We start from the raw sequence: 905361 nt of genomic DNA on the forward strand, positions 1-905361 counted from the left end.
TTCGGCGCCTTCCAGCCCTGCGGATAGATCGTCTTGGCCTCCTCGTCGCTGACCGAGCCCGAGATGATCACGTCCTCGCCCTGCTTCCAATCGGAGGGGGTGGAGACGCGGTGCTTGGCGGTCATCTGCAGCGAGTCGATCGAGCGCAGGATCTCCTGGAAATTCCGGCCCGTCGTCATCGGATAGACCATCACCAGCTTGATCTTCTTGTCCGGCCCGATCACGAACACGTTGCGGACGGTCTGGTTGTCGGCCGGCGTGCGGGTGAGGGGATCGCCGGAGGTCGAGGCCGGCAGCATGTCGTAGAGCTTCGACACGTTGAAATCGGTGTCGCCGATCATCGGATAGTTCGGTGCGGCACCCTGGGTTTCCTTGATGTCCTCGGCCCATTTGGCGTGACGGTCGACCGGGTCGACCGACAGGCCCATCAGCTTGACGCCGCGCTTGTCGAACTCCGGCTTCAACTTGGCGAGCGCGCCGAGCTCGGTGGTGCAGACGGGGGTGAAGTCCTTCGGGTGGGAGAACAGCAGCGCCCAGCTGTTTCCGATCCAGTCGTGGAACTTGATCTTGCCTTCGGTGGTCTGAGCTTCGAAGTCGGGGGCGACAGCGCCGATCTGAAGTGCCATGATTTTACCTCATGTCTTTGAAGTTGCTGTTGAATTCGTGTTCGGAGTGTCCTGGTGAGTATAGGAGTCGCCAGGACTTAAGTGAACCGGTTAATGAAAAAGGTGAGATTCTTCTTTTCAGGCCGGAACTCCTAGCACGTTCTTTTGATCCCTGCGCCTGCGGCGAAATATCAACTGCGACAGTGAAAGCTTGGAAGCGCCCAGATAATGCCGCTTATCGCCGCCATCACGCCGGGCCCCGGTTGTTATGCGACCCATCCATGACAGGCTTCACAGCGACCAAATAGCAACCATCTAAAAATCTCGGAACGCAAGTTCCGAATCATTAACCACTCGTTTACGCCCGCATGGAAATGCTGGCCTGAGATAGGAATTGAAAGCCCCCACAATGTCTGCCCCTAGTACCAAGACCGCTGAGCCTCTCAGCGGTGCGTTGCAACCGTCGTGCCGTAAGACCGCCGCCCATGCGCTGACCATCGTGCGCGACGGCGTGATCACCGGCGAGGGCCCCACCACCAAGGGCCGTATCCATTTTTCCCGGTCGCTCGATGCCGATGACGCTGCCTGGTGCGCGCGCATCCTGACGGCGGCTGCCGTCGAGCATCAGCCCGTCAGCCGAGCCGAGATCGAGGCGCTGTTTGAGATCAACGAGGCCGCCGCCGAGCGCAGCGATAACGGCCGCTTCGACGACCTGCTCGCCAAGGCGATTGCCCATCATGCCGCCTCGGAGTCCGGGCTACCGGTTCCGCCGCGCACGGTGGCGCTGTCGCCCGATACCAAGATCGAGGGCTGGGCGCCGGCGCAGGCGACCAAGATCGACACCAAGGTGCTGGAGTGGATCGCGACCCAGATGCGCGGCAAGCGCCGTGCCGGTCGCGCGCTGGCGGCCATGGTTGCGACGCTGGTCGGCGCGGCCGCGCTGCCGCTCGCGGCGCAGCTGCCCAACGTGTTCGATATCGGGATGGTGTAAGCCATCATCCCGAACGACGGATTGTCGTGAGAGCGGCGGGGGACTACTTCCCCGCCGTTTTCTGTTTGCCGTCCTCGGCCTCGAGCCCGAGCGTCCGCCCCGGGAATCCCGCGACGTCGAAATAGCGGGTCGAGAGCACGCGCTGGAATTTCAGCACGGTGCGCAGGCCATTGGCGGCGGGCTTCGAGGTGACGGTGCCACCGGCCATCTTCGGCACGATGCCATTCGGCAGCGCCTCCGACATCACCCGGCCGATCAGCCCGCCATTGTTCGGGGTGCGCAGATCGAGCAGCTTGGCTGCGGTCATGCCGACGTCGGCGTTGCTGACCGGAAGCGGGTCGACGTAGCCCGACTTGAAGTCGGGGCCGATCGCCGCGGTGAAGTTGAAGGTATCGCCGCGGCTGAAGCTGCCGTGCATGCCCTGGCCCTGGCGCAGCACGGTGTCGGCGATCTGCACCGAGCAGTTGGTCGGGATCTCGCAGCCGCTCGACCAGGAGCGGAAGTTGACCACGATCGACGGGTTCGGCGTCGTCGCCTTGCCCTTCAGGTTGAGCGCCGACATCGGCAGCGTGCCGGGGAAGCGGCCGAGCTTGTCATCGACGAAGAGGCCGCTGACATAGTCCTGCTCGAGCAGCGCCTTGACGACGCGGCCGGCGAGCTTCTTGTCGCGGTTCGGCAGATAGATCAGGTCCGAACCGCCATTGGTTGCGATCACGACGTCGGGCTTGGTCGGGTCCTTGCCGAGCACGCCGTTGCCGGCCTTCGGATGGGCGGTGTCGGCGACCTGGGCGTTCTTGTTGTTGGGGTCGTAGAGCGGCAGGTCCAGCGCCTTGGCGAGATCGATCGCCAGGAAGCCCATCGGCAGGAAATCCTTCGGCGTGTCGGTATAGGAGATCTTGGCCGACGGGCTGGTCTTGCTCTCCTTCGAGATCGTCGAGAAGCCGTGGTCGGAGGAGACGATGATGTTGGTGGTGGCGGCAAGGCCGAGCTCGTCGAGCGCCTTGCGGAGCTGCGCCAGGTTGTTGTCGGCATTCTTGATGCCGGCCATCGAGGTCGGGCCGTTGATGCCGGGGGTGATGGTGTTGAGGCTGTCGCCGGTGTTGTGCTGGCTGCCGTCCGGGTCGCGCGACCAGAACACCAGCACGAACGGCTTGTTGCGCGCCTTGAACATCGGCAGCACCACCTTGGTCGCGACGTCGGCCATGTAGGCCTGCTGCGCCACGTTGGCGACCGTGGTGCCCGGCGTCTTGGCGTCGCCGGCCTTGGCGTTGTCGCCGCGGCCCGGCGTGGTGAGCGGCAGGCCAGCCTTGGTCAGCGCCTCCTTCATCTCGTCGGAGAGCGGCACGCCGGTCTTGCCGCCGGTGGAGTCGTCAACCACGATGGTGTTCTTGCCGCGGTCGGTGTGGTCGAACAGCAGGGTGGGGCCGACCTTGCCGATCGCCGCGGTGCTGAAGCCATGGCCGCGGGCCAGCTTCAGCAGCGTCTCCTCGTTGAGATAGTCGCCGTTGAAGTGATCGTCGATGTCGGCGAGCACCGCATCGTTCTCGATGAAGGGGACCACGGTATCGCCGGCCGGCGCCGAGCTGTAGCCGGTAAAGATCGTGTTGGAGAAGGTGCCGGTGTCGCCGAGATAGTGGCCGGTCGAGAGCGCCGAGCTGTTCGCCATGGTGAAGGTCGGGAACAGTGAATGCGAATTCTTGAAGCTGACGCCCTTGTCGCGGATGTCGGCCATTGCCGGCGCGGTCTGCGGCGTCACGATGCCGCCGCGCAGGCCATCCGGAACGAACAGGATGAGGTTGTGGGGCTTCGCGTTCTGCGCCGAGGCGGCGCCCGCTGACAAGGCGATCATGCTGGCGGACAACAGTGTGATGGCGCGGCGCATTTTTTCGTTCCCCCATGAAGAGCAGGCAGCGGCAGATCGCCGCTGCCCCCGTTTAATTTTGCGATATGACAGAATTGTTACAGGCCGTTCGCAGCAGGACAACAGTGCAAGTCTGGCCCGCGAAACGGCGGTCAACAAGCCGTCATTCCGCAGGCTGGGCGGCCGTCCTCTCTTTGCGCGCAACGTTGCCGGCATGACCGTACCGCGCATAGAGCGCGGGCAGCACGGCGAGCGTCAGCAGGGTCGCGCTGACCAGGCCGCCGATCACGACGGTGGCGAGCGGTTTCTGCACCTCCGCGCCGGTGCCGGTGGCAAAGGCCATCGGGACGAAACCGAGCGACGCGACCAGCGCCGTCATCACGACGGGGCGGAAACGGGTGAGGGCGCCTTGCTCGATCGCTGTCCCCATTGGCACGCCGCGCTCGCGCAATTGCCTGACGAAGCTCAGCATCACGAGCCCGTTCAGCACCGCAACGCCGGACAGCGCGATGAAGCCGACCGCGGCCGAGATCGAGAACGGCATGCCGCGGAGCCACAGCGCGGCGATGCCGCCGGTCAGCGCGAGCGGCACAGCGCTGAACACCAAGAGCGCATCGCGCGCCGACCCCATGGCCGCCAGCAGCAACAGGAAGATCATCGCAAAGCAGGCCGGCACAACGATGGCGAGGCGCTGGCGCGCCGCGGCCAGATTTTCCGACTGGCCGCCCCAGGTCATCCAATAGCCGGGCGGCAGCTTCACCGATTGCGTCACCTTGGCCTGCGCCTCCTCGACCACCGAGCCGAGGTCGTGACCGCGGACATTGGCCGTCACCACGATGCGGCGCTTGCCGTTCTCGCGGCTGATCTGGTTCGGGCCCTCAGTGAAGGAGAAGCGCGCGACGCGGTTGAGCGGCAGGCTCTGCACCGGTGTATTCGGCGTCGCCTGCGGCAACGCGACCGGCAGGTTGCTTAGCGCTTCGAGATCGGAGCGCACGCTTTCCGGCAGCCGAACCACGATATCGAAGCTGCGGTCTCCCTCGTAGACGACGCCAGCATCCTGGCCGCCAACCGCGGCGCCGATCACGTCCTGCACGGCGGATGCGCTCAGGCCACGCCGGGCGATCGCCGCCTTGTCGACCTTGATCTCGAGCACCGGAAGGCCGCCCGCTTGTTCGACCTTGACATCGGTCGCACCGCGCACGGCGCGCAGCGCCGCCGCAACTTCGTTGGCCGCCCTCTGCATCGGCCCGAACTCGTCGCCGAACACCTTCACTGCGATGTCCCCGCGAACGCCGGCCAACAGTTCGTTGAAGCGCATCTGGATCGGCTGGGTGAATTCATAGACATTGCCCGGTAACCGGCCGACGGCTGCGGAGATCTCCTCGATCAGCCGCTCCTTCGTCATCGAGGGATCAGGCCACCGCTGGCGCGGCTTCAGGATGATGAAGGTGTCGGACGCGTTCGGCGGCATGGGATCGCTCGCCGCTTCCGCCGTGCCGGTCTTGGAGAAGACGTATGCCACTTGCGGAAAGCGGCTGACGGTCTTCTCGACGGACAATTGCATCGCCTGCGACTGCGACAGCGCCGCGCTTGGAATCCGCAGCGCGTGCATGGCGATGTTCTTCTCGTCGAGCGAGGGGATGAACTCCTGGCCGAGTCGGGAGAACCCGAACAGCGCCGCCGCGAACAGCACGACCGCACCCGCGATGACCGGCGCGGGCGCAGCGACCGCGCGCCGCAGCAGCGGGCCGTACCATCTCTTCAACGCCGCGATGAGATGGTTTTCCTTCTCCTGCACGCGGCCGGTGATGGCGATCGCGATCAACGCGGGAACGAGCGTGAGCGACAGCACGAAAGCCGCGGCAAGCGCGAGGATCACGGTGAGCGCCATCGGCTCGAACATCTTGCCTTCGACGTCGGTGAAGGTGAGCAGAGGCACATAGACCAGCAGGATGATGGCCTGGCCGTAGAGGCTCGGCTGCACCATCTCCACGGCGGAGGCGCGCACTGTCGCCAGGCGCTCATCGCGCGTCAGCACGCGGCCGAGCGCCTGCTGCTTCTCGGTGAGGTGTCGCAGGCTGTTCTCGGTGATGATGACGGCGCCGTCGACGATCAGGCCGAAATCGAGCGCACCGAGGCTCATCAGATTGGCGCTGATGCGGCCCTGCCACATGCCGATGGCGGTCATCAGCATGGCGATCGGAATCACCAGTGCGGTGATCAGCGCCGCGCGGAAATTGCCGAGCAGCACGAACAGCACCGTGATCACGAGCAACGCTCCTTCGGTGAGGTTGCGGGCCACGGTACCGATGGTCGCATCGACAAGCTGGGTGCGATCGAGCACCGTCTTGACCTCGATGCCCGCGGGCAGGGACGACGCGATGGAACGCAGCCGTGCGTCGACCGCGGCCGACACCGTTCGGCTGTTGGCGCCGATCAGCATCAGCGCCGTGCCGACCACGACCTCGCGGCCGTTCTCGCTGGCGCTGCCGGTGCGGGTCTCGCCGCCGATCGACAGGCTCGCGATGTCGCGAATCCGAACCGGGACGCCGCCGCGGGTGGTGACGACGACCGCACTGAGCTCCTCGATGTTCTCGAGGCGTCCGCCGGAGCGGACCACAAAACCTTCGCCGTTGCGCTCGATATAGCGGGCGCCACGGCTGACATTGTTGCCTTCGATCGCCTTGGCGACGTCGGCAAAGGTGAGGCCGAGCGCGATCAGCTTCGCCGCATCGGGATGGACCTGGTACTGCTTGAGATAACCGCCGATCGAATCGACGCCGGCGACACCCGGCACCATCTTGATCTGTGGCTTGATGATCCAGTCCTGCACCGTCCGCAGATAGGCGTCCTTCTCGACCTCGGTTTGCAGGACCTGGCCATCGCTGGTGAGGAAGCGGCCATCGCTTTGCAGGCCCGGTGTCCCGTCGGTCTGCACCGGCTGCCCGGAGAAGTGGACGGTCCACATGTAGATTTCGCCAAGCCCAGTCGAGGTCGGGCCGATCCGCGGCTCGATGCCCTGCGGCAGGCGGGCACGGACCTCGGTGAGGCGCTCACCGACCTGCTGGCGAGCGAAATAGATGTCGGTCGCCTCGCTGAACACAGCGGTGATCTGCGAGAAGCCGTTGCGCGACAGCGACCGCGTGCTCTCCAGTCCCGGCGCACCCACAAGCGCCGTCTCGATCGGAAAGGTGATCTGCTTCTCGATTTCCGCCGGCGACAGAGCGGGCGCCGTGGCGTTGATCTGCACCTGCTTGTTGGTGATGTCAGGCACTGCGTCGATCGGCAGCTTCGTCAATGCGACGCCGCCGAGCAGCGTCAGGATGGCGGCGAGCGTTACGACGACCCAGCGGCGCTGGATCGCAAGGGCGATGATGCGCTCAATCATGATCGTGCTCCGCGTCGTCCTTCTCGAGCTCGGCCTTGAGCGTAAAGGTGTTCTCCATCGCGATGGTCTCGCCGGCGGCGAGACCGGCCACGATCTCGATATCGTCGTCATCCTCGCGGCCGGTGCGCACGGACCTGGCCTCGAAACCGTCGGCCTCGCGCACGAAGACGGTCGGCGTCCCCTTGATCGTCTGGATCGACTTCTTGGAGACGATCACGGTCGACGGCGCTCCGGCGATTGGCACTTCCGCGGTGACGAAGGTGCCGGGCTTCCAGCGATGATCCCTGTTGGGCATGGTCGCGATCGCGCGCGCGTTGCGGGTCTCGCGGTCGAGCAGGGGGCTGACGAAGATGACGTCCGCGTTGGCTTCGTCCTCGGTGCCGATGGCGCGGATATTGACCGTAACACCCTCGCGGACGGCGCCGATGTCTTCGGGGGACACCGCGAGGTCGACCCAGACGTCGTCGAGGTTGACGATGACGAAGAGTTCGCTCTCCTGGCCCTCGCGCCCGATCAATCCGCCGAGATCGACGCGCCGCTCGGACACCCGGCCGCTGATCGGTGCGCGCAGGAACTGCGTTCGCAGGCTTTCCTGGGGCTGGTTTGGCAAGTCAGCGATTTCGCTGTCCGACAGGCCTAGCGCGAACAATTTCTGCCGCGCGCCGTCGAGCTTGATCTGGGCGTCGTTCGCGGTCAGCCGCGTGCGTAGGAATTCGTTCTCCGACACGGTACGGCTCTCGACCAGCGTCCTTTGTCTCGCATAGAGGGTCTGCTGCAGATCGTTGGTCAGCCTTGCCGCAAGGTATTCGCTCTTGGCGTCGGCGACCTCGCGGCTCTCGATCGCCGCGACGATCTCGCCCTTTTCGACGCTGTCGCCGATGCGCTTGCGCAGTTCCGTCACCGTCGCTAGCACGCGCACCGAAACGCGGCCGATATGGTCGGCGTCGGGGATCAGCGATCCCGGCGCGAGGAAATGGCGTCTCAGCACGCCGCCGTTCGCCCGCGCGAGAGTGATCCCGGCTTCGCGAAGCTGGTCTTCGCTCATTTCAATGTGCCCCGGGGTCTCATGCTTGACCTCGGCCTTCGGCGAGTTCGCGCCCGCGGTCTCCTGCCTCGCGGCGGGGAGCGAGACCGGCCAGCCGATCCATCCAGCGGCCATGATTACCAGGCCAATGCCGGCGGCGACACCGGCGAAAAATAGTACGATCCGTTTCATCTACGCCTCTCCGCAGCGCACGATGGCTGTGCGCTGTCGCAACATCGATGTGTGCGGACGCATATCCGCTGCCTGCCGGCAGCGAGATGCGGGCGGTCATGCCGACCGGATCAGGCGCGGGGTGGTTTGAACGGAGAGAGACGATCGGCCGAGGCCGGCAGCTGCAAGCTGACGTCGCCATAGGTATGCGGGGCATACTCGATGGGGAACACGGTCTCCTGCGGAGCCATGGAGGCGACGTGCGTCAGGCAGTGATCGCCATGGAGCGCCGCCGGATGCGACGGCGCCTTGCCGCCGTTGTCGTTGATGGACTGCGCGATGGAGATACCAGACCCTGCATCATCGTCGCCATCGGACGTCCAGCCATGGAAGAAGGACAACACCAGCGCCAGCGAAATCAGTCCTGCAAGCACGCTGCGCCAACGGCGCGATCTGGCTGCGCGAGAGGAAGACTGAATCGTGGCGGGCGAAGCGTCCATGCGGGCCTAGTTAGCGCCGCGACTGCGCGCATTCAAGTTCAAGCTGACGCTGGATTGGCGGCGAATACTATAACGTTACGCGCTGCCCGGACTGCGACGCATGAACCATCGCCGCGCGGCGACGACGGCCCAGACGGCTTCGACGAGCCCGAACGGCCATGCACCCTGCAGAAATCCGTAAGCCGAACCGAGCGCGCAAGACACCGCGAAAGCCAGGATGAACCAGGGGCTGCGATCTTCGGCCGCATAGCAGACGAGCATCATGGTGACGGCGAACAATCCGAAAAGCGTCAGTGCATCCATTGAACGGCGAAGTCCCGGTCACGATCATGTCGACATCTGAACATGCCCGAGATGAAATATCCATGTCGCCCGTCGAGACGTTCCGCGTGACGGCTGAAGCGTTGGCTATCGCGACGATACGGACGAGCAGTCCGTGCGCTGTACGACAGGCGAGGCGAGAAGGGGACGGCTAATCCGGCGGCTCGCACTGAGCGGGCTTCGCGGCGGCCACCGTAAGGAAAGGCTTAAGAGCTGCGACATAATATCGCTGCGATCACGGCCTCCGCGCTAACCGCCGGTTTACCATGCGGCTTCTGCCAATCAAGGATCCCGAGCGGTCCTGGCGTCACATCAGGGCACAATGGAAGAAGGACGCTGAAGGCGTCGGTGAGGATTTTGCGAGCTTCGGCGGCATCACCATGTTCGACGCCCTGACGGCCAAGGAAGCCGACTGCCAGGGCCTGTATTATCTGGCCGACAGCCAACGCGTCCACGCGCTCTGCCAGGTCAGGCGTTTGCTGATGAGCAAATATCCGACGCCGGCCTTGAGCGTGCGCTTCGTCAACGTCTCTCCGATCTACGATCTCGGCGTTGCCGATGTCAGCGATTACGCGCAGGTGCTTGTGACGCTGTTCTCCGGCGTCGTCTGGCTGTCGCGTGATGCGCTGGCAGCCAGCCATATCAGGTTCTTTCTGAAGAGCCCGGGCGATTCGCAATTCTTCGCTGCGCTCAAGGTCGCAACGCCGCTTTCGCCGTTCTCGAAATTCACCATCGAGGGGGCGCTGATCGAGTGCAGCCTGAAGGAGGCCGATGCGATGCCTTTAGCTGACCAGGAAGCTTCCTGACAGTCGTGTCGGACGGCTGGACCGCCCATGGATGCGTCAGCAACTTAACCGTCCGATAACTGATTTTCCTAACCGCCCCTTGGGTTGTGTTCCCGTAGAAGGGCGCGCGCAGGGACAGGAAAATGTCAATTCGTTCAGCGAACGACGCGACGCCGGAACACCGGTGGCTGTCGATAGAAGGGATGCGGCGCGCCGCGAGGCTTGGCGCCATTCAGTGGCTCGTGCTGAGCGCCGCGCTGCTGGTGCTCGCGATCACGCTTGGCACCGGCTATCTCGCGCTGCAATTCCGCGAACGCGCACTCGAGGTTTCCGAACGAGAGCTCAACAACACCGCGCTCCTGCTGTCGCGGCATTTCGACCAGCAGCTCAGCGATCTCCAGCACGTCCACGATGACATCGTGAACTACTTGCAGGCCGGCCGGATCGACACCGCCGATCAGTTCGAAAAGACCATGTCGCAGTTGAGCGTGCACGAAATGCTGCGCACGCGACTGGCGACGTTGCCGCATGTCGGCGGCCTCAATCTCTTCAACGCAAAGGGATGGCTGATCAACTCGTCCGAGACGTGGCCGGTGCCTGATATCAATATTTCGGACCGGCGCTACTTCCAGGAGTTCACCTCGGGCAAGCCGACGCCCGATGTTATCGTTGAACCCGTGATGAGCAGGGTGACGGGAAACTGGACCACGATCTTCGCGCGCAAGATCACGGGACGCAACGGTGAGATCATCGGCTTTGCGAGCCGTGGCATCGAACCCAGCCATTTCGAGGATTTCGTCGCGTCGCTGGCCCTGAACGGCGACACCGTGATCTCGATCATTCACTGTGACGGCACAATCATCGCGCGCTATCCCAAGGACGCCCGCGTCGTCGGCCAGAACCTCATGAGCCAGCCGTTGTTCCGCAAGGTCCTGCGGCTTCACGGCAACACTTCGGGCCGTTTCGTCGATTCGACGGGCGAGGAGAAGGTCGGCGCCGTTCGATCACTGTCGCATTTTCCGATCCTGATCGTCGCCACGTCCAAGGTGTCCAGCGCGTTGGAAAACTGGCGCGCGCAGACCAAGCTGCAGTTCTTCGCCGCGGTGCTTGCGGTGGTCATCGTCGTCGTCACGATCTTCCTGATCGTGCGACAACTGCAGCGCCAGCACGATGCGGCGCAGCGCAGGCTGTCCGAGCAGAGCCAGCATCTCGACACCGCCATCAACACCATGACGCAGGGTCTCTTGCTGTTCGACGCATCGGCACGGCTGGTGATCTGCAATCAGCAGTACATCGACATGTTCGGCGTGTCGCCCGATGTCGCCAAGCCGGGATGCCCGCTGCGCGACCTGATCCTGCACCGGGAGGCGACCGGCTCGTTCGTCGGCGATGTCGACGAATATTGCGCTCGCTTCACCAATCCGGAGAACGACAGCGTCCAGGACATGGTGATCGCGACGCCGGACGGTCGCAACATCCGCCTGATCTACAAGCGTTCGCCTGACGGCGGCTGGTGCGCCACGCTCGAGGACGTCACCGAGGGGCGGCGCGCGCAGGCGCAGATCGAGTATCTCGCGCATTACGACGCCCTGACCAATCTGCCGAACCGGACGCTGTTCCAGCGCCATGCGGAAGAGTTGCTGCTTAAGTCGGACGCGGGTGATTTCGCGATCCACTATATCGATATCGACGAATTCAAGCGCATCAACGACACGCTGGGGCACCTGATCGGCGACGAATTCTTGAGGGGCGTCGCGGACAAGCTGCGCCAGTCGGTCGGGCCCAACGACTTCATCGCGCGTCTCGGCGGCGACGAGTTCGCCGTGGTCCAGCACGACATTGCCTCGGACGACGATGTCAGCGACCTGGTTGCGCGGATCTATCATGCGTTGCGCACGCCGTTCATCTGTCATGGCCATCGTCTGTCGAGCGATGCCAGCATCGGGATTGCGATCGCGCCACGCCACGGCACCGACCTGTTCGGCCTGCTCAAATGCGCTGATCTCGCAATGTACGCCGCCAAGGCGGCCGGCCGCAGGACTTTCCGTTTCTTCGATCCGGCCATGGAGCGGCACGCCAATCTGCGGCGCGAGCTCGAGGCCGACCTGCGAACGGCGCTGGGCGAGGGCGGCTTCGAGCTTCACTACCAGCCGCTGGTGGACCTGCGCAGCGACGAGGTGACCGGCTGCGAGGCGCTGTTACGCTGGCGGCATCCGGTACGCGGCATGATTTCGCCGGCCGACTTCGTGCCGGTTGCCGAGGAGACCGGGCTGATCGAGGAGATTGGGCAGTGGGTGCTGCGCACCGCCTGCACCGAGGCCGCCGGTTGGCCGGCACACGTGCGCGTCGCCGTCAACGTCTCGCCGATTCAATTCCGGTCGGAGACGTTGGCGCTGAAAGTTGCCAGTGCGCTCGCCGAGAGCGGGCTCGACCCGCGGCGGCTCGAGCTCGAGATTACCGAGGCGGTGCTGATCGCCGACCACGATGCGGCGCTTGTCACGCTCGGCGAGCTGCGGGCGCTCGGCGCCCACATCGCGCTCGACGATTTCGGGACCGGCTACTCATCGCTGCAATATCTGCAGCGCTTCCCGTTCGACAAGATCAAGATCGACCGCAGCTTCGTCAAGGAAGTGACGCGCAACACCGGCTCGGCCTCGATCATCCGCGCGGTGGTCTCGATCGCCGCCGACCGCAACATCATCACGACGGCCGAGGGCGTCGAGACCGATCAGCAGCGCGACACCGTGCAGATGCTCGGCTGCACCCAGATGCAGGGCTATTTGTTCAGCAAGCCGGTCCCCGCGCCCGATGTCCGGACGCTGCTGGCGGCCGACGGTGTCGAGAATGCGGCATGAACGCCGTGTAACAGCCATATTTGTGGGGTCCGTTCTGCCGGCACCGCGTTCGCTCGCGGGTCGCGAAGGGCAGGCAACCAATGAAAACCGCAGCAACGTCCGCGGCCATGCTGCTGTTTGCCACTTGCACGGCAAACGCAGAGAGTGGCCTTGCGTCCTATTATGGTGGCATCGGCAGGCGTGGGGAGATGACCTGCGCGCATCGCAGCAGGCCATTCGGCAGCATGATCACGGTATCCTACCGAGGGCGAACGATCCGGTGCCGCGTCAATGATCGTGGTCCATTCGTGCGTGGACGGATCATCGATGTCTCGACCACGGCGGCTAAGGCGCTCGGCATCCTGCAGCTCGGCGTGGCGCATGTGGTGATCGAGTAGCTGCGGTCGACGCGCAGAGCACTCCGGTCTTGGCACTCACGGCTTGGAGACGGTCGCCCGTTGCTCGGCGATCGCCTTCCTGAGCGTGCGCGACAGCGCCTCGACGGAATAGGGCTTCTGGATCAGCTCGAAGCCGCTATGGGCGTTCTCGGCGAGCACGTTGCTGTAGCCGCTGGTCAGCACCACAGGCAGGCCGGGAAAACGCTCGCGGATGGTGCCGGCGAGTTCGACACCGTTCATGCCCGGCATGATCACGTCGGAGAACACGAGATCGGCCGAGAACTCGTTCTCCGACAGGATTGCCAGCGCCGCGTTGGCGTTGGCGGCGCGCTTGACCGAATAGCCGAGGTCCTCGAGCAGCTCGGTGGAGAAGCGGCCGACATCGTCATTGTCTTCCACGACGAGGACGCGATAGCCGCGGCCGATCGAGGCCTGCTCGCTGCCCGCGGCCGCCGCGACCTTGGCGTCCGCGGGGCGCATGGCCTGCGGCAAATAGATGGTGAAGGTCGCGCCCTGTCCGAGCGTGCTCATGACCTCGATGTCGCCGTCGGATTGCTTGACGAAGCCGAAGGCCTGACTCAAGCCAAGGCCCGTTCCCTTTCCGACCTCCTTGGTCGTGAAGAACGGTTCGAAGATCGCGTCGAGATTTTCCGGCGCGATGCCGGTGCCGGTATCCTGGATCGAGACTGCGACGAAGTCGCCGCTGCGCGAGGCCTGGGCGCGCAGGGCGGGGATGGTCTGAACCTTCCTGACCGCGATCGTCAGCTGGCCCTCGCCATTCATCGCATCGCGGCCGTTGACCGCCAGATTGATCAGCGCGGTCTCGAACTGGCCGATATCGGCGATCGCGTAGCAATCGGCATCGTCGATCCTGACGTCGATGTGGATCCGCGCGCCGACCAGCGGGCGGATCAGCTGCGTCACGCTGTCGACCTGCGCGCCGACATTGAACACTTCCGGATTGAGCGGCTGCCGGCGTGCAAAGGCCAGCAATTGGGCGGTCAGCTTGGAGGCCCGCTCCACCGTCTCGGAGATCGCGTCGATGTAGCGGCGGCGCCGTTCGTCCGGGAGCTCGCGGCGGCGCAGGAAGTCGGTCGCGGAGCGGATGATGGTCAGGAGGTTATTGAAGTCGTGCGCGACGCCGCCGGTGAGCTGGCCGACGGCTTCCATCTTCTGCGACTGCCGCAAAGCTTCCTCGCCGCGGCGGCGCTCGGTGATGTCGACAGCCTCCGGCACCGCGCCGACGACGGTGCCGTGCCGGTCGTGCAGCGGCCGCACCTCGAAATCGAAATAACGGTCGCCGATCGGCAGCCGCAGCAGCATTTCGGACTTGACGTCTTCGCCGCGCATCACCGTGGCGAAGATGCTCTTGATCGCCTCGGACGCGCCCTCGGTCGTGCTGAACCACGGCGTATCCCAGAACGGCTTGCCGACGACATCGGCGGCCTCGGCGCGGATGCCGGCCAATGCGGTCTTGTTCGCATAGAGCAGCTCGCCGTCCTGATTGAGCAGCGCCTGGTATTGATGGCTGGTCTCGAAGATCGCGCGCATCTGCGCTTCGTTGGACTCGAGCTGCGCGGTGCGTTCGGAGATCCGCCGCTCCAGCGACTCGTTGAGCTTGCGCAGCTCGATCTCGGCCTGCTTGGCGGCGGTGATATCGTGGGCGACGCCGATGAAGCCGATATGTTTGCCGTTCGGGTCCCAGCGCGGTTGCGATTCCGAGCGCAGCCAGCGCCAGTCGCCCGCGGCGTTGCGGTAGCGCGCCTCGAGCACGAACGGCTTGAGCGAGAGCTCGCCGGTGATCTGCTCCTGCAAGATGCGGGGCAGGTCGTCCGGATGCAGCGCCTTGCGCCAGTCGAAGACGATCGCCTCCTCGAAAGGCAGGCCGAGGAAATCGAGATAGGCCTGGTTGGCGAAGGAGCGCGTGCGGTCGAGCTTGGTCACCCAGATCGGGACCGGAGCGCTGTCCGCGATCAGGCGGAAGCGCTCCTCGCTCTCGCGCAGGGTCTCCTGCGCCAGCATCTGATCGGTGACATCGAGATCGGCGCCGACCAGGCGCAGCGCGCGGCCGTGGCGGTCGCGTTCGATCTTGGCGACGACGCGGATCCAGCGGCTCTCGCCGTCATTGGGGCGGATGATCCGGTATTCGGCCGTATAGTCTGCGCCGCCGTCCTTGAGCACACTGAACAGGTGCTTGATCGTGCGCTCGCGGTCCTCGGGGTGAATGCGCGCGACCCAGTTCTCGTAGGTCTCGTGGGCCTCGTCGGCCGACAGCCCGTGAACCAGCAGATATTCGGGCGAGCGGCGGTTCCGGACGCCGTCGCGGAAATCGATCTCGAGCCCGCCGACCCGCGCGATGCGCTGGATCCTGGCGAGCTCGGCCTCGCGCTCCTGCAACTCGCGATGGGCGCGATCGCGTTCGCGCGCGATCTCCTCGAGATGCTGCCGCAGCCGTTCCGCGGCCGCGGCCTCGGGGAGCACATCGAAGGGATCGGAAGGGGTCATTCGTGCCGGGAACCTCTTCGCGCAGTCTCACACAGGACGAGGCGGCTTTGCCAGCGTGATTTGGCGAGATGTCACTTCCCCTTGCTGGGGGGACGGCAATTATAGGCCCGGCGGAAGCCGGCTGCCTGCGCATCCTCTTCGGAGCAGAACCAGCGATCCGGATTGGTTAAGGCGGGGTAACTGCGGCAGGCCTGCAAATGGTAGATGCCGATGTCGCCGGTGACGCGGGCGCGCACTGCGTATTTGCCCTTGATATTGCAACTTGCCGGCATTGGGGGATCGCTGGGGAAGAGTGCGTCGCGGATCTGCTGCTCGCGGTCGGCCGGGCAGGCGGCGCCGAGCAGCGGGCCGTCCTTCTTGCCGCGGCGAAAATCGTGCGGCGCGACGAAGCAGCCTCGCCAAAGCCCGGCACGACTGTCCTTGGCCGCGCCTTCATCGGGCTGGAAGCGACCGCTGGCCGATGCCTCGACGTTCAGGGCATACCCTCGCTCGACCAGCAACTGGCTCAGGCTGGTCGGGTCGCCCTCGACCTTGCAGACGCCGAGGCGCCGCTTTTTGGCGGTGGGGTCAACGCCGATATCGTCACAATGAATCTGCTTGTCCCCGATCAGCTTGGTGAGCTGGTCGCGCGCCTCGATTCCGCAGCTCCAGACGTCGGCATGCTCGTCGGTGCAGAGCTGGTCGATCGCCGGCGCATCGATGCCGTCGAGCCGGTAGACTGTATTGCCGAGCTGGACAGCGCCGGCGTCCTTGACGATTGCGGTGGCGGCGAGGCTGGGATCGATGGGCAAACATGTCAGGAGCAACGTCGCGACGAGGGAGGCTCGAAACCGCATTTTTCTTCACTTCGGGTATTGGGCGGGGCGACCGACTTCTAGCACAGGCTGGCGCGATCCGACCAAACGCGTTGAGGGTGAACGTGCGTGGGCTCACGGCCGATCTGATCCTTGGCGCCTTTCGAGCTCGCGCCGCCCTGATTCTGATGACCATTCGTTCTGCGGAAAAATATTCCGGCCAGCGGCGTGCTCGCCCAATCGATGGATTGACTTGTTTGGAACAAAATAGGAACATTGCTCCATCAACTGATCCGGACAGCTCCCATGATTTCCGCAAAGCCCCAATCCGACGACGATGACGGGCTGGAGGCGGCTGTCGATCAGGCCATAGCGGCCTGCGGTGGGGACATGCGTTCGACCATCCGTGCGCTGATCGTCGCCAATGAATTCCTGGAGAGCGAAATCTGCGAGCTGATGAAAGCGGTCGCGCAAGCTCATTCGCGCGGCCGCTTCAAGACCTATTCGGGCTGAAATACCCCACTGGCTACCGCCGGAGGCGGGGCAGGGCCGCGATTAGACCGTTGCCTCCCGGGCGTTTTGCTGTACCACGGACTGGTGACGCCCAATTGCCCGTGCCAGATTGCGCGGGGAGGATCCTGCCAAGTCGAACAATCCAAATCGAACAATCCAAGTCGAAGCCCAAGAAGAGCATGTTCAAACGAATTCTGATCGCCAACCGCGGCGAGATCGCCTGCCGGGTCATCAAGACTGCGCGCCGTATGGGGATTGAGACGGTCGCCGTCTATTCCGAGGCGGACCGCGACGCGCTGCATGTCGAGATGGCCGACGAGGCCGTGCTGATCGGCCCGCCGCCCGCGGCCGAGAGTTACCTTTTGATCGACAAGATCGTCGATGCCTGCCGCAAGACCGGCGCCGAGGCCGTGCATCCCGGCTACGGCTTCCTGTCCGAGCGCGAGGCGTTTCCGCGCGCGCTGGAGGCGGCCGGCATCGTGTTCATCGGTCCGAACCCCGGCGCCATCGCCGCGATGGGCGACAAGATCGAATCGAAGAAGGCCGCCGCCAAGGCCAAGGTCTCCACCGTGCCGGGCCATCTCGGCGTCATCGAGGACGACAAGCACGCGGTGCAGATCGCGGAAGAGATCGGCTACCCCGTCATGATCAAGGCCTCCGCCGGCGGCGGCGGCAAGGGCATGCGCATCGCGCATTCGAAGGCCGAAGTCGCGGAAGGCTTCAACCTCGCGAAGGCGGAGGCCAAGTCGTCGTTCGGCGACGACCGCGTCTTCATCGAGAAATTCATCGTCGATCCGCGCCACATCGAAATCCAGGTGCTCGGCGACAAGCATGGCAATGTGATCTATCTCGGCGAGCGCGAATGCTCGATCCAGCGCCGCAACCAGAAGGTCATCGAGGAGGCGCCGTCGCCGCTGCTCGACGAACTGACCCGCCGCAAGATGGGTGAGCAAGCGGTCGCGCTGGCCAAGGCCGTGAACTACGATTCGGCGGGCACCGTGGAATTCGTCGCCGGCCAGGACAAGAGCTTCTACTTCCTGGAGATGAACACGCGCCTGCAGGTCGAGCATCCCGTAACCGAACTGGTCACCGGCATCGATCTCGTCGAGCAGATGATGCGTGTCGCGGCCGGCGAGACGCTTGCGATCGCGCAGAAGGACGTCACGCTGACCGGCTGGGCGGTGGAATCGCGCGTCTATGCCGAGGATCCGTTCCGCAATTTCCTGCCGTCGATCGGGCGCCTGGTGAAATACCGTCCGCCCGCCGAAGCAAGCCATGACGACGTCACGATCCGCAACGACACCGGCGTGCAGGAGGGCGGCGAGATATCGATCCACTACGATCCGATGATCGCCAAGCTCGTCACTCACGCGCCGTCGCGCGCGGCCGCGATCGAGGCACAGGCGACCGCGCTCGATGCGTTCTATGTCGACGGCATCAGGCACAATATTCCGTTCCTGTCGGCCTTGATGAATCACCCGCGCTGGCGCGAGGGGCGGCTCTCGACCGGCTTTATTTCGGAAGAATTCCCGAAGGGATTTTCCGCCCATCCCCCGGAGGGCGAGATCGCACGGCGGCTGGCCGCGGTCGGCGCCGCGATCGACCATGTGCTGGGTGAACGCAAGCGGCAGATTTCCGGCCAGATGGGGGGCCGCGTGGTGCAGCGGGAGCGCCGCCGCGCTGTCTGGCTCGATCACGCCGAGATCGCGCTCGATGTCGCGCGCGAGGCCGATGGAATTGCGGTGCGCTTTATCGGCGCCGACGGGCTCCCGGGCAATCCGCACAACCTCGTCTCGAACTGGGTCCCAGGCGAGCCGGTCTGGCAGGGCACGATCGACGGCAACTTTGTCGCCATGCAGGTGCGTGCGATCAGCAACGGCTTCCGCCTGGCACATCAGGGCTACGAGGTGCCGGTCTATGTCTTCACCGAAACCGAGGCGACGTCCGCGCGGCTGATGCCGGTAACCTCGGCGGCCGACACCGGCAAGAAGCTGCTGTGCCCGATGCCCGGGCTCGTGGTGTCGATCGCAGTGACCGAGGGGCAGGAGGTCAAGGCCGGCGAGACGCTGGCCGTGGTCGAGGCGATGAAGATGCAGAACGTGCTGCGCGCCGAGCGCGACGGCACGGTGAAGAAAATCCACGCCGCCGCTGGGGCCACGTTGGCGGTCGATGCGTTGATCCTGGAGTTTGCATAGCGAGAGTAATCGCAACGTCATTGCGAGCGCAGCGAAGCAATTCATCTCTCGTAAGCAAGAATGGATTGCTTCGTCGCTTCAGCGCAAAATTGCTTTGCAATTTTGTCGCGAGCTCCTCGCAACGACGAGAATGGAGAGGAACACATGGCCTTCCGCAAACGCCGCGAAGCACTGCGGTCGATCCTGTCCGGATCAACCTGCATCCGGCCCGGGTCGGTCTACGACGCGACATCGATCCGGATCGCGGAGGACCTTGGCTTCGAGCTCGGCATGTTCGGCGGCTCGGTGGCGTCGCTTGCCGTGCTTGGCGACCCCGACATCGCGCTGATCACCCTGACCGAGCTTGCCGAGCAGGTACGGCGGATGTCGCGCGCCTCAACTCTGCCATTCCTCGTCGATGCCGACCACGGCTACGGCAATGCGCTCAATGTCCGCCGCACCGTGCAGGAGCTCGAGGCCGCCGGCGCCGCGGGTCTCACCATCGAGGATACGTTGTTGCCGCAGGCGTTCGGCCAGGCCAAGACGCAGTTGATCTCGCTGGAGGAGGGCGTCGGCAAGATCAAGGCCGCGCTCGGTGGCCGCAGCGACCCGTCGCTCGTTGTCCTGGGCCGTACCGGCGCCGTCTCGATCACCAATCTCGACGACGCGATCGCGCGCGCGAAAGCTTATGAGGCGGTTGGCGTCGATGGGCTGTTCTTCACCGGCATCAAGTCGCGCGGTGAGCTAGAGGCGCTCTCGGCTGCAACGAAGCTGCCGATCGTGCTCGGCGGCGCGCCGGAGGAGATGACGGCGCTGGATTATCTTGCCGGCCAGCGCGTCAGGATCGCGCTGCAGGGCCATGCGCCGTTCGCGGCCGCGACCCAGGCCGTCTACGAGACGCTGAAGGCGTTGCGCGAAGGTACTTCGCCGAAAAATCTCAAGGGCATCGCCTCGTCCGAACTCACCGCCCGCGTGATGCGCGAGGCTGAGACCAAGGCGCGCAGCGCCGAATTCCTGGGTCTGAAGACATGAGCGGCGCAATCCGCCACGTCACCATGAGCGGCCGCGTGCAGGGCGTCGGCTATCGCGCCTGGGTCGAGGAGCAAGCAGTCTCGCGCGGCCTCGAAGGCTGGGTTCGCAATCGCCGTGACGGCAGGGTCGAGGCGGTGTTTTCCGGCCCCGAGAATATTGTCGCCGACATGATCGCGGTCTGCGGCCGCGGGCCCATCTCGGCACGGGTCCATGCCGTGCAGGCCGAGACCGGCAATTCCGATCTTCTCAACCTGCGCCGGGCGGGGGAGCGGTTCTCGGTCTTGCCGACGGTATAAGACGCCGCCTTACGCAGCAGCGGAAATCACCAACGCCTGGATCCGGCCGTCGATCGCGCCCGTGCCGAAACGGCGGGCCAGCGCGTCTGCGGCACTCTTCGTCGCGGCCTCGAGGGCAGGTGCGCCGTGGCTCTCGATCTCGCCGCGCATCGGCGTGCCCTGGCAGAAGGCGATGGCCGGATCCTGCGGCGACGCCGCGCGGCTCCGATGCGTGATCGTCTCGATCGCAATGTCCTTGAATTCTGCAGCTGTCAAATCGGCGCGAATGCGCACTGTGTCGTGGTAGCCATGCGGTGTGCGAGCCAGGAATTGCGGAGGGTTGTCCGGGAATATCGTCTGCAGCGCCTGGATCACCACATCCGCAAACTCATTCTCCTCGATCCTGTCCCAGACATTGAAGAGAAATCGTCCGCCGGGCCGGAGCACCCGGCGGGCTTCGGCATAGCCCTTGACCCGGTCGGGAAAGAACATCGCGCCAAACTGACAGGCGACGACATCGAAACTTGCGCCCTCAAACGGCAGCGCCAGCGCGTCGGCCTGTCGCCAGGTGATGTCCGGCCGGTCCGGCATCCGCGATCTCGCGCGCGCAAGCATCGGCTCGTTTAAGTCGGTTACCACGATCCGGGTGTTGCGGCCGAGCTCCGACGACAGCGCGCGCGTTGCCGCGCCGGTCCCCGCGGCCGTCTCGAGCAGGTCGCGCGGCTGGCATGTCCTGACGCGCTGCGCGAGATCGCGCGCGTAAGGTTCGAACAACAACGGCACCAGCAGCCGGTCGTAGAGCTCTGGAATGGAGCCGACGAACTCCTTGTCGGATGCGGGCATGGCGCAATTTCCTTTGCGACCGTGGAGCAGGCTCGGATCGAGAGCCCGGTGTACGGCCTAAAAAATTCTGTCCATTCGGGTCAGCTTGGACGAGGACCCGGTAGCCACAAAGGAAAACTTGTCGCCTGCGACAACTGCGCTCCCCCGGTACGCACATAAGCCAGAAGACCTGACGCATCGCGCGTCTCACCGGCGGGGCCGGCGCGCATGCCAGGCCGGAATTGTGCGGGCCGATCAATGCGCCCGAGGCGATCTTGTGAGTGACGTCACGCCGCGGCGGCAACGCTCCGGAATGTCGCCGCCAACGTCCGCAGCGCCGCCAGCTTGGCGGGATCGCTGACCTTCGAGTGCAGCATCACCTTTGATGCACCGAGGCGCGGCAGTTTGTGCGCCGGTCCAACGTCGACCAGGCCGGCGGGCGCGATACGGCGGGCGAGCGGCGCCACGGCAAGACCCGCGAGCGCTGCGGCCACGACCGCGGTGACGCCGCCGCCGACGAAGCTTTCGGTCCAGTGGACGCCAGCCTTGTCGAGCGCGCGAACGGCGAGGGCACGGACGCCGCAGGGCGGTGCCAATGTGGCCAGCGGCAGCGCATCGCCACGCGGCCATACGAAGCGCTTGGTCGCGAACCAGCCGAACTCGTCTTCGGCCAGTCTCTCGCCGCCGCGCCGGCTGCCTTCCTGGCGCACGATCACCGCATCGAATTCGCCGGCATCGTAGGCGTCGAGCATGTTGCGCGAGAAGCCGATGGTCACGGCGAGCGCAAGCTGCGAGGCCATGGCATGCAGTCGTTCCAGCAGCGGCACCAGCTCGGGGCCGGCGGCGTGATCGCTTATTCCGAGCGTGATCTGCTGCCTCGCCGGCGTCTCGCCCGACAGCGCGCGGTCATGCGCTTCGATCAGCGCGCGGGCGTGAGGCAGGAAGGCCGAACCGTCGGCGGTCAGCCGCACCGCGCGCGGCGAGCGCTCGACCAACCGTTTGCCGAGCACGGCTTCGAGCCGCTGCAATTTCATGCTGATCGCGGCCTGCGTGGTGCCGAGCGCCTCGGCGGCGCGGGTGAAGCCTTGCAGCTCGGCGACGAGGAGGAAGGCTCGCACGGTGTCGATGTCGAGGGTGACCATCAATGATCGTTATCATTGCTATCTATTTCGATAAGATACCAAGATGATGCGGGAAGGTCTAGCTGGAGTGGGCGCGGTTCACTCGCGCCAATGGAATTCAAGGAGACCAACCTATGCCCCTCATGACCGTCAGCTATGCCACCTCTCGCCAGACGCCGACGCTGAAGTCTGACATTGCCGCCGCCGTGTCGGAGCTCACCGCCAAGATCCTGCACAAGGATCCGAAGGTCACCGCGATCATCGTCAAATCGGCGGACGCCGCCGACTGGTTCGCCGGGGGCAAGTCGCTCGCCGAGCAGGGACTCGCGAGCTACTGGCTGGACATCCATGTCACCGAAGGCACCAACACCAAGGACGAGAAGGCGGCCTATCTCGCAGCCCTGTTCAAGCGGATGGGCGAATTGCTCGGCCCGCTCCACAATGAGAGCTACGCCCATGTCGACGAGGTGAAGGGCGACGCCTATGGCTTCGGCGGCCTGACCCAGGAGCGGCGCTACATCGCCGGCAAGCTCGAGGTCGCGCTGCAGAAGGCGGCGTGAGGTTCGTCCCGCTATATCGTCGCTTCCGGCAGCCGCGCCTCGGTGTCGCCGAACACCTCGGCAAAGGCCTGCCGGAGCGCGACGTCGACATCGGCCAGGGTCACGGGCAGCCCGAGGTCGACCAGCGAGGTGACGCCGTAGCGCGGATCGACCACGCCGCACGGCACGATCGCCTGGAAGTGGGAGAGATCGGGCTCGACGTTGATCGCGATGCCGTGGAACGAGACCCAACGGCGCAGCCGGACGCCGATCGCGGCGACCTTGTCCTCGTGTCCAGGCCCCTTGTCCGGGCGGCGGACCCAGACGCCGACCCGGTCCTCGCGGCGCTCGCCGCGGACGTTGAAGGCCGCGAGCGTGCGGATGATCCATTCCTCCAGCGAGGCGACATAGGCGCGCACGTCAGGCCGGCGCCGCTTCAGATCGAGCATCACATAGGCGACCCGCTGGCCGGGGCCGTGATAGGTCACCTGGCCGCCGCGGCCGCTCTGGAAGGTCGGAAACCGCGGGTCGAGCAGGTCGCCGGCCTTGCCGCTGGTCCCGGAGGTGTAGAGCGGGGGGTGCTCCAACAGCCACACCAGCTCCGGCGCGGTCCGCGCGGCAATGGCGGCCACCCGGGCGTCCATGGCGCTGAGAGAATCGGGGTAGGGGACCGGGGCGTCCGAAATCCGCCATTCGACCGCGCCGCCGCCCGAAGGCAGGGCAAAGGTCGTCAAATCAAGGCTTTGGCGGTCGTTAACCATTGGCTAACCCTAACGTGGTCAGGTGGACTCACAATTTAGTTCCAGTTCGGCGGTTCAGAAGTGGCCACCCTCGATAAAGTCAGCGTAGACCTCATGGTGGTCCTCGGCACGACGACCATGCCCATCCACCAGGTGATGCGGCTATCCCGCGGCGCCATCATCGAACTGGATGCCACCGAAGCCGACGAGGTCAAGATCCTCGCCAACAACCTTCCGGTTGCCAGCGGCGTCGTTCTGGTCGACCGCAACCGGATTGCGGTCGAGGTTAAGCAAATGCTGCCGAAATCCCCCGATGTTCGGTAGTTAATTCGTTCACGAACTGCCTTGTCCCTGCATCCGTGATTTGTTACATGGCGCCGTCGATCCGGCGGCGCCCTAGGGGTTCCATCCGGCATCCCAAAGCGCTCGTGGCGGAATTGGTAGACGCGCTGCCTTGAGGTGGCAGTGGGTAACACCGTGGGGGTTCGAGTCCCTCCGAGCGCACCACCTCTACATTTGGCGTTGAAATCTCAGGGTTTTTCCGCCGGTTACTCTCAAAAGTTACTATTCTGTTCTCGTCTTCCGGCATCGTCAGATCGACGATGTTCTGCATTTGATCGTAGGCGATCAGCTTGCTCATGCCGTCGAATCCAAGCCGCTCGCGGTCGGCCTTCGCGATGAGATCGATGGCATCTTCTCGTCCTTCCAACTGAACATCGCCATCATGTGCGGGATCGTTGCGCCCGCATAGGCCACGTCCTCGGCACGCCTTCCGCACGCCATGGCAGTTCATCTTGGGCTCGTTGATCCCGGCAAGGCGAGCGTACTTCTTGAATTTCACCGCCCAGGCCTTCTTGGCCATCGGCAGCACCTCGCCCTTGACCAGCTTGACGGTGAACACCTCGCCAGTCCCCAAGATGCCGGCATCGCGGGCTGCGGCGAGCGACTTGGCAATCAGGGTGGATCGGAATCGAAACCTTCGTCGAGCCCTTGCTCTTCTCGGTCTCGATCTCGATCGCCATCTGCTTCAGGATTCGTTTCAGATGCGACGGCCCGAAGCGGTGCGCATCGCCTAGGCGCAGGAAGGTGTAGTGCAGGATGTCAAACATCAGCCGCGCCTCGGTGCCGAGCGGCCAGCGTGCGCGGTACTTCGCCATGTGCTCCTCGCTCCATGGCACCCAGCCGCCGCTCTCGCGCGAGGCTTTCGCCTTACCGCTCTTGAGCCCGATGGTCGGATCGTCCTCTGGGTCGAGGCGCTCCTCCTCGATTATCCAGCGGATCATGTGGCGCAGCGCCGACAACAGGTTGCCGGCCTGAACCGGCGTCCGCGCCCTCAGTTCCTCGCGCACCTTGCGGGTCAGCGCCGCAAATGGTCACTCGCCATTGTCTTCGATCAGCGACTCGATCAGTCCGGTGCGCGCGTCTCGCGTGCTGTCGGCCAAGCCATCCTCGCCGATCGCGGGATTGCCAAGCCAGCGGTCGCTTTGTCTGTAGAGCGTCCAGTCATCGCGTTCGGCTGCTGGATCGATGTTGTCTACGGTCAAGGCCTGTAGAGAACGGCTTACCCTCTCTATCCGAACAGGCGACCAGAAGGCGATCATACGACCTTCCACATGGGCTTTGCACTCTTGGCCGATAACAATTGAACTCGCGATCGCAAGGATTTTGGCCCAGGCCACGACAGAGCCCGACATCATGTTCAATGACACTGAGCGCCCTAACCATCTGCTCGTCGAGGTGGCAAACGTCAACGAGTGGCGATCACGCACCCGCTGTGGCAAACAGGCTTTGCGACGTTGTCCATCATGAACGCTACAAATAGCGCTCATCCAAGCCATGAATGGGGAACTCGATGCTCGAGCTTGGCTCTGGCCCACATGCTTGCAAAGAGGGGAGCCCGAAGCCAGGGCCAAGCAATTGACGGCAGCGAAGCAACGCATCGAATCCGGCCAATGCGTCCAGAGCGGTCCGAAGCAGCATCGGTAATTCACCAGGCTGTCTCATGATCGCGCGGAACAGTGCGGCGAGATCGATCGTCCCGTTTGCACGCACCGTAGCCAAGGCGGCAGCAGGGATCCGGCGGGTGGCCGGATCCATGATGACGCGGACGGCGGCCATCGGGAGATAGCGCGCTGCAGCGATGCTCGCCACCACATGAGATTCATTATCGACAGCCAGCGCGCCTGTACTGATATGCAGCGATCGCTTTGCCTCCGGATGCGCCGCGATAGTTGTAACGCCAGCAATAGGGCCGTGAACTGCTTCGGGGATAAGTCGAAGCAAGGCTTGCGACCAGTTTCGGTCAGTCGTGAGTTCGACGGTCTCTGCGATAATCCTGGATGCTACAATGCATGTTCCTGCGGCGAGGCTGGGCGAAAGGCCGCCTGCGACGCCAAAGCTAATCAGCCCGCAGCAATCCCCGGATATTGCAGACGCGAGAGAGCTTGCCAGGGTGCTGCCATCGCCGCTACAAATGGCGTGCGTATGGAAGTCCGTAGCAAGCCTCGCCTCAAACGCGAGTCCCGTCACTCCAATTACCGCTGCCAAGTGTCCACTCCTTGAAATGGCACGCTGACCAGCGCTCATGATGGATCGCGGGGTGCTCCCGCGCGCCGCAAGGTATGCGTAAGGCAAGCCCGGATCACTGGCGCCAAGACACTCCAGCACTGCCGCTCCAACATTAAATCGCAAATTACGAATGAGTTAGTTTCTAACGGATAAGTCAGCTTTGGGGGTTGCAGCATCGTGATAAGCTGCGGCCTTGCGGGCGCAGATCATGGCGAACGTAAGACCGTGTCGGAAGCAAGGACAGCGCACTCGACAAGCCGAGTCGTCGACGTATCGGGATACGAGCCGAAGCAATTTGCATGGTGTCTCGAAGTCATCGCACGCAACGATTTGCAGCATTGTCCGCGCTGGCAGGTCGCGTTCGCGAACGAGCGAAAGGATCATCGATATTACGAACTGGTCGAGGATACGCTTCATCCTGAGTTCGACTACCGGTATTTCGCTATAAAGGACGAGGTTGGCCGCGTTTGTGCCGTACAGCCCTTTTTCCTGCTGGACCTGGATTTGTTGGTCGGAGCGAGCCCGCGCTTTGGCCTGCTAATCGACGCCATCCGCGACCTATGGCCGCGCCTGATGCGAGCGCGCACGCTGATGGTGGGGTGCGTAGCTGGTGAAGGCCATCTTGATGGCGACGAGGCTCGCCATCGCACCCGCGCGGAGCTCCTGGCTTCAACGATCACAGGACATGCGCGTAGCCTCGGAGCAGGTCTGGTCGTGTTCAAGGAGTTTCCGGCGCGGTATCGATCGGTTCTCGAATGTCTGGTTGACCACGGATTCACCCGCATCCCCAGCATGCCTATGACCAGGCTTTGCATCGATTACGCAAGCTTCGACGATTACATGAGGAGCGCGCTCAACAGCGCGACGCGCAAGAAGCTACGCAAGAAGTTTGAGGCGGCGGCGCGGGCCGCCCCGCTCGAAATGAGCGTCGTCAACGACGTGACTCCGGTGATCGCGCAGATTTATCCACTGTATCTCCAGGTTTATGCGCGTTCGAAGCTGCACTTCGAAAGGCTCACGGAGCAATATTTCTGCGACCTTGGGCGGTGGATGGGGGACAAGGTCCGATTCTTCCTCTGGCGCCAGAGCGAGCGGATCGTCGCATTTGCAACGTGCATAGTGCATGGTGACGCGATCTATGCGGAGTACATAGGGCTCGACTACGATGTCGCGCTCGATCTACACCTCTATCACTATGTGTTTCGCGACTTGGTCATCTGGGCGATTGCCAACGGGTACAAATGCTTTCGGAGCGGCGGGCTGAACTATGATCCAAAACTGCACCTCAGGCACTTACTCGATCCGATCGACCTATATGTTCGGCACACGTCCGAACCGATCAACGCGCTGTTGAGGCACGTTTTGCCGGTGATCGAGCCAACCCGATACGACGGGACACTTGCGAAGTTTCGCAACTATGAGGAGCTTTGGGTGACGGATCGAGTCGCCTGATGGGGGCAACCGACAGCGCAGCAAAATTGCACCCTCACGTCTTCCGGCCAGGCCGATGGTGTTTGCCTCGAGCGCCGAAGACAACCTGCGAAGGGTAAGGCGCGGCCGAGTGCCGGGGCGTGCTGCCAATGACGCCCGCGGCCCCGACGGACGTCCGGATAGGGTTGGCGGCGAAATTACCTGGAAAGAATCCGTTGGTCGGGAAGTCGCGATTGTCGTCGCGGTTGTCGTAGTACCAACTACTGGTGTCGCCGTAGCGTATAGGATGAAGTCGGATATCCCTCAGATCGCCCGCGAAGGCGGGCGCGAGAGCGATCGTCGCGAGTATTGCGGCTGCCACTAGCATCTTCGACTTGAACATGCCCGTTTCCTTTGCATCACGGACGAATAGTGCCCCAATCGCCTTTCCACCCCGCGAGTTTTCCCTTCCGGAACTGCAGATAAAGCCCATCGCTGCGGCTGGACAATGCGCTGCCCTTGACGTTGGAGAGCACAAGATAGAGTTCGTTGCCGGGCCGGCCCCGGATGTAGATCAAAGGCACGCCGAGCGCTTCCGCAGTTTCGTCGGCGTTCATCCCAAGTCGAAGCGAAATCATGTTCGACGGCACTGCAATTTCTGGCTGCTGTGCCGTTGCAGGAACCGCTGTGGGCGCGAAGGCCAGCAATGCCATCACGTGCAACGTGCGCTTTCTCATGAAACCTCCTGTGGGCCACTCGCATCAAGGCTATCGAAGCCAGCGCTGCCAGACGATTCCGACTCATTGCAGCGACGCCAGCGTTCCGCTTGGCGTCCATCCACCGCCGAGCGCCTGGAAGAGGCTGCTCGCGGCCGACAGCTTCGAGAGCCGAACCTGCACCAATGTGTTTTCGGCGCTAAAAAGCGTCTGCTCGGCCTGTAGCACGGTAATGAGGTTGGCCGTTCCTCCACGCAGCTGCGACTCGGCGACTTCGAATGCCTTCCGCGAACTCGCGACAACTTGTCCCTGCAGTCGCTCCTGAAGCGTGAACTTCTGCAACGCGATGAGGGCCTTCTCGACATCGGAAAAGGCCGACAGAACGGCTTTGCGATAGGCTTGGAGATTCTCCAGCTGCACGCCCTTCGCTTGCTTCAACTGGCTCTCTAGCAAGAACCCGTCAAAGATTGGCTGAGTAAGGTTGGCCGTCAGGGTGTAGAACCAAGCACCGGGTGTGAACAGCGACGCCAGCGCGGTGCTCCGGAACCCGGTCGTGCCTGTTAACTGGATCTGCGGAAAGAACGCCGCACGAGCTTCCTCGACGCTGAAGTTGGACGCGGCAAGCCGCGCCTCGGCCTGGCGGATGTCCGGCCTCTGATAGAGCAATTCGGATGGCAACCCCGGTGTAACTCGCGGCACTTTAATGCGGCTAGTCGAGCCGCCATGCACCGAAAGATTTGCCGGCGCGCGTCCAACCAGAACCGCGAGTGCGGCCTCGTTCTGTCCTAGCGTGACCTCAAGTGGGGGGATTGCGGCGCGCTGGGTGGCAACCAGCGCCTCCTGTTGCGAAAGATCAAGCTGGGATGCCGTTCCGCTAGCGAACCGGTCCTTGATCACGGAAAGAATTCGTTCGGCCGCAGCCAAATTTTGGCGCGTCACGCGAAGCTGGTCCTGGGCGGCCAAAATCTGGAAATACGTATTGGCGACGGTCACGATCGCCGTCAGCGTGACGACTTCGCGGTTGTACCTTGAGGCGGTCGCATTTTCCTCCGCAGCATAGAGCGCAGCGCGGTTCTTGCCCCAGAAGTCGAGCATGTAGCTCGCGGTGAGACTTGTGCTGAACAGCGAGAAAGTCAAGCCGCTACCTGCGCTGCCAGCGGCTTCAACACCGCTAGCTGGGTCACCAGTGGCACCGATGCCGCCGCCGAGGCTGCGGGCGATGCTGCTTATCGGGCCGAAATGCGCGCGCTCGGCGCTTGCCGCCCCAGTCAGCGACGGCAGCAACGGCGCGCCCGCCATTCCCACCTGGGCATCGGCCTGCACGATCTGAGCGACCGCCACCGCTATATCGAGGTTATTGAGCTGGGCTGCGCCCATCAGCGAGGTGAGTTCGCTGGATCCAAAGCCGCGCCACCAGTCGACAGCCGGGACGGCGGCGTCGGCGTCGCCCTTGGGTGCTGCGCGATAGGTTGCGGACATATCGAGATTCAGCTCGGGCCGTTCCGATCCCAGAATGCAGCCCGACAAGCCGGGGGTAAGGGCGAGTGCAAGCAGCGTGGAGGCCCCGCGAAGCCTGCCGCATCCGCGCATCGCGTGAACAGCTCTACGAACCCTCTGCGTCGGTTGCCTTCTCAGCCGGAAAGCGGACTGGATACCGCCGTTTGAGCCGATTATCCGCATTTCGTTCTCCGACCACGATGAATGCATCAAGGACATTCGAGAAAGTAGCGTTCCGTTTTTGCAATACGGCCCGACGCGAGCAGCTCGCACATCGGGCGGTTAGGCCGCCGATCGAAGTGTAGGATCGATAGTCTGATCGCCTTTGGCTTCTCGACGTGCCCTACCGGACTGTCTACATTTATTACCATAGGGATGGAAGGAGGCGCAGTTGATCGAGTCGCCGGCGATGGCCACCGGCTTACAGCTCTATTGCAAGGAGAATATTTCAGTTGACTTTGCTTGCAATTGACCAGGACCTGCGCTGGTGCATTGCGGTAAAGCTATCCCCTTAGCTTTGATCGGCCGATCGCGGACCGATCACGCATCGTCTCTCCGAATGCGTCGATGATGCCGAACCGAAGCTGTGTTTCGGCCAAGCAGTGCTGAGGTTCACACTGGCACCGGCTGGATCGATCGAGGCGCCTCGGTCTCTACGAATCACCCTACTGCTGTGTTCGGAGCGCCTGTGTATCCGTAAATTCGGATAAGCATGCACAGCTAAACGGTACTCTCCGGCTCCGATTGGTCGGAGCCGTTCAACTCATTTGATAACGTAAGCGGCTACAGCACGGTTACTGTATCAGCGCAAACCGGGCGGGATACATCCTCGAGTCCCGACACGGCAGTGCCAACCGACCTTTCGACCGTGGCTCCAGCCGGGCGGCCTGAACGCAGGACCACGCATGGGTGCTCTCGCCATCATGGGTCCTCGCGTGGCTGCCGGATGCATTCGGCTAGTAGCGGTGAAGCCAGTGTGCGCACCGTGTCCAGCACCCATCATGCCAAAGCGCTGCGCGTCGGCATGGCCGGCGACCGCGACGCACAATCCTGCGGCGGTGGTCACAGCGAGCAAATTTTTCCACATAGGGCGTCTCCTTTTCCGCGCACCCCTCTGACAGGCGAACGAAAGATATGACGACACGTTCCAATAGATGTCGGAGATGACGAATTACTCGAACCACTAATGGGTTAGTTTCTGACACATAAGTCAGGGTTGCGCATCCAAGAGCACTTGCTCGCGCAGCACAAGGCGCCATTCAAGAGGGCTGGGCGATGGCTCGGAAGGACCTCAGCCAGTGGTTCCGGCGTCCTCGCAACGAGGCGCTGGTTTATGAGTTAATACAGGCTGCGGGGGGCTCGGAGTGAATGACAGTTGCGAACCTTCCTTGGCCGCCTTCTCGCGATGGTGATCGTTGGCGCGCTCGTCGTCGGCATAGCTGTCGTGATCATTGCGCCCGAACAGCCGCAGCAGACGGGCGGCGGTGGGGGAAGTGGCGGCGGTGGCGGCGGTGGGGGAGGTGGCGGGGGCGGGGGTGGCGCGGGAGGCATGGGGCGTCGACTTGTTGCTCCTCAGGGCGCGGTACCCGTTCTGGTCGCGGAGCCCGCCATCGCCGACGTCCCGGTCTACCTCGATGGGGTTGGCACCACGCGTGCACTCAACCTGGTGACCGTGCGCAGCCAGGTCGATGGCAAGCTGATCAGCGTCAATTTCCGCGAGGGCGACGACGTTAAGCGTGGCGATGTCCTGGCGCGCATCGATCCCACCACCTACCAGGCGCAGCTTGATCAGGCAGTTGCCAAGAAGGCGGTCGACGAGGCGCAGCTCACAAATGCCAGGCTCGATCTCGAGCGCTACACCAATCTGGTCAAAACGAACGCGGTGACGCACCAGCAAGTCGATACCCAGCGTGCCCTGGTCGCGCAGTTCGAAGCCCAGGTGCGCCTTGATCAAGGCGCGATCGACAATGCGCGCGCCCTCCTTGATTATTGCACCATCACCGCGCCGATCGCCGGGCGGGTCGGAATAAGGCTGGTCGACCAGGGCAATATTGTGCACGCGTCGGATCCGGCCGGCATCGTCGTCATCACGCAGATCCAGCCGATCGCCGTTCTGTTCATCCTGCCACAGCAGGTGTTGCCGCAGATCAACAAGGCGTTTGCTGCAGGGCCTTTGTCAGTCGAGGCTACCGAATCCGACAAAAAAAAGGTGCTCGATCGCGGCAAGCTACGGGTCATCAACAATCAGGTCGATCAGACGACCGGAACCGTGCAGCTGAAAGCCGAGTTCCCCAACGGGGACCTTCAGTTATGGCCGGGTCAATTCGTGAATGTTCGGCTGCTGATCGACACCTTGCGGCAGGCCCTGGTGGTCCCGACGCCCGCGGTGCAGCATGGTCCGAACGGCACCTTCGTTTATCAGCTCAAGCCGGACCACACAGTCACGGTGCGTCCGGTCGTGGTCAAGCAGCAGGACGAGAATCAGGCTGTAATCGCCAGCGGGCTTGAGCTGTCCGACCGCGTGGTGACAACCGGCTTCGCGCAGCTTGCGGAAGGCCGTCGGGTCTCGGTCCAAGGCGAAGGCCGCGAGCCGTCGGGGACAGCCTCATCCCAAAGGGGGCAGGGTCAGGGCGGCGGACGAGGCGAGCACAGACGTCGGGGCGATGGGAAGTCTGAAGCGACGCAGGGCAGAGCCCAATGAGTATCCTAAGTGTCTCGGAACCCTTCATCCGCCGCCCGATCGCGACCTTGCTCCTCGGCGCCGCAGTGTTGCTCGGCGGCGTGCTCGGCCGTTGGCAGCTACCTGTCTCCGCGCTGCCGCAGGTCGACTTTCCCACTATTCAGGTCACAACGAAGCTTCCCGGCGCCAATCCTGATACCACGGCGTCATTGGTAACCGCGCCGCTGGAACGGCAGCTCGGACAGATCCCCGCGCTCACCGGGATGACCTCGTCGAGTTCCTATGGCCTCAGTCAGATCACCTTGCAGTTCGAGCTCAGCCGCGACATCGATGCCGCCGCTCAGGATGTACAATCCGCGATCAATGCCGCGGGATCGACGCTGCCGCGCAACCTGCCCTATCCGCCGACCTACTCCAAGGTGAATCCGGCCGACGTTCCGATCATCACCCTCGCGCTGACCTCGGATACGATCTCCCTGCGGCAATTGAGTGACATCGCCGACACGCTCCTGGCGCAGCGGTTGAGCGAAGTCACCGGGGTCGGCCGTGTTTCGGTCGAAGGCGGCATTCGGCCTGCGGTGCGCATCCAGGCGGATCTGGCGCGGCTTGCCGCTTACGGCATCGGCCTCGAGGACCTGCGGTTTGCAATCAGCAACGCCAACGTCGCGGGGCCGAAGGGCTCCTTCGACGGCGCCCACCAGTCCTATACCATTGCAGCGAACGATCAGATTGCCGTCGCCGACGCCTACCGCTCCGTTGTGGTGACCTATCGCAACGGCGCGCCAGTACTGCTGACCGATGTCGCAAACGTGCTCGACGGCCTGGAGGACACCAAGGTGGGCGGCTGGTACGACGGCACGCCCGCGGTCATCGTCGACGTGCAGCGCCAGCCCGGCGCCAACGTGATCGAGACCGTCCAGCGCGTGCAGGCCGAGTTGCCGAAGCTGCAGCGCGCGATGCCGGCCGGCGCCGTTCTCAAGGTGGTGAGCGACCGCACCACCACGATCCGCGCCTCGATACGCGACGTGCAGTTCACCCTCGTGATCGCCGTGGCGCTCGTCGTGCTCGTGGTGCTCATCTTTCTGCGCACGATCCGCGCAACCTTCGTCGCGGGGGTCGCTCTGCCGCTGTCGCTGATCGCCACGTTCGGCGTCATGTGGTTCTGCGGCTTCAGCCTGGACAATCTTTCGCTGATGGCACTCACGATCGGCACGGGCTTTGTCATCGACGATGCCATCGTCATGATCGAGAACCTGGTGCGCCATATGGAGAAGGGCGAGACACCGCTCCACGCTGCCCTGAACGGCGCGCGCGAGATTGGTTTCACCGTGATTTCGCTGACGTTGTCGCTGGTTGCGGTGTTCATTCCGCTGCTGTTCATGACCGGGCTCGTCGGCCGCATGTTCCGCGAATTTGCCCTGACCTTGACCATTGCGGTGGTCATCTCTGCCATCATCTCCCTGACACTGACCCCGATGATGTGCAGCCGCCTGCTGCGACGTGCGCAGGACGGGCCGGAGCGGCCACTCACGCGAGGCTTTAACCGCGCGATCGCGTGGAGCGTCGAAGTGTATCGGACGACGCTCGAATGGGTGCTGCGCCATCAGGGGCTGACGCTGGTGACGACGCTATTTACGCTGGCGGTGACGATCTTTCTTTATGTCATCGTGCCGAAGGGATTTTTGCCGCTGCAGGACACCGGCCTGATCACGGCTGTCACCGAGGCTGGCTCCGACGTATCGTTTGCCGAGATGCGGCGGTTGCAGGGGGACGTCGTCGCCGCGATCCGCCGGGATCCCGACGTGACGGGCGTTGTATCGGTAATTGGTGTCAGCACGCTCAATCCGACGCCGAACGCTGGCCACCTCGCCATCACACTCAAAACCCGTGACGAGCGTCGTGCCACCGCGGTCGCGGATATCGTCGATCGTCTGAAGAGTGCGGTCGCGTCGATTCCCGGCATGGTCGTGTATTTCCAGCCGGTCCAGGACATCCAGATCAGTACGCGCACGAGCAGAGCCCAATATCAATACACGCTCTCCGGCACCGACGCGCAGGCGGTGTCGGACTGGTCTGTCAAGCTTGCCGATCGGCTGCGCGCAGAGCCGGCGCTGCGCGGGGTAGCCTCCGAGGCGCAGGAAGGCGGCTTGCGCACTTTCATCGACGTGGATCGGGAACAGGCTGGGCGGCTCGGTATCTCGATGCAGGTGATCAACGACACACTTAGCGACGCCTTCGCGCAGCGGCAGATCTCGACAATCTATGGGCAATCCAACCAGTACCGGGTGATCCTGGAAGCGATGCCACAGTACCAGCAGGATCCGAGTTCGCTCTCGAAGCTGTTCGTGTCCTCCGCAAACGGAGCGCAGGTTCCGATCGCTGCCTTCACAGGCATACAGCGCACCGTCGCGCCGCTCACCATCAGCCATCAGGCGCAATTCCCGGCGGTCACGATCAGCTTCGATCTGGCGCCTGATGCCTCGCTCAGTGGCGCGGTCGCTGCGATCGCCCGCGCCGAACGCGACATCCGCATGCCGGGCACGATCATCGGCGCCTATTCGGGCGCTGCCGCCGAGTTCAGCCACTCCCTCGCCGGCGAGCCTTGGCTGATTCTCGCCGCCGCAGTGACGATCTACATCGTGCTTGGTGTCCTCTATGAGAGCTTCATCCATCCCCTCACAATTCTCTCGACCCTGCCATCCGCCGGCGTCGGAGCTTTGCTTGCGCTCATGCTCACCCGCCAGGACCTCTCGGTCGTGGCGCTGATCGGCATCATTCTGCTGATGGGCATCGTGAAGAAGAACGCGATTATCATGATCGATTTTGCGCTGGAGGCGCAACGCAAGGACAGGCTCTCCCCGCGGGATGCCATCGTCAAGGCTTCGATGCTGCGCTTCCGGCCGATCATGATGACAACGCTCGCCGCGCTGTTCGGCGCACTGCCGCTGGCGCTCGAGAACGGTACCGGCTCCGAGCTGCGCTTCCCGCTCGGCGTCACCATCATCGGCGGCTTGCTGCTGAGCCAGTTGCTCACGCTCTACACCACACCGGTGATCTACCTTTATATGGAGCGGATACGCGCGCGGGTCGTGCGAATGCTCGCGCCGAGTCGGGTATCGAAAGCTTCCAAGTCGGAGCTCATCCAGCGCGCCAGCGAGTGACGAATGTTGGAGCGTAAAATGACACACCCATTGAGACGACGCAGACGATGAACTTTTCCTATCCGTTTATTCGCAGGCCAATCGGGACGGCGTTGCTCGCGATAGGGTTGTTTCTGGTCGGCGCGGTCGCTTACGGATTCTTGCCGGTCGCGAGCTTGCCGAACATCGAGTTCCCGACCATCCGCGTTGGCGCCAACCGTCCGGGCGCCGATCCCAACACCATGGCTGCAAGTGTGGCCGCACCGCTCGAGCGGCGGCTGGCTGAGATCGCGGGTGTAACGGAAATCACCTCAATCAGCTCGCTCGGCTCGACCAGTATCACGGTGCAGTTCGACCTCAATCGTAGCATCGACGGTGCGGCTCGTGATGTGCAGGCAGCCATCAATGCCGCAGCGAGCGATCTGCCGACCGATTTGCCCACCGTGCCCTATTTCAAGAAGAGCAATCCCGCAGCGGCGCCAATCCTGATACTTGCGCTTACATCGAATACCATTGCCCCAAGCGCAATTTACGACATCGCCGACTCGGTCATCGCGCAGCGCATCGCGCAGGTCCAAGGGGTCGCGGAGGTCACTGTAAATGGCGCCGAGCAGCCCGCCGTTCGGGTGCGGGTCGATCCCGCCGCGATCGCCTCGATGGGGCTCGGGATGGACGATGTGCGTGCTGCAATTGTCAAATCCAATGCGGCGGGCCCGATTGGCATGTTCGATGGTCGGCAGCAGCTGCAGACTATCGCCACCAACGATCAGCTGTTTAAGCCCGCCGACTATGATCCGGTCATCGTACGCACCGCGAGCGGATCGGTGGTTCGGCTCTCGGCCATAGCATCGATCGAGTCCGGGGTGCGCAACACGCTTTCCGCGGCCTGGTTCAATGGTCAGCCTTCAGTGCTGCTGATCATCACGAAGCAAGCGGGAGCCAATGTCATCGAGACCATCGACCACATTCATCAGGTTCTCGGCGAGCTCAAGGGCTGGATCCCTGCCGATCTGCAAATCTCGGTCTTGTCGGATCGCACCAAGACAATTCGTGCGAGCGTGCACGACATGCAGCTGACGCTGGGCGCGACGATCATGCTGGTTGTGCTGGTCGTTTTCCTGTTCCTGCGCCGGGGCGCCCCTACCGTTGCAGCCGGCATAACCGTGCCGCTTTCGCTCGCAGGCACCTGCGCACTGATGTGGGTCGCGGGATATTCCATAGACAATTTGTCGCTGATGGCGTTGGCGGTCTCCGTCGGATTCGTGGTGGACGACGCGATCGTGATGATCGAGAACGTGTTTCGCAACCTCGAAGCAGGACGCTCGCCGCTGCGCGCGACGCTCGAAGGCGCCCGACAGATCGGCTTTACAGTAGTATCGATCAGCGTGTCGCTTATTGCAGCGTTTATCCCGCTGCTATTCATGGGAGGAATCGTTGGGCGGCTGTTTCGTGAATTCTCGGTAACGCTCGCTTTCGCCATCGTGGTATCAATGGCCGTATCTCTCTCGGTCACTCCCATGGTCTGTGCGCATTTCATCCGTGCGCCTCCGAGTGCCGATTCGACTCGTCTTGATCGTGTGGCGGATTCTGTCCTCAACGCGCTCATCCGCGCCTATGGCCGGACTCTTAGCGCGGTGTTGCACCACCGGGCGCTCACGTTGCTCGTTATGCTGCTTACGGTAACGTTGACCGTCTCGCTCTATATCAAAGGGCCGAAAGGTTATTTCCCGCAAGACGATACCGGGCTCCTGATCGGAGCGACGCAGGCCTCATCCGATATCTCGTTCAAAGCTATGTCGGGTCTCCAGCAGCGCGCCGCCGCGATCGTCAAGGCGGATCCCGCGGTTGCGAGCGTGGGGTCTTCGATCGGCACTTCGACATTCAATCCGTCAATCAACCAGGGACGGCTCTTCATCAGCCTCAAACCGCTCTCGGAGCGCAAGCTCAGCATCGCTCGCATCGCGGACCGCTTGCGCGGAGAACTGGCCCGCGTCACCGGGTTGCGGGTGTTCCTGGTGCCGACCCAGGATTTGCGGGTTGGTGCTCGTTTAAGCAAATCTCAATATCAGTTCACGCTGTGGAGCTCGGATATCGAGGAGCTGACTCGCTGGACTCCAAAGATACTCGAGCAAGTTCGGAAGATTCCCGGATTGATCGACGTGGCGAGCGATCGTGAGCAAGGCGGGTTGCAGGCCAATCTTGTCATTGACCGGCAAGCAGCCGCTCGGCTTTGCGTCAATGTGCAAGATATCGATAACGCGCTCGGTGACGCGTTTGCTCAGGCGCAGGTCTCAACCATTTACGGCGCGCGTAACCAGTATCGGGTGATCCTGGAGATCGACCCGCGGTTTCAGCGCGATCCCTCCAGCCTGAGCCAGGTCTTTGTCAAGGCGAGCGGCAGCGCTTCCGGCGACAGTGGGTGCGCCGGCGCAATCGCAATAGCGCAGGCCACCAATGCAGCGACAGGCGTCATCTCCGGTATTTCGTCGAACGAGGTGCCGCTCTCGGCGGTCGCGCGTTTCGAGAAAACCCTCGCACCGCTTGTCGTCAATCACCAGGGACAATTCCCGTCCGTCACCATCAGCTACAATCTCGCTTCGAACATGGGATTGGAGGAGGCCAATGCGCGTATCCAGCGCGCGGTCGCAGACTTGCATTTGCCTGGTACGATCCATTCGGAGGTGGCGGGTGACGTCAAGGCTTTCGCGCGAACGGTCGGCGCTCAGCCGGTCCTGCTCGTGGCGGCTCTGATCGCCGTCTACATTGTGCTCGGCGTCCTGTACGAAAGTCTTGCTCATCCGATCACGATCATCTCGACGCTGCCTTCTGCGGGGCTCGGAGCATTGCTGGCATTGCGAATCTTCGGTGCCGAGCTGACCGTCATTGCCTTTATCGGTATTATCCTACTCATCGGGATCGTAAAGAAGAACGGCATCATGATGGTGGATTTCGCTCTTGAAGCAGAGCGCCGGCGCGGGCTTCCCCCGGAGCGCGCCATCTTCGAGGCTTGCCTCGAACGGTTCCGGCCGATCCTCATGACCACGATGGCGGCGATGCTCGGCGCCGTGCCGCTTGCGCTCGCGACCGGCCCCGGCGCGGAACTGCGTCGGCCCCTCGGCATCACCATCATCGGCGGCTTGCTCGTGTCACAGGTTCTCACGCTGTACACGACCCCGGTGATCTATCTTCTGCTGGACGGCTTGCACCATCGGCTTTGGCCTGCGCCTCTTGTGTTCGACGCCGAAGGGCATCGTCTCGGAGGGCGCGATCGACTTCACTCGTAGCGCGATGATCCTTCGTCAGGCTGGCAGTCAGCCGGTGCAGAACATGTGCCATGGTATGGCAGAGCGCGGCGGTATGGCAGAGCGCGGCGGCCGAAACTAAGTACACCGGAACGGGCGGCCGATAGGCGGAACGAACTAGCGTTGGAGCAGCGACGTGGCTTCCTCGCGGAACGACCAAAGCAGCAGGGCGGCAGTGCTGAAGGTCATTTATCTGCTCGTCGTGACTGTGGTCACGTTCGTGCTGCCGGCGCTGTCCGCAACGCATCCCCTCCGCTGGGCTATTGTCCCGGCCTTGATCGCCCTTCAGGTACTCACGCTGCTCATTTGTCGCATCTCCATTAGTGAGATCGTGCGTCCGGCGTGGCGGCTCAAATGGTTGTTCCTGTTCCTAATCGGCTGTTACACGCTGCTTCCGCCGGAGCATCCCGCAGAGGACCTCGCGCTGCACTGGCAAGTTCCAGGCGTCGGATGGTTGGTTCCCTTCAACGTGACCGGTCTCGATCGCGCCGCGGTCATGTGCCTGCAGATTCTGACCGTCTTGCTCGCCTCGACTGTGGTTCGGCTGACGGGGAGGGGAGACGATCTGGTGCACGGGCTGCAACAGTTGCGGCTGCCGGGGTTGTTCGTCTACTCGCTCGATCGGACGCTCTCGCTGCTGAGCGGCGCTGATGGGCGAAGCGGGCGACGCCAACGTGAAGCTGGCGCGCAGCCGGGGACCTTCACGGCGCTCAAGCGCTTGTTGCGCGGCGATGTTGGCAGCTTCGTGCAATCGATAAAGGCGAATATGGAGCTGGCGGCCGGGCAATCCGACGAAGGAGTCGGGCCCAAGCTCGAAGCCAGACTCGCTCATGACGTCGCCGTCGTGAGCGGCATTGCGCTCTGCATGGCATCCTTCAAGATGCTCAAAATCCTCCCGGGTCTACCCTTTGCTTCGGGGCACAAGGCTCTTCTCCTGTTCCCCCTGTATGTACTTGCGGCGCGCCTCACCCATTCGCGCTGGGGGGCCACCGCCGCAGGCGCCATTATGGGCGTGATCGGCTTTCTGCAGGGAGACGGGAGGTTTGGCGTGCTCGAGGTCCTAAAACACATCGCGCCGGGCCTCGTGATCGACCTTGCATATCCGCTAGTGCGCCGGTTGCCTGTCTGGGCGCTCGGCTACTGCCTGCTCGGGCTTGTCGCCGCCGTTGCCAGGACCAGTACGGAGCTCGTCCTGGTATTCCTTCTGGGCGCGCGCGCGGAAATTTATCTCTTTCCCGCGGCTAAACTGGTGCCGAACCTGTTGGCGGGATTTTTGAGCGGTTTCGTGACCATGTTCGTGCTGCGCGTCTTCTCTCGCGAGGCGCAAGTCCAGGACGGTTCCGCGGAGGCTCGTGACGGCGAGGCGCCCCTCAAGCCGGACAGGGCGGAAGCGGCGCAGAATCAGTCAAAAAATGCCACGTCGCCGTGAAAGCAGACCTAGCCACAATGGCAGCGGCATGGCGACAGCGAAGAACAGCCAGAGTAAGGGATATACCGCGGAAAGCCCGATATCCTGGAGATTGACCCAGAGCTTTACGGGAATTCCCTGCGGGTAGTAGGCGACGATCAGGACAATACCGAACTCCCCGAGGGCCCTGACCCAGGCAAGCGCCAGTCCCGCGACGAGACCCAGGAGCGACAGCGGCAGGGTCACCTCGAGAAAGACCTGCCACGGCTCCTTGCCCAACGTTAACGCAACCTGCTCCAGGTCTCGCGGTACAGCCTCGAAAGCGGCTCGTGCCGACACGACGTAGTAGGGGGTTGCAGCGTACACCTGAGCCAAGGTGAAGGCTGCGGCGCTGTTGGTAAGCACGACTCCAAACGCCTCAAGCGACGAACCAACCCTGCTGTACGGTCCATAGAGCGACATTAACAGCATGCCCATCGCAAGCGGCGGCGTGAGCAAGGGCAATAGCAGCAGCCCGTCCACCACCCACTTGCCGGGGAACTCACTGCGCGCCAGCCACCAGGCAAGCGGCGTCCCGAGAGAGATCAAGATCGGCATTGAAACGAAACTGTAGAGAAGAGAGGTGCCCGCCGCACTCCAATCGCCGGATGCGATTTGAAAGCCACGCCAATCGGTGACAAAGATCAGCGTGACAAAGGGTGCGATCAGGAAACAAAGCGCCAGCACTCCGACCATCGCCGCTATCGGCCGAACCGGGCGCCATGTGTCGCGGCCCGTGCCCAACGTATGCTCGGATGGCAGAACGTTCGTCAAATCTTCCCCCCTTTGGGTTCTGCATAACCAGAATCGCGAAAAAGCTTCTGGCCCTCGGGGCTCAACAGGAAATCAATGAACTTCTTTCCGAGTTCCGGATTTTTGGCGTTCCTTAGCACTCCCGCGTAGAACACGAGCGGTTGCGTGTGGAAGGTTGTTTCCTTGCCGCTCGGAAGCTTTATCGTAAACTCGACCTTGCCGTACCAGTCGGCCACCTTGTCCGGATTGCTCAGATTGATCTCGTCCGGGAGGGGAACATAGGGAAGATGATGGGAGATGGTCGCGCTTTGGTAACCGGACGCTGCGTCGATTTGCGCGCCCTCCAGACGGGTTAACAGTGAAGGCTCGGTAAAGATCTGCGTTGGGTTCTGATAGCTGCCAAGGATCGTCGAGACTAGATCGGGCTGATTATAGTATCGCTCAGCGAGTTGCATCGCGAAGATGATGTTTTGTCCTTGGGGATCAATCGCAGGGTCGGTGCGGCCAAAACGGAGTCCGGGCGATTTCAGCACTTGCCACCAGGGTGTCCTGCCGGCAGCCGCAGCCTCGAACTGTGGGGCAAAGCGGCTTTTTGGACTATATGTGATGACCATTTGGGTGCTTGCGACGGGGACGCCTTCGCCAAGCAGTCCCGCCTCCTGAACAATCTTGACTGGACCGGGCGTAATGGAGACGAAGACATCCGCCTGCTGCTGCTTGGCGGCGAGGAGTCGGGCAAGCGCATAGGCGCCCATGCCAATGCCCTGGAACTGAACGCCGTGCGCCTTCTCGAACGCAGGGCCGAGGACGCGGTCCATGACAACGCCCATCGAACCGGCGTAACCCACACGGATCGCGTCCGCCCGAGCTGCGGGAGCCTGCGAGAAGACGGCAGCAAACACCGTCGTGGCGCAGAAGATAGAGCGCATCTAGACCTCCCATGAACCCGGACGGAAAGTCGACGTTTGTCCCTTGACTATCTATATTGAGACGCATTCGGCATCTTCAAGCAAAGGTCGCTTGCGAACAGTCTCAAGAGGGCGGCTGCAGAGGGCGGCTGCATGCGTTTGATCGCGGCGGATAGCGGATAAAGGTGTGGTCGCTCGGTTTCGCTGCTGGAACACGTCCATTAAGACCGAGTTTTGATGTCCATGACTGGGCTTGTGTCACGCACGGATAATGCGGCGAGTACCCTTTCCACTGCGCCTGACGACGTGCAGTACCTGCGCGTCAGACTCCGGCAGGAGAGGCCAATCCCCTTGGACCTCCAGCTTGACTGTGGGCGTGGCGAGTTGCTGGCCCTTGTCGGCCCATCAGGCAGCGGAAAAACAACGATTCTACGCTGCATTGCAGGGTTACACCGTGCCGAGCAGGGGTTCATTGCGTGCGACGGAACGACGTGGCTGGATACAGGGCGCGGCATCGACTTACCGCCGCAACGGCGCTCGGTTGGATTCGTCCCTCAGCACTACGCCCTGTTTCCGCATCTTACGGCCGAGGCCAACGTGCGCTTTGCGCTTGGCCGTCTGCCCCGCAGCGGACGCGCGCTTCGGGCAAGCGAATTGTTTGCGCTTGTCAATCTCACGGGGCTTGAAGGTCGGAACCCGGCGGAACTTTCCGGCGGTCAACAACAGCGCGTGGCGCTCGCCCGTGCGCTCGCACGTGACCCGGCCGTTCTACTGCTCGACGAACCATTCTCGGCTGTCGACCAAGTAACGCGCCGTAAGATGCAGCGAGAGCTGGCGCAGCTTCGCGAGCGGATTCGGCTTCCGATTATCCTGGTCACGCACGATCTGGACGAGGCGGTGTCACTGGCCAACCGGATGGTCGTTCTCCACCGTGGCCGGTCGCTGCAGACGGGTTCGCCGGCGGAGGTGATGAGCCGGCCACGCGACGCCGAGGTAGCGCGCCTCGTCGACCAGCAAAACCTCTTTCAAGGGGAGGTGGTCGGGCGTCGGTCCGATTCAGATCGTACTCTCCTGCGGTGGCTTGGCTACACGCTTGAAGCGCGCCTTGCACCGGCGTTTCCCGCGGGATCGCAGATAGACTGGCTGGTACCGCCAGGCAGCGTCGTCTTGCATCGGCAACACCAATCATCGCGCGGCGATCATGGGAACTCGGTGCGCGGCACCGTCGCGGAGATGCTCATTCTTGGCGGCACTGCGGAAATTCTTGTGCGCGTCAAGGGTACGATCAACTGCGATGCAGTCGGCTTGCTGGCGTTCAGCGTCCCGACCCGTACCGCGATGCGGTACGGGGTTGCTGTCGGCAAGCCGGTTACGGTCTCGCTGCTTGCGGATGATCTTCACATTATGCCGCCAATGACGAGGCAGGCATGACCGCAAGACCGCTTGGCACGCTTGCCGTCGCTTCGGGATGGGTTGCCTTTGCAGCAAAGGCGGTGCCTGCGTGTTCACGATGAACTGAAAGGGCAAACGGAAGTTGATAAACGCAGCTGCGCTAAACGACCTGCTGCGGAGCTCATCTGAGGTCTCGAAGGAGGTCTCGCGCACGGCGGCAAGGAAAAATAACTGCTTTGGTCAATGCCCCTGCCATTCACCTGATTCCGAGGGAGTGAGCCAGGAACGCTAGGGCCGCTCCGCGAATGCCAGGCAGCGCGCCCAAGCCTGGACGAGGAGGAAGCCATGTCACGATTTAATCGAGTTGGGCTTCAATCGGCGTTGGCAGTGCGGGGCATGCAAACCTTGGTCGCCACACTGCTGCTCACGCTCTTAGCGGTGGCCCCGGGACAAGCGCAGGTGCGTGCCGCGATGGAAGGCCACACCCTCGCGCTCGCCTCGGTGGCCTACTCGCCGGACGGAAAATACATCGCCACGGGCAGCTATGATCGCACTGCGAAGGTGTGGGATGCGGCCGGCGGCAAAGAGCTCGTCACCCTGACGGGACACGAGGGTGTGGTCGAGGCCGTGGCTTTCTCGCCGGATGGCAAACTGTTGGCAACGGGCAGCTATGACGCAACCGTGAAACTATGGGATTGGGCTGCTGCAAGAGAGGTCGCGACATTTCGCGGCCACACAAACATGATCCGCTCCCTGGCGTTCTCCCCCGATGGCAAGACCGTAGCTTCTGGCAGCCACGATAACACGATCAAGCTGTGGGACGTCGCAAGCGGCAAGGAACGGGCGCAGCTCAATCACGAGGGCGCGGTCCGATCGCTGGCATTCACCCACGACAGCAAGCTCCTGGCATCGGGCAGTAACGACAATACCATCAAGATCTGGGACGTTGCGACCGGCCGCGAGGAAGCAACCCTGACGGGGCACAAAAATAGCGTGCGGGGGCTCGCCTTTTCGCCGGACGACAAGACGCTGGTCACCGGCAGTATGGACACGACGGTGCGGCTGTGGGATGTCACCGCGCGCGCCGAGCGCATGACCCTTAAGGGGACCGAGAGCGAGGTACTCTGCGTCGCCTATTCCCCAGACGGCAAACTCATTGCCGCGGGCAGCCAGGACGACTCCCTGATAATCTGGGACGCAGCGAGCGGACAAGAATTGGCGAGCGTGCCGCACGCTGGTGATCGTGTGCGTGGAGTAGCGTTCTCTCCGGATGGCAAGACGTTGGCGACCGCCGGAATGGATAAACTAGCCAAGGTGTGGGATGTTGAGGACGTCCTCAAGCGGGGAATTCGGACGCCTACCGAAGCCGTGAAGGACGAAGAGCGAGAATCCTTCGCAGGTCACACCGGCTACGTGACCGCCGTGGCGTTTACGCCGGACGACAAGATCGTCATATCCGGCAGCCAGGACCACACGGCCCGGCTTTGGGACGTGGCAACCGGCCGCGCACTCGTTACCCTCAGCGGTCACACCGACGCGATCGTGACGCTGGCACTCTCACCCGACGGGAAGATCCTTGCCACCGGCTCCCACGACCACACGGTCAGGCTCTGGGATATGCCAAGCGGTCAAGAGCGTACGACCTTACGCGGCCACACCAACGTGGTCCAAGCGGTTGCGTACGCGCCAGACGGCAAGACGATCGCGTCGGGAGGGTATGATCGAACGATCAAGATTTGGGACGTCGCGAGCGCAAAGGAGCTCGCCACACTCGTCGGACACACCGGTGGCGTTGAGGGGCTGGCCTACTCTCCCGATAATCGCGTCCTCGCGTCGGCCAGCGTCGACGGTACCGTCAAGCTCTGGAATCCTGCTACCCGGAGCGAGATAGCGACAATTGAAACGCACACGGGGCCGGTGCACGCGGTAGCATTCTCTCCCGACGGCAAGCTGCTGGCAACGGCCGGCGCCGGCAACGATGTGCAGCTTTGGAATGTCACGACCCACGAAGAGCTCGCGCGTCTCAAGGGACATACCAGCTGGGTCCGCTCTTGTGCTTTCTCGCCCGATGGCAAGATGCTGGTTTCGGTCGGTCTCGACAATGTCGTGAGGTTCTGGGACGTTGCCGACTACAAAGAGATTGCCGCGCTCACGGGCCACCAGCAGCGGATCCATTTCGTGACCTTCTCGCATGACGGCGTCTGGGTGGCGACAGCGGGTATGGATCGCAAGGTGAAGCTCTGGAATGTACCCAAGGAGTCAACCGCGCGCGTCTCAGAAGAGCACCCCAAAAACAGTGAAGAGAAGCAGGAAGGAGCTGGCCCCCGCGGGGGAGGACGATCCGCCTGCCGGACAGAAATCGACAAGCTGTGCCTCGGCGAACAGCATGTCGGCAAGTGCCTACGCCAGCACGTGGACGAGCTGTCGGTCGGGTGCCGGGCAGCGATGGAGCAACAACATTGATTTCAATGATGTCCTGACGGCGCGGCTGCATGCCTCGGCGAGGTGGAGGAAACCGAGATGGATAAGGAAATCCTGGATCGAATGATGATAGCGCTGATGGGCGCGAGTCCTACCGACGACGAAAAGATGGCGGGCCTCGACAATCAGCCAGTCGTGCAAATCCTCCCTGAGGCTAACGTCGTCAAAATCGGCGGCCAGAGCTTCATTGATCGCGGACGCGCCGCGGTGTTCCCTCTCATCGACGAGATCGTCGAGAATCTGCCCCGCCACAAGATGATCATCGGTACTGGGGCGGGTACGCGGGCGCGTCACGCCTACAGCGTCGGCCTCGATCTCGGCATACCAACCGGCGTGTTGAGCGTGCTCGGTTTCTTCGTGAGCGTTCAAAACGCGAAGATGATTCATTACCTGTTGGCCAAGCACGGCATTCCGTCGATCGAGCCCGCGCAATTCGCTCAATTGCCGCTGTACCTGGCAGAGCGCCAGGCCTGCGTTTGCGTAGGCATGCCCCCTTATGCGTATTGGCAGCCCAATCCGGCGATCGGGCGCATCCCACCTCATCGCACTGATGCCGGCTGCTATCTGATTAGCGAAGTGCTCGGGGGGCGCTCCATGATATTCGTGAAAGACGAGGACGGTCTTTACACGGCGGATCCCAAGAAGGATCGGAATGCCCGCTTCATCCCGAAGATAACCGTCGAGGAGCTTGAACATCTGGATCTCGTCGATGTCGTGCTGGAGCGAACCGTCTTTGAACTCATGAAAACCGCTAAACTTCGCCGTTCGGTGCAGGTCATCAATGGACTTAATAAAGGCAATCTTACCCGCGCGCTCAATGGCGAGCCAGTCGGGACCATCATCACCGCGTGATCGAGGGGTGTGTCATGTCATCATTAGATTCACCGCTTAACGAAATTCCAGCCGACGGCCGTCATCACGTCAAATCGATGCTGATGCGTGAGAGCCTCCTTGACAAGCAGGTCATGTCCTCGACGGAAACTCCGGTCGTTCGCATGCTGCCATTCGCTCATGTGCTCAAGATCGGGGGACGATCCATCATCGACAAGGGCCGCAATGCGACATACCCGCTGGTAGACGCGCTCGCTGCCGCTCTTCAGAACTTCAAGCTCGTGATTGGACTTGGGGGCGGCATTCGCAGTCGCCATGTCACATCGATCGGCATGGACCTTGGCTTACCCACCGGGGTGCTGGCGCAGTTGCGGATCATTGACGCGCTAGGCAACGCCCACTTGCTTGGTACACTTCTCGCTCCCTATGGCGTCGTTGCAATCCCGCCGGAAATTCTTGGGCACATGTTGCCATTTTTCATTAAGTCGGCGCCGGGCGTAATCTGCAACGGCGATCCACCGTTCTCGATCTGGGAGCATCCGCCGCGTTTGGGCCGCATCCCGCCGCATCGCACGGACGCTGGCACGTTCCTGCTGGCGGAGTGTTACGGATGTGCCACCCACACGCTGATCAAGGATGTCGACGGGCTCTACGACGCCGATCCGAACACTAACCCGAACGCCAATTTCATAAAGGAAATCACCGTCAGCGAGTTGAAGGAACGCAATCTTTCCACGCTCCCCTTCGACCGGGTGCTGATCGATCTGCTCGCCTGTGCGCGTCAGGTGAAACGCTTTCAAATTATCAATGGATTGAAGCCGCACTTGCTTGAGGCGGCGCTGCGCGGTGAACACGTTGGGACGATCGTGCGGCAGGACGCGCACTGATGCGCCAATGTGGAGGGTTCACCGAGTTCACTGCACCAGTTCGTGCGTGGCGAGGCGGAAGACGATCGCGCGCCACCCACACGGCTTGGGCGGATGGCATCAAGCCGTGCAATTTGGGAGCAGCAACGGAACCGCCGATGCCACTAAGACCTTACTTGCGTCAAGAAAACGTCCACAGCCACCGTTTCCTGATCGTTAGTAGCCCCATCGCCACCCTGGATGACGCCATCGCCACCCCGCCATAGGCATATGCGCCGTAGTAGTTCGGACGCGACCAGCAGCGGCCCCACGGATTGCAGACCAAGCGCACCCGCTCGACATTGGGGACCTGACCCGCGTTCGGAATCCCATTCGGCATAGCCGAAGCAGGGGCGGCGGTTAGCGCGACGCCGCCGAGTGCGGCAAGGCCGACAATAGCAAGCTTCACGTTCATGGAACTCTCCTCCTAGGAGAGAGAACGTTTGCGGTGTCAACTGGTTGTGAAGGGCGTCGTGGACAACCCAAGAGTTAATCTTCCTGAATATCCGTACAGGAAGACGATGTAGGTGTTGCGTCCTTTCCGACCCTGGCGCGTTCGCTGGGGCTAGAACCTAGGACCCGCTGAGCAGAAAGCCGCTCCAAAGTACGGCATCTCAAAACCGTCCGATACTCGAAGTAGGGAAGCGTAAGGACGCGCGGCTCGGTCGCGATTCCTGTGTGTGCCAAATGTGTGCCAAAATCGATATTGATGTAACTTAGTGTAGCTCCGCTTTGGCGCTGAAAAGCACCTAAAGGCGGGAAATGCACTTCACCTTTGGCTCATTCCCGGCAAGTAATTGATATTGTTCGTATCTTCTCCGCCCTCCGAGCGCACCATCACTACCTGCACAATTTGGCCTTGCCGGACCGCTGTGACCGGCCGGTTGCGCCGGTCATTTTTGCGGCGGCGGGACAGGTCGATACCCTTTCTGTAACACCGGTCGCGTAGCGTCGCGGACGCATGCCCTGCTGGTTCGGCGCTGCCGGCCGGACGTGGCTGATTCTCCCGATCGCGCCGGCCGCAAGCCAGCTTCACCCGGAGCGCCTGATGACGTTTCTGAGCTACGCCTACCGAGTCGTCTCCAATTTCGTGTTTCTGGGGCTGGTCTATTTCAGTCTGAACTTCCTCGAGAAGTACGAGCAGCGCGCCACCGTCGCGATCCTGATTCTGATCTATGCGGCGATGCATGCGTTCTCGGCTCTGCGCTCCTTCTATTTCTTCCAGCGCATCGAGCGGCTGGAGGGCGAGACGCGCCGGCTGGCTTCGGCGGCCGGCGAGGGGCCCAATTCGGCGGCGTCGCGCAAGCAGATCATCGGCGACGTCGCGGTGCTCAGGCATGCCGGCGAGATCAAGGCCTATATCGATCTGTTCTTCCTGGCGCTGGTGATCCTGCTCTGCGTCGCCAAGATCGTGACCAGCTAGTCCGGCACGCGCTTGACGATTGCCGTGGCCTCTGCGCGCGGCGACCGCTTCTTCAGGTTGGCGACATGGACCGGGTCGCCCGGCTGCGCTGGAGCGTCGGCATGCTGCGAAGGGTCCGGACCTTTGCCACGCGCTGCACCCGGCAGCTGATGCACGGCCTGCTTGGGGCGCTTCGCCTGGCGCGCGGACCAAGCCTGCGGCGTGCCGGGTGGCGCGAGATGGTGGGCTGCGAGCAGCGTCAGGCGGCGCGCTTCAGGAATCCTGAATACGCTGGCCGCCGGAATCGGCAGTGTCGAGACCGGAGCCGCCAGCGCAAGCAGCGGCTGCGGCCACTGCGTCCGGCTTGGCAGACCGATGCGGGCATGCTGCGCGTGATCGAGCACCTCGGCGTCACGCCAGTCCATGTCGGAAAATACTGGCGCCGGCAGCGTCTTCGTCGCGGTGAAAATGAAATTCGGAATCTTCGGCCAGCGCGAGATCGCCACTGTCTCGGTCGGCGGATGCAGGTACCATTGCTGCGGCTGGGTCGGCGTCGCCGGCCGGTCCGGTGTCGCGGGCACGACGTGGACGATGCGGTAGCCGCGCGCCTTCAGCTCGTTCAGGATCCGCGGCAGGGCCGCGACGGTGCGCGGCTGAATGTCGTGCAGCAGCAGGATGCCTCGGCCCTTGGCCTCGATCCGCTGGATCGCGAGGTCGTACACCCGCTGCGGCGAGATGTGCCGCCAGTCGTCGGCCGGGAAGTCGGCGCTCCAGACCTGGATGCCCTGGGAGGCCAGATAGTCCTCGACGGCCGTGGCACGCAGCAATCCGGGGATCCGGAAGAACGGCGCCAGCTTGCTCTTGTCGCCATTGAGCGCGGCCAGCGTCGAGGCGATGCCGTCGTCGATTTCCTGCCTAGCCTTGTCGACCGGCATCTTGTTCATGGTCAGCGGATGGTTCTGGGTGTGCGTGCCGACGGTATGTCCGGCCGCGACGAGCTTGCGCACACCTTCCGGATTGGCCCGGGCCTGGCTGCCGATGGTGAAGAAGGTCGCCTTGATGCACTGGCTGGCGAGAATGGCCAGGATCTGGTTGCTGTATTTCGGCAGCGGTCCGTCGTCGAAGGTCAGCACCACCTCGTGATCGGCGAGCGGCAGCGTCTCCGGATACTGCATGGTGCCGATCCGCGGATGCTCCCTGGGATCGACGACGAGGGTGCGGGAGGTGCCGAGTGCGTTGGGGTTGCCCGGGCAGTCCGCCGCAAGCGCGGCCTGCGTCATCAAGGCGCCCAGTAATGCTACGCCGGCAGCGATCGATGACCGCTTCCGGAGCCTCACCAGGGCGCTAGCAAACATTGAACCTCGGCCGCATTCCAATCGAACTGAGTATCCTTAATGGCGGCGCCATGAATGCTGCCTTAACGGTTTTGTAATCCCGCCTTGGCCTCCGGTTCAATGTGTCTGCGCGGAAACGGTCTTCGCCGCAGTCGGAACGATGTGAACCACGTGATAATTGTGCTCGCGCAAATACCGCAAGAAGGCGGGTAGCATGTCCGCCGTTTGCTGCCTGGGGTCGTGGAGCAATAATATTCCCTTGCGGATCGTTTCCAGCCGCCCCGTGAGCAATTTCAGCTCCTCTTCGGGCGTCATCTTGTTCCAGTCGCTGGCCCAGAAATCCGCCCCGAACACCGCGATACCGCGCTTCTCCAGCCGCCCCAGCAGGTAGGGCGTCGACTCGAAGTAGGGGAACCGGAAGAACGGCGTGGTCGGGCTCGTGCTCGAAGTTCCGTGCAGGGCCTTTTCGACCGCGGAGATACCGGCATCGATGTTGGCCTCGGCCTGGTCGGGCGCGAGTTTGTTGAGGTGGGGATGGTCCCAGGTGTGATAGCCGATGGTGTGGCCGAGGCGCGCGACCTTGCGGACCAGATCGGGATGGTCGGCTGCGCCGCGTCCGACCATGAAGAAGGTGGCGTGCACGCACTCGGCCGACAGTGCCTCCAGCACCTTGTCGGTGAGCCCCGGCGTCGGGCCGTCGTCAAAGGTCAGGACGATCTCGTGATCCTGAAGCGGCAAGGTCTGCGGAAAGCTCTTCAGCCCGACCCGCGGGTAGGTCGCCGGATCGACTTCGAGCACGCGCGAGGTTCCAAGTGCGTCCTTGCGCGGGCATTCGGCGGCGCACGCAGGCGCGGTCAGGGCGATCGGCAGAAGGACGATCGCGGCGAGAACTGCAAAGGTATTCGGGAGTAATCGGGGTCCGTTGAACATATTTCTCATTGCGGAAGCCGTTGCCGATTAGGTAATCCGTTCCGCATTACCGTGTTTTCCGCTCCTGTCAAACCGGTGAGTTACGGCATGGCCGAGGAAATCGACGTGGCCCCGCCGGCCAAGACAGCTGTGCTCGACCGCATGCCGATGCGGGACGACGCGGGCCAGCTTCGCCACGAATTCGTCGAGGAGATCACGCGGGCGATCCGTGCCGCCGAGCGGCCATTGCTGTGTGAGGTGGTGGCGGAACTGCACAAGGCGGATCTCGGCGACCTGATCGCGGCCCTCGAGCCGGAGGACCGCGTCACCCTTGTCGAGATCACGGGCACGGATTTCGACTTCTCCGCTCTCAACGAGGTCGACGAGGCCGTCCGCGAGGAGATCCTCGAGGAACTCAAGCCGGAGACCGTCGCCGATGGCGTCCGCGAGCTCGAATCCGACGACGCGGTCGAGCTCCTGGAAGGCCTCGACGAGGAGGATCAGGAACAGATCCTGGAGAAGCTGTCGCCCGCCGAGCGCGAGGACATCGAGCGCAGCCTGCTGTATCCGGAGAATTCCGCCGGCCGCCGGATGCAGACCGAGTTCATCTCGGTGCCGCCGGCCTGGACCGTCGGGCAGGCGATCGATTATCTCAGCGAAACGCCCGACCTGCCGGACCGCTTCTACGAAATCTATGTCGTCGATGCCGACAGGCACTGGCTTGGCGCGGTCTCGCTGGACGTGCTGTTGCGCGCGCGCCGCCTGCTGCCGATCACTCACGTGATCGAGGAAGACCGCCGCCGCATCTCCGCGCTGGAGGATCAGGAGCAGGTCGCGCGGATATTCGGCAAGTACAATCTGGTCGCAGCTCCCGTCGTCGACACCACCGATCGCCTGGTCGGCGTGATCACCATCGACGACGTGGTCGACATGATCGAGGAGGAGGCGGACGAAGACCTCAAGGCGCTGGGTGGCGTCACCCACCCCGAAGAGCTGTCCGACTCGGTCTGGACCATCGCCCGCGGCCGCTTCAACTGGCTGCTGGTCAATCTCGCGACCGCCTTCCTGGCGTCGTCGGTGCTCGGCTTGTTCGAGGGCCAGCTCGAGAAGATGGTGGCGCTCGCGGTGCTGGCGCCGATCGTGGCGAGCCAGGGCGGCAATGCCGCGACCCAGACCATGACGGTCGCGGTGCGCGCGCTCGCCACCCGCGAACTCGGCTCCTTCAACGCCATGCGCGTGGTGCTGCGCGAGACCATGGTCGGACTCGTCAACGGCATCGCCTTCGCCGTCATCACCGGCGTTGCCGCGGTGGCCTGGTTCAAGATCCCTGGCCTTGGCATGGTGATCGGGCTTGCGATCATCTGCAATCTCGTCGCCGGCGCGCTCGGCGGCATCCTGATCCCGATGGTGCTGGAGCGGGTGCGGGCCGATCCCGCGGTGGCCTCCGGCACGTTCGTCACCACCGTCACCGACGTGGTCGGCTTCTTCTCCTTCCTCGGCATCGCCACGTTGTGGTTCGGCCTGAAATAGCAGCGAGTTGTCGCGCGAAGCAGCCCAGGGGTCGCGTGAGCAACGCGGGTCAGACCGCGGCTTGCTTATCGTTAATCGGGCCTTAATCGCCTTCACCGATGATGCCCCCATTCCCAAGAGGGGATCACCATGCAGCGCTTGCGGCTCAAGGCGGACGGACGGATCGTCGAGTTGCGCGACGGGAAGGAAATCCCGCTCGCGCCGCCGCAGCCGCCCACCGCGGCGGTACCGGCGGCAGCATCGCAACCGGCGGTGCGTGACCTGCGCCGCCGGGCCCAACTCACCCAGCTTGAATTCGCCGCCAAGCTCGGCGTCCCCGTGGAGACGATCCGGAACTGGGAGCAGGGCAAGCGGGCGCCGCGCGGTCCGGCCCGCGCGCTGCTCGCCGTGATCGCCCATTCGCCCGAGACCGTGTTCGCGGCGCTGTCGAACGAGCCGACGCCGGCGTGAACCCGCGGGAGACATTCGCCGCTGCCCCATCCTCGGTGTCGTCGCCCGGCTTGACCGGGCGATCCAGTATTCCAGAGATGCCGGTCGTTGAACCGAGAGGCCGCGGCGTACTGGATGCCCCGCATGCGCGCGGCATGACGATTGAGAGAGGATGCAAGTTCGCGTTCTCGCGACATGAAATGTCCGAGCTTTTGCGTTCGTTTCGCCCTCTCACTTAGCAGAGGGCGCAGGGAAAGCCGGGTGCCGATCGCACCCATGGGTCCCGCGCAACAAAAAACGCGGGAGGTAGGACCACAGGTGAAACCGGAGCAATCCCGGCTTTCCCTGCGCGATGGTTTTACGGCTTATACGTGCTCTCCCCGGCGAGACTGGGCTTTGTTGTCACCGTCATCAGTGAAAGCTCTTGCCCCCACTGACGAGACACCTGCCACTAGGGCGTCAGGCCTGCACGACTTCGCCGTCCGCTATCTGCCACGCTCGTCAGCCGTGACATCGGCGTCCACCGCATCCCAACCCAACACTCGTGACGATCGCGAAGCGCCCCTCAAGCGGGTGAGACGGGCCATTCATACACTGAGTTGCGCTTCTGGAAAACAGAAATATTTTCGATGCAGGGGCTTGCGCCGTCGGGCAAATCAGTGATCCGTGAACTCATCAATGGGTGGCACGACCGTCAAGAAACCGGAGCGGGAAGCCAAAGGTCACCCCTGCGCGGATCTCGTCGACGGGGTGTCCATTCGTGAGGCCGCGCCGAAACGCAACGTCCAAGCTCAGATTGTCGCGAATCTGCCAGATTAGGCCAATTAGACCCGATATCGTCTCCTCCTTGCTGAACTCATTTTCGTAGAACACTTCGGCGACCGGCCTCACCGTCCATTTTGACGGCCCTTCCAGAATGGTGCCGAAGAAAACATCGCCATGATGATCGCGGGTGAGTGCGGTCTCGGCGTTGAAGTGGATCGTTCCCCAATCCCAGCGTTGCGAGACGATACCCGCTAGGCTCGCGCCGACGCCGGACATGCCGGTGCTGTCGGGGAGAAGCACGCCGAACTCGGTGGCAACGCTTGGTCCGGTCTTGTTCTGCAGGCTTCCAGGCACGATGACGTGTTTGAGAAAGGCCCCTGCTGCCGTCAGGCTCGTGGGGCCGGAAGGCGACAGCGGGGTTTCACCCTGACCCTCGAGGACGGCCTCCCAGTCCTCGCTAAGACCGTAGTTGAAAACCGCAGCGGGCGCGACGAGTGTCGTGCCTTCCATATCATGCCGCCGTCCGGCAGGCTGCAGTTCGATCTCGACTTCGCCCGGAGCGGCGACGGCGGCATCAGTGCCGTCGAAGGGGCGATAGGCCCGCGCAGGGGAGGACAATACCGTCAAGCCCAGACCGATCGCCGAGCCCGACATAAGAAGCTTGCCAAGACGTCCTTTGCACTGGCTGGGTGTGAACATGCGTGTGTCTCACGGCCATAAGCTTAAGGAAGTGGGCGCAATATCCAGATCGCTGCCGGCTCGGTGGAAGTTGCCCGCGCGGCGACGAGCAGACGATCCAGCTCCGGCGCGAAGAACGACGTGCGTGCACCCTGCGCGGTAGGGATGCGGCTCAGCCGGCGATAGATGGCGCCGTCGACCTCAAACACGTCGACAAAACCCGCTCCGCAACTGGCGTAGATGCGGTTGCGCTTTCGATCGACGAAGAGATCGTCGATATCGCCGCAAGTTTCGACGCTCGCAATTTGCTTTCCATCCGCCATGGAGAAAGCAGAGAGCTCGGGCGGGCTGCGGAACGCCACCAGAATTCGCTTGCGATCGCGATCGATGGCCATCGCGAAGTTGCCGCCCTTGTCCATCGGCCAACTCGCCAACGATTTTCCGGATGCGCTGCCGATCACCGCGACCGCGTGGGAATCAGGCAGGTTGACGAAGATCCGGCCGCCGTCGGGATCGAGCTGAAAACTCTCGGGGTGCGCCTTCAACGGGATATTTTCGATTCTGTTGCGCGTCGCGGCGTCCAGGACCGCGAGGCCTCCGTCTCCGTAGCCGATGACGACACGCTTGGCGGCAGCATCGATGCGGACGTTGTCGGCGTCGCTGCCGAGATCGATGCCTCCTGCCGCTTCGTAAGTCTCTCCTTGGAAAAACCTCACCGAACCATCCCGCGCATTGGCCACATAGAGTGTGTCGCTGGATGGCTCGTAGCCGACGCCTTGCGGCTCCTTCAGCCCCGTAATTCTCTGGATCACACTCCGTCTTGCCAAATCCACGATGCCGACCGTGTCGTTGCCGAGTTCTGCCACGATGAGCCGTAGCCGTTTTGCATCGACCGCCATGTGGTCGATGCGACCGCGCACGTCGCCCAGCAAAATCTTGCCTTCGAGTTGCAGGACGTTGTCTCCCGATTGGGACAAGGCGGGAGCGCCGGCCAAAATGGCGATACACGCCGACACTGCTGATATCCTCCGGAACGGATATGCCATCACGTCCTCCGGTCAGTGAACCATCACCCAGGTCGGTTGCAGCCATGGATATGCAATCAGGCCGACCACGGCGGTCGCAGCGATCAGAAGCGGGTTGCTCACCTTCCAGCGGAACAGGACGGCAAGCGAGATCGCGCCGATCAGCGCTGTCAGCCAGTCGCCGATCGCGATCTTGCCGAGCAGGATGCACGCGCCGAGAATGGTCCCGATCGCGGCCGCATAAGCGCCTTTCACGAACCCCTGAACATTCGCGTTTTCGCGGTGCCGGGCCAGCAGCGGCGCAACGATCAGCACCAGCAGGAACGACGGCAGGAAGATGCCCACCGTGGAGACGAGCGAGCCCCAAAAACCGGCCACGAGGTAACCGACAAAGGTCGCGGTGATCACCACCGGTCCCGGACTGATCATGCCGATCGCCACCGCGATGAGGAATTGCCGCTCGTCGAGCCAGTTGTACTGCTGCACCAGCCCCTGCTCGAGAAACGGCACGATGACGAGGCCGCTGCCGAATGTCAGCGAGCCGGCCTTGAGGAAGAACAGCAGAAGCTTGGTGAGCGTGGAGCCGGTGGCCGCAGGCGCGATGGGACCCGCGGCGGCCGGCACGACCACGATTGCCGACAGGGTCGTAGGCGTGCGCTTGAACAGGCTGCCATAGTAGAGGATGCCCACGATTCCGGCGCCGATGAACAGCAGCGCGACTTCCGCCTGGAGAATGACGGTGACGGCCAGGCAGACCGCCGCAATCGCCCATTGCAGCCAGTCCTCCATGCCCAGCTTGGCGAGCCGGTAGCAGGAGTGCAGGATCAACGCGATGACCGCAGGGCTGACGCCGTAGAAGATCGCGGTGACCGGCTGGAGATCGCCGAGATAGACGTAGAGGGCGCCGAGCGAAGCCACGATCACAAAATTGGGGAGGATGAAGCACCATCCACCGACCCAGGCTCCCCAAAAGCCGCCGCGAAGCCAGGAGACATAGACGCCGACCTGGATCGCCAACGGCCCCGGAAGCGATTGGCAGATAGCAATCGATTCCCTCATTTGCTCCTTCGTCAGCCACTTCTTGTCGTCGACCAGCTCGCGTTCCATCTGTCCGACGAGCGCAACAGGCCCGCCGAAGCCAAGAAAACCGAGGCGCAGGAAGTAGCGCGCCAATTCTGTCAGACGGCTGTGCTGCGAGATTGTCGGCGTGATCACGTCAGAAACTCCCCCTCGAAGGAATCTTGCGTCTCACCGCGGGCGGGCGGTGATTTGAAGGAAGCCGTCTAACGGGAGCCCAAATCCAACCAGCCGCCGAAGTGCCTTGGAGCGCATGGCCCAATGCGTCGATCAACGAGCGTGGAAGATGTTTGAAAAATTGTCGGTAGGTAGCAGACATGCAGCGTCCTTGTGAAAAGTTGGACGCGATTCTTGGGCATGGCGCCTCGCGGGGAGATCGCTTCCCCGTGTGAATTTAGTAACGGCAACAGGACGAAATTGTCAACGTCGCAGGAGCCTTATGTATGCAGACCTATTAAGCAGATCGGCCGCGGATGTGCCACAGACGCAAGCCCAGCGCGGAGTGGATCGCGACGCCGCGGCAGGTATGGATCAAAGGCGCGAAAGGTAGTGTGCGAGCGCCGTGATGGCGTCGTCGCTGAGCGGATAAGCAACTTCCGCCATCGCGGCCACGCCGCCTCCGGTTCGCACACCGGCTTTGTAATCGTGGAGCGCCTTGACGATGTATTCCTCGCGCTGGCCCGCAATGCGGGCCGCAGCCTTGTTTCCGGAGTAGTTCTCGCCGTGACACGACGCGCATTTGCCAGCGGCGGCGGCCTGTTTGCCGGCCTCGGCCAACTCCGGATGGTCGTCCGGTGCTTTGGCGGAGGAGGAGTCGGCAGCCTTGAGCGAGGCAAAGTAGGCGCCGAGATCGCGGACATCCTCATTGCTGAGCTGCTCCGCGAGAGGCGCCATCGTCTCGTTCTTCCGCGCGCCGCTGCGGAAGAAGACCAACTGCCATTGCAGGAAGAGGTCGGGCTGCGATGCGAGCGACGGGACGTTCTCCATCGTCGAGATGCCGTTGTTGCCATGGCAGGTCGCGCACGTCTCGGCTTTGGTTCTTCCGTTGTCGGCATCTGCCGCAGCCGAGCCGATACCGGCCGCGATCGCGCAGGCTGCGAAGGCCGATCGCAGCAGGAGAGGCCGGGCCATCAATCGTCGCGGCCGCGGCCGCTCGGCTACGGAACTCTTCATCAACATATCCTTCTGAGCGTCATCGCCGGTCGTGCGACAATGGCGTCAACTCTTCGTGCTCGCCGTCTTGTCGAGCGCGGCCCGCAAGCCCTTGGCAAGCTTGACGGCGTCGTCATTGGCCCAGAAATGCATGAAGAACAGGCGCGGCTGTTCTTCCAGCATATGGCTATGCAGCGCGGTCACGTCGATGCCGTGCGAGCGCAGCGCCATGATCACCGGGTTGACCTCGTCGCTTGTCAGCACGAAATCGCCGGTGATGGCCGCCTTGCCTTCACCGGTCGGCTGAAAGTTGATGCCGATGGCGACGCCCATCGGTCCGACCGGACTCAACTGCATCCCTTCCTGGGTGATCGGATCGCGGCGCGGAACATTGAACTGATAGACGCCGCCGTTGGCCTTGCCCTTGACGCCGATGATCTGATCGAGCTGGGCGGTATCGAGATCGACCGCCGGCGGAGGCGCGGCCGGCGCCGCGGTCTTGAGCGGCGTCTTGCTTTCAGCGAGCCCATCACGGATTGCCGTGGCGAGCTTGACCGGGTCGCCGTGGCCGGCGATGTGCATATAGAAAGTCGCGGGACTCGCGCGGAGCAGATGGTTGTGCACGGCCGTGATCTGCAAACCGCTTGCGATCATCTTCGACATGACCGGATTGATCTCGGATTCAAGCAGCACAAGGTCGCCCATGGCCATGACGCCATCGTGCACGGGCTTGAAGGCGACCCATCCTCCGAGCGCCAGCGCCGGTTTGATGGTTACACCATCGAGGGTCACCGTGAGATCTGTCCGCGAAAAGCCGTAGCGGTGCACATCGCCCGCAACGGCAGGTTTTCGGCCCAGCGTCTCATCGACCTTCTGCCAATCGATACTCTGCGCATGAGCGGCTGAGACGAACGGCTCGGCGAAGACCTGCCAGTCGATGGTCTGGGCGTTTGCGTCGGCGGCGACGCAAAAGGCGCCGATGCCAATCACTGCCGCGATGATGTTTCGCATTGTCGCGCTCCTTGAAACAGATTTCACGGTTGCTCTAGTTCCTTTGCAGCGATGAGGGCTCCTTCGCTCTACTCCTTCGAAAGACCCACGATCGTTGGCGCGCCGGAGATGTCCTGCACCGAGATTTCCACGAGGTCGCCGAAGCGGACGGCGTTGAAGAGCAAACCGTCCTGCACCTGGAACGGCTCCGTCTTGTCGGGGGACAGGCGGATCCTGATGGTGTCGTTGCCCTCGTCGACGCTCTCGACGATGCCGTGCAGCTTCTCGATCGGCGGCGGACGGACGGTTGCCACAACGCAACGACCGAGTCCTGGTTCCTGCCGACGTCGAGCGGCGCCGACAGCGTCGCGCATGGCCACAGGACAGCCGCGCAGAGGGCGATCATCGATCTCATCATGGTCGTTCACTCCATCATGTCGATGTCGATTGCTTCGAGCAGGCGGAACGTCTCAGTCCTGTTCCTTGACCTGACCGCTGCTGTCGATCACCAGCCGTACCTGCTTGCCGTTCTTCATTGCCCTGGCCGTCGTGCCCTCGGCCGTCGACTTGATGTCGCTGACCTCCGCGTAGCCGGCGGCCTGCAGCTTCGCGACCAGCTCGTCCCGCGTCAGGGCAGAAGCGGGCGCGGCTGCGCCCGCAATTGCCAAGGCGAGAAATAGGTGGGGGAGCCGTCGTGTCTGCATGGTCGTTCTCCTGGTCGTATCCTGCCCCAGGGCTTCGAAATGCGCGGTTCCCTCGTTTCAGATGACGTCCGCCAGGCGCAGCGCGATGCCCGTGATGCCGGAGGCGGCGAGATCGGTTATGGCTTCACCTTGTTGGTCGGCCAGTTGTGCGTCTCCCTGGTCGCGTCGCGGCACCACCGATAGAAGGCATCGTAAAGCAGGAGGCCAGCGCTCAACTGTTCGAGGTCGTCGTCGAACATGCGCGACAGACCGAGCGAGGCGGCGAGCAATCCGGGCGCCTCCGGCGACAGATCGAGCCGCGCGGTATCCGCGGCGCGCACCATCATCGCGAGCCGTTCCAGCGCCGGGGTGGAAAGGCCGAACTCCTTGACCATCACGTCGAACGTGCAGAGTTCGCCCCGGTGGCTCCAGAACACGTTCTCGATATCGAACGGCGTGGCCTCGAACTTTTCGGCCACGGCCTCGACTTCGGAGGAGGTGACGAACAGGAACACGGCGGCTGGATCGACGAAGCGGCGGATCAGCCAGGGGCAGGCGATGCGATCGATTTTCGGCCGCGATCGCGTGACCCAGACGGTGCGGCCGCGCCCGTCACGCTTCGGGATTCTGTCTGCTGGAACGGTCGGAAGTTCGGCTTCTCGCCAGCCGAGATGTCCGCCGTCGAGTATTTCCGCTGCAACATCGTAGCACCGTAGCCAGGCCGCGGTGCCTTCGCTGAGCTTCTGGCCCTTGTTGCCGACGACAACCACGGACTGGCCTCTCATTTGCGAGGCCCAGTCCTGGACGTCGAGATGCGACCGGCGCGCCGCGCCGGGTATCAGTCGTGGGTCTGCGGCGAAATCCTCGTCGGCTCGAACGTCGATGAGGGTCGGCGCGTTTGCCGTGCCGATCAGCCGCGAAAGCTTTTCCGATGAGATGGATGTGTAAGAAAATGACATGCTGCGTCCTTGGTGATCTGGACGCGATTCTTGGGCATGCCGCCTCGCGGGGAGATCGCTTTCCCCGTAGGCAAAATAGAAGACCCTGCGGTCCGCGCTGTCAACCTCGGCAGTGCCTGGCGACTTCAACGAATTGCGAGGCGGACATGACAGGCCGCTTGCCGTTTCGATGGAACGGGGGCGTCGGCCAGAACGGAACGGGCGATGGCACTACTTGTGCGGGTTCGTCTTTTCATCGGTCGAACCGCATCGAGAAACGGCTTGATGATTGGGGAGTGTGCGCAGTTGCGGTGATGGGCGATGCTGTGCCGGCGAACCGCCGGCTCACGCGCGCCCGAGACGCTTCGCTGCCATTGCTTGCGCCGCCTCGACGGGCGAGGGCATCCAGCGCCTCTCAACGCTGCCGGTCGCGCGCCGCGCTTCGCTGATGTGGGGCACGCATCTCGCAACCGACGCGAATGGTTCCGAGCGTATTTGGCGTGCCGGCCGCTGCCGGCGCCATGCCGGTTCTGCCCAAATCCTCATCACCGGTTTGATTGAAAACAGTGCAATACCATACATTTATTTATCTAAATCAATTAGTTGTATAATATTGCATGCAGAATACAAAATGTTCTTGTCGTTTCACGTCGGCTGGAACAGACTTCGCTCCGGGCAGGGCAGGCGGATGACCTTCAATGGCGAACGGTCACGCGAGGAAAACCAAGCCGCTGACAGGGGGTGAGCAATGAGCGAACAGGTTTCCACCATCGCGATCGCAGACACGGCGAAACCGACCGGCGTGCGCTGGAAGATCTTCCTGCTGATGCTGTTCCTGATCTCGATCAACTACATCGATCGTGCCTCGCTCTCGGTCGCGATGCCGCTGATCGCGAAGGAGTTCGACATCGATCCCGCGATGCAGGGCTTGATCCTGAGCTCGTTCTTCTGGACCTATGCCGTGATGCAGGTGCCGGGCGGCATGCTCGCCGACCGGTTCAAGCCGCGGATCGTGATCGCGTCGGCAACGCTGCTGTGGGGCGCGTTCCAGGCGCTCGCGGCGTTGTCCACGAGCTGGTTCCTGCTGCTGCTGACCCGGCTCGGCCTCGGCGCGTCGGAAGCGCCGATCTATCCGGCCGGCGGCAAGCTCAACGCGATCTGGATGACGCAGACGGAGCGCGGACGCGGCGCCACCTTGCTCGACGGCGGCGCGCCGCTCGGCGCAGCGCTCGGGTCGATCGTGATCGCGTGGCTGATGGCGGCGTTCGATTCCTGGCGCTTGGCCTTCATCGTCGCGGGCGTCGGAACGATGCTGTGCGGCCTGTGGGCGTGGTACTACATCCGCAACGAGCCGCGCCAGCACCCCTCGGTCAACGAGGCGGAGGCGCGCTATCTCGAGGAGGCGCATGCGATCGAGGACGCGGCCACGCCGCCCTCGTCGGGCGCGAGCTGGATGGCCTATTTCCGCTTCCGCTCGGTGTGGTGCATGTGCCTGGGGTGGATGTTCTTCAACACCACATTCTACGGGCTGCTGACCTGGATGCCGAACTATCTGTACAAGGTGCACGGTTTCGACATCAAGGTGCTGGGCAGCGCCTCGTTCATCATCTTCTTCGCGGGCTTTGTCGGCGAACTGGTCGGCGGCTGGATCGGCGATAGCTGGCGAGCCCGGGGCGGGGCGCCGAACACGGTCTTCCGCACGCTGTTCGGCATCGCGGCGATCATGGCCACCGTCTCGATCTTCCTCGTGGCCTATGTCTCCAATCCGGTCGCGGTCGTGGTGCTGCTGTCGACCACGCTGTTCTTCCTGCGCTGGTGCGGGATGTACTGGGCCATTCCCTCGGCGCTCGCGGGCCGCGGCAAGTCCGGCTTTCTCGGCGGCTGCATGAATCTCGGCGGCAACATCGCCGGCATCACGACGCCCTTGATCGTCGGCTTCATCGTGCAGGCCACGGGCTCCTACTTCCTGGCGCTGATGTATTTCGCCGCCGCCGGCATTGCGCTGTTGATCTGCTCGACCCTGATCGACTACAGCCGCAAGCTACCTGTCTAGAACGGATGCGGCCGGGCCCATCGAGGCCCGGCCCGTTGATGAGGCCAGTGAATGACACGTCCCGTCCGGCTCGGCATGCTGACGCCGTCATCGAACACCGCGCTCGAGCCGATGACCTATGCGATGCTGGCCGGCATCGATGACGTGTCGGCGCATTTCTCCCGCTTCAAGGTGACGGAGATCGCGCTGTCCGAGTCGGCGCTCCGCCAGTTCGACGCCAGCGAGATCCTGCGCGCCGCCGAGCTGCTGGCGCATGCCAAGGTCGATGTCATCGCTTGGAACGGGACGTCGGCGAGCTGGCTCGGCTTCGATCGCGACGAGAGCCTGTGCGAGCAGATTACGGCCTCGACCGGCATCAAGGCCTGCACCACGGTGCTGGCCTATCGCGATCTGCTGCGGCGGATCGGCGCCAAGCGCATCGGGCTGGTGACGCCATATCGTAAGGACGTCCAGGACAGGATCATCGCCAACTGGAATTCGGAAGGGCTGCACTGCTTCGCCGAGCGGCATCTCTCGCTGCAGGACAATTTCTCCTTTGCCGAGGTCAGCGAAGCCGAGGTCGCAAGGCTGATCGAGGAGGTGGTGCGCGAGGGCTGCGATGCGGCGATGGTGCTCTGCACCAACATGCGGGGCGCCGGTGCCGCCGCGCGGCTGGAGCGGGGATTTGGCGTTCCCGTGCTCGATTCGATTGCGGTGACGCTGTGGGCGTGCCTGGCCGCGACCGGCTGCGATCCGTCGCGCATTCACGGCTGGGGCAGCCTGTTCTCGAACCCCGATCTGCGGGCGGCGGCCGCGATCGACGCGGAGGACGTGATCCTCGGTCGTGGTGATGAAGGCGAAGCGTGACTGAAGCGAAGACAACGAGGCGCAAGAAGGATCCCAAGCGCGCGCGCCCGATGACGGCGCTGCAACGGCGCCGCCTGCGCGTGCCGCGGATCGGGCTGCACGAGCAGGCGGCTGAGCGGCTGCGCACGATGATCGTTCGCGGCGAGTTGGCGCCCGGCCAGCTATTGGGCGAGGCGGATCTGTCCGACGCGCTCGGTGTTTCGCGGACGCCGCTGCGTGAGGCGTTGAAGCAGCTCGCGACCGAGGGCTTGGTCGAGTTGCGCCTCAACCACAGCGCCGTGGTTGCGCCGTTCCGACGCGCGGAGCTGACCGATCTGTTTGAGACCGTCAGCGGCATCGAACGCTGCGCCGCCGAGCTTGCCGCTGCACGCATGGAGCCGTCCGACGTCGAGCGGCTCGAGGCGCTGCAGGAAAAAATCGAATGGCACCATGGCCGTGGCGAGCTGCGCGAGTATTTCCAGATCAACCAGCAGATCCATTCGGTCATTGTCGGGTTCGCGCGCAATGCCGTGCTGAAGGCGACCCACGACGCCCTGCTGGCGCGGGCCGAGCGCGCACGCTTCTTCGCGCTGTCCGTGCTCGGCCGATGGGAGGAATCGGTGCGCGAGCATCAGGAGATCCTGGCCGCGCTGAAGGCGGGCGACGCGGCCCGTGCGGGACAATTGCTTGCCCATCACGTGCGCCGCACCGGCGAGATCGTCGCCGAGACGCTGGACGGCAAGGCGGATGCCGTCGCTGCGCCGGAAGCACCTGAGAAGTCGCGCGGCCGCAAGACAAGGAAAGTTGCGCAATGAAGGTCCTGCTGCTCAATCCCAACACAACGGCGGCCGTGACGGATCTGCTCCATGCCGCCGGCAGCAAGGTGGCTTCCGCCGGCACCGAGCTCGTGCCTGCCACCGCGCCGCGCGGCGTGCCCTATATCGCCACCCGCGCCGAGGCCCAGATCGGCGGCGCGATCGCGCTCGAGATGCTCGCGGAAGCCGGCTCCGGTTTCGACGCCGCCATCATCGCCGCATTCGGCGATCCCGGCCTGTTCGGCGCGCGCGAACTGTTCGCGTTTCCCGTCGTCGGGCTCGCCGAAGCCGCGATGCTGACCGCCTGCATGGTCGGGCGGCGGTTTTCCATCGTGACCTTTGCCGGGGCATTGACGCCCTGGTACGAGGAATGCGTCGCGATGCATGGCCTTGCCTCGCGCTGCGCCGGAATCCGCACGCTCGACGGTTCGTTCCGGTCGATCTCGGAAGTTCAGGCCGAGAAGGAGGATCTGCTGGTTGCGCTGGCCAATCAGGCGGTCGAACAGGACAAGGCCGATGTCGTCATCCTGTCCGGCGCGCCGCTGGCCGGGCTTGCGGCCAAGGTCCGCGATCGCATTCCGGTGCCGGTGATCGATCCCGTCGCGGCCGCGGTGCGTCAGGCGGAAACGCTCGCCGTTCTCAATCCACGCAAGGCGGTCGCCGGCACCTTCCGCCGTCCCGATCCGAAGCCAACGTTCGGGCTGGCGGAGCCGCTGGCTGCCGTCATCGAACATCGCACACCGAAGGAGGGAGCCCGCTGATGTCCTTCGACACCGTCATCCGCGGCGGCACCGTCGTCACCGCCGCCGACACCTTTACCTGCGACGTCGGTATCCGCGACGGCAAGATCGCGGCGCTCGGACACGATCTCGGCCCCGCAACTGCGATCATCGATGCGACGGACCGGCTTGTGCTGCCCGGCGGCATCGACAGCCATGTCCACTTTGCCCAGCCGTCCGGCGACGGCATCGTGATGGCCGACGGCTTTGCCAGCGGCACGCGCTCCGCGGCGTTCGGCGGCAACACCACCGTGCTGCCGTTCTGCCTGCAGGAGAAGGGCCAGACGCTGCGCGAGGCGCTCAAGGCCTATCACGCGCTCGCCGAAGGCCAATGTCACATCGACGTTGCCTTTCATCTCATCGTCACCGATCCGACCGAGCACGTGCTGGGCCAGGAGCTGCCGGCGCTGGTGGAGGACGGCTACACCTCGCTGAAGGTCTTCATGACCTATGAGGGCCTGGCGCTGTCGGATCGCGAACTGCTCGAGACCATGTCGGTTGCGCGCGAGACCGGCGCCATGCTGATGGTGCATGCGGAAAACTACGATGCCATCCGCTTCCTGACCGACCGCCTCGAACGCGCGGGCAATACCGCGCCGCGCTTTCACGCCACGTCGCGGCCGATCCCGGTCGAGCGCGAAGCCACCCACCGCGCCATCTCGCTGTCTGAACTCGTCGACGTGCCCGTCATGATCGTGCACGTGTCGAACCGGGAATCGATGGAGGAAATCCGTCGCGCGCAGCAGCGCGGACTACGGGTGATGGGTGAAACCTGTCCGCAATATCTTGTCTTGACCGAAAAGGATCTCGATCAGCTCAACATGGAGGGCGCGAAATACGTCTGCTCGCCGCCGCCGCGCGATGTCGCCAGCCAGAAGGCATGCTGGGAAGGCCTGCAGCAAAAGGTGTTCTCGGTGTTCTCGTCGGACCATTGCCCGTTCCGCTACGACGATCCGCAAGGCAAGCTGGCGCCGAAGGGGCGCACCAGCTTCCGCTGGGTGCCGAACGGAATCCCGGGCGTGGCGACGCGGCTGCCGATCCTGTTTTCGGAAGGCGTGGTGAAGGGCCGTATCGACCTCAACAGCTTTGTCGCCTTCAGCGCGACCAATCATGCCAAGATTTACGGCCTCTATCCCCGCAAGGGAACGATCGCGGTCGGGTCCGACGCCGATATCGCGCTGTGGGATCCGACGCGCAAGGTGACCATCCGTCATGAGCTGATCCATGATGGCTCGGACTACACGCCCTATGAGGGATTGGAGGTCACCGGCTGGCCGGTCTTGACCATGGTGCGCGGCAAGGTCGTCGTCGATAACGGCACGCTTGTCGGCGGCAAGGATCACGGCATGTACCTGCCGCGCGCCAGGCCGCCGGGAGCCGCAACCATCACGTAACACGCGAACAAAAGAAGGCAGGAGATCACCATGCCCTACGCGACAGCAGACGACGGAGTACGCCTCTATTTCGAAGAGACCGGATCAGGCCATCCGGTGATCCTGGTCCATGAATTCGCCGGCGACCTGCGCAGCTACGAGCAGCAGATGCGGCATTTCGGCAAGCGCTACCGGACCATCGCCTACAATGCGCGCGGCTTTCCGCCGTCTGATGTCCCGGAGCAGGTCTCTTCATATTCGCAGGCGCGCGCCGCCGACGACATCCTCGCCGTGCTCGATCATATCGGCGAACCGAAAGCCCATATCATCGGCCTGTCGATGGGGGGCTTTGCGACCCTGCACTTCGGCATGCGCCACCCTGGACGCGCGCTGTCGCTCTGCATCGGCGGCTGCGGCTATGGCGCCGAGCTCGACAAGCGCGAGACGTTCCGCGCCGAGGCCGACGTGATCGCAAACACGATCCGGAAAGAGGGCATGCCGGCCTTCGCCGAACGTTACGCCTATGGGCCGACCCGCGTGCAGTACGAAAACAAGGATCCGCGCGGCCACGCCGAGTTCAAGGCCATGCTGGCGGAGCACTCGGCGGTGGGATCGGCCAACACGCAACAGGGTGTGCAGAAGGAGCGTCCGTCGCTCTACACGCTGGCCGACGAAATGAAGCGCATCACGGTGCCGACGCTGATCATCACGGGCGACGAGGATTGGCCCTGTCTTCTGCCCGGCATTCTGATGAAGCAGAGCATTCCGTCGGCCGCGCTCGCGGTGATGCCGAATTGCGGCCACGCCATCAACATCGAGGAGCCCGAGGAATACAACCGGATCGTCGGTGATTTCCTGTCGCAGGTCGAGAGCGGCCGCTGGCCGCTCCGCGATCCCAGGGCCGTCAGTGCCTCCATCACGGGAATGAAGGACTAGGCGGAATCACATCGGCCAGTCCTCGTCGGCCGGCACCCGATCCGTCATTCCGGCAGTCTTCCCGCCGCCACGCCGGTGTGAGTTGGCAGCGCCGGATCACGCGCGCATAATGGGCGCATGATCTTCGTCGAAGGCAACGGTGCCAAAATTCCCGCGATCGGGCTCGGCACGTGGGAATTGCGCGGCCGCACCTGCGCGCGCATCGTCGAGCAGGCGCTGCGGCTCGGCTATCGCCATATCGACACCGCCCAGATCTACGAGAACGAACGCGAGGTCGGCGACGGGCTGCGCGCCTCGGGAGTCAGGCGCAACGATGTGTTCGTGACCACCAAGGTCTGGACCAGCCATTTCAAGCCAAAGGACCTCGAGCGATCGGCCAAGGAGAGTCTCGCACGGCTGCGCCTGACCGAGGTCGACCTGTTGCTGCTGCACTGGCCCAATCCGCAGGTGCCGCTGCTGGACACGCTCGGCGCGCTGGCGCGGGTCAGGCAGGCGGGGCTGGCGCGCCATATCGGTGTGTCCAACTTCACGGTGGCGTTGATCGAGGAAGCGGTGGCGGCGTGCCCGGAGCCGCTCGCCTGCGACCAGGTCGAGTACCATCCCTATCTTGACCAGGCCAGGGTGATGGAGGCCCGCGCGCGCCACGGCCTGGCGCTTGTCGCCTACAGCCCGATCGCGAAGGGGCGAGTCCGCAACGACCGGGCGCTGGCGCGGATCGGCGACCGCTATCGCAAGACCGGCGCCCAGGTCTGCCTGCGCTGGCTGGTGCAACAAACTGTATCTGCGATTCCTCGCACCTCGAAGCTCGAGCGGCTGCAGGAGAACTTCAATGTCTTCGATTTCGAGCTGTCCGAGGAGGACATGCGCGAGATTTCCGCGATGGGCAGCGGCAAAGTGCGATGATTGGATCATCGCACTTTACGTCCTTGTTTGAGGATGCTCTCCGCGCAAACGCGTTCCGCGTCTGTCGCGAGGGAAAACCGCCCACATTTTTCCGGATCATGCTCTGGCCGATTGACCGATTTCGGTTTTGCGCTGAAATGGGATTGAGGCAGACAGGCCTCGACCGCTATTGTAGCTGGCGGGGAGACATCACGACGTGATCGAGTGGGATGAAGTTCCGGCCAAATGCGGATATGATGGCGTCGGTGCTCGTGCACCTGTTGCTGCTCGCGCTCATTTTCCTCTATTCGGAAGTCCATCAGTTCGATCCCGTCGCCGCTGACACGATGCCGGTCGAGGTCGTGACGCCGCAGGAGGTCGCCGAGGTCGCGCCGGATCCGACGCCGACCCCGGAACTGCAATTGCCCTCGCTCGACAAGCCGACTGAGTCTGCCGCGGCCCAACCCGAAGCGCAGGCGCCCGCGCCGCAGCCGCCAGAGAAGCAGGCGACACCGCCGGCGCCGCAGCCGGAGCAGAAGCAGGCGACGCCGCAACCGGCGCCTCAGCCGAGTCCCACCCCACGACAGATGGCGAAGGTTGAGCAGCCTCCGGCGCCGCAGCCACCCCCGCCAGTTGCGCAGCAATCGCCGCCGCCTGCCTACACGCGGCCGGAGCCCGACCCTTCCGTCAAATACCACGTCATGCTCGGTCTGCCGCCTTATCTCCCCGCGGAGACACCGCCCGCTGAGGCGCCGACCGGACCCGACGCCGGCAAGGACAATTTCGACGCGCCGGCCACCGAGAAGGCCGATATTGGCTCCGGCGTGGTCGCCGAATTCCGCCGTCATCTGAAGACCTGCATGAAGCTTCCGGCGACGCTGAGCACCAGCGACGACGTGAGAGTGAAGCTGCGGGTGTTCATGCGGCCGGACGGGAAGCTCGCAGCCGCTCCGCAGCTGATCGAGGCCAGTGCCTCGATGAAGGGGCCGCTGTTGATGCAGAGCGCGACCAGCGCGCTGCAGGCCTGCCAGCCCTATGCGATGCTGCCCAGGGATCGCTACGGCGAGTGGAAGGTGCTCGACCTCGATTTCACGCCGCGCGACTTTGCGTCGTAAGGCAGGGGCCAAATTAGAACGCAATGAATTTGGATTGAATCGGTTCGGTCACCTCTCCCCGACGGGGAGAGGTCGATTTGCGCAGCAAATCGGGTGAGGGGCCGCGGCTCCAACGAGAGACCGTAACCCATCACCCGGCGCTACGCGCCGACCTCTCCCAAGGGAGAGGTGAATCTCCGTTGCCGTTCCAGCTCAACCTAGTCTCATCACGCCTTAGGAGCGAGCTTCGCTCGTCCCGACCCCGTAAAGGACGGGAGAGGCGGCGCAGCTCCGCCGCCGTGGCGGCTCGTTACAATCGCTTAGCATTCAGGCCCGCTAGCTCCCCATCGCCTGCCACGCGTTCGACACGAATTGCCGGCGCCAGATCACGATCACGACCGCGGCGGTGGTGATGAAGAGCAGCCAGGGGCTGACGAACCAGCCGAGATAGCCGAGCGCGAAGAAGAATGCGCGCTGGCCGCGATTGAAGTGCTGGCCGGCATTTTCGAACATCCGCGTGGTGCGGATCACATGGGCTTCGGCCTCCGGCGTGTCGCGCTGGGTGGCGGGCGGCATCGCGCCGAACAGGATCGCCACGTAGTTGAACAGGCGATAGGCCCAGGCGAACTTGAAGAACGTGTAGATGAAGATCAGCACCAGTCCGACGCATTTGATCTCCCACAGCGCGGGCGAGGGGCTCAGGTTGATCGGAAGCGTCCCGAGCACGGCGATCGCGTCGCTGGTCGCGCGGAGCAGCGTCAGCGCGCCACCGATCGCGATCAGGCTCGTGGAGGCAAAGAACGCGGTGCCGTTCTGCAGCGATGCCATGATCTGCATGTCGACCATCCGCGCCTCGCGGTTGAGCAGGTTTCTGACCCAGATCTCGCGATAGACATGCATGCGCGACGACAGGCTGTCGCGGCCGTAGGCGGTGTGCTCGAGCGTGATGGCGTAGATCAGCCATTCGACGACAAAGAAGCCCACCGCAACGACATCGACCCAATAGCCCGCCATGTTGTCTTCCCCCGGGAATGCGCGGCCGCGTCACGCGTCATGTACAGGTTGGACGCGTGCAATGCACTATGGCAAGATACCGGTCACAACAGGATTCTCCGGACATGCTGAAGCTTGTCATCGGCAACAAGAACTATTCGTCATGGTCGATGCGGCCCTGGCTGGCGCTGCGTGCCAACAACATCGCGTTCGAGGAAATCTTCATTCCGCTCTACACCGACCAGGCCGACAAGGACCGCATTCTCAGCGTCAGCAAGGCCGGCAAGGTGCCGGCGCTGATCGACGGCGACATCACGGTGTGGGACTCGCTTGCGATCATCGAATATCTCGCCGAGACATTCCCGGACGCGAAGCTCTGGCCGGCGGATCGCGCGGCGCGCGCGCATGCCCGCGCGATCTCCGCGGAAATGCATTCCGGCTTCATGGCGCTGCGCAACGAATGCGGCATGAATCTGCACCGGCCGATCCGTCCTGTCGCGCTGTCGCATGATGCGCGTGCCAACGTCGCCCGGGTCCAGGAGATCTGGGCCGATTGCCACGCGCGCTACGGCAAGCAGGGGCCGTTCCTGTTCGGTGCGTTTTCCGGCGCAGACGCGATGTACGCACCGGTGGTGCACCGCTTCCGCACCTACGCGATCCCGGTAAAGGCAGAGGCGCAGCATTATGTCGACGCGATGATGTCGCTGCCCGCATTCCAGGAGTGGACCCGCGACGGCCTCGCCGAGACGCTTCTGATCGACCGATTCGAGCACGTCTGAGCGGGCCCACGACGTCCGAATTGTGACCGCGGCCTCAAACTTCGCGGCTTGACGCCGTGGCGCCGAAGAGTCTGAATCCGGAACCGCTCTTTGCGATTTGCGAAAGGACTAAGTCCATGGGCATTCTCGACTCCTTGGAAAACTCGCCCGAGCTGAAGGGAATGCTCGGCCAGCTTGGCGCGGCGGTGATCCCCGCCGTGCTCGGCGAAGTGCTGGGCAATGGCGGGCAGGGCGGGTTGTCGGCGATCGTCGCCAAGCTCGAGCAGGCCGGCTTCGGCGATCAGGTCAAATCCTGGATCGGCAACGGCCAGAACCTGCCCATCACGGCCGAACAGCTCCAGGAGGTGCTCGGCAGCGACACGGTCAGGCAACTGGCCGCGAAGTTCAACATCCCGGTCGACCAGCTCTCCAAGGTGCTCGCCCAGGCGCTTCCGGGTGCGGTCGACGGTGCGAGCCCCGACGGCAAGCTGCCGCACAGCGCCTAGAGCCACGGTTCTGATTGAATTAGAACCGAAAGCTCCAGATTCTTGTTTTGACGCGTTTTGTTCGCGCGAAGCGGTGTTCACTTCGCTCGAAGCCACTCTAACGCCCCGGAACCCTAACGCCCCAGAACCCGGTTTTTCGACGCCTCGGCGGGTGATTTGCGTCTGGCACGCAAATTGCCCTCTATCGTTCTGAAAAGTCTGCAAAATTTGGGCACTTGCCATGTCCCGATCCTGCTGGATTCCGGGCCTGTCAGTGTGCTAGGTTGTCGTAGGGTTCTCAATAGGTTGGCCAGTGCTAGCGGGACTGTGGGCCGGGCCAGCGATCTCTAAAAAATGGAGAGGGCGTTGAAGCATAAGTACTCCGTTGGAGAGACTGTCTATTTCACTGCGAGCAACGTGGCGCGTCCCGCCGCGAGCGGCACCTATCAGGTGATCCGCCTGCTGCCGACTGAAGGCGACGACTGCCAGTATCGGATCAAGAGCTCGACGGAAGCTTTCGAACGGGTGGCCAAGGAGAGTCAGCTCGCGCTGTCCTGAGGGACTGTGCGCAAGCCGGCGGTCTGGGCGGTTTCGCCCTGGCCGCCGTTAAAAGGCCCTGTTCGCGGACCCATTCTGCCGAAGGTTGAATGCCGGGTGGGCGGCATTTGCCGTCGCTGATTGTGCTATGCTGCGTTGAGGGACATCGCGCATGAACTGGGCTTGGGCTTCCTCACTGGATCAGATTTGGCGCTCGCCGACCTTTCCGACGTGGCTGACGCTGGCCGCGGCGGGATTTTTTGGAATTGTCGTTCTGGTCACGCTGCTGCGCGCGGAGAAATCCGTCGCCAACGGCGCGTTGACCGTCATCACGTTGCTGTCGATCGCGGTTGCGGTCGCCGCGACGATCCGTGGCTTCGGGCCCGGCGGCCAGACCGCTCCGGCCGAGACGCGCACGGCGCAAGCGACAGGACCGACGCTGCCGGCACTCGCTTGCGTTGATGACCTCGCGGGCGACGCTGTTCTAAACGCGTGCGAGAAGACGCTATTCGGTTCGGCCGACTCGGCCGCCGCGGCCGTCAGCTATGCGGCCGCGCAGATCTCGCGCCTGACCTCCTTCGGTGACATCACGACCGCCGAACGCAATCCGACCCCCGAGTTGCAGGCGTTGCGCCGTGCGGTTGAGCACGACCGTTACGGGTTGATGGCCTACGTGCTGATGGCCCGCGACCACTGCACTCCGACGGCGTGCCCCGCCTTCCGTTCCCTCGGCGACAATCACCAGGTGGTCGCCAACATGAACGATCGGACTTACGAGAACCTGATCACCCGCTACGCGCCTTCCTGGAACGCTGTGCCCGGCGTGGCGCCGATGGCCGCGGCCGGGCTGGTGGCGGCGCTGCCGCCGTCGGTGCCGACCGGCAAACCGACCAATGCAGAGTTTCCGAGCTCCGCGTCGACACCGCCGGTCAGCATCATGACGCCTGAGCCGACCAAGCCCGCAGCCGCAGCGTCACCGCCTGCACGCCCGTCAGCTGCGGCGAAGCGGGCGGCGCCGAGGCACGCGCCGGTTCAGATCGCGCCGGCTGTACCACCAGCCGCGCCCGCGCCGAGCGCACCCGCAGCCGCGAGCCAGAACTGAGGCGCGAGAAGGTCGGGCTGATCGTCATCGCGCTTGAGCCTCCGCCGCTCGGCGCATGATGTCCGCGTTGCGTCGGTCGCGGGGAAAACGCTATCCACTGTTCCGGATCGTGCTCCCTTTTCAAAGCCTGCGCCGGCCGCTAAATCCGGCGTATGCCGCTTCATCTCATCAAGCTTGCCGTCGGGTGCGAGTCGGTCAAGGAACTCAAGGGCTGGGTCGCCGAACGGATGGCGACCGCGAAGAAAAAGGGCCTGCCGCTCCGTCACGTCCACATCACGCGCATGACGCCGAAGCGCGACGAGGAGATCCTCGCCGGCGGTTCGCTCTACTGGGTGATCCGCGGCGAGATCGCCGCGCGCGAGAAGATCATCGCGATCGAGCCGTTCCGCGACAAGGACGGCATCGGGCGCTGCCGCCTGGTCATGCAGCCCAAGGTAATCGCCGTCTCGCCGCGGCCGATGCGACCGTTCCAGGGCTGGCGCTATCTGACCGCGGACGCCGCGCCGCCCGATCTCACCAAATCGAGCGCCGCCAGCGTGGCCTCGATGCCGGAGCCGATGCGCCGCGAGCTGCGCGACCTCGGATTGCTGTAAGCAATCGGATTGCTGTCGCTGCTCGGATTGGTGCGGCTCAGGGTTGCGCTGGTGTCGCTCGTCACCAGCAAAGTGCCGCTGGGCGGCGCAAGCACGACACGACGTTCTCGGCGGCTACACCGCGATGTTGTCGATCAGGCGCGTGCTGCCGAGCCTCGCCGCGACCAGCATCCGCATCGGTCCGTCCTTGAGCGAGGCGATCGGCGCCAGCGTGTTCGCGTGGCGGACCTCGAGATAATCGAGCACGAAGCCGGCCTTCGTGATCAACGCGGCGCCGGCCGCCATGGCCGCCTCTGTATTCTCGCCGGCGCGCAGGCGGGCGGCTGTTTCCTTCATCACGCGGTAGAGCTCGGGCGCGACGCGCCGCTGCTCGGGCGAGAGGTAGACGTTGCGCGAGGACATCGCCAACCCATCGCGCTCCCGCACCGTCCTGGAGCCGATCACCTTGACGCCGAGATCGAGGTCCGCGGCCATCTGGGTCACCACGCGGAGCTGCTGGAAATCCTTCTCGCCGAAGATCGCGACGTCGGGCCGGACTTGCGTGAACAGTTTGCCGACCACCGTGGCGACGCCGCCGAAGAAGTGCGGCCGGAAGCGATCCTCGAGCCCGGCGGTGGCCGGCCCCTCCGGAACGATCCGGGTTACGAAGCCCTCCGGGTACATCGCCTTCACCTCCGGATGCCAGATCAGGTCGACATCCTCGGCCGCAAGCTTGGCGACGTCGGCCTTCCAGGTACGCGGGTAGGAACCGAAATCTTCCGTCGGCGCGAACTGGGTCGGGTTGACGAAGATCGAGACGACGACCCGCTTTGCACGGCGCTTGGCGAGCCGCACCAGCGACACATGGCCGTCATGGAGGGCTCCCATGGTTGGGACCAGCGCGATCGTTGCCTTCTTGGCGCGCAGGGCGTCGACAGCGCGACGCAGAGCAGGGACGGTGCGGACGACGGCAGGATTTCTCGGCATCTGGTCTTGGTCTCTTGGGGCAAGGCTTGGGTTAGACGACTTGGTCGCCTGGGCGAGGTGGTTGACGTTCGGCGGGTCATGGCACTTTACCAAGAGCGAAACGCAGCCGGCAAATCGTGTGATAGGACAGCATTGCCTGACGTGGGCTGCACACGGACCAGCGGCATTGTGCTGCGGATCGACGCAGCAATTTTCTTCTATTGATTCATGATTAAGGGCGACTGGATTCGATTTCGTATCAGTGTGGTGCAATTGACTTCACCGCAGCCGCGCTCGATTTGAGGATATCGCCGGGGGTCAAGTCATGTTGGTTCAGGCTGGTCAGGGTCATTCCGGCTCCGCGCATGTTGTCGTGCTCGGCAATGAAAAGGGCGGTTCGGGCAAATCAACCACCGCCGTGCATATCGCAGTCGCGCTGATGAAGGCCGGACAGCGCGTCGCCAGCATCGACCTCGACTGTCGTCAGCAAAGCTTCACCCGCTACATCAACAACCGCCGGGCATGGGCGCGGCGCACCGGGCTCGATCTCGAACTGCCGGAGCACACCTGCATCAGGTACGGCGAGACGATGCAGATCGCGGAAAATGAGAACGCCGAATTCCACCAGTTCATGGAGGCGGTGAGCGCGGTCGAGCGTGCCTATGATTTCATCGTCGTCGATACGCCGGGCTCGGACAGCTACCTGATGCGGCTCGCGCATTCGATGGCCGACACGCTGGTGACGCCGATCAACGACAGCTTCCTCGATTTCGACGTGCTGGGGACCGTCGATCCCGCCACCTATGCGGTGATCGGCGAAAGCCACTATGCCGAGATGGTGCGCGACGCGAGGCGCAAGCGCCGCCAGCTCGATGGCTCCAGCACCGACTGGATCGTGGTCCGCAACCGCCTGTCGATGCTCGGTTCGCGCAACAAGCAGCTAGTCGCCGAGGGCCTGAGGCAATTGTCGCTGCGGCTCGGGTTCCGATCGGTCGACGGCTTTGCCGAGCGGGTGGTGTACCGCGAATTCTTCCCGCGCGGGCGGACGGCGCTCGACGACATCGACGAGGCGACGCTCGGAACCCGCCCGAGCCTCGGCCATGTCACCGCGCGCGAGGAGGTCATGAGCCTGCTGCGCCAGCTCAAGCTGCCACTCGACGAGCGAGGACGGCGCCGGGCCGCCAACCGGGCCGAATGGTTCAGCCAGGCCGACAAGCCCCTTGAGGTTCACGACATCATTGGTAGCTAGGCGGAGCGGCTGAGAGCTGATCTGTCCTGGGGAGGGGAGCCCCCCGAATTCGCTCTCAAGAGATGACCTTCGTCACTGTTGCGCGTCGGGGAACACCGCTATCCTTGCCGGAACTTTGGTAAGTTCCAGCCAACAAAATAGCGGAACAAAGTTTATTCGGTCAGGTTCTCTCGGTGTCAGAGGCCTTCGGGCCCGAAGAGGTTGGAGTATTATAGCACCTTTGCCGAGTGAAGCTGCACAAGCTGCGGGTGCACCGCACAACGAACGTGCTGCCGATACACAACATTTGGACTTCCTGTCACGCCGCTGTGACATATATTCTCAACAAGGAGGCCAAAGAGTCTCCGGCCAAAAATAGCCCTTGAACAGGCGCTTCGAGGACGTCATGAAACGTGGAATTGTCGTTCTGCTTTCGCTCTCCGTGGTGGTCACGGCGGCCTATTTCACCGCGAGCAAGTGGGCGATCCGGCACGAAACCATCATGTTCAAGGATCCGACGCGCAACGAACGCCCGGTCGCGGTCGATGTCGCGGTGCGTCGCGACAAGGAGATGCAGGCCGACGCCGGCATGATCACGCTGCCGGTCGCGATCCTCAATCATGGCAATACCGTCAAGTTTACTGAATATTCCTTCCTCGCGAACGTATTCGCCGCGCGCGGCTATCTGGCGATCAGCATCCAGAACGACATCCCGTCGGACGGGCCGATGGTAACCAAGGTCGGCGAGCTCTATGTCGGCCGGCTGCCGCAGTATCAGCGCGGCATTACCAACATCAAGTTCGCCATCGAGCAGATGAAGAAGATCCAGCCGAACGCGGACTACAGCAAGCTGACGATGGTCGGCCATTCCAATGGCGGCGACATCGCGATGTATTTCGCCAAGCAGTATCCCGACGAAATCAAGAAGGTCGTGACGCTGGACAATCTGCGCGTGCCGTTCATCACCGACGGCAAGTTCAAGATCCTCTCGTTCCGCTCCCATGACCCGCAGTTCAAGACGGATCCGGGCGTCATTCCGGACGAGGCGGAATGCGAGAAGGCCGGCATCACGGTTGTCAGGACCAACTTCCAGCACAACGACATGCGCGACACCGGGCCGGAGCAGGCCAAGACCTCGATCGAGGCCATGCTCGATAAATTCCTTGCCGACACCGACAGCGCTATCGCTCCCGTCGACACCAGGAATGCGCCGCCGAAGATCCTGGAACCTGGCCCGGTTTCGCTCTACGTGCCGGTCGAGAAGGAGCCCCAAAGCTTTACCGACAAGGTGAAGAAGGCGCTGACCTTGAAGAAGACCGAGCGGGAGTCGTCCCGGGTCACCAACTGATCCCGGGGTGACCTGACCTGGCGTCCCGACCGGGCACGCCACGCGGCCTCGCTGCATTGACCAGTCCGACATCGTGGCCCACATAGTGCTTGCTGCAACGGGCAAGCACTGATGGCTGGCGATCCGACCAAACCGATATCCGGAAACGACGTGCGTCCGGCGAACTCGGCTGACGCGCGCACGTCCGGTTCTGTGCCGGAGGCGCGGAGGTCGACCTCGGATGACATCGCCGCCTTCGTGGCGAAGGCGCGCGCGACGTCGCCGCATCGCGCCGGCGCGCGGGGCAGGCTGGTGTTCGCGCTCGACGCCACCATGAGCCGACAGCCGACCTGGGACATGGCGTGCGCGCTACAGGCCGACATGTTCCGCGAGGCCGCATCGCTCGGCAGCCTCGACATCCGTCTCGTCTACTATCGCGGCTTCAATGAGTGCCGCGCCACCGGGTGGATTTCCGACAGCACGCGGCTGGCGAAGCTGATGGGCAGGATCAACTGCCAGGGCGGCAATACCCAGATCGGCAAGGTGCTGTCGGAGGCGCGACGGGAAGCGGTCGCCTCCGGCGTCCGCGCGGTCGTGTTCGTCGGCGATGCGATGGAGGAACGGGTCGACGAGCTCTGCGCGAAAGCGGGCGAGCTGGGCCTGCTCAAGGTCCCGGTCTTCATGTTCCAGGAAGGAGGGGACGCGGTTGCCGAGCAGGCGTTTCGCGAGATTGCGCGCCTGACCGGCGGGGCGTGGTGCAGGTTCGATCCCGGTGCCGCCGCCCAGCTCCGCGAGCTGCTGCGCGCTGCCGCGGCCTTCGCTGCCGGCGGTCGCGACGCGCTGCTGCAACTCGCCAAGAGCGGGAGCGGTGCGGCGAGGCTGATTGGCCAGATGAAATGAGCGGGGCACGGCGTCGCGCAGCGGGCGGCGCTTCACGCTCCGGGGAGGCGAAGCCGCGCATGCTTTTTGTCGCTGGGATGCGTATAGTCCGCACATGCCAACCCTGATCGCCGGCATCGTTGCCGTAGTTGTCCTCTATTCCGCGCTGCAGATGTTTCGTGCGGCCAATCCGGCCGTGCTCGCGCGCGCGATCAAGATCGTCGGCGGGGTGCTCGCGCTCGCCGTCGCCGCCTTCACCGGCGTCAGGGGCGAACTCGCGGTCGCGATTCCGCTCGGCATCTTCGGCGCGGGATTGCTCGGCTGGTCGCCGTTCGGGACCACGGGCTTTTCCAGCCTCGGCGGCGTGTTCGGTGGCGCACAGCGCACGGCAGGGCAAAGCTCGCGGGTGCGCTCGCAATATCTGGACATGAGCCTCGATCACACTACCGGCGTGCTCAGCGGCCGGATCGTGGACGGGCCGCAGGCCGGCCATATGCTCGACGAGTTCGATCTGCCGCAACTGCTGGCGATGGTTCCGGCGTTCGACGCCGAGAGCGTGGCGCTACTTGAAAGCTACCTGGACCGCCGGTTTCCCGCCTGGCGTCAGAACGCGCAGGACGACCGGGCAGGGCGGCAGCGCCGCCCGGCGGCGGGTGGCAAAATGACGAACGAGGAGGCCTATCAGATCCTTGGCCTGCAGCCGGGAGCGACGCGTGACGAGATCAGCCGGGCCCACCGCACCCTGATGAAGAAACTCCATCCCGACCAGGGGGGGTCTACGTACCTCGCGGCCCGTGTAAACGAGGCCAAGGATACTCTGCTTCGCACGCATCTCTAACTCCGGCACGCTACCAACGCCACAAGCCGAGAGCTGCTTCCGTCGATCTCTGGTCGATGCCCCTGGAACATGATGCGATTGCGGGCATCATGCTGCGGTCGCCCGCCCTCGTTCGGCGTGGTCGACCGTCCTTTCGGGAAAACTTAACCGTAAATTCTTGACGAGAAGTTTTCGTAACCTCGCGGCGCGCGGATCGGCCGTCGCGGTTGCCCGCCAAAAGCACAAGGCCGGCGCTTGCGGCGCCGGCCTTGCGAGTTTCAGAGGAAGCGGTCGATCAGTTGCGAACCGTGATGCAGGAGATGTCCGCGCGCTTCAGCGTCCGGCAGACCGCTTCGGCCTGATCGCGCTCGAGACCGGCGAAGCGGGCGCGATAGAGCTTGCGATCGCCCTTGGCGACCGTCTCGGTGAACGGATCGGCCTTGCTCAGCATGCCGCGGGCCGAATTGCGGGCGAGATCGATGCGCTGCCTGGCTTCGCTCTCGGACTCCAGCGCGCCGACCTGAATGATCCAGCCGGTGTGGGCAGTCGCCGCGGCCGGTTTGCTCGCGGGCTGGCTGTGGGCGGGTTCGATCGAGGCCACCGCCTGAGGCGCAGCCGGGGTGGGTGCCTGCACGGACGAGGCCGGCAGCACGCCGAGAATGCCGCTGCCGGTGCCGAAATTGGCCGGCTGCGGCGGCATATTAGCGGCCCGCGTCATCATCGCATTGGAGGTCTCGGCAACCTCGTTGCGCGACGGGATCGTGTTGGTGATCGGCGGCGCGGACTGCGCGGGACCGGCGGCAGCGAGCTTGATCTGTCCCGCCTTGACCTGAACCGTCTTCACCTTCACGGGTTTCATCGGTTCAGCAGAGCCGGGGATCGCGGCCATTGCCTGGCTTTGGATCACGCCGCTGGTCAGCGGCGCCGGCTCGGGCTTGGCCTGCGGGGCAGGCTTGGCCGGCAGCGGCGGCAGGGCCGCAGCAGCTGCGGCCATCAGCGAAGGCTTGTTGGCCGCCGGGCGAGGCGCCGGCATGGCGGTCGCGGCGGGTTCGGAAGCGGCGGCCATGCTCTCGGCGGCGCGGGGCGCGTCATCCGCATCGGCGACCTCGACATTGGCATCGGCCGGGTTGCGCTCGGTGATCGCGGCGGCGGTCCGCGTCGTCGCGGCCCTCGGCAGGTTCTCGGCGAGCAAGTTGCGCATGATGGCGTCGCGGGATCCGCCGCTGCGGCCGCCGAGCACCACGCCGATCAGGAAGCGGTTGCCGCGATGCATCGAGGTCACGAGGTTGAAGCCGGAGGCGCGGATGTAGCCGGTCTTGATGCCGTCCACGCCCTCGACGCTGCCGAGCAGATGATTGTGACCGGTGATCGTGCGGCCGCGGAAATTGAAAGCAGTCGTCGAGAAGTAGCGGTAGTAGCGCGGGAAGCGATCCTGGAGCGCGCGGCCGAGGATCGACTGATCGCGTGCCGTCGTCACCTGTTCGTCGTTGGGCAGGCCGGAGGCGTTGCGATAGACCGTCCTGCTCATGCCGAGTGCGCGCGCCTTGCGCGTCATCATCCTGGCGAAATCGTCTTCACTGCCGCCGATTGCCTCTGCGATCACGACCGCGGCGTCGTTGGCCGAACGGGTGATGAGGCCCTTGATGGCATCTTCGACCCTGATGGTCTGACCCGGACGGAGACCGAGCTTAGTCGGGTCCTGTTCGGACGCATGCTCGGAGACCGGCATTTCGGTGTCGAGCTTCATCTTGCCGGAGTCGAGACGCTCGAACAGCAGATAGAGCGTCATCATCTTGGTCAGGGAAGCGGGGTGCCGCAGGCCATCGGGACTGTTGGAGGCCAGCACCGCGCCTGAATTGCCGTCGACGACGATCGAGGCGAACTTCGGACCGTAGCTCTCGCCTGCGTCCTGGCTGTGATGATGGCGGGCGTGACGATGCCGGTAGCGGCGCGCCTCGGCGCTGTCACTGATCAGGATCGTCGTCGTGAGGGTAACGAGCCCGAGAACGCCAACTCGCAATGCGCGCGAGGAAGCCAAGGTTGTACGAAGCATCTACTTCCCCGTCCCAATTTCTATCTAGATCACTGGTGCGTTAGGCGAAATTGTGCCCGACGCCCGCCGATCCTTGCCTGCGCAACAAGCCGATCTGGGCAGAATGCTCTGCCCTGCTTGCGGCTCAGGTCTGCTCTTCTAGCTAAGGTGCTGTTCACAAACAGTTTTCAGGCTGTCTGTCGGAAGGCGAACGAAGCCCGGGAATCAGGTTAGGCGGCCCGAGTTTCCAAAAGATTAAGCAACCGTTGCGTAGTCCCCCGGGGTTTATGGCAAATGCCCGGGAATCAAGCCACTGATTTGTGCGATGCACAAGATTCCTTGACTTCATTGTGCGGTGCACTATGTTGCCGGCGTCAGGGGGCCGGGAGCTTCCCGGCAATAATGCAAATGCGTTTTCAAGTCTGGGATAAGGAACTCATGATCAAGATCGAAGACATTCAGAACTACGGCAAGCAGCATCTGGAATCGGTCACGGCGTCCGCGACCAATCTGCAGAGCGGCGTTCAGGCCATCGCGGCGGCCTATGGCGACTACGCCAAGAAGTCCTTTGAAGACACCAAGTCGTTTGTGGAGCAGATCTCGGGCGTGAAGTCGCTGGACAAGGCGATCGAGGCGCAGAGCGAGTTCGTGCGCTCGACCTACGAGACCTTCGTGTCGGAATCGCAGAAGATCGCCGGCCTCTACAGCGACTGTGCCAAGCAGACCTTCCAGCCGTTCGAGGGCCTGGTCGGGAAGTTCTCGCCAGCCCAGTAAGCGGCTCGAAGATCTCGAAAATCAAAAGCCCGGCCGTTTCGGCCGGGCTTTTTGTTGCGGGCGCTGCGCGACTATCTTGCCAGCCGCAGCTTGCTGGGCGCGGTTCCGATCGTGTTGAAGGTCGTCACGATCTGGCTCGAGCTGGTCAGCATGCAGAACTTGTCGGGGCTGCTCGCACAATTCTGCAGCACGGTCGAGGTGGGGTCCGCAGGCAAGTCGGTGTTCACCTGGATCGTGTAGATCGTGTACATCGGCTGGCCGTTGGAATCCGTCGCCTTCTTCAGGTTCTGGCACATCAGGGCTTGCCGGGCGTCGATCGGATTGCCCGACGCGTGTGTGCTGCCGTCACCATAGTCGGGCCAGCGGTCCTCGGTGTTCAGACCGTCTGACAGCAGAATGATGACCCTGTTGTAGGTCGTGTTGGAGTCCTCCGCCGGTGCGTTGAGGGGGCCGCCCGGGATTAGGGACTGCCACGCCCAGGCCAACCCGACCGCCTGGTCGGTGCCGCCGGTCGGCTGCATCGCGTTGACCGCGGTCTTCAGCGCGCTCCAGTTGTAGCTCAGCGGAATGATCGGCTCGAGCTGCAACAAGCGCTGCTGCTGCAATAAGCGGTGCCGTTCTCGTAATACTCGTTGGCGGGGAACAGCGTCGTGACATCGGACGTTGCCGGCAGCGCGCCCGTCGCATCGTTGGGCTGCGTGCGGTCCGTGATGCAGCCCGTCCAGGTGCTGATCGGATTGGTCGATGCCTGCTGCCAGTCGTTCTTGACCGCGGGGATCGATGTGGTCGGAGTCCATTGGTTGTTGGCGAAACCGACGACAGCGCTCGCCCGACGCTGGTTCGTGTTGTGCGTCGTGCCGTTGGGTCCGCCAAGGGATACCGGAGCGGGGGCAAAAAGCCCGCTTTATCCTCAACGCCGGCTAAACCGGCGGGGCGACTCCTTTGTCAAATCTGCTGGAAACGATTAACCTTAGGGCGATTGCCGCCACGGGAATTGCGGCCGGTCGGGGGCCGCTGCGGGCGTCAGTTCGGCGCTTGCGGCAAAGCGCCGTCGGGCCCATATTCGAACTGCCGACCCAGCCGCTGGGTCGGACCGGGAGCGGCAATCTGGAAAAGCGTTGCTGGAGGTTCCGCGATGGGCTGCTGCGGCAATCGCGAAACATCCCCGATGCGCTTACCGGTTTCCCCTGGGAATTCGAACGCCTGAGCCATGTTGCGATCCACGTCCACATCCCCTTCGTCGTCGGCGCCGTCAGTGCCCCAAATGAGCAATGACGAGAACCGCAATGGAGGGGCCGGCAGCCCGTCGACCTCGGTCATCACCAAGGTCAAGCCGAAGACCAAACGTCCGAACCTGTATCGTGTCCTGATCCTGAACGACGATTACACGCCGATGGAGTTCGTCGTTCACGTGCTGGAGAGGTTCTTCAACAAGGACGCCGAGGCGGCGACCAAGATCATGCTCCATGTCCACCATCACGGAATCGGCGAGTGCGGCATCTTCACCTACGAGATCGCCGAGACCAAGGTAACGCAGGTGATGGACTTCGCGCGCAAGCATCAGCATCCGCTGCAATGCGTGATGGAAAAGAAATAGTCCGCCGGTAACCACCGCTCCGCCGCGTCAGCGGAACGGGTCTTGCATTGCACTCGTGACGGAAGCGAACGGCATCCCGTATGTCACGGGTGGCGGTTGTGCGACATCATGGTGCCTGAAATTTAGAGGAAAACCATCACGCCGGAACCGGGCTTTCGCCACGATCCATCGTAACTATATCACGGGGGATCACGAAGGTTGTTATTGCCTGACCCGGCAATGGCGATCATGATGGCCGGGGGCCATAGAGGACGCGAATGCCAACTTTTTCCCAAAGCCTTGAACAATCCCTGCATCGTGCATTGGCGATCGCGAACGAGCGTCACCATCAATACGCGACGCTTGAACATCTTCTGCTGTCACTGATCGATGACTCGGACGCGGCGGCGGTGATGCGGGCCTGCAGCGTCGACCTCGACAAGCTGCGGACCAGCCTCGTCAACTATCTCGAGACCGAATTCGAGAACCTGGTGACGGACGGCGCTGACGACGCCAAGCCGACCGCCGGGTTCCAGCGTGTGATCCAGCGTGCGGTGATCCATGTCCAGTCGTCCGGTCGCGAGGAGGTGACCGGCGCCAATGTGCTGATCGCGATCTTCGCGGAGCGCGAGAGCCACGCCGCGTATTTCCTGCAGGAGCAGGACATGACGCGCTACGACGCCGTCAACTACATCAGCCACGGCATTGCCAAGCGGCCCGGCGTCTCCGAGGCGCGGCCAGTGCGCGGCGTCGACGAGGAAACCGAGGCCAAGGGTAACGAGGACACCAAGAAGAAGGGCGAGGCCCTCGAGACCTATTGCGTCAACCTCAACAAGAAGGCGCGCGACGGCAAGATCGATCCGGTGATCGGCCGCAACGCCGAGATCAACCGCGCGATCCAGGTGCTGTGCCGCCGCCAGAAGAACAACCCGCTGTTCGTCGGTGAAGCCGGTGTCGGCAAGACCGCGATCGCCGAAGGTCTCGCCAAGCGCATCGTCGACAGCGACGTGCCGGAAGTGCTGGCGGCCGCCACCGTGTTCTCGCTGGACATGGGCACGCTGCTCGCGGGCACCCGCTACCGCGGTGATTTCGAGGAGCGGCTGAAGCAAGTCCTGAAGGAACTGGAGGCGCATCCGAGCGCGATCCTGTTCATCGACGAGATCCACACCGTGATCGGAGCGGGGGCCACGTCGGGCGGCGCGATGGATGCGTCCAACCTGCTGAAGCCCGCGCTCGCCTCGGGCACGATCCGCTGCATGGGCTCGACCACCTACAAGGAGTACCGTCAGCACTTCGAGAAGGACCGCGCGCTGGTGCGGCGCTTCCAGAAGATCGACGTCAACGAACCGACGGTGGAAGACGCGATCGCGATCCTCAAGGGCTTGAAGCCGTATTTCGAGGATTACCATCGGTTGAAATACACCAATGAGGCGATCGAGGCCGCGGTGCAGCTGTCCTCGCGCTACATCCACGACCGCAAGCTGCCCGACAAGGCGATCGACGTGATCGACGAGTCCGGCGCGGCGCAGATGCTGGTCGCCGAGAACAAGCGCAAGAAGACGATCGGCATCAAGGAGATCGAAACCACGATCGCGACCATGGCGCGGATCCCGCCCAAGAGCGTGTCGAAGGATGATGCCGAGGTGCTCAAGCATCTCGAGCAGACCCTGAAGCGCGTGGTGTTCGGTCAGGACAAGGCGATCGAGTCGCTGTCGGCATCGATCAAGCTGGCGCGGGCCGGCCTGCGGGAGCCGGAGAAGCCGATCGGCTGCTATCTGTTCTCGGGTCCGACCGGCGTCGGCAAGACCGAGGTTGCAAAACAGCTCGCGGCGTCGCTCGGCGTCGAGCTGCTGCGCTTCGACATGTCCGAATACATGGAGCGGCACACGGTGTCGCGCCTGATCGGCGCGCCTCCCGGCTATGTCGGCTTCGATCAAGGCGGCCTGCTCACCGATGGCGTGGACCAGCATCCGCATTGCGTGGTGCTGCTCGACGAAATCGAGAAGGCGCACCCGGATCTGTACAACGTGCTGCTGCAGATCATGGATCACGGCCGGCTCACCGACCACAACGGCAAGCAGGTGAACTTCCGCAACGTGATCCTGATCATGACCACCAATGCAGGCGCGGCGGACCTGGCGCGCCAGGCCTTCGGCTTCACGCGCAGCAAGCGGGAAGGCGACGACCACGAGGCGATCAATCGCCAGTTCGCGCCGGAATTCCGCAACCGGCTGGATGCGATCGTCTCGTTCGCGCATCTCAATGCCGACGTGATCGGCATGGTGGTCGAGAAGTTCGTGCTGCAGCTCGAGGCGCAACTCGCCGACCGCGACGTCACAATCGAGCTGTCGGAGCCTGCGAAGGCCTGGCTGATCGAGCACGGCTACGACGAGCAGATGGGTGCGCGTCCGATGGCGCGCGTCATCCAGGAGCACATCAAGAAGCCCCTGGCGGACGAGGTGCTGTTCGGCCAGCTCAAGGGCGGCGGCCATGTCCGCGTCGTGCTGGTCAAGGACGAGGCGACGGGCAAGGACAAGATCGGCTTCGAGTTCGTCGAGGGCCCGGTCACGCCCAAGCCCGAGAAGCTTCCCGCGCGCAAGCGCAAGCCGCCGAAGTCGGGTGGCCCGGGCGGCGGCGGAGGCGGCACCAAGGGACCGGCCTCGCGCGGACCATTGGTCAAGGCGTGAAGCCGTAACAAACGATCAAATGAAAAGGCCGGCTGAACAGCCGGCCTTTTTGTTTGGCGCAGCGGGCGGACGACCGGAGCCTGATGCGGCGATCCGGATCGCATTGCGCGGCGTCACTCGCCCCGCAGGCGCTGGCTCTCATGGACCCGCACCCGCTCGGCGCCCCGGCTGCCGGCCGACGACAATCTGAGCGTAGAGAGCGCCGCCCCGACCACGGCAAAGCCGACGCCGACCATGAGCGAGATCCGGGTGCCATCGTCCGGATAGCGCGCCAGCAGCAACGCGACCAAGGCTGCGCCCATGGTCTGTCCCAGCAGGCGTGCCGTTCCGAGCATTCCACTGGCGCCGCCGGAGCGCTCGCGCGGCGCGGCGGCGATCATGGTGCGGTTGTTGGGGGTCTGGAACAAACCAAAGCCGGCACCGGCGAGCGCCATGCGCCAGATCACGTCGAGGGGTGAGGCCGCGACCGGCATCATCGCCAACGTGCCCAAGCCCAGCGCGAACACCAGCAACCCGATGCCGCCCAACAGGCCGGCCGGATAGCGCTCGACCAGCCAGCCTGCGAGCGGGGCTGCAAATGCGACTGCGATCGGCCAGGGCGTAATCAGCAGGCCGATCTGCACCGCCGAATATCCGAAGTGCCGCTCGAGATAGAAGGGCATCGCGACAAAGGCCAGCATCTGGCCGCAGAAGGAGGCGATCGAGGTGCCGATCGACAGCGCGAAAATCGGAATTCGCAGCAGGTCGACCGGCAACAGCGGAGAGGGAAGGTGCGTCTGCCGCCGGACCAGCAAGACGCTTGCGATGGCCGCGATGGCGAACTCGGTCAGACAGAGATACAGCGCCTCGCCGTGCCCGGCGCTGTCGATCGCGGTAATGCCAACTCCGAACGTAACGGCGCTCAGGGCGGCGCTCTGCCAGTCAAAGGCGTGACTGGCCGGCTTGGTGTGCGGCAGATAGTACCAGCCCAGGGCCAGCGTCGCGATGCCGAGCGGGATGTTGATGGCAAACAGATAGGGCCATGTTCCGACTGCCAGAATGATCGAGGCCACGGTGGGGCCCACCGCGGCCGAGACGGCGACGACGAGCGCGTTGACGCCGATGCCGCGGCCGAGCAGCGCGCTCGGATAGGTGAAGCGGACCAGCGCGGAGTTGACGCTCAGAATTCCGGCTGCGCCAAATCCCTGCATGACCCGCGCCACGGTCAGCAGCGGCAGGGTGTGCGACAGCGCGCAGAACGCCGAAGCGAGTGTGAAGAGCGCCAGCCCCGCCAGATAGACTCGGCGATAGCCGATGATTTCGCCGAGCGAAGCCAACGGCAGCAACGAAATCGTGATCGCCAACTGATAGCCGTTGACGATCCAGATCGAAAACGCGGGGCTCGCGTCAAGATCCCGGGCGATGGTCGGCAACGCGACGTTGGCGATCGAGCCATCGATGACGGCCATCACGAGGCCGAGCGCGATCGTGAGAATGGCCCAATTGCGCTGTGGTTTCGGCAGGCCGTCGGCATGCTCGATCATTGCTGACATGTAGTGAGGTTGCCTTCGGTTCCGGCATGGGTTGGCCTACCGCATGCTGGATTGACCCGGACTTTGCAACCCCGAAATGCCGCGATGCAGCATTGCGGCAAGGCAACGGCCCAGCATCGCGCGGGCCACTGGTGAAGGCCTGAGCCACTGAGATCAGTGTAGAGCCGGCCGTCGCGAGACGGCCGGCATTTTCTTGCTGGGCGCGTCAGGGATGGGTCAAATCGACCCGGCGACCGATCAGCATTCGCTCGAGAACCTTGGTTCCGCTAGCGATCTGCTCGTCGAAATCTTCACCGAGTAATCTTCTCCTTGGATCTTGTTGGACGAGTTGATCTTGATCCACACGGTGAGGTCATCGTGGCAGGTGCTCAGCAGGCAATAACCGGCAAAATCGCAAACCAACGTGTGATAGGGGCTGCCTGCGCGCGTTTGGTTGTCGAGAAACTTGATGAACTTGCTCGACGGATCTTGCGGTTCGCCTAGCCTGATCCATCCATACTGGTCCGCCTTCTCGTTGATGGCAGTCGCGCGATAACGCTCCCAATCAAGCTTCCAGGCCGCGCAATTGGCATCCTTGCCTGACAGCAGGCCGACGTTGAAAACGCCCTTGACGATCTTCGTCCCGAGAATGTCATTTTTCCTGTTCGCCGATGCGACGACGGCGCTCCATTCCGACGACTTCAGCTTGGACAAATACTTTTCTGGATCACGCCCCAGATCAAACACCCTGAAGAGATCGGGGGCTTTTCCCGCCGGAGCAGCGGTTTGAAACTGGATGCGAGTGTTCTCCGGATCGTCTTTCGGCAATGCGACCGTCACGTCCTTGACGACGACGCGGTATCTACCATCCGGCAATTGTGGAAGCCGGCCGTCGGCGGCGTGGCTCGAAAGGGTCAACCCGAAGAATATGAGCGCTATGGTGCCTAGTCTATGGTGGGGCAACACACGACTGAATCCTTAGTCAGGAGCGGGACGGGCGCAGGCGCTCAGCCCTCGCCAATCAGTTCCTTGATCCGGCGCTGGAGCTGGCGCTTCTTGATCTCGCTGCGGCGCAGGCGCTCATCGAGATCGCTGACCGGGGTGTCCGATGTCATGATGCGGAAGGCAAGCCCGACCTTGTTGGCCTGGCGCCAAATCAGCCGCGCGAGGAACGAGCGGCCCTTGCGGGCGACGCTGAGGTTGATCTCCTCGGGCAATCGTTCCGCGTGGTCAATCTCCACGCAGGCGCCGTGCTCGCTGATGTTGCGAACGACGCAATCCATCGTCGAACCGTGCTCATTGATTTTGGCGACACCGCCATAAAGCACCTTGTCGCGTGCGTCGTGGCGCCGGTCCTGCATCTGAAATCCTCCAAATGAATGGAACCAATCTATCGGGTCGTGATGCGGTGAGAAGGTCGGCGCCGAGGGCTGTTGTAGTTAACGTAAACTGATTGCAGCCGCGACCCTCCGGATTCCCGGGCATTTTGCGCGGCGCGAAAGTTGCGACGATCAGTTCGGCAACCGGCTTTGCCGCCAATCGCGCGGCGACATGCCGTAATGCTCGCGGAACACCCGGCCGAAATGCGAGAGGTCGTTGAAGCCCCAGGCGAACGCGATCTCACTGATGTGGCGATGCGCATGGGTGAGGGAGGCGAGGTCGCGCTTGCAGCGCTCGAGCCGCTGCGCCAGCACGAAGCGCTGGAACGAGGTGTCTTCGTCGGCGAACAGGCTGTTGATGTAACGCGGCGAGATGCCGAGCGCCGCGGCGGTCTCGGCGAGGCCGAGATCGGGGTTCGGCAGATGTGCCAGCACATGGGCCTTCAGACGGTACAGAAGGCCCGAGCGATGGGTTGACGACGTCAGCGTGGCGCGCCCGAGCCGCTCGCTCATGGCCATGGCGAGGAGATCGACGGCCTGGTCCGCGAGCCGGATCGCGGTGTCATCATCGAGCCGGTCGGCGACCTCGGAGAGCCCGGCGATGAACTGGGAGGCCAGCCGCTCGACCGGGCGGTCCGGCGTGAAGGTGGTCGCGGTGAGAGGCTCGGTGCCGGCAAAGCGCCGGTGCAGCATCGCGCGCGGCACCTGAAAGATGGTTTGCGTGAAGTCGTCGTCGAACCGCAACTCGTAAGGCCGGGTCGTGTCGTAGAATGCAAACTCGCCCGGCTGGATGACAGTCTCGCGGCCGTCCTGCAACACGGCGCCGGCGCCGCGCCGGCCGAGCGCGAACAGCACGAAGTCCTCGGTCGCGCGCGCGATCCGCGAGGGTGTGCGCAACACCCGTTGCTGACTTGACGAGACGGTCGAGCATTTCGCCGGTCCCACCTGGGAGCTGGTGATGGCGCCGTGGAAGGCGGTGCCGAGGTCGGACTTGCAATCAAGCTGCACGAAGACGTCGCAGACGATGTCCTGCCAGAGTGCAAGGCGCCGATGCGTGGGCGCGTCTTCCGTGGTGAACAGGGCCGGCATGATTTCCTCCCTTCACGAGTCCAAACGCGGGCCACTCAAATAAAGCAAGCTTCGTACCGGACCGGCCGGGGATGACCTCCGCCGCAGTCGAATTTTCCTTCCGTCCCGGTCGAACGGCGCGTCCGGTTTCGCGGCAGCATGATGTCAGAGGCCGATAGGGCCGATCAAGTACGAACCGGCCAAGGCGCCGGCAGCGAGGAGGTCATCATGGGCATCGAACATCCGAAATATCGCGTTGCGGTGGTGCAGGCGGCACCCGCCTGGCTTGACCTCGATGCGTCCGTCGCCAAGACCATTGCGCTGATCGAGGAGGCCGCGGCCAAGGGCGCCAAGCTGATCGCATTCCCGGAGGCCTTCATTCCCGGCTATCCCTGGTACATCTGGCTGGACTCGCCGGCCTGGGCGATCGGGCGCGGCTTCGTGCAGCGCTATTTCGACAACTCGCTGGCCTATGACAGCCCGCAGGCGGAGCGTCTGCGGCTCGCCGTGAAGAACGCCGGCATGACCGCTGTGCTCGGCCTGTCCGAGCGCGATGGCGGCAGCCTCTACCTCGCGCAATGGCTGATCGGCCCCGACGGCGAGACCATCGCCAGGCGGCGCAAGCTGCGCCCGACCCATGCCGAACGCACCGTCTATGGCGAGGGCGATGGCAGCGATCTTGCGGTGCATGACCGCCCCGGCATCGGCCGCCTCGGCGCGCTGTGCTGCTGGGAGCACCTGCAGCCGCTGTCGAAATACGCGATGTACGCCCAGAACGAGCAGGTGCATGTCGCGGCCTGGCCGAGCTTCTCGCTGTACGATCCGTTCGCGCCCGCGCTCGGCTGGGAGGTCAACAATGCGGCGTCCCGCGTCTACGCCGTCGAAGGCTCCTGCTTCGTGCTCGCGCCTTGCGCCACCGTCTCGCAGTCGATGGTGGATGAGCTTTGCGACCGCGAGGACAAGCACGCGCTGCTGCACGTCGGCGGCGGGCACGCTGCGATCTACGGTCCGGACGGCAGCTCGATTGCCGAAAAGCTGCCGCCCGATCAGGAAGGCCTGCTCATCGCCGATATCGATCTCGGTGCAATCGCGATCGCCAAGAACGCCGCGGATCCCGCCGGGCACTATTCGCGCCCCGACGTCACGCGCCTGCTCCTGAACAAGAAGCCGTCGAAGCGCGTCGAGCATTTTGCGCTGCCGCTCGACAGCCTGGCGGACGATGAGCTGCAGGCGGCCGCAAGCTAAGCTGCAACGGGAAAATCCAACGGAGGCGACTGCCATGGAGTCAGCGATTCCATCCCATTTGCAGACCGCGCGGTCCCGTCATCGTCGCGTGCCCGACGATTACACGCCGCCTTACCCGTCCTTCGTCGCGCGCCACAGGCCCGCGGTCGTCAGCGTGATCATGGCCTATTTCGGGGTGCAGTACCGCGGCGAGCCGACGGTCGCCGTGGCCGAGGCGCTGGCGCAGATCGCGCAGCGCTTCGCCAGGGAAAACGGCCCGGCGCATTGGGATCGCGCGCAATATGTCGATCAGGCCGGCTTCAGCAATGTCGTCTCGGTGGCCTATTGGGACGACGCGGCGCGCTTCGATTGTTGGTTCGAGGAAGCGCGCGAGGTCTGGACCGGCAGCGGCGCCGCGGGCGACGGTCTCGGCCGCTTCATCGAGGTGCTGCGGCCGCACGTCGAGCGCTACGAAACGCTGTTCTCGTCACTCGGCCATCCGGAGGGCGTCGCGGTTCTCGCCGATAGCATGAGCGAGGAAGTGCAGGAGCACGCCTATTGGGGCGGCATGCGCGACCGCATTCCGCTGTCGCAGACCGACGCGATGGTGCCAGGCGGCGAGCCGCGCGCTATCAGCGACGGCGCGCGCATCCGTATCGTCGCGCACGACAATCTCTGCCTGATCCGCTCCGGCCAAGACTGGAGCGACACCGAAGCATCGGAGCGCAAGATGTATCTCGACGATGTCGAGCCGGTGCTGCGCGAGGGCATGGATTTCCTGCGCGACGATGGCGTGCCGATCGGCTGCTACGCCAATCGCTACATGCGCGTGGTCGACGCGAACGGCCGGCCGACTGAAAAGTCCTACGGCCAGAGCTGGTGGAAGAGCCTGGCAGCGCTGGAGCGCTGGGCGGAATCGCATCCGACCCATGTCAGGATCTTCGGCGCGGCGATGAAATATCTGTCGACGCTGGGACCGAACGCCAAGCTCAAGCTGTATCACGAAGTCACGGTCGCCGCCGCGGACGAGCAGTTCTTCGAATATCTGAACTGCCACGAACGGACCGGAATGCTCAACGCGGTTGCGGTCGCGACGGCCAAATCGGCCTGACGTCCGCTGCTGTGCCGGCCGGCTACGGGCGCAGCCGGCCGCGATGCGCCGTGATCGCCTGGGCCAGTTCGGCGGCAGGGCCGCGCCGCACCCGGCGCGCGGTCTGCACCACGAATTCGACGCTGCCGAGCGGCGGCAGCCCCGATGCTGGCACCTCCTCGAGGCCATCTGGGATCAACGCCTGCGCCTGCGGCGTAATGCCGAGTCCGGCGAGCGCCGCGGCGCGCAGCCCGCTCAGGCTGCCGCTCGAACAGACGATGTGCCATGGCCGCCCGAAGCGCTCCATCGCCTCCAGCACGACGCTGCGGCTGACGCTCGGCGGCGCGTAGAGGATGAGGGGTAGGGGCTGGTCCGGATCGAGGCGGGTGCCGGGCGCGCCGGTCCACACCAGGCGGTCCTGCCACACCAGCTGCCCGTGCTCGTCGCCGGGCCGCCGCTTGCCGAGGACAAGATCCAGTTCACCTCCGTCGAGCTGCTGGTAGAGTCCCGCGCTCAGCCCCACCGTGAGCTCGAGATCGACCTGCGGGTGGCGGCGCACGAAATCACGCAACAGGTCCGGCAGGCGCGAATTGGCAAAATCCTCGGCTGCGCCGAAGCGGATTTTGCCGCGCACCTGCGATCCCGCGAAGTAGTCGCGGGCACGCGCATTCGCCTCGAGGATCGGGCGTGCGAACCCCACCATCGCTTCGCCGTCCGCCGTCAGCACGACCGAATGCGTGTCGCGCACGAACAGACGGCAGCCGGCCGCGGCCTCGAGCTTGCGGATGTGTTGGCTCACGGTGGACTGCTTCAGGCCGAGACGGCGGCCGGCCTCGGTGAAGTTCTGCGTCTGCACCACCGTGAGGAAGGTTTCGAGCTGGATCGGGTCGAGCATGGCCGACGCTGGTAATCACGAAATGTTATTACCATAACATCGGTAAGCGCGGTTCACAATCGGGCCGGCGATGGGCACCTTATCAGGCAACGAAAAGGAAGCCATCATGAATACCAGCCGGTTGCGATCACTCGTGCATCTCGATCCCTACATCGTCGCCATCGTCGGCATGGTCGGGCTTGCCACGCTGCTGCCGTTGCACGGGCAGGGGACCGTGATCGGCGGTTACGCGACCGATACGGCGATCGCGCTGCTGTTCTTCCTCCATGGCGCCCGGCTGTCGACGGCGGAGGCCCTGGTCGGTGCCCGGCATTGGCGCCTGCATCTGGTGATCTTTCTCTCCACCTTCGGCCTGTTCCCGCTGCTCGGGCTGGCGGCCCATGCGCTGGCGCCGCATCTGCTGACCCCGGCGCTGTGGGCGGGCGTGATCCTGATCTGCATCCTGCCGTCGACGGTGCAGTCGTCGGTCGCCTTCACCTCGATCGCGCGCGGCAATGTGTCGGCCGCATTGTGCTCGGCGACGGCCTCCAATCTGCTCGGCATCGTCGCGACGCCGCTGCTGGCGGGTGTCCTGCTCTCTAGCCATGGCGGGTTCTCGGGCAATGCCGCGCTCGACATCGTCGTCCAGTTGCTGCTGCCCTTCGTGGTGGGGCAGCTCTCCCGGCCACTGATCGGCCGCTGGGTGGCGAAGCACCATAAGGTGCTCGGGCTGGTCGATCGCGGCTCGATCCTGCTGATCGTCTACACCGCCTTCAGCGACGGGGTGAGCCACGGAATCTGGCATCAGGTCGACGCGACCCAGATGGCCATCGTGCTTGGTATCGACGCGATCCTGCTGGCGCTGGTGCTGTTCATCACCAATGTCGGCAGCAGCCTGCTGGGCTTCTCCCGCGAGGATCGCATCGCCATCATGTTCTGCGGTTCGAAGAAGAGCTTGGCGAGCGGGCTGCCGATGGCGAGCGTGCTGCTGGCCGGCCAGTCGGTCGGGCTGGTCGTGCTGCCCTTGATGCTATTCCACCAGATCCAGCTCATGACCTGCGCGGCGCTCGCGCGCCGCTATGCCGGCATCACGGGCGCGGCCTCACACGATCCAGTTCCGGCGCTGGTGAGGGCTCGCTGAGCGAGACCGTTGTCGATCCCGGTTCGGATGACGCAAACGCCTACGCGACGCGCTCGCGCAGGCCCTTCGCGATTTCCTTCTGCGCGTCGAACTCGCGGCGCAGGCGCGCCAGCTCCTCGGCGCTGAGCGCATCGGCGTTGCTGTAGTCGCGCTTCCAGGAATGATCCTCGCTCCAGCGCAGCGGCGACTGCACGGTGGTTTGCGGACCCGGAGCCTGCTCCAGCACGCGCAGCGCCAGCTCCAGCGTGAAGGCCTGCGACGCCACGTCGTGCGGCTTGCCGGCGGAATTGCCGAGCGGAAAATCGGAGAACAGGAAGCGCGGCACCGCCGCGTGCTCGACGATATCCTTGGCGCAGCCCATTACGACGGTCGGGATGCCGTTCTGCTCGAGGTGGCGTGCGACCAGGCTGACGGTCTGGTGGCAGACCGGACAGTTCGGCACCAGCACGGCGGCGTCGACACTGTCGGCGCGGCAGCGCTTGAGGATTTCGGGCGCGTCGGTATCGATGGTGACGCGGTGGCTGCGGTTGGTCGGCGCACCGAAGAAGCGCGGCGCGACCTCGCCGATCTTGCCGGCCTCCGCGAGGCGCTTGAGCTGCGCCAGCGGAAACCAGGTGCCGCTGTCCTCGGCCGAGGTATGCACGCGGTCATAGGCGATATGGGATATCCGCAAATCGTGCGGTTGCGACGTGTCGCCGTCATAGACCGAATAGAACTTGGCGCCGCCGTTATATTTCGCGCCCGGGCCCTGGTCGCCTTTGGCTGGATCGAACGGTGCCGCCGTCGTGATGATGGTGATGCGGGACTGGCTCAGCGGCCTCTTCAGCGGCTGGAACGGTGCGGAAGTATAGTGCGCCCAGCGGTAGGGGATGGTGTAGCCGATCGCCGCGTAATAGTCGCGGGTCCGCTTCATATAGCCGATCGGGGCGTCGTCGTCGGGCGCGAAGCCGAGTTGATCGTCCGAAGCTGCGGCCATTTTGCGCTCCCTTTTGCGCGCCATCATTGTCAGCCATAGCTAGACCAGGCGCTCGCGGTGTCAAGCCGCGCGGCGCGGAAACAGAATTGCGATGCGAACAGCCCTGTGCGCAGGATTGGGTGTGCTTGCGATGCTGGCGTCGCCGCTCGGCGCCGGCGCGGAGGACGCGCCGGCCGAAGCCCCGCGATACGTGCATCCGAGCGTCGAGGAGCTCGCGATCCCGCGCGAGAAGCCGGCCGAGAGCGCGCGCGAGAGCGACACCCGCGAGGCAATGTGCCTGATGATCGAGTCCGCGGCGCGCGCCAACGGCCTGCCGCTCGAATTCTTCGCCCGCGTGATCTGGCAGGAGAGCCGTTTCCAGGCAGATGCGGTCGGGCCCGTGACGCGCAGCGGCGAGCGCGCACAGGGCATCGCGCAGTTCATGCCGGGCACCGCGAACGAGCGCGGGCTGCTCGATCCCTTCAATCCCGTGCAGGCGCTGCCGAAGTCGGCGGAATTCCTGAGCGAGCTGCGCAGCCAGTTCGGCAATCTCGGCCTCGCGGCGGCCGCCTACAACGCCGGGCCGCGCCGGATCCAGGACTGGCTCGCCGGCACCGGCTCGATGCCGCAGGAGACGCGCGCTTACGTGTTCGCGATCACCGGCTCCAGCGTCGACACCTGGGCCGCCGCCGGCCGCAACGGCAAGATGCCCGAGCGCGCGCCGACCACGAGCTGCCGCGAGTTGATGGCGCTGTTGAAGCGCGCGCCGAATCCGTTCGTGGCCGAGCTCGAGGAGCACATCACGCTGTCCGCCGCCAAGCTCTGGGGCGTGCAACTGGCGGCCGGCTTCAGCCGCGACAAGGCGCTGGCGATGTATGCCCGCGCCATGAAGCATGTGTCCGCCGTGATCGGCGACCAGGATCCGAGCCTGTTGAGCTCGCATTTGCGCAGCCGCGGCAGCGCCACTTTCTACCAGGTGCGCATCGGCGCCGACACACGGCCCGAGGCGGACAACCTCTGCAACCGCATCCGCAAGGCGGGCGGGGCGTGCTTCGTGCTGAGGAACAGGGCGTGAGGCGCGCCGCTTGCCGCGTCATTGCGGTCAGTGTCTGGTATGGTATCTGAGACCGGTTTTCCGCCGCTGCGTCCGAAGAGCTGGGCCGAGACTGCGCTGAACATATCGCTGGATTGACACATGGTACGTGAAATGGAACTGCGCGAGGGCGAAGTCGCTGTCGACATGCCGCCGGCGCGCGATGCGGGGCTCGTCTTCATCGGCCGCATCCGCACGCCCTGGACCTCGCGGCTGGCGACGCCGCGGCAGGGGCGGCATGACGGCCCGGTGTGCCGGCTCGAGATCTTCGAGCCCTGGGTCGCCGCGATCAAGGGCGTCGATTTCTACTCGAACCTCGAGGTGCTCTACTGGCTGCACCAGTCGCGGCGCGACATCGTGCTGCAGAGCCCGAAGAACAACGGCAACACCCGCGGCACCTTCTCGCTGCGCTCGCCGGTGCGCCCCAATCCGATCGGGACCTCGACCGTGAAGCTGGTCGGCGTCGAGGGCAACGTCATCCTGGTCCGCGGGCTCGATTGTCTCGACGAGACGCCACTGATCGACGTCAAGCCCGATCGCTGCGAATTCACCCCGCTCGCCCCGCCGCAAGCGGGGGACTTCGAGACCGAGTGACAGCCGTAGCCCGGATGGAGCGGAGCGAAATCCGGGGGCGGTGCGACAACGCGCGAAGAGTCCCGGATTACGCTGCGCTTCATCCGGGCTACGAACTTTGGCGCGTGGCGCGGCCTACTTCAACGCCGCGATCAGCTTGGCCGCGCTGGCCTCGAGCACTTTGGCCTCTTCCTTGCGGCTGGCGGGCGGCAGCAGCGCGACGCCGTCCTGGCGCGGCATCACATGCATATGCAGATGGAAGACCACCTGGCCGCCGGCGGGCTCGTTGAACTGCTGCACGGTGATGCCGTCGGCCTCGAACGCCTTCATCGCGGCGGCCGCGATCTTGTGGGTGCCGCGCGCGACATGGGCGTAATCATCAGGCTTGATGTCAAGGATGTTGCGGGCAGGGACCTTCGGTATCACCAGTGTGTGCCCGGGTGAGCGCGGCATGATGTCGAGGAAGGCGAAGACGTGCTCGTCCTCATAGACCTTGTAGCAGGGCAGCTCGCCGCGCAGGATTTTTGCGAAGATGTTGTTGTTATCGTAGGCGGGCATGTCGGCGGCTCCTCAAGTTTTGGCGCTTTAATGTCTCGGTCGAGGTCAAAACGTCAAGCGTCGTCGGCCGTCTTGCGGAAGGGACCGGCCTCGGTGAGTTCGCGGCCAACCTCGGCGACATAGGCGCGTTCGCGCTTGAGGTAATCGGCGATGGCGCGGCGCAGCGCCGGATCGGCGATGAAGTGCGCCGAATAGGTGGTCTGCGGCAGGTATCCGCGCGCCAGCTTGTGCTCGCCCTGCGCCCCGGCCTCAACGATCTTGAGGCCGTGCTGGATCGCGAAATCGATCGCCTGGTAATAGCAGACCTCGAAATGCAGGAACGGGTGATGCTCGATCGCACCCCAATTGCGGCCGAACAGCGTATCCGAGCCGATGAAGTTGATCGCGCCCGCGATCCAGCGCCCGTTGCGCTTGGCCATCACCAGCAGCACGTCCTGGCTCATGCTCTCGCCGATCAACGAGAAGAACTTTCGGGTCAGATACGGCCGGCCCCATTTGCGCGAGCCGGTCTCCATATAGAACTCGAAGAACGCGTCCCACGCCTCCTCAGTGATCTCGGAACCGGTCAGCCAGTCGATGGTAATCCCGGCGGCGACCGCCTCACGGCGCTCGCGCTTGATCGCCTTGCGGTGACGCGAGTTCAGTGTGGCGAGGAAATCGTCAAAGGTCGCAAAGCCGGCATTGTGCCAGTGGAACTGCTGGTCGGTCCGCTGCAGGAAGCCGTGCTCGCCGAGGAACTTTGCCTCGTCCTCGCGGGCGAAGGTCACATGCACGGACGAGGCCTCGGTGGCGTTGCAGAGCGCCCTCAAGCCGCGCGCCAGCGCCGAGCCAATCAGCTCGCGGTCGACACCATCGCGGATCAATAGCCGTGGACCGGTCGCAGGCGTGAAAGGAACGGACACCTGGAGCTTCGGATAGTAGCTGCCGCCGGCGCGGTGATAGGCCTCGGCCCAGCCGCGGTCGAACACGTATTCGCCCTGCGAGTGCGATTTCAGATAGCAGGGCACCACGGCGACGATCTCGTCGTCGAGCTTCGCCACGAGATGCCGCGGACCCCAGCCGGTGCGGGCGCAAGCTGAATTGGATGCCTCTGCGGCGGCGAGAAAGGCGTGAGATACGAACGGGTTATAGCCGGGCTTTGAGATCGCCTCGCAGTTGCCTGCGGGATCGATTGAGGCCAGCGTATCGAGATTGTCTGGGCTGTCCGGATCGCCTTTCGGATTGGCGCACGCGTCCCATTCAGCGGCAGGGATGTCGCTGATATCTGGAACAGCTTCGAGGGTGATTTCAGAAGACGCCATCGAGAATGAAGACCGGTGCCTCGTTCGAGCACGACCTTTGCGGAAGACTGGCTTCCGCTTCTCCGGATCATGCTCCTGCGATCAACCATCGCGTATGGTGACCGCCCCAAAGATCGTGCATCGCAGCGACGACTTCAAGGCTGCAGGGGGCATGTCAGGTTCCCGGAACGAATCCCTCGAAAATCATCTGGTCGGCGTAGCGCGCCGCGCGCTCGCGCTGTTCCGCCGTCCGCACGGTCCAGGCCAGCAGCGGGCAGCCGAAGACGTTGCGGGCGATCCAGGGCGCCGGCGCCGGCAGCTGGTTGACCCAGAAGGCGACGAAATGCGGCTGGGTGCTGAAGGCGTGCCGCAGATAGAGCATGCTGTCGCGCTGCGCCGGCCGCAGCTTGGTCCAGTAGCCGTCGTCATAGGTGCGCTGGGCGGTGATGCCGCGCGGCAGGTTCGGCATGGCCTCGCGCAGCGCCAGCACCTGATCGGGATCGAAGGACATCCCGACCACCGGGCCGGAGTAGGATGACAGCACCTCGGCCATCCGCCGCACCAGTTTGCGGTCGCCGTCGAAATGGCTCTTCACCTCGACAACCAGCGGCACGCGGCCGGCGACCAGCGCGCAGAGATCGCCGAGCGTCATCATCTGCTCGGACGTATCCTTGAACTTCACCGCCTTCAGCTCGGCCGCGGTCTTGGTCAGGAGCAGGCCCGAGCCTTCGGTGAGGCGGCCGAGCGCATCGTCGTGATGCACCATCGCCTCGCCGTCGGCGGTGAGCTGGATGTCGCACTCGATCGCAAAATTGCCCGCGATCGCGGCATTGGCCGCGGCCGGCATGTTTTCGATGATGCCGCGTGCGGCATCGTGCAGGCCGCGATGCGCGACCGGCCGCCTGGTCAGCCAATCAGGTGCTCGCATGCGTCAGGCGACTTCGAAAATGCCCTCGACCTCGACCGCCGCATCCGCGGGCAGGGAGGCGACGCCGACCGTGGTGCGGGCGTGGCGGCCCTTATCGCCGAAGGCTTCCACCATCAGGTCGGAGGCGCCGTTGAGAACCTTCGGTCCATCGAGAAAGTCGGGCGCGGAATTGATGAAGCCGCCGAGCCGCACCACACGCACGACCTTGTCGAGATCGCCGAGCGCGGCCTTGACCTGCGCAAGCAGATTGATGCCGCAACCGCGCGCCGCGGCCGTGCCTTGCTCGAGGGTGACGCCGGCTCCGAGCTTGCCCTTGGCGATCAGCTTGCCTTCCGCGTTGAAGCAGACCTGGCCCGACACGAACAGCAGATTTCCGCTGCGGACGAAGGGCACATAGTTCGCCACCGGGGAGGCGGGCTGCGGAAGTGTGATCCCTTGTGACGCCAGCTTCTGTTCGACCGTACCCGCCATTTTTTTCGTCCCTGGGTTGGATGATTCGCTGCCTGAAACGCGCTCAGGCCGCGCCTTGTTTCGTCCATCGCGCCCACGCTTGCAAGCGAACGGAACCCTGCCGACATTTCTTCCCGATCCGTGCGAACTCTCACGGAAGGCCGCTGAAAAAAGCCGGCATTTCCGTATCCGTCCGTTACCTTTTTGTGAACCTTGCCCCAGTTGCGGCGCAATAGGGCCGTCACTATTGTGCCGATTCGTTCCCCCCTCGAGGAAAATCCATGATCCTGCCGTCCCGGACTGCGTCGCGTGCCCTGGTACTGACGATCGCCGTTGCTGCAGGATTAGGTTTGGCCCAAGGGCCGGCCGCTGCGGCCGCAAGCGGGCCGTTTCTCGCGCACCAGGCGCTCTACGATCTCAGCCTCGTCAAGTCGCGCGGCAACAACTCGGTCAGCGATGCGCGCGGCCGCATCCTCTACACTTTTTCCGGCAGTTCCTGCGAAGGCTACACCTCCGAATTCCGCCAGGTGTCCGAGCTCGACAGCGGCGAAGGCAAGGTCACGCTCTCCGATCTGCGCTCGACGTCCTGGGAGGACGCGGCCGGCAAGAGCTACCGCTTCAAGATCGACACCCGCATGAACGACAGCGAATCCGCGCCGGTCGACGGCATAGCCGAGCGGGTCGGCGACCATATCACGGTGAAGCTGACGCAGCCGGTGAAGAAGACCTTCGATCTCGACGGCAAGGTCGTGTTCCCGACCGAGCAGATCAAGCGCATTATCGCGGCGGCGCGCGAGGGCAAGTCGGTGCTTGAGCTGACCGTGTATGACGGCTCCGACAATGGCCAAAAGGTCTACAACACGCTCGCGGTGATCGGCAAAGCGATCCCGGGCGATCACGCCCCGACGTCGCCCGATCCGTCGACGGCTAGCGACGTGATGAAGTCCATGACGCGCTGGCCGGTGACGGTGAGCTATTACGATCGCGACGCCAAGGCGACCGACGGCGAGCAGACGCCGGTCTATGCGATGTCGTTCGAGCTCTATGAGAACGGCGTCTCCCGCGCGCTGGTGCTCGATTACAACGATTTCGTGATCTCGGGCGCGATGGACAAGTTCGACGTCAGGAATTCCAAGCCCTGCAAGTGACAACTAGGTTGTCATTCCGGGATGGTCCGAAGGACCAGACCCGGAATCTCGAGATTCCGGGTTCGATGCTTCGCATCGCCCCGGAATGACGAGCTCTCTGGTCGAAAGTCTCGGCCCCGGATAGGCTTCCCGTCCATAACGCGTGTCAGGGAGGCACATGATGAGCAAGCTCGAACATCTTCGTCCCAGCGGCCTTCACCACAATCCGGCATATTCTCACGTGGTCGTCGCCTCGGGCGCGCGCACGATCTACATTTCGGGACAGGTGTCGGTCGACGAGGAGGGACGGGTAGTCGGTCCGGGCGATCTTGCCGCGCAGACGACGCAGGTGATGCAGAACCTCGGCATGGCGCTGAAGGCCGCCGGTGCAAGCTACGCCAACATCGTGAAGATCACGACCTTCGTCGTCGGCTACAAGCCCGAGCTCCGCCCGATCATCGGCAAGGCACGCGGCGCGTTCTTCGAAGGCATGGAGCCGCCGGCGAGCACGCTGGTCGGCGTCACCGCGCTCGCGGCCCCGGAATGGCTGATCGAGATCGAGGCGGTGGCTGTCGTCGATTGAGTTTTATTCCTCCGCCGGCTTTGCCGGACCCTCATAGGCAATGCCGCGGATCACGGCGGCATTGCCGAACTTCTTGCGTAGATTATCCATCGCGCGCTCGGCATGGGCGGAGCGGCGGTCGAGCATGTCGGAGTCGTTGGCCTGCGAGCCTGGCCGCAGCGCGCTGACGCCGGCGCCCATCAGGCGGAAGGCGGTGCCGTCGATCTCCTTTGCCAGCATCTCGCGCGACACCGCAAAGATCTTGGCGGCGAGCTGCGTCGGGGTCTGGATCGACTGCGAGCGGGTGCGCTGGCGGAAGTCCGCGGTCTTCAGCTTCAGCGTGATGGTACAGCCGGAGAGTTCGCTGGTCTTCAGTCGCGCCGAAACTTTCTCCGACAGTTTCCAGAGCAGCCTTTCCAGCGTTGCGAAGTCGCGGATGTCGGTCTCGAAGGTGGTTTCGCTCGAGATCGTCTTGGCCCCGCGATCGGGAACCACGCGTCGGTCGTCGATGCCGCGTGCGAGCCGCCACAGCCTGCGGCCTTCGCTCGCGAACTGCTTCATCAGCTCGTTCTCGTCGGCGCGCTGCAGGTCGGCGATGATGCGGAAGCCGCGCTGGATCAGCTTCTCCTGCGTCGCCGGCCCGACGCCGTAAATGAAGCCGACGGGCCTGTCCGCGAGCATCTCGCGGGCCTCGTCCTGGTCGAGCGCCGCGAAGCCGCGGGGCTTGTCGAGATCGGAGGCGATCTTGGCCAGGAACTTGTTGCGGGACAGGCCGACCGACACCGTGATCCCGATGTCGCGTTCGACCTCGCGTGCGAATTTGGCCAGCACCTTGGCCGGGATCATGCCATGGACACGCTGCGTGCCGGAGAGGTCGAGGAAAGCCTCGTCGATCGACAGCGGCTCGACCAGCGGCGTCAGCGCCTGCATGGCGTGGCGGACCTCGCGTCCGACGCGGACATATTTCGCCATATCCGGGGGAATCACGGTTGCGTTCGGGCAGAGTTCCAGCGCCTTGAACATCGGCATCGCCGAGCGGACGCCATAGGTGCGGGCGATATAGCAGGCGGCCGACACGACGCCGCGCTTGCCGCCGCCGATGATGACCGGCCGGTCGGCGATATCAGGATTGTCGCGCTTCTCGACCGTTGCATAGAACGCGTCGCAGTCGATATGCGCCAGCGCGAGCGCGGGAAGGGCGCGGTGACGCACCAGCCGCGGCGAGCCGCAATGGCTGCACCGCTTTGTCTTGATATCGAGGTCGCCGAGACAGTCCCGGCAGAAACTGAGGGGGCCGTCGAGAGGTGCCGACGCCGCGGTCACGGCACGTCGCGCTCCCACTTCCGGTCGCCCAGCACCTGGCGGGCGGCGGCGATGTTGGTCGGGTGCAGTTCCGATGCGTCGGCAAAGGCCTTCACGGTCGCATCGTCGCGCATCACGAAATCGAGCACGCTCGCAAGAAATTGAGGATCGGCTGCGGCATTGCGCAGCGTCTCCGGACCGATCCCCGTCTCGGCCAGGAAAAGGCCCAGCCGCTCGGGATCTCCGGCAATAAAGCTCAACGCCTGAATCGCAACGATTTCAGCGACTTCCCGAGGGTTGTGAACAGGCTTTTTCAACGCGCCGATTTGCCTTTCCGTTAACTTATGATCTCTATTGAGAGACCCATCATGCCCGAGTCTTCCGTTCGTATTCAAGCAAACGGAAACCACACTACGGAAGTTGACTTGGGGGTTAACGGGTTAGAGCGATTCTGGCGCTAGTTTGAATTCACATTTTCGACGCGCCCCGAGCGCGGTGCGTGAGGTGCCGCAGCCGGGCCCGTTTCCGAGCTTTGGGAGGGACGGGATGGCCAAAACCGTCCTGATCGTGGAGGACAACGAGCTCAATATGAAGCTCTTTCGCGATCTGTTGGAAGCGCATGGCTATCACACCTCGGGCACCAGCAATGGGTTCGAGGCGCTCGACCTCGTTCGCAAGCTGCGTCCCGACCTCGTCCTGATGGATATCCAATTGCCCCAGGTTTCCGGCCTCGAGGTCACGCGCTGGATCAAGGACGATCCCGATCTGCGCGCGATCCCGGTCGTCGCAGTCACGGCCTTCGCCATGAAGGGCGATGAAGAGCGCATCCGCGAGGGCGGCTGCGAGGCCTATTTGTCCAAGCCGATCTCGGTCGGCAAATTCATTGAGACTGTCCGACGCTTTATCGGATAGGGGAGTGGTGGTTCGATGTCCGCGCGTATCCTCGTCGTCGATGACGTTCCGGCGAACGTCAAGCTGCTGGAAGCTCGCCTGTCGGCCGAATATTTCGACGTGCTGACCGCTTCCAACGGGACCGAGGCGCTGGAAATCTGCGCGCGCGCCGAATGCGACATCATCCTGCTCGACGTCATGATGCCCGACATGGACGGTTTCGAGGTCTGCCGTCGGCTGAAGTCCAATCCGGCGACCCATTTCATTCCGGTCGTCATCATCACCGCGCTGGACAGTCCCGCCGACCGCGTCCGCGGCCTCGAAGCTGGCGCCGATGATTTCCTGACCAAGCCGGTCTCCGACGTCGTGCTGATCGCGCGCGTGCGTTCGCTGACGCGGCTGAAGATGATGACCGATGAGCTGCGCATGCGCGCCATCACCTCGCTCGAGATCGGCATGCGGGCGCCCGAGCGCAGCGCGATCGCCGACAAGGGGATGGGCGGCCGCATCCTGCTGGTCGACGACCGCCCGTCGTCCTACGAGAAGCTGGCGCCGATCCTCGCCGCCGAGCATACCGTCGATGTCGAAACCAATCCGTCCGAAGCGCTGTTCCACGCGGCGGAGGGCAATTACGACCTCCTGATCGTGTCGCTCAGCCTCGACAATTACGACGGCCTGCGCCTGTGCAGCCAGGCGCGGTCGCTGGAGCGCACCCGGCAGGTCCCGATCCTCGCGATCTCGGACGCCGACAACAACACGCGGCTGATGCGTGGACTGGAGATCGGCGTCAACGACTACCTGCTGCGTCCGGTCGACAAGAACGAGTTGCTGGCACGTGCGCGCACCCAGATCCGCCGTCGCCGCTACACCGACCACCTGCGCGACAACGTGCAGAACTCGATCGAGATGGCGATCACGGACGCGCTGACCGGCCTGAACAACCGCCGCTACATGGAAAGCCATCTGGCCACGCTCGCGGAGCAGGCCTCGCTGCGCGGCAAGCCGCTGGCACTCATGATTCTCGACATCGACTACTTCAAGGCGATCAACGACACCTACGGTCATGATGCCGGCGACGACGTGCTGCGCGAATTCGCCACCCGCATCCGCAAGTCGATCCGCGGCATCGATCTCGCCTGCCGTTATGGCGGCGAGGAGTTCGTGATCGTGATGCCGGAGACCGACTTGCATGTCGCCGGTATGGTCGCTGAGCGTCTGCGTCGTTCGATCGCCGGCGAGCCCTTTGCCGTCGACAAGGGCGGCAAGCGCATCTCGGTCACGATCTCGATCGGTCTCGCCACGCTGGAGCGCAAGGGCGAACAGGTTACTGACGTGATCAAGCGCGCCGACACCGCGCTCTATCGCGCCAAGCACGACGGCCGCAACCGCGTCGTCTCGGCGGCGGCGTAGTGCGATCTCGTAGCCCGGATGCAGCGAAGCGCAATCCGGGTCATTCGTCGCTTGCACGAGCGTCTCGGATTTCGCTGCGCTCTATCCGGGCTACCAAATACTCCTAACGCCCGCGCCTCACTGCGTCATAGGCCATCCGCTTGAACTCGAACGCAAACGGATGGACGAACGCCATCTGCCGCTGTGCCATCATCACGCCGGCGACGTTCGCCTTCGGCGAGATCCACCACTGCGTGCCCGCGACACCGCCCCAATAGAGTTCGCCTGCTGCGTCGGGATGGTCGAGCGGCGAAGCGGGATTGAGGATCACGCCGCCGGCGAGGCAGTAGACCTTGCCGGGCTGCTCGCCCATCGTCGCGAAACGAATCCATTGTCCCGGCGCGAGCTGGTTGGTCATCGCCTGCGCGATGGTCTCCGGCTTGAGCAGCGTCGGCCCGCCGGGTAGCAGGCTGCGGATCAGCGCCACCATGTCGGGCAGGGTGGAAACAAGACCGCCGCCACCATTGAAGCGCGGCACGGGGCGCAGATACGCGCCCGGATAGGGCGAGTTGTCGGTGCGTGTCAGTCCCGGCTTCATCGGATCCATCAAATCGGCGCCGGCGTAATAGGCAACGAGCCGGTTGTGGTCCTTCTCCGGAACGAAGAAGCCAGTGTCGACCATGCCGAGCGGATCGAGAATCCGCACCTTGATGAACTTGTCGAACGGCTGGCCGCTGACGACCTCGACCAGACGCGCAACAACGTCGATGGCAACCGAATATTCCCACGACGTTCCGGGATGGAAGACGAGCGGCAGATCCGCCAAATTGTCGACCATGTCGGCAAGCGTCGTCATCGGGTTGAGGATCTTGCGCTCGTTGTAAGCCTTGAAGATCGGCGTGCCCGGATCGAACAGGCCATAGCTGAGGCCCGCGCTGTGGCTGAGCAGGTGACGGATAGTGATCGAGGTTTGCGCCGGTTCGGCGTCGTCGAGCGACGTTGCGCCCGGCCGCAACACCTTGCGGTTGCCGAGTTGCGGGATGAAGGTCTCGATCGGATCGTCGAGCTGAAAGCGGCCTTCCTCGAACAACAACAGCGCCGCGCAGGAGGCGATCAACTTGGTGTTGGAGAAGACCCGGAAGATGTGGTCGGTCCGCAGCGGAATCTGCGCTTCCTTGTCGGCCCAGCCGACGCAGCTTACATCGACGAGCTCGCGACCCACCATAACGGCGGACGAGATGCCGGACAGGAGATTGTTATCGATATAGCGCTGCATGGCCGCGCGTGCCGGCGCGAAATCGTAGCCGGTTGCGGTCACCTTCAGATCGTCCATGGTCGCTCCCCTCGTGTGCCGCGGCCGTTCGCGTGGTCGTCGACAATCTCGCCTGACGGAATATCCAGTTGGGGATCTCGTCACGCGTCGTCAACGCTAACAACCAAACGGTCGGTCGAGACGCAACCGGATTCAGCCGCCGCGCTTCTTCGCCGCGACCTTCGGCTTGTCCGCCGGGCCGAATTGGCCGACGTCGACTCCGGCATTTGCCAGCAACACCCGCGCGGCTTCCTTGGCCGCACGCGCCATCGCGGGGTCGTCGCGCACCAGATCCTGCGCGATCGAGCCATCGACCAGCAGCACGAGCTGCGTCGCAAGCCGCTCGGCATCGGCGACGCGGAGCTGCTTCAGTAGATCGCGAAACCAGACACGGCGGCTTTCCTTGAAGGCAATGGCGATGTTGCGGACACTGCGGTCCTCCGGTCCGAGCTCGGCCACCGCGTTCACAAACGGGCAGCCGCGGAAATCCCTGGACGAAAAGTGCCGCTCCAGCGAATCGAAGGTTGCGAGGATCTGCTCGACAGGAGGCTTGTCGGATGGGCGAGGCTGCACGAAGCGGCGCTCGAGATAGGCCGAGATCAGCGCGTCCTTCGAAGGGAAGTGGTTGTAGAGCGTGCGCTTGGAGATGCCGATCTCGGCCGCGATGGTGTCGACGCCGATGGCGCGAATGCCCTGCAGGTAGAACAGCCTGTCAGCGGTCTCCAGGATTCGTTCCTTCATGGTCTGTTTGGGAGGCGGGGATGCCATGCGTCGGCCGTGATCCTCTTCGCTTGACAGCAGGGCCCTTGTATAGCCTAAGTACACAGGTCTGTGTAACTAAAACATACGGGGAGCGCAGGCTGCGGTTTTCGTGCCCTGCCCGAACGGGAGAACAAAAACAATGCCCTTGTTGCAGGTCCTGCGACCCACGCTTCCTATCCTGATCGGCGCATCCATGATGCTCACGCTGAGCATGGGGCTGCGCCAGAGCCTCGGCATTTTCCTGCAGCCGCTGACGCATGACATCCACATCTCGGTGTCCGATTTCACGCTGGCGCTGGCGGTGCAGAACCTCGCCTGGGGCTTTCTGCAGCCGATGGCCGGCGCGATGACGGTGCGTTACGGCTTCCGCCCGATCATGGTGGCCGGCGCGCTGGCCTACATTGCGGGCCTCGTGCTGATGACCACCGCGCATGGGCTCATCAGCATCATGATCGGCGCCGGCGTGCTGATCGGCACCTCGCTCGCCTGCACGGCGAATGCGATCGCGATGTCGGTTTCCGCGCGCGCAGTGCCGGAGACGGTCCGCTCCACGGTGCTCGGAATTGTATCCGCCGCGGGCTCGCTCGGCGCGCTGGTGTCGGCGCCGATCGGCCAGATGCTCAATGAGGGATTCGGCTGGCGCATCGGGCTCGCCGGCTTCGTGATCCTCTCCGTCGCGATGATCCCGGCGGCGTGGTACGCTGGCCGCGTCGACAGGATTCCGCTGCCGAAGCCTGCCGGCGACGATATCGGCAATGCGACCGCCGTCACGGCTGCAAAGACCGCGTTCAGCAACGCATCCTTCGTGGTGATGACCTGCGCCTACATGGTCTGCGGCATGCAACTCGTCTTCCTCACCACGCATCTGCCGTCGTATCTCGCGATCTGCGGCCTCGATCCGATGCTGAGCGCGCAGACGCTCGGCATGATCGGCGGCTTCAACGTGCTGGGTTCGCTGTTCTTCGGCTGGGCCGGCCAGCGCTGGAACAAGCTCGCGCTGCTCGGGGCGATCTACATCCTGCGCTCGCTGGCGCTCGCCTGGTACTTCATGCTGCCGGCAACGCCAGCATCCACGCTGCTGTTCGGCGCCATCATGGGCTTCCTCTGGATGGGCGTCGGCCCGCTGACTGCGGGCGCGGTCGCCGAGATGTTCGGTCTGCGCTGGCAGGCGATGATCCAGGGCCTCGCCTTCATGAGCCACCAGATCGGCAGCTTCCTCGGCGCCTACGGAGGCGGGGTGATCTATGACACGTTCGGTTCCTACACCATGGCGTGGCGCATCGGCGTCGCGCTCGGCCTGACCGGCGGCATCATCCAACTGGCGTTCGCACTGATCCGGCCGTCGCAACCGCCGCTGCTCAAGACTGCCTAGCTTCTGCTCCCCCGGAAGGATTGACGGCTGCCGAACAAGGCGGCAGCCCTCAATCTCTGCCGATTTTTTAATCTGTTGATTGCCGCAAGAACATGCAGGAGGGCGGCGGGCTCTTCTGTGCATCGATTGAAATTGAAGCATATTCAATGCGCTGCATTGTCCCCGCCGATGGCATGAATCTTGATTGAATCTGGCTAGAAATGGTGCCGGAAAACGTCGCTGAGGTTTCCGGCCTGGGGACCCATGGGAAAGGCCGGCCGCGATGAGGCTGGTCGCCGTTTATCTCCGGCCATCCGAGCACGACGGCCTTTGCCGCGCCGCCGCGCGGGGAGCGCTTGAGCCTCCGGTCCCGCACCATGCTGCCGCGACCATTCCGCCTGGCGCCGCGCGCGTCGCGGCGCTTCGAGACGCCTTGAACGGGCAATTCGACGCTCGGCGTTCGACCGCCGAGTGCTCTGCGCACGCTCTGAACACCGACATCTCTTGCGACGGGAGGACAATGATGGAGTTAGCGACATACACGCGCCAAAGGCTCGTGCGGATCGTAGTTGCTGTCTTGGGAGTGGCGTTGCTTTGCGTGCTGTTCAGCGACCTCGCGCTGGCTGACGACGCGGCGCCGCCGGCCTGCGGCGGCAAGATTCTCGAGAAGTGCACGCCGAATTCCGGAGACACTGCGTGGATGCTCACATCCGTCGCGCTCGTCTTGATGATGACGGTCCCGGGGCTGGGTCTGTTCTACGGCGGCATGGTGCGCAAGAAGAATGTCGGCGACACGGTGATGACCAGTTTCGCCGTCACCTGCTTGGTCACCATTCTGTTCGCCGTCCTCACCTACAGCCTGGCATTTCGAGCCGGCACTCCGTTCATCGGCGGCCTCGATCGCATGTTTCTCAAGAACATCCTGAGCGACATCGGCAAGGGCGGGATTGGCAATCCCAATCCACTGGCCGCGACCATTCCGGAGTCCGTTTACATCTGCTTTCAGATGACCTTTGCCATCATTACCCCCGCGCTGATTGCCGGTGCATTTGCCGAGCGGATGAAATTCTCGGCCATGCTCTGGTTCATCGGGCTTTGGGCGATTTTCGTCTACGCGCCGATCGCCCACTGGGTTTGGGGGCCTGACGGGATCTTTTCGGCGGGTAACGACGCCGCATGGGTGAAGGTGCTCGACTTCGCCGGCGGCACGGTGGTGCACATCAACGCCGGCGTCGCAGGCCTCATGTGCGCGATCATGCTCGGCAGGCGCAGCGAGACCGGTCCGGCGCACAACATGGTGCTGACCTTCATCGGCGCCTCGCTGCTCTGGGTCGGCTGGTTCGGCTTCAACGCCGGCTCTGCCGTCACGGCGGGAATGCAAGCCGGCATGGCGATGCTGGTGACGCAGATCGCCACGGCGGTGGCCGGCTTCACCTGGATGCTGGTGGAATGGGCGCTCAAGGGCAAGCCGACCGTCGTCGGCATCTGTTCGGGCGCGGTGGCCGGTCTCGTGGCGATTACACCGGCCTCCGGCTTTGTCGGGCCGGTCGGGGCCTTTGCCATCGGCATTGCCGCTGGCGTGTTCTGCTACTGGGGATGCACCGGGCTGAAGCGCATGTTCAGCTACGACGATGCGCTGGATTGCTTCGGTGTCCATGCGATCGGCGGCATCGTCGGGGCGCTGCTGACCGGGATGTTCGCGGTCGAGCAATACGGCGGAACGGCGGGCGTTCTGGAAGGGAATGTCGGCCAGTTCTTCAATCAGTGCATCGGCGTCGCTACCGTGTTCATCTACGATGCCGTGGTGAGCCTGATCATCCTGTTCGTGGTCAATTTCTTCGTCGGCCTCCGCGTGACGCAGGACATCGAGCGCGAGGGTCTCGACCTCGCCCTGCACGGCGAAGTGGTGCAGTAGGAATGGGGCGGCATTCCGCGGGGCGGGCGATCGCTGCCGGCCCCGCGGGTCAAACCTGTTCGAGGTGCTCCCATGAACTGGTTCTATTGGAACACAGCGTGGTCGCTGTTCTTCAGCCTCATATGGTTCATGACCATCACACACAATCCCGATGCGCGCGTCGCGGATGCGCATCTGCGGGATGAGGCATTCGGCGGCTAGCTCCGGTAGTAGCGCCACATTCTCAGGAACGTCCGGTGGATGTCATCGGGCGCCCGGTCGAACGGCTCCAGGTTGACGCGCACTATGCCACGGTGGTCCATGCGCCAGGGCAGGCGCATCAGCAGGCGATGCATCGGCCGCTTGCGCCAGTCGGCAACAAGCGCGCTGCCGAGCGGCACGTTGAGCGCAATCTGCAACTCATGGACGGTCATCGCCCGCTCGGCGATCTGAACGAGATCGATGCGTTCGATGGCGCGCCAGCGGATCAACCCGAGGGCCTGGATGAAGATGCCGTACTGATTGGCACCGATGGTCGGCCGGCCGGCCTCGAGCAGGGGAATGTTGTAGTAGGTGAAGCCGGCCGCTGCCGCCGCGAGCGCCAGCCAGTAGAAGGCGCCCGTGATCCACGTGGCGGTCAGGAAGATCGCGGCCAGGGCAGCCGTGATGTACACGGGAAAGTAGGTGTCCTCGCGTCCGTAGGCGACAGAGTAGCCGCCGACACTTCCCTCTTGCAAGGTTGCGATCATGTGAACCCTATGCCCGGGCCGGAGCGGGAAGCATAGGGGAGGACGCACGGCTGCAAAACAATAACGGGGCCGCGAAGGCCCCGTTTGAACATCCATACCAGGCAATCTTACTTGATCTTGGCTTCCTTGAACTCGACATGCTTGCGCGCGACCGGATCGTATTTCTTCTTGACCAGCTTGTCGGTCATGGTGCGCGAATTCTTCTTGGCGACGTAGTAGTAACCGGTGTCGGCCGTCGACACGAGCTTGACCTTGATGGTGACCGCCTTGGCCATGTGCAAACCTCGAAAATGCAGGGGTAATCAGGAGCCGGCCAAATCGGCCCGCGTTTGGCCCGGAAACTAGCCACAAACGGTCCAAAGTCAAGGATTTCCGGCTCCAAACCGATCCGATTCCGGCCGATTAACCCTCGAAGAAGCGGTTTTTCGGCCGCGGCAGGCCCAAATTCTCGCGCAGCGTCCGCCCTTCGTACTCGTTGCGGAATATCCCGCGCCTCTGCAATTCGGGGACGACCCTGTCAACGAAGTCGAACAGCCCCTGTGGCAGATAGGGGAACATGATGTTGAAGCCGTCGCTGCCGCGGCTCGTCAACCATTCGTCCATCTGGTCGGCGATGGTCTGCGGCGTGCCGACGAAAGCGAGTCCGCCATAGCCGCCGACCCGCTGGGCGAGCTGGCGCACGGTGAGCTTGTCGCGCGCGGCGACGTCGACGAGGCGCTGCCGGCCGCTCTTGCTGGCGTTGGTTTCGGGAATCGGCGGCAACGGCCCGTCGGGATCGAAGCCGGAAGCGTCGGTGCCGAGGATCACCGAGAGCGAGGCGATCGCGCTGTCGTAATGCACGCGGCTGTCGAGCAGCGCGCGCTTCTCCTTTGCTTCCTCGACGCTGTCGCCGACTACGACGAAAGCGCCGGGCAGGATCTTCAGATGCTCGGGATTGCGGCCGATCTTCTCCATGCGCCCCTTGATGTCGGCATAGAGTTTCTGTCCGTCGGCGAGGCTGCCGCCGCCGGTGAAGACGGCTTCGGCCGTCTCGGCCGCAAGCTGCTTGCCATCCTCGGATGCGCCGGCCTGCACGATGACCGGCCAGCCCTGCAAGGGCCGGGCGATGTTCAGCGGGCCGCGGACGGAGAAATATTTGCCCTTGTGATTGAGCACGTGCATCTTCTCGGGATCGACGAACAGTCCGGACTCGACGTCGCGCACAAAAGCGTCATCGGCAAAGGAGTCCCACAAGCCCGTGACGACGTCATAGAACTCGCGGGCGCGCTTGTAGCGCTCGGCGTGCTCCATGTGATCGTCGAGCCCGAAATTCAGCGCGGCATCCGGATTGGATGTCGTCACGATATTCCAGCCGGCGCGGCCGCCGGAGATGTGGTCGAGCGAGGCGAAGCGGCGGGCGACGTGATAGGGCTCATCGAAGGTGGTCGAGCCGGTCGCGATCAGGCCGATATTCTCGGTGACGGAAGAGAGCGCCGACAGCAGCGTGAACGGCTCGAACGAGGTCACGGTGTGGCTGCGCTTCAGCGCATTGATCGGCATGTTGAGCACGGCCAGATGGTCGGCCATGAAGAAGGCGTCGAACTTGCCGGCCTCGAGCTTTTTGATCAGCTGCTTGATGTGGGCGAAGTTGAAATTGGCGTCGGGCCAGGCTCCCGGATAGCGCCAGGCACCGGTGTGGATGCTGATCGGCCGCATGAACGCGCCGAGCTTGAGTTGACGCTTCGCCATTGCCCGTTCCGTCGTGGTTGTCGTTTTCAGAACAGATAGGGAGGCCGTCCGCGACGCGCCATCCCGACGGCGCCAGAAGAATTTTGCAATTTGAGGGACGGTCGGAGGATAAGTCCGCAGTCGCTTCTACCGTCGTCATCGCGAGCCAACGGGTCGCGCGAATGCGCGCCCGATGACAGGCTCCGCGAAGCAATCTATCTCACCGTTTGCTGGACCATGGATTGCTTCGTCGCTTCAGCGCAAAATTGCTTTGCAATTTTGCAATTTTGTCGCGAGCTCCTCGCACTGACGGTAATAGGGCGTTTCCTACGCCCCCAAAATGTCCTTCTGCATCTTGCCCCCGTAGAAGTGGAAGAACGGCACCGGCGCGTCGTGGCGGAGCGGGCCGGTCGCGAGCCTGCGGTCGAGCTCGGCGAGCACGTTCTTGGTCATCGCATGCGCGTCGGCGAGCGGCTCGGAGCCGATCTCGACCCACACCAGTTCGACCAGCTCTGCATCGGCATGCACCACGCCCTCGACGCGATGAGCGATCGTCGAGGCGTCGGCCGTGAAGAACCGCGTGTCGAAGCGGCGGACGCGGCCGGGCGGCGTGATCGCGCGCGCGATCAGGAACAGGCCGGACGGATCGGGCAGGAGCCCGGCGTCAGCGAACGGTGCCCAGGGTCCGTTGAGCTTTGGTGTCTTCTCGACCTTGCGGCCGAGGCAGAGACCGGTCTCTTCGCAGGCTTCGCGGATTGCTGCGTTGGCGAGCGCGCGTGCGCGGCCGGGCGTGATCTTCGGGCTGCCCTTGAGCAGATTGGCTTCCAATTCCGGCGTAATCGGCGCGGCAACGGGAACGCGGTTGTCGGCCTTGTCGACGCGCCCGCCCGGGAAGACGTACTTGCCCGGCATGAACACCACCTTGTCGTGGCGCCTGCCGACCAGCACTTTCGGCTTTGCTCCGGAGCGGTCGATCAGGATCAGCGTCGCCGCATCCTTCGGCCGGAAGTACGGATGATGATCGGCTTCTTTTTCGCCTTGGTGGACGACAGCGGCGGTCTCAGTCATTTCATCCCTTTCGGTTCTTCTTGTTGTCCGGTTTAGCTAGACCGGCGGGATGTCGCTAGGGGCATTTTCGTCAAAGCCATGCATGCGCAATGCCCATTGCAATCCGATCACGGCTCCCTTGACCGGCTGGAGCAGAACCAGCGATGCGATGAGCGTGAATGGCAAATAGATCGCAAGCTGCAGCCATACCGGTGGCGAGAAATTGGTCTCGATCCACAGCGCGGTCGGTACCACGATATGGCCGACAATTACGATGACAAGATAGGCGGGCAGGTCGTCCGCGCGATGCGGGGTGAAATCGAGGTCGCAGACCGGGCAGTGGCCGTCGCACTTCAGGAACGCGCGAAACAGTTTGCCTTCACCGCAGCGTGGGCAGCGGCCGCGGAACCCGCGCTTCATCGCGCTCCACAGGTCGCGTTTCTCGGTTTGCGCCGCGTCGCGGGTCCAGACCACCGTGGGCGGGGTCACCGTTTCCATGATTTGCCTCGCTTCGATTTGCCGGACTTCTGCTTCGCCGGCTTGCGATCCTTTTTCTTGCTGCGTGCTTTCCGCTCCTTATGCGCGTTGGCGCGGCGCTCGGCTCCGGCGCTCTCGCGTTTTCTGCCGCGCGGAATTGCCTGACCATCGGACAATAGCTCAAAGCGCAGCGCGCCGGCCACCGGCGCGGCCTCGACCAGGCGCACGTCGACGACGTCGCCGAGTCGGTACATGGTTCCGCTGCGCGAGCCGATCAGCGCGTGGCGCGTTTCGTCATAGTTGAAATATTCACTGCCGATCGTGCGAATGGGGATCAGGCCGTCGGCACCGGTGTCGTCGAGCTTCACGAACAGGCCCGCACGCGTCACGCCGGAGATGCGGCCCTGGAAGCTGGCGCCGACGCGATCGGCGAGGAAATGCGCGATCAACCGGTCGGCGGTCTCGCGCTCCGCCTTCATGGCGCGACGCTCGGTGACGGAAATCTGCGCCGCGATCTCGGCGAGCGTCTCCACGGTTTCGTCCGCAGGCAGCGCGCCTTCGCCGAGGCCGAGCGCGCGGATCAGCGCGCGATGTACGATCAGGTCGGCGTAGCGTCGGATCGGCGAGGTGAAGTGCGCATAGCGGCGCAGGTTCAAGCCGAAATGGCCGTAATTCTCGGCGGAGTATTCGGCTTGCGCCTGCGAGCGCAGCACCACTTCATTGACCAGCGGTTCGTAGTCTTCGCCGGAGACTTGCGCGAGCACCCGGTTGAACTGCGAGGCGCGCAGCGCGCCCGACTTGGTGAAGGGGAGGTCGAGCGTCTTCAGGAACTCCTGGAGATTGTGGATCTTCTCCTGGGTCGGCTCGTCGTGCACGCGATAGATCAGCGGCAGACCCTTCTTCTCCAGCGTCTCGGCCGCGGCGACGTTGGCGAGGATCATGAACTCCTCGATCAGCCGGTGCGCATCGAGCCGCTCCGGCACGATCACGCGATCCACGGTGCCGTCCGGCTTCAGGAGAATCTTGCGCTCGGGCAGATCGAGATCGAGCGGATCGCGCTCGTTGCGCGCGAGCCTGACCAGCTCGTAGGCGGACCACAGCGGCTTCAGGATCGGATCGAGCAGGGGACCGGTGGTGTCGTCGAGCCTGCCGTCGATCGCAGCCTGCGCCTGCGCGTAATGGAGCTTTGCCGCCGAGCGCATCAAGACGCGATGGAAGGTGTGCGAGCGCTTGCGGCCGTCGGCACCGATCACCATGCGCACCGCGAGCGCGCCACGCGGCTCACCCGGCACCAGCGAGCAGAGGTTGTTGGAGATGCGCTCGGGCAACATCGGCACCACGCGATCGGGGAAATACACCGAGTTGCCGCGCTGGAGTGCGTCGCGGTCGAGCGCGGAGCCCGGCCGCACATAGAAGCCGACATCCGCGATCGCGACATGGACGATATAGCCGCCCTTGTTGTTCGGATCGGGGTCCACTTCGGTGTGCACGGCGTCGTCATGATCCTTGGCATCCGGCGGATCGATGGTGACGAGTGGCACGTCGCGCCAGTCCTCGCGACCCTGCAACGTCGCAGGCTTTGCCTCTTCGGCCTCGCGCAGCGCCGAGGGTGAGAAAACCTGCGGGATGTCGTGGGTGTGGATCGCGATCAGGCTGATCGCCTTCTCGCTCGCGATCGAGCCGAGACGCTCCTTGACGCGGCCGAAGCCGAGCCCATAGCCGCGGCCGCGGATCAGGTCCACGCCGATGAGATCGCCGTCCTTGGCGTCGGCGGTGTCGGCCTTGGCGATATTGAGTTCGCGCCCGGCCTGCTTCTTGTCGACCGGGATCAGCCGTCCGCCGCCGTCAGGGTTGCTGCGGAAGATGCCGAGGATGCGGCTCTTCGCGTGGTCGATGATCTTGATGACGCGGCCGCGATAGGGCGTGCCGTCGCGCTCATCGGTGATTTCGACCCGCAACAGGGCACGGTCGCCGACGCCGGCCGCGGTGCCGGGCTTCGGCCGCCGCGGCGTCTCGATGCGGATCTTCGGCGCGCTGCCGTTCTCTTCGGCGTCCCACTCGGCGGGCGTGGCGATCAATTCGCCGTCGCTGTCGCGGCCGGTGACGTCTGCAAGCACGGTCGGCGGCAGCGCGGCCGGCTCGTGCATCTTGCGGCCGCGCTTGGCCACCGTGCCGTCCTCGGCGAGCTCGCGGAGGATCCGCTTCAGCTCGACGCGGTCGGCGTTCTTCAGGCCGAACTCTCGCGCGATCTCGCGGGTGCCGACCTTGCCTGGATTGGCGCGGATGAAGGCGACGATGGCGTCCCGGGCGGGAAAGCCATGGTCGGGTTTTCGTTTCACTTATCCTCTTGCCTTGCCGGCGCTCTTCTTCGCGGGCGCTTTGGTTGATGCCGCGGGCTTCGCGGCCGAGGTCTTGGCGCCTGACGAGACCGGCGCGCGCGCCTTGCTGGTCGCGTCCGATTTCGGCTTCGCTGCGGCCTTCTTGGCCGCGGCTTTCTTGGCGGGCTTGGCCTCGGCATCGCCGTTGGCCTTTGCGGACTTTGCCTCGGATTTGGCGGGCTTGGCCGCCTTCGTCTTCTTGGCCTTCGCCTTGCCGCCGCCCTTGGCCGCGCGCTCGTCGATCAGCGCGATCGCTTCCGCGAGCGTGACCTCGTCGGGTGCGCGGTCGCTCGGGATCGTCGCATTGACGCCGCCCGCGGTGACATAGGCGCCGTAGCGGCCGTTCTTGAGCGCGACCGCACCGAGCGTCGGGTGATCGCCAAGCGGCTTGCCGGGATCGGCGCCGAAGCGGCGGCCGCTCGGACCTTTTGCGACCTTCTCGGCAATCAGCGTGACCGCACGGTTCAGCCCGATGTCGAACACCTCGTCGCCGGCCTCGAGGCTGGCATAGGTCTTCTCGTGCTTGACGAACGGCCCGAAGCGGCCGAGGCCGGCGGTGATCGGCTGCCCGGTCTCCGGATGCTTGCCGACTTCGCGGGGCAGCGAGAGGAGCTTCAGCGCAAGCTCGAGATCGACATCGCCGGGCGAGGTGCCCTTCGGGATGCCAGCGCGCTTCGGCTTCTCGCCTTCCTCATAATCCTTCTGCTCGCCGAGCTGGATATAGGGCCCGAAGCGGCCGGCCTTCACCGCGACGTCGAGCCCGGTCTCGGGGTCCTTGCCGAGGATACGGTCGGCGCTCTCGGCGCCGTCGGCCGCAAGCGGGCGGGTGTAGCGGCACTCCGGATAGTTGGAGCAGCCGACGAAGGCGCCGAACTTGCCGGCTTTCAGATTGAGTCGTCCGGTGCCGCAGGTCGGGCACTGCCTGGGATCGCCGCCATCGGCGCGCGGCGGGTAGATATGCGGACCCAGCATCTCGTCGAGCGCATCGAGCACTTCGGCGACGCGAAGGTCCTTGATGTCATTCACAGCGCCGATGAAATCCTCCCAGAAATCCTTCAGCACCTGCTGCCAGGAGATCTCGTTGTTGGAGATGCGGTCGAGCTGCTCCTCGAGGTCGGCGGTGAAGTCGTACTCGACGTAGCGCGAGAAGAAGTTCTCCAGGAACGCGACCACGACGCGGCCCTTGTCCTCGCCATGCAGCCGCTTCTTCTCCAGCTTGACGTAGCCGCGATCCTTCAGCACCTGCAGGATCGAGGCGTAGGTCGAGGGACGGCCGATGCCGAGCTCTTCCATCCGCTTCACCAGCGAGGCCTCGGAGAAGCGCGGCGGCGGCTCGGTGAAGTGCTGGGTGACGGCGAGGCTCTGGCGCTTCACCGCTTCGCCCTCGCTCATCGCGGGCAGGCGGCGCGAATCCTCATCCTCCTCGTCGTCGCGGCTTTCCTGGTAGAGTGCGAGGAAGCCGTCGAACTTGATGACCTGACCAGAAGCGCGCAGCTCCAGCACGCGCGCGCCGGCCTTCGCCTCGATATCAACGGTGGTGCGCTCGAGCTCGGCCGCTTCCATCTGGCTGGCGATCGTGCGCTTCCAGATCAACTCATAGAGCCGCGCCTGGTCGGGGTCGAGCCGGCGGCCGATCGAGGCGGGACGGCGCGACAGGTCGGTCGGGCGGATCGCTTCATGCGCTTCCTGCGCGTTCTTGGCCTTGGTCTGGTACTGGCGCGGAGCGCCCGGCACATAGGCGTTGCCATAATCCTCGCCGATCACCTTGCGCGCCTGCGTGATGGCCTCGTTGGCGATCTGCACGCCGTCGGTTCGCATATAGGTAATGAGACCGGTGGTTTCGCCGCCGATGTCGATGCCCTCATAAAGACGCTGCGCGATGCGCATGGTGTGCGCCGGCGCGAAGCCGAGCTTGCGGCTGGCTTCCTGCTGCAGCGTCGAAGTGGTGAAGGGAGCCTGCGGGTTGCGCCGCGCGGGCTTCGCCTCGACGGTTGCGACCTTGAAGGTGGCGGCCTCGATCGCCTTCCTGAAGTCTTCGGCCTCCGCGCCGGAGCCGATGTCGAGCCGCTGGATCTTCTTGCCGTCGGCACCGACCAGGCGCGCCTCGAAGGCTTCGCCGCGCGGGGTGAGCAGGGTGGCGATCAGCGACCAGTATTCTCTGGGGACGAACTTCTCGATCTCAAGCTCGCGGTCGCAGACCAGCCGCAGCGCGACGGACTGCACGCGGCCCGCCGAGCGGGCGCCGGGCAGCTTGCGCCACAGCACCGGGGAGAGGGTGAAGCCGACCAGGTAATCGAGCGCACGGCGCGCCATGTAGGCGTCGACCAGCGCGCCGTCGATCTGGCGCGGTGCCTTCATCGCCTCGGAGACGGCCTGCTTGGTGATGGCGTTGAACACCACGCGCTCGACCCTCTGGTCCTTCAGCGCGCGCTTCTCCTTCATCACCTCCAGCACGTGCCAGGAGATCGCCTCGCCCTCGCGATCAGGGTCGGTTGCGAGAATCAGGCGGTCGGCACCCTTCAGCGCCTTGGCGATGTCGTTCAGCCGGCCGGCAGCCTTGGCGTCCACCTCCCAAATCATCTGGAAATTGGCGTCCGGATCGACGGAACCGTTCTTCGCCGGGAGGTCGCGGACATGGCCGAACGACGCCAGGACCTCGTAGGAGGCCCCCAGATATTTGTTGATCGTCTTGGCCTTGGCCGGCGACTCCACAATGACGATATTCATGTCATTCCAATAGCTTACGGGAAAACTTAAAGGCGGATTCCGCTAGACTCGCGGCCCGCCGTTTCGGGGCGAACATGGGTGCTGAGGCGGCCCCTGTCAAATCGACAGATATTGAAAGGGCAGGTTTGGGTAGCAAAATCCTACCTCAAAGGTTGAAAAATGCGCCCTAGAGTTGTGGCCGGAAAGGGCGTATCTGTTGTTCCATCGGGTGGAATGGAAGGGGCTTCTTGATCAGGGCAGGAGGCGGCCGGAAGCGGACAGCGTCCGGCCGGCAGCGATCGGCAGGCGACGAGACAGGTGGGGAGGGCAGCCCGGATGACGTCCTGGTCCTGATTGGAGCGGCTGCGACCGAACTCGCGAAACTCGCCCAACGCCACAAATTCGAGGTCCTTGACCGCCTGCTTGCCATGGCGCGGCTGGAAGCCGACGAGCAACTGCGCTTGCGCAGCCGGCGCAAGCTGTCGTGAGAGCTCTCCCGAGTCGTCCCTGCGAAAGCCGCGACCCGCAACCGCGAGGCGTTGTTGCCATCGTCGTCCCGGGAAAGGCCCGGACTCATACGCCGCGGCTGACGTCGTACGCGGGACTCTCCGTTCGTCGTCCTGGCGAAACAGGCCGTGCAAAAATGTCGGCGCGGTGCCTGGAGCTGAGAACGAGGAGGGCACCCTCAAGCTGGACAGGGCCGGAGCGCCTTGAGCAGAGCGGGTACGCTCTTGATGGCAATCAGTCTCTTGAGGTTGTAGGCGATGATGCTGAGCGCCAGTTCGGCTTTGGCTTTGCGCAATCCGCGGACGAGGAAGCGCGGGGTTCCCATCAACCATTTGATGGTCGCGAACGGATGCTCGGCGACTTCGCGGCGGAGCCTCATCCAGCTTGGATCGGCGATCGCCCGCTGATGCATGGCCTCGCGGTCATCGTCATGGAAGCCGCGCACGATGATCCGCTGCGCCGCCTCGGTGCATTGCGATTTCAGCGGACAGGCCGGGCAGGCTTGCGTCCGATATTCCTTCTTCTGTTTGGTGTGGGAGGTCTTGAAGAGTTGGAGGACCTCACCGGCAGGGCAACCCCAGCTGTCGCTCTCTCGGGCGTAGCTGAACTGATCGCGGCTGAAGTATTGCTTGCCCTTCGGATTGACCCGCTCGCCATGCGGTACGATCGCGGTGATCCCGTCCTGCTCACATTGCTTGCCGTGCGCGCCGTTGGCATAGCCGGTATCGGCAACGACGCTCACCTGATCGGCGCCGACGGCCGCCTTGCCCTGCCGGGCCATCGGGTGGAGTTGCTGCAGATCGTTGCCCTCGTTGGTCAGATCGAACGCAACGATCATGTCATGCTGGGCATCGACCGCGATCTGTGCATTGTAGGCAACCTGATGGCCGCGCGGCGTGCGCATGAGCTTGGCCTCAGGCTCACCCAGCACCTTCTGCTTGAGCCCTTCCTGAACCAGCTGTTCGGCCTGCTGCTGCAATTCAGCCCGCTGAGCCCTCAACGCGGCAAGGGCTGCAGCCACGTCGGTCTTGGTCGGCTCAAGCGGCGTCTCCTCGGCGTCGGCCTCATCCATCGCCGTCAGGTAGTCGGCGATCTTGCGCTCGATCGCCGCATCCCGCTCCGCAAGCTTCGCCTTGGTGATCACCTGCTTGCGGCTCGCCGCCGCAGCAATCTTGCTCCCGTCGATCGCCAGGACTTCGCCTCCAAACACCGATTGCTCGCGGCAGAACTTTATAAAGGCCCGGCAGACCCCGGCAATCGCCTCAGGATAGTCCTTGCGGAAGTCCGCAATGGTCTTGAACACCGGCCTCACCCGGTTGATCAGCCAGAACACTTCGACATTGCGCCGAGCCTCACGCTCAAGCCGCCGGCTCGAACGCATCTGGTTCAGATACCCGTAGACATAAAGCTTCAACAGATCGCGCGGATCGTAAGGCGGCCGCCCCGTCGCCTCCGCCTCAACGTTCGAGAAACCCAGCCCGGCAAGGTCCAGGCTGTCCACAAAACCGTCAATGACGCGCACCGCGCTGTCTGCCGCGATCACCTCGTCCAACGTCTCGGGATACAACGTCGCCTGATAGCGCGATTGGCCAACGATGTGTGCCATCCTGCCCCCGAATCCGTCTCTGCCTCCCAAATCCAACATCAGACCGTGGTTTTTGCACGGCCTGGAAAGCCAGGACCATAACCACCGCAGTTGCTGATGAACGGGATCGTTGCCCCCGCATCGCGCAACAATCAATATTCGCGGTAATGGGTCCTGGCCTTCGCCGGGACGAAGCCGAGTGTGTTGCGCATTTTGTAGCTCACGCACCCGCATTCTCGCGACGTGAATCGTCCGAGCTTTGCATCTTCGTTTCGCCCTCTCAGTTAGCAGAGGGCGCAGGGAAAGCCGGGTGCCGATCGCACCCATGGGTCCCGTGCAACAAAAAAAGCACGGGAGGTAGGACCACAGGTGAAACCGGAGCAATCCCGGCTTTCCCTGCGCGATGGTTTTACGGCTTATACGTGCTCTCCCCGGCGAGACTGGGCTTTGTTGTCACCGTCTTTGCAAAAGCGCTTCGCGCTTTGCAAGGAGACACCTGCCACTAGGGCGTCAGGCCTGCACGACTTCACCGTCGGTGCCGTCTGGGATGTGGTTGGAATCCGGAGTGGCGTAATCTCCGACATCGCGAAGCTATCTGATTACGCGGCGAGGTCAATTGGTTGATCGATGGGCTTTGTGGCGAGCGTTTTCCAGCCATCGACCTTGCGCATGTTGATCTGGCCGGAAGCGAGCAAAGCCCAGAACAACATTGCCGCGGTGTCCGCTGATGGCAACACGGTCTGCGTCTTGATCCGTCGCTTGAACTCTTCGTGCAGCCGCTCGATCGCATTCGTAACCGGTATAAGATTCTCGGTGCTGATGTTCGCTGCGGCTTTCAAGATCGTGGCGTATGGTGCGACCATCCGGGACAGAGGCACCGGGAGCACGAAGGTGTGGGCAGGCCGTTGCGTACGATGAGCTGCGAGCTCGAGTTAGTAGCTGGCCGCCTCTACGACTAGCCCGGTTGCGCCGTGAGCGCGGATCCGTAGTTGTCGTGTCGCCCACCGTTCCCGTCATATGACAGGAGGTGCAAATGCGACGCGTAATCGGAATGGATATCCACCGAACTTTCGGCGAGGTGGTTTTCTGGGAAGACGGCAGACTTCGACCGGCCGGTCGCGTCGATATGACCCGCACGGCACTGGAGGGCTTTGGCAAAAGCCTTCAACCGATAGACGAGGTGGTGATCGAAGCGACCGGCAACTGCATGGCGGTGTCACGGGTGCTGTCGCCGTTCGTGAAGCGGGTGGTCATCGCCAACCCATTGCAGGTGAAGGCAATCGCGCATGCCCATGTGAAGACTGACAAGGTCGACGCGGGCACGCTGGCCAGCTTGTACGCGGCCGGCTATCTGCCGGAAATCTGGACGCCGGACGCGGCCACAGAACGGCTGCGCAGGCTGATCGCTCGGCGTTACCAGGTCGTGCGGCATCGGACCCGGATCAAGAACGAAGTGCACGCAATCCTTCATGCGCACCTGATCCCAAAATGTCCGCACGCCGATTTATTCAACGGCCGCGGCCGCGATTGGCTGGCGCACCAGCCAGTACCCGACGACGAACGGGATGCTATTGAGCGGCATGTGCGCGAGCTCGATCGGCTCGCCGAAGATCTCACGATCCTCGATCGGGAGATCGCTACAAACACGCTGGACGACGGCTCGGTCAGGCGGCTGCTGACGATCACCGGCGTCAATCTGGCGGTGGCGGCCGGGTTGATGGCGGCAATTGGCGATATCACGCGCTTCAAGAGCCCGCAGAAACTGGTCAGCTACTTCGGGCTCAATCCGCGTGTGCACCAGTCGGGCCTCGGTGCCGCTCATCATGGCCGGATCAGCAAGGTCGGACGCAGCCACGCCCGGGCCATGCTGGTAGAAGCCGCCTGGGCTGCCGCCAAGGCACCCGGACCGCTCCACGCTTTCTTCGTGCACATCCGCGCCAGACGGGGCCATCAAGTGGCCGCCGTCGCCGTAGCGCGCAAGCTGACCGTCCTGTGCTGGCATCTGCTGACGAACGAAGAGGATTACCTCTGGGCCCGGCCCAGTCTTGTCGCTCACAAGATGCGCGGCATGGAGTTACAGGCTGGGCGAGCGCAGAAAAAAGGCAACACGCGCGGCTCTACCTACGCGTACAATATCAAACAACTCCGCGATCAGGAGATGCACGTCGCCGAGCAAGCGCAGAGAAGGTATGAGCACTTTGTCGAAGCTTGGCGCCCGCGCCCGCCAAAAGAAAAGGCGCGCGGGCGCCTCAACCCGGCAGGGCACAGATAGGGCTGCCCTGCGACGCTTACAGCCGACGCGCCGCTCTTCGCCACGAGGTCACCCGCGCACGACAATAACGATCGCCTGTTCGGGCTAGTTCCCATGCCCCTGGGACACTGGGCCGGTGAGTCATTGTGTTCTTTCCAGGCCCGATCCGATCGAGGATGCCGCCGTGCTCGGGCCGGTCAAGGCCAAGCCTTGCGGTGGCCGCAAACTGCGGCCAGCCTTGACCGCCCCTGCGCGCGGCAGCTGCGAGATGGGCGGTCGGGACGGAAGAATGCCCGCGGCGCGGTCGAACAAAAGAATGCATCTTCCGGAGCCCGCTAAAAACTGCTTGTCGATCTCATCCGTGGTGCGTGCGCTCTTCCATTGACTCGGCGGCAGTCGCATGAAGGTGAAGAGCCGGTCGCCGGCTTCCTGCAGGCTGTCGGCCACCGCACGATGCTTGAGCCGCCATTTGCGGATGAAGGCCCTGCACCGCGCCTCGATCTCCTCGCGAGTCGCCCCGTAGATCATGTCGTTGTAGTCGGCGGTGATCTCCTCATGCAGGCGCTCGGGCGCATGCGCCAACAGATTGCGGTGCTTGTGGACCGTGCAGCGCTGTACCGGCACGCCATCCCAGACGACGGCGATCGCAGCCTCAAGCCCCGGCGCGCCGTCGACGATGAGGAACTCGGGTCGCCGCAGCCCACGCCGGATAAGATCGTCGAGCACGGCACGCCAGGCTTCGGTGCGCTCGCCACCCATACTCTTGATCGCGAGCAACACTTTCTGACCGTCCGCACGCACGCCGATGACGACCAGCAGCGAGATGGCGGTCGCCTTGCGGTCGAGCCGCACCCGCACCACGGTGCCGTCGAGGATCAATCGCACGATCGGCTCCGCGGCCAGCGAGCGGGCATTCCAGGCGTCCCAGTCGCTCTTCACCTTGCGCCAGACCCGGCTCACCGTGTCCTTGCCGACCGCGCCAGCGAACAAAGCGCTGAGCGCCCGGCGCACCCGGCGCGTGTTGGTGCCGGCCAGGTAGCAGCTGGCGATCAGCGCGTCGGCGGCCAGCGTGCGGCGCTGATAGGTCCGCAGCGATTGGCTCTTCCACTCGGTGGTCTTGCCGTCGGCCGTGTTGAGCCGCGCGCGCGGGACCGCGATCTCAATCGGCCCGAAGCTACCGGTCAGCGACCGTGTCCGGCTGCCGTGCCGATGGCCCGTAATGCCGGGCGTTTCTTCGTGGCGGGCCTTCTTGCTGCGTTCGTAGCGGGGGCGCGCAAGGGCCGCATCGAGCTCGCCGCGGATCAATTCTTCGATGAACTCTCGCGCCCGTTCCCGCACTGCGCTTTCGATCGGATCGAACCAATCGTCGAAAAGCTGGGGAGCCGGTTCCCCTTCACACTGCGGCGAGTGCGTGTTCGTGATATTGCTGCTCATGGCGTGGTCTCCGATCCGACGCTCCAACGCCGGATGATTCGAGGTTGATCACCTCGGAGACTACGCCACCCTTAATTTCAACCAATCCCGCGACGGGACCTCACCGTCCGCCGCATGCGCACTCGTCAGTTGCACGTGAGGCGTCCACCGCATCTCGACCCAACACTCGTGACGATCGCGAAGCACCCCTCAAGCGGGTGAGACGGGCCATTCATACACTGAGTTGCATTTCTGTAAAACAGAAATATTTTGTGAGCGGGGTCTTGCGCCGTCGGGCAAATCAGTGCCAAGGGCAAGCCTCCATCCTCCTCCGTCATTCCGGGTTCTTGCTTCGTGAGTCCCGGAATGACGACGGAGGGAGCTTTCGTTACGCCGACGCGCGCCGGACGCGCTTCGCCACCGGCCGCGGCTTCAGCGCGGTGTCGGCGGCATCAAGCACGCGCCCGTCCTGCGAATATAGCGCGAGCTTTTTCACTGGCTTGCCCTTGTCGCGGTCGACAAGGATGGTCGCGATCTCGTCCGGATGCTCGTCGAACTGCTCGCTCCATTGCCGGAGCGCGACCAGGATCGGGAAGATCCCGCGGCCCTTTGGCGTCAGCACATATTCCTGATAGGCGCTGCCGTCGGAGGCGGGGACCATCTTCAGGATGCCGCGCTCGACGAGCGCGCGTAGCCGCACGGCGAGGATGTTCTTGGCAAGACCGAGGCTCGCCTGGAATTCCCCGAAGCGGCGCCGGCCGAGGCTGGCGTCGCGGATGATCAGCAACGACCACCAGTCGCCGAACACGTCGAGCGCCCGCGCGATCGGGCAGGCATCGCCCGCAAGGCTGGTTCGTTTCACCACGTCTGTCTCCGGCAAAGGGCGTGTGATCACGGCCTTTTGTGGTTGCATTATTAAACCAGGTACCTTACGTGGGCAATAAGGTTTAATAATGCAACCACTATTGGAGGCGGATATGAGACTGGCGAACAAGACGGCGTTGATCACCGGCGGCAACAGCGGCATCGGCCTTGCGACCGCGAAACTGTTCGTGGCGGAGGGTGCCAAGGTCGTCATCACCGGGCGCAACCGGGAGACGCTCGCGGCGGCGGCGAAGCAACTCGGGCCGAACGCGCTTGCGGTGGCGGCCGATGCCACCGACGTCGCGGCGTTGGAAGCCGCCGCGAAGCAGGGCGCGGAAAAATTCGGCAAGTACGACATCGTGTTTGCGAATGCCGGCATTCCCGGCCAGACGCCGGTCGGCGGCACCACGCTTTCGGCCTTCGAAAACGTAATCCGGACCAATCTCACCGGCGTGTTCTTCACCGTGCAGGCGGCCGCGCCCTATCTCAACGACGGTGCGTCCATCATCCTCAACGGTTCGGTGATCTCGGTGCTCGGCAATCCCGGCTATTCGGCCTATGCCGCGAGCAAGGCCGGCGTGCGTGCGATGGCGCGGGTGATGGCATCGGAACTCTCGCCGCGCGGAATCCGCGTCAACGTGGTGGCGCCGGGCGCCGTGCGCACGCCGATCTGGGGCGCCGCGATCGCGACGCCGGAAGCGGAGAAAATGTTCGAGGCGCGGATCTCCCAGTCGACGCCGCTCGGGCGCATTGGTGAACCGGATCACATTTCGAAGACGGTGCTGTTCCTCGCGTCGGACGATTCCGCGCATTTGCAAGGGCAGGAACTGTTCGTCGACGGCGGCGCGACGGCATCGCCCGCAGGCGCGCCGATCTATCGCGGCTAAAACTGTTTCTCATGGTAAAAAGACGGCCGGTGTGAAGCGGATCACACCGGCCAATTTCGTGCGGAACTATCATGCCGCGCACAAGGCATTGAACCTTTGACGTATTCCCCGGACTCCTGAATGGGCGGGGAATTTTTTACCACCGATTCATTTGGAGTGCCGTCATGCCGAAAGCAGCCCGCATTTCCAGTTCGATTCCGGTTTCGTCTTCATCCGAAAATTCAGATACATCACAATTTGTCACGGTCGCGCTGTTTTCCGGCATTGGCTTGTTGATCTCGCTCGTCGCCGTCATCCTCGGCATACAGGGCGTTTGGCTTTGAAGTGATCAGCCTGAACGACCTGCCACAGTTAACGCTGCGGCAGGCGCTTGTTCGCGTCAAGCCGCGTTGAGGCTGCTCGCGGCCTGCAGCGCGCCCGCGACGGCTCTTTCACGATGGTCGGGGCCGACCTGGATGCCGTCGGCGGAAATGAACTCGAGATTCTTGACGCCGATGAAGCCGAACACCCCGCGCAGATAGGTTTCGAGATGCTCGAGCGCGGCCATCGGCGTGCCGGCGCCGTAATAGCCGCCGCGCGAGATCGCGATGACGACGCGCTTGTTGCCGGCCAGTCCCTCGACGCCGGCGGCGCCGTATTTGAAGGTCTTGCCTGCCACCAGGACGCGGTCGATCCAGGCCTTCAGTTGCGAAGGGATCGTGAAGTTGTACATGGGCGCGCCGATCACGACGATGTCGGCATCCAGAAACTCCGTGAGCACCGCCTGTCCGGCGGCGATATCGTCACGCAGCGCGGGTTCCGGGGCCGCGCCCTGGCCAGCGGTCAGGTGCGAGCCGGTGAGGTGGGCGAGCGGGGTCTGCGTCAGGTCGCGATAGGTCACAACGAGGCCGGGATTGGCCTGGCGCAGCCGCTCGACGGCGGCGGCGGAGACCTGGCGGCTGACGGAGTGGGGGCCGAGGACCGAGGAATCGAGATGCAGAAGTTTCATGGCAGGGGTCACCTTTGGTATAGGTTTGTAACTGGCGCTATATGAGTGACCGTCCTAAATCTCCGCAAGAACGCACAATTTTGAAACCCGAGCACAGAAATGAGACCCGAGCACATCTGTGTGCCTGCCCTGCCGCCCCAGCCCGACCCCGACCACAGCGATTGCCGCGCTGTCGCTTCGGTGCTGGCCCGCATCGGCGACAAATGGAGCGTGTTCGTGATCATGATGCTGATCGATGGCCCGCGGCGGTTCAACGAGTTGAAGCGGATGATCAACGGCATCTCGCAGCGGATGCTGACGCTGACGCTGCGTGGGCTGGAGCGCGACGGCCTCGTGACGCGCACGATCTTCCCAACCATCCCACCGCGGGTGGACTACGAGCTGACCGATCTGGGCCGCGGCCTCGCGGAGCCGATCAAGGCGCTCGGCGAATGGGCCTTCGCGCATCTGCCGGAGATCGAAGGCGCGCGCACGCAATTCGACGCGCGCAACGGCGAGTGATGTTGTTGTGAGGAGTGCACGATGCCTGTCTCCCTCGCCCCGCTCTTGCGGGGAGAGGGTGGGGTGAGGGGCTCGTTCCGCGGTCCTTAGCGATGAAGAGTACGCGGAGATTCCCCTCACCCGGAATTCAAGCTCCGCTTGAATTCCGACCTCTCCCCGCAAGAGCGGGGCGAGGTGGATTTCGAAACTTGCGCTGAATAGCTAAATCATCGACACCAGGCCGCCGCCGTGGCGCTCGAGCTTGCCGGCGAGCTCGAGTTCGAGCAGCACCGCGCGGACGATCGCGGGTGGCACATCGGCCATCCGGATCAGATCGTCGAGGCTGATCGGGCTCGGACCCAGCAGGTTGACGATGCGGGCGCGGTCGGACGCATCGGTGGCGAAATCCAGCGGTTCGTCGTCCTCGCGCGCGCCGAGCATGACCGGCCGCTCCATGATCGGCGTGACGGCGTTGATGATGTCGGCGGCCTCGGTGACCAGCGTCGCGCCCTGCTTGATCAGATCGTTGGTGCCGGCGGCGCGCGGATCGATCGGCGAGCCTGGCACGGCAAACACCTCGCGGCCTTGTTCGGCTGCCATCCGCGCCGTGATCAGCGAGCCCGAGCGATGCGCGGCCTCGACGATGACGACGCCGAGCGACGCGCCCGAGATCAGCCGGTTGCGGCGGGGAAAATCGCGTGCCCGCGGCACATGGCCGAGCGGCATCTCGGAGATCGCGGCACCCTGATCGAGCAGTGCGGCCAAGAGGTCCTCATGTTCGGGCGGATAGATCCTGTCATGACCGCCGGCGAGCGCGGCGACCGTTCCGCTTGCGATCGTCGCGCGATGGGCCGCCTGGTCGATGCCGCGGGCGAGGCCGGAAATCACGACAAAACCGGCGTCGCCGAGATCGCGCGCCAATTGGCCGGCAAACTTCAGGCCGGCGCCTGAGGCGTTGCGCGAACCGACGATCCCGATCATCGGCCGCGTCAGCACCTCGAGTGCACCGCGCACGCCGAGCAGCGGCGGGGCGTCGTCGATGCTGGCGAGCCGCGAGGGATAGTGCGCTTCGCCGGGCGCAACGAGATCGATGCCGAACTTTGTGCAGGCGGCGAGCTCGGCGCTCGCGTCGGCTTCGCTGCAGATGCGCCCCACGCCCGATGCGCCGCCGCGGCGGCAAGATCGGGCAGGTGCTCCAGCGCGCTGGCGGCATCGCCGAAATGGCGCAGCAGCGATGCAAAAGTGCGCGGGCCGACATTGTCGGAGCGGATCAGCCTGAGGCGGTTGAGCCGTTCGGCGTCGGAGAGCTTGTGCGGACGGTCGTGCATGCGGGATCCAGCTTCGCCCAAGAGGGGATTGTGATCAACGGCCTCATTGGCACACCCGGCGCAACGCGCTACGTACAACGGCCGACAGCAGCAGGGGGCGCGCCATGATCTCACTCGCCGATCTTCAACAGCGGATCGAACAGGGCGCGGTTTCGCCCGAGGCGGCCATCGGCCAATCGCTGGACGCGATCCGCGCGGATCACAAGACCATCGGCGCTTTCGTCCGCTACGACGAGAACGCCGGCGCGCAGACGGCCGGGTCGCTGCGCGGCGTTGCGGTCGGCATCAAGGACATCATCGATACCGCCGACTTCCCGACCGAGATGGGCGCGCAGATCTACCGGGGGTATCAGCCGCGCGCCGACGCGCCGGTGGTGATGGCGCTGAGGCAGGCCGGCGCCACCATCATCGGCAAGACCACGACGACGGCGTTTGCGGCGAACGATCCGACCGCCACGCTCAATCCGCATAATCATGCGCACACGCCCGGCGGGTCGTCGTCGGGCTCGGCGGCGGCGGTCGCGGCCGGAATGATCCCGCTGGCGCTGGGCACCCAGACCGGCGGTTCTGTGATCCGGCCGGCCTCGTTCTGCGGCGCCGCCGCGATCAAGCCGAGCTACCGGCTGCTGCCGACCGTCGGCGTGAAATGCTTCTCCTGGACGCTCGACACCGTCGGGCTGTTCGCGGCTGGCGTACGCGACGTCGCGCTGGGGCTTTCGGCGATGACCAACCGGCCAGAGCTCGTGGTGCCGTCGGCGGTGCCGGCGCCGCGGATCGGCGTGGTGACGCAGGCATTTGCCGGCGCGCCGGAGCCGTCAGGCGCGGAGGCGCTGCAGAAGGCATCGCGCGCCGCCGAGCGGGCCGGGGCGTCGGTCCGCGAGCTCGCGATGCCTGAAATCGTCGCGGAGGCCTGGCGTATCCATCCCGTGGTGCAGGATTTCGAGGCGCATCAGTCGTTGGCCTGGGAGTACCGGCGGAACTACGACGCGATGCCGCGGCTGTTGCGCAGCCGGCTCGACGAGAGCAGGGACATCACGGTGGCCGATTACGATGCGGCGATGGACGTCGCCTTGCGCGCGCGGCAGGCGCTGGCGGCTGTGTTCGACGAGGTCGACGTGCTGCTGACGCTGTCGGCGGCCGGCGCCGCGCCCAGGGGCTTATCGTCGACCGGCGATCCCCGTTACAACCGGCTGTGGACCCTGATGGGCGTGCCCTGCGTCAACGTGCCGGCGCATGTGGCCGAGGGCGGATTGCCTGTCGGGGTGACCGTCGTCGCGCCGTTCGGTGCCGACGCGCGGGCGCTGGCGGCGGCCAGTTTCGTCGAGGACGCGCTCAAGACGTAGACGACTTCTTCTCGCCGATCTTGCCTTCGGTGCCGGCCTGCAGGCGCTTGATGTTCTCGCGGTGCATGTAGAACAGCAGCAGCGTCAGCACCGCGAACAGCGAGGCGAGGGCGTTGTGGCCGAACCACCACAGGAAGATCGGGGTCACGAAGGCCGCGACCAGTGCCGAGAGCGACGAGTAGCGGCTGGTGAAGGCGGTGGCGAGCCAGATCACGGCAAAGATCAGCGCCGCCGGCCAGAACAGGCCGAGCAGCACGCCGATATAGGTCGCGACACCCTTGCCGCCCTTGAACCCGAGCCAGACCGGGAACAGGTGGCCGAGGAATGCGCCGAGTGCGGCGAGCATCGCGGCATTCGGGCCGCCGAAGTAGCCTGCGATGATGACGGCGACCGTGCCCTTCAGCATGTCGCCGATCAGGGTTGCCGCCGCGAGGCCCTTGCGGCCGGTGCGGAGCACGTTGGTGGCACCGATATTGCCCGACCCGATCGAGCGCAGATCCTGCGTGCCGGCGAGCTTGGTCAGGATCATGCCGAACGGGATCGACCCGAACAGGTAGCCGATCAGGAACGCGACAATGAGGAATCCGTCACCCGACATGGCTGCGCCTCCGGTCGTGCCCGACATTGTGGCACGGGTCAGACATGTTCGTACACCGTGCGTCCGCCGACAATGGTCCGCATCACGCGGCCCGAGAACCGGGCATCGTCGAACGGGGTGTTCTTGCACAGCGACTTGAGGTCATCGCGGTCGAGCACCCAGGGCGTGTCGGCGTCGATCACGATCACGTCGGCCGGGGCACCGGCGCGCAGCGTGCCGCCGGGCAGGCCGAGCAGTTCCGCCGGCCGGGTCGACATCGCCCGGATCAGGGTCTTGAACTCCATCTCGCCATTGTGGATCAGCCGCAGGGCGGCCGGCAGCATGGTCTGCAGCCCGACCGCGCCGCTGGCGGCTTCCGCGAACGGCAGCCGCTTGACCTCGACGTCCTGCGGATTGTGGTCGCTCATCACGACGTCGATCAGCCCGGAGGCGAGCGCCGCCACCAGCGCCTTGCGGTCGTCCTCGGTGCGCAGCGGCGGCGACAGCTTCAGGAAGGTGCGGTAGGGGCCGATATCGTTCTCGTTCAAGGTTACGTGGTTGATCGAGACCGAGGCCGAGACGTCGAGCCCATTGTCGCGGGCGCGCTTGAGGACTTCCAGCGACTCCATCGAGGTCAGCGAGGCCGCGTGATAGCGGCCGCCGGTCAGCGCCGCGAGCCGCATGTCGCGCTCAAGCATGATCGACTCGGCCGCGGTCGGAATGCCTGACAGCCCGAGCCTAGTGGCGAACTCGCCTTCGTTCATCACGCCTTCGCCGACCAGATGCGGATCCTCGGTGTGATGCACGATCAGCGCGTCGAAATCGCGCGCATAGGTCAGCGCGCGGCGCATCACCTGGGCGTTGGTGACGCTCTTGTCGCCGTCGGTGAAGGCGACCGCGCCGGCGGCCTTCAACAGGCCGATCTCGGTCATCTCCTGGCCTTGCAGGCCTTTTGTGAGGGCCGCCATCGGGTGGATGTTGACGATCGCGGTGTCGCGGGCGCGGCGCAGCACGAAGTCCACGGTTGCGGAGTTATCAATGACCGGCGAGGTGTCGGGCTGGCAGATGATGGTCGTGATTCCGCCGGCGGCCGCGGCCAGGCTCGCGGAGGCAAAGGTTTCGCGATGGCTCGCGCCGGGCTCGCCGACAAAGGCGCGCATGTCGATCAGGCCGGGGGCCACGATCTTGCCGGCGCAATTGACGATGTCGGTGCCTTCGGGGACGCCGGCGGCGCCGATGCCGCGCTTGGCGTCGCGGATCACGCCGTCGGCAATCAGCACGTCGCCGGGGCCGTCGAAATCCCGCGACGGGTCGATGACGCGGGCGTTGGCGAGCAGGACGGGGCGGCGGTCGGTCAGCATCGGTCTCACGCGTTCGGCAGGTTGCGGGCGAGTGCTTCCAGCACTGCCATGCGTACTGCGACTCCCATTTCGACTTGTTCGCGGATCAGCGACTGCGCGCCGTCGGCGACGAAGGTGTCGATCTCGACGCCGCGGTTCATCGGGCCCGGATGCATCACCAGCGCATCGGGCTTGGCGTAGCCGAGCTTCTTCTGGTCGAGGCCGAAATAGTGGAAGTATTCGCCCGAAGACGGCACGAAGGAGCCGTTCATGCGCTCGCGCTGCAGCCGCAGCATCATCACGATGTCGGCGCCGTTGAGGCCCTCGCGCATGTCGCGCGCAACCTCGACGCCCATCCGCTCAATGCCCGGCGGCAAGAGCGTGGAGGGGCCGACGACGCGGACGCGGGCGCCCATGGTGTTGAGCAGCAGGATATTGGAGCGCGCCACGCGCGAATGCAGCACGTCGCCGCAGATCGCGATCACGAGCCCCTCGATCCGGCCCTTGTTGCGGCGGATGGTCAGCGCGTCGAGCAGGGCCTGGGTCGGATGTTCGTGGCTGCCGTCGCCGGCATTGATCACGGAGCCGTCAACCTTGCGCGCAAGCAGCTCGACCGCGCCGGAGGCATGGTGGCGCACCACCAGGATGTCGGGGTGCATCGCGTTCAATGTCACCGCGGTGTCCATCAGCGTCTCGCCCTTGCGGGTGGACATCGACGACACCGACATGTTCATGACGTCGGCGCCCAGCCGTTTTCCGGCGATCTCGAACGAGGACTGGGTCCGGGTCGAGGCCTCGAAGAACAGGTTCACCTGGGTACGGCCGCGCAAGCTGGCGCGCTTCTTGTCGACCTGGCGGTTGAGCTCGACATACTCCTCGGAGAGGTCGAGCAGGCCCGTGATGTCGTCGGCGGAAAGGCCCTCTATGCCCAGCAGATGCCGGTGACCGAGGACGAAAGTCGATTTCAATGATGGGGTCATTAAAGCCAGAGCTATAGGCGCGGATGGCCCGAGGGGCAAGCGCGAAGAGGGGGGATGGAAGTTATCCCCATCTGCAGGGTGAAGGGGGCGACCAGCGGCTGGCTGGCTCTGTAATGAAGGGGGCTGCTCCCGACGTCCGTGTCTTGCCTTTGCTGGTTTTTCGGGAACAGAGACGCGGATGACCAGGACAACAGGTGACCGGTAGCGACGCTGTCCTGGCCACGAGGATGGAGCGAGAAGTCATGAAAATTGTTGTGATCGTCGCTGCCGTCGTGGCCTGGATGTCGCCGGCCATTGCGCAGGGCCTGCCCGGCGATTTCGTGTTCCTCCGCGACATCGATCCGTCCATCATCCAGGACATCCGCTACGCCACCTCGAACAACTTCATGGGCCGGCCGATCGCGGGCTACGGTGCCGGCGAATGCGTGGTGAAGCGGGAGGTCGGACTTCGCCTGAAGGCCGTGCAGCGGGAACTCGCGCGGCGAAAACTCTCGCTCAAGATGTTCGATTGCTACCGGCCGGCCCGCGCCGTCGCCGACATGGTCGCGTGGTCCAAGAACGGCAGGGAAACCGCGGCCGAGCGGCGCTACAATCCGGCCTTCTCCAAGGCAGACCTGTTCCGGCTCGGCTACATCGCTACCCATTCGGGGCATTCCACCGGAGCGGCCCTCGATCTGACCTTGGTCGATCTCACCACCGACAATTCGGGCAAATTCGATCCCGCGCGCGACTACGCCGACTGCACCGCTCCGGCGGCGGTACGGGCGCCGGAAGGGAGCGTCGACATGGGCACCGGCTATGACTGCTCCGATGCGAAGGGACACACCGCCGCTGATACGATCACGCCGGCGCAGCGGCGATGGCGGAACATCCTGCTGGCGGCCATGGCAAGGCAGGGATTTGTGAACTATTCGAAGGAATGGTGGCACTTTTCGCTGCCGGGGGCGGGCGGACAAGCCTATGATTTCCCGATACCTTCGCACCGCAATTGATTCCTGACAGGTTCGAGACACACCCATGACGCAGGCTTCATTTGCCACCCACGAGGTGCTGAACCAGTCGCCGCCGTTCGAGGATGTCGACCTGTTCGCAGTCGATGCGCCGCTGGCTGCGGCGGTCGCGGCCAATGGCGGGGCGGCGGCCACAGCCGAGCTGTCGGACTTCGGCAAGCATTGGGGTTCCGCCGCGATGGCGGAACGCGGGCGCCTCGCCAACGAGAACACGCCAAAACTCCGTCTGTTCGATTCCAGGGGCAATCGCCGCGACACGGTCGAGTTTCATCCGGCCTATCACGAGCTGATGGCGCACTCGGCGCATGCCGGCGTGCACAATTCGACCTGGAGCGCCCAAGGCAAGCCGGCCGGCGGAGCGGCCGAGGTGGTGCGCGCGGCGAAGTTCTACATCGCCTCCCAGGTCGAGACCGGCCACCTCTGCCCGATCACGATGACGCGCGCCTCGGTCGCGGCGCTCGCCGCGCAGCCCGAGATCCTGACGAAGACCATGCCGGTGATCGGCATGCGCTCCTACGACCCGAGCTTTGCGCCGTGGTGGACCAAGCGCGGCATGACGCTCGGCATGGGCATGACGGAGAAGCAGGGCGGCACCGACGTGCGCGCCAACATGACGCGGGCGGAGCGCGACGGCGATGCCTACCGCATCACCGGCCACAAATGGTTCATGTCGGCGCCGATGTGCGACGCGTTCCTGGTGCTGGCGCAGGCCAAGGACGGCTTGAGCTGCTTCTTCATGCCGCGTTTCGCGCCCGACGGCGCGGTCAATGCGATCCACTTCCAGCGGTTGAAGGACAAGCTCGGCAACCGCTCCAACGCGTCGTCGGAAGTGGAATTCCACGGCGCCTATGCCGAGCTGATCGGCGAGGAGGGCAAGGGCATCCGCACCATCATCCAGATGGTGCAGCTGACACGGCAGGACTGCGCGATTGCCTCCGCGGGCCTGATGCGCTCGGGGCTTGCGCATGCGCTGCATCACGCGCGTCACCGCAGCGTGTTCCAGAAGCATCTCGCCGATCAGCCCCTGATGCAGGCCGTGCTGTCGGACATGGCGCTGCATGTCGAAGCGTCGGTCGCGCTGGTGATGCGGCTCTGCCGCGCCTTCGACCGCGCGCCCGGTGATGCGGGTGAGGCCGTCTATATGCGGCTGCTGACGCCTGCGATCAAATACTGGGTCTGCAAGAGCGCGCCCGCCTTCCTCTACGAGGCGATGGAGTGCCTCGGTGGCAACGGCTATGTCGAGGAGGGCATTCTGGCGCGTCACTACCGGGAGTCGCCGGTCAACGCGATCTGGGAAGGCTCCGGCAATGTGATGTGCCTCGACGTGTTGCGCGCGCTCGGCCGCGAGGCCGACGCCGCATTGGCCGTGCTGCGCGCGCTCGCCGACGACACCAAGGGCCTGCCGGGCGCCGTCGAGACCGTCGCGTCGGTCGGCAAGGCGTTTCGCCGGGCTGACAGCGAGCGCGTGGCCCGGCTTGCGGTCGAGAAGCTCGCGCTGCTTGCGGCGGCCGCGGCGCTGAACCAGATCGCGCCTGATCACGCCGAACTGTTCGCGGCCACGCGGCTCGCCGGAAACCATGCCGGCATGTACGGCGCGGTCGAACTGTCTGACGAGGACCAGCGCGCGCTGCTCGTGCGCGCACTGCCATGAAGGCCTGCTGATGGACGCAATCAATCCCGAACCGCCGCCCGCGGCCGTCGAACCGTCGCCGCGCCCGCCACGGGTCTGGAAGTTCTGGGGCACGGCGCTGTGGGGGCTTCTGATCTTCGCCGCGATGTTTCTCGGCCAGCTCGCCGTGATCGTCTATTACGTGATCAAGCAGGGCGGTCCGCTGTCCACCGAGGGTATCACCCATGTGGTCGCCGACGGCGTGACGATTGCGCTCTCGGTGATGGCAGGCCTGCCGATGGTGCTGCTGGCGCTATGGGTCGCGATCCGTCCGACGCGGATATCATTCGCCGATTATCTCGGATTGCGCTGGACGTCGTGGCGCAACGTCGTCATCGGCGTCATCGCGCTCGTCGTGGTGATCGGCGGCTGGGATATGGTGTCCCGCGCGGCCGGCCGCGACGTGCTCCCCGGTTTCATGGGGGATGTGCTGAAATCGGCTCAGGCCGAGGGCGCGCTCTGGCTGTTGGTGATCGCGTTCGCGGTTGCCGCGCCGATCTGGGAGGAGCTGTTCGCGCGCGGCTGGCTGTATCGCGGCTGGTCGGAATCCCGGCTCGGCCCCTATGGCGCGATCCTGCTGTCATCGCTGGTCTGGACGATGATGCATCTCCAGTACGATTGGTTCTTCCTCTGCGAGGTGCTGTCGATCGGGCTGTTGTTCGGCTATCTGCGCTATCGCACCGGCTCAGTCTGGCTGACCATCTTGCTGCACGGGCTGAACAACCTGGCGGCCACGATCCAGACCTGGTGGTTGACGGGATGACCGTTAGGTAGAGGCTAGGCCCACCTTCGCTGCGACGTTGTTGCAGGCACAGCGACATGTCGAACTTCGAAGCATGAGCTCACGTCCGGTCCACGGCAGCGAATGCCCAGGTCCGGCCTTTCCCCCGCAGGAGCGCCTGGTTGATCCAGACCATTCCGAAGGGTTCGAGGAGGCGCGACGTCCTGATGTCGCCGGCGTCGAGCGGCTCGAAACCCAAATCTGTCAATACCGTCGCGACTGCAGCCTTCGCCTGTGTGTCGTCGCCGGCCATGAACATCACCGGCCTGTGCGGCATGCCGGCATTGTCGGCCATGATCTCCGCGCCGACCTGATTGAGCGTCTTCACCACGCGCGCGCCCGGCAGCCAGCTGGCCACAATCTCGCCGCCGCTGGTCGTATGACCGAGCGTGAGTTCGAGAACGCCACCAATCATCCCGAGCGGATTCATGCAATCGATGACGATCTTGCCAGAAAGATCGCCCAGAGCCTTGACGGCAGCTTCGGCAACGTTCCACGGAAGTGCGAGAACGACCAGGTCAGCAGACTTGGCAGCCTCTGCCGGTGACGCCAGCCCTGCGCCGACATCGGCAGCAAGGTCTTGTGTGGCTTTATTGGTGATATCGCGCGCCCCAAGAACAACAGTGTGCGAGTGCGAGGATTTTCGAAGTCCTCGCGCGAGGGCGCTACCGACGTTACCGGTCCCGATGATCGCTATTTTCATGGCACGATGCTCCCTTCCTGATGCCAATCAAAACAAACGAGATGGTGAGCAATTCCGCTGGCTATGGTCGCGCCCTCGAAGGCCCGGTGCTCATCGACGATATGCGGATATTTGGTTCCACCGCATACGCCCGCACCCGATGTCAGCAAAGGCCCAAGGCCGACGTGTATCCACAACGCCGGCCGCAACGGGGCCCATTGAGGGCAAGCCGACGTGACTACTTTATGAGTATGCACCGCGCCAGCATTATAGCAACGGCCGAAAGAGCGGCGGCGCGCGGTGAGCCTTGGCTCAGCCTCTTCGAGCCTGCCGAACTGCACGAGTTGCTGCGCGGCGCGGGCTTTAGCGCAATAGAAAATCTCGGCGCTTCCGAATAGCCGAGCGCTTCTACGGGCTCGTGGGGCCAGACATCACTCCCGGACCCGGTCCCCATATCGTGCGGGCGGCTACGGAAGGACGCTTGATGTCCCGGTTCGCTTTGGACCCAGTGGCAGTTGAACCCGAACGGGGCTAACATTCGGAAGAGTTGCACGGCGATCCTTTTTTGAAGGGTCCGTTCGTATGCGCCGGCTCGTGGCGAGGAGGAGTCCTTGGCTCGCGAACACCTCTTGCGACGGCTCGTCGCGGTTTTTGCGGCCGATGCAGCTGGTTACAGCCGTCTGACTGGCGCGGACGAAGAAGGCACTCACGTCAGGCTCAGGGAACATCTGCAGGGCCTGTTTGTCCCGAAAATTGCGGCCCATCGTGGGACCATTGTCAAGAATACCGGTGATGGGTTGCTGGCTGAGTTTGACAGCGTTGTCGATGCTGTACGTTGCGCCCTCGATGTTCAGCGCGGGATGGCCGAGCGCAATGCGGCCGTGCCGTCAAATCAACGTATTGAATTCAGGATCGGGATCAATGTCGGCGACATCATCAAAGATGCCGGCGACATATTCGGGGACGTTGTCAACGTGGCGGTACGTCTCGAAGCCATCGCAGAGCCCGGCGGTATTTGTCTTTCTGATGATGCTCACCGACACGTCCGAGATAAACTCGATATCGCCTGTGACGATGGCGGCGAACAAAGACTAAAAAACATCGAACGTCCCGTCCGGGTTTTCAGAGTTCGGGATCGCGGCATCGCAGTGCGGCAAACGCCCGCCTTGGCGCTGCCGAACAAGCCGTCCATCGCCGTCCTGCCTTTCCAAAATCTCAGTACAGATCCTGAGCAGGAGTACTTCGCCGACGGCATCGTGGAAGACATTACCATGGCGCTGTCGCGGTTTCGTTGGCTGTTTGTGATCGCAAGGAACTCAAGCTTCACTTACAAGGGGCGCGCCGTCGATGTGAAGCAGGTCGGCCGCGAGTTGGGGGTTCGCTACGTCATGGAAGGGAGCGTTCGCAAGGCTGACGCTCGCGTTCGCATCTCGAGTCGGCTTGTCGACGCGGATACCGGGGTGCATCTCTGGGCAAATCACTTCGATGGAACGCTCGAAGATATGTTTGATCTTCAGGACCAAGTGACGGTTAGTGTCGTTGGTGCGATTGCGCCGGAGCTGCAGCATGCGGAGATCAAGCGGGCTCTACGGAAGCCGATCGAAAATCTCGACGCATATGATCGCTACCTGCGTGGGCTCGCGTGTGTTCATCGGTGGACGAGGGATGGAAACGACGAGGGGCTGGAGCATTTTAGAACAGCGATCGAGCTCGAACCGGGTCTTGCCGCTGCTTACGGTCTGGCGGCATGGTGCTATGTGCGTCGCAAGGCTCATGGTTGGATGGCCGACGCAACACTGGAAAGCGGCGAGGCGACGCGACTGGCGCGCACGGCGGTGCTTATTGGCAGAGATGACCCGGTGGCGATGTGCTTGGGTGGATACGCACTTGCATTTATCGATCACGAGTTCGACGATGCTGCAGCCTTCATGGATCAGGGTCTTGCAGTCAATCCCAATTATGCATCAGCCTGGATGCTGAGTGCCTGGCTCAGGGTGTGGAGAGGAGAACCGGATCTCGCGATTGACCACGCTGCACGCGCACGGCGCTTGAGCCCGCTCGATCCATCGATGTTTGGCATCTATGCGGCAGCCGCTTGTGCTCATCTCCTGGCGCGCCGCTATGACGAGGCGTCATCGCTGGCTGATCAGGCCACTCGCGACCTTCCGACCTTCTTGCTGGGTATCTGTATCTCCGCCGCCAGCAAAGCGCTTGGGGGGCGACTTGACGAAGCACGAAGAGTCATTTCGCCGGCATTCGAGTCTGATCCCGACTTGCGGCTCTCCAGTCTCAAACGCCTGGTGCCGTTCCGACGGCCGGAAGACTTCGCTATGTTTGCGAACGGCCTTAGCAGGGCAGGGCTTCCGGATTGAGGTCTCCTCTTGGACCCAAAAGCGAACCTCACGGATCTGGCGGCGGTCTGCATGGAAGCGGGTGTTACGCGGGCGTAAGCGGGTCGGAGCCGGCCGGGGACCGAAAGGCTCAAATCACCCTGGCGTCGCGAGCCCGTCGACGATCAATTCGCCCGAAGATCTCCGGCGGCAACGAACTCAGCCGCGCACCGCGGCGGCAGTAAGCCGCGGGGTGGTTTGCCGGGGGCGTGCAGCAACCGCGGGAGGGGAAAACGCGACCAAGGCTTGTCCGAAAGTCGCATGGAACTTCTCGTTGGAACTTCTCGTTGGTGGTTCACACACGACGAGGCAGACATTTCATCGAGTGGGGCGCGCCTCATCCAACCGCTGCCGGACAATCGGCAAACAACCGGGAGGAGCCCAGATGAGTACAGCCAGACCTTCATCCATCACCCGGCGCCGGTTCTTGCGGGACACCAGCCTCGCTCTAGCCGCCGCCGGTGCGTCTCCGGTGCTGTCCGCGCCCTTTGCATCCCGCGCCATGGCCGACACCAAGACGCTGACGATCGTGCAATGGAGTCACTTCGTTCCGGCCTACGACACATGGTTCGACAAATTCGCAAAGGATTGGGGCGAGAAGAACCACATCGAGGTCACGGTCGACCACATTCCGGTGCAGGACGTCGCCGCGCGCGCGGCCGCCGAAGCATCGGCCGGATCCGGGCACGATCTGTTCGGATGGAACGGCGCGGGCGGGGCGCATCTCTACCGCAAGTTCCTGGTCGACGTTACCAGCCTGGTCGAGTCGGTCGAGAAGAAGTACGGCAAGATCACCGTGATCGGGCGGCAGATCGGTTACAACCAGGACGACCACACCTGGTCCGCGTTTCCGGACTATTACATCAATTTCCCGGTCATGTACCGCAAGAGCCTGTGGGACGGGATCGGCATGAAGCCCGAGACGTGGGACGATGTCCGGATCGGCGGCGCGAAGCTGAAGCAGAAAGGTCACCCGGTCGGGATTTCGCTCGGTCACTCAAACGATCCGAACACGACGTGGCGAGGCGTGCTGTGGAGTTATGGCGGCGCCGTCCAGGACGAGGCCGGCAAGCATGTCGTTCTCGACAGCAAGGGGTCGGTCGAGGCGGTCAAGTTCGCCGCCGCCCTCTACAAGGAGGCGATGACGTCGGACGTCCTGTCGTGGAGCGACGCCAGCAACAACCAGTACATCGACTCGGGCGTCAGCTCGCTGATCATCAACCCGATCTCGGCCTATCGGACGGCCCAGCAACTCAACAAGAAAGTGGCCGACGATATCTTCGTGATGGAGCCCCCCAAGGGTCCGGTGCGTCGGTTGATGGGCGGCGCTTCGGAATTCTACGGAATCTGGAAGTTCGGCAAGAACCAGGAGGCGGCGATCGAGTTTCTCAAATACTACGCCGACCACTGGATCGAGGCGTTCAAGGCGAGTTCGGGGTACAACAACCCGATCTTTGCCAATATCGTGCCAAAACCGATGCCGCTGCTGTCGGATGATCCAACCTCGACACCGCGCGACAAGTTGGCCGCGCTGCAGACCTCAGACGAGTGGTCCGCCGTTCCCGGCTATCCCGGGCCGGCAACGCCCGCGACCGACGAGGTCTACAACGACTTCATCATCTGCGACATGATGGCGAAGGCGGCAACGGGCGCGATGACGGCTGAAGACTCGGTCAAATGGGCTGCGCAACAGTGCGAGGCCATCCTCACCAAGTGGCAACAAAAGACGTGAAGCGATTGCCCGCGCCCAGGCCTGGGTTCGTACGCAGGCCACGGCGCAGACTGGAAGCAGAAGGGCAGACAGGAACCACGCGCCGCCAAGCGATCGGCGGAGCGAAAGATCAACGCTGCTAGGATGACCAATGGCTACGGTATCTGCGCGGAACATCGTCAAAAGGTTTGATGAAGTTCTCGCGGTCAACGGCATTTCGCTGACGGTACCGGACGGCGAGTTCGTGGTCCTGCTCGGACCCTCGGGCTGCGGAAAGACGACCTTCCTGCGCATCATCTGCGGGCTCGAGAGGCAGACGAGCGGCGATCTCGTCATCGGCGGCAATGTCGTCAACGACGTTCCGCCGCGGGCCCGCGGCGTGGCGATGATGTTTCAGAGCTACGGCCTCTATCCGCACTATACGGTGCGCAAGAACATCGCCTTTCCGCTCCGAACCCAGCGCGTGCCCCGCACCGAGATCGAAAAGAAGGTCAATTGGGCATCGCGCCTTCTCGGGATCGAGCATCTGCTCGACCGGACGCCGCGTCAGCTGTCCGGCGGCGAACGACAGCGTGTTGCGCTTGCGCGTGCGCTGGTGCGCGAGCCGACCGCGCTCCTGCTCGACGAACCGCTGTCAAACCTCGACGCCAAATTGCGGGCTTCAGCCCGCCAGGAGATCAAGCAGTTCCAGCGGCGGGTCGGCGTCACCACCATCTATGTCACCCACGATCAGGTCGAGGCGATGGCCATGGGCGATCGCATCGCCGTTGTCGATCATGGGAAGGTTCGGCAAGTGGGAACGCCGGCAGAGATCTACGACGAGCCCGCCGATCGATTTGTCGCGACCTTTGTCGGCGCGCCGCCCATGAACCTGCTCACCCACAATGGGGCGTATCTCGGCTTCCGTCCGGAGAATTTTCTCCCCATGGAAATGATGAGGGACGGTACGGTCACAGAATTTTGGTTCCGCGTCGATCGCTACGAGTATCTCGGCTCCGAACGGATCGTTTACGGCGCGATTGAAGGCTTCGATTCGCCTCAGCTTATTACGGCGAAGTTGCCGGCCCACATCGCAGAAGAAAGCGTCCGACCCGGCGAGCGGCACCTGTTCGCCGTGCACAACCGCGACCTGCGCTATTTTGACCAGGACGGCAAGCGGACCGGTCGACATTAAACCAGGTCGTATAATGGTTACCATTGCTGAACCAGTCACCAAACCAGGCTCGCGCTTCCGCTACATTCTGGACAGGCGCGGAACGCTCGGCGCCGTCTTCGTCGCGCCCGCGATCCTTTATGTCCTGCTGCTGGTCGGAGGGCCGTTTCTGCTGGCAGTGTATTACTCGGTCAGCGCCTATACGATCTACGATCCGTCGTGGCGCTTCGTGGGGCTGGCAAATTTCGCGCAGATTGTAAAGAACCCGGTGTTTCTCGAGACGCTGGGCAACACGTTTCTCTTCACGTTTGGATCGCAGCTCCTGGGACTGATCCTTGGCAAGTTCGGTGCGTTCTTGCTGATGCGGCCGTTCGCCGGTCGCAAGATCGTCAGGGCGTTGATCATATTGCCCTGGGCCGTGCCGATCGCGCTGGCCTCCGTCGCCTGGGAGTGGATGTTTGATTCCCTCTACAGCGTCATCAACTGGTCGATGATCGCGCTGGGCATCATCAACCGCTCGGACGCGCCGAACTGGCTCGGCAACCCTCATCTGGCAATGCTCTGCGTGATCATTGTCAACGCATGGCGCTTCTTTCCCTTTGCGATCGTCATCTTCCTCGCGGGCATCACTTCGGTCCCGCAGGATATCATCGACGCGGCGACCGTCGACGGCGCCGGCTTCTGGCGGCGCAACTACCAGATCGTGCTGCCGTTGATCCTCCCGATCGTCGCCGTCGGCTTGATCTTCGGCATCGTGTTCACCTTTACCGACCTTTCCATCGTCTACCTGCTGACCAATGGCGGCCCCGTCAATGCAACCTCGGTTCTGGGCTTTCGGGGGTTCCAGGTCGGCATCGTTTCCGGCGACGTATCGCACGGTGCCGCCATCTCGCTGTTCATGCTGCCGGTCCTGCTCATCGTGGTCATCGTCGTGTTGCGATTCATCCGGCGGAGGGAGGTCTGAGATGCAACGCGTCGTCACCAACGTGGCTGGTCAGGTCGGGTTCTATCTCGCAATTGCCTTCTTCGTCGTCGTGACCACTTTCCCGTTCTATTGGATGCTGATCACCTCGTTCAAGAGCAATCCAGACCTGTACGATGTCACCAACGTTCCGTTCTGGTTCAACGAGGCGCCCACGCTCGAACATTTCCGCTACCTGTTCGAGCAGACGCTGTTCGCGCGTTGGCTGTTGAACTCGCTGGTGATCGGGCTCTGCGTAGTCGCGATCACGTTGATTGTGGCATTGCCCGCCGGATACAGCCTGGCACGGTTGACGGGGAGAAACGGTGAAGCGCTGGGGATCGGCATCTTCCTGACCTACCTGGTGCCGCCAACCCTGTTGTTCCTGCCACTCTCGCGGATCATCGCCAACCTCGGACTGCAGAATTCGATGTGGTCGCTCGTGCTGGTCTACCCAACCTTCACAATTCCATTTTGTACGTGGCTGTTGATGGGGTTCTTCAAGGCGTTGCCGCCCGAGATCGAGGAAGCGGCGATCGTCGACGGCTGCAGCATGTTCGGCGCTTTTGTCAGGATGGTGATCCCATTGTCGTTGCCGGCGATTCTGACGACCGTGATCTTCACGTTCACCTTGACGTTGCAGGAGTTCGTATACGCGCTGACCTTTATTTCCTCGTCCGCGCAGAAGCCGATCACGCTTGGTGTGGCGACTGACCTTGTTCGAGGCGATATCTTCTTCTGGGGCGAGATCATGGCCGGCGCATTGATTGCCAGTGTCCCGGTGGCGATTGCCTACAACCTCCTTCTCGATCGCTTCATCACCGGCATTACCGGCGGTGCGGTCAAATAGCTGCGCGCTAGAGCCCGACCGCAGCAATCGCGATCGGCATCGTGATCGCGGCCAGGATCGTTTGCAGCGTGATGATCTGGGCGAGCAGCGGCGCGTCGCCGCCCATCTGGCGGGCCATCACATAGGCGGAGGGGGAAGTCGGCACCGCGGCACAAGCGGCGACGATCGCAAGGCTGGATCCGCTGAGGCCGAACCACAGCGCGAGCGCGACGGCGAGGAGAGGCATCAGCACCAGCTTCAGGACCAGCGCGACACTCGCGGCGAGGCTGGGGCGGAACATGCCTTCCAAATGCAATCCCGCCCCGGTCACGAGCAGGCCGATCGCAAGCGACGAGCCACCAAGCGCATTGGCAACCTCGTGCCAGATCTTCGGCAGCGGGATGTGCGCCACGTTGATGGCGAGACCGATGACGCAGGCCCAGATCAGCGGATTCTTCACGACCGTCATCACGATCGCGCCGGTCGACTGCTTCTGCGGCGCGGCATAGCGCGCCAGCACGGCGACGCTGAAGACGTTGACCAGCGGGATGATCGCGACCATCGCGACGGATGCGAGCGCGAGCCCGACGCTTCCAAAGAGATTGCCTGACACCGACAGCGCGACATAGGTCTGCCAGCGGATCGCGCCCTGGAAGATCGAGGTGAAGGCCGGACCGTCGACGCCGGCGCGGGCGAGCGGGGAGCGCAGCACAAGGCACAGCAGCGACATCGCGAGCGCCGACAGCAACAGCGCGCCGCCGACACCCGCGATCGGCACTTTTGTCAGATCCGCCTTCACCAGGGTCTGCACCAGCAGCACCGGGAACAGCACGTAATAGGTCAGCCGCTCCAGCCCGTGCCACTGCGTGTCTATTCGCATCAGCGTGCGCCTCAGGACGAAGCCGAGCACGATCAGCAGGAACACCGGCAACAGCGCCGCAATCACCACGGCCATGGTCAGCGATCCGCGCGCAGCTTCGCGAGCCGGTCCAGCGCGCCCTGCAGGATGAAGATCGCGGCGTGTTCGTCGATCACCTCGGCGCGTCGGCTACGGCTGACATCCATCCCGATCAGCTCGCGCTCGACCGCCGCAGTCGAGAGCCGCTCGTCCCACAACGCAATGGCAAGCGGAGTAAGCCCTGCGAGGTTGCGGGCAAAGGCCCGGGTCGATTGCGCGCGCGGGCCTTCGCTGCCGTCCATGTTGATCGGCAAACCCAGTACGAAACCAACCGCGTTGCGCTCGGCTGCGATCGTGAGCAGCCGCGCCGCGTCCGCCTTGAAGGCCTTGCGCTTGACGGTCTCGACACCGGTCGCGAGCCGCCGGTCCGGATCGGAGACGGCAACGCCGATGGTCTTGGTGCCGAGGTCGAGGCCGATCAGCGCGCCGCGCTCGGGCCAGTGCGGTGCTGTATCGATCAGAGGAAGGATAGGGGCGGGCATGGCCTGCGCATAGCATGCGCCCGCGCGGTGAGGCAAAGCCCGATCACGGCGTGGTGTCCATGCGAAAACGCCACGCCTGAGGTCGTCATGCGGCGATCACGCGATCGTCGCCGGCAAGGCAGGCGACCAGTCCCTGCAGTGCGCTGTATTGATGCGTGGTGCGGCGATGGATGAACAGCGTGTCGACGCCGGCGTGCCGCGGGTCGAGCTTGTGGATACTGACCTCGCGACGGACGTGATCGCGTTCGACGACGGCGCGCGGCAGCAGGGTCACGCCCATGTCGGCGGCGACACAGCCGACCATGCCGTCAAGCGTGCCGAGTTCGAAGCGCGCGGCCGACGGCCAGCCGAACTCGGTGAAGACCTGTTCGAGGCGTTGCCGGTAGGTGCAGCCGGTGCGGAACACGAGCGCCGTCGGCCCGGATTCCGCTGTGCCGGCACGCAATGCGGCCAGCGACTTCCAGCGCGGCGCGGTGACGAGAACCAGTTCCTCCCTAAAGGCGGCCGTCGAGGTGAGCTCGGCGTGCTCGATCGGGCCGGCGACAAAGGCGCCGTCGAGCGTGCCGTCGAGCACGGCCGCCACGAGATCGGCGGTCGGTCCGGTGCGCAGCGTCAGGCGCACGGCCGGATAGCGGCGATGAAATTCAGCGAGCAGCGTCGGCAGCCGCACCGCGGCGGTCGTCTCCATCGAGCCGATCGACAGCGGACCCTTGGGCTCGCCATCGTCGCGCGCGGCAAGCACCGCTTCGCGCGTCAGCGCCGCCATGCGTTGGGCGTAAGGCAACAGTCTGCGGCCGGCGCCGGTCAGCGTCATGCCGCGGCTGTGCCGTTCGAACAGCGCGGTGCCGATCTCGGCCTCCAGCGCCTTGATGCGCTGGGTGACGTTGGACTGCACCGTGTTGAGCTCCTCGGCGGCGCGCGTGATGCCGCCGAGCCGCGCGACGGCAGAAAAGGTGAGCAGATCGGTCAGTTCCACTGGCGGTGCTCCGTTTCATTCTGGAGATGGCAGCGTTCTCTCGTATTCATTTTTCAAGAATGTTAGGCCCGCTTAGGCTCCCTGTCCAGAACAGGGAGCAAGCGCATGCCGATCAGCACCGAACTGACCGCGCGACTGGGCATCCAACATCCGGTCCTGCTGGCGCCGATGGACACGATCTCCGGAAGCAGGCTCGTCCGGGCGGTGAGTGAAGCCGGTGGCTTCGGCATCCTGGGCGGCGGTTACGGCGACCGGGACCGGCTCGCGGGCGAGACCGCGAAACTGAAAGATTTTGCCCGCCCGTTCGGCATCGGCTTCATCACCTGGAGTTTGGCGAAGCGACCTGAGCTGCTCGACATAGCGCTCGAGGCGCGGCCGCATGCCGTCATGCTGTCGTTCGGCGATCCCGCGCCGTTCGCGCCCAGCATCAAGGCGGCGGGCGTGCTGTTGATCTGCCAGATGCAGGCCGAGGACATGGCGCGGCAGGCGCTCGACTGCGGCGCCGACATCCTGATCGCGCAGGGCACGGAAGCCGGCGGGCACGGCGCGTCACGCACCACGATCGATATCGTGCCGGCGATCGTCGATCTCGCAGCGGGGCGCGTGCCGGTTGTCGCTGCCGGCGGGATTGCCGACGGGCGTGGGCTGGCGGCGATGTTGATGCTCGGCGCTTCAGGCGTGCTGATGGGAACGCGCTTCTATGCCAGCATTGAAGCCGACGGCGCCGACGAGGCGAAGCAGCGGATTTGCGCCGCAAGGAGCGGCGAGACCGTGCGTGGCGTCGTGTTCGACTGGTCGCGCAAGCTGATGTGGCCTTCGCCGTTCACCGCGCGCTCGCTTTCCAACGATCATCTGCGGCGCTGGACCGGCCGCGAGATCGAGCTGATGCAGCGCGCAGACCAGATTGCCGCCGAATATGCCGAGGCGAAGGCCGTCGGCAATTTTGATGTCGCCGCCGTCTTTGCCGGCGAGTCCGTGGGCCTGATCCATGATATTCCACCAGCGGCCGAGATCGTCGGGCGCATCGTCGCCGAGGCCGAGCAGTCCCTGCAGGGCCGGCGCAACTCTCTTCCTTCTCCCACAAGGGGAGAGGGTACTTACCCATCAGCCGAGCAATGAGACACACCATGTGGCCAGATCATCGTATCATCGACCTCTTCAAGACCGAATTCCCGATCGTGCTGGCGCCGATGGCGGGCGTCATGGACGCCGAGCTGGTGATCGCCGTGGCGCAGGGCGGCGGGCTTGGCTCGCTGCCGTCAGCGATGCTGTCGGCGGAAAAAGCGCGCGAGCAGGTCAACATTATCCGCCAGCGCGTCAAGGCGCCGGTCAACATGAACTTCTTCTGCCACAAGGCGGTCGATGCCGAACCCGCGCGCGAGGCCACATGGCGACAGCGGCTCGCGCCCTACTATCGCGACTATGGCCTTGATCCGAACGCGCCGGTCAACGCGGCCAACCGCGCGCCGTTCGACGCCGCGTTCTGCGCGGTGGTCGAGGAGCTGAAGCCCGAGGTCGTGAGCTTTCATTTCGCCCTGCCGGAGTCGAAGCTGTTGCAGCGTGTGAAGGCGACGGGCGCGATCGTGATGTCGTCGGCCACGACCGTGAAGGAGGCCATCTGGCTGGAAGAGAACGGCGCCGATGTGATCATCGCGCAAGGCGCGGATGCGGGCGGCCATCGCGGCATGTTCCTGACCGACAACATCGCCGAACAGCCCGGCACGTTTGCGTTGGTGCCCCAGGTGGTCGATGCGGTGAAAGTGCCGGTGATCGCGGCCGGCGGCATCGCCGACGGACGCGGCATCGCGGCGGCGTTCGCGCTCGGTGCGTCCGGCGTGCAGATCGGTACCGCCTATCTGCGCTGCCCGGAGTCAAAGCTAATTCCGGCCGCGCGGGTTGCGCTGGCGCAGGCGAGTGACGAATCGACCGTCATCACCAACGTGATGACCGGACGGCCGGCGCGCGGCGTCGCCAACCGCGTGATGCGCGAGGTCGGCCCGATCTCATCCGATGCGCCGGCGTTCCCGCATGCAGCGACGGCGCTCGGGCCGCTGAAGGCGGCTGCCGAAAAGCAGGGCAAGGTGGATTTCACCAATCTGTGGGCCGGGCAGGCGGTACGGATGGGCAAGGAAATGCCGGCCGCCGAGCTGACCAGGGCGCTGGCGGGCGCTGCGCTGGCGCGAATGGGCGCGCTATCTCAGGCCTGATGCGCGGACTCGTCGCGGCGGATCTCGAGGTGCTCCGCGGCGAGTGCGCGATAATGCGCGGCCATTTCCTTGTAATGTTGCCGGGAGATCGGGTCGGTCGCGCTTTCGGCGCGACGCTCGAACATCTCGGCCTTTTCCTGCAGAACCTTTGCCTGGGACATGGCTGTCCTCGCCTCACTCAGACGAGACAAGCGACGTAGAGGATCGCGATACCCAGCACCGTGCCGATCGACCAAAGCGCCGGGTCCCAGCCTTCCGGCCGGGGCGTGTTTCCGAGCATGGACATGACGCGCTCCACATTCTTCCGTTTGGGAGAAGTAGGCGCCGTGAGTGTTTCGGGACGACTTCGTCGGGGGCACAAAGTGGTTTCGTCGTGGGGTGTTGCTGCCTGAATGCGCCTGATTTGGCAGGACGTTCGGCGCGGTCGCCGGGTAGTGGCTATCGCCCAAGCGGTCCGCCGCCGCGGTTGCGGTGCAAAACCGGGCTCTGCTATACGGCGGGCTGACCTTTCAGCCCCGAGGCCATATATAATGTCCGTTGACGCCACAACCGTCCGCCGCATCGCGCATCTGGCGCGGATCGCGGTCAGCGACGCCGAAGTTCCCCATCTCCAGGGCGAGCTGAACGCGATCCTGGCCTTTGTCGAGCAGCTGTCGGAAGTGAACGTCGACGGCGTCGAGCCGATGACCTCGGTGACGCCGATGGAGATGAAGAAGCGTGCCGACGTGGTCAATGACGGCGACATCGCCGATGCCATCGTCAGGAACGCGCCCGACACGATGAACCACTTCTTCCTAGTGCCGAAGGTGGTCGAGTAGCTCTCTAATTCGGGAACGACAGTCCGATGTGTCTGCTCTGCGACGACGAGAAGGCCTACAAGGCCTATATGGACTTCCTCGATGCGATGGAGCGGAAGGGGAAGGTCGCCGATCCAAATGAGGCGATGGACGCCGTGCTCGATCATCTCGAGGCGCTCGATGCGGCGCGCGCCAGGGAAAATGCCAACGCCCGGCAAGACGATCCCGCCAACGACAAGACCCTGTCTCCGTTCTTTTGCAGCCCGATCAATAAATGACCGATTTGACATCGCTGACGATCGCCGAGGCCCGCCAGGGCCTCGCGAACAAGTCTTTCACCGCGCGCGAACTCACCGACGCCCATCTGGCGGCGATGGAATCGGCGCGCGTGCTCAATGCCTATGTGCTGGAAACGCCGGATCGCGCGCGCGAGATGGCGAAAGCCGCCGACGACAAGATCGCCAAGGGTGAGGGCGGTCCGCTCGCCGGCATTCCGCTCGGCATCAAGGATCTGTTCGCGACCCGCGATATCAGAACCACCGCGTGCTCGAAGATCCTCGGCAATTTCCTGCCGCCCTACGAGTCGACCGTGACCTCGCAACTCTGGCGCGACGGCGCGGTGCTGCTCGGCAAGCTCAACAACGACGAATTCGCAATGGGCTCGTCGAACGAGACGTCCTGCTTCGGCCCGGTGACCAATCCGTGGCGGCGCGACGGCTCCAACACCACGCTGGTGCCGGGCGGCTCGTCCGGCGGTTCGGCGTCGGCGGTGGCGGCATTGCTGTGCATGGGTGCGACCGCGACCGACACCGGTGGCTCGATCCGGCAGCCGGCGGCATTCACCGCAACCGTCGGCATCAAGCCGACCTATGGTCGCTGCTCGCGCTGGGGCATCGTGGCGTTCGCGTCCTCGCTCGACCAGGCCGGCCCGATCGCGCGCAGCGTCCGTGACTCCGCGATCCTGATGCGCTCGATGGCGGGCCACGATCCCAAGGACACCACGTCGGTCGATGTCGCCGTGCCGGATTACGAGGCCGCGATCGGCAAGTCCGTGAAGGGCATGAGGATCGGCATCCCGAAGGAGTATCGCCTCGACGGCATGCCGGACGAGATCGAGAAGCTCTGGAGCGAAGGCGCCAAATGGCTGAAGGCGGCCGGCGCTGAACTCGTCGAGGTGTCGCTGCCGCACACCAAATACGCGCTGCCGGCCTATTACATCGTGGCACCAGCCGAAGCTTCGTCGAACCTCGCGCGCTATGACGGCGTGCGCTACGGGCTGCGCGTTCCTGGCCGCGGCATCACCGAGATGTACGAGGGCACCCGCGCCGAAGGTTTTGGCGCGGAGGTGCGCCGCCGCGTGCTGATCGGCACCTATGTGCTGTCGGCCGGCTATTACGATGCCTATTATCTGCGCGCACAAAAAGTGCGCACGTTGATCAAGAAGGATTTCGAGGACTGCTTCGCCAAGGGCGTGAACGCGATCCTCACGCCGGCGACGCCGTCGGCGGCGTTCGGGATCGGCGAGAAAGCCGGCGCCGATCCGGTCGAGATGTATCTCAACGACATCTTCACCGTGACCGTGAACATGGCCGGTCTGCCGGGCATCGCCGTTCCTGCCGGCAAGGACGCGCAAGGGTTGCCGCTCGGCCTGCAGTTGATCGGCCGTCCGTTCGACGAGGAGACGCTGTTCTCGCTCGGCGAGGTGATCGAGCAGGTCGCGGGCCGCTTCACGCCAGCGAAATGGTGGTGAGCGATGGCGGATTTCTGGGCCAGTCTCGCTGACGCTGCGCCGGACAAGACGCTGTCGCCGCCGCTCGCCGCGCTGTGGTGGGCCGCCAAGGGTGATTGGGATCGGGCGCACAAGATCGTGCAAGACGAGAGCGATGCCAATTCGGCCTGGGTGCACGCCTATCTGCATCGGGTCGAGGGCGATCTCGGCAATGCCGGCTACTGGTATCGTCGCGCCAGCCAGCCGGTCGCAAAGGACACGCTCGAGGCGGAGTGGGAGCGGATCGTCTCCGCGCTGTTGGCCGAGCGCAATTGATGGTGCCGAGGCACCGCGATCGTTAACCCTGTTTTGCCCGCCATGCGGGCGTCCAGAAGCAGCGTCTTTGTGCCGGACGCGCCGGAACGTGCTCTGTCATCTATAACCGCACGCCCTTCGTGTTCGGCAAGACGTCCTTCGACGCGCTGTGCAGCGACATTAATCCCTAGCTGATCGCGGGCGGGGCGGATGCCCTGCGCTCGAACACGGCGTATCAATCGTTCCGGCGCGGCCTCTGATCTCGTTTACTCGGCGAACGCCCTAACCAAGCCTGCTAAGCCCCCGCCTATGGCGGGGCGAAAACCGGCAGTTCTACAGCTGCGGGAATGAAGTCATGGAGTCTCCTTGGGGAACCGCCAAGAACCCTCAAGGAGACCATGATGGAAGCAGAGTACAATCATCTTAATCACGCGACTTGGGAGTGCAAGTACCACGTCGTGTTTACGCCGAAGTACCGCAAGAAGCTGCTGTTCGGGAAGATCAAGCGACATCTGGGCCAGGTATTTCACGATCTGGCACGACGGAAGGAGTGCCGGATCGAGGAAGGTCACCTGATGCCGGATCATGTCCACATGCTGATATCGATACCTCCGAAATATTCGGTGGCGCAGATCATCGGGTATATGAAGGGGAAGAGTTCGATCTGGATCGCGCAGAACGTCGAACGGAAGATGCGAAATTTCCTGGGCCACAAATTCTGGGCACGCGGATATTTTGTCACGACCGTCGGCCGCGATGAGGAAATGATCCGGGCCTACATCAAGAATCAGGAAATGGCCGACCAGCAACTGGATCAGTTTGAGCTAAAGATTTCAGCTGCCCCAAAATCCAAGCAATCGTCCTAACATCCCTTAAAACCGCCTTTGGCGGTTCCCAATCAAACCTCCAGCTTTGCTGGAGGTTATTGGCTCCTCATCCTGAGGAGCCCGCAAGGCGGGCGTCTCGAAGGATGTAGGCTACAGATGGGCCTCATGGTTCGAGACGCGCGTTCCGCGCTCCTCACCATGAGGGACAAATGCCCCCGCGCGGGCTGTAAGGCGGCTTGACTGCCGCGGTCGGTTGCGCGAAGCCCAATTCATCCCAGATATCACTTTATCCGGAAAACGAGATCCATGACCGCATCTGCCGCACCCCATAAACTGATCAAAGGCGCGACCGGCGACTGGGAGGTCGTGATCGGCATGGAGATCCATGCCCAGGTCACCTCGAACTCAAAGCTGTTCTCGGGCGCATCGACCGCGTTCGGCGGAGATCCCAATTCCCACGTCTCGCTGGTCGATGCCGCGATGCCGGGTATGCTGCCTGTCATCAACGAGGAGTGCGTCCGCCAGGCGGTGCGCACCGGTCTCGGGCTGAATGCGAAGATCAACCTGCGCTCGGTGTTCGACCGCAAGAACTATTTCTATCCGGACTCGCCGCAGGGCTACCAGATCAGCCAGTACAAGTCGCCGATCGTGGGCGAGGGCGAGGTGCTGCTTGAGCTCGACGGCGGCCGCAGCGTCACCGTCGGGATCGAGCGGCTGCATCTGGAGCAGGATGCCGGCAAGTCGCTGCACGATCAGTCGCCGACGATGTCCTATGTCGACCTCAACCGCTGCGGCGTCGCGCTGATGGAGATCGTCTCCAAGCCCGACATCCGCGATGCCGAGCAGGCCAAGGCCTATGTGACCAAGCTGCGCTCGATCCTGCGCTACCTCGGCACCTGCGACGGCGACATGGAGAAGGGCAATCTGCGCGCCGACGTCAACGTGTCGGTGCGCCGCTTTGGCGAGACCGCATTCGGCACCCGCTGTGAAATCAAGAACATGAATTCGGTCAACTTCATCGGCCAGGCGATCGAGTACGAGGCGCGGCGCCAGATCGAGATCATCGAGGACGGCGGCAGCATCGACCAGGAGACCCGCCTGTTCGATCCCAACAAGGGCGAGACGCGCTCGATGCGCTCCAAGGAGGAGGCGCACGATTACCGTTACTTCCCGGATCCGGATCTGCTGCCGCTCGAGTTCACCCAGGCCTTCGTCGACGATCTCAAGGCGCATCTGCCGGAGCTGCCGGACCAGAAGAAGATCCGGTTTATTGCGGGCTTCGGTCTGTCGCCCTATGATGCGAGCGTGCTGGTCGCCGAGCGCGAGAGCGCCGACTTCTACGAGACGGTGCTGTCCGGCCTCGCCGACAAGACACGCGACGGCAAGCTCGCCGCCAACTGGGTGATCAACGAGCTGTTCGGCCGACTGAACAAGGAGAGCCGCGACATTGCATCGTCGCCGGTGTCGGCTGCGCAGCTTGGCGCGATCGTCGATTTGATCGGTGAGGGGACGATTTCCGGCAAGATCGCCAAGGACTTGTTCGAGATCGTCTGGCAGGAAGGCGGCGATCCGCGGGAGCTTGTCGAGACGCGCGGCATGAAGCAGGTCACCGACCTCGGCGCGATCGAGAAGGTGGTCGACGACATCATCGCGGCCAATCCGGACAAGGTCGCGCAAGCCAAGGCGAAGCCGCAAATGGTCGGCTGGTTCGTCGGTCAGGTGATGAAGTCGTCCGGCGGCAAGGCGAACCCGCAGGCGGTGAACGACCTGCTCAAGTCCAAGCTCGGCATCTGAGCCAACGACGCGACGATGTCGTCTCCGGAGCATGATCCTTCCCGAAAGCGGTCTCGCGCTTCCGGATCATGCTCTCGCAACGTCTCTTTTCGGCGTCGTCGCGGGCGCGTGATTGCACTGTGATTGCGCCTCACACCCTCCATTCGTCGTCGCGATGACGGCTGTCCTCCCGAATCGTCCGAGCCGCGATTCGTCCTCGGACCGGGCCTTCACGACCTCAAACGAGGCGAAAAGCGTCTTTCCCAAGAAAATTTTTTCGTTGCCAAAGTTTGCGACTCGGAGGCCGCGACGCGCCGCATTTCGACATCGCCGGCGACTCAAAGCGACGACGATCACGCTTCGATCATGTGAATGCGAATTCAAGAAGTGCCTGCAAAACGGGCGTTTCCTGCGATATTGACAAATGCCGACGTCGACGGCTGCTGCACTTCTTGCATCGTCGCGCTTGCGCATCATCGATTTGACCGATGACGCGCGCTGCGCGTACGCCCATCGCTGCGTCAACACTTCCTTAAGCGGGACACTGTTTTTTTTGGCCTGTTGGTGTATTCGGAAAGAAGTGCATTTCGATTCCCGAGTGCACGCAGCGAAGTAAGAGCCATCTCACATACTGGAGGGCAACATGGCTAAGAAGGCTAAGAAGGCTAAGAAGGCGAAGAGCGCAGTGAAGAAGACTGCGAAGAAGACCCGCAAGGTCGCCAAGAAGAAGAAGTAAGCCTTTCGCCTCGAGAGGATTGCCGGCAGCTTGATGCCGGCACGTCACGAGAGCCACCGGGCGGACTGCTGAGAGGCAAATCCCACGCGAGGCTCTGGTTGACGAAAGAGGGTGTCGGCGAGACATCAGGTCAAACGGCTGGATCGTATTTCGGGAAGCTTCGCTTTCCAAAACCGGTCCGGCAGAAGAAACGAGAGATTTCTTCGTTCGGTGCGGAACCCTTCTGGTTCCGCAATTTCACCGGCGGGAATGCCCAGGTGAAATCTGGCCCTGACGTGTTCGCCGACCCCCTCGTTCCGGCGGCCCGCGCAGTCCGCGCCTTGGCGGCCTATTTCCCCAAAGTCCAGCTCTGATCGTCATCGGCCCGCGGCGCCTCGCGTTTTCTGAGTGCGCGCGCCAGCTGCATCCATGACGATGAACTGTCGGCCGTTCCTGGGCGGCCTCTCATCAAACTCCAAACCGATCACGCGCGGCCATGGCCGCGGCATGCAGTGGCGTGCTGCCATTGTCCGCAATGGTTATCGTTGTCCGAAAAGCCAGGGTAAACCAGCGTTCACGAATGCGCAGAAGTGCCTGTGGCACAGGCACTTCTGCGCTTTCCCAGATCGCGGCGCGCGCCCCGAATTTACATCCCGTTCATCGCGATACTTAAACCGCTCTTCAAACTTGATGGGCCATGATCACCCCAACAAGCCGGCAAACGGCGAGCGCATGATCCGCGGGATCAGCGCGGAGACAGACGGGCGTTTTGACAGTGGACGGGGGCCGCGCTCGGGGGAGGGCGGTCAACAATAATAAGGGGAGTTGCGACAATGTTTCAGGGGGTCATCGATCAGGACACGGCCGTTCCGGTCGCGGCGACTGCGATCCAGGACGTGCTGTTCGAGCGCGGACTGTATTGGGCGAGCGGCCGCTCCGGCGTGGTCAATCTCGTCGCAGCGCACAAATGGTTCAACCTGGCGGCCCTCAAGGGGCGCACCGACGCTATCGCACTGCGCCGCGAGGTCGCCGAGCAGATGTCCGACGTCGAGATCGCTACCGCCCAGCGCGAAGCCCGCGCCTGGATGACGACGAACTAACGGATTGGTCTTGATGCGGGGGCCATCGGCCCCCTCGTGATACCCTAAAGCCAATATCGGGCCGCATAGATCACGGTCATTACCGCGCCGGCCACGATCACGAATTGCCTGACGATGTGGCCCGGAAGAATCCGGATCAGGTGACCGCCGGCATATCCGCCGACCATCGCGCCGACCAGCATCGCTCCGGTCTCGGGCCAGCGCACTGCTCCCTGCATGATGAAGATGAGGGTGGCGGCGCACGCGACGCAGGCCGCAAGCAGGTTCTTCAGCGCCTTTATCGCCCTGATATCGTTCGGCTCGGTGATCGACAGCACCGCGGTCAGGATGACGCCGAGGCCGGCGCCGAAGAAGCCTCCATAGACGCACGCCAGTCCGAGGACAGCACTGCTCGAGCCTGTCGACGACAGGGCGGCCTTCTGACGCCGGACGCTCCAGGGCTGGATTTGCGGTGCGACGGCGAACAGCAAGGTCGCAAACGCGATCAGGGCCGGCACCGGCAGCGCGAATAGCCGTTCCGGAAGCAGCAGCAGGACGACGGCGCCAACCGTTCCGCCGAGCAGGGCGACGATGACGAAGACCATCGCCCGCAGGCTGGGCGGCGGCAGCTTGCCGCGATCGGCGAGCGCCGCGATCAAATGCCCCGGCGAGATCGCAACCGCGTTCGATGCGTTGGCGATGACCGGCGGCAAACCCGCAGCCAGCATCGCCGGAAAGGTGATCAGCGTCGCGCCGCCTGCCAGCGCGTTGATCAAGCCTCCCGCGACACCGGCCGTCACCAGCAGCACGCCTGTCTGCCCATCCATCCTTCACCCCCCGTCGGGTGAGGGATAGCTGGGCGCATGCAGGTCCGTCTGGAACGTCTGTGACCGCGTATCAATCGCGCCAGTAGCCGCCCGGCGTCGTGCCAAACGTTCGGCGGAAGCGCCGGGTGAGGTGGCTCTGATCCGAAAAACCTGCCTCGGCTGCCACCGCGGCGATCGGCCAGCCTTGCCTGAGCAATCGCCGGGCCAGGTTCAGCCGGGCCAGCATCCGGAACGTATGTGGTGCGATGCCGAGCTCGCGCGTCACCAGGCGGGTGAATCCTTCCCGGCTGCGTCCAAGCCTTGCGGCGATGTCGCCGATCCGCTCCACGCTATCGGTCAAGCGCTCACCGAGCATCGCCTTGTCTGTTGTCACGGAGACCCGAACGCGTTCGTGGGACAGCACCTCGTCCGCGATCTCCAGGATATGTTCGGGAGATATGTCGGCGGCGTCTTGCCAGCGCTGCGCGAAACGCGAGACCAGAACGGTCGACGGGGAGCGGCTGGCCGGAACATAGGCGTTCAGGCAAACCGTGTCCTTGTCCGACGTCGGCGTCGGAGCATGCAGCAGGCCGGCTGGAATGATCGCCGCATGGCGCGCCGGCACCGTCACCGTCGCACCGTTGATGCGAAAGGCGCGAGAGCCCGATAGGACGAGCACGATCTGGGTCTCGTCATGGAAGTGCGGTCTGAGACCAAGCGAGCCCGCACCGCGCCAGGATGCGAGCTCAACGATACCGGCGACGTCCGTGCGCCGGTAATTCCATGTCGTGGCCGGGGCCGAGCCTGTCATCGCGAACCACTGACCGGGGACCACGTCGGGTGAGCGGTCGAGCGTACCACACCACGCCGCGGAGACGTTATGCGAAGCCTCACGGCACTGCCACCGCAGCGATTGGCGAGGCGGTTCGCAGTGTCGCCATCGCGATGACGGCGGCGGCGACGTTGGCCGCTGCGCTGATCGCCACCGGGATGAAGTAGCTATGGCTGACGTCGAACGCGAAGCCCGCCGCGCTCGGCCCCAGCAGCGTCCCGATCGCGACGCTGGTGTAGAGGATGCCGATGATGCCGCCGACGTTGCGGCCGCCGAAATGGTCGGTGACGACGGCGGGCAGGATCGCGACCCAGCCGCCGTAGAACACGCCGAACAGCAGCGCGAAGATCGTGAGCGACCAGAACCCGCGTGCGATCGCCCAGATCGCCAGCGAAACGGCCATTCCGACATACATCGCGATGAGGAACGTATCGCGGCCGATCCGATCGGCGATGCTCCCTAAGAAGAAGCGGCCGGCCGTGCTGCCGACACCGATCATCCCGAGCAGCAGCACGGCGAGCGCAGGCGTCACGTGGTGGTCGACGGCAAAGGGCACCAGATGCACGAAGGGGACGAACACGCCGAACGCGCTGATCAGGCACGCCGCATAGAGGCCGGCGAAGCGGGGCGTCCGCACAGCCTCGCCGATCGAGACGCCTTGGCGGACCGGCGCGCTCGACATGGAATCGAGCGGATCGCCGTCCGGTCCGGTTCCATGCCGGCGCGGATCGTCCGCGATCAGCAGCGATGAGCCGATGCCGGTGATGGCGGCCAGGACGCCCAGAACCAGATAGGAGTCCCGCCAACCCAGACTTGCGATCAGCCAGGTCGCGAGCGGCGGCATCACCAACGTGCCCACACCAATCCCGCTGACCGCCAGTCCCGACGCGAAGCCGCGCCGCCTGACGAACCAGCGCTGCACCGCGCCGAGCGTCGGGACATAGGCGCAGCCGACGCCGGCGCCAATGCCGATGCTGTAGGCGGCATAGACCTGAACGATCGTCTGCGCCTGGCTCGCCAGCATGAGGCCGAGACCGACCAGTGCCATGCCGGGCGCGGCGAGCTTGCGTGCGCCCCAGCGGTCGGCAAGCGGCCCGGAGATCACGCCGAGACCGAAATACAGGAAGCCGGCGAAGGAGAAGACCAGCGACACCGAGCCGCGCGAGGCGCCGAAATCGCGTTGCAGCGACTCCACGAAAGACGAGAAGGTATAGGCGCTGCCGAAGCCGACGAACGTCACGACGAAGGCGGCCGCCACGACGAACCAGCCGTAGAACAGCCTTGTTCTTGGTTGCACGGCATGCATGACGGCGCTCCTCATGATTGCTGGGTTGGCGCCATGCGGCCGACAGCGTCGGCGGGCGGATAGAGCAGCATCTGGGTGCAGCGAAACAGCGCGATAGCCTTTCCTGCCGCCTCGCTGCGGATCTCCGCATCCCAGACCTGGGTCGTGCGCCCTGCATGGATGAGACGCGCCTCGCAGCTCACGATGCCTTCGCGCGCGGCGCCGATGAAATTCGTCTTCAGCTCACCGGTGGCAAAGCCTGTCGCGCCCTCTGGCAGGGAGGCGAGACAGCCGAAGCCGCATGCGGAGTCTGCCAGCGCGACGATAGTTGCGCCGTGCAGGAGGCCATGCGGTGAGAAGTGTTTCTTCGCGACGTTGAAGCGGCCGCGCACGCGGCCTCTCTCCGCCTCGACCCATTGAAACTCCAGCAGGGCAGGCAAGCTGCCTGCCTGGGACGCGTTGATGTGCTCGACCAGCGTAGTCGCGCGGTCACTCCCGCTCGGACCGTGGACGGCGAATTTGTCGGGGGCATCGGTCATTTCTGGCGCTCCATCAGCCACGCAAATGCCCATCGGGAACGGGTGATTTAGGCATTGCGTATGAGGTAGAAAATCTAAGCTTTGTCGTGGAGCTCTCTCCGCGTTGACGCGGTTTTGGCTCGCGAGTTATGCTTGTATGTAGCGAGAAGCCGAGGCTCACAAACCAGAATTGCTGGTTAAATTGGATTAGAAAATCTAACGCATGGATCAGAAGGTTCCGCCGCTGAATGCGCTCAAGGCGTTTGAAGCCGCCGCGCGCCGCCTCTCGGTGAAGCTCGCGGCCGAGGAGCTGTGCGTGACGCCGGGCGCTGTCAGCCAGATGCTCAAGACGCTGGAGGCCCATCTCGGCGTGCGCCTGTTCGAACGCGTGCCGCGCGGCATCTATCTCACCGATGCAGGGCGCGACTATCTGCCGTCGATCCGCAATGCCTTTCGCCAGATCGCCGAAGCGTCGCGCCGCGTCGCCGCGTCAAACGACGTCGGTACGCTCACGGTCAGCGTGACGCCGTTCTTTGCCTCCGCCTGGCTCGTGCCGCGTATGGCGTCGTTTCAGCGCGCGCATCCCGAGATCGATCTGCAGATCGTCACCAGCAGCGCGCTGGTGGATTTTTCGCGCAGCGGCGTCGACGTCGCGGTGCGCCACGGTCTCGGCCGCTATCCGGGGCTGCGCAGCGACCGTGTGGTGACGGTGGAGATGGTGGTGGTCGCGGCGCCCTCGCTGGTGGCGCGGCTTGGGCGGCCGACATCACCCGCCGATCTCGCGCGCTGGCCGCAGGTGCACGACGCCGATCGCAAGGGCTGGAGCCTGTGGTTTCAAACCAATGGCGTCGGGGAGGTGCGCGCGCCGCGCGGACCGTCATTCGACGACACGAGCCTGCTTCTGAAGGCCGTGACGTCAGGGCAAGGCGCGGGTCTGCTGCCGGCGGCGATGGTCGAGAACGAGATCCGCAGCGGCGAACTGATCCAGTTGATGGAAACGACGCAGATGGAAGAGTTCGCCTATTACCTGGTGTGCCCGGACAACAAGCAGGGGCTCCCGAAGATCGCAGCGTTCAGGGAATGGATATTGGGGCCAGTCGCCCAATCGGCCGCCGCGGAGCAGTAGCTATCGATGTCCACCTTTCCTGGCTGGAAGCCCATCCCTCCGGGGGAAAACAGAAACTTCGATCCATTCACCCGAGGCAGCGGTTGACGTCAATCGAGCCGGCGAACCGGTATCCGCCGAGATGTTTTGGAACTCTTTTCGTGCAGGCGCCGTTGTCGATTTCGAACGGCGCGACGGCCTCGACGTCACATTCACCAGCCCGGGAAGGGCAGATGAAAGCTCTGTTGATGGCTGTGTCGATGCTCATGCTCGGTATCGGCCCAGCGGCAGCGACAAACGAGTGCGGGCCCGGCTGCCATGCCACGATCAACGGTGCGTGCGTCGTGGACGGCTGGGGCACCGGGGCGCGCGTCTGGAATGAATGCCCTGCGGGATCCCATCCTCGCCCGCCGTGTCCGGCGGACTATGTCTGGCACGCGCAGATGCGCGCCTGTTTCCCGAGGTAGCGCGCATCCTGGAGAGGCGGATCACGTTCCGAAGGCGGCAACCTGGTTCGCAAGAATGGTGTGCAACCATTCGTTAACCATAGCGGTTGAGCAGAGGTGACATCGCACGGAGGCGGTCATGACCGGGAAGATGTTGATTCTCGCGATGTTGGTGAGCGCAATCGGGTTGGACTTCACGCTCGGATATATCCTGGGTCTGCTGGGATTTCGACCTCTGACGCTCGCGCGCCGTGGCAAGGCTGTCCGGCCGTCCCGCGCTAGGGAATTTCTTGAGCGGCTGGCGGGAGATACGACAGGACTGTTTGCCAAAGTTCCCGCGGTTCCAGGGCGCGTTCGGACTGCCGATCGATCTTCCCGAACCGGGAGCGGCGGGTTGGGCGGATTGCGTGCTCCCCGGTGAAAGGTTGCAGGAAGCTGCTTGTAGAGATCGAGAAGGGTCATTCGTGTCGAGTCGGCCGCGCCCGGTCATGTCTGGTCGAGCCCTCGCAGCCGACATGTGGAGAGCACCCCATTTTGTCACGTGTCTGGGGAGTCCGATCCCGAGCGCGCGGCACGCCTTCGGTCCTCGCTCTCCCTATTCTCGGAAAGGGCTTTTGAAGATTGCCACTGATCCGAGCTCCCGCTCGATTTCGAGCAGGCGGTTGTATTTGGCGAGTCGTTCGCTGCGTGACAGCGAGCCTGCCTTGATTTGTCCGCCGCCCATTGCGACTGCGAAATCAGCAATGAACGTGTCTTCGGTCTCGCCAGATCTGTGCGAGACGACGTATTGCCAGCCTGCCTGCCGGCACATTTCTATGGCTTTGATCGTCTCCGAAACTGTGCCGATTTGATTGAGTTTGATCAGAACGGCGTTCGTTGCCCGGCTGTCGATGCCCTTTTGAATGAAGCGAGGGTTAGTTACGTAGAGATCGTCGCCGACGATTTGAATTTGATCGCCGCAGGCTGCAGTTTGCATCCGGAAGCCGTCCCAATCGTCCTCGGCGAAGCCATCCTCGATCGAAACTATTGGGTAGCTATCCAACAGGCGATTGTAGATCGCGAGCAGCTCTTCGCGCGAGATGGCTTTGTTTTCCGTGCCATCGAGTGCGATCAGGGCCGCATCGATCGATTCTTGGCGCGTGTCGGTCATGCCTGCGAGGCGATCTCGGATGACACCATTGACGTGTCCAACCGCCTTGAACACGCCTTTTCCGCCATATCGGGATATGTCGCCGTCTCGAAGTTCAAGCGCCTCGTGCCGTCCCGTCGAGGCCCCGGGAGCTTCACGCCCATGTCGTGGCTGGCCATCCTGTTCGCGACATCGTGGACTTCGCGACCAAGATCAGGGCCGAACTCCTGGTCATTGGGGCGACCGGCCATTCGGCGCTCTATGAACGCCTGATAGGCAGCCGCGCCGATCGCATCGTGCAACTCGCGCGTTGCCCGGTGCTGGTCGTAAAGTAGAGGTGCGTGCCGCAGAGGATGAACCGAGCAGGGTTGCTCGACAAAAGCAGGATTAGAGAAATGCAACTTCAGCGAGACGCGGTCTTGTTGAGAATCTTCTTCGGAGAAGAAGACAGAGCGAACCATCTGCCCCTATACGAGGCGATCGTGCTCAAAGCGCGGGAGATGCATCTCGCTGGTGCTACAGTGCTGCGAGGACATCTTGGGTTTGGTCATTCGACACGGCTGCATACAACGAAGATACTGCGCCTTTCGGAGGATCTTCCAGTGATTGTGGAGATCGTTGACACGCAGGAACAGATTGACCGCTTCCTTCCCGTCCTTGACCAGCTGATGAGCAGCGGACTTGTGACAATCGAGAAGGTGCAGGTCCTGCAATATGGCTCCGAAATGGCGCCCCCGGCGACGAAGGCATGAGGTGCTCGCCGCAAGAACCGTCAGCCGTCAGGATCCGTCGATCGATGCCGCGCAGCGAATTGCCTCGCGAGAATTGCTTACCTGATGAGCGATGTGTTCGAAGACAATCGGACGCTCCTTTAGAACCTCAAGCCCAAGGTCTGCCATAGATCGAGTGCATGAGAGAGAGCTCGATCATGTTACGGCAGTTCCTCCATATTGCAGCACTTGGACCTTCTCAAGCGTGATGAGCCCGCTGGACATCATGTCGTCGAGCACCGGGAGGAAACGATTGATGTTATCCTCGCTATCGACGATCTCTATGACCAGAGGCAAATCTTCCGAAAGCCGCAGGATCTTGGCCGTGTGAAGACGGCTCGACTTGCCGAAGCCCATCGGGCCCCGAAGCACGGTGGCCCCGGCGAGGTGTTGCTCGCGCGCTTTCATCACGATGGATTCATGCAGGGGGCGTCCCTCGAATTGATCGTTCTCGCCAATGAATATCCGGAGCAGGAGCGCGTGTTTCGGAATTTGCATGACTAGGTCCTTTTCAACCGATTGAGACGAGCAGCGAGCGTGTGTCCGAGCCACACGGCGAGCAGCCAGCAGAGGACGGAGGCGAGGATGTTGGCGAGCGCCGTGTGCGTCAGGCCGGCATGGAACAGTCTGAATGTTTCAAGGCTGAAGGTCGAGAAGGTCGTATAGCCTCCGCAGAACCCCGTCATGACGAATTGCCGTTGCCTAACACCGGCAAACATCCGACCGTCCGGACCACTGAGTGTCGCGTAGAAGCCGATTACGAATGAGCCGGTTGCGTTAATAAAGAGCGTTGACCAAGGAAAACCGGGGCCAGTTTGAATCACCAGCGCGACCAGAAAACGGGCCACGCCGCCCAGAACGCTGCCGGCCGCCACGCAGGCATAAAGCGCTGCGGTGCCCCGCCATTGACCGGAGGATTTCGATGATTTCGATATCGTCATCGCGGGCGCCCCTCAGCCGGTCAACCGTTCGGCCAGCCGAAAGCCGGAGGTGACTGCGCCAAGGCAAAGTGCGACCGACAAAAGAATGTTGCCTGCCGCACGGGAGAATTCACCATCGCGAGCGAGTGCGAGAGTTTGCAGGCTGAAGGATGACACGGTCGTATAACAACCGAGAAAGCCCGTCACAGCGAACAGCCATGGCGCCGGCGATGCCATCAGAGATGTGTTGTTCACTGCCATGGCCCCGACGATGCCGATGACGAACGCCCCGCTGACGTTGACAGTCATCGTTCCCCACGGAAACGTTTCACCCATATGCCGGGCTACCACACCCGACACAAAGTAGCGCGAGATGCCTCCCAATATGCATCCGACCAGTAGACAAATGGATCCGCTTAGCAATTGCACGCACTCCCTTCTGCGCTCGATTTTCGACGGTAGTCAGCGCTCAAGCTCGATATCCTTCAAGATCATGTGCAGCCGTGCAATCGCCAGGCCAGCGGCCTGCCATATCGCGGCCATCACGACCATGGTGCCGAGCAACACCTCGATGCCTGTCCGATCGAGTGTTTGAACGCCGATGTTGTCGAGGAAGAACTGAAAGCCGGCGAGAAGCGCCAGCGTGAAAGCTTGCCGGAGCACCATGTGACGGTCTGCCCAGCGCTTGTGCAATTTGATGATCCGCATCGCCCCTGGATGCATTCGCGTCTCCCATCGCCGACATGCTGGAGGGTAAAATGGAGATTACCAGGGATCGGATGCACCGGGCCGAATGCAAGCACTGCCTCGATGAGGCACGGCAGAAGGCGCACAGCTACCCTCGTGAATTGCTCCCACTGCATTATTCACGAACTGCGCCGTCGTCATCCGCCTGCGAGGGAGTGATTGAGGCTGCTGGGTTGATGCGGTCATGTGTTGCCCAAATTCTTGTCCAGGCAACAAAACCCGCCACGCACGGATCCACAACGCTCCGCCGCAGCGAGGCGTTGCCGCCTCATCTCAGCAGGAGTTATCAGCCCACGTCGGGCGGGTATCGGGGAACCCCATCCCCATCTTCATTTCAAGGCTAACACGATTGACAATGGAAAGGGAAGCTCAGTCGCCACGAGAAAGATCTTAGGGATGCTGGTGAGCTCGACAAAGTTGCCGAGACCGTCGCGCATCGCGTTGTAGAGATCAGTGGTATCTGAGCCGTCGCTGATCGTCGTGCACAAGGAAGGTACCTACCGCAGCAGCCGCACCCCACAATCTGTCGACGCATGGACGGCTGCTGCAAGCCCGACCGCAAAAGGTCTATTGTCTGCGGCCGCTAACAGCAACCAATCTTTGGCAAAGCGAGATGAGCTGCCGGGCGCGCTCGGAGCGCGTCCAGCTCTTCTCGCGCCGAATGCACGTCGCCAAGAGCTCAGCCGCGATTGGATTAGCTTCCGCGCGTGGTGTCTCTCGTTGCAGCAGTGCGTCGACGTCCTCGATCGCAACCAAGGTGCGCGAGCCTTCGGCGGCGGGCAGCAACGTCGCGGTGCCAAGCACGTCAACAGCATACTGAAGGCGTCGAGCCGCAGCGTTGATTCCAATCGTCGATGATGTATTTGCGAGAGCGTCTCGCACGAGATCGGCAACCAGCGCTTTCGCTGGCTCCAATGGGCGCTCTGATCTCAGAACCGCGTAAACGTTCTCAAGCGCCACCGCCAACTGACTGGCCCTCCGCTTCATCGCGCCGAGTGGTTCGCAACGAGAAGCAAATTTCAGATTGGCCGATGATATGGACGAGATCTAAGGGAGTGGCCTTGCGAAACCAGCAAATGCCGGCCTTGCGTTGTAGATACATGGTGAATCAAGTCCCCTTGCCGCCGGCCGCCCTGGTGGCCGAGCGGTGACAGGGACCTGTGACAAATGCCTCCTTTTCGCGAGGCTCGTCCTTCAACGATTTCAAGGGGTTATGGCTGGCGGAGACGGAGGGATTCGAACCCTCGATAGGCCTTTACAAGCCTATAACGGTTTAGCAAACCGCCGCCTTCAGCCACTCGGCCACGTCTCCAGTGGCGCCGATATGCCCGAGAGGGCGCTAAGCCGCAAGCGGCAGATTCAGATTGGGGCAAGGTGATTTGATGGCAGCTCGACTTGACGTCAGGGCCGGGGGCTCGGATCAGGCGCAAACGGCCCGCCGGCTTGCCAGTCAGCCAGCCTGATCCGGCGCCCGCCAGATGCCAAAATTCGCGGAATTTCTATTCCTGACAATGGCTTACGCAAGCGATCTTGCGCCACATTCGGGCGTCTAGAGCACGTTGTTTTTGGCTGGAATCGGGATTCCCAGAGGAGGCAATTTCTGATTCAAACTCCATGCTGGAGGACGGAGGCCAGCATGGATGACGCGACCTTATTCGGAAGACATCCGCGAGCGGGCCTTGGCGCGAGCTGACGCGGGGGAGACAGTTCGTTCGATTGCAGAGGCGCTACAGATCAGTCCCTCCTGTGTGACGAAGTGGAAGAATCTGAGGCGGGATACCGGTAGCCTGTCGCCTGGCAAGATCGGCGGCCACAAGAAGCGGGTTCTATCGGATGCCAACGCCGACTGGCTGCGCAAACGCATTCGCTCGGGGCCATTCACCTTGCGCAAGCTGACACAGGAGCTGGCTGCACGCGGGATCAAGACAGACGTGCGGGCGGTGTGGACTTTTGTTCACACCGAGGGGCTCAGCTTCAAAAAAAACGCTTCTACCAGCCGAGCAGGATCGCCCCGACGTCGCCCGTAAGCGGACCCGCTGGAAAGCACATCAAGGCAGGATCGACGTAGCGCGGTTGGTTTTTATCGACGAGACGTGGATCAAAACCAATATGGCGCCGCTGCGCGGCTGGGGGCCCTGTGGGCAGCGCCTCCAAGCATCTGCGCCTTTCGGTCATTGGAAGACCATGACCTTCATCGCGGCGCTGCGTCACGATCGGATCAGCGCGCCTTGGGTGATCGATGGTCCCATCAATGGTGAGTTCTTCACGCTGTACGTCGAGAAGGTGTTGGCACCCACCCTCGCACCGGGCGAGATCGTCATCCTCGACAATCTTGGCAGCCATAAGGGCAAAGCGGCTCGCCAAGCCATCCGCGCCAGAGGCGCCCACCGCATCTTCCTCCCGCCCTATAGCCCTGACCTCAATCCGATCGAGCAGGTCTTCGCCAAACTCAAACACCTCATGCGAGCTGCAGAGCCTCGTGACGTGGAGGCAACCTGGCGAAAGGCCGGTGAACTCCTCGATCTCTTCTCCAAGGAGGAGTGCACCAACTACTTCAAAAACTCAGGTTACGTTTCCGTATAAAAACATCATGCTCTAGCGCATAGGCTGTTGAAAACCTTCGGCGTCGGCTCATTCGAGGCTGGCGCCGCGGCGCAGGTCGGCCTCGATCTGCAGCTTGGTCCCGCCGCCGAAGCGGGCGCGATAGACCTGCAGGTTCTCCATGATCCGCTGGACGTAGTTCCGCGTCTCCGAGAATGGAATCAGCTCGACCCAGTCGACCGCGTCGACCTTCGGGTCGCGCGGATCGCCATAGCGCTCGATCCACTTCCTCACGCTGCCGCGCCCGGCGTTGTAGGCGGCAAAGGTCAGGATGTAGGAGCCCCGGTAGTCCTCGAGCAGGCCGCCGAGCTCGGCCGCGCCGAGCATCGCATTGTAGACCGGATCGGTCTTCATCCGGTTGAGGTCGAAGCCGATGCCTGCGCGCTTGCACACGTAGCGGCCGGCCTCCGGCGTCACCTGCATGAGGCCATAGGCCTGTGCCGGCGACACCACGGCGGGATTGAACGCGCTTTCCTGGCGCGCGATGGCGTAGACGATGCTCGGCTCGACCTCCGGACCGACCTGCCTGAAGGAGGGGATTCCGTTGACCGGATAGGCGTAGTGGTCGAACGGCAGTCCGCGGTTAAGCGCGGCCTTGCCCAGGAGCAGCATGCCGCGCGCATCGCCGTGGCGTGCGGTCAATTCGCCGAGTCCGGCCAGCGCTTCCGGATCGCCATTGTCGCCCATGTCGCTGTAGATCGGGATCGCGAGCTCGCGCTCGCCGATGTCATAGAGCAGCGCTGCCGCGCGCACGATCTCCAGCCGCTCGGCGCCGCGGCCGCGCGGCACGCCGTTCAGTTCGATCTGGGGCAGGCCGAGTTTCGCGCGCGCGAGCTGGCCATAATAGCTCGTCGACTGCTCGGCCGCGCGCGCATAGGCGGCGCGGGCCTCCTGGCCACGGCCGGCGGCTTCCGCGGCGCGGCCCTGCCAGTAGCCGGCCCGCGCCAGCGCGGTCGGATTGCTGCTGCCGACGCCGATCCGCGCGAAGTGCTGCGCGGCGACCGCGGGATCCCTGAGGAAGCGCAGCGCGATCCAGCCCGCGGTGAATTCCTGTTCGGTCTTGTAAATGCCGCGGGCGGGCATCGCGGCGTCGCGCGCGATCAGATAGGCGGTGCGGTACTCGCCGACGTCGATCATCTTGCGCGCCAGCAGCCTGCGCTCGACCCACCATTCGTCGACGTTGTGGAGACGCGCGGGCTCCCTCGGCGCGCTCATCATCAATTGCGCGGCCTCGGCGAATTTCTCCTCGCGGCGGAGCAGCTGGATCCTGGCGAAGAGATAGCCGGTGTCGCCGGTCAATTCGCGCGGCACGGCCTCGAGCAGCGCGCGCAGGTTCGAGGCCTTGCGGTTGGCCGCGATGCGGGCCTTTGCCAGCGCCACATAGCCGGAGCCAAGACGTCTTGCCGCGCGCATGCCGGCGGCCTCGTTCTCGGTGCCGTAGAGCATGGTGTCCATGCGCGCCTTGTGGTCGCCGGCGGTCAGGAACGACCCGAACAGATCGAGCGCGGTGCTCTCGGTGTCCTCGCTCATCGGGTCGTTGCGCCAGGCCTCTCGCACCAGGCGTTCGGCGTTGGCGCGGTCACCGCGTCCGATCATCACCTTGGCCAGCGCGAGACGGCCCTTGGCCGAGATCGGCGATTCATTCTGGAACCAGGCCCAGACTGCAGAGTCGTCCCGGTGGTCGTCCCACAGCGAGGCCTCGATGCGGCGGCGAAGGAATGTCTGCGATGGCCAGCTCGGATTGGCGTCGAGGAAGCTGCGGTAGCGCTCGACCGACGCGCCATTATCCTCGCTGCGCAGGATGAGCCATTCCGCAAGCTTGCGCGCCACCGGATCGGAGATTGAGGACTCGGCGTCGGTGGCGTCGCCCGGCCTGCGTTTGCGCAGGAGCTCGACGACGGTCTTGAGCGCCTCCTTGTCCGACTGTGACGTTGACGATGTCGCGGCCACCGCCGCCGGCAACACCGGCTTGCTACGCGCCGCAGGTGCGACGTGCTGCCGGGTGGCCGGAACCAGTGCAGGTGCGATCGCGGTCGGTCGCGCCACCTCCGCCTTCGGCGTGGTTCGGGTCGCGACCGCTGTCTTGGGAGCAGCGCTGCGGGAGACCGGCCGCGGCTTGGGCAATGGAACTTTTGCGTCGGCCCACGCATCGGCAACGATCGCCGAGAAGCCGACTGCGAGCGCCAGGCTGGTCGCCAATGCGGTCGATCGCAATGTGCCTGCGCGGGCGGAACGGATCACGGAGGTCCCCTGCGGCGCCGAATCACCTGATCGCTCGGGCCATCGATCTTTATTTGATTGAATATGTGGACAAAATGCTAAAGAGCGTCGCTGGTGCGGCTGTTTGCGCCAACACCACGGCAAAATCGCGGCTGGGATAGGTACGATGCGGCCCTTTCGTCCCTACGCCAGACCCGATATGAATTGCCCTTCACGGCGTTTTCGCGCGTGCCGGGTGGCGGCGTGCGAGCGGGAAGCACGCCAGAACCAAGATCGTCGGCCCAGCCGCAGCCTGAAGCGTTGGAGGAAGTCCATGGCAGCCAAGACAAAATTCCGGGGGTCATTCACTGCCTTGGTGACGCCCTTCAAAAACGGCGGGGTGGACGAGGCGGCGTTCCGCAGCCTCGTGAACTGGCAGATCGCCGAGGGCACGCACGGCCTCGTACCGGTCGGCACCACCGGCGAGAGCCCGACGCTGAGCCACGATGAGCACAAGCGGGTGGTCGAATGGTGCATCGAGGAGGCCAGGGGCCGGGTGCCTGTGATCGCCGGCGCCGGTTCGAATTCGACCAAGGAAGCGATCGAGCTGGCTGAACATGCCGAGAAGGCAGGCGCGACCGCGGTGCTGGTCGTGACGCCGTACTACAACAAGCCGACCCAGGAAGGCCTGTACCAGCACTTCAAGGCGATCAACGACGCGATCGGCATTCCGATCATCATCTACAACATCCCGCCGCGCTCGGTGATCGACATGTCGGTCGACACCATGAAGCGGCTGTTCGAGCTGAAGAACATCGCCGGCGTCAAGGACGCGACCGCGAGCATGGTGCGGGTCTCGCAGCAGCGCGCAGCGATGGGCGAAGACTTCAACCAATTGTCCGGCGAGGATGCGACCATCCTGGGCTACATGGCGCATGGCGGCCATGGCTGCATTTCGGTGACGTCGAACGTCGCACCGCGGCTGTGCTCGGAATTCCAGACCGCCTGGCAGAAGGGCGATGCGGCAACCGCGCTGAAGATCCATGACAAGCTGATCCCATTGCACACCAATCTCTTCATCGAGAGCAATCCCGCGCCGGTCAAATACGCGATGTCGCTGCTCGGCAAGATGGATGAGAAGCTGCGCCTGCCGATGGTCCCGGTCTCAGAATCGACTCGCGCGGCGGTCCGCAGCGCCATGGTGCATGCCGGGCTGATCAACTGAGGCGTGCGGGGATAGCCGCGAATAATCCGGTGCGTAACGTCGAACAGAAGGGGATGGACATGCTGAAGGAATTTCGCGAGTTCGCCATGAAGGGCAACGTCGTCGACCTCGCCGTCGCCGTCATCATCGGCGCGGCCTTCGGCGCGATCGTCAATTCGCTGGTCGGCGACATCATCATGCCGATCATCGGCGCGATCACCGGCGGCCTCGATTTCTCGAATTATTTCACCGGGCTGTCGAAGGCGGTCACCGCTACCAACCTGGCCGACGCCAAGAAGCAGGGCGCGGTGCTGGCTTGGGGCAACTTCATCACACTGACTCTCAATTTCCTGATCATCGCCTTCGTGCTGTTCATCGTGATCCGCGTGATGAGCCAATTCAAGCGCAAGGAAGAAGTGAAACCCGCGGAGCCGCCGAAGCCGACGCCCGAGGTCGAGCTGCTGACGGAAATCCGCGACCTCCTCAAGAAGAGCTAAAGTGGCTGCCGACAAGAACGAGCGCCCGATCAAGGTCGTCGCCGAGAACCGCAAGGCCCGCTTCAACTACGCCATCGAGGACACCATCGAGGCCGGCATCTCGCTGACCGGTACCGAGGTGAAGTCGATCCGCAGCGGCAAGAGCACGATCGCGGAATCCTATGCGGATTCCAAGAACGGCGAGCTGTGGCTGATCAATGCCAACATTCCGGAATATCTGCAGGCCAACCGCTTCAACCACGAGCCGAAGCGCCCGCGCAAGCTGCTGCTGCATCGCAAGCAGATCAACAAGCTGCTCGGCGCGGTCGATCGCGAGGGCATGACCCTCATTCCGCTGAAGCTCTATTTCAACGAGCGCGGCCGTGCCAAACTGCTGCTCGCGGTCGCCAAGGGCAAGAAGCTCCACGACAAGCGCGAGACGGTCAAGAAGCGCGACTGGGGCCGCGAGAAGGGCCGCCTGATGCGGGCGCGGGGATAGGGATTACTCGTCTGTCATTGCGAGGAGCGAAGCGACGAAGCAACCCATCTGCATCCTTGCCACACTATGGATTGCTTCGCTGCGCTCGCAATGACGATCTGCGGAGATCGATGCGATGAGCCAGAACAGCCTGACCGAAGTCGACTGGAGCAAGATTCCGGCGCCGTCAGACGATGGCGGCGCGGCGCATCTGACCGGCATGACTATCCCCTCAGTCACGCTGCGCGCTACCAACGATACGTCAGTAGCGCTGTCGGCGCTCGAGGGCCGCACGGTGGTGTTCGCCTATCCGCGCACCGGCGAGCCCGGCAAGATCGGGCTGGTCGACGATTGGGACATGATCCCCGGCGCCCGCGGCTGTACGCCGCAGGCCTGCTCCTTCCGCGACCTGTTCGCCGAGCTGAAGGCGGCCGGCGCCGCCCATGTGTTCGGTCTGTCGACGCAGAGCAACGAGTACCAGACCGAGATGGCCTCGCGGCTGCATCTGCCGTTCCCGGTGCTGTCGGACGAGGGGTTGGAACTGACGCACGCGCTGAAGTTGCCGACGATGTCGGTTGCGGGACTGACGCTGATCAAGCGCCTCGCGCTGATCATCGACGACGCGCGCATCACGCACGTGTTCTATCCGGTATTTCCACCCGACCGGAGCGCCGGCGATGTGCTGGACTGGTTGAAGGACAATCCACAGACGGTCTGAAGCGTTGTGCAAGATCGCTACGCGTGCAGGCGAGGCGTCGAGACGACATCCGCAGCTTCGATACTGCGGCTGTCAGAATCGAAATCAGCTAGCCGAGTTCCTTCCGCACATTCGCGAAGACCTTGCGGAACATATCGGCCGTCAGCACGCCGGTGTTCGTGTTGTACCGCGAGCAATGGTAGCTGTCGTACAGCTTGAATTGCCCGGTCATATGCACGGCACCGTGCGCAAAGGGCGCCGCAGCCAAGCGAAGCCCCAGCGCCTTTAGCGTCGATTCGTGGGCGATGCGCCCGAGCAGCACGATCGCGCGCAGCTTCGGCATCGCCGCGATGGTCGCGCTCAGGAATTGCCGGCAGGTGTTGATCTCCGCGGGCATCGGCTTGTTCTGCGGCGGCACGCAGCGCACTGCGTTGCTGATCCGGCAATCGACGAGCTTGAGGCCGTCGTCCGGCCGTGCCTGATAGACGCCGCTGGCAAAGCCGTATTCCAGCAGCGTGGCGTAGAGCAGGTCACCGGCGTAATCGCCGGTGAAGGGGCGGCCGGTGCGGTTCGCCCCTTGAAGACCCGGTGCAAGCCCGACGACCAGCAGGCGCGCGCCGGCATCGCCGAAGGAATCCACCGGCGAGTTGAACCAGCCCGGCTCGCGTGCACGGGCCTCCGCGCGAAAGGCGGCCAGCCGTGGACAGAGCGGACAGTTGCTGTCGGGTCGGGTGGATGAGGGGACGAGACTACTCGTCGAAATCGTCATCGGCTCCCCGGGGGGCCACGGTGGTGGTGGTCGCGCGCTGCAGGAATTGCGGGGAGTGATGGCGCGGCTCGCGCGGGGCCGGACGTTCGGACGGATCGCGGCCAAGCTTCGACTGCAACTCCACCAGGTCGGTGAAGACGTCGGCCTGGCGGCGCAGTTCGTCGGCGATCATCGGCGGCTGGCTGGCGATGGTGGAGATCACGGTGACGCGAACACCGCGGCGCTGCACCGCCTCGACCAGCGAACGGAAGTCGCCATCGCCGGAGAACAGAATCATCTGGTCGATGTGTTCGGCAAGTTCCATGGCATCGACCGCGAGCTCGATGTCCATGTTGCCCTTGACCTTGCGGCGGCCGCTGGCGTCGATGAATTCCTTGGTGGCCTTGGTGACGACGGTGTAGCCGTTGTAGTCGAGCCAGTCGATCAGCGGACGGATCGATGAATACTCCTGATCCTCGATGATCGCCGTGTAGTAGAACGCGCGCAGTAGCGTGCCGCGGCCCTGGAATTCCTTCAGCAGGCGCTTGTAGTCGATGTCGAACCCCAGCGTCTTTGCGGTTGCGTAAAGATTCGCTCCGTCGATGAAGAGCGCGATCTTGTTGGAAACAGGTGACGACATCAAAGTGTTCTCGCGTGGTTGTTAGTGTTCTTAGCGCACCGGCGATCGACCGCGCGCAATTTCCTGCGTTGCTGCCTAAAGTTCGGTGAATCTTTCCCCACGACAGTCACCACCGGAATTATGGTGAGGCGAGGGCAAAATGCCTAGACTTTTGACATTGCAATGAAGAGATTTAATTGTCTGGGACAGCAACCAGGCTATGTCATCAGACGCTCCGGCCATTCTGGCCCGGCCAACGGGGTATCAGAGCCTGTTCCGAAGGCAAGTGACAAATTTGCCTTGCGAAACGGTGGCCGGGCCTATAACTAACCCTCATAATCAGCATATTCGGTTCCTTTTACCACGGAGCGCCTTGAGATGGCTCGCGTCACCGTTGAAGACTGCATTGATAAGGTCGACAACCGCTTCGACCTCGTCCTGTTGGCGGCGCATCGCGCCCGGATGATCTCGTCGGGTTCACAACTCACGGTTGATCGCGACAACGACAAGAATCCTGTCGTGTCGCTGCGGGAGATTGCCGATTCTACGATCTCGCCGGAAGACCTCCGCGAGGAACTGGTGCACTCCCTGCAGAAGTTCGTCGAGGTCGACGAGCCTGAGCCCGACACTGTTCCGCTGATCGGTTCCGCCGGCGCCAGCGTCGATGCCGACGACACCGAGGTTGCCGTCGAACGGATGACCGAAGAGGAGCTGCTGAAGGGCCTCGAAGGTCTGGCGCCCCCGGAAGAGCAGCCCGAGGAAGACGAGTAGGCCCGGGCTTCCAGCCCCAGTTTCGGACGGATTGCCAAAGGCCCGGACATTGCTCCGGGCCTTTGCTTTTGTTGACAATTTTGCTGTTACGGTGCGTCCTATGGGGGCGCGGGAAATTGAACGTTCTGGCCCCATGCGGGGTGCAGCTTCATTCGAAGGCGCACTAGATTGGATAGAGAGGGCCCTCTGGCCCGCGCGAAAGGCAGTGCGTCCATGGTTTATCGGCGCCGGAGTTCCAGCCAGATGCAGGCTGCGACCGAGACAGTCGCGGTGGCGCCGGCGTCGTCCACGGCGGAGAAGCCGGCCAGACCGAGGGCGCGGATGATGCGGCAATATGACCTCGTCGAGCGCGTCCGCTCCTACAACCCCGACACCAACGAAGACCTGCTGAACCGCGCCTATGTCTACGCCATGAAGGCGCATGGCGCCCAGACGCGCGCCTCCGGCGACCCCTATTTCTCGCATCCGCTCGAGGTCGCCGCGATCCTGACCAACCTCAAGCTCGATGATGCCACGATCGTTGCCGCGCTGCTGCACGACACAATCGAGGATACCGAGGCGACACGGGCCGAGATCGATCATGTGTTCGGTCATGAAATCGGCGCGCTGGTCGAGGGCCTGACCAAGCTGAAGCGGCTGGAGCTGGTGTCGCGCGAGGCCAAGCAGGCCGAGAACCTGCGCAAGCTGCTGCTTGCGATCGCCGACGACGTTCGCGTGCTCCTGGTCAAGCTTGCCGACCGCCTGCACAACATGCGTACGCTGGAGTTTGTGCCGCCGGCGTCGCGCCGCCGCATCGCCGAGGAAACGCTCGATATCTATGCGCCGCTCGCGGGCCGCATGGGCATGCAGGAAATGCGCGGGGAGCTGGAGGACCTCTCGTTCTTCGTGCTCGATCCCGAGGCCTATGCGGTGGTCAAGCAGCGGCTCGATGCTCTGGCCGACCGCAACCGCAACCTGATCGGCGAGATCGAAACCCAGCTTTCCAAGAACCTGCAGAAGAACGGCATCACCGCGCGGGTCTTCGGCCGCCGCAAGCAGCCGTTTTCGATCTGGACCAAGATGGAGCGCAAGTCGATCGGCTTCGAGCAGCTGTCCGACATCTACGGCTTCCGCGTCATCCTCGACGATATCGGTGCCTGCTACCGTGCGCTCGGCATCGTCCACACGACCTGGCCGGTCGTGCCGGGCCGCTTCAAAGATTACATCTCGACGCCGAAGCAGAACGATTACCGTTCGATCCACACCACCGTGATCGGGCCGGGTAAGCAGCGCGTCGAGCTGCAGATCCGCACCGAGGAGATGAACCAGATCGCCGAGTTCGGTATCGCGGCGCACGCCTTCTACAAGGAAGGGGCGGGCTCGCCGAACGAGCGGCTGAAGCACGAGTCCAATGCCTTCGCCTGGCTGCGCCACACCATCGGCATCCTCTCGGATAGCGCCAACCCGGAAGAGTTCCTGGAGCACACCAAGCTGGAACTGTTCCATGACCAGGTGTTCTGCTTCACGCCGAAGGGCAAGCTGATCGCGCTGCCGCGCCAGGCCACGGTGGTCGACTTCGCCTATGCGGTGCACACCGACGTCGGCAACAGCGCGGTCGGGTGCAAGATCAACGGCAAGTTCGCGCCATTGTCCTCCGAGCTGCAGAACGGCGACGAGGTCGAGGTTCTCACCTCGAAGGCGCAGTCGGCCCCGCCGTCGGCCTGGGAGGCGCTGGCCGTCACCGGCAAGGCGCGCGCCGCGATCCGGCGCGCCACCCGCAACGCGGTGCGCGACCAGTATGCCGGCCTGGGCCGCCGTATCGTCGACCGCCTGTTTGCCCGCGCCAAGATCGAATATGCCGACGACAAGCTGAAGGGCGCGCTGCCGCGGCTGGCGCGCACCTCGATCGAGGACGTCATGGCGTCGGTCGGGCGCGGCGAGATCAAGGCCTCCGACGTCGCGCGCGCGATGTATCCCGACTACAAGGAAGAGCGACTGGTGCGCTATGGCACCTCGAAGGGGCTCGCCGCCAAGCTGAAGACGCAGACCACGCCGCATCCGGCGCGCGCCGCCACGGTGATCCCGGTGCGCGGCATCAATTCCGACCTGCCGGTGAAGTTCGCGCCGAATGGCGGCGCGGTGCCGGGCGATCGCATCGTCGGCATCGTCACGCCGGGTGAGGGGATCACGATCTATCCGATCCAGTCGCCGGCGCTGAAGGACTTTGAGGAGCAGCCGGAGCGTTGGCTCGACGTGCGCTGGGACGTTGACGAGACCATGCCGCAGCGCTTCCCGGCGCGAATCCTGGTCCACAACGTCAACGAGCCCGGCAGTCTTGCCCAGATCGCAACCGTGATCGCCGAGCACGACGGCAATATCGACAACATCCATATGTCACGCCGGTCCCCCGATTTCACGGAGCTGACCATCGATCTCGAGGTCTATGACCTCAAGCATCTCAGCGCTATCATCGCCCAGTTGCGCGCCAAGGCCGTCGTCGCTCGGGTCGAGCGCGTCAATGGGTAGGCTTGCACACGTCATCGATCCTCATGGTGAGGAGGCGCGTTTAGCGCCGTCTCGAACCATGCGGCCAGAGGCGGGCCCGCATCCTTCGAGACGCGGCGAAGGCGCCGCTCCTCAGGATGAGGGATAACTCAACCGGTTTGTCAGAGGGTCATTTTGATGTCTGCTCCTCCGCTGCGCCTCGGCGTCAATGTTGATCACGTTGCGACCCTGCGCAATGCGCGGGGCGGCGCGCGGCCCGATCCGGTGCGTTTGGCGCTTGCGGCGATCGCGGCCGGGGCCGACGGCATCACCGCGCATCTGCGCGAGGATCGCCGGCATATCCGCGACGAGGACATGGCCCGGCTGAAGGCCGAAATATCCAAGCCGTTGAACTTCGAGATGGCCGCGACCGACGACATGCTGCGGATTTCGCTCACCACCAAGCCGCACGCCGTCTGCCTTGTGCCGGAGCGGCGCCAGGAGCTTACCACCGAAGGCGGTCTCGACGTGGTCGGCCAGCGCAATGCGCTCGCGCCCTTCATTGCGCGACTCAGCGATGCCGGCATCCGGGTCTCGCTGTTCATCGCCGCCGATCCGAGGCAGATCGAAATGGCCGCGAAATTGAAGGCGCCGGTGATCGAGATCCACACCGGCGGCTGGTGCGACGCCGTGCTCGACGGCCACAAGGACAAGGCCGAGGCCGAATGGAAGCGGATCGTCGAGGGGGCCAGGCTCGCGAATGCCGCGGGGCTCGAGGTCCATGCCGGCCATGGCCTCGACTATGAGACCACCGAGACGATCTCGGCGCTGCCCGAGATTCGCGAGCTCAACATCGGCTATTTCATGATGGGCGAGGCGCTGTTTGTCGGCATTGCGGAGACCGTCCGCGCGATGCGCGCGGCGATGGATCGCGGACGCGCCAAGGCGAAGGGCGCTGTCAGCGCATGATCATCGGCATCGGCTCCGACCTGATCGACATCACCCGAGTCGCCAAGGTGATCGAGCGGCACGGCGAGCGCTTCCTCGAACGCATCTTCACCGACGCGGAAAGGGCCAAGGCGATGCGCCGTACCAAGAGCGAGAAGATGGTGGTCGCGACCTACGCCAAGCGCTTCGCCGCCAAGGAGGCGTGTTCCAAGGCGCTCGGGACCGGCATCCGGCGCGGAGTGTGGTGGAAGGACATGGGCGTGGTGAACCTGCCAGGAGGGCGGCCGACCATGCAACTGACGGGCGGGGCGCTGGCGCGGCTGCAGGAGCTGACGCCCGATGGCCTAGAGGCCAGGATCGATCTCTCGATCACCGATGATTGGCCGCTCGCTCAGGCCTTCGTCATAATTTCGGCTGTTGCCCCCGCCAAATAAGCGGGGCAGCCCGCGGGGGCACCAGAAACCTTCAGAAAACTAAAAAATCATTGATATTTCAATGGATTGTGAAGTTTTTGCGCGGCGATTGATTGCGTGCGTGCGAACAACCGTCTAAAACGCCGCAGGGTTAGCATCGAGCGAGACGCGGATTCGGGTTTACGCCGGAATTTGCCCTCAAGATCAGAATCAAGGCCATTTTCCTCACGCGAGGATCGCACGCTTCGCGGGAAGAGAACGTTCTGCCACCGCGTGGGCACCAAAGCTCGCGGGAATTGGGAAAGCAATGAGCGCGACCACCGGGACCAAATCTGAAAGCGGCTTGGGCGAAACCATCCGCGTCGTCATCCACGCTCTGCTGATCGCGCTCGTCATCCGGACCTTCCTGTTCCAGCCGTTCAACATCCCCTCAGGCTCGATGAAAGCGACACTGCTGGTCGGCGACTACCTCTTCGTATCGAAATACTCCTACGGCTACAGCCACTATTCGATCCCGCTGTCGCCGCCGCTGTTTTCCGGGCGCGTTTTCGGCTCCAGCCCGAATCGCGGCGACATTGTCGTGTTCCGACTGCCCAAGGACGACACCACCGACTACATCAAGCGCGTGATCGGCCTGCCGGGCGACCGTATCCAGATGAAGGAGGGACTGCTTTACATCAATGACGTCCCGGTCAAGCGCGAGCGTCTGAGCGACTTCGTCGGTGAGGACCCCTGCGGCTCGGACGCCACCGCCCGCGTCAAGCGGTGGAAGGAGACGCTCCCGAACGGCGTCAGCTATGAGACGCTCGATTGCGTCGACAACGGGTTCTACGACAACACCAACGTCTACACCGTGCCCGAAGGTCACTTCTTCATGATGGGCGACAACCGCGACAATTCGACCGACAGCCGCGTGCTGTCGGCGGTCGGCTACGTGCCGCTCGAAAACATTGTCGGCCGGGCCCAGATGATCTTCTTCTCGATCGCTGAGGGCGAGCACGCCTGGATGTTCTGGCGCTGGCCCACCGCCGTGCGGTGGAATCGCATATTCTCTATCGTGCGATGAACGACGAGACATCAGCCATCAAGGATCAACCGCCACCCGGTGAGCCGAACCCGACGCCTGCCGCCGGCGGTGAGGCCGCGCCGAAGAAGCGGCGCAGCAAGGCCGCCAGGGCCGCGGAAGAAAAGGCCGCGATCGCGGGCACCGAGGCGCGCATCGGGTACAAGTTCGCCGATCCCGCGTTGCTGACCACCGCGTTCACCCACGTCTCCGCGCTCAAGCCCGCCACCCGCAACCGCGCCGACAGCTACCAGCGCCTCGAATTTCTCGGCGATCACGTGCTCGGGCTGATCGTCTCCGACATGCTGTTCCGCGCCTTTCCGAAGGCCGACGAGGGCGAATTGTCGAAGCGGCTCGCCGATCTCGTGCGCAAGGAAAGCTGCGCCGACGTCGCCAAATCGCTCGGCCTGCTCGACGACATCAAGCTCGGCATGGTGAAGGCGGTCGAGGGAGCGCGTTTGCGCAAATCGGTGCTCGGCGACATCTGCGAGGCCGTGATCGGCGCGATCTATCTCGACGGCGGCTACGAGGCCGCGCGTCAGTTCGTCGAGCGCAACTGGACCGAGCGGATGCACAAGCCTCGCCGCCCGCTGCGCGATCCTAAGACCGTGCTGCAGGAATGGGCCCAGGGCAAGGGATTGCCGACGCCGGTCTATCGCGAGGTCGAGCGCACCGGCCCACATCACGATCCGCAATTCCGCGTCGCCGTCGACCTGCCGGGATTGGCGTCGGCCGAGGGCCTGGGCGGCAACAAGCGCGCGGCAGAGAAGGCGGCGGCCTCGGCGATGATCGAGCGCGAGGGCGTCGGTACCAATGACTGATCAGGCCAAAGGGCAGGGGTCCGCGACGCGCTGCGGGTTCGTCGCGCTGATCGGCGCTCCCAATGTCGGCAAGTCGACGCTGGTCAACGCGCTGGTCGGCTCCAAGGTCACCATCGTCTCGCGCAAGGTGCAGACCACGCGCGCGCTGATCCGCGGCATTGTGATCGAGGGCAATGCGCAGATCATCCTGGTCGACACGCCCGGCATCTTCGCACCGCGGCGCCGGCTCGACCGCGCCATGGTGTCGACTGCCTGGAGCGGCGCCCATGACGCCGATCTCGTCTGCGTGCTGCTCGACGCCAAGTCGGGCCTCGACGAGGAGGCGAACGCAATCCTCGGCAAGCTCGAGACCGTCGGGCATCCGAAGATCCTGGTGCTGAACAAGATCGACCTCGTGCCGCGCGAAAAGCTGCTGGCGCTGGCCCAGGCGGCCAACGAGCGGATGCGCTTCGAACGGACGTTCATGATCTCCGCGCTGTCCGGCGATGGCGTTGCCGATTTGCGCCAGACGCTGGCGACGATGGTGCCGGAGGGGCCGTTCCTGTACCCCGAGGACCAGATGTCGGATGCGCCGATGCGGCACCTTGCGGCGGAGATCACGCGCGAGAAGATCTACGGCCACCTGCACCAGGAACTGCCGTACCAGTCGACCGTCGAGACCGATAGCTGGACCGACCGCAAGGACGGTTCGATCCGGATCGAGCAGACGATCTTCGTCGAGCGTGAGAGCCAGCGGAAGATCGTGCTCGGCAAGGGCGGCGCCACCATCAAGTCGATCGGCGCGGACTCGCGCAAGGAGATCGCCGAGATCATGGGCGTGCCCGTGCATCTCTTCCTGTTCGTCAAGGTGCGCGAGAACTGGGGCGACGACCCGGACCGTTACAGGGAAATGGGACTGGACTTCCCCAAGGAATAAGAACCGGCGTGTGCGATGAACGTGCCTAGAAACGTGCTGTGGTTTGAAGTGCTGCTCTATCTCTCGCTGACGCTGGATGCGTTGTCTGTGGCGTTCCAGGACCGCACGCCGAACAATGAGATGACCGATCAGATGATCATGGTGGCGACGCTGATGGCCGGCGGCATGATCCTGCTGCTGATGTATTTCGTCTGGCTTGCCGCGCAGCGCCGCAAGAACTGGCCGCGCTGGGCGCTGGCCGCGGCGCTGGTGCTGTCGGTGATCTCCCTGGTGCAGGTGATCGGCGACCGCGGCGTTGAGCTCGACAGCGGCATCGAAGTGGTGTCCTGCATCCTGACCACGGCGGGGCTCTATTTCTCCTTCACCGGCGATGCGCAGGGCTGGTTCAACGCGTGAAGCCGGCCGAGCGGGTTGGCCAACTGAGTCGGCCGCCCACGAGCGCGGGGCGAAGATGTGGCCCGCCCTTGTAACTTCCTGGCGATATCGGCGGATTGCGCTGCGCCAGTCCGCCCTGCGATGATACATTCGCAATCATGGAATGGACCGACGAAGGCATCGTGCTGGGCGTGCGGCGGCATGGCGAATCCTCTGCCATTGTCGAACTGCTGACACGCGGGCACGGCCGCCATCTCGGCCTGGTGCGCGGCGGCGCCAGCTCGCGGATGCGGCCGCTGCTGCAGCCCGGTAACAACGTCACCGCGGTGTGGCGAGCGCGGCTCGACGAGCATCTCGGCATGTATGCGATCGAGGGCACGCGGCTGCGCGCGGCGACGCTGCTCGGCTCGTCGCATGGCGTCTACGGCGTAACGCATCTGGCCGCACTGGCGCGGCTGCTGCCGGAGCGCGATCCTCATGAAGAGATCTACGAGATGCTGCAGTGGACGCTCGACGATTTCGAGGATGCGGGCATCGCCGCGGTGCATGTGATCCGGTTCGAGCTGGCGATGCTGGCCGAGCTCGGATTCGGGCTCGATCTGCAAAACTGCGCAGCCACGGGTGCGACCACCGAGCTGATCTACGTCTCGCCGAAATCCGGCGGCGCGGTGTCGCGCGCAGCCGGCGAACCGTGGCGCGACCGTCTGCTGCCATTGCCGGCCTTCCTGCGTGAGGGCGACGGCGGCGCGAATGCCTGGTCTGAGCAGGACCTGCTCGACGGCTTCCAGATCACCGGGCTGTTCCTGCTCCGCCACGTGCTGGAGCCGCGCGGGCAGGGCCATTCCGATGCCCGTGATGGGTTTATCAACGCTGTGACCAAGCGGCGGACGCGGGCGTCAGGGACGTAAGCGAGCGAGGCAACGGCCAAACGCCGGGGTCCGTCAGGCTCGTTGAGTTCGTCCAGTTCCTTTCGGCTGCATCGCTTCGACGTTCCCGCGCCCCTGTCATGCGCGCCAGGACAGGGAACCAGATCGCCCCGTGGTGCGTTTCGGCTTGGTTCCATCGATGGGGCGGCTGATGTATCTTCGGGGAATTCTGATTTCGGCGGCGCTGCTGACGTTGGCGCCGGATGCAATCGCTGGTGAGCGGCATGGCGTGATCCGCCGCGTCTCCTGCACGTTGGTTCGCTACTACGTCGCCAAATACTCGGCCGCGGCTGCCGAAAGCTGGGCGCGAGCCCACGGTGCAACCGACGCCGAGATCGACGTCGCCCGCCGTTGCCTCAACGAAGCCCCCGTCGAGACCCTGCAGGCGGTCAACCAGTTCGCGCAATAATCGCGCGAATCAGGTGCATCGGGGCGCGGCTGACGTGATTCGCGTCTTGCCCGATTCACCGGCACGGTTTAACGCCTCCTCATGGGAAAACGACAGCTACCGCCGGAAGAGCCGGCTGAAATCCACGAGGTGCCGCTGCGTGACGCGCTCGAGGAGCGCTATCTCGCCTATGCGCTCTCGACCATCATGCACCGCGCACTGCCGGACGCCCGCGACGGGCTGAAGCCGGTGCACCGGCGCATCCTCTACGGCATGCGGCTGTTGCGGCTCGATCCAGGGACCGCCTTCAAGAAATCTGCGAAGATCGTCGGCGATGTGATGGGTTCGTTCCATCCGCATGGCGACCAGGCGATCTATGACGCCATGGTGCGTCTGGCGCAGGACTTCAGCTCGCGATATCCGCTGGTCGACGGTCAGGGCAATTTCGGCAATATCGACGGCGATAACCCGGCAGCTTATCGCTACACCGAAGCGCGCATGACCGAGGTCGCGCGGCTGCTGCTGGACGGCATCGATGAGGACGGCGTCGAGTTCCGCGCCAATTACGACGGCCAGTCGAAAGAGCCGGTGGTGCTGCCGGGCGGCTTTCCGAACCTGCTTGCCAATGGCGCGCAAGGCATCGCGGTCGGCATGGCGACCGCCATTCCGCCGCACAATGCCGCCGAGCTCTGCGATGCGGCGCTGCATCTGATCGACAAGCCCGACGCGAAGTCGAAGGCGCTGCTGAAATGGGTCAAGGGCCCGGACTTCCCGACCGGCGGCATCGTCGTTGATTCCAAAGAAGCGATTATCGAGGCCTACACGACGGGCCGCGGCTCGTTCCGCACCCGTGCGCGCTGGTCGGTGGAAGAGGGCGCCCGCGGCACCTGGGTGGTGGTCGTCACCGAAATTCCGTGGCTGGTGCAGAAGTCGCGCCTCCACGAGAAGATCGTCGAGCTGCTGGAGCAGAAGAAGCTGCCGCTGGTCGGCGACGTCCGCGACGAATCGGCGGAGGACATCCGCCTCGTCATCGAGCCGAAGTCGCGCACGGTCGATCCTGCCCTGATGATGGAGTCGCTGTTCCGGCTGACCGAGCTGGAAAGCAGGATCTCGCTGAACCTTAACGTGCTGATCAAGGGCCGCATCCCGAAGGTGGTCGGCCTTGCCGAAGCCCTGCGCGAATGGCTCGACCATTTGCGCGACGTGCTGATCCGCCGCTCCAATTTCCGCAAGGGCGAGATCGAGCACCGGCTCGAAGTGCTCGGCGGGCAGCTGATCGCCTATCTGAACCTCGACAGGGTGATCAAGATCATCCGCACCGAGGACGAGCCGAAGCCGGTCTTGATGAAGACCTTCAAGCTGTCAGAGATCCAGGCCGAGTCGATCCTCAACATGCGCCTGCGCAACTTGCGCCGGCTGGAGGAGATGGAGATCCGCAACGAGGATAAGGAGTTGCGGAAGGAGCTGAAGGGCATCGAGGGCCTGCTCGGGTCGGAAGCGCAGCAATGGGCAAAGGTCGGCGAGCAGGTCACAAAGGTCCGCGATATTTTCGGGCCCAAGACTCCGCTCGGCAAGCGCCGCACCACCTTTGCCGACGCGCCGGAGCATGATCTCGCCGCGATCGAGGAGGCCTTCGTCGAGCGCGAGCCGTGCACCGTGGTGATCTCCGAGAAGGGCTGGGTGCGAACGCTGAAGGGCCATGTCGCCGATCTCTCCGGCCTTGCCTTCAAGACCGACGACAAGCTCGATCACGCCTTCTTCGCGGAGACGACCTCGAAGCTTCTGCTGTTTGCGACCAATGGCAAGTTCTATTCGCTCGACGTGGCGAAGCTGCCAGGCGGCCGCGGCCATGGCGAGCCGATCCGCATGTTCATCGACCTCGAGCAGGACGCGGCAATCGTCGCGCTGTTCGTCAACAAGGGCGAGCGCAAGTTCCTGATCGCGAGCAGCGAGGGTCAGGGCTTCATCGTCAAGGAGGAGGACTGCGTCGGCAACACCCGCAAGGGCAAGCAGGTGCTCAACGTGGAGATGCCGAACGAGGCCCGCGCGATCACCACCGTGATCGGCGACACCGTTGCCGTGATCGGCACCAACCACAAGATGGTGCTGTTCGGTCTCGACCAGGTGCCGGAAATGGCGCGCGGCCGCGGCGTACGCTTGCAGAAATACACCAGTGCGGCGCTGTCCGATGTCGCGGTGTTCGATTCCAAGACAGGCCTGACCTGGAAGGATTCCGCCGGCCGCGACCACAGCATGACCATGAAGGAACTGGCCGACTGGCGCGGCAACCGCGCCGACGCCGGCCGGCTCGCCCACGGCCTGCCGAAGTCGAACAAGTTCAATCGCGGCGTGGAGTAAACAAGGCCTGTAGCCCGGATGAAGCCAACGGGTCGCGCGAATGCGCGCTCGATGACAGGCTCCGCGAAATCCGGGAATCGTCTTCAAACGCACAGCAGCCCCCGGATTGCGCTACGCTCCATCCGGGCTACGTTTTGGCCGAGCGCGGTGTGATAGTATCCACATTTCGCCGCGCCTATAACCATCGCCGAGGACATCCATCAGGCGACGGTTGCCAGGCCAATGGCGCATCATCATCACGACCATGATCACGACGGTCATGCCCACGGGCACTCTCATGGGCATGCAGGGCACAGCCACGCGCCCGACAGTTTCGGAAAAGCGTTCGCGATCGGCGCGTCGCTGAACACGGCATTCGTCGTCGCGGAATTGATCTTCGGCTATAGCGCCAACTCGCTGGCGCTGGTCTCGGACGCCGCTCACAACTTCTCCGACGTGATCGCCTTGCTGCTGGCCTGGGCCGGGGCATGGCTTGCGGGCAAGCGGCCGACCGATACCCACACCTATGGCTACCGCCGGGCGTCGATACTGGCCGCGCTGGTCAATGCCGGACTGTTGCTGATCGCCGTCGGTGGCATCGCAGTCGAGGCGATCAACCGCTTGCGCGAACCAACCGAGGTGGCGAGCTGGACCGTGGTCTGGGTTGCGGCACTCGGCATCCTCATCAATGGCGGTACCGCGCTGTTGTTCATGCGCGGCCGCCACACGGACCTCAATGTTCGCGGCGCCTATCTGCACATGGCAGCGGATGCCGGCGTCTCGCTCGGGGTCGTTGTCGCCGCGCTTCTGATCATGGCGACCGGATGGGAGTGGCTCGATCCGGCGATCAGCCTCGTCATCGCGCTGGTCGTGCTGGTGAGCGGCTGGGAATTGGCGCGCGACAGCGTCAGCCTGGCGCTCGACGCGGTTCCGAAGGGAATTGATCTCAACATGGTGAGGGACTTTCTGCTGACGCTCGAGGGCGTCACGGAGGTTCACGATCTGCACATCTGGGCAATGAGCACGAGCGAGACCGCGCTGACCGCGCACCTGGTTCGCCCGGGCGGCCATGACGATGCCTTCCTGCATCACGCCTGCGCCGAGCTCTCGCACCGGTTCGGCATCCACCACGCGACGTTGCAGGTCGAGATCAGCAGCGAGACGTGCCGGCTGGCGCCGGCGGAGATGGTGTAGCAGCGTCGCCATTGAAGGTGGCCTCATCCCATGTGCATCGAATTGTTCTGCTCGATGAACGGAGGGCAACAATGAAGAAGCTCATCGGTCTTGCAATGGTGTTCTGGGTCGCGGGCGCGATGCCGCGTGCAGACGCTCAGCCAGCCACCCCAGGCGTCGAGAGGCTCTACATCCTCAACTGCGGCGAGGGCGTTGCGGGTGACATCTCACGCTGGTCGCCTGGCGTGAATGAAGGCAAGTCGATGGACTTTGTCGACAGTTGCTATCTGATCAAACACGCGCAGGGCTGGTTCCTGTGGGACACAGGCATCCCCGATGCGGTGGCGGCGATGCCGAACGGCCTCGCACCTGCCGATCCGAAAGCGATCACCTGGCGGCGGCCGAGGACGCTTGCCGCGCAGCTCGACCAACTTGGGGTGAAGCCATCCGATATTAAGGCGATGGCAGTCTCGCATAGCCATCCCGATCACATCGGCAATGTCGAGATGTTCCAAACCGCGATGCTGTATGTGCAGAAGGCGGAGTATGAGTGGCCAGGTGCCAACAACGCGCCGCGCTTCAAGCCCGGTCATCCCGTCACGAAGCTCGACGGCGACCGCGACGTCTTCGGCGACGGCAGCGTCACCATCCTGTCGACGCCGGGCCACACGCCGGGCCACCAATCGCTGCTGGTGAAGCTGCCGAAGACGGGCGCGATCGTGCTGACCGGCGATGCCGTTCACTTCAAGGACAATTGGGACAATCGGCGCGTGCCAAGCATGAACGTCAGCAAGGACCAGACGTTGGCTTCGATGCAGAAGATCGCCGACACACTGACGAAAGAGAAGGCGCAGCTCTGGATCAACCACGACAAGGCGCAGCGCGACAGCCTTAGAATGTCACCGGACTTTTATGATTGAGCTGCTTCGGCGCTGCTCGCCTCCGGCCAACGTCGGAACACCCGTGTGGTCTCGGCGGGATCTGGATTGCGACATCAACCCGGCCTGATCAACTGCGTGGCGCGGACGGCGCCGTGACCGGCGGGGCGGGCGGATGCTTCGGCTTCAGTGTGCCCGCGTAGAACGACAGGGTGAAGACCAGGATCAGGGCGACAAGGTAGACCCCGTAGGACTGCGGCGGGGTGATCGCCCATTGCATGAGGCGTTGGATGCGATTGGTCGGGCCGGTGTCGTTGTCCATGCTGTTTTGTGCGCGAAAGCCCGAGCAAAGGGAAGCGCAAATCGGCCCCCTCGGCAGGTGGCATTCCGCGGAAAACGTCATGCTGCAGGCTTGCATTGCGGCATCCGGATTCGCATTTGTTCGAGACCCGCGACCCGGCATTGGCCTGGCGTGCGGACACGAGCCTTCCTCCCGCACGGATTGCCCGGCATAATCCACCCATGGAACTGACGTCCCGTTTGCGCCTGACGAACTGGCTGGTCAGCCAGGGTCTCAAGGGCTTGCCTGAAAACGATCTGCTGCGCGGCTTCTGCGAGCGCTGCCGGGCCGCGGGCATGCCGCTGTCCCGGGCGATCGTCTTCATCGACACGCTGCATCCGATCTTCGAGGGGCGCGGGTTCCGCTGGAACGACGGCGAAAGCAACGAGGCTGATGCGTTCGAATACGGCTCGACGAGTACGGGCGAGGCCAGCCAGACTTGGCGGCGGTCGGCCTTTTATCACATGCTCGAAAACGGCCACGATGAGATGGTGATCGATCTCTCCGACAGCGCCGCGCTTGATTTCTCGATGGTCGGTGACCTTGCGGAGAAGGGCCACAAGCATTTCGCCGCCTTCGTGCATCGCTTTGGCGAGGCGGGCACGATCGGGGAGATGGACTGCTTCTATTCCTACTACACGACGCGCCATTCGGACGGGTTCGACGAAAACCACATGGCTGCGCTCCGCGACCTGGTGCCGGTGCTCGGGCTCGCGATCAAATCGGCCGCCCAGGTCGAGATCGCCCGTACGCTCGGGCGGGTCTATCTTGGACGCGAGACGGCAGAACAGGTATTGCGCGGGCGCATGCAGCGCGGTGTCACTGAGAAGATCAAGGCCGTGTTGTGGTACTCTGACGTACGCGGCTCGACCGCGATCAGCGAGCGCATCGGCCCGGACGAGATCATCCCTTTCCTCAACGACTACGCGCAGGCTTCGATCGACGCGATCCATGACGCCGGCGGCGAGGTACTCAAGCTGATCGGCGACGGCGTGCTGGCGATGTTCACCAGCGAGAACATGGCAAACGCGAAGCGGGCGGCGCTTCGGGCCGAGCACAAATTCCGCAGCAACATGGATGCGCTGAACGCGCGTCGCGCCTCGGAGGCCCGGCCGACCACCACGGCCTATGTCGGCCTCCATGTCGGCGAGGTGTTCTACGGCAATATCGGCAGCGAGGACCGGCTCGATTTCACGGTGGTCGGACCCGCCGTCAACGAGGTCAGCAGGATTGCCTCGATGTGCGCCTCGGTCGACCGGGAATTGCTGACTTCGACGGCCTTCCGTACAGGTCTCGACGCCGCGGGCCGGAACTATCTGGTTTCCACCGGCCGCTTCGTGCTGCGCGGCATCGGCAATGCGCAGGACCTCTATACGCTCGATCCGGCGGTTGCCGCCGACGAGGTTGTCGGCGGCAAGTACGAGCGGTACCTGGCGAGCTGAAGTCTCCCGTTATATGCGGGGCGCTAGCACCGCGCCGGCTCGCCGACCATGTCGGGCTGGCGCGTCAGCGACACCGCGGGCGACATCAGGATCACCAGCGCCTGCGCGGCGAAGATTGCGGCCGCGAGGTGGAGGCAGGCTTCAGCGCCGTAGAGACCGCCGACAATGGCGCCGAGCGCGGAGCCGAGCGGGCGGGCGCCGTAGCTCATGATGTTGATCGCCGAGACCCGGCCGAGCAGCGAGGGCGGGGTCACCGACTGCCGCAGGGTGGTGGTCGAGATCACCCACAGGATCGGGCCGACGCCGAGCAGGAAGAAGCTCAGGCCTGCGAGCAGCGGCGTCGGAAACCAGGTCGTCAGCGCCATCACGGCCGCTGCGACGAAGCCGGTCACCGGGCCGAGCCCGATCACGGTGCCGAACGCCAGCCGCTTCATCACGCGGGTCGCGAACAGCGCGCCAACCACCATGCCGACGCCGTACATTGCGAGCGTCGTGCCGACGCCGGTCGCGCTGAGCCCGAGATGGCGCACGGCATAGGGCACGAACACGGCGAGCAGCAGGAAAGAGGCCGTGTTGAAGATGAACTGGGTGATGAACACCGGCCGCAGCAGGGCGTGGTGCAGCACGAAGGCGGCGCCTTCCTTGATGTCCTGCAGCGGATGGCGCCGCGGCGCCGGCTGGCGCGCAGGCTCATAGAGGCCGGCCAGCAGCACGACCGCGACCGCCGACAGCGCCGCGGCAAAGCCAAACGCAGGAGCAGCGCCGACCCAGCCGACCAGCACGCCGCCGAGCGCTGGTCCGCTGGCAAAGGCTACGGTGCGTGCCAGCTCGATGCGGGCGTTTGCCGCCGGCAATTGCTGCGATGTCACGAGCGATGGCACCAGCGCGGGCGCAGCGACGCTGTAGGCAACAGTCCCGCAGACCGCGACGAAGCCGAGCAGAGCGAGCAAGGGCAGGGTCAGCAAGCCGAGCCAGATCGACAGCAGGATGGTCGCGAGCGCGGCCGCGCGTAGCGCCTCGGAGCCCGCCATGACCCAGCGCCGCGACACGCGGTCGGCCAGCAGGCCTGCGGGGATTGCGAACAGGATGAAGGGCAGCGTCAGCGCGGTCTGCAGCAGGCCGGTCTGACCCTCGCCGACGTCGAGCAGTAGCACGGCGACGATAGGAGCCGCGGCCAGAGCAATCTGCTCGGCCGATTGCGCGGCGAGGTTGGACCAGGCCAGGCGGTTGAACGTGGCTGGCAGGCGATGCGGATCGGCGGACATGGCAGATTCCCTGAGAATTCGATCTGGCCATAGTGTGTGGTTTGAAGACGTTCCATCCCACCCGTTTCCCGACAACGCCAAAGCAAAGGCCCGCCGTGAGGCGGGCCCTTTCAATGCGGCGATCCAAGCCGGCTCAGGCCATCACTGCGGTTTGGGACCCGCGGCGAGCTGACCTGTGATGGTGCCGACAAGCGGCGCCGTTCGAATGTTGTTTGGGGTCGCGGGCGGTTCCGCGAGTTGCTGAGCGATAGCGTCTTCGTGAGGCTAGATGCAGTTGCAAATGAGTTGCATTTAGCGGGCTGTTCAGCCATCTTTAGAGTGGTATGGATGCTCGATCGCCTGAAGTAACCGCTGTTTCTCGCCTCGACGCCCTGCCGGGTACCTCCGGCTGGCGCGGCGATGCCGGCCATGCCCGGAGCCTGCCGGAGGTGAATGCGACGGTCGCGGTGCCGAAGGGCGGGTTGTGGTGGTGGCGGCTGCTGGCGTTTGCCGGGCCGGGCTACCTGGTGTCGGTCGGCTATATGGACCCCGGCAACTGGGCCACCGACCTCGCCGGCGGCTCCAAGTTCGGCTACACGCTGCTGTCGGTCATCCTGCTCTCGAACCTGATGGCGATCCTGTTGCAGGCGCTTGCGGCGCGGCTCGGCATCGCCACCGACCGCGATCTGGCGCAGGCCTGCCGAGCGACCTATTCGCGGCCGGTGAATTTCCTGCTGTGGCTCGCCTGCGAGGCCGCCATCATCGCCTGCGACCTCGCCGAGGTGATCGGCACCGCGATCGCACTCAAGCTGTTGTTCGGCATTCCCCTGATCGGCGGTGCGCTGCTTGCGGCGCTCGACGCCTTCCTGCTGCTGCTCCTGATGAACCGCGGCTTCCGTTTCCTCGAGGCTTTCGTGGTGGCGCTCCTGATCGTCATCGCGGTCTGCTTCGCAGTCCAGATCGCCGCCGCCGCGCCGCCGGTTGCAGCCGTGCTTGGTGGCTTCATGCCGTCGCGCGAGATCGTCACCAATCCGGAGATGCTCTACATCGCGATCGGCATCATCGGCGCCACGGTGATGCCGCATAACCTCTATCTGCATTCCTCGATCGTGCAGACCCGCGCCTATCCGCGCACCGAGGAAGGCCGGCGCGACGCGATCAAGTGGGCGACGCTCGATTCCACCATCGCGCTGATGCTGGCGCTGTTCGTCAACGGCGCGATCCTGGTGCTGGCGGCCGCGACCTTCCACAAGAGCGGCCATTCGGATGTCGCCGAGATCGACCAGGCCTTCGAGCTGCTGTCGCCGCTGCTCGGCCTCGGCATCGCCTCGACGCTGTTTGCGGTGGCGCTGCTCGCATCCGGCCTCAACTCCACGGTGACGGCGACGCTGGCCGGCCAGATCGTGATGCAGGGCTTTCTCGACCTGCGGCTGCCGGACTGGGCGCAGCGGCTGGTGACGCGCGGCATTGCGATCATCCCGGTCATCGCCGTCGCCGCGCTCTATGGCGAGAGCGGCACGTCACAGCTTCTGGTGCTGAGCCAGGTCGTGCTGTCGATGCAGCTGCCATTCGCGGTGATCCCGCTGGTGCGCTTCGTGTCCGACAAGCGCAAGATGGGCGCGTTCGCGATCTCCGCGCCGGTTGCGGCCGCGGCATGGATCGTGGCCGGCCTGATCGTGATCCTGAACGTGAAGCTCTTGATCGACACGTTCTTCGGGTAACGACGATTAGTCCTGCGGCTCCGCCAGCACCTCGCCGGCGGCGTCGACGCGCAGCCAGCCGCTTGGCGCGAGCCGCTCCTGCGGCAGGAAACGGCTCTTATAGTCCATCTTCGTGGACCCCTCGATCCAATAGCCGAGATAGACGTAGGGCAGGCCCTGTCGGCGGGCGCGGGCGATATGGTCGAGGATCATGAAAGTGCCGAGCGAGCGGCTTTCCTGCGACGGCTCGAAGAATGAATAGACCATCGACAGCCCGTCGCTGAGCACATCCGTGAGGGCTACTGCCACCAGTTCGTCGCCACGGCCGGTGACGGCGCTGTCGGCGGCGCTGCGCTTGCGGTATTCGATGATCCGCGTCTCGACATGGCTGTCCTCGACCATCATCGCGTAGTCGAGCACCGTCATGTCGGCCATGCCGCCGTTGCGGTGGCGGCGGTCGAGATAGGCGCGGAAGACCGAATATTGCTCGGAGGTCGGTACTGCGCTGCGCTGTTCGCCGACGATGTCGGCGTTTCGGGCCAGGACCTTACGGAAATTGCGGGACGGGCGGAATTCGTTGGCGATCACCCGGACCGAGACGCAGGCCCGGCACTGGTCACAGGCCGGGCGGTAGGCGATCGACTGGCTGCGGCGGAAGCCGCCATGGGTCAGCAAGTCGTTGAGATCGCCCGCCTTATCGCCCACCAGATGCGTGAACACCTTGCGCTCATGACGGCCCGGCAGATAAGGGCAGGGCGAGGGCGCGGTCAGATAGAACTGCGGAGTATCACGCGAGTGCTGGGTCACGTCAGGTCGTCAGGCTCCACACAAAACAGGCAGCCGAATAAGCATCGCCCCACAAAGACTAACGGTCAATTGGTTTAGGCGGGCCTAATAGGCCCGCGCGGCCGGCGCCACCGGGGCCCGAACCGAGCTGTTGATAATGACGGTTCCGAGGATGATGTCGTGCAGCAGTCGGCGGCGGCCGTTGAACAGGCCGACCAGCAGGACCAGCGGCGACAGGAACGAGACCGTCACCCAGAACAGCACGGCATGGACGGCGCCGAGTGCGAAGTAGCCAGGGGCACCGTACCAGGTGCGCAGTTCCAGATCCATCATACGCATGCCGATGGTGGCTGAGTGAGGGCCACCGATCGAGGCGCCGTAATACACGATCGCCCAGATGATCGAGGCCGGCGACACCAGCCAGAACAGTGCCCAGCCAAGGCCGAGCGTGACGATGCCGAAAATCGCGATGAACAGCACCGCGAGGATCACCGGCACCGAAAGCACCACGAGGTCGATCAGGAAAGCGAACACGCGTCGCGTCAGCACGCCGCGGAACAGTTCCGGCTGCGTCCATGGATCGAACGCGTGCGGTGGAACGCCGCCGTCGTTGCGCCAGGTGCCGCCGTCATTGCCGTAGGACATGACCAACCTCCGATGAGAGTCCCGAGCAGGAGATGGGAAGCTGCGCCTGGCCTGCCAAGGGGGGTAGGGAGCGCGAATGGCGAATAGGGAACGCGCTTCCCCATCCGCTGCTCCTCAAGTCTCCGCCTTGATCTTCTCCGCCGCCTTCGGTGCGAAATAGGTCAGGATGCCGTCGGCACCGGCGCGCTTGAAGCCGACCAGGCTCTCCATCATCGCGCGCTCGCCGTCGATCCAGCCATTCGCGGCAGCGCCGGCGATCATCGCGTACTCGCCCGACACCTGGTACACGAAGGTCGGCATCGCGAAGGTGTCCTTCACGCGGCGCACAATGTCGAGATAGGGCATGCCCGGCTTCACCATCACCATGTCGGCGCCCTCGGCGATGTCGAGCTCGACCTCGCGCAGCGCCTCGTTGGAATTGGCGCTGTCCATCTGATAGGTGCGTTTGTCGCCGGTCAGCGTCTTGGCCGAGCCGATGGCGTCGCGGAACGGTCCGTAAAAGGCGGAGGCGTATTTCGCCGCGTAGGACATGATCTGGACGTCGCCGAATCCGTTGTCGTCGAGCGCCTCGCGGATCGCGCCGACGCGGCCGTCCATCATGTCGGAGGGCGCGATCACGTCGCAGCCGGCCTCAGCCTGCGTCAGTGCCTGCTTCACCAGCACCGCAACCGTCTCGTCGTTGAGGATCTTGCCGTCGGCGATCAGCCCGTCATGGCCGTGGCTGGTAAACGGATCGAGCGCGACGTCGCAGAGCACGCCGATATCGGGAAACTCCTTCTTGATCGCGCGCACCGACTGGCAGACGAGGTTATCGGGGTTGAGCGCCTCCGAGCCCTGCTCGTCGCGCAAGGACGGCTCGGTGAAGGGAAACAGCGCGATGCAGGGGATGTTCAGCTTGGCGGCGCGGTCGGCGTCGCGGACGATCTGGTCGACGGTGAGCCGTTCGACGCCGGGCATCGAGGCAACTGGAGTACGTGTGTTGCTGCCGTCGACCACGAACATCGGCCAGATCAGATCGTCGGTCGTCAGCACGTGCTCGCGCACCAGGCGGCGCGCCCATTCCGACTTGCGGTTGCGGCGCGGGCGGATCGTGAGGTCGAGCGACGGCGAGGCGAGGGTATCGGCCTGGCGCCGCGGTGCATCGCGCAGTTCGATCGGGCGCCCGAATTTGATCGCCATGTCTTTGGTCTCCCCAACGGCCGACTGGGCCGGATCTGATATAATTCCATTTCTAGCATCTTTCAGGGGGCGCCGTCATTGCGCCGTTGGCGCCCTCGATTTGCCGCAACGGCAATTGATTTTGCGGCTACGGCGGGCCAAGACTGCCGCCATGAACCCCAACTTGCAGCCCTTGCGCGGCGATTCGCATGTCTGACACTTCTGCGCGCGATCAGGCGCGGGACAATGCCATGACGGTCGGCGGGATCTCCTCCGACCGTATCGAGCCGGATGAGAATGCGTGGACGCGGCGGCTCGTCATCTTCCTGCGCATCATGGCGGTCGTGTCGATCGCCAAGGGTCTTTATCACTGGGCCCAGGTGACCGGCTTTGTCGGCGGCGAGGAGGAGGCTTTCGAGAACCAGTCATGGGCCTGGCAGACCGCGACGGTCTATTTCGCCGTGATCGAACTGGTCGCCGCGGTCGGATTGTGGCTTGCGACGCCCTGGGGAGCCGTGGTGTGGCTGACCACCGTGGTGTCGATGGCGGTCATCGAGCTGATGTTCCCGGCGATCTACGGCGGCAGCCTGCTGGTGGTCGGGTTCGAAGCGGTGATGCTCGCCGCCTATCTCGCGCTCGCCTGGATGGCGGCGCGTGAACGGCCGCCGTAGCGCCTCGCGCACGCCCGGGCTTGCGGGCCTCGCTGTGGCCTCGCGGCGACAGCCTAATGAATCCGGCGGGGCAGTTCCCAACTTAATGGCGCTCATGCGCGCAATGAGAAGACAGGATCCCGTGGTCTGCTAGGTGGGTGGCACAGACCGCGCACCCTATCGAAACATCCCATCGGGAGCGCGCCTGCGGGATCGCCGTCGGGATCGATTACCGGATCTCGGCATATTTGCCAGTCGGCTTTGCGCTGGCCGACGGCGGGACCCGATGGTTGCGAGCGAGCGCTGAGAGCAGGAACGCGGCGTGCGCCGCCGCTACGCGCATCGCGTGCAGAGAATGCACCACGCGATCCAATAAATTTTCAAAGATTTTTCCGGTAACCGTTCGGTGACCGTAAAGGGTTCCCTCACACCTGTTACGTCACCGTTTCGAATTCAAACGAAGCTGTTTCCGAATGTGACAGGGGAGGCAGACGAAGCGTGAACAAAGGGCCCGCCACCGTCAATGAAAAGTTGCGAAAAGTCCTTGATCTACGGGCTTAATCCGCGATTCACTGTCTTAAATTCATGATCTCTTTATTGTCTTATTTAAGCTGATCTTCAAACCACCCCCTTACGTTGCACCTATCAGGCGGGACACAAGTTTCGTCGAATAAGTCGATAAAACGACAACAGGGGAAGTGTCATGATCAAAGCCGTTGCGACAACGGCGGTGGAAACCGCCGATCGCGCTGCCGGTCAATCGCCGGTGCAGCCGCTCTATCTCGAAGCACTGACTTTGGTGGAGCGGCTGCATCGCCGGCTCCTCGACGTCATCAAGGACGAGTTCGATCGCCGCGGCCGCGCCGACATCAACTCGGTGCAGGCGCTGCTCCTGTACAACATCGGTGACAAGGAGCTGACCGCCGGCGAGCTGCGCACCCGCGGCTACTATCTCGGCTCCAACGTCTCCTACAATCTGAAGAAGCTCGTCGAGCTCGGCTTCCTCGATCATCAGCGCTCACGCGTCGATCGCCGCTCGGTGCGCATTCGTCTGACTGCGCAGGGCCAGGAAGTCCGCCGCATCGTCGACGCGCTCTACCAGAAGCACGTCAAGACGGTCGAGCAGGTCGGCGGCATCTCGAACGAGGAGTTCGCGAGCCTCAACAAGTCGCTGCACCGCCTCGAGCGTTTCTGGACCGACCAGATCCTCTATCGCCTCTAAGACCCAGCTTTCCCGCCTGACGGCCAAGCCGGCCGATCCAGAAGACCGGCAGCCATCCTCCAGACACGCATCGGCCATGCCCGGCCGGTGCGTTTTGTCATGCTGCATCTGCGAAAAAAAGCGCTCCGGCGGGGAACCAAGCCGTTCGTTACGGCTTATCCGTCAGCCCAACGGAGACGGGAGACATGGTGGTCGAGCACGGAATGCAGGTCGTCTTGAATGCCGAGGTCGTCGGCGACGCCTACGCCATCGCATCCAACTATCTGCGGAAGTCCGGCGCCATTCCCGACACGTTCGTCACCAACGAGCGCCTGCTCGGCATCATCGTGAAGCTGTTCCAGCGCGGTGAGCGCAACAGGATTCGCCTCGCCAACAAGGCGATCGCGCAATTTGAGGCCGAGACGCTGGTCGTCGCTTGAGCGTTAACCCGGAGACATCAATGGAAGCCGCCATCGATCGCATCATGCTGACCTACGATCTGCTGCTCAATCGCACGGCCGCAGCAAGCGACGAAGCGCGCGCCAAGGTGACCGAGTACGTGCGGACATTGTTCGAGGCGGGCGAGACCGATCCACATCGGTTAACCGTCTGCGGCCTGACCTATCTGCGGCAGCTCGACGGCAGCACGGACCATGTGAAGGCCGGGTATACGGGGCTGTAGCGCGCGGCCTGCTCTCGCCGCGTCATTGCGAAACGCGTCAGCGCGCTCGCGCAAATTTCCGATTCAACTGTCAAACAGCGTTGTCGCGGTGTCGTCACCCGCGCATGCGAGTGATCCAGTATTCCAGAGACGTCAGGGCTTGACCGACAGGCCGCGGCGTACTGGATGCCCCGCATGCGCGGGGCATGACAACTGAGAGGATGTGACACCGCATTCTCGCGACATGATTTGTCCGAGCTTTGCATCTCGTTCCGCCCTCTATTGATCAGAGGGCGCAGGGAAAGCCGGGTGCCGATCGCACCCATGGGTCCCGTGCAAATGGAAAGCACGGGAGGTAGGACCACAGGTGTAACCGGAGCAATCCCGGCTTTCCCTGCGCGATGGTTTTACGGCTTATATGTGCTCTCCCCGGCGAGACTTGGCTTTTTTGTCACCGTCTTCGCAAAGACGCGTTCGCGTGCTTAGCGAGGAGACACCTGCCACTGGGGCGTCGGAACCACACGACTTCACCGTCCGCTTCATGCGCACTCGTCAGTTGCGCACTCCGCGTCCACCGCATCTCGACCCAACACTCGTGACGATCGCGAAGCGCCCCTCAAGCGGGTGAGACGGGCCATTCATACACCAAGTTGCATTTCCGAAAAACAGAAATATTTTCACTGAGGGGGCTGGACAGGGTGAGTTGCGTTGGAATTGTTGGACAATTTGCTGCTTTCGGGCGCGTCGCCGTGGCGCCAGCGCGCTCGATTGCGTGACAATTTTCCCTCACACGGGCGGTGAGCTGGATGCGGTATGACATTCGTATTGTATCGTCATACAGCTGCCGCTAGCGTCGATCTGCCGGGTAAATCGAACTGCAGAGATCCAGCGGGGATCGCTGATGACCGGCGACGGCGGGCGTGCATTGATCTCAAGACTGTTCGATGACGAGGCGGCGGATGCCAAGGCGAAGGCGTATTGTCTCGGTGCGCTGCTGATCCTGGTGAATGTCGCGGTCTGGCTGTGGGCCTATCTCAGCTTCCGCGATTATCCGCTGCTGCTTGGAACGGCATCGCTTGCCTACACGCTCGGGCTTCGACATGCCGTCGACCCCGATCATATCGCGGCGATCGACAACGTCACGCGCAAGCTCATACAGGACGGCAAGCGGCCGCTGGCGGCGGGCCTGTTCTTCGCGATGGGCCATTCGACGGTGGTGATCGCGGCCTCCTTGCTGGTTGCGCTATCGGTTGGCGCCCTCGAAGCCAGGTTCGAGGGCTTCAAGGCGTTCGGCGGCGTGATCGGGACCGGGGTGTCTGCCGCGTTTCTCTTGGTGATCGCCCTGATCAATACGATGATCCTGATCTCGGTCTACCGCGCCTTTCAAGCGTCCCGCCGCGGCGATCACGCGACCGAGCGGGAGCTTCACGAGCTGCTGCAACAGCGCGGCTTCTTTGCCCGCATGCTGCGCTCGCTGTTCGCGTTGATCACCAGGAGCTGGCAAATGTATCCGCTCGGCTTTCTGTTCGGCCTGGGGTTTGACACCGCGAGCGAGATCGGCCTGATCGGAATTTCCGCCGCGCAGGGCTCCGCCGGCCTGCCGGTATGGTCGATCCTCGTATTTCCGGCGCTATTCACCGCCGGCATGTCGCTGATCGACACGGCCGACGGCATCATCATGGTTCAGGCCTATAGTTGGGCGTTCCGGCAACCCGTGCGCAAGCTCTACTACAATCTGACCATGACCCTGATCTCGATCATCGTGGCGCTCTTGATCGGCGGCATTGAAGCGCTGGGTCTCATCGCGAGCAAGCTCGACCTTCAGGGACCCTTCTGGGATCTCGTCGGCAAGATCAGTGATGATTTCAGCCTGCTCGGATATCTCAGGCGTGTTCATCGCCGCGTGGTTGATCTCGGTGCTGGCGTATCGGCTGGGTCGGTTCGACGAGATCAAGGGCGAAAGCCCGGTAGGCTGAGGGGCCGACGCTGCCCGAGATCGTTGTTGCCCGGGAAGGGCGGTTCGCCGTGCAATCAGGTCAGAGCAGCGGAGCGGACCGCCAACCGCGCGGCTGCGACCGCCTGATTCGGAGCGCCGCATATCATCGAACCGCACGCTCGGCAGTGCGACGATTTGCAGCACCGGGTTGTCGCACCGGTCGGCTTGCCGAAGCCTGTGTCGAATGGTCGCTAGGGGCATCCGACATCGGCAAGCGATTCCTTCAAACAACGCCGCGCCGACTGACGATGCGACCACGTGACAGGATGCGGCGATGATCGATCGGCCGCTCCGATAATCAGGAGGAGCCCCAATGATCCCGTCCCGCATGCGCCTGCTCGGCGCGATCGTCGCGCTGATGCTGGGAGCGAGCCATACGGCGACCGCGCAGCAGCTCGAGCTCAAGCTGATGGCGCCGGCGGCGCCTGGCGGCGGATGGGATCAGACCGCGCGATCGATGCAGCAGGCGCTCGTCGCCTCCGGCGTCGCGCGCAGCGTCCAGGTGACGAACGTCCCCGGCGCCGGCGGCAGCGTCGGCATCGCGCAATTCGTCAACGGTGCCAAGGGCGACGGCAACCAGATGATGGTGAACGGCTTCGTGATGGTCGGGGCGCTCGCCATGAACAAGTCGCCGGTGACGCTCGATCAGGTGACGCCGATCGCGCGTCTCACCGAGGAGATTCAGGTCATTGTGGTGCCCGCGAACTCGCCGATCAAGACCGCGCAGGATCTCGCAGCCGCCGTCAAGGCCGATATCGCCAAGGTGACCTTTGCCGGCGGCTCGGCCGGTGGCGTCGACCACGTGATGGCCGCGCTGTTCGCGGGCGCGGTCGGCGCCGACGCCAGGAAGATCAACTACATTCCGTTTTCCGGCGGCGGAGAATCGCTGGCCGCCATTCTCGGCGGCAAGGTCACGGCAGGCATCTCGGGATTGAGCGAATACGAGGGTCAGATCAAGGCCGGCAAGCTGCGCGCGCTCGGCGTGACCTCGGCGAAGCGTCTGGCCGGCGTCGACATTCCGACCTTCAAGGAACAGGGCATCGATCTGGTGCTGGCCAATTGGCGCTCGGTGGTCGCGCCGCCCGGCATCACGCCGGAGCAGCGCAAGACGCTGAGCGACGCCGTGGAGAAGATGGTCAAGTCCGACGCCTGGAAGGAGATCCTGAAGCAGAAGGGCTGGGATGATGCCTATCTCGGCGGCGACGCGTTCGCGGATTTCCTGAAGAAGGAGACCGTGCGCGTGACCGACGTGCTGAAGTCCGTCGGCCTCGTGAAGTCATGACGCCGGACAGCGCCCCCGCCGAGGCGCACCAACCAGCGCTGTGCGTCGATCGCGCGGGCCTTGTCATCGCAGCCGCGCTTGCCGTGGTGGCTGCGGTGCTGGTCTGGGACGCGAGCAAGCTGCCGTCCACCACGATGTACGGAATGGGGCCGGAGGCGATGCCCATTGTCATCGCCGTTGGCCTCGCCATTCTCGCCGTCGGCAATCTGATCGACGCGTTGCGCGGCAAGCTGCCGCCGCGCGAGAGCGCCGATCCCAGGCCGGTGTGGCTGATCATCGGCGGGCTTGCGCTCCTGATCGCCATCATCGGCTTCGGCGGGGGCTTCATCCTCGCCACCTCGGCGCTGTTCGTCACAACCTCGGCCGCATTCGGCCGGCGCGCCATCCTGGCCGACACCGCCATCGCGCTTGTCATAACCACGCTGATCTATCTCGCGTTCGACAAGCTGTTGACGCTGAGCCTTCCCACCGGCCCGCTGGAGCGACTGCTGTGATGGATACCTTCGCCGCGCTGGCGCATGGCATGGCGGTCGCCGTCCAGCCCATGAACCTGCTCTATGCGCTGATCGGCGTCTTCCTCGGCACCGCGGTCGGTGTGTTGCCGGGCATCGGTCCGGCGCTGACGGTCGCCTTGCTGCTGCCGGTGACCTACAAGCTCGATCCCGGCGGCTCGCTGATCATGTTCGCCGGCATCTACTACGGCGGCATGTATGGCGGATCGACCACCGCGATCCTGATCAACACGCCGGGCGAGAGCGCGTCGATGGCGACCGCGCTCGAGGGCAACAAGATGGCGAAGGCCGGCCGCGGCGGTCCGGCGCTCGCGACCTCGGCGATCGGCTCGTTCGTGGCTGGCACCATCGCCACCATCGGTCTCGCCTTCCTGGCGCCCTGGCTGGTCGATTTCGCGGTGCGCTTCGGACCCGAGGATTACTTCGCGCTGATGTGCGTCGCCTTCGTCACGGTCTCGGCAACCTTCGGTGACTCTCCGGTCCGCGGGCTGACCAGCCTGTTCATCGGGCTGACGCTCGGGCTTGTCGGCATCGACAAGCTGACCGGTCAGGCGCGGCTCGCCTTCGGCATCCCCGAACTGCTCGACGGCGTCGAGGTGACGACGTTGGCGGTCGGCCTTTTCGCGGTGGGGGAGGCGCTCTACGTCGCTTCGCGCCGTCATCATACGGAAGAGAAGCTGGAGCCGGTGCGCGGCTCGCTGTGGATGACGCGCGAGGACTGGCGGCGGTCATGGAAGCCATGGCTGCGCGGCACGCTGTTCGGCTTCCCTATCGGCGCGCTGCCCGCCGGCGGCGCGGAGATCCCGACCTTCCTGTCCTATTCCACCGAGCGGCGACTGACCAAGCATCCGGACGAATTCGGCAAGGGGGCCATCGAAGGCGTCGCCGGGCCGGAAGCCGCCAACAACGCCTCCGCCGCCGGCACGCTGGTGCCGCTGTTGACGCTTGGACTTCCGACATCGGCGACCGCGGCGATGATGCTGGCAGGCTTCCAGCAATACGGCCTGAACCCCGGGCCGCTTTTGTTTGCCGAGCGGCCCGAGCTGGTGTGGGGGCTGATCGCGAGCCTGTTCATCGCCAACGGCATGCTGCTGGTGCTCAATTTGCCGCTGGTCGGCCTGTGGGTGCGGCTGCTCGCGATCCCGCAGCCCTGGCTCTACGCCGGCATCCTGGTGTTCGCGACCATGGGCACCATCGCGGCAAAACCGTCGGTCGTCGAACTGTCGATGCTGGCGGGCTTTGGCGTGATGGGCTTTGTGATGCGCCGGTTCGATTTCCCGATCGCGCCTGTCGTCATCGGGCTCATCCTCGGGCCGATCGCCGAGAGCCAGTTGCGCCGTGCGCTGGCGATCAGCCTTGTCGATCCCCTGGTGTTGCTGCAAAGCCCAATGTCGGCGACGCTGCTCGCGATCGCGCTGATCGCCCTGCTGGCGCCGTTCGTGCTGAAGGGGTTGGGACGGTTCAAGGCGAATGAGGATTAGCGCTGCGACACGCTACGATGTGGCGGTGTGCAATTCGTCGTCAGCGCCAGCGCGCTGACAGCGTTGCGGAGAGGAAGGAGTCGAGAGCTGCGTGCGCCCAGCAATCATTGGCGCGCGTCGTCGGCGGTATCGTCGTGTGCAAGCCGCGCACAAATGCGCGAGCCGGCGGTCACGCAGGCGAGGTCTTCTTTTTCTTGTTCTGCTTGATGACCTTGGCCTGGGCGCGAAACGCCGACGCGAGCGCCTTCAGCTCCTTGGTCACGATCTCATCGGCGGTCGCCTTTGCCGCGACTTCGGCCTTGCGGGCCTGCTTCTTGAGTTCTTTGGTCGTCTTGCTCATCATCCAGATCGCGACCAAAGCCGCGCTCCTCGCCGCATATCCTGCCCGTCGCATGCTACGGCGCGTCGCCGACGCGGCCGCGTTTCACACTGCACAACCAATCAATAATGACGTGATGGACCCCGCAAAGGATCCATTCGCGAATCCCGATCGGCCCATCTATCACACGGCGTTGCCGGTTATGTAACGCTGGCGGCGGCGTCTCAGGCGTCCCGCGGCCAGCACCGGTTCCGCAGGTTTGGCCGCCTGCTCCGGTCGGGGCGGGGGGCCCCGGGGGCGGGAGCCCGGTCCCGGTTCGATCTGGCGAATCCCCGCCATTCCCACCATATCTGGCATAATTGGCGGCCGGGGACCGCAACCGCTTGGCCATTTTGGGCCGATGTGGTAACGCTCTGCAACCAGCTTCGACCGCCACTCGTGACCGTCCGCATCCCGTGTAAAGGCTTGCGGCGGTGGAGATATTTCGCCGATGACCTCTTCGCCCAAGAACGCTGCAACCACTGCTTCCGCGCCCGATTCCTTCTTCACGGCCACGCTTGCCGAGGCCGATCCCGAGATCGCGGCCGCGATCAAGGGCGAGCTCGGCCGCCAGCGCCATGAGATCGAGCTGATCGCCTCGGAGAACATCGTCAGCCGGGCGGTCCTGGAAGCGCAGGGCTCGGTGATGACCAACAAATACGCCGAGGGCTATCCGGGCGCGCGGTACTATGGCGGTTGCGAGTGGGTCGACGTTGCCGAGAACCTGGCGATCGATCGCGCCAAGAAGCTGTTCGGCGCTGGCTTTGCCAACGTCCAGCCGAATTCCGGCAGCCAGATGAACCAGGCGGTGTTCCTGGCGCTGCTGCAGCCCGGCGATACCTTCATGGGCCTCGACCTGGCGGCCGGCGGCCATCTCACCCATGGCTCGCCGGTCAACATGTCCGGCAAGTGGTTCAAGGCCGCGCATTACACGGTGCGGCGCGAGGACCAGATCATCGACATGGATGCGGTGGCCAAGCAGGCCGAGCAGGTGAAGCCGAAGCTGATCATCGCCGGCGGCTCGGCCTATTCACGCGCCTGGGACTTCAAGCGCTTCCGCGAGATCGCCGACTCTGTCGGCGCCTACCTCATGGTCGACATGGCGCATTTCGCCGGCCTCGTCGCCGGCGGCGTGCATGCCTCGCCGGTGCCGTACGCCCACGTCACCACGACCACGACGCACAAGTCGCTGCGCGGTCCACGCGGCGGCCTGATGCTGTGGAACGATGAGAACCTGACCAAGAAGCTGAACTCGGCGATCTTCCCGGGCCTGCAGGGCGGCCCGCTGATGCATGTGATCGCGGCGAAGGCCGTCGCCTTCGGCGAGGCGCTGCAGCCGGAGTTCAAGGTCTACGCCAGGAACGTGGTCGAGAACGCCAAGGCGCTGGCCGAGACGCTGCGCGGCCATGGCCTCGACATCGTCTCCGGCGGCACCGACAACCATCTGATGCTGGTCGACCTGCGTCCGAAGGGGTTGAAGGGCAACATCTCCGAGAAGGCGCTGGTCCGCGCCGGCATCACCTGCAACAAGAACGGCATCCCGTTCGATCCCGAGAAGCCGTTCGTCACCTCGGGCCTGCGGCTCGGCACGCCGGCGGCGACCACCCGCGGCTTTGGCGTCGCGGAGTTCAAGCAGGTCGGCGGCATGATCGCCGAGGTCCTGAACGCGCTCGCGCAGTCGCCGGATGGCAAGGCGCCGCTGGTCGAGGCTGCGATCAAGGAACGCGTGAAGGCCCTGACCGATCGCTTCCCGATCTATCAGTAGTGTCGTCTTGTTTGAGCATGATCTTGTCGGAAAACCGCTACACACTTTTCCGGATCATGCTCGGTTAGGGGCTCCGTCGGATGCGCTGTCCGAGCTGCAACAGTCTTGATACGCAGGTGAAGGACTCGCGTCCAACCGAGGATTCCGCTGTGATCCGCAGGCGGCGCGTCTGCATGGCCTGCAACTTCCGCTTCACGACGTTCGAGCGGGTGCAGCTCCGCGAGCTCACGGTGATCAAGCGCAACGGCCGCCGGGTGCCGTTCGACCGCGACAAGCTGGTGCGCTCGCTGCAGATCTCCTTGCGCAAGCGTCCGGTGGATTCCGAGCGGCTGGAGAAGATGGTGTCCGCGATCGTGCGCGAGCTCGAGAGCGGCGGCGAGGCGGAGGTGTCCTCGGAGGCAATCGGCGAGATCGTGATGGAGCATCTGCGCCAGCTCGACGATGTCGCCTATGTGCGCTTTGCGTCGGTCTATCGCAATTTCCGCGAGGCCAAGGACTTCGAGGCCGTGCTCGGCGAGCTGCACGGCGAGGACGACCCGCAGATCGCGACGTTGCGAAAATGATCTTCCGCATTCTGGAAGATCAGCTCGCGCAGAAATCCAGGGACGCGAAGGCGGCCGATCTGCGCTTCATGCAGCTCGCGCTTGCGCTCGGCCGCCGCGGGCTGGGGCGGACCTGGCCCAATCCGGCGGTCGGCGCCGTGATCGTCAAGGACGGCGTGATCGTCGGCCGCGGCTGGACGCAAGCGGGCGGACGTCCGCATGCCGAGGTGGAGGTGCTCCGGCGCGCCGGTCCCGCCGCCCGCGGCGCCACGCTCTACGTGACGCTCGAACCCTGTTCGCATTTCGGCCGCTCGCCGCCCTGCGCGGACGCCATCGTCGCGGCCGGTCTCGCCCGCGTGGTGTCAGCGATCGAGGACCCCAATCCGGACGTCGCAGGGCAGGGGCACGCCAAGCTGCGCGCCGCCGGCATTATCGTCGATGTTGGGCTGTGCGCCGCGGAGGCCGCGCGTGACCATGCCGGGCATTTCCGCCGTGTCCGTGACGGGCGCCCGCATGTGATCCTCAAGCTCGCAGTGTCCGCCGACGGCAAGATTGCCGCCGCCGGCAACCGGCCCGTCGCGATCACCGGCGATGGGGCGCGAACCCGCGTGCATCTGCTGCGCGCGCAGAGCGACGCGATCCTGGTCGGGATCGGCACCGTGCTGGCGGACGATCCGTTGCTCACCTGCCGCTTGCCGGGCATGGCGGCGCGTTCTCCGGTCCGCGTCGTGCTGGACCGCGCCTTGCGGACGCCGGGCAACAGCCGCCTGGTGCATTCCGCGCGCGAAACTCCGCTCTGGGTGATGACATCAGACATGGCGGAAGCGCCCGCCGCGGTGAAGCTCGGCGCCGCCGGCGCGCAGGTGATCCGCGTCGCCTCGACCGCGACCCAGCCCGGGCTCGATCTGCCGGCCGTGTTGCATGCGCTGGCGGAGAAGGGGATCACGCGGCTGATGGTCGAGGGCGGGGCGCGGGTCGCGTCGTCCTTCGTCGCCGCGGGCCTCGTCGACGAAATCTGGCTGTTGCGCGGGCCTGATACCGTCGGCGCCGACGGCGTTCCCGCGCTGGGCGCAATGCCGCTCGCCGCAATCACGCAGTCGCCGACCTTCAGGCTTCGTGCTAGCGAGACGCTCGAAAAAGATGCTTTGACCATCTACGACCGTTCGTAGAGCGTCATGGCCGGGCTTGTCCCGGCCATCCACGATTTGCTTTGCCGCTGCGGCCAAGCGTGGATGCCCGGGTCAAGCCCGGGCATGACGAACAATGTGAGGTTTGTCGTGTTTACCGGAATTGTCACCGATGTCGGTGAAATCACCAGCCTGAAGCAGGTGGCGCAGGGGCAGCTGCATCGGATGCGAATTGCCTGCGGCTACGACCAGACCACGATCGCCGACGGCGCCTCGATCGCCTGCAACGGCGTCTGCCTCACGGTGGTCGCCTCCGGCACGGCCGGCGGCAAGACCTGGTTCGACGTCGACGCCGCGGCCGAGACGCTCGGCATGACCACGGCGAAGCGCTGGGTCGAGGGAACCCGCCTCAACCTCGAGCGCGCGCTCAAGATCGGCGACGAGCTCGGCGGCCATATCGTGGCCGGGCACGCCGACGGGATCGCGACCATCGTCAAGCGCGACGACCTGCCCGACATGGCGCGCTTCGAGCTGAGAACCACCCGCGAGCTCGCGCGTTTCATCGCGGCCAAGGGCTCGGTGACACTGGACGGCGTGTCGCTGACCGTGAATACGGTCGATGACGTGACCTTTTCCGTGCTGATCATCCCGCATACGCTGGAGGTCACGACCTTGAGCGGCTGGAAAACCGGCAGCGAGGTCAATATCGAGGTCGATCTGATGGCCCGCTACGCGGCGCGGCTGTCGGAGATGAAATAGCGATCGCAAATGTGTCATACGCGGGCTTGACCCGCGTAACCATCCTCTTAACTAGATGGCCTTCCGGCGCGACAGATCGCCGGGGCAAGCCCGGCAATGACGAAGGTAGACAATGGCTGACGCGCGGCGCGCACTCCTGAAGGACAAGACTGACATCTCCGGCGCACGCGTGCTGATCGTCGAGGCGCGGTTCTATGACGACATCCAGGATGCGCTGCTGGAGGGCGCGGTGGCCGAGCTGAAGGCGGCCGGCGTGACCCATGACGTGATCACGGTGCCGGGCGCGCTGGAGATTCCGGCCGCGATCGCCATTGCAATCGATGCGGCGGAAGCGGGCGGCAAGCCCTATGAAGCGGCCATTGCGCTGGGCTGCGTGGTGCGGGGCGACACCATCCATTTCGAGATCGTTTCCAACGAGTCCTCGCGCGGGCTGATGGATCTGGCGGTCAGCCGGAAATTCCCGCTCGGCAACGGCATCCTGACCGTCAACACCGAGGCCCAGGCGTGGGCGCGGGCGCGTGCCAGCGAATTGAACAAGGGCGGCGACGCGGCGCGCGCGGCGCTCGCGATGCTGCGTATCAAACGCCGTCTGGCAAAGGCCTGATCATGGCAGAGAGCAAGAAGCCGGCGAAGGGTCCCGACAGGAAAGCCAACCGGCGCGGTGCGGCGCGGCTCGCGGCCGTGCAGGCGCTGTACCAGATGGATATCGCCGGCGCCGGCCTTAACGACATTTTCGCGGAGTTCGAGAGCCACTGGCTCGGCAACGAGGTCGAAGGCGAAAAATATTTGCCGGCCGAGGCTGCATTCTTCCGCGACGTCGTCTCCGGCGTGGTGCGCGACCAGGCCAAGCTCGATCCCTTGATCGACGACGCGCTGTCGAAGGGCTGGCCGTTGAAGCGGATCGATGCGATCCTGCGCGCCGTGCTGCGGGCCGGCTCCTACGAGCTCGAGCATCGCAAGGACGTGCCCGGCCGCGTCGTCGTCTCCGAATATGTCGACGTCGCGCATGCCTTCGTCGAGAAGGACGAGACCGGCATGGTGAACGCCGTGCTCGACCAGATCGCGCGCCAGTTCCGCGCGGATGAGTTTGTGCGGGGGTGAGTCACGCGCTCAGCTGTCGTCACCCGCGCATGCGGGTGATCCAGTACGCCGCGGCAGTCGTCAACGACAACCGATGCCGCGGTGTACTGGATCGCCCGGTCAAGCCGGGCGATGACAGACGAGGGTGAGGCGCGCGTCATGGCAGATCGTCATAATGGTCCATCCGGCGAAGACTCCCTCATCGCGCGCTATTTCAAGCCGCTCGCGACCCACCCGGGCGCGTTCAATCTCGACGACGACGCCGCGGCGCTGAAAGCGGCCGGCGAGGACATTGTGGTCACCACCGACGCGATCGTCGAGGGTGTGCATTTTCTTCCCGGCGATCCGCCCGACACGCTGGCGCGCAAGGCGCTGCGGGTGAACCTGTCCGACATTGCGGCGAAGGGCGCGGTGCCCGCGGGCTTCGTGCTGACGCTGGCACTGCGCGGGGCGGAGGAGGCCTGGCTGAAGCCGTTCGCGGCCGCGCTCGGCGAGGACGCAGCCCATTACGGCTGCCCGCTGCTCGGTGGCGATACGGTGTCGACGCCGGGTCCGCTGATGATCTCGATCACCGCGTTCGCGCGGGTGCCGGCCGGGCGGATGGTGCATCGCAGCGGTGCGCATCCGGGCGATCGCGTGATGGTCACCGGCAGCATCGGCGATGCCGTGCTCGGGCTCGACGTGCTGAAGGGCGGGCGGGCGGCCGAAGCGCTCGCCGGCGACGCCGCGGCAAGAGAGATGCTGGCCGCCCGCTACCGGGTGCCGCAGCCACGCAATGCGCTCGCCAAGGCAATCCGCAGCCACGCCAGCGCGGCGATGGATGTGTCCGACGGTCTCGCCGGCGATCTGACAAAACTCTGCGCGGCCTCGCGCGTCTCGGCCGTGATCGACGTGCAGAGCATCCCGCTGTCGCCGGCGGCGGCCGGGTTGCTGGCGCGCAAGGCGATCGGCATCGAGACGCTGGTCGCCGGCGGCGACGACTACGAGATTCTGTGTGCGATCCCGGGCCATCGCATGGAGGCCTTCACCCGGGAGGCGCGGCAGGCCGGGGTCGCAGTCACGGCGATCGGCGGGGTCATCGCCGGACATTCGCCGCCGAGCTTTCTCGATGGGCAGGGCAGGGAACTGGCGCTGGAGCGGCTGTCCTACAGCCATTTCTAGAAGCCCGGTCTAGAAGCCCGGGCCGCAAGGCGCGACTTTCCTTCTAAATAGCTGCCAATATCGGCGTTTTCGGCCGTCGGTGCCGTTGCGCGGGGTTAACGATTTTGGCAAGGTCGCGCCCGATTTGAGGCCATCCCTTTCTTGGGGAGGGATGATCCTCGCAAAATAAGCGCCAGCAAAAAGGCGCGGGGGTTACATCAAGGATCTGAGGCAACATTCAATGACAGCATTATGGGTGATTGTGCTCTGCGGGGCGCTTTCCATCGTCTACGCGATCTGGGCCACCTCGTCGGTCCTGAACGCGGATGCAGGCAATCCGCGCATGCAGGAGATCGCTGCCGCCGTACGTGAGGGCGCGCAGGCCTATCTGCGGCGCCAGTACACGACCATCGGCATGGTCGGTATCGTGATCTTCTTGCTGCTGGCCTACTTCCTCGGGGTGCTGGTCGCGATCGGATTTGCGATCGGCGCCATCCTGTCGGGCGCGGCCGGCTTCATCGGCATGAACGTCTCGGTGCGCGCCAACGTCCGCACCGCGCAGGCGGCGACCACCTCGCTCGCCGGCGGCCTCGAGCTCGCCTTCAAGGCGGGCGCGATCACCGGCCTTCTGGTCGCGGGTCTCGCGCTGCTCGGCGTCACCATCTACTTCATGGTGCTGGTCCACTTCCTCGGCCTGGAGGCGAGCAGCCGGACCGTGGTCGACGCCATGGTGGCGCTCGGCTTCGGCGCCTCGCTGATCTCGATCTTCGCCCGTCTCGGCGGCGGCATCTTCACCAAGGGTGCTGACGTCGGCGGCGACCTCGTCGGCAAGGTCGAGGCCGGTATCCCCGAGGACGATCCGCGCAACCCGGCCACCATCGCCGACAATGTCGGCGACAATGTCGGCGACTGCGCCGGCATGGCGGCCGACCTGTTCGAGACCTATGCGGTGACCGCGGTCGCCACCATGGTGCTCGCCGCGATCTTCTTCGCCAAGACGCCGATCCTGGTGAACATGATGACGCTGCCGCTGGCAATCGGCGGCATCTGCATCATCACCTCGATCATCGGCACCTTCTTCGTCAAGCTGGGCGCGAGCCAGTCGATCATGGGCGCGCTGTACAAGGGCCTGATCGCCACCGGCGTGCTGTCGCTGATCGGCGTTGCCGCGGTCATCAACTGGCTGATCGGCTTCGGCAAGCTCGACGGCGTCGAATATACCGGCCTGTCGCTGTTCTGGTGCGGCGTGGTCGGCCTGGTCGTCACCGGCCTGATCATCTGGATCACCGAGTACTACACCGGCACCGACTATCGCCCGGTGAAGTCGATCGCGGCCGCCTCGGTCACCGGTCACGGCACCAACGTGATCCAGGGTCTGGCGGTCTCGATGGAAGCGACCGCGCTGCCTGCGATCGTGATCATCGCCGGCATCCTCGTCACCTACGGCCTTGCTGGCCTGTTCGGCATCGCGATCGCAACTGCCACCATGCTGGCGCTGGCCGGCATGATCGTCGCGCTCGACGCCTTCGGCCCGGTCACCGACAATGCCGGCGGCATCGCCGAGATGGCGGGGCTGCCGAAGGAGGTGCGCAAGTCGACCGACGCGCTGGACGCGGTCGGCAACACCACCAAGGCGGTGACCAAGGGCTACGCGATCGGCTCCGCCGGTCTCGGCGCGCTGGTGCTGTTTGCGGCCTATAACCAGGACCTCAAATTCTTCATCAGCGACGGCAACGCCCATGCCTACTTCAAGGGTGTCAATCCCGACTTCTCGCTCAACAATCCCTATGTGGTTGTGGGTCTGCTGTTCGGCGGCCTGTTGCCGTATCTGTTCGGCGCGCTGGGCATGACGGCGGTGGGCCGTGCAGCGGGTGCGATCGTTGAGGAGGTGCGCCGCCAGTTCCGCGAGAAGCCCGGCATCATGCAGGGCACCGACAAGCCCGACTACGGCAAGGCGGTCGACCTGCTGACCAGGGCGGCGATCAAGGAGATGATCGTCCCGTCGCTGTTGCCGGTGCTGTCGCCGATCGTGGTCTACTTCGTGATGTATGCGATCGCGGGCGGCGGCGCGGCGGGCAAGTCTGCAGCGTTCTCCGCGGTCGGCGCCATGCTGCTCGGCGTGATCGTCACCGGCCTGTTCGTCGCGATCTCGATGACCTCGGGCGGCGGCGCCTGGGACAACGCCAAGAAATACATCGAGGACGGCCACTATGGCGGCAAGGGCTCCGACGCCCACAAGTCGGCGGTGACCGGCGACACCGTCGGCGATCCCTACAAGGACACGGCGGGCCCGGCGGTGAACCCAATGATCAAGATCACCAACATCGTGGCGCTGCTGCTGCTCGCGATCCTCGCGCACTGAACGGCAGCCTCCGACTGAAGCAAAAACCCCGCGGTGCGAGCCGCGGGGTTTTTGGTTTCGGGGGACGCGAAAATGTCACCGCGTCATTGCTGTCGCAATGACGGCGGCAATAGCGGTAACTACTTCACCTCCATCTGCAGGCCTTCCTTCTCGATGATGGCGGCGAACTTCGTGGCCTCCGCTCCGACGAAATCCGAGAATTGCTGCGGCGTGCCGTAGTCGGCGCGGGCGCCCATGCCGGCGATGTTCTTCTTGACGTCGTCACGCTCCAGCATCGCCTTGATCTGCCGGCTCAGCTCATCGACGACGGGAGCTGGCGCCGCCTTGGGCAGGAAGACGCCGAACCAGGACGAGACGTCGAACCTGGCAAGCTCGGGCGCAGTCTCGCGCATCGGCGGCAGCTTCGGCGCGGAGTCGCTGCGTTCGGGCGTGGTGACGCAGAGTCCGTTGAGCTTGCCGTCGAGCACCTGCGGCAGCGACGGGTAGAGGTTGTCGAACAGGATCTGGATGTCGCCGGCGAGCGCGGCCTGCAGGGCAGGGCCGGCGCCGCGGAACGGCACATGCGTCATCTTTAGGCCGGTGAGCTGCAGGAACCAGGCGCCGGTGAGATGAGGGCTTTGTCCGGTGCCGGATGAGCCATAGGTCAGCTTGTCGGGATTGGCCTTCAGATGAGCGATCAGCTCCGGAATGGATTTGATACCGGTCGTGGGATGCGCCGTGACGATGTTCGGGATCCGGATCATGTTGGAGACCGGCTGCAGCTGGTCGGCCTTGTAGGTCAGGTTCCTGAAGATGCTGTAGGCGATTGCGTTCGGCCCGGGATTGCCGATCAGGATGGTGTGGCCGTCGCCTTTGTTGCGGGCGACCTCCGCGGTGCCAATGGTGCCTCCCGCACCGGATCGGTTTTCGACGACGACCGACTGGCCCCAGATCGGCTGCAGGTGCGCGGCGAGGAGCCGTCCCATCACGTCAGTCGAGCCGCCCGCGGCCGCCGGCACGATGATCCGGACGGTCTCGGTCGGTCGCCACTCACCGGCCCCCAGGCTCGCGCGCGGCAGAATCGTCGCGGCCGACAGCGCGGCAGCGCCCGACAAAACCGTACGACGGGAAAATCTCTTGCGGATCATGCGTTTGCCCCCTTGGTTACACGTTGTTTGCGCGCGACCCTAGGGGACCGCCTGTCTCTCGGGCAAGCGGCAACTTGGCGCAGGTGTTCCAACTCTTGATCGACATTGCGCAATTCGCGCAGCACGCTCCGATCGCGCTTGGATCGGCCGAGCTCAGGCGCCACGGGGCGAGCGCACTAAGCCCTCTTCACGAACTCCGACTTCAGGTTCATCGCACCGATGCCGTCGATCTTGCAGGCGATGTTGTGTCCGTCGCTGCCCTCGGTGAGACGGATGTTCCTGACCTTGGTGCCGCCCTTGACGACCGATGACGAGCCCTTGACCTTGAGGTCCTTGATCACGATGACGCTGTCGCCGTCCGCCAGCAGGTTGCCGTGCGCATCGCGCACGCCGGTCTCCTGCGAGGTCTCCGCAGCCGCGGCCGCCTCGGCGCTCCATTCATGGGCGCATTCCGGGCAAACCCAGAGAGCACCATCCCGATAGGCATGCTCGGAATTGCATTTCGGGCAGCTCATTGAAGCGTCCATGGTCGACATCGTCTCCGTCGTGGCCGGCGCACCGTAGGGCCGTGGACCGGCAAAGCAAGAGAAAACCCGCCGCGCCAAATGGGCGGTGGGCTCCCTGGATCAGAACGGAATCTCCCGTGCTTGCTGGGCGCAGTTGCTTCACGCGAACCGGCCCCCGCTTCGCTAGGAAGATGCGGCTAGTTGAAGCTCAGCAGCTTGAACAGCGGCGTCAGGTAGGACATCTCCTGACCCGAGGTCGGCGTGGTGCGGCTGACGAAGTCGAAGATCTTGCCGTCCTTCAGGCCGTAATTGGCGAGCCGTCGCACCTGCCGGTTCTTGTCGAAATAGACCGCGATCACGCGCTGGTCGATCACGTGCTGGTTCATGAAGGCGACCGGGCGGGAGGTCCGCTGCGAGATGTAGTAGAACACTTCGCCGTCGAGCGTGGCGACCGTGGATGGCGTGCCAAGCACGATCAGCACCTGGTCCTGGCTCGCGCCGATCGGAATCTGCTCGAGCGCGCCGTCGGGCAGGATGTAGCCCTTCTGGAACTGCTCGCCGGTGCATGCTCCGAGGGCGGCACAGACGAGACCAACAGCGGCGATCGCGCGGATGCGCGAGAATAGGCCGCGCGCACCGCGGGACTGTCTTGGCATAATGTGGTTCATCGGCGGAACTGATCCGTCCCCTTGCATCGGGCGAGGCGTTGACGTACCGGGCAGCTCAATGGATTGCAATATAGCCGAGCCTCCAACGGGCGAGCCCTCAACAGGCGACCTTTGGGACCCGCAGCCGGAACCCATCATGCTTTGGCCGTTTAATCACTTCAGGAAACCCCCGGTGCCGCCGCGCAGCACCATTGAGACCATCTATGGCATGATCGTGACGCAGGCGCGAGAACCGTTATTTTACCGTGACTTGGGCGTCCCGGACACGGTTAACGGCCGTTTTGACCTGCTTTTGATGCACCTCTGGCTGGTGTTGCGGCAGCTCAAATCCGCTGGCGCGAGCGCGGATCTGTCACAGGCCCTGTTCGACCATTTCTGCATCGATATGGACGACAATCTGCGCGAGATGGGCGTCGGCGACCTGACGGTGCCCAAGCGCATGCAGGCGTTCGGCGAAGCATTCTACGGCCGGACCGCGGCCTATGATCTGGCACTGACCGACAGCGACGAGGCGCTGGCCCAGTCGTTCTGCAAGAATATCCTCAACGGCAGGGACATCGACAAGGCACGGGAGCTCGCGACCTATGCCAGGTGCGCGATGGCGGAGCTGGCGCGCGCCGATCTCGCCGCGCTGGCTCGGGGCGCATGGCGTTTTCCGGTCCCACAGGCAGTAGGGGCGTCGGCATGAGCGGCGGCACGGGCGGCACGGCAAGACGGCCCGACCCGGTGCGCGATCCTTGGCGCGTCCTCGTCAATGCGGCGCAAGTCCCGGAGGCCGGGCTGCATCGCGCGATCGAGGCCGACGAGGCGGCCCGCAGGGCGATGGCCGAAATCGCCGGGCTGCGCGAGGTGGTCTCCGCACGTGCGGCGTTCGACATCATCCCGAAACGCGACGGCAGCTACCACGTCACGGGCAGCGTGCAGGCGCGGATCGGGCAGACCTGCGTGGTGACGCTCGATCCGATCGAGAACGACATCGACGAACCGATCGACGTCGTGTTCGCGCCGCCCGAGCAGATTCCGCAGATGGCGGATCTGGTCGACGACGCCGAGGAGAGCGACGAGGGGACGCCGGATCCGCCGGAGCCTATCGTCAACGGCTGCATCGACATCGGCCGGCTCGCCACCGACGCGCTGTTTCTCGGCATCGACCCGTATCCGCGCAAGCCGGATGCGGTGTTTGAACAGGCGGTTGAAGCACCTGATCCGGAAGCTCATCCCTTTGCCGCGCTGAAGGCCTTGAAGAAAAAGGCCGACGGCAAGAAGCCGAAGGGCGGTTAGGACGACTTTGTAAGGGGATGACCTGTGTGCGGAACTGCACGAGGGACATCCCTTGCTAGTTCAGATAATCGTCACAATATATTGAAAGATCGTGTATTTTTGTTCTGATGCGACGTATTGTGTGACGGTTCGGCCACACCGCCGAACGCCGTCAAGAGGTTGTGTCGGACCGCGGACACGCTATTGTCGCGGCCCGGCCGGGACGTGAGTTGGCGTTTCGCCGCGCGCCGTTGACAGCGGTGACTTCAAGCTCGCGGTCTTTGTCACAAGAGGCTGTGGGAGAGCAGGTTTCCGGGACGTTCATGCCTCACAAGGTTCGAATCGCGCTTGACGCCATGGGGGGCGATGTCGGCGCATCGGTCGTCATTCCCGGCGCCGCGATCTCGTTGAGCCGTCATCCCGACAGTGAATTCCTGCTCTTCGGAGACCAGGCGAAGATCGAGCCAGAACTGGCCAAGTATCCCGCGCTCAAGGCAGTCTCGAAGGTGATCCACACCGACGTCGCCGTCGCGATGGACGACAAGCCGAGCCAGGCGCTGCGGCGGACCAGGAGAGCGTCCTCGATGTGGCTCGCGATCGACGCGGTGAAACATGGCCAGGCCGACGTCGCGGTCTCCGCCGGCAATACCGGCGCGCTGATGGCGATGGGGCGGCTCAATCTGCGGACGCTGCCCGGCGTCGACCGCCCGGCGCTTGCAGCGGTGTGGCCGACGCTGCGCGGCGACTCCGTCGTGCTCGACCTCGGCGCCACGATCGGCGGCGACGCTCAGCATCTGGTGGCGCTGGCGGTGATGGGCAGCGCCATGGCGAGCGTGCTGTTCAACCTCGAACGGCCGACCGTCGGCCTGCTCAATATCGGGTCCGAGGAGATCAAGGGCCATGAGGAGATCCGCGAGGCGGCCGGAATGCTTCGGGCGATGAACTCGGCCCAATTCAACTATATCGGCTTCGTCGAGGGCGACGGGATCGGCAAGGGTCTTGCCGACGTGATCGTATCGGAAGGTTTCTGCGGTAATATCGCGCTCAAGGCCGCCGAGGGAACTGCGCGCCAGATGTTCGCCCTCCTGCGCGAAGCCATAGGCTCGAACTGGCTGGCGCGGATCGGCTACCTGTTTGCCCGTAGCGCGTTCCAGAAGCTGCGCGACAAGCTCGATCCCAACAAGTTGAATGGCAGTGTGCTGCTCGGCCTGCAGGGCGTGGTGGTCAAGAGCCATGGCGGCACCAACGCGGAAGGCTTTGCCTATGCGGTCGATGTTGGCTATGAGATGGCCCACTACGATCTCCTCACCAAGATCAATCAGATGCTAAATCGCGACGGCAGCGCGCTGGTGCAGGCGCAGACCGCGCAGGAGGCTGTCTCGTGACTGCGATACGTTCGGTTGTGCTCGGCTGCGGCTCTTACTTGCCGGAGCGGGTTTTGACGAATGCCGAACTTGCGACCCGAATTGACACATCGGACGACTGGATCGTGCAGCGCACGGGCATCCGCGAGCGCCACATCGCGGCCGACGACGAGTTCACCTCGCATCTGGCGATCAATGCGGCGCGCGCCGCGCTGGCCCATGCAGGGCTCGACGCGCAGGCGATCGACCTGATCGTGCTCGCGACCTCGACCCCCGACAACACCTTTCCCGCCACCGCGGTCGCGGTCCAGCACGGGCTCGGCATCAACCACGGCGCGGCGTTCGACCTGCAGGCGGTGTGCTCGGGCTTCGTCTTTGCGCTCGCCACCGCCGACAATTTCCTGCGCGCCGGCGCCTACAAGCGCGCGCTGGTGATCGGCGCCGAGACCTTCTCGCGGATCCTCGACTGGAATGACCGCGGCACCTGCGTGCTGTTCGGCGATGGCGCCGGCGCGATCGTGCTCGAGGCGCAGCAACACGCCGGCAAGACCAGCGATCCCGGCGTGCTGACCACGCATCTGCGCTCCGACGGACGCCACAAGGCCAAGCTGTTCGTCGACGGCGGTCCCGGTTCGACCAAGACGGTCGGGCATCTCAGGATGGAGGGGCGGGAGGTGTTCAAGCACGCCGTCGGCATGATCACCGACGTGATCGTCGATGCGTTCAACGCCACCGGCATCACCGCCGAGGACATCGACTGGTTCATCCCGCACCAGGCCAACAAGCGAATCATCGATGCATCGGCGCACAAGCTTCATATTGCGCCGCAGAAGGTGGTGCTGACGGTCGACAAGCACGGCAACACGTCGGCCGCTTCGATCCCGCTCGCGCTGTCGGTTGCCGTGAAGGACGGGCGCGTGAAGAAAGGCGACCTGGTGCTGTTCGAGGCAATGGGCGGCGGCTTCACCTGGGCTTCGGCGCTCGTGCGCTGGTGAGCGCATCGCTAAAAAGTGCAAATACTTTGCCGGTTCCTTTGCCGCGTCCGAGTGCTGGTCGCTGTTGACCATTGCGCGCTAAGCTTTTAATTTCAGTCAACAAAATTGTTCGCCGAGAGTGCGGGGCAGGCGAGATGACCACGGGAACCGGAAAAACAGTTACACGCGTCGATCTGTGCGAAGCGGTCTATCAGAAGGTAGGCCTGTCGCGCACGGAATCGTCGGCATTCGTTGAGCTTGTGCTGAAGGAGATCACCGATTGCCTGGAGAAGGGCGAGACGGTGAAACTGTCGTCGTTCGGCTCCTTCATGGTGCGCAAGAAAGGACAGCGCATCGGACGCAATCCGAAGACCGGCACCGAGGTGCCGATCTCGCCGCGCCGCGTCATGGTGTTCAAGCCGTCGGCAATCCTGAAGCAGCGGATCAACGGCCACATGGCCACCAATGGCGACGGCAGCAAGGCCGAGTGACCATTGAACCGAGGTGAGAGAGGAGCGGGCATTTGGACAAGGCGCCGGATGCGTTCCGTACCATCAGCGAAGTCGCTGACGAACTCGACATCCCCCAGCATGTCCTGAGATTCTGGGAAACGCGCTTCGCGCAGATCAAGCCGATGAAGCGCAGCGGCGGACGCCGCTATTACCGTCCGGACGACGTCGATCTGCTCAAGGGCATCCGCCGGCTGCTTTACGGCGAGGGCTACACGATCCGCGGCGTGCAGCGGATTCTGAAGGAGCACGGCATCAAGTCGGTGCAGGGCATCGCCGACCAGACCGCGGCCGTCTCGTTCGGCGCGGTCGAGGAGGCGGTCGGCCACAGCATGGCGGAGCCCGACGACGCCGGGATCAGCGACGGCTTCGATCTCGACGGGGAGGAGGGCGACGGCGACGAGAAGGGCATCGACTACCGATTCGTCGATCCCGACCAGGATGCCATCCTGTCGACCTACAAGGCGCGGGCCCAGCCGGCGAAGGCACAGCCCGCAGCGCCTCCGGTGCGGGCCGGGATTGCGGCCGCCGACCGCGAGCGACTCGAGCGCGCGCTGCAGGAACTGGTCGTCTGCCGGCAGATGATCGATTCGGCGATGAAGGACGGCGACGACAGGGGTGGAACCGGCGCCTGATTGACGGTGCCAAGGCCCGCTTCCCGCCTTGCGCGGACGCGGGATCGCAGCTAATGGAACGGCATCGGAGCGTGGCGCAGCCCGGTTAGCGCACTAGTCTGGGAGACTAGGGGTCGGAGGTTCAAATCCTCTCGCTCCGACCATTTTTCTCAACGATTGCGGTCGATTTGGATTTCGAACCAAGGCTGCTCACTTCGCGGGCTGCGCTTTTGCCCATGTCAGTTCTGACGGGGGGCGGTCGGACCGCGGATTGAAGTCAGGCGACTCGGCAATATCCGTTTACCCAAGCCGAAATGTACGTCCCGAGCACTCCAAGGACGAATCCGGCGGAGAACACGTTTAGACTGTGCAGCCGGGGTATTCCCGCCTGCCATGCGATGCCGTTGAGTAAAGCAAGAACGATGACGACGCCAATGCCGTAGGCAGTAAGCGTGCGCATTTGACAACTCCTCCTTGCTGTCGCCCCGCACTGCTTGGTCCGATCATAGATGTGTTTTGAAAGTTGGGGCGCTGCCCGAAGGTGTCCCCATCTCGTCGGACACCGCTATATGGGCCACGATGATCTTTTGGCACGTGTCCTGCAACCAGCAGATCACGTGGCGGGGCCGCCTTACGCACTGTAGTCCAGCGCGACTTTCACGCAGGCCTTTTCAAGCCGGCCGTTGAGGGTGGCGAGCTTGGTCGTGAACTCGGCCAATTCCTTTTCGCTAAATTCCTCGAAGACAATTTTCCTGAACGCGTTGTATTGCTCGGCGAGGCTTGCCAGGTGCTTCTTGGTCTTGTCGGTCAGCGACAGCCGGACCACCCGTGCATCGGCCGGCGAGGGCGAGCGATGCAGCAACCCCTTCTGCTCAAGAAGCTTGGACTGGGTTGTCACGAACGACGGATCGACGTGGAGCAGCTTCGACACCATGTTGATCTGCACGCCGTTGTCCTTGTCGAGATCCGAGATCGCGATCAGGATCATCCATTGCGGAGCGCTGACGCCGAGCGACTTGCCCCAGAACTGGCGGACCTCCTCAAGATGAGAGTTGATGGAGGAGATCTCCAAGGTGAAGCGTTTGATGATGTCGAGATTTTCGATGGCGCGCTGACGCGTCGTATCCTTCCTTGTCACTGACACAGATTCCCCTTCCTCCTGCCCGGAACAGCTTTTTCGCTGCTTTGATTCTTGTGATCGTTATGGGCAATCGCGATTTTTCACGCAAGGCGGGCCCGGCGCAAGTGACCTTAAATTAATTATGATGCTTGTGTGACAAACAAGATTCTTTCGTTGCGACAAATTATCATGGAAAGGCAATGGGGTGTGGGTGGCGTTGCTGCTGAGCCACAGTGTGGCTCCATTCGTATAGCTGACTTTATAAACTATTTTGATTGCGAATTCGGCGCAGGCATATTGGCCCCGGCGGTAGGGGAATCTCGATCGTCCCGATGCGTTTTGAATCACTCATGTTCACCCTCTCCTGGGGAATTCATCGGGAGGCGTGAACGCGCTGAATGGTTTTGCGACAGGCGGGGGATCTCGGGGCGCTCGCGGCCCGGACTCTCCGCATATGAGCAACTTGGAGGTTAATATGAAATTGGTGAAGAGCCTTATCCTGGGCTCGGCGGCTGCCCTCGTCGCAGTCGGCGGCGCTCAGGCGGCTGATCTTCCCGTCAAGGCCAAAGCGGTCGAGTACGTGAAGGTCTGCTCCCTGTACGGTCCCGGCTTCTACTATATCCCGGGCACCGACACCTGCATCAAGCTGGGTGGCTACCTGCGCGCGGACGTTCTGGCGAACACGAACACCGTCTCGGGTCCCAACTACAACGGCGCCAACGGTGCCAACAACCGCTTCACGAACGGCTACACCTGGCGTTCGCGTGAAGACCTGAACATCGATACGCGCACCGCGACCGAGTACGGCGTGGTCCGCACCTACTTCGACGCGGTGTTCACCTGGACCTCGGGCACCTACGCCGGCGTCGGTAATGGGTCGACGACTTACTCGGGTGACGCTGTCGCTGGTGGTTCGCTCGGCGTCTACTACGCCTTCATCCAGTTCGCCGGCTTCACGATCGGTAAGGCGGTCTCGCAGTTCGCTGCTCCCTGGACTGGCTATCCGGGCAACAACTTCGACGGTCTCGTCGGCGGCGTCAACACGACCACTGGCGTGAACCAGTTCACCTACACCGCGCAGTTCGGCAACGGCGTGTCGCTGTCTCTGTCGGCCCAGGATCAGACGCTGTACTCGCAGGCTGGCGTGAACAACCTCGGCGCTGGCGGTGCTTACGGTGCGAGCGACTATGCCGGCACGATTGCGCCGGACTTGATCGCCTCGCTCAAGGTCGATCAGGCCTGGGGTCTGTTCCAGGCGTCGTTCGCGGCGCATGACAGCCATGCGGCCTACTACGGCGGCACCGAGTTGACCGGTCATCCGGACGACAAGTGGGGCTGGGCTGGTGCGCTGGCCTTGTCGATCAAGAACATCCCGACCGGACCCGGCGACGTGATCAACGTCCAGGGCGTGTATACGGATGGTGCGACCCGTTACAACATCCAGGATCTCGCCAGCCAGGCGGGCGCGATTGCGATGTTCGGTGGTTCGAACCTGCCCGGCGTCTATGGCAGCGTTGGCTTCGGCACGGCACCCGACACGGTGTTCATCGCTGGCGGTCAGCAGCAGACCATCAAGACCTGGGGTATGCGCGGTGCGTACACCCACAACTGGAATCCGTACTGGAACACTGCCATCTACGGTGCTTACGCCGCTGTCATGTACAACGATACGGCTAAGTCCTACATCTGCGGCGTTGGTGGCGTGGGCGGCACGTTCCGTACCGCGTTCGGCACTGGCGTGACCACCTGCAACCCCGACTACAACCTTGCACAGATCGGCGTGATCACCCGGTGGACCCCGGTCAAGAACCTGACCTTCTCGGCAGACGTGACCTACTCCCACCTCGATCAGAAGTACGCTGGCACGATCGCCTTCCCGGGTAGCGCCGCGATTGGCAAGCCGGCCGCCACCTACGAGCTGAAGGATCAGGACACTGTGATGCTGCTCCTTCGCGCTCAGCGCAACTGGTAACACCGGTTGATCTGATCACGATGCAACAAAACCCCGGCGGGAAACTGCCGGGGTTTTTTCTTTGACAGCGACGAGCAAGAAGACACCGGGCTACGACATCTCGGTCCACGCGAAGGACGAAGATGAGCCATGCGATTCATTTGCGGCAGACTTATTTACTTAGCTGATCTACTAAACTATATAAGCGGCGGCCAACATATGAATGATGGCTCTTAGCTTGATGCTAAGCCTCCCAAACCTCCGGCAATGCCCTGCCGGAGGTTTTTGATTCCACGGTCTCGCTCCTGATTGCCGCGCACGTTCGCATCGTTCGCGCGGCTGCGGCTCGCGAAAGTGGCGCTCGATTCATTTTCTGCTGGCGGCGGAAAACTGCGAATAGACGATCTTCAGTATCGCGAGCGCCGACGGCATCGAGTTGGCGTCGGCGGTGCGCGTGTAGCGGCAAGCAGCCAGTGGTTGCACGGAGCCCTGCGCGGGAGGGCAGCACAGGCTCCGTGCCCAACCGCCGATTCGGCGTCGTCAAGATTTGACGGAATCGATCCGCGATGCATTCTCGCCGGTCATGGGGCGCTTCAAGAACAGCCGCCTGGCTCGCATGAGCAGCGGCCACTATTGCTTGATACGGGATCTCGGGCTGGTGAAGGGCGGCAAGGGACTGCGGCACCACGAGGTGATCCTTGATTTCTCGTGGCGCGGCCTGCTCAGGCTGTTCTTTCCGTAGGCACGAGATCCCGCGACGGCTCGGCCGCCGGGCATGTCCTTATCAGGGGCCAGTCCCGCCGCCACGGCAACTGGACGGCGCAACGACAATCGGTAGGCTTGGTCCGCCGATCGAGAACATCGCCGCAAGAGCGGGATCGGACATGCGGGATGGAAACGACGAGGGCTAGCCATGAAGACACGTCCGATCGGCGTGATACCGCCGATGACCACGCCGTTCCGGAAGGACGGCGAGATCGATCTCAAGCTGGTCGCGCCACAGGTCGACTGGCTGCTCGGCGCCGGCGCCCATGGCATGGCGGCCGGCGGCTCGACCGGAGAGGGTCACGCGCTCGATCATGAGGAATATCGCGACCTGATCGCGGCAACGGTGGAGGCCGCCGGGGGCCGGGCACCGGTCATCGCCGGCATCATCGTCGACTCCACCCGTGACGCCATCCGCCGCGGCAAGCTGGTCCGCGACATGGACGTCGCGGCGCTACAGGTGACCCCGGTGCATTACCTGTTCAAGCCCGATGACGAGGCTATGGTCGGTCATTTCCGCCGCATCGCTGATGAGACCGGCATGCCGATCATCATCTACAACGTGGTGCCCTGGTCCTATCTGTCGCCGGCGCTGCTGACGCGGATCATGACTGAGGTGCCGCTGGTGGTCGGCGTCAAGCAGAGCGCGGGCGACCTGAAGCTGTTCGCCGACCTCATGATGATGGCGCCGGACAAGCTGATCTACAGCGCGGTCGACGCGTTGATGTATCCGTCCTACACGCTCGGCGCCCACGGCTCGATCGCCGCGATCCTGACCGCCGTGCCGCACGCGTCGGTGGCCCTGTGGGATGCGGTGAGAGCAGGCGATCACGGCAAGGCGCTTGACCTGCACAAGAAGCTTCTGACCATGTGGAACGCGCTCATTGCCGACAATCTGCCGGCCTGCACGCGCTATGCCCAGACGCTGCAGGGCCTCCCGCAAACCTATCCGCGGGCGCCGATGCCGGAGGCTTCGCCGGCGCAGCAGGCGGCGATTGCGAAGGCATTGGAGGGGCTTGGTGCGGCGCTACCCGGCAAGCGCGTCGAGGCGGCCGAGTAGACGGCTTTGCGGATCAGATCCCGAGCAGCCAGACGCCGACGACGGCCGCGAGCACCACGAGAGCGCTGATCACCCAACCGGCCGCGTAGGCCGGGTCGCGGTCGTCAGGTCGATCGACCATCGTGTCACGCCAGTGGGTCATGGCAATCTCCTGGAGTGAGCTCTCCTCATCGGTACGTCGCAACCGATGCAAAGAGGTTCAAGGGGGACACGAAATTCCGCGGCGCGGTTTGGCGCCGCAACAGCGTCGCGTTGAACTGCGCGCCGATCGATCGTAGGTTTTCGCGGGCTCGTTGCCATGGGACCGGAGCGTGTTCCGATCTCCCGCTCGCGCAAGAACACTAAAAAAATCAGGAAACTCTCATGAAGGATTTTGCCGGAAAGATTGCCGTGATCACCGGGGGTGGCACGGGTATGGGACGGGAGCTCGCGCGCCAGCTGGTCGCGGAGGGCTGCAATGTCGCGATGTGCGACGTGTCGGCCGAGGCCATGGCCGAGACCAAGCGGCTCTGCGAGGTCGAGAAGCTGCCACAGGGCCTGCGTATCACCACCCACGTCGCCGACGTCTCGATTGAGGATCACTACAAGCGTTTTCGTGACGAGCTGATCGAGCAGCAGGCAACCGACAAGATCCATCTGCTGTTCAACAACGCCGGCATCGGCGGCGGTGGCAGCCTGTTCACCAACACGCGCGAGCAGTGGGAGCGCACCTTCAACATCTGCTGGGGCGGCGTCTATCTCGGCGTCCGCACCTTCCTCCCGCTACTCGTGAAGGCCGACGAGGCCCACATCGTCAACACCTCGAGCGTCAACGGCTTCTGGGCTTCGGTCGGCTTGGGCGTGTCGCACACGGCCTACAGCGCGGCGAAGTTCGCGGCGAAGGGCTTCACCGAAGCGCTGATCAACGATCTCCGTCTCAACGCGCCGCACGTCAAATGCTCGGTCGTGATGCCCGGCCATATCGGCACCTCGATCGTCTCCAACTCGCGCAAGGTGCAGAACGGTTCCGACCAGCTCACTGCAGACGAGCTCAAGCAGGCCCGCCAGCGCCTGCAGGGGCAGGATGTCGACGTCACGGCGCTCTCGGATCAGGACATCCAGAATCTCGCGCTCGACCGCGCGCGCACATTCCTCGAGGACGCGCCGACCACGGCGGCTGCCGCCGCCAAAATCATCCTCGACGGCGTCAAAGCCGACCACTGGCGCATCCTGGTCGGCGACGACGCCCACAAGCTCGACGCCCGTGTCAGACAGGCGCCGGAGCAGGCCTACACGGAAGAGTTCTACAAGAGCTTCGTGCAGGAGGCCGGCTGGCGGATCGGCTGACTAGCCGCGCACCACGCGCTGGCGCGGCCCCAATTGGTAGGCGAGGCGGTAATGCCCTGCGCAATAGGGCATGCCGCCGAGCGGCGTGTTGCCGCAGAAGCAGAAGTCGTCGGCCCCCGGCGTGCTGATCGGCCAGCGGCAGCGCTGCTCGCTCAGCTCGAACAGCGAGCAACTGTTGGTGCTGATCACGGGAGCATCATCGGCCTGCTGCTGGTAGACCGACTGCAACATCTGGAGCTGTTGCTTGGCGGTCGCCCTGTGCGCGGCCGGTCCGGCGGATTTCTTCCGGCGCGCGCGGCGCTCTTCGGGCGTCGTGCGCGTCAGGTTCAGCCGGGAAAGCTTGCCGATCACGGCGTTGCGGCTGACGCCGATATTGGCCGCGATGTCGCGGCAGGAGAGGCCGGCTTCAAAATAGCTTTTGAGCTGTTCGACGTGCTCGGGCGTCCAAGTCGGTTCGATGGCCTTCATCTGACGGTTCCACGTTCTGTTGAACCGCCGCGCCGGCGCGGGCTTAGGGCGTGCGGCCGTTGTCGCGGATCGCAAGCAGCCCGTCCTTGATGGCGAGCCGAATGCCTTCCTCGATCAGTGTCCGTGCGACGCCCGGGACGCTCGTGCCGTGGGTGCCCTGTCTCACCAGCTTCTCAAGATATCCGATGGTCGAGAGCGCCAACGTGACGGGTACGCGGTCGGTTTCGGCCTTTTCCGTAGCCATGAGGAACGCTTAACTCTGAACGCGTGTACTGAAAAGTAGCTATTTCGAGTCTATTTAGTAATGCAGCAGTTCGTCAAGGCTCGGCTGCGCGCAAGCCGCCGCGCGCTGGGAGTCAGTTCCGGCGCGCCGCGCTCTTCAGATTGTCCAGTGAAACGAAGGGCTTAGCTTCGCAACTCAACCTTGACCGGGAACTTCTTGAGCAGCCGCTCAGCGGTTTCGGCCTTGTCCGGTGTCGCCGTGACGCTCAGGACCAGCCCGCGGGACGGGTCGGTGATCGCGTCAACGCTGACCTCCTTAGACAGCCCCTCCAGCGCGAGCAGCTCGCGGGCAGCCTCACCGGCGGCGATCTCGCGGAGCTTCGGCTTGAAGATCTTGCCGACCGGCGTGACCGGCATCTCGGCAATGATCGACACGGCGCGCGGCCGCGCCGGCGGCTCGGGGATGTTGTCCTGTACGAAGGCGGCGAGCGCTTGAGCATCGATATGGACGCCGGGCTGCGCCGAGACGAACAGCATCGGCACCTCGCCGGCATAGGTATCGGGACGCCCGACCGCGGCGGCAAGCGCCACGCCCGGAAACTGCAGCGCCGCGTCCTCGATCGCGCGTGGATCGATGTTGTGGCCGCCGCGGATGATGACGTCCTTGGCGCGGCCCATGATGTAGACGAAGCCGTCGGCGTCGATCCGGCAGATGTCGCCGGTGCGCAGCCAGCCATCGTGGAAGGCGTCCTCGGTCTGCGTCTTGTCGACATAGCCAGCAAACACCTGCGGCCCCTTGGTCAGGAGCTCGCCGACTGGCGACGGCCACGGTCCCGTGTGCAGCTTGCCGCCTTCCAGGATCGCAAGCTCGACCAGCGGATTGCGCGTGCCGACGCTTTCCGCGCGCGGCTTCACGCCGTGCACGTCGTGCGTGATGGCGCCGGCGAGCTCGGTCATGCCGTAGAGCTGCTGGATGCAGGGGCCGCCCCAGGTCGCAAGATAGCGGCGTTCGATTTCGAGCGGGCAGATCGAGGCGCCGGTGGCGGTGACGCGCAGGCTTGAAATGTCGCTGTCGGCGACTGGGACGTCAGCGATCGCACCGAGCACGGTCGGCACATTGCCGGCGATGTTGATGCGATATTGCTCGACGATCTTCCAGAAATTGGTGATCAGCGCCGGATCGCGCGCGCCGGCAGGGCCGGGAACGAGCATGGTGACACCTGACGCCAGGCAGTTGGCGACGGTGCAGAACAGGCCGCCGACATGGAACAGCGGCAGCGTGATCATGCCGCGCTCGCCGCGGTGAAAGTCGAGCGCCATTTTGGAGGAGATCGTCGAGGCGACCATCGCGCGGTTGGTGAGCCGCGCCACCTTGGGATGGCCGGTGGTGCCGCCGGTCGGCAGCATCACGGCCACGCGGTCGGCCTCGCTCATATCCTTCGACTTGCCGTAGTCGTCGCGCCAGGCAGGATCGGGCCGCAAGGGCTCGCCGTCGAACGCGATGCTGCCGTCGAGCGGCACGATCACGATGCGCTTCAGCGTCGGCACCTCGCGCGGCAGGCCTTCGATCTTCTCATAGAGGCCGCCGGGCATGCCCGGCGGTGGCGCCAGCAACAGCTTCGCCTCGATCGCGTTGAGCTGGGCAATGATCGCTTCGCGCGTGAACAGCAGGTTGAGCGGTTCGGCGATGCCGCAGGCGGCCGCGCCGAAGATCGCAACCACGGTCGCGGGGCAGGCCGGCAGCAGGATCGCAACCGCGTCGTTCTTGCCGACGCCCTGGGCGCGGAAGTAGTTTTCGGCCGCCTTGACGCAGCCCATCAGGTGATCGTTGGAGATCACCACCGGGTTCGGATCGAGCGGCGAGCGCAGATAGATGGCGGCTTCGGCGTCGGGCGCCCCCTGCGGGCCGCGGGCAATCAGATCGAGGATGCGCGGGCAGGCGGCGAGCGCCTCCTGCATCTCCTTGTCGCGCGCAGCCTCATCGGCCGGCGAAAGCCTGTCCTTCAGCATGTCCGTCCCCGTCGCTTTTGTTCGTTGGCGGGGATTGTATCGAGCCGCACCTGCGAAGCACAAGTGCGGCTTATCGACCGATCGTCAGCCGTGCACGACGGACTTGGCGATCATGCAGTGAATCCCCTTGGAGCCGTTGACCGTCTGCGTCACGCGCAGGTCGGCGGCCAGGCTGCACAGCGTGTAGGCGTCCTCGCGCGAGAGATTCCGCTTCTCGCCGAGCAGGGCGATCATGTCGCGCAAGGCCCGCACCACGCACTGGTCGAGGTCGGGGTCCATCGCCATGGTCATGTAATGGTCCGCCGTCTCCGCGCGCGGATAGGCGAGCTTGATATCCTTGCGCAAGGTCAGGCGGAAGCGGCCGGTGAGCGCGGTCTCGATCGCGGTGACGCAGACCTCGCCGTCGCCCTGCACACCATGGCCATCGCCGCAGGAAAACAGCGCACCCGGCACGAACACCGGTAAATAGAGTTTCGCGCCGGCGCCCAGCTCCTTGTTGTCGAGATTGCCGCCCATCGCGCGCGGAGTCAGCGAGGAGATGCGGCCCCACGCCGGCGGCGGCGACACGCCCATCACGCCGAAGAACGGCTTCAGCGGCAAATCGAGCCCCCAGGGCATGCGGCCGACCATGCGCTCGCGATCGAGCGGGATGTTGAGGATGCGCGGCTCGTGGAAATCGTCGGGCAGGGTGCCGGACAGCGGCTTGATCAGATTGTAGCCCCAGTCCTGGCGCAGCTGTACATCGAGGATATCGACCTCCAGCACGTCGCCCGGCTCGGCGCCGGCGACCGCGATCGGGCCGGTGAGGATGTGCCCCGGCACCATCCGCTCGCTCCGCGCGTGGATGTCGGCCAGTTCCGGCGGGACGTGAAACTTGCTGCGGTCAGGCACCACGTCGGGACCGCCGCTGACGGTCTCGATCGTGACCTCGTCGCCGCTCGCAATCGTCAGGACCGGCTTCAGCTTGGCTTCAAAAAAGCCCCAATGGCAGGTTTCCGGACTGGACTTCAGATGATGGTGGGTCATGTGACGTCTTTCGATTGCAGCGTTGGCAGCGTATGACGCTGTAGCAGAACTTCGCTGAGGCTTCCGTTGTTTTTTGTTCTCTCCAAGACGCTCGGCATCATGCTGCTGCCGATCAATCTCCTGGTCGGCATTGGCCTGATCGGCGTCATCCTGTTGCCGACGCGGTTTGCTGCGCTCGGCCGCGGGCTGATGGCGGCATCGCTGGTGCTGCTTACGATCTGCGCCTTCTCGCCACTCGGCAACATCCTGCTGTATGGGCTGGAACAGCGCTTTCCACCATGGGATGCCTCGCGCGGCGCGCCCGACGGCATCATCGTTCTCGGTGGCTCGATCGAGCCGGATCTGTCGGCTGCGCACGGCACGCCTGTCGTGCGCAGTGCTCCCGACCGCATCATCGCCGCGGCAGCGCTCGCACGCAAATATCCGAATGCGCGCCTCGTGTTCACCGGCGGCAGCGCCAACCTGATTTCGAACGACGCGCGCGAGGCCGATTATGCCGGCGAGATTTTCGAAAGCCTTGGCGTTCCCAAATCGCGATTGATCATCGAGCGTCGCTCGCGCAACACCGTGGAGAATGCCGAATTCTCCAAGGCTTTGCTCGACCCCAAGCCAAGCGAGCGATGGCTGCTCATTACGTCGGCCTATCACATGCCGCGCTCGGTCGGGCTGTTCCGCAGGTCGGGATTCAACGTGGAGGCCTATCCGGTCGACTGGCGCGTCGGCAATGTGTTCAGCTTCGCCACACTCGCGGTCGAAGGCATGTCGCGGACCGATCTCGGCATGCGGGAGTGGATCGGGCTCGTGGCCTATCGTTTGACGGGCAGGATCGACGATTTGCTGCCGGGCCCGGTCGCGCGCTAACCGACGACGGGCTGTCGCCTCCGCCGGTCAATCCGGCTAACATCAAACCAACAGGCGGCGTGAAGCCGCCGATTACGGGAGTTCACGCCATGCAACAGCAGACACCGCCGGAACAGTTCGACCTCGCAGCAATCGTCGCCGATCTGAACAGCCTGTTGCGGCTGAAGACCACTATCATCGGCGTCAAGATGTTCGCGCGTGTCGAGGACATGGAGGCGATCCCGAAGATCCGCCGTCCGTCGGCGATCCACACCACCGATCAGATCGTCAGCATGGCGTCGCGGCTCGGCTGGACGGTCGGCATCACCGGCGACGATCTGGTCGGCGCGCAGTGCCGCGCGGTGATCGGGCTCGGCCCGCAGGACGAGACATGGCTCGCCGGCGAAAACTATGTCGGCGTGTGGCACGGCACCTCGGAGGACGCGCGCAAGCGGCAGGAGGCGCTCGACGTCGTGCCTTACGGCCGGTACCAGGCGATGGCGGTGAGCCCGCTGACCAGTGGCCGCCTCAATCCGCCGGATATCTGTCTCGTCTATGCGACGCCGGGGCAGATGATCATCCTGATCAACGGCCTGCAATATACCGGCTACAAGAAGTTCGAGTGGGGTGTGGTGGGCGAAACCGCGTGTGCGGATTCGTGGGGGCGGGCGCTGAAGACCGGCGAGCCGAGCCTGTCGCTGCCGTGCTTCGCCGAACGCCGCTATGGCGGCGTGCCCGACGAGGAAATGCTGATGGCCCTGCCGCCGGCCTATCTCGTGAAGGCCATCGCGGGCATGAAGCAGCTCGCCAAGAACGGCCTGCGCTATCCGATCGCGCCCTACGGCATCCAGGCCGACGTGCGCGCCGGCATGGGCGTGTCCTACGGCAAGAAATAGACGGGATTGCTTCGCTGCGCCGGCAGTGACAAAAGGGCGCCAATTCGCTGCGCAGGGAACCCAATTCATGTCTTCGTCGAAATTCGACATCGTCGTCTACGGCGCCACCGGCTTCACCGGCCAGCTCGTCGCCGAATATCTCGCCTCCCATTACAAGGGTGACGCCGAGCTGAAATGGGCGATGGCCGGACGCAGCAAGGACAAGCTCGCATCGGTCCGCGACGCGATCGGCGCGGCCGCCGATACGCCGCTGATCGTGGCCGATGCCAGCGACGTCGCCTCGCTGAAGGCGATGGTGGCGCAGACCAAATCGGTGATCTCCACGGTCGGCCCGTACCAGCTCTACGGCAACGAGCTGCTCGCGGCCTGCGTTGAGGCAGGCGTCGACTATCTCGACCTCTGCGGCGAGCCGGTCTGGATGCGACAGATGATCGACAAGCACGAGGCCGCCGCCAAGGCCAGCGGCGCGCGCATCCTGTTCTCCTGCGGTTTCGACTCGGTGCCGTTCGAGCTCGGCACCTTCTTCGTTCAGGAGGAGGCCAGGCGCGTGTTCGGTGCGCCGGCGTCGCGCGTGAAGGGCCGCGTGCGCGACATGCGCGGCACGCTGTCGGGAGGCACCGCGGCGAGCGCCAAGGCAACCTTCGATGCGATCTCCAAGGATCTCAGCCTGGTCGCCATCCTGAACAACCCGTTCGCGCTGACCCCGGGCTTCGAGGGCGCCAAGCAGCCGCGCGGCAACAGGCCGATGTATGAGGAGGACCTGCAGTCCTGGGCGGCGCCGTTCATGATGGCGCTGATCAACACCCGCAACGTCCATCGCTCCAACATGCTGATGGGCTATCCGTACGGAAAGGACTTCGTCTACGACGAGATGGTCCTGACCGGGCAGGGCGAAAAAGGTGAGGCCAACGCCAAGCGGGTGATGGCTGCCAATGCCGAGAAGACCGGACCGAACGCGCCGAAGCCGGGCGAGGGACCGTCAAAGGAGGAGCGCGAGAACGGGCTCTACGATCTGCTCTATGTCGCCATCGCGCCCGACGGCCGCCAGGTCTGCGCCGCGGTCAAGGGCGACCGCGATCCCGGCTACGGCTCGACCTCGAAGATGATCTCCGAATGCGCGATCTGCCTGTTGCGTGACGCGCCCGACGTGCCGGCGGGCTTCTGGACGCCGGGGGCCGCGATGCAGACCAAGCTGATCAAGCGTCTCGTCGATCACGCCGGGCTGACGTTCGAGGTGGAGAAGTAGGTATACGCCGTGTGTCTGACATCATCGCCCGGCAGAGGTGTCGCGGCAAAAGCCGATAAGCTACGGCGTACTGGATGCCCCGCCTTCGCGGGGCATGACAGTGACGGACTACGGCGCGCGCGGGTCGTAGGCATACATGAAGTCCATCCCCTTGGATGACAAGGGCAGCCGCAGCTTGATCATGTGATCGCGGATCCAGGCGCCGGTCGGGCTGAACTCGCGCTTGCTGTTGCCGTTGCGGCGCGCGATCGCCACGATCTTCTCGGCACGCGGACGCCGCTCGTGCTCGAAATTCTGGAAGGTGACGCCGAGCTCCTGGCCATCCATCATCATTCGGCCGAGCACCATCGCGTCTTCCAGCGCGAGCGAGGCACCCTGGCCGGCTTGTGGGCTGCTGGCGTGTGCTGCATCGCCGATCAGGAGCGTCCGTTTGCGCGACCAGGTCGGCAGCGTCGCGACGTCGAGCGTGTCGGTGACCACGATATTCTCGGCGGCCTCGGCAAGTTCCACGTGCCGATGCAGGAGGCGATGTACCGCCTGTGGAGCAACTACACCGACGACGAGTTGCGGCCGCTGCTGCGCTTCGCCAATGACGGCTACAAGGGGGTGCTGGAAGCAACCGAGGCGCTGAAGAAGGTGATCGATACGTCGCCCGAGAAGCGCGCCAGTCTCAAGACGCCGCCGAAATCCCGGCGCTGACCGATGGCGCTGATGTTGCGCGGTAGCGCTCGGCCGCCGCATACATGCCCCACATTGCGCCCAGCATCATCCAGAAGTGCCGCCAGTGGTCGGTATCGATGATGAAGCTTTCGCCGACAATGCCGAGAAACGCCGAGAAGATCGCCAGGTAAGCCCGCTGCCAGGGCACGCGCACGAAGATGTAGCGGAAGCCGGTGATCACGCTGACAAGGACCAGCGCCGGATAGCAGACGCCTGAGATCCAGCCGCCCGACATGAAGGCGTTGAGGAAGGAATTGTGGGTGTCTTCGGGGAAATAGGTGTGGAATTGCAGCGGCCCGATGCCGAAGGGTACCTGCAGCGCCATCTGGGCGCCGAGGATGTGACGGCCGAACCGGCCGAACCGGCCTTCGTCATAGCTCTGGTCGAAGCTCGCGCGCTGCTTGAACATGTCGGCGACCGAGCTGAGCGAGAGCAGCACCGCGACCAGCGCGACGGCGAGGACCACGGCGATCAGCGCCATGATGATGATGCGCGAGCGTTGCGCCTGCGAGCGGCTGGTGAACACCATCAGCGCCAACATGAAGGCCGAGGTGATGATCAGGCCGCCCCAGGCCGCGCGGGAGAATGACAGCAGGATCGCGAGCGAGATAATGCCGAAGGCGATCGTATTGCGGAACGCCTTGCCGAAGCGATCGGAGACGACGCTTTGCAGCGTGAATAGCGCCGGCAGGATCAGGAACGCGCCGAGCACGTTGGGATCCTTGAAGGTGCCGCGGGCACGGTCATACAGCGTCAAAAGGTCGTAACCGCCGGGCACAAGGTGGAAATAGCCCGCAATGCCCGAGATCGAGGCGATCATCGCCCCGACGATCAGACCGCGACGCAACATGTCGAGGCGGGCTTCGGTGTCCTCCGAAATCACCGTCGCTAACAGCATGACGGTGATCGCCATGTACCAGGATGTGAGGATCCAGTTCATCACCTCGGGCTTGTCGAGGAACGGGATCGCCCCGATGCTATAGCCGACATTGAGCACGATCAGCGCGAACAGCAGTGGCATGAAGACGAGCCGCATCCGCAAGCCCGTTGCGAAGAACAGGACGGAGGCGATCAGCGTGACGAATTCGTACGGGCTCGGCTCGACGAACACGATGGCGATCGACGCACCGGCGAGCCAAACCAGCGCGCGCTGCAACGCCAGCACGCCTGGCGGTGCCGTGACCGGCAGATGGGACGTCCCGGCTGTTGCCGTATAGGCCATAACGCACTCACGCAACTCGATACAAGAACACCCACGCTACTTCGTCATTGCGAGGAGCGGAGCGACGACTTGTCCGCCGAAGCCATGGCGAAGGCGGAAGCAATCCACTTATCCTCGAGCTGTGGCATGGACGCTTCGCTCGCAATGACGGTAGTCAGTCTTGATTCTCAATACGCGTTCTCGTTCTTGGTCAGCAGCGAGAACGGCGTCTTGAAGAGGATGTAGAGGTCGAACAGCACAGACCAGTTTTCTATGTAATAGAGGTCGAACTCGACGCGCTTCTGGATCTTCTCGTCGGTGTCGACCTCGCCGCGCCAGCCGTTGACCTGTGCCCAGCCGGTAATGCCGGGCTTGACGCGGTGCCGCGCGAAGTAGCCGTCGACCGCCTCGTCGAACAGGCGGTTCTGCAGCTTGCCCTGCACGGCGTGCGGGCGCGGACCGACCAGCGAGAGGTTGCCCTTGAGGACGACGTTGAACAGTTGCGGAAGTTCGTCGAGCGAGGACTTGCGGATGAAGCGGCCGACGCGGGTGACGCGCGGGTCGTTCTTGGTCACGACCTTGGAGGCGGTCGGATCGGCCTGGTGATGATAGAGCGAGCGGAACTTGAACACGTCGATCCGCTCGTTGTTGAAACCGAAGCGCTTCTGACGGAACAGCACCGGGCCCGGACTGTCGAGCTTCACCGCGAGCGCCACCAGTCCCATCACCGGGAGAGCGGCGAGCAGCATGAGGCCGCCGACGATGCGGTCGAACAGCCATTTCATCACCAGATCCCAGTCGGTGATTGGCGCCTCGAACACATCAAGCGTCGGCACCTTGCCGAGATAGGAGTAGGAGCGGGGGCGGAAGCGCAGCTTGTTGGTGTGCGCCGACAGGCGGATGTCGACCGGCAGCACCCACAGCTTCTTCAGCATCTCCAGGATGCGCGTCTCCGCCGAGATCGGCAGCGCAAACAGCACGAGGTCGACGCGGGTGCGGCGGGCGAATTCGACGATGTCGTCGACCTTGCCGAGCTTCGGAGAGCCGGCGCAGGTATCCATGGCGCGGTCGTCGTTGCGGTCGTCGAACACGCCGAGCACGTGAATGTCCGAGTCCTCCTCGGCCTTCAGCGCCTCGACGAGCTGCTCGCCGTTCTTGTCGGCGCCGACGATGACGGTGCGGCGGTCGAGCCGGCCGTCACGCGCCCAGGCGCGCACGATCGAGCGGAGCAGCAGGCGCTCGACGATCAGGACCGCGAGGCCGACGAAGAAGAACGACGACAGCCAGACGCGCGACACCTCGCCGCCGAGCTTGGCCAGGAAGGACACGCCGATAAACAGCAGGAAGACGAATGTCCACGACGAGATCATCCGTGTCATCTGCCGGAGCTGGCCGCGGAAGATCTGGACCTGGTAGATGTCGGCGGCCTGGAAGCAGATCACGGCAGTCACCGTCATGCCCAGGATCGCTGCGATATACTCCCAATGGAAGCCGGAGAGCGGCTTCACATAGGCGAGATACAGGCCGATGCCGACAAGGCTGAGCAGCACGAAATCGACGATGCGCACCGCGCCGGCGATCACGACCGGCGAATAGGCGCCGCGAACTTTCTGGTTGGTGACGGCAAGCGCGGCCGGCGACAGCCGCCGTCGTCGTTCGACCTGTGCGTGACCCGTCGTTGCCGACGCAGCGGCGTCCAGCATCGAGCGTGCGTTGATCGGTTCCACGTGTCCACTTCCATTCCTGCGCGTGCAGATAGGTATGCGGGCGCAGGGCGAAATTCCCCCGGGCGGGACTTAACGGGACAAATCGGAAGAAACGGTTACGCGTGCATGCAATGGTTAATGCTTGGCAAATGCATCGCGGTAGCCGGCCAGCACGCCCTCGACCATGGCGCCTTGCGAGAAGTGATTGGAGATCCGTTCGCGCAGCTTCTGCGCTCGCGCCGCTGTGCTTGCGGGATTGTCGAGCGCGGCCTTGATGGCGTCGGCCATCGCGGCGGCATTGCTCGGAGTGAACAGGGCATCGGTGTGGGCATCGAAGATCTCCGGGATGCCGCCGACATTGGCGGCGATCATCGGAATGCCGGCCGCCGCGGCTTCGATCACCACGTAAGGCATGGAATCGCCGCGCGACGGGACGACCAGCAGGCGGCCCTTGGAAAAGCCGTAACGGGCCTTGACGTGCCCGATGAAGCGGACGGCCTCGCCGAGCGACAGCCGCTTGACCTGCGCCTTGAGCACTTCGAACTCCTCGCCGTCACCGCCCAGCGTGAGCGTCACCGGCTTGCCTTCGGCGCGCAGCTTGGCCACCGCGTCGATCAGGAGGTCGGCGCCCTTGATGTGCCTGAACTCGCCGACATAGACGAGATCGGTGGCGTCGTCGGCCCTTGGAACGGGCTCGAATTCTTCCGCGGTAACGCCGTTGAATACGCAGTGGACGAGGCCGGCCGGCACGCCAACGGTGCGCTGATAGGTGTTGCGGGCAAACGCGCTCTCGAACAGGAACAGGTCGGTGCTGTTCATCAGCGCACGCTCGAGCTGGCTGTAGAATTTGCCCTTCCAGGTGTCGAGCGGGTAGTGCAGCGAGCCGCCATGCGGCGTGTAGACCCGAATGATTTTGTTCGAACGCCGGCGCGACCGGACATAGGCGCCGGCCTTGGCGCCGTGGCCATGCACCACATCGGGCTTCAGCTTCCGGATCAGGTCCGCGATGCGCGCCCAGACCGCGATATCGCCAAAGTGCGGCTCGCGGCGGATCGCCACGCGTCGGACGCCGAGCTTGAGGCGAGGCGCGATCTCGGCCAGCGCCGCCTCGGCGCGGGTGCCGCCGGTGAGGCTGTCGGTGACGATGCCGACCTGATGGCCGCGCTCGATCTGACCGTTCGCCACGTCGAGGATGTGACGGAAGATGCCGCCGACCGGCGCGCGGACGACGTGCAGGATTCGGAGCGGCTGTTGTTCTGTCCGATCTTCCGCCATGGATCAGAACCCGCGCTCGTTGACGTGCACGGCGTCGCCGTGACCGATCGGCGCGCACCGCGGCACGGCGCCCGGCGCAGCCCGGCCCATGCAGCCTGACAAGACGGGCGCAGCAATCAGACGAACAATGGGGGCGCGCGGACCGCGCATCGGAGGAATCCCGGAAAACAAGAGCCACGATTAACCGCGCTCATGGTTAACAAAGGATGACGGTCTTAAGGCCGGTCGAACGGTTCGGTTTGGCCCGATTAACCCAGCGGCAACCTTAATGGAGTGTAATCGCCTCGGTTGAGATGGAGTCGCGGCGTCCGCGGGAGTGGTGCGATGCAGTTTGCGTTCTGGCGTAGAGGCAAGGAGAAGACCGTCGTGCAACGGGCGCTGCCGAAGTCTGCGCCCGTTGCCGGTGAGGCTGTGGCAGCGAGGCCTGCTTCCGGCAGTTCTACGCCAATCAAATCTGCCGGTGCATCAGAGACCGGCGATCTCGATCTGCACGTGCTCGGCCAGGCGCTGGCGCGCAGGCGTGGCTGGATCATCGTGCCGACAGTGCTGGTCTTCGCGCTGTCGCTGGCCGCCGTCAACATTGTCACCCCGCGCTACAAGTCGGAAGCGCGCATCCTGATCGACGGCCGCGAGAACGTCTTCATGCGGCCGAACGGCGAGCGCGAGCAGGAGCGTACCGCGCTCGACGCGGAGGCGGTGACCAGCCAGGTGCAGCTGTTGCTGTCGCGCGATCTCGCGCGTGACATCATCAAGAAGAACAAGCTCGCGGAGCGTCCCGAGTTCGATCCGGTGCTGCGCGGCTTCTCGCCGCTGAAGTCGCTGCTGGCGCTGTTCGGCATCGGCCGCGACCCGTTCTCCCTGACGCCGGAAGAGCGGGTGCTCGATGCCTATTACGAGCGCTTCCAGGCCTATGCGGTCGACAAGTCGCGCGTCATGGTGATCGAATTCCAGTCGCAGGACCCGGAGCTCGCCGCGCGCGTCGCCAACTCGATTGCCGATGGCTATCTCGTGCTGCAGCAGGCGGCGCGGCAGGACCAGGCCAAGTCTGCAAGCACATGGCTCTCGGGCGAGATCGACAACCTGCGGAAGAAGGTTGCCGACGCCGACGCGCGTGTCGAGGATTTTCGTTCGAAGTCGGGCCTGTTCGTCGGCACCAACAACACCTCGCTGTCCAACCAGCAGATGGGCGAGCTGACCACCCAGCTCAACAATGCTCGCGCGCTGAAGGCCGACGCCGAGACCAAGGCGCGCCTGATCCGCGAGATGCTCCAGAGCGGCAAGCCGATCGAGGCATCGGAAGTGCTCAATTCCGAGACGATCCGCCGGTTGACCGAACAGCGCGCTGCGATCCGCGCGCAGCTCGCCGAGCAGTCGTCCACGCTGCTCGACAATCATCCGCGCATCAAGGAGTTGAAGGCGCAACTCACCGACTATGATCGGCAGTTGCGTGACGAGGCGGCCAAGGTGTCGCGTTCGCTGGAGAATGACGCCCGTCTCGCCCGCGGTCGCGTTGACGAGTTGCAGGCGAGCCTGGACCAGATGAAGAAGCAGGCGTCGTCGAGCAATACCCAGGACGTGCAGCTCCGCGCGCTGGAGCGCGAGGCCAAGGCGCAGCGCGACCTGCTTGAAACCTACCTTGCCAAATACCGCGAGGCGACCGCCCGCGAGAATATCGACAGTGCGCCGATCGATGGCCGCATCATCTCGCGTGCCTCGGTTTCCAACACGCCGGCCTACCCGAAGAAGCTGCCGATCGTCCTGATCGCGACGCTGGCGACCTTGCTGCTGTCGTCCGGCATCATCATCACCGGCGAACTCCTGCGCATCTCCGGGCCGGCCACGGTGAGCCGTGCGTTCGCGCCCGTCGTGGCATCGGTCAGGCGTCGCGAGCCGGTCATGGAGCCCGTGGTCGAGGAGCGGGTTGAGCCGGAACTGGCGCGCGGGGAGTTTCAACGGCCGCCGGAGCAGCGGCTGGCGCCGGAGCCCGAACTGCCGCGGCAGCCCGAACTATTGCCGGAGCCTGAACTGTCACGGGAGTCCGTAACCGCGCCGGACAGCGCGGTCAGCGAGCCGACGCTCGCACGTGCTCAACCGGTCAGCGAGATCGACGAACTTGCCGCGCGTCTGGTCGCAGACGGCGTCGGCGCCCACAAGGTCACGGTCCTCGGCACGGCCGGCAGCGAGAGCGTCACACTGACTGCGTTGACGCTGGGCCGCCTGATGGCTCGCCAGGCCAAGGTGGTGGTGGTCGACCTAGTCGCGTCCTCGCCGACGCTGGCGGCGGCATCAGTGGACCCGAACGCCCCTGGTCTCGCCGAACTGATGCAGGGCGAGGCGACGTTCGCGCAGATCATCACCAAGGATCGGCAGTCGCGCGTGCAACTCGTCAGCGCCGGTCGTCCTGGGTTCGACCGCACGCAACTGCAATCGCCGCGGCTGTCGCTCGCGATCGACGCCTTGCTCAGGGTCTACGACCACGTGCTGCTCGATGCCGGATCGGCCGTCGATCTGCCGGCCGAGCTGCTGACCGCGCGAGCGCAGGCTGTCGTCGTGCCTGATGCCGGAATGGCGCAGGACGCGCGCAAGCTGATGGTCGATCAGCTCACAGCCGTCGGGTTCGCCCGCGTGACCATGTTGAGCAAGCCGTGCCAGCCGACGGACGTTGTCCGGCCCGGCCCGCGGGTGGTGGCGGCCTGACGTCGCTGACGACGGCTCGCCGGTGGCGATAGCGCTCCGAGAGGAGCTGAAAGCCACGCGTTCAGCGGAACATGCTGCGCAGGTTTTGCGCGATCTCGAACAGGGCCGCGTTGTGCTTCACCGTACGCTTGGCGCGATTGAGGCCCGACAACGCACCGGCCGCCAGCCGTCCGCGCAGGCTGAGCGGAATGAAGCTGTCGAAGATCGCTTCATCGTCCTTGCAGAACAGCCGCTTGTACTCGTCAGACCCGATGCCGAGATCGAAGGCGCGGTAATTCTCCGCGGCGTGGCGATCGATGATGTCGCGCATCAGGATCAGACCGGGGCTGTACCTGGCGTTGCCCGACATCGTGTAGGTGTTGAACATCATCGAGAAGCGATGGCCGTCGGCGACGCCGGCAAAGATCGCGATGATCTCCTCGTCGCATTCCAGCGCATGGATGTCGATGACGTGGCGCGTGCCGTCAGCAAGCGGCGTCAGGCAGGCGGTGCGGATGAACTGCTCGACTCCGGGTTCGGCGAACACGTTTGGCAGCTTTTGTTCGGCCATGCGCTGCGGCTTGAGGCGGAAGAACCAATCGAGCAGGCGGCTGATGTCGGCGCTCTCGGTGGCCATGTAATAACGGAAACCGGGCAGCGGCTGCAGCTTGCGTTCCTTGCCCTTGAGCCGGCGCCGGAACGAATTGGAAATTAGGTCTGCGGGCGCTGCACCGGGCTCGATCACGAGCAGCGGGCAGCCGTTGGCCGAGGGTTGGTGCGGCAACAGGGCCAGCGGGTTCGGCAGGTCCTGCCAGCGCAGCGGTTGCTGGTGGAGCGCCAGCGCATCGACGCGGGACCGATCCGCAATCGAGGCGATCAGGGTGGCAATATCCGCGTCGGTGGCGTTGGCGGCGAAATCCCGGTCGCACAGCGCCATGTTGAAAGTCGAGTGCTTACCCCCCATGAAGCTCGCGCAGCGCGCACCCCATCTGGATTCGATCGCAAGCGGCAGCAGCATCAGCGGCCGGTGTTCTCCGTCATGGGCGACGACGATGAAAGGACGCAGACCCTCGCGCTCGCCGACCTGCCGCTGCCAGGCGGCAAGGAAGTCGAAGCGCTGATAGGGGGTGAAGGATTGCAGCGATGTCTCGAGACCGCGCCAGATCGCTTCGGCAGCAGCGAGGTCATGGAAAATGTCGACGCCGGCGATCCGGCTTGCGTTCGACCACGTCCGCGTATCCGCCGTCCGGCCCTCGATTGCCGCCGCCATGGTCATCTCGGAACCCGCTTCTTCTGAGGTATTTCTTTACAGTTCTCGGCGGGGCCGACCTTCGCAGGGAAACGTCAACAAAGAGTAATAACAATGCTCTGGCGGCGGCGGCGCGCGGGAACCGCGGGACGGGGGCGGGACCTTGGTGTCGGATAACCGGTTTTGGCGGCGGGCACGAATGGAGTTCGCCTATTTCAGCGGCGTCCGCTGGCTGAGAGAGCGCGCCGCCGGCGGCGCTGGCGTGATCCTGCGCTTCGAACGGGTCCGCCCCGCAAGGTCGGGGCGGTTTCAGCCTCGGAAATCACAGGAGATCACGCCAGGGTTTCTGGATCGCGCAATCAGCGCGTTGAAGCGCTGGAACTACGACATCGTCGGGATCGACGAGGCCTGCCGCCGCGCCGTCGCGGTGCCCGAACGGCGACGCTTTGCCTGCCTGACGTTCGACGGCGCCACCAAGGATTTCATCACGCATGCCTATCCGGTGCTGGCCAGGCACGGCGTTCCCTTCGCATTGTACCTGCCGACGGCCTTTCCCGATGGCGTCGGGGAGGCCTGGTGGCTGGCGCTCGAGGACATCATCGCGCGGCAGAGCCGCATCAGCCTGATGATCGACGGAAGAGAGCGGCACTTCGAGGTTCGGAGCGTGTCGGACAAACACGAGCTGTTCGATTTCCTGTTCGACTGGATGCGCAGGCTGCCGACGTCCGACCTGTCCTATGCAATCCATGATCTCGTCAAGCGCTATTCGGTCGACATCGGACGATTGTCGCGCAGCGCGTCGCTCGAGTGGGAAGATCTGGCGAAGCTTGCGGACGATCCGAATGTGACGTTCGGCAGCGCCGCCGTGAATTATCCGGTGCTGTCGAACCTCAAAGACGCCGACGCGCGGCGCGAGATGGCGATGGGAAAGGCGGTGGCGGAGAGCGCGTTCCGGCGCGAGATCAGGCATTTCGCGTTTCCCTTCGGGGATCGCGAGTCCTTTCGCGGCCCCCATGTGGTAATGGCGCAAGAGGCCGGCTTTGCCAGCGCCGTGTCGACAGTGCCGGGTATCGTCGAGGCGCGGGGGCGCAGCAACCTTCACGCGTTGCCGCGCCTCTCCTGGGACGGACGCCTGCGCTCGTTGCGGATGATGCGGGTGCTGCTGTCGGGCGTCATGTTCGCGCCGGTGCAGCCGACGCGGAGCGCGCAAGGTGTCATCGCCTAAATTGGAACGGCAGTTCGGTCGGCAGGCGTTCGGCGCCGATCCCGCGGGCTATCACAACGCGCGTCCCGCCTATCCGGAGTGGGTCTATGAAACGCTCAGCTCGCGCTGCGCTCTGCGGCGAAACACGGCCACTTTCGAGATCGGTGCAGGCACCGGCAAGGCGACCCGCCGCCTGCTTGAGCTCGGCGCCGATCCATTGACGGTCATCGAGCCCGATCCGCGGCTCGCCGATTTCCTGCGCAACGACAATGCGGACGTAGCGTTGCGGGTCATCGTCGCCCCGTTTGAGGACGCTGAGCTCGAGGAGCAGGCTTTCGACCTGGGCGTCAGCGCCACCTCCTTTCACTGGCTCGACGGGGAGAAGGCGCTCGCGAAGATCGTCAGGCTGCTTCGGCCTGGCGGCTGGTGGGTGGCGGTCTGGAATGTGTTTGGCGACGACAGCCAGCCCGATCCGTTTCACGAGGCCACAACGCAATTGCTGAAGGGCCCGACCGGTCCTTCGATCAGTGAGGGCGGCAAGCCCTTTGCGCTCGATACCGCCGCCCGTCTGGCTGCCTTGCAGCACGCGGGCGGCTTCCACATCGTGGATCACAGCACCAGTCGTTGGCCGCTGGTCCTCGATGCCGAGCAAACGGTGGCGCTGTATTCGACCTACTCGAACATCTCGGCGCGTCTGGATCGGGAACGCGTCCTGGCCGAGCTCGGACGCATCGCCCGCGATCAGTTCGCGGGACGGGTGGTCAGAAACATGACGACCAGCCTCTACATCGCGCGCCGGGCGCAATGAGCGCGGAGACCTCGGCCCTGCCGGGCAGGGAAGATCCGCTGCAATCAGTTGGGGGCGCGGTCGGGCCGCGACATCCAGGCGACGATTGGCATCGCCGGCAACACCCAGCCGAGCCCTGCGACCACGTAGAAGATTGCCTGCAATAGCCCCGAATTGGCGAGCCACGGCGTCTGGGCGACTGTCATGCCGAGCAGCGACCACACCAGGACCAGGATGAGCAGGGCGATGGTTCCGAGCAGTTTGCGGGTACGTATGGCCATGGCGAATATGTGCAACTCGTGATCTCGGCGGCGCTTGCACCGCGGGCGCGGCGGACTATAAGGGGCGCGAAAATCCAATCAAGTCAGGTGAAATGGCCGGTATTTCCGCAAACAAGGCGCAGCTTCGGGCCGTCAGGGTGTGGCTGTTTTCAGTCGCCGCGCTGATCGCGCTGATGGTTCTGGTCGGTGGCGCCACGCGGCTGACCGAGTCAGGCCTGTCGATCGTGGAATGGAAGCCGGTCACCGGCGCGCTGCCGCCGCTGACGGATGCGCAGTGGACGCAGGCCTTCGAGGGCTACAAGACCATTCCGCAATACCGCGAGCTCAACGCCGGAATGACGCTCCAGGAATTCAAGACGATCTTCTGGTGGGAGTGGAGCCACCGGTTGCTCGGCCGCGTGATCGGCGCCGCCTATCTGCTGCCGTTCCTGTACTTCCTGTGGCGCGGTGTGGTGAGCGGCGAGCTGGGGCGGCGGCTGTGGCTGATCTTCGGCCTCGGCGGGCTGCAGGGCGCGGTCGGCTGGTGGATGGTGGCCTCCGGCCTGTCGCGGCGCGTCGAGGTGTCGCAGTATCGGCTGGCGACGCATTTGGTGCTAGCGCTCCTGATCTTCGCCGCGATCGTCTGGACGCTGCGGCGATTGACGGACCGTCCGCCCGTGATCGCAGCAGCCGTCAGGTTGAAGATCACGAGCGCGGTGCTGCTCGTGCTGACCTTCGTGCAGCTCTATTTCGGCGCGCTGGTTGCGGGCCTGCGCGCGGGCAGGGTCTACAACACCTGGCCCGACATCGACGGAGGCTTCATCCCGTCGGCTGATCGGCTGTGGTTCGAGACGCCGTGGTGGCGCAATCTGTTCGACAACACGCTGACGGTGCAGTTCGAGCACCGCATGACGGCCTATCTGTTGTTTGCACTGGCGATTGCCCACGCGATCGATGCCGTGCGCTCGCGTGCCGGACGTCCGGTGATCGCCGGCGCCTGGTGGCTGGTGGCTGCCATCACCGTGCAGGCGACGCTCGGCATCCTGACGCTGCTGCATCAGGTGCCGATCGATCTGGCGCTGACGCACCAAGCGGTAGCGATCGTGGTGCTGACGCTCGCCGTGCTGCAGGCCGAGCGGCTCGCCGCGCGGCGGACCGAGCGGGATCAGCCGAAGCTCGTTCCCGCCGGCCACGTCGGCCAGCCTGGCTGATCCTTCACGACAGATAGTCGAGCCCGATATCGAGTGCGGGCGAGCTATGGGTCACCCAGCCGACCGAAATCAGGTCGACACCGGTTGCGGCGATATCGGGCGCGGTGGCCGCGGTGATGCGGCCGGAGGCTTCGGTGATCGCCTTGCCGCGCGCCATCTCCACCGCCTGGCGGAGCCGATCGACCGTCATGTTGTCGAGCAGCACGGCATCAACGCCAAGCCCCAGCGCCTCTTCAAGCTGCGACAGCGTATCGACCTCGACCTCGATCTTGACGAGATGGCCGACATTCGCCTTCGCCCGCTCGACCGCGGGGCGGATGCCGCCGGCGAGCGCGACGTGGTTATCCTTGATCAGCACTGCATCGTCGAGCCCGAAGCGATGGTTGCCGCCGCCGCCGGCGCGGACGGCGTATTTCTCCAGCGTGCGCAGCCCCGGCATGGTCTTTCGGGTGCAGACGATCTGCGCGCGCGTGCCCTTGACAGCCTTGACGAGGGTCGCGGTTGCGCTCGCAACGCCGCTCAGATGGCAGAGAAAATTCAGCGCGGTTCGCTCCGCGGTCAGCAGGCTGCGCGCCGGGCCGTCGATGATCGCGATCACCTGGTCGGGCTCGACCGCGCTGCCGTCCGGGCGCTCGGCGCGAAGCTCGATTGCGGGTGACACCATCTGGAAGGCACAACGGGCGACGTCGAGCCCGGCGACCACGCCGGTCTGCCGTGCGCGCATCACCAGCCGGGCCTGCTGGCTGATCGGCACGATCGCATTGGCGGTGATGTCGCCGGCGCGTCCGAGATCTTCCAGCAGGGCGGTCCGCACGATCGGCTCGTACATCAGCGGCAAGACAGGATCGAGGGTCATGATTGGGCGCTCCTGACGGTTGGGATGGATTCGACGATCTCGCGCGCCGCGGCGAGCGCTTCGGTGCGGGTGAGGGATGACGGTACGGCCGAGGCAGCGCTGTCCGGAAAATCGGTACGGAAATGGCCGCCGCGGCTTTCCTCGCGCCCGATGGCGGCGACCGCGATCATCAATCCGACCAAGGCCGCGTCGGACGCCGCACCCTGGCTGCGCGCGAGCGGATAGAGGCTGTGGATCGCATGTTCGATCCCATCGTGGTCGCGCAACACGCCAAGCCCATGCGTCAGGATCGGACGCACGGCCGAGGGATCGGCCGGAGGCGGCGCTGCTTCGGCGCGCAGCATGGCCCGCGGACCTGCACTCATGCCGTCGATGCTCTCGGCGACCCATCTCGCACAGACGATCGCCTCCATCAGCGAGTTGCTCGCCAGCCGGTTTGCGCCATGCAATCCGGTCCGAGCCGCCTCGCCGCAGGCCCACAGGCCTTGCACCGTGCTGCGTCCTTCGCCGTCAACGGCGATGCCGCCCATGTGATAGTGAACCGCCGGACGGATCGGAATCGGATCCTCGGCCGGATTGATACCGGCCATCTTGCAGAATGCGCTGATCACGGGATAGCGTCGCGCGAAATCTGCGCCCGGATTTTTGCGCGCGTCGAGAAAGGTGCGATGTCCGTTGGCGCGGTGACGCCACACCGCGCGCGCGACGATATCGCGCGGTGCGAGCTCGGCGCCGGGTTGATCCGCCATGAAGCGCTGCCCGTTCTCGTCGATCAGCACCGCGCCGTCGCCGCGGATGGCTTCGGTCAACAGCGGCATCGGGCGGGACGGCCCGTCGAAGGCGGTGGGATGAAACTGGACGAATTCGAGGTCGGAGAGTGTCGCGCCGGCGTGCGCTGCGAGCGCAAGCCCGTGGCCGAAACATCCGCTCGGATTGGTGCTGTCGGCGAACAGCCCGCCGATGCCCCCGGTCGCGATCACGACGCGATTGGTGGAGAGGATGAACCAGCCGCCGTCGCGCGACGCGAGGACGCCCCGGACCGCATTGTCCTCGACAAGGAGCCGGCGCGCCTCAACGCCTTCCAGCAGCGTGATCGACGGCGTGCGCCGGACCGCCGCGATCAAGGCGCGCATGATCTCGCGCCCGGTGCCATCGCCGGTGGCGTGCACGACGCGGTTGCGGCCATGGGCGGCTTCCAGCCCGAGCCGCCAGCCTCCGTCGGGCCGGCGATCGAAGGCGACACCGAGCCCCGCGAGCCGTTCCACAGCCGCCGGCCCGGCCTCGACGATCCGGGCTGCGGCAGCTTCGTCGCACAGCCCGGCGCCGGCCGCGATGGTATCGGCGAGATGGAGGGCAGGGGTGTCATCCTCGCCGACGGCCGCGGCAAGTCCGCCCTGCGCCCACATGCTGGAGGCTTCGGCACCCAGCGGCGATTTCGACAGCAGCACGACCGGCTCGGGTGCGAGTTCAAGCGCGGTCATCAGCCCGGCGGCGCCGCCACCGATGATGACGGGGCGGCCGGTCAGATCGGAGATGTCAGTGCTCATAGCGCCAGCATCCTTTCGACGCTCAGCCGCGCGCGGTCGGCGATCCCGGGGCCGATCGTGACCTCGTGCTGATTGGTTTCCAGCGCGTGACGGATGTTCTTCAGCGTGATCCGCTTCATGTGTGGACAGAGATTGCAGGGGCGGACGAATTCGACATCGGGGTGCTGGGCCGCGATGTTGTCGCTCATCGAGCATTCCGTCAGCAGCACGACGCGTGGCGGGCGTTTGGTTTCGACGAACGATGACATTGCGGCCGTCGAGCCGGAATAGTCTGCTGCGGCGACGACCTCCGGCGGGCATTCCGGATGTGCCAGGATGGTGATGTCCGGATGATCTTCGCGGAGCTGGTGCACGTCGTCGGCGGTGAAGAGCTCATGCACCTCGCAATGGCCCTTCCAGGCGATAATCTTCTTCGTGGTTTGCTTGGCGATGTTCTGCGCCAGATATTCATCCGGCAGCATGATGATGCGCTCGGCACCAAGCGATTCCACGACCTTCAGCGCGTTGCCAGAGGTGCAACAGATGTCGGACTCCGCCTTGACCGCGGTCGACGTGTTGACATAGGCGACAACGGGCGCGTCTGGATAGCGCGCGCGCATCAGCCGCACGTCCTGCGCCGTGATGGAATCCGCGAGCGAGCAGCCGGCCGCGAGATCGGGGATCAGCACAGTTTTTTCGGGATTCAGCAGCTTCGCCGTCTCGGCCATGAAGTGCACGCCGGCCAGCACGATGACGTCGGCATCGACCTTGGTGGCTTCGCGCGCGAGCAGGAGGCTGTCGCCGACAATATCGGCGACGCCGTGGAAGATCTCGGGCGTCTGATAGTTGTGCGCCAGCACCACCGCGTTGCGGCGGCGCTTCAGGTCGAGGATCGCGTCGACGTCCTCGGCGAAGGTGGCCCATTCGAAGGGTGGGATGACGCGTTTGACGCGCTCATAGAGCGGGGCTGTGCGGGCGAGGAGTGCGGTATCGGGGGACGCCATTTATACTCTCCTTGAGCATAAGATGGCTTATACTTATCCTGAGCATAAGGGCTGTCAAGTGCGCGAGAGCGGAAGCTTGGTGCCGGCGACGGCCCGCTCGGCCAGCACGGCGTAACGGAAGCGGAACAGCTTGGCCGGCCGCCCGACGGCCTCAGTGGCGATTGCGCCAGTCTCTTCAACAAGTTCCTGCTGCTCGATGAGCCGGCGGAAATTCTGCTTGTGCACCAGGCGGCCTGCGAGTGCCTCAACACTGCGTTGCAGTTGCAGCAGGGTGAACTCGGCCGGCATCAGCTCGAATACCACGGGACGGTATTTGATCTTGGCACGCAGCCGCGCGATCCCGGTGGCGAGGATGCGACGATGATCCGCGGTCATCGGCTTGCCGGGCACCACTGACGCCTCGCGGCCGTTCCCGCGTCCGGCCTCCGGGATCAGCGATGCTTCGTAGAGCAGCTCATAGCGCTGCAGCACCAGTTCCTCGTTCCAATCGCGATCGTCGAGCCCGAAGGTGATGGCACAACGCTGCCAGCGCTCGCGCTGCAGCGTCGGGGATGGTGCGGACTTCGCCCACGCCTTCAGCTTCGGCGCCACCATTTTGGCAAGGAAGGCCGGCGCTCCGGCGCGGTGATCTTCCCAGGGGAAATAGTCGTACCAGCCGGACCAATGCGCCTCGAAGCCTTCGCCGACCCTGTCCTCGCGGGTCAGGCCGAGATAGCTGATGGAAACGCTGTGCGGCCCCTTGACGTCGCCGGAACGGCCGGGATCGGCAAAGGTATAGAGCTGCTCGACATAGCCGAGCGGGTGCCCGGTCTGGGCCTCGACCCATGCCCGCAGAGCGGTCTGGAGCGAGCGGTGGCTGAACTCGAACGGGCCGCTCGGCAGCGCGGAGCCACCCGCGATGGTCATGATCCTGGGCGTGCCCTCGGTGACGGCCACCAGCACCGCGACGAGATCAGCGGTGATCGCGTTCCCCGAAGCCGGTGCGCTGGATTTCTGCGTCGATCTAGCCACGCGCTCGTCCCGCGCTAGCAGTAGCCGTAGATGCCGCAGGCATAGGGCAGGCGGTCCCAGTAATCCACATAGGCGCCGCCGTAATAGGGGCCGAGGTAGCTGTAGGAGTGGGCGTTGCCGTAATAGCCGGGGAGCGAGGACGATCCGGGCAACAGCGGTTCACCCGGCACGAACGGGATGTACGGCTCTGCGTTGAGCGGGATCACTGTGGGCTCGACCACGACGAGTTGGCGTTCGCGCCGCACATAGGTCGGCGGGGTGATGGTCGTGCGGTAGACGTAGTGCCGGCGGGGCAGGCCCGGCGGAAGCTGGCGCGCGGCACGCACGGTCGCGGGCTTGGTGACGACGAGGCTGTCGGCGGCGTCAGCGGGCGGAATCGCTGACAGCGCGACCGCGAGTGGCAAAATCCAGCGCAGCATCAATGGTCTCCCGAATCATCCGGAGCCTATCACTGCCATTTTATGCTGGAATGAGCGTTAACGAGAGACTTGTCGTTTCGGGCAAATGGCCGGAGCGGTGCGGCGCACCGCTCCGGACTGACGGCCGATCAGGCGCTCAGAGCCTGGTCGAGGTCTGCAATCAGGTCTTCCTTGTCCTCGATGCCGATCGAGAGCCGCACCACCTCCGGCGCCGCGCCGGACCTCACCTTGGCGGCATCGTCGAGCTGGCTGTGGGTCGTGGAGGCCGGGTGGATCACCAGCGAGCGGGTGTCGCCGACATTGGCGAGATGCGAGAACAGCTTCAGGTTCGACACCAGATTGACGCCCGCGTCGTAGCCGCCCTTGAGGCTGAAGGTGAACACCGCACCCGCGCCCTTCGGTGAATACTTGCGCTGCAGCTGGTTGTATCTGTCGCCGGGCAGGCCGGCGTAGTTGACCGCCGAAACCGCCGGATGGCCGGAGAGGAACTCCGCCACCGCCTTGGCATTGTCGCAGTGCTTCTGCATGCGCAGCGGCAGCGTCTCGATGCCGGTCAGGATCATGAAAGCGTTGAACGGTGACAACGCCGGCCCGAGGTCGCGCAGGCCGAGCACGCGGCAGGCGATCGCGAAGGCGAAATTGCCGAACGTCTCCTGGATCCTGATGCCGTGATATTCCGGGCGCGGCTCGCTCAGCATCGGATATTTGTTGTCCTTCGACCAGTCGAAGGTGCCGGCATCGACGATGATGCCGCCGAGCGAATTGCCGTGGCCGCCGAGGAATTTCGTCGCCGAATGCACGACGATATCAGCGCCGTGATCGATCGGCTTGATCAGGTAGGGCGAGGCTAGCGTGTTGTCGACGATCAGCGGCACGCCCGCGTTGCGCGCGATGGCCGCGATCGCCTCGATGTCGGTGATGCTGCCGGCAGGGTTGGCGATCGACTCGATGAAGATCGCCTTGGTGTGCGGCGTCACCGCGCGCTCGAAGCTTGCGACATCGTCGGGATCGGCCCAGGCCACGTTCCAGCCGAACGCCTTGAACGCATGGTTGAACTGGTTGATCGAGCCGCCATAAAGCTTGCGCGCCGCGATGACCTCGTCACCCGGCTTCATGAGCTGCTGCAGCACGACGACCTGCGCCGCATGGCCGGAGGCCACCGCGAGCGCCGCGGTGCCGCCCTCGAGCGCGGCGACGCGCTCTTCCAGCACCGCATTGGTCGGGTTGCCGATGCGGGTATAGATGTTGCCGAACGCCTGCAGGCCGAACAACGAGGCGGCGTGGTCGGCGTCGTTGAAGACGAACGACGTGGTCTGATAGATCGGCGTCGCCCGCGCGCCGGTGGTGGGATCGGGCTGTGCACCGGCATGCACGGCGAGGGTGGAAAATCCCGGAAGGCGATCGGTCATTATCTGCGTCCTGTCGTGGCGTGATCGAAGATGCGCGGCATGCTGATGGGGGGGCCGCCTGCCGTCAAGCCGAGTTGGCGGGTGAGCGCGCGTTTGAAACGACCATGCTTTGCCATGCGGCGCGACCGTAACGAATATTCCGCCGATGCGTCAGGTCGTCTCGCTCTTGTTTTTCGCGGCGCGATCGGATGCCGCGGTCTGACCGCCGCCGAAGCTGGTGCGGTTGAGCGACAGCCGCATGCCCTGAGTCGGAATCGGCGCGCGCTTGGAGGAGAGCGTGCGCGAATTGACGCCCATCCAGGAGATCTCCGACGACAGCCGGCCGTACTCGATCTTCGGGCAGCGGTTCATCACCACCTTGAGGCCGGCGGCTTCAGCCTTCTCGGCGGCGGCATCATCGCGCGCGCCGAGCTGCATCCAGATCACCTTCGGCGGCGGCGACAGCTTCAGCGCCTCGTCCACCACGGGCATGATGTGGCTCGAATTGCGGAAGATATCGACCATATCGATCGGGCGGCCGATATCCGCGAGCGATGCCACGAACGGTTTGCCCATCAGCGACTTGCCGACATGGCCGGGATTGACCGGGATCATATCGTAGCCGCGCTGCGCCAGATATTTGAAGGCGAAATAGCTCGGCCGCACATTGACCGGCGAGGCGCCGACCATCGCGATTGATTTCACACCGTTGAGGATGCTGCGGATGTAGTTGTCGTCGTAAGCGTCGTGGTTCATCTGCTTAAAGCTGTCCAATTACGTCATTGCGACGAGCGAAGCGACGAAGCAATTCATTCTATCGTCGCGTGGAGAAATGGATTGCTTCGCTCCGCTCGCAATGAGGCGGTTACCTGTCCTGCCATTTCGGCTGGCGCTTCTCGATGAAAGCGCCGATGCCTTCCTCGGCGTCGCGCGCCATCATGTTCTCGGTCATCACCTCGGCAGCGAAGCGATAGGCGTCGGCGAGGCTCATCTCGGCCTGGCGATAGAACGCCTCCTTGCCGATCTTGACCGTGTGGGCCGATTTCAGCGCGACCTTCTGCGCCAGCGCAATTGCGGCGTCGCGCTCGGTGCCAACAGGCACCACGCGGTTGATCAGGCCGATATCTTTCGCAGTGGCGGCGGAGATCGGCTCGCCGGTGAGCAGCATCTCCATCGCCTGCTTGCGCGGCACGTTGCGCGACAACGCCACCATCGGCGTCGAGCAGAACAGGCCGATATCGACGCCCGGTGTCGCGAAGGTCGCAGCCTCGGAGGCCACCGCAAGGTCGCAGCTTGCGACGAGCTGGCAGCCGGCCGCGGTAGCGATGCCCTGGACCGCCGCGACAACGGGCTTGGGCAGGTGCACGATGGCCTGCATCATCGCGCTGCATGCGTTCATGAGTTGCGCGAAATAGCCGCGGCCGCGATCGGCATCGCTGCGGCGCGCGGTGAGTTCCTTCAAGTCGTGGCCGGCCGAGAAGGCCAGGCCGTTCGCGGCGATCACGACGCCGCGGACCGCCTTGTCGCCACCGATGTCGTTGAGCGCGGCATGCAATTCCCCGATCAGTCCTTCGGACAGGCTGTTGCGCGCCGTCGGGCGGTTCAACGTCAGTACCGCGATACTGCCGATGGTCTCTCGCAGCAGGATCGAGGCTTGCGGCGCTTCTGCGCGGGCGGCTTGGGCGGACATGGCGAAATTCCATTATGGTCTCGATGACAATTTAATGTAACAGGCGGGCTGGCGCGAGGGCAGGGACGGCATGGCAATTGCGAAAATGAGCGTGGCTGACGTGGAGGAGTTCCTGCGCAGGGAATTCCCGCAGGCGTTCGCCTTCGACGACATCAGGATCGAGAGTGCCGACGGCGAAACGGCCCTGCTGCGCCAGCGCTTCAGCGAACGCATGCTGCGGCCGGGTGGTACGGTCTCCGGACCGACCCTGATGGGGCTGGCTGATTTCGCGATGTATGTGGTGCTGCTGTCGGCGATCGGACCGGTCGGTCTTGCCGTGACCACCAATCTCAACATCAACTTCCTGCGCAAGGGCCAGCCGGGGCAGGACGCGCTCGCGGTGGCGAAGCTGTTGAAGCTCGGCAAGCGCCTTGCGGTCGGCGAGGTCAACCTGCTGTCCGGCAGTTCGCCGGACCCGATTGCCCACGTGACGGCGACCTATTCCATTCCAAACAAATAATCTTTTCTCCGGTATTATAACACCATATTTATAACTCATTGGTTTAATTGATGTAATTTGCCATCTTGGACGTTGACGTGCGCGCGCGGCTTCTCTAGAAAGCCGAGCAGTTCGGCGCACACGGCGCCGATTTCTTTTTTCACGGATTCCACACATGAGCACGTTCTCGGCCAAGCCCGCCGAAGTGACGAAGAAGTGGGTGCTGATCGACGCCAAGGGTTTGGTCGTCGGCCGTCTCGCCACCCTCGTCGCCATGCGTCTGCGCGGCAAACACCTGCCCACCTACACTCCGCATGTCGATTGCGGCGACAACGTCATCATCATCAACGCCGCGCATGTGGTGCTGACCGGTCGCAAGCGCGACCAGAAGACCTACTACAAGCACACCGGCTATATCGGCGGCATCAAGGAGCGCACCGCGAAGCAGATCCTCGAGGGGCGCTTCCCCGAGCGCGTCGTCGAGAAGGCGATTGAGCGCATGATCCCGCGCGGTCCGCTCGGCCGCATGCAGATGGGCAATCTGCGCGTCTATGCCGGCGCCGATCATCCGCATGAAGCCCAGAACCCCGAGAAGGTCGATATCGCCTCCCTGAATCGCAAGAACACGAGGGCCGCATAAATGTCCGACACGTTGCAGTCCCTCGACCAGCTCGCGCAGGTCAAGCCGGCGGCCCCCGAGGCGCCGAAGTATGTCAAGAAGGTCGACAAGTACGGCCGCGCCTATGCCACCGGCAAGCGCAAGGACGCGGTCGCCCGCGTCTGGGTCAAGCCGGGCTCGGGCAAGATCTCGGTCAACACCCGCGAGTTCGAAGTGTATTTCGCGCGCCCGGTGCTGCGCATGATGATCCAGCAGCCGCTGGTCGCAGCCGCGCGCAACGGCCAGTACGACGTGATCTGCACCGTCACCGGCGGCGGTCTCTCCGGCCAGGCCGGTGCGGTTCGCCACGGCATCTCGAAGGCGCTGACCAACTTCGAACCCGAATTGCGCGGCGTCCTCAAGAAGGGCGGCTTCCTTACCCGTGACTCCCGCTCGGTCGAGCGCAAGAAGTACGGCAAGGCCAAGGCCCGCAAGTCGTTCCAGTTCTCGAAGCGCTAATTCGAGTCCTAAAATTTGTGGCAAACGCCGCGAGCATCGAGTTGAAAAGGGCGCCGAAAGGCGCCCTTTTTGCTGCCCGCTTAGAGGTGAATTAGCGCAGATTTTCGCGAAAACTTGCGTAGGCGTGCAAACGAATTTCGAACGCGGGCGCTCTAGCCTGTGAGCTCGCAGTGGCGCGGCATCACCATTATTTGCGCCTGCGAGCGTTGCATCACACCGGGCTGGGGTGAGTTTATGTCGTTCGATCCGTCGACACTTTATTTGTTCGCCACCATGGTCGCGGGCATGCTCGGCGCGATGCTGATGTTCTTCGGCAGGCAGGAGAACATTCCCGCGCTGAAATGGTGGGGGACCGCCTATCTCCTCGGTGCGGTGTCGGTCGCGCTCTGGACCATCGGCGGCTCCTTCCTCGGCGAGCCTGTCCTGCTGGCGCTGAACGCGGCCGGCTTTATCGCCTGCGGCATGGTCTGGAACGCCTCGCGCGTATTCCGCGGACGCAGGCCCAATCTGCCGGGCCTTGTGCTCGGCGCGATCGCCTGGATCGGTGCCGTGACGACGGTGGAGGATTCCGCGACGCGCGTGACGATCGGCGCGACGATCGTCGCGATCTACGCCGCGCTGACCGCCTCCGAACTGTGGAGCGAGCGCCGCCGCGCGATGCAGAAGCGTTGGCCCGCGATCGTCGTGCCTGTTGTGCACGGCTGCGTCCTGATGCTGCCGATCCTGATCGGCGGCCTGTTGCGGCCGCATGGCCAGATCTTCGCCAACAGCTTCTGGGTCACCCTGTTCGCGATCGAACTCGTGCTGTATGCGATCGGAACGGTGTTCGTGATCTTCATGATGGTCTCGGACCGCGCGGTCGCCGTGCACAAGACCGCCGCGTCGGTCGATCCCCTGAGCGGCATGCTCAACCGCCGCGGCTTCTCCGAGGCTTGCGCGCGCGTGATCGAGCGCGAGGCCGTTGCCGGCCGTCCGGTCACCGTGATGATCTTCGACATCGATCATTTCAAGTCGATCAATGACCGCTTCGGGCATCCCGCCGGCGACGAGATCCTGAAGCTGTTTGCCGCCGTCGTGGTCAACAGTCTCAGGAGCAGCGATCTCTCGGGCAGGATCGGCGGCGAGGAGTTCGCAGCGCTCTTGCCCTGTTCGTTGGAGGAGGGCGTGCTGGTCGCCGAGCGGGTGCGCGAGGCCTTCGAGGCCAGCGGCATCGTCTGCGATGAGGGCCCGGTCGACACCACCGTCAGCATCGGCGTGGCCGGTGGCCCCGCCGGCACCGAGCTCGAGGTGCTGCTGGCGTCCGCCGACACCGCGCTCTACCAGGCCAAGCGCGGCGGCCGCAACCGCGTCGAGGCGGCGGAGGAGTTGCCGCTCTCGCTGGAGAACTGGCGGCGCAAGACCGCGGGCCTGCCTGCATCGGCGCGCCACAAGCCGGCGACCGTTCAAGGCTGAGTTGCGGTAATCTTTGGTTAACCATTCGATCCCATGTTTCCGGACATGGAATCGTTTCACGCACGTAATCCGCAGGCCGCCCTGATGTCGCTCGAAGCCGCTGCGGCTTCGACGCGTGGTGGCTTCGCCTGCATGTTCTCGAATTCGGATGAATATGAGAGCGCGCTGATCGCCGAACGGCGCGCGCAGGGCCGCTACGGCCAGCCGAAGAGCCGCTGGCCGACCGCGATGCTGCTCGGTATCATGCTGATGATCGTGGGTACGGTGCTGCTGTTCAAGTGAACCCGGGCCGGAACCGGCAGAGCAGGGCGCCTGCTGCGGCGCCTTTTTCTTTTCCGGCGGCTGGGCTACAGACGGGCCTTCGTTAGCAGAGGCCAAAGCCCAATGATCACGGAAATCGCACTCATCGACGTCAAGCCCGGCAGCGAGAAGGATTTCGAAGCTGCAGTCGCCAAGGCGCGCCCGCTGTTCCTGCGCGCCAAGGGCGGCAAGGGATTCGAGCTGCACAAATCGATCGAGAAACCGTCCCGCTACCGGCTGATGGCGAAGTGGGAGACGCTGGAGAACCATACGGTCGATTTCCGCGGCTCGGAGGATTTCACCGCCTGGCGCGCGCTGGTCGGCCCGTACTTTGCGGCGCCCCCCGACGTCGAGCACACCGAGACGGTGCTGACCACCTGAGGCGATCGATCGTTTTGACGCGTTTTCTTCACGCGAACCGGTGCCCGCTTCGCTTGAAAACGCTCTAAACGGCGTGCGCAGGCGCTTTGTCCTCCGCCTTGAAATGGTCAATCATCACCTTGGCGATCGCCATCAGCGGCAGCGCCAGCGCCAGCCCCCAGATCCCGAACACGACGCCGAGCAGGATCTGGAACGCGAACAGCGTCGCCGGCGGGATATCGAGCGCCTGGCGCTGGATGATCGGCGTCAGCACGTAGCTCTCCAGCGCGTGCACGCCGAGGAACAGGATGAAGGCGGAGAGCGCCGCGATCCACCCGGTAGCGAGGCTTGCCAGCACCACGATCAATCCGCCGAGGATCGCGCCGACTGTCGGGATGAAGGCGAGCAGCCCGGCCTGGATGCCGAGGATGAACGAACTCGGGATGCCGATGATCGCGAGTCCGATCCAGGTGACGAGAAACACCGCGGCCATGGTAATGATCTGTGCGATCAGCCAGCGCTCGAGCGTATCGCCGATGTGGTCGACGATGATGGTCGCCTGCGCGCGGTATTTGGCCGGCGCGATGAACAACAGCCCGGCGCGGTAGATGCTCGGCTGCGCGGCGAAGGCCAGGCCCAGGAACAGCACGATGAAGAAGTTGCCGACGACGCTGACGGTGCCGAGCAGCACCTTCAACGTCTGGCTGATGATGGCTCCGCCGCTCGAGGCCAGCGCGCCGGCGCCCGGCAGGCCGTGTGACGAGGACGCCGCGGGCGCCGTCGTGGTCGGTGTCGTCGCTGCGGCCGTGCCCTCGGGCTTGGCTTCGCCGGCCGCATTGGTGAAGTCGAGATAGCTGGTATCGACGCCGTGCTGCTCGAGGAACTCCTTCACGCTGCCGAGCTGTGACTTGATGGTGTTGCTCAACACCGTCGCCTGCTGCGCGATCGTGGTGCCGCCGAGGAACACGATGCCGGAGAGCAGGCCCGCTAGCGCAAGACACACGAGCGCCAGCCGCAGCGCGTGGGGCAGCCCGGTCAGGCGGCCGAGCAACGTGGTCATCGCGTTCAGTCCGACGCCGAGCAGCATGCCCGCGAACAGCAGGAACAGCGTCGCGGCGAAATGCCAGGCGAACGTCAACAGCGCCGCGAACAGCACCGCGCCGATGCCGCCGACGGCAATCGCCCATGCCATGTCGTTACGGGCCTGCAGGCGATTGTCAGCCGAATCTGTCACGGGTGATTCCCCTTCGCGCCGGTGTGCAAAGCAGTCTTTGGCGAAATCGTCGCCGGGATCAAGCGGCCGGACTGGGCCGGTTTGACGCTGACCTGCCGCGGCCGGCACCGGAACGGGGCGAGGACGGAGCCCGCGTCCCCGGGCTGGCCGGCGTCGCCGGAGGCGCACCTCCGGGGCCGGCTTTGTGCAGGGCTGCAACCGTCCTGTGCAGTTATAGGCAGTTGATCCGGCGGGAACTGGAAGGCATGATTGCCTCGGAATCGTAGCAACTTAGAATAATCATTGCGCGAGACGTAGATAATGAGACGGCCCGTGGTTGGCGTGATCGGAAACGCCCATCGCATCGAGAATCGTTTCACAGTCCAGATGGTTGGAGAGCGCAACCTTCGCGCGGTTGCCGAAGTGTCCGGTGCGGTACCCCTGATGTTCGCGGGAACCCCGGAAATCACCGATGTCGCAGCCTTGCTCGACGTGGTCGACGGCGTGGTCCTGACCGGAGCACGCGCTAACGTCCATCCGACCCGCTTCAATACCGAACCTTGCGCCGCCCACGAACCTTACGACATCCACCGTGACGACGTCGCGCTGGCGCTGTCCGAGGCCTGCGTTGCGCGCGGCGTGCCGATCTTCGGCATCTGCCGTGGCCTGCAGGAGATGAATGTCGCATTCGGCGGCTCGCTGCATCCGGAGATCCGCGAGATCCCCGGCCGCATGAACCATCGCATGCCGCGGCTGGAGAATGGCGAGATCCATCCCGATCCCACGGTCGTGTTCGCCGATCGTCACGACGTCACGCTGACCCCGGGCGGCGCCTTCGCGAAAATCCTCGGATGCGAGACAATCCGCGTCAATTCGCTGCACGGGCAGGGCATCCTCGAGCCCGGCGAGCGCGTCGTGATCGAGGGCATCGCCGAGGACGGCACCATCGAGGCGATCCGCATCGCCGATGCGCCCGGCTTTGCGCTCGGCGTGCAATGGCACGCCGAATACGATCCGCAGCGCAATCCGATCAACCGCGCGCTGTTCGAGGCCTTCGGCGACGCGCTGCGCGAGCGGCGCCGGGCGGCGTAACGACCGCTGTCCGCACAGCAGCCACTGATGTCGTCCCTGATTTTGCGCGACGACACCGGGCTTGTGACGCGCTCCAACACCAAACGCCGTATTGCGAGGAGCGGTAGCGGCGACTTGTCCGCCGAAGCCTCGGCGGAGGCGGAAGCAATCCATCGCTCCGCCGTCATACCCCGCGCATGCGGGGTACCCAGTACGCTGCGGCCTCTCGGATCAATCACTGCTGCCTCTGGAATACTGGATCGCCCGCTTTCGCGGGCGATGACAGTCGTGGAGATATGGCTTCGCGTTCTCGCGACGCAAATCGTCCGAGCTTTGCATTTCGTTCCGCCCTCTCACTTAGCAGAGGGCGCAGGGAAAGCCGGGTGCCGATCGCACCCATGGGTCCCGTGCAAATGGAAAGCACGGGAGGTAGGACCACAGGTGAAACCGGAGCAATCCCGGCTTTCCCTGCGCGATGGGTTACGGCTTATACGTGCTCTCCCCGGCGAGACTGGGCTTTGTTGTCACCGTCATCAGGGAGAGAGCTTGCTCTTACTGATGAGACACCTGCCACTAGGGCGTCAGGCCTGCACGACTTCACCGTCCGCTATCTGCCACGCTCGTCAGCCGTGACATCGGCGTCCACCGCATCTCGACCCAACACTCGTGACGATCGCGAAGCGCCCCTCAAGCGGGTGAGACGGGCCATTCATACACCGAGTTGCACTTCTGGAAAACAGAAATATTTTGTGTGCGAGGCCTTGCGCCGTCGAGACTGGGCAAGAATGGCAACTAAGGGGCTGGGGCGGCTCGGAAAGCACTGACGACGAGCGACAGCGAGATTTTGGCGCGGAAGGGCCGCAAAGCAAGCCGAATGGCGCGCAGAGTGGCCGCAAGGAGGTTTGCGCCGGCAATGCGCGTCTTTTCTGCAAGGTACGCGACGAAGCGGTCGAAGCCGAGAATGCTGAGCACGCGGGTGAAGTTGTAGCAAAGCGCCATCAGGCTCCATTCGCCGCGGACCTTGTCGAAGCCGCGCACGAGAAAGTGCTGATAGCCGGCGCGGCATTTGAGTGTTCCGAAAGGGTGCTCGACGATGGCGGAACGGCGGCGCATCAATGTGGCAGCCTCGGCGCTTTGCATCCTCATGCGGTGACGTTCGAGAACGTCCTCGTGTTCCCAGCGCGCGATGCTCCGGTAAGGCGCCTTCGGGGCAAGACACCGCGCGCTCAGGGGACATGCTGCGCAGGCCGCCTTGCGCGCCAGGTAGCGGATCTCGATGCGGCCGCTCGTGTTCGTCCAGCGCCCTTCCGTCGGGCGCAGCAGCTCGCCGGCCGGGCAACGGTAGGCATCGGCGTTCGCATCGTAACTGAAGTCCTTGCGGCTGAGGCGGCCTTCCTTGAGCTTGCCATTGCCCTCGTGCAGCGGCACATAGGCAACAATGCCGTCATCCTCGCAGGCCTTCAGGTCCTCGCTGGTGGAATAGCCGGCATCGGCCGCCACCTGCAGAGTCTCGACGTCGAGGGCCTCTTTTGCCGCCTTTGCCATCTCATGAAGATGGCCCGCGTCGTTGCGGTTGACGACCTCGCTGGCAACGATGAGCGTGTGCTTGTCGTCAACGACGCTCTGCACGTTGTAACCCGCAATGGTCTGGTCGCCCTTGCTCAGAAGCCTTGCGTCGGGATCGGTCTTCGAGAGTTGCCCCTTGTCGCTTGTCTCCAGGTTCTTGAGGTCGGCTTGCGCGCGCTCGCGCCGGGCCATCAGCTCCTTCACCTTCTCGCCGACATCGCCGCTGCCCTTGCTGCCATCTCCCGGACCGGCACATCGCTTGGCTTCCTCGGCATCGTTGGCTTCAAGGGCCTTGCCATAAGCCTCGATCTCCTTGTCCAACGCGGCGATCTGTTTGGCCAGCTTCCCTTGCGTGAAGATGCTGCCCTTGCTGGCGTTACCATGGAATAGCGCCCCGTCGATCGCAACGAAGGTCCCACCGATCAGGCCGAGGTCGCGCAGGAGCAGCACGAAACTGCGGTTCGCGGCCTTGAGCGCCGCCCAGTTCTCCTTGCGGAAGTTGGCGATCGTCCGATAGCCCGGCTTCATGTTCTTCAACAGCCAGATCAGCTCCAGATTGCGGCAGGCCTCCCGCTCCAACCGCCGCGACGACCTGATCTGGTTGATGTAGCCGTAAAGGTAGAGCTTCAGCAGATCGGCCGGATCGTAGGGCGGCTGCCCCACTTCGTCCGCGGCACGATCCGCATGGCGGAAGCCGAGCTTTGAAAGGTCGAGCGCGCCAACGAAACTGTCGATCGCCCGCACCGGATTCTGCTGTCCGACATAGTCCTCAATCCGGGGAGGAAGAAGACTGGGTTGCTCCCGGCTGTCGCCGGCCTTGAACGTCCGATTCGCCATGCGCCGAATCGTACATCAACTCCAAAAAATGCCGAGTTCTTGCCCAGCCTCGTCGAGACTGGGCAAGAATGGCAACTAAGGGGCTGGGGCGGCTCGGAAAGCACTGACGACGAGCGACAGCGAGATTTTGGCGCGGAAGGGCCGCAAAGCAAGCCGAATGGCGCGCAGAGTGGCCGCAAGGAGGTTTGCGCCGGCAATGCGCGTCTTTTCTGCAAGGTACGCGACGAAGCGGTCGAAGCCGAGAATGCTGAGCACGCGGGTGAAGTTGTAGCAAAGCGCCATCAGGCTCCATTCGCCGCGGACCTTGTCGAAGCCGCGCACGAGAAAGTGCTGATAGCCGGCGCGGCATTTGAGTGTTCCGAAAGGGTGCTCGACGATGGCGGAACGGCGGCGCATCAATGTGGCAGCCTCGGCGCTTTGCATCCTCATGCGGTGACGTTCGAGAACGTCCTCGTGTTCCCAGCGCGCGATGCTCCGGTAAGGCGCCTTCGGGGCAAGACACCGCGCGCTCAGGGGACATGCTGCGCAGGCCGCCTTGCGCGCCAGGTAGCGGATCTCGATGCGGCCGCTCGTGTTCGTCCAGCGCCCTTCCGTCGGGCGCAGCAGCTCGCCGGCCGGGCAACGGTAGGCATCGGCGTTCGCATCGTAACTGAAGTCCTTGCGGCTGAGGCGGCCTTCCTTGAGCTTGCCATTGCCCTCGTGCAGCGGCACATAGGCAACAATGCCGTCATCCTCGCAGGCCTTCAGGTCCTCGCTGGTGGAATAGCCGGCATCGGCCGCCACCTGCAGAGTCTCGACGTCGAGGGCCTCTTTTGCCGCCTTTGCCATCTCATGAAGATGGCCCGCGTCGTTGCGGTTGACGACCTCGCTGGCAACGATGAGCGTGTGCTTGTCGTCAACGACGCTCTGCACGTTGTAACCCGCAATGGTCTGGTCGCCCTTGCTCAGAAGCCTTGCGTCGGGATCGGTCTTCGAGAGTTGCCCCTTGTCGCTTGTCTCCAGGTTCTTGAGGTCGGCTTGCGCGCGCTCGCGCCGGGCCATCAGCTCCTTCACCTTCTCGCCGACATCGCCGCTGCCCTTGCTGCCATCTCCCGGACCGGCACATCGCTTGGCTTCCTCGGCATCGTTGGCTTCAAGGGCCTTGCCATAAGCCTCGATCTCCTTGTCCAACGCGGCGATCTGTTTGGCCAGCTTCCCTTGCGTGAAGATGCTGCCCTTGCTGGCGTTACCATGGAATAGCGCCCCGTCGATCGCAACGAAGGTCCCACCGATCAGGCCGAGGTCGCGCAGGAGCAGCACGAAACTGCGGTTCGCGGCCTTGAGCGCCGCCCAGTTCTCCTTGCGGAAGTTGGCGATCGTCCGATAGCCCGGCTTCATGTTCTTCAACAGCCAGATCAGCTCCAGATTGCGGCAGGCCTCCCGCTCCAACCGCCGCGACGACCTGATCTGGTTGATGTAGCCGTAAAGGTAGAGCTTCAGCAGATCGGCCGGATCGTAGGGCGGCTGCCCCACTTCGTCCGCGGCACGATCCGCATGGCGGAAGCCGAGCTTTGAAAGGTCGAGCGCGCCAACGAAACTGTCGATCGCCCGCACCGGATTCTGCTGTCCGACATAGTCCTCAATCCGGGGAGGAAGAAGACTGGGTTGCTCCCGGCTGTCGCCGGCCTTGAACGTCCGATTCGCCATGCGCCGAATCGTACATCAACTCCAAAAAATGCCGAGTTCTTGCCCAGCCTCGTCGGGCAAATCAGTGGCATGGGCGCGGCAAAACGACGCCCGGCCCTGGACCGGCGCACGGCGACGGACGCCGGGAATGAAGCGCGCAACGGGCCGATCATGGTGAGGGTGTGAAGCCACGGACCGCCGGAGAGGGCAAGCCTCCTCGGCATGTTGCATTCCGTCGGGAGAGGCCCAATGACCACCATCAAATGTCTGCTGGCCGGATCGATCGCGATCGGTCTGCTCGCAATGCCTGCCGCCGCTCATGAGAACGCCAGCGCCAAGCGATATGCCGTGATGAGAGGCAAGCCGTCCTTGTCCGGCAGTGACTGGACTTACGGCCAGGCCCGTATCCAGAGCCCGCACGCCTTGTTCTCCACGCCGCCCCGCGATGTCTGCGATCATGCAGACAATGCGATGATCTGCTGAACAGGCTGAGCAAAAAGGAGATTGCTCAGCCGCTCGCGAGAGAGGCCGCATCACAGATGATGAGCTCGCGGTTACGGCGATCCAGGATCGTGGGCACGGCATGCCGGCGGCCAGGCCGAGGCGGAAATATCCTTTGGGTTACCGAAGGCGATCAGGCCGGCTGCGTTGAACAACGATCTGTTCCGGCCTAGACTGCATGCTGCTGCGACCGTACCAATCGACACCGGGAATATGCCCTCCGTAATTTTACGGATGTGGAATTGGCGGAGCGTCCGACCGAAGTCGGATGAGCAGCACGACGGAAAGTCACCGGATATTGCCCGGCGCTGACGGTCCCTTGCCGATATACTGCCTTCCTTTCCTCTTTCCGGTGCGGCGGATCACGATGAGTTGGTTGGGATGAATTTGGCGGGCCGACTGGCGCTCGGGACGATGCTCCCCGTCGTCGTGACCTTGCTCGCCGTGGGGTTCATCCACGGCGTGGCGTCGCCGGGCCTGCTGGCGGCAGGCGCGGTCGGGGTGGCCCTGGCGCTGGTGATGGCCGTCATGATCGGCAGGTCGCTGTCGACGCCGCTCGCCGAGGTGGCGTGGACGGTCGAGCGACTGTCTCGTGGCGAGACAGTGCCGATGCCGTCGCGCGGCGACCGGGAAACTGCCAGGGGCGCACTCGCCGAGCTGTCCGCGAAATTGGGCACCCGGCAGAGCCTGCTGGAGAAGACCGTCGAAAGCATCCGCGATCCCGTGGTGGTTGTCGATCAGCGCGGGGCTGTCGTGATCATCAACGCTGCTGCGCGGCGGTTGCTCGGCGTCGATCCGGGTTTCAACATCCTGACCGGAGTCCGGACCTTCCAATGCTATTGCGCCGACGGCGAGACCGCGGTGCCGATTGCGGAGATGCCGCTGGCGCGCGCGCTGCGCGGCGAAGAGGTCGACGATCTCGAGCTGATCGTGCAGCCCAGACCATCAGAGCAGGGCGTGCGCCTGCTGGCCAATGCCCGGCCGTTGCGCGACGACGCCGGCAAGCTGCGGGGCGCCGTCACGGTGCTCCACGACATCACCGCGCGGCGACGGGCGCACCAGGCACTGGTCGAGAGCGAGCAGATGGCGCAGGCCATCGTCAAGACTGCGCTCGACGCGTTCGTCCAGACCGACCAGGACGGCATCGTCCTCGACTGGAGCTCGCAGGCGGAAGCGCTGACGGGGTGGTCGCGATCGGATGCGGTCGGCCGCAAGCTCGTGGAGCTGGTGTTTCCGGAAGAGCTGCGGGACGCGCATCGGCAGCGGATCGCCCGCTTCCTGCAGGAGATCGCAGCCGGCGGCATGGGCATGCGCTACGAGTCTGAGGCGCTGCACCGGGACGGTCACCGGTTCTTCGTCGAGGTGTCGCTGAGCGCGCTGCACCGCGGCGATGGCTACGTCATCAACGCTTTCGTGCGTGACGTCACGCAGCGGCGCACGGCACAGGAGCAGTTGATCCAGGCGCAGAAGATGGAGGCGGTCGGGAAGTTGACCGGCGGCATCGCGCACGACTTCAACAACATGCTGACGGTGATCACCGGTACGATCGAGATCCTCGCCGATGGCGTCAAGGACGCGCCGCACCTGGCCACGATCGCCAAGCTGATCAGCGACGCCGCCGATCGCGGCGCCCAGCTGACGGCGAGCCTGCTGGCGTTCGCCCGCAAGCAGCCGCTGCAACCCGCCGAGACCGACGTCAACCGCCTCATTGGCGAGGTGGTGCGGCTGTTGTCGCAGACGCTGGGCTCGCGGATCGAGATCAGGACGGAGCTTGCCCGCGACGCGTGGCTCGCCTTCGTCGACCGCGGCCAGCTCAGCGCCGCGCTGGTCAACCTCGCGATCAACGCGCGCGATGCGATGCCGGACGGCGGAACGCTGACATTTGCCACCCGCAACATCCAGCTCGGCATTCCCGACGCAGTGGCGCGCGGCGTCGAGCGGGCCGGCGACCACCTTGTGATCGAGGTGACCGATACCGGTGTCGGGATTTCGCCGACGCATCTGGAGAAGATCTTCGATCCGTTCTTCTCCACCAAGGAAGTGGGGCAGGGCACCGGGCTCGGGCTCAGCATGGTGTTCGGCTTCGCCAAGCAGACCGGAGGCGGCATCGAGGCGCTGAGCGAGGAGGGGCAGGGCGCCACCTTCAGGATCTACCTGCCCAAGGCCGACGGAACTGCGCCCCTTCCGGTCGAAGAGACTGATCAGCCGCTCCGCGGCGGCGACGAGACCATCCTGTGCGTCGAGGACGACGACAAGATCCGGGAGTACGTCACGGGGCAGCTCGAGAGCCTGGGCTACAAGGTGCTCGTCGCGGCCAATGCGGACGCCGCGCTCGATATCGTCAATCGCGGTGCTGCGTTCGATCTCCTGTTCACCGACATCGTGATGCCCGGCCGCATGAACGGGCGGCAGTTGGCCGAGACCCTGATGACGGGGCGGCCGACGCTACGCGTGCTGTTGACGTCGGGTTACAGCGACGGCGCGCTGCCTGCGCAGGCGCGTCCCGGCCACGGCATTCCGCTGCTGACAAAGCCCTACCGGCGCGCCGAGCTTGCGCGGATGCTGCGGCGCTGCCTCGATCTGGCGGTCGACGTGCAGGGCGATCCGGTTCCGCTGCCTTACTCCGTGCAACCCGATCTCGAGCGCTTCCTGCGCGAGAATCCACCGGACAAGACGTAGTCCGGCGCGCTGTTGAGGCGATCCACGCGGAAAACGCTGCACACTGCCATCGATCATGATCTATCATCGCCGCACAACAATGGCGCGGCCGATGAACGGCCCGAATTCAGGGAGTGTCGAATGCAGGACCGCAAATGGTCGAGACGCGACTGGCTCAAGGCATCGGCGGCGACGGCGGCTGGCATGGTGTTCGCGGAGCCCTTGAGGGCGGCCGCGCCGCTGGCGTCGGCGGTGACGCCGGAGCTGATCGCCGCAGCGCGGAAGGAGGGCAAGGTCTCGTACTACAGTGCGCTGGAATTGAACACGGCCGAACGCCTCGCGCGGGCATTCGAGCAAAAATATCCGGGCATCAGCGTCCGCGTCGAGCGCTCCGGCGCCGAGCGCATCTTCCAGCGCATCGCCCAGGAGCAGGGCAGCGGCATCAACGCGGTCGACGTCGCCAACTCCACAGATCCCGCGCATTATCTCGACTGGAAGAAGAACGGCTGGCTCGCGGCCTATCTGCCCGAGGATGTCGCGAAGCATTATCCGGCCGACCAGATCGATCCTGACGGGACCTATGCGACATCCTGCGCGTGGTTCGAGGTGATCGGCTACAACACCGAGCAGGTGAAGCCGGAGGAGGCACCGAGGAGCTATGCCGATCTGCTCGATCCGAAATGGCGCGGCAAGCTCGTCAAGGCGCACCCGAGCTACTCTGGGGCCATCCTGACCGCGACCTTCGTGCTGGCGCGCGACCTCGGCTGGCCGTATCTGGAGAAGCTCGCCCAGCAGCGGGTGATGCAGGTGCAGTCGGCGGCCGATCCGCCGAAGAAGATCCTGCTCGGCGAGCGCGCCGTGATGGCCGACGGCAATGACTACAACCTCGTGCTGGCCAAGGACCAAGGCAAGCCGGTCGAGGTGGTGTATCCGGCCGAGGGCGCGCCGCTGATCATCGTGCCGAGCGGCATCTTCAAGAGCGCGCCGAACCCGAATGCGGCGAAGCTGTTCCAGAACTTCTTCTTCAGCGGCGAGACCCAGCAGATGCTGGCCGACGAGTTCGCCCACCGCTCGTTCCACGCAGGGGTGAAGGAGAAGGTCGGGCACGTGCCGCTGGCGGAGCTGAAGCTGCTCAAGGCCGATCCGGCCGAGGTGCAGGTGCAGAGCGAGCAGATCAAGGCGCGCTACGCGAAGCTGTTCCGGGTGTAATTCAACCCGTCGGATGGGTAGAGCGCAGCGAAACCCATCGTTGTCGCAAAGTCTGACATGATGGGTATCGCTTCGCTCCACCCATCCTACGGATCGCGCGCAATGGCGACATCCCACTCCAGAACAAAAGGCGCTTCCGACGGAAGCGCCTTTCGCATCTCTGAGGCTGTAACGCTTACAGCGAGTAATACATCTCGAACTCGACCGGATGCGGGGTCATTTCGAACCGGGCGACCTCGGTCATCTTCAGCTCTATATAGGCGTCGATGAAGTCGTCGTCGAACACGCCGCCGTTCTTGAGGAACGCGCGGTCCTTGTCGAGGTTCTCGAGCGCCTCGCGCAAGCTGCCGCAGACCGTCGGGATCTGCTTCAGCTCTTCCTTCGGCAGGTCGTAGAGGTCCTTGTCCATCGCCGGACCCGGATCGATCTTGTTCTTGATGCCGTCGAGGCCGGCCATCAGCATCGCGGCGAAGCCGAGATAGGGGTTGGCCATTGGGTCGGGGAAGCGCACCTCGACGCGCTTGGCTTTCGGGTTCGCCGTGTAGGGGATGCGGCAGGACGCCGAACGGTTGCGCGCGGAATAGGCGAGCAGCACCGGCGCCTCATAGCCCGGGACCAGGCGCTTGTAGGAGTTGGTCGACGGGTTGGTGAAGGCGTTGATCGCCTTGGCGTGCTTGATGATGCCGCCGATGTAGTGCAGGCAGGTTTCCGACAGGTCGGCATACTTGTTGCCGGCGAAGGTCGGCTTGCCGTCCTTCCAGATCGACTGGTGGACGTGCATGCCCGAGCCGTTGTCGCCATAGACCGGCTTCGGCATGAAAGTGGCGGTCTTGCCGTAGATGTGCGCGACCTGATGGATGCAGTACTTGTAGATCTGCATCTGGTCGGCCATCAGCGTCAGCGTATCGAACTTCATGCCGAGCTCGTGCTGGGCCGACGCCACCTCATGGTGGTGCTTCTCGACCTTGACGCCCATCTTGGCCATGGCGCCGAGCATCTCGGAGCGCATGTCCTGCACCGAGTCCTGCGGCGGCACCGGGAAATAGCCGGCCTTGGTGCGGATGCGGTGGCCGAGGTTGCCGCCCTCATATTCGGTGGCCGAGTTGATTGGCAGCTCCGAGGAGTCGAGCTTGAAGCCGGTGTTGTAGGGCTCGGCCGAATAGCGCACGTCGTCGAACACGAAGAACTCGGCCTCGGGACCGACGAACACGGTGTCGCCCACGCCCATCGACTTCACCATCGCCTCCGCCTTCTTGGCGATGCCGCGGGGGTCGCGGTTATAGGGCTCGCCGGTGGTCGGCTCGAGCACGTCGCAGGTGATGACCATGGTGGTCTCGGCGAAGAACGGGTCGATCGTCGCGGTGACCGGGTCGGGCATCAGGCACATGTCGGATTCGTTGATCGCCTTCCAGCCGGCGATCGAGGAGCCGTCGAACATCTGACCTTCGGCAAAGGTATCCTCTTCGATCATGCTGACATCGAAGGTCACATGCTGCCATTTGCCACGCGGATCGGTGAAGCGCAGGTCGACGTATTTGACGTCGTTGTCCTTGATCATCTTCAGGACGTCTTTGGCGGTCTTCATGAATACCCCTTATGGATGTGCGGGTCGGTTCCAGCGATCGGCGACGTTATTCCCGCTTTTGGCGAGTTGCTGTGACCACTCAAACGAAATCAGGCTGCCGAAGCAGCCTTTTTTCTCTTTTTGGGTCGCAGAATCCGGATAGCATCGGGCTCAAATAGCGTCCAGCCCGGATTCGCCGGTCCGGATGCGGATGGCCTCCTCGATGTTGGAGACGAAGATTTTGCCGTCGCCGATGCGACCGGTCTGGGCCGCGCGGCGGATCGCGTCGATCGCCTTCTCGACCAGGTCGTCGCCGATCACGATCTCGATCTTCACCTTGGGCAGGAAGTCGACGATGTATTCCGCACCGCGATAGAGCTCGGCGTGACCCTTCTGCCGCCCGAAACCCTTGGCCTCGGTGACGGTGATGCCTTGCAGTCCGACCTCCTGGAGCGCCTCCTTCACCTCGTCGAGCTTGAAAGGCTTGATGATGGCTTCAATCTTTTTCACTGAGCGCCTCCCGGGCATTGCAGATTGCAGGGTCGTCTTCGATGCGCATGGGGCGCAGTCTGGTCGAGTCTAAGGCTTCCGGCGCCGGGCCGGAAACACGCACAATGGTCGCACAACGTGCCATTGCGAGCGGCTTCCTCAAAAGCAGGGTCTATGCCAGTTTGTCAGGGGCCCCGATTTCGGAACGTTATCAGCCTTTTAACAGGCAATCGGATGATATCGAACCACAACGGGCATGATATCCAAGCCTATCGAATAGGCAAATTGACCAATATGTGTGCAGTCGACCGGTCAAAACCCTGCGAACGTCACAGGAAATGCCTCTCGAAAAGGCGAAGAGATTGAGGATTCGGCATGGACGTTCTGACCACCACCGAGATGGAGCGCGCCGACCGGCTGACCATCGCAGCCGGCACGCCCGGCTTCGCCTTGATGATGAGCGCGGGCCAAGCGGTTGCCGAGGCGGCGATGGACCTGGTCGAGGAGGGGCCGATCGTCGTGGTCGCCGGCCGCGGCAACAATGGCGGTGACGGGTTCGTCGCGGCCGCCGAGCTTGCGGCGCGTGGCCGCGAGGTCTCGGTCATCCTGCTCTGCGAGCGCGACAGCCTGCAGGGCGATGCCGCGCTGGCGGCGAAGGGCTGGAAATATCCGGTGCTGCCGTTCAACCCGCAGGCGCTGGGCATCGGCAAGCCGGCGCTGATCATCGACGCGCTGTTCGGCGCCGGCCTCAACCGGCCGGTCAAGGGCGACCCGCTGGAGATGATCGCGGCGATCAACGCCAACGGCGCGCCAGTGCTGGCCGTCGATCTGCCGAGCGGCATCAACGGCACCACCGGCGCCGTGATGGGCGCCGCGGTGCAGGCGACCGAGACCGTGACCTTCTTCCGCAAGAAGCCCGGCCATCTGCTGCTGCCGGGACGGATGCATTGCGGCCGCGTGCGCGTCGCCGATATCGGCATCGATCCGCAGGTACTGGACGAGATCAAGCCGCTGACCGCCGAGAACCTGCCGCAGGCTTGGCGGTGGTCGTTTCCGGTGCCGCGGATGGACGGCCACAAATATGCGCGCGGGCATGCGGTGGTGGTGTCCGGCGACATCGCCTCGACCGGCGCGGCCCGGCTCGCCGCGCGCGGGGCGCTGCGCGCCGGCGCCGGCCTGGTGACGCTGGCCTCGCCGCGCGACGCGCTGGCCGTCAATGCCGCGGCGCTGACCGCGGTGATGGTGCGCGCGGTCGACAATCCGATCCAGTTCGCCGAACTGCTCGGCGACAAGAGGCTCAATGCCTGCGTGATCGGCCCCGGCGTCGGCGTCAATGCGCGCACGCGCGACTTCGTCCACACCGCGCTGTCGGCGCAGCGGCACCTCGTGCTCGATGCCGACGCGCTGACGAGTTTTGCGGGCGCGCCGGACCGGCTGTTCGAGGCGATCAAGGCCTCCGACGGTCAGCAGGTGGTGCTGACGCCGCATGAGGGCGAGTTCCCGCGGCTGTTCAGCGACATCTCCAACAAGTATCCCGGCCGCTCCAAGCTTGAGCGCGTGCGCGCCGCGGCCGAGCGGTCCGGCGCCGTGGTGCTGCTGAAGGGCGCGGACACAGTGGTCGCATCGCCAGCCGGCCGCGCCACCATCGCCGCCAATGCGCCGCCCTGGCTCGCCACCGCCGGCGCCGGCGACGTGCTGTCCGGCATCATCGCAGGCTTTCTGGCGCAGGGCGTGCCGGCGTTCGAGGCCGCCAGCATCGGTGTGTGGATGCACGGCGAGGGCGCCGGCGAAGCCGGGCCCGGCCTGATCGCGGAGGATCTGACCGAGGTGTTGCCCGCTGTGTTCCGCCGGATCTACGACGAGTTCGGGATTGAATATTAGATCGCTCGCGCTCGCCGACAGGGACGACGCGGCCGCGCGCTCGGGACGTTAAAGCGGGATGAGTTTGGGTTGAATCGAGTCGCGGCGGCTTCGGTCCACCTCTCCCTGTCGGGGAGAGGTCGGATTGCGCTCGGCGATGCGGAGCATCGTCCGGTGCAATCCGGGTGAGGGGCCTTGCGCTCTCGATAGACCGTAACCCCTCACCCGATTTCCTGCGCAAATCGACCTCTCCCAACGGAGAGGTGACCTCCAACGCTGTTTTCAGGTCAATTTAATCCCATCATGCTTTAGGCAGTGTGGACTCTAAGGATTCCCTTTTGAGAGCAAATCAGATTCAAGGCTGCTTTTGGGGAGGCAGTCTTGGGTGTGATGGATCGTTTGGTGTTGAGCGACGCGGCCTGGGAGCGCATGGCGCCGCTGATCATCGGCCGGCCCGACCAGAAGGGCTCGACCGGGCGAGACAACCGGATGTTCGTGGAAGGTGTGCTTTGGATCGTGCGGACCGGCTCTCCCTGGCGTGATCTTCCGGAGGTGTTCGGGGACTGGAACAGCGTGTTCCGGCGCTTCAGCCGATGGAGCACCAAGGGTGTTTGGTGGCGGATCTTCGAGGCGATGTCCGACGACCCAGACTTCGAATATCTAATCGTCGATTCCACCATCGTCCGGGCGCATCAGCACGCCGCTGGGGCGAAAAAAGGGGGCCTGAAGATCAGGCGCTTGGCCGCTCGCGCGGCGGCCTGAGCACGAAGATCCATATGGCCGTTCGCGGTCTTGGATGTCCTGTCCGGTTCACGCTCACCGCAGGCCAGAAGGGCGATGCACCGCAAGCCGCCGCATTGATCGAGGGACTGCCCGCCGAGGTCGTCATCGCCGACACAGCCTATGACGCCGACCATTTGCGCCAAGACATCGCCGCCAAAAAGGCGCTCGCCGTGATCCCCAACAACCCGTCACGCGCGCTCAAATATCCGCTCGACAAGCATCTCTATGCCCAGCGCCATCTCGTGGAATGCTGCTTCTCCAAACTCAAGCAGTTCCGTCGCGTCGCTACCCGCTTCGAAAAAACCGCCCGAAATTACCGCGCCGTCGTCACTCTCGCCGCCATCGTCCTATGGATGCGATAAGTGTCCACACCGCCTAGCACTACAGTTGCATTTATCTGACGGTTCTGAATCTATGGGCAACCATGATTCGGGATCAGATGAATGGTGGTGCTTCGGTTGAGGATGTGCTGTCGCTGTGGGCGGCGTCATTGCGGGAGGCCAAGCAGCGTATCCGACCTTTGTTCACGCAGGAGCGTGTAGCCGCTTCGGCGGCCCAGTTTCTCGACGCGTTGCTCGGCAACGAGCCGCGCAAGACAGGCTGGATGCGGGCCGAGGCAGCTGGCGACAGCGGACCGTGGCGACAGCAGGCCTTACTGGGTCGTGGGCGCTGGGATGCCGACGACTTGCGCGACATCGTTCGTGATCATGTCATCGAACATCTGGGCGACAACAACGCAGTCCTGGTGATCGACGAGACCGGCTTTCTCAAGCAGGGCAAGGCCTCGTGCGGCGTGGGGCGGCAATACACGGGTTCTGCCGGCAAGATCACCAACTGCCAGATCGGCGTGTTCGCCTCCTACGTATCCGTCAAGGGTCACGCCTTCATTGATCGTGCGCTCTATCTGCCGAAAGCCTGGACATCCGATCCCACCCGATTGAAAGCGACCCATGTGCCGGAGACGGTGGCATTTGCCACCAAGCCGCAGTTGGCCGTCAGCATGGTCAAGAGGGCGATCGCGGCCGACGTCCCCTTCGCTTGGGTGGCTGCCGACAGTGTGTATGGCGTCGGCGACCTCGAAGCGGCTCTGCGGCGTGCCGGCAAAGGCTACGTGCTGGGCGTCCACGCCAACCACTGGTTCAGCTCATGGCACCCGGATTACCTCGTGGCTGGTGAAGCAAAGGAGATTGCCGAGGCGCTCCCCGCCCAAAAGTGGAAGCGCCTGTCGGCAGGTCATGGAACCAAGGGCGAACGTCTCTACGATTGGGCCTATTGCCCGCTGGCCGATCTCGACGCTGCCGAATACGACATGCAGCTGCCAGGCATCTGGACCCGCGGGCTGCTGATCCGACGCGGCCTTGCCGACGGTGAACTCTCCTACTTCACCACATGGTGTCCCGAGGGCACCTCGATCGAGAGCCTCGTTCGTGTTGAAGGAACGCGATGGCGTGTCAAAGAAGATTTTGAGACGACAAAGGGCGAGCTCGGTCTCGACCACAATGAAAGTCGCTCTTGGCACGGCTGGCACCGGCATGTCTCCCTGGTCATGCTGGCTTACGCCGTCATGACCACCGTCCGATCTCAGGTGAACGCGATGATGCCGAAAAAAACGAAATCGACGCACCGGCAAGACTCATCCGCTGGTCGGTCCAGGAAATCCGACGCCTCATCTTAAAGCTTGCACAGCGCCGGATCCCAATCGTTCGCGTCCTGGCATGGTCCACATTCCGACGCGCCCATCAAGCCGCAGCTCGAAAGGCGCATCTCAAATCAAAAATGCAACTGTAGTGCTAGCTCACCAGATACTTCGCCACCGCGGACTCATTCCATTCGATGCCGAGGCCGGGACCGCGCGCGGTGACCGTGCCGTCGACGACCTCGGCAGGGGTTGCCAGGATCGTGCCGGCGAAGTCGAGGAATTCGAGCCAATGCGCGGTCGGCGTCACCGCGAGCAGATGCGCACTGACCTCCGCGAACAGGTGGCTCGACATCGGGATCGAGGCGGCGTCGGCCTGACCTGCGACCTGCAGCCAGCCGGTGACGCCGCCGACCTTCATCACGTCAGGCATGATGAAGTCGGAGGCGCCGGCCGCGATCGCCTCGGCAAAGCCGCGCGGAAACCACCAGTTCTCGCCGGCCTGGATCGGCGTCGGCGAGGTCTCGCGGACCTTGGCGTGGCCGGAGAGGTTTTCCTGCGGCACCGGCTCCTCGATCCAGTGCAGGTCGTAGGGCGCGAGCCGCGCGATGCGGCGCGTCGCTTCCGCCGGATCGAGCGACTGGTTGAAGTCGATCATCAGCGCGACGTCGGAGCCGAGCAGGGCGCGCACGCCCTTGACCACGCGCTCGTCATTGGCGGCATCTCCATCGCCACCCTTGATCTTGATGCCCCTGAAGCCCTGGTCGAGCGAGCGGCGCAGCGCGCGCTCATCGGCGACCGGATCGACCGCGCCATAGCTGTCATAGGCCTTGATCGGCTTGGCCGAGCCGCCGAGCAATTCGACCAGCGGCCGGCCGGCGAGTTGCCCGAGCACGTCCCAATAGGCCATGTCGAGGCCTGACACCGCCATTCCGACCAGCCCCTGCCAGCCGAGCAGCCGGAATTTGGCGTCCATCGCCTTCATCAGCTCGAACGGCGCGACCGGCTTGCCGACGAGGTCGCGGCCGATCTCCTCGATCAGGTAGCAGAGAGGTTTAAGCGTAAGCTTGCTGTAGGCGAAGATGTAGGCGCGGCCGGTAACGCCCTGATCGGTCTCGACATCGATCAGGACCAGCGGACCGGAATCGATCACGCCGAAGGCGTTCTTCACGGGACGCTTGAGCGGCACCACGACGCCTCGTGCGCGGACTCCGCGAATCGCGGCAACTGTCTGACTCATGGTCGTTTCCCCCTTGTTCTTATTGCACACTGTACCATCGGAGCAGCCGTGGCGCGGCCCAATCGGCGGCGGTGGCCTCGATCAGATAGCGTCCCGGGTATTCGGCGAGGAAGGCGATCCGCTGGGTCTGGCCGGGCTCGATCGCGAGCGTGTCGAGCCAGAACGGCTTCCAGCCGTCGTCCAGCCGATCCAGCAGCCGGAAATGATGGCCGTGCAGGTGGAATACGGTGGTCGTCGCGGCGCGGTTGGTCAGCGCCAGCACGACGGGCCTGCCGGTCTTCGCCTGAAAGGCGGGGGCAGCGGATGGCTTGAAGTCGGCCGGCCGGACCCAATCGGCCGGAGTGCCGAGCGCAAGCTCGACCCGCTGGGCGTTCTTCAGCTCGATCTGGGCGGGCAGGTCGTTGCCCGGGAGCGGCGGGGCGGGCGGAAACGGCGCGGAGCGGATCGGCGGGTCCGCCGAGACGATCAGTTTACCGATCGGGTGGGCCTGTTGGCCGTCGTGGAGCAGGATCGGGAAGTTCGTTCCGGGAGGCCCGGCGGCATCGACGAAGACGTCCGTGCGATTTCCCGGCGCTAGCACCAGGGCACCGTTGCGGGCCGGGAACGGTTCGGCCGGCTGGCCGTCGATCCCCATCACCCTGACCTCGAGGTTCTCTAGCTTGACCGCCAGTACATTGCGCGGGCTTCCGTTGATGAACCGAAGTCTGAGGCGGGCGTTGGTGGGAGCGGAGATATCGAATGAGGTTTGGCCGTTAACTGTATGAATTAACGTTGTATCCTTCGGATCTGTCCCGGGCGCGATCGCTGTCCCATCCTGACGCAGCCGCCATTCCTCGATCAGCAGGACGTGGTCGCGATCGACAGCGACCGGCGAGCTGCTGTCGACAATCAGGGCGCGTGGCCGCGCCGGCGCGGAGGGACCATCGCCAAGCAGGCCTGCGTCGAAGAGGAAGGTTCCAGCATGTCGGAGCGCGAGCTGGAAGGTATCCTTTGCGCCTGCCGGGAGCGGGGCCCGGGACGTCAGCGGCTCGGCCGCCGGCACGCCGTCGAGCCCGCGGCAATCGAGCGCGGCCGGCACCAGTAGCTCGTTGCTGAAGGAGACATCGAGCACTTCGCCGCGCTTGAAGCGGAGGTCCCCATTGCCAAGCGACCAGACCCGGGTCTCCGGCCCTCCGGGACGCAGCGAGATGCGGTCCGCCCGGGCCTGCAGCGCGACGGCCGTGCGGCCTTGCGCCGCGCCGGTGACAGGCAAGATCGGGCCCAGCGCCGCGGCGCCTAGGAGGGTCGCCAGGCGGCGTCGGGTGAGAGGGAATTCGGGGCTTGCCATTGGGCCGATGCGGACCATTTTCAGCTCAGTCTGTCCAGCCGCATTGGGTCGCAGGCGGCCATGCAAAAGCGCCCATTTTTTTGCTGCGAACCCGCGGGCGCATGCTATAAGCCCGGCCGCCCGCGGCATCGCGGTCGGATGGGATGCTTTTCACGCGGGCGTGGCGGAACTGGTAGACGCGCTGGATTTAGGTTCCAGTGACGAAAGTTGTGGGGGTTCGAGTCCCTCCGCCCGCACCAAGCGCTTACAGCGTTTGCATGACGATTCCTTGGAGAACCTTGAGCCTTCAGAGGGCCGCGGGTTCACCGAACCACCGGCGTCAGGCTGCGAGGCCGCGTCGACTTGATTGAACACAGCCACGGCCGCGAGGTCCGTGGCCGAAAGCGGAAGAAGATTGATACCATGCAGGTCACCGAGACCCTCAACGAGGGACTGAAGCACGAATTCAAGATCAGCGTTCCCGCATCCGATCTCGATGCCAAGGCGGACGCCAAGCTGGTCGACCTCAAGGACAAGGTCCGTCTCAACGGTTTCCGTCCCGGCAAGGTGCCGGTCGCGCATCTGAAGAAGATCTATGGCCGTTCGGTGATGGCCGAGACCATCGACCAGACCATCAGCGACACCAACCGGAAGATCTTTGAAGATCGCGGCTTCCGCCTCGCGGGCGAGCCGAAGATCACGATGCCGACCGAGAAGAACGAGGTCGACGATCTGCTCACGGGCAAGACCGACCTGACCTACACGGTCGCGATCGAAGTCGTGCCGCCGATCCAGCTCGCCGACTTCAAGACCTTCTCGGTTGAGAAACCGGTTGTCGATGTCGCCGACGCCGACGTCGACGACGCCATCAACCGCATCGCCGAAGGCAGCCGTCCCTACAACGCCAAGGCCGAAGGTGCGAAGGCGGAGAAGGGCGACCGCGTCACCATCAACTTCAAGGGCACCATCAACGGCGAAGCCTTCGAGGGCGGCACCGGTGAGGGCATCCAGGTCGTGATCGGCGTCGGCCAGTTCATCCCGGGCTTCGAGGACCAACTGATCGGCATCGGCGCCAACGAGACCCGCACGCTGAAGGTCTCCTTCCCGAAGAACTATCTGAACGACAAGCTCGCTGGCCAACCGGCCGAGTTCGAGACCACCGCGACCCTGATCGAGGCGCCCGGCGAGACCAAGATCGACGACGACTTCGCCAAGACGCTCGGTCTGGAGTCGCTCGACAAGCTGAAGGAGCTGATGCGCGAGCGCCTGAAGGGCGAATTCGCCGGCGCCACCCGCCAGCGCGTCAAGCGCGCGCTGCTCGACCGCCTCGACGAGAGCCACAAGTTCGAGGCGCCGCCGTCGCTGGTCGAGGAAGAGTTCAACCTGATGTGGAACTCGATCAAGGCCGAGATGGACTCCTCCGGCAAGACCTTCGCCGACGAGAACACCACCGAGGAGGCGGCCAAGGAGGAGTACCACAAAATCGCCGACCGCCGGGTCCGCCTCGGCCTCGTGCTGTCGGAGATCGGCGAGAAGAACAAGATCACCGTGACCGACGACGAGGTCTCGCGCGCCGTGATCGAGCGCGCGCGCCAGGTGCCCGGCCGCGAGAAGGAAGTCTGGGACTACTACCGCAGCAACGCCCAGGCGCTGGCCCAGCTCCGTGCCCCGATCTACGAGGACAAGGTCGTCGACTTCATCCTGGAACTCGCCAACGTGACCGAGAAGAAGGTCACCAAGGAAGAGCTGTTCAAGGATGACGACGCCGAGAAGACTGCCGCTTAGACTGCTTCAATTTGAGCATGATCTCCGCGCAAACGCTTCGCGTTTGTCGCGAGGGAAAACCGGTTTCCACTTTTCCGGATCCTGCTCGAATTCCGGCACCTGGCGTTAATGATGAATGGCGAAAGCGCGCGCGCGACGGGTCCCCGTCGCTAGGCGCGGTCGCTCGAATCAGCTTGAACTTCGACCTGCCCAGGTGGCTAGTATCGTGTCGGTCTTGTCGGCCGGAAATTGGCCTATATCTGGGTTAAGCTGAAGTTCTGCATCACCCCTAACCCCCTGGGTCTTCCCATGCGCGATCCCGTTGAAACCTACATGAACCTTGTGCCGATGGTCGTCGAGCAGACCAATCGCGGCGAACGCGCCTACGACATCTTCTCGCGCCTCTTGAAGGAGCGCATCATCTTCGTCACCGGTCCGGTCGAAGACGGCATGTCGACGCTGATCGTGGCGCAGCTCCTGTTCCTCGAGGCCGAGAACCCGAAGAAGGAAATCTCGATGTACATCAACTCGCCGGGCGGGGTGGTGACGTCGGGTCTTGCGATCTACGACACGATGCAGTTCATCCGTCCGCCGGTGTCGACGCTGTGCACGGGGCAGGCGGCCTCGATGGGCTCACTGCTGCTTGCGGCCGGCGAGAAGGACATGCGCTTCACGCTGCCGAATTCGCGCATCATGGTCCACCAGCCCTCGGGCGGTTTCCAGGGCCAGGCCACCGACATCATGCTGCACGCGCAGGAGATCCTGAATCTCAAGAAGCGCCTCAACGAGATCTACGTGAAGCACACCGGCCAGGCCTACAAGGCGATCGAGGAAGCGCTCGAGCGCGACAAGTTCCTCACGGCCGAGGATGCGAAGGCGTTCGGCCTCGTCGACAAGGTCATCGACAAGCGTCCGGACGACCCAGCCACGGCGAAGGCCGCGTAAGTCAGGGCAGGCATCCCATGGCGTCGGTGTGATTTCCACATTGACGCCTCACATAAGCGGCAAACACGACGGCGGACCCGCCCGCGAGTGCACGTGCACGGGCAAAAGGTTCCGCTTTCGTGCTCATAGCCGGAGTGGTAATCCCGCAACGTTCCGTGGATTTCGATGCGTATTCCACGTGCCAACGCCGGAAATCACGGTATTGTCACGGTCTTGAGCAGGCCGCCCGATTAGCGAATTCTTGATAGTCGGGTGCCAGCATGGTTGGCTGTGACGTATCGGCTATGATCGCGGGAGATTCGAAAACACCGTGATTCGCACGGTCAAGACTACGTAGGGTCTTTTTTGGTACGGAATTTGCTCTATCTACCCTTGAAGCTCCGGTTTTGTGCCGGATTGGGTCGATCTGGCAAACGAGATCGAACGGCGGACGGAGATAATGAATGAGTAAGGTCGGCACGAGCGACTCCAAGAACACGCTGTATTGCTCGTTCTGCGGCAAGAGCCAGCACGAAGTCCGCAAGCTGATCGCGGGACCGACCGTCTTCATCTGCGACGAATGCGTTGAACTGTGCATGGACATCATCCGCGAGGAGAACAAGTCCTCGCTGGTGAAGTCGCGCGACGGCATCCCGACGCCGAAGGAAATCTGCAAGGTGCTGGACGACTACGTGATCGGCCAGAGCCACGCCAAGAAGGTTCTGTCGGTTGCCGTCCACAACCACTACAAGCGGCTGAACCATCAGACCAAGCACAACGACGTCGAGCTTGCGAAGTCGAACATCCTGCTGATCGGTCCGACCGGTTCGGGCAAGACCCTGCTCGCCCAGACGCTGGCCCGTATCCTCGACGTTCCCTTTACCATGGCCGATGCCACGACGCTGACCGAGGCCGGCTACGTCGGTGAGGACGTCGAGAACATCATCCTGAAGCTCTTGCAGGCGGCCGACTACAATGTCGAGCGCGCGCAGCGCGGCATCGTCTATATCGACGAAATCGACAAGATCAGCCGCAAGTCGGACAATCCCTCCATCACCCGCGACGTCTCGGGCGAGGGTGTCCAGCAGGCGCTGCTGAAGATCATGGAAGGCACGGTGGCGTCGGTTCCGCCGCAGGGCGGCCGCAAGCATCCGCAGCAGGAGTTCCTGCAGGTGGATACCACCAACATCCTGTTCATCTGCGGCGGCGCCTTCTCGGGGCTGGAGAAGATCATCTCCGCGCGCGGCCGTTCGACCTCGATCGGTTTCGCGGCGCAGGTGCTGGCGCCGGAGGACCGCCGGACCGGCGAGATCTTCCGCCACGTCGAGCCCGAGGATCTCCTGAAGTACGGCCTGATCCCGGAATTCGTCGGCCGTCTGCCCGTCGTTGCAACGCTAGAGGACCTCGACGAGAGCTCGCTGAAGAAGATCCTGACCGATCCGAAGAACGCGCTGGTGAAACAGTACCAGCGCCTGTTCGAAATGGAGAACATCGAGCTGACCTTTGCAGACGAGGCGCTTGGCGCGGTCGCCCGCAAGGCGATCGAGCGCAAGACCGGCGCACGCGGCCTGCGGTCGATCCTGGAGAGCATCCTGCTCGAGACGATGTTCGACCTTCCGGGCCTGGAAGGTGTCGAGGAAGTCGTGATCTCGCGCGAGGTTGTCGAGGGAACGGCCCGTCCGCTCTACATCTACGCGGATCGTTCCGACCGCGCCGTCGAGAGCAGCGCGAGCGCTTAAAGCGCGCAACGCCGAGCTGACCAATATTGCGCGGCTGCCGGCTCATCCGGCAGCCGTCTTGGCGTGGCGGCAAATGTCTGTTTGGCCTGAAGTTTCGGGCATTTCTCGTACTTGACACCCATGTGCCCGATTGCCACCTAATGCTATCGGTGACGACGCTCGACGTGTCGAGATTCGTCGCTTCACGAGACGGAGAAGGCGGCTGCTGATGGTCACCTGATCCGGATCACCAAGGCACCTTGTGGCGGTTGCGCAAGCAGGCGGGCTGCGTGCAAGGGGGCAAAACAAAAGGATTAGGCCATGACGACTTCCAAACCCCGGCCAACGATCGTTCACGGCGAAAGCCACTCCTATCCGGTGCTGCCGCTACGCGACATCGTCGTCTTCCCGCACATGATTGTGCCGCTGTTCGTCGGCCGCGAGAAATCGATCCGCGCGCTCGAAGAGGTGATGAAGAACGACGCGCTGATCATGCTCGCGACGCAGAAGAACGCGTCCGATGACGATCCTGCACCCGATGCCATTTACGAGACCGGTACGCTCGCCAGCGTCCTGCAGCTCCTGAAGCTGCCCGACGGCACGGTGAAGGTGCTGGTCGAGGGACTCGAGCGCGCGCGCGTCGAGAAGTATACCGATCGGAGCGAGTATTATGAGGCGACCGCGGTCGCGCTCTCCGACACTGACGCCAACTCGGTCGAAGCCGAGGCGCTGGCGCGTTCGGTCGTGTCCGACTTCGAGAGCTATGTGAAGCTGAACAAGAAGATCTCCGCCGAAGTCGTCGGCGTGGTTCAGGCGATCACCGATTTCGCCAAGCTGGGCGATACCGTTGCCTCGCATCTCGCGGTGAAGATTGCCGATCGGCAGGCGATCCTGGAGACGTTGTCCGTCACGCAGCGCCTGGAGAAGGTGCTGGGCCTGATGGAGAGCGAGATCTCGGTGCTGCAGGTCGAGAAGCGCATCCGCTCGCGCGTCAAGCGCCAGATGGAGAAGACCCAGCGCGAGTATTACCTGAACGAGCAGATGAAGGCGATCCAGAAGGAGCTCGGCGACGACGAAGGTCGCGACGAGCTGGCCGATCTGGAGGAGAAGATCTCTAAGACCAAGCTTTCCAAGGAAGCGCGCGAGAAGGCGCAGCACGAGCTGAAGAAGCTGCGCCAGATGTCGCCGATGTCCGCGGAAGCGACCGTCGTGCGCAACTATCTGGATTGGCTGCTGTCGATCCCGTGGGGCAAAAAGTCCAAGGTCAAGAAGGACCTCGAGGCCGCGCAGGCGGTGCTGGACTCCGATCACTACGGACTTGAGAAGGTCAAGGACCGCATCGTCGAGTATCTCGCGGTGCAGTCGCGCGCCAACAAGCTGACCGGGCCGATCCTGTGCCTGGTCGGGCCTCCCGGCGTCGGCAAGACCTCGCTCGGCAAGTCGATCGCCAAGGCGACGGGGCGCGAGTTCGTGCGCGTGTCGCTCGGCGGTGTGCGTGACGAGGCCGAGATTCGCGGTCACCGCCGCACCTATATCGGCTCGATGCCCGGCAAGATCATACAGTCGATGCGGAAGGCGAAGACCGCGAACCCGCTGTTCCTGCTGGACGAGATCGACAAGATGGGCGCCGATTTCCGCGGCGATCCGTCGTCGGCGCTGCTTGAGGTCCTCGACCCCGAGCAGAACTCGAACTTCAACGACCACTACCTGGAGGTCGACTACGACCTGTCCAACGTGATGTTCATCACGACCGCGAATACGCTGAATATTCCCGGCCCGCTGATGGACCGCATGGAGATCATCCGGATCGCCGGCTACACCGAGAACGAGAAGGTCGAGATCGCGCGCAAGCACCTGATCCCGAGCGCGCTCACCAAGCACGGTCTGGATTCCAAGGAATGGTCGATCGACGACGCGGCCTTGCTGTTGATGATCCGCCGCTACACCCGCGAAGCGGGCGTGCGCAACCTGGAACGTGAGCTCTCCACACTGGCCCGCAAGGCGGTGAAGGAGCTGATGATCTCCAAGAAGAAGTCGGTCAAGGTCAGCGAGGCGAACATCGAAGAGTTCCTCGGCGTTCCGAAGTACCGCTTCGGCGAGATCGATGATGAAGATCAGGTCGGTATCGTTACTGGCCTGGCCTGGACGGATGTCGGCGGCGAGCTGTTGACCATCGAAGGCGTCATGATGCCCGGCAAGGGCAAGATGACGGTGACGGGCAACCTGCGCGACGTGATGAAGGAGTCGATCTCCGCGGCGGCGTCCTACGTCCGCTCGCGCGCGATCGTCTACGGAATCGAACCGCCGATGTTCGATCGCCGCGACATCCACGTTCACGTGCCGGAGGGCGCGACCCCGAAGGACGGTCCGTCCGCCGGCGTCGCGATGGCCACCGCGATCATCTCGACCATGACCGGCATCCCGGTCCGTCACGATGTCGCGATGACCGGCGAGATCACGCTGCGCGGCCGCGTGCTGCCGATCGGCGGTCTGAAGGAGAAGCTGCTGGCCGCCGCGCGCGGCGGCATCAAGACGGTGCTGATCCCCGAGGACAATGCCAAGGATCTCACGGAGATCTCCGATGCGATCAAGGGCGGCATGGACATCATCCCGGTCTCGCGGCTGGATGAGGTCGTCGCCAAGGCGCTGGTCCGCGTGCCCGCGCCGATCGTCTGGGAAGAGGAGACCAAGGTCGACGTCAAGCCCGACGCTTCGGATGAAGCAGCCGGCGGCCTGACGGCGCACTGAGCGAGCTCCGATAGGAAGCAATCAAACGGCGCCTTCGGGCGCCGTTTTTGTTTTGACGGCTCTTTTGTCCAGCGTCTCGCATCCGTCGAATGCGACGGGCGGCGGATTACTTTCGCTTCTCGACGATGAAATTGCCGATCGCCCCACACGCCATCAGCACGCTCGTTCCCAGGAAAACCGCGCGCATGCCGATATGTCCGCCGATGAAGCCGCCGGCGAGGGGGCCGATCACTTGGCCCGCGTACTGCGCCGACACCGAATAGCCCAGCATGCTGCCCGTGACAGTGTCGGACACATTGTGCCGGATGACGCTTGCGATGCACGGCAGCAGGCCGCCGAGCGCGAGGCCCATCAGGAAGCGCAGCAGGATCAGTTGCCACCCGCTGACCACGAAGGCCTGCGGGACCAGCAGCAGCGCCGAGACGGCAAGGCACACGATGATGATCCGCCAATGGCCGACGCGATCGGCGAGCTTGCCGAGGTGAGACGAGGACAGCAGGCTGCCGAACGCCGCCGCCGACATCACGAGGCCCGCGATGAATGTCACCTGCGGCGCTTCGACCAGTTGGGCGACATAGACCGTGATGATCGGCTCGATCGACATGTTGGCGACCATCAAGAGCAGGCCCGTCACCCACATCGCGAGGACCGGGCGCTTGTCCGGAACGAGCGCCCAGCCGCCGCGCGATTTGCTCCCGCGCGCCGCAGGCGGCCGAACGCCCTCGCGGATCAGGAAGGTCGTGCCGAGGAAGGTGAAGAAGATGACGCCGCCGGCGATGAAGAAGGTGGAGCGAATGCCGATCAGGGGCGGCAGAATGCCTCCGACCAGGGGGCCAACCAGGCTCCCGGCCATGATGCCGGCGGACAGCACGCCGATCGCCCAGCCGGAGCGTGCTTTCGGCGTTTGCGCAGCGACCAGCACGGTCGAGCCCGAGGCGTAGCCGCCGAGCAGGCCGGTCAAGAGCCGCAGTCCGACCAGTTCATAGACGTTGTGCGCCATGCCGATCAGCGACATCGCGATGGCCATGCCGAGGCTGGCGCGGATCAGCATCAGCTTGCGGCCGTAACGGTCGGCGAGCCGCCCCCACAGCGGAGCGGTCAACGCGGCGCTGAAGAAGGTCGCGCCATAGGCGACGCCCGACCACTGCACGATGGCGGCGTGATCGGTCACGCCAAGCTGTTCGACATAGAGCGGCAGGAACGGCAGCAGCAGCGTCATCGCCACGATCGTGGTGAAGGAGCCGAACACGCAAACGATCAGGTTCTGCTTCCAGGGGCCGGCGTCGAGGATTGCCTCGCGATCAACTTCCGCGTCCATGTCAGCGCAGCCCGATCACGGCAAAGCCGCGCGCCCGCAGGCCGCGGCGATCCTCGTTCAGCGAACGGAGCAGCCGATCGCGGGTGTCGCTGATGTGGTCGGCCGCCTCGCGCGCGGCGGCGTCGGGCTCGTTGTTCTTGATGAAGCCGAGGATGCGGCGGTGCTCGCGCCAAGCCTGCTCGCGCGAGGGCTCGGTCCACACTTCCAGCCAGCGCGCCCGCGACAGCCGGGTCATGGCGCCCGCGATCGCCTTGACGATGAAGGGATTGCCCGAGAGCCGCGCGATCTCGACGTGGAAATCAGTGCCGACGCGGTGCCACTCCTCGCGAGGCGCACCCGACTGGCAGGCGTCGAGCATGCCTTCGATCCCGGCGATATCGGCCTCGCTGGCCCGCGCGCAGGCGAGGCGGACTGCGGTTGTCTCCAGCGGCACGCGGAACTCGGCGAGGGCTTCCAGTTCGCCGAGATCGATCGGCGCGACAATCCAGTTGCGGCCGTCGCGCCGGACCAGCTCTTCGCCTTCGAGCCGCACCAGCGCCGCGCGGATCGGCGTGCGCGATCCCTCGAAGCGGCTCTCCAGCCACCGTTCCGTCAGTCGCTCGCCCGGGCCGAGGTCGAGCGAGAGGATCATCTCGCGGAGCTGGTCGTGGATCTGAAGCATCTGCGACATGGCGGGTGGTCCAGACGAGAAGATGGATGGCGAGTTTTGGATCAGCGACATATCCCGGGATGGTATCCCATACAAGGCATATTTGGGATACCAAAACAGCATGCCGTCGGATTGAGTGGGGGACGGCGCGCGGTTCGTCACCCCTTGTGGACGGGACCAGCCGTGCGTGGAGGGGTAACGGCGCGCGCCCTATCTTCGTTGCAGCAACGACAGGAGGCAGACATGCAGATCGACGGGCGATGCCACTGCGGGGCGGTGACCTATCAGGCTGAGATCGATCCGGAGCGGGTGTCGATCTGCCACTGTACGGACTGTCAGACGCTCACCGGATCGCCTTACCGCGTCACCGTGATCTGCGCCGCCGAGCAAGTGCGGCTGACCGGGCGGGCGCCGAAAATGTACGGGAAGAAGGGCGACAACGGCCAAATCCGCTTCCAGCACTTTTGCGGCGATTGCGGTTCCCCCGTGTTCACGAGCGGCGAGGACGGCGGGCCCGACGACTGGGGCATTCGCTGGGGCAGCATCCGCCAGCGCGACCGACTGACGCCGAAACGCCAGATCTGGTGCCGCTCGGCCGCGCCATGGATCAACGATCTCGCGGGATTGCCGGGGCGCCCGACGGATTAGAGCCGTCGACCTTGCACCGCGGGGGTCGGCGAGGCTAAAGAGGCGCGGCAGGTAAGGGCGGCTAGCTCAGCTGGTTAGAGCATCTCGTTTACACCGAGAGGGTCGGGAGTTCGAATCTCTCGCCGCCTACCAGCCTTTGCCCTACGGGCTACGGCTCGGCGAGCCAGCCTTCGCGGCAAAAGTTGCCACGTGCTCGTTACCGTAGGGCGAAGGCGGACTGGTCTCGCACGATGATTGCCATTCCCCGCCGCACAAATTGCCGCCGCTATTGGCGCGATGATATGTTTCCGTTCGCCGCCCAACCGGGAACTCGATCCATGCGCACAGTTGCCGCCGCCATTCTCCTGACCGCCTTCATTGCCGGACCTGCCCTGGCGCAGGATCATGTTCAGCGATATCGCGAAGAGATCGAGAAGTCGCCGGCGGACCAGGCCAACGAGCAGCGGGCCCAGCGCGCCTATCAGCGCGCAATCAACAGTGTGCCGGACCAGAAGCCGGTCGATCCGTGGGGGATCGCCCGCAGCGATAACGCTCCGAAAGCTGCGCCCAAGGCGCACGCCAAGTCAGCCGCGAAAACGGCCGCGCCGAAGCAGGCCAAGCCGGCGAGCGCCTCCGCCAACTGATCCGCGAGACAGGGGCCAGGTCCATGAAGCATTACGTTTGCAAATTGACCGGTCCGCGCCCGACTTTTCCGCAGGACATGACGCCGCGGGAGGCCGAGATCATGCAGGCGCATGTCGCCTATTGCGGCGAATTGTTGCGCGCCGGCAAGGCGCTGATCTTCGGGCCGGTGGCTGATCCCGCCGGCGTCTGGGGATTGGGCGTGCTGCAACTGCCTGACGATGCCGATCCGCATGAGATCATCGCCAACGATCCAGCCACGAAGGCCAATGCCGGCTTCATTTATCAGGTGATGCCGATGCTGCGGGCCGCAACAAGAGAGACCTGCTGATGGACGCCGCGCAAGGTCACGAGCGTAACGCTGATCAAATTGCATATTGGAACGGGCCCGGTGGCCAGCGCTGGGCTGCGCGGCAGGCTGCGCAGGACATCGTGCTCAAGCCGGTGCTCGACCTGCTGGTCGATCGCGCAAAGCCGACTGCCGGCGAGCGCATCCTTGATGTCGGCTGCGGCAGCGGCGCGTCCACGAATGCGTTTGCGAAGAAAGTCGGGCCGTCAGGCTGTGTGTTCGGCGTCGATGTCTCGGGACCGATGCTGGAGCGGGCGCGGCAGAGCACGCCGCAGGATGCGCCGGTCGACTATGCGCTCGCCGATGCCACCGTCTATCCGTTCGACCCCGCGAGCTTCGATTTGCTCGCATCGCGCTTCGGCGTGATGTTCTTTGCCGAGCCCGCCGTGTCGTTTGCCAATTTGCGCAAGGCGCTGAAGCCATCGGGCCGGCTCGCCTTCGCCTGCTGGAAGGAGCCGCGCGAGAATCCTTTCTTCATGGCATCGTTGCAGGCTGTCTACAAGCACGTGCCGAAGCTGCCGCAGCTTGGTCCCGAAGATCCAGGTCCGTTTTCGTTCGCGTCCGAAGCGCGTGTCAACCGCATCCTCGGCGAAGCCGGATTTTCCGGTATCGCGATGGAGCCATGCCGGCTCGAGCTCGACGTCGCGATCGGGCGCGGCCTGGACGCTGCGGTGCAGGCGGCGCTCGAGATCGGCCCGGCCAGCCGCGCGCTGGAAGGACACCCCGATGACGTGCGGACCGCCGCCATCACCTCGATCCGCGAGGCGTTGACGCCGTTCGCGAAGGGCGACTCCGTGCTGCTGCCCGCCGCGATCTGGATCGTGACGGCGCGGGCCTGAGACGTTAGGCCCGCTCTTCCCAGATCATCGCCAGATGCACGATGGTCTGCACGGCCTTTTCCATGTCCTGCCGGCTCACCCATTCCAGCCGCGAGTGGAAGGCGTGTTCGCCGGCGAAGATGTTGGGGCAGGGCAGGCCCATGAACGACAGCCGCGAGCCGTCGGTGCCGCCGCGGATCGAGGCCTTCACCGGCGTCAGGCCGGCGCGCTTGATCGCCTCGATCGCGTAGGTGACGACCTCGGGGTGACGGTCGATCACCTGCTTCATGTTGCGGTACTGCTCCCTGACCTCCATGCGGTAGGTCGAGCGCGGATAGGCTTTCATGACGTCCTTCACGATGGCTTCGAGCAGCGCTTCCTTCTGCTTCAGCCCGTCCGAGGTGAAATCGCGCACGATGAAGTCGATCCGCGCCTTCTCCAGCGCGCCCGAGATCGCGACCGGATGCAGGAAGCCTTCCTTGCCCTCGGTGGTCTCGGGTGAGCAGGTATCCTTCGGCAGGCGATCGACGATTGCAGCGGCGATCTTGATCGCGTGCTCCATCCTGCCCTTGGCGAAGCCGGGATGGGTCGCGACGCCCTCGATGATGATGCTGGCGCCGTCGGCGGAGAAGGTCTCGTCCTCGATATGGCCCGCGCTCTCGCCGTCCATGGTGTAGCCGAAATCGGCGCCGAGCTTCTTGATATCGACCTTGTCGACGCCGCGGCCGATCTCCTCGTCGGGCGTGAACAGGATCTTGATCGTGCCGTGCTTCACCTTTGGATTGCTGACGAAGAAGTGTGCGGCATCCATGATCTCGGCGACACCAGCCTTGTTGTCGGCGCCGAGCAGGGTGGTGCCGTCGGTGGTGATGATGTCGTTGCCGATCTGGCCGGCCAGCGCCTCATGCTCCGCGGCGCGGATCACCTGCGAGGGATCGGCCGGCAGCACGATGTCGCCGCCGCGGTAGTCCTGCACGATCTGCGGCTTGACGTCCTTGCCGGTGCAGTCGGGCGAGGTGTCCATATGCGAGCAGAAGCAGATCACCGGAACCTTCTTGTCGGTGTTGGCCGGGATCGTCGCGTAGACGTAGCCGTGCGCGTCGAGATGGGCATCCGGTATCCCCATCGCCTGCAGCTCGGAGACCAGGAGGCGGCCGAGATTCTTCTGCTTCTCGGTGGACGGGCAGGTCGGCGAATCGGGATCGGACTGGGTGTCGATCACGACGTAGCGCAGGAAGCGCTCGGTGACGGTGTGCTTGAAGTCGAGAACCGGTGCCAGCATGAAGACCGCGCAAAGTAAAGGAATGGAAAGGGCGCGTTTCTCGAACGAAGCGGATCCGGTTCGCGCGAAGAAAACGCGTCGAAAGATGAATTCTCTATCTAGCTAGGGTCTGTAACAGAAAAGCGCCATTCCGGGGCCGCGTCGCGATCCGGAATGGCGCCTTGGGCAGGCCCTGAAACTGCGGCCTAGACGGCTTCCTTGAGCTCCTTGGCGGCGCGGAAGGCGACCTTCTTGCTGGCCTTGATATGGATCTGCTCGCCGGTGGCGGGGTTGCGGCCCATGCGGGCGGCGCGCTTGCGGACCTGGAGGATGCCCAGCCCAACGATGCGGATCCGCTCGCCCTTCTTGAGATGCTTGGTGATCCGGGTGACCATGTCGGTCAGGATCGCCTCGGCCTGCTTCTTGGACAGTTCCTGCTCCTCGGCGATGGCCGCCGCCAGGTGCTTCAGCGTGATCGTCGCCGGGGTCGCTGCTTTCTTCGCCATGTGTGGCCCTCCTCGTTGCTGGATGATGCTTTCGCGCCAATGGCGCGCAGTCCGCGCCAGGAAAAACGCGTCCGGAAGAGTCCTGAAACCATCGGTGCCGATACGGGCGGAGCCGGATCGGCGTCAGGAAACCAAGATGTATCAGGCCTTATTTGATTCGGGGCTTCGCTGACTACGCCGGTTCGCCTGAAAACAGGCCGCAATCCGCGCAGGCGACGCGGAAAACGCCTCCCTTGTGTAGGGATTTGCAACGTCCTTGACTAACGGGATGAGGGCCATTATGCCCTCGGTCCTGCGCGGATCAGTCCTTTGATCGGCATCCGCGGGAGTAGCTCAGTTGGTTAGAGCGCCGCCCTGTCACGGCGGAGGCCGCGGGTTCGAGTCCCGTCTCTCGCGCCAGTTTTTTCAATGACTTAGCAGCTTGACGCCCCTCGGTGGTGTGCCGTCGCGCGGTGTTGATCGCGCGGTTGTCCTGCTCGGTTCCTTCGCCAGCTCGACGCTCACCGGATCGGCCTGCTCGAATGGCCGCGTACTGAGCTGCGGGAAAAATCCGGATGCAGCGGCAATGACGACGTCGACCGGTTGAACGGCCGGCCCGGGGCTGCGGGCGAGCGCCGGGCGCCATTCCGGTGTCAGCCACCAGAGCAGGAACAGCAGCGCGATTCCGTTGGTCAGAAGCCCGGTTGTCATCGGCACGTTCATGATCGTCTGAACGGCAACGCCGGATGAAACGGCGATGAAGCGCGGCGACAGGTGCCGCGAGACCGCCGATCCGACGGCCAGGATCAGGCCGCAGAGGAAAGCCGACACCGGAGCCAACGCCAGACCGACCGAGGCGATACCTTCCGTCGCGAGGAAGGAGGCGTTGAAATTGCCGTCCCGATAGACCGCTGCGAGCTCAGGTCCGAGTTCGCCATACGCGCAGCTGGCCAGGTGTCGCAGGATGGATATCTGACAGAAGTGGGTCAGCTCGCGGTGTGCGAAGAAGCCGGCATAGTGATCAAGCGCCAACGAGGGAATCGCGACGAAGCGCAGGTTAATCACGCTGAACACCAAGTAGTTCTTGTCAGCGGTGAGAAACAGGAAGGCCGCAAGACCGATGATCATCGGTACGAAAAGCGCAAGCACGGTGGCGAGCCGCGGGCTGCAGTGGCCGAACAGCCAGAACAGAAACGGCAGCCAGATTGGCAACAGAAGAACGGTCTTGTTGTTGACCACCGGATAGAAGCAAAGCGCAAACGACAGCACGCCGATCGCCGCTATCCATCGGCTGCGCGTTGCAAAATGCGCGAACAGATACGGCAGAACGGCTCCGATGACGATCCCGATGAGATAGTTCAACGGCGCCGGTCGCGTGATGGCGCTCCGGGCAGGACCATACGGATCGCTGAAGCTGGCGCCATAGGAGATGTCAATCATCAGCACAGCGAAAGACGTTCCGAACAGGATGACGGCGATGCGGTTCATTGCCGCTTCCGACAATTCGGGCCGCCAGATCTGAAGATCCACGAACATGAGAGGCAGCATCGCTGCGGCGAGCGCGGCGATCATGGCCCAACGCGCCACGGCGTGGGCATAGTCGAACCCGGTGAAGAAGCTCAGCCAGGCGAAGCCGAACACTGCAGAGAGCAGGAAGAAGGCCACGATATAGCCGAAGCAGAATCGCGCGGTGACGAACGCCGGGACGAAGACAAGCATCACGGCGGTGCCGAGCACGGCTTGTGCGGTGATGCTGTCGGACCGCCAGAAATGCATCGCCGGAAAGGCGTGCCCGCAGGCCATCATCGAAACGATGCTGACGACGAAGAATCCGAGGATTGCGACCCCGACAAGCAAGTCATCGCGCGTCAGATTCATCGCCCTGTCCAGCCCCACAGAACAAGCGACAGGTACCAGCAAGCGCAGGCGAAGCAAGTTAAGCTAATTCAAGCGTTTGTTTCTGTGTTTCTGAACGCTGGTTGGAGAAGGGATTTCTCGCGCGAGGATCTCCTGGCCGAGGCGACCGACGTGGCGCGGCGCACGCGCTCACGCAAAGAACGCGGCAACCGCCTTGAGGTCGGATTGGCCGGGCACGCCGCCGCGCAAATTGGCGTCGATGACGTTGCGGCACGCGTCGACCGGCTCCCGAGCTAGAACTCGAAGAGGTCGCGGCCGCGCCGCGCCAGGACGTGCAGGTCCGCCACCGTGCCGCGGATTGCGCTGCATTGACGGCATTCGATCAGTGTGTCGTCGGACGCGTGCACCGGGTCGGTCAGCTTGATCGACAGGCTGCCGCAATCGGTGCAGATGATCTTGAAACCGGTCGTTGCGATCTGCTGCTGCAAATTCATTTTGGCCTGAGCCCCTATTGATGCCGACCTTAGCCGACAACTTTTAAAACCGGGATCGCGGCGCGGGTCGCAATCGAATGACTGCGTTAGATCGCCGTTAATGCTGCGCGCAAGCGAGGCGGGGACTGCGGAGTGCGTCGCAGGCGAGGGGGTGCAAACAAAAAGGCCAGCAGGCGGCCCTTTTTGTCTGCAGTAGCCTGGACGATGTCAGCGGACGGTCGAGGTCCCCGACGAGGTGATCGCGACCGGCTTGCCTGCCTTAATGACCTGGGTCTGCGCCGTCTGGGTGAAGTCCGCATTGTTCCGGGCCGAAATGCCGAAAGCCGCGACCGCGATCCCGGCCACGAGGGCAACGACCACGATCTTGAGGTGGGTCGCGCGGTCCGCTGAATGGATCGAGTGGTTCATGGTCGCCTCCGGGCGTCTATGCGCCATCTGTTGGCGATAGTGGTAAGCGCCATCTGTTTCCGGATCGTTTCGTGGCTTCCCCGAAATGGTTTCGTCGCGCCGGTGGATTGGTTTCGCCGCGTATTGCGCGACGCTGCCGCAGGGCCGAAACTCGGCCGGGCGCTGCGATGCGCCAGGGAGAAAAACAATAATGAAAACAATGAATATGACCCGCAGGGGTCTGTTGGGAACCGGTTCCGCGGCGATCGCCGCCGCAATGCTCGGTAAACCCGCTCTTGCCGCGACCGAGTTCGACTTCAAGCTCGGCGTCAACACTCCGGAAACCCATCCACTAACTATCCGCCTGACCGAAGCCGCGAAGGCGGTCGGCGCGCAGTCGTCCGGTCGGGTCAACATCACGGTGTTCGCCAACAGCCAGCTCGGCGGCGACCCCGAGATGCTGTCGCAGGTCCGGGCCGGCGGGATCGAGTTATTGGCCGCGCCGAGCATGACGCTGTCGACGCTGGTGCCGATGTCGGGCCTGCCGAGCGTCGGCTTTGCGTTCCAGTCCTATGACCAGGTCTGGGCGGCGATGGACGGCGGGGTCGGCGATCTCGTGCGCGAGGCGATCGCCAAGACCGGCGTGACGCCGATGAAAAAGGTCTGGGACAACGGCTTCCGCCAGATCACCTCGTCGTCGAGCCGGCAGCTCAACAGCGTTGACGATCTCAAGGGCTTCAAGATCCGTGTGCCCGTGACCGCGCTGCTGACCTCGCTGTTCTCCGGCCTCGGCGCGCTGCCGTCGAGCATCAGCTACAGCGAGCTCTATTCGGCGCTGCAGACACACATCGTCGAAGGGCAGGAGAATCCGCTGGCCCAGGTATCGACCGGCAAGCTCTACGAGGTGCAGAAATATTGCGCTCTCTCGAACCATTGCTGGAGCGGCTACTGGATCCTCGGCAACCGCCGCGCGATGGCGAGCCTGCCGCCCGATCTGCTCGAGATCATCAATGCGGCCTTCGACGCGGCGGCGGTGAAGGAGCGGGCCGACCTCGTCGAAATGGATCGCTCGTTGCAGGCCGAGCTGACGAACAAGGGCATGACGTTCAACAAGCTCGATCACGTGCAGTTCAGGGCCGCGTTGGTGAAAGCCGGCTTCTACACGCAGTGGCAGAAAACCTACGGCGCGGACGCCTGGGCGATGCTGGAGAAATATACCGGCAAGCTGACCTGACGGCGCGACGTCGTGCGGCCTCGTGCATCGTGCGCGTGATTACCTGACGCGTAATCGCGCGCACGATGTCTCCTTGCGATGATCGGTCTGTCGGCGGCGTGAACGCTGCCGCACGATCTGCAAGGGAGATGCGAGATGAACCGTCGAACTGTCCTGGAAGCAACATTGCCCGGCTCGGCGCTTGCGGCGGCAACGCCGGCTGCCGCGCAAACCGTCGCGGCGCCGCAGGCCGCGCGCGCCTCGCGCGTCACCGCAAAGGACAGCACCTCATTGTTCGTGCAGGATTGGGGCTCAGGCCGGCCGGTGCTGTTCCTTGCCGCCTGGACATTCAATTCTAGCATCTGGGGCGGCCCTATCGTGGCGCTCAATGCCAAGGGCTATCGCTGCGTCGCGCCCGACCGGCGAGGGCATGGCCGCTCGGACATGCCGGCGACCGGATACGACCTCGATACGCTGACCGACGACGTCGCTGCCGTCATCGAACAATGCGACCTGCATGACGTCACGCTGGTCGGCTACTCGATGGGGTCGATCGAGGCGGTCAATTATCTCGCGCGCCACGGTTCGGGTCGGATCGCGCGGTTGGTCTTGGTGGCGCCCACGACGCCGTTTCTGGTGAAGACCGAGGACAATCCCGACGCCGTGCCGAAGGACGCGATCGAGGCGCAGCTTGCGGAGATCGCGCAGGACTATCCGGGCTGGCTCACCGCCAACGAGGCGCCGTTCTTCATGCCGAATACACCCGAGGTCACGCGGGCCTGGATCAGGGAGATGATGTTGAACGTGCCGCTGCCGGTCGCGCTCGGCTGCCGCAAGACGATCGCCTTCGCCGATCTTCGCGCGGCCGCCGCCGGGATCGATCGTCCGACGTTGATCGTGCAGGGCGACAAGGATGCCAGCGCGCCTCTTGAATTGACCGGCGCCAAGACGGCGAAGCTGATCGAAGGCAGCAAGCTCAACGTCTACGAAGGCGCCCCGCATGCGCTGCCGCTGACGCATGGCGGGCGCCTGGTGTCCGACCTGCTCGCGTTCATGGCGGGTTGAGGCCGTCAGGCCGCGCGCCGGATGTCGGATCGGATCCAGCGCGCGGCCCAGACGAAGAGCAGGGCGCCGAGCGTGGTCGTGCGCGCCAGGAACGGCGGGATCCATACCGCCGTAGCGTAGTTCGTGTAGGTCGTCAGGCAGAAACCGATCAGCACGATCACGAAGCTCGGCTGGGCGCCGAGGAAGCGCAGCGTCGGCCCGATCGGCTCGGCCTTGAACGTCTCGGCCATCGCGCCGCGCTTCGGCTCGGAGATGGTCAGCCACAGCACGGCGGCGAGCGCGATGCCGGGAAGGCCGGCGGAGAAGAACGCCGTGCGCCAGCCATAGTGCTGGTTGACATAGCCGCCGAGGAAATAGCCGAGGAAGACGCCGAGATAGGTGCCGATCGCATAGATGCCGGGCGCGCGCGGACGCTCGTTCTTGTCGAAGAGATCGGCAATCATCGACTGCGACGCCGGCGTGCCTGCCGACTCGCCAATGCCGACACCGATCCGGGCGAGCGCCAGCGTGGTGACGCTGGACGCCATGCCGCAGAGATAGGTCATCGCGCTCCAGAACGCGAAGGCCACCGCCACGATGTTGCGGCGGTTCAGCCGGTCCGCCATCCGCGCGATCGGAATGCCCAGCAGCGAATAGAACAGCACGAAGCCGAAGCCCGCGAGCAGGCCCATCGTGGTGTCGCTGAGCGTGAACTCTTTCTTGATCGGCTCGATCAGCACGTTGAAGATCGTGCGATCGAGGAAGTTGAGGGCGTAGATGATCGTGAGCAGCCCGAGCACGTAATAGCGCCGGGCGCAGGCCTCGCGTCGGCTTGCGTTGGCACAGATGCGCGCGGTGCGAATTCGACCATGGCTTTCCCCCGATATGTCTTTTTTGTTCGCTCGAGTGCGGGCCCTAGCATTACAGTTGCATCTTCCTGAAGGTTCTGAATCTATGGGCGACCATGATTCGGGATCTGATGATTGGTGGCGCGTCGGTTGAGGATACGCTGACGCTGTGGGCTTCGTCGTTGCGAGATGCCAAGCAACGCATCCGTCCGCTGTTTACGCAAGAGCGGGTCGCGGCCTCGGCGGGGCAATTTCTCGACGGACTGTTGGGCAACGAGCCGCGCAAGACGGGTTGGATGCGGGCGGAAGCGGCTGGCGATCCAGGCCCGTGGCGCCAGCAGGCGATTCTGGGTCGGGGGCAGTGGGATGCCGACGCGCTGCGCGATATTGTACGTGAGTACGCGCTGGAAACGCTGGGTGACGAGGACGCGGTTCTGGTCATCGATGAGACCGGCTTTTTGAAACAGGGCAAGGCCTCGTGTGGGGTCGCGCGCCAGTACACTGGCTCGGCGGGCAAGATCACCAATTGCCAGATCGGAGTGTTTGCCTCCTATGTGTCGCGGCATGGCCATGCCTTCATCGATCGGGCGCTCTACCTGCCAAAGGAATGGACGGACGAACCCGCTCGCCTGAAGGCCGCACATGTCCCGAGCGATGTGAGCTTTGCGACGAAGCCCCGGATCGCGCATCAAATGATCGCTCGCGCGATCGCCGCAAAGGTGCCGTTCTCGTTCGTAGCAGCGGACAGCGTGTATGGCACGGGAGCGATCGAAACCCTGCTGCGCAAGGCGGGCAAAGGCTATGTTCTGGGGGTTGCTTCCAATCACGTGTTCTATTCCTGGGGCAAGCAGCAGCCTGTCGCCGGCACTGCCTCTACGATCGCGCAGAGCCTTCCCAAGAAGGCCTGGCGCCGCCTGCCGTCCGGCGAAGGAACCAAAGGTCCGCGCTGGCACGACTGGGCCTATCTTGAGCTGGCCGATCTCGACGCCGGCGAATACAACGACGACCTTGCCGGGGAATGGACCCGAGGTCTTCTGATCCGCCGCAATATTGCCGACAACAGCTTAGCCTTCTTCTCCACATGGTGCCCCAAGGGCACGTCCATGCAGAAGCTGGTATCCGTGGAAGGCCATCGCTGGGCCATCGAAGACAGCTTCGAAACCGCCAAGAACGAGCTCGGTCTTGATCACAACGAAACCCGCTCCTGGCATGGCTGGCATCGCCATGTCTCACTGGTCATGCTTGCCTTCGCCACGATGGCCGTCATCCGTCATCGGGCCAACACCGGAGCATTGCTTAAAAAAACGCGACCGCGGCCCCGACCGAAGCATCGTTCTTGATCCGCTGGTCGATCCAGGAAATCCGCCGCATCGCCATGAAGCTCGCCCAGCGGCGCATCCCGCATGCCCACATCCTCGCATGGTCATCCTGGCGCAGGGCTCATCAAGCCAACGCGCGCAAAGCGCATCTCAAGCAAAAATTACAACTGTAATGCTAGGCCTCGCGGATATAGTTCCCCGCTTCGAATTCGACCGGCCTGGCGTCGGCGTCGAACGACACCCCGATCGGGTCGCGACCGGCCGCCAGCGCCTCGAGCTGGTCAGAGAGCATGCGGCGGATCATCAAGATGCCGCGGTCGCTCTGGCCGAAATGCTCCTCGGAATGGATCGTCTGCGCGCCCTGGCCGACCTGTGCCTCGTAATCACCCGGGGATTGCTGGTGCTCGGCTTCCGTCATGTCCCACCAGAACTTGCCGTTGAACTTCGAGCGCATCCGGCCGATGTCGCCGGCGTTCTTGACCCGGCCCGCGACATAAATGCGGAACGAGGTGTCGTCGATCGGCAGCGTCCAGCCGATCGATTCCACCCGGGCGAACTGGGCGACGCGCGGATTGGGCACCACGCGCAGCGTGGGGAGGGCAGCCTCGGTGACGCGATAGAACACCTTGCCGTCGTCCTGCCTGCGGATCGAGCGCACGGCGACGCCGCGCGGCGACATCTCGAACTTCACCTCCGGCATCGAGGCCATCATGGTGGTGAACTGCGGGCCGCTGAACGAGCCGTGCAGCACCGGCACGTGGTAGGGGTCGACCACGTTCTCGAAATGCTGCAGCCAGTTGCAGGGGATGATCGCGGGGCCGCCGCCGCCGATCGAGGAATCGTCGGCCTCGACGAACTCGCCGTCGTCCATGGTCTCGAGACATTCGTAGCGCGGCAGCACCGGCTGTTTCTCGGCCGGGCCCATATAGGCGAAGATCAGGCCGTAGCGCTCCTGCACCGGATACCATGGCTGGCGCACCTTGTCCTTGAAGCGGCCGCCGTCGGGCTCGCAGGGCTGCTCGAGGCAGTGGCCTTCGGTGTCGAATTTCCAGCCGTGATAGCAGCAGCGGATGCCGTCTTCCTCGACCTTGCCGTAATAGAGCGTGGTGCCGCGATGGCAGCAGCGGGCATGCAGCAGGCCGACCCGACCATGCTTGGCGCGAAAGAGGATGAGGTCTTCGCCGAGAGCGCGCACTTTTCTGGGGATATCGGTGGCGTCGCTGGAGAGACCGATCGGGTGCCAGTAGCGGCGCAGCAGTTCGCCCATCGGCGTGCCGCGGACGACCGAGGTGAGCTCGGTCCGGGTGGTGGACGGCTTCATGGCATAGGCCGTGCCGAGGTCGCGGTCCTGCTGGGTGATCGTCATGCTGTTTCCTCCCTGCCGCTAGCCTGGCGGCCGTGGTCGTTATGCGTTGACTAAGTCAACGATATATCGATGACAATGTCAACGATCTCGGCTAGCTTGGCAGCGCGCGCCTTTGTTGGCAGAGGTTGGCCGATGACCGAGAAGCTGAAGACCGGAAGGGCGATACCGCCGGAGATCGTCGTGGACGCGGAACTGGCGCCGATCACCGCCATGATGTCGTCGCGGCTGATGGTGCTAGCGAATCTGCTCAAGCGCGGCGCCATGCTGCGCTACAAGCGCCTCGCCGGACTGTCCTCGGTCGAGTTCGGCTTGGTCGCTTCGCTCGGTCGGCGGCCGCCGATGAGCGTGGTCAGGCTCGCGGAAGCCGTCGGCATGGACAAGGGCCAGATCAGCCGGGCGCTTGCCGAACTGGTCGCGCGCAAGCTGGTGGCCAAGGCGGTCAACCCGAAGGACAACCGCGAGACGCTGGTGTCGCTGACCAAGGCCGGGCTGGCCGCGCATGACGCCATCGTCGCCGGCGCGCAGGAGCGTAACCGCCGCCTGCTGGAACAGCTCAGCCCGGAGGATCTGGAGCGTCTGCTCGGTCATATCGATCGCCTGACCGCGACGGCCGCCGAGATGCTCGCTGCCGAGAAAGAGCGGGGCTGATCTGGGAACAGTGCAGGGCACCAAAGCGCCGCCGCGGCGTTGCCCCAAGGAGGCAAGCGTGCCGCCGGATCGGGCCCGGAGCCTGCGGGGAGGGCGGTAAAAGCGTCAAAATTGCTTGTCTTGCGCCCCCTGTTGCGCTGCGCTAAAGCCTCAAGAACAATTCCAATCAACGAATCTGCGGCACGTCCGAAACCGCAGCAAGAAGGCTTCGCCGATGAGCGGCATCCTGCAGAATTATCTCCCACTTGTGGTCTTTGTTGGGGTAGCGAGCCTGATCGGTTTGGCGCTCCTGATCGCGCCGTTCCTGCTCGCGTTCCAGCAACCGGATCCGGAAAAGCTGTCCGCCTATGAATGCGGATTCAACGCTTTCGACGACGCCCGCATGAAGTTCGACGTCCGGTTCTACCTAGTGGCGATCCTCTTCATCATCTTCGACCTCGAAGTGGCGTTCCTGTTCCCCTGGGCCGTGGCGTTCGGAAAGCTGGGTGCGACCGGCTTCTGGTCGATGATGGTGTTCCTGGCCGTGCTGACGGTCGGGTTTGCATATGAATGGAAGAAAGGTGCGCTCGAATGGGATTGAGCCCCACCGCGCTACAGCCGGCGATCGCGCCGGCTCCGAAGGGCATTCTTGATCCGTCGACCGGCAAGCCGGTCGGCGCCAACGACCCGTTTTTCCTCGAGGTCAATCACGAACTGTCCGACAAGGGCTTCTTCGTGGCCGCGGCCGACGACCTGGTCACCTGGGCGCGGACCGGCTCGTTGATGTGGATGACCTTCGGTCTCGCCTGCTGCGCGGTCGAGATGATGCAGGTGTCGATGCCGCGCTACGACGTCGAGCGCTTCGGATTTGCGCCACGCGCCTCGCCGCGGCAGTCCGACGTGATGATCGTCGCGGGCACCTTGACCAACAAGATGGCGCCGGCGTTGCGCAAGGTGTACGACCAGATGCCGGAGCCGCGCTACGTCATCTCGATGGGCTCCTGCGCCAATGGCGGCGGCTACTACCACTATTCCTATTCGGTGGTCCGTGGCTGCGATCGCATCGTGCCGATCGACATCTACGTGCCGGGCTGCCCGCCCACCGCGGAAGCGCTGCTCTACGGCGTGCTGCTGCTGCAGAAGAAGATCCGCCGCATCGGCACTATCGAACGCTAAGGTTTAACGTCATGGACGACGGCAAGCTCGACGCCCTTGGGCAGACGATCGTGAGCGCGCTTCCGGGCGCCGCCACGGCGCACTCGGTTGCGTTCAACCAACTCACTGTCGACGTCGAGGTGGGCAAGATTGTGGAGGTCGTGACCTTTTTGCGCGACGATCCCAATTGCCGCTTCGTCAACATCACCGACGTGACCGCGGTCGACTATCCCGGCCGCGAAAAGCGCTTCGACGTCGTCTATCATCTGCTGTCGCCGACGCTGAACGCCCGCATCCGGCTGCGTGCCGAGGCCGACGAGACCACGCAGGTGCCGTCGATCATCGGCGTCTTCCCGGGCGCCGACTGGTTCGAGCGCGAGACCTACGATCTCTACGGCGTGATCTTCACCGGCCATCCGGACATGCGCCGGCTGCTGACCGACTACGGTTTCGACGGCCATCCGCTGCGCAAGGATTTCCCGCTCACCGGCTTCGTCGAGGTCCGCTACGACGACCAGGAGAAGCGGGTGCTGTACGAGCCGGTCCGGCTCAACCAGGAATTCCGCAAGTTCGATTTCCTCTCGCCGTGGGAAGGCGCGGACTATCCGCTGCCGGGCGATGAGAAGGCGAAGGCGGAGCCGAAGGCCTGATCATGAACGAGCAACCGCAAAATCTTCGTAACTTCACGATTAACTTTGGTCCGCAGCATCCTGCGGCACACGGCGTGCTCCGTCTTGTGCTCGAGTTGGATGGCGAAGTCGTCGAGCGCGTCGATCCGCATATCGGGCTGCTTCACCGCGGCACCGAGAAGCTGATCGAGCACAAGACCTATCTGCAGGCGATTCCCTATTTCGACCGGCTCGACTACGTCGCGCCGATGAACCAGGAGCATGCGTTCTGCCTCGCGGCGGAGAAGCTTCTCGGCATCACGGTGCCGCGCCGCGGCCAGCTGATCCGCGTGCTCTATTGCGAGATCGGCCGCATCCTCTCCCATCTGCTCAACGTCACCACGCAGGCGATGGACGTCGGCGCGTTAACCCCGCCGCTGTGGGGTTTCGAAGAGCGCGAGAAGCTGATGGTGTTTTACGAGCGCGCCTCGGGCTCGCGCATGCACGCGGCGTTCTTCCGCGTCGGCGGCGTGCACCAGGACCTGCCGCCGAAGCTGATCGACGATATCGAGGCGTGGTGCGATCCGTTCCTCAAGGTGGTCGATGATCTCGATACGCTGCTTACCGGCAACCGTATCTTCAAGCAGCGCAACGTCGACATCGGCGTGGTGCCGCTGACGCAGGCCTGGGAGTGGGGCTTCTCCGGCGTGATGGTGCGCGGCTCGGGCGCGGCCTGGGACCTGCGCAAGGCACAGCCCTATGAGTGCTACGCCGAGATGGATTTCGACATCCCGATCGGCAAGAACGGCGACTGCTATGACCGCTACCTGATCCGCATGGAAGAGATGCGCCAGTCGGTGCGCATCATGAAGCAGTGCATCGAGAAGCTCAAAGCCCCCGACGGGCAGGGGCCGGTCGTGGTCGAGGACAACAAGATCGCGCCGCCGCGCCGGGGCGAGATGAAGCGTTCGATGGAAGCGCTGATCCATCACTTCAAGCTCTATACCGAGGGCGTGCACGTGCCAGCCGGCCAGGTCTATGCTGCGGTCGAAGCGCCGAAGGGCGAGTTCGGCGTCTATCTGGTCGCCGACGGCACCAACAAGCCCTACAAGTGCAAGATCCGCGCGCCGGGCTTCGCCCATCTGCAGGCGATGGATCACGTCTGCCGGGGCCATCTGCTTGCCGACGTCTCGGCGATTCTCGGCTCGCTCGATATCGTGTTTGGAGAGGTCGATCGGTGATGGCGCAGCCGCCCATTCAGTTTGACCGTGCCTCGGGCGCCCTGGAAGGGGCCAACGCCTGGGAGCGGACGGCTGCGCTGGCGCTGGCGACGGGCGCGAAGATCTCCTCGCATTTCTCGCATATGGGCTACATCGCGTGCGCCAACCTGCTGCGCAAGACGCTGCCGGAGCGCGACATCGCGGTAAAGCTCAACGAGGATGCGGTATTCGAGTTTCCGTATGGCGACGGCTACTGGAGCAAGCTGCTCAACCGCGACTACACCTATGAGGATGAGCTCGAGTTGCTGTTCGAGGACTCTGCCGACGTGGGCTATACGTTGCTCGATTGCGGCGCGAACTACGGCTACTGGTCGGTGCTGGCGTCGAGCAGGCCGTTCGGCGCCCATAAGGCGATCGCGATCGAGCCGTCGGAGCAGAACTATGCGAAGCTCACCAACAATTCGCGCGTCAACGGCAATCGCTTCGAGACCATGAAGTGCGCGATCGGCGCCGGCCGCGGCACGGCGCGGTTGTCGGGCACCAAGCACGAGGCCTTCAGTATTGCCGGCGACAGCGCCAACGGCGAGGAAGTGCCGGTCATCGCGCTCGATGATCTGATCAGGGACCAACAGGTCTCGCCCGAGGGCAAGTATCTGGTGAAGCTCGACGTCGAGGGCGTCGAGATCGATGCGATGAAGGGCGGCCAGCGGCTGATGGAAGCCGACAGCGTGCTGCTCTGCGAGGAGCACGGCAGCGACCGCAAGCACACCGTGTCCCGCTACATCCTCGAGCATACACCCATGAAGCTGACCGTGTTCGACCGCCGCACCCGTCGCCTTGAGACCGTGAACGAGTTCTCGATTCTCGATCGCATCAAGGTTTCCACCAACATCGGCTACAACGTGTTCGGCACCGCAAGCGCCTTCTGGCAAGACCGGATCGATGCGCTGAACGCCAAAGCCGCACGCCGCGTGCAATGAGAGACTGAACGATGTCCGTCCGCCGCCTTGCCCCGAAGGAATTGCAGCCCGCGAGCTTTACGTTCACGGACGAGAATCTCGCCTGGGCCAAGAAGGAGATCACGAAATATCCGCCGGGCCGTCAGGCCTCGGCCGCGATCGCGATCCTGTGGCGCGCGCAGGAGCAGCATGACGGCTGGGTCTCGGAAGCCGCGATCCGCGCCGTCGCCGACCTGCTCGAGATGCCGCATATCCGCATGTTGGAGATCGCGACCTTCTACACGATGTTCCAGCTTTCGCCGGTCGGCAAGAAGGCGCATGTGCAGGTCTGCGGTACCACGCCGTGCCGGCTGCGCGGCGCCGGCGACCTGATCGAGGTGTGCAAGCATCGCATCAATCACGAGCCATTCCATCTGTCGAAGGACGGCAACTTCTCGTGGGAGGAGGTCGAGTGCCTCGGCGCCTGCGTGAACGCGCCTATGGTGCAGATCTGGAAGGATACCTACGAGGACCTGACCAAGGAGAGCTTCGGCAAGGTACTCGACGGCTTTGCCGCGGGCAATCCGCCGAAGCCCGGTCCGCAGATCGACCGTCAGTTCTCGGCGCCGGTAGGCGGCCCGACCACGCTGAAGGAAACCACCTGATGCGCGGCTTCCTGATGCAAGCGAGCGGGATGGGGAGGGGCGGTGCGATGAAGGGCTGGCGCTACATCGCCCTGCACACGGCTGCGGCTGCGTGCTTCATCTTCCTGCTGCAGCGCTACGGGCTGAACGCCTCGCTGGAGACCAGCCTGTTGTGGGCCTTCGTGTTCGGCGGTTGCGCCGCGGGGCTCGCCTATACCCAAGCCAATCGGTGATGTTCGGAAAGTTTTGAGCATGCTCGACGACAAGGACCGCATCTTCAAGAACCTCTACGGTCTCCACGATTGGGGCCTCGAAGGCGCGCGCCGTCGCGGCGCCTGGGACGGCACCAAGGCGATCATCGACAAGGGCCGCGACTGGATCATCAACGAGATGAAGGCGTCCGGCCTGCGCGGCCGCGGCGGAGCGGGCTTCCCGACCGGCATGAAGTGGTCGTTCATGCCGAAGGAATCCAAGGACGGCCGTCCGAGCTATCTCGTGGTCAATGCCGACGAGTCCGAGCCGGGCACCTGCAAGGACCGCGAGATCATGCGGCACGATCCGCATCTGCTCGTCGAAGGCTGCCTGCTCGCGAGCTACGCGATGGGCGCGCATGCCTGCTACATCTATGTCCGCGGCGAGTTCATCCGCGAGCGTGAACGGCTGCAGGCCGCGATCGATCAGGCCTACGACGCCAAGCTGATCGGCAAGGACAACGTCAACGGCTGGCCGTTCGACCTCTACGTGGCCCACGGCGCCGGCGCCTATATCTGCGGCGAGGAGACCGCCTTGCTCGAGAGCCTCGAGGGCAAGAAGGGGCAGCCGCGCTTGAAGCCGCCATTCCCGGCCAATGTCGGCCTCTATGGCTGTCCGACCACGGTGAACAACGTCGAGTCGATCGCGGTCGCGCCCGACATCCTGCGCCGCGGCGCCGCCTGGTTCGCCAGCATCGGCCGCCCCAACAATGTCGGCACCAAGCTGTTCTGCATCTCCGGCCATGTCGAGCGGCCCTGCAACGTCGAAGAGGCGATGGGCATCCCGTTCCGCGAGCTGATCGACAAGCATTGCGGCGGCATTCGCGGCGGCTGGGGCAACCTGAAGGCGGTCATCCCCGGCGGTTCGTCGGTGCGCATGGTGCCGGCCGAGCAGATCATCGACACGCCGATGGATTTCGACTCCTTGAGCAAGCTGCGCTCGGGTCTCGGCACCGCGGCCGTGATCGTGATGGACAAGTCGACCGACCTGATCCGGGCGATCGCCCGCATCTCCTATTTCTACAAGCACGAGAGCTGCGGCCAGTGCACGCCGTGCCGCGAGGGCGCCGGCTGGATGTGGCGCGTGCTGACGCGCATGGCCGAGGGCCGCGCCCACAAGCGCGAGATCGACATGCTGCTCGAGGTGACCAAGCAGATCGAGGGGCACACGATCTGCGCGCTCGGCGATGCCGCGGCCTGGCCGATCCAGGGCCTGATCGCGCATTTCCGTCACGAGATCGAGGAGCGTATCGACCAGTATTCGCACAGGGCCGATCTCGACGATCAGGGCGTCCGAGATCCTGTGCAGGTGGCGGCGGAGTGATGGCGGCGAAGCTGGGAAAGACTTGAAGACATGACCAAGATCATCATCGATGGCAAAGAGATCGATGTCGCCCCGGACTACACGCTGCTGCAGGCGTGTGAGGCGGCGGGCGCCGAGATTCCGCGCTTCTGCTATCACGAGCGGCTGTCGATCGCCGGCAATTGCCGCATGTGCCTCGTCGAGGTGAAGGGTGGTCCGAAGCCGGTCGCGAGCTGCGCCTGGGCCGTGCGCGACTGCCGTCCGGGCCCGAAGGGCGAGCCGCCGGAAATCTCGACCCGTTCGCCGATGGTGAAGAAGGCGCGCGAAGGCGTGATGGAATTCCTGCTGATCAACCATCCGCTGGACTGCCCGATCTGCGACCAGGGCGGCGAATGCGATCTGCAGGATCAGGCGATGGGCTACGGCGTCGACACCAGCCGTTTCGCCGAGAACAAGCGCGCGGTCGAGGACAAGTATCTCGGTGCGCTGGTCAAGACCTCGATGAACCGCTGCATCCAGTGCACGCGCTGCGTCCGCTTCTCCGCCGAGATCTGCGGCGCCCCCGAAATGGGTGCGACCGGACGCGGCGAGGATATGGAGATCACCACCTATCTGGAGTCCGCGCTGAGCTCCGAGCTGCAGGGCAACCTCGTCGACATCTGCCCGGTGGGCGCGCTGACCTCGAAGCCCTATGCATTCGCGGCGCGGCCCTGGGAACTCGGCAAGACGCAGTCGATCGACGTCATGGACGGCCTCGGCTCGGCGATCCGCGTCGACACCCGCGGCCGCGAGGTGATGCGCATCCTGCCGCGCATCAATGAGGCGGTGAACGAGGAGTGGATCTCTGACAAGACCCGCCACATCGTCGACGGCCTGCGCACCCAGCGCCTCGACCGTCCCTATGTGCGGGAGAACGGCCAGCTCAGGCCGGCGACCTGGCAGGAAGCCTTCGCGGCGATCGCGGCCAAGGCCGGCCGCAGCGACGGCAAGCGGATCGGTGCCATCGCGGGCGACCTTGCCGCAGTCGAGGAGATGTACGCACTGAAGGAGCTGCTGGCGAAGTTCGGCTCGGTCAATCTCGCGGTGCAGGGCGGCGACGCGTTCGCCGCCAAGGCCGGCCGCGGCACGTATATCTTCAACCCGACCATCGCCGGCATCGACAAGGCCGACGCGCTGCTGATCATCGGCTCGCACCCGCGCAAGGAGGCCGCCGTGCTGAACGCGCGGATCCGCAAGCGTTGGCGCACCGGCGGGCTCAAGGTCGGCATGATCGGCGCCAAGGCCGATTTCACCTATGACCTCGAATATCTCGGCGCGGGCATCGAGACGCTCGCCGATCTCGTGGCCGGCAAGCACTCCTTTGCCGACGTGCTGAAGAACGCCAAGAATCCGATCATCCTGGTCGGTGCCGGCGCCTATACCAGGCATGACGGCGCGGCGGTGCTGGCGCAGGCCGCCAAGCTCGCCGTCGACGTCGGCGCACTCAAGGACGGCTGGAACGGCTTTGCGGTGTTGCAGGACACGGCGTCGCGCGCAGGCGCGCTCGATATCGGCTTCTCGCCGGCGGCCGGCGGCCTGACCGCGGCGCAGATGACGACCTTCGGCACGCTCGACGTGCTGTTCCTGCTCGGCGCCGACGAGATCAGCGCGCCGGACGGCACCTTCGTCGTCTATATCGGCACCCATGGCGACCGCGGCGCGCATCGCGCCGACGTCATCCTGCCGGCGGCGGCCTACACCGAGAAGTCCGGCATCTACGTCAATACCGAGGGCCGCGTGCAGATGGCCAACCGCGCCGCGTTCCCGCCGGGCGAGGCCCGTGAGGATTGGGCGATCATCCGCGCGCTGTCCGACGTGGTGGGCAAGAAGCTGCCGTTCGACTCGATGCAGGCGCTGCGCCAGGCGATGTTCAAGGCCTATCCGCACCTGATGCGGCTCGACCAGATCGAGGCCGGCAAGGCGGACGACGTCAAGGCGCTGGCGGGCAAGGGCGGCAGCGTCGACAAGGCGGCCTTCAAGCCGACCGTCGAGGATTTCTATCTGACCAACCCGATCGCCCGGGCCTCTGCCGTGATGGCGGAATGCTCGCGCCTGGCGTCGGGTCGAATGCTGGCGGCAGCGGAGTGAGCGTGATCTGATGGCTGAATTCTTCGCAAGCTCGTTCTGGACCGGCTTCCTCTGGCCGCTGATCATCATGGTCGCGGAGAGCCTGCTGCTGCTCGTCGTGCTCCTGATCGCGATCGCCTACATCCTGCTCGCCGACCGCAAGATCTGGGCGGCGGTGCAAATCCGGCGCGGCCCCAACGTGGTCGGTCCGTTCGGACTGCTGCAATCCTTCGCCGACCTGCTGAAGTTCGTGCTGAAGGAGCCGACGATCCCGGCCAGCGCCAACAAGGGCGTGTTCCTGCTGGCGCCGCTGGTCTCCTGTGTCCTGGCGCTCGCCGCCTGGGCGGTGATCCCGATGGATTTCGGCTGGGTGATCTCCGACATCAATGTCGGCATCCTCTACATCTTCGCGATCTCGTCGCTGTCGATCTACGGCATCATCATGGCCGGCTGGTCGTCGAACTCGAAATATCCGTTCCTGGCCGCGCTGCGCTCGGCGGCGCAGATGGTGTCCTACGAGGTCTCGATCGGCTTCGTGATCATCACCGTGCTGCTCTGCGCCGGCTCGCTGAACCTCTCGGCGGTGGTGGAGGCGCAGAACACCCGCGGGCTCGCCAGCCTGATCGGCCTGCCGCAGCTCACCATCCTGAACTGGTATGTGTGGCCGCTGTTCCCGATGTTCGTGGTATTCTACGTCTCGTCGCTCGCGGAAACCAACCGTCCGCCGTTCGACCTGGTCGAGGCGGAATCCGAGCTCGTCGCCGGCTTCATGGTCGAATACGGCTCGACGCCGTACCTGCTGTTCATGCTCGGCGAGTACGTTGCGATCACCACGATGTGCGCGATGGCGACGATCCTGTTCCTTGGCGGCTGGCTGCCGCCGGTGGCGCTGCGGCCGTTCACCTGGATTCCGGGGATCGTGTGGTTCGCGCTGAAGCTGTTCTTCATGTTCTTCCTGTTCGCGATGGCGAAGGCGATCGTGCCGCGCTATCGCTATGATCAACTGATGCGGCTCGGCTGGAAGGTGTTCCTGCCGCTGTCGCTGGCGATGGTGGTGATCGTGGCCGCTGTGCTGCAGTTCGCCGGCATCGCGCCGAAGTGAGGCCGTCATGAGTGTTAACGTCAACGCAACAGCCCGCTCGCTTCTGCTGTCGGAATTCGTCTCGGCGTTCTTCCTTGCCATGCGCTATTTCTTCCAGCCGAAGCCGACGCTGAACTATCCCTTCGAGAAGGGCCCGATCTCGCCGCGCTTCCGTGGCGAACATGCGCTGCGCCGCTATCCGAACGGCGAGGAACGCTGCATCGCCTGCAAGCTGTGCGAGGCGATCTGCCCGGCGCAGGCGATCACGATCGAGGCCGGCCCGCGCCGCAACGACGGCACCCGCCGCACGGTCCGTTACGACATCGACATGGTGAAGTGCATCTATTGTGGCCTGTGCCAGGAGGCATGCCCGGTGGACGCCATCGTCGAGGGGCCGAACTTCGAATTCGCGACCGAGACCCGCGAGGAACTCTATTATGACAAGGCCAAGCTGCTCGCCAATGGCGACCGCTGGGAGCGCGAGATTGCGAAGTCGATCGCACTCGACGCGCCGTACCGGTGAGGTGAGGGCATGATCCTTCCGGCGTTGTTCTTCTATCTGTTTGCCGCCGTCTGCGTGGCGTCGGCCGTCATGGTGATTGTCTCGCGCAATCCCGTGCACTCCGTGCTGTTCCTGATCCTGGCGTTCGTCAACGCGGCCGGCCTGTTCATCCTGATGGGGGCCGAGTTCCTCGGGATGATCCTGATCGTCGTCTATGTCGGCGCCGTCGCGGTGCTGTTCCTGTTCGTGATCATGATGCTCGACGTCGACTTCGTGGAGTTGCGCGAGGGCTTCATCCAGTATCTGCCGATCGGCATCGTGATCGGCGGCATCTTCATGTTCGAGCTGTTGCTGGTGGTCGGCGCCTGGGCGATCAACCCGGCCGTGACCAGGACGATCACCGCGGCGATCCCGACCAATGTGAGCAACACCGAGGCGCTGGGCCTCGTGCTCTACACGAAGTACATCCATTACTTCCAGCTCGCCGGCATGGTGCTCCTGGTCGCGATGATCGGCGCCATCGTGCTGACGCTGCGCCACAAGGCGAACGTCAAGCGGCAGAACATCAACGTGCAGAACGCGCGCACGCCGGACATGGCGATGGCGCTGCGCAAGGTATCGTCGGGGCAGGGGCTGCAGGACGCCGACGCGGCGGAGTGGGTGAAATGACGATCGGGCTCGGGCACTATCTCGCGGTCGGCGCGATCCTGTTTACGCTCGGGATCCTCGGTATCTTCCTCAATCGCAAGAACATCATCGTCATCCTGATGTCGATCGAGCTGATCCTGCTCTCGGTCAACATCAATCTGGTGGCGTTCTCGACCTTCCTCGGCGACATCGTCGGCCAGGTGTTCGCACTCCTGGTGCTGACGGTGGCAGCGGCCGAGGCCGCGATCGGCCTCGCCGTGCTGGTGGTGTATTTCCGCAACCGCGGTTCGATCGCGGTTGAAGACGTCAATCTGATGAAGGGCTAACGCATGATCCGGAAAAGTGGAGACCGGTTTTCCGGCACGATCATGCGCAAAGAGAACGTCCAATGATACAGGCAATCGTATTCCTGCCGCTGCTGGGCGCCATCCTCGCAGGGATCATTTCGCTGGTCGGTGCGCATGCGCGCAATCCGAGCGGCGATACCGTCGAGCATCATGACGATGCGCATGGCGACGCCCATGCCGCGGCGGCCCATGATGATCACGGCCATGACGACCACGGCCACGACGATCACCATGTCTCGGAGCCGCCGGCCGCCGGATCGCGGCTGGCCGAGCTGATCACCACCGGCCTCTTGTTCGTATCGGCGGCGCTGTCGTGGTTCGCGCTGGTCGATGTCGGCTTCATGCATCATGACGCCCGCGTCGTGCTGATGCCCTGGATCACCTCGGGCGACCTGCAGGTGGCCTGGACGCTGCGGGTCGACACGCTGACGGCGGTGATGCTGGTCGTGGTCAACACGGTGTCCGCGCTCGTTCACCTCTATTCCATCGGCTACATGGACGAGGACCCGAACCGGCCGCGCTTCTTCGGCTATCTCAGCCTGTTCACCTTCGCGATGCTGATGCTGGTGACCTCGGACAACCTCGTGCAGCTGTTCTTCGGCTGGGAGGGCGTCGGTCTCGCGAGCTACCTCCTGATCGGCTTCTGGTACCAGAAGCCGTCGGCGAACGCCGCGGCGATCAAGGCCTTCGTGGTCAACCGCGTCGGCGATTTCGGCTTCGCGCTCGGCATCTTCGCGATCTTCGCGCTGGTGGGCTCGACCGATTTCGAGACCATCTTCCATGCGGCGCCCGGGCTGACCGGCAAGACCATCGACTTCTTCGGCTGGCATGCCGATGCGCTGACGCTGACCTGCCTGCTGCTGTTCATGGGCGCGATGGGCAAGTCGGCGCAGTTCCTGCTGCACACCTGGTTGCCGGACGCGATGGAAGGCCCGACCCCGGTGTCGGCGCTGATCCATGCCGCGACCATGGTCACCGCCGGCGTCTTCATGGTGGCGCGCCTGTCGCCGCTGTTCGAGCTGTCACCGACCGCGCAGGCGGTGGTGATGTTCTTCGGCGCGACCACGGCGTTCTTCGCCGCGACCGTCGGCCTGGTGCAGAACGACATCAAGCGCATCGTCGCGTACTCGACCTGTTCGCAGCTCGGCTACATGTTCGTGGCGATGGGGGCAGGGGCCTATTCGGTCGGCATGTTCCACCTGTTCACGCACGCCTTCTTCAAGGCGCTGCTGTTCTTGGGCTCCGGCTCGGTGATCTACGCGATGCATCACGAGCAGGACATCCGCAACATGGGCGGCCTGTGGCGCAAGATCCCGTACACCTTCGCGGTGATGTGCATCGGCACGCTGGCGCTGACCGGCTTCCCGCTGTTCGCGGGCTACTTCTCCAAGGACGCGATCATCGAGGCGGCCTATGCGGCGCACAATCCGTTCGCAGTCTACGCCTATCTGCTGACGGTCGCGGCCGCCGGCCTGACCTCGTTCTATTCCTGGCGTCTGATCTTCAAGACCTTCTTCGGCGAGCCGCACGACCAGAAGCACTATGAGGCGGCGCATGAGAGCCCGATGTGGATGCTGGTCCCGATCGGTGTGCTCGCCGCCGGCTCGATCCTCGCGGGCCTCCCGTTCAAGGAGCTGTTCGCCAGCCCCCACGGCGTGGAAGAGTTCTTCCGCGAGTCCGTGAAGATGAACCCGCATATCCTCGAGGACATGGAGCAGATCCCGGCGTGGCTCGCGCCGCTGCCCACCGTCATGATGGTGATCGGCCTGTTCATCTCCTACATGTTCTACATCCGCAGGCCGTACCTGCCGGTCGAGCTCGCGAACCAGCAGCCGATGCTGTACCAGTTCCTGCTCAACAAATGGTACTTTGACGAGGTGTACGACCTGATCTTCGTGCGCACGGCGAAGTGGATCGGCTACACGCTCTGGAAGAAGGGCGACGGCTTCATCATCGACGGCTTTGGTCCCGACGGCGTCTCGGCCCGCGTGCTCGACGTCACCCGCAACGTCGTCAAACTGCAGACCGGTTACCTCTATCACTACGCCTTTGCGATGCTGATCGGGGCTGCCGGATTGATCACCTGGTTCATGTTCGGCTTGGGAGGCCAGTAAATGACAACCTGGCCAATCCTTTCGGTCACGACCTTCCTGCCGACCGTCGGCGCGATCCTGGTTTATCTGCTGGCGCGGGGCGGGGACGAGACCGCCAACCGCACCGCGCGCTGGATCGCGCTGTGGACGACGGTGATCACCTTCGTGATCTCGCTGATCCTGGTGGCACGCTTCGATCCGGCGCAGACCGACTTCCAGTTCGTCGAGAAGGCATCCTGGCTCGCCACCGGCATCACCTATCACATGGGTGTCGACGGCATTTCGCTGCCGCTGCTGATCCTCACCACGGCGATCATGCCGCTGTGCATTATCGCGAGCTGGCGGGCGATCACGACCCGGGTCGGCGAATACATGATGGCGTTCCTGATCCTGGAAACGCTGATGGTCGGCACCTTCTCGGCGCTCGATCTCGTGCTGTTCTACCTGTTCTTCGAAGGCGGCCTGATCCCGATGTTCCTGATCATCGGCGTCTGGGGCGGTCCGCGCCGGGTCTACGCGTCGTTCAAGTTCTTCCTGTACACGCTGCTCGGCTCGGTCCTGATGCTGCTTGCCATCATGGCGCTGTACTGGAACGCCGGCACGACTGACATCCCGACCCTGATGCACACCGCGGTGCCGCGCGGCATGCAGACCTGGGCGTGGCTCGCCTTCTTCGCCTCGTTCGCGGTGAAGATGCCGATGTGGCCGGTACACACCTGGTTGCCGGATGCGCACGTCGAGGCGCCGACGGCGGGCTCGGTGGTGCTGGCGGCGATCCTCCTGAAGATGGGCGGCTACGGCTTCCTGCGCTTCTCGCTGCCGATGTTCCCGCTGGCCTCGCATGACTTCGCGCCATTCGTGTTCACGCTGTCCGTCATCGCCATCGTCTACACCTCGCTGGTGGCGCTGATGCAGGAAGACATGAAGAAGCTGATCGCGTACTCCTCGGTCGCGCATATGGGCTTCGTCACCATGGGCATCTTCGCGGTCACGACGCAGGGCGTCGCCGGCGGCATGTTCCAGATGGTCTCGCACGGCATCGTCTCCGGCGCGCTCTTCCTTTGCGTCGGCATAGTCTACGACCGCATGCATTCGCGCGAGATCGCGACCTATGGCGGCCTGGTGAACCGGATGCCGCTCTACGCGATGACGTTCATGATCTTCACCATGGCCAATGTCGGCCTGCCCGGCACGTCGGGTTTCGTCGGCGAGTTCATGACGCTGCTCGGCACCTTCAAGGTCTCGCTGCCGACGGCGTTCTTCGCCACCACGGGCGTGATCCTGTCGGCGGCCTATGCGCTCTGGCTCTACCGCAAGGTGGTGTTCGGCGCGCTGGTCAAGCCGACGCTGATGTCGATCAAGGATCTCACCTTCCGTGAATGCCTGACGCTGTTCCCGCTGATCGCGCTGACCATCCTGTTCGGCGTCTATCCGAAGCCGGTGCTCGACATGTCGGCCGCTTCGGTCCAGCAACTCGTCAACAATTACAATACCGCCGTGACTGCCGTGAAGGCAGCCTCGCTGGTCGTGAAATAGCATAGCGTTTTCAAGCGAAGTGGGACCCGGTTCGCATGAAGAAAACGCGTCAAATAAAAAGGACAGGACCTCGATCGGAGTTGGGGTTCTCGGTTAGGACAATGCCATGAGCTTTTCCAGTGCAGGTTATCAGTTGCAGCCGGTGCTGCCGGAGCTGGTGCTCGCGGTCGGCGCCATGGTGCTGTTGATGATCGGAGCCTATCGCGGGCAGGGGACGACGCGGCTCGTCACGGCGCTTGCAGTGTGCCTGCTGGTTCTGACCGGCCTGCTGGAAGTGTGGCTGCCGGCCGGCAAGCTCGTCACCTTCGGCGGCAGCTTCATCGTCGACGACTTCGCCCGGTTCCTGAAAATCCTGGCGCTGATCGGCTCGGCCGCGACCCTGATCCTGGCGACCGAGTTCCTGTCGGACCCCTCGCGCCGGACGTTCGAGTTCTCGATCCTGGTGCTGCTGTCGACGCTCGGCATGATGGTGCTGATCTCCGCCGGCGATCTGATCTCGCTCTATCTCGGCCTCGAGCTGATGAGCCTGGCGCTCTACGTCGTCGCCGCGAGCCAGCGCGACAACGCCAAGTCGAGCGAGGCCGGCCTGAAGTACTTCGTGCTCGGCGCGCTGTCGTCGGGCATGCTGCTCTACGGCGCGTCGCTGATCTATGGCTTCACCGGCACGGTCAGCTTCGCCGGCATCGCGGCGGCTGCGACCACGGGCAGCCTCGGCATCGTGTTCGGCCTCGTCTTCCTGCTCGCCGGCCTCTGCTTCAAGGTGTCGGCGGTGCCGTTCCATATGTGGACGCCTGACGTCTATGAGGGCGCCCCGACGCCGGTGACGGCGTTCTTTGCTTCCGCGCCGAAGGTCGCCGCGCTCGCCGTGTTCACGCGCGCGACGCTCACCGCGTTCCCCGGCATCGTCACCGAGTGGCAGCAGATCCTGGTGTTCGTGTCGATCGCCTCGATGGCGCTGGGCTCGTTCGCGGCGATCGGCCAGACCAACATCAAGCGGCTGATGGCCTATTCGTCGATCGGCCACATGGGCTTTGCCCTGGTCGGCCTCGCTTCCGGCACGGTCGAGGGCGCGCAGGGCGTGCTCGTCTATATCGCGATCTATGTCGCGATGACGCTCGGTTCCTTCGCGATCATCATCGCGATGAAGCGCAACGGCCAGGCGGTCGAGCAGATCAGCGATTTCGCCGGCCTGTCGCGCACCAATCCGCTGCTCGCCTTCTTCTTCGCGATGCTGCTGTTCTCGCTCGCCGGCATCCCGCCGCTCGCCGGCTTCTTCGCCAAGTGGTATGTGTTCGTCGCCGCGATCAAGGCAAACCTGTTCACGCTCGCGGTGATCGGCGTGCTGACCAGCGTGGTGGGCGCGTTCTACTACCTGTCGATCGTCAAGGTGATGTATTTCGACCAGCCGGTCGGCAAGCTCGATCCGGTGCGCGTCGAGTTGCGCACGGTGCTGGCGGTCGCAGGCCTCTTCAACATCTTCTTCTTCGCCTATCCAGGGCCGCTGGTCAGCATGGCAACGGCGGCGGCGAAGTCGCTGTTCTGACGCGCATGATCCCGAAACGTGGAGACCGGCTTTCGGAGATGATCATGTGCAAAACGTCAAAATGACCTTCACGCTCGGACCCCGGGCCATTGCGGCGGGCTACAAGCTCGCCGCTTTCGACCAGATCGACTCGACCAATGCCGAGGCGCTCCGGCGCGCCCGCGATGGTGCGCGCGGGCCGATGTGGTTCGTGACCCCGGAGCAGACCGCGGGGCGCGGTCGGCGGCAGCGGGCCTGGGTCGCGCCGCGCGGCAATCTCGCCAGCAGCGTCCTCGAGGTGATGGACGTTCCCCCCGCGGTCGCGGCGACGCTCGGCTTCGCCGCCGGGCTGTCGCTCGAGGCGGCCTTGCAGAAGGTCAGCATCGAAGCGGCGTTGCGGCTCGGGCGGAGCCCGGCATACACCCTGAAATGGCCGAACGACGTGCTGGCTGACGGCAGGAAACTGTCGGGCATCCTGCTGGAGGCCGAAGGTGTCGACGATTACCTTGCGGTCGTGGTCGGGATCGGCACCAACGTCGTGGCGGCGCCCGAGGGCACCCCGACGCCGGCCGTGTCGCTCGCCGCGCTCGGCGTCCAGATCGGGCCGGAAGAGCTGTTCGCAGCATTGTCGGATGCATGGGTCGAGTTCCGCGGGATCTGGGACAATGGCCGGGGCTTTGCCGAGATCCGCCGCCTGTGGCTGGAGCGCGCCGCCGGCCTCGGCGGCAAGGTGGCGATCCAGACCGGGACCGCGGCGCTGGAGGGGACTTTCGACACCATTGATGACACCGGTTGCCTGATCGTCCGTACCGCTGACGGCCAGCGCATGCCCGTGACTGCCGGCGAGGTCTATTTCGGCAATGCAGCCTCGGTGAGGGCCAGTTGATGGCGCGCCCGGACGAACTGACCTTTGCGCCGCTCGGCGGCGTCGGCGAGATCGGCATGAACCTGTCGATCTACGGCCTCGGCAATCGCCATCAACGTGCATGGCTCGCGGTCGATCTCGGCGTCTCCTTCGGCGACGAGGAGCATCTGCCCGGCATCGACCTGATCATGCCGGACATCCGCTTCCTGGAGAAAGAGCGCAACAATCTGATGGGCCTGGTGCTCACGCACGCCCATGAGGACCATTTCGGCGCCATCATCGATCTCTGGCCGAAGCTCGGCTGCAAGATCTACGCGACGCAGTTCAGCGCGTCGTTGTTCGAGGCCAAATGCGCCGCCGAGCGCAATCCGCCGAAGATCCCCGTCACGGTGATCCCGTCGGGTGGCCGGGTCGACATCGGCCCGTTCAATGTCGAGTTCATCCCGGTCGCGCATTCGATTCCGGAGTCGCACGCGCTGGCGATCAGGACCGAAGTCGGCACCGTGCTGCACACCGGCGACTGGAAGATCGACCCGACCCCGATCCTCGGGCTGCCGACCGACGAACGGCGGCTGCGCGAACTCGGCGACGAAGGCGTGCTGGCGCTGGTCGGCGATTCCACCAATGCCGTGCGCGACGGCCGGTCGCCGTCGGAAGCCGAGGTCGCGAAGACCATCGCCGACCTCGTGAAGAAGGCGAAGGGGCGGGTGGCCGTCACCACCTTCGCCTCCAACGTCGCGCGCATGAAAGCGGTCGCCGACGCTGCCAGGGCAGCGGACCGCGAAGTCGTCGTGGTCGGCCGCGCCATGGAGCGGGCGGTGCAGGTGGCGCGCGAATGCGGCTATCTCAACGGCGTGCAGAGCTTCCGCAGCACCGAGGTCTATGGGCATTTCCCGCCGGACAAGGTGCTGGCGCTGTGCACCGGCAGCCAGGGCGAGCCGCGCGCGGCGCTGGCGCGGATCGCCAATGACGATCATCCGCAGATCACCCTGAACAAGGGCGACACCGTGATCTTCTCGTCCCGCACCATTCCCGGCAACGAGAAGGCAGTCGGCAGCATCATCAACGGGCTGGTCGAGCAGGGCGTGGAGGTGATCACCGACCGCGACCATCTGGTGCACGTCTCCGGCCATCCGCGCCGCGACGAGCTCCGCGACATGATCTCCTGGGTGCGGCCGCAACTCCTGATTCCCGTGCACGGCGAGGCCCTGCATCTGGCCGAGCACGCCAAGCTGGCGCGCGCCGCCGGCGTGCCGAAAGTTCTGACCTGCCGCAACGGCGACCTGGTCAAGCTCGGACCGGGCGATTCCGGCATCATCGACGAACTGCCGGCCGGCCGGCTCTACAAGGACGGAACCATCCTGGAGGACGCCAAGTCGCGCGCGGTGGTGGAACGGCGGCGGATGGGATTTGCCGGCTGCGCCTTCGTCGCCATCGCCATGACCGAGCAGGGCGAGCTTGCCGACGATCCCGAGGTTGATCTCGTCGGCATGCCGGAGAAGAATGCCGCCGGCGAAATGCTCGATGACATCGTGTTTGAGGTCGTGGTCTCGACGGTCGAGGGCTTGTCGCGGCCGCGGCGGCGCGATCCGGATGCGCTGGCCGAATCGGTGCGCCGTGCGGTGCGGGCATTGTTGAACGAGCAATGGGGCAAGAAGCCGATCTGCCTCGTGCACGTTCTGACGGTCTGACGCGCACCTCGCGGGCGCGCAACGACAAGGGAGAGAGACATGCTGGGCCGGCTCAATCACGTCGCGATTGCGGTCAAGGACGCCAAGAAGGCGGCCAAGATCTATGGCACGGCCTTCAACGCCGAGATTTCCGACGCCGTGCCGCTGCCGGAGCACGGCGTCGTCACTGTGTTCGTGACGCTGCCGAACACCAAGATCGAGTTCATCGAGCCGCTGGGCGAGGCCTCGCCGATCGCGAAGTTCGTCGAGCGCAATGCCGACGGCGGCATCCACCATGTCTGTTATGACGTACCCGACATCATCGCCGCCCGCGACCGCCTGGTCGCCGAGGGCGCGCGTGTGCTCGGCGACGGCCAGCCGAAGATCGGCGCCCACGGCAAGCCGGTGCTGTTCTTCCACCCCAAGGATTTCTCCGGCGCCTTGGTCGAGATCGAACAGGCCTGAGGTCGCATGGCGTACCAGATTTCCACCGGGCTTGCGATCTACTTCGTCCTTTGGTGGATCGTGCTGTTCCTGACGCTGCCGTTCGGCGTGCGCAGCGAGCAAGAGGACGGGGTTGGTGCGCCCGGCACCGATCCCGGTGCGCCGGTCCTGGCGCAGATGGGACGCAAGCTACTCTGGACCACGCTGCTCTCGGCCGTGATCTTCACGATCGGGATGTGGGCCTATTACGCCGGCTATCTCTCGATCGAGCGGTTGTCGAGACTGATGGGGATGCCGGCGTTCCACAACTGACAAGAAAAGGCCGGATCGGCCCGAAGCGGGAGCGAGGATCAACCTCGCCCTGCGACATCAGGAGGAGGCGACCACGATGAACCTGCAGGCGCAACCGGGCTCCGGGCAGAGCCAATACCGAATCCTGCGCGAGTCCGATCTGCGGGATTACCTCGCGGGCCTGCCCGCGATCGTCGCGCACCTCGGCGGAGCGCCGGCCGACTGGTCGATCAGCGAGGTCGGCGACGGCAATCTGAACCTCGTCTTCATCGTCAAGGGCACGAGCGGCGGCATCGCCGTCAAGCAGGCGCTGCCCTATGTGCGCCTGGTCGGCGAGAGCTGGCCGCTGCCGCTCTCGCGCGCCCACTACGAGCATCTGGCGCTGGTGCATCAGGCGCGGCTGGCGCCGAAGCTGGTGCCGTCGGTGCTGCACCATGACGGCCCGCTCGCGCTGACCGCAATGGAGCTGCTCGAGCCCCATATCATCATGCGCAAGGGGCTGATCGGTGCCACGCGCTACCCGCGCTTCGTCGAGGACATCTCGACCTTCCTGGCCCAGACGCTGTTCTTCTCGTCCGACCTTGCGCTCTCGGCCGCGGAGAAGAAGGAGGGAATCGCGGCGTTCGCCGGTAACCATGCGCTCTGCAAGATCACCGAGGATCTGATCTTCACCGATCCTTATCGCATCGCCGAGCAGAACCGCTGGACCGCGCCTTACCTCGATGCGACCGCGGCTGCCTTCCGCGAGGATTTCGAACTGCATGTCGCGATCTCAAGGCTCAAGCTGAAGTTCATGGCGAGCCCCGAGGCGCTGATCCATGGCGACCTGCACACCGGCTCGATCATGGTTACCGAGCGCGAGACTCGGGTGATCGACCCCGAATTCGCGTTCTACGGCCCGATGGGGTTCGATATCGGAGCCGTCATCGGCAATCTGATCATGGCCTATCTCGCCTCGGCAGGGCACGAGCGCACGCCCGGCGAGCGCGCCTCGTTCGAGGCCTGGCTGTTGGAGACGGTCGAGGGCGTCTGGACCGAGTTTGCTCGAAAATTTCTTGCGTTGTGGCGAACTGAGGCCAAGGGCGACGGCTATCCGGTGTCGCTGTTTTCCGGCGAGGCGGGCGCCGCGCGGCTGGAAGCGGAGCGGCAGGTCTACATGGCGCGGCTGTTGCAGGACACGGTTGGCTTCGCCGCCGCCAAGACCATCCGCCGCATTCTCGGCCTCGCGCACAACATCGATTTCGAGTGGATCGCGGACGAGGAGCAGCGCGCGATCTGCGAGGCGCGCAGCCTCAGGCTGGCACGCCGGATGATGCTGGAGGCGCCGTCCTTCACGACGATCGGGGCGGTGACCGGGGCGGCGCGCGAGGTCCGCAACTGGCAGCCGGAGTTTGTTCGATAGGAGGGAGCATGGGAATGCGATCGCTGCCGTTTCGGGCGGTGCGGCAAATTAACCCGACGGGCAAATGAGCACTTCCGCCGTCGAGGCTGGGCAAGAACTCGGCATTTTTTGGAGTTGATGTACGATTCGGCGCATGGCGAATCGGACGTTCAAGGCCGGCGACAGCCGGGAGCAACCCAGTCTTCTTCCTCCCCGGATTGAGGACTATGTCGGACAGCAGAATCCGGTGCGGGCGATCGACAGTTTCGTTGGCGCGCTCGACCTTTCAAAGCTCGGCTTCCGCCATGCGGATCGTGCCGCGGACGAAGTGGGGCAGCCGCCCTACGATCCGGCCGATCTGCTGAAGCTCTACCTTTACGGCTACATCAACCAGATCAGGTCGTCGCGGCGGTTGGAGCGGGAGGCCTGCCGCAATCTGGAGCTGATCTGGCTGTTGAAGAACATGAAGCCGGGCTATCGGACGATCGCCAACTTCCGCAAGGAGAACTGGGCGGCGCTCAAGGCCGCGAACCGCAGTTTCGTGCTGCTCCTGCGCGACCTCGGCCTGATCGGTGGGACCTTCGTTGCGATCGACGGGGCGCTATTCCATGGTAACGCCAGCAAGGGCAGCATCTTCACGCAAGGGAAGCTGGCCAAACAGATCGCCGCGTTGGACAAGGAGATCGAGGCTTATGGCAAGGCCCTTGAAGCCAACGATGCCGAGGAAGCCAAGCGATGTGCCGGTCCGGGAGATGGCAGCAAGGGCAGCGGCGATGTCGGCGAGAAGGTGAAGGAGCTGATGGCCCGGCGCGAGCGCGCGCAAGCCGACCTCAAGAACCTGGAGACAAGCGACAAGGGGCAACTCTCGAAGACCGATCCCGACGCAAGGCTTCTGAGCAAGGGCGACCAGACCATTGCGGGTTACAACGTGCAGAGCGTCGTTGACGACAAGCACACGCTCATCGTTGCCAGCGAGGTCGTCAACCGCAACGACGCGGGCCATCTTCATGAGATGGCAAAGGCGGCAAAAGAGGCCCTCGACGTCGAGACTCTGCAGGTGGCGGCCGATGCCGGCTATTCCACCAGCGAGGACCTGAAGGCCTGCGAGGATGACGGCATTGTTGCCTATGTGCCGCTGCACGAGGGCAATGGCAAGCTCAAGGAAGGCCGCCTCAGCCGCAAGGACTTCAGTTACGATGCGAACGCCGATGCCTACCGTTGCCCGGCCGGCGAGCTGCTGCGCCCGACGGAAGGGCGCTGGACGAACACGAGCGGCCGCATCGAGATCCGCTACCTGGCGCGCAAGGCGGCCTGCGCAGCATGTCCCCTGAGCGCGCGGTGTCTTGCCCCGAAGGCGCCTTACCGGAGCATCGCGCGCTGGGAACACGAGGACGTTCTCGAACGTCACCGCATGAGGATGCAAAGCGCCGAGGCTGCCACATTGATGCGCCGCCGTTCCGCCATCGTCGAGCACCCTTTCGGAACACTCAAATGCCGCGCCGGCTATCAGCACTTTCTCGTGCGCGGCTTCGACAAGGTCCGCGGCGAATGGAGCCTGATGGCGCTTTGCTACAACTTCACCCGCGTGCTCAGCATTCTCGGCTTCGACCGCTTCGTCGCGTACCTTGCAGAAAAGACGCGCATTGCCGGCGCAAACCTCCTTGCGGCCACTCTGCGCGCCATTCGGCTTGCTTTGCGGCCCTTCCGCGCCAAAATCTCGCTGTCGCTCGTCGTCAGTGCTTTCCGAGCCGCCCCAGCCCCTTAGTTGCCATTCTTGCCCAGTCTCGACGAGGCTGGGCAAGAACTCGGCATTTTTTGGAGTTGATGTACGATTCGGCGCATGGCGAATCGGACGTTCAAGGCCGGCGACAGCCGGGAGCAACCCAGTCTTCTTCCTCCCCGGATTGAGGACTATGTCGGACAGCAGAATCCGGTGCGGGCGATCGACAGTTTCGTTGGCGCGCTCGACCTTTCAAAGCTCGGCTTCCGCCATGCGGATCGTGCCGCGGACGAAGTGGGGCAGCCGCCCTACGATCCGGCCGATCTGCTGAAGCTCTACCTTTACGGCTACATCAACCAGATCAGGTCGTCGCGGCGGTTGGAGCGGGAGGCCTGCCGCAATCTGGAGCTGATCTGGCTGTTGAAGAACATGAAGCCGGGCTATCGGACGATCGCCAACTTCCGCAAGGAGAACTGGGCGGCGCTCAAGGCCGCGAACCGCAGTTTCGTGCTGCTCCTGCGCGACCTCGGCCTGATCGGTGGGACCTTCGTTGCGATCGACGGGGCGCTATTCCATGGTAACGCCAGCAAGGGCAGCATCTTCACGCAAGGGAAGCTGGCCAAACAGATCGCCGCGTTGGACAAGGAGATCGAGGCTTATGGCAAGGCCCTTGAAGCCAACGATGCCGAGGAAGCCAAGCGATGTGCCGGTCCGGGAGATGGCAGCAAGGGCAGCGGCGATGTCGGCGAGAAGGTGAAGGAGCTGATGGCCCGGCGCGAGCGCGCGCAAGCCGACCTCAAGAACCTGGAGACAAGCGACAAGGGGCAACTCTCGAAGACCGATCCCGACGCAAGGCTTCTGAGCAAGGGCGACCAGACCATTGCGGGTTACAACGTGCAGAGCGTCGTTGACGACAAGCACACGCTCATCGTTGCCAGCGAGGTCGTCAACCGCAACGACGCGGGCCATCTTCATGAGATGGCAAAGGCGGCAAAAGAGGCCCTCGACGTCGAGACTCTGCAGGTGGCGGCCGATGCCGGCTATTCCACCAGCGAGGACCTGAAGGCCTGCGAGGATGACGGCATTGTTGCCTATGTGCCGCTGCACGAGGGCAATGGCAAGCTCAAGGAAGGCCGCCTCAGCCGCAAGGACTTCAGTTACGATGCGAACGCCGATGCCTACCGTTGCCCGGCCGGCGAGCTGCTGCGCCCGACGGAAGGGCGCTGGACGAACACGAGCGGCCGCATCGAGATCCGCTACCTGGCGCGCAAGGCGGCCTGCGCAGCATGTCCCCTGAGCGCGCGGTGTCTTGCCCCGAAGGCGCCTTACCGGAGCATCGCGCGCTGGGAACACGAGGACGTTCTCGAACGTCACCGCATGAGGATGCAAAGCGCCGAGGCTGCCACATTGATGCGCCGCCGTTCCGCCATCGTCGAGCACCCTTTCGGAACACTCAAATGCCGCGCCGGCTATCAGCACTTTCTCGTGCGCGGCTTCGACAAGGTCCGCGGCGAATGGAGCCTGATGGCGCTTTGCTACAACTTCACCCGCGTGCTCAGCATTCTCGGCTTCGACCGCTTCGTCGCGTACCTTGCAGAAAAGACGCGCATTGCCGGCGCAAACCTCCTTGCGGCCACTCTGCGCGCCATTCGGCTTGCTTTGCGGCCCTTCCGCGCCAAAATCTCGCTGTCGCTCGTCGTCAGTGCTTTCCGAGCCGCCCCAGCCCCTTAGTCGCCATTCTTGCCCAGTCTCGACGGGCAAATCAGTGGCACGAATCCGCCCGTCTCACCCGCCTGAGGGGCGCTTCGCGATCGTCACGAGTGTTGGGTCGAGATGCGGTGGACGCCGATTGCGCAACTGACGAGTGCGCATGAGGCGGACGGTGAAGTCGTGTGGTTCCGACGCCCCAGTGGCAGGTGTCTCCTCGCTAAGCACGCGAACGCGTCTTTGCGAAGACGGTGACAAAAAAGCCAAGTCTCGCCGGGGAGAGCAGGTATAAGCCGTAACCCATCGCGCAGGGAAAGCCGGGATTGCTCCGGTTTCACCTGTGGTCCTACCTCCCGAGCTTTCCATTTGCTCGGGACCCATGGGTGCAATCGGCACCCGGCTTTCCCTGCGCCCTCTGTTCAAGAGAGGGCGAAAGATTGACGAAAACCTCGGACACATCGTGCCGCGAGAACGCAATGCCACATCTTAACGACGGTCATCGCCCGCAAAAGCGGGCGATCCAGTATCCCAGAGGCAGCAGTGATTGAATCGACAGGCCGCAGCGTACTGGATACCCCGCATGCGCGGGGTATGACGGCGGAGCGGAGCGACGGATTGCTTCCGTCTGCGCCGAGGCTTCGGCGGACAAGTCGTCGCTTCAGCGCAAAATTGCTTTGCAATTTTGTCGCGAGCTCCTCGCAATGACGGCGTGAGACATCGAGCGAGAGCAGTGCACAACCCATCACCATCAAGGCGAGCAGGTCTCGCAAGTGGCCTCAGCAATCTCACTCCGCCGCCTGCTCGCGCAGCCGCTGCGCGTAGACGTTGATGATCAGCGCGGCGAGCAGGATCAGGCCGCGGATCAGGATCTTCAGGAAGCTGTCGATATTGACGTGGTCGAGGCCGTTGTTGAGCACGCCGAGCACGAACAGGCCGACGATGGTGTTGCCGATGCCGCCGCGGCCGCCGAACAGGCTGGTGCCGCCGACCACCACGGCCGCGATGGAATCCAGGAGATAGGTATCGAACTCGTTCTGCTGGGCGCTGCCGAAATGCGCCACCCCGAGCATGCCGCCGATCCCCGAGCAGACCGCCGAGATCACCATCACGCTGCCGAGGATGAGCTTGACGTTGAGGCCGGAAAACTCCGCGGCCTCGCGATTGCCGCCGACCATATAGACGTAGCGGCCGAACCGCGTGTAGGTCAGCACCAGATGGCCGCCGAGCAGCATCACGGCGGCGACGATCACGATCCAGGGGATGCCGCCGATCGAGCCGGAGCCGAGCGTCGTGATCAGGTCCGGCACCTTGTAGGCGATCTGGCCGCGCACCAGCAGCGCGGAGACGCCGGCGGCGATCTGCATCATGGCGAGGGTCATGATGAAGGAGGGGATGCCGATCATGGTCAGTCCCAGCGCATTGACCACGCCGAGCAGCGCGCACAGCGCCAGCGCCAGCAGGATCGCGGCCCAGCCGGACATCGGCACATTGGCGATGTTGACGTAGGATTCCTGCAGCGTGAAGTAGGCAACCGCGATGCCGGTCACGTTGGCGATGCTGGCGATCGAGAGGTCGATCTCGGCGCACAGGATGACGAAGGTGAGGCCGACGGCGATGATGCCGGTGACCGACACTTGCGTGAGGATGTTGCCGACATTGTCGAGGGTCGCAAACGACGGGCTCGCGATGGCGAAGAAGGCACTGAGGAAAATGAGCGTCAGGAACGGCGCGATGTTGCGCATCTGCGAGCGCAGGAAGGGCGCCAGCCCGCGCGACCGCTTGTGATCCGCTCGCGCTGTCGCGCTGTCACTGCTTGCCATCATGTATCCCCATCAAGCCGCCTCCAGCAGGCGATCCTTGCTCACCGCCTCGCCGGCGAATTCACGCACCACCGCGCCGCGCTTCAGCACCAGGATCCGGTCGGCCAGCGACAGCACCGTTTCCGGTTCCGTCGACAGCACGATGATCGCGAGTCCCTTGGCGCGGAGGTCGCGGACGATGTTGATCACGTCGTTCTTGGCGCCGACATCCATGCCGCGGGTCGGCTCGCACAACACCAAAAGACGCGGAGGGTAGGTCAGCCATTTCGCCAGCGCCACCTTCTGCTGGTTGCCGCCGGAGAGCATGCCGAGGTCGAGGCCGACGACCGGCGGCCGGATCTGCAATTGCTCGACCTGCCGCTGCGCGATCGCGCGCTCCCGGACCGGCTTGAGCAGCAGGGCGGAGATTCGGTCGAGGATGCTGATCGAGACGTTCTTGTAGACCGGTTCCTGGTGGAACAGCATGGCGCGCCGGCTCTCGGGCACCAGCGCGATACCCGCACGCCTCGCCGCCGCGGTGCTGCGGAATGTCTTGGAGGAGCCGTCGACCGCCAGCGTTCCGCCGTCCGGCTTCAGCTTGCCGAACAGGATGCGCGACAGCTCCAGCTGCCCGCAACCCATGAAACCGTAGATCCCGAGCACCTCTCCGGCGCGGGCCTCGAACGAGACGTCCTGCAGGCTGCGGCCGAGCGAGAGCTGGTTGACCTTCAGGACCACCGAACCGTCGCCCGACTGTGGCAGCATGAGATCGTCGGTGTAGCTGTGCTCCAGCACTTCGCCGCCGCGGCCGATCATGGCCTCGATCAGAGCGCCCTTGGTGGTGGCGGCGGACGCAGTCTCCGCGATCTTCCGCCCGTTCCGGAACACGGTCACGGTGTCGGAGACACGCAGGATGTCTTCGATGAAATGCGAGATGAAGACGATGCTGGTGCCTTCGTCGCGCAGCTTGCGCAGCGTCGCAAACAGACGCTCGACCTCCGGCGGCGAGAGCGCCGAGGTCGGCTCGTCCAGGATGATGATGCGCGCGCCGGAGAACAGCACGCGGGCGATCTCGATCAGTTGCTGCAGGCCGATCGGCAGGTCGCCGAGCCTGCTCATCGGATCGACGTCGATGCCGAAGCGGGCGAGCTGCTCGCCGGCCTCGCGCGCCATCCGCCGCCACTGCACCAGCCCGAGCCGATTGGTCGGCTGGTTGCCGAGGAAGACGTTCTCGGCGACCGTCAGGTCGGGGGCGACACTGAGCTCCTGATGCACCATGCCGATGCCGGCCGCGTGCGCGTCGCGGGCCGAGCGGAAGCGGGTCTCCTTGCCATCAAGCATGAAGCGGCCGGAAAACTCCGGGTGCACGCCGGCGATGATCTTCATCAGCGTGCTTTTTCCTGCGCCGTTTTCGCCGACGAGACCATGGATCTCGCCGGCATAGAGCGAAAAGTCGACCCCACGAAGGGCTTCGACACCGCCGAAGGCCTTCGTGATCTGGTTCAACTCGAGGATCGGGGAGCGTCCCTGCGACATGAGGGCCGCTCAGATCAGGAAGTGATCCTCCATCCACTGCATGCCGGGGGCGTTGGCCTTGGTCACCACGGGGCCGTCGGTCACGACATTCTTCGGGATGCCCTTGCCGCTCTTCTCGCCGGCGACCACGGCGGCCACGCCCGCGATGATGGCGCCGCCATGGATGCGGCAGGACGGGTTGCGGACGGTCGCGTACATGCGGCCTTCGCTCACTGCCTGGATCGCCGGCGGCATGGCGTCGACGCCGCCGATCAGGATGTTGGTGCGGTTGTGCGCCTTCATGATGTTGTAGGCGGCGAGCGCCATGTCGTCATTGTGGAAGAAGGCTGCGTCGATCTGCGGGTACTTCGTCAGATAGGTCTCCCAGAGGCGGGCGGTCTTGGAGACGTCCCAGTCGGCGGGCTGGGTGTCCAGCACCTCGATGTTCGGAAATTGCTTCACCACCGAGTTGAAGCCCTTGGCGCGGCCCTGCGCGCCGGTGTGACCGAGCGCGCCCTGGGTCATGATGATCTTGCCCTTGCCGCCGATCGCGTTGCAGAGCGCCTGCGTCACCGACGCGCCCATGAACTCGTTGTCGGGAGCGAGGAAGAAGTGGACGTTGATCTGGTCGAGCGGCGCGATCAGCGTATCCATGTCGATCACGGGAATGCCGGCGTCGATCATCTTCTGTACGGGTTGGGTGAGGGTGCCGATGCCGAACGCCTGGATCGCGACGAAATCCCATTTCTGCGACGCCATATTGTCGATCGCGGCGCGTTGCTTGACGGCGTCAAGCTGGCCGTCAAACCATGTGACCTCGACGTTGAACAGCTTGCCCCAGAACTCGGCCGCCTTCTTGCCCTGCGCGCACCACGTCGCCTGCAGTCCCGCGTTGGAGAATGCGGCCTTCAGCGGCTTTTCCGAGCGGCCCATTTCGGCTGCGAGCGCGGGGTTGACGTTCATCCCGCCGAACAGCACTGCTGCCGCTCCGCCGGCTGCCGCCATTTGCAGAAGATCGCGTCGTGACGTCGGAGTTTTATCCATCCCTGGCATTGGTGTTTGCTCCCTCTTCATTTTTCTGGCCGTCGGCGTCAGTTGCACGCGCCGCGGATAAAGCGAGTGTGTCACAATCGGAACAGCTCCGCTACGCCCTCGCGGTGACGCGATGTTGCTAACCCGCGTGCTGCCGAACGACGGTCTCGAGGTCGTGCAGCAGCTTGTGCCACGCAGCATCGATGTCGCTCGACCATTGCTCGGCGAGAAGCTCGCGCAGGGTTGCGGCGATCACGCCGAAGAACCCGACGAACAGCTCGCGCGGCGTGCCGTAGGCGTCATGCGACGACACCTCGCATTCGATCAGCCGGAAATGTCCGGTGCGCTCGCCGGCAAAATCGAGGATGGCCTCGATCGTGAGCGACAGCATCGAGCCCTTCACCGGATCGCTGCCTTCGGTGCGAAACATCGCCTGCGCCTCGGGGTGTTCGCGGAACAGGCGGCGATAGACCAGCGGCGTGAGATCGTCGCAGCACGCGGCGGCGAGCTCGAAGCTATGCTCGATCGGATTTGTTGATGACGTCATTGCCGATTGCGATCATCACACAAAAAAAGAGCAGGGCTCCAAGCCCTGCTCCAAAAATTGTGTCGACCCTATTTGCCCCAAAAATGCGATTTGATCTTGATTGATGGGGTGACGCTGCTTATGCGCGTCGGGTTCCTCCCGAGACTTGGACCACCAAGACTAACCTTGCGGCTGGCCTAGGGCCGAATTGGTAGACCATCTTTCCAGGCTTGTCACCATTTTCGGCAACGATTGTTCAAATTTCGAGCATTTTGCGAAATGATTGAGATGGTGCTACTGCCGGTTGCAGTGCGGGCCCGAAAACGCGTGATGGGGTAAGGGGATACGGCAGGTGCGAAGCACCCCGGGGCGCAATCGTCATGGCTAGTCATTTCCTGCCGTTGGAATAGACGGCGGCCGACTATGGTCTCGACTTCCAGGGTTCCTGGTGGTTAGTTCCCTCCCGGATGGGTTTCGCGATGCGCCGGCGGCTGAAGAATTTTCTGCCCATAGTCCTGGTTGCCCTGCTGGTGCAGATTTTTGCACCGATCGGGGCCTGCTGGGCGGCGAGCCTTGCCGCGTCCGACCCGCTGGCCGCTGCCGGCATCTGCCATGTCGACCCGAGCTCAGGGGGCGGGCAGGGCGACCAGGCTGGTCAGCACGCCCATGACGGCTGTTGCGCGGTGTGCAGCGTGCTGCAGACCGGGGCTCCCATCGATACCCCGCAAGTATCCGCTTCGCCCGCCGAACGCGCGGCGAGCCAGGTCGCCTGGCACGATTTCGCGTCCGTGCTGGTTCGCTCTCGCATCGGTTCGCACGCGCAGGCGCGCGCGCCTCCATTTCTGTCCTGACGACGTTCTCGCGGCCGGTGCGTCTTGCGCGCCGGTGAAATGCCCTTGAGCAAACCGGCCAATGCGCCGGTGTCAGGATTCATACATGTTTCGTCATCATGCCCGCGGTGGCGCGGGCGTTGTCGCCGTCCAAGCGGCGCTGCTGGCGTCTGCTGAGCTGGCCCATGCGCAGAGCGGTGAGCAGAAGGTGCTCCCGGCTGTCACCGTCGAAGCGCCGCGCCCATCGCCACGGCAGGCCGCGCACAAGCCGGTCCATCGGGCGGCCGCCAGCCGGCCGCGGACGGCGCCTGCCGCGGCGGCGCAGCACAGGCCAATCGTGGTCGTCAATGCCGAGGGAGCAGGTGCCAACGCCTCGCTCAGGACCCCGCCCGCGGTCGAAAGGTTCCAGCTGCCGCAGAAGTCGTACAGCATCACGTCGAAGCAGATCGACGAGACCATCAATCTCAAGGACCCCGAGGACGCGGTCAAATACATGCCGAGCCTGTTCGTGCGCAAACGCAACGACGGCGACAACATGGCGGTGCTGGCGACCCGGAGCTGGGGCGTCAATTCGAGCGCGCGCACGCTGATCTATTACGACGATCTTCTGATCTCGGCGCTGATCGGCAACAACAACACCAACGCTTCGCCGAAGTGGAACCTGATCTCGCCGGAAGCAATCGGTCGGATCGACTTCCTCAATGGTCCGTTCGCGGCCGCCTATCCGGGCAACTCGATCGGCGGCGTGCTGCTGATCTCCTCGAAGATGCCCGACAAGCCCTTCGCCGTGGCCAAGGAGACGGTCTCGGTGATGCCGTGGAGCCAATACGGCACCAAGGACACCTACGCTACCAGCCAGACCAGCGCCGCGGCCGGAAACCGGGACGGCAAGGTATCCTGGCTGGTCAGCGCGAACTACCTCGACAGCTACCAGCAGCCACTGACCTACACGACGAGCTCAACGATCCCGGGGGGCACCACGCGCGCGTTTCCCGCGCTCAACAAGCAAGGCGTTGCGGCCAATGTGGTCGGGGCCGGCATCCTGGCGCACTCCCAGCAGACATCAGCCAATCTTCGTCTCGCCTATGACGTCACGCCGCTGGTGCAGGCGACCTATTCGCTCGGCATCTGGAACAACCACCAGGTCTCCGATCCCCAGACCTATTTGCGCTCGGCGGCCACCGGCGCACCGACCTTCGCCGGGATCTCGGGCTTCGCCACCGGCAAGTATATCTGGGACCAGACGCATATGAGCAACGCGGTCTCGCTCAAGAGCGACACCAAGGGCGTCTATGACTTCGACATCTCGGCTTCCAGCTACAACTATCTCCAGGACACGCAGCGAAATCCGTTCACGGTCGCTGCGACCGGCACGGGATTTTCGCCGAACGGCAAGATCACCCGGATGGACGGCACCAACTGGCAGAACGTCGACGCCAAGGGCATCTGGCGGTCCTTCGGCTTTGATGGACCGCACGAGATCAGCTTCGGCGTTCACGGCGATCGCTACGAGTTGGAAAATCCGGTTTACGCATCCACAGTATGGAATGCGACGTCATCGACCGGCACCGGAGCGCTCTATTCGACCGGCGTTGGCGAGACGCGCACCGGAGCGCTCTGGTTTCAGGACGCCTGGAAGCTGACACCGGCGCTCAAACTGACACTGGGCGGCCGATTGGAGAGCTGGCAGGCCCTCGGCGGCTTCAACGTCAACACGACGACAACGCGCTCCGGGGTCATCACGTCGATCACCGCGATCAATCAGCCGGGCCTCAGCTCGACCAACTTCTCGCCGAAGGCGTCGGTCTCGTTCGATCCGAACAAGGACTGGAACATCACCGCCAATTTTGGCGAGGCCTATCGCTACCCGACCGTGACCGAGCTCTACCAAAACGTCACGGTCGGCGGTGTCGCCACCTTTGCCAATCCTTTCCTCAAGCCGGAGCAGGATTTCACCGGCGAGCTGAACATCGAGCGCAAATGGGTCGACGGCCGGGTCCGCCTGACATTGTTCTCCGAGCGGACCAGCAACGCGATCGTCTCGCAGACCAATCTCGTGACCAATCCAGCCACGGGCGCGCAAACGCCGACCACGGTCGTCAGCAACGTCGAAGCCATCCAGATGCGGGGTGTCGAGCTCTCCGCCGAGAAGGACAATATGTTTGTCGCCGGGCTGCAGTTGTTCGGCAGCGTGACCTACGTCGATTCAAGGATCCTCGCCGACGCAAGCTGGGCCGGCATCAACCCGCTGACGAACCTGCCGACCACCGCCGTCGGCAAGCGCGTCCCTTACGTACCGGACTGGCGGGCAAGGTTCGGCATGACCTACCGGCCGAACGAAAGCTGGGCCTACACGGTCGCGGCGCGCTACAGCGGCAAGCAGTACTCGACGCTCGACAACACCGATATCATTCCCCACGTCTACGGCGCGTTCGACAACTTTTTCGTCGTCGACATGAAGACCCATTACAACGCGACCAAGAATTTCGCCTTCGATTTCGGGATCGATAACATCTTCAACGAGCAATATTTCCTGTTCCACCCATTTCCCGGCAGAACTTTTGTTCTGGCCGGGAAATACACCTTCTGAGCGGATTGCCAATCGGCAACAACAAAAGGAGCTCCATGATGAAACTAACACTGGCTGGACTTGCCGCGATCTTTGCTCTCGTGCTGGCCACGCCTGCGTCCGCCGGGGACGTCAAGGCCGGCGATCTCGTCATCTCGCAGGCTTGGGCGCGCGCCACCCCTAACGGTGCGAAGATCGGCGGCGGTTACCTGACGATCGAGAACAAGGGGACCACGCCCGATCGTCTGATCGGCGGCTCCGGCGCCATCGCGGGCAAGATGGAAATCCACGAGATGGCGATGAACAACGGCGTGATGAAGATGCGCCCGATCGACAAGGGCCTCACCATCGAACCCGGCAAGACGGTGAAGCTAGCGCCCGGCGGCTACCATCTGATGATGTTCGACCTGAAGAGCCCGCTGAAGCAGGGCGAAAAGGTACCGGTCACGCTCGAATTCGAAAAGGCCGGCAAGGTGACGGTCTCGCTGGATGTGCAGGCCGTCGGTGCGCAGGGTCCCGGCGGCGGTGATCACTCCGGGCATGGCGACCATTCCGATCACATGGACATGAAGAAGATGTGAGGGCGGAAATGAGACGTGCTCTTCTGGCGGGCGCCATCTCGGCGCTCGCGATGTCGCCCGCCCTTGCCCATATCACGCTCGAAGGAAAGCAGGCGGCGATCGGCTCGTACTACAAGGCGGTGTTCGCAGTGCCGCACGGCTGCGCCGGCTCGGCGACGACCAAGATCCGCGTCCAGATTCCGGACGGCGTGATCGCGGTGAAGCCGATGCCGAAGCCCGGCTGGAACGTCGAGTCCGTCAGCGGCAAGTATACGACCGAATATGATTATCACGGACGGAAGTTCTCCGAGGGCGTGAAGGAAGTCGCCTGGAGCGGCGGCAAGCTCGCGGACCAGAACTACGATGAGTTCGTGATGATGACGTTCCTCACCGACACCTTGAAGCCGAACACCACGCTTTATTTCCCCGTCGTCCAGGAATGCGAGCAGGGTGTCAGCCGCTGGATCGACATCCCGGCAGAAGGTCGGGGGAACGACCACGACTATGGCAGCAAGACTCCGGCACCCGGCGTCAAGCTGCTGCCGAAATCGTAACGCCATGCGGCTGGTCGCAAGGCTTGCTGCGCTGCTCCTGGCGGCGTATCTTGCGACCGCTGCCCATGCTCATGCGGTGCTGGTCGGCACCGAGCCGGCGGATGGCAGCGTGCTGGCGGCGGCGCCGAAGACGGTGGTGCTCCGCTTCAATGAGGCGGTGGCGCCGACCGCGGTCAGCCTGCTCGACGCCACAGGCAAGCCGCGCGACGTTGCGATCCAGGCCGTCGACCAATCCGTGCTGGTGACGCTGCCGGCTGACCTGCCGCAGGGTACGCAGGTGGTCAGCTATCGCGTGGTGTCGCAGGATGGTCATCCTGTCGCCGGCTCGCTGTTGTTCTCGATCGGTGTCGTGACCGGCTCGGCCGCGCCGTCAGGCGAGAGCGCGGTCGATCCGCTGATCTGGCTGGCGCGGATCGGCGTCTATCTCGGGCTGTTCGTCGGCGTCGGCGGCGCGTTCTTCGCCGCGTGGATCGCGCAGGCGCGTGCGGGCAGGGCGGTGATCCTGGGATCGCTCGGCGTCGGCCTTGTCAGCGCGATCGTCTCGCTCGGCCTTCAGGGCCTTGATCTGTTGAACCTGCCGCTCACGGGGCTCGCGACGCGCGGCCCGTGGACCAGCGCACTCGCCACCACCTTTGGTCCCTCGATGCTGGTTGCGATCGCCGCGATGCTGATCGCCGCGATCGGCTGGCGAAGTCCGTCGAGCGGAGCGGTGCGGATCGGAACCGTGGTCGCGATGATTGGCGTTGGCCTGACACTTGCTGCGAGCGGTCACGCGGCGACAGCGTCGCCGCAGTGGCTGACGCGGCCGGCGGTCTTCGTTCATGGCGTCGGCCTGGCCTATTGGGTCGGCGCCCTCGCGCCGATCGCGGCGATGGTGTGGCGGCGGAATGACGGCACGCTGCCGTGGACGCTCCGCCGCTTTTCCAACGTTGCGGTGCCGGTGGTCGGGGTGATCGCGCTGTCGGGGCTCGCGCTCGCGATCGTCCAGCTCGAGAGTTTTGGCGCGCTGATCGACACGCGATACGGCAACATCCTTGCGCTCAAGCTCGGACTGGTTCTGTTGCTGCTTGTGCTGGCGGCGCTGAACCGGTTCCTGTTCACGCCGGCCGTTGCGCACGATCCCCGCAAGACGAAGCCTCTGCTGCGATCGGTCATCGGAGAGTGCGTGCTCGCTCTCGCGATTTTCGCGCTGGTCGCGGGCTGGCGCTTCACGCCGCCGCCGCGCGCGCTCGCGATGTCGACCGATGTCCCGCTCGCGGTCCATATCCACGCCGATGCCGCCATGTTCCAGGTCCTGATCGGGCCCGGCAAGGTCGGACAGAACGACTTCGTATTGCAGCTGATGAATGACGATGCGAGCCCTCTTGTCACAAAGGAGGCGACGCTGACGCTGAGTCTGCCCGAGCGCGGCATCGAGCCGATGGAACGCAGCGCAGCTCTTGGACCCGATGGCTATTGGCACGTCCGCAAGGTGCCGTTGCCGTTCCCGGGCCGCTGGCACATGCAGATCGACGCTCTTGTGACCGACTTCAAGAAAGTGACGCTGGAAGACGATTTCGAGGTGAGGTAAAGGCGACCTCGGTATGACGGACTGCGTTTGGAGGACGCAATGCGCTCAAATGGCCGAAAATCGCCTGATTTGACGGGTTTTTCGCAATCGCTGGCCTTGTGTTTTCGTATCCGATCCGGTTTCACTGCAGCTCTTCCCACGCTTTCCTGATTCTCCGAGTAACCCCATGCGATTGTCGCGGTTTTTCCTGCCCATTCTGAAAGAGAACCCGAAAGAGGCGGAGATCGTCTCGCATCGGCTGATGCTGCGCGCGGGCATGATGCGGCAGGAGGCGGCCGGAATTTATGCCTGGCTGCCGCTCGGCTTCCGGGTGCTGAAGAAGATCGAGCAGATCGTCCGCGAGGAGCAGGATCGCGCCGGCGCGCTCGAGCTGTTGATGCCGACGCTGCAGCTTGCCGATCTCTGGCGGGAAAGCGGCCGCTACGACGCCTATGGTCCGGAGATGCTGCGCATCGTCGATCGCCACAAGCGCGAGCTGCTGTACGGGCCGACCAACGAGGAGATGATCACCGAGATCTTCCGCTCCTACGTCAAGTCGTACAAGAACCTGCCGCTCAACCTCTATCACATCCAGTGGAAGTTCCGCGACGAGCAGCGTCCGCGGTTCGGCGTGATGCGCGGCCGCGAGTTCCTGATGAAGGACGCGTATTCGTTCGACCTCGACGAGGCTGGCGCGCGCCGCTCCTACAACAAGATGTTCGTCGCCTACTTGCGCACCTTTGCGCGGATGGGCTTGAAGGCGATTCCGATGCGGGCCGAGACTGGTCCGATCGGCGGTGACCTCAGTCATGAATTCATCGTGCTCGCGGAGACCGGTGAGTCCGGCGTCTACATCAATCGCGACGTGCTCGACCTGCCGGTGCCGGGAGCGGACGTCGATTATGATGGCGATCTGACGCCGATCATCAAGCAATGGACCTCAGTCTACGCGGCAACGGAGGACGTGCACGATGCCGCGCGTTTCGAGCAGGAGGTGCCCGAAGCGAAGCGCTTGAACACCCGCGGCATCGAGGTCGGCCAGATCTTCTATTTCGGCACCAAATATTCCGACACCATGAAGGCGCTGGTGGCCGGTCCCGATGGCGTCGACATGCCGATCCACGGCGGCTCCTACGGCGTTGGCGTGTCGCGACTGGTCGGTGCAATCATCGAGGCCTGTCACGATGAAGCCGGCATCAAATGGCCCGAAGCGGTTGCGCCGTTCCGCGCTGCGATCCTCAACCTCAAGCAGGGCGATGCCGCTGTCGATGGCGCCTGCGAGCAGCTCTACCGCGATCTGACGGCGAACGGCGTCGACGTGCTGTACGACGACACCGATCAGCGCGCCGGCGCGAAATTCGCCGCGGCCGATCTGATCGGCATTCCCTGGCAGATCCTCGTCGGCCCCAAGGGCCTCGCGGACGGCAAGGTCGAGGTGAAGCGTCGCAGCGACGGTTCGCGCGAGAACATGAGCCCTGCCGACGTGGTCGCAAAACTCGCGGGTTAAAGTTTATTCACCTCGCTCGATCCCGCAGGGTAATCCGGCCACATTTGCCCCGAATCATGGGATTATCGACAGATGGATGAGACCATGAACGAGCCAGTCCGTACCCGGCCTTTTGCGCCATTCGAATGGCTTCTGTCCGGACGCTACCTGCGCGCACGCCGCAAGGAAGGGTTCATTTCAGTCATCGCTGGCTTTTCGTTTCTGGGCATCATGCTCGGCGTCGCCACGCTGATCGTCGTGATGGCGGTCATGAACGGCTTCCGCAAGGAACTGCTGGACAAGATTCTCGGTCTCAACGGGCACCTTCTGGTGCAGCCGCTGGAGTCGCCGCTGACCGACTGGAAGGACGTCGCCGACCGCATCAGCCAGGTTCCGGGTATCCGCCTGGCCGCGCCTGTTGTGGACGGGCAGGGGCTCGGCTCATCGCCATTCAACGCGGCCGGCGTCTTCATCCGTGGCATCCGCGCCGACGATCTCAACAACCTCACCTCGATCGCCAAGAACATCAAGCAGGGCTCGCTCGAAGGTTTTGACGAGGGGCAGGGAGTTGCGATCGGCCGCAGGCTCGCCGACCAGCTGTCGCTGCATGCCGGCGACAGCATCACGCTGGTTTCGCCGAAGGGCGCGGTGACGCCGATGGGCACCACGCCGCGCATCAAGCCCTACAAGATCACCGCAGTGTTCGAGATCGGCATGTCGGAATACGATTCGACCTTCGTGTTCATGCCGCTGGCCGAGGCGCAGGCCTATTTCAACCGCAACAACGACGTGTCGTCGATCGAGGTGTTCACCACCAACCCGGACAAGATCGACACCTACCGCAAGCTGGTGACCGAGGCCGCGGGACGGCCGGTGTTCCTGGTCGACTGGCGGCAACGCAACTCGACCTTCTTCAACGCGCTGCAGGTCGAGCGCAACGTGATGTTCCTGATCCTGACCATGATCGTGCTGGTCGCGGCGCTCAACATCGTCTCGGGCCTGATCATGCTTGTGAAGGACAAGGGGCAGGACATCGCGATCCTGCGCACCATGGGGGCCTCGCAAGGCTCGATCATGCGCATCTTCCTGATCACCGGCGCCTCGATCGGCGTGGTCGGTACGCTGACCGGCTTCCTCGTCGGCATGGTGATCTGCCTGAACATCGAGACGATCCGGCAGTTCCTGTCGTGGCTCACCAATACCGAGTTGTTCTCGCCTGAGCTCTATTTCCTCTCCAAGCTGCCCGCCGAGGTCGATTTCGGCGAAACGCTGGCCGTGGTGATCATGGCGCTGACGCTGTCTTTCCTGGCGACGCTCTACCCGTCGTGGCGCGCCGCGCGCCTCGATCCGGTCGATGCGCTCCGGTACGAGTGAGGGCGCATATGACGGAGGGGGCGGAAGAGGTACCGGTCATCTATCTCCACGAGATCAGGCGGGAGTACAAGCAGGGCGAAGCGACGCTGACGATCCTGAACGGCGCGAAGCTCGCGCTGTGGCCGGGCCAGTCGGTGGCGCTGGTCGCGCCGTCGGGATCGGGCAAATCGACCTTGCTGCATATCGCAGGCCTGCTGGAGAGCCCTGACGACGGTGAGGTCTATGTCGCGGGCACGCCGACCTCGCAATTATCCGATGTCGACCGCACCCAGATTCGCCGCACCGACATCGGCTTCGTCTATCAGTCGCACCGGCTGCTGCCAGAGTTCTCGGCGCTTGAGAACGTCATGTTGCCGCAAATGATCCGCGGCCTCAAACGCTCCGAGACCGTGAAGCGGGCGACCGAGATCCTGGGCTATCTCGGCCTCGGCGACCGCATCACGCACCGGCCGGCTGAACTGTCCGGCGGTGAGCAGCAGCGCGTGGCGATCGCGCGCGCGGTCGCGAATGCGCCGCGAGCGCTGCTTGCAGACGAGCCGACCGGCAATCTCGATCCGAGCACCGCCGATCACGTCTTCAACGCGCTGATGCAACTCGTGAAGGCGACTCGGGTCGCGATGCTTATCGCCACCCACAACATGGATCTGGCCGCACGGATGGACCGCCGGGTGTCATTGTCGAACGGACAGGTCGTCGAGCTCGATTAGCTCTTAATAGGCCGGCCGGCGCCGTTTGGCGGGCTCTCTCGGACGATCGGCGGAAAGTCCGACATAGTAGGGGTTGTTGAAGCACATCGCTGGAAGGCCGGAGGCCGCTGCCCGGCACTGCTCCATCGATGTGTAGCCACAGTTGGTATCTTCGCCACCCCATCGGTAGTTGGTTTTGCAGACCGGCGAGGTCGAATCGTATTTTTGGGCGCTCGCGGGCGCGCCTGCGACGACGGCTGCGACGAATAGCGCCAGAGTGAGGCTGCGCATCAGAAATCTCCTGCCGATCAGGCGTCCGCCATTCTCGCTGATCAAATTCGCGCGGAAGCAGGCCTTCCGGTGCTGGCCGGCGTCAAATCACGTTCCTGCGCCGCGATTGCGGACCGGCGTCAGTGGATGAAAAGCTCGAAGAAATTGCCCTCGCGGCGTTCGCGCGGCGGGACGTGGAGATAGGAGCGGGGGTCGTTGTCGCCGGCATAGAAGGGATTGGTGACGCAGTTCTGTCCGATTCCATCCGCGGTGGCCCGGCACTGCTGATACGACTCGTAAGCGCAGTTGCTGAGGCCGGGATATCGATCGCCCTGAATGCAGAAGGGGTAGCGGACGCCGACGGCATGCGCGGGAGTTCCAGTGAAGATTGCAAGCGCGCTGACCGACGCTGCCGCAAGAATCAGTCTGCGCATGGGTATTCCCTTGGTGCGATGACGTGAAGAATTGCGATGATCCAAACCGGACAAGCGGGTTCCCGTCAACACGGTCTCACGCGCAATTGCGCACGCAGATTTAAATTGTGAAAATTGTGCGGCAATCGTGTGTCGAAATGTTCAAGAAATGCCTGTAACGCAACGTTAACTTACAATTTGAGCGAAGTCGTTTCGGCCTGCCTGTTGCAGCGAAGTTACAGCAATTCTGCACGAGGCTGGTATGAGCATGTTCTGAGGCCTTGGGGGCCAGTAGAAAAAGTTGGAACGGGAAAAATGAAAAAGGTTTTGCTTGTTACGGCCAGCCTGATCGCGCTCGGCGCGGTTGCGCCGGCCTCCGCGGCTGATCTCGCGGCTCGGCCTTACACCAAGGCGCCGCCGATGATCGCCGCCGTCTATGACTGGACCGGTTTCTACATCGGTATCAACGGCGGTTGGGGCACCAGCCATAACAGCTGGACCAACACTGCGGTTGGTGGCGTTCCCTTCGCACCGCTTAGCGAAGGCAGCCATGACGCTTCCGGCGGCACGGTCGGTGGTCAGATCGGCTACCGCTGGCAGGCTGGCGGCTGGGTGTTCGGCCTCGAAGCGCAGGGCAACTGGGCTGACTTCAGCGGCTCGAACGCCAGCGCGGCCTTCGCACTCCTGGACAACCGCACCAAGATCGACGCGTTCGGCCTGTTCACCGGTCAGATCGGCTACGCCTGGAACACCACCCTGCTCTACGTGAAGGGCGGTGCTGCGGTGACCGACAGCAAGTATGAAGGTCTGACGGCCGGTGCGCTGGTCGACAGCGCGTCCGACACCCGTTGGGGCGGCACCGTCGGTGTCGGTCTCGAATACGCCTTCGCTCCGGGCTGGTCGGCTGCTGTCGAGTACGACCACCTGTTCATGGGCAAGAACAGCTACACGCTGGTCACCCCGACCGGCATCAACAGCCGCACCGACGACATCAAGCAGGATGTCGACCTCGTCACCGTTCGCCTGAACTACAAGTTCGGCGGCCCGGTCGTCGCGCGCTACTGATCGCTCGCTTAAACTCAAGCGGTATCGAAAGCCCCGGAGCATTCTCCGGGGCTTTTTTGTGTGTGCCGAGTATGAACGACAGCTTGGAGGTGGAAGTCCTCTATCCAGCCTGATGACGGCGAAGGATTAGCGAAGCGCAAGGGCGTGACCGCGAGGAGGCGTCTGAAGAAAGCGTGGAGCAAAACCGCGGCCTGATGGACAAGAACCGGATAACGAGGCCTACCCGGCCCGGACGAGCGAGCACGTGATCGCGAAGTCCATGGTCATCAAGGGTCGGGGTGGTAAATCCGGCGGGCGTGCGGCGAAGGCGGTTGGTCTTACCTCGGGAGGTCTGCGCTGTGTCCCGGCAACGGGACTGAGGCCGTCGCAAGGTGGCCTGACCGCAGCGCAGAAGTCAGCCGAGGGCATAGTAGGCGGCAGCGCGCCGCCGAAGGCCCGAACGGTGGAAGTGGTTAGTAGAGCGGTCCATCTCGCGCGAGCCATGCGGCAGAAGAATCAGATCGAGCTGAACTCGGGCACCGGAGCGGAGGGTGAAGCCCCGAGCGCCGCCGCCCGAGAGACCGAAGCAAGCGCGACGAAGGCTAGTCTTGAACGCCCGGCGGTCGCAGGGCCGTCGATGGAAGCAGTGGTCGAGCGTGAGAATCTGAAGAAAGCGTTGGCGGTAGTCAACATCATCGCCAAACACGGCATCCACGGCCGTCAGGTACGGCCTGTGGCCGTCGCTGGTGAGCTGCACGCGATTAGTCAGCCTGCTCCGCAGATCGCTCACAAACGAAAGAGCGGCGTCCATGTCGCGTGCGCCGAGCAACCAGCTAACGATTAGCTTGGTGGTCGGCATCAATGGCGGTCCAGGTCCAGACGTCGCCAGCGTTCGCCGGGGCGGCTGTCGCCTTCTGGCCGCAGGCCGCCCGATGCCTTCGGTATCTCCACCCGCCTCACCGGCTGTGGCTTGTAGGTGCCGTCAAGCAACTGGGCGCGGATCGTGAGCCAGTGCTCCTTCAGGTGGGTCGGCAGCTCGCCGACGGTCATCCCGTCGACGCCCGCCGCCCCCTTGTTGCGCTTCACTTGCCACCGTCGAAGGTGCCGTTCCGACCCGCCGCGCAATCTCGCGGGTCGGCATCCCGGCCGACTTCAATCTGATCACATCGCGCACATGGCGCATCGCAAACCTCTCCGTCGGCATCCAGGTCCCCTTCGCAAAGCCGAAAGGCAGGACCGTAGCGGAGCCAGAAGAGGCCTCGTCACCCCGGGGCGACATCATCCCGGAATGGTGGGCGAGATCATCTCGGAATGGTGGGCGACATCAAATCGGAACGGTGGGCGAGATCATTCCGGAATCCTGGGCGACATCGAGCGGAATCAGCACCACAGGACACTGACCGAGTGGCCCTTGCCGATAGCGTACTGCCGCACGACGAACTGATACTCAGGCTTGAAGTTCGCCAGCTCCCACTGCTCCAGCATGGCAACAAGGTCTTCCATCTCCCAAAGCTTGTCGGTGACCTTGGCAGCCATTGCCGGCGTCACCTTTAGGGTCTGATGGATGCGAACGAAGTTGTAATACATCGTATGCAGCGCAATCGCTGCCGCGTGGTTCTGGACCTTCTTTGAGAAGGCATTCGTCAATCGCGTGAACCGGCGCATGTGCATACGCATGGTGAGATTGCTGCGCTCAGCATAGGACGTGCTGATGTGCTTCTGCTCGGGGTTGCCGATCTTGGGCTTCTTCTCTGCACCAATGCACTTAGCCGGGCTGTAACGGGTCTCAGCCTGCGGGTCAGCGCCGTAAATCTTGACCAACATGGCGTGCCGGACAACACCAAGGTCGCGGTGATCAAAGCCTGCCTCTACGATCCGCAGATCAACCGCAGCTACGCCGACATGGCGGCGCATTACGGCACCGCCATTCTGCCGGCCAGGCCACGGCGGCCACGCGACAAGGCGAAGGTCGAGCAGGCGGTCCTCATGGTCGAGCGCTGGCTGCTTGGACGGCTGCGCCACCGGACCTTCCACAGCCTCGCCGAGGTCAACGCGGCGATCGCCGAGTTAATGACCCGGCTCAACGAGGAGCGACCGATCCGGCGGCTCGGCGTGACCCGCCGCAAGCTATTGGAGGAGATCGACCGGCCGGCACTCAAGGCCTTGCCGGAAAGCCCTTACGTGTTTGCCGAGTGGCGGATCTGCCGGGTCAGCATCGACTATCACGTCGAGGTCGAGGCGCATTACTACAGCGTCCCGCATCGCTTCGTCCGCGCCGAAGTTGAGGTACGCGTCACCGCCCGCACCGTCGAGATTTTCCACAAGGGTGAGCGGATCGCCGCGCATCAGCGCATGAGCGGCAACCACAAGCACACGACCGTGCCGGAGCACATGGCCTCCAGTCATCGGCGCTACGCCGGCTGGACCATCGAGCGCATCCGCAAGGAGGCCGCCATCATCGGACCGGCCACCGCGGCGCTGTGCGATCTGATCCTCGATGAGCGTTCGCATCCGGAACAGGGCTTCCGCGCTTGCCTCGGCATCATCCGGCTCGCCCGATCCTACGGGCAACAGCGGCTCGATGCCGCCGCCATGCGGGCGATCGATATCGGCGCGCGCACTTACGGTTCGGTCAAATCGATCCTCGCCAACAACCTTGATCGGCGTCCTTCACCCAAGCGCTCCGCGGACGACGCGCCGATCCTTCATCCCAACATCCGCGGGCCGCGCTACTACAACTAGGGAGATCACGCCTTGCTCACCCATCCGACCCTCGATCAGCTTCACGCGCTCGGCCTTCATGGCATGGCCAAGGCTTTCGCCGACATCGAAGCCGGCGGCGAGGCCGCCAGCCTCGGCCACGCCGAATGGCTTGCGCTGCTGCTCGAACGTGAAGCGTCGCTGCGGCGCGACAAGCGACTGTCGAAGCGGCTGCAATACGCCAAGCTGCGCCAGCAGGCCTGCGTCGAGGACATCGACTATCGCACCCCGCGCGGCCTCGACCGCAGCCTCTTGACGATGCTGGTCGAAGGCCAATGGATCGACGACCACACCAATCTTTTGATCTGTGGCCCGTCCGGCGTCGGCAAGAGCTGGCTCGCTTCGGCGCTCGGCAACAAAGCCTGCCGCGACAATCGCTCCGTGCTCTATCAGCGCGTCCCGCGACTGTTCAGTGATCTCGCCTTGGCGCGCGGCGACGGCCGCCACCCGCGTCTGCTGCGCGCACTGGGCCGTGTCGATCTGCTCATCCTCGACGACTGGGGCCTCGAGCCGCTCGACGCCGCGGCCCGGCACGACCTCCTGGAGATCCTCGAGGACCGCTACGGCCACCGCTCCACCATCGTCACCAGCCAGCTCCCCGTCGATCAATGGCACGCGCTGATCGGCGACCCCACCTACGCCGATGCCGTCCTCGACCGCCTGGTCCACAATGCTCACCGGATCGATCTCAACGGCGAGAGCCTGCGGCGAACCCGCAAGCCCGGCCGAACGGCCTGAGCCAGTGGCGCTGTGGACATGCCGCTGCGCGTGGACAACGCGAAGGGCGTTGCCCACATGCCCACAGCAGGAGCAGCAAAAAAACAAGTCCTTCGAGCCGCGATTCAAGATTGACCACGCGGCTTCGCCGATGCCAGAAACCAAACAGCCAGAACGCCTCGCGCCCGGGCGATATCAAATCGGAATGGTGGGCGAGATCATCTCGGAATCCTGGGCGAGATCAAATCGGTACACCCGGGCGAGATCATCGGAATCCGCACCCTGTGGCGAGGCGGCGAAGTAGATAGTATCTTTGGTTTCCAGAGCGAGCATGAAGCTCTGGAGTGGGTGCGGGAGAAGTCGCAGGAATGGTTGCTGGAGCATAAAACCAAGAAGGGCGCCACCTGAGGCGCCCTGAGGGGGCGAAATGAATAGATCAATTTGGGGCCGTTTGATCGCCGTGGCCGTGGTTGAGTTGGTAATAGGCGGTATGTGGCTGTTCGGTACTGTCAACCCGGCGATTTTCGCTGTGCTGATGCTTGGTGTGCCCGCACTGGCTCTGACGGTTGCTCTGCCAATAGTGTATTTGATCAGGTCCAATCGTTCTTCAATACAAGACGGCCCACCTTCAAATCCCAACTAGGCCCGCCACCTCCCGCCACGATTAACCAAGGGAATTCTTTCGGGGTCAGTTTTCAAACTGACCCACTACCCCGGCTTGACTCTGAGAACAAAAAAAGAACAATGTTCTGCATACGTTCCAGTTCACGGGAGGCGGCCATGTTGAAGATTTTCGTGGAAGAGGCGGCGGCACTGGCATCGATCACGCTGTTCGTCGGAATGATCGCGGTCTGGGCCCAGCTCTTCACCCAGTTCTGAAAATGGGCGAGCGGGACCAGCGGCATAAGCACCCCCTGGGGAAAAGCGGGAGGATGGGCCGCCATGCGGCGTTCCGCGTGGACTCGGCGGAACGCAGGCGTCACGATGGCGCGGCGAGTCGGGCCTAAAGCATAACCAAGCGCTGGGGCCGTTGGCTCGCGTCATCCCCAGCGCAGTGATCCCTGAGCAGCCATGTCGAATGCCGGATTCGTTCATCTTCACGTCCATTCGGCCTATTCGCTGCTGAAGGGCGCGATCAAGATCGCCAAGCTCGGCGAGCTTGCGAAGGCTGATCGCCAGCCGGCGCTGGCGCTCACCGACACCGACAACATGTTCGGGGCGCTGGAATTCTCCGACAAGATGGCGGGCTACGGCATCCAGCCGATCGTGGGCTGCGAGCTCGCGGTGGATTTCGGCGACGTCGATCCCACTGCACGCAGCGTGCTGGCGGCGGGGCCCGCGCGAATCGTCCTGCTCGCGGCGCGTGAGCGCAGCTATCGCAGCCTGATGCGGCTGAACTCGCGGGCGTTTCTGGAGACGCCCGTCAACCAGACCCCGCACATCAAGTTCGACTGGCTCGCGGACGATGCCGAAGACCTGATTGCGCTGACCGGCGGCCCTGACGGGCCGATTGCGCTCGCGCTCGGCGCCGACCAGGCGGCGTTGGCGGCCACCCGCTGCGACCGTTTGGCCGGCCTGTTTGGCGACCGGCTCTATGTCGAGTTGCAGCGCCACGGCGTGGACAGGGAGCGCCGGACGGAGGGCGGCCTGATCGATCTCGCTTATGCCAAGGGCCTGCCGCTGGTCGCGACCAACGAGCCGTATTTCGCCACCACCGACGACTACGAATCGCATGATGCGCTGCTGTGCATCGCCGGCGGTCATCTGATCGCCGAGACCGATCGCGTGCAGCTCACCCCCGATCACCGCTTCAAGACCCGTGCGGAGATGGCGGTGCTGTTCGCCGACATTCCGGAAGCGCTGGCGTCGACAATGGAGATCGCCGAGCGCTGCTCGTTCCGGCCGAAGACGCGCAAGCCGATTCTGCCGTTCTTCACCGTCGGTGCCGCGCAGAGTTCCGATGCCGCCGCCGACGAGGCGGCCGAGCTGAAGCGGCAGGCGGAGGAGGGGCTTGTAAAGCGCCTGAAGGTGCACGGTCTGTCGCCGGGGATGACGGAGGAGGACTACAACAAGCGGCTCGCTTTCGAGCTCGACGTCATCACCCGCATGAAATACGCGGGCTACTTCCTGATCGTGTCCGACTTCATCAAATGGGCCAAGGCTCAGGGCATCCCGGTCGGACCCGGCCGCGGCTCCGGTGCAGGCTCGCTGGTTGCGTGGGTGCTCACCATCACCGACCTCGATCCGATGCGCTTCGCGCTTCTGTTCGAGCGCTTCCTCAATCCCGAGCGCGTCTCGATGCCGGACTTCGACATCGACTTCTGCCAGGACCGCCGCGGTGAGGTGATTCAGTATGTGCAGGAGCGCTACGGCCGCGATCAGGTGGCGCAGATCATCACCTTCGGTACGCTGCAGGCGCGCGGCGTCCTGCGCGACGTCGGGCGCGTGCTGCAGATGCCCTACGGTCAGGTCGACAAGCTGACCAAGCTGGTGCCGCAGAATCCCGCAGCTCCAGTCACGCTGGCGCAGGCGATCGAAGGCGAGCCCAAGCTGCAGGCGTTCCGCGACGAGGATCCGGTCGTGGCGCGCGCCTTCGACATCGCGCAGCGTCTCGAGGGCCTGACCCGCCACGCCTCGACTCACGCGGCCGGTATCGTGATCGGCGATCGGCCGCTCAGCGAGCTGGTGCCGCTCTACCGCGATCCGAAATCCGACATGCCGGTCACCCAGTTCAACATGAAATGGGTCGAACCGGCGGGGCTGGTGAAATTCGACTTCCTCGGGCTGAAGACGCTGACCGTGCTCGATGTCGCGGTGAAGCTGCTCAAGCAACGCGACATCCATGTCGATCTTGCGACCCTGCCGATCGACGACGCGGCAAGCTACCAGATGCTGGCGCGGGGCGACGTGGTCGGCGTGTTCCAGGTGGAAAGCCAGGGCATGCGGCGCGCGCTGATCGACATGCGGCCGGACCGCTTCGAGGACATTATCGCGCTGGTGGCGCTGTACCGTCCGGGTCCGATGGCGAACATCCCGACCTATTGCGCGCGCAAGCATGGCGACGAGGAGCCGGAATACCTGCATCCGATCCTGGAGCCGATCCTGAAGGAGACGTTCGGCGTCATCATCTATCAGGAGCAGGTGATGCAGATCGCGCAGCAGATGGCGGGCTACTCGCTCGGCCAGGCCGACCTGCTGCGCCGCGCGATGGGCAAGAAAATCCGCGCCGAAATGGACAAGCAGCGCGACGTCTTCGTCGCCGGCGCGACCAAGAACAACGTGCCGAAGGCGCAGGCGGAGACGATCTTCGAGCTGCTCGCCAAGTTCGCCGACTACGGCTTCAACAAGAGCCACGCGGCGGCCTATGCGCTGGTGTCGTACCACACCGCCTACATGAAGGCGCATTACCCGGTCGAGTTCCTCGCCGCGTCGATGACGCTCGAACTCAATAACACGGACAAGCTCTCCGAATTTCGTTCCGAGGCGCAGCGCCTCGGCATCAAGGTCGAGGCGCCCAACATCAATCGCTCCGGTGCGACCTTCGAGGTCGGCGGCAACACGATCTACTACGCGCTCGCCGCGCTGAAGGGCGTCGGCCTGCAGGCGGTCGAGCAGATCGTGGAGGAGCGCAAGAAGGGCGCGTTCACCTCGCTCGCCGATTTCGCCGCGCGCGTGAGCCCGCGCGCGGTCAACAAGCGCATCATCGAGAGCCTCGCGGCCGCGGGCGCCTTCGACACGCTCGAACCCAACCGCGCCAGGGTGTTCGCCGGCGCGGACGCGATTCTCGCCGCCTGCCAGCGCGCCCATGAAGCCGCGACGTCGGGACAGAACGACATGTTCGGCGGCGCGGCGGATGCGCCGAGCATCATTCTGCCGCAGGTCGAGCCGTGGCTGCCGGCGGACCGGCTGCGCCGCGAATATGATGCGATCGGATTCTTCCTCTCGGGCCATCCGCTGGACGATTACGCCACCGCCCTGAAGCGGCTTCGCGTGCAGTCCTGGGCGGAGTTCTCGCGCGCGGTCAAAACCGGCGCGACCGCGGGGAAGGTGGCGGCGACGGTGGTGTCGCGCATGGAGCGCCGCACCAAGACCGGCAACAAGATGGGAATCATGGGCCTGTCGGACCCAACCGGCCATTTCGAGGCGGTGCTGTTCTCCGAGGGGCTCGCGCAATATCGTGACGTGCTCGAGCCGGGCGCGGCGGTGCTGCTGCAGCTTGGCGCCGAACTGCAGGGCGAAGATGTGCGGGCCAGGGTGCTGCACGCCGAACCGCTGGATCACGCGGCGGCCAAGACGCAAAAGGGCTTGCGCATCTTCGTCCGCGACACCAAGCCGCTCGACTCGATCGCCCGCCGGCTCAACATGCCGGAAGCCGCTCCGCCCGCCGGCGGCGCCGGAAAGGTGACGGCGGCAAAGCCGGAGCCGGCACCGCCGCCTGCGGCTGGTGCCGATGGCGACGTCTCGCTGGTGATGATGCTCGACCTCGAAACCGAGGTGGAGATGAAGCTGCCCGGCCGCTACAAGGTCTCGCCGCAGATCGCCGGAGCGATCAAGGCCGTCGCCGGCGTCGTCGACGTGCAAACGCTGTAAAAAGGATCCCGGACCGGTCGAATAGGGGCCTTTTTGGCCGAATCCGGTCCTTCGGGGCGGCTTGGCCGGGCATATTTCCTTGCTTCTGGCGCAAATCGCGCTATATAGCGCGCCATCTCACACGGAAACATGGCTCTCAAGGCCGTCCGGTGGCAACCGGGCCAATCAGGCGCGTTTGCTCACACGTTTCCGGAGGAACCAACCGGAGAATTAGACCTATGGCGCTGCCCGAATTCAATATGCGTCAGCTCTTGGAAGCTGGCGTTCACTTTGGCCACCAGTCTCACCGCTGGAACCCGAAGATGGCCGACTACATCTTCGGCGCCCGCAACAACATCCACATCATCGATCTCGCGCAGACCGTGCCGATGCTGCATCGCGCGCTTCAGGCGGTGAGCGACACGGTCGCCAAGGGCGGCCGCATCCTGTTCGTCGGCACCAAGCGCCAGGCTCAGGACGGCGTCGCCGATGCGGCGAAGCGTTCGGCGCAGTACTTCGTCAATTCGCGCTGGCTCGGTGGCACGCTCACCAACTGGAAGACGATCTCCGCCTCGATCAAGCGGCTGCGTCACCTCGATGAGGTGCTGTCGTCAGGCGAAGCCAACTCCTACACCAAGAAGGAGCGGCTGACGCTGCAGCGCGAGCGCGACAAGCTCGACCGTTCGCTCGGCGGCATCAAGGACATGGGCGGTCTGCCCGACATGATCTTTGTGATCGACACCAACAAGGAAGACATCGCGATCCAGGAGGCGCAGCGGCTCAACATCCCGGTCGCCGCGATCGTCGACACCAATTCCGACCCAAAGGGCATCACCTATGTGGTGCCGGGCAATGATGACGCGGGTCGCGCCATCTCGCTGTACTGCGACCTCGTCGCGCGTGCTGCCATCGACGGCATCTCGCGTGCGCAGGGCGATTCCGGGATCGATATCGGAGCGTCGGCCGAGCCGGTGCGGGAAGAGCTGCCGTCGGCAGCGGCCCCCGCAGGCTTCCAGGGCCTTGCTGGTCCGCGTGGCACCGCCGACAATCTCAAGAAGCTCACCGGCGTGTCCGGTGCGATCGAGAAGAAGCTCAACGACCTCGGCATCTTCCATTACTGGCAGCTTGCCGAGCTCGATCCCGGCACCGCACACAAGATCGGCGAAGAGGTCGGTCTTCCGAGCCGTGCCGACGCCTGGGTTGCCCAGGCCAAGGCGCTCGCCGAAGCGGAATAACGGTTACGCGGCGCGGCCGGGCTGGTCCCGGCCGCAGCCTGTACTCCACGAACAACGATTTTCCTGTCGCTGACGGCGGCGCCACCGGGCGCCGCGGTTTCTCTACAGGCAAGAAGGACATTGAACATGGCAACGATCACAGCAGCGATGGTCAAGGATCTCCGCGAATCGACCGGCGCGGGCATGATGGATTGCAAGGCGGCGCTGACCGAGACCGGCGGCGACATGCAGGCTGCGCAGGATTGGCTGCGCAAGAAGGGTCTGTCCAAGGCCGCCAAGAAGGCCGGTCGCGTCGCGGCAGAAGGTCTGATCGGTGCGCTGACGTCGGGCACCAAGGGCGTGCTGGTCGAGGTCAATTCGGAGACCGACTTCGTTGCGCGCAACGAGCAGTTCCAGGGCCTCGTGAAGATGATCGCGCAGGTCGCGCTCCACAACGGCGCCGAGGTCGATACGATCAAGGCCGCCAAGGTTGGCGATGTCACCGTCGAGACCGCGATCTCGGACGCGATCGCGACCATCGGCGAGAACATGACGCTGCGTCGCGCCGCTTCGCTCGAGGTGAGCAAGGGCGTGGTGTCGAGCTACGTCCACAACGCCGTCGTCGATGGCGCCGGCAAGATCGGCGTGATCGTGGCGCTCGAGTCTGCCGGCAAGGCCGACGAGCTCGCGGTGCTCGGCCGCCAGCTCGCCATGCATGTGGCGGCGGCCAAGCCGCTGGCGCTGGATGCGGCCGGGCTCGATCCGGAGACCGTCAAGCGCGAGAAGGACGTGCTGGCCGACAAGTACCGCCAGCAGGGCAAGCCAGAGAACGTCATCGAGAAGATCGTCGATTCCGGCCTGAAGACCTACTACAAGGAAGTCTGCCTGTTGGATCAGGCCTTTATCCACGACAGCGGCAAGTCCGTTGCCCAGGCGGTCAAGGAAGCTGAGGGTAAGGTTGGCGCGCCGGTCAAAATCACCGGCTTTGTGAACTATGCTCTCGGCGAGGGAATCGAGAAGCAGGAAAGCGATTTCGCTGCCGAAGTCGCGGCCGCCAGCGGCAAGAAGTAACCGCTGACATCAGGCTTCCGGTGTGTGCCGGAAGCCCACCTGCGCGGGACAAGGAAGCGATCGCATCATGGCTGAGCCGGTCTATCGTCGCGTGGTGGTCAAGCTGTCCGGCGAATACCTGGCCGGTTCTCACGCCTTCGGTATCGATCAGCCGACCGTCGATCGTGTCGCCGACGACCTGATCGCGGCGCGCCAGCTCGGGGTCGAGGTCGCGGTGGTAATCGGCGGCGGCAACATCGTCCGCGGCGTGGAGGTCTCCTCACGCGGCGTGTCCCGGCCGACGGGCGATACCATGGGCATGCTCGCCACGATGATGAACTGCCTCGCGCTGGAGGCTGCCATCGAGCGCAAGGGTACCCCGGCGCGGACGCTGTCGGCGTTCGTGATGCCGGAGATTTCAGAGCTGTTCACCCGCAGTGCAGCGCACAAATACCTCTCCGAGGGACGGATCGTCCTGCTCGGTGGTGGAACCGGCAATCCGTTCTTCACAACCGATACAACCGCCGTGCTGAGGGCGGCCGAGATCGGCGCGCAGGCGGTGCTCAAGGCCACCAATGTCGACGGCGTCTACAGCGCCGATCCGAAGAAGGATCCCAAAGCCAAGCGCTTCGACCGCCTGACCCATTCGCAGGCGATCGAGGGCGGTTACAAGGTCATGGACGCGACCGCTTTCGCGCTTGCCCGCGAGACGTCGCTGCCTATCATCGTGTTCTCGATTGCAGAGCCCGGTTCGATCGGTGCGATTCTGCGCGGTACCGGACACGGCACGGTCGTCGCCGGCTGATTGCAGCGCCTCTTGGCGTCGACAACGGGTTTCTTGAGAAGGGAGAACGTCATGGCCGCACCAGGTTTTGACATCAACGAAGTGAAGCGCCGTATGCAGGGCGCCACGCAGTCGCTCAAGCACGAGCTCGGCGGTCTGCGCACCGGTCGGGCCGCGGCCTCCATGCTGGAGCCGGTCCAGGTCGAGGCGTATGGCTCGCATATGCCGCTAAACCAGGTTGCGACCATCAGCGTGCCCGAGCCGCGTCTGCTCTCGGTGCAGGTCTGGGACAAGTCGATGGTGAAGGCGGTGGAGAAGGCGATCGTCGATTCCAACCTCGGCCTGTCGCCGGCGACCGAAGGGCAGGTGCTGCGGCTGCGGATTCCCGAACTCAACGCGGAGCGCCGCAAGGAGCTCGTCAAGGTCGCGCACAAATACGCTGAGCAGGCGAAGGTTGCCGTGCGCCACGTGCGCCGCGACGGTCTCGATATCATCAAGAAGCTCGAGAAGAATCACGAGATCTCCGAGGACGATCAGGAGCGTCTGTCGAACGAAGTGCAGAAGGCGACCGACGGCGTGATCGCCGAGATCGATCAGCTGCTTGCCGCCAAGGAGAAGGAAATCCTGACGGTCTGACGCGATCCTTGATTTGACGCGTTGGCTTCATGCGAGCTGGCATCCATTTCGCCTGAAGACGCTACGGAAAACAGCCGATGTCCAAAGCCGCCGCCCCAGCAACTGAGATACCGGATCGCGCCGGCGGTCCGTTGCATGTGGCTGTTATCATGGATGGCAACGGGCGCTGGGCCGCCGCGCGCGGCCTGCCGCGGGCCGAGGGCCATCGTCGCGGCGTCGAGGCGCTCCGCCGCGTCGTCCGTGCGGCGCATGAACTCGGCATCCTCTATTTGACGATCTTCTCGTTCAGCTCGGAGAACTGGTCGCGGCCCGCGACCGAGATCGGGGATTTGTTTGGCCTGTTGCGCCGTTTCATTCGCAACGATCTGGCGACGCTGCATCGCGACGGGGTGAGGGTGCGCGTGATCGGCGAGCGTGACGGGCTCGAACCCGACATCTGCGCACTGCTCAACGAGGCCGAGGATCTGACCAGGGCCAACACCAAGCTCAACCTCGTCGTCGCCTTCAACTACGGCTCGCGCGCGGAGATCGCATCGGCCGCGCGGCGCCTGGCGCGCGAGGTCGCCGAGGGCAGGCGCGACGCCGACTCGATCGATGCCGACACGCTCGGCAAATATCTCGATGCACCTGATATTCCCGATCCCGATCTGATCATCCGCACCAGCGGCGAGCAACGCCTGTCGAATTTCCTGATGTGGCAGGCCGCCTACAGCGAACTCGTGTTCGTGCCGATTCACTGGCCGGATTTCGACAAGGCGGCGCTCGAGAGCGCGATCGCGGAGTATGGCAGACGCGAGCGCCGGTTCGGCGGCCTCGCTGCGAAAACCGGCTCGTGACTGAGGACGAAGCCGTGCCGGCGGCGCCAAGCGAGCAGGGGTCGCGCAATCTGGTGATGCGCGTGGTTGCGGCTTTGGTGCTGGCGCCGGTCGCAATCGCATTAGCCTATGCCGGCGGCATCGCGTGGTCCCTGCTGGTGACGGTGGCGGCGATCGGGCTGTTCGTGGAATGGCTGATGGTCACGGGCCTTGCGCGCAAGTTTCGTGTCGTGGCGCCGGGCGTCGTCGTTCTCCTCCTCGTCGGTCTTTGTCTGATGGTGGGCCGGAGCGAGGCGGCGTTGGTCGTTCTCGTCGTCGGCGCCGTCGCGCTCGCGCTGATACCAGGCGTGCGACGCCACTGGGCGACCGCAGGCCTTATCTATGCGGGGGCCGCCGAGATCGCAGCGATCCTGGTGCGCCTCGATCCGGCCAAGGGCTTTGCCGCGCTGATGTTCGTGCTGCTGGTGGTCTGGGTCACCGACATCGGGGGTTATTTTGCCGGCCGCAGCATCGGAGGGCCAAAGCTCTGGGTGCGGGTCAGCCCGAAGAAGACTTGGGCCGGTGCGATCGGCGGCTTTGTGGCAAGCCTGCTTGTCGCTGCCGGTTTCGCCGCCTTCGAGATCGGCACCACCGGGCCGCTGCTGGTGCTCGGCGCCGCGCTGTCGGTGGTTTCACAACTCGGTGATCTCTTTGAATCGGCGGTGAAACGGCGGTTCGGAGTGAAGGATTCGAGCCACATTATTCCCGGCCATGGCGGCCTTCTGGACCGCCTGGACGGATTTGTCGCAGCCGTCATTGTGGCGGCAATTTTCGGCTTTCTTCGCGGCGGTGCAGATGGCGTCGGACGCGGTCTTATGGTTTGGTGATGAGATGAGCGCAGTTCCGTTGCGTAACAACAAGGCCGCGGTATCAGCCGTGCGGACCGTGAGCGTTCTGGGTGCCACCGGCTCAATCGGCGACAGCACCATGGATCTCCTGCGCGGCGCACGGGACCGTTACCAAGTCGAGGCGCTGACCGCGAACAGCAATGTCCAGGCGCTCGCTAAGCTGGCGAAGGAATTCGGCGCGCGCTTTGCCGCGATTGCCGACCCGGCCCGCTTGTCCGAGCTGAAGGGTGCGCTGGCCGGCACACGGATCGAATGCGGGGCCGGGGAGAGCGCGATCATAGAAGCGGCGGCGCGGCCGGCGGATTGGGTGATGGCGGCGGTCAGCGGCGCAGCCGGGCTGAAGCCCGCGCTCGCGGCGGTCGATCGCGGCGCGACCGTTGCGCTTGCCAACAAGGAGTGCCTCGTCTGCGCCGGCGATTTCTTCATGGAACGCGCGGCCAGGGCGGGCGCCCGCATCCTACCGGCGGACTCCGAGCATAATGCGCTGTTCCAGGCGCTCAGCTCCGGCAATCGCGAAGAGCTGGTGCGGGTGATCATCACCGCGTCCGGTGGGCCGTTCCGCACCTGGGCTCCTGCCGATATCGAGCAGGCGACGCTGGAGCAGGCGCTGAAGCACCCCAATTGGAGCATGGGCCAGAAGATCACCATCGATTCCGCGTCGATGATGAACAAGGGCCTCGAGGTCATTGAAGCGTCCTATCTGTTCGGACTGACGCCCGACGAGATCGACGTGCTGGTGCATCCGCAATCGATCGTCCACGGCATGGTTGAATTCTCGGACCGCTCCGTGGTGGCGCAACTCGGCACGCCCGACATGCGTATCCCGATCGCGCATTGCCTGGGTTGGCCCGACCGTATCGTCGGCCCGTCGGCGAAGCTCGATCTCGCCAGGATCGGACAGTTGACCTTCGAGACACCGGATTTCGAGCGCTTCCCCGGGCTGCGGCTGGCCTACGAGGCGCTGCGGACCGGACGGGGCGCGACGACCGTCTTCAACGCTGCCAATGAAGTCGCGGTGGCCGCCTTCATCGCGGGCAAGATCAAGTTCGGCGCGATCGCGCGCCTGGTTGAGGCGACCATCAATGATTGGATGCGGTCAGGGAATCGGGCACCGCTGGCATCGGCGGATGAGACGATTTCCGTTGACCATACTGCGCGAAATAGAGCTGCCGCCCTATTGCCTCAAATTGCCCTAAAGGCAACCTAGAGGGTTGGGGACGGAGCCTTTGGCTCTTGTCGAGAGGAAACGAATGCCCGAGTTTTTTCTGCATAGTTTCAATACGTTGAGCCATGGGCTCGTGGGTTATATCGTTCCCTTCCTGTTCGTCCTGACGATTGTCGTCTTCTTTCACGAGCTGGGCCATTTCCTCGTTGCGCGCTGGGCGGGCGTGAAGGTGTTGACCTTCTCGCTCGGGTTCGGGCCGGAGCTCGTGGGCTTCAACGACCGGCATGGCACGCGCTGGAAGATTTCCGCGGTTCCGCTCGGCGGCTACGTGAAATTCTTCGGCGACGACACCGAGGCGTCCACGCCTGCTGCGGCGACGCTTGCCGCGATGACCGCGGAGGAGCGGCAGGGCAGCTTCCATCACAAGAGTGTCGGACGGCGCGCCGCGATCGTCGCGGCCGGTCCGTTTGCCAATTTCATCCTGGCCATTGCGATCTTCACCTGCCTGTTCACCTTTTTCGGCAAGCCGAGCACGTCGGCACGGGTCGACAAGGTGGAAGCCAACAGCGCCGCCGCTGCCGCCGGGTTCCAGATCGGTGACATCGTCACCGCAATCGACGGCACGAAGATCGACAGCTTCTCGGACATGCAGCGCATCGTCAGCATCAATGCCGGCGACGCGCTGACCTTCACGGTCAAGCGGGGCAATTCAACCGTGCAGCTTCGCGGAACCCCCGAACTGCGCGAGGTGAAGGACCCCTTCGGCAACACCCACCGGATGGGTGTGATGGGCATCACACGGGCGACCGCACCTGGCGATGCCGTGACCGAGAAGGTCGATCCCGTGACCGCGCTTGGGCTGGGCATCAAGGAAACCTGGTTCGTGATTGACAGGACCCTGGCCTATATCGGCGGTATCTTCACCGGGCGGGAGGCGGCTGATCAGGTCGGCGGGCCGCTCCGAATCGCCCAGATCTCGGGGCAGGTTGCCACCATCGGCGTGGCCGCCCTGATCCACCTGGCAGCCGTCCTTTCGATCTCCATCGGCCTTCTGAACCTGTTCCCGGTTCCGCTCCTCGATGGCGGGCACCTCTTGTTTTACTCCGTCGAGGCCGTCCGCGGCCGCCCGCTGTCGGAGCGGGCTCAAGAAATGGGGTTCCGAATCGGGCTGGGTTTGGTGTTGATGCTGATGGTCTTTGCTACCTACAACGACATCCTGCATCTGGCCGCGTCCTGAAGTAGGCTTTTTTGAGGCGTTGCTATTGGGCAACGTCTTGGAACGAAAATGGAAATGCACTGCGGTAGTAAGTTTGCCCCCATGGCAAAGTTGGCTACAAGCTGGGCGGAAGGTTGGGAATCTGTCGGGGCGTTGGGGAACGACCCGGCATCGGAAGGATAAGGGCGCGTCGCGCATGATGTTTGGAATGCGAGTGAGGGGGGGCTTGTTCGCTGCCCTGGTCATGTTCGCCGTGCCGGTGGCTGCCACCTTGGCGGCCGTTGCTGTGTCTGCGCCTGCAGCCGCTCAGAATGTCAACTCGATCACGGTGGAGGGGAACCGGCGCGTCGAAGTTGAGACCATCCGCTCCTATTTCCACGCCGGCCCGGGCGGCCGGCTGAGCCAGGCCGATATCGACGACGGCCTGAAAGCCCTGATCGAGACCGGTCTGTTCCAGGACGTCCATATCGACCAGCGCGGTGGGCATCTGGTCGTGGTCGTGGTCGAAAACCCGGTGATCGGCCGCGTTGCCTTCGAGGGCAACAAGAAGATCAAGGACGAGCAGCTGGCCGCCGAAGTCCAGTCCAAGCCGCGCGGCACGTTCTCGCGTCCGATGGTTCAGTCGGATGCGTTGCGAATCGCTGAAATCTACCGCCGTTCGGGCCGCTACGACGTGCGGGTGAATCCGGAGATCATCGAGCAGCCGAACAACCGCGTCGACTTGGTCTTCGAGATCAATGAAGGCGTCAAGACGGGCGTCCGGTCGATCGAGTTCATCGGCAATAACGCGTACTCGGCGTCGCGCCTGCGCGACGTCATCAAGACGCGTGAATCGAACATCCTTAGCTTCCTGGGCGGCAACGACGTCTACGACCCTGACCGTGTCGAGGCGGACCGTGACCTGCTGCGCCGGTTCTATCTCAAGAATGGCTATGCCGACGTCCAGGTGGTGGCGGCGTTGACCGAGTACGACCCCGAGAAGAAAGGGTTCCTGGTTACCTTCAAGATCGAGGAGGGCCAGCAGTATCGCGTCGCATCCGTGAACTACACGTCGTCGATCGCAACCCTCAATCCGAATTCGCTGAGCTCGTTCTCGCGCGTCAGCGTCGGCTCGCTCTACAACGCGGAGGCGTTGGAGAAGTCGGTCGAGGAGATGCAGATCGAGGCGTCGCGCCGCGGCTACGCCTTTGCGATCGTCCGGCCGCGCGGTGACCGCAATTTCGAGAATCACACGGTCTCGATCACCTTCGCGGTCGACGAAGGGCCGCGCACCTATATCGAGCGCATCAATATCCGCGGCAACACCCGCACGCGCGACTACGTGATCCGCCGCGAGTTCGACATTTCCGAGGGCGACGCCTACAACCGCGCGCTGGTTGACCGCGCCGAGCGCCGGCTGAAGAACCTCGACTTCTTCAAGACCGTGAAGATCACCACGGAACCTGGATCCTCGAGCGACCGCGTCATCCTGGTCGTCGATCTCGAGGAAAAATCGACCGGCGACTTCTCGGTCTCGGGCGGCTACTCGACCACCGACGGTGCGCTGGCCGAAGTCAGCGTCTCCGAGCGCAACCTGCTCGGGCGAGGCCTGTTCGCGAAAGCGTCGGTGACCTACGGCCAGTACGCGCGCGGCTATTCGCTGTCCTTCGTCGAGCCCTATCTGCTCGACTACCGCGTCGCGCTCGGCCTCGACCTGTATCAGCGCCAGCAGCTATCCAACAGGTACATCGCGTACGGCACCAAGACGCTGGGCTTCAGCCCGCGGCTCGGCTTCAGCCTCCGCGAAGATCTGTCGCTGCAGCTTCGCTACTCGATCTATCAGCAGGAAATCACGCTGCCCTCGACGCTCGACAACTGTAACAACCAGCAATTCTTGCCGGATGGAACGCCCAATCCCGCGTTCAATCCAAGCCCTGCGTTCGCAGCGCTTAACGGCATCAGCTTGGTATCGACGAACGGCCTGGGCTGCTTTAGCGACGGTGAAGCTTCGCTGCCGGTCCGCAAGGAACTGGCGGGTGGCAGGGCGCTGACCTCGGCGCTCGGCTACACGCTGAACCACAACACCCTCGACAACAACAAGAACCCAACCGACGGCCTGCTGATCGACTTCAAGCAGGACTTCGCGGGTGTCGGCGGCGACGTCAGCTACATCAAGACGGCGATCGATGCGAAGTACTACACGCCGCTGGTTGCAGACATCGTCGGCGTGATCCACGCCCAAGGCGGCATCCTGAACAAGATGGGCAGCCAGGATCTGCGCATGCTCGATCACTTCCAGATGGGCCCGAACCTGGTCCGCGGCTTTGCGCCGAACGGCATCGGTCCGCGTGACATCAATCCCTTCGGCACCCAGGATGCCATCGGCGGCACCAAGTACTGGGGCGTGTCGGCGGAACTGCAGATGCCGTTCTGGTTCCTGCCGAAGGAAGTTGGCCTCAAGGGCGCGGTCTATGCCGATGCTGGCGGCCTGTACGACTACCAGGGACCAACTTCGTGGGCGGCAACTGGCGAAGTCAACACGCCCGGCTGTATCAAGCCGACGCAGAACCCGCCGTCTCCGGGAACCTGCCTTGGCCTGCAGTTTGACGACAGCAAGGTGGTCCGTACCTCGGTCGGTGTCGGCTTGATCTGGCAATCGCCGTTCGGTCCGCTGCGCTTCGACTACGCCGTCCCGCTCACCAAAGGTCAGTTTGACCGCGTGCAAGAATTCCGGTTTGGTGGCGGTACAACGTTCTAAGATCGTTTGCCGGCCGGACTGCGACGGATGGAATGGCGCAGCCGATCTTCTTCAAGACTCCCCCTTCGTCAACGCTGGCTGAGATAGCCGCGCTGACGAAGGCGCATTTGGTCGACCCCGCGAGGGGCGCGCAGCAGATCAAGGGGCTGGCTTCGCTCGACGAGGCCGGTCCGATGCATCTCGCCTTCTTCGACAACCTGAAGTACGTCGATCAGCTCGCCGCGACCAAGGCCGGTGCGTGCCTGGTGAGCCAGCGCTTCGAGGCGCAGGTGCCCAAGGGGGTCGCCGTGCTGCGTGCGGCCAAGCCGTTCCATGCCTTCGTCCAGATCGCGCGCGAATGGCATTCCGACGCGCTGCGGCCGCAATCCTGGTTCGGCACCGACGGTATCGCGCCATCGGCCATCATCGATCCCACCGCGCAGCTCGAAGACGGTGTCGTCGTCGATCCGCTGGTCGTGATCGGCCCCCGGGTCGAGATCGGCTCGGGCACCGTGATCGGAGCCGGCGCGGTGATCGGAGCCGACGTCAAGATCGGTCGGGACTGCAATGTGGGCGCCAAGACCACCATCCAGTTCGCGCTGATCGGCAACAATGTCCTGATCCACCCCGGCTGCAATATCGGCCAGGACGGCTACGGGTTCATATTCTTCGGGCCGGCGGGCCATGTGAAGGTGCCGCAGACCGGCCGCGTGCTGATCCAGAACAATGTCGAGGTCGGCGCCGGTTCGACCATCGATCGCGGTTCCCTGCGCGACACCGTGATCGGCGAGGGCACCAAAATCGACAACCAGGTCCAGATCGGCCACAATGTGACAATCGGCCGTGATTGCCTGCTGGCGGCCCAGATCGGGCTCGCAGGCAGTCTGACGATCGGCGACAATGTCGCGCTCGGCGCCAAGGTGGGCATCAACAACCATCTCAAGATCGGCGACGGCGCCCAGGTTACGGCGATGAGCGCGGTGAAGGACGACATCCCGGCCAACGGCCGCTGGGGCGGGCATTTTGCCAAGCCGACCAAGCAATGGTTCAGGGAAATCATCGCGGTTGAACGCCTGGTGCGCGACAGCGAAACGAAGGGTGAGGGGAAGGAGTGATGGAGGAGGCACCGGTCAGGTTCGAGCTCGTGGATATCAACGATATCCTGAAGACGCTGCCGCACCGTTTTCCGATGTTGCTGATCGACCGGGTCATCAAGATCCGCACCGACTACAGCGGTATCGGCATCAAGAACGTCACCTTCAACGAACCGGCTTTCCAGGGGCATTTCCCCGAGCGTCCCGTCTATCCCGGCGTGATGATGATCGAGGCGATGGCGCAGACCGCGGGCGTGATCGGCATCAAGTCGGTCGAGGGCACCGAGAAGCCGCGCGCGGTCTACTTCCTCACCATCGACAAGTGCAAGTTCAGGAAGCCGGTGCTGCCCGGCGATACCATCGAGTACCACATGCGCTCAATCGGGCGGCGCAAGGCGATGTGGTGGTTTCACGGTGATGCCAAGGTCGACGGGCAGGTCGTTGCCGAGGCCGATGTCGGCGCCATGTTGACGGACTGAGCCGGCGCGCTCGCTACGTTCTGCAGGCGTATCGGCCGTCTACTCCTGCGATCCGCGACACACGATTCAGGTACAGGCCCATCGACGGCGCGTTCATCAGCGCGTCGAACGTCGCGGCGGGACGCCGCAATAGTGTTGGTCACTGCCCCTGACGGCGACCAGCAGCGCAAGCTGTGCCGCGTCGTAGCAGACGCGCTGGACGATCGTGCTGCGATCGATCTCGCGACAGTCGAACGTCGACAGATCGAGAGTAGCGCCATTGCCAGTGTCGATCGTCAGGGGGCCGATCGGCGCCGAGAGCAGGCTGAAGATCAGCGCGGCGGCACGGTCCATGGATCGACTGCGCTCCTGTCGCTTGCAACAGCCGGTCATGATACGTCACTGGACAGAGTGGGCAAAGTCGCGCTAACGACCGCGAAGCCCGAGACTTTAGCGCCTTGGCGCCGTTAACGAATTCCGGACCAGACCTCCATGAGCATGATCGATCCCACTGCGCGCATTGCGGATGGCGCCGTGATCGGAGCCGGCACCGAGATCGGTCCATACTGCATCATCGGCCCCAACGTCGTGATCGGCGCGGACTGCAAGCTGATCGCGCATGTCACGGTTAGCGGGCATACGACCATTGGCGCCGGCTGCGTCATCTCGCCGTTTGCCGCGCTCGGCGGTGCGCCGCAGGACCTGAGCTATCGCGGCGAGCCGACCCGCCTCGAGATCGGCGAGGCCTGCACGATCCGTGAGGGCGTGACCATGAACATCGGCACCGTCAAGGGCGGCGGGCTCACGCGCGTCGGCGATCGCGGCTTCTTCATGAACAACAGCCATGTCGGTCACGACTGCATCGTCGGCAACAACGTGATCTTCGCCACCTCGGCGACGCTCGGCGGCCACTGTGAGATCGGCGACTTCGTCTATATCGGCGGTCTGTCGGCGGTGCACCAGTTCACGCGCGTCGGTCCGCAGGTGATGATCGGCGGCGTCTGCGGCGTGCGCGGCGACATCATCCCATTCGGGCTCGCCAACGGTCAGTATGCCGTGCTCGAGGGGCTCAACATCATCGGGATGAAGCGCCGCCAGTTCACCAAGCAACGGCTGGCGACGGTGCGCGGGTTCTATCAAAAGCTGTTCCACGGCCCCGGCATCTTTGCCGAGCGGCTGGCGTCGGTGCAGCCGCTGGCCAGCGAGGATCCCGCGATCGCCGAAATTCTGGCCTTCATCGACGGCGGCAAGCACCGCGCGCTTTGCCTTCCCGCCAACACGAACTGAGCACGGCATGGCCGCCAGCACAACGTCAGCGGCGCCTTCACTAACCTCGCCGGTCGGCGTGATCGCCGGCGGCGGCGCCATGCCGTTTGCGGTGGCGGACTCGCTGGTCGCGCGCGGCATCACGCCGGTGCTGTTCGCGCTGCGTGGCGCCTGCGACCCCGCGCGCGCGCAACGGTTTCGTCACCGCTGGATCTCGGTCGGCCAGCTGGGGCGGGCGACCAGGCTGTTCCGCGACGAGGGCTGCCGCGACCTGATCTTCATCGGCACCCTGGTGCGGCCGGCGCTGTCCGAGATCCGCCTCGACTGGGGCACGCTGCGTCTGCTCGGCCACGTGGTGCGCGCGTTTCGCGGCGGTGACGATCACCTGTTGTCGAGCGTCGGCCGGATCCTCGAGCAGCAGGGATTTCGCATGGTCGGAATCAAGGATGTCGCGCCCGATCTGCTGATGCCGGAAGGCACCATCACGCGCGCGGTTCCCGACGGCAGAGCGCTTGCCGACATTGCGCGGGGACGCGGCGTGCTTGACGCGCTCGGTCCGTTCGATATCGGCCAGGCGGCTGTCGTGATCGACGGTCACGTGGTTGCGGTCGAGGATATCGAGGGCACCGACGGGCTGCTGGCGCGCGTGGCGCGCCTGCGCGCCGAGGGCCGCATCCGCGCCAAGGCAGGGCGCGGCGTGCTGGTGAAAGCGCCCAAGAGCAGGCAGGATCTGCGCTTCGATCTGCCGACCATTGGCCCGCGGACGGTCGAGGGCGCGGCGGCGGCGGGCATCGCAGGGATCGCCGTGATCGCCGGCAATACACTTGCCGCCGAACCACAGGCCCTGATCGAGACCGCCGACGCCAAGCAGCTCTTCGTCATTGGTTTGGCCGGCTGACAATGCAGGCGAGCAATCCCGCCACTGCCCGGAAGATCTTCCTCATCGCGACCGAGGAATCCGGCGATCGGCTCGGCGCCGCGCTGATGAAGGTGCTGCGCCAGCGCCTCGGCGACGCCGTACGGTTCTCCGGCGTCGGCGGCCGGCAGATGAGCAGCGAAGGGATCGCCCCGTTGTTCCCGATCGAAGAGCTGTCGATCATGGGCTTTGCTGCGGTCGTGAAGCAATTGCCGAAGATCCTGCAATTGATCCGCCGCACGGCGGATGCGGTGCTCGATGAGGCGCCCGACATGCTCGTCATCATCGACAGCCCCGATTTCACCCATCGCGTCGCCCGCCGCGTCCGCGCGCGCAATCCGAACATCCCGATTGTCGATTACGTCTCGCCGTCGGTCTGGGCCTGGCGACCCGGCAGGGCGCGCGCGATGCGCAGCTATGTCGATCATGTGCTGGCATTGCTGCCGTTCGAGCCCGAGGAATATCGCAAGCTGGAAGGACCATCCTGCAGCTATGTCGGCCATCCCCTGACCGAGCAATTGGCTTCGCTCCGGCCCAACGCCGAGGAGCAAAAGCGGCGCGAGACCCCGCCGCCGGTCCTGCTGGTTCTGCCGGGCAGCCGGCGCGGTGAGATCAGGCATCATCTGGCGCTGTTCGGCGCGGCGCTTGGTCAGCTCGGCCAGCGAATGAAATTCGAGCTGGTGCTTCCGACCATGCCGCATCTCGAGACGATGGTGCGCGAGGGCGTGGCGTCGTGGCCGATCGTGCCGAGGATCGCGGTCGGTGAAACGGAGAAGCGCGCGGCGTTCCGCATCGCGCGCGCCGCGCTGGCGAAGTCGGGCACCGTGACGCTGGAGCTTGCACTGTCGGGCATTCCCATGGTGACCGCCTATCGCGTCGGCGCCGCCGAGGCGTTCATCCTGCGCCGCGCGATCCGGGTGTCGTCGGTGATCCTCGCCAATCTCGTGATCGGCAGCGAGATCATCCCGGAATTCCTGCAGGAGAACTGCACTCCGGAGAAGCTCGCGCAAGCGCTCGGCGACGTGCTCGCGGATTCCCCCGAGCGGCTGCGGCAGCTCGTGGCGTTCGGGACGCTGGACGCGAAAATGTCGACCGGCAACCAGCCGGCAAGCGTCCGCGCCGCCGATATCGTGCTGGCGACGATGAGCCAGCAGTCGGGCTAGGGAACACCTGAAGCTGTTCGCGGGCGGCATCTGGCCGCAGCGGCTTGGCCAAATCATTAGGCTGTACTAATATTAGTATCGGCTAATGTTCATAGAGCCCTTCGCATGAAGATCGATCCAATCGCCTATGCCGGAGCCGTCGTTCGCGAAGTCGCCGTCAGGGAGCGCGACGGCAAGCCGGCGCGGGCGGTGATCGCGACCCGCAGCTACGACACCGACACCGCTGATCTTTGGGACGCACTGACCAATCCCGAGCGTATTCCACGCTGGTTCCTGCCGATCTTGGGCGATCTGAGACTTGGTGGCCGCTACAAATTCGAGGGGCAGGCGGGCGGCGAAATCACGGCCTGCGAGCCACCGCGCCGGCTCGCGGTGACCTGGGAGGCCATGGGAACCGTGAGCTGGGTTACGGTGACGCTGGCCGATGATCACTCCGGGGGAACGCGCCTGGAACTGGAGCATCTCTCGATTATCGAGGGTGACTTCTGGGATCGTTATGGACCGGGTGCCGTCGGCGTTGGCTGGGATCTCGCTCTGATCGGGCTCGCCCTCTATCTCGCTACGGGTGACGGGCAGGAATTCGACCGCGACGCGGCTGCGGCGTGGCCCGCCTCGGAGGACGGCAAGGACTTCATCCGACGCAGTAGCATGGACTGGTGCAGGGCCTCGATCGCTGCGGGCACGGAAGAAGCCGCCGCGCGGAGCGCCGCGGCCAACACGACGGCTTTCTATTGCGGCGAGCCGGAACCGGGCAGTGGAGGCTAGCGATCGGTGCACGCTTTCGACATCCTCGGCGATCCTGTTCGCCGGCGCATTCTGGAGCTGCTCGCGACCGGCGAGCACAGTTCGGGTGACATCGTTGCCGTCGTACAGCGCGAATTCGGCATCACCCAGTCGGCGGTGTCGCAGCAGCTGCGGATCCTTCGGGATGCCGGCTTTGCATCGGTGCGCGCCGACGGCACGCGCCGTATCTATGCGGTCGAGCCCGCGCGGCTGCGCGAAGTCGACGACTGGCTCGACAGGTTCAGGGCGTTCTGGCTGCCGCGCCTCGACGCGCTCGCGACCGAAGTGGCGCGGGGCAAACGAAAACGGCGCCATCGCGAATGATGGCGCCGCTTGGAAGCGTGAGCGAGGAGGCTTACTTGCGCTTGTCGATCGGCACGTAGTCGCGGCGGGCGACACCGGTGTAGAGCTGGCGCGGACGGCCGATCTTCTGCTGCGGATCCTCGATCATCTCGCTCCACTGGCTGATCCAGCCGACCGTGCGGGCGACTGCGAACAGCACCGTGAACATCGAGACCGGGAAGCCCATCGCCTTGAGCGTGATGCCCGAATAGAAGTCGACGTTCGGGTACAGCTTGCGGTCGATAAAGTACTGGTCGTTGAGCGCGATCTTCTCGAGCTCCATCGCGACCTTGAGCATCGGATCGTCGCCGTGCCCGGTCTCCTTGAGCACCGCGTGACACATCTTCTGCATGATCTTGGCGCGAGGGTCGTAGTTCTTGTAGACGCGGTGGCCGAAGCCCATCAGGCGGACTTCGCTGTTCTTGTCCTTCACCTTGGCGATGAAGTCCGGAATGTTTTCGACCTTGCCGATGCCGTAGAGCATGTTCAGCGCGGCTTCGTTGGCGCCGCCATGCGCCGGACCCCACAGGCAGGCGATGCCGGCCGCGATGCAGGCGAACGGGTTGGCACCCGAGGAGCCCGCGATGCGCACGGTCGAGGTCGACGCGTTCTGCTCGTGGTCGGCATGCAGGATGAAGATCTTGTCGAGCGCGTCGGCGAGGACAGGATTGATCTTGTACTCCTCGCAGGGCACCGCGAAGCACATATTGAGGAAGTTCTCGGCAAACGAGAGCGGGTTCTTCGGATACACGAAGGGCTGACCGACGGTGTACTTGTAGGCCATCGCCGCCAGCGTCGGGATCTTGGCGATCATCCGGATCGAGGCGACCATCCGCTGCTGCGGATCGTTGATGTCGGTGGAGTCGTGATAGAACGCGGCGAGCGCGCCGACCGCTGCGACCATGATCGCCATCGGATGAGCGTCGCGGCGGAAGCCCTGGAAGAAGCGGGCCATCTGTTCATGCACCATGGTGTGGTGCGTGACGGTGTAATCGAACTTCTTCTTCTGCTCGGGGGTCGGAAGCTCCCCGTAGAGCAAGAGGTAGCAGGTCTCGAGGAAGTCGCCATGTTCGGCGAGCTGCTCGATCGGGTAGCCGCGGTATTCAAGGACACCGGCGTCGCCGTCGATGTAGGTGATCTTGGACTGGCAGCTGCCGGTCGACGTGAAACCAGGATCGTAGGTAAACACCCCGGCCTGGCCGTAGAGCTTGGCGATGTCGATGACATCAGGCCCAACGGTGCCGCTCAGTATCGGGAAATCATAAGTCTTGTTGCCGATGGTGAGTGTGGCTGTCTTGCTGGATTTTGCGTCCATCGTGATATCCCCGATGAATTCGTTGAATAATCCGACCTTGCCCCGTCGCAATTTTGCGGCGCATGGCGGTGCGGGACGGCTTGGCTAGAAAGCGTCCGAAGATGGGTAGCTTATTGCAATGTGCGCTGCAAGATGGACCCTGGAGGGGGTCCATGCAGGATTACGCCGCCTGATCGGCGAGGCGGGCAAGGCACTCCTGACGGCCCAGGACGGCCAGAACGTCGAATATGCCCGGTGACGTTGTACGGCCCGTCAGCGCCACTCGCAGCGGCTGGGCGACGGCACCGAGTTTCAGATTGTTCTGCTCGGCGAAATTCCGCATGGCGGTCTCGGTCGTCTGCGCCGTCCAGTCGTTCACCGCTTCCAGCGCCGCGCGCAGCCGGCCGATCAACGCCCGTGTTTCCGGCGTCAGTAGCGCGGCCGCTTTCGGTTCGATCGCGAGCGGGCGATCGGCGAAGATGAAGTAGGCGCCGCTGATCAGTTCGATCAGCGTCTTGGCGCGCTCCTTCAGGCTCGGCATCGCACGCAACAATTGCGCGCGCGTGGTGTCGTTGAGCTTGGCCTTCAGCGCGGCTCCTTCGGGCACGTAGTCCAGCACGCTCTCGAACTGGGTCACGAGGGATTGGTCGTCGCTGTGGCGGATATAGTGGCCGTTGAGATTCTCGAGCTTGGCGAAGTCGAACCGCGCGGCGGAACGGCCGATGCCGGAAAGGTCAAACGCGTCGATCATCTCCTGGGTCGAGAAGATCTCCTGATCGCCGTGGCTCCAGCCGAGCCGGACCAGATAGTTGCGCAACGCGGTGGGCAGATAGCCCATGGCACGATAGGCGTCGACACCGAGCGCACCGTGGCGCTTCGAGAGTTTCGAGCCGTCGGGACCGTGGATCAGCGGAATATGGGACATGCTCGGGATGTTCCATTCGAGCGCGTCGTAGATCTGCTTCTGGCGCGCGGCATTGATCAGGTGATCGTCGCCGCGGATCACGTGGGTGACACCCATGTCGTGGTCGTCAACCACGACCGCAAGCATGTAGGTCGGGGTGCCGTCGCCGCGCAGCAGCACGAGGTCATCGAGGTTTTCATTCTGCCAGACCACGCGGCCCTGCACCTGGTCCTCGATCACGGTCTCGCCGGTCTGCGGCGCCTTCAGGCGGATGGTCGGCTTGATGTCTGCCGGCGCCGTGGCGGGATCACGGTCGCGCCACATGCCGTCATAGAGGCGGGTGCGGCCCTCGGCGCGCGCCTTCTCGCGCATCGCGGCCAGCTCCTCCGGGGTGGCGTAGCAGCGATAGGCCCGGCCCGAGGCAAGCAGGCTCTCGGCGACCTCGCGGTGGCGGGCGGCGCGGCTGAACTGGTAGATGACGTCGCCGTCCCAATCGAGCCCGAGCCACTTCAGGCCGTCCAGGATGGCGTCGATCGCCTCCTTGGTCGAGCGTTCGCGATCAGTGTCCTCGATTCGGAGCAGCATCTTGCCGCCGCGCTTCTTGGCATAGAGCCAGTTGAACAGCGCGGTGCGGGCACCCCCGATGTGGAGGAAGCCGGTGGGCGAGGGGGCGAAGCGGGTAACAACGGATTCGGTCATGGTCGGACGAGGCGTATGCGTGAACGGCGGTGGTGTATAGCAGGAACCGGACATAACTAAAGCCTAGGTTGGGCCTCCGGCCGCCCAAACCAGGCTTGGCCCGGCGGCGCGAATTTGGCAGAAGGTCCGCCAGACTCCTCCAGGGAACCCATAGATGACGACTGATACGGCGACGGCAGAGGCAGGGCGCGACTTCATCCGCGACATCGTCCAGGCCGATCTCTCCTCCCACAAACACAGCCGGATCGTGACGCGCTTCCCGCCGGAGCCGAACGGCTACCTGCACATCGGCCACGCCAAGTCGATTGCCCTCAACTTCGGCATCGCCCAGGAGTTCGGGGGCCAGTGCAACCTGCGCTTCGACGACACCAATCCGACCAAGGAGGAACAGGAATACATCGACTCCATCCAGGCCGACGTCCATTGGCTTGGCTACGACTGGGGGACCAACCTCTTCTTTGCCTCCGACTATTTCGAGCGGCTGTATGAGTGGGCCGAGGGTCTGATCAAGGCCGGCTATGCCTATGTCGACGACCAGTCGCAGGAGGAGATCCGTGCCTCGCGCGGCTCGCTGACCGAGCCGGGCAAGAACTCGCCGTTCCGCGACCGCTCGGTGGAGGAGAACCTCGACCTGTTCCGCCGCATGAAGGCCGGCGAGTTTCCCAACGGCACCCGGGTGTTGCGCGCCAAGATCGACATGGCCGCCGGCAACATCAACCTGCGCGACCCCGTGCTGTATCGCATCCTGCACGCCCACCATCCGCGCACCGGCGACAAATGGTCGATCTATCCGAGCTACGACTACGCCCACGGCCAGTCAGATGCGATCGAGGGCATCACCCATTCGATCTGCACACTGGAGTTCGAGGATCACCGGCCGCTCTACGATTGGCTGCTCGACAAGCTGCCGGTGCCGTCGAAGCCGCATCAGTATGAGTTCGCGCGGCTGAACCTGACCTACACGCTCTTGTCCAAGCGCGTGCTGACCCAGCTCGTGCGCGACGGTCATGTCTCGGGGTGGGACGACCCGCGCATGCCGACCATTGCCGGCCTGAAGCGGCGCGGCGTGCCGCCGGCCGCGGTGCGCGAATTCATCAAGCGCATCGGGGTCGCCAAGGCCAACAGCCTGGTCGACGTCGGCATGCTCGAATTCTGCATCCGCGAGGAGCTCAACCGCACCGCGCTGCGCCGAATGGCGGTGCTGCGGCCGCTCAAGGTCGTGATCGAGAACTATCCGGAAGGGCAGGTCGAGGAGATCGAGGCGATCAACCATCCGGACAATCCGGAGGCCGGCACCCGCAAGATCGCGTTCGGTCGCGAGCTCTATATCGAGCGCGACGACTTCATGGAGAACCCGCCGAAGAAGTTCTTCCGTCTGTCGCCCGGCAATGAGGTGCGGCTGCGCTATGCCTACTTCATCAAGTGCACGGGCGTAATGAAGAACGCCGCCGGCGAGATCGTCGAATTGCGCTGCACCTACGATCCCGCGACCAAGGGTGGCAATGCACCCGACGGCCGCAAGGTGAAGGCGACGATGCATTGGCTCCCGGCCGCGCAGTCGAAGCCGGCGGAGATCCGCATCTACAACCAGCTGTTCGCCAATCCGAACCCGAACGCCGCCGATTTCGCCGCCGACCTCAACCCGCAGTCGCTCGAAGTGCTGACTGACGCCCGTGTCGAGCCCGCGATCGCCGAAAGCAATTCGCCCGACGCGATGCAGTTCGAGCGGCAAGGCTATTTCGTGCGCGACCCGGACTCCACCCCGGACAAGCTCGTGTTCAACCGCACGATCGGCCTGCGCGACACCTTTGCCAAGGAAGTCGGCGGGAAGGGCTAGGCCTTTCAGCCTCGCGTCTCGACAGGCGCCGGTGCTCCGATCCGCAGGAACTGCCGCTTCGTTCCGCTAGCGCGTGATGAGATTAGGTTGAGCTGGAGCGGCGGCAACGGAGGGTCACCTCTCCCTTGGGAGAGGCATAGGCCGCCTTCGGCGGCCGTCCTTAAGAGAACGCCGAAGCGCGGCTTCGGCTATGGCCTAGCGCCGGGTGAGGGGTTACGGTCTCTCGCTAGAGCCACGGCCCCTCACCCGATTTGCTGCGCAAATCGACCTCTCCCCGTCGGGGAGAGGTGAAGCGAATGCGTGGCCGAACCGATTCGATCCAAACTCATCTTGCTCTAGTCGGCTGACTGCGGCTTCCGCTGGCCTTGCGGCTCGGCAGGGATCGCAAGCGAGATGGCGGAGCAGGGCACGACGCCGGGCGGCAAGCGCGGCTAGGCGAGAACGTGGCCGCCGCGCGCGGCCGTCCCGACCGGGTGGTTACATCCCGGCGCGTCAGCATCTGGCGGCCTTCGTCGAGACATTGCGTCAATCGGCCCGTGCCGAGGCCGGCGCCGGGCGGCTGTTGTCCTGGGTGCCGGTAGCGTTCGGCACCGGCGTCGCGTTCTATTTCGCGGCCGAGCACGAGCCGGTGCTGCCGGCCGCCGCTAGATATCGTAATACAAATGGAATTCGTAGGGATGAGGTCGCAATCTGATGGGATCGACCTCCTTCTTCCGTTTGTAGTCGAGCCAGGTTTCGATCACGTCCGCGGTGAAGACATCGCTCCGCAGCAGGAACGCGTGATCCCGTTCGAGCGCATCCAGCGCCTGGTCCAGTGACCCCGGCGTCGACTTCACCTCCTTGGCCTCGGCGGGTGGCAGGTCGTAGAGGTTCTTGTCGATTGGGCTGCCCGGGTCGATCTTGTTGTGGATGCCGTCGAGGCCTGCCATCAGCATCGCGGCAAAGGCCAGATAGGGATTGCAGGAGGGATCCGGCGAGCGAAATTCGACGCGCTTGGCCTTCGGGTTCGGTGAATACATCGGAATGCGGCAGCAGGCCGATCGGTTGCGTTGGGAATAGACCAGGTTGATCGGAGCCTCATAGCCCGGCACCAGACGTCGATAGGAGTTGGTGGTTGGGGCGCAAAGCCCACACAATGCCCAGGCATGGGTTAACAGGCCGCCGATATAGTGGCGGGCGAGCTGGCTCAGTTCGGCATAGTCGCCCCTGTCGTAGAACAGGTTGGTCTCGCCCTTCCACAGCGACTGATGAACATGCATTCCGGATGCGTTGTCCTCGAACAGCGGCTTTGGCATGAATGTCGCGGTCATGCCGTTCCGGCGGGCAGTGTTCTTCACCACGTATTTGTAGATCATCAGACTGTCCGCCATGCGCGTGAGCGTGGCGAAGCTCATGTCGATTTCGTTCTGCCCGCCGGTCGCGACTTCATGGTGATGGGCTTCGATCTGGATGCCCAGCTGCTCCATGGTCAACACCATTTCGGTGCGGAGTGCCTGCATGCTGTCGGTGGGGGGAACCGGAAAGTATCCCTCTTTCGGGCGCGGCTTGTGTCCCAGATTGGGCGCTTCCTCTGTGCCCGTGTTCCAGCTGCCTTCACTGGAATCGATTTCGTGGAAGGCGTAATTGATGCCCTGTGCGTAGCGCACGCTGTCGAACACAAAGAACTCCGCCTCCGGACCGAAGTAGCTGGTATCGGCGTGGCCCGTGGCCTTCAGGTGGGTTTCGGCCTTCTGGGCGATATAGCGGGCGTCGCGGCTATAGGATTGACCGGTTACGGGGTCGCGGATGTTGCAGATCAAGACCAGGGTGGATGCAGGGGAATACGGGTCGAGGAAAGCCGTGGTCGGGTCCGGGACGACCAGCATGTCGCTTTCCTGGATTTCCTGAAAGCCGCGGATTGATGAGCCGTCGAATCCAATCCCTTCGCTGAGGGCGTCGAAGCTCGCCGCGCTCGGCGGGACAGAAAAATGTTGCCACACCCCCGGCAAATCGGTGAATCGCAGATCGATCATCTGCACTTTCTCGTCCGTGATCGCCTTCACGAGATCTTCGGCTGTCGCACACTTCGGAAACATGGCTTCAACTCCTGTCATGGAGAGCCGCGTCGTTGAGATTGTGCTGTCGTTCAGCCGTCACAAGGCGGCTTGAGACGGATCCTGCTCCACGTTTTGCGCCGCGCGCTGGCAGCCTCAGCTTTGGTGCGGCCCGCGCATCAACTTCATGGCGTCTTCGATATGCCGCCATGTTCTGGCCAGCTCGGCCTCGCCTTTTGCTTCGAGCTCGATGGCGTTCTGGGCCGCTTCCGCAATGGCCTTGGCGCCATGTGCCTCGAGCAACTGCCGCGCATAGTTGTGGATTTCGATTTCTCGCATGGCGTCATACTCCTCTCGTCCTGAGCGCAACCGTGAGCACCGGTCGGACCGCGAACCGCAGACGTTGACACCTCATCAAGCGCAGACAGTGTGCATCTTGCTGCAGCGCGATTGCAAGAGCGCTCTCCGGGCTGAAGGCCGCCAGCAGGTCGTCGGCTTACGGATCGGCAGCGGCAGGACAACGCAGGTCGGACAGATGTTTTTCTTTCGCTGCTGCCACACCTTATCTCGCGAAGAAGGAGGTGAGGATTACGCGCATCATGGGGCAGTCGCGGGCGGCCGTTGGATCCTGGTGGCCGGCCTGGTCTGTCCGTATTCTGCATTCGTTCCGCTAGTCGGCTGACCGCGGCTTCCGCTAGCCTTGCGTCCCGGCAGGGATCGCAAGCGAGATGGCGGAGCAGGGCACGACGCCGGGCGGCAAACGCGGCTACGCGGGGACGTGGCCGCCGCGCGCGGCCGTCCCGACCGGCGGTTACATCCCGGTGCGCTTCAGCATCTGGCCGCCTTTCGTCGGGACATTGCGGCAGTGGGCCCGCGCCGAGGCCGGCGCCGGGCGGCTGTTGCCCTGGGTGCCTGTGGCGTTCGGCACCGGCATCGCGCTGTATTTCTCGGCCGAACACGAGCCGGTGCTGTGGGTCGCGGCGTCGGTCGCGATCGCACTGTGTGCTCTGGCGTTCCTGCTGCGGCGACAGCGGCTGTTTCCCGCGATCGTGATGGTGGCGGCGGTGGCTGCGGGCTTTGCCACCGCGACGTGGAGGACGGCGCACGTCGCGCACACCGTGCTGGCCCGGCCGATGTTCTCGGTAGCGCTGACCGGCTTCGTCGAGACCCGCGACATCCGCGAGAAGACCGACCGTTTCGTGCTGCGCGTCGTCTCGATGGAGAGCCCGCGCGACGCGACCAGGCTCGATCGCGTGCGGCTCTCGGTCAAGAAGGGCACCGCGCCCGAAGTCGGCAGCTTCGTCGCGTTGAAGGCGCGGCTGCTGCCGCCGCTCGGGCCGCAGCGCCCGGGCTCCTATGATTTCGGCCGTGACCTCTATTTCCAGGGCATCGGCGCCTCCGGCTTCGTGATGGGCGCCGTCAAGACGACGGAGCCGCCGGCGAGCGGCGGGTTCGCGCTGCGGTACGCCGCCTTCATGCAGGGCCTGCGCGACGCCATCGATGCGCGGATCCGCACCACGCTCGACGGCGACCAGCGCGCGATCGCGACTGCGCTGCTCACCGGCCGGCGCGATGCGATCACGACGCCGGTCAACGATGCGATGTTCATCTCGGGGCTTGGCCACCTGCTGTCGATCTCCGGCTACCACATGGCCGTCGTCGCGGGCGTGGTGTTCTTCGCGGTGCGTGCGCTGCTCGCGCTGTTCCCGGCGCTGACGGCGGGGGATCCGATCAAGAAATGGGCGGCCGCCGCAGCCCTCGTCGCCGCCGCCTTCTATCTCATGCTGTCGGGGGCCGAGGTTGCGACCCAGCGATCCTTTTTCATGACGGCGGTGGTGCTGATCGCTGTGATCGTCGATCGCCGCGCGATCACGTTCCGCACGCTGGCGGTGGCTGCGCTGATCGTGCTCGTGATCGCGCCGGAAGCGCTGGTGCATCCGAGCTTCCAGATGTCGTTCGCGGCTACCCTCGGGCTGGTGGCGCTGGTGCAGATCGGGATGCCGAGCCTGTTGGCCTCGCCTGATCACTCGGTGACGGCGCGGGTGGCGCTGTGGGGCGGGCGCGAGATCGCCATGCTGGTGTTGGCCTCGCTGGTGGCGGGGCTCGCCACGACGCCCTACGCCGCGTTCCACTTCCACCGCGTCACGCCCTACGGGCTGCTCGCCAATCTCGCGGCGATGCCGGTGGTGTCGGCGGTGGTGATGCCGGCGGGCCTGCTGGGGCTCGCCGCGATGCCGTTCGGGTTCGACGGCGTGTTCTGGGCGATCATGGGCGTTGGCATCGACTGGATGATCGTGGTGACGCAATGGGTCGCCGCCCCGCCGGGCGCGGTCGGGCGCATGGCGGCGTTCGGCACCGGGCCGCTGATCGTGGCGAGCGCCGGCCTCGTCCTGCTCGGGTTGTTGCGCACGCCGTTGCGCTGGTCGGGCGCGGCGCTGCTTGCGGTGGCGCTGATCTGGGCGGTGCGGGTGCCGCAGTCGGACGTGCTGGTCGCGGCCGACGGCCGCAATGTGGCGGTCCGCGGCGGCGACGGGCGGCTGCATCTGATGCGGAGCGGCAAGGACGCCTTCCTGATCAAGGAGTGGCTGGCGGCGGACGCCGACGCGCGGACGGCGGCCGACGCCTCGCTCGCGGACGGCGTCTCCTGCGACGAGAACGGCTGCGTGACCCAGGGCGCGGGCGGCATGCTCGTTTCGCTGGCGATGCGGCCCGCGGCGCTGGCCGACGATTGCGAGCGTGCGGCGCTGATCGTGACGGCACGGCCGGCGCCGCAGGGCTGCGCGGCCTCGGTGATCGATGCCGAACGGCTGCGGCGGCGCCACGGCGCGCTGGTGCTGCGCCGCACCCGCGATGGCTTTGCCGTCGATGCGGTCAGGCCCGGCGGGATCGACCGGCCATGGACGCCGGCGGTTCCCGGCGACACCGAGAGCGAGACCGCGCTGCGCCTGCCCGGCCGCGCGCCGCGCCCGGCGGTGGATGCGACCCCGGCGGAGGCCGATCTGCAGGGCGACGATTAGTGCTGATCGGGGAGGGGATGGGTCGGCAGGTCAAAGGCGCCGAGGTGATACTCGTCCGAGTCAGGATCGGCGTCGGGCTTCTTGACTAGGGTAAACGTCGCTTCGGGGAATTGCTGCCAGACCTTCAGGTCGTCAGCCGTCACGGTCAGCCAGCCGAACCGGAACATGTAGCGGCCCGGCTCCGTGACGCGTCCAGCCTTTTGCCATGTGACCTTGTCGACCACCGAGCACGTCCTTGTCCGTGAGCGATGATGCGCCAAGGCGCCGTCCGACGCAAATCCCCAGACGCGCCCCGGAACCCGAAGTCCGGGGTCGCTCGAAATCGGTTAGGTCACATGCCGCAGGTCCAAACTCATCCTGCGGCCATGATGCGCTCAACCCAAAAACAGCGACGCGAATGCAGAGGGCCGCCGCTCGACCACCTTCGGCTTCTCGACGACAGGCGGGTGAAGAGCGGGTAGCTGCAGTACGGTGACGTGCTGTCCTTCGACGAGCTGGGTCACCAGCACATGGCTGCCGTCGGGGAATTCGACCGCATCATGATGGCGATCGGGAACGTCGGGCTCGACTTCGTTGAACACGCCGACGCGGAAGCCGATCGTCTTGGTCCAGATCCAGCGGCTGTCGTAGCGCACGTTCTCGACGAACGCGAGCTCGGTGCCGGGAAGCATGCAGACCGCGACATTTGGATCGCTCTCCGAAGCAAAGCCGCGGGTTGACGTGCCGCGGAATGTCGTGGTGATCAGCGTCTCTCCGACAACGGCGGGGCGCGATGCCACGGCGTGCAGACTATAGTCACACATCGGATGGCTCCTCATTTCGAGATAGCGACCCGTGCCTCTCCTGAGGCGCAGGCCTCTACCAGAGTGGACGACAGCAAACGAGGTTCTTCCCGTTTCTGGGCGATTGTACGACTGGCTGCGGAAGGCTCCGATCACAAACGCGCTACAGCGTTCCGGTGGTATCGGGACGCGCCGGAGGCCCTCGCGCAGCGCAGTCTATAGGCAACGGCGTTGCGCGTCGCTCGTTCCCTCACAACATGTGTTCAACTGCACGAAGGCACGCCGCGCTGCACGCGGTCGCGGCTGGACATGCGACGCGGTCAGTATTTGCGATAGAGCCCGATCAGCTTGCCCTGGATCCGTACGCGGTTTGGCGGCAGGATGCGCACTTCATAGGCGGTATTGGCAGGCTCGAGCGCGATCGACGCGCCGCGGCGGCGGAAGCGCTTCAGCGTCGCTTCCTCCTCGTCGATCAGCGCCACCACGATGTCGCCGGTGTTGGCGGTGTCGTTGCGCTGGATCAGCGCCATGTCGCCGTCGAGGATGCCGGCGTCGACCATGGAGTCGCCGCGCACCTCCAGCGCATAATGTTCGCCGGCGCCGAGCATGTCCGGCGGCACGCTGATGGTGTGGCTGCGGGTCTGCAGCGCCTCGATCGGCGTACCGGCCGCGATCCGGCCCATGACAGGGACGGCGACCGGCCGGTTGCCGTCATCCTCGGCGATCTGCGGCGTGCTGGAGCGCTTGCCGAGCGTGCCCTCGATAACACTGGGGGTGAAGCCGCGGCGGCCGTTGCCGCCGCCGGCCGAGAGTTCGGGAAGCTTGATCACCTCGATGGCGCGGGCGCGGTTCGGCAGGCGGCGGATGAAGCCGCGCTCCTCCAGTGCTGTAATGAGGCGGTGGATACCGGACTTCGAGCGCAGGTCGAGCGCATCCTTCATCTCGTCGAAAGAGGGCGGGACGCCGGCCTCCTTCAGACGTTCATTGATGAAACGCAGAAGTTCGTACTGTTTGCGCGTGAGCATCTCGAGTATTCCCCCGGTTGATAGCGTCGTTCGATTCCGAGACCTTCAGGGAGCCTGACCTCGGGAGCGCGAGACTTGCGACACTCCTCAGTGCGCTCCCATTTGTAGACACCAGTACTCGAAACAAATCATGAACGGACACTATATGTTCGATATGTGTTCCGCAACCACTTAATTTCCGGTGAACGCAGCCGCTCGCGCCTGATCGGTGCGGTCGCAAAGCCTCACTCAGGCAGTGTCAGGATCTCGCACGCCTCGCCTTTGACGGCCGCCGGCGCGAACGGCGGACGGATCACAAGTGCCCGTGCCGCAGCAAGATTCCCCAACAGCGAGCTGTCCTGCTGGGTGACGGGTGTCGCGATCAGCTTGCCGTCGTCGCGCTCTTCGAGCCGCGCACGGAGATAGTCCTCGCGCTGATCGTTGGCGGCGAGGTCACGGCCAAGCAGGGCGCTGTCGCGGACATGATGAATCACTTTTCGGCCGCTCAGGGCGCGAATCAACGGCACCAGAAACAGGAAGGCGCAGACATAGGACGACACCGGATTTCCGGGCAGGCCGATCACCCGCATTGTTCCCAGCCGGCCATGCATCATCGGCTTGCCCGGCCGCATCGCGATCCGCCAGAACGCCATCCGGACGCCCTCCGCCTCCAGCGACTGCTTGACGAGATCATGATCGCCGACCGAGGCGCCGCCGGTGGTGATCAGGATGTCGGCGTCCGCCTCCCGCGCCTGGCGGATGCCGGCCGTGGTGGCCGCCACCGTATCGGCGGCGATGCCGAGGTCGACGGTCTCCGCGCCCTCCGCGCGGGCCAGGGCCCGCAGCGCGTAGCCGTTGGAATAGACAATCTGGCCGGGGCCGGGGCGGGAGCCCGGCATCACCAGCTCGTCGCCGGTCGCCAGCACCGCGACCTTCGGACGGCGGCGCACGGCGAGTTCCGGATAGTTCATGGCCGCGGCGAGCGAGAGCGCGCGGTCGGAGAGGCGGCTGCCGGCCGCAAGCAGCACGTCGCCCGCGTGGAAGTCGACGCCAGCGGAGCGGATGTGCCGTCCCTTCGCGGCGGCCTCGGTGATCGTGATGTGGTCGCCGTCAGCCTTGGTGTCTTCCTGGATAATGACGGCGTCCGCGCCGTCAGGGATCACGCCGCCGGTGAAGATCCGCACCGCTTCGCCCGCGCCGACCGTCCGCTCGAACGGGCGGCCGGCGGCGACTTCGCCAATCACCTTCAGCCTGGCCGACAGGTCGGACGCATCGGCCGCGCGCACCGCATAGCCGTCCATCGCCGACATGGCCTGCGGCGGCTGCGTGCGCCGCGCCGCGACGTCGCGCGCCAGCGTGCGGTGGTAGGCGGCATCGAGCGCGACCGTCTCCTCCGGCAGCGGTTCGGCGCCGGCGAGAATGGCTGACAGGGCATCGGCAACCGGCATCAGGGCCACGGGCAGGGCTCCTCAAATCCCAAGGTCTTCATATTCCAAGTGCGGTGAGTGCCCTTGCCACGTCATCCGTCGATGTCACATGGATGGCATGTAGGCCGCGCGCCCGCGCACCCTCGATATTGGCCGCTGTGTCGTCGAAGAACAGGATCCGTGACGCCGGCACGCCGATCGCTCTTACCACATGATCATAGGCCTCGGCGTCCGGTTTTCGAAGGCCGATCGCCGACGACAGGAACACGTTGCGAAAATGCCTGAGCACATCGGCATAGGCGACCGAGAAATGCGCGATGTGGGCCGGGTTGGTGTTCGAGAAGGCATAGAGCGGCATCCGCTTCGCGGCTGTCGCCAGGAGCGGCGCGATACCCGGCATCTCGCCGGTGAAGATCGCGTTCCAGCCCTCGAGGAACTGCGCATCGGTGAGGTCGATGCCGAGCGAGCGGCGCAGGTTCGCGAAGAACGCCGCGTCGTCGACCTTGCCGGTCTCGTGATGCTTGAAGCTGTCGTCGACGACGAAGCGCCGTGCGAGATCGGCAGGCGCGCAGCCGGCGTGTCCCGCCCAGTTCGCCATCACCCTGTCGAAGCTGATGTCGAGCACGACGCGGCCGATATCGAACAGCAGCACGTCGACGGAATTGGGGGAGAGTTGCGTGGTCATTGCATGAACGGTGTACGAAAATTGCGGGCAGGCGGCAATGTCTTCGATTGGGGAGTCCTCGATGATGGCTCCCTCAGTTCACGTCATTGCGAGGAGCTCGCGACAAAATTGCAAAGCAATTTTGCGCTGAAGCGACGACTTGTCCGCCGAAGCCTCGGCGAAGGCGGAAGCAATCCATCGCTCCGCCCCGCCGTCATACCCCGCGCATGCGGGGTATCCAGTACGCTGCGGCCTCTCGGGTCAATCACTGCTGCCTCTGGAATACTGGATCGCCCGCTTTCGCGGGCGATGACAGTCGTTGAGATATGGCTTTGCGTTCTCGCGACACGATCTGTCCGAGCTTTGCTTCTTCGTTTCGCCCTCTCTTGATCAGAGGGCGCAGGGAAAGCCGGGTGCCGATCGCACCCATGGGTCCCGAGCAAATGGAAAGCTCGGGAGGTAGGACCACAGGTGAAACCGGAGCAATCCCGGCTTTCCCTGCGCGATGGGTTACGGCTTATACGTGCTCTCCCCGGCGAGACTGGGCTTTGTTGTCACCGTCTTTGCAAAAGCGCTTCGCGCTTTGCAAGGAGACACCTGCCACTAGGGCGTCAGGCCTGCACGACTTCACCGTCCGCCTCATGCGCACTCGTCAGTTGCGCAATCGGCGTCCACCGCATCTCGACCCAACACTCGTGACGATCGCGAAGCGCCCCTCAAGCGGGTGAGACGGGCCATTCATACATTGAGTTGCGCTTCTGGAAAACAGAAATATTTCTCGCCCAAGGACTTGACGGTTTTTACTGAGTTGCCCGTCGTGTCCAATCGGCAACACGTTCCCAGGCGAACGCGGCGCTCGCGAGCGCGGGTGAAGTAGCGCCTGTGCTCGCAAGGGCGGAAAGTCTGATAGGCCGGTCACGTTCGCACGACCCTCAGAAGCAGACACGAGTCGTGGCCGTGTCCTTAGATCGCGAGGGAGGGGATCCAGAAGTAGTACGCATTCAGCATGTAGAGCCCGGACGCGATCAGCGTGACGGCGCCCGCAATCTCAAAGCTCTTATGATAGTTGCTGAGTACGCTGAGGTTTTCCAACCATCCAGCGGCCCATGCTCCCAACGCAATCGGAATTGCGCGACCAACTGAGAACGCGAGCAACAGCGCCGCACCGAAGAGCGGCGATGCGATTGCCGCCGCTGCACCGAGCAAAATAACCAGTGCGGGCGTGCAGACCGGACAGACCGCGACTGCAAAGACAATCCCGAGCGCGAACGCTCCCCACGCAGTCGTCGGACGTTTCGCGCGCGGCGCAAACCATGGCAAACGCAAGCGAACCCACCCAGGCCACATGAGACCCAGGACAATGAGAACTGGCCCAAGCAAGAGTCCCCATTGGCGTCCGATCAAGTGTGCGGCCCAACTTCCGCCAAGACCGGCGACAAAGCCGAGGGCGACCTGGGCAAGGATCATGGCTGCTGTGAAAGCAACAGCGAAGAGCGCCGACTGTTGTGCGCTCCGCGCTCGCGTGACATAGGCGAGTGAAACCGGAATTGACGCGAGCGCTACTGGATTGAAGCTGAAGACAAGACCAGCGATGAAGGCGACGCCGAGCGCCAGCAAACTCGCGTGTTCGACGGCCTGGCTGAGCGTATCCATGTCCATGTCAGGCTCTCTTGTTGATTCGTCTAACCAGTTCGCGGCGCAATTGTCCGCACGTGGGCAACGAGGCAAAGACGACATCGCCATCGATTACAATCGATGGAAGCGTGATCACGCCGACTTCAACCGCATAGTCCAATTGGTCGAGTACATTTAGCTCGCGCCAAACAAGACCGGGAACCAGCTCGATCGCCGTCGCCCTTAGCGCATCCTTGTCGTCAGCGCACTTCGTGCAGCCGGGTGCGTAGAATAGTTCGATCTTCATTTTTGAGCACGGCCAATATTGGGCAATCGTCCAAAGGTCGCTCCCCGCAGGCGGCGCAGCCTGGGCTATGGAACATCTCCACCTTCATGTTTCACTGCACCCTTTCCGAACCGTTGGCTTGCTCCAGCGCGGCGATGATCGTGCATTCTTTGACCGGCCGCTTCTCGTTCGCACACTCAGAGATCAGTTGATCGAGGGCCTTCGACATCGCTTTCATCGCTCGGATCCTGCCTTCGATCTGCAACTTCTTCTCGATGGCTCGCGTGCGAACGTCCCCGCAACAGGCCTTGTCGCGACTGCGCAGGTCGAGGAGATCCCGGATTTCGGCCAGCGTGAACCCGCACTGCTGGGCGTGCTTGATGAAGTGGATGCGCCGGGCGGAATCTCGGTCGTACAGCCGGTATCCAGCAGGGCTTTTGCCGGCCGGGCTGATGAGGCCCTCCTCCTCGTAGTAGCGGAGGGTGTCGTTACTGACGCTCGTCAGGCCGGCCAATTTGCCGATCGTAATCATGCCGCGTGCCTCTCCGGAGGCTGGTTTTGGAGCCTGGAGTATACTCCAGGGTCAAGCCAATTGGCGCGGCTTTAGAGCGATTGCGGCACCGGAACATTCACGATCGGCTGACCGACGCTACGGATTGCATCGAAGAACAGACGCGGAGTTCCCCAAAGGGAATTGCAGAAGATCGCCGTGACGCTAACCGCCATCGCGATCATTGCCCAGACCGGGTTGATCAGGCCGGTCGCCGCGATGGGGATCCCAATGCCATTGAAGAGGAACGCGAGCGTGACGTTCTGGACCATCTTGCGGTAGCTGCGGCCACTGATTTCGCGGGCCTCCACGAGCGCACTCAACCGATTCGAGAGGATGATGATGTCGGCCGCTTCGATCGCAATGTCGGTTCCGCCGCCCATTGCGATACCTACATCGGCCTGCATGAGCGCAGGGGCATCATTGACGCCATCGCCAACCATGCCGACCCGGCCTGTACCTTGAAGCTTGCGCACGATCGTGGCCTTGTCCTGCGGCAATATGCCGGCATGAACCTCATCGATGCCGACCTCGCGAGCGACCCATCGAGCCGCGCGCTCATTGTCGCCGGTCACGAGCGCGGTCCGGAGGCCCGCACGATGCAAGCTGCGGATGGCCTCGACGGCATCGGCTCGGAGCGTGTCACCGAGCGCAATGATACCCAGGGCTCGTCCGTCTCTCGCTACGCCGACCACCGTGAGCCCAGTGGCCTCGAGAGCCGCGATGCGTGTCAGCAACTGGCTGAGATCGACCTCTTCATCGGCGAGGAAACGCGGATTGCCGACCGTAACCTCGCTACCGCCGATCCGGGCAACGACGCCTTTGCCCGGCAAGGCCTCGAAGCTTTCGACATCCGGGGGTGTCACGCCGCGCTCAAAAGCAGCCGTCACGACGGCCTGCGCGAGAGGATGCTCTGAAGAGGCCTCGGCGGCGGCCGCCAGGGCGAGCAGTTCGGATTCGGCCAGGCCAAGGGCTGTGGCCGCTCGCAACACTGGACGCCCTTCCGTCAACGTACCGGTCTTGTCGAGTACGATCCGCTGTACAAGGCGGAAGCCTTGGAACGCCTCGCCGGTGCGCATCAGGATGCCACGCTCCGCAGCCTGACCTGCTCCACGCACGATCGAGAGCGGGGCGGAGATGCCGACCGCGCAGGGGTAGCCCATCACCAGCACGCTCAGACCAGCGAAGACCGCTCGCTCAATATCCAGATGTCCGCCGGCGAGCCAAGACCAGATCAGCCAGCCGACTACAGCAAGTGCGGCAGTCCCAAGGACCGTGGGCGTATAGACGCGCAGCACCCGGTCAACGAGATGCAAGATCCCCGGCTTCAGCGCCCGCGCATCTTCGACATGCCGGATAACCTGGCTGAGAAAGCTACCTTCGCCGATCGCGGTCACTCGCACCAGCAGCGTGCCGGTTCCGTTGATCGAGCCTCCGATGACTGAATCGCCCTCGGCCTTTCCGACCGGGATTGACTCGCCGGTGACGAGCGATTGGTCGACGCCGGAACGGCCGCTCTGAACGGTGCCGTCAGCAGGGATGCGCTCGCCCGGCCGAACACGCACGAGGTCACCGATGAGGACCCCCTCGATCGGCAATTCGACCTCCTTGCCGTTGCGGACGACGCGAGCGGTCTCCGGCTGCAAATCAAGGAGCCGCTTGACGGCCTGGGAGCTGCGCGTCTTCACGATGAGCGACAGCCATTCCGAAAAAATGTGATAGGTGCCGACCATCACCGAGACGGCAAAGAACGGTGCCGTCGGGTAGTCTGGCCGCTTGAGCACGAGGCCGATGATGCCGCCCGCAATGCCCGCGAACGCGCCGATCTCCAGCAGCACATGCTGATTGAGAATGCCCCGGCGAAGCGCCTGAACGGCCATGTGAAGAATGTGCCTCCCGACCCCGAAGACCAGCGCCAGAGCGAGGGCGCCGGTCAACCATGGAGCGGCGCTGACCAGATAGCCGCGCAAGTTGAGATACAGCAGCGTCAACGCCATCACCGCGAGGCCGATGAAGCTCGCTGTTGCCACCCAGAAGCCGGTCGACCTCAGGACCAGGAAAACAAAAGCGCCAAGGCTCAGGCACACCAGTGCCGGAAGGAAGCCGATCCAGCCGACGGACTGATTGGCAATGATCGGGATCGACGCGACGCTCAGCACCACCGCCAGCACAAAACGTCGTGCCTCGTGTACCAGGTCCCGCTCTTCTTCCTCAAAGGCTCTGAGCTTGCGAGGATCGGAGATCGTGTAGCCGATGTCACGCAGCGTCTGCAGGAACTCCTCGGGGCGGGCGATGGCCGGATCGTATTCGACGAGCGCTTGCTCGTGCGTCAGGCTTACGGCCACCTTGTCCACACCGGGCATGTGGCCCAGCGCCTTCTCGATCGTGCCGGTGCACAGGGAGCAGTGCAGTCCGCCAATCCGCGCGCGAATCTTCCGTCGGCTTGGTCTCGTTGAAGGCTCGTCGCTCCATGGCGTGAAGGTGGAAGCTGTTCCAGTCGCGACGGTCATTGCATCCTCCATTTGCGCTCGCCCCGCACTTGCGTTTGCCGTGGGTCAGTGGGCACTTCCGTCGGCAGGCTCGCGGGACACGACCCTAAATCGGTCCCCCTGGATCACTTTCACAAGGCGGTCTTCCTGAACGGCTTGGGGATCAAAGAGGACACGCGCCTGCCGGTCGGCGAACGAGACCGATGCCATGCGAACGCCTGGTTCCTTTTCGACGCGGTCCTTGATGGTGTTTGCGCATGCGTCGCAGTTCATGCCGTCGATTTTGAAGATGGTCGTTTTCATTGAAGTTCCTCTGAAGATTGCCGCCGTTGTTTTTGGCTTGAGCACAAGGGTAGCCCCTGGACCTAGCTCCAGGGTCAAGCGCAAGTACTGACCACGGCCGCGGATCGGAAATCCGCTCGCGATCGTTGCGATCGGAACGCTGGCCGGTCAGATTACCGTGGTCCTGGCGGCACCAGGCGCGAAATCCCATCGCCTTCTTGGAGTACGGCCGCGCCGCCGATGCTGTTGCGGCCATCGCGTTCAGCACCCCGCACGCCTGCGTCGAAAGCCCGCCGCATCGCAAAGTGCGATAGCTGGTAGATACATCCTCGTCTACCTCGGGGCCGGCGTATAGGCTATCACCACAATCAATGTGTCTCGGCTCGGCATTCGCATGGCTCGGGCACGTAGAGCCCGCAACCATGATCGCACAGGAGCAGTCGATGCGTTTGCCCGCCGTCCTCTTCGTTGTCTCTCTCGCCGCGAGCCCCGCGACAGCCGAAGAGCTGTCCGGCACGCTCCAGAAGATCAAGGAAACGAAGAAGATCACGCTCGGCTATCAAGAGGCCTCCGTTCCCTTCAGCTACCTCGACGGCAATCAGCGACCGGTCGGGTTTGCGCTCGATATCTGTCTCAGGATCGTCGATGCCGTGAAGAAGGACCTCGGCATGCCTGATATCGCGGTCGACTATCTGCCCCTGACCTCGTCCAATCGTATTCCGCTCATGGTCAACGGCACGATCGACCTGCATTGCTCGGCGACCACCAACAGCGCCGATCGCCAGAAGCAGGTGACCTTCACCAACACGCATTTCCTGAGCGCGACGCGATTTGCCGCCAAGAAGTCGCATAACATCAACACAATCGACGATCTGAAAGGAAAGGCCGTCACGGCGGTGGCAGGGTCGGTCAACCTGGCGCAGCTCATCAAGGTCAATGCCGAGCGCAAGCTGGGCGTCAGCATCCTCCCGGCGAAGGACCAGGCCGAGGCGTTCCTGCTGCTGGAGACCGGTCGCGTCGAGGCCTATGTGCTCGACGACGTGCAACTGGCCGTGGCGATCGCGCGATCGAAGGAGCCTGCGGCCTACATGATCAGCACGGAGACGTTCTCGAAGCCGGAGCCTTACGGGATCATGCTGCGTCGGGAAGACGCGCCGTTCAAGGCGCTCGCCGACCGCGCCACCGCGGAGCTTTACCGGAGCCCGGAGATCGAGGTCATGTACAAGAAGTGGCTGGAATCGCCGACCCCGCCGAACGGGATCAACTACAACGTCCCGGTGTCGCCGGCGCTCCGCAATGCGTTTGCCAATCCGAGCTCGAGCTTCGATCCTGATGTGTATGCCGACGCCAAATAGCAGTCCCCGCGCGCCTTCTCATCAACATCGGCCACCTGCAATCACCCGGAGAGCAGAGCGCGGCGCAAAGCCGTCTATCTTTGGAACGGCTTTTCGCATGCACGGCGAAAAACGAAATAGCATCTCATATCCATCGGCCGTTTTTCCCGCTTCACGCACGGTGACTGCCAATCGGGAGCTGCGCCGGTGACGGCTCGGCAATTCCTTTTTGACCTGAAAGAAACATGCGCCACTCTGGATTGCCGGTGCGCACTGATCAACATACGTGGCGGTCTGTTGGGCAAGATCGGGCCCGTGCGAGTCTGGATGGCGCAAGCTGAGTATGAAGGACCGAAATTTTAGGGCTCAGGACCAGAAGCGATCCTCTCGGTGCTCGTCACCTTGATACTCACGGAACTCGACCGCTTTCCCATCCTTCATGTGCCAGACATGCACCTCCTGAAACGACTCGGATACCCCGCTTCTCTGTGCATTCACGGTGGCCAACACAACTGGCACGGTCCGCCTCATTTAAGGCGGAGATGTGGAAGGGGCGCGGCGAAGCCTCCATGTCCGGAGTGGCCCAAACCCGAGATGCATCCTTGTCGGGTTCTACGTCCGCGCCCAGTCCTCGATGTCGGGCGTGCGCTCGAGCGGACGATCGCCCTCCCACGGACGCGATCGCGCATAGCGAGCGCTGGCCGGTGCCGCGGGCGCCTGAGACGCGCGAGGTGAAGGATCTGGTTCAGGCCTGGGGACAGGCGGCGCGGCGTGCCAACGAGGCCGGGTTCGCCGTGCTCGAGCTGCACGGCGCCCATGGCTATCTCGTGCATGAATTCCTCTCCGAGCGCGCAACCGGCGCGGCGGCGCGTATGGTGGCTCGGAAGCGAACCGGATGCGCTTTCTGATCGAGGTGACGGAAGCCGTGCGGGTCCATTGGCCCGATCACAAGCCATTGTTGGTGCGGCTGTCGGTCGAGGACAATGCGGGCTGGGGACCCGAACAGAGCGCGCGGCTGACGAAAATCCTCAAGGGGAAGGCGTCGACGTGATCGACTGCTCGTCGGGCGGAATCACCGAGATGGCGCCGATCCTGGGCAAGGAGATCAAATACAGCTACCAGGTGCCGCTGTCGGAATATGTCCGCCGCCACGCCGATATCATGACCATGGCGGTCGGCCTGATTATCCATGGTGACCAGGCTGAACAAATCCTGTGCGATGAACAAGCAGATTTGATCGCCGTCGGCCGGGAAATCCTGAATAACCCGAACTGGCCGATGGACGCCGCGCTAAAGCTGGGGGTAGACGGGCCGTTCCGAAGCGTGCCTCCGCAGTTTGGCTGTTGGCTGGGCACACGGGCCAAGCGCGAATTTGGGACCAGGCCGTCGACCTGGCAGAACGGGTTGCAGGAGGTTGGCAAGGCACCCTAGATAGGGGCACCCAAGATTAAGGGCGTCCTGGATTATGAGGCGATCACCGGGATTCGCACCATCATCCCATCTACTTGTTTGAGCGAGACCTTTTCGGAAAGCCGCATATGCGACAGTCTTGGCCTGCGAGGGAGGCTGAGTGCGCCCCCTCGCGGAAACCAAGCACGCTGAGCATACCCGCCGCTTCGGCTAGCGCTCACGGCTCCACGGGAAAAGCGAGGCCGGGAAATCTGCCGCGTAGCGGTGACCGATCGGCGGACGAGGCGTTTCCTGCGGAGGATTCCGGTCAGGCTCCACGACCTTCCGGTAAAGATGCCAGCTCGCGTGACCGAGCACCGGCAGGACGACGCACAGCCCGACAAAGAACGGCAGCGAGCCCACTGCCAGCAAGACCGCAACGACGAATCCCCACACGGCCATCTCCACTGGATTCTTCATCACGGCTCGCACCGAGGTGCGGATCGCATCGATCGCCGTCGCGTGCTGGTCGAGCATCAGCGGAAACGAGACAACGCTGATGCACAGCGCCACCACCGCGAACAGGAAACCGACGCCGCATCCGACGACAATGAGCGTCCAGCCTTCGGGCGTCGTCAGCACGCGCAATGCGAAATCGGGGATGCTCGCAGCCGGAGCATAGCCGAAGGTTGCAATGTAGATCGCGTTGGCGGCGGCGATCCACACCCCGAACAGAACGAACAGCAGGATGCCAAGCTCGATCATGGCGCCGAACGACGGTGCGCGCAGCACCTCCATTGCATCCCAGGCTCCCGGTTCCTCTCCGCGCTCGCGGCGGCGGCTCAGCTCGTAGAGGCCGAGCGCGGCGAAGGGACCGATCAGGGTAAAGCCGGCGGCGAGTGGAAAGAGCAGCGGCAGCACCGAATAGCCAAGGACGAGCCTGAACAGGGCAAGTCCGAGGATAGGATACATCACGCACAGGACGATGGCGTGGGTCGGGATGGCACTGAAATCTTCCCAGCCGAGGCGCAGCGCGTTGCCGAGGTCGTAAAGGCTGATCTTGCGAACGTCATAGACGGTAGAGACGCCAAACAAGTGCAGTTTGGGTCGTGCGAACACTGTGGTCATGGCTCCGGTCTCCTTGCTCTTGCCCGCAGGGAACGGAGCGCCTCAAAGCACGCGCATCCGCCTCATGCGCGAAAATCGCGACTGAGTCCGGCAAATCAGGTTCAATGAGAAGAAGCTTGCCGGACGACATCCGGTACAGGGAAGTTAGTCCGATACGGCGTAGAAGCAAGAGAGCGAACGCGGTCGAGAGAGTTGTTGTACTTCTGCGCAGGACGATTTTGCGTCGCACCATCGAATGGTCACGCCGATCGGCTTCCCTCGGCGTGCAAAGGCATTCCGGCCAACACGCGCCGGACCTACTCCTCTATTGACGCCGGGCTCGACGGGGACCATCTTAAATCGTTGAACGCCCCCAGCTCCGATGAGATTGCGGTCGTGACATTGAGCCTTTGGTGGTGTCCCGACGTCGCGACCCGCAGAATGGGCGAGGCAAGAGGCGCGGTGATGGTGGATGTGACATCATCCCTCTGACGTGAGCTCCGCCCTTTCGTTCCTCTCCGCAGCCTTGAATGGCAAGGAGGAATGAGGGATGGCTGTAGCGCTCATACTGCTTCTGGTTGCCGTCGCCTCGGTGCTGTTTCACCTCTTCAGCCCGTGGTGGTGGACACCGCTCGCCTCGAACTGGGGCTACATCGACGCCACCATTACCCTGACATTCTGGATCACCGGGGCGGTCTTCGTCGCGGTCGTCGGCTTCATGGCCTACTGCGTGCTCCGCTTTCACCACAGGGAGGGAAGGCAGGCGGCCTACAACCCCGAGAACAAGCGGCTCGAATGGTGGCTCAGCGTCGGCACTGCAATCGGCGTCGCGGCCATGTTGGCTCCCGGATTGGTCGTCTGGCACCAGTTCGTCACCGTTCCGGCCGGCGCGACCGAGGTCGAGGTCATGGGGCAGCAGTGGCAATGGAGCTATCGGCTTCCCGGAAAAGACGGCAAGCTTGGGACCTCCGATGCCCGCCTCATTAGTCCAGACAATCCGATGGGGTTGAATCCCGACGATCCAGACGGAAAGGACGATATCGTTGTTCAAAACGACGATCTGCACCTGCTGGTCGGAAAACCGGTGAAGGTGCTGCTCCGCTCAATCGACGTCGTGCATGATTTCTACGTGCCCGAGTTCCGGGCGAAGATGGACATGATCCCGGGCTCGGTGACCTATTACTGGTTCACGCCGACCCGCACCGGGACATTCGAGGTTCTCTGCGCAGAACTCTGCGGCGTCGCGCACGCGCAGATGCGTAGCAATGTCGTGGTTCAGGACGAGAAAGAATATCACGCGTGGCTGGAGAAGCAGCGGACGTTTGCCGATCTGTCGGAGCGGCACAACGTCGCGAAGGCAACCGACAGGACAGGCAGCGAATGACGATACCGACGAGGCGGCGCCATCCGTCGTGAGGCGAATTCCTCGCTGAACAGAAGACCAAGGAGGATATTCCGATGGTCGATGTCCCGTATGATGCAATCGCAGGCGTTCCGCCTGCCGAAGTGACTGACGTCGAACTCTATCATCCGAAGAGCTGGTTGACGAAGTACGTCTTTTCGCAGGACGCCAAGGTCATCGCCATCCAGTATTCGATCACGGCGATGTCGATCGGAATGGTCGCGCTGGTGCTGTCGTGGCTGATGCGGCTGCAACTGGGATTTCCCGGCACATTCTCCTTCATCGACGCCAACCAATATCTCCAGCTCATCACCATGCATGGCATGATCATGGTGATCTACCTCCTGACCGCGTTGTTCCTTGGAGGCTTCGGCAACTACCTGATCCCGCTTATGGTCGGTGCCCGGGACATGGTGTTCCCCTATGTGAACATGCTGAGCTACTGGGTCTATCTGCTCGCGGTCCTTGTGCTGGTCTCGACCTTTTTCGTGCCCGGAGGGCCCACCGGCGCCGGCTGGACGCTGTACCCGCCGCAGGCGATCCTCTCCGGCACGCCTGGCGGGCAAGATTGGGGCATCATCCTCATGCTGTCCTCCCTGATCCTGTTCATCATCGGCTTCACCATGGGTGGGCTCAACTATGTGGTGACGGTGCTGCAGGCGCGCACGCGCGGCATGACCTTGATGCGGTTGCCGTTGACCGTGTGGGGCATTTTCACGGCGACCGTCATGGCGCTCCTGGCCTTCCCGGCGCTGTTCGTCGCCTCGGTGATGCTGCTGCTCGACCGCCTGCTGGGGACCAGCTTCTTCATGCCGACGCTCGTCGAGATGGGCGCGGTGTCGAAGTATAGCGGCGGCAGCCCGATCCTGTTCCAGCATCTGTTCTGGTTCTTCGGCCATCCCGAAGTCTACATCGTCGCCTTGCCGGCCTTCGGCATCATCTCCGATCTGATCAGCGTCCATGCGCGGAAGAACATCTTCGGCTATCGGATGATGGTCTGGGCCATCGTGGCGATCGGCGCTCTCAGCTTCGTCGTTTGGGCGCACCACATGTATGTGAGCGGCATGAACCCGTATTTCGGGTTCTTCTTCGCCACCACGACGCTCATCATCGCCATCCCGACCGCGATCAAGGTTTACAATTGGGTGCTGACCCTGTGGCGCGGCGATATTCATCTCACCATCCCGATGCTGTTCGCGCTCGCGTTCATCATCACGTTCGTCAACGGCGGACTGACCGGCCTGTTTCTCGGCAACGTCGTCGTGGACGTTCCGCTGTCCGATACGATGTTCGTCGTCGCACACTTCCACATGGTGATGGGTATTGCGCCGATCATGGCCGTGTTCGGCGGGATTTATCACTGGTATCCGAAGATCACGGGACGGATGCTGAACGAGGTGCTCGGACGATTCCACTTCTGGGTCTCGTTCATCGGGGCCTATGCGATCTTCTTCCCCATGCACTATCTGGGCCTCCTGGGCATGCCCCGCCGCTATCACGACATCGGCGACACGGCCTTCGTCCCGGCGTCCGCCCATGACCTCAATGCATTCATGAGCGTGGCGGCTCTGATAGTCGGTTTCGCCCAGCTCGTGTTCCTGTTCAATCTGGTCTGGAGCCTGTTCAAAGGGAGAGAGGCCGGCGGCAATCCCTGGGGAGCCTCGTCGCTGGAATGGCAAACGCCTGAGACTCCTCCAGGGCATGGCAATTGGGGCAAGGAGCTCCCGATCGTCTATCGCTGGGCTTACGACTACAGCGTACCTGGCGCCGCGAGGGATTTCGTGCCGCAAAATGAGCCGCTAGCCGGATTGCAGGCGCAGGGGGCCCATTCGTGAGTGCCATTGTCCTGTTCATGGCTGGAATAGCCGCAATTGCGGGATGGTGGCTCTCGCACCAGCGGCTGGCTGCCAAGCCATGGCTGGAAGAGGGCATGGTCGTCGATCTCCGCGAGGAGAGGGGGCCGTCGTTGCCGGCGGCGAAGCTCGGATTGGGCGTGTTTCTCGCGGTCGTCGGCTCATTGTTCGCGCTCCTGATCAGCGCCTACTCCATGCGCAACGCCAGTGTGGACTGGCGCGAGCTGCCCCTGCCAAAATTGTTGTGGTTCAACACCGGCGTTCTGGCCATGAGCAGCGTCGCGTTGCAGTGCGCGGTCATTCGGGCGCGACGCGACGACATTGACGGCTCACTCGCCGGCCTGCTCGTCGGCGGAGTATCCGCCGTCACGTTCCTCGCGGGGCAATTGCTGGTGTGGCAGCAGTTGAACGTCGCCGGGTTCTTCGTGGCGTCCAACCCGGCCAATTCCTTTTTCTACCTGCTCACTGCGATGCACGGGCTGCATCTGATGGGCGGTCTGGTGGCCTTGGGCAGAACGACCACCAAGCTATGGCGTGGTGTCGAGGCGTCTCGGGCTCGGCTGAGCGTGGAGCTCTGTGCCATCTATTGGCATTTCCTGTTGCTGGTCTGGCTGGTCCTGCTTGGTCTCCTGACCGGCTGGACCGACAACTTCGTCAACATCTGTCGTCAATTGCTCACTTAGGAAGGACGGAAACCAGATGGCAGAGACGGCGCTGACAAGTACGCTCGAACCGCCTGCGCGGCCGGCAGGCTGGCGCGGCATCGCCGCCGACTGGTCCTCGGATCAGCGCGCCTTCAAGAACGTTTCTTGGGGGAAGGCCATGATGTGGATCTTCCTCCTCAGCGACACCTTCATCTTCAGTTGCTTCCTGCTGTCGTACATGACGACGCGGATGTCGACGACGGTGCCATGGCCCAATACCAGCGAAGTCTTCGCCCTCAATATCGGCGATACACACATCCCGATGATCCTGATCGCCATCATGACTTTCATCCTGATCAGCAGCAGCGGGACGATGGCGATGGCCGTCAATTTCGGCTATCGCCACGACCGCATCAAAACCGCTGCCCTGATGCTGGCCACCGCGGCATTTGGCGCAACCTTCGTCGGAATGCAGGCGTTCGAGTGGACCAAGCTGATCATGGAAGGCGTCCGGCCCTGGGGCAATCCGTGGGGCGCGGCGCAATTCGGCGCCTCCTTCTTCATGATCACCGGCTTCCACGGCACCCACGTGACCATCGGCGTCATCTTCCTGATCGCCATCGCGCGAAAAGTTTTGCGGGGAGACTTCGACGTCGAGAGGCGCGGCTTCTTCACGAGCCGGAAGGGATACTACGAGATCGTCGAAATCACCGGCCTGTATTGGCACTTCGTCGACCTCGTGTGGGTCTTCATCTTCGCTCTTTTCTATCTCTGGTGAGGTTGGCGCATGACAAACACAGCGGTACCTTTGCAAAGGCAGGCCACGCAACATGCGCTGCACACCTATGTGCATGACGCCGTCGCATCAGGAGCCGCGCACGCCAAGGGGCAGCAGCACCCGATCAAGCTCTACCTCGTCGTCTGGGGATGGTTGTTCGTCCTCAGCACGTGCTCGTTTCTCGTCGACTATTTCGGCCTTCACGGCTACCTCAGATGGTCGTTGATCCTGCTGTTCATGGTGCTCAAGGCCGGCTTGATCGTCGCCGTCTTCATGCACATGGCCTGGGAGCGGCTGGCCTTGGCCTACGCCATCCTGTTGCCGCCGGTGCTGGTGCTGGTTTTTGTCGGGATCATGGTGTTCGAGTCCGACTACACGCATCTGCTCCGGATGGTGTTTTTCGCGCCGGCAACCTAGCGTGCGGCCGCTTGCACCGACGCGCCGACATCCCGGAGGTTTGAACCATGCGTGCGGGTCCATTGGCCCGATCACAAGCCATTGTTGGTGCGGCTGTCGGTCGAGGACAATGCGGGCTGGGGACCCGAACAGAGCGCGCGGCTGGCGAAAATCCTCAAGGGGAAGGGCGTCGACGTGATCGACTGCTCGTCGGGCGGAATCACCGAGATGGCGCCGATCCTGGGCAAGGAGATCAAATACAGCTACCAGGTGCCGCTGTCGGAATATGTGAGGCGCCACGCCGATATCGTGACCATGGCGGTCGGCCCGATTATCCATGGTGACCAGGCCGAACAGATCCTGTGCGATGAACAAGCAGATTTGATCGCCGTCGGCCGGGAAATCCTGAATAACCCGAACTGGCCGATGGACGCCGCGCTAAAGCTGGGGGTAGACGGGCCGTTCCGAAGCGTGCCTCCGCAGTTTGGCTATTGGCTGGGCACACGGGCCAAGCGCGGGACCAGGCCGTCGACCTGGCAGAACGGGTTGCAGGAGGTTGGCAAGGCACCCTAGATAGGGGCACCCAAGATTAAGGGCGTCCTGGATCATGAGGCGATCACCGGGATTCGCACCATCATCCCATCTACTTGTTTGAGCTCGATCTTTTCCGGAAAGCCGCCGTTCGCTTGTCCGGATCATGCTTCGAGGCCCGTAGTGGTCCGGTCAGGCTACGGCCTTGATCCGACCAAAAAGCCGTTGTGTGGTGCCCCGTCGGGGTGAGGCCGTCGAATGTTACGAAACATTGCCGGCCATAGCGAAAAGGGATCGCGGATGATGCGCAAGAACGTTGGCTTTTTCCTCGGGACGGTTGCGGGGGCGTGTCTCACCCTTCTCGTGACCTCGCCGCAGGGTGGCGCGCATCTGTTCGCGGTTGCCAAGGCCGCCGCACGCTCCGACAACACCTATTCGCAGCTCAACCTGTTCGGCGACGTGTTCGAGCGAATCCGGACCGACTACGTCGAGAAGCCCGATGACGGCAAACTCGTCGAAGGCGCGATCAACGGCATGATCTCCTCGCTCGACCCGCACTCCCGCTACATGAACGAGAAGGGCTGGGCGGAGATGCAGGAGACCACGCATGGCGAGTTCGGCGGGCTCGGCATCGAGGTCACGATGGAGGACGGCTTCGTCAAGGTGGTGGCGCCGATCGACGATACGCCGGCCTCGCGCGCCGGCATCATGTCCGGCGACATCATCACCGCGATCGACGACGAGACGATCCAGGGCATGACGCTCGACCAGGCCGTCAACAAGATGAAGGGCGCGCCCAACAGCTCGATCCGGCTGAAGATCATCCGCAAGGACGCCGACAAGCCGATCGAGGTCGCGATCACCCGCGAGATCATCCGTGTCCGCCCGGTCAAATACCACACTGAAGGCGGCGACATCGGCTATATCCGCATCACCTCGTTCAACGAGCAGACCGCCGACGGCCTGCGCAAGGCGATCACCGACATCCAGAAGGAGATCTCGCAGGACAAGCTCGATGGCTATGTCATCGATCTCCGCAACAATCCGGGCGGCCTGCTCGACCAGGCGGTTTCGGTCAGCGGCATGCTGATGCAGCGCGGCGAGGTGGTCTCGACCCGCGGCCGCAATCCAGAGGAGACCCAGCGCTTCACCGCGCATGGCGGCGACCTGACCAAGGGCAAGCCGCTCGTCGTGCTGATCAACGGCGGCTCGGCGTCGGCCTCCGAGATCGTGGCCGGCGCGCTTCACGACCACAAGCGCGCGACGCTGATCGGCACCCGCTCGTTCGGCAAGGGCTCGGTGCAGACGATCATTCCGCTCGGCGCCGGCAACGGCGCGCTGGCGCTGACTACGGCACGTTATTTCACGCCGTCGGGCCACTCGATCCAGGCCCAGGGCATCAAGCCCGACATCGAGGTGCTGCAGGACGTGCCTGACGAGTTCAAGACCCGCTCGGAGATCAAGGGCGAGGCCTCGATGCGCGGTCATCTCGCGGCCGAGGGCACCGAGCAAAGCGGCTCGCAGTCCTATGTCCCGCCGGACGAGAAGAACGACAAGGCGCTGAACGCGGCCTTGAAGCAGCTTCGCGGCGTCACAGTGAACGCCGACGCCAAGAACGCCGAGACCAAGACGGCACAGAAGCGGGCGGTGCCGAACTGAGGGGCCCGGCGTTTCCTCACGTCGTGGCCGGGTCCAGGCCCGGCATGACGGGTTTATGGGGCGACGTTAGCCCTTCTGAGCCCTCTTAGCGCTCGCGAGGGGACTCCCGTAGCCCGGATGGAGCGAAATCCGGGGCCGTCTCTCCCGTGGCGATGCCATTCCCGGATTGCGCTGCGCTCCATCCGGGCTACGCACAGCAGCCTCTCCCGTGGGCGTACCGCTGCCTTTATGCCAAGCCGGCGACCGGTTTGCGCCGGCGGGCGCGGCCTTGGCCGTCGGCGGGCCGGCCTTCTCGGTGGGCGATCAGCAATTGCCTGATGTCGGCGGCCGGTTTCGGTGCGCTGAACAGATAGCCCTGCATTTCGGAGCAGCCGAGCTCGCGCAGCAATTGCTGCTGCTGCGTGGTCTCGACGCCTTCCGCCGTCGTCGTCATGCTGCGTTCGGCGGCGATGTTGACGACGGCCTCCACGATGCCGGCCGAGCCTTGCGGGTCTGCGATGTCGGTGACGAAGCAGCGGTCGATCTTGATCTTGTCGAACGGGAAGCGCTTCAAATAGCTCAGGGATGAGTAGCCGGTGCCGAAATCGTCGAGCGCGATCCGCACGCCGATGGCGCGGAGCTGATGCAGCGCTGCCAGTGCCGCCTCGTCGTCGCGGATCAGCACGGCTTCCGTGATCTCGAGCTCGAGCCGGCCCGCGGACAGGCCGGATGCCGCCAGCGCCGCGATCACTTCGAGCGCCAGCGTGCCGCTCCTGAACTGCACCGGCGAGACGTTGACCGCTAGCCTGACATGGTCGGGCCAGTTCACGGCCTCCTTGCAGGCCGTCGCCAGCACCCATTCGCCGAGCTGGTTGATCAGCCCGGTTTCCTCGGCGATCGGCACGAAATCGGCCGGCGAGATCATGCCGCGCTCCGGATGGCGCCAGCGCACCAGCGCCTCGCAGCCGTTGATCTCGTTGGTGTGCAGGTCGAGGCAGGGCTGGCAATACACTTCCAGTTCGCGGTTGTCGGCGATCGCGCGCCGCAAATCCATTTCGAGCTCGCGGCGGGCGCGGGCGTCGGCATCCATCGCCGGCTCGAAGAAGCGCCAGGTGCGGCGGCCGGCGGACTTCGCCGCGTACATCGCAAGGTCGGCGTTCTTGAGGATCTTGTCGAGATCGGTGCCGTCCTTCGGGGCCAGCGCGATGCCGATGCTGGCGTCCGTGGTGACCTGATGACCGAGACATTGATAGGGCGTGCGGATCGTGTCGTAGATGCGAGCGACGAGGCCGGTGACCTCGTCGGAGCTCTTCACTCCGGTCTGCACGATGGCAAACTCGTCGCCGCCGAGGCGGGCGACGAAATCGGTGTCCCGCACGCAGGCGCTCAGGCTTCGGGCGACGGATTTCAGGAGCTCGTCGCCGATCATGTGGCCGAGCGAGTCGTTGACGCCCTTGAACTCGTCGATGTCGATGTAGAGCACCGCTAGCTGGCTGTCCGCTGTGACATGCGGCAATTCGCGCTTGATCTGCTCGTGGAACAGCGCGCGGTTCGGCAAGTCGGTCAGCGCATCGTAATGGGCGAGGTGGGTGATGCGTTCCTCGGCGCGGCGCCGCTCGGTGATGTCCTCATGGGTCGCAACCCAGCCGCCGTCGGCGAGCGGTTCGTTGACGACCTGGATCGAGCGCCCGTCGGGCGTCGAGATCACCATCATGTTGCGGACCGCGACGTCGCGCAGCACGAGGTTGACGTAACGGTCGACGTCGCCCTCGAACGAGCCGGTCTGGTGACGATGAGCGATGACGTCGTGGAAGCTGCAGCCTGGCCTGACGACGTCGGCCGACAGCCCGTACATCTCGATGTACCGTTTGTTGCAGATCACCAGGCGCTTCGACGAGTCGAACAGCAACAGCCCCTGGGTCATGTTGTTGACGGCGGTGTCGAGCCTGAGTTTCTCCAGCGTCAGGCGCTGCTGCTGCGCCCAATGTTGCTGCAGCAGCTTGCGCACTACGAGCGCCAGCAGGGTCGCGAGCGCCAGCACCGACAGGCCGGTCACCGCGATCAGGATGTTGATCTGCTCGCGCCAATTGGCGAGCGCCGCGGCCGTGGTCGTCGTCGCAACGATGACGATCGGGAATTTGGTGAGCGCCCGCGACGACACCAGGCGGTCCTTGCCGTCGATCGGGCTGGTCAGCCGCGAGGTGCTCTGCGGCAGTTCGAACACCTGCTGCTGGCTGGCCGGGCCGGAGCGGAAATTCTTCCCGATCAGCTCCTCGACATGGGGATAGCGGGCGAGCAGGGTGCCGTCGCGATGATGCATCGATATTGCGGCGCCTTCGCCGAGCGCGACCGTGGCGAAGAACTTCTCGAAGGTGGCCGAATCGATGCCACGACCGACCACCCCGAGGAACTCGCCGTTCGGACCGGTGACCTTGCGGACGATGGCGGTGGTCCAGGCTCTGGTGATCCGGCTGAACACGGGAGCAACAAGCATGTCGGGTGAATAGGGGCTCGACTTGAAGATCTGGAAGTAGTCGCGATCGCCGATGTTGGCTTTCGGCAGCGGCCAGGCGTTCGAGCTGTTGATCAGCGTGCCGTCCGCGTCGAACACGTTCAGGCCGCCGGCATAGGACAACGCGTCCATCTTTGACTTGAGCATCGCATGGATGTCGGGGCCAGACATCCGGCGCCGGAAGGTCTCCGGTGTCGTCGCGATGTCGTTGTCGTGCATGAACGCGATCAGGTCCTTCTGCACGGCCTCGAAATCCTCGAGCTGCTGGTCGAAATGCCGTGCGAGCAGCAGCACGGTGTTTTCCAGCTCGCGCTCGCTGCTGTGCAGTGCGCGCTCGCGGAAAGTGCCGGCCATCAAGGTCGCGCCGACCGCGATCGCGACCATCAAGAGGGCGCCGCCGGCGATCAGCCAGCGGATCGGACCGCTGCGCAGGATCGACGTGATGTTGAACGTGGCGCCGTCATCTGACTGCATAGGACCCAATCGCTTCCAGGTATTTCACCCGGAAGTAGGTTCGCGCACCTCCGGCCCGCGAAAAGTCGTACCCAAACGAAATGGAGCCGCCGTTAGCAAGACTGGTTAATGAACGGTTACCGGTGGCGGCGAGATTTCGTCGCAGCTATCGCGGGGCGGAAAGCGGTCGCCGAGCGCCGCGGTCAGAAGGAGCCAGATCAAGCCTCGGCCGCGCATCAGTCGCGAATCCCATCGCTGAGGTGAACGGTCGCGTCAGTGCGGGCGATCACTCGTCTGCGCGATAGTGTCCGGACTTGCCGCCGATCTTCTCGACGAGATGGATGCCCTCGATGCGGACGCCGCGCTCGACGGCCTTGATCATGTCGTAGATCGTCAGGCATGCGACCGACACCGCGGTCAGCGCCTCCATCTCGACGCCGGTCGGCCCGGTCACCTTCACGCTCGCACGGACGATGCAGCCCGGCAGTTTCCGGTCGGTCTCGATGTCAATCGTGACCTTGGTCAGCGCCAGCAGGTGGCAGAGCGGGATCAGCTCCGAGGTCCGCTTCGCCGCCATGATGCCGGCGATCCGCGCGGTGGCCAGCACGTCGCCCTTCTTGGCCTGACCTGATGCGATCAGGTCGAGGGTGGCCTTGCTCATCACGACACGGCCTTCGGCGACCGCGGTGCGCTCGGTCGCGGGCTTGGCCGAGACGTCGACCATCCGGGCATCGCCCTTCGCGTCGATATGGGTGAGGGCGGGGCCGGACCCTGACGATCTGGCCTTGGACGGCTTCCGTGCCATCGCGTCAGCGCGTGCCGGTTGCGCGCGATGCAGCCTGCCGCGTCAGCAGCGTGCGCGTCGCCGCGGTGACGTCCTGCTGCCGCATCAGGCTCTCACCGACCAGGAAGGTCGACATGCCGACGCGCTCGAGCCGGGCGAGGTCGTCGGGCGTGAAGATGCCGCTCTCGCCGACCATCAGACGGTCGCGCGGGATCAGCGGCGCCAGTGCTTCGCTGGTCGCGAGCGTGGTCTCGAAGGTGCGGAGATTGCGGTTGTTGACGCCGATCATCGGCGAGCGGAGCTTCAGCGCGCGGTCGAGCTCGGCGCGGTCGTGGATCTCGATCAGCACGTCCATGCCATGCGCGATCGCGGCGTCCTCGATATCCTTGGCGGCCACATCGTCGAGCGCGGCCATGATGATCAGGATGCAGTCGGCGCCGTGGGCGCGGGCTTCCACCACCTGGTAGGTGTCGAACATGAAATCCTTGCGCAGCACCGGCAGGCCGGTTGCCGCGCGCGCCGCGACCATGAAGTCGAGATGGCCCTGGAACGACGGCGCATCGGTGAGAACAGACAGGCACGCCGCGCCGCCGGCTTCATAGGCTTCTGCGAGTACGGGCGGGTCGAAGTCGGCGCGGATCAGCCCCTTCGAGGGCGAGGCCTTCTTCACCTCCGCGATCAGCGCGTAGTCGCCGCTGGCATGCTTGTTGCGGATCGCGCGGACGAAGCCGCGTGGGGCTGAGGCCGCTTTCGCCTGCGCCTCGACGTCGGCGAGGGGACGCGCACGCTTGGCGGCGGCGATCTCCTCGCGCTTGTAGGTCTCGATCTTGCTCAGGATGTCGGACATCGCGGGCCCTCTTTAGAGCATGATCCTATCGACAAACCGGTTCCCACTTGGTCGGATCATGTGTCAGCTGTTGGAAACCGCAACCAGATGTTTCAGCCGCGCGGCGGCTGCGCCGCTGTCGAGCGACTGCGCGCCGATCGCGACACCTTCCCTGAGGTCCTTGGCGCGGCCGGCCACGATCAACGCGGCAGCGGCGTTGAGCAGCGCGACGTCGCGATAGGCGCTCGGCTTGCCCTGAAGCACGTTCGACAGCGCGATCGCATTGGCGTCGGCGTCGCCGCCCTTCAGCGCCTCGCCGCCGACGCGGCCGAGGCCGGCATCATCAGGCGTCACCTCGAATGTCCTGATCTCGCCATTCTCCAGGCTCGCGACGAAGGTCGGGCCGGTGAGGGTGATCTCGTCGAGTCCATCCGAGCCGTGCACGACCCAGACCTTGTCCGCGCCGAGATTCTTCAAGACCTGCGCCAGCGGTTGCACCCATTGCCGCGAGAACACGCCGACCATCTGCCGCTTGACGCCGGCCGGGTTCGACAGCGGCCCGAGCAGGTTGAAGATGGTGCGGGTGGCGAGCTCGACCCGGGTCGGGCCGACGTTCTTCATCGCCGGATGATGCGAGGGCGCGAACATGAATCCGATGCCGGCCTCTTTGACGCAGCGTCCGACCTGATCGGGCGTCAGGTCGATCTTGACCCCAAGCGAGGCCAGCACGTCGGCCGCGCCCGAACGCGACGACAGCGCCCGGTTGCCGTGCTTGGCGACGGGGATTCCAGCCCCCGCCACGATGAATGCCGCGCAGGTCGAGACGTTGACCGAACCGGAGCCGTCGCCGCCGGTGCCGACGATATCGACGGCCTCCGGCGGGGCGTTGACCCGCAGCATCTTGCCGCGCATCGCCGTAACAGCGCCGGTGATCTCCTCGACGGTCTCGCCGCGCACCCGCAGCGCCATCAACAGGCCGCCCATCTGCGATGGCGTGGCTTCGCCCGACATCATGCTGTCGAAGGCGGATGCCGCCTCCTCACGCGTCAGCGTGGCGCCGGTGGCGACTTTTCCGATGATCGATTTCAGGTCGTCCATTCGCTGGCCCAGGTCTCTCGTTGGAGCTTGATCTCCACGCAAGCGCGTCGTGTGCGTCGCGCGGAGAACCGGCGTCCCGTTTCCGGATCATGCTCAATTATTCGCGCCTGTCACCTGTGCGAAGGCGGCCTCGTTGATGCTCATGCCGATATTGGACTCGATTTTCGTGACGTATTGCGCGACCTGCTCGTCGCTCATCGAGCGCCGCACGGCCTCGGTGAGCTGCTTGACCGCGTCGGAGGCGAAGTCGACCGGCGGGTCGGTCACGTTGGTGACGCGGAAGACGATCCACTGGCTGCCGCCGGCGGTCGGCGTCTGCCCGTCGCCATCCTTGGCGGTGCGAAACGCCGCGGTGACCACGGCGGCCGGCACACCGGGCGGCGTCGCATCGCGGCGGAAGTCTGCGGCCGTCTCGACCTTGACACCGGCAGCGGCGGCTTCGTCGGCGAGCTTGCTGCCGCTGTCGAGCTTTTGGACGATATCGGTCGCCTTGGCGCGCAGCCGGCTCGAGATCTGGTCCTCGCGCCATTTCGCCTCGACCTGTTCGCGGACCTCGTCGAGCTTGCGCTCGCGCGACGGCGTGATGCCGAGAACGTCGTACCAGACATAGCCGCCTTCGAACTGGATCGGGTCGTTGTCGACGCCCACGTCGCTGTTGAAGGCCTGCGTCACCACGTCGAGGCCCTTTGGAATGTTGGGTGCGAGCTGGCCGTTCGGCAGGCGGCCCGAGCGGTCGACCGCGTCGACGGTGACGGCCGTCAGTCCGAGCTTCTGCGCGGCCTCGACGACGCTGGCGCCGCCACCCCGCTCGTCTTCCATCTTGTCGCGCAGCTCGGAGACCTTGGCGCGGGCGCGCTCGGTGGCGATTTGGCTCTTGATCTGCGCCGCGACGCTCTCATAGCTCGGCGTCACACCGGGCTCGATCTTGCCGACCTTGACCAGCGCCACGCCGAATTCACCCTTCACCGGTTGGCTGACCTCGCCCGAAGGCAGCGAGAAGGCGGCATTGGCGACGGCCGGGTCGAGGATCGCCGACTTCGGGACCAATCCGAGATTGACGTCGGACAGGTTGAGCTTGCGCTCCTTGGCGATGTCGTCGAACGACGTGCCGGAGGTGATGCGGGCGCGCGCAGCCTGTGCTTCCTCCATGTTCGGAAACACGATCTGTGAGATCTCGCGCTTCTCCGGCGTGCTGAGCTGGTCGCGGCGCTGCTCGAAGATTTTCTTGGCGTCGTCGTCGGAGACGGTTTCCCACTTGCCGATCGCCTCGGGCGTGACCGCAACGAAGGAAATCTTGCGGTATTCGGGCGCGCGGAACTGGGCCTTGTGCTCGTCGAAATAGGCGGCGAGCGCCTCGGGCGAGGGCGGATCGATGGTCCCGGCCTGGGCGGCGCCGAGGCTGATGTAGTCGATCGAGCGCTGCTCGTTCTGGAAGCGGGTCAGCGCCTCGACCATCGACTTCGGCGGCTCGACTCCAGCCGAGATGGTGCCGGCGATCTGCCGCCGCAGGCCGACGCGGCGCTGCTCGGCGATGTAGCGGCCTTCGGTATAGCCGTAGTTGCGGATCACGGCCTGGAAGCGCTGCGGGTCGAACTGGCCGTTGAGGCCCTTGAAGGTCGGATCGTTGTAGATCGTGCGCAGCACCTCGGCATCGGACTGGTGGAGGCCCATGCGGCGCGCTTCCTCATCCATCGCGGCTTCCGCGAGCGTCTGCTGCAGCACCTGGCGGTCGATTCCGAAGGCGTGCGCCTGCTCCGGGGTCAGCGGACGGCCGAACTGGCGGCCAAGCTGCTGCAGGCGGTCGGTATAGATCTGGCGGAACTGCTCGGTCGAAATCTCGGTCCCCCCGACCTTTGCCAGCGTCGACCGTCCGAATCCCCTGAAAATGTCGGCAATGCCCCAAATTCCGAAACTGACGATCAAAACGCCCATCACAACGGCCATAATCGTCTTGCCGAGCCAGTTTGATGAGGCTTTCCGCATTCCTCGAAGCATGGGTCCAACTTGTTTTGCAGGAGGGGAACCGGGTTGTGCCCAAATGGGGGAGCTCTAGCCGAAGCTGATGTCCCGCAGCAGGGCGTCACCGAATTGAAAAGCCATCATAAAGTGGCGGCCATTCCCCCGCAACCTTGTGCTCGCGGCCGGATTGAAGCGGTTAATCGCCGCGCAGCCGGGGCGACGCCGCTCTCTGGAAGTCCGCCACGGCCTCTGCTAGCGCATGGGGACGCTTGATCGATGGGAATCCTGACATGACCAATGCCCTCCGGCCGCTGATCGCCGGCAACTGGAAAATGAACGGCCTGAAATCCTCCATGGCCGAGTTCGAGGCTGTCCTGGCGGGGGCCGGCGACCTCGCCGGAAAGGCCGACCTCCTGGTCTGCCCGCCCGCGACGCTGGTCGGGGCCTTTGCCGACAAGGCGCGTGGCGGAAAGGTCGCCGTCGGTGCCCAGGATTGCCATCCCAAGCCGTCCGGGGCCCACACCGGCGACCTGTCGGCGGAAATGTTTGGAGATCTCGGCGCCGTCGCGATCATTGTCGGCCATTCCGAGCGCCGCGCCGACCACGGCGAGACCGATGCACTGGTCCGCCAGAAGGCGGAGGCCGCGTGGCGGGCGGGCCTGACCGCGATCGTCTGCATCGGCGAGACGCGCGAGCAGCGCGACGCCGGCAAGACGCTCGATATCTGCGGCACCCAGCTCAAGGGCTCGCTGCCTGACGGATCGACCTCGGCCAATTTGGTGGTGGCCTATGAGCCGGTCTGGGCGATCGGGACTGGCCTCACTCCGACCGCCAAGGATGTCGAGGACGTTCACAGGTTTATTCGCGGTGTGCTCACCGATCGCTTCAAGGGCGAGGGCGAGAAGATCCGGATTCTCTATGGTGGTTCGGTCAAGCCGTCGAACGCCGCGGAGCTGATGGCCGTCGCCAATGTCAACGGCGCGCTGGTCGGCGGCGCCAGCCTGAAGGCGTCCGACTTCCTCGCGATCGCGGCAGGCTGTTAGGCGGCACGCGCCGGATACTGACCTCTCTTACCGTCACCCCGCGCAAAGGCTTTGCCTTTGTCGGTGGAGGAGCGCGGATCGCGCGCGTCGCCGATCCGCTTCCAATAGATCATCGTGCCGGTGAGGCCGCCATGCGGCTTCAGAGCGTAATCCGGAATGATGCCGCTGAGCTGAAATCCGAGGCGCTCATACAGCGGGGCAGCGCCGTCCTCGACGGCGGTGTCGAGCACGAGCAGGGTACGCCCGTGCGCGACCGCAAGCTGTTCGGCGGCGCGCATCAAGGCCGTCGCCACGCCGCGATGGCGATGGCTGAGGCGCGTCATCATCTTGGCGATCTCCGCGCGATGCGGCTGGTTGGGCGGCAGCTTCAATAGTAGCGTCACGGTGCCGATCAGCGCCTCGCCGTCGAATGCGCCGAGCACGACGCGCTCGCCGCGTGCGGCGGAGCCGAGCGAATCCCTCCAGAACGCGCAGGCGTCATCCAACGGCAGCGGATGCATGAAGCTCACCGAGCCGCCGCTGGCGACGGTTTCGACAAGCAATTCGCCGAGCGCGCTTCGGATTGGCGGCGCATCATCGAGCGGCTTGATGGCAAAGGTCGACATGTATCAGCTCCGGGCCAGGGCCACGACATAGGTGCACCCGGCGTTGGTCTCGTTGGCAAAGGTCGTGTCTGCCGGCGGACCGAAGCCGAGGCAATCGCCGGTGGCGAGCTCATGGCGGGTGCCGCCTTCGGTGATGACGAGGCTGCCGCTCAGCACCCAGACCAGCTGGCGGATATGGGCGTAGGAGGAGGCGGGCAGGGTGACGGCCTGCTTCGGCGGCAGCTCGACCCGCACGAGCTCGACCGGATGGTCGGGGCGGCTGAACACCTGGCGGCGCAGATAGCCGGTTTCCGGGTCGCGCCAGACGGCTTGCGTGGTGGCGCGCGACAGCCGCTCGCCCTGGCCCTCGGCCCGCAGCATCAGCCCTGCCAGCGTGAGATCGAAGGCGGCAGCGAGCCGCACCAGCACCACCGCGGTCGGGCTGACCTCAGCGCGCTCGATCTTGCTGATGGTGGCCTTGGAGACGCCGGAGCATTCGGCGAGCTCGGCCAGCGACCAGCCGCGGCCGTCGCGCTCGAGCCTGATGCGCTGCGCCAGGCGCTGGCTCAGGTCGTCTACCAAAGTATCCATATGTCTATTATAATGGAATTTTCCGATCCCGATCAAGCCTTCGGGCGCAGCGGTCCGGATCGCTTGTGATCGTCAATCCTGCGACTATCTCGGGGGTGACAATGCCCGGTGCAATCGTGTAACAGGGCGCGACTTCACGAAAACCCGTAAAGCCGATAGCGCCGATTGTCCCGGCCGCTTCCGGGCTTGTGACGGAAGGCTCGCAATGCAGACTGTTGCTATCGTCATTCACCTCATGATCGTCGCCGTGCTGATCGGCGCCGTGCTGCTGCAAAAATCGGAAGGTGGCGGCCTCGGCATGGGGGGCGGCGCCGGCTTCATGTCGAGCCGCGGCACCGCGAATCTGCTGACCCGGACCACGGCGGTGCTGGCGGTCGGCTTCTTCGTCACCAGCCTGTTCCTGTCCTGGTACGCAGGCTATGACCGCAAGCCGAGCTCGATCATCGGCACCGGGGCGCCGGCGCAGTCGCAGCAGCCGGCTACGCCGTCGGCTCCGATCAGCACGCCGACCTCCGGCGGCATCCTCGATTCGCTGAAGAAGGCGGACGAGCAGCAGGGCCAGCACGCCCCGGCTGGTCCGCAGGCGCCGCGGTCGCAATAAAGCAGGGTGGCCATGCAGGATGACGCTCTGGCACCCTGCATCAAAAATCCCCATCAATGCTCTGAAATCGCTTTCAATTTAACGTCACCCACAACCCGGTAGATTGTTTGCCGGGAGCAGGCGATTCGTTTTGCGAATCGCAGGAGTCGGATTAAAGGTAAAGTCCCATGGCGCGGTACATCTTCATCACCGGCGGCGTGGTTTCTTCGCTCGGAAAGGGTCTGGCTTCAGCGGCGCTCGGCGCACTGTTGCAGGCTCGCGGGTACAAGGTCCGCCTCCGCAAGCTCGACCCCTATCTCAACCTCGATCCCGGAACGATGTCGCCGTATCAGCACGGCGAAGTGTTCGTGACCGATGACGGCGCCGAGACCGATCTCGATCTCGGCCATTATGAGCGCTTCACCGGGCGGCCGGCCACCAAGGCCGACAACATCACCACCGGGCGCATCTATCAGGACATCATCTCCAAGGAACGCCGCGGCGACTATCTCGGCGCCACCATCCAGGTGGTCCCGCACGTCACCAACGCGATCAAGGAATTCGTGCTCGACGGCAATGACGGGTACGACTTCGTGCTCGTCGAGATCGGCGGCACGGTCGGCGACATCGAGGGCTTGCCGTTCTTCGAGGCGATCCGCCAGCTCAAGAACGAGTTGCCGCGGGACCATGCGGTCTACATTCACCTGACGCTTTTGCCGTACATTCCAAGTGCCGGCGAACTCAAGACAAAACCGACGCAGCACTCGGTGAAGGAGCTGCGCTCGATCGGCATCCAGCCGGACATCCTGCTGTGCCGCACCGACCGACAAATCCCGAAGGAAGAGCGGCGCAAGCTCGGCCTGTTCTGTAACGTGCGCGAGAGCGCCGTGATCGAGGCGCGCGACGTCGACAACATCTACGCGGTGCCCGAGGCCTATCATGCCGCCGGCCTCGACGACGAGGTGCTGGCCGCGTTCGGCATCACCGCCAAGGTCCCGCCGGCGCTGCAGAGCTGGAACGTCATCAACGAGCGCATCCGCAACCCGGAAGGCGCGGTGACGATTGCCGTGGTCGGCAAGTACACCGGCATGAAGGACGCCTACAAATCGCTGATCGAGGCGCTCTCGCACGGCGGCATCGCCAACAAGGTGAAGGTCAATCTCGACTGGATCGAGAGCGAGGTGTTCGAGAACGAAGACCCGGCGCCTTTCCTTGAGCACGTCAACGGCATTTTGGTACCCGGCGGCTTCGGCCAGCGCGGCGCTGAGGGCAAGATCCGCGCGGCGCAGTTCGCGCGTGAGCGCGACGTGCCGTATTTCGGCATCTGCTTCGGCATGCAGATGGCCGTGATCGAGGCGGCGCGCAATCTGGTCGGCATCGAGGAAGCCAACTCGACCGAGTTCGGCCCGACCAAGGAGCCGCTGGTCGGCCTGATGACGGAATGGCTGCGCGGCAACGAGCTCGAGAAGCGGTCGCAGAGCGGCGACCTCGGCGGCACCATGCGGCTCGGCGCGTATCCCGCGGCGCTGACGCGTGGCAGCCGCGTCTCGCAGGTCTATGGCGGCGCGACCGAGATCTCCGAGCGGCATCGCCATCGCTACGAGGTCAACACCGCCTACAAGAACCGGCTCGAACAGCACGGCCTGCGCTTCTCAGGCATGTCGCCTGACGGCGTGCTGCCGGAGATCGTCGAGTACGAGGACCACCCGTGGTTCATCGGCGTCCAGTTCCATCCAGAACTGAAGTCGCGGCCGTTCGAGCCGCACCCGCTGTTCGCATCCTTTATTCAGGCCGCACTGGTGCAGAGCCGGCTGATGTAGCCGCTCGCCGGTGCGCGACTTGCGTTTGCGCTCAGACCGCCGTGATGCAGTCGCGATCGGCCTGACGTTTGTCCTCATCCCGCGTAGCACCTGAGTTCGCCGCCGGCGTGACCTCGCGGGCCATCAGCCGCGATTGCGGACGTCGCGTCAGCCGGTAGACCGCGGCGGGCGGCACGTTGAGGAGCGCGCGATCGACCAGCGTGGCGCGCAGGCCGAGCCGGTCGAGGATCGGCCGCGGCACCGGGCAGCGCATGCCGTAGGTGAATTGATAGAACGCGCCGCCGGGGCGGAGATAGCTGAACGCGCCGCTGACGATCGAGATCACCTTGCGCGGCGACATGTTGAGTAGCGGCAGCCCGCTGATGACGGCGCCGACCGGCGCACCCCGGTACAGCCGCTCCGAGGCCAGCCGTGATGCGTCCATCCAGAGCACGCGGGCACCGGGAAAGCGAAGCTGCAGCAGCCGCATGAAATCCGAGCCGTACTCCACCAGCGTCAGATCCTGCTGGCGAACGCCGCGCTTCAGCAACTGATAGGTGAACGCGCCGGTTCCCGGACCAAGCTCCAGGATCGGTCCGGTGTCGGCGGTGATGTCGCGGGTGATCAGCTCGGCGAGTGCGGCACCTGACGGCGCGATCGCACCGACGCGGCCAGGCGCCGCCATCCAGGCCGTGAAGAAGGAGAGGAAGTCGTGTGACATGGGCATTCCCGGCAAAGTGTCGTCGCGCCTCGATTCGATCGCGAGGCGTGATCCGTTTTGCAGGGTCTGCATTGCGACAGCATTGCGTGATGGGCGTAGGACGTCACTTCGTGTTCGGAGCCTGAGGCAATGTCAGGCGAAAGCACGCGCCGCCGGTCGGGCCGTCGAGCACCGAAACGTCGCCGCCATGCAGCCGCGCGATCTCGCGCACCATGTTGAGCCCGAGGCCGGCGCCGCGATCGAGCGGCGCCAGGCGATAGAACGGATCGAAGATTAGCGTACGCTGGTCCGGTGGAATGCCATTACCCTCGTCGGTGACGTCGATCGTCGCGGGCCGGCCGACACGAACGGTGATGGCGCCGCGCCGGCCGCCGTGCTGGATCGCATTCTGCACCAGATTGGTCAGCGCACGCTCCAGCGCGGCGCGGTCGCCGAGCGTCTCGACGCGGTCGCCGTCGGTCTCGACCGACAGCTCGTAGCCGGCCGCGATTGCGAGCGGCGCGAGGTCCGCTGCGACGTTGCGCGCGATCGCGACGAGATCGACGTGTACAAACGGATTGCGGCACTGGTCGAAGCGCTGGATGTCGAGCAACTGCTCGGCCAGCGTGGCCAGACGCGCCGCATCCTCGATGAGCCGCGTCTTCTCGGGACCCGAGGGGAGCGACTCCAGGCGCGTGTTGAGGATCGCGATCGGCGTGCGCAATTCGTGCGCCGCGTCGGCGACGAAGCGCTGGTGCCGCGAATAGCCGTCATCGAGCCGCTTCAACGCGTCGTTAATGGCGGTGACCAGCGGCGCGACCTCGAGCGGCAAGTGGTCCGCCGACAGCCGGCTGCCGCGCTGGCGGAAATCGATCTGGCGCGCCTGGTCCGCCGTCGTGTCGAGGCCGGCGAAGGCGCGCCGCACCACGATCGGCGTCGCCACGAAGGTCGCGGCGGCCATCAGGAGCAGGCCGGTGATGACGAGGAAAGCCAGCGCGGTGGCGAGCACCGTCCTCGCACCCGTCATCGGCCCCTGCGTTGCCGTGAGCACCTGCACCGGGCCGGCGTCGGAATTGACACGCTTCAATCGCGCCGGCGGCTTGCGTGGATCGTCCTCGAACATCTGCCAGCCGAGCCGGGCCTGGCTAATCTGGTCGAGCGCGTCACCGATCCTGGCAAATTCGCTCGGCACCGCGCCTTCGGACAGTGAATGGCCTTGCCGGTCGCGCACCAGAAACCAGAGGTCGGGCGTGCTTTCGCGAAGCTCCTTCAGCTCCGCCGTCGGGCGCAGCAGCAGGCTGCCTTGCGCGTCACGTGCGAGCGCGCGTTGCACGATGGCGATGACGTGATCCTCGTCGCGCGGAACGACCAGCACGCCGGAGGCGCACAGCGCGCCGATCAGGACGACGACGAGCGCCGCAAGCAGCCCCGCCTGCAGCGTGACCAGCCGCCAGCTCAGTTGCGAGCGGAGGCAATAATGATCCGGCTGTTCGGTCATGAGGTCTGTTTGAGCAGATAGCCGACGCCGCGGATGCTGTGGATCTCGACGCCGGCATCGGCATCGGCAAGCTTTCGCCGCAGCCGCGAGACATGGGTATCGAGCGCGTTCGACTGGATCGCGTCGTCAAAATTGTAGACCGCTTCCTCCAGTGCCGGGCGCAGCACGGTGCGGCCCATGCGCCGCAGCAGCGCCTCCAGCACCAGCAGCTCGCGGCGCGGCAGCTCGAGTGGGCGGCCGCCGACGCTGACCTCGCGATGGCTAGTGTCGAAGGCGACGCGGCCGGCCCTGATGACGTCGAGCTGCAGGCTGGCGGGACGGCGCAGCACGGCGCGCAGCCGGGCCAGCAATTCCTCCACCGCGAAGGGCTTGGCCAGATAGTCGTCGGCGCCGCTGTCGAGACCTGCGACCCGATCGGCGAGATCGCCACGCGCGGTCAGCACGCCGTCGGCCCGGGCGCGCAGCTTCGGGATCAGCGCAAGCCCGTCGCCGTCGGGGAGCTGGCGGTCGAGCAGCACCGCGCCGTGTACGTCGGCGGAGATCGCCTCTTCGGCCTCGGCCAGGGTCGGCACATGGTCGACCACCATGTCGTAGCCCTTCAGCGCCTGCGACAGCGCCGCCGCCATCTCCGCCTCGTCTTCAACCAGCAATATCCGCATGTCCTCAAGGTCCAGACCTTCAACCGCATGTCCCGAACGGCCCGTTCTAGGGCCAGTAACATTGCCGCAGCATTGCGGGAAATGGTCCGGCTGCGGCGGGCAGGGGTGCCATGTTGCCACCCCTCAAGACAGCCGGGAACCCGCTCGCTATAACCGCCCGCGCAACACATCAGGGAGGATCGCCGATGATCTATGAGACCCGCGTCTATCGCTGCCTGCCGGGCCGGCTGCCGGCGCTGCTCAAGCGCTTCGAGACGATCACGCTCAAACTCTGGGACAAGCACGGCATCAGGCAGGCCGGGTTCTTCACGACGCTGGTCGGCGAATCCAACCAGGAGCTGACCTATCTGCTCGCCTGGGAGTCTCTTGCCGAGCGCGAGAAGAAGTGGACTGCGTTCCAGAACGATCCGGAATGGATCACTGCGCGCGCCAAGACCGAGGAGGACGGCCAGATCGTGCTCAACATCGTCAACCAGCTCCTGGTGCCGACGTCGTTTTCTGCGGTCAAGTAAGCTGGTGCTCAGGGACGAGTGCGACGCGATCCGATCGCGTCGCACTCCAATCCACAGAATCGCTAGTTCGCGCAACCCGATGTCTGATCGCCTTCGCGGACCATCGGCTTGCCGTTGATGAAGACGCCATGGCTGCCCGAGGTGGCCTTGCCGCCGCAATGCGTGCGGTCCCCGATGACGACAGCCGGCTTGCCGTTGATCAGGACGTTGGGCGCGCCTTCCACGAGCGGACCGCCATAGCTGGCGGTGTCGCCGCTGCGTGCGGCCGGCTTGCCGTTGATGGTGACGCCGGCGGCACCGCTCGTGACCACGCCGGGCTGGCTGCTGCTCTGCGCAAAGGCCAGTCCTGAGACCGTGGAAAAGGCGACTGTAGCTGCCGTCAGGAGCAATATGCGCATCCTTCCCTCATGGTATCGGTTCCAGAGCAAGCGTATAGGGGCGGTTGAGGCAGGATTGTGATAGCAGGGACAACCCACGGCGTCGGCGCAACCCCTTCATCGCGGGAGGTGACTTGATCCATCACGAACGAGATTGCATGGTCGCCGATCAAAAGGATGCTGCATTTTGACTAATCAGGTTTCCGCGCAGGCCGCCGCGCGCGTCGTTGCCGTCGGATCGGTCCAGTTTGGCAATGCGCTGCCGCTACAGATCATCGCCGGTCCCTGCCAGCTCGAGAGCCGGGCGCATGCGCTCGAAGTCGCCGCTGCGCTGAAGGAGATTGCCGCGAGGCTCAAGATCGGGCTGGTCTACAAGACCTCGTTCGACAAGGCCAATCGCACCAGCGCGTCCGCCGCGCGCGGCATCGGGCTGGCGCAGGCGCTGCCGATCTTCGCCGAGATCCGCGCTTCGCTCGGGTTGCCCGTGCTCACCGATGTGCATGAGCCGGGCCAGTGCGCCGAAGTGGCACAGGCGGTCGACGTGCTGCAAATCCCGGCCTTCCTGTGCCGGCAGACCGACTTGTTGCTGGCAGCGGCCGGGACCGGCAAGGTCGTCAACGTAAAGAAGGGCCAGTTCCTGGCGCCGTGGGACATGGCGAACGTGGTCGCCAAGATCACGGCCGCCGGCAACGCCAATGTGCTCGTCACCGAGCGCGGCGCGTCGTTCGGCTACAACACGCTGGTCTCCGACATGCGCGCGCTGCCGATCCTTGCGCGCACCACCGGCGCGCCGGTGATCTTCGACGCCACCCATTCGGTGCAGCAGCCGGGCGGGAAGGGCACCTCGTCGGGCGGCGAGCGCGAATTCGTGCCGGTGCTGGCGCGCGCGGCGGTTGCGGTCGGCGTCGCCGGCGTCTTCATCGAGACCCATCCGGATCCGGATCATGCGCCGTCGGATGGCCCGAACATGGTGCCGCTGCGCGATTTCGAATCCCTCGTCAGGCGATTGATGGCCTTCGACGCGCTGGCGAAGTCGACAGCCTGACAGGGCGGATGCAGAGGTGACCGCAACGAGCGGCATGCCGCCGGTCCTCAATGTCATCACGTTGGCGACGTTCGCCGCGAGCCTGTCGGTGCGTGCGCTCGATCCAGTGCTGCCGCACGTCGCCGAGGATTTCGGCGTCAGCATCGCGACCGCTGCGAGCTTTGCCGCGGTGTTCGCCTTCACCTTCGCGATCGTCCAGCCGGCGATCGGCGCCGCCGCCGACCTGTTCGGCAAGGCGCGGCTGATGACGATCTGCCTGATGCTGCTCGGCCTCGCCAACGTTCTCGGCGCGCTCTCGACGTCGTTTCCGATCCTGTTCGTGACCCGTGTGCTCGCCGGCATCGGTTCGGGCGGCGTGTTTCCGGTGGCGCTGTCGCTGACCAGCGATCTCGTCGGGCCCGACAAGCGGCAAATCGCGATCGGGCGGACGCTTGCGGGCTCGATGACGGGCAACCTGCTCGGTGCAACGGCTTCGGGGCTGATCGGCGATTTACTCGGCTGGCGCGGCGTGCTCGCCGTGCTCGGCGGTCTCGTGATCATCGTCGCGCTTGCAGTGGCCGCGGGCTTTCGCGGTGCCGCGCTGACCCATGCGCCGCGAACGAGCCTCACCACGCTCCGCCACGGCTACCGCACGATCTTCACCAACCCCAACGCGCGCTTCTGCTACTCGGCGGTCTTTATTGAAGGCTGCTGCGTGCTCGGGCTGTTTCCCTTCATCGCCTCGTTCCTGTTCCAGCTCGGCGAAACCTCGCTGTCGATCGCCGGCATCGTGATTGCCGGCTTCGCGATCGGCGGCCTGTTCTACACGCTGACGGTGTCGCGCCTGCTGCCGCGACTCGGTGTCAGAGGGATGATGGTCGTCGGCGCCACGCTGGTCGGGCTGCAGCTCGGCTTCGTCGCGTTCGGACCAAGCTGGAAGTTGCAGATGCTCGGCCTCCTGGTGATGGGGTGGGGCTTCTACATGATCCACGGCTGCCTGCAGGTATTCGCCAGCGAGTTGTCCGTCGAGGCGCGCGCCACGGCGCTGTCGCTGCATTCGTTCTTCTTTTTCATGGGGCAGACTGTCGGCCCGATCGCTTACGGCTTTGGCCTCCAGCACGCCGGCAAGACACCGACGTTGGTCGCTGCCGCCACAGTGATGGTCGTGCTCGGCTTTGTTTGTGCCAAATTCCTGCAGCAGCGGCGGCCCGCCGACGCGGCGGCGCGGCCTGACGTGGAACCGTGAGCGCGAACGCTTAGCCCCGCCCGCGATAAGGCGCGACACCCTGATCTGGAACCCAGAGGCCCTTCGGCAATCGTCCGGTCTGGAAGAACACGTCGATCGGGATGCCGCCACGCGGATACCAGTAGCCGCCGATGCGCAGCCATTTCGGCTTGATCTCGTCCGATATCCGCCGGCCGATCATGACCGTGCAGTCCTCATGGAACGCGCCATGGTTGCGGAAGCTTGCGGCGTAGAGCTTCAGCGACTTGGATTCGAGCAGCCAGCGGCCCGGCGCATAGTCGATCACCAGATGCGCGAAGTCGGGTTGTCCCGTCACCGGGCAGATCGAGGTGAATTCCGGCACGGTGAACCGCACCAGATAATCGGTATCAGCCTGCGGATTGGGGACGCGGTCGAGCTTCGCCTTCTCGGGCGCGTCGGGCCATTCCACCGCGCGGCCCAGTTGCAGGTCGCCTGAGAGCTTCGATTTGCTGGACTTTTTCGCCATTGGGGTGGGTCTCCGTGGCGTTCTCTTAGCCAATGCCGGCGGGGCCGTCACCCGGCCTTTTCGGGTCCGATGCATTGCGCTAGAAGCACCGCCATCCGACCCGACCACTGCCATAAGAGGTTCTCATGACTGCCATCATCGACATCATCGGCCGCGAAATCCTTGATAGCCGCGGCAATCCCACGGTCGAGGTCGACGTCGTGCTCGAGGATGGGTCGATCGGCCGCGCGGCGGTGCCGTCCGGCGCCTCCACCGGTGCGCATGAGGCGGTGGAACTGCGCGATGGCGACAAGTCGCGCTATCTCGGCAAGGGCGTGCAGAAGGCGGTTGAGGCCGTCAATGGTGAGATCTTCGAGGCGCTCAGCGATTGCGCGGTCGAGGACCAGGTTGCGATCGACCAGATCATGATCGATCTCGACGGCACGCCGAACAAGAGCCGGTTGGGCGCCAATGCCATCCTGGGCGTGTCGCTTGCCTGCGCCAAGGCGGCGGCCGAAGCCCATGATATGCCGCTTTACCGCTACGTCGGCGGCACCTCGGCACGGACGCTGCCGGTGCCGATGATGAACATCATCAATGGCGGCGTGCACGCCGACAATCCGATCGACTTTCAGGAGTTCATGATCCTTCCCGTAGGCGCCAGCACCTTCGCCGAAGCGCTGCGCTGTGGCTCGGAAATCTTCCACACGCTGCGCGGCGAACTGAAAAAGGCCGGCCACAACACCAATGTCGGCGACGAGGGTGGTTTCGCGCCGAATCTGCCGACCGCCGATGCCGCGCTCGACTTCATCATGAACGCGATCGGCAAGGCAGGCTACAAGGCGGGCAACGACGTCATGCTCGGCCTCGACTGCGCTTCCACCGAATTCTTCAAGGAGGGGGCTTATGTCTATGGCGGCGAGAACAAGACCCGCTCGCGCTCCGAGCAGGTCAAGTATCTCGCCGATCTCGTCGGCCGCTATCCGATCGTCACCATCGAGGACGGCATGTCCGAGGATGACATGGACGGCTGGAAGGAATTGACCGACGCCATCGGCAAGAAGTGCCAGCTCGTCGGCGACGATCTGTTCGTGACCAACGTGACCCGCCTTGCCGACGGTATCAAGAACGGTCGCGGCAATTCTATCCTGATCAAGGTCAACCAGATTGGCACGCTGACCGAGACGCTGGCCGCGGTCGAGCTCGCCCACAAATACGGCTATACGTCGGTGATGTCGCACCGCTCCGGCGAGACGGAAGACTCCACCATCGCCGACCTCGCGGTCGCCACCAATTGCGGGCAGATCAAGACCGGCTCGCTGGCCCGCTCCGACCGCACCGCCAAGTACAACCAGTTGCTGCGCATCGAGCAGCAGCTCGGCCCGCAGGCGAAATATGCGGGAAGGTCGGCCTTGAAGGCGCTCGCCTAGCGCCCCAACTGATCGAGACTTGAATAAAACGCAAAAAAGGGAGGTCGGGATGAGTGACGGCAAAAGCGGTTTGCAACTGCGCTCGCTGCTCAAGCGGAATGGCGAGCTCGAACTTTCGCTCGTGAACGTCCCGACCCCCGAACCGGGCCCTGACGAGGTCGTGGTCCGCGTCGAGGCCACGCCGATCAATCCGTCCGACCTCGGTCTCCTGATCGGACCGGCCGACATGTCGACGGCGAAAGTCTCCGGCACGCGCGAGTTGCCGGTCGTAACCGCCCGGGTCCCCGAGGCCGCGATGGCCGCCATGGCGGCGCGGCTCGATGACTCCATGCCGGTCGGCAATGAGGGCGCAGGTGTCGTGATGCGGACCGGCTCCTCGGACGCCGCCAAGGCGCTGATGGGACGCACGGTCGCGATGATCGGCGGCGCGATGTATGCGCAATACCGCACGCTGCGAGTCAACGAATGCCTGCCGCTGCCTGACGGCACCACGGCGGCGGAGGGCGCATCCTGTTTCGTCAATCCGCTGACCGCGCTCGGCATGACCGAAACGATGCGGCGCGAGGGTCACAAGGCGCTGGTGCATACGGCGGCGGCGTCCAACCTCGGCCAAATGCTCAACAAGATCTGCCTCAAGGACGGGATTGGTCTCGTCAACATCGTGCGCAACAAGGAGCAGGCCGACATCCTGCACAAGATCGGTGCGAAGCACGTCGTCGATTCCACCGTGCCGAGCTTCATGGACGATCTCACCAACGCGCTGGTGGAGACCGGCGCGACCATCGCCTTCGATGCGATCGGCGGCGGCAAGCTCGCGGGCCAGATCCTGGTGGCGATGGAGGCCGCCATCAACAAGAGCGCCAAGGCCTACAGCCGCTACGGCTCCAGCGTGCACAAGCAGGTCTATGTCTATGGCAGCCTCGATACCCGGCCGATCGAACTGCCGCGCGGCTTCGGCATGGCCTGGGGCGTCGGCGGCTGGCTGCTGTTCCCGTTCCTGATGAAGATCGGGCCGGAGGCGGGCAACAAGCTGCGCCAGCGCGTGCTGGCGGAATTGAAGACCACCTTCGCCAGCCACTACACCAAGGTGGTGTCGCTGCAGGAAGCCTTGCAGCTCGACAACATCGCTGTCTACGGCAAGCGCGCCACCGGCGAGAAATTCCTGATCAATCCGAACAAGGCGGCGTGAGTCGGCAAGTTACTCGCGCTCGAACGCGAGCGCCCTGGAGCGCCTGTGACGCTCCAGGGCGTGGCCGATCAAGACGTCCATGAGCGCGGACTGCGGCAGTCCGCTGGCCTCCCACAGCCGTGGATACATGCTGATATTGGTGAAGCCGGGAAGGGTGTTCGCCTCGTTCACGAACGCCTGCTCGCCGTGCAGAAAGAAGTCGATGCGCGCCATTCCCTCGCAGCCCAGCACGCGAAACGTCCGGATTGCGAGCTCCCTGATGCGTTCGGCGACGGGCGACGGCACATCGGCCGGCACCTGAAGCAGGGCGCCGTCCGCGTCGAGATACTTCGCGTCGTAAGAATAGAAACCGTGCTTGTCGGACGGCACGATCTCGCCGAGCTGGGAGGCGCGGATGCTGCCGTCGGCATGTTCGAGCACGGAGCACTCGATCTCACGTATCGGTGCGAGGCATCGCTCGATCAGGATCTTGCTGTCGAAGCGAAAGGCCAATTTGCAGCAGGTGTCGAACTCGGCGGCGGTTCGCGCTCTTGATACGCCGACCGATGAACCCATGTTGGCCGGCTTGACGAACAGCTCCGGTGATCCAGCGGCGGCGACCGCATCGTCATAGGTGATTGGGTCTGCCGCCGACATTGCGACGTATGGGACGATCGGCAGTCCCGCGTCGCGCATCAGCCGTTTTGCGACGTCCTTGTCCATCGCGGCCGCCGACCCCATCACGCGCGAGCCGACATAGGCCACATCGGACAGTTCAAGCGCGCCCTGGACCGTGCCGTCCTCGCCGTTCGGGCCGTGCAAGACCGGGAAGACGACATCAAAGGCCGGCAATTCCATAACCCCGGCCGCATGACCGTCGAGCGCGAGCGCGCGACCTTGTCCTCCCGGCAGCAGGGTCAGTTGGAGACCATCGTCCGGAATGGTCAACGCGCCGCCTCCGGCGCCGGCACCGTTCCCCACGCCGGCGACAATCCAGCGACCATCCCGGGTGATACCGATCGCCGTGGCGTCATACCGATCCGGATCGAGGAAGCGCAGCACGTTGGCCGCGGAGGCCCGCGACACGTCATGTTCGGCCGAGCGTCCACCGAACAGGATCGCAACCCGCGTCTTGTGTTCTGTCAATGTCTCGCGCCTCGTCGATAGGCCGAATGATGCGACAATCTGCTCGCAATTTATCGAGACGAACATGTCGATAATTTGCCGCAGACGCAGCCGCGTTTTCTCTGGGCCGGAGGCGCAAAAGCGATGAGGCCCACGACCATGGCGCCTTGCCAAATCGGGACAAGCCGGGGGATCGTGACGGCGCAGATTCAAAAACGCTGCGTTTCCAGAATTGCACGATCCATGCACTTGCATCCTTCTCGCCGCGCCGGTAGGTGATGGCCGCCGGTCCGGCTTCACGCGCACAATTCGAGGAAAATGCTATGGCCTATAACATCGTCACCATCGTCGGCAGCCTCCGCAAGGAGGGCTGGTCGCTCAAGATCGCCAATGCGCTGGCCAAGCTCGCGCCCGCCTCACTGCAGCTCGACGTCACGACGCTCCACGGCATTTCCTTCTTCAACCAGGATCTCGAGGCGGCGCCGCCGGCGGACTGGCTTGCCTTCCGCGAAAAGCTGCAGAAATCGCACGGCGTGCTGTTCGTGACCCCGGAGTATAACCGCTCGATTCCCGGCGTGCTGAAGAACGCCATCGACGTCGGCTCGCGCCCCTATGGCAAGAGTTCGTTCAACGGCAAGCCGACCGGCATCATCTCCAACTCGCCGGGGCCGCTTGGCGGCGTCAGCGCGGCCAAGCACCTGCAGAACATCCTGCCGGGCATCTCGGGTCCGATCCTGCAGCAGCCGGAAATCTACCTGAACGGTGTCGGCGACGGCTTCGGCGAGAAGGGTGAACTGGTCAAGGAGTCCCTGAAGACCGTGTTGCAGCAGTACATCACGGCGTACGCGGCCCACGTCGAAGCGCACAACAAGTAAGCGGCCAGTAATAAGCGGCCAAGGCTGCTTTAGAGCCTGCTCTTAAGTGTCCATTAACATGGCCGCCGCAAGGTGGCGGCCATGGTTTCCCGCACACGACTCAAATCGATCCTGACCGGGCTCGCCCTTTACACGCTGGCGGCGCTGATGGTTGGCTATTTCGGGGTCAATGCCTATACCGGCAAGTACGGCCTGAACGCGCGGCAGGAGCTCGATCAGGAGATCATCGCGCTGACCTCGGAGCTGGCGCGGCTGAAGAAGGAGCGCGCCGAGGGCGAGCAGCGGGTGTCGCTGTTGCGCTCGGACCGCGTCGATCCCGACATGCTGGATGAGCGCGCGCGCTTCCAGCTCGACTACGTCAATCCGCACGATCTCGTTCGGATCAACAAGCCGAACTGACGCGTTCTCAAATTTCAAATTCGATCGCGTAGCATCACAAAAATGTCGTGGTGCGTTGCAGTGCGGCATAGCCAAAATTCCATCGGGCGAACGCAATCCTTCCAAGGCGATTTGAGTTGGGTTAGAGAGGGTTCATCGACTTCTCTCATCCGGAATTGCCATGGCCGCACCCAAGAAAAGCGTCGCAAAGGAATCAGGGCAGGAGAAGGCAGGTTCTCCACCGGAATTCACCAAAGAGCAGGAACTCAAGGCGCTGCGGGACATGCTGCTGATCCGGCGTTTCGAGGAGAAGGCCGGTCAGCTCTACGGCATGGGTGCGATCGGAGGCTTCTGCCATCTCTACATCGGCCAGGAGGCGGTCGTCGTCGGCATGCAGATGGCCTTGAAGCTGGGTGACGAGGTCATAACTGGGTACCGGGACCACGGTCACATGCTGGCCTGCGGCATGGAGGCCAAGGGCGTGATGGCCGAACTGACCGGACGCCGTGGCGGCTATTCCAAGGGCAAAGGCGGCTCCATGCACATGTTCAGCATGGAGAAGCACTTCTACGGCGGCCACGGCATCGTCGGTGCGCAGGTGTCGCTCGGCACCGGGCTGGCGTTCGCCAACCGCTATCGCGGCAACGATGCCGTCAGCGTGACCTATTTCGGCGATGGCGCGGCCAACCAGGGCCAGGTCTACGAAAGCTTCAACATGGCGGAGCTGTGGAAGCTGCCGGTGATCTACGTCGTCGAAAACAACCGCTACGCGATGGGCACCTCGGTGTCACGTGCGTCCGCGCAGCAGGATTTCTCCAAGCGCGGCGCCTCCTTCAACATTCCCGGCAAGCAGATCGACGGCATGGATGTGCGTGCGGTGAAGGCTGCCGGCGACGAGGCTGTGGCGTGGTGTCGCGGCGGCAACGGCCCCATCATCCTGGAGATGCAGACCTATCGCTACCGCGGCCACTCGATGTCCGATCCGGCGAAGTACCGGACGCGCGAGGAAGTCGAGAAGGTCCGCCACGATCAGGACCCGATCGAGCAGGTGCGCAACCGCCTGCTGGCCGGTGGTGCGGGCGAGCAGGAGCTCAAGGCGATCGACGCCGAGGTGCGCGAGATCGTCAACCAAGCCGCGGACTTCGCGCAGCACGATCCGGAGCCCGACCCGTCCGAGCTCTACACCGACGTGTACCGCTGATCCCACCCGCGCAGAAGAACCTTCAAGACCGATTTCGGGAGCCGATATGCCCATTCAAGTGCTGATGCCTGCGCTGTCGCCCACCATGGAGAAGGGCAACCTTGCCAAATGGCTGAAAAAGGAAGGCGAGACCATCAAGTCCGGCGATGTCATCGCCGAGATCGAGACCGACAAGGCGACCATGGAGGTCGAGGCCACCGATGAGGGCACGCTCGGCAAGATCCTGATCCCGGAAGGCACCGCCGACGTCGCGGTGAATACGCCGATCGCCACCATCCTGGCCGACGGCGAAAGCGCCGCCGATCTTGCCAAGGCGCCGGCCGCGGCGGCGCCGCAGCAGAAGGCCGCTGAATCGGCTCCGCCGGCGGAAGCCAAGGCGGAAGCGCCGCAGCCCAAGCCCGAGGCGAAGGCGCCGGCCGCACCCGCCACCGAAGCGCCGCCCGATCTCGAGATCCCGGCAGGCACCGAGATGATCACGCAGACCATCCGTGAAGCGCTGCGCGATGCGATGGCCGAGGAGATGCGGCGTGACGGCGACGTCTTCATCATGGGCGAGGAGGTCGCGGAATATCAGGGCGCCTACAAGGTGACCCAGGGCCTGCTGCAGGAATTCGGCGCGCGGCGCGTGATCGATACGCCGATCACCGAGCACGGCTTTGCCGGCGTCGGCATCGGCGCGGCGATGGCCGGGCTGAAGCCGATCGTCGAATTCATGACCTGGAATTTCGCCATGCAGGCGATGGACCAGATCATCAACTCCGCCGGCAAGACGCTGTATATGTCCGGCGGACAGATGGGCTGCTCGATCGTGTTCCGCGGCCCGAATGGCGCCGCTGCCCGCGTCGCCGCCCAGCACAGCCAGGACTACGCCGCCTGGTATTCGCAGATCCCTGGCCTCAAGGTGATCGCGCCGTATTCGGCCGCTGACTACAAGGGCCTGCTCAAGGCCGCGATCCGCGATCCCAATCCTGTGATCTTCCTCGAGAACGAGGTGCTGTACGGTCACACCGGCGAGGTGCCGAAGCTGCCCGACTTCGTGGTGCCGATCGGCAAGGCGCGGATTGCGCGCGCCGGCAAGGACGTCACCATCATCTCCTGGGCGATGGGCATGTCGTATGCGCTGAAGGCCGCCGATGAGCTCGCCAAGGAAGGCATTGAGGCCGAGGTCGTCGATCTCCGCACCATCCGCCCGATGGACACCGAAACCATCGTCGCGTCGGTGAAGAAGACCGGGCGCGCGGTGACGGTGGAGGAGGGCTGGCAGCAGAGCGGCGTCGGTGCCGAGGTTGCCGCGCGGATCATGGAGCACGCCTTCGACTACCTGGATGCGCCGGTTGCGCGCGTCTCCGGCAAGGATGTGCCGATGCCCTATGCGGCGAATTTGGAAAAGCTCGCTCTTCCCTCCGTCGCCGAGGTGGTCGAGGCCGCCAAGGCCGTGTCCTATCGGTAACAAGCCCATGGCCGGTCCCAAGGAGCAGCCGCTGCCGCCTGACGTGATGGACCGCGACGACGCCGTCGAGGTGCTGCGCGCCTTCGTCGTCGACGGCGGCTTGTCGATCGCGTTCCAGCGCGCCTTCGAGGAGCCGGACATGTGGGGGCTGATGCTCGTCGACATCGCCCGCCACGCTGCGCGCGCCTATTCGCGCGAGAGCGGATACACCGAGGACGAGGCGCTCGCGCGCATCGTCGAGATGTTCGAAGCCGAAATCGCCCGGCCGACCGACATGGGCCAAACCAAACCGCGGTCGCAACAAGGTCACTGACAATGCCGATCAATATTCTCATGCCCGCGCTGTCGCCCACGATGGAAAAGGGCAACCTCGCCAAGTGGCTCAAGAAAGAGGGCGACAAGGTCAAGTCCGGCGACGTGATCGCGGAGATCGAGACCGACAAGGCGACGATGGAGGTCGAGGCGGTCGACGAAGGCACGATCGCGAAGATCCTGGTGCCCGAGGGGACGCAGGACGTGCCGGTCAACGACGTCATCGCCGTGCTGGCCGGCGATGGCGAGGATGTGAAGGCGGCGGCCAGCGCCGGTGCGGGTGCTGCGCCGGCACCGAAGCCAGCCGAGGCTCCGAAGCCCGCGGCTGCGCCGGCGCCGGCTCCCGCGCCGGCGGCTTCACCCAAGCCGGCAGCGGCGCCTGCGCCGGCGCCCCAGGCTGCCGCTGCTCCGGCCGCGCAGGTCAATGGTCACGCCCGTATCTTCTCCTCGCCCTTGGCGCGCCGTCTCGCCAAGGACGCCGGCATTGATCTCGCGCGCATCACCGGGACAGGCCCGCATGGCCGCGTGATCGCGCGCGACGTCGAGGAGGCCAAGTCCGGCAAGGGTCTGAAGGCACCGGCGGCTGCGCCTGGTGCTGCACCCAGCATCGCGCCGTCGATGTCGGACAAGCAGATCCTCGCGCTGTTCGAGCCGGGCTCCTACGACGTGGTGCCGCATGACGGCATGCGCCGCACCATCGCGCAGCGCCTGACGGCCTCGGTGCAGAACGTCCCGCACTTCTACCTCACGATCGACTGCGATATCGGCAAGTTGCTCGTCGCGCGCGAGGAGATCAACGCATCAGCGCCGAAGGACAAGGAGAAGAAGCCGCTCTACAAGCTCTCGGTCAACGATTTCGTCATCAAGGCGATGGCGGTCGCACTGCAGAAGATCCCAAACTGCAATGTGAGTTGGACCGAGAGTGGCATGCTCAAGCACAAGCATTCCGACGTCGGCGTTGCAGTTGCGATGCCGGGCGGCCTGATCACGCCGATCATCCGCAAGGCGGAGACCAAGACGCTGTCGACCATCTCCAACGAGATGAAGGATTTCGCCACTCGCGCCCGCAGCCGCAAGCTAAAGCCGGAAGAATACCAGGGCGGCACCACGGCGGTATCTAACCTCGGCATGTACGGCATCAACCACTTCACCGCGGTGATCAATCCGCCGCACGCGACGATCCTCGCGGTCGGCACGTCAGAGGAGCGCCCGGTGGTGCGCGGCGGCAAGATCGAGATCGCGCATATGATGAGCGTGACGCTGTCGTGCGATCACCGCGCGATCGACGGTGCGCTCGGCGCCGAGCTGATCGGCGCCTTCAAGCAGCTGATCGAGAACCCCGTGATGATGATGGTGTGATGAGCAGCGGCCATGTACGTGATCTACGGTCCGTACGTCATGCTCGCCGTCCTCGCCATCGCTTCGATTGTTTCCGTTCACCGTGACCTCGTATCCACGACCCAATTCAGGATCATGATCATCGGCGCGGGCGTGCTCGCGCTGGTGTGGAGCGCGTTTCTGGGCGCAGTTTGGCTGGAGTATAGATAATGGCCGACACATCTTTCGACGTCATCATCATCGGCTCCGGCCCCGGCGGCTATGTGACGGCGATCCGCGCCGCGCAGCTCGGTTTCAAGACCGCGATCGTCGAGAAGTCTTATCTCGGCGGCATCTGCCTGAACTGGGGTTGCATCCCGACCAAGGCGCTGCTGCGCTCGGCGGAAATCTTCCACTACATGCAGCACGCCAAGGATTACGGGCTGTCGGCGGAGAAGATCTCCTACGATCCGAAGGCCGTGGTGCAGCGCTCGCGCGGGGTCTCAAAGCGTCTCAATGACGGCGTCGGCTTCCTGATGAAGAAGAACAAGGTCACGGTGATCTGGGGCGAGGCCACGATTGATGCGCCCGGCAAGATCACGGTGAAGAAGTCGGCAGTCGAGGCGCCGAAGGGCGCCAGCGGCGAGGGCACTTATCAGGCCAAGCACATCATTGTTGCGACCGGCGCGCGGCCGCGCGTGCTGCCCGGGCTCGAGCCGGACAAGAAGCTGGTCTGGACCTATTTCGAGGCGATGGTGCCGGAGCGGATGCCGAAGTCGCTGCTGGTGGTCGGCTCGGGCGCGATCGGCATCGAGTTCGCCTCGTTCTTCCACACCATGGGCGCCGACGTCACCGTGGTCGAGGTGCTGCCGCAGATCCTGCCCGTCGAGGACGCCGAGATCGCCGGCGTCGCGCGCAAGCGCTTCGAGAAGCAGGGCATCAGGATCATGACCTCGACCAAGGTCACGAAGCTCGAGAAGAAGGCCGACAGCGTGGTTGCGACCATCGACGACGGCAAGGGCCAGCCGCAGACCAAGGAGTTCGAGCGGGTGATTTCCGCGGTCGGCGTGGTCGGCAATATCGAAAATCTTGGGTTGGAGAAGCTCGGGGTGAAGACCGACCGCGGCTCCATCGTGATCGACGGCCTCGGCAAGACCAACATCCCCGGCATCTACGCGATCGGCGACGTCGCGGGGCCCCCGATGCTCGCGCACAAGGCCGAGCATGAGGGCGTGATCTGCGTCGAGGCGATCAAGGGCCTGCATCCGCACCCGATGGACAAATTGATGATCCCGGGTTGCACCTACTGCAACCCGCAGGTCGCCTCCGTCGGCCTGACCGAGGCCAAGGCGAAGGAGGGTGGCCGCGAGATCCGCGTCGGCCGCTTCCCCTTTGTCGGCAACGGCAAGGCGATCGCGCTCGGCGAGGACCAAGGCCTCGTCAAGGTGGTGTTCGACAAGAAGACCGGACAGTTGCTCGGCGCCCACATGATCGGCGCCGAGGTCACGGAACTGATCCAGGGCTATGTCGTCGCGATGAACCTGGAGACCACGGAAGAGGAACTGATGCACACCGTGTTCCCGCATCCGACATTGTCCGAAATGATGAAGGAAGCGGTGCTCGACGCCTACGGGCGGGTGCTGAATATTTGACGGGCGGCGAGCGCGAACCGTTCGCTCGTAGTCCCGTCATCCTGAGGCGCTCGCGCAGCGAGCCTCGAAGGATGGACGGCCCAGATCGAACAGCGGGGCTCGTCGCCCTTCGAGGCGGCCGCTTTGCGGCCTCCTAAGGGTGACGGGACCGGCAGCGGTGACCACAAGAGCAAGAAAGAGCGCATCTCGTGAAAGACAACGACAACCTCACCATCGAACGCCCCACCTTCGTCACCCATCTCGAATGCGCGATGGAGGGCGATCACTATCCGGCGGACCAGGTGCACAACCTGTCCAAGGCCGGCAAGCCGCTCTTGGTGCGCTATGACCTCGCTGGCGTGAAGAAGGCGCTAACCAAGGACGCGCTGGCGCAGCGTCCGGCCGACATGTGGCGCTATCGCGAGTTGCTGCCGGTGCGCAAATGCAAGGACATCGTCAGCCTCGGCGAGGTCACGACGCCGCTGATCCGCCTGCCGAAGCTTGGTGCGAAACTTGGCGGCGGCGAGATCATCGTCAAGGACGAGGGGCGGCTGCCGACCGGATCGTTCAAGGCGCGCGGCCTGGTGATGGCGGTGTCGATGGGCAAGGCGCTTGGCATCAAGCACATGGCGATGCCGACCAACGGCAATGCCGGCGCGGCGCTTGCGGCCTATGCGACCTCCTGCGGCATCAAGACCACGATCTTCTGCCCGGCCGACACGCCGGAAGTGAATGTCAGCGAGATCGAGCTGCAGGGCGCGACCGTCTACCGTGTCAACGGCTATATCGACGACTGCGGCAAGATCGTCGGCGAGGGCAAGGCCAAGGTCGGCTGGTTCGACACCTCGACGTTGAAGGAGCCTTACCGGATCGAAGGCAAGAAGACGATGGGCCTCGAGCTCGCCGAGCAGCTCGGCTGGGAGGTGCCGGACGTGATCTTCTATCCGACCGGCGGCGGCACTGGCCTGATCGGTATGTGGAAGGCGTTCGACGAGCTCGAGAAGATCGGCTTCATCGGCTCGAAGCGCCCGCGCATGGTCGCGGTGCAGGCGTCCGGCTGCGCGCCGATGGTGCGCGCCTATGAGGCGGGTACCGAACATGCGGCGCGCTGGGAAGATGCGCACACCATCGCCTCCGGCATCCGCGTGCCGCAGGCGATCGGCGACTTCCTGATCCTCCGCGCGGTGCGCGAGAGCAAGGGTTTTGCGATTGCCGTCGACGACGACAAGATCTCCGCCGCGCTTAACGAGGTCGCGCGCGAGGAAGGCCTGCTGCTGTGCCCCGAGGGGGCCGCGACTTACGCTGCCTACAAGCAGAGCCTCGCCGATGGCCGCGTGACCAAGAATGATCGCGTGATGCTGTTCAACTGCGCGAGCGGCCTGAAATATCCGTTGCCGCCGGTCACCCGGACGCTGGATCGGCACAAGCCGATCGACTTCTCGCAGTTCTGACGCATCATCCGAAGGGCCATCTTGTCGAAAGGTGGCCCTTCTAAAATGATGGAACGAAGAAGATCAGGGAGAACGCGATGCTGAGACTGGTTCTGGCTGCGCTGGCGATATTGGCATTCACCGGCATCGCGTCGGCGGAAAAATATCCCTCGCATCCGATCACCATCGTGGTGCCGTTTGCCGCCGGTGGGCCGTCGGATGCGATGGCGCGCATTCTCGGCGAGCGCATGAAGCAGTCGCTTGGCGAGGTGTTCCTGATCGAGAACGTGACGGGAGCGGGCGGTTCGATCGGCGTCGGGCGAGCGGTGCGCGCGGCGCCGGACGGCTACACCATCTCGTTCGGCCATCTCGGCACTCACGTGGCGAATGGTGCGATCTACAAGCTCGGCTACGACCTCGTCGACGATCTCGAGCCGGTGGTGCTGCTGCCGAGCAATCCGATGATCATCGTCAGCAAGAACGCCGTGCCGGCGAAATCGCTGAAGGAGCTCCTGGAATGGCTGAAGTCGCGGCCGTCGCCGCCGACCGCAGGCACCGCAGGCGCTGGCAGCGGCAGCCACATCGCCGGGCTCTATTTTGAGAATGTTTCGGGCATCAAGCTGCAATACGTGCCGTATCGCGGCACCGGACCCGCGCTGAATGATCTCGTCTCCGGCCAGATCGACATCATCATCGATCAAACCTCGAACTCGATCAATCAGGTCCGCGCCGGCACCATCCGTGCCTATGCGGTCACCGACTCCAAGCGGGTCGAGAATGCGCCCGACATCCCGACCGTCGACGAGGCCGGACTGCCCGGATTGCACATGACGCTGTGGTCGGGCCTGTGGGTGCCGAAGGGTACGCCGAAGGAGATCGTCGCAAAGCTCAACGCCGCGGCGGTCGAGGCGATGAACGACCCGGCGGTGAGGAAACAGCTCGAAAATCTCGGCCTGCAGATGCCGCCGAAGGATCAGCTCACGCCGGAGGCGCTCGGCGCCTGGCAGAAGGCGGAGATCGCCAAATGGTGGCCGATGATCAAGGCCGCCAATGTGAAGGTGGATTGACGGCGCGATCTTTCCACGCGTCGTCCCGGATTTCGCCGGGACGACACCATTGGTTCACTGCGACGGGATTGCCGATGCCGCCGGCGCCGCATTCGTCTCCTGCGTCGTGACGCCATCGCCGCCCTTCGCCGCGATCGCCGTGCCGGCGTCTTCGAACCGCGCGCGATAGACGGCGAGGTTCTCCATCACCCGCTCCACGTAATTGCGCGTTTCCGAGATCGGGATCCGCTCCACCCAGTCGACCGCGTCGACATTGGGATCGCGCGGATCGCCATAGGCCTTGATCCAGTCGCGGACGCGGCCGCGGCCGGCGTTGTAGCCTGCAAACGTCATGATGTGGCAGCCGCGATATTCCGACAGCAGCGCGCTCAGCTCGGCGGCGCCCATCTGCGTATTGTAGACGGGATCGGAGACCATCCGGTCCCAGTCGTAGCTGACCTTAAAGCGCTTGGCGGTATCGCGGCCGGCTTCCGGCGTCACCTGCATCAGCCCGACCGCGTTGGCCGACGACTTGTCGCGCTGGTCGAACGCGCTCTCGGTGCGCGCCACCGAGTAGGTCATGCTGCGCCCGATATCGGGGGCGATCGGGCTGTGCTTGGGAATGCCGATGATCGGGAAGGCGTAGTGGTCGAACGCGAGCCCGCGCCCGAGCGCGATCTTGCCGATCTGCAGCATGGCGCGGGCGTCGTTGCGGCGGCCGGTCAGCTCGCCGAGCGCCTGGAGCATGTCGACGTCGGAGCTTTGCTCGGCGAGGTCGGCGACGAAATAGAGCACGACATCGGGTTCGCCGATCTCATAAAGCATCTCGGCCGCGCGGACCCGTTCGTCGCCGGCCGCCCGGCCGGCCAGCGCGGTCGGCGAGGGTGCGTGCAGGTGGATGCTCTCACGCCCGAGCTTCGCGAGCGCCAGCTGACCGTAATAGGCGGTCGGGTAGCGCGCCGCGGCCTCGTAATCGGCGCGCATGGCCGCCCTGTTGCCGAGCGCCTCGGCGGCCCGGCCACGCCAATAGGCAGCGCGCGCCAGCACGATCGGGTTGCTCTGACCTTCGTCGATCCGCGCGAAATGCGCCGCGGCGGTCCGGGCGTCGTCGAGATAGCGGAGCGCGATCCAGCCGCGCGTGAAGTGGACGTCGGCGCGGTAATACGGGTTGTCCGGCAGCGCCGCGGGGCGGACCACGTCGTACGCGGTCTGGAACTTGCCCTGGTCGAGCAGCTTGCGCGCGAGCAGGCGCCGTTCGCGCCACCACTGATCCGTATCCTGCTGGGCCATGGTCTCCGGCGCGGCCGCGATCGTTACGCGGGCCGCGTCGTCGATCCTGTTCTGCACCATGAGCCACTGGATGCGGCAGAGCGTGTAGCCGAGATCGCGGCGGGCATCGGCCGGCACGTCGTCGAGCGCGTCCTGTGCCTTCTTCGATTGCTCCCGCACCGCGCCGCAGGCCTTCACGATCGCGAGCTCGTCGCTACCGAGCCGTTTCGCGGCGCGCCTGGCGCCGGCGAGGTCCTTGGCGCCGATCCGCTTGTCCATCCGCGCCCGGTGGTCGGCGCTTGTGAGCAGATCGTGGAAGGCGTCATAGGCGTCGCTTTCGGTGCGATCCGACAGTTCGTCGGACCGCCAAGCCTTGCGGACCAGCCTCGCTGCGCTGTCGCGGTCGCCTTCGGCGAGCAGCACGCGTGCGAGCGCGAACTTGCCCTTGGCGCTGATCGGCTGATCGAGGGTGAAGCCATGGACCGTGGCAGCGTCGCTGCGTTCCTGCCATAGCCGTGCTTCCGCCTGGCGGCGCAACAGCGACATACTCGGCCAATCCGGATTGGCGGCAATGAACGCCGCATAGCGGCTGAAATTCGCCTGCGACTCGGAATGGCGCAGCAGGTACCATTCGACGAGCTTGCGCCCGACCGGGTCGGTGATCTTGGCCTGGATGTCGGTCGCGTCGCTGGTCCTGCCCTTGCGTGCGGCGAGGATCGCGTCCTTGATCGCGGCAAGATCGCCAGAGAGTTGTGGGGCCGCGGGTTTCTCGGGGGCGGGGGCCTCGTCGCTATCCGCGGATTTTGACGGAGTGGATTTGGCTTTGGCGGATTTGCGCTTGTCGTCACCGCGCTTGGCGTGCCGGCGCTTGCCGGATGTTTTCTCGCGCGACGCCTTGTCGTGCGCCGTCTTGGCGCCATGCGCCTTCTTGTCAGCGGCTGGCGAGCTCTTGGCCTGGTGTTGATGATGCGGCTTCGCGGTAACCTTGACCGGAAGCAGGGCGAATACGGCGACGGTGGCGAAGCACGCCAGCGGGCGTAGGCAATGGTTCATTCCCTGGTCCCCCCTGCGAAACCATCAGGCACAAACACGCTTCATACGCGGCACAATCGGCCGCAGATTATCAGACCCCGATTCACGACCCCTTAAGACTGCCGCAACTCAACAGGGAAAACGCGGCGAAATGTGGAATTGAGGGTGTGGAACCCACAGGGAACCCGAAGTTCCATGCTGTGCGACAGCCGTTGGAGCCGGCGAAGATGAGAGCGGAGCGATGCTGGAGAGAGGATCCATGGCGCGAGAAGTTCGGCTGAAAACCATCCTCGACGGCGGCCGCTATTTCGAGGGCCCGCGGTGGCATAACGGGCGGCTGTGGTTCGTCGACTGCATGGCGCGGACGCTGCTCAGCATCAGCCCGTCGGGCGAACGGCAGGAGCATGCCGCCGTGACCGACGATACGCCGTGCGGCCTCGGCGTGCTGCCCAATGGCGACGTCGTGGTGCTCACGATGTTCAGGAAACGGCTGCTGCGATTTGCCGGTGGCAAGCTCTCGCTCTACGCCGACCTCTCGCAGCTCGCCGCCGGCACGATCGACGATATGGTCGTCAACGGCCAGGGGCGGGCCTATGTCGGCGACCTCGGTTTCGACCTGCCGCCGCCGGATGGCCGCGGCGCGGTCGGCCGCATCGTCCTGGTGATGCCGGATGGTAGCGCGCGTGTCGTCGCCGACGGCTTGCAGTTTCCGAACGGCATTGCCGTCTCGTCGGATCACCGCCGGCTCGTCGTCGCCGAAATGGATGGCGCGTGCCTTGCCGACTACGACATCGCGCCGGACGGCAGCCTGCAGCTGCGCAGGCGGCTGGGCCGCGTGAACGAGCCCGACGGCATCTGCCTCGATCGCGACGGATCGGTCTGGGTCGCGTCCTTCACCGAGGACGCCTTCGTCCGGATCGATCGCGACGGCGTGGAGCGCGAGCGCATTGCCGTACCCGGCCGCCGCGCGCTGGCCTGCGCGCTCGGCGGTGCCGAACGGCGAACGTTGTTCTGCCTGAGTGCCGCGACCTCGTATGAGGACCTGCGCAAGGGCAAATCGGCGTCGCGGATCGATGTCGTCGAGGTCGAGACGCCAGGCGACGGCTATCCGTAGGACAGCTCCCGCTACGCGCGAGGACGTGGGCGTGGGTAGTTCAATGACAGTAGTGGTTCCCGCGAGGCGTCATAAGGACCAATAATACATGGTTGCGCGGCAGCCACGATTGTGTCGCTGTCGCAACAGTTCCTGAACATTTAACCTTACATCGAGCTGACCCTTGTGCTCGCCGCTTTTTGGCCACACCCCTCCGTGAGAGCATTATTCATAAAGTTGATTTCGCCAGCGCTCGCGACGACGACGGGACATTCTTGATCCTTCCGGCGTTTGGGTGTGGGGAGGCTGGGAAACAGGTTCGCGCGATGAACGCCAAGACGAGCATCAAGGGCAGGCTGCCGAGCCGTCACGTGACGGAAGGGCCCGAACGCGCGCCGCACCGGTCCTACCTCTACGCCATGGGGCTAACGACAGCCCAGATTCATCAACCGTTTGTCGGCGTCGCTTCATGTTGGAATGAAGCTGCTCCGTGCAACATCTCGCTGATGCGCCAGGCCCAGGCAGTGAAGAAGGGCGTGGCATCGGCCGGCGGCACGCCGCGCGAATTCTGCACCATCACCGTCACCGACGGTATCGCCATGGGCCATGACGGCATGCGCTCGTCGCTGCCGTCGCGCGAATGCATCGCCGACTCGGTCGAGCTTACGGTCCGCGGCCACGCCTATGACGCGCTCGTCGGGCTCGCCGGCTGCGACAAGTCGTTGCCGGGCATGATGATGGCGATGGTGCGGCTGAACGTGCCTTCGATCTTCATCTACGGCGGCTCGATCCTGCCCGGCAACTTCCGCGGGCAGCCGGTTACCGTGCAGGACATGTTCGAGGCGGTCGGCAAGCACTCGGTCGGCGCGATGTCGGACGAGGATTTGGACGAAATAGAGCGGGTGGCGTGCCCCTCGGCCGGCGCCTGTGGCGCCCAGTTCACCGCCAACACCATGGCGACGGTCTCCGAGGCGATCGGCCTGGCGCTCCCGTATTCTGCCGGGGCTCCGGCGCCTTACGAGATCCGCGACTCCTTCTGCGCCGCCGCCGGCGAGAAGGTGATGGAGCTGATCGAGAAAAAGATCCGGCCGCGCGACATCGTGACCCGGAAATCCCTTGAAAATGCAGCGGCTGTCGTGGCGGCGTCCGGCGGCTCGACCAATGCTGCGTTGCATCTGCCGGCGATCGCGCACGAGTGCGGAATCAAATTCAATTTGTTCGATGTTGCGGAAATCTTCAAAAAGACTCCTTACGTCGCGGATTTGAAGCCGGGCGGCCGTTATGTTGCCAAAGACATGTTTGAAGCTGGCGGCATTCCGCTGCTGATGAAGACGCTGCTCGATAATGGCCACCTGCACGGGGATTGCCTGACCGTCACGGGCCGAACGATCGCCGAAAACCTCAAAAGCGTGAAATGGAATCCGCACCAGGACGTGGTGCGGCCAGCTGACAAGCCGATCACCGTGACAGGTGGCGTTGTCGGGCTGAAGGGTAATCTCGCTCCGGAGGGTGCGATCGTGAAGGTCGCGGGTATGTCCAATCTGAAGTTTACGGGCCCGGCCCGGTGCTTCGACCGCGAGGAAGATGCCTTCGAGGCCGTCCAGAAACGCACCTACAAGGAAGGCGAGGTTATCGTCATCCGCTACGAGGGCCCCAAGGGCGGCCCCGGCATGCGGGAGATGCTGGCGACCACGGCCGCGCTGACCGGGCAGGGCATGGGCGGCAAGGTCGCGCTGATCACGGACGGCCGGTTCTCCGGCGCCACCCGTGGCTTCTGCATCGGCCATATTGGGCCTGAAGCAGCCGTCGGCGGGCCGATCGCCCTGTTGCAGGACGGCGACGTCATCGAGATCGATGCCGACGTCGGTGTTCTTAACGTAAATTTGAGCGACGCCGAGCTCGCAAATCGTAAGACCAAATGGGCCCCTCGCGCGACGAACCATACATCTGGTGCGCTGTGGAAGTACGCCGAGCAAGTAGGGCCGGCGGTGGATGGCGCCGTCACCCATCCGGGTGGCGCGCACGAGAAACAGTGTTATGCGGACGTTTAGGCGTACGATATTGGCGTTTGCGTTAGGGGCCATTCCGGTGGCGGGCCCCGGATTCGGATTCGACGGAGCCCCGGTCAACCCGAAGGATACAGCGCTCCCTGTGGTTTCGCCTCAGCCCGGTACGGCGGCTGCCCTGAAGCGGGCTGCGGCGCCGGCAGGTTCGGTCGACACCCTGCCGAACTCCACCGTCATGTCGCTGGCCGAGAGCGGTCATCCGATCGCGCAGTGGAAGCTCGGCAAAATGTACGCCGATGGGGATGGGGTCGCGCAGGACGATCTGCGGGCATTCGAATATTTCAGCCGGATTGCCAATGCGCATGCCGAGGATTCGCCGTCGGCGCCGCAGGCGTCGGTCGTGGCGAACGCCTTCGTGGCGCTCGGACGCTACTATCTGAGTGGCATTCCCAATTCCAAGATCAAGCCGGATACCGAGCGGGCGCGGGAGATGTTCTCCTACGCCGCGTCTTATTTCGGGAACGCCGATGCCCAGTACGACCTCGCCAGGCTGTACCTGAAGACGCCGGACGCCTCGCGGGACGACTTCCGCTACGGCGCCCGCTGGCTCGGTCTCGCCGCGCAGAAGGGCCAGCACCAGGCGCAGGCGCTGCTCGGCCAGATGCTGTTCAACGGCGACCGCCTGCCGCCGCAGCGGGCGCGCGGCCTGATGTGGCTGACGCTCGCGCGCGACAGCGCGACGCCGGACGAGACCTGGATCAAGGAAAGCTACAACCGGGCGATCGCCAAGGCCTCCGACGATGATCGCGCGATGGCGCTGCAGATGCTAGAGCACTGGGTGCAGGGCCGCCGGGACTAGCGCGCGATCCGGAAAAATGGGTACCGGTTTTCCCTGCGACAAGCGCGAAGCGCTTGCGCGTAGATCACGCGCCGACTTGTAAGACTTCCCCGACGGCCGCTGGCGGTCGTCAGTCGTGCTCGTAACCATACACCTCCGGCAGGATGAAGATCGCGGAGAGCAGCCCGATCAGCGGGAAGATCGCGACGAACAGCGTCGCATTGGCCTGGCCGATCGCCGCGAACAGCGACGGGAACAGGAAGATCGCCAGGAACGACGGCAGCTTCACGAACATGTAGGCGAAGCCCGACGCGGTGCCGCGATATTGCGGCTTGGCGACCATGGTCGGGATCGTCATGCAGTTCGAGGCGTCCCAATAGTGGCCCCACAGCATGCCGGCGGCGGCGAACGGCAGGATGTATTTGTGGTCGGTGTAGAGCGCGGCCGCCGCGACCAGCAGCGAGACCAGCACAATCCCGAAGCCTGCGATGGCGATGCCGCGATGGCCGATCTTCGGTGTTAGCAACGGTCCGACCCAGCCTGACACTGCCGCGAACGTGAACAGCGCCATGGTAACGAGATTGTTGCCGAGGACGGTCGAGACGCCGACCATCGCGAACAGCACCGGCAAATAGAAGGCGAAGGTGGAGAACTCGCTGCCTTGGGCGAAGCAGGCGATCCAGCCGTACAGCGTGGCGCGCCAGCGGATCGGATCCTTGCGGAGATCGGCGATGAATGCGGACGTGCTCGGCTTCGGCATCACCACGTCCTGGTCGGGCAGCATCGCCAGGTCGTCGTTGTACATGTGTCGCGCGACCTGCTTGGCCTCGCGGAAACGGCCCCGCTGCACCAGCCACACGGCGGTTTCGGGCACGTCGTGGCGCATGATCAGGATGATCAGCGCGGGTACGGCGCCAAGACCGAGCGTGACGCGCCACAACGTCTCGTGTTGCATGTTGGTGAGCAGGAACAGGATGATGACGCCGATCGTCAGCACCTCGCCGACCGCGAACATGAATTGCCAGCGGTTGCCCATGACCTCGCGGTCGCCCTTGGCCATGGATTCCATGATGTAGGTGTAGCCGGTCGAGATGTCGCTGCCGAGCGGAATGCCGAGCAGGAAGCGGATCACGATCAGCCAGGTCACGTTGGGCACGACGGCCTGCGCCAGCGCCAGCACGATGAACATGATCATGGTCGCGATGAACATCACGCGGCGGCCGATCTTGTCGGACAGCCATCCGCCGATCAACGCTCCGATCAGCGCGCCGCCCTGCGTGCCGGCTGCGGCGAGCCCGAGCATCAGCGGATCGGGATTGTACTGCTCCTTGATGAAGATCAGCACGAAGGCGATCGAGTAGAGATCCCAGGCCTCGACCAGGATCGAGGCCATCATCAGCCAGCCGACCTTGTTGCCCCTGGGGCTGTAGTTCGTGACGAGGTGGCGGACCGCGCTGTCGATCGCCGTTTGCTGCGGAAGTGCCATCGTGGTCATTGCCATTCCTCCCGTTGTCCGTTGAAGGGTTACGCGCCGAGCAGCGGCTCGATGCTGCAATCGAGCAGCCGCGGATCGATGCCGGCTTCCATGCCCTCGAACATCGTGTCCATGTGATCGATCAGCGCGTCGCTCGCGGCCATCGCGCGGTCAACGCGGCGGTTGGCCACCGCGTTGAGAATGGCGAGATGGCTGTCGATGGTGCCCGCCAGGTCGGCCTGTCCGGGCATGTAGCTGTGATGGATGAAGCCAATGCGGCGATAGATGGTGTGCAGCGGCCGCAGTGTGTGAGCAAGGAAAGGTTCGCCGGCGGCGGCCAGGATCAGGCCGTCGATGCGGCGGTCGAGGCTGTTGAATTCGTCGAGCGTCAGCGTCGCCCGCTTGTCCTTCATCACCCGCTCGATGTGCAGGGCCTGATTGCGATGCGAGAGGCTGGCGCGCTCGGCGGCAAGCCGAATGACGAAGCGTTCGAGGTCGCGCCGCAGCGCCAGCAGCAGGCGCTCGCGCGCCAGGTCGATCGGCGCGATCTGTAGCCCGTGGCGCGGGCGGATGATGATCAGTGTGTCGGCGGCCAGCGTGCTGACGGCGTTGTGCACCGGCGTCCGGCCGAAGCCGGTGAGGGTCTGCAGGTCCTGCACGGTGAGGAACTGGCCCGGCTTGAGCTCGCAATTGACCAGCAGATCCTCGATCCGCTGATAGGCGAGTTCGAAAAAGTTGATGCGGTTGCGCCGGCCAGGGGCCTCGTCCCCATCGCCGGGACGTACGATTTGAAGCGCGCGCTTGCGCCGTACCATTGCTTTCCTCCCGCCGGCCCGCGTCCATTGCGTGAGCCCGATTGATCGGCGCCTGCTTAAAACATGTTGTGAAATATTACAAGCGGTCGTATCAACGGACCTCAAGGCCTCCGCGACAGGGGCGCATTCGCAATCAAGAATAAGGGCCCGTGCGCAAGCGGGTTCCGGGAGGAAATCGCGATGAAAATCACCTCGATCGAGACGTTGCGGACCGAAGAGTTCGCCAATGTGATCTGGGTCCGTGTCCACACCGACACCGGACTGACCGGGCTCGGCGAAACCTTTTACGGCGCGGGCGCGGTCGAGGCGCAGATCCACGACACGTTTGCCGGCCGGCTGCTCGGGCGCAATCCACTGCATATCGAGGCGATCCACCGCGACATGCTCAACCTGCCAATGGCGCAATCGTCGACCGGTGTCGAGTATCGTGCGGCGTCCGCGATCGACATCGCGCTGTGGGATTTGTTCGGAAAGGTCTGCGGCCAGCCGGTGCACCAGATGCTCGGCGGTCTTTGCCGCGACAAGCAGCGCATCTACAACACCTGCGCCGGCACCAGATATGTCCGCTCCACCAACATCAGCCCGGTGTCGAACTGGAGCCTGGGCGAGGCGCAGGGCCCCTACGAAGACCTCGATGCCTTCATGAACCGCGCCGACGCGCTCGCCGAAAGCCTGCTGGAGAGCGGCATCTCGGCGATGAAGATCTGGCCGTTCGATCCGGCCGCACAGGAGAACAAAGGGCTGTACATCACCGCGGCGCAGATGAAGCTGGCGATCGAGCCGTTCGAGAAGATCCGCAAAGCCGTCGGCGACAGGATGGAGATCATGGTCGAACTCCATTCGTTGTGGAACCTGCCGACCGCAAAGCAGATTGCGCGTGCGCTCGAGCCCTACAGGCCGACCTGGTACGAGGACCCGATCCGTATGAACTCGCCGCAGGCGCTCGCCGAATATGCGCGCTCGACCGACGTCTGGGTCTGCGCCAGCGAGACGCTCGGCTCGCGCTTTCCCTACAGGGACATGCTCGACCGCGATGCCATGCATGTGGTGATGGCCGATCTGTGCTGGACCGGTGGGCTCACCGAAGGCCGCAAGATCGCGGCGATGGCCGAGACCTATCACCGTCCGTTCGCGCCGCACGATTGCATCGGGCCGGTCGGCTTCATCGCCGCGATCCACATGTCGTTCAGCCAGCCGAACACGCTGATCCAGGAATCCGTGCGCGCATTCTACAAAGGCTGGTACAACGAGCTTGTCACCACCATGCCCGTGATCAAGGACGGCTTTGTCTATCCGATGGAAGGGCCGGGGCTCGGTGTCGACCTGCTTCCTGCTGTTTACGAACGGTCCGACCTGACCGTGCGCCGTTCCAACATTTGAGGACCTCACATGAGCACAGCCTTGTTCGATCTCTCCGGCCGCACGGCGCTCGTGACCGGCTCCTCCCGCGGCCTCGGCCGCGCCATTGCCGAAGGGATGGCGAAGGCCGGCGCGCGGCTGATCATCAACGGCGTTGACCCCGCACGGGTGGAGACGGCGGTCGCCGAGTTCCGCGCCGCTGGCCACCAAGCTGAGGGAGCAGCCTTCGACGTCACCGATGAGGCCGCGATCGTGGCGACCTTCGAGCGCTTCGACCGCGAGGGCATCGAGATCGACATCCTCGTCAACAATGCCGGCATCCAGCGCCGCAAGCCGCTCGTCGAATTCACCACCGACGAATGGCGCAAGGTGATCGAGACCAACCTCACCAGCGCCTTCGTCACCGGGCGCGAGGCGGCCAAGCGGATGATCCCCCGCAAGCGCGGCAAGATCATCAACATCGGCTCGCTCGGCAGCGAATTGGCGCGGCCAACGATCGCGCCCTACACGGCGGCGAAGGGCGGCATCCGCAATTTGACGCGCTCGATGGCCGTCGAATGGGCCCAGAGCGGCATCCAGGCCAACGCCATCGGGCCGGGCTACATGCTGACCGACATGAACGAGGCGCTGATGTCCAACCCCGAATTCAACAACTGGCTGATGTCGCGGATTCCCTCGAAGCGCTGGGGCAAGCCGGACGAACTGGTCGGCGCGACGATCTTCCTGGCCTCGGAGGCGTCCAACTATGTCAACGGGCAAATCATCTATGTCGACGGCGGCATGCTGGCGGCGATGTAGCCGCATCGATCCAATCGGCCACCAACAGAGGGACTGAACCCATGCGCGCCGTCGTCATCCACGCTCCCCACGATTTGCGGATCGACAGCTTTGAGGATCCGGTGCCGGCGCCGCATCAGGTGCGCGTCAAGATTGCGGCCGGCGGCATCTGCGGCTCGGACCTGCACTACTATCATCATGGTGGCTTCGGCACGGTGCGGATCCGAGAGCCGATGGCGCTGGGGCACGAGATTTCCGGAACGATCGCCGATGTCGGCGCGGGCGTCTCGCATCTGCGTCCGGGGATGCGAGTGGCGGTCAATCCGAGCCTGCCCTGCGGGCAGTGTTCCTATTGCCGCGAGGGCATGCGCAACCAGTGCACCGACATGCGCTTCCTCGGTAGCGCGATGCGCTTTCCGCATGTGCAGGGCGGCTTTCGCGAATTCATGACGGTCGACGCATCGCAGGCGATCCCGATCGTGCACCGTCTGTCGTTCGCCGAGGCGGCGATGGCTGAGCCATTTGCCGTCTGTCTTCATGCGGGACGCCAGGCCGGCAGCCTGCTCGGCAAGCGGGTGCTGGTCACGGGCTGCGGGCCGATCGGGGCGCTGATGGTGGTGGTCGCGCGCTATGGTGGTGCGGCGGAGATCGTCGCCACCGACATCGCGGAGGCGCCGCTGGCGATCGCACGCAAGCTTGGTGCGACGCGGGCGATCAACAGCGCAACGGATGCCACCGCGCTCGACCCCTACAAGGCCGGCAAGGGTCAGCTCGACGTGCTGTTCGAGGCCTCCGGCAATCAGGCGGCGCTGCGGCCGGCGCTCGATCTGCTGCGGCCCGGTGCCGTCATCGTGCAGGTCGGTCTCGGCGGCGAGATGACGCTGCCGATCAACACCATTGTCGCCAAGGAGCTGCAACTCCGCGGCACCTTTCGCTTTGATCCCGAGTTCGAGCTGGCGCTGCGGCTGATGGGCGAGGGGCTGGTCGACCTGAAGCCGCTGGTGTCGGCCTCGGTCCCGTTCGAATCCGCGGTCGACGCCTTCGAGCTCGCCAGCGACCGCTCACGCTCAATGAAGGTGCAGTTGACGTTCTAGCGCGACGGCGGGTCAGGTCGTCTCGAGATCGAGATCGGCCCAGACCGGGACATGATCGGACGGCTTCTCCCAGGCGCGGACGTAGCTGTCGATGCCGACATCGATCAGCCGGTCGCTCGCTTGTGGCGACATCAGCAGGTGGTCGATCCGGAGGCCCCAGTTCTTCTGCCAGGCTCCGGCCTGGTAATCCCAGAAGGTGTATAGACCCGGCCCGTCGTTGACTGCGCGCAGGGCATCGGTCAGGCCGAGGCCGAGCAACGACTGGAAGGCTTCCCGCGTCTGAGGACGGAACAGGGCATCATCGATCCACGCCGCAGGATTGTAGACGTCCCGGGCCGCTGGAATGACGTTGAAGTCGCCAGCCAGGATCAGCGGCTCCTCCGTCTTAAGACGCTCTTTCGAATACTCAAGAAGCCGCGACATCCATTTGAGTTTGTATGGATATTTGTCGGTATTCGGCGGGTTGCCGTTGGGCAGATAAAGGCAGGCGATCCGGACCACACCCTGCTTCAGCGTGACGACGCCCTCAAGGAAGCGCGCGTGGGCGTCCTCGTCGTCGCCGGCCAGTCCCGACTTGGTCTCGTCGAACGGTAATTTGGACAGCAGCGCGACGCCGTTGAAGGTCTTCTGGCCATGCGTGACGACGTTGTAGCCGAGCGACTCGATTTCGAGGCGGGGAAACGCCTCATCGACGCATTTGATTTCCTGCAGGCAGACGATGTCCGGAGCACACTCTTTCAGCCAGCTCATGAGATGTTCGATCCGTTGCCGGATCGAATTGACGTTCCAGGTCGCTACGCGCACTGCCATCGGAAGTCCTTATTGCATGGGATTTTCCGCGTGAGCGGTCAGCCCGTACCCACAGCGATACCCCCAAAGTGGACTGGTTCACAACACGTCATTGCTGTGCATGCTCACCACGCCGGTGATCTACGGCTATCTCGACCGCATCGACCGCAGGCTGCGGCGCAAGCTCGATCCGCAGCTTGATGCCGGCGGCGACGCCGAGCGGTCGCAGGTGGTCGCGGCGGAGTAGGCGCACGCGGTTGCGTGCGCAATACGCGTCAGAGCAAAAGGGGTCAGATCGAGAAACTGGTGCCGCAGCCGCAGGAGGCGGTGGCGTTCGGATTGACGACGCGGAACGAGGCGCCGATCAGATCGTCGACGAAGTCGACTTCGGAGCCCGCCAGGAACGGGACCGAGGCGGGATCGATTAGCACTACGGCACTGTCGCGCTCGATCACGAGGTCGTCATCGGCCTGGGTGCGTTCGACGTCGAACTTGTACTGGAAACCGGAGCAGCCGCCGCCCTCGACCGAAATGCGCAGCTTGGCGCCTTCGCCTTCCTTGCTGAGGATCTGCCCGATACGGCGGGCGGCCCGTTCGCTGACGGTGATGGCAGCAGTCATTGGTCGGTCTCCGAAGCTCCTATTTGAGCATGATCTGATCGGAAAACCGGTGCCACTTTTCCGGATCATGCTCGTGCGTCATACCCAATTCACTTGGTATTGCGCACCCCGCATAGTTAAGTGCGTCGTGCCGTGGAATCAAATGGATAGGAACTAAAATACCGTGTCGGTCGGAATGGCTGCCCCCCGCGCGCCTTATGCCTGCGACCCCGATCGCAGCCGAGGCCGGCTGGTCTTGGAGCCGCCGAGCCGGACCCGCAGCCCGTTCCGGCGCGACTGTGACCGGGTGATCCATTCCACCGCGTTCCGTCGCCTCAAGCACAAAACCCAGGTCTTTGTCTTCCACGAGGGCGACCACTACCGCACCCGGCTGACCCATTCGTTGGAGGTGGCGCAGATCGCCCGCGCGCTGGCTCGCCAGCTCGGCCTCGACGAGGACCTCACCGAGACGCTGGCGCTGGCGCACGATCTCGGTCACCCGCCGTTCGGCCATGCCGGCGAGCGGGCGCTCGACGAATGCCTGAAGGCCGATGGCGGCTTCGACCACAATGCGCAGACACTGCGGGTCGTGACCTCGCTGGAGCATCGCTATCCCGAATTCGGCGGGCTGAACCTCACCTGGGAATCGCTGGAAGGGATCGTGAAGCATAACGGTCCCTTGACCGAGCGCGGCGGCGCGCCAGCCGGGCGCTACCGCGACAGCGGCATTCCGGTCGGGATCGCCGACTACAACGCGACTTATGACCTTGAGCTCTGGAGCTATGCCTCGCTCGAGGCGCAGGTCGCGGCCTTCGCCGACGACATCGCCTATGACGCGCACGATATCGACGACGGGCTGCGAGCCGGGCTGTTCGCCGTCGACGACCTCAAGGAGATGCCGTTGACCAAGGAGATCATCGGCGAGATCGACCGGCATTATCCCGATCTCGATCAGGTTCGGCGGGGCGCCGAACTGGTGCGCGAGCTGATCTCGCATTTCATCGGCGCTGTGGTTGCCGAGGCGAACAGGCGGCTTGCGGCCGCCCGGCCGCAATCCGCCCACGACGTGCGTCATCACCACGCGCCGCTGATCGCGTTCCCGCCCGACGTGGCCGACGAGGAGGCGGCGATCAAGGCGTTCCTGTACCGGCGGATGTATCGCCATCCCCGGGTGATGCAGATCATGGGGGACGCGGAACAGGTGGTCCGGGACCTGTTCGAGCGCTACCGGCGCTCGCCGGGCGACCTGCCGGCGGAATGGATCGAGGGCACCGAGGCGGAGACTGAAGGCGCGCGCAACAGGCGGATCGGCAATTTCATCGCCGGGATGACCGACCGTTTCGCCCTGATCGAGCACCACAGGCTTTTTGACTTGACCCCGGATTTGCGTTAGGCGGCCTGCCATGGCCGACATCACCGTTTCATCGCATCTTTTCGCCGACTTGCTGGCGCGCGTACACGCCATCTGTGCTGCTGTTGCCGCCGAGGACAACTGGCCCGCCGGCGTCGATCTGTCCCGCGTCGTGGTCGAACCGCCGCGCGATGCCAGCCACGGCGACATGGCGACCAACGCCGCGATGGTGCTCGCCAAGGACGCCAAGGCCAAGCCGCGCGAGCTAGCCGACAAGATCGCGGAACGGCTGCGCGCGGATGCGCTGGTGGCCTCGGTCGAGGTCGCGGGACCAGGCTTCATCAATCTCACGCTCAAGCCGCAAGTTTGGACCGACGCGCTGCGTGCGGTGCTGGCGGCGGGCACGGCCTATGGGCGGAGCGACATCGGCAAGGCCGAGAAGGTCAACGTCGAATACGTCTCGGCCAACCCGACCGGGCCGATGCATGTCGGCCATTGTCGCGGCGCCGTGTTCGGCGACGCGCTGTGCAGCCTGCTGCAGTTCGCGGGCTTCGACGTCTGCCGCGAATATTACATCAACGACGCCGGCGCACAGGTCGACGTGCTCGCGCGCTCGGCCTTCCTGCGCTATCGCGAGGCGCTGGGTGAGGATATCGGCGCGATCCCGGAAGGGCTTTATCCGGGCGACTATCTAAAGCCGGTCGGCGAGGCGCTGGCCAGGGAGCATGGCGACAAGCTGTTGCGCGTGAGCGAGGCCGAGTGGCTGCCGATCGTGCGCGACAAGGCGATCGCGATGATGATGGAGATGATCAAGGGCGATCTCGCCGCCCTCAACATCCATCATGACGTGTTCTTCTCCGAGCGGTCGTTGATTGCGAACGGCAACAACAAGGTCGCCGAGACCATCGATTTCCTGCGGGCCAAGGGCGACATCTATCAAGGGCGCCTGCCGCCGCCGAAGGGCAAGCCGGTCGAGGACTATGAGGACCGCGAGCAGTCGCTATTCCTCGCCACAGCCTATGGCGACGATGTCGATCGTCCCCTGATCAAGTCGGACGGCTCCTACACGTACTTCGCCTCCGACATCGCCAACCACAAGAGCAAGTTCGATCGCGGCTTCGCCAATCTGATCGACGTGTTCGGCGCCGATCACGGCGGCTACATCAAGCGCATGCAGGCGGCGGTGAAGGCCGTGACCGCGGGCAAGGCGACGCTCGACGTCAAGATCGTGCAGCTCGTGAAGCTGCTGCGTGACGGCGAGCCGGTGAAGATGTCGAAACGCTCCGGCGAGTTCGTCACGCTGCGCGAGGTGGTCGACGAGGTCGGCTCCGACGCCGTCCGGTTCATGATGCTGTTCCGCAAAAACGACGCCGTGCTCGATTTCGACCTCGCCAAGGTGATCGAGCAGTCGAAGGACAACGCCGTCTTCTACGTGCAGTACGGCCACGCGCGCGGGCATTCGATCTTCCGCAATGCGCGGGAGGAGGCGGTGCCGGATCTCCCCGAGGCCGAGGCGGCCCGGCTGGCCTATCTGCGGAACGCCGCCGTCGAGCGGCTGACCGACCAGGCCGAGATCGATCTTTTAAAGCGGCTGGCGCTCTATCCGCGGATGATCGAGGCGGCCGCGGTCGCCCATGAGCCTCACCGAATCGCTTTTTATTTGTATGATTTGGCCAGCGAATTTCATGCGCTCTGGACCAAGGGGCGCGATTTGCCCTATTTACGCTTCATTATCAATAATGATGCAGAGATCACGAGGGCGCGACTGGCAATGGTTCAGGGCGTCGTCTCGGTTCTAGCATCGGGCTTAGCTGTTCTAGGCGTCCACGCTCCGACCGAGATGCGGTAGGTAGGGGCATTTGGCCCTCACGAGTGGGGATTTGTGAGGGCATCTGGCAGGGGCCAACTCGTTCGTACCGGCTGTACCGGCGATCTTGGCGCTGTCCCGAAGGGGATGCATCATCACAATGGCTGATCGATATCAGAACCGACCTTTTCCCGCCGACGATCACGATCGCGGTGCCTATCCCGAAGCGGCCCACAAGGCCGAGAGCGATCCGCTTGCCGAGCTGGCCCGGCTGATCGGGCAGACCGATCCGTTCGGCAACGCCAGCAAGCCACAGCCCCCGCATCCGTTGCAGTCGCGAGCCAATGTGCGGCCGCAACCCTATCAGCCGCCGGTCGAAGACGACGATGCACCGCCCGCGGGGCCGCCGCCCTGGATGCAACGCGCGCGTCAGGAAGCTGCGCCGCCGCAGCAGCCCCAGATGGGCTACGACGAACCGGAACAGGACTACCAGCCGCGTCCGGTGCATCCGTTGCACCGCTATGCGGCTCAGCAGGCGCAGCCGGCGCCCGAGCCGGTTCAGGCCTTTGATCATGATCCGGAGCCTGCCTATCAGCAGGCCGAGACCTACGGCGAGGACCAGCAGTACCAGGGCGCCGACCACGATCCGTCGCGCTACGACGACGCGCTGTATGGGCAGCTGGAAGCGAGCGAGCAGGATCTGCAGCGTGCGCCGGCCTATCACGACGATCCCTATGCCTATCAGGGCTATGAGGAAGAGCCCGAGCCGCGCCGGCGGACCAGCGGCCTGATGACGGTCGCCGCGGTGCTGGCGCTCGCGGTGGTCGGGACCGGAGGGGCGTTCGCCTATCGCACCTATGTTGGTTCACCTCGCAGCGGAGAGCCGCCGATCATCAAGGCTGACAACACGCCGACCAAGGTGATCCCGGCCCAGGCCGACGCGCCGGCCAAGACGCCGGACCGGATGGCCACGGGCGACGGCACCGAGAAGATCGTGTCGCGCGAGGAGACGCCGGTGGACGTCAACGCGAACACCGCCGGACCGCGTGTCGTGTTTCCGCCGCTGAACGCCAATGCGAACCCGCCGCCGGTCTCCAGCGTGGGGACGACGACCGCGCCGCCGCCGCCGATCACGGCCAACGGGACGCTACCGAACAACGAGCCGCGCAAGATCCGGACCCTGTCGGTCAAGGGCGATAACCCTGATGGCGCGCCGTCCCAGGCTCAGGCCCAGGCACCCGCGCCGACCAAGCCTCCGGCAGCCGCCAGGGCGCAAGCGCCCCGCGGCAATCCGGCGTCCGCCAATGCCAGTGCGAACCAGCCGATGTCGCTGGCGCCGAGCAGCCAGCCCGAGGCGCCTCCGACCCGGATGGCATCGACGGCGCCGACCGCCTCGATCAGCAGCGGCGGATATCTGGTCCAGGTGTCGTCGCAGAGGAACGAGGCCGATGCCCAGGCATCGTACCGGGCACTGCAGAACAAGTTCCCGGGCGTGCTCGGTGGGCATTCCCCGGTGATCAAGCGGGCCGACCTGGGCGGGAAGGGTGTCTACTATCGCGCGATGGTCGGGCCGTTCGGTTCGCCGGAGGAGGCGTCGCAGTTCTGCGGAAGCCTGAAATCCGCCGGCGGACAGTGCGTCGTCCAAAGGAATTAACGGCCGTTTCCTTGACCCGTGAACCGCATGCGGCCTAATCGGCCGCATGGCGAACCGTGCATTCATCACAGGTACCTCTGGACCGGTCCTCAATGACGCCGAGCGCGAATTCATTCGCGCCGAGCGGCCATGGGGCTTCATCCTGTTCAAGCACAATATCGAGACTCCCGCGCAAGTCTCCGCTCTTGTTGAGGAACTTAGAGAAGCCGTCGGCGCGGCCGATGCGCCGGTCCTGATCGATCAGGAGGGCGGACGGGTGCAGCGGCTCGGTCCACCGAATTGGCGGGCCTATCCGCCCGGTGCAAGCTTCGGCGCGCTCTACGACGTCGACCCGAAATTGGGGCTGGCGGCAGCCCGGCTCAGTTCGCGCCTGATCGCGGCCGATCTGGCCGACCTTGGAATTACCATCGACTGCCTGCCCTTGGCGGACGTGCCGGTTGCCGGAGCGGATGCCGTGATCGGCAACCGCGCCTATGGAACCGAACCGGGAAAGGTCGCCGCCATCGCCCGTGCCGTCACCGAAGGACTGGAACAGGGCGGCGTCCTGCCGGTTCTCAAGCATATCCCGGGTCACGGCAGGGCCACGGCGGACAGCCATTTCCGGCTTCCGACCGTCGATACCGCGAAATCCGAGCTGGAACGGACCGATTTCGCTGCGTTCCAGCCGCTTGCGGACTTGCCGATGGCCATGACCGCACATGTTGTGTTTAGCGCGCTCGACCCCGCCCATCCGGCGACGACTTCTGCGACAATCATCGAACAGGTGATTCGCGGCCTGATCGGGTTCCAGGGTTTGTTGATGAGTGATGACGTGTCGATGAATGCGCTGGCCGGCTCGATCGGGGAAAGGACCCGGGCCATCGTCAGCGCCGGTTGCGACATGGTCCTGCACTGCAACGGCAACATCGACGAAATGCGCGAGGTTGCACGCGAGACGCCGGAACTGACCGGCAAGGCACTTGAGCGCGCCAACCGGGCGCTGGCTGCACGGAAGCCGCCGGAGCTGTTTGACAGGCGATCGGCATGGGCGGAACTGGACGCGTTGTTGAATCGGATAGGGACGGCATGACCGCTGAAATTCTATCGTTTGAGACGGGGCGGCCGGCCGACGTGGCGGAAGGTGAGCCGGCGCTGGTGGTCGACGTCGAGGGCTATGAGGGCCCGCTCGACCTGTTGCTGACGCTCGCCCGCCAGCAGAAGGTCGACCTCGCGAAGATCTCGATCCTCGCGCTCGCCGATCAGTACCTCTCGTTCATCGAGGCGGCCCGCAAGATCCGGCTCGAGCTCGCGGCCGACTATCTGGTCATGGCGGCCTGGCTTGCGTTCCTGAAGTCGCGGCTGCTGCTGCCGGAGCCGCCGAGCGCCGAAGGGCCGAGCGCCGAGGAGATGGCGACCGCGCTCGCCAACCGGCTGCGCCGGCTGGAGGCGATCCGCGAGGCGGCCAACCGGCTCATGAACCGGCCGCAGTTCCAGCGCGATATCTTTCCGCGCGGCAATCCGGAATCGATCGCGGAGATCAAGCATCCGAAGTTCACCGCGACGCTCTACGATCTCTTGTCGGCCTATGCCACGCAGCGTCAGTCGCGCGTGCTGACGTCGGTGCATCTGGCCAAGCGCACCGTGTGGTCGCTCGCGGAAGCGCGTGCCTCGCTGGAGCGGCTCGTCGGCATCGCCGAGGACTGGAGCTGTCTCGACGAGTATCTGATGAACTACGTCGCCGATCCCACGCAGCGAGCAACGGTCTTCGCGTCGAGCTTCGCCGCGGCCCTCGAACTGGTTCGCGAAGGCGAGATGGAGATCAATCAGAAGCAGGCGTTCGCGCCGATCTATTTCCGAAAGCGTCCACCGCAAGCCGCAATGGCGGCCCCGGACCTGTCGGTCGAGTAAGTGGAAGAAGGAGAGCATGCCATGGCAAGCCTGGCAGAACGGCGCATAGAAGAGGTCGAGGAGGAGGTTGCTCCTGTGGATCCGATCGCGCGTCCCGAAGAATTGCGGCTCCTGGAAGCCCTGCTGTTTGCATCGAGCGAGCCGATCGATCAGGCGACGCTGGCAAAGCGGATGCCTGACGGCGTCGACGTCAAGGCGGCGCTCGCGCAGCTGCAGGCGGAATATGCTCCGCGCGGCGTCAATCTGGTTCGCGTCGCCAACAAGTGGACGTTCCGCACTGCGGGCGATCTGTCGTGGCTAATGACGCGGGAGAGCACCGAGACCCGCAAGCTGTCGCGCGCCGCGATCGAGGTGCTCGCGATCATCGCCTATCACCAGCCGGTGACGCGCGCCGAGATCGAAGAGATCCGCGGCGTGGTCACGTCGAAGGGAACCATCGACGTGCTGCTGGAGACCGGGTGGATTCGCCCGCGCGGCCGCCGCAAGACGCCGGGCCGTCCGCTGACCTTCGGAACCACCGACGGGTTCTTGTCGCAGTTCAGCCTGGAAGCGCTGGGCGACCTGCCGGGGCTCGAAGAGCTCAAGGGCACGGGTCTGCTCGACTCTCGCCTGCCGACCGGCTTCAGTGTTCCATCGCCCTCGGACGATGCTGCGCTGCGCGAGGATGAGGAGCCGCTCGAGCCCGGCGACACGCTGGAACTGCTGCTTGCGCCTGCCGCCGAGCCGGAAGCGGCGGAATCGAAGGCCGAGACCGAAGCGACAGCAGAGCTTGAAGCGACAGCCGAGGCCGAAACCGAAGTCGAAGCTGAAGTTGCCGCGCAACCGGAAGCAGTCGAACCTGACGCCGACGAACCGGACTCTCGCGCCAGCGATGCAGGCGATGACGACGGCGCCGAGGAGAAGGGCGAATAGCCCGAAATATTCCCGGTTAAGCCTAGCAATATTACGTAGCCGCGACAGCGATTTGCCGCGGCTGAGGTCCTTGTTTTTGACACCGCGCGGGCCTACCTTCCGGCAAAGCTCAGGCCGGCTCGCCGGCCATTTCTGGAGGGTTGCAGGATGGGTTCGCTTAGCATTTGGCACTGGATCCTCGTGATCGCAGTGGTCCTGCTGCTGTTCGGACGCGGCAAGATTTCGGACCTGATGGGTGACGTCGCTCAGGGTATCAAGGCCTTCAAGAAGGGCATGCAGGACGACGACAAGGTTGCAGACAAGCCGGAGCCCACCAAGGCCATCGATCACGATGCCGCGCCGTCGGCCGCGCGCTCGGATGTCGGCAGCAAGGCCGTCTAAGGCCCTTGGACTGACGCATATTTCGACGTTTTTATTTGCGCGAGGCGGTGACGCCGTCGCTCTAACGCGCTATGGACGCCGGTTGAGAACAGGCGCCGGCAGGCCCAAATCCTGTTAGGGTGGATGAGGCCGTAGCGGCGCGCTTAGGCGGAAGAATTCATGTTCGATATCGGGTGGAGTGAACTGGTCGTCATCGCGGTTGTCGCGCTGATCGCCATCGGCCCGAAGGAACTGCCGGGCGTGCTGCGCATGGTCGGGCAATGGATGGGCAAGGCCCGCAGGATGGCGGCCGAATTCCAGGGTCAATTCCAGGAAGCCATGCGCGAGGCCGAAATGGCCGACCTCAAGAAGAGTTTTGACGAGGTCAGGGAAGCCGCGACCGGGCTCACCAGCGGCAACATCATGACCTCGCTGCAAAAGGACGTCAGCGACGCCCTGCAGATCGACAAGCCTGTGGATGCGCAGGTGGCGTCCGCGATCGATGCGCCGGCGACATCGACGAGCGATGCGCCGGTGACGCCGACAACGCCGGCCGCGCCGACGCCGGAGACCTTTGTCGAGGCCGAGACGCACGCCGCGACCAGTGAGCCGCTTGCGATCACCAACGAGGTGCAGACGCAACCGGTGCCGCAGGACGTGGCGGCGGCGAAACCCGACCTCTTAAAGGACGCCAAAGCGTCATGAGTGCCGAAGACATCGAGGCCAGCAAGGCCCCCTTGATGGATCACCTGATCGAGCTGCGCGCGCGCCTGATCAAGGCGCTGCTGGGTTTCGGCGTGGCCTTCATCTTCTGCTTCTTCTTCGCCAAGCAGATCTACAACGTTCTGGTGTGGCCGTTCGTGTGGGTGGCGGGGCCGGAGAATTCAAAGTTTATCTACACGGCACTGCTGGAATATTTCATCACCCAGCTCAAGCTCGCGCTGTTCGGCGCCGGCTTCATCTCGTTCCCGATCGTTGCGACCCAGATCTACAAATTCGTCGCGCCTGGCCTCTACCGTCACGAGCGCAACGCCTTCCTGCCGTATTTGATCGCGACGCCGATCTTCTTCGTGCTCGGCGCGATGCTGGTCTATTTCGTGGTGCTGCCGATGCTGATCCGCTTCTCGCTCGGGATGCAGCAGGCTGGCGGAGCGGAGACCGCGCAGATCGCGCTGTTGCCGAAGGTCGGCGAATATCTCTCGCTGATGATGTCGCTGATCTTCGCCTTCGGCATCGCCTTCCAGCTTCCGGTGATCCTGACGCTGCTGGGGCGCGTCGGCATCGTCACCTCGAAGATGCTGAAGGAGAAGCGGCGCTATTTCATTGTCGTCGCCTTCATCATCGCGGCCGTGCTGACGCCGCCGGACGTGCTGAGCCAGTCGTCGCTGGCGATCCCTCTGCTTGCGCTCTACGAGGGCGCCATCATCGCCGTACGGATGGTGGAGAAGAAGGCTGCGGCGGCCGCCGCAGCCTCGTCTTCGTCGTCGGGAGCTCCGCCGGCGGCCAATCCGGCCGAATAGGGGTGGTTTAAGCCACACATTCGGTGTCCATACCCCGCGAAAGCGGGGTATCCAGTACGCCGCAGGCTCTCGAACGATCCCGGACGTCTCTGGAATACTGGATCGCCCGCCTTCGCGGGCGATGACGGGTGTGCTAGTGGGTGGCGCTCCATGGAATGTTGACGTTCGGCATTCCGTGAAAATGAGACGTCAGGACTCCGACCACCATGCACGACATCAAAGCGATCCGCGACAACCCGACAGCCTTCGACGCCGGCCTGAAGCGCCGTGGACTTAAGGCCTTGTCGCCGTCGCTGCTCGCGATCGACGAGAAACGCCGTGCCGCGATCCTGGCGTCGGAGCAGGCCCAGGCCCGGCGCAATGCGGCCTCGAAGGAGATCGGCGACGCCAAGAAGGCGAAGGACGAGGCGCGCGCCGCCAAGCTGATGGCCGAGGTTGCCGAGCTCAAGACCACGATGCCCGAGCTCGAGGCCGCCGCGAAGACGGCCGATGAGGAGCTCGCCAAGGAGCTGTCCTCGATTCCCAATCTGCCGCTCGACGAGGTGCCCGACGGCACCGACGAGCACGGCAACGTGCAGCACCATGTGTTCGGCAAGAAGCGCGACTATGGCTTCGCACCGAAGCCGCATGACGATCTCGGCGGTGCGCTCGGCTACATGGATTTCGAGGCGGCGGCAAAGCTGTCCGGCGCGCGCTTCGTCGTGCTGAAGAAGGGGCTGGCGCGGCTCGAGCGCGCGATCGGGCAGTTCATGCTCGATCTGCACACCGGCGAGCACGGCTATACCGAGATCAATCCGCCGCTCCTGGTGCGCGATGCCGTGATGTTCGGCACCGGCCAATTGCCGAAATTCGAGGACGACCAGTTCTGGGCGATCAAGGGTGAGTTGCTGTCGGCGCCCGGCGCTGATCTGCGCAGCGAGCGCCTCGGTCTCATTCCGACCGCAGAGGTCTCGCTGACCAATCTCGCGCGCGAATCCATCCTCGACGAGAAAGAGTTGCCGATGCGGCTGACGGCACTGACGCCGTGCTTCCGCGCGGAGGCCGGCGCGGCAGGCCGTGATACCCGCGGCATGATCCGGCAGCACCAGTTCACCAAGGTCGAGCTGGTCTCGATCACCACGCCGGAAGCCAGCAAGGACGAGCTCGAACGCATGCTGGCCTGCGCGGAGGAGGTGCTGCGCCGCCTCGACCTGCATTACCGCGTGATGACGCTGTGCGCCGGCGACATGGGCTTCTCGGCGCAGAAAACCTACGACATCGAGGTGTGGATGCCGGGGCAGGGGGACGGCGGCGCCTATCGCGAGATCTCGAGCTGCTCGGTGTGCGGCGATTTCCAGGCGCGCCGCATGGATGCGCGCTATCGCGGCCCTGACGGCAAGCCGCGCTTCGTGCACACGCTGAACGGCTCGGGCACGGCGGTCGGACGCGCGCTGATCGCCGTGATGGAGACCTATCAGCAGCAGGACGGTTCAATCGCGGTGCCCGATGTGCTCCGACCCTATATGGGCGGGCTCAAGGTCATCGAGCACGGCATGTAAGGCGGAGCCAGTGTGATGCCACTCCACCGTGACATCCACTGGCTTGGTCGCCAATGGGCCGTCACGGGCCACGGACTGCAGCTGATCAATCAGAAGCAGATGGGCTACTACGACATCGAGGTCGCCCGCTTGTGGGAAGCGGGCGTGATCGAGGCGATGCAGGGAAAGGCCTGGATCAATCGCGCGGACTTCGACAAGGCGCTCGAGATCGCGCGAGCCCGGTTCGCCCATGCGGCGCCCACCGGCGTCACGCCGCCGTCCACGCCAGCCGCATCGCCGCCGCAGCCAGCGCCGCCTGCGATGCGTCCTCAAGCCGAGCTGCCCTCGGGGCCGACGCTTGAGGAACTGCTGGCCAGGTTGAAGGCGAGGTCGGCGGCGGTTGCGCCCGCCCCGAGACCGGTCGAAGAGCCAGCGGTCCCAACGGAAGCGAAACCGGTCGACGAGCCCGTGGTTGCGCCTGTCGCAACACCGGTCGATATGTCTGCGATTGGGCCCGTCGCAAAATCGGTCGCCGCCAAGCCGGTCGATGTGGCCGCAGTCGCGCCCAAGCTCGAACCTGCGAGACACGAACCTCCCAAGCCCGAAGCATCGAAGGTGGCACAGGCCGCGCCGGAGTTGCCGCAGCCGGCATCCTTGCGACGCATCACGTTGGAGGTTAGCCCCTCGGATTTCGCGCGGCCCAGGCCGGAGTGGCCGGTGTTCAAGCGCAAGATCGCCGGCCGCGCCAGATTCGTTCGTCCCTGGCGCGCCCGATTGACCCGCTGGCACGGGATTTTGCCGGGTTTGCCTCCGCGGCCCTAGCCGGTTAAGACGGCGCGTCAGCTCAAGAAAACCGCGTCGAATCAGAACAAAGGGCACTTTGACGGATGCGAATTCTCTGCACCAATGATGACGGCATCCACGCTCCCGGCCTGAAGGTCGTCGAGCAGATCGCGCGGGCTTTGTCGGACGATGTCTGGATCGTCGCGCCCGAGCTCGACCAGTCAGGCGTCTCGCATTCACTGTCGCTCAACGATCCGCTGCGCCTGCGCGAGGTCGGCCCGCGGCACTTCGCGGTGCGCGGCACGCCGACCGACTGCGTCATCATGGGCGCGCGCTATATTCTCGGCGAGAAGCTGCCCGACCTCGTGCTCAGCGGCGTCAACAAGGGCCGCAACGTCGCCGAGGATGTGGTCTATTCCGGAACCATCGCCGGGGCGCTGGAAGGCACCATTCTCGGATTGCCGTCGTTTGCGCTGTCGCAGGAATTCAGCCTCGATACGCGCGATAAGCCGCTATGGGAGACCGCGCTAAAATTCGGACCAGATATCGTGCGCAAGGTGCTCGCAGCGGGGATCCCGAAGAACACCGTCGTCAACGTCAACTTCCCGTCCTGCATGCCCGACGAGGTCAAGGGCATCCGCATTACCCGGCAGGGCAAGCGCAATCTTGGTTTCCTCAAGATCGATCGCCGCCACGACGGGCGCGGCAATCCGTATTTCTGGATCGGCTTCGAGCGCGCCGCGATGATGGATACGCCGGCGGAGGGCACCGATCTCGCCGCGCTTGCCGCGCACTATGTCTCGGTGACGCCGCTGCGGCTCGACCGCACCGACGAGGCGTTCTCGGAAACATTGACGACGACGCTGAAGTAGTACCGTGTGGCCCGGATGAAGCCAACGGGTCGCGCGAACGCGTGTCCGATGACAGGCTCCGTGAAATCCGTGTTGCACGCCGCTCGCCGGGCTTCCCGGATTGCGCTGCGCTTCATCCGGGCTACGTATTGTGCTGAGACTTAGACCGGCGCGCCCTTCATCGCGCTGGAGATCACCTGCGCCAGCGTTTCGAGCTGGAACGGTTTCTGCAGCGCCGGGCGGTCGCGATATTCCGGAGGCAGGCCCGAGGACCCATAGCCGGTCGCGAAAATAAAGGGGCGGTTGCGTGCGTTGATCAGCTCGGCAACGGGAGTGATTACCTTGCCGTTGACGTTGACGTCGAGGATCGCGAGGTCGAATTCGGTGGATTGCGCAAGCTTGACCGCTTCGCCGATTTCGCCGGCTTCGGCCGCGACGCTATGGCCGAGTTCCTCCAGCATGTCGGCGACCATCATCCGGATCATGACCTCGTCCTCTACGAGGAAAACTGAACAGCCCGCCGGCCGTGTCGCTGTCATGATGGAATCCTTGCCCGTCCCAGAACAAAGCTCGCAAATAACATCAAAAGGTGCAACGCAAACGTTTGGGAATTGCTGCCTTTCCGGCGTACAGCAGCGTATCGTGCGGTCGCCCAAGCCCGCCTTGTCCAGCATGGCAAGCTCGGAGGGGCCGATAGCCTGCTTTATCCACGGCAGGCCCCGCGGGATCCGCTTCGCGTTCGAGGTTCGATCGCGCTGCTGATCATATGGGGATAGTCGCCGCGCTCGCAAATGAGAAAATGGCCATGGTTCCGGATCGGGAACAGCAATGAGAGGAAATTTTTCCTTAACGTGGCATTTCTAATTCCAATGGCATGAAGTTGTTTGAAATACCCCGGATTGCTGCCCACAGATGCTGACGAGTAATGGCCGTGAACCCAGATCCGCCCGAGAAAATGAAGTTTCAGCTGACCCTGCGGCGGCGCGGGATCAGCGACCTGGCCGTGCTGCGGGCCATGGAAGAGGTGCCGCGCGAGGACTTCGTCGAGCCGCGTGACCGCGACGAGGCCTATCGCGACAGCGCGCTTGCGATCGCCTGCGGGCAGACCATCAGCCAGCCCTTCGTGGTCGCCTACATGACCGAGCAACTCCAGCTCAAGAAGGACCATCGCGTGCTCGAAATCGGCACCGGGTCCGGCTACCAGGCGGCCATCCTGTCCCGGCTGTGCCGGCAGGTGCTGACCATCGAGCGCTACCGGACGCTGGCCGATAGCGCCCGCAAGCGGCTCGAAAAGCTCGGCTATTACAACGTCGAGGTGCTGCTCGGGGACGGCTTCGACGTGCCGGCCGGCGCCGGCGATTTCGACCGCATCATCGTGACCGCGGCGATGGAGCAGATCCCGGACAAGCTGATGGAACGGCTGGAGCCCAGCGGTGTCCTGATCGCCCCGGTCGGACCGCATCACGGCACCCAGACCCTGCTCCGCGTGGTGCGCACGGAGACCGGATTCGACCGCAAGGAACTGGTCGACGTGCGCTTCGTGCCGGCGCTGCCTGGGATTGCGCGCGAGCTGTAGAATCGCGGATTGCCGCTTGCCGCCAAGATCTTATTCCCAGGGTTAAGCCGTTATTTACTCGGCACGTGTTTACTCAAAACAGTCGTTAGTTGCGTACGAGTGAGTAACCATGTCGAGTGTTGTTGAGTTGCTTCGCTCGCGTCGCGCGCCGCAGGTCGCGGTGCTGGCGCTGATGTCCGTCGCCTTTGCCGGCTGCAGCGCCGATATGTCGTCGCGCTTCTCGCAAAGCTCTTACTCGCAAAATCCCTTCGCCTTCGATCCGCAGCCGACGGGTGCAGTGCAGGCGCCGCCGCGCGAGCTGCCGCAATATGCGCGGCCGCACTCGCAATATCCGCAGTACCAGTCGCAGCCATTGCCGCCGCCGGTGTCGGCGCCGCAGTCCTATCCGGTGTTCAGTGGCGTCTCCGGAGGAGGGCGCGGGCTCGCGTCCTATGCGCCGCCGCCGGCGCGCCCGCAGATCGAAGCCACCGGCGCCGTTCCGCATTCGGTCGCGGCTGCGCACAACGGCACCACCATCATCGTCGGCACCAGCGACACGCTGGAGGTGCTGGCAAAGCGCTATCATGTCTCGACCGCCGAGATCCTGCGCGCCAACGGCTACAAGGGACCGCGCGCGCTGTCGCCCGGTCAGCAGCTGATCATCCCGCGCTCGACCGCGACCGCGATGGCCGCGCCGGCCACCAAGCCGGTTGCCGTGGCGGCTGCTCCCGCCGGCGTCTACTACGTCAATCGCGGTGACACGCTGCACAGCATCGCGCGCCAGCACCACATCTCGGTGGTGGAGCTGGCTCGGGCCAACAATCTCGACCAGTCGGCCAGGCTCAGCCTGGGCATGAAGCTGATGGTGCCGGGCGCGAAAACCGCCGCGGCCGCGCCGGCCGTTGCGGCGGTAGCGCCGGCTCCGGTCCCCGCACTGACCGCCCCGAAGGTCGTTGCGACCGCGCAGCCGCAGCAAAGCGCGCGGCTGGTCCAGCCGACCGCGAACGTCGAACAGCCGGCGGCCGCCGCGGAGACCCCGGCGGTCAAATCGAGCGAAGCAACCGGCGCATTGCCGACGTTCCGCTGGCCGGTGCGCGGCAAGGTCATCACCGCTTACGGCACCAAGACCAACGGCAAGGTCAATGACGGCATCAACGTCGCGGTGCCCGAGGGCACGCCGGTAAAGGCTGCCGAGGACGGCGTCGTCGCCTATTCGGGCAACGAGTTGAAGGGCTACGGCAACCTAGTGCTGATCCGCCACCCGAACGGCTACGTCACGGCCTATGCCCATGCGAGCGAGCTGCTGGTGAAGCGCGGAGACACCATCAAGCGCGGCCAGGTAATCGCCAAGTCGGGACAGTCGGGTGAGGTGGGCTCGCCGCAGCTCCACTTCGAAATCCGCAAGGGCTCGTCGCCGGTCGATCCGCTGCAATTCCTCAACGGCGCATAGCCTGAGACCATCACATTGTGAACGCGCGCGACGGGGAGGCGTGAAGCCTCCCCGTCCTGTTTTGAGTTAGAAGTCGAACGTCAGGCCAGTCGTGACCGCCTTGGCCTTGTTGCCGGCGACCACGTTGTTGTTGGCATCGCGTCCGCAGACGGCGTAGCCGTGGCCGCTTGCACCCAGGCAGTAGTGTGCGCCGGGGCCGTTGCGCAGGAAGCTGCCGACGAGGTACCAGCTCGCGAACGGGCTGAAGTGATATTTCACCCCGGCTGCGTACTGATCGGCGCTGCTGTCGACCGAGTTGAGCGCAAAATCAGCCGAGCCCGCCGGCGGAGTGACGGTGTAGGTATTGAACACGCCGGTCCCTGGCGAGCCGGGCGACGCATTGGCGTGAGCCCAGGACGCGCTGACGTCCCAGTGGCCGACCGTCTGGGTCGCGCTCAGGAAATAGCCGTCGCGTGACCGCTCGTTGAAGTCGGCAACGGTGTGCTCGCGCCGTATTACCTCGTAGATGCCGTAGAGCTGCAGCGTGCCGATACCGTCGTTGAAGCGGTATCCGGCACCGAGCTTGGCGGCCCACTCGTTAGCGATGCCGACGGCGCCCGGTGGAACGACCAACACGCCACCATTGCTCAGTGGTGTCACCGCCTCGTCGCCGGTGCGGTTGGTCCCTTCGTGCAGCTCATAGGCCGCGATCGCCGTGAGCGGGCCCTGGTTGTACGTCAGCGACGCGCTGTACAGGTTGCCGTAGGAGCCGTCGGTACAGCCTTCGGGCGCTGACGTCAGCGGGAAGCCGCTGCCGCTGCCGCGCGAGGACGTGGCGGGGCAGTTGAAGTCGCCAAGCGCGAAGTCACTGTTGTCCCTAGCGGTGTTCTGCCCGGGTGACGCCATCACGGTTGCTTGGAAGCCGTTCCAGACCGGCGACTCGTACCAGACCGCGTGGGCCGCGCGCCAATCGAACTCGGCGCGCAGATCGCCGCCGGTGTTGCCCATGATCGAGTTGTAGTCGCCGAGCGTCGCCGAGAATGGATCGAATTTTGAAGTCGATCTCTTGTAAGGCGTATCGGACTTCCCGGCCTTGATGGTACCCCACGGGGTTTCCATGCCGATGAAGCTGTCGCGCGTACCAAACGCGGCGCGCTCGGTCGGGACCGCGGCGACTTCGACGAGAGATTCGAATTGCGCGATCGCGGCCCATCCCGGGAAGCCGTAAGGTGCGAGATTGTGTCGCGCGCGAACGCCGAAATAGGAGAGGTTGCTCGCGACTCCGAACTTGGTGCCTTGATCGAAGACGCCGGCGTTGAAGACGTCGCCCGACAGATCCACGTGCCCGTACAGGGTGACGGTGGTGTTGTCGATGAAGGGATTGCTGCCTGGCGCCTTGCTGTAGATAGGCGCGCCGCCGATGCTGACGATTGCGTGCTCGGGTGCCGGGGCCGGGGAGGGGGCGACGGCCGCATGCTGCACGGGGTTGCCCTTTGGGGCCGAGGCGGTTGCTGTGGCCGGCGCCGGCCGGCTCGTGATGTGATTGACGCGATCCCGTAGCTGCGCGTTCTCCTTGGCAAGTTTCGCGTTGTTTCGTTCGAGTGCATCCAGACGTGCCATCACGTCGTCGAGTGTTGCCGCCCGCATCGGCTGTTGCGTGAGCGCGAGGCAAATCGCCGTGCACGCGGTTCCTGCGAGAAGTCCCTTCTTCATCTGATGTTCCCCCCGTTTGCCAAACCACCTCGGCGGGGTGCCGAGGGCCGCAAACGGGGAAAAACGGTAATGTATACCAAATACCAAATACATCGATGCGCGGTGGATCACGAAGATAAAGATGGTCTGTGATAAAAAAGGTACTATTTTACTATTGCGATGCATCAAATTGTCGCAGGCATGATGCGGGAATAAAATTCATGGCTCTTTTAACTTGTTGAAGTTACGAATTATTTCCTTGTCCCAGCAATGTGACAGCAAAGTTGACAAATTATAGGTGCGACGCAAGATCAAGCGATGCATTTGGCATGTTGAATGCCACGTGGCGTCTGGCTTATGCGCGATCCCGGCGCCGCGAGGGGCCTTGGATTACCGCCAGGGATCGCCGCCGCCGGCGAGGCGCTCGACCATGTCGCGCAGGAAATCGGGCGGACCATGGGCCTGCCATTCGCCGTCCGCCTGCAGCAGCAGAGGTCTCCGCGCGTCGCGGCTGAAGGCTTCGAGCCACGCGCGCGCTTTTGCCTTCGGGCGCGCGCCGATGGCGACCGCGACATCGACGGGAATGGTCCGCCATGTGAAGCTGGCCGGAAGAAAGATCAGATGCGACCTGTCGGGCCGCATCCACTCGGGCAGCGGACTTGTCGGAGCAAGCCAGCCGCAGACGAAATTTCGGCAAGGGTCGACCGGGCGCGCGTCATAGATCGCGCATTTGCCGGCGCCGCTGAACGGGCAGGGATGCCCAGGATAGACGTCGTGGTCCTGGATCCGGATTTTCAGCCAGCCGTCGCAGCAGGCGGTGCACTCGCCACATCGTCTCTCAGTTGCATTTGGGTCGACCAGCATAACTCCAGTGTACTCAAGCCGAGCCGAATCAGAAGGCCGCGCGAGATCGCGTGAAATGCCCCCGCTAGGTCCCGCTCAGCCGAACGCCGAGCCGTCCGGCCAGTTCCTGCGTAAATTGCCAGGCGACGCGGCCGGAGCGCGAGCCGCGTGTGGTCGACCATTCGAGCGCCTCGCGCTCAAGCTCGTCGTCGGCGATCTTGATGCCGAAATGGTCGCAATAGCCCTTCACCATCGCCAGATACTCGTCCTGGCTGCAGCGATGGAAGCCGAGCCAGAGCCCGAAGCGATCCGACAGCGACACCTTTTCCTCAACCGCTTCGCCCGGATTGATCGCGGTCGAGCGCTCATTCTCGATCATCTCGCGTGCGAGCAGATGCCGCCGGTTCGATGTGGCATAGAGGATGACGTTATCGGGGCGCCCCTCGATGCCGCCTTCCAGCACCGCCTTCAGCGACTTGTAGGAAGCATCGTTGCCGTCGAAGGAGAGGTCGTCGCAGAACACGATGAAGCGGAATGGGGAGCTGCGCAAAAGCTCCATCAGGCCGGGCAGGCTCTCGATGTCCTCGCGGTGGATCTCGATCAGCTTCAGCCGGTCGGCCGGCTTGCGGTCGCGGTTGAGGGTCGCGTGCGCGGCCTTCACCAGCGAGGACTTGCCCATGCCCCGCGCGCCCCACAGCAGCGCGTTGTTGGCGGGCAGTCCGTTGGCGAAGCGCTCGGTGTTCTCCATCAGGATATCGCGCATCCGGTCGACGCCCTTGAGCAGGCCGATCTCGACGCGGCTGACGCGCGGGACCGGGGCGAGGCGGCCGTGGGGGTGCCAGACAAAGGCATCGGCGGCGCCGAGCGACTCGGCCGGATCGGAGGCCGGAGAGGCCGCGGCGAGACGGCTGGCAATGGTCTCCAGAGCGCTCGCGATCCGCTCGGCGGTTGCGCCATCGAGCGCCTTTGCCGGGCGATTTGTCGCGGCTTTTGCCGGTGTTTTGGCGGCAGTTTTGGACGGAGTTCTGCTGGCAGTTTTCTTGGCTTTTTTCGGCATTTTTCCAGTTCCTGACGGCGCAGCCTTATCGGGCTGGCGCTCCTCCCGCAAGCCGCCTAAATGAAGGGCCGTTAACGTTGCAATTGGGACCGCGGCCGCTATAGTCCGCGCGAATTTGCCCGGACCGCCATACCGCCCAAAGGACCAGAGGGCGTTGCCGGTCCTTCTCCGTCTTACCGAGGATTGCCCGAATGCTGATTACTCCTGCCTTTGCCCAGGCTGCCGGAGCCGGTGGTGATGCCAACAGCATGTTGATGTCGCTGCTGCCATTCGCGCTGATCTTCGTCATCATGTACTTCCTGATTCTGCGCCCGCAGCAGAAGAAGGTCCGCGACCACGCCGATCTGGTGAAGAACATCCGCCGCGGCGACACGGTGGTGACCTCGGGCGGCCTCGTCGGCAAGGTCACCAAGGTGGTCGACGACGACCAGATCGAATTCGAGATTTCGGATGGCGTGCGCGTGCGGCAGATGCGGCAAATGATCTCCGGCGTGCGCGCCAAGGGTGAGCCGGCGAAGGGCGACGCCAAGGACGAGGCGTCCGCGAGCTGATTGCCGCGCCGCCTTTTTTGGAATCTGACGGATCAACTCGATGTTGTATTTCACCCGGTGGAAGGCGCTGGCGATCATCCTGACAGCGCTGGTGGTCTGCCTGTGCGCGGTGCCGAACTTCTTTCCGGAAGCGCAGGTCAAGAGCTGGCCGGCATGGGCGCAGCGTCGCCTCGTGCTCGGCCTCGACTTGCAGGGTGGCTCGTACCTGCTGCTCGAGGTCGATTCCAACTACGTCAAGAAAGAGAAGCTCGACCAGGTCCGCGACGATGCGCGGCGGGCGCTGCGTGAAGCCAAGATCGGCTACACTGGCCTGAACGTGCGCAACGACGCGGTCGAGGTCCGTATCTCCAGGGACAACGAGCAGGCGACCGCGCTCTCGAAGCTCCGCGAGCTGTCGCAACCGCTCGGCGGCCTGATGGGGTCTAGCGGCCAGCGCAGCCTCGAGGTCTCGGATGCCGGCGGCGGTCTGATCCGCCTTACGGTGCCGCAGGCAGCCATTACCGAGCGCATCCGCCAGACCATCGAGCAGTCGATCCAGATCGTCGAGCGCCGCGTCAACGAGCTCGGCACCGTCGAGCCGGTGATCCAGCGCCAGGGCACCGACCGCATCCTGGTACAGGTGCCGGGTCTGCAGGACCCGACCCGGCTGAAGGAATTGCTCGGCAAGACGGCGAAGATGGAATTCCGCATGGTCGATACGTCGGTCTCGCCGGACCAGGCCCAGCAGGGCCGGGTGCCGCCCGAGTCCGAGTTGCTGATGAGCGCGTCGCCGCCGCCGGTGCCCTATGTCGTGAAAAAGCAGGTTCTGGTCTCCGGCGCTGAACTGTCCGATGCGCAGCCTGGGTTCGACCAGCGCACCGGCGAGCCGATCGTCAGTTTCCGTTTCAACTCGGCAGGCGCGCGCAAATTCGCCCAGGCGACGAGCGAAAATGTCGGTCAGCCCTTTGCCATCGTGCTCGACAACAAGGTGATCTCCGCGCCGGTCATCCGCGAGCCGATCACCGGCGGCTCAGGCCAGATTTCCGGCAATTTCACCGTGCAGTCCGCCAATGATCTGGCGATCCTGATGCGCGCCGGCGCGCTGCCGGCGCCGCTGACCGTGATCGAGGAGCGCACGGTCGGTCCCGGCCTCGGCCAGGACTCGATCGAGAAGGGCGAACTTGCGGCGTATGTTGGCTCGATCCTGGTCATCGTGTTCATGCTGGTGACGTATCGGCTGTTCGGCGTGTTCGCCAACATCGCGGTCGCAATCAACGTCGCCATGATCTTCGGCCTGCTCTCGCTGCTCAACGCCACGCTGACGCTGCCCGGCATCGCGGGCATCGTGCTGACCGTCGGTATCGCGGTCGACTCCAACGTGCTGATCTACGAGCGTATCCGCGAGGAGCTGCGCGGCGGGCGCACCGCGATCTCGGCGATCGACGCCGGCTTCAAACGGGCGCTGGCGACGATCCTCGACTCCAACATCACCACATTCATCGCTGCTGCGGTGCTGTTCTATATCGGTACCGGACCGGTGCGCGGCTTCGCCGTGACGCTCGGCATCGGCATCATCACCACGGTGTTCACCGCATTTACCCTGACGCGCCTGATCGTCGCGGGGTGGGTGCGATGGAAGCGGCCGCAAACCGTGCCGATTTGAGAGGCCTATTGTGACCCACTATGTTCTCATCGGCCTTGGTGTCCTGATCGCCGTGCTGACCGTGGTTTCGGTGTTCGGTCTGTTGCCGTCGCTGCGCATCGTGCCCGACGATACGCATTTCGACTTCACGCGCTTCCGCCGCATCAGCTTCCCGATCTCGGCGGTGCTTTCGATCCTCGCAATCACGCTGTTCTTCACCCATGGCCTGAATTTCGGCATCGACTTCAAGGGCGGCACGCTCCTGGAAGTGCGGGCCAAGTCCGGCACCGCCGACATCGCCGCGATGCGCACGACATTGAACGGTCTCGGCCTCGGCGAGGTCCAGTTGCAACAGTTCGGCGGTCCGGCCGAAGTCCTGATCCGCGTCGCCGAGCAGCCCGGCGGCGACGCCGCGCAGCAGGCCGCCGTCCAGAAGGTCCGCGGCGCGCTCGGCGATTCCGTCGACTACCGCCGCGTCGAGGTGGTGGGGCCGCGCGTGTCCGGCGAGCTGCTGGCCTACGGCATGCTCGGTCTGATGTTCGCCATTCTCGGCATCCTGATTTATCTCTGGTTCCGCTTCGAATGGCAGTTCGCGCTCGGCGCGATGATCGCCAACGTCCATGATATCGTGCTGACGATCGGCTTCATGTCGATCTCGCAGGTGGACTTCGACCTCACCAGTATCGCGGCGTTGCTGACGATTCTCGGCTACTCGCTCAACGACACCGTCGTGATCTACGACCGTATCCGTGAAATGCTGCGGCGCTACAAGAAGATGCCGATGCCGCAGCTTCTGAACGAATCGATCAATTCGACGCTGTCGCGCTCCATTGTCACCCACGTCACAGTGACGCTCGCGCTGCTCGCGCTGCTATTGTTCGGCGGCCAGGCGATCCACAGCTTCACCGCAGTGATGATGTTCGGCGTCGTGCTGGTCGGCACCTATACCTCGATCTTCATCGCGGCGCCGATCCTGATCTATCTCGGTGTTCACACCACGCGGGGCGACGCGCAGGATGCGCCGGCCAAAAAGCCGGACGCGGCAGCCAAGAAGTAACCGATCATGGCCAACCCCTCGGACGCTCCACATCTTCCGAGGCCGGCGCCGATCGAAGCCTACGGCAAGGGTGGCTTCGCGTTCGCCGACATGTCGCACCGCGGCTCGCTGCTGTGCCTGCCCGATGGGATCTGGGCCTGGCCGGTGACCAGTCCGCAGGAGATTGACCAATACTCGCTGGCTCAGGTGTTCGCGGCGGCGAATGCGATCGACACGCTGATCGTGGGCAGCGGCAACGAAGTCTGGGTGCCGCCGAAGGGCCTGCGCGAGGCCTTGCGCGCGGTGCAGGTGGTGCTCGACCCGATGCAGACCGGTCCCGCGATCCGCACCTACAACATCATGCTCGGCGAGCGGCGGCGCGTGGCGGCAGCGCTGATCGCGGTGCCATGAGCGAGGCAGAAGCGCCGGCGGACGGCGCGGCCTTCTGCGCCGATCTGGTGCGGACTCATGATTTCGTCCGCTATGCCTCGACCCTGTTTGTGCCTGCTGCGGAGCGCCGGGCGCTGCTCGCAATCTATGCCTTCAACGCCGAGGTTTCCCGTGTCCATGAGCACGTGAGCCAGCCGCTGCCCGGCGAGATACGGCTGCAATGGTGGACCGACATGCTGGCCGGGACAGAGCATGGCGGTGTCGAAGGCAATCCGGTCGCAGCCGAGTTGCTGCAGGCGATCCGCAAGCACCGCTTGCCCGTCTCGGCATTGTCGCGCCTGGTCGAGGCGCACGAGTTCGATCTCTACAATGATCCGATGCCGTCGATGGCAGCGCTCGAGGGCTATCTCGGGGACACCGCGTCGGCGCTGTTCTCGCTCGCTGCGCGCGTGGTCGCGCGACCGTCGGAAGAGATCGACCACCTCGCGCGTCATGCGGGTCTGGCGCAGGGGATGGCGCAGGTGATCGCAGCGTTGCCGCGGGATGCTGCGCGGCATCAGCTCTTCCTGCCGCTGCAACTCCTTCAGGAGCGTGGCAGCAGCATGGAAGCGGTCTTTGCCCGCAAGCAGACGCCGGAAATCCGTGCGGCGATCGACCGGCTCGCGCATGAGGCGCAAACTCACTTCACGACCGCGCTCTCGCTGCTTGCCGACGTTCCGCCCGCGGTGAGGGCGGTGTTTCTGCCGCTCGCGCATGTCCGCCGCGACCTGGTTCGGGCAACGAGAGCGGACAACGATCCATTTGTTCCGAAGCCGGCGTCGCGATTGCGCGTCCTGTGGACGCTGTGGCGTGCCGCGCGCGCGAAGGACTTCCGCGGCTAGCTCCGCTGCTTCGGGATGTGCTTCGTGAAGATCCGGATCGTCCCGCCCCTGACCATTGGGCCGCCGTCATACAGGTCGGATGCGATCCTCTCGATGGCGTCGCGCAGCGCCACGAATTGGGCCTGACGCGCGATGCTCGGTGTTCCCTTGGTGTCGGCCAATTCGTCCATCGCAGCGTCGCTGATCTGGCACTCGACCGTCTGGTCGCCGTCCAGCATCGTGAAGCCGAACGCCATCCGTTCGGAATCATATCCTCCGATACGGCCACGAGTGAGTGGCATTAAACCTGTCCCTTGAGCGTGGCGCCCCGTTGCAAGAGTGGGGCTTCGGGACGCGTTTGTCGAGGGCCGGCGGGCGATGTTCTAGCGGGACAGCCGGTCCATCTCGGCGACTTCAAAATTGAAGCGGTCGCGCAGGTTCTTGCGCTGTTCGAGGATGTCCTTGAGGAATTCGCGATCGGCGTCGCTGTTCATCATCGGCTCGATCAGGTCGATCTGGTTCATGGCGACGAGCTGCAGGATTTCGGTGCGCGGCTTGCCGGCGGCATCGCGCGGCAGCGCGTGCACGATCTGGATGTGCTCGGGCGGCTTGATGCCCTTGGCAGTCGCGAGCTCGCTGCGCAGCGTCTTCTCCAGGGCGGACTGGTCCGCTTCGACGAAGGCGTATAACCCGACGCCGACGCGGCGATCGGCAAAGGCGACGATCGCGGTATCGCGCACCTCGGGGTTCCGGCGGATCAGGTCGACCAGCACGGGGGCGTCGTTGACCAGCCGCCGGCCGCCGCCTTCGCGGTCGGTGAAGTTGAAGATGCCCCGCGTGATCGCCTGATAAACCTTCTTGCCGGTCTTGAGCCAGATGCTGGCAACCGCAGATTTCTTGGCGAGCACCTTGCGCTCCATCGGCGTCAGGGCCTCCGGCGCGTAGCTGCGCTTGTGCTTCAGCAGATGGCGCAGATCCTCATAGGCCGCGATCCGGAACAAGCGGTTACGGGTCCTGAAGCAGGCGGCGAGCTGGAAGTCGGTGAGGTAGGCGCGGCCGTCACGGCCGACCAACCAGTTTTGCTCCTTGGCAAGATCGTTGTGGCAGATGCCGGCGCGGTGCAGCTTGCGCAACGTGGCCTTGGCGGAACGGAAATAGGCGACGTCCCCATGCGGCTTCGCCAGATGCAGTGCGACGCCGTCGATGAAGCCGCGCACCAGCGCGCGCCTACCGGCCCACAGCAGTTTTGGGCCGACGTCGAGATCACGCGCCAGTGTCAGCGCGCGGCGCTCGCGCGAAAACAGATGCAGGGCGAGGCCGAATGACCAGAACGGCACCTGGTCGAGCCGGCGCAGCACGCCGTCGACCTCGCCGTCATCAGCGCGGAATCGGCCGCGTTCGACCGTGGAGAACACGTCGCGCTTGAGCAGGACACCCTGGCTCCATCGCTGCGACAGGGTGGCAGCGTCGTCTTTCGGCAAGCTCATGGTTCCTAGGCCGCCGCCGCTACGCGCAGGTGGTCTGCGATCCAGTGATCGAGGTCGGCGAGCGCCCGCGCGCTGATCGCCTGCTTCTTTGCGACGGTCTTCTCATTGCCGCGCAGCCGTGAACCGTCCGGCTTCTTCGTCGGCGGATTGGCGAGCGGCGGGAACAGGCCGAAATTGATGTTCATTGGCTGGAACGAGCGTGGGCCGGATTCGATCGTCTCGATATGGCCGCCGGTGATGTGGCCGAGCAGGGCGCCCACTGCTGTGGTGGCCGGCGGCGGTGTCAGCGATCGGCCGCGCGCGTCGGCGGCGGCACACAGCCCTGCGATCAAGCCGACGCTTGCCGACTCGACGTAACCTTCGCAGCCCGTCATTTGTCCCGCGAAGCGCAGCTGTCCCGCGAAGCGCAGCCGTGGCTGCCCGCGCAGGCGCAATTGTGTGTCGAGCAGCTTCGGCGAGTTCAGGAAGGTATTGCGATGCAGGCCGCCGAGGCGGGCAAATTCCGCCTTCTCAAGGCCCGGGATAGTTCGGAACACGCGCTGCTGCGCGCCATGCTTCAGCTTGGTCTGGAAGCCAACGATGTTGTACAGCGTGCCGAGCTGGTTGTCCTGCCGCAGCTGCACGATTGCATACGGCTTCACGGTCGGATTGTGCGGATTGGTCAGTCCCACCGGCTTCATCGGCCCATGGCGCAGCGTTTCGGGACCGCGCTCGGCCATCACCTCGACCGGCAGGCAGCCGTCGAAATAGGGCGTGTTGGTCTCCCAATCCTTGAAGTCGACCTTTTCGCCCTCGAGAAGCGCCGCGACGAAGGCGTCATACTGCTCCTTCGACATCGGACAGTTGATGTAGTCGGCGCCGGTGCCGCCGGGACCGAGCTTGTCGTAGCGTGACTGGAACCACGCGATCGACATGTCGATGGAATCCTTGTGCACGATCGGCGCGATCGCGTCGAAGAACGCCAGCGCGCTCTCGTCCGTCAGCTGCCTGATCGCATCCGCGAGCGGAGCCGAGGTGAGGGGGCCGGTCGCGATGATCACGTTGCTCCAGTCGTGAGGCGGCAGGCCCGCTACTTCCTCACGGCTGATCTCGATCTGCGGATGTTCGTGCAGCGCCTTGGTAACGGCAGCGGAGAAGCCGTCGCGATCGACTGCCAGCGCGCCGCCCGCGGGCACCTGGTTGGCGTCGGCCGCGCGCATGATGAGCGAGCCCAGGCGCCGCATCTCGGCGTGTAGCAGCCCGACCGCGTTGTTGGCGGCGTCGTCAGAGCGGAAGGAGTTCGAGCAGACCAGTTCGGCGCAGCCGTCGGTCCGGTGGGCTTCGGTCATCCGGGTCGGGCGCATTTCGTGCAGCACGACACGGACGCCGGAATTGGCGACCTGCCAGGCGGCTTCCGAGCCGGCGAGACCCGCGCCCACGATGTGCACGGGTTGGGAAGAAGAGTGGTGCGGTGTCATCGCGCAGCGTTAGCGCGTTTTGATCCCGTATGCATCTGAAACCGAGCCGGAAACGATAACGCCCGCTGCAGAAGCGGGCGTTATCCGTTCATCAGATGGCCGATGAGCGATCAGCCGTTGTAAGTGCCGGCGGCAACGCGCGGAATGTCCGAGCGATCGAGGCCGATATCGGCGAGTTCACGGTCGCTGAGCTGGGACAATTCGCTGACATTGCGCTGATAATCCCGGAAAGCCTGGATCATGCGGATGAGCGAGAGTAGCATTGGTAGTCTCCTGGTAGTTCAGATTCAGCTTTTCAAAAGCCTCATCGTTGAAATGAATATAGATGGGATTTTGCAGTGCAGTAGTTCCGATGTTGCGATGCAGCTAAGCCTAAAATGCATGACGGCGGTAAGTTTCGATTAACTGTTCCGGGCATGCCGAAGGCGATCGCCTACGGGAGTTCCATGTGGTTGGGGCGATCAATCAAAATGCATTATAGTTCAGCAGCTTGTGCCGCCTTCCGACGGATCTTCCGTCCTCTCTAGTTGGTAATTTAGGACCGTAAAATCAATCCCAAGTGTCCCGGGACACGGTAGGACCTCCGTTGGGTTCTATGCGTGATTCGCATATGGAATCTCGCTCATAGTGTGAATTTATATTCATTATGTGCTCGGTGGGGCTAAAGCCGCGAAGCGGCAATTGGTGACACTGATAGTGGAGGGCCTTTCGTCTCGCTTCGCAGGCAGGTGTTGCTACCTGAGAGGCAACGTGATTCTTGAGGGCGCGCCGACTGGCAGGACGCCGGGAAGGCCCAGCGGTCGTCGTTGCCGAATCCCGAATCCAGAGTGAGTCGGCTTATCGCTCTGGATGTAGTGCTGGGTATCGCAACCGCCGCCACTCTGCCGTTCGATCGAAGCGGCTTCACAGGTAACGTGATCGCGCTTACCAACCTGTAATGAAAATGCGGCGCAATGCATGCAGGAGTTGCGCCCAGCGTCGATCACATTCGTATCGCGCGAAGTTCATTCTGAGCGCTGAGGGGAACAGCGAATAATCGTTCCGCAGATTCCGCAATCACGCGGGACGTCTGTCTACGAACAAGATGGATAATTCCCATGATCAAAACATTGATCGGCGCAGCTGCAATGGCTGTCGTTGCTTACGCTGTCGCTCCCGCACACGCCGCCAGAATGGGCGCCGCCTGCAGCGGCCCGAACCTGAGCAAGACCGAAGCAGCGGTGGAGGCTATGGCCGACACTGAAGTCAAGTTTATGGCGGAGAAGGAAATCTCGCTCGCTCAGGACGCGATGCTGAACGGCAAGATGGGCGCCTGCGGTGCGCACCTCGGCAAGGCTGCGCGCGCCAGCATGGCGAAGTAAGCCTTTGTACATTGCGATAAGGGCCGGTTGCCCTGGGGCAGCCGGCCTTTTGACGTATTAGGGGGCGTGGGCGAGCTGCGTGGCGAAGTAACCGATGGTCTTGGCGTAGACCTCGCTCTTGTTCCACTGCTGGATCACTGCAAAGTTCTCGCTGCCGGGCTCCCAGTCCTTGCCCTTCTTCCAGCCGTAGCTCTTCAGGAAGTTTGCCGTCGATGCCAGCACATCCGGCACGTTGTGCAGCAGGTCGCGCTTGCCGTTGCCGTCAAAGTCCACCGCGAACTTGATGTAGGACGACGGCATGAACTGGGTCTGGCCGATCTCGCCCGCCCAGGCGCCGCGCATCTCTTGCGGCGCGAGATCGCCGCGCTCGATGATGCGCAATGCATCCATCATCTCGCCCTTGAACATGTCGGAGCGGCGGCAGTCGTAGGCGAGTGTCGCCAGCGACCGCATGGTCGGAAACTTGCCGGTGTTGGCGCCGAAATCGGTCTCCAGTCCCCAGATCGCGACGAGAATCTCTCCCGGCACGCCATAGGCCTCTTCGATTCGCGACAGCACCGAGCCGTATTGCTTCATCTTGTTGGAGCCGCGGATGAGGCGCGGTGGGACCATGCGCCCCGAGAACTGTTCGAAGGTCTGGCTGAAGACCTGCTGCGAGTGATCGCGCGCCAGGATCGTCTTGTCGAGCGTGACGCCGTTCAGACCGGCCTGAATCGCATTCTGCGAAATGCCCTTGGCGGCGGCTTCCTTCTTGAAATCGTCGAGCCAGGCCTCGAACGAACCGGTGCCGCAAGGGGCGGCGAGCGTCGACGCGGTCGATGCCAGCAGCCACGCGCCGATGGCAAGCGCGCGATAGGAAAGACGAGAGCTCATATGGCCGTTCACTCCGGAGGCGACGATCTGATCGACATTGGTATTGAAAACCGGCGCGTATGTTCTCGGCAACAGCGGCCAAAACAAGGCTGGTCCGCAACCTGTCGATGTCAGACAGGGGTGCAATTACCGCGCCAGCATCACGTCCTGTTGACGGCCGGATCCCGCTGCGCCGGACAGCAAACCGCCGGCCGAAGATCGGCCGGCGGTCGGTGTTGCATTCGGCGTCGCGCAGGATTGCGGCCAGCACTCAGCTACGATCGCTCCGCCGCCAGGGAAACAGGTTGGCCGGAAAATCGGCGGCGGGTTTGCGCTGGCGCGGTTCGGGAATGACCGGCCGCGCATTCGGATCCTTCACGATCACCTCCCGATAGAGATGCCAGGTGGCATGACCCAGCAACGGGACCACGATCGCAAGGCCGAGGAAGAACGGGATCGTGCCGAGCACCAGCAACACCGCGACGATGAGGCCCCAGGCCGCTATCGGCACCGGATTCCTCGCGGCGACGCGCATCGACGTCACCATCGCTTCGCCGGCGGTCGCATGGCGATCGAGCATCATCGGAAATGCGATCACGCTGATGCAGAGCGCGACGAGCGCGAACAGGAAGCCGACGCCACAGCCGACCACGATGAGCCACCAGCCCTGCGAAGTGGTCAACACGCGCCCCGCAAAATCCGGAATGTTGGCGGCAATTGCATAGCCGAAGGCGGCCGTGTAGATCGCCTGCGCGGTCGCGATCCAGGTCACGAACAGTGCGAACAGCAGCGTGCCGACCCCGAGCATCGCGCCAAACGACGGCGAGCGGAACACCTGGAAGGCGTCCCACCCGGTGGCTTCCTCGCCGTTCTCTCGGCGGCGGCTCATCTCGTAGAGGCCGATCGCTGCAAATGGGCCGAGCAGGGCAAAGCCTGCGGCCAACGGAAACAACAGGGGCAGCACGGAATAGCCGTGCACCGTGCGCGCGAGCACGAGGCCGAGCACGGGATAGATCAGGCACAGGATGATGGCGTGACTTGGCACCGCCTTGAAGTCCTCCCAGCCGAGACGCAGCGCTTGATGCAAATCGGACAGGCCGATGGTGCGGATAACTGGCGCAGACACGGTGCTTTTTCCGCTCTGCGTCATCGATGTGACATTGCCTTGATATGGAGTGGCCATGGTCGTTGTCTCCCTCTGGACGGCCGCATTCTGCGCCCGGCGCACGGGCACATACGTGCCGCCTCTCGAAGCGATCACGAGCAGGCCAGACGCGAAAGACAGAGCAGGGAACTGGCCGTGTCGCGAACTGTATAATCAAGGTACTCCCAAACCGGATCGAAAGCACGCACTCACGCTTAAGTGAATGTCGCATTGGCAAGCTATGGAGGGGGCGGTACACTTTATGTGCGACCGGGGGTCAGGCGTTTTAGCGCCGTCTGACCTGCAAACCATCTCAAGTCCTGTGGGAGTGAACGATGAGCATTTTCGGAAAAATCATGAGCGCGATCTTCGGCAGCAGCGCGAGCGCCGCGCCCGCTGGCGGAACGGCCACAAGCACAGCTCCCGCCGGCGGATCGCCCTCCACCAGCGCATCGTCCTCTTCTCCAGCCGCGGCGCCTGCTGCTGCGCCCGCGCAGACAGTTGACGTGGCCCCGATCCTCGACGCTGCGGTCGCTGCGAAGAAGGAGAAGCTGGAGTGGCGGACCTCGATCGTCGACCTGATGAAGGCGCTCGACATCGATTCCAGCCTCGGCGCGCGCAAGGAGCTCGCCAAGGAGCTTGGCTACGCCGGTGACACCAACGACTCCGCGAGCATGAACATCTGGCTGCACAAGCAGGTGATGGCGAAGCTCGCGGCCAACGGCGGCAAGCTGCCCCCGGATATCAAGCACTGACGGGATAGTGATCCCGGACATCAGCAGGGCCCGCGCCAGCGCGGGCTCTTTTTTATGGGTCGGCAAACATCTATAGACCGGCCAACAACGCCCATGACTGATCCCGACCGCCGGGCGATGCTGACGACCGGTGCCCTGGCGCTGGTCGGCGCCGCCGCACACGCCGTGCCGGCAGAAGCGCAACCCGCGCCGAAGCGATGTTTCCGGTGCCGGCCGTGACGATCCCGATCGTCGGCGAGACCGAGGTGTTCCAGGTGCGCCGCATCTATTGCATCGGCCGCAACTACGCGGCGCATGCAATCGAGCGCGGCTCCGATCCGACCCGCGAGCCGCCATTCTTCTTCCAGAAGCCGACGGACGCGATCCAGAACGTCGCGATCGGCACGGTCGCCGATCATCCCTATCCGTCGCTGACCAAGAATTATCACCACGAGGTCGAACTGGTGGCGGCGCTGAACTCCGGCGGCACCAACATCTCGGCCGGGAACGCGCTCGATCACGTCTATGGTTACGCGCTCGGTCTCGACATGACGCGGCGCGATTTGCAGAACGGCATGGCCGCCGAGAAGAAGCCGTGGGAGATCGGCAAGAGCTTTGACCACGCTGCAGTGCTTGGACCGATTCATCCGGCCAGCAAGACCGGCCATTTCACCAAGGGCGCGATCTCGCTCGCGGTCAACGGCACGGTGCGGCAGAGCTCGGACTTGAAGAACATGATCTGGAGCGTCGCCGAGCAGATCGCAAGACTCTCCGAGGCGTTCGAGCTCAAGGCCGGCGACATCATCTATTCCGGCACGCCGGAGAATGTCGGTCCCGTGGTCAAGGGCGACGTGCTGCTCTGCAAGCTCGACGGCTCGCCCGACATGTCGATTCGGATCGTCTGAGGAGCAGGGCGTCAGCCCGCAAGATCCTCGTATTCCGGATGCTTGCGCAGGTAGTCCACCACGAAGCCGCAGCCGGCGATCTCCTTGTGGCCGTCGGCACGGATCAGCTCCAGCGCCCCCTTGACCAGCTCCGATGCGATGCCGTTGCCGCGCAGGGCGCGCGGTGTTTCGGTATGGGTGATGATCGCGGCTGACGGCGTCAGCCGGTAATTCGCAAAGGCGATGCCGCCCTTGGTGTCGAGCTCGAAGCGTTGTTGGGCCTTGTTGTCGCGGACGGCAGCCATCGCAAAATCCCGGTTGATTCACTCTGCCTGAGCGACCAGGCCGCAGATTGGCATTTGCTGTGGCTTCTACCGCAGTGCACACACGCTGATAACATCTTGCGGGTAAATGCGGTTCGGTTACGTTTGACGCCAGACATACGCCGCTGCTGCGGTCGGATGATCGTTTGGCAGGGAGCGGAAGTGCCGGCCGCCGACGTATGCCTCTGTTCGGGAGGAGGATCGTCATGTCGGACAATCGTTTCTTCAAGACACACCACGCCTGGGAGGATTGGTTCGGCATGCTGCTCGGCGTGCTGATCATGGTGTCGCCCTGGTTTCCGATTCAGGTGAGTGACACTATCGATCTCGAACGCAGCCACCTGGTCCTCAACAGTTTCGTGGTCGGCATGCTGGTGCTGGGCCTGGCTCAGCTCGAATATGTCGCGCTGCATCGCTGGGAGGAGGCGGCGAGCGTCCTGCTCGGGCTCTGGCTGATCGTGTCGCCCTTCGTGTTCGGCTATGCCTCGGACCAGGCGCTGCAGCTCTGGCACATCGTGCTTGGCGTGCTCGTCGCCATCGTGGGCGCGTGGCAGCTCTGGCAGGACTGGAACCTGAGCGAGCAGGAACTGGCCAAGCATCCGCAGTAGCGCCGGTTCGGGCGAGGGCGGTCTGATATCTCCTCGGCTGCCAGCAAGGCGCGGTCGAGGCGCTTTTGCGTCTCGATCGTCGTCTCGCACAAAGGCCGCATCGTGCGGGCCTTGCCGAAGCCTGTGGCTTGGCGATAAACCGGATCACACCATCTCCCTTGCGGCGCTTGAAGACGCCCGGTTCTGACCGAGGAAACATCCGATGATTGTCCTGACCATGCCCCTGATGTTGCGCGTATCGGCTGGGCGGCCATGAGCGGGACGGCCACTACCGCGCCGCGCGGCGGTATCGCACGGGTGTCGCGCCGGGTGATGAACCTCGCCTACATCCTGACCCAGAACGCCCGCCGCCATGTCGATCGTCCGGGCTTCATCTGGAACGAGAAGGTCTGGTCCTGGCGTCACATCGACCAGAACGTCTCGGCGCTGGCGGCAGCGCTCGCCGCGCGCGGCATCGTCAAGGGCGACCGCATCCTGGTGCATTCCAAGAACTGCGACGAGATGTTCTGGTCGATGTTCGCGGCCTTCCGGCTCGGCGCGGTCTGGGTGCCGACCAATTTCCGCCTGATGCCGGACGAGGTCGCCTATCTCGCGGCGGCCTCCGGCGCGAAAGCATTTCTCTGCCACGGCGACTTTCCCGAGCACGCCAGGGCGGCGGCCAACCCGGCGCTCGAGTTCGTCTGGCGGATCGGCGAGCAGGGCACGTTCGGCGAAGCCACCGTCGGCGACGTCATCGCCAGGCATGCCGGCGCTGAGGTCGAGAACATCGCGGTCGAGTACGACGATCCCTGCTGGTTCTTCTTCACCTCCGGCACCACCGGCCGCTCCAAGGCCGCGGTGCTCACCCATGGCCAGATGGCCTTCGTGATCACCAATCATCTCGCCGACCTGATGCCTGGCACCACCGAGCAGGACGCTTCGCTGGTGGTGGCGCCGCTGTCGCATGGCGCCGGCGTCCATCAGCTGGTGCAGACCGCGCGCGGCGTGCCGACCATTCTGCTGCCGTCGGAGAAGTTCGACATCGCGGAGGCGTTCCGGCTGATTGCGAAGCATCGCGTCAGCAACATGTTCACGGTGCCGACCATCCTGAAGATGATGGTCGAGCATCCCGCGGCCGATCAGCACGACCATTCCTCGCTGCGCTACATCATCTATGCCGGCGCGCCGATGTATCGCGAGGACCAGAAGGCGGCGCTGAACAAGCTCGGCGGCGTGCTGGTGCAGTATTTCGGCCTCGGCGAGGTCACCGGCAACATCACCGTGCTGCCGCCGGGCCTGCACGATCCCGAGGACGGGCCGCATGCGCGGATCGGCACCTGCGGCTTCGAGCGCACCGGCATGCAGGTCTCGATCCAGGGCGACGACGGGCGCGAGCTGAAAGCCTTCGAGACCGGCGAGATCTGCGTGATCGGCCCGGGCGTGTTCGCCGGCTACTACGACAACCCCGAGGCCAATGCGAAGGCGTTTCGCGACGGCTGGTTCCGTACCGGCGACCTCGGCCACATGGACGAGGAGGGCTTCGTCTACATCACCGGCCGCGCCTCCGACATGTACATCTCCGGCGGCTCCAACATCTATCCGCGCGAGATCGAGGAGAAGATCCTGACCCATCCCGCGGTGGGTGAGGTCGCAGTCCTCGGCGTGCCCGATCCGTTCTGGGGCGAGGTCGGCGTTGCCGTCTGCGTCGCGCGCGAAGGCACCGATGCGGTCGGCGAGGCCGAACTCTCGGCGTATCTCGCGCCGAAGGTGCCGCGCTACAAGATGCCGAAGCGGTTCTTCTTCTGGGAGGCGCTGCCGAAGTCCGGCTACGGCAAGGTGCCGAAGCGGCTGATCCGCGACGAACTCGAGGCGCGCGGGCTGCTCGAGGTGATCGCCAAATCGCCGGGCGGCTAGCGCGATGCGCAGCATCGCCCAGCCCGGCGCTCCGCCGCTAGAGCGCATCCAATGGGTCGCCGCGCGCGGCCGCGCGTTTTCATTCACGCTCGAGGCCGGCATTCCGTTGCTCGAGGCCGTGCGCCGCGGCTTTGCAGCGGAGGGGTTTTCGAGCGGCGTGCTCAACGCGAAGGGCGGGGCGCTCGGCCCCTTTGCCTATGTGATGCCGGCGCTGTCGAAGGACGGCGCCAACGCGGCGTTCTACAGCGACACCTTCCGCCCCGACGGCGTGACCCGGCTCAAGCTCGCAGCGCTGACCTTCGGCGCGCGTGATGGTGTGCCGTTCTTCCATTGCCACGGCCTGTGGACCGAGGCGGACGGCCGTTTCAACGGCGGCCACATGCTGCCGGACGAGACCGTTGTCGCCGAACCCTTCGAGGTCAACGCGTTCGGCATTGACGGCGCGACGTTCCTGGCCGAGCCCGACAGCGAGACCAACTTCAAGCTGTTCGGCCCGGTCGCCACCGCGCCGCTTGGCGCAAAGACCACCAGCCACGCCTTCGCGCTGCGGCTGCGACCGAACCAGGATTTCGCCTGTGCGCTGGAGAGCTTCTGTCATCAGCACGGCATCCTGCGCGCGCGGCTGCACGGCGGCGTCGGCTCGACCATCGGCGCTATCTTCACCGACGGCCACAGCGTGGTGCCGTTCGCGACCGAGCTTGCGGTGACGGCAGGTGACATCGCAACCGACCCCGATGGGCAGTGGCACGCCGAGCTCGACGTCGCGCTGGTCGACTATCTCGGCGGCATCGCCGAGGGGCGGCTGGTGCGCGGCGACAATCCGGTGCTGATGACGATGGAGCTCGTGCTGGAGGTGCTGGAGGAGGCGGAGCAGCCGTAGGGACGGGGCGCGCTCTCTTCCGACCGTCGTCCCTGCGTTCGCAAAGCAGGGGCCCGTGTTCTGCGGGGGGAGTTGTCGGCGGGGGGCTCGTCATTTGTCGTCCTGGCGAAGGCTAGGACCCATAACCACCGCATTTGATCGTAAACGGGAACGTGGCCCCAATGTCGCGCAACAATGAGCATTTGGGGTAATGGGTCCCGGCCTGCGCCGGGACGACAGCGAGTTTGTTGCACGGCTTGTGAGTCATACATTCGCACTCTCGCGGCGCGATGCGTCCGAGGTTTGCAGCAAGTCTCGCCGCTCTGAAGATCAGAGGGCGCAGGGAAAGCCGGGTGCCGATCGCACCCATGGGTCCCGAGCAAATGGAAAGCTCGGGAGGTAGGACCACAGGTGAAACCGGAACGATCCCGGCTTTCCCTGCGCGATGGCTTTACGGCTTATACGTGCTCTCCCCGGCGAGACTGGGCTTTGTTGTCACCGTCTTTGCAAAAGCGCTTCGCGCTTTGCAAGGAGACACCTGCCACTAGGGCGTCAGGCCTGCACGACTTCACCGTCCGCCTCATGCGCACTCGTCAGTTGCGCAATCGGCGTCCACCGCATCTCGACCCAACACTCGTGACGATCGCGAAGCGCCCCTCAAGCGGGTGAGACGGGCTATTCATACACTGAGTTGCACTTCTTGAAAACAGAAATATTTTTGATGCGAGGTCTTGTGCCGTCGAGACTGGGCAAGAATGGCAACTAAGGGGCTGGGGCGGCTCGGAAAGCACTGACGACGAGCGACAGCGAGATTTTGGCGCGGAAGGGCCGCAAAGCAAGCCGAATGGCGCGCAGAGTGGCCGCAAGGAGGTTTGCGCCGGCAATGCGCGTCTTTTCTGCAAGGTACGCGACGAAGCGGTCGAAGCCGAGAATGCTGAGCACGCGGGTGAAGTTGTAGCAAAGCGCCATCAGGCTCCATTCGCCGCGGACCTTGTCGAAGCCGCGCACGAGAAAGTGCTGATAGCCGGCGCGGCATTTGAGTGTTCCGAAAGGGTGCTCGACGATGGCGGAACGGCGGCGCATCAATGTGGCAGCCTCGGCGCTTTGCATCCTCATGCGGTGACGTTCGAGAACGTCCTCGTGTTCCCAGCGCGCGATGCTCCGGTAAGGCGCCTTCGGGGCAAGACACCGCGCGCTCAGGGGACATGCTGCGCAGGCCGCCTTGCGCGCCAGGTAGCGGATCTCGATGCGGCCGCTCGTGTTCGTCCAGCGCCCTTCCGTCGGGCGCAGCAGCTCGCCGGCCGGGCAACGGTAGGCATCGGCGTTCGCATCGTAACTGAAGTCCTTGCGGCTGAGGCGGCCTTCCTTGAGCTTGCCATTGCCCTCGTGCAGCGGCACATAGGCAACAATGCCGTCATCCTCGCAGGCCTTCAGGTCCTCGCTGGTGGAATAGCCGGCATCGGCCGCCACCTGCAGAGTCTCGACGTCGAGGGCCTCTTTTGCCGCCTTTGCCATCTCATGAAGATGGCCCGCGTCGTTGCGGTTGACGACCTCGCTGGCAACGATGAGCGTGTGCTTGTCGTCAACGACGCTCTGCACGTTGTAACCCGCAATGGTCTGGTCGCCCTTGCTCAGAAGCCTTGCGTCGGGATCGGTCTTCGAGAGTTGCCCCTTGTCGCTTGTCTCCAGGTTCTTGAGGTCGGCTTGCGCGCGCTCGCGCCGGGCCATCAGCTCCTTCACCTTCTCGCCGACATCGCCGCTGCCCTTGCTGCCATCTCCCGGACCGGCACATCGCTTGGCTTCCTCGGCATCGTTGGCTTCAAGGGCCTTGCCATAAGCCTCGATCTCCTTGTCCAACGCGGCGATCTGTTTGGCCAGCTTCCCTTGCGTGAAGATGCTGCCCTTGCTGGCGTTACCATGGAATAGCGCCCCGTCGATCGCAACGAAGGTCCCACCGATCAGGCCGAGGTCGCGCAGGAGCAGCACGAAACTGCGGTTCGCGGCCTTGAGCGCCGCCCAGTTCTCCTTGCGGAAGTTGGCGATCGTCCGATAGCCCGGCTTCATGTTCTTCAACAGCCAGATCAGCTCCAGATTGCGGCAGGCCTCCCGCTCCAACCGCCGCGACGACCTGATCTGGTTGATGTAGCCGTAAAGGTAGAGCTTCAGCAGATCGGCCGGATCGTAGGGCGGCTGCCCCACTTCGTCCGCGGCACGATCCGCATGGCGGAAGCCGAGCTTTGAAAGGTCGAGCGCGCCAACGAAACTGTCGATCGCCCGCACCGGATTCTGCTGTCCGACATAGTCCTCAATCCGGGGAGGAAGAAGACTGGGTTGCTCCCGGCTGTCGCCGGCCTTGAACGTCCGATTCGCCATGCGCCGAATCGTACATCAACTCCAAAAAATGCCGAGTTCTTGCCCAGCCTCGTCGGGCAAATCAGTGCCAAGGCGCATCACCGCCGTTTCCGCACATGGATGTTGATGTCGAGGTCGATCTCGCTGACGCAGGTCTGTTCGGTGCTGTGCGAACTGCCTTCGTGCCAGGGGCCCCTGCGCAGGCTGACCTCGCCGACGCCGGCAAGCCGCAGGCAGCGCCATTGCGGCAGGTCGCCTGAACTCTCACCGGCGAACTGCCAGGCCAGCACCGCTTCTTCGCCTTTCCTGTTGTGCCCGATGATGTGGGGGCAAAGCTCGCGTCGTCGCCCCTGATAGCTGCACGCGACCTGTTGCTCGGTGAGAATCGCCTTGCGGAAAAGGTCATAGGCGCGACTGGGCATCCGCTCGGGCCTCAGGGATGTGACAGGTGGTCGCGGTCGTCGACAGCACGATGCGGCTCGGCGGGGCCTGAAGCCCTCTGGGGCGGGGCGTCATCTCAGGAGAACACGCTTGCAGCGTGATGTTTCCGCGCGGCAGGCGACGCACGCCAAACGTAGCATGAGGCGCCGCGAGACGTTGGGGTACGCGTTGATGTTCTTGTTACGTTCTTGGCGGATTCGCGCGCGTCTGGGATGGTGCGTTCCGAGGCGCCGAGCCCCGGAGGCAGGACGAATGGCCAGACGACGACATCGCCCCATCAACATGCCTGCGCCCTATCTCAGGCGCATCTGGCTTGATCCCGCACGCATTGCGAACCGTAACGTCTATCCGTTCGTGCTGCCGCTGCTGCGCGACGGTTTCGAGCTCAGCTTCGACAAGGCGATCACCATCATCGTCGGCGAGAACGGCACCGGCAAGTCGACGCTGCTGGAAGGCATCGCCGTGATGGCCGGCTACGACGATGCCGGCGGCGGCAAGGGCTACCGGCCGGTCGACCATTCCAGAGCGCTGGAGGAGATGGGTGGATCGCTGGCCAGCGCGCTGCGCGCAAGCTGGCTGCCGAAGATCACGAATGGCTGGTTCTTCCGCGCCGAGAGCTTCTTCTCGGTGGCGCGATATCTAGACGAGGCGGCGCTCGACGATCCCTTGGGCGGGCCGCCGCCCGACTTCCTGTCTCATTCCCACGGAGAAGGCTTTCTGCGCTTCTTCAACGAGCGCTGCCAGAGGCAAGGCATCTTCATCTTCGACGAGCCTGAATCCGCACTGTCGCCCTCGCGCCAGATCGAATTCCTGAAGCTGCTGCGCCGGATGGACGAGACCGGCCACTGCCAGGTCATCATGGCCACCCACGCGCCGATGCTGATGGCCTGTCCCGGCGCGGCGCTGTTGCGCCTGACCAAATACGCGCTCGAGCCGGTGGCGCTGGAGCAGACCGATCACACCGGGTGATGCGCGAATTCTGCGACGACCCGCAGGGGTTTGTCGAAGCCGCGACCGAGGAGTGAGGACGGGCTTGTGGCGCTTGGTCCGCGCCAAGCGCGGCCGGGCGGAACCCGCCGGGATCGTCGCAGGATGCGCCGGATGATGCTTCGCCGGCCTGCTCCACCGCTGTCATTTCGTGCTAGATTGCGGCCGTACAAGCGGAAACAGGGAGGATGCGATGCATCACACCTTGGTACCCAGTGACCGCGTCGAGCACGTCCATGTCTACGGACGCGACGGCGCCAAACTCGGATCGATCGAGCGGCTCATGCTCGAAAAGCTGAGCGGAACGGTGGCCTATGCCGTGATCAAGACCGGCGGGATTCTCAGCACCCACCACCATTATCCGGTGAAGTGGAGCGCACTTCGATACGATCCGGAGCGTCAGGCCTATGAGGCCGAGGCGACACTGGAAGAGCTGCAGACGGGCCCGTGCGAGATCGACGGTGACGAATTCGACTGGGGTGATCGCTCGCAGTCGTATACGCACCCGAACTACTGGGCGGTGTAGACATAGCGAAGCGAAGGGGCGGACTGACCGGCCGCGTCGGGCGGCTCAACGAGCGAACGGCGGAACTGCGGCTCATCACTCGCCCTAGTTGCGTCCGCAACCGCGTAGCCCGCATCAGCGAAGCGACATGCGGGTCAGAACATCGCATTTCACAGGACGGTCCCGGATATCGCTTCGCTCATCCGGGCTACATGCCGAGAGCCAGCCGCGCAGCGACGCTTCGGCAATTCGCGCTACGCTTGTTTTTCGGCAAACGCCTTCAGCTTCAGGAAGAAGTCCTTCAGGATCGCGTTGCGGTCGATGAAGGTCACGTAGCGGATCGGATGCCGCCGGCGATCGATGCTCCAGGTCATCTGGTCGGTCAGAACAGGAGCGGGGACGATCACGCTCGGTGCCCAGTCGGGGTTGAGCAGCCAGCCGACCGGCGCCATGTCCCAGATCTCCTTGGCCCAGCCGAGATGATCTGACGAATAGTCCTTGAAGCGCTGCGCCAGGAACGCGCCGATGCTGCCGTGCGGTTCGACGTAGCGCTCGATCTCCGGCACGGTACTGTGCAGGCGCGAGGTGACGCCGAGGCAGGGCACCAGAACCAGCGGTACGCCGCTGTCGAGCAGCGCCTGCGCGCCGCCGACATCCTGCCTGAGATTGAACTCGGCCGTATCAGGCCATTCCAGCGCATGGCCGCCGAGCCACACCACGACGACGCGATCGATGATGTCGGGCGCCATGAGCAGCGCCGAGGCGACGTTGCTGATGGCCGCGATGGCAACGATGTAGAGTGGATTGTCCGGCGATCCCGCCCGCGCCCGGGCGATCAAGTCATCGACCGCGGTCGCCTCGCGCGCCTGCTTCGTAGGGCCGACATAGTCGGTGACACCGCGATGAACCAGGCCGTCGGGCGAGATGTTCAGGCGCTCCAGCAGGCGCAGGATCTCCTGGTAGCTGAGCTCCATGCCGTGACCCGGGCCGTCCGAACGCTTGTTGAAGAACGGCGCGGCGTAGATCGCCTCCACATCAAAGCGATCCCGCGACAGCAGCATCTGGACGATCGCGAACTGGTCGTCGATCTCGTTGTAGGTGTCGGTGTCGAGCACGACGCGGACCTTGCCGGCTGGTGGTGGCGCGAGCAGCTTCAGGCGGGCGGCTTCGGAGAGGGGCATCGTCTTCACCTCGAGGAGCGTTTGGCTATCAAGATTAGGCCTTCAACGGGAGCCGGGATAGCCGCTGCTGGCGGCGTGAGACCGACCATCGAGGCGCGGCCGTCGTGCGGGAGGCTTGCCTCCCGGGGAAGACGACGGCCGCGACTTCGCTCTCGTGCAAGAAACCGGTCCCCCATCTGGTCTATGGCGAGCCATAAGCTTCGGCACGCGCAATGCCGCGCAGGCCGATCCAATGGAGGAGACGGGATGAAGGGAACGATCGCGAGGGCCTGCGTCGTGGTGGCGGCGTTGGCTGTGCTGGGAGCCGCCTGGGCCCACGGGCCGACCCGCCGGAAGGTGCAGGAATCGATCGAGATCGACGCGCCACAGGCCAAGGTGTGGGCGGTGATCGGCAATTTCCAGGACATGAGCTGGCTCGCGGGCGTCAGCAAGACCGAGGGCGACAAGGGCAACGAGATCGGCGCCACGCGGCGGCTGACGCTGACGCAAGGCGCGACCATCGACGAGGAGCTCTACAAGTACGACGCCGACATGATGAGCTATTCGTACCGGATCACGGCGGTCGATGTGAAGGTGCTGCCGGTCACCAATTATTCCTCGACGCTGACGGTGTCGCCTGCTCCCGACGGCAAGGCGAAGCTGGAATGGGCCGGCGCGTTCTACCGCGGCTATCCGAACAACGACCCGCCGCCGGAGCTGAACGACGAGGCCGCGATGAAGGCGGTGAGCGGGCTTTATCGCGCCGGGCTCGAAGCGCTGAAGAAGAAGATCGAGAGCGGCAGCTAGAGCATGCGGGCGATCGTACTGGCGGCGCTGCTCGCCGGCCTCACGGCCGCGCATGCCGAGGAGGCGTTCGTCACCAACCAGCTCAGCGATGACCTCACGGTCGTCGATCTCGCGACATCGAGGGCGGTCGCGACGATCGCGATCGGCGGCAAGCCGGCGGGCGTCGCCGTGACATCAGACGGCCGCTTCGCCTATGTGACGAGTCCCGATGCCAAGTCGCTCGCCGTGGTCGACGCCGCCGCGCGCAAGGTCGTTGCCCGGGTCGATGTCGGCGGCGGTCCGCTCGGCATCGCCGTCGCACCCGACGGCGCGACGGTCTATGTCGCCGACTGGTACGCCGCCGCGGTGCGGGTGATCGACGCGCGGGAGCAGCGCGTCGTCGCCAGCCTTGCGGTCGGCGCATCGCCGTCCGGGCTCGCCGTGACGCCGGACGGGCGACTGTTGCTCTCGGCGGATCGCGACGACGACAGCGTGTCCGTCACCGACACCTCAGCGCGCGAGCGGAGAGCGATCGTGAAGGTCGGGACCCATCCGTTCGGCGTGACTGTTGATGCCGAGGGCAAGCGCGCCTACACCGCCAATGTCGGCTCGAACGACGTCTCCGTGATCGACATCGCCACCAACAGCGAGATCGGCCGCGTGCATGTCGGCCTGCGCCCCTATGCGGTCGCGTTGGCGCAGGGCCGCGGTTTCGTCACCGACCAATATGACGGCACCGTCAGCGTGTTCGATCTCGCGACGTTGCAGCCGCTGAAGCGGATCAATGTCGGGGACTACCCCGAAGGCATCGAGGCGACGGCCGACGGCAAGCGGATCGTGGTGGCGAACTGGGAGAGCAACACGCTCAGCGTGATCGATGCCGTCGAGCTGAAGGTCGTCGACGAGGTCAAGGTCGGCGACGGCCCGCGCGCGTTCGGGGCTTTTCTCAGGCGGACGGAGTAGGTGCTGAGATGGGTTGGTCGAAGCGAAGACGGATTGATGGGTAGGGCGGGTTAGTCGTAGGCGTAACACGCCACGTTGGTCGCAAGATCGGCGGATTACGCTTCGCTAATCCGCGCTACGCTTGCTACGGGCTTTCTCCGCTCGAAGCAGCCAGATGACTTGCTCACGATGCTTGAGGGGAAATGCGACCGAAAGCGGATGGGCCTCCGATCGCGACATTTTGCGAGCAGCGTCATTCAGTATCGCAACGTACGTCATCGCATTCGGCACGTCATTAATTAGCGGCACGTCAGCGTGCGTCACAAACACGGGACCCGGCGGCAACCATGAGAGATCGCGAATACATTCCTGGAACGAATCCCAATTGTTGCCAAAGTAATCGGGAAATCCAAGCTGCGTGGCGAGCGCAACCAAGAGTGCCGCTTTGCTCGTCACGTTTTCGGGGATGTCGGCGCGCGCCACCGCAGCGTGTGGCAGGTTGTCATCCGCGAACGCGAGGCATGTTTGCAGCTCACTCACCCGGCCAACGCTACTCCGCCGCCTCGCTCGCGCTGCTCTTCCGCGGCTTGCTGTTCGCCTTCTTCAGCACTGGCGCAAGGAATTTGCCGGTGTAGCTGCGCGGTGCCTTGACGATGTCTTCCGGCGGGCCCCAGGCGACGATCTCGCCGCCGCCGTCGCCGCCTTCGGGGCCGAGGTCGATCACCCAGTCTGCCGTCTTGATGACCTCGAGATTGTGCTCGATCACCACCACCGTGTTGCCCTGCGCGACCAGCTCGTGCAGCACCTCGAGCAGCTTTGCGACGTCGTGGAAGTGCAGGCCGGTGGTCGGCTCGTCCAGGATGTAGAGCGTGCGGCCGGTGGCGCGCTTTGACAGCTCCTTGGCGAGCTTGACGCGCTGGGCTTCGCCGCCCGACAGCGTGGTGGCCTGCTGGCCGACATGGATGTAGTCGAGGCCGACGCGGTGCAGGGTCTTGAAGGTCTCGCGCACGCGCGGCACCGCCTTGAAGAACTCGGCGGCTTCCTCGACGGTCATATCGAGCACGTCGGCGATGCTCTTGCCCTTGAACAGCACCTCCAGCGTCTCGCGGTTGTAGCGCTTGCCCTTGCAGGTGTCGCAGGTGACGTAGACGTCGGGCAGGAAGTGCATCTCGATCTTGATGACGCCGTCGCCCTGGCAGGCCTCGCAGCGGCCGCCCTTGACGTTGAACGAGAAGCGCCCGGGCTCGTAGCCGCGCGCCTTGGCCTCGGGCAGGCCGGCGAACCATTCGCGGATCGGCGTGAAGGCGCCGGTATAGGTCGCGGGGTTGGAGCGCGGCGTGCGGCCGATCGGCGACTGGTCGATGTCGATGATCTTGTCGATATGCTCCAGCCCCTCGATGCGGTCGTGCGGGGCGGCGCCTTCGCTCGCATTGTTGAGCTTGCGGGCGATGGCGCGGTAGAGCGTGTCGATCAGCAGCGTCGACTTGCCGCCGCCGGAGACGCCGGTGACGCAGGTGAACAGGCCGAGCGGGATCTCGGCCGAGACGTTCTTCAGATTGTTGCCGCGGGCGTTGACGACCTTGATGGTGCGCCGGTGGTTCGGCGGCCGCCGATCCGGCACGGGCACCGAGAGTTCGCCGGTGAGATACTTGCCGGTCAGCGACTTCGGATTGCGCATGATCTGGTCGGGCGTGCCTTGCGCCACGATATGGCCGCCGTGCATGCCGGCGCCGGGGCCGATGTCGAGCACGTAATCGGCGAGGCGGATCGCGTCCTCGTCATGCTCGACCACGACCACGGTGTTGCCGAGGTCGCGGAGTCGCTTGAGGGTGTCGAGCAGGCGGGCGTTGTCGCGCTGATGCAGGCCGATCGACGGCTCGTCGAGCACGTAGAGCACGCCGGTCAGTCCCGAGCCGATCTGCGACGCCAGCCGGATGCGCTGGCTCTCGCCGCCGGACAGCGTGCCGGAGGAGCGCGACAGCGTCAGGTAGTTCAGGCCGACGTCGAGCAGGAAGGTCAGGCGCTCGCGGATCTCCTTCAGGATGCGCGCGGCGATCTCGTTCTGCTGCGCGTTCAGCGCCTCCGGCACCGTCTCGAACCATTCGCCGGCGCGCTTGACCGAGAGGTCGGCGATCTCGCCGATATGCTTGCCGCCGATCTTGACGCACAGCGCCTCGGGCTTCAGCCGGTAGCCGTGGCAGCCCGCGCAGGGGATGTCGGAGAAGTATTTGCCGAGTTCCTCGCGCGCCCACTCGCTCTCGGTCTCGCGGTAGCGGCGGTTGATGTTGGTGACCACGCCCTCGAACGGCTTCTTGGTGTCGTAGGAGCGGACGCCATCCTCGTAGGAGAACTTGATCTCGTCGTCGCCGGAGCCGTGCAGCAGCGCGGCCTGCACCTTCTTCGGCAGGTCCTTCCACTTGGTGTCGAGCGTGAACTTGTAGTGCTTGCCGAGCGCGGTCAGCGTCTGGATGTAATAGGGCGAGGACGACTTCGCCCAGGGCGCGATCGCGCCCTTGCGCAAGGTCAGCTCCTTGTCGGGGATCACGAGATCCTCGTCGACATGCTGCTCGACGCCGAGGCCGCCGCAGGCGGGGCAGGCGCCATAGGGGTTGTTGAACGAGAACAGCCTCGGCTCGATCTCGGGGATCGTGAAGCCGGAGACGGGGCAGGCGAACTTCTCCGAGAACAGGATGCGCTCGGGGCCGCTCTTGTCGTGGATCTTGGCGGTCTTCTTCTTGTCCTCGGTCGCGCTAGCTGCCGGTGCGTCGGCATATTCGATCACGGCCAGTCCGTCGGCGAGCTTCAGCGCGGTCTCGAAACTTTCCGCGAGGCGCTGGGCGAGGTCTGGGCGCACCACGATGCGGTCGACCACGACGTCGATGTCGTGCGGGAATTTCTTGTCGAGCGCGGGCGCGTCCGCGAGCTCGTAGAAGGTGCCGTCGATCTTGACGCGCTGAAAACCCTTCTTCAGGTACTCGGCGAGCTCCTTCTTGTATTCGCCCTTGCGGCCGCGCACGACCGGCGCGAGCAGATAGAGCCGGGTGCCTTCGGGTAGCGCCAGCACTCGGTCTACCATCTGCGAGACGATCTGGCTCTCGATCGGCAGGCCGGTGGCCGGCGAATACGGCACGCCGACGCGCGCCCACAGCAGGCGCATGTAGTCATAGATCTCGGTGACGGTGCCGACCGTCGAACGCGGGTTCTTCGACGTCGTCTTCTGCTCGATCGAGATCGCCGGCGACAGGCCGTCGATCTGGTCGACGTCGGGCTTCTGCATCATCTCCAGGAACTGGCGCGCATAGGCCGACAGCGACTCGACATAGCGGCGCTGGCCCTCGGCATAGATGGTGTCGAATGCGAGCGAGGATTTGCCCGAACCGGACAGGCCCGTGAACACCACGAGCTTGTCGCGCGGAATCTCGACGTCGATGTTCTTCAGGTTGTGTTCGCGCGCGCCGCGGATCGTGATGGCGCGCGACGAGGAGCCCGCGGTCTGTTGGCGCTTCGACTTCAGCACTTCATCCATTGCGGCAATTCCGGGCGCCTGATGCTGCGCCTTTTGGGCGCGCGTCACCGGTGATGCCGGGACCTTGCGCCGATGGCTGTGTGAAGACTGGAACGTAGGAAGAACGGCAGCGGATTTCCAGTGCCGTGTTGGGTCCATCAACGGATAGTTTGCCGGATGGCAGCAGCCGTCAGCAGCACGGTCCTGCCACAGCAAAAAGGCCGGCGCGAGGCCGGCCTTTCGTCACCACGGTCGTGAAGGTCACGACAGGGTCGTGAAGTTCGATCAGTAGCGCGCGACGATCGGGCCGCCGAAGTGATAGTTCACACCGACCTGGACGCTGTGCAGGTTGAGATCGCCGGAGGGAACGCCAAAATAGTTCTCGCTGCCGAGGCTGCGATAGAGGTATTCGCCCTTGACCGACCACTGCGGAGCGAAGAACGCCTCGATGCCCGCACCGACGGTCCAGCCGGAATGGAAGTGGCTCTCCGAGACCGTCACGCCGAGCGCGGTGGCGCTGATCTTGTTGTCGACCCAGGCGTAGCCGCCGGTGCCGTAGAACAGCACCTTGTCGACCGCGAAGCCGATGCGGCCGCGCACGGTGCCGAGCGAGTCGATGCGGCTCTTGGTGGTGATCCCGAGCGCCGTGACCGAGGCGTCGACGTCAGCCCAGCCGCCGTCAGCTTCGAGGCCGTAGACGATGTTGCCGGCCTGCCAGTTGTAGCCGATGGTGCCGCCGGCGAAGCCGCCGCTCATCTTCGGGGAAGCGTCGGTGTTCTCGCTCGCATAGCCGCCGAAGCCGCCGATGTAGAAGCCGGTCCAGTTGTAGATCGCGGCGGGCGGCGGAGCCTTGACGTAGGGCGCACGCGCCGCCATGTCCGCGGCCGAGGCCGGAGCAAACGCACTCAAAACAAGCAAGCCGGCCGACGCCAGCAAAACGGTCTTCATTTTCAAAATCCCAGTCCCATTCTTCTTGTTGTCCCTTCAAGCCCTCGAAGGGAGCGTCACGGCAGTGTTGCGTGACGTTGGCGCGCTTCTACACGGATAAGCTGGGACGTGTGTCTCCGGAAAACAACAATGCACGGGAAACGTGCAGCCCAGAACGCCGGCTGGGCACAGGCGTGTGCTCTCCGGGCAACAAAAAGGCCGGCGCGAGGCCGGCCTTTTCGCTGAATAGCATCAACTCCTACGATCAGTAGCGCGCGACGACCGGGCCACCGAACTTGTAGTTCAAACGGACGGTGACGAGATCGACGTCCTGACGGATGCGATCGCTGCCGACGATGACGCCGGTCGCCGGCGAGGTGAAGTTGAGGGTGCGATCTTGCATGAACAGGTGATCGTACTCGACGCCGGCCGTCCAGTTCGGCGCGAAGCCAAATTCGAGGCCCACGCCAACCGTGCCGCCCCAGCGGGTGTCGTCACCGCTGCTCGCAAACAGCGCGCCGGTGAGATCGTTGATGCGGTATTTGTTCGAGGTCACGGCGGCGCCGCCCTTCAGGTAGAGCAGGACGTTGTTGGCGGCGTAACCGATCTGACCGGTGAACAGGCCGAACGCATCGATCTTCGAGGTGTTGACGAAGCCGGGGAACAGCAGGCTGGTGTTGCTGCCCTTCAGGTCGGCCCAGTCGCCCTGTGCCTCAAGGCCGAACACCCAGGTGCCGGCCTGCCAGCGATAGCCGATCTGGCCACCGGCCACGCCGCCGGTCGCATCATGACTGCCTTCCGCGCCGACCAGGAACGGCGGGACCGAGTCCCAACTGTTGCGGCTCGAACCCCAACCGCCGTTGGCACCAATATAGAAACCGCTCCAGTCGTACACCGCGGCAACCATCGGCGGCGGCGCCTTGGTGTAAGGACGCGCGGCCAGGTCGGCTGCCGACGCGGAGGTAATGCCGAGAGCGGCGATGCTGACCGTTGCGACCAGGAACTTCTTCATGGGATCCCCCTTCCTGAGAAAAGCTCTGCACTTGGGAACAAACATTACCATGTGTTTCGCGGAAGGACTGTCGCTGAGCGGCCACAGTCGCCAACAAGTTGCGCTGGTTCCGTCTTCACAACTCCTTAACGTGTGAAGGAGTTCTGCAGACGCGCGCGCCGCGCAGGCCGATCCGAAACTGAAAGCGGCCCGGGACAAAAAGACCGGCATCGGGCCGGCCCTTCGCGGCCTCGTCAGATCGCGCGATCAGTGTTTTGCGGCAACGGGGACCGCCCCAATTGGAGGGAGCGCGGTGCGCCCGACCCAACCATCAGGCCAACAAAAAGGCCGGCACAAGGCCGGCCTTTTCGTCCCCAAGAAATCCGATCGCGCGATCAGTACTTCGCGACGACGGGGCCACCCCACTTGTAGTTCACGCGGACGGTGACGAGATCGACGTCCTGACGGATGCGATCGCTGCCGACGATGACGCCGGTCGCCGGCGAGGTGAAGTCGAGGGTGCGATCTTGCATGAACAGGTGATCGTACTCGACGCCGGCCGTCCAGTTCGGCGCGAAGCCAAATTCGAGGCCCACGCCAACCGTGCCGCCCCAGCGGGTGTCGTCACCGCTGCTCGCAAACAGCGCGCCGGTGAGATCGTTGATGCGGTATTTGTTCGAGGTCACGGCGGCGCCGCCCTTCAGGTAGAGCAGGACGTTGTTGGCGGCGTAACCGATCTGACCGGTGAACAGGCCGAACGCATCGATCTTCGAGGTGTTGACGAAGCCGGGGAACAGCAGGCTGGTGTTGCTGCCCTTCAGGTCGGCCCAGTCGCCCTGTGCCTCAAGGCCGAACACCCAGGTGCCGGCCTGCCAGCGATAGCCGATCTGGCCACCGGCCACGCCGCCGGTCGCATCATGACTGCCTTCCGCGCCGACCAGGAACGGCGGGACCGAGTCCCAACTGTTGCGGCTCGAACCCCAGCCGCCGTTGGCACCAATATAGAAACCGCTCCAATCGTACACCGCGGCAACCATCGGCGGCGGCGCCTTGGTGTAAGGACGCGCGGCCAGGTCGGCCGCAGCGGCCGGCGCAGCAAATGCAATCAGTGCGACCGTAGCCAGCAAATATTTCTTCATGATCGATCTCCCACCCCTTCCGCTTCCCTTGGTCCCGAAGCGGCGACGCGAGCGCCCGCGCCATCCAATCAAACCTATACTCCGATTCAACCGAAAAGGCCGTCTCCCAAATGCCACACTCGCGGAAGAAGTTCGGTCTCGGCAAGACTATGATTTGTTTATATTTTTTCTGAGGCTCTGGCAGTTGGAGCGGCTTTTGCGGCGGAGCCGGCCTGCGATCCGTAACCAAGATTCTTGCTACGGCTGGTTGCGTGGAACAAAGCTGGAACATTTCGCCGGGCGATGCTATATGTGGGGATAACCGCTGAGTGGCCGTGCGAATGGCGGAGGCGGCGGGGCGGCGTCGGCGTATAGGGGCGTTCGACGCCTGCAGTAAGTGGCGAAGGTTGAGAGTGGCGGCCGATGTCCGGCCGCCCGGTTTTGAGTGGAGATGAAGCGATGGCGGGAAGCGTGAACAAGGTGATCCTGGTCGGAAACCTCGGCAAGGATCCGGAAATCCGGCGGACGCAGGACGGCCGTCCGATCGCAAACCTTTCCATCGCCACTTCGGAAACCTGGCGCGACAAGGGCACCGGCGAGCGCAAGGAAAAGACCGAGTGGCACCGCGTCGTGATCTTCAACGAGGGCCTCTGCAAGGTCGCCGAGCAGTACCTCAAGAAAGGCGCCAAGGTGTACATCGAGGGCCAGTTGCAGACCCGCAAATGGACCGACCAGAGCGGCGTCGAGAAGTACTCGACCGAGGTCGTGCTGCAGGGCTTCAACTCCAACCTGACCATGCTCGACGGGCGCGGCGGCGGCGGAGGTGGCAGCTTCTCCGACGACGGCGGCAACGATTTTGGATCGGCCGGTCCGACAAGTTCGGCGCCGCGGCGCGCGGTCGCCGCCGGCAGCCGCAACAGCGACATGGACGACGACATCCCGTTCTGAACGGGATTGTCACCTTTCGAACAACCCTGTCAGGCGCAGTTCCGTGAAGATCGCTTCGCGGAACTGTGGCTTGATGTGTCGCGTTCGTATCCTCACGTCAGATAGCAATATATTAGGATAATCTATTGATATATTGAACCTATTTCACGAAGCGGAGCGGTGAATTCTGCGCTTTGACAAAGGCCAATGTTAATGATATTTACATTGGCGCGGCGGTAGCGACGTTGTTGCGGCCGGTATTGAAGGCCTGCCACCATGAGCCTTGCGCCTCTGCTCGACGCTGCTCCAGCGATCCCGTTCCATGCCTTTGCAGCGCTGGCCGCCTTTGTGCTTGGCTCCATTCAGCTCGCCGCGCCCAAGGGCACGTTGCCGCACCGGACCCTGGGCTGGATCTGGGTGATCCTGATGCTGGTCGTGGCGCTGAGCTCGTTCTGGATCCATCAGATCCGTCTGATGGGGCCGTGGAGCCCGATCCATCTGCTGTCGATCTTCACGCTGATGATGCTGGCGTTGGGAGTGGCAGCGGCGCGGACGCGCGATGTTCGCCGTCACAAGTTCACGATGATCGGCATCTTCTTCGGCGCGCTGGTCATTGCCGGGCTGTTTACCTTGATGCCCGGACGCATCATGCACGCGGTGGTGCTTGGGCCGTGAGCAAAAGAAGCGAATAGCGAATGGCGAATAGCGAGTAGGGGACTGGGTTCCATTCGCTGTTCGCCACTCGCCGCACGCGTCTCGGACCAGGGTGTCCTCGAATCCAGAGATCACCCCGTAAGTCCATGAAAAAACGAAGGGAAAAACGGCTTTCCGAAGCCGGGCGAGGGTGGTTTTCAGGTCTTCGATGCGCTATATGATTCTCCAGTAGAACTGACCGGATTTCCCCTTTGTCCGAACCCGAAGATGACAAGCCCGGCGAGCCGCCGGGGCCCTCAGACATTCGTCCCGTTTCCATTCTCGACGAGATGAAAAAGTCCTACCTCGATTACGCGATGAGCGTGATCGTGTCGCGTGCGCTGCCCGATGCGCGCGACGGACTGAAGCCGGTGCATCGGCGCATCCTGTACTCGATGCACGAGCAGGGGCATACGCCGGACAAGAAGTACGTCAAATCCGCGCGCGTGGTCGGCGACGTCATCGGTAAATATCATCCACATGGCGACCAATCGATCTACGACGCGATGGTGCGCATGGCGCAGGACTTTTCCATGCGCGTGCCCCTCGTCGACGGCCAGGGCAATTTTGGCTCGGTCGACGGCGATCCGCCGGCGGCCTATCGATATACCGAAGCGCGGTTGACGCGAGCGGCGCAGGCCGTGCTCGCGGATATCGACGAGGACACCGTCGACTTCCAGCCGAACTACGATAATTCGGAGCAGGAACCGTCGGTTCTGCCGACGCGGTTCCCGAACCTGCTGGTCAACGGCGCGGGTGGCATTGCGGTGGGCATGGCCACCAACATCCCGCCGCACAACCTTGGCGAGGTCGTCGACGCCTGCGTGGCGCTGATTGACAACCCTGCGCTCACAATCGACGACTTGATCAACATCATTCCCGGTCCGGATTTCCCGACCGGCGGCATCATCCTCGGCCGCCAGGGCATCCGGTCGTCCTATCATCTCGGCCGCGGCTCGATCGTAATGCGCGGCAAGGTCTCGGTTGAATCCCTGCGCAAGGACCGTGAGGCGATCATCATCACGGAGATCCCCTACCAGGTGAACAAGGCCACCATGGTCGAGCGGATCGGTGACCTGATCCGCGAGAAGAAGATCGAGGGCATTGCCGATCTCCGCGACGAATCCGATCGCGATGGCTTCCGCGTCGTGATCGAACTGAAGCGCGAAGCGATGCCGGATGTCGTGCTGAACCAGCTCTATCGGTTCACGCCGCTACAAACCAATTTCCCGGCCAACATATTGGCGCTGGATTCCGGCCGTCCGCGGCAGATGACGCTGAAGGATCTGCTCAGCATCTTCGTCGCCTTCCGCGAAAACGTGGTGACACGCCGCACCAAATTCCGGCTCGGCAAGGCGCGTGACCGCGCCCATCTCTTGGTCGGTCTTGCGATCGCGGTCGCCAATATCGACGAGGTGATCCGCGTCATCCGGAACTCGCCCGATCCGAACACGGCCCGCGAAGCCCTGATGTCGCGCGATTGGCCGGCGAGGGATGTCGAGGCGATGATTACGCTGATCGACGATCCGCGCCACCGCATCAACCCCGACGGCACCATCCGGCTTTCACTCGAGCAGGCCAGGCATATCCTTGACCTCCGCCTGCAGCGTCTCACCGCGCTCGGCCGTGAGGAGATTTCCAAGGAGCTCGACGAGCTCGCCGTCGAAATCGCCGACTATCTGGACATCCTGCGCTCGCGTGCTCGCGTGCAGGGTATCGTCAAGGACGAGCTCGCCGCGGTGAAGGCCGAATTCGCCACCCCGCGTAGGACCGAGATCGTCGAGCAGGAAGGCGAGGTCGAGGACGAGGACCTGATCCAGCGCGAGGACATGGTGGTGACGGTGTCGCACGCCGGCTATGTCAAGCGCGTGCCGCTGTCGACCTATCGGGCGCAGCGTCGCGGCGGCAAGGGCCGCGCCGGCATGCAGACGCGCGATGAGGATTTCGTCAGCCGCCTTTTCGTGGCCTCTACGCACACGCCGGTGCTGTTCTTCTCCTCGCGCGGCCAGGTCTACAAGGAAAAGGTCTGGCGGTTGCCGATGGCCGCGCCGAATGCGCGCGGCAAGGCGCTGATCAACATCCTTCCGCTGGAGCAGGGCGAGCGCATCACCACCATCATGCCTTTGCCCGAGGATGAATCCTCCTGGGGCAATCTCGACGTGATGTTCGCGACGACGGGCGGCAACGTCCGCCGCAACAAGCTGTCCGATTTCGTCGATGTCCGCCGCTCCGGCATCATCGCCATGAAGCTCGATGACGGCGAGGCGATCGTCGACGTGCAGATCTGCACCGAGCGCGACGACGTGCTGCTGACCGCCGCAGGCGGCCAGTGCATCCGTTTCCCGGTCACCGACGTGCGTGTCTTCACCGGCCGCACCTCGATGGGCGTGCGCGGCATTACGCTCGGCGAGGGCGACAAGCTGATCTCGCTGGCGATCCTGCGCCATGTCGAGACCACGTCCGACGAGCGCTCGGCCTATCTGAAGATGCGTCGCGCCGTCGCCGGCGAGGCGGCTGCCGAGGAGCCGGCGGAGGCCGAGGGCGAGGAGACGTCGAACGCGATCCAGCTCTCGCAGGAACGCTATGTCGAGATGTCGGCGCAGGAGCAGGTGGTGCTCACCGTGTCCGTCAACGGTTACGGCAAGCGGACCTCGTCCTACGAGTACCGCACCACCGGCCGCGGCGGCAAAGGCATCGTCGCGATGAGCGTCAACAACCGCAACGGCAAGCTGGTTGCCTCGTTCCCGGTCGAGGACGCCGACCAGATCATGCTGGTCACCGACAAGGGACAATTGATCCGCTGCCCGGTGGCCGACATCCGCGTCGCCGGCCGTTCGACCCAGGGCGTGATCGTGTTCGACACCGCCGAGGACGAGCATGTCGTTTCGGTCGAGCACATCCCGGAGGAAGAGAACGGCGAAAACGGGAACGGAGGCTAGGTGGCTGCGCGCCGACGAACTCCCGGCGCGCACCGCACATCCGAGATGAAATCTCCGATCTGCGCGATCGCGCCATGGGCTTCCGGCAGCACCGGGACAAAGAGCTGAAACACATGCGGCATTCGCGGCCAGATCGCCAGTCGGCTGCATGGATTCTCCCGTTTCAGCGCTCTGGCCATACGCACCGCGTCGTCCCTCAATATCTCATCGCTGCCGACTTGGATTAAAACCGGCGGCAGCGCGGAGGGATCGCCATAAAGCGGCGACGCATACGGGGTGCGCGGATCGGCACCGGCGAGATAACGCCGCACAAATTCCGGAAGATCGTCGGCGTTCAACATCGGATCCGAGGCTGCATTCTCGATCAATGAAGGTCCGGTGAGGGCGAGATCGGTCCACGGCGACATCGCGACGGCCGCGTGAGGAAGCGGTTTACCCTCATCGCGCAGCTTCAACAGCAGGCACAGCGACAGTCCTGCGCCTGCCGAGTCCCCCATTACAAAGAGCTCGCTCGTGTCGGTCTTCCTCTCGGCGAGCCAGAGAAAGCCTGCAACTGCATCCTCCAGCGCGGCGGGGAACGGATGTTCAGGCGCCAGGCGGTATTCCAGCGCCCAGACACAGGCTTTGGTCGCATTGGCAATCCGCCAGGTGAAATGCCGATAATAGATTGGCGCGCCAGAAATGTAGGCTCCGCCGTGGAGATAGAGCACGTTGCGCTGCGGCCGCGACGCTGGTGTCGTGATCCGATGAAATCTGATTGGACCGGCCTGAACCTCAACCGTTTCCGTGCTGCCGGGCGGGCGCGGTACCCATCGCTCCATACGACGCATGTTGCTTCGCCAGACTTCGACATCGAAGGGCTCGCTTCCCCGCTTCAGCAACATGCGGAGACCCCAGCGCAGCATTTCGGCGCGCAGGCTCATGATGCGCCTATCGGCTCACGGCCTGAACGCGACTGCCTTCGGCATGCGCAGGCGCTCCGGCCCGCCGGATTCTTCGTTGACGAGCCGGCCGTCCTCGATCTCGACGATCCGATCCGCGAAGGGAACGATGCGCGGGTCATGGGTCACCACCAGCACGGCTCTTTGTCGCTCGTGCGCGGCATCGGCGAGGATGCGCATGATCGTTCGACCGTTGTCGCCGTCGAGCGCAGCTGTCGGTTCGTCGGCGAGAATGATGGAGGGATTGGCGACGAAGGCGCGCGCGATTGCGACCCGCTGTTGCTCGCCGCCGCTGAGTTCCATCGGCAGAGTATCCGCCTTCTGTTCGAGTCCGACCTTGCTGAGCGCCTCCCGTGCTTTTTTTGCCGCGCGCCTGCCATGCTCGCCGCGAATGTCCAGCGCGAGCTGCACGTTCTGCGCCGCCGTCAACGTCGGAAACAGATGATAGGACTGGAAGACGAAGCCGATATGGTTGCGCCGAATCCGGGCGAGGGCTTCCTTGTCGGAATTGGAAGTGGATGTACCGCACACGGTGAGGGTACCTGCGGTCGGTGCCAGCATGCATCCCAAGACGAGCAGCAGCGTGGTCTTGCCGCTGCCGGACGGTCCCATCAGCAATGTGAGCTCATCGCGCCGCAGCGACAGGTCGACGCCGCGGAGCGCCTGCACCTTGCCGGCACCGCGGCCAAGCGTCTTCCTGATGCTCCTGGCTTCGAGGATGATTTTGCTCATCGCATGAACACCGTTGCTGGATCTATGCGGATCACGCGCACGATCGCCGCCACGGCGGAAGCCACGCACATGACCACCGTCAGGGTAAACAATCCCGCGATCAGCCATGGCGTGATGACGATCGGCAGTGCACTCTTTGCAGTCACCTCAACGACCACGGCGCCGATCGCGGCGGCGATGACGAATCCAATCACCGCATTGAGCAGTGCCTGGTAGATGATGACCCTGTAGATATAGCCGTTCGACGAACCCATCGCACGCAGCGTGGCGAACTCGCTCAGATGATCCTTTGTGCTCGAATAGAGGGTTTGCGCGACGATCACGGTGCCGACGATTACGCCGAGCAGCGCGCCGGCAAACAATGCTGCGCCGGCCCCGGTCCCGAACAGCCAGAACGAACGGCTGCGGTCACGGAATTCGTCCGATGTGAGCACCTCGGCATCGCCGACCTGTGCGCGGACGGCTCGCAAGACCTTGTCTCGATCTGCATCCGGCTCGAGGCGAACGAGCAGATTACTGGCGCGGTCGGGAGGGGTTCCGGTGTAGGTGCGGGCGCTTTTCAGATCGACGAATACATAGGGAGTCGTGGTGAAGGAGCGGATTCCATCGGTCAAGGCCACAGCCTTGACGCGGCGGCCTCGGATTTGTGCGGTCGATCCGATTTTCACGTCACCGAGCCGGTCGTGGTATGAGCGATCGACGACGACAGTACCCGGCTGCGACAGCGCCCGGACGTCGCCCTCGACCACGTTCCACGGCTGCATGGCGCCATCACGCAAATCGGCGCCCACGACAAACACGGGCGTCATCTCGCCGCTATCGAGCCGCCAGTCCGAGAAGCCGATGACCAGCGGGACCGCCGACGCGACGCCATCGACTTGGGCGACCTTGTCGCGCAGCTTGGGATCCAGCAGCGAGGGATCCTCGAAACATTTCGCGCCCTTCGGCAATACCCACAGATCGGCAGAAGCATGGTCGATCATTGTCGTCACCATGCGACCGAACCCCAGGAATAACCCCATCTGGATCATCACGAGCACGACCGAAAACACGATCCCGACAAGCGTTGCGACAAAGCGCAGCCGGTCGTGGAAGAGATTGCGGGACGCGAGCGTTAGGACCAGCGACATGCGCGCACCATCATCGTGGTTGATTTGCGATAGCACTCTTGACCGGCGGTTCGGCGTGCCGGCGGGCTAACGGCTTCGCTCCCGCCTTGACCATGCTGCTTGCGGCCCAACTGAGCGCGAGCGCAGCGACAAAGACGAGTCCCGCCTTGACGACGGCATTCAGGTCTGCGGCAAGCAGCAAATATTGCAGCCACAGCACGAAGACATAATGCACGATGTAGATGCCGTAGGCGTTGGTCGAAAGACTGTCGAGGACGCCTGCACGTGCGCGCAGCAAGGCCAGCGAGATCGCAACAAAGGCGAGAACGCCGGTGGCGCAGGCAAAGGGGAAAGCGAGCGCCGCAGCCAGGCGATACGGCAGCGGGCTGGCGTTCCAGTCAGGCAGGGTCAATGATGTAAGCCCGCCCCAAAGCGCAAAGCAGCCGATCGCTGCGGCAAGCCAGGCCAACCAATGCCGAGCAACGGGTCCGTCGCAGCGGAGCACGCTGCGATCGCAGCCATGACTGCCGATGGCAAATGCGGTGAGGAAATAGATGAGATAGTGCAGCGGGCGACTGAGTTGGAACGAGAACGGACCGAGAAAGGTCCACTCCCACGGCGTGAAGATCATCGCCAACGGAACGTAGGCCACGACAGAAAGGCCAGTCAGGCCTGCAAAGAACAACAGCGGACGGTCGTTGCAGCTCGCAACGAGGCCACTCGCGGCATGTCGCCACGACGGCGCGAGCCCTTGCAGCGCGGCAGCAAGAATGCCGAGCAGCAGAAGCTGCCACAGGAACCATTGCGGGCCCGTGGGCCACATCGGCAATGCACGCCAGTGCTGCCAGAACGCCTCGACCGACGGGTCCGCCGCGGTTACCCGATAGGATGCGTAATAGGCGAGCGGGCTCAGAATGGCGGCAGCGAGGGCGAAGGGCACTCCAATTCGCCAGCATCGCTCCGCGAGGTAAGCAACACTCCCCTTGCGGATCAGGCTTTGCGGTGTGAACAGGCCCGCCATGAAGAACATCAGCGACATCAGGCTGATGTCCTGCCACGCGCAAAACAAGTCGAACCCGAACCAGCGCTCGCGGTCGATGATCGGAAATGCGATCCAGCGATAGGGTGGGGTATCGAAGGCGAAGGGGTGCGCTGGTTGCGACGCAAGGTAGGGAAGCGCCGAATGAAAGGCCACCACGATCAAGATGACCACAGCGCGCAAGTTACTGAAGGCAACGTTGACGCCTGAACTCATGTGGCGGTGACAGCCGAGATGGAAAGTCCGAGTTCAACCGCCGGGCAGTTCGACTTGTTCCTATTTGGCGGCAATTCAGGAGCCGCGTGCCGGTCGCCCACGTCGAGCGCAGCGGAACCTCAGGATACCCCGTGTTCGCCGTTCGCCTAGTCCAGCGAGCGCTCCAGTCCGTTTGTGTGATCGGCCAGCCTGTCGGGCTGGCCGGTCTGGGCCATCCAGCACCAGAGCTCCAGCGTGCTAGGCCGGTTTCAGCGACAACGGCGCGTCGTCGGACATGCACTTCCGTTCCGGGGGGCAGTCGGGTAGCCGGATGTCGCGAAGCGAAATCCGGGGGGCAACACGGCGTAGCTTTCCCGGGTTACGCTTCGCTCCACCCGGGCTACACAGCACCTGGAGTTAGATCTCGATTTCCGTGCCGAACTCCACGACCTGTCCGGTCGGCACGCCGAAGAACGCGGCGGTGCGCTCGGCGTTGCGCTGCAGGAACGCGAACAGTCCTTCCCGCCACACCCACATGCCCGGGACGTCCTCGCGCGGGATGATGGTCTCGCGGCCGATGTAGTAGGTCACGTCGGATAGCTCGATCCCGGGCAGCTTGCCCTGCCTGCAGGCGAGCTTCAGGCCCTCATAGATCGTCGGATACTGCATGAAGCCGTAATGCAGGATGATCCGCGTGATGCCCGGGATGATCTCGATCACCTCGGCCCGACCATCGTCGGAGATCCGCGGCAGCTCCTCGATCTGCACGGTGACCAGCAGCACGCGCTGGTGCAGCACGTGATTGTGCTTGACGAATTGCGTCAGCGCCAGCGGCACGCCCTTGGGCGCCGACGCCAGGAATACGGCGGTGCCCGGCAGGCGGCTCTGGCACTTGTTGATCGCGGTCTCGATCAAATCCTCTTCCGGCTGGCGCAGCTTGGCGCGCGCCTTTTCGACCAGCTTCACGCCGCCGCGCCAGGTCAGCATCAGGAACGCCACGGCGGCGGCGAGCAGCAGCGGGAACCAGCCGCCTTCGAACAGCTTGGCCGAATTCGCCGCGAAGAAGATCGTGTCGATGACGAAGAAAAAGCCGTTCACCGCGATCACGAGGATCGGCGAATACCCCCACTGGATCGCGACCAGTGCCGCGAGCAGCGTGGTGATCGCCATCAGGAGCGACACGGCGATGCCGTAGGCGCCGGCGAGCGCGTCCGACGTGCCGAAAGCCAGCACTGCGCCGAGCGTTGCGGCGGCGAGCAGCCAGTTCACCAGCGGCACGTAGATCTGCCCGATCGCATCGCTCGTGGTGTGCTCGATATGCATGCGCGGCAGGAAGCCGAGCTGGATCGACTGCTGGGTCAACGAGAACACGCCCGAGATGATCGCCTGCGAGGCGATTACGGTGGCGACGGTGGCGAGCAGGACCATCGGATAATGCGCCCAGTCGGGAGCGAGCTGGAAGAACGGGTTGTCGGCCGAGGTCGGGTCGTTGATCAATTCGCCCGCCTGACCGAAATAGTTCAGCACCAGCGCCGGCAGGCAGACCGCGAACCAGGCGAGGCGGATCGGGAAACGGCCGAAATGCCCCATGTCGGCATACATCGCCTCGCCGCCGGTGACGGCGAGGAAGGCGGCGCCGAGAATGGCGAAGCTGATATGGAAGTCCTGGTGGATCAGGAAGTCGAACGCATAGAACGGGCTGAGCGCAACCAGCACGCTCGGGGCCTTGACGATGCCGTGGATGCCGAGCGCGGCCAGTACCGCAAACCAGCCGAGCATCACCGGGCCGAAGATCCGGCCGATGAAGCCCGTGCCTTGCTTCTGCATCACGAACAGGCCGACCAGGATGACGACGGTGAGCGGCACCACGGCGGGCGCCAGCGACGGGGCATCGACTTTCAGGCCTTCAATCGCCGATAGCACCGAGATGGCCGGGGTGATCGCGCCGTCGCCATAGAGCAGGGCGGCGCCGACCAGGCCGACGATCAGGAGCTGGGCGCGCCAGGTGCCGGGCGCGGCGTTGCGCGCCGACAGCAAGGCCAGCAGCGCGACGATGCCCCCTTCGCCGCGGTTGTCCGCGCGCAGGATCAGCATCGCGTATTTGAGCGAGATGATGAGAATCAACGCCCACAGGATCAGCGAGACCACGCCGAGGACGGCGTCCTGGGTGAGGGCTCCGCCATGGGCGGCGGCCCTGGCCGCTTCCTTCAGGGCGTAGAGGGGGCTGGTACCGATGTCGCCGTAGACGACGCCAAGTGCGCCGAGCGTTGTCGCGACCGGCAGCGGGCTCGGATGGCGGTCGGAGGAAACGATGGCGGGCGTACTGGTCACGTGCAAATCCCCCGATGCCGCGCGCCCGACCGGAACATCCGGCGGGCGCGTTAGACGATAGTCTGCGACGAGACGTCGCAAATTTCCATGGGATTTGCGTGACAGAGCAGAGGACGCCCGGCCGACTACGGCGAGCGCGGGGCGGTGACGAGGCGGGCTTCACGAACCGACAGCTTGCTGCCGGCGGTGCGCAGGCAGGATGCCTCGAAGTTGGGCCAGGCCTGCTGCGAGCAGTCCTTGCCGACCGGATGGATGTCGAGGCGGTCGCCCTTGGCCAGCGGCTGCGGGGTGCTGGCTGCGACCTGCGGGGCAAAGCCGGGAAGAACGGTGAGCGCCGCGGCAATGAACGCGGCAACAGCGATAGCGGAAAGTGCCTTGATCATGACGGTCCCTGTGATCGGGCCCCCCCGGGCCCGTCGTTTCGTTGTCCAAGCTGTACCGGCCGCACGTTTCCTCGTGTCTTCGCCACGTGGGAAAATGGTTTCGTCACCGGCCGGTTTTGTTTCGTCCGCCACCGGCTGACGAAACATTCGGCCTGATAAAGGCTGGGATGCCAGGGCTGGTTCACTGGCCGAGGCGAAATAAAGGGGGACCGGGGTCCCTGGAACCGGGCCGGCTTGCCGGGCAAGGCAGGGCGGGTTAGAGGGGACCATGACCCGCATCGCGCTTTATCCCGGCTCCTTCGATCCTGTCACCAACGGCCACCTGGATGTGGTCCGGCAGGCCGTCAAACTTTGCGACCGCCTGGTCGTCGCCGTGGCCGTCCACGCCGGCAAGAAGCCGCTGTTCTCGACCGAGGAGCGGCTCAAGATGCTGCGCGAGGAGTGCGGCCCGATCGCCCAGAAGGCGGGCTGCGCCTTCGATTGCACGACCTACGACAATCTCACCGTGACGGCGGCGCGGAAGCTCGGCGCGAACATCATGATTCGCGGCCTGCGCGACGGCACCGATCTCGACTATGAGATGCAGCTTGCGGGCATGAACGAGGCCATGGCGCCCGAGGTGCACACCGTGTTCGTTCCGGCATCGGTCGCGGTCCGCCCGATCACCGCCACACTGGTGCGCCAAATCGCCCAGATGGGCGGCGACTTCTCTGCATTCGTGCCGTCATCAGTCGCCGCTAGCCTGAAGGCCAAATTCGCCGGCTGATACCCGCGCCTGCCACATCCCGAACGTCCTGATCCGGAGTTTCCATGATCCGAATTCTTGCATTCGTTGCCGCGCTGTTCTGCGTCGTTCCCGCGATCGCGCAGCCGCTGCCCGCCGGCCTCGACAAGGCCAATGCGATCGTGATCGACACCACCAAGGGCCGCATCGTCATCAAGCTGCGCAGCGACATCGCGCCGAAGCACGCCGAGCGCATCAAGCAGCTGGCGCGCGAGGGCTTCTACAACAACGTGCCGTTCCACCGCGTGATGGACGGCTTCATGGCGCAGACCGGCGACGGGCAGAACTTCAACGGCACCGGTGGCTCGAAGTATCCGAATCTGAAGCAGGAATTCTCCAACGTGCCGTTCAAGCGCGGCATTGTCGGCATGGCCCGGCGCGGCGACTCGGTCGACAGCGCCAATTCGCAGTTCTTCATCATGTATGCCGATGGTCCGAGCCTGAACGGCCAGTACACCGTGATCGGCGAGGTGGTGCAGGGCATGGATGTGGTTGACAAGCTGAAGAAGGCGCCGGCGGGCTCCGCGAGCGGCACCGTCACCGACCCCGACAAGATGGTGAAGGTGCAGGTCGCATCCGACATCAAGTGACCCATGAGTGCGGCGCGCAGCAAGCCACTCTCCTGGTTTGCCGCGCCGCTCGTGTGGCTTGCGCTGGCCGCGCCGGCGCCGGCCGAGCCTCAGCAACTCAACACGATCCGGGACGTTGTCCTGAGCATTCACCGGTGCTGGAGGCCGCCGCCGCTGGACAAGGCCAACCCGATCGACATCACGGTCATCGTCAGCTTCAACCGCGAAGGCGCGATCCTCGGGCATCCCCGGATCTCCTACGAATCGGAGCAGGCGACCGATAATGACCGGCTGCAATACCGGATCGCCGTGATGGAGGCGTTGCAACGCTGCACGCCGCTGCCATTTACGGAGAGCTTGGGCGGCGCGGTGGCGGGCCGCCCGTTCGCGATCCCTTTCAGAAACAAGAAATATCCACCCAGAAGCCAGGAGAAGCGAGCATGGCTGCTACCGAGAATACTCTGATCCTTGAAACCACCCAGGGTCCCGTCACGATCGAGATGCGCCCCGATCTGGCGCCCAACCACGTCGCGCGGATCAAGGAGCTGGTGCGCGAAGGCTTCTACGACGGCATCGTGTTCCACCGCGTGATCGACGGCTTCATGGCCCAGACCGGCTGTCCGCAGGGCACCGGCATGGGCGGTTCCGGCAAGAAACTGAAGGCCGAATTCAACAAGGAGCCGCATGTCCGCGGCACCGCCTCGATGGCCCGCGCGGCCAATCCGGATTCCGGCGACAGTCAGTTCTTCATCTGCTTCGACGACGCATCCTTCCTCAACGGCCAGTACACGGTCTGGGGCAAGGTCACCGAGGGCATGGAGAACGTCGACAAGATCAAGCGCGGCGAGCCGGTGAAGGACCCGGACAAGATCGTCAAGGCGCGCATGGCCGCCGACGCGGCGTAACTGTTGTCCCCTCATGGCGAGGAGCCTGCGAAGCAGGCGTCTCGAACCGTGAGGCCACAATGCTGGAACGGACTGGGCCTCATCCTTCGAGACGCGCTGTCGCGCCTCTCGGGATGAGGGTCAGCAGTGTGCAGGTTAAAATGCGCACCGATCTCTTCGACTTCGAACTTCCTCCTGAACGGATCGCGCTGAGGCCCGCGAGCCCGCGCGATTCCGCGCGGATGCTGGTGGTGCATCCCGACGGCGTGCTGCGCGACGCCATGATCGCCGACCTGCCCCACTGGCTGGAAGCGGGCGACCAGATCGTGGTCAACGACACCAAGGTAATCGCCGCTCAGCTCAAGGGCCGCCGCATCGGGCGCGAGACCGAACCCAGGATCGAGGCGACGCTGATCAAGCGGCTCGACGGCTCGCGCTGGCAGGCGCTGGTCAAGCCGGCCAAGAAACTCGCCGTCGGCGACATCGTCCGCTTCGGCAATGAGGGCAAGGTCTGCCTGCTCGGCCATCTCGACGCTGAAGTCGAGGCGAAGGGGCAGGAGGGCGAGGTGACGCTGTCGTTCTCTTTCCATGGCCCGACGCTCGACCAGGCGATCGCCGACGTCGGCGCGACGCCGCTGCCGCCCTATATCGCATCGAAGCGCACGCCCGACGACAAGGATGAGGCCGACTACCAGACCATGTTCGCGGCAAACGAAGGCGCGGTGGCGGCGCCGACGGCGGGGCTGCATTTCACGCCGGCGCTGGAGACGGCGCTGCGTGGGCGCGGCGTCGAGCTGCACCGGCTGACGCTGCATGTCGGGGCAGGGACCTTCCTGCCGGTGAAGGCGGAGGAGACGTCGGAGCACAGGATGCACGCCGAATGGGGTCGCATCAGCGCCGCAACCGCATCCGCCCTGAACGCCGCGCGCGCCAAGGGCGGCCGCATCGTCGCGGTCGGGACCACGTCGCTGCGGCTGCTCGAAAGCGCCACGACGGCCGACGGCACCATCCAGCCGTTTTCGGCGGAGACCTCGATCTTCATCACGCCGGGCTATCGCTTCCGCGCGGTGGATATTCTGCTGACCAATTTCCACTTGCCGCGCTCGACGTTGTTCATGCTGGTCTCCGCCTTCTCCGGGCTCGGGACGATGAAGCAGGCCTACGCGCACGCGATTGCCAGCGGCTATCGGTTCTATTCGTATGGCGACGCCTGTTTGCTGTTCCGGGCGCATGAGCCGCGCGTGGATTTGTAGGGGGCAAAGGCGCGCAAGCGTCGTGCCCGAAAATCAAGTGCACAGCGAGGAATGGTGGGTACGCTTGCGCGTTGCCCATCCCACCACGTGCCGATCCATCGCCGTCACCTGCGGAGTCCAGGGCCGGGCTTGATCGCGCAATGTAACGCGACATCGATCAGTTGGGCGGTTGCTGATGAAACTAACTTGGCTGTCAGACTCTGATTCATTTGTAATTAGAAATGCTGGATCATTTGGGAGTTCCGACCGTTTTGTTCGCGCGACGGCCGTCGCTGCAAACAAGCAAGGAGGAACATTCGCATGAACTGCAAGATCCTTAATGGCCTCGCCGCGGTTGTACTCGGAACGGCGCTTGGTCTTGCATCACCGGCGTTGGCCCAGCATGGCGGCGGCGGTGGCGGTATGTCCGGCGGCGGCATGTCTGGCGGCGGCATGTCCGGCGGTGGAGGTGGCATGTCCGGCGGTGGAATGGCCGGTGGCATGTCCCGTGGCGGCGGAGGCGGAGCTGGAATGCATCCCGGCGGGATGGCAGGTGGAATGCAGAGCCCCGGAGGCGGCACGCATTTCGGCGCCATTGGCGGACGGACGCAATTCGGCGACGGACGTTTCGCTCGCGAGTCCTTTGCGCATCGGGACTTCTCGCCCCGGTTCTCAAGGTTCGCGGATCGACACGACTTTCACCACCGCTTCTTCGCCCACCGATTCTTCGATCACCGCTTCTTCCATCATCGTTTCCATCGCTTTGCGTTCGCCGGCGATGATGGCTGCTTGCGCAGGGTATGGACGCCCCGTGGACCGCGGTTTATCAACATCTGCGGCTAGTTAGCGCTGCGCGAGGAATGGCGTGCGGCGGGCCCACCATCAAGTCCTGAACGAGGAATGGTGGGCACGCTCGCGCGTTGCCCACGCGACAATCAAGTCGTCGAACGCAACTCCGTTACCGTCACCCCCGCGCAACGGCTACGCCGTCGCGCGGGGATGACCGGTCAGGCATTTTCCAAACTCGCGCTTACGCCGGCACGCGCTCGGGCAACAGCTCGGCGATCTGCACCGCGTTCAGCGCGGCACCCTTCAGGAGCTGATCGGCCGCGACGAAGATCGAGATCGAGTGCCCCGTGGGGTCGCTGAGGTCCTTGCGGATGCGGCCGACGAGGACGTCGTCCTGCCCCGAGGCGTCGATCGGCATCGGGAAGTAGTTGCCGGCGCGGTCGTCGACGACCTTCACGCCCGGCGCCTGCGCCATGATCGCGCGCACCTGGTCCTCGGTGATCGGCCGCTCGCATTCGAAGGTGATCGCCTCGCAATGGGCGCGCAGCACCGGCACGCGCACGCAGGTGACGCCGATCGCGATCTTCTCGTCCTCGAAGATCTTGCGTGTCTCCTTGATGACCTTGGTCTCCTCGTCGTTGTAGCCGGTCTCCGGATCGATCGCGGTGTTGTGGTTGAACAGGTTGAAGGCGTAAGGGTGCGGCATCACCTTCGGCGTGTAGACCTGTCCGTTGAGATTGGCGCGGGTCGATTCGACGAGCTCCTCCATCGCGGCGGCGCCGGCGCCGCTCGCAGCCTGATAGGTCGAGATGATCACGCGCTTGATGCGGTTCTTCTGATGGATCGGCCACAGCGGCACCAGCGCGGTGATGGCGGCGCAGTTCGGGTTGGCGATGATGCCCTTGTGGTCGCGGATGCGGTTCGCGTTGATCTCCGGGATCACCAGCGGAACGTTCGGATCCATGCGGAAGGCGGAGGAGTTGTCGACCACGACGGCCCCGGACTTCACTGCCAGCGGCGCGAACTTCCTGGAGATGCCGCTGCCGGCCGAGAACAGCGCGATATCGACGCCCTCGAAGGCGCGCTCGGTGAGCTCCTCGATCACGACCTGCTTGTCGCGGAAGTCGATGGTCTTGCCGGCCGAGCGGGCGCTGGCCAGCGCCTTCAGCTTGCCGACGCGGAAGCCGCGCTTGTCCATGGTGGCGATGAATTCGGCGCCGACTGCACCGGTGACGCCGACAATCGCGACGACGGGATCGTTACTCACTTTGTCCTCCATTCAAGATGTGCTGCAGGCAATAAAAAAGCCCCGGACCTTCATCAGGCGGGGCTTCGGGTTGAGATGATGCGGTTCGACCGACTACGCGCGCACGCCTCCCGAGGCCCTGGAGGGCTTGGTGGTTTTGGTCGTGCGTTTGGTCGCGGTGATCATGGGGCGGACTTATGCGGGAGAGATCGGCGTCCGTCAACGGCTTTTGGGCGAAACAGAGGCGGCGGCCGGCTCAGGCATCATCGCCTGCGCGCCCCCGGCGGCTCGAGGATGACCTCCTTCAGATCGGCGCCGCTGACCACGACGATTACGAAATTGAGCCGGCCGCGCTCGCGCGTCAGGCCGCCGCTGATGGCCTTTCCCGACGTTGCGTGCTCGGCCACGCGCACGGCATCCGACAGACGATGCCGAAGGCCCCGCAGCACGACCAGGTTGGTGCGGTCTTCGTCGTCCAGCATCGCGAGCGGCGAGGCTGCTTCGCCGCCCATCACTTCGCCGGTCGCGGCATTGATGGCGTGCTGCCACACGCGGTCGCGCTGGACCGTCTTGACCCGGTAGACAGCGGGCTCAGCGCCGCCGTCGAAGCTGACATCCGCCGTGGTGGAGCCAGCATGCTGCGCCTCGGCGATCGCCATGGCTTGACGCAGCGAGACCTGGGCCGCCCGGAAGCTGTCGATCTCGCGGCGGACCGCCTGCGCATCAAGCTGCGCGCTGTCGTCGCTCTGGAGCGGAGCCGCCGCCGCGGCGTCCGTTGTGGCGATCGCGTGGGCCGGCGAGGCGAAGGGCAGGGACAGCAGCGCGATCGCAAGCAGCCGCGTTCCGAACACCCGACGCACCAGCCTGCGCAGTCGTCCTGTCGTCATCGTCGAATCCGTACTTTTTGCGTTGAAGCTGTTGCGCGTTGCGCGGCCGTGCAGATCGAGAAAGCGCGGCCGACCTGTTGCGTGACGGTCGGCCGCCGAACGTCCAGCGGAGTGACGGCGCAGGCTCCGCTGCGGCGATCGTAGTTTATCAGGCGACGCGAGACCCTTGGGGGGCTCGTTGCAGTGGGTCCGCATCTCTGTATAAATAAAACCATACGGTGTCGTTTTGTTTTGGTCAAGGGCAGAATTGCAGCAGCGCGGAGGTAACCCGATGCGCAACCTGATGCTTTGCGGGACGATCAGCGCGCCGGCCGGCGGCGCGGGTTGGCCTTAGCCAAGATAGGAGCCCGACCGGGCGGTCCAAGGGCCCCGGCGAGAAACAGCCGGATCGAGACCTCCATGCGCTTCTCGGCGGTTCTCATGTCCATCGGGATCCCAAAGGTCGCCATCCGATGGGTATGGCCGACCACCATGTTGAGGAATGTCTCGGCCGCGATCGTCGTGTCCTCGAGGTCGAGGGCGCCGCTCCCGACCAGATGATCGAAGAATTCCGCCGTCGTGGCGACGGCCTTCGACCAGCCCTCATCGACCGCAAGCTTTGCAATCTCGGGAAAGTTGATGGCCTGGGCGGTCAGGATTCGGCTGAAGGCGATGGCATCATCGCCGCAGTTCAGCTGCAGCAATTGGCGTCCGAGATCGGTCAGTCGCTGCTCGACCGAATTATCTGAGGCGCTATCGACGTGCATTTCAGCCGCCGCCGCAGCGAGCGGGGCGAGCCAGCGCGCAATTTCGCGCCTGAGCACCGCAGCGAACAGGCCGCGCTTGTCGCCATATTGCGCATAGACCGTCGGCTTGCTGACCCGCGCGGCCTCGGCGACGGCGTCGATCGAGGTTGCGTCGAACCCGCGATCAAGGAAGAGACGCGTGGCGACCTCGATCAGCCGCTGGTCGCGCTCGATCGCGGCGTCCCGGGTCGGCCGGCCGCCGCGCGATTTCGGAACATTGCGTTTCGCTGCCCTGACCCTGGTGGCGGTCAATCCCATTCCTGTTCATCTGGTTGCGTTTCGGACGGCGTGTCCGGTCTATAACCCGCGGCAACCGGATTCGTCCATTCGCGGTGCCAGCTCGAGCCTGCCTCTCATGGAGGCGTTGAGGTCCAGGCGCGGCCCGACGCGGCCTTCTCGTAACCATAGTGATACAACGCACGCATGTAGGCCGTGTCGAATCCCGGCGCTTCCGGCGACGGATAGTCACGCTCGATGTAGGACAGATGGAAACCCAGCCGATTGCGCCGGGCGAAGTCGTAGGTCGACAGGATGACGGACCGCGTTTGCGCCTGCGTGATCGCGGAAATGCTTCGCGAGGCGACGTCGATCGTGGAGTTGGATACGAGCTCAAAACCCTGTTCGAGCTTCTTGTTGACGAGGATGTAGATGTTGAAGCGGCGGTTTGCTGGCCATCGGCTGTCCTGGAAGAGCAAGGCGTCCGGCAGCGTCAGGACCGGCGCCGTGACGCCGCCGTCGACATGCATCTCCTGGAACCGCCGGCCCTGACCCTCAGCGTCGATCATAATTGGCGGAAACACCAGCGATGCTGGCCGAGGCGGCCATGACGTCGCGGAACAGCTGCAACGCTTCAGGGGTTCCGACGGCGGCGATCCGGCCCATGTCCCAGATCACCGAGCGCTGGGTGTCGAGATCCGTGGTGACGATCAGGAGCTTTCTCCCCTTGGCGTTCTCGTGCGCCACTTCGCTCAGGATCTCCGGCCCGACATAGCGCGCCACCAGCTCGCGCAGCCGCGTGTTGCCGAACAGGCCGGACCCGAACAGCACCCGCATCAGGCTTGGATCCTGGAGCAGGCTCTCGGCGATGCCGCTGGTGTAGACGTCCTTCAGCGTCTCGTCGTAGCGCGAGCCGAGGAAGGCGAAGGGGGCGATCAGGCCGCCGGTGCTGACGCCCGATACGACCGAGAAGGTCGGGCGGGTGCCCGCCGCCGTCCAGCCATTCAGGACGCCGACGCCGTAAGCGCCGTCCGCGCCGCCGCCGGACAGCGCCAGATACGTCGTGATCGGCGCGAGGGTCTCCTTGTCGAGGCGGAATTTCGCCGCCGGTTCGTCCGCGTAGCGCCGCAGCCCGTCGAGGTCGAGCACGCGCGCATTGGCGGCGTCGGCGGCAGTGTAGGGCGTACGCGCCAGGGTGCTGCAGCCCGCCAGCGCGAGCGCAAGACCGCACAGCAGGGCAGCCCGCGATATCGTCCGCGCGGGAACTACCGTCATCCGGCGAACGATGCGGGTGGACGCTAGCGCTTTGCCGGCTGAGACCATCGGTCGCCTGTCACTCTCTGAAGCACATCAGGCGCCGAGAGCATCTCATCGCCACGTTGTCACCGTAAAACGATACGGTTTCGTTTTGTTTAAATGAGGGCGATAACGGCCGCAAGCCTCGTTCAGTCGCACCCGCCGAACGCATCGGCCGCACCTGAACCGCCCGAAGGCGGGTTGATCGGGCCCCGGCGGCAGGCAATAAGCAGCCGCATGAGTCTTCCCAATCATTTCGAGCTTCTCGCAACCGACGGCGCGGCCCGCACCGGGCACCTGACCACGCCTCACGGGGGTGTGCGGACGCCGGCCTTCATGCCGGTCGGCACCGCCGGCGCCATGAAGGGCATGCATTGGCGCGAGGTACGCGAGGCTGGCGCCGACATCGTGCTTGGCAACACCTATCATCTGATGCTGCGGCCGGGGGCCGAGCGGGTCGCGGTCCTCGGCGGCCTGCAGCGGTTCACCGGCTGGGGCGGCCCGATGCTGACGGATTCCGGCGGCTTCCAGGTCATGTCGCTGTCGGAGCTGCGCAAGGTGACCGAGAACGCCGTCACGTTCCGCTCACATATCGACGGCACCAAGGTCGAACTGTCGCCGGAGCGATCGATCGAGGTGCAGCGATTGCTCGGGTCCGACATTGCGATGCAGATGGACGAATGCGTCCGGCTGCCGGCCGAGCGCGCCGACATCGAGCGGGCGATGCAATTGTCGCTGCGCTGGGCCGAGCGCTCCAAACGCGCTTTTGAATCCGCGCCTGACGGCTACATGCTGTTCGGCATCGTCCAGGGCGGCGACGTCCCGGCGCTGCGCCACGCCAGCGCGCGCGGGCTGGCCGAGGTCGGCTTTCACGGTTACGCGATCGGCGGGCTGGCGGTCGGCGAGCCGCAGGACGTGATGCTGTCGATGATCGAGGAGACCGCGCCGGCCCTGCCGGCCCATCGGCCGCGCTATCTAATGGGCGTCGGCACGCCCGAGGACATGCTGGAAGCGGTAGCACGCGGCGTCGACATGTTCGATTGCGTGATGCCGACCCGGAACGGACGCCATGGCATGGCGTTCACTCGGTTCGGCCAGATCAATCTGCGCAACGCCCGTCACATCGACGATCCACGCCCGCTGGACGAGGAGAGCCCGTGGCCGGCGGCGCGCAAATGTTCGCGCGCCTATCTGCATCATCTGGTGCGCTCGGGCGAAACGCTTGGGGCAATGCTACTGTCCGAAATCAACGTCGCCTATTACCAGCAATTGATGCAGGGCATTCGCGAGGCGATCGCCAGCGGCACGTTCGAGCAGTTCAGAAACCAGACGCGCGCCGGATGGGCGCGCGGGGACATCACACCGAGGTGAGCTTGGTCAGTTGCAGACGATCGGCTTCACCAAGTGTTTGGTCACGAACCCGTAACCGCAGGTGTCGCAGGTCCAGAGATAGCTGATCAGATTCTCATGGAGGTAGGCGGACGCTTCCGCCGCGACCATGGAGTCGGCGCACACCGGGCAGGTTGGCAGATCGTTGCCGCGCGGATCTGGCTTAGACGCGACGGTCGACAGGATTTCAGCAAGCGCTGGCATCGTGACCTCCTTTGCGTTCTGAGCTTCGGTGACGAAAGTATATAGCCCGATTTGTTTGACCTTGTCGCAACACAAATGCGTTGGTTTTACGTTATTTGAGCAGGCTCTGATTTTATTTGAGCAGGCTCTGATTTTGCGATGCAACGAATTCCCGATGAGCCGGTTTCTGCCTTGCGCGTCATACCGCGCCGCATCTAATGAAATGAAGACCGCATCTCCCCAGCGCATCTGGCCACAGGAGCCGCTTGATGGACGCATCGTCGACAACGAGTGCAGTGCAACCCGGACGCGGCCGCGTCTATGACTCCATCGTCGACGCGATCGGCGATACGCCGATCGTCCGGCTGCGCAGGTTGCCGCAGGCCAGCGGTGTCAACGCGACGATCCTCGCCAAGCTGGAATACTTCAACCCTGCGGCCAGCGTGAAGGATCGCATCGGCGCCGCGATGATCGTTGCGATGGAGAAGGCCGGCATCATCAATCCCGATACCGTGCTGATCGAGCCAACGTCGGGCAACACCGGAATTGCGCTGGCCTATGTCGCGGCATCACGCGGGTACCGGCTCAAGCTGGTGATGCCGGAATCGATGTCGATCGAGCGGCGGCGCATGCTGGCGTTCCTTGGCGCCGAGATCGTGCTCACGCCGGCGTCGCAGGGCATGAAGGGGTCGATCGCGACCGCGGAAGAGCTGGTGCGCACGACGCCGAACGCGGTGATGCCACAGCAGTTCAAGAACCTCGCCAATCCCGAAATCCATCGCCGCACCACCGCCGAGGAGATCTGGAACGACACCGGCGGCAACATCGACTACTTCGTGGCCGGCGTCGGCACCGGCGGCACCATCACCGGGGTCGGGCAGGTGCTCAAGCCCCGCAAGCCGTCGCTGCGGATCGTCGCGGTGGAGCCCGAGGAAAGCCCGGTGCTGTCTGGCGGCCAGCACACGCCGCACAAGATCCAGGGCATCGGCGCGGGCTTCATCCCTGATATCCTCGACCGTTCGGTGATCGACGAGATCGTCAAGGTCAACAGCGCGACCGCCATCGAGACCTCGCGGGCGCTGGCGCGCAACGAAGGGATTCCCGGCGGCATTTCATCGGGCGCCGCGATTGCCGCAGCCTTGCAGATCGGCAAGCGGCCGGAGGCGGCGGGCAAGACCATCCTGGCGATTGTGCCCTCGTTCTCGGAGCGCTATCTGTCAACTGTGCTGGTTGAAGGAATCTGAGACATGGCCGATCAGCCCCGGAGACCGCGAACCCTGAGCGACGCCCGCAGCGAGGCCGAGGCGGCCTTCAAGCGCGCCACCACCAAGGTCGCGGAAGCGCCGCCGAAGGCTGCGGCTATCCCCGGTGTCCGGGAGCAGGTCACGCTGCGGATCGACCAGGACGTGCTGCAGTATTTCCAGGAGGGCGGCCCCGGCTGGCAGGACCGCATCAATGCGGCGCTGCGCAAGGCCGCTGGGAAATAGCGCTTCAGCGAGACCTCGCCGAGGACGAAGTCACGCTCTGGCGCGCGCCGCAACCGGCGTGCTCGGTTTCAGGTTCAAGAGATTGCCGGCCAGGATCATGGCCGCGCCAAGTACCGTGAAGGCATCGAGCCGCTCCGCGTAGAGCAGCCAGCCAAGGATCGCCGTAAGCGGCACGCGCAGGAAATCCATCGGGATCACGACCGTGGCGTCGGCATGCAGCAGCGCGCGAGCCATGCAGTAATGCGAGAACGTGCCGCCGAACGCGATCACGGCGAGCCAGCCCCAGGCGTGGAGCGGCGGCCATGTCCAGACATAAAGCGCGGGCAGGAGGCTCGCGGCCGACTGCACCACCAGCATCCAGAAGATGATCGCCAGTGTCTGTTCGGTTCGCGTCAGCGACTTCACGACCGTGACCGAGACACCGAAGCCGACGGCCGCGGCGAGCGCGATCATCTGGCCCGGATTGATCTCGCCGGTCGCCGGCCGCACGATCACGAACACGCCGATCAGGCCAAGCGCGATCGCGATCATCTTCCAGACCGTCATCCGCTCGCCGAGAAAACTCGCCGCGAGGATCGCAGTCCAGATCGGCATGGTGAACTCGATGGCGACCACCTGGCCGATCGGGATCAAGGTCAGCGCATAGAACCAGCCGAGTTGCGCACCGAAATGGATCAGGTTGCGTCCGATATGCACGTGGAGGCGCGCCGTCTTCACGATCGCGAAGCCGCCGTTCATCCGGATCAGCGGATAGAGCATCACGAAGCCGAGCACGCCGCGCACGCACATCAGCTGAAATACGCTCACATCGCGCGTCGCCTCGCGGCCGGCGACTGCAACAATCAGCATCAGCGCGAGCCAGCCGGACATCCACAGCGCGGCGCGGGTCTTTGAGGGTGTGCGGTCCATGGCGGGGAAACGAGGCGGGGACGGTCCGCCGGTATCGGCGAGATGAACCGGATTTGCAACGCGCAATTCTGCCGATCGAGTGATGCGCCGTCCATGCGATCGGTGCTAAGCAACGGCTGGAATAATCAGGAGGATCTGCTCATGCGTGTCTTGCAACCGGCCGAATGGTCGAAACCCCGCGGCTTCTCGCACGGCGTCGCCTTCGACAGCCCGGGCAAATGGATCGTTCTGGCCGGCCAGACCGGAGGCGACGAAAAGGGCGAATACCAGCCCGACATGGCCGCCCAGGTCGGCACCGCGCTGAAGCGTATCGTCAAGCTCCTGAACGAAGCGGGCGCCGGACCCGAGCACATCGTCCGGCTGACGTGGTACCTGACCAGCCGCAGCGAATACGAGGCCGCTGGCGCGGGCATCGGCGCGGCGTGGAGGGAGACCCTCGGGCGCAATTTCCCGCCCTCGACACTGCTCTACATCGACGGGCTGGTCGATCAGCGCGCCAAGGTTGAGATCGAAGTCACCGCGTTCGTGCCCGCCGCATAGGATCTGTCACCATGAACAATCTCAGAAAGGCACCTGACTTTCTCTCGGGGTTCGCGACCGGCTGGCCGGAACAGCAGCCCGACATCATGGTGATCTCGATGACGACGGACAAGGGCGTGCACGATTTCGCCGTGAACAAGGAGCAGGCGCTACTGATCGCTCGCACCATCCAGCAGACCGCCGAGAAACTCGCCACGCCGCCCACGGCATAACCCTCGGCGCAGCAAAAAGCCCTCGGGGGATGACCCCGAGGGCTTTTTTGTCGGCGTATCGTTTTACCGTACCAGCGCGATGTTGGCGCCGCGGAACTGGTTGTCTGCCCTGATCGCAACCGCCTGGCGGTTGCCGGTCGTGCGCATCGAGATGTCGGCATTGAAGCCGGGTGCACTGGCAATGACCTGGAAGTTTCCACCGCCGCCGCGACCCTGCAAGTTGCCGGTGACATTGCGGCTGGATTCGTTCCAGGTGCCGGTGACCGCGCTGCCCTCGGCCTGCACATTGGCCGCCAGGTTGAACTTGTACGCATCGCTGGCGCAGGTCAGGCTCATGGCCATCCGGGGGCCGGAGACGTGATAGGTCGCGCGACAGCGAATGCGCTCGCTGGAACCGTCGTCCAGCGTGACGGAGCCGCTGCCGGACCAAGTGCCGGCCATGCCGGCGAACGGGCTGGACTGGGCATGCCCGGCCGAGCTCGCCATGGCCGTCACGAAAAACGCGACGGCTGCGAATGCAGGCCGTCGCGCCTTGGCAAAAGATCCTGACGCGCTGCCGATCTTACTGACGGGACGCTTCCCATCGGCCGCTGCACGGTACGCCGGCTGATGCCCCATTCCACTTCCCCGATCCGGAGTTGCCATTGAGTTGACCGTTCGCATATGCACCATTGATCGAGACTCGCACAAGTCCCCCGCTGCCCACGGTTCCCGAGATCGCCGCCCCCGGTGCCGAGATCTTTCCGTCAGTGACGGTCAGGGTCGAACTGGTCGACGGCTCGCAACTGCCGGTCTTGGTCACGACTGTGACATTCCAAAGGCCGTCATAGGGCTGCTGGGCGGAAACGGGAGCCGCCGCGACAATGGCTGCGGAGGCGAAGGCGGACGCAACAAGCAGGTCCCGAATGCGGGTCGAACGCATGTATCAAATCCCTGTCATTTGATGAGATGGCGCGGCTTATCCGGGCATAATGTGACGAAAATTTGCTGCGTCGCAAGCATCCCGGAAAGTTCCTGTGAACTCAAACACATCATAGTGAACTGGGATGGTGAATTCGGTTCGATCCGGACCACACGATCAGGGGCACAAGGTGTTTTGATACCTTAGTGCTTGCTGCCGGGCAGGCTAGGCGCCTTGGTTGCAAACTGCTCGTCCTGCGGCTTGGCAGGCAACTCCTTGTAGGTCTTGGCATAATCGATGACTTCGCCGAGTAGCCGCAGGCCGAGCGGCACAAGCGCGCGCTCCCACAGTTCGCGTGCGGTCTCGCCCTTCTTGACGAACACCCAGTCCTGAGCCGCGATCGCGCCGGCGTCCATGCGGTCGGCGAGGTGATAGATGCTGCCGCCGGCAATCGGATCGCCTTCCTTGATGGTCCATTCCACGGCGGCAATACCGCGGTGCCGGGGCAGCAGCGACGGGTGGTAACCGATGCCGCCGAGCCTCGCTTCCGCCAGTGCCTCCTTGCTGACGCGAGCGTGACTATGGGCCGTCACGATCAGGTCGGTACCGGGTGCGATCTCGGACGCGGTCACCAGCTTGGGATGGGCCTGTACGACGACGTCGATGCCGGCCGCCCTGGCTGCGGCCGCCAGCCGGTCCTCACCGTCATGGACGACAACCCTGACGATCGTGACGCCGTGTTCGCGCAGCATGTTCAGGGTCGTCACGCCGAAATGGCGGGAGCCGACAAGGGTAATGCGCATGGGATCAATTCCGTGGGTTCACTCGGACCGCTATGCCGATAGCACAGCATGGCTGCCCTTTTCGCTTTCCTGCCGGTTATCAACAGGGCGGACGGGGAGCAATGTCAGGCCGGACGCTGGCGGCTCGCCAAGACCTTGTCGATGCGCCGGCCGTCGAGGTCGATGACCTCGAACTCCCAGCCCTGCGCGGCGACCCTGGCGCCGACCTCGGGGATCGCTCCGAATGCATGCAGCAGGAAACCTGCAGCCGTCTGGTAGGGCCGCGGCGAGGGCAGCGCGATGCCGAGCAGCTCGGCGAATTCGAGCGCGGGCATCCAGCCCGAAATCAGGTAGGAGCCGTCGCCGCGCCTGACAAAGGCCGGTTCGGCCGGGCCCTCCTCGGTGTGGAAGGCGCCGACGATGGCCTCGAGAATATCGAAGCTGGTGACGACACCCTGGAAGGTGCCGTACTCGTCATGCACGAGGCCGATATGCACGGCGGAGTCGCGCAGGATCGCGACCACGTCGCGCGCGTCGACGGTCTCCGGGATGATCGGAGCATCGCGCGTCAGCGCGCGGATGTCGGGCGAGCGGCCGTCGAGATAGACGTCGAGCACCTCCTTGGCCTGCACGATGCCGAGCGCATGGTCGCGATTGCCGTCGAACACCACACAGCGCGAGTGCGTGCTCTGCTGCAGGGCCGCCAGGATGTCGGATGCGGGGTCGGACAGGTCGACCAAGCTGACCTCGTGGCGCGGCGTCATCACGGCGCCGACCGGAAGATCGCCGAGCCGCATGACGCCTGCGATCATCTCCTTCTCGCCGGGCTCCAGCACGCCGGCGTTCTCGGCCTCCACCACCAGCGTCTTGATCTCGTCCTCGCTGACCCGGTCCTGCGGGTCCTCGCGATGGCCGAGAACCCACAGCAGTGCTTTGCCGGAGCGGTCGAGCAGCCAAACCAGCGGCAGCGACAGTTTCGCCATCAGCGTCATCGCCGGGGCGACCTTCACCGCGATCACCTCGGGATCGCGCAGCGCGATCTGCTTCGGCACCAGCTCACCGACGATCAGCGAGGCGTAGGTGATCACACCGACGACGAGGCCGACGCCGACCGCGTCAGCGATGCGCGGCGATAGTCCGATGTCGAGCAGCCATTGCGTCAGGCGCTGGCCGAGCGTCGCGCCCGAGAATGCACCCGACAGCACGCCGATCAGCGTGATGCCGATCTGCACGGTGGAGAGGAATTTTCCGGGATCGGAGGCCAGTGCGAGCGCGAGGCGCGATCCACCGATTCCCTTCTCGACCAACGCCGCAAGCCGCGCCGGGCGTGAGGAGACGATGGCGAGTTCCGACATCGACAGAAGGCCGTTGACGACGATCAACACCGTCACGACCGCAAGTTCCAGATAGAGCACGAGAGTCCCTGAGAATAGGCGGCGTAGGCCGCGGCACCACCGCGGAATATAGGCATGCTGGTGCGGTTCTGCTGTGCCTTGCGCGGCTGCCGCGAACAAGCCGTCAGCGCGTATGACCCGCATGCGCGGGAGGTCGCGGCATTTTGGCGCGCCTCGCGCCGATCGGTCGCCAGCGCGCGCCAAGCGCCCCGGTGACGAAAGCCCGCGAGGCTAGCTCCAGGCCAAGAGCCGTAGCGCCGGCATCGCGAACGTCTTGGCAGGCGCGGCCGGCGGCTCCGGCGGCCGCTCGGATGCGGCCTGCAGGTGCATGCGCAAATCGGCGCCGCATTGCTTCATCTGGTTGCGCAATTCGCGGCGGGAGAAAGCGGTAAGCGAGGGGTCCCCGAGCTGCATCCAGGCACTGCGCAGCCATTCCTGCAGGGCGCGAATATTCTGATCCAAGGCTTCGGGCTGGGTCATGCCGCCAAACCTCAAGGAGTGATCAGGTGTGAAGTAACGCTGATTCGCGTCGTTTCACCTAGCGAGATTGTTGTGCGGCATGTTTGCGACGTGCGGATGCGGCAGGCGGATGATGCGGGCGTCCGCGCGGCGTCAGCCGACCTTGTCGGGCTGGGAGCGCACGAGATCCAGCGCCACCGGGAGCGCGAGGCAGAGCGCAGCGCTGCAGCGCCGAGGCGTCAATGTGCAATCCGGGAGACTACCGGCCACGCCGAATCGCGGTCGCCACCTGCCGGTGGCAACCGCGACTTCAATCCGCCTTGCGACGCGTCGGAGGTCTAGTTTGCACTTGGCTCCGACAGGAACGACTGCCGTGACTGCGCGCGGCAGGAAACCGAGCCAGGGCCTTGCGACAATCCTTCAAAGCGCCAAAGCGTAATCGGCGCCGTGACTCCGCAATGTTCGCAGCGCAAAGGCGCGCCGCCGACCAAATATCGACCACGTCGGAACGCCTCGGACGAGGCAGGCTCCTTGCAATGCGGGCAAGCCAAGGACAGCTTGCTCGTCTTCCACCAATGAATCAGTTGAAACACCGCACCCCTCAGCGTTTCAGATAGCCAACACTATAACAAACTAGCAACGTTTGGGCTCTCGTGGAAGTCGCGAGAGGTTGCATTTCGGTTCCATTTCGTGTGGCGCAACACCATCTGGCGGAGAGCAAGTGTGCACGCGTCGGGATAGTTAGCGAATCGCTAAACATCGACCTTGCACAGGACCGGCCCGCCACACCATTCCTTCAAGGATGGACGCTAGCGATGCGGCCATGGACCGGGACGAAGACATCGATGACGGTGTTGTGGCGGCGCTTCGCAGCAGCTACGGACGGCAGGCTTGGTGGATTGTCAGGCTCAATCGCGTGCTCGAGCCGTCTCGTGCCGCCGAGCCGACGCGGCCCGATGTGCCGCCGCGGAGAGCCGTTCTGCCACGGCAACCAACGCCGCCGCGCCCCAACTAGCGCCACCATAATACCAGATTCCCCTGTATCGGCCGTCCGATCGGACTGCTATGCATGCGCTATCCGCGGAGCGAAGCTCCGCATTGTTTGACGATGCAGCCGCACGGCGGCGCGAGCGACAAGGACGAATGCAATGATTGAGACGGTTGGCATCATCGGGGCCGGAACCATGGGCAATGGCATTGCCCAGGTGTGCGCAGCGGCGGGGCTCGGCGTCACGATGGTCGACATCTCCGACGCTGCCGTGCAACGCGGCCTCAAGATGGTGGGCTCGAGCCTCGATCGCTTGGTCAGCAAGGAGAAGATGACTGCGGCGGATCGCGATGCCACGCTCGCGCGCATCACCGCAACCACCGACAAGGCGAAGCTCGCCGCCTGCGATCTCGTCATCGAGGCTGCGACCGAGAACGAGGGCCTGAAGATCAAGATACTGAAGGATCTCTGCGCGACGCTGAAGCCGAGCGCGCTGGTCGCAACCAACACCTCGTCGATCTCTATCACCCGCCTTGCGGCCGCGACCGATCGTCCCGATCGTTTCATCGGGATGCACTTCTTCAACCCTGTTCCGGTGATGGCACTGCTCGAACTGATTCGCGGGCTGCAGACCTCCGCCGACACCGTCGCCAAGGCGGAGGCCTTCGCCAAGCGCGTCGGCAAGGTTGCGATCACCGCGAAGAACAGCCCGGGCTTTGCCGTCAACCGCATCCTGTGCCCGATGATCAACGAGGCTATCTTCGCGCTGCAGGAAGGCATTGCGAGCGCCGAGGAGATCGATGCCGGCATGAAGCTCGGCTGCAACCATCCGATCGGGCCGCTTGCGCTCGCTGACTTGATTGGGCTCGACACCATGTTGTCAGTGATGGAGGTGTTCTACACCGGCTTCAACGATCCCAAATATCGGCCGGCGCCGCTCCTGAAGGAGATGGTCGATGCCGGTCATCTCGGCCGCAAGACCGGGCAGGGGTTCTACAGCTACAGCAAGTGAGGTCTGGTTCGAGCCGCGTGTCGAGTACCGTAGTCATCCGGAATGGATCGCGCGGCGAAGCTGACGTAACACACGGCCCATCAGACATCTGATCCGCCACGTGAGGCGGGGGACACAAGATACGAGGCCCGGTCTCCTAGGCAGACCGGGCCTCGTGCTTTTCTAGCGGTGGCGAATGCTCATTGCCCCGACGCGACCGGGGGTAACGCCGGTCTCGTCCGGGTCGAAGCCGAACAAGCCGACCAGATATTTGTAGTATTCCGGCATCTTCTCCTTGAGCTTGGCGCGCGTGTATAGGGCTCGTGCGCGGAGTCCGCACCGGCCAGGAAGATGCTCGCCGTTACTGCGAAGAACTCCTGCTGGTTCTTCAACGCGTAGGCTTCCTTGGCGAACGGCTCCTTCGACTTGGCTTCGCCGAGGAATTGCTTGATCCCCTTGTTGTCATAGCCGTTCGGCATCAGCCGGGCGTGATAGGCGTGAAGGAATTCGTGCAGCAGCACCGGATCCTTTTCGTAGCGCATTATGTTCGGGCGCAGCCTGATGACGCCAATGCCGGAATCGACAGCGAGTGCGAGCGGATCCGAATTGGTCCATTGCTGCTTGTCGTGATCCCAGGTCGTGACATTGCGCGTCGTGCGCTGCCCCCGTTCAAGAGGCCTTACGCCGTAGCAGGCCGCTGCCGCTCCCTCGTAGAGACACTCCATCTCGCTCGCAACGATCGGCACGCTGTGGAAGAATTGCAGGGTGAGCGCGTTGCCGCACGTTTAAGTTGCACGCCGCCCCCATCGCATTATGCGCCGGTTAACCGAGCGGGTTCCGGCAGACCAGAACAGGGACGTTCGCCGATCAGGGATCCACGAATTCAGAGTCGGTCATCCAGACGCGCGTGCGGCGCGAACTGTCCTCACAGCTTGTTGAGGCCGTGGCTGGAAACCTCGCGGATCCCAGGTCCGTACCTTACATCAACGCGACAAGGCTGACGGAAGAAGGAATGGGACCATGCGCAGGACGATTTGGGCAATTCTGGCGTTCGCGGCGCTCGGGACCGGATCGCTCGTCGGCTCTGCATCGCCCGCGGCGGCCCGTGACTATCCCTGGTGCATCCAGGGCAAGCAGGAGGGATATCCGGGCTACTGCGGCTTCCAGACCTACGCGCAGTGCGAGGCAACTGCGTCGGGCCGGAATGCCTATTGCGGATACAATCCGCGCTTTGCGTTCGGCCAGTCACGGACATCGCAGCGGACGTACCGCTGAACCGGATGTCTGCGAAGCGTGAGCAATCAATAACAGCCTGCGGGATGGCAGCGGAAATGGCTGCGGTGACGGACGGTGGCCGCGGTGCCGATTGACATGACGTTCGCGTCGCAGGTCGTATTGATCAGATATTCTGCATTGGAGAGCACATGAGCGACGTCGTCCGGTTCATATCGAAGTCGGAACTCGAGCGAGCGCGGTTGATACGCGAGGCCCGCGCAAACTACGAACGCGTCTTTCCGTCGACCGATGCCGGCAGCGCGCAAGCAGATTCGTCCGAGAGCAACGCAAGCCGGGTGTCGTCCGATCCTTAGCGCGCGTGCCTCGTCTGCGCGTTGGCATCGCCAGTCCTCGGCGATGCCGGGGCTGTCACGGAAGCGCCGTCGCCACCACGCTTGTTCGCACTGCTGAGATCGGTCGGGTCGCGTCGGACACGATGATGCGCGATGCCCATCTGGACGCTCCAGATACCGAACAGCAACGCGGTTGCGAGGCAGGCTGCCAGAAAAGCCCAATCACGTTTCTTCATCTGGTCGAATACGTCCACACCAGCGCCGCCTTACTCGCGGCTTCTTTTGAAGAAGCGCTTCGTGGCCTCGATCGCCTCGAGCAGAAACGGAGACAGCGCGAAAAATGCGCCCATCCCGACCGAGACGATGATGTGGCGCAGCGAGACCTTCTCGTCATCCTCGAGTGGATAGGCGGTCTTGTCGATCGGTGCAGGCGCGAGGTCTCTGCCGGCCTGCGCCGCCGGTCTCGACCGTCGCGGCTTTCGCGGCGGCACCATCACGACCACAAAGAGGACGTTCAGCAGCAGCCAGATTCCCAGAAGGATAAGCAACGTTCGCACTGCACTGGTCCAAAAAAGGCGAACAAAAAGAACAAAACAACCGCTAACTTATCTGCTCGTGCCCGGGGCTGCCACAATTCATTTTCCGATGACACATCATTTTCCGGCTCCCCGGCGCATGCGAGAGGTTCGCCGCCTGACAGGCTCAGCCATGGCCGCTTCGTCAACGCGTCGTTGGCTAGATAAAGTGACCATCCTGAAACAAAAAGCGATGCACTGGAAAGGACTGCACTGGTCCAAAAAAGGCGAACAAAAAGAACAAAACAACCGCTAACCAAGCCTGCTAAGCCCCCGCCTATGGCGGGGCGAAAACCGGCAGTTCTACAGCTGCGGGAATGAAGTCATGGAGTCTCCTTGGGGAACCGCCAAGAACCCTCAAGGAGACCATGATGGAAGCAGAGTACAATCATCTTAATCACGCGACTTGGGAGTGCAAGTACCACGTCGTGTTTACGCCGAAGTACCGCAAGAAGCTGCTGTTCGGGAAGATCAAGCGACATCTGGGCCAGGTATTTCACGATCTGGCACGACGGAAGGAGTGCCGGATCGAGGAAGGTCACCTGATGCCGGATCATGTCCACATGCTGATATCGATACCTCCGAAATATTCGGTGGCGCAGATCATCGGGTATATGAAGGGGAAGAGTTCGATCTGGATCGCGCAGAACGTCGAACGGAAGATGCGAAATTTCCTGGGCCACAAATTCTGGGCACGCGGATATTTTGTCACGACCGTCGGCCGCGATGAGGAAATGATCCGGGCCTACATCAAGAATCAGGAAATGGCCGACCAGCAACTGGATCAGTTTGAGCTAAAGATTTCAGCTGCCCCAAAATCCAAGCAATCGTCCTAATATAACATCCCTTAAAACCGCCTTTGGCGGTTCCCAATCAAACCTCCAGCTTTGCTGGAGGTTATTGGCTTATACCAATCCGCTGAGGTGCTGACTCACGGCGGGCATTCCCAAATCAGAGGATCGATGATTCAACATGGCAACTGGAGGGAGTTGCCATGGGCCAGCCGATTGCGGTTCGAACGGATTTTGCAGCGGTTGAGCTGCGCCGGCTGGCGCGGCGGGCGAAGGACAGCGATCAGGTCCGGCGCCTTCTGGCGATCGCTGCGGTGCTCGATGGCGCATCGCGGGCGGAGGCCGCCAAGGTCGGCGGGATGGACCGGCAGACGCTTCGCGACTGGGTGATCCGATTCAACGAGCAAGGGCCTGATGGTCTGATCAATGTTCCCGCGCCAGGCGCGCCGGCGAAGCTCAACACGGAGCACCGGGCGTTTCTGGCGCGGATCGTGGACGAAGGGCCGACCCCGCCCATCCATGGCGTGGTGCGCTGGCGGGCCTGTGACCTGATCATGCGGCTGCATGAGGAGTTCGGCATCTCGGTGTCAGACGATACGGTCTATCGAGCCCTCAAGGACCTCGGCTTCTCACACGTCAGCGCGCGGCCGAGAGCGTACAAGCAGGATCCCGAGGCGATCGAGGCATTTAAAAAAAATTCCACGCTCGCGTGGAGGAAATCCGCAGCAGCCTTGCGCCGGACACGCCGGTAGAGGTGTGGTTTCAGGATGAGATGCGGGTGGGGCAGAAGAACAAGCTCACCTATCGCTGGGCTAGAAAGGGATCGCGGCCGCGGGCCGCTCACGACCAGCGCACGCAATCGACCTACCTGTTCGGTGCCGTGTGCCCGGAGCTCGGAACCGGCGCGGCACTGGTTCTGCCCTTCTGCAACAGCGAGGCCATGCAGCTTCATCTCAACGAAATCGCAAGCAAGGTCAGCCCTGGCGCCCACGCCATCGTCATCCTCGATCAGGCCGGGTGGCACGGAGCGAAGGAGCTGAAGATCCCGCACAACATCTCGCTGATGCCGTTGCCGCCGCGTTCGCCCGAGCTGAACAGCCAGGAGAATATCTGGCAGTTCATGCGCCAAAATTGGCTGTCAAACCGCGTCTTCAAATCCTATGACAACATCGTCGATCACTGCTGTTACGCCTGGAACACTCTCATCGATCAGCCGTGGAAGATCATGTCAATCGCGCTCCGCGATTGGGCCTACATCGGTCGATCAATTTGAGGATTGGTATTATCTGCTCGTGCCCGGGGCTGCCACAATTCATTTTCCGATGACACATCATTTTCCGGCTCCCCGGCGCATGCGAGAGGTTCGCCGCCTGACAGGCTCAGCCATGGCCGCTTCGTCAACGCGTCGTTGGCTAGATAAAGTGACCATCCTGAAACAAAAAGCGATGCACTGGAAAGGAGCAGCGCCAGAACTGGAGCCGCTCCTGACCATCGCTTTAGCCGTCTAAGCATATGGTGCTCTGCCCATACCTCGGGACTTCAACCGAAAAGAGCACGCAATGGACTACCGGACGTTGACCGCTACGGAATAACGGCAACATATCTGCGGTTGTTCGTATTTGGATCGGTGTTGTCGCTCGAGAAGAAGACGATCCCTTGGCCTTTCCAGTGGGCGTAACGGCCCGAGCCAAAGTTGTGGATGTCGGCGAAAGTGCTGTGCGCAGGGCCGAGGGGTACGCCGTCCTCGTAGACGAGGAGCGGCGAGCTCCGGTCGTCTATGTTCTTAGGATCGTCTCCGAATTCATCGACTTGTTTGGATGTGTCGGGTGAAGCGACGACTGCGTTACCTTCCTTGTAGAACGGTCGGACGAGCTGAACAACTACTTCGCCCTTCGGAATAGCAGGAATTGGTGCCTGGGAGAGCTGCCAAGCCATGGCAAAATAAATTCCAAAGAGTGCAGTAATGCCGATCAGAAACGGTTTCATCCCGATCGAAGGCGTAGCCGGGATCGCATCGGCCCGCGCTCTCAAATCCGTCGCCATCGTCTCTAGGATTTTTCGACTCTCTGGGGTGGCTACGTGTGCCATCGCGAGCGCAGTGTGCTCCGCCTTGAGCAATTCATCCTTCATAGTCCGAGAGCCGCCCAACATAGCAAAAAGCCTCCCCAGCGCTCAAGCTACTAAGCGCAACCATGGGTCGCAAGCCCGTCGACACATGGGTGACCTCCAAGAGGGGATGGATTTTTTACTGACCCAGGGTGCAGCCTTGAATGTAAACGAAGGCAACAGCGGCAATGATGATGATAAGGGGTTTGGCGATCATTTTCGAAAATCCTTCTAGTTGTTAATGGTCAAATATTTATAGCGCGCCGCTATGCGCTCACGATCGTCAGGCATACCAACTTGGGCGCCGCCGATTGAATCACCGCGCCATGTTAGCCGCGCGCGGAACCTGTTGATCGTGGCGATCAAGGCCGTCGCAGCGCCAATGAGCAGCACCATCGGCGCGGGCGCTCCTAGCTCCACCAAGCGACGATGATATTCGCGACCACCGCTAGCGCGAGGTATGCCCCTGCGCAGATCCGGGCCAATTCTCCAGACGGTGTGTGCAATGGCTGGATCATCACCGCATTGTTCGGTCGGAATTTGCGGCTCAAGTATTTGATTTTGCTTGGTGAGCTCGGAGGGACTCGAACCCTCGACCCCATGATTAAAAGTCACGTGCTCTACCACCTGAGCTACGAGCTCACTCACCTAAAGCGTCGTCTCCGGACGTCGGCGGCTTCCCGCATCTCCGGATCATGCTCCAGCCCGCGCTGTGTAGGGGGCGGGGCTCATCGGGTCAATAGCGGAGCGCGCCGCAATCGTGGGTCGGAATGCGCCGGATTTGCCTTTGCAGGACCCGCGGTTACGACCGCTTCTTGAAGTCGGCCCGTGGCTCGTCCACGGCTTTCCGGCGGTTCCGGTTCAGCTATCCCGGCGCATGTCAGAGCCGACCGGCTGGGACGGGGCGGCAACCGAAGGCAGGCTGACCGGGCGCAGGCCGATTAGTTCCGCCGTGCGGATCGCGCTGTTGCGCCAGAACGAGAACTCGTTGATCCGCGAATTCTCCAGGATCGCGATGGCAACCGCTGACAGGAACGGCAGGCTTTCCAGCACCAGCACGGCGGCGAAGATGTAGATCTCACGCACCTGCTTGTATCCGTTGGTGGCGACCAGCACGACGGCGCCGATCAGGAGCAGAACGCCGATCACGGCTTCCCAGAACGCCTGGAATTCGATCGACATCCGCGACAGGCCGCCCTTCGAGGTGCGTGCGAATGCGAGGTGCTCGGTGATCAGGCCCTGGGCCACCGCGCGCGACACGGTCCACTGCACGCTCATCGCCGCGATCATGGCCCCCAGCATCTGGCCAGCCTTGATCTTCACCCGCAACCGGTACAGCGCCACGAAGTGCACCAGCGAGACGACGAAGGAGGCGATAATTGGCAGCGTCAGGATCTTGTCCGGAATTGCGATGTCGGCAAAGGCAACGATCGGCACCCAGATCAGGTTGAGAATCGCGACCACGACGCCGAGGCTTTCGGCACCCAGCCAATTGAGCCAGCCCAGCGAGAACTCGCGGCGCTGATCGGGTGTCAGGCGGCTGGCACCGGGCAGGAAGCGCCGCCAGTGCTTCTTGACGATCTGGAAGCCGCCATAGGCCCACCGGTGACGCTGCTTCTTGAATGCCTCGTAGGTGTCGGGGAGGAGGCCTTCGCCGTAGCGCACATTGGTGTAGTGCGTGAGCCAGCCCTGCTGCTGGATCGTCAGCCCGAGATCGGTGTCCTCGCAGATCGTATCGCTGGACCAGCCGCCGGCCTTGTCCATCGCGGCGCGGCGGATCAGGCACATCGTGCCGTGCACGATGATGGCGTTGAACTCGTTGCGCTGGACCATGCCGATGTCGAAGAAGCCGGCATATTCGCCGTTCATGATGTAGTGCATCAGCGAGCGATCGCCGTCGCGATGCTCCTGCGGCGCCTGCACGAGGCCGACGCGCGGGTCGGCAAAGGCCGGCACCAGATCCTTCAGCCAGTCCGGATGCACGACATAGTCGGCATCGATGATGCCGATGATCTCGGCGTCCGCCGCGGTACGGTCCATCGCGATGCGCAGCGCGCCGGCCTTGAAGCCTTGCACCTTCTCGGCGTTGATGAACTTGAAGCGCTCGCCCAGAAGCCTGCAATGATCCTGGATCGGCCGCCAGAACTCCGGATCAGGCGTGTTGTTGATGATGCAGATGCATTCGAAATTCGGGTAGTCGAGCCGCGACACCGCATCGAGCGTCTGCTTCAGCATCTCGACCGGTTCGTAATAGGCGGGGATGTGGATCGAGACCTTCGGGAACGACACGTTCTCGCCGATCGTGGCCGGCGCAAGCGATGCGCTCTTGCCGATCAGGCGACGCGGGCCGTGACCGAACGCCACGGCCGCGATCTCCTCGATCCGCGCCATCGCGATCAGCACCAGCGGAACGAGCAAGACCAGGCCGAGGCTGAGCGCAAAGGCGGAGCCCCAGACGAAATAGTGCGTGGTCCAGTAGGAGAACACCGTCGCAACCCACGCTCCGACGCCGTTGGCCGCGGCCGACAGCAGCAGCGTCTGCATCACGGTCGGTGAATCCAGCCGCAGGATCGGCAACGACATGAACAGCCCGACGAGCACGGCGACCGCAGCGATCTTCCAGTAGTTCAGATTCGTGATCGGACCGGTCCAGGCGAACTTCGCCTCGCGGTCTGCGTTGAGAATGCCCCAGTAAGGCCCGACGCCGCCTTCGAAGAACTTCCAGGGCTGATCGATCGCTTCGACGATGTTGTAGTCCATGCCGATGGCATCGGCGCGGGTGACGAAGTTCCGCAGCACCGAGGCCTGTTCGAACGGGCCCGGCTCGGCGTTGCGCAAATTGTAGCCCTGACTCGGCCAGCCGAATTCGGCGATCATGATGCGCTTGCCGGGGAACAGGTCGCGCAACAGGTTGAAGCGGTCGACCGCCTGATCCACCGCCTGCTTGTCGGTGAAGTTTTCCCAGTAGGGCAGCACGTGCGCCGCGATGAAGTCGGCGGAGTTGGCGAGCTGGGGATGGTCGCGCCAGATGTTCCAGATTTCGCCGGTCGTCACGGGAACGCTGACCGATTTCTTGACGCGCTGAATCAGCTTGATCAGCCGATGGACGTTGTTCTCCGCGACCGCCCATTTCGATGCCTCAGCGCGCTTGTCTTCGGGCTGCGCCTCCGCGTCCCGAATCCGCTGGGCTTCCTCGCGGAGGATCCGTTCGGACTCCTCGGGCGAGATACCGATCTCGGGGACCGAACCAAGATTCTCGAGCGGGATCTGCTCGCCACGGAACACGGTTTCGTTGCCGACCACGATGCCGATGACGTTGCTGTTCCGCTTGGCAAGGTTGATCGCGGCCTCGATCTCGCGATTGTTGCGGTTGGCGTCCTTGTCGACCCAGGCGCCGACCGTGACCTTCATGCCAAACTCGGCGGCGATCGGCGGCACGAGTTCATTGCCTTCGGTCGACGAATAGAGGCGGACTGCCCGCGTCAAGGCGGACAACTTCTTCAGGTCCGCACGCACCTTCTCGGTGTCGGCCGCAAGGTCAACGACGGTGTGGCCCGGTTCGAACGGTGCATAGGAGAGGCTCGGCAGCGTGCCGCGGAAATCCGGCGCCGACTGTTTCTCCTGGAACAGGCCCCACAATGCGGCGTGAGCGGCGGTGACAAGCAACAGGACGGCGACGACGGCGCGCATCGCGGTTAAACCATACGGGGCCTGAGATTGAGGACTAAGCGAACCCGTCCCCTAGGTTCGACCGGCACGGTGGTGGAGACAAAGATATCTCCGCCACCCGATTTAACAACTGGTATGCCGCGATGGCGTTTTAAGGGCGTAAGCCGTTCCGGACGCAAATAAAGTCGGCCGAAACGGGTTTGCTCGACGCGGCTATTTCGCAGGCGTCGGTGAGGCCGACGGCGTCGGCGCAGGCGAGGGCGATGCCGCCGGCGGGGGCGAAGCATTGCCGGCGGTCGACGGCGCCGGGCTGGGTGAGGCCGCTGCCGCTGGCTGCGGCTGTGCGCCCGGGTTGACCCAGCAGGCGTGGATCCGGCCGTCGAGGCTGCGCGGCACCTTATCGTCGATCTGGGCGCCGAACCGGGTCAGGCAACGGAAGGCCGCCTGGACGTGTCCGCCGGGGCAGCCGAACCGGTCGTAAAGATCAAGATGGCGGAAGGCGGTGTCGAGATCGTCAAGCCACATCAAGCGGACGACCCGGCGCCCGAGCCAGACGCATTCCGGGTTGCCGGCCGGGCCGTTGATGGCCTGCTGGGCCTCGATGAACTCGTCGGTCTTGCGCTGATTATTTTCCTTCGCGGCATTTGCGTTGGCGTCGGCCGGATTTCCGGACTGTTGCTTGGCCTGATCCGGCGGATTGGGCGTGCCGCTCTGGGCGAAAGCGCCGCCGGCCCCCATTAGAAGCGCAAGGCCCGTTACGGCAAGGTGGCGCAAACCCGTGTTCTTCAACTCAAGCAGCCGTCGACGCATGCATTCCCCGATATGTTCCCACCCTGCGGGACACCCTAACGGCTCGCGTGATGCCGTCCAAATAGGTCTCCAGTGCGGCGGAAGACTCTGCTGCAGTCTGATGACCGGAATTTCAATTTTTGTCCAGCAAAGTCACAACTTTATCGCAGCAGCGCAAAACTGTCGCAGGACAACCATGGTATTGACCGATTCCCGCTCTTGGCAGATGGGCTGTGACCGGCTAATTCGACGGTCCCCCGGAGGATGGAACCGATTTCGCTTCGTACGCCGCTGGCGCTTCTCCTAATTTCACTGTCGGTCATCGCAGCCGTGTGGTGGTGGCTTGCCACACCGATCACGCTTGTGCGCGCGCCGATCGATCCCAACGCTAAGCTGCAATGCGTGTCCTACACGCCGTTCCGCGGTGCCCAGACGCCGCTGGATCCGTCGACGCAGATTCCGGCCGAGCAGATTGAGCAAGACCTGACCGAGCTCGCCAAGGTCACCGATTGCGTCCGCACCTATTCGATCGAGAACGGTCTCGATCAGGTGCCGGGCATCGCGGCCAAGGCTGGCCTCAAGGTGATGCAGGGCATCTGGCTCGGCAGCAACCGCTTCAAGAACCTGCAGCAGATCGCGATCGCGGTGCGGCTCGCCAAGCAATATCCAGACGTGATCACCTCGCTGATCGTCGGCAACGAGGTGCTCCTGCGCGGCGAGATGACCACCGCCGATCTCGCCGCCAACATCCGCGCCGTCAAGGCACAGGCCAACGTTCCCGTCACCTATGCCGACGTCTGGGAATACTGGTTGAAGAACCGCGAGATCTATGACGCGGTCGATTTCGTCACCATTCACATCCTGCCGTATTGGGAGGACATGCCGGTCAAGGCTAAGTTCGCCGCCGCCCATGTCGACGACATCCGCAAGCGGATGGCGGTGGCGTTCCCGGGCAAGGAGATCCTGATCGGCGAGACCGGCTGGCCGAGCGCCGGGCGGATGCGGGAAGGCGCACTGCCGTCGCGCACCAACCAGGCGCGCGTGGTTTCCGAGATCCTGGACCTCGCCAAGCGCGAGGGTTTTCGCGTCAACCTGATCGAGGCCTATGACCAGCCCTGGAAGCGCAAGCTCGAGGGTACCGTCGGCGGCTATTGGGGCCTGTTCGATTCCGTGCACCGGCAGGTGAAGTATCCGCCTGGTGTCGCGATCAGCAACTATCCCGCGTGGAAGCTGCACATGGCCTGCGGCATGGTGCTGAGCGTCTTCACCTTCCTTGCGGCGTGGCTGACGCTGCGGCGCCGGCCGTGGACGCCGCGGCCTTCGGCCTGGCTCGCGGTCGGTGTCTCCGCGACGACCGCGGGCACGCTGCTTGGGATCGGCGTCGACAAGATGACCTATGAGAGCTATGGCGCCGGTGGCTGGCTGATATGGGGCGCGTTGCTGGCGGCCGGGATTGCCGCGCCGCTGCTGACCGCGCATGCGCTGGTCGCCGGCCGCCCGCTGCCGACCTTCCTCGAATTGCTCGGGCCGCGCGACTACCGCGGCAAGGGCGCGCTCGCGGCGCTGCTCGCGATCGTGCTGGCCGGGACCACTGTCATCGCCACCGAGACTGCGCTCGGCTTCACCTTCGACCCCCGCTATCGCGATTTCCCCTATGCCTCGCTGACCATGGCGGTGGTGCCGTTCGCGCTGCTGACCCTGTTCAACCGCCCGAAGGAGGGTACCCGTCCGATCGCGGAATCGGTGTTTGCCGGCCTGCTCGCGATCGCTGCGGCCTACACGCTCTACAACGAGGGCACGATCAACTGGCAGTCCGACTGGACCTGCGCGATGTACCTTTTGCTCGCCGCTACGCTGTGGCGGGCGCGGGCCGCGCAAAACCCAGGATAAATAGTCCGATCGCGATGCCCGACAGCGCGACGTTGTAAAGCACGATCCCAAGGCCGGCGGCGATCAACCCGCCGGTCAGCAGCACGATGGACGGCCGTATCAGGTTCAGCACCGCGATCACGAGCGCGGTGATCCCGAACACCCAGTGCTTGAACAGCACCGTCGAAAGTGCGCGAGCCTTGCAGATCATCGTTTGCAGGCCGGCATCGCAGGCGAGCGCAACGGTCGAGAATTCAATCGCCAGGTAGCGCAGGTAAAGCGCGTAGCCGACGGTCAGGAAGCCCACGACCATCAGGAACTGGACCTGGTAGGGGGAGAGGCGGAACGGAGGTTTTGTCATCGCGGCAATATGGTCGGGAACGGAGGGCGGGACAAGGCCCGGCTAGAGCAGTGAAATCAGGTGAAAATCCGGCCGCAATGCCTTGCTTGGCATGATCATTGGCTGTTGCGCCGGAAGATCGAGGAGAACGTCGGCTCCGGCTTCTTTTCCTCGGCAACCGGCGGTGGCGGGGGCGGCGGCACGGCGACGTGTTTCGGGGCCACGCGGCGGTGGACCGGCCTGCCTGCCGGCGGCGTGTCATCGGGTTTGAGCGATAGCCGCTGGCCGTCATAGATCGCGGTCTCGCAGGCCCGGTGGCTCAGGCTCAGCTCGGCGCAGATCCTGGCGGCGGTGCCGGCATCGTTCAGCGGTCCGGCGACCAAATGGAGCTGCATGCCGAGCCCGTTGGCGCTTTCCTTGATGACGATGATCGGTCGCAACGTGGCGAGCGGCGCGTTCTCCTTGGACTTCAGGAGACCGTGCCATAGCGCACGCAGGCCGTTGACCGAATTCGCTGTGCCGAGATCGACGCCGAACTCGGTGCGTTGGATCTGCGCCTTCGGGGGGGCGCCGGCGTCGTCCGCCGCCGCATCGCTCGCCCGGGCCGCGGTCGCGATGTCGGGCATCGGCGCCGCCGTCACCCCCTTGGCCGGTTCGACCGGCATGCTGGAGGCGGGAGCCGGTGGTCCGATGATCGACGTGTCGGCGACCTGCGGTTCGGCGGGCTTTGGCCTCGAGGGTTTTCCGTCATCGGCACCAGCCGGCACCACCGCGACGAGCGGGCCGGCAGCCGGCGCGGCGGACGCAGCCACCGCCGAGACATTGTCCAAAATCGGCGCTGGCGGCTTTTCAGAGACGGCCTGCGGCTTAACGGCGGCGACTGGCTTCTCCGCCGCGGCCGACGGCTTCTCGGCCGGCACGGCCGCTTTCTCCGCAGCCGCCGGCCTGTCGGCTGGGGCGGTTGCGATCGGCGCCACAGCGGGGGCCGCCGCAACAGGCGGCGTCGGCGGCGGATTGGCTTGGGCCGGTGCGGCGGGTGCCGTCGCCGGGTTCGACGTCGCCCCGACGGGCATCTGGGCCTGCTTTGCGATGGCGCCGGTGACGGAATCCAGGCTCTGCTCAAGCGTGGTCACGCGCGAATAGAGCCGGTCGCGGTCGCTGTTGAGCGTGTCGATCGCCAGGGCGAGCCGCCGGGTCTCGTTGTGGCTCTCCTTGGTCAGCGTCTGCAGTTGTTGCGCCTGGCGGGCGAGGTCGGCGGCGGCAAGCTGGTCGCGCTTGAGCATCAGCGACGACTGGTTGGCCATCACGGCGACTGTGACCGCGCCGACCGCGGCAAAACCCCACGACCCGAGCCGCCACAGCATGCCGCGATCGAACTCGTTCTCCTCGGCCAGAACGCTACCCAGCAGACCGTCGTCAGTCTGCAACTCCGCCGCCAGCTTGTCGGGATCTTTGGCCAAAGCCCGTTCGGCCCTCCTCAAGGCCCGCCGAATCACAGGGTAAAGATTAACAGGAAATGGCCGGGGAACTTGAATCCGGACGCGCACGGAGGCGAAACGGTTTCCTCCCTGCGGGAAAACAATTAAAGACGGCCCGGCGCAGACGAGTGCGCGCGACACTGAGGATACGGAATGACTGCGCGATCGAGCCTGACGGTGGTGCTTGCGGCCGGCGAGGGGACGCGCATGCGCTCGTCGCTGCCCAAGGTGCTGCATCCCGTGGCCGGCCAGTCGCTGCTGTCGCATGTGCTTGACGCCGCCGCTGCGGGCGAGGGGGCCTCGCTCGCCGTCGTGATCGGGCCGGACCACCAGGCCGTCGCCGACGAGGTGCACCGCGTGCGGCCCGACGCACAGACCTTCATCCAGCGCGAGCGGCTCGGTACCGCGCATGCGGTGCTCGCCGCGCGCGAGGCGCTGGTCCGCGGCGCCGACGACCTCCTGGTCGCATTCGGCGACACGCCATTGATCTCGGCCGAGACATTTGCGCGCTTGCGCGCGCCGCTGCAGCGGGGCGCGGCGCTGGCGGTGCTCGGCTTCCGTGCCGCCGATCCGACCGGCTATGGCCGGCTCGTGGTCGAGAACGGCAAGCTGGTTGCGATCCGCGAGCAGGCCGACGCCAGCGCCGAGGAACGCAAGATCACGCTGTGCAATGCCGGCGTGATGGCGTTCGACGGCAGCCGCGCGCTCGCGATCATCGAGAAGATCGGCAATGCTAACGCCAAGGGCGAATTTTATCTGACCGATGCCGTCGGCATCGTCAGGGAACTGGGACTGGAGGCCGTCGTGATCGAAACCAGCGAAGACGAAGTGCGCGGCATCAACACCAAGGCGCAGCTCGCCGAGGCCGAGGCCGTGATGCAGGCGCGGCTGCGCAAGCAGGCGCTCGACGCCGGCGTGACGATGATCGCGCCCGAGACCGTCTATCTCGCTGCCGACACCACGTTCGGCAAGGACGTCACGATCGAGCCGTTCGTGGTGATCGGCCCCGGCGTGTCGATCGCCGACGGCGCGGTGATCCATTCCTTCTCCCACATCGTCGAGGCGAGCATCGGCAAGAAGGTCTCGGTCGGTCCCTATGCGCGGATCCGGCCCGGCACCTCGCTCGGCGACGGCGTGCGGATCGGCAATTTCGTCGAGACCAAGGCGGCGACGCTCGAGGCCGGCGTCAAGGTCAACCATCTCTCCTATGTCGGCGATGCCCATGTCGGCGCCAATTCCAACCTCGGCGCCGGCACCATCACCTGCAACTATGACGGCTTCCTCAAGCACAAGACGTTGATCGGCGAGGGCGCCTTCGTCGGCACCAACTCGTCGCTGGTGGCGCCGGTCAAGATCGGCAAGGGCGCCTATATCGGCTCGGGCTCGGTCATCACCAAGGACGTGCCGGACGACGCGCTGGCCGTGGAGCGCAGCCAGCAGACCATCCGCGAAGGCGGCGCCGCGCGCTACCGCGAGATCAAGCTGAAGGAGAAGGCGGCGAAGGGGAAGTGAGAGAGATGCGTTTGACATGGCTCTCACCCGGTCATTGCGAGGAGCGATAGCGACGACTTGTCCGCCGAAGCCTCGGCGAAGGCGGAAGCAATCCATATTGCAGCAAGCGGAGGCATGGATTGCTTCGCTTCGCTCGCAATGACGTAAGCCATACCTCCTCGTTCTCGCGACACGATCTGTCCGAGCTTTGCTTCTTCGTTTCGCCCTCTCTTGATCAGAGGACGCAGGGAAAGCCGGGTGCCGATTGCACCCATGGGTCCCGTGCGAATGGAAAGCACGGGAGGTAGGACCACAGGTGAAACCGGAGCAATCCCGGCCTTCCCTGCGCGATGGTTTTACGGCTTATACCAATGGCCCTAAGGATTGACTGTTGCCCAAGTGCGGCTTGTGATTGAGGCGATGCGATCTGGATCATTTGCGAAGAAGTTCCAGGCTTCGCAGGTCTTGGCGACGATATCGTCGTAGTCGTCGAAGACGGTGATGGCGAGCTTGTTGGCGCGCAGGTACTGCCAGACGTTTTCAATCGGATTGAGCTCGGGCGCATAAGGCGGCAGCTGTAACAGAGTGATATTTTCCGGAGCTCGGACGGTGCCGGCACTGTGATAGCCGGCGCCGTCGAAGACGAGAACGGCATGTGCGTCGGGTGCAACTTTGCGGCTGATTGCCTCCAAATGCAGTGACATCGCCTCTGCATTTGCCGTCGGCATGACAAGACCCGCGGCGACGCCACGTTGAGGACAGGCGGCACCGAAGAGATAAGCCCAATCGTAACGTCGATCGCGCGGCGCGCGAGGCCGTGAGCCACGCTTGGCCCACACGCGTGTCAGCGTGCCCTGCTGGCCGATCCGCGCCTCGTCCTGGAACCAGATTTCGATCGGCTTGCCTTGGGCGTGAGCGGGGAGCGTTGTCGTGAGGGTCGTAGCAAAGTTTTTTTGAACGCTTCCTGAGCCGCTTCATCGGCTTGCGGATGGCGCGGCCGCACCGAGAGCCGGCGGTACCCGAGCTTGGCCAGAACCTTGCCGACCGAACGTTCGTGCAGTTTGACGCCAAACCGCCGCTCAAGCGCGTCGCGCAAATCCACCCGCCGCCAACGTACGACCCCATGCTGCTCAGGATCGGGACCGGCCTCGACCAACGCGGCCAATTCGGCCTGCTGCTCTGTCGTCAGCCGCGACCGCGGTCCCGTCGGTTTGCGCGACCGCAGTCCCGCCAAGCCTTCGGCGTTATAACGATGCACCCAGTCCCGCAGGGTCTGACGATCCATCCCGCAACTTTCGGCTGCCTTCTTGCGGTCCGCGCCCTCCAGCACAAGCGCAAGCGCCAATATCCGCCGCGCTACCGTACTATTCTTCTCTCTGCGCGCCGCCTTCCGAAGCTCGCCCGCGGTCAAATCAAGCCGCGTAATCGCTACCGCTGCCCCCATCGATATTGCTCCTGTCTACGCAGCAACATCGATTCAGAAACTCACTGATTTGGGAATCCCAAATGTGAGTCAAATCCGGGGGCCGTTGGTATTATACGTGCTCTCCCCGGCGAGACTGGGCTTTGTTGTCACCGTCATCAGCGAGAGAGCTTGCCCCCCACTGATGAGACACCTGCCACTAGGGCGTCAGGCCTGCACGACTTCACCGTCCGCCTCATGCGCACTCGTCAGTTGCGCAATCGGCGTCCACCGCATCTCGACCCAACACTCGTGACGATCGCGAAGCGCCCCTCATCGGGTGAGACGGGCCATTCATACACCGAGTTACATTTCTGTAAAACAGAAATATTTTTGATGCGGGGCCTTGCGCCGTCGGGCAACTCAGTGCCATGGGCGATCGCTACTCCGGACTCTCGCAGAGAGTGTTGGGCTCGCCCCGAGCTCATGAATTGTGTATTTAGGTTGAGTGGAACGCCGAGGCCGATCGAGGTTTAATCGCGGTATCATGCGATGATCGACGAGAAAAAGCTCGAAGAGCGCCTGGTCGCGCTCGAAGCGGCCAAATCCTGGAGTCCGCGCGTCGTTTCGCGGCTGGAGATGCTGCTGCGCTCGGGCACGGACGAGGCACTCTACCGCATCAACCCGATCCAGTTCGCCACTGAGAAATCGATTGCCGAGGCTGAAGCGATCGACCTTTTCCTCCATGCCTGTGTGGCTGGGCTGTTCGATATGGACTGGCTGCTCGTCTGTCCGATGTGCTCCGACGTTGTCGAGAGCTTCCGAAGCCTGCGCAAGCTGCACACGCATTTCCACTGCCACCTCTGTCAAAGCGATTACGATGCCGCGCTCGACGATTACATCACGGTGACGTTTACGGTTTCGCCCGCGGTACGCAGCATCCGTTTCCATAGACCGGATGCGCTTTCGGCCTGGGATTACGTCTTCCACTACAAAATGACGCCAGGCGGCGTCATGCCGGACGGCGTGCCATGGAGCGAGACTGCCAAAGGGCTGGTGAGGGCGCTCACCCGCATAGAGCCAGGTTCTGCAGCCAATCTCGAGATCGATGCCGCCGAAGGCGCGCTTCTGGGCCAGGATTTCGAAAGCGACGCCCAGTTTCTTGTCCCGGTCGCAAGGGGGGCGGGTGTAGCGCCACCGCATGTGTCGGTCATGCTCGACGGTGGCAAATGCGTGGCCGCCACAGCGAGCATCGCGCCCGGCAAGGTCGGGTTCGAAGTTCACAACGCTGGCAAGCTGCCAGTGGTATTCGGCATCCTGCAGCTTCCAACGGCGACGTTTCAGCGCCCGAAGCTTCGCTTCACGCCATCCTTATCCGGCAAGCGACTGCTGATGACACAAACCTTTCGCGACTTCTTCCGCTCAGAGGTGATCAGCGCGACGGAGGGCATTGCGGTTCTCGACGTGACCCTCGTATTCACCGATCTCAAGGGCTCGACGGCGCTCTACGAGCGGATCGGCGACCTGAACGCCTACATTCAGGTGCAGCGGCACTTCCAGCATCTTCTCGACGCCACTGTTCGGCACAATGGCGCCGTCACAAAGACCATCGGTGACGCCGTGATGGCGGCGTTTTTGACTTCGGCCGATGCGGTGCAGGCGGCGCTTGATATGCGCGAGGCCGTGGATCAGCTCAATCGGGACCGCCCGCAGCGTGATTTCATCCTGAAAATCGGCGTGCATCGGGGGGCCTCGATCGCGGTCACGCTCAACGAGCGGCTCGATTATTTTGGCCAGACGGTGAATATCGCAGCGCGGGTGCAGAACCTTGCCGATGGCGACGAGATTTGCATCACCGAGGAGGTTTATGGCGCGCCGGCTGTGGCGGAGATTATTGCGCCATACCCGGTGGCAAAGAGCCAGGCGGAACTCAAGGGCGTCAGCAGGGCCATGTCGGTTTATCGTCTGGCCCGAATGCCATCCTAGTCGGCGCAACTGGCCGCGCCTTGCGCGGACCCGTTGGCGAGCACGGGAACGACGGCGCTGCTCGCCAGGGCGTGTCCTCACGAACGTTGGCCTTCGAGGGAGAGCGGACGTCCTGCACGCGTCGCAATCGGACCTGCTTGTGTTCCTGGCGCCAACGTGCACCCTTTCGTCTCCTGTTGTGCCTCCGCCGTTAGGTCAATGGTCCTGCCGGAGCGCCCCTGGTTTCGAACTTGCCAGGCGTCCCTCAAGCGACCATCGTGCGGCCATGCTTTGGTCAAAACTGCAGTATTTGGCGGGGGCGACGTGCTGGAAATGCAACTGCCCGCTTTGGGCTAACATTGGACAGCGGAGCGGTTCCCCACCGCATCTTTGACGCGCCGACCGCAAAGGCCTGTGATGGAAAGCGCAACTCTTGATAAAGCAGATACTTTCGCTCTTGGCAGCGCTCGGAGTGCTGCGACCTACTTGGTCGAGCTTCTCATAGTCGCCGCGATTTACGGTGGCCTTGCCGAGTGCGCGAGCTTCCTGCCCGCAATAAATCCGGCCGCGACGCCGTTGTGGCCGCCAACTGGGCTTGCGCTCGCGCTGGTCATGCTACGCGGTTACAGGATTTGGCCCGCGATCTTGGTGGGGGCCGTTTCTCCTTACCTCATGGCCGATCGATCTATCCTGGAGTTTGGCTCCGTTGGGATCGGCACTGTCCTTGCTGCATTTGCCGGAACATGGCTGATTAGTCGCTGGTCGAACGGTCAACAGGCGTTTTCTATCCCCTCCGGTATTGCGAAGTTTGCAGTCATTTGCTTTGCGCCGACCACGATCATCAGTTCAACCATTGTGTTGGCCGGATTCATTCTCGCCAACGGACCAGGCCTTTCCGTGTCCGTCGTTACCTGGTTGACCTGGTGGCTTGCGGACGCGGCTGGGACTTTGGTGATTGTTCCGATCGTCGTGCTTTGGGCAACGATGCCCTCACGCAGTTCTTTCGATCGGAATCTATTGGAATTGATTGCAGTCTCTGCCGTGGTGAGCATCATAGGGATCGTTGCTTACAGCCCGCTCATCGGCAGTGACCTCATCGGCAACGACCTTAACGTGCTGCTGCCGTATCGGAGCCTTCTGGGCTTTCTGGTTTTACTGCCGTTGATGTGGGCTGGTCTGCGCGGCAATCGATGCAACGTCGCTACGGCCGCGCTCGTTTTCGTCGGAACGGCTGTGTGGGGCTTCTCGGCGGGCGACGATCCATTTCCGAAAACGGACCTGAATGGAGCGCTGTTATCGTTGCTGGTGCTTTCGATCGGCGTATCGGTGCCGCCGCTTGCCTTGGCTGCGGCGATTGCGACCCACCAGGCCACCGAAGCCCATTTGCGCTCGGTTCAGGACCAACTGTACCGTCAGATTGAGCGGAAAACCTTGGCGCTCGACAGCGTTAGACGCCACTTCCAAACCCTTATCGAAGGCGTTGTCGACTATGCAATCTTTGCCCTTGATAAAGAAGGACACGTGACGAGCTGGAACAGCACTGCTCAAAAAATCATCGGCTACACCCCGGAAGAAATCATAGGCAAGCATTTTGGGATATTTTACCGGCCGGATGAACGCCGCGCGGGTTCACCGAGCCACGCATTGGAGTCGGCAATCCAAGAAGGCAAGCACGACGTCGAGGGGTGGCGCATCAGAAAAAATGGTACGCCGTTCTTCATCACCGGCTCAGTCTCTTCGAGCCGTGATGCCTCAGGAAATCTGATCGGTTTTATCAGTATACTCCGGGACGCAACCGAGCGACGCGATGCGGAGGAGAAACTGGTCCAGGCGCGCGAACAGCTCGCAATGTCCCAGAAAATGGAGGCAATCGGCAAGCTGACCGGTGGGATTGCACACGACTTCAACAATCTATTGATGATCATCGGTGGTAGCGCGCAGATCTTTACACGCCTGCTTGATCCAAAACTGCCACGAGCGATCGAAGCCATACAGACCGCGGCCAAGCGCGGGGAAAGTCTCACACGCCAATTGCTGACATTCTCTCGTCATCAGCATCTCAGCCCGACGGTTGTTGATCTGAATGCGTCGATCAAGAACATGCGGACCATGATCGAGAGCTCGTTGCGCGGGAACATTGTGTACAACGAAAACATTGGCGAGGGCGTTTCGCCGGTTAAGGTGGATCTCGCCGAGCTGGAACTTGCAATTGTCAACATTGCCGTCAATGCGCGCGACGCAATGACAAACGGCGGCACGTTCACGCTATCCCTCCACGCCGTGACCGTAGACCAGAAAACCGGCGGCGATCGCCCTGGCAAGGCCTTCTTTGCGATTGCGCTTAGCGATACGGGCACCGGTATTCCGCCAAATCTTCTGTCCAAGATGTTCGATCCATTCTTCACGACCAAAGAGGTCGGAAAAGGGACCGGGCTCGGATTGTCCCAGGTTTATGGTTTTGCGCACCAGGCCGGCGGAACGGTGACCGCAGACAGCAAGGTCGGACAAGGAACGACGATTACAATCTTTTTGCCGTCTTGTGCAGACGAGCAAATCGCCGGCAAAGGGCTCGCCGCTGCCAGAACAAGAGCACGGCATCCGCAGCGGCAGACGGTTCTCGTGGTCGACGACAGCGCCGATGTGGCGGATGTGACATCCTCGCTGTTCGAGCATCTGGGCTATGAGACCATTTATCGAGATTCGGCCGAAGCGGCATTGAAACTGCTCGAAGCCGGCACAAAGATCGATCTCGTTTTCAGCGATATCGTCATGCCAGGGACCATCGATGGCGTCGGGCTGGCGAGAGAAATTCGGTCGCGGTATCCCAATTTGCCCGTAGCCCTTACGACCGGTTACAGCGATGCTGCAAAAGCAGCTCCCCCAAACCTAAGAATACTGCGTAAGCCGTTCGATACCGAGGCGCTCAGGGATTTTATCCAGGATATTGCGCCGCCGCGATCGATGAGATCATCCGGCGTACCTCTGGGGTAAAGCACGACGCACGGTATGCGCAGAAGTTGATTCCTAACTCCTCGTCGCCGAGCCGGCCGATCACGCCGGGCGCGCGCTGCGGCGACAGTCGGAGGCCTGAGTGAGGATAGCTCTTCGCCGGCGTATTGGACTGCTCGCCCTGGGCGGGGTTAATCCGCATTAACCAGCCTTTCGCGCCAATCTTGCTGTTTAAGACTGTCGCAATCCGCAATAATTATTGAGTATCTTGCAGCCGGCGATTCCCGTTAAGGGACCGTGTCGCCGCCTTGGCAAATTTTCGGCGATTTTTGGGGACATTGAACCGCATGTGCGGCATCGTCGGCATTCTTGGACGCGCTCCAGTCGCGGAGCAATTGGTGGATTCGCTCAAGCGGCTGGAGTATCGCGGCTATGATTCGGCCGGCGTGGCCACGCTGGAGAACGGCGGGCTGGCGCGCCGCCGCGCCGAGGGCAAGCTGAAGAATCTCGAGGGCCGGCTCGAGGCGAAGCCGCTCGGCGGCCACACCGGCATCGGCCACACCCGCTGGGCGACCCACGGCAGGCCGACCGAGAACAATGCGCATCCGCACGCGACCGAGCGCGTCGCCGTTGTCCACAACGGCATCATCGAGAATTTCCGCGAGCTGCGTGAGGAGCTCGAGGCCAAGGGCACCGTGTTCACGACCGAGACCGACACCGAGGTCGTGGTGCATCTGGTCGACGACCTGCTCAAGGGCGGCGTCAAGCCGATCGAGGCGGTGAGGGCGGTGCTGTCGCTGCTGCGCGGAGCCTTCGCGCTCGGCTTCATCTTCGCCGGCGAGGACGACCTGATGATCGGCGCCCGCAACGGCCCGCCGCTCGCGATCGGCCATGGCGACGGCGAGATGTATTTGGGGTCGGATGCGATCGCGCTCGGGCCGTTCACCGACACGGTGAGCTATCTCGAGGACGGCGACTGGGTGGTGCTCACGCGCAACGGCGCGACCATCTTCGACAAGGACAACGCGATCGTCCAGCGCGAGGCGATCAAGCACACCACCGCGACCGCGCTGGTCGACAAGGCCAACTATCGCCACTTCATGGCGAAGGAGATCCACGAGCAGCCGGAAGTGGTCGGGCACACGCTCGCCCGCTACGTCGACATGGCGACCGAGCGCGTCACGCTGCCGGTGAAGCTGCCGTTCGACTTCAGTGACATCCAGCGCGTCTCGATCACCGCCTGCGGCACCGCGAGCTATGCCGGATTCATCGGAAAATACTGGCTGGAGCGGCTGGCGCGGCTACCGGTCGAGCTCGATGTCGCCTCCGAATTCCGCTACCGCGAGGCACCGCTGCGCAAGGGCGATCTCGCGATCTTCATCTCGCAGTCCGGCGAGACCGCCGACACGCTCGCGGCGCTGCGCTACGCCAAAGCGCAGGGCGCGCATACGCTGTCGGTCGTCAACGTGCCGACCTCGACAATCGCGCGCGAAAGCGAGATCGTGCTGCAGACGGTCGCTGGTCCCGAGATCGGCGTCGCCTCGACCAAGGCCTTCACCTGCCAGCTCATGGTGCTCGCCGCGCTCGCCGTCGCCGCCGGCAAGGCGCGTGGCGAGCTCTCCGACGCCGACGAGGCCAAGCTGGTGCACGGCCTCGTCGAGATCCCGCGCCTGATGTCGGAGGCGCTCACGATCGAGCCGCAGATCGAGAAGCTCGCGCGTGAGATCTCGAAATCACGCGACGTGCTCTATCTCGGCCGTGGCACCAGCTATCCGCTGGCGCTGGAAGGCGCGCTGAAGCTGAAGGAGATCTCCTATATCCATGCCGAGGGCTATGCCGCCGGCGAGCTCAAGCATGGGCCGATCGCGCTGATCGACGAGCACATGCCGGTGGTGGTGATCGCGCCCTACGACAAGGTGTTCGAGAAGACCGTCTCCAACATGCAGGAGGTCGCCGCGCGCGGCGGCAAGATCATCCTGATGACCGACGCCAAGGGCGCGGCCGAGGCGACGATCCAGTCGCTGCTGACGATCGTGATGCCCGACATGGGGGCGGCTTTCGCGCCGATCGTCTATGCCGTGCCGGTGCAGCTGCTCGCCTATCATACCGCCGTGGTGATGGGCACCGACGTCGACCAGCCGCGGAATCTGGCCAAATCGGTCACGGTCGAATAGTCGCAAGCGGCGCCGTCACGAACCTCTTCAAAAACCTGCCGGGATGGCTTAGCTGGATGGTGGGCTACGGCCGCTTCGACCACCTGGAACCGCAATGACGTCCAAACAAGTGCCTCCTGTTACCCCGGGTGAACTCCCGCCGCCGGACGCCCCTCGGGGAGTGATGGCGCGCTTCCGCAACTATTTCCTGACCGGCCTGGTCGTGGCCGGGCCGGTTGCGATCACCCTGTATCTGACCTGGTGGTTCGTCACCTGGGTCGACGGCCTGGTGCGTCCGTTCGTGCCGATCGCCTACCGCCCGGAGACCTATCTGCCGTTCGGGCTGCCCGGGGCGGGCCTGGTCGTCGCCGTAGTCGCGCTGACGCTGTTGGGCTTCCTGACCGCCAACCTGGTCGGCCGCTCGCTGGTCGATCTCGGCGAAAGGCTGCTCGGGCGGATTCCCGCCGTGCGCGCGATCTATCGCGGCCTGAAGCAGGTGTTCGAGACGCTGTTCTCCAGTAACGGATCGAGCTTCCGCCGCGTCGGGCTGGTCGAGTTTCCGTCGCCCGGCATGTGGTCGATCGTGCTGATCTCGCAGGCGCCGAGTGCCGACGTCTCGGCGAGCCTGCCGGGCAATGAGGAGCATATCTCGGTGTTCCTGCCGTGCTCGCCGAACCCGACCACCGGCTTCTTCTTCTACGTGCCGAAGAGCAAGATCATCGAGGTCGAGATGAGCGCAGAGGATGCCGCGACGCTGATCATGTCGGCCGGCGTGGTGCAGCCCGGCACCAACGATCAGAAGCGGGCCGCCGCGCTCGCCGGCATGGCTAATGCCGCGCGCATCGCCAACCAGGCCTCGCTGCAGCCGGTGGCGCCGGCCAAGGTCGAGTAGGCCGGCTGCGGTCATTCCCTGTCGCCGTCCCACACCGTCATTGCGAGGAGCGAAAGCGACGGAGCAATGACGGTGGAGGGTGCTAGCCCGCGCCGATCAGCGGCACGGCTTCGTCGCGTTCGTAGAGATAGAGCAGGCAGCGCAACGCCTCGCCGCGCTCGCCTTTCAGCTTCGGATTGTCCTTCATGATGCGCAGTGCCTCGTCGCGCGCCTGTGTGATGAGCTGGCCGTGCACGTCGGAGCGCGCGATGCGGTAGCCGGGCAGGCCGCTCTGCCTGACGCCGAGCACGTCGCCTTCGCCGCGCAGCTTGAGGTCCTCCTCGGCGATCCTGAAGCCATCGGTCGTTTCGCGGATCACCTTGAGCCGCGCCTTCGACATCTCGCCGAGCGGCTCCTTGTAGAGCAGGAGGCAGGTCGAGGCCTCCGAGCCGCGGCCGATGCGGCCGCGCAGCTGATGCAGTTGCGCAAGCCCAAAGCGTTCGGCGTTCTCGATCACCATGATGGTTGCGGCCGGCACGTCGACGCCGACCTCGACCACGGTGGTGGCAACGAGCAGGCCGATCTCGTGCGCAGCGAACTGCGCCATCACGCGATCCTTCTCGGCGCCCTTCATCTGGCCGTGCACCAGACCGACGCGATCGCCGAAGCGCTTTTGCAGAGACTCGAACCGCTCCGTCGCGTTGGTGAGATGCTCGGTGCCCTCGGCCTCGGATTCATCCACCAGCGGGCAGATCCAGTAGACCAGCTTGCCGGCGGCGAGCGCGCGGCCGACGCCGTCCATTACGTCCTCGATTCGGCTCATCGGCACCGCGCGGGTGTCGATCGGCTGGCGGCCGGCGGGCTTTTCGCGCAGCTCCGAGACGTCCATGTCGCCGAAGTAAGTGAGCACCAGGGTGCGCGGGATCGGGGTCGCGCTGAGCACCAGCACGTCGACGGCCTCGCCCTTGGAGGTCAGGGCGAGGCGCTCGCGCACGCCGAAACGATGCTGCTCGTCGACCACGGCGAGCGCGAGGGCGCGATAGACGACGTCGTCCTGGATCAGCGCATGTGTGCCGACCAAAAGATCGATCTCGCCGGCTTCGAGCCGCGTCAGCAGCTCGCGGCGCTCCTTGCCCTTCTCGCGACCGGTGAGGATCGCGACCCCTAGGCCGGCGCGCTCGGCGAGCGGCGCGATGGTCTTGATGTGCTGGCGCGCCAGGATTTCGGTCGGCGCCATCAACGCTGCCTGCTTGCCGGCCTCCGCCACGGCGGCGGCTGCGAGCAGCGCCACCACCGTCTTGCCGGATCCGACGTCGCCCTGCACCAGGCGCAGCATCCGCACCGGCTGGCGGAGGTCCTCGGTGATGGCCGCGATCGCATCGCGCTGCGACTTGGTCAGCGCATAGGGCAGGGCGTCGATGATCTTGTTGCGCAGGTGACCGTCGCCGGCGTTGCGGTCGCCGGCCGGCCGGCGCAACTGCGCGCGGATCAAGGCTAGCGCGAGCTGGCCCGCGAGCAGCTCATCGAAGGCCAGCCGCGACCAGAACGGGCCGTCGGGCAAAATGTCGGTCAACTCGACCGGCACATGCACGCGGGTCAGCGCCTCGCGGAGCGGCGGAAAGTTGCAGCGGCGCAGCACCTCGGGGCTGATCCATTCCGGCAGATCCGGCAGCTTCGTGAGCGCTTGCGCGATCGCACGGCGGAGCGAGCCGAGTGCAAGCCCCTCGGTCAGCGGATAGACCGGATCGATCCCTGAGAGTTTGGCAAATCCGGCCTCGTCGACCACGCGGTCGGGATGCACGATCTGCGGGGTGCCGTCATACATTTGCAGTGTGCCGGACACGTAGCGCTTGGCGCCGACCGGCAGCAGCTTCTCGACATAGCCGGGCTGGGCACGGAAGAAGGCCAACACGACATCGCCGGTGTCGTCGCTGGCATAGACGAGGTAGGGCGCGCGCGCGTTGCGTGGCGGCGGGGGGCGATGGCGGTCGACAGTGACCTCCAGCGTCACCACGGTTCCCGGCGCAGCGTCGCGGATCTTGGGCCGCGCGCGGCGGTCGATCACGCTGGCGGGCAGATGCAGCAGCAGATCGACCAGCCGCGGGGTCTCGTTGCGGTCGAGCAGATAGCGCAACAGCTTGTCCTGCTTCGGGCCGACGCCTTGCAGGGTCGTGACCGGGGCAAACAGCGGATTGAGCAGGCTGGGGCGCATCAGAGAATCCAAGACCGTTCCAGCTCGTCATGCCCGGCTTTACGCCGGGCATCCACGTCTTTTTTGCCAAGTGCAGCGAGAAGAGGTGGATGGCCGGACCATAGGCGAGCGAAAGCAACGTCGTCCTTCGGACGGCCGCGGCCCCGCCATGACGAGAACGAGGGCTGACATCGGCGATCTCGGTCGCTATATCAAGCCTCGCCCGGCACGTCCGGGCTTTTGGCGTTGGATGGATTTTGGCTCATGACGGGATCGACACGATCGAGCGGCGGGCTTGATGACCGCCGCAAGCGGCTTTTGTTTCGCTGCTGGCATCGCGGTATCAGGGAGATGGACCTGATCCTTGGCCGTTTCGCCGACGCGACGATTGCCGATCTCACCGATCAGGAACTCGGCGATCTCGAGCGCCTGATCGAGGTGCCCGATCCCGACCTCTATGCCGCGCTGACCGGCGACAGGGTGCTGTCGGCCGAACATGCGACGGCGCTGTTCGATCGCGTCAAGTCGTTTCGCGTCGCGGATCACGGCGCATGAAACAGCCTGCCAAATCACCGGCCGCGATGCTGGCGCCCGGCCGGGTGCTGACCATCGCGAATGTCGCGGAGGGCGCCGAAGGGCTCGTCATCTCGGATCTGGCGCGCGCGATCGCGGCGAAGCCGAAGCGATCGGCCGTGAGCCTTGCCGTGGTGTGCCGCGACGGCGCGCGCGTCCAGCAGCTCGCCCGTGCGCTAGAATTCTTCGCGCCAGACATCAGTGTGATGCAGATTCCGGCTTGGGACTGCCAGCCGTATGATCGCGTCTCGCCGCATGCCGGCGTTCTGGCGCAGCGCCTGACCACGCTCGCCAAGCTGTCGCGGCTGGTGGGAAGCGACAAGCCGCTGATCGTGCTGACCACGGTGAACGCGGCCGTGCAGCGGGTGCCGGCGCGCGAGCAGGTCGCGGCGCAGGCGCTGTCAGTCGCGCCCGGCAACGTCGTACCGATGGATTCGATCGTCGCCTGGCTCGAGCATAACGGCTACACCCGCTCGTCCACGGTGCGTGAGCCCGGCGAATATGCCGTGCGCGGCGGTATCCTCGATCTGTATCCGGCCGGCCTCGATCAGCCGGTTCGCTTCGACTTCTTCGGCGACTCGCTGGAGTCCATCCGCACGTTCGATGCCGAGACCCAGCGCACGCTGCTCGACATGCGCGGGCTCGACCTCGTGCCGGTCTCGGAATTCCAGCTTACGACCGAAACCATCCGCCGCTTCCGCATGGGCTATGTCGCCGCCTTCGGCGCGCCGGAACGTGACGACCAGCTCTACGAAGCCGTGTCCGAGGGCCGCCGCCATCCCGGCATGGAGCACTGGCTGCCGCTGTTCCAGGAGCGGATGGACACGCTGTTCGACTATCTCGACGGCGCCGTGGTCGCGATCGAGCCGCAGGGTGAGGACGCCGCCCGCGAACGCTTCAAGCAGATCGTCGACTATTACGAGGCGCGCCGCGAGGCGCTGGAGCATCCGGGCGGCGGCGCGATCTACAAGCCGCTGTCGCCGGACAAGCTCTATCTGACCGAAGACGAATGGACCAAGCTGCTCGGCGACGCGCCGCTGGTTCGGCTGACGCCGTTCGCCGTGCCCGAAGGCGCGGGCGAGGTGTTCGATGCCGGCGCGCGGCTGGGCCGCAACTTTGCACCTGAGCGGGCCGATACTAACGTCAACGTGTTCGAGGCCGTGGTCGGCCATGTCGGCGCGCTGCAATCGCAGCGCAAGAAGGTGGTGATCGCGCTGTGGAGCGAGGGCTCGCGTGACCGCATGGGCGCGATGCTGCGCGACCACAAGCTGTTGAACCTCACCAACGTCAACACCTGGCGCATCGTGCAGGCGACGCCGCGCAACGAGACCATGCTGGCCGTGCTCGGCATGGAATCCGGTTTCGAGACCGATGAATTCGCCGTCATCAGCGAGCAGGACATCCTGGGCGACCGCCTGGTGCGGCCGCGCAAGGCGAGCCGCAAGCTCGACAATTTCATCTCGGAGGTGACGAGCCTCTCGACCGGCGATCTCGTCGTTCACGTCGAGCACGGCATCGGCCGCTTCGTCGGCCTGCAGACGCTGGAAGTCTCCGGCGCGCCGCATGACTGCCTCGAGCTGCATTATGCCGCCGACACCAAGCTGTTCCTGCCGGTCGAAAACATCGAGCTGCTGTCGCGCTACGGCTCCGACAGCGCCAATGTCGAGCTCGACCGGCTCGGTGGCGGCGGCTGGCAGGCCCGCAAGGCCAAGCTGAAGAACCGCATCCGCGAGATCGCGGGCGAACTGATCAAGATCGCGGCGGAACGCCAACTCCACGAGGCGCCGAAATTCCCGCTGCAGCCGCATGTCTATGATGAGTTCTGCGCGCGCTTCCCCTACGAGGAGACCGAGGACCAGTTGGGGGCCATCACCTCGACGTTGAAGGATCTCGAAATCGGCCGCCCGATGGACCGGCTGATCTGCGGCGACGTCGGCTTCGGCAAGACCGAGGTGGCGCTGCGCGCGGCCTTTGCCGTGGCGCTGGAGGGCAGGCAGGTTGCCGTCGTGGTGCCGACCACGCTGCTCGCGCGGCAGCACTCGCGCACCTTCGCGGAACGGTTCCGCGGCTTCCCGGTCAATATCGCGCAGGCGTCGCGTCTGGTCTCGACCAAGGAGCTGAACCAGGTCAAGAAGGGACTCGCCGACGGTAGCGTCGACATCGTGGTCGGCACCCACGCGCTGCTCGGCAAGACCATCAAGTTCAGGGACCTCGGCCTACTGATCGTCGACGAGGAGCAGCATTTCGGCGTCAGCCATAAGGAGCGGCTGAAGCAGCTGCGCGCCCAGGTGCACGTGCTGACACTGTCGGCGACCCCGATCCCGCGCACGCTGCAATTGGCGCTGACCGGCGTCCGCGAGCTCTCGATCATCGCGTCGCCGCCGGTCGACCGTCTCGCGGTCCGCACCTTCGTGGCGCCGCATGATCCCTTGATGATCCGCGAGGCGCTCTTACGCGAACGCTATCGCGGCGGGCAGGCGTTCTACGTGGTGCCGCGGATCGAGGACCTCGCCAGCGTCAAGGACTTCCTCGACAAGAACGTGCCGGAGATGAAGGTTGCGGTCGCCCACGGCCAGATGCCGCCGACCGTGATCGAGGACATCATGTCCGCGTTCTACGACGGCAAATACGACATCCTGCTGTCGACCACGATCGTGGAATCCGGTCTCGACATTCCGAACGCCAACACGCTGATCGTGCACCACGCCGACATGTTCGGCCTCGCGCAGCTCTACCAGCTCCGTGGCCGTGTCGGTCGGTCCAAGCTGCGCGCCTATGCGCTGTTCACGCTGCCGGCGCAACAGAAGATCACGGCACAGGCGGAGCGGCGGCTCAAGGTGCTGCAGTCGCTGGAGACGCTAGGCGCGGGCTTCCAGCTTGCCTCCCACGACCTCGACATCCGCGGTGCCGGCAATCTCTTGGGCGAGGAGCAGTCCGGCCATATCAAGGAGGTCGGCTTCGAGCTGTACCAGTCGATGCTGGAGGAGGCGATCGTCAACCTCAAGGCTGGCGTTGCCGAACCCGCCGCCGACCGCTGGTCGCCGCAGATCACGATCGGCATGCCCGTGCTGATCCCCGAGGACTACGTCAACGATCTCAGCGTGCGGCTGTCGCTCTATCGGCGTCTCGCCGATCTCGAGACCGACGAGGAGATCGACAATTTCGCCGCCGAGATGCGCGATCGCTTCGGCGTGCTGCCGGACGAAGTGCGCTATCTGTTCAAGGTCGCGGCGATCAAGGCGTATTGCCGCAGAGCCAATGTCGAGAAGGTCGACGCCGGTCCGAAGGGAGCCGTGATCACCTTCCGCGACAACGCCTTCGCCCATCCCGAGCGGCTTGTCGCGTTCATCCGCCAGCACGGCCAGGCCGCGAAGGTCCGGCCGGACATGAAGGTCGTATTCTTCCAGGATTGGGAGACGCCGGAGGAGCGCCTCGCCGGCACCACCGATATCCTGCGCCAGCTTGCCAACCTCGCCGAGAGCAAGAAAGCGGCGTGAGGTTTCTCTAAACCACGTCATTGCGAGCCAACGGGTCGCGCGAATGCGCGCCGATGACAGGCTCCGCGAGGCAATCCATTCCTCGGCGCAAGTCGAGCTATGGATTGCTTCGTCGCTTTGCTCCTCGCAGTGACGATGTGCGGCAACCTGGTGTGGCGTCGCGTTACGACGCCGCACGCTCCGGCATCTGATTGAGACGCGCCAGCAGCGATCCCGCACTGTCGCCCGACAGCAACGTCGCGACGTTGATGACGGGTTCGGCGCGCGTGTCACGGCGCCCATGGTGGGTATGCCGCATCACGCTCGCCAGCCGGCGTGTTATCGCAAGGGCGTTGCGCAGGTCGGTCCCGGTGAACACCACGATGATCGATTTGTCATCCTGCACGGCGCCAAAATCGGCCTGGCGCATCAGCTTGCTGATGATCCGGGCGCCGTCGAACTGCGCGCGGGGGTGAGCGTCGTCGAAGCTGAACCGCGCCACCGACAGGGTGCCGCCACGCTCGGCGGTCTGGTAGACCGTGCTGGCGAAGTCGCGGTCGAACGCCGCCTTGGTGAGCAGGCCGGTGCGGGCATCGATCAGGCCCTTGGCATCGATGGCGCGGAGCATGCGGCCAAGTCGCGCCTCGAAGGCATGCTGTCGGATCAGCGGCAGGGCGATATCTGCAATGCGCGACGGGCTGGCCGCGACGATCTCGATATTGGGCAGATCGTAGCGCGGCGTGAGCTCGTTCGAGACGACGATCGCGGGCAGCGGACGGAAGCGGACGTCCTCGGTCAGCACCGTCAGGAATGCATCCATCACGCGTGGCGTAAATCCCTCGGCCAGCACGATGCCGTCGATGTCGCGGCTGCTGAGATGCTTGGCCGCGGCCTCGATGCTCAGTGCGCCGACCACGCCGGCGCGTTCGCCGAGCGCAACCGACAGCGCCGGGTAGGCACCACCGCGGCCGATCAGCAGCGTGGTGGCTTCGCCGACGGGATCGATATCCGTCATCGCAATCGGCGCCGGCGGCACCAGGCGCCGCATCACGGTCGCATGTAGGGCGCGCACGCGCAGGCAGGCGTTGAGCCGCGCGATCAGCCGGTCGGGCAGGCCGCGCTTCTGGAAGAACGCGATCGCGGTATCAGGCAGCGCGCTCGCGGGATCGACCGCGATCAGCGGCAGATAGGGCGCACGGGCGGCGGCGCGCTTGGCGAGCGTTGCAAGGACCGAGTAATCGATGCCCTGCGTCGCGGCGATGATGGCCGCCGGCTTCACCTGTTCGATGGCGCGCCCGGCTTCGTTCCAGTCGGTCACCACGACCGGAAACAGTTTCGTCTCATCGAGAAGGGTGGCGAATGACGGCTTTGCCGTCGCCGACACGATGAGAACCGGGCCTTGTTGGGACATAAGAGAAAGCTCGAGACCTATGCGCGGATGCGCAATGGCCGGCATGCTAAATCGCCACGCTTAATGTGGCGTCAACACAACCGCGAGAGTTCGATCTATGCGGCGGGCGTGCGGTCGCGAAATGCCTCGACCATCAATGGGTTAAGCCCGAGCTCGGTCAATGCATCGCGGGCCCGCGCGTTGTCCTGCGCCCGTCCGGCCAGCTTGTGGCCGCTGAGCCGGTCCGGCAGTGCCGTCAGGAGACCGCCCTGGCCGAGGCGGCGTGACCATTCCTGGAGCTCCTGCGCCAGAAATCGGTAGCCGCCAACTGTCATCACACCCGACGGCGGCGCGGTGATGTTGATAGCGCCGGTCGCGCGGTCGACCCGCGCGGCATATTCGGTGTCGACGAAATCGCGCGACGGCTGCGCGATCATGAGGTCACCGGGGGGAGGCGGCGGCGCGTAAGCGGCGGCCGGCACCATGGGGCCACGGAGCGCCAGCGTGCCCTTCGGTGTCAGCAAGATCTCGCCGGCGATCGACGCACCCGGCGCTTCGCGCGGCGCGCCATGCGGGCCCGGTTTGATCGGGGCCGGCGATCCATCTTCGGCCGTGCGACGGGCGCCGAACAGCCCGGTCTCGCCGAACAAATAGACATCGGTCAAGGTCGCGCGCTGCGAGGTCCAGCATGCGCCGGAGGCGACCTGTTCCGGCGCGCGCCACAGGCCGATCACGTTGCGCAGGCTCGGGAAGCGCTCGGACAGCCCCCGCTCGTCGAGCCGGAGGGCGAGCTGGGCGGGGGCGATCAGCGTGTCGCAGGCATGGTCATTGAACTGCGTCTCGAGCACCTCTTCATCGAAGGGGTGATGCAGCACCAGCGTTCCACCCGACAGCAGCCAGGCCACCAGCGACGCGCAGAGGCCGGCAAACGACATCGGCGCGAAAGCCGACATGATGGTGGCGCCCTGCGCCAGGTCGCTCTCCAGCGACATCGCGAGCCCGCCGGCGATCAGGCTGTAATGCGCGCGCGGCACCGGACGCAGCCCTTGGCTGGTGACGTCGAAGGAAATCAGCGCGGCCTTGCGGCCGTCCTGGATCACCGCGCGCGAAGTCTGGGAGCCCTCCAGGATCGCCCGGTCGAGCGAGGCCATGCCTTCGGGCAGATCGTCGCCGAAGCCGCAGACATGGCGGATCGAGAACGCCTCCGCCGCGGCGTTCATGGCGAGGTCGGCGTGGGAGACGCCGTCGATCCTGCTCGAAGTGACGATCGCCCGCGCCGCGGTGCGATTGAGTGCGGCCGTCAGCTCGGCATGCCGCCACAACAGCGGCAGCGGCACCACTACCAGCCCGACGCGATGGGCGGCGAGCACTGTCAGGGCGAACTCGACCGTGCAGGGGAGCTGGACCGCGATCACCGTGTTGGCCGGCAATCCGCTCTCGATGAAGTGGGCCGCGATCGCCGAGATCGCGCGATCGGCCTGGGCGTAAGTCAGGCGCTTGCGGGTCTGGCCGGTGATGCGTTGCTTGTTGAGGGGGTCGACCAGCGCCAGCGCCTCAGGCTGCCGTGCCAGGAGCCGCTTAAACAGGGTATCGAGCGTTGGCGAGGTGATCTGCTGGTTCACGGGTTCAACGTCGGTTGCCGCACTTGGATTGCATCAGGTCTGGATCGCATCAGCTCTGGGTTGCATCGAGGTCGTATCGCTTGAGGTCGTCACCTGGACTGCGAGCCGGCCTTCTGCCACCAGGTCTCCGGCAAATAGCCCGACAAGGCCGTGGTCGAAGGCCGTTCTATCCGATTCCAGCGTGCGATCCATTGCTCTCCGAGGTCAAAGAGGGGGATAGCGTAGAAGCCCGACATCAGGGCCCGGTCCAGCGCCCGCACCGCCGAGACGAAGGCCGGTCGCTCCCGCGCAGCCAGCAGCGCCGCGATCATGGCGTCGATGGCCGGATCCTTGGCGCCCATATAGTTCCTGGTTCCCGGGATATCGGCGGCCTGGCTGCCCCAATAGAACGCCTGCTCGTTGCCGGGTGACAGCGACTGGTCCCAGCGATTGGGAATCATGTCGAAGTCGTAGGCGAGCCTGCGTTGCTCGAACTGCACCGCGTCGACCACCCGCACCGTGGCGTTGATGCCTGCGCGCTTCAGGTCGCGCTGATAGGCGAGCGCAATGCGCTCATGCTCGCGCGTCGTCACCAGGATCTCGAAGCTGAGCGGCGTGTGCGTCGAGCGCTGCTTCAACATCGTGCCGTCGATCGCGTAGCCGGCCTCGGACAACAGTGCGAGCGCGTTGCGCAGCACCGTGCGGTCGCGTCCCGAACCGTCGGTGACCGGGAGGCGGTAGCGGCCCTCGAGAATATCCGGCGGGATGTGCGACAGATACGGCTTCAGCAGAGCGCGTTCGCGATCGTTGGCGGGCCGGCCGTAGGCCGACAATTCCGATCCGGCGAAGTAGCCGCCGGAGCGCGAATACAGCCCGAAATAGTAGTTCCGGTTGATCCACTCGAAGTCGAACAGCATCGTCAGCGCCTGACGCACCCTGACATCGGCGAACAGCGGCCGCCGGCTGTTGAACACCAGGAACTCGGACGGATGCGGAATGCCGATCTTGTTCGTGTCGCGGATCACCTCGCCGTTCCGCGCGGCGGGGAAGTCATAGCCCTCGTGCCAGCGCAGCGGCTCGTTCTCGACCCGGAAGTCGTAGAGACCGCGCTTGAAGGCCTCGAACAGGCCGTTGGCCTCGCGGTAGAAATCGAGCCTGATCTCGTCGAAGTTCCAGAGGCCGCGGTTGATCGGCAAGTCGCGCCCCCAGTAATCGGGATTGCGGGTGAAGGTGACGCTGGTTCCTGGATTGACCGCCGTGACCCGGTAAGGGCCGGAGCCGATCGGCGCGGCCAATGTGGTCTGCTCGAACTTCGAGACGTCGATCGCGTGCCGCGGCAGGATCGGCATTAGACCGAGGATCAGCGGCAACTCGCGATCGGCGACGCCGCCGAAATCGAACCGCACCGTGAGCGGGTCGAGCGCCACGGCCTTTGCGACTTTTGAGTAGTATTGGTGATGCAGCGGGCGGCCGTGGTCGCGCAGCAGTGCCAACGAGAACAGCACGTCATCGGCGAGCACCGGCTGTCCGTCCGAGAAGCGGGCGCGCGGATCGATGTGGAAGGTGACGTAGCTTCTTGCGTCGTCGGTCTCGACGCTGCGGGCGAGCAGTCCGTACAGCGTGAAGGGCTCGTCATTGCCCCGCGCCATCAGGCTTTCATAGACATAGCCGCGCTCATACGCGTAGCCCCTGAGCTGTTGCACGGGAACGCCCCTGACGATCAATGGATTGAGGCTGTCGAAGGTGCCGATCAGGCCCTGCACTAGCCGGCCGCCCTTGGGGGCGTCAGGGTTGGCATAGGGCAAGTGCGTAAAGTCGGGCGGCAGGGCCGGAGTGCCATGCATGGCGATCGCGTAGCTCTCGGCCGCCGCCGCGGGAGCCAGTCCGGTTGCCAGGACGGCCAAGGCAAGGAACAGGCCGGCGAGTATGCGGTGCCCGAACCGCCCGGGAACAGGTGGGTGAGGCGCCGAATTTGATTCGCAAAACGTCACGCGGGAGCTTTATCACACGCCGCCGCAACTCGGCGTGACGTCGGCGCAAATCCGTTTGTCGGCATTGATCTTTCCGCGCGCCGCTGTATTGAAGGCGTGCAATCGATCCGGGCAGCAACGCCTGTCACGTATCCGCCTCAATTGACTAGGAGACAGCCGCTCAAACGGCTAACTGTCGGCGCCTGCAGTGGTTTCGGGCGCTGCCGTTCAGAAAGGGTTTTCCGCAATGAATTTCCGTATCTTGGCCGCCCCGGTCCGGCCGCGGGGGCGAATTGTCGCTCTGATGGCGGCAACGGCACTGTCCGCAGCGCTCCTGGTTCCTGCCGCTCAGGCCCAGCAGCCGCAGGCACCGAAGGCTGCGCCCAAGGCGGCACCGAAGGCGGCCCCGAGGGGCGCGCCGGCGGCACCCGCGGCCCCGCAGCAGGCCGCCCCGCCGGCCGCGCAGCCGCCGCAGGATCAGCAAATTCAGCTCATCTACGCCCCCTGGACCAAGTTCTGCCTGAAGGGCCAGGAAGCCAACGCCAAGCAGGTCTGCTTCACCGGCAAGGACGGCCGCATCGAGTCCGGTCAGCCCGTTATCGCCGCGGTGGTGATCGAGCCGGAGGGCGAGCCGAAGAAGATCCTGCGCGTGACGCTGCCGCTCGGCATGCAGCTCGTTCACGGCACCCGCATCATCATCGACAACAACCCGCCGCAGCAGGCGCCCTATGTGATCTGCTTCCAGAACGGCTGTATGTCGGACTATGAAGCGACGCCGGAGATGATCAACAACCTGAAGAAGGGCCAGAACCTCGTGGTTCAGGCGATCAACTCCAACGGCGCGCCGCTGACCCTGCCGCTGCCGCTGAACGGCGAGTTCGCCAAGGCCTATGACGGTCCGCCGACCGATCCGAAGCAGTTCGAGGAAAACCAGAAGAAGCTGCAGGAAGAGCTGCAAAAGCGCGCCGAAGAGCAGCGCAAGAAGCTCGAGGGCGCAGGCGCTGCCGCCCAGCCCGGAGCGCCGGCTGCGGCCAACCCGCCGTCCAAGTAAGCGCGCAAGCAGTCGCATAACAAAAGGCGCCCGAACGGGCGCCTTTTTAGTTTGCGTAGGCTGAGACTCGCTTCATTCAAGGTGCGGCGTCACGCGATCGCGTCTGGCTGATCTCAACTTGCCGCGTTGGTCGTCTTGTCCGTCGCGTGCGATGGTTCAAATGCACGTTCCGATCCGTGTGAGAGTCGTGCGCTGCCCAGCCCGGGTGACCCCGGCATCGACGCAAAATCACAGAACCAACCCGGGAGGTCAGACGAAAGCGCGCAACACGCGCCTTCGATCCGCAGGCACGCGTGTGTTCTGCGAACCCTGGCCGCGCTGCGCGGAAAAGTAATGGCTCGATGCGATTGGAGCCGCCCGGATCGCAAGCCAGTCCGCCTACGCAGTCATGGAAATCCGGTCAATGTCCCAGCGAGTAAGCCAGCGGCGGAAAGAACCGCTCAACCGCCCGTTGGGGCAAGCGGCGCTGGCCGCGCGTGAACGGGTCTAAGCTGCCGCCATGATGGCGCTCAGGTGCCACGCGACTGGCGCGAAAACGGAAGATCGTCAGTTCAGCGACGGGTTGCGCGGGCGATAGCCGCCGGACTTGTCCTTGATGAAGATCTCGGCCACCTGCGAATGCCGGATCGGCTCGCCGGAGTCGTCGGGCAACAGGTTCTGCTCGGAGACATAGGCCACATACTCGGTCTCCGAATTCTCGGCGAGCAGGTGGTAGAACGGCTGATCCTTGTGCGGACGGACGTCCTCGGGGATCGACAGCCACCATTCCTCGGTATTGTTGAACTCCGGGTCGATGTCGAAGATCACGCCCCGGAAGGAGAACACCCGGTGACGGACGATCTGCCCGATCTGAAACTTGGCGGTGCGCGCTTTGATCATGCCTCGTCGATAGACCATCATTGTGGCTGATGCTAGGGGCAAGGGAGTGATTTGGACCCTTGGTTTACCGATTCTGGCCGGGGGCAACCAACCCGGAAAACGGCCGAGAATCCACTTTTAGAATGATCGATATCCTCAATCTGGCGTTGCCGTATTTCGGCCTGATCTTCATCGGTTACGCGTGCGGCAAGGCCAAGCGGCTGCCCGAAAGCGGGCTCGCCTGGATGAATTTCTTCCTACTCTATGTTTCGCTGCCGGCGTTGCTGTTCGGGATCATGTCCAGGACCCCGTTCTCCGACCTGAACAACCCACCGTTTCTGATCGCGACCACGCTTGGAACCATGATTGCCTTCTTCCTGGCGATGGTCGCGGGCAAGGCAATCGGCGGGCTCTCGCTGCGCGAAGCGACGCTCGCCGGCCTGTCAGGCGCCTACGGCAATATCGGCTATATGGGGCCGGGACTGGCGCTGGCGGTGCTCGGCAGCAAGGCAGCGGCGCCGACCGCGCTGATCTTTTGTTGCGACAGCATCTTCCTGTTCTCGATCGTGCCGCTCCTGATCGAGCTCACCGATCGTGACCATCCCTCGCTGCTGCATGCGCTCGGTGTGGTGATGCGGCAGATCCTGCAGAACCCGCTGATCATGTCGGCGGTACTCGGCGCGCTGGTGGGCGCGCTTCACATTACGCTGCCGGTTGCGCTCGACCGGACCATCCAGTTTCTGCAGAACGCCGCCGCGCCGACGGCGCTGTTCGTGCTCGGCGTGACGGTCGCGCTGCGGCCGTTCGACCGGGTGCCGTGGGAGGTCCCCGGCGTGATCGCGATCAAGCTTTTGATCCATCCGTTCGTGGCGTTCTGCCTGATGCTGCTGTTCGGCCCGTTCGCGCAGCCCTGGGCCGCCACCGCGGTGTTGATGGCCTCACTGCCGCCGGCGCTGAATGTGTTCGTGATCGCGAGGCAGAACGACACCTGGATCAAGCCAGCCTCGGTCGCCGTGCTGATCGGGACCTTTGCCTCCGTGGTCACGCTGACCAGCGTGATGTGGTTCATTCAGACCGGGCGGCTCGCGTTTCCTTGATCGCCCCAGTCACCGCCGCCACGACGGTGCCAGCCCCTCGCGCATCGCGAGCCGGCGCAGCGGGCCGATCGCGCCGATCAGATGCAGGCCGGCGGCACGCGCGGTCTGCATCGGCAGGAAGTCGCTGAGCAAGGAACGGTTGGCGAGGTCGATCGCCCAGGTCCGGCTGGCGACGTCGGGGCGCCGCGCCACCTGGTAGCGCGACAGCACGCGCGGCGCGCCCGGATCTTCGCCGTGCGCAATCGCTTGGCCTGCGATCTCGGCGATGTCGGCGGCGTCGCGCAGCCCCATGTTCAGACCCTGCGCGCCGATCGGCGGCAGCACATGCGCGGATTCGCCGACCAGCGCGATGCGGTTCTTGGTGAATTGCCGGGGCCGTTCGATGGCGAGCGGAAACACATTGCGTCCAGGTTCGACCTGAACGCGGCCGAGGATGGAATGGGATTGCCGCTCCGCGGCCGCGGACAGTTCATCGTCGCCGAGCGCTTTGAGCCGCTCGGCCTCCTTGGGTGCGCAAACCCAGACCACGCTGCTCCGGTTACCGGAGAGCGGCACGAACACGCAAGGGCCGTGCTCGGTGTGGAACTCGGTCGAGATGTTCCGGTGCGGCCGGGAATGGCTGATGTTGAAGGTGAGGGCGGACTGGCCGAGATCGCGTCTGACGACCTCGATGCCGGCGGTCTCGCGGGACACCGAATTGCGCCCGTCGGCGCCGACCACAAGCCGCGCCGACAAGGACTGGCCCCGCTGCGTCTGCACGGAGACCGCCGCATCGTCAGGATGGATCGCAGCCGCCTCGTCGTCGAACCGCGTCAGCGCCAGCAATTCGCCGGCGCGCTCCTCGAGCGCTGCGACCAGCGAGCGGTTGTCGATGTTGAACCCGAATTGCTCGCGGCCGATCTCCTCGGCGGAGAAGCGCACCTCGGGCGCGCGGATCAGGCGGCCGGTGTCGTCGACGAGGCGCATGATCTTGAGGGCGGCCGCCCTGTCGCGGCAGCGGCGCCAGACGTCCAGCCGCTCCAGGAGATCGGTCGAAGCGCCCAGCAGGGCGGTGGTGCGGTTGTCGGCATAGGGCGCCCGGCGCGCCAACAGCGCGGTCCGCGCGCCGGCGTCGGCCAGGGCGACGGCGGCCGTCAACCCGGCAGGACCACCGCCGATTACGATAACGTCATAAACCTGAGAATTGTCGGTCATACCGGAACAATTGACACTGTTCGCGCCATTTTCAAGCAGCCAGCAACCGCAAAAGTTTCCGACAATTTGCGCGGCCGAAGGCCGCAAGAGCGCATATGCAAAGCGGGTCGATTCCTGATAGCACTGCAGCAATATGGACCAGACCAGCCAGCCGGGTGCGTTGCCGGAGCGGATGCGGACCGCCGCATTTTCCGTTCATATTTTCACGGCGCTGGGAGCGGGCATCGCGTTGCTGGCGATGTTGGAGGCGGTACGCGAGCACTGGGCCAGCATGTTCGGCTGGCTCGGGGTGGCGCTGATCATCGACGGCCTCGACGGTCCGCTGGCGCGCAAGTTTGACGTGGTGCGCTTGCAGCCTAACTGGTCGGGCGAGGTGCTCGACCTGGTGGTCGATTTCGTCACCTATGTGTTCGTGCCGGCCTATGCGATCACCGCGAGCGGCATGCTGCTGCCGCTGGCCGCCCCGATTCTCGGCATCGGGATCGTGGTCTCGAGCGCGCTCTATTTTGCCGATCGCCGCATGAAGGCCGAGGACAACCATTTCCGCGGCTTCCCGGCGCTGTGGAATGCGGCGGCGTTCTATCTGTTCCTGCTGCATCTGCCGCCGGTGCTGTCGACGCTTGTGGTGGCGATCCTGATCGCGCTGACCTTCGCGCCGTTTCATGTGCTGCATCCGTTGCGCGTGGTGCGGCTGCGCTGGCTCACCCTCGGGCTGCTCGCCGCCTGGGCGCTGCTCGCCCTCTACACCGTGGCGAAAGACTTCATGGTCGGGACGTCAGTCACCGTCGCACTCTGCGCCATCGCCGCCTACATCGTCGGCAGCGATACCCTGATCCGCCGCGTGAGGGCATTCAGAGAATGATGGAATTGATCGCGAGCCCGGAGGCCTGGGCTGCGCTGTTGACATTGACCGCCCTGGAGATCGTCCTCGGCATCGACAACGTGATCTTCCTCTCGGTGCTCGTCTCAAGGATTCCGCAGCCGCAGGCCAAGCGTGCGCGGCAGATCGGCCTGCTGCTGGCGCTGGTGTTCCGCATCATCCTGCTCAGCATCCTGGTGTGGCTGATCGGCTTGACGCAGCCGGTGATCACCATCAAGAGCGTCGCGCTGTCCTGGCGCGACCTCATCCTGATCGGCGGCGGCCTGTTCCTGATCGCCAAGGCGACCCACGAGATCCACGGCGAGGTCGAGGCGCGCGACACGGGCGAGCAGACCCAGCCGACTGCCAGCGCATTCTTCTGGGTGATCGTGCAGATCATCATCGTCGACCTGGTGTTCTCACTGGATTCGATCATCACCGCGATCGGCATGGCGCAGGATCTCGAGATCATGATCGCTGCAGTCGTGATCGCCTGTGTCATCATGTACGTCTCGTCGGGACCGGTGGCGCGATTTATCGCAGAGCATCCCACCACCAAGATGCTGGCGCTCGCATTCCTGGTGCTGATCGGCGTCGCGCTGGTGGCCGACGGATTCAAATTCCACATCCCGCGTGGCTACATCTATTTCGCAATCGCGTTCTCGGCCGCGGTCGAGATGTTCAACGTGCTGGCGCGACGCAACCGCAAGAGGGCGGCGGGATAGGCCGGCTCGGTTGACAAGACGGCTCTGATGGCATTCGCTCGCGTTACTTGAGATCAAGGGAGCGATCGACATGACCAAGGCTGTGCGGGTGCACAAAGTAGGGGGCCCGGAAGTCCTGACCTATGAGGATGTCGAGGTGCCGGCTCCCGGGGTTGGCGAGGTGCGCATCCGGCAGCACGCGGTCGGCCTGAACTTCATCGACGTCTATTTCCGCACCGGCCTCTACAAGGCGCCCAGCCTGCCGTTCATCGCCGGCAACGAGGCGTCCGGCGAGGTCCTGGCCGTCGGTTCCGGAGTGACCAACTTCCATCCCGGCGATCGCGTCGCCTATTACCACAACCTCGGCGGCTACACGTCCGAGCGCGTCATCCTGGCCGACAAGCTGGTCAAGCTGCCCGACCACATCACCTATGAGCAGGGCGCCGTGCTGATGCTCAAGGGCCTGACGGTCTGGTACCTCCTGCACAAGACCTTCAAGGTCGAGCCCGGTCATCGCGTGCTGATCCACGCCGCGGCCGGCGGCATCGGGCTGCTTGCCTGCCAATGGGCGCGGGCGCTCGGCGCACATGTCATCGGCACCGTCGGCTCGAAGGCGAAGGCCGATCTTGCCCTCGCCAATGGCTGCGACCACGTCATTCTCTACAACGAGGAAAACTTCGTCGAGCGCGTCAAGCAGATCAGCCGCGGCGAGCTGTGCGACGTCGTCTATGACGGCGTCGGCAAGACCACGTTCCCGGGATCGCTGTCATGCCTGCGGCCGCGCGGTCTGTTCGTCTCGTTCGGCAACGCCTCCGGTCCGGTGCCGCCATTTCCGCTCGCCGAGCTCAACATCCACGGCTCGCTGTTTGCAACGCGGCCGAAGCTCAACGACTATGTCGGCACCCGCAAGGAGCTGCTGGAGGGCGCCGACACGCTGTTCGCGGCCGTGATCAACGGCAAGCTGCACGTGCCGATCAATCATGCCTATGCGCTGAAGGACGTGGCGAAGGCGCATATCGACCTGGAGAGCCGGGCGACCACGGGAGCGGCGATCTTAAGGCCGTAGTGTCCGCCGTCATTGCGAGGAGCTCGCGACAAAATTGCAAAGCAATTTTGCGCTGAAGCGACGAAGCAATCCATTCTATCCCGAGTGGAAAGGCGGATTGCTTCGCTTCGCTCGCAATGACGTTCGGCGTGGCTGCTACGCCACCCGCCTTGCAGCACCCACCTTCGTCAGCACCACATCGAGACAATCGATCATCGCCGAGATTTCCTCGCGCGTGACGTTGAGTGCCGGCATGAAGCGCAGCGTATCCGGCTGCGGCGAGTTGATCAGCACGCCGGCCGCGAAGGCCTGTGCGACGACCGCGGCACCGATCGGCATCTTGAGGTCGAGTGCGAGCAGAAGGCCTCGGCCTCTGATGTCACCGAGTCCATGCCGCGACGACAGCCGCTGCAATTCGCTCTCGAGGAACAGGCCGGTATCGGTCACCGATTTGAGGAAATCGGGCCGGCCGACTTGCTCCAGCACCGCGAGGCCCGCGGCGCACATCAACGGATTGCCGTTGAACGTGCCGCCCTGGTCGCCGTGATCGAAGCAGGAGGCATGCTCGGTTGCGAGCAGCGCCGCGAGCGGGACGCCGCCGCCGATGCCCTTGCCGAGCGTCATGATGTCGGGCGCGATCCCGGCATGCTCATAGGCGAACAGCTTTCCGGTCCGGCCCATGCCGGTCTGGATCTCGTCGACGATCAGCAGCAGGCCGCGCTGCTGGGTCAGCGCGCGCAACTCTTGCAGGAATTGATCAGTCGCGGGCCACACGCCGGCTTCACCCTGGATCGGCTCCAGCATCACGGCGACCGTTGACGGCGAGATCAATCGGCGGACCGATTCGATGTCGTTCAGCTTTGCCTTCCGGAAGCCCGGGACCTTGGGCTCGAACAGCGGCTCGAACGCCTTCTTGCCCGAGGCGGACATGGTCGCGAGCGTCCGGCCGTGGAAGCCGCCCTCGAAGGTGATGATCTCGTGGGCGCCATTCTTGTACTTGGCGCCGTATTTGCGCGCGAGCTTGATCGCGCCTTCATTGGCTTCTGCGCCTGAATTGGCGAAGAACACCTGGTCGAAGCAGCTCTGCTCCACGAGCGCCTTTGCCAACTCAAGGCTGGGGCCATTGTAGAAAGCAGGACTCGGTGTCAGTAGCCGCTTGGCCTGCGCGGCCAGTGCCTCGGCAACAGCGGTCGGCGCATGGCCGAGCGGATTGACGGCCCAGCCCTGCACGAAATCGAGATAGCGATTGCGGTTGTCGTCCCAGAGGTAGCAGCCCGCGCCGCGCACGAACACGACCTCGGGGCGCGCGGTGATGTCCATCAGCGCGTCGAACGGATGGGTGGCGTTGGTCATGTCGATCTCCTCTGGCAGTTCTGGGGGGATTAAGGGCGGGCCGAAAAGCGAGAAGGCCGCGCTTTGGGGCGCGGCCTTCTCGAAAACCTTGGCTGATCGTCTAGCTAATCAGCGCTGGCGTCGGACACGGCGCGACCCATCATCGTCGTTGGTACGACGACGGCAGATGGCGCGGCGGTTGGTCCGGTTCAGCTTCATGGCGCAGGCCCATACAGCCGAACGCCGGCAGATGTCAAGCGTCAGAATCCGGCGACGCTGCCGTGCAGATCGTATTCGTCGGAGCGTTCGATCTTTGCGGTGACGATTTCGCCGACCTTGAGCGGGCGGCGGCTGGAGAGATAGACGGCGCCGTCGATCTCCGGCGCGTCGGCCTTTGACCGGCCCTTAGCGACGGTCGGGCCGATCTCGTCGACGATCACCTGCTGGCGGGTGCCGACCTTGCGTTTCAGGCGCCTTGCCGAAATCTTCTGCTGGCGCGCCATCAGCGCGTTCCAGCGCTCCTGCTTGACCTCGTCGGGCACGGCATTGGCAATCGCGTTCGAGGCGGCGCCGGCGACCGGTTCGTATTTGAAGCAACCAAGACGATCGATCTGGGCTTCCTCGAGCCAGTCGAGCAGATAGGCGAAATCGGAATCGGTCTCACCGGGGAAGCCAACGATGAAGGTCGAACGCAGCGTCAGGTCCGGGCACTGCTCGCGCCATTTCTGAATCCGCGCCAGCGTCTTCTCCTGCGCGGCCGGCCGCTTCATTGCACGCAGCACATCCGGACTCGCATGCTGGAAGGGGATGTCGAGATAGGGCAGCACCTTGCCCTCGGTCATCAGGTCGATGACCTCGTCGACATGCGGATAGGGATAGACATATTGCAACCGCACCCAGGCGCTGAGTTCGCCGAGTTCTTTCGCGAGATCGAAGAACTTGGCGCGGACGCTGCGGTCCTGCCACGGGCTCTCGGCATACTTCAGGTCGACACCATAGGCCGAGGTGTCCTGCGAGATGACCAGCAGCTCCTTGACGCCGGCCTTCACCAGCCGCTCGGCCTCGCGCAGCACGTCATCCGCCCGGCGGGAGACCAGGTCGCCGCGCAGCTTCGGGATGATGCAGAAGCTGCAGCGGTTGTTGCAGCCTTCGGAGATCTTCAAATAGGCGTAGTGCCGCGGCGTCAGCTTCACGCCCTGCGGCGGCACCAGGTCGAGATGCGGATTGTGGACCGGCGGCAGCGCCCGGTGCACGGCCTCCAGCACGCTCTCATATTGCTGCGGGCCGGTGATCGAGAGCACCCCGGGATAGGCGGTCTCGATCTGCTCGGGCTCGGCGCCCATGCAGCCGGTGACGATCACCTTGCCGTTCTCAGCCATGGCCTCGCCGATCGCCGAGAGCGATTCCTGCTTGGCGCTGTCGAGGAATCCGCAGGTATTGACGATCACGATGTCGGCGCCGTCATGCTTGCGCGCGAGCTCATAGCCTTCCGCGCGCAATCTCGTGATGATGCGCTCGGAATCGACCAAGGCCTTGGGGCAACCTAGGCTGGTAAAAGAAATACGCGGCGCTCTTTCCATGTAATCGCCTGGAACCTGCATCTGAATTGTTCGGATATGCGATCCAACTAATTGATCCGATAGAAAAATTCAACCGCTACGGAGGGCGTCTGGACGGATTGAAGCTTCCTGATGGAGCTCGTAGCTGGTTGAGCTAGCGAAACGATGACGATTCGCTACCGGCCATGCTGGTTGAACGTCTGCTCAACACCCACCAAGCGGCGCAAGAGCGGACATCTGTCAGCTAACACGATGGGCTACAAATGGGCCTCACCGGTGGCCCACTCGACGCTGCGTACATCAGGCTTCCGTCAAGAATGATTGGCACTCATCGGCAATCCGGCCGCCACGGGGCATGACAGCCCGAGCAATCGACACGAGCTGTCCGAGTTCGACTGAGCTGTCTGACCAATAGGCCTTGTCGATACGTAACAAGGCGCACAGTAGATCACCGGGATAAAAGTCCGCTTCCAGCAGCGGCTCGTTTGAAACCAACTGGAGTGCTTTCGGAACCAGTGTTCTTAAGCCGATCTGCTGACCAACCAGCAAACGCAAGTCGCTCGCGGTCAAGTCCTTCAACGGCGTTCGACGCAAACGCAGGCATCTCGCCACCATGCCCGTCGGAGCCGTTTCAGGCTCTCCCCAATCCTGCCCGTCAATCTGCTCCAGTGTTCGAAGTTCACTAAGCATCGTGTTCTCCACGATTCCGAAGATTGTAGACTACTGCGGGGAGTGGGCGGATCGCAAAGCTTACATTCGTTGTCTCAGGGGCATCCCAAGGAAACAAAGCTCACTTTCGGCGCGGCGGCCTGCTGCATAGGTTGAATCTGCCTGATTGATGGGCAGGAGCTAGTCCCAATTGCCGAGAATTACAACCCTTTCCGGGCGCAATCGGCGTGTTATGGATGCGGCTTGCCGGGATTTGCGATGGTGTTTTCGAGCGAAGTGGGTACCGGTTCACGTGAAGAAAGCGCGTCCAAACAGGAGGATGAGAGCATGATACGATCCAATCGGATCGCATCATGCTCGGTGGTCGATGAACGTTGAGACGTCTCCCAAGATCGTCATAGTCGACGAAAGCCCGATCCGTGCGGCCATCCTGGAGGAGGGGCTGCGGGAGGCGGGCTATTCGGAGGTCGTCCATATCAGCGAGATGCAGAGCCTGCTGGCGCGGATCTATGCGCTCGACCCTGAGATCATCGTTATCGACCTCGAGAACCCGAGCCGCGACGTGCTGGAACAGATGTTCCAGGTCAGCCGCGCGGTGCGCCGCCCGATCGCGATGTTCGTCGACCAGAGCGACTCCGCCTCGATCCAGGCGTCGGTGGATGCGGGCGTCTCCGCCTACATCGTGGACGGCCTGAAGAAGGAGCGCATCAAGCCGATCCTCGATCTCTGCGTCTCCCGCTTCAACGCCTTTGCCAAGCTGCAGGACGAGCTCGACCGCACCAAGCATGCGCTGGAGGAGCGCAAGGTGATCGACCGTGCCAAGGGCATCCTGATGAAGATGAAGGGGCTGACCGAGGAGGAGGCCTACGTGCTGATGCGCTCGACCGCCATGCGCGAGAAAAAGAAGATCGGGGAGATTGCGCAATCGATCCTGACGGCGTCGGAGCTGCTGAAATGACCACACCATTGCGCATCGGCTTCATTCCGCTGGTCGACGCCGCCGCGCTGATTGTCGCCGCCGACAAGGGGTTCACGGCTGCCGAAGGGCTGGACGTGACCCTAGTGCGGGAGGTCTCTTGGTCGAATGTCCGCGACAAGCTCAATATCGGGCTGTTCGATGCCGCGCATCTGCTGGCGCCGGTCGCGATCGCCTCGAGCCTTGGGCTCGGTCACGTCAAGGTCCCGATTGCAGCCCCGTTCAATCTCGGGCTCAACGGCAATGCGATCACCGTATCGCCGGCGCTGTACGCCGCCTTGATGGAAGAGATCGACGGCGATCGCGTCGATCCGATGGTCACGTCCCGCGCGCTCGCCCGCTTGGTGGCGAAGCGGCGGAAGAGTGGGGCCGAGCCGTTGACGTTCGGCATGACCTTTCCGTTCTCGACCCACAATTATCAATTGCGGTTCTGGATGGCTGCCGGCGGCGTCGATCCCGACGAGGACGTCCAACTCGTGGTGCTGCCACCACCCTATATGGTGGACAGCCTTGCCAATGGACACGTCGATGCGTTCTGCGTCGGCGCTCCCTGGAATTCGATCGCGGTTGATCGTGGCATCGGCCACATCCTGCATTTCGCCGCCGACATCCTGCTCAGCGCGGCGGAGAAGGTGCTGGCAGTGCGCCAGAACTGGTCGGAGAAGCATTCCGACGTGGTGGCGGCGCTGCTGCGTGCGCATCTGCGTGCCGCCGAATTCATTGAGGACCCGCAGAACCGGTCCGAGGTGGCGAGTATCCTTGCGCAGCCGGAGCGGATCGGCGTTGACGCCAGCGTCATACAGCGGACACTTGACGGCCGGCTGAAGGTTTCACCTGACGGCACGATACGCGAAAGCCGCCGCTACCTGCTGGTCGGCCGCGAGGCCGCGGCGCGGCCCGATCCGGCGCAGGCAGCTTGGCTCTATGCGCAGATGGTCCGCTGGGGGCAGGCGCCCTTCAAGCAGGATGCGCTGAAGGCTGCCATGGCCGTGTTCAGGCCGGATCTTTACGACGCCGGATCGGGGCGCCAGGCGGGGGCCGCCAATCCCATCGGCGCCTTTGCCGGTCCGCCATTCGATCCCAACGACGTTCCCGGTCATCTGGCCGCCTTCAAGATCGGGCGCTGGAAGCCTTGAATCGTCGCCGACCTGAGGAAGATGGGCCGGTTCCAGCAGGACGCGTATGAGACCGGTTCCCGGCGCCTCGAATTCGGGCGAATAATATTCTCACATGAGCCAATAGCGGAGTAGTTTCTGCTCGCGACCGACTCCATGACGGTGGCGGCATCGCTATTTTCGCGCCCCGCTTGAATCAACGCGTGAACGATATTCGATAAGCTTCCAAATGGGGCGTTGGAGATCCACCATGCGCGAACTATCGGCGGAAGCCCGCCTGCATCTCTACGCGCGGAACATTTCACGGAAGACGGGGATCAGCATTCACACTGCGGCGCTCTACGGCGCCTTTGCAGTGATCGCGGCGATCGTGTTCGGCACGCTGTCCGTTCGTCCGTTCTAAGGTTTCGAGATATTGAAAAGCCGCCGCCCGATGCGCTCGGGCGGCGGCGTTTTGTTTTTCGAGCGTGTGACGATGATTAAGGCGTGATGAGACTAGGTTGAGCTGGAACGGCAACGGAGATTCACCTCTCCCCGTCGGGGAGAGGTAAAGCGAGTCCGTCGCCGAACCGATTCGATCCAAACTCATCTTGCTTTAGTGGCTGTAGTCGTAACCGTATCCGTAGCTGTATCCGCCGCCGCAGGTGCCGCAGGTCGGGGTGACCGGCGCGTAGTAGGAATAGCCCGGCGAGACCATCTGAACGCGTTCACGCGTGGCATATTGCGGCGGGATACGCTCATAGGCGACGCCTTCGGGAGCGACCATCACCGTCCTCGGCACCATCACGGTGCGATACTGCGCCGGCGTGCGATGCGCGATAACGCGCCCGGGCGCCACCATCACGGTCTCCTGCACCGTGCGATACTGCGGCGGCACGGTCTGCACCTGATAGCACGTCGTGCAGGGCTGCGGCGGCGGCGCATAGCAGCTGTAGCAGCCGGCGGACGCTGCGCTGGTGAGAGCGGCCGTGGCAACCGCGGCAAGGCTAAAGGAGAGAGTGGTGCGGAACATGCTTTCGTACCCAATTTCCCAAGAGGACTATCAAGGTTCGGAAGCTGCACCTACCAGCCAATCGGCAAGTTTGGGTTTGGGAAAACTCTTCACGGAATCTAAAAGGGCCGGCGGGAGCGCCGGCCCCTTTTTGCTTGCAGGCAATTCAATGCGCGGTCTTGAACGGCGCGACCGTGATGCCGGCATTCTTCAGCGCCTCGCGGACGCCGCGCGCGATTTCGACGGCCCCACGCGTGTCGCCATGGATGCAGACGGTATCGGTCTGCATCTTGATCACCTTGCCGGTGACCGACACCACAGCGCCGTCCTGCACCATCCGCACCACGCGGTCGGCGATCGCCTTGGGATCGTGCAGCACCGCGCCGGGCTTCTTGCGCGAGACCAGGTTGCCGTCGTTCTCATAGGCGCGATCGGCGAACACCTCATGCGCCATCCGCAGATTGGCGGCTTCACCGGCGCGCACCAGCTTCGAATTCGCGAGCACAACGAAGACCAGGCTGGGGTCGACCGCCTTGATCGCGTTGGCGATCGCCTTCGCCGTCATGTCGTCCTCGCAGGCAACGTTGGAGAGCGCGCCGTGCGCCTTGACATGGGTGACCTTGTGGCCGGCGGCGGTCGCGATCGCCTGCAACGCGCCGATCTGATAGGCGACGAGGTTCTCGATTTCGGATGACTTCAGCCCGGGCACCGGGCGGCGGCCGAAGCCGTGCAGGTCGCGATAACCGGGATGCGCGCCGACGCTGACGCCGCGCGCCTTCGCCAGCTCGACCGTGTGGCGCATGATGTCGGCGTCGCCGGCATGGTAGCCGCAGGCGACGTTGACCGAGGTTGCAAGCTCGATCATCGCGGCATCATTGCCCATTTCCCACGGGCCGAAGCTTTCGCCGAGATCGCAATTGAGGTCGATGGTTGAGGTCATGACGATCGATCCGTTGTTGTTGGTGTTGATCTAGCCGGACGCGGGTTCGGCAGCCTGCCAGGTCGTGGCGTCGACGGCGCTGACCGCCTGACCTGCGACGTTAGCATCTCTCAGCGCCTCGATGTTGAGGCCGAAATCCTCGCTGCCGCGCAGCCGGTCGGGCAGGGAGCGCAGCAGCTCGTGGAACTTTCTTGCTTCCGCCTGCGCCTCCGCCATCGTCACGGCCTTGAAGCGGAACGGGCGGCCGGCGGAGATCTGCGCGAAGCGGCAAAAATCCGCCGATATCACGGTCGCGATCTTCGGATAGCCGCCGCTGGTGCCGCGGTCCGGCATCAGCACGATCGGTTGGCCATTGCCCGGGATCTGGATGCTGCCGTTCACCGTGCCGTCGGACACGATGTTGTGGCCGTCGAGATGCTTGATGACGGGACCTTCGAGGCGATAGCCCATGCGGTCGCTGGTGGCCGATATCTTCCATTCGCTGTCGAGGAACAGCTTCTTGCTCTCCCCGGAGAACTCGTCGTCCTGCGGTCCGAACACGATGCGGATCGGCGCGTCATTGATCGCCGGCAGCTCGATCCGGCGCTCGGCGGCGCGGCTCGCGGCTTGTGTCGTCAGCTCGTCGCCATTCTGCAGCGGCCGCGGGTAGGGGCTTCCGAGCCCGGCACGGGCATTGACCGCGAGGCTGCCGAACATCGGCTCACCTTCGATGCCGTGCTCGATCGCGAGATAGCTGAACGATCCGCCGCGGGCAAAGCCAAGCGTGAGGGTTTCGCCGTCCGCCAGCGTCGCCGAACTGTTGAAGGCGATCGCGCGGCCGCCGATCTCGGCACTGCGTGGCGCACCCGCAAGTCCCACCCGCACCGCGCCGCCGCGTGCGGTGAAGGCGGCGCCGAACGGCCCGATCTCGACCGCAGCCGCGAACGGCTCGTTGCCGACCAGCGCGTTGGCGGCAGCCAGCGCCAGCCGGTCGATCGCGCCGCTGGGCGTCAGGCCGTAGCGCTGCGATCCCGGGCGCCCACCGTCCTGCACCGAGCTCGCGGGGCCGATCGTGGTGACGACGAGCTTGCTCATGGCGTCACCAGTTCGGCGATGAACTCGCCGGCCTCGGCGGCGCGGTCCTGTTCCGCGAATGTCTTGGCGTCCACTGCCGTGAAGGTGATGGCGTCCCCCGGCTCCAGCAGGAAGATCGGATCGCGATGCAGCTGGTAGGTTCTCACCGCAGTGCGGCCGAGCAGGTGCCAGCCGCTGGGGCCGGCAAGGCACTGCACGCCGGTCTGAATGCCGCCGATCGAGATCGTGCCCGCCGGGGTCAGCAGCCGCGGGTCCTTCCGGCGCGGCATATGCAGGAACTTTTCCAGGCCGCTCAGATAGGACCAGCCGGGTGTAAAGCCGATCATCGCGACGCGATAGTCGCCGGCTGTGTGACGCGCGACGATGTCCTCGGGCGTGGTGTCGAGCGCCTTCGCCACGTCCTCGAGGTCGATGCCGTTCTCGCCGCCATAGGCGACGGGGATGCGCCAGCGCCGCTTCCCGGCCGCGGTCGGCAGCGCCTTGGCCGCCTGCGCGAGCAGTTGCTCGCCGAGCGCGTCGAAGCCGATCTGCACCGGATCGTAATGCACCAGCAGCGAGCGGTAGGTCGGCACGGTCTCGGTAATGCCCGCGATCGGCTCCGCGGCGATGATGCGGTCGAGCGCCAGCACCCGCCGGTTGGCGGCATCGTCGATGGTGCGGCTGAATTCCACCGTGATGGCGCTGTCGCCACTCGGCAAAAGGCGGGGAGGGCTTAAAGGTTCGGCCATAGGTCAAGCAAACTCGTCGCGCATCAAGCTAGCGTGTTTTAGGGCGAAACGGAATTCGCCGGGTGCAAAATGATGCAGCAACTTCAATAAATTAATCGGCATGCCGGCGATAAATTTGGATGATCGCAGGATTTCCGCACGGCCCTTGACGCAAGGACTTTGCCCCGCAAGATGCGGCCACTGTTTCCTCCCACCGGAGCCTCAAGTCCCGATGTCCCTGTCTGCCGAAGCAATTGCGACCCTGTCGCACGTCTCCACCGCCACCATCACCACGGTCCTGCTCAAGAAGGGCCTGCGTAACGTCTGGATGCGCGGCACCAAGCCGCTGCGGCCGGGCGCAAAGCGGCTGGTCGGACCCGCCTTCACGCTGCGCTTCGTCCCGGCTCGCGAGGATCTGGCGACGCCGGAATCCTGGTCGTCGCCGATCTCGACCCGGACCGCGATCGAAGCCATGCCGGAAGGCTGCATCGCCGTGGTCGACGCCATGGGCATCACCGATGCCGGCATCTTCGGCGACATTCTGTGTGCCCGCATGGTCAAGCGCGGCGTGACCGCGTTGATCACCGACGGCGTCGTGCGCGATGTCGAGGGCGTGCTCGGCACGGGCCTTCCGGTGTGGTGCGACGGCTATGCGGCGCCGCCTTCGGTGGCGGGCCTGACCTTCGTCGGCTGGGGTGAACCGATCGGTTGCGGCGGCGTTGCCGTGTTTCCGAACGACATCGTGGTCGCCGACCAGGATGGCGCGGTGCTGATCCCGCAGGCGTTCCTCGACCACGTGCTGGCCGAAGGGCCGGAGCAGGAACGGATGGAGGCGTGGATCGTCAATGAGGTGAACAACGGCGCCCAGTTGCCCGGCCTCTATCCGATGAACGCCGAGACCAAGGCGCGCTACGCCGCAAGCAAGAAATAACTTCAGGAGAGCGAGGTAAGCCCATGGATATCCACGTTGCCGGCTCGCGGCCGACCCGCCGCGCGCCGAAGGAGAATTTCACCGGCACCGTGCTGCAGGATCCCATCAACATGGCGCCTGCGCCGGCGCGGCTCAACGCCTCGCGCGTGTCGTTCGAGCCCGGCGCGCGGACCGCCTGGCATTCCCATCCGCTCGGCCAGACGCTCTACGTGATATCAGGCATCGGCCGCGTGCAGGCCAAGGGCGGGCCTATCAGGGAGATCCGCCCCGGCGACGTCGTCTGGATTCCGCCGAACGAGAAGCACTGGCATGGCGCGTCGCCTGGCAACAGCATGACCCATATCGCCATGCAGGAGGCGCTTGACGGCGTCTACTCGACCTGGATGGAGCACGTCACCGACGAGGAATACAACGGCAAGGTCGGCTGAGCCGCCGACCGGTAGCCCGGATTGCGCGGCGCTCGATCCGGGCTACGACATTCGACCACGTCCAGGTCTGGCCGCCGGAAGCCGTGCGCTTCGGCTGCCTATTCAAACCATGCGGCGTAGATCTTCCTGTAGGTGCCGTCTTCCTTTGAGATGTGCAGCCACTGATCCACGAAATCCTTCAGCGCCACGTCGCGCTGCAGCCAATAGGCCTTCTCCGCGAAGTCGAACGGCTTGTCGGGATGCACCGCGCAGAGCACGCCCGGATGCAGCTTCTGCTGATAGCGCGTCTCGGATGCGTCGGTCATCATCAGGTCGGCGTCGCCCTTGGCGATCTCGTCGAAGATCTTCGTGTTGTCGTTGAACACGCGGATATCGGCGCTCTTCACGTTGGCGCGCGCGAAGCGCTCGTTGGTGCCGCCGGGGTTGACGATGACGCGGGTGCCCGGCTTGTCGATCTCGGCGAGCGTTTCGTACTTGTCCTTGTCGGCGCAGCGCGCAATCGGCGTCTTGCCCTCGCGCATGATCGGGGTCGAGAACAGGCCCTTCTTCTGCCGGTCGAAGGTGATGGAGACGCCGCCCATCGCAACATCGAAATTGTCGGCCTCGAAATCCTTCATCATCTGCGGCCAGGACGTCGGCACGAATTCGACCTTGACGCCGAGCGCCTTGCCGAGCGCTTGCGCCATGTCGACGTCGAAGCCGCGGAACGTCTTCGTCTCCTTGTCGAGATAGGTGAAGGGCAGGTAGTCGCCGGTCATGCCGACGCGCAGCGTGCCGCGCTTGAGGATGTCGTCGAGGCGAGACGGCGCTTGCTGCGCGTGAGCCACAGACAAGAGCATAGCCATCGCGAGGCCGACCAATGCACGAAACATCAACTTCTCCGTCAATTCCGATCATCGCAGCGACCGGCTCGCGCCGGCATCGCTAGCGGTCAATGGCCGGCACCGATCTCTATAAGCCTAGGCCTCGCTGTCGTCCCTGGGTACGAGGCTGGCGGGGGCCGCCCGGCTGATCATCTCTTGCTTGAAATGCTCGAAGCGCTGCCGTGCATCGGCCTCGCGATCGTCGACGAACTTGATCGCGGCGGCCGCCTCCATTGGACCGCTGACCAGCGGGGTCGATCCCTCACCAAAGGTCTCGTCGACATAGTAGCGGCCGCCGTCCTCGCGCACCGTCCAGCGGAAGCGAAGCGCAGCCATCGGGCCAGGGCCGGTTTTGGAATAGCCATTGGCCTCAATCGGCTGGACCTTGGCCTCGATCGGTTGGATCTGCTCCGGTTGGATCTGCTCTGCTTCGCTCGGCTCCGGCTCGCTCTGCGTGGGCTCGCTCGGCAAGGGCTCGTCTGACTGCGGCAGAGGCGGGGGCACTGTCACGGTCGCCGGCGGCTCCTCGACTGCGGGCGGTGGCTCCTCGACTGTGGCCGGTGGATTGTCCGCCGCCTTGGCCGGTCCGGGAGGCGTCGTCGTCTGATCGAGAATGCTCGCGATCGCCGCAAGCGCATTGTCGGTCGGGTCGTCGTGAGGCACGGTTCGGTCTCCAGGCAAGGCGTTGGCCGGGTTTGCCGGCGCGACTTCTATCTACCTGACTTGGCTGCCCTTTGTCAGCCTACGCACAAACCGGCGGACGCTTGTCCCGCCACGGGCGGACTTGCTCGAGCTGGCCGGCCAGACGGAACAGCCGTCCTTCCTCGCCGAGCCTGGCCGCGAACATCATGCCGAGAGGGAGCCCGGCCTTGTTCCAGGCCAATGGCACCGACATCGCAGGCTGGCCGGACATGTTGAACATCGAGGTGCCCGGCATGTAGCGGCGCAGGATCGGCGCGATGTGGCTCAAGTCCTCGGACATCGTGTTCAACTCGCCGAGCCGGAGCGGCGGCGCGCACAGCGTCGGGCTGAGGAAGACGTCGCAGCCCTCGAAGAAGGTTGCGAGCCCGCGTGAAATCTGGAACGCGGCAAGCTGCGCGGCGACATAGTCCGCCGGTGTCAGCTTGAGTGAATTCTGCGCGCTGGCGAGCGTGAGGTGCTCGACATCGTCGGAGGTCAGGGCGCGGCCGAGACGTTGCTCGAGCAGCCGCACCGTCAACGCCGTGTTGCCGCCGACGATCGCGGTCATCACCGGAGCCGGATCGGCGGCAAGCACGGGCGCACGCTCTTCGACATGATGGCCGAGGCCCGCCAGGAGCTTGGCGACATCGCGGACTGCGGCGGCAATCTCGGGATCGATCGCATCGCCGTAGGGCGACTTGTCGGTGAAGCTGATGCGGAGCTGGCCGGGGTCGCGGCCAACCTCCTGCGAGAACGGCCGCTCCGGCGGCGGTGCGACATAGGGGCTCGACGGTTCGGGACCGTGTACCGCGTCCATCATGACCGCGCTGTCGCGGACGCTGATGCTGAGCACATGGCCGACGGAGAAGCCGCCCCAGCCTTCGCCGCGGTCGGGGCCGACCGGGTTGCGCGCCCGGGTCGGCTTCATGCCGAACACGCCCGAGGCGGAGGCGGGAATTCGGATCGAGCCGCCGCCGTCGCTGGCATGCGCCACGGGCAGGATGCGCGCCGCGACCGCCGCGCCCGCGCCGCCGGACGAGCCGCCCGAGGAATGATCGAGATTCCATGGGTTGCGGGTCGGTCCGAACAGGCGGGTTTCCGTCGTCGGCATCAGCCCGAATTCCGGGCTCGAACTCTTGCCGAAAATCGTGACGCCGGCCTCCAGGAAGCGCTGGGCCAGCGTGCTGTTGTGATCGGCGACGAAGTCTTTCAGCACGCTGGCGCCCGACGTCGTGCGTGTGCCTTCGAGCGGATCGAGATCCTTCAGGAGGAACGGCACGCCGGTGAAGGGGCCGTCAGGCAGACCCTTGGCGATCTGGCGCTCGGCGTAATCGTAATGCTTGACAACGACCGCGTTGATCTGCGGATCGACCTTCGCCGTGCGGGCGATCGCCTCGTCGAGCAGCTCCTCTGGGGTCACCTCCTTCTTGCTGACGAGCCCTGCGAGACCGACCGCGTCGTAGTTGCCGAATTCCTTGAAACCCATATGGATGCTCCGCATTGCCGGGCCGACCTAGCGGATCGGCCGCGGCGCGAACAAGGGAGACTGAAACTCAGCCGAGGACGTCCTGATTGATCACGTTCTGGCGCAGCGGATTGCCGTCCAGAACGCTCAGGATATTGCGCGCCGTCTGCTCGCTCATCCGATCGACCGCCTCGACCGTGACGCCGGCGACATGCGGCGCCATGATCACGTTCGGCAGGCTGTGCAGGGGCTGGCCAACCGGCGGCGGCTCGACTTCGAACACGTCGAGGCCGGCGCCCGCGAGCTTGCCCGACACCAGCGCGTCGTGCAGCGCCTTTTCATCGACAATGCCGCCGCGCGCGGTGTTGATGAGGTAGGCGGTCGGCTTCATGCGCCTGAGCCGGGCCGCGTTGAACATGCCGACCGTCTCCGGCGCCTTCGGGCAGTGGATGGTGACGAAATCCGCGCGCGGCAGCGCCGCGTCGAGGTCCGGCACCGCTTCGCAGCCGGCGGCCGTGATCTCGCTGGCGGGCTTGTAGGGATCGTACACCAGCACATTCATTTCCATTGCCAGGCAGCGCTTGGCGGTGCGCGTGCCGATGCGGCCGAAGCCCACGATCAGGACCGTCTTGCCGTAGAGATCGAACGGCAGCACGCCGAGGCGGCTCGCCCAGGTGCCTTCCTTCACCATGGCGTGCATTTCCTGCGCGCGCTTGGCCAGCGTCAGCATCATGAACAGCGCGTGTTCGGCGACCGACGGGGAGTTCGCGGTGCCCGCGACCATCAGCGGCACCTTGCGGCGCGACAGCGCGGGCACGTCGACGGCGTCATAACCGACGCCGATCCGCGTCACCACCTTCATGTCCTTGGATGCTTCGAGCTCAGCTTCGCCGAAGCGGGTCGCGCCGAGCGCCACGCCGTGGACGGGCGCGTGCTGCTCCAGCATGGCCTGGAAATCCTTGGCGGAGATCAGGTTCGGAAATTCGACGAGTTCGATGTCGTCCCGCTCGTTGAGGAGAGCGCGTGCCCCCGGCGACAATGTCTGGGTGACGAAAATCTTGTTCTTGTTGGTGGCCATTTCCTGCCCTTGAGGTTTCTTTTGCGCCGTCAAAGGACGGCGCCGGTCACCTCGTTTAGCAAATGCATATTGTTGAGGTCCACAGCCAATCGGAGCGGGCTGCCATCCTGCGCGCCGGCATTGGGGCTGACCCGGCCGCAGATCTGGGTGCCGTCGAGCGTGAAGTAGACCAGGGTCTCCATGCCCATCGGCTCGGTGACGTCGAGCATCGCGTCGAACGGCTCGACGCCGGGCTCGGCATGCGGCCTGGACTCGGCGAGATGCTCGGGCCGGATGCCCAGCAGCAACTGGTCGGTTCGCGGCACGGCCTGGTAGCGGGCCGCACGTTGCGGTGGCAGCGGGAAGGCGAGGCGGTCGGTCAGCCGTACCTGCAACCTGCCTGCGTCGTCTTCGAGTCGGCACGGCACGAAGTTCATCGCCGGCGAGCCGATGAAGCTCGCAACGAACCGGGTCGCCGGCTTGTGATAGAGCTCGTTGGGCGTGCCGATCTGCTCGATGCGGCCGTGGTTCATCACCACCACGCGGTCGGCCAGCGTCATCGCCTCGACCTGGTCGTGGGTGACGTAGACGGTCGTGGTGCGAACCTTCTGGTGCACTTTCTTGATCTCGATCCGCATCTGCACGCGCAGCTTGGCGTCGAGGTTGGACAGCGGCTCGTCGAACAGGAACACCTTCGGATTGCGCACGATCGCCCGCCCCATCGCGACGCGCTGGCGCTGGCCGCCGGAGAGCTGCTTCGGCTTGCGGTCGATCAGGTCGGTGATGTCGAGCATGCGCGCGGCTTCGGCGACCCGGGTCTTGATCTCTGCCTTCGGATAGTGCTTCAGCCGCAGCCCGAACGACATGTTTTCGGCGACCGTCATATGCGGGTAGAGCGCGTAGTTCTGGAACACCATCGCGATGTCGCGGTCCTTCGGCGGCACGTCGTTGACGACGTCGCCGCCGATCATGATGTCGCCGTCGGAAATGTCCTCAAGGCCGGCGATCATCCTCAACGTGGTCGACTTGCCGCAGCCGGACGGTCCGACCAGCACCACGAACTCATGGTCGGCGATGTCGAGGTCGATGCCGCGCACCGCCTCGACGTCGTCATAACGTTTCACCACCTTGCGCAACGTAACGTCAGCCATGAGTTCAACCCTTTGTCGCACCGGCGGTCAGGCCGGCAATGTAGTAGTCCATCAGGAAGGCGTAGATGATCAGTGGCGGCGCGGCGCCGAGCAGGGCGCCGGTCATGATCTGACCCCAGTTGAACACGTCGCCCTTGATCAGGGTCGTGATGATGCCCACCGGCAGCACGAGCTGGTCGGTCGAGGTGGTGAACACCAGCGGATAGAGGAACTGCGCCCAGGACACGGTGAAGGCGAAGATCGTCGCCGCGATCAAGCCGGGCAGCGCGACCGGGATGAAGATCCGCGTCAGCGTCTGGAACCAGCTCGCGCCGTCGATGATAGCAGCCTCATCGAGCTCCTTCGGGATCGAGGCGAAATAGCCAATCATGATCCAGGTGCAGAACGGCACCGTCAGCGTCGGATAGATGAACAGCAGAACATACCAGCGGTTGACGAGCTGGATGCCGGTCCAGTCGCCGAACTGCGCGAACATCTTGAACAGCGGAATGAACAACAGGCTGTCCGGAATGAGATAGGTGAGGAAGACGCCGGTCGCGAGCGTGGCCGACCCCCAGAACTTCATTCGCGCCAGCGCGAAGGCTGCCGGCACGCTGATCAGCATGGTGATGGTCACCACGATGATCGAGACCCATGCCGAATTCCAGAAGAAGCGCAGGAACTGGTTCGAGCTCAGGAGCTCGATATAGTTCGAGAGCGTCGGATGAAAGACCCACCACGGATTGGTCGCCGCCGAGATCTCGGCGCTGCTCTTCAGCGAGGTGATCAGCATGTAGAGCGGCGGCGTCAGCGAGAAGATCGCAAACAGCACCAGGAAAAAATAGGACCAGCGCAGCGCCCAGGCGCGATCGCGGCTCATGCTGCCGTATTTGACCTTCCGTCGGGGACCGGACTTGTCGATCGTGACCGTGCTCATCAGGCTTCATTCCCGCGTTTGGTGACGTCGCGCAGTATGAAGATCGCCGCGATCGCCAGGATCGGCACCATGAACAGCGAAACGCTGGCGCCGAGCGGAATATCGCTGCCCTCGATGCCGACGCGGAACGCCCAGGTCGCGAAGATGTGGGTGTGGTCGAGCGGACCGCCGGCAGTCAGGATGCGCACGATGTCGAAATTGGCGAAGGTCACGATCAGCGAGAACAGAGTCGTGATCGCTATGATATTGCGCATCATCGGCAGCGTTACGTACCAGATACGCTGCCACCAATTGGCACCGTCGATGGCAGCCGCCTCATAGAGCTGCTCAGGCACCGATTTCAGCGCCGCCAGATACATGATCATGAAGAACGGCGCGCCGTACCAGACGTTGACCAGGATAACGGAGAAGCGCGCCCACATTGCGTCACCGGTCCACGGGATAGGTCCGATGCCGAAGAACGAGAGCGTGTAGTTGAACGCGCTGTAAGAGGGATCGAACAGCCAGAGCCAGGCCAGCGTGCTCATCGCCGGCGGGATCACCCACGGCACCAGCAGCATGCCGCGCCATTTCCGCTGCTTCTTGGCCGGCACGTTGTGCACGAAATGCGCGACGATGAAGCCGATCAGCGCTTTGAAGATCACCGCCGAGATGGCGAAAATGCAGGATTGCTTGACCACCAGCCAGAAGGTGTCGCGCTTGAACAGGAACTCGAAATTCCCAAAGCCGACGAATTTCGTCATCGCCTTGTTCAGCGTCGCCAGGTGCAGGGAATAGAGGGCCGGATAAAGCACCAGTACGCCAACGAGGAGGATCAAAGGCAGCGTCATCAGGAACGCGACCATCGACTTGCGCCGCAGCGCGTTGCGTAAGCCGGTGCGCCTGCGCGCAGCTGTCGCAACGCGGTTCGATCGCAAAGTGATATCAACCATGACGCAGGTCCCTTGCGCGGTCGGTTGTAGGACCGGCCGCCGATGCGGCGGCCGGAATGCGAAGGTGAGCCCTCGTACGGCCGACGTCGCAGGCCGTCGCGAGGACTCGGGTTGTCGTCAGCTTCGCATGAAGCCTTCGCACTCGCCTTCGGCCCAGGCGAGCGTGCTCTCCATGCTCTCACCCTGATAATATCTCAGGCACATCTTGGTCAGCGTGGCCTGGAAGTAGATTTGCTGTGCGACCTTGGGCGGTGCGGGCGAGGCCGCAATCGACAGCGTCTGATGGTGGTAGGGGTTCGGGTAGTGGTAGAGCGTGCCCTTCGGCGGCTCTTCCTCCGCCCAGACCTTCAAGGTCGTGAGCTTCTCGTAGGCCGGCAGATCATAGCCACCGCTTGCGATCACCATCTTCTCGATCGATGCCGGCTGCGACAGGAACGACAGCAAGCTCTTGGCTGCCTCCTTGTTCTTGGAGAACGACCAGATCGACCAGAAGAACGGCAGGTAGGGGGCGAAGCGCCCCTTGGGGCCGGCTGGGAAGCCGTGGGTCCAGCATTGCGCCGCGACCTGCGGCGCATCGCGTTTGGCGACCGCCCATGCGCTTGGCGGGTTCATGATCATCGCGCCCTTGCCGGACACCAGCCATTTGTTGTTGGAAGCGTCGTCCCAGGCCGAGACGTCGGGCGGCAGGAAGGCGATCAGCTTCTTGTAGAAGTCGAGGGCCTGGCGCACCGCATCGGTCTTGACCGTCAGATTGCCCTTGGCATCGACGAGCTGGGCGCCGAATGACTGGAAGATCGCGCCTGCGGTGTCGACGCTATCGCTGGTCTCGCCGAGGCCGATGCCGAATGGGTAGCCGCCCTTGTGACAAGCTTCCGCTGCCTTCAGGAACGTGTCCAGCGTCCAGTTGTCGGCTTTTGGCGGGCTTCCGGCCGGATACATCGCCTGCACGTCAATGTTGGCCAGCTTCTTCATCAGGTCAATGCGCGAGCAGGGGCCTTTGATCTGGCTCCCGACGCTGGCGGGAACTCCAAGCCACTTGCCGTCGGCCTGGCCGAGATACTTGACGGTGCCGTTGACCTCGCCGTTCAGCTTGATCAGCGGCTCCATAATGTCATTGACGGGCTCGAGCAGCTCGGCGTTGGACTGCGGCCACCATGTCGGCATCTGGAAAATGTCGTGACCGGATTTCGCTTGCGCCTCGGCGGCGATGGTCACGATGTTCTTGTTGCCCTGGCTCGTGATGTAGTCGAGCTGGACTTCGACCTTCTCCTTCGCGGCCCACTCGTTGACCAACTCAGTAGAGGCCTTGTTGGCACCCGGTACCCAGTGGTCCCAGAAACCCATCGAGAGCTTCCCAGCAGCGTAGGCGCCACGGACATAGGGGGCCGTAATCAGCGCCGCCGATGACAGCGCTGTCGCAGTAACGAATTGTCGTCGTGAAAGCTTCTTCCGTGACATGGCATTCCCTCCCTGGCGAGCCGACGGACAAAAGACCTTGGAAATCTCATTGCTAGTTATTGTGCGTCGCGTTCGCGCGACGTCGAGAGATTTCGTTGCTGCCGATCAGAACAGAATTGCTGGCGTCTGTCGAGAAATCACAGAGTTGCACGCATAGAACTAACGTTGTGGTCAAATCGCAGGCAGTGCAGCGCACATGATTGCGATTGTAGCTCGATTGCAGCGGCCTTTGCGATCATGCTGCGCCGCACGCGGAAGCCGGGGCACGCGCATCTTTGCGCGGTGCGCGGTTGAGCCGCAGGTTCCTCGCCAAGCGGCAAGGCGGTTCGGGCGCCGCATGTCGTCATCGTCGTGCGCGTCGCCGCCAATAGACTTGGCGAAGCTGGAAACGATAAGGTCGGGATCAGTCGACGACCCGCATTGTCCCCCTGCATGAACTGGAAGCCTTCAATCCCACCATCGAGCACGGAGACCCGATCATGCCCATCCCGGTAGCGAAGCCGCGCCTGTGGTGGAAACTGTGCGTCGCGGTCGGCACGGCGGCCACCGTTGCGCTGTTTGCAGGCCCCCATATCGTCGATGCGCAGATCGTGCAGGGCGTCGAAAAGGGTGCGCGCGAAGGCTCAAAGGCCGCCGGACCGGTCGGCGGCGTCCTGGGAGGCGCCATCGGAGGAGTGGTCGGGGTGGTGACCGGGGTCACGGGGGTATTCACCGGCAACAACGCCGACACTCCCAACAAGGCAAACGGCAAGAGCGCGCAGTCGCAGTCGGGCGCGCCGAGAGACAAGCAGGGCGCCAAGGGCCCGAAGTCGGCCAAGACTGCGAGAGACACTGCTCGAGACAAGGGCGCGAAGCAAGCGGCCGTCCCGACCCAGGAGGGGGTGCCGCAACTCACCGCCGAGCAGATCGTCGCCAACAGCGACGCCAACATCGAACGGATCAAGACGGAGCTGAACCTCACGCCGGAACAGGAGAAGCACTGGCTGGGATTCAGCAGCGCGATGCACTATCTCGGTCACAACGGTGCCGACCGCGTCAATCTCCGCATCGCGCGGGCGCAACGCGATCCGCCCGACGACATCATCGAGCAGATGCGCAACGAGGCCCAGTTCCTTAACGATCGCGCCGTCGATCAGCGCAACGTCGCCGATGCGGCCGAGCCGCTCTACGCCAGCCTGGATGAGAAGCAGAAACAAATCTTCATCAATGAAATGGTGCGCCTCAGCCACGAGCGCGGGCTCGACTGACGCCGAACAGGTCAGGCCGCGACGAATAGCCGGGCCGCCAGGCCCTGGGGTAGGTTAAAGGCGCGACTCCCGGCTATCCTGCCGCAGCGGTGCGGCCCCGCCACCTCGTCATTCAATCTTGAAGAAAAGCGGACCGGATCACGCCCGACTGGTGGCCGAGTTGGGGTCTTGTCGGGAACCAGGGGCTTCCCGGTGACGCGAAACCGGCAAACAGCGGGGCCGGCCGATCAGGCGCAGGTAGTCCGACGATGTCTGTTCAGGCCTTCGGGAAGTTCAACTCCACGCCGATGCCGTCGGGGTCGTAGAGGAAGATCTGGGTGTCGCCGGTCCGCGGCACGATCTGCTCGCGGAATTTGACATGCCTGGCCTGCAGGCGCTTCCTGACGCCGTCGACGTCGGTGGCGGCGAAGGCGATGTGATCGAGTCGGCCGGTGTCCTCGTATTTCTTCTCGGTGCCGCGCACCACGATGCCTTCGCGCGGCTTGCGGGTGCCCATCAGGTGCACGGTCGCCTGGCCGCCCGAATAGAGCCAGTAGCCGGGGAAATCGAGTGGCGGGCGATCACCATTTTCCAGGCCCAGCACGTCGCAATAGAACTCCTTGGTCTTCTCGAGATCCTGCGGCTCGATGGTGTAATGCTGCAGTCCGCCCAATGGCATGGTTCTTCTCCTTGAGAAATCGGGTTAGACGAAGGCGAGGTCCACATCGGCGCCCAGCATCCAAGCGCCCACGGTCTCGAAATGGCTGAGCCGCCCCTGCAATTGCTGGGTCACGGTATGGATGTCGCGGAAGCGCCGTTCGAGTGGATGGCCCTCGAAGATCGCGGTGGCGCCAGCGGCATTGTAGGCGAAGTCGACCGCCTCCCGCGCCTTGTGGATCGCATGTGTCGCCGCCATCCGGATGGTCATGCGCTGCGCCACCGTGATGCTGTGGCCGGCAACCAGATCCTCCCAGATATCGGCCATCGATTGCAGCAGGAAAGCGCGGGCGGCGCGCAGATTGACCTCGGCCTGCGCCAGGCCCGACTGCACCACGGCATTGTCGCGGATCGGGCTCTTCATGCCACGCGGCACCTTGTTGCGGACGACGTCGACGAAATTGTCGAGCGCGCTGCGGGCAATGCCGCAGGCGACGCCGGCGAAGCCGACCTGATAGCAGGTGTGCGCGCTCATCCGGTAGAGCGGACCGGCCTCGCGGCATTCGCGGTCGAACTCGCGGGTGATCGAATGGTCCGAGCGGACGAAGAAATCATTCAGCGCGAACTGGTCGCTCGCGGTGCCGCGCAGGCCGACGGTGTTCCAAATGTCGGTCCACTCGACGTCCTCAGTCCGCACCAGCATGGTGCGCTCGACCTGCTCACCATTGGCATCCCGTTTGGGCGAGCAGTCGGCCGCGTAGATCGGGCAGTGGGCGCCGAGCCAGGTGGCGTGCCGGCCGCCGGAGGCGAACGACCAGACGCCCGTGACGCGGTAGCCGCCCTCGCACTCGACAGCTCTGACCTTTGGCCCCGGGCCCCAGGCGAGCACCGCGCGCGGATCGGCAAAGATCTCCTGTGCGACCGGCAGGTCGAGATAGGCCGCGGACATCGCGCAGCCGCCGGCCTGGCTCAGGCACCATGCCGTCGAGGCATCGGCCTTGGCGATGGTCTCGATGACGTGAAAGAAGGTGACGGGATCGGTCTCGATCCCGTCCGACGAGCGCGGCAGCAGCAGGCGGAACAGCCGTGCCTCATGCAGTCGGTCGAGCAAATCGGGCGGCAGCCGGCGTGTCATCTCGATGTTATCGGAGGCAGCCGCTACGTCCGCCCGGATTGCCTCGGCACAGGCGATCACGTCGCGATCGCCAACAAGATCGGCCGATATCACGCTCATGTCCGCCTCCCTCATCAGGCTTGCCGGATCGTCGCCGAGGCCGCGACGTCGGCCGTTGCGTTCAGCTCCTTGTCAATCTGCTCGATCGACTTGCCCCTGGTCTCCAGGCCGAAGACGTAATAGACGGCGCCCGCCATCAGGAACCAGCAGCCGAGATAGACGAAGGCGGTCGGGATCTGGGTCAGCGGCACGTCCGGCTTGAGGTAGTTGTTCGAGCCGACGATCAGGGCAAGGCCGACCGGCCCGATGATCTTGCCGATGCCGCCGAAACCGTAGGCCGAGCCCATGCCCGTGGTGCGCAGGTGCGACGGCCAGACCTCCGCTGCGTAGGGTCCGACGATCGCAAAGCCGCCGTCGGCGAAGAAGAACGCGGCGGCCAGCAGCAGCCAGAAGGCCGACATGCCGAACAGCGTCGCATCATAATGATAGCCGGCAATGATCGTCAGCGCGCCGGCGCCGAACCCGAGCAGGCCGCCCGCGATGCGTCGTCCCAACAGTTCAGAGAAATAGGAGAACGCGACGCGGCCGATGAAACCGGAGATGCTGAGCAGGACCATCATCTTGGCGGCTTCCTGCGGCGTGACCTTCAGGAGCAGCACGAACAGCGCGGGCGCCCAAAGCGTAATACCGTAGACGCCGGTCTGCGCGCCGGCATTGCCGAGCCAGGAGACGATCAGGCTGCGCGGATATTTGAACAGGTCGAGCCAACCCGTCTTGATGATCGGACCGGCGTCGGCCGCGGTCGGCAATGGCAGTTCCGATGGTTGTACCTGCAACGCCCAGGCAAGCGACTTGCGGGCTTCGTCATAGCGTCCTTGCCGGCACAGCCAGCGCGGCGATTCCGGAACCCAGAGCCGCACGAGCAGCACCAGGAGCGACGGCAACACACCGATCGCGAACAATAGCCGCCACTGGTCGGTGCCCACGAACGCCCCCAGCACAGCACCAATTCCGACGCCGAGCGGGATCACACAGGTGACAAGGCCGCCGACCCAACCGCGCTTGTGTGAGGGCATGAATTCCTGCACCAGCGGCAGGTCGACACAATAAAGCCCGCCGACGCCGGTGCCGACGAAGAAACGCAGGATCGTCAGATAGATCCAGCCATTGTCTGGAGTGAAATAGAGCAGGCCGGTCGCGATCGAGAAGTTCAGCACCGTGCCGATGAACACGATGCGGCGGCCGACCCGGTCGGCGAGCCAGCCCCAGAGAAAGGCGCCGATAATGGCGCCGATGCCTGAACTCATCAGCACGGTGGCGGACTGGCCGAAGGTGAGTTTCCACGGACCGATCAGGAAGGCGAGCACGAAGCCGATCAGAAAGTAGTCGAAGAATTCCAGGGCATCGCCGATGATAGCGGCGGCAAGGATCTTGATCTGGTTGCCGGTCAGAGTCGTCCGGCGATCGAGAATCTCGAACATGGCGTCTCCCCTTGGCGCCAGTTCTTGTTCAGGGCGGGCGTCGCGCCGTCGCACCGCAGATGTGTGAGGCTATCCTTCCGCTGTCGCGAACGACAAGCTGGAGTTGGCGCGGGGCTCGTCTGCGCCCAGCGATATGCATTCGGCGTGTTGCTGCGCACAAATCGCGATGCGAAAGCCCGATGTGATGGGGCGGGCCGTTGACTAATTCTGTGCCGATCACCAAGGCTCTGAGTGGATGGTCGAGGCCAAGCCGGATGGACGAGAAGCGCAAACATCCGCGAACGGAAGTCAACGAGCCCGCCTATGTTTCGTCGGGCGGTTCGCTCATGCATTGCGTGATCGTGAACATCTCGCCTGAGGGAGCGGCCATCGAAGTCGAGAACCCGGCCTACGTCCCGCATCGCTTTCGGCTGGTGTTGGCCAACGATGCCTCGGTTGTCTACGAGTGCCAGGTGATCTGGAGCAAGAAAACGCGGATCGGCGTGAGTTTCGTGGCGATCGCCTGAACGGCGATCGGCAAATGGCTGCCAGGACGCCGATAAAGGTGCTAAGCTGATCCGGTCCTATGGCGGGAAGAGCAGGTGCGTCAATGACTCCGGAGCCTGCATCAGTGTGTCTCGGCTGCTGGCAGAACCTGCACATGCCGATCCCGCTGCGCGGACCGTTGTCGGCACCGTTCCGGCTGTTCGGCATCAAGCCGAGCCGCATGAACCCGAACACCTGCACGATCTGCGAGATGGCGTTCTCGAAGATCATGAAGGCACGCGCGGTCACCATCGACGCCACGATCATGTTCGCCGATCTGCGCGGCTACACTGCGCTCACGCAAACCATCGCGCAGAACGGGCTGACGCAGTTGCTGGACGCATTCTACGACGATTGTGCCGCCGCGATCTGGCGCTATGACGGCATCCTCAACAAGACCATTGGCGACGCCGTGTTTGCGATCTTCAATTTTCCGGTTCGCCGGGAGGATCATCCGGTGCAGGCGCTACAGGCCGCCCGCGAAATCCAGCGAAGCTTTGGACGCCGGCGCGCCGAACTGGCTCGCTCCATCGGTGCGGGCGATGTCGAGATCGGAATAGGGATCGGGATCGACAGCGGCGAGACCAACTTCGGGGAGTTCGGCCAGAGCCACCGCGACCTGACGGCCGTTGGAACCGTCGTCAATCGCGCGGCGCGCGCGCAGGCGGTGGCACGATCTGGCGAGATTCTCGTCACCAAGGCCGTGCATGACCGCACCCGCGGGATGGTCACGGCCGACGGTTCGGACCATCTCCTCAAGGGCTTTGATCAACCGGTGACGTTGTTTCCGGCGTGAAGCAACAAAACGACGGCCTCGACGCGTCCTCAGGACTACGCGTCGAAGCCATCGGGAATGGTCGTGTGCCGATTACGAATCATTCAACAGCCATGGCGCCGGGTTCGTTCCGCCCCTCCTGAAAATTCCTTTTGGGGTTGCTCAGCGCCACATTCCGCGCATCCTGGAGCGGATATCGATCGCCGGGGCACGGTTTGCCGAAGAAGGTTCCGCGGCGGCTGCGCGAGGCCAAGTGATCCGTTCGAACATCGGCAGCAGCTTCTCCGGGATGAACCGGGTGCGCGAGGCGTACATGTGGCGATCGCCCTTGGCGGCCTGGCCGTGCACGAAGAAGCGCTGTGGCACCAGGAGGTGGAGATCATCCTTGGCGCGGGTCATCGCGACGTAGAGCAGCCGGCGTTCTTCCTCGAGTTCCGCCGATGTACCGGCGCCGAGGTCAGACGGCATGCAGCCGTCGACGACATTGAGCACGTAAACGGACTTCCACTCCTGGCCCTTGGCCGAATGGATCGTCGACAGGATCAGGTAATCCTCGTCCAGCAGCGGCACACCGGCCTGGTCGCTGGTCGCATCCGGCGGGTCGAGCGTCAGCTCGGTGAGGAAGCGTTCGCGGGATGGATAACCCGCCGCAATCTGCTCGAGCTGGATCAGGTCGGCGCGGCGGACCTCGCTGTCCTCATGGATGCGGTCAAGATGTGGCTCGTACCACAGGCGCGCACGCTCGATGTCGACCGGCCATTCCGAGTAGCGGAGGTTCTCGACCGCCTCGACGAACAGCCGCCAGTCCGCGCCGGCCCGTGGCGGCGAGGGCAGTGTGGCAAGCGTGGCAATCGGATCCGCGGCCTCCGCCATGCGGTCGAGCACACGCTGCGCCGAGGCTGGCCCGACGCCGGGCAACAGGTGCAGGATGCGAAAGCCCGCAACACGGTCACGCGGGTTCGCGACGAAGCGCAATAGCGCCAGCATGTCCTTGACATGCGCGGCGTCGAGGAATTTGAGGCCGCCGAATTTCACGAACGGAATGTTGCGGCGAGTGAGTTCGACCTCGAGCGGCCCACTATGCGAGGAGGTCCGAAACAGCACGGCTTGTTGCTTCAAGAGTGCGCCTTCCTCGCGGGTCGCCAGCACCTGCTCGACGATGTAGCGGGCCTGGTCGGCCTCGTCGCGGATCGTGACGAGCAGCGGCTTGCGCGTCGAGGTCCGGTCGGTCCACAGGTTCTTCGTGAAGCGTTCCTTCGCAAGCGAGATCACGCCATTGGCCGCCGAGAGGATCCGCTGGGTCGAGCGATAGTTGCGGTCGAGCGTGACGATCTCGGCTGCCGGGCTGAACTGGCCCGGAAAATCGAGGATGTTGCGCACGGTCGCGGCGCGGAAGGAATAGATCGACTGCGCGTCGTCACCAACGACGGTCAATCCGCGGCCGGCCGGCTTGAGCGCCAGCAGGATCGAGGACTGCAGGCGGTTGGTGTCCTGATATTCGTCGACCATCACGTGGTCGAAGCGGTTGCCGATCTCGTCCGCCAGGGTTGGCTCGGTGACCATCTGCGCCCAGTAGAGCAGGAGGTCGTCGTAATCGAGCACGTTCTGCTGCTGCTTGGTCTCGACATAGGCCGCGAACAGTTGCTTCAGTTCGTCGGCCCAGCCTGAGCACCAGGGGAAGAACTGGCCGAGCACCGCCTCGATCGGCATCTCCGCGTTCACGCAGCGCGAATAGATGGCGAGGCAGGTGCCCTTGGTGGGAAACCGGCTCTCTGTCCTGGAAAAGCCGAGGTCGTGGCGGACCAGGTTCATCAGGTCGGCGGAATCCTCGCGGTCGTGGATCGTGAATGCGGGATCGAGCCCGATGCGCTCGGAGAACTCGCGCAGGAGGCGTGCGCCGATGCCGTGAAATGTGCCGGCCCAGCTCAGCGCATCCGTCATCACGGAAGCCCGGTCGCCGAGCACACGGCGCGCGATGCGCTCGACGCGGCCGGCCATCTCGGCGGCGGCGCGCCGCGAGAACGTCATCAGCAGGATTCGGCGCGGGTCGGCGCCGGCAACGATCAGATGCGCCACGCGGTGGGCGAGGGTGTTGGTTTTGCCCGAACCGGCGCCAGCGATCACCAGCAGCGGCGGCCCGATGGTTCCATCAGTCCCGACGCCGTGCTCGACGGCGCGGCGCTGCTCGGGATTGAGCGCATCCAGATAGGTTGTGTTGGCAAGATCAGGCACGAATCACTCCCCGCCCGACGCTAACAGACATCGCGACGATTGGGGCCAATGTGGCAGTCCGGAGCGAAGAAATTAGATTGACATTGGCGCGGCAGATTGCACAACCGCGCCATGGGTGATCCATCCAAATCCGATACGCCGCTCAAGGCGACATTCAAGGTGAGGCTGAACGGCGAGACGGTGACGCTTGCGACGGTCGGCCAGGCCTATCGCTTCATCACCAATCTCAACTCCGTCGAATGGATGGAATTCCGCTCGCTGCACGATGATGCCGTCGTTGCGCTGGAGAAGGCGGCCGGCAATGCCATGCTCACGGTGCAGGCAACCAACGCGCTGCGCGCGCTGTTTGTCCGCGCCAAAATGCTCTGACAGTCCTGCGGGTGCCCAAAAGAATGGGCCGCCCTCCGAGGCGGCCCCAGATGGCGGCTGAAGCGCGATCAGCGTCAAGCCGTGGTGTGTACCGCCGTTACCTTGTTTGCGGCCATAACGGAAATGCCATTACGAAACCGCAGTTGATTCGGCTGTAGCAGCAACACCACAGTCAGTGACCAGTGTCCTCGACAAGGCGGTCATACACCAGAGCCGACCGGAGATTCACGGTCGCGGTCCGCAGGTAGCGCGGTTCGCGCATCGCGTTGTTGAACATCATGATCACCATTCTCCAATGCGGGCGTTCACGTTGATCCAAATTCAGCTTGGACAGGTAGTCCGCAGCGTCACCGACGGTCTCGAGCATCCGGCCATCTTTCAACGCGATTGGGAACGCGAGCGGCGATCGCTTCTCAAGTTCCAGCACGCGAGGCTCTCCAGGCAGACGATAACGACGGGAACAGCTCTAGCTGCGCCGCCCGGTGCCGCCAAGGGCCAGGCGGCTCAGAATCAGAAGGAGTCCGCCAGTGCGATTTCCGCCTTCAGGGCATTGATGCGCCGCTCGGCTTCCTCGAACGTCAGGTCACGTGCGTACTGATTCGGCTGATAGGCCTCCTCCGCGAGGCTCCTCAGCCCGACCGCCTGGGCGCGTGTCATCTGTCCGCCGACGCGCTCCGCAACCCCACCAAATCTCAGTGCTGCCATGCCCATATTTCACCTCGCTGGCCGTCTCGTGACTTGACAATATGTTCTATTTTTGTTCCAACAAGCCATGGACAACAAGATTAATGAAATTCGTCGCAAGATCAGCGCGTTGCGGACCGAAATGACTCTGGTCGAAGCCGCGATCCGGGAGCAGGTCAATCGTGACCTCGACTGCAGCGAGGCGTCATATCGGCTGATGGCGATGCGGGCCGAGGTGGCCGAGTTGATCGTCCGTTGGAAAGCCGCCGGCGGCGGCGATCATCTGCCGACGGTTCGCGAGCGTTTGAGCCGGAGCCACGGGGATCGCCCTGCGGTGAAGACGAAGCTCGACAAGGGTAAACCCAGACCCGGCCATCTCAACGTCCGGGCCTGATCCGCGCGACTATACCGAGAGGGCTACATCGCCCTGCCGGCCCGAAAGGGGTTTCGGGCCGGGAACCGACGCGCGGGATAGGCATTTTCTCGTGGTGACGAGAAATGCCGTTGCATTGTCCAGCGCAATGATCGCCGATCCGACCGCGCCACCGCGGGCATCGATGAATGACGATCGCAGTCCGCTCCTGACGCTGATCTCCTGCATCAGCTGCAGCAAGACAATGCGGCTCGAGACCAGCTATCCCGACAGTCGAGGCAAGGACATCCTCCAATATCGCTGCAGCAGATGCGGCAGGATCGAGCGGGTTCGATTAATCCGGCGCACCTGGCCAGCCCGCTACTAACCGCTACCGCAAGCAGGAAAAGTTCCCCGTCTAAGGAACTTTATTTTTCGATTGCGATTAACAGTGCTTGGCTCAATTTCTTTAGCAAGATCGGTCATCACAGTCTTCTCGCTTGATTAGACCACAGGCAGTCATTCTTATGGTTTCGCTGGCTCGCGCGAGTCTTCGGATTTGCATCCAGCGCTCAGGGGAAATTCCATGACCGATCTCGGTTCCGCATCACGTCCCCGTACCGAAGGTCGCCGCACCAAATCAACAAACGAGATCGCCTCCTCGCAGGATCTGCTGCAGTCGCTGCAGGCGATGCGTGCCGGCGATTTCTCGGTTCGGATGCGCGGCGACTATCTCGGTATCGAAGGCAAGATCGCCGACGCGTTCAACGAAATCGCTGCAGCGAACGAGCGGATGGCGCAGCAGCTGGCGCGCGTCGGTCAGGTCGTCGGTCGTGAGGGACAGACCCGCCAGCGCGTCAATTTCGGGCTTGCGAGCGGCTCCTGGGCCGACATGGAGAGCTCAGTCAACACCCTGATTGACGATCTCTTGTGGCCAACCCGCGAGGTCACGCGCGCGGTCGCCGCGGTGGCGCAGGGCGACCTGCTGCAGACCGTGCAACTCGACGTCGAGGGCAGGCCGCTGCGCGGGGAATTCCTGCAATCGGCGAACATCGTCAATACGATGATCAAGCAGCTCTCGGTGTTTACCTCCGAGGTCACTCGCGTGGCCCGTGAGGTCGGCACCGAGGGCAAGCTCGGCGGCCAGGCCCAGGTCCCTGAGGTGACCGGCGTCTGGAAGGACCTGACCGAGAGCGTCAACTCGATGGCCAACAACCTGACCGGCCAGGTCCGTAACATCGCCGAAGTGACGATCGCGGTCGCCAATGGCGACCTGTCCAAGAAGATCACGGTCGACGTTCGCGGTGAGATCCTGCAGTTGAAGGAGGCCATCAACACGATGGTCGATCAGCTCCGCTCCTTCGCTTCCGAAGTGACGCGCGTGGCGCGCGAGGTCGGCACCGACGGCAAGCTCGGCGGCCAGGCGATCGTGCCCGGCGTCGCCGGAACCTGGAAGGACTTGACCGACTCCGTGAACGCGATGTGCGGCAACTTGACTGCCCAGGTGCGCAACATCGCCAACGTGACCACGGCGGTGGCGCGCGGCGACCTGTCGCGCAAGATCACGGTCGACGTCAGCGGCGAGATTCTTGAACTGAAGGACACCATCAACACGATGGTGGACCAGCTCAACTCGTTCGCCTCCGAAGTGACGCGCGTCGCCCGCGAGGTCGGCACCGAAGGCAAGCTCGGCGGCCAGGCCCAGGTGCCCGGGGTCGCCGGCACGTGGAAGGACCTCACCGACAACGTCAACTTCATGGCGTCGAACCTGACCGCGCAGGTTCGCAACATCGCCGATGTCGCGACCGCGATCGCCGGCGGCGACCTCTCGAAGAAGATCACGGTGAACGTGTCGGGCGAAATCCTTCAGCTGAAGGAAACGCTGAACACGATGGTGGACCAGCTCAATGCCTTCGCCTCCGAGGTGACGCGCGTGGCGCGCGAGGTCGGCACCGAAGGCAAGCTCGGCGGCCAGGCCAACGTGCTCGGCGTGGCCGGCACCTGGAAGGACCTGACCGAAAGCGTCAACTCGATGGCGTCGAATCTGACCGCCCAGGTCCGCAACATCGCCGCGGTGACGACTGCGGTCGCCGGCGGCGATCTGTCGAAGAAGATCACGGTCGACGTACGCGGCGAAATCCTCGAGCTGAAGGACACCATCAACACGATGGTGGACCAGCTCAACGCCTTCGCAGGCGAGGTGACGCGTGTGGCGCGCGAAGTCGGCACCGAAGGCAAGCTCGGCGGCCAGGCCGAGGTGCGAGGCGTGGCCGGCACCTGGAAGGATCTGACGGACAGCGTCAACTCGATGGCGTCGAACCTGACCGCCCAGGTCCGCAACATCGCGGAGGTCGCGACCGCGGTGGCGAAGGGCGACCTGTCGAAGAAGATCACGGTGAACGTATCGGGCGAAATCCTCCAGCTGAAGGAAACGCTCAACACGATGGTGGACCAGCTCAACGCCTTCGCCGGCGAGGTGACGCGCGTGGCGCGCGAGGTCGGCACCGACGGCAAGCTCGGCGGCCAGGCCGAGGTGCCCGGCGTCGCCGGCACCTGGAAGGATCTGACGGACAGCGTCAACTCGATGGCGGGTAACCTGACGGCGCAGGTCCGCAACATCGCGGAGGTGGCGACCGCGATTGCCGGCGGCGACCTGTCACGCAAGATCACGGTCGACGTGCGCGGCGAGATCCTTCAGCTGAAGGAAACGCTGAACACCATGGTCGACCAGCTCAACCGCTTCGCCGGCGAGGTGACGCGCGTGGCGCGCGAGGTCGGCACCGAAGGCAGCCTGGGCGGCCAGGCCAACGTGCCCGGCGTCGCCGGCACCTGGAAGGATCTGACCGACAGCGTCAACTCGATGGCCGGCAACCTCACGGCGCAGGTCCGCAACATCGCGGAAGTGACCACGGCGGTTGCGCGCGGTGACCTGTCGCGCAAGATCACGGTCGACGTGAAGGGAGAAATTCTCGAGCTGAAGAATACCATCAACACGATGGTGGACCAGCTCAACGCCTTCGCCGGCGAGGTGACGCGCGTGGCGCGCGAGGTCGGCACCGAGGGCAAGCTCGGCGGCCAAGCCGAGGTGTCCGGTGTCGCCGGCACCTGGAAAGACCTCACCGACAACGTCAACTTCATGGCGTCGAACCTGACCGCGCAGGTCCGCAACATCGCCGAGGTCGCGACCGCGATCGCCGGCGGCGACCTGTCGAAGAAGATCACCGTGGACGTGCGCGGCGAGATCCTGCTGCTCAAGGACACCCTGAACACGATGGTCGAGCAGCTGCGCTCGTTCGCGGCCGAAGTGACGCGCGTCGCGCGCGAGGTCGGCACCGAGGGGCGGCTGGGCGGTCAGGCCGTGGTGCCTGGCGTCGGCGGCACCTGGAAGGACCTGACCGACAACGTCAACCTGTTGGCGGCAAACCTGACCACGCAGGTCCGCAACATCGCGGAAGTGACCACGGCGGTTGCGCGCGGTGACCTGTCGCGCAAGATCACCGTCGACGTGAAGGGCGAAATCCTCGAGCTGAAGAACACCATCAACACGATGGTGGACCAGCTCAACGCCTTCGCCGGCGAGGTGACGCGCGTGGCGCGCGAGGTCGGCACCGAAGGCAAGCTCGGTGGCCAGGCCGAGGTGCGCGGTGTGGCCGGCACCTGGAAGGACCTGACCGACACCGTCAACGTCATGGCGGCGAACCTGACCGAGCAGGTGCGCGGCATCGTCAAGGTGGTGACCGCGGTCGCCGACGGCGACCTGAAGCAGAACCTGACGGTGAAGTCGAAGGGTGAGGTGGCGGCGCTCGCCGACACCATCAACAACATGACGGAGACGCTCGCGACGTTCGCCGAACAGGTCACCAGCGTGGCGCGCGAAGTGGGCGTCGAGGGACGGCTGGGCGGTCAGGCCAACGTGCCCGGCGCGGCCGGCACCTGGAAGGACCTGACCGGCAACGTCAACCTGCTCGCGGCCAATCTGACCTCCCAGGTGCGTGCAATCGCGGAAGTGGCGACTGCGGTGACCAAGGGCGACCTGACGCGCTCGATCCAGGTCGACGTCCGCGGCGAGGTGGCCGAGCTGAAGGACAACATCAACACGATGATCGGCAACCTCCGTCTGACGACGGAGCGCAACACCGAGCAGGACTGGTTGAAGACCAACCTGGCGCGCTTCACCAATATGCTGCAGGGCCAGCGCGACCTCGCGACCGTCGGCCGCCTGCTGCTGACCGAGCTGGCGCCGCTGATCAACGCGCATATCGGCGTGATCTACCAGGTCGACAATCCCGAGAACCCGCAGCTACGGCTCTTGTCGGCCTACGCCAGCGACAGCACCAATCCGCATCCGCAGATCATCCAGTTCGGCGAGGGACTGATCGGCCAATGCGCGCTCGACAAGCGCCAGCGCCTCGTGTCAGACATTCCCGGCGACGCGGTGCCGGTCAATTCCGCCCTGATGCGGATCATGCCGAGGAACCTGGTCGTATTCCCGGTGCTGTTCGAGAACCAGGTCAAAGCCGTGATCGAGCTGTCCTCGATCTCGTCCTTCACCACGTCGCAGATCACCTTCCTCGAGCAGTTGACCGACAGCATCGGCATCGTGCTCAACAGCATCGAGGCGACGATGCAGACCGAGGCGCTGCTCAAGCAATCGCAGCAGCTCGCGGCCGAGCTCCAGACCCAGCAAAAGGAACTGCAGCAGACCAACGATCAGCTCGAGCAGAAGGCCCAGCAGCTCGCCGAGCGCAACGTCGACGTCGAGCGCAAGAACCAGGAAATCGAGCAGGCGCGCCGCGCGCTGGAGGAGAAGGCGACCGAACTGTCGCTGACCTCTAAGTACAAGTCCGAATTCCTTGCCAACATGTCGCACGAGTTGCGGACGCCGCTGAACTCGATCCTGATCCTTGGCCAGCAGCTCACCGAAAACCCCGACGGCAATCTGACCGGCAAGCAGGTGGAATTCGCGCGCACCATTCATGGCGCCGGCACCGATCTCTTGAACCTGATCAGCGACATCCTCGACCTCTCCAAGATCGAGTCGGGCACGGTGACAGTCGAGGCCGAGGAGATTCTGACGTCGAGCCTGCTCGAGACCGTCGGCCGGCCGTTCCGGCACGAGGCGGAGAACCGGCATCTCTCCTTCAGCATCGACGTGGACGCCAACCTCGCGCGCAGCATGGTCACCGACTCCAAGCGGCTGCAGCAAGTGCTCAAGAACCTGCTCTCGAACGCATTCAAGTTCACTGCGGAAGGCGGCGTGAGCCTGACCGTGTCGGCCGCCGTCGGCGGCTGGAGCGTCGAACATCCAATCCTCAACACGGCGCCCGCCGTGGTCGCATTCGAAGTGTCGGATACCGGCATCGGCATTCCTCAGGACAAGCAGAAGCTGATCTTCGAGGCGTTCCAGCAGGCCGATGCCGGCACCAGCCGCAAATACGGCGGCACCGGTCTAGGCCTTGCCATCAGTCGCGAGCTCGCAAGCCTGCTCGGCGGCGAGATCCATCTGCGCAGCGCGCCCGGCAAGGGCTCGACTTTCACGCTCTATCTGCCGCTGAAATATTCGGGGCCAAGCACGGCGCTTCGACCGCGGGCGCAGGCCGCGCTGATGCCGCCCGCGCTGACGCCGGCGCTGCAGGTCTCGTCCGCGCAGGAGCGTACGATCGAGCCGTTGCCGGACGATCGGCTCAATCTCGAACCCGGGGACACGATCCTTCTGATCGTCGAGGACGACCCGCACTACGCGCGCGTGCTGATCGACCTGGCACGCGACAAGGGCTTCAAGGTCCTGGTCGCAAGCCGCGGCGCCGAAGCGCTTGAGCTCGCCAAGCAATACCAGCCGGCTGCGGTCTCGCTCGATGTGTTCTTGCCGGACATGCTCGGCTGGACCGTGCTGACCCAGCTCAAGCACAATCCGCTGACCCGGCACATTCCGGTGCAGATCATCACCCTCGACGAGGACCGGCAGCATGCGCTGGCCCGTGGCGCTTTCTCCTTCGTCAACAAGCCGACCACGACCGAAGGCGTCAGCGCCGCACTCTCGCAAATCAAGGAATACGCCAAGCCGCGCCGCAAGCGCCTGCTGATCGTCGAAGACGATGCCGCCGAACAGCTCAGCATCACGGAGTTGCTCGGGCACGAAGATATCGAAATCGTGACCTGCGATACCGGGGCAGGGGCGTTGTCGACGCTGCGGGAAAATCCGTGCGACTGCGTCGTGCTCGACCTGCGATTGCCCGATATGAGCGGCTTCGATGTGCTCGACCAGATCCGCAAGGACGACAGGCTCTCGAACGTTCCGATCGTCGTGTTCACGGGACGGGAACTCTCGGCCGAAGAGGACGCGGAACTTCACACGATGGCGCGAAGCATCGTCGTCAAGGGCGTGGAATCGCCCGAACGGCTGCTCGATGAAACGTCACTGTTCCTGCACCGTGTGATCACGGAATTGCCGGCCGCCAAACAGAAGATGCTCGAAAAGCTCAATAGCTCCGATGAGGATCTTATTGGCAAGACGGCGCTGCTGGTCGACGACGACGCCCGCAACATCTTCGCGCTTTCGAGCGTGCTCGAGCGGCGCGGTATGAAGGTGCTGACTGCGACAACAGGTCACGAGGCGATCTCGCTGGTTGAGTCGAATCCGAAGATCGCGATCGTGCTCATGGACATCATGATGCCGCAGATGGACGGTTACCAGACCATCGGTGCGATCAGACAAGACCCTGCCTTCGCGCGGCTGCCGATCATTGCGCTGACGGCGAAGGCGATGAAGGGGGACCGCGAGAAATGCCTGGAGGCAGGCGCGTCCGACTATCTGGCAAAGCCCGTCAACACCGAACAACTGCTGCTCGCGATCCGCATGTGGTTGCACCGCTGATCGGCGCTCGAAATGATGGACCATGAAAAGATAAACATTCTTCTGGTCGATGATCAGCCGGCGAAGCTGCTGGCCTACGAGGTCATCCTGAGGGAGCTTGGCGAGAATCTCGTCGCGGTGTCGTCCGGCCGCGAGGCGCTTGAATTCCTGCTCAAGAACGAGGTCGCGGTCATCCTGGTCGACGTCTGCATGCCCGAGCTCGACGGCTTCGAGCTCGCGGCGATGATCCGCGAGCATCCGCGCTTCCAGAAGACCGCGATGATCTTCATCTCGGCGATCCAGGTCAGCGATATCGACCGGCTTCGCGGCTACGAGATGGGCGCCGTCGACTACGTGCCGGTGCCTGTCGTGCCCGAGGTGCTGCGGGCAAAGATCCGCGTGTTCGCCGAGCTCTACCGCAAGACGCGGCAGCTCGAGCGCCTCAATGCCGAGCTCGAGGATCGCGTGCGCGCACGTACCGCGGAGCTGGAGCAGTCGACGGCGCGGCTGGTCGAAAGCGAGCAGCGCCGCAGCATGGCAATCGCTGCGGGCAAGATGGGATCATGGGATTGGGATTGGGTGAACGGCGACTGGATGTGGGACGAGGGACAGTACAAGATCTTCGGCGTCGATCCGAAATCCTTCGAGCTCACCTCCGAGAATATCCAGGGACTTTTTCACCCCGAGGACGTCGAAGAACTTCGGCAAGCCTGGGCCAGCTTCGGCAAGGGCCAGACGTCATATGAAGCCGAATTCCGGATCCTGCGGCCTGACGGCGAAGTGCGCTGGTGCGTCGGCACTGCGGCAGCCACCAGCGACAGGTACGGCAGGGTGGTGCGGGTCAGCGGTGTCACCGTCGACATCACCGACCGCAAGCGAGCCGAGGAACGCCAGAGTCTCCTGACCCGTGAGGTCGATCACCGCGCCAAGAACGCGCTCGCGCTGGCGCAATCGATCGTACGGCTGACGCGCGCACAGAATGTGAGCGCCTATGTGCGCGCGGTCGAGGGGCGCATCACCGCGCTCGCCCGGGTCCATACGGTGCTGTCGCTGTCGAGCTGGCAGGGGGCTGAAATCCGGCGGCTGGTGACCGAGGAGATCGCGCCCTATTCCGAAGCCGGGCAGATCCAGATCGAAGGAAGCGAGGTGCAGTTGCAGCCTGCGACCGCGCAGACACTGGCATTGGCGCTCCATGAACTCGTTACCAACTCGGCCAAATATGGCAGCCTGTCGGTGCTGTCGGGCCGGCTCGCGATCACCTGGGAAGTGCAGGATGACACGCTGATCCTGGCGTGGGTGGAATCCGGCGGGCCCAAAGTGACGAAGCCAAAGCAGAAGGGGTTCGGGACCCGCAGCGTCATCGCCAGTATCGAGACCCAGCTTGGCGGACGGGCTGATTTTGACTGGCGGGCAGAGGGCCTGATCTGTCGCCTGACCGTTCCGCTACGATCGGTCTTCTCGTCCGAGTCTCAGACTTTTCGCGAAGTGCCGGCGCAGGAGCACAAATCGGCCATACAGTCTCAGGTCGGTTAAACCAACATCCAAGAGATTGTGAGATGAGGTGGCGCGGCTGTTCAGCTAGATATCAGCGCGTGCGATCGCGTCCGATTCAATGATCGTGCGGCAGGAACAATCGATGTTGAACAAACAGCATGCGCTCGTTGCAGGCCTTTCCGCCACCTGCCTGATTGCAACGACAATGGTGGCGTGGACCGAGCCGACTGTGCTGAGGGGCGCCGAGGCGTTTGGCGACTGGCGGAGCGACAAGCCAGGCACCGTCCGATTGATCAGGCCGCAGGATCTGCCCAAGCCGGGCGCGACGGCGTCGGCCAGCAACGTGTCGCGCATCGTGCAGCGCCCCGCATCCGCGGTGCCCCGCGTCCCGGCGGGCTTCAAGATCGAGCTGTTCGCCAGCGGCTTGAGTGGGCCGAGGATCATCCGGACCGCGCCCAATGGCGATATCTTCGTCGTCGAGACCAGAGCCGGCCGTATCCGCATCCTGCGCAGCGATGCAGGCGCCGCGAAACCTGCAACCAACGAAGTTTACGCGAGCGGTCTGAACAGGCCGTTCGGCATCGCGTTCTTCCCGAACGGCGACACCCCGCAATGGCTCTATGTCGCCAACACCGACAGCGTCGTGCGCTTCGCTTACCGGAATGGCGACCTCAAGGCTTCAGACGAGCCCGAGACGATCGTCGCCAGCCTTCCGCACGGCTACGGCCACTCCACGCGCGACATCGTGTTTACGCCCGACGACAAGCGGATGCTGGTGTCGGTCGGCTCCGCCGGTAACGCGGGCGAGGGGCTCGGTCAGCCGCCTGGAGGCATCGAAGCCTGGAGCCGCGACCGCGCGCTCGGTGCAGCCTGGGGTTCAGAGACCGATCGCGCCGCCGTGCTCGCCTTCGATCCTGACGGCAAGGACAGGAAGCTGTTCGCCGCCGGTCTCCGCAACTGTGTAGGCCTCGCGATCCAGCCCGGAACAGGCACGCCATGGTGTTCGACCAACGAGCGCGACGGCCGCGGCGATAACCTTGTGCCCGACTATGTGACGCGGATCCGCGAAGGCGCGTTCTATGGATGGCCGTGGTTCTATCTCGGCGCCAACGAAGATCCGGCACATGTCGGGCAACGTCCGGACCTTAAGGACAAGGTGACGATCCCCGACGTCCTGCTTCAGGCACACTCAGCCTCGCTCGGCATGACGTTCTACAGCGGCAGCGACTTCCCGCCTGAGTACCGCGGTGACGCCTTCGCAGCCGAACACGGCTCATGGAATCGGGCGAAGCGGACCGGCTACAAGGTCGTGCGCATCAGGCTGAAGGACGGCGTGCCGACCGGCGAGTACGAGGATTTCGTCACCGGCTTTGTCGTCGGCGATAAGGAGGTCTGGGGCCGTCCGGTCGGCGTCACCGTGGCGCGCGACGGCGCGCTGCTTGTCTCGGAAGACGGCAACGGCACAATCTGGCGGATCACGCACGACTAGCCGGCGAGCGCGGCGGCGCGCCTAGCCTTGACCGTCCTTGAGGCCGAACTCCTCATAGATCGTCAGGGGATCGGTGTCGGGAAACAGCCTGCACTTGGCCTGCGCAAGATGCAGGGTGACCGCGCCAGGTTCGCACTTGGCGGTCAGGAGCTTCCGAACATCCTCCATGTGTGCGCGCGGCTGATGTTTCGACGGAAGCTGCTCAAGCGCGATAAGCGCCGTGGCCAGGGCCTCGGTAACCACCCAATCGTCGTGTCCGGTAATTCCCTTTCGCGGCATCGCCACACCTCCGTGCACCGGCGCGCGACATTTTAACGCAAAACGGGTGGGTGCTGTCATCAGCCATCATGGTCCGAGCCGCGGGAATCTTGGATCGGGATATGCCGCCACAGGAACCCGCCATGGCTGGCCGCGGGGCAATCGGCTGCGTGGTTTCTGGGAGACGGTGATGCGCTTGCCGCGACCGACCTGCAGATCGCAAAACTCGCCGCGGCCGAGCCGGACCAAATGGCGCAAGGGCGCCAGCAATTACGCCGCCGCGGCGCTCGCACTGGTCAGCGATACACTCAAAATCCGCCACTTCGATATGTCGAAGAAGTAGGCCGCCCTGATGCGCGCGGAAGCGGGATCCGGCGCCTGAATCACCGTATGGAATTTCCGCGTGCCATCGCTCAGCGAAATCCGGAATGTCTGCATCGGTCGAACCTCCACGACCGAATGCTGCGGCAGTGAGGGTTAATGTTCCGTTGCGGGACGGCCGAACGCTCGCGGCGCTGCGGTCTTGCTGTGTCAGGTTCGCTTCTCGTGGACGGACAGCGACGAAGCGGCCGCGCTGCGCTGGCGCACGCATTCTTTCGCCAGATAGTCGAGCAATGTGCGGACCGATGGCAGCAAACCACGCCGCGACGGAAAGACCGCATGCACGATGCCTGCGCGCGGACGCCAATCCGGCAAGGCGTGAACCAGCCGGCCCTGCTCGATGTCCTGCCACACCATCATGGTGGGAAGCTGGGCGACGCCTACACCTGTCAGCGCCGCTTGTCGAAGCGCCGCCATGTCGTCGGTCACCAGCCTCGGGCGGTGCGGCAGGGCTGCTGTCTGCCGATCGGGACCCTCGAGCTGCCATTGATGATCGCGTCGCGGCGGCCCGAGATCCACACTGGGCATGCCGGCGAGATCGGCGGGTGACCGCAGCGTGTGCGGGATCAGCGCTGGGCTCGCCACGAGGCATTGCGTGCTGGTGTCCAGCTTTCGCATCACGAGGTCTGTAGGTTGCAGTGGCGGAAAGCGTACGCGGATCGCGATGTCGAACCCTTCCGCCATGACGTCGACACGACGGTTGGTTGCTTCCAGGTGCAGCTCAACCGCGGGGTTCTCCATCATGAAGCGGGCGAACAATGCGCCGAACTGGAAGCCGAGCAATGCGATCGGGCAACTGATGCGGACGATCCCGCGTGGCTCTGCACGCAGTTCGGCAATCACGTGCTCGGCAGCCTCCGCCTCAACCAGCATCGCGACGCAACGCTCGTAATATTCGCGTCCCACTTCCGTCATCGAGAAACGCCGCGACGACCGGTTGACCAGCCGGACGCCAAGCCGCTCCTCCAGCAATTGCATCCGTCGGCTTAGCTTCGATTTGGGGATACCGAGCGCACGCCCGGCCGCGGCGAACCCGCCGTGATCGACGATCTGTACGAAATAGAAGAGATCGTTGAGGTCTCGCATCGTCCTATTGATGGGACGATGCGTCTAAATATTGCGGACTTCAAGGTCCGTCGTTCGAAATTATTGTCGCGTCGACAAGGAGCCCACCACCGCGTGGGCCGTTCGGAGACAGACCATGAGCAAGGCAATTCTGGGCCGCTACGGCAACAACCGTGGCCACTGGGTCGGCGACGGATTCCCGGTCCGCTCGCTCTTCTCCTACAATACACTAGGCCAGCACATCAGCCCGTTCCTGTTGCTCGACTATGCTGGGCCGCATCATTTCGCGCCCACAACGGAGCGGCGCGGAGTCGGCCAACACCCGCATCGCGGGTTCGAGACGGTCACGATCGTCTATGACGGCGAGGTCGAGCACCGCGATTCCGCCGGCAACGGCGGCGTTATCGGCCCCGGCGATGTGCAGTGGATGACGGCCGGCGGCGGCATCCTGCACGAGGAATATCATTCGCCAGCCTTCGCGAAGACCGGCGGCCAATTCCGCATGGTGCAGCTATGGGTGAACTTGCCCGCCAAGGACAAGTCGGCACCCGGCGGTTATCAGGCCATCGTCTCGGCCGATATTCCGGTCGTGAATCTGCCCAGCGACGCCGGCACGGCGCGGATCATCGCGGGCGAACTCCTGGGGCGCCGCGGACCTGCACGGACCTTCACGCCAATCAACGTCTGGGACGTGCGGCTCAATCGTGACGCTGACCTGACCCTCGACCTGCCGGAAGGCCATACCGCGATGATCGTCGGATTGGGCGGGCATGTCACCGTCGAAGGCCAGCACGCGTTAGGCGAGGCGGAGATGCTGCTTCTGGGCCGCGAGGGCGACAGCGTCGCGCTGCACGCCGATGGGGACGCCACGCTGCTGATGCTGACCGGCGAGCCGATCAACGAACCGATCGTCGGCTACGGTCCGTTTGTGATGAACAGCGAGGCGGAGATCCGCCAGGCGATTGACGACCTCAACAGCGGCGGCCTCGCGAAGACGGGATGAGGGCGCCTGAAGGCGCCGAGAGCTTCGTGGTTGGGGCGCCGGCCCGCGCCGCCCCAGCCGCGGGAGATGATCCGTGTGAAACCGGCGTGGGCCACACCAACTGAAACCCAAGGAGAAAGTCATGCCCAGTGAACCGATCCGTGACCCAAAGGCCGACCGGCTTCTGACCCCGCAAAACGCAGCCTTCATCATCATCGACTATCAGCCGGTGCAGGTGAACTCGATCGCCTCGATGGACCGGCAGCTACTGCTGAACAACATCGTCGGCTGCGCGAAGGCTGCGGTTACCTACGGCCTGCCCATTATTCATTCGACCGTGAACGTCGAGACGGGACTCAACAAGCCGCCGGTGCCGCACATCCGCAAGGTTCTCGCCGCTTATCCCACCTATGACCGCACCACCATCAATAGCTGGGAGGACGTGGGCTTCCGCAAGGCCGTCGAGGCGAGCGGACGCAGGAAGCTTGTCATGACGGCGCTGTGGACGGAGGCGTGTCTCACCTTCCCGGCGATCGATGCGCTCGCCGAGGGCTATGAGGTCTATGTTCCGGTCGACGCAGTCGGCGGCACGTCGCTCGCTGCGCACGAAGCGGCGCTGCGCCGGATCGAGCAGGCCGGAGGCAAGCTGATTTCCACCGTCCAGTTGTTCTGCGAACTGCAGCGCGACTGGAAGCGCAGCGAAACGGTTCCGGCCTTCATGAATCTGTTCATCGAAACGGGCGGTACCGCCGGCATTCAGTTCAGCTACGACAGGGCCGAATAACGTCGGCCATCGCGTGCCGCGCGCGCCGGCACTTTTCGGCCGGCGTGCGCCGTTCCTCAGTGGGCGCCGTTTGGAAGCTCAACTCGTGAACGGGGCCACATGGCCAGAGCGCGAGGAGCTTGACCGCAAACTGCGTCGGCTCAGAATTGCGTTCAACGTCGATAGCCGGACACGTCCGGCTGATCTCAAACCTTCCGAGCAGAGCTGGACACGCACTTGCTTAAGAGCGAGCCCACTGGCGCAGCCAGCGGCCTATGAACGATGCCGGCAAGACGCCGTAAGCCGATCGGGTAAGGCCACAGCGGTTCTCACGCCAAATGCGAGCCACCGGCCTTTGTGACATGGAACGGTCAGTGCTCGCTCTCGTTACACCGGTTCAACCTCAAGGACGGAGTTCCACATGTTGAAAATCGCTCTTGTCTTGGCGGCGACCGCAACGGCGCTGACAACTGCGCCGCTTGCCATTCCAGCCAAGGCCCAAAACCTCAAGATGGCCCAAGGTGTTGATGTCCAGGTCGGACGGGATCGCGAGGACCGCTACTACCGGGACCGTGACCGCTACGATCGCGACACCACAGTTGGTGTCGGCCCGGGGGGCATCACCGTCGGCCCACGACGGCGCTGCCGCACCGAGACCGTCACGGTGGAACGTGATGATGGCCGTAGGGTTACGCGCAGGGAGCGCCGCTGCTACTAATTCCGACCGCCGTTGCAAAAAAGGGCCCCCGGCAATTTCGAGCCGGGGCCGAGGGGGGTGTCTCGTCCGTCAGGTAGGGAGACATGGCGGATGATCTCGGAGAGCGCGCCACCAGCACAACGGTACTTAGGAATTAGCGGACGGGACGAAGGCCACTGACGCGCGGGCTCCCTTTTTCTGGATCGACGGAAAGCTGCTATCTTGCCAGCTTCCGATCAACGGAGAACCAGCCTCCTCCGGTGACGAAGATCAACAACGCGCCTCCCATGATCGAGATATTCTTCAAGAAATTATTATACTGACCGGCCTGCTGCGGACCGGCGGGATATTCCCAGTACCGATGCGCAATCGCAGTAGCTATCAAGACAAACAGAAAAACCAGAACTGCGCAGTAGCGCGTACCAATGCCCAATATCAAACCAGCCGACATTATTATTTCCAGTGCGACAGCCGCTACGGTGAATAGCTCAGGTGCTGGAACGTTCAGTGACCTGAAGTAACCCACGGAGCCACTCAAGTTGGTAATAGCTCCGTAAGCGCTTCCCACGAAGACCCATGCAAGCAGGATCCGGCCGATCAGAATAAGAACGTTGGCACTGTTCGTGGCGACCTCGTCGAGCCGAGATATGAGCGAGTGAGAACCGGACTGCATAGTCATTCCCCTCTATTCCTAGTTCGATAGCCAAATGTCGACCAGAGCAAAGCTACCACGATCGGCGAACCGCCTGAAGCGCGCGTGCCATTTGTGACCCGCTGATTTGCCCACCGTTTGATGCGCTGCAAGCGCCGGCACCTTAGAGGCCCGATCGATCGCGATTGGTCCGTCTGCTCACGGCCCTTCGCTGAAGGTCCGTTTGACGATCGGCGTGTCTATTTGTTGAGGTAGAGTGGACGTGACGAGTTTATGAGTACACACCCTAACTGGTAAGGGAATTCGATCCGCCATCGACGTTGAGGCTATTCGCCGAAGCACGTGATCGACGGTGCGCTAAAGCCGGATGAGAGGTTCGTCGCTAGCTTCTGGAAAAGGCGCGCAAGTATTACCCGCTGCGGGCGTTCTAGCCGCACGACACCATCACCACCACCGACGAGGCCAGCCGCTAGGCGGGCCCGTTCTAAGGTAACGTGTCAGCCGATTTCGGCGGGCCTGTCGGTTCGTCTTCAGCCAATCAATCGCCCGCGAAAGTGATTGCATACCTTCACGGACGAAACGGGGGAGAAGCATCAACCAGATAGCGGCCGCGGCAGCCCATAGCAGTAATTCGGCAAATGCCAACAATCGAGCGATCATCTCTCGCTCCAAAAAAATGAACGTCGAAAAAGAACGTCTAAAAATGAGCGCACACAGTATTGCCCTGCGATGGGGCGGCTGCAATCACAATCCCGATCGAGCGCCCGGGTGCAGGCGCGGTGAGCTGACACTGACACCGAAGAGGGACCGCGCGCGAGCGGCCTTTTCACGAGGATTGAAAATTTTTTAATGATTTCAATGAGCGGCCCGAGACATAGGTGACAAAACGTACCGGACACATGGGTTACACTTTCCGCTTTTGTTCTGCGGGAGGTGTGGATGCCGTGGAAAGCAAGTTCGGTGATGGAAGAACGCCTTCGCTTTGTTGCCCGCCTCCTGGAGGGCGAGGCCATGACGGATGTCTGCCGGGAGTTCGGAGTCTCCCGCAAGACCGGCTACAAGATTTTCGATCGCTACAAGGAGGAAGGGTTGGTCGCCCTGAGCGATCGGTCGCGGCGGCCGGTGCGCTATGCCAATCAACTGCCGGGGCAAATCGAGAGCCTGATTGTCCGTCTCAAGGCCGAGAAGCCGCACTGGGGTGCGCGCAAGATCCGTGAGCTTCTGGTCCGGCGGCTCGATGGCGATATCCGTATTCCGGCCAAAAGCACCATCCATGCGGTGCTCGATCGCCATGACCTGGTCAAGCGCTCAGGCGGGCCGCGCCACCGCGCGCGCGGCACGCCGCTCTCCGCAGGCGTCGGACCTAATGAGCTATGGTGCGCCGACTTCAAGGGTGAGTTCAAACTCGGCAATGGCCGCTACTGTTACCCGCTCACCGTCACTGACCATGCCTCGCGCTTCCTGCTACTGTGCGAAGCGCTCGATTCAACCCGCGAAGAGCCGGCAATTAGCGCCTTCGAGCGGTTGTTCCGCGAGCGCGGCCTGCCACAGGCTATCCGATCCGACAACGGCGTACCCTTCGCCAGCCCCAATGCCTTGTTCAACCTCTCAAGGCTCTCGGTGTGGTGGCTTCGACTTGGGATTGCGATCGAGCGCATCAAGCCAGGCCACCCACAGCAGAATGGCCGTCATGAGCGCATGCACCTCACGCTCAAGAAGGAGGCCACCCGTCCACCCGGGTTCAACAGCCTGCAGCAGCAGGACCGCTTCGATGCGTTCCTTCGTGAGTTCAATACCGAACGGCCTCATGAGGCGCTCGGCATGAAGTGCCCGGCCGAACTCTACGTCGCTTCTCCACATTGCTACGACGGGCTGCCGGATCTCACCTGTCCGTTCCACGACCGTGACGTGCTCGTCACCGCCTGCGGACGGCTCTGCCTGCACCGCAAGAGGATCAATATCTCAACTGTGCTGGCGGGCCAGAAACTCGGCATCAAGGAGGTCGACGAGGGCATTTGGCTCGCGACCTTCATGCACTATGATTTGGGATACTTCGACCTGGAACAGAAAACCCTGCAACCTCTCGACAACCCGTTCGGCACGAGGTTGTCACCCATGTCTTAGGTACGATCTGTTACCCAGGTCTCCGGGCTGGACACACAACGGTGATGGCGGAAGGGGTGGGATTCGAACCCACGGTACCCTTGCGGGCACGCCGGTTTTCAAGACCGGTGCCTTAAACCACTCGGCCACCCTTCCAAGCCTCTGAACGATTTGGGCTTTTAATCATCAATTCGAGAACAAAGCGAGTCATCTGCTACCGCTTTGCTACCCAACGTCATCGGCGCGCTTGTTTATTGCGGCGCGCAAGGCTCCGTCAACCGAGGTGGCCTCTTCCTGCATGTTCGGCATCAGATGGCTATAAATGTCCATCGTGATCGCGATCGAGGAGTGGCCCAGCCGTTCCTGGACGACCTTGGGATGGATCTTCGATGCAAGCATGTGACTGGCGTGGCTATGGCGCAGCCCATGCAGGGTGATGCGCCACTCCTTCAGGAACTCGGAGACCGCATGGGTCAGGCTTCGCGGCCGCAGAGGCGAGCCATCAGCCTGGGTGACCACATGCCAATCGTTGTCTGCCCTGACACCCAGCCGGAGCAGTTCCTGAACCTGCACCACGCGCCACCGGCGCAGTTCCTCGACCGCCCCTTTTCGCGATATTCGCTGCCGCAAAGCCTGGTGCTCAGCGGCGTGACAGATCCAAACATTGCCGGACCTCAGTAGCCGTTCACATGGATCAGCTGCAGGCCTGCGCGTTGCCGGGCATCAGCGTCTGTAGTCGCGCCTGCTGAACATGTTCCGAAACCCTCGTGGCAGCCGTGGAATCCCATCATCCGGATTCGGCCCGTTGCACTTCGGGCAGGGCCCGCCAGCGCCGCCGCGCCTACAGGCGTGATTACCGGTCCAGGGCTGGTCCGGATGCTTCTCACAGACCCCAGCCGGTGTCGTCGCGGAGAATGCATTGGACGGTCATGCCAGCGACCGAAGAGGTCTCCTTGACCTCGCGGAGCCGAAGCTCTGAGCCGGCCGGCATGTACCCGAGGAGTGTGTGTCGCGTCCGTCCAGCGATCTCATCGCGGCGCATGGAGTCGCGCTCTGAGTGATAAGCCTCCATGTCGGCGACGAACTGGCGCGCGACTTCCGGCGGGATCTCAATCAGCTTTCGGGTGATAGGCATGCCCAGTAAATAGGTCCGGGTCGGTTTGGTTGCGATGTCGGGAGCTATGCGCCGCGAAGCCAGATTCAAGGCGTGTAATCGCGCCTCTGGCTTGCGCGGGCCGGGTCTCCCGAGCCGGGCGCCCAAACCCATATGTGTGTCGTGCGGTAGCGCCTGGCGCTATCGCCGCCCTCCTTCGAGGGCGTTTCCTCCCTAGACTTGGGGCCGCTTGTTGTTTCGAGCGGCCCTTTTTCTTTAGCCCGCCTCGGGGAACAGGTCTCTGCCGGCCTGCGTCATTCTGGTGGAGGTGCCGCTCTCGTGGACCTTCTCGAGCCATCCGCGCTCGATCGCCAGATCTAAACCCGCGCGGTACTCGGCCGTCGTCCCTTTGTCCTCGAACAGAAAAGGCCCGTTGATCTTCTCAATGTAGATCCGGCCGTCCTGGATGGGTTCGAACTTGCGTGCGTGCCCGCGTGTATAGCACGCCACCCACAAGCTCGTCCGCAATTCTAGAGGAGGGCATTGGCGCCCACGGCGCCGTTAAATTGTCCCCTCGCTCTCTGATTCCAACTAGCCACGCTGGCGCATGTCAGCCGGTCGGCGACGGGAGCGAACCGAACTCGGCTGAGTCGAGTTCTGCGAAGCGGGCAGGGCCAACTCTGAGCAGAAGGCTCTTAATGAATATGTTCGTCTCGTTCGCGGCGGTTGCTGCTGCGCCCGCTGTCGCTCTGACCTCGGCTCCCGATGGGCCGTTTGCGATCGATCACCAAGCTATCTTGGCTTCGCGTCGAGCAAATCGTCGACCTGCTCCGCACGCGATACATCTGTGAGGGCTGGAAGATGGACGAGGACGGAGCAGCGCGCTGCCCTGAATTACTTCCGTCGGCACGTCTTTGGGCCTGCGTTCAAGGATGAAGATGAGGACACGGCTGCATACCATCAAGCGTTTTTTAGCTCGCATGGTCAGGATCTTGACTGGATCCATGGCGGAAATCCCGCGGGTTTGATCTGCGGCGGCGCGCACCATTCGAGACATGCTGATGCTGAATTGCTCACGCTGCGGGAAAGGATGCTTGAGCTTCGGACTGCGGAGCAGGAGGCGACCGCCGAATGCATGCGAACATACGACGTCTATCATCGCTTGAGGCCCGCGCTGCCGCGCGAGCTGATTTGGAGGCTTGGCGATCCGGCCGGTTACGTCATCCAGTACAGCCACCTGTTCAGGTCTCGACCGAAGAAGCACAAGCAGCGTCGCGCTGACCAACCCATCACGGCCTACCGGCGTTGGCGCGCAGAGGAAACGGCCGCGGAAGAGCAATCGGGATACCTTCCGGCCGAGGAGAAGAGCGAGGCGATCGGCCGCTCAATGCATGAGGTCTATGAGCGGATGTTCGCCATCAAGCCGAAATCGATAGAGGGCTACCGAGCACTTGCCAGTGCCGTGCTCTATCGCTGCTGGGCGGGCGAAATAAGCAGGTACGATGACATCGAAACGAGCGCGCTCGCTGCCTTGGTTTCGGCGCTCACCGGCGTCGGAATTACCGGGACTGAGGCTGCGTAGGGCGCCCAAAACTACGCCGCCGGTCTCGAAATGATACGGGCCGGCGGCGCTTATTCCTGAACTGGGACGCTGAAATCCCCAGCAGCGAACGTACTGCACAGCCTGTGCCAAAGGCAGATGGCGCACATTGCGAGCAACCAAGCGGATTATGTGGCGTTTCCCTTCAAGTGTTCCCTGAACCCAGGGAGGGTTTCCGATGTTCAGAAAAGTTCTTCTATCCCTAGTCGCTATTGCAGCCATAGGCGGGGCGCCGACGGTGGCTTCTGCGCGCGGCGGATTCGGCTTTCATGGAGGCGGTTTCCATGGTGGCTTCGCGGGAGGTGGTTGGCACCGTGGATTTGGCCCTGCTTTCGCTGGCGGACTTATCACAGGAGCCGTGATCGGAGGTCTCGCATCGTCCGCATATGCTTGGGGGCCAGACTACGATTACTACGGTGGGTATGCGCCGGCGTACTACCCAGGGCCGGGCTACGGATACTACGGGTATCGGAGCTGCCCTGAGCCCGGTTACGGGGAATACTACAACTGCGGCGCCTATGCTGTGCCAGGGTATGGCTACTAGAGACCGTCTCACGGAAAAGAATTATGCCGCCGGGCTCGAAATACACTTTCCCTCAATGCAGACGGTCGGACTCCTACCGACTTTGCTACCCAACTAGAAAGAACTGGCTAGGATGGAGAGGGATATGACGGCAATCGCCGATCAAAAAAAACCAACTAACAAGGATACTTGCAAACGGCTCGTCACCTAACGGTATGGCTGTTTCTGAATTTCAAGACCGGTGCCTTAAACCACTCGGCCACCCTTCCATTCGCGGATGCGAGCGGCATAGCAAAGAGGTGTGCATCGCGAAAGGGGGCCTAGGCGTCCCCTTGGGTGGGCGCTTGGGCGCCCCATGCTAGACTTTTCATTTGAGCGCGAAAGCCAAGAGACTCGAGCACAGCAGCACGAGGCTCGCTGCGGTCAGAGTGAGAAATCCGTCGGAGACCAAATCGTGATTACGCATGACACACCTGCCTGACCCGATGCTCATCCGAACTGATTAAAGCTTTCCGAACAGTCGCTCCTGGAAAGAAGTGATGCATCTTTCCGCTTCAACGGACCGTCAGGCCCGGTACCGATAGCCTTCCACGGCATGAGCCAAGAAGATGGCTGCACTCACCAGGCCCATAACCGCCGTAACCGTCTCGATCATCGCAAACGTTCCTTTGCGCCCCACACGCGAGAGAAAACGATTGCAGCCTTGCACAGTCAAAAAGATTCAATTGTTGGAATCGAAGATGGGGCCTGACTGATGATTTGCTGCAACAGTGTGTCTGATTGCGAGACAGGAGAGGGCGCTCGGTGCGCCGGCAGGTCCGTAGATCCACTGAGAGGCGCACAACCAATCGTTCACCACGGGGTGGCTCTCCCCATTTCCGCCTTGTTCCGGTTGCGATATCTTCACCATCCGGTGCGGAGGTGGGCCGCATCGTGACGGAAGGGACGCCGACGCCTCGCAGTAGGTGCGGGTCCGGCAAATGGTACTTGGGGCAGATGGGGATCACACGGCCAGATTCGATTATCCGGACGGCGCGCGGCGCCATTGCCGTGGCGACCTGCCTCGTCCTCGCCAACTGCGCTTCGTCGAACAAGTTCGCAAGCCGCGTCGATCCCAAATACGGCGTTTCCTCGAGCCCGCGCGTCGTGGCGTTCGGTGAGCCCGTGCCGAAGGGCGGCGGCACCTACCGGGTCGGCAAGCCCTATGTTGTCGCCGGCCGTACCTATGTGCCCGAGGAGGACGTCAACTACCGCGCCGAGGGCATCGCCTCCTGGTATGGCGACGACTTCCACGGCCGCCTGACCGCCAATGGCGAGGTGTTCGATATGGGGTCGCTGACGGCCGCCCATCCGACCCTGCCGATGCCGTGCTATGCCCGCGTCACCAATCTGAGCAACGGCAAATCGCTGATCGTTCGCGTCAATGACCGTGGCCCATACCACGGCAATCGCCTCATAGACGTCTCGAACAAGGCTGCCGAACTGCTTGAATTCAAAGGGAACGGTACGGCCCGGGTTCGCGTCGAATATGTCGGCCGGGCGCCACTCGAAGGGTCCGACGACCGCCAGCTCATGGCGACCTTGCGCACTGGCACGCCGGCCCCGGCGCCGTCGCTGGTGCGGGTCGCCTCCGCGCGATCGTTCGTGCCTGACATGTCGTCCTCGGCCGGTCGCGTCCGCGGCGACGTCCCGCTGCCGGAAGGGCGGCCCTACAGCCTGGGCAACACCTCGGCCGATTACGCGTCGACTGGCGCCACCTCCGAAATATCAGCCTCCAGCCGCTCGCGCGGCCGCGTCCTGAACAATCCGCGGGAAGTGTCCTACGAGGCCGACGCCCGCTATGCCGCGAATCCGGCCCCGTCCTATGTGCCGATCGACGCGCGCGGGCCGGCCGAAGTGCTGAGCGGACGCGGTCTCTACTGAATCAAGCACTTCGTCGGATTATCTGAGAAACGCGATCAGCGCCTGGTTGACCTCGTCGGGCCGCTCCTGCTGGATCCAGTGACCGGCACCCTCGATGATCAGCTTCAGTTTCAGGTTCGGCAGCACGCGTTCCATGTCGGCGACCCGCTTGGCACCGATCAGCCCGGTGATCACCGAATCGTTCGAGCCAGCGATGAACAGCGACGGTTGACGGATCTGCGCGTCCTGCCAGGGTGCGGTCAGCTCCCAGTTGCGGTCGAGGTTGCGGTACCAGTTCAGGCCGCCGCGGAAGCCGGACACGGCGTAGCCCGCCGCGAACTCTGCGATGTCGGCTTCGGTGAGCCAGTTCGGCAGCGGCGTCCCGGACGGCAGGTTGCCGAGGAAGCCCTTGGCCTCATCCACGAACATCGAGCTGGGGTCGGATACGCCGCGCCCGAGGATCAGGCGCATGGTGCTGGCTATGTCGCGCTCGAATTCGGCCTCCGCCACGCCGGGCGGCTGGAAGTACTGCCAATAGAAGTTGGTGATGCCACTCTGGCGCAGGGTCTCAAGCGGGCGCCCGCGTCCCCGGAACGGGGGCGGGACGCTGAGGCCGGCGACCTTGGTGAAGATGTCCGGCCGGAACAGCGCCGCGTGCCAGGCCACCGGTGCACCCCAGTCGTGGCCGACGATCATCGCCTGCTTCTCGCCGAGGGCCGCAACCAGCGCGACCATGTCGCCGACCGTATCCAAGATCGTATAGGCGCTGATGTCGGCCGGCGCGCTGGTCCGGCCGAAGCCACGCATGTCGGGGGCCACGGCCCGGAAGCCGGCCGCCGCCAGACCCTCAAGCTGATGCCGCCATGAATAGGATAGTTCCGGCCAGCCGTGGCAGAGCACGACGAGCGGGCCTCGCCCCGCTTCACGCACAAACATGTCGATGCCATTGGCGGAAATGGTGTGGGAGGAGGACATCGCGTTTCCGCCTTGTTTGCCGGTTCTGGTGTCATGAGCCGGTTCCAAGGATAGGGAGGTTAGCTGCAACCGGCAATCTGACCGGCCGTGCACAGGCGCAAAAACCTCAGTTGTTTGCGGTACTTCCAATTGTTAGAACGCAGCTTTCAGGATATCGCCGATGGCAGCCGAGACCGCAGTTCCCCGCACGTTCGCCGCTCGCGCTAGGCGAGGCTGGCGCGCCCTGGTGGCCGCCGTTGTCGCGCTCGGTATCGGCTGCGGCGGGGTGGTCTATGCAGCAAATAACAGCGTGCAAGGCGCCAAGAAGGAGGAAGGCGGCTTCGATGGCGATGCGCCGACCGCGATCCTGATCGAGGCCTCCAGCGGCAGCGTCCTGTTCGAAAAGAATGCCGACGAACTGCGCGCGCCTTCCAGCATGATGAAGCTGATGACCGCCGAGGTCGTGTTCAACGCGATCGAGAAGGGCGACGTCAAGCTCACCGACGAGTACCGGATCAGCGAGTACGCCTGGCGGCATGGCGGAGCACCATCGGGTACCTCCACGATGTTCGCCGCGATCAACAGCAAGGTCTCCGTCGACGATCTCCTGCACGGCGCGATCATTCAGAGCGGCAACGACGCCTGCATCGCGCTGGCCGAAGGCATCGCCGGCAACGAGCACATCTTCGCCACCGACTTCATGACCAAGCGCGCCCGTGAGCTTGGCTTGACCAAGTCGACCTTCGCCAATTCCAACGGGCTGCCCGACCCCGGCAACAAGATGACGGTGCGGGAGCTTGCGATGCTGGCGCGCCACATCATCCTGGCCTATCCCGACAGGTACAAGCTGTTCGGCGAGAAGGAATTCACCTGGAACAAGATCCGCCAGCAGAACCGCAACCCGCTGCTCAACGCGTTGCCCGGTGCCGACGGCCTGAAGACCGGCTACACCAAGGAAGGCGGCTACGGCATGGTCGGCTCGGCGGTGCAGAACGACACGCGGCTGATCGTGGTGGTCAATGGTCTCGAGGATTCGGAAGACCGCGCCACCGAGGCCAAGAAGATGCTCGAATGGGGCTTCCGCAGCTTCGAGACGCGAACATTGATCGCAGCCAACCAGACCATCGGCTACGCCAGGGTATTCGGCGGCGACAGCCGGTCGGTCAAGCTGACCAGCCCGGACCCGATCAAGGTGATGGTGTCGAAGAACGGCAATGACAAACTGCTGGCGCGCATCATCTATAGCGGCCCGGTCAAGGCGCCGATCCAGGCCGGCCAGCAGATCGGCGTGGTCAGGGTCTGGCGTGGCGCCAATGTCGCGGTGGAATCGCCGGTGTTCGCGGCGGATGCGGTCGGCACGGGATCGACCATGCGCCGCGCGCTCGATGGTGCCCAGGAGCTCGTCATCGGCATGTTCCGCGCCGGCGTCGAGAAGCTCTGACATGGCTGAAGTCGCGCTCAAACGGCCCAGCTTGCGCGGTCGCTTCATCACCTTTGAAGGGGGTGAGGGGTCCGGAAAGTCGACCCAGATCCGCAGGCTCGCCGAACGTCTCGATGCCGCCAAGCTGCGCGCCATCGTCACCCGCGAGCCCGGCGGCTCGCCGGGGGCGGAGATCATCCGCCACCTCGTGCTGTCAGGCATGGGCAAGCTGCTCGGGCCGGAGGCCGAGACGCTGCTGTTCGCAGCCGCCCGTGACGACCATGTCCGCACCGTGATCCTGCCGGCGCTGAACCAGGGCATCTGGGTGCTGTGCGACCGCTTCTTCGATTCGACGCGCGTCTATCAAGGCCAACTCGGACAGGTGCTGCCCGGACTCGTCAACGCCATGCAGCGAGTCACGATCGGCGATCTCAAGCCCGATCTGACCATCATCCTCGACGTCCCGGTCGAGATCGGCCTGCAACGCGCCGCCGCCCGCCGTGGCAACGCCGTGGCGGATCGTTTCGAAGCGGAGGACGTTCAGTTCCACCAAAATCTGCGCGAGGCCTACCGGCAGATCGCGGCCGAGGACCCGCAACGCTGCGTCTTGATCGATGCCACGGCCGACCCTGATACGGTCGCGGCCAAGGTATGGACCGCGCTGCGCGACCATCTGTTCGCAGCGGCAACGGCGGCCGGTCCCACATGAGCGCCCGCAAGACCGAGCAGGAGATCGCGGTCCGGCATCCGCGCGAGACGTCCGACTTGTTCGGGCATCGTGAGGCCGAGACTGCGTTGCTCGAGGCCTATCGCAGCGGACGGATTCCACACGCCTGGCTGATCGGCGGCGCCCAAGGCATCGGCAAGGCGACCCTGGCCTATCGCATGGCGCGGTTCGTCCTGGCGTTCCGCAATCCGAAGGCGTCCCAAGTGCAGCAGGCACCGACACTTCGCCTCGACCCCGCCGACCCGGTAGCGCGGCAGGTCATGGCCGGCGCGCATGGTGGACTTTTGGTGCTGGAGCGGGGCCTCAACGACCGTGGCGTGATGCGAACGGTGATCACGGTCGACGAGACGCGGGAGACGATTTCGTTCTTCGGTTCGACCGCCGCGGTCGATGGCTGGCGCGTCTGCATCGTCGACACCGTCGACGAGCTCAATCCCAATGCCGCGAACGCGCTGCTCAAGGTTCTCGAGGAGCCGCCACAGCAATCGCTGTTCCTCCTGGTCAGCCACGCGCCGTCACGGGTGCTGCCGACCATCCTGTCCCGCTGCCGGAAGTTGCTGCTGCGGCCGATCGATACGAGCGACGTCGTGCGCGCGGCCGCGGCAGCAACCGATATTGCCGCCGACGATCCTGCACTGGTCGAGGCCGCGGCGGCCTCGGAGGGGAGTGTGGGCAGAGCGCTGTCGCTGCTCGGCGGCGACGCGCTCAAGCTGCAGCAGCGCACCGCCGCATTGCTGGCGACGCTCCCCCGGGTCGATCCGCGGGAATTGCACGCGCTCGGCGATGCGCTAGGCACCAGCGACCGCGTCGCGCTCGCGGCCTTCATCGACGGGATCGATCGCTGGATGAGCGAGCGCATGCGCACCGGCGACGCCAATGCCAATCTGCCGCGCCTTGCACGGCTCGCAGAGGTATGGGAAAAGATCGTCCGCGCCGCGCGCGACACCGAGGCCTACAATCTGGAGCGCAAGCCGCTGGTTTTCTCGGTGTTTTCGATGCTTGCGGACGCAACCCGATAGACGCTTCGTCTGACAACACTCCCGACAATTTCGTTTCGATCGACAAAGGATTCCGTGGTGGCGACCGCAAAGAAAAAATCGTCCAAGAAGAAAGCGAAGAGGACGAAGCCGACTTCGCCCGCCCGCGCCATCAGGCAGAAGGGCGCAGCCAAGTCGCGCGTCGCCAAGAAGAGCGGGCGCGTCGGGAAGAAGGCTAAGAAGGCGGCCAAGAAAGTCGTCAAGAAGTCAGGCTCGAAGAAGCTTGCCAAAAAGGCGACCGGGAAGGCTGCCAAGAAGGTCGCCAAGAAAACGGTCAAGAAAACCGTCAGGAAAACCGCGAAGGCCTCGCCGAAGCAGGACACGATAACGGCCGCCGCGCCGGCGCTTGCAAAACCTGCCATGTCGAAGGCTCCGGCAGCCGGGAAGGTGCCGAAGGCCGCTTCTGCGCCGAAGCAGCCCAAGCCGGTGGCGGTCGCTCCCGCGTCCACCCCCGTATCGTCGCCGCCAGCAGATCGCGGCAACATTTACTACATCACGACGGCGATCGCGTATCCGAACGGCCAGCCGCATATCGGCCACGCCTATGAGGCGATCGCGACCGACGCGCTGGCGCGCTTCCAACGGCTCGACGGCAAGGACGTGTTCTTCCTTACCGGCACCGACGAGCACGGCCTGAAGATGATCCAGACCGCGCAGAACGAGGGGATGACGCCGTTCGATCTCGCGACCCGTAACGCGGCGCGCTTCAAGGAGATGGACGAGCGGCTCAACGTCTCGTTCGACCGCTTCATCCGCACCTCCGAACCTGCGCACCACAAGTCGGTGCAAGGGATCTGGCGCCGCATGCAGAAGAACGGCGACATCTATATCGACACCTATGCCGGTTGGTACTCGGTGCGTGACGAGGCTTATTACGCCGAGGATGAGACTGTGGTCGGCGAGGACAATGTCCGCCGCGGCCCGCAGGGCACACCGGTCGAGTGGGTCGAGGAGAAGAGCTACTTCTTCCGTCTCTCGGCCTATCAGGACAAGCTGCTGCACCTCTATGAGAGCCAGCCCGATTTCATCGGCCCGGACTCGCGCCGCAATGAGGTGATGAGCTTTGTGCGGGGCGGGCTGAAGGACCTCTCGATCTCCCGCACCACTTTCGACTGGGGCGTCAAGGTGCCGGATGATCCCGAGCATGTGATGTATGTCTGGGTCGACGCGCTGACCAACTACATCACCGGCGTCGGCTATCCCGACGAAGCGGACGCGCGCTGGCGCTATTGGCCGGCCGACGTGCACGTCATCGGCAAGGACATCATCCGCTTCCACGCGGTGTACTGGCCAGCCTTCCTGATGTCGGCGGGCATTCCCGTGCAGAAGCGCGTCTATGCGCACGGCTTCCTGTTCAGCAGAGGCGAGAAGATGTCGAAGTCGGTCGGTAACGTGGTCGACCCCTTCAATCTCGCCGAGCAGTATGGCGTCGACCAGGTGCGCTATTTCTTCCTGCGCGAGGTGCCGTTCGGCCAGGACGGCAACTACAACCACGAGGCCATCGTGGCGCGCATCAATGCCGACCTTGCCAACGACTTCGGCAATTTGGCGCAGCGCTCGTTGTCCATGATCGCCAAGCAACTCGGCGGCGTGCTGCCGGAGCCCGGCGAGCTCAGCGAAAACGACAAGGCGATCCTAGCGCAGGCCGACGCCATGCTGGAGGCGTCGCGGTCCGCGATGGCGACGCAGCAGATCCATCAATGGCTCAACACGGTCTGGGCCGTGGTCGCCGAAGCCAACCGCTATTTTGCCGGCGAGGCACCATGGGCTTTGGCGAAGACCGATCCCGCGCGTCAGAAGACGGTACTGTACGTGACCGCTGAAGTCGTGCGTCAGATCGCGATCATGGCGCAGGCCGTGATGCCGGCGTCCTGCGCGAAGATGCTCGACAGTCTCGGCATCGCCGCGGATGCCCGCAGCTTTGCGGCGCTCGCAGAGCGGATCAAGCCGGGTACTTTCTTGCCGGCGCCGGTCGGCGTCTTCCCGCGCTATGTAGAACCGAAGACCGAGTGAACGGTTCGGAAATCATGCTGGTCGACAGTCATTGCCATCTGGATTTTCCTGATTTCACCGATGATCTCGACGGGATCGTCGGTCGCGCAGACGCCGCCGGCATCGGCCGCATGGTCACCATCTCGACCAGGGTGAAGCGGCTCGGCGGGCTGCTGGCGATCACCGAGCGCTTTCCAAACGTCTACTGCTCCGTCGGCACGCATCCGCATCATGCCGATGAAGAGGACGGCATTCCCGCAAGCGAGCTCGTCGAGCTCACCAAGCATCCGAAGGTCGTAGCTCTCGGCGAGGCCGGGCTCGATTATTTCTACGAGCACGGTTCGCGCGAGGCGCAGGAGCGCGGTTTCCGCGCCCATATCGCCGCGGCGCGCGCGACGGGCCTGCCGCTCGTCATCCATACCCGCGAGGCCGACGAGGATTGCGGCCGCATCCTTGAGGACGAGGTGGCGAAAGGGCCGTTCAAGGCTGTTCTGCACTGCTACACCGGCGGGCGCGAACTGGCGATGAAGGCGATCGCCCTCGGGCTGTCTATCTCGTTTACGGGCATCCTGACCTTCAAGAAGTCGGACGCTCTGCGCGCGCTGGCCGCCGAACTGCCGGCCGACCGCATCATGGTGGAGACCGACGCGCCGTATCTCGCGCCCGGTAAATTCCGCGGCAAGCGCAACGAACCGGCTTATGTTGTCGAGGTCGCGAAAGTGCTGGCGGACACCCGCGGCGTCTCGCTCGAGGAGATCTCGCGGCAGACCACCGAAAATTTCTTCCGGCTGTTCTCCAAGGTGCCGGCGCCGAAGGAGACCGCATGACCGTTACGTTGACGATCCTCGGCTGCGGCTCTTCGGCCGGCGTGCCGCGGCCCGCGTTGGGTTGGGGCGCCTGCGATCCCAACAATCCCAAAAATCGCCGTCGCCGCTGCTCGCTGCTGGTCGAACGCGAGGGGGCACACGGGATCACGCGGATCGTGGTCGACACGTCGCCCGACCTGCGCGAACAGTTGATCGACGCCAATGTCGACCATATCGACGCGGTGTTCCTGACGCACGAGCACGCCGACCAGACCCACGGGATCGACGATCTCCGTTCCGTCGTGCTGCACCAGCGCCGGCGGATTCCGGTCTATTTCAACCAGTCGACCGCCAAGGACATCATGGCGCGGTTCTCGTATTGCTTCATCTCTCCGGAGGGCAGCGACTACCCGCCGATCCTGACGCGGCATGCGATCGAGGCCGGCGAAAGCCATTCGACCGAAGGGAAGGGCGGCCCGGTGAAGCTCGAGGCCTTCCTGGTGCACCACGGCAAGATTCCCGCGCTCGGCTTTCGTGTCGCGAATGCCGCCTATACGCCTGATCTCCACGACATTCCCAAGGAGAGCTGGCCGGCGTTGCAAAACCTCGATCTCTGGATCGTCGACGGGTTGCGCTATGCGCCCCATCCCAGCCATTTCAGCGTCGGTGACGCGCTGTCGTGGATCGAGCGCTTCAAGCCGAAACGCGCCGTCATCACCAACATGCATTCCGACCTCGACTACGAGGTGCTGCGGCAGTCGCTACCCGCAAATGTCGTGCCGGCCTATGACGGCATGCAGTTGGAGCTGGAAAGGGTAAGCTGATCGTTCAAGCGTCATTGCGAGGAGCGATAGCGACGAAGCAATCCATCCTTCGGGAAAGTGGAGACATGGATTGCTTCGCGGAGCCGGTCATCGGGCGCGCATTCGCGCGACCCGTTGGTTCGCCATGACGCTTAGGTCGAGATGGCCTTGGTGGACCCGACCTGGTTGCGCAGCAGGAATTTCTGGATCTTGCCGGTCGAGGTCTTCGGGATCACGCCGAAGACCACCGACTTGGGCGTCTTGAATCCCGACATGTGCTCGCGGCAATAGGCGATGATCTCGGCCTCGGTGGCCTTGGCGCCGTCCTTCAGCTCGACGAAGGCGCAGGGCACTTCACCCCATTTTGCGTCGGGCTTGGCCACGACGGCCGCGAACAGCACGGCCGGATGCTTGTAGAGGATGTCCTCGACCTCGACGGAGGAGATGTTCTCGCCGCCGGAGATGATGATGTCCTTGGAGCGGTCCTTGATGATGACGTAGCCGTGCTCGTCCAGCACCCCGAGGTCGCCGGTGTGGAACCAGCCGCCGGCAAAGGCTTCCTGGGTTGCCTTCTCGTTCTTGAGGTAGCCCTTCATCACGATGTTGCCGCGGAACATGACCTCGCCGATGGTCTTCTCGTCGCGCGGCACCTCGCGCATCGTCTCGGGATCGAGCACCGTGACGCTTTCCTGCAACGGATACGACACGCCCTGGCGCCGTTTCATCTGCGCGCGCTGATCGGCTGAGAGTTGGTCCCAGCCCGGCTGCTCAGCGCAGACGGAGGCGGGGCCATAAACCTCGGTCAGGCCATAGACATGGGTCAGTTTGACGCCGATACGCTCGGCGCCTTCGAGCACGGCAACCGGCGGCGCTGCGCCTGCGATCAGCCCGACGACCGGCCTTGCCTTGCTGCCCGCGGGCGCGTTCGGCGCGTTGATCAGCGTGTTGTAGACAATCGGCGCGCCGCACATGTGGGTGACGCCGAGCTTCAGGATCAATTCAAAGATCTTTGCCGGATCGACCTTGCGCAGGCAGACATTGACGCCGGCTGCGGCCGCGACGGTCCAGGGGAAGCACCAGCCGTTGCAATGGAACATCGGCAGCGTCCAGAGATAGACCGGATGCTGGCCGAGATTGCCGGCCAGGATGTTGCTGACGGCGTTCAGATAGGCGCCGCGATGATGGGTCACCACGCCCTTGGGATTGCCCGTCGTGCCCGACGTGTAGCTCAGCGCGATCGCGTCCCATTCATCGGCCGGCAGCCGCTCCACGAAAGCAGGGTCACCGGCGGCAACCGCTGCCTCGTACTCGATCTCGCCGATCCGCTTGCCGCCGGCGAATGCCGCGTCGTCGACGTCGATCACGAACGGCTTGGGGCCCTTCATCAGGGACAGGGCTTCTGCGATCACATGGGAGAATTCGGGGTCGACGAGGATGATCCTGGCGCCACCATGGTCGAGCTGGAACGCGATCGACGGTGCATCCAGGCGGATGTTCAGCGCGTTCAGCACCGCGCCGGTCATCGCCACGGCAAAATGCAGCTCGTTCATTGCCGGGATGTTCGGCAGCATCGCCGCGACGGTGTCGCCACGGCCTATGCCGTGTCCGGCCAGATAGGACGCAAACCGCTTGCAGCGCTCGTAGGTCTGCTTCCAGGTGAAGCTGCGACCTTCATAGACCGCGCTGATATGGTCGGGATAGACCGCGGCCGAGCGTGCCAGGAAGCTCAGCGGCGTCAGCGGCACGTAATTGGCCGGCGTCTTGTCCAATCCGATTGAGTACTGATTTTGAGCTCCACTCATGGCTCTATCTCCTCCGCAAGGTACTTAGAGGAAGCCGATCGAAATCCACGGGAAGATGGCGACGATGATCAGGCCGATCAACAGCGCCAGCATGTAACCCCAGATCGGCCGGATGCCGTCGGCCGGATCGACGCGCCCGATGGCGCAGGCGGCATAATAGCCGACGCCGAACGGCGGTGCGAACAATCCAATGCCCATCGCCAGGATGATGATCATGGCGTAGTGCACCTCGTGGACGCCGACTGCGTGGGCAATCGGGAACAACAGCGGCCCAAACAACACGATCGCCGGAATGCCCTCGAGCACGCTGCCGAGGATCACGAAGGCGAGGATCGAAACCGCGATGAAAGTCGCCGAGCCACCGGGTAAGCCAGTCATCGACGCCGCCAGCGCGCGCGAGAAGCCTGACTGGGTCAGGCCCCAGGCCATGCCGGTTGCCGCGCCGATGATGAACAGGATCGCCCCCGACAGGCACGCCGTCTCGACCAGCATCGGCAACAGCCGCCGCCAGTTGAACTGGCGGTAGATCAGGAGGCCGATGACGAAAGCATAGACGATGCCGATGGTCGACACCTCGGTCGCGGTCGCGATACCCTCGACCACCGCGTAGCGGATCACGAAGGGCAGGGCCAGTGCGGGCAGGGCGAACACGAACGCCCGTCTAATCTCGCCGGCCTTGGCGCGCTGAACGTGGCTGAGGTCCTCGCCACGGTAGCGCCACCACACCAGCGCCGAGAGCGTAATCGCGAGCACGACGCCCGGCAGCAGGCCGCCGGTGAACAGCGCCGAGATCGAGACGCCGGTCACCGAGCCGATGGTGATCAGCACGAGGCTCGGCGGAATGGTTTCGGTCTGCGCGCCGGTAGCGGCGAGCAGGGCGACGAGATCGCCCGGCTTGGCGCCGCGCTGCTTCATTTCCGGAAACAGCACCGGTGCGACCGCCGCCATGTCGGCAGCCTTCGATCCGGAAATACCCGAGACCAGGTACATGGCGCCGACCAGCACGTAGTGCAGGCCGCCGCGCACATGCCCGAGCAAGCTCGCCAGGAACGCGACCATGGCCCGCGCCATGCCGGTCATCTCGATCAGGAGGCCGAGAAAGACGAACAGCGGCACCGCGAGCAGGATGAGATGGCTCATGCCCTCGTCCATCCGGCCGACCAGCACCATCAGCGGCGTCCGCGTGGTCAGCGCCAGATAGCCCAAGACCGCCATGCCGAAGGCAAACCCGATCGGCACGCCGGCGAAGACGCAGAAGCCGACCACGCCCACGAAGAAGATGACCAGGTTGAGATTGCCGAGCGGCCGCAACAAGGGCTGCGCGAACCAGAACAGGGCAATCAGCACGGCAACCGTGAGAACGGCCAGCAGCAGGGTTTTGACGTCACCGACCCGTGGTGCCAGCCGCAACAGCGCGAACAGAGCCATCAGGCCGGTGCCGATCGGCAGCGCCGCCGCGCGCCAGGAGTTGGAAATCTGCAGCGCCGGCGTGGTGATGAAGCTTTCCTCGTAGGCATACTCGTACGCCGGCCGCACGATGAGGATCAGGAACGCAAGCGCGGCGCAGGTCGCGACGACGTCGAGATAGGCCCGCAGCGCCGGCTTGGCGTTCGCCACCATCACCGTCATGCGCATGTGCTCGCCGCGGCGGAGCGCCACCGCCGAGCCCAGCATGGCGAGCCACAGGAACAGGATCGACGCCAGCTCGTCCGACCAGATCAGCGGAGCATGGAGCACGTAGCGTGCGATCACGCCGGCGAACAGGAGGACGACCTCGGCGACGACCAGGATCGCCGCCGGGATCTCCACCAGAAGGCCGAGAGCGGCATCGATGGAGCCGAGGACGGAGCGGCGGCGAGGGGACTGCGACGCCGCCTCGCCGGCCACGGCCGGCGTCATCTCGACTTGAGCCATGGCAAGTCTCCCGCTCTATTGCTCAGGACAGTTTGCCGACCGACTTCTCGAGCAGCTCCCACGCCTTCTCGCCATACTTGCCCTTCCATTCGGCATAGAAGCCGGCGGCGCGGAGCTTCTCGCGGAACGGCGCGACAGCGGGCTGGTTGAAGACGAGCCCCTTGCCTGCGAGTTCCTGCTGGACCGACGCATTGAGCTTCTCGGTGTCTTCGCGTTCCTTGACCGCCGCCGCGTTGACATGCTTGGCGACGATGGCGCGGATGTCCTCCGGCAGCGCCTGCCAGGCGCGGCGGTTCATCAGGAACCAGAAGCCGTCCCACATATGGTTGGTCAGCGAGCAGTATTTCTGCACTTCATACAGCTTCGCCGCCGAGATCAGTGCCAGCGGGTTCTCCTGGCCCTCGACGATCTTGGTCTGCAGCGCCGAATAGACCTCGCTGAAATTGATCGAGGCGGGCGCGGCGTCGAACGCCTTGAACATCGAAGTCCACAGCGGCGACACCGGTACGCGGATCTTGAAGCCCTTGAGGTCGTCGGGACCGTTGATCGGTTTGGTTGACGACGTGGTCTGGCGGAAGCCGTTGTCCCAAATCTTCTCCATGACCTCGAGGCCGGCCTTGTTGATCTCGCCGCGCACGTAAGCGCCGAGCTCGCCGTCCATGGCCTTCCAGACCGTCCGATAGTCAGGGAATGCGAAGCCGATGCCGTTGATCGAGGCTGCCGGCACTAGGGTTGCCAGGATCAGGCCGGACAAGGTGAAAAACTCGACGCCGCCGGAGCGCACCTGGCTCAGCATGTCGGTATCGGAACCGAGCTGGCTGTTCGGGAACACTTGCAGATCGAACCGGCCGTTGGTCTCGGTCTTGATCGCGGCAGCCATCTCCCGGGCGCGCGCCACGAACGGATGCGACTCCGGCAGGTTATTGGCGAACTTGTAGCTGAACTCGGCGGTCTGGGCGCGCGCAACGTATGGGGCGCCAATTCCGCCCAGGACGGCGGAAGCGGCGGAGACCTTCAGCAGCGTGCGTCGTGAAAAGCTCATCGGTTTCTCCCTCGGAGAGGCTTGTTGTTGTTCTGAGATGCCATCCTATACGGACCTGATGCCGCGGGGTCACCAGCGATCTCGGCTCAGGCCGCGCTTATTGCAGCGTCCGTACGCCGCGGCAATATCGGCTTTCAGACGAGAGGATCAGATCGCTGAGGATTGGCGCACGATGGTCATCGGACTTTGGAGTGATCGCCGCCGCGATCAGGGTCGTTGCAGTGGCGGATATCCGATGCCCTGTGAAGAAGCTCCGCTAAATATCTGATCTAATTGTGGATATAAAATATTCCATAATATACCTTATGCGAATAATTGATGTGGGTGTCCAGCCGCGGCCAATTGTTTTTGTAGCACTCATTTGATTTCCTGCACTGAGTTCACACGATTCCTGCACCGAGTGGCGTTGTCGGCTGCGATTGGATCTGAGCCATTCGTGCTCTATTGGAATCTGCAGGCGCGTCGTGGAGATGCCAGATTTCGTTGCCGCGCGTTCGCCAAGGAAAACGACATCCGGCATTTATAATGCCGCCGCAGGACAGTGGGCCAGGTCCAGTCGCCCGTGGAGGTCAATCACCACCCTGCTCCCGGCAGCTTGGTGCAATCGGTCCGCTGCATCCGACGCAGGCAAATCACGTCATCTACGTCAGAAAGCGGGGGAACCCCGCACTTGACGATCAGCGCAACGACCGCACTTATCGGGATCATGCGTGCGTATTGCGTATTGCAACGGAAACGAGTCGATTGCAGAGGAAAAGGAGTCGCCGGCATTGTGGATTCCTGTCGGCGGGCGGGAGGCGCCTGCCTTGCCACTCGTCCTCCACCGATAGGGGCCTGGGATGGCCCCAGGCGAGACCAGAGGTCTCCTTTTGCGAGACATCCAGCCCAACGTATTGCTTCATAGCCCCCTCCGACTCGGATGATTGCGTAAGGGCGTTATGATAACGGACCTTTTGTGTCGCGGACGCCGACCGCAATTACGTCATCGTATGCAAATTTTGAACGCCGATTGACACAGCATGCACGATCAGCACGCATTCTGCGGACGCAGCACTTCCCTCACTGTCATCGCGACGATGATGAGATCAAGCCGAAATGACCAATGGCGTATGTATGCGAGATCACGAGCGACGCGCTTCTCCATGGCTGTCAGGTCGCGCGTCTCGCCCCTACATCCATTCACCTGCGCCCAGCCGGTCATTCCCGGCCGTACCGAGTGACGATACGCATACCTCGTAATCAATCTGGAGTACATCGCGTCGTGGACGAGCGCATGCGGTCGGGGACCGACAAGTGACATGTCGCCGCGGAGGACATTCAAGAGCTGAGGCAACTCGTCCATGCTTGTCCTGCGCAGGATCCGTCCGATCTTGGTCACGCGGGCATCGCCCGGCCGGGCCTGGCAAACGTCGGCGCCATCTTCGATGCAGGTCATGGTGCGGAACTTCAGAATTTGAAAGCGTTGCCCGCCGCGCCCACCGCGCCACTGTCGGAACAGAACCGGACCCGGAGTCTCTGCCATCACCGCGATAGCGATGAGGACGATCGGCACAAACAGGATGACAAGCGCAATTCCGGCGACCACTAGATCGAACACCCTCTTGGTCTTGCTATTTGGACCGCTTTGCCTCCGTTGACGTGCGCGCCGTCCGCCGGGCACCTCCCTCTTCTTCGATCTCAGACGGGGACCCCGCGCCTCAAGCCGCGTATCGACGACCGCGCTATGCTCAAGTTTGGCGCAAGCGGGCCGTTCAGCCTCGACCGGAGCCGCTCCGCGCATCAAACCGCGCCGACCACGGCGACCGTGGCCAAGCTGCCTGGCGAACACGCCAGGCGCCCCAAGAACAGTCGGCCATTGCATCCTGACTCCCGCGTGAGAGGCGACGATCATCCCCGCCCCGGGAACCCGCTGTTCTCAGGCCGTCGCACGAGCTGGTTATGCAAACATTCTAAATCCCGGCGCAGCACGCTTCTGCATGCTTCCGCCGACCACGCCTCCAGCGCTTGCTCCCGCTACAGGCGTCGTGGCGCTGAAGACGATACATTCGATGCTTTGGACTGGCGAGATTTCGTCAGTGCTAGGTCCGATGCGCCTCCGCCGATACGTTTGAGCTTTTGCGGAGATTGTGCGATCGCCCTAAAGAACGAGGCTTCTGCTGACTTCAGCTCGCTGCGATCGGTTTGGAGCGCAATACCATCCAGTAGCGCCGCCCCGGGAATGCCGTGTCCGCCATCATTCTGGCAGTTGTCGGTTTGCTACTCCTGCTGACGCGCATCATCGGCGTGCGCCAGATGATGCTGACTGTCATGCTCTTGCGCCCGTCGTGCGATCGCGCGTTCGATTGGGTAAAGGCCGGCCTCGGCCAGCAATCCGGACCGGGCGCAGCGATCAACGCGCTCGTGATCGTCTTGGCGATGATCGCTATCGCCCAGGTTCCCAACGCCGTCCTCTCGGCGCCGCTGCTTGGATGGGCAAGCCTGCTTCTAGCGGCCGCGATATCCCTCTTTCACACGACCGATCTGAGCGCGGGCACACGTGACGTTCTGGATCTCGCCACATATGGAGCCGCCTTCACGCTTCCATATCTCGTCGTCAGGAGCCGAACAACGGCCGCGCAGTGCCTCACGGTCGCACTCGGCTCATCGCTGATACCGTCGGTCTATGCACTGCTGGAACTCGCAAGGCAGCCCGCGTCCCTGACGGGACCGCAAAGACTGCAGAGCACCTTCACGCATCCAAATATCTACGCGTTCTACATTGTCGGCGTTCTGGCCCTGATCCTCTACATGCACTGCTCCACGAATTTCCGCATCTCCGCCTTCTTGCGCCGAGCGACATTTTGCTACGCGCTCTATCTTCTGTTCCTGCTGCTGCTCACAAAGACCCGAAGTGCGTGGCTTGCAGCGCTGCTCCTCATAACCGGTTACTCGATCGTCGTGGACCGGCGCTGGTTGCTTCCAGTGCTCATTTTGCCGATGGCGCTCCTCATACCCGGAGTTTCCGAACGCTTGGCGGATCTCGAATCGGGCGCCATCGACGGCACTTACGAGCACCTGAACTCGATGGCTTGGCGCGAGGTGCTGTGGAATGACACGCTCGAATGGCTCGCGGCCAATCCCTCCGGCCTGTTCGGCTACGGGTTAGGATCCTATCAATCCTACTTTCCCCTATTCTTCCCGCGCGGCGACGGGCAGGAGGGGATCGGTCCGCATAATGCTGTTCTGCAAATTTACTTTGAAATGGGTATCGTCGGGCTGTGCAGCTTCGCCGTCTTGATGGCTGCGATTGCGTTCAGGCTTTTCTCCACGATCGACCGGGACTTCGCCGGCTCTTTCACAATGCTGATGTTGTGGATCGGCTATCTCATGGTCTTCTATTCGGACAATCTTCTCGATTACCTGCAATTCCAATGGTTCTTCTGGTTCACGATGGGAACCGTGTGCGCGTCAAAGCGCTTTGCCGGAGCAGCATTGCAATCTCGACCGCTCTTCTCTTGAAAACCGTTGCGCTATTGCATCGCCGTCGTGAGTGGCCGCTCCGCCCCGAGGGGATTGCACCGGCACGACACCTGTTCTGCAAACATAGCGGCCAAAGCCGCCGCCTCACGGTCGACGTCATGCAGGGCCATCACGCGTTCGCGCGACTTGCGCCCCATTGCATCCAGCTTCTCCCGCGGGGCAAGGAGACATTCGGTCATCGCTGCGGCAAGCTCCTCCACGCATCCTGGGGGGACAAGCCAACCCGTTTCGCGGGAGAGCACCAGCTCTGGAATTCCGGCGATTTGCGTTGCCAACACCGGGCGCCGAAGTGCCATTGCTTCCATGATCACGATAGGCAGGTTTTCGGCCACGCTCGCAACGACAAGCGCCTGAGCGCCCAAAATTTCACGCCGAACGTCGGCGCTGCTCAGCCAGCCGAGCAGCCGGACTGACTCGGAAAGTCCGAGCTCGGCAATCAGGCTTTCGAGTTCAGGTCGCGCCTCCCCGTCCCCAATCAACGCCAGTTCGAATTGATGCCCTGCAGCGGCCACCATCGCTGCAGCCCTGATGAGAATACTCTGGCCTTTCTCTCTGCACAGCCGCCCGACGCATACCAACCGCGCTGCATCACGCGGTTCATCTTCGGCCGCTTCATGGAACCTTCGATCCAGACCGCACCGGATAAGCTTGATTTTGCTCTGATCGGCAGCGTCGCACCAGCGGTAGAGCTGGGATCGCCCGTAGTGGCTTACAGCGGCCACGAACGCAGCCTCATGGATCTTGGTCCGCAAGCCAATGAATTCGGGCTTGTCGTATTCATCGTAGCCATGAACCGTGAAGCTATACGTCACGCCAGTAAGTTGGGCGGCGAGCAGCGCAAGCTCGGCCGGGTTCGTTCCAAAATGGGCGTGAATGTGTGCCGCGCCCGTCACTCGAACGAGCGACGCGACCCCGCACGCTTCGACCAAGTAGAGGGCGTGCAGCAATGGCCCACGATCGCTCCTGCGCATCAGCCGCAACGTCGTTGCAAGTGCCCTCGCAAAACGGTGCGGATGCAGCAGTAGCGACTGAGCTACCGCGCGCAGCAAGCCAAAGGGCTGTCGAAGCAGATAGGTCGTTTGCTTTTCTTCCTCAATGTCGCCGGGATCCACCAGCGTCTTGCCGGCTCTCGCAGCGACGCGGACGACCTCAACGCCCAATCGCTCGAGCGCCTGCACCTCCCTCTTGATGAAGGTGTGCGTGACAGCAGGATATTGATTGACCAGGTATAGGACGATCGGGCCGCGATTTACGACCCTGAGCGGGTTCTGCAAGACCTGATTAGTTCTGCAAGCTGCTGGACGCATATGGCAATCCCGCTTCATGGATGACCTCGTGCTGCCGACACCGCGGTCGACAAAGCCGGATCTTCCAGGACACGCCAGAGTGATGCTTGATCTGGACGCTATCGATCACGTCCACGCTGCCTTGCGACCGCTGCCAGGCCCGTCGCGAGTCGGCAGAATCCCACAAGGATATGAGAAAGGATCCGTCTCGTTCCAGGAAATCCGCAAAGCGCATCAAGATATCTTCCGGCCGCTCAAAGTAATAGAGCACCTCGTTGAAGATGATCATGTCAAACTTGCGCTCCGGCGTGTAAGTCGCGGCGTCCATCGCGACAAACTTCGTGCGCGAATCCGTCCACGCGCGGCTCGCAATATCGATGGCGCAGTCGGAAAGATCGACACCGACATACTCGATGGTCTCGAGTGGGCTGAACCAACGACGCAGAATGCCAGATCCGCACCCGAGGTCGAGCACGCTCGAGACACTCCCGTCGCATCTGCAATATCCGCCGATCACCGCATAGCGTGTCATTTCCTCGAGATTGCTGAGATAGTCCCATCGACCCGTCTCGTAGTCCCGGTTGAGACGCTGCGGCGCGATCGCGACACCGCGTCGAGAACTCCGCCCGACGAACACCGCATCTACCAACTCGCGAGCGCTCTGGCGTAGCCGCCCAGGAACCATCCGTTCGATCATTTCGAGTGCCTGCATGTGAGATCCCTGCAACCATGGCCTGGGGCCAAGCCCGACGCGCCCAGCCGGTTCCATTTGGTGGCGCGGCCCTCGAGACCACTCACAGTCCCGCATCTGACAGTCAGTAACGCCGTGCATGCCCGGTGGACAGGCCAGGACCGGCGGAATTGCGTACTAGTCCCGACTGATCATTGACGGTTCGGCCTCACAGCCGACTATCGCTCAAATCGAAGCAGCTCAGGTGTGCGGTGGTTGAGATCAGTGGTGAGGGCGACGACGCAAGCGACATTCGGTAACGCCGGCCGTGGCGCTTCATGTGCGACACGATTGGTGACTATCCGCTTCCTGCGCGAGCTGGTCCGAAGCACCCTTTACCGGATCGGCGCGTTATCTTTCTATCATTGGCTCCGCAATCGGCGTACCCTGACGGTCGTCACACTCCATCGTGTTCTGCGACGCGGGGATGCACGCTGGGAAACAGCACTTTCCCCATGGACTCTCGACGAAGCGACATTCGACCAATGTCTCGCGTTTTTCAAGCGTCACTACGCAATCGTCGGGCTCGACGACATCAAACAGTCCCTGAAGGGAGAGCGCCCTCTGCCGGTGAGGAGCCTGTTGCTCACATTCGACGATGGGTTTGCCGATAATTTCGATTACGCGCTCCCGCTGCTGCAGAAGCACCGCGCGCCGGCGACCATGTTCGTAACCTCGGACCGGATTGGAAGCGAGGAGCGGCTCTGGACCGAGGATTTGCTGTCGGCTGCTATGCGTGGACGGGTCAGCCGGCGGCAACTTGCCTGTCTGCATACACTCCTGATCGGCGAAGCCAGCGATCCGGACGACGACAATCTCGTTTGGGACATCGTGCGTCGCGCCCCCCAGTTCGGGGTGGAGCTGGTCGAGGCCGCGCTCTCCGCGCTAGAGATCGATTTGCAACGGGTCAGGCGTCCCCGCCAAATGCTGGCTCCCGAAGAATTTGCAATTTTGATTCTGAACGGAATTTCTATCGGTGCCCACGGAAAGACCCATACAGCGTTCCCTTTCTCTTCAGATATTTCAGCCGAGCTCTGTGAACCTCGCGCTGTACTGAATGAGATCGCCGCGCCTCACGGCCAGTGCTCGATTGACGCACTCTCCTTTCCACACGGAGCGTACACGCTGGAGATTGCTGATCAGGCACTTGCTGCGGGCTACGTGCTTCTGTTTACCGGCGAGCCGGAGCTTTGCAGCCTCGATCATGGCTTTCTGGCGAGTTCGCGGGTCGGGCGGCTTGATGTCGACGCAAGGCGGATCGCTCCCAATGGTCGGTTCCGACCGGAGGCCCTCGCAACCTCCCTGTTTACCGCGCGGAGGCGACGGGCAGCTCGCACTATCTTCCCAAGGGGCCAAAGACGCCCCGCCACTCCGCACACCACAGCGACAGCATCGTGCAGCGCCTTGTTGGCGGGCCTGTGGCGCAGGCTAAGAGAGCCGATGAAGATTTTTATCTCCAGTGCAAAGCGGGAGACCGGGTGATGCGCCTGCGGCAGGCAATTCTAAGTTCCGCCGTGCAGCAGAACGCGACGCTTCTGTTGTTCTTCGCAACTGGCGTTGTGATCGCCCACCTGCTTACGCCGCGACAGGCTGGGTCCTACTCCATTGCGATAGCTGCCGCCGGTACGGTCGCGGATTTGAAGGACACGGCACTTGGATCATATGTGGTCAGCTCCCCGAAGCTCGATAATTCGCTCCTGAGTGCTGCCTTTGGCTTAAGCCTGACGATAGCTGTTTGTCTCACCGTTGGGCTGTTCGGCTTGAGCTTTGTGCTTACCGCCTTCTACGGCGACGCGGCTCTCGGCCACTCTTTGCGGATTTTGGCCTTTGCGCAGCTCTGTCCTGCGGTCGCCTTTCCAGCGACAATGCGGCTGATGCGCGCAATGCGCTTCGGCGCCCTGCTCGCCATCGGCCTAGTTGCGGCAAGCTGCCAAAGTGCAGTCTCAATTACGCTTGCGGCACTGGGATACGGAGCCGACGCGCTGGCGTGGGGGTATTTCGCCTCGGCCGTGATCACGGCCGCGATGACCATTGCCTGCAAGCCCGACGCCTTGCGCCTTCCGCCGACACTTGCAGGCTCGCGGCGTCTGCTTGCTTTTGGAGGCTGGACTTCGGCGACACTCTTGGTCGGCAGCGCAGCGTTGTCTGGCCCCGAACTGATGATCGGCCGAGCCGTCGGGCTTGCCAACGCGGCTTTGTTTTCACGCGCTCAAAACCTGGTCTCTTTCGTTAGAAACGGCCTTGTGCTCGGTATGACGAGACCCCTGCTGCCAAACCTTGGCGAACGGGAAAGCCGCGGCGTCGACCTGGCGCCGATCTACGGATCGTTCGTTGAAACGATGACAGGGCTGGCTTGGCCGGTCTACGCCCTGCTGGCAATTTGGGCCGAACCGATCGTGAGGACAATCTACGGAGAGGCGTGGCGCGCCACTGGCGTGATGATGATACCGATCGCAATTGCCCACGCTGTGACGCTTACGGCTGGTCCATACTACGATATCTTGATCGTCAAGCGACGTCAGCGGCTACTCTTTGCCTGCGAAGCCGCAGTTTGTGTTTTCACGATCGTGATGCTTGGGGCTGGCCTAAAACTCGGGATTGAGGCTGCAATCTGGACCCTGCCTGTGAGCGGCATCTTCTTTGCAGCTTGCTACTTGGCGGTGCTTAGATCTGTCATTGGGTATGATCCTGGAAGGCTGTTCACGGCTTGGGCAAGAAGCCTGGCTGCCACACTGGTGGTGCTTCCCGTCCCACTCGCCTTTCGACATGTTTTGACCCAGGGACCCACTGAAATTCTGTTCGGGTTTGTAGCGTCAAGCGCAATCTCGGTGGCGATCTGGGTTGTGGCCCTCACATTCATTCGACACGAGCTCTCCGTTCACGTTCGCGGTTTGATCGAGGATCTCTCACGGTCAATAGGTGTCTCCGCATATCCACGATTCCTGCCCCAACCAACCGAAACGGATCGAGGGTGACTCTTGCAAGACAGTTCGGAACGCCAGGGGCCAGTGACGATAGACCGTGTGGGCAGCGATCCTGGTCGTGATCGCAAAGTTCGGCTGCGGCTTGAACACTGCCTTGCACATCCGACAGCCGACTTGCGCACCGGCTCGACAACTCGAGTTGGCCGCAGCGCAACGCACAACAGCCCAGCTCTCGACGGGCTTCGAGCGATCAGCATCGTCCTTGTCCTGGCGGCCCACCTGCTTCCGCTCGGGCCCAAATATCTGCAGTTGAATTCCACCGCCGGGCCCATGGGCATGAGCCTGTTCTTTGCCCTCTCAGGATACCTGATCATTCGCAGCCTGCGTTCTGCGACCATTTTCGAGTTCGTCGTCAGGCGAATTGTCCGAATCCTGCCGCTTGCATACCTCTACATCGCGCTCGTTTTCATCGTCTTCGGCCTGAGCGGGCCGGCACTGCTTTACCATCTTGGCTTCATCATAAACTACCGGCTCGATCAAATGATTCCGGTGACCGAGCACCTTTGGTCCCTGTGCGTGGAAGTTCACTTCTACGTCTTTGTGATGGCGCTGGCCGCGCTGGCCGGACGCAAGGGCCTGATCGCCGTGTGGCCCTGCTGCGCAGCAATCACCGCTCTTCGTATCCTGGCAAGTACGCCGATCGAGGTGACCACTCATCTGCGTATCGACGAAATCCTCGTCGGGGCCTGCGTTGCCACCCTGCCGGCGCGCCAACTCCGCGCCTCAACCTCCCCGCTCGTTTGGGCGCTCGCGGCAGGCGCGTGGGCAGCAAGCTCGCATCCCGATACCGGCTGGCTGCAATATCTGCGGCCTTACGCGACAGGCCTCTTGCTGTGGGCGACGCTTTCGCAGCCGCCGAACACGCTGCTCGACGTGCTCGGCAGCAAAAGCCTATCGTACATTGCTGCAACCTCCTACGCGCTCTATATCTTTCATCCACTCACGGCGCACGGATGGTGGAACGATGGCAGCGTTTACCAGCGCTATCTGCTCAAGCGACCCATTGGTCTGGTTCTCACGCTGCTCGCAGCCCACCTCTCGACGTTTTATTGGGAGCGCATGTGGATACAAGCGGCACGGCGCTGGTTGAGTGCAAGGCGCGCCTTGAAGCCGGCCATCGCAGCGGATCACATCTGGAGCGACGTGAGTTCGCGACCATGATCATGAACGGGGCGGCCGTCCGTTTCGGTTCAAAAATACAGCAGCCGATCCAACACGCTGTTGATTTACCGATCCGCCTTCTCGGCTTTGGCTTGAGACAGGCTAAGCATACCGCTCGCCTCGTATGGTTCGGAACGGATCACCGGAACCTTAATAATATCATCAGGCTGTACAAGAGCCATCTCGTCCGCCGCAATTTCCTGCGTCGTCTCGCCATTTTTTCTGACTAGCGTGAATCCAGATCGTCGATCCTTCTCCGCCAAGCGCTCCCTCGCCTCGGCCGGCGCACTGATCTGCGCCTCCATAAGCAAATCGCCCTGCGTCTTGATCCGCGCCCGCACTTCCGCGATGTCATCCCTCGTCTGTTGCAGATCTCTCTCGTCCGCTTTCCTTCTCTCCTGAGCGCGTTCGTGAAGCCGATGCTCGGCCAGGGCAATACTCTCTTGCGCCTTTACGATCGCCGTTTCGATGTTCAATTGCTCGTTCACGATTTGCGCGAGGGATCGCTCCATCGAGAAGACCGTCGGTGCGAGCGCAAGCCCCTTCGCGGAAAGGGCGCGAAATTGCTTCAGCTGCTCCTGAGTGCTATCCCTCTCCTGCGCCAGTGCGCCGACCTGACCACGAAGCGATCCAGTCTCGCTGTTATAGAGCGCCTTGATCTTTTCGAACTCCGCCTGCTCTGAACGAATTGTGTTGTTTTCCACGTCAAGGACGGAGCGCTCGCCTTCGACGATCGCGACGATGTCCGGGTCGTCCTTGCGATCAGCAAGCTCCGGTGGGAACGGAAGATCGGCGCGACCGGCGAGCGCCGCAGTCAGCCGGGCCTCGCGCGCCAGCAGGCGGCACCGCTTCAGCGACAGGGCGCGCATTTCTCCCTTGGCCAGCGCCATGTCGCGGTCCAGGCGCAGCAAGCCGAACTCAGGACGATAGTATCCGCCCGCGATGCTGATCGCCCCAAGGACCGTAAGACCCGGCCGATATGGATACTGGCCCGGGTGCTGGACGTCTCCCACGATGGAAAACGGTCGATACTGAAGGATTTCCACCGCCGCAACCGGCCGTTCCGCTCCGTCCGAGCGCCGTTGCAGACGATCAGATATCTCTCCCGCCAGATCGTTCACACGGAGACCTCTGGCATCAATATTTCCGATCAGAGGCAGGGAAATCGCGCCGTCCGCCGCGACCGTATATTCGCCGGTCAGATCCGGCCATTCCTGCACCTTGACCTTTAATCGATCAGACACGCCGAGCTTGTAATCTTCCGCGATGGCCGATGGGACAACAAGAGCCATGGCGATGTTGACGGCGATCGCGATCTTGAGAGCTGTTCGCTTCATCCTACAAATCCCCTGGCTCTGTCAGATCTAGAGATTGGGGCCTCCCGGAGCGCCTTTGCGTTCGGACCAAAGTCTCGGACCGCAGCACACTCCGCGGAACCTTGTTGAGAACCGTCCCCAGAATCCTGTCTCGCACGGATCCCAACGAACTTAGCGCCCGGCCCAACTCGGTCTCCGACGTATGGCCCCACTCCACCACGATCAGCAGGCTATCGATGATTTGACCGGCAGATCGCACGTCGGCCGCAGTCGCAAGTGCAGGTAGATCCAAGATGACCCATTCGTAAGCGCACTCGCGCCCTGCATTGATCACGTAGGCAAGATTGCCCCAGAGCATATCGAGGTTGCTCAGAACTTCCCCACCCGGGAGAAAGTCGAGATTGGGACTAATCTCCGGCTGAATGGCATCACCGGGCGCGACCTCCCCTCGCAGCACCTCGTGCAAACCGGCCACCTGCGGTGCAACCGGCCTGAGGGCGGGAAGCGTGTCGCTCTGGCCCGCATCGACAAGGAGCACGCGCGAACCCTCGCCGGCGAGGAACCTGGCCCAGCTGCCCGCCACGACTGTCTTCCCTTCGCCGGGGCAATAAGAGGTCACTCCAACCACGTGAGGGACCTGGTTCGATGTTTCGAGCACTGCCGACCGCGCGCGCTGCAGGACCGATCGCCTCAACGTTGAGGCCAGGCCCAACCGGTTCGCTTGAGGGATCTTCATCCGCGGCAGGGCCCCAAAGCACTCGACTGAAGTCAACGCAACGAGCTGTTCGGCGCTGCGCAAGCGCCTATCGAACAGCGCGAGCCCGATTCCAATGCCGCACGCCAGCATTCCACCGACCACCGGCGCCAGCAGCATAATGACCGTCGTTGGGGGCCCATCGCTTGAGGTGGGCGGAACGGCTTCACTAATGATCCGCGCCGTCGGACCAAGCACCTTGATCCGCTCCCGCAGCGAGGCACTCGTACTGACCACCGCGCTTGTGTCGTTTTGCTCTTGAACGAATGATGCTGCCAGCTCATTCGTCAGCCTCGCCGCTTCATCGGGGCTGCGCGCGCGTGCTCGGACCGAAATGATGAGGCTCGCACCGACGCGACTGACCGCCATGCCAGATCGCATTCGCGCCAGCACTTTCTGCCTTCTTCTTTCGTCCGAGAGCGGCTCTTCGGAACCAGATATTCGCCTTTGCAAGAGATCGCGGACACGTTGCCACCCGATCCGGCCAATGGCCTGCTCGAGGCTCGATCTTGGCAGGATCTCTTCGGTCTTTTCCAACCCGATCTTGTCGACCACCCGTTCGAGAACCCTGCTCGATCTGAGCATTTCAATTGCGCTCTGAATCAGCGAATTCTCGACCAGAACCTGAGTAACGACAGCGTCGGGTCCGGACATTTGCAGCGTCGTATTCGAAATGAGTAGTTCGGAGGTCGCGCTGAACACTGGAACCCTGATCGCGCCATAGACAAGACCTGCCATCCCTCCAATAGTGACCCCAACGAGCAGCAACCGTAGAAGCGCTGGACGGTGCTGACGAATCTTCGCGAGCGCAATCCTGAAGCCGAGCCCATCACGCCAGACTTCCGGAAGGGATCGGTCCTCTGTGCGGTCGACATACACCCGCTTCCTGGCTGACGAGTCGAGCATCAATGCGTCTCCCGGTTATTGTGTCCGTCGAAAAAAGTGGGCATCACTGCTGTAGTCTCGACTGGACCGCTTCCAGAAGATGCCAAGGAAAGCCGCGAAGACGGTTGTTGCCATCGGGATAGCAGGCCGCCTCCGCGTAGCCCTTGGGGCACCGCAAGATGCCGCCAATTCCAAAATACGGGTGACTTGTTCCCTTTGAGAGTGGGTTCTCGGCGTAGAACACCACGGCGCCCGCTGTGTCACGCACGATCATCCCGTATAGTTGCACGGCGTGCGCCAACATAGCCGCATAGGGGTCCATATCGATCCTATCGAGATCGACATTGCTAGGAATCCGGAACGTCGCGCCCTCAGGAATCGCCTCGGGATCGTTGTCGTCGCCATCGGTGCGTTGCGCGGGGTAGGCCCACACGGATTGGCGCGCTTGCGGCAGGGCTATGTGAATTGCGTGATTGATCTCACCTTGGCGCTGCTCCGCAACGGTGATCAGCCCCGCAAGCAGAACAAGGCCAGTCGCCGTCGCGCCAAATTTGTACCCGTCTTCAGTCGTCGGAAAATACCCTGGACTCGTCGCAAGGTTATCGATCTTGCCACCCCACGAAGCCCGCCATTCGTCTACAGTGTCGCCCACCGAGTTGATGGTCTTGCGCCCACTCTTTTCCATGCCCCAAAATTCCCAATAGTGCTTCGTCGAGGGCTGATAGACGATGGCCTCCGCGTCACTGCCGCTCGAGGGCTGAAACCCGTCAGGCAGCGGAACGCTCTCCCATTGTTGTTGCAGCGGTTCGAATTGCCAGTCCGGGCTCGCCGCTCGCTCCGCCCGCACACGGACCGTCGGCTGATCACCTGAGACAACGTAAAGGGGCGGCGAATACCGATCGATATTGACCGACGCAATTCCGTAATGAGTTCTGATCTGATTCTGAAGCGCAGCTACCCATCTGTCGGAATGTGGATCGCGCGGAGTATCCGGTGGCAACTGGGCATGGACGTAGCTTGTCCCGGAAAATTCTCGATCCGCCGCCATGATCAGCGACGGTCGATCCTTGGCATCGATTGATTGTCGCGACGTACGAGCACTATCCGCTACGGTTCCGACGCAGATCCCGAGACCAAGAAGAAACATCGTACCGGCAGTACAGCAAAGGCTCGTGATGGGACCGCGCATTCTGAGCTTTCCCGCTCAATTCAGTGGAACCTCTCCGTGCATCCACAGTCGAGATAACGCCTCCCGTTCGGCTCCACGTCTATCGCCCATCCAGAAACATGACGGCATCTGCAGCGGGGCCGCAACGCCTTCAAAGTAACTAGTCCTGTCGGGTGCCAACAAACGGTCCACTGCAAAGCTCAGAGCCGCCCTTTGGGGCGCTCCGTACCGATACCTCGCTGCAGCAGTAGTTCGATCGGCTGCTGGCTACACGCCGACTCGGACTAGTCGGCATGACTCACCATCTCATTCGTGAGAGCAACCTTGCTGTGCAGGCCCATGGCTACACTCCGTTTCGCCTTCTCCGCGAAAGCGAGGGGGCGCTGCGCGCACGATTGGCGATCCATTCAAGCCTACGGACGCGCCGCTTTTCAGTTTGCGTGCAGTCAGTGGACTTGGCTCAATGCGTGCCCTGCAAACACAAACGGCCGCTCACAGGCGCGACATCCAGACGCCGATCTTTCCCGACTTCTCCCGGCAAGTTGTCTGCATTGAGGGACTGCTCTGCGACGCGGTGACGTTTGAGGAGGCGAAGCAGCGGATTGTCTCGTCCATCAGAGAAACGCGCCGCTGCAATCTGGTCACTCCGAATGCGAATTTCCTGCGCCTGATCCGCTCCGACCCGGATTTCAGAGATGCCGCATTGGCAACCGATCTCTCTGTCATCGACGGGATGCCACTGCTTTGGCTCGCCCGCCTGCTCGGAATTCCTGTTCGACAGCGTGTCAGCGGCTCTGACCTATTTGATGCTCTCTGGGCCGATACCAGCGAACACCTGAGCACCTTCTTTTTCGGTGCGACCGATGACATCGGCTACCGCGTGCGGAAGCGTCTCAGCGAAGCTGAGGCGGCCATCGAGTGCGCGGGCACCCTTTCTCCGGGCTTCGGCTCCGTTGAATCGATGAGCGATCCGGAAGTTCTCGACACCATCAATGAGGCGCACCCCGACCTTCTGATCGTTTCGGTCGGAGCGCGCAAAGGCCTGTTGTGGCTTAATCGGAATGAGCACCAGCTTTCGGCTCCCGTCATCTGCAATCTCGGAGCGACCATCAATTTCGTCGCGGGAAGCATCAAGCGTGCTCCCGTGTTCTTTCGTCGCTCCGGAATTGAATGGCTATGGCGCATCAAGGAGGAACCAGCGCTCTGGACGCGGTATGCTCTCGATCTCGCAACGTTGATTTCCGTCCTGCTTCGCCAGGTCCTCCCCTGGGTCGTCTATCGTAGTGTCCACCGGCCTTCCGCAACGCAACTGGCTGCGGCACGCATCCGGCACTATCAGCGCGGCGATGACGAGATCCTGGAATTCTTCGGCGCGTGGACGCGGCAGAACATCTTGCCCGTACGCGACGCCCTCGCCGCAGCGTGCCTTGCCAGGGGCAACCTTGTCATTAACGTCGACGGCGTGAGTTACGTCGACGCCACGTTCCTGGGACAGCTTCTGCTTGCATATGGCTATCGCCGCCGAATGCACCGGGGATTCCTGCTTGGCGCTTCCGAACGGCGAATCAGGAAAATGCTGCGCCTGCACGGTTGCGACTATCTGCTTTTCGCCGGTCAACCCGGTTCGGACACTGTCGCGGCCTCTGAGCCATGCGACGCCGCAGGGACGCTTGGCTCTCGCAAAGTTTGCGAGAGAAAGATCGCTTCTGGCGGCACGCCTTAGATCGATTTGGCCGAGGCCCTCATGATGCTTTCGACGCTGAACATCCTGCTCGGCCTCGCCGCGACAGCCCTGGCTCTGGTCACGCTGAGCTTCGCCCTGCAAGCAGCGGCCATGATCTTTCTGCATGATCGTCCGTTCTTGCTCCTGCCCCGCCGCCCCTCAGTCGCGATATTGGTGCCGGCGCACGACGAAGAACAGAACATCGAGGCGACACTCCTTCGTATTAGGCAGGACCTAGCGCCCGGCGACCGGCTCCTGGTTGTGGCGGACAATTGCAGTGACAGAACTGCTCCTCTCGCAGCGCGAGCCGGAGCAGAAATTTTGGTCCGGAGCAATCCGGAGCGGCGCGGCAAAGGCTTTGCCCTGGCGGCCGGCCTTCGGCATCTAACCGCGACGCCTCCCGAAGTCGTCGTGTTCATAGACGCCGACTGTCAGATCAATCGGCACGGGATCGACTTGTTAGCGCGCGCCTGCGCAACCGCCGACTCGCCGATCCAGTGTCTAGATCTCATGGTCGCACATCCCGATAGTCCCGGAGCGCCTCGCTTGGCCGAATTCGCCTGGCGGATCAAGAACGATTTTCGTCCAAACGGCTACGCGCGTCTTGGCTTGCCTTGCCAGCTCCGCGGAACAGGCATGGCTGTGCCATGGGCGCAAATCAATCCAGACCTATTCGCGACCGAGCTTCTGGCCGAGGACATCTTCCTTGGACTTGAGCTGGCGATCCAAGGACATCCGGCGCGATTCTTCCGTGGTGCGCGCGTGACAAGCTATTTCCCAGACACGCAAAGTGGCCAAGTCCAGCAAAAGCATCGCTGGGTCCAAGGGCACCTTGGGCTGATCAGGAGTCACCTGCCCCGCCTCATCTTCCAGGCCTGGAAAAAACGAGATCTACGCTTGCTTGCGTTGGCGGCGGATCTCGCGGTCCCGCCACTCGGCATGCTTGCCATAGCCGACATGGTGCTCCTGGCCGTCAGTTTACTTTATCTGGCTGCTGTAGGCATACGCGCTCCACTCGCATGTTCCGCGTTTGAGCTCGCCGTTTTTGCATTCCCGCTGGTGAGCGCTTGGTACGTCTCCGGTCGCGATTTGATCGGATTTAGGGAAGTAGCGCAGGTGCCGCGGCACATGATCATGGTGATGCGCACCGCACTGGCGTTGGCTCGCGGAGATCGGACGCAATGGGTCCGAGCCGATCGGCCACGGACAACCCCTCAATTCATCCGGCACATGCGCCACACACGACACTAGCGCTTTGCGCAGAAAGCGCTTGTTGGTCGCTCAAGCGCGACTGGCGGTCGCCTGCCTTAACCCAAACAGTGTTCGTCCGACAATCGTTGTCCTTGCCAATCGCTTGAGAAAGCGGCTCAGATCATATCCTGGAATGCAGTCGCTAAGGAGAACGGCCTGAGCCTCTTTGTAGCGCCCCGCATCCAATAGTTGGCGCGCATATTCCAACATGAGGAAATTAGCATAGCGCCTGCTGCTCTCATGCAGACGCGCCGGGACGACATGATCTCGCATCAAGTCCGATAAGCGCTCTGCGAAGAGCGGTCGCGATATCGTGTCGCGGCTCCCGCAGAGCGATGGCGAGCTCGCGTCATTGTACGTTGCAGATGGTGCCGCGCTATAAATAAAGGAACCCCGGCAGGCAAGTCTGCACCACATGTCGATATCTTCGCCTGTCGAGATGCCCTCGGCAAACGGCCCTGCAGCCAGCAACTCGTCCCGACGGACCATGATCGAACTTGAGCTGACTGGATAGCCGCCATTGGAGAGCGCAAACGAGAAATAATCGTCGATCCTTTGCGCCGAAACGTTCGGATCGATCAGAAGGCTGCCTGCTCTGCTTTCCAGTCGCAGGTTGCTGAAGACTGCGACTGCATCGCTGCCATCAGCGGCGCGCCAAAGACTCGCGAGATGGTCGTGCGACCACAGATCATCTGCATCGAGGAACGCAACCCATTCTCCCTGCGCAGCTCGAATCCCACGATTACGCGCGGCCGAAACTCCAGCGTTCGGCTGCTCAATCAACTGGAGATGCGGCAAGCCGGCCGCCTTCACCAAAGTCGCGCTGGGGTCGGTCGATCCGTCGTCGACAACTATAAGCTCAAAATCGATGTCCGTCTGACGAGCTACTGACCACAGCGTTCGCAGAACGCAGTCTGCCTTGTTGTACAAGGGTGTCACGACAGTGATGAGCGGCTTCCGCCTGATGATCACGCGAGTTTCCACGGCTATCTGGCCGCAACAATGAGCGCGCGGTTTTCCGTCAAGTATTATTCGTGCGCCGCGCTCAGAGACAATCGTGAACCCGAACTAGCCCGCACGGGGAACGCGACTTGACCCTCCAGCATCCGGATCTGGGACTATTGAAAGCAGCTCATAGAGCCGAAACGGTAGAATATCGGAAGCCGCTCAGGCAGCTCCCGAGCACTCTCTTCGGAGAATTCGGAGTCCAGAGATTGCTCCGCGCAACCATCTCAGCCTGAGGGTGCGGCGACGACGATGTTGCTGGAACCTTGGGCCGCTCCGGACACAACTCCCCTTTAACTTAACTCAATCAAGCGCGTTTCGTTTCTAATCGTGATACGGCGTGACTACTTCGCCTGAGCCAGAAATCGGCCTCGGCGCCTCCTTCTCGACAACATTTCTAATGTACTTTAAGCTTGAACAAAATGTCGTGTTTCATATCGCGTCCCTGAAATACCCGATCGGACTCTTTGTGGTTGCGTCAGGATATTAGGACATGTCGAACGCCGCGATAGTACCAACGTTCATCCTCCAAATTGATGGATTCTTTCGCGAAGGCCTTCGGCTTATTCTATCGAGAACGCGATTCTCTCCACAAGGCTGGGGTATTGCGCTCGACGAGCTCAACGCAATACCCAGCGACGAGCCCAGCTTATTTATAGTCGGAGTTGGACAGAAGCATGATTTCATTTTCAAACGCATTCGCGCGCTGTATCCACTGTCCTTCATCGTAGCGATTGGCGACGAGCGCAGCCCCGATTGCCTGGCGAGTGCACTCGATGCCGGCGTGAATGCGGCTCTTTTCAATTCCGTCGCGCCGAACGCTCTCATTAATTGTCTGCACGCCGTTACCGACGAACATCTCATCGTTATCGATGGTCGCCTTTGGCCATTAGCGACCGTCCTGCCAAAAATCGACGAACGATTGTCGCCCCCAACTCAAAATGGTGCTCCTTGGGAGGCGGAGAGCGCGCTGCATGCCTCCAAGCTGCTGTCCGCACGGGAAATCGCGATCCTGGAACGAATTGTCCGAGGTGATTCCAACAAACATGTCGCGCGGTACTTCAAGATTGCCGAGCCGACCGTCAAGGCTCACGTCAAGGCGATCTTTCGGAAGATAGGCACAACCAATCGTACCCAGGCTGCCATCTGGGCGCTCAACAACAAGCTTATCAACGGCGCGCACGGCATTTCCACGCTGCTCGACGAGCATGTCGCCGGCGACGAAAGTCACTCCCTGGGATTCAATCAGCTCGATCCGACGATTGACGATGCCCTCATTGCTGGTCGTGCCAAGGTGGGCTCGCAATAACGTGATTTCACATCACAACCGCGGGCGCAGTTGGCGCCTCCTTCCTCTCCTTGCTGGTCTGGCCTCCGTCCCGTTGTCCGGTCAGCGCGCCCTCCGCTCGTCGAGCGAGCGCGCTACATCGCTGGGATGCAATAGGCCCCAGCTCAGGAGTTGGAGCTGGGGCCCTGGCAGCGTACTGTTGGTTGGCTGACGTCCACCTGAGCAGCCATCAGCGGATGCCAGACTGCACCTGCGGGCCGGTTCCAACACTAACGCTTGTAAATGTGCGCTGCGGACGCTCGATCCGACGAGCTCCGCGGACCGGCTACCAGCGCAGTTGCGTCGTGTCGTAACGAGAACGCTCAATTCGGCGTTGCGGGAGTCGGACGCGAAGCGCTGCGAACTGCTTGGTTGTCATTCGGCATGCAAAATTGGCTCTGTCTCACTTTTGATGCAGTTCGAGGGCGTCTGGCGCATTGATTGGAGGAGCATCAGCGCCATGCAGCAAGCACTCCACCGCTCCAGTCTGGTGCCGCGTGGATTTGTTGTAGAGAGTGCGCGCTACGAGATTGGCCGCATCCCTGCCGATGACATAATTGATCTTTTCGAACGCGAACAATCCATCCCAAACGTGCCGCGCGATCTTCTCGATCTAAGAGGACTCAAGCTCAGTCTTCGGAGGCGATCCGATCCAGGCGCAATCGGTGCCGATGGTCAGTGACTAGACGTCCACCACCGATGACCGCTGCAAGCGTTCCCAGACCCGTTCCGCCCGCAATTAGAAACATGATCAGTAGCTGGTATTTGACAGCGTCGACCGGCTCGACGCCCGCGAGGATCTGTCCGGTCATCATCCCCGGTAGAGAGACGAGGCCAATTGCCGCCATACCGTTGATCGTCGGCATGAAGCCGGTTCGTAGCGCATCGCGGATCACGGGCAGGAGCGCCTGATATCGCGTACCTCCCAAGGCGAGGCAGGATTCCACCGCAGCTCGTTCGCGAACCACCCCACTCACCAGCACATCCAAGCCCAGGCTCACACCAGTCATGGTGTTGCCCAGGATCATTCCCAGGAGCGGCAGAGCGTAGCGGGGGTGATACCAGGGTTCAGGACGTAGCTGCGTGAGCAGCGAAAACGTCGTAACGATACCGGCCGCGAGCAACGTGCATCCTGCACCCAAGCCGTAGGTCCAAAGACCCTCCAGCCGCCTTCTTTGACGGGCGACGATTTCGCGTGATGCGAACAAGACCATGATGAAGGCAGCGAGTGCCGTCCACAACGGCGAAACGGCCGCGAACAGAAACGTCAGCACGTAACCAACCAGCACAAGCTGAATCACCATTCTCACACTCGCGAAGGCCAGTTGCCGCTCAAGCTTGAGGTGCAGCGCCAGCGAGAGCGCACCGTTCATGACCACGAGTAACGCAGGCAGGATCAGGTCGCCGTAACTTAACTGAATGTAACTCAAAGCGGGTGCTCCTCAAGCCGCCCGTCGCTCGCCATCATGAGCAAGCGCGATCCGATGCGTCGCGCCTGGGCGTTGTTATGAGTACTCCAAATCACACTTGTGCCGCGCGACAACCGCTCCGCGATAATGGCTTCGACAGAAGCGGTCGAGGCTGCATCGAGCGCCGACGTGGGTTCGTCCAGCAAGAGCACGCGCGAATGCAGCAAAAGAGCCCGCATGAGCCCGAGCCGCTGTTTTTCGCCAGTGGAAAGTCTTTGGATCGGCCAGGTCGCGCAACTCGATGGCAGCCCCAGTCGCTGAGCCAGCGCGACCGCCGGCCCCCATGCAACAAAGTGCTCCTGCACTGTGTCCGCCCACCAGCCTGGTTCAGCAGCAACATAGGTCACCTGCTTCCGCCAAATGGGAGCCGGCATCGACTCTCTTGGCCTGCCATCCAACTCGATAGAGCCTTCGTTCGGATCAAGATCGGCGATGGCACGAAGCAGCAGGGTCTTGCCAACGCCCGAGGGGCCCTGCAGCGCAAGGCATTCTCCATCGGCCAGTTGAAAAGAAGCCGAGATATGCAGGCGTCTTAGCGCATTGATCGTAAGCATTAACTGACCCTGGAACGGCTTGCGTTGGCCTAGTTCCCTGCCTAGTTTATGCACACGGGGATTTCCAGTCTCCCCGTCAGACGGGTTTCCGTCCAAGCACTGACCAATACTCACTAGATGAGATGGTTGCGCATGGGCAGACCCAAACCCCTTTTCCACGAAAGATCGACCCCTGCAGGGCAGACATCAGCTCGCGGCATTCAGCGCGAAGAGCGTGGCATCGACGCGGTCGTCTTGCATTTCTCTCGTCTGGGCGGTCCGATGTACACTCACGAGAAGGTCACGCTGTCCGTGGTGGCGAAGAGTATCGCGCGCCTTAAGGGGCATCGATTTGCGGGTGAATTCGATCCAAAGGCGCATGCGCCCGCCCGTCATTTCTTTGTTCCCAGCGATACCCTCATCTTCGACGAGGCGCGGACTTTAGGAATTCATTCTTCCCAGCAGCTCTATGGCGCGGTCGTGCCTTATCCCTTCGTCAAGACGAAAGCCATCACGCATCACCTCATTGGCGCGCACGCGTCTCGGCCGTCTGGCTGGTCATCTGCATTCGCCGATAACGTCCATAGTGCTGTTCTTCCGGGCTATACAGTGTTTTGCGCCGACGATGCAAAATTGGCAGCTAAACGACTCTTGGTGCTCGGAGCGGTTCGCTTGAAGGAGCCGCTGGGCGATGGTGGCCACGGTCAAGTCACTATCGGTCGCGTTGCCGAACTGGAGGCTTATCTAGAGAATTTCCCGGCTGAGAGGCTTGCGTCTCATGGTCTGGTACTCGAGACCAACCTGCGTCACGTCATTACGCGAAGCGTCGGTTGCACGACAATCGGTAGCTCGGCGATCGCCTATCATGGCACGCAGCGGACCGTTACAAACAATCACGGACTTTCCGTCTACGGGGGTTCGCATCTCATATGCGTTCGCGGCGGCTGGTCAGCGCTTGAGGAACTTCCCATGGAAGCAGATGCGAGGCTCGCCGTCGGCCAAGCTCGAGTGTATGACCGCAATGCGACCAAATACCCAGATTTCCTGGCTTCGCGTCGAAATTACGATGTCGGACAAGGCGTGGATGGGAATGGGCAGTGGCGCTCCGGAGTATTTGAGGCTTCGTGGCGTTCTGGTGGCGCGAGCACTGCGGAGCTCGCTGCTCTGACGGCATTCGCAGATGATTCCAGCCTACAAGTGGTCGAGACGACGGCAGTGAAGGAATACGGAAAGTCGCGCAGAACCTCGACTGGCGCGGCGGTTCATTTTCATGGTGATGATCCTGATGAGGGGCCCTTGATCAGATACACGAGGGTCGCACGAGCGCTGCGCCAAGTCGCATAACCAGCGGACACTCAACTTCTAGCCCCCGTGTCTCCAGCGCTGGGCCGCGGATTTGCCACATCCCTCCGTGCTGTATGCTTGATCGCTTCCGTGTGGACACCGTAGGTCTCCAGGGTGCCCCCCGGCGGGAACTCTCGTGATCCGCAAATGAAGTCGCCATGAGCAGGTCAGTGTAAGCAGATCAGTGCGCTGTTCCCGGAGGGGCGGTCGGGATTGCAATCGTCCGACGGGACGATCGATCTGCACTTTGTTTACTGGAACTTCACAACAGATGTTCGTCGCATTGTGACGTCCGGCGCAATCAACTGAAGGCGGATCGCACGAGTCACTGCTCGCTGAGCTTGGTGATCGTCATAGCTCCGTCCATTTCCGAAGCGGAAAAGACCACTTCATCTCCAGGTCGCACCGCATCAAACAGCAGCCCATCCTGCACTTTGAATTCTTCGACCATCCCGTAGGAGGTCGCCCCGGCCGTACCCGGATGCATTTCGCGGACCGAAATGATGCCGGCCATCCCGTCCACCTTTACGACCACTCCTCTAACGGTTCGCTCGGCTAAGGCCTGCGAGATGATCGTCGTCATCACTATAGCAACCGCCAGGATAACTCGTGCTGCTCTCAATGTAATCTCCCGACCGTTAAATTGGCGCTCAAATTCGTGAGCACAGATTGTCAGAGGAATTCAGGTTGATCCCTCCGGCCCGAGTGACAACCCCGGCCCGCATTTCGAGACACTTATCGGCCGTCTGCACCGAGTCGCGCTCGTGTGTTACGAGCAGTAACGTTCTGCCGCGCTGACGAACCGCGCTCGTAAGCAATTCCATCACACGTTGTGCGCTTTGGTCATCGAGATTCCCAGTCGGCTCGTCAGCCAAGAGTAGTGCAGGATCATTTGCGAATGCTCTGGCAATAGCCACTCTCTGCTGTTCTCCCCCACTGAGCTGGGATGGGCTGTGGTCGGCGCGATCGGCTAGGCCGACGAGATCGAGAAGTTCGCGGGCACGGCCTTGGTTCGCTCGCCCCAACGCAATCATCGGGAGCAGCACATTTTCTAAAGCGCTCAGTTGCGGGATCAGATTATAGGCCTGAAAGACCATCCCGACCTGCTCCGCGCGGTATTTTGATGCTCGCGCCCCTGATAAGCGGGCCAGATCGGTTCCCGCCACGATGACGTGCCCTTGATCCGGATGATCAAGTCGCGCGATGAGGTTGAGAAGCGTGGTTTTGCCCGAGCCCGATGGACCACTGATCCGCACGAACTCGCCCTCTCCGATTTCAAGTGATACATCGCGCAACGCGCCAACGACGGAGCGCTCGCGGCGATATGTCTTTGAAACCGAGCGCACGGAGACGAGCGGAGTCACAAGTTCTCCTCCGAGAGAGTTATTGCCAGGGGCTGCTGCACAAGTCGAAGCACCGTCGAGACCGAGCCGATGCCGACGGCTGCGATTGCGATCGCCACGAGGGAGCCCGCCACTACCCAATCGATTGTCGGTTCCGTCGGGCCAAGATCGGCCATGAGCGAAGGCATAGCGAAGGTTCGCGGCACGAAAGCACGGGCAGCGAGGCCGCCGAAGGCAACCGCAGCAAATCCAAGAACCAGCCCGAAGACGACGGCAGGAGCGATTCCCGTCGCAGGCCGAAATCCGACGGCTATCAGCGTGGCATATTGGCGCCGTCGCTCGACATATATGTCGTGCAGAAGGTTTGCAGCGAACGATCCGGCCAATAGCAGCGTCGCAATGCTTACGGCGGAAAACAAAGTCAGGGTCAGAACGAAATCGTGGACCTTACGCTGGTATTGGCTGTATCGTTCCGTGACGAAGACGCCTGGCTCCAACCGAAAGGCTTCCTGGAGCTTGGCGACGAGAGCCGGCACCTCAGAGGCGCTTCGTGCAATGACGAGGGCATCGGTCAGGCTCTCGCGACCGAAGATGTCTTCGCTGGTTTGGATATTCACGAACGCACCGCTCGAGACGAAGGTCGACTCCGGCCTCAACGAGGGCGCTTCAGCCGACCTTGGCGGGGCGCCCCGTAGCTCTAGTTTGTCGAGAATGCCAACGACGGTGAGCTGCAGGTCCGTGCCGTCCGCCTTCCGAACCGGGAAAGTGCCGCCGATATCTACGCCGAGCGCCTGAGCTGACGCTTGATCGAGCACCGCGACCGCACGATCCTCACTCCGCAAAAACCGACCGCGCGCGATCGAGAAGCTGCTCAAACCGGGCTCGCTGTCAGGATCGATACCGAAAATGTAGATGTTTAGAAAACTGTCGCCGGATACGACATTACGAAACAGCGACTGCCGCTTGACCACCTGGTTCTCGCCTGCAGCCACTTCCAGATCGGTAGGGTCGATGAGCGGCTCATAGACTGGAATTGTGAGCGGCGGCAGATTTCCACTCCGCGGTGTTTCAAACAGAGCGCGATTGAAACGGCTCTTGACCTCAACGACGTCGGGCCGATCCTGACGAATGGCCCTGCTCAAAGTGTTTCGGGCGCCCTCGACCACCATCAGCGACCCAGCGACGGTTGCGCTGGTGGCAGCGAGAACGATCGCCGCCGCAAGCGCTTCGACGAAGCGGCGGCCGTAGCCTCCGAAGGTGAGCTTCACCCATATCATGCAGACACCCGAAGGAGCTGGGCGGGCGCCTGTGCAAGGGGCCAAAGCAGCACCGGAAGAGCTGCAATGGTTGTGGCAACAAGCGCAACCCCGGTGGCAAAACCGAACGTTGAAGCGCTTCGAACAAACGGCAGAATGATCACCGCCACTGCGGCGATCACCATGCCCGCGGCAAGGACCGTGTACATTCGTATCGCGAAATAGAGCAGGACTTTAAACGGAGAAAAGCCCACGGCCTGCAAAATTCCGAGCTCGCGCCAACGCGCCAGGATCAACTGGATCTGCAGACCGGCTACCCCGGCGGCCACGAGTACAAGTAGGAGAAAGATGAAGAACGACCCACCCGCTTCCAGTTTTCCTTGCTCTTGGAGTGCCGCTTCGAAATTGTTGCGCTCTGGCACTCGTAGGCAGAAGGTAGATTCACCTGTAGCGCCGCAGTCTTGTTTGAGATTCCGCTCATCGAGCAGGGATATCGCTTCACCTTCGACTGTTGGCACTTCCCGAACTGAGTGCGCCCGCACGATCAGTTCTTTGGCTGCAGTCTCCTTTGGGGGTGGCATGCCGCGAGCAGCCAGTTGCTCGCCGACGAATCCGAAAAAGTCCTTCAACACCTGGTCATTCAAAAGGATTGGCAACGTGGTTGCCACGCCCTTTGGCGCATCCGGGCGACGTACTGTGAGGACTTCACTGCCGCGCGCAGCAAGGCGCCAAAAGGGCTCAAATCGACCCTGATCCGGGCCGACGAGATCAAATGTCCCGATCAGGCGTAGCTTCTCGTAGCGTCGAACGATTGGAGGATCCGCGTTCACGTACGTCAAATCGACGGTTGCTTCGGCGCCAGGTCGAATGCCGACGTAATCAGCAACCCCGGAGGGGACAACGACCTCGTTGCGGTCCGGTGGACGCGCCGTTCCAGATGTAGCAAGCAGGGGGGCTCCGAGGGTTGCTGTGGACGCGTTCGGATTCAGATCATGGAAATTTACATAATAATCCCGGACTGGATCGAATGACCGATCGACACCTAGCGCGGTGGTCCGAGCACCGAGAGATTCCTGCTGCTTCTCGTTCTCGAAAACCACAAAGGATGTGTCGGCCACCAAGCCCAGCTGAGTGCCATTATAGGGAGCCACGATTGACTGTACCCCGGCGGCCGAACGTAGCGCCCGAATGAGGTCTGCGATCTCGCCCATCGGCACCTTGTTGAGATCGACGATGAGTGTTGTCGCTCCGGACTCTTCGTAGCTGGTCAGGAGCTCCGCCCGTCGAAGACCTATTTGTGCTGCAAAGAACGTGATTGCGACTAATGCAAGTGCGATCGCTAGCGCGGTCGCCAGTGACCGCAGCCACGCCCTTCTGAGATCGACGACGGCGAGCCAAAAAAGCCCGCGATCCACGACGAATTCTACCTCAGTTCCCGTTCGATATCCTCGTGAAGTTCTTCAACCATGCCGGAGATCGTCGATTTCACCTTAGTCGCCGGTGCCCCACTCTTGAGCTGATTGCCCAGCGAATCGAACAGTAGTTGTTGTTCGCGAGCCTCACGCGCTGAAATCCGGGGCGAGACGCTGTTCCAGGCCGCACGCGCCTGCCGGAAGCGGGTTTGAGCTTCAGCCGCATTGCCTGACGCGTAGGCTGTATCTACCGCGCGCAAATGGCTCACGATCCGATCCACGGATCCCCCGCCTTGGGACCTTTTCTGCGCGATTGCAGCGCCACTCCAGCCTGCGCCGTCAATTCCGAGGCCGATCGTCACCACGCCGGCCGCCAGCATTAGGCTAATCCACATTGGGGCAGTTCTCATCGCATCCTCCTGTAAGATGCCCGCCAGACAGAGCCCTCCAGCCTGATTCTCTTACTCCCCACTCTCCTCTCACCGCGTTCGCCGAACGCAGAGACGGCAAATCGTGGACTCGGATAGGCTCCAACCTTTAGTCGAGCCGCTCCGAAGCAGTCGAAAACTTCTTTCCTTGCAGCAGAACAATCGTGGCCTCAGGACGGCCGTCTTTCAGCTCAGGCACTGCGCTCACGACGAGCACGTCCGCGGCCTCTCCCTTAGCCTGTCCTTTTGCCTTGGTCGCAACATCGGCCAGCTTAACCTTCGCCCTGTCCATTGCGGCCTTTTGCAATTTGGCGTGGGCAAGGTCCTCGCCCTCGGTAATCGGCTCGACCTTGGCGACAGTCCCCGTCATGTGATCGACAATGACCTCGTAAAACTTTCCTTCTTTCGCCGTATAGACCGAAAGCTGGAGCTTGCCCTCGTCCATCTCGAATTTTCCAGAGATCGGCTGACCTTCCCGTTCGCTGGCCGTGAAGCCCTGCTGCAGGCTGACTTTCACGCCGCTCAACGCGTTTGCCAATTCGGCCTGCTCCTGGTCTGGACCAATCGCGAAAGCTGATCGAAGGCCAACAGATGATGCGGCCAAAGCAATGATCACGAAGCTACGGGCAGACGCCAGTAGCATTTGTCGTCTGGTCATGAGGTGCCTCCCTTCATTAATCGAGATGCCCCGCCGTCAAAGCTGCTGTTGCACCACCACCAACCGGTTGCGGCCTGCCGCCGATCTGGCGACCTGAAGGCGTTCCAGATGCGGCCGACGTTTCGGTCCTCGGCCAAATCTTGGTCGCCTTTCGGCGCCTCCACCACTGAAGAATTCCTGAAATCCCTGTCAGGAACGCTGCGGCAGCAAGGAACCGGTCTATAATGCCCGTGCGAGGGCAGCTCTCGGAGTGGAGCACACCGTGCGTATTCTGGTCATTGAGGACGAAAAGAAGGTCGCGAACGCGCTGCGCGAGGGCCTTGAATCAGAGCACTATGAAGTCACGATCGCAGCGACCGGAGAAGAGGGCTTTTTCCTCGCGAGCCAGTGCTCTTTCGATCTCTTGTTGCTCGATCTTATGCTGCCGCGCCGCGACGGCATCGATGTTCTCGCGACGCTGCGCAAGTGCGGCAATCAGACGCCGATCTTGGTCGTTACGGCCAAGGATGCGGTCGAGGACCGGGTGGTTGGCCTCGATCAAGGCGCTGACGACTATCTCACCAAGCCCTTCGCATTCTCCGAGCTGCTTGCGCGCATCCGGGCACTGCTCCGCCGCGGACGCATGGACCAGATCCTCAGGCTACAGCACGAGGACCTTGAGATGGATCTCGTCATGCACAAAGTCTCCAGGGGAGCTCAGTCTCTCGATCTGACTGCGAAGGAATTCGACCTGCTCGAATACCTATTGCGTCACGGCGGCCGCATCGTGTCGCGGGAGATGCTCGCACGCGACGTGTGGCACGCGACGGCTAGGGCTACCCCCCTCGACAACGTCATCGACGTTACGGTTGCCCGGCTGCGTCGCAAGATCGACGAACCCTACGACAGAAAGTTGCTGCACACTGTCCGCGGCCTTGGATACCTTCTTAGCGGGAGACAAGAATGAGATTCCGCCCGCCGAACGTGCGCACGCGGCTTACGCTCTGGCACGCTGGTGTGCTGACACTGATCGTATGTATTTTTTCCGCAGCCATTCTGCTTTTCGTCCAGACTCGCCTCTACGCTGCCTTGGACGCGCAACTCGGCCTGCAGATCGCGACCATCGGTAAGGTCTATCGCGAGGAGCCTGACGAACTGGCGGATTTGGCGTCCGAATGGGGCATAACATTGTTCCGGGTGGACGACGCCGGCGGCATCCGTCAGCAAACCGAAGCATGGGCGCGGGAGGGACTCTCGTCCCCGCTGCAGCCAGGCGATTCGGCATCGCCGCTGTCTTGGACGGCCCCGAGCGGTCGTCGCTATCGCGTCCATAGCTTAACTGGATCGTCCTATCGCGTGGCCGCCGCGATTGACGAAACTTCCCTCCGGGACACACTTTGGACGCTCGCCGTCATCCTCGCGACGGGCATTCCCTTCGCCGCAGGTTTGGCAGTCGCCGGAGGTTACTTCCTTGCAGGCCGGGTACTCGCTCCGGTCGGCGCGATGGCACAAAAAGCCCGAGAAATCACTGCAGAATCACTCGCAAAACGGCTCCCGGTCGATAACGCTCGGGATGAGTTCGGGCAGCTCGCGACGGTGTTCAACGACACGCTATTCCGTCTCCAAGATGCGTTCGAACGATTACGCCGCTTCGCTGCTGATGCTTCGCACGAGCTGCGCACCCCCCTCACCGCGATGCGCAGCGTTGGGGAGGTCGCGCTGCAGAGTCCACTTGATGCCGTCGCGTACCGCGACGTCATCGGCAGCATGCTGGAGGAAGTCGACAGGCTGACGCGGCTCGTCGAAAGCCTCCTGATCCTCACACGAGCCGACTCGGGAAAAATCCACCTAGTGCCAGAGGACCTGGACCTTGGACGGTTGGCAGGAAATGTCATCGATCAGCTCCACGTGCTTGCCGACGAAAAGCGGCAAGAGCTCACGCTCCGCGTTCCGATCAGGGTCCATGCTACGGCAGACGCCGCCCTCATCCGGCATGCACTCATGAATCTGATACACAATGCAATAAAATACACCCCAAATGGCGGCGCGATCACCGTCGAGGTGAATGCGACAGCCAAGCGGGCGGTGATCGAGGTACGGGACACGGGACCCGGGATTCCTATCGCGCATCGGGATCGTATTTTCGATCGCTTCTATCGCGTCGATGCGAGCCGATCGAGGGAAGAAGGCGGGGTCGGACTTGGGCTCGCAATCGCGCGCTGGGCGGTCGAGGCGAATGGCGGGCAAATCGAACTCGCAAGCGAAGGGACGGATGGAAGCTTGTTCCGGGTCATGCTGCCGGCTGCGGACGATTCTTCCGCGGCCGATGGGCATCGCCGGGTGCCGCATGAACTGCGCAGGGGGACACAAGAAGCTGCATCATCGTGAAGTGGACTGCGGTGGCGCTGCCAGCACTCAGGCAATCGATCGACCGCGGCCCCTATTTGGACATTCTCGCGTTACCACCCCTCCGGACCTCAATCGATCTTGCGATAATCCCCGCTCCATCACCTGCGATCCTAACATCATCTATTGCGAGCCCCTTCGAAACGAATCGGAACGGCGAAGGTTAACCCGCCGCGGATTTCATTGACGGCGTGGCGGTTGGTCAGCGCATGGCGATACGCGACGTCAAAGGAGAGCTTGTCGTTGACCTGCCAGATCAGTCCGACCAACCCAGACACGGTCTCCTCCAGCCCGAACTCCTTCTCGTAAAAGACCTCGGCGACCGGCCGCACCTTCCAACTGGACGGCCCCTCGATGATACTTCCGACGAGCACATCGGCGCGATGCTCGCGTGTCAGCAGCGTTTCCACGTTGAAGTGCACCGTCCCCCAATCCCAGCGCTGGGAGACGATACCCGCCCAACTTGCGCCAACACCGCTATTGCCCGTGCTATCCGGCAACAGCACACCGAACTCAGTCGCTACACTCGGCCCGACCTTGTCCTGGAGACTGCCTGGCACCACGACATGCTTGAGAAACGCGCCGGCGTCGATCAACTCGGTCGGACCGGCGGGCGACAGGGTCGTTTCACCTCGTCCCTCGAACACTGCCTCCCAGCCCTCTCCCAATCCTATGTTCAGCACGGTCCACGGTGCGATGAGCGTGTGCGTCCCTTGCTCGTGCTGAACGCCCGCGGGTTGCAATTCGACCTCAAGTTCGCCCGGTGCCGCGACGGCTGCGTCCGTACCGTCGAAAGGACGGTATGCGAACGCCGGGCCAGAGAGCGCCGCTCCGACGAGAACCACGACGGAAGCAGCGATGCACCGCATAGAAACCGACGTTCCAGCAAGCATGTTCGCTCCTCGGAGCTTGGAACCTCAAGGCGACGGGTGAAAGATCCAAGTTGCGGCCGCAATGTCGCCTTTCGCCGGAACGGCCAGCAGTAAGCGATCGAACTCGGGCACGAAGAGCGATGTCCTCGCAACCAGCGGCTGTCGGGATCCGATCAATCCGCCGAGAGGAACCGCCATCCACGGCAAGCACATCGATAGAGCCGTCACCGCAACTTATGTAGATCCGATCGCGCTTGGAGTCGAGAAACAGGTCGTCCACGCCGCCGCAGGTGGGCACTGTCCCGGCAAGAGCTCCATCGCTCAAAGAGATGACTCCGAGCTCCGCCGGCCGCCGAAACGCCACAAGAAGATGCTGACGGGGTTCGTCGAACACCATCGCGAAGTTCGCGCTCCTGCTTTCCGTGGACCACGATGCAATTTTCTGACGTGAGATGCGGTCGATGACGTCGATCGTGGCGGCACTCGGCACGTTGACGACGATCAGAGCCGCATTTCCGTCGAGCTAAAAGCTCTTGGTGCGCTTCAATGGCACGGTTGCCCCGCTTTCGACGCGATACGGATGTCGTCTGCATCGCTGCCAAGCTCGATCTGCCCGACGGGTGATGCCGCACCGCACAAAGTCGGGAAATTTGAGCTGCACATCTGCTGATCAGAGACACGGCGACCGCCCCTTCTATCCACCCCTAAGCCGCCGGAAGAACAGCGTTTCTCTTGCGGTCGGATCAAACGCAAAAACTCGGCACGCTTCGCCTTCCGCGGTGCGCACTGCGGCTGTAAACCCTTCACTGGTCAACTCCCTGAAAGCCTCGGCACGTAATGCATCGCAAGTATGATGCCGGTCGCGATCATGATCAGAAGCACGATGCCCGCGAGCGATCCGAAATTCCAGAGGTAATTCAGGTTTCGAGGCGTTGGATAGGAGTTCAGCTCGTGATCCAGGAACGTAAAAATCGGAAGCCGATGGTCGATCCAGCGAATGACGGGATTCGAGAACTCCGTCTTCGGTTGGGTCATCTTTCGATCGTCTGCGATGACATTTCTGGCCTCTTAGTTCGGATCGGAAATCTCCTGGACAATGCCGTCATATGGCGAGCCAAGTCCTTTCGGCGTCAGGACGACGTTCTTTCCCGCCGCGGTCAGCTCGAAACAGCCACCGTCGGGCTCCGGCAGATCAATGCAGAGGTCATCTCCCTGAATGGTCCACTTGCCGCGCTTCTTGCTCCCCATCGCATAGCTTCGGAAAGTTCCGTCGCGTTCATAGACATCGCGATAGTGGACCTCGTCGGTCACTTCCTTCCCCGACAACTTTGCTCGTATTTGCGCACCAGATAATTTCTTAAGACCCTCCGCGGCGACAAATCCGGCATCGAGAGCAACGAAGCTCCCCACGCCGGCAAGTGCCGCGATGAAGTTACCTGTGCGCAAGCTACGCAACTCAGCCTCTTTCACTTCTTGCAGGCCTTAAGGCACATTTGGTACTCAGTCTTGCAGGCCGGTCCGGCGTAGTTCTTCATGCACGCTTTTCGTTGCTCCGCGCAGACCTTGCAGGATGTCTGAGCCTGCGCGGTAGCGTTCAGAGCAAAGAGACCAGTCAGTACAGACAAAGTAAGAGCCATATTTCGCATTCGATCTTCCTTTCGTGAGACTACCTCATCCCGAGAGCCAGCCTGTCTGGCACGCGTGCGTCGGAAACCCGACTGCCAGTGCGGCCACGCATGTCGTCGATGTGACGGGGACGGCGTAACATTCGTATCACTTCAGCACCTCGTCATAAGCGCGTTGCACGGCCAGCCAATTGATCGCCGCCATGAAGACATCGACGTAACTCGCGGCCTTCGCGCCGTAGTCGATGTGATAGGAATGCTCGTACATATCGAGCGCCAGGATCGGCGTACCACCGGCCAGCGTGTGGCAGTGATCCGAGGCCCACTGATTGACGAGTTTGCGGTCGCGCGGCGACCAGGTCAGCAGCACCCAGCCGGAGCCGCCGCCGAGCGCCTTGCCCATGGCGATGAATTCAGCGCACCACCGATCGTACGAGCCGAAATCACGCGCCAGCGCTTCCTTCAGACTTGCGCCAGGCTCGCTCTCGTCGCCAAGACCGGCAAAGAACACTTCATGGAGGATCATCGAGTTGGTTGCGATGAGTTGCTCGCGCTTCAGCCCGTTGATCAGAAAGCCTGGTGCGTTCGCAAAATCGAGCTCGGCAAGTTTTTCGTCGATCACATTCAGCCGTTTGACGGCACCGCCGTAGTTGTTCTCATAATGGCTGATGATCATTCGCTCCGACATGCCGCGGATGCGGCTCGGGTCGCAGGACAGCGGCTTCATGACGTAGGTCATGATTGTCCTCCGTTGAGATCACTGTTGATTTCCGGATCGGACCTGTCGCGAGGCTCGGCCGCCTGCAACAGGTCTTCGGCAGCGGAGCCGATCGACCGCACGCCACGCAATCTCAGCGCGCGCGAGAAAATAAGATGCGTTTCGGGTGGGAGCAGCCAAACAGCAGACATGCAGCGTCCTTCCTTTCCGGAATACAGGACGCGATTCTTGGGCATGTCGCCTCACGGGGAGATCGCTTCCCCGTACACGCAGATAATGCGCGACTGACGGATTTGTCAACGCCGTCAAAGCTTACCGGTTCCGTAGAGCCAGCACCAACCTCTGGAGGCAGAACCTCGTGTTGTGGGCCGTAATGTCACCGATACCTCACAATGAGGGAAATCTACTCAATCCTCGTCTTCGTCATCGGCCGCACGCAGCCGACCGGTCTGGGCATTGACGGCAACCCTCGTGGCTTGGCCGTCCTTCGAACCCATCGCCTCAAAATACTGTCCGTCGCGCACGATCTGGACGTTCGACCAACCGTCGGACTGCAGCTTTTGACGGACCTGATCCTCGCTCACCGGCTTGTCTCCGGCTATGAATACCGGACCTTGGGCGCCCTCCGGCTCAGCCGTCACCATGGCTACGCCGACCAATCCCAACAGCAGCAGGCCACTGCCCGCCAATATCCATTTCCTGTTCATCGCACGTCTCCTCTTCTCGTGACTAGCGAGCAGCGGCCGCGCGCCTTCCATTCAATTGCTGCCCGTGTAGGTCCGTGAAATGCACGGAGAAATATCGCCCCTCCGTCGGAAGCCGATTCGCAAGGAGGCCAGCTCCGCCTACGCGTACTCGAGATCGGATTCGCCAAGCGCAAACCGCGCCCTGGATTGTTGTGTGCGCAAGACTTCGAAAGGAAGAGATAAGGTCTAGGCTGGTTGGCGAGCACACGCTGCGTCCTTGCATAGAAAACGGACGCGATACTTGGGCATGTCGCCTCATGGGGAGACCGCGATCCCCAACGTCTCGACCTTGCCAAAGGGGGATTGCTTGTCAATCAGGAACCGACGCACATTAACTCCGCAATGCGTTCACTTCCGTTTGATCAGGAAGGCCTGCGCGAGGCACCCTCCAAGCGTGATGCGCGAACATACTCTGTCGGCTCATGACTGACGCCGGGAGCGCACTGGCCGTACCTGCCGCCGCCCACGCTTGCAGACCCTTCAGCCGCCGGGGCGGGGAACTAGAATCTCAATGCTTCTCCTCGGGATGCGCTCGCCAGTCACGACCGACTGTCTGGTGGTCCTCGTCCGTCTTGTCACCGCGGCCCATGCGATTGGCGTCGCTCTCGTGGGCCTTCCAGTCTCGGCCTATTTGCACATCCTCTCCGCGCGCCCGCTCTTGTGCGCGTGATTGCTCCGCCTGTTGAGGGGTCTGGTCCGGCTGCACAGGAACCGTCTGCGCCTGACCAATCCCTCCCGCCTCTTCGGCGTGGGCAGGAACGAGACCACAGGACAGTAGTATTGCCGTTGTTACCGCGAGACTACGCATGCGTTCTCCTCCATTCGGATGAGCACTAACGACTCGCTTGACCTTCGGTTCGGAGATTTCCCGCACGTTCCAATGCTGCACTGCGTGCACTACTTGGGCCCAAGAGCACTCCCGCTGCAGCGACCCTCGTAGCCCATACAAAACATCGGTTACTCTTCAACGTGCCAAAGCATCGTTCAAGCCATGATTGTTAGCGGCATTGCCACTGTTCGCCTCATTTTCGTCAACCACCGCCGACGGATTCCGGCCTGGGCCGGTGACGCCTCAATCCGTTTGAGCGATTGGCGCGCACAGGCTTCCGACCGTCAGGCCGAGGCGCCAGCTTTTTGAGCTGCCGCTGGTCCGTCGCCGCCTCCGCCAGCAGCCAATCGCGAAAAGTCGCGATCTTTGGCAGAGCCGCTGTCACCTTCGGGCAGACGATCCAATAGGTCTTGGATACCGGTAAGGATTCCGGAAATGGCAGCAATTCTGATTGAATTCATGAACGGGAAGAAGAGCGATGTCTGAAACCGTCGTGTACGAGTTGCCGCGCAGGACGTTCGTCAACATTGTCCGACTGGTGCTCACGCACAAGAGGCTTGGCTTTGGTGCTATGGAGGCAGACCAAGCAGTTCCCCTTCCAGGGACAAAAGTCGCTCACCGCGCACGTGAAACGTCAATTGAGCTTTTTCGGCGTTCGTACTAGTGTGCCGCTGGGGGCGTAGCAGTCTCCCCGTCAAGTGGGTCATCCCATGCAAGAGCTGTTCGCTTAGTTTTGGAGCGAACACATGAATGGGATGTCTTTTGAACTTCCGCTTTTCATTGTTGCGACTTTCGCCGGTGTGCTTGTTGCCGGTCTTTCCGGGGTCGCATTCGGCCTGGTCGCCGCCTCGATCTGGCTCTACATCCTTACTCCCCTGCAGACCGCCAGCTTGATCATCGCCTTTGGCCTGATCGTGCAGGGCTACTCAGTATGGAAACTGCATGGTGCGCTAGACTGGGGATGGCTCTGGCCGTTCATATTTGGCGCGGCGCTCGGCGTACCGGTTGGCGTAACGATATCGACCTGGGGCGATCCTGGCCACGTGCGCGCGGGTGTCGGTGTATTTCTCGTTCTCCACAGCCTCTATGCACTGTTTCGTCCAGCAGTCGGCCCCCTGAACTCACCAGACGTCGTAGTCGATGCCGTTGTCGGATTCCTGAACGGCGCACTGGGCGGCATCACGGGGCTCGCCTGCATCCTCGTCACGATCTGGTGCGAACTGCGCGGCTGGCCCAAGGATGTGCAGCGGGCGGTGTTTCAGCCCGTTGCGGTGGCAACCTTCCTGGTGAGTGCGCTTTGGATGGGCGCCAAAGGCGCGTTGGGCGCGGAGACGATCAAGCTTTTTCTGATCGGATTGCCCGCTCTGTTCGCCGGCACTTGGCTTGGTCTCAAATTGTTCGGCCGTCTCAACGAAACTGCATTCCGCAGACTGTACAGGTGCTGCTTCTGGCTTCGGGCGCGCTCCTGACCGTCTAGCGTTACGTCGGATCCGCCCGGTCCTTCTGTGCATACCTGCACACAACCATATGGATCAATGAATCAGGAGCCGTCTTCCATGTTTGAACCCACAGCTCGCCTCGGCCGCATCGCTATCCTTTGGCGCGGGGATGAAGCGGCGCGCCGCAGTGCCTCGCCAGGGACCAGTCGGTTCAGCGCCGTGTTCGCGGCGCTCGCCGATGTCGGCGTTGATGCGGAACCCGTAATCTATGAGGACGATGTCCTCGACGCCGTTCGCACACAGCTCGCCACGTTCGATGGCGTGCTCGTCTGGGTTAACCCGATTCACGAGGGGCGCAACCGCGCCAATCTCGACGCGCTGCTGCGCGACGTCGCGGCGCGCGGCGTCTGGGTGAGCGCCCATCCCGATGTCATCCTAAAAATGGGCACCAAAGAGGTACTCCATCGCACCCGTATGATGAGCTGGGGCTGCGACACGGCCCTCTATCGAACGCTCGAGCAGATGAGGGTGGAATTGCCCTTGCGGCTGGCGGCTGGCCCGCGCGTGATTAAGCGCAACCGCGGCAACGGCGGTCAGGGCGTCTGGAAGGTCGAGGCCCTGGCAAGTCCACCCGCCCGGCCGATGGTTCGCGTGCTTGATGCCACCAGCGACGCATCGGAGGACGTCGCTCTGGACGAGTTTCTCGAGCGGTGCATCGAGTATTTCGAAGACGGCTCTGTGATCGATCAACCGTTCCAGCCGCGCCTGAGCGAAGGGGTGGTGCGCTGTTATATGGCGGGCGATCGCTGCGCCGGCTTCGGCTACCATAAGGTCAAGGCCCTGGTTGACCAACCGACCGCGCGCGCCGAAGCTGGACCGCGGCTCTATACCAACAAGGCCGACCCGCGCTTCCAGGGCCTGCGCCGGTTGATGGAAGATGAGTGGACGCCGCAGCTGACCTCCTTGCTGGATATCCCGAGCAGCGATCTCCCAATGATCTGGGACGCGGACTTCATGCTCGGTCCCACCCGTTCCGACGGAACCGACAGTTACGTGCTCGGCGAGATCAACGTCAGTTCAGTCTTCCCGATCCCCGATGAGGCACCGGCAGAGATCGCTCGCCGAGTTGCCGATAGACTGCAGTCGAAGCTCTGAGGCGAGAAATTCTGCGTCGATCTCGAGTTTTCACAGTAGCCGCCAACGGCTGTCATTGCGTCGATGTTGCGTGTTCGGTTCACATGACCGCTCTCAGCGAGGGGCTCGAACCCTGGATGCGCTCCCATCGGAGTTCGCTATACCCAGCGTCGAATACGCGAGCGATAAGCGCGTTAGACATCACCGAACTTGCGCTCGAGATGGGCTTCCTCGCGGGCTACCGCCGTGCCGGGTGACGAGCGCGAGCGTAATGAACAGCCAGAGGCTGTCAAACGCGACGGCCAAACCGATCAGAGCCAGGAACATAGCGACGTAGATCGGGTTGCGCGTGAAGCGGACCCAATAGTGTGCCAGGTGGCAGCTTTGATCACGGACGGAGCTCACCGCCCGTGATGTCGGTGTTGTTCCTAGAGAGATTGAGACCGATTGCGGCATTCAATTCAGCGGCGACGACTTCCGCAGATTTCTAGATTTGCATGGGATCGCACATAGGGTGTCCGTGCCGGATGGCACCACTGCGGGTGGGAGGCCGTGGCGTGCGCAGTAGTGAGCCCCTGCCCTAGTCGCTACGGCCCCTCCCGGCTACGCGGCCTGGCTCTGGTTCGGTCGTGATCGATGCTGCGCAGGCAAGGTCACGTTCGCCTCGGCGGCCGTCCTATTCCAGAAACTGACCAGCGCCACGATGGTCTTGGTCCGTCAGGGTCGGTCAGCAGCTCGTCCGCGCGTGTCCCGCTCCAGATTGACCACAACGATCGGAGTGCCGAGCCGCGCGGCCGCTTGGGCCGCCCGTAGCCGAGTATCGCTGGCGATCAGTGAGCGGTGAAACCTCCATCCACAGCGAGCGCGTGTCCCATCACGAAGCTGGCGCCGGGACTGCAGAGCCAAGGCACCGCGGAAGCGATTTCCTCCGGCCGATCGAGCCTCCCGATGGGCTGATCCCGCAGGATCTCCTTCATCGCTTCTGGTTCCTTGGGGAGCATTTCCGAAACCATGGGAGTATCGATCGTGCCCGGACACACTGCGTTGATCCGGATTCCTCGGGAGGCGTATCGAGTGCGGAGCTCTTGGTCAGGCCGAACACGCCATGCTTGGCCGCATGATAGGCGGATCTGCCGGGAAGTCCGATGAGACCCCCGATGGACGAGCAATTGACGATCGCGCAACTGCCCTGCTCGCGCATGTGGCGGGGTTCGAGCTTCATGCACGTCCAGATGCCTCGGAAATTGATCACGGTCACGCGGTTGAATTCCTCGCCCGATACGTCCGCGGCCTCGGTCGCCGGCGAGTGCACCCCGGCGTTGTTTTGCAGCGTCCAGCTGCCCGAACTCGGCAACGATCCGGTCGGCCGCTGCGGCCACGGTGGCCTCGTCGACGACGTCGCACCGGATTGCGATCGCCTTATGGCCATTCCGAACGAGTTGTTCGGCGGCCGGGCGACGCAAATTCATTTCACCAAGACCGGCGTAGAGTTCGATGCAAGCCGCGCTGAACGTCGGCGCAACGCCGTAAGAGCAATGGACCCATCGACATGCCGCAATCCGACGGCGCGATCAGTCTCGAACACGACACGCCGGGGCTCGCCCGCTCCTATGATGAAGCCGGCCTGGTTCAGTTCCGCCACGGCAAGTGCCTGATCGGGCCGCTCGCCACCGGATCAGGCGAGCATGTTCTCGATATCGGAACCGGCACCGGACGGCTCGCGGAATTCGTCGCCGGCCTCGTCGGACCGAACGGCCACGTGATCGGCATAGATCCTCTTGCCGGTCATATCGAGATCGTGCGATCCGGCCAAGGACATCACCTATCGATTGATCAGCCAAAAGACCATGCTCAGCAGGATACTGATGATGAGCGATGTCGTGAGCGGAAAGTAGAACGAAAACTTCTGCCGTTGGATCAGAATATCGCCTGGCAGCTGCCCCAGGCCCAGTCTGCCGATTAATGGCCAGCAGATTCCGGCGACCATCAGGACAATTCCGACGACAATAAGCGTGCGCGACATCTTACGTTATCTCTACGGTTCGCTTTCGCCCCCCGGATTCAATCGCGGCTATCCCCCGAAACGCCACCTCGTCATCGACGTTCCCGTCTAACAGGAATTTAACGGCCTCACGCTGCACAAGCGCTTTTCGGACGGCTTGTATCCTCAGTCAGCAAGCACGGTCTCGCCGCCGCTTTGCCTGGGAGGTGGCTTGCGGAACACGATGAGCAGTGGAAGCACCATAAGCGTTGCGATCATCAGGAGCTTGTAATCGTCGATATAGGCGATGATCTGCGCCTGCGTGGTAATAACGGAATCGAGGGCAGCTCGTCCGGCAGCGGTGAATGGGCTCAAAAACTGCGCAACGGCCGGATTCTGAAACGCGCGGTTGACCGCCGTGACGTGGGTTGAAATGTCGGCGTGATTGGCCTGCGTGTTGGTGACGAGCAGAGCATTTACAATGGAGATGCCGACGCTCGAGCCGATGTTCCGCGCGAGATTGTAGATGCCCGCGCCTTCGGTACGCCAGTCCGGCGGCAGCGTCGCCAATGCCACCGCGCTGAGCGGCGGGAAAAGAAAGCCGAGACCGGCTCCCTGGATCACCCCAACCCAGATGATCTCGCCCTCAGAGACGTCCGGCGTCCAGCCGCTCATGACGTAGAAAGCATAAGCCGTCAGCGCCAGCCCGATGAACAGTAGTAACCGTGTGTCGATTCTTCCGGTTAGTCTTCCGACGACCAACATGGCAGCCATGGTGCCGATGCCTCGCGGCCCCATCACCAGGCCCGAGGTGACGACCGGGTAATTCATCAGATCCTGCAGGTACGGCGGCTGTAGTGCCAGAGAGGCGTAATACGTGAGACCGACGATCGCGATGAAGAGCGAACCCGCGGCAAAATTGCGGTCGCGGAACAGTGCGGGCCTGACGAAGGGTTTGTCAGCGGTGAAGGTGTGGACGAGGAAAAGATAGAACGCCGAGGCGGCTACGATCGCCTCGATCCAGATTTCTCCGGAGCTGAACCAATCCTTCTGCTCGCCGCGGTCAAGCATGATCTGCAACGCACCGACAGCGACGCTCAGCGCGGCGAAACCGAACCAATCCAGCTTTGCGTTGGAATGATGTCGCGCATCAGGCAGAAATACCGACAGACCAAGAAAACACAGAATGCCGATCGGCAGGTTGATATAGAACACGTAGCGCCAGCTGTAACTGTCGGTGAGCCAGCCGCCGATCACTGGACCCAGAATGGGCCCGGCCATCACTCCGAGCCCGAACAGTGCCATTGCGGACCCCTGGCGTTCGCTGGGATAGATGTTGATCAGCACGGACTGCGACAACGGGACGAGGGCGGCGCCGAACGCGCCTTGCAGGATACGAAACAGAACGATCTGGGTGAGTGATTGAGCGACACCGCAGAGCATCGAAGCGATGGTGAATCCAGCCACCGCAACCAGGAACAGCCTCTTCAGCCCGAAGCGGCCGGCAAGGTACCCCGTGGGAGGCGTCATGATGGCAGCCGCCGTGATGTAGGAGGTCAACACCCACGCGATCTGATCCGGACTTGCGGCGACGCTGCCCTGGATGTGCGGAAGTGCGACATTGGCGATCGTGGTGTCGAGCGCCTGCATCAGCGTGGCAATGCTGACGCAGAGCGTAATTGCCCCGCGATTGGCAACGGCCGCGCGCGGATCTGCCATCAGGAGCTCCTATTCGTCTCGCCAAACAAGGACGCGAGGAAGTGCGGCAGGCCGCGCTCGTGGCCGGTGTCAACAGCGACTTCCACACTCATGCCCGCCCGCAGTGGTGGTTGCTGGCTGCCGCTGGTGTCAACGCGCACACGCATGGGAACGCGCTGCACGACCTTGACCCAGTTGCCGCTGGTGTTCTGCGCCGGCAGAAGCTGGAACTCCTGGGCCGCCGCCGGGCTGATGCTCGCAACCGTGCCGTGCCACGTCCTGTCCGGATAGGTGTCGACCGTCACCGTCGCCGGCTGGCCAGGCCGCACATAGGTGAGTTCGGTTTCCTTTGGATTCGCATCGACCCAAACATGATCGGTGGCGACGAGATAGAATGCCGTGGTGGAGGCCTGCAGGTACTTTCCTGGTGCAATCGCGGGCACATCGGTCACGATTCCCGCGAAAGGAGCCTTCACCACGGTGTGGTCCAGCTCGCGTTGGGTTTCATCTACCTGCGCCTTGGCCTGCCGGTATTCTGGATGATCGGTGACCGCGATGTCAGCATTGCCGCCGAGTTTTGCGAGTTGCACCTCCGCCTGGCCCTTGAGAGACGACAGCTTGCTCTGATCGGATTGCAACGTGAAACGGGCCTGGTCATAGTTGGCCTTCGTGACTGCATCCGTCTTCACTAGCGCGGCGTAGCGGTTATAATTTACCTGATCGAGATCAACCTGCGCCTGCTCGGCGTTGATGTCGCTCTGCATCCGGCCATAATCCTTTTTCATCGACTCGATCGTCAGGCTGGTTTGCGCAAGATTGGCCTTGGCGCTGTCGAGAGCGATCTGGAACTGCCGGGGATCGAGCTGATAGAGCACCTGTCCGGCATTGACGTGCTGGTTTTCGCTAACGTCGACCTTCTGCACAATGCCGGAGACGTCGGTCGAGAGACCGACCTTGTCGGCGTTAACGTAAGCGTCGTCGGTCGACATCACCTCGCCGCCGGTCACATACCAGTAGGCGCCGGCGAGCAAGATGACGGGCAAAACTGCAAAAAGCCCCCAACGCGTCAACAGCCGGCGACGCGCACTGCGCGAGGCTGGGCGGTCAGCGGCCGCCGACTGCCGTTCCGGCCGCTCGGTTGCGGGCTTCCCTTCGGGGCGCGCAGGCTCGCTTCGATTCGGGCTCCGGGCAACCGCGCCATCCATCCCTCTCTCATCACTATTCGGCTGCGTCTCCGCCATGCGGTCATCACCGCCTTGCGAAGGACGCTCAACTAATTTTGGCATGCAAGCTCCTTATGCGGAGGCCTTCATAAGCCGACGTCCGCTCAGGTTTCCCTTCATTTGCCTCAAACCTTGCGACATCGCGCCGAGCACGGCGGGCTCGATGCCTTGGGTAATTTCGAGGTGCAGCTTAGCCCGCGCCCGCTCGATCTCGCGCAGGATCGGGATAACCGCCGGCGTCAATCGCAGGCGCCAGGCGCGGCGGTCGCCAGGATCACCGCAACGCTTGACGAGGCCCACTTCCTCAAGACGGTCGATCAGACGCCCGATCGTCATCGGGGCAACCTCCGCAGCAGCCGCGAGCTCATTTTGAGAGATGTCCGGCTGGCGCTCGAGACGAGCTAGGATGATCATCTGCGCTCGGGTCATGCCCATCTGGCGCGCGAGCTGATCAGCGTAGGTGCGCATGTGCCGCGCCACATCATAGAGCTGGATCAGTAGATCGTGGTCGAGATCGGTCGACATATGCCTCCGGACGCTGGCGTCAGGTCGGGGCTTCGAAGGCCTTGAGATCGTTCCTTCGGCTGCCAAGTCACACCGAGGAGATGGTAAGCAAGCTTAAGATTCCATCGCCCGGTGCGGGCAAGTCTGGCTTGTCCTATCGCATGGCATCGAACAGAGGCGCCATGGCTTTAGGAACCTGCAGGCCAGCTCGGCGTTGGGACGTCATTAAAAGGACGAGCGATGCCCTGGTTCTACTTCGATCTCCTAGTTGAGGATCATCCGGAGAGCCAGGGAAGGAATGATCCTGGAAACACAGAAGGAGCGCGGGACCGCGCTGACGCACTTGCCGAGGAATTGCGGCTCGCGAGGTCGGGTTTAGAGGGCAAGCATTGCTATGTGCGCGTGCTCAACGTTGTAAATGGAGAAATTTATCGCACTCCGCTATTGCCCATTCCAAAACCGTTTGTTGAAGCCACTCCGTAGCGATATTCGGAGCTCCCAACTGCTCATGACTGGGTATCGGATTCGGACTTCCCGAACATCCTCCGCGAGCAGGCGCGAGTGAACGGGGCGCTGGCGCTTTTACTTCGTCGACGGACATCCCCTCCTCTGCACGACGTTGATTTCGTTGCACTCTCCGGCGATCATCCGAAAAGCTACGGTTGGGTTCCACGGTACGCAGCAATTCACTACTGCGCGGATCACCAATAGGTTCGCGCTTCATGTAGCAAATGGCAACACACGCTTAACGCTCGCAGCAGCAGTGTCGCCATCTTCTGTCTCTGGCGCTGCCACAAGCACCAGTTGCTACGAGCACCATAGGTACAACTGCTGAGGAGGCAGCGCGCGATCTGCCCATACTGCGACGGCGGTGCCGTCGTCGGACGATATAGAAAAGAACCGAACTCACAAGAAGGCGGCCACCGACCAGAAGGAGATACTGCTGCTGCACACCAGCTACGGAAGCGTCGGCGAAGAAGCCGGAGCAGCGCAAGTCGGCATAAAGCGGCTGAGCGGCAGCAACGACACGGTCCGGGTCGTCACCCGAGAGGCCGGGTTTGCCTGAAATGGAAGCGGTTCGGAGTGAACCTTCTGGCTATGCAGCGCACCGCGCCCTCGCAAGTTTCCAGCGCGACCTTTTGGGCGAGCATGACGTCTCCGATCGGCAGAGCGCCGATCGGCATGAAACACAACCCTTCTTGCAGACGGCCTCTTTGGTCGATCTCGCATACGTTCACCGAGGCCCCGGCATGGATCCTGTACCGCTTTCCGCTATCGCTTCCCAGGACGTCGAAGTAGCCCATTTGGGTGAACTGCTCCCGCTGCGCCGGTGACAGCCAGTTCAGCAAGAGCAGCAGCGAGCGCCCCTCCGGTGTGCGCTCGGCGCCGTGGATGATGAAGAGGGCTCTCACCGCTCTCATGCGGGAGCGGCTGCTTGGCGGCGACGATCGAAAGCCGAACATGGCCGGGCCGATTAACCGCCGACGAGCCTGGGGAAGAATAGGGTTTCTTCCGCAGTAGGGTCAAATGATCGGAGGTGCGAGGTCTGACCGGGACCTGTCCGAACCGCTGCGGTGAAGCCGGCATTGGTAAGCTCGTAAAACCTCTGCTCCGCTTTCGCCAGTTCTTCTGCATCATCCGGACTGAAACGGTGCCGCCTGTCGCCGGCGCGGTCCATCACGATCTGAATCGCCATGATCATTCTCCTCGGATAGCTGGTAGCCAAGGACCTCGATCCAGTATCCAACTGACCTCACCAACTTTCAAGAGAAGAACGTGCGAGCGGAAGACGGCGCCCGCGGACCGACCGCGGCCTCGCAATCAGTCCGTTGGAGCATTCGGGACAAATTTCCCTGATGGATATGTGAAATGGAGCGCGGTACCTAAGCGCCGCAGCGAGGACAGCCTCACTGGAAAGCTCGCGTTGTCGAACTGATACCTTCGGCAAGCGCGGCATTCGCCTCATCGCGCAGTTCAGCGAGCTGTTCGAACGCGTCCTCCGTGGCCTCCACCGTAGCTTTTCAAGGTTTTATCTCAGATAAATCAATCGTTTCAGCAGGGTTGACAGGCCCCCCTTTCCGCCAGCGGATCCAACGACTTGGCGGCCCTACTCGTCTCGGCCAAAATAGTCTCGAGTGGCTTCACGCTCTTGTAGTATCCGGTCATGCTCTCTTCCGAACAGGAAACGGACCTCGCGCGGGCGTCGCACCGCAAGATCATTCACATCGACATGGACGCCTTCTACGCGTCGGTCGAGCAGCGCGACAATCCCAACTTCCGCGGGAAGCCGGTCGCGGTAGCGGTTCGGCCGAGCGAGGCGTCGTGGCGGCCGCGAGCTATGAAGCGCGGAAGTTCGGCGTCCGCTCTGCGATGCCGTCGGTCACCGCGGAGCCAGTGCCTAATCTTCGTCAAGCCGCGCTTCGAGGTTTACAAGGCGATCAGCCTGCAGATCAGCGAAATCTTTGCCGAGCACACGGTGATCATCGAGCCGCTGTCGCTCGACGAGGCCTACCTTGACGTAACCGAAAATTTGCAAGGCATCCCGCTGGCCAGAGACGTCACATCGCGGATCCGTGAGAAGATCAAGGCCGAGACAGGCCTGAACGCCCCTGCGGGTATCTCCTACAACAAGTTCCTGGCGAAACTCGCCTCCGATCACCGCAAACCCAACGGTCAGTACGTCATCGCGCCGGAGATGGGGCCGAACTTCGTCGAGAAGCTGCCGGTCGGGAAGTTTCGCGGCATCGGGCCGACAGCCGCCGCCAAGTTCAACGCGTTCGGGATCTGGACCGGCCTCGACATCCGCAACCAGTCCCTCGCCTTCCTGCAGGAGAACTTGGGCAAGTCCGGGACCTACTACTGGATTTCGCGCGGTATCGACGAACGCCCCGTACGGGCCAACCGCGTGCGCAAGTCCGTCGGTGCCGAGAACACGTTCTTCAGCGACCTGACAGAATTCGACGCGATGGTCGCAGAGCTTCAGCCCCTGATCGACAAGGTCTGGCGACACTGCGAGACGGTGAGGAGTCGGGGGCGAACGGTTACGCTCAAGGTGAAGTTCGCCGACTTCGAAATCATCACGCGCAGCCGATCCGTTTCTTCGGCTGTCGCGACCCGCGCAGACCTCGCGGTTGTTTGGTCTGATATGCCGCGGCACCGGCGGAGCCGGCGCGCGGCGTCCTAGACAGTGACGAGCACGGCGCCACGGCCCTAAGAGCAGAAACGAGTCGGTTTAAGCCAATAACGAGTCCACCAGAGATACGAGTGGTCGCCTTCCTTGTCTTATGCAATTCGGAGTCCAGCGAACCTGCGCCAACCCCACTCGCCACCGATTAACGTCAGGTCCGGCCCCAGCAGCGGAGGTAAAATGCAGGTCGCAGTTTGACCCATTGCAGACTACATCGCTGCACCAAGGGCCACTCTGTTTCACTCTGCCTCAAGCCAAATTCCTGCTTCGCTTAGAGCGTTTAAGATGCGTTCAATATCTTCGGGGTCTAGTTCACTGCCACATAGCTGGTTCAATTCATCAAAGGTAATCTTGCCGTTCCGTTCACCAATTTCAATGGCTCGTCGAATGAGCTCCGGCACGTTCATGTCACTCTCCCTTTAGCGGTCTCCACTATATGAGGAGAGAATCGGTTTCCTCCCAGAAGGTGGCTGGAAAGTCAATTTCCGGTTGTGGCCCTTCTGAGACGTGCAGGTCCCGCCGAATGTCCGGTTTGCGCCCGGAGTTGCCCTCCCCGGCCAGATCGCATTTGGCCCATCTCGGACAAACGATGTTCAAGCCTCGGAAATCGCAACCCCGGTCAGCTCGGCCAATTCGGCAATGAGTTGGTCCTGGAATGTGGCATCGCTGGCTTCACTGGCCGGCTGCTCCTGCCGGAGATGATGCCAATAGCGGCCGCTGACCAAGGCGGCCGGCTCGTCGCTGACGGCCAGCCAGCCAGCTCTGCGTGCGTTGGCCGGTGTCGAGGTCAACCGGAGCTCCTGGACCACCCATCTTCGTGCGCGCCCAACCGGGATCGACCGCATTGCTCAAGACGTTCGGCCAGCGCCTCGCGAGTCCGGTTGCGCCAAAACCGCATCTCTCTCGAACATCAGAGCATGGCCGGATATTCCCGGTCCCGCTCCGTCGGCCCTACTGGTAAGCGCCAGCGGAATAAGTCAGTTCATAAGAATGCGAATAGATCTCAACGATGTTGCCCCAGGGATCCTCACAGTACACCATGCGATAGGGCTTCTCTCCGGGATAATAGTGCCGGACCGGCATGCGTTGCTTGCCACCGTTCACAACGATCTTGCTGGCCAAGCCTTCCACATCCGGATCGGTGATGCAGAAATGGAAGATACCGGTCTTCCAGTATTCGAGGTTATTGTCAGGCTTGACATTGCTCGGGAAGGCAAACAACTCGATGCCGATCTTGTCGACCGTCGCGAGATGGCAGATGCGAAAACTCGTCCAGTCAGGGCCGAAGACATCCGTGCACATTTGTCCGATTGCGCTGTCGTCTTTGGTGATCGTCGTCGGCTTCATGATCGGATAAAGTCCGAGCACCTCCGTGTACCATTTGAATGCCGCGTCGACATCGGGCACCGAAAGACCGATATGATTGAAAGCCCGCGGATAGGTCATGGATATTCCTCCTCCTTGCTCGGGGCGCGGCGAGCCGGCCAGCGCAACCTTGCGAGAAACTGCAGGCGGCCGATCTCGTCGCGCCACATGTCAATGCCGACGGCAAGGACGATGATCACGCCGATCACCACATTCTGCGTCGAGGTCTGGATGGCGTTGAGATTGAGGCCGTTCTGAACGATCGTAATTGTCAAAGCGCCAAACAGCGTCGCTACGACATCGCCGCGGCCGCCTGCGAGGCTGGCACCGCCAATCACTGCGGCGGCAATGGCTTGCAACTCAAGCCCCGTGCCGTAGTTGGGCGAACCGGAGTTCAGGCGTGCGGCCATCAGGACGGCCCCGACCGCGGCCATGAAGCCCGCGATAGCGAAAGCGAGCAGCTGCGTGCGGCGAACCTTGAGGCCCGAAAGATAGGCGGCATTCGCATTTCCGCCGACAGCATAGATCTCGCGTCCGAGCCGCATGTGACGCATCAGCCAATGGGCAGCAGTGAACGAGAGAACGACATAAACGAGCGGCAGCGGCATGCCGAGCACATGGCCGTAGAACAACGGCTCCAGGCGGTCCGAAGCGTCAAAGATCGGTGAACCGTTGTTGAACATGAAAGCGAGGCCGCGATAGGCACTGAGCCCGGCAAGAGTCGTGATAAAGGCAGGAATTCGCAAGTATGCGGTGACGAATCCATTGATACCGCCGAGAACAGCACCGATTATGAGCGTCAACACGACGGCAACCCAAAACTCCACGCCCCAGAATTTGAGCATGCTGCCCAGCAGCATGGTGAGCAGCGCAATCATCGAGCCCGGGCTGAGATCGATTCCCCCGACAAAGATCACGAGGGTAGAACCAATCGCGACGATTGCAACAATGCTGACCTGCAGGGCAAGATTGCTGAGATTACCGGCTGTGAGGAAGCGGTCCGTCGTGGACAGCACAATCAGTGCGACGATGAGTGTCGCGACAGCGGGGCCGGTCAGCGGATGGTTCAAATAACGCCGCATCAGCCGTTCATCCCTCCTGCAGTGGTCTCCAGCAGATCCGCCTTGCGCAACTCGGAAGCTTCTGCAAAGCGAGCGATGCGTCCACGCTGTACGATCGCGATCCGGTCGGATATCGAGAATAGTTCCTTGTCGTCGGAGCTGATCAGGATCACGCCTTTTCCGGCGCGGACCAGTTCATTGATCAAATGGTAGATCGCGACCTTGGCTCCAACGTCGATCCCCTGCGTCGGTTCGTCGAGAATGAACACGTCCGCTCCAGCACCAAGCCAGCGCCCAAGCAGCAGCTTTTGCTGATTGCCGCCCGAGAGGCGGTCGGGCAGCTCATATTCCGCCTGAGGTGCGATCCTTAATCGCTCGATCAAGGCCCGGCTCGTCCGTTGCTCCTGCTCCAGATCGAACCACAAAGCGCGGCCATAAGCCCCAAGTGTGGCGGTGGTCATGTTCTGAGCGCCGGTCAGGTTGAAGAACAGGCCGTCGGCCTTGCGGTCCTCGGCCAGCAGCGCGATTCCCGCGGCAACCGCGTCAGCAGGGGAGCGCAGCTGCAGCGATCGCCCATTGCGGCGGATCTCGCCGGATGTTAGCCGATCGACGCCGAACAGCGCCTCCGCGATCTCGCTCCGGCCGGCCCCCAGCATGCCGCCGAGCCCCAGCACTTCGCCACGGCGAAGTGTGAAACTCACGCCGCGCACGCCGCGCTCCGTCGAAATATCCACCACCTCAAGGAGCGGCTCGCCGGCATTTGCAGACACTTTGCCATAGTGCTCGCGAACCTCCTCCCCGATCATCAGCTTGATGATCGCCGCGACATCGAGCGGCGTCGCATCGGCTGGGCTGACGATACGGCCATTGCGCATCACGGTGACGACGTCAGCCAAACGCACCACCTCGTCGAGTCGGTGGGAGACATAGAGAACCGCGGCGCCAGCCTCCCGCATCCGCCGCAACAGGTCATGGAGATGACCGGCCTCGGACGCGCCAAGTGCCGTGGTCGGCTCATCCAGCACGAACAGGTTGGCGCGCGCGGCCATCGCCTTGGCGATTTCGATCATCTGCTGATGCGCCTTCGAAAGTTCGCGCACCAATGCATCGGTTGCAATCGCGATTCCGAGCCCATCGAGCACCGTCTTCGCGGTCTCCCGCATCGAACGCCAGTCCAGGCGGTAAGCCCGTCCCGGCCAGCGCCCAAGCAGGATGTTTTCGGCAACTGTCAAATCCGGCACGAGAGAGAATTCCTGGAACACGGTGGCGACGCCGAGCGCTCGCGCCGCAAGCGGACTATCCAACTGAACCGGCTCGCCGGCACACCGCACCTCACCGGAATCCGGTTGGTGTGCACCGCTGAGCGTCTTGATCAGCGTGGATTTTCCCGAGCCGTTCTCGCCCACCAAGCCGTGGATTTCGCCCGCGCGCAGCAGAAGCGACACGTCGTCATTGGCCACGGCAGGCCCAAACGTTTTTCGGATGCGGCGCAGCTCCCAAGCCATGGATTCCGGCATGATCATGGACCTCCCGGCGCGTTTGTCTGTGTTGGTTCGGCGGCCCATCACCGGACCGCGGTCAAGGAGACGCGCGATCCGGGTTCAGCTTAGTACTTCTTCGAAGGCTTGGGATAGAGCACCTCGGGATGCCGCAGCACGTCGAGTACGTTGCTCTTATCCACAATACGCGTGGGCGTCTCGACCCAGCCGCCGCGATATTTGTTGTCGAGCACATCCGCTGTGACTTGTAAAGCGATCTGACCCATCACGTAGGGGGTCGTATCCACCGTCGCGGTCACGGTGCCCGCGGCGATCGGCTCGAGCCCGGCTCCCGTATCGCCGTCATTACCAAACAACAGAAGGTTCTTCCGACCCAGCGCCTTTGCGGCCTGCGCGGCACCAAGGATCTCATAGTCATTGGCGGCAAAGATCATCTGAATGTCCGGATGCGCCTGCAACATGTCCATTGCGGCGGCATTGCCGCCTTCGACGTTCCACTTGCCATCGAGGCTTGCCACAACTTTCAGCTTGGAGCCCTTGATGGCATCGAGAAATCCCCCGACGCGCTCCGTCGAATGATAGCCGGGCTGGCCTTCAAGAATACCGACCATCATCGGCTTGTCGCCGACGAGCTTGAGCGCGTACTCGCCCTCCTCGTGCGTCCCATTTCGCTGCGAGTAGCCGACCACCGCGTGGATGGGGGTCGGGAAATCCGCGATGTCGGAATTGACAATCACGACCGCGATGCCCTGCCCCACCGCACGCTTGACCAATGGCGCGGCGGCATGCTCGTCATGCGTGGACAGGATGATCGCGGCGACGCCCTGATTGATGACGTCCTGGATCATGCCCATCTGGCCATTGATGTCGGCCCCGCTCTGTGGCGCCAGCATGAAGGTTTGGATCCCGTGCTCGGCCGCCACGTCCTTGATGCCCTCGCCGATCGCGATGTAGTAGTTGAACTCGGTTGCCGGCGGCATGTAGGCGATCCGCGCGCCCTTCGAACCTTTGAAGTCCTTGATCGGAGCTTGCGCTTCCGGCTTCAGTGGTTTCGGCGCGGGATATTCATCCGCTGGCGCACCACTCGTTGTCCCCAGCGCTAACATGGCGGCGATGGTCGCCAATAATTTGCTTCCTCGAGCCATTCACATCCTCCCGTTTTGGTGTTTGCTCCACTTATGAGTTCGATCGTTTTTGGTGTGGAAGCTCGGATCCGGCGCATCAGCCAAGAAACGGTTTGTCGGGGACACCCCTTACGCCGGGCTTGATGGCAAAGAGCGCACCAGATTGCGGCTCCGCCGCAATCTGTTCAGGTGTCATCAGATAGCGCGCTGTGGTGATATAGAGCGTGTCTAGGTCCTCGCCTCCGAAGGTCACGCAAGTCGGGTTAAGCACTGGGACAGGCACAATGCGGTCGATCCGTCCGTCTGGCGCGAACCGCACCACGCGACGCCCATTCCATTGTGCGTTCCAGATGAAGCCCTCGGCGTCGATACAGGAGCCGTCCGGTAGCCCCGGCTGGTCTTCAAAACGGTTGAGCACGCGTCGATTGCTGACGGCGCCCGTTCGATCATCGTAGTCGTAGGCCCAGATGGTCCGCGCCGGCGAGTCCGCGAAATACATCGTCCGGCCGTCTGCGCTGAAGCAGATGCCGTTCGCGCACGCAATGCGTCTTAAGAGCGTTGTAACGCGATAGTCCTGATCTATTCGAACAACGCTCGATACGAACTTCCCTTCCATCTCGTCGAATCCACCCGCAACCAATCGCCCTTGGCGGTCGGTGCGGCCGTCGTTGAGTCGCGTGTTCGGATTGTCAGGCTCGAACGCAGCCAGATTCTTGCGCTCTCGAGTTGCAGGATCGTACAGCGCCAAGCCCGAGGCGAACGCAACGATCAAGCCGCCGCGCGGGCGTGGTGCGAGACAAGCGACCCGCTCTGACGCCTTCTGCGACGAAGTTTGCCCCGTAGCCGGATCGAGGCTCCAGATTTCGCACGACTCGATATCGACCCAGTAGAGACGCCGCTCGCTCGGGTCCCACGTCAGCCCCTCGCCGAGCACATTTCGGCAGTCTACGACGAGACGCACTTCACTCATCGGACTTCGCTCCACGGGGCCGAACTGAGGAAGTTGCACAGCCAATTTGCAACCACTGCCCCTGTGCTTGACTGATATCTTAGATCTGATACCTTGGGTCTGCAATATCGTTTTTCAGATGAACAACGATTCTGAGCGGCTCACCGCCAGCCATTGCGCCAAAGCCAGAGGTGTCTCCGCACATGGTTTCCGTCATTGAACGGCCCGCCTCCCTTGCAGCGATTGCTCTGCAGCAAATCCGCACGGCCATCATCGAGGGCACGCTGCCGCTCGGTTCGGCCGTGTCCGAGAGCCAGCTCGCCGCCTCGTTCGGGATCAGCAAGACGCCAGTCCGCGAGGCGCTGGCACATCTGCGGATGGAGGGGCTCGTCACCATCGTTCCGCAGTCGGGTACGTTCGTTTTCACATTGAGCGCGGTGGAGGTGATCGAGATCTGCGAACTGCGGCAGACCCTCGAAGCGGCCGCGCTCCATCTTGCGATCGCGCGCAACCGGGCTCGACTCGTTGATGGCTTGGCCAAGGTTTGCAGGCAGATGGACGAGACGCGCGTCAGCGGTGACGAACGCGCCTATCTTCGGCTCGACAGCGCCTTCCACGAAGAGTTCTTCGCCAATTGCGGCAACCGCTACTTTGCCGATGCGTATCATCGCATCGTGCCGAAGGTCGCCGCGCTGCGCACCCATCTTGCGACGCGCCCCGATCACACGCGTCTTTCCTACGAGGAACACAAGCAGATCCTCGACGCAATCAGGCGTGAGCAGGAGGACGACGTGATGGTGATTCTCGATCGCCACATCGAACGCACACGATCCGCCTACACGCGCAACATCGAAGACATCGCCGCGGCCGATTCCGCCTCGCGCGGCCCGCCGCCGCTCGCAAAGCTTGGCTCGACTCCATGACACCCGCCGAGGCCAGCCATCTCTCTCCTGACGACCACGCAGCACGGCTGGAATTGCGCGGCCTCAGCAAGGCGTTCAACGGCATTCCCGCCGTCATCAATCTCTCGCTCGACGTCTGGCCTGGCGAGATCCATGCCATCGTGGGCGAGAACGGCGCCGGCAAAACGACGGTCATGAACATGCTCTCCGGCGTGTTTGCGCCTGATGCAGGCGAAATCCGCATTGATGGCGCGCCGATCCATCTTGCTTCGCCTCGCCAGGCACAGGATCTCGGGATCGCCACGGTGTTTCAGGAGCTGAGCGTCGTTCCCGCGGTCAGCATTGCCGAGAACATCTACGCCAATCACCCGCCGACCTTGCCGGGTGGAATCATTCGCTGGAGCAGGCTTTACGAACGTGCCCATCAACTGCTCTCCGAACTTGGCGTAGACGTCGATGTCAACCGATCCGTCGCTTCGCTCGACACGCCAACACGGCAGCTCGTCGAAATCGCCAAGGCATTGTCGTTGCGGGCGCGCTTGCTGCTGCTCGACGAGCCGACGTCGTCACTGACGGCACGCGAGGTGCACACATTGTTCGATCTTCTACGCCGGCTGCGGGATCGCGGCATCGCGATCATCTACATCAGCCATCAGATGAGCGAGATCCTGGCGATTGCCGATCGCATTACCGTCATGCGCGACGGGCACAAAATTGGGACATGGCTTGCCGATGCAGTCACGGCGGACGAGATCGTCCGTCACATGGTAGGCCACGAAATCGCAGGTGATGCTGCTGTCTCCGGCGCGGCCACCACCGGCGCCGAGCTGCTGCGCGCGGAACGCTTGTCGGCTCCCGGGCATTTCCACGACGTCGGATTGGCGCTGCGTCAAGGTGAGATCGTTGGCCTTGCCGGACTGATGGGCGCGGGACGGAGCGAACTCGGCAAGGCGCTGGTCGGCGCGCGCCTGATCGACGCCGGGCGCATTCTGATCGACGGCCATCCCGTCTCTCTCGACAGCGTGGGCGCAGCGATCCGGCACGGAATCGCCTATCTACCCGGCGACCGGAAGAGCGAGGGTCTCTTTCTCGACAAATCGCTGGCCGACAACATCGTCGCTGCATCCCTGTCGGGCGTATCGCGCTTTGGCCTCCTCGATCGCAGGCGAAGAGACGCACTGGCCCGCACGACCGTGCACCGGCTGCGTATCCGCACGGCGAGCCTCGATCAGGCGATGCGTCATCTGAGCGGCGGCAACCAGCAGAAGACGTTGCTTGGAAAGTGGCTCGTCACCGAACCGCGCATCCTGATTGTCGACGAGCCTACCAAGGGTGTGGACGTGGCAGCCAAGGCCGAAATCCACGCCGAGTTGCGCCGGCTTGCATCGGAAGGCGCCGCAATCCTCGTTATTTCTTCGGATTTGCCCGAGCTTCTCGGTCTGTCGGATCGCGTGCTGGTCATGCGCAACGGTGCCATCGCCGGCGAGCTTCCGCGCTTAGAGGCAAGCCAGGAGCGCGTGATGGCCCTGGCATCGGGGATCGCGCCAGCGCCGCAAGCATCGGAAAGAGTGTCATGAAGGCCCTTCAGCATTCCATCCACTGGCCGCACGGAAATGAAGCCTTCAGGCTTAGACGAATCGTCGAGGCCCGGGAAATTACGCTCGTCGTTTTGATCGCAGCCGTCGTCGCGGCGATGTCATTCGCAAGTCCGTACTTCCTGACAGCCGCCAACTTCCGTGCAATGGCAATCGGACTCGCGCCGACCGCAATCATCGCAGTAGGCATGACCCTCTTGCTCGTGTCCGGCGGATTCGACCTATCGGTCGGTTCGGTCATGGCATTGACGGGCACGGTGCTGGCGCTGCTTGTGGTCAAGGGCCTGCCGATCGCGCTCGCGTTGGCGGCGACCATGTTGGTCGGCGCAGCGGTCGGCGCGACCAACGGGATTCTGGTGACCCGGGTTGGCGTTAACCCGCTTGTCGCAACACTCGGTACGCTCTCGGCCGCTCGCGGCATCGCCCTGGTCCTGACTGACGGCTTTTCCGTCAGCGGTTTGCCTTCGTCCTTCGGCTTTGTCGGCGGCACGGACATCGCCGGTGTCCCGCTGACGGTCGTGATCATGGGCCTGATCGTTCTGGTGGCCGATCTTGCGCTCCGCCACACGCGCGCGCTGCGACAACTCTATTTCGTCGGCGCCAATGAAACGGCGGCCCGACTGTCCGGCATTCCGGTCGACCGCGTGCGTATCTCGGCCTACGTGGCCTCGAGCCTGCTCGCCACGCTGGCAGGCATGCTGCTCGCATCGCGCCTGATGGCCGGCACGCCCACGGCCGGTAATGCGCTTGAGCTCCAGGTGCTTGCTGCCGCGGTTATCGGCGGCGCCAGTCTGCGCGGGGGCGAAGGCACGGTGCTCGGCGCCTTTCTCGGCGTGATCTTCGTTGCGCTCATCAATAACGCGATGACCATGCTCGCGGTGTCGATCTATTGGCAGATGGTTGTCACGGGTTTGGTGCTCACGATCGCGGTCGCGCTCGACATGCTCGTGCGCGGTCGTTCGCGTTAGGTCGCATTCCTTGTGCCGCGAAGATGTGCACGGCAGGGCAGGATTGGAGACGCTCATAAACAACAAATCAGGGAGGACAAAATGACCGAAATGGACATGACAAGACGGCATCTGTTCAACATGGCGGGAATGCTTGCCGGGGCAGCCGGCGCCGGCGTCCTGAGTTTGAATGATGTGCGCCCGGCGAACGCTGCGGAAGCCAAGGGCGAGTACGTCTTTCTTTCAATCGTCACGCAGGTGCCTTTCTGGGTGGACCACAAACACGGCCTTGCCGATGCCGGCAAACAGCTCGGCGTCAGCACCACATTCACCGGTCCGCTCGATTTCGATACTGCCGGCCAGGCGCGGCAACTTGATGAGATCGTGGCCCGCAAGCCCGCCGGAATCCTTCTCTTCCCGGGAGATGCCGCCACCTTGGCGCCCGGCATCGACCGTGCGGTGGAAGCCGGCATTCCCGTCGCCACCATCATCGGCGACGTGCCCAACAGCAAACGCTTCTGCACATTGGGCATCAACGGCTTTGACGCAGGACGTGCCGGCGGCGAGATGCTCGCGCAGGCCATCGGCGGTAAGGGCAAGGTGCTGCTCGGCACCTTCCCGGCACCGAACGTGCTTGATCGCGTCGAAGGTTACAAAGCGATGTTCAAGGAAAAATATCCCGAGATCACCGTCACCGACGTGGTGAACGACAAGGCCGATCCATCCTATGCGCCGACCGCTTATGCGCAGGCGTTGCAGGCCCATCCCGACGTGGTCGGGATCGGCGGCACCGACGGCGACAGTGGCAAGGGTGCCGCCATTGCGGTTCGCGACGCCGGCCGGACCGGGAAAGTCAAGATCGTCGCGATGGACCGCAATGACGATATGCTCCCGTTCATCGAGGATGGCACGATCTGGGGATCGGTTGCGCAGAAGAGCTATGCCGAGGCCTATATCGCCACGCACCTCCTCTATTGGCTCAATGCCAATGACATGAAGGTGCTTCCGGACTGGAAGGCGGCCGGCATCGATCCGCTGCCCGAAAAGATCCAGACCGGCATCATGCGGATCACACGCGAGAACGTGAAGCTCTTCAAGCATAGCTGATGCGCCCGGAGGCGCGGCGCAGTTAGCCCGGCTGGCGCCTCAGGTCTGTCCCACGCTGTGCAACTCGCGATGGAGATCGCATGGCCAAATTCAAGGTCTACGTCAGTGACTACGACTATCCCGATCTTTCGATCGAGCAGGCCGTGCTCGGGCCGATCGGCGCCGAAGTCATAGGCTTGCAGTGCCGCACCGGCGAAGGTCTCGCCGAGCAAGCGGCTGATGCCGACGCGATCCTGCAGCAATATGCCAAGATCTCGCGCGAAACCATTGCACGCCTGACTCGCTGCAGGGCGATCTGTCGTTATGGGATCGGCGTCGACATCGTCGATCTCGAGGCTGCACGCGAGCGCGGCATCATCGTGACCAACGTCCCCGATTATTGTCTCGATGAGGTTTCCGATCACGCCATTGCGCTCGGGTTCACTCTGCTTCGTCGGCTACCCCAATACGCGGCGGCTACGCGCAATGGACGTTGGCACTGGAGCGCGGGCGGCGGTGCCATCCGCCGCCTTCGCGGCATGATTTGCGGTCTGATTGGCTTCGGCCGGATCGCACAGAACATGGTTCATAAGCTCGCGCCGTTCGGCTTTTCGGTGATCGCCTACGATCCCTACGTGTCGGACAGCTATATGCGCAGTTTCGGCGTGCGCAAGGTGGAGCTGGATCAGTTGCTCGCTGATGCGCAGATTGTGCAGGTCTTGTGCCCCTATACGCCGGAAACGCATCACCTCATCGATCACGCGGCCCTCGCCCGCATGCGCCCCGATGCCGTCTTGGTGAACTGCACGCGGGGCAAGATCGTCGACAACCGGGCGCTCTTCGACGCGCTTGCACCGGGCCAGCTCGCCAGCGCCGCTCTCGACGATCTCGAGGAAGAGCCGGCCAAGCTCGAGCATTGGAGGCCCGAGAACAACGCGCTGCTTCGGCTGGATAACTGCATTGTCACCCCGCACGTCGCGTACGTTTCCGACGAGTCGCTTGCCGAATGCCGCCGGGTCGCCGCCGAGAATGCGCGGGCCGTCCTGCTTGGACAGAGGCCGCCAAATCCGGTCGTCCTCTAACGCAATTCTGTTCGCGAAGGAGACTCAGCCATGAGCTTTTATGAAATCCGAGAGATGCCCCGACCCGATGATAACATTATCGCTGAATATGTCGATGTGGCCCGATGCTTGAGCGCATCCTGCGTATTCGCAGACGTTCAAGGCCGCGCCGGGGTGATGCACTCCTCAATCAAACCGATCTTCGCCTGCAAGCTCGTCGGCCCTGCCCTCACCGTTAAGCTCGCGCCCGGCGACCTGCAGGATCCATTGAAGGCACTTGAGATCGGCAAGCGCGGCGATGTGATCGTCGTTGATGCCAACGCGGATACCGAAACATCCGTGGTCGGCGGTCTCATGGGAGGCCTTGCCAAGAATCGAGGCATCGCTGGCATGATCGTCGATGGTGCGGGCCGTGACATCGATGAGCTGCGCGATATCGGCTGGCCGATCTTTACCCGGGCCGTGACCGCCCGTGGCACGCATACGATGTTCTCAGGCCGCAAGGAGGATCTGTCCTTGAATGTGCCGATCGTTTGTGGCGGGGTTCCGGTCAATCCCGGCGATATGGTCGTGGCGGACGAGATCGGCATCACGGTTGTACCGCGTGAGCGCCTTGCGCCGGTGCTGAAGCTTGCAAGGGAGCAAGCTGAGCGAGAAGAAAAAACCCGCCAATGGGTCAAGCAGGGCAAGACGGTCGAGGATTTGTTGGAGGAATTCGGCAGGATTTAGAGTACCGTCCGAACTCCGGAGGTCTACGGGCGTGCCGCACGCGTCGTCGTCCAACCGATCGGGCAAGGCATGAAGAAGAGAGAGCCACATCGGCTGGAGACCAAGTGCGACGGCTGCGACGGTAAAGGACGCCCGCCGGTGCAAGCGGTCAACCAGGTAGACGGATCTACCCGGCGCTTTGCAAGAGATGCGGCGGCAAGGGCCGGATAGCGATGATTCCGGCAAGCGCCTCAAGCTGAACAATGCGCCCGAGAGTGAAGCGCGCCGGGCGTGAGGTCTATGTACGTGAGATCAGGTGGCGAGCCCAGCCAGCGCCGCATCATCCGCCGGCGCCAACAATTCGCGCGGAACTACGTCGCGTCCGAATGCGGACAGACGCGCGTTCTCGCGAATTCGGGACCGCGTTTGTCGACTTCCTCGTTCCAGATATCGATGACCTGCTCCAGGTCTTGAAGACGTACCCGCCGTTGATGGCCGGCGAGTGAAGCTTGGATTCGCGACCTTCCGTGCCGGGAACGGCGGTAATCGCAAAGAGGTCGTCGATGACGTCGCGCTCGCGGCCTGCGATCATCGCGAGGTAGCGCGAGAGCCCAGACGCCCTCGACATCGCCGACTGCCAGCGCGCGCCGAATCTGATAGCCGCATTTGCTCCGTGGTAACCGTGCGGCCCTGAGGTTCTCGGCCCTCCTGCGCGCGCATCCCCCCAGCGAACGCGGCAGCTTTACCATTTTTGCCACCGCCCACGCCGCTTTGAAGAAAGCTAGATACGGCGGCGACGACGCCTTGGTCGCTTCGGGTATTTGTGGCCGTGCAAGTCGGATAGCCTCTTCGACCACGGCCAAGGTGATTTTGAAGCGCGCTGCGATTTCTTCGGGCTCGTCGCCTCGCCCCCACAACACAGCGAGTGCTTCATCGGGAACGCCAACGCGAAACTGCGGGGTCCGTCGCGAACCGCGACGATCTCCCACGGCTGTCGATCGGCCTGCTGGAGAGCGCCTGGCCCCTTCCGAAAGCTGTGCGCCTCCTGGGTGTGTCGTTGTCCTCGCTGCGGGGTAAGCAAGACTAGACTTGTGGCCCACGCACCCCAATGCATGGGTCATATTGCCCGGAGGATCGCGATAAACCAATACTTGAAAACGACCTGACTCTGGCCGCAAGGCTGCGGGAGGATCTGCGACAGATATCTTCGCCAATCTAGCTCAAACGTCTGCTTCGCGCCGAGAGCTGCCCTCCGAGCCAGGTCGCAGTTTGACCCGAACCGGTCATTAGGACAGATGCGCCAGCCGCAAATTTCGGGCAGTCTTCTGAGCGAGCGCGCGATTAAAGCCTGCTATCGTCACGCTGCACGGCACGCCCCCCATGGGAGAGGTCCGGCTTCCAGCAGCATGGTCGCAATATGCGCTGTTTAGCTTGAACATCTGTTCTCTCTCCGCAGCAAGTTTTGGGATCGCCGAGCACGGCGTCATCGGATGGCATCCAGCTCATAAGGGCCTCCTGTTCGCGGATATCGAGATCCTATCAGCATCGCGGGACCGCGCTCAATTGAACCGGTGTCCACCTGCGCCGAACTCACGAGGTGGCGCCCAGCGCCTCCTTAGCTTCGGAATCGTAGAGGTGACAGCGAACCGAACCGCCGGCGATCGTTCGCGGCAAAGGCGCATCTTGCGCACAAACCGGCATGACATGGGGGCAGCGCGGATGGAAGGTGCAGCCCGCGGGTGGTTCCAGTGGATTGGGAAAAGCGGTGCCAAGGTGGGTGTCTGGCAAGCCGAGGCCCGGTTCCGGCGTGAGGATCGAGGCAAGCAATGCCTGCGTGTAGGGATGCCGGGCTGCGCGGAAGAGCGAAACCGTGTCGCTCTCTTCGACGATCTGTCCGAGGTACATGACTGCAACGCGGGTTGCCATGTGCTGGACGACGGCCAGGTTGTGGCTGATCAGCAGCAGCGTCAGTCCGAATTCCCTCTGCAGGTCCTGCAGGAGATTGAGAATCTGCGATTGCACCGAGACATCGAGCGCCGACGTCGGCTCGTCGCAGATCATCACCTGCGGCCGCGTGATGAGAGCGCGCGCGATCGCGACGCGCTGGCGCTGGCCGCCCGAGAGCTGGTTTGGATAGGCACTGCGAAGCCGGCGCGCCAGACCGACCCGCTCCATCATCTCCTCGACCTTGACGCGGCGCTCCGCCGGTCCGCCAATGCGATGAACCTCAAGCGGCAAACCGATGATGGCACCGATCGACTTGCGGGGATTGAGGGACGAATACGGGTCCTGAAAGACCGGTTGCACGCACCGGGCCATGACACCGCGGTCGAGCCCCTTGACCGCCGCTCCGTCAAAAAGAATTTCACCGCTGGTGGGCGGCAGGAGCCCCAGCATCATGCGGGCAAGCGTGGACTTGCCGCAGCCGGATTCGCCGACCAGTCCGAGGATCTCGCCCTTGCGGACGGTAAGCGAGACGCCATTGACCGCGTGCAACACGCGGCGGGCCTTGAACAAGCCGCCGTCGACCACGAAGCGCCGCTCGACATTGCGGGTTTCCAGCATGGGGCGTGTCATACGGCGGCCACCTCGGCGGCATTAGCCGCGCTCGCCTGCGGCGAAAGAAGACAACGATAAGCGTGTGCGCCGCTTACCTCAGCAAGCGTCACCTCCGTGGTCGCGCAAGAAGAGAAGGCGTGCGGACAACGATTGCGGAAGGCGCAACCTTCGATCTTCCCGATCAGGCTCGGCACCATGCCCGGGATCGAGCCCAGATGCTCGCCCGGTCTGGTGCGGCCAGGGATCGGAATGCAGCGGAGCAGGCCCTGCGTGTAGGGATGAAGGGGGCGGGTGAATATGTCTTTCGCCGGTCCGATCTCGACGATTTGCCCCGCATACATCACGGCGACCCGGTCGGCGATCCGTGCAACGATCCCGAGATCGTGGGTGATGAGGACCACGGCCATGTCGAACTCGCGCTGAAGGGCGGCGAGCAGACGTAGAATCTCGGCCTGTATCGTCACGTCGAGCGCCGTTGTCGGCTCATCCGCGATGATTAGCTTGGGGCCGCACATCAGCGCCATCGCAATCATCACCCGCTGACGAAGGCCGCCCGATAGTTGATGCGGATATTGCGCAAGCCGCTGGCCGGCCGCGGTGATGCCAACCTTTTCAAGCAGATAGACTGCGCGGTCGCGGGCCGCCGTGCGGGCGACCTTGCGATGGCGGAACAACGCTTCCTCGAGCTGGTTGCCGATGGTGTAGGCCGGATTCAGCGAAGTCATCGGCTCCTGGAAAATCATCGCCATGCGGTCGCCGCGGACATCGGCCATTTCGCGCTCCGCCAACTTGGTCAAATCGATTCCGTCGAAGGTCAGTCGAGTCGCTGTGCGCTGCGCCCGTTTGGGCAGCAGATTCATTATTGCGAGGGAGGTCAGCGACTTGCCGCAACCCGATTCACCCACAATGCAAAGCGTCTCGCCGCGCGCGACCGAAAAACTGACATCGCGAACCGGGTGGAGGGTCCCGATAGTCAAGGAAATTCTGACATTGAGGCCCGCAATTTCGAGAAGTGCACTCAACTTCGATTCTCCGGCGCGGTCAGGTCGCGGACACCGTCGCCCAGCAGATTGATCCCGAGCACGAGCATGAACAGCGCCACACCAGGGATCGTGATAACCCAGGGGCTGAAGAACATGTACTGCTTGCCGTCCGCGATCATCGCGCCCCAGTCCGGCAGCGGCGGCGGAACGCCAAGTCCGAGGAAGGACAGCGCTGCGGCGAGGAGGATACCGTTGGCCATCTCGATGGTCGCGATGATGACGATGACGTTGAGGACGTTGGGCAGTATCTCGCTTGCAACGATCCGCCAGGTCGAGCAGCCCACGGCCTGGGCGGCGGCGACGTAGTCAAGCGCGCGAATCTGAAGCGTGACGCTGCGTGTGACCACGGCGAAGCGGTCCCACAGCAGGAGACCGAGCACCAGGATGACGTTCCGCAGCGAACTGCCGGCCAGAGCCGCGACGGTGAGCGCAACGAGAATCACCGGCATCGCAAGCCTTGTCGTCACGATGAAATTGATGACGAGGTCAATCCGTCCACCGAAGTAGCCGGCAATGACACCGAGGCTGGTACCGATGATCCCGGACATGATCATGATGCTGAAGCCGACCAATAGCGAAATGCGCGATCCGTAGATCAGTCGGCTTAGATAGTCGCGCCCGATCTGATCGGTCCCGAGCGGGTGGGTCCAGCTGCCGCTTTCATCCCACAAGGGCGGGACGAGGCGCTGGCTCAGGTCCTGAGCGTAGGGATCGTGCGGTGCAAGCAGGGGTGCGAACAGGGCTACGCCCAGAATGACAATGAGGATGCCGGCGCCGATCAGAAAGGTGGTGTGGCCCAGCACCCGGCGCCTGAATGCTGCGCCCGCCGATGACGGGAGCACACTGGCGAAATCGACGTAGGTCTCGATCGTCATCGCTTGGGCTTCTCAACGCACACGAATGCGCGGATCGAGCAAGGCGTTGAGCATGTCGGCAAGCAACGTCAGCACGATGTAGAAGCAGGCGAGGATGAGCACAATTGCCTGCACCACCGGAAAGTCGGCGCGGCTGATCGACTCCCAGCCCAGATAGCCCACGCCGTGCAGCGAAAACACCGATTCGATCACGATCGAACCGCCCAGCGCGAAACCCAACTGGACAGCCGCCACCGCCACCAACGGGATAATCGCGTTGCGCAGCGCGTGCTTGAACAGCACCGTCATCGAGCGTAGGCCCTTGGCGCGCGCGGTCCGGATGTAATCGGACGCCAGAACTTCCATCATGCCGGCGCGGGTCAACCGCATGAAGGTCGGAATCGAATAATAGGAGAGCGTGATAGCCGGCATCACGTAATATTCCCAGCCTCCGGTTCCGGAGACCGGCAGCCAGCGCAGCGTCACTCCAAACAACATCATGAGTAGCAGCCCGAACCAGAAGCTGGGCAGCGCCTGCCCGAACACGGAGATGGTCAGAGCCAGACGGTCGATCCAGGAATTCGGCCGCAGTGCGGCAGCGATCCCGAGCGGGATCGAGACGAACAGCGCGATCACCAGCGCCGAGATGCCGAGCATCATGGTTACGGGCAGACGCTCGGCGATGATCGGAAAGACCGGCTGCTTGAGGAACAATGAATCGCCGAAATCACCGCGGATCGCCTTGCCGGCCCAATCGAGATACTGAATCGCTATCGGCCGATCGAGGCCATAGGCCTTGCGGACTTGAGCGACGTCCGCAGCGCTCGCCGACGGCCCGGCGAGCGACTGGGCGAGGTCGCCCGACAGATGCAACAGCAGGAAGCTGACGATTGAGACGGTGATCGCCACCAGTAGAGCAACAAGGCTTCGCTTGATAAAGTAGACGAACAACGGGAGGCCCTTCCCTGCGCTTGCCGGCTGCGGGCCCAGCGGAACCTCAGCCGCGCGGCGGCCCTACTTCCAACTATAGAGATAATAGCGCGGGATCTCGTCCTTGTAAGGCGTGAAGTTCAATTCATTCGTGTGGGCGTAGTACACCGCGTACGAATTCATCGGAAGCCAGTACATGCGGTCCATGATGCGATCGATGGCCTTCTTGTAAAGCTCCTCGCGCTTCTTCGGATCAGAGTTGGTGTCCGCGTCTTGGACCCAGCCCTGCAGTTCCTTGTCGCCGGAGAAATCGTCAGCCGAACCGGTGAAGAAGTTACCCAGGATCGCCGAAGCATCGTTGATCGAATAGGATCCCCAATCGCCAAACGAGATCGGCGTCACGCCTTCATGGTTCTTGTTGCGGAAGGCGGGATATTGCAGGAGCTGGATCGAGGCCTGTATGCCGATCTGGCGCATGTAACCGGCCAGGGCGTCTTCCCAACTCGGCGGCTGGCGGAATGCGTAAAGCGTCGTACTGAACCCATCCGGGTAGCCCGCTTCTTTCATCAACTCCTTCGCCTTCGCCAGGTTGTAGTCGTACTGCTTCGCGCCCTGATAGCAGCCGAACTGGGTCGGGAAACACGGTCCCTTGAGCACGTTCGCGGTCGAAGCGAAGAAGGTCTTGGTAAACTCAGGCCGGTTGATCGCATGCGCGATCGCCTGACGCACGCGGACATCCTGGAGCGGCGATTTCCCCGAGCGGCCGGCCGCATCGAAATAGATGTATCCGACACGCATCGTCTCGCCCGAGGTGACGGTGAGGCCCTTGACCTTCTCCAGGTTCTTCACCTGGTCGGTCGGCACATACCAGATCCAGTCAAGCCCGCCCGATAGCAATTCAGCCAACTGGGTCGTCTTCTCCGGCGGGAAGGTCACCACGATCTTGCCGATCTTGGGCTTGCCCTTGGGGCTGTCGTTCCAATAGTCGGTGTTCTTGACCAGCGTGATCGACTTGCCTGGCTCGAGGCTTTCGACCTTGTAAGGTCCGCTGCCGACAGGATGGCGCCCCATGCCGTCGGGACCGACCTTGGCGTAATAGACGTGCGGATAAATCGGGATTGGCCCGGCAAGATATTCAAGCGCCGCCGGGAACGGTGCCTTCAGATGGATACGGACCTTGTACTGGTCGATCTTCTCGGCGTTCTTGATCCAACCCACGTTGGTGGTGTTGAGCACCTTGTTGGCCGGGTTCGACACGAAATTGAGCGTGTAGACCACGTCTTCGGCGTCGAAGGGCTGCCCGTCCTGAAACTTGACGCCTTGGCGAAGGTCGAACTCGAGCGTTAAATCATCGACCCAGCGCCAGGCCGTGGCCAACGCGGGTTTGTATTGGAAGGTTTCCGGATCGCGGTCGATCAGCTGATCCCAAACCATCCGCGCCAGGATGATGCCCTCGCGGTTGGTGTTGAAGTAAGCGTCGGCATTGTCGATCTGCTGGTCCCAAGCGACCCTGAGCGTGTCGTTTGCCTTGTTTGCGAAGCCCGGCGCCGTCCACAATCCGACACCCAGGGCCGCCATGCAGGTTATCGCGGCTGTTGTTCTGAACATCCACTTCCTCCCGTTATTTATTTGCCCACGCCGTTTGAATCGGCGTTGTGGTGAATGCTACGAAACGGAATCTAGCGCACCGGGGCCGTTGCTCCACTAGATGATCTTGAGCGTACTGGCCTGTCCAAGAGCGCTAGATACAAGCGGCATTGATACCGCCGGCGCCAGGCCCGCGGCCCCAGCTGCTGCGCCCACTCGCTTCAAGAACCCGCGTCCTGTGACGGCTGATGTAGAAATTTCTCGTCCTGACCGCATCCTTGCTCCCCCTGACAGTCGTTCCCTTGACCAGCCACATTGCGACGTTGTGGCCTCTCAGGCTGGCACTGAAAGCGCGTTAGCCCGCTTCCTCGACTGTGATGGGCGCCGATGTAAGAGCCTCGCCTCCCAGATTGGCAGGCGTGCTCTAACTGAACTCCCGGTTGGTCCGGCCATGACTTGATTCAAAGATAGCTGTTCGGGCACCCATAGAACACGTACGGGGCCACCGGTAACGGGCGGCTGGCTCTGACGGCTGCTCAATTCCGCCTAAGTCAGTCGGCGCGCTTCACCACTGAGCACCATCCCACCACGACAGTGCTCATTAGCCCCTGTACGGCGGTAGGACGGGGGTCACCTGCAATGTAAGTTATCATACTTTCTCTTCAGCACGGCGACAAAAAGAATGGCTCGCTCGAAGAGACATTCCGCCGCACAGGATTGAACACTAACGTGCTGCACTGCAGCCAACGCGCACGAAATCGTTTGGTCGAAGCCTGGTCGGCCGGGGAGCCGAATCGGCCTTTGCAGTCCGCAAGGACGTTAGCCGAAATCGAGAAATCAGAGAAACCTGCCGAGCACCGATACAAGACTCTTTTCGGCCGAGATTGCCGTCGTTACAGGCCGTCCTCACAGTGAGGCGGCTGCCCCAATGTCCGAACCCGGCCCATACCGAGACCTTTCTTTTTCGCAGTGACGTTGAAACGGCATCGACCGACGCGTGCTGTTCGTTACGTCGGCCATCCGGCGGCCAGCATACCGCGGCCGAAGTTCAAGCGAACACATCCAGATTATTCCATGGATCAATCATTAGTTGACGAGTTGATCGCGTATTGCTGGAGCGCTCTACGACTTCACGCTTCACCTCGGGAAGCATTTAGGACCCTATTGAAGCTCGCACTTGTCTATGCATTATCGTCGGGAGCTTTCCTGTCGGAACTGCCCGCAGTTCGATGCGACGACCTTTCATCCGACGGACTTGTCGTTGGCCGCGGCTCTCGAAAGCGAAAGCTCTATCTTTCGTCTGATGCTGCAATTGCCCTTCGAAACTATCGCTCGGTCCGAATTTCCGCAATCCAAGGGCGACGCGATGCAGCTCTGCTATTTGTGACTGAGTCCGGCAAGGCGCGATTTATTTCAGGCTGATTTGCTATTAGCAAAGTTATACACAAGGCGGGGATCGGTGATTTGGGTCTCACGCCCGCCAAGCTACAAAGAGCTTCGGTAAAGCTCCTTGCCGATAATGATTTGGATTGGCTAGACGCCTTTGCAATTCACGGCTATCGAAGCATTCCGCATATCAAGCTCAAGCCTTACTCTTCAGACGAGCTAGCCGAATTTGTCGATCGCCTCCATCCAATGAGCGCAGATCGCCCACCTCGGCTATAAACCGCCTCGCAGTTCTAGTTGGCATTTGATTCCGAGAACACCGACTAGACGCGAATAAACGAGACTCGAATTCTGTTGTTTGAAACCCACATCGGACTCGAATTCAGACTTCGCCGAGACTCGAATTCATCGAATTCAAGCCATTGTAATTGCTATCTTTTTTGGATTCGAGATGGAATTGGCGTGCAATACGCACGATTGTTCTCGAATGCATCTCGAATGATCCGCCCGTTACCTCAGACAAGCGATGGTTGGGCCATATCCGCCGCGAGGCGAAGTGCCGACTGGCTCGCGCCGACTGACGCAATTCCTCGCCCTGCGATGTCATAGGCGGTGCCGTGCGCGGGAGTGCAGATGGGAAACGGAAAACCGCCGAGCAAGGTCACGCCGCGGTCGAAGCCCATCAGCTTCATCGCGATCTGGCCCTGATCGTGATACATCGTCAGCACCGCATCGAAGGCGCCGCCCTTGGCACGCAGAAACACCGTGTCGGCGGGAAACGGCCCCTCGGCGGCAATGCCTTCGCGCCGGCCGGCCGCGACCGCAGGCGCGATGACGTCGATCTCCTCGCGGCCAAAATTGCCGCCGTCGCCGGCGTGCGGATTGAGAGCCGCGACCGCGATGCGCGGCCGCGCGAACCTGGCGTTGCGCATGCATGCGTCGGTTAGCCTCAGCGCACGATGGATGCGCTCGCTGGACAGCCGCGCGGCCACGTCCTTGAGCGGGATGTGCGATGTGACACGCGCATTCCAGAGCTGGCCGAGCACGTTGAATTCGCTTGCAGGCGTCTTGAGCCCGGCCACCTCGGCGGAGAACGCGATCTCGTCGTCGTAGTCGGCACGGGCAAGGCGCATCGCCTGCTTATTGAACGGCGTGAAGCAGACGGCGTCGACACGCCCGTCCCGGCCGAGCTCCAGTGCGTGCCGGTAATTCGTCAGCGCGAATTTGCCGCCGGAAAGGCTTGCAGTTCCCCGCTCGACCTCGGTCGGATCAAGATGGGCGAGATCGACGAAGAGCGCCTCGCCCCTCGCCGCACGAAAGTCGGTGCCCTGCTCCACCGCCTTCAGCTCCGGTGTAACGCCGGCGACGCGCGCCCCTTCGTCGAAGATGCGGCGGTCACCGATCACGACCAGCCGACTGCGGGCGCGGACGTCATCCAGCACCACTAGCTTCGCCGTCAGCTCCGGGCTGATGCCCGCGGGATCTCCCATTGCCAATGCAATGAGCGGCTTAGCGGTCATATGATCACCTTCTCCTGGCTTGTCGTATCGGCACCGTGAGGTGCGGGCTTGCGCCAGACGCGTGCGAGCTCAAGCGCCAGCGGAAGCAGCAACAGCGCGATGCCAGCCACAATCAGGCACGTCACCAGCCGATTTGCAAAGAAGATCCCAAGCGACCCCTTGGACATCAGCATCGACTGCCGGAAAGCGTCCTCGGCCTTGTCGCCTATGACGATCGCGAGCACGAGCGGTGCCAGCGGATAGAATAGCTTCTTGAAGAGATAGCCGAGCATCCCGAAGCCGAGCATCATGACCACGTCGAGATAGGAGTTCGACACCGAATAGGAGCCGACGACGCAGATGATCACGATCAGCGGCGCGATGACGACGAAGGGAATCCGCATCAGGGCGGCAAAGATCGGAACGGTCAGCAGCACCAGCGCGACCGCGACGATATTGCCGACATACATCGAGGCAATCAGTCCCCAGACGAAATCCTTCTGGTCGACGAACAGCATCGGCCCGGGATTGAGGCCCCAGATCATCAGCCCGCCCATCATGACGGCCGCGGTGGCTGAGCCGGGAATGCCGAGCGAGAGCATTGGGAGCAACGCGCTGGTGCCGGCGGCATGATCGGCCGTCTCTGGCGAGATGATGCCTTCAACCTCCCCAGTGCCAAAGTGCCGGCCGCGGCGCGAGAAGCGGCGGGCGATGCCATAACTCATGAAGGATGCCGCGGTCGGGCCACCCGGCGTAATCCCCATCCAACACCCGATCGCAGCGCTCCGCAGCAGCGCCACGCCGTGCCGAGGCAGGCGGGCAACCGCGCAAAACACCTCGCCCCAATCGATCTTCGATGAGACGGCGCGGGCATGAAACTCCTCCTCGACCGCGACCAGGAGCTCGCCGATGCCGAATAGTCCCATCACCGCGACGACGAAGCTCACGCCCTTGACCAGCTCGTCGATGCCCATGGTGAGACGCACGCTGCCGGAGACGGTGTCAATGCCGATCGCGGCGATCGCAAACCCGATTGCGAGCGCTACGACGGTCTTGATCGGCGCCGCGCCGCCCATGCCGACGAAGCTGGCGAAAGCGAGGAAATACACCGCAAAATATTCCGGCGGCCCAAAGGCGAGCGCGACCTGCGCCACCCACGAGGCGAGGAACGTGATCAGAATGACGCCGACCAGCGCGCCGAACGCCGCCGAGCCGAAGGCGGTGGCCAGCGCCGTCGTCGGGCGGCCGTCACGCGCCATCGGATAGCCATCGAAGGTGGTCGCAACCGACGATGGCTCTCCCGGAATGTTGAACAAGATCGACGTCACGGAGCCGCCGAACAGCGCGCCCCAATACATGCTGGAGAGCAGGATGATCGCCGAAACCGGCTGCATGCCGAAGGTCAGTGGCAGGAGCAGCGACACGCCGTTCGGCGCGCCCAGCCCCGGCAGTACGCCGACCAGAATGCCGAGGAGCACGCCGGCCGCCATCAGGATCAGATGCGGCACGGTGACCGCGATCGTAAACCCGTGTAGGAGTTCCTGGAGATTGTCCATCGGCCCTCTCCTTCAGAACCCGAACGCGGCGGCGAGAGCGCCGTGCGGCAGCGTCACTTGGAACATGCGCTCAAACACGACATAAAGCGCGAGCGACGTCGCCGCCGCCATGACCAGCGCTCGCGGCACGGATTGGTGCCTGGGGATCGCAAGCACCGCGAAGACATACAGGGCCGAGGCGAGATACATCCCCGCCAGCGGGATCGCGGCAACGAAAATTGCAGCCGGAACGAACAGGCCGGCAAGCCGGCGCAGCTCGATCGGCGTGATAGCAACAGGAACGCTTGCGGGCGTCGCGGCCGGCAGGACGCCACGCACCAGGTTGTAGAGGCTCCCGAGCACGATGACGATGCCGGTTAGGAACGGGAACGTGCCGGCGTCCACGCCCGCGGTCGACCAGCCGATGCCGTTGTCGAGGCTGGAGACGACGACTGCCACACCGAAGATACCGGTGAGGCCGGCGGTCGCAAGTTCAAGAGCGCGGCGCGATATCATCAAGGGCTCCTGGTGGCGAGAGACAACAGGACATCATGGCGCGGTGATTACGCCTTACTTGACGAGCCAGCCCTGCTCGCTCGCAACCTGCTTGACGTGCTCGATATCCTTCTTGATGAACTTGTCGAAGTCGGCACCCGTCAGGAACGTGTCGACCTGGGAAGTTTTTTCGATGTAGTCCTTCCATTCCGGCGTGGCTTGCACTCTCTTCATGAGGTCGACATAGAACGCGGCCTGGTCCGGCGTGACCTTACCGGGCAGCCACACCGTACGCGGCTGCTCATATTGCTTGATGTCGAGGCCCTGCTCGACACAGGTCGGCACGTCGCGCCAGCCTTCTGTCGCGGTGACCTTGGGGCCCTGCGGCAGCCGCTTGGGGCTGAAAGCGCAGAGCGGCCGCTGTGTACCACCGCGCCACTGCCCGAGGCTCTCGCTGGGATTGTTGACGTGGGAGTCGATGTGCCCGCCGGCGAGCTGCACGGCGGCTTCCGCGCCGCTCTTGAAGGGGATGTAGGTCAGTTTGACGTGCCCCACCTTCTCGATCATGCGGGTCAGCACCTCGTCGGTATCCTTCGACTGCGCGCCCCCCATTTTGAATTCGCTCGATGCGGCCGCCTTCAGATAGTCCCCCGCCGTCTTGTAGGGCGCGTCCTGCTTGACCCAGAGCAGGAACTCGTCCTGGGCCATCGCCGCGATCGGGGTGAGATCGGTATAGTTGAACGCGACCTTGGATACGAGCGGCTGCTGCCAGGCATTCGACGTGCCGAAGATCAGCTTGTAGGGGTCGCCCGCCGACGCCTTGCCGTAGACATAGCCTTCTGCACCGCTGCCGCCGCCCTTGTTGACGACGACGATCGGCTGATCCGTCAGCTTGTACTTGGTGATGATGTTCTGCACCGCGCGAGCGAGATTGTCGGTCCCACCGCCCGGCCCGGCCGTGGCCACGAACTCGATCGGCTTTTGCGGTTGCCAGGCGGCACGTGCCGGCATTGTGCCGGTGAGCGCGGCAGCGGCCGCCGCAAGCAGAAGTGTTGACGTCAGACGCATGATCTCCTCCAGCTGATACTCTCTATTGTTCTTATCTGTCGTATCGATGTCCGCTAGGCGACGCGCTGCTCGCCCTTCCCCGACGCCGAAACGATTGCGCCTTCTTTCTCGAGCGCTTCGATCTGCTCCGTGTCGAACCCGTGCTCGGCCAGCACCTCGCGCGTATGCTCGCCATAGACGGGGGCGCCGGACTGCACCTTGCCCGGCGTCTCCGAGAATTTGACGGGAAGACCGATCGTCTTCACGGGACCGAGCGTGGAATGCTCGACCTCGACGACCATCTCGCGTGCCAGCGTCTGCGGATCGCTCAGCGCCTCCAGCATGTCGTGCACGGGTCCGCACGGCACGCCCTTGTCGTCAAGCGCCGCGAGCCAGTGCGATCGCGGCCTGGTGCGGAAGCGTTCGCTCAAGACAGCCTCGAGCTCCTTCAGATGCGCCATGCGGTCGGCGCCGGTGACGAAGCGCGGATCGGCGGCAAGCTCGGTGGCACCGAGCGCCTCCAGCATCAGGAGCCAATGCTTCTTGTTGGCGCCGCCGACCACGAGCCAGCCGTCGGAGGCCTCAAAGGCCTGATAGGGCGCGTTGAGCGGATGCGCCGAGCCCATCGCGCGCGGCGCGGTGCCCGCGGCGAGCGCGATTGTCGATTGCCAATAGGTCTGCACCAAAGCCGCTTCATAAAGCGACGTCTCGACCCACTGCCCCTCGCCAGTCTTGAGACGGTGCGTATAGGCGGCCAGGATTCCCATGCTCGCGAGCAGGCCGGCGGTGATGTCGGACAATGGCGGCCCGCATTTCACAGGCGGCCCGTCGGGACGTTCGCCGGTAAAGCTCATGATGCCGCTCATCGCCTGCGCCACCAGATCGAAGCCCCTGCGGTGCCTGTAGGGGCCGGTGCGGCCGAAGCCCGACAGCGAGCAATAGATCAACGCCGGATATTCCTTGTGCAGCGCCTCGTAGCCGAAGCCCAGGCGCTCCATTGCTCCCGGCGCGAAGTTCTCGACCAGCACGTCGGCGCTCGCGAGCAGCCGCCGCAGCACCTGCTTGCCGCCGTCGGTCTTCAGATCCAGCACGATGCCGCGCTTGTTGCGGTTCATCATCAGGAACGAGGCCGCCTCGCCGCCGATCGTCGGCGGCACCGAATGGCGGGTGTCATCACCAGAAGGCGATTTCTCGATCTTGATGACATCTGCGCCCATGTCGGCGAGCATCAGCGTGCAGGTCGGACCCGCCATCACATGGGTGAGATCGATGACCTTGAGGCCGGCAAGCGGTCCCGGACGGCGAGAGGTGGGTTGCGATCGATCGCTTTGCATCGGCGCCTAACCTATTGACCGCGCCACTGCGGCGCGCGCTTGTTGAGGAAAGCATCGAGCCCTTCGCGAAAATCCTGGCTCGTGTAGCACATCAGGATGAGGTCTTCCCCCTCATCCCGCGTCAGCCGCTTTTGCAGGCGGGCTACCGCCTGCTTGGTCGCATTCAGTGTCAGCGGCGCGTGACCGGCCAGCAGCCGGGCGACTTCTTCGGCGCGCCGGTCGAGCGCCGCAACATCTTCGACGACCTCGCCCAGCAGCCCGACGCTTGCAGCCTCAGCGGCATCGACAAGCCGCGCGGTGAAGATCAGATCCTTGACGCGCGCAGCGCCAATGAGCGCGGTGAGACGGCTAATATTGGACATCGATAGGCAGTTGCCGAGCGTCCGGGCGATGGGAAATCCGATTCTGACGCTTTTCGTGCCGATCCGCAGGTCGCAGGCCGCGGCAATGCCTGCTCCTCCACCGGTGCAAAATCCGTTGATCGCCGCGATTGTCGGCACCCGACACCGCTCGAGCGTGGTCAGCACCCGATCGATCCGATTCTCGTAGTCGAGTGCGTCCTGCGGCGTCTTGAATTCGCGGAACTGGTTGATGTCAGTGCCCGAGGCGAAGGCCTTGTCCCCTGCACCGCGCAGCACCAGCACCTTGATTGAATGATCGCTGTTGGCGTGCTCGCAAATCGCGGCGAGCCGCTCGTACATGGCGAAGGTGAAGGCATTGCGCGCCTGCGGTCGGTTGAAAGTGATCCAGCCGATGCCGTCATGGTGCTCGAAAACCAGATCTTCCGCCGCTGCGACCTCTAGGTCCATTTCCTCAGGTCCTCTTGTTTTTTACAGTTTTGAATGCAAAATTTGGGATATTCAAGCTATAATTCCTCCTTCTACACCTAAAAAATCAATTTTGCATGCAAAATAGGGCTTGATCCCATGCTTCACGAGGAGGTCGTCGGACGCATTCGCGCCATTCTGCTGGATGGCGAAATCCCTCCAGGCGCTCGGATCCCCGAGCGCGAATTGTGCGACCGGCTGGAGATTTCGCGTACGCCGCTGCGCGAAGCGCTCAAGGTGCTCGCCGCCGAGGGCCTCGTGCAGTTGCTGCCCCATCGCGGCTCACGCGCGGCAAAGCTGACGGACAGGGACATGCGCGACCTGTTCGAGGTCTGCCAGGGCCTCGAGGCGCTCGCCGGCGAACTTGCCTGCGAACGCATCACGAACGGTGAGATCGATGAGATTGCCGCGACGCACGCGGCCATGGTGCAGCATTATCGCGAGGACGACCTGATCCAGTACTACCGCGGCAACCGCGCGATTCATGAAGCCATCGTCACCGCAGCCGGAAATCCCGTACTCACGGGCCTCTATGCTTCGGTAACGGCGCGCATTCGGCGCGCCCGTTACGTTACGCCGATGACGCCCCAGCGCTGGGCGCGCGCGGTCCAGGAGCACGAAGCAATTCTCAACGCGCTCCAGCGGCGTGACGGCGTTGGCCTCTCCCACGTCTTGCGCGCCCATCTTCGCCACAAGCGCGAAGAGGTCTTGCAAGCAGGATTCGCGGACACGGACGGCATCGATCTGCCCCGCCAAATCGCGTGAAGCGCCCCGCATTGGCCGGTGATATGGCCGCAATGCAGAATTGAGTTGATCTAAGCGCACCCGCGCCCGGGGTCCGCGCGCCAGTTCCCACCAATCACAGCAGCCGCGGTACGATTCGACGGATGAATGCAGGATTCCGGTGACTTGGAACCAGTCATATCCCAGAGAAAACAGTCACTTAGGATTCAGGCTAATCCGCGCATTTGCGCTTGCCTCACCACACCTGAACAGGAGGAACGGTGCCAAGTGTGAGGCGTTCCTCCAGCGGGGCTTGGATTGAACGGAGACGAGATATGAGAAACCTGACATTGGCAGCGCTCGCCGGCGCCGGCGCCCTCATAGCCTCCGGCACCTACGCGGCAGCAAACGAGTTCCAGATCAGGGATAACGCTCCTCTGCTTCACCAGGCTCGGCTGGTGTGTAACGATGCCGGGCGATGTTGGCATACCCGGCATGATCGCGTGATACGCGGAGAGACCTACTACTACGGGCCGCGACGCTACTACGATTACGATGATTACGGCTACTATCACCGGCCTGGCATTGGTGTTTACGGCCCAGGATTCAGCTTCGGCATCGGCCCGGGCTATTAACATCCGCTGAACGTCTCGCTATCCGCAAAGTCCGCCACAACCCGTCGTTGTTCGGCGGGCTTTGCGCGTTATCGGCATTCGAGGCCTGAATTCGGAGGCCTCGCCGAAGGCCTTGTGGGCCCCCGCCCGCACAAGATCACACCGATCGACCTCACGTCCGGAACTCTCGCTTTTCTCATCCGATCTCACCTCACCCGCCCGGCGCGCGGCGGCTCGTGACGAAATGCCGCCAAATAGCGATGGTTTGGTCGGCGGTGTCGCTATGCACCAGGTTCGCAATGAGATTGTTCGAGGCATCTCCCTCAGCCCCGCGCCGCCACCATTCGACGGAGGACCAGCAGCCACTTCCGACTTCTCAACGCAAACCGGCGTTTCGACGCAAACCGCCGTTGTCGTCACTTCGACCGGCCTTGTTATGCCTTGTGTCGCTGTCGATGATTGCGCTCGGCTGCACCCGGCTTCACGCCCAAGACGTCGCAGGTCCCGACAAGGAATTGGTCGTGGCGACCAAGGAGGCACCCCCATTCGCGCTGAAACAGTCCGATGGGAACTGGCGCGGTATCAGCATCGCACTCTGGAAAAGGGTTGCCGATCGGGCGCATCTGCATTTTCGCCTGGTCGAGACCCAGAGCGTGCCGGATCTGCTTGATGGCGTCGCGAACGGCCGCTTCGACGCCGGCGTCGCGGCGGTCACAGTGACGGCCGAGCGCGCGCGCAAGGTCGGTTTTACTCAACCTTTCTATAATACCGGGCTCGGCATTGCGGTACCGGTCAATGAAAATCCCTGGGTTTCGATCGGACGGGCGCTTCTTTCGTTCGGCTTCTTCCAGGCCGTTGGGGTGCTGCTTGGTTTCGCAATGGCAGTCGGTTTCCTGATTTGGGTGCTGGAACGGCGCAAGACGGAGCATTTCGGCGGTGGCGCCAAGGGGCTTGGCTCCAGCTTCTGGTGGTCGACCGTCGCCATGACGCAGGCCGGGGCCGCCCAGAATGCTCCGACAACCCTCCCCGGGCGGATCGTCGCAATGGGTTGGATGATCGCATCCGTGATCGCGATCGCGGTGTTCACCGCCGGTATCACCTCCACCCTGACGCGGAGAGGGCTCGAGGGCTCCGTTCATGGCTTCAACGACCTGCGGTCCGTACGTGTCGGCGCGGTCGCGAACTCCCCGACAACTGACTACTTCACTCGTCAGCGGCTTTCCTTCCGAACATTTCCGGACGTCCAAAGCGGCCTCTCCGCATTGGCGCACGGCACCATCGATGCCTTCGTTCACGACAAGCCACTGCTGACCTGGATGGTTCGGAACAACTTCTCGGACTCGGTCCGTGTCGTCGACACCAGCTTCAGCAGCGAGAGCTATGCAATCGTTTTGCCGAAAGGCAGCCCCCTGCGGCCGACGCTCGATCTCGCCGTGCTCGATGAAATTGAAAGCGATTGGTGGCAACAAACGCTGTTCGAGTCCCTTGGAAACGCCCGATCTCGCTGACTCCGGCGCGCGGGAAGTCTACGTTCTCAGGGGCGGCATTGCTGTAATTTATACTTCAGTAAGCAGATCGTGGGAGGGTCCACCAATGAGTTGCGTTGGAGTGCACCAGTGATCGATTTTGACGAGCTGCGTAGTCTCGCAGCAGACGTTCGCATCTTCATCGAAGCTTCCGAAGACAAGGCGGGCGCCCTCAAGGCCGTGGTCAACGCCTACGATGTCGTGCTGGGTATCTTCCCTTCCTCGGCTGGAATGGATCTTCATGTGGTCAAGGGAACCGAAGTCCTCAACCACATCGCTCAGACGCAGATCTCTGGCGATTTCACGCATACCGCGATTGCGTTCCAGAATCGGGAACAGGCAATCGCGCTGCAGCAGGCGATGGCGGCTTAGCCGCAATCCGATTCCTTCTCGCCCGAGCCCGGCGGCCGCACGCCAGGACGTTACGGTCGTCACCAGCGCAAACTGATCGATGTCCAGAGATCGTCCGGCCTCATAGGTCTAGCCTGGGTCGACCACCTGCTCCACCAGCCTCCATTCGACAGCGCGTCGCTGCCCTTGCCCCGGTCGAAACGCACCACCGCGATGCGGCCTGCGGGCCGGAGGCGACTGCTACCTCCCTCGCTCGCGTTGTGTGAGATGCGGGCAAATCGTCCGCCTCGACATCGCATGGCCTCTTCGCCTATCCTGCCCGCATGAGCGATCACGATCATCATCACCACGATCACGACCATTCCGAGTTGTCGGAGACCGAGCTGCGCGTGCGCGCGCTGGAATCGATCCTGAGCGAGAAGGGTTATCTCGAGCCGGCCGCGCTGGACGCCATTGTGCAGGCCTACGAGACGAAAATCGGCCCGCATAACGGAGCCCGGGTCGTCGCCAAGGCCTGGACCGATCCCGCCTTCAAGAAGGCGCTGCTCGAAGACGCCACCAAGGCCGTCGGCACCCTCGGCCATGTCAGCAGGGTCGGCGACCATCTCGTGGCGGTCGAGAACACGCCAGGCCGTCACAACATGGTCGTTTGCACCCTCTGCTCCTGCTATCCGTGGGAGATGCTCGGGCTGCCGCCGGTTTGGTACAAGGCCGCCCCCTACCGCTCACGCGCGGTCAAGGATCCGCGCGGCGTCCTTGCCGACTTCGGCGTGAGCCTGCCGAAGGAGACGGAAATCCGCGTCTGGGATTCGACCGCGGAAACCCGCTTCCTGGTGCTGCCGATGCGGCCCGAGGGCACCGAGGGCTGGAGCGAAGAGCAGCTCGCCGAGCTCGTGACGCGCGATTCCATGATCGGCACCGGATTCCCGAAGAAGCCGGGTGCTCCGTCATGAACGGCGTCCACGACATGGGCGGCATGGACGGGTTCGGCAAGGTCGAACCCGAGCCGAACGAGCCGATGTTCCATCAGGAATGGGAATCGCGGGTGCTGGCGATGGTCCGCGCCATGGGCGCGGCCGGCGCGTTCAACATCGATGCATCGCGCTTCTATCGCGAGACCCTCCCGCCGCACGTCTATCTGTCGAGCTCCTATTACAAGAAATGGCTGCTCGGGCTTGAAGCGTTGCTGCTCGACAAGGGCTTTATCGGGAAGGAGGACATCGCGGCCGGACATGCCGTGACGCCGGCAAGTCCGCTCAAGCGCGGCAAGTTCTCGGTTGCCGATGTCGAGCGCGTGATGGTGCGCGGCAAGTTCGGCCGCGCAGCGCCTGCGCCCGCGAAGTTCAAGGCGGGTGATCGCGTGCGGGCGAAGAACATCCACCCTGCCACGCACACGCGGCTGCCGCGTTATGTGCGCGGTCATGTGGGGGTCATTGAGCGCGACCACGGCTGCCACGTGTTCCCCGACACCGTTGCCAACGATGCCGGCGAGAACCCGCAATGGCTCTACACCGTCGTGTTCGACGGACGCGAGCTCTGGGGGCCGGACTCCGATCCGACCATCAAGGTATCGATCGATGCATTCGAGCCCTACCTTGAGGCCGTGTGATGGATGCGTCCGCGGCCGCACGCGCCACCAGCGCCATTTCCAGCATTCCCCGCGACGACGCCGGTCCGGTGTTCCGCGCTCCCTGGGAAGCGCAGGCCTTCGCCATGGCGCTGACGCTGCATGACCGTGGCGTGTTCACCTGGGGCGAATGGGCCGCGGCCCTCGCCGACCAGATCAAGCGCGCGCAGGCCGCCGGCGATCCCGACACCGGCGAGACCTATTATCTGCATTGGCTGGCCACGCTTGAGCACCTGGTGGCCGCGAAGGGCGTGACGACATCCGAAACGCTGCATCGCTATCGCAACGCCTGGGATCGCGCCGCGGATCGCACCCCGCACGGCAAGCCGATCGAGCTGACGCCGGCAGATTTCGAGTAGCACGCGGTCGCGGCGCCGAGTTCGATCAAAATCCCTGGCCGGTGGGAAGCACGGGCCTCGCGGCCGGCTGAGAAAGCGCCTTTGCTGCTCCGGCCGCCAGTTGAATTGACGGCTCGTCCACCGCCCTCTCGAACGCCATGGCTGCGAGCAGGACCGATGGGAGATAGGCAATGAAGGCGATCAGCACCGAAGTGCCGTAGGAGAGCCCGGCAGCGTGAGCGGCCAGGAAGACAAAGCATCCAACCGAGAACAGCACCGGTATGTGCGCCAGATAAAGCGGGAAGGACATGTCGCCAAGGCGCCGGACCGCCGGCTTTGCCAATAGCCCTTGCGCGGCGGGCCAGCCCGTGACCAATGCGACCAGCATTACGGCTGAGATCGAGTGGCAGATCGATGCGTCGGCCTGAACCGTCAGCCCGGGCGCTGTGATCGGAATGAACGGGACGAGCGCCGTGATCGAGAGCAACGCATCCCAAATCGGCCATCGCTCAATACTGAGCGGTACCGTCCCCAGCAGCAGAACAAGCACCAGAATGGCCGGGCGCCATCGCAGGCGCGCCGTGAAGCGCGGAGCGTCCAGAAGATACAAGGCCGCCCCGAACAAGATCACCGAAATGTAGGCGCGGCCGAGCATGACGCCCAATGCGAGCATGATGAATGCCGCCCAGCGTGGGCGCGAGGCCGGCAATCGCGTCGCAAAGACCCCGATCAGCAGCAGCGAGCCGATATACTCGATCGGCATCGTCCAAAGCACGGAGTTATACGAGTTCTCGCGGGTTGGAATGCCCAACAGGCTGTTCCACGCCTGAAGAAGCGCGTCCGGGAGGCTAGGCTGCTGCGCGAACTGGCTCGACAGCCAGGTCGAGTGCGTGAACACGGCAGCGTCGCGATTGAACGCGAATCCCGAAGACAGGATGATCCAGCCGAACAGGCTGGCCGCGAGCACCGGAAGTCCGAGGCGCAGGGTACGCTTCACCACGAGCGCGATCGCAGATACGTCGCTCTTGTGGAACGACTTGGCGAGAACAAATCCCGAGAGCGCGAGGAAGACGCAGACGGCGTAGTTGCCGCCTGCCGCGATGAACACAAAGGGATAGGCCGAAAGTGCCACCTCCCACGAACCATGCGCATGCTCCGGGCGCCCGGTATAGATGGCGAAATCGAAGGCCGTCATGAAATGCGACAGCGCGACATTGAGCGCCATGACGCCGCGAAGGCCGTCAAGATAGGACATCCGGGACGGAGGCATGGGACGTCTGATGGACCCTGGTTACGAAACCCATCGAGTCTGTCGCAAGTTAACTAACAAAGCCTTGTGGCTATCGTGGACCGGGAGGTCTGTGCGGCTTACGCGGTGGTCAAAGTGAGCTGGAGTAATGGCCAGATGCCGACGACGTCCATTCATTCGACACCAAGACTGCCGACCGCGACTGGCGCAGTCCCAGTCGTCACAGCGGTGCGCGTCCCATGACCTGCCCCGACCGTTACGCTATTGACTGCGGCTGTCCCGGCCTGTGCCGGGACGATGTGGGCCTGGATACACATTTCAAACAGCGTTGAAGATGTAGGCTCTCGTTCTCGCGACGTGAAACGTCCGAGTCTTGCACTTCGTTCCGCCCTCTGAGATCAGAGGGCGCAGGGAAAGCCGGGTGCCGATCGCACCCATGGGTCCCGAGCAAATGGAAAGCTCGGGAGGTAGGACCACAGGTGAAACCGGAACGATCCCGGCTTTCCCTGCGCGATGGCTTTACGGCTTATACGTGCTCTCCCCGGCGAGACTGGGCTTTGTTGTCACCGTCTTTGCAAAAGCGCTTCGCGCTTTGCAAGGAGACACCTGCCACTAGGGCGTCAGGCCTGCACGACTTCACCGTCCGCCGCATGCGCACTCGTCAGTTGCACATGAGGCGTCCACCGCATCTCGACCCAACACTCGTGACGATCGCGAAGCGCCCCTCAGGCGGGTGAGACGGGCCATTCATACACTGAGTTGCACTTCCGGAAAACAGAAATATTTTCGCCCGAGGGACTTGCGCCGTCGGGCAACTCAGTGATTGACGCTACGGCCTGCGCGCCACGTATTCCCGCCAGCCCTTCGCCCGCAGGGCGCAAGCCGGGCATTCGCCGCAGCCGTAACCCCATTCGTGCTGCGCGCCGCGTTCGCCGAGGTAGCAGGTGTGCGAGTGCTCGCGGATCAGGTCGACCAGCCCTGCCCCGCCGAGCTCATACGCGAGTTGCCAGGTCGCCGCCTTGTCGAGCCACATCAGCGGCGTGTGCAGCTCGAAGTTCTTCGCCATGCCGAGGTTGAGCGCCGACTGCAACGCCTTGATGGTCTCATTGCGGCAATCCGGGTAGCCGGAGTAATCGGTCTCGCACATGCCGCCGATGATGTGGCGGATGCCGCGGCGGTAGGCGAGCGCCGCCGCGAAGGTGAGGAACACCAGGTTGCGGCCCGGCACGAAGGTATTCGGCAGCCCGTCTTCGCCCATCGCGATCGCGACGTCGCGGGTCAGCGCGGTGTCGGAAATTTCCGACAGCGTCGGGATCGCGAGCGTGTGGCTGTCGCCGAGCCTGGCGGCCCAATCCGGCCGCAGCGCCCGGATGCCGTCCAGCAGGCGGTCGCGGCAGTCGAGTTCGATGGTATGGCGCTGGCCATAGCTAAAGCCGAGCATCTCAACGTGGGCAAAGCGCGACAAGGCCCAGGCAAGGCAGGTTGTCGAATCCTGGCCGCCGGAAAACAGCACCAGCGCCGTATCTGAATTGATCTGATCGCTCATGGAACGGGCTTTACCACTCCTCGGCCGCCCGGCCAATCCGTGGACAGTTCCGTGATTTCGCCGCGTTTTGCTGGGATCGGCAGCGTCGATTTAGCCCCCTCTATTCCGGTGCCCCATGACCCCTTCCCGCGACATTTCCCGCCTGATCGAAATCATGGCCGCGCTGCGCACGCCGGTGACCGGTTGACCCTGGGAAGTCCAGTATACACATTTTCCCCCGCCCCAAAGAAAAAGTCGCCCGGAGGCAGCTGTCATCTGGACTATCCTCGCACGCAAATCCGCTGGTCACTTGCAAATCCTGCGTGCTATTGGCGGTCTCTAGCTGGACGCCGACGGAATACAACGCAATGTCTACGGCTATCAGAGAGATCATTGCCGCGCTCAAAGTGAAGCACGAAGGTGAAGTGGCCTTGCTCAACCCGTTGGCCGAGGACGTAGCTGAGCTTGATGGTCCTTGGCTGTCGCGCTTGGTCGCAGAGGCCGATCTTGAGAATTGGGGCACTCAGAGCAACTTAGCAAGGAACAAGTTGCTGGATGCTTTCGCACTCGAATTGGCCTTGGGCTTCGACGAAAATGCACTCGATTTCGACTTCTGCGACAGGGTCGTCACCGAACTTCACGGTGCCCTGAATTTGCAGGAAGAAGAGCCATATCTATTCTGGAGAGTTTTCCTAGCCTTCGACGCTGGTGAGTACTATCACGACGAAGACCAAAGAATTCATCCGGTAGACAGATATACGCGGCCACAGATTGCGGAGATCGTTAGGGGGCACGTCACGGATTCTGACTGAACATGCCGCATTGCGCTCAGTGATGCCAATTGATGGCGTAGAAGCGGGAGATTACCAAGCTTCCGGTCGGGCCCATCGCTTTGGCTGGCATATGACCGCTCTTGTACCGCTTGTAGGTGTTAAGCCGACGTTTAAAAGCCACCCGGAGGTGGCTCGGACTAGACTGGGAAACGCATCAGTCCTTCATGAAAACCAGCCAATGAGTAAGGCCAGTGCGGCCACTCGGATGACCAAACAGAGGCTTCTTGTCGGTCAGCGCCAAAACTTCTTTCACCCTCACCTGTGTCTCGTTCCATTTGAATACGAGAACGCCATCTGGTGCTAGAACTCGGAAGCACTCCGAGAATCCGAGACGAATATCTTCTCGCCAGTCGGGGCCGAGCTTTCCATACTTGGCGGCAAGCCAGCTTTTGGGGCCAGCGCTCGTCAAGTGCGGCGGATCGAATACGACTAGTTTGAAGTTTCCATCCGCGTAAGGCAGTGCACGGAAGTCCATAAGCACATCCGGCTCGATGCGCAGCGTCCGCTGACCATCAGCACTAGACCGATCCGTAACTGTAATTGTTTCGCATCGCTTGTCTCCGTAGATCACGTCAGGATGCTGACGGTCGAACCAGAACATGCGACTGCCGCAGCATGGGTCCAGCACGCGCTCGGTCGTCATTTCGCCCGAGCCAGTAACTTTCAGTCCGTCCATACCCCTCCCTAAATTGTGGTGAATTACGGCGTCCCAAGGCACTCGTTGATTTCTATCGCCATGAACAGGCATTATTTTATCATCTGCCGAACATGCCGAGCGATTGAATTTCCATATCGGATCAAATAGTTGGATTTATGAAACCATCCCGAGATATCTCTCGCCTCATCGAGATCATGGCCGCTTTGCGGGCGCCCGAAGGCGGCTGTCCGTGGGACCTTGAGCAGAATTTCGCGACGATTGCGCCCTACACGATCGAGGAAGCCTATGAGGTGGCCGACGCGATCACGCGTGGCGATTTCGATGACCTTCGCGACGAGCTAGGCGATCTCCTGCTGCAGGTCGTCTATCACGCCCGCATGGCTGAGGAGCAGAATGCCTTTGCCTTCGGCGACGTGGTCGAGGCGATCACGAAAAAGATGATCCGCCGTCACCCGCATGTGTTTGCCGACAAGGACGGCAACATTCAGCCCGCCGGGGTCAAGAGCGCGTGGGAGCGGATCAAGGCCGAAGAGAAAGCCGAGCGCGCCGAGCGCCGGCAGTCCGAGGAAACCGCGCACAGCTCGCTGCTTGCAAGCGTCAAGGCCGGCCTCCCTGCGCTGACGCGCGCGATGGAGCTGCAGCGCAAGGCCTCGACTGTCGGCTTCGACTGGAACGATCCGCGCGCCGTGCTCGCCAAGATCCGCGAGGAAGCCGACGAGATCGAGGCTGCGCTCGACCGCAACGACAGGGAAGAGCTCGCGGAAGAGACCGGCGATCTGATGTTCGCGCTCGTCAACCTCGCCCGCCATGTCGACGCCGATCCGGAAACCGCATTGCGCAGCACGAACGCCAAGTTCGAGCGGCGGTTCGCTTACATCGAAAGGGCCCTTGCTGCGAAGGGCCGCTCGCTCGAGGATGCATCGCTGCAGGAGATGGACGCGCTGTGGAACGAGGCAAAGCGCGCGAACAGCAAGTGATCCGGTCGTCCCGGATAAGCAAGCTTCGCAAGCGCTGAGCCGGCAACTCCTATGTTGATGGAGCAGTCCGGCTGGTTATTGGGTATCACATGCTTTGCGTCTTCCGCTGCGATCGAAACTTCATCTCTTCCCGAATAGATTACTCAACGAATTCATCCAGCTCCGGTTCGAACTGTGAACTCGAATGAAATAACCAATTCACGGCAGAGCCAATAACGCCTAATTTGGTGGGGCCTTTAGCCGTCATCAGCTATTTTCGGCTGTCATCTCGCGGCCCGATATAAATCTTCATCAAAGCGACGCCCTGCTGTCATTTCCGGCCCGCTAAATCCCCTTCCTCGACCCAAACCCAGCAAAAGGAGGCACGCATGGGGATGCCAAAGCGCGGACGGACGCGCGGATGGACGACGGCAATCGGAGTGGCACTTTCCTCGCAGGTCCTGTTCGCGGCGACGACTTTCGCTGACGACGATGGCATGCATCACCATGATCGGCGCATCGAACACGTGCTGCTCTTGAGCATCGACGGCTTCCATGGCTTCGACCTCACCAATTGCATCGCGAGCAAATTGTGTCCGAACCTGGCAAAGCTTGCCCAGCACGGCACGACTTACGCCAATGCGTCCACCACCAAGCCGTCGGATTCGTTTCCCGGCATGCTGGCGCAAGTGACCGGCGGCACGCCGAAATCAACCGGCGTGTACTACGACGACAGCTACGATCGCACGCTGTTCGCGCCCGCCAGCGCCTCGTCTGCGCCTTGCGCGTCAGGTCCGGGCGCGGAGACCAACAATGCCGAGAACCTGGACAAGGACCAGCATTCGATCGACGGCGGCGTGCCGGCGAGCCTGACCGGGTCCAATAGCGCGATGGCGATTGATCCCAACAATTTGCCGGGTCAACTCACGCACAAGCGCTGCGCGCCGGTCTGGCCGCACAATTTCGTGCGCACCAACACCATTTTCCAGGTGCTTCATCACCATCACCTGAGGACCGCGTGGTCCGACAAGCATCCGGCCTACGATATCATCAACGGCAACGATCCGGATTCCCAGCCGGCCGACGGGCCCGGCACCAATATCGATGACTTCTTTGCGCCCGAAATCAATTCCGATCTGAGCAACGCCAACGTGCAGCTGATCAACTCGCTCGGGCTGCATTCGACGGCGCCGGCGCCCGCCACCGATCCGAATTGCCCCGGGCCGAACTGCGGCAGCGATTTTACGTCGTCAATCGATGGCATTGAGTACTACGACGGCATCAAGGTCTCGGCCATCCTCAATGAACTTAATGGTTTCAACCATATGGGGACGGTCGAGGTGGGTACGCCGGCGATCCTCGGCATGAACTTCCAGTCCGTCAGCGTCGGCCAGAAGCTGAAAATCGGTGGTTACACGGACGCGATCGGCACGCCGAGCGACAATCTTGCCAACTCGATCGGCTTTGTCGACAGTTCCATCGGGCTGATGATGAACACGCTGCAGAACCGCGGCCTGACGGAACGCACCCTCGTCATCGTCAGCGCCAAGCACGGGCAGTCTCCGGTCGACCGCACCAAGCGGGTTGCGCTCGACGACGCCGCGGTCATCGCCGCTCCGATCGGATCGAACTTCGCCTTTGACATCGCGGACGACGGCGCTCTGATCTGGCTCAAGGACAACAGCGGGAACAAGACCGTGGAAGCGGTTAACGCGCTGAAAAACTTTGCCGGAGATACCGGCATTGCGAGCTTCCTCTATGGTGATGCCCTGGCCGACATGTTCCAGGACCCGGCGAGGGACTCGCGTGCGCCTGATATCGTCGGCATCACGCGCGTCGGCGTGATCTATACCGGCGGCTCGAAAATTGCCGAGCATGGCGGCTTCAACCCCGATGACGTCCATGTCGCGCTTTTGGTGTCGAAGCCCGATCTGCCCCGGTCCATCGTGAGCGAGCCGGTCGCCACCACGCAGATCGCGCCTACGATTCTCAGAGCGTTGGGGCTCGACCCCGAAGCGCTCGAAGCCGTGCGCAAGGAGCACACGAAGTCGTTGCCGGGACTTGAATAGATCACGCCCGACCGGAAGCCGGGGCTCCATGCCCCGGCTTTGAATCAACGGCCAGTTACTGCAGAATCCGGAGCGCGATGCGATCAGCACGGATCGTCATCGCGCTCTGGTTTCTTGTTTGCGCATGATCCCTCATGGCGGCTCGCTCGGGGGAGGCACGCTCAGTCGAGCGCGTTTATTGATTTCTCCGCCGGCCGGCTGTTTGCCGCGTGAGCCGACCCGTTGCTGAAGCGGTGCGGCAGCGGGCCACCGAGCCTGTGCATCACCTTCAAAGCCACATGTTCAGAGCAACGTACCGCGGAGGATGACGGCGGCAACCCCGAAGTAGATGACGAGGCCGGTGACGTCGACCAGCGTCGCGACGAACGGTGCCGATGCGCTGGCCGGATCGAATCCGATGCGCTTGAGGACAAACGGCAGCATCGATCCCGCCAGCGACCCGAATGTGACGATACCGACCAGAGCGGCACCTACAGTCCCCGCCACCAGGACCCAGTGTGGGCCATAGTCGAAGAAGCCGAGCGTCTGCCATAGCGTGATCCGCGCCATGCCGATCACGCCGAGGATGGCGCCGAGCGCGATCCCGGTCGGAAGTTCGCGCAAGGCGACGCGCCACCAGTCGCGCAGCCGCAGCTCATGCAGCGCCAGCGCACGGATCAAAAGCGAGGTCGCCTGCGATCCGGAATTACCGCCCGAGCTCATGATCAACGGGATGAACAAGGTCAGCACGATCGCCTTCTCCAGCTCGCTCTGGAACGTCTGCATGGCGCTCGCGGTGAGCATTTCCGAGAGGAACAGCGCGCACAGCCAGCCGCCGCGTTTCCTGATCATTTCGCCGAAGCTGATACGCAAATAGGGCTCGTCGAGCGCCTCCATGCCGCCGAACTTCTGGGCGTCCTCCGTCGACTCCTCGACGATGGCGTCGATCACGTCGTCTACCGTGACGATGCCGAGGATATGGCCCGGACCATCGACGACAGCGACGGCCAGCAGATCGTAGCGGGAGATCAGCCGCGCGGCCTCCATGCGGTCGGCTTCCGGCGAGATCATCAGCGGACGCCGCGCCGGCGCGGCGGTCAGGACGTCGGCGTGAGGATCTCCGGAGATCAGGCGGCGCAACGACACCGCCTGGATCAAGGTCTTCTTGACCGGATCAACCACGAAAATCGAGTAGACGGTCTCGCGGGTGCGCTCGACCATCCGGATGTGATGCAGGACCTCGGCGATGGTCCAGGTCGACGGCACGCTCACGAACTCGGTGGTCATGATGCTGCCGGCGCTGCGTTCCGGATAGGCCAGCAGGGCCGAGATGGTGGTCCTGGTGTCCGGATTGAGCTGGTTTAACAGTGTGGTCCGGAGCGGTTCGACAAGCTCCTTGAAGATGTCGGCGGCCCGATCGTCGGAGACGCCGGACAACAGCGCAACCGCCGTGTCCGTCGGCAACTCGGCGATGATCTCGCAGGTGTTGTCGAGCCCGGGCAGATCCAGCACCTCGACCGCCTTCTCGGCCGGGAGAGACTGCAGCGTCCTGGCCGCATCCGCGGGGTCCTGGGCGTTGAGTGCCTCGACGATTTCGGGCGCCCGCTCGTGGGCGAGATCCCCGTTCGGGCTGACGAGCGTCTCGCTCCTCACGGCTTCGCTGGAATTCTGCATCAATCGCCCTTGCCTGTGCGTTCTGCAGCGCAATGGACCAAGGCGGCGGGAAATTCAAACAGAAAGTGCGGCGGATCGTCGGAATCCGCTTCCAGGAGGCCGAGGCCCTGTCGAACGTGCCGGTGGGCCTTACGCGCCGCTCGGGATTGCGTCGAATCGTGACATCACGATGTCACGTTTGGTCTCGTCGACACGGACCGTCATGTCGAAGCGCTCGCCATGCAGCTCCTTGTTCAGCACCTCGGCGTTGCGATGCAGCCAGCTGATACCCGCGCCATCGGAGGCGTCGATCGACAGGTTCAGGGTCATGCGCTTCGCCGCGAGCCGGTCTTCGATTGCGGAAAGGAGCTCATCGATCCCCTCGCCTGAGGTCGCGGAGACCAGGAAGCAAGGCCGCTCCGGCGGCCGGCGCGCCGCGATGTTGCGCAGGTTTTCCCGCTCCTCGGGATCGAAGCGATCGATCTTATTCCAGACCTCGATGATGCGCTGGCCGCCGTCGGCATCCGGATCGATACCGAGCTGGCGCAGCACGGACTCGACGTCCCGTTCCTGCGCTTCGGCATCTTCGTGAGAGATGTCGCGCACATGCAGGATAATGTCGGCCTCCAGCACCTCCTCCAGCGTGGCGCGGAATGCGGCCACGAGTTGGGTCGGCAGGTTGGAGATGAAGCCGACTGTGTCCGACAGCATCGCTTTGCCGCCATGCGGCAGGTTCAGCGCGCGCAGCGTCGGGTCCAGGGTCGCGAACAGCATGTCGGCAGCCTGTACGTCTGCCCGCGTCAGGCGATTGAACAGGGTCGACTTGCCGGCATTGGTGTAGCCGACCAGCGCGACCACGCGGTATGGCACGCGCTGGCGGCCGGCGCGGTGCAGCCGCCGAGTCGCCTGCACCTTCTTCAATTCGTCTTCGAGCTTGGTGATGCGCTCACTGATCAGCCGGCGGTCGGCCTCGATCTGGGTTTCGCCGGGGCCACCCATGAAACCGAAGCCGCCGCGCTGGCGCTCAAGGTGGGTCCAGGACCGCACCAGGCGGCTGCGCTGGTAATTGAGATGGGCGAGCTCGACCTGCAGTGCGCCTTCCTTGGTCTTGGCGCGGCGGCCGAAGATTTCCAGGATCAGGCCGGTGCGGTCGAGCACCTTGGTGCTCCACGCCTTCTCGAGGTTGCGCTGCTGGATCGGCGACAGCGCGCAATCCATCACCACGAGTTCGATCGCGTTGCTGGCGACGAGGCCGGAGAACTCCTCGACCTTGCCCTTGCCGAGATAGGTCGCAGGACGGATCTGGCTGATCGGCGCGACCACCGACTCCACCACGGCAAGGTCGATGGCCCGCGCCAGACCGGCGGCTTCCTCGATCCGCGCATCGTAGTCGCGGACAGAAGCATCCCTTCGCGCGTCGCCGTCGCCGCGGCGCGCACGCAGGTAAGGGCCGATGACGATCACCCGCCCTGTGTTGCCATTTCCCGCCAACCGTGGACGGTCGGCGCCCCCTTCACGATTGAAGGGTTCCAATCAGATCACTCTCAAGCCGGTGCGTCCTCACCGCCTTCGAACAACTGGATCGGAGCGCCGGGCATGATGGTCGAGATCGCGTGCTTGTAGACCAGTTGCGAATGACCATCGCGCCGCAACAGCAGGCAGAAATTGTCGAACCAGGTGACAATTCCCTGCAGCTTCACTCCGTTGACCAGAAATATCGTCAGTGGCGTTTTGGTTTTACGAACGTGATTAAGGAAGGTGTCTTGTAGATTTTGTGCGCGGTCTGCCGCCATTGTTTTTATCCCGCAAGCTTGTGCTTCTTTTTATTGAACCGGTTGTTGCTCTCTGACGGAGCCTCCCCCGGCTACTCACCTGCCCTGAGATCCCCCTCCGGCAGGCATAGCGGTAGGATTAGAGGCCACGCGCGCTTTTTAGGCAAGCCGGTTCACGCGCCAGTCCGTAGGAACACGGTGGCAATTCTAAGAAGGCGCGGAAAAAGAGACAAATATTCTCAAGTAAGTGGATAAGTCAGACCGAGACAACCCCGGCTAGCCATCCACTCGAAGCATCTTGGCAGCCGCCCCCGGACTGTCCCCGAGCATCCCGGATGGCTGCGATTGCGTCGGCCACGGGCGACGGCAGTCCACCCGGTCCCGCTGGGCCAGGGGTCAGCCGACCCCCAGCGCCTTTAGCTTGCGGTGCAGCGCCGAGCGCTCCATCCCGACGAACTCCGCGGTACGCGAGATGTTCCCGGAGAAGCGGCTGATCTGAGCGATCAGATAGTCGCGCTCGAACACCTCCCGCGCCTCCCGCAGCGGCAGGCCCATGATGTGCTCGCCATTGTTGGAGGTCGGCATCGCCGGCACCATCGAGCCGACGTCCTGCGGCAGCATGTCGGCGGTGATGATCGCCTCCGGTCCGCCGCCGGCGAGAATCATCACGCGCTCGACATTGTTGCGGAGCTGGCGGACGTTGCCCGGCCAGACATGCGATTGCAGCACCGCCATCGCGTCCTGCCCGATCTGCCGCTTCGGCAGGCCGGTGGCGGCCGAGATCTGGTCCATGAAATAGTCGATCAGTTCAGGGATGTCCTCGCGCCGCTCGGATAGAGGCGGGACGCGAATCGGCACCACGGACAGGCGGTGGTAGAGGTCCTCGCGGAAACGGCCCGCCGCGATCTCTTCCTCGAGATTGCGTGCGGTCGACGAGATGATGCGGACGTCGACGTGGACCTTGCCGGTGCCGCCCTGGCGCTGGAAGGTCTGATCGACCAGCACGCGCAGGATCTTGTTCTGGGTCTCGCGCGGCATATCCGCGATCTCATCGATGAACAGCGTGCCGCCATGCGCCTCTTCGAGCGCGCCGGGCTTGCGCTGCTGCTCGCCGTTCGATCCCTCGACGCCGAACAGCTCGACCTCCATCCGTTCGGGTGTGATCGCGGCCGCATTGATCACCACGAACGGCCCCTCGGCGCGCCCGGATGCGTTGTGCAGTGTGCGCGCGGCGAGCTCCTTGCCCGAGCCCGCAGGTCCGACGATCAGGATACGGCTGTTGGCCTTGGCGGCGCGGTCGATGGTCTGACGGAGCTGGTTCATGCAGGCCGAGCGGCCGGTCAAAACGCTCGCCGCCGGAGCCAGCTGCTTGAGTTCCTTCACCTCCCGCCTGAGCCGCGAGGTCTCCAGCGCCCGTGTCGCGACCAGGATCAGCCGGTCCGACTTGAAGGGCTTTTCGATGAAGTCGTAGGCGCCGCGCTTGATCGCCGCGACCGCGGTTTCGATGTTGCCGTGGCCGGAGATCATCACCACGGGCAGATCGGCATTGTCCTTCTTGATCTGCTCGAGCAGCTGCAGGCCGTCGAGCTTGGAGCCCTGCAGCCAGATGTCGAGGAAGACCAGATGCGGTCGGCGGTTGGTGATCTCGGCGAGGGCCGAATCGCTGTCGCGCGCGGTGCGCGTGGAAAAGCCCTCGTCATCCAGGATGCCCGCAACAAGGTCGCGAATATCAGCCTCGTCATCGACAATCAGAATGTCGCTAGCCATGGGTTTACACCTGCCTTGTCAGTCGCCCGTCGCGGCTTTGATTTTTGGTTCATTGTTGGTCGCTTGTGCCGGGGCGCTGGTCGGCTCCCCCGGCGGATTTTTTTCAGGGGCCGGCGCGGCCGCTTCCGCTTTCACGTCCGGTCCCTGCTCCTTGTGTTCGGGCTTGGCCGCCTGGCCCGATACGGCGAAGCGCAGGCGCATCCAGGCGCCGCGCTGGCCCTCGCGGAAATCAGACGCGTCCTTGAGCTCGATGCGGCCGCCATGGTCTTCCAGGACACGGCCGACGATCGCGAGCCCGAGGCCGGTGCCCTTTGCCCGGGTCGTGACATAAGGCTCCAGCAGGCGCGCGCGGGCGACCTTCGGCAGCCCGATGCCGTTGTCGACCACGTCGATGACGATGTCGTCATTCTCGCGCTGGGCGACGACGTTGATCCGGCCCTTGCCGAGCTCTTCGGGCGGCACCTGCTCGATCGCTTCGGTCGCGTTCTTGATGATGTTGGTCAGCGCCTGTGAGATCAGCCGGCGGTCGAATTGCGCGGGCAGCGGGTCCTGCTTGATGTCGGCCTCGATCTCCAGGTCGGGATGTGCGACCCTCATCAGGAACACCGCCTGACGCACCACGTCGGCGACGTCCTCGCCCTCCATCACCGGCTTCGGCATCCGTGCAAAGCGCGAGAACTCGTCGACCATGCGCCTGATGTCGTCGACCTGGCGGACGATGGTGTCGGTGCATTGATCGAAGATCGACTTGTCCTTTTCCTCGGTGATGGTCTTGCCGAACTTGCGGCGGATGCGCTCGGCGGAGAGCTGGATCGGGGTCAGCGGATTCTTGATCTCATGCGCGATGCGGCGAGCAACATCGCCCCAGGCCGAGGTGCGTTGTGCCGACACCAGCTCGGTGATGTCGTCGAGCGTGATGATGTAGCTGTCGCGCGCCTGGTGGGTCTTTTCCGCCGAGATCCGCACCGACAGGTTCCGCTCGTGACCGTCGCGGTTGATGGTGATCTGGCCCTGCACGAGCCGCTGGGTGCCCTCGCGCGCGGTCTTCATCATCTCGTCGAGTTCGGGCAACACGTCGGACAGCGGATGATCCAGCGTCTCGGACTCGGCGTGCCCGATCAGCTTCTCGGCCGAACGGTTGAGGATGCCGATGCTGCCGGACGCGTCGACGCCGATGATACCGGCGCTCGCCGAGGACAGCACCGCCTCGATGAAGCGGCGGCGACTGTCGATCAGCTCGCTGGCGTTGACCAGCTCGTCGCGCTGGGTGCGCAGCTCCTGCGTCATGTTGTTGAAGGTCTGCCCGAGCTGGGCCAGATCGCCCTCGGATTTGACCACCGGCACCTGCACATGCAGATCGCCGGTCGAGACTTGGTTCGCCGCACTCATGATGTTGCGGATCGGCTCGACCAGCCAGTTGGCGAAATTAAGTCCGATCAGCACCGAGGCCATCAAAATGGTCAGCGCGATCACCGCGAACATCAGCGCGAACGTGACCTGGATGCCGAGCCGGCGCGATTCGGTCTGGGCATATTCGGCGACGCTGGCCTGGGTCTGCTTCAGCTGGCTGATGACGCGCGGATCGAGCAGGCGCGCGACAAAGAGAAAGGTGTCGGTAAAGCCGCGCAGGCGCACCACCGCCGCGACGTAATTCTCCTCCGGAAAGACCGATATCTCCGGCTTGTTCTCGGTGACGCTGTCGAGCAATTCCTTCGGCGGCGTCACGAAGGATCGCGATATTCCGGTGTCGGCATTCGCGAGAATGTTGCCGTCCTTGTCGAGCAGCATCGCCCCGGTCAGGTTGCGGCCCGCCGCGCCCACGGTCAGGAACTCCTGAAAGGTCCGCCGGTCCTGGTCGTAGAGCGGCCGCGCATTGGACAGATCGTTGGCCATCGAGAGGATGTCGCCGTTGATCAGCTGCGCGTGCTCGTAGGTATAGGCGCGGGCGACGCTGAGCGAGTTCTGGATCGCTTCCCGCGTCGGCCCCGAAAACAGCCGGTCGAGACCGCGGTCGAGGGTGACGTTGGCGATGATGGCGACCAGCACTGCCGGCAGCACCGCGATCACCGAGAACAGGCTGACGATCTGGACATGCAACCGGGCCGCCGCCCTGCCCCGCCGCCGGGCCTGGAGCACCTTCCAGACCTCGGGGACGATGATCCCGACCAGGAGCAGGATGATGGCCGTGTTGATCAGCAGGAACGAGTAGACGACGTGCTTGGTCGGCTCGATCGGGGTCAGGCCGCTCAGCACCACGAAGGTCAGGAATGCCGACAGCAGCGCCGTGACCGCAGCAAACGGCGCCAGCCATCTCCGCAGGGGGAAGCCCTTCGGTTCGGCTCGGGACGCGTCTAACGTGGAAGGCGGTGTCTGTTCGCTGGTCATACCGGCAATTGAGCTGAATGCTTTCGCCCGCAGGAATTGCGAACTGATGCAATCATATCACATTGTTGCCGAATTGCGACATTTCCGCGGCGTCAACCGATAGAAGAATAGTGTTCATAACGGTCGCAAACGGAGCGAGATCGGCGACGAGGCTGCGCACCTTAGCTCCCGGCCAAGGCCGGGCCGCCGCATCGGGTCCGGCCCATCCACTGCGCTCCGTAGCCGCGAAGGTTAGCCCCCACTGCGGTAGACCTGGATGTCCAGGTCGCGGATCTTCTTGCGCAAGGTATTGCGGTTCAGCCCGAGCAGGTCGGCCGCCCGGATCTGGTTGCCGCGGGTGGCTGCCAGCGCTGCGGTCAGGAGCGGCACCTCGATCTCCTTGAGAATGCGGTGATAGAGGCCCGGCGGCGGTACCCCGTTGGGGAAGCCGGAGAAGTGCGACGACAGATAGGCCTCGACGGCGCCGCCGAGATTGTCGACGCCGACGGTGGCATTGCCACCCGAGGTGACGGCCGGCGGCGCAAGCTCACCGTCGATAACGGATGAGGTGATGACGTCCTGCGGATAGAGCGCGGCGAGCCGCCGGGCGAGGTTTTCCAGCTCCCGGACGTTGCCCGGCCAGCGGTGCTGCTTGAGCCGCTCCAAGGCCTGGGCGTCGAGCTTCTTCGGCGGCAGGCCGTCCTTCTCGGCGAGCGAGAAGAAGTGCCTGATCAGATCCGGCAAGTCCTCGATCCGCTCGCGGAGCGGCGGCAGCCGCAGCGGCACGACATTGAGGCGGAAGAACAAATCTTCCCGGAAAAGCCCCTGCTGGATCAGGATGCGCAAATCCTTGTTCGAGGCGGCGACGATGCGCACGTCGGTCTTGATCGGGGTGCGGCCGCCGACCGTCGTGTATTCGCCCTGCTGCAGGACGCGCAGCAGACGCGTCTGCGCCTCCATCGGCATGTCGCCGATTTCGTCGAGGAACAGGGTGCCGCCTTCGGCCTGCTCGAAGCGGCCGGACGCGCGGGTGTTCGCGCCGGTGAACGCGCCGCGTTCGTGGCCAAACAATTCGGATTCGATCAGGTCGCGCGGGATCGCCGCCATGTTGACCGCGACGAACGGCCCGTTGCGGCGTCGGCCGTAGTCGTGCAGCGCGCGGGCAACGAGCTCCTTGCCGGTGCCGGACTCGCCCGAAATCATCACGGTGAGGTCGGTCTGCATCAGCCGCGCCAGCACGCGGTAGATTTCCTGCATCGCCGGCGAGCGGCCGACCAGCGGGATCGAGTCGAATTCGGAATCGTCGGCGGCGCTGGCCACCCGCTCCTTCGGCTCGGCGAGCGCACGGCCGACGATCGTGATCAACTCCTTCAGATCGAACGGCTTCGGCAGATATTCATAGGCGCCGCGCTCCGAGGCGCGGATCGCCGTCATGAAGGTGTTCTGCGCGCTCATCACGATGACCGGCAGGTTCGGCCGCATCTTCTTGATCCGCGGCAGTAGGTCGAACGCGTTCTCGTCGGGCATCACCACGTCGGTGATGACGAGGTCGCCCTCGCCCTGGCTGACCCAGCGCCACAGCGTGGCGGCATTGCCGGTCAGGCGCACCTCGTAACCGGCGCGCGAGAGCGCCTGGTTCAGGACGGTCCGGATGGCGGTGTCGTCGTCAGCGACAAGTATGCTACCTGCGGGCATTTGAGTTCCTCATCGTGCATCCTGAGAGGCAGGCGACGGCGTACCCGGAACGTCGTCGCGGTTGCTTTGGTCGTGTTGTTTGGCGGCGCTGTACATCGGCATCAACACCCGGAATGTGGTCTTCCGCGGCTGCGACTCGCATTCGATGATGCCGCCGTGATCGCCGATGATCTTGGCGACCAGTGCGAGCCCCAGCCCGCTCCCGGTCTGCTTGGTGGTGACGAACGGATCGAACAGGTTCGGCAGCAAGTCTTCCGGCACGCCGCTTCCGTTGTCCTTGACGCAGAATTCGAGCGGCAGCGAGACCCGCGATTTCTTGCCCGGCACCGACAGCCGCACCCCCGGACGGAACGCTGTGGTGAGCTGAATCTCGGCATCGGTGCCGAGATCGGCGACCGCTTCGGCGGCGTTCTTCACCAGATTGAGGAACACCTGGATCAACTGGTCCTGATTGGCCAGCACCGGCGGCAGAGATGGATCGTAATCCTCGATGAAGCGGACGTTGCGCGCAAAGCCTGACTGAGCCAGCCGCTTCACATGGTCGAGCACGGAATGGATGTTGACAGGACCGCGCGCCACCGGGCGGTCGTCGCCGAATACCTCCATGCGATCGACCAGCGTGACGATGCGGTCCGCCTCGTCGCAGATCAGACGCGTCAGCAGCCGGTCCTCGGACGATGCCTGCTGCTCCAGCAGCTGCGCTGCGCCGCGGATACCCGACAGCGGATTCTTGATCTCGTGCGCGAGCATCGCGGCGAGCGCGATCACCGAGCGCGCGGCACTGCGGTGCGTGAGCTGGCGGTCCATCTTGTCGGCGATGGTGCGCTCCTGCAGCATCACCACGATGTGGCCGGGCCGTTCGGTCAGCGGCGCGACGTGCAGATCGACCTGGCGATCACCGCCGATGCGCGGTGTGCCCAAATCGACCTTGTATTCATTCACCGGCGAGCCACTCGTCCGCACCTGCTCGATCAGCGCGAGCAGCGGGCTGCCAAACGGCACCAGCTCCTTCAGCGACTGCCGGCGCAGGAACTGGGTCGAGATCTCGAAGAAGGCTTCGGCGGCAATGTTGGCGTCGACGATCCGGCCGTCCGGCGCAACCAGCAGCACCGGATTGGGCAGCGCATTGAGGATCGCCTCGCCGTCGGTGGGCACGGGCCGGCGCTGTTCCATGGCCGACGTCATGCGGCAGCACTCCAGGCAAAATCGTCATAGGCATCCTCGAGCGACCGGTGCACGCTGGACGGCTCGTCCGAGGTCAGGATCTTCTGCCGCCAGGCCTTCAACGTTGCGGCCGGCGCGCGGCTGCACACGGCCGCGGTTTCAAGCGCCCAGCCGAGATGTTTGCGCGCGTGCTTGAGGCCTATGCGCACGCCGTAATGGCTGCAAACTTCGTCATAGAGTGCACGGACATGCTTGAGTTGCTCGCTGAGCGACGGTGCGGCTTCGGCGATGCCGGTCTCCAGCCGGCGGCCGATCTGGCCCGGCAGCCAGGGCTGGCCCTGCGCGCCACGGCCAATCATGACGGCATCGGCGCCCGATAATTCGAGCGCGGTGACGGCCTTGTCGAACGAGGTGATATCGCCGTTGACCACGACCGGGATCGCGACGGCATCCTTGACCGCACGCACCGCCTTCCAGTCGGCATCGCCCTTGTAGAACTGGCAACGGGTGCGCCCGTGCACAGTAATCATCTGCACGCCGGCGGCCTCGGCGCGGCGCGCCAGGTCCGGCGCGTTGAGCGAGCGCTCGTCCCAGCCGAGCCGCATCTTCAGCGTCACCGTCACCCTGACTGCCGAAATCGTCGCCTCGATCAGGGAGACCGCGTGGTCGAGATTGCGCATCAGAGCCGAGCCGGACTGACCACCGGTCACGTGCCGGGCCGGACAGCCCATGTTGATGTCGATGATGTCGGCGCCGGCACCCTCGGCGATGCGGGCGCCTTCAGCCATCCAGTGGGTCTCGCAGCCCGCGAGCTGGACGACATGCGGGCCGATCCCGGCTGCCTCGCAGCGCAGCTTCGACATCGGCTTGCCGTTCACCAGGTCGTCGCTGGCGGTCATCTCCGACACCACCAGTCCGGCGCCAAGCGCGGCCGTGAGTCGCCTGAACGGTGCATCGGTGACACCAGACATGGGCGCGAGGAGAACCCGGTTGGCGACAGCAATGTCGCCTATTTTCAACGGGTTACGAGGAACACTTTGCACGCCGGTCACGGCCGTCTCGTCGTTTGGTCGACCACGCCATTGCAGCCGATGGTGCCTATTGTGCGCACAAATCTTGTGCAGTCAAGCTTTATGCCTACACTTTAGACATTTCTATCATTTACGCAAGTGCACTGCAACATAATCTGCTTTTCCCACAGCAAACCGGAAACGCGCTGTTCTTGCGCACCGGGCATGCTAAGGGCTGTGCGCGGCGATCCCGTCGCTCCTCTCCCTCATCCCTGATTCGTCTTCATTGGTTCAAAATGCCGAAGTCCGAGCGTACCGCAGCCATCCTTGTCGCAGCCGGACGCGGACTGCGCGCCGGCGCGGGCGGGCCTAAGCAATACCGCACGATCGGCGGACAGACCGTGATCTATCGCGCGATGGAGGCATTCTCCAGGCATCCGGATGTGTTTGCCGTCCAGCCCGTGGTGAATCCCGACGACGCCGCGCTTTTCCAAGAGGCTGTTGCCGGCTTGCGCCATCAACCACCCACCCCGGGCGGGGCCACCCGTCAGGCCTCCGTGCATGCAGGACTTGAGGCGCTCGCCCACGAGAAGCCGGACATCGTCCTGATCCACGACGCCGCACGCCCCTTCGTCACGTCAGCCGTGATTTCGCGCGCGATCGCGGCTGCGGGCCGCACGGGTGCTGCGATCCCGGTGGTCCCCGTCACCGACACGATCAAGCTCACCGGCGATACCGGCGACGTCGAGGCGACGCCGGAGCGCGCACGCTTGCGGATCGCGCAAACGCCGCAGGCCTTTCGTTTCGACGTGATATTGGAGGCGCATCGTCGCGCTGCGCGCGAGGGGCGCAGCGATTTCACGGACGACGCGGCGCTTGCGGAATGGGCGGGATTGACGGTTGCGACATTTGAAGGTGATCCTGCCAACATGAAACTCACGACGCCCGAAGACTTCGTCCGCGAGGAAGCGCGATTGGCGAGCCAGCTCGGCGATATCAGGACCGGTACCGGTTATGACGTGCACGCCTTCGGCGACGGCGACCACGTCATGATCTGCGGCGTGCGCGTCCCGCACAGCAAGGGCTTTCTCGCCCATTCCGATGGCGACGTCGGGCTGCACGCGCTGGTCGACGCGATTCTCGGCGCGCTGGCCGACGGTGACATCGGCTCGCACTTCCCGCCGAGCGACGCGAAGTGGAAAGGCGCCTCCTCCGACCAGTTCCTGAAATATGCCGTCGAACGTGTCACGGCGCGCGGCGGACGGATCGCCAATCTCGAGGTGACGCTGATCTGCGAGCGGCCGAAGATCGGCCCGCTGCGCGATACAATGCGGGCAAAGATCGCTGAGATCTCGGGCGTCCACATCTCGCGCGTCGCGGTCAAGGCGACCACCAGCGAGCGTCTCGGTTTCACCGGGCGCGAGGAAGGGATCGCGGCCACCGCGAGCGCCACCATCCGCTTGCCCTGGACCGATCAAGGTTGGGACGATAAAGGCCGGAGCGTATAACATGGGCGGCAGCGACGCTCGTGCCCTCTCCCGCTCGCTGCTCGACCTGTGCCGGATGCGCAAGCTGACCATCGCGACCGCCGAATCCTGCACCGGCGGTCTGGTTGCCGGCGCGCTCACCGACATACCCGGCTCCTCCGATGTGATCGACCGCGGCTTCGTCACCTATTCCAACGAGGCCAAGCGCGTGATGCTCGGCGTCAAGGCGGCAACGCTGGAGACGTTCGGCGCGGTGAGCAAGGAAACCGCGACCGCGATGGCGATCGGCGCACTGGAAAAGGCCGGCGTCGACCTCGCGGTCTCCATCACCGGCATCGCCGGCCCGGGCGGCGCGACGCCGGGAAAACCAGTGGGGCTGGTCCATTTCGCCGTCGCCGCGCGCGACGGCCGCATCATTCATCGCGAACAGCGGTTCGGTGCGATTGGTCGCAGCGCAGTGCGCCAGCGCTCGGTGGTCGAAGCCTTGCGCATGCTGATGGAATTGGCTCGCCCGCCGCAGGCCGCCAAGCCCCGCCGCGAGGCCGTGAGCCGGTTGCGGCCGCGGATTGCTCGCTCGCCGCGAAGTCACGCCGCGAAACGCCGGCGGCCGCCACGCGGATGAAGCAAGATGAATCGTCCGCACGACGCTTGGGTTATCGCACGTCAGCTGCGACCCCGTGACGCTCGTGAGGCGCGGAACACGGGACCTCATGGGCTGTTATCACTCGTCCACCTCGGCCTTTGATTCCTCGCGCACGAAGAAGAGATAATGAAGTTGCGTACTGTGCTTGTGACGCCGCAACCGCAAAACGCGGAACGCGTTTGCGCGGAGATCATGCTCAAATAGGAAGCTAAAGCGCGATGACGATTCAACCCAATCTCATCGCGCTTTAGGTCGAAAGCTGGCGCTTTCCGTAGATCTGGTCCGCCCGCTTCTCGAACGCGGCCGCGAAGCGTGAAAATGCGGCATCGAACATCGAGCCCATCAGCATCGCCAGCATCCGGCTCTTGAACTCATAGGACAGGAAGAAGCCGACATCGCAATCGGTTTCGGACTTCGGCTCGAAGGTCCAGCGGTTCTCGAGATTGCTGAAGGGGCCGCGAAGATATTCGACCAGGATCTTCAGGTTGGGCCGGTCGAGCGTCACCTTGCTGGTGAAGGATTCCCGTACCAGCTTGAACGACACGGTCATGTCAGCGATCACGACCTCGGTGCCATCGTCCTTCGGCGTGCGCTGGCGGATCTTCAACGATTGGCACAGCGGCACGAATTCCGGATAGCGCTCGACGTCGGCGACCAGATCGAACATTTGCTGCGCGGCGTGGTGCGCCCGCCGCTTGCTGGAAAATCGCGGCATCAGTGGATACTCGCGCGCTTTTGCTTCAGTGCGAGGCCTTCCAAATAGTCGTCCGCCTGCTCATGGTCAGTGAAGCAAACCAGCGTTTGATCCGGCCGCAGCCCCTGGAAATACGCGACGAGCTTCGGCCGCTGCTGCCGGCGATAAGCCCAGACGTAACGAAAGAACTCAAGATCGATTTTCTCCGGGCAGCCGGCGGCCATCTCGGGACGGACCTTGCCGTAGCTTGCGGCGATCCGCTTGAAGACTCCGAGCATGCAGGTCGACCGCGGCAGATCGAACCAGACGACCGTATCCGAAAGCTGCCGGCGGAGCTCGCCTGCGCCGCTCCCGAGGTAGTTCCCGTCCACGATCCAACGCGGTTGCTGTGCGGCCTCAATCATGCGGTTCTCGAACTCCTCCTTCTCGGACTCGACCCAGCCCGGCTTCCAGAACAGCGCGTCGATCGACACTGTCGGAATGCCGGTGATATCCGACAGCCGACGCGCAAATGTCGACTTGCCGGACCCTGACGATCCCATCACCAGAACGCGTTGCATTGGTCAGTCCGAGGCTGGAGCGCGATCCGGAAGGGTCAGCGCCGGCCCTTCCGGAAGATCGTGCTCGATGAAACGATGGAACGCGATGACGATGTCAGCGCTGTCTAGTATTTAGCGGCCGCGGGCCACGCGCGCCGCCTGCAGTTTCGCAAAATCCTCGCCGGCATGATGCGACGAGCGGGTCAGCGGGCTCGCCGAGACCATCAGGAACCCCTTGGTGTAGGCGACGCGCTCATAGCCCGCGAATTCGTCCGGCGTTACATAGCGCATCACGGCATGATGCTTGCGGGTCGGCTGCAGATACTGGCCGATGGTCAGGAAATCGACGTCAGCCGAGCGCAGATCGTCCATCACCTGCAGCACTTCGTGGCGCTCCTCGCCGAGCCCAACCATGATGCCCGACTTGGTGAAAATGGTCGGATCCATTTCCTTGACCCGCTGCAGCAGCCGGATCGAATGGAAATAGCGCGCGCCCGGACGAACGGTCAGGTAGCGCGACGGCACCGTTTCCAAATTGTGATTGAACACGTCGGGCTTAGCCGCGACCACGCTCTCCAGCGCGCCGTCCTTGCGCAGAAAATCGGGTGTCAGGATCTCGATCGTGGTCGTCGGGCAGCGCGCACGGATCGCACGGATGGTCTTCGCAAAGTGCTCGGCGCCGCCGTCGGCGAGATCGTCGCGGTCGACCGAGGTGACCACGACATGGCTCAGGCCGAGCTTGGAGGTCGCTTCCGCAACGTACTCGGGCTCATTCGTCTCGAGCGCGACGGGCATGCCGGTCTTGACGTTACAGAACGCGCACGCCCGCGTGCAGGTATCCCCCATGATCATGAAGGTGGCGTGCTTCTTGTCCCAGCACTCGCCGATATTCGGGCAGCCCGCCTCCTCGCAAACCGTGACGAGGCCGTTCTCCTTCACGATCCGGCGCGTATCGGCATAGCCGCGCGTGTTTGGCGCGCGGACGCGGATCCAGTCCGGCTTCGGTGGCGACACGGCGTCCGGCCGGTTCACCTTTTCGGGGTGCCGCGGGCGGACTGGAGTGCCTGAAATTGTGTCGACGATGGTGACCATAGATGCCTGCAAGTCGCGAGAGCGCATGATCCGAACAAGTGGAGACCGGCTTTCCGGAGATCCTGCTCACTCAAAAAAACTTAGCTAATCCGTGTCGGCGCGGCTCGCAACCCGGCCCACGCGACCCTAGCAGACCGCCCAATATATTGGCAGTCTTCCGGTCCGTTCCGCCCCGATTCCCACCTGAAAATGGCTCAAAAACCCCGATCGACCAGAGCGACGGCGCCGCGCCTCGGCAAGCCGCTGAAACGGGCTTTCTTTGACCGCAGCGTGCATGAGGTCGCACCCGACCTGATCGGCGCCACGTTCCTGATCGACGGCGTCGGCGGCATCATTGTCGAGGTCGAGGCCTATCATCACACCGATCCCGCCGCGCACTCTTACCGGGGGCCGACCCCGCGCAACCAGGTGATGTTCGGTCCACCGGGCTTCTCTTACGTCTACCGCTCCTATGGCATCCACTGGTGCGTGAACTTCGTCTGCGAGGAGGCCGGCTCTGCCAGCGCCGTGTTGATCCGCGCACTCGAGCCGACCCACGGGATCGCGGCGATGCGGCGCCGGCGCGGCCTGGATGACGTGCGCACCCTGTGCTCCGGACCCGGCAAGCTCTGCGAGGCGCTCGGCATCACCATCGCGCACAGCGAATTGCCACTCGACCGGCCCCCGATCGCGCTCCATGCCCGCACCGACACGCCTGAGATTGCCGCAGGGGTGCGGATCGGCATCACCAAGGCGGTCGACCTGCCCTGGCGCTACGGGGTGAAGGGATCGAAGTTCCTCAGCAAGCCGTTTTAAGCGCCACAGTTTGCGTGGCGCTTACGAGGCTCGCTTCAACCGCTCCAGCGCTTCGAGGATCTTGGCCTTGCGCTCCAGTGCAGCCTCGCGCTTTTCCTTCTCTTCCTCGACAAGCTCCTCCGGTGCGTTGGCAACGAACTTCTCGTTGGAGAGCTTTGCATCCACGCGCTTGATGTCGGCGTCGGCCTTGCCGAGTTCCTTCTCCAGCCGCGCCCGCTCAGCGACGAAATCGATCACGCCCTTCAGCGGCAGCGCCACCACTTCGCCGCGGACGAGAAGCTGCACCGCGCCTTCCGGCGGACGATCCGCGAAGGAGACATCGGACAGCCGCGCCAGGCGCTTGATGGTGTCGTTCCAGCGCTGCGCGCGATCGCGCGTCTCGTCGGAGGCTCCTGCTATCACCAACGGCGTCAGCGTCGACGGCGGGATGTTCATCTCCGCCTTCACCGAACGCATCGCGGTGACGAGGTCGACCACCCAGCCGATCTCGGCCTCCGCCGCGGGATCGCTGAAGTCGTCGGCATCGAGCGTTGCAATGACGGGCGGAATGATCTCGCCATTCGGCCCGGCCATTGCCATCGCCGCCAGCTCTTCGCCGCTCAGCGCCGTCGCCTTGCGCGGCCAGGCTTCCAGCACCAGCAGGCCGTCGCGCTTGGCTGTCACGGCCCACAGCTCCTCGGTGATGAACGGCATGAACGGATGCAGCAGCTTGAGGATCTCGTCGCGCGTCCAGGCGATCATGGCGCGGGTCTCGGCCTTCGCCGCGCCCTCCTCGCCCATCAGCACGGGCTTTGCCAATTCGAGATACCAATCGCAGAACACGTTCCACACGAAGCGGTAGATCGCGCCCGCCGCGTCGTTGAAGCGATAGCCCTGGATCGCCTCGGTCACCTCGCGGGTGACGCGCGAGGTCTCGTGCGCGATCCAGCGGTTCAGGGTCTCCTTGGCGCCCTTCGGATCGAAGCCGTCCGGCTTGGCGCACTCGTTCATCTCGGCGAAGCGGCAAGCGTTCCAGAACTTGGTCGCGAAGTTGCGGTTGGTCTCGACGAGATGCGGCGACAGGCGAATGTCGTGGCCCTGGGCGGCCTCGCGCGTCAGCGCGAAGCGCAGCGCGTCGGCGCCGTATTCGTCGATCACGCCGAGCGGGTCGATAACGTTACCCTTCGACTTCGACATCTTCGCGCCCTTCTCGTCGCGGACGAGACGGTGGATGTAGACGGTCGAGAACGGCGCCTCCTTCATGAAGTGGAGGCCCATCATCATCATCCGCGCGACCCAGAAGAAGATGATGTCGAAGCCAGTGACCAGCGCGTTGGTCGGGTAATAGCGCTTCACCTCCGCCGTGTCGTCCGGCCAGCCCAAAGTCGAGAACGGCCACAGCGCGGACGAGAACCAGGTGTCGAGCACGTCTTCGTCGCGCGTGATGAAGCCCTCGCGCTTGGCGGGGTCGAGCGCCATCTCGTGGCCCTGCTCCGCCGTGATGACCTCCTGCTCGACATAGTAGCCGAGCGCGTTGCCGACCGCCTCTTCCTCAGTCTCGGCGACGAACGCCTTGCCGTCGGGCCCATACCACGCGGGAATTTGGTGACCCCACCAGAGCTGGCGCGAGATGCACCAGGGCTGGATGTTCTCCATCCACTCGAAATAGGTTTTTTCCCAGTTCCTCGGCACGAAAGTGGTTTCGCCCGAACGCACCGCCGCCATCGCCGGCTGCGCCAGCGTCTTGGCGTCGACATACCACTGGTCGGTCAGATAAGGCTCGATCACGACGCCGGAGCGGTCGCCGTGCGGCACCATGTGGGTGTTCGGCTCGATCCGTTCGAGGAAGCCGAACTCGTCCAGCCGCGTCACCATCTTCTTGCGCGCCGCGAAGCGCTCGATCTGATGAAACTCCACGGCGAATTCCGAGGCGCCCTCCGGCAGGCCGCGCAGATAGTCCTCGTTGCCGACGAGGTTGAGGCTGCCCTCCTGGTCGAGCACACTGATCTGCGGCAGGCCGTGACGCTTGCCGATCTCGAAGTCGTTGAAGTCGTGCGCCGGCGTCACCTTGACCGCACCCGAGCCCTTCTCCGGGTCGGAATAGTCGTCGGCGACGATCGGAATCCTGCGCCCGACCAGCGGCAGGATGACGTGCTGGCCGACCAGATCAGTGTAGCGCTCATCGTCCGGATGCACCGCGACCGCAGTGTCGCCGAGCATGGTTTCGGGACGCGTGGTCGCGACCACGATGAACGACTTGGGATCATCAGGGCTGAACGTCCGCCCCTCGATCGGATAACGCAGGTACCAGAGGCTGCCCTTGACCTCGACCTGCTGCACCTCGAGATCGGAGATCGCGGTCAGCAGCTTCGGGTCCCAATTGACGAGACGCTTGTCCTTGTAGATCAGCCCCTGGCGGTGCAATTCGACGAACACCTTGACGACGGCGCGCGACAGGCCCTCGTCCATCGTGAACCGCTCGCGCGACCAGTCGCAGGACGCGCCCAGGCGTTTCAGCTGGTTGACGATGGTGCCGCCGCTTTCGGCCTTCCACTGCCAGACCCGCTCGAGGAACTTGGCGCGGCCCATCTCACGCCGGCCGGGCTCCTGCCGCTCCATCAATTGCCGCTCGACCACCATCTGGGTGGCGATGCCCGCATGGTCGGTACCGGGCTGCCACAGCACGTCACGTCCGCGCATCCGCTCGAAACGGCACAGGATGTCCTGCAGCGTGTTGTTGAGGGCGTGCCCCATGTGCAGTGAGCCGGTCACATTCGGCGGCGGGATCACGATGGTGAAAGGCGTAGCGTCCTTACGCTCGGGCCGTCCGGCCTTGAACGCACCGCTCCCCTCCCAGATCTGGGACATCCGGCGCTCGATATCGGCGGGCTGGTAGTTTTTCTCGATCATGACAATGCGATTTTGACCATGGAAACGGCTAGAAAGCCGCCCCAACGCACCAAGTCAACCGGGCCGGCGTGCAGAAACGGCGATTAGGCCAACTTTGGGTGGCTGAATGAGGGCCGCAAGTCCCCGCGGCGGACCGGGGGCTATCGTCCGCGGGATACCCGCTCGATCTCGGCCTTGACGATGCGCTCGACCAGCCCCGGCAGGTTGTCGTCCAGCCAGGCCTTCAGCATCGGCCGCAGCATCTCCTTGACCAGATCCTCGAGTGTACGTGCATTGTTGCTGAGCACGGTATTGGCCAGCGAATTGAAGGCGGATTCGACCGCCCGCATCGTGGTTCCGGAGAGAATCGGCTGCATCGACGCGGTGTCGATCGGCGGCGGCTCTCGAACCGGTTCTTGGGCCGGCGGCCGCCTCCGCGCGGAGGCTTCCGCGAATTCGACATCGTCCTGCGGCTCGACCTTGTGGAACGACGGGGCCGCTTCCGGAGCGGGTGCTGCATCGGGCAGCGCCATGTCATCGGTGAGCTCGAACACGTCAGCATCCGGCTGAGGCGGCCTGATCTCCGACGGCGGCGTCGCCTCATCGAGGCTGGCCAAGAGGGAATCGATATCGTCCTGACTGTTGCTGGCCGCCGGTGGCGGCGCTGCTGGCGCCGGCTTTGGAGTCGGCGCGGCCGCCTTCGCGGCGGTAGGCGGCGCTGGCGGAGGGCTCTTCATTGCGGGGGTGCCCTGTGGTGGCGGCTCGACCTTGGGCGGTGGCGCGGCGGCAGCCGGCTTCTCGACAGCGACAGGTTTCTCGGCAGCGGCCGGCTTCGCCTCGTCGTCGGCAATGATGCGACGGATCGACGCCAGAATCTCCTCCATCGAGGGCTCTTGGACCTTCGCAGGTTGCGTCATTGCCAACTCCACATCGAAACCATTTTACATCAGCCCCGGAGGATTCGCTGGTTCCGATTTTGCAGGCCGAGATTTTCGTCGCTCACGCCCGACTTGTCCCCAGATCAAGCCCGCCCGAGGCTTCGCACAGGCTCGTGTCGCGCAAGGCGCAACTCGCCGAGACACCGTCGTCGGCCACCCATGCCGCCAGCCTCGCCGCGAATCGCCCTGCTGCCCGACAAAACGGTATGTCAGGGCATTTATCGATTGCAAGCAAACGCGCCCGTTTGTGGTCCTGATTGATTCAGAACCACAAACTAGGCGCGTCAGGCGACGTTGATGTGGCGGTTAGCGGCCATCCGGCGTGCGAACGCCGGCCCAGCTGTCACGCACCTGCTGGTAGTGCACGCTGGGATCGTAGACGTTGGTCTTCAGGCCCATCACTTGCGGGGACAGCCGGCCGATCGCGTTCAGCACGTTGTAGGAGGCGACGACGCGATCGTGCTGCGCCGTCACCAGCGCGTTGCGGGCGTTGACGAGGGCCTGCTGCGCGTTAAGCACGTCGAGCGTGGTGCGCTGGCCGGCCTTGGCCTCCTCGCGCACGCCGTTGAGCGCGATCTCCGATGCCGTCACCTGCGCCTGTGCCGACGCCACCTGCGACTTGCCGGCGAGCAGCTGGCCCCATGCGGTGACGACGTCGGCGCGCGCCTGGTTCCGCGTCTGCTCCAGAACCTGACGCTGCTGCGCAAGCGATTCCTTGGACTGCCGGATCAGCGAATACTCGGCGCCACCCTGATAGATCGGCACCGACAACTGGACGTTGGCCGCGGCGTTGAACACACGATTGATTGTCAACTGCTGCTCGAAGGCCTGGTTCACCGAGGCCTGCAGCGAGACTGACGGGTACAGCGCGCCCTCATTGATCTTGACCTGCAGGAAGTTAACGTCGACCCCGTACATCGCTGCGGTCACGCTCGGGTTCTGGGTCAGGCTCAATTCAACGGCCGCGGCCAACGTCGAAGGCAGGAAACGATCAACCGGCGACCCCGGCGCGAGATTCTCCGGCTCGTTGCCGATGATCCGGCGGAAGTTCGATCGCGTTGTGGTGAGGTTCGATTCCGCGGTGAGCTGCTGGGTCCTGCCGGCGGCGAGCTGCGCCTCGGATTGTGCGACGTCGGTGCGCGTCACCTCACCCACGTTGAAGCGGTCCTGGGTTTGCTTCAGCGTCTGCTCGAGCACGCGGGTGTTGCTGCGCTGGACCTCCACGATCGCGGAATCGCGAAGATAGTCCATGTAGATCGTGGCCGCCTGCAGCATCACGGTCTGCTCCAGCACGCGCAAGCCCTCGCGCGCCGACGATACCTGGCTTTCCGCCGCGCGCACCCGGGGAGCGGTCTGCGGGTTGAACAGCGACTGGTTGACCGTGAGACCCACGCTGCGCGGAACGGTCGTGCCATGGATCGCGGGAGTGTCCTTCGACAACTGCTCGTCCGTGTATTGATACCCGGCGCTCGCGGTTAGCGAGACCTTCGGGCGGTAGCCCGAGAGCGCCTGTGGAACGTTTTCGTCCGTCGATCGCACCAATGCGCGCTGGGCGTTGAGCTGGGGATTGTTCTGATAGGCTCGCACCAGCGCGGCCTCGATTGTATCGGCCAAGGCGGGCACTGGGCCCAACTCCGCCGACAGTAGGACCGCAATCGCAGCCGCGGTGGCAACCTTCACCCCTCGCATCCCCAAGTTCCATTCATGTATCGCCGCCCCATCATGCCCATGGGCCTAGCGTCGCTTCAGACGAAGTGAGTCCCGCCTCACCTTAGTCCGCTGCTAAGAGCAACGGAACTCCCCTGCAACGAAACGAGGCGGAAACTCTTCACGTGGGGCAAACGGGCCACACTTCTGATTCAGAATGGGATTTATCAGATGCTGCAGCGCGGTAGGGATGGAGGCGCTCAGAAGACAAACGCGGGAAGCCGCTCAAATCCGGGCAAAACGGGGGCCGTGCCGTCGAACAGCTCGCGGTGTCCATAGTCGCCGTGGGAATGGGTCACGAGGCTGGCCCGGGGCGGCTGCGACAGGGCGAAGACCCCAACCAGACGGCCGCCTTCCTTGAGCTGGGCATAAAGGCCGGTCGGGACAACCTCGGTGGCGCCATTGAGAACGATCACGTCGAACGGCGCGCCGGCGCTATCACCGTCGGCCGCGGCCGCGGCGGTCACGGTCGCATTCTGGATGCCGAGTTGGACCAGTGCTGCAGTCGCCTTCGCCGCAAGGGCCGAATCGCTCTCGCTCGCGCTCACCTGGGCGGCAAAGCGCGCCACCACCGCGGCGGCATACCCGGTCGCGCAGCCAACGATCAGCACGCGATCGGTATTCTTGATGTCGGCCGCCTGCAGCATCTTGGCAAGCAGCGCCGGCTTGATCAGGTAGCGCTTGACCGCCCCCTTCTCGGCGACGTCCAGATCGAGGTCCAGATAGGCCAGCGCCTGCTTGTCGGCCGGAACGAAGACCTCGCGCGGCACCGTCAGCATGGCATCGAGGATTCGCTCATCGGTGACGTCGCTCGGACGCACCTGACCATCGACCATATACTGGCGCGCGGCCGAAAAACCGGACATTGGCGGAACCCTGCAAATCGCGCGGCATTGCCGCTGGAGGAGCTAGAACAGGGCCACCTTTTGGAACAAGCTCCGCCAAAACGCAACACGCCTTGACGCGCACAACGCGCCACAGGGCGCGTTGTAGAGCTTGCCTATTCGATGGTGACGGCCAGCCGGCCAATCAGGCGGGCTACCTCGTCGAGATGCTCCGAATCATGCGTTTCGATGGCCTTCGCTAATCGGCGCAGGCACTCATCATCGCTGATGTCGGGAACGTCGCCAGGAACGAGCGTCGGCTGGGACATCGACAGGTCGATCAGGATCTCGGACATGGAAAATCACCTCTCAGAACCCGGCGAGAGGAACGATCGACAGCCATTAAGTCGATTTGACGGCTAATTTAGCCTGTCCGCAGCGAGCTACAGGCTTGTGAACGATGATCCGGACTTTGTCGGTGGGGCCAGAACTGGCTCCCCGGGCTGGATTCGAACCAGCGACCATTCGATTAACAGTCGAATGCTCTACCGCTGAGCTACCGAGGAATAGGCGAACGTCTGTTCGCGAGCGGGCAGCGTATAACAAAGCCTTTCGGCCTTGCAAAGCACCAAATGACACTCCCGTTCCAACTTTAACAAGCAGCGTAAACTCGCTGCGGGGCAAGGATTTGGCCCGCTTCAGGGGATGCTCAGCGCCCTCCTGCCCCGTTGTGACGGGCCCGGGAGGTTCTGGGAACGCCAAATCCCGCCGGACCGGATTCGCCGGCAGGTGCGCGGGACCCGGCCGCGAGGCGAAGCCCACCACCTATCGCGCGGCAATGGCCGCGATGAATAGCGCCGTCGCCGCGATCGACGCGGCCGTCCGCACGTGATTCCAGAATGTCCATTCGGTCAGGTAGCGCGCCCATACCGGCGCGGCCGCGCTGCTTGCGGGATCGGCGGCGGCGAGCTGATCGTTGAGCGGCACGTTGAAGACGATCGTGACCGCGAACATGCCGACCGCGTAGAGCCCCCCGCCGCAGATCATCGCGATCGCGCCGGGCTCCTGCCATCGCAGGCAAGCGAGCACCGCCAACACCGCGCCGGCCACGCTCTCTGCCTTTTCCAATCTGATCATGACGCTGATCGCGGCCGCGGTGCGTCACGCCATTACGCTGCCGCCGAAACAAGCACAGCGCGTGTTGGCGCAGTTCAAGACCATGCTACCGCACGATCTCTCCAAGCTGGCCTGACAGTCTTATTGCTCGAACGCGGCCGCGCAGGCCCAGCTCAACCTGGCCGTCGGGACGACACGAACAGTTTTTCTCGAAATGTGATTTCTTTCACACGAGGCCCGGACAGCCGAACCTAAGTTCCGGCGGGGGCAGCAGCGACCTAGTAACTGGGCCGGACGCAGGCGTTCTTTAGCTAAAATTCGAACGATCGGCTCAATCCAGACACAAGACAGTTTTGCGACCATGGCGCTCTCGAACCCCGGAGAGCGCGATGAGCGAAGTGGAATTTGACCTGTTGTTGGACGCCGTGCGAACGGCCGTCGCGCCTGTTTCCGAGGAGGATTTCTTGGCTCAGCTCCTGCCCCGCGTCCAGCCGCCGCCGCGCGCTGCGAACGACAACAGCGCGCCCTGGCCGCTGATTCCGTTCCCCGAGGGCTGGTACGCCGCCAGCTAAGGCAGCGTCTCATCTATCGACCGCAAATTATTGATGAGATGGGTGGAGGCCACGACCAGAATTGAACTGGTGTACACGGTTTTGCAGACCGTTGCGTAACCACTCCGCCACGTGGCCCCACGCGCCGCACTCATATACGGCCTCACTCCGATAGGCAACCGAGCCGGACAGCAATCGCGCCTTCACGCAAAATGGCGGCGGTCCGTACGAGCGCAAAACGCTAGCCTCGCCTCCGCCTGCGGAAGTCGCGCTTCTTCGGTTTTGGCGCCAATTCCGGCATTTTGGCCTGTACCTCGCGAAATCTCGCCAACATTCGCTCGAAACTGGCGATCAGGGTCGCGGCAATGTCCGGCCGCCTTTCCAGCCCGGCCAGCAGCATTGCCGCCGCCTCGAGGGTGGATAGGCCGTCCCGTCGCGGTTCCCGGCGCAGTTGGCCATAGCGCGAAGGCCGCTTCGGTCCGAGAATCACCCGCTGGCATTTCAGCATCCAGGCATTCCGCCACCACAGCGCCTTGGCCTGGCTCCAGGTGCCGTCGAGCAGCACGATGCCCTCGATATCGGCGAGAATGCCGCGCTGGTCCTGCTCCAGTTCCCCCTTGCGGTTGATGGCGACGATCTCGGCATCGGTATCAAGGTCCTCGGCCTTGGCAGAGCCGAGATAAAGCACCGCCCAGCGCGACGGGTCGGCGACGGGCCGGCCGAGTGCCTTCGACAGACTCGGCCAGGAGAGCCCGATCCGGACGACCGCGTTCTTGAAATGTCGCGCGGTCAGCCGCGCGGTGCCGAGCGCCCTGTCCTGCTCCTGCGGATGCTGCAGGATCAGGAGCTGGATCCGACTCTCGATTGGCGTGACGCTGTCGCAGATGCACAGCGGCAGCGGCTTGCCGCAGTGCGGGCACTCCGCGAGCGTCTCCGCGGCAACATCGGTGTGTGTTTCGGTCGGTTCCGACATGGGTTCGCTATACGCCAGGGACGACGCAATTCAACCTATTCCGCCGGCGCGGGCACCGCTGACGGTGCTGAGCGCTGGCGCAGCCGGTCGATCAACAGGTAGATCACCGGCGTCGTATAGAGCGTCAGGATCTGGGAGACGAACAGGCCGCCGATGATGGTGATGCCGAGCGGCCGCCGCAGCTCCGTGCCGGGGCCGGTGGCGATGACCAGCGGAATGCCGGCGAACAGCGCCGCCATCGTCGTCATCAAGATCGGCCGGAAGCGCGCCCGGCAGGCCTCGAAAATCGCGTCCCGCGACGACAGCCCCTGATGCCGCTCGGCCTCCAGCGCAAAGTCGACCATCATGATGCCGTTCTTCTTCACAATGCCGATCAACAGAATGATGCCGACAAAGGCGATCACGGTCAGCGGCGTATTCGTGACCTGCAGCGCCAGCAATGCGCCGAGGCCGGCCGACGGCAACGTCGAGATGATCGTGATCGGATGCGCCAGGCTCTCATAAAGCACGCCGAGTACGATATACATCGCGATCAGCGCCCCGAGGATCAGCAGCGGCTGCCGCCCGCTGGTCTTTCTGAAATCGCCGGCATTGCCGTCGAAGCTGCCGCGGATGCCTTCCGGCATGTGCAGCTCGTTGACCGCCTGCTGGATGTTTGACGTCGCGACCTCCAGCGGCACGTCCGGCAGCAGGTTGAACGACACCGTGGTCGAGGGAAGCCCGCCCGAATGGTACACCGCGAGCGGCGACAATCCCCTCTGGTAGTGCACCACAGCCGACAGCGGCACCTGCACGCCATTGGCGCCGGCGACGTAGATGCGCTCCAGGCTCGAGGGATCGTTCTGGAATTTCGGATCGATCTCCAGCACCACCATGTACTGGTTGCGCTGGGTGTAGACGATCGAGATCTGCCGCTGCGAGAAGGCGTTGTTGAGCGCGTTGTCGATGTCCTGCACGCGGACGCCGAGGCTCGACGCGATCTTGCGGTCGATCACGAGATTGAGCTGCAGGCCGCCCGGATCACGGTCAGAGGACACATCGGTGATGCCCTCGACCGTCTCCATACGCTTGGCCACGATTGGCGCCCATTTCTGCAGCAGTTCGAGGTCGGTCGAGGACAGCGTGTACTGGTAGTTGGAATCGCTCTGCCGGCCGCCGGTGCGAATGTCCTGCGCCGCGAACATGAACAGGCGGATGCCCGGCACCATGAACAAATTGCGGCGCAGCCGGTCGATCACCTGCTCGGTCGTCAGGCCGTCCCGCTGCTCCGGCGGCTTGAGGCTGATGAACATGGTGCCGCGGTTTGACGTGCTGCCGCCGACTGACGATCCGATGCCGGCGACCGCCGGATCGGCCATCACGATGTCCGCAAGCTGCTGCTGCAGACCGAGCATCGACTGGAACGAGATATCGGCGGACGCACGGGTCGAGCCGATCACGAAGCCGCTGTCGTCGGTGGGGAAATAGGCCTTCGGCGTCTTGATATAGAGCGTCACCGTCAAGGCTATGGTGGCGCAGAACACCAGCATCGTCAGCAAGGGGTAGCCGAGCACGATCCGCAGCGTCCAGGTGTAGAACGCCACGACCCGCGACAGTGTGCCCTCGATGGCGCGGTCGTACCAGGTTGCATGGTCGGAGGTCGCTTCCCTGATGTAGTGCGCGCAGATCGTCGGCGTGACCGTCAGCGATACCACGGTCGAGACCACGATCGCAAAGGTCAGCGTCAGCGAGAACTCGCGGAGCAGCCGGCCGACGATCCCATCCATGAAGATCAGCGGCGTGAACGCCGCGATCAGCGACAGCGAGATCGACAATACCGTGAATCCGATCTGCTTGGCGCCCTCCAGCGCGGCGGGAAACGGCGCCATGCCCTGCTCGAGATTGCGGTACATGTTCTCGATCATCACGATGGCGTCGTCGACCACGAAGCCGACCGAGATCGCCAGCGCCATCAGCGACAGATTGTCGATCGAGAAGCCCGCGAGCCACATCCCGCCGCAGGTGCCGGCCAGCGCCAGCGGGACCGAGACGCCGGCGGCGATCGTCGGCACGCCGCGGCGCAGGAACACGAACACCACGACCATCACGAGCACAACGGTCGCAAGCAGCGTGAGCTGCATGTCAAGTACGCTGGCCCGGATCGTGCCGGTCCGGTCGACCAGCGTCGAAATGTCGACCCCGGCCGGGATCCACTGCTTGAGCTCCGGGATCAGCGCACGGACACGATCGACGGTGTCGATCACGTTGGCGTCGCCCTGCTTCGTGATCTGGATCAGGACGGCGGGCTGCTTGTTGAACCATGCGATCGAGCGGGCGTTACGGACGGAGTCCTTGACTTCGGCGACATCGGAGAGCCGCACGAAATTGCCGTTCGCGCTCTTGATTATGATGTCGCGGAACTCGGCGGCGGTCCGCATCTGCTTGTTGATCGACAGCGTCTCGCTCAGCCTGTCACCGTTGAAGATGCCGACCGGGCCGAGCGGATTGGCATTGACGATCGCGGTGCGGACGTTGTCGGTCGAGATCCCGGCGTTCGCCAGCGACACCGGGTTGAGCGAGATGCGAACGGCCGGCTGGTCGGCGCCGCTGACGGTGACCTCGCCCACCCCCGGGACTTGCGAGATGCGCTGCGCCAGCACCGTGTCGGCGACGTCGTACATCGCACTGGTCGAGATCGTCTTCGAGGTCAGCGCCAGCACGAAGACGGGCGCCGCCGCCGGATTGGCCTTGCGGAACCGGGGCAGCGACGGCAGGTCGCTCGGCAAATCGGCCAGCGACGCGTTGATTGCGGCCTGGACATCGCGCGCCGCGCGGTCGATGTCGCGGCCGATCGAGAACTGCACCTGGATGCTGGTCGAGCCCAGCGAGCTTGTCGAGGTGATCTGATCGATGCCGGCGATCTCGCCGAGCTTGCGCTCAAGCGGCGCCGCCACCGTTGCGGCCATCACCGACGGATCGGCGCCGGGCCTGCTTGCCTGCACCCGGATCATCGGGAAGCCGACGTTCGGAACCGAGGAGACCGGCAGGAACTCGTAGGCGACGATGCCGACCAGGAACAGCCCGATCGCAAGCAGCGTGGTACCTACCGGCCTGCGGATGAAAGGCTCCGAGATCGACATCACTGCATGCCCTCGGTCGCGCCCGCGATCGGCGGACCGCGCGGACCTGCCTCCGGCACCGCCTTCTCGATCCGGCGATTGAGCCGGTCGAGCGCGAGATAGATCACCGGCGTGGTGTACAGCGTCAGCAATTGGCTGAGCAGCAGGCCGCCGATGATCGAGACGCCGAGCGGGAAGCGCAGCTCCGATCCCGTGCCGCTTTCGATCGCGAGCGGCAGCGCGCCGAACAGCGCGGCCAGCGTCGTCATCATGATCGGGCGGAAGCGCAACAGGCAGGCCTGCACGATCGCGTCATAGGACGACATGCCCTGATGCCGCTCGGCTTCCAGCGCGAAGTCGATCATCATGATCGCGTTCTTCTTGACGATGCCCATCAACAGGATGATGCCGATCAGGCCGATCACCGAGAGGTCCTGTCCGCACAGCATCAGCGCGAGGATCGCGCCGACGCCGGCCGACGGCAGCGTCGACAGGATGGTGATCGGGTGGATGTAGCTCTCGTAAAGCACGCCGAGCACGATGTAGATCGTGATGATCGCGGCGAGGATCAGCCAGGGCTGTCCGGCAAGCGACCGTGCGAACTCGGCCGCGTCGCCGGAATAGATGCCGACGATGCTGCCGGGCATCCCGATGCGGGTCTCGATCGTCTTCACCGCAGTGACTGCGTCGCCCAGCGCCTCGCCCGGCGCCAGGTTGAAGCTGAGCGAGACCGACGGGAATTGCGCCTGGTGCGAGATCGCCAGCGGCGCCGTGGTCCGGGTCAGCGTCGCCACCGCCGACAGCGGCACCTGCGCGCCGTTGGCGCCGGGCAGATAGAGCTTGTCCAGGATCGACGGATCGCGCTGGTACATCGGCAGCGCCTCGAGCACGACGCGGTACTGGTTGGCCTGGCCGTAGATCGTCGAGATCTGCCGCTGCGCGAAGGCGTCGTTCAGCGTGTCGGTCACCCCCTGCAGGTTGACGCCGAGCTGCCCGGCGCGCTGGCGGTTGATGTCGAGCGCCGCGCGCAGGCCGCCGTCCTGCGCCTCCGACGAGACGTCACGGAAGATCGGATCGCGCCGCATTTCGGCGACCAGCTGTTGTGCCCATTTCGATACCTCTGCTGCGTCCGTTCCGGTCAGCGTGTATTGATATTGCGACCGGCTCGACTGGGTCGAGATCTGCACGTCCTGCACCGGCTGGAAGTAGATGGTCATGCCGGGGATCGTCGCGACCTTCTGCTTGAGGCGCGCGATTACCGCCGCCACGTCGTCGCGCCGCTGGCCGCGCGGCTTCAGCGTCATCACCAGGCGCCCGACATTGGTGGTCGGATTGACCGAACCCGCGCCGATCACCGAGACGACGCCGGTCACATCCGGATCCGCCTTGATGATGTCGGAGGCCGCGGTCTGCCGGCGCTGCATCTCCGCGAACGAGACGTCGGGGCCAGCCTCGGTCACCGCCGTGATCGAGGACGTGTCCTGCAGCGGCAGAAAGCCCTTCGGCGCGAGCACATACGTGACCAGCGTCAGCGCAATCGTCGCAAACGTCACCACGAGCGTCGCGCGCTGGCGCTGCAGCACCCAGAGCAGCGTGCGATGGTAGAAGGCCACCATGCGGTCGATGAAGCGGCTGAGCGCGGCAAGGCCCGGAACCGCGACCTCCTCGTGGATGTTCTTGAGCAGCCGCGAGCACATCATCGGGGTCAGCGTCAGCGAGACCACCGCCGAAGTCACGACCGCGATCGTCAGCGTCAGCGCGAACTCGCGGAACATGCGGCCGACCAGGCCGGACATGAACAGCAGCGGGATGAAGACCGCGATCAGCGACACCGTCAGCGAGATCACCGTGAAGCCGATTTCGCTGGCGCCCTTCAGCGACGCCTCCATCACGGTTTCGCCCTCTTCCATATGGCGGACGATGTTCTCGATCATGACGATGGCGTCGTCGACCACGAAGCCGGTTCCGATCGTCAACGCCATCAGCGACAAATTGTCGAGGCTGAAGCCGGCGAAATACATGATGCCGAAGCTCGTGATCAGCGACAGCGGCAGCGCAACGCCGGCGATCAAGGTCGCGCGCAGCGACCGCAGGAACAGCAGCACCACCAAAGTCACCAGCACCACGCTCAGGATCAGCGTGAACTGCACGTCATGCACTGACGCGCGGATCGTCACGGTACGGTCCGAGACCACGGTCAATTTGACGCCGGCCGGGATCGCCCGCTGCATCCGCGGAATCTCGGCGCGGATCTGGCGAACCACCTCGATCACATTGGCGCCGGGCTGGCGCTGAATGTCGATGATGACGGCCGACGTGCCCTGGTACCAACCGCCGGTGCGGTCGTTCTCCAGCCCGTCGACGATCTGCGCGACGTCGCCGATCGTGACCGGCGATCCATTGCGATAGGCGATGATGATCGGCTTGTAGGCATCGGCCGCGGTGATCTGGTCGTTGGCGGCGATGGTGTAGGATTGCTGGGCGCCGTCGAGCGATCCCTTCGGCCCTGACACGTTGGCGCCCGCGATCGCATTGCGCAGGTCCTCCATCGCAATGCCGTAGGCCGCGAGCCGGGCCAAATCTGCTTGCACGCGCACCGCGGGCTTCAGGCCGCCGAGGATCGGGACCCGGCCGACGCCGGCAATCTGGCTCAGCCGTTGCCCCAGGATAGTGTCGGCGAGATCGCTCATCGCCCGTAGCGAGATCGTGTCCGAAGTCAGCGCCAGCGTCATGACCGGCGCGTCCGCCGGGTTCACCTTGGCGTAGACTGGCGGGTACGGGAGCGTCTTCGGCAGAATGCCAGCCGCCGCATTGATCGCCGCCTGCACGTCCTGCGTGGCGCCGTCGATGTCGCGGTTGAGATCGAATTGCAGCGAGATCTGGCTGACGCCGAACGAGCTCGTCGAGTTCATCGACGACAGCGACGGGATCTGGCCGAGCTGCCGCTCCAGCGGCGCCGTGATCAGCGAGGCGACGACGTCGGGGCTGGCGCCGGGTAGCTGCGTGGTGACCTGCACGGTCGGGAAATCGACCTGCGGCAGCGCGGAGACCGGCAGCGCCCAGTAGCCGAGCGCGCCGCCGATCATCAGTGCGATGCCGAGGAGCGAGGTCGCGATCGGGCGGCGGATGAACGGTTCGGAGACGCTCATGGCTGCGTCTTCGTCGCGCCGCCTGACTGTTCAGCCCCCGCTGACGATGGCGCCGAAGCCGGCCCTGTCTGCCCCTTCTGATCGCCCTCGCTATGCTGGCGCCGGCCGCCATGGTGCTCGCCGCTCTTGCCCTGACCTTGGCCGCCGCCCCTGCCGTCGGGATGGCGGCTGTGCTTGCGTGGCGCCAGATCGGCGGTTGGAGCTTGCGTGTCCTTGCCGACCATGACTTTCGAGCCGTCGGCCAGATTGGCGAACCCCGTCGTCACGACGCGGTCGGACGTGGTCAGGCCGCTCGCAATCACGGCGTCGTGCTCGTTCTGCTGCGTCACCGTGACCGGCTTCGCGGTCACGATGTCATCCGTGCCGATCACATAGCTGAACGTACCGGCCGGACCGCGCTGCACCGCCGACGTCGGCACCACGATCGCCTGCGCCAGCGTCTCCACCTTGAGGCGGACATTGACGAACTGGCCGGGCCAGAGCTGGTAATTGGCGTTGGGGAATTCGGCCTTCAGCTTCAGCGTGCCGGTGGTCGGATCGACCTGGTTGTCTATACCGGTCAGCTTGCCGGTATCGATCACCGTGACACCGTCATTGCCGAACACATCGACGCTGAGTGTGCCCTTGGCCGCTGCCGCGTTCACCCGCGTGATCTGTTGCTGCGGCAGGCTGAACCACACCGCGATCGGCTGCAGCTGCGTCAGGATGACGAGCCCGGTGGTGTCGGAGGCGTGGATGATGTTGCCCTGGTCGACCTGGCGCAGGCCGGCCCGGCCTGAAATGGGGGCGATGATCTTGGTGTAGCTCAGGGTTGCCGCCGCGTTGTCGATCGCGGCCTGGTCGGCCCTGACCAGCGCCTCCTGCTGCGCCACCACGGCTTTCTGCGTATCGGCCTGTTGCTTCGAGCCGGCATTGGTGGCGGCGAGCTGCTGATAGCGCGCGAGGTCGATCTTCTGGTTGGCGAGCAGCGCCTCGTCCTGCGCCTTCTTGGCGACCGCCTGGTCGTACTGCGCCTGGTAGATCACGGGGTCGATCTCGCCGAGCACATCGCCCTGCTTGACGTCCTGCCCCTCGACGAACTTGACCGCAATCAGCTTGCCGTCGACCTGCGAGCGCACGGTGACCGTGTTCAACGCCTTCACCGAGCCGACGCCGTCGAGATAGACGGGCACATCCTGCACACGCGGCGTGGCCGCTAGCACCGGGACCGGCAGGTCCGGCCGCATGCCTGCACGACGGCCGCCGGCGCCGCCCTGCTTCTGCTGCAAGGCGAGCCAGCCGAGATAGCCGAGACCGCCGAGGATCACGAGCGTGATGATCAGCGACACCATGCGCTTGAGCAGGCGCGAGACCGGGCCTGGCTTGCGCGGCGTGCTTTTCTCGTCATCTTTCGTGTCGGGCTTAAAGAGCATCGACCGGTCTTTCCATCTTCGGTTCCCAGCCGCCCCCCAGCGCCTGATACAGGCTCACGATCGCCAGCAGCCGGGCCAGTTGGGCCTGGGAGTAGACATCTTCAGCCTGAAACAGCGTGAGCTGTGTGTTTAGCACGGTTACGATGTCGGCGGTCCCGGCCTTGAGCTGCTGCTCGGCCAGATCGAACGCGCGCCGCGATGCTGACAACACGGCGCGCTGCAGCTGCAGCTTCCGTGTGGTCTCGCGGATCGCGACCAGCGCGTTGTCGACGTCGGTGAAAGCCTGGACCACCGTCTTGCGGTAGATCTGCAGCAGTTCATCCTGCTTGGCCTTGCTGTATTCGAAATTGCCGAGGATTCGGCCGCCATCGAAGATCGGCTGGGTGGCGCTGCCGACCAGGCTGAAGAACGCGGCATGGGGTTGGAATAGCGAGACCAGCGCCTGGCTCTGGTAGCCGCCCTGCCCGGTCAGCTGGATGCTCGGGAAGAATTGCGCGCGTGCGCTGCCGACATTGGCCGTCGCCGAGGCGAGCTGGGCCTCCTGCCTGCGGATGTCGGGACGCTGGGTCAGCAATTCCGACGGCAGCCCCGGCGTGACCCGGGGAATCGCGACCGCGTTGAGCGTGCCGCCCGAGACGCGCACGCTCTCCGGTGGCCGCGACACCAGCACGGCCAGCGCGTTGATGTTCTGATCGAGCGTCTGCCGCAGCGGCGGTACCAGCGCGCGCTGGTTGGCGAGCACGCTCTCCTGCTGCGCGACGTCGAGGTCGGTGCCGGTGCCGGCCTTGAAGCGCTCTTTGATGGCATTCAGGATGCGCTCGGCGCTGGCGATATTGCGCTGGGCGGTGCGCAGCCGGTCCTGGGTCGACAGCACCGTGAAATAGGCGGTGGCGACGGTCGTCAGAGTCGTCAGCGCCGTCACCTCGCGATCGAACCGGTTGGCGACGGCAGTCTCCTCGGCCGCCTGCGCGGCGTCGCGGTTCTGCCCCCAGAAGTCGAGCTGGTAGCTCGCGCTCAGCGAGGTATTGTAGTTGACCACCTCGCGCCCGCCATTGGTGAGGCCGCTGGCACTGGAGCCGGAGGTGCGTGAATAGGTTTCCGATCCGTTGAGGTTGAGCGTCGGCAGCAGCGCCGCGCCGGCCTGTCGCGCCAGCGCGTCGGCCAGACGAAACCGGGCGATGGCTGCAGCGATGTCCAAGTTGACGGCCTGGGCCTCCTCCATCAGCTGCGTCAGCTCGGGTGAACGGAAGGCCCGCCACCAATCGAGCGCCGGCAACGCTTCGTCTGGCCGGCCATGCCGCGCGGCCTTGTAGCCTTGCGGGATATCCAGCTGAGGATCGGGGATATCCTGGGTCAGGATGCAGCCGGCAGAGTTCGCGACCAGGCCCAGCGCGACGAATGAGCGCCCTACCCGTCGTCGCAGACGGACGACGAGGCCGAGCCGGCCTCCGGGCACCGTCACGGAAGCAGGCTGGGTCACACCCGTTCTCCGCCCCACGCAGACCTCGCCCGTGGCGCGCGATCGACGCGATCAGGGATGGTCTGCGGGGTATTCACGGGGTGATGCTTTCAATGGAACCGGGCTTCCATACTACCCTTGCGAAGATGGGGCGGACAGCCCTCCCACCGCCGCTCGATGTCGCATCCGGCGTGATTCCAAGCCACCGAAACCACGACTTTTCCCAGGGTTTACGGCCTTCCCACGCAATCGGTGCCGGCACGCGGGCATCGTGATTCTTACAAAGATTTCATGGGATTTCTGCGCGCCTGTTGCAGCGAATCCGCAACGCACTGAATTGGACGATATCGGCAAGAGGTCTGCGCCTGGGTGAGCGGCACCGCCACGCCGCCGTGACCGATCTACGTGTCGGCGAATGCGCGATTATCGTCGCCTGTCCATGGAAGCGCCGCCATGATCGGCGCCCCGCCGATGTCGAGGTCGACGATCATCGCGAAGTGATGACCCATGCGGTTGCACGCAAACTCATGACGAACGCGCGATCCGCAGAAGATTCTGCCAGCAGGTGGGACGGCCGCAAAAGCGCGTTCTACGCTTTCCGGGGCATGCGTGGCCTTAGATCGATGGAGGTAAATCCGGCCCCCTTCGCCGCAGTGCAAAAACCTTTCCCTTTTGCGATCAGCGCACTAGGTTCGCGGCAAGCAAAACATCGACCGGTAGAAGATCGTCCCTGACATGGCATTCAACAAAGACGTCGTCGAAGCAATCGGCAATACCCCCCTTATCAAGCTGCAGCGAGCCTCCGAACTGACCGGCTGCACCATTCTGGGCAAGGCGGAGTTCATGAATCCCGGCCAGTCGGTCAAGGACCGGGCCGGCAAGTGGATGATCCTGGAGGCGGAGAAACGCGGCGACCTGAAACCGGGCGGCCTCGTCGTCGAGTCGACGGCAGGCAACACCGGAATTGGGCTCGCGGTCGTGGCCAGCGCGCGCGGCTACCGCACCCTGATTGTCATTCCAGAAACCCAAAGCCAGGAAAAGAAGGATATGCTGCGGCTATGCGGCGCCGAACTGGTCGAGGCGCCGGCGCTGCCCTTCTCCAACCCGAACAACTATCAGCATCTCGGCCGGCGTCTTGCCGAGCAGCTCCGCAAGACGGAGCCGAATGGCGTGCTGTTCGCCGACCAGTGGAACAACCTCGACAATCCCAAGGCGCATTACGACTCGACGGGGCCGGAAATCTGGCAGCAGACCAACGGCAAGGTGGACGGCTTCATCTGCTCGATCGGCACCGGCGGCACGCTCGCCGGCGTCAGCCGCTACCTGAAGGAAAAGAACAAGGACATCGTGATCGCATGTGCCGATCCGCACGGATTTGCAATGTACGAGCTATTCAAGAATGGTCAGGTCAAATCGACGCCGGGCGACTCGATCACGGAAGGCATCGGTCTTGGGCGCAAGACGCCGGTCGTCGAGACCGCCAAGGTTGACGACGCGTTCCTCGTTTCCGACGAGGAGGCGGTGACAACCATTTATGAGCTTCTGCAGCACGAAGGCCTGTGCCTGGGCGGCTCAACCGGCATCAACATCGCGGGCGCGATCCAGCTTGCCAAGCAGCTCGGCCCCGGCAAGACCATCGTCACGATCCTCTGCGATTCCGGCAATCGGTATCAGTCCAAGCTGTTCAATCCGGACTTCATGCGCTCGAAGAACCTGCCGGTCCCGCAATGGCTGGAGACACGCTCCAAGGTCGAATTGCCGCTCGTAAAGACGTGAGCCCGCCACACTTGCCGACCTCATCCTGAGGATGCCGCGCAGCGGCGTCTCGAAGGATGGGCCATGGGCCATGGGCCTCATGGTTCGAGACGCGCGCAAATGCGCGCTCCTCACCATGAGAGGCGAAATCACCTCAATATTTGACTCAAGAACAGCTTCGACCGCGCGTGCTGCGGGTTGGCGAAGAATTCCTGCGGCGTATTCGACTCGATGATCTGACCGGCATCCATGAACACGACGCGATTGGCAACCTCGCGGGCAAAGCCCATTTCGTGAGTCACGACGAGCATGGTCATGCCCTCCTTGGCGAGATCGACCATCGTGTCGAGCACCTCCTTGACCATTTCCGGATCGAGCGCCGAGGTCGGCTCGTCGAACAACATGACCTTCGGAGTCATCGTCAATGCGCGGGCGATCGCGACGCGCTGCTGCTGTCCGCCCGACATCTGGCCGGGGAACTTGTTGGCCTGATGCGGGATCTTGACGCGTTCGAGGAACTTCATCGCGGCCGCCTCGGCATCCTTCTTCGGGATGTTGCGGACCCAGATCGGCGCCAGCGTGCAATTGTCGAGCACGGTGAGATGCGGGAATAGATTGAAGCTCTGGAACACCATGCCGACCTCGCGGCGCACCTCGTCGACACGGCGCAGGTTCGGCCCGAGGTCGATGCCGTCGACCACGATCTCACCCTCCTGGAACTCCTCGAGCGCGTTGATGCAGCGGATCAGCGTCGACTTGCCCGAGCCGGACGGCCCGCAGATCACGATGCGCTCGCCCCTGCCGACCTCGAGGTTGATGTCGCGCAGTACGTGGAAGTCGCCGTACCATTTGTTGAGACCGGAAATGCTGACGATCGGATCTGTGGACATGATGACCTTCAATGACGGTGGTGAGCGTTAAGGCGGCTTTCGACGAACAGCGAGTAGCGCGACATTCCAAAGCAGAACACGAAGTAGATCATTCCGGCAAAGGCGAAGCCAGTAAAGGCGGTGCTCGGCGTCGACCAGGTCGGGTCGGAGAACGTGGCGTGCAGCGACCCGAGCAGGTCGAACAATGCCACGATCGAGACCAGCGAGGTATCCTTGAACAGCGCAATGAAGCTGTTGACGAGGCCCGGAATGACGTGGCGCAGCGCCTGCGGCATCACGATCAGCGACGTGGTCTTCCACCAGGACAGGCCGAGGGCACTCGCCGCCTCGCCCTGCCCGCGCGGAATCGCCGCGAGGCCGCCGCGCACGACTTCGGCCTGGTAGGCACCCGCAAACAGCGCAATACCGATCAGCGCGCGGACCAGGCCATCGACACTGAAGTTGCCCGGCAGGAACAGCGGCAGCATGTAGGTCGCGAAGAACAGGACCGTGATCAGCGGCACGCCGCGCCAGAACTCAATGAACGCGATCGAGAAGATCCGGATCAGGGGAATGGTCGAGCGGCGGCCGAGCGCGAGCGCGATACCGATCGGCATCGAGGTCACGATGCCGGTGACCGAGACCACCAGCGTCACCAGCAGGCCGCCCCACAGCCGTGTGTCGACAACCGGAAGCCCGCCGCGGTCGAGCCCCATCAGCTTGATCACGATGGCAATGCCGAAAAAGGTCACGAGGCTTCCGACCAATGCACGCTGCCCCGTCCTCGTGCCGCCGCTGAGGGCAAAGAAGATCAGCGAAACGATCGCCGCAGTCAGCACGAAATCGAACCACAGCGGCTGGCCGGACGCCTGGAGCCGGTCGCGCAGCCAGCTCAGCGGAAGGATCAGCCAGCCGATCAGGCTGCCGAGCAGCACGATGATCTTGCCGGTTCCCCAGAGCAATGGGCCGATCGCCGAGCCCCGGCTGAGATTGACCAGGATCTGACCGGCATTGACGATGCTGTCGTCGAACAGCTGCAGCAGGCCGGCAACCCAGCTCACCCCGAAACCGGTCAACCCGCCGCCGCGCAGCAGGAAGAATGCGACCGCCGGAAAGGCAAAGAAGAACAGGCTCGCATTCAGGCGCTTCGCCGGCAGGCGCGGAATGAGCAGCGGCAGCAGCAGCGCCGCTGCGAAAGCGAAGGTCAGGTTGACGCGCCAGCGCTCCCCTGCCGGATAGAAGCCGTAGATCAGCTGGGTGAGCTTGGCCTGGATATAGGGCCAGCAGGCCCCGACCTGGTGGCCGGCATTGTCGGCAAGGCACGCGTTGCGGTCCTTGCCGCTCCAGACCGCGTCGACCAGCAGGAACTTGAGCGCAGGAACGATCGTGTACCAGAGCAGCGCCAGCGCCAGGATCGTGAACAGGATGTTGGTCGGCGAGTTCAACAGCCGAGTGCGCAGGAAGCCGAACAAGCCGGTCGTCTTCACCGGCGCCGCGCGCTCGGGGACAAGGTGCTGCCGGACAAAGGATGACGCGGAGATATCGGTCATGCCCCGAGGCTCCGGTTGATGCGCCAGCCATAGACGCTCATGATCGCGCTGGTGACGAGCGAGAGCACGAGATAGACGCCCATGGTGATGGCGATGATCTCGATCGCCTGGCCGGTCTGGCTCAGCGTCGTGCCGGCGAAGACCGAGACCAGGTCGGGATAGCCGATCGCGACCGCGAGCGACGAGTTCTTGGTCAGGTTGAGGTATTGATTGGTGAGCGGCGGAACGATGACGCGCATCGCCTGCGGCATGACGATCAGCCGCGAGGTGGCGCCGCGCGAGAGGCCGAGCGAGGAACCAGCTTCCATCTGCCCCTTGTGGACCGACTGGATGCCGGCCCGGACGATCTCCGCGATGAAGGCCGCGGTATAGGTCGACAGCGCTACCACCAGTGCAACCAGCTCAGGAATGACCCGCGATCCGCCGGCGAAGTTGAAGCCCCTGAGTTGCGGCAATTCGAAGGTCAGCGGCAGCCCGAAGATCAACATCGTCAAAAGCGGCAGTCCGACCAGCAGGCCGAGCACGTAAGGCCCGATCCGGATCGCCTGCCCGCGCTGGAACAGCGCGCGCCGGGCGTAGCCGCGCAGCAGCAGCGAGCCCAGGATGCCGACGGCGACCGCCGCAAGAAACGGATCGAGACCGGCCTGACCGATCGGCCGCGGAATCACCAGGCCGCGATTGGAGAGGAAGACGGCGTTGAACAGGTTGATGCTCTGCCGCGGTGCGGGCAGCGCCGCCAGCACGGCGAGGTACCAGAACAGCAGCTGAAACAGCAACGGCAGGTTACGCACGATCTCGACATAGATCTCGCCAAGCCGCGACAGCAGCCAGTTCGGCGACAGCCTGCACAGCGCCAGGACGAATCCGATGATGGTGGCGAATACGATGCCGATCACCGACACCAGCAACGTGTTCAGGAGCCCGACCAGGAACACCCGCGTATAAGTGTCCGATCCCGTATACGAGATCAGGTTCTGGCTGACGTCGAAGCCGGCGGTGTTCCTGAGAAAGCCGAACCCGGAGGCGATGCGCTGCGTCTCCAGGTTGGTCCTGGCATTGGCCACGATCTCGTAAGCCACCCAGGCCAGCACCGCGGCGAACACTATCTGCACGGCAAGACCGGTCCAGCCGGCCTTGCCGCCGAGCGCCCGCTTCAAGCGGAGGACGTACTGCGGCGGTGGATTTCGGGGCTCGGTGGTCATCGCCGCAGCCGCCTCGTCGACGATCAGCGGATCGGAGGCGCGTACTGGATGCCGCCCTTGTTCCAAAGCTGGTTGAGGCCGCGCGCGATCTGCAGCTTCGATCCGACGCCGACGTTGCGATCGTACATTTCGCCGTAATTGCCGACGGCCTTGATGATCCGGGCGAACCAGTCCTTGGTCAGGCCGAGCTGTTCGCCGAGATTGCCGTCGGTGCCGAAGGCGCGCTTGAGGTCGGGCTTGTCCGACTTGGCCATCTCGTCGACGTTCTTCTGGGTGACGCCCATCTCCTCGGCGTTGATCTGCGCGAACAGCACCCACTTCACGATGTCAAACCACTGATCGTCGCCGTGACGGACCATCGGGCCGAGCGGCTCCTTGGAGATGATTTCCGGCAGCACGACGTGATCGGCCGGGTTGGCGAGCTTCAGCCGCATCGCGTAGAGCTGGGAGACGTCCGAGGTGAACACGTCGCAGCGGCCGGTCTCGTAGGCCTTCAGGGTCTCGTCCGCCGAGGCAAAAGCGATCACCTCGTACTTCATGTTGTTGCCCTTGAAGTAGTCGGCGAGGTTCTGCTCGGTCGTGGTGCCGGTCTGCACGCAGACCGAGGCGCTGTTCAATTCGAGCGCCGAGTTCACCTTGAGCGACTTCTTCACCATGAACCCCTGCCCGTCATAGTAGGTCACACCAGTGAAGTTGGCGCCGAGCGAGGTGTCGCGCGACAGCGTCCAGGTAGTGTTCCGCGACAGCACGTCGATCTCGCCGGACTGCAGCGCGGTGAAGCGGTCCTTGGCCGACAGCGGCACGAACTTGACCTTGGTCGGATCGTCGAAGATCGCTGCGGCGATCCCGCGGCAGACGTCGACGTCGATCCCGGTCCAGTTGCCCTTGTCGTCCGGCGACGAGAAGCCCGGCAGACCGCTGCTGACGCCGCAGGACAGCTGACCCCGGTCCTTGACCGCCTTCAGGGTTTGCGCCGAGGCGGCCTGAACCGACAGGGCGGCGGCAGCGGCAAGGGTTAGAACCAGGGGAACGCGTTTCATGGGCAGGGGCCTTTCAGGGTCGTCCGTGGACGTTGCTCTTGATCGCCTGACGCTCACGGGGCCACCCGATGATCCGCTTTGCAGCAAAAAATGCTGATCTGTCCGGCAGTTTGACTGCAAATCGGTCAGGCAACGGGATCGAAGGTCGCGGCAGGCCCCTCAACGTGCGGCGACTGGAAGTTGCGGCGCATCACATAGCGACTGACGTGCCGGGTCAAGGGGTTGACGCATGTCTTCCGCGTCCTGTTAGTAACACTCCCCAGCGTAACTCTGCCCTCCCGACGGGTTACGGCTGCGGCAGAAAGTCTAACGGCGACGACCCATGACCTCCTCCGACAATTCCACGCCCTCCCGTCCGCAACACGCCGCGACCCGGCTGGTCACCGCCGGCCGCGACACCAAGGCCCAAAAGGGCTTTGTCAACCCGCCAGTCTTCCACGGTTCGACCGTGCTCTATCCGAGCGCAGAGGACCTCCACGCCCATCGTGCCGAATTTACCTATGGCCGCCACGGCACGCCGACCACGCGGGCGCTGCAAGATGTGCTGATGGCGCTCGAAGGCCCGCAATGCGCCGGCGTCGGGCTCGCGCCGTCGGGACTGGCCGCGATCTCGACCACCCTGCTCGCGGTGCTGAAAGCGGGCGATCATCTGCTGGTCTGCGACAACGCCTACCGGCCGACGCGCAATTTCTGCAACGGCATACTGGCGCGCTATGGCGTGGAGACCACTTATTTCGATTCGCTGATCGGCGGCGGTATCAAGGCTCTGTTCAAGCCGAACACCCGAGCGGTGCTGGTCGAGGCGCCGGGCTCGCAATCCTTCGAGATGCCCGACGTCCCTGCGATCGCGACCGTGGCCCATGCCCACGGCGCGCTTGTCATCGACGACAACACCTGGGCGACCCCGCTCTATCATCGGTCGCTCGACCAGGGCGTCGATATCAGCATGCAGGCCGCGACCAAATATATCGGCGGCCATTCCGACATCATGTTCGGCACCATCTCGGCAAATGCGAAGGCCTGGCCGCTGGTCTCCGAGGCGATCCGCCTGCTCGGCGTCTGCGCCGGGCCGGATGACGTCTATCTCGCGCTGCGCGGAATACGCACGCTGTCGGCCCGGCTCGCGCAACACCATCGCTCCGGCCTCGAGATGGCACGCTGGCTCGCCGCGCGGCCCGAGGTCGCTCGTGTCCTGCACCCTGCCCTCGAAACCGATCCGGGACATGCGATCTGGAAGCGCGACTTCACCGGCGCCTCCGGTCTGTTCAGCGTTGTCCTGAAGCCGGTGCCGCAAAAGGCGGTCGATACCATGCTCAACACGCTCACGCTGTTCGGCATGGGCTTTTCCTGGGGCGGCTTCGAGAGCCTCGCGATCCCGTTCGACTGCAGCGAGTATCGCACCGCGACCAAATGGGCGCCGGGCGGACCGACGCTGCGGCTGCATATCGGGCTCGAAGATGTCGAGGACCTCAAGGCAGATCTCGACCGCGGATTTGCGGCGCTGAAGGCGGCACTGTGATCCTCTGACGCGCGGCGCACCGGATGCTGACCGCGAGCGGCGCGCCGTGGCTTTTCCCACCTGTGCTCGACGCTGCGCCCGCCGATCGCAAGCGGCGACCTCCGGGATTTTGCAGGGTTGTGACGTCGCTGATAACCAGCCGTTCACCATCCCCACCAATCCCTTAATCGCCCAAGCCCGCTAGCAAGTTCGCTTACACTTTTGCTGCCGTAGTCATGCCCCCGGGAAGGGCTGTCCGCGCCGCAAGGCCGCTGACCGCCTGGCGTAAGGGTATTCAGTCGGTCACATGAAGACGGCACGTATCATGGTCCTGGCCATCGCCGGCGTCGCAGGCCTTGCGGCCACGTATCTCGCAAGCACCGGTGGCAACGAGAACAAGCCGGCGTCTGTCGCGCCGGTCGTGCAGTTGCCGACCGTCGAGGTGCTGGTGGCCAAGTCCGACATCGGGCTCGGTCAGTCCGTCAAGCCCGAGGACGTGCAATGGCAGCGCTGGCCGGCCGAGACCGCGAGCAGCGGCTTTATGCGCCGCGACACCAATGCCGACGCGATGAAGGACGTCATCGGCTCGATCGCGCGCGCCCCCTTCATCGTCGGCGAGCCGATCCGCGAGCAGAAGCTGGTCAAAGCCAACGGAAGCGGCTTCATGGCTGCGATCCTGCCGGCAGGCATGCGCGCAATCTCCACGGAGATCACGCCGGAGACCGGCGCCGGCGGTTTCATCCTGCCCGGCGACCGCGTCGACGTGATCCTGTCGAAGCGCGAGAAGACCCCCGATCGCGTCGGTTCTGACGTAATCGTCACCGAAACCCTGCTGTCCAACGTCCGCGTGCTGGCGATCGACCAGGCGCCGAAAGAGAAGGACGGCAGCAACTCGCTCGTCGGCAAGACCGCGACGCTCGAGTTGAAGCCCGAACAGGCCGAGACACTCGCGCGCGCAAGGCAAAGCGGCACGCTGTCGCTCGCGCTGCGCAGCATCGCCGACATCAATGACACAACGGTCGAGACCTCGGCCAACGACCAGGCCCCGAAGCGGGGCGAGAGCATCAGTGTGGTTCGCTACGGCGTCCTGAGCTCTCAGATGACACAGAAGTGATGGGGGCTTCGAAATGATATCCGGTGCAAGGCAACTGAAGGCGCGGACTGCACTGGTCCGCTCACTGTCATTTTCGGCGGCCGCGGCGCTGATCGTCATCCCTGCCCTGTCTCCGGCCGTTGCGGCCGATCCCGACAAGCATGCGGATGTCGCCGTGACCAACAGCATCCCGGTCAAGACACGCTTCCTCGCGCTTGGCGTCGGCAAGTCTGTCGTGGTCGACCTGCCCCGCGAAGCCAAAGACGTGCTGGTCGCCGATCCCAAGATCGCCAACGCGGTGATCCGCTCGGCCCAGCGCGCCTACATCATCGGCGCCGCGGTCGGTCAGACCAATGTGGTGTTCTTCGATGCGGACGGGGCGCAGGTCGCCTCCTACGACATCGCCATCAAGCGCGATCTCAACGGCCTGCGCGCCGCGCTCAGGCAAATGCTGCCGGGGGTCAACATCGAGGGTGTCGGCGACAGCGTCGTGCTGACCGGCTCGGTGTCGAGCCCGGTCGAGGCCCAGCAGGCCGGCGACGTCGCCGCAAAGCTGGTCGGTGGCGCCGACAAGGTCGTCAACTCGATCGTGGTGCGCGGCCGCGACCAGGTGATGCTGAAGGTCACCGTCGCCGAAGTGCGGCGCGATCTAGTCAAGCAACTCGGCATCGATCTCAGCGCCAACATGAACTACGGCACCGCCGCGGTGGTGTTCAACAACAGCACCCCCTTCACCGCGAACAACGGACCGCTCGTCTCCGGCAACGGATTGACTGGGGCTGCGCTGACGAAGGCCGGTGTGCCATCGGTCACCGCGACGCTGCGTGCGATGGAGAGCGCGGGCGTCGTACGGACGCTGGCCGAGCCAAATCTCACGGCCATTTCCGGCGAGTCCGCGACATTCGTGTCTGGCGGCGAATTTCCGATTCCGACTGGCGTGACCTGTCAGACGTCGTCAACTGGCACGATCGGAAACTGCGTCCAGACGGTCAGCTTCAAGAAATTCGGCATCTCGCTCAACTTCACGCCGGTGGTGCTGTCCGAGGGACGGATCAGCCTGAAGGTGATGACCGAGGTGTCCGAGGTCTCGATGGAGAACGCCTTGACCGGTGGCCAGGGCGGAACGACGATTCCATCGATCAAGACCCGGCGCGCGGACACCACGCTGGAAGTGCCCTCCGGCGGCTCGATCGCGATGGCCGGACTGATCCAGGAGCAGACCAAGCAGGCGATCAACGGCTTGCCCGGTGTCGATCAGATCCCGGTCCTCGGACAGCTCTTCCGGAGTCAGGACTTCGTCAATTCCGAGACCGAGCTGATGGTCATCGTGACGCCCTATGTGGTGCGCGCCGTTGCGCAGAAGGACCTGTCCCGTCCGGACGACGGCTTCGCTTCGGCCTCCGACTCGGAGTCGGCGCTGCTGGCGCGCATCAACCGCATCTATGGCGTCGCCGCGCGTGCCGAGCCGATCGGCGCCACGCCGGCCAATTTCGGCTTCATCATCGACTGATACGGGCCTTGAGGGTTGGGGATCGAACGATGACACGCAACACACTCGGCGGACGCGCGAGGACGCTGCCGCTGTTCGGCGTCCTGCTCACGGCGCTTGCACTCGGCGGATGCAATACGGCGACCACTGAGGTCGTGACCGGCACTGTCCCGGACGACTACCGCCAGCGCCATCCGATCGCGGTGACCGAAGGCGAGCAATCGATCGTCGTGTTCGTCGGGCATGCCCGCGGCAACCTGACCGAGACCCAGCGCGACGACGTCATGGGGATGGCCCGCGGCTGGCGCCGCGAGGGAACCGGCGCGATCGCCGTCGATGTACCGGTTGATACGCCAAATGCGCGCGCGGCACAGGCGATCTATCAGGAGATCCGCGGCCTGCTCGCATCGACGGGCGTGCCCGGCCACGCCATCACCAAGCGGCTCTACCACCCCGACGATCCGCGCGCGCTCGCTACCATCCGTGTGAGCTATCCCAAGATGGCTGCGGTTGCCGGCCCTTGCGGATTGTGGCCGGCCGATCTCGGCCCCTCGCTCGACAACCCCGCCTACATCCAGAACAAGGACTATTACAATTTCGGCTGCGCCACCCAGCGCAACCTGGCGGCGATGGTCGCCAATCCGTCCGACCTGGAACAGCCGCGCACTGAGACCGCCGCCTACACGCCGCGCCGTTCGATCGCGTTCGACAAGTACCGCAAGGGCACGTCCACCGCGACCGCCTATCCTGAAGCTGAAAAGGCCAAGCTGAGCGACTAAGGCAATGACCGCCCAACAACAAGACGAACAACCGCAGATCGACGATTACATCGCGCCCGCACCGCGCATTTCGGTGCAGGCCTTCTGCGCCAGCGTCGCAACCGCCACGACCGCGCGCGCCGCCGCCGAGGACCGTCGCCTCGCCAAGGCTCACCTCTCCGTCCACATGGGCGGCATCGCCGCTGCGATCGAGGCCTATCACAAGGCGCCGACGCCGAACGTGATTGTCCTGGAAACCGAGCCGGGCACCGATTTCCTCGCCGGCCTCGACGAGCTCGCCGCGGTGTGCGATCCCGGCACCCGCGTCGTCATGCTCGGCAATGCCGGCGATGTTGCGCCCTATCGCGAGCTGGTCCGCCGCGGCGTCAATGATTACGTGGTCGGCCCCGTCAAGGTGCTCGACATCGTGCGCTCGATCTGCAGCCTGTTCTCGGCGACGGAAGCGGTCTCGGTCGGCCGCCTGATCGCGGTCGCCGGCGCCAAGGGCGGCGTCGGCGCATCGACCGTTGCGCACAACGTCGCCTGGACGATCGCGCGCGATCTCGGGCTCGATTCCGTCGTCGTCGATCTCGACCTTGCCTTCGGCACCGCCGGCCTCGATTACAATCAGGATCCGGTGCAGGGCATCGCCAACGCGGTGTTCTCGCCCGAGCGCCCCGATACCGCCTATATGGACCGCCTGCTCGCCAAATGCAGCGACCATCTCAGCCTGCTGGCGGCGCCGGCCACCCTCGATCAGGTCTATGATTTCGGCGCCGACGCGTTTGAAGCGATCTTCGATACGATGCGCATGACCACTTCCTGCATCGTGCTTGACGTTCCGCATCAATGGACGGCCTGGACCAAGCGCACGCTGGTCGGCGCCGACGATATTCTGATCGTCGCCGAGCCAGATCTCGCCAACATGCGCAACACCAAGAACATGGTGAACCTGCTGAAGGCGGCGCGTCCCAACGACCGGCCTCCGCTGTACTGCCTGAACCAGGTCGGCATGCCGAGGCGGCCCGAGATCGAGGTCAAGGAGTTCGCCAAGACCATCGAAACCGCGCCGATCGCGACAATTCCGTTCGACAGCCGCCTGTTCGGCGAGGCCGCCAACAACGGCCAGATGATCGCAGAAGTGTCCGCGCGTCACCGCACCACGAAGACCTTCCTGCAGATCGCGCACCGCCTGACCGGCCGCCCCGACCTCGCCGAGCAGCGCGATTCGCTGTTGTCGCCGATCCTCAGGAAGCTGCAGGGGAGCCGCGACGGCAGGCGCAAGGCCGCGGGCTGATTGCACTCAATGCGTTGCCTGACGGATTCGACCGCGACGGACGAATGCAAGCCGCCTCTTGCGCATGAGCAACGCGCACTCGTGCGCAGAGATCGCGCTCACGGGAATCGAAACGTGCTCGTATCGCGATCTAGTCGCGATGGTTGGCCGCGACCGGAATCCGGCCCGTATCGGTCCGGCTCGCGTCCTTCCGCGCCAACAGCCGCTTCAACGCAGCGACATTGGCCGAGCCCTGCTCCGGCGGCAGATTCGCCTTCATGATGCCCTCGGCCTCGGCCTCGCGGCCCTGCAGCCCCACCACGACGGCAAGATTGGTTCGCACACGCATGTCGCCGGGGGCGCGCTCCCGGGCGCGACGCAACGTCTCCTCCGCCTTCGGCAGATCTTTCGAAAGCAGGTAGGACAATCCGAGATTGGAGAGCACCGAGGGATCGTCCGGCCGGATCTTCAGCGCGCTCGCGTAATACTGGCGCGCCTCGTCATGGCGATCGAGCTGATCGAGCACGGCACCCTGCGCGGACAGGATGCGCCAGTCCGGATCTTCCGGGCTGTGCGCGCGCCCGAGCACGTCGAAGGCTTGCTGGAAATTGCCGTTGTCGGCCAGCGCGCGCCCGTAGCCTGCGAGCAGCCGCTTGTCGCCGGGCTGGGCCAGCACCGCCTGCTCCATGACCGCGACCGCCTGCTCGCGCTGGCCGGTGGCGCGCAGCGCCGTGGCGTATTTCAGCGCGGCGTCGGTATCCTTGGGGTTGGCGCGGACGCGCTCCTTATATGTTTCGAGGTCGCGCCGCGGATCGGCGGACGCCTGGCTCGGCTCCGTCGTACCGCCCAATGACCCAGTGATGTCTCCGGCGAGATCTGACGACGTCTGGCAGGCCGACAGTCCGACCAACAGGACCGCGGCCGATACTGCGCTCGCGAGACGGTTCACGCGGCTCATTTGTCGGGATGACTTCTGAAACATAACGGGACTCGGGAGAGCGAAGGTTCCCGGATGCTCACAGCTTAACCCTAAGGCCGGGTTAAGGCCGGTATCATGCCGCCGTCATACCAGCGCCCGCCGCGCACGTCGGGCGCACGGACCGAGCCGGATTAGTCGATGAATTGGGCGCCAAATTCATGCCCGATCCGCCAGGCCAGACGGCATTGGCGCGGGCTACCGCTCGAAAAGATGATGGTGAATTCCGGCGGAACTTCCAGATATTCGGCGATCACCTTGACGCCGCCCGCCGAAATATCGGTGATCATGCAATCCCGAGGCAGTGAACCGGTTCCGATCTGGATCTTGGCGACGCTTCTGCAGGCGCGACGTTCGCTCTTGCGGCGATTAACAAACATCCTGATCCCCAAACACGGCTGGACGAGTTTCTGATTGCCGCAGTCGTAGCGCGGAAAGATTGGAAACTGACTAGCGGAACCGCTCGCAATTGAGCGGTTGTCTTTCAGTTTCATTTACCACGAGCGGCGCCAGCGCTCCGGCACTGCCTCCGCCCTACGGTTAGCAATTTCCTAATCCGAGCCACCAAAGCGTGCCATCGTTCACCCTGGGATAGGATTTGTTGTCCCGGAAACCTGAGAGGGAAACGGAAATGAAAGCCTCGTTGCTCCTGCTCGCCGCTGTCTCGCCAGTCGCTCCTGCGAATGCCCGCCCCCTTCAAAGGACGAACGACCGAATGATCACGTCCGACGCCCGCATCGGATGCAACGGCAGTATCGGGTGGATGGGTGCGGCGGTACCCTGGAGGAACTACTACAACTTCAGCAGCGTTGGGGAATGTCACGCGAAGATGCTGACGCTCGGTTGGGACAACAACGCGCTCGCTTGGTATTGCACCAATCTCGGGCTGAAAAGCTGAACGGTCATCACCGACAGTCTGGAAGCGGCCGCCGCGGTTGGCGGCCTTTTTCGTTGCGGTTCCTCCCCGCTGCCGGGTTCCCGTGAGAACAAAAAGGGGTTGATCCACGGTCGATTGGCGATAGCGTGACCCTTTCGACTCGATTTTGCCGGGGCGCGGACAGGCATGGGAAGCATGGTCTTACTTGATCTGATGGGTGGCGTGGCGCTGCTGCTGTGGGGCCTTCACATGGTCCACAGCGGGATCCTGCGCGCCTTCGGCCCCGACCTGCGCCTGCTGCTCGCCAAGGCACTGAACAACCGGTTCAGCGCCTTCGCCGCCGGCCTCGGCCTGACCGCCCTGCTCCAGAGCTCGACCGCGACCGCCCTGATCACCAGTTCGTTCACCGCGGAAGGCCTGGTCAGCCTGGTGCCGGCGCTTGCCATCATGCTGGGGGCTAATGTCGGCACCACCCTGATCGTGCAGGTGCTGTCGTTCAACGTCGCGGCGGTTGCGCCCGTGCTGTTCATCCTCGGCCTGGTCGCCTTCCGCACGGGACCGCGCTCCCGGATCAAGGACCTCGGCCGCGTTTCGATCGGCCTCGGCCTGATGCTGCTGGCGCTGCACATCCTGCTCGACACGCTGGCGCCGGCCGAAAACGCCCCGGGCGTGCGCGTCTTCATGAACGCGATCACCGGCGATCCCGTGCTCTGCATCTTCATCGGCGCCGTCGTCACCTGGCTGGTCCATTCCAGCGTCGCCAGCGTGCTGCTGGTGATGTCGCTGGCCTACGCCCAGTTCATTTCACCCTACGCGGCGTTTGCGCTGGTGCTCGGCGCCAATCTCGGCAGCGCCATCAACCCGCTGATGGAAGGCGCGCGCCGCGACGATCCGGCGAGCTATCGCCTGCCGGTCGGCAATCTCGTCAACCGCATCGTCGGCATCCTGCTGGTGGCGCCGTTCCTGCGCCCGATCACCGAGCACATTCAGGCCTTCCAGCCGGACCTCGCCAAGGCGACGGCGCAGTTCCACATCGCCTTCAATGTCGCGACAGCGATCCTGTTTATCGGCGCCCTCGACGGCATGGCGCGGCTGCTTAATCGGCTGCTGCCCCAGCGGGTGCAGGAGACCGATCCGTCACGGCCGCGTTATCTCGACGAGAGCGCGCTGGAGACGCCGTCGCTCGCGCTGGCCGACGCCGCGCGCGAGGTGCTGTACATGGGCGACCATGTCGAGGTGATGCTGCGCAAGGTGATGGCCGCGATGATGACCAGCGACCGCGCGCTGGTCGACCAGGTGTCGCGGATGGACAACAGCGTCGACAGCCTGAACGAGGCGATCAAGCTTTACGTGACCAAGCTCACCCGCGGCAGCCTCGACGAGCGCGAGGGCCAGCGCGCCATGGAGATCGTCGCCTTCGCGATCAATCTCGAGCATATCGGCGACATCATCGACAAGAACCTCAGCGAGCTCGCGACCAAGAAGATCAAGCGCCGCCTGCAATTCTCGAGCGAAGGTGCCGAGGAATTGTCGGCATTCCACAAGCGGACCATCGACTCGCTGCGGATCGCGTTCGGCGTCTTCATGTCGGGCGACGCCGGCGAGGCGCGCAAGCTGCTGACCGAGAAGGCTGCGTTGCGCGCGGCCGAACTCGCCGCCGTCGAGCGTCATCTCGAGCGTCTGCGTGAAGGCCGTCCCGAGACCATCGAGACCACGTCGCTGCATCTGGACGTGCTGCGCGACCTCCGCCGCATTCATTCGCATATCTGCTCGGTCGCCTACCCGGTGCTCGACGCAGCCGGTGAGACCGCGGCCTATCGCGAGAGCGCCGTCGAGGCCGCGAATGATCTTTCGGCGCCCATGGCCGGCCGATCGTGATGATCAGCGGTCGAGCGTCTTGGACGCCTTGCCGCGGTTCTTCACGATCAGCATGATGTTGCGCGTGTAGATCAGCGTGGCGAGGCCCTGGCCAAGGATGATCACCGGTTCGCGCTTGGCGAGGCCGTAGATCAGCGTCATCAGGCCGCCGCCCATCGAGAAGAACCAGAACGCCATCGGCACCACGCTCTGGCCGGCGCGCTCGCTGGAGATCCATTGCACGAGGAAGCGCGCGGTGAACAGCAGTTGTGCGACGAGGCCGAAGGCCAGCCAGAAGTCGAACTTGGCGACGAACACGTCGTAGAGATAGGCGTGCAGCGCCTGGCCGTATTGAATCAGCATCACCTCACCTCGGTCACGACCGGCACTTCAGTGACGACCGGCGTCGGCTTCTTGCGGCGGATCAGCCACCACACGCCCGCGAGATCCATGATCCCGATCCAGAGCCGGTCGAAGAATCCGTAGTTCGACACGCCGGAATGGCGCGGGCGGTCGATCACGTCGACATAGGCGATCGCGAACCCCTCGCGGCGGACCAGCGCCGGCAGGAAGCGGTGCAGCCCGTCGAAATAGGGCATCGACAGGAACACGTCGCGCGGAAAGGCCTTCAGCCCGCAGCCGGTGTCGCGGGTGCCGTCGCGCAGGATCGCGCCGCGCACCGCGTTGGCGATGCGCGACTGCATCTTCTTGAATCCGGTGTCCTTGCGCCCCACCCGCTGGCCGGCGGCGAGGCCGACACGGCCGTTGCCGCTCTCGACCGCCGAGATCAGGTTCGGCAGGAACGCCGGGTTGTTTTGCCCGTCGCCGTCGAGCGTCGCCACGATCGCGCCGCGCGCGGCCCGTACTCCGCTGCGCACCGCCGCCGATTGGCCCGACGATACGGCGTGCCGCAGCTGCCTGAGATTGGGCCGCTGCGCCATGATCGCAGCCAGCCGTTCGCCGGTGTCGTCGGTCGAGCCGTCGTTGACGTAGATGATCTCGTAGGCCCAGCGGCCATCCAGCGCGGCCGCGATCTCGGCGATCAGCGGCGCGATATTGTCGGCCTCATTGCGCACCGGCACGACGATGGAAACGGCGACCGGCGTCTGGTCGGGAAGCGGCAAATCGGCACTCGAGGTTGGTGTTGTTTCCGGCTTGGAACCGGCCCGATCCGGCCGTCGGGCGACCGCTTTTATGGGGCGAAGGCGTTCCCCGCAACCCTTTTGAGGCGCCCGTCCGACGGTCCCGGCAACGCAACGACAGTGCCGTCGCGATGGATGGCAAAACCAAGGCGGCGGGCGGCGAACCAGTACCGCACGGCCATTGCGCCGATCACGCCGACGAGCGCTCCGGCGACCACGTCGCTCGGATGATGCGCCAGCAGCACCAGCCGCGTCGCGGCGATCATCAGCGCGTAGACCAGCATCACGATCCGTGCCCGCGGCCATACCGCCGACACGGCGAACGCCAGCGCGAATGCGGTGATCGCGTGCCCCGACGGGAAGCTCGAATAGGCCTCGATGCCGGCGAAATGATGGAAGTTGAAGGCATTGGCCTTGCCGCCGACAAAGGGCCGGCCGCGGCCGACGATCCATTTGATCACTTCGCCCACGGCCACCGAGAACGCGACCGACAGGAACAGATATTGCAGCCGTGTTCCAAGGCCCAGCAAGGTCGCGCGAGACACACCACGCAACGCGGGAGCCACCAGCGCGACCGCGATCAGCAGAATGCCGAGCGCCCACAGCACGTGCACATCCTTGCCGAAGTCGGTCAGGATCCGCACCCACCACAGGCTCGGCGTGCCGCGCGGCGGCATCAAGCTGATCTCCTCGGTGTCGACGAGATACATCAGCGTGACGATCGCGGCACCGGTGACGACGACAAGCATGAGCACGTGACGCGCAGAGCGGCGCGCGGCCTCCGCCCTCAGCGAATGCGACGGGGCGCGCACGAGCTGTGCGAACGACAGCCAAACCAGCGTCAGCAGTCGCCCGAAATAATTCCCGGTGTCCTGGGGCGCAGGCGGCAACGCCATCTCATTCCGTTCCTTCGGAGCGGAAGATCGCGATCGAGACCGCCTTGCCCTGCGAGATGTTGTAGCCCTCGATCCGCACCATCGCGTTGTAGCGCAGCCCGATCGCCTCGGCCCGCTGGACGAAGGAGCGCTCGGAGCGCTGTTCGACCAGCGCGAAGCGGCAGGCGCCCTGCGACAGGAAATCGGCGGCGCCCGATCCGTCGGTCAGAAGTGTCGACGTTTCCGTCATGAACACGAGGCTCGGCTCGAGGAAACCTGCTGCTGCGGCTTTCGGGCCTACGCACGTGACGGTGCGAAGGGCGCGTGCCACCTCCTGACTCGGGAACACCGTCGTGAGCCGCGGCAACACCACGCCGTAGGTGCCGGCCGCCATCAGCGCCGCGGCGACCACGGCGTTGAGCAGCGAGCGCTCGGCGCGGCTGTCCTCGAACAGCCGCCAGGCAACGAGGCCGAACACCATTGCGACCGCAAACAACGGCCAGGCGGGAAACACCGGCTGATGAATCGCCTTGATGGCCCCGACGATCACGAGCACCGAGCCGGCTGCGGGGATCGCAAACCACCAGGCCGAGCCGCGCAACAACCAGGAGCGCGCCAGCACGCGCCGCTCCAGCGCGCCCGCGGTCAGGATCGCGATCGCCGGATAAAGCGGCAGCACGTAATGCGGCAGCTTGGTCAGAACAGCCTCGAACACGATCCAGGACGGGATCAACCAGGCCAGCAGAAACTGCGCGCCAGGCTCCCGCCGTGCACGCCAGACCGCAGGCGCGGCCATTGCGGCAAGCGGCGCGCCGGGCCAGAACGTGATCCAGAACAGCAGAAGGTAGAGTCCCGGCGGCGCGCCGTGGGATTCCTGCGCCCCGAGCTTGCTCAGCATGTCGCCGCCGACCGAGTCGGCAAAGAAGGTCTCGCCGGCGCGCAGGAAGATCAGCACGAACCACGGCAGCACCAGCACCAGCAGCCACATCAGCCCCCAGACCGGGCGCATGCGTCCGAACCAGGCGACCGACCTGTCGAGGAAGGCGAGCACCACCATCGCGAGCCCGACAAACATCAGGATCAGCGGCCCCTTGAGCAGGATGCCTCCCGCCAGCGCCGTCCAGAAGATCGCAGGCGGCCCCCACGACGGGTGCGCCGGGTCCTCGCCGCGCTGCCACGACAGATAAACCCGCGCCATCGCGCCCATCGCGGCTGTGACCGTGAACAGCAGCATCGCGTCGGTCTTGGCAAGCCGCGCCTCGACCCCGAGCAGCACGCAGCTTGCCATCATCAATGCGGCCAGTACCGCACCCTGCCTGGTCACGAAGGCCAGCGCCGTCCAGTAGGTCAGGAGCACCGCGCCGATGGCGCCGATCAAGGATGGCAGGCGATAGACCCAGATGCGCACCTGGGCCCGCGGCACCCCGAGCGCGGATATCGTCTTCAGGGCCGCCGCCTGCATCCAGTAGATGCCAACGGGTTTCTTGTAACGGACGTCGTCCTGGAAGCGGATGTCGACGAAGTCGCCGCTCTCGACCATCTGCTTGGTCGCCTGGGCAAAGCGCACCTCGTCGCGGTCGATCGGCGGGATGGTAAAGAAGCCCGGCAGGAACAGCACCAGACAGGTCAGTGTCAGGAACAGGACCGAACGCCAATGGCTGGCCGTGCCGAACTCGAACGCCATGAACAACCTGCGGCTCGAATGCGCAGGTTTTACAGACTGTTGCCCTGCTCCGAAGCGCCGGGGTTGGAGGCCATCCACCATGGATTTCGCATACGATGAAACCGCAGCGCAAACAACTGTGCAGTTCCGCTTTCCCGCGCCATCATTGCACGCGAATCACAACGGTATCCGCGGCCCCCGTGGCATCGATCACGGTCAGGCGCGCGAAGCCCGGTCCGGGCGGATCGATCAGGCGCTGGCGGCGGCTGTCGATGTCCCCGGCTGAGACACCATTGACCATTACCGTCAGCGGCAGCACGCCGCCGGCGACCTTCACCGGCATGGCCGTGTAACGGCCGCCTTCGGAATGGTCGACGTCGATGCGCGAGCCGTTCAGCGGAAACTGGATGTGCGGCGCCTGGTCGTTGCCGCTGCGGACGAGTTCGCCGAGCGGACGGAAACGTCGCAGCGGCGGCGGCAGCCTGGAATTGCTCGCAATCAGCACGCCCCGCGGCGGCTTCGGCAGCGCTGCCGGAATCCTCCCCGTGCGCGCGAAGGCGTCGAACAGGACCGGCGCCGCGGCCGAGCGGCCGACCAGGCCCGGCACCGGTGAGCCGTCCGGGCGGCCGACCCAGACGCCGATCGTGATGCGGCCGTCGAAGCCGACCGACCAGGCGTCACGATAGCCGTAGCTGGTGCCGGTCTTGAACGCGATTCTGTTGTGCACGCCATTCTCCGGCGGCGGCGTACCGAGCAGGACATTGCCGACCTGCCAGGCCGCAGCCCGATCCATCAGCCGCATCGTATCGCGCTCGTCCTTGGCCTGCATGATCTCGCGCAGCGGCTTCGTCGCGCCGAGCCGCGCCAGTCCGGAATAGAGCTGCGCGAGATCCTGCAGCGTCACGCCGACGCCGCCGAGGCCCATTGCGAGACCCGGCGCCTCGTCCTTGGGCAGCACCAGATTGGTTCCGGCCTGCCTCAGCCGCGACGACAGCCGGCTGGCGCCGACCCGGTCGAGCAACGCGATCGCCGGCACGTTCAGCGAAAACTGCAGCGCCTTGCGCACCGGCACCGTGCCCTGGAACGTCATGTCGAAATTTTCCGGCGCATAGGTCCCGAAGCGGATCGGGCGATCCTCGATCAGGCTGTCCGGATGCACGAAGCCGTCCTCGAAAGCGAGGCCATAGATGAACGGCTTCAGCGTCGAGCCGGGCGAGCGCACCGCGCGGGTCATGTCGACCTGCCCTGCACGCCGCTCGTCGAAGTAATCGGGCGAGCCGACGCGCGCGAGCACGTCGCCGGTCGCATTGTCGACCGCGATGATCGCGACCGAGATGTCAGGTCCCAGCGCGATTGCGCGGTCGCGCGCCAACGCCTCGAGGTTCTTCTGCAAGGGGGCATCCAGCGTCAGCTTGATGACGGGGGTATCCTTCATCGTCGCGATCGCCTGATCCGACGAATGCGGCGCCAGGATCGGGATCTGCTTGCGCATCTTCAACACCGGCACGGCCTTCGCCTGGGCGGCGTCCTCCTTCGACACCGCGCCCTCCTCGACCATGCGGTCGAGCACACGGTCGCGCGCAATGTGTGCCGCTTGCGGATAGCGGTCGAGCCGCCGCCGTTCGGGAGACTGCGGCAGCGCTACGAGCAGCGCGGCTTCGGCCAGCGAGAGCCGCTTCGGCTCCTTGCCGAAATAGGCGATCGAGGCCGCGCGCACGCCTTCGAGATTGCCGCCGAACGGCGCCAGCGCGAGGTAAAGGTTGAGAATCTGATCCTTGGAGAACTGCCGCTCCAGCTCCACCGCGCGCACCATCTGCCGCAGCTTGGCGTAGACCGAGCGTTGATGCCGTGGTTCCATCAGCCGCGCGAGCTGCATCGTGATGGTCGAACCGCCGGAGATGATCTGACCGCGCGTGATGAGCTGCAACGCAGCGCGCGACAACGCCAGCGGGTCGACGCCGTGATGCTCGTAGAAGCGCTTGTCCTCATAGGCGAACAGCAGCTTCAGGTAGCCCGGGTCGACGTCGGTCTTCGCGTCGACCGGCAGGCGCCAGCGTCCGTCGGCCATCGCATAGGCACGGAGCAGCTTGCCATTGCGGTCGACGACGGTGGTCGAGACCTGCTCGGCCTGCGCAATCGGCAGCGGCCCAAGCGAGACGACCCAGGCCGCGAAGGCGCCGGTCACGATGACGAGCACCGCGGCCAGTGCTGCAATGACGCGAAGCGTCCACCCTCTGCCAGCGTCATGCCCGGGCTTGCCCCCGGCATCCGCGTTTTTCGTTCCGCTAGGCAAGTCCGCGGATCCCCGGGTCAAGCCCGGGGATGACGAGAAGAGTCCTGGGCACGCGTCTTCGCTCATCCCACCATCGCTCATTTCGCCGACGTCACCTCGACCGTTCCGGTGGCGCTGCGGCCGTAGCGCGAGGGATTGTACATGTCCTCGACGTAGGCCTGCGGCAGCACATATTTGCCCGGCGACACCGCGCGCACGACATAGGCCACCGTGAACACCGACTTGTCGTTGGCGGCACGATCGATCGCCGCGGTGAAGCGGTCATCGCGGAACTCGGTGTTCTTGGCCTCGACGCCATCCTCGATCCAGTCAAGCGTGCCGGAATCGCCCGACGACACCAGATGCGGATTGTCGATCTCGAGACCGGCCGGGAGATAGTCGGCCACCATGATGTGCCCGAACTCCGGCTTGGCCTCTGTGACCTTCAGGACAACCGCGAAGCGATCGTTCTGCCTGGCCTTGGTGACATCGGCCGGCTTGCCGTCGAGCGTGTAGTACGCGCGCTCGATCTTGAAGCCGTTGGAGGCCGCGGGCTCCGGCGTGACCGGCGAGCCCGACACCGAGATCACTGCCTGCACCGGGGCGTCGCCGGTGTTGGTAATCTTGAGCGGCTGGCCCGTCATCTCCTCGGCCTTGTAGCTGCGATAGACCGCGGTCTTGACCGGCTGGCCGTTGATGTCGAGCGCCAGCGTCTCCTTCGCGAGCGCGCGCGCCGCCAGCACCATCCATGCATTCTCCTGCGTGGAGGTGTAGGGCGTCAGCCCCCGCGCCGCTTCCACCCGCAGGACAGCCTGCGTCAGCGTCGCGCGCGGCGCGTTGCCTTCGCCGGCGAGCGAGACCAGTGCTGCCGCATCGCGCAGCGCCGAGCCGTAGTCGACCCGGCCGAACTCGAGCACCGGCTTCGGATTCAGCGCGTCGAGCGCGGCACTATACACCCGCTCCGCGCGGGCCTTGTCGCCGACCAGCGCCAGCGCCGCGGCCAGCTGCGCCTTGGCGATCGGTGTCGCCAGATTGTTCAGCTTGGTGTCGGCCAGATAGCGCAGGTCGCCGATCGGCGCGGCGCCATTCCTGGCGAGCACGTAGAGGCCGTAGGCGAGATCGCGGCCGCCGTCCTTCTCGGGCTCGTTGGCGTTCACCACCGAGTTCCTGACACGGTCGAGCGCGCTCTTGAACAGCACGTCCGGCACCGCAAAACCCTTTTCGCGGGCGCGCGTCAGGAAATCAGTGACATAGGCATCGAGCCAGGCGTCGTCACCGCCTGCCGACCACAGACCGAACGAGCCGTTCGAGCCCTGACGCGCCAGGAGCCGATCGATCGCGTCGCGGATCCGCTGGTCGACGGCCATGTCCATCGCGAGATGCGCGCCGGCGGCGAGATCGTTGACATAGAGCAGCGGCAGCGCGCGGCTCGTGATCTGCTCAGAGCAGCCATACGGATAGCGGTCGAGCGCCTTCAGGATCGTCGCGGCATCGAGCGCCGTCGAGAGGCTCGCCGAGATCGACACGCTGCCGGTGCCCGGGACAAGATCGGAGAACATGTCCGAGGTCAGCGTCAGGCTCTCGCCTTTCGCCAGTGTCCGGATCGAGCGCCGTGCCAGCACTTGCGTTGCCGGCTTGACGTCGAGCGCATAATGCCGCGCCAGCGTCAGGCCGTTCGGCCCGGAGATATCGACATCGAATTCGGCGCGCCCGGCGCCGCCGGCCTCGAGCCCGAGCGACAGTGAGCCGCGCTGCCTGGCGGCGAGCTTCACCGTCGTGGTCGGGTTGCCCGAAACCTTGACCGGGCCACTCGCCTTGATGCTGACGGCATAATCGCCGGCCGAGCCTTCGACATTGTCGATGTCCATGCTCATGGTGCCCTTGTCACCCGTCAGCAGGAAGCGCGGCAGCGTCGCGGTCAGCACCACGGGGTCGCGCACGGTCACGTCGGTCGTTGCACGGCCGAGCTTGGTCGCGCTCCAGGCCACCGCCATCACCCGCGCAGTGCCGGCGAAGTCGGGGATGTCGAAGCTCACCTCCGCGGTGCCGTCGGGCCCGACCGTGACGATGCCGGAATAGAGCGCGAGCGGCTTCTGCGTCGGCGGCGAGCCCTGCAGCTCGGCGCCGCCGGCATCGCCGCCGGTCCTGATCTGGCCGCGGGTGCCCTGCATGCCGTCGATCAACTGGCCGTAGAGGTCGCGGATCTCGGCGGTCAGGCGGCGCTGGCCGAGATAGTAATCGTCCGGCGCCGGCGGCTTGTAATTGGTCAGGTTGAGGATGCCGACGTCGACCGCCGCGATCACCACCTTGGCGTCCTCGCCCGGGCTGAGTCCGCCGAGCTTGACCGGGATCTTGAGCGTCGAGCCCGGCCGCACCAGCGCGGGCGGCGACAGCTCGACGGCCAGCGTGCGGGCCTTCTTGTCGATCCCGAACCATTTCAGCCCGATGGCGCGGCCCGGCATGCGCCCGGCGGCGACATCGAGCGGACGGCGCAGCGTCGTCATCACATAGGCCCCGGTGCCCCAATCCTTGCCGACCGGGATCTTGACCTGCTGGGTGCCTTCCTTGACGTCGACGCTTTGCGTGGTCAGCAGGCGGTCGCCCAGCACATAGACCGACAGCTTGCCGGCGGTGCGCGCATTCACCGACACCGTCATCGTATCGCCGGAGGCGTATTCCGGCTTGTCGATCGAGGTCTCCAGCAGATCCGGCGTGTCGGCGCTACCGTCGGAATACCAGCCGACGTCGAACTGCACCGAGGTGAGCGGGCCGTCGGCGCCGGTCGATTTGACGTCGAGCCGGTAGCGGCCGGGCTGCGGCTGGAACGTCAGCCGCATCGGCTTGTCGGCCGCAAGGTTGACGTCCCCGTCGGCGACGCGGCGGGTCGACTTGACCGGCTCGTATTCCCAGGACGAATTCTGCCGGTACCACTGGTAACGCGACTCCAGCTTCAACAGCTCGTAGCGCAGCCCGTCGCGCGGCAACCGCTTGCCGTCGGGGGCGACGAACACGACGTCGAACTCGGCCTTGTCGCCCTCCGCGACGCTCTTGTCGCCGAACAGCGGCTTGACGCCGATCAGCGAGGTCGCGGGCGCCACCGGCAGCACGATCTTGCGCTCGACCGCGCGGCCGCCGGTCTCCGCCATGCGGATGAAGATCTGGGCCTCCTGCGGCCGGGTCGAGGTCGGCGCCTTGTCGAGCTTCACCGGGAAAGTCGCCGCGCCATTGGCATCGGCCTCCGGAAGGTCCTCGATCGGGGTCCGCTCGTTGCTCGCGGTCTCCTCGTCCTCGACACCGAACTGGTAGCCGGGATAGCCCGGCCGCCCGGACGCTGCGGGCGCGACCAGCATGTCGCCTTCGAGCTGCAAGCCCGAGGTCGGCGCGCCATAGAGGAAATGGCCGCTCACTTGAAGTTCTACCGGAACTTCAGCCCTGATCATTTTGTCCTTGGTCGTGAGATCGAATTCGATCCGCTCGGCGATATAATCTTCGACCATGAAGGTGGTTTCGCCGACCGAATTGCCCTTGGGGTCGGCGAAGACGCGGACCCGCCAGGTTCCTGCCGACACCGCCGAATTTAGCGCGACCGCCAGTGTCCGGCCGCCGGCGCCCTGGTCGGGCAGTAAGGCGCGGCGGAACTCGACGCCATCCGGCCGCTCGATCACCATGGTCAACGGCGTCCCGGTCAGGGCATTGCCCTGCCCATCGCGCAGCAGCGCGGTCAGATAGACCGTCTCGTTGGAGCGGTAGACACCACGCTCGGCGTAGACGAAGGCGTCGGCACCAGCGGGAATCGCGCGGCCCGCGACGCCGCGGTCGGTGAGGTCGAAGGCATTGGTCTTCAAACTCAGGAAGGCATAGTCCGCCTTGTCGTTGGTGACCGTGAGCAGCGCTGGAGACAGGCCGCCCTCGCCGCGGGCCAATCCGGACTCGAACAGCACGTGGCCGGCCGCATCGGTCCTGCGGGTCGCCAGGATCTCGTTGTTGCGGGCGACCAGCTTCACCTCGGCGTTGGCGACCGGATCGGTCGAGGCCAGCGAGTTGACGAAGACGTGGATACCGTCATTGCCGGAGAAAGCCGACAGGCCCATGTCCGAGACGATGAACCATTGCGTCGCCAGCGTGCCGTCCTCGTCGCTTCCCGGCCCCTTCGCGGCGGCGGTCATGACATAGACGCCCGGCTGCAGGTCGCCGAGTGCCTGGTCGACCGGAAATGCGGTGACCACGTCCTGGTTCAGCGTGGTGGCGGTCGCAAGCTCGCCGGACCACACCTTGACGCCGCGCTGGTCGCCGAGCTCGGAGAGCTGGTAGCGGCTCAGCGCGCTCTGGAAGTCGGAATCGATCACCGTGTTGATCAAATTGCGGTCGCCGATCCGGAACACGTCGATCTTGGCCGCCGGCGTGTTGACGCTGACCACCGGGATACCGCGCTGCCCTGTCCGCGGCAGCACATAGGCGCGTCCGGTAAAGCGCACGAACGGCTTGCGGTCGCGGACATAGATGTTGAACTCGGCCGACTTCGGCAGCGTCTCCTTGACCGTCGACGGCAGTCCGGCGCGCAGATTGATATTGTAGCGCTCGCCGTGCTTCAGCCCGTCGACGCAGAGCTGCTTGCCTTCCGCCGACAGCGCCGGCTTATCCGTGCCGGCCAGCGCCAGGAACGGCGCGAAATCGACCCGTTTCGCCAGTTCCTCGGAGAATTGGAAGCAGGCCCGCGGTGAGGCCGAGTCGGAATCGACGGTATAATCGAGCAGCCGGAAGCCGTGCTCGTCGCGCATCTTCTCATATTGGCCGCGGACGTCGGCGACCTCGCGCAGGTCGAGCGACAGGCGGAGCGCATCCAGCGCCGGACGCCACAGCTTGCGCTCCGACAGCGCTCTTCCGAGCACGGCCAGCGCATCCGCCTCCTCGCCCGGATTGCCGGCGCGCTGATAGGCGATGTAGGCCGCAGTCGAGGCGCGCTCCATCAGGAAGGTCTGCTCGCTCGAGCTCGCCGAGCGGATCTGGAAGATCGTCTTGGCCAGCCGCAGCCAGTTCGCGCCGTCCTCCGGCGTGGTCGCGGCGATCTGGCCGAGGGTCTGCAGGCCGGAGCGGACATCATTCCGCCTGAACGCGGCGTCGGCGTCGGTCCGCAGGCTCGCGGACGGCTTGTTGACCGGCCCCGCCTCGCTCTTGATCTGGGCCTCCAGCTTGATTGCGGAATCGGCCAGGTCGTCGCGCGTGAAGGCCTTGTCCGCGGCCTGGGCAACACCAAAGCTCACGCCAAGCGCCAGCGCGGCGCAAACTGCGGCGGCACGAACCAAACCGATCATGATGGAGCTCCTGAAGGGCCCGCGGACAAGCGCCGCATGGGGCTGAAAAGTGCGCGAAAAGGTGACGGAGTAAAGGCGCCGAAATGACCGAACAAAAACATCACAGACTGCAGCCGTTTGACCAGATCGGGCGGCCGAATCCTGCCGCCACGGTGAGCTGGGCCCGCGGACCGGGCGGCCCCCCTGCTCGCCTTTGTCGCCCGACCACAAAAATCGGTTCGGACGGACTTGGCGGAAAAGCGGATTTTTCATATTGGCGGTGCTAGAAGACGGCCACGGTCCCGTAGCTCAACTGGATAGAGTAGCGGATTTCTACTCCGCGGGTTGCAGGTTCGAATCCTGCCGGGATCGCCAGCTTTGTGCGATCCGCTTCGACGCGACGGCCGGTTCGGCCTCAGCTTCCTGGCCTTTGCCGCAAGCCGTCTGACCGACGAGAAGGCGCTCCGGCTTGTCGTCTCTCGCCGCCGCCAATCTTGCGATCTAGGGTTCTCTTAACCACGAATGGGGGACTCCCCCCGAGATAGCGAACCGATCGCTCCCCATTCGCATTGTACCGGACCATGCGTACCGCGCGTCATTTGGTCGTCCTTGCGGCGTGTGGCGCAGCCGTCTTCGCTGCGCCGATGGGAATCGCCGTTGCACAGCAGGTCCAGGCCGGAACGCTTGAGTGTCGTGGCGGCCCCGACACCGGGTTCGTTCTGGGCTCGGTGACCAATCTCAATTGCGTGCTGCATGTCGATAGCTCGCCGGATAGTCGCTATGTCGCAGCCATTCAGAATTTCGAAGTCTTCATCGGCGAAAGGGACGTCGCACTGAATTGGAAGGTGATGGCACCCGTGCCATGGCTCGGGATCGACGATCTCGTCGGCACTTACACGCACGCCGGCGACGGCTCCAATGTTCTGGTCGGCGGCGCAAATGCCACGATCACATTACGTCCGTTGACCGAGCGGAATGAAGCCTCAGCACCGCCCGCGAACATCGAAAACCTGGAGATTCGACCGATGGATCGAGGATCCTGATCGCCGCCCCGCGCTATCGGCCTCGTGGCAAAAGGCGAGGCCCGTGCCGGCTTCATCACCAACACGGCCGGCTATGCCAACGAGCCGACTATTCTACATTCCGTGGCTCTCAAATACCTTCCGGCAGCTTCTGCTCAACCTCGTTCGGTGTTGCTGCAAGCACTGTTGAACCGCGTTGTCATCGGCGAGATCCTTGCGGCAAAATCGCTGTGCATCTCGCCTGCACGCCTGCTGCTCCTGTGGTGATCCCATGTGCCCCTGAGCCCAGGACGATGACGTCCCAATCAGCAACGCAACAGCGGCGAGCATTAGCTGGCGCATCGACCTTCTCCCTTGGTCCGTGACACAACACTTCCGAACGCGGGATAAGGCGCGAACCTATCGCGCGGTTCCCTCGGTTGGGCGAGGAATCGACCCACCGGACGAACGCAGGCTTGTCGCGCTGTACCGCGACCGACATCACCGAGCGTCCGAAGAGCGCTCCCGTCGCGTATAGCTTGGAGATGCTTGGGCGCGCAGCAATCGCATCGCGCTTGATCTGGTTGGTCTCAGCGCTTCCGGATGGGAATACTTCAGAGAAGATGGGCCCTTGCACTCGACCGAGCGAGGTAATCCCGTTTCCCCAATTGCGGACCCATTGGACTGGCCGTCTAATCGCGCGGCGAGCAAAGCTGGCGTGAGCCTCCCCGGCTTATCCGGCCCTCGGAAGCGGGCCACCTACTTCGGAAGCACAGGCGGGTGGCCCGCGAGGGCCCCCCCCCCCCCGCTCGCGTTCCAGATTCTGACCGGCGCGCGGGCGATTGCTTTCAGGGTTGGGGAATGCGGTAACCCATCCCGTCAATAGGCCCCTTGATGTCCCAGTTTAAAGTTCGGCCGCACGTCGGCGCAGCGCTTACCGCAGACAGAGCAGACGAGCCGCGGCTCGATATCGGAGAGCCGCAGATCGTTGCTCCAGCGGTCCGCCATGAGTGCGATCGAGTGGCTGCACGCGTAATCCGAACAGAAGACCAGCACTCCGCGCACGCCTGCCGTGTGCATCTCGCCGAGGGTGATCTTTTGAGGGCGCCTCATACCCAATGATCGCTCCGATAGCGCGCGGCGAGAAGCCGCCAGCAATCGCGGCGATGATGCTCCGGCAAACAAGGGATTGGTCAAGGCGCGACGAACGTTGTTTCATTGGGCTGAGCAAGCATTGATAGGGCAGCCTGCTCTTCGGCAAGGCGCTGATCGATGAAGTGGCGTTCGACGTCCGAGAGTCGGGTCTGGAGCAAGCCGCGATAGCGCGCGATGTTATTTTCGTGCGCGCGTTGCCGAGCCAATTTCTCATCAGTCATATCGCCGCAAGCGCTTGTTTTCATCACTTTCCCCAACGCAACGCAGAGCTGGACTGAAAGGCGGTAAACATTCCGGCGGGGCTAGCGAACGGCCTCGACGTGACCGGGACACCCCGGTCAAGAGCACCGGAAGCCGTCCACCATCCCATGGGCGCTCTGTACGAGCAGCAAGCACTGTACTGGGAAAAGCGGCAATGGGAGATGTGATTTCGGGATACCCCGTTCGGGCGGGTTCATGGCGGAAATCTTCGTGGTCCGCGGCGCGACGAGATGGCTACGCTTGAATGGACGGCCGTGGAGGTCCACTCAGCCCGGGAGCCGCGAGCCGTCATGTCCAATTCAGAACAACAACGCAGACTACCGAACTGCTTAAGGGGCTGCTCCCGCCCTGGTGCACAGCGGCCAAGGATCGCAATGGTTACGAAAATCGGACGAATGATCAAACGTTTGCCGACACATGTTGCTGACATCAGAGAGAACCCGCGATGGCTGCCGATGTTTGCGCTCGGACGCGTGCCGCGGCTCGTCCTCGAAATCAGCTTCGGCGTCAGCGGAAAGCTGCACCGCCGTTTTCATGGCGAGCCGGTCGTTCACTAACATTCGGGGGAAGACACGAGGGCCAGGCGCATCCGACGCTGCGGAGGATCGCGGCGAAGTCAGAAAGAACGGAAACAGCGTTTCCGCCCGCCGGGCTCGTGGCGACTGACTATCCTCCTCGCCCAACCATGGACGAAGCCCGGTCAAGCCATTGGCGCGTCGCCTCGTCGCTCCAGCCAGGCACCGCGAAGCGCGTCGTCGGGGCTGCGGCCGCGGGCGGATGCGTAGACACAGGCTGGCGGGCGCGGGCGTGACGCACCGGTGCGGCGCTCGCGGACGCGCACAGGATGAGCAGCAGACCAAGAGCCAGAACGGAACGCATCGCATTTGCTCCTGACGACCCGTGACGATGACGTGCGAGATTATCACCTTCCCCGGAGCCGCAGACCTTGAGCGCGTCAATCACGTGGTCCTCCCGCAGCCGCGCGTCAGGACCGCGACCTCGCTTCGACGTAACGCTTGAAATTGTTCAGGATGGCCTGCCAGCCGCCGCGCTGCTGCTCGAGCGAATGGGTGTCCTCGCTGTCGAACGCAACCTGCACCTTGACGCCGCTGCCCTCCGGCGTGAATGCAATCTGCGCGGTACGGTCGCCGAAAGAATATTCGAGCAGCCGGGGCGCCTCCACCTTGGTGTAGGTGCCGGCGAAATCAAACCCCATGCTGCCGTCCTTGGCCTCCATCCGCGATGAGAAGGCACCGCCCACGCGCAGGTCGACGGTCGCCGCGGTGGTGTGCCAATCGTCGGAGGCAGCGTTCCACTGCTTGATGTCGTCAGGCGTCGTATAGGCCCGCCAGACCTCGGCGATCGGTGCGGCAACGGTCGTTTCGACGGCGATCGTCACTTGCCTGTCCTCATGATTTGCGGATTTGCCCAGCCGGTGCGCCGGAACCGCGGCCAATCTACGACCTTCCCTCTGATCCACAAAATGCGCCCGACTGCCCCTCCGCCAGCCGGCGGCCGACACAACAATTTCGTCAGGAATGGCCGTGTAAGGATAATGCCGTTGCAAGCCTTGGACGGCCAGAGCCGCGGCCGCCCGAACGACCGCGAGAGAACCCCATGCGGAACCTGAACACCGTCCTGAGCAAGCTGAACGATCGACTGCTGCGGCTGGAGGGCGAGCTGTTCGTCCTGCGGTCGATCGCCAGAGCCTCGCTGACGGCCGGAGATGAATCCGCCGCCCGCACCCGCAAGCTGTTGGAGGGCGCCAAGCTGGCGCTTGCCGATGAAGCCGAGCGGCCGCTCGACAGCGCGACGAGCAAGTACGTTGCGGCCGCCATCGCCATGGTCGATGAGCTGCTCGAGCATCCCCGCGAGGCGGCGCCCCTGTTCAGGGTGATCGACGGCGGCAAGCGGGATGACTAGAGCGTTTTCGAGCGAAGTGGACACCGGTTCGCGTGAAGAAAACGCGTCAAAACAAGAATCTAGAGCTTCGGTTCTGATTCAGTTAGAACCGAAAATGCTCTAGCTTCCGCACGATCACGAAGTCGACATCGATCCTGCGCGACGAAACGGCAAAAATTAACCGGGCCTTAAGTGGTGCATCAGATTTTTCAGAAAGGACAATCCTTTCGTTGAGAAGCCCAAATTATGCCGGTCGTTTTGGAAGTGCGAGACAGCTTGAACCAGTTGCTTCCCAATTATGGCTTTACCCTCGACCCCTGTGAATTCGACGATTACACGGATATTGCGAGGATCATTCTCCAGACCGTGCGCGATGGCGACTGGCGAGCTCACAAAGTTCAATTTTCGATCGGCGGGCGACCGGTTGGGACTGCGACCTACCAGTCCGGCGAGGCCGCGTAAGCGTCAGCGCGCGACCTGAAAGCCACTTCGAGAGCCATCTTGAAGTTCTATGGTGCGCGCCGAATCGCCGCGTCATACCCCTCGATCGTTGCCTTCGCCCTGATTGCGATGTCCGTGGCCGTCATGCCCGGCTTGTAGAGACTGCTGCCGAGACCGAAGGCACGGATGCCGGCCTTCACATAGTCAGCAAAATTCTGGTCGGAGACGCCGCCGACCGCTGCGATCATCAGGTTCGGCGGCAGCACCGCGCGGATCGCGGTGATGCCGGCTGCCCCGAGCACGCTCGCCGGAAAGAACTTCAGGCTCGACGCTTCCGCCTTCGCCGCCAGCAGCGCCTCGGTCGGCGAGAACACGCCGGGCATGGTGACCATTGCGCGCTCGCGAGCGCGCGCCAGCACGTCGACATCGACGTTCGGAGAGACGATCAGCCGGCCGCCGACATCATGGAGACGGTCGACCTCCGCGGCCGTCAACACGGTGCCCGCGCCGATCAGGACATCGGCCGGCGCACGCTTCGCGGCGACCTCGATCGAGCGGAACGGCTCCGGCGAATTCAGCGGAATCTCGATTGCTGTCATGCCCGCCTCGATCAGCGCGCTCACGATACCATCGGCCTCGTCCGGCTTGATGCCGCGCAGGATCGCGACCAGCGGACGCTTCATCGGCGGAAACGGGATACTCATTGCGTTGTCCTTCAGCTCTTCCATATTGCCGCCGCGGCCCTGGACAGGCCGCGACGGACCGCCTCTTCCGCATCGACAAAGCGGAGCGGAATCGAAAGGGTTTCGAACGCCATCTGATAGAGCCGCTGAAGCCGCCCCGACGCAATCAGCGTGACCGGGGTCTCACGCGGACGTTCTGCAAGCCCGGCCGCCAGCTCGAGGCCGATCAATGTGCCCGAGATCGTCTCGCGCGCCGCCGAGGCACTGCCACCGAACAGAAGCTGTCGCGATCGCACGCGAAACAGCAGATTGGCCGCGAGCGCCGGCGCGTTGAAGGCGTCGGTCACGGCTATCCCGAACGCATCTTGGTCAACGGCCTCCCCCGCACCATCGACGGCGTGCGACAGGATCGTCTCGCGCGCGACCGCGCTGAACAGCTCTCCGGTCATGAATGTCGCAAAGCGTTCGACCGTTTCGCCGCGCATGCGCACCCATTTGGAATGCGTTCCCGGCATGCACACGACCGCCTCACCGGCCGCGTCGAAGCCGAGCGCCCCGAGCAGCTGGGTCTCCTCGCCGCGCATCACGTCCGGTGCCGCGGCATCGCGCTGCGCGATCCCCGGCAGGATCCGGATGTCGCGCGCCTGGCCGCCGACCACGACGGCGTGATCGAGCATATCGGACAGATGCGCGGGAGTGTCGATATAGCCGGCCTCGACCCAGCCCTGTCGCGCGCCGGCCATGCCGCAGATCACGACCGGCAGGCCGGCGGCCACGCCGAGTGCATCGAGATGCGATTGCAGCACCGACGCAAAGCCGGGCTTCGCCGCGGCCATCATGCCTTCGTCGCTACGGCGTTGATCCAGGGCGTGGCCGGAGCGATCCATCAGCCACAGCCGGAAACTGCTGGTGCCCCAATCGACGGCGACATATGCGGCACTAGTCATTTCGGCTCGGTTCCGGGGCTCTTGCTGGGACGGATTCGAGGGCAATGGTTAGCACAAAGGCGCGTGGCGCAAGAGCCGTGCCATCTGCCCGACAGGCAATTCAATTTTTGCCTCACACGTCGTGGTGGACGTCCAGCCCTCGCGCGACCAGCATTTCCGCTTTTCAGAAGCGCACCTCAGTCTATGCCACCCCTGAATGCACCGCGCAATGATTTCTTGGCATCGCGAAGGTTGGCTTCGCAGTGTGCGATTGCCTCATTCAACGCGGCGATCATTCTCATCTCTCGATGCAAAGCGGGCTCGGTGTGCCTAGGACCACGGGCCCATAGCTGACTGCACCCTTTGCTCAAGCAGCGAAGATGAACCGTGTGCCCGTGTAGGAGCGCAGAAGCTTGTTCGGAATCTCGGCCTTGGCAATCTCATTGAACGGCTCACCAGTGCAGTGAAGCGGAATTACGTAGTCGATCTCCATACCCTTCAGCGCGGCGATTGTGTCGCGGACATAGTCCTCCTTGTAGGGTGCGAGGTGAAAGCCACCGATCACCGCATGAACTTTGTTGATACCCGAAACGGCTTGGGCCTGTTTGATCGCATTGATTACCCCCCGATGACTGCAAGAGGTCAACACAATCAACCCACGGCCCTTCAAATTGAACGCGGTGGCGATCTCGTGCTGGAACTGGTCCGGGATGACAGCCTTCGTCCGTTCGTCTTCCGGAAGCTTGTCGGCATAACACCCAATGCCGTGGTCCACGCCGATCTTCATGGCACTGGGGGACAGCAGTTTCTCGAAGCTCGTCTGGCCGATGTGTCCCGTGGTAAAGCCGTGATCGGCGACCAACGACGGTCCTTCGGCGTAGGTTACCGCCACGTTCGCGTCTTCCAGCGCTTTCCGATCCAGGGCTCCGAAATCGCCACGCACCGGCGGAGCCGTCCATTCACGCGAGCAGAATGCCTCCTCGCCACCGATATAGATAGGCAGCTCGGCTTTCAGCTTGCCGTTGTTCTTCTTTAGGAATCCGGCGAGACCGCCAAAATGATCGTAGTGACCGTGGCTCAGGACAAGGGCATCAAGCGCGGCCGGATCGATGCCTACGAGATTGGCGTTGTTGACCAGCGCGTCGGGCGTGAATCCGAAATCCATCAGGACATTTCGTGTTTCGCTGCCGCGTCGCGACTCGACGTGCATCGATAGGCCGAACTCGCTGATCAACGTTCTGCCCGGTGGATGGCCACTGCCGATCCCCCAGCCGAAGTGTTCAATCTCGACATCCGATATCTTCCGGCTCGGCGCGACAGCGAATTGATAGCTGTCCACGACCACGCGCACCGCCACACGGTCGATCTCCGGAACCTTACCGACGATCGCTTCTGCGCGTACCGGCTTCCCGCTCCCGATCAGCGTGGCCACAATGGCGCTGAACAGGGCAGCACCGCCACCGCAGACCACATCGCGCCGATGAATTGCGTTGCACAGGCAAATTGACATGGTCAAATCCTCCTTTTGCGTGGTCCTTTGCTGCCGCAAGGTGTCACGCGGAAACGCGCTCCAGGGTGGGAGGCGTTGGGGTGCCGAACACGCCAGCGTCTGGCAGCCCGCACACCGAGGATCAGAGGCATGCTATCTTGTGCTGGACAGCGTGGCGAGTCTCGTTCGGCACAGGCGAGGCCAAGCTCAGTTTCGACATCAAGACAAAAGCGGACGCCATCCGTTCACCGGACTGGGATACAAGCGGGTGACTTGGTCCGGTGGCCCCGATGCAGAGGTGTTGAGCGCCAGCCCGAAAGTCCGCATTTGCAGGCAGTGTGAACCTAGCCGAGCCGGTCGGTCTTTCCGCATTGTGAGTGCGGGCGCGACCTCACTAGGCGCCGCGGCATCCGCCTGGTGTTGCCAATTGGACACGACGGGCAACTCAGCGAAAACCCGTCAAGCCCTCGCGGCAGAAATATTTCTGTTTTTCAGAAGCGCAACTCAGTGTATGAATGGCCCGTCTCACCCGCCTGAGGGGCGCTTCGCGATCGTCACGAGTGTTGGGTCGAGATGCGGTGGACGCCGAAGTCACGGCTGACGAGCGTGGCAGATAGCGGACGGTGAAGTCGTGCAGGCCTGACGCCCTGGTGGCAGGTGTCTCATCAGCAAGGGACAAGCTCTCCTACTGATGACGGTGACAACAAAGCCCAGTCTCGCCGGGGAGAGCACGTATAAGCCGTAACCCATCGCGCAGGGAAAGCCGGGATTGCTCCGGTTTCACCTGTGGTCCTACCTCCCGAGCTTTCCATTTGCTCGGGACCCATGGGTGCGATCGGCACCCGGCTTTCCCTGCGCCCTCTGCGAATTCGGAGAGCGAAACGAACGGCAAGACTCGGGCGTTTCACGCCGCGAGAACGCGGCCTCACGTCCTCCCCGCTGTCTGACATGTGAATCGGATCCCCGCGGTGCCGCCCGCGCACCGTCAGCCTGCAAAAGGCGCTTGCGTCAGCGAACGCACGGATATCAACTACCGTGCACCCTTTAGCGTACAGGACGTTGTACAGGTGGTTACGTTGCCGTGGTCACACTTGATACAGGCGTTAACACACTGCTCCATGACCTTGGGATTGTATTGGCTGTAGAGATTGGCCGCGCAGGCGTTGGTCGATCCAGTGACCTCCGGATCAGACCAGCAACCGGACAGGCAAAGTGCTGCGGCACCCAGAACGGCGACCTTGAGCATAAGGCCTCCTGCCACGTTCCACCGAAGTAACCTTTACCGGTTAGGTTAAGTTCTGGTTTCAATTGCGACCTTATCCGGAAGCAGTATTGCTTATCCACCGGACAATTCCCCAAGGTCCGGGCCCACACCGGCAAAGCCGTCAGGCGCTTTCGCTTGGCGGCTTTGTTTTCCGGTAATGCGAGGATATCAACAGGATGGCTCGAAAGCCGCGCTGGTCGTTCAAGGAAGACCGCCGCCTCATGGAACTGGCTCGCTCCTCCAAGTCGCTCGAGGAGGTCGCCAAGGTCACCGGTCGCTCACCGGAGCGAATCAAGAAGATGGCGATGCGACTCGGGCTGTCGATCAAGCCGCGAGCCGCCAAGAAGTAACCGCAAGGACCCGTTGCCGACCCGGCGGCCCGCTAGGTCCCCGCAGGAGGGCAATCCTCCTTCGCCCGCACGCGAATCGCCTTATTCCCGGCCTCGGCCGTGCGGGTGCAGCTGGTGAACATGAAGGCAACCCGGCTGCATTGCCACTGCGGACCGAGCGCCGCGCTGGAGACCGGTTCCGGCGACGGCAGGCCGAGCACCACGAGGGCCGCCAAGCCGGCGCATGTTACGACCGCCGCGGCGAGCGCCGCACCCTTTCTGGACCACAGCTTGAAGATCATCGCTTTGGTTCCTGTCGATCCCAGGCATCTTGGATCGGCGCACCCGCTTCCCCTATGATCGGGATCACAATCCAGGCCGGTTATTTCGGGTACCGTGGCTACGCCATCTGGGGTCGATACTGCACTGCCGCAAGAACCGTCAGCGCGACGGCTCGATCACATTGCAGTTGGTGCGGCCAGCCATCACACAGTCCTGTATCTTGCTCGCCGAGGTCAGGGCATGGGCGAGCCAGAGCCCAACCGCGAGCATCACGGCCGCCACCAGCAATCCCACCAGCGCGCCGCGGCGGCCGCCACCTTCGTCCGGATCACCCATGATTGCTTCGGTTCCAAGTCATGCCGGGCGCATCATGACCGCTTTGCCCGCTGGCGCGCGATCAAATCTGCAACAGTCGTCAGTTAAAATCGACGGGCCGGGCATCGCCGCCGCAATTCCATTGCACGCAGTGACCCCTTGCGAAAAACTGCTCGCTCAATGAAGCGCGTGTGCGGGGCGTGCCAATGAGCGAACAGGAAACGACCTACGACTTCCATCGCTACAGGCAGTTGCTGTCTGAAGCCGTCGACGAAACCAGCCGGCTGCGGCTGATCGATCTGCTGATCAAGGAAAGGGCCCGTGACAGGCTGGAGGCCCAGCGCATGTCCGACCGGGTCGCGATGACCGCCGAGACGGTCGCCAAGGTCCTGGGCAGCAGCGGCCGCCGCGCGCAGGTCCAGCGCGGCTAGGATGTTCGGCGAATCGCGGTGATCGTTCACTCACCGGCGCCGGTCATTTGCCGGATGCGACCATCGCGATCGCCATCTCGTAGATCAGGAACGCTGATGTCAGCACGCTGATCAGCATCGTTTTGTGCCATTTGCTGCTCACTCATATCTCCCCTGCTTTGCTGTCCTCCCTCGACGCTGGCATTTTCGCCGGGGTTCACTTATTGAAACGCCGAACTGAATCCCCACCAACACCGAACAGAAAGCAGCAAGGCTTCCTCTATGAGTGGCTTCAAGGAACCGGGTTTTGCCGACCGCCAGAAAGCGGCCAAGCAGGCGCGGCAGGACATCCTCAACAAGTTTCGCGCCCGGCCGGGGCCTGACGATCCGGCGGTGAAGGCGCGAGCCGAGGAGCGCGCGGCGATCGCGGAACGCCGCGCCAAAGCCAAGGAAGCCCGCGAGGCCGAGAAGGCCGAACAGAAGCGCCGCGAGGACGAAGCCGCTGCCGCCGAGGCAGCCCGGATCGCGCGCGAGAAGGAAGAAGAAGCCGCCCGGCAGGAGGCCCTCCTCGCCGAACAAAAGGCCAAACGCGACGCCCGCTACGCCGCGCGCAAGGAACGCGGCAAGAAGAAGCGGTAAGCGCGCAACAGGCCCGCCCCGGCGGCGGGCCTGGCGACGATGGCGTGACGGCGGCGATCAGTTCTTCTTCATCATGCCGTCGTCTTTCTTCATCATCCCGCCATCCTTCTTCATGGCGTCGTCCTTCTTCATCATGCCGCCTTCCTTCTTCATGTGATCCTTGGACATCGCGTCCTCCTTCTTCATCGCGTCGTCCTTGCCCATCTTGTCCTGAGCGAGCGCGGCCGGCGCGAGCGCGAGGCTGAACGAGAGGATCGCGGCCGAGAGGCCGATGCAGGTCTTGGTGGTCATGAGGGTCATCCCTTGTGTGAAGCGAATGTGAAAGCGACGACTGCCGCTCCCTGCTCGACGCACCCGGGCCATCAAACGTTACCTCAATAACAAACTCTTGAACCGCGGTGCCGCGCGAATGAGCACCACCCGCATGGGTTGAACTGCGATGCTGCGTCGTCGCGCCGCAGTGTGCGCCGCAGCAACGTCAAAGCTTGCCGCCATGCATCCGCTCGCACTATCAGGGCGCCTCGAACTATCAGACTAGAGAAGATTCGCGCGAAGACCGGCTATGGTGCGCCCGGCACCGGCCTAGCCAGCCACTCAAGAAGCTCACCAGGGGGAGACATCATGCTTACACGCCGCCACGTCCTCGCGTCCGCTCTGGCCGCACCCGCCATCCTGCGAATGGGCATCGGGACCGCGCACGCCGCGACCACGCTAAAGATCTCGCACCAGTTTCCCGGCGGCACCATCGACAAGGGCGACTTCCGCGACCGGCTGTGCAGGATGTTCGCGGCCGAGGTTGCGAAGCGCTCGGGCGGCGAGATCGCGGCCGAGGTCTATCCGAACTCGTCGCTGATCAAGACCAACGCGCAGTTCTCGGCGATGCGCAAGGGTGCGCTGGATATCAGCCTGTATCCGATGCCCTATGCCGGCGGCGAGCTGCCCGAGACCAATATCGGCCTGATGCCCGGGCTGGTGACGACCTACGATCAGGGGCTGCGCTGGAAGAAGGAGCCGGTCGGCAAGGCACTGAGCGATTTCCTCGCCGACAAAGGCATCCTGCTGCTGACATGGGTCTGGCAGGCCGGCGGCGTCGCCAGCCGCTCGAAGCCGATCGTTGCGCCGGAAGACGCCAAGGGCATGAAGGTGCGCGGCGGTTCGCGCGAGATGGACATGGTGCTGCAGACCGCCGGCGCCGCGGTGCTGTCGGTGCCCTCCAACGAAATCTATGCGGCGATGCAGACCGGCGCCTGCGATGCCGGCATCACCTCCTCCACCAGCCTGATCTCGTTCCGTCTCGAAGAGGTCGCGAAATCGCTGACTTCGGGTGCCGGCGCCTCCTACTGGTTCATGCTGGAGCCGCTGATGATGTCGAAGGCGATCTTCGACAAGCTGCCGAAGAACCAGCAGGACATCATCCTGGCGGTCGGCACGGAGCTCGAGGCCTTCGGCCGCAAGGGCGCGCAGGACGACGACGCCGAGGTCGCCAAGGTCTACGAGAAGGCCGGCGCCAAGGTCAGCGCACTCGATGCCGCCACCGTTAGCAAGTGGCGCGACATCGCGCGCGATACCGCCTGGAAGGACTACGGCGCCAAGACGGCGACGGCAGCCAAGCTCCTGAAGCTCGCAAGCGACGTCGCCGCATGATGCATGGTCCGATCGCGGATCAACCGGAAGCCGCACATATGGCCACGGGCAGCTCGCCCGTGGCTGTTCTCGAGCGCGCGCTTCGTATCTGCAACAACATCATCGTGGTGTTCGCCGCGATCGCCCTGGTCGCGGCCTGCATCATCCTGAGCTACAGCGTGCTCGGGCGTGCGCTCTTCCACATGGCCAATTACTGGCAGGACGAGGCCGCAGTGTTCCTCCTGGTCGGCGCTACCTTCATGACCTCGGCCTATGTGCAGAGCCAGCGCGGTCACGTCAGCATCGAGGCGTTTGTCGGCCTGCTCTCGCCACGGGCCAATCGGGTCCGGCTGTGGCTGGTCGATGCCGCGAGCCTTGCGTTCTGCACCTTCTTCGCCTGGAAGTCGTGGACCCTGGCGCACGAGGCCTATGTCGATGGCCAGGTCTCGAACTCGATGTGGTCGCCGCCGCTCGCGATCCCCTATGGGCTGATGGCACTTGGCATGAGCCTGCTCTGTGTGCAGATCCTGCTGCAGATCCTCGTTCCGCTGACCGGTGGCGGCCGCCGATGACCGTGTTCGGAATTGGCATCTCCTACGGGCTTGCCACCCTGTTCGCGATGTTCTCGGGCATGCCCATTGCATTCGCCCTGGGCGCCGTCGCCGTCGTCTTCATGGCGATCTACATGCCCGCCGCCTCGCTCGATACGGTAACGCAGAACGTCTACGAGGAAATGGCGTCGATCACGCTGCTGTCGATCCCGCTGTTCATCCTGAAGGGCGCCGCGATCGGCAAATCCCGCGCCGGTCAGGACCTCTACTCGGCGCTGCATGCCTGGCTGCACCGCATTCCCGGCGGCCTCGGCGTCGCCAATGTGTTTGCCTGCGCGCTGTTCGCGGCGATGGCCGGCTCCTCGCCCGCGACCTGCTCGGCGATCGGTTCGGCCGGCATTCCCGAGATGCGCAAGCGCGGCTATTCCGGCGGCTTTGCCGCGGGCATCATCGCCGCCGGCGGCACGCTCGGCATCCTGTTGCCGCCCTCGATCACGATGATCCTGTTCGCGGTCGCCGCCGAGAAATCGCTGGGCCGGCTGTTCCTCGCCGGCATCGGTCCCGGCCTGCTGCTGGTGACGCTGTTCGGCCTCTACGCAGTGTTCCGCTTCCGGAAGGAATATGCTGCCGCCCGTGCCACCTATGACGCCACCGGCAAGGACGCCGCGATCTTGCAGCACGACGAGTTCACCATGGCCGAGCGCTTCAGCGTGCTGCCCCGCGTGATCCCGTTCGTGCTGCTGCTGACCGGTGTGATGATCGCGCTCTATGGAGGCTATGCGACCCCGTCGGAGACGGCCGGGCTCGGCGGCCTGCTGGCGCTCGCGCTGATTGCGGTGATCTACAGTGTGTGGCGGCCGAGCGACCTGTCGCCGATCCTGAGATCGACGATCCGCGAGTCCACCATGCTGATGCTGATCATCGGCATGTCGCTGCTCTATTCCTACGTGATGAGCTATTTGCACATCTCGCAGTCCGCGGCGGAATCGATTGTGGCGATGCATCTGCCGCGCTGGGAGCTGTTGTTCGCGATCCTGGTGATGGTGATCGTGCTCGGCTTCTTCCTGCCGCCGGTCTCGATCATCCTGATGACCGCGCCGATCATCCTGCCGCCGCTGCGCGCCGCCAATTTCGACATCATCTGGTTCGGCGTCGTCATGACCATCGTCATGGAGATGGGCTTGATCCATCCGCCGGTCGGCCTGAACATCTTCGTCATCCGCAACGTCGCGCCCGACATCTCCTTGAGCGAGGTGATCTGGGGCACGTTGCCGTTCGTGCTCCTGATGATGTTCGCGGTGCTGCTGCTCTGCATCTTCCCGGAAATCTCCACCTGGCTGCCGAACCTCGTCATGGGGTCGGAGGGAGGGGGATAGAACCTCTGTAGGATGGGTAGAGCGCAGCGAAACCCATCACGTTCGTGGGTTTCGCTACGGTCTAACCACGCTACGAAGCACGACGCTTCTTCGCATTGAGCGCGGAGGCGACGCGGCTTACTGGCGGCCGTCCCAGCAGTCTGCTGACCTCGTTCGTCGCGGCCAGCAGCTTCTCCATGTCGACGCCGGTTCTGATCCCCATGCCCTCGAGCATGTAGACCACATCCTCCGTTGCAACATTCCCGGTCGCGCCCGGGGCATACGGGCAGCCGCCGAGGCCGCCGGCCGCGGAATCGATGACACGGACGCCCTCCTCCATGCCGGCATAGATATTGGCGAGCGCCTGGCCGTAAGTGTCGTGAAAATGCATCGCGAGGTTGGCCATGGGAACGCTGCCGCCGACCGCACGCATCAGCTCCCGCGCCTTGACCGGCGTGCCGACGCCGATGGTGTCGCCGAGCGAGATTTCGTAGCAGCCGAGATCGAACAGCGTCCTGGCGACATCGACGACCGCCTGCGGCTTCACTTCGCCGTCGAACGGGCAGCCGAGCACGCAGGAGATATAGCCGCGCACCTTGATGCCGTCGGCTTTGGCGCGCGCCAGCACCGGTTTGAAGCGCTCGATCGACTCGGTGACCGAACAGTTGATGTTGGCGCGCGAGAAGCCCTCGGAGGCGGACGCGAACACCGCGATCACCTTGGCGCCAGCGGCCTGCGACGCCTCATAGCCCTTCTCGTTCGGCACCAGCACGTGGAACTCACCCTTGAGATGGCCGACGCCACGCAGCACGTCGGCGGATCCCATCATCTGCGGAACCGCCTTTGGCGATACGAACGCGCCGACCTCAACCGTCGGCAGGCCGGCGTCGATCAGGCGCTCGACGAACGCGATGCGGTCAGCGACGCTGATCGGCGTCTTCTCGTTCTGTAGCCCGTCGCGCGGGCCAACCTCGATGATGCTGATACGATCGCTCATGACTCAGCCAGCGGCTCCACCTCGGCAAGCTCAACGCCCTCGCCGACAATGTCGCCGACCTTGCATTTGAGCTTCTTCAGCACGCCCGCATAGGGTGCGCGCAGGGTCTGCTCCATCTTCATCACTTCCAGCGTGAGGATTGGCGCGCCCTTCTCGAGCGTCGCGCCTTCCTCGGCAAGCAGCGCCACCACGGTGCCCGGCAAGGGCGCGACGATTTTGTCCTCGCCGACCTGCTCCTCGCTCTCGCCGCCAAACGGGTCGACCCAATGCAGATCGAAACGGCCGTTGCGGGTGCGCAGGTAGAGCTCGTGGCCCTCGATCACCGACGCCACACGCGATTTCACGCCATTGAGCGTCAGGTCGAATCCGGCGTCATCGGGTGACGAGATAGTGAATGTCAGTTCACGCCCGCCGACGGACAGCGTCGACGGCCCGTTGCCGTAGTGCAGCGTGATGGTCTGCGCTGGCTCGTGGCCTTGCCGCAACGAGAAGACACGCTGGCGGCGGCCGACCGGCATCCAGCCGAAGGTCTGCCAGGGCGAGCTCGCCTCACTCCGCGCGGCCTTCTGCTCCTCGTTCACGATCGCAGCCACCGCTGCACAAAGCTCGAACTCTCCGGCCGCGCCTTTCTCGGCCGTCAGGTTCTTCAGCTCGCGCTCGATGAAGCCGGTATCGATCGTATTGGCGCGCGTGGCCGGATGCGTCACCAGCGCCGAGAGGAAGGGGATGTTGGTGACGATGCCGCGGACATCGGTCTCTTCCAGCCCGCGATTGAGCTTCTCGATCGCCGCCTGACGGGTCGGCGCCCAGGCGATCACCTTGGCGAGCATGGCGTCGTAATATGGCGACACGCTGTCGCCGCTGCGGTAACCGGCGTCGATACGCAGGCCGTCGCGTTGCGGCGGCGTCCGCCAGGTCTTGATGCGGCCAACTGACGGCATGAAGTTCTTCTGCGGATTTTCCGCGTAGACACGCGCCTCGATGGCGTGGCCGTTGAGCTTGACCTCATCCTGTTTCAGCGGCAGCGCCTCGCCGAACGCGACGCGGAGCTGCCATTCGACGAGATCGACGCCGGTGATCAGCTCGGTGACGGGATGCTCGACCTGCAAGCGGGTGTTCATCTCGATGAAGAACACGTCCTTGCCGTCGGAGACGAACTCGATCGTACCGGCGCCTACGTAGTTGACCGCACCGGCCGCCTTGCGCGCGGCTTCGCAGACCGTCTCACGCTGCGCGGCATTCAAGGTCGGCGACGGCGCCTCCTCGATCACCTTCTGGTGCCGCCGCTGCAGCGTGCATTCGCGCTCCCACAGCGAGAGCAGATTGCCATGGCTGTCACCAACGATCTGCACCTCGATATGGCGCGGGTTCTGCACGAATTTCTCGATCAGCATCCGGTCGTCGCCGAACGCCGCCTTGGCCTCGCGCTTGGCGCTGACGATCGCAGCCGACAGCTCGGCCGCCGAATTGACTACACGCATGCCGCGACCGCCGCCGCCGGCGGAGGCCTTCACCAACACCGGAAAGCCGATCCGGTTGGCAGCGTCGGCAAGAGTGGCCTCGTCCTGGGCTTCGCCATGATAGCCTGGCACCAGCGGCACACCGGCCTTCTCCATCAGCGCCTTGGAGCCTGACTTGGAGCCCATCGCCGTCATCATCTCGGCGGTCGGGCCGACGAATACCAATCCGGCCTCGAGACAGGCCTGGGCGAACTCGGCATTTTCCGAGAGGAAGCCATAACCAGGATGGACCGCCTCCGCGCCGGTCTCGCGGGTAGCCGCGATCACGCGCTCGATGTTGAGATAGCTGTCGCGCGCCCGCGCCGGCCCCAGCAGCACAGCCTCGTCGGCCAGCGCGATATGCATCGCATCGCGGTCGGCTTCGGAATAGACGGCGACCGTGCGCAGCCCCATGGCGCGCGCGGAGCGGATGACGCGGCAGGCGATTTCGCCGCGGTTGGCGATCAGAAGCGTGCGGAAGCGCCGGTAGAGTCTTGAGCGGTCCATGGTCACATCCTGAACAGGCCAAACTTCGTCGGCTCGATCGGCGCATTGACGGCGGCCGACAGCCCGAGCCCGAGCACCAAGCGGGTATCGGCGGGATCGATCACGCCGTCGTCCCACAGCCGCGCGGTGGCGTAATAGGGATTGCCCTGGCTCTCATACTGGGCGCGAATGGGAGCGCGGAATTTCTCCTCCTCTTCCGCCGACCAGGTCTCGCCCTTGGCCTCGATATTGTCGCGGCGGACCTGGCTCAGCACCATGGAGGCCTGCTCGCCGCCCATCACGGAGATGCGGGCATTGGGCCAGAGCCAGAGGAAGCGTGGGCTGTAGGCGCGGCCGCACATGCCGTAATTGCCGGCCCCGTAGGAGCCGCCGATCACGACGGTGAATTTCGGCACGCCGGCGGTGGCTACCGCGGTCACCAGCTTGGCGCCGTCACGGGCGATGCCGCCGGCCTCGTACTTCTTGCCGACCATGAAGCCGGTGATGTTCTGCAGGAACACCAGCGGAATGCCGCGCTGGCAACACAGCTCGATGAAGTGCGCGCCCTTCAGCGAACTCTCGCTGAACAGGATGCCGTTGTTGGCGATGATGCCGACCGGATAGCCCCAGATATGGGCGAAACCGCAAATCAGCGTGGTACCGTAGAGCCTCTTGAACTCGTCGAATTCGGAGCCGTCGACGATCCGCGCGATGATGTCGTGCACGTCGAACGGCTTGCGCCCATCGGCAGACACAACACCGTAGATTTCCTCAGCCGGAAACAGCGGCTCCTGGGGGGTGCGCATATTGAGCGGCGCCTTCGTCGGCTGCTTCAGCGTCCCCACGATGCGCCGGGCGATCCCGATCGCATGGGCATCGTTCTGCGCGTAGTGATCCGTGACGCCGGAGTGCCGCGAATGAACATCGGCGCCACCCAGTTCCTCGGCCGTGACGACCTCGCCGGTCGCAGCCTTCACCAGCGGCGGACCGCCGAGGAAGATGGTGCCCTGGTTGCGCACGATGATGCTCTCGTCCGACATCGCCGGCACATAGGCGCCGCCCGCGGTGCAGGAGCCCATCACGATCGCGATCTGCGGAATGCCGGCTGCAGACATCTGGGCCTGATTGTAGAAGATGCGCCCGAAATGCCGCTCATCGGGGAAGATCTCGTCCTGCAGCGGCAGGAACGCGCCGCCGGAATCCACCATGTAGACGCAGGGCAGATTGTTCTGCCGCGCGATGTCCTGGGCGCGGAGATGCTTCTTCACCGTCATCGGGTAGTAGGTCCCGCCCTTGATCGTGGCGTCGTTGGCGACGATGATGCATTCGCGCCCAGCAATGCGTCCGATGCCGGTGACAATGCTCGCCGAATGCACGTCGCCGCCATAGACACCATTGGCGGCCAGCGGCGACAGTTCCAGGAATGCCGTGCCGGGATCGATCAGAAGATCGACGCGATCGCGTGCCAACATCTTGCCGCGCGAGGTGTGGCGCTTGCGCGAGGTCTCGCCCCCGCCGCCGGCAACTTGATCGAGCTTGTCGCGGAGCTCCGCGACCAGGCCACGCATCACCTCGGCGTTATGCGCAAATTCTTGGGATGTCGGATCGATCGTCGAATGAAGCAGCATATGCGTTGCACGTCTCGTTGGTGATACCGTCAGGACTTGCGCAAAATAGATCATCGCGCCGGGCGGCGCGATAGACTGTGGATCTTCACGCCGTCTTGGTGAACAGCTCGCGGCCGATCAGCATGCGACGGATCTCGCTGGTGCCGGCGCCGATCTCATAGAGCTTGGCGTCGCGCAACAGGCGGCCGGTCGGATAGTCGTTGATGTAGCCGTTGCCGCCCAGGAGCTGGATCGCATCCAGTGCGCATTGGGTGGCCTTCTCGGCGGCGTAGAGGATCGCGCCGGCGGCATCCTCGCGCGTGGTCTCGCCGCGGTCGCAGGCCTTGGCCACCGCATAGACGTAGGCGCGCGAGGCGTTCATCGTGGTGTACATGTCGGCGATCTTGCCCTGCACCAGCTGGAACTCGCCGATCGGCTCGCCGAACTGCTTGCGCTCGTGAACATAAGGCAGCACCACATCCATGCAGGCCTGCATGATACCGATCGGACCGGCAGCCAGCACCGCGCGCTCATAGTCGAGGCCGGACATCAACACATTGACGCCGCGGCCGAGCTCGCCAAGCACGTTCTCCTGCGGCACCTCGCAATCCTCGAACACCAGTTCGCAGGTGTCTGAGCCGCGCATGCCGAGCTTGTCGAGCTTCTGCGCGGTGGAAAAGCCCTTCATGCCCTTTTCGATGATGAAAGCGGTGATGCCGCGCGGCCCGGCATTCGGATCGGTCTTGGCATAGACCACAAGCGTATCGGCGACGGGCCCGTTGGTGATCCACATCTTGTTGCCGTTCAGCACGAAGCGGTCGCCCTTCTTCTCGGCGCGGGTCTTCATCGAGACCACGTCCGAGCCGGCCGAGGGCTCCGACATCGCGAGTGAGCCGACATGCTCGCCCGAGATCAGCTTCGGCAGATACTTGCGCTTCTGCGTCTCGTTGCCATTGCGGCGGATCTGGTTGACGCAGAGGTTGGAATGCGCGCCGTAGGACAGGCCAACCGACGCGGATGCCCGCGAGATCTCTTCCAGCGCGACGCAATGCTCGAGATAGCCGAGGCCCGAGCCGCCATACTCCTCCTCGACCGTAATGCCGTGCAGGCCCAGCGCGCCGAGCTTCGGCCAAAGGTCGCGCGGAAACTGGTTGGAGCGATCGATCTCGGCCGCCCGCGGCGCGATCTCGTTGGTCGCGAAATCATGCACCGTCTCGCGGATCGCATCCGCGGTCTCGCCGAGGTCGAAATTGAACATTGCCGCCTGGTTCGAGGCCATGATCCCTCCCTTAGAGATTCATTCTGCAATTAAACGATCATACGTTTTTTTATTGGCTTCGCAAGCCATCGTGCTATGGTTTGCAAACGAACCCAGCAGCACATTGAATCTGCTAGGATTTTGTGCAATAAACATACGGTCGTTCGCTTGTTTCCGAGATATCCGCTGCAAGCCAACACCCATCCGAGGCTTCGATGGCACGCACGATCGGCTCACACGGTCCCAAGACGCTGGAGGCGATCCGCAAGGCCGGCGTGCGCCTGATCTACGAGCACGGCTATGAGGCGATGAGCCTGCGCCAGCTCGCCGCCGAGGTCGGCATCCAGGCCGGCTCGCTCTACAATCATATCAGCACCAAGCAGGATCTGTTGTTCGACCTGGTGCAGGACCATATCAACGATCTCCTGCGCCAGCTCGATCATGCGCTCGACGGAAAGGCCGATCCAGTCGAAAAGCTGCGTGCCTTCGTCGCCTTCCACGTCACCTACCACATGACGCGGAAACGCGAGGTCTTCATCGCCAATTCCGAGCTGCGCAGTCTCGAGCCGAAGAACTATGAGGCCGTTGTGGCGCTGCGCGGCGCCTACGAGCAGCGGCTGGCCCAGATCCTCACCGACGGGGTGTCCGAAGGCGTCTTTGAGGTCGTCGACATCCAGGTCGCGACCTTTGCGATCATCGCGCTCCTGACCGGGCTTTGCACCTGGTATCGCCCCGGAGGCCGGTTGACGAAGGAGGCGATCGTCGCAGCGCATGAGAAGCTCGTGCTGTCAGGTGTCGGCGCAGCGCCGGCTGAAGCGGGCGAAGTGCGCAGGAGCAGCGAGGGTCTCCGCAGCGCTGTGGCGGGTGAGCGCCCGTGACAGAACGCCAACAGTTCGATGACATCGACCTCAGGATCCTGTCCGAACTGCAGAACGACGGCCGGATCAGGATCAACGAACTCGCAGCCCGCGTCGGCATCACCGCCCCACCCTGTCTCCGCCGGGTCAGGGCGCTGCGCAGCCGCGGGGTGATCCGGGCCGTCCGCGCGACCCTCGACGAACGGATGCTTGGCTATGAAGTCACGACCTTCGTCCTGATCCAGCTCGAGAGCCAGACGCTTTCGGCGATCGAGGCGTTTGAGGCCGCCGTGGCGGCGGTGCCGCGGTTTCTGCAGTGCTGGCGGATCTCGGGCGACGCCGATTTCATGCTCAAATGCGTCGCACCTGATGTCAACGACATGCGTCAGCAGCTCCTGCAGTTCGCAAGCCTGCCGAATGTTCGCAAAATCAGAAGCTTTCCGGTCCTCGGCGTCTCGAAAGACGCGCCGTTGCCGATCCCCGGCAGCCTGGCCGCTCCAAGCCCGGCGACCTAATCTCCGGAATGGCCCTAGTGAGTCCAGGGCTCCCAGCGGCGGAACGCGAAATTGTCGGCATAGGCGATCTGGCGAGGCGCCGATGCCTGCGGCTCGATCACCTGGTAGGCGATGCCCTTGCGCTCGCAATAGGCGACCGCTTCTTCCTTGGTCTCGAACCGGAGCGAGAGCTGCTGCTTCATGTCGGTGGACGAGGTCCAGCCCATCAGCGGCTCCACGGTGCGCGGCTGCTCCGGCTCGTAATCCAGTTGCCAGTCCTTGGCCGTGGCGCGTCCCGATTGCATCGCGTTTTTGGCGGGCTTAAAAATGCGTGCGGTCATGGATGGTCGGGCCTCGTGGGATATGCAACATGAAGCGAATGGAGGAAACCGCCGGGATAGTATAGAGACACCGCTCAGCGATGTGATCGGTGATTCCCCATCCCGGATGTTACCTTCGCCGGACCGATATAGTCATTCTACCGCGCTGTGACAATCTGGGCCTCGGGGCTTCCCGCGGCCGGCAGCGCGGCCTTCTCGAAAGCGTCACCTCGAAGAAGCGGCCCATGGAAATCCACGCCACCCTGCCCGAAAAAGGACGTGACCTCCGGCTCGACCTGTTCCGGGGAATCGCGAACTGGGCGATCTATCTCGACCACATCCCCGACAATGTCGTGAACTGGATCACGACGCGGAATTACGGGTTCAGCGACGCCGCTGACCTCTTCGTCTTCATCTCCGGCTACACAGCATCCTTCGTCTATGCCCGCATGATGCTGGAGCGGGGCTTCATCGTCGGCGCCACGCGGCTGACCAAGCGCGTCTGGCAACTTTATGTCGCCCACATCATCCTGTTCGTGATCTACATCGCTTCGATCAGCTATCTCGCGCTGCGTTTCGGCGATTCCGAGATGATCAACGAGTTCAACGTCGCGGGCCTCGTCGACAACGCGACCGAGACGTTGCGGCAGGGCCTGTTCCTCAAGTTCAAGCCGGTTAACCTCGACGTGCTGCCGCTCTACATCGTGCTGATGGGGCTGTTCCCGCCGGTGCTGTGGTTCATGCTGCGGCAGCCGAACTGGACCATGCTGGCCTCGCTGGTGCTGTGGCTGGTGTCGCGGCATATGGGCTGGAACCTGCCGGCCTACCCGGCCGGGACCTGGTACTTCAATCCGTTCTGCTGGCAGGTGCTGTTCGTGTTCGGATCGTGGTGCGCGCTCGGCGGCGCGCGCCGGAACATGCACATCATCAACTCGCGCTACACGCTCTGGTTCTGCATCGCCTATCTGATCTTCGGGCTGATCATGACCATGGCCGGGCGATTCCCCGAGTTCGGCGCGATGTTCCCGGACTGGCTCTATTCGGCCTTCAACCCGAACGACAAAACCAACCTCGCGCCCTATCGCTTCCTGCACTTCGCGGTGATCGTGGTGCTGGTAATCCGCTTCATTCCGAAGGACTGGGAGGCGCTGGAGTGGAAGATGTTCGACCCGCTGATCGTGTGCGGCCAGCAATCTCTCGCGGTGTTCTGCGTCGGCGTGTTCCTGTCCTTCGTCGGCCATTTCGAGCTGTCGATGAGCTCGGGCTCGCTGTTCGCCCAGATCTTCGTCAGCATCTCCGGCATCGCGATCATGACGATCGTCGCCTATTACATCTCCTGGTCGAAGCGGCAGGACAAGCCGGTCAAGCCGCCGGCCCCCGCCAAGCCGCCGGCGCCAGCCAAGGCGGGTTGACTGTCGTCGTCACTTGCCCGGCGGCCGCCCCTTGCCGCCCGGCTGGCCGCTCCGCCACCTGCCTTTTGACGAGAACGCGTCCCAGGTGGCGGTCCAGCTATATTCGACGGCTGGCGCACTGGCAGCCATCGATGTTCACCCGCGCAACAAATCGAGGCCATGTTGCACGGCGCGGAATTTGCCATGGACGCGGCTTCTTCGCCGCAGCTCCTGATCACGATCGCTGCGCGCTGGGCGCGGCATGGAGCCGCGCGCTTCTGGATAGCCCTCGCTCTCCGCCCTCGTGTGATGCGCGCGGAGCGTGATCAGCCGGCGCGTCCGCCCTCCGGCGGGGCCGTCGTCGCGACGATAGTTGTGACGTCGCCAAACGTCCTCATGACCGGCGCAACGACCTTGTGCATCTTGTTCTTCGAAATCAACGCATCGTGCAGCACGAGGTGATCGATGCCTGTGGTGAGGAAGCAGTTCACGGCGTCCTCAGGCGTCTCGATGATCGGCTCGCCCTTGACGTTGAAGGAGGTGTTGATCAGCACCGGCACGCCGGTCAGCGCCTCGAACTCCTTCAAGAGGCGGTAAAGCATCGGGTTGGTCGCCTCCCGCACACTCTGGACTCGCGCCGAGCCGTCGACGTGCACGACCCCTGGAATCCTGTCGCGCCATTCCGGCCGCACCGGTTTTGCGATCAGCATGAAGGGCGAGTCTTCCTCTCCCTCGAAAACCTCCTTCATGCGCTCCGCGAGCACGATCGGCGCGAACGGACGAAACGCCTGCCGGTGCTTGACCCGGCTGTTGAGGATGTCCTTCATTTCGGCCCGGCGCGGATCGGCGAGCAGGCTGCGGTTGCCGAGCGCGCGCGGACCGAACTCCGACCGCCCCTGAAACCAGCCGATCACGCGCTGATCGGCGAGCAGCCTAGCGGTGTCGCGGCAGATGTTGTCGCTGCGCCTGGCATCGATCTGGACGCGGACCAGGAAGTTCTGCAGCGCCGCGGCCACCTCGTTGTCGCCGTAGGGCCTGCCGACATAGGCGTGGTCCATCACGAAACAGCGCCGCTGCTTGAGGATCTCGAGCCAGCCATAATAGGCGCAGCCGATGGCGATGCCATCGTCGCCGGCGGCCGGCTGGATCCAGATGTTCTCGAAGCCCGCCTCTCGCGCGATGCGTCCGTTCGCCACGCAATTCAGCGCAACGCCACCGGCGATACAGAGGTTCTTGGCGCCCGTGGTCTCGCGCAGCCAGCGCGCACGCGCCAGCAGCACGTTCTCGGTATCATCCTGCACACGCCAGGCGATGTCCTCCCAGTGCCGCATCGCCGGGCTCTTCTCCCAGCTGCCGCTGTCGAGCACATAGGGCTGCTGGTTCTCGGCAGTCCAGAACGGCACTTTCAGCTTACCATCCGTCATCTCGAGCAAGTGGCCGACCTGCTCGCGGCGCCCGTAGGGCGCAAGCCCCATCAACTCGCCGCACTTGTTCCAGTCGCCGAACACATAGGTCGAGACACGACTGTAGAGCGCGCCGAGGCCCGGCATGTTGTAGAATTCGTCGCTCAGCAGGCCACGGGCCGGCTCCATGAAGACCTTCTTCAGGCATTCCAGCCTGACGTCGTCGAACCTGTAGTAGCTCTCGGATTCGCGCGCCAGCGGGCTGCCGCCATCGTCGGAAGGATAAGATTCCATCGCATCGGCGCGATAGCTGCCGACACCATCGACGATCATCACCGCACCATCCCGGAACGGCGACACCGCGAACGCGCTGTAAGCGTGCGCGAGGTGATGCGAGATCGACACCACCTTGTCGGATCCGGAGCGAAACAGCGGGTGCTTCATCGCCTCGTTCCGCTCGGCGATCGGCAGGAAACCCGACATATCCTGATGGACCAGCCGCTCTTCCATCTCCGGCACCGGCAGGATGTAGCTGTTGCGCACGACGAGATCGACATCGTCGAGCGTGATGCCCTCGGCCCCGAGGCAATAGTCGATCACCTCCTTGTAGAACCCGGATGCATGCTTCTCCCGCGTGATCCGTTCCTTGGAGATCGCGAATGCGATGGCGCCGTCGCGCAGCAAGCAGGCGCTCACATCATGGTCGTAGCTGTTGAGACCAAGGACGTAGGTGTGTTGTTTGGGCATGGACACTCTTCGGAGGGCGGCTCGCGATGTTCACAGATTACGATCGTGTCGACTTCAAGTTCTCGGCGCGGATTCCTTGTCTCCAATTCTGCGGCGCACAAATCCAATCGATGCAGATCAAGATGAACAGAATGAACGGCAGATGAACGACATGATGAACGCAGCAACATGATCATCCATCGCAAACAGCACTGTAACTTGACCCGACCTGTTCGTCTCAATAGGCTCACAAAGCTCGTAAGAACGTTAGTGAAGATATTGTCTTAGCGCATCCGAACCGATGTCGGTGTCGCGCGTCTAAGCAAGACAGCCAGCATCGGTGCTGATGTCTGGAAGTGATCCGGAGATTCTCGAATGACGAAACGCTACAATGTCCTGACGCGCTGCCTTGCGGCGGTCGCTTTGCTGTTCGTCTATGTCGCGAGTTCGTCCGCCATTCTGTTGGGTGCGACGACCACGCCGGCACAGGCGCAATGGCGCGGACGCGGTTGGGGCTATCGCGGCGGCTGGGGTTATCGCGGCGGCTGGTATCGCGGCCGTGGCTACTATCCCCGCGGGTACGGTTTCTACCGGCCCGGTCCCCGTTGCTGGTGGACCCCGCGCGGCGTTCGCGTTTGCCGGTGGTAACAACCTCCGGTCCCGCGCAAACGAACCCACAACACGACATCAGGTGCGCCGGTTCCGGCGCACCTGATTTTTTGTGCCAGGAGATTTCCGCTGCCGGGCAAGAAAGAGCCCCGGATGGACACCGGGGCTCCAGTCCACGGGAGAGAACTGCGGAAGCGATGAAATCGACGACGAACTGCCTGCTCCGTCATCGAATGCGCTTACGACCACTGCGTGTATTAAAGCCGCATCTAGCTGTCTAAAGCTGTAGCCCTGAGGCAACAATCGGCTGGAATGATCGGCGCGCCAGGGTTCCGCGGGGACAATGCGACTGGAACCGAGCGAGCCTAGCCATCGAGGATCGCAACCGCCCTCGTCCATCCCGCCGACGCGCGCTCGATCTTCACAGGGAAGCACGACACCATGAATCCGGTGGACGGAAGCTGCTCGAGATTGTGCAGCTTCTCGATGTGACAGTAGCCGATGTGCCGCCCAGCCTTGTGACCTTCCCAGATCAGACTGGCGTCCTTCGTCTCGGCGTATTTCTTCGCGGTGTAAACGAACGGCGCATCCCAGCTCCAGCCGTCGATGCCGGTCAGCCGCACACCCCGCTCGAGCAGATACATCGTCGCCTCGTAGCCCATGCCGCAGCCCGAATTGACGTAGTCGGGGCGACCGTATTTGGCGCCGGCACTGGTGTTGACGACGACGATCTCCAGCGGCGACAGCGTGTGGCCGATGCGCTTGAGCTCGGTCTCAACATCCTTCGCGGTCGCGACGTAACCATCCGGCAGGTGCCGGAAGTCGAGCTTCACGCCCGGCTGGAAGCACCATTCCAGCGGCACCTCATCGATGGTCCAGGACCGCTCGCCGCGGTTCATGGTCGGATGGAAATGCCAGGGTGCATCGAGATGCGTGCCGTTGTGGGTGGAGAGCGAGACCTGCTCAACGGCCCAGCCCTGCCCGTCCGGCAGATCCTCGGCCTTCAATCCCTCGAAGAACTGCAACATGCGGGGCAGGCCCTGCTGGTGGTCGATGTATTGAATAGTCGGGTGGTTACCGGGCGGATCGGCCGGAACGTCATTCTGCAGGGGAACGGAGATATCGATCAGTGTGCGCGCCATGGCGGTCCTCGCTGATTGTTCTCGTCGGGCCGCTCTACCCTGCCAGCCCGTTCGCGCGATCGGCAAGCCACATCCGCTCGACCCGGATAACGCGCGCCGCAGGTCAGCGTGCAAGCCAAGCCGCTGCGAACGCCGCTGCCTGCCCTTGAACCTTCGGGGCGGCAGGCACGACTGATGAGTGCTGGGGATTTGAGGGCCCAGTCTTTCGTGCGGCGCCCGCCTGGACGAACATACTACGTCCAGGCGGCGCTGATGCATTCCACGATGCAATCTCTGGCTTATGATCATGCCGGCTGTGCTGGCCCTTCGGTCCCGATTGCCGCCGGCCGAAGTCCTGCCCCGCCGAGCGAGGTTCTCCTCGAGGGCTGGCAGCAACTCTGCACGGGGGCACCCCTGGCCGCTCCGGGAGGGTCCGGGCGATCGCAATGAGATAGGGTGAATGGTCGGGGCAGCTGGATTCGAACCAACGACCTGCAGTACCCAAAACTGCCGCGCTACCAGGCTGCGCTATACCCCGACATTTCCGAGAGACCTGTCGATACACGCATAAGTCGGCGCCAGCAAGGCACCGCGTCGGGTCTTTCAGCGGCCGTTGAACAGGGGATGCGCCACCCGGTCGCCCGGCTGGATGCCGTACTTCTGCGCGGTCCCCGCGATCACCTCCAGGACGCCCTTCGCGAGCCCCCGCGACGGAATGATCTTCGTCGACAGCGGCTCGGTGTTCTCGGCGATCCGCAGGATGCGGCCATCGGCGCGAATGAAGATCATGTCAAGCGGGATATAGGTGTTCTTCATCCACATCGACACCTCCTGCTCCGGCGAGAAGTCGAACAGCATGCCTTTGCCGTCGGCCAGCTCCTTCCGGTACATCAGGCCGGTTTCCTTCTCCCGCTCCGTGGTCGCCAGTTCGACCGAGAAGACGTGAACACCCGACTTGGTGACGATCTCAAGCGGCTCGAAAGTTGCGGCCTGTGCCCTCGGGCCAGCCAGCGCGCCGAACAGGATGACGAGTGCGGCCACTAGCAAAGGGCGCAGCCGCCCGGCAAACGAAGCAAAATTCATCGATAAATACTCACGTCGGGGAGGTTGTCCGGGCGGACCCTAACCCGACGATCGCGGCAAATGCCAGAGCCTTGGGGGCAGCCCGGCGGCTCACGTTTCCGTCAGGCGCTCTCGCGGAGTGGCGTTAAGGCTAGTGCGACGACAGCGCAGACGGGCCGCTCTCGGGATGGATCTCGGCGGCCATCATGCCCTTGGAGCCGGGCCCGAACCGCACCAGCACATACTGGCCGGGGCGGAGCTCGGTCATGCCGAAGCGACGCAGCGTTTCCATGTGGACGAAGATATCCGGCGTCCCTTCCCCGCAGGTCAGGAAGCCGAAGCCGCGCAGCCGGTTGAACCACTTGACCTGCGCGCGTTCGAGCCCGCTGGTCGGCGTGACGGTCACGTGCGTCCGCGGCGGCAGCATCTGCGCCGGATGGATCGCGGTCGACTCATCCATGGAGACGATGCGGAAGGCCTGATAGCCCTTCGCGCGCTGCACGCATTCGACAACGAGGCGCGCCCCTTCATAGGCGGTCTGATAGCCGTCGCGCCGCAGCACCGTCACGTGCAGCAGGACGTCGGGCCAGCCATTGTCGGGAACGATGAAGCCGTAGCCCTTCGAGGCGTCGAACCATTTGATGACGCCGGAGATTTCGACGAGGTTGGCGGCAGCGTCGCCAAGACCGGAGAATGCATCGATCGCCGGATCGCGCGGCGCGCCGCTTGCGTACTCGCCTGATCCAAGTCTGTTCTGCCCGCTTCCGCTCACCGGCGGTCCGCCGAGCTTCTTGGACTCAAATCCGTCCGACCCCATGACCCCGGACCCCACACATCAATTGCAATTTGCCGTCGTTACGGCGACGCCTGAACACGCGGCTATCCATGACCAACTCACGAGAGCGCTGCGCGAATCTCTCGAATCAAAAGATAACACTCCCGCCTGCCGCGCATAGCTAAAAAACCAATTTGCCGGGAACTATGAACAGGCTTGCACAGCCACGAATCAAATGGCCATCAGTTGCCCACGAACGGACCGAGCGTCTCGCCGATGTCGTGGCGGATCACGAGATCGGCAATGTCGTCCTGATCGGTCGGCTCATTGTTGATGATCACGAGCCTCGCGCCGCAGTTCTTCGCCATCATCGGAAAGCCCGCGGCCGGCCACACCACGAGTGATGATCCGACCGCGAGAAACAGATCACAATGCTGGGAGAGTTCCGTCGCGCGGAGCATCGCGTCCTCGGGCATTGCCTGTCCGAACGAAATCGTCGCGGTCTTGACGGGATCGCCGCAGTCCGCGCAGTCGGGTGCGCTGCCGGTCGTGTCGAAGAGCTGTTTCACCCACGGGAGATCGTAGGCCTTGCTGCAGCCAATGCAGCGAGCGTAGGTCGTGTTGCCGTGCAACTCGATGACGTCGTCGGCCTTGAAGCCCGACGCCTGATGCAGATTGTCGATGTTCTGGGTGATGACGCCAGGAACCTTTCCAGCCCGATAGAGCGAAGCAAGTGCCCGATGCCCTCGGCCGGGCCTGGCTGCCGCAAAGGTCGGTTCCATCGCAAAACGGCGCCGCCAGGATTCATCGCGAGCGTCCCGGCTCGCAACGAATTCGTCGAACGGGATCGGCCGGTTGCGGGTCCAGATCCCGCCCGGCGAACGGAAATCGGGAATGCCGCACTCGGTGGAGATGCCGGCGCCGGTAAACGGAACGATGGTGGATGCCTCGGCAATCATGTTGCCGAGTTGCTCGACGCCGCTCCGCAGGTCCTTTGCAATCACGCGAAATGATCCGGTTTGTCACTCCACTATAGCACGGTCCGATCGGTTGCGAGATCGGCACGCGATGGAGTCCTCGCTCAAGCGGCCTTGGCCGCCTGCTCCTTCGGAGCGCTCTCCTCCTCCCTCTTCCTGATTTTGGCAACGGGGGCCGCCGGCGCCTTCTTCACCGGCTTCGCATATTGCGAGAGCCGCGAAAGCTCGGCTTCGAGCTCGGCCTGCTGTGCGGCAACCTTTTCGTACAGCTTTTCGGTGGCGTGATCGCGCAGGCTTGCGAGTTCTTCGATGCTCAGTGCGTCCAGATCGATCTTTGTCATTGCGGCCTCCCGTTTTCCTTTTGGCTAACGGGAAGCCCGGCGAGCGACATGGCGGCGTGCGCCTTATCCACCGCCATCGGTTGATCATAATCCTGCACCGCCCGCTCCGCACTCACGCCAAGATCGCCCATGCCTATGCGCCTCGGGGGCGGCACCACGGAGAGGATGGGCAATGACCGAGAAGGAAGACGCGATCGCGCGTGAGCGCGAGGAGATTGCCGCACGCGTTGCCAGCTTCCGGGCGACGCAGCAGAAGTTCGAGCGCGATCGTCAGGAATACTACGCCAACACGCTGGGCAATGTCTGGAGCGGGTTTCAACGCGAGACGGCGTGATATCGTGCGACGTCACGCAATATCCAAGTCGTGTGCCGCTGCGTCCTCTCGCGACATGGACGCATCCTAAGTGCGCAGATCACGCTGACAAGAGACGCCGAAACGCGATGTCGCATCCCGGCGGATTGCGCGCCGATGCGGAGCTGAAAAAGCCCGGAGCGATCTGCTCCGGGCTTTGGCCGTTACCAATAGTGGTGCCAATAGTGGTGCCAATAATGGTGTCGATAGTACGGCCTGCCGTAGTACCCGCCATAATAGGCGTAGGGTCCCGGCTCATAGTAGCCGTAATAGCGCGGCCCATAATAGTACCCGGGATAGTAAGCCGGCCCGTAGTAGGGGCCGTAAGCGCCCGCCACGCCCGCAGCGATAGCGCCGGCAGCCAGGCCGAAGGCCAGGCCAGGCCCAATCCCGATATGGCGCGCCTGCGCTGGCGCGCTGACCATGGTCGCGCCAACCGTCGCGACCGTCGCCAGAACAGCCAATGCCTTTTTCATGCGCAACCTCCTCACATGATCTGACAAATTAACGCCTGATAAATTAACGCAAGCGGACAGCGTTGGTTGCAGGTCGGGGCGTCGACACGAACGACCGGGTTCCATAGCCATGCGATTGCGCAGGGCTACCATCAGTTAGTGCATGAACAAAAAGACAACCTTGGGGTTAGAAGGTGGGAATAAGTCAGGGTTGGCATCATGCCGGCGTGGATGGAACTTCTGCTCAACGTGATGGGCTTTGCCGGCTTCATCGGCATTGCGATGTATCACAAGCATCCGAATGGAAAGCTGCCTGATTGAGCGATCGGCGGCGGCGCTAATTGGGCTTCTGCGGCCCAGCCGGGGCATGCGCCAGCCTGCTCGCCGTCACTAAGACGCGTCACCTTCCGGCCTCGGCCAAAGCCAGAAACTGATCACCACGACGATTGCGCGGAACATTAGCCCGACGCCAACTCGTGTCGGTTGACCAATCCGCAATGTGAGATGTCGGCATCATGGCCGCCATAGCAGCACAACGCCGCCACAAGCTGCAGCAGTACGGAACGGGGTCCGCTGGCCAAGGCCGGCACTTTGGCAAATGCCAAAATCGTCCACCGCTTACTCAGCGGTTATCCGCAGCAAATCCACAGGGGTGATAATCGAATTTATCAAGCAAATGCGTGATCTTGCTGCGCACATATCCACACCCCATTCGCCCGCGCGCCGCATTCGCCACGCCCCCGACGTCAGACCTCCGCCAACCACTTCAGAGTAGCCCGAAAACTCAGGCTGCGTGTTCCCACCAGCACGGTGCCGAATGCATCCGCGCCGTCCTCCCCGAACGTGCCCGAGAAGCCGCTATGGACCTCCCGCCCGCCGGCCAGCGGCCGCACGAACGGATCCGGCAACGGCGTGTGCTGGCTGGTGCTGAGATGTCCCTTCCAGGTCCCGTCACCGACCGTGTAGGCGCCGATCGACCAGAAATAAGGACCGCCGCCGATGAGGAGGCCATCGCGTAAGATCAGGATGCCGCTGTCGCGCCCCCTTACGCCGTCGGTCATATGCATGTGAACCGAGTAAAGCCCGTTCTTCATCCGTCGCGCCGCTTGCCTCTCGCTGCAGCATTATTGCGCGAACCGGGGTGATCCGCGAGCGGCCTCATGTCGCGATTTGGCTCACCCGACAGATCCGGAGACCAAGGTATCCCGTCAGAATTTATTCACAATTCGTTAAGAAGGCGCAGGCAAGGTCGGGCGGGAGGAAGAGCCATGCTCATCTATCCGGTGCCTGTCGAAGTCACACGAGCCAGAGTGCAACTCGTCGCCGACCAGACGGCGAAGGCCGAGCCTCGCATTGTCAGCGAGGACGTGCTGGACGTGTTCGCCGCCAAGAACAAGGCCGACCGCGACGCCGTGGAAACCATCCTCGATATCAAGGCGTGACCTGATATCAAGGCGTGACCTGCCGCAACCCGGCACGCGTCAGTCTGTGTCGCAGCGCGGCCTATCCAAATCGTGACCCCACACATGCCGAACCGGCTGGATAGCACCCTGCCGCAGCGGGCGTTTTGCTGCTATTGAGGGCACGAACCATTCAACCAAAACCATCTCCGGAAAACTCCAGGGAGCCCAACCATGCGCTATCTCCACACCATGCTGCGCGTCCGCAACCTCGATACGGCGCTGAAATTCTATCAGGACGCTCTGGGCCTCAAGGAAGTGCGCCGCATCGACAATGACAAGGGGCGCTTCACGCTGGTGTTCCTTTGCGCGCCCGAGGACCAGCATTTGCTCAAGGCGCTGCCGCAGACGCGCGGCGCGCCACTGGTCGAACTCACCTACAACTGGGACGAGGAGAAATACGGCGAGGACCGCTATTTCGGTCACCTCGCCTATGAGGTCGACGATATCTACGCGACCTGCGAGAAGCTGATGAAGATGGGTGTCACCATCAACCGGCCGCCGCGCGACGGCAACATGGCGTTCGTGCGCTCGCCCGACCTGCATTCGATTGAGCTGCTGCAGAAGGGCGATCCGAAGCCGCCGGCGGAGCCGTGGACCTCGATGCCGAATACCGGCCACTGGTAGGTCCTTGTACAAATTCCTCATGCACGTCCGCCATCCCGCCTACCGCCTGGTGGTGAAGGCGGACGCGCCCTTTCCGTCCGCGAAGCCGTCGATCGCGACGGCTACTCGCTGTTCAGGATCGGACTCTCACTCTCAGAGCTTCCAACATCCTAAATGCGCGTATCCGCACGCTCTGGCACCAGCGCCTCGATTTATTGCTCCTGGTACAATTCATCCCGCGCATTTCGCAAGCGGCTGCGCTAAGAACGCAGGCCGAGGACAACTGCGGGAGAGAGCGCGTGAGCGACAGCAAGTCACAACTGACGATCTGGGGCCGGGCCAATTCGGTCAATGTGCAGAAAGTACTGTGGTCCCTCGCCGAGCTCGACCTGCCCTATCAGCGCATCGACGCCGGCATGCAGTTCGGCAAGAACGATCAGCCCGAATATCTCGCGATGAATCCGAATGGTCGTATCCCGACGCTGGTCGACGGCGACTATGTGCTCTGGGAATCCAATTCGGTAATGCGCTATCTTTGCATGGCCTACGGCCAGGGCTCGCCGATTTATCCGCAAGCGCCCAAGACGCGCGCCGCCGTCGACCGCTGGCTCGACTGGAGCCTGTCGACGATGCAGCCGGCCGACCGTCCGGTGTTCTGGGCGCTGGTGCGCACGCCGCCGGAAAAGCGCGACATGGTGCAGATCCAAAAAGACGTTGATGCAGAAGGCGTGGTGTGGCGGGTTGTCGAGGCCCAGGTCGCAAGCCGCCGCTTCATCGAAGGCGATCAGTTCACGATCGCCGACATCGCGCTCAGCGTTTTTGCGCGGCGCTGGCTGGGCGTCGAAGGCGTCGTCAAGCCGAAGCTACCCAACCTCGAGCGCTGGTTCGGCGAGCTCGGGCAACGGCCCGGCTTCATCCGCTTCGTCGCACCACCGATGTCATAGCGAGGACAAAGGCCGCTCACCGCCCGGTTGACATTCCACCGCCCACGCTGATGCCGCCGCCGAGCTTCACGCAGGTGTCGCTGCCTTCCACCTTGACGAAGCCCGGTCCGAACGATGCGCAGGGATTGCTCCGCGTCGTGCTTTTCGACGGCAAAGTCTTCCAGGCATCAGGCGGCGTCTGAAGTTTCCGTCCGTTGCTCTGCTGCGCGAGCGCGGCAGCCGGAAGCAGGACGGCGATGATGACGAAGCATGTTTTCCGCATTCGGCCTTTTACCGCGCGTCGCCGATCGCGGCTAGCTGACGAATTTGACGCCGAACGTCTTGCCGTCCTGCCAAACCACTTCGCACGCCCGACCGGTGCGGGCGTCGCGCGAAAACGCCAGCCGTAGCTTGGCCGGCAGCGTGTTGTTGTCGTCGACCGTGACCTTTGCGCCCGAGGACGACATATCCTCGACGACGCAGGGTCGCGCGGCAAACCCGCCATCGAGGGTGATCCAACCGGCTCGGCGCAGCGATTTGCGCACTTCGCGCTTTTTTGTTCCGAACACCATCACGTCATCCCCAAACCTCAGCCCTAACCCCGGTCACTTTACAAACGGTTGCGAAATCGCGGCGAATTGCAGCGATCGACGGATCGGGACTCGCGCCAGTGCTTTCGCCAATCGATGCCGGTTGGAGGAGTCCGCGACAATCCTCTGAATTTGCAGGAATTTTCGATTGCGCCGTGGCGCGCCACCCAGAACAAATCTACGAATTCTTATGTAATTGAGATTGCTGTATACTTTCCGTGCATGCATGGGCCTGCGCCCCGGAGCCCAGATCGGGACGAATGCCGTAGCGGCGCAGCTTAGCGTACACGGTGCTCTTGGCGAGACCGAGCGCGGATGCGGTGGCTGCCACATTGCCATTGAGCGATCGCAGCGTGCCTGCGATGAGATCGCGTTCAGACGACTCGGCCAACGACAGACCCTGTTCACCTCCGGTGCGCAATTCCCTCCGGCAGATGAGATCGGGCAGGTCCGAAACTTCGATCACCTCGCCCCGCCCGGTCAGCATCAGGCTCTCGACGAGATTGCGCAGCTCTCGGACGTTGCCGGGCCAGTCATGGCCTTGCAGACGCGCGATGCTCTCCGGTGCAAAACGGCAATCACTGATGCCATAGCGAGTCCTGGCCTGAGCGACGAAGTGTTCGACCAGCATCGGAATATCATCCGCCCGCTCCCGCAGCGGAGGCACGATGATCGGGACCACTGCCAGCCTGTAGTAAAGGTCCTTGCGGAAACGCCGTTCGTCGACCTCGATTTGCAGGTCGCGGTTCGTCGCGGCGACAAGCCGGAAGTCCACCTTGCGCGTCGTGGTTTCGCCGATGCGGTTGATCTCGCCATTCTCCAAAGCCCGCAGCAACATCGGCTGGAGGTCGAGCGGCAATTCGCCAATTTCGTCGAGGAAGAGACTTCCGCCCGAAGCGGCTTCGATCTTCCCGGCGGAGCCGCCGCGACGCGCGCCGGTGAAAGCGCCGTCCACATAGCCGAAGAGCTCGCTGGCAAGCAGCTCGCGCGAGACGCTGCCGCAATTGACGACGACGAAGGGACGGTCGCGTCGAGGCGACGCCGCGTGGATGCCTTGCGCAAAGATCTCCTTGCCGACGCCGGTCTCGCCAAGCAGCAGGACGGGAGCGGAACTCGCGGCGACGCGACGGCATGTCTCGACCACCGCATGCATCTTCGCATTGCCGTGAACGACGTTGACGAATGCCTTCGACCCCTCGCGCGCGAGCGGCAGGCAGGTCCTGTTCGCCGCCGGCTTTGGCGCCACCATGACTGTGCCAAGGTGTTCACCCTGGTAGACCACCGGCCGCAGCCACTCCTCCTTGATCCAGGCCGGGCGTGAGGTCCCCCAAGGCCGATCATCGCTGGTCCCGAGCTGAGGAAAGTCGGGCTGGCACCGCGGCGCGCCGAGATCGCGCATGATCTGCGCCATCTCGCCATTGGCCTTGAAGGGGCGCCCGGCGCTATCGAACAACACGGTGTGGTGCCGGTCCGTGGCAGGCAGCATCCAGAAGCACTGGTCGAGAAGCCGATAGCGCGCGTCCATCTCCATCTGGAGCAACTGGGCCTCGATCCGCGCCGCCGCCGAAATCGCCAGCGCGAGGGCCTGTCGTCCGTAGGAATCGGACAGCCCAGAAATATCGATGGCCCCGATGACAGCGCCGTCGATCGGGTCGCGAATGACCGAGGCCGAGCAGGTCCAGCGCTGGATGCCAGAGCAGAAATGTTCAGTCGCATGCACCTGGATGGCCTGGCCGGTTTCCAGCGCCGTGCCGATCGCGTTGGTGCCGCAGGTCGTCTCGCTCCAATTGCTGCCGGGCAACAGGTGGGTCTTCTCCACCGCGTTACGCAAGGCAAGCCTGGTATCGCCCTCCAGGCGCAACACGATGCCATCGACATCGGTCAGCACCATCACTGTGCCGGTTTCGAGCATGTAGTCGCGCGCCAGCGCCATGGTCGAAGCGCCGGCATGGACCAGGCGGGTACGCTTGTCGAGCAGGCGGTGTAGCCGTTCGTCATTCATCGGCAACGGAGCCTGGCTGCGCCGGTAGTCCACGGCCGATTGCTGGCTCCGCCGCCAGGAATCATTGATCGCGGGCCGAACGACCTGCCCGCCGGCACCGGTCCCGGACATGAAGCGTTCCCAGCTTGTCAGGACGTCGCGTTCAATATCTGGATTCGCAAAGGCTTCCTCTGGCGTCTGACCCAACACGCTTCCTCCTTTGACGCGCTGAGTGGTCCAAGATCTTCTGGTTGTTAGGGGACCCCGAGCTTTATCGCCTGATTTTGAAACCATTCCAAGCCACCGCGCAACTGACAACCGGAATCAAGGCGCAACTTTGGCGCGCCTCCGGCCGCACTGCGAAAGCCGCGAAGCCCAAAGGCGCGCCGATTGTCCTGGCCTGACAAGGCGCTTAGGCGGCCTTGCGTCGGTGCAGCGTGTCGTAGAAGGCCGTCTCGAAACGCATATAGCCGGTGAACGAAGCCGGATCGCCAAATGGCAGAATCTGGGTCGCCCAATAGCCGCCGAAGCCATTCTGCCGGTCGATCCAGTAGAACAGGTTCGCAAGTCCCGCCCAGCCGAGCGCGCCGGCCGGCCGGCCCGTCGGGGCCTCCTCGTCATTGACCATGAACGTGAACGACCACGATTTCGACTGGCCCGGGAAGAACTCGGCATCGTTGGAGAGCGACTTGATCACGCCCGGCAGCGCGGTCACCTTGAGATCCCCGAGGTGGTTCTTTTCTGCCATGTTCACGGTCTCCGGTTTGAGCACCCGGCCGTGCGGGCCATTGCCGTCGTTCAGCCACATCCGAATGAAGCGCATGTAGTCGCCGACCGTGCTGTAGAGGCCGTGCCCGCCCATATGGACCTCGGGATTCGAGGGCAATTCGAAGTCCATCGGCGTGAGCGAGCCATCGGCGTTGCGGGCATGCATGCCGGCGAGCTTGCTGCGCACGGCATCGTTGATCTCGAACGTCGTGTTCGCCATTCCGAGCGGCTTGAAGATCCGCTCGGCGAAGACTTCGCCGAGCCGCTTGCCGGTGATGCCCTCGACGACCTGACCGACCCAATCGATGTTCGTTCCATACTCCCACTTTGAGCCGGGATCGAACAGGAGCGGCGTCATGATCGAGGCCTTGGACGCGGTGATCACGCTCGGCTGTCCGTGCTCGGTCGCCAGGCGCAAATAGTTCTCGTTGAAGAAGTCGTAGCCGAAGCCGCCGATATGCAGCAGCAGCATGCGCGTGGTCACTTCGCGTTTCGGCGCGCGGAGCTTGGGCTGGCCCTTGGCGTCGAAGCCGTCGATCACCTGCAGCTTGCCGATGTCGGGCGCATATCTCCTGGCAGGAGCATCGAGGTCGAGCCGGCCCTCTTCGATCAGTTGAAGGGCGGCGGTGCCGGTGATCGCCTTGGTTGTCGAGAAGATGGCAAAGCTCGTATCTGTCGTCATCGCGTCCGGCTTGTCGGTCCGACGCTTGCCTGCCGCGCCTTCGTAGATGTTGCCGTTGCGGTCCGTCACCATGGCGACAACGCCCGGGACACCCGGCCCCTTCGTGACCGTCTCATTGAGGATTGCATCGGCGTCTACAGCGAATTCTCTGGACATGTGTTTCCTCCGTTTGATTTTGAGAAATATGAAAAAGGAGGGCCGCGCTCGCGCGATCGATCGCACGGCCCCTCGCGGTGCTTATTGCTTCGCGAAGCCCTGATAGCCGGCGGCGGCGACTTCATCGCACTTCTTGCGATAGGTCCCGACGCCGCCGATGTAGGACAGGAGGCGGCGCGGCTTGCCCTCGACGTTGGAGCCCATGTACCAGGAGTGAGTCTTGGTCACGAGGGTCGTGTTCGCGATCTCGTCGTGATGGGCGACCCAGGCATCTTGAGTGTCCCGCGTTGGCTCGATGACGCGCAGCTCGTTCTTGCGGAGATAGCGAATGCAGTCGCTGATCCACTCGACCTGCTGCTGCAAGCACGTCGTCATGTTGCAGAGGGCCGTCGAGGGCGCCAGCGGCGCACCGGTCGTGAACATGTTCGGATAGCCATGGACCTGCAGCCCCATGGTGGTGCGAATATCGCGGCTCCATTCGTCCTTCAGCGAGCGGCCGTCGCGGCCGCGGATATCGATGCGGGTGAGCGCGCCTGAGCCGGCGTCGAAGCCGGTCGCAAGGATGATCACGTCGAAGTTGTACACGGTTCCGTCGGCGAGCTTGATGCCGTCGGGCGTGAGCCGCTCGATCGGATTGTTCTTCACGCTGACCAGCTCGACATTCGGCCGGTGATAGGCCTCGAGATAGTTGGTCTCGAGTGGAACGCGATGCGTGCCGAAGCCGTAGTCGGTCGGAATCAGCGTCTCGCACAGCTTCGGGTCCTTGAGGCGGGCGCGCATCTTCTTGCGGACGAATTCGGAGATCTCCTCGCTGACCTCCTCCTCGAAGAACATCTCTGAGAACGAGGCAAGCCACAGCCGCAGCGAGCCTTCGTCCCAGATCTTTTCAAGCACCGCATGACGTTGCTCGGTCGTCAGGTCCTTCCAGTTGCCGTTGGTGAAGTCGTACTCGAACCCGGTGAAGCTGTAGGGAAGCGTCTCGCAGAATTCCTTGAAGCGCGCCTTGTAGGCTTCGACCTCCTTCGGACCGTATTTCGGATTCTTCATCGGGATGATGTATTGCGGCGTTCGCACGAACACCTTCAGGCTGCCGACGTCGCCGGCGATCGTCTGGATCACCTGAATGCCGGTCGCTCCGTTACCGACGACGCCGACGCGCTTGCCGGCAAGATCGAGATCCTGCTTCGGCCAGCGGCCGGTGTGGACGAGCTTGCCCTTGAACGTCTCCTGTCCGGGAAACACGGATGTCAGCGGCGCCGACAGCATGCCGCAGCAGGTGATCAGGAACTGCGCGTCGATCACATCGCCCTTGTCGGTCGTGATGGTCCAGCGCTGCGTCGCCTCGTTGTAGACGGCGGAGGTGATCGTCGTTGAGAAGCGGATGTCCTTGCGCAGATCGAGCTTGTCGGCGACGTAGTTGAGCCAGCGTTCAATCTCGGGCTGGCCGGGGAAGCGTTCGCTCCAGCTCCAGCCCTTGTAGAGCTCTTCCGAGAACAGATACTGGTAGATGTAGGCCTCGGAATCGAAGCGCGCGCCCGGATAGCGATTCCAGTACCACGTTCCGCCGACGCCCGTGGCCGTGTCGAACGCCTTGACCTTGAGACCCTGCTCGTCGCGCAACTTGTAGAGCTGGTAAAGACCGGCAACGCCCGTGCCAATCACCACCGCGTCGAGACCCTCGTGCTGACGCGCGCCATTGGTCTTGTTCTCACTCATGCATTCCTCCCAATCTCGCTTGTTGTCCTCCTCCCGCCGAAGGCGTGAGATGCGAGTGAGAAACGCAGGTTGTGTGCCAACCCTGATGAGCTGTTCTAAGTGCTTGCGATAGTTAAGCTTATGGTTTGCCGGCTATGCGGCTCGGCGTTCGAAATTCGAACCGGAGGAGGCCGGCGAGGCCGAAATCCGGACGCGTCTCGCGAAGCGCGCACCCGATTCGCACTCGGCCGCTGGTCGACACCGATGAGCCCGGCGGCAGCGGCCCTTGCGTCGAAGAGCGCCCCGCGGCTTTGGTCATCGTGCGGTAGCGTACGGGATCCTGGAGACAGCTGGAGGCGACGGTCGTGGCGCTCCCTAGCGGAATCGAACCGCTCTCTCCACCGTGAAAGGGTGGCGTCCTGACCGATAGACGAAGGGAGCAAAACTCCCGGCAAATCAATACGTTATACGTGAGAAGCGCCGGATCGGTCGTTGCCGGTCACCGGCTGCGACGGGCGAACGTATAGTGGCGATTGGTCGGCCGGGCAAGCACCTAGACGATGTTTTCCCGAGAGCGGCCTGGCACGTCCTCTACCCGCTTCCTTCTGAGCGGTCTGAACCGCAGGCCGATTTGGTCACCTGCAGGACAATCCGGCCTCGATCGAGGTCCAGAAGCCGCAATGCGGTGGCACATGCGCGTGCGCCCGCGTGCCGGCGTGAACCAAAATGGCGACGGCAAGCGCGACGACGACTGCGGGAACAACAGCTCTTCCAAATTTCATGCGCCTGCGCATCAAACGACATCGTGGCCTAACTAAGGCCTATTCGACATCACCGGTGTTTGCCGACGACGAGGCGGCGCACCGCCGTTTCGGCTGATGCGTCGCCACCTATCGCTGATTGGCGATACTGGCCACGTCCTGACGGTCGTTCGGTGGCGGCGCCGGCGGCTTGATGCATGTGCTGCAGATCACAAGCTTCCGTGCGAGCCGATCGTCGTCATCCGCAGCCGCGGTCTGTTGGTCACCGCTTGATTGCGCAGCGGCAGGCGAAGCGTTCCGTGCATGCCGCTGCGGCGGTGGCAGGTTCGGATCCCGTCCAGCGCCGTCCCAGGCAAGCGGACCCGACCCTGACGGTGTCGTGGTCGTCATGCCGTATTGAGCATATTGCGCGCAGGCACCGAGCGCGATCGGCAGGAGCAACACTGCGGCCTTGCCGACCCAGTTCCGGATTGAAGACATGATCGAACTCTCACGCTATTCGTACTGTGACCTAAAAGCAGAACCGCTAAGAAATCGTTTGCCGTATTGATCGATCGTCACATCAAACGAAGACCGCATTGAGGCGGGCAAGGAACAGCCGGAGTCCGATCATGCCTGAAATAACCAGTCGCTTCGATGGCAGGCGCGTGCTCGCCGACCTCAACGCGCTCCGCTCAATCGGCGCTTACAAGACCGGCGTGCACAAACCGACGTTTTCGGAACCCCATATTCATTCCCTCCACTGGCTCGCGCAGCGGCTGCCCGAGGCTGGCCTCACCGCGACGATCGACGGCATCGGCAACGTTCTCGGCACAAGCGCGAAGACTGGATCGAAGCTGCTGGCCGGTTCGCATCTCGAAAGCCAGAACCATGCGGGCTGGCTCGATGGCCCGCTCGGCGTCATCTACGCGCTCGAGGCAGCGCGCGTGATCAACGCCGATCCGGGCGTCAAAGGCGCCGTCGAGGTGGCAGCCTGGTGCGACGAGGAAGGACATTTTGGTCACTTCCTCGGCAGCCGATCCTACGTCGGTGCGGTGACCGAAGCCGAGATCGACGCCGCGCGCGACCGCAGCAGCGATCGCACGATGCGTCAGGCATTGCGTGATGCAGGGCTCGCCGGTCGCCCGCGCCTGCAGGCAGAGCCTGGCCGCCATATCGGCTATCTTGAGGCGCATATCGAGCAAGGCGATACGCTCGAGAGCGGCGTCCTCAAGATCGGCGTTGTCACCTCCATCGTCGGGATCTGGCAGTACCGGATCACGTTCACCGGCGAGCAGAACCATGCCGGCACCACGCGGATGGCGATCCGCAGGGATGCCGGCCTTGCGCTCGCGCGGTTCTGCGTGGCAATCGACGACAACTTCCCTGCCCTGTGCGGACCGCGTACGGTCTGGACCACCGGCCGCATCGCGCTCGATCCCGGCGCGCCAAGCATCATTCCCGGGCGCGCCGAGATGCTGTTTCAGATCCGCGATGACGATCCCGCGGTGATTGCGCGCCTGGAGGAGCATCTGCATCGCATGGCGGCCGACGTCACCGCGCAGGGCCGTTGCAGCGTCGAGGTTGAACGCATCAGAACCGGCGCCCCCGCGATGATGAGCGGCGCATTCCAGGACGCGATCGAAGCTGCCAGCGCGACCTTCGCCGCCGGCCAGTCGATCCGGATGCCGAGCGGCGCCGGACACGACGCCCAGATCCTCGCCACGATCATGCCGGCCGCCATGCTATTCGTGCCGTCGATCGGCGGCATCAGCCATCACTGGAGCGAAAACACCGAGGACGCCGACATCGTGATGGGTGCGCAGGTCTTTGTCGAAGCCTGCCGGCGCCTGTTGGCACGTTAGCCACCTGACGGTCGTGGCCCTCAGGTCGGACCGCCTCGGTTGCCAGATCTCAGCGAAGCCAACACTTGCGAACCCTTCACGGTCCCTCTTCGCACGGTGAAGAAGACGTACAATAAATAGGCGTCGATCAGGATCGTGCCCGCCATGACGCTGTAGGCCCACGGGCTCTCCATCAGGTTCAGTTCGATCAAGACACGAGACAAACCGAATCCCACGACCCACCCATCAAAGCTCATACATATCCGGCGAAACGTCTCGGCATCCAGCCGTCGAATGAGATAGGCACCGAGCGGTATGCCGACGAGAACGCAGGGCACGAGCACGAACAGGATGCTCCGGCTTTCCTCGATGAACAGACCGAGCCTGTAGTACGCGATCGCAGTCAGGCTGGACTCCGCCACCCGGACCAGTGCGAGTCCGGCGCGAAACTCATCTTTGACGAGGCCCTGGTTGTTGAACAGAATTGCTAGCGGCGGTCCCGAGATGGTCGTTACCGAGTACAGGATCCCGAGCGTCGTTCCAAAGGGCAAACCGACGAGCCATTTCGACTGAATCGGCCTCCGCCAACCGGCTGCCTGCAGCAGGATAAGCGGCAGAATAATCGAGTAGGTGGCGAATTTGGTCCAGCCGGGTTGCAGCGAAGTCAGAGCAAAGGCTCCGATTGCGATGCCGGGCAGCATGCCGATGAGAATGGGCAGCACGCGCCTCCAAACGGCCGGAACGCCGCTCAGATTGATGCACAGAACGTACAGATTGACGAAGACCTCGACAACAACGACGGCAGGATTGAGGATACGATTCGTGTAGAAGACGAGCGCGACCGGCACGGTAAGGGACGAAAACCCGTAGCCAAGCGCACCGTTTACGAAGGCCGCAAGCAGAGCGATCACGGCAAGAACGATCACAGCGGCATCAATCGAAGGCATCTTTGGCTTTTACCGTATCGGCGACGACAGTCGGTTTTTCCGCGGCATTATAGCGCAACGAAAGGAGCGCGGCGCCGAAACTTGGGCCCGTGGCGGGTTGAGGCTCGCCACAGTCTGCGAAGCGGTGATGTCGTCGCGGCGTCGCCCCCTTTCCGAGCAAGTTGGGCTGACTGCTATTGTCGATTGCAACCACTTTGTCGGCGCGCAGACCCGCCTCGCAGCGATTGGCCTCGCGATGCGGCTCATGAAGCTCAGCGCAAAAAGGCTGGACCCAAGCGTCCCGTTCCAGAGCTGGATGGTGGCGATGCTGTCGGCGCTGGCCGGGGGCCCCGAGCGCCACGAACGCGCACGGTCATCAAGTGACGGAACATTTTCGTCTGCGGCGCAAAATTCAAGCTAGGCACATCCTGATACGGCAGCTGTAACGAAAGGCGAGACTGGAAAACGGCGTCACGCTGAATAAAGCTCGTGGAACCGGGGCGGAAGGTGGAGCCGGCGATTGACACCGTGGCAAACCGGTCACGGCGCTGGATCGAGCCTGAGCCGGGCCGGCTGACCTGATAGCCGCCGCCGATTTGCAATCCGGTGAACTTGCTGCCATTTCTTCCGCACGCATCGCTTTGGTGCCATCAAAGGGGCCATCGGGCTCATGTTATTGCTTGAGTCGCTTCCGACTGTGATCGGCGCCGCCGCCATCGCACCTGCGTTACTGGTGCTGTGGCTTGTCATCGCGGCCGACGAGCGACCCGGACCGCCCGCGCAGGTGTGGCTTGCTTTCGTGCTCGGCGCAGCCAGCATTTCGCTGCTTGGGCTGGCGCGGGTGCCGTTCAATGCGCTGCTCGCGATCCCCGGCGATCCCTGGATAACGCAGGCGATCCGCTCGCTGTTCGGCGTCGCCGCGCCCGAGGAAATCGTCAAGGTTCTGGTCATCGTCGGCATCTCCTCGCGGCGCCGCGCCTTTGCCGATCCGATGGACACGGTGGTTTACGGCGCCGCTGCCGGATTGGGCTTCGCCGCCTACGAAAACCTCGCCTATCTGGTCCAGCACAAGGACATGTGGCGCGCACTGGCGGCCCTGCGCAGTGTCCTCACCGTGCCGTTTCACGGCTCGCTCGGCATCGTCGCCGGGGCCTATCTGGCGATCGCGCGTTCAGGCGGCGCGCTCGGTGCGCATCGTGGCAACCGCGACTGGGCGCGCATTACGAGCTGGGCGCTCGTGCTGGTCGCGCCGATCGCATTGCATGCGGCGTTCGATTTTCCGCTGCTGTCGCTGCAACGCATTCCCGACCTCACGCCGACCGTGCGCCTGCTGCTGGGCTCGGCGAGCGTGCTGATCGGCTTCTCCTCGATCGGATTTGCGGTTCGGCTGGTACGGCGCGTCGGCAAGCATCACGCACCGCGCACCGAGGTTGCGCGTGAGCGGCTTAGCCAGCTGCGGCGGATGTGGGCGCTCCTGCTGATCGGTGGCGGTGCTGGCTTTGCCGGCGTCGCCTTCCTGCTCACCTCGCTCCACCACTGGTATGTCAATCCCGAGCGCAACGCGTCGTTCATCCTGGTCCCGATCGGCTTCACGTCGATCCTGATCGGCCTTGCGCTCCTGGTCGCGACCGGCGCGGTCTACTTCCTCGGCCGCAGCCGGATGCGGACGGCGACGGAGGGCTTTTCGTCGGCATCCGGTCCGAGTTAGGATCACATCCACGCGCACCGGGAGATCTGCGAATGACCCTTCCCAATGATCTCGACAAGCTGCGATCGGAGATGAGCGCTGCGGTCAAGCGGCACTGGAAGGCATTCCTGTTCGAAGGCATCCTGCTGGTGATCCTTGGCATCGCCGCTCTGATCGTGCCGCCGCTGGCGAGCCTCGCCGTCACGATCTTTCTTGGCTGGATGTTTCTGATCAGCGGCATCGGCGGACTTATCGCGACGTACTGGGCGCGCAACATGCCGGGCTTCTGGTGGTCGCTGATCTCGGCCGCCCTCGCCGTTCTCGCCGGCCTGGTTCTGCTGGCGCGTCCGCTTCAGGGTGTGCTGACGCTGACCATTGTCGTCGGTGCCTATTTCGTCGCCGAGGGCGTCGCCACCATCATGTACGCGCTGGAACACCGCCGCGAATTGTCCGGGCGCTGGTCGTGGCTAGCGGTCGCCGGCCTGATGGACATCGTGATCGCATTCTTCATCATCGCGGGCCTGCCGGGCTCGGCGCAGTGGGCACTTGGTCTCCTGGTCGGCCTCAACCTGATGTTCGGCGGGGCCACCCTGATCGGTATGGCGCTCGCGGCCCGCAGCTCCTCATGACCGCAAACCGGTCGCATTAAGGGGTGACAAGCCAAAATCGATAGGCTATAGAGCCGCCCATGATCACCGTTGCCACCAGCTATTTTTGGTACTTTAGCTACGACAGCTTGCTGGCGGCAGGAGGATCGCGCTCAATCTGAAGAATTGCAGCAAACGTCCGAAACAAGCCGCCAGACCTGGCGGCTTTTTTGTGTGCCGGCAGGTCCCAATCCTAAGGAGCCAGCCGTGTTGAGTACGACAGACGATCTTCGCATCAAGGAGCTGAAAGAGCTGAGTACGCCCGAAGAGGTGATGCGGGAAATTCCGCGCACCCTGACGGCAACCCGGGTCGTGATGAGCGCCCGCAACGCCATCCACGCCATCCTGCACGGGACCGACGACCGTCTGCTGGTCGTCGTCGGCCCCTGCTCGATCCACGATCCCGCGGCGGCCGTCGATTACGCCGAACGTCTCGCCGGCTTGCGCGAGCAGCTTGCCGACCGCCTCGAGATCGTGATGCGCGTCTATTTCGAGAAGCCGCGCACGACGGTCGGCTGGAAGGGGCTGATCAACGATCCCCACCTCGACGGCAGCTTCGACATCAACAAGGGCCTGCGCCTTGCCCGCAGCGTGCTGTCGGCGGTGAACAATCTCGGCCTGCCGGCCGGCACCGAATTCCTCGACATGACGACACCGCAATACATCGCCGACCTGGTCTCGTGGGCCGCGATCGGCGCGCGCACCACCGAGAGCCAGATCCATCGCGAGCTGGCGTCCGGATTGTCCTGCCCGGTCGGCTTCAAGAACGGCACGGACGGCAATGTGCGGATTGCGGCGGACGCCGTGAAGTCGGCCTCGCACCCGCATCATTTCATGGCGGTCACCAAGGGTGGCCGTTCTGCGATCGCCGCAACGCGCGGCAACGAGGACTGCCACGTCATCCTGCGCGGCGGCCGGGCGCCGAACTACGATGCCGCGAGCGTCGATGCCGCCGCGGTCGAGCTCGGCCGCGCCGGCGTAGCACCGCGGCTGATGATCGACACCAGCCACGCCAACAGCAGCAAGAAGCCGGAGAACCAGCCCTCGGTCGCCGCCGACATCGCCCGTCAAATTGCGGACGGCGAACAGCGCATCGTCGGCGCGATGATCGAAAGCAACCTGGTTGCCGGCCGTCAGGATGTCGTTCCGGGCACAGCGCTGACCTACGGCCAGAGCATCACCGACGGCTGCATCGATTGGGAGACGACGGCTGATGTCCTCAACCGGCTGGCCGAGGCCGTCGACGCCAAGCGAAACGCTCAGCGTGACGGCTTGAAGGAAGCCTCCGCCTGACGAAGTACGGAGGATTGAGCGCAATCGGCGGAGCGCGCGCCATCGCGCTCCGCCCTCCTCCGGCGCGGCCTAGCAGCCGCGGCAGATGCTCTTGATTTTCTTGTCGAGCGCCGCGTCTTCCTTGTTCGTCTGGCTGTTCGGATCGCTCAGATTCTTCTCGCTGGGAACGTCGCTGGCTCGCGGCTGTCGGTGCCCGACCGGCGCCTGGGGCAGCGGCCTGTCCTTCTGCATGGTGGTGACCCCGCCCTGCTGCGCCAAGGCCTGGGGCGCTCCAATCGCAACCAGCAACGCCATCGACAAAACTGTTTTTCGCATTTTGCGTCTCCGCCTCTAGCCCTTATTTCTCGCGCCCGGTCCGGGACATCGATGATAGCGCAGTTGCGTCGCCCCTGTGCTGCGCAATCCTGCACCTTCCGTATATCGGCCATGGTGCCATGTAGCCAGATTCCCGCGGCGACCAGCACCACAAACAAGCCGAGCATCACAGCATTTTCGATCCCGCGGCGGCCCTCGTCCTCGGGCGGCTCCTGCCGTCCTTCCCCTGCGCTGGCTCACGATTCCGGCGGGTACAGGTGAACGTCACCACAATAATCGACGACACGATACTGCCGTTCCGTGGAACCTTCACGTTCCCGGGAATCTGACTGCGACAAATAATCCGGCCCGATCGGCGCCTTGCCATGGCCGCCGGGAATGTCGAGCACGTAGTCGGGCTGGCACAGGCCTGAGACCCGCCCCCGCAAGGAGCGCATCAGGCTTTGCCCGGCCTCGATCGTGGTGCGCAGATGGCCGGTGCCCGGCGCGAGATCGCCGTGATGCAGGTAATAGGGCTTGATCCGGCACTCGACGAAGGCGCGCATCAGCGCTTCGAGCGTCGCGGCGTCGTCATTGACCCCGCGCAGCAACACGGACTGGCTGACCAGGGGGATGCCGGCGTCAGCGAGGCGCGCACAGGCTGCACGCGCGTTCTCCGTGAGTTCGCGCGGATGATTGGCGTGGAGCGCGACCCAGGTCGTCGCGCCATCCAGCCGCAGCGCCGCGATCATCTCTGGGTTGACGCGTCCGGGATCGGCAACGGGTACGCGGGTATGGATGCGGATGATCTTGACGTGATCGATCCGGGCGAGATCGGCCATGATCTCCGTCAGCCGGCGCGACGACAGCATCAGCGGATCGCCGCCGGTCAGGATGACCTCCCAGATCTCCGGATGCGCGCGGATATAGTCCAATGCCGCACGATAGGCGTCATCGGACAACGCGGTGGACTTGCCCGGCCCGACCATTTCACGACGGAAACAGAACCGGCAATAGACCGCGCAGACGTGGACCAGCTTGAGCAGCACCCGGTCGGGATAGCGGTGGACGATCCCGGCGACCGGCGAATGCGCGTCGTCGCCGATCGGATCGGCGTTCTCGCCAGGCTGCTCCACGAGCTCCTCGGCACTCGGAACGAATTGCCGCGCGATCGGATCGTCGGGATCGGCCGGGTCGATCAGCGCGGCAAGCTCCGGCGTCACCGCGACGGCATAGCGCGCAGCGACCTTTTCCAGCTCCGCCAACGCCTCCACCGGGGCGAGCCCGGCGTCGACCAGCTCGCGCGGTTGTCGCAGCGTTGCAGCAAGTTTGGGATCGATTCTGTTCATGTTTCTCCCGCAGGCGGTGTCCAGACCACCTGGTCAATTCTCGGCGCGCCGCTCGCCAGCATCACCAGCCGATCGAAGCCGAGCGCAACGCCGCTCGCCTCGGGCATCTGGCCGACCGCGGCAATGAAGTCCTCGTCAAGCGGATAGCGCTCACCGTAACGCCTGGCCTTCTCGTCCATTGCCGCGGTGAAGCGATCGCGCTGCTCAACGGCATCGGTCAGCTCGCCGAAGCCGTTGGCGAGCTCGACGCCGCAGGCATAGATCTCGAAGCGCTCAGCGACACGCGAATCGCCGGCCTTGGTGCGTGCCAGCGCCGCTTCCGGCGACGGATATTCGAACAGCACCGTCAGGCGGCCCTGCCCCAGATTGGGCTCGACATGCTCGACCAGCACCTTGCTGAAGATATCGGACCAGGTGTCGTCATCCGCAATCCGCACCCGTTCCCGCGCGGCCGCCGCCAGCGCTGCCCGATCGCCCTCGCCGCCTGTAATTGTCGCCAGCAGATCGATGCCGGCAAAGCGATCGAAGGCCGCCGCGACGGTCAGCAGTTCCGGCTCGACGAAGGGGTCGGCGGTCTTGCCACGGAACGAGAACCGGCCGATCCCGGTCGCCTGCGCGGCGTGCGCGATCACCACGATCGTATCGGCCATGATGGCATCATAGCCTGCATTGGCGCGGTACCATTCCAGCATCGTGAATTCAGGCAAGTGCAGATCACCACGCTCGCGATCGCGGAACACCCGCGCGAACTCGTAGATTTTCGGCTCGCCCGCCGCGAGCAGCTTCTTGCAGGCGAATTCCGGCGAGGTGCGGAGATAGCGTGTCGCATGGGAGCCGTCGGCCCGCGCCAGCCGGGTGCGGGGCGCGTGGATATGGGTCTCGTTGCCCGGAGAAATCTGCAGGATCCCGGTCTCGACCTCGGTAAATCCCTGCTCCTCGAACCAGGCCCTGAGCGCCTTCGTCACCGCGCTCCGCGCGAGCAGGAACGGCTTGCGGTCAGCGTAGCGCGACCGCGTCCACCACGGCGAAGGGTTGTCTGGTCCGGTCATTTCGATCTCGCCCGATGTGACGAATCGCCATCAGCAACCGCCATCATTTGTTTAAGAGACAAATATAAGCCCTTGATATTGAAACGATTGCCAACCGACATGATCTTTGTCTCACGCGAGTGCGGCGACGTTTGTCCCTTCTTGTCGAAAGACACCAGCCTTGTCCACGTGGCTGACCCCTGTCGAAGCCCGCGCCAAGGCTCGCAAAATCTCAGATGACATGGGAAGACGGCCCCGATTGGCCAGATCGGAGACCTGCAATCTGCCGAAATCAGCCGCAAAAGGCTGGCATCTCAGGGACAAATCAGTATGTTGCAGCCCGAAATCGCCGCCAAGGCAGAGGGGTTGCCGATCCGGTTTGCGCCCCCGCCTCCCAAATTCAGGAAAACACCTTTGAAAGTCATCGCCAGTTCCATCCGCAAGGGCAACGTCATCGAACAGGACGGCAAGCTCTATGTGGTGCTATCAGCCGAGAACATTCATCCCGGCAAGGGCACCCCGGTCAGCCAGATCGAAATGCGCCGCATCGGCGACGGAGTTAAGGTCTCGGAGCGCTACAAGACCACCGACCAGGTCGAGAAGGCCACCGTCGAGGACCACAACTTCAACTACCTCTATGAAGACGGCGACGGCTTCCACTTCATGAACGCCGAGAATTACGACCAGGTCCAGGTCTCCAAGGAGATCGTCGGCTCTTCTGCGCCGTATCTGCAGGAGAACATGACCGTGAAGCTCTCGCTGCATGAGGGCAATCCGGTCGCGATCCAGCTGCCGCAGCGCGTGACGCTGGAAGTCGTCGAGACCGAGCCGGTGACCAAGGGCCAGACCGCCTCCTCGTCCTACAAGCCCGCGGTGCTTTCCAACGGCGTGCGCACCGGCGTGCCCCCGCACGTCACCACCGGCACCCGCATCGTGGTCATGACCGAGGACGGTTCCTACGTCGAACGCGCCAAGGATTAGCGGCTAGCTGTGAGCTTTCCGAAGCGAGCGGGCAGGTTCGCGTTAAGAAAACGCTTCAAAACAAGAATCTAAAACTTGGGTTCCGATTCAATCGGAACCCAATATGCATTAATCTCTCCGGCAGTCGCACATGAGCCGGGGGGTCGCGTTGGGCAGGAAGGTCGTCAGCTTCGCCGGTTGCTGGCTGGCAGCTTTGCTCTTCCCCCTGACCGGCGCGTCAGCCGACGAGTTCAGGACGCCGTCAATCTCGGCCATGCGGGTCGAATGGCGTTCCGCGCTCGACCAGTTGCGGCAGGAAATCAACGCCCGGCCGGCCATTGCCTCCAGCTTCAGCTTCGCGAGCCAGCGCCGGGTCCCGGCCTACGACCCGCGCTCGACGCCCGCATTGGTGCAGTTGAACGCGGTGACATCGCCGATTTTCCCCGGCATCGCGCGCAGCCCCATCCCGGTGCTGCTGCCGTTCGATACGGCAAGCTATCTCGAGGCGCGGCAAGGCGGTGCGCCGGACAGCCTCCCCGTGTCTCGCTATCAGGCCGACTTCCGTGCTGCCGATCTCTTCCATGCCGGCCCATCCGGCTACGATGCCGTGTTCTCGCTCGACCCCGGCGCGACCGACGGCATGCCGCAGCGGACCTTCGCAAAGCCGGTCGAGGTCCAGATCTCGGGCTCAATCCTGGTCTACGACCTAGCTGATCGGCTGATCGGCAAAGGCGAGCCGGTCAAGGCGCTCGCCACGCAGTTCCCGGACATGCGCCGCTTCATCCGGGAAGGCTATGTCCGTTACGCCTTCACCCGGTTCGGAATTCCTTACGTCGTGTCGATCCAGTGCCTCGACAGCGCGCCGCGTCCGAAGCGGCTGGCCTGCCGCGAAGCCTATCCCGTCGCCGAACGCTTCCTGAAGGCCTTGCGCATCGCCGGCGGCTAGCCGTCGCAGCCGCGCAGCGATATCGCCAGCGCCCCCGCCGAACGACCGGCGGTGCCATCGCCCGACTTCACCTATCGCCCGAGCGGCGACATCATCGTCAACAGCGGCGGGCACCATCGGGGTGGCCGCGCCGACTTCACCGTCTATTCTCAGATCCGCTTTCCGCTCGAGAAGGCGCCGGCCTTCGCCCATTCGCAGTCCTTTCCCAAGCACGGGCGTGTCGATGAATATCCCTGGCAGGACAATTTCTGCGAGGTGCGCAGCTTTGAGGTCGGACAATGCGCCGGCGGCTATGGCCATCAGGGCCAGGACATTCGCCCCGGCGCATGTCCGCCCGGGAGCGCGGACGGATGCAACCCCAAGCGGCAGGCGGTTGTTGCGGTGCGCGACAGCATCGTGATCCGCTCACCGCAGCAGCAGGCGGTCACGCTGCAGGTCAATACCCGCACCGAACATATCCGCTTGCGCTACATGCACATGAACCCGTCCGTGATGGATGCCGACGGTCTGCTCAACGGCCGCCGCGTCACCGAAGGCGAGAAGATCGGCGTGGTCTCGAACTATCTCGATCATCCGAACGGCACGACGCGGCATCTGCATTTCGATGTGCAGGTGTTCACGCGCGACGGCTGGATCTGGGTCAATCCCTACACCACGCTCGTGTCGGCCTATGAGAGATTGATCCGCGGCCGCGGGCGCGAAATCGGCCCCGAGCCGGGGCTTGCAGCCGCCGTCGCCCATGCCCTGCCCGAGGACGTCACACGTCACATCGACATCCAGGAGGGCGGCAGCAATTAGCTAGGCCGTGTCACCATAACCCCGGCGCGACGAAAGCCACGTCCGCTCTGCGCCGTTAGCGACCAAGCTCGCGCGGCGACGCAATATGTCGCGAAGGGCCAATTGCCGAAATCGCGACCCGCTCGGCAGAGAGCTGCTGATTTGTGCAAGGAAGCCGCAGCGTCCCCGACGCCGCGGCTTCAGAGTTTCACGCCGACGGCGGTTTGATAGTTACACCGTACTTGGAAGCAATCGCCACCAGCCTTGGGGGGTCCGGCATGCCGCCACGGGTAGCGGTTTCGAGGTCCGCGAACATTTGATCAAGGCCGCAGCTGGGCGTACTGAGCATGAGGACGCGAGCGGTCTCGTCCCCGACATTGCGGAAAGCATGGTAGCGCCCGCGGGCACCGAAGAAAAAATCACCCGGACCGACGGTAAGCGGCGCGGCCTCGCCTTCTCGCTCGATCAGGATCTCGCCACTTAGGACATAGAAGGCCTCGTCCTCGCGGCTATGCGTATGTAGTGGCGCCCCCGCTCCCGGCGGGATGACGGCCTCCCAAAACGACAGGGACCCGCCTGTTTCAGCACCCGTTACCTTGTAAATGTGGGTGACGCCCAACACGTTCAGTGTCGAACCGGCTTCAGGCTCACGCGAAAGGGCCGTAGCCGCAGCGAGACTGTTGGTCATTTCCAATCTCCTGTTCTCTGCCCCAATCATTGCGATCGCCAGATAACTAGCTCCGTTTGGGAAGTCTGATTAGCCGGTATTCTCTGGACTTGCCGTTCTGATTTCAGGACAATCGGCGATGGATCCTCTCGACGGAATCGCTGCCTTTGTTCGTGTGGTCGATAGCGGAAGCTTTTCGGCGGCGGCGGCTCGCTTGAAGATTTCCAAGTCCGCGGTCAGTGCCCATGTGCAACGGCTCGAGAATCGCCTGGGCGTTCGCCTTCTGAATCGGACGACCCGTCGAGTATCCCTAACCGAGGCGGGCGCGGCCTATTATCGCCATTGCATCCGAATTCTCGCCGAGGCTGAAGCGGCTGAGCAGGCAGCTGCTGCGCTCCAACACCAACCGCGCGGTACGCTGCGCATTTCGGCGCCGGACAGCTTTGGATGGATGCATGTCGCTCCGGCGCTTTCGGGCTTCTTGAGACGCTATTCGGAGCTTGCCGTCCACATCACGCTAAGTCCGGCCCATGTAAACCTCGTCGACGAGGGTCTCGATCTCGCCATTCGCATCGGTGTACTCGAGGATTCTCGGCTCGTGGTGCGCAAGCTTGCGCCGTCGCGCATTATTCTTTGTGCTGCGCCGGCTTATCTCGATGCGCGCGGAATGCCTCGCAAGCCAGAGGACTTGACACAGCACAACTGCATCTGCACGGCCCTGCTCCCGTGGGGCGGCGAATGGTCGCTTATAGGCCCACGCGGGAAGGTGCGCATGGCGGTGAGCGGGAGTTTCCGAAGCAACAGCGCCGAGATGCTGCGGGCGGCGGCTCTCGATGGCGTCGGCATCTCGGTGCTACCAACATGGGCTGCGGCCGAACCGCTGCGCACGGGCGCGCTCAGACGCGTACTTCCCAGATGGGAGCTGCCAGCCAGCGCCATCTACGCCGTCTATCCCGGCAATCGCCTGATGTCCATGAAGGTCCGCGCGTTCGTCAACCATCTCGCCCGCAGTTTCGGGAGACCGCCCCATTGGGACGCCAACATCTAGCAAGCAGGAGGGCTCTGAACTGTCATCCGATTGCGTGCGGCCGCGAGCTGTTGCGGCGAAGCTGACGCCTATTGGGCCGATGAAATCCATGTTCGCGATGGCAGCGCATAGGGCGTACTAGCGAAGAGGCTGGGCAAGAATAGCGATCTCGACTATCAGGCGGGCGGCGCGGCGGCCGAACGCACTTGAGTAGCCAGCATGGTGGCAGTGGCGCAATTAAAAACTAATGGGCATTCTCTCGCGCCGCAAAATACTGGCACCAGCCATGAGGGGTGATCGGGCTCTGCACGATCTTGCAATGGTTGGGCGGCTCAAATTGCAGACAAATCTCGCAGCGCTGCTGGTCGTTTGGCGTAGTCTGATATTTGGCGTCGGCATGCGAAATCTTTTGCGCTTCGCTCAGTTCTGGCTGAGCGCGAGCAGGCGAGGCCACAGCTTCTGCAACCGAGGCAGCGGCGACGAGAGTTAGTTGCAGCATCCCGCGACGCGAGACGCTGCTTTCCATTATGATGATCCTCATGGGCACCGGCAGGTGAACACTTTCCGGGTTTCTTTTACTTCGCGACGAGTTGCTCCTGCGCCTTCGGAACGTGCCAAAGCACGATGTGATAGTGCGGTTCAGGGACGCCGGGGTGGCCTGCATTGTAGTAGATGCTGACGTGATCGACTTTCCCGCCTGGCGCCGCCAGATCATCCCACTTTTTTTGCGCATCGAGGTCTTTGAGCGGGATCATAAAGATCGTGCTCACAAGCTTTTCCTGGTGGTCATAGGCGAGGAACGGCCCCTCGGGAAGAGTCTTAGGGTCGACATAAAGCGTGCCTATGCCCGGCAGGAAATCAGGTAGCTTCACGAGCTCGCTCACTTTCTTGTAGGGACCACCGGGCGGCGCTTTTTCGACCTTCTGAGCACCTGCCGGTAGTGCGGACAGGACCAGGATGCCGCAGACTGCAACAACTCCAAGAATTCTACGCATGCGTTTGCTCCCGCTGTCTGTGCTATATGGCGCGTGCGCGATCCCGCGGCGCACAAGGCGCGGCCGATGGAAGGCCGAAGACACTTGCCAAATAAAGAGACTCGCTAAAATGAGATGACGTTCTCGCGGGCGGGTTCCCGCCGTCACTCAAATTTGATCCATGCGATGGCACTTCTGGCTTCGCCTGATGCGAGCAACGCATCATCGGAATACTGAGCCGAGATGCAATCGCGCTACCGAGCGGAGATACGCGCCTCCGGCGCTTATGCGAATTCCACGCTGATGCTCACCGCCGCGCGTTCCGCGGCGCCAGAGAAGTGATGGTTGCGCATCGCAGCAACGTCGACATACCGATGACTGCTAGACTGTATGTCCCCTCCACAAAATGAGGCGACTCACCTTCGATGTTGCGACGAGGGTTGCCTGGATGGACCGGGCAGAGCCTCAAACAAGGAGGGCGAGTCGTGGGTCATCATACCGAGGTCTTTGTCGGAATCGATACGTCAAAATCGCGCAATGCAATAGCCATTGCCGAAGGCGGCCGTGGCGGCGAGGTACGATATCTCGGGGAGTTTTCTGCCACGGAGGCAACGATCCGAAAGCTGGTGGCAAAGCTTGCAGCGAAATGCTGTCATCTGACATTTTGCTACGAAGCAGGGCCGACAGGATATGGCCTCTACAGACTGCTCAAGAGCCTCGGCCATGACTGCCTGGTGGTGGCTCCCTCGCTCGTTCCGAAGAAGGCCGGCGATCGAGTGAAGACGAACCGGCGCGATGCGGTAAGCCTCGCCAAGCTGTTGCGCGCGGGCGAGCTCACCGCGGTGTGGGTGCCGGACGAGCGCCATGAGGCTATGCGCGATCTCTCGCGCGCCCGTCAGGCAGTAAAGAAGGACCTCCAGGGCAAGCGTCAACAGATCTCGTCATTGATGCTGCGGCTGGGACGCATCTATCCGGGCAAGACAACGTGGGGACCAGCCCACATGAGATGGCTGATGTCGCAGAAGCTCGAGCATCGCGAGCAGCGCATCGCATTCGAAGAGTTACTTGAGGGGATACGCCAGGAAAGTGAGCGGATGGAGCGTTTGGAGGATGCCATCCGCGAGGTGGTGGCCGAGTGGTCGCTTGCCGAGGTTGTCGCGGCCCTGCAGGCGATGCGGGGGATTGATCTCATTGCGGCTGTGGGGGTGCTGGCCGAGATCGGTGATCTCTCCCGCTTTCAAAATCCGCGCGAGCTGATGGGCTATCTGGGTCTGGTGCCCACGGAAAACTCGACTGGTGACAAGGTCAAGCGAGGCGGCATCACCAAAGCCGGTAATGGGCGGGCGCGACGTATTCTTGTGGAGGCGGCCTGGAGCTATCGATATCCGCCGCGCGTGAGCCGAGACAAGCAGCCAAAGGTGGAGGCCGCACCGAGACGCGCGCGAGAGATTGCGTGGAAAGCGCAAACCAGATTGTGCGGACGCTTCCGCTCACTCGAGCGGAAGGGCAAGCGGCGAACCGTAATCGTCACGGCGATTGCCCGAGAGCTATCCGCCTTCATTTGGGCAATCAATCGCGAGCTCATGCCACCTCGACAGGCGTAACGTCGTTGGGGGCTGTGGACCGCTCGAGTCGTGAGGTGCGCTCGACCGGCCCACAGCCCCCTTTTGTTGCAATCAGGATCAGGGGTAGTCGCAGACATCAATCGTGCAGAGGTGAAGGTGGGACCACGGCAGGGGAAATCCTGAAACCCATTATGTGGCCGATCATCCGATCGACGCCCGACGCTAGACCAGGACAGCCCCAGACGAAAAAACGGAAATGCGGTATCCAACCCGCGCATCAGAGCCTGTTCACCGACGTCTTTGGGTCCCGCCTTCTCCTCTGCACGATCCATCGGCGCAAGAACTTCACGATGAGTCCTCGTGGAGATGAGAAAACCGTGCGCTGTGTGCTTGACTGGGGACATCAGAATGGAATGGTCCGGCCGTGCTCCGGCCCCGCCAGTGCGAGAAGCTGGCAAGGGGCGCTCAGGTCAAGGAGCACGCCATGTCTCGGAACCTCAACACAGCGGTCGCCGTGATCGGCATCGATATCGGCAAGAACTCGTTCCACCTCGTAGGTCATGATCACCGCGGTGCCATCGTGCTGCGGCAGAAGTGGTCACGCAGCCAGGTGGAAAGACGGCTCGCCAACTTCCCGCCCTGCTTGATCGGGATGGAGGCTTGCGTCGGCGCGCATCACCTCAGTCGCAAGCTCCAAATGCTCGGCCACGACGCTCGCTTGATGCCGGCGAAAGACGTGCGCCCGTATTCGAAAGGACAGAAGAATGACTTCCGAGATGCGGAAGCCATCGCCGAGGCTGTCCAACGCCCGACCATGAAATTCGTCGCAACCAAGACAGCCGATCAGCTCGACCTTCAGGCGCTGCACCGCGTCCGCGATCGATTGGTCAGTCAGCGTACCGGCGTCATCAATCAGATCCGTGCGTTTCTGCTGGAGCGGGGCATCGCCGTACGCCAAGGCCTGCATTCCCTGCGATCCGAGTTGCCGGGTATCCTCGCGACGCGCACCGATGTGCTCTCGCCTCGCATGTTACGCATCATCGAGGATCTGGCGGGCGACTGGCGCCGGCTGGATGCGCGTATCGAGGGGCTGTCTAGCGAGATCGAAACGCTGGCTCGTCAAGATAAGGCTTGCGAGCGACTGATGACAGTGCCCGGCATTGGACCGCTTATCTCGAGTGCAATGGTCGCCGCGATTGGCAGTGGAGACGTGTTCTCGAAAGGCCGCGACTTCGGCGCCTGGCTTGGACTGGTGCCGAAGCAGATATCGACCGGCGACCGCACGATCCTCGGCAAGATATCAAGGCGCGGCAATCGCTACCTACGCGCGCTGTTCGTCCAAGCCGCATGGGTGGTGCTGGTCAGGGTGAAGTGCTGGGAGCGCTACGGCCTCAAATCTTGGATCGAAGCTGCCAAGAAGCGATTGCATCACAACGTGCTGGCGATTGCGCTCGCCAACAAGCTCGCCCGGATCGCCTGGGCGGTTCTCAACAAAGGACGTGCCTTCGAGTGCGTCAAGGCTGAGGAGACGGCGTCCTGACCTGGCCGATCCTCGCGCCGTGCTCGGGGCCGTCAAGGCGCAGCCTGGCAGCGTAGAGCAAGACGTCAGGACAGCACGACGGCCGGCCTTGACGGCCCCTTGCGCGCGGCGCGTCTGCGCGCGCAGGCCGGGACGAAGGAACGACCGCCAGGCACGAACAAAGGAACAGCGCGAAGTGAGGAGCTATCGAGATGATGTAACCAACATCCCTTACCCGCCGAGGTCTGCGAGAGGATGCGACGACGATGGAAGATCGGTCTTCCCGGCGCATGCGAACACTGGTGACCCGAATGGCCCGTTCGAGGCCTGTCCGCTAATCAGCTCGAATGCGTGCTGATATCCATGATGGCCCGGAGCACAGCACGCTCCAATCAGAGGCCGGATACATTGATGCAAGACCGCATCTGACAGGTTGCCGAAACCTCTTGCAACGCGCGGCCGGACCATACATCGGGTCATTTTCGACGGATTCAGTGGGGCTGTCGGCTGGTTGATGTCCGCTCGCCCCCGAAAGCGACGAAGCCGATTCAACCAAAATCGATCTGCATTCCGGCCATTGTCTCCTCGACTCTCTTCTGCCCTTCCGCAGGCAGCGGCATGATCGGGCGCGGAGGCTCCGCTGCACAGATTCCTCTGAGATTGGCGATTGCGTAAACCACACGCAGGCTCGAGAACGTCTTGAACAGGTCCCAGATCGGTTGCAGGCGCTGGTTGAGCCGTCGCGCCTCTGCGGCGTTGCCGCTCGTCGCAGCGCGGACGATGTCGAGGCAGATCTTCGGGAAAATTCCTGCGAGAACGCTGTACCAGGTCTCGCCGCCGGCCAGCAGCGCCTCAGTGCAATTCCAGTCGGCGCTGTAACCCAAGGAGAAGCCACTCGGGACGACGGCTCGCAATTCCGCGACATGGCCCGATACGGCAGCAGGGTCCGGCGCAGGACTCTTCACCGCGACGATTCCATCGACGCGGCTCAAACGACCGATCAGGGCCGGCGTGAAGCGGAAATGCGTCGTGCCGGGATTGTCGTAGATGCAAATCGGCAACCGGCTCTCACGCACTACCGTTTGGAAATGCTCGAAAACTTCGTCATCCGTCAGTGGCGTATAGGAAACGGGCGCCAAAAGCCCTGCCCCCGCGCCGGCATCGCGTGCATCCTGGGCCAATCTCACAGTCTCGTCGGTCCGGAGCGCGCCGATCCCGACCAATATCGGCGTCCGCCCTTCTGCCAGGCGGACCGCCGCCTGGACGGCACGTCGCCGCTCGTCGCGCCCAAGATACGGATATGAGCCCGTGCTCCCGAGCAGCCCAACCGAATCCACCTTCGCGGCAATCAGGGGTTCTACCAAGGCTCCGAGAGCACCGACGTCGACCCGCCCGTCTCGAGCTGATGGCGTGATTGGAAAGGCGGAAAGTCCCTTCAGATCGATCATCGGTCTATTCCTCTTCAGTAGCCGTCGCTTGATCGGGCGCCCCGGCATAGGAAGCCCGACCAGCGCCACATCGTTGGACGAACCACAAATACCGGTCGACTGGATGAGGGATGATCCAATTGCGATCGATCTCGGCTCCGAGATGGACCAGCGACCTCCATCGCGCTTGCCGCCAATAGGCATGGAGCGGCATTGGCTGGCAGCGCCATCCAGTTCCTATCGATGCTTCCGGCGACGCTCAGCCGTCGAGACGCGGCCTGCCGCGTCCATGGTTATTCGAGCATCGTGGTCAGTTGTGCGCCCTCGTCGGCCACGAACACCGCGATCAATTCCGCCGGCTCCGTCGTGCTCGCATTGGCCGAGACGACGTGGGTGGAGCCCGGCGGCTCGAAGAAGGACTGGCCGACCTTGAACGTCTCAACCGGCCCGCCGCCGAGTTGAGAGCGGATTTCGCCCTTGGTGATGTAGGCCGTCACCGAGCCGGCGTGGCGATGCGGAGGCGTAAATCCGCCGGGACCGTAGAACACGCGCACCACCGTGACGCGCTTGCCCGGGACATCCGGCAATGCATGCGAGCTGATGACCTCGACCTTGTCGAGCGGAGACGCTGCGTTCGCGGCTGCGCACAGCGGCGTCACCGCCGAGGAGATCGCGTCCATCGAAATCGGCACGGCCTTGCCGATCGCCATGGCGCAGGCCAGTCCCGCGACGATTGCGAGCGAAACCGGCCGCGGCGGTCGGACGAATGGAAGAGACAGTGTCGCTACCATCGACGTCATCGGTTCTTCTCCCTGTTCTGTTGTCGTCCAATCTGCTCCAACGAAAGGGCGTTACGATGCAGCATCGTTCGCCGTCTGCTTCCGCGCCGGCGGCGTCCAGCGATAGGCCGCGCCGAACCGGTTCCAGACGTTGATCGATGCGATCGCCGAGGTGAGATAAGTCAGCTCCGGCTCAGGGAACTCCGCGGTCGCCTGCGCATAAACCTCGTCGCTCACGCCGTTCGGCAGCGTCGTCAACGCTTCGGTCCAGGCCAGCGCGGCGCGCTCGCGCGCCGAGAATTGCGGCGCCTCGCGCCACACCACGACAAGGTTCAGCTTGTCGGCGGGAATGCCGAGGTTCTCGCCCTGCAGGATGTGATACTGTACGCAAAAGGCGCAGCCGTTGATCTGCGAGGCGCGAAGCTTGACGAGCTCGAGCAGCTGCTTGTCGAGTCCGGCCTTTGCCGCAAACTGCCCGAGTGAACGCACGACGGCGAACACATCGGGCGCGAGCTTCTCGAAATCAGTGTATTCCTTACGACCATGTGACATCAGCTTTGCCTCGTGTTATCAGAGTCATGATATCTTATAAGAGCACTGATAATATGAGCAAGACATCGACGTCGACGAAGGCACGATCGGTTGGCATGGCCGAGATGCGAAAACGCGGAAAATCCGCCGCCGCCGGAAAGCGGCCCGCGAGAGGCCGGACCGGAAGAAGGCATGCGGGAGACCGAAAAGCGCCTGCGGCAGCGCCGGCCCTCGCCGTCCCCCCACCACCCGGCCAGGGCAAACGCGGCGAGCAGGGCTATCTCGGCTATCTGCTTCGCCAGGCCCAGGCGGCGTCGCGGCTGTCGATGGAGCGCGCGCTCGCCCGCCTCGGCGTCACCACGCCGCAATTCGTCGTCCTCACCATGCTGAAAGCCTATCCGGGCCTCTCCGGCGCGGACCTCGCGCGGGTCGCGATCCTGACGCCTCAGACCGTCAACGTGATCATCCGCAACCTCGAGCGCGACGGCGCAATCCGCAAGACGCCGCACCCCGTTCACGGCCGGGTGCTGCAATGGACGCTGACCCGCCGTGGAACCATCCTGCTCGCGCAATGCCGCCGCCACGCCCAGGCATTGGAGCGGCGGCTGTCCGCAGGCCTTTCCGCCCAGGCGGAACAGGTGGTCCGGCGCTGGCTGTCAAAAATCGCCACAGATTTGCAGGATAGCTAGCCACTGCGGCGGCGTGGCTTTTGGTCCATTCGCGCCCCGCCGCTACACTGGCCGTATGAAACAGCTTGATTCTCCGAACTCCCCTGCCCGCCGTGCCGTCCTGAAGGCGGGTCTTGCCGCGGGCGCGGTGTTCGTCAATCCGCTGCGCGCGTTTGCGGCCGCTCCTCCGGGCTTTGACCAGTGGCGCGACAATTTTCGCGGCCGCGCGCTGGCGAAGGGCATCTCGGACGCGACCTGGAACCGCTGCATGGCGCGGGTCGAGCCCGACATGAGCGTGTTCAGGCAGATGCGCAATCAGCCTGAATTCCACGAGCAGATCTGGCAGTACATCAACCGCCGCGTCTCCGATTGGCGCATCATCCATGGCCGCGAGGCGCTCCGGAAACATGAGGCGCTGTTCGCCCGGATCGAACGCGACTTCGGCGTCGAGCGCGGCACATTGCTGGCGCTATGGGGTGTCGAGTCCGCCTATGGCGATCCGCTGGTGCAGCAGAACCACATGACGCCGGTCTTTCCCTCCCTTGCCGCGCTCGCCTGGAACGAGCCGCGCCGCAAGGCTTATTGGGAGACCGAGCTGATCAACGCGATGAAGATCGTCCAGCGTGGCTGGAGCACGCCGGAAGAGATGCGCGGCTCCTGGGCCGGCGCGATGGGCCATTCGCAGTGGATGCCGGAAGTCTGGCTCAATGTCGGCTTCGACTATGACGGCGACGGCAAGGTCTCGCCGTTCGGCCGGCCCGACGACGCGCTGGGATCGACCGCGAAATACCTCGTCAATCGCGGCAAGTGGCGCCGCGGCGAGCATTGGGGCTACGAGGTCCGTGCGCCCGGCGGCGGTGCCGGCGGCAGCCGCAGCTATGCGGCCTGGGCGAACGCCGGCGTGACGCGCGCCGACGGACATCCGTTCCCGCAGCCGAATGCATCGGCACAACTCTGGATTCCGGTCCAGGGCGGACCGGCGTTCCTGCTCGGACCGAACTTCTATTCGGTCAAGAGCTACAACCCCTCGATGAACTACGCGCTGGCGATCTGCCATCTCGGCGATCGCTGCCTCGGCGGACCGCCCTTCATCCAGCCGTTCCCCGGCTCGGAGCGCGCGCTGACGCTGGCGGAAGTGCAGGAGATGCAGACGCGCCTGACCAAGGCCGGCTTCGACACGGGCGGCACCGACGGCCGCGTCGGCAATGACACCATGAAGGCTATCAAGGACTATCAGATCAGGACCGGCCTTCAGCCCGCCGACGGCTATGGCGGGCTGAAGGTGCTGGCGCGGCTACGCCAGGGTGGCTAGCACCGCTGCGACAAACGGTCTCGACGGGCAACTCAACAAAACCCGTCAAGCCCTTGGGCGAGAAATATTTCTGTTTTCCAGAAATGCAACTCAGTGTATGAATGGCCCGTCTCACCCGCTTGAGGGGCGCTTCGCGATCGTCACGAGTGTTGGGTCGAGATGCGGTGGACGCCTCACGTGCAACTGACGAGTGCGCATGCGGCGGACGGTGAAGTCGTGCAGGCCTGACGCCCTAGTGGCAGGTGTCTCCTTGCAAAGCGCGAAGCGCTTTTGCAAAGACGGTGACAACAAAGCCCAGTCTCGCCGGGGAGAGCACGTATAAGCCGTAAAGCCATCGCGCAGGGAAAGCCGGAGTGTTTCCGGTTTCACCTGTGGTCCTACCTCCCGAGCTTTCCATTTGCTCGGGACCCATGGGTGCGATCGGCACCCGGCTTTCCCTGCGCCCTCTGCTCAAGGAGAGGGCGGAACGAAATGCAAAGCTCGGACGATTTGCGCCGCGAGAACGCGAAGCCATATCTCCACGACTGTCATCGCCCGCGAAAGCGGGCGATCCAGTATTCCAGAGGCAGCAGTGATTGATCCGAGAGGCCGCAGCGTACTGGATACCCCGCATGCGCGGGGTATGACGGCGGAGAGATGGATTGCTTCCGCCTCCGCCGAGGCTTCGGCGGACAAGTCGCTTCGCCCGCAATGACGCGGAGAGAACTCCATCACCGTCATGCCCGCGCAACGGCATTGCCGTTGTCGCTGGAGGAGGCCGCTCAGCGGCCGTCTCGAAGCACGACGGCCACCGGCCGGGCCGCGCATCCTTCGAGACGCGCGTTCCGCGCTCAGGATGACGGAACTAATGCAAGCAATCGCTTCGCTCGCAACGCCGGAGACTCACTGCTGCCGCACGACTCCGCCGGCGTTCATCCCGCCGTCGATGACGAGCTCGGTGCCGGTCACATAGCGCGACGCGTCCGAGGCCAGATAGAGCACGCCCTGCGCGATCTCGATCGCCTGCCCGGCACGGCCAAGCGGCGCCGCAAATCTGGCGCGCTCCTCGGGATCGATCGGCGCATTCTGGCCGGCGCCAGCCGCACCGGTCGGGATCTTGCCCCAGATCGGCGTGTCGATGATACCCGGATGCACGGAGTTGACGCGGATGCCGTCGCCAACTTGCGCGCACTCCATCGCGATCGCCTTGGCAAACAGCCGCACGCCGCCCTTGGTCGCGCAGTAGCCGGCGAGGTTTGCCGAACCGCGGAGGCCGGCGAGCGACGACATCATGATGATCGAGCCGCCGCCATGCTTGCGCATCAGCGGCAAGGAATGCTTCACCGACAGGAAGACGCCGTCGAGATTGATCGCAGTCTGCCGGCGCCAATCCTGCAGCGACATCTCGACGATCGAAGGCACGCCGATGCCGATTCCCGCGTTGGACACCATCACGTCGAGCCGGCCATGCCGCTTGCCGATCTCGGCGACGACTTCGATCCAGCGCTCCTCGCTGGTGACGTCCTGCGCCAGGAAGCTCACGTCGCGACCGGCGTTCCTGAGGCGCGCGGCAAGCTCAGGCCCGTTCAACTCGTCGATGTCGGTCGCGACGACGGTCGCGCCCTCCTGCGCCAGCAACTCCACGATCGCCGCGCCGATGCCCGACGCGCCGCCGGTCACCAGCGCGACCTTGCCTTCAACCTGTCCTGACATGTCCACTCCCAACGTTTCTTATCTGATCACCGCCGGGCCCTGATCCGGCACCGCGACGTCGAGCACACGGAATTGCACACGTTCGGTACCCTGCCAACGGTCGACTGCAAGGGAGCCCGCCACGTGCAGTTGCTGGCCGCGATTTTGCGTCAAGGCGCTGCCGAGCGTCTGTCCGACGGAGCGGAATGCGATACCATTCACGATGGAGCCGTCGCCCGACTTGAAGCGCAGCCTCAGATGCGCCTGACCGACCTCGTCGGCATAGACGAGCTGATGCGACGGCAGCGCGATCACCGGCTCCGGATTGGCGCTGCCGAACGGACCCGCGCGGTTCAGTGTTGCGGCGAACTCGGGCGTCACGGCGCGCGCGGTCACCGCGCCGTCGATGAAGAGCTCGTTCTCGTGGCGCGAGTTGGCGACGTCGGCAGCGAGCGCGTTCTCGAGGTAGGCGCGGAATTCGGCGAGCTTCTCCTTGCGCAGCGTCACGCCGGCGGCCATCGCGTGACCGCCGCCCTTCATGAGGAGACCGTCGTGCACCGCCTGCCGCACCGCCTTGCCGAGATCGACGCCGCCGATCGAGCGGCCCGATCCCGTGCCGATGCCGCCCGGTTCGAGCGCGATCGCAAAGGCGGGGCGCGCGAATTTCTCCTTCAGCCGCGCGGCCACCAGTCCGACCACGCCGGGGTGCCAGCCTTCCGCCGCGGTGACGATCACCGCGCCCTTGTCCTCGAGCCCGAGCGACGCCAGCGCCTCGGCTTCGGCCTGCGCCTCGGCCGCCTGCTCGATCACGCGGCGCTCGGTGTTGAGACGATCGAGCTCGGCGGCAATCCGCGCCGCCTCCGACACGTCGCCTTCCAGCAGCAGGCGCACGCCGAGATCGGCGCGCCCGATGCGGCCGCCGGCATTGATGCGCGGTCCCAGCATGAAGCCGAGATGCCAGGCTTCCGGCGGGCCGTTCAGCCGCGACACATCCATCAGCGCGGTGTGGCCGAGGTGATCACGGCGGCGCATCGCGATCAGGCCCTTGGCCACAAAGGCGCGGTTGAGCCCGATCAGCGGCGCGACGTCGGCGACTGTGCCGAGCGCAACATGGTGCAGCATGCCGAGCAGATCGGGCTCCGGCATCTCGCTGGTCCAGAACCCGCGCTGCCGCAGTTCGCGGTTCACCGCCACCAGCGTCACCAGCACGAGACCGACAGCCGCGAGATGACCGAGGCCCGAGAGATCGTCGGGCCGGTTCGGATTCACCAGCGCATCGACCTCGGGCAACTGATCGCCGGTCTGGTGGTGGTCGATCACGACGACCGACATTCCGAGCTTCTTCGCTTCGGCCAGCGGCTCGATGCTGGTGGTGCCGCAGTCGACCGTGACGAGCAGTGTCGCGCCCTTCGCCGCCAGCGCGCGGACGGCCTCGGAGTTTGGCCCATAGCCTTCGAACAGGCGGTCGGGAATGTGGATCAGCGGGTCCAGTCCGCAATGGCGCAGATGCCAGGCGAGCAGCGCCGCCGAGGTCGCGCCGTCGACGTCATAGTCGCCGAAGATCGCGACCTTCTCGCCGTGCTGTGCCGCGTCCGCAATGCGCTTGGCCGCCGTCTCCATGTCGGTCACGGTATGAGGATCGGGCATCAGCTTGCGAATGGTCGGATCGAGGAAGTCGGGGACCGCATCGATCCCGACATCGCGCCCCGCCAGCACGCGCGCCAGCATTTCCGGCAGATTGTGGCGCTGGACGATCGCGAGCGCCCGCGCCGCTCCGCGTGCATCCAGCCGGTCGCGCCAGAATTTTCCAGTCAAGGACCGCGTCACGCCGAGGAACGCCGGCGGCGCCTCGACGGGCAGTGCGGATGCGTGGAGCGTCATGATCCCTTCCGAGCCAGAGCGTTTTCAAGCGAAGTGGAGACCGGTTCGCGTGAAGAAAACGCGTCAAGACAAGATCTGGAGCATCGGTTCTGATGCAATCAGAACCGATGCTCCAAGCAGGAATCGTAACGCGACAATGATTCGCAAGCCAGTGCTAGCAACCCATCCGGTCGGCTATCCCACCGAAATCCTTGGCAACGATGTCCCAGTCGCCGGTGGCCTCGAAATCGTATTTCTGCAGCGGACCGTATTCGGCCGGACGCGCCACAAACGCCGTCTTCAGGCCGAGCTTCTGCGCGTGCTTCAGATCATAATTGTGCGCAGCGACCATCATCACCTGCTCCGGCGGCAGGCAGAGCAGCTTCGCCGCACCGAGATAGGTCTCCGGATCGGGTTTGTAATGCTCGAACAGCTCGGCCGACATGATCAGGTCCCACGGGAGCCCTGCGAACTTCGCCATGTTGGTCAGCAGCGCGACGTTGCCGTTCGAGAGCGGCGAGATGATGTATTTCGTTTTCAGCCGCGTCAGCCCGGCGACGCTGTCGGCCCACGGGTGCAGGCGATGCCAGCCCATCGTCAGATGGTGCAGATCGGCGTCCGTCAGCCCCTTGATATCGAACTGCGCGACCAGCTTCTCCAAAGAGCGGCGGTGCAGCACGTCGAGGATGACGTAGCCGTTCTGCGGATTCTTGCGCACCTCGTCCATCGAGGCGGCATAGACCACGCGCCAGCCATCGACCAGCGCGGTCCAGTCGGCCTTGATACCCCGCGTCTCCGACCATTTGGTAAAGTCGTTGATCAGGCTGGTGCGCCAGTCGACCACCGTCCCGAACACGTCGAACACCAGCGCCTTGACCGCGGAAAGATCGGACATGTTCGCCTCCCTTGTTATTATTCGTTCTTGGTTCGTCATTCCGGGGCGCGCGTCAGCGCGAACCCGGAATCTCGAGGTTTCCCGATGCGCAATTGCGCATCTGTGTTCATCCTGCGGATGCCCCGGAACGACAGTGCATCAATCGAGGTGGAACTTGTCGAACTGCCGGTGCTCGGCCTTGATGTAGCGTACGGTGCCGGTGACGGAGCGCATCACGACCGTCTCGGTCTCGATCACGTCCTTCTTGAACTTCACGCCGGTCAGCAGCGAGCCGGTAGTGACGCCGGTTGCGGCGAACAGGCAGTCGCCCTTGGCCATGTCCTCGATGCCGTAGATCATCTTCGGATCGGTGACGCCCATCTTGTGCGCGCGCTCGCGCTTCTCCTCGCTGTCGAGGATCAGGCGGCACTGCATCTGACCGCCGATGCAGCGCAGCGCAACCGCCGCCAGCACGCCCTCGGGCGCGCCGCCGGTGCCGATATACATGTCGACGCCGGTCTCATCGGGCTTGGCACAGTGAATGACGCCGGCGACGTCGCCGTCGGTAATCAGCTGCACGGCAGCGCCCGTCGAGCGCACGCTGTTGATGATCTCGGCATGACGCGGACGGTCGAGCACCAGAACGGTGATGGCGGAGGGATCCACACCCTTGGCCTTGGCGAGCCGGCGCACGTTGTCGGCCGGCGGCGCGTCGAGCTCGATCACGTTCTTGGCGAAGCCCGGACCGATTGCGATCTTCTGCATGTAGACGTCGGGCGCGTGCAGCAGCGTGCCGCCATCGGCCATCGCCATCGTGGCGATCGAGCCGGGCATGTTCTTGGCGCAAAGCGTGGTGCCCTCGAGCGGGTCGACCGCGATGTCGACCTTGGGACCGGCGTTGAGCCCGACCTTCTCGCCGATGAACAGCATCGGCGCCTCGTCGCGCTCGCCCTCGCCGATCACGATGGTGCCTTCGATCGGCAGCTTGTTGAGCTCGCGGCGCATCGCGTCGACCGCGGCCTTGTCCGCGGCCTTCTCCTGCCCGTGGCCGCGCAGCCGCGCGGCCGACACCGCCGCGCGCTCCGTCACCCGCACGATTTCGAGCGTCAGGATGCGCTCAAGCAGCATCTGCGGCGGAACGGAAATATGGGTCGACATCGGCGTACTCCTTAAAGCCTCACGGGCCACGCTGCCCGCATCAATCGTCTTGCGCCCGTCCCGTTCAGGTCGCGCGCTAGTTTTTCTCGATCCGGATCACCTGCGGCCGGCCGCTGATGACCTTATCGCGCTGCACTGCGGCCAAAGCGCGATGCACCGCATCCTCACTGGTGGCATAGGTAATCAGAATGACAGGAACCGGTGAAGGTTTTTTGGCCGCACCATTCAGATCAACGCCATCCGGATGCCGTTGCACGATCGATTCCAGTGATATCTTCTGTTCCGCGAGCCGGGTGGCGATTGTTGCGGCAGTGCCTGCAAGATCGCGCGCCATCAGGCGAATATAATACCCACCCTCGTGGCGTTCCATCGGCGCCTTGGTGGTGCCGCGCAACCGCTCCACCGGGCGGCCGAACGGCTTGGCCCTGATTCCACGCGCGACGTCGGCGATGTCGGCGACCACCGCAGAGGCCGTCGCCGCGCCGCCGGCCCCGGGGCCGACCAGCGTGATCGGCGGAATCCCCTCGCCGTCGATCGTCACCGCATTGGTAACGCCCATCACCTGGGCGATCGACGACGATTTCGGCACCATGGTCGGATGCACGCGCTGCTCGATGCCCTTGGCGGTGCGCACGGCAACCCCGAGCAGCTTGACGCGATAGCCGAGTTCTTCGGCTGCGCGCAGGTCTTCAGGCGTGATCGAGGAGATACCTTCGACATAGACGGCGCTTTGCGCGACCTTGGTTCCGAAGGCGAGGCTCGCCAGGATCGCCAACTTCTGCGCGGTGTCGTGGCCGTCGACGTCGAAGGACGGGTTGGCTTCGGCATAGCCGAGGCGCTGGGCATCCTTCAGGCACTCGGCGAACGATAGCCCCTCGTGCTCCATCCGCGTCAGGATGTAATTGCAGGTGCCGTTGAGGATACCGTAGACGCGATTGACGCCGGTGCCGGCGAGTCCCTCGCGCAGCGTCTTGATGACCGGGATCGCCGCACCGACCGCCGCTTCGAAGTTGAGAGCGCCGCCGTGCTTCTCGGCAGCCGCGGCCAGCCGCAGCCCGTGCTTGGCGATCAGTGCCTTGTTGGCAGTGACCACGGACTTGCCGGTCTTCAGGGCCGTCTCGATTGCGGAGAATGCGGGATCGCCGGCGCCGCCCATCAATTCGACAAAGCAGTCGATGTTGGGATCCTCGGCCAGCGCCTGCGGGCTCTTGGCCCATTCAATGCCGCGCAGGTCGAGGCTGCGTTTCTTGGCCTTCGACCGCGCCGTGACGGCGACGACGCGCACGCCGCGGCCGCTGCGTTCGGACAGCATGCGTCCCTGCGCTTCGATCAGGCGGACGACGTCGGCACCGACGGTGCCGAGCCCCGCTATGCCCACTTTGAGGGGTGCGACCATGTGAGTAAGGAACCTGGGAAGATTAGCGTCGATTGGCGAGAGGAACCACGTTGTGCAACGTTTCGATGCCGCTTTCAAGGAAGCGGCGCACGCCACGCGCGGCCTGCCGGATCCGCTGCTCGTTCTCCACCATCGCGATGCGGACATAGCCTTCGCCATGCTCGCCGAAGGCGACGCCGGGCGACACCACGACGCCGGACTTCTCCACCATCAGGGTCGCGAACTGCATGCTGCCGACCGCCTCGAACGCCTTCGGCAACGGCGCCCAGGCGAACATCGAGGCTTGCGGCGGCGGAATGTCCCAGCCGGCGCGACCAAATGACTCAACCAGCGCGTCGCGGCGCTTGCGATAGGTATCGCGCATCTCGCGAATGCAGTCATCGGGCCCGTTGAGCGCGGCAGTCGCTGCCACCTGGATCGGCGTGAAGGCGCCATAGTCCAGATATGACTTCACGCGCGCGAGCGCGGCGATGATGCGCTCGTTGCCGACCGCAAAGCCCATGCGCCAGCCGGCCATCGAGAACGTCTTCGACATCGAGGTGAATTCGACGGTGACGTCGATTGCGCCCGGCACCTGCAGCACCGACGGGGGCGGCTTGTTCTCGTCGAAATAGACCTCTGCGTAGGCGAGATCGGACAGGATGAAGATGTCGTGCTTCTTCGCGAAGGCGACAAGGTCCTTGTAGAAGTCGAGATCAGCGACATAGGCGGTCGGATTCGACGGATAGCAAACGATCAGCGCGATCGGCTTCGGGATCGAATGGACGATCGCCCGCTCGACGGCTTCGAAGAATTGCGGGGTCGGCTCCGAAGGTACCGAGCGGATCACGCCCCCTGCCATCAGGAAGCCGAAGGCATGGATCGGGTAGCTCGGATTGGGACACAGCACGACGTCCCCCGGCGCCGTGATCGCCTGTGCCACGTTGGCGAAGCCCTCCTTCGAGCCGAGGGTCGCGACCACCTGCGTATCCGGATTGAGCTTCACGCCGAAGCGGCGCGCGTAATAGGCAGCCTGGGCCTTGCGCAGGCCGTTGATGCCGCGCGAGGCCGAATAGCGGTCGGTCCGCGGCTTGCCGAGGGTTTCCTTGAGCTTTTCGATCACATGCGGCGGGGTCGGCAGGTCCGGGTTCCCCATACCCATGTCGATGATATCGGCCCCGGCATTGCGCGCGGCCGCCTTGGCCTGGTTGACCTTTTCAAAGACGTAAGGCGGCAGACGGCGAATGCGATAAAATTCTTCCATGGGACCCTTGCTCCGACAACCGGCACACCAGAATCGACGACCTTTGGCCAGCTCTCGAAGCCGGACTCGGCTTCATCCAGAAATCGCACAGAATCAATAACTTATGGCGAATTCAGGCGCATGGGCTGGGACAAGCGGCCGGATATGCGGTTGAATTGAAGCTCTTTTAGCACGGACACCCAGCCGCGCCAGCGCAGATCGGCCCCTTCACGCACTACTTCCCGGCCGCGATGTTCGCCGCAGCCACGTCGCTCGCAGCGGCGGCATTCTGGGCCGCAGCGGTCGCCTGGCGGTCCCGCGCAGCCTTTAGCTCCGCCTCAAGCTTGGCCTGGTCGGCCGGCTTCATTGTCTCCTCGTTGCGATCCGGCGGGAGATCATGGACAGGAAGGTAGCCGCTGGCGTCCTTTGGCCGCGCCGGCGCGTCGGCCGGCACCCCGATCCCGGGCAGATCCGCAACCGTGCTCGAACAGCCCCCCAGCGCCGCCATCGACGCGAGCAGCACTGCGGCCCTGAGCCCCCTCATCATCCGATCGATCGGCATGCGCCGAAAAGTCCCCAACAAGCTGGCGCGCAGGTCGCACGTTCGCCGACACGGGTCGCACTGGTACGAGCCTTGCAGCATCCCCGCTGCGTTAATTTTGGCTTCAGCCGTTCAAACCATTGTCGCCCGAAACGATTAAGGCGTGAACAGCAAAGGCGACCTGTGAGGCTTCAATATGTCAGAAGAAAGATTTTTTGTCGCAGCGCAACAGCGCGAAACATTGGATTTTGCCTGATTGCCGTTACCGCACCGCGCGATGACGCCCACGAAACGAAGCGATAATGTCCTTGAGATGAGCAACGTCAGTACCGAAACCCAAGCCGCCCCCAAATTCAACGCCGAAGCCTTCGCCATGAATATCGCGCGGGCGATGGAAAGCAGCGGTCAGGCACTTGCCGCCTATCTCAAGCCGCGCCAGACCGGCGAAGTCCGCGACAAGACCCCCAATGAACTCGGCGAGGTCATCAAGACCTTCAGCGTGATCGCCGAATACTGGCTGTCCGACAAGGAGCGCGCCTCCGACCTGCAGATCAAGCTCGGGAAGGACTACCTCGATCTCTGGGGCGCAGCGGCGCGCCGCATGGCCGGCGAGGCAGACGCCAAGCCGGCGATCGAGCCGTCCCCTCGCGACAAGCGCTTCCAGGATCCCGAATGGAAGTCGAACCAATTCTTCGACTTCATCCTTCAGCTTTATCTGCTGACGTCGAAATGGGCGCGGGAGCTGGTCCGCAACGCCGAGGGAATCGATCCGCATACCCGCCAGAAGGCCGAGTTCTACGTCCAGCAGATCACCAATGCGCTCGCGCCGTCGAATTTCGTCCTGACCAATCCTGAAGTGCTGCGCGCCACCGTCGAATCCAACGGCGACAACCTTGCGCGCGGCATGAAGATGCTGGCGGAAGATATCGAAACCGGCCACGGCACGCTCCGAATTCGCCAGTCCGATCCGACCAATCTCGAGGTCGGCGTCAATATGGCGACGACGCCGGGCAAGGTGATCTACCAGAACGAGCTGATGCAGCTGATCCAGTATTCGCCGACAACGGAGAACGTGCTGCGCACGCCGCTGCTGATCGTTCCGCCCTGGATCAACAAGTTCTACATCCTCGATCTGCGCCCGGAAAAATCCTACATCAAATGGTGCGTCGATCAGGGCATCACGGTGTTCGTGATCTCCTGGGTCAATCCGGACAAGGAGCTCGGCAAGAAGACCTGGGCCGACTACATGACTGAAGGCCCGCTCACGGCGATGGACGTGATCGAAAAAGTCACCGGCGAGATGAAGGTTCACACCGCCGGGTATTGCGTCGGCGGCACCCTGCTGGCCTCCACACTCGCCTATCTCGCCGAGAAGCGCCGCCAGCGCGTGACTTCGGCAACGTTCTTTGCGGCGCAGGTCGATTTCACCCATGCCGGCGACCTGCTCGTGTTTGTCGACGAGGACCAGATCTCGGCGCTGGAACGCGACATGCAGGAATCCGGCGTGCTCGAAGGCAGCAAGATGGCGATGGCCTTCAACATGCTGCGCTCGAACGACCTGATCTGGTCCTATGTCGTGAACAACTATCTCAAGGGACAGCCGCCCTCCTCGTTCGACTTGCTGCACTGGAATTCCGACGCGACCCGGATGCCGGCGTCGAACCACTCCTACTACCTGCGCAACTGCTACCTCGAGAACCGGCTGTCGACCGGCACGATGGTGCTCGACAACACGCTGCTCGATCTGTCGAAGGTGAAGGTTCCAGTCTACAACCTCGCCACGCGTGAGGATCACATCGCGCCGGCGGAATCGGTGCTGTACGGCTCGCAGTTCTTCGGCGGCCCGGTGAAGTATGTCCTTTCCGGCTCGGGCCATATCGCCGGCGTGGTCAATCCGCCGACAGCGAAGAAGTACCAATACTGGACCAACGACAAGATCAAGGACGTCAAACTCTCCGACTGGCTGAAGAACGCCCAGGAGCACAAGGGCTCGTGGTGGCCCGACTGGCGCGAATGGCTGGAGAATCTCGATTCCGAGAAGGTGCCGGCACGCGCGGTGGGCTCGCCGGAGATGCCGCCGCTCGAGGACGCTCCGGGGAGTTACGTCCGCGTCCGCGCGTAGCGCCGGGCCTGCCTCTCAGCTATAAGCAGATTGTCCCGGCGCTCGGGAATCGAACTCAGTTGAGGGGGAGATGATGACTCGTGAACTGTTCTGGCTGGCGCTGACGGTGATCCTGACCGGACTGCTCTGGATTCCCTACATCATCAACCGCTGCCAGGTCCGTGGCCTCTCCGGCGCGATGGCCAATCCCTCGCGCACCGACAAGCCGCATGCGGAATGGGCGACCCGGCTCATGTTCGCTCACGATAACGCGGTCGAGAACCTCGTGATCTTCGCGCCGTTGGTGCTGATCCTCAACGCGGCCGATTATTCGTCCAAATGGACCGTGCTCGCCTGCGCTGTGTATTTCTGGGCTCGCGTCGCGCACCTGATCGTCTACACGCTTGGCCTGCCCGTGTTCCGCACGCTGGCATTTACGGTCGGCTTCCTCGCCCAGGCCGTGCTCGCGCTCGCGATCTTCAGGATCGTCTGAGCGGCATCATCGCGCCGGTCGCGGCACATGCCGCACCGGCAGCAGCTAGCCCGCATGCTTGCGCACGACGATGTGCAGCATGGTCTCCGGTGCATCATCGAAGCTCTTGTTGCTGCATCTCATGTTGTCCAAGCAGCAGTTCGATCGCTGCTGCGAATTCGTCGGCAAGGGCTGGGCGGCGGGCGATTACATGAATCTGTTGTCACGCAACGAGCTGGAATCCGTGCTGCAGACGGCGGGCGTCACCAATTATCGGATCAGATCGATGCGCCTGTTCGGCCTCCCCCTCACTTACACAGCGACTTGGATGAATTGAGCGCGGCGGGGCGCTGGAGGCGCAAGCCCACGATGTCGCGATCATCGCCGCCGTCCGCTTGGTGATGATGCGGTGATTGGCGGTCGCCTGGATGTCACCGAGCTGATGGCCGGGCGGCAAACCCGATGAAGCCGGCCTCGGCCAGACGCTGCTGATGGCGGCCTGCGCTCGTTTCTCGCGCAGGAACTCTTCGCCGCCATCATCATGCTCGACCCGGTCGGCTTTTTCGCAAGCGCTCTACTTGCGCGGCGGAAAAACGGCTGTTGCGCTGGCAAAGGCCGTAAGAACCGCAGCGCCGCCCAGGCGTCCTCTGCCGAGGCTGCCCAAGTGGGTACGGCCCTCGTCGTGTCAGTATCGCCCGCTGTAGTAGCGCTCGTCGCACTCGGCGACATAAATTCTGCCATAGGGATCGCGGTACCTGCACATTTGCGGCCCACCCGGATTCGGCGGATTCGTCGAGTCGGCCACGGCCGCCCCAAGCAGCGCGCCGGCACCAGCGCCGATAAGGGTGCTTCCGGCGTTTCTACCAATAGCCTGGCCGATCAGCGCGCCGCTGGCGGCGCCCAAGGCCGCACCTGTGGCGGTGCGCTGTTGCTGCGCTGTTTGTGCACAGCCGGCCAGACAGGTGCTAAGAGCCACGATGCCAATGGCAGCGGTTTTCAGAATGTTCATGAAGAGGGGTTCCTGCAATTCGGCGGGAGTGAGCAGAGTCAATTTTGCTCACGCAAAGTTGAGTGCAGTCTAAATTTGGCGGATTTTCGCCCGCAAGCGAATTTGCGGGCGAGCATGTTCTTGGACTGGCGGATTTCTAACCGGCATTGTTGTCGGTTTGGGTCCTCGTCCACGATGAGGCCTGCCGTCAGCTGTCGGCCAGCCCCAGCATGAGCCGCATGTTCTGCACGGCTGCGCCCGAGGCACCCTTGCCCAGATTATCTAGCCGCGCGACCATCACGGCCTGGCGGTGCTTGTCGCTGGCGAAGACGTAGAGCTCGAGCTTGTTGGTCTCGTTCAGCGCCTCCGGCTCGAGCCGGCCGCTCTTCGCGGCTTCATTCTGCAGCGGCATCACAGAGACGTAGCGGCTTCCCGCGTAGCGCTTCGCCAGCGCAGCCTGCAAGTCGGCGCCGGTCGGCTTGCCCGGCAACACGTCGAGCTGCAACGGCACCGAGACCAGCATGCCCTGCCGGTAGTTGCCGACCGACGGGATGAAGATCGGCCGCCGCGTCAGCCGCGAGTAGAGCTGCATCTCCGGCACGTGCTTGTGCTCGAAGCCAAGCCCGTAGAGTTCGAATGCCGGCGCGGTGCCGTCCTCGTAGCTCGCGATCATCGACTTGCCGCCGCCCGAATAGCCACTCACGGCGTTGACCGTGACCGGATAATCCTGTGGCAGCAGGCCGGCATCGACCACCGGCCGCAGCAGCGCGATCGCGCCGGTCGGATAGCAGCCCGGGTTCGAGACCTTCTGCGCGGTCCGGATCTTGTCGGCCTGGTCGGGCGCCAGTTCCGGGAAGCCGTAAGCCCAGTCGGGCGCGACCCGATAGGCCGTCGAGGCGTCGAGCACCTTCGGAGCAGCGTTCCCCATCGTGTCGATCAACGCGACGGTCTCCTTCGCGGCATCGTCCGGGAGGCACAGGATCACGAGATCCACCTCCTCCATCAGCGCGCGCTTCGCCGCAGGATCCTTGCGCTTGTCCTCGGCGATATTCTTCACGGCCACGTCGCCCTGCTCGCGCAGCCGTTCCTGAATGCCGAGGCCGGTCGTGCCGGACGCGCCATCGACGAACACAGTGGGCTTGGTCGCCCCGCTGACGGTCGGCTTATCGGTGTCGGTGAGGCTCATGGCACGCTCCTTTCGAGCTCGTTCGTTTCGTTTGCAAAGACATCAGGCCGCGCCTGCCGCATCAGCTGCGCGATCTCCTTCGCGTCGGCGTCCACTTGCACAGCAAGCGCGCCCGCGACCGCTGCAAAGTCGGTCTCGGATTTGTGCTGGTTCAGCTTGAAGCTGCCCTCCACCTCTTCCACCGTCATCTCAAGACCCACGATCACCTTCTTCATGGCATCCAGCCGCGCGGCTGTCATCTTGCCCGACGTCCACGGCTTCTTGGGCAACAGCCGGTTCTCGAACTTGGCGCTCAACGTATCGATGTGAACGGCGAGTTCGTGACCCGACAATGCCCGCACCGGTCCGGTCAGATGGACGGTCTGATAGAGCCAGGTCGGCACCTGGTCCGGAGACACGTACCAGTCGGCCGATACATAGGCGTCAGCGCCGTTGATGGCCAGCAGCCAGGACGTGCTGGCTGCCAGCTTTACCAACGGATTGTGACGGCCGACATGAAACAGCGCCCGCGGCGTGCCATCATCCGCGTAGGTCAGATAGAACGGCAGCGCGGAGGCGATCGGCTTTGCGCCGTCCCACGCGCAGGCGATGCCGAAACCGCGCGCTCCCGCGAAGGCGAGGCTTGCGGCGCGGTCGGGCTTGAATACCGGTGGCGTATACATGGTCGTAACTCCTGCGTGACGTAGGAGCCGCCAGATCGAACCGCGTGTCTTTTTCGAGGAGAGCGCCGCGGGAGGGATCCAGCGGCAGAGGCGATGATCTTAAACGCGAACGATCGCCTGTACCGCGGAGATACGGCGGCGGCGAGCGATGATGATGGTCGCGGCGTTGATCATGGGCGGCGCTATAGGGCCGCGCCCATATCGCGTCAAGGAAAACCGGTCAGATCACGGGATTCCACGGCGCCGGGATCACCCGGTAGCCGTTGCCGTCCTTCTCGACATGGCCGAGGCCCGGGAACGGATAATGAAAGCCCTGCACCTGGAGCCGCTCCGCCACGACCATGTCGTAGATGCGGCGCCGGGTCTTCTCGGCCAGGTCGCCATCCTGGTCGAAAAAGGCGTGCCAGCCGGGATGGGTCGCGAACGGATTCGGGTTGTTGGTCACGTCAGATTGGATGAAGACCTTGCCCGAGCCGGACGCCAGGACATAGGAGGTGTGGCCCGGCGTGTGCCCGATTGTCTCGACCGAGGTCAGGCCCGGCGCGATCTCCTTGCCCCATTCATACGGCGTGACCTCCCTCTTGAGACCGGCCTCGAAGATGTTGCGGTTGTTCTTGAACAGGCCCTGCATGCGGCCGGCCGGCGCGCGGCTCATCTCGCCGTCGTCCATCCAGAATTTCCATTCGGCCGCGGGCACCAGCACCTCGGCGTTCGGGAACACCGGCGTGCCTTCGGCCGTCAGCAGGCCATTCACGTGGTCGCCGTGGAAGTGCGAGATCACGACCATGTCGACATTCTTGGGGTCGAAGCCGGCCGCGACGAAATTGTCGGCGAACAGGCCGTTGGTCCCCTTGCTGCCGGCCTTCGCCAGCGCGCCGTTTCCGGTGTCGATCACGACAAGCTTGCCGCCGGTGTTGATCACCAGTGGCGCGAAATAGATCGTCATCATGTCGCGTGGCATGTACGCCCTGTCCAGCGCCGCGTTCACATCATCCCGCTTGGCGTTGGGAATGAACGAATCCTCCAGCTTGAAGACGTTCTTGCCGTCCGACACCACCGTGACAAGGATGTCCCCAACCTTGTAGCGATAGAAGCTCGGCGCCTGCCTGTCGGCGATCGGCGCCGCAGCGATGGCCGAGACCTCGGGCAACAGCGGCGCGGCTGCAATCCCAGCGGCGCCGGCGAGAGCGTGACGTCGTGTCAGTTCCATGTGGTACCTCCAGTAAGACCGTGACCCGCGGCCGGCAGTTCCTCCCCGCTTGTGCGGCGGGCCGGTGCTTTCCGCGCTAACCCCTGTCTCGCCGTCATATTCCGCAGGCCTCACACGGCCCGCCATATCCATTCGATGGCCTGCGCGATCACGTCGCCGAACAGCAGCAGTGCCGCGGACCAGACCAGCGCAGAAACGAAATTGGCGATCTGAAACGGCCAGTACGACATCTCGAAAATGCCGGCGGCGAGCGGCACCGAGGCCCGCAGCGGACCGAAGAAGCGCCCGATGAAGATGCTGGGCACGCCCCACCTGCTGACGAACGCCTCGCCGCGCGGCAGGATCTCCGGATAGCGCGACAGCGGCCACATCTTCGCGACGTGCTCCTTGTAGCGGTAGCCGAACCAGTAGGAGACCCAATCCCCGAGCGCAGCGCCGACGCCGCCGGCGATCCATACCGGCCAGAAATGGATTCCGCTGGCGCCGATCAACGCGCCGATCGCAACGAGCGCCCCCCAGGCAGGGACAAGCAGCGAGATGAAGGCAAGCGACTCGGCGAACGCCAGCAGCAGGACGATCGGAGCGGCCCAGGCCTGGTGATGGCGCACGAACTCGGCCAGGGCGCGCGCAAAATCCTCCATCTGATCGAGTGCCTTCCTGCTCCGTTGTGGCCTTGAATGAACCTTTCTACCGGCTCCCAGCCTAAGAAGAGGTAAGCCAGCCCGTTGCGTGACATCAAGTCACAATGGCGGGGATCGAACGTGATTTCACACGGGCTGCTGCCGCCCGGGCAGGCTCGCATTTCCCTACAAGAACCAAGGATGGACGGGATGATCGGATCACTGATGATGTGCGTGAGCGTTGTTGTTCTCTCGTTCGGAATGCTCGCGGGCATCGCCATGGGCATCCAGCAGGACTTCACGTTGGCGCCGGCGCATGCGCATCTCAATCTCGTCGGCGGCGTGCTCCTGTTCTTGTTCGGCCTCTACTATCGTGTCTTTCCAGCGGCTGGCGCGACCCTGCTGGCGAAGCTCCAGGGCTGGCTGCATATCGTGGGTGCGATCCTCTTCCCGGCCGGCATTGCGCTGGTGGTCCTGAGAGGACACGCGTTCCTGGCGGCGCCCGTTGTGGGGTCGCTGCTGGTCACGCTCGCCATGGCCCTGTTCGCGGTCATTGTATTCCGGACCTCGCGGGCGTAATCGCGGATTCCTATCTAGGGGATGGCCAGGTCCGGCTCCGATCCGGCTTGGCCGTCCCCATAGGCAGCCCATCCGTGGCATAGTCAGAGCAACCGATTCGCCGCGCCAATACTCGCGCGCCATATGAAGATCCATGGCTAAGTCTCTAAAACAAAACGCTAAAAGCAAATCAGCCGACGACTTGTTCGAAGCCCCTGAACCGAAGGGGCGCGCGCCGTTGAAGGTCGCCGCCCGGTCCTCTGGGGGGGCTGAAGCCGGCTACACGGCGGCTGACATCGAGGTGCTGGAGGGTCTGGAGCCGGTCCGTCGGCGGCCTGGCATGTATATCGGCGGCACCGACGAGAAGGCGCTGCATCACCTGTTCGCCGAGGTGATCGACAACTCGATGGACGAGGCCTTGGCGGGCCACGCCACCTTCATCGAGGTGGAGCTGACCGCTGATGGCTTTCTGACGGTGACCGACAACGGCCGCGGCATTCCGGTCGACCCGCACCCGAAATTCCCGAAGAAGTCGGCGCTCGAAGTCATCATGTGCACGCTGCATTCGGGCGGCAAGTTCGACTCCAAGGTCTATGAGACTTCGGGCGGCCTGCACGGCGTCGGCGTCTCCGTCGTCAATGCCCTCTCCTCACGGCTCGAGGTCGAGGTCGCGCGCAGCCAGAAGCTCTATCGCATGACCTTCGAGCGCGGCCATCCCAAGGGCAAGCTCGAAGACCTCGGCAAGGTCAACAACCGCCGCGGCACCCGCATCCGCTTCAAGCCGGACACCGACATCTTCGGCGCCAAGGCGACCTTCAAGCCGCAGCGCCTGTTCAAGATGACGCGCTCGAAGGCCTACCTGTTCGGCGGCGTCGAAATTCGCTGGCACTGCGACCAGGAGCTGTTGAGGGGCATCGAGGACGTCCCGGCCGAGGCGAGCTTCCATTTCCCCGGCGGCCTGAAGGACTATCTCGCCGCGGCGATCCACGCCGACACGCTGGTGCATCAGGATATCTTCTCTGGCAAGTCCGGCCGCAGCGGCGCGCACGGCGCCTGTGAATGGGCGGTGGCCTGGACCGCGGACGCCGACGGCTTCCTGTCGTCCTACACCAACACCGTGCCGACCCCCGATGGCGGCACCCACGAAAGCGGTCTGCGCAGCGCGCTGCTGCGTGGTCTGAAGGACCACGCTGAGCGCGTCGGCCAAGGCAAGCGCGCGGCCTCCGTCACCTCGGAAGACGTGATGGTGGGCGCAGCCGTCATGCTCTCGGTGTTCGTGCGCGAGCCTGAATTCCAGGGCCAGACCAAGGATCGCCTCGCCACCGCCGAAGCACAGCGCATCGTCGAACAGGCGATGAAGGATCCGTTCGACCACTGGCTGTCGGCCAATCCGAACCAGGCCAACAGGCTGCTGGATTTCGTGATTGATCGCGCCGAGGAGCGGCTGCGCCGCCGCCAGGAGAAGGAGACCGCGCGCAAGACCGCGGGCAAGAAGCTCCGCCTCCCCGGCAAGCTCGCCGATTGCACCGACGCCGGGACCGAAGGCTCAGAGCTCTTTATCGTGGAAGGCGACTCGGCAGGCGGCAGCGCCAAGCAGGCGCGCGATCGCAAGACCCAGGCCGTGCTGCCGCTGCGCGGAAAGATTCTCAACGTCGCCTCCGCCGGCAAGGACAAGTTGATGGCCAACGCCCAGCTCTCCGACCTCGTGCAGGCGATCGGCTGCGGCACGCTCGCGCATTACCGCGAAGAGGATCTGCGCTATCAGCGCATCATTATCATGACCGACGCCGACGTCGACGGCGCGCATATCGCTTCGCTGCTGATCACCTTCTTCTACCGGCAGATGCCGCGGCTGATCGATGAGGGGCACCTCTATCTCGCCGTGCCACCACTCTACAAACTGACCCACGGCACCAAATCGGTCTACGCCCGCGATGACGCCCACAAAGATGCGTTGCTGAAGAGCCAATTCAACGCCAATGCGAAGGTCGACATCAGCCGCTTCAAAGGCCTCGGCGAGATGATGCCCACGCAGCTCAAGGAAACCACCATGGATCCGGCCAAGCGCACGCTGCTGCGGGTGGTGCTGCTGGCCGACGATCGCGAGGGCACCGCGGACTCGGTCGAGCGGCTGATGGGCACGAAAGCGGAAGCTCGCTTTGCCTTCATCTCCGACAAGGCCGAATTCGCGAGCGACGACATGCTCGACGTCTAAACCTCAACCTATTGATTTCGGATGTCTTTTTTGGCCGCTTCCCATGGGGAGCGGCCATTTGCCTTTTAAGGGCGGCGGAGGCCGCTTTGGGCCAAGAGCCTGTTCCGTTTTCGGCGGGTTGTGTCCCACCCGCAACAGCATTTCTGGCGCGACCACGTATAGTGCCATGAGTTACGGGAATCGGCGCCAGCGCCAGTCCCCAGCGACCCGACCGAACGCAAAAGCCGAGGATCTAATAATGAAGAAGTTTCTGCTCGCTCTGACCGCGGTTGCTGCGATGACGGCATCGGCGTCGGCGGCTGACCTTGCCGCCCGCCCCTACACCAAGGCTCCTGCCCCGCTCCCGGTGGCGCCGAGCTGGACCGGCTTCTACATTTTCGGCGGCGGCGGCGGCGGTCTCTGGGACGCTGACACCGGCATCCAGTCGACCACCACGGGTGCGAGCATCCTGGGCTTCAATCAGCGGCAGGGCGGCGACGGCTGGTTCGGCACGGTTGGCGCCGGTTACGACTGGCAGGTCAGCCCGAGCTGGGTCTTCGGTGTGTTCGCTGACGGCCAGTTCGGCAGCCTCAAGGGCACCATTCAGGATCAGGTCGGGTTCCTCGCCGGCAACATCAAGAACGACTACAACTGGGCTGCCGGCGTCCGCCTCGGCTACCTGATTGCGCCGAACGTCCTGTCGTACGTGAACGCCGGCTATTCCAACTCGCACTGGAAGGGCACGACGCTGTTCGACACGGCTAGCGCTCTGCCCGCCGGTCTGCACACCAACGGCTTCGATCGCAGCGGCTGGTTCGTCGGCGGCGGCGTCGAGAACAACCTGAACTTCTTCGGCATCACCGCGCCGGGCTGGTTCATGAAGACCGAATATCGCGCTGCCTACTACGACAGCAAGGCCATCTCCGAGCTGGCCGATGGCACCAACCTGTCAAACGGCCGCGACATCACCTTCAAGCCCTTCGTGCAGACCATCAGCACGTCGCTGGTCTACCGCTTCAACTGGAGCGGCCCGGTGGTCGCCAAGTACTGATCAAGTACTGATCCTGCGCAATCGCAGCTCAAAAGCCCCGGCATTGTCCGGGGCTTTTTTGTTGTCGCGCGCGCCCCGCAGCGCGCCGGAGACGATGGAACTTCGCAGGAACATCGTCCCTCGCGCAGGGCCGTCGGTCGGATCCCGATCTGGTCGAGCCCGCGATGATCGGGCACTCTGCGCATCGGTTCCAAAACAAGGCGGACAACAACAATGAAGAAAGAACTGTTCGATCTCTCCGGCAAGGTCGCTGTCGTCACCGGCGGCAATGGCGGCATCGGGCTCGGCATGGCGCGCGGCCTCGCCGACGCGGGTGCTGCGATTGCCGTCGTCGGCCGCAACGAGGAGAAGTCGCGAGCGGCCGTCGAGGATTTCAGCCAACGCGGCGTCAAGGCGATCGCGGTGGCAACCGACGTCACCGACAAGTCGGCGGTCGCTGCAATGGTCGAGCGTGTCGTCAAGGAGCTCGGCCGGATCGACATTCTCATCAACAACGCCGGCATGAGCATCCGCAAGCCGCCGCACGAGCTGGAGCTCGATGAGTGGAGCAAGGTCATCGACACCAACCTCACCAGCGCCTTCGTGTGCTCGAAGGCGGCCTATCCGGCGCTGAAGGCATCCGGCCGCGGCAAGGTCATCAATATCGGCTCGATGATGTCGATCTTCGGCGCGAGCTTCGCCCCGGCCTATGCCGCGAGCAAAGGCGGCATCGTGCAGTTTACCCGCGCCTGCGCCACGGCCTGGGCGCCGGACAACATCCAAGTCAATGCCATCCTCCCCGGCTGGATCGACACCGACCTGACGCGGGGCGCGCGCCAGCAAGTCGCCGGCCTTCACGACCGCGTGCTGGCGCGGACCCCGGCGGCACGCTGGGGCGCGATCGATGACTTCGCAGGCATCGCCGTGTTTCTGGCCTCACCAGCGTCAGACTTCGTCACCGGCACCGCCATCCCCGTCGACGGCGGCTATTCGATCATGGCCTAAGCCGCGGACATGAAAGCCCCGGCCAACGTCGGGGCTTTCGCGAACGCATGGCCAGTCCTCAGCTCTGCGCCGGCGAATGCACGTGCTCGGGCCGCACGCCCACGCCGACAAGGCGCGCGAGCAGCCCCTGCAGCCATGGCACCGCCGTGACCACCCGCACGGCGAGCGGTACTTCCAGCGGCTGACCGCCCGATTTCAGCGCCACGGTGATGATGTTGCTTTGCGCGATCACCTGCATGCGCTGCGTCACGCGCACGGGAAATTCGCGCCGCCGCCTGACGGCATCGAGTTCGTCCTCCGACGGACAGCCGCGCGCGAGCTTCGCCGCCAGGATATTGGCGGTCGCGACCGCGTCCTGCACCGCGAGGTTGACGCCGACGCCGCCGACCGGCGACATCGCGTGCGCGGCATCGCCGATGCACAGCAGGCCGGGACGGGCCCAGCGGCTCAGTCGGTTGATCGCCACCGTGAGCAGCTTGACGTCGTCGAAACTCTTCACCTCGGCGATGCCTGATTTAAGGACCGGTGCGATCCGTACGACATCGTCGAGCAGCGCCGGCAAGCCCCTCGCCTTCACGGCGTCATACTGTCCCTTGGCGATCACATAGGCGCATTGCCAATAGCCGCCACGATCGAACGTCACCAGCATCCTGCCGGGCTCGACGCGCGCGAACAGATTCTCCGTTTCGTCCGGCCGCCGCCCGACGCGAAACCACAGCACGTCCATCGGCGCGCCGATCTCCTCGACCGCGAGTCCGGCACACGCGCGCACCGTGGAATGGCGACCATCACAGGCGATCGTGAGATCCGCCTCGATGTCGATCGTCCCGTCCGGCGTCTTTGCGCGAACGCCCGCGACGGTGTCGCCGCGCCGGATCAGATCGGTCGCCTCCGTGCTCATCAACACATTCAGCGACGCGAAGCGCTTGCCGCTGTCGCGCAGGAAATTCAGGAAGTCCCACTGCGGCATGAACGCGATGAAGGGATATTTGATGTTGACGCGACTGAGGTCGGCAATACGCACCGGCGTGCCGCCGAACATGCCCTCGAGCTTCTGCAATTGCTGGTGCGGAAGTTTCAGGAAGCCGTCGATCAGCCCGAGTTCGTCCATCACCTGCAAGGTCGAGGGATGCACGGTGTCGCCGCGGAAGTCGCGGAAGAAGTCGGCGTGCTTCTCCAGCACCACGACCTCGATCCCGGCGCGTCCGAGCAGGTAGCCGAGCATCATGCCGGCGGGGCCGCCCCCGACCACGCAACAGCGCACTTTCATCGAGCGCGCTTTCGGCTGCTCCCGATTGCCTGCATCCATGCCGCCATCCTCATTGCTCACAGACCCTAGATCCGGATTGTAACGCCAATCGGACGGAAAGGATGCAAAGCTACCGCCGGAACGTCTTGATCTCCGACACGCTGCCGTCGCGATAGGTCAGCTCGACCGACACCAACTTGGTCTGCGGTGCGAGCTTCAGATAGGGCTGCGCGTTGGAGGGAATGGCCCCGGGATCGCGCGAATCGCAGGCCGGCATCTTCAGCACCTTGTCGAGCACCGCGGTATCGATGCCGATGCGCACCTCACGGATCGCGCAACGATACGACATCAGGTGCGTGTAGTAGACCAGCAGGCCGTTGAACTCGCGGAACGACATCCAACTCGTCGCGGTCATGTCGAGGATCTTGCGCTGGTCCCGGATCAGCGCGGCTTCGGGATCGAACTTGATCGGGAACGGCCCCTGCATCTCGCCCTGCGTATCGACATAGCGGAGCTCGATGGTGCCGGCCGGCGCATCGGGCGGCAGTTCGATCGGGTTGGGCATCCGCTTGCGGGTGCGCGGGTCGAGCGTATCCATGAAGCCGGTCTCGCGGAAATCGCCGCTTTCGCCTATCCGCCACGAAATGCCGAGCGCCGCGTCGGCGATCGAGAACACCACGGTCCAGCCGCCATTGTGCCGCGAGAAGCTCGCGATCGGCGCATTGACGGTCTCCTCCTTCGGCACTCTCGGCACCGACACCGGCGGCAGCGCCGCCACCTGCTGCGGCGGCGTTGCTTGCTTGACCGCATCACCCGCCCCCTTCGGCGCTCCGTTGAGGAAGACGTCGTCGACCATCTGATCGAAATACACCGGGATCTGCTTGTGCCTCACCGTCTCGGCCATCTCGCTCACCAGACGCCGCGCGCGCTGCGCGACCTGCACCAGGTTTTCGCCGGGCTGCAGCAGCTCGCTGGCAAAGGTCCGGGTGAACACCGAGTTGGGATTGGTGTCGTCATTCGAGAGTCGATCGAGCGCGGTTTGCCGCGGTCCCGCCGAAAACACCGAGAACACGCCCTCGGGCAGTTGCGTCATCGGCGCGAGCCCGCACCGCGCCGCTCGGCGAGGACGGATTCCATCTGCGTATCCTCAAGGTCCCGGTTGCGGATATTCGCCGGCCGCGCACCGGCCTCGAGACGCTCGTCCCCCAACCGGTGCAGCCGCGGACGACGCTCCTGCCGCTGCTGGAATCCTGCTTCCGAGACCTCGTCGAAAGCAGCGATGCCGCACCTCCCGCCAACTCCACAGCACTGGTGGAGGCGCTGGCCCATTTCGCGCTGATGGAGCGCGGCGTCCTGCGCCCGGGCAGCCGGCTCGCGCAACAGGCGCTTCGAACCGGCCGCCTGTCGCTGGCCCGCCGCCTGATCGAGCAGAATCTGTCGCGGGCAGCGCTGTCGCCGACGCTGATTGCCGACATGCTCGGCATTTCGGTGCGGCACATGCACGTCCTGTTCGAAGCGACCGCGATGAGCTTCTCCCAGACCGTCGCTACGCTGCGGATCGATCGGAGCCGCCGTCTGCTGCGAGAGACGCCCGGGCGGCCGATCGCAGAGATTGCCTTTGCCAGCGGCTTCGAGAGCCTTGCGACGTTCTATCGGGCCTTCAACGCGGTCGAGGGCATGTCGCCGGGCGATTTATCGGGCGATCCCGCGCGCCGAGCCCAACACGGCCTTGCCCGTCGATCGATGAGCGCCGCGATCCTGCGGAACGCCCCGGCGAGTTCAGGAGCCGCCACGCGCCAGGTGCCGCTGCAGCCCCGCCCTTGCGACTCCGCCAGTCATTTGACCGGAAAATGACGGATAGGACGCTTATTTGTGCGAAAACATTAAGCTTTTTCGGCCATGGGGCAGGTTCCAAGATTGACTTTGCCGGTTTGGACCCTATGTTCCAGCTTAACGCGGCCCTCGGATCGAAGCGCGATTCGTCAGGTTTGCCGCCCGTCAGCGTCACACAGAGCCCCCGAGCTTTTTTGAGAAGCGAGCCGTTTCGGGGCCGAACGCGACAGCCTTTTACCTTCGATTCCGAACGGCGGTATCGACCAGAGGCTCAATGTCCTTTTCCAATCTAGGCCTGTCCAACAAGGTCCAAACCGCAGTTGCGGCCGCAGGTTACACCACCCCCACCCCCATCCAGGAACAGGCGATCCCCCACGTTCTCGCCCGCCGCGACGTCCTCGGCATCGCCCAGACCGGCACCGGCAAGACCGCCGCCTTCGTTCTCCCGATGCTCACGATTCTCGAAAAGGGCCGCGCCCGGGCGCGAATGCCGCGCACCCTGATCCTCGAGCCGACCCGCGAGCTCGCCGCCCAGGTGAAGGAGAATTTCGACAAATATGGCGCCGGCCAAAAGCTCAACGTGGCGCTCCTGATCGGCGGCGTCTCGTTCGGCGACCAGGACTCCAAGTTGATGCGCGGCGTCGACGTCCTGATCGCAACGCCCGGCCGCCTGCTCGACCACACGGAACGCGGCGGCCTGCTGCTCACCGGCGTCGAGCTGCTGGTGATCGACGAGGCCGACCGGATGCTCGACATGGGCTTCATCCCCGACATCGAACGCATCTGCAAGCTCGTCCCCTTCACGCGGCAGACCCTGTTCTTCACCGCGACCATGCCGCCGGAGATCAGCCGCGTCACCGAGGCCTTCCTGCACAATCCGGCCAAAGTGGAAGTTTCCAGGCCCGCGACGACAGCGGTGACAGTGAGCCAGTCGCAGGTGCCCGCGGGCCGTGAGCCCCACGAGAAACGCGAAATCCTCCGCCGTCTGCTGCGCGAGGCCAAGGATCTCAACAACGCGATTATCTTCTGCAATCGCAAGCGCGAGGTCGCCATTCTTCACAAGTCGCTTCAGAAGCACGGCTTCAGCGTCGGTGCCCTGCACGGCGACATGGACCAGACCGCTCGAATGGCCGCGCTCGATCAATTCCGCAAGGGCGAACTGCCTCTGCTCGTGGCTTCCGATGTCGCCGCCCGCGGCCTCGATATTCCGGCCGTCAGCCACGTCTTCAACTTCGACGTGCCGCATCATCCCGATGACTATGTCCACCGCATCGGCCGCACCGGTCGCGCCGGACGGACCGGCACCGCAATCTCCATCGTCACCCCGCTCGACAGCAAGTCGATCGCCGCGATCGAAAAGCTGATCGGCCAGCAAATCCCGCGCGCCGAGGGTGACTATACCGTTCACAGCGAGGCGTCCGACGAGGCTGAAGCGCCGCGCCGGTCGCGCAGCCGCGATGGTTCACGCGACGGCGCCCGCAGTGGTCGCAAGCCGCGCCGCGAGCGCGAACCCCGCCATGAACGCGAGCCGCGTCAGGGCGGCCGCAACGGCGCCCAGCCGCAAGCGGCAGCGCAACACGTCCCCTCGATTGGTCGCAGCGAGCCGCGACGACCGCAGCGCGAGGCCGATCACGAGCCCGCCGACCATTCACATCTGCCAGCCTTCCTGCTGCGCCCGGTGCGTGCGCGGGTCTAGGGCTCAAACTTTGGTCTGATTGGTTTCCAAGCGAGGCGCGCTCTCGAACGGCCTGCCTCGCCGACAGCGTGCTTGCGTTTGAAACAAATCAGCGCAGATTCCATGCCCGGTTTCCCGTAATTCTACTGTTTACCTCGCCTTCACTCTCATCCCGTACCGTCGGCTCGATAATTTAGTCATTGCTGCTGGAAAATAACCGGCGCCACTCGCTATTGAGGACGTAACAGTGGTCAAACTGCTGGACGAACACGAACGCACATTGGCATTCGCCGAAGTCGCGCTTGGCCAGATCCGCTCCCTTCGTCAGACCGCAGTCCCCCGCAACTATGAAATCTGGTACGTCTACGCGACCGGATACAACGCCCCCCTCAACAAGATCATCAACGAGACGCTGGCGCGCAGTGGAACGCTCAGCGAAGCCGATCTTGAACAAATCTACGAAACCTACCTTTCGCACATCAAGACATCCGACCGCATCGACAAGGTCGGCGCCCGCGTCATCGGCGAGATCGACGACGTTATGAAGCTGATCACCGATGCGCTGGGCGTATCGGCGGCCTACGACGCAAGCCTGGCCGGCGCCAGCGACAGGCTCGCGACCGCAACGACGCGCGACCAGATCAAGGCCATCGTCGAGGGGCTGGTGAAATCGACTCGAGAGATGCGCGAGACCAATTTGGCGCTGGAAGCGCGGCTTGCTCTCTCCAGGTCCGAGATCAGCGATCTGCAGCACAGTCTCGAAGCGATCCGCGCCGAGAGCCTGACCGATCCGCTGACCGGCCTCGGTAACCGGAAGTATTTCGACCGCTCGATCGACATGGCGGTGCAGGCCGCGCTCGCCAGCAGCGAACCGTTGTCGCTCCTGATGTTCGACATCGACCACTTCAAGTCGTTCAACGACTCCTATGGTCACCTCACCGGCGACCAGGTGCTGCGGCTGGTCGCGCAATCGCTGAGGCAGACCATCAAGGGCCAGGACATCACAGCCCGCTACGGCGGCGAAGAATTCGCGGTGGTGCTGCCCAATACCGCGCTGCGCCAGGCGCTGACGGTCGCCGACCATATCCGGCGCGCGGTGATGGCCAAGGAATTGAAGAAGAAGTCCACCGGCGAGATCCTTGGCCGCGTCACCATTTCGGTCGGCGTCTCCATGCTGAAGCCGGGCGACGACACGGATTCCCTGATCGAGCGTGCCGATGCATGCCTCTATGCCGCCAAGCGCGCCGGCCGCAACCGCGTGGTCTGCGAAGCCGATCCGGAATACAGCGCCGAGACGCAGAACCGCGTGGCGTAGTCGCCTTTGCAGGGTGGGCAAAGGCGCGCAGCGCCGCGCCCACGATCTCTAGCGCGTGATGAGATTAGGTTGAGCTGGAGCAGCAACGGAGGTTCACCTCTCCCTTGGGAGAGGCATAGGCCGCCTTCGGCGGCCGTCCTTAAGAGAACGCCGAAGCGCTGCTTCGGCTATGGCGTAGCGCCGGGTGAGAGGTTACGGTCTCTCGCTAGAGCCACGGCCCCTCACCCGATTTGCTGCGCAAATCGACCTCTCCCCGTCGGGGAGAGGTGAAGCGAATACGTGGCCGAACCGATTCGATCCAAACTCATCTTGCTCTAGCGCGACCGAGTTGGTGGGCACGCTTCGCGTTGCCCACCCTGCGTTTCTCCACGTCATGCGAGCGAAGCGAAGCAATCCATCCAGCCGCATATGCGGAACAATCGATTGCTTCGTCGCTTCAGCGCAAAATTGCTTTGCAATTTTGTCGCGAGCTCCTCGCAATGACGGGGATGCATACGGCCTCTCAGGATGAGGACCTTTTCGTTGGCGCGCGTTCGTTGGCGCGCGCTTCTTCTTGGCCGAAGACCGCCTCGCGGCCGCCCTCTTCACCGCACCCTTTTTGGCGGCGGCCTTCTTTACAGGCGCCTTCCGTGTCCGTGGCCGCTTGCGGAGCGCGGCGCGCTGGGCGGCGGCGAGTGCCAACCGCGCCCACACTGCAAGCTCCTCGGAATCGTCGAACAGCCGCGCCGGCAACTGCCAATACGAATTGACCGTGACGGTCTTGGACCGCGTCTGGTACGAAAACGGCTTCGACCCTTCCGCCTCGAATTGCGGAATGGTTTCGTCGTCAGCGCGGAAGTAGAGCCCGGCGCGCAGCGCCAGCGCGAAATTGGTGCCGTCGGCGGAGATGCCATAGCCCGAGAACATTCGGCGCAGCGTGACCGGGCCGAAATCTGTGAACAGGTCAATCAGGAATTCGCGGTCCATATGCCGGCGCCCTTACCCCTTGCCCGATCATCCTCCGACGCCGCGCAAGGCATGGCTCCTCAGGCTAAGGCCGGAGGCGCGGAAAACTAGACCTTGGCTGGCTTGAGCTGCACCGACTCGCCGCAGCCGCAGGCCGAGACCTGGTTCGGGTTGTTGAAGACGAATTGAGCCTGCATCTTGTCGGCCACGTAGTCCATCTCGGTGCCGAGCAGGAACAACACAGCCTTCGGATCGACCAGGATCTTCACACCCTTGTCCTCGACCACTTCGTCGGTCGGGCGGATCTCGTGGGCGTATTCGACGGTGTAGGACTGCCCGGCGCAGCCACCGTTCTTGATGCCGACGCGAAGACCGACGATCTCGGAATCGGCGCGCTTGGCAAGTTCCGTGATCCGTTCGGCCGCGGCATCGGTCAGCTTCATGACCTGCGGGCGCGGCCGCGGCTTCGGCTTGGCGACTGGTGCGGTGGTATCCATTCTAGCGACTCTCCTTCGCCGCAGGGCGGCGACATCCTCCAACTCAAAAGTAACAACGAAATTCCGGCTGTGAAGGCCTCATATCCTAGAATTGGCTAGAACTTAGTAGATCGCCCATACGCCCGGCGTGACCAGTTCGAGCAGGTGATTGTCCGGATCGCGGAAGTAGATGCTTTTCCCCCCGCGCGGCCAATCAGTCCTAGCTTCGATCGCGACATCGTGCTCGCCAAGCCGCTTCTCCCAAGCCGGCAGCTCGTCCGCGGCAATTGCAAACGCCGCGTGAATCGGCCCGCTTCCGTCATGCGGCGGTATGGTGCCGCCAGGAAGATGGATCGCCTCCAGCGTCGCGCCACGACGAAACAGCAGAAGAACGTTGCGGCCGCCCACATCGAACGCGAGAAACCGCGAATCGCTCGTCAGCGGCTCAAGACCGAGCACATCCGCGTAGAATGCGCCCGCGCGGTCGAGATCATCGACGTAAAGTGCTGTTTCGATGACACCGGATAATTTTGGCAATGTAGCGCATCACCACATATTGAGAACGAGGCGCGCCTCGTCCGACATCCGATCCGGCGTCCAGGCCGGGTCCCACACCAGATTGACGTTGACGACGCCGACGCCGGGGACGCTCGCGACCGCGTTCTCCACCATCGTCGGCAGCTCGCCGGCAGCCGGGCAATTCGGCGTGGTCAGGGTCATCACGATGTCGACGGAGCGATCGTCCTTGAGGTCGACCTTGTAGATCAGGCCGAGCTCGTAGATGTCGGCCGGGATTTCCGGGTCGAACACCGTCTTCAGCGCGGCGATGATCTCGGCGCTCAGGCGCTCAGTCTCCTCCGCGGGCAGCGCGGAGCTGGTCTCGATGGTGGCCGGCTTGACTTCGGCTGTGTCGGTCATGCGAACAATTCCCGCGCCTTGATCAGCGCTTGCGCCAGATGGTCGACTTCTTCACGCGTATTATACATCCCGAACGACGCGCGGCAGGTGGCCGTGACGTTGAACCGCTCTAAAAGCGGCATCACGCAATGCGTGCCGGCGCGGACGGCAATGCCCTGCCGGTCGATCACGGTCGCCACATCGTGGGGATGTGCGCCTTTCATCTCGAACGAGATCACCGGGCCCTTGTTGCGGGCGGTGCCGATCAGGCGCAGCGAGTTGATCTCGCGCAGGCGCTCCTGCGCGTAGGTGAGCAGGCCGTGCTCATGCGCGGCGATCCGCTCCTTGCCGATCGAATTGACGTAGTCGATCGCAGCGCCAAGCCCGATCGCCTCGACTATCGGTGGCGTTCCGGCCTCGAACTTGTGCGGCGGATCGCCATAGGTGATCCAGTCCCTGGCGACTTCGCGGATCATCTCGCCGCCGCCGTTGAACGGCCGCATCGCCACCAAGTGCTCATGCTTGGCGTAGAGCACGCCGATGCCGGTCGGCCCGTAGACCTTGTGGCCGGTGAACGCATAGAAATCGCAATCGAGGTCCTGCACGTCAACCGGCAGGTGCACCGCGCCCTGGGCGCCGTCGACCAGCACCGGAATGCCGCGGGCATGGGCCAGCCGGACGACCTCTTTCACTGGCACCAAGGTGCCGAGCGCGTTCGACATTTGGGTGATTGCGACGATCCTGGTGCGCGGGGTCAGGAGCTTCTCGAACTCCTCGATCAGGAAATTGCCCTCATCGTCGACCGGCGCCCACTTGATGACAGCGCCATGGCGTTCCCGCAGGAAGTGCCAAGGCACAATGTTGGAGTGGTGCTCCATGATCGAGACGACGATCTCGTCGCCTTCCCCAATATTCGGCTCGCCCCAGGACGACGCCACGAGGTTAATCGCCTCGGTGACGTTGCGGGTGAAGACGATCTCCTCGTTGCGGCGTGCGTTGACGAACTTCGCGACCTTGCCGCGGGCGCCCTCATAGGCTTCTGTCGCGGCGTTGGCGAGGTAGTGCAGACCGCGATGCACGTTGGCATACTCAGTCTTGTAAGCCTCGGTCATGCGGTCGAGCACCGCATTCGGCTTCTGCGCCGAGGCGGCGTTGTCGAGATAGACCAGCGGCTTGCCATAGACCTGCATGGCCAGCGCCGGAAAATCCTGCCGCACGCGGGCGACGTCGTAAGCGCCGTTGGCCACTGCCGGATGCATCCTCACGCCCTCGCCTCGAGCCAACGCCGCGCGGTCGCGATCGCGATCTCGCGCAAGTCATCGTTGGCAATCGTCTCGATCGCCTCGCCGACGAACGCCTGGATCAGCAGCGCCTGCGCTTCCTTCTCCGGCAGGCCGCGGGCGCGCATGTAGAACAGCAGGCTCTCGTCGAGCGCGCCGGCGGTCGCGCCATGGCCGCAGGTGACGTCATCGGCGAAGATCTCGAGCTCCGGCTTGTTGTCGGCCTCCGCCTCGTCGGACAGCAGCAGCGCGCGGGTCATCATCTTGGCGTCGGTCTTCTGGGCATCGGGGCGAACGACGATGCGGCCCTGAAATACGGAGTGCGCACGGCCGTCGACGACGGCGCGGAAGACCTCGCGGCTCGCACAGTTCGGCACCGCATGGTCCAGGAATAGCGTGGTGTCGGCGTGCTGAGTGCCCTTGATCAGGTTGACGCCGTTGGTCTCGACCCTCGAGCCCTCGCCGGCGAACGCGATCGTGAGCTGGTAGCGGCTGACATGGCCGCCGCTGGTCATGCCGAATGTGTTGAAATGCGCGTGCGCGCCGAGCGACACGGTCGCCGAGGAGATGTTGAAGGCCTCGATGGCGTCTTCGACCAGGCGGATGTGATCGAGCCGCGTGTTGTCGCCGATCGCGACGACCAGCGCGTCGTAGGTCTGGTAGGCCTTGACGCCATCAGCGGCGAGATAGCTCTCCACCAACGTCGCACCGGTATCGCGGCCGAGCCGGAGCAGCGACCGCGTGAACATCGCGGCCGGGGTGGCGCCGGTCGCCACGTGGACAATGTGCAGTGGCTGCGACAGCACCGTGCCATCGGCGACGTCGATGACGACACCATCGGTCGCCATGGCGCCGTTCAGCGCGATCATCGGATTGGAATTGTCCGAGGCAAACGCCTGCGCCGAGAGCGCGCCGTCGCCGGCGTCGAGCACTTCGCGCAGCGGGCGGACGCTGAGCCCCTTTTCGAGATTGCCCAGATCGGACAGCGTCGGCGCGAAGGCGCCGTCGACCAGCACCAGACGGCACACGCCATCGATCGCCCGCGACTTCGCGGTCGCGGCGGCGCGATCGACCGCGGTGGCATCCGGCGCCGCCGCGAGCGGCAGCACCTCGCGCATCAGCGCGCGCAGATCGGTGTATTTCCAGTCCTCGATGCGGCGGTGCGGCAGGCCCAGGCGCTCATAGGCCTCGAACGCCTGGCGCCGCTGATCGGCGATCTTGCCCTTGCCCGGCAGACGGTCGCGCACGACGGCGAAAGCATCGCCCAGCGCGCGCCCGGTCTCGGTCTTTGCAACAACGTTCATCTGAAAACCCGTCCCTGTCAGGCGGCATCCTCGAATTGCGTGTAGCCGGACTCTTCCAGCTCCAGCGCCAGCTCCTTGCCGCCGCTCTTGACGACCCGGCCCTTCGACATCACGTGCACGAAGTCGGGCACGATGTAGTTGAGCAGCCGCTGATAGTGGGTGATCACCACCATCGCGCGCTCCGGCGAACGCAGGGCGTTGACGCCGTCAGCCGCGATCCGCAGCGCGTCGATGTCGAGGCCGGAATCCATTTCGTCGAGGATGCAGACGGCCGGCTCGAACAGCGCCATCTGCAGGATCTCATTGCGCTTCTTCTCGCCGCCGGAATAGCCGACATTGACGCCGCGCTTGAGCATGTCCTGCGGGACGTTCAAGGACTTGGCGACCTCGCGGACTTTCTTGAGGAAGGCCGGCGACGATATCTCCTCCTCGCCGCGCGCCTTGCGCTGCGCGTTCAGCGCGGCATGCAGGAAATTCCAGGTGGTCACGCCGGGAATCTCGACCGGATACTGGAACGCCAGGAACACGCCCTTCGCGGCACGCTCGTTCGGCTCCATCTCCAGCAGGTCCTCGCCCCTGAACAGGATTTGTCCGTCGGTGACCTCGTAACCCGGCTTGCCGGCGATGACGTGGCTCAGCGTCGACTTGCCGGAGCCGTTCGGCCCCATGATCGCGTGCACCTCGCCCGGATTCACCGTGAGCGAAAGCCCATGGAGAATCTCACGCTCCTCGACACGGACCTTCAGATCTTTCACTTCAAGCAACGCAGTCATTTTCATCCCTTCTGGCCTAAGCCGACCGCAAGGCGATCATAAAGAGGAGCCAGCCAAAAAATCCCATAGCTCCGAACCCGGCGGCAGATTTGCCGAATTCCATGACGTCATGCGACCCCAAAAACACGCCGATCAAAGCAACGAACGCTCCGGTGATCGCAATAAACGCAGTTATCGCAAACGGCCAAATCTGAAAGCCCAGGAGGATGTTCCGGACCGTCTGAATCATTGGCTTATCCGACGCTGCCCTCGAGCGAGATCGAGATCAGCTTCTGCGCTTCCACCGCGAACTCCATCGGCAGTTGCTGCAGAACGTCCTTCACGAAACCGTTGACCACGAGGCCGACGGCCTCCTCCTGCGAGAGTCCGCGCTGGATGCAGTAGAACAGCACGTCCTCGGAAATCTTCGAGGTGGTGGCCTCGTGCTCGAACGTCGCGGAGGAGTTCTTGGCCTCGACATATGGCACGGTGTGCGCGCCGCACTTGTCGCCGATCAGGAGCGAGTCGCAGGCGGTGTAGTTGCGCGCGCCGGTGGCTTTCCGGTGGGCGCTGACCAGGCCGCGATAGGTGTTCTGCGACTTGCCGGCGGCGATGCCCTTGGAGATGATCCGGCTCGACGTGTTCTTGCCGAGATGAATCATCTTGGTGCCAGAGTCGACCTGCTGGAAGCCGTTCGAGATCGCGATCGAGTAGAACTCGCCGCTCGAATTGTCGCCGCGCAGGATGCAGCTCGGATATTTCCAGGTGATCGCCGAACCGGTCTCCACCTGGGTCCAGGAGATCTTCGAATGCTTGCCGCGGCAGTCGCCACGCTTGGTGACGAAATTGTAGATGCCGCCCTTGCCTTCCGAATTGCCGGGGTACCAGTTCTGCACCGTCGAATACTTGATCTCGGCGTCGTCAAGCGCGACGAGCTCGACCACGGCGGCGTGAAGCTGGTTCTCGTCGCGCTGCGGCGCGGTGCAGCCTTCCAGATAGGAGACGTAGGAGCCCTTGTCCGCGATGATCAGCGTGCGCTCGAACTGGCCGGTATTGCGCTCGTTGATGCGGAAATAGGTCGACAGCTCCATCGGGCAGCGCACGCCCGGCGGCACGTAGACGAACGAGCCGTCGGAGAACACCGCCGAGTTCAGCGTCGCGAAGAAATTGTCGGAGGTCGGCACCACGCTGCCGAGATACTTCTGCACCAACTCGGGGTGCTCGCGGATCGCCTCCGAGATCGGCATGAAGATCACGCCAGCCTTCTTCAGCTCCACCTTGAACGTGGTGGCAACCGAGACCGAATCGAACACGGCGTCGACCGCGATCTTGCGGTTGGCCGACGGCTCGCCGCCGGGGGCGGGCTCGACGCCTTCGAGAATCGCGACCTCACGAAGCGGGATGCCCAGCTTCTCGTAGGTCTTGAGGATTTCCGGATCGATCTCGTCGATCGATGACAGCGCCTTCTTCGGCTTCGGCGCCGCGTAATAGTAGATGTCCTGGTAGTCGATCTTCGGATAGTCGACACGCGCCCAAGTCGGCTCGGTCATGGTCAGCCAGCGGCGGAACGCCTCCAGGCGCCATTCCAGCATCCAGGCCGGCTCGCCCTTTTTTGCGGAGATAAATCGGACGGTGTCTTCCGACAGCCCCTTGGGGGCCTTGTCGGACTCGATCAGTGTCTCGAACCCATATCGATACTGATCGACGTCGATGCGCCGGACGCGCTCGACCGTCTCTTGTACAGCAGGCATTTAATCCTCCGCTCGCGGTTTCAAGGACCGCGGTGGATCTCAGTTCCGAAAGTCTATTACGATGCTTTGGAGACGAAATCACCTGCTTAGAACAGTTCAAGCTGTGTTTCGTCGCTCCCCCTTAACTAGGGTATCGGCGAGCTTTCGCCAAGCCTTGAGCGTCAAATCCACGTCTGTCTCGTTGGTAGACCAGCCAAGACTGAGCCGCACCGCTCCCTGCGTGAGCCCTTGACGGTATCCCATTGCCGCCAAGACATGGGACGGCTGGACCTTGCCCGACGAGCACGCGGAACCCGACGATACGGCCACGCCCGAGAGATCGAACCCGATAACTGCGGTCTCGGCCCTCATCCCCGGCGCAGTGAACAGAACGGTATTTGGTAACCGCTTCACATCGTCAGAGAAGACCACCAGACCCGGAGTTTGCCGTAGTCCGTGCTCCAGGCGATCGCGCAGCCCTCGCACCCGTGCGGCATCGGCCTTCAACGCCGCCATCGCCGTCTTCGCGGCAGCGCCGAAACCGGAAATGCCCGCGACGTTCTCCGTTCCTGCCCGGCGCCCCAGTTCCTGGCCACCGCCGCGAAGCAGCGCTTCCAGCCCCTCCACGCCCTCGGCAAGGACCAGCGCGCCGACGCCCTTCGGTCCGCCGATCTTGTGCGCCGACAGCGACAGCAGGTCCGCCTGCGTCGAGGCAAGGTCGAACGGAATCTTTCCGAATGCCTGGATGGCGTCGACATGGAGGAGACCACCGGCCCGATGGACGATCTCGGCAACCTCAGCCACAGGCTGAATCGCGCCGGTCTCGTTGTTCGCGAGCATCACCGACACCAACGCGGTCGGACCCTCATTGAGCAGGCTACGCAGGCGGTCGAGATCGACGACGCCGGAGCGCGTGACGCCGATCGATCCGATTGCATTGGGCGCGAATCGTCCGCCCGCAAGCACCGAGGCGTGCTCGACAGCCGAGGCGAGCAGCCGCGTCACCGGCGCGCTCGTTCCGCGCCGAAGCCCCGGCATCAGCGCCAGCGCGTTGGCTTCCGTTCCGCCTGATGAAAACACGACGTCCTGTGGCCGGCCGCCGACGGCCTTTGCCACGGCGGCGCGGGCATCCTCGACAAGCCGGCGTGCCTTGCGGCCCTCGCTGTGCACCGACGACGGGTTGCCGCTCAACTCCCATGCCGCAGCCATCGCCGCCTTCGCCTCGGGGCGAAGCGGCGTGGTGGCATTCCAGTCGAAATATACGCGCTCGAACATCGACTTACGAGATTACCTTGAATGGCGAGCGGGGCCGTGTCCGCCGTGAGTCGCCACCCGGTTGCACCCTTCTTAGCGCAGGTGGGGACGGACAGCGTCCCGTACAATCACCATCCCAACGCGTGGGCCGGCTTCCGGATGCTCAAGATGCTTGCTTTTTGCCCTACGCCTCATGCTAGAAGCTGCCTCGAAAGTTAACCGAGCGCCGTCCGCCGCGCGAACGCCAGCGACGCCGATCACCCTTCGATGAGCTGCTTTATCCGGCAGAAGCCGATGGAGTCAGCCCATATTCGGTTGATGCGCACGGATCAATCGAGGGATCAAGCAAGAGATCACGATGCCTGAAGTCATTTTCACCGGCCCTGCTGGCCGCCTTGAAGGCCGCTACCATCCGGCCAAGCAGAAGAACGCGCCGATTGCGATGATCCTGCATCCGCATCCGCAGTTCCACGGCACGATGAACCACCAGATCGTCTACCAGTGCTACTACGCGTTCGCGCATCGCGGCTTCTCGGTGCTGCGTTTCAACTTTCGCGGCGTCGGCCGCAGCCAGGGCTCGTTCGATCACGGCACCGGCGAATTGTCTGATGCCGCAAGCGCGCTCGATTGGGCGCAGGCGATCAATCCGGAAGCGCGCGCCTGCTGGGTCGCGGGCTTCTCGTTCGGCGCCTGGATCGGCATGCAGCTCCTGATGCGGCGCCCGGAGGTCGAGGGCTTCATCTCGATCGCGCCGCCGGCCAATCTCTACGACTTCTCGTTCCTGGCGCCCTGCCCGTCGTCGGGCCTGATCGTGCACGGCGACAAGGATGCCGTGGTGCCCGCCAAGGACGTCAACACGCTGGTCGAGAAACTGAAGACGCAAAAGGGCATCGTGATCGATCAGCAGATCATCCCCGGCGCCAACCATTTCTTCGACGGCAAACTCGAGCCGCTGATGGAGACGGTGACCGGCTATCTCGACATGCGTCTCGCCAACGTACGCTAAGCCAAGACCGCTGACCTTGTAGCCCGGATGGAGCGCAGCGAAATCCGGGTCTGCTGCCGCGGATAGAGGTCCCCGGATTTCATCCAGGCTACGGATGTGGCTTATTCAGCCGCAAATTTCAGTGCGGCAATGCCGACCAGCACAAGCGCGATTCCCGCGATCTTCATCGGGTTCAGGGCCTCGTTGAACAGCAGCACGCCCATGCTCAGCGTGCCGACTGCGCCAATCCCGGTCCACACCGTGTAGGCAACACCGACCCCGAGCACCTGCAACGCGCGCCCGAGCAGGAACACGAACGCCGCGAGCAACACCAGCGAGACCAGGCTCCAGCCGAGCCGCGTGTAGCCCTCGGCATATTTCATCGAGATCGCCCAGCCGACATCGAGCAGACCCGCCGCGACTAGCGCGATCCACGCAACGGACTGCGACATGGCGTGTTACGCGGCAAGCTTCAACATGTGCGCATCGTGGCGCACCAGGAACGCGCGCAGCAGGTTCGGATAGTCAGGCGAAACGGCGCTCTGCACGCTCGGCCGCTGCGCCAGCGCCGCACGCCACGCCCGCACTTTCGGCGTATCGGCGAACACAGCGAGATCGGTCAGTCGGTCGAACACGTCGAAGTAACGGAAGATCGGCGCGAACACTGTATCCACCAGGCTGAAGTTCGGACCGGCGAAGAACGGGCCCGCGCCAAGGGCCGCCTCGACGCGCGCGAACTTCGCCGCAACCGTTTGCCGCTTGCTCTCGAACGTCGCGGCACCGGTGGCGGTCTCGAGTCCCCAGAGATCGCTCAGAATGGCCGAACCGAACTCCATCCAGGCGCGATGCTCGGCGCGAACCAGCGGATCCTGCGGATGCAGCTTGGCGCCGGCCTGCGTCTCCTCGATGTATTCGCAGATCACGTTGCTCTCGAACAGCGCGACCTCCTTACCGTCGTCGCCGGTGGACGACCAGCACCGGCACCTTGCCGAGCGGCGAGATCTTCAGGAACCAGTCCGGCTTATGCGCGAGATCGATGTCGATCCGCTCGAACGGCACGCCCTTCTCGAGCAGCGCGATCACCGCGCGTTGCACATAGGGACAGAGCTTGTGGCTGATCAGCTTCAGGGCGGCCATGGCGATACCTCACGTTCAATGCAGCTGCATCTACTAATTACATGCACCTGCATTAAATCGTCAAGGTCGATGCACCTGCATCTAAATCACGGCCGTGCGATTATGCCCCCGGTCATCGGGATCGGCACGCCAGTGGTGGCGGGATAGCTGAGCGGCAGGCCTTTGAGGCCGCGGGCGGCGAGGAAGCCGAAGGCCTGGGCCTCGATCGCGTCGGATGCCCAGCCGACCGTCTGGGCGGCGTCGACGGTCGCCGGCGCCAGCCGCTCCCGCAGCATCCGCAGCATCGTGTGGTTGGAGGCGCCCCCGCCCGATACAATCCAGCTCTTCGGCGGCTTCGGCAGCAGCGGCACGACGCGGGCGATGGCCGCCGCGGTGAAGGCGGTCAGCGTCGCGGCGCCGTCGGCAGGCGCCATCGCGCTCAGCTTGAGCTGGGCGAAGTCGTTGCGATCGAGCGACTTCGGCGGCGGAGCTGAGAAGAACGGCAGCTTCAGCGCCTGGGCGATCCAAGCCTCATCCGGCCTGCCCTGCGCGGCCAGCCGGCCTTCGGTATCGAACGGCTGATGCATCTCGCGGTACATGAAGTCGTCGAGCAACGCATTGCCCGGGCCGGTGTCGCAGGCGATCAGCGTATCCGTGCCGTCGATATAGGTGATGTTCGACACGCCACCGATATTGACCACCACGACCGGCCCTTCGCGGTTCAGCGATTGCGCCAGCGCGCGGTGATAGACCGGCACGAACGGTGCGCCCTGCCCGCCGGCCTCGACGTCGGCGGCGCGGAAATCATGCATCACCGGGATATGGATCGCCTTGGCCAGCGCCGCGGCGTCGCCGATCTGCACCGTCAGCTTCCGCTCAGGGCGGTGCAGCACGGTCTGCCCGTGGAACCCGACGATATCGATGTCCTGGCAGGAGATCCGGTGCTGCGCGGAGAAGGTCGCAACCGCCTCGGCATGGGCAATGGTGACGGCCTGTTCGGCCTGCCGCAGGACCCCCGGCCGGGCGTCGCGCTGCGGCAGATGAACGGCTTCCGTCAGCGCCTGCCGGAGCAGGCTGCGCTCGCTCTCCGTATAGGGCCGATAGCCTGAAGGACCGAAGGCCCGGACCTGCCGGCCGTCGGTCTCGATCAACGCCACATCAACGCCGTCGAGCGAGGTACCGCTCATCAGACCGAGTGCCGTCAGCATCATCTTGGTCGCGCCCTAGCCGGAACCCCGGCTTGTCTCAAACAAGTACATCCTATAATGCCACAGCGCATCCGCCTGCGGCAGCTTGAGCACCAAGGTTCCGCAAATTGATGCAAAAACCGTAAAACACGAATGCTCTGAGTCGCAGACAAATGACTGCATTTAAATCGGATTTCCTGAATACTTTACAGGAACGCGGCTTCATCCACCAATGCTCCGATTTCGAGGGCCTGGACGCGCTTGCCGCGAAGGGCCAGGCGACCGCCTATGTCGGCTATGACTGCACCGCGCCGTCGCTGCACATCGGCAACTTCCTCACCATGATGATGCTGTACTGGCTGCAGCAGAGCGGCAACAAGCCGATCACCCTGATGGGCGGCGGCACTACCATGGTCGGCGACCCCTCCGGCAAGGACGAGACGCGCGCAATGCGGACGATCGCGGAGATCGAAGCCAACAAGGCGTCGATCCGCGGCGTGTTCGCCAAGGTGCTGCGCTACGGCGACGGGCAATCGGACGCGATCATGCTCGACAACGCCGAGTGGCTGACCAAGCTGAATTGGATCGAGATGCTGCGCGACATCGGCCGTCACTTCTCGGTCAACCGCATGCTGACCATGGACTCGGTGCGGCTCCGGCTCGAGCGCGAGCAGGAGATGAGCTTCATCGAATTCAACTACATGGTCTGCCAGGCCTACGATTTTGTCGAACTGTCGCGCCGCGTCGGTTGCCGGCTGCAGATGGGCGGCTCCGACCAGTGGGGCAACATCGTCAACGGCGTCGATCTCGGCCGCCGCATGGGCACGCCGCAACTGTTCGCGCTGACCACGCCGCTGCTCACCACCGCCTCCGGCGACAAGATGGGCAAGACGGCCAAGGGCGCGGTGTGGCTGAATGCCGATCAGTTCTCGCCTTACGACTTCTGGCAATACTGGCGCAATGTCGAGGACGCCGACGTCATCAAGTTCCTCAAGCTGTTCACGATCCTGCCGATGAGCGAGATCAACAAGCTTGCGGCGTTGCAAGGCGGCGAGATCAACGAGGCGAAGAAGGTGCTGGCAACGGAAGCCACCGCCCTGCTCCACGGCCGCGACGCGGCGAACGAGGCCGCCGAGACCGCGCGGCGTACCTTCGAAGAAGGCGCGCTCGCCGAGACGCTGCCGACGGTGGAAATTCCGCACAGCGAATTTGCCGCCGGGTTCGGCGTTCTCGCGGCGTTCGTGAAGGCCGAGCTTGTCACGTCGAACGGGGAAGCACGGCGCCAGATCAAGGGCGGCGGATTGCGCGTCAATGATGTTGCCGTCACCGACGAGAAGATGCTGCTGACGAGCGGAAGCCTCACGCCGGAGGGCGTCGTCAAGCTCTCGCTCGGCAAGAAGCGGCACGTCCTGCTCAAGCCTGCATAGGCGCATTCGCATTTGTCGGTTGTAGGGAGCACCGAAAGCGCGCTCCCTGCTTTCCGATGGACCAGACCACGAACCCGAACGGCACACTCGCAGCGCCGCCGAAACAGCCACGCGTCGCGTTGAACGTGCTGGCGCTCTGTTTCGTGCTGTCGGTGCTCGGCCGCGGCCTGAGCGACAGCTTCACCGTGTTCCTGAAACCGATCTCGGAAAACTTCGGCTGGGATCGCGCGCAAGTCGTCTCGGTCTATTCGCTGACCTGGCTCGCCAGCGGTTTGACCGCACCGCTGGTCGGCCGCCTGTTCGATCGCTCGGGTCCCCGCGTGGTTTATTCGCTCGGGATGTTGCTGCTCGGTTGCGCGTTCCTGGTTGCGGCGCATGCGCAAGCCCTCTGGCAATTCCAGCTCAGCGTCGGCCTCTGCGTCGGATTCGGCACCGCGTTGATCGGCAACGTGTCGAACTCGATCCTGCTCGGCCGTTGGTTCGGGCCTCGGCTTCCGACCGCGATGGCGGTGATGTACTCGGCGACCGGCGCCGGCTTGCTGGTGCTGCTCCCGCTCTCGCAGGTCCTGATCGACCGGATCGGCTGGCGCAGCGCCTATGACGTGTTCGGCACCACAGCGCTTTGCCTGCTCATACCGCTATTGCTGCTGCCATGGCGGCGGCTGGCGCGCGGTTCGCCGCATGTCGTCAGGAAAGCCCAGTCAGGCTTGGCCGACGAGGGCTGGACGCTGCTCAGCGCGATGCGTTACCATGCTTTCTGGGCGTTGTTCTCCACCTTCTTCTTCACCGCGGTCGCGATGTACGCGCTCACGGCGCAGATCGTCGCCTACCTGATCGATGTCGGCTTTCCGCCGCTGCAGGCAGCAACCGCTTGGGGCTTCAGCGGCGTTGCGCTGTTCGTCGGCATGCTCGGCGTCTCAACGCTCGACGGCATCATCGGCCGCCGGCCGTCGGTCCTGTTCAGCTACGGCGTCTCGATCGTCGGCATCATCCTGCTCTGGCTATTGCAGTGGTATCCAAACTACTGGCTGTTGACCGGCTTCGTAATCTGCTTCGGCAGCATGATCGGCTCGCGCGGCCCCCTGATCACCGCGACCGCGCTGAAGATCTTCCGCGGCGAGCGCGTCGGCACGATCTACGGCACGATCATGATCGGCAGCGGCCTCGGCTCGGGACTCGGCTCATGGAGCGGCGGCCTGATCCATGACTGGACCCACAGTTACAACCCGCTGATCGTATTTGCGCTGGTCAACGTGGTGCTCGGCTTGATCCCATTCCTGGTAGTGCCGGCGCTGCGGCGCTGAATTCTCAAGCGGGATGGGGTTAGGTTGAATCGATTTGGGATCCCCAAATCACCGTGTTTCTGATTCACTATGTTGGCTGGACACGACGGTCGTTTAACCGAGGGACGCCACGCAGCTTGTTGGGCAGCATCGGGTTTATGGCATAGCGCAGATTTGAGCCTCCAGTTTGGAAGTTTGAATCATGAGCGTCCCGGCGAAACGCAGCGCCCCTGGCTAGGCCCGGTTCGGCGCTTACAGGGCAGAAGGGGACATCAACCAGCTGACGGCCTCCGCTGAACTCGTCGAAAAGACCCAAAGGCGACTATGCGCTTCCACGTCCCTACGTGAACATCGGCACAAATGGTCATATGGGACAGGTCCGCTGCCTCGTATCTCAGCGGGGTGTTTGCTAGAATATCTTGAGTTGCGGTTCTCACTTTGGAACCACCGCGACCGCTAAACGATGGCACTTCAGCACTCGTTCCTGCTCGAGAACCCGAAGCATTCGTTAAAGGCGAATTGTTAAGGAACGGGCTAAAGCGAGCACGTTGCTTGCTAAAAGAATCGCATCGATCGCCAACAACCAACATCGATGGAGCAACCAAAATGGCCAATCCGCGCCAAGAGGAGAAGTCTATCCCAAACGTTGAGCAAACGATCCAGCGTACCGGCGAGAGAACCAGTGAGCAAACGAGGCGCATCGGATTAGCTGCGGCCCAGGCCAGCGAGGAAGTCGCCAAAGCCAGCGCCGGTCTGCTGCAACAGAACGCCGAGATGCTGCAGAATGGCTGGCGCTTCGGCATGGAGATGACAACGGCGATATTGGGGCGCTCCACTGACCAACTTGGTCGGGCTTTCGGTCTGACGGGAGACGAGGCGCAGCAGGCAACCGAACGATCGGCGCGCAATGCTGAGACCATCCTGTACTCTGCCACGGCTGTCACCAAAGGACTGGATGGAGTCGCTCGAGAGTATCGTGACTTTCTTCGCCAGCAGGTTGAAAGGAACATGGATCGCATGACCGAACTCATGCGCTGCCGCACGCCTCATGACGTCGCAGCCGTGCACAGTGATCTAGTGCGCGATACGATCAGCAGTGCACTTGAGAGCAGTCGTCGGATGGCGGACGTATCGCTCAAGGTCGCCGACGAAGCTGGCAAGCATATAAGCCAGACCATCGAACGCATGGAGCGTGCAGCCTAGCTTTACAATCTGCGACGCTGGCACATGAGCGGCTGAGAATGCCGCTCATGTGTCGTTCATTTGCACTTGGAGTTAGCTTCCTGGAGGTCTCCTGCAATGCAGGTACTTCGATTTCACTGTCCGATCACTCGAAAAGAAATCCGGTGCATTGACTGCGAAGGTCAAGGGGAACAGGGCGAAGCCGCGCTCTATCAGGCCGTCGCCTGTCCTTCATGTTTGCGGCTGCACTTCGTCAACTCGTCGACAGGCGAACTGTTGAGCGATGATTAGTTCTGGTGAGCGTCTCGCGAGTCGCGCCCAAGAGCATGAAGAAATCAGGTTGAGCCGCAGCGGCGGCGGAAGTTCACCTCTCCCCAATGGGAAGAGGTGAACCGAATCCGGGGGCGAACCGATTCAATCCGAATTGATCCCACGCAAATTAGTTGTTGGTCGGCGGCAGGTCGTTCGGGTTGTTGTATTGCTTGAACTCGAAAATCTTGCGCGTCAATCCCGGCGCCAGCGCCGAGATCGGATTGACGCGCAGCACCGGTGCACTGGGCGTGCCGACCACCTCGTAGGTGACGCCGATCAGGCCTTCATTGCTGCCGGCACCGAGGAAGATCCCGAAGAACGGGATCTGGCCGAACATGTTGTTCAACCCGTACATCGGAATGAAGGTGCCGTTCATCCGCACCTGATTGCCGACATAGTCGATGCTGCCTTCGATGGTTGCGCCGATGCTCGGTCCCTTGACCACGCCGTCGCGGATCGTGAGCTGGCCGCTCTGGCGCGTGAACTCGGCGCGCAGCGCGGAGAACGCGATGCCGTTCTGAGTGCTGACCGGTCCGCCCGCGACCGCCCGGTCGAGCTGGGCCTCGCCCTTCACGGCGAAGTCGCGGATATTGAGCAGACCTTCCCGAGGGCCTGGCTCGGGCGTCGGCGGCTCCATCGCCAGCGTCAGCCGCCCGCCGACCACCTTCGAATAGGTGTCGATGAAGCGCAGGAACGCGCCGGCGTCGCTGGTCTGCAGATAGATCACCTCACGCCCCTGCTGACGGCCGCGCATATCGACGCTCACAGGCGTGTCACGCCCGACCTTGCCGCTCAGCGTGAACGCCCTGATGAAGCCGTTGCGGCGCGACATCTTGGCGTCGACGCTGCGCACCGCCTCGCCGTTGAAGCCCGCCACGGCGCCGAGCTTCACGTCGAAGTCGAAATCGATGTTCTTGGTCCTGCTCTTGGCATCGGACTCGCGACCAGAAATCGCCGACCTCAGGAAGCCGCGTCCGTCGAACACGTCGCCGCGCATCGTCACCTTCAGCACGCCGTCGGGCCCGCGATCAGCCCTGAGCGACGTCTTGTCGCCTTCGGAGGGCGCGTAGGTCGGGAAGTTCGCGTTCATGAGGTCGCCGTTCTGGTCGACCTCGAGCGAGCCCTTGATCGAGACGCCGCTGCCCTCAACCACGATATCCTCGAACCGCGTCGACTGCCCTTTCGGCACCACGTTGAAAGTCGCCTTGCCCGCTCTGCCCGATGCCTTGACCCAGCCCGGCAGGACGTTGTCGAGCTTCAGCTGGGTCAGGTCGGCCTCGACGCCCAACTTGGTGCTGTTGTCGCCGCTGCCGATCTTGCCGGTCAGCTTGATCGGGATCGCACCCGAGACCGCCGTACCGAGATCCAACCCGAGCCGCGCACGGCTGGCGTCATCCAGCGACGCCTGCAGCTTGACGTCGGCATCGCCTTCGGCCGGCTTGCGATAGTCGAGCGACGCCGCCTGCCCGTTGATCTTGACGTCGCCCTTGACCTGGTAGCCGGCGTTGCTGGCGATCACCTTCAGCGCGTTGGCCTCGAGCTTCTGGTTCATCACCAGCTTGTCGACCGCAACGCCGGTGACGTCGGCGGTGACCGAATAGACCGTGTCGGCCTTGGTCAGCTCGCCCTTCACGGGCATGCCGAGGTTGATCGTGGCCGTGACGTTGCCCTTGCTGGCGTTGGGATCGATCGGCGGACCGGACAGATCGCTGAGCCGGTCGGAGGCGAGGATTTCGGCGGCGGCCGGCACCGGACAATCAACCCGGAACTTGACCTTCGACGGCGAGGGTTTCGGCGCCATGTCGGGCACCTCGAAGGTGAAATCCGACAGCGTGATCTTGCGGCCCGCCGGCGTGTCGGCGATGCCCTGGCCGATCCACACCGTCGCGGTGCGGCCGGTCACCCTTGCCTTCAGATCCGCGTCGTGCACCGAGGGCATCCCATCGACCGGGTGCACCGCGACGCCCGAGGCGACAATGTTCACCGAGAGACCGTCATCCGGGATCGGCGGCCCCTTGCGGGACAGGTTGTGCACCGGCGAGTTGACGCCGACATCGATGCGCTGGAGCGTGCCGCGCTCGATGCGCTCGATCACCCATTGGCGCACCTCGGGCACGATGATGGTCGGCCACACCCGCTTCAAGGCGATCGCCGACATCGGCGTACCGGCAAAACCGAGTTGCAGCCGCGGCTCGCCGGAATAGTCGATGCTGCCGGTGCCGGCCACCCCGATCTCGCCATTGGAGATGTCGGCCTGGGTCAGCAGCACGCGCTTCCTGTCGGTGTCGAACCGGAAGCCGATGTTGATACGGTTGAAGATCAGCGGCGGCTCATTGGGGTCGATGCCGGCCAGCACGATGGTGCCGCCCGACAGCCCCGCCTGCCAGTCGGTGACGTTGTCGTTCGGCGGTTCCAGGTGACCGAGCAGCGTGATCCGGTTGGCACCCGAGATGATCTTGATCGGCGCCAGCAGCACGCGCCGTCCCGAATCCCATTCGACGCTCATGTCGGCCGAATCGATCGCCATCGGGTAGTCGGGCGTGTCGGTGTCGATGATGTTGCCGGCGCCGACGTTGATCCTGCCGCGGAAATAGGTCGGCAGACCGTCGCGGCCGAGCTCGCCCTTCAATTCACCCGATATCGGCAGGTCGGCGGTATAGGTGAGGTCCTTGGTCCTGAGCGCCAGCAGGATATTAGCGGCCGAGACATTGTCAGCTTTGATGTCGACCGAGCGCACACCGTCGACCTGCGGCCCGACCACCACGCGCATCGCCCAAGGCTTCGCGCCCTCCTCCCCGAATCTCAGCGCCACGCCTCCCTCGCTCGGGCGTCGCAGGCTCAGACTGATGTTCTCAAAGCTGAATTTGTTGCCGCGCTGCTGGTCGTCGACGACCAAATTCCCGTTCTTCAGGCCGATCTCGTTGAGGTTCTGGCCGTCGAGGCCGGTCAGGCTGAGGCTGTCGAGCCAATCGAGACCGGCGAGCAGGCCGCTCTGCGCGGATGACGGCGAATCGGACGAGGCCGCCGCGGTATCGGGCGCTGCCGGCGGCGGGGGTACCGCAGGTACCGCGGGTGTCGGACGCGGGAATGTCGGCGGGATCCCCGCCTCCTTCTTGGAGGCGACGCCGGTGGCGAGCGGCTTTGCGGTGTCGCCGGCCGAGACCGTCACATAGCCGTCCGGGGTGATGCGCACCGACAGTTCGGCATCGACCAGGTTGAGGCTTTCCGCGCGCAATTGCCCGAGCAGCAGCGCCGTGCCCGACAGCCGCACCTCGGCCTTCGGCGCGCTCGCCACGATGGCGTGGTCGCGATCGCGGACGATGATGTCGCGGATGCGCACCGCGATCCTGACCCGACCGGCGCGCTCGATCTGCGTTCCGCCGACCTCGACGGTGTTGCCGTGGCCGATATTCTCTTCGATCGCGGCGGCGAGCCAAGGCGTCGCGATGTCGAGGTTGATCGGCCCGGCGCCGAGCCGCCACCACAGCGCGCCGAAACAGGTCGCGAAAATCACCACGAGCACGCCGAGCACCAGCCCGATGCGCCGCACCCAACGCTCGCTGTTCAGCCAGCGCTGCAGGCGTGTGCAGGAGTCGGTGAAGCGGTGCAGATTGGTGTTGGAACGCGCCAGCAATTGCCGCGCACGGTGGCCCGCCGCCTCATCCTGCTCGTCCCACGCGACCTGATCTTCCCATTGCGAGAACTCAGCCTCGGCGCGCGGATTTGGCCCCTGCGGCGACGTATTCCTTGCCATTGCCTCTCGGTGCTGGCGGTGATGTCGATCGCCGTCATCGCAGCGCCCGTCAATTCGTATCGAGCGCTCCTGTGCCGGCATCGCTGCCTATCCTCGACTAATAAAGTTGCTCGCTGACGGACCTAAGAACCCAATCAAAAGCCGATTCGACGAGCGGACGGGTGATGCGTCGATTTCCTTGTAACCATACTCCGAGGCCATCAAACTTGCCCAGCGACGGGCTGCGAATCCGGTCGCTGCGAATGAGACCCGCAATACCCCAATGGTTGAGCCGCGGAAAGCGACGAAAGGAAGGCGTATGTCCAAGAAAACGCGCAAGAAATCCTCCAACACAACCGGAAGGCGGGCAGCAACCAAGGTTGCCCGCGCCGCACGCACAAGTACGGGGACGTCTGCTGCGAAAACCTGCACGGCGGATGCCAAGACCAAGGGCAAGACTGCCGCGGCGGTTCGGAGCAAAGCCTCGCACAAGGCCGACTCGAAACCGTTAAAGTCGAAGCCGGTCGCCGCCGCGACAAAAGCTCCCGGGGTGACAACTCCCGGGGCGATTCTTGCCGAAGGCGCCAAAGCGCCGGCCTTCAAGCTGCCGCGCGATGGCGGCGGCAGCGTCGCGCTGAAGGATTTCACCGGCAAGAAGCTGGTGCTGTTCTTCTACCCCCGCGCCGACACCCCCGGCTGCACCCGGGAGGCGATCGACTTCACCCGGCTAAGCGGCGCCTTCGCAGACGCGGGTACCGTCGTGCTCGGCATTTCCGCCGACACCGTTAAGGCCCAGGAGTCATTTCGAAACAAACACCAGCTATCCGTCCCGCTCGTCTCCGACGAGCAGCACCAGATGCTGGAGGCCTATGGCGCCTGGGGCGAAAAATCCATGTACGGCAGGACCTTCATGGGAATTATTCGCACGACAGTTCTGGTCGATTCGAACGGAAAGGTCGCCCGGATCTGGCGCAATGTGAAGGTCGACGGCCATGCCGATCAGGTGCTGGAGGCCGCAAGGGCGCTCTGATGGCCGGGGCTCCGTTTCCCGAAAATTAACCATAGGAGGCTCAAAATCGGCCCCGCAAATTAGCCGTACGGAACTTGGTCCGACCGGCCGCGGGAGTACCGATGTCAAACCGGTCCGGTCACCATCACGACCACCACAGACACCATCATCCTCAGGACCATGGCCGGACCCAGCCGCGTCGCGCGGCCGCCCATGCCGCGCCGATACCGGCGGCGGCCGGTCCGGCGTCGGCGGGCGCGGGCTACGCCATCGTCCACGCCGGTAAGCAGGTCCGCTTTGGGCCGGTGGTGTTCTGGATCATCGTCGGCACCATCGTCCTGCTCGGCATGTGGTCGGCGGCGACCGCCACCTATTTCGCGTTCCGCGACGACGTCCTGACCCGGTTGATCGCGCGCCAGGCCGAGATGCAGTACGCCTACGAAGATCGGATCGCGGAGCTGCGCGCCAAGGTCGACCGCACTACCAGCCGCCAGCTCCTCGACCAGGAGCAGTTCGACCAGAAGCTCGACCAAATCATGCGGCGCCAGGCCACACTGGAATCGCGCGCCACCGCGCTCGGCGCGCTTCCCGACCTCGGCAGCACCGGATCGATCAAGCCACAGGGCCGCGCCGATGCGACGCCCTCCTCGGGAACACCCAAACCCTCCCCGATCAGCGACACCGTGATCTTCGTGGCGCCGCCTGACCGTGAGGCGCGGCTGGAATCGCGTGCGCCATTGGCCGCCAAGACGCAGCCGAGCCAGCTCGCCAAGGCCCAGGGCGTCGACAATGCGCTGGTCCGTCTGCAGACCTCGCTCGACCAGGTCGAGCGGCGCCAGATGGCGGCGCTCTCCTCGGCCGAGGACAACATCGAATCGAAGCTGCGCCGCATGCGCGGCGTGATCAGCGATCTCGGCCTCAACACGGCGCAGCTCGAAGCGGCAACGCCGCGTAGCGGCATGGGCGGCCCGTTCGTGCCGGTAAAGCTCGCCCCCAACGCCGGCCCGTTCGAGCGCCAGCTCTATCGCATCAACATCAACCGCGCGCAGATGCAGCGGCTGAACCAGACATTGGCACTAGTGCCCTATCGCAAGCCCGTCGTCGGCGAGGTCGAGTTCACCAGTGGCTTCGGCGTCCGCACCGACCCCTTCCTCGGCCGGCCGGCGATGCATACCGGCCTCGACTTCCGTGCCTCGCAGGGCGATCCGGTGCGCGTCACCGCCAACGGCAAGGTGGTGTCGGCGGGCTGGGCCGGCGGCTACGGCCGCATGGTCGAGGTCGACCACGGCAACGGGCTCTCGACACGCTACGGCCATCTCTCTGAGATCAAGGTCAAGGTCGGCGAATATGTGAAGATCGGCCAGGTGATCGGCGAAGTCGGCTCGACCGGCCGCTCCACCGGCCCACATCTGCACTATGAAACCCGCATCGATGGCGAAGCGGTCGACCCACAGCGATTCCTGCGCGCGGGCGTGCGGCTCAACGCCGGCTGAGAACCCCGCGTCATACGTTTACACAGCGATCCTCTGAACGCGGTGCAAGCGGCTCCCGCTTGCGCCGTTGCCGTTTGCGTGCCCGTCAAAAACTATATCAACCAGCCCCAGGAATTCGCGCTGGCGCTCCCCGCCCTTGACGGCACTGCGAGCCCGGCGACTGCCGCAACCGGTTTCATCGCGCTGATCCTGCTGTTCGTCGTCAACATGCTCTACGTCGCCTCCGCGCGGACGGCGCTGATCTTCATGCCCGTGCTGCTGATCCTGTTTGCTTGGCTGCATCTCAGCAGGCGCGCCACGCGGATATTGTTCGCCTGTGTTGCCGCGGCGAGCGCGCTAATCTGGACCATATCACCCTATCTGCGCCAGCGCATCGCGGACGTTACCATCGAGCATCGCGCGCACGATTTGTCCGGTATCGCCCCGACTGCGCAATGGCCGACCTATTGGCAGGCTCGATCATAGAGGAACGCCCCCATGCCATTGAGTTGCCCGACGGCGCAAGACCCCGGCGAGAAAATATTTCTGTTTTCCAGAAGCGCAACTCAGTGTATGAATGGCCCGTCTCACCCGCCTGAGGGGCGCTTCGCGATCGTCACGAGTGTTGGGTCGAGATGCGGTGGACGCGGAGTGCGCAACTGACGAGTGCGCATGAAGCGGACGGTGAAGTCGTGTGGTTCCGACGCCCCAGTGGCAGGTGTCTCCTCGCAAGATGCGGAACGCATCTTTGCGAAGACGGTGACAAAAAAGCCAAGTCTCGCCGGGGAGAGCACGAAGTAAGCCGTAAACCATCGCGCAGGGAAAGCCGGGATTGATCCGGTTTCACCTGTGGTCCTACCTCCCGTGCTTTCCATTTGCACGGGACCCATGGGTGCGATCGGCACCCGGCTTTCCCTGCGCCCTCTGATCACAGAGTGGCGAAACGAAGATGCAAAGCTCGGGCACATCGTGTCGCGAGAATGCGGCCTCACATCCTCTTAGTCGTCATGCCCTGCGCATGCGGGGCATCCAGTACGCCGCGGCCCCTCGGCTCAAGCACCGGCGGCACTGGAATACTGGATCACCGGCATGCGCGAGTGATGACAACGAGCAAGCTCTTTGACAGTTGAATCAGAAACGCGCCCGTCATTGCGAGGAGCTCGCGACAAAATTGCAAAGCAATTTTGCGCTGAAGCGACGAAGCAATCCATGCTTCCGCATATGCGGCGGGATGGATTGCTTCGCGGAGCCTGTCATCGGGCGCACTTATCGCGCGACCCGTTGGCTCGCAATGACGGCAAATGCGCCCTCCCTATCGTGTTGCGTCGTGCCCGACCTCGCCTGTGATGACGTCGCCGAACAACTCCCACGCCTCGCCGTTGAACTTCATGAGCTGCATCTGCTCGATCGGAAAGTAGTCGTCGGGCGCGGTGTTGACCATGATGCCGGGCAGCATCAGGTCGGAGTGAAAGTTCTTCAGGTTCGCGGCCTGCTTCATCACGTTTTCACGGGTGAGATTGTCGCCGCACTGCTTCAGCACCTGCACCATCGCCTCGGCCTGCACATAGCCGTAGATGTTGTTGGCGTTGGCCTTGTCGCCGTCGGGATAGTACTTGTCCATGAAGGCGCGCCAGCTCTGCACGGCGGGATCCTTGTCCCAGGTCGGATCGGTCGGGTCCTTCAGATAGGCCGTCGAGATGATGCCCTTGGAAAATTCAAGGCCCGCCGGCTTCAACACCGAGGCGACCGAGGTCGCGGTGTTGGCGAGGAAGAACTTCGGCTTCCAGCCGAGTTCGCCGACCTTGCGGATCGCCTGCGCCGATCCCTTCGGCGCAGCCCAGGAGAAGAAGATGTCCGCGCCCGAATCATGCAGCGCAACGATCTGCGAATCGATCGAGGGATCGCTGACCTCGTAGGACTTGTCGGCGATGATCATGCTGACCTTGTCGCCGAGCCCGTCCTTCAGCCCCTTGAACTGATCCTTGCCGGCATCGTCGTTCTGCCAGAACACCGCAATCTTGCTGTTGGGGAATTTGTCGCGAATGTATTTGGCGTAGATGCGCCCCTCGCTCTGGTAGTTGGGCTGGAAGCCCATCGTCCAGGGAAAATTCTTGGGGTCTCCGAACTTGGTACCGCCGGAGGCGACGAAGAGCTGCGGCACCTTTTTTGCATTCATGTATTTCATGATCGCCGAGTTGGACGGCGTACCCAACGCCTGAAAAATCAGCAGCACCTCGTCGCTCTCGACAAGCTTGCGCGCCTGCTCGATCGCCTTCGGCGGCGAATAGGCGTCGTCGTAGCTGATGAAGTTGATCTTGCGGCCGTTGATACCGCCCTGATCGTTGATCATCTTGAAGAACGCCGCCTCGGTCTTGCCGATCACGCCGTAGGACGATGCCGGACCGCTGTAGGGCATGATATTGCCGATCTTGATTTCGGTATCGCTCGCGCCCGGATCGTATTTCTTCTGCGCGTAAGCCGCGGTCGCGATCAGTGCGGCACTTGCGAACGCCACAACCGCGCCAATATATCGAGAACGAGCCGGCATTTGTTTTCTCCCGATTTTTGTCGTTGGTTTTGGCGGCAACTTTCGCAAGTCACGGAAGTGCTGGCAAGCGCTGGGTTTTTCCGTTGGGCGAAATGGCATTGTTGCCTGGCGCTATTTGTGATTGATGGTCCGTCGGGGGCTCACAAGTCGAGGCGCTTTGATTGCTTAAACCGGACATCCGTATCGGCCCGCGGCATCCGCGATTCGCGGCCGCGGGCTACGAGCTCACGCGCCGGCTCAGCGAGCCCGCGATGGCGCGTCTCGGCTTGCACAAGGCGAACGGCGATTTCGCAAAGCGCACGATTGCGTCGATCCGAGAGCGGCTGCAACGCGGCGAGACCGTCTACATCGCGGGCCTGGCCTGCCCCGGCACTCACAATACCGGCGTGGCGCTGGTCGAAGTCACCCAGAGCGGCGGACCGCGCCTGATCGTCAACAACGAGGAAGAGCGCTTTTCCGGAAAAAAGCACACCAACGAGTTTCCGCAATATGCGCTGGACGACATGCGCCAGCTGCTGCGGCGGATGGGTCGCGACATCGGCGACATCGCGGCCTTCGTCACGACGTGGGACTATCCGGCGCTGATGGCGATGCTGATCCGCACCTCGTTCGAGGAGGCGCCGGGCAGCTTCAAGCTCTTGCGCGCGCCGATCGCACCGGCGATCAACCTGCGCCAGATGGATCAGGTGCGGCGCCTGTCGCGCAAGCTCGGGCGGATGTACGGGCTTGGCGAGCAGCTGCCGCTGATCTGCATGCCGCACCACGACAATCACGCATGGTACTCGTTCACCGCCTCTCCCTTCGCCGACTCGCGCGAGCCCGTCGCGATCGCTGTCCTCGACGGCACCGGAGATGTTGGCTCGATCTCGCTTTATGTCGCCGAGAACGGCGAGATGAAGCAGCTCTACTGCAACGAGAGTCTGTTTGACTCGCTCGGCGCCTTCTACACCGTGGTCTCCTCCAGCCAGGGCGGCTGGACCTGGCTCTCCAGCGAGGGCCGCTACATGGGCGCGGCCGCCTGGGGTGACATGAACCGCGCGACCAATCCGTATTATCAGCGGCTCAAGGCTGTGCTGCAGCTTGGTCCAAACGGCACGGTGCATCTCAATCGCGCGATGGCCAACTGGCACAGCGACCCCGTCGACAATCCTTACAAGGCACCGCTGATCGATATCCTCGGCCCGCCGCTGCGGCCCGACCAGCTCTGGAATCCGGACGCGGTATTACGGGTCGAGGATATCCATCACCGCCCCGACACCAAGGACCGGCTCGACAAGGCCGCGGCAACGCAGATGGTGTTCGAGGACGCGATGATCCATGTCGTCGATCACCTGCTGCGCCGCACCGGCACCGACCGCCTGGTCCTGACAGGCGGCGTGGCGCTGAATGCGCTCGGCAACATGCGTCTGCTCGAGCACTTCAACGAGGCGTGGTTCGCGAAAGCGCAGCAGCGCAAGACGCGGCTGCACATGTGGGTGCCGCCGGTGCCTGGCGATCCCGGCGTGCCGATCGGCGCTGCGTGGCTGTTCGCGCATATGGCGGGCGCCCCGCGCGGCGCGCCGCTGTCGCACGCGTTCTATTGCGGCCTGCCGCCGTCGGCTGCCGATATCACGACCGCGCTCAAGGCCGACGACATCGCCTCGACCCAGATCGGCAGTATCGCGACACCGGAGGGACGGGACGCGATTGCCGACATGATGGCCTTCATCGTGGCGCAGGGCGGCGTGATCGCGATCTACCAGGGCGCCGCCGAAACCGGACCACGCGCGCTCGGGCATCGCTCGATCCTGGCCAATCCGTGCGATCCCAACGTGCGCGAACGGCTGAACGAACGCGTCAAATACCGCGAGGCGATCCGCCCGCTGGCGCCGATGGCGACGCTTCAGGCCGCGCACGACTATTTCGAGCTGGAAGACGGCGCGTCCGACGCCGATTACAACGCCTACAACTACATGGTGATCACTGCCCACTCGAAGCCGCAGGCGCGTGAGAAGATTCCGGCCGTGGTGCATGCCGACGGCACCGGGCGCATCCAGATCGTGCGCGAGGCGGACGATCCCCTTACCTATGCCTATCTAAAGGCGCTCGGCCGCCGCATCGGCGTCGAGATGTCGGTCAATACCTCGTTCAACGTGGCGGGACCGATCGCGCAGACGCCGGCGCAGGCGATGGAGACGCTGCGCCGCTCCAAGGGGCTCGATGCGGTGGTGCTGGTCGCCGACGACGGCACCGCCTACGCCGCCTGGCATGGCGGCGAGCGCGACAGCGGACGCTTCACCGGATGGTATGCGGCGTGGACGAAGGTGGCCAGCTAGCTATCGCCGAAACCATGTCAGCACGCGCCCGTCGATCAGGAGCAGCGCGCTCGCGATCACCAGTGCCCCGATCACCTCGCGCGGTGAGATCGGCTCGCCGAGCACGAGATAGCCGAGCAGGATCGCCGTCACCGGAATCAGCAGCGTCACCAGCATTACGTTGGTCGCCCCGGAGCGCTGCAGGATCTGGAAGAACACGATATAGGCCAATGCGGTCGACAGTGCCGCAAGGCCGAGCACCGCGAGCCACGTCGTCGGATGCGGCATCGGCAGCAGCCACGGTTGCTCGACGACGCCGGCGACGACTGCCATCATCGCGGACGACGCCATCATCTGGAACGTCGCCGTGCCGAGCGGCGGCACGCGCGACGGCAATCGCCGCGACACCAGCGTAGCTGACCCGCCAGACACAGCAGGATGCCGATGCCCTGCCTGCTCTCGACCCCGAGCGCATCGCCATGAAGGATCGCGACACCGATAACGCCCGCGACGACACCGGCGATCCGGCGCGGCTGCACCTTCTCCTCGCCGGCGGCAGTCATCACCATCACGGCAAACAGCGGCGTGGTCGCGTTGAGGATCGAGGCCAACCCGCTCGCGATGTAGGTCTGCCCGAACACGATCAGGGAGAACGGCAGGACGTTGTTGAACAGGCCCATCGCGAAGAACGGCGCCCATTCCGCCCAGCCCTTGGGGAGCGCGATCTTCGCGGTCCGCAGCAGCGGCAGCAGGATGACACCGCCGAGCGCCACGCGCAGCAGCACCAGGGTCAATGGCGGCAATTCGCGCAGGATCACGCCGTTGAAGAAGAACGAGCCGCCCCACAACACCGACAGCAGGCCAAGCAGCGCCCAATCGCGGGGATCGATCCTGTTGTCACTGGAAGTCATATCGGGCACTCTTCTGCGCAGGCGCAGATGAGTAGTCGGCCGCAGCGGCCATTGCCACCCGATTTCTGCGATCCGCCGGCCGCCCTATTTCGGCCGCGACACGATCTCGATCATCCGGCCTTCGTCATCGTCGGGCGCGTGCGACTTTGCCTCCTCGTAGGCGGCGAGCGCCGCCCGACTGACCGGCACGCCGGGCAACAGCGTCTCGGCCAGCCGCACCGCATAGGCGGCGTCCTTGTGGCGCAGCGCCGCGGTGAACGAGGCGCCCGAGAAGTCACGGTCGATCATCCGCCTGGAATGACGGATCACCTGCGGGCTCGCGACCGCGCCGGCGGCAAGCGCTTCGGCCACGACCTGCATGTCGAGGCCGGCCTGCTCGGCCATCGCGATGCCCTCGGCCAGGCTCGCGATCTGCACGGCGCCCATCAGATTGTTGATCAGCTTGAATATCGTTCCGCTGCCGACCCCGCCGAAATGGCGGATCGTCTCGCCGATCGGCGCGAGGAACGGTTGCGCTCGCTCGAGGTCGGCCGGATCAGCCCCGACCAGAAGCGTGAGCTTGCCCGCGGCCGCCGCGGACGGGAGGCCGGTGACCGGACAATCGATGTAGATCAGCCCGCGATTGCGCAATTCGCGCGCCATGTCGAGCGTGTGCTGATACGACACCGTGGAGCATTCGATCGCCAGCGTGCCCGCCTTCATCGTCGCGGCCGCGCCATCCTTCGTCAGCCAGACGGCGCGCGAGGCTTCGTCATCGGCGACCATGGTGATGACGGCGTCGGCGTCGATCGCGGCATCCTCCGGCGAGGTCGCCCACTGCGCTCCTCGCGCGATCAGGTCCTCGGCCTTTGCCTTGCTGCGATTCCACACCGCAACCGTGAAGCCGGCATCGAGATAGCGGCCGGCCATGCCATGGCCCATACGCCCCAATCCGATGAAGGTGACCCGCGCCATGGATCAGTCCACATCCTCGACCGCGCCGGGCGCGGTGCCGAAGGCACGCTGCGCCAGCGTCGCGGCCATGAACTCGTCGAGATCGCCGTCGAGCACACCCGCGGTGTCCGAGGTCTGCACTCCCGTGCGCAGGTCCTTCACCATCTGGTAGGGCTGCAGCACGTAAGAGCGGATCTGGTGACCCCAGCCGATATCCGTCTTTGCGGCCTGGTCGGCTGCGGCCTGCTCCTCGCGCTTCTTCAGCTCGATCTCATACAGCCGCGCGCGCAGCATGTCCCAGGCCTGCGCCCGGTTCTTGTGCTGGGAGCGGCCGGCCTGGCAGACCACCGCAATACCGGTCGGAATGTGAGTCAGCCGCACCGCCGATTCCGTCTTGTTGACGTGCTGCCCGCCCGCGCCGCCAGACCGCATGGTGTCGGTGCGGACGTCGGACTCCTTGATCTCGATCTTGATGCTGTCGTCGATCACGGGGAAGATCTGCACCGACGAGAACGAGGTGTGCCGCCGCGCGTTGGAATCGAACGGCGAAATCCGCACCAGGCGATGCACGCCGGCTTCCGTCTTCAGCCAGCCATAGGCGTTGTGGCCGCTGATCTGGATGGTGGCGGACTTGATGCCGGCCTCTTCACCCTGGGATTCTTCGAGGTACTCGATCTTGAAGCCGTGCTTCTCCGCCCAGCGCGTGTACATGCGCAGCAGCATCTGCGCCCAGTCCTGGCTCTCGGTGCCGCCGGCGCCGGCATGGACCTCGAGATAGGAGTCGAACTTGTCGGCCTCACCCGAGAGCAGCGCCTCGAGCTCGCGCCGGGCGACCTCCTTCTTCAGCTCCTTGAGCGCCTTTTCGGCGTCGACGACCACGGACTCGTCGTTCTCGGCCTCGCCGAGCTCGATCATGCCGATATTGTCCTCGAGCTCGCGCTCGACCTTGCCGATGCCCGAGAGCGCGTCCTCCAATGAGGTGCGCTCCTGCATCAGCTTCTGGGCCTTCTGGGGATCGTTCCAGAGATTGGAGTCTTCTGCGAGCTTGTTCAGCTCAGCGAGGCGTGCTGTCGATTGTTCGACGTCAAAGATGCCTCCTCAGCAGCCCGACTGACTGCTTGATCTCTTCAACAAGGCGTTCGATTTCCGCGCGCATGGTCTTTCAGGAGTTGGAAAAAAACTTGCGAGGGATGTAACGACCGGCGCGGCAAAGCGCAATCGGCTTGGTCGCGCTATCCCGACGATTTGGAACGAAGAACCGCTAGTACAGCCCGCCGGTTCCCGGACGCATGAAGAAGCCGCCATCAGGCTGCTGCCCACCCTGCGACGGCTGAGGACCCGGCGGAGGACCGCGACCGTCCACATCGGCGACGCCGATCACCGAATAATTCTCCGGCGGCGCAGTGCCCGGCTTGAAGGCTTCCAGGATGGTATTGCCGCTGTCGCCCGGGCGGGCGCGCATGCCGGTCTTGGCGTCGACGCGGATCAGCTTGATGCCGGCCGGCACCTTGAACGGGGTCGGCGGCTTGTCGGCCAACGCGAGCTTGAGGAAGTCGCGCGCGATCGGAGCGGCGACGTGGCCGCCAGTGGCGGTCCGGCCGAGATTGCGCGGCTTGTCGTAGCCCATGTAGACGCCGACAGCGAGATCCGGCGAGAAGCCGACGAACCACACGTCCTTCTCGTCGTTGGTGGTGCCGGTCTTGCCGGCGATCGGCTTGCCGACCTCCCTCACGACAGTTGCCGTACCGCGCTGGACCACGCCTTCCATCATCTCGGTGATCTGGTAGGCGGTCATGGCATCGAGCACCTGCTCGCGGCGATCGATCAGCTGCGGCTCGGGTTGGTTCTTCCATCCCTCCGGCGCATCGCAGCCGCGGCATTCACGCTGGTCGTGCTTGAAGATCGTATGGCCGTAGCGATCCTGGATGCGGTCGATCAGCGTCGGCTTCACGCGGCGGCCGCCATTGGCGAACATCGAGTAAGCCGTCACCATGCGCATGACCGTGGTCTCGCCGGCGCCGAGCGCATAGGACAAATAGTTCGGCAATTCGTCGTAGACGCCGAAGCGCTTGGCGTACTCGCCGATCAAGGGCATGCCGACGTCCTGCGCGAGCCGCACCGTCACGGTGTTCAGCGAGCGCTGCAGCGCGTTGCGCAGCGTGGTCGGCCCGTAATACTTGCCGGTCGAGTAGTTCTCGGGACGCCACACGCCGGCCCCCTGCCCCTGATCGATCTCGATGGGCGCGTCGATCACGGTGGTCGACGGCGTGTAGCCATTGTCCAGCGCCGAAGCGTAGACGATCGGCTTGAACGACGAGCCGGGCTGCCGGTAACCCTGCGTCGCGCGGTTGAACTGGCTCTGGTCGAAGGAGAAGCCGCCGACCATCGCGAGCACGCGGCCGGTCAACGGATCCATCACCACCATCGCGCCGGAGACTTCAGGCAATTGCCGCAGCCGGTACTGGCCCTCGACCGCAGCGCCCTCTTTGGTCACCAACGGGTCGGCGTAGATCACGTCACCCGGATGCAGCACCTGCGCCACAGCCGTTGGCGCCTTGCCCTTGGTCTTCGCCCAGCGCACGCCATCCATCGTGATGATGCCGGTCTGCCGCTCCTTGCTGACGGCGCCGCCGAATTCGCGGCTGGGCTGGAAGCCGATCCGTGCCGATTGGTCGCTGGCCTCCAGCACCACCGCCATCCGCCACGGCGAGATGTCGGAGAGCGATTTGACGTCGGCAAGCTTGACGCCCCAGTCACCGGAGATGTCGAGCTTCTGCAGCGGCCCGCGCCAGCCCTGCGCCTCGTCATAGTTGACGAGACCGGCGGCCATGGTCTTGCGCGCCATCACCTGGATCTTCGGATCCAGCGTGGTGCGGACCGACAGCCCGCCCTCATAGAGCTTCTTTTCGCCGTAGCGCTCGAAGATGTCGCGGCGGACCTCCTCCGCGAAATACTCGCCCGCGAAGATATGCGCACCGTTCGAGCGGTTGGTGACGATGAGCGGATCCTTGCGCGCCTGGTCGGCCTCGGCCTGCTTGATCCAGCCGTTTTCCAGCAGGCGGTCGATCACATAGTTGCGGCGCTCGATCGCGCGGTCACGATTGCGCACCGGATGCAGTGCTGCGGGGGCCTTCGGCAGCGAGGCGAGATAGGCGGCTTCCGCGACCGTCAGCTCGTTGACCGACTTGTCGAAGTAGACCAGCGACGCGGCGGCGATGCCGTAGGCGCTGAGACCCAGATAGATTTCGTTGAGGTAGAGCTCGAGGATGCGGTCCTTGGAGTACGCGCGCTCGATGCGCATCGCGAGCAAGGCTTCCTTGATCTTGCGCGAGAAGGAGACCTCATTGTTCAGCAGGAAGTTCTTCGCCACCTGCTGGGTGATGGTCGAGGCGCCCTGCGGGCGGCGGTTGGAGCCGTAGTTCTGCGCGTAGAGGATCGCGGCGCGAAGCATGCCCTGGTAGTCGATGCCGCCGTGCTCGTAGAAATTCTTGTCCTCGGCCGCGAGGAACGCGTTGATCACGAGCTTCGGCACCGCCTGAATGGGCAGATAGAGCCGGCGCTCCTTGGAATATTCGGCGAGCAGCGCGCCGTCGGCCGCGTGCACGCGCGTCATTACCGGCGGCTCATAGTCCTGCAGCTGCGAATAGTCCGGCAGATCCTTGGAAAAATGCCAAATCGCGCCTGCGACCGCAGCGACGCCAACCAGGAACACCACGGTTCCGGCAGCGAACAAGAAACCCATGAACCGCACGAGCAGGCGCATTATCGAAGTTCCGTTTCACCCCTTCGGCGCTCAATCATCGAAAGCGCCCGTCCAACGTACGAAAGCCTCTCACGCGAATTCCGGGTTCCAGAGAGCTATACTCACGCTGCTCGAGCCGCCAGACAATATGGCTGATTCCGGGGGCCTCTCCGGTGGGTTGTCTATACCGTTGCCGCTGTGGCCAAACTAGGGCCCCCTGTGGGTTCGGCCCGTTCAAGCGGCCAGTTTCAGTTGGCCGATCCGGCCGTTGCCATCCGCTTGGCAAAAAACGCGTCGATCGCCTGAGCCATCGAACCGACCGTCTTGTTTCGCCAGCTCTCGGAGACCAGGTGCTCGAGGTCGCCCTTGTTGGAGACATAGCCGAGTTCGACCAGGACGGAGGGGACGTCGGGGGCCTTGAGCACCCGGAAACCCGCCGATTTGAGCGGATTCTTGTGCATCCTGACCGTGGTCTTCATCTCGTTCATCAAGAGACGGGCGAAGCGGTTGGAGAAGGTCTTGGTTTCCCGCTGCGCAAGGTCGATCAGGATGTCGGCGACCTCGGTCGGCTCGTCCGTGAGGTTCACCCCGCCGATGGCGTCGGCCTTGTTCTCAGCGTCAGCCAGCCGCTGCGCCTCGGCGTCGGAGGCCTTGTCGGACAATGTGTAGATCGTCGCGCCCTGGGCGTCGCCCTCACGCCGCGGCAAGGCGTCGGCATGGATAGACACGAAGAGGGCCGCGCCCTGGGTGCGCGCGACCTTCACCCGGTCGTTGAGCGGGATGAAGGTGTCGTCGGTCCTGGTCATGACCACTCGGTATTTGCCGGATTGCTCGATCCGGTCGCGCAGCGCCAGACCGAACGCCAGCACCAGGGTCTTTTCCAACTGCTCGCCGGACTGGGTGCCGTTGTCGATGCCGCCGTGACCGGGGTCGATCACGATCAGCGGCCGGGTATCCGTCGATGGCGCCGGTGGCAGCGCCGCCGTCGTGGTTTGGGGCGGAGCAACCGCGGCATTGGCGTCAGCGACCGCCGGCTTAAGTGCGGGGCGGTTCTCCGAGGCGAGCGACTGCACAAAACTGGTATGGTCGACCTCTTCGAGGTCGAGCACCAGCCGCGGCGGCTGGCCGTTGGCGGCGTCGAGCACGTAGGAATTGGCGATCTTCGCCGGCCCGGTCAGATCGAACACGATCCGGGAACCACCAGGCATAACGAGGCCGTAGCGGAAGGCCTTCACCAGCCCCCGTCCCGTCGAGCCGGTCCCGGCGGCGAGATGGAAGTCGACCTGTGGGATGTCGACCACGACGCGGTAGGGGTCGGCCAGCGGAAAGGCGCGGAACTCGATCTTGCGGTCGAGATCGAGGATGAATCGGGTCTGCTTGTCATCGCCGGCCAGTCGTGCGCCGGAAGCGACCGGGAACTTTGAGGTGGCGGAGATCGGGGCGGCCTGGTCCTTCTGCGGACTCTCGGCAGCGCTCGGGCCGCTCATTTCGGCAAACACCAATGCCGCGGCGCACAACAGCCCGCACCCCAGCAAAATACGGTGATTTGCGCGGTTTTCCACCGACTCGGTGCCTCCAAGCAGCCCTTTACCGCATTAGAACCACACAGTTAATCGCACCTTAATGACGCAGGGACGAAAAGGTTTGAGTGTTGCCTCGCCGCGACGCTTCCCTTGCACCCGGCGGTCAATCCACGTATGTACGGGATGCTGATGGCTAGTACTCCCGGTTGTGTCGCGTTCAGCCTCCCGGTGCAGCGGTGGAACCTTCGATGTCGGAGATCCCGCCGTGTTTTTCCGGTCCCTCCGCAGCCAGCGCCGCGCGCGGCTGACAAGGAGTGGCGGTTTCGAGCCCGAGCGGCGTCCAGTCCCAGGCACACTCTCTCGCCAGAGGGACGGTTTGAGACACGGCATAGCTGATTATCCGGCCCCTTGGGGTCTCGATATGCGATGGCCGGCAGGCGCTTCGGTGCCGCGCCGGGCTTTCAGCAAAAGACACGGCGGCACTTCTCGCCGCCAACATGTTTAGACGGGCCGACGCTTAATGCGCCAGACTGCATTGCCGACCAGGATTCCGGAGACGATCGCGTTGACGCGAGGTGAATGCCTCGCCCGCCGCATCATCCCGGCGAGTTCCCGCTCGGCGCTGCGCCGCGAGACGCGTTTTGGCCTTCCCCTCACCCCCGAATCAGGTGGACCGTCGCGTCACCAGGCGGCGCTATTTGCGCGCGCCATGCATCGCGCCCGCCGCCGTCAAGAGCTCCCAAATGCCCAACAAGATGTTGATCGATGCCACCCACCCGGAAGAGACCCGGGTCGTTGTGGTCCGTGGCAATCGAGTCGAAGAGTTTGATTTCGAGACCGCCCAGCGCAAGCAACTGCGCGGCAATATCTATCTCGCAAAAGTTACGCGCGTAGAGCCGTCGCTGCAGGCCGCCTTCATCGAGTATGGCGGCAATCGCCACGGCTTCCTCGCCTTCAGCGAAATCCATCCCGACTACTACCAGATTCCGGTCGCCGACCGTCAGGCGCTGATCGAAGCCGATGAGCGCGCCCATCGCGAGGCCGAGGAAGAACACGAGAACCGCGGCCACCGCCGCCGGTCGCGCCATCGCAATGCCCGCCGCCGCGGCCACGGCGACCGCGTGCAGAGCGAGGTGGTCGAGGGTGCAAGCGACGCGCAGCCGCAGCAGGCTCACGAGGGTTACGAGCACCCCGTCGATGCCGAGCACCACGACCATGACGCGGTGGCCCACGACAGTCACGAACATGAGGCGCACGAGCACGCCCATGATCACGAACATGCCCATGATCACGATCACCACGATGATCACGAACATCATGACGATCATGAACATCACGACCGTCATGATGACGACCATCATGAGCATGAGCACGCTCACGACGTGAACGTCGCGCCGGATGCCGACGCGCAGCCCGATCCCGTTGCAGCGGTGGTCGAGGCATCGGTTGCGGCGGTAGCGCCCGACCCGACCGAGGCCGTCGCGCTCAACCATGAGCCCGAACGGGCCCACGAGGAACAGGTCGAGGAGAATACCGCGCACGCGGACGATGCGCCGCATGCAGCGGACGAGGTGCATGCGACGGCCGATCACCACGCCGCCCCTGAGCACGCCGTGTCCGAGGACGCCGTGTCGGAGGACGCCGCGGTGTCCCAGGGCGAACCTGGCGATGACGCCGGCGACGACGAGGATGAGGACGACGGTGAAGAAGGCGAGGAAGAAGACGTCGTCGAATCCGTCGGCGGAGACGACGTGCTCGAGGAAGTTCCGGAACGCCCGTTCCGGCCGCGCCGCCAGTACAAGATCCAGGAAGTCATCAAGCGCCGCCAGGTGATGCTGGTGCAGGTCGTGAAGGAAGAGCGCGGCAACAAGGGCGCCGCCCTCACCACCTATCTCTCACTGGCCGGCCGCTATGCCGTGCTGATGCCCAACACCGCGCGCGGCGGCGGCATCAGCCGCAAGATCACCTCGGCCCAGGACCGCTCGCGGCTGAAGGAAGTGGTTCAGGATCTCGACGTGCCCGAGGGCATGGGCATCATCCTGCGCACCGCAGGCGCCTCGCGCAGCAAGCCCGAAATCAAGCGCGACTTCGAATATCTGATCCGCATGTGGGAAACCGTGCGCGACCTGACGCTGAGGTCGCAGGCCCCGAGCCTGGTCTATGAGGAAGGCTCGCTGATCAAGCGTTCGCTGCGCGACCTCTACAACAAGGAGATCGACGAGATCCAGGTGGCGGGCGAAGCCGGCTACCGCGAAGCGCGCGATTTCATGAAAATGCTGATGCCCGCGAACGTGCGCGCGGTGAAGCTGTATCGCGACGGCCAGCCGCTGTTCTCGCGCATGGGCGTCGAGAGCCAACTCGATGCGATGTTCTCGCCGACCGTGCAGTTGCGCTCCGGCGGCTACGTCGTCATCAACCAGACCGAGGCGCTCGTTTCGATCGACGTCAACTCGGGACGAGCGACGCGCGAGCACCACATCGAAGACACGGCGCTCAAGACCAATCTGGAGGCGGCGGAGGAAGTCGCCCGCCAGCTCCGCTTGCGCGACCTCGCCGGCCTGATCGTCATCGACTTCATCGACATGGACGAGAAGCGCAACAACCGCGCAGTCGAACGCAAGCTGTCCGACTGCCTGCGCCAGGACCGCGCGCGGATCCAGGTCGGCCGCATCTCGCATTTCGGCCTGCTGGAAATGTCGCGTCAGCGCATCCGCGCCAGCGTGCTGGAGAGCTCGACCGAGCCCTGCTCGCAATGCGGCGGCTCCGGTCACGTCCGCTCGGTCTCGTCAGTCGCGCTGCAGCTGCTGCGCGGCATCGAGGAAATCCTGATGAAGGGCGCGACCCACAATCTGGTCGTGCGTACCCGCACCGACGTCGCGCTCTATGTCCTCAACCACAAGCGCGGCCATCTGCGCGACCTTGAAGAATCCTTCAAGGTGTCGCTGTCGATCGTCGCCGACGCCACCGTGAGCGGCCAGCAGTCCTACGTCATCGACCGCGGCGAGCAGGTACACACGCTCGAGGCGGCCAAGGCCCTGCTCGCGGCGCAGGCCGCCTCGGCACCGGCGCACGCCGACGAAGCCGACGACGAGTCGGAACTGTTCGAATACGAGGCCGAGGTCGAAACCGAGGAAACCGAAGGCCTCACCGATGACCAGGCCGCCGGCGAGGAAGCCAGCGCCGAGGCTGAAGGCGACGGTCAACGCCGCAGGCGCCGTCGCCGGCGGCGCGGCCGCGGCGGTGGCAGCGAAGCGCGCGAGAGCGCCCAGCCCCGCGAGGACGGCGACCTGATGCATGTGATGCCTGAGAGCACCGATGCGGCCACGGCCGAGGATGCGGAAGGCGACGAGGACGAGGAGCAACAGACGTTTGCCGGCACCGATCAGCGCGATGGCGAACGTCGCCCGCGCCGCCGCGGACGTCGTGGTGGCCGCCGCCGGCGCGGCAGTGGTCCGCAGGACGAGGGTCTCGCGGGATCGATTTCCGACGAGTTGAGCCCGGCACCAACGCCGGAAGCCACCGGCGCGGTCGCCGACTTCGACAGCCGTTCGGAACCGGCCCCGTCGCTGGCCCAGCCCGAGGCTGACGCGCAACCGTCGGCACCGGAATCGCAGCCCGTCGCGCCGGCTCCTGTCGAAGCAACGGCCGCAGCGCCCGAGGCCACCGCGGAGACAGAGGAAACGCTGGCCGAAAGCGAGCGCGCAGTGCGGCGCCGCTCCACTGTGCGCGAAAAGGTCAACTTCCTGTCGAGCCCGCAGTCGGAGACGCCAGCGCCCGAGCTGGCCGAAGGCCCGCTGGAGCCGTCGCCGGCCCCTGCCCCCGAACCGGAGCCTGCGCCTGCGACGGCAGAGCCGGCACCGGCGGTCACAACCGAAGCCCCGGCCCGCAAGGGCTGGTGGTCGCGGCGCTTCGGCGGCGGCAACTAATCCCCCTCGCGAACGAAAACGCCCGGCTCAACCCGGGCGTTTTTTATCTGGCGGGTGCAGCGCAGGCCCACCCCACGGAGACAGGCTTCAATGCAAAGTGCGATCGTTCTTGGCGGCGGCATGGTGGGTGTCAGCACGGCGCTGCACCTGCAACGTCGCGGCTGGTCGGTCACGCTTGTCGACCGCAAGGAGCCGGGCCGTGAAACCAGCTACGGCAATGCCGGGATCATCCAGAGCGAGGCCGTTCGTCCCTATCCGATGCCGCGCGATCTCGTCACGCTCGCGAAGATCGCGACTGGCCGCACCAACGACGTGCACTATCGCCTGGCCTCGCTGCCCCGGCACGCCGGCCCGCTGCTGCGCTATTGGTGGCACTCCACGCCCGAGCGGCACCGCGAAGCCACCGCGGCCTGGGCGCGCCTGATCGCCTATGCCACCGCGGAGCACGACACGCTGATCCGCGAGGCCCATGCCGACAACCTGATCCGCCGCGCAGGCTATCGCCTGCTTCACCGCGACCCGGCGGCGCTCGAGCGTGCGATTGCCACCGCGGAAGAGAACGAGCGCGACTACGGCGTCAAGTTTCGCATTCTGAGCGGCAGCGAGCTTGCCAAGGCCGAACCGATCCTGCGCGATGACCTTCCCGGCGCCATTCACTGGCTCGATCCCTGGACCGTGTCCGATCCCGGCGGCCTCGTCTCGGCCTACGCCGCATTGTTCGAACGCCTCGGCGGCACCGTCCTGCGCGGCGATGCACAGACGCTGACGGAGACCTCATCCGGGTGGTCGCTCGACACCGCTGCGGGCCGCATCGATGCAGCCAACGCGGTGATCGCGCTCGGGCCCTGGTCTCCCCAATTGCTGCACCGGTTCGGCTTCCGGATCCCGCTGGTGCGCAAGCGCGGCTACCACATGCACTACCACGGCGGCCACTCGCTCGACCTGCCGCTGGTCGATACCGCGATGGGTTACGCGATGGCGCCGATGGCCAGGGGAATCCGCATCACCACGGGCGCAGAGCTGACCGGCCCTGACGCTCCGGCCACGCCGGTCCAACTCGGCCATGCGGAAGCCGCCGCGCGCGGCCTGCTCGATATCGGGAAGCGCGTCGAACCCGAGCCCTGGTACGGCACACGTCCCTGCACGACCGACATGCTACCGGTGCTCGGCCGCGCGCCGCGCCATCGCGGCCTCTGGACAAATTTCGGCCACGGCCATCAAGGCTTCACGCTCGGCCCTGCCACGGCCCGGCTGCTCGCCGAAATGATGAACGGCGAGGCATCCCCCGTGGACGCCACGCCGTATCGGCCGGATCGGTTCTGATCTCGCGCGCAATCTGTCCGCCGTCAGCGCGAGTTACTTGAGCCAGCGCGCGATGCGCGCGACCGCTTCCTGCATCTCCGCCGCGGAACGCGCATAGGAGAAACGGATGAAGGCCCGGCCGTGGATCGGATCGAAATCGACGCCCGGGGTCGCCGCGACATGCGCCTTATCCAGCATCTCGCTTGCGAAGGCGAAGCTGTCCGAGGTGAAATCGGAGACGTCGGCGTAAAGATAGAATGCGCCGTCGGCCGGCAGGAATTTCGTGAGACCCGCCTTCGGCAGGCCCTCGATCAGGATGCGGCGGTTCTCCTGATAGCCGCGCTTGATCGCTTCCATCTCCTCGCGCCCCTCGAATGCCGCCTCGGCCGCGACCTGCGACAGCGTCGGCACCGAGATCGAGAGGTTCTGCTGCAGCCGCTCGATCGGCCGCACCAGCACATCCGGCACCACCATCCAGCCGACGCGCCAGCCGGTCATGCAGAAGTATTTCGAGAACGAGTTGATGACGAGCGCGTTCGGCGACAGCTCGGCCGCGGTCACCGCCGGAAACGCGTAATCAAGTCCGTGATAGATCTCGTCGGAGATGAAACGGATGCCCGCGCTGTCGGCAGCGGCCATCAGGTTCGACAGCGCCTCGCGCGACATCATGGTGCCCGTCGGGTTGGCGGGGCTGCCGACCAGCACGCCTTTCAGCGGCGACTTGCGATGGGCGGCGAGCAGCGCCTCGCCGGTCAGCGCATGGCGGGTGTCGCCGGTGGTTTCGATCAGCACCGGTTCGCAGCCGAGCGCCGTCAGGATGTGGCGGTACGGCGGATATCCCGGCACTGTGACCGCTACCCGGTCGCCCGGCTCGAACATCGACAGAAACGCCAGGATGAATCCACCCGACGAGCCCGTGGTGACGATGATGCGCTGCGCATCGACCGAGCAGCCATATGTGTCGCGATAGTGACGCGCGATGCGCTCGCGCAAGGACGGGATGCCGAGCGCCGACGTGTAGTCGATCCGCCCGTCTTGAAGCGCGGCCTGCGCAGCCGCGATCGCCGGTTTCGGCGCGGGTGCGGCAGGCTGCCCCACCTCCATGTGGATGACGTGGCCGCCGGCCGCCTCGATTCGCGCGGCCGCAGCCATCACGTCCATCACCATGAAGGGCGGAACGTCGCTCCGCCGGGACGCGGTCAACAAGCTGTTCGCACGGTCTCTCAGTGTCGCATCAAGCATGGATTTCTGCTATTTGGGCGGCCGCAGCCGAATTCAGGTTCCCGCACCGGCTACCGCCCCAGACTGGCCGCATTCGGTGGCTCCTTATAACGTTTTCAGTCGAACTGAATACCGGATCGCGTGAAGAAAAACTGCAAAAACAACAGACTGTGCCACGCTCCTGGTCCAATCAGGGCGGGAATCAGGCTTTGCCTTTTCGCGGCCGGCCATCGCCGATAGATCGCCTCATGCTGTTCCGCCTCGCCCTTCGCACCAGGACGTTCAAGCTGACCGCGCTGCTGACGGCGGTCGCGCTCGCGGTCGGCCCCGTCGCCACCGCGCAAGCGCAGCAGTCCAAGGGCCCGCCCGTGCTGCGCGATACCGAGACCGAGCAGCTTCTGCGCGAGTATACGCGGCCGATCCTGCGCGCCGCGGGCCTGGAGAAGCAGAACATCCAAGTCGTGATCATCAACGACAGTGCGTTCAACGCCTTCGTCGCCGACGGCCGCCGTATCTTCGTGAATTACGGCGCGCTGCTGCAGTCGGAAACGCCGAACCAGATCATCGGCGTGCTCGCACACGAAACCGGCCATCTCGCCGGCGGCCACCTCGCCAAGCTGCACGAGCAGCTTGCGCGGGCGCAAACACAGATGATCATCGCCATGTTGCTCGGCGCCGGCGCCATGGCCGCGGGCGCGCGTGGCGGTTCCAACAATGGCCTGACCAATGCCGGCGCCGCCGCGTTCTCGGCGCCACAGTCGATGATCCAGCGCTCGCTGTTGTCCTACCAGCGCCAACAGGAGGAGAACGCCGACCGCGCCGGCGTGAAGTTCCTGACCGCGACCGGTCAATCCGCCAAGGGCATGTACGAGACATTCAAGCGCTTCACCGATGAGAGCCTGTTCGCCTCGCGCGGCGCGGATCCCTATCTGCAGTCACACCCGATGCCGGTCGACCGTGTCGAGGCGCTGGAGGGGCTCGCGCGCTCCAGCCCCTACTGGGACAAGAAGGACGATCCTGCGCTGCAGCTTCGCCACGACATGATGCGCGCCAAGATCTCAGGCTTCATGGAGCGGCAGGACACGGTCTACCGCCGCTATCCGCTCACCAACAACAGCCTGCCCGCGCGTTACGCGCGCGCCATCACCACCTATCTGCACGGCGACCTGCGCTCCGCGATCTCACAGATCGACAGCCTGATCCAGGCACAGCCCAACAATCCCTATTTCTATGAGCTGCGCGGCCAGGCGCTGCTCGAGGGCGGCAAGCCGGCGGACGCGATCGCGCCGCTGCGCAGGGCGGTGCAGCTCTCGAACCGCGCACCGCTGATCGAGATGCTGCTCGGCCAGGCGCTGGTCGCCTCGGACAACAAGGCGTATACGGACGAGGCGATCAACATGCTGCGCGCCGCAGTCGCCCGCGAGCCTGAGGCGCCACTCGGCTATACCCAGCTTGCCATGGCCTATGGCCGCAAGGGCGACTACGCGGAGGCGGACCTTGCGTCCGCGCAGGCCGCCTATCTTCGCGGCGACACCAAGACCGCCCGCGAGCTAGCGTCGCGCGCAAAGACCCGGTTTGCGATCGGCACTCCCGGCTGGGTCAAAGCTGACGACATTGTGAGCGCCAAGCCCATGCCGGGCCAGAAAAACAACTAGAAATAAACCGTAGTTCCATACAACGATCACCGAAACCGGCTCATGGTCCTGCTATATTTAGAGCCACGTCCAACAAGGATTTGTCCATGCCAGCGCTCCGCTTTCTTGCTCCTGCCCTCCTCGCGCTCGGCGTTTGCGCCGCGCCGCTGCCGGCGTCGGCCCAGAGCTTCACCGACACCCAGCGCAGCGACATCGAGAGCATCGTGCGCAACTACCTGGTCTCGCATCCCGAGGTGCTCGAGGAAGCGATGAACGAGCTCAGCAAACGGCAGGCGGCCGCGGAAGCCGAGAAGCATGAGCAAAATGTCGCCAAGAACGCCGACACCATCTTCAACTCGCCGCGCGGCGTCACGCTCGGCAACAAGGACGGCGACGTCACCTTCGTCGAGTTCTTCGATTACAATTGCGGCTACTGCAAGCGCGCGATGGCCGACATGCTCGACCTGATGAAATCGGATTCGAAGCTGAAGGTCGTGCTGAAGGAATTCCCGGTGCTGAGCCAGGGCTCGGTCGAGGCCGCGCAGGTCGCGGTTGCCGTGCGCATGCAGGATCCGACCGGAAAGAAATATCTCGAGTTTCACCAGAAGCTGCTGGGCGGCCGCGGTGCCGCCGACAAGGCGCGCGCGCTCGCGGTTGCCAAGGATGTCGGCCTCGACATGGCGAAGCTCGAGAAGGATATGACGAGCCCTGAGGTAAAGGCGACCATCGAGGAGAACTTCCGCCTCGCCGAAGCCATGGGCATGAACGGCACGCCGAGCTACGTGATCGGCAAGCAGGTCGTGGTCGGCGCGGTCGGCCTCGACAATCTCAAGGAAAAGATCGGCATCGCGCGCTGCGGCAAGGCGACCTGCTGACCGGCTGCGATCAAGCAATCCCGTCGACTGCAAATCCGGCTGCGGCGCAGCCGGATTTTTTTTGGGCACGTCCCCTCCGAACCAGTTCGGCGCAGGCCGCAACTAACGGCCGTCGCCAACCACGGAAGACGCACCTCATGACCCTGGCCGCGCCAGCCATCGCCTACGATCTCACGCCACATCACCGACATCGGACACCACGCGTACGGCATTGCGCTGGCGACACGCGACCGCGATCCCAATGCCGGTAAACCGCCGCGCGATCATCTGCTGCACAAGGATGAGCTCGGCGACTACATAGCGCCCTGCACCCAAGAAGGCATTGCGCGAAACCTCGATCGATTCCTCGGCCGCAACCATCTCGGCGGCACGATGTTTCCGAACCAGCGGACGCCGAGTTTCACCGCGACCTATCTCGAGATCGAGGAGTATTTCGGCGGGTTCAACTTCGGCGGAGGGAATGCGCAGCTCGATCTCGCTACCATGGAGTTCGATTGGGCCTGCGACTGAAGCGCTCTGCGCGTTCATCGCGCATTCACGAAACCGGCCGCGTGGAACCTCGGATCGCTAGGAACATCGCAGATGCTCTCTCGTTGTCGGCGCGGGCAATGCCGAAACGAGGAGGAATATGATGACTAACCGCTTTCTGATTTCGGTCGCTGCGGCGGCCCTGATCGCTGGCACGGGTCTCGCGAATGCGCAGGGCGCAGGCGGCACCGGCAAGGAATCGCCTGGAGCCGGCGGCGGCGTGACCATGCAGCACAATGCACCGTCCAGTGGCGCGTCATCGGGCACCATGCAGCACGATAAGGGCGGCATGAAGGGCTCCGAGCATTCCACGACTGGTCAATCTCCGAGCGCTCAATCCCCGAGGGGTGCGGAGTCCGAGAAGGGCGGCCCTGCCACCAAGGGCGCACAAGAGAATATGCAGAAGCCGAAGGGCATGAACCCGGAGAACGAGACGACAAAGGGCTCCAAGGGCATGAAGGCTGAGGGACGCGACAAGAGCGGCGCAACGACGGACCAGAATGCGCAGACCCGGAATCCGACCGACACCAACCGCGCGCAAAGGAACGAGGGCCGTTCGCAGACCACAACCGGCAACGCGGCGACCTCGGCGACTGCGGCTCCTCCGGCGGAGAAGCGCAGCCAGATTTCGACCGCGATCAAGTCGGAGCGCGTGAGCGAGGTCACCAATGTGAACTTCAACGTGGCGGTCGGCACCCGCGTTCCGGCCAGCGTCCGCTTCTATCCGCTGCCGGAGCGAGTCGTGACGATCTATCCGCAATGGCGTGGTTATGACTTCATCCTGGTGCACGGACGCTACCTGATCGTGCAACCGGAGACCCACGAGATCGTCTACATCATCGAGGGCTGAACCCGGGCCTCGGCGCGAGGGTGCCGTGACGGGCCCTCGCCTACTTTCGACCCCGCCCTTCTGGGCGGGGTCTTGCTATCGGGCGCCCCCCGGAATGGGCAGTGGATGGCGGGCGGGACTCCCGCCGCGGGC

At 63.8% G+C, this 905361-nt stretch carries 834 protein-coding genes, 13 tRNA genes, 25 pseudogenes and 1 riboswitch (1 of these 873 running past the window's edge); of the genes and pseudogenes, 443 read left to right on the plus strand and 429 right to left on the minus strand.

The genetic code is table 11. From position 1 onward, the window contains the following. A protein-coding gene (locus MTX19_RS16760; RefSeq protein ID WP_280986064.1) for a peroxiredoxin crosses the window boundary here: on the minus strand, window positions 1–626 show its 5' portion. 34 nt of this gene lie to the left of the window's left edge; only the first 626 of its 660 coding nucleotides appear in the window; its start codon is at window positions 624–626; the stop codon falls past the left edge of the window. A gap of 388 nt (window positions 627–1014) precedes the next feature. Here MTX19_RS16760 and MTX19_RS16765 point away from each other — a divergent pair, with 388 nt between their 5' ends. Beyond that, entirely contained in the window at window positions 1015–1596 is a 582-nt protein-coding gene (locus MTX19_RS16765; protein ID WP_280984474.1) for a hypothetical protein, read from the plus strand. A 43-nt stretch (window positions 1597–1639) separates the two neighbouring features. On the opposite strand, the gene MTX19_RS16770 is transcribed toward MTX19_RS16765, so the two are convergent. From MTX19_RS16770 to MTX19_RS16790, 5 genes are all read right to left on the minus strand, one after another. After that, on the minus strand, window positions 1640–3478 hold the full coding sequence (locus tag MTX19_RS16770) for an alkaline phosphatase family protein (RefSeq protein ID WP_280984475.1): 1839 nt from the start codon (window positions 3476–3478) through the stop codon (window positions 1640–1642). 142 nt (window positions 3479–3620) lie between these two features. Next, window positions 3621–6845 (minus strand): CusA/CzcA family heavy metal efflux RND transporter, encoded by a 3225-nt coding sequence (locus tag MTX19_RS16775; protein WP_280984476.1) that lies wholly within the window; start codon window positions 6843–6845, stop codon window positions 3621–3623. After that, window positions 6838–8061: an efflux RND transporter periplasmic adaptor subunit gene (locus tag MTX19_RS16780; protein ID WP_280984477.1), complete on the minus strand. Its 1224-nt coding sequence runs from the start codon at window positions 8059–8061 to the stop codon at window positions 6838–6840. The genes MTX19_RS16775 and MTX19_RS16780 overlap by 8 nt, the downstream gene beginning before the upstream one ends. A 110-nt stretch (window positions 8062–8171) precedes the next feature. Next, entirely contained in the window at window positions 8172–8540 is a 369-nt protein-coding gene (locus MTX19_RS16785; protein WP_280984478.1) for a hypothetical protein, read from the minus strand. Between the two features lie 75 nt (window positions 8541–8615). Further along, entirely contained in the window at window positions 8616–8843 is a 228-nt protein-coding gene (locus MTX19_RS16790) for a hypothetical protein (protein ID WP_280984479.1), read from the minus strand. Window positions 8844–9127: 284 nt separating this feature from the next. Here MTX19_RS16790 and MTX19_RS16795 point away from each other — a divergent pair, with 284 nt between their 5' ends. The 3 genes from MTX19_RS16795 to MTX19_RS16805 all read left to right on the plus strand — a co-directional run bounded on the left by MTX19_RS16795 (window position 9128) and on the right by MTX19_RS16805 (window position 12878). Further along, window positions 9128–9667 carry a hypothetical protein gene (locus MTX19_RS16795; protein WP_280984480.1) on the plus strand — a complete coding sequence of 180 codons (540 nt, stop codon included), beginning with the start codon at window positions 9128–9130 and terminating at the stop codon, window positions 9665–9667. A 122-nt stretch (window positions 9668–9789) separates the two neighbouring features. After that, window positions 9790–12501 (plus strand): EAL domain-containing protein, encoded by a 2712-nt coding sequence (locus MTX19_RS16800; RefSeq protein WP_280984481.1) that lies wholly within the window; start codon window positions 9790–9792, stop codon window positions 12499–12501. 80 nt (window positions 12502–12581) lie between these two features. Continuing rightward, window positions 12582–12878: a septal ring lytic transglycosylase RlpA family protein gene (locus MTX19_RS16805; protein ID WP_280984482.1), complete on the plus strand. Its 297-nt coding sequence runs from the start codon at window positions 12582–12584 to the stop codon at window positions 12876–12878. 36 nt (window positions 12879–12914) lie between these two features. Here MTX19_RS16805 and MTX19_RS16810 read toward each other — a convergent pair whose 3' ends face one another. Both MTX19_RS16810 and MTX19_RS16815 read right to left on the minus strand, forming a co-directional pair. Beyond that, a complete protein-coding gene (locus MTX19_RS16810; protein ID WP_280984483.1) occupies window positions 12915–15383 on the minus strand; it encodes a PAS domain S-box protein in 2469 nt (822 codons plus the stop codon). Between the two features lie 71 nt (window positions 15384–15454). Continuing rightward, window positions 15455–16219 carry a thermonuclease family protein gene (locus tag MTX19_RS16815; protein WP_280984484.1) on the minus strand — a complete coding sequence of 255 codons (765 nt, stop codon included), beginning with the start codon at window positions 16217–16219 and terminating at the stop codon, window positions 15455–15457. A gap of 264 nt (window positions 16220–16483) precedes the next feature. Between MTX19_RS16815 and MTX19_RS16820 the strand changes: the two genes are divergently transcribed. The 4 genes from MTX19_RS16820 to MTX19_RS16835 all read left to right on the plus strand — a co-directional run bounded on the left by MTX19_RS16820 (window position 16484) and on the right by MTX19_RS16835 (window position 20192). Then, window positions 16484–16690 (plus strand): hypothetical protein, encoded by a 207-nt coding sequence (locus tag MTX19_RS16820; protein WP_280984485.1) that lies wholly within the window; start codon window positions 16484–16486, stop codon window positions 16688–16690. Window positions 16691–16869: 179 nt separating this feature from the next. Next, window positions 16870–18885: an acetyl/propionyl/methylcrotonyl-CoA carboxylase subunit alpha gene (locus MTX19_RS16825; protein WP_280984486.1), complete on the plus strand. Its 2016-nt coding sequence runs from the start codon at window positions 16870–16872 to the stop codon at window positions 18883–18885. Between the two features lie 144 nt (window positions 18886–19029). After that, window positions 19030–19896: an isocitrate lyase/PEP mutase family protein gene (locus MTX19_RS16830; protein ID WP_280984487.1), complete on the plus strand. Its 867-nt coding sequence runs from the start codon at window positions 19030–19032 to the stop codon at window positions 19894–19896. Continuing rightward, window positions 19893–20192, plus strand: a complete 300-nt coding sequence (locus MTX19_RS16835) for an acylphosphatase (protein WP_280984488.1) — start codon at window positions 19893–19895, stop codon at window positions 20190–20192. Before MTX19_RS16830 ends, MTX19_RS16835 begins: the two co-directional genes overlap by 4 nt. A gap of 9 nt (window positions 20193–20201) precedes the next feature. Here the strand turns inward: MTX19_RS16835 and MTX19_RS16840 are convergent, their stop codons facing one another. Further along, entirely contained in the window at window positions 20202–21014 is an 813-nt protein-coding gene (locus MTX19_RS16840; protein ID WP_280984489.1) for a class I SAM-dependent methyltransferase, read from the minus strand. 266 nt (window positions 21015–21280) lie between these two features. After that, window positions 21281–22138: a LysR family transcriptional regulator gene (locus tag MTX19_RS16845; RefSeq protein WP_280984490.1), complete on the minus strand. Its 858-nt coding sequence runs from the start codon at window positions 22136–22138 to the stop codon at window positions 21281–21283. Window positions 22139–22248: 110 nt separating this feature from the next. Between MTX19_RS16845 and MTX19_RS16850 the strand changes: the two genes are divergently transcribed. Next, window positions 22249–22674, plus strand: a complete 426-nt coding sequence (locus MTX19_RS16850; RefSeq protein ID WP_280984491.1) for a 4-oxalocrotonate tautomerase family protein — start codon at window positions 22249–22251, stop codon at window positions 22672–22674. A gap of 11 nt (window positions 22675–22685) precedes the next feature. Here the strand turns inward: MTX19_RS16850 and lipB are convergent, their stop codons facing one another. Further along, window positions 22686–23414, minus strand: coding sequence for a lipoyl(octanoyl) transferase LipB (lipB, locus tag MTX19_RS16855; protein WP_280984492.1), 729 nt, complete (start codon window positions 23412–23414; stop codon window positions 22686–22688). Between the two features lie 60 nt (window positions 23415–23474). Here lipB and MTX19_RS16860 point away from each other — a divergent pair, with 60 nt between their 5' ends. Both MTX19_RS16860 and MTX19_RS16865 read left to right on the plus strand, forming a co-directional pair. Beyond that, the gene (locus MTX19_RS16860; protein WP_066505938.1) at window positions 23475–23717 is read left to right on the plus strand and encodes a FliM/FliN family flagellar motor switch protein; all 243 of its coding nucleotides are present in this window, start codon (window positions 23475–23477) and stop codon (window positions 23715–23717) included. A 98-nt stretch (window positions 23718–23815) separates the two neighbouring features. Next, window positions 23816–23900, plus strand: a tRNA-Leu gene (locus tag MTX19_RS16865). Window positions 23901–24115: 215 nt separating this feature from the next. On the opposite strand, the gene MTX19_RS16870 is transcribed toward MTX19_RS16865, so the two are convergent. From MTX19_RS16870 to MTX19_RS16880, 3 genes are all read right to left on the minus strand, one after another. Then, complete coding sequence (locus MTX19_RS16870; RefSeq protein ID WP_280984493.1) at window positions 24116–24742, minus strand: hypothetical protein; 627 nt, start codon at window positions 24740–24742, stop codon at window positions 24116–24118. Between the two features lie 24 nt (window positions 24743–24766). Beyond that, entirely contained in the window at window positions 24767–25096 is a 330-nt protein-coding gene (locus MTX19_RS16875; RefSeq protein ID WP_280984494.1) for a hypothetical protein, read from the minus strand. A gap of 109 nt (window positions 25097–25205) precedes the next feature. Continuing rightward, entirely contained in the window at window positions 25206–25940 is a 735-nt protein-coding gene (locus MTX19_RS16880; protein WP_280984495.1) for an adenosylhopane nucleosidase, read from the minus strand. 246 nt (window positions 25941–26186) lie between these two features. On the opposite strand from MTX19_RS16880, the gene MTX19_RS16885 reads away from it, so the two are divergent. After that, the gene (locus MTX19_RS16885; protein WP_280984496.1) at window positions 26187–27413 is read left to right on the plus strand and encodes a GNAT family N-acetyltransferase; all 1227 of its coding nucleotides are present in this window, start codon (window positions 26187–26189) and stop codon (window positions 27411–27413) included. A 34-nt stretch (window positions 27414–27447) separates the two neighbouring features. Here the strand turns inward: MTX19_RS16885 and MTX19_RS16890 are convergent, their stop codons facing one another. The 3 genes from MTX19_RS16890 to MTX19_RS16900 form a co-directional block, all read right to left on the minus strand. Continuing rightward, window positions 27448–27774 carry a BA14K family protein gene (locus MTX19_RS16890; RefSeq protein ID WP_280984497.1) on the minus strand — a complete coding sequence of 109 codons (327 nt, stop codon included), beginning with the start codon at window positions 27772–27774 and terminating at the stop codon, window positions 27448–27450. A 16-nt stretch (window positions 27775–27790) separates the two neighbouring features. Then, window positions 27791–28108: a hypothetical protein gene (locus tag MTX19_RS16895; protein ID WP_280984498.1), complete on the minus strand. Its 318-nt coding sequence runs from the start codon at window positions 28106–28108 to the stop codon at window positions 27791–27793. A gap of 63 nt (window positions 28109–28171) precedes the next feature. Further along, window positions 28172–29677 carry an efflux transporter outer membrane subunit gene (locus tag MTX19_RS16900; protein ID WP_280984816.1) on the minus strand — a complete coding sequence of 502 codons (1506 nt, stop codon included), beginning with the start codon at window positions 29675–29677 and terminating at the stop codon, window positions 28172–28174. A gap of 1282 nt (window positions 29678–30959) precedes the next feature. On the opposite strand from MTX19_RS16900, the gene MTX19_RS16905 reads away from it, so the two are divergent. From MTX19_RS16905 to MTX19_RS16920, 4 genes are all read left to right on the plus strand, one after another. Further along, entirely contained in the window at window positions 30960–32285 is a 1326-nt protein-coding gene (locus MTX19_RS16905) for an efflux RND transporter periplasmic adaptor subunit (protein WP_280986065.1), read from the plus strand. Beyond that, a complete protein-coding gene (locus MTX19_RS16910) occupies window positions 32282–35425 on the plus strand; it encodes an efflux RND transporter permease subunit (protein ID WP_280984499.1) in 3144 nt (1047 codons plus the stop codon). Before MTX19_RS16905 ends, MTX19_RS16910 begins: the two co-directional genes overlap by 4 nt. A gap of 47 nt (window positions 35426–35472) precedes the next feature. After that, entirely contained in the window at window positions 35473–38688 is a 3216-nt protein-coding gene (locus MTX19_RS16915; RefSeq protein WP_280986066.1) for an efflux RND transporter permease subunit, read from the plus strand. Between the two features lie 193 nt (window positions 38689–38881). Beyond that, a complete protein-coding gene (locus MTX19_RS16920) occupies window positions 38882–40135 on the plus strand; it encodes an energy-coupling factor transporter transmembrane component T (RefSeq protein WP_280984500.1) in 1254 nt (417 codons plus the stop codon). Here the strand turns inward: MTX19_RS16920 and MTX19_RS16925 are convergent. Together MTX19_RS16925 and MTX19_RS16930 are read right to left on the minus strand one after the other, a co-directional pair. Then, entirely contained in the window at window positions 40112–40927 is an 816-nt protein-coding gene (locus MTX19_RS16925) for an ABC transporter permease subunit (protein WP_280986067.1), read from the minus strand. The two genes, MTX19_RS16920 and MTX19_RS16925, sit on opposite strands and share 24 nt — an antisense overlap. Further along, window positions 40924–41835 (minus strand): extracellular solute-binding protein, encoded by a 912-nt coding sequence (locus MTX19_RS16930; protein ID WP_280986068.1) that lies wholly within the window; start codon window positions 41833–41835, stop codon window positions 40924–40926. Before MTX19_RS16930 ends, MTX19_RS16925 begins: the two co-directional genes overlap by 4 nt. 330 nt (window positions 41836–42165) lie before the next feature. Here MTX19_RS16930 and MTX19_RS16935 point away from each other — a divergent pair, with 330 nt between their 5' ends. From MTX19_RS16935 to MTX19_RS16950, 4 genes are all read left to right on the plus strand, one after another. Then, entirely contained in the window at window positions 42166–43245 is a 1080-nt protein-coding gene (locus MTX19_RS16935; RefSeq protein ID WP_280984503.1) for an ABC transporter ATP-binding protein, read from the plus strand. A gap of 306 nt (window positions 43246–43551) precedes the next feature. Next, on the plus strand, window positions 43552–45669 hold the full coding sequence (locus tag MTX19_RS16940) for a WD40 repeat domain-containing protein (RefSeq protein ID WP_280986069.1): 2118 nt from the start codon (window positions 43552–43554) through the stop codon (window positions 45667–45669). 57 nt (window positions 45670–45726) lie between these two features. Next, a complete protein-coding gene (locus MTX19_RS16945; RefSeq protein WP_280986070.1) occupies window positions 45727–46539 on the plus strand; it encodes a uridine kinase in 813 nt (270 codons plus the stop codon). A gap of 14 nt (window positions 46540–46553) precedes the next feature. Next, the gene (locus MTX19_RS16950) at window positions 46554–47405 is read left to right on the plus strand and encodes a hypothetical protein (RefSeq protein ID WP_280984508.1); all 852 of its coding nucleotides are present in this window, start codon (window positions 46554–46556) and stop codon (window positions 47403–47405) included. Between the two features lie 160 nt (window positions 47406–47565). On the opposite strand, the gene MTX19_RS16955 is transcribed toward MTX19_RS16950, so the two are convergent. After that, window positions 47566–47838, minus strand: coding sequence for a hypothetical protein (locus tag MTX19_RS16955; protein WP_280984509.1), 273 nt, complete (start codon window positions 47836–47838; stop codon window positions 47566–47568). 633 nt (window positions 47839–48471) lie between these two features. On the opposite strand from MTX19_RS16955, the gene MTX19_RS16960 reads away from it, so the two are divergent. Next, window positions 48472–48846, plus strand: a complete 375-nt coding sequence (locus MTX19_RS16960; protein ID WP_280984510.1) for a hypothetical protein — start codon at window positions 48472–48474, stop codon at window positions 48844–48846. On the opposite strand, the gene MTX19_RS16965 is transcribed toward MTX19_RS16960, so the two are convergent. Then, the gene (locus MTX19_RS16965; RefSeq protein ID WP_280984511.1) at window positions 48843–50180 is read right to left on the minus strand and encodes a polysaccharide deacetylase family protein; all 1338 of its coding nucleotides are present in this window, start codon (window positions 50178–50180) and stop codon (window positions 48843–48845) included. The two genes, MTX19_RS16960 and MTX19_RS16965, sit on opposite strands and share 4 nt — an antisense overlap. Before the next feature lie 96 nt (window positions 50181–50276). Continuing rightward, window positions 50277–51098 carry a polysaccharide deacetylase family protein gene (locus tag MTX19_RS16970; RefSeq protein ID WP_280984512.1) on the minus strand — a complete coding sequence of 274 codons (822 nt, stop codon included), beginning with the start codon at window positions 51096–51098 and terminating at the stop codon, window positions 50277–50279. Window positions 51099–51176: 78 nt separating this feature from the next. On the opposite strand from MTX19_RS16970, the gene mgtE (MTX19_RS16975) reads away from it, so the two are divergent. Then, window positions 51177–52598, plus strand: coding sequence for a magnesium transporter (gene mgtE, locus MTX19_RS16975; RefSeq protein WP_280986071.1), 1422 nt, complete (start codon window positions 51177–51179; stop codon window positions 52596–52598). A 129-nt stretch (window positions 52599–52727) separates the two neighbouring features. Then, window positions 52728–53048 carry a helix-turn-helix domain-containing protein gene (locus tag MTX19_RS16980; protein WP_280977499.1) on the plus strand — a complete coding sequence of 107 codons (321 nt, stop codon included), beginning with the start codon at window positions 52728–52730 and terminating at the stop codon, window positions 53046–53048. A 654-nt stretch (window positions 53049–53702) separates the two neighbouring features. Here MTX19_RS16980 and MTX19_RS16985 read toward each other — a convergent pair. The 8 genes from MTX19_RS16985 to MTX19_RS17020 form a co-directional block, all read right to left on the minus strand. Beyond that, window positions 53703–54491, minus strand: a complete 789-nt coding sequence (locus MTX19_RS16985) for a hypothetical protein (RefSeq protein WP_280984514.1) — start codon at window positions 54489–54491, stop codon at window positions 53703–53705. 23 nt (window positions 54492–54514) lie between these two features. Beyond that, window positions 54515–55516 (minus strand): YncE family protein, encoded by a 1002-nt coding sequence (locus tag MTX19_RS16990; RefSeq protein ID WP_280984515.1) that lies wholly within the window; start codon window positions 55514–55516, stop codon window positions 54515–54517. A 12-nt stretch (window positions 55517–55528) separates the two neighbouring features. Then, window positions 55529–56710 (minus strand): chromate efflux transporter, encoded by a 1182-nt coding sequence (gene chrA / locus MTX19_RS16995; protein WP_280984516.1) that lies wholly within the window; start codon window positions 56708–56710, stop codon window positions 55529–55531. 393 nt (window positions 56711–57103) lie between these two features. Then, the gene (locus tag MTX19_RS17000; RefSeq protein WP_280984818.1) at window positions 57104–57703 is read right to left on the minus strand and encodes a c-type cytochrome; all 600 of its coding nucleotides are present in this window, start codon (window positions 57701–57703) and stop codon (window positions 57104–57106) included. 87 nt (window positions 57704–57790) lie between these two features. After that, the gene (locus MTX19_RS17005) at window positions 57791–58735 is read right to left on the minus strand and encodes a DUF1259 domain-containing protein (RefSeq protein ID WP_280984517.1); all 945 of its coding nucleotides are present in this window, start codon (window positions 58733–58735) and stop codon (window positions 57791–57793) included. 68 nt (window positions 58736–58803) lie between these two features. Continuing rightward, window positions 58804–59028 carry a hypothetical protein gene (locus MTX19_RS17010; RefSeq protein ID WP_280984518.1) on the minus strand — a complete coding sequence of 75 codons (225 nt, stop codon included), beginning with the start codon at window positions 59026–59028 and terminating at the stop codon, window positions 58804–58806. Window positions 59029–59184: 156 nt separating this feature from the next. Beyond that, entirely contained in the window at window positions 59185–59418 is a 234-nt protein-coding gene (locus tag MTX19_RS17015; protein ID WP_280977509.1) for a PepSY domain-containing protein, read from the minus strand. A 116-nt stretch (window positions 59419–59534) separates the two neighbouring features. Beyond that, complete coding sequence (locus tag MTX19_RS17020; RefSeq protein ID WP_280984519.1) at window positions 59535–60356, minus strand: sulfurtransferase/chromate resistance protein; 822 nt, start codon at window positions 60354–60356, stop codon at window positions 59535–59537. Window positions 60357–61083: 727 nt separating this feature from the next. Between MTX19_RS17020 and MTX19_RS17025 the strand changes: the two genes are divergently transcribed. The 8 genes from MTX19_RS17025 (at window position 61084) to MTX19_RS17060 (ending at window position 69113) form a co-directional block, all read left to right on the plus strand. After that, a complete protein-coding gene (locus tag MTX19_RS17025) occupies window positions 61084–62388 on the plus strand; it encodes an MFS transporter (RefSeq protein WP_280984520.1) in 1305 nt (434 codons plus the stop codon). 51 nt (window positions 62389–62439) lie between these two features. Further along, on the plus strand, window positions 62440–63234 hold the full coding sequence (locus MTX19_RS17030) for an aspartate/glutamate racemase family protein (RefSeq protein WP_280984521.1): 795 nt from the start codon (window positions 62440–62442) through the stop codon (window positions 63232–63234). After that, window positions 63231–64028: a GntR family transcriptional regulator gene (locus MTX19_RS17035; protein WP_280984522.1), complete on the plus strand. Its 798-nt coding sequence runs from the start codon at window positions 63231–63233 to the stop codon at window positions 64026–64028. Before MTX19_RS17030 ends, MTX19_RS17035 begins: the two co-directional genes overlap by 4 nt. Next, a complete protein-coding gene (locus MTX19_RS17040; protein WP_280984523.1) occupies window positions 64025–64789 on the plus strand; it encodes an aspartate/glutamate racemase family protein in 765 nt (254 codons plus the stop codon). The genes MTX19_RS17035 and MTX19_RS17040 overlap by 4 nt, the downstream gene beginning before the upstream one ends. Continuing rightward, complete coding sequence (hydA, locus tag MTX19_RS17045; protein WP_348638380.1) at window positions 64789–66201, plus strand: dihydropyrimidinase; 1413 nt, start codon at window positions 64789–64791, stop codon at window positions 66199–66201. Before MTX19_RS17040 ends, hydA begins: the two co-directional genes overlap by 1 nt. 30 nt (window positions 66202–66231) lie before the next feature. Further along, the gene (locus MTX19_RS17050; RefSeq protein ID WP_280984524.1) at window positions 66232–67116 is read left to right on the plus strand and encodes an alpha/beta hydrolase; all 885 of its coding nucleotides are present in this window, start codon (window positions 66232–66234) and stop codon (window positions 67114–67116) included. A gap of 117 nt (window positions 67117–67233) precedes the next feature. After that, entirely contained in the window at window positions 67234–68019 is a 786-nt protein-coding gene (locus MTX19_RS17055; RefSeq protein ID WP_280984525.1) for an aldo/keto reductase, read from the plus strand. A gap of 209 nt (window positions 68020–68228) precedes the next feature. Beyond that, a complete protein-coding gene (locus tag MTX19_RS17060; RefSeq protein ID WP_280986072.1) occupies window positions 68229–69113 on the plus strand; it encodes a hypothetical protein in 885 nt (294 codons plus the stop codon). A 315-nt stretch (window positions 69114–69428) separates the two neighbouring features. On the opposite strand, the gene MTX19_RS17065 is transcribed toward MTX19_RS17060, so the two are convergent. Beyond that, window positions 69429–70106: a DUF599 domain-containing protein gene (locus MTX19_RS17065; RefSeq protein ID WP_280984527.1), complete on the minus strand. Its 678-nt coding sequence runs from the start codon at window positions 70104–70106 to the stop codon at window positions 69429–69431. Between the two features lie 104 nt (window positions 70107–70210). Between MTX19_RS17065 and MTX19_RS17070 the strand changes: the two genes are divergently transcribed. The 5 genes from MTX19_RS17070 (at window position 70211) to MTX19_RS17090 (ending at window position 73560) form a co-directional block, all read left to right on the plus strand. Further along, on the plus strand, window positions 70211–70864 hold the full coding sequence (locus tag MTX19_RS17070; protein WP_280984528.1) for a glutathione S-transferase family protein: 654 nt from the start codon (window positions 70211–70213) through the stop codon (window positions 70862–70864). 116 nt (window positions 70865–70980) lie between these two features. Beyond that, window positions 70981–71349 carry a YidB family protein gene (locus MTX19_RS17075; protein WP_280984529.1) on the plus strand — a complete coding sequence of 123 codons (369 nt, stop codon included), beginning with the start codon at window positions 70981–70983 and terminating at the stop codon, window positions 71347–71349. 333 nt (window positions 71350–71682) lie between these two features. Continuing rightward, window positions 71683–71886, plus strand: coding sequence for a hypothetical protein (locus MTX19_RS17080; protein WP_280977522.1), 204 nt, complete (start codon window positions 71683–71685; stop codon window positions 71884–71886). A gap of 151 nt (window positions 71887–72037) precedes the next feature. After that, the gene (locus MTX19_RS17085; protein WP_280986073.1) at window positions 72038–72967 is read left to right on the plus strand and encodes a hypothetical protein; all 930 of its coding nucleotides are present in this window, start codon (window positions 72038–72040) and stop codon (window positions 72965–72967) included. 152 nt (window positions 72968–73119) lie between these two features. Then, window positions 73120–73560, plus strand: coding sequence for a DUF1489 domain-containing protein (locus tag MTX19_RS17090; RefSeq protein WP_280977524.1), 441 nt, complete (start codon window positions 73120–73122; stop codon window positions 73558–73560). A 114-nt stretch (window positions 73561–73674) separates the two neighbouring features. On the opposite strand, the gene panC is transcribed toward MTX19_RS17090, so the two are convergent. Further along, the gene (gene panC / locus MTX19_RS17095) at window positions 73675–74526 is read right to left on the minus strand and encodes a pantoate--beta-alanine ligase (RefSeq protein WP_280984530.1); all 852 of its coding nucleotides are present in this window, start codon (window positions 74524–74526) and stop codon (window positions 73675–73677) included. A gap of 304 nt (window positions 74527–74830) precedes the next feature. Between panC and MTX19_RS17100 the strand changes: the two genes are divergently transcribed. The 4 genes from MTX19_RS17100 (at window position 74831) to MTX19_RS17115 (ending at window position 78777) form a co-directional block, all read left to right on the plus strand. Beyond that, window positions 74831–75754, plus strand: a complete 924-nt coding sequence (locus MTX19_RS17100) for a division plane positioning ATPase MipZ (protein WP_280984531.1) — start codon at window positions 74831–74833, stop codon at window positions 75752–75754. A gap of 385 nt (window positions 75755–76139) precedes the next feature. Next, window positions 76140–77081 carry an alpha/beta fold hydrolase gene (locus MTX19_RS17105; RefSeq protein ID WP_280984532.1) on the plus strand — a complete coding sequence of 314 codons (942 nt, stop codon included), beginning with the start codon at window positions 76140–76142 and terminating at the stop codon, window positions 77079–77081. Between the two features lie 111 nt (window positions 77082–77192). Next, a complete protein-coding gene (locus MTX19_RS17110) occupies window positions 77193–77960 on the plus strand; it encodes a VWA domain-containing protein (RefSeq protein WP_280984533.1) in 768 nt (255 codons plus the stop codon). A 94-nt stretch (window positions 77961–78054) separates the two neighbouring features. Further along, the gene (locus MTX19_RS17115) at window positions 78055–78777 is read left to right on the plus strand and encodes a DnaJ domain-containing protein (RefSeq protein WP_280986074.1); all 723 of its coding nucleotides are present in this window, start codon (window positions 78055–78057) and stop codon (window positions 78775–78777) included. 274 nt (window positions 78778–79051) lie between these two features. Here MTX19_RS17115 and MTX19_RS17120 read toward each other — a convergent pair whose 3' ends face one another. Continuing rightward, a complete protein-coding gene (locus MTX19_RS17120; RefSeq protein WP_280984534.1) occupies window positions 79052–80809 on the minus strand; it encodes a serine hydrolase in 1758 nt (585 codons plus the stop codon). A 417-nt stretch (window positions 80810–81226) separates the two neighbouring features. On the opposite strand from MTX19_RS17120, the gene MTX19_RS17125 reads away from it, so the two are divergent. Beyond that, entirely contained in the window at window positions 81227–81562 is a 336-nt protein-coding gene (locus MTX19_RS17125; RefSeq protein WP_280984535.1) for a phasin family protein, read from the plus strand. Between the two features lie 71 nt (window positions 81563–81633). Here the strand turns inward: MTX19_RS17125 and MTX19_RS17130 are convergent, their stop codons facing one another. Continuing rightward, window positions 81634–82152: a hypothetical protein gene (locus MTX19_RS17130; protein ID WP_280984536.1), complete on the minus strand. Its 519-nt coding sequence runs from the start codon at window positions 82150–82152 to the stop codon at window positions 81634–81636. Between the two features lie 352 nt (window positions 82153–82504). On the opposite strand from MTX19_RS17130, the gene MTX19_RS17135 reads away from it, so the two are divergent. The 3 genes from MTX19_RS17135 (at window position 82505) to clpA (ending at window position 85825) form a co-directional block, all read left to right on the plus strand. Then, complete coding sequence (locus MTX19_RS17135) at window positions 82505–82837, plus strand: hypothetical protein (protein ID WP_280984537.1); 333 nt, start codon at window positions 82505–82507, stop codon at window positions 82835–82837. Further along, window positions 82827–83159, plus strand: a complete 333-nt coding sequence (gene clpS, locus MTX19_RS17140) for an ATP-dependent Clp protease adapter ClpS (protein ID WP_280984538.1) — start codon at window positions 82827–82829, stop codon at window positions 83157–83159. Before MTX19_RS17135 ends, clpS begins: the two co-directional genes overlap by 11 nt. Window positions 83160–83416: 257 nt before the next feature. Next, the gene (clpA, locus tag MTX19_RS17145; protein ID WP_280984539.1) at window positions 83417–85825 is read left to right on the plus strand and encodes an ATP-dependent Clp protease ATP-binding subunit ClpA; all 2409 of its coding nucleotides are present in this window, start codon (window positions 83417–83419) and stop codon (window positions 85823–85825) included. A 113-nt stretch (window positions 85826–85938) separates the two neighbouring features. Here clpA and MTX19_RS17150 read toward each other — a convergent pair whose 3' ends face one another. The 4 genes from MTX19_RS17150 to MTX19_RS17165 form a co-directional block, all read right to left on the minus strand. After that, window positions 85939–87357: an MFS transporter gene (locus MTX19_RS17150; RefSeq protein WP_280984540.1), complete on the minus strand. Its 1419-nt coding sequence runs from the start codon at window positions 87355–87357 to the stop codon at window positions 85939–85941. A gap of 237 nt (window positions 87358–87594) precedes the next feature. Further along, window positions 87595–88254: a hypothetical protein gene (locus MTX19_RS17155; protein ID WP_280984541.1), complete on the minus strand. Its 660-nt coding sequence runs from the start codon at window positions 88252–88254 to the stop codon at window positions 87595–87597. Window positions 88255–88343: 89 nt separating this feature from the next. Then, on the minus strand, window positions 88344–88697 hold the full coding sequence (locus MTX19_RS17160; RefSeq protein ID WP_280984542.1) for a PilZ domain-containing protein: 354 nt from the start codon (window positions 88695–88697) through the stop codon (window positions 88344–88346). A gap of 150 nt (window positions 88698–88847) precedes the next feature. Beyond that, a complete protein-coding gene (locus MTX19_RS17165) occupies window positions 88848–89804 on the minus strand; it encodes a helix-turn-helix domain-containing protein (RefSeq protein ID WP_280984543.1) in 957 nt (318 codons plus the stop codon). A 207-nt stretch (window positions 89805–90011) separates the two neighbouring features. On the opposite strand from MTX19_RS17165, the gene MTX19_RS17170 reads away from it, so the two are divergent. Beyond that, entirely contained in the window at window positions 90012–91028 is a 1017-nt protein-coding gene (locus MTX19_RS17170; protein WP_280984544.1) for a carbon-nitrogen hydrolase family protein, read from the plus strand. Window positions 91029–91062: 34 nt separating this feature from the next. Then, on the plus strand, window positions 91063–92118 hold the full coding sequence (locus MTX19_RS17175; RefSeq protein WP_280984545.1) for a phenylacetaldoxime dehydratase family protein: 1056 nt from the start codon (window positions 91063–91065) through the stop codon (window positions 92116–92118). Between the two features lie 22 nt (window positions 92119–92140). On the opposite strand, the gene MTX19_RS17180 is transcribed toward MTX19_RS17175, so the two are convergent. After that, entirely contained in the window at window positions 92141–92992 is an 852-nt protein-coding gene (locus tag MTX19_RS17180) for a LysR family transcriptional regulator (RefSeq protein ID WP_280984546.1), read from the minus strand. A gap of 106 nt (window positions 92993–93098) precedes the next feature. Here MTX19_RS17180 and MTX19_RS17185 point away from each other — a divergent pair, with 106 nt between their 5' ends. Further along, window positions 93099–94112: a bile acid:sodium symporter family protein gene (locus tag MTX19_RS17185; RefSeq protein WP_280984547.1), complete on the plus strand. Its 1014-nt coding sequence runs from the start codon at window positions 93099–93101 to the stop codon at window positions 94110–94112. 40 nt (window positions 94113–94152) lie between these two features. On the opposite strand, the gene MTX19_RS17190 is transcribed toward MTX19_RS17185, so the two are convergent. Then, window positions 94153–95088, minus strand: coding sequence for a glycine/sarcosine/betaine reductase selenoprotein B family protein (locus MTX19_RS17190; protein ID WP_280986075.1), 936 nt, complete (start codon window positions 95086–95088; stop codon window positions 94153–94155). 91 nt (window positions 95089–95179) lie between these two features. Between MTX19_RS17190 and MTX19_RS17195 the strand changes: the two genes are divergently transcribed. Further along, on the plus strand, window positions 95180–96142 hold the full coding sequence (locus MTX19_RS17195; protein ID WP_280984549.1) for a lytic transglycosylase domain-containing protein: 963 nt from the start codon (window positions 95180–95182) through the stop codon (window positions 96140–96142). A 120-nt stretch (window positions 96143–96262) separates the two neighbouring features. Continuing rightward, window positions 96263–96754, plus strand: a complete 492-nt coding sequence (tsaA, locus tag MTX19_RS17200; protein ID WP_280984550.1) for a tRNA (N6-threonylcarbamoyladenosine(37)-N6)-methyltransferase TrmO — start codon at window positions 96263–96265, stop codon at window positions 96752–96754. 114 nt (window positions 96755–96868) lie between these two features. On the opposite strand, the gene MTX19_RS17205 is transcribed toward tsaA, so the two are convergent. The 4 genes from MTX19_RS17205 to MTX19_RS17220 form a co-directional block, all read right to left on the minus strand. Beyond that, the gene (locus MTX19_RS17205; RefSeq protein ID WP_280977546.1) at window positions 96869–97291 is read right to left on the minus strand and encodes an HIT family protein; all 423 of its coding nucleotides are present in this window, start codon (window positions 97289–97291) and stop codon (window positions 96869–96871) included. A 53-nt stretch (window positions 97292–97344) separates the two neighbouring features. Beyond that, window positions 97345–98592 carry a GNAT family N-acetyltransferase gene (locus MTX19_RS17210; protein ID WP_280984551.1) on the minus strand — a complete coding sequence of 416 codons (1248 nt, stop codon included), beginning with the start codon at window positions 98590–98592 and terminating at the stop codon, window positions 97345–97347. Between the two features lie 154 nt (window positions 98593–98746). After that, complete coding sequence (locus tag MTX19_RS17215) at window positions 98747–99499, minus strand: glycerophosphodiester phosphodiesterase (RefSeq protein ID WP_280984552.1); 753 nt, start codon at window positions 99497–99499, stop codon at window positions 98747–98749. Window positions 99500–99502: 3 nt separating this feature from the next. Beyond that, the gene (locus MTX19_RS17220) at window positions 99503–99970 is read right to left on the minus strand and encodes a RidA family protein (RefSeq protein WP_280984553.1); all 468 of its coding nucleotides are present in this window, start codon (window positions 99968–99970) and stop codon (window positions 99503–99505) included. A gap of 260 nt (window positions 99971–100230) precedes the next feature. Between MTX19_RS17220 and MTX19_RS17225 the strand changes: the two genes are divergently transcribed. Continuing rightward, a complete protein-coding gene (locus MTX19_RS17225) occupies window positions 100231–101097 on the plus strand; it encodes a cell envelope integrity EipB family protein (protein WP_280984554.1) in 867 nt (288 codons plus the stop codon). 160 nt (window positions 101098–101257) lie between these two features. After that, window positions 101258–101659, plus strand: a complete 402-nt coding sequence (locus MTX19_RS17230; RefSeq protein WP_280984555.1) for a RidA family protein — start codon at window positions 101258–101260, stop codon at window positions 101657–101659. A 3-nt stretch (window positions 101660–101662) separates the two neighbouring features. Here MTX19_RS17230 and MTX19_RS17235 read toward each other — a convergent pair whose 3' ends face one another. Together MTX19_RS17235 and MTX19_RS17240 are read right to left on the minus strand one after the other, a co-directional pair. Further along, window positions 101663–102979: a DNA polymerase IV gene (locus tag MTX19_RS17235; RefSeq protein WP_280984556.1), complete on the minus strand. Its 1317-nt coding sequence runs from the start codon at window positions 102977–102979 to the stop codon at window positions 101663–101665. Then, window positions 102958–103257 carry a DUF3572 domain-containing protein gene (locus MTX19_RS17240; RefSeq protein WP_280978089.1) on the minus strand — a complete coding sequence of 100 codons (300 nt, stop codon included), beginning with the start codon at window positions 103255–103257 and terminating at the stop codon, window positions 102958–102960. Before MTX19_RS17240 ends, MTX19_RS17235 begins: the two co-directional genes overlap by 22 nt. Window positions 103258–103486: 229 nt before the next feature. Between MTX19_RS17240 and MTX19_RS17245 the strand changes: the two genes are divergently transcribed. Both MTX19_RS17245 and MTX19_RS17250 read left to right on the plus strand, forming a co-directional pair. Beyond that, entirely contained in the window at window positions 103487–103852 is a 366-nt protein-coding gene (locus MTX19_RS17245) for a response regulator (RefSeq protein ID WP_280977553.1), read from the plus strand. A 15-nt stretch (window positions 103853–103867) separates the two neighbouring features. Then, the gene (locus MTX19_RS17250) at window positions 103868–105241 is read left to right on the plus strand and encodes a PleD family two-component system response regulator (protein WP_280977554.1); all 1374 of its coding nucleotides are present in this window, start codon (window positions 103868–103870) and stop codon (window positions 105239–105241) included. A 103-nt stretch (window positions 105242–105344) separates the two neighbouring features. On the opposite strand, the gene MTX19_RS17255 is transcribed toward MTX19_RS17250, so the two are convergent. After that, window positions 105345–106553: a serine hydrolase domain-containing protein gene (locus tag MTX19_RS17255; protein WP_280984557.1), complete on the minus strand. Its 1209-nt coding sequence runs from the start codon at window positions 106551–106553 to the stop codon at window positions 105345–105347. A 132-nt stretch (window positions 106554–106685) separates the two neighbouring features. Next, the gene (locus MTX19_RS17260; RefSeq protein WP_280984558.1) at window positions 106686–107300 is read right to left on the minus strand and encodes a TetR/AcrR family transcriptional regulator; all 615 of its coding nucleotides are present in this window, start codon (window positions 107298–107300) and stop codon (window positions 106686–106688) included. 133 nt (window positions 107301–107433) lie between these two features. Here MTX19_RS17260 and MTX19_RS17265 point away from each other — a divergent pair, with 133 nt between their 5' ends. The 3 genes from MTX19_RS17265 (at window position 107434) to MTX19_RS17275 (ending at window position 110761) form a co-directional block, all read left to right on the plus strand. After that, a complete protein-coding gene (locus MTX19_RS17265; protein ID WP_280986076.1) occupies window positions 107434–108666 on the plus strand; it encodes an MFS transporter in 1233 nt (410 codons plus the stop codon). A gap of 499 nt (window positions 108667–109165) precedes the next feature. After that, a complete protein-coding gene (locus MTX19_RS17270) occupies window positions 109166–110560 on the plus strand; it encodes an ammonium transporter (RefSeq protein ID WP_280984560.1) in 1395 nt (464 codons plus the stop codon). 72 nt (window positions 110561–110632) lie between these two features. Further along, a complete protein-coding gene (locus tag MTX19_RS17275; RefSeq protein ID WP_280984561.1) occupies window positions 110633–110761 on the plus strand; it encodes a hypothetical protein in 129 nt (42 codons plus the stop codon). Here the strand turns inward: MTX19_RS17275 and MTX19_RS17280 are convergent. From MTX19_RS17280 to topA, 7 genes are all read right to left on the minus strand, one after another. Beyond that, the gene (locus MTX19_RS17280) at window positions 110758–111288 is read right to left on the minus strand and encodes a hypothetical protein (protein WP_280984562.1); all 531 of its coding nucleotides are present in this window, start codon (window positions 111286–111288) and stop codon (window positions 110758–110760) included. The two genes, MTX19_RS17275 and MTX19_RS17280, sit on opposite strands and share 4 nt — an antisense overlap. 107 nt (window positions 111289–111395) lie before the next feature. After that, a complete protein-coding gene (gene rpmG, locus MTX19_RS17285; protein WP_212499080.1) occupies window positions 111396–111563 on the minus strand; it encodes a 50S ribosomal protein L33 in 168 nt (55 codons plus the stop codon). Window positions 111564–111690: 127 nt separating this feature from the next. Beyond that, window positions 111691–113016 carry an LLM class flavin-dependent oxidoreductase gene (locus tag MTX19_RS17290; protein ID WP_280986077.1) on the minus strand — a complete coding sequence of 442 codons (1326 nt, stop codon included), beginning with the start codon at window positions 113014–113016 and terminating at the stop codon, window positions 111691–111693. 306 nt (window positions 113017–113322) lie between these two features. Then, window positions 113323–114063 (minus strand): NUDIX domain-containing protein, encoded by a 741-nt coding sequence (locus MTX19_RS17295; RefSeq protein ID WP_280977563.1) that lies wholly within the window; start codon window positions 114061–114063, stop codon window positions 113323–113325. 36 nt (window positions 114064–114099) lie between these two features. After that, entirely contained in the window at window positions 114100–114540 is a 441-nt protein-coding gene (locus MTX19_RS17300; RefSeq protein WP_280984563.1) for a DUF983 domain-containing protein, read from the minus strand. Further along, window positions 114528–116858, minus strand: a complete 2331-nt coding sequence (gene rnr / locus MTX19_RS17305; RefSeq protein WP_280984564.1) for a ribonuclease R — start codon at window positions 116856–116858, stop codon at window positions 114528–114530. The genes MTX19_RS17300 and rnr overlap by 13 nt, the downstream gene beginning before the upstream one ends. Then, the gene (gene topA / locus MTX19_RS17310) at window positions 116859–119624 is read right to left on the minus strand and encodes a type I DNA topoisomerase (protein WP_280986078.1); all 2766 of its coding nucleotides are present in this window, start codon (window positions 119622–119624) and stop codon (window positions 116859–116861) included. Between the two features lie 227 nt (window positions 119625–119851). On the opposite strand from topA, the gene MTX19_RS17315 reads away from it, so the two are divergent. Beyond that, window positions 119852–120091, plus strand: coding sequence for a hypothetical protein (locus tag MTX19_RS17315; protein ID WP_280984565.1), 240 nt, complete (start codon window positions 119852–119854; stop codon window positions 120089–120091). A 197-nt stretch (window positions 120092–120288) separates the two neighbouring features. On the opposite strand, the gene MTX19_RS17320 is transcribed toward MTX19_RS17315, so the two are convergent. Both MTX19_RS17320 and MTX19_RS17325 read right to left on the minus strand, forming a co-directional pair. After that, window positions 120289–121716, minus strand: coding sequence for an IS1182 family transposase (locus MTX19_RS17320; RefSeq protein WP_280983057.1), 1428 nt, complete (start codon window positions 121714–121716; stop codon window positions 120289–120291). A gap of 578 nt (window positions 121717–122294) precedes the next feature. Continuing rightward, a pseudogene (locus MTX19_RS17325) lies at window positions 122295–122489 on the minus strand (IS256 family transposase); the annotation flags it as partial. A gap of 257 nt (window positions 122490–122746) precedes the next feature. Between MTX19_RS17325 and MTX19_RS17330 the strand changes: the two are divergent. Next, the gene (locus MTX19_RS17330) at window positions 122747–123967 is read left to right on the plus strand and encodes an IS110 family transposase (protein WP_280986133.1); all 1221 of its coding nucleotides are present in this window, start codon (window positions 122747–122749) and stop codon (window positions 123965–123967) included. Window positions 123968–124291: 324 nt separating this feature from the next. Here MTX19_RS17330 and MTX19_RS17335 read toward each other — a convergent pair. Beyond that, window positions 124292–125380, minus strand: a pseudogene (locus MTX19_RS17335) (IS256 family transposase); the annotation flags it as partial. 367 nt (window positions 125381–125747) lie between these two features. Further along, window positions 125748–126224, minus strand: a complete 477-nt coding sequence (locus MTX19_RS17340; RefSeq protein WP_280984566.1) for a helix-turn-helix domain-containing protein — start codon at window positions 126222–126224, stop codon at window positions 125748–125750. A 112-nt stretch (window positions 126225–126336) separates the two neighbouring features. Here MTX19_RS17340 and MTX19_RS17345 point away from each other — a divergent pair, with 112 nt between their 5' ends. Next, window positions 126337–127110, plus strand: coding sequence for a glucose 1-dehydrogenase (locus tag MTX19_RS17345; RefSeq protein WP_280984567.1), 774 nt, complete (start codon window positions 126337–126339; stop codon window positions 127108–127110). Window positions 127111–127274: 164 nt separating this feature from the next. Then, entirely contained in the window at window positions 127275–127433 is a 159-nt protein-coding gene (locus MTX19_RS17350; protein ID WP_280984568.1) for a hypothetical protein, read from the plus strand. Between the two features lie 56 nt (window positions 127434–127489). Here the strand turns inward: MTX19_RS17350 and MTX19_RS17355 are convergent, their stop codons facing one another. Beyond that, entirely contained in the window at window positions 127490–128098 is a 609-nt protein-coding gene (locus MTX19_RS17355; protein ID WP_280984569.1) for an NAD(P)H-dependent oxidoreductase, read from the minus strand. Between the two features lie 99 nt (window positions 128099–128197). On the opposite strand from MTX19_RS17355, the gene MTX19_RS17360 reads away from it, so the two are divergent. Next, window positions 128198–128599, plus strand: coding sequence for a helix-turn-helix domain-containing protein (locus MTX19_RS17360; protein WP_280984570.1), 402 nt, complete (start codon window positions 128198–128200; stop codon window positions 128597–128599). Between the two features lie 201 nt (window positions 128600–128800). Here MTX19_RS17360 and dprA read toward each other — a convergent pair. Then, window positions 128801–129906 (minus strand): annotated as a pseudogene (gene dprA, locus MTX19_RS17365) (DNA-processing protein DprA). Between the two features lie 104 nt (window positions 129907–130010). On the opposite strand from dprA, the gene MTX19_RS17370 reads away from it, so the two are divergent. Further along, the gene (locus tag MTX19_RS17370) at window positions 130011–131249 is read left to right on the plus strand and encodes an amidase (RefSeq protein WP_280984571.1); all 1239 of its coding nucleotides are present in this window, start codon (window positions 130011–130013) and stop codon (window positions 131247–131249) included. Here the strand turns inward: MTX19_RS17370 and plsY are convergent. From plsY to MTX19_RS17385, 3 genes are read right to left on the minus strand one after another with little or no spacing between them, the layout of a single operon-like run. Beyond that, a complete protein-coding gene (plsY, locus tag MTX19_RS17375) occupies window positions 131239–131847 on the minus strand; it encodes a glycerol-3-phosphate 1-O-acyltransferase PlsY (protein WP_280984572.1) in 609 nt (202 codons plus the stop codon). The two genes, MTX19_RS17370 and plsY, sit on opposite strands and share 11 nt — an antisense overlap. A 38-nt stretch (window positions 131848–131885) precedes the next feature. Then, window positions 131886–133187, minus strand: coding sequence for a dihydroorotase (locus MTX19_RS17380; RefSeq protein ID WP_280984573.1), 1302 nt, complete (start codon window positions 133185–133187; stop codon window positions 131886–131888). Between the two features lie 5 nt (window positions 133188–133192). Next, window positions 133193–134146, minus strand: a complete 954-nt coding sequence (locus MTX19_RS17385; protein WP_280986079.1) for an aspartate carbamoyltransferase catalytic subunit — start codon at window positions 134144–134146, stop codon at window positions 133193–133195. A 242-nt stretch (window positions 134147–134388) separates the two neighbouring features. Here MTX19_RS17385 and MTX19_RS17390 point away from each other — a divergent pair, with 242 nt between their 5' ends. Genes MTX19_RS17390 through MTX19_RS17400 form a run of 3 tightly spaced genes read left to right on the plus strand, consistent with a single transcriptional unit; the run spans window position 134389 to window position 137588 of the window. Then, the gene (locus tag MTX19_RS17390; RefSeq protein WP_280984574.1) at window positions 134389–135138 is read left to right on the plus strand and encodes a M15 family metallopeptidase; all 750 of its coding nucleotides are present in this window, start codon (window positions 134389–134391) and stop codon (window positions 135136–135138) included. A gap of 25 nt (window positions 135139–135163) precedes the next feature. Continuing rightward, window positions 135164–136807, plus strand: coding sequence for an acyl-CoA dehydrogenase family protein (locus tag MTX19_RS17395; protein ID WP_280984575.1), 1644 nt, complete (start codon window positions 135164–135166; stop codon window positions 136805–136807). 10 nt (window positions 136808–136817) lie between these two features. After that, entirely contained in the window at window positions 136818–137588 is a 771-nt protein-coding gene (locus tag MTX19_RS17400; RefSeq protein ID WP_280984576.1) for a CPBP family glutamic-type intramembrane protease, read from the plus strand. A gap of 79 nt (window positions 137589–137667) precedes the next feature. Here the strand turns inward: MTX19_RS17400 and MTX19_RS17405 are convergent, their stop codons facing one another. Continuing rightward, a complete protein-coding gene (locus tag MTX19_RS17405) occupies window positions 137668–138309 on the minus strand; it encodes an NADPH-dependent F420 reductase (protein WP_280986080.1) in 642 nt (213 codons plus the stop codon). A 20-nt stretch (window positions 138310–138329) separates the two neighbouring features. Here MTX19_RS17405 and MTX19_RS17410 point away from each other — a divergent pair, with 20 nt between their 5' ends. From MTX19_RS17410 to MTX19_RS17435, 6 genes are all read left to right on the plus strand, one after another. Further along, window positions 138330–138686, plus strand: coding sequence for a hypothetical protein (locus MTX19_RS17410; RefSeq protein ID WP_280984578.1), 357 nt, complete (start codon window positions 138330–138332; stop codon window positions 138684–138686). Between the two features lie 213 nt (window positions 138687–138899). Continuing rightward, a complete protein-coding gene (locus tag MTX19_RS17415; protein ID WP_280984579.1) occupies window positions 138900–140660 on the plus strand; it encodes an adenylate/guanylate cyclase domain-containing protein in 1761 nt (586 codons plus the stop codon). A gap of 403 nt (window positions 140661–141063) precedes the next feature. Continuing rightward, window positions 141064–142410: an extracellular solute-binding protein gene (locus MTX19_RS17420; protein WP_280984580.1), complete on the plus strand. Its 1347-nt coding sequence runs from the start codon at window positions 141064–141066 to the stop codon at window positions 142408–142410. A gap of 130 nt (window positions 142411–142540) precedes the next feature. Next, the gene (locus MTX19_RS17425) at window positions 142541–143563 is read left to right on the plus strand and encodes an ABC transporter ATP-binding protein (protein ID WP_280984581.1); all 1023 of its coding nucleotides are present in this window, start codon (window positions 142541–142543) and stop codon (window positions 143561–143563) included. Window positions 143564–143576: 13 nt separating this feature from the next. Further along, a complete protein-coding gene (locus tag MTX19_RS17430) occupies window positions 143577–144506 on the plus strand; it encodes a sugar ABC transporter permease (RefSeq protein ID WP_280984819.1) in 930 nt (309 codons plus the stop codon). Window position 144507: 1 nt separating this feature from the next. Continuing rightward, window positions 144508–145353, plus strand: a complete 846-nt coding sequence (locus MTX19_RS17435; protein WP_280977583.1) for a carbohydrate ABC transporter permease — start codon at window positions 144508–144510, stop codon at window positions 145351–145353. 7 nt (window positions 145354–145360) lie between these two features. Here the strand turns inward: MTX19_RS17435 and MTX19_RS17440 are convergent, their stop codons facing one another. The 3 genes from MTX19_RS17440 to MTX19_RS17450 form a co-directional block, all read right to left on the minus strand. Then, a complete protein-coding gene (locus MTX19_RS17440; RefSeq protein ID WP_280984582.1) occupies window positions 145361–146287 on the minus strand; it encodes an AEC family transporter in 927 nt (308 codons plus the stop codon). A 2-nt stretch (window positions 146288–146289) separates the two neighbouring features. Beyond that, window positions 146290–146772, minus strand: a complete 483-nt coding sequence (gene ruvX, locus MTX19_RS17445) for a Holliday junction resolvase RuvX (protein WP_280984583.1) — start codon at window positions 146770–146772, stop codon at window positions 146290–146292. Between the two features lie 85 nt (window positions 146773–146857). Next, window positions 146858–147748, minus strand: coding sequence for a LysR family transcriptional regulator (locus tag MTX19_RS17450; protein WP_280984584.1), 891 nt, complete (start codon window positions 147746–147748; stop codon window positions 146858–146860). Between the two features lie 81 nt (window positions 147749–147829). On the opposite strand from MTX19_RS17450, the gene MTX19_RS17455 reads away from it, so the two are divergent. Together MTX19_RS17455 and MTX19_RS17460 are read left to right on the plus strand one after the other, a co-directional pair. Next, window positions 147830–148867, plus strand: a complete 1038-nt coding sequence (locus MTX19_RS17455) for a nitronate monooxygenase (RefSeq protein WP_280984820.1) — start codon at window positions 147830–147832, stop codon at window positions 148865–148867. A gap of 8 nt (window positions 148868–148875) precedes the next feature. Then, the gene (locus MTX19_RS17460) at window positions 148876–149955 is read left to right on the plus strand and encodes a nitronate monooxygenase family protein (RefSeq protein ID WP_280984585.1); all 1080 of its coding nucleotides are present in this window, start codon (window positions 148876–148878) and stop codon (window positions 149953–149955) included. Here the strand turns inward: MTX19_RS17460 and MTX19_RS17465 are convergent. Next, window positions 149946–150116 (minus strand): hypothetical protein, encoded by a 171-nt coding sequence (locus MTX19_RS17465; RefSeq protein ID WP_280984586.1) that lies wholly within the window; start codon window positions 150114–150116, stop codon window positions 149946–149948. The genes MTX19_RS17460 and MTX19_RS17465 overlap by 10 nt on opposite strands. A gap of 369 nt (window positions 150117–150485) precedes the next feature. Between MTX19_RS17465 and gatC the strand changes: the two genes are divergently transcribed. The 7 genes from gatC to MTX19_RS17500 all read left to right on the plus strand — a co-directional run bounded on the left by gatC (window position 150486) and on the right by MTX19_RS17500 (window position 157190). Then, entirely contained in the window at window positions 150486–150773 is a 288-nt protein-coding gene (gene gatC, locus MTX19_RS17470) for an Asp-tRNA(Asn)/Glu-tRNA(Gln) amidotransferase subunit GatC (protein ID WP_280977590.1), read from the plus strand. 26 nt (window positions 150774–150799) lie between these two features. Beyond that, window positions 150800–151030 carry a hypothetical protein gene (locus MTX19_RS17475; RefSeq protein WP_280984587.1) on the plus strand — a complete coding sequence of 77 codons (231 nt, stop codon included), beginning with the start codon at window positions 150800–150802 and terminating at the stop codon, window positions 151028–151030. Continuing rightward, window positions 151027–152502, plus strand: a complete 1476-nt coding sequence (gene gatA, locus MTX19_RS17480) for an Asp-tRNA(Asn)/Glu-tRNA(Gln) amidotransferase subunit GatA (RefSeq protein WP_280984588.1) — start codon at window positions 151027–151029, stop codon at window positions 152500–152502. Before MTX19_RS17475 ends, gatA begins: the two co-directional genes overlap by 4 nt. A gap of 3 nt (window positions 152503–152505) precedes the next feature. Next, entirely contained in the window at window positions 152506–152796 is a 291-nt protein-coding gene (locus MTX19_RS17485; RefSeq protein WP_280984589.1) for a hypothetical protein, read from the plus strand. Between the two features lie 380 nt (window positions 152797–153176). Then, window positions 153177–153641 carry an IS200/IS605 family transposase gene (gene tnpA, locus MTX19_RS17490; RefSeq protein WP_280984622.1) on the plus strand — a complete coding sequence of 155 codons (465 nt, stop codon included), beginning with the start codon at window positions 153177–153179 and terminating at the stop codon, window positions 153639–153641. Window positions 153642–153908: 267 nt separating this feature from the next. Continuing rightward, on the plus strand, window positions 153909–155396 hold the full coding sequence (gatB, locus tag MTX19_RS17495; protein ID WP_280984590.1) for an Asp-tRNA(Asn)/Glu-tRNA(Gln) amidotransferase subunit GatB: 1488 nt from the start codon (window positions 153909–153911) through the stop codon (window positions 155394–155396). A 1527-nt stretch (window positions 155397–156923) separates the two neighbouring features. Beyond that, window positions 156924–157190, plus strand: coding sequence for a hypothetical protein (locus MTX19_RS17500; RefSeq protein WP_280984592.1), 267 nt, complete (start codon window positions 156924–156926; stop codon window positions 157188–157190). A gap of 44 nt (window positions 157191–157234) precedes the next feature. On the opposite strand, the gene MTX19_RS17505 is transcribed toward MTX19_RS17500, so the two are convergent. The 4 genes from MTX19_RS17505 to MTX19_RS17520 form a co-directional block, all read right to left on the minus strand. Next, window positions 157235–157996 carry a sulfite exporter TauE/SafE family protein gene (locus MTX19_RS17505; RefSeq protein ID WP_280984593.1) on the minus strand — a complete coding sequence of 254 codons (762 nt, stop codon included), beginning with the start codon at window positions 157994–157996 and terminating at the stop codon, window positions 157235–157237. Window positions 157997–158066: 70 nt separating this feature from the next. Continuing rightward, on the minus strand, window positions 158067–158786 hold the full coding sequence (locus tag MTX19_RS17510; protein ID WP_280984594.1) for a helix-turn-helix transcriptional regulator: 720 nt from the start codon (window positions 158784–158786) through the stop codon (window positions 158067–158069). A gap of 79 nt (window positions 158787–158865) precedes the next feature. Next, the gene (locus tag MTX19_RS17515) at window positions 158866–160113 is read right to left on the minus strand and encodes an MFS transporter (RefSeq protein WP_280984595.1); all 1248 of its coding nucleotides are present in this window, start codon (window positions 160111–160113) and stop codon (window positions 158866–158868) included. Window positions 160114–160124: 11 nt separating this feature from the next. Continuing rightward, entirely contained in the window at window positions 160125–160631 is a 507-nt protein-coding gene (locus MTX19_RS17520; protein WP_280984596.1) for a PaaI family thioesterase, read from the minus strand. Window positions 160632–160833: 202 nt separating this feature from the next. Here MTX19_RS17520 and gcvA point away from each other — a divergent pair, with 202 nt between their 5' ends. Further along, window positions 160834–161736, plus strand: coding sequence for a transcriptional regulator GcvA (gene gcvA, locus MTX19_RS17525; protein WP_280984597.1), 903 nt, complete (start codon window positions 160834–160836; stop codon window positions 161734–161736). A gap of 67 nt (window positions 161737–161803) precedes the next feature. On the opposite strand, the gene MTX19_RS17530 is transcribed toward gcvA, so the two are convergent. The 3 genes and pseudogenes from MTX19_RS17530 to eno (MTX19_RS17540) all read right to left on the minus strand — a co-directional run. Next, a complete protein-coding gene (locus tag MTX19_RS17530; protein ID WP_280984598.1) occupies window positions 161804–161983 on the minus strand; it encodes a hypothetical protein in 180 nt (59 codons plus the stop codon). A gap of 773 nt (window positions 161984–162756) precedes the next feature. Further along, complete coding sequence (locus tag MTX19_RS17535) at window positions 162757–163275, minus strand: hypothetical protein (protein WP_280984821.1); 519 nt, start codon at window positions 163273–163275, stop codon at window positions 162757–162759. Continuing rightward, window positions 163255–163428, minus strand: a pseudogene (gene eno, locus MTX19_RS17540) (phosphopyruvate hydratase); the annotation flags it as partial. The gene MTX19_RS17535 and the pseudogene eno (MTX19_RS17540), both read right to left, overlap by 21 nt. Here eno (MTX19_RS17540) and MTX19_RS17545 point away from each other — a divergent pair. Both MTX19_RS17545 and MTX19_RS17550 read left to right on the plus strand, forming a co-directional pair. Beyond that, complete coding sequence (locus MTX19_RS17545; protein ID WP_280984822.1) at window positions 163386–163625, plus strand: universal stress protein; 240 nt, start codon at window positions 163386–163388, stop codon at window positions 163623–163625. The pseudogene eno (MTX19_RS17540) and the gene MTX19_RS17545 sit on opposite strands and share 43 nt — an antisense overlap. A 60-nt stretch (window positions 163626–163685) precedes the next feature. Beyond that, window positions 163686–164042 (plus strand): DUF190 domain-containing protein, encoded by a 357-nt coding sequence (locus MTX19_RS17550; protein ID WP_280977614.1) that lies wholly within the window; start codon window positions 163686–163688, stop codon window positions 164040–164042. 174 nt (window positions 164043–164216) lie between these two features. Here MTX19_RS17550 and MTX19_RS17555 read toward each other — a convergent pair whose 3' ends face one another. The 4 genes from MTX19_RS17555 to MTX19_RS17570 are packed head-to-tail and all read right to left on the minus strand — an operon-like array spanning window position 164217 to window position 165703. Then, entirely contained in the window at window positions 164217–164558 is a 342-nt protein-coding gene (locus MTX19_RS17555; protein ID WP_280984599.1) for a DUF190 domain-containing protein, read from the minus strand. A gap of 2 nt (window positions 164559–164560) precedes the next feature. Then, window positions 164561–165001: a fluoride efflux transporter CrcB gene (gene crcB / locus MTX19_RS17560; protein WP_280984600.1), complete on the minus strand. Its 441-nt coding sequence runs from the start codon at window positions 164999–165001 to the stop codon at window positions 164561–164563. Between the two features lie 12 nt (window positions 165002–165013). Beyond that, complete coding sequence (gene crcB, locus MTX19_RS17565; protein ID WP_348638302.1) at window positions 165014–165409, minus strand: fluoride efflux transporter CrcB; 396 nt, start codon at window positions 165407–165409, stop codon at window positions 165014–165016. A 33-nt stretch (window positions 165410–165442) separates the two neighbouring features. Continuing rightward, window positions 165443–165703 (minus strand): hypothetical protein, encoded by a 261-nt coding sequence (locus tag MTX19_RS17570; RefSeq protein ID WP_280984601.1) that lies wholly within the window; start codon window positions 165701–165703, stop codon window positions 165443–165445. A 294-nt stretch (window positions 165704–165997) separates the two neighbouring features. Continuing rightward, window positions 165998–166061, minus strand: a riboswitch (Fluoride riboswitch). A 119-nt stretch (window positions 166062–166180) separates the two neighbouring features. Between MTX19_RS17570 and MTX19_RS17575 the strand changes: the two genes are divergently transcribed. Then, on the plus strand, window positions 166181–166585 hold the full coding sequence (locus MTX19_RS17575) for a hypothetical protein (RefSeq protein ID WP_280984602.1): 405 nt from the start codon (window positions 166181–166183) through the stop codon (window positions 166583–166585). Between the two features lie 360 nt (window positions 166586–166945). Here the strand turns inward: MTX19_RS17575 and MTX19_RS17580 are convergent. Then, window positions 166946–167039: transfer RNA gene (locus MTX19_RS17580), tRNA-Ser, on the minus strand. 328 nt (window positions 167040–167367) lie between these two features. Between MTX19_RS17580 and MTX19_RS17585 the strand changes: the two genes are divergently transcribed. After that, window positions 167368–168310, plus strand: a protein-coding gene (locus MTX19_RS17585) for an IS630 family transposase (protein WP_280982053.1) whose coding sequence is annotated in 2 segments (ribosomal slippage) — window positions 167368–167703 and window positions 167705–168310 — 942 coding nt in all. Because the reading frame shifts where the segments join, the coding sequence is not laid out codon by codon here. Window positions 168311–168358: 48 nt separating this feature from the next. Here the strand turns inward: MTX19_RS17585 and MTX19_RS17590 are convergent. Beyond that, entirely contained in the window at window positions 168359–170569 is a 2211-nt protein-coding gene (locus MTX19_RS17590) for a transglycosylase SLT domain-containing protein (RefSeq protein WP_280984603.1), read from the minus strand. 292 nt (window positions 170570–170861) lie between these two features. On the opposite strand from MTX19_RS17590, the gene dapA reads away from it, so the two are divergent. From dapA to MTX19_RS17610, 4 genes are all read left to right on the plus strand, one after another. Beyond that, entirely contained in the window at window positions 170862–171752 is an 891-nt protein-coding gene (dapA, locus tag MTX19_RS17595) for a 4-hydroxy-tetrahydrodipicolinate synthase (protein ID WP_280984604.1), read from the plus strand. A gap of 59 nt (window positions 171753–171811) precedes the next feature. Then, entirely contained in the window at window positions 171812–172228 is a 417-nt protein-coding gene (mscL, locus tag MTX19_RS17600) for a large conductance mechanosensitive channel protein MscL (protein WP_280984605.1), read from the plus strand. A 1-nt stretch (window position 172229) separates the two neighbouring features. Continuing rightward, a complete protein-coding gene (gene smpB / locus MTX19_RS17605; protein WP_066513928.1) occupies window positions 172230–172706 on the plus strand; it encodes an SsrA-binding protein SmpB in 477 nt (158 codons plus the stop codon). 115 nt (window positions 172707–172821) lie between these two features. Beyond that, window positions 172822–173403, plus strand: coding sequence for a peroxiredoxin (locus MTX19_RS17610; RefSeq protein WP_280984606.1), 582 nt, complete (start codon window positions 172822–172824; stop codon window positions 173401–173403). Window positions 173404–173491: 88 nt separating this feature from the next. Here the strand turns inward: MTX19_RS17610 and MTX19_RS17615 are convergent, their stop codons facing one another. Continuing rightward, entirely contained in the window at window positions 173492–174151 is a 660-nt protein-coding gene (locus MTX19_RS17615; protein ID WP_280984607.1) for a uracil-DNA glycosylase, read from the minus strand. After that, on the minus strand, window positions 174132–174770 hold the full coding sequence (locus MTX19_RS17620; protein ID WP_280977649.1) for an NYN domain-containing protein: 639 nt from the start codon (window positions 174768–174770) through the stop codon (window positions 174132–174134). The genes MTX19_RS17615 and MTX19_RS17620 overlap by 20 nt, the downstream gene beginning before the upstream one ends. A gap of 357 nt (window positions 174771–175127) precedes the next feature. Between MTX19_RS17620 and rpoZ the strand changes: the two genes are divergently transcribed. From rpoZ to MTX19_RS17685, 13 genes are all read left to right on the plus strand, one after another. Next, window positions 175128–175520: a DNA-directed RNA polymerase subunit omega gene (gene rpoZ, locus MTX19_RS17625; RefSeq protein WP_024512695.1), complete on the plus strand. Its 393-nt coding sequence runs from the start codon at window positions 175128–175130 to the stop codon at window positions 175518–175520. A 213-nt stretch (window positions 175521–175733) separates the two neighbouring features. Then, the gene (locus tag MTX19_RS17630; RefSeq protein WP_280984608.1) at window positions 175734–178025 is read left to right on the plus strand and encodes a bifunctional (p)ppGpp synthetase/guanosine-3',5'-bis(diphosphate) 3'-pyrophosphohydrolase; all 2292 of its coding nucleotides are present in this window, start codon (window positions 175734–175736) and stop codon (window positions 178023–178025) included. 156 nt (window positions 178026–178181) lie between these two features. Further along, the gene (locus tag MTX19_RS17635; protein ID WP_280984609.1) at window positions 178182–178952 is read left to right on the plus strand and encodes a pyridoxine 5'-phosphate synthase; all 771 of its coding nucleotides are present in this window, start codon (window positions 178182–178184) and stop codon (window positions 178950–178952) included. After that, window positions 178949–179365, plus strand: a complete 417-nt coding sequence (gene acpS, locus MTX19_RS17640; protein WP_280984610.1) for a holo-ACP synthase — start codon at window positions 178949–178951, stop codon at window positions 179363–179365. Before MTX19_RS17635 ends, acpS begins: the two co-directional genes overlap by 4 nt. Before the next feature lie 286 nt (window positions 179366–179651). Continuing rightward, a complete protein-coding gene (lepB, locus tag MTX19_RS17645) occupies window positions 179652–180410 on the plus strand; it encodes a signal peptidase I (protein WP_280977654.1) in 759 nt (252 codons plus the stop codon). Continuing rightward, window positions 180380–181228: a ribonuclease III gene (gene rnc / locus MTX19_RS17650; RefSeq protein WP_280984611.1), complete on the plus strand. Its 849-nt coding sequence runs from the start codon at window positions 180380–180382 to the stop codon at window positions 181226–181228. Before lepB ends, rnc begins: the two co-directional genes overlap by 31 nt. Beyond that, window positions 181221–182144: a GTPase Era gene (gene era / locus MTX19_RS17655; RefSeq protein ID WP_280984612.1), complete on the plus strand. Its 924-nt coding sequence runs from the start codon at window positions 181221–181223 to the stop codon at window positions 182142–182144. The genes rnc and era overlap by 8 nt, the downstream gene beginning before the upstream one ends. A gap of 15 nt (window positions 182145–182159) precedes the next feature. Further along, complete coding sequence (locus tag MTX19_RS17660) at window positions 182160–182540, plus strand: hypothetical protein (RefSeq protein ID WP_280984613.1); 381 nt, start codon at window positions 182160–182162, stop codon at window positions 182538–182540. A 137-nt stretch (window positions 182541–182677) separates the two neighbouring features. Then, the gene (gene recO / locus MTX19_RS17665; protein WP_280984614.1) at window positions 182678–183427 is read left to right on the plus strand and encodes a DNA repair protein RecO; all 750 of its coding nucleotides are present in this window, start codon (window positions 182678–182680) and stop codon (window positions 183425–183427) included. Window positions 183428–183596: 169 nt separating this feature from the next. Next, a complete protein-coding gene (locus MTX19_RS17670) occupies window positions 183597–183854 on the plus strand; it encodes a hypothetical protein (protein WP_280984615.1) in 258 nt (85 codons plus the stop codon). Window positions 183855–183935: 81 nt separating this feature from the next. Then, window positions 183936–186191: a DNA topoisomerase IV subunit A gene (parC, locus tag MTX19_RS17675; RefSeq protein WP_280984616.1), complete on the plus strand. Its 2256-nt coding sequence runs from the start codon at window positions 183936–183938 to the stop codon at window positions 186189–186191. A 222-nt stretch (window positions 186192–186413) separates the two neighbouring features. Beyond that, window positions 186414–187364 (plus strand): cation diffusion facilitator family transporter, encoded by a 951-nt coding sequence (locus MTX19_RS17680; RefSeq protein ID WP_280984617.1) that lies wholly within the window; start codon window positions 186414–186416, stop codon window positions 187362–187364. 95 nt (window positions 187365–187459) lie between these two features. After that, window positions 187460–188263, plus strand: coding sequence for an N-acyl homoserine lactonase family protein (locus MTX19_RS17685; protein WP_280984824.1), 804 nt, complete (start codon window positions 187460–187462; stop codon window positions 188261–188263). An 88-nt stretch (window positions 188264–188351) separates the two neighbouring features. Here MTX19_RS17685 and MTX19_RS17690 read toward each other — a convergent pair whose 3' ends face one another. Beyond that, window positions 188352–188543 (minus strand): hypothetical protein, encoded by a 192-nt coding sequence (locus MTX19_RS17690; RefSeq protein WP_280984618.1) that lies wholly within the window; start codon window positions 188541–188543, stop codon window positions 188352–188354. A 200-nt stretch (window positions 188544–188743) separates the two neighbouring features. On the opposite strand from MTX19_RS17690, the gene MTX19_RS17695 reads away from it, so the two are divergent. After that, entirely contained in the window at window positions 188744–190003 is a 1260-nt protein-coding gene (locus MTX19_RS17695) for an adenylate/guanylate cyclase domain-containing protein (RefSeq protein ID WP_280984619.1), read from the plus strand. Between the two features lie 23 nt (window positions 190004–190026). Here the strand turns inward: MTX19_RS17695 and MTX19_RS17700 are convergent, their stop codons facing one another. Next, complete coding sequence (locus MTX19_RS17700) at window positions 190027–191268, minus strand: MFS transporter (protein WP_280984620.1); 1242 nt, start codon at window positions 191266–191268, stop codon at window positions 190027–190029. Between the two features lie 323 nt (window positions 191269–191591). On the opposite strand from MTX19_RS17700, the gene MTX19_RS17705 reads away from it, so the two are divergent. After that, window positions 191592–192968, plus strand: coding sequence for an Nramp family divalent metal transporter (locus tag MTX19_RS17705; protein ID WP_280984621.1), 1377 nt, complete (start codon window positions 191592–191594; stop codon window positions 192966–192968). 6 nt (window positions 192969–192974) lie between these two features. On the opposite strand, the gene MTX19_RS17710 is transcribed toward MTX19_RS17705, so the two are convergent. The 3 genes from MTX19_RS17710 to hemB form a co-directional block, all read right to left on the minus strand. Further along, window positions 192975–193754, minus strand: coding sequence for an arginyltransferase (locus MTX19_RS17710; RefSeq protein ID WP_280978626.1), 780 nt, complete (start codon window positions 193752–193754; stop codon window positions 192975–192977). Window positions 193755–193838: 84 nt separating this feature from the next. After that, complete coding sequence (locus MTX19_RS17715) at window positions 193839–194378, minus strand: RDD family protein (RefSeq protein WP_280978627.1); 540 nt, start codon at window positions 194376–194378, stop codon at window positions 193839–193841. Between the two features lie 114 nt (window positions 194379–194492). Then, window positions 194493–195557 carry a porphobilinogen synthase gene (hemB, locus tag MTX19_RS17720; RefSeq protein ID WP_280978628.1) on the minus strand — a complete coding sequence of 355 codons (1065 nt, stop codon included), beginning with the start codon at window positions 195555–195557 and terminating at the stop codon, window positions 194493–194495. Window positions 195558–195745: 188 nt separating this feature from the next. Here hemB and MTX19_RS17725 point away from each other — a divergent pair, with 188 nt between their 5' ends. The 8 genes from MTX19_RS17725 (at window position 195746) to MTX19_RS17760 (ending at window position 203319) form a co-directional block, all read left to right on the plus strand. Next, window positions 195746–196207, plus strand: coding sequence for a DUF6163 family protein (locus MTX19_RS17725; RefSeq protein ID WP_280978629.1), 462 nt, complete (start codon window positions 195746–195748; stop codon window positions 196205–196207). Window positions 196208–196889: 682 nt separating this feature from the next. Further along, complete coding sequence (locus MTX19_RS17730; protein WP_280977668.1) at window positions 196890–197408, plus strand: MarR family winged helix-turn-helix transcriptional regulator; 519 nt, start codon at window positions 196890–196892, stop codon at window positions 197406–197408. Window positions 197409–197593: 185 nt separating this feature from the next. Beyond that, entirely contained in the window at window positions 197594–197827 is a 234-nt protein-coding gene (locus MTX19_RS17735) for a hypothetical protein (RefSeq protein ID WP_280977669.1), read from the plus strand. A gap of 20 nt (window positions 197828–197847) precedes the next feature. Further along, window positions 197848–198069 carry a hypothetical protein gene (locus tag MTX19_RS17740; protein ID WP_280977670.1) on the plus strand — a complete coding sequence of 74 codons (222 nt, stop codon included), beginning with the start codon at window positions 197848–197850 and terminating at the stop codon, window positions 198067–198069. Between the two features lie 880 nt (window positions 198070–198949). After that, a complete protein-coding gene (locus tag MTX19_RS17745) occupies window positions 198950–200131 on the plus strand; it encodes a HoxN/HupN/NixA family nickel/cobalt transporter (RefSeq protein ID WP_348638381.1) in 1182 nt (393 codons plus the stop codon). 226 nt (window positions 200132–200357) lie between these two features. Continuing rightward, complete coding sequence (locus MTX19_RS17750) at window positions 200358–201326, plus strand: tripartite tricarboxylate transporter substrate binding protein (RefSeq protein WP_280977672.1); 969 nt, start codon at window positions 200358–200360, stop codon at window positions 201324–201326. Further along, a complete protein-coding gene (locus MTX19_RS17755) occupies window positions 201323–201820 on the plus strand; it encodes a tripartite tricarboxylate transporter TctB family protein (RefSeq protein ID WP_280978630.1) in 498 nt (165 codons plus the stop codon). Before MTX19_RS17750 ends, MTX19_RS17755 begins: the two co-directional genes overlap by 4 nt. Then, window positions 201820–203319, plus strand: coding sequence for a tripartite tricarboxylate transporter permease (locus MTX19_RS17760; protein WP_280978631.1), 1500 nt, complete (start codon window positions 201820–201822; stop codon window positions 203317–203319). Before MTX19_RS17755 ends, MTX19_RS17760 begins: the two co-directional genes overlap by 1 nt. A 169-nt stretch (window positions 203320–203488) precedes the next feature. Here MTX19_RS17760 and MTX19_RS17765 read toward each other — a convergent pair whose 3' ends face one another. After that, window positions 203489–203659, minus strand: coding sequence for a hypothetical protein (locus MTX19_RS17765; protein ID WP_280978632.1), 171 nt, complete (start codon window positions 203657–203659; stop codon window positions 203489–203491). A 469-nt stretch (window positions 203660–204128) separates the two neighbouring features. Between MTX19_RS17765 and glyA the strand changes: the two genes are divergently transcribed. From glyA to MTX19_RS17805, 8 genes are all read left to right on the plus strand, one after another. Next, complete coding sequence (gene glyA, locus MTX19_RS17770) at window positions 204129–205442, plus strand: serine hydroxymethyltransferase (RefSeq protein WP_280978633.1); 1314 nt, start codon at window positions 204129–204131, stop codon at window positions 205440–205442. Window positions 205443–205522: 80 nt separating this feature from the next. Then, on the plus strand, window positions 205523–206005 hold the full coding sequence (gene nrdR / locus MTX19_RS17775; protein WP_280977677.1) for a transcriptional regulator NrdR: 483 nt from the start codon (window positions 205523–205525) through the stop codon (window positions 206003–206005). After that, window positions 206002–207153: a bifunctional diaminohydroxyphosphoribosylaminopyrimidine deaminase/5-amino-6-(5-phosphoribosylamino)uracil reductase RibD gene (ribD, locus tag MTX19_RS17780; protein WP_280978634.1), complete on the plus strand. Its 1152-nt coding sequence runs from the start codon at window positions 206002–206004 to the stop codon at window positions 207151–207153. Before nrdR ends, ribD begins: the two co-directional genes overlap by 4 nt. 108 nt (window positions 207154–207261) lie before the next feature. After that, window positions 207262–207870, plus strand: coding sequence for a riboflavin synthase (locus MTX19_RS17785; protein ID WP_280984825.1), 609 nt, complete (start codon window positions 207262–207264; stop codon window positions 207868–207870). Between the two features lie 112 nt (window positions 207871–207982). Beyond that, entirely contained in the window at window positions 207983–208474 is a 492-nt protein-coding gene (ribH, locus tag MTX19_RS17790; protein ID WP_280978635.1) for a 6,7-dimethyl-8-ribityllumazine synthase, read from the plus strand. Window positions 208475–208476: 2 nt separating this feature from the next. Then, entirely contained in the window at window positions 208477–208971 is a 495-nt protein-coding gene (nusB, locus tag MTX19_RS17795; protein WP_280977681.1) for a transcription antitermination factor NusB, read from the plus strand. Window positions 208972–209109: 138 nt separating this feature from the next. Continuing rightward, window positions 209110–210111, plus strand: coding sequence for a thiamine-phosphate kinase (gene thiL, locus MTX19_RS17800; protein ID WP_280986081.1), 1002 nt, complete (start codon window positions 209110–209112; stop codon window positions 210109–210111). Between the two features lie 220 nt (window positions 210112–210331). Next, the gene (locus MTX19_RS17805) at window positions 210332–212452 is read left to right on the plus strand and encodes a sodium-translocating pyrophosphatase (RefSeq protein ID WP_280978636.1); all 2121 of its coding nucleotides are present in this window, start codon (window positions 210332–210334) and stop codon (window positions 212450–212452) included. Between the two features lie 119 nt (window positions 212453–212571). On the opposite strand, the gene MTX19_RS17810 is transcribed toward MTX19_RS17805, so the two are convergent. The 3 genes from MTX19_RS17810 to MTX19_RS17820 all read right to left on the minus strand — a co-directional run bounded on the left by MTX19_RS17810 (window position 212572) and on the right by MTX19_RS17820 (window position 214741). Next, a complete protein-coding gene (locus MTX19_RS17810; RefSeq protein ID WP_280978637.1) occupies window positions 212572–213579 on the minus strand; it encodes a tripartite tricarboxylate transporter substrate binding protein in 1008 nt (335 codons plus the stop codon). Between the two features lie 176 nt (window positions 213580–213755). Next, the gene (locus MTX19_RS17815) at window positions 213756–214106 is read right to left on the minus strand and encodes a zinc ribbon domain-containing protein YjdM (protein WP_280977685.1); all 351 of its coding nucleotides are present in this window, start codon (window positions 214104–214106) and stop codon (window positions 213756–213758) included. A gap of 176 nt (window positions 214107–214282) precedes the next feature. After that, a complete protein-coding gene (locus MTX19_RS17820; RefSeq protein ID WP_280977686.1) occupies window positions 214283–214741 on the minus strand; it encodes an outer membrane protein assembly factor BamE in 459 nt (152 codons plus the stop codon). Between the two features lie 148 nt (window positions 214742–214889). On the opposite strand from MTX19_RS17820, the gene MTX19_RS17825 reads away from it, so the two are divergent. The 7 genes from MTX19_RS17825 to MTX19_RS17855 all read left to right on the plus strand — a co-directional run bounded on the left by MTX19_RS17825 (window position 214890) and on the right by MTX19_RS17855 (window position 219638). Further along, complete coding sequence (locus MTX19_RS17825; RefSeq protein ID WP_280978638.1) at window positions 214890–215441, plus strand: ubiquinol-cytochrome C chaperone family protein; 552 nt, start codon at window positions 214890–214892, stop codon at window positions 215439–215441. Further along, on the plus strand, window positions 215438–216034 hold the full coding sequence (locus tag MTX19_RS17830; protein ID WP_280978639.1) for a YceD family protein: 597 nt from the start codon (window positions 215438–215440) through the stop codon (window positions 216032–216034). The genes MTX19_RS17825 and MTX19_RS17830 overlap by 4 nt, the downstream gene beginning before the upstream one ends. Before the next feature lie 302 nt (window positions 216035–216336). Beyond that, on the plus strand, window positions 216337–217398 hold the full coding sequence (gene plsX, locus MTX19_RS17835; RefSeq protein WP_280978640.1) for a phosphate acyltransferase PlsX: 1062 nt from the start codon (window positions 216337–216339) through the stop codon (window positions 217396–217398). Beyond that, the gene (locus MTX19_RS17840; RefSeq protein WP_280986082.1) at window positions 217395–218372 is read left to right on the plus strand and encodes a beta-ketoacyl-ACP synthase III; all 978 of its coding nucleotides are present in this window, start codon (window positions 217395–217397) and stop codon (window positions 218370–218372) included. Before plsX ends, MTX19_RS17840 begins: the two co-directional genes overlap by 4 nt. Window positions 218373–218506: 134 nt before the next feature. Further along, window positions 218507–218842: an integration host factor subunit alpha gene (locus MTX19_RS17845; RefSeq protein WP_280977691.1), complete on the plus strand. Its 336-nt coding sequence runs from the start codon at window positions 218507–218509 to the stop codon at window positions 218840–218842. Between the two features lie 32 nt (window positions 218843–218874). Further along, a complete protein-coding gene (locus tag MTX19_RS17850) occupies window positions 218875–219495 on the plus strand; it encodes a MerR family transcriptional regulator (protein WP_280978641.1) in 621 nt (206 codons plus the stop codon). Between the two features lie 65 nt (window positions 219496–219560). Then, a tRNA-Pro gene (locus tag MTX19_RS17855) sits at window positions 219561–219638 on the plus strand. Between the two features lie 113 nt (window positions 219639–219751). Here the strand turns inward: MTX19_RS17855 and MTX19_RS17860 are convergent. Beyond that, window positions 219752–219934, minus strand: coding sequence for a hypothetical protein (locus MTX19_RS17860; protein ID WP_280978642.1), 183 nt, complete (start codon window positions 219932–219934; stop codon window positions 219752–219754). Between the two features lie 171 nt (window positions 219935–220105). Continuing rightward, on the minus strand, window positions 220106–220618 hold the full coding sequence (locus MTX19_RS17865; protein WP_280978643.1) for a MarR family transcriptional regulator: 513 nt from the start codon (window positions 220616–220618) through the stop codon (window positions 220106–220108). A gap of 451 nt (window positions 220619–221069) precedes the next feature. Here MTX19_RS17865 and MTX19_RS17870 point away from each other — a divergent pair, with 451 nt between their 5' ends. From MTX19_RS17870 to MTX19_RS17880, 3 genes are all read left to right on the plus strand, one after another. Then, window positions 221070–222566: a porin gene (locus MTX19_RS17870; protein ID WP_280978645.1), complete on the plus strand. Its 1497-nt coding sequence runs from the start codon at window positions 221070–221072 to the stop codon at window positions 222564–222566. A gap of 526 nt (window positions 222567–223092) precedes the next feature. Then, window positions 223093–223287, plus strand: coding sequence for a hypothetical protein (locus MTX19_RS17875; RefSeq protein ID WP_280978373.1), 195 nt, complete (start codon window positions 223093–223095; stop codon window positions 223285–223287). 171 nt (window positions 223288–223458) lie between these two features. Beyond that, window positions 223459–224370, plus strand: a complete 912-nt coding sequence (locus MTX19_RS17880; RefSeq protein WP_280977694.1) for a dihydrodipicolinate synthase family protein — start codon at window positions 223459–223461, stop codon at window positions 224368–224370. A gap of 13 nt (window positions 224371–224383) precedes the next feature. Here MTX19_RS17880 and MTX19_RS17885 read toward each other — a convergent pair whose 3' ends face one another. Next, window positions 224384–224512, minus strand: coding sequence for a hypothetical protein (locus tag MTX19_RS17885; RefSeq protein WP_280977695.1), 129 nt, complete (start codon window positions 224510–224512; stop codon window positions 224384–224386). A gap of 221 nt (window positions 224513–224733) precedes the next feature. Here MTX19_RS17885 and MTX19_RS17890 point away from each other — a divergent pair, with 221 nt between their 5' ends. After that, the gene (locus MTX19_RS17890) at window positions 224734–225696 is read left to right on the plus strand and encodes an SDR family NAD(P)-dependent oxidoreductase (protein ID WP_280978646.1); all 963 of its coding nucleotides are present in this window, start codon (window positions 224734–224736) and stop codon (window positions 225694–225696) included. Here MTX19_RS17890 and MTX19_RS17895 read toward each other — a convergent pair whose 3' ends face one another. From MTX19_RS17895 to MTX19_RS17910, 4 genes are all read right to left on the minus strand, one after another. Beyond that, window positions 225697–226164 carry a GcrA family cell cycle regulator gene (locus tag MTX19_RS17895; protein ID WP_280978647.1) on the minus strand — a complete coding sequence of 156 codons (468 nt, stop codon included), beginning with the start codon at window positions 226162–226164 and terminating at the stop codon, window positions 225697–225699. A gap of 43 nt (window positions 226165–226207) precedes the next feature. Then, on the minus strand, window positions 226208–226408 hold the full coding sequence (locus tag MTX19_RS17900; protein WP_016844973.1) for a hypothetical protein: 201 nt from the start codon (window positions 226406–226408) through the stop codon (window positions 226208–226210). A gap of 161 nt (window positions 226409–226569) precedes the next feature. Beyond that, on the minus strand, window positions 226570–228396 hold the full coding sequence (locus tag MTX19_RS17905) for an AMP-binding protein (RefSeq protein ID WP_280978648.1): 1827 nt from the start codon (window positions 228394–228396) through the stop codon (window positions 226570–226572). Between the two features lie 84 nt (window positions 228397–228480). Continuing rightward, a complete protein-coding gene (locus MTX19_RS17910) occupies window positions 228481–229422 on the minus strand; it encodes an acetamidase/formamidase family protein (protein WP_280978649.1) in 942 nt (313 codons plus the stop codon). 66 nt (window positions 229423–229488) lie between these two features. Here MTX19_RS17910 and MTX19_RS17915 point away from each other — a divergent pair, with 66 nt between their 5' ends. The 3 genes from MTX19_RS17915 to MTX19_RS17925 all read left to right on the plus strand — a co-directional run bounded on the left by MTX19_RS17915 (window position 229489) and on the right by MTX19_RS17925 (window position 232404). After that, window positions 229489–230283, plus strand: a complete 795-nt coding sequence (locus MTX19_RS17915) for a YdcF family protein (protein WP_280978650.1) — start codon at window positions 229489–229491, stop codon at window positions 230281–230283. Between the two features lie 89 nt (window positions 230284–230372). After that, entirely contained in the window at window positions 230373–231158 is a 786-nt protein-coding gene (locus MTX19_RS17920; RefSeq protein ID WP_280978651.1) for a DUF169 domain-containing protein, read from the plus strand. Window positions 231159–231225: 67 nt separating this feature from the next. Beyond that, entirely contained in the window at window positions 231226–232404 is a 1179-nt protein-coding gene (locus tag MTX19_RS17925) for a saccharopine dehydrogenase NADP-binding domain-containing protein (protein ID WP_280978652.1), read from the plus strand. Window positions 232405–232512: 108 nt separating this feature from the next. Here the strand turns inward: MTX19_RS17925 and MTX19_RS17930 are convergent. Next, window positions 232513–232911, minus strand: a pseudogene (locus MTX19_RS17930) (FAD-dependent monooxygenase); the annotation flags it as partial. Here MTX19_RS17930 and MTX19_RS17935 point away from each other — a divergent pair. Beyond that, window positions 232900–233103: pseudogene (locus MTX19_RS17935) on the plus strand (MarR family transcriptional regulator); the annotation flags it as partial. The pseudogenes MTX19_RS17930 and MTX19_RS17935 sit on opposite strands and share 12 nt — an antisense overlap. On the opposite strand, the gene MTX19_RS17940 reads toward MTX19_RS17935, so the two are convergent. From MTX19_RS17940 to MTX19_RS17950, 3 genes are all read right to left on the minus strand, one after another. Next, window positions 233075–234346: an O-antigen ligase family protein gene (locus MTX19_RS17940; protein WP_280978653.1), complete on the minus strand. Its 1272-nt coding sequence runs from the start codon at window positions 234344–234346 to the stop codon at window positions 233075–233077. The pseudogene MTX19_RS17935 and the gene MTX19_RS17940 sit on opposite strands and share 29 nt — an antisense overlap. A gap of 167 nt (window positions 234347–234513) precedes the next feature. Then, window positions 234514–236052: an undecaprenyl-phosphate glucose phosphotransferase gene (locus MTX19_RS17945; RefSeq protein WP_280978654.1), complete on the minus strand. Its 1539-nt coding sequence runs from the start codon at window positions 236050–236052 to the stop codon at window positions 234514–234516. A gap of 114 nt (window positions 236053–236166) precedes the next feature. Next, window positions 236167–237306, minus strand: a complete 1140-nt coding sequence (locus MTX19_RS17950; protein ID WP_280978655.1) for a glycosyltransferase family 4 protein — start codon at window positions 237304–237306, stop codon at window positions 236167–236169. A gap of 324 nt (window positions 237307–237630) precedes the next feature. Between MTX19_RS17950 and MTX19_RS17955 the strand changes: the two genes are divergently transcribed. Then, window positions 237631–240003, plus strand: coding sequence for a Wzz/FepE/Etk N-terminal domain-containing protein (locus tag MTX19_RS17955; RefSeq protein ID WP_280986083.1), 2373 nt, complete (start codon window positions 237631–237633; stop codon window positions 240001–240003). A 61-nt stretch (window positions 240004–240064) separates the two neighbouring features. Here the strand turns inward: MTX19_RS17955 and MTX19_RS17960 are convergent, their stop codons facing one another. Next, entirely contained in the window at window positions 240065–241258 is a 1194-nt protein-coding gene (locus MTX19_RS17960; protein ID WP_280986084.1) for a GNAT family N-acetyltransferase, read from the minus strand. 172 nt (window positions 241259–241430) lie between these two features. Between MTX19_RS17960 and MTX19_RS17965 the strand changes: the two genes are divergently transcribed. Both MTX19_RS17965 and MTX19_RS17970 read left to right on the plus strand, forming a co-directional pair. After that, window positions 241431–242456 (plus strand): polysaccharide deacetylase family protein, encoded by a 1026-nt coding sequence (locus MTX19_RS17965; RefSeq protein WP_280978656.1) that lies wholly within the window; start codon window positions 241431–241433, stop codon window positions 242454–242456. Between the two features lies 1 nt (window position 242457). Further along, on the plus strand, window positions 242458–243243 hold the full coding sequence (locus tag MTX19_RS17970; RefSeq protein ID WP_280978657.1) for a class I SAM-dependent methyltransferase: 786 nt from the start codon (window positions 242458–242460) through the stop codon (window positions 243241–243243). 44 nt (window positions 243244–243287) lie between these two features. Here the strand turns inward: MTX19_RS17970 and MTX19_RS17975 are convergent, their stop codons facing one another. Next, the gene (locus MTX19_RS17975) at window positions 243288–243503 is read right to left on the minus strand and encodes a DUF2842 domain-containing protein (RefSeq protein ID WP_280977708.1); all 216 of its coding nucleotides are present in this window, start codon (window positions 243501–243503) and stop codon (window positions 243288–243290) included. Between the two features lie 92 nt (window positions 243504–243595). On the opposite strand from MTX19_RS17975, the gene MTX19_RS17980 reads away from it, so the two are divergent. Beyond that, entirely contained in the window at window positions 243596–244693 is a 1098-nt protein-coding gene (locus tag MTX19_RS17980; protein WP_280978658.1) for a COX15/CtaA family protein, read from the plus strand. Between the two features lie 4 nt (window positions 244694–244697). On the opposite strand, the gene nadC is transcribed toward MTX19_RS17980, so the two are convergent. The 8 genes from nadC to MTX19_RS18020 form a co-directional block, all read right to left on the minus strand. After that, on the minus strand, window positions 244698–245549 hold the full coding sequence (nadC, locus tag MTX19_RS17985) for a carboxylating nicotinate-nucleotide diphosphorylase (RefSeq protein ID WP_280978659.1): 852 nt from the start codon (window positions 245547–245549) through the stop codon (window positions 244698–244700). Further along, window positions 245546–247096, minus strand: a complete 1551-nt coding sequence (locus tag MTX19_RS17990; RefSeq protein WP_280978660.1) for an L-aspartate oxidase — start codon at window positions 247094–247096, stop codon at window positions 245546–245548. Before MTX19_RS17990 ends, nadC begins: the two co-directional genes overlap by 4 nt. After that, complete coding sequence (gene nadA, locus MTX19_RS17995; protein WP_280986085.1) at window positions 247093–248079, minus strand: quinolinate synthase NadA; 987 nt, start codon at window positions 248077–248079, stop codon at window positions 247093–247095. The genes MTX19_RS17990 and nadA overlap by 4 nt, the downstream gene beginning before the upstream one ends. A gap of 54 nt (window positions 248080–248133) precedes the next feature. Further along, a complete protein-coding gene (locus MTX19_RS18000) occupies window positions 248134–249090 on the minus strand; it encodes a hypothetical protein (RefSeq protein WP_280978661.1) in 957 nt (318 codons plus the stop codon). Between the two features lie 14 nt (window positions 249091–249104). After that, the gene (locus MTX19_RS18005; RefSeq protein ID WP_280986086.1) at window positions 249105–249494 is read right to left on the minus strand and encodes a hypothetical protein; all 390 of its coding nucleotides are present in this window, start codon (window positions 249492–249494) and stop codon (window positions 249105–249107) included. A 143-nt stretch (window positions 249495–249637) separates the two neighbouring features. Next, entirely contained in the window at window positions 249638–250918 is a 1281-nt protein-coding gene (locus MTX19_RS18010) for an O-acetylhomoserine aminocarboxypropyltransferase (protein ID WP_280978663.1), read from the minus strand. A gap of 150 nt (window positions 250919–251068) precedes the next feature. After that, entirely contained in the window at window positions 251069–251653 is a 585-nt protein-coding gene (locus tag MTX19_RS18015) for a CoA-binding protein (RefSeq protein WP_280978664.1), read from the minus strand. Between the two features lie 109 nt (window positions 251654–251762). Continuing rightward, window positions 251763–252587 (minus strand): enoyl-CoA hydratase, encoded by an 825-nt coding sequence (locus tag MTX19_RS18020; protein ID WP_280978665.1) that lies wholly within the window; start codon window positions 252585–252587, stop codon window positions 251763–251765. A 70-nt stretch (window positions 252588–252657) separates the two neighbouring features. On the opposite strand from MTX19_RS18020, the gene MTX19_RS18025 reads away from it, so the two are divergent. The 6 genes from MTX19_RS18025 (at window position 252658) to MTX19_RS18050 (ending at window position 256315) form a co-directional block, all read left to right on the plus strand. After that, window positions 252658–253086, plus strand: a complete 429-nt coding sequence (locus MTX19_RS18025; protein WP_280978666.1) for a PaaI family thioesterase — start codon at window positions 252658–252660, stop codon at window positions 253084–253086. A gap of 154 nt (window positions 253087–253240) precedes the next feature. Continuing rightward, window positions 253241–253705, plus strand: coding sequence for a 50S ribosomal protein L13 (gene rplM / locus MTX19_RS18030; protein ID WP_280978667.1), 465 nt, complete (start codon window positions 253241–253243; stop codon window positions 253703–253705). Continuing rightward, window positions 253706–254182 carry a 30S ribosomal protein S9 gene (gene rpsI / locus MTX19_RS18035; RefSeq protein WP_280977721.1) on the plus strand — a complete coding sequence of 159 codons (477 nt, stop codon included), beginning with the start codon at window positions 253706–253708 and terminating at the stop codon, window positions 254180–254182. It begins immediately after the preceding gene. Window positions 254183–254416: 234 nt separating this feature from the next. Then, on the plus strand, window positions 254417–255634 hold the full coding sequence (locus MTX19_RS18040; protein WP_280978668.1) for a GGDEF domain-containing protein: 1218 nt from the start codon (window positions 254417–254419) through the stop codon (window positions 255632–255634). 45 nt (window positions 255635–255679) lie between these two features. Beyond that, entirely contained in the window at window positions 255680–255916 is a 237-nt protein-coding gene (locus MTX19_RS18045) for a hypothetical protein (RefSeq protein ID WP_280978669.1), read from the plus strand. 102 nt (window positions 255917–256018) lie between these two features. Next, entirely contained in the window at window positions 256019–256315 is a 297-nt protein-coding gene (locus tag MTX19_RS18050) for an antibiotic biosynthesis monooxygenase family protein (RefSeq protein WP_280978670.1), read from the plus strand. Window positions 256316–256379: 64 nt separating this feature from the next. On the opposite strand, the gene MTX19_RS18055 is transcribed toward MTX19_RS18050, so the two are convergent. Then, window positions 256380–257528 (minus strand): AI-2E family transporter, encoded by a 1149-nt coding sequence (locus MTX19_RS18055; RefSeq protein WP_280978671.1) that lies wholly within the window; start codon window positions 257526–257528, stop codon window positions 256380–256382. A 300-nt stretch (window positions 257529–257828) separates the two neighbouring features. On the opposite strand from MTX19_RS18055, the gene MTX19_RS18060 reads away from it, so the two are divergent. Further along, window positions 257829–258599: a gamma-glutamyl-gamma-aminobutyrate hydrolase family protein gene (locus MTX19_RS18060; protein WP_280978672.1), complete on the plus strand. Its 771-nt coding sequence runs from the start codon at window positions 257829–257831 to the stop codon at window positions 258597–258599. Window positions 258600–259370: 771 nt separating this feature from the next. On the opposite strand, the gene MTX19_RS18065 is transcribed toward MTX19_RS18060, so the two are convergent. After that, window positions 259371–260981, minus strand: coding sequence for an IS1182 family transposase (locus MTX19_RS18065; protein WP_280978673.1), 1611 nt, complete (start codon window positions 260979–260981; stop codon window positions 259371–259373). A 75-nt stretch (window positions 260982–261056) separates the two neighbouring features. Continuing rightward, entirely contained in the window at window positions 261057–262667 is a 1611-nt protein-coding gene (locus tag MTX19_RS18070; RefSeq protein WP_280978673.1) for an IS1182 family transposase, read from the minus strand. 228 nt (window positions 262668–262895) lie between these two features. On the opposite strand from MTX19_RS18070, the gene MTX19_RS18075 reads away from it, so the two are divergent. The 3 genes from MTX19_RS18075 (at window position 262896) to MTX19_RS18085 (ending at window position 267014) form a co-directional block, all read left to right on the plus strand. Continuing rightward, window positions 262896–263129, plus strand: coding sequence for a hypothetical protein (locus MTX19_RS18075; RefSeq protein ID WP_280978674.1), 234 nt, complete (start codon window positions 262896–262898; stop codon window positions 263127–263129). 399 nt (window positions 263130–263528) lie between these two features. Next, a complete protein-coding gene (locus tag MTX19_RS18080) occupies window positions 263529–265826 on the plus strand; it encodes a PAS domain-containing sensor histidine kinase (RefSeq protein WP_280978675.1) in 2298 nt (765 codons plus the stop codon). 120 nt (window positions 265827–265946) lie between these two features. Continuing rightward, on the plus strand, window positions 265947–267014 hold the full coding sequence (locus MTX19_RS18085) for an extracellular solute-binding protein (protein ID WP_280978676.1): 1068 nt from the start codon (window positions 265947–265949) through the stop codon (window positions 267012–267014). A gap of 175 nt (window positions 267015–267189) precedes the next feature. Here MTX19_RS18085 and glnA (MTX19_RS18090) read toward each other — a convergent pair whose 3' ends face one another. Together glnA (MTX19_RS18090) and MTX19_RS18095 are read right to left on the minus strand one after the other, a co-directional pair. Continuing rightward, window positions 267190–268599, minus strand: coding sequence for a type I glutamate--ammonia ligase (glnA, locus tag MTX19_RS18090; protein ID WP_280978677.1), 1410 nt, complete (start codon window positions 268597–268599; stop codon window positions 267190–267192). A 150-nt stretch (window positions 268600–268749) separates the two neighbouring features. Continuing rightward, window positions 268750–269088, minus strand: coding sequence for a P-II family nitrogen regulator (locus MTX19_RS18095; RefSeq protein WP_011441447.1), 339 nt, complete (start codon window positions 269086–269088; stop codon window positions 268750–268752). A gap of 354 nt (window positions 269089–269442) precedes the next feature. Between MTX19_RS18095 and MTX19_RS18100 the strand changes: the two genes are divergently transcribed. The 3 genes and pseudogenes from MTX19_RS18100 to MTX19_RS18110 all read left to right on the plus strand — a co-directional run bounded on the left by MTX19_RS18100 (window position 269443) and on the right by MTX19_RS18110 (window position 273385). Continuing rightward, window positions 269443–270948, plus strand: coding sequence for an NAD(P)H-hydrate dehydratase (locus MTX19_RS18100; protein ID WP_280978678.1), 1506 nt, complete (start codon window positions 269443–269445; stop codon window positions 270946–270948). A 408-nt stretch (window positions 270949–271356) separates the two neighbouring features. Then, window positions 271357–272072, plus strand: a pseudogene (locus tag MTX19_RS18105) (IS5 family transposase). A gap of 62 nt (window positions 272073–272134) precedes the next feature. Continuing rightward, window positions 272135–273385, plus strand: coding sequence for an IS701 family transposase (locus tag MTX19_RS18110; RefSeq protein WP_280986087.1), 1251 nt, complete (start codon window positions 272135–272137; stop codon window positions 273383–273385). A gap of 115 nt (window positions 273386–273500) precedes the next feature. On the opposite strand, the gene MTX19_RS18115 is transcribed toward MTX19_RS18110, so the two are convergent. Continuing rightward, window positions 273501–274586: an enolase C-terminal domain-like protein gene (locus MTX19_RS18115; RefSeq protein WP_280978679.1), complete on the minus strand. Its 1086-nt coding sequence runs from the start codon at window positions 274584–274586 to the stop codon at window positions 273501–273503. 19 nt (window positions 274587–274605) lie between these two features. Beyond that, the gene (locus MTX19_RS18120; protein WP_280978680.1) at window positions 274606–275931 is read right to left on the minus strand and encodes a multicopper oxidase domain-containing protein; all 1326 of its coding nucleotides are present in this window, start codon (window positions 275929–275931) and stop codon (window positions 274606–274608) included. 136 nt (window positions 275932–276067) lie between these two features. On the opposite strand from MTX19_RS18120, the gene MTX19_RS18125 reads away from it, so the two are divergent. From MTX19_RS18125 to lon, 5 genes are all read left to right on the plus strand, one after another. Next, a tRNA-Leu gene (locus MTX19_RS18125) sits at window positions 276068–276152 on the plus strand. A gap of 163 nt (window positions 276153–276315) precedes the next feature. After that, the gene (gene tig, locus MTX19_RS18130; RefSeq protein ID WP_280978681.1) at window positions 276316–277677 is read left to right on the plus strand and encodes a trigger factor; all 1362 of its coding nucleotides are present in this window, start codon (window positions 276316–276318) and stop codon (window positions 277675–277677) included. A gap of 288 nt (window positions 277678–277965) precedes the next feature. Beyond that, window positions 277966–278601 carry an ATP-dependent Clp protease proteolytic subunit gene (locus tag MTX19_RS18135; RefSeq protein ID WP_280977735.1) on the plus strand — a complete coding sequence of 212 codons (636 nt, stop codon included), beginning with the start codon at window positions 277966–277968 and terminating at the stop codon, window positions 278599–278601. Between the two features lie 443 nt (window positions 278602–279044). Then, the gene (clpX, locus tag MTX19_RS18140) at window positions 279045–280319 is read left to right on the plus strand and encodes an ATP-dependent Clp protease ATP-binding subunit ClpX (protein WP_280977736.1); all 1275 of its coding nucleotides are present in this window, start codon (window positions 279045–279047) and stop codon (window positions 280317–280319) included. A gap of 300 nt (window positions 280320–280619) precedes the next feature. After that, on the plus strand, window positions 280620–283046 hold the full coding sequence (gene lon, locus MTX19_RS18145) for an endopeptidase La (protein WP_280977737.1): 2427 nt from the start codon (window positions 280620–280622) through the stop codon (window positions 283044–283046). Between the two features lie 106 nt (window positions 283047–283152). Here lon and MTX19_RS18150 read toward each other — a convergent pair whose 3' ends face one another. Further along, window positions 283153–284364, minus strand: coding sequence for an MFS transporter (locus MTX19_RS18150; RefSeq protein WP_280978682.1), 1212 nt, complete (start codon window positions 284362–284364; stop codon window positions 283153–283155). A 1-nt stretch (window position 284365) separates the two neighbouring features. After that, window positions 284366–285034: a GntR family transcriptional regulator gene (locus MTX19_RS18155; protein WP_280977739.1), complete on the minus strand. Its 669-nt coding sequence runs from the start codon at window positions 285032–285034 to the stop codon at window positions 284366–284368. Window positions 285035–285256: 222 nt separating this feature from the next. Between MTX19_RS18155 and MTX19_RS18160 the strand changes: the two genes are divergently transcribed. The 5 genes from MTX19_RS18160 (at window position 285257) to MTX19_RS18180 (ending at window position 287470) form a co-directional block, all read left to right on the plus strand. Beyond that, the gene (locus MTX19_RS18160; RefSeq protein WP_280978683.1) at window positions 285257–285661 is read left to right on the plus strand and encodes a GFA family protein; all 405 of its coding nucleotides are present in this window, start codon (window positions 285257–285259) and stop codon (window positions 285659–285661) included. Window positions 285662–285716: 55 nt separating this feature from the next. Further along, a tRNA-Val gene (locus MTX19_RS18165) sits at window positions 285717–285793 on the plus strand. 149 nt (window positions 285794–285942) lie between these two features. Beyond that, window positions 285943–286284 carry a hypothetical protein gene (locus MTX19_RS18170; protein ID WP_280986088.1) on the plus strand — a complete coding sequence of 114 codons (342 nt, stop codon included), beginning with the start codon at window positions 285943–285945 and terminating at the stop codon, window positions 286282–286284. Window positions 286285–286307: 23 nt separating this feature from the next. Continuing rightward, entirely contained in the window at window positions 286308–286613 is a 306-nt protein-coding gene (locus tag MTX19_RS18175) for a YciI family protein (RefSeq protein WP_280977741.1), read from the plus strand. Beyond that, a complete protein-coding gene (locus MTX19_RS18180; protein WP_280978685.1) occupies window positions 286613–287470 on the plus strand; it encodes a methyltransferase domain-containing protein in 858 nt (285 codons plus the stop codon). Before MTX19_RS18175 ends, MTX19_RS18180 begins: the two co-directional genes overlap by 1 nt. 4 nt (window positions 287471–287474) lie before the next feature. Here the strand turns inward: MTX19_RS18180 and pepT are convergent, their stop codons facing one another. Both pepT and MTX19_RS18190 read right to left on the minus strand, forming a co-directional pair. Next, on the minus strand, window positions 287475–288731 hold the full coding sequence (gene pepT / locus MTX19_RS18185) for a peptidase T (RefSeq protein ID WP_280978686.1): 1257 nt from the start codon (window positions 288729–288731) through the stop codon (window positions 287475–287477). Window positions 288732–288916: 185 nt separating this feature from the next. After that, entirely contained in the window at window positions 288917–289216 is a 300-nt protein-coding gene (locus MTX19_RS18190; RefSeq protein ID WP_016847738.1) for an HU family DNA-binding protein, read from the minus strand. A gap of 322 nt (window positions 289217–289538) precedes the next feature. On the opposite strand from MTX19_RS18190, the gene MTX19_RS18195 reads away from it, so the two are divergent. Continuing rightward, a tRNA-Asp gene (locus tag MTX19_RS18195) sits at window positions 289539–289615 on the plus strand. Window positions 289616–289621: 6 nt separating this feature from the next. Here MTX19_RS18195 and MTX19_RS18200 read toward each other — a convergent pair. The 3 genes from MTX19_RS18200 to MTX19_RS18210 all read right to left on the minus strand — a co-directional run bounded on the left by MTX19_RS18200 (window position 289622) and on the right by MTX19_RS18210 (window position 291954). Continuing rightward, a complete protein-coding gene (locus tag MTX19_RS18200) occupies window positions 289622–291073 on the minus strand; it encodes a hypothetical protein (RefSeq protein ID WP_280978687.1) in 1452 nt (483 codons plus the stop codon). A gap of 272 nt (window positions 291074–291345) precedes the next feature. Continuing rightward, entirely contained in the window at window positions 291346–291546 is a 201-nt protein-coding gene (locus tag MTX19_RS18205; RefSeq protein ID WP_280978688.1) for a hypothetical protein, read from the minus strand. 207 nt (window positions 291547–291753) lie between these two features. Next, window positions 291754–291954 (minus strand): hypothetical protein, encoded by a 201-nt coding sequence (locus MTX19_RS18210; protein ID WP_280978689.1) that lies wholly within the window; start codon window positions 291952–291954, stop codon window positions 291754–291756. A gap of 199 nt (window positions 291955–292153) precedes the next feature. Here MTX19_RS18210 and MTX19_RS18215 point away from each other — a divergent pair, with 199 nt between their 5' ends. Beyond that, window positions 292154–293167, plus strand: coding sequence for a TRAP transporter substrate-binding protein (locus MTX19_RS18215; RefSeq protein ID WP_280984826.1), 1014 nt, complete (start codon window positions 292154–292156; stop codon window positions 293165–293167). Between the two features lie 135 nt (window positions 293168–293302). After that, on the plus strand, window positions 293303–294211 hold the full coding sequence (locus tag MTX19_RS18220; protein ID WP_280986089.1) for an alpha/beta hydrolase: 909 nt from the start codon (window positions 293303–293305) through the stop codon (window positions 294209–294211). 80 nt (window positions 294212–294291) lie between these two features. Here the strand turns inward: MTX19_RS18220 and MTX19_RS18225 are convergent. Next, a pseudogene (locus MTX19_RS18225) lies at window positions 294292–295061 on the minus strand (MFS transporter); the annotation flags it as partial. Window positions 295062–295154: 93 nt separating this feature from the next. On the opposite strand from MTX19_RS18225, the gene MTX19_RS18230 reads away from it, so the two are divergent. Then, complete coding sequence (locus MTX19_RS18230) at window positions 295155–296378, plus strand: IS701 family transposase (RefSeq protein WP_280985451.1); 1224 nt, start codon at window positions 295155–295157, stop codon at window positions 296376–296378. Next, complete coding sequence (locus MTX19_RS18235; protein ID WP_280978692.1) at window positions 296375–296530, plus strand: hypothetical protein; 156 nt, start codon at window positions 296375–296377, stop codon at window positions 296528–296530. The genes MTX19_RS18230 and MTX19_RS18235 overlap by 4 nt, the downstream gene beginning before the upstream one ends. 2 nt (window positions 296531–296532) lie before the next feature. Here the strand turns inward: MTX19_RS18235 and MTX19_RS18240 are convergent, their stop codons facing one another. After that, window positions 296533–297723, minus strand: a complete 1191-nt coding sequence (locus MTX19_RS18240; protein WP_280978693.1) for an aromatic ring-hydroxylating dioxygenase subunit alpha — start codon at window positions 297721–297723, stop codon at window positions 296533–296535. A gap of 132 nt (window positions 297724–297855) precedes the next feature. Between MTX19_RS18240 and MTX19_RS18245 the strand changes: the two genes are divergently transcribed. The 24 genes from MTX19_RS18245 to MTX19_RS18360 all read left to right on the plus strand — a co-directional run bounded on the left by MTX19_RS18245 (window position 297856) and on the right by MTX19_RS18360 (window position 322406). After that, window positions 297856–298371 carry a MarR family transcriptional regulator gene (locus tag MTX19_RS18245; protein WP_280978694.1) on the plus strand — a complete coding sequence of 172 codons (516 nt, stop codon included), beginning with the start codon at window positions 297856–297858 and terminating at the stop codon, window positions 298369–298371. Window positions 298372–298585: 214 nt separating this feature from the next. Then, window positions 298586–298951 (plus strand): NADH-quinone oxidoreductase subunit A, encoded by a 366-nt coding sequence (locus tag MTX19_RS18250; RefSeq protein ID WP_280977750.1) that lies wholly within the window; start codon window positions 298586–298588, stop codon window positions 298949–298951. Further along, a complete protein-coding gene (locus MTX19_RS18255; RefSeq protein WP_280978695.1) occupies window positions 298942–299526 on the plus strand; it encodes an NADH-quinone oxidoreductase subunit B in 585 nt (194 codons plus the stop codon). Before MTX19_RS18250 ends, MTX19_RS18255 begins: the two co-directional genes overlap by 10 nt. Before the next feature lie 11 nt (window positions 299527–299537). Further along, window positions 299538–300155 carry an NADH-quinone oxidoreductase subunit C gene (locus MTX19_RS18260; protein ID WP_280978696.1) on the plus strand — a complete coding sequence of 206 codons (618 nt, stop codon included), beginning with the start codon at window positions 299538–299540 and terminating at the stop codon, window positions 300153–300155. A gap of 2 nt (window positions 300156–300157) precedes the next feature. Further along, on the plus strand, window positions 300158–301354 hold the full coding sequence (locus MTX19_RS18265) for an NADH-quinone oxidoreductase subunit D (protein ID WP_280978697.1): 1197 nt from the start codon (window positions 300158–300160) through the stop codon (window positions 301352–301354). Further along, complete coding sequence (locus MTX19_RS18270) at window positions 301354–302313, plus strand: FkbM family methyltransferase (RefSeq protein WP_280978698.1); 960 nt, start codon at window positions 301354–301356, stop codon at window positions 302311–302313. The genes MTX19_RS18265 and MTX19_RS18270 overlap by 1 nt, the downstream gene beginning before the upstream one ends. 11 nt (window positions 302314–302324) lie before the next feature. After that, the gene (nuoE, locus tag MTX19_RS18275; protein WP_280978699.1) at window positions 302325–302936 is read left to right on the plus strand and encodes an NADH-quinone oxidoreductase subunit NuoE; all 612 of its coding nucleotides are present in this window, start codon (window positions 302325–302327) and stop codon (window positions 302934–302936) included. After that, on the plus strand, window positions 302936–303148 hold the full coding sequence (locus tag MTX19_RS18280; protein ID WP_280977756.1) for a hypothetical protein: 213 nt from the start codon (window positions 302936–302938) through the stop codon (window positions 303146–303148). The genes nuoE and MTX19_RS18280 overlap by 1 nt, the downstream gene beginning before the upstream one ends. A 19-nt stretch (window positions 303149–303167) precedes the next feature. Then, window positions 303168–304490, plus strand: coding sequence for an NADH-quinone oxidoreductase subunit NuoF (nuoF, locus tag MTX19_RS18285; RefSeq protein ID WP_280978700.1), 1323 nt, complete (start codon window positions 303168–303170; stop codon window positions 304488–304490). 30 nt (window positions 304491–304520) lie between these two features. Then, entirely contained in the window at window positions 304521–306596 is a 2076-nt protein-coding gene (nuoG, locus tag MTX19_RS18290; protein ID WP_280978701.1) for an NADH-quinone oxidoreductase subunit NuoG, read from the plus strand. Between the two features lie 10 nt (window positions 306597–306606). After that, window positions 306607–307677 (plus strand): NADH-quinone oxidoreductase subunit NuoH, encoded by a 1071-nt coding sequence (gene nuoH / locus MTX19_RS18295; RefSeq protein ID WP_280978702.1) that lies wholly within the window; start codon window positions 306607–306609, stop codon window positions 307675–307677. Window positions 307678–307684: 7 nt separating this feature from the next. Then, window positions 307685–308179, plus strand: a complete 495-nt coding sequence (nuoI, locus tag MTX19_RS18300) for an NADH-quinone oxidoreductase subunit NuoI (RefSeq protein WP_018271854.1) — start codon at window positions 307685–307687, stop codon at window positions 308177–308179. Window positions 308180–308188: 9 nt separating this feature from the next. Beyond that, window positions 308189–308827: an NADH-quinone oxidoreductase subunit J gene (locus MTX19_RS18305; protein WP_280977760.1), complete on the plus strand. Its 639-nt coding sequence runs from the start codon at window positions 308189–308191 to the stop codon at window positions 308825–308827. After that, window positions 308824–309132, plus strand: coding sequence for an NADH-quinone oxidoreductase subunit NuoK (gene nuoK, locus MTX19_RS18310; protein WP_027537255.1), 309 nt, complete (start codon window positions 308824–308826; stop codon window positions 309130–309132). Before MTX19_RS18305 ends, nuoK begins: the two co-directional genes overlap by 4 nt. 62 nt (window positions 309133–309194) lie before the next feature. Further along, window positions 309195–311267, plus strand: coding sequence for an NADH-quinone oxidoreductase subunit L (gene nuoL / locus MTX19_RS18315; RefSeq protein ID WP_280978703.1), 2073 nt, complete (start codon window positions 309195–309197; stop codon window positions 311265–311267). Further along, complete coding sequence (locus tag MTX19_RS18320) at window positions 311268–312782, plus strand: NADH-quinone oxidoreductase subunit M (RefSeq protein WP_280978704.1); 1515 nt, start codon at window positions 311268–311270, stop codon at window positions 312780–312782. A gap of 106 nt (window positions 312783–312888) precedes the next feature. After that, window positions 312889–314325, plus strand: a complete 1437-nt coding sequence (gene nuoN / locus MTX19_RS18325; protein ID WP_280977763.1) for an NADH-quinone oxidoreductase subunit NuoN — start codon at window positions 312889–312891, stop codon at window positions 314323–314325. 61 nt (window positions 314326–314386) lie between these two features. Then, entirely contained in the window at window positions 314387–315190 is an 804-nt protein-coding gene (locus MTX19_RS18330; protein WP_280984827.1) for a biotin--[acetyl-CoA-carboxylase] ligase, read from the plus strand. After that, window positions 315190–316860 (plus strand): ribonuclease J, encoded by a 1671-nt coding sequence (locus MTX19_RS18335; protein WP_280978705.1) that lies wholly within the window; start codon window positions 315190–315192, stop codon window positions 316858–316860. Before MTX19_RS18330 ends, MTX19_RS18335 begins: the two co-directional genes overlap by 1 nt. 39 nt (window positions 316861–316899) lie before the next feature. Next, window positions 316900–317304 (plus strand): methylmalonyl-CoA epimerase, encoded by a 405-nt coding sequence (gene mce / locus MTX19_RS18340; protein ID WP_280977765.1) that lies wholly within the window; start codon window positions 316900–316902, stop codon window positions 317302–317304. Window positions 317305–317310: 6 nt separating this feature from the next. Then, window positions 317311–317595: a DUF1467 family protein gene (locus tag MTX19_RS18345; RefSeq protein WP_280978707.1), complete on the plus strand. Its 285-nt coding sequence runs from the start codon at window positions 317311–317313 to the stop codon at window positions 317593–317595. Between the two features lie 76 nt (window positions 317596–317671). Continuing rightward, window positions 317672–318976, plus strand: a complete 1305-nt coding sequence (mtnK, locus tag MTX19_RS18350; protein ID WP_280978708.1) for an S-methyl-5-thioribose kinase — start codon at window positions 317672–317674, stop codon at window positions 318974–318976. Window positions 318977–319109: 133 nt separating this feature from the next. After that, entirely contained in the window at window positions 319110–320720 is a 1611-nt protein-coding gene (locus MTX19_RS18355; protein WP_280978673.1) for an IS1182 family transposase, read from the plus strand. A gap of 75 nt (window positions 320721–320795) precedes the next feature. Next, window positions 320796–322406, plus strand: a complete 1611-nt coding sequence (locus MTX19_RS18360) for an IS1182 family transposase (protein ID WP_280978673.1) — start codon at window positions 320796–320798, stop codon at window positions 322404–322406. Between the two features lie 761 nt (window positions 322407–323167). Here MTX19_RS18360 and MTX19_RS18365 read toward each other — a convergent pair. From MTX19_RS18365 to MTX19_RS18380, 4 genes are all read right to left on the minus strand, one after another. Next, window positions 323168–324202, minus strand: a complete 1035-nt coding sequence (locus MTX19_RS18365; protein WP_280978711.1) for an ABC transporter permease — start codon at window positions 324200–324202, stop codon at window positions 323168–323170. A gap of 12 nt (window positions 324203–324214) precedes the next feature. Continuing rightward, window positions 324215–325717, minus strand: a complete 1503-nt coding sequence (locus tag MTX19_RS18370; protein ID WP_280978712.1) for a sugar ABC transporter ATP-binding protein — start codon at window positions 325715–325717, stop codon at window positions 324215–324217. A 9-nt stretch (window positions 325718–325726) separates the two neighbouring features. Then, window positions 325727–326740, minus strand: coding sequence for a sugar ABC transporter substrate-binding protein (locus tag MTX19_RS18375; RefSeq protein ID WP_280978713.1), 1014 nt, complete (start codon window positions 326738–326740; stop codon window positions 325727–325729). 127 nt (window positions 326741–326867) lie between these two features. Beyond that, window positions 326868–327275: a globin gene (locus MTX19_RS18380; protein ID WP_280978714.1), complete on the minus strand. Its 408-nt coding sequence runs from the start codon at window positions 327273–327275 to the stop codon at window positions 326868–326870. A gap of 446 nt (window positions 327276–327721) precedes the next feature. On the opposite strand from MTX19_RS18380, the gene MTX19_RS18385 reads away from it, so the two are divergent. From MTX19_RS18385 to MTX19_RS18420, 8 genes are all read left to right on the plus strand, one after another. Beyond that, a complete protein-coding gene (locus MTX19_RS18385) occupies window positions 327722–328105 on the plus strand; it encodes a DUF2946 family protein (RefSeq protein ID WP_280986090.1) in 384 nt (127 codons plus the stop codon). 85 nt (window positions 328106–328190) lie between these two features. After that, window positions 328191–330674, plus strand: a complete 2484-nt coding sequence (locus tag MTX19_RS18390; RefSeq protein ID WP_280986091.1) for a TonB-dependent receptor — start codon at window positions 328191–328193, stop codon at window positions 330672–330674. Window positions 330675–330709: 35 nt separating this feature from the next. After that, window positions 330710–331234 (plus strand): copper chaperone PCu(A)C, encoded by a 525-nt coding sequence (locus tag MTX19_RS18395; protein ID WP_280978717.1) that lies wholly within the window; start codon window positions 330710–330712, stop codon window positions 331232–331234. Window positions 331235–331242: 8 nt separating this feature from the next. Beyond that, window positions 331243–331767 carry a DUF1775 domain-containing protein gene (locus tag MTX19_RS18400; RefSeq protein WP_280978718.1) on the plus strand — a complete coding sequence of 175 codons (525 nt, stop codon included), beginning with the start codon at window positions 331243–331245 and terminating at the stop codon, window positions 331765–331767. A 4-nt stretch (window positions 331768–331771) separates the two neighbouring features. Beyond that, window positions 331772–333337 (plus strand): CopD family protein, encoded by a 1566-nt coding sequence (locus tag MTX19_RS18405; RefSeq protein ID WP_280978719.1) that lies wholly within the window; start codon window positions 331772–331774, stop codon window positions 333335–333337. A gap of 166 nt (window positions 333338–333503) precedes the next feature. Beyond that, window positions 333504–334823, plus strand: coding sequence for a proline--tRNA ligase (proS, locus tag MTX19_RS18410; RefSeq protein ID WP_280978720.1), 1320 nt, complete (start codon window positions 333504–333506; stop codon window positions 334821–334823). A 72-nt stretch (window positions 334824–334895) separates the two neighbouring features. Further along, entirely contained in the window at window positions 334896–336176 is a 1281-nt protein-coding gene (locus MTX19_RS18415) for a lipoprotein-releasing ABC transporter permease subunit (protein WP_280978721.1), read from the plus strand. Window positions 336177–336184: 8 nt separating this feature from the next. Then, window positions 336185–336883, plus strand: a complete 699-nt coding sequence (locus MTX19_RS18420) for an ABC transporter ATP-binding protein (RefSeq protein ID WP_280986092.1) — start codon at window positions 336185–336187, stop codon at window positions 336881–336883. A gap of 3 nt (window positions 336884–336886) precedes the next feature. Here MTX19_RS18420 and MTX19_RS18425 read toward each other — a convergent pair whose 3' ends face one another. Continuing rightward, complete coding sequence (locus MTX19_RS18425; protein WP_280978722.1) at window positions 336887–337153, minus strand: DUF3551 domain-containing protein; 267 nt, start codon at window positions 337151–337153, stop codon at window positions 336887–336889. Window positions 337154–337272: 119 nt separating this feature from the next. After that, window positions 337273–337566 (minus strand): DUF3551 domain-containing protein, encoded by a 294-nt coding sequence (locus tag MTX19_RS18430; RefSeq protein WP_280977780.1) that lies wholly within the window; start codon window positions 337564–337566, stop codon window positions 337273–337275. A gap of 294 nt (window positions 337567–337860) precedes the next feature. Here MTX19_RS18430 and MTX19_RS18435 point away from each other — a divergent pair, with 294 nt between their 5' ends. Next, window positions 337861–338610: an outer membrane beta-barrel protein gene (locus tag MTX19_RS18435; protein ID WP_280978723.1), complete on the plus strand. Its 750-nt coding sequence runs from the start codon at window positions 337861–337863 to the stop codon at window positions 338608–338610. Window positions 338611–339271: 661 nt separating this feature from the next. On the opposite strand, the pseudogene MTX19_RS18440 reads toward MTX19_RS18435, so the two are convergent. From MTX19_RS18440 to MTX19_RS18450, 3 genes and pseudogenes are all read right to left on the minus strand, one after another. Next, window positions 339272–339494, minus strand: a pseudogene (locus MTX19_RS18440) (DDE-type integrase/transposase/recombinase); the annotation flags it as partial. Then, window positions 339448–339675, minus strand: coding sequence for a hypothetical protein (locus MTX19_RS18445; RefSeq protein ID WP_280978724.1), 228 nt, complete (start codon window positions 339673–339675; stop codon window positions 339448–339450). The pseudogene MTX19_RS18440 and the gene MTX19_RS18445, both read right to left, overlap by 47 nt. A 294-nt stretch (window positions 339676–339969) precedes the next feature. After that, a pseudogene (locus MTX19_RS18450) lies at window positions 339970–340419 on the minus strand (hypothetical protein); the annotation flags it as partial. On the opposite strand from MTX19_RS18450, the pseudogene MTX19_RS18455 reads away from it, so the two are divergent. Together MTX19_RS18455 and istB are read left to right on the plus strand one after the other, a co-directional pair. Next, window positions 340417–341331, plus strand: a pseudogene (locus MTX19_RS18455) (IS21 family transposase); the annotation flags it as partial. The pseudogenes MTX19_RS18450 and MTX19_RS18455 sit on opposite strands and share 3 nt — an antisense overlap. Window positions 341332–341343: 12 nt before the next feature. Then, complete coding sequence (gene istB, locus MTX19_RS18460; protein ID WP_280978725.1) at window positions 341344–342087, plus strand: IS21-like element helper ATPase IstB; 744 nt, start codon at window positions 341344–341346, stop codon at window positions 342085–342087. A gap of 174 nt (window positions 342088–342261) precedes the next feature. On the opposite strand, the gene MTX19_RS18465 is transcribed toward istB, so the two are convergent. Continuing rightward, window positions 342262–342666, minus strand: a complete 405-nt coding sequence (locus MTX19_RS18465; protein ID WP_280978726.1) for a hypothetical protein — start codon at window positions 342664–342666, stop codon at window positions 342262–342264. Between the two features lie 471 nt (window positions 342667–343137). Between MTX19_RS18465 and dnaE the strand changes: the two genes are divergently transcribed. From dnaE to fabZ, 12 genes are all read left to right on the plus strand, one after another. Continuing rightward, window positions 343138–346656 carry a DNA polymerase III subunit alpha gene (dnaE, locus tag MTX19_RS18470; protein ID WP_280986093.1) on the plus strand — a complete coding sequence of 1173 codons (3519 nt, stop codon included), beginning with the start codon at window positions 343138–343140 and terminating at the stop codon, window positions 346654–346656. Window positions 346657–346874: 218 nt separating this feature from the next. Then, window positions 346875–347870 (plus strand): 30S ribosomal protein S2, encoded by a 996-nt coding sequence (locus MTX19_RS18475; RefSeq protein WP_280978728.1) that lies wholly within the window; start codon window positions 346875–346877, stop codon window positions 347868–347870. Between the two features lie 126 nt (window positions 347871–347996). After that, complete coding sequence (tsf, locus tag MTX19_RS18480) at window positions 347997–348920, plus strand: translation elongation factor Ts (RefSeq protein ID WP_280986094.1); 924 nt, start codon at window positions 347997–347999, stop codon at window positions 348918–348920. A 67-nt stretch (window positions 348921–348987) separates the two neighbouring features. After that, the gene (pyrH, locus tag MTX19_RS18485; RefSeq protein WP_280978729.1) at window positions 348988–349704 is read left to right on the plus strand and encodes a UMP kinase; all 717 of its coding nucleotides are present in this window, start codon (window positions 348988–348990) and stop codon (window positions 349702–349704) included. A 51-nt stretch (window positions 349705–349755) separates the two neighbouring features. Next, the gene (gene frr / locus MTX19_RS18490; protein ID WP_280977791.1) at window positions 349756–350319 is read left to right on the plus strand and encodes a ribosome recycling factor; all 564 of its coding nucleotides are present in this window, start codon (window positions 349756–349758) and stop codon (window positions 350317–350319) included. A gap of 77 nt (window positions 350320–350396) precedes the next feature. Beyond that, a complete protein-coding gene (locus MTX19_RS18495) occupies window positions 350397–351155 on the plus strand; it encodes an isoprenyl transferase (RefSeq protein WP_280978730.1) in 759 nt (252 codons plus the stop codon). Beyond that, window positions 351152–352000 (plus strand): phosphatidate cytidylyltransferase, encoded by an 849-nt coding sequence (locus MTX19_RS18500; RefSeq protein ID WP_280978731.1) that lies wholly within the window; start codon window positions 351152–351154, stop codon window positions 351998–352000. Before MTX19_RS18495 ends, MTX19_RS18500 begins: the two co-directional genes overlap by 4 nt. Window positions 352001–352004: 4 nt before the next feature. Beyond that, window positions 352005–353228: a 1-deoxy-D-xylulose-5-phosphate reductoisomerase gene (gene dxr / locus MTX19_RS18505; RefSeq protein WP_280986095.1), complete on the plus strand. Its 1224-nt coding sequence runs from the start codon at window positions 352005–352007 to the stop codon at window positions 353226–353228. Between the two features lie 43 nt (window positions 353229–353271). After that, window positions 353272–354423 (plus strand): RIP metalloprotease RseP, encoded by a 1152-nt coding sequence (gene rseP, locus MTX19_RS18510; RefSeq protein WP_280984829.1) that lies wholly within the window; start codon window positions 353272–353274, stop codon window positions 354421–354423. A 175-nt stretch (window positions 354424–354598) separates the two neighbouring features. Next, window positions 354599–357139: an outer membrane protein assembly factor BamA gene (gene bamA, locus MTX19_RS18515; RefSeq protein WP_280986096.1), complete on the plus strand. Its 2541-nt coding sequence runs from the start codon at window positions 354599–354601 to the stop codon at window positions 357137–357139. A gap of 32 nt (window positions 357140–357171) precedes the next feature. After that, window positions 357172–358233 carry a UDP-3-O-(3-hydroxymyristoyl)glucosamine N-acyltransferase gene (lpxD, locus tag MTX19_RS18520; protein ID WP_280977796.1) on the plus strand — a complete coding sequence of 354 codons (1062 nt, stop codon included), beginning with the start codon at window positions 357172–357174 and terminating at the stop codon, window positions 358231–358233. Beyond that, on the plus strand, window positions 358233–358691 hold the full coding sequence (gene fabZ, locus MTX19_RS18525; RefSeq protein ID WP_280977797.1) for a 3-hydroxyacyl-ACP dehydratase FabZ: 459 nt from the start codon (window positions 358233–358235) through the stop codon (window positions 358689–358691). Before lpxD ends, fabZ begins: the two co-directional genes overlap by 1 nt. Before the next feature lie 96 nt (window positions 358692–358787). Here fabZ and MTX19_RS18530 read toward each other — a convergent pair whose 3' ends face one another. After that, on the minus strand, window positions 358788–359024 hold the full coding sequence (locus tag MTX19_RS18530) for a KTSC domain-containing protein (protein ID WP_280978732.1): 237 nt from the start codon (window positions 359022–359024) through the stop codon (window positions 358788–358790). Window positions 359025–359162: 138 nt separating this feature from the next. Here MTX19_RS18530 and lpxA point away from each other — a divergent pair, with 138 nt between their 5' ends. From lpxA to MTX19_RS18555, 5 genes are all read left to right on the plus strand, one after another. Then, window positions 359163–359957 (plus strand): acyl-ACP--UDP-N-acetylglucosamine O-acyltransferase, encoded by a 795-nt coding sequence (gene lpxA, locus MTX19_RS18535; RefSeq protein ID WP_280977799.1) that lies wholly within the window; start codon window positions 359163–359165, stop codon window positions 359955–359957. 7 nt (window positions 359958–359964) lie between these two features. After that, window positions 359965–360834: a UDP-2,3-diacylglucosamine diphosphatase LpxI gene (lpxI, locus tag MTX19_RS18540; protein ID WP_280986097.1), complete on the plus strand. Its 870-nt coding sequence runs from the start codon at window positions 359965–359967 to the stop codon at window positions 360832–360834. A gap of 2 nt (window positions 360835–360836) precedes the next feature. Then, window positions 360837–362015, plus strand: a complete 1179-nt coding sequence (gene lpxB / locus MTX19_RS18545) for a lipid-A-disaccharide synthase (protein ID WP_280978733.1) — start codon at window positions 360837–360839, stop codon at window positions 362013–362015. 105 nt (window positions 362016–362120) lie between these two features. Next, complete coding sequence (locus tag MTX19_RS18550; protein ID WP_280986098.1) at window positions 362121–362780, plus strand: SRPBCC family protein; 660 nt, start codon at window positions 362121–362123, stop codon at window positions 362778–362780. A gap of 6 nt (window positions 362781–362786) precedes the next feature. Then, complete coding sequence (locus MTX19_RS18555) at window positions 362787–363122, plus strand: metalloregulator ArsR/SmtB family transcription factor (RefSeq protein WP_280978735.1); 336 nt, start codon at window positions 362787–362789, stop codon at window positions 363120–363122. 31 nt (window positions 363123–363153) lie between these two features. Here MTX19_RS18555 and gltA read toward each other — a convergent pair whose 3' ends face one another. Continuing rightward, complete coding sequence (gltA, locus tag MTX19_RS18560) at window positions 363154–364455, minus strand: citrate synthase (RefSeq protein WP_280978736.1); 1302 nt, start codon at window positions 364453–364455, stop codon at window positions 363154–363156. Between the two features lie 160 nt (window positions 364456–364615). Next, window positions 364616–366037, minus strand: a complete 1422-nt coding sequence (gene gltX / locus MTX19_RS18565) for a glutamate--tRNA ligase (protein WP_280978737.1) — start codon at window positions 366035–366037, stop codon at window positions 364616–364618. Window positions 366038–366191: 154 nt separating this feature from the next. Between gltX and MTX19_RS18570 the strand changes: the two genes are divergently transcribed. Next, window positions 366192–367874, plus strand: coding sequence for a glutamine--tRNA ligase/YqeY domain fusion protein (locus tag MTX19_RS18570; RefSeq protein ID WP_280978738.1), 1683 nt, complete (start codon window positions 366192–366194; stop codon window positions 367872–367874). Window positions 367875–368518: 644 nt separating this feature from the next. Here MTX19_RS18570 and glnA (MTX19_RS18575) read toward each other — a convergent pair. Together glnA (MTX19_RS18575) and MTX19_RS18580 are read right to left on the minus strand one after the other, a co-directional pair. Continuing rightward, window positions 368519–369949, minus strand: coding sequence for a type I glutamate--ammonia ligase (glnA, locus tag MTX19_RS18575; RefSeq protein ID WP_280986099.1), 1431 nt, complete (start codon window positions 369947–369949; stop codon window positions 368519–368521). Window positions 369950–370063: 114 nt separating this feature from the next. Beyond that, the gene (locus MTX19_RS18580; RefSeq protein ID WP_028339672.1) at window positions 370064–370246 is read right to left on the minus strand and encodes a hypothetical protein; all 183 of its coding nucleotides are present in this window, start codon (window positions 370244–370246) and stop codon (window positions 370064–370066) included. A gap of 389 nt (window positions 370247–370635) precedes the next feature. On the opposite strand from MTX19_RS18580, the gene MTX19_RS18585 reads away from it, so the two are divergent. Continuing rightward, on the plus strand, window positions 370636–372924 hold the full coding sequence (locus MTX19_RS18585) for a ComEC/Rec2 family competence protein (protein WP_280978739.1): 2289 nt from the start codon (window positions 370636–370638) through the stop codon (window positions 372922–372924). On the opposite strand, the gene MTX19_RS18590 is transcribed toward MTX19_RS18585, so the two are convergent. From MTX19_RS18590 to MTX19_RS18635, 10 genes are all read right to left on the minus strand, one after another. Further along, on the minus strand, window positions 372921–373148 hold the full coding sequence (locus tag MTX19_RS18590) for a hypothetical protein (RefSeq protein WP_280977807.1): 228 nt from the start codon (window positions 373146–373148) through the stop codon (window positions 372921–372923). The two genes, MTX19_RS18585 and MTX19_RS18590, sit on opposite strands and share 4 nt — an antisense overlap. A 150-nt stretch (window positions 373149–373298) precedes the next feature. Then, entirely contained in the window at window positions 373299–373727 is a 429-nt protein-coding gene (locus MTX19_RS18595) for a hypothetical protein (protein ID WP_280977808.1), read from the minus strand. 299 nt (window positions 373728–374026) lie between these two features. Further along, window positions 374027–374731, minus strand: a complete 705-nt coding sequence (gene lexA / locus MTX19_RS18600) for a transcriptional repressor LexA (RefSeq protein WP_280977809.1) — start codon at window positions 374729–374731, stop codon at window positions 374027–374029. A 224-nt stretch (window positions 374732–374955) separates the two neighbouring features. Further along, window positions 374956–376167: a gephyrin-like molybdotransferase Glp gene (gene glp, locus MTX19_RS18605; RefSeq protein WP_280978740.1), complete on the minus strand. Its 1212-nt coding sequence runs from the start codon at window positions 376165–376167 to the stop codon at window positions 374956–374958. Between the two features lie 28 nt (window positions 376168–376195). Further along, complete coding sequence (locus MTX19_RS18610) at window positions 376196–376822, minus strand: HAD family phosphatase (RefSeq protein ID WP_280978741.1); 627 nt, start codon at window positions 376820–376822, stop codon at window positions 376196–376198. A gap of 942 nt (window positions 376823–377764) precedes the next feature. Further along, a complete protein-coding gene (locus MTX19_RS18615; RefSeq protein ID WP_280978742.1) occupies window positions 377765–378460 on the minus strand; it encodes a cytochrome c biogenesis protein CcdA in 696 nt (231 codons plus the stop codon). 1 nt (window position 378461) lies between these two features. Continuing rightward, the gene (locus MTX19_RS18620; RefSeq protein ID WP_280978743.1) at window positions 378462–378722 is read right to left on the minus strand and encodes a thioredoxin family protein; all 261 of its coding nucleotides are present in this window, start codon (window positions 378720–378722) and stop codon (window positions 378462–378464) included. A gap of 91 nt (window positions 378723–378813) precedes the next feature. Beyond that, window positions 378814–379233 carry a heavy metal-responsive transcriptional regulator gene (locus MTX19_RS18625; RefSeq protein ID WP_280978744.1) on the minus strand — a complete coding sequence of 140 codons (420 nt, stop codon included), beginning with the start codon at window positions 379231–379233 and terminating at the stop codon, window positions 378814–378816. A 71-nt stretch (window positions 379234–379304) separates the two neighbouring features. Continuing rightward, window positions 379305–381761, minus strand: coding sequence for a cation-translocating P-type ATPase (locus MTX19_RS18630; protein WP_280978745.1), 2457 nt, complete (start codon window positions 381759–381761; stop codon window positions 379305–379307). A 45-nt stretch (window positions 381762–381806) separates the two neighbouring features. Continuing rightward, the gene (locus tag MTX19_RS18635; RefSeq protein WP_280978746.1) at window positions 381807–382043 is read right to left on the minus strand and encodes a cation transporter; all 237 of its coding nucleotides are present in this window, start codon (window positions 382041–382043) and stop codon (window positions 381807–381809) included. Window positions 382044–382465: 422 nt separating this feature from the next. On the opposite strand from MTX19_RS18635, the gene MTX19_RS18640 reads away from it, so the two are divergent. From MTX19_RS18640 to MTX19_RS18650, 3 genes and pseudogenes are all read left to right on the plus strand, one after another. Then, window positions 382466–383377, plus strand: a complete 912-nt coding sequence (locus MTX19_RS18640; protein ID WP_280978747.1) for an amino acid ABC transporter substrate-binding protein — start codon at window positions 382466–382468, stop codon at window positions 383375–383377. A 548-nt stretch (window positions 383378–383925) separates the two neighbouring features. Continuing rightward, a pseudogene (locus MTX19_RS18645) lies at window positions 383926–384407 on the plus strand (hypothetical protein). Then, the gene (locus tag MTX19_RS18650; RefSeq protein WP_280978748.1) at window positions 384404–384787 is read left to right on the plus strand and encodes a hypothetical protein; all 384 of its coding nucleotides are present in this window, start codon (window positions 384404–384406) and stop codon (window positions 384785–384787) included. Before MTX19_RS18645 ends, MTX19_RS18650 begins: the two are co-directional and overlap by 4 nt. Window positions 384788–384976: 189 nt before the next feature. Here the strand turns inward: MTX19_RS18650 and MTX19_RS18655 are convergent, their stop codons facing one another. Beyond that, on the minus strand, window positions 384977–385873 hold the full coding sequence (locus tag MTX19_RS18655; protein WP_280978749.1) for a DUF2189 domain-containing protein: 897 nt from the start codon (window positions 385871–385873) through the stop codon (window positions 384977–384979). A gap of 529 nt (window positions 385874–386402) precedes the next feature. Between MTX19_RS18655 and MTX19_RS18660 the strand changes: the two genes are divergently transcribed. From MTX19_RS18660 to MTX19_RS18690, 7 genes are all read left to right on the plus strand, one after another. After that, window positions 386403–387236 carry a cytochrome c oxidase subunit II gene (locus MTX19_RS18660; protein ID WP_280978750.1) on the plus strand — a complete coding sequence of 278 codons (834 nt, stop codon included), beginning with the start codon at window positions 386403–386405 and terminating at the stop codon, window positions 387234–387236. Window positions 387237–387310: 74 nt separating this feature from the next. After that, window positions 387311–389089, plus strand: coding sequence for a cytochrome c oxidase subunit I (ctaD, locus tag MTX19_RS18665; protein ID WP_280978751.1), 1779 nt, complete (start codon window positions 387311–387313; stop codon window positions 389087–389089). After that, a complete protein-coding gene (locus tag MTX19_RS18670) occupies window positions 389086–389790 on the plus strand; it encodes a cytochrome c oxidase subunit 3 (RefSeq protein ID WP_280978752.1) in 705 nt (234 codons plus the stop codon). Before ctaD ends, MTX19_RS18670 begins: the two co-directional genes overlap by 4 nt. Before the next feature lie 16 nt (window positions 389791–389806). Next, window positions 389807–390529 (plus strand): heme-copper oxidase subunit III family protein, encoded by a 723-nt coding sequence (locus MTX19_RS18675; RefSeq protein WP_280977823.1) that lies wholly within the window; start codon window positions 389807–389809, stop codon window positions 390527–390529. Window positions 390530–390538: 9 nt separating this feature from the next. After that, the gene (locus MTX19_RS18680) at window positions 390539–390946 is read left to right on the plus strand and encodes a cytochrome C oxidase subunit IV family protein (RefSeq protein ID WP_280978753.1); all 408 of its coding nucleotides are present in this window, start codon (window positions 390539–390541) and stop codon (window positions 390944–390946) included. Window positions 390947–391033: 87 nt separating this feature from the next. Further along, complete coding sequence (locus MTX19_RS18685; RefSeq protein WP_280984830.1) at window positions 391034–391498, plus strand: hypothetical protein; 465 nt, start codon at window positions 391034–391036, stop codon at window positions 391496–391498. Window positions 391499–391759: 261 nt separating this feature from the next. Next, window positions 391760–393115: a S41 family peptidase gene (locus MTX19_RS18690; RefSeq protein ID WP_280978754.1), complete on the plus strand. Its 1356-nt coding sequence runs from the start codon at window positions 391760–391762 to the stop codon at window positions 393113–393115. A gap of 226 nt (window positions 393116–393341) precedes the next feature. Here the strand turns inward: MTX19_RS18690 and MTX19_RS18695 are convergent, their stop codons facing one another. From MTX19_RS18695 to MTX19_RS18715, 5 genes are all read right to left on the minus strand, one after another. Continuing rightward, window positions 393342–396080, minus strand: coding sequence for an EAL domain-containing protein (locus tag MTX19_RS18695; protein ID WP_280978755.1), 2739 nt, complete (start codon window positions 396078–396080; stop codon window positions 393342–393344). Window positions 396081–396345: 265 nt separating this feature from the next. Next, window positions 396346–396864 (minus strand): cyclic pyranopterin monophosphate synthase MoaC, encoded by a 519-nt coding sequence (gene moaC / locus MTX19_RS18700; RefSeq protein ID WP_280978756.1) that lies wholly within the window; start codon window positions 396862–396864, stop codon window positions 396346–396348. Window positions 396865–396868: 4 nt separating this feature from the next. Next, window positions 396869–397690 carry an indole-3-glycerol phosphate synthase TrpC gene (gene trpC, locus MTX19_RS18705; RefSeq protein WP_280978757.1) on the minus strand — a complete coding sequence of 274 codons (822 nt, stop codon included), beginning with the start codon at window positions 397688–397690 and terminating at the stop codon, window positions 396869–396871. Window positions 397691–397753: 63 nt separating this feature from the next. Continuing rightward, window positions 397754–398767 (minus strand): anthranilate phosphoribosyltransferase, encoded by a 1014-nt coding sequence (trpD, locus tag MTX19_RS18710; protein ID WP_280978758.1) that lies wholly within the window; start codon window positions 398765–398767, stop codon window positions 397754–397756. A gap of 93 nt (window positions 398768–398860) precedes the next feature. After that, a complete protein-coding gene (locus MTX19_RS18715) occupies window positions 398861–400762 on the minus strand; it encodes a SurA N-terminal domain-containing protein (protein WP_280986100.1) in 1902 nt (633 codons plus the stop codon). A gap of 254 nt (window positions 400763–401016) precedes the next feature. Here MTX19_RS18715 and tpiA point away from each other — a divergent pair, with 254 nt between their 5' ends. Continuing rightward, window positions 401017–401769 (plus strand): triose-phosphate isomerase, encoded by a 753-nt coding sequence (gene tpiA / locus MTX19_RS18720; protein WP_280978760.1) that lies wholly within the window; start codon window positions 401017–401019, stop codon window positions 401767–401769. Here tpiA and MTX19_RS18725 read toward each other — a convergent pair. Then, window positions 401766–402374, minus strand: a complete 609-nt coding sequence (locus tag MTX19_RS18725) for a GNAT family N-acetyltransferase (RefSeq protein WP_280978761.1) — start codon at window positions 402372–402374, stop codon at window positions 401766–401768. The two genes, tpiA and MTX19_RS18725, sit on opposite strands and share 4 nt — an antisense overlap. Window positions 402375–402377: 3 nt before the next feature. Next, window positions 402378–402944 carry an XRE family transcriptional regulator gene (locus tag MTX19_RS18730; protein WP_280978762.1) on the minus strand — a complete coding sequence of 189 codons (567 nt, stop codon included), beginning with the start codon at window positions 402942–402944 and terminating at the stop codon, window positions 402378–402380. 205 nt (window positions 402945–403149) lie between these two features. On the opposite strand from MTX19_RS18730, the gene secG reads away from it, so the two are divergent. Further along, window positions 403150–403545, plus strand: coding sequence for a preprotein translocase subunit SecG (secG, locus tag MTX19_RS18735; protein WP_280978763.1), 396 nt, complete (start codon window positions 403150–403152; stop codon window positions 403543–403545). 167 nt (window positions 403546–403712) lie between these two features. Next, entirely contained in the window at window positions 403713–405344 is a 1632-nt protein-coding gene (locus tag MTX19_RS18740) for a CTP synthase (protein WP_280978764.1), read from the plus strand. Window positions 405345–405375: 31 nt separating this feature from the next. On the opposite strand, the gene MTX19_RS18745 is transcribed toward MTX19_RS18740, so the two are convergent. The 3 genes from MTX19_RS18745 to MTX19_RS18755 form a co-directional block, all read right to left on the minus strand. Next, window positions 405376–406044 (minus strand): rRNA adenine N-6-methyltransferase family protein, encoded by a 669-nt coding sequence (locus tag MTX19_RS18745; RefSeq protein WP_280978765.1) that lies wholly within the window; start codon window positions 406042–406044, stop codon window positions 405376–405378. 103 nt (window positions 406045–406147) lie between these two features. After that, the gene (locus tag MTX19_RS18750; protein WP_280978766.1) at window positions 406148–407521 is read right to left on the minus strand and encodes a HAMP domain-containing sensor histidine kinase; all 1374 of its coding nucleotides are present in this window, start codon (window positions 407519–407521) and stop codon (window positions 406148–406150) included. Continuing rightward, window positions 407518–408180 carry a response regulator transcription factor gene (locus MTX19_RS18755; RefSeq protein ID WP_280986101.1) on the minus strand — a complete coding sequence of 221 codons (663 nt, stop codon included), beginning with the start codon at window positions 408178–408180 and terminating at the stop codon, window positions 407518–407520. The genes MTX19_RS18750 and MTX19_RS18755 overlap by 4 nt, the downstream gene beginning before the upstream one ends. A gap of 185 nt (window positions 408181–408365) precedes the next feature. Here MTX19_RS18755 and MTX19_RS18760 point away from each other — a divergent pair, with 185 nt between their 5' ends. After that, complete coding sequence (locus tag MTX19_RS18760) at window positions 408366–408692, plus strand: NIPSNAP family protein (RefSeq protein ID WP_280977841.1); 327 nt, start codon at window positions 408366–408368, stop codon at window positions 408690–408692. A gap of 62 nt (window positions 408693–408754) precedes the next feature. Here the strand turns inward: MTX19_RS18760 and MTX19_RS18765 are convergent, their stop codons facing one another. Further along, the gene (locus tag MTX19_RS18765) at window positions 408755–409090 is read right to left on the minus strand and encodes a PAAR domain-containing protein (RefSeq protein WP_280978767.1); all 336 of its coding nucleotides are present in this window, start codon (window positions 409088–409090) and stop codon (window positions 408755–408757) included. 166 nt (window positions 409091–409256) lie between these two features. Between MTX19_RS18765 and kdsA the strand changes: the two genes are divergently transcribed. Continuing rightward, a complete protein-coding gene (gene kdsA / locus MTX19_RS18770) occupies window positions 409257–410114 on the plus strand; it encodes a 3-deoxy-8-phosphooctulonate synthase (protein WP_280978768.1) in 858 nt (285 codons plus the stop codon). Between the two features lie 34 nt (window positions 410115–410148). After that, on the plus strand, window positions 410149–411339 hold the full coding sequence (locus tag MTX19_RS18775) for an MFS transporter (RefSeq protein WP_280984831.1): 1191 nt from the start codon (window positions 410149–410151) through the stop codon (window positions 411337–411339). A gap of 10 nt (window positions 411340–411349) precedes the next feature. Here MTX19_RS18775 and queF read toward each other — a convergent pair whose 3' ends face one another. Continuing rightward, window positions 411350–411826 (minus strand): preQ(1) synthase, encoded by a 477-nt coding sequence (gene queF, locus MTX19_RS18780; protein WP_280978769.1) that lies wholly within the window; start codon window positions 411824–411826, stop codon window positions 411350–411352. A gap of 125 nt (window positions 411827–411951) precedes the next feature. On the opposite strand from queF, the gene eno (MTX19_RS18785) reads away from it, so the two are divergent. Together eno (MTX19_RS18785) and MTX19_RS18790 are read left to right on the plus strand one after the other, a co-directional pair. After that, the gene (eno, locus tag MTX19_RS18785; RefSeq protein ID WP_280978770.1) at window positions 411952–413235 is read left to right on the plus strand and encodes a phosphopyruvate hydratase; all 1284 of its coding nucleotides are present in this window, start codon (window positions 411952–411954) and stop codon (window positions 413233–413235) included. Window positions 413236–413284: 49 nt separating this feature from the next. After that, a complete protein-coding gene (locus MTX19_RS18790) occupies window positions 413285–414424 on the plus strand; it encodes a zinc-binding dehydrogenase (protein ID WP_280978771.1) in 1140 nt (379 codons plus the stop codon). A 9-nt stretch (window positions 414425–414433) separates the two neighbouring features. Here MTX19_RS18790 and MTX19_RS18795 read toward each other — a convergent pair whose 3' ends face one another. Continuing rightward, entirely contained in the window at window positions 414434–415549 is a 1116-nt protein-coding gene (locus MTX19_RS18795; protein ID WP_280978772.1) for a D-alanine--D-alanine ligase family protein, read from the minus strand. Window positions 415550–415851: 302 nt separating this feature from the next. Between MTX19_RS18795 and MTX19_RS18800 the strand changes: the two genes are divergently transcribed. The 10 genes from MTX19_RS18800 (at window position 415852) to MTX19_RS18845 (ending at window position 425189) form a co-directional block, all read left to right on the plus strand. Then, window positions 415852–416403 carry an NADPH-dependent FMN reductase gene (locus MTX19_RS18800; RefSeq protein ID WP_280978773.1) on the plus strand — a complete coding sequence of 184 codons (552 nt, stop codon included), beginning with the start codon at window positions 415852–415854 and terminating at the stop codon, window positions 416401–416403. Window positions 416404–416484: 81 nt separating this feature from the next. Further along, entirely contained in the window at window positions 416485–416802 is a 318-nt protein-coding gene (locus MTX19_RS18805; protein ID WP_280978774.1) for a septum formation initiator family protein, read from the plus strand. Window positions 416803–416962: 160 nt separating this feature from the next. Further along, window positions 416963–417982, plus strand: coding sequence for a pyruvate dehydrogenase (acetyl-transferring) E1 component subunit alpha (gene pdhA, locus MTX19_RS18810; RefSeq protein ID WP_280978775.1), 1020 nt, complete (start codon window positions 416963–416965; stop codon window positions 417980–417982). Window positions 417983–418028: 46 nt separating this feature from the next. Further along, window positions 418029–419432, plus strand: coding sequence for a pyruvate dehydrogenase complex E1 component subunit beta (locus tag MTX19_RS18815; RefSeq protein WP_280978776.1), 1404 nt, complete (start codon window positions 418029–418031; stop codon window positions 419430–419432). 7 nt (window positions 419433–419439) lie between these two features. Further along, on the plus strand, window positions 419440–419745 hold the full coding sequence (locus tag MTX19_RS18820; protein WP_280977851.1) for a DUF5076 domain-containing protein: 306 nt from the start codon (window positions 419440–419442) through the stop codon (window positions 419743–419745). A gap of 2 nt (window positions 419746–419747) precedes the next feature. After that, window positions 419748–421103, plus strand: coding sequence for a pyruvate dehydrogenase complex dihydrolipoamide acetyltransferase (locus tag MTX19_RS18825; RefSeq protein ID WP_280978777.1), 1356 nt, complete (start codon window positions 419748–419750; stop codon window positions 421101–421103). A 12-nt stretch (window positions 421104–421115) separates the two neighbouring features. After that, the gene (locus MTX19_RS18830; RefSeq protein WP_280978778.1) at window positions 421116–421292 is read left to right on the plus strand and encodes a hypothetical protein; all 177 of its coding nucleotides are present in this window, start codon (window positions 421116–421118) and stop codon (window positions 421290–421292) included. Continuing rightward, window positions 421292–422713 carry a dihydrolipoyl dehydrogenase gene (gene lpdA, locus MTX19_RS18835; protein ID WP_280978779.1) on the plus strand — a complete coding sequence of 474 codons (1422 nt, stop codon included), beginning with the start codon at window positions 421292–421294 and terminating at the stop codon, window positions 422711–422713. Before MTX19_RS18830 ends, lpdA begins: the two co-directional genes overlap by 1 nt. A gap of 188 nt (window positions 422714–422901) precedes the next feature. Then, a complete protein-coding gene (locus MTX19_RS18840; protein WP_280978780.1) occupies window positions 422902–424143 on the plus strand; it encodes a threonine synthase in 1242 nt (413 codons plus the stop codon). 77 nt (window positions 424144–424220) lie between these two features. Further along, complete coding sequence (locus MTX19_RS18845; RefSeq protein ID WP_280978781.1) at window positions 424221–425189, plus strand: tripartite tricarboxylate transporter substrate binding protein BugD; 969 nt, start codon at window positions 424221–424223, stop codon at window positions 425187–425189. 54 nt (window positions 425190–425243) lie between these two features. Here the strand turns inward: MTX19_RS18845 and MTX19_RS18850 are convergent, their stop codons facing one another. Beyond that, a complete protein-coding gene (locus tag MTX19_RS18850; protein ID WP_280986102.1) occupies window positions 425244–427490 on the minus strand; it encodes a lytic transglycosylase domain-containing protein in 2247 nt (748 codons plus the stop codon). 238 nt (window positions 427491–427728) lie between these two features. Here MTX19_RS18850 and MTX19_RS18855 point away from each other — a divergent pair, with 238 nt between their 5' ends. The 3 genes from MTX19_RS18855 (at window position 427729) to MTX19_RS18865 (ending at window position 431427) form a co-directional block, all read left to right on the plus strand. Next, window positions 427729–428583: an SMP-30/gluconolactonase/LRE family protein gene (locus MTX19_RS18855; protein WP_280978783.1), complete on the plus strand. Its 855-nt coding sequence runs from the start codon at window positions 427729–427731 to the stop codon at window positions 428581–428583. A 305-nt stretch (window positions 428584–428888) separates the two neighbouring features. Continuing rightward, window positions 428889–430613 (plus strand): dihydroxy-acid dehydratase, encoded by a 1725-nt coding sequence (gene ilvD / locus MTX19_RS18860; RefSeq protein ID WP_280984832.1) that lies wholly within the window; start codon window positions 428889–428891, stop codon window positions 430611–430613. Next, window positions 430600–431427 (plus strand): tetratricopeptide repeat protein, encoded by an 828-nt coding sequence (locus MTX19_RS18865; protein ID WP_280978784.1) that lies wholly within the window; start codon window positions 430600–430602, stop codon window positions 431425–431427. The genes ilvD and MTX19_RS18865 overlap by 14 nt, the downstream gene beginning before the upstream one ends. 109 nt (window positions 431428–431536) lie before the next feature. On the opposite strand, the gene MTX19_RS18870 is transcribed toward MTX19_RS18865, so the two are convergent. Further along, on the minus strand, window positions 431537–432901 hold the full coding sequence (locus MTX19_RS18870) for an MFS transporter (RefSeq protein WP_280978785.1): 1365 nt from the start codon (window positions 432899–432901) through the stop codon (window positions 431537–431539). A gap of 29 nt (window positions 432902–432930) precedes the next feature. Further along, entirely contained in the window at window positions 432931–433695 is a 765-nt protein-coding gene (locus MTX19_RS18875) for a GntR family transcriptional regulator (RefSeq protein WP_280978786.1), read from the minus strand. A 180-nt stretch (window positions 433696–433875) separates the two neighbouring features. On the opposite strand from MTX19_RS18875, the gene MTX19_RS18880 reads away from it, so the two are divergent. Genes MTX19_RS18880 through MTX19_RS18890 form a run of 3 tightly spaced genes read left to right on the plus strand, consistent with a single transcriptional unit; the run spans window position 433876 to window position 436925 of the window. Next, window positions 433876–435075 carry a mandelate racemase/muconate lactonizing enzyme family protein gene (locus tag MTX19_RS18880; protein ID WP_280978787.1) on the plus strand — a complete coding sequence of 400 codons (1200 nt, stop codon included), beginning with the start codon at window positions 433876–433878 and terminating at the stop codon, window positions 435073–435075. Window positions 435076–435084: 9 nt separating this feature from the next. After that, a complete protein-coding gene (locus MTX19_RS18885) occupies window positions 435085–435852 on the plus strand; it encodes an SDR family oxidoreductase (protein ID WP_280978788.1) in 768 nt (255 codons plus the stop codon). A gap of 41 nt (window positions 435853–435893) precedes the next feature. Next, entirely contained in the window at window positions 435894–436925 is a 1032-nt protein-coding gene (locus MTX19_RS18890) for an L-idonate 5-dehydrogenase (RefSeq protein ID WP_280978789.1), read from the plus strand. A 12-nt stretch (window positions 436926–436937) separates the two neighbouring features. On the opposite strand, the gene xth is transcribed toward MTX19_RS18890, so the two are convergent. Further along, entirely contained in the window at window positions 436938–437735 is a 798-nt protein-coding gene (gene xth, locus MTX19_RS18895) for an exodeoxyribonuclease III (protein ID WP_280978790.1), read from the minus strand. A gap of 91 nt (window positions 437736–437826) precedes the next feature. On the opposite strand from xth, the gene MTX19_RS18900 reads away from it, so the two are divergent. Further along, the gene (locus tag MTX19_RS18900; protein WP_280978791.1) at window positions 437827–437961 is read left to right on the plus strand and encodes a hypothetical protein; all 135 of its coding nucleotides are present in this window, start codon (window positions 437827–437829) and stop codon (window positions 437959–437961) included. A gap of 43 nt (window positions 437962–438004) precedes the next feature. Here the strand turns inward: MTX19_RS18900 and erpA are convergent, their stop codons facing one another. Beyond that, the gene (gene erpA / locus MTX19_RS18905) at window positions 438005–438334 is read right to left on the minus strand and encodes an iron-sulfur cluster insertion protein ErpA (RefSeq protein WP_016846874.1); all 330 of its coding nucleotides are present in this window, start codon (window positions 438332–438334) and stop codon (window positions 438005–438007) included. Window positions 438335–438497: 163 nt separating this feature from the next. Here erpA and MTX19_RS18910 point away from each other — a divergent pair, with 163 nt between their 5' ends. The 12 genes and pseudogenes from MTX19_RS18910 to surE all read left to right on the plus strand — a co-directional run bounded on the left by MTX19_RS18910 (window position 438498) and on the right by surE (window position 450976). Continuing rightward, window positions 438498–439706 carry a deoxyguanosinetriphosphate triphosphohydrolase gene (locus MTX19_RS18910; RefSeq protein ID WP_280978792.1) on the plus strand — a complete coding sequence of 403 codons (1209 nt, stop codon included), beginning with the start codon at window positions 438498–438500 and terminating at the stop codon, window positions 439704–439706. Between the two features lie 10 nt (window positions 439707–439716). Continuing rightward, a complete protein-coding gene (gene argS / locus MTX19_RS18915; protein WP_280986103.1) occupies window positions 439717–441513 on the plus strand; it encodes an arginine--tRNA ligase in 1797 nt (598 codons plus the stop codon). Window positions 441514–441631: 118 nt separating this feature from the next. Further along, window positions 441632–443125, plus strand: coding sequence for an SPOR domain-containing protein (locus tag MTX19_RS18920; protein ID WP_280978793.1), 1494 nt, complete (start codon window positions 441632–441634; stop codon window positions 443123–443125). 46 nt (window positions 443126–443171) lie between these two features. Next, window positions 443172–444194, plus strand: a complete 1023-nt coding sequence (nagZ, locus tag MTX19_RS18925; RefSeq protein WP_280986104.1) for a beta-N-acetylhexosaminidase — start codon at window positions 443172–443174, stop codon at window positions 444192–444194. Then, window positions 444191–445012: a ScpA family protein gene (locus tag MTX19_RS18930; protein WP_280977871.1), complete on the plus strand. Its 822-nt coding sequence runs from the start codon at window positions 444191–444193 to the stop codon at window positions 445010–445012. The genes nagZ and MTX19_RS18930 overlap by 4 nt, the downstream gene beginning before the upstream one ends. Window positions 445013–445033: 21 nt before the next feature. Next, window positions 445034–445789 (plus strand): annotated as a pseudogene (gene scpB / locus MTX19_RS18935) (SMC-Scp complex subunit ScpB); the annotation flags it as partial. Between the two features lie 282 nt (window positions 445790–446071). Beyond that, the gene (locus tag MTX19_RS18940; protein WP_280978794.1) at window positions 446072–446305 is read left to right on the plus strand and encodes a twin-arginine translocase TatA/TatE family subunit; all 234 of its coding nucleotides are present in this window, start codon (window positions 446072–446074) and stop codon (window positions 446303–446305) included. Window positions 446306–446464: 159 nt separating this feature from the next. After that, window positions 446465–446989 carry a Sec-independent protein translocase protein TatB gene (gene tatB, locus MTX19_RS18945; RefSeq protein WP_280978795.1) on the plus strand — a complete coding sequence of 175 codons (525 nt, stop codon included), beginning with the start codon at window positions 446465–446467 and terminating at the stop codon, window positions 446987–446989. Beyond that, the gene (gene tatC, locus MTX19_RS18950) at window positions 446986–447804 is read left to right on the plus strand and encodes a twin-arginine translocase subunit TatC (protein ID WP_280977874.1); all 819 of its coding nucleotides are present in this window, start codon (window positions 446986–446988) and stop codon (window positions 447802–447804) included. Before tatB ends, tatC begins: the two co-directional genes overlap by 4 nt. A gap of 206 nt (window positions 447805–448010) precedes the next feature. Then, on the plus strand, window positions 448011–449342 hold the full coding sequence (gene serS, locus MTX19_RS18955) for a serine--tRNA ligase (RefSeq protein ID WP_280978796.1): 1332 nt from the start codon (window positions 448011–448013) through the stop codon (window positions 449340–449342). Between the two features lie 15 nt (window positions 449343–449357). Then, window positions 449358–450143, plus strand: coding sequence for a hypothetical protein (locus tag MTX19_RS18960; RefSeq protein WP_280978797.1), 786 nt, complete (start codon window positions 449358–449360; stop codon window positions 450141–450143). 65 nt (window positions 450144–450208) lie between these two features. Continuing rightward, on the plus strand, window positions 450209–450976 hold the full coding sequence (gene surE, locus MTX19_RS18965; RefSeq protein ID WP_280978798.1) for a 5'/3'-nucleotidase SurE: 768 nt from the start codon (window positions 450209–450211) through the stop codon (window positions 450974–450976). A 140-nt stretch (window positions 450977–451116) separates the two neighbouring features. On the opposite strand, the gene MTX19_RS18970 is transcribed toward surE, so the two are convergent. After that, window positions 451117–451494: a response regulator gene (locus MTX19_RS18970; protein WP_280977878.1), complete on the minus strand. Its 378-nt coding sequence runs from the start codon at window positions 451492–451494 to the stop codon at window positions 451117–451119. 386 nt (window positions 451495–451880) lie between these two features. On the opposite strand from MTX19_RS18970, the gene MTX19_RS18975 reads away from it, so the two are divergent. Continuing rightward, window positions 451881–452531 (plus strand): protein-L-isoaspartate(D-aspartate) O-methyltransferase, encoded by a 651-nt coding sequence (locus MTX19_RS18975; RefSeq protein ID WP_280978799.1) that lies wholly within the window; start codon window positions 451881–451883, stop codon window positions 452529–452531. A gap of 109 nt (window positions 452532–452640) precedes the next feature. Next, complete coding sequence (locus MTX19_RS18980; RefSeq protein WP_280978800.1) at window positions 452641–453960, plus strand: peptidoglycan DD-metalloendopeptidase family protein; 1320 nt, start codon at window positions 452641–452643, stop codon at window positions 453958–453960. 66 nt (window positions 453961–454026) lie between these two features. Here the strand turns inward: MTX19_RS18980 and MTX19_RS18985 are convergent, their stop codons facing one another. The 3 genes from MTX19_RS18985 to MTX19_RS18995 all read right to left on the minus strand — a co-directional run bounded on the left by MTX19_RS18985 (window position 454027) and on the right by MTX19_RS18995 (window position 457531). Further along, on the minus strand, window positions 454027–455652 hold the full coding sequence (locus MTX19_RS18985; protein WP_280986105.1) for a porin: 1626 nt from the start codon (window positions 455650–455652) through the stop codon (window positions 454027–454029). 369 nt (window positions 455653–456021) lie between these two features. Then, complete coding sequence (locus tag MTX19_RS18990) at window positions 456022–456495, minus strand: hypothetical protein (protein WP_280978802.1); 474 nt, start codon at window positions 456493–456495, stop codon at window positions 456022–456024. Window positions 456496–456559: 64 nt separating this feature from the next. Continuing rightward, window positions 456560–457531 carry an ATP-binding protein gene (locus tag MTX19_RS18995; protein ID WP_280986106.1) on the minus strand — a complete coding sequence of 324 codons (972 nt, stop codon included), beginning with the start codon at window positions 457529–457531 and terminating at the stop codon, window positions 456560–456562. A 191-nt stretch (window positions 457532–457722) separates the two neighbouring features. On the opposite strand from MTX19_RS18995, the gene yajC reads away from it, so the two are divergent. Genes yajC through MTX19_RS19020 form a run of 5 tightly spaced genes read left to right on the plus strand, consistent with a single transcriptional unit; the run spans window position 457723 to window position 462010 of the window. Further along, window positions 457723–458082, plus strand: a complete 360-nt coding sequence (yajC, locus tag MTX19_RS19000) for a preprotein translocase subunit YajC (protein ID WP_280977884.1) — start codon at window positions 457723–457725, stop codon at window positions 458080–458082. A gap of 40 nt (window positions 458083–458122) precedes the next feature. Further along, window positions 458123–459724 carry a protein translocase subunit SecD gene (secD, locus tag MTX19_RS19005; protein ID WP_280978803.1) on the plus strand — a complete coding sequence of 534 codons (1602 nt, stop codon included), beginning with the start codon at window positions 458123–458125 and terminating at the stop codon, window positions 459722–459724. A gap of 10 nt (window positions 459725–459734) precedes the next feature. Then, on the plus strand, window positions 459735–460760 hold the full coding sequence (gene secF, locus MTX19_RS19010) for a protein translocase subunit SecF (protein WP_280978804.1): 1026 nt from the start codon (window positions 459735–459737) through the stop codon (window positions 460758–460760). Between the two features lie 6 nt (window positions 460761–460766). After that, window positions 460767–461150 carry an Mth938-like domain-containing protein gene (locus MTX19_RS19015; protein ID WP_280977887.1) on the plus strand — a complete coding sequence of 128 codons (384 nt, stop codon included), beginning with the start codon at window positions 460767–460769 and terminating at the stop codon, window positions 461148–461150. Further along, a complete protein-coding gene (locus MTX19_RS19020; protein ID WP_280978805.1) occupies window positions 461147–462010 on the plus strand; it encodes a squalene/phytoene synthase family protein in 864 nt (287 codons plus the stop codon). Before MTX19_RS19015 ends, MTX19_RS19020 begins: the two co-directional genes overlap by 4 nt. Here the strand turns inward: MTX19_RS19020 and MTX19_RS19025 are convergent. The 4 genes from MTX19_RS19025 to MTX19_RS19040 all read right to left on the minus strand — a co-directional run bounded on the left by MTX19_RS19025 (window position 462007) and on the right by MTX19_RS19040 (window position 465196). After that, entirely contained in the window at window positions 462007–462291 is a 285-nt protein-coding gene (locus tag MTX19_RS19025) for a DUF1488 family protein (RefSeq protein WP_280977889.1), read from the minus strand. The genes MTX19_RS19020 and MTX19_RS19025 overlap by 4 nt on opposite strands. An 81-nt stretch (window positions 462292–462372) precedes the next feature. Further along, complete coding sequence (locus tag MTX19_RS19030; protein ID WP_280978806.1) at window positions 462373–463476, minus strand: serine/threonine protein kinase; 1104 nt, start codon at window positions 463474–463476, stop codon at window positions 462373–462375. Window positions 463477–463481: 5 nt separating this feature from the next. Continuing rightward, window positions 463482–464933, minus strand: coding sequence for a methylenetetrahydrofolate--tRNA-(uracil(54)-C(5))-methyltransferase (FADH(2)-oxidizing) TrmFO (gene trmFO, locus MTX19_RS19035; RefSeq protein ID WP_280986107.1), 1452 nt, complete (start codon window positions 464931–464933; stop codon window positions 463482–463484). Between the two features lie 110 nt (window positions 464934–465043). Continuing rightward, a complete protein-coding gene (locus MTX19_RS19040; protein WP_016846063.1) occupies window positions 465044–465196 on the minus strand; it encodes a DUF1127 domain-containing protein in 153 nt (50 codons plus the stop codon). Between the two features lie 834 nt (window positions 465197–466030). Between MTX19_RS19040 and MTX19_RS19045 the strand changes: the two genes are divergently transcribed. Then, complete coding sequence (locus MTX19_RS19045) at window positions 466031–466294, plus strand: hypothetical protein (RefSeq protein ID WP_280978807.1); 264 nt, start codon at window positions 466031–466033, stop codon at window positions 466292–466294. Window positions 466295–466351: 57 nt separating this feature from the next. Here the strand turns inward: MTX19_RS19045 and MTX19_RS19050 are convergent, their stop codons facing one another. Continuing rightward, on the minus strand, window positions 466352–467167 hold the full coding sequence (locus MTX19_RS19050) for a lytic murein transglycosylase (RefSeq protein WP_280978808.1): 816 nt from the start codon (window positions 467165–467167) through the stop codon (window positions 466352–466354). A gap of 250 nt (window positions 467168–467417) precedes the next feature. After that, window positions 467418–468329: a DUF2189 domain-containing protein gene (locus tag MTX19_RS19055; RefSeq protein ID WP_280978809.1), complete on the minus strand. Its 912-nt coding sequence runs from the start codon at window positions 468327–468329 to the stop codon at window positions 467418–467420. 296 nt (window positions 468330–468625) lie between these two features. Between MTX19_RS19055 and MTX19_RS19060 the strand changes: the two genes are divergently transcribed. After that, window positions 468626–469045: a DUF3597 domain-containing protein gene (locus MTX19_RS19060; protein ID WP_280978810.1), complete on the plus strand. Its 420-nt coding sequence runs from the start codon at window positions 468626–468628 to the stop codon at window positions 469043–469045. 93 nt (window positions 469046–469138) lie between these two features. Next, a pseudogene (locus MTX19_RS19065) lies at window positions 469139–469929 on the plus strand (fumarylacetoacetate hydrolase family protein). Window positions 469930–469940: 11 nt separating this feature from the next. Here the strand turns inward: MTX19_RS19065 and MTX19_RS19070 are convergent. Beyond that, complete coding sequence (locus MTX19_RS19070) at window positions 469941–470213, minus strand: GNAT family N-acetyltransferase (RefSeq protein ID WP_280978811.1); 273 nt, start codon at window positions 470211–470213, stop codon at window positions 469941–469943. Window positions 470214–470437: 224 nt separating this feature from the next. On the opposite strand from MTX19_RS19070, the gene MTX19_RS19075 reads away from it, so the two are divergent. The 3 genes from MTX19_RS19075 to MTX19_RS19085 all read left to right on the plus strand — a co-directional run bounded on the left by MTX19_RS19075 (window position 470438) and on the right by MTX19_RS19085 (window position 473612). Further along, on the plus strand, window positions 470438–470839 hold the full coding sequence (locus MTX19_RS19075; RefSeq protein ID WP_280977896.1) for an SPW repeat protein: 402 nt from the start codon (window positions 470438–470440) through the stop codon (window positions 470837–470839). A gap of 252 nt (window positions 470840–471091) precedes the next feature. Then, the gene (locus MTX19_RS19080; RefSeq protein WP_280978812.1) at window positions 471092–472732 is read left to right on the plus strand and encodes an acyl-CoA synthetase; all 1641 of its coding nucleotides are present in this window, start codon (window positions 471092–471094) and stop codon (window positions 472730–472732) included. Window positions 472733–472736: 4 nt separating this feature from the next. Next, window positions 472737–473612, plus strand: coding sequence for a DUF296 domain-containing protein (locus MTX19_RS19085; RefSeq protein WP_280978813.1), 876 nt, complete (start codon window positions 472737–472739; stop codon window positions 473610–473612). 741 nt (window positions 473613–474353) lie between these two features. Here MTX19_RS19085 and MTX19_RS19090 read toward each other — a convergent pair. Both MTX19_RS19090 and MTX19_RS19095 read right to left on the minus strand, forming a co-directional pair. Continuing rightward, the gene (locus MTX19_RS19090) at window positions 474354–475964 is read right to left on the minus strand and encodes an IS1182 family transposase (protein WP_280978673.1); all 1611 of its coding nucleotides are present in this window, start codon (window positions 475962–475964) and stop codon (window positions 474354–474356) included. Window positions 475965–476041: 77 nt separating this feature from the next. Then, the gene (locus tag MTX19_RS19095) at window positions 476042–476365 is read right to left on the minus strand and encodes a hypothetical protein (RefSeq protein WP_280978814.1); all 324 of its coding nucleotides are present in this window, start codon (window positions 476363–476365) and stop codon (window positions 476042–476044) included. Between the two features lie 271 nt (window positions 476366–476636). On the opposite strand from MTX19_RS19095, the pseudogene MTX19_RS19100 reads away from it, so the two are divergent. Next, window positions 476637–477409 (plus strand): annotated as a pseudogene (locus tag MTX19_RS19100) (AAA family ATPase). 155 nt (window positions 477410–477564) lie between these two features. Beyond that, window positions 477565–477897, plus strand: coding sequence for a PRC-barrel domain-containing protein (locus MTX19_RS19105; protein ID WP_280978815.1), 333 nt, complete (start codon window positions 477565–477567; stop codon window positions 477895–477897). Window positions 477898–478130: 233 nt separating this feature from the next. Here MTX19_RS19105 and MTX19_RS19110 read toward each other — a convergent pair whose 3' ends face one another. Next, the gene (locus MTX19_RS19110) at window positions 478131–479057 is read right to left on the minus strand and encodes a nucleoside hydrolase (RefSeq protein ID WP_280978816.1); all 927 of its coding nucleotides are present in this window, start codon (window positions 479055–479057) and stop codon (window positions 478131–478133) included. A 246-nt stretch (window positions 479058–479303) separates the two neighbouring features. Between MTX19_RS19110 and MTX19_RS19115 the strand changes: the two genes are divergently transcribed. Then, a complete protein-coding gene (locus tag MTX19_RS19115; protein WP_280978817.1) occupies window positions 479304–479843 on the plus strand; it encodes an SRPBCC family protein in 540 nt (179 codons plus the stop codon). A gap of 3 nt (window positions 479844–479846) precedes the next feature. Further along, window positions 479847–480785 carry a cytochrome D1 domain-containing protein gene (locus tag MTX19_RS19120; RefSeq protein ID WP_280978818.1) on the plus strand — a complete coding sequence of 313 codons (939 nt, stop codon included), beginning with the start codon at window positions 479847–479849 and terminating at the stop codon, window positions 480783–480785. Between the two features lie 105 nt (window positions 480786–480890). Here MTX19_RS19120 and MTX19_RS19125 read toward each other — a convergent pair whose 3' ends face one another. The 5 genes from MTX19_RS19125 to MTX19_RS19145 form a co-directional block, all read right to left on the minus strand. Then, on the minus strand, window positions 480891–481304 hold the full coding sequence (locus MTX19_RS19125; RefSeq protein WP_280978819.1) for a barstar family protein: 414 nt from the start codon (window positions 481302–481304) through the stop codon (window positions 480891–480893). A 10-nt stretch (window positions 481305–481314) separates the two neighbouring features. Next, window positions 481315–484290: an excinuclease ABC subunit UvrA gene (uvrA, locus tag MTX19_RS19130; RefSeq protein WP_280978820.1), complete on the minus strand. Its 2976-nt coding sequence runs from the start codon at window positions 484288–484290 to the stop codon at window positions 481315–481317. Window positions 484291–484554: 264 nt separating this feature from the next. After that, complete coding sequence (locus MTX19_RS19135; protein ID WP_280978821.1) at window positions 484555–485217, minus strand: outer membrane protein; 663 nt, start codon at window positions 485215–485217, stop codon at window positions 484555–484557. A gap of 244 nt (window positions 485218–485461) precedes the next feature. Further along, window positions 485462–486208, minus strand: coding sequence for an outer membrane beta-barrel protein (locus MTX19_RS19140; RefSeq protein WP_280978822.1), 747 nt, complete (start codon window positions 486206–486208; stop codon window positions 485462–485464). Window positions 486209–486582: 374 nt separating this feature from the next. Next, window positions 486583–487326 (minus strand): outer membrane beta-barrel protein, encoded by a 744-nt coding sequence (locus tag MTX19_RS19145; RefSeq protein WP_280978823.1) that lies wholly within the window; start codon window positions 487324–487326, stop codon window positions 486583–486585. 438 nt (window positions 487327–487764) lie between these two features. Between MTX19_RS19145 and MTX19_RS19150 the strand changes: the two genes are divergently transcribed. From MTX19_RS19150 to gyrA, 3 genes are all read left to right on the plus strand, one after another. Next, the gene (locus tag MTX19_RS19150) at window positions 487765–488253 is read left to right on the plus strand and encodes a single-stranded DNA-binding protein (RefSeq protein WP_280978824.1); all 489 of its coding nucleotides are present in this window, start codon (window positions 487765–487767) and stop codon (window positions 488251–488253) included. A gap of 255 nt (window positions 488254–488508) precedes the next feature. Next, entirely contained in the window at window positions 488509–488907 is a 399-nt protein-coding gene (locus MTX19_RS19155; RefSeq protein ID WP_280978825.1) for a DUF2306 domain-containing protein, read from the plus strand. A gap of 230 nt (window positions 488908–489137) precedes the next feature. Beyond that, window positions 489138–491864: a DNA gyrase subunit A gene (gene gyrA / locus MTX19_RS19160; protein WP_280978826.1), complete on the plus strand. Its 2727-nt coding sequence runs from the start codon at window positions 489138–489140 to the stop codon at window positions 491862–491864. Here the strand turns inward: gyrA and MTX19_RS19165 are convergent. From MTX19_RS19165 to MTX19_RS19190, 6 genes are all read right to left on the minus strand, one after another. Further along, window positions 491861–492787 carry an alpha/beta hydrolase gene (locus MTX19_RS19165; RefSeq protein ID WP_280978827.1) on the minus strand — a complete coding sequence of 309 codons (927 nt, stop codon included), beginning with the start codon at window positions 492785–492787 and terminating at the stop codon, window positions 491861–491863. The genes gyrA and MTX19_RS19165 overlap by 4 nt on opposite strands. Before the next feature lie 15 nt (window positions 492788–492802). Beyond that, window positions 492803–493537, minus strand: coding sequence for an ABC transporter ATP-binding protein (locus tag MTX19_RS19170; protein WP_280986108.1), 735 nt, complete (start codon window positions 493535–493537; stop codon window positions 492803–492805). Next, complete coding sequence (locus MTX19_RS19175; protein WP_280978828.1) at window positions 493534–494667, minus strand: ABC transporter permease; 1134 nt, start codon at window positions 494665–494667, stop codon at window positions 493534–493536. The genes MTX19_RS19170 and MTX19_RS19175 overlap by 4 nt, the downstream gene beginning before the upstream one ends. 10 nt (window positions 494668–494677) lie before the next feature. Further along, on the minus strand, window positions 494678–495901 hold the full coding sequence (locus MTX19_RS19180) for an acyltransferase family protein (protein WP_280978829.1): 1224 nt from the start codon (window positions 495899–495901) through the stop codon (window positions 494678–494680). A 396-nt stretch (window positions 495902–496297) separates the two neighbouring features. Further along, complete coding sequence (locus tag MTX19_RS19185; protein WP_280984834.1) at window positions 496298–498163, minus strand: KUP/HAK/KT family potassium transporter; 1866 nt, start codon at window positions 498161–498163, stop codon at window positions 496298–496300. Between the two features lie 173 nt (window positions 498164–498336). After that, entirely contained in the window at window positions 498337–498594 is a 258-nt protein-coding gene (locus MTX19_RS19190) for a hypothetical protein (RefSeq protein WP_280978830.1), read from the minus strand. Window positions 498595–498862: 268 nt separating this feature from the next. Here MTX19_RS19190 and coaD point away from each other — a divergent pair, with 268 nt between their 5' ends. The 5 genes from coaD (at window position 498863) to queA (ending at window position 502084) form a co-directional block, all read left to right on the plus strand. Beyond that, a complete protein-coding gene (gene coaD / locus MTX19_RS19195; protein ID WP_280978831.1) occupies window positions 498863–499360 on the plus strand; it encodes a pantetheine-phosphate adenylyltransferase in 498 nt (165 codons plus the stop codon). Window positions 499361–499404: 44 nt separating this feature from the next. Beyond that, complete coding sequence (locus MTX19_RS19200) at window positions 499405–499968, plus strand: peptidylprolyl isomerase (protein WP_280977920.1); 564 nt, start codon at window positions 499405–499407, stop codon at window positions 499966–499968. Between the two features lie 3 nt (window positions 499969–499971). Beyond that, the gene (locus tag MTX19_RS19205; RefSeq protein ID WP_280978832.1) at window positions 499972–500412 is read left to right on the plus strand and encodes a hypothetical protein; all 441 of its coding nucleotides are present in this window, start codon (window positions 499972–499974) and stop codon (window positions 500410–500412) included. After that, window positions 500388–500852 (plus strand): peptidylprolyl isomerase, encoded by a 465-nt coding sequence (locus MTX19_RS19210; protein ID WP_280977922.1) that lies wholly within the window; start codon window positions 500388–500390, stop codon window positions 500850–500852. Before MTX19_RS19205 ends, MTX19_RS19210 begins: the two co-directional genes overlap by 25 nt. A gap of 140 nt (window positions 500853–500992) precedes the next feature. Next, entirely contained in the window at window positions 500993–502084 is a 1092-nt protein-coding gene (queA, locus tag MTX19_RS19215; protein ID WP_280978833.1) for a tRNA preQ1(34) S-adenosylmethionine ribosyltransferase-isomerase QueA, read from the plus strand. Window positions 502085–502447: 363 nt separating this feature from the next. Here the strand turns inward: queA and MTX19_RS39285 are convergent, their stop codons facing one another. From MTX19_RS39285 to MTX19_RS19240, 5 genes and pseudogenes are all read right to left on the minus strand, one after another. Continuing rightward, complete coding sequence (locus MTX19_RS39285) at window positions 502448–502714, minus strand: hypothetical protein (protein WP_348638382.1); 267 nt, start codon at window positions 502712–502714, stop codon at window positions 502448–502450. 379 nt (window positions 502715–503093) lie between these two features. Beyond that, window positions 503094–504131, minus strand: a complete 1038-nt coding sequence (locus MTX19_RS19225) for an aspartate-semialdehyde dehydrogenase (protein WP_280978835.1) — start codon at window positions 504129–504131, stop codon at window positions 503094–503096. A gap of 230 nt (window positions 504132–504361) precedes the next feature. Next, window positions 504362–504985 carry a PepSY domain-containing protein gene (locus MTX19_RS19230; protein ID WP_280978836.1) on the minus strand — a complete coding sequence of 208 codons (624 nt, stop codon included), beginning with the start codon at window positions 504983–504985 and terminating at the stop codon, window positions 504362–504364. A 299-nt stretch (window positions 504986–505284) separates the two neighbouring features. Further along, window positions 505285–506028, minus strand: a complete 744-nt coding sequence (locus tag MTX19_RS19235; RefSeq protein ID WP_280978837.1) for a TetR/AcrR family transcriptional regulator — start codon at window positions 506026–506028, stop codon at window positions 505285–505287. Window positions 506029–506123: 95 nt separating this feature from the next. Beyond that, window positions 506124–507261 (minus strand): annotated as a pseudogene (locus MTX19_RS19240) (patatin-like phospholipase family protein). A gap of 258 nt (window positions 507262–507519) precedes the next feature. Between MTX19_RS19240 and tgt the strand changes: the two are divergent. Then, entirely contained in the window at window positions 507520–508653 is a 1134-nt protein-coding gene (gene tgt / locus MTX19_RS19245; RefSeq protein WP_280978838.1) for a tRNA guanosine(34) transglycosylase Tgt, read from the plus strand. Between the two features lie 6 nt (window positions 508654–508659). Here the strand turns inward: tgt and MTX19_RS19250 are convergent, their stop codons facing one another. Beyond that, window positions 508660–508875, minus strand: a complete 216-nt coding sequence (locus MTX19_RS19250; RefSeq protein WP_280978103.1) for a hypothetical protein — start codon at window positions 508873–508875, stop codon at window positions 508660–508662. Between the two features lie 248 nt (window positions 508876–509123). Between MTX19_RS19250 and cysK the strand changes: the two genes are divergently transcribed. Further along, the gene (cysK, locus tag MTX19_RS19255; protein ID WP_280978839.1) at window positions 509124–510098 is read left to right on the plus strand and encodes a cysteine synthase A; all 975 of its coding nucleotides are present in this window, start codon (window positions 509124–509126) and stop codon (window positions 510096–510098) included. 3 nt (window positions 510099–510101) lie between these two features. After that, window positions 510102–510341 carry a BrnA antitoxin family protein gene (locus MTX19_RS19260; RefSeq protein WP_280978840.1) on the plus strand — a complete coding sequence of 80 codons (240 nt, stop codon included), beginning with the start codon at window positions 510102–510104 and terminating at the stop codon, window positions 510339–510341. Window positions 510342–510371: 30 nt separating this feature from the next. On the opposite strand, the gene MTX19_RS19265 is transcribed toward MTX19_RS19260, so the two are convergent. Next, window positions 510372–511250: a DMT family transporter gene (locus MTX19_RS19265; RefSeq protein WP_280978841.1), complete on the minus strand. Its 879-nt coding sequence runs from the start codon at window positions 511248–511250 to the stop codon at window positions 510372–510374. Window positions 511251–511391: 141 nt separating this feature from the next. Between MTX19_RS19265 and MTX19_RS19270 the strand changes: the two genes are divergently transcribed. Continuing rightward, a complete protein-coding gene (locus MTX19_RS19270) occupies window positions 511392–511790 on the plus strand; it encodes a RidA family protein (RefSeq protein WP_280978104.1) in 399 nt (132 codons plus the stop codon). An 11-nt stretch (window positions 511791–511801) separates the two neighbouring features. Continuing rightward, window positions 511802–512002, plus strand: coding sequence for a hypothetical protein (locus MTX19_RS19275; protein ID WP_280977933.1), 201 nt, complete (start codon window positions 511802–511804; stop codon window positions 512000–512002). Window positions 512003–512065: 63 nt separating this feature from the next. On the opposite strand, the gene MTX19_RS19280 is transcribed toward MTX19_RS19275, so the two are convergent. The 5 genes from MTX19_RS19280 to MTX19_RS19300 form a co-directional block, all read right to left on the minus strand. After that, window positions 512066–512620 (minus strand): hypothetical protein, encoded by a 555-nt coding sequence (locus MTX19_RS19280; RefSeq protein WP_280978842.1) that lies wholly within the window; start codon window positions 512618–512620, stop codon window positions 512066–512068. After that, window positions 512565–512924, minus strand: coding sequence for a hypothetical protein (locus MTX19_RS19285; protein ID WP_280978843.1), 360 nt, complete (start codon window positions 512922–512924; stop codon window positions 512565–512567). Before MTX19_RS19285 ends, MTX19_RS19280 begins: the two co-directional genes overlap by 56 nt. A 182-nt stretch (window positions 512925–513106) precedes the next feature. Then, window positions 513107–513706, minus strand: coding sequence for a formyltransferase family protein (locus tag MTX19_RS19290; protein ID WP_280977936.1), 600 nt, complete (start codon window positions 513704–513706; stop codon window positions 513107–513109). A 104-nt stretch (window positions 513707–513810) separates the two neighbouring features. Further along, complete coding sequence (locus tag MTX19_RS19295) at window positions 513811–515100, minus strand: hemolysin family protein (protein WP_280978844.1); 1290 nt, start codon at window positions 515098–515100, stop codon at window positions 513811–513813. A 210-nt stretch (window positions 515101–515310) separates the two neighbouring features. Continuing rightward, window positions 515311–515559, minus strand: a complete 249-nt coding sequence (locus MTX19_RS19300; protein ID WP_280978845.1) for a hypothetical protein — start codon at window positions 515557–515559, stop codon at window positions 515311–515313. An 802-nt stretch (window positions 515560–516361) separates the two neighbouring features. Between MTX19_RS19300 and MTX19_RS19305 the strand changes: the two genes are divergently transcribed. Both MTX19_RS19305 and MTX19_RS19310 read left to right on the plus strand, forming a co-directional pair. Next, complete coding sequence (locus MTX19_RS19305; protein ID WP_280978846.1) at window positions 516362–516553, plus strand: hypothetical protein; 192 nt, start codon at window positions 516362–516364, stop codon at window positions 516551–516553. Between the two features lie 133 nt (window positions 516554–516686). Next, on the plus strand, window positions 516687–517538 hold the full coding sequence (locus MTX19_RS19310) for a 3-hydroxybutyryl-CoA dehydrogenase (RefSeq protein WP_280978847.1): 852 nt from the start codon (window positions 516687–516689) through the stop codon (window positions 517536–517538). Window positions 517539–517717: 179 nt separating this feature from the next. On the opposite strand, the gene MTX19_RS19315 is transcribed toward MTX19_RS19310, so the two are convergent. Then, window positions 517718–518242 carry a hypothetical protein gene (locus MTX19_RS19315; protein ID WP_280978848.1) on the minus strand — a complete coding sequence of 175 codons (525 nt, stop codon included), beginning with the start codon at window positions 518240–518242 and terminating at the stop codon, window positions 517718–517720. Between the two features lie 295 nt (window positions 518243–518537). On the opposite strand from MTX19_RS19315, the gene MTX19_RS19320 reads away from it, so the two are divergent. Then, window positions 518538–518792 (plus strand): DUF3551 domain-containing protein, encoded by a 255-nt coding sequence (locus MTX19_RS19320; RefSeq protein WP_280978849.1) that lies wholly within the window; start codon window positions 518538–518540, stop codon window positions 518790–518792. Between the two features lie 310 nt (window positions 518793–519102). On the opposite strand, the gene MTX19_RS19325 is transcribed toward MTX19_RS19320, so the two are convergent. Continuing rightward, window positions 519103–519339: a hypothetical protein gene (locus MTX19_RS19325; RefSeq protein ID WP_280978850.1), complete on the minus strand. Its 237-nt coding sequence runs from the start codon at window positions 519337–519339 to the stop codon at window positions 519103–519105. 12 nt (window positions 519340–519351) lie between these two features. Beyond that, window positions 519352–519642 (minus strand): hypothetical protein, encoded by a 291-nt coding sequence (locus tag MTX19_RS19330; RefSeq protein ID WP_280978851.1) that lies wholly within the window; start codon window positions 519640–519642, stop codon window positions 519352–519354. Between the two features lie 88 nt (window positions 519643–519730). Between MTX19_RS19330 and MTX19_RS19335 the strand changes: the two genes are divergently transcribed. From MTX19_RS19335 to MTX19_RS19345, 3 genes are all read left to right on the plus strand, one after another. Continuing rightward, complete coding sequence (locus tag MTX19_RS19335; protein ID WP_280978852.1) at window positions 519731–519916, plus strand: hypothetical protein; 186 nt, start codon at window positions 519731–519733, stop codon at window positions 519914–519916. A 115-nt stretch (window positions 519917–520031) separates the two neighbouring features. Next, the gene (gene tnpA / locus MTX19_RS19340; RefSeq protein WP_280984622.1) at window positions 520032–520496 is read left to right on the plus strand and encodes an IS200/IS605 family transposase; all 465 of its coding nucleotides are present in this window, start codon (window positions 520032–520034) and stop codon (window positions 520494–520496) included. Window positions 520497–520654: 158 nt separating this feature from the next. After that, window positions 520655–521724 (plus strand): IS630 family transposase gene (locus MTX19_RS19345; protein WP_280985649.1). Its coding sequence is split into 2 segments (ribosomal slippage): window positions 520655–521182 and window positions 521185–521724, totalling 1068 coding nucleotides; the frame shifts between segments, so codons are not numbered across the junction. Between the two features lie 308 nt (window positions 521725–522032). Here the strand turns inward: MTX19_RS19345 and MTX19_RS19350 are convergent. The 5 genes from MTX19_RS19350 to MTX19_RS19370 all read right to left on the minus strand — a co-directional run bounded on the left by MTX19_RS19350 (window position 522033) and on the right by MTX19_RS19370 (window position 527036). Then, window positions 522033–522581: a hypothetical protein gene (locus MTX19_RS19350; protein WP_280978854.1), complete on the minus strand. Its 549-nt coding sequence runs from the start codon at window positions 522579–522581 to the stop codon at window positions 522033–522035. A 207-nt stretch (window positions 522582–522788) separates the two neighbouring features. Next, the gene (locus tag MTX19_RS19355; RefSeq protein ID WP_280978855.1) at window positions 522789–522953 is read right to left on the minus strand and encodes a hypothetical protein; all 165 of its coding nucleotides are present in this window, start codon (window positions 522951–522953) and stop codon (window positions 522789–522791) included. A 170-nt stretch (window positions 522954–523123) separates the two neighbouring features. Next, a tRNA-Lys gene (locus MTX19_RS19360) sits at window positions 523124–523199 on the minus strand. 219 nt (window positions 523200–523418) lie between these two features. Next, the gene (locus MTX19_RS19365; protein WP_280978856.1) at window positions 523419–526247 is read right to left on the minus strand and encodes a glycosyltransferase; all 2829 of its coding nucleotides are present in this window, start codon (window positions 526245–526247) and stop codon (window positions 523419–523421) included. Window positions 526248–526439: 192 nt separating this feature from the next. After that, a complete protein-coding gene (locus MTX19_RS19370; RefSeq protein ID WP_280978857.1) occupies window positions 526440–527036 on the minus strand; it encodes a beta-1-3, beta-1-6-glucan biosynthesis protein in 597 nt (198 codons plus the stop codon). A gap of 243 nt (window positions 527037–527279) precedes the next feature. On the opposite strand from MTX19_RS19370, the gene MTX19_RS19375 reads away from it, so the two are divergent. Next, entirely contained in the window at window positions 527280–528905 is a 1626-nt protein-coding gene (locus MTX19_RS19375) for a beta-(1-6) glucans synthase (protein WP_280978858.1), read from the plus strand. On the opposite strand, the gene MTX19_RS19380 is transcribed toward MTX19_RS19375, so the two are convergent. Together MTX19_RS19380 and MTX19_RS19385 are read right to left on the minus strand one after the other, a co-directional pair. Next, a complete protein-coding gene (locus MTX19_RS19380) occupies window positions 528865–529245 on the minus strand; it encodes a hypothetical protein (protein ID WP_280978859.1) in 381 nt (126 codons plus the stop codon). The genes MTX19_RS19375 and MTX19_RS19380 overlap by 41 nt on opposite strands. Window positions 529246–529340: 95 nt before the next feature. After that, window positions 529341–530684, minus strand: a complete 1344-nt coding sequence (locus MTX19_RS19385; protein ID WP_280986109.1) for a hypothetical protein — start codon at window positions 530682–530684, stop codon at window positions 529341–529343. A 171-nt stretch (window positions 530685–530855) separates the two neighbouring features. Here MTX19_RS19385 and glmU point away from each other — a divergent pair, with 171 nt between their 5' ends. Continuing rightward, a complete protein-coding gene (gene glmU, locus MTX19_RS19390) occupies window positions 530856–532214 on the plus strand; it encodes a bifunctional UDP-N-acetylglucosamine diphosphorylase/glucosamine-1-phosphate N-acetyltransferase GlmU (protein ID WP_280978862.1) in 1359 nt (452 codons plus the stop codon). A gap of 356 nt (window positions 532215–532570) precedes the next feature. Here the strand turns inward: glmU and MTX19_RS19395 are convergent. Continuing rightward, window positions 532571–533637, minus strand: a protein-coding gene (locus MTX19_RS19395) for an IS630 family transposase (RefSeq protein WP_280979624.1) whose coding sequence is annotated in 2 segments (ribosomal slippage) — window positions 532571–533151 and window positions 533151–533637 — 1068 coding nt in all. Because the reading frame shifts where the segments join, the coding sequence is not laid out codon by codon here. Window positions 533638–534147: 510 nt separating this feature from the next. Between MTX19_RS19395 and MTX19_RS19400 the strand changes: the two genes are divergently transcribed. The 4 genes from MTX19_RS19400 (at window position 534148) to MTX19_RS19415 (ending at window position 541554) form a co-directional block, all read left to right on the plus strand. After that, on the plus strand, window positions 534148–535581 hold the full coding sequence (locus MTX19_RS19400; protein WP_280986110.1) for an adenylate/guanylate cyclase domain-containing protein: 1434 nt from the start codon (window positions 534148–534150) through the stop codon (window positions 535579–535581). A 465-nt stretch (window positions 535582–536046) separates the two neighbouring features. Next, window positions 536047–538551, plus strand: a complete 2505-nt coding sequence (locus MTX19_RS19405; protein WP_280978866.1) for an MASE1 domain-containing protein — start codon at window positions 536047–536049, stop codon at window positions 538549–538551. 305 nt (window positions 538552–538856) lie between these two features. Beyond that, window positions 538857–540683 carry a glutamine--fructose-6-phosphate transaminase (isomerizing) gene (glmS, locus tag MTX19_RS19410; RefSeq protein ID WP_280978867.1) on the plus strand — a complete coding sequence of 609 codons (1827 nt, stop codon included), beginning with the start codon at window positions 538857–538859 and terminating at the stop codon, window positions 540681–540683. A gap of 94 nt (window positions 540684–540777) precedes the next feature. Then, window positions 540778–541554, plus strand: coding sequence for a DUF502 domain-containing protein (locus MTX19_RS19415; protein ID WP_280977957.1), 777 nt, complete (start codon window positions 540778–540780; stop codon window positions 541552–541554). Window positions 541555–541636: 82 nt separating this feature from the next. Here MTX19_RS19415 and recG read toward each other — a convergent pair whose 3' ends face one another. Next, window positions 541637–543745 carry an ATP-dependent DNA helicase RecG gene (gene recG, locus MTX19_RS19420; protein ID WP_280978868.1) on the minus strand — a complete coding sequence of 703 codons (2109 nt, stop codon included), beginning with the start codon at window positions 543743–543745 and terminating at the stop codon, window positions 541637–541639. A gap of 243 nt (window positions 543746–543988) precedes the next feature. On the opposite strand from recG, the gene MTX19_RS19425 reads away from it, so the two are divergent. Both MTX19_RS19425 and mfd read left to right on the plus strand, forming a co-directional pair. Beyond that, window positions 543989–544279 carry a succinate dehydrogenase assembly factor 2 gene (locus MTX19_RS19425; protein WP_280978869.1) on the plus strand — a complete coding sequence of 97 codons (291 nt, stop codon included), beginning with the start codon at window positions 543989–543991 and terminating at the stop codon, window positions 544277–544279. After that, complete coding sequence (gene mfd / locus MTX19_RS19430; protein ID WP_280986111.1) at window positions 544276–547794, plus strand: transcription-repair coupling factor; 3519 nt, start codon at window positions 544276–544278, stop codon at window positions 547792–547794. The genes MTX19_RS19425 and mfd overlap by 4 nt, the downstream gene beginning before the upstream one ends. Before the next feature lie 163 nt (window positions 547795–547957). Here mfd and MTX19_RS19435 read toward each other — a convergent pair whose 3' ends face one another. From MTX19_RS19435 to MTX19_RS19445, 3 genes are all read right to left on the minus strand, one after another. Beyond that, window positions 547958–549184 carry a GGDEF domain-containing protein gene (locus tag MTX19_RS19435; RefSeq protein ID WP_280978870.1) on the minus strand — a complete coding sequence of 409 codons (1227 nt, stop codon included), beginning with the start codon at window positions 549182–549184 and terminating at the stop codon, window positions 547958–547960. Between the two features lie 95 nt (window positions 549185–549279). Beyond that, a complete protein-coding gene (locus tag MTX19_RS19440) occupies window positions 549280–550785 on the minus strand; it encodes a class I adenylate-forming enzyme family protein (protein WP_280986112.1) in 1506 nt (501 codons plus the stop codon). A gap of 89 nt (window positions 550786–550874) precedes the next feature. Beyond that, window positions 550875–552608 (minus strand): extracellular solute-binding protein, encoded by a 1734-nt coding sequence (locus MTX19_RS19445; RefSeq protein ID WP_280986134.1) that lies wholly within the window; start codon window positions 552606–552608, stop codon window positions 550875–550877. Window positions 552609–552981: 373 nt separating this feature from the next. Between MTX19_RS19445 and MTX19_RS19450 the strand changes: the two genes are divergently transcribed. Then, a complete protein-coding gene (locus MTX19_RS19450; RefSeq protein WP_280978871.1) occupies window positions 552982–553785 on the plus strand; it encodes an invasion associated locus B family protein in 804 nt (267 codons plus the stop codon). A gap of 546 nt (window positions 553786–554331) precedes the next feature. Here the strand turns inward: MTX19_RS19450 and hspQ are convergent. Then, window positions 554332–554664 (minus strand): heat shock protein HspQ, encoded by a 333-nt coding sequence (gene hspQ, locus MTX19_RS19455; protein ID WP_280971526.1) that lies wholly within the window; start codon window positions 554662–554664, stop codon window positions 554332–554334. A gap of 122 nt (window positions 554665–554786) precedes the next feature. Between hspQ and MTX19_RS19460 the strand changes: the two genes are divergently transcribed. Then, window positions 554787–555740: an AEC family transporter gene (locus MTX19_RS19460; RefSeq protein ID WP_280978872.1), complete on the plus strand. Its 954-nt coding sequence runs from the start codon at window positions 554787–554789 to the stop codon at window positions 555738–555740. A 9-nt stretch (window positions 555741–555749) separates the two neighbouring features. Here MTX19_RS19460 and MTX19_RS19465 read toward each other — a convergent pair whose 3' ends face one another. After that, window positions 555750–556934, minus strand: coding sequence for a UbiH/UbiF family hydroxylase (locus MTX19_RS19465; RefSeq protein ID WP_280978873.1), 1185 nt, complete (start codon window positions 556932–556934; stop codon window positions 555750–555752). A 133-nt stretch (window positions 556935–557067) separates the two neighbouring features. Between MTX19_RS19465 and pcsA the strand changes: the two genes are divergently transcribed. From pcsA to MTX19_RS19480, 3 genes are all read left to right on the plus strand, one after another. Next, window positions 557068–557796, plus strand: coding sequence for a phosphatidylcholine synthase (pcsA, locus tag MTX19_RS19470; protein ID WP_280978874.1), 729 nt, complete (start codon window positions 557068–557070; stop codon window positions 557794–557796). After that, window positions 557793–558518: a TerC family protein gene (locus MTX19_RS19475; protein ID WP_280986113.1), complete on the plus strand. Its 726-nt coding sequence runs from the start codon at window positions 557793–557795 to the stop codon at window positions 558516–558518. Before pcsA ends, MTX19_RS19475 begins: the two co-directional genes overlap by 4 nt. Window positions 558519–558588: 70 nt before the next feature. Further along, window positions 558589–559563, plus strand: a complete 975-nt coding sequence (locus MTX19_RS19480) for a quinone oxidoreductase (RefSeq protein ID WP_280978875.1) — start codon at window positions 558589–558591, stop codon at window positions 559561–559563. Between the two features lie 135 nt (window positions 559564–559698). Here MTX19_RS19480 and MTX19_RS19485 read toward each other — a convergent pair whose 3' ends face one another. The 3 genes from MTX19_RS19485 to MTX19_RS19495 form a co-directional block, all read right to left on the minus strand. After that, window positions 559699–560895, minus strand: coding sequence for an acetylornithine transaminase (locus tag MTX19_RS19485; protein ID WP_280978876.1), 1197 nt, complete (start codon window positions 560893–560895; stop codon window positions 559699–559701). 239 nt (window positions 560896–561134) lie between these two features. Then, window positions 561135–562454 carry a 30S ribosomal protein S12 methylthiotransferase RimO gene (gene rimO / locus MTX19_RS19490; protein ID WP_280986114.1) on the minus strand — a complete coding sequence of 440 codons (1320 nt, stop codon included), beginning with the start codon at window positions 562452–562454 and terminating at the stop codon, window positions 561135–561137. Window positions 562455–562733: 279 nt separating this feature from the next. Next, a complete protein-coding gene (locus MTX19_RS19495; RefSeq protein WP_280978877.1) occupies window positions 562734–563123 on the minus strand; it encodes a contact-dependent growth inhibition system immunity protein in 390 nt (129 codons plus the stop codon). Window positions 563124–563469: 346 nt separating this feature from the next. Here MTX19_RS19495 and MTX19_RS19500 point away from each other — a divergent pair, with 346 nt between their 5' ends. The 3 genes from MTX19_RS19500 to MTX19_RS19510 all read left to right on the plus strand — a co-directional run bounded on the left by MTX19_RS19500 (window position 563470) and on the right by MTX19_RS19510 (window position 565596). Next, on the plus strand, window positions 563470–564060 hold the full coding sequence (locus MTX19_RS19500; protein WP_280971534.1) for an ANTAR domain-containing protein: 591 nt from the start codon (window positions 563470–563472) through the stop codon (window positions 564058–564060). Continuing rightward, window positions 564057–565214, plus strand: coding sequence for a CmpA/NrtA family ABC transporter substrate-binding protein (locus MTX19_RS19505; RefSeq protein ID WP_280986115.1), 1158 nt, complete (start codon window positions 564057–564059; stop codon window positions 565212–565214). Before MTX19_RS19500 ends, MTX19_RS19505 begins: the two co-directional genes overlap by 4 nt. A gap of 229 nt (window positions 565215–565443) precedes the next feature. Further along, window positions 565444–565596 (plus strand): hypothetical protein, encoded by a 153-nt coding sequence (locus MTX19_RS19510; RefSeq protein ID WP_280978879.1) that lies wholly within the window; start codon window positions 565444–565446, stop codon window positions 565594–565596. A gap of 192 nt (window positions 565597–565788) precedes the next feature. Here the strand turns inward: MTX19_RS19510 and MTX19_RS19515 are convergent, their stop codons facing one another. The 4 genes from MTX19_RS19515 to pxpB all read right to left on the minus strand — a co-directional run bounded on the left by MTX19_RS19515 (window position 565789) and on the right by pxpB (window position 568926). Next, window positions 565789–566205, minus strand: a complete 417-nt coding sequence (locus MTX19_RS19515) for a hypothetical protein (protein ID WP_280978880.1) — start codon at window positions 566203–566205, stop codon at window positions 565789–565791. 145 nt (window positions 566206–566350) lie between these two features. Next, window positions 566351–567124, minus strand: a complete 774-nt coding sequence (locus tag MTX19_RS19520; protein WP_280978881.1) for a 5-oxoprolinase subunit PxpA — start codon at window positions 567122–567124, stop codon at window positions 566351–566353. 30 nt (window positions 567125–567154) lie between these two features. Further along, window positions 567155–568198 (minus strand): biotin-dependent carboxyltransferase family protein, encoded by a 1044-nt coding sequence (locus tag MTX19_RS19525; RefSeq protein WP_280978882.1) that lies wholly within the window; start codon window positions 568196–568198, stop codon window positions 567155–567157. Next, entirely contained in the window at window positions 568195–568926 is a 732-nt protein-coding gene (gene pxpB / locus MTX19_RS19530) for a 5-oxoprolinase subunit PxpB (protein WP_280978883.1), read from the minus strand. Before pxpB ends, MTX19_RS19525 begins: the two co-directional genes overlap by 4 nt. Window positions 568927–569137: 211 nt before the next feature. On the opposite strand from pxpB, the gene MTX19_RS19535 reads away from it, so the two are divergent. Next, a complete protein-coding gene (locus MTX19_RS19535; protein WP_280971541.1) occupies window positions 569138–569836 on the plus strand; it encodes a ribonuclease activity regulator RraA in 699 nt (232 codons plus the stop codon). Window positions 569837–569859: 23 nt separating this feature from the next. Beyond that, entirely contained in the window at window positions 569860–570264 is a 405-nt protein-coding gene (locus MTX19_RS19540) for a cupin domain-containing protein (RefSeq protein ID WP_280971542.1), read from the plus strand. Between the two features lie 98 nt (window positions 570265–570362). Here the strand turns inward: MTX19_RS19540 and MTX19_RS19545 are convergent, their stop codons facing one another. The 8 genes from MTX19_RS19545 to MTX19_RS19580 all read right to left on the minus strand — a co-directional run bounded on the left by MTX19_RS19545 (window position 570363) and on the right by MTX19_RS19580 (window position 578787). Beyond that, window positions 570363–571136: a transporter substrate-binding domain-containing protein gene (locus MTX19_RS19545; protein WP_280978884.1), complete on the minus strand. Its 774-nt coding sequence runs from the start codon at window positions 571134–571136 to the stop codon at window positions 570363–570365. Between the two features lie 87 nt (window positions 571137–571223). Continuing rightward, window positions 571224–571790 carry a hypothetical protein gene (locus MTX19_RS19550; RefSeq protein ID WP_280978885.1) on the minus strand — a complete coding sequence of 189 codons (567 nt, stop codon included), beginning with the start codon at window positions 571788–571790 and terminating at the stop codon, window positions 571224–571226. Between the two features lie 79 nt (window positions 571791–571869). Next, window positions 571870–573294: an amidase gene (locus tag MTX19_RS19555; RefSeq protein ID WP_280978886.1), complete on the minus strand. Its 1425-nt coding sequence runs from the start codon at window positions 573292–573294 to the stop codon at window positions 571870–571872. A 67-nt stretch (window positions 573295–573361) separates the two neighbouring features. Beyond that, window positions 573362–574351, minus strand: coding sequence for a hydroxyacid dehydrogenase (locus MTX19_RS19560; protein WP_280986116.1), 990 nt, complete (start codon window positions 574349–574351; stop codon window positions 573362–573364). Between the two features lie 29 nt (window positions 574352–574380). Then, window positions 574381–575481 carry a sn-glycerol-3-phosphate ABC transporter ATP-binding protein UgpC gene (ugpC, locus tag MTX19_RS19565; protein WP_280978888.1) on the minus strand — a complete coding sequence of 367 codons (1101 nt, stop codon included), beginning with the start codon at window positions 575479–575481 and terminating at the stop codon, window positions 574381–574383. A 4-nt stretch (window positions 575482–575485) separates the two neighbouring features. Further along, window positions 575486–576397, minus strand: a complete 912-nt coding sequence (locus MTX19_RS19570) for a carbohydrate ABC transporter permease (RefSeq protein ID WP_280971548.1) — start codon at window positions 576395–576397, stop codon at window positions 575486–575488. Continuing rightward, window positions 576397–577329 carry a sugar ABC transporter permease gene (locus tag MTX19_RS19575; RefSeq protein ID WP_280978889.1) on the minus strand — a complete coding sequence of 311 codons (933 nt, stop codon included), beginning with the start codon at window positions 577327–577329 and terminating at the stop codon, window positions 576397–576399. Before MTX19_RS19575 ends, MTX19_RS19570 begins: the two co-directional genes overlap by 1 nt. Window positions 577330–577446: 117 nt before the next feature. Then, a complete protein-coding gene (locus MTX19_RS19580; protein WP_280986117.1) occupies window positions 577447–578787 on the minus strand; it encodes an extracellular solute-binding protein in 1341 nt (446 codons plus the stop codon). 479 nt (window positions 578788–579266) lie between these two features. Here MTX19_RS19580 and MTX19_RS19585 point away from each other — a divergent pair, with 479 nt between their 5' ends. Next, window positions 579267–580034, plus strand: a complete 768-nt coding sequence (locus MTX19_RS19585) for a Spy/CpxP family protein refolding chaperone (RefSeq protein ID WP_280978890.1) — start codon at window positions 579267–579269, stop codon at window positions 580032–580034. Window positions 580035–580290: 256 nt separating this feature from the next. Here MTX19_RS19585 and MTX19_RS19590 read toward each other — a convergent pair whose 3' ends face one another. Genes MTX19_RS19590 through MTX19_RS19600 form a run of 3 tightly spaced genes read right to left on the minus strand, consistent with a single transcriptional unit; the run spans window position 580291 to window position 583325 of the window. Continuing rightward, complete coding sequence (locus MTX19_RS19590) at window positions 580291–580692, minus strand: VOC family protein (protein WP_280978891.1); 402 nt, start codon at window positions 580690–580692, stop codon at window positions 580291–580293. 24 nt (window positions 580693–580716) lie between these two features. Next, window positions 580717–581904 (minus strand): acyl-CoA dehydrogenase family protein, encoded by a 1188-nt coding sequence (locus tag MTX19_RS19595; RefSeq protein WP_280978892.1) that lies wholly within the window; start codon window positions 581902–581904, stop codon window positions 580717–580719. A gap of 14 nt (window positions 581905–581918) precedes the next feature. Further along, a complete protein-coding gene (locus tag MTX19_RS19600) occupies window positions 581919–583325 on the minus strand; it encodes an MFS transporter (protein WP_280978893.1) in 1407 nt (468 codons plus the stop codon). Between the two features lie 254 nt (window positions 583326–583579). Here MTX19_RS19600 and MTX19_RS19605 point away from each other — a divergent pair, with 254 nt between their 5' ends. Then, a complete protein-coding gene (locus tag MTX19_RS19605) occupies window positions 583580–583831 on the plus strand; it encodes a PilZ domain-containing protein (RefSeq protein ID WP_280978894.1) in 252 nt (83 codons plus the stop codon). Between the two features lie 83 nt (window positions 583832–583914). After that, window positions 583915–584646, plus strand: a complete 732-nt coding sequence (locus tag MTX19_RS19610; protein ID WP_280978895.1) for an adenylate/guanylate cyclase domain-containing protein — start codon at window positions 583915–583917, stop codon at window positions 584644–584646. A 141-nt stretch (window positions 584647–584787) separates the two neighbouring features. Here MTX19_RS19610 and MTX19_RS19615 read toward each other — a convergent pair whose 3' ends face one another. After that, complete coding sequence (locus MTX19_RS19615; protein WP_280978896.1) at window positions 584788–586857, minus strand: ATP-dependent helicase; 2070 nt, start codon at window positions 586855–586857, stop codon at window positions 584788–584790. A gap of 111 nt (window positions 586858–586968) precedes the next feature. Between MTX19_RS19615 and MTX19_RS19620 the strand changes: the two genes are divergently transcribed. After that, on the plus strand, window positions 586969–587226 hold the full coding sequence (locus MTX19_RS19620) for a hypothetical protein (protein WP_280971558.1): 258 nt from the start codon (window positions 586969–586971) through the stop codon (window positions 587224–587226). A gap of 172 nt (window positions 587227–587398) precedes the next feature. Here MTX19_RS19620 and MTX19_RS19625 read toward each other — a convergent pair whose 3' ends face one another. Both MTX19_RS19625 and MTX19_RS19630 read right to left on the minus strand, forming a co-directional pair. Further along, window positions 587399–587653 (minus strand): hypothetical protein, encoded by a 255-nt coding sequence (locus tag MTX19_RS19625; protein WP_280978897.1) that lies wholly within the window; start codon window positions 587651–587653, stop codon window positions 587399–587401. Between the two features lie 83 nt (window positions 587654–587736). Beyond that, window positions 587737–587931 (minus strand): DUF3072 domain-containing protein, encoded by a 195-nt coding sequence (locus tag MTX19_RS19630; protein ID WP_280978898.1) that lies wholly within the window; start codon window positions 587929–587931, stop codon window positions 587737–587739. A gap of 52 nt (window positions 587932–587983) precedes the next feature. Between MTX19_RS19630 and MTX19_RS19635 the strand changes: the two genes are divergently transcribed. The 4 genes from MTX19_RS19635 (at window position 587984) to MTX19_RS19650 (ending at window position 598098) form a co-directional block, all read left to right on the plus strand. After that, window positions 587984–588304 (plus strand): hypothetical protein, encoded by a 321-nt coding sequence (locus MTX19_RS19635; RefSeq protein ID WP_280978899.1) that lies wholly within the window; start codon window positions 587984–587986, stop codon window positions 588302–588304. 544 nt (window positions 588305–588848) lie between these two features. Continuing rightward, on the plus strand, window positions 588849–595136 hold the full coding sequence (locus MTX19_RS19640) for a HAMP domain-containing protein (protein WP_280978900.1): 6288 nt from the start codon (window positions 588849–588851) through the stop codon (window positions 595134–595136). A 15-nt stretch (window positions 595137–595151) separates the two neighbouring features. Then, entirely contained in the window at window positions 595152–596648 is a 1497-nt protein-coding gene (locus MTX19_RS19645) for an HWE histidine kinase domain-containing protein (RefSeq protein WP_280984835.1), read from the plus strand. A gap of 166 nt (window positions 596649–596814) precedes the next feature. Continuing rightward, the gene (locus tag MTX19_RS19650) at window positions 596815–598098 is read left to right on the plus strand and encodes a sorbosone dehydrogenase family protein (RefSeq protein ID WP_280984836.1); all 1284 of its coding nucleotides are present in this window, start codon (window positions 596815–596817) and stop codon (window positions 598096–598098) included. Between the two features lie 21 nt (window positions 598099–598119). On the opposite strand, the gene MTX19_RS19655 is transcribed toward MTX19_RS19650, so the two are convergent. The 3 genes from MTX19_RS19655 to MTX19_RS19665 form a co-directional block, all read right to left on the minus strand. Then, window positions 598120–598377: a hypothetical protein gene (locus MTX19_RS19655; RefSeq protein ID WP_280978109.1), complete on the minus strand. Its 258-nt coding sequence runs from the start codon at window positions 598375–598377 to the stop codon at window positions 598120–598122. 249 nt (window positions 598378–598626) lie between these two features. Further along, on the minus strand, window positions 598627–598794 hold the full coding sequence (locus MTX19_RS19660; protein WP_280971563.1) for a hypothetical protein: 168 nt from the start codon (window positions 598792–598794) through the stop codon (window positions 598627–598629). 93 nt (window positions 598795–598887) lie between these two features. Continuing rightward, the gene (locus MTX19_RS19665) at window positions 598888–599823 is read right to left on the minus strand and encodes a LysR substrate-binding domain-containing protein (RefSeq protein ID WP_280978902.1); all 936 of its coding nucleotides are present in this window, start codon (window positions 599821–599823) and stop codon (window positions 598888–598890) included. Between the two features lie 115 nt (window positions 599824–599938). On the opposite strand from MTX19_RS19665, the gene MTX19_RS19670 reads away from it, so the two are divergent. The 3 genes from MTX19_RS19670 to MTX19_RS19680 all read left to right on the plus strand — a co-directional run bounded on the left by MTX19_RS19670 (window position 599939) and on the right by MTX19_RS19680 (window position 602265). Continuing rightward, complete coding sequence (locus MTX19_RS19670; RefSeq protein ID WP_280978903.1) at window positions 599939–600805, plus strand: pirin family protein; 867 nt, start codon at window positions 599939–599941, stop codon at window positions 600803–600805. A gap of 121 nt (window positions 600806–600926) precedes the next feature. After that, window positions 600927–601568 (plus strand): hydrolase, encoded by a 642-nt coding sequence (locus tag MTX19_RS19675; RefSeq protein ID WP_280978904.1) that lies wholly within the window; start codon window positions 600927–600929, stop codon window positions 601566–601568. Between the two features lie 400 nt (window positions 601569–601968). Further along, entirely contained in the window at window positions 601969–602265 is a 297-nt protein-coding gene (locus MTX19_RS19680; protein WP_280971566.1) for a hypothetical protein, read from the plus strand. A 196-nt stretch (window positions 602266–602461) separates the two neighbouring features. Here MTX19_RS19680 and MTX19_RS19685 read toward each other — a convergent pair whose 3' ends face one another. After that, window positions 602462–602923: a DoxX family protein gene (locus tag MTX19_RS19685; RefSeq protein WP_280978905.1), complete on the minus strand. Its 462-nt coding sequence runs from the start codon at window positions 602921–602923 to the stop codon at window positions 602462–602464. Between the two features lie 912 nt (window positions 602924–603835). On the opposite strand from MTX19_RS19685, the gene MTX19_RS19690 reads away from it, so the two are divergent. Beyond that, window positions 603836–605020, plus strand: coding sequence for an IS481 family transposase (locus MTX19_RS19690; protein WP_280978906.1), 1185 nt, complete (start codon window positions 603836–603838; stop codon window positions 605018–605020). A 45-nt stretch (window positions 605021–605065) separates the two neighbouring features. Here MTX19_RS19690 and MTX19_RS19695 read toward each other — a convergent pair. From MTX19_RS19695 to MTX19_RS19710, 4 genes are all read right to left on the minus strand, one after another. Continuing rightward, window positions 605066–605155, minus strand: a tRNA-Ser gene (locus tag MTX19_RS19695). A 69-nt stretch (window positions 605156–605224) separates the two neighbouring features. Then, window positions 605225–605572, minus strand: coding sequence for a tyrosine-type recombinase/integrase (locus tag MTX19_RS19700; protein ID WP_348638383.1), 348 nt, complete (start codon window positions 605570–605572; stop codon window positions 605225–605227). 310 nt (window positions 605573–605882) lie between these two features. After that, window positions 605883–606203 (minus strand): hypothetical protein, encoded by a 321-nt coding sequence (locus MTX19_RS19705; RefSeq protein WP_280978908.1) that lies wholly within the window; start codon window positions 606201–606203, stop codon window positions 605883–605885. 165 nt (window positions 606204–606368) lie between these two features. After that, window positions 606369–606602 (minus strand): hypothetical protein, encoded by a 234-nt coding sequence (locus tag MTX19_RS19710; protein ID WP_280978909.1) that lies wholly within the window; start codon window positions 606600–606602, stop codon window positions 606369–606371. Between the two features lie 337 nt (window positions 606603–606939). Here MTX19_RS19710 and MTX19_RS19715 point away from each other — a divergent pair, with 337 nt between their 5' ends. Together MTX19_RS19715 and MTX19_RS19720 are read left to right on the plus strand one after the other, a co-directional pair. Next, entirely contained in the window at window positions 606940–607674 is a 735-nt protein-coding gene (locus MTX19_RS19715) for a hypothetical protein (protein ID WP_280978910.1), read from the plus strand. 1537 nt (window positions 607675–609211) lie between these two features. Beyond that, window positions 609212–610138, plus strand: a complete 927-nt coding sequence (locus MTX19_RS19720) for a septal ring lytic transglycosylase RlpA family protein (RefSeq protein ID WP_280978911.1) — start codon at window positions 609212–609214, stop codon at window positions 610136–610138. An 18-nt stretch (window positions 610139–610156) separates the two neighbouring features. Here the strand turns inward: MTX19_RS19720 and MTX19_RS19725 are convergent, their stop codons facing one another. After that, window positions 610157–611092 carry an alpha/beta hydrolase gene (locus MTX19_RS19725; protein WP_280978912.1) on the minus strand — a complete coding sequence of 312 codons (936 nt, stop codon included), beginning with the start codon at window positions 611090–611092 and terminating at the stop codon, window positions 610157–610159. A gap of 265 nt (window positions 611093–611357) precedes the next feature. Between MTX19_RS19725 and MTX19_RS19730 the strand changes: the two genes are divergently transcribed. The 3 genes from MTX19_RS19730 to MTX19_RS19740 are packed head-to-tail and all read left to right on the plus strand — an operon-like array spanning window position 611358 to window position 614237. Next, on the plus strand, window positions 611358–612512 hold the full coding sequence (locus tag MTX19_RS19730; protein ID WP_348638312.1) for a D-alanyl-D-alanine carboxypeptidase family protein: 1155 nt from the start codon (window positions 611358–611360) through the stop codon (window positions 612510–612512). Window position 612513: 1 nt separating this feature from the next. Then, window positions 612514–613200 (plus strand): dTMP kinase, encoded by a 687-nt coding sequence (gene tmk, locus MTX19_RS19735; RefSeq protein ID WP_280971575.1) that lies wholly within the window; start codon window positions 612514–612516, stop codon window positions 613198–613200. Beyond that, window positions 613197–614237, plus strand: coding sequence for a DNA polymerase III subunit delta' (locus MTX19_RS19740; RefSeq protein ID WP_280978914.1), 1041 nt, complete (start codon window positions 613197–613199; stop codon window positions 614235–614237). The genes tmk and MTX19_RS19740 overlap by 4 nt, the downstream gene beginning before the upstream one ends. Here the strand turns inward: MTX19_RS19740 and MTX19_RS19745 are convergent. Beyond that, the gene (locus MTX19_RS19745) at window positions 614171–614617 is read right to left on the minus strand and encodes a hypothetical protein (RefSeq protein WP_280978915.1); all 447 of its coding nucleotides are present in this window, start codon (window positions 614615–614617) and stop codon (window positions 614171–614173) included. The genes MTX19_RS19740 and MTX19_RS19745 overlap by 67 nt on opposite strands. On the opposite strand from MTX19_RS19745, the gene metG reads away from it, so the two are divergent. Genes metG through MTX19_RS19760 form a run of 3 tightly spaced genes read left to right on the plus strand, consistent with a single transcriptional unit; the run spans window position 614616 to window position 617877 of the window. Further along, window positions 614616–616268 carry a methionine--tRNA ligase gene (gene metG, locus MTX19_RS19750; protein WP_280978916.1) on the plus strand — a complete coding sequence of 551 codons (1653 nt, stop codon included), beginning with the start codon at window positions 614616–614618 and terminating at the stop codon, window positions 616266–616268. The two genes, MTX19_RS19745 and metG, sit on opposite strands and share 2 nt — an antisense overlap. 14 nt (window positions 616269–616282) lie before the next feature. Further along, entirely contained in the window at window positions 616283–617074 is a 792-nt protein-coding gene (locus tag MTX19_RS19755) for a TatD family hydrolase (protein ID WP_280984837.1), read from the plus strand. Continuing rightward, window positions 617071–617877, plus strand: coding sequence for an MBL fold metallo-hydrolase (locus MTX19_RS19760; protein WP_280978917.1), 807 nt, complete (start codon window positions 617071–617073; stop codon window positions 617875–617877). Before MTX19_RS19755 ends, MTX19_RS19760 begins: the two co-directional genes overlap by 4 nt. Window positions 617878–618008: 131 nt before the next feature. Here MTX19_RS19760 and MTX19_RS19765 read toward each other — a convergent pair whose 3' ends face one another. The 4 genes from MTX19_RS19765 to MTX19_RS19780 all read right to left on the minus strand — a co-directional run bounded on the left by MTX19_RS19765 (window position 618009) and on the right by MTX19_RS19780 (window position 624211). Next, on the minus strand, window positions 618009–619658 hold the full coding sequence (locus tag MTX19_RS19765) for an acyl-CoA synthetase (RefSeq protein ID WP_280978918.1): 1650 nt from the start codon (window positions 619656–619658) through the stop codon (window positions 618009–618011). Window positions 619659–619682: 24 nt separating this feature from the next. Next, window positions 619683–621572 (minus strand): TRAP transporter large permease subunit, encoded by a 1890-nt coding sequence (locus MTX19_RS19770; RefSeq protein ID WP_280978919.1) that lies wholly within the window; start codon window positions 621570–621572, stop codon window positions 619683–619685. 22 nt (window positions 621573–621594) lie between these two features. Beyond that, the gene (locus MTX19_RS19775) at window positions 621595–622614 is read right to left on the minus strand and encodes a TRAP transporter substrate-binding protein (protein WP_280978920.1); all 1020 of its coding nucleotides are present in this window, start codon (window positions 622612–622614) and stop codon (window positions 621595–621597) included. Between the two features lie 1027 nt (window positions 622615–623641). Further along, window positions 623642–624211: a sugar transferase gene (locus MTX19_RS19780; RefSeq protein ID WP_280978921.1), complete on the minus strand. Its 570-nt coding sequence runs from the start codon at window positions 624209–624211 to the stop codon at window positions 623642–623644. A 626-nt stretch (window positions 624212–624837) separates the two neighbouring features. Here MTX19_RS19780 and MTX19_RS19785 point away from each other — a divergent pair. Then, window positions 624838–626112 carry an O-antigen ligase family protein gene (locus MTX19_RS19785; RefSeq protein ID WP_280978922.1) on the plus strand — a complete coding sequence of 425 codons (1275 nt, stop codon included), beginning with the start codon at window positions 624838–624840 and terminating at the stop codon, window positions 626110–626112. 11 nt (window positions 626113–626123) lie between these two features. On the opposite strand, the gene MTX19_RS19790 is transcribed toward MTX19_RS19785, so the two are convergent. Together MTX19_RS19790 and MTX19_RS19795 are read right to left on the minus strand one after the other, a co-directional pair. Next, window positions 626124–627407: a glycosyltransferase family 4 protein gene (locus MTX19_RS19790; RefSeq protein WP_280978923.1), complete on the minus strand. Its 1284-nt coding sequence runs from the start codon at window positions 627405–627407 to the stop codon at window positions 626124–626126. 7 nt (window positions 627408–627414) lie between these two features. Beyond that, window positions 627415–628131, minus strand: a complete 717-nt coding sequence (locus MTX19_RS19795) for a class I SAM-dependent methyltransferase (RefSeq protein ID WP_280978924.1) — start codon at window positions 628129–628131, stop codon at window positions 627415–627417. A 312-nt stretch (window positions 628132–628443) separates the two neighbouring features. Between MTX19_RS19795 and MTX19_RS19800 the strand changes: the two genes are divergently transcribed. The 3 genes from MTX19_RS19800 to MTX19_RS19810 are packed head-to-tail and all read left to right on the plus strand — an operon-like array spanning window position 628444 to window position 632294. After that, window positions 628444–629631, plus strand: coding sequence for a polysaccharide deacetylase family protein (locus tag MTX19_RS19800; protein WP_280978925.1), 1188 nt, complete (start codon window positions 628444–628446; stop codon window positions 629629–629631). Beyond that, window positions 629631–631124: an oligosaccharide flippase family protein gene (locus tag MTX19_RS19805; RefSeq protein ID WP_280978926.1), complete on the plus strand. Its 1494-nt coding sequence runs from the start codon at window positions 629631–629633 to the stop codon at window positions 631122–631124. The genes MTX19_RS19800 and MTX19_RS19805 overlap by 1 nt, the downstream gene beginning before the upstream one ends. Before the next feature lie 48 nt (window positions 631125–631172). Further along, on the plus strand, window positions 631173–632294 hold the full coding sequence (locus MTX19_RS19810; RefSeq protein WP_280978927.1) for an acyltransferase: 1122 nt from the start codon (window positions 631173–631175) through the stop codon (window positions 632292–632294). Between the two features lie 65 nt (window positions 632295–632359). Here the strand turns inward: MTX19_RS19810 and MTX19_RS19815 are convergent, their stop codons facing one another. The 3 genes from MTX19_RS19815 to MTX19_RS19825 are packed head-to-tail and all read right to left on the minus strand — an operon-like array spanning window position 632360 to window position 636438. Further along, window positions 632360–633631: a polysaccharide biosynthesis/export family protein gene (locus MTX19_RS19815; protein ID WP_280978928.1), complete on the minus strand. Its 1272-nt coding sequence runs from the start codon at window positions 633629–633631 to the stop codon at window positions 632360–632362. 1 nt (window position 633632) lies between these two features. Next, window positions 633633–635270, minus strand: coding sequence for a hypothetical protein (locus MTX19_RS19820; protein WP_280986118.1), 1638 nt, complete (start codon window positions 635268–635270; stop codon window positions 633633–633635). 43 nt (window positions 635271–635313) lie between these two features. Then, a complete protein-coding gene (locus MTX19_RS19825; RefSeq protein ID WP_280978931.1) occupies window positions 635314–636438 on the minus strand; it encodes a hypothetical protein in 1125 nt (374 codons plus the stop codon). Between the two features lie 442 nt (window positions 636439–636880). On the opposite strand from MTX19_RS19825, the gene MTX19_RS19830 reads away from it, so the two are divergent. Then, a complete protein-coding gene (locus MTX19_RS19830; RefSeq protein WP_280986119.1) occupies window positions 636881–638140 on the plus strand; it encodes a WecB/TagA/CpsF family glycosyltransferase in 1260 nt (419 codons plus the stop codon). Between the two features lie 21 nt (window positions 638141–638161). Further along, window positions 638162–639391 carry a glycosyltransferase gene (locus tag MTX19_RS19835; protein ID WP_280978933.1) on the plus strand — a complete coding sequence of 410 codons (1230 nt, stop codon included), beginning with the start codon at window positions 638162–638164 and terminating at the stop codon, window positions 639389–639391. Window positions 639392–639421: 30 nt separating this feature from the next. Here MTX19_RS19835 and MTX19_RS19840 read toward each other — a convergent pair whose 3' ends face one another. Continuing rightward, window positions 639422–640363: a glycosyltransferase family A protein gene (locus MTX19_RS19840; protein ID WP_280978934.1), complete on the minus strand. Its 942-nt coding sequence runs from the start codon at window positions 640361–640363 to the stop codon at window positions 639422–639424. A gap of 526 nt (window positions 640364–640889) precedes the next feature. Here MTX19_RS19840 and MTX19_RS19845 point away from each other — a divergent pair. After that, window positions 640890–641705 carry a response regulator transcription factor gene (locus MTX19_RS19845; RefSeq protein ID WP_280978935.1) on the plus strand — a complete coding sequence of 272 codons (816 nt, stop codon included), beginning with the start codon at window positions 640890–640892 and terminating at the stop codon, window positions 641703–641705. Between the two features lie 421 nt (window positions 641706–642126). On the opposite strand, the gene MTX19_RS19850 is transcribed toward MTX19_RS19845, so the two are convergent. From MTX19_RS19850 to MTX19_RS19860, 3 genes are read right to left on the minus strand one after another with little or no spacing between them, the layout of a single operon-like run. Further along, window positions 642127–642303, minus strand: a complete 177-nt coding sequence (locus MTX19_RS19850) for a hypothetical protein (RefSeq protein ID WP_280978936.1) — start codon at window positions 642301–642303, stop codon at window positions 642127–642129. A 49-nt stretch (window positions 642304–642352) separates the two neighbouring features. Beyond that, the gene (gene fetB / locus MTX19_RS19855; protein ID WP_280978937.1) at window positions 642353–643153 is read right to left on the minus strand and encodes an iron export ABC transporter permease subunit FetB; all 801 of its coding nucleotides are present in this window, start codon (window positions 643151–643153) and stop codon (window positions 642353–642355) included. After that, window positions 643150–643746, minus strand: coding sequence for an ATP-binding cassette domain-containing protein (locus MTX19_RS19860; RefSeq protein WP_280978938.1), 597 nt, complete (start codon window positions 643744–643746; stop codon window positions 643150–643152). The genes fetB and MTX19_RS19860 overlap by 4 nt, the downstream gene beginning before the upstream one ends. Window positions 643747–643878: 132 nt before the next feature. Between MTX19_RS19860 and MTX19_RS19865 the strand changes: the two genes are divergently transcribed. Beyond that, complete coding sequence (locus MTX19_RS19865) at window positions 643879–645069, plus strand: DUF3182 family protein (RefSeq protein ID WP_280978939.1); 1191 nt, start codon at window positions 643879–643881, stop codon at window positions 645067–645069. Window positions 645070–645394: 325 nt separating this feature from the next. Here MTX19_RS19865 and MTX19_RS19870 read toward each other — a convergent pair whose 3' ends face one another. The 6 genes from MTX19_RS19870 to MTX19_RS19895 all read right to left on the minus strand — a co-directional run bounded on the left by MTX19_RS19870 (window position 645395) and on the right by MTX19_RS19895 (window position 650166). Further along, window positions 645395–645652 (minus strand): copper-binding protein, encoded by a 258-nt coding sequence (locus MTX19_RS19870; protein ID WP_280978940.1) that lies wholly within the window; start codon window positions 645650–645652, stop codon window positions 645395–645397. A 67-nt stretch (window positions 645653–645719) separates the two neighbouring features. Further along, window positions 645720–646433, minus strand: a complete 714-nt coding sequence (locus MTX19_RS19875; RefSeq protein WP_280986120.1) for an ABC transporter ATP-binding protein — start codon at window positions 646431–646433, stop codon at window positions 645720–645722. Further along, window positions 646430–647689, minus strand: coding sequence for an ABC transporter permease (locus tag MTX19_RS19880; protein WP_280986121.1), 1260 nt, complete (start codon window positions 647687–647689; stop codon window positions 646430–646432). The genes MTX19_RS19875 and MTX19_RS19880 overlap by 4 nt, the downstream gene beginning before the upstream one ends. Then, a complete protein-coding gene (locus MTX19_RS19885) occupies window positions 647686–649083 on the minus strand; it encodes an ABC transporter permease (RefSeq protein ID WP_280986122.1) in 1398 nt (465 codons plus the stop codon). The genes MTX19_RS19880 and MTX19_RS19885 overlap by 4 nt, the downstream gene beginning before the upstream one ends. Before the next feature lie 8 nt (window positions 649084–649091). Further along, entirely contained in the window at window positions 649092–649460 is a 369-nt protein-coding gene (locus MTX19_RS19890) for a hypothetical protein (protein WP_280978943.1), read from the minus strand. A gap of 157 nt (window positions 649461–649617) precedes the next feature. Beyond that, a complete protein-coding gene (locus MTX19_RS19895; RefSeq protein WP_280978944.1) occupies window positions 649618–650166 on the minus strand; it encodes a hypothetical protein in 549 nt (182 codons plus the stop codon). A 250-nt stretch (window positions 650167–650416) separates the two neighbouring features. On the opposite strand from MTX19_RS19895, the gene MTX19_RS19900 reads away from it, so the two are divergent. Next, complete coding sequence (locus tag MTX19_RS19900; protein WP_280986123.1) at window positions 650417–651112, plus strand: response regulator transcription factor; 696 nt, start codon at window positions 650417–650419, stop codon at window positions 651110–651112. Continuing rightward, entirely contained in the window at window positions 651109–652533 is a 1425-nt protein-coding gene (locus tag MTX19_RS19905) for an ATP-binding protein (RefSeq protein WP_280986124.1), read from the plus strand. The genes MTX19_RS19900 and MTX19_RS19905 overlap by 4 nt, the downstream gene beginning before the upstream one ends. Window positions 652534–652670: 137 nt before the next feature. Here the strand turns inward: MTX19_RS19905 and MTX19_RS19910 are convergent, their stop codons facing one another. The 7 genes from MTX19_RS19910 to MTX19_RS19935 all read right to left on the minus strand — a co-directional run bounded on the left by MTX19_RS19910 (window position 652671) and on the right by MTX19_RS19935 (window position 656473). After that, a complete protein-coding gene (locus MTX19_RS19910) occupies window positions 652671–653444 on the minus strand; it encodes a hypothetical protein (RefSeq protein WP_280978946.1) in 774 nt (257 codons plus the stop codon). A 673-nt stretch (window positions 653445–654117) separates the two neighbouring features. Further along, a complete protein-coding gene (locus MTX19_RS39290; protein ID WP_348638314.1) occupies window positions 654118–654333 on the minus strand; it encodes a hypothetical protein in 216 nt (71 codons plus the stop codon). Further along, a complete protein-coding gene (locus tag MTX19_RS19915) occupies window positions 654234–654458 on the minus strand; it encodes a hypothetical protein (RefSeq protein WP_280978947.1) in 225 nt (74 codons plus the stop codon). The genes MTX19_RS39290 and MTX19_RS19915 overlap by 100 nt, the downstream gene beginning before the upstream one ends. 33 nt (window positions 654459–654491) lie before the next feature. Beyond that, window positions 654492–654893: a hypothetical protein gene (locus MTX19_RS19920; RefSeq protein WP_280978948.1), complete on the minus strand. Its 402-nt coding sequence runs from the start codon at window positions 654891–654893 to the stop codon at window positions 654492–654494. 303 nt (window positions 654894–655196) lie between these two features. Continuing rightward, entirely contained in the window at window positions 655197–655787 is a 591-nt protein-coding gene (locus MTX19_RS19925; protein WP_280978949.1) for a Fe-Mn family superoxide dismutase, read from the minus strand. Further along, window positions 655784–656002 carry a hypothetical protein gene (locus MTX19_RS19930; protein ID WP_280978950.1) on the minus strand — a complete coding sequence of 73 codons (219 nt, stop codon included), beginning with the start codon at window positions 656000–656002 and terminating at the stop codon, window positions 655784–655786. Before MTX19_RS19930 ends, MTX19_RS19925 begins: the two co-directional genes overlap by 4 nt. A 171-nt stretch (window positions 656003–656173) precedes the next feature. Continuing rightward, window positions 656174–656473, minus strand: coding sequence for a hypothetical protein (locus tag MTX19_RS19935; RefSeq protein ID WP_280978951.1), 300 nt, complete (start codon window positions 656471–656473; stop codon window positions 656174–656176). Window positions 656474–658087: 1614 nt separating this feature from the next. Here MTX19_RS19935 and MTX19_RS19940 point away from each other — a divergent pair. Next, entirely contained in the window at window positions 658088–658810 is a 723-nt protein-coding gene (locus MTX19_RS19940; protein WP_280978952.1) for a sulfite exporter TauE/SafE family protein, read from the plus strand. A gap of 87 nt (window positions 658811–658897) precedes the next feature. Then, on the plus strand, window positions 658898–659935 hold the full coding sequence (locus MTX19_RS19945; RefSeq protein ID WP_280985424.1) for a Cj0069 family protein: 1038 nt from the start codon (window positions 658898–658900) through the stop codon (window positions 659933–659935). 809 nt (window positions 659936–660744) lie between these two features. On the opposite strand, the gene MTX19_RS19950 is transcribed toward MTX19_RS19945, so the two are convergent. After that, the gene (locus MTX19_RS19950; protein WP_348638315.1) at window positions 660745–661140 is read right to left on the minus strand and encodes an SDR family oxidoreductase; all 396 of its coding nucleotides are present in this window, start codon (window positions 661138–661140) and stop codon (window positions 660745–660747) included. Beyond that, window positions 661032–661343 (minus strand): annotated as a pseudogene (locus MTX19_RS39295) (SDR family NAD(P)-dependent oxidoreductase); the annotation flags it as partial. The gene MTX19_RS19950 and the pseudogene MTX19_RS39295, both read right to left, overlap by 109 nt. A gap of 120 nt (window positions 661344–661463) precedes the next feature. On the opposite strand from MTX19_RS39295, the pseudogene MTX19_RS19955 reads away from it, so the two are divergent. Continuing rightward, window positions 661464–661667, plus strand: a pseudogene (locus MTX19_RS19955) (methyltransferase); the annotation flags it as partial. 69 nt (window positions 661668–661736) lie between these two features. Here the strand turns inward: MTX19_RS19955 and MTX19_RS19960 are convergent. The 4 genes from MTX19_RS19960 to MTX19_RS19975 form a co-directional block, all read right to left on the minus strand. Further along, complete coding sequence (locus tag MTX19_RS19960; RefSeq protein WP_280985425.1) at window positions 661737–661937, minus strand: DUF2905 domain-containing protein; 201 nt, start codon at window positions 661935–661937, stop codon at window positions 661737–661739. Between the two features lie 144 nt (window positions 661938–662081). Further along, window positions 662082–663614, minus strand: a complete 1533-nt coding sequence (locus tag MTX19_RS19965; RefSeq protein ID WP_280978954.1) for a DHA2 family efflux MFS transporter permease subunit — start codon at window positions 663612–663614, stop codon at window positions 662082–662084. Further along, window positions 663614–664879: an HlyD family secretion protein gene (locus MTX19_RS19970; RefSeq protein ID WP_280985426.1), complete on the minus strand. Its 1266-nt coding sequence runs from the start codon at window positions 664877–664879 to the stop codon at window positions 663614–663616. Before MTX19_RS19970 ends, MTX19_RS19965 begins: the two co-directional genes overlap by 1 nt. Before the next feature lie 9 nt (window positions 664880–664888). Further along, window positions 664889–665341 carry a MarR family transcriptional regulator gene (locus MTX19_RS19975; protein WP_280978956.1) on the minus strand — a complete coding sequence of 151 codons (453 nt, stop codon included), beginning with the start codon at window positions 665339–665341 and terminating at the stop codon, window positions 664889–664891. A gap of 219 nt (window positions 665342–665560) precedes the next feature. Between MTX19_RS19975 and MTX19_RS19980 the strand changes: the two genes are divergently transcribed. Both MTX19_RS19980 and MTX19_RS19985 read left to right on the plus strand, forming a co-directional pair. Further along, window positions 665561–665803 (plus strand): hypothetical protein, encoded by a 243-nt coding sequence (locus MTX19_RS19980; RefSeq protein WP_280978957.1) that lies wholly within the window; start codon window positions 665561–665563, stop codon window positions 665801–665803. A 388-nt stretch (window positions 665804–666191) separates the two neighbouring features. Next, on the plus strand, window positions 666192–666386 hold the full coding sequence (locus tag MTX19_RS19985) for a hypothetical protein (RefSeq protein WP_280978958.1): 195 nt from the start codon (window positions 666192–666194) through the stop codon (window positions 666384–666386). On the opposite strand, the gene MTX19_RS19990 is transcribed toward MTX19_RS19985, so the two are convergent. Together MTX19_RS19990 and MTX19_RS19995 are read right to left on the minus strand one after the other, a co-directional pair. After that, window positions 666361–666741: a hypothetical protein gene (locus MTX19_RS19990; RefSeq protein ID WP_280978959.1), complete on the minus strand. Its 381-nt coding sequence runs from the start codon at window positions 666739–666741 to the stop codon at window positions 666361–666363. The genes MTX19_RS19985 and MTX19_RS19990 overlap by 26 nt on opposite strands. A 53-nt stretch (window positions 666742–666794) precedes the next feature. After that, window positions 666795–667016, minus strand: a complete 222-nt coding sequence (locus tag MTX19_RS19995; protein ID WP_280971613.1) for a hypothetical protein — start codon at window positions 667014–667016, stop codon at window positions 666795–666797. Between the two features lie 468 nt (window positions 667017–667484). On the opposite strand from MTX19_RS19995, the gene dinB reads away from it, so the two are divergent. Further along, window positions 667485–668504: a DNA polymerase IV gene (dinB, locus tag MTX19_RS20000; protein WP_280978960.1), complete on the plus strand. Its 1020-nt coding sequence runs from the start codon at window positions 667485–667487 to the stop codon at window positions 668502–668504. A 242-nt stretch (window positions 668505–668746) separates the two neighbouring features. Here dinB and MTX19_RS20005 read toward each other — a convergent pair whose 3' ends face one another. The 7 genes and pseudogenes from MTX19_RS20005 to MTX19_RS20035 form a co-directional block, all read right to left on the minus strand. Further along, window positions 668747–668914 (minus strand): RNA polymerase sigma factor region1.1 domain-containing protein, encoded by a 168-nt coding sequence (locus MTX19_RS20005; RefSeq protein WP_280978961.1) that lies wholly within the window; start codon window positions 668912–668914, stop codon window positions 668747–668749. 186 nt (window positions 668915–669100) lie between these two features. After that, window positions 669101–669383, minus strand: a pseudogene (locus MTX19_RS20010) (daunorubicin C-13 ketoreductase); the annotation flags it as partial. Window positions 669384–669458: 75 nt separating this feature from the next. Beyond that, a complete protein-coding gene (locus MTX19_RS20015; protein WP_280978962.1) occupies window positions 669459–669953 on the minus strand; it encodes a lactoylglutathione lyase family protein in 495 nt (164 codons plus the stop codon). Further along, window positions 669950–670954: an ABC transporter permease gene (locus MTX19_RS20020; protein WP_280978963.1), complete on the minus strand. Its 1005-nt coding sequence runs from the start codon at window positions 670952–670954 to the stop codon at window positions 669950–669952. Before MTX19_RS20020 ends, MTX19_RS20015 begins: the two co-directional genes overlap by 4 nt. Further along, the gene (locus tag MTX19_RS20025; RefSeq protein WP_280985427.1) at window positions 670954–672450 is read right to left on the minus strand and encodes a sugar ABC transporter ATP-binding protein; all 1497 of its coding nucleotides are present in this window, start codon (window positions 672448–672450) and stop codon (window positions 670954–670956) included. Before MTX19_RS20025 ends, MTX19_RS20020 begins: the two co-directional genes overlap by 1 nt. Before the next feature lie 89 nt (window positions 672451–672539). Next, on the minus strand, window positions 672540–673556 hold the full coding sequence (locus tag MTX19_RS20030; RefSeq protein WP_280978965.1) for a sugar ABC transporter substrate-binding protein: 1017 nt from the start codon (window positions 673554–673556) through the stop codon (window positions 672540–672542). A 97-nt stretch (window positions 673557–673653) separates the two neighbouring features. Beyond that, window positions 673654–674526, minus strand: coding sequence for an SMP-30/gluconolactonase/LRE family protein (locus MTX19_RS20035; protein WP_280978966.1), 873 nt, complete (start codon window positions 674524–674526; stop codon window positions 673654–673656). 182 nt (window positions 674527–674708) lie between these two features. Between MTX19_RS20035 and MTX19_RS20040 the strand changes: the two genes are divergently transcribed. From MTX19_RS20040 to MTX19_RS20070, 7 genes and pseudogenes are all read left to right on the plus strand, one after another. Further along, the gene (locus tag MTX19_RS20040) at window positions 674709–675428 is read left to right on the plus strand and encodes a GntR family transcriptional regulator (protein WP_280971619.1); all 720 of its coding nucleotides are present in this window, start codon (window positions 674709–674711) and stop codon (window positions 675426–675428) included. Further along, window positions 675425–676984, plus strand: coding sequence for a sugar ABC transporter ATP-binding protein (locus MTX19_RS20045; protein WP_280978967.1), 1560 nt, complete (start codon window positions 675425–675427; stop codon window positions 676982–676984). The genes MTX19_RS20040 and MTX19_RS20045 overlap by 4 nt, the downstream gene beginning before the upstream one ends. Continuing rightward, the gene (locus MTX19_RS20050; RefSeq protein ID WP_280985428.1) at window positions 676981–677970 is read left to right on the plus strand and encodes an ABC transporter permease; all 990 of its coding nucleotides are present in this window, start codon (window positions 676981–676983) and stop codon (window positions 677968–677970) included. Before MTX19_RS20045 ends, MTX19_RS20050 begins: the two co-directional genes overlap by 4 nt. Window positions 677971–678051: 81 nt before the next feature. Then, window positions 678052–679056 carry a substrate-binding domain-containing protein gene (locus tag MTX19_RS20055; protein ID WP_280978968.1) on the plus strand — a complete coding sequence of 335 codons (1005 nt, stop codon included), beginning with the start codon at window positions 678052–678054 and terminating at the stop codon, window positions 679054–679056. Between the two features lie 80 nt (window positions 679057–679136). Then, window positions 679137–680117, plus strand: coding sequence for a C-terminal binding protein (locus MTX19_RS20060; protein ID WP_280978969.1), 981 nt, complete (start codon window positions 679137–679139; stop codon window positions 680115–680117). 30 nt (window positions 680118–680147) lie between these two features. Then, complete coding sequence (locus MTX19_RS20065) at window positions 680148–680825, plus strand: RraA family protein (RefSeq protein ID WP_280978970.1); 678 nt, start codon at window positions 680148–680150, stop codon at window positions 680823–680825. A 943-nt stretch (window positions 680826–681768) separates the two neighbouring features. After that, a pseudogene (locus MTX19_RS20070) lies at window positions 681769–681891 on the plus strand (DNA polymerase IV); the annotation flags it as partial. A 503-nt stretch (window positions 681892–682394) separates the two neighbouring features. On the opposite strand, the gene MTX19_RS20075 reads toward MTX19_RS20070, so the two are convergent. The 11 genes from MTX19_RS20075 to MTX19_RS20125 all read right to left on the minus strand — a co-directional run bounded on the left by MTX19_RS20075 (window position 682395) and on the right by MTX19_RS20125 (window position 695882). Beyond that, a complete protein-coding gene (locus tag MTX19_RS20075) occupies window positions 682395–683369 on the minus strand; it encodes an oligopeptide/dipeptide ABC transporter ATP-binding protein (protein WP_280978971.1) in 975 nt (324 codons plus the stop codon). Window positions 683370–683377: 8 nt separating this feature from the next. Next, entirely contained in the window at window positions 683378–684385 is a 1008-nt protein-coding gene (locus tag MTX19_RS20080) for an ABC transporter ATP-binding protein (protein ID WP_280978972.1), read from the minus strand. Next, a complete protein-coding gene (locus MTX19_RS20085) occupies window positions 684382–685281 on the minus strand; it encodes an ABC transporter permease (RefSeq protein ID WP_280985429.1) in 900 nt (299 codons plus the stop codon). The genes MTX19_RS20080 and MTX19_RS20085 overlap by 4 nt, the downstream gene beginning before the upstream one ends. A 12-nt stretch (window positions 685282–685293) precedes the next feature. Continuing rightward, on the minus strand, window positions 685294–686211 hold the full coding sequence (locus MTX19_RS20090) for an ABC transporter permease (protein WP_280978973.1): 918 nt from the start codon (window positions 686209–686211) through the stop codon (window positions 685294–685296). Window positions 686212–686274: 63 nt separating this feature from the next. Next, window positions 686275–687798, minus strand: coding sequence for an ABC transporter substrate-binding protein (locus tag MTX19_RS20095; RefSeq protein ID WP_280978974.1), 1524 nt, complete (start codon window positions 687796–687798; stop codon window positions 686275–686277). A gap of 1880 nt (window positions 687799–689678) precedes the next feature. Next, window positions 689679–690683, minus strand: a complete 1005-nt coding sequence (locus MTX19_RS20100; RefSeq protein ID WP_280978975.1) for a 4-hydroxythreonine-4-phosphate dehydrogenase PdxA — start codon at window positions 690681–690683, stop codon at window positions 689679–689681. Then, complete coding sequence (locus MTX19_RS20105; RefSeq protein WP_280978976.1) at window positions 690680–692218, minus strand: tripartite tricarboxylate transporter permease; 1539 nt, start codon at window positions 692216–692218, stop codon at window positions 690680–690682. The genes MTX19_RS20100 and MTX19_RS20105 overlap by 4 nt, the downstream gene beginning before the upstream one ends. Window positions 692219–692230: 12 nt before the next feature. Next, window positions 692231–692713 (minus strand): tripartite tricarboxylate transporter TctB family protein, encoded by a 483-nt coding sequence (locus MTX19_RS20110; RefSeq protein WP_280978977.1) that lies wholly within the window; start codon window positions 692711–692713, stop codon window positions 692231–692233. Window positions 692714–692767: 54 nt separating this feature from the next. After that, complete coding sequence (locus MTX19_RS20115) at window positions 692768–693760, minus strand: tripartite tricarboxylate transporter substrate-binding protein (RefSeq protein WP_280978978.1); 993 nt, start codon at window positions 693758–693760, stop codon at window positions 692768–692770. A 53-nt stretch (window positions 693761–693813) separates the two neighbouring features. Beyond that, the gene (locus MTX19_RS20120; RefSeq protein ID WP_280978979.1) at window positions 693814–695073 is read right to left on the minus strand and encodes a CoA transferase; all 1260 of its coding nucleotides are present in this window, start codon (window positions 695071–695073) and stop codon (window positions 693814–693816) included. Window positions 695074–695084: 11 nt separating this feature from the next. Further along, window positions 695085–695882: an enoyl-CoA hydratase/isomerase family protein gene (locus MTX19_RS20125; protein WP_280978980.1), complete on the minus strand. Its 798-nt coding sequence runs from the start codon at window positions 695880–695882 to the stop codon at window positions 695085–695087. Window positions 695883–695999: 117 nt separating this feature from the next. Between MTX19_RS20125 and MTX19_RS20130 the strand changes: the two genes are divergently transcribed. From MTX19_RS20130 to MTX19_RS20160, 7 genes are all read left to right on the plus strand, one after another. Next, window positions 696000–696665: a GntR family transcriptional regulator gene (locus tag MTX19_RS20130; protein ID WP_280985430.1), complete on the plus strand. Its 666-nt coding sequence runs from the start codon at window positions 696000–696002 to the stop codon at window positions 696663–696665. A 293-nt stretch (window positions 696666–696958) separates the two neighbouring features. Then, complete coding sequence (locus tag MTX19_RS20135) at window positions 696959–697258, plus strand: hypothetical protein (protein ID WP_280971638.1); 300 nt, start codon at window positions 696959–696961, stop codon at window positions 697256–697258. Window positions 697259–697680: 422 nt separating this feature from the next. Continuing rightward, window positions 697681–698745 carry a transporter substrate-binding domain-containing protein gene (locus MTX19_RS20140; protein ID WP_280985431.1) on the plus strand — a complete coding sequence of 355 codons (1065 nt, stop codon included), beginning with the start codon at window positions 697681–697683 and terminating at the stop codon, window positions 698743–698745. A 108-nt stretch (window positions 698746–698853) separates the two neighbouring features. Next, on the plus strand, window positions 698854–699135 hold the full coding sequence (locus MTX19_RS20145; protein WP_280971640.1) for a hypothetical protein: 282 nt from the start codon (window positions 698854–698856) through the stop codon (window positions 699133–699135). Window positions 699136–699437: 302 nt separating this feature from the next. Continuing rightward, window positions 699438–700067 (plus strand): nitrile hydratase subunit alpha, encoded by a 630-nt coding sequence (gene nthA, locus MTX19_RS20150; protein WP_280978982.1) that lies wholly within the window; start codon window positions 699438–699440, stop codon window positions 700065–700067. Further along, on the plus strand, window positions 700064–700723 hold the full coding sequence (gene nthB / locus MTX19_RS20155; RefSeq protein ID WP_280985432.1) for a nitrile hydratase subunit beta: 660 nt from the start codon (window positions 700064–700066) through the stop codon (window positions 700721–700723). Before nthA ends, nthB begins: the two co-directional genes overlap by 4 nt. After that, window positions 700723–701100: a nitrile hydratase accessory protein gene (locus MTX19_RS20160; protein ID WP_280978983.1), complete on the plus strand. Its 378-nt coding sequence runs from the start codon at window positions 700723–700725 to the stop codon at window positions 701098–701100. The genes nthB and MTX19_RS20160 overlap by 1 nt, the downstream gene beginning before the upstream one ends. Before the next feature lie 25 nt (window positions 701101–701125). Here the strand turns inward: MTX19_RS20160 and MTX19_RS20165 are convergent, their stop codons facing one another. Together MTX19_RS20165 and queC are read right to left on the minus strand one after the other, a co-directional pair. After that, on the minus strand, window positions 701126–702349 hold the full coding sequence (locus tag MTX19_RS20165) for an acyltransferase (RefSeq protein ID WP_280978984.1): 1224 nt from the start codon (window positions 702347–702349) through the stop codon (window positions 701126–701128). 808 nt (window positions 702350–703157) lie between these two features. Beyond that, the gene (gene queC / locus MTX19_RS20170; protein WP_280978985.1) at window positions 703158–703874 is read right to left on the minus strand and encodes a 7-cyano-7-deazaguanine synthase QueC; all 717 of its coding nucleotides are present in this window, start codon (window positions 703872–703874) and stop codon (window positions 703158–703160) included. Window positions 703875–704221: 347 nt separating this feature from the next. On the opposite strand from queC, the gene MTX19_RS20175 reads away from it, so the two are divergent. After that, window positions 704222–704665, plus strand: coding sequence for a hypothetical protein (locus MTX19_RS20175; RefSeq protein ID WP_280978986.1), 444 nt, complete (start codon window positions 704222–704224; stop codon window positions 704663–704665). Between the two features lie 175 nt (window positions 704666–704840). Here MTX19_RS20175 and MTX19_RS20180 read toward each other — a convergent pair whose 3' ends face one another. Further along, window positions 704841–705362 (minus strand): class I SAM-dependent methyltransferase, encoded by a 522-nt coding sequence (locus tag MTX19_RS20180; RefSeq protein ID WP_280978987.1) that lies wholly within the window; start codon window positions 705360–705362, stop codon window positions 704841–704843. A 137-nt stretch (window positions 705363–705499) separates the two neighbouring features. Here MTX19_RS20180 and mazG point away from each other — a divergent pair, with 137 nt between their 5' ends. Further along, window positions 705500–706321, plus strand: coding sequence for a nucleoside triphosphate pyrophosphohydrolase (gene mazG / locus MTX19_RS20185; protein ID WP_280985433.1), 822 nt, complete (start codon window positions 705500–705502; stop codon window positions 706319–706321). Between the two features lie 368 nt (window positions 706322–706689). Further along, a complete protein-coding gene (locus MTX19_RS20190; protein ID WP_280978988.1) occupies window positions 706690–708369 on the plus strand; it encodes an alkaline phosphatase family protein in 1680 nt (559 codons plus the stop codon). 282 nt (window positions 708370–708651) lie between these two features. On the opposite strand, the gene mgtE (MTX19_RS20195) is transcribed toward MTX19_RS20190, so the two are convergent. The 8 genes from mgtE (MTX19_RS20195) to dusB all read right to left on the minus strand — a co-directional run bounded on the left by mgtE (MTX19_RS20195) (window position 708652) and on the right by dusB (window position 719782). Continuing rightward, window positions 708652–710022, minus strand: coding sequence for a magnesium transporter (gene mgtE / locus MTX19_RS20195; protein WP_280978989.1), 1371 nt, complete (start codon window positions 710020–710022; stop codon window positions 708652–708654). 129 nt (window positions 710023–710151) lie between these two features. Continuing rightward, the gene (gene hflX / locus MTX19_RS20200) at window positions 710152–711534 is read right to left on the minus strand and encodes a GTPase HflX (protein ID WP_280978990.1); all 1383 of its coding nucleotides are present in this window, start codon (window positions 711532–711534) and stop codon (window positions 710152–710154) included. Between the two features lie 11 nt (window positions 711535–711545). Beyond that, window positions 711546–711794, minus strand: coding sequence for an RNA chaperone Hfq (gene hfq, locus MTX19_RS20205; protein ID WP_006020546.1), 249 nt, complete (start codon window positions 711792–711794; stop codon window positions 711546–711548). Between the two features lie 375 nt (window positions 711795–712169). Continuing rightward, window positions 712170–713540, minus strand: coding sequence for a sigma-54 dependent transcriptional regulator (locus MTX19_RS20210; protein ID WP_280971653.1), 1371 nt, complete (start codon window positions 713538–713540; stop codon window positions 712170–712172). Between the two features lie 18 nt (window positions 713541–713558). Beyond that, entirely contained in the window at window positions 713559–715925 is a 2367-nt protein-coding gene (locus tag MTX19_RS20215) for a PAS domain-containing sensor histidine kinase (RefSeq protein ID WP_280985434.1), read from the minus strand. A gap of 231 nt (window positions 715926–716156) precedes the next feature. Next, a complete protein-coding gene (gene ntrC, locus MTX19_RS20220; protein ID WP_280971655.1) occupies window positions 716157–717599 on the minus strand; it encodes a nitrogen regulation protein NR(I) in 1443 nt (480 codons plus the stop codon). A gap of 9 nt (window positions 717600–717608) precedes the next feature. Beyond that, on the minus strand, window positions 717609–718784 hold the full coding sequence (locus MTX19_RS20225; RefSeq protein WP_280978992.1) for a nitrogen regulation protein NR(II): 1176 nt from the start codon (window positions 718782–718784) through the stop codon (window positions 717609–717611). Beyond that, window positions 718781–719782, minus strand: coding sequence for a tRNA dihydrouridine synthase DusB (dusB, locus tag MTX19_RS20230; protein ID WP_280984842.1), 1002 nt, complete (start codon window positions 719780–719782; stop codon window positions 718781–718783). Before dusB ends, MTX19_RS20225 begins: the two co-directional genes overlap by 4 nt. Window positions 719783–720069: 287 nt before the next feature. Between dusB and MTX19_RS20235 the strand changes: the two genes are divergently transcribed. Then, the gene (locus MTX19_RS20235; RefSeq protein ID WP_280978993.1) at window positions 720070–721281 is read left to right on the plus strand and encodes a bifunctional 2-C-methyl-D-erythritol 4-phosphate cytidylyltransferase/2-C-methyl-D-erythritol 2,4-cyclodiphosphate synthase; all 1212 of its coding nucleotides are present in this window, start codon (window positions 720070–720072) and stop codon (window positions 721279–721281) included. Window position 721282: 1 nt separating this feature from the next. Next, entirely contained in the window at window positions 721283–721882 is a 600-nt protein-coding gene (locus MTX19_RS20240; protein ID WP_280978994.1) for a CinA family protein, read from the plus strand. A gap of 268 nt (window positions 721883–722150) precedes the next feature. Here MTX19_RS20240 and MTX19_RS20245 read toward each other — a convergent pair whose 3' ends face one another. The 3 genes from MTX19_RS20245 to lipA all read right to left on the minus strand — a co-directional run bounded on the left by MTX19_RS20245 (window position 722151) and on the right by lipA (window position 724228). Then, window positions 722151–722618, minus strand: coding sequence for an SRPBCC family protein (locus tag MTX19_RS20245; protein ID WP_280971659.1), 468 nt, complete (start codon window positions 722616–722618; stop codon window positions 722151–722153). Beyond that, a complete protein-coding gene (locus MTX19_RS20250; RefSeq protein ID WP_280978995.1) occupies window positions 722618–723157 on the minus strand; it encodes a DNA topology modulation protein in 540 nt (179 codons plus the stop codon). The genes MTX19_RS20245 and MTX19_RS20250 overlap by 1 nt, the downstream gene beginning before the upstream one ends. A 111-nt stretch (window positions 723158–723268) precedes the next feature. Further along, window positions 723269–724228 (minus strand): lipoyl synthase, encoded by a 960-nt coding sequence (gene lipA / locus MTX19_RS20255; RefSeq protein WP_280978996.1) that lies wholly within the window; start codon window positions 724226–724228, stop codon window positions 723269–723271. A 189-nt stretch (window positions 724229–724417) separates the two neighbouring features. Here lipA and MTX19_RS20260 point away from each other — a divergent pair, with 189 nt between their 5' ends. Continuing rightward, window positions 724418–725023, plus strand: coding sequence for a DNA-3-methyladenine glycosylase (locus MTX19_RS20260; RefSeq protein WP_280971661.1), 606 nt, complete (start codon window positions 724418–724420; stop codon window positions 725021–725023). Window positions 725024–725044: 21 nt separating this feature from the next. On the opposite strand, the gene MTX19_RS20265 is transcribed toward MTX19_RS20260, so the two are convergent. From MTX19_RS20265 to MTX19_RS20295, 7 genes are all read right to left on the minus strand, one after another. After that, a complete protein-coding gene (locus MTX19_RS20265; RefSeq protein WP_280978997.1) occupies window positions 725045–727912 on the minus strand; it encodes a valine--tRNA ligase in 2868 nt (955 codons plus the stop codon). 140 nt (window positions 727913–728052) lie between these two features. Next, window positions 728053–728808 (minus strand): DUF2497 domain-containing protein, encoded by a 756-nt coding sequence (locus MTX19_RS20270; RefSeq protein WP_280978998.1) that lies wholly within the window; start codon window positions 728806–728808, stop codon window positions 728053–728055. Window positions 728809–729135: 327 nt separating this feature from the next. Beyond that, window positions 729136–730518 carry a TolC family outer membrane protein gene (locus tag MTX19_RS20275; RefSeq protein ID WP_280978999.1) on the minus strand — a complete coding sequence of 461 codons (1383 nt, stop codon included), beginning with the start codon at window positions 730516–730518 and terminating at the stop codon, window positions 729136–729138. A gap of 218 nt (window positions 730519–730736) precedes the next feature. Beyond that, window positions 730737–731402: a protein-L-isoaspartate O-methyltransferase gene (locus tag MTX19_RS20280; RefSeq protein WP_280979000.1), complete on the minus strand. Its 666-nt coding sequence runs from the start codon at window positions 731400–731402 to the stop codon at window positions 730737–730739. A gap of 134 nt (window positions 731403–731536) precedes the next feature. Then, window positions 731537–731716: a hypothetical protein gene (locus MTX19_RS20285; RefSeq protein ID WP_280979001.1), complete on the minus strand. Its 180-nt coding sequence runs from the start codon at window positions 731714–731716 to the stop codon at window positions 731537–731539. Window positions 731717–731851: 135 nt separating this feature from the next. Next, window positions 731852–731926, minus strand: a tRNA-Asn gene (locus MTX19_RS20290). Between the two features lie 259 nt (window positions 731927–732185). Continuing rightward, window positions 732186–732497 carry an anthrone oxygenase family protein gene (locus tag MTX19_RS20295; RefSeq protein WP_280979002.1) on the minus strand — a complete coding sequence of 104 codons (312 nt, stop codon included), beginning with the start codon at window positions 732495–732497 and terminating at the stop codon, window positions 732186–732188. On the opposite strand from MTX19_RS20295, the gene MTX19_RS20300 reads away from it, so the two are divergent. Together MTX19_RS20300 and MTX19_RS20305 are read left to right on the plus strand one after the other, a co-directional pair. Next, a complete protein-coding gene (locus MTX19_RS20300) occupies window positions 732496–732612 on the plus strand; it encodes a hypothetical protein (protein WP_280979003.1) in 117 nt (38 codons plus the stop codon). The two genes, MTX19_RS20295 and MTX19_RS20300, sit on opposite strands and share 2 nt — an antisense overlap. A gap of 253 nt (window positions 732613–732865) precedes the next feature. Next, the gene (locus MTX19_RS20305) at window positions 732866–733048 is read left to right on the plus strand and encodes a hypothetical protein (RefSeq protein ID WP_280979004.1); all 183 of its coding nucleotides are present in this window, start codon (window positions 732866–732868) and stop codon (window positions 733046–733048) included. 43 nt (window positions 733049–733091) lie between these two features. Here the strand turns inward: MTX19_RS20305 and MTX19_RS20310 are convergent. The 6 genes from MTX19_RS20310 to MTX19_RS20335 form a co-directional block, all read right to left on the minus strand. Then, window positions 733092–733165: transfer RNA gene (locus MTX19_RS20310), tRNA-Cys, on the minus strand. Window positions 733166–733268: 103 nt separating this feature from the next. Then, window positions 733269–734000: a tRNA-uridine aminocarboxypropyltransferase gene (locus tag MTX19_RS20315; protein ID WP_280979005.1), complete on the minus strand. Its 732-nt coding sequence runs from the start codon at window positions 733998–734000 to the stop codon at window positions 733269–733271. 35 nt (window positions 734001–734035) lie between these two features. Continuing rightward, a complete protein-coding gene (locus tag MTX19_RS20320; RefSeq protein WP_280985435.1) occupies window positions 734036–737122 on the minus strand; it encodes an efflux RND transporter permease subunit in 3087 nt (1028 codons plus the stop codon). After that, a complete protein-coding gene (locus MTX19_RS20325; RefSeq protein ID WP_280979006.1) occupies window positions 737119–740247 on the minus strand; it encodes an efflux RND transporter permease subunit in 3129 nt (1042 codons plus the stop codon). The genes MTX19_RS20320 and MTX19_RS20325 overlap by 4 nt, the downstream gene beginning before the upstream one ends. Further along, window positions 740244–741659: an efflux RND transporter periplasmic adaptor subunit gene (locus MTX19_RS20330; protein ID WP_280979007.1), complete on the minus strand. Its 1416-nt coding sequence runs from the start codon at window positions 741657–741659 to the stop codon at window positions 740244–740246. The genes MTX19_RS20325 and MTX19_RS20330 overlap by 4 nt, the downstream gene beginning before the upstream one ends. Further along, window positions 741649–743082, minus strand: a complete 1434-nt coding sequence (locus MTX19_RS20335; protein WP_280984843.1) for an efflux transporter outer membrane subunit — start codon at window positions 743080–743082, stop codon at window positions 741649–741651. Before MTX19_RS20335 ends, MTX19_RS20330 begins: the two co-directional genes overlap by 11 nt. A gap of 347 nt (window positions 743083–743429) precedes the next feature. On the opposite strand from MTX19_RS20335, the gene MTX19_RS20340 reads away from it, so the two are divergent. Together MTX19_RS20340 and MTX19_RS20345 are read left to right on the plus strand one after the other, a co-directional pair. Further along, the gene (locus MTX19_RS20340; protein WP_280979008.1) at window positions 743430–743852 is read left to right on the plus strand and encodes a hypothetical protein; all 423 of its coding nucleotides are present in this window, start codon (window positions 743430–743432) and stop codon (window positions 743850–743852) included. Between the two features lies 1 nt (window position 743853). After that, on the plus strand, window positions 743854–744894 hold the full coding sequence (locus MTX19_RS20345; protein ID WP_280985436.1) for a cysteine synthase A: 1041 nt from the start codon (window positions 743854–743856) through the stop codon (window positions 744892–744894). Window positions 744895–745022: 128 nt separating this feature from the next. On the opposite strand, the gene MTX19_RS20350 is transcribed toward MTX19_RS20345, so the two are convergent. From MTX19_RS20350 to MTX19_RS20365, 4 genes are read right to left on the minus strand one after another with little or no spacing between them, the layout of a single operon-like run. Then, window positions 745023–745763, minus strand: a complete 741-nt coding sequence (locus MTX19_RS20350; RefSeq protein ID WP_280971673.1) for an amino acid ABC transporter ATP-binding protein — start codon at window positions 745761–745763, stop codon at window positions 745023–745025. An 8-nt stretch (window positions 745764–745771) separates the two neighbouring features. Next, entirely contained in the window at window positions 745772–747292 is a 1521-nt protein-coding gene (locus MTX19_RS20355) for an amino acid ABC transporter permease (RefSeq protein ID WP_280979009.1), read from the minus strand. After that, on the minus strand, window positions 747289–748494 hold the full coding sequence (locus tag MTX19_RS20360) for an ABC transporter permease subunit (RefSeq protein ID WP_280979010.1): 1206 nt from the start codon (window positions 748492–748494) through the stop codon (window positions 747289–747291). Before MTX19_RS20360 ends, MTX19_RS20355 begins: the two co-directional genes overlap by 4 nt. Window positions 748495–748517: 23 nt before the next feature. Next, the gene (locus tag MTX19_RS20365; RefSeq protein WP_280979011.1) at window positions 748518–749534 is read right to left on the minus strand and encodes an amino acid ABC transporter substrate-binding protein; all 1017 of its coding nucleotides are present in this window, start codon (window positions 749532–749534) and stop codon (window positions 748518–748520) included. A gap of 322 nt (window positions 749535–749856) precedes the next feature. Here MTX19_RS20365 and metC point away from each other — a divergent pair, with 322 nt between their 5' ends. From metC to MTX19_RS20390, 5 genes are all read left to right on the plus strand, one after another. Continuing rightward, window positions 749857–751053: a cystathionine beta-lyase gene (metC, locus tag MTX19_RS20370; protein WP_280979012.1), complete on the plus strand. Its 1197-nt coding sequence runs from the start codon at window positions 749857–749859 to the stop codon at window positions 751051–751053. 286 nt (window positions 751054–751339) lie between these two features. Next, entirely contained in the window at window positions 751340–752146 is an 807-nt protein-coding gene (cpaB, locus tag MTX19_RS20375; RefSeq protein WP_280979013.1) for a Flp pilus assembly protein CpaB, read from the plus strand. Between the two features lie 13 nt (window positions 752147–752159). After that, window positions 752160–753635: a type II and III secretion system protein family protein gene (locus tag MTX19_RS20380; protein WP_280979014.1), complete on the plus strand. Its 1476-nt coding sequence runs from the start codon at window positions 752160–752162 to the stop codon at window positions 753633–753635. Between the two features lie 29 nt (window positions 753636–753664). Continuing rightward, on the plus strand, window positions 753665–754393 hold the full coding sequence (locus MTX19_RS20385) for a CpaD family pilus assembly protein (protein ID WP_280979015.1): 729 nt from the start codon (window positions 753665–753667) through the stop codon (window positions 754391–754393). A 4-nt stretch (window positions 754394–754397) separates the two neighbouring features. Further along, a complete protein-coding gene (locus tag MTX19_RS20390; protein WP_280979016.1) occupies window positions 754398–755669 on the plus strand; it encodes an AAA family ATPase in 1272 nt (423 codons plus the stop codon). Between the two features lie 130 nt (window positions 755670–755799). On the opposite strand, the gene MTX19_RS20395 is transcribed toward MTX19_RS20390, so the two are convergent. Both MTX19_RS20395 and MTX19_RS20400 read right to left on the minus strand, forming a co-directional pair. Continuing rightward, the gene (locus tag MTX19_RS20395) at window positions 755800–756606 is read right to left on the minus strand and encodes a tetratricopeptide repeat protein (RefSeq protein WP_280979017.1); all 807 of its coding nucleotides are present in this window, start codon (window positions 756604–756606) and stop codon (window positions 755800–755802) included. Between the two features lie 152 nt (window positions 756607–756758). Next, window positions 756759–757004 carry a PilZ domain-containing protein gene (locus MTX19_RS20400; protein ID WP_348638316.1) on the minus strand — a complete coding sequence of 82 codons (246 nt, stop codon included), beginning with the start codon at window positions 757002–757004 and terminating at the stop codon, window positions 756759–756761. A 335-nt stretch (window positions 757005–757339) separates the two neighbouring features. Between MTX19_RS20400 and MTX19_RS20405 the strand changes: the two genes are divergently transcribed. Together MTX19_RS20405 and MTX19_RS20410 are read left to right on the plus strand one after the other, a co-directional pair. Further along, a complete protein-coding gene (locus MTX19_RS20405) occupies window positions 757340–757522 on the plus strand; it encodes a hypothetical protein (RefSeq protein ID WP_280979019.1) in 183 nt (60 codons plus the stop codon). 165 nt (window positions 757523–757687) lie between these two features. Then, window positions 757688–759379: a Na/Pi cotransporter family protein gene (locus tag MTX19_RS20410; RefSeq protein WP_280979020.1), complete on the plus strand. Its 1692-nt coding sequence runs from the start codon at window positions 757688–757690 to the stop codon at window positions 759377–759379. Between the two features lie 3 nt (window positions 759380–759382). Here the strand turns inward: MTX19_RS20410 and MTX19_RS20415 are convergent, their stop codons facing one another. From MTX19_RS20415 to MTX19_RS20440, 6 genes are all read right to left on the minus strand, one after another. Further along, window positions 759383–759721, minus strand: coding sequence for a lipid-A-disaccharide synthase N-terminal domain-containing protein (locus tag MTX19_RS20415; RefSeq protein ID WP_280971687.1), 339 nt, complete (start codon window positions 759719–759721; stop codon window positions 759383–759385). Continuing rightward, window positions 759721–760482, minus strand: a complete 762-nt coding sequence (locus tag MTX19_RS20420; RefSeq protein WP_280979021.1) for a glycosyltransferase family 2 protein — start codon at window positions 760480–760482, stop codon at window positions 759721–759723. The genes MTX19_RS20415 and MTX19_RS20420 overlap by 1 nt, the downstream gene beginning before the upstream one ends. 68 nt (window positions 760483–760550) lie before the next feature. Further along, on the minus strand, window positions 760551–761396 hold the full coding sequence (locus MTX19_RS20425; RefSeq protein ID WP_280979022.1) for a phosphatase PAP2 family protein: 846 nt from the start codon (window positions 761394–761396) through the stop codon (window positions 760551–760553). 1 nt (window position 761397) lies between these two features. Next, window positions 761398–763059, minus strand: coding sequence for a glycosyltransferase family 39 protein (locus MTX19_RS20430; RefSeq protein ID WP_280985437.1), 1662 nt, complete (start codon window positions 763057–763059; stop codon window positions 761398–761400). A gap of 142 nt (window positions 763060–763201) precedes the next feature. Next, window positions 763202–765397 carry a penicillin-binding protein 1C gene (gene pbpC / locus MTX19_RS20435; protein ID WP_280979023.1) on the minus strand — a complete coding sequence of 732 codons (2196 nt, stop codon included), beginning with the start codon at window positions 765395–765397 and terminating at the stop codon, window positions 763202–763204. Window positions 765398–765408: 11 nt separating this feature from the next. Continuing rightward, on the minus strand, window positions 765409–770622 hold the full coding sequence (locus tag MTX19_RS20440) for an alpha-2-macroglobulin (protein ID WP_280979024.1): 5214 nt from the start codon (window positions 770620–770622) through the stop codon (window positions 765409–765411). Between the two features lie 277 nt (window positions 770623–770899). On the opposite strand from MTX19_RS20440, the gene MTX19_RS20445 reads away from it, so the two are divergent. Together MTX19_RS20445 and MTX19_RS20450 are read left to right on the plus strand one after the other, a co-directional pair. Continuing rightward, window positions 770900–770976, plus strand: a tRNA-Arg gene (locus MTX19_RS20445). A gap of 206 nt (window positions 770977–771182) precedes the next feature. Beyond that, the gene (locus tag MTX19_RS20450) at window positions 771183–771644 is read left to right on the plus strand and encodes a DUF992 domain-containing protein (protein WP_280979025.1); all 462 of its coding nucleotides are present in this window, start codon (window positions 771183–771185) and stop codon (window positions 771642–771644) included. 93 nt (window positions 771645–771737) lie between these two features. On the opposite strand, the gene MTX19_RS20455 is transcribed toward MTX19_RS20450, so the two are convergent. The 4 genes from MTX19_RS20455 to MTX19_RS20470 all read right to left on the minus strand — a co-directional run bounded on the left by MTX19_RS20455 (window position 771738) and on the right by MTX19_RS20470 (window position 774417). Continuing rightward, window positions 771738–771965 (minus strand): cysteine rich repeat-containing protein, encoded by a 228-nt coding sequence (locus MTX19_RS20455; protein ID WP_280971696.1) that lies wholly within the window; start codon window positions 771963–771965, stop codon window positions 771738–771740. Between the two features lie 516 nt (window positions 771966–772481). After that, entirely contained in the window at window positions 772482–772715 is a 234-nt protein-coding gene (locus tag MTX19_RS20460) for a hypothetical protein (RefSeq protein WP_280984844.1), read from the minus strand. A gap of 80 nt (window positions 772716–772795) precedes the next feature. Next, the gene (locus MTX19_RS20465) at window positions 772796–773002 is read right to left on the minus strand and encodes a hypothetical protein (protein WP_280971697.1); all 207 of its coding nucleotides are present in this window, start codon (window positions 773000–773002) and stop codon (window positions 772796–772798) included. A gap of 1001 nt (window positions 773003–774003) precedes the next feature. Beyond that, a complete protein-coding gene (locus MTX19_RS20470; protein WP_280979026.1) occupies window positions 774004–774417 on the minus strand; it encodes an SRPBCC family protein in 414 nt (137 codons plus the stop codon). A gap of 218 nt (window positions 774418–774635) precedes the next feature. Here MTX19_RS20470 and MTX19_RS20475 point away from each other — a divergent pair, with 218 nt between their 5' ends. Both MTX19_RS20475 and MTX19_RS20480 read left to right on the plus strand, forming a co-directional pair. Further along, complete coding sequence (locus tag MTX19_RS20475) at window positions 774636–774941, plus strand: hypothetical protein (RefSeq protein ID WP_280979027.1); 306 nt, start codon at window positions 774636–774638, stop codon at window positions 774939–774941. Between the two features lie 225 nt (window positions 774942–775166). Beyond that, entirely contained in the window at window positions 775167–775382 is a 216-nt protein-coding gene (locus MTX19_RS20480; RefSeq protein ID WP_280979028.1) for a hypothetical protein, read from the plus strand. Window positions 775383–775429: 47 nt separating this feature from the next. On the opposite strand, the gene MTX19_RS20485 is transcribed toward MTX19_RS20480, so the two are convergent. From MTX19_RS20485 to MTX19_RS20495, 3 genes are all read right to left on the minus strand, one after another. Next, window positions 775430–776065: a 2-dehydro-3-deoxy-6-phosphogalactonate aldolase gene (locus MTX19_RS20485; RefSeq protein WP_280979029.1), complete on the minus strand. Its 636-nt coding sequence runs from the start codon at window positions 776063–776065 to the stop codon at window positions 775430–775432. A gap of 11 nt (window positions 776066–776076) precedes the next feature. Then, entirely contained in the window at window positions 776077–776991 is a 915-nt protein-coding gene (locus MTX19_RS20490; protein ID WP_280979030.1) for a 2-dehydro-3-deoxygalactonokinase, read from the minus strand. Window positions 776992–777337: 346 nt separating this feature from the next. Further along, a complete protein-coding gene (locus tag MTX19_RS20495; protein WP_280979031.1) occupies window positions 777338–778480 on the minus strand; it encodes an MBL fold metallo-hydrolase in 1143 nt (380 codons plus the stop codon). Between the two features lie 1419 nt (window positions 778481–779899). Between MTX19_RS20495 and MTX19_RS20500 the strand changes: the two genes are divergently transcribed. Next, entirely contained in the window at window positions 779900–780073 is a 174-nt protein-coding gene (locus MTX19_RS20500) for a hypothetical protein (RefSeq protein ID WP_280979032.1), read from the plus strand. Window positions 780074–780105: 32 nt separating this feature from the next. On the opposite strand, the gene MTX19_RS20505 is transcribed toward MTX19_RS20500, so the two are convergent. Further along, on the minus strand, window positions 780106–780354 hold the full coding sequence (locus MTX19_RS20505) for a hypothetical protein (protein WP_280979033.1): 249 nt from the start codon (window positions 780352–780354) through the stop codon (window positions 780106–780108). Window positions 780355–780493: 139 nt separating this feature from the next. Continuing rightward, a complete protein-coding gene (locus tag MTX19_RS20510; protein ID WP_280979034.1) occupies window positions 780494–780670 on the minus strand; it encodes a hypothetical protein in 177 nt (58 codons plus the stop codon). On the opposite strand from MTX19_RS20510, the gene MTX19_RS20515 reads away from it, so the two are divergent. The 3 genes from MTX19_RS20515 (at window position 780669) to MTX19_RS20525 (ending at window position 781698) form a co-directional block, all read left to right on the plus strand. Further along, on the plus strand, window positions 780669–780833 hold the full coding sequence (locus MTX19_RS20515) for a hypothetical protein (RefSeq protein WP_280985438.1): 165 nt from the start codon (window positions 780669–780671) through the stop codon (window positions 780831–780833). The genes MTX19_RS20510 and MTX19_RS20515 overlap by 2 nt on opposite strands. Window positions 780834–780855: 22 nt before the next feature. Continuing rightward, window positions 780856–781080 carry a hypothetical protein gene (locus tag MTX19_RS20520; RefSeq protein WP_280979035.1) on the plus strand — a complete coding sequence of 75 codons (225 nt, stop codon included), beginning with the start codon at window positions 780856–780858 and terminating at the stop codon, window positions 781078–781080. A gap of 261 nt (window positions 781081–781341) precedes the next feature. Then, the gene (locus MTX19_RS20525) at window positions 781342–781698 is read left to right on the plus strand and encodes a DUF6481 family protein (RefSeq protein WP_280979036.1); all 357 of its coding nucleotides are present in this window, start codon (window positions 781342–781344) and stop codon (window positions 781696–781698) included. A gap of 57 nt (window positions 781699–781755) precedes the next feature. On the opposite strand, the gene MTX19_RS20530 is transcribed toward MTX19_RS20525, so the two are convergent. Further along, window positions 781756–781998: a pentapeptide MXKDX repeat protein gene (locus MTX19_RS20530; protein WP_280971708.1), complete on the minus strand. Its 243-nt coding sequence runs from the start codon at window positions 781996–781998 to the stop codon at window positions 781756–781758. Window positions 781999–782319: 321 nt separating this feature from the next. Here MTX19_RS20530 and dctP point away from each other — a divergent pair, with 321 nt between their 5' ends. Genes dctP through MTX19_RS20545 form a run of 3 tightly spaced genes read left to right on the plus strand, consistent with a single transcriptional unit; the run spans window position 782320 to window position 785248 of the window. Next, complete coding sequence (gene dctP, locus MTX19_RS20535; RefSeq protein WP_280979037.1) at window positions 782320–783342, plus strand: TRAP transporter substrate-binding protein DctP; 1023 nt, start codon at window positions 782320–782322, stop codon at window positions 783340–783342. Next, window positions 783339–783893, plus strand: coding sequence for a TRAP transporter small permease (locus tag MTX19_RS20540; RefSeq protein WP_280979038.1), 555 nt, complete (start codon window positions 783339–783341; stop codon window positions 783891–783893). Before dctP ends, MTX19_RS20540 begins: the two co-directional genes overlap by 4 nt. Next, window positions 783890–785248: a TRAP transporter large permease gene (locus tag MTX19_RS20545; RefSeq protein ID WP_280979039.1), complete on the plus strand. Its 1359-nt coding sequence runs from the start codon at window positions 783890–783892 to the stop codon at window positions 785246–785248. Before MTX19_RS20540 ends, MTX19_RS20545 begins: the two co-directional genes overlap by 4 nt. A gap of 70 nt (window positions 785249–785318) precedes the next feature. Here MTX19_RS20545 and MTX19_RS20550 read toward each other — a convergent pair whose 3' ends face one another. From MTX19_RS20550 to MTX19_RS20565, 4 genes are all read right to left on the minus strand, one after another. Further along, complete coding sequence (locus MTX19_RS20550; RefSeq protein WP_280979040.1) at window positions 785319–786224, minus strand: hydroxymethylglutaryl-CoA lyase; 906 nt, start codon at window positions 786222–786224, stop codon at window positions 785319–785321. After that, window positions 786221–788230, minus strand: coding sequence for an acetyl/propionyl/methylcrotonyl-CoA carboxylase subunit alpha (locus tag MTX19_RS20555; RefSeq protein ID WP_280979041.1), 2010 nt, complete (start codon window positions 788228–788230; stop codon window positions 786221–786223). Before MTX19_RS20555 ends, MTX19_RS20550 begins: the two co-directional genes overlap by 4 nt. Before the next feature lie 2 nt (window positions 788231–788232). Further along, window positions 788233–789837: a carboxyl transferase domain-containing protein gene (locus tag MTX19_RS20560; protein WP_280979042.1), complete on the minus strand. Its 1605-nt coding sequence runs from the start codon at window positions 789835–789837 to the stop codon at window positions 788233–788235. A gap of 85 nt (window positions 789838–789922) precedes the next feature. Next, window positions 789923–791095 carry an isovaleryl-CoA dehydrogenase gene (locus tag MTX19_RS20565; protein WP_280979043.1) on the minus strand — a complete coding sequence of 391 codons (1173 nt, stop codon included), beginning with the start codon at window positions 791093–791095 and terminating at the stop codon, window positions 789923–789925. Between the two features lie 194 nt (window positions 791096–791289). On the opposite strand from MTX19_RS20565, the gene MTX19_RS20570 reads away from it, so the two are divergent. Next, a complete protein-coding gene (locus tag MTX19_RS20570) occupies window positions 791290–791952 on the plus strand; it encodes a TetR/AcrR family transcriptional regulator (RefSeq protein WP_280979044.1) in 663 nt (220 codons plus the stop codon). Next, window positions 791949–792446: an Lrp/AsnC family transcriptional regulator gene (locus tag MTX19_RS20575; protein WP_280979045.1), complete on the plus strand. Its 498-nt coding sequence runs from the start codon at window positions 791949–791951 to the stop codon at window positions 792444–792446. The genes MTX19_RS20570 and MTX19_RS20575 overlap by 4 nt, the downstream gene beginning before the upstream one ends. Window positions 792447–792460: 14 nt before the next feature. Here MTX19_RS20575 and MTX19_RS20580 read toward each other — a convergent pair whose 3' ends face one another. Then, a complete protein-coding gene (locus tag MTX19_RS20580; protein WP_280979046.1) occupies window positions 792461–792766 on the minus strand; it encodes an ETC complex I subunit in 306 nt (101 codons plus the stop codon). Window positions 792767–792990: 224 nt separating this feature from the next. On the opposite strand from MTX19_RS20580, the gene MTX19_RS20585 reads away from it, so the two are divergent. Continuing rightward, a complete protein-coding gene (locus MTX19_RS20585) occupies window positions 792991–794157 on the plus strand; it encodes an OpgC domain-containing protein (RefSeq protein ID WP_280979047.1) in 1167 nt (388 codons plus the stop codon). Window positions 794158–794462: 305 nt separating this feature from the next. On the opposite strand, the gene MTX19_RS20590 is transcribed toward MTX19_RS20585, so the two are convergent. Further along, window positions 794463–796286 (minus strand): carbamoyltransferase C-terminal domain-containing protein, encoded by a 1824-nt coding sequence (locus MTX19_RS20590; protein ID WP_280979048.1) that lies wholly within the window; start codon window positions 796284–796286, stop codon window positions 794463–794465. Window positions 796287–796640: 354 nt separating this feature from the next. Between MTX19_RS20590 and MTX19_RS20595 the strand changes: the two genes are divergently transcribed. Continuing rightward, complete coding sequence (locus MTX19_RS20595; protein WP_280979049.1) at window positions 796641–796913, plus strand: hypothetical protein; 273 nt, start codon at window positions 796641–796643, stop codon at window positions 796911–796913. 326 nt (window positions 796914–797239) lie between these two features. Here MTX19_RS20595 and MTX19_RS20600 read toward each other — a convergent pair whose 3' ends face one another. The 7 genes from MTX19_RS20600 to MTX19_RS20630 form a co-directional block, all read right to left on the minus strand. Then, window positions 797240–798016, minus strand: a complete 777-nt coding sequence (locus tag MTX19_RS20600) for a cyclase family protein (RefSeq protein WP_280979050.1) — start codon at window positions 798014–798016, stop codon at window positions 797240–797242. 440 nt (window positions 798017–798456) lie between these two features. Then, window positions 798457–798533: transfer RNA gene (locus tag MTX19_RS20605), tRNA-Pro, on the minus strand. 65 nt (window positions 798534–798598) lie between these two features. Continuing rightward, entirely contained in the window at window positions 798599–799078 is a 480-nt protein-coding gene (locus MTX19_RS20610; protein ID WP_280979051.1) for a DUF192 domain-containing protein, read from the minus strand. A 130-nt stretch (window positions 799079–799208) separates the two neighbouring features. Beyond that, complete coding sequence (locus MTX19_RS20615; protein WP_280979052.1) at window positions 799209–799874, minus strand: cold-shock protein; 666 nt, start codon at window positions 799872–799874, stop codon at window positions 799209–799211. Between the two features lie 200 nt (window positions 799875–800074). Beyond that, the gene (locus MTX19_RS20620) at window positions 800075–800836 is read right to left on the minus strand and encodes a Sir2 family NAD-dependent protein deacetylase (RefSeq protein ID WP_280979053.1); all 762 of its coding nucleotides are present in this window, start codon (window positions 800834–800836) and stop codon (window positions 800075–800077) included. Between the two features lie 77 nt (window positions 800837–800913). Beyond that, window positions 800914–801150: a hypothetical protein gene (locus MTX19_RS20625; RefSeq protein WP_280979054.1), complete on the minus strand. Its 237-nt coding sequence runs from the start codon at window positions 801148–801150 to the stop codon at window positions 800914–800916. Next, window positions 801147–801281 (minus strand): hypothetical protein, encoded by a 135-nt coding sequence (locus MTX19_RS20630; protein WP_280979055.1) that lies wholly within the window; start codon window positions 801279–801281, stop codon window positions 801147–801149. The genes MTX19_RS20625 and MTX19_RS20630 overlap by 4 nt, the downstream gene beginning before the upstream one ends. Before the next feature lie 41 nt (window positions 801282–801322). On the opposite strand from MTX19_RS20630, the gene MTX19_RS20635 reads away from it, so the two are divergent. Next, a complete protein-coding gene (locus MTX19_RS20635; RefSeq protein WP_280979056.1) occupies window positions 801323–801484 on the plus strand; it encodes a hypothetical protein in 162 nt (53 codons plus the stop codon). A gap of 182 nt (window positions 801485–801666) precedes the next feature. Here MTX19_RS20635 and MTX19_RS20640 read toward each other — a convergent pair whose 3' ends face one another. After that, window positions 801667–801978 (minus strand): hypothetical protein, encoded by a 312-nt coding sequence (locus MTX19_RS20640; protein ID WP_280979057.1) that lies wholly within the window; start codon window positions 801976–801978, stop codon window positions 801667–801669. 725 nt (window positions 801979–802703) lie between these two features. Beyond that, window positions 802704–803051 (minus strand): GrlR family regulatory protein, encoded by a 348-nt coding sequence (locus MTX19_RS20645; protein WP_280979058.1) that lies wholly within the window; start codon window positions 803049–803051, stop codon window positions 802704–802706. A gap of 174 nt (window positions 803052–803225) precedes the next feature. Between MTX19_RS20645 and MTX19_RS20650 the strand changes: the two genes are divergently transcribed. The 3 genes from MTX19_RS20650 (at window position 803226) to MTX19_RS20660 (ending at window position 804967) form a co-directional block, all read left to right on the plus strand. Then, window positions 803226–803399 carry a hypothetical protein gene (locus tag MTX19_RS20650; protein WP_280971732.1) on the plus strand — a complete coding sequence of 58 codons (174 nt, stop codon included), beginning with the start codon at window positions 803226–803228 and terminating at the stop codon, window positions 803397–803399. A 192-nt stretch (window positions 803400–803591) separates the two neighbouring features. Continuing rightward, entirely contained in the window at window positions 803592–804044 is a 453-nt protein-coding gene (locus MTX19_RS20655; protein ID WP_280971733.1) for a VOC family protein, read from the plus strand. A 278-nt stretch (window positions 804045–804322) separates the two neighbouring features. Continuing rightward, the gene (locus MTX19_RS20660) at window positions 804323–804967 is read left to right on the plus strand and encodes a glutathione S-transferase family protein (RefSeq protein WP_280979059.1); all 645 of its coding nucleotides are present in this window, start codon (window positions 804323–804325) and stop codon (window positions 804965–804967) included. 16 nt (window positions 804968–804983) lie between these two features. Here the strand turns inward: MTX19_RS20660 and MTX19_RS20665 are convergent, their stop codons facing one another. The 6 genes from MTX19_RS20665 to MTX19_RS20690 all read right to left on the minus strand — a co-directional run bounded on the left by MTX19_RS20665 (window position 804984) and on the right by MTX19_RS20690 (window position 811259). Continuing rightward, window positions 804984–805229, minus strand: a complete 246-nt coding sequence (locus MTX19_RS20665) for a hypothetical protein (protein ID WP_280979060.1) — start codon at window positions 805227–805229, stop codon at window positions 804984–804986. A 31-nt stretch (window positions 805230–805260) separates the two neighbouring features. Beyond that, window positions 805261–805518, minus strand: a complete 258-nt coding sequence (locus MTX19_RS20670) for a PilZ domain-containing protein (protein WP_280984845.1) — start codon at window positions 805516–805518, stop codon at window positions 805261–805263. 196 nt (window positions 805519–805714) lie between these two features. Further along, a complete protein-coding gene (locus tag MTX19_RS20675; RefSeq protein WP_280985439.1) occupies window positions 805715–807727 on the minus strand; it encodes a sigma-54-dependent Fis family transcriptional regulator in 2013 nt (670 codons plus the stop codon). Window positions 807728–807929: 202 nt separating this feature from the next. After that, complete coding sequence (locus tag MTX19_RS20680) at window positions 807930–809123, minus strand: serine hydrolase domain-containing protein (protein WP_280979062.1); 1194 nt, start codon at window positions 809121–809123, stop codon at window positions 807930–807932. A gap of 81 nt (window positions 809124–809204) precedes the next feature. Next, window positions 809205–810839 (minus strand): NAD(P)/FAD-dependent oxidoreductase, encoded by a 1635-nt coding sequence (locus MTX19_RS20685; RefSeq protein ID WP_280979063.1) that lies wholly within the window; start codon window positions 810837–810839, stop codon window positions 809205–809207. Between the two features lie 345 nt (window positions 810840–811184). Continuing rightward, window positions 811185–811259 (minus strand) — tRNA-Glu (locus MTX19_RS20690). A 285-nt stretch (window positions 811260–811544) separates the two neighbouring features. On the opposite strand from MTX19_RS20690, the gene MTX19_RS20695 reads away from it, so the two are divergent. Next, entirely contained in the window at window positions 811545–811697 is a 153-nt protein-coding gene (locus MTX19_RS20695) for a hypothetical protein (protein WP_280979064.1), read from the plus strand. An 11-nt stretch (window positions 811698–811708) separates the two neighbouring features. Here MTX19_RS20695 and MTX19_RS20700 read toward each other — a convergent pair whose 3' ends face one another. Then, window positions 811709–812059, minus strand: a complete 351-nt coding sequence (locus tag MTX19_RS20700; protein WP_280979065.1) for a hypothetical protein — start codon at window positions 812057–812059, stop codon at window positions 811709–811711. A 131-nt stretch (window positions 812060–812190) separates the two neighbouring features. Between MTX19_RS20700 and MTX19_RS20705 the strand changes: the two genes are divergently transcribed. Further along, the gene (locus MTX19_RS20705; protein ID WP_280985440.1) at window positions 812191–813423 is read left to right on the plus strand and encodes a Zn-dependent hydrolase; all 1233 of its coding nucleotides are present in this window, start codon (window positions 812191–812193) and stop codon (window positions 813421–813423) included. A 20-nt stretch (window positions 813424–813443) separates the two neighbouring features. On the opposite strand, the gene MTX19_RS20710 is transcribed toward MTX19_RS20705, so the two are convergent. Then, window positions 813444–814349, minus strand: coding sequence for a sulfite exporter TauE/SafE family protein (locus tag MTX19_RS20710; RefSeq protein WP_280979067.1), 906 nt, complete (start codon window positions 814347–814349; stop codon window positions 813444–813446). A gap of 649 nt (window positions 814350–814998) precedes the next feature. Between MTX19_RS20710 and MTX19_RS20715 the strand changes: the two genes are divergently transcribed. The 3 genes from MTX19_RS20715 (at window position 814999) to MTX19_RS20725 (ending at window position 817955) form a co-directional block, all read left to right on the plus strand. Next, window positions 814999–816036 (plus strand): PrsW family glutamic-type intramembrane protease, encoded by a 1038-nt coding sequence (locus MTX19_RS20715; RefSeq protein ID WP_280979068.1) that lies wholly within the window; start codon window positions 814999–815001, stop codon window positions 816034–816036. 32 nt (window positions 816037–816068) lie between these two features. Continuing rightward, entirely contained in the window at window positions 816069–816644 is a 576-nt protein-coding gene (locus MTX19_RS20720; RefSeq protein WP_280979069.1) for an HdeD family acid-resistance protein, read from the plus strand. 225 nt (window positions 816645–816869) lie between these two features. Next, window positions 816870–817955: a 3-deoxy-7-phosphoheptulonate synthase gene (locus tag MTX19_RS20725; protein WP_280979070.1), complete on the plus strand. Its 1086-nt coding sequence runs from the start codon at window positions 816870–816872 to the stop codon at window positions 817953–817955. Window positions 817956–818024: 69 nt separating this feature from the next. Here the strand turns inward: MTX19_RS20725 and MTX19_RS20730 are convergent, their stop codons facing one another. The 3 genes from MTX19_RS20730 to epmA all read right to left on the minus strand — a co-directional run bounded on the left by MTX19_RS20730 (window position 818025) and on the right by epmA (window position 820647). Then, window positions 818025–818270, minus strand: coding sequence for a hypothetical protein (locus tag MTX19_RS20730; protein ID WP_280979071.1), 246 nt, complete (start codon window positions 818268–818270; stop codon window positions 818025–818027). A gap of 236 nt (window positions 818271–818506) precedes the next feature. Then, window positions 818507–819598: a lysine-2,3-aminomutase-like protein gene (locus MTX19_RS20735; RefSeq protein WP_280979072.1), complete on the minus strand. Its 1092-nt coding sequence runs from the start codon at window positions 819596–819598 to the stop codon at window positions 818507–818509. Continuing rightward, entirely contained in the window at window positions 819595–820647 is a 1053-nt protein-coding gene (gene epmA, locus MTX19_RS20740; protein WP_280979073.1) for an EF-P lysine aminoacylase EpmA, read from the minus strand. The genes MTX19_RS20735 and epmA overlap by 4 nt, the downstream gene beginning before the upstream one ends. Window positions 820648–821040: 393 nt before the next feature. On the opposite strand from epmA, the gene efp reads away from it, so the two are divergent. Next, window positions 821041–821607: an elongation factor P gene (gene efp / locus MTX19_RS20745; protein ID WP_280978119.1), complete on the plus strand. Its 567-nt coding sequence runs from the start codon at window positions 821041–821043 to the stop codon at window positions 821605–821607. Window positions 821608–821737: 130 nt separating this feature from the next. Next, window positions 821738–823330: pseudogene (locus MTX19_RS20750) on the plus strand (M23 family peptidase). Window positions 823331–823517: 187 nt separating this feature from the next. On the opposite strand, the gene MTX19_RS20755 reads toward MTX19_RS20750, so the two are convergent. After that, window positions 823518–823997, minus strand: a complete 480-nt coding sequence (locus MTX19_RS20755; protein WP_280979074.1) for a cupin domain-containing protein — start codon at window positions 823995–823997, stop codon at window positions 823518–823520. Between the two features lie 118 nt (window positions 823998–824115). Between MTX19_RS20755 and MTX19_RS20760 the strand changes: the two genes are divergently transcribed. Then, window positions 824116–825024: a LysR family transcriptional regulator gene (locus MTX19_RS20760; RefSeq protein ID WP_280979075.1), complete on the plus strand. Its 909-nt coding sequence runs from the start codon at window positions 824116–824118 to the stop codon at window positions 825022–825024. A 223-nt stretch (window positions 825025–825247) separates the two neighbouring features. On the opposite strand, the gene MTX19_RS20765 is transcribed toward MTX19_RS20760, so the two are convergent. Beyond that, a complete protein-coding gene (locus MTX19_RS20765; protein WP_280979076.1) occupies window positions 825248–825529 on the minus strand; it encodes a high potential iron sulfur protein in 282 nt (93 codons plus the stop codon). 49 nt (window positions 825530–825578) lie between these two features. Beyond that, window positions 825579–825998, minus strand: a complete 420-nt coding sequence (locus MTX19_RS20770) for a DUF5602 domain-containing protein (RefSeq protein ID WP_280985441.1) — start codon at window positions 825996–825998, stop codon at window positions 825579–825581. A 464-nt stretch (window positions 825999–826462) separates the two neighbouring features. Between MTX19_RS20770 and MTX19_RS20775 the strand changes: the two genes are divergently transcribed. Beyond that, window positions 826463–827581 carry an IS110 family transposase gene (locus MTX19_RS20775; protein WP_280979077.1) on the plus strand — a complete coding sequence of 373 codons (1119 nt, stop codon included), beginning with the start codon at window positions 826463–826465 and terminating at the stop codon, window positions 827579–827581. 445 nt (window positions 827582–828026) lie between these two features. After that, the gene (locus MTX19_RS20780) at window positions 828027–829082 is read left to right on the plus strand and encodes an IS110 family transposase (RefSeq protein ID WP_280979078.1); all 1056 of its coding nucleotides are present in this window, start codon (window positions 828027–828029) and stop codon (window positions 829080–829082) included. A 527-nt stretch (window positions 829083–829609) separates the two neighbouring features. Here MTX19_RS20780 and MTX19_RS20785 read toward each other — a convergent pair. The 3 genes from MTX19_RS20785 to MTX19_RS20795 form a co-directional block, all read right to left on the minus strand. Next, on the minus strand, window positions 829610–830509 hold the full coding sequence (locus MTX19_RS20785) for a dihydrodipicolinate synthase family protein (RefSeq protein WP_280985442.1): 900 nt from the start codon (window positions 830507–830509) through the stop codon (window positions 829610–829612). Window positions 830510–830781: 272 nt separating this feature from the next. Then, entirely contained in the window at window positions 830782–831288 is a 507-nt protein-coding gene (locus MTX19_RS20790) for a cupin domain-containing protein (protein WP_280979079.1), read from the minus strand. Window positions 831289–831339: 51 nt separating this feature from the next. Then, window positions 831340–831819, minus strand: a complete 480-nt coding sequence (locus tag MTX19_RS20795) for a carboxymuconolactone decarboxylase family protein (protein ID WP_280979080.1) — start codon at window positions 831817–831819, stop codon at window positions 831340–831342. 95 nt (window positions 831820–831914) lie between these two features. On the opposite strand from MTX19_RS20795, the gene MTX19_RS20800 reads away from it, so the two are divergent. Continuing rightward, a complete protein-coding gene (locus tag MTX19_RS20800; protein WP_280985443.1) occupies window positions 831915–832487 on the plus strand; it encodes a MarR family transcriptional regulator in 573 nt (190 codons plus the stop codon). Window positions 832488–832542: 55 nt separating this feature from the next. Then, complete coding sequence (locus MTX19_RS20805) at window positions 832543–833778, plus strand: lytic murein transglycosylase (RefSeq protein WP_280979082.1); 1236 nt, start codon at window positions 832543–832545, stop codon at window positions 833776–833778. An 882-nt stretch (window positions 833779–834660) separates the two neighbouring features. On the opposite strand, the gene MTX19_RS20810 is transcribed toward MTX19_RS20805, so the two are convergent. The 7 genes from MTX19_RS20810 to MTX19_RS20840 form a co-directional block, all read right to left on the minus strand. Next, window positions 834661–835470, minus strand: coding sequence for a glucose 1-dehydrogenase (locus MTX19_RS20810; RefSeq protein ID WP_280979083.1), 810 nt, complete (start codon window positions 835468–835470; stop codon window positions 834661–834663). Between the two features lie 18 nt (window positions 835471–835488). Then, window positions 835489–837330: a single-stranded-DNA-specific exonuclease RecJ gene (gene recJ / locus MTX19_RS20815; RefSeq protein WP_280979084.1), complete on the minus strand. Its 1842-nt coding sequence runs from the start codon at window positions 837328–837330 to the stop codon at window positions 835489–835491. Between the two features lie 154 nt (window positions 837331–837484). Next, window positions 837485–838204: a haloacid dehalogenase type II gene (locus tag MTX19_RS20820; protein WP_280979085.1), complete on the minus strand. Its 720-nt coding sequence runs from the start codon at window positions 838202–838204 to the stop codon at window positions 837485–837487. 138 nt (window positions 838205–838342) lie between these two features. After that, window positions 838343–839341, minus strand: coding sequence for a class II fructose-bisphosphatase (glpX, locus tag MTX19_RS20825; RefSeq protein ID WP_280971763.1), 999 nt, complete (start codon window positions 839339–839341; stop codon window positions 838343–838345). A gap of 76 nt (window positions 839342–839417) precedes the next feature. Further along, a complete protein-coding gene (locus MTX19_RS20830; protein ID WP_280979086.1) occupies window positions 839418–840737 on the minus strand; it encodes a homoserine dehydrogenase in 1320 nt (439 codons plus the stop codon). 22 nt (window positions 840738–840759) lie between these two features. Continuing rightward, complete coding sequence (locus tag MTX19_RS20835) at window positions 840760–841980, minus strand: LL-diaminopimelate aminotransferase (RefSeq protein WP_280979087.1); 1221 nt, start codon at window positions 841978–841980, stop codon at window positions 840760–840762. A gap of 214 nt (window positions 841981–842194) precedes the next feature. Beyond that, the gene (locus MTX19_RS20840; RefSeq protein WP_280979088.1) at window positions 842195–842521 is read right to left on the minus strand and encodes a hypothetical protein; all 327 of its coding nucleotides are present in this window, start codon (window positions 842519–842521) and stop codon (window positions 842195–842197) included. 292 nt (window positions 842522–842813) lie between these two features. On the opposite strand from MTX19_RS20840, the gene phaC reads away from it, so the two are divergent. The 3 genes from phaC to MTX19_RS20855 all read left to right on the plus strand — a co-directional run bounded on the left by phaC (window position 842814) and on the right by MTX19_RS20855 (window position 845410). Further along, complete coding sequence (gene phaC / locus MTX19_RS20845; RefSeq protein WP_280979089.1) at window positions 842814–844622, plus strand: class I poly(R)-hydroxyalkanoic acid synthase; 1809 nt, start codon at window positions 842814–842816, stop codon at window positions 844620–844622. Window positions 844623–844695: 73 nt separating this feature from the next. Beyond that, window positions 844696–845094, plus strand: coding sequence for an MAPEG family protein (locus MTX19_RS20850; protein WP_280984846.1), 399 nt, complete (start codon window positions 844696–844698; stop codon window positions 845092–845094). A 79-nt stretch (window positions 845095–845173) separates the two neighbouring features. Then, window positions 845174–845410 (plus strand): hypothetical protein, encoded by a 237-nt coding sequence (locus tag MTX19_RS20855; protein WP_280985444.1) that lies wholly within the window; start codon window positions 845174–845176, stop codon window positions 845408–845410. A gap of 348 nt (window positions 845411–845758) precedes the next feature. Here MTX19_RS20855 and MTX19_RS20860 read toward each other — a convergent pair whose 3' ends face one another. The 5 genes from MTX19_RS20860 to MTX19_RS20880 all read right to left on the minus strand — a co-directional run bounded on the left by MTX19_RS20860 (window position 845759) and on the right by MTX19_RS20880 (window position 849760). Then, window positions 845759–846082: a YMGG-like glycine zipper-containing protein gene (locus MTX19_RS20860; RefSeq protein ID WP_280979091.1), complete on the minus strand. Its 324-nt coding sequence runs from the start codon at window positions 846080–846082 to the stop codon at window positions 845759–845761. 187 nt (window positions 846083–846269) lie between these two features. Then, complete coding sequence (argC, locus tag MTX19_RS20865; RefSeq protein WP_280979092.1) at window positions 846270–847247, minus strand: N-acetyl-gamma-glutamyl-phosphate reductase; 978 nt, start codon at window positions 847245–847247, stop codon at window positions 846270–846272. Beyond that, entirely contained in the window at window positions 847244–847909 is a 666-nt protein-coding gene (locus MTX19_RS20870; protein WP_280979093.1) for an FMN-binding negative transcriptional regulator, read from the minus strand. Before MTX19_RS20870 ends, argC begins: the two co-directional genes overlap by 4 nt. Before the next feature lie 220 nt (window positions 847910–848129). Then, window positions 848130–849119: an MBL fold metallo-hydrolase gene (locus tag MTX19_RS20875; protein ID WP_280979094.1), complete on the minus strand. Its 990-nt coding sequence runs from the start codon at window positions 849117–849119 to the stop codon at window positions 848130–848132. A 110-nt stretch (window positions 849120–849229) separates the two neighbouring features. After that, window positions 849230–849760 carry a DedA family protein gene (locus MTX19_RS20880; RefSeq protein ID WP_280971771.1) on the minus strand — a complete coding sequence of 177 codons (531 nt, stop codon included), beginning with the start codon at window positions 849758–849760 and terminating at the stop codon, window positions 849230–849232. 189 nt (window positions 849761–849949) lie between these two features. On the opposite strand from MTX19_RS20880, the gene MTX19_RS20885 reads away from it, so the two are divergent. From MTX19_RS20885 to MTX19_RS20900, 4 genes are all read left to right on the plus strand, one after another. Next, on the plus strand, window positions 849950–850318 hold the full coding sequence (locus MTX19_RS20885; RefSeq protein ID WP_280979095.1) for a hypothetical protein: 369 nt from the start codon (window positions 849950–849952) through the stop codon (window positions 850316–850318). 133 nt (window positions 850319–850451) lie between these two features. Next, entirely contained in the window at window positions 850452–852512 is a 2061-nt protein-coding gene (gene parE, locus MTX19_RS20890) for a DNA topoisomerase IV subunit B (protein ID WP_280979096.1), read from the plus strand. 238 nt (window positions 852513–852750) lie between these two features. Further along, window positions 852751–853542: a porin family protein gene (locus MTX19_RS20895; RefSeq protein ID WP_280971774.1), complete on the plus strand. Its 792-nt coding sequence runs from the start codon at window positions 852751–852753 to the stop codon at window positions 853540–853542. A gap of 213 nt (window positions 853543–853755) precedes the next feature. Then, on the plus strand, window positions 853756–854526 hold the full coding sequence (locus MTX19_RS20900; protein WP_280979097.1) for a glucose 1-dehydrogenase: 771 nt from the start codon (window positions 853756–853758) through the stop codon (window positions 854524–854526). Between the two features lie 58 nt (window positions 854527–854584). On the opposite strand, the gene MTX19_RS20905 is transcribed toward MTX19_RS20900, so the two are convergent. Further along, on the minus strand, window positions 854585–855835 hold the full coding sequence (locus tag MTX19_RS20905) for an FAD-dependent oxidoreductase (protein ID WP_280979098.1): 1251 nt from the start codon (window positions 855833–855835) through the stop codon (window positions 854585–854587). Window positions 855836–855905: 70 nt separating this feature from the next. Next, a pseudogene (locus MTX19_RS20910) lies at window positions 855906–856880 on the minus strand (caspase family protein); the annotation flags it as partial. A 107-nt stretch (window positions 856881–856987) separates the two neighbouring features. On the opposite strand from MTX19_RS20910, the gene MTX19_RS20915 reads away from it, so the two are divergent. The 3 genes from MTX19_RS20915 (at window position 856988) to MTX19_RS20925 (ending at window position 860598) form a co-directional block, all read left to right on the plus strand. Then, window positions 856988–857629, plus strand: coding sequence for an AraC family transcriptional regulator (locus tag MTX19_RS20915; protein ID WP_280979099.1), 642 nt, complete (start codon window positions 856988–856990; stop codon window positions 857627–857629). A 253-nt stretch (window positions 857630–857882) separates the two neighbouring features. After that, a complete protein-coding gene (locus MTX19_RS20920) occupies window positions 857883–859304 on the plus strand; it encodes a DEAD/DEAH box helicase (RefSeq protein ID WP_280979100.1) in 1422 nt (473 codons plus the stop codon). Between the two features lie 226 nt (window positions 859305–859530). Next, window positions 859531–860598 carry a GGDEF domain-containing protein gene (locus tag MTX19_RS20925; RefSeq protein WP_280979101.1) on the plus strand — a complete coding sequence of 356 codons (1068 nt, stop codon included), beginning with the start codon at window positions 859531–859533 and terminating at the stop codon, window positions 860596–860598. Between the two features lie 579 nt (window positions 860599–861177). On the opposite strand, the pseudogene MTX19_RS20930 reads toward MTX19_RS20925, so the two are convergent. The 10 genes and pseudogenes from MTX19_RS20930 to MTX19_RS20975 all read right to left on the minus strand — a co-directional run. Next, window positions 861178–861564: pseudogene (locus MTX19_RS20930) on the minus strand (TfoX/Sxy family protein); the annotation flags it as partial. 86 nt (window positions 861565–861650) lie between these two features. Next, a complete protein-coding gene (locus MTX19_RS20935) occupies window positions 861651–862040 on the minus strand; it encodes an iron-sulfur cluster assembly accessory protein (protein ID WP_280979102.1) in 390 nt (129 codons plus the stop codon). 102 nt (window positions 862041–862142) lie between these two features. Further along, window positions 862143–862556 (minus strand): VOC family protein, encoded by a 414-nt coding sequence (locus MTX19_RS20940; RefSeq protein ID WP_280985445.1) that lies wholly within the window; start codon window positions 862554–862556, stop codon window positions 862143–862145. 9 nt (window positions 862557–862565) lie between these two features. Beyond that, window positions 862566–862937 (minus strand): SUF system Fe-S cluster assembly protein, encoded by a 372-nt coding sequence (locus MTX19_RS20945; RefSeq protein ID WP_280979103.1) that lies wholly within the window; start codon window positions 862935–862937, stop codon window positions 862566–862568. After that, complete coding sequence (locus MTX19_RS20950; protein WP_280979104.1) at window positions 862934–864181, minus strand: cysteine desulfurase; 1248 nt, start codon at window positions 864179–864181, stop codon at window positions 862934–862936. The genes MTX19_RS20945 and MTX19_RS20950 overlap by 4 nt, the downstream gene beginning before the upstream one ends. Continuing rightward, complete coding sequence (gene sufD / locus MTX19_RS20955; RefSeq protein WP_280979105.1) at window positions 864178–865500, minus strand: Fe-S cluster assembly protein SufD; 1323 nt, start codon at window positions 865498–865500, stop codon at window positions 864178–864180. Before sufD ends, MTX19_RS20950 begins: the two co-directional genes overlap by 4 nt. 17 nt (window positions 865501–865517) lie before the next feature. Further along, window positions 865518–866273, minus strand: a complete 756-nt coding sequence (gene sufC, locus MTX19_RS20960) for a Fe-S cluster assembly ATPase SufC (protein WP_280979106.1) — start codon at window positions 866271–866273, stop codon at window positions 865518–865520. Between the two features lie 16 nt (window positions 866274–866289). Next, window positions 866290–866502 (minus strand): hypothetical protein, encoded by a 213-nt coding sequence (locus tag MTX19_RS20965; protein WP_280979107.1) that lies wholly within the window; start codon window positions 866500–866502, stop codon window positions 866290–866292. A gap of 4 nt (window positions 866503–866506) precedes the next feature. Continuing rightward, window positions 866507–868003, minus strand: a complete 1497-nt coding sequence (gene sufB, locus MTX19_RS20970; protein ID WP_280979108.1) for a Fe-S cluster assembly protein SufB — start codon at window positions 868001–868003, stop codon at window positions 866507–866509. A gap of 96 nt (window positions 868004–868099) precedes the next feature. Then, window positions 868100–869257, minus strand: a complete 1158-nt coding sequence (locus tag MTX19_RS20975) for a cysteine desulfurase family protein (RefSeq protein WP_280985446.1) — start codon at window positions 869255–869257, stop codon at window positions 868100–868102. A 337-nt stretch (window positions 869258–869594) separates the two neighbouring features. On the opposite strand from MTX19_RS20975, the gene MTX19_RS20980 reads away from it, so the two are divergent. After that, a complete protein-coding gene (locus MTX19_RS20980) occupies window positions 869595–870242 on the plus strand; it encodes an alpha/beta hydrolase (RefSeq protein WP_280971788.1) in 648 nt (215 codons plus the stop codon). Window positions 870243–870343: 101 nt separating this feature from the next. On the opposite strand, the gene MTX19_RS20985 is transcribed toward MTX19_RS20980, so the two are convergent. From MTX19_RS20985 to MTX19_RS20995, 3 genes and pseudogenes are all read right to left on the minus strand, one after another. Then, a complete protein-coding gene (locus MTX19_RS20985; protein ID WP_280979111.1) occupies window positions 870344–870673 on the minus strand; it encodes a multidrug efflux SMR transporter in 330 nt (109 codons plus the stop codon). A gap of 6 nt (window positions 870674–870679) precedes the next feature. Further along, window positions 870680–871358 (minus strand): annotated as a pseudogene (locus tag MTX19_RS20990) (glutathione S-transferase family protein). A gap of 86 nt (window positions 871359–871444) precedes the next feature. Beyond that, entirely contained in the window at window positions 871445–872548 is a 1104-nt protein-coding gene (locus tag MTX19_RS20995; protein ID WP_280979112.1) for an anhydro-N-acetylmuramic acid kinase, read from the minus strand. Window positions 872549–872697: 149 nt separating this feature from the next. Here MTX19_RS20995 and tyrS point away from each other — a divergent pair, with 149 nt between their 5' ends. The 3 genes from tyrS to MTX19_RS21010 all read left to right on the plus strand — a co-directional run bounded on the left by tyrS (window position 872698) and on the right by MTX19_RS21010 (window position 876437). Further along, window positions 872698–873951 (plus strand): tyrosine--tRNA ligase, encoded by a 1254-nt coding sequence (gene tyrS, locus MTX19_RS21000; protein ID WP_280979113.1) that lies wholly within the window; start codon window positions 872698–872700, stop codon window positions 873949–873951. Between the two features lie 56 nt (window positions 873952–874007). Then, window positions 874008–875255, plus strand: coding sequence for an MFS transporter (locus MTX19_RS21005; protein ID WP_280979114.1), 1248 nt, complete (start codon window positions 874008–874010; stop codon window positions 875253–875255). A 585-nt stretch (window positions 875256–875840) separates the two neighbouring features. Further along, a complete protein-coding gene (locus MTX19_RS21010; protein ID WP_280979115.1) occupies window positions 875841–876437 on the plus strand; it encodes a phasin family protein in 597 nt (198 codons plus the stop codon). A gap of 418 nt (window positions 876438–876855) precedes the next feature. On the opposite strand, the gene MTX19_RS21015 is transcribed toward MTX19_RS21010, so the two are convergent. Then, the gene (locus MTX19_RS21015) at window positions 876856–880563 is read right to left on the minus strand and encodes a DUF3971 domain-containing protein (protein WP_280985447.1); all 3708 of its coding nucleotides are present in this window, start codon (window positions 880561–880563) and stop codon (window positions 876856–876858) included. Window positions 880564–880780: 217 nt separating this feature from the next. On the opposite strand from MTX19_RS21015, the gene MTX19_RS21020 reads away from it, so the two are divergent. The 3 genes from MTX19_RS21020 to MTX19_RS21030 all read left to right on the plus strand — a co-directional run bounded on the left by MTX19_RS21020 (window position 880781) and on the right by MTX19_RS21030 (window position 883428). Further along, the gene (locus MTX19_RS21020; protein ID WP_280984847.1) at window positions 880781–881491 is read left to right on the plus strand and encodes a peroxiredoxin; all 711 of its coding nucleotides are present in this window, start codon (window positions 880781–880783) and stop codon (window positions 881489–881491) included. A gap of 101 nt (window positions 881492–881592) precedes the next feature. Further along, window positions 881593–882963, plus strand: a complete 1371-nt coding sequence (locus MTX19_RS21025; RefSeq protein ID WP_280979117.1) for a peptidoglycan DD-metalloendopeptidase family protein — start codon at window positions 881593–881595, stop codon at window positions 882961–882963. A gap of 78 nt (window positions 882964–883041) precedes the next feature. Further along, complete coding sequence (locus tag MTX19_RS21030) at window positions 883042–883428, plus strand: hypothetical protein (RefSeq protein WP_280979118.1); 387 nt, start codon at window positions 883042–883044, stop codon at window positions 883426–883428. An 826-nt stretch (window positions 883429–884254) separates the two neighbouring features. Here the strand turns inward: MTX19_RS21030 and MTX19_RS21035 are convergent. After that, window positions 884255–885490: an ABC transporter substrate-binding protein gene (locus MTX19_RS21035; protein WP_280979119.1), complete on the minus strand. Its 1236-nt coding sequence runs from the start codon at window positions 885488–885490 to the stop codon at window positions 884255–884257. 161 nt (window positions 885491–885651) lie between these two features. Between MTX19_RS21035 and MTX19_RS21040 the strand changes: the two genes are divergently transcribed. Continuing rightward, entirely contained in the window at window positions 885652–887805 is a 2154-nt protein-coding gene (locus MTX19_RS21040; protein WP_280985448.1) for a carbamoyltransferase C-terminal domain-containing protein, read from the plus strand. Here MTX19_RS21040 and MTX19_RS21045 read toward each other — a convergent pair. The 6 genes and pseudogenes from MTX19_RS21045 to MTX19_RS21070 all read right to left on the minus strand — a co-directional run bounded on the left by MTX19_RS21045 (window position 887806) and on the right by MTX19_RS21070 (window position 896260). Then, a pseudogene (locus tag MTX19_RS21045) lies at window positions 887806–888695 on the minus strand (DMT family transporter). Between the two features lie 84 nt (window positions 888696–888779). Next, entirely contained in the window at window positions 888780–889649 is an 870-nt protein-coding gene (locus MTX19_RS21050) for an NAD(P)-dependent oxidoreductase (protein ID WP_280979122.1), read from the minus strand. Window positions 889650–889652: 3 nt separating this feature from the next. Beyond that, a protein-coding gene (gene prfB, locus MTX19_RS21055; protein ID WP_280971801.1) for a peptide chain release factor 2 occupies window positions 889653–890784 on the minus strand; the annotation gives its coding sequence in 2 pieces (ribosomal slippage) (window positions 889653–890714 and window positions 890716–890784; 1131 coding nt in all). A 105-nt stretch (window positions 890785–890889) separates the two neighbouring features. Continuing rightward, a complete protein-coding gene (locus MTX19_RS21060) occupies window positions 890890–893391 on the minus strand; it encodes a penicillin-binding protein 1A (RefSeq protein ID WP_280979123.1) in 2502 nt (833 codons plus the stop codon). A gap of 227 nt (window positions 893392–893618) precedes the next feature. After that, entirely contained in the window at window positions 893619–894932 is a 1314-nt protein-coding gene (locus MTX19_RS21065) for an N-acetylmuramoyl-L-alanine amidase (protein WP_280979124.1), read from the minus strand. 614 nt (window positions 894933–895546) lie between these two features. After that, the gene (locus tag MTX19_RS21070) at window positions 895547–896260 is read right to left on the minus strand and encodes a hypothetical protein (RefSeq protein WP_280979125.1); all 714 of its coding nucleotides are present in this window, start codon (window positions 896258–896260) and stop codon (window positions 895547–895549) included. A 15-nt stretch (window positions 896261–896275) separates the two neighbouring features. On the opposite strand from MTX19_RS21070, the gene MTX19_RS21075 reads away from it, so the two are divergent. Both MTX19_RS21075 and MTX19_RS21080 read left to right on the plus strand, forming a co-directional pair. Then, window positions 896276–898819, plus strand: coding sequence for a ribonuclease E/G (locus tag MTX19_RS21075; protein ID WP_280979126.1), 2544 nt, complete (start codon window positions 896276–896278; stop codon window positions 898817–898819). Between the two features lie 90 nt (window positions 898820–898909). Continuing rightward, window positions 898910–900142: an FAD-dependent oxidoreductase gene (locus MTX19_RS21080; protein WP_280979127.1), complete on the plus strand. Its 1233-nt coding sequence runs from the start codon at window positions 898910–898912 to the stop codon at window positions 900140–900142. Window positions 900143–900175: 33 nt separating this feature from the next. Here MTX19_RS21080 and MTX19_RS21085 read toward each other — a convergent pair whose 3' ends face one another. Continuing rightward, window positions 900176–901363 carry an aminotransferase class I/II-fold pyridoxal phosphate-dependent enzyme gene (locus MTX19_RS21085; RefSeq protein WP_280979128.1) on the minus strand — a complete coding sequence of 396 codons (1188 nt, stop codon included), beginning with the start codon at window positions 901361–901363 and terminating at the stop codon, window positions 900176–900178. A gap of 227 nt (window positions 901364–901590) precedes the next feature. Here MTX19_RS21085 and MTX19_RS21090 point away from each other — a divergent pair, with 227 nt between their 5' ends. Both MTX19_RS21090 and MTX19_RS21095 read left to right on the plus strand, forming a co-directional pair. After that, entirely contained in the window at window positions 901591–902997 is a 1407-nt protein-coding gene (locus MTX19_RS21090) for a M48 family metalloprotease (protein WP_280979129.1), read from the plus strand. An 86-nt stretch (window positions 902998–903083) separates the two neighbouring features. Next, window positions 903084–903851, plus strand: a complete 768-nt coding sequence (locus MTX19_RS21095) for a DsbA family protein (RefSeq protein WP_280979130.1) — start codon at window positions 903084–903086, stop codon at window positions 903849–903851. Window positions 903852–904022: 171 nt separating this feature from the next. On the opposite strand, the gene MTX19_RS21100 is transcribed toward MTX19_RS21095, so the two are convergent. Next, window positions 904023–904379 carry a hypothetical protein gene (locus MTX19_RS21100; protein WP_280979131.1) on the minus strand — a complete coding sequence of 119 codons (357 nt, stop codon included), beginning with the start codon at window positions 904377–904379 and terminating at the stop codon, window positions 904023–904025. Between the two features lie 103 nt (window positions 904380–904482). Here MTX19_RS21100 and MTX19_RS21105 point away from each other — a divergent pair, with 103 nt between their 5' ends. Beyond that, window positions 904483–905229: a DUF1236 domain-containing protein gene (locus MTX19_RS21105; RefSeq protein ID WP_280979132.1), complete on the plus strand. Its 747-nt coding sequence runs from the start codon at window positions 904483–904485 to the stop codon at window positions 905227–905229. Window positions 905230–905361 lie beyond the last annotated feature (132 nt).

This window comes from Bradyrhizobium sp. ISRA464 (genome assembly GCF_029910095.1).
Taxonomy (GTDB): domain Bacteria; phylum Pseudomonadota; class Alphaproteobacteria; order Rhizobiales; family Xanthobacteraceae; genus Bradyrhizobium.

What these genes read in the sequence shown, in the direction of transcription:
- nuoK (WP_027537255.1), top strand. Translation starts at nt 308,824, where the DNA reads ATGACGATCGGGCTCGGGCACTATCTCGCGGTCGGCGCGATCCTGTTT.
- glnA (WP_280978677.1), bottom strand. Translation starts at nt 268,599, where the DNA reads ATGAAGACCGCCAAAGACGTCCTGAAGATGATCAAGGACAACGACGTC.
- MTX19_RS17890 (WP_280978646.1), top strand. Translation starts at nt 224,734, where the DNA reads ATGAAGGATTTTGCCGGAAAGATTGCCGTGATCACCGGGGGTGGCACG.
- MTX19_RS19540 (WP_280971542.1), top strand. Translation starts at nt 569,860, where the DNA reads ATGGATATCCACGTTGCCGGCTCGCGGCCGACCCGCCGCGCGCCGAAG.
- MTX19_RS19755 (WP_280984837.1), top strand. Translation starts at nt 616,283, where the DNA reads ATGCTGGTCGACAGTCATTGCCATCTGGATTTTCCTGATTTCACCGAT.
- MTX19_RS20460 (WP_280984844.1), bottom strand. Translation starts at nt 772,715, where the DNA reads ATGAGGCGCCCTCAAAAGATCACCCTCGGCGAGATGCACACGGCAGGC.
- MTX19_RS17105 (WP_280984532.1), top strand. Translation starts at nt 76,140, where the DNA reads ATGAAACGTGGAATTGTCGTTCTGCTTTCGCTCTCCGTGGTGGTCACG.
- MTX19_RS18385 (WP_280986090.1), top strand. Translation starts at nt 327,722, where the DNA reads ATGGGTTTCGCGATGCGCCGGCGGCTGAAGAATTTTCTGCCCATAGTC.
- MTX19_RS16825 (WP_280984486.1), top strand. Translation starts at nt 16,870, where the DNA reads ATGTTCAAACGAATTCTGATCGCCAACCGCGGCGAGATCGCCTGCCGG.
- lexA (WP_280977809.1), bottom strand. Translation starts at nt 374,731, where the DNA reads ATGCTCACGCGCAAACAGTACGAACTTCTGCGTTTCATCAATGAACGT.
- MTX19_RS17760 (WP_280978631.1), top strand. Translation starts at nt 201,820, where the DNA reads ATGGATACCTTCGCCGCGCTGGCGCATGGCATGGCGGTCGCCGTCCAG.
- MTX19_RS17225 (WP_280984554.1), top strand. Translation starts at nt 100,231, where the DNA reads ATGATCCTGCCGTCCCGGACTGCGTCGCGTGCCCTGGTACTGACGATC.
- lepB (WP_280977654.1), top strand. Translation starts at nt 179,652, where the DNA reads ATGAGCGCGACCACCGGGACCAAATCTGAAAGCGGCTTGGGCGAAACC.
- MTX19_RS17550 (WP_280977614.1), top strand. Translation starts at nt 163,686, where the DNA reads ATGCAACTTCAGCGAGACGCGGTCTTGTTGAGAATCTTCTTCGGAGAA.
- lpxA (WP_280977799.1), top strand. Translation starts at nt 359,163, where the DNA reads ATGAGCATGATCGATCCCACTGCGCGCATTGCGGATGGCGCCGTGATC.
- MTX19_RS20275 (WP_280978999.1), bottom strand. Translation starts at nt 730,518, where the DNA reads ATGCGAGGGGTGAAGGTTGCCACCGCGGCTGCGATTGCGGTCCTACTG.
- MTX19_RS17290 (WP_280986077.1), bottom strand. Translation starts at nt 113,016, where the DNA reads ATGGCGAAGCGTCAACTCAAGCTCGGCGCGTTCATGCGGCCGATCAGC.
- MTX19_RS20130 (WP_280985430.1), top strand. Translation starts at nt 696,000, where the DNA reads ATGCTTCACGAGGAGGTCGTCGGACGCATTCGCGCCATTCTGCTGGAT.
- nuoG (WP_280978701.1), top strand. Translation starts at nt 304,521, where the DNA reads ATGACCAAGATCATCATCGATGGCAAAGAGATCGATGTCGCCCCGGAC.
- MTX19_RS19480 (WP_280978875.1), top strand. Translation starts at nt 558,589, where the DNA reads ATGACCAAGGCTGTGCGGGTGCACAAAGTAGGGGGCCCGGAAGTCCTG.
- MTX19_RS19870 (WP_280978940.1), bottom strand. Translation starts at nt 645,652, where the DNA reads ATGACGACGATCATCTCGCAGGCCTTAGCCGAGCGAACCGTTAGAGGA.
- MTX19_RS19825 (WP_280978931.1), bottom strand. Translation starts at nt 636,438, where the DNA reads ATGCGCGGTCCCATCACGAGCCTTTGCTGTACTGCCGGTACGATGTTT.
- MTX19_RS17090 (WP_280977524.1), top strand. Translation starts at nt 73,120, where the DNA reads ATGCCGCTTCATCTCATCAAGCTTGCCGTCGGGTGCGAGTCGGTCAAG.
- MTX19_RS16835 (WP_280984488.1), top strand. Translation starts at nt 19,893, where the DNA reads ATGAGCGGCGCAATCCGCCACGTCACCATGAGCGGCCGCGTGCAGGGC.
- MTX19_RS19930 (WP_280978950.1), bottom strand. Translation starts at nt 656,002, where the DNA reads ATGCCCAAGAATCGCGTCCTGTATTCCGGAAAGGAAGGACGCTGCATG.
- MTX19_RS19655 (WP_280978109.1), bottom strand. Translation starts at nt 598,377, where the DNA reads ATGCCGCGAAAGGGAATTACCGGACACGACGATTGGGTGGTTACCGAG.
- glpX (WP_280971763.1), bottom strand. Translation starts at nt 839,341, where the DNA reads ATGTCGACCCATATTTCCGTTCCGCCGCAGATGCTGCTTGAGCGCATC.
- MTX19_RS20805 (WP_280979082.1), top strand. Translation starts at nt 832,543, where the DNA reads ATGAAACAGCTTGATTCTCCGAACTCCCCTGCCCGCCGTGCCGTCCTG.
- fabZ (WP_280977797.1), top strand. Translation starts at nt 358,233, where the DNA reads ATGGAGGAGGCACCGGTCAGGTTCGAGCTCGTGGATATCAACGATATC.
- MTX19_RS17220 (WP_280984553.1), bottom strand. Translation starts at nt 99,970, where the DNA reads ATGGCGGGTACGGTCGAACAGAAGCTGGCGTCACAAGGGATCACACTT.
- MTX19_RS17425 (WP_280984581.1), top strand. Translation starts at nt 142,541, where the DNA reads ATGGCTACGGTATCTGCGCGGAACATCGTCAAAAGGTTTGATGAAGTT.
- MTX19_RS18475 (WP_280978728.1), top strand. Translation starts at nt 346,875, where the DNA reads ATGGCGCTGCCCGAATTCAATATGCGTCAGCTCTTGGAAGCTGGCGTT.
- clpX (WP_280977736.1), top strand. Translation starts at nt 279,045, where the DNA reads ATGAGTAAGGTCGGCACGAGCGACTCCAAGAACACGCTGTATTGCTCG.
- MTX19_RS19070 (WP_280978811.1), bottom strand. Translation starts at nt 470,213, where the DNA reads ATGGCTGCCGTCCGCGACAACAAGGCCCAACAACGCTTCGAGCTCGAC.
- MTX19_RS20390 (WP_280979016.1), top strand. Translation starts at nt 754,398, where the DNA reads ATGACCGCCCAACAACAAGACGAACAACCGCAGATCGACGATTACATC.
- MTX19_RS20735 (WP_280979072.1), bottom strand. Translation starts at nt 819,598, where the DNA reads ATGAACAGAATCGATCCCAAACTTGCTGCAACGCTGCGACAACCGCGC.
- MTX19_RS17670 (WP_280984615.1), top strand. Translation starts at nt 183,597, where the DNA reads ATGTATCTTCGGGGAATTCTGATTTCGGCGGCGCTGCTGACGTTGGCG.
- mtnK (WP_280978708.1), top strand. Translation starts at nt 317,672, where the DNA reads ATGAACCTGCAGGCGCAACCGGGCTCCGGGCAGAGCCAATACCGAATC.
- MTX19_RS17050 (WP_280984524.1), top strand. Translation starts at nt 66,232, where the DNA reads ATGCCCTACGCGACAGCAGACGACGGAGTACGCCTCTATTTCGAAGAG.
- pxpB (WP_280978883.1), bottom strand. Translation starts at nt 568,926, where the DNA reads ATGGCCGAACCTTTAAGCCCTCCCCGCCTTTTGCCGAGTGGCGACAGC.
- MTX19_RS19080 (WP_280978812.1), top strand. Translation starts at nt 471,092, where the DNA reads ATGAGCGGGACGGCCACTACCGCGCCGCGCGGCGGTATCGCACGGGTG.
- MTX19_RS17570 (WP_280984601.1), bottom strand. Translation starts at nt 165,703, where the DNA reads ATGCATCCAGGGGCGATGCGGATCATCAAATTGCACAAGCGCTGGGCA.
- MTX19_RS18065 (WP_280978673.1), bottom strand. Translation starts at nt 260,981, where the DNA reads ATGGCGAATCGGACGTTCAAGGCCGGCGACAGCCGGGAGCAACCCAGT.
- erpA (WP_016846874.1), bottom strand. Translation starts at nt 438,334, where the DNA reads ATGACTGCTGCCATCACCGTCAGCGAACGGGCCGCCCGCCGTATCGGG.
- MTX19_RS20365 (WP_280979011.1), bottom strand. Translation starts at nt 749,534, where the DNA reads ATGAAACGCGTTCCCCTGGTTCTAACCCTTGCCGCTGCCGCCGCCCTG.
- MTX19_RS20980 (WP_280971788.1), top strand. Translation starts at nt 869,595, where the DNA reads ATGCCTGAAGTCATTTTCACCGGCCCTGCTGGCCGCCTTGAAGGCCGC.
- argS (WP_280986103.1), top strand. Translation starts at nt 439,717, where the DNA reads ATGGCCGACATCACCGTTTCATCGCATCTTTTCGCCGACTTGCTGGCG.
- MTX19_RS16965 (WP_280984511.1), bottom strand. Translation starts at nt 50,180, where the DNA reads ATGTTTGCTAGCGCCCTGGTGAGGCTCCGGAAGCGGTCATCGATCGCT.
- MTX19_RS18320 (WP_280978704.1), top strand. Translation starts at nt 311,268, where the DNA reads ATGACAACCTGGCCAATCCTTTCGGTCACGACCTTCCTGCCGACCGTC.
- nrdR (WP_280977677.1), top strand. Translation starts at nt 205,523, where the DNA reads ATGCGCTGTCCGAGCTGCAACAGTCTTGATACGCAGGTGAAGGACTCG.
- ctaD (WP_280978751.1), top strand. Translation starts at nt 387,311, where the DNA reads ATGGTCGATGTCCCGTATGATGCAATCGCAGGCGTTCCGCCTGCCGAA.
- MTX19_RS18280 (WP_280977756.1), top strand. Translation starts at nt 302,936, where the DNA reads ATGCGCGGCTTCCTGATGCAAGCGAGCGGGATGGGGAGGGGCGGTGCG.
- MTX19_RS39285 (WP_348638382.1), bottom strand. Translation starts at nt 502,714, where the DNA reads ATGCGCAAAGGACTCGCGAGCGAAACGTCCGTCGCCGAATTGCGTCCG.
- MTX19_RS17750 (WP_280977672.1), top strand. Translation starts at nt 200,358, where the DNA reads ATGATCCCGTCCCGCATGCGCCTGCTCGGCGCGATCGTCGCGCTGATG.
- MTX19_RS19145 (WP_280978823.1), bottom strand. Translation starts at nt 487,326, where the DNA reads ATGAAGAAATATTTGCTGGCTACGGTCGCACTGATTGCATTTGCTGCG.
- MTX19_RS18015 (WP_280978664.1), bottom strand. Translation starts at nt 251,653, where the DNA reads ATGAACCACGACGCTTACGACGACAACTACATCCGCAGCATCCTCAAC.
- MTX19_RS17215 (WP_280984552.1), bottom strand. Translation starts at nt 99,499, where the DNA reads ATGCGAGCACCTGATTGGCTGACCAGGCGGCCGGTCGCGCATCGCGGC.
- MTX19_RS20425 (WP_280979022.1), bottom strand. Translation starts at nt 761,396, where the DNA reads ATGGCGTTGCCGCCTGCGCCCCAGGACACCGGGAATTATTTCGGGCGA.
- MTX19_RS16945 (WP_280986070.1), top strand. Translation starts at nt 45,727, where the DNA reads ATGGATAAGGAAATCCTGGATCGAATGATGATAGCGCTGATGGGCGCG.
- MTX19_RS20165 (WP_280978984.1), bottom strand. Translation starts at nt 702,349, where the DNA reads ATGCCTCCGTCCCGGATGTCCTATCTTGACGGCCTTCGCGGCGTCATG.
- MTX19_RS20110 (WP_280978977.1), bottom strand. Translation starts at nt 692,713, where the DNA reads ATGATATCGCGCCGCGCTCTTGAACTTGCGACCGCCGGCCTCACCGGT.
- MTX19_RS20175 (WP_280978986.1), top strand. Translation starts at nt 704,222, where the DNA reads ATGTCTACGGCTATCAGAGAGATCATTGCCGCGCTCAAAGTGAAGCAC.
- MTX19_RS20360 (WP_280979010.1), bottom strand. Translation starts at nt 748,494, where the DNA reads ATGACCACCGAGCCCCGAAATCCACCGCCGCAGTACGTCCTCCGCTTG.
- MTX19_RS17735 (WP_280977669.1), top strand. Translation starts at nt 197,594, where the DNA reads ATGGTGGTCGAGCACGGAATGCAGGTCGTCTTGAATGCCGAGGTCGTC.
- MTX19_RS19980 (WP_280978957.1), top strand. Translation starts at nt 665,561, where the DNA reads ATGCCCTGGTTCTACTTCGATCTCCTAGTTGAGGATCATCCGGAGAGC.
- secD (WP_280978803.1), top strand. Translation starts at nt 458,123, where the DNA reads ATGTTGTATTTCACCCGGTGGAAGGCGCTGGCGATCATCCTGACAGCG.
- MTX19_RS19555 (WP_280978886.1), bottom strand. Translation starts at nt 573,294, where the DNA reads ATGGGTTTCAAGGAATTCGGCAACTACGACGCGGTCGGTCTCGCAGGG.
- MTX19_RS18420 (WP_280986092.1), top strand. Translation starts at nt 336,185, where the DNA reads ATGACGGAGGGGGCGGAAGAGGTACCGGTCATCTATCTCCACGAGATC.
- MTX19_RS17730 (WP_280977668.1), top strand. Translation starts at nt 196,890, where the DNA reads ATGATCAAAGCCGTTGCGACAACGGCGGTGGAAACCGCCGATCGCGCT.
- MTX19_RS20945 (WP_280979103.1), bottom strand. Translation starts at nt 862,937, where the DNA reads ATGACCGACACAGCCGAAGTCAAGCCGGCCACCATCGAGACCAGCTCC.
- MTX19_RS17620 (WP_280977649.1), bottom strand. Translation starts at nt 174,770, where the DNA reads ATGTCGTCACCTGTTTCCAACAAGATCGCGCTCTTCATCGACGGAGCG.
- MTX19_RS18820 (WP_280977851.1), top strand. Translation starts at nt 419,440, where the DNA reads ATGGCCGGTCCCAAGGAGCAGCCGCTGCCGCCTGACGTGATGGACCGC.
- MTX19_RS20860 (WP_280979091.1), bottom strand. Translation starts at nt 846,082, where the DNA reads ATGAACATTCTGAAAACCGCTGCCATTGGCATCGTGGCTCTTAGCACC.
- MTX19_RS20485 (WP_280979029.1), bottom strand. Translation starts at nt 776,065, where the DNA reads ATGAGTATCCCGTTTCCGCCGATGAAGCGTCCGCTGGTCGCGATCCTG.
- MTX19_RS18755 (WP_280986101.1), bottom strand. Translation starts at nt 408,180, where the DNA reads ATGCGGATATTGCTGGTTGAAGACGAGGCGGAGATGGCGGCGGCGCTG.
- MTX19_RS20595 (WP_280979049.1), top strand. Translation starts at nt 796,641, where the DNA reads ATGACGAAACGCTACAATGTCCTGACGCGCTGCCTTGCGGCGGTCGCT.
- MTX19_RS17100 (WP_280984531.1), top strand. Translation starts at nt 74,831, where the DNA reads ATGTTGGTTCAGGCTGGTCAGGGTCATTCCGGCTCCGCGCATGTTGTC.
- MTX19_RS20440 (WP_280979024.1), bottom strand. Translation starts at nt 770,622, where the DNA reads ATGATCGGTTTGGTTCGTGCCGCCGCAGTTTGCGCCGCGCTGGCGCTT.
- MTX19_RS18885 (WP_280978788.1), top strand. Translation starts at nt 435,085, where the DNA reads ATGAGCACAGCCTTGTTCGATCTCTCCGGCCGCACGGCGCTCGTGACC.
- MTX19_RS20965 (WP_280979107.1), bottom strand. Translation starts at nt 866,502, where the DNA reads ATGATTCAGACGGTCCGGAACATCCTCCTGGGCTTTCAGATTTGGCCG.
- MTX19_RS17485 (WP_280984589.1), top strand. Translation starts at nt 152,506, where the DNA reads ATGGCGGATTTCTGGGCCAGTCTCGCTGACGCTGCGCCGGACAAGACG.
- epmA (WP_280979073.1), bottom strand. Translation starts at nt 820,647, where the DNA reads ATGACCGGACCAGACAACCCTTCGCCGTGGTGGACGCGGTCGCGCTAC.
- MTX19_RS19250 (WP_280978103.1), bottom strand. Translation starts at nt 508,875, where the DNA reads ATGCCAGCGCTTGCTGAAATCCTGTCGACCGTCGCGTCTAAGCCAGAT.
- MTX19_RS17660 (WP_280984613.1), top strand. Translation starts at nt 182,160, where the DNA reads ATGAACGTGCCTAGAAACGTGCTGTGGTTTGAAGTGCTGCTCTATCTC.
- MTX19_RS18050 (WP_280978670.1), top strand. Translation starts at nt 256,019, where the DNA reads ATGATCACGGAAATCGCACTCATCGACGTCAAGCCCGGCAGCGAGAAG.
- MTX19_RS19485 (WP_280978876.1), bottom strand. Translation starts at nt 560,895, where the DNA reads ATGACCAACGCCACCCATCCGTTCGACGCGCTGATGGACATCACCGCG.
- mazG (WP_280985433.1), top strand. Translation starts at nt 705,500, where the DNA reads ATGAAACCATCCCGAGATATCTCTCGCCTCATCGAGATCATGGCCGCT.
- MTX19_RS18760 (WP_280977841.1), top strand. Translation starts at nt 408,366, where the DNA reads ATGATCTATGAGACCCGCGTCTATCGCTGCCTGCCGGGCCGGCTGCCG.
- MTX19_RS19090 (WP_280978673.1), bottom strand. Translation starts at nt 475,964, where the DNA reads ATGGCGAATCGGACGTTCAAGGCCGGCGACAGCCGGGAGCAACCCAGT.
- MTX19_RS18580 (WP_028339672.1), bottom strand. Translation starts at nt 370,246, where the DNA reads ATGCGAGAAATCGAAATCCACAACTATGCGCGGCAGTTGCTCGAGGCA.
- MTX19_RS18335 (WP_280978705.1), top strand. Translation starts at nt 315,190, where the DNA reads ATGGCGCGCCCGGACGAACTGACCTTTGCGCCGCTCGGCGGCGTCGGC.
- MTX19_RS16805 (WP_280984482.1), top strand. Translation starts at nt 12,582, where the DNA reads ATGAAAACCGCAGCAACGTCCGCGGCCATGCTGCTGTTTGCCACTTGC.
- MTX19_RS18025 (WP_280978666.1), top strand. Translation starts at nt 252,658, where the DNA reads ATGGCAATTGCGAAAATGAGCGTGGCTGACGTGGAGGAGTTCCTGCGC.
- MTX19_RS20855 (WP_280985444.1), top strand. Translation starts at nt 845,174, where the DNA reads ATGGTCTCCGGTGCATCATCGAAGCTCTTGTTGCTGCATCTCATGTTG.
- MTX19_RS16775 (WP_280984476.1), bottom strand. Translation starts at nt 6,845, where the DNA reads ATGATTGAGCGCATCATCGCCCTTGCGATCCAGCGCCGCTGGGTCGTC.
- MTX19_RS19770 (WP_280978919.1), bottom strand. Translation starts at nt 621,572, where the DNA reads ATGGCTCAAGTCGAGATGACGCCGGCCGTGGCCGGCGAGGCGGCGTCG.
- MTX19_RS17070 (WP_280984528.1), top strand. Translation starts at nt 70,211, where the DNA reads ATGCTGAAGCTTGTCATCGGCAACAAGAACTATTCGTCATGGTCGATG.
- MTX19_RS19940 (WP_280978952.1), top strand. Translation starts at nt 658,088, where the DNA reads ATGAATGGGATGTCTTTTGAACTTCCGCTTTTCATTGTTGCGACTTTC.
- MTX19_RS18815 (WP_280978776.1), top strand. Translation starts at nt 418,029, where the DNA reads ATGCCCATTCAAGTGCTGATGCCTGCGCTGTCGCCCACCATGGAGAAG.
- MTX19_RS19925 (WP_280978949.1), bottom strand. Translation starts at nt 655,787, where the DNA reads ATGACCTACGTCATGAAGCCGCTGTCCTGCGACCCGAGCCGCATCCGC.
- MTX19_RS19630 (WP_280978898.1), bottom strand. Translation starts at nt 587,931, where the DNA reads ATGGCAGCACTGAGATTTGGTGGGGTTGCGGAGCGCGTCGGCGGACAG.
- hfq (WP_006020546.1), bottom strand. Translation starts at nt 711,794, where the DNA reads ATGGCGGCAGACCGCGCACAAAATCTACAAGACACCTTCCTTAATCAC.
- MTX19_RS19995 (WP_280971613.1), bottom strand. Translation starts at nt 667,016, where the DNA reads ATGGCGATTCAGATCGTGATGGACCGCGCCGGCGACAGGCGGCACCGT.
- MTX19_RS17360 (WP_280984570.1), top strand. Translation starts at nt 128,198, where the DNA reads ATGAGACCCGAGCACATCTGTGTGCCTGCCCTGCCGCCCCAGCCCGAC.
- MTX19_RS20380 (WP_280979014.1), top strand. Translation starts at nt 752,160, where the DNA reads ATGATATCCGGTGCAAGGCAACTGAAGGCGCGGACTGCACTGGTCCGC.
- queC (WP_280978985.1), bottom strand. Translation starts at nt 703,874, where the DNA reads ATGAGCGATCAGATCAATTCAGATACGGCGCTGGTGCTGTTTTCCGGC.
- lpxD (WP_280977796.1), top strand. Translation starts at nt 357,172, where the DNA reads ATGGCGCAGCCGATCTTCTTCAAGACTCCCCCTTCGTCAACGCTGGCT.
- MTX19_RS19370 (WP_280978857.1), bottom strand. Translation starts at nt 527,036, where the DNA reads ATGCGTCGACGGCTGCTTGAGTTGAAGAACACGGGTTTGCGCCACCTT.
- MTX19_RS19760 (WP_280978917.1), top strand. Translation starts at nt 617,071, where the DNA reads ATGACCGTTACGTTGACGATCCTCGGCTGCGGCTCTTCGGCCGGCGTG.
- MTX19_RS21090 (WP_280979129.1), top strand. Translation starts at nt 901,591, where the DNA reads ATGCTGTTCCGCCTCGCCCTTCGCACCAGGACGTTCAAGCTGACCGCG.
- MTX19_RS18425 (WP_280978722.1), bottom strand. Translation starts at nt 337,153, where the DNA reads ATGCGCAGCCTCACTCTGGCGCTATTCGTCGCAGCCGTCGTCGCAGGC.
- mgtE (WP_280978989.1), bottom strand. Translation starts at nt 710,022, where the DNA reads ATGCAGAATTCCAGCGAAGCCGTGAGGAGCGAGACGCTCGTCAGCCCG.
- MTX19_RS19585 (WP_280978890.1), top strand. Translation starts at nt 579,267, where the DNA reads ATGCCCATCCCGGTAGCGAAGCCGCGCCTGTGGTGGAAACTGTGCGTC.
- MTX19_RS19465 (WP_280978873.1), bottom strand. Translation starts at nt 556,934, where the DNA reads ATGACCGACAATTCTCAGGTTTATGACGTTATCGTAATCGGCGGTGGT.
- MTX19_RS19860 (WP_280978938.1), bottom strand. Translation starts at nt 643,746, where the DNA reads ATGCTTACGATCAATGCGCTAAGACGCCTGCATATCTCGGCTTCTTTT.
- MTX19_RS20430 (WP_280985437.1), bottom strand. Translation starts at nt 763,059, where the DNA reads ATGGCGTTCGAGTTCGGCACGGCCAGCCATTGGCGTTCGGTCCTGTTC.
- hspQ (WP_280971526.1), bottom strand. Translation starts at nt 554,664, where the DNA reads ATGATCAAAGCGCGCACCGCCAAGTTTCAGATCGGGCAGATCGTCCGT.
- plsX (WP_280978640.1), top strand. Translation starts at nt 216,337, where the DNA reads ATGCCTCACAAGGTTCGAATCGCGCTTGACGCCATGGGGGGCGATGTC.
- trmFO (WP_280986107.1), bottom strand. Translation starts at nt 464,933, where the DNA reads ATGACACCGCACCACTCTTCTTCCCAACCCGTGCACATCGTGGGCGCG.
- MTX19_RS17460 (WP_280984585.1), top strand. Translation starts at nt 148,876, where the DNA reads ATGTGGCCAGATCATCGTATCATCGACCTCTTCAAGACCGAATTCCCG.
- MTX19_RS16765 (WP_280984474.1), top strand. Translation starts at nt 1,015, where the DNA reads ATGTCTGCCCCTAGTACCAAGACCGCTGAGCCTCTCAGCGGTGCGTTG.
- MTX19_RS20405 (WP_280979019.1), top strand. Translation starts at nt 757,340, where the DNA reads ATGATCACGTCCGACGCCCGCATCGGATGCAACGGCAGTATCGGGTGG.
- MTX19_RS20665 (WP_280979060.1), bottom strand. Translation starts at nt 805,229, where the DNA reads ATGCGGAAAACATGCTTCGTCATCATCGCCGTCCTGCTTCCGGCTGCC.
- MTX19_RS18210 (WP_280978689.1), bottom strand. Translation starts at nt 291,954, where the DNA reads ATGAACCACTCGATCCATTCAGCGGACCGCGCGACCCACCTCAAGATC.
- MTX19_RS20635 (WP_280979056.1), top strand. Translation starts at nt 801,323, where the DNA reads ATGACCGAGAAGGAAGACGCGATCGCGCGTGAGCGCGAGGAGATTGCC.
- MTX19_RS19830 (WP_280986119.1), top strand. Translation starts at nt 636,881, where the DNA reads ATGCGTGCCCTGCAAACACAAACGGCCGCTCACAGGCGCGACATCCAG.
- MTX19_RS17980 (WP_280978658.1), top strand. Translation starts at nt 243,596, where the DNA reads ATGGCCGGTATTTCCGCAAACAAGGCGCAGCTTCGGGCCGTCAGGGTG.
- MTX19_RS17000 (WP_280984818.1), bottom strand. Translation starts at nt 57,703, where the DNA reads ATGGCCCGGCCTCTCCTGCTGCGATCGGCCTTCGCAGCCTGCGCGATC.
- ugpC (WP_280978888.1), bottom strand. Translation starts at nt 575,481, where the DNA reads ATGGCTGACGTTACGTTGCGCAAGGTGGTGAAACGTTATGACGACGTC.
- MTX19_RS20415 (WP_280971687.1), bottom strand. Translation starts at nt 759,721, where the DNA reads ATGCTGATTCAATACGGCCAGGCGCTGCACGCCTATCTCTACGACGTG.
- MTX19_RS19020 (WP_280978805.1), top strand. Translation starts at nt 461,147, where the DNA reads ATGAGCGAGGCAGAAGCGCCGGCGGACGGCGCGGCCTTCTGCGCCGAT.
- MTX19_RS16810 (WP_280984483.1), bottom strand. Translation starts at nt 15,383, where the DNA reads ATGACCCCTTCCGATCCCTTCGATGTGCTCCCCGAGGCCGCGGCCGCG.
- MTX19_RS17975 (WP_280977708.1), bottom strand. Translation starts at nt 243,503, where the DNA reads ATGGCCATACGTACCCGCAAACTGCTCGGAACCATCGCCCTGCTCATC.
- recJ (WP_280979084.1), bottom strand. Translation starts at nt 837,330, where the DNA reads ATGACGCTCCACGCATCCGCACTGCCCGTCGAGGCGCCGCCGGCGTTC.
- MTX19_RS19170 (WP_280986108.1), bottom strand. Translation starts at nt 493,537, where the DNA reads ATGAGCAAAATCATCCTCGAAGCCAGGAGCATCAGGAAGACGCTTGGC.
- MTX19_RS16815 (WP_280984484.1), bottom strand. Translation starts at nt 16,219, where the DNA reads ATGCGGTTTCGAGCCTCCCTCGTCGCGACGTTGCTCCTGACATGTTTG.
- MTX19_RS17385 (WP_280986079.1), bottom strand. Translation starts at nt 134,146, where the DNA reads ATGACCCCATCATTGAAATCGACTTTCGTCCTCGGTCACCGGCATCTG.
- MTX19_RS19105 (WP_280978815.1), top strand. Translation starts at nt 477,565, where the DNA reads ATGCATCACACCTTGGTACCCAGTGACCGCGTCGAGCACGTCCATGTC.
- MTX19_RS18595 (WP_280977808.1), bottom strand. Translation starts at nt 373,727, where the DNA reads ATGTGTGACTATAGTCTGCACGCCGTGGCATCGCGCCCCGCCGTTGTC.
- MTX19_RS18610 (WP_280978741.1), bottom strand. Translation starts at nt 376,822, where the DNA reads ATGACCACGCAACTCTCCCCCAATTCCGTCGACGTGCTGCTGTTCGAT.
- crcB (WP_280984600.1), bottom strand. Translation starts at nt 165,001, where the DNA reads ATGACGATATCGAAATCATCGAAATCCTCCGGTCAATGGCGGGGCACC.
- tnpA (WP_280984622.1), top strand. Translation starts at nt 153,177, where the DNA reads ATGGAAGCAGAGTACAATCATCTTAATCACGCGACTTGGGAGTGCAAG.
- ribD (WP_280978634.1), top strand. Translation starts at nt 206,002, where the DNA reads ATGATCTTCCGCATTCTGGAAGATCAGCTCGCGCAGAAATCCAGGGAC.
- MTX19_RS18435 (WP_280978723.1), top strand. Translation starts at nt 337,861, where the DNA reads ATGAAAAAGGTTTTGCTTGTTACGGCCAGCCTGATCGCGCTCGGCGCG.
- nuoN (WP_280977763.1), top strand. Translation starts at nt 312,889, where the DNA reads ATGAGCTTTTCCAGTGCAGGTTATCAGTTGCAGCCGGTGCTGCCGGAG.
- MTX19_RS17060 (WP_280986072.1), top strand. Translation starts at nt 68,229, where the DNA reads ATGAAGTTCCGGCCAAATGCGGATATGATGGCGTCGGTGCTCGTGCAC.
- MTX19_RS18790 (WP_280978771.1), top strand. Translation starts at nt 413,285, where the DNA reads ATGAGTGACGGCAAAAGCGGTTTGCAACTGCGCTCGCTGCTCAAGCGG.
- lipA (WP_280978996.1), bottom strand. Translation starts at nt 724,228, where the DNA reads ATGGTCACCATCGTCGACACAATTTCAGGCACTCCAGTCCGCCCGCGG.
- lpdA (WP_280978779.1), top strand. Translation starts at nt 421,292, where the DNA reads ATGGCCGACACATCTTTCGACGTCATCATCATCGGCTCCGGCCCCGGC.
- MTX19_RS19175 (WP_280978828.1), bottom strand. Translation starts at nt 494,667, where the DNA reads ATGTCGCTGGTCCTAACGCTCGCGTCCCGCAATCTCTTCCACGACCGG.
- MTX19_RS18640 (WP_280978747.1), top strand. Translation starts at nt 382,466, where the DNA reads ATGCGTTTGCCCGCCGTCCTCTTCGTTGTCTCTCTCGCCGCGAGCCCC.
- MTX19_RS20580 (WP_280979046.1), bottom strand. Translation starts at nt 792,766, where the DNA reads ATGACCGCACGCATTTTTAAGCCCGCCAAAAACGCGATGCAATCGGGA.
- tpiA (WP_280978760.1), top strand. Translation starts at nt 401,017, where the DNA reads ATGACCAATGCCCTCCGGCCGCTGATCGCCGGCAACTGGAAAATGAAC.
- cpaB (WP_280979013.1), top strand. Translation starts at nt 751,340, where the DNA reads ATGAAGACGGCACGTATCATGGTCCTGGCCATCGCCGGCGTCGCAGGC.
- MTX19_RS16850 (WP_280984491.1), top strand. Translation starts at nt 22,249, where the DNA reads ATGCCCCTCATGACCGTCAGCTATGCCACCTCTCGCCAGACGCCGACG.
- MTX19_RS18875 (WP_280978786.1), bottom strand. Translation starts at nt 433,695, where the DNA reads ATGGTACGGCGCAAGCGCGCGCTTCAAATCGTACGTCCCGGCGATGGG.
- MTX19_RS17430 (WP_280984819.1), top strand. Translation starts at nt 143,577, where the DNA reads ATGGTTACCATTGCTGAACCAGTCACCAAACCAGGCTCGCGCTTCCGC.
- MTX19_RS19235 (WP_280978837.1), bottom strand. Translation starts at nt 506,028, where the DNA reads ATGGGATTGACCGCCACCAGGGTCAGGGCAGCGAAACGCAATGTTCCG.
- MTX19_RS18775 (WP_280984831.1), top strand. Translation starts at nt 410,149, where the DNA reads ATGCCGCCGGTCCTCAATGTCATCACGTTGGCGACGTTCGCCGCGAGC.
- MTX19_RS20820 (WP_280979085.1), bottom strand. Translation starts at nt 838,204, where the DNA reads ATGTCCGATCTTTCCGCGGTCAAGGCGCTGGTGTTCGACGTGTTCGGG.
- MTX19_RS19765 (WP_280978918.1), bottom strand. Translation starts at nt 619,658, where the DNA reads ATGAGTGGAGCTCAAAATCAGTACTCAATCGGATTGGACAAGACGCCG.
- thiL (WP_280986081.1), top strand. Translation starts at nt 209,110, where the DNA reads ATGGCAGATCGTCATAATGGTCCATCCGGCGAAGACTCCCTCATCGCG.
- MTX19_RS17520 (WP_280984596.1), bottom strand. Translation starts at nt 160,631, where the DNA reads ATGACCGATGCCCCCGACAAATTCGCCGTCCACGGTCCGAGCGGGAGT.
- MTX19_RS18615 (WP_280978742.1), bottom strand. Translation starts at nt 378,460, where the DNA reads ATGGACATGGATACGCTCAGCCAGGCCGTCGAACACGCGAGTTTGCTG.
- rpmG (WP_212499080.1), bottom strand. Translation starts at nt 111,563, where the DNA reads ATGGCCAAGGCGGTCACCATCAAGGTCAAGCTCGTGTCGACGGCCGAC.
- coaD (WP_280978831.1), top strand. Translation starts at nt 498,863, where the DNA reads ATGACCCGCATCGCGCTTTATCCCGGCTCCTTCGATCCTGTCACCAAC.
- MTX19_RS17900 (WP_016844973.1), bottom strand. Translation starts at nt 226,408, where the DNA reads ATGGCTACGGAAAAGGCCGAAACCGACCGCGTACCCGTCACGTTGGCG.
- rimO (WP_280986114.1), bottom strand. Translation starts at nt 562,454, where the DNA reads ATGGAAAGAGCGCCGCGTATTTCTTTTACCAGCCTAGGTTGCCCCAAG.
- ilvD (WP_280984832.1), top strand. Translation starts at nt 428,889, where the DNA reads ATGAACGCCAAGACGAGCATCAAGGGCAGGCTGCCGAGCCGTCACGTG.
- MTX19_RS19110 (WP_280978816.1), bottom strand. Translation starts at nt 479,057, where the DNA reads ATGCCCCTCTCCGAAGCCGCCCGCCTGAAGCTGCTCGCGCCACCACCA.
- MTX19_RS19190 (WP_280978830.1), bottom strand. Translation starts at nt 498,594, where the DNA reads ATGATCAAGGCACTTTCCGCTATCGCTGTTGCCGCGTTCATTGCCGCG.
- MTX19_RS17030 (WP_280984521.1), top strand. Translation starts at nt 62,440, where the DNA reads ATGACACGTCCCGTCCGGCTCGGCATGCTGACGCCGTCATCGAACACC.
- MTX19_RS18345 (WP_280978707.1), top strand. Translation starts at nt 317,311, where the DNA reads ATGGCGTACCAGATTTCCACCGGGCTTGCGATCTACTTCGTCCTTTGG.
- MTX19_RS17115 (WP_280986074.1), top strand. Translation starts at nt 78,055, where the DNA reads ATGCCAACCCTGATCGCCGGCATCGTTGCCGTAGTTGTCCTCTATTCC.
- MTX19_RS19835 (WP_280978933.1), top strand. Translation starts at nt 638,162, where the DNA reads ATGATGCTTTCGACGCTGAACATCCTGCTCGGCCTCGCCGCGACAGCC.
- MTX19_RS18715 (WP_280986100.1), bottom strand. Translation starts at nt 400,762, where the DNA reads ATGCTTCGAGGAATGCGGAAAGCCTCATCAAACTGGCTCGGCAAGACG.
- MTX19_RS20005 (WP_280978961.1), bottom strand. Translation starts at nt 668,914, where the DNA reads ATGAACGTGCCGGAGCTCATTCGACGAGCCATTGAAATTGGTGAACGG.
- MTX19_RS18750 (WP_280978766.1), bottom strand. Translation starts at nt 407,521, where the DNA reads ATGACCGAACAGCCGGATCATTATTGCCTCCGCTCGCAACTGAGCTGG.
- MTX19_RS20680 (WP_280979062.1), bottom strand. Translation starts at nt 809,123, where the DNA reads ATGTCCAGAGAATTCGCTGTAGACGCCGATGCAATCCTCAATGAGACG.
- MTX19_RS17170 (WP_280984544.1), top strand. Translation starts at nt 90,012, where the DNA reads ATGGGCATCGAACATCCGAAATATCGCGTTGCGGTGGTGCAGGCGGCA.
- MTX19_RS20085 (WP_280985429.1), bottom strand. Translation starts at nt 685,281, where the DNA reads ATGACGATCGAGACCTACGTCGATTTCGCCAGTGTGCTCCCGTCATCG.
- MTX19_RS20285 (WP_280979001.1), bottom strand. Translation starts at nt 731,716, where the DNA reads ATGTCCGAGATCCTGATCGACCTGTCGATGTCCCAGCCGACGCTCGTT.
- tnpA (WP_280984622.1), top strand. Translation starts at nt 520,032, where the DNA reads ATGGAAGCAGAGTACAATCATCTTAATCACGCGACTTGGGAGTGCAAG.
- trpD (WP_280978758.1), bottom strand. Translation starts at nt 398,767, where the DNA reads ATGGACGACCTGAAATCGATCATCGGAAAAGTCGCCACCGGCGCCACG.
- MTX19_RS20700 (WP_280979065.1), bottom strand. Translation starts at nt 812,059, where the DNA reads ATGTCTTCAATCCGGAACTGGGTCGGCAAGGCCGCAGTGTTGCTCCTG.
- MTX19_RS16955 (WP_280984509.1), bottom strand. Translation starts at nt 47,838, where the DNA reads ATGAACGTGAAGCTTGCTATTGTCGGCCTTGCCGCACTCGGCGGCGTC.
- nuoF (WP_280978700.1), top strand. Translation starts at nt 303,168, where the DNA reads ATGCTCGACGACAAGGACCGCATCTTCAAGAACCTCTACGGTCTCCAC.
- MTX19_RS16890 (WP_280984497.1), bottom strand. Translation starts at nt 27,774, where the DNA reads ATGTTCAAGTCGAAGATGCTAGTGGCAGCCGCAATACTCGCGACGATC.
- yajC (WP_280977884.1), top strand. Translation starts at nt 457,723, where the DNA reads ATGCTGATTACTCCTGCCTTTGCCCAGGCTGCCGGAGCCGGTGGTGAT.
- MTX19_RS17845 (WP_280977691.1), top strand. Translation starts at nt 218,507, where the DNA reads ATGACCACGGGAACCGGAAAAACAGTTACACGCGTCGATCTGTGCGAA.
- MTX19_RS18725 (WP_280978761.1), bottom strand. Translation starts at nt 402,374, where the DNA reads ATGTCGACCTTTGCCATCAAGCCGCTCGATGATGCGCCGCCAATCCGA.
- MTX19_RS18010 (WP_280978663.1), bottom strand. Translation starts at nt 250,918, where the DNA reads ATGACCGATCGCCTTCCGGGATTTTCCACCCTCGCCGTGCATGCCGGT.
- MTX19_RS19135 (WP_280978821.1), bottom strand. Translation starts at nt 485,217, where the DNA reads ATGAAGACCGTTTTGCTGGCGTCGGCCGGCTTGCTTGTTTTGAGTGCG.
- MTX19_RS20045 (WP_280978967.1), top strand. Translation starts at nt 675,425, where the DNA reads ATGACACCCGCCGAGGCCAGCCATCTCTCTCCTGACGACCACGCAGCA.
- MTX19_RS19815 (WP_280978928.1), bottom strand. Translation starts at nt 633,631, where the DNA reads ATGAAGCGAACAGCTCTCAAGATCGCGATCGCCGTCAACATCGCCATG.
- MTX19_RS18150 (WP_280978682.1), bottom strand. Translation starts at nt 284,364, where the DNA reads ATGGACGCGGAAGTTGATCGCGAGGCAATCCTCGACGCCGGCCCCTGG.
- MTX19_RS19445 (WP_280986134.1), bottom strand. Translation starts at nt 552,608, where the DNA reads ATGCATGGCACTCCGGCCCTGCCGCCCGACTTTACGCACTTGCCCTAT.
- MTX19_RS21100 (WP_280979131.1), bottom strand. Translation starts at nt 904,379, where the DNA reads ATGAACGCGCAGAGCGCTTCAGTCGCAGGCCCAATCGAACTCCATGGT.
- MTX19_RS17190 (WP_280986075.1), bottom strand. Translation starts at nt 95,088, where the DNA reads ATGGCCGCAGCTTCGGACGATCAACTCGGCTTCGCGCCCGACGACGAC.
- nadC (WP_280978659.1), bottom strand. Translation starts at nt 245,549, where the DNA reads ATGACCCTCGATCCTGTCTTGCCGCTGATGTACGAGCCGATCGTGCGG.
- MTX19_RS19415 (WP_280977957.1), top strand. Translation starts at nt 540,778, where the DNA reads ATGACGTCCAAACAAGTGCCTCCTGTTACCCCGGGTGAACTCCCGCCG.
- MTX19_RS20480 (WP_280979028.1), top strand. Translation starts at nt 775,167, where the DNA reads ATGCCGGTCGTTTTGGAAGTGCGAGACAGCTTGAACCAGTTGCTTCCC.
- MTX19_RS19640 (WP_280978900.1), top strand. Translation starts at nt 588,849, where the DNA reads ATGACCGATCTCGGTTCCGCATCACGTCCCCGTACCGAAGGTCGCCGC.
- frr (WP_280977791.1), top strand. Translation starts at nt 349,756, where the DNA reads ATGGCCGCACCAGGTTTTGACATCAACGAAGTGAAGCGCCGTATGCAG.
- MTX19_RS19740 (WP_280978914.1), top strand. Translation starts at nt 613,197, where the DNA reads ATGAGCGCCCGCAAGACCGAGCAGGAGATCGCGGTCCGGCATCCGCGC.
- eno (WP_280978770.1), top strand. Translation starts at nt 411,952, where the DNA reads ATGACTGCCATCATCGACATCATCGGCCGCGAAATCCTTGATAGCCGC.
- MTX19_RS20355 (WP_280979009.1), bottom strand. Translation starts at nt 747,292, where the DNA reads ATGACCGATATCTCCGCGTCATCCTTTGTCCGGCAGCACCTTGTCCCC.
- MTX19_RS17185 (WP_280984547.1), top strand. Translation starts at nt 93,099, where the DNA reads ATGAATACCAGCCGGTTGCGATCACTCGTGCATCTCGATCCCTACATC.
- nuoE (WP_280978699.1), top strand. Translation starts at nt 302,325, where the DNA reads ATGTCCGTCCGCCGCCTTGCCCCGAAGGAATTGCAGCCCGCGAGCTTT.
- MTX19_RS19310 (WP_280978847.1), top strand. Translation starts at nt 516,687, where the DNA reads ATGATTGAGACGGTTGGCATCATCGGGGCCGGAACCATGGGCAATGGC.
- MTX19_RS19905 (WP_280986124.1), top strand. Translation starts at nt 651,109, where the DNA reads ATGAGATTCCGCCCGCCGAACGTGCGCACGCGGCTTACGCTCTGGCAC.
- lipB (WP_280984492.1), bottom strand. Translation starts at nt 23,414, where the DNA reads ATGGTTAACGACCGCCAAAGCCTTGATTTGACGACCTTTGCCCTGCCT.
- MTX19_RS18045 (WP_280978669.1), top strand. Translation starts at nt 255,680, where the DNA reads ATGGAATCGTTTCACGCACGTAATCCGCAGGCCGCCCTGATGTCGCTC.
- MTX19_RS20885 (WP_280979095.1), top strand. Translation starts at nt 849,950, where the DNA reads ATGATCGGATCACTGATGATGTGCGTGAGCGTTGTTGTTCTCTCGTTC.
- tgt (WP_280978838.1), top strand. Translation starts at nt 507,520, where the DNA reads ATGAGTCTTCCCAATCATTTCGAGCTTCTCGCAACCGACGGCGCGGCC.
- MTX19_RS17815 (WP_280977685.1), bottom strand. Translation starts at nt 214,106, where the DNA reads ATGGACGCTTCAATGAGCTGCCCGAAATGCAATTCCGAGCATGCCTAT.
- MTX19_RS20810 (WP_280979083.1), bottom strand. Translation starts at nt 835,470, where the DNA reads ATGTCAGGACAGGTTGAAGGCAAGGTCGCGCTGGTGACCGGCGGCGCG.
- MTX19_RS20500 (WP_280979032.1), top strand. Translation starts at nt 779,900, where the DNA reads ATGGCTCGAAAGCCGCGCTGGTCGTTCAAGGAAGACCGCCGCCTCATG.
- MTX19_RS19575 (WP_280978889.1), bottom strand. Translation starts at nt 577,329, where the DNA reads ATGGTTGATATCACTTTGCGATCGAACCGCGTTGCGACAGCTGCGCGC.
- gcvA (WP_280984597.1), top strand. Translation starts at nt 160,834, where the DNA reads ATGGATCAGAAGGTTCCGCCGCTGAATGCGCTCAAGGCGTTTGAAGCC.
- MTX19_RS18085 (WP_280978676.1), top strand. Translation starts at nt 265,947, where the DNA reads ATGCAGGACCGCAAATGGTCGAGACGCGACTGGCTCAAGGCATCGGCG.
- MTX19_RS20180 (WP_280978987.1), bottom strand. Translation starts at nt 705,362, where the DNA reads ATGGACGGACTGAAAGTTACTGGCTCGGGCGAAATGACGACCGAGCGC.
- nuoL (WP_280978703.1), top strand. Translation starts at nt 309,195, where the DNA reads ATGATACAGGCAATCGTATTCCTGCCGCTGCTGGGCGCCATCCTCGCA.
- MTX19_RS18740 (WP_280978764.1), top strand. Translation starts at nt 403,713, where the DNA reads ATGGCGCGGTACATCTTCATCACCGGCGGCGTGGTTTCTTCGCTCGGA.
- trpC (WP_280978757.1), bottom strand. Translation starts at nt 397,690, where the DNA reads ATGTCCGACATCCTGAGCAAGATCGAGACCTACAAGCGCGAGGAGATC.
- pbpC (WP_280979023.1), bottom strand. Translation starts at nt 765,397, where the DNA reads ATGAGCGAAGACGCGTGCCCAGGACTCTTCTCGTCATCCCCGGGCTTG.
- MTX19_RS21105 (WP_280979132.1), top strand. Translation starts at nt 904,483, where the DNA reads ATGACTAACCGCTTTCTGATTTCGGTCGCTGCGGCGGCCCTGATCGCT.
- MTX19_RS20240 (WP_280978994.1), top strand. Translation starts at nt 721,283, where the DNA reads ATGGGCGGCAGCGACGCTCGTGCCCTCTCCCGCTCGCTGCTCGACCTG.
- MTX19_RS16780 (WP_280984477.1), bottom strand. Translation starts at nt 8,061, where the DNA reads ATGAAACGGATCGTACTATTTTTCGCCGGTGTCGCCGCCGGCATTGGC.
- MTX19_RS18170 (WP_280986088.1), top strand. Translation starts at nt 285,943, where the DNA reads ATGTTTCCGTTCGCCGCCCAACCGGGAACTCGATCCATGCGCACAGTT.
- MTX19_RS18995 (WP_280986106.1), bottom strand. Translation starts at nt 457,531, where the DNA reads ATGCCGAAAAAAGCCAAGAAAACTGCCAGCAGAACTCCGTCCAAAACT.
- MTX19_RS18635 (WP_280978746.1), bottom strand. Translation starts at nt 382,043, where the DNA reads ATGAAAACGACCATCTTCAAAATCGACGGCATGAACTGCGACGCATGC.
- MTX19_RS17260 (WP_280984558.1), bottom strand. Translation starts at nt 107,300, where the DNA reads ATGGCATCCCCGCCTCCCAAACAGACCATGAAGGAACGAATCCTGGAG.
- MTX19_RS20385 (WP_280979015.1), top strand. Translation starts at nt 753,665, where the DNA reads ATGACACGCAACACACTCGGCGGACGCGCGAGGACGCTGCCGCTGTTC.
- MTX19_RS18920 (WP_280978793.1), top strand. Translation starts at nt 441,632, where the DNA reads ATGGCTGATCGATATCAGAACCGACCTTTTCCCGCCGACGATCACGAT.
- tig (WP_280978681.1), top strand. Translation starts at nt 276,316, where the DNA reads ATGCAGGTCACCGAGACCCTCAACGAGGGACTGAAGCACGAATTCAAG.
- MTX19_RS20920 (WP_280979100.1), top strand. Translation starts at nt 857,883, where the DNA reads ATGTCCTTTTCCAATCTAGGCCTGTCCAACAAGGTCCAAACCGCAGTT.
- MTX19_RS17510 (WP_280984594.1), bottom strand. Translation starts at nt 158,786, where the DNA reads ATGACAGGCTCGGCCCCGGCCACGACATGGAATTACCGGCGCACGGAC.
- MTX19_RS17610 (WP_280984606.1), top strand. Translation starts at nt 172,822, where the DNA reads ATGAGCCAGAACAGCCTGACCGAAGTCGACTGGAGCAAGATTCCGGCG.
- MTX19_RS20550 (WP_280979040.1), bottom strand. Translation starts at nt 786,224, where the DNA reads ATGAGCGATCGTATCAGCATCATCGAGGTTGGCCCGCGCGACGGGCTA.
- uvrA (WP_280978820.1), bottom strand. Translation starts at nt 484,290, where the DNA reads ATGGATGAAGTGCTGAAGTCGAAGCGCCAACAGACCGCGGGCTCCTCG.
- MTX19_RS17040 (WP_280984523.1), top strand. Translation starts at nt 64,025, where the DNA reads ATGAAGGTCCTGCTGCTCAATCCCAACACAACGGCGGCCGTGACGGAT.
- MTX19_RS20630 (WP_280979055.1), bottom strand. Translation starts at nt 801,281, where the DNA reads ATGGGCGATCTTGGCGTGAGTGCGGAGCGGGCGGTGCAGGATTATGAT.
- MTX19_RS20730 (WP_280979071.1), bottom strand. Translation starts at nt 818,270, where the DNA reads ATGCGAAAAACAGTTTTGTCGATGGCGTTGCTGGTTGCGATTGGAGCG.
- MTX19_RS18730 (WP_280978762.1), bottom strand. Translation starts at nt 402,944, where the DNA reads ATGGATACTTTGGTAGACGACCTGAGCCAGCGCCTGGCGCAGCGCATC.
- MTX19_RS20640 (WP_280979057.1), bottom strand. Translation starts at nt 801,978, where the DNA reads ATGAAAAAGGCATTGGCTGTTCTGGCGACGGTCGCGACGGTTGGCGCG.
- MTX19_RS19595 (WP_280978892.1), bottom strand. Translation starts at nt 581,904, where the DNA reads ATGAGCGTGATATCGGCCGATCTTGTTGGCGATCGCGACGTGATCGCC.
- MTX19_RS20035 (WP_280978966.1), bottom strand. Translation starts at nt 674,526, where the DNA reads ATGAGTGAAGTGCGTCTCGTCGTAGACTGCCGAAATGTGCTCGGCGAG.
- MTX19_RS19915 (WP_280978947.1), bottom strand. Translation starts at nt 654,458, where the DNA reads ATGACCCAACCGAAGACGGAGTTCTCGAATCCCGTCATTCGCTGGATC.
- MTX19_RS20135 (WP_280971638.1), top strand. Translation starts at nt 696,959, where the DNA reads ATGAGAAACCTGACATTGGCAGCGCTCGCCGGCGCCGGCGCCCTCATA.
- MTX19_RS18680 (WP_280978753.1), top strand. Translation starts at nt 390,539, where the DNA reads ATGACAAACACAGCGGTACCTTTGCAAAGGCAGGCCACGCAACATGCG.
- MTX19_RS18675 (WP_280977823.1), top strand. Translation starts at nt 389,807, where the DNA reads ATGGCAGAGACGGCGCTGACAAGTACGCTCGAACCGCCTGCGCGGCCG.
- MTX19_RS21025 (WP_280979117.1), top strand. Translation starts at nt 881,593, where the DNA reads ATGTCAAACCGGTCCGGTCACCATCACGACCACCACAGACACCATCAT.
- MTX19_RS21095 (WP_280979130.1), top strand. Translation starts at nt 903,084, where the DNA reads ATGCCAGCGCTCCGCTTTCTTGCTCCTGCCCTCCTCGCGCTCGGCGTT.
- MTX19_RS18985 (WP_280986105.1), bottom strand. Translation starts at nt 455,652, where the DNA reads ATGAAGAAGGGACTTCTCGCAGGAACCGCGTGCACGGCGATTTGCCTC.
- MTX19_RS19200 (WP_280977920.1), top strand. Translation starts at nt 499,405, where the DNA reads ATGATCCGAATTCTTGCATTCGTTGCCGCGCTGTTCTGCGTCGTTCCC.
- MTX19_RS20895 (WP_280971774.1), top strand. Translation starts at nt 852,751, where the DNA reads ATGAAGAAGTTTCTGCTCGCTCTGACCGCGGTTGCTGCGATGACGGCA.
- MTX19_RS17805 (WP_280978636.1), top strand. Translation starts at nt 210,332, where the DNA reads ATGACAGCATTATGGGTGATTGTGCTCTGCGGGGCGCTTTCCATCGTC.
- nthB (WP_280985432.1), top strand. Translation starts at nt 700,064, where the DNA reads ATGAACGGCGTCCACGACATGGGCGGCATGGACGGGTTCGGCAAGGTC.
- tatB (WP_280978795.1), top strand. Translation starts at nt 446,465, where the DNA reads ATGTTCGATATCGGGTGGAGTGAACTGGTCGTCATCGCGGTTGTCGCG.
- MTX19_RS18175 (WP_280977741.1), top strand. Translation starts at nt 286,308, where the DNA reads ATGAAGCATTACGTTTGCAAATTGACCGGTCCGCGCCCGACTTTTCCG.
- MTX19_RS19495 (WP_280978877.1), bottom strand. Translation starts at nt 563,123, where the DNA reads ATGCTTAGTGAACTTCGAACACTGGAGCAGATTGACGGGCAGGATTGG.
- sufC (WP_280979106.1), bottom strand. Translation starts at nt 866,273, where the DNA reads ATGACTGCGTTGCTTGAAGTGAAAGATCTGAAGGTCCGTGTCGAGGAG.
- MTX19_RS20065 (WP_280978970.1), top strand. Translation starts at nt 680,148, where the DNA reads ATGAGCTTTTATGAAATCCGAGAGATGCCCCGACCCGATGATAACATT.
- MTX19_RS17555 (WP_280984599.1), bottom strand. Translation starts at nt 164,558, where the DNA reads ATGCAAATTCCGAAACACGCGCTCCTGCTCCGGATATTCATTGGCGAG.
- tmk (WP_280971575.1), top strand. Translation starts at nt 612,514, where the DNA reads ATGGCTGAAGTCGCGCTCAAACGGCCCAGCTTGCGCGGTCGCTTCATC.
- MTX19_RS20570 (WP_280979044.1), top strand. Translation starts at nt 791,290, where the DNA reads ATGGCACGCACGATCGGCTCACACGGTCCCAAGACGCTGGAGGCGATC.
- MTX19_RS19535 (WP_280971541.1), top strand. Translation starts at nt 569,138, where the DNA reads ATGTCCCTGTCTGCCGAAGCAATTGCGACCCTGTCGCACGTCTCCACC.
- MTX19_RS18120 (WP_280978680.1), bottom strand. Translation starts at nt 275,931, where the DNA reads ATGGTCCGCATCGGCCCAATGGCAAGCCCCGAATTCCCTCTCACCCGA.
- MTX19_RS20835 (WP_280979087.1), bottom strand. Translation starts at nt 841,980, where the DNA reads ATGGAAGAATTTTATCGCATTCGCCGTCTGCCGCCTTACGTCTTTGAA.
- MTX19_RS19030 (WP_280978806.1), bottom strand. Translation starts at nt 463,476, where the DNA reads ATGAGCTTGCCGAAAGACGACGCTGCCACCCTGTCGCAGCGATGGAGC.
- MTX19_RS17885 (WP_280977695.1), bottom strand. Translation starts at nt 224,512, where the DNA reads ATGACCCACTGGCGTGACACGATGGTCGATCGACCTGACGACCGCGAC.
- MTX19_RS17860 (WP_280978642.1), bottom strand. Translation starts at nt 219,934, where the DNA reads ATGCGCACGCTTACTGCCTACGGCATTGGCGTCGTCATCGTTCTTGCT.
- MTX19_RS18380 (WP_280978714.1), bottom strand. Translation starts at nt 327,275, where the DNA reads ATGACGTCATCAACAAATCCGATCGAGCATAGCTTCGAGCTCGCCGCC.
- MTX19_RS20995 (WP_280979112.1), bottom strand. Translation starts at nt 872,548, where the DNA reads ATGATGCTGACGGCACTCGGTCTGATGAGCGGTACCTCGCTCGACGGC.
- MTX19_RS17300 (WP_280984563.1), bottom strand. Translation starts at nt 114,540, where the DNA reads ATGGAAACGGTGACCCCGCCCACGGTGGTCTGGACCCGCGACGCGGCG.
- tsaA (WP_280984550.1), top strand. Translation starts at nt 96,263, where the DNA reads ATGGTACGTGAAATGGAACTGCGCGAGGGCGAAGTCGCTGTCGACATG.
- MTX19_RS17270 (WP_280984560.1), top strand. Translation starts at nt 109,166, where the DNA reads ATGATGGAGTTAGCGACATACACGCGCCAAAGGCTCGTGCGGATCGTA.
- MTX19_RS20520 (WP_280979035.1), top strand. Translation starts at nt 780,856, where the DNA reads ATGAGCGAACAGGAAACGACCTACGACTTCCATCGCTACAGGCAGTTG.
- MTX19_RS19225 (WP_280978835.1), bottom strand. Translation starts at nt 504,131, where the DNA reads ATGGAGGACAAAGTGAGTAACGATCCCGTCGTCGCGATTGTCGGCGTC.
- MTX19_RS19290 (WP_280977936.1), bottom strand. Translation starts at nt 513,706, where the DNA reads ATGCGCATTACCCTTGTCGGCTCCCGCCATTTCGGCGTGACGACCCTG.
- MTX19_RS21015 (WP_280985447.1), bottom strand. Translation starts at nt 880,563, where the DNA reads ATGCCGGCACAGGAGCGCTCGATACGAATTGACGGGCGCTGCGATGAC.
- MTX19_RS20400 (WP_348638316.1), bottom strand. Translation starts at nt 757,004, where the DNA reads ATGTTTGTTAATCGCCGCAAGAGCGAACGTCGCGCCTGCAGAAGCGTC.
- dinB (WP_280978960.1), top strand. Translation starts at nt 667,485, where the DNA reads ATGCTCTCTTCCGAACAGGAAACGGACCTCGCGCGGGCGTCGCACCGC.
- MTX19_RS20020 (WP_280978963.1), bottom strand. Translation starts at nt 670,954, where the DNA reads ATGCGGCGTTATTTGAACCATCCGCTGACCGGCCCCGCTGTCGCGACA.
- MTX19_RS20770 (WP_280985441.1), bottom strand. Translation starts at nt 825,998, where the DNA reads ATGCGTAGAATTCTTGGAGTTGTTGCAGTCTGCGGCATCCTGGTCCTG.
- MTX19_RS19155 (WP_280978825.1), top strand. Translation starts at nt 488,509, where the DNA reads ATGAGCCTTGCGCCTCTGCTCGACGCTGCTCCAGCGATCCCGTTCCAT.
- MTX19_RS17150 (WP_280984540.1), bottom strand. Translation starts at nt 87,357, where the DNA reads ATGTCAGCAATGATCGAGCATGCCGACGGCCTGCCGAAACCACAGCGC.
- MTX19_RS18110 (WP_280986087.1), top strand. Translation starts at nt 272,135, where the DNA reads ATGATTCGGGATCAGATGAATGGTGGTGCTTCGGTTGAGGATGTGCTG.
- MTX19_RS18075 (WP_280978674.1), top strand. Translation starts at nt 262,896, where the DNA reads ATGACCACCATCAAATGTCTGCTGGCCGGATCGATCGCGATCGGTCTG.
- MTX19_RS18850 (WP_280986102.1), bottom strand. Translation starts at nt 427,490, where the DNA reads ATGAACCATTGCCTACGCCCGCTGGCGTGCTTCGCCACCGTCGCCGTA.
- tyrS (WP_280979113.1), top strand. Translation starts at nt 872,698, where the DNA reads ATGACTGCATTTAAATCGGATTTCCTGAATACTTTACAGGAACGCGGC.
- nthA (WP_280978982.1), top strand. Translation starts at nt 699,438, where the DNA reads ATGAGCGATCACGATCATCATCACCACGATCACGACCATTCCGAGTTG.
- MTX19_RS19015 (WP_280977887.1), top strand. Translation starts at nt 460,767, where the DNA reads ATGGCCAACCCCTCGGACGCTCCACATCTTCCGAGGCCGGCGCCGATC.
- MTX19_RS18390 (WP_280986091.1), top strand. Translation starts at nt 328,191, where the DNA reads ATGTTTCGTCATCATGCCCGCGGTGGCGCGGGCGTTGTCGCCGTCCAA.
- MTX19_RS17420 (WP_280984580.1), top strand. Translation starts at nt 141,064, where the DNA reads ATGAGTACAGCCAGACCTTCATCCATCACCCGGCGCCGGTTCTTGCGG.
- acpS (WP_280984610.1), top strand. Translation starts at nt 178,949, where the DNA reads ATGATCATCGGCATCGGCTCCGACCTGATCGACATCACCCGAGTCGCC.
- tsf (WP_280986094.1), top strand. Translation starts at nt 347,997, where the DNA reads ATGGCAACGATCACAGCAGCGATGGTCAAGGATCTCCGCGAATCGACC.
- MTX19_RS19365 (WP_280978856.1), bottom strand. Translation starts at nt 526,247, where the DNA reads ATGCGCGCCGTCGTCGCCGTCCTGTTGCTTGTCACCGCCGCTCACGCC.
- MTX19_RS20650 (WP_280971732.1), top strand. Translation starts at nt 803,226, where the DNA reads ATGCTCATCTATCCGGTGCCTGTCGAAGTCACACGAGCCAGAGTGCAA.
- moaC (WP_280978756.1), bottom strand. Translation starts at nt 396,864, where the DNA reads ATGGCACGGAAGCCGTCCAAGGCCAGATCGTCAGGGTCCGGCCCCGCC.
- MTX19_RS18930 (WP_280977871.1), top strand. Translation starts at nt 444,191, where the DNA reads ATGACCGCTGAAATTCTATCGTTTGAGACGGGGCGGCCGGCCGACGTG.
- ruvX (WP_280984583.1), bottom strand. Translation starts at nt 146,772, where the DNA reads ATGCCCGCCCCTATCCTTCCTCTGATCGATACAGCACCGCACTGGCCC.
- MTX19_RS20025 (WP_280985427.1), bottom strand. Translation starts at nt 672,450, where the DNA reads ATGCCGGAATCCATGGCTTGGGAGCTGCGCCGCATCCGAAAAACGTTT.
- MTX19_RS18960 (WP_280978797.1), top strand. Translation starts at nt 449,358, where the DNA reads ATGCCACTCCACCGTGACATCCACTGGCTTGGTCGCCAATGGGCCGTC.
- MTX19_RS18660 (WP_280978750.1), top strand. Translation starts at nt 386,403, where the DNA reads ATGGCTGTAGCGCTCATACTGCTTCTGGTTGCCGTCGCCTCGGTGCTG.
- MTX19_RS18230 (WP_280985451.1), top strand. Translation starts at nt 295,155, where the DNA reads ATGATTCGGGATCTGATGATTGGTGGCGCGTCGGTTGAGGATACGCTG.
- MTX19_RS20395 (WP_280979017.1), bottom strand. Translation starts at nt 756,606, where the DNA reads ATGAGCCGCGTGAACCGTCTCGCGAGCGCAGTATCGGCCGCGGTCCTG.
- MTX19_RS17025 (WP_280984520.1), top strand. Translation starts at nt 61,084, where the DNA reads ATGAGCGAACAGGTTTCCACCATCGCGATCGCAGACACGGCGAAACCG.
- argC (WP_280979092.1), bottom strand. Translation starts at nt 847,247, where the DNA reads ATGAGCCTCACCGACACCGATAAGCCGACCGTCAGCGGGGCGACCAAG.
- MTX19_RS20545 (WP_280979039.1), top strand. Translation starts at nt 783,890, where the DNA reads ATGACCGTGTTCGGAATTGGCATCTCCTACGGGCTTGCCACCCTGTTC.
- MTX19_RS18585 (WP_280978739.1), top strand. Translation starts at nt 370,636, where the DNA reads ATGGCGGAGCAGGGCACGACGCCGGGCGGCAAACGCGGCTACGCGGGG.
- MTX19_RS19450 (WP_280978871.1), top strand. Translation starts at nt 552,982, where the DNA reads ATGAATTTCCGTATCTTGGCCGCCCCGGTCCGGCCGCGGGGGCGAATT.
- MTX19_RS18190 (WP_016847738.1), bottom strand. Translation starts at nt 289,216, where the DNA reads ATGGCGAAGAAAGCAGCGACCCCGGCGACGATCACGCTGAAGCACCTG.
- recO (WP_280984614.1), top strand. Translation starts at nt 182,678, where the DNA reads ATGGAATGGACCGACGAAGGCATCGTGCTGGGCGTGCGGCGGCATGGC.
- MTX19_RS17065 (WP_280984527.1), bottom strand. Translation starts at nt 70,106, where the DNA reads ATGGCGGGCTATTGGGTCGATGTCGTTGCGGTGGGCTTCTTTGTCGTC.
- MTX19_RS17125 (WP_280984535.1), top strand. Translation starts at nt 81,227, where the DNA reads ATGATCAAGATCGAAGACATTCAGAACTACGGCAAGCAGCATCTGGAA.
- MTX19_RS19500 (WP_280971534.1), top strand. Translation starts at nt 563,470, where the DNA reads ATGAACGTTGAGACGTCTCCCAAGATCGTCATAGTCGACGAAAGCCCG.
- MTX19_RS20300 (WP_280979003.1), top strand. Translation starts at nt 732,496, where the DNA reads ATGACGCTGATCGCGGCCGCGGTGCGTCACGCCATTACGCTGCCGCCG.
- lon (WP_280977737.1), top strand. Translation starts at nt 280,620, where the DNA reads ATGACGACTTCCAAACCCCGGCCAACGATCGTTCACGGCGAAAGCCAC.
- MTX19_RS17320 (WP_280983057.1), bottom strand. Translation starts at nt 121,716, where the DNA reads ATGGCACACATCGTTGGCCAATCGCGCTATCAGGCGACGTTGTATCCC.
- MTX19_RS18990 (WP_280978802.1), bottom strand. Translation starts at nt 456,495, where the DNA reads ATGCTGGTCGACCCAAATGCAACTGAGAGACGATGTGGCGAGTGCACC.
- MTX19_RS20800 (WP_280985443.1), top strand. Translation starts at nt 831,915, where the DNA reads ATGGCCGAGATGCGAAAACGCGGAAAATCCGCCGCCGCCGGAAAGCGG.
- clpA (WP_280984539.1), top strand. Translation starts at nt 83,417, where the DNA reads ATGCCAACTTTTTCCCAAAGCCTTGAACAATCCCTGCATCGTGCATTG.
- nuoI (WP_018271854.1), top strand. Translation starts at nt 307,685, where the DNA reads ATGAGTGTTAACGTCAACGCAACAGCCCGCTCGCTTCTGCTGTCGGAA.
- MTX19_RS17870 (WP_280978645.1), top strand. Translation starts at nt 221,070, where the DNA reads ATGAAATTGGTGAAGAGCCTTATCCTGGGCTCGGCGGCTGCCCTCGTC.
- MTX19_RS19460 (WP_280978872.1), top strand. Translation starts at nt 554,787, where the DNA reads ATGATCGATATCCTCAATCTGGCGTTGCCGTATTTCGGCCTGATCTTC.
- MTX19_RS18020 (WP_280978665.1), bottom strand. Translation starts at nt 252,587, where the DNA reads ATGTCCGCCCAAGCCGCCCGCGCAGAAGCGCCGCAAGCCTCGATCCTG.
- MTX19_RS17110 (WP_280984533.1), top strand. Translation starts at nt 77,193, where the DNA reads ATGGCTGGCGATCCGACCAAACCGATATCCGGAAACGACGTGCGTCCG.
- MTX19_RS18695 (WP_280978755.1), bottom strand. Translation starts at nt 396,080, where the DNA reads ATGCAGTCAGATGACGGCGCCACGTTCAACATCACGTCGATCCTGCGC.
- MTX19_RS19285 (WP_280978843.1), bottom strand. Translation starts at nt 512,924, where the DNA reads ATGCGTTCGACCCGCATTCGGGACCTGCTTGTTGCGTCCGCCTTCGCC.
- MTX19_RS20055 (WP_280978968.1), top strand. Translation starts at nt 678,052, where the DNA reads ATGACCGAAATGGACATGACAAGACGGCATCTGTTCAACATGGCGGGA.
- MTX19_RS18260 (WP_280978696.1), top strand. Translation starts at nt 299,538, where the DNA reads ATGGACGACGGCAAGCTCGACGCCCTTGGGCAGACGATCGTGAGCGCG.
- MTX19_RS19055 (WP_280978809.1), bottom strand. Translation starts at nt 468,329, where the DNA reads ATGGCCACTCCATATCAAGGCAATGTCACATCGATGACGCAGAGCGGA.
- MTX19_RS19675 (WP_280978904.1), top strand. Translation starts at nt 600,927, where the DNA reads ATGCCCAGTGAACCGATCCGTGACCCAAAGGCCGACCGGCTTCTGACC.
- MTX19_RS21080 (WP_280979127.1), top strand. Translation starts at nt 898,910, where the DNA reads ATGCAAAGTGCGATCGTTCTTGGCGGCGGCATGGTGGGTGTCAGCACG.
- MTX19_RS20755 (WP_280979074.1), bottom strand. Translation starts at nt 823,997, where the DNA reads ATGACCAACAGTCTCGCTGCGGCTACGGCCCTTTCGCGTGAGCCTGAA.
- MTX19_RS20475 (WP_280979027.1), top strand. Translation starts at nt 774,636, where the DNA reads ATGCGGAACCTGAACACCGTCCTGAGCAAGCTGAACGATCGACTGCTG.
- MTX19_RS19910 (WP_280978946.1), bottom strand. Translation starts at nt 653,444, where the DNA reads ATGCTTGCTGGAACGTCGGTTTCTATGCGGTGCATCGCTGCTTCCGTC.
- MTX19_RS16900 (WP_280984816.1), bottom strand. Translation starts at nt 29,677, where the DNA reads ATGCGCGGATGCGGCAGGCTTCGCGGGGCCTCCACGCTGCTTGCACTC.
- MTX19_RS19375 (WP_280978858.1), top strand. Translation starts at nt 527,280, where the DNA reads ATGGAACCGATTTCGCTTCGTACGCCGCTGGCGCTTCTCCTAATTTCA.
- MTX19_RS19230 (WP_280978836.1), bottom strand. Translation starts at nt 504,985, where the DNA reads ATGACGACAGGACGACTGCGCAGGCTGGTGCGTCGGGTGTTCGGAACG.
- MTX19_RS17910 (WP_280978649.1), bottom strand. Translation starts at nt 229,422, where the DNA reads ATGACCCACCATCATCTGAAGTCCAGTCCGGAAACCTGCCATTGGGGC.
- MTX19_RS19275 (WP_280977933.1), top strand. Translation starts at nt 511,802, where the DNA reads ATGAACAATCTCAGAAAGGCACCTGACTTTCTCTCGGGGTTCGCGACC.
- MTX19_RS20265 (WP_280978997.1), bottom strand. Translation starts at nt 727,912, where the DNA reads ATGATCGAGAAAAACTACCAGCCCGCCGATATCGAGCGCCGGATGTCC.
- MTX19_RS21050 (WP_280979122.1), bottom strand. Translation starts at nt 889,649, where the DNA reads ATGGCGCGGGTCACCTTCATCGGATTGGGGCGTATGGGCCATGGCATG.
- MTX19_RS17205 (WP_280977546.1), bottom strand. Translation starts at nt 97,291, where the DNA reads ATGCCCGCCTACGATAACAACAACATCTTCGCAAAAATCCTGCGCGGC.
- MTX19_RS20565 (WP_280979043.1), bottom strand. Translation starts at nt 791,095, where the DNA reads ATGGCCTCGAACCAGGCGGCAATGTTCAATTTCGACCTCGGCGAGACC.
- MTX19_RS17020 (WP_280984519.1), bottom strand. Translation starts at nt 60,356, where the DNA reads ATGTCATTTTCTTACACATCCATCTCATCGGAAAAGCTTTCGCGGCTG.
- MTX19_RS17820 (WP_280977686.1), bottom strand. Translation starts at nt 214,741, where the DNA reads ATGCCAAGACAGTCCCGCGGTGCGCGCGGCCTATTCTCGCGCATCCGC.
- MTX19_RS19895 (WP_280978944.1), bottom strand. Translation starts at nt 650,166, where the DNA reads ATGACCAGACGACAAATGCTACTGGCGTCTGCCCGTAGCTTCGTGATC.
- lpxI (WP_280986097.1), top strand. Translation starts at nt 359,965, where the DNA reads ATGGCCGCCAGCACAACGTCAGCGGCGCCTTCACTAACCTCGCCGGTC.
- MTX19_RS20510 (WP_280979034.1), bottom strand. Translation starts at nt 780,670, where the DNA reads ATGGGTGATCCGGACGAAGGTGGCGGCCGCCGCGGCGCGCTGGTGGGA.
- MTX19_RS18495 (WP_280978730.1), top strand. Translation starts at nt 350,397, where the DNA reads ATGTCCAAAGCCGCCGCCCCAGCAACTGAGATACCGGATCGCGCCGGC.
- MTX19_RS17435 (WP_280977583.1), top strand. Translation starts at nt 144,508, where the DNA reads ATGCAACGCGTCGTCACCAACGTGGCTGGTCAGGTCGGGTTCTATCTC.
- MTX19_RS20495 (WP_280979031.1), bottom strand. Translation starts at nt 778,480, where the DNA reads ATGTCAATTTGCCTGTGCAACGCAATTCATCGGCGCGATGTGGTCTGC.
- MTX19_RS17015 (WP_280977509.1), bottom strand. Translation starts at nt 59,418, where the DNA reads ATGCAGACACGACGGCTCCCCCACCTATTTCTCGCCTTGGCAATTGCG.
- MTX19_RS20540 (WP_280979038.1), top strand. Translation starts at nt 783,339, where the DNA reads ATGATGCATGGTCCGATCGCGGATCAACCGGAAGCCGCACATATGGCC.
- MTX19_RS17245 (WP_280977553.1), top strand. Translation starts at nt 103,487, where the DNA reads ATGGCCAAAACCGTCCTGATCGTGGAGGACAACGAGCTCAATATGAAG.
- MTX19_RS19610 (WP_280978895.1), top strand. Translation starts at nt 583,915, where the DNA reads ATGACTCCGGAGCCTGCATCAGTGTGTCTCGGCTGCTGGCAGAACCTG.
- gatC (WP_280977590.1), top strand. Translation starts at nt 150,486, where the DNA reads ATGTCCGTTGACGCCACAACCGTCCGCCGCATCGCGCATCTGGCGCGG.
- MTX19_RS20465 (WP_280971697.1), bottom strand. Translation starts at nt 773,002, where the DNA reads ATGAAAACAAGCGCTTGCGGCGATATGACTGATGAGAAATTGGCTCGG.
- MTX19_RS18825 (WP_280978777.1), top strand. Translation starts at nt 419,748, where the DNA reads ATGCCGATCAATATTCTCATGCCCGCGCTGTCGCCCACGATGGAAAAG.
- MTX19_RS17990 (WP_280978660.1), bottom strand. Translation starts at nt 247,096, where the DNA reads ATGAGCACTGACATCTCCGATCTGACCGGCCGCCCCGTCATCATCGGT.
- ribH (WP_280978635.1), top strand. Translation starts at nt 207,983, where the DNA reads ATGGCTGACGCGCGGCGCGCACTCCTGAAGGACAAGACTGACATCTCC.
- MTX19_RS17680 (WP_280984617.1), top strand. Translation starts at nt 186,414, where the DNA reads ATGGCGCATCATCATCACGACCATGATCACGACGGTCATGCCCACGGG.
- MTX19_RS20270 (WP_280978998.1), bottom strand. Translation starts at nt 728,808, where the DNA reads ATGACGCAACCTGCGAAGGTCCAAGAGCCCTCGATGGAGGAGATTCTG.
- MTX19_RS21010 (WP_280979115.1), top strand. Translation starts at nt 875,841, where the DNA reads ATGGCCAATCCGCGCCAAGAGGAGAAGTCTATCCCAAACGTTGAGCAA.
- dxr (WP_280986095.1), top strand. Translation starts at nt 352,005, where the DNA reads ATGAGCGCAGTTCCGTTGCGTAACAACAAGGCCGCGGTATCAGCCGTG.
- glmS (WP_280978867.1), top strand. Translation starts at nt 538,857, where the DNA reads ATGTGCGGCATCGTCGGCATTCTTGGACGCGCTCCAGTCGCGGAGCAA.
- MTX19_RS19865 (WP_280978939.1), top strand. Translation starts at nt 643,879, where the DNA reads ATGGGCAGACCCAAACCCCTTTTCCACGAAAGATCGACCCCTGCAGGG.
- MTX19_RS20870 (WP_280979093.1), bottom strand. Translation starts at nt 847,909, where the DNA reads ATGTATACGCCACCGGTATTCAAGCCCGACCGCGCCGCAAGCCTCGCC.
- mgtE (WP_280986071.1), top strand. Translation starts at nt 51,177, where the DNA reads ATGGCCGAGGAAATCGACGTGGCCCCGCCGGCCAAGACAGCTGTGCTC.
- MTX19_RS20330 (WP_280979007.1), bottom strand. Translation starts at nt 741,659, where the DNA reads ATGCTCTTTAAGCCCGACACGAAAGATGACGAGAAAAGCACGCCGCGC.
- MTX19_RS20615 (WP_280979052.1), bottom strand. Translation starts at nt 799,874, where the DNA reads ATGGGGTCGGACGGATTTGAGTCCAAGAAGCTCGGCGGACCGCCGGTG.
- MTX19_RS18655 (WP_280978749.1), bottom strand. Translation starts at nt 385,873, where the DNA reads ATGACCACAGTGTTCGCACGACCCAAACTGCACTTGTTTGGCGTCTCT.
- MTX19_RS18115 (WP_280978679.1), bottom strand. Translation starts at nt 274,586, where the DNA reads ATGAGTCAGACAGTTGCCGCGATTCGCGGAGTCCGCGCACGAGGCGTC.
- MTX19_RS20785 (WP_280985442.1), bottom strand. Translation starts at nt 830,509, where the DNA reads ATGATCGATCTGAAGGGACTTTCCGCCTTTCCAATCACGCCATCAGCT.
- MTX19_RS20115 (WP_280978978.1), bottom strand. Translation starts at nt 693,760, where the DNA reads ATGCGTCTGACGTCAACACTTCTGCTTGCGGCGGCCGCTGCCGCGCTC.
- hemB (WP_280978628.1), bottom strand. Translation starts at nt 195,557, where the DNA reads ATGGCGATCAAATTCGGGCGCCCGATCGAACTGCGCGATGCACCGCGG.
- MTX19_RS19845 (WP_280978935.1), top strand. Translation starts at nt 640,890, where the DNA reads ATGTCGAACGCCGCGATAGTACCAACGTTCATCCTCCAAATTGATGGA.
- MTX19_RS20645 (WP_280979058.1), bottom strand. Translation starts at nt 803,051, where the DNA reads ATGAAGAACGGGCTTTACTCGGTTCACATGCATATGACCGACGGCGTA.
- nuoH (WP_280978702.1), top strand. Translation starts at nt 306,607, where the DNA reads ATGGCTGAATTCTTCGCAAGCTCGTTCTGGACCGGCTTCCTCTGGCCG.
- MTX19_RS19425 (WP_280978869.1), top strand. Translation starts at nt 543,989, where the DNA reads ATGACGGGATCGACACGATCGAGCGGCGGGCTTGATGACCGCCGCAAG.
- MTX19_RS21005 (WP_280979114.1), top strand. Translation starts at nt 874,008, where the DNA reads ATGGACCAGACCACGAACCCGAACGGCACACTCGCAGCGCCGCCGAAA.
- MTX19_RS20455 (WP_280971696.1), bottom strand. Translation starts at nt 771,965, where the DNA reads ATGCGCCAGCTAATGCTCGCCGCTGTTGCGTTGCTGATTGGGACGTCA.
- MTX19_RS18430 (WP_280977780.1), bottom strand. Translation starts at nt 337,566, where the DNA reads ATGCGCAGACTGATTCTTGCGGCAGCGTCGGTCAGCGCGCTTGCAATC.
- MTX19_RS20585 (WP_280979047.1), top strand. Translation starts at nt 792,991, where the DNA reads ATGGAAATCCACGCCACCCTGCCCGAAAAAGGACGTGACCTCCGGCTC.
- phaC (WP_280979089.1), top strand. Translation starts at nt 842,814, where the DNA reads ATGAGCAACGTCAGTACCGAAACCCAAGCCGCCCCCAAATTCAACGCC.
- MTX19_RS18745 (WP_280978765.1), bottom strand. Translation starts at nt 406,044, where the DNA reads ATGTCACACGACTTCCTCTCCTTCTTCACGGCCTGGATGGCGGCGCCT.
- MTX19_RS19590 (WP_280978891.1), bottom strand. Translation starts at nt 580,692, where the DNA reads ATGCCATTGGGCGGACTGCAGCATTACACCATCGAGCCGCAGGATCTC.
- MTX19_RS20160 (WP_280978983.1), top strand. Translation starts at nt 700,723, where the DNA reads ATGGATGCGTCCGCGGCCGCACGCGCCACCAGCGCCATTTCCAGCATT.
- MTX19_RS20450 (WP_280979025.1), top strand. Translation starts at nt 771,183, where the DNA reads ATGCGTACCGCGCGTCATTTGGTCGTCCTTGCGGCGTGTGGCGCAGCC.
- MTX19_RS20900 (WP_280979097.1), top strand. Translation starts at nt 853,756, where the DNA reads ATGAAGAAAGAACTGTTCGATCTCTCCGGCAAGGTCGCTGTCGTCACC.
- MTX19_RS19280 (WP_280978842.1), bottom strand. Translation starts at nt 512,620, where the DNA reads ATGGGGCATCAGCCGGCGTACCGTGCAGCGGCCGATGGGAAGCGTCCC.
- MTX19_RS17880 (WP_280977694.1), top strand. Translation starts at nt 223,459, where the DNA reads ATGAAGACACGTCCGATCGGCGTGATACCGCCGATGACCACGCCGTTC.
- bamA (WP_280986096.1), top strand. Translation starts at nt 354,599, where the DNA reads ATGATGTTTGGAATGCGAGTGAGGGGGGGCTTGTTCGCTGCCCTGGTC.
- sufD (WP_280979105.1), bottom strand. Translation starts at nt 865,500, where the DNA reads ATGAACGTTGTTGCAAAGACCGAGACCGGGCGCGCGCTGGGCGATGCT.
- MTX19_RS19435 (WP_280978870.1), bottom strand. Translation starts at nt 549,184, where the DNA reads ATGTCCCAACAAGGCCCGGTTCTCATCGTGTCGGCGACGGCAAAGCCG.
- MTX19_RS20760 (WP_280979075.1), top strand. Translation starts at nt 824,116, where the DNA reads ATGGATCCTCTCGACGGAATCGCTGCCTTTGTTCGTGTGGTCGATAGC.
- MTX19_RS19140 (WP_280978822.1), bottom strand. Translation starts at nt 486,208, where the DNA reads ATGAAGAAGTTCCTGGTCGCAACGGTCAGCATCGCCGCTCTCGGCATT.
- MTX19_RS20795 (WP_280979080.1), bottom strand. Translation starts at nt 831,819, where the DNA reads ATGTCACATGGTCGTAAGGAATACACTGATTTCGAGAAGCTCGCGCCC.
- MTX19_RS18855 (WP_280978783.1), top strand. Translation starts at nt 427,729, where the DNA reads ATGGCGCGAGAAGTTCGGCTGAAAACCATCCTCGACGGCGGCCGCTAT.
- MTX19_RS20985 (WP_280979111.1), bottom strand. Translation starts at nt 870,673, where the DNA reads ATGTCGCAGTCCGTTGCGTGGATCGCGCTAGTCGCGGCGGGTCTGCTC.
- glyA (WP_280978633.1), top strand. Translation starts at nt 204,129, where the DNA reads ATGACCTCTTCGCCCAAGAACGCTGCAACCACTGCTTCCGCGCCCGAT.
- MTX19_RS19400 (WP_280986110.1), top strand. Translation starts at nt 534,148, where the DNA reads ATGATCGACGAGAAAAAGCTCGAAGAGCGCCTGGTCGCGCTCGAAGCG.
- sufB (WP_280979108.1), bottom strand. Translation starts at nt 868,003, where the DNA reads ATGCCTGCTGTACAAGAGACGGTCGAGCGCGTCCGGCGCATCGACGTC.
- MTX19_RS16980 (WP_280977499.1), top strand. Translation starts at nt 52,728, where the DNA reads ATGCAGCGCTTGCGGCTCAAGGCGGACGGACGGATCGTCGAGTTGCGC.
- MTX19_RS20190 (WP_280978988.1), top strand. Translation starts at nt 706,690, where the DNA reads ATGGGGATGCCAAAGCGCGGACGGACGCGCGGATGGACGACGGCAATC.
- MTX19_RS18330 (WP_280984827.1), top strand. Translation starts at nt 314,387, where the DNA reads ATGACCTTCACGCTCGGACCCCGGGCCATTGCGGCGGGCTACAAGCTC.
- MTX19_RS16970 (WP_280984512.1), bottom strand. Translation starts at nt 51,098, where the DNA reads ATGAGAAATATGTTCAACGGACCCCGATTACTCCCGAATACCTTTGCA.
- parC (WP_280984616.1), top strand. Translation starts at nt 183,936, where the DNA reads ATGGGAAAACGACAGCTACCGCCGGAAGAGCCGGCTGAAATCCACGAG.
- MTX19_RS20120 (WP_280978979.1), bottom strand. Translation starts at nt 695,073, where the DNA reads ATGCAAAGCGATCGATCGCAACCCACCTCTCGCCGTCCGGGACCGCTT.
- MTX19_RS18405 (WP_280978719.1), top strand. Translation starts at nt 331,772, where the DNA reads ATGCGGCTGGTCGCAAGGCTTGCTGCGCTGCTCCTGGCGGCGTATCTT.
- metC (WP_280979012.1), top strand. Translation starts at nt 749,857, where the DNA reads ATGACCTCCTCCGACAATTCCACGCCCTCCCGTCCGCAACACGCCGCG.
- MTX19_RS17255 (WP_280984557.1), bottom strand. Translation starts at nt 106,553, where the DNA reads ATGGACGATCTGAAGGTGACCGCAACCGGCTACGATTTCGCGCCGGCA.
- MTX19_RS19990 (WP_280978959.1), bottom strand. Translation starts at nt 666,741, where the DNA reads ATGAGAGCGGTGAGAGCCCTCTTCATCATCCACGGCGCCGAGCGCACA.
- MTX19_RS18975 (WP_280978799.1), top strand. Translation starts at nt 451,881, where the DNA reads ATGGCCGTGAACCCAGATCCGCCCGAGAAAATGAAGTTTCAGCTGACC.
- MTX19_RS18620 (WP_280978743.1), bottom strand. Translation starts at nt 378,722, where the DNA reads ATGAAGATCGAACTATTCTACGCACCCGGCTGCACGAAGTGCGCTGAC.
- MTX19_RS19210 (WP_280977922.1), top strand. Translation starts at nt 500,388, where the DNA reads ATGGCTGCTACCGAGAATACTCTGATCCTTGAAACCACCCAGGGTCCC.
- MTX19_RS18135 (WP_280977735.1), top strand. Translation starts at nt 277,966, where the DNA reads ATGCGCGATCCCGTTGAAACCTACATGAACCTTGTGCCGATGGTCGTC.
- MTX19_RS17755 (WP_280978630.1), top strand. Translation starts at nt 201,323, where the DNA reads ATGACGCCGGACAGCGCCCCCGCCGAGGCGCACCAACCAGCGCTGTGC.
- MTX19_RS19050 (WP_280978808.1), bottom strand. Translation starts at nt 467,167, where the DNA reads ATGAGCTCTCGTCTTTCCTATCGCGCGCTTGCCATCGGCGCGTGGCTG.
- rpsI (WP_280977721.1), top strand. Translation starts at nt 253,706, where the DNA reads ATGTCCGACACGTTGCAGTCCCTCGACCAGCTCGCGCAGGTCAAGCCG.
- MTX19_RS19975 (WP_280978956.1), bottom strand. Translation starts at nt 665,341, where the DNA reads ATGTCGACCGATCTCGACCACGATCTACTGATCCAGCTCTATGATGTG.
- MTX19_RS18625 (WP_280978744.1), bottom strand. Translation starts at nt 379,233, where the DNA reads ATGATTACGATCGGCAAATTGGCCGGCCTGACGAGCGTCAGTAACGAC.
- MTX19_RS19545 (WP_280978884.1), bottom strand. Translation starts at nt 571,136, where the DNA reads ATGTTTCGTGCATTGGTCGGCCTCGCGATGGCTATGCTCTTGTCTGTG.
- MTX19_RS20075 (WP_280978971.1), bottom strand. Translation starts at nt 683,369, where the DNA reads ATGCTGGAAACCCGCAATGTCGAGCGGCGCTTCGTGGTCGACGGCGGC.
- MTX19_RS18365 (WP_280978711.1), bottom strand. Translation starts at nt 324,202, where the DNA reads ATGGCAAGCAGTGACAGCGCGACAGCGCGAGCGGATCACAAGCGGTCG.
- MTX19_RS17690 (WP_280984618.1), bottom strand. Translation starts at nt 188,543, where the DNA reads ATGGACAACGACACCGGCCCGACCAATCGCATCCAACGCCTCATGCAA.
- MTX19_RS20105 (WP_280978976.1), bottom strand. Translation starts at nt 692,218, where the DNA reads ATGGACAATCTCCAGGAACTCCTACACGGGTTTACGATCGCGGTCACC.
- MTX19_RS20685 (WP_280979063.1), bottom strand. Translation starts at nt 810,839, where the DNA reads ATGAGTGAGAACAAGACCAATGGCGCGCGTCAGCACGAGGGTCTCGAC.
- MTX19_RS20560 (WP_280979042.1), bottom strand. Translation starts at nt 789,837, where the DNA reads ATGCTGCTTCATTCGACGATCGATCCGACATCCCAAGAATTTGCGCAT.
- MTX19_RS19180 (WP_280978829.1), bottom strand. Translation starts at nt 495,901, where the DNA reads ATGAGTTCAGGCGTCAACGTTGCCTTCAGTAACTTGCGCGCTGTGGTC.
- MTX19_RS16960 (WP_280984510.1), top strand. Translation starts at nt 48,472, where the DNA reads ATGACGTTTCTGAGCTACGCCTACCGAGTCGTCTCCAATTTCGTGTTT.
- MTX19_RS17330 (WP_280986133.1), top strand. Translation starts at nt 122,747, where the DNA reads ATGGATATCCACCGAACTTTCGGCGAGGTGGTTTTCTGGGAAGACGGC.
- MTX19_RS20905 (WP_280979098.1), bottom strand. Translation starts at nt 855,835, where the DNA reads ATGGATGCAGGCAATCGGGAGCAGCCGAAAGCGCGCTCGATGAAAGTG.
- nusB (WP_280977681.1), top strand. Translation starts at nt 208,477, where the DNA reads ATGGCAGAGAGCAAGAAGCCGGCGAAGGGTCCCGACAGGAAAGCCAAC.
- MTX19_RS18240 (WP_280978693.1), bottom strand. Translation starts at nt 297,723, where the DNA reads ATGACGATCACCCAGCAGGACCGCGACCTCGGCACGGCCTATGCCATG.
- MTX19_RS20505 (WP_280979033.1), bottom strand. Translation starts at nt 780,354, where the DNA reads ATGATCTTCAAGCTGTGGTCCAGAAAGGGTGCGGCGCTCGCCGCGGCG.
- MTX19_RS17505 (WP_280984593.1), bottom strand. Translation starts at nt 157,996, where the DNA reads ATGGATGGGCAGACAGGCGTGCTGCTGGTGACGGCCGGTGTCGCGGGA.
- MTX19_RS17405 (WP_280986080.1), bottom strand. Translation starts at nt 138,309, where the DNA reads ATGAAAATAGCGATCATCGGGACCGGTAACGTCGGTAGCGCCCTCGCG.
- MTX19_RS20600 (WP_280979050.1), bottom strand. Translation starts at nt 798,016, where the DNA reads ATGGCGCGCACACTGATCGATATCTCCGTTCCCCTGCAGAATGACGTT.
- MTX19_RS18180 (WP_280978685.1), top strand. Translation starts at nt 286,613, where the DNA reads ATGGACGCCGCGCAAGGTCACGAGCGTAACGCTGATCAAATTGCATAT.
- MTX19_RS17370 (WP_280984571.1), top strand. Translation starts at nt 130,011, where the DNA reads ATGATCTCACTCGCCGATCTTCAACAGCGGATCGAACAGGGCGCGGTT.
- MTX19_RS17005 (WP_280984517.1), bottom strand. Translation starts at nt 58,735, where the DNA reads ATGCGAAACATCATCGCGGCAGTGATTGGCATCGGCGCCTTTTGCGTC.
- MTX19_RS20655 (WP_280971733.1), top strand. Translation starts at nt 803,592, where the DNA reads ATGCGCTATCTCCACACCATGCTGCGCGTCCGCAACCTCGATACGGCG.
- MTX19_RS19685 (WP_280978905.1), bottom strand. Translation starts at nt 602,923, where the DNA reads ATGACTATGCAGTCCGGTTCTCACTCGCTCATATCTCGGCTCGACGAG.
- MTX19_RS19475 (WP_280986113.1), top strand. Translation starts at nt 557,793, where the DNA reads ATGATGGAATTGATCGCGAGCCCGGAGGCCTGGGCTGCGCTGTTGACA.
- MTX19_RS16990 (WP_280984515.1), bottom strand. Translation starts at nt 55,516, where the DNA reads ATGGCATATCCGTTCCGGAGGATATCAGCAGTGTCGGCGTGTATCGCC.
- MTX19_RS19745 (WP_280978915.1), bottom strand. Translation starts at nt 614,617, where the DNA reads ATGGCAGGTTTTGCAAGCGCCGGCGCGGCGGCCGTTATCGTGTCCTGC.
- MTX19_RS20410 (WP_280979020.1), top strand. Translation starts at nt 757,688, where the DNA reads ATGGGAAGCATGGTCTTACTTGATCTGATGGGTGGCGTGGCGCTGCTG.
- MTX19_RS17695 (WP_280984619.1), top strand. Translation starts at nt 188,744, where the DNA reads ATGGAACTGACGTCCCGTTTGCGCCTGACGAACTGGCTGGTCAGCCAG.
- MTX19_RS17500 (WP_280984592.1), top strand. Translation starts at nt 156,924, where the DNA reads ATGTTTCAGGGGGTCATCGATCAGGACACGGCCGTTCCGGTCGCGGCG.
- MTX19_RS18765 (WP_280978767.1), bottom strand. Translation starts at nt 409,090, where the DNA reads ATGCGCATATTGCTCCTGACGGCAGCTACAGTCGCCTTTTCCACGGTC.
- MTX19_RS18830 (WP_280978778.1), top strand. Translation starts at nt 421,116, where the DNA reads ATGTACGTGATCTACGGTCCGTACGTCATGCTCGCCGTCCTCGCCATC.
- cysK (WP_280978839.1), top strand. Translation starts at nt 509,124, where the DNA reads ATGGACGCATCGTCGACAACGAGTGCAGTGCAACCCGGACGCGGCCGC.
- MTX19_RS17160 (WP_280984542.1), bottom strand. Translation starts at nt 88,697, where the DNA reads ATGCAGGACCGGCGCCACGACGCACGCGACAAGGTGCTTTATGGCGGT.
- MTX19_RS18395 (WP_280978717.1), top strand. Translation starts at nt 330,710, where the DNA reads ATGATGAAACTAACACTGGCTGGACTTGCCGCGATCTTTGCTCTCGTG.
- MTX19_RS19320 (WP_280978849.1), top strand. Translation starts at nt 518,538, where the DNA reads ATGCGCAGGACGATTTGGGCAATTCTGGCGTTCGCGGCGCTCGGGACC.
- MTX19_RS19690 (WP_280978906.1), top strand. Translation starts at nt 603,836, where the DNA reads ATGCCGTGGAAAGCAAGTTCGGTGATGGAAGAACGCCTTCGCTTTGTT.
- MTX19_RS17345 (WP_280984567.1), top strand. Translation starts at nt 126,337, where the DNA reads ATGAGACTGGCGAACAAGACGGCGTTGATCACCGGCGGCAACAGCGGC.
- MTX19_RS16930 (WP_280986068.1), bottom strand. Translation starts at nt 41,835, where the DNA reads ATGCGCTCTATCTTCTGCGCCACGACGGTGTTTGCTGCCGTCTTCTCG.
- MTX19_RS18980 (WP_280978800.1), top strand. Translation starts at nt 452,641, where the DNA reads ATGTCGAGTGTTGTTGAGTTGCTTCGCTCGCGTCGCGCGCCGCAGGTC.
- MTX19_RS17180 (WP_280984546.1), bottom strand. Translation starts at nt 92,992, where the DNA reads ATGCTCGACCCGATCCAGCTCGAAACCTTCCTCACGGTGGTGCAGACG.
- MTX19_RS19665 (WP_280978902.1), bottom strand. Translation starts at nt 599,823, where the DNA reads ATGCGAGACCTCAACGATCTCTTCTATTTCGTACAGATCGTCGATCAC.
- MTX19_RS18530 (WP_280978732.1), bottom strand. Translation starts at nt 359,024, where the DNA reads ATGGACCGTGCCGCCGCGCTGATCTTCAGCCTGCTCTCGGCGCCGATC.
- MTX19_RS19890 (WP_280978943.1), bottom strand. Translation starts at nt 649,460, where the DNA reads ATGCTGGCGGCCGGCGTGGTGACGATCGGCCTCGGAATTGACGGCGCA.
- MTX19_RS17895 (WP_280978647.1), bottom strand. Translation starts at nt 226,164, where the DNA reads ATGAAGGCCATCGAACCGACTTGGACGCCCGAGCACGTCGAACAGCTC.
- MTX19_RS20705 (WP_280985440.1), top strand. Translation starts at nt 812,191, where the DNA reads ATGCCTGAAATAACCAGTCGCTTCGATGGCAGGCGCGTGCTCGCCGAC.
- MTX19_RS18215 (WP_280984826.1), top strand. Translation starts at nt 292,154, where the DNA reads ATGAATATGACCCGCAGGGGTCTGTTGGGAACCGGTTCCGCGGCGATC.
- MTX19_RS19720 (WP_280978911.1), top strand. Translation starts at nt 609,212, where the DNA reads ATGGGGATCACACGGCCAGATTCGATTATCCGGACGGCGCGCGGCGCC.
- MTX19_RS20295 (WP_280979002.1), bottom strand. Translation starts at nt 732,497, where the DNA reads ATGATCAGATTGGAAAAGGCAGAGAGCGTGGCCGGCGCGGTGTTGGCG.
- MTX19_RS18155 (WP_280977739.1), bottom strand. Translation starts at nt 285,034, where the DNA reads ATGTCGCAGATGCTTCAGATCCACGACCAGCTCCGCGAGATGATCCTC.
- gatB (WP_280984590.1), top strand. Translation starts at nt 153,909, where the DNA reads ATGACCGCATCTGCCGCACCCCATAAACTGATCAAAGGCGCGACCGGC.
- MTX19_RS19650 (WP_280984836.1), top strand. Translation starts at nt 596,815, where the DNA reads ATGGTGGCGTGGACCGAGCCGACTGTGCTGAGGGGCGCCGAGGCGTTT.
- surE (WP_280978798.1), top strand. Translation starts at nt 450,209, where the DNA reads ATGCGAATTCTCTGCACCAATGATGACGGCATCCACGCTCCCGGCCTG.
- MTX19_RS18805 (WP_280978774.1), top strand. Translation starts at nt 416,485, where the DNA reads ATGGTTTCCCGCACACGACTCAAATCGATCCTGACCGGGCTCGCCCTT.
- nadA (WP_280986085.1), bottom strand. Translation starts at nt 248,079, where the DNA reads ATGGCGTCCCCCGATACCGCACTCCTCGCCCGCACAGCCCCGCTCTAT.
- MTX19_RS17395 (WP_280984575.1), top strand. Translation starts at nt 135,164, where the DNA reads ATGACGCAGGCTTCATTTGCCACCCACGAGGTGCTGAACCAGTCGCCG.
- MTX19_RS16910 (WP_280984499.1), top strand. Translation starts at nt 32,282, where the DNA reads ATGAGTATCCTAAGTGTCTCGGAACCCTTCATCCGCCGCCCGATCGCG.
- MTX19_RS18070 (WP_280978673.1), bottom strand. Translation starts at nt 262,667, where the DNA reads ATGGCGAATCGGACGTTCAAGGCCGGCGACAGCCGGGAGCAACCCAGT.
- MTX19_RS20830 (WP_280979086.1), bottom strand. Translation starts at nt 840,737, where the DNA reads ATGGTCGCACCCCTCAAAGTGGGCATAGCGGGGCTCGGCACCGTCGGT.
- MTX19_RS20875 (WP_280979094.1), bottom strand. Translation starts at nt 849,119, where the DNA reads ATGGAACTGACACGACGTCACGCTCTCGCCGGCGCCGCTGGGATTGCA.
- MTX19_RS17700 (WP_280984620.1), bottom strand. Translation starts at nt 191,268, where the DNA reads ATGTCCGCCGATCCGCATCGCCTGCCAGCCACGTTCAACCGCCTGGCC.
- MTX19_RS19510 (WP_280978879.1), top strand. Translation starts at nt 565,444, where the DNA reads ATGCGCGAACTATCGGCGGAAGCCCGCCTGCATCTCTACGCGCGGAAC.
- MTX19_RS17120 (WP_280984534.1), bottom strand. Translation starts at nt 80,809, where the DNA reads ATGCTTCGTACAACCTTGGCTTCCTCGCGCGCATTGCGAGTTGGCGTT.
- nagZ (WP_280986104.1), top strand. Translation starts at nt 443,172, where the DNA reads ATGGCGAACCGTGCATTCATCACAGGTACCTCTGGACCGGTCCTCAAT.
- MTX19_RS19795 (WP_280978924.1), bottom strand. Translation starts at nt 628,131, where the DNA reads ATGCAGGCACTCGAAATGATCGAACGGATGGTTCCTGGGCGGCTACGC.
- MTX19_RS19075 (WP_280977896.1), top strand. Translation starts at nt 470,438, where the DNA reads ATGTCGGACAATCGTTTCTTCAAGACACACCACGCCTGGGAGGATTGG.
- MTX19_RS20515 (WP_280985438.1), top strand. Translation starts at nt 780,669, where the DNA reads ATGATTGCTTCGGTTCCAAGTCATGCCGGGCGCATCATGACCGCTTTG.
- MTX19_RS18970 (WP_280977878.1), bottom strand. Translation starts at nt 451,494, where the DNA reads ATGACAGCGACACGGCCGGCGGGCTGTTCAGTTTTCCTCGTAGAGGAC.
- metG (WP_280978916.1), top strand. Translation starts at nt 614,616, where the DNA reads ATGTCGAAGGCTCCGGCAGCCGGGAAGGTGCCGAAGGCCGCTTCTGCG.
- MTX19_RS20015 (WP_280978962.1), bottom strand. Translation starts at nt 669,953, where the DNA reads ATGACCTATCCGCGGGCTTTCAATCATATCGGTCTTTCGGTGCCCGAT.
- rseP (WP_280984829.1), top strand. Translation starts at nt 353,272, where the DNA reads ATGCCCGAGTTTTTTCTGCATAGTTTCAATACGTTGAGCCATGGGCTC.
- pdhA (WP_280978775.1), top strand. Translation starts at nt 416,963, where the DNA reads ATGGCCGCACCCAAGAAAAGCGTCGCAAAGGAATCAGGGCAGGAGAAG.
- MTX19_RS19620 (WP_280971558.1), top strand. Translation starts at nt 586,969, where the DNA reads ATGGGTGATCCATCCAAATCCGATACGCCGCTCAAGGCGACATTCAAG.
- MTX19_RS18305 (WP_280977760.1), top strand. Translation starts at nt 308,189, where the DNA reads ATGATCCTTCCGGCGTTGTTCTTCTATCTGTTTGCCGCCGTCTGCGTG.
- MTX19_RS18570 (WP_280978738.1), top strand. Translation starts at nt 366,192, where the DNA reads ATGACGACTGATACGGCGACGGCAGAGGCAGGGCGCGACTTCATCCGC.
- MTX19_RS16770 (WP_280984475.1), bottom strand. Translation starts at nt 3,478, where the DNA reads ATGCGCCGCGCCATCACACTGTTGTCCGCCAGCATGATCGCCTTGTCA.
- MTX19_RS19670 (WP_280978903.1), top strand. Translation starts at nt 599,939, where the DNA reads ATGAGCAAGGCAATTCTGGGCCGCTACGGCAACAACCGTGGCCACTGG.
- MTX19_RS18690 (WP_280978754.1), top strand. Translation starts at nt 391,760, where the DNA reads ATGCGCAAGAACGTTGGCTTTTTCCTCGGGACGGTTGCGGGGGCGTGT.
- MTX19_RS21085 (WP_280979128.1), bottom strand. Translation starts at nt 901,363, where the DNA reads ATGCTTGATGCGACACTGAGAGACCGTGCGAACAGCTTGTTGACCGCG.
- MTX19_RS20695 (WP_280979064.1), top strand. Translation starts at nt 811,545, where the DNA reads ATGGCGACGGCAAGCGCGACGACGACTGCGGGAACAACAGCTCTTCCA.
- MTX19_RS17410 (WP_280984578.1), top strand. Translation starts at nt 138,330, where the DNA reads ATGCCAATCAAAACAAACGAGATGGTGAGCAATTCCGCTGGCTATGGT.
- MTX19_RS18245 (WP_280978694.1), top strand. Translation starts at nt 297,856, where the DNA reads ATGACCGAGAAGCTGAAGACCGGAAGGGCGATACCGCCGGAGATCGTC.
- MTX19_RS16800 (WP_280984481.1), top strand. Translation starts at nt 9,790, where the DNA reads ATGTCAATTCGTTCAGCGAACGACGCGACGCCGGAACACCGGTGGCTG.
- queA (WP_280978833.1), top strand. Translation starts at nt 500,993, where the DNA reads ATGCGCACCGATCTCTTCGACTTCGAACTTCCTCCTGAACGGATCGCG.
- MTX19_RS19085 (WP_280978813.1), top strand. Translation starts at nt 472,737, where the DNA reads ATGCGCAGCATCGCCCAGCCCGGCGCTCCGCCGCTAGAGCGCATCCAA.
- MTX19_RS19660 (WP_280971563.1), bottom strand. Translation starts at nt 598,794, where the DNA reads ATGCAGACATTCCGGATTTCGCTGAGCGATGGCACGCGGAAATTCCAT.
- MTX19_RS17355 (WP_280984569.1), bottom strand. Translation starts at nt 128,098, where the DNA reads ATGAAACTTCTGCATCTCGATTCCTCGGTCCTCGGCCCCCACTCCGTC.
- serS (WP_280978796.1), top strand. Translation starts at nt 448,011, where the DNA reads ATGCACGACATCAAAGCGATCCGCGACAACCCGACAGCCTTCGACGCC.
- MTX19_RS17615 (WP_280984607.1), bottom strand. Translation starts at nt 174,151, where the DNA reads ATGACGATTTCGACGAGTAGTCTCGTCCCCTCATCCACCCGACCCGAC.
- MTX19_RS17380 (WP_280984573.1), bottom strand. Translation starts at nt 133,187, where the DNA reads ATGCTGACCGACCGCCGCCCCGTCCTGCTCGCCAACGCCCGCGTCATC.
- MTX19_RS17390 (WP_280984574.1), top strand. Translation starts at nt 134,389, where the DNA reads ATGAAAATTGTTGTGATCGTCGCTGCCGTCGTGGCCTGGATGTCGCCG.
- parE (WP_280979096.1), top strand. Translation starts at nt 850,452, where the DNA reads ATGGCTAAGTCTCTAAAACAAAACGCTAAAAGCAAATCAGCCGACGAC.
- MTX19_RS19560 (WP_280986116.1), bottom strand. Translation starts at nt 574,351, where the DNA reads ATGGCCACCAACAAGAACAAGATTTTCGTCACCCAGACATTGTCGCCG.
- MTX19_RS18400 (WP_280978718.1), top strand. Translation starts at nt 331,243, where the DNA reads ATGAGACGTGCTCTTCTGGCGGGCGCCATCTCGGCGCTCGCGATGTCG.
- MTX19_RS17475 (WP_280984587.1), top strand. Translation starts at nt 150,800, where the DNA reads ATGTGTCTGCTCTGCGACGACGAGAAGGCCTACAAGGCCTATATGGAC.
- MTX19_RS19945 (WP_280985424.1), top strand. Translation starts at nt 658,898, where the DNA reads ATGTTTGAACCCACAGCTCGCCTCGGCCGCATCGCTATCCTTTGGCGC.
- MTX19_RS17530 (WP_280984598.1), bottom strand. Translation starts at nt 161,983, where the DNA reads ATGAGCATCGACACAGCCATCAACAGAGCTTTCATCTGCCCTTCCCGG.
- MTX19_RS19645 (WP_280984835.1), top strand. Translation starts at nt 595,152, where the DNA reads ATGGACCATGAAAAGATAAACATTCTTCTGGTCGATGATCAGCCGGCG.
- MTX19_RS20610 (WP_280979051.1), bottom strand. Translation starts at nt 799,078, where the DNA reads ATGAATTTTGCTTCGTTTGCCGGGCGGCTGCGCCCTTTGCTAGTGGCC.
- MTX19_RS17920 (WP_280978651.1), top strand. Translation starts at nt 230,373, where the DNA reads ATGCAACAGCAGACACCGCCGGAACAGTTCGACCTCGCAGCAATCGTC.
- MTX19_RS18360 (WP_280978673.1), top strand. Translation starts at nt 320,796, where the DNA reads ATGGCGAATCGGACGTTCAAGGCCGGCGACAGCCGGGAGCAACCCAGT.
- MTX19_RS19580 (WP_280986117.1), bottom strand. Translation starts at nt 578,787, where the DNA reads ATGTCACGGAAGAAGCTTTCACGACGACAATTCGTTACTGCGACAGCG.
- MTX19_RS19725 (WP_280978912.1), bottom strand. Translation starts at nt 611,092, where the DNA reads ATGTCCTCCTCCCACACCATTTCCGCCAATGGCATCGACATGTTTGTG.
- MTX19_RS18200 (WP_280978687.1), bottom strand. Translation starts at nt 291,073, where the DNA reads ATGAATCTGACGCGCGATGACTTGCTTGTCGGGGTCGCAATCCTCGGA.
- MTX19_RS18160 (WP_280978683.1), top strand. Translation starts at nt 285,257, where the DNA reads ATGCAGATCGACGGGCGATGCCACTGCGGGGCGGTGACCTATCAGGCT.
- MTX19_RS17630 (WP_280984608.1), top strand. Translation starts at nt 175,734, where the DNA reads ATGGTTTATCGGCGCCGGAGTTCCAGCCAGATGCAGGCTGCGACCGAG.
- panC (WP_280984530.1), bottom strand. Translation starts at nt 74,526, where the DNA reads ATGCCGAGAAATCCTGCCGTCGTCCGCACCGTCCCTGCTCTGCGTCGC.
- MTX19_RS19060 (WP_280978810.1), top strand. Translation starts at nt 468,626, where the DNA reads ATGAGCATTTTCGGAAAAATCATGAGCGCGATCTTCGGCAGCAGCGCG.
- MTX19_RS18415 (WP_280978721.1), top strand. Translation starts at nt 334,896, where the DNA reads ATGGATGAGACCATGAACGAGCCAGTCCGTACCCGGCCTTTTGCGCCA.
- mfd (WP_280986111.1), top strand. Translation starts at nt 544,276, where the DNA reads ATGAAACAGCCTGCCAAATCACCGGCCGCGATGCTGGCGCCCGGCCGG.
- MTX19_RS17055 (WP_280984525.1), top strand. Translation starts at nt 67,234, where the DNA reads ATGATCTTCGTCGAAGGCAACGGTGCCAAAATTCCCGCGATCGGGCTC.
- tatC (WP_280977874.1), top strand. Translation starts at nt 446,986, where the DNA reads ATGAGTGCCGAAGACATCGAGGCCAGCAAGGCCCCCTTGATGGATCAC.
- MTX19_RS17400 (WP_280984576.1), top strand. Translation starts at nt 136,818, where the DNA reads ATGGACGCAATCAATCCCGAACCGCCGCCCGCGGCCGTCGAACCGTCG.
- MTX19_RS19505 (WP_280986115.1), top strand. Translation starts at nt 564,057, where the DNA reads ATGACCACACCATTGCGCATCGGCTTCATTCCGCTGGTCGACGCCGCC.
- MTX19_RS20260 (WP_280971661.1), top strand. Translation starts at nt 724,418, where the DNA reads ATGGCTCAAAAACCCCGATCGACCAGAGCGACGGCGCCGCGCCTCGGC.
- MTX19_RS19120 (WP_280978818.1), top strand. Translation starts at nt 479,847, where the DNA reads ATGCGGGCGATCGTACTGGCGGCGCTGCTCGCCGGCCTCACGGCCGCG.
- glmU (WP_280978862.1), top strand. Translation starts at nt 530,856, where the DNA reads ATGACTGCGCGATCGAGCCTGACGGTGGTGCTTGCGGCCGGCGAGGGG.
- MTX19_RS20490 (WP_280979030.1), bottom strand. Translation starts at nt 776,991, where the DNA reads ATGACTAGTGCCGCATATGTCGCCGTCGATTGGGGCACCAGCAGTTTC.
- MTX19_RS19040 (WP_016846063.1), bottom strand. Translation starts at nt 465,196, where the DNA reads ATGCTACTCTCGCTCATCCGCATGATCCAGGCTTTCCGGGATTATCAG.
- MTX19_RS20715 (WP_280979068.1), top strand. Translation starts at nt 814,999, where the DNA reads ATGTTATTGCTTGAGTCGCTTCCGACTGTGATCGGCGCCGCCGCCATC.
- MTX19_RS20245 (WP_280971659.1), bottom strand. Translation starts at nt 722,618, where the DNA reads ATGCCGCGATTTTCCAGCAAGCGGCGGGCGCACCACGCCGCGCAGCAA.
- MTX19_RS16820 (WP_280984485.1), top strand. Translation starts at nt 16,484, where the DNA reads ATGATTTCCGCAAAGCCCCAATCCGACGACGATGACGGGCTGGAGGCG.
- MTX19_RS17715 (WP_280978627.1), bottom strand. Translation starts at nt 194,378, where the DNA reads ATGTCCTACGGCAATGACGGCGGCACCTGGCGCAACGACGGCGGCGTT.
- MTX19_RS17175 (WP_280984545.1), top strand. Translation starts at nt 91,063, where the DNA reads ATGGAGTCAGCGATTCCATCCCATTTGCAGACCGCGCGGTCCCGTCAT.
- MTX19_RS19805 (WP_280978926.1), top strand. Translation starts at nt 629,631, where the DNA reads ATGCGCCTGCGGCAGGCAATTCTAAGTTCCGCCGTGCAGCAGAACGCG.
- MTX19_RS19350 (WP_280978854.1), bottom strand. Translation starts at nt 522,581, where the DNA reads ATGAAGGATGAATTGCTCAAGGCGGAGCACACTGCGCTCGCGATGGCA.
- MTX19_RS20100 (WP_280978975.1), bottom strand. Translation starts at nt 690,683, where the DNA reads ATGACCGCTAAGCCGCTCATTGCATTGGCAATGGGAGATCCCGCGGGC.
- glnA (WP_280986099.1), bottom strand. Translation starts at nt 369,949, where the DNA reads ATGTTTCCGAAGTGTGCGACAGCCGAAGATCTCGTGAAGGCGATCACG.
- MTX19_RS19970 (WP_280985426.1), bottom strand. Translation starts at nt 664,879, where the DNA reads ATGCCAAAATTAGTTGAGCGTCCTTCGCAAGGCGGTGATGACCGCATG.
- MTX19_RS17075 (WP_280984529.1), top strand. Translation starts at nt 70,981, where the DNA reads ATGGGCATTCTCGACTCCTTGGAAAACTCGCCCGAGCTGAAGGGAATG.
- MTX19_RS20125 (WP_280978980.1), bottom strand. Translation starts at nt 695,882, where the DNA reads ATGGACCTAGAGGTCGCAGCGGCGGAAGATCTGGTTTTCGAGCACCAT.
- MTX19_RS20525 (WP_280979036.1), top strand. Translation starts at nt 781,342, where the DNA reads ATGAGTGGCTTCAAGGAACCGGGTTTTGCCGACCGCCAGAAAGCGGCC.
- MTX19_RS17275 (WP_280984561.1), top strand. Translation starts at nt 110,633, where the DNA reads ATGAACTGGTTCTATTGGAACACAGCGTGGTCGCTGTTCTTCAGCCTC.
- MTX19_RS19680 (WP_280971566.1), top strand. Translation starts at nt 601,969, where the DNA reads ATGTTGAAAATCGCTCTTGTCTTGGCGGCGACCGCAACGGCGCTGACA.
- MTX19_RS17940 (WP_280978653.1), bottom strand. Translation starts at nt 234,346, where the DNA reads ATGGCCTATACGGCAACAGCCGGGACGTCCCATCTGCCGGTCACGGCA.
- MTX19_RS17195 (WP_280984549.1), top strand. Translation starts at nt 95,180, where the DNA reads ATGCGAACAGCCCTGTGCGCAGGATTGGGTGTGCTTGCGATGCTGGCG.
- MTX19_RS19935 (WP_280978951.1), bottom strand. Translation starts at nt 656,473, where the DNA reads ATGAACAGGAAATGGATATTGGCGGGCAGTGGCCTGCTGCTGTTGGGA.
- pcsA (WP_280978874.1), top strand. Translation starts at nt 557,068, where the DNA reads ATGGACCAGACCAGCCAGCCGGGTGCGTTGCCGGAGCGGATGCGGACC.
- MTX19_RS18080 (WP_280978675.1), top strand. Translation starts at nt 263,529, where the DNA reads ATGAATTTGGCGGGCCGACTGGCGCTCGGGACGATGCTCCCCGTCGTC.
- MTX19_RS19300 (WP_280978845.1), bottom strand. Translation starts at nt 515,559, where the DNA reads ATGACCCAGCCCGAAGCCTTGGATCAGAATATTCGCGCCCTGCAGGAA.
- mscL (WP_280984605.1), top strand. Translation starts at nt 171,812, where the DNA reads ATGCTGAAGGAATTTCGCGAGTTCGCCATGAAGGGCAACGTCGTCGAC.
- MTX19_RS19600 (WP_280978893.1), bottom strand. Translation starts at nt 583,325, where the DNA reads ATGTTCGAGATTCTCGATCGCCGGACGACTCTGACCGGCAACCAGATC.
- MTX19_RS17685 (WP_280984824.1), top strand. Translation starts at nt 187,460, where the DNA reads ATGGTGTTCTGGGTCGCGGGCGCGATGCCGCGTGCAGACGCTCAGCCA.
- MTX19_RS18270 (WP_280978698.1), top strand. Translation starts at nt 301,354, where the DNA reads ATGGCGCAGCCGCCCATTCAGTTTGACCGTGCCTCGGGCGCCCTGGAA.
- MTX19_RS19045 (WP_280978807.1), top strand. Translation starts at nt 466,031, where the DNA reads ATGATCAAAACATTGATCGGCGCAGCTGCAATGGCTGTCGTTGCTTAC.
- MTX19_RS17765 (WP_280978632.1), bottom strand. Translation starts at nt 203,659, where the DNA reads ATGAGCAAGACGACCAAAGAACTCAAGAAGCAGGCCCGCAAGGCCGAA.
- MTX19_RS16915 (WP_280986066.1), top strand. Translation starts at nt 35,473, where the DNA reads ATGAACTTTTCCTATCCGTTTATTCGCAGGCCAATCGGGACGGCGTTG.
- proS (WP_280978720.1), top strand. Translation starts at nt 333,504, where the DNA reads ATGCGATTGTCGCGGTTTTTCCTGCCCATTCTGAAAGAGAACCCGAAA.
- MTX19_RS18940 (WP_280978794.1), top strand. Translation starts at nt 446,072, where the DNA reads ATGGGTTCGCTTAGCATTTGGCACTGGATCCTCGTGATCGCAGTGGTC.
- MTX19_RS20840 (WP_280979088.1), bottom strand. Translation starts at nt 842,521, where the DNA reads ATGCCGATCGATCGGATGATGAGGGGGCTCAGGGCCGCAGTGCTGCTC.
- MTX19_RS18865 (WP_280978784.1), top strand. Translation starts at nt 430,600, where the DNA reads ATGCGGACGTTTAGGCGTACGATATTGGCGTTTGCGTTAGGGGCCATT.
- MTX19_RS18880 (WP_280978787.1), top strand. Translation starts at nt 433,876, where the DNA reads ATGAAAATCACCTCGATCGAGACGTTGCGGACCGAAGAGTTCGCCAAT.
- xth (WP_280978790.1), bottom strand. Translation starts at nt 437,735, where the DNA reads ATGGCAGTGCGCGTAGCGACCTGGAACGTCAATTCGATCCGGCAACGG.
- MTX19_RS19880 (WP_280986121.1), bottom strand. Translation starts at nt 647,689, where the DNA reads ATGATATGGGTGAAGCTCACCTTCGGAGGCTACGGCCGCCGCTTCGTC.
- MTX19_RS17440 (WP_280984582.1), bottom strand. Translation starts at nt 146,287, where the DNA reads ATGGCCGTGGTGATTGCGGCGCTGTTGCCGGTGTTCCTGCTGATCGTG.
- MTX19_RS17950 (WP_280978655.1), bottom strand. Translation starts at nt 237,306, where the DNA reads ATGGCGGAAGATCGGACAGAACAACAGCCGCTCCGAATCCTGCACGTC.
- MTX19_RS17740 (WP_280977670.1), top strand. Translation starts at nt 197,848, where the DNA reads ATGGAAGCCGCCATCGATCGCATCATGCTGACCTACGATCTGCTGCTC.
- MTX19_RS20555 (WP_280979041.1), bottom strand. Translation starts at nt 788,230, where the DNA reads ATGGACCGCTCAAGACTCTACCGGCGCTTCCGCACGCTTCTGATCGCC.
- MTX19_RS17810 (WP_280978637.1), bottom strand. Translation starts at nt 213,579, where the DNA reads ATGATCCGCAAGAGATTTTCCCGTCGTACGGTTTTGTCGGGCGCTGCC.
- MTX19_RS20765 (WP_280979076.1), bottom strand. Translation starts at nt 825,529, where the DNA reads ATGGAAAGCAGCGTCTCGCGTCGCGGGATGCTGCAACTAACTCTCGTC.
- MTX19_RS20215 (WP_280985434.1), bottom strand. Translation starts at nt 715,925, where the DNA reads ATGACCAGCGAACAGACACCGCCTTCCACGTTAGACGCGTCCCGAGCC.
- MTX19_RS17725 (WP_280978629.1), top strand. Translation starts at nt 195,746, where the DNA reads ATGTCTGACACTTCTGCGCGCGATCAGGCGCGGGACAATGCCATGACG.
- MTX19_RS18040 (WP_280978668.1), top strand. Translation starts at nt 254,417, where the DNA reads ATGTCGTTCGATCCGTCGACACTTTATTTGTTCGCCACCATGGTCGCG.
- MTX19_RS19095 (WP_280978814.1), bottom strand. Translation starts at nt 476,365, where the DNA reads ATGCCCAGTCGCGCCTATGACCTTTTCCGCAAGGCGATTCTCACCGAG.
- MTX19_RS21020 (WP_280984847.1), top strand. Translation starts at nt 880,781, where the DNA reads ATGTCCAAGAAAACGCGCAAGAAATCCTCCAACACAACCGGAAGGCGG.
- lpxB (WP_280978733.1), top strand. Translation starts at nt 360,837, where the DNA reads ATGCAGGCGAGCAATCCCGCCACTGCCCGGAAGATCTTCCTCATCGCG.
- MTX19_RS19775 (WP_280978920.1), bottom strand. Translation starts at nt 622,614, where the DNA reads ATGAGCTTTTCACGACGCACGCTGCTGAAGGTCTCCGCCGCTTCCGCC.
- MTX19_RS18255 (WP_280978695.1), top strand. Translation starts at nt 298,942, where the DNA reads ATGGGATTGAGCCCCACCGCGCTACAGCCGGCGATCGCGCCGGCTCCG.
- MTX19_RS21035 (WP_280979119.1), bottom strand. Translation starts at nt 885,490, where the DNA reads ATGCCGGCTCGTTCTCGATATATTGGCGCGGTTGTGGCGTTCGCAAGT.
- MTX19_RS20670 (WP_280984845.1), bottom strand. Translation starts at nt 805,518, where the DNA reads ATGGTGTTCGGAACAAAAAAGCGCGAAGTGCGCAAATCGCTGCGCCGA.
- MTX19_RS19520 (WP_280978881.1), bottom strand. Translation starts at nt 567,124, where the DNA reads ATGACCTCAACCATCGACCTCAATTGCGATCTCGGCGAAAGCTTCGGC.
- MTX19_RS20850 (WP_280984846.1), top strand. Translation starts at nt 844,696, where the DNA reads ATGACTCGTGAACTGTTCTGGCTGGCGCTGACGGTGATCCTGACCGGA.
- MTX19_RS17515 (WP_280984595.1), bottom strand. Translation starts at nt 160,113, where the DNA reads ATGCATGCCGTGCAACCAAGAACAAGGCTGTTCTACGGCTGGTTCGTC.
- era (WP_280984612.1), top strand. Translation starts at nt 181,221, where the DNA reads ATGACTGATCAGGCCAAAGGGCAGGGGTCCGCGACGCGCTGCGGGTTC.
- gatA (WP_280984588.1), top strand. Translation starts at nt 151,027, where the DNA reads ATGACCGATTTGACATCGCTGACGATCGCCGAGGCCCGCCAGGGCCTC.
- MTX19_RS17265 (WP_280986076.1), top strand. Translation starts at nt 107,434, where the DNA reads ATGCCCTTGTTGCAGGTCCTGCGACCCACGCTTCCTATCCTGATCGGC.
- MTX19_RS18375 (WP_280978713.1), bottom strand. Translation starts at nt 326,740, where the DNA reads ATGGATAAAACTCCGACGTCACGACGCGATCTTCTGCAAATGGCGGCA.
- MTX19_RS19380 (WP_280978859.1), bottom strand. Translation starts at nt 529,245, where the DNA reads ATGACAAAACCTCCGTTCCGCCTCTCCCCCTACCAGGTCCAGTTCCTG.
- MTX19_RS20710 (WP_280979067.1), bottom strand. Translation starts at nt 814,349, where the DNA reads ATGCCTTCGATTGATGCCGCTGTGATCGTTCTTGCCGTGATCGCTCTG.
- pyrH (WP_280978729.1), top strand. Translation starts at nt 348,988, where the DNA reads ATGGCTGAGCCGGTCTATCGTCGCGTGGTGGTCAAGCTGTCCGGCGAA.
- MTX19_RS17635 (WP_280984609.1), top strand. Translation starts at nt 178,182, where the DNA reads ATGTCTGCTCCTCCGCTGCGCCTCGGCGTCAATGTTGATCACGTTGCG.
- MTX19_RS18870 (WP_280978785.1), bottom strand. Translation starts at nt 432,901, where the DNA reads ATGACCACGATGGCACTTCCGCAGCAAACGGCGATCGACAGCGCGGTC.
- hydA (WP_348638380.1), top strand. Translation starts at nt 64,789, where the DNA reads ATGTCCTTCGACACCGTCATCCGCGGCGGCACCGTCGTCACCGCCGCC.
- MTX19_RS18355 (WP_280978673.1), top strand. Translation starts at nt 319,110, where the DNA reads ATGGCGAATCGGACGTTCAAGGCCGGCGACAGCCGGGAGCAACCCAGT.
- MTX19_RS18630 (WP_280978745.1), bottom strand. Translation starts at nt 381,761, where the DNA reads ATGACCGTCGCGACTGGAACAGCTTCCACCTTCACGCCATGGAGCGAC.
- MTX19_RS19960 (WP_280985425.1), bottom strand. Translation starts at nt 661,937, where the DNA reads ATGTCGCGCACGCTTATTGTCGTCGGAATTGTCCTGATGGTCGCCGGA.
- MTX19_RS19270 (WP_280978104.1), top strand. Translation starts at nt 511,392, where the DNA reads ATGCGTGTCTTGCAACCGGCCGAATGGTCGAAACCCCGCGGCTTCTCG.
- dctP (WP_280979037.1), top strand. Translation starts at nt 782,320, where the DNA reads ATGCTTACACGCCGCCACGTCCTCGCGTCCGCTCTGGCCGCACCCGCC.
- MTX19_RS17280 (WP_280984562.1), bottom strand. Translation starts at nt 111,288, where the DNA reads ATGATCGCAACCTTGCAAGAGGGAAGTGTCGGCGGCTACTCTGTCGCC.
- MTX19_RS21070 (WP_280979125.1), bottom strand. Translation starts at nt 896,260, where the DNA reads ATGCTCATGATGGTCGTCATCATGACGGTCGTGATGTTCATGATCGTC.
- MTX19_RS20210 (WP_280971653.1), bottom strand. Translation starts at nt 713,540, where the DNA reads ATGGCTAGCGACATTCTGATTGTCGATGACGAGGCTGATATTCGCGAC.
- MTX19_RS19265 (WP_280978841.1), bottom strand. Translation starts at nt 511,250, where the DNA reads ATGGACCGCACACCCTCAAAGACCCGCGCCGCGCTGTGGATGTCCGGC.
- mce (WP_280977765.1), top strand. Translation starts at nt 316,900, where the DNA reads ATGCTGGGCCGGCTCAATCACGTCGCGATTGCGGTCAAGGACGCCAAG.
- MTX19_RS20235 (WP_280978993.1), top strand. Translation starts at nt 720,070, where the DNA reads ATGCCGAAGTCCGAGCGTACCGCAGCCATCCTTGTCGCAGCCGGACGC.
- MTX19_RS17925 (WP_280978652.1), top strand. Translation starts at nt 231,226, where the DNA reads ATGTCTTCGTCGAAATTCGACATCGTCGTCTACGGCGCCACCGGCTTC.
- MTX19_RS20530 (WP_280971708.1), bottom strand. Translation starts at nt 781,998, where the DNA reads ATGACCCTCATGACCACCAAGACCTGCATCGGCCTCTCGGCCGCGATC.
- MTX19_RS19965 (WP_280978954.1), bottom strand. Translation starts at nt 663,614, where the DNA reads ATGGCAGATCCGCGCGCGGCCGTTGCCAATCGCGGGGCAATTACGCTC.
- dapA (WP_280984604.1), top strand. Translation starts at nt 170,862, where the DNA reads ATGGCAGCCAAGACAAAATTCCGGGGGTCATTCACTGCCTTGGTGACG.
- MTX19_RS18800 (WP_280978773.1), top strand. Translation starts at nt 415,852, where the DNA reads ATGGCCTATAACATCGTCACCATCGTCGGCAGCCTCCGCAAGGAGGGC.
- MTX19_RS20780 (WP_280979078.1), top strand. Translation starts at nt 828,027, where the DNA reads ATGTCTCGGAACCTCAACACAGCGGTCGCCGTGATCGGCATCGATATC.
- MTX19_RS20935 (WP_280979102.1), bottom strand. Translation starts at nt 862,040, where the DNA reads ATGGATACCACCGCACCAGTCGCCAAGCCGAAGCCGCGGCCGCGCCCG.
- MTX19_RS20050 (WP_280985428.1), top strand. Translation starts at nt 676,981, where the DNA reads ATGAAGGCCCTTCAGCATTCCATCCACTGGCCGCACGGAAATGAAGCC.
- queF (WP_280978769.1), bottom strand. Translation starts at nt 411,826, where the DNA reads ATGGCGAAAAAGTCCAGCAAATCGAAGCTCTCAGGCGACCTGCAACTG.
- MTX19_RS19515 (WP_280978880.1), bottom strand. Translation starts at nt 566,205, where the DNA reads ATGTTCCGCACCACTCTCTCCTTTAGCCTTGCCGCGGTTGCCACGGCC.
- rpoZ (WP_024512695.1), top strand. Translation starts at nt 175,128, where the DNA reads ATGGCTCGCGTCACCGTTGAAGACTGCATTGATAAGGTCGACAACCGC.
- MTX19_RS20625 (WP_280979054.1), bottom strand. Translation starts at nt 801,150, where the DNA reads ATGACAAAGATCGATCTGGACGCACTGAGCATCGAAGAACTCGCAAGC.
- MTX19_RS17230 (WP_280984555.1), top strand. Translation starts at nt 101,258, where the DNA reads ATGAGCAAGCTCGAACATCTTCGTCCCAGCGGCCTTCACCACAATCCG.
- MTX19_RS18220 (WP_280986089.1), top strand. Translation starts at nt 293,303, where the DNA reads ATGAACCGTCGAACTGTCCTGGAAGCAACATTGCCCGGCTCGGCGCTT.
- MTX19_RS19820 (WP_280986118.1), bottom strand. Translation starts at nt 635,270, where the DNA reads ATGCTCGACTCGTCAGCCAGGAAGCGGGTGTATGTCGACCGCACAGAG.
- MTX19_RS19205 (WP_280978832.1), top strand. Translation starts at nt 499,972, where the DNA reads ATGAGTGCGGCGCGCAGCAAGCCACTCTCCTGGTTTGCCGCGCCGCTC.
- MTX19_RS16795 (WP_280984480.1), top strand. Translation starts at nt 9,128, where the DNA reads ATGCGGCTTCTGCCAATCAAGGATCCCGAGCGGTCCTGGCGTCACATC.
- MTX19_RS20225 (WP_280978992.1), bottom strand. Translation starts at nt 718,784, where the DNA reads ATGACGTCGGCCATGGAACAGCGCCGGCCCGTGCCCACCGACGGCGAG.
- MTX19_RS19150 (WP_280978824.1), top strand. Translation starts at nt 487,765, where the DNA reads ATGGCGGGAAGCGTGAACAAGGTGATCCTGGTCGGAAACCTCGGCAAG.
- topA (WP_280986078.1), bottom strand. Translation starts at nt 119,624, where the DNA reads ATGAATATCGTCATTGTGGAGTCGCCGGCCAAGGCCAAGACGATCAAC.
- MTX19_RS20350 (WP_280971673.1), bottom strand. Translation starts at nt 745,763, where the DNA reads ATGTCCACAGATCCGATCGTCAGCATTTCCGGTCTCAACAAATGGTAC.
- MTX19_RS17080 (WP_280977522.1), top strand. Translation starts at nt 71,683, where the DNA reads ATGGAGAGGGCGTTGAAGCATAAGTACTCCGTTGGAGAGACTGTCTAT.
- plsY (WP_280984572.1), bottom strand. Translation starts at nt 131,847, where the DNA reads ATGTCGGGTGACGGATTCCTCATTGTCGCGTTCCTGATCGGCTACCTG.
- MTX19_RS18060 (WP_280978672.1), top strand. Translation starts at nt 257,829, where the DNA reads ATGAGACGGCCCGTGGTTGGCGTGATCGGAAACGCCCATCGCATCGAG.
- MTX19_RS20060 (WP_280978969.1), top strand. Translation starts at nt 679,137, where the DNA reads ATGGCCAAATTCAAGGTCTACGTCAGTGACTACGACTATCCCGATCTT.
- pepT (WP_280978686.1), bottom strand. Translation starts at nt 288,731, where the DNA reads ATGCTGGCACCGGTTCTCGACTTCAAGCACACCGTCACCGAGCGCTTC.
- MTX19_RS18890 (WP_280978789.1), top strand. Translation starts at nt 435,894, where the DNA reads ATGCGCGCCGTCGTCATCCACGCTCCCCACGATTTGCGGATCGACAGC.
- MTX19_RS21060 (WP_280979123.1), bottom strand. Translation starts at nt 893,391, where the DNA reads ATGCGCCTGCTCGTGCGGTTCATGGGTTTCTTGTTCGCTGCCGGAACC.
- MTX19_RS20325 (WP_280979006.1), bottom strand. Translation starts at nt 740,247, where the DNA reads ATGAGCGTCTCCGAACCGTTCATCCGCCGCCCGATCGCGACCTCGCTC.
- MTX19_RS19335 (WP_280978852.1), top strand. Translation starts at nt 519,731, where the DNA reads ATGACACATCATTTTCCGGCTCCCCGGCGCATGCGAGAGGTTCGCCGC.
- MTX19_RS18205 (WP_280978688.1), bottom strand. Translation starts at nt 291,546, where the DNA reads ATGAATTTGCAGCAGCAGATCGCAACGACCGGTTTCAAGATCATCTGC.
- MTX19_RS17705 (WP_280984621.1), top strand. Translation starts at nt 191,592, where the DNA reads ATGGATGCTCGATCGCCTGAAGTAACCGCTGTTTCTCGCCTCGACGCC.
- gltX (WP_280978737.1), bottom strand. Translation starts at nt 366,037, where the DNA reads ATGACCGAATCCGTTGTTACCCGCTTCGCCCCCTCGCCCACCGGCTTC.
- MTX19_RS19260 (WP_280978840.1), top strand. Translation starts at nt 510,102, where the DNA reads ATGGCCGATCAGCCCCGGAGACCGCGAACCCTGAGCGACGCCCGCAGC.
- MTX19_RS18370 (WP_280978712.1), bottom strand. Translation starts at nt 325,717, where the DNA reads ATGTCGCAGGGACGCTCCCCGATCCTCGAGTTGAACCAGATCACGAAG.
- MTX19_RS17960 (WP_280986084.1), bottom strand. Translation starts at nt 241,258, where the DNA reads ATGACCATGGCGGCGGCAATCGAGGGCCGGACGGCGGATACGCGGACG.
- MTX19_RS17745 (WP_348638381.1), top strand. Translation starts at nt 198,950, where the DNA reads ATGACCGGCGACGGCGGGCGTGCATTGATCTCAAGACTGTTCGATGAC.
- recG (WP_280978868.1), bottom strand. Translation starts at nt 543,745, where the DNA reads ATGCGCCCCAGCCTGCTCAATCCGCTGTTTGCCCCGGTCACGACCCTG.
- MTX19_RS20305 (WP_280979004.1), top strand. Translation starts at nt 732,866, where the DNA reads ATGAGCGAAGTGGAATTTGACCTGTTGTTGGACGCCGTGCGAACGGCC.
- MTX19_RS20790 (WP_280979079.1), bottom strand. Translation starts at nt 831,288, where the DNA reads ATGACGTCGATGGTAGCGACACTGTCTCTTCCATTCGTCCGACCGCCG.
- MTX19_RS16830 (WP_280984487.1), top strand. Translation starts at nt 19,030, where the DNA reads ATGGCCTTCCGCAAACGCCGCGAAGCACTGCGGTCGATCCTGTCCGGA.
- MTX19_RS19025 (WP_280977889.1), bottom strand. Translation starts at nt 462,291, where the DNA reads ATGCCACTCACTCGTGGCCGTATCGGAGGATATGATTCCGAACGGATG.
- MTX19_RS20250 (WP_280978995.1), bottom strand. Translation starts at nt 723,157, where the DNA reads ATGCAACGCGTTCTGGTGATGGGATCGTCAGGGTCCGGCAAGTCGACA.
- MTX19_RS20880 (WP_280971771.1), bottom strand. Translation starts at nt 849,760, where the DNA reads ATGGAGGATTTTGCGCGCGCCCTGGCCGAGTTCGTGCGCCATCACCAG.
- MTX19_RS17085 (WP_280986073.1), top strand. Translation starts at nt 72,038, where the DNA reads ATGAACTGGGCTTGGGCTTCCTCACTGGATCAGATTTGGCGCTCGCCG.
- MTX19_RS20280 (WP_280979000.1), bottom strand. Translation starts at nt 731,402, where the DNA reads ATGTCCGGTTTTTCGGCCGCGCGCCAGTATATGGTCGATGGTCAGGTG.
- MTX19_RS19165 (WP_280978827.1), bottom strand. Translation starts at nt 492,787, where the DNA reads ATGAGCCTGCGCGCCGAAATGCTGCGCTGGGGTCTCCGCATGTTGCTG.
- MTX19_RS18265 (WP_280978697.1), top strand. Translation starts at nt 300,158, where the DNA reads ATGAACGAGCAACCGCAAAATCTTCGTAACTTCACGATTAACTTTGGT.
- MTX19_RS17825 (WP_280978638.1), top strand. Translation starts at nt 214,890, where the DNA reads ATGCTTTGGCCGTTTAATCACTTCAGGAAACCCCCGGTGCCGCCGCGC.
- MTX19_RS17955 (WP_280986083.1), top strand. Translation starts at nt 237,631, where the DNA reads ATGCAGTTTGCGTTCTGGCGTAGAGGCAAGGAGAAGACCGTCGTGCAA.
- MTX19_RS16895 (WP_280984498.1), bottom strand. Translation starts at nt 28,108, where the DNA reads ATGAGAAAGCGCACGTTGCACGTGATGGCATTGCTGGCCTTCGCGCCC.
- MTX19_RS16940 (WP_280986069.1), top strand. Translation starts at nt 43,552, where the DNA reads ATGTCACGATTTAATCGAGTTGGGCTTCAATCGGCGTTGGCAGTGCGG.
- ntrC (WP_280971655.1), bottom strand. Translation starts at nt 717,599, where the DNA reads ATGCCCGCAGGTAGCATACTTGTCGCTGACGACGACACCGCCATCCGG.
- MTX19_RS19570 (WP_280971548.1), bottom strand. Translation starts at nt 576,397, where the DNA reads ATGAGCACGGTCACGATCGACAAGTCCGGTCCCCGACGGAAGGTCAAA.
- MTX19_RS16985 (WP_280984514.1), bottom strand. Translation starts at nt 54,491, where the DNA reads ATGTTCACACCCAGCCAGTGCAAAGGACGTCTTGGCAAGCTTCTTATG.
- MTX19_RS17210 (WP_280984551.1), bottom strand. Translation starts at nt 98,592, where the DNA reads ATGGCGTCTTCTGAAATCACCCTCGAAGCTGTTCCAGATATCAGCGAC.
- MTX19_RS20315 (WP_280979005.1), bottom strand. Translation starts at nt 734,000, where the DNA reads ATGTCGGAACCGACCGAAACACACACCGATGTTGCCGCGGAGACGCTC.
- MTX19_RS17295 (WP_280977563.1), bottom strand. Translation starts at nt 114,063, where the DNA reads ATGACTGAGACCGCCGCTGTCGTCCACCAAGGCGAAAAAGAAGCCGAT.
- MTX19_RS19305 (WP_280978846.1), top strand. Translation starts at nt 516,362, where the DNA reads ATGGACCGGGACGAAGACATCGATGACGGTGTTGTGGCGGCGCTTCGC.
- rplM (WP_280978667.1), top strand. Translation starts at nt 253,241, where the DNA reads ATGAGCACGTTCTCGGCCAAGCCCGCCGAAGTGACGAAGAAGTGGGTG.
- MTX19_RS19355 (WP_280978855.1), bottom strand. Translation starts at nt 522,953, where the DNA reads ATGGTGCTGCTCATTGGCGCTGCGACGGCCTTGATCGCCACGATCAAC.
- MTX19_RS20345 (WP_280985436.1), top strand. Translation starts at nt 743,854, where the DNA reads ATGGCATTCAACAAAGACGTCGTCGAAGCAATCGGCAATACCCCCCTT.
- MTX19_RS16950 (WP_280984508.1), top strand. Translation starts at nt 46,554, where the DNA reads ATGTCATCATTAGATTCACCGCTTAACGAAATTCCAGCCGACGGCCGT.
- MTX19_RS18100 (WP_280978678.1), top strand. Translation starts at nt 269,443, where the DNA reads ATGGACGTTCTGACCACCACCGAGATGGAGCGCGCCGACCGGCTGACC.
- clpS (WP_280984538.1), top strand. Translation starts at nt 82,827, where the DNA reads ATGAGCAATGACGAGAACCGCAATGGAGGGGCCGGCAGCCCGTCGACC.
- dnaE (WP_280986093.1), top strand. Translation starts at nt 343,138, where the DNA reads ATGTCGAATGCCGGATTCGTTCATCTTCACGTCCATTCGGCCTATTCG.
- MTX19_RS19315 (WP_280978848.1), bottom strand. Translation starts at nt 518,242, where the DNA reads ATGGAGTGTCTCTACGAGGGAGCGGCAGCGGCCTGCTACGGCGTAAGG.
- gltA (WP_280978736.1), bottom strand. Translation starts at nt 364,455, where the DNA reads ATGGACGCAAAATCCAGCAAGACAGCCACACTCACCATCGGCAACAAG.
- MTX19_RS20590 (WP_280979048.1), bottom strand. Translation starts at nt 796,286, where the DNA reads ATGCCCAAACAACACACCTACGTCCTTGGTCTCAACAGCTACGACCAT.
- MTX19_RS20095 (WP_280978974.1), bottom strand. Translation starts at nt 687,798, where the DNA reads ATGTTCAGAACAACAGCCGCGATAACCTGCATGGCGGCCCTGGGTGTC.
- MTX19_RS17165 (WP_280984543.1), bottom strand. Translation starts at nt 89,804, where the DNA reads ATGCCGGCCCTGTTCACCACGGAAGACGCGCCCACGCATCGGCGCCTT.
- MTX19_RS16785 (WP_280984478.1), bottom strand. Translation starts at nt 8,540, where the DNA reads ATGGACGCTTCGCCCGCCACGATTCAGTCTTCCTCTCGCGCAGCCAGA.
- MTX19_RS16790 (WP_280984479.1), bottom strand. Translation starts at nt 8,843, where the DNA reads ATGGATGCACTGACGCTTTTCGGATTGTTCGCCGTCACCATGATGCTC.
- MTX19_RS20720 (WP_280979069.1), top strand. Translation starts at nt 816,069, where the DNA reads ATGACCCTTCCCAATGATCTCGACAAGCTGCGATCGGAGATGAGCGCT.
- MTX19_RS17965 (WP_280978656.1), top strand. Translation starts at nt 241,431, where the DNA reads ATGGAGTTCGCCTATTTCAGCGGCGTCCGCTGGCTGAGAGAGCGCGCC.
- MTX19_RS19115 (WP_280978817.1), top strand. Translation starts at nt 479,304, where the DNA reads ATGAAGGGAACGATCGCGAGGGCCTGCGTCGTGGTGGCGGCGTTGGCT.
- MTX19_RS17465 (WP_280984586.1), bottom strand. Translation starts at nt 150,116, where the DNA reads ATGTCCCAGGCAAAGGTTCTGCAGGAAAAGGCCGAGATGTTCGAGCGT.
- MTX19_RS18845 (WP_280978781.1), top strand. Translation starts at nt 424,221, where the DNA reads ATGCTGAGACTGGTTCTGGCTGCGCTGGCGATATTGGCATTCACCGGC.
- secG (WP_280978763.1), top strand. Translation starts at nt 403,150, where the DNA reads ATGCAGACTGTTGCTATCGTCATTCACCTCATGATCGTCGCCGTGCTG.
- MTX19_RS20040 (WP_280971619.1), top strand. Translation starts at nt 674,709, where the DNA reads ATGGTTTCCGTCATTGAACGGCCCGCCTCCCTTGCAGCGATTGCTCTG.
- MTX19_RS19525 (WP_280978882.1), bottom strand. Translation starts at nt 568,198, where the DNA reads ATGAGCAAGCTCGTCGTCACCACGATCGGCCCCGCGAGCTCGGTGCAG.
- MTX19_RS17350 (WP_280984568.1), top strand. Translation starts at nt 127,275, where the DNA reads ATGCCGAAAGCAGCCCGCATTTCCAGTTCGATTCCGGTTTCGTCTTCA.
- MTX19_RS17830 (WP_280978639.1), top strand. Translation starts at nt 215,438, where the DNA reads ATGAGCGGCGGCACGGGCGGCACGGCAAGACGGCCCGACCCGGTGCGC.
- MTX19_RS18550 (WP_280986098.1), top strand. Translation starts at nt 362,121, where the DNA reads ATGAAGATCGATCCAATCGCCTATGCCGGAGCCGTCGTTCGCGAAGTC.
- MTX19_RS17250 (WP_280977554.1), top strand. Translation starts at nt 103,868, where the DNA reads ATGTCCGCGCGTATCCTCGTCGTCGATGACGTTCCGGCGAACGTCAAG.
- MTX19_RS17905 (WP_280978648.1), bottom strand. Translation starts at nt 228,396, where the DNA reads ATGCTGAAGGACAGGCTTTCGCCGGCCGATGAGGCTGCGCGCGACAAG.
- MTX19_RS18250 (WP_280977750.1), top strand. Translation starts at nt 298,586, where the DNA reads ATGAGCGGCATCCTGCAGAATTATCTCCCACTTGTGGTCTTTGTTGGG.
- MTX19_RS16840 (WP_280984489.1), bottom strand. Translation starts at nt 21,014, where the DNA reads ATGCCCGCATCCGACAAGGAGTTCGTCGGCTCCATTCCAGAGCTCTAC.
- MTX19_RS20975 (WP_280985446.1), bottom strand. Translation starts at nt 869,257, where the DNA reads ATGTTCGAGCGCGTATATTTCGACTGGAATGCCACCACGCCGCTTCGC.
- MTX19_RS19605 (WP_280978894.1), top strand. Translation starts at nt 583,580, where the DNA reads ATGGACGAGAAGCGCAAACATCCGCGAACGGAAGTCAACGAGCCCGCC.